The organism is Salinirubrum litoreum, from assembly GCF_020567425.1.
Lineage (GTDB): Archaea > Halobacteriota > Halobacteria > Halobacteriales > Haloferacaceae > Salinirubrum > Salinirubrum litoreum.
This window is the reverse complement of sequence record NZ_JAJCVJ010000002.1, coordinates 449919-1349144: the sequence shown is the minus strand read 5'-3', so window position 1 is coordinate 1349144 and position 899226 is coordinate 449919. Positions and strand designations below refer to the sequence as shown.

The 899226-nt window shown below is 68.0% G+C and carries 869 protein-coding genes, 19 tRNA genes, 3 rRNA genes, 1 other RNA gene and 6 pseudogenes (2 of these 898 running past the window's edge); 453 read left to right on the top strand and 445 right to left on the bottom strand.

Annotation, left to right across the window (positions count from 1 at the left end; translation table 11 throughout):
* A protein-coding gene (ubaA, locus tag LI337_RS15340; RefSeq protein ID WP_227230763.1) for an SAMP-activating enzyme E1 crosses the window boundary here: on the top strand, positions 1 to 794 show its 3' portion. 19 nt of this gene lie to the left of the window's left edge; 794 of the gene's 813 nt are visible here — the last part of the coding sequence; its start codon lies beyond the left edge, outside the window; its stop codon occupies positions 792 to 794.
* Positions 795 to 1226: 432 nt separating this feature from the next.
* Complete coding sequence (locus LI337_RS15335) at positions 1227 to 2474, top strand: DUF4382 domain-containing protein (protein ID WP_227230762.1); 1248 nt, start codon at positions 1227 to 1229, stop codon at positions 2472 to 2474.
* A 79-nt stretch (positions 2475 to 2553) separates the two neighbouring features.
* Here LI337_RS15335 and LI337_RS15330 read toward each other — a convergent pair whose 3' ends face one another.
* The gene (locus tag LI337_RS15330; RefSeq protein ID WP_227230761.1) at positions 2554 to 3165 is read right to left on the bottom strand and encodes a DUF6149 family protein; all 612 of its coding nucleotides are present in this window, start codon (positions 3163 to 3165) and stop codon (positions 2554 to 2556) included.
* A 178-nt stretch (positions 3166 to 3343) separates the two neighbouring features.
* Here LI337_RS15330 and LI337_RS15325 point away from each other — a divergent pair, with 178 nt between their 5' ends.
* From LI337_RS15325 to mptA, 4 genes are all read left to right on the top strand, one after another.
* Entirely contained in the window at positions 3344 to 4594 is a 1251-nt protein-coding gene (locus LI337_RS15325) for an NAD(P)/FAD-dependent oxidoreductase (protein WP_227230760.1), read from the top strand.
* 134 nt (positions 4595 to 4728) lie between these two features.
* Entirely contained in the window at positions 4729 to 4941 is a 213-nt protein-coding gene (locus LI337_RS15320; RefSeq protein WP_227230759.1) for a DUF7979 domain-containing protein, read from the top strand.
* Positions 4942 to 5047: 106 nt separating this feature from the next.
* Positions 5048 to 5467: a DUF7124 domain-containing protein gene (locus tag LI337_RS15315; protein ID WP_227230758.1), complete on the top strand. Its 420-nt coding sequence runs from the start codon at positions 5048 to 5050 to the stop codon at positions 5465 to 5467.
* A gap of 146 nt (positions 5468 to 5613) precedes the next feature.
* Positions 5614 to 6546: a GTP cyclohydrolase MptA gene (gene mptA, locus LI337_RS15310; protein ID WP_227230757.1), complete on the top strand. Its 933-nt coding sequence runs from the start codon at positions 5614 to 5616 to the stop codon at positions 6544 to 6546.
* A 42-nt stretch (positions 6547 to 6588) separates the two neighbouring features.
* Here the strand turns inward: mptA and LI337_RS15305 are convergent, their stop codons facing one another.
* From LI337_RS15305 to LI337_RS15295, 3 genes are all read right to left on the bottom strand, one after another.
* Entirely contained in the window at positions 6589 to 7398 is an 810-nt protein-coding gene (locus tag LI337_RS15305; RefSeq protein WP_227230756.1) for a TrmB family transcriptional regulator, read from the bottom strand.
* 128 nt (positions 7399 to 7526) lie between these two features.
* Positions 7527 to 8102 carry an NfeD family protein gene (locus LI337_RS15300; protein WP_227230755.1) on the bottom strand — a complete coding sequence of 192 codons (576 nt, stop codon included), beginning with the start codon at positions 8100 to 8102 and terminating at the stop codon, positions 7527 to 7529.
* Positions 8103 to 8176: 74 nt separating this feature from the next.
* Positions 8177 to 8470 carry a DUF7312 domain-containing protein gene (locus LI337_RS15295; RefSeq protein ID WP_227230754.1) on the bottom strand — a complete coding sequence of 98 codons (294 nt, stop codon included), beginning with the start codon at positions 8468 to 8470 and terminating at the stop codon, positions 8177 to 8179.
* Positions 8471 to 8667: 197 nt separating this feature from the next.
* Between LI337_RS15295 and serS the strand changes: the two genes are divergently transcribed.
* Both serS and LI337_RS15285 read left to right on the top strand, forming a co-directional pair.
* On the top strand, positions 8668 to 10047 hold the full coding sequence (gene serS, locus LI337_RS15290; protein WP_227230753.1) for a serine--tRNA ligase: 1380 nt from the start codon (positions 8668 to 8670) through the stop codon (positions 10045 to 10047).
* 88 nt (positions 10048 to 10135) lie between these two features.
* On the top strand, positions 10136 to 10462 hold the full coding sequence (locus tag LI337_RS15285) for a hypothetical protein (protein ID WP_227230752.1): 327 nt from the start codon (positions 10136 to 10138) through the stop codon (positions 10460 to 10462).
* Positions 10463 to 10466: 4 nt separating this feature from the next.
* Here LI337_RS15285 and LI337_RS15280 read toward each other — a convergent pair whose 3' ends face one another.
* A complete protein-coding gene (locus LI337_RS15280) occupies positions 10467 to 10889 on the bottom strand; it encodes a nuclear transport factor 2 family protein (protein ID WP_227230751.1) in 423 nt (140 codons plus the stop codon).
* A 48-nt stretch (positions 10890 to 10937) separates the two neighbouring features.
* Here LI337_RS15280 and LI337_RS15275 point away from each other — a divergent pair, with 48 nt between their 5' ends.
* The 9 genes from LI337_RS15275 (at position 10938) to LI337_RS15235 (ending at position 18176) form a co-directional block, all read left to right on the top strand.
* Positions 10938 to 11435, top strand: coding sequence for a DUF367 family protein (locus LI337_RS15275; protein ID WP_227230750.1), 498 nt, complete (start codon positions 10938 to 10940; stop codon positions 11433 to 11435).
* A gap of 138 nt (positions 11436 to 11573) precedes the next feature.
* Positions 11574 to 11963, top strand: coding sequence for a prefoldin subunit beta (locus LI337_RS15270; protein WP_227230749.1), 390 nt, complete (start codon positions 11574 to 11576; stop codon positions 11961 to 11963).
* 4 nt (positions 11964 to 11967) lie between these two features.
* Complete coding sequence (locus LI337_RS15265) at positions 11968 to 12252, top strand: DUF3194 domain-containing protein (protein WP_227230748.1); 285 nt, start codon at positions 11968 to 11970, stop codon at positions 12250 to 12252.
* 86 nt (positions 12253 to 12338) lie between these two features.
* On the top strand, positions 12339 to 12545 hold the full coding sequence (locus tag LI337_RS15260; RefSeq protein WP_227230747.1) for an HVO_0649 family zinc finger protein: 207 nt from the start codon (positions 12339 to 12341) through the stop codon (positions 12543 to 12545).
* 341 nt (positions 12546 to 12886) lie between these two features.
* A complete protein-coding gene (locus LI337_RS15255) occupies positions 12887 to 13810 on the top strand; it encodes an extracellular solute-binding protein (protein WP_227230746.1) in 924 nt (307 codons plus the stop codon).
* Positions 13807 to 14664 carry an ABC transporter permease gene (locus LI337_RS15250; RefSeq protein WP_227230745.1) on the top strand — a complete coding sequence of 286 codons (858 nt, stop codon included), beginning with the start codon at positions 13807 to 13809 and terminating at the stop codon, positions 14662 to 14664. The genes LI337_RS15255 and LI337_RS15250 overlap by 4 nt, the downstream gene beginning before the upstream one ends.
* Before the next feature lie 906 nt (positions 14665 to 15570).
* The gene (locus LI337_RS15245; protein WP_227230744.1) at positions 15571 to 16773 is read left to right on the top strand and encodes a potassium channel family protein; all 1203 of its coding nucleotides are present in this window, start codon (positions 15571 to 15573) and stop codon (positions 16771 to 16773) included.
* Positions 16774 to 16874: 101 nt separating this feature from the next.
* Positions 16875 to 17789: an MBL fold metallo-hydrolase gene (locus LI337_RS15240; RefSeq protein WP_227230743.1), complete on the top strand. Its 915-nt coding sequence runs from the start codon at positions 16875 to 16877 to the stop codon at positions 17787 to 17789.
* Between the two features lie 3 nt (positions 17790 to 17792).
* Complete coding sequence (locus tag LI337_RS15235) at positions 17793 to 18176, top strand: hypothetical protein (protein ID WP_227230742.1); 384 nt, start codon at positions 17793 to 17795, stop codon at positions 18174 to 18176.
* 50 nt (positions 18177 to 18226) lie between these two features.
* Here LI337_RS15235 and LI337_RS15230 read toward each other — a convergent pair whose 3' ends face one another.
* Together LI337_RS15230 and LI337_RS15225 are read right to left on the bottom strand one after the other, a co-directional pair.
* A complete protein-coding gene (locus tag LI337_RS15230) occupies positions 18227 to 20008 on the bottom strand; it encodes a nitrite/sulfite reductase (RefSeq protein WP_227230741.1) in 1782 nt (593 codons plus the stop codon).
* A 113-nt stretch (positions 20009 to 20121) separates the two neighbouring features.
* Entirely contained in the window at positions 20122 to 20430 is a 309-nt protein-coding gene (locus tag LI337_RS15225; protein WP_227230740.1) for a DUF8134 family protein, read from the bottom strand.
* Between the two features lie 304 nt (positions 20431 to 20734).
* Between LI337_RS15225 and LI337_RS15220 the strand changes: the two genes are divergently transcribed.
* From LI337_RS15220 to LI337_RS15205, 4 genes are all read left to right on the top strand, one after another.
* Positions 20735 to 20914: a hypothetical protein gene (locus LI337_RS15220; RefSeq protein WP_227230739.1), complete on the top strand. Its 180-nt coding sequence runs from the start codon at positions 20735 to 20737 to the stop codon at positions 20912 to 20914.
* A 94-nt stretch (positions 20915 to 21008) separates the two neighbouring features.
* Positions 21009 to 21689: a DUF7119 family protein gene (locus LI337_RS15215; protein ID WP_227230738.1), complete on the top strand. Its 681-nt coding sequence runs from the start codon at positions 21009 to 21011 to the stop codon at positions 21687 to 21689.
* A gap of 66 nt (positions 21690 to 21755) precedes the next feature.
* Positions 21756 to 21829, top strand: a tRNA-Lys gene (locus LI337_RS15210).
* A gap of 481 nt (positions 21830 to 22310) precedes the next feature.
* Positions 22311 to 22925: a VOC family protein gene (locus LI337_RS15205; RefSeq protein WP_227230737.1), complete on the top strand. Its 615-nt coding sequence runs from the start codon at positions 22311 to 22313 to the stop codon at positions 22923 to 22925.
* A 54-nt stretch (positions 22926 to 22979) separates the two neighbouring features.
* Here the strand turns inward: LI337_RS15205 and LI337_RS15200 are convergent, their stop codons facing one another.
* On the bottom strand, positions 22980 to 24458 hold the full coding sequence (locus LI337_RS15200; RefSeq protein WP_227230736.1) for a S8 family peptidase: 1479 nt from the start codon (positions 24456 to 24458) through the stop codon (positions 22980 to 22982).
* A gap of 177 nt (positions 24459 to 24635) precedes the next feature.
* Between LI337_RS15200 and LI337_RS15195 the strand changes: the two genes are divergently transcribed.
* Together LI337_RS15195 and LI337_RS15190 are read left to right on the top strand one after the other, a co-directional pair.
* A complete protein-coding gene (locus LI337_RS15195) occupies positions 24636 to 24884 on the top strand; it encodes a DUF7120 family protein (protein WP_227230735.1) in 249 nt (82 codons plus the stop codon).
* 153 nt (positions 24885 to 25037) lie between these two features.
* The gene (locus LI337_RS15190) at positions 25038 to 25457 is read left to right on the top strand and encodes a CBS domain-containing protein (RefSeq protein ID WP_227230734.1); all 420 of its coding nucleotides are present in this window, start codon (positions 25038 to 25040) and stop codon (positions 25455 to 25457) included.
* Between the two features lie 12 nt (positions 25458 to 25469).
* Here the strand turns inward: LI337_RS15190 and LI337_RS15185 are convergent, their stop codons facing one another.
* The 5 genes from LI337_RS15185 to LI337_RS15165 all read right to left on the bottom strand — a co-directional run bounded on the left by LI337_RS15185 (position 25470) and on the right by LI337_RS15165 (position 28657).
* On the bottom strand, positions 25470 to 25790 hold the full coding sequence (locus LI337_RS15185) for an ASCH domain-containing protein (RefSeq protein ID WP_227230733.1): 321 nt from the start codon (positions 25788 to 25790) through the stop codon (positions 25470 to 25472).
* 709 nt (positions 25791 to 26499) lie between these two features.
* Positions 26500 to 27237, bottom strand: a complete 738-nt coding sequence (gene nucS / locus LI337_RS15180; RefSeq protein WP_227230732.1) for an endonuclease NucS — start codon at positions 27235 to 27237, stop codon at positions 26500 to 26502.
* 67 nt (positions 27238 to 27304) lie between these two features.
* Positions 27305 to 27823, bottom strand: a complete 519-nt coding sequence (locus LI337_RS15175) for a DUF7965 family protein (protein ID WP_227230731.1) — start codon at positions 27821 to 27823, stop codon at positions 27305 to 27307.
* Positions 27816 to 28280: a hypothetical protein gene (locus LI337_RS15170; protein ID WP_227230730.1), complete on the bottom strand. Its 465-nt coding sequence runs from the start codon at positions 28278 to 28280 to the stop codon at positions 27816 to 27818. Before LI337_RS15170 ends, LI337_RS15175 begins: the two co-directional genes overlap by 8 nt.
* A gap of 2 nt (positions 28281 to 28282) precedes the next feature.
* A complete protein-coding gene (locus LI337_RS15165; protein WP_227230729.1) occupies positions 28283 to 28657 on the bottom strand; it encodes a hypothetical protein in 375 nt (124 codons plus the stop codon).
* 118 nt (positions 28658 to 28775) lie between these two features.
* On the opposite strand from LI337_RS15165, the gene rpiA reads away from it, so the two are divergent.
* Positions 28776 to 29468: a ribose-5-phosphate isomerase RpiA gene (gene rpiA / locus LI337_RS15160; protein WP_227230728.1), complete on the top strand. Its 693-nt coding sequence runs from the start codon at positions 28776 to 28778 to the stop codon at positions 29466 to 29468.
* A 58-nt stretch (positions 29469 to 29526) separates the two neighbouring features.
* On the opposite strand, the gene LI337_RS15155 is transcribed toward rpiA, so the two are convergent.
* Positions 29527 to 29694 (bottom strand): DUF1931 family protein, encoded by a 168-nt coding sequence (locus LI337_RS15155; protein ID WP_227230727.1) that lies wholly within the window; start codon positions 29692 to 29694, stop codon positions 29527 to 29529.
* A gap of 183 nt (positions 29695 to 29877) precedes the next feature.
* Here LI337_RS15155 and larB point away from each other — a divergent pair, with 183 nt between their 5' ends.
* The 3 genes from larB to LI337_RS15145 all read left to right on the top strand — a co-directional run bounded on the left by larB (position 29878) and on the right by LI337_RS15145 (position 31341).
* The gene (larB, locus tag LI337_RS15150; protein ID WP_227230726.1) at positions 29878 to 30654 is read left to right on the top strand and encodes a nickel pincer cofactor biosynthesis protein LarB; all 777 of its coding nucleotides are present in this window, start codon (positions 29878 to 29880) and stop codon (positions 30652 to 30654) included.
* A gap of 155 nt (positions 30655 to 30809) precedes the next feature.
* Positions 30810 to 30962: a DUF7563 family protein gene (locus LI337_RS20310; RefSeq protein ID WP_425600777.1), complete on the top strand. Its 153-nt coding sequence runs from the start codon at positions 30810 to 30812 to the stop codon at positions 30960 to 30962.
* A gap of 133 nt (positions 30963 to 31095) precedes the next feature.
* Positions 31096 to 31341, top strand: a complete 246-nt coding sequence (locus tag LI337_RS15145) for a GIY-YIG nuclease family protein (protein ID WP_227230725.1) — start codon at positions 31096 to 31098, stop codon at positions 31339 to 31341.
* A gap of 418 nt (positions 31342 to 31759) precedes the next feature.
* Here the strand turns inward: LI337_RS15145 and LI337_RS15140 are convergent, their stop codons facing one another.
* Positions 31760 to 32053: a HalOD1 output domain-containing protein gene (locus tag LI337_RS15140; RefSeq protein WP_227230724.1), complete on the bottom strand. Its 294-nt coding sequence runs from the start codon at positions 32051 to 32053 to the stop codon at positions 31760 to 31762.
* Between the two features lie 183 nt (positions 32054 to 32236).
* Positions 32237 to 32524: a DUF8124 family protein gene (locus LI337_RS15135; RefSeq protein WP_227230723.1), complete on the bottom strand. Its 288-nt coding sequence runs from the start codon at positions 32522 to 32524 to the stop codon at positions 32237 to 32239.
* A gap of 100 nt (positions 32525 to 32624) precedes the next feature.
* Here LI337_RS15135 and LI337_RS15130 point away from each other — a divergent pair, with 100 nt between their 5' ends.
* Together LI337_RS15130 and LI337_RS15125 are read left to right on the top strand one after the other, a co-directional pair.
* A complete protein-coding gene (locus LI337_RS15130; RefSeq protein ID WP_227230722.1) occupies positions 32625 to 33164 on the top strand; it encodes a VIT1/CCC1 transporter family protein in 540 nt (179 codons plus the stop codon).
* Between the two features lie 71 nt (positions 33165 to 33235).
* Positions 33236 to 34123: a universal stress protein gene (locus LI337_RS15125; RefSeq protein WP_227230721.1), complete on the top strand. Its 888-nt coding sequence runs from the start codon at positions 33236 to 33238 to the stop codon at positions 34121 to 34123.
* Between the two features lie 68 nt (positions 34124 to 34191).
* On the opposite strand, the gene LI337_RS15120 is transcribed toward LI337_RS15125, so the two are convergent.
* From LI337_RS15120 to LI337_RS15110, 3 genes are all read right to left on the bottom strand, one after another.
* Entirely contained in the window at positions 34192 to 34632 is a 441-nt protein-coding gene (locus tag LI337_RS15120; protein WP_264475096.1) for a phosphate-starvation-inducible PsiE family protein, read from the bottom strand.
* A gap of 87 nt (positions 34633 to 34719) precedes the next feature.
* Complete coding sequence (locus tag LI337_RS15115) at positions 34720 to 36018, bottom strand: hemolysin family protein (protein WP_227230719.1); 1299 nt, start codon at positions 36016 to 36018, stop codon at positions 34720 to 34722.
* Positions 36019 to 36088: 70 nt separating this feature from the next.
* Positions 36089 to 37462 (bottom strand): phosphoglucomutase/phosphomannomutase family protein, encoded by a 1374-nt coding sequence (locus LI337_RS15110; protein ID WP_227230718.1) that lies wholly within the window; start codon positions 37460 to 37462, stop codon positions 36089 to 36091.
* A gap of 225 nt (positions 37463 to 37687) precedes the next feature.
* Between LI337_RS15110 and LI337_RS15105 the strand changes: the two genes are divergently transcribed.
* Entirely contained in the window at positions 37688 to 38245 is a 558-nt protein-coding gene (locus LI337_RS15105) for an NADPH-dependent FMN reductase (RefSeq protein WP_227230717.1), read from the top strand.
* A gap of 87 nt (positions 38246 to 38332) precedes the next feature.
* Positions 38333 to 38758: a hypothetical protein gene (locus tag LI337_RS15100; RefSeq protein WP_227230716.1), complete on the top strand. Its 426-nt coding sequence runs from the start codon at positions 38333 to 38335 to the stop codon at positions 38756 to 38758.
* A 78-nt stretch (positions 38759 to 38836) separates the two neighbouring features.
* On the opposite strand, the gene LI337_RS15095 is transcribed toward LI337_RS15100, so the two are convergent.
* From LI337_RS15095 to LI337_RS15070, 6 genes are read right to left on the bottom strand one after another with little or no spacing between them, the layout of a single operon-like run.
* On the bottom strand, positions 38837 to 39256 hold the full coding sequence (locus LI337_RS15095; protein ID WP_227230715.1) for a NusA-like transcription termination signal-binding factor: 420 nt from the start codon (positions 39254 to 39256) through the stop codon (positions 38837 to 38839).
* Positions 39256 to 40464 carry a DNA-directed RNA polymerase subunit A'' gene (gene rpoA2, locus LI337_RS15090; RefSeq protein ID WP_227230714.1) on the bottom strand — a complete coding sequence of 403 codons (1209 nt, stop codon included), beginning with the start codon at positions 40462 to 40464 and terminating at the stop codon, positions 39256 to 39258. Before rpoA2 ends, LI337_RS15095 begins: the two co-directional genes overlap by 1 nt.
* Positions 40457 to 43390 carry a DNA-directed RNA polymerase subunit A' gene (locus LI337_RS15085; RefSeq protein WP_227230713.1) on the bottom strand — a complete coding sequence of 978 codons (2934 nt, stop codon included), beginning with the start codon at positions 43388 to 43390 and terminating at the stop codon, positions 40457 to 40459. The genes rpoA2 and LI337_RS15085 overlap by 8 nt, the downstream gene beginning before the upstream one ends.
* The gene (rpoB, locus tag LI337_RS15080; RefSeq protein ID WP_227230712.1) at positions 43391 to 45217 is read right to left on the bottom strand and encodes a DNA-directed RNA polymerase subunit B; all 1827 of its coding nucleotides are present in this window, start codon (positions 45215 to 45217) and stop codon (positions 43391 to 43393) included.
* A 1-nt stretch (position 45218) separates the two neighbouring features.
* Entirely contained in the window at positions 45219 to 46784 is a 1566-nt protein-coding gene (locus tag LI337_RS15075; protein WP_227230711.1) for a DNA-directed RNA polymerase subunit B'', read from the bottom strand.
* Positions 46781 to 47008, bottom strand: a complete 228-nt coding sequence (locus LI337_RS15070) for a DNA-directed RNA polymerase subunit H (protein ID WP_227230710.1) — start codon at positions 47006 to 47008, stop codon at positions 46781 to 46783. The genes LI337_RS15075 and LI337_RS15070 overlap by 4 nt, the downstream gene beginning before the upstream one ends.
* A 263-nt stretch (positions 47009 to 47271) precedes the next feature.
* Here LI337_RS15070 and LI337_RS15065 point away from each other — a divergent pair.
* Positions 47272 to 47344: transfer RNA gene (locus LI337_RS15065), tRNA-Asp, on the top strand.
* A gap of 105 nt (positions 47345 to 47449) precedes the next feature.
* Here LI337_RS15065 and larC read toward each other — a convergent pair.
* Positions 47450 to 48871: a nickel pincer cofactor biosynthesis protein LarC gene (larC, locus tag LI337_RS15060; RefSeq protein ID WP_227230709.1), complete on the bottom strand. Its 1422-nt coding sequence runs from the start codon at positions 48869 to 48871 to the stop codon at positions 47450 to 47452.
* A gap of 94 nt (positions 48872 to 48965) precedes the next feature.
* Here larC and LI337_RS15055 point away from each other — a divergent pair, with 94 nt between their 5' ends.
* On the top strand, positions 48966 to 49484 hold the full coding sequence (locus tag LI337_RS15055) for a hypothetical protein (RefSeq protein ID WP_227230708.1): 519 nt from the start codon (positions 48966 to 48968) through the stop codon (positions 49482 to 49484).
* 345 nt (positions 49485 to 49829) lie between these two features.
* Here LI337_RS15055 and LI337_RS15050 read toward each other — a convergent pair whose 3' ends face one another.
* Positions 49830 to 50570, bottom strand: coding sequence for an HFX_2341 family transcriptional regulator domain-containing protein (locus LI337_RS15050; RefSeq protein WP_227230707.1), 741 nt, complete (start codon positions 50568 to 50570; stop codon positions 49830 to 49832).
* A gap of 1070 nt (positions 50571 to 51640) precedes the next feature.
* Between LI337_RS15050 and LI337_RS15045 the strand changes: the two genes are divergently transcribed.
* From LI337_RS15045 to LI337_RS15025, 5 genes are all read left to right on the top strand, one after another.
* Complete coding sequence (locus tag LI337_RS15045; RefSeq protein ID WP_227230706.1) at positions 51641 to 52174, top strand: DUF5815 family protein; 534 nt, start codon at positions 51641 to 51643, stop codon at positions 52172 to 52174.
* Positions 52175 to 52332: 158 nt separating this feature from the next.
* A complete protein-coding gene (locus tag LI337_RS15040) occupies positions 52333 to 52542 on the top strand; it encodes a hypothetical protein (RefSeq protein ID WP_227230705.1) in 210 nt (69 codons plus the stop codon).
* Between the two features lie 252 nt (positions 52543 to 52794).
* The gene (gene carB, locus LI337_RS15035) at positions 52795 to 56031 is read left to right on the top strand and encodes a carbamoyl-phosphate synthase large subunit (protein ID WP_227230704.1); all 3237 of its coding nucleotides are present in this window, start codon (positions 52795 to 52797) and stop codon (positions 56029 to 56031) included.
* A gap of 102 nt (positions 56032 to 56133) precedes the next feature.
* Entirely contained in the window at positions 56134 to 56859 is a 726-nt protein-coding gene (locus tag LI337_RS15030) for an SDR family oxidoreductase (RefSeq protein WP_227230703.1), read from the top strand.
* Between the two features lie 78 nt (positions 56860 to 56937).
* Positions 56938 to 57180 (top strand): ferredoxin, encoded by a 243-nt coding sequence (locus LI337_RS15025; RefSeq protein ID WP_227230702.1) that lies wholly within the window; start codon positions 56938 to 56940, stop codon positions 57178 to 57180.
* Positions 57181 to 57363: 183 nt separating this feature from the next.
* On the opposite strand, the gene LI337_RS15020 is transcribed toward LI337_RS15025, so the two are convergent.
* A complete protein-coding gene (locus tag LI337_RS15020; protein WP_227230701.1) occupies positions 57364 to 58107 on the bottom strand; it encodes a bacteriorhodopsin in 744 nt (247 codons plus the stop codon).
* Positions 58108 to 58313: 206 nt separating this feature from the next.
* Between LI337_RS15020 and LI337_RS15015 the strand changes: the two genes are divergently transcribed.
* The 6 genes from LI337_RS15015 (at position 58314) to LI337_RS14990 (ending at position 64990) form a co-directional block, all read left to right on the top strand.
* Positions 58314 to 59051: a lycopene cyclase domain-containing protein gene (locus LI337_RS15015; RefSeq protein ID WP_227230700.1), complete on the top strand. Its 738-nt coding sequence runs from the start codon at positions 58314 to 58316 to the stop codon at positions 59049 to 59051.
* 1 nt (position 59052) lies between these two features.
* Positions 59053 to 60129, top strand: a complete 1077-nt coding sequence (locus tag LI337_RS15010; protein WP_227230699.1) for a Brp/Blh family beta-carotene 15,15'-dioxygenase — start codon at positions 59053 to 59055, stop codon at positions 60127 to 60129.
* 126 nt (positions 60130 to 60255) lie between these two features.
* Positions 60256 to 60393, top strand: a complete 138-nt coding sequence (locus tag LI337_RS15005) for a hypothetical protein (RefSeq protein WP_227230698.1) — start codon at positions 60256 to 60258, stop codon at positions 60391 to 60393.
* 113 nt (positions 60394 to 60506) lie between these two features.
* A complete protein-coding gene (gene mdh, locus LI337_RS15000) occupies positions 60507 to 61421 on the top strand; it encodes a malate dehydrogenase (RefSeq protein WP_227230697.1) in 915 nt (304 codons plus the stop codon).
* Between the two features lie 984 nt (positions 61422 to 62405).
* Entirely contained in the window at positions 62406 to 64283 is a 1878-nt protein-coding gene (locus LI337_RS14995) for a HEAT repeat domain-containing protein (protein ID WP_227230696.1), read from the top strand.
* A gap of 80 nt (positions 64284 to 64363) precedes the next feature.
* Complete coding sequence (locus tag LI337_RS14990; RefSeq protein WP_227230695.1) at positions 64364 to 64990, top strand: DsbA family oxidoreductase; 627 nt, start codon at positions 64364 to 64366, stop codon at positions 64988 to 64990.
* A 39-nt stretch (positions 64991 to 65029) separates the two neighbouring features.
* Here LI337_RS14990 and LI337_RS19970 read toward each other — a convergent pair whose 3' ends face one another.
* From LI337_RS19970 to LI337_RS14980, 3 genes are all read right to left on the bottom strand, one after another.
* A complete protein-coding gene (locus tag LI337_RS19970; RefSeq protein WP_264475010.1) occupies positions 65030 to 65164 on the bottom strand; it encodes a hypothetical protein in 135 nt (44 codons plus the stop codon).
* Positions 65165 to 65251: 87 nt separating this feature from the next.
* Entirely contained in the window at positions 65252 to 65635 is a 384-nt protein-coding gene (locus LI337_RS14985) for a thioredoxin family protein (RefSeq protein WP_227230694.1), read from the bottom strand.
* The gene (locus tag LI337_RS14980; RefSeq protein WP_227230693.1) at positions 65632 to 66618 is read right to left on the bottom strand and encodes a DUF7351 domain-containing protein; all 987 of its coding nucleotides are present in this window, start codon (positions 66616 to 66618) and stop codon (positions 65632 to 65634) included. Before LI337_RS14980 ends, LI337_RS14985 begins: the two co-directional genes overlap by 4 nt.
* Positions 66619 to 66742: 124 nt before the next feature.
* Between LI337_RS14980 and mutS (LI337_RS14975) the strand changes: the two genes are divergently transcribed.
* Positions 66743 to 69451, top strand: a complete 2709-nt coding sequence (gene mutS, locus LI337_RS14975) for a DNA mismatch repair protein MutS (protein WP_227230692.1) — start codon at positions 66743 to 66745, stop codon at positions 69449 to 69451.
* An 827-nt stretch (positions 69452 to 70278) separates the two neighbouring features.
* On the opposite strand, the gene LI337_RS14970 is transcribed toward mutS (LI337_RS14975), so the two are convergent.
* Entirely contained in the window at positions 70279 to 70593 is a 315-nt protein-coding gene (locus LI337_RS14970) for a hypothetical protein (RefSeq protein ID WP_227230691.1), read from the bottom strand.
* Positions 70594 to 70656: 63 nt separating this feature from the next.
* Positions 70657 to 71565, bottom strand: a complete 909-nt coding sequence (gene pdxS, locus LI337_RS14965; protein WP_227230690.1) for a pyridoxal 5'-phosphate synthase lyase subunit PdxS — start codon at positions 71563 to 71565, stop codon at positions 70657 to 70659.
* Between the two features lie 136 nt (positions 71566 to 71701).
* Here pdxS and LI337_RS14960 point away from each other — a divergent pair, with 136 nt between their 5' ends.
* The 3 genes from LI337_RS14960 (at position 71702) to LI337_RS20110 (ending at position 74105) form a co-directional block, all read left to right on the top strand.
* Positions 71702 to 72436 (top strand): DUF1405 domain-containing protein, encoded by a 735-nt coding sequence (locus tag LI337_RS14960; RefSeq protein WP_227230689.1) that lies wholly within the window; start codon positions 71702 to 71704, stop codon positions 72434 to 72436.
* Positions 72437 to 73047: 611 nt separating this feature from the next.
* Positions 73048 to 73566, top strand: coding sequence for a DUF8159 domain-containing protein (locus tag LI337_RS14955; protein WP_227230688.1), 519 nt, complete (start codon positions 73048 to 73050; stop codon positions 73564 to 73566).
* A gap of 65 nt (positions 73567 to 73631) precedes the next feature.
* Positions 73632 to 74105, top strand: coding sequence for a MaoC/PaaZ C-terminal domain-containing protein (locus LI337_RS20110; RefSeq protein ID WP_303645263.1), 474 nt, complete (start codon positions 73632 to 73634; stop codon positions 74103 to 74105).
* A 57-nt stretch (positions 74106 to 74162) separates the two neighbouring features.
* Here LI337_RS20110 and LI337_RS14945 read toward each other — a convergent pair whose 3' ends face one another.
* Positions 74163 to 74627: a pyridoxamine 5'-phosphate oxidase family protein gene (locus LI337_RS14945; protein ID WP_227230687.1), complete on the bottom strand. Its 465-nt coding sequence runs from the start codon at positions 74625 to 74627 to the stop codon at positions 74163 to 74165.
* Positions 74628 to 74747: 120 nt separating this feature from the next.
* Between LI337_RS14945 and LI337_RS14940 the strand changes: the two genes are divergently transcribed.
* The 4 genes from LI337_RS14940 (at position 74748) to solA (ending at position 78624) form a co-directional block, all read left to right on the top strand.
* Positions 74748 to 75854 carry a hypothetical protein gene (locus LI337_RS14940; protein WP_227230686.1) on the top strand — a complete coding sequence of 369 codons (1107 nt, stop codon included), beginning with the start codon at positions 74748 to 74750 and terminating at the stop codon, positions 75852 to 75854.
* A 95-nt stretch (positions 75855 to 75949) separates the two neighbouring features.
* Complete coding sequence (locus LI337_RS14935; protein ID WP_227230685.1) at positions 75950 to 76375, top strand: HIT family protein; 426 nt, start codon at positions 75950 to 75952, stop codon at positions 76373 to 76375.
* A gap of 99 nt (positions 76376 to 76474) precedes the next feature.
* Positions 76475 to 77332 carry a ParA family protein gene (locus LI337_RS14930; RefSeq protein WP_227230684.1) on the top strand — a complete coding sequence of 286 codons (858 nt, stop codon included), beginning with the start codon at positions 76475 to 76477 and terminating at the stop codon, positions 77330 to 77332.
* 143 nt (positions 77333 to 77475) lie between these two features.
* Positions 77476 to 78624, top strand: coding sequence for an N-methyl-L-tryptophan oxidase (gene solA, locus LI337_RS14925; RefSeq protein ID WP_227230683.1), 1149 nt, complete (start codon positions 77476 to 77478; stop codon positions 78622 to 78624).
* Positions 78625 to 78648: 24 nt separating this feature from the next.
* Here the strand turns inward: solA and LI337_RS14920 are convergent.
* Together LI337_RS14920 and katG are read right to left on the bottom strand one after the other, a co-directional pair.
* Positions 78649 to 79163: pseudogene (locus LI337_RS14920) on the bottom strand (DUF7858 family protein).
* A gap of 126 nt (positions 79164 to 79289) precedes the next feature.
* Complete coding sequence (gene katG / locus LI337_RS14915) at positions 79290 to 81422, bottom strand: catalase/peroxidase HPI (RefSeq protein ID WP_227230681.1); 2133 nt, start codon at positions 81420 to 81422, stop codon at positions 79290 to 79292.
* 287 nt (positions 81423 to 81709) lie between these two features.
* On the opposite strand from katG, the gene LI337_RS14910 reads away from it, so the two are divergent.
* Together LI337_RS14910 and LI337_RS14905 are read left to right on the top strand one after the other, a co-directional pair.
* Positions 81710 to 82315: a hypothetical protein gene (locus tag LI337_RS14910; RefSeq protein ID WP_227230680.1), complete on the top strand. Its 606-nt coding sequence runs from the start codon at positions 81710 to 81712 to the stop codon at positions 82313 to 82315.
* On the top strand, positions 82312 to 83061 hold the full coding sequence (locus tag LI337_RS14905; protein WP_227230679.1) for a hypothetical protein: 750 nt from the start codon (positions 82312 to 82314) through the stop codon (positions 83059 to 83061). Before LI337_RS14910 ends, LI337_RS14905 begins: the two co-directional genes overlap by 4 nt.
* Here the strand turns inward: LI337_RS14905 and LI337_RS14900 are convergent.
* A complete protein-coding gene (locus LI337_RS14900; RefSeq protein ID WP_227230678.1) occupies positions 83058 to 83471 on the bottom strand; it encodes a hypothetical protein in 414 nt (137 codons plus the stop codon). The genes LI337_RS14905 and LI337_RS14900 overlap by 4 nt on opposite strands.
* 280 nt (positions 83472 to 83751) lie before the next feature.
* Between LI337_RS14900 and LI337_RS14895 the strand changes: the two genes are divergently transcribed.
* A complete protein-coding gene (locus tag LI337_RS14895) occupies positions 83752 to 84633 on the top strand; it encodes a transcription initiation factor IIB (protein WP_227230677.1) in 882 nt (293 codons plus the stop codon).
* A gap of 202 nt (positions 84634 to 84835) precedes the next feature.
* Here the strand turns inward: LI337_RS14895 and LI337_RS14890 are convergent, their stop codons facing one another.
* The 10 genes from LI337_RS14890 to LI337_RS14845 form a co-directional block, all read right to left on the bottom strand.
* On the bottom strand, positions 84836 to 86578 hold the full coding sequence (locus tag LI337_RS14890; RefSeq protein WP_227230676.1) for a proton-conducting transporter transmembrane domain-containing protein: 1743 nt from the start codon (positions 86576 to 86578) through the stop codon (positions 84836 to 84838).
* Positions 86575 to 88191, bottom strand: coding sequence for a proton-conducting transporter transmembrane domain-containing protein (locus LI337_RS14885; protein ID WP_380700124.1), 1617 nt, complete (start codon positions 88189 to 88191; stop codon positions 86575 to 86577). Before LI337_RS14885 ends, LI337_RS14890 begins: the two co-directional genes overlap by 4 nt.
* Positions 88182 to 89771: a proton-conducting transporter transmembrane domain-containing protein gene (locus LI337_RS14880; RefSeq protein ID WP_227230674.1), complete on the bottom strand. Its 1590-nt coding sequence runs from the start codon at positions 89769 to 89771 to the stop codon at positions 88182 to 88184. Before LI337_RS14880 ends, LI337_RS14885 begins: the two co-directional genes overlap by 10 nt.
* Positions 89768 to 90136 (bottom strand): cation:proton antiporter subunit C, encoded by a 369-nt coding sequence (locus tag LI337_RS14875; protein WP_227230673.1) that lies wholly within the window; start codon positions 90134 to 90136, stop codon positions 89768 to 89770. Before LI337_RS14875 ends, LI337_RS14880 begins: the two co-directional genes overlap by 4 nt.
* Positions 90129 to 90632 (bottom strand): MnhB domain-containing protein, encoded by a 504-nt coding sequence (locus LI337_RS14870; protein ID WP_227230672.1) that lies wholly within the window; start codon positions 90630 to 90632, stop codon positions 90129 to 90131. Before LI337_RS14870 ends, LI337_RS14875 begins: the two co-directional genes overlap by 8 nt.
* Complete coding sequence (locus tag LI337_RS14865) at positions 90629 to 91180, bottom strand: DUF4040 domain-containing protein (RefSeq protein WP_227230671.1); 552 nt, start codon at positions 91178 to 91180, stop codon at positions 90629 to 90631. Before LI337_RS14865 ends, LI337_RS14870 begins: the two co-directional genes overlap by 4 nt.
* On the bottom strand, positions 91177 to 91626 hold the full coding sequence (gene mnhG, locus LI337_RS14860; RefSeq protein WP_303645262.1) for a monovalent cation/H(+) antiporter subunit G: 450 nt from the start codon (positions 91624 to 91626) through the stop codon (positions 91177 to 91179). Before mnhG (LI337_RS14860) ends, LI337_RS14865 begins: the two co-directional genes overlap by 4 nt.
* On the bottom strand, positions 91626 to 91910 hold the full coding sequence (locus LI337_RS14855; RefSeq protein WP_227230670.1) for a monovalent cation/H+ antiporter complex subunit F: 285 nt from the start codon (positions 91908 to 91910) through the stop codon (positions 91626 to 91628). Before LI337_RS14855 ends, mnhG (LI337_RS14860) begins: the two co-directional genes overlap by 1 nt.
* Positions 91910 to 92965 (bottom strand): Na+/H+ antiporter subunit E, encoded by a 1056-nt coding sequence (locus LI337_RS14850; RefSeq protein WP_227230669.1) that lies wholly within the window; start codon positions 92963 to 92965, stop codon positions 91910 to 91912. Before LI337_RS14850 ends, LI337_RS14855 begins: the two co-directional genes overlap by 1 nt.
* A 720-nt stretch (positions 92966 to 93685) precedes the next feature.
* A complete protein-coding gene (locus LI337_RS14845) occupies positions 93686 to 94594 on the bottom strand; it encodes a hypothetical protein (RefSeq protein WP_227230668.1) in 909 nt (302 codons plus the stop codon).
* A 283-nt stretch (positions 94595 to 94877) separates the two neighbouring features.
* Here LI337_RS14845 and LI337_RS14840 point away from each other — a divergent pair, with 283 nt between their 5' ends.
* Positions 94878 to 95402: a DoxX family protein gene (locus LI337_RS14840; protein ID WP_227230667.1), complete on the top strand. Its 525-nt coding sequence runs from the start codon at positions 94878 to 94880 to the stop codon at positions 95400 to 95402.
* Positions 95403 to 95413: 11 nt separating this feature from the next.
* Positions 95414 to 95713, top strand: a complete 300-nt coding sequence (locus LI337_RS14835; protein WP_227230666.1) for a hypothetical protein — start codon at positions 95414 to 95416, stop codon at positions 95711 to 95713.
* A 125-nt stretch (positions 95714 to 95838) separates the two neighbouring features.
* Here LI337_RS14835 and LI337_RS14830 read toward each other — a convergent pair whose 3' ends face one another.
* Both LI337_RS14830 and LI337_RS14825 read right to left on the bottom strand, forming a co-directional pair.
* A complete protein-coding gene (locus LI337_RS14830) occupies positions 95839 to 96492 on the bottom strand; it encodes a potassium channel family protein (protein WP_227230665.1) in 654 nt (217 codons plus the stop codon).
* A 2-nt stretch (positions 96493 to 96494) separates the two neighbouring features.
* Entirely contained in the window at positions 96495 to 97976 is a 1482-nt protein-coding gene (locus LI337_RS14825) for an APC family permease (RefSeq protein WP_227230664.1), read from the bottom strand.
* Positions 97977 to 98254: 278 nt separating this feature from the next.
* Here LI337_RS14825 and trpB point away from each other — a divergent pair, with 278 nt between their 5' ends.
* The 3 genes from trpB to LI337_RS14810 all read left to right on the top strand — a co-directional run bounded on the left by trpB (position 98255) and on the right by LI337_RS14810 (position 100249).
* Positions 98255 to 99421 carry a tryptophan synthase subunit beta gene (gene trpB / locus LI337_RS14820; protein WP_227230663.1) on the top strand — a complete coding sequence of 389 codons (1167 nt, stop codon included), beginning with the start codon at positions 98255 to 98257 and terminating at the stop codon, positions 99419 to 99421.
* Between the two features lie 114 nt (positions 99422 to 99535).
* Positions 99536 to 99775 (top strand): DUF8001 family protein, encoded by a 240-nt coding sequence (locus LI337_RS14815; protein WP_227230662.1) that lies wholly within the window; start codon positions 99536 to 99538, stop codon positions 99773 to 99775.
* 99 nt (positions 99776 to 99874) lie between these two features.
* A complete protein-coding gene (locus LI337_RS14810) occupies positions 99875 to 100249 on the top strand; it encodes a helix-turn-helix domain-containing protein (protein WP_227230661.1) in 375 nt (124 codons plus the stop codon).
* A gap of 12 nt (positions 100250 to 100261) precedes the next feature.
* On the opposite strand, the gene LI337_RS14805 is transcribed toward LI337_RS14810, so the two are convergent.
* Together LI337_RS14805 and LI337_RS14800 are read right to left on the bottom strand one after the other, a co-directional pair.
* Positions 100262 to 100519 (bottom strand): hypothetical protein, encoded by a 258-nt coding sequence (locus tag LI337_RS14805; protein WP_227230660.1) that lies wholly within the window; start codon positions 100517 to 100519, stop codon positions 100262 to 100264.
* Between the two features lie 314 nt (positions 100520 to 100833).
* Complete coding sequence (locus LI337_RS14800; protein ID WP_227230659.1) at positions 100834 to 101508, bottom strand: hypothetical protein; 675 nt, start codon at positions 101506 to 101508, stop codon at positions 100834 to 100836.
* A 91-nt stretch (positions 101509 to 101599) separates the two neighbouring features.
* On the opposite strand from LI337_RS14800, the gene LI337_RS14795 reads away from it, so the two are divergent.
* Both LI337_RS14795 and thrC read left to right on the top strand, forming a co-directional pair.
* The gene (locus LI337_RS14795) at positions 101600 to 102394 is read left to right on the top strand and encodes a hypothetical protein (RefSeq protein ID WP_227230658.1); all 795 of its coding nucleotides are present in this window, start codon (positions 101600 to 101602) and stop codon (positions 102392 to 102394) included.
* Between the two features lie 79 nt (positions 102395 to 102473).
* Positions 102474 to 103736 (top strand): threonine synthase, encoded by a 1263-nt coding sequence (gene thrC / locus LI337_RS14790; RefSeq protein WP_227230657.1) that lies wholly within the window; start codon positions 102474 to 102476, stop codon positions 103734 to 103736.
* Positions 103737 to 103804: 68 nt separating this feature from the next.
* On the opposite strand, the gene LI337_RS14785 is transcribed toward thrC, so the two are convergent.
* From LI337_RS14785 to LI337_RS14760, 6 genes are all read right to left on the bottom strand, one after another.
* Positions 103805 to 104203, bottom strand: a complete 399-nt coding sequence (locus tag LI337_RS14785) for a DUF7555 family protein (RefSeq protein WP_227230656.1) — start codon at positions 104201 to 104203, stop codon at positions 103805 to 103807.
* 2 nt (positions 104204 to 104205) lie between these two features.
* Positions 104206 to 105777: an ABC transporter ATP-binding protein gene (locus tag LI337_RS14780; protein ID WP_227230655.1), complete on the bottom strand. Its 1572-nt coding sequence runs from the start codon at positions 105775 to 105777 to the stop codon at positions 104206 to 104208.
* The gene (locus LI337_RS14775) at positions 105774 to 106976 is read right to left on the bottom strand and encodes an ABC transporter ATP-binding protein (protein ID WP_227230654.1); all 1203 of its coding nucleotides are present in this window, start codon (positions 106974 to 106976) and stop codon (positions 105774 to 105776) included. The genes LI337_RS14780 and LI337_RS14775 overlap by 4 nt, the downstream gene beginning before the upstream one ends.
* Positions 106976 to 108715 (bottom strand): ABC transporter permease, encoded by a 1740-nt coding sequence (locus tag LI337_RS14770; protein WP_227230653.1) that lies wholly within the window; start codon positions 108713 to 108715, stop codon positions 106976 to 106978. The genes LI337_RS14775 and LI337_RS14770 overlap by 1 nt, the downstream gene beginning before the upstream one ends.
* Positions 108715 to 109749 (bottom strand): ABC transporter permease, encoded by a 1035-nt coding sequence (locus tag LI337_RS14765; protein WP_227230652.1) that lies wholly within the window; start codon positions 109747 to 109749, stop codon positions 108715 to 108717. The genes LI337_RS14770 and LI337_RS14765 overlap by 1 nt, the downstream gene beginning before the upstream one ends.
* 173 nt (positions 109750 to 109922) lie before the next feature.
* Positions 109923 to 111773 (bottom strand): ABC transporter substrate-binding protein, encoded by a 1851-nt coding sequence (locus LI337_RS14760; protein WP_227230651.1) that lies wholly within the window; start codon positions 111771 to 111773, stop codon positions 109923 to 109925.
* A gap of 393 nt (positions 111774 to 112166) precedes the next feature.
* On the opposite strand from LI337_RS14760, the gene LI337_RS14755 reads away from it, so the two are divergent.
* Both LI337_RS14755 and LI337_RS14750 read left to right on the top strand, forming a co-directional pair.
* Positions 112167 to 112334, top strand: a complete 168-nt coding sequence (locus tag LI337_RS14755; protein ID WP_227230650.1) for a DUF7556 family protein — start codon at positions 112167 to 112169, stop codon at positions 112332 to 112334.
* A 170-nt stretch (positions 112335 to 112504) separates the two neighbouring features.
* A complete protein-coding gene (locus LI337_RS14750) occupies positions 112505 to 114076 on the top strand; it encodes a tryptophan--tRNA ligase (protein WP_227230649.1) in 1572 nt (523 codons plus the stop codon).
* Between the two features lie 20 nt (positions 114077 to 114096).
* Here LI337_RS14750 and LI337_RS14745 read toward each other — a convergent pair whose 3' ends face one another.
* Complete coding sequence (locus tag LI337_RS14745) at positions 114097 to 114546, bottom strand: DUF5518 domain-containing protein (RefSeq protein ID WP_227230648.1); 450 nt, start codon at positions 114544 to 114546, stop codon at positions 114097 to 114099.
* A gap of 436 nt (positions 114547 to 114982) precedes the next feature.
* Here LI337_RS14745 and pheS point away from each other — a divergent pair, with 436 nt between their 5' ends.
* From pheS to LI337_RS14730, 3 genes are all read left to right on the top strand, one after another.
* Positions 114983 to 116488 (top strand): phenylalanine--tRNA ligase subunit alpha, encoded by a 1506-nt coding sequence (gene pheS / locus LI337_RS14740; protein WP_227230647.1) that lies wholly within the window; start codon positions 114983 to 114985, stop codon positions 116486 to 116488.
* Positions 116488 to 118269 carry a phenylalanine--tRNA ligase beta subunit-related protein gene (locus LI337_RS14735; RefSeq protein WP_227230646.1) on the top strand — a complete coding sequence of 594 codons (1782 nt, stop codon included), beginning with the start codon at positions 116488 to 116490 and terminating at the stop codon, positions 118267 to 118269. The genes pheS and LI337_RS14735 overlap by 1 nt, the downstream gene beginning before the upstream one ends.
* 87 nt (positions 118270 to 118356) lie before the next feature.
* Positions 118357 to 118635, top strand: a complete 279-nt coding sequence (locus LI337_RS14730) for an amphi-Trp domain-containing protein (protein ID WP_227230645.1) — start codon at positions 118357 to 118359, stop codon at positions 118633 to 118635.
* Between the two features lie 32 nt (positions 118636 to 118667).
* On the opposite strand, the gene LI337_RS14725 is transcribed toward LI337_RS14730, so the two are convergent.
* Positions 118668 to 119351 carry a riboflavin synthase gene (locus LI337_RS14725; protein ID WP_227230644.1) on the bottom strand — a complete coding sequence of 228 codons (684 nt, stop codon included), beginning with the start codon at positions 119349 to 119351 and terminating at the stop codon, positions 118668 to 118670.
* Between the two features lie 137 nt (positions 119352 to 119488).
* On the opposite strand from LI337_RS14725, the gene LI337_RS14720 reads away from it, so the two are divergent.
* On the top strand, positions 119489 to 120151 hold the full coding sequence (locus LI337_RS14720) for a DUF502 domain-containing protein (protein ID WP_227230643.1): 663 nt from the start codon (positions 119489 to 119491) through the stop codon (positions 120149 to 120151).
* A gap of 122 nt (positions 120152 to 120273) precedes the next feature.
* On the opposite strand, the gene lrp is transcribed toward LI337_RS14720, so the two are convergent.
* Positions 120274 to 120735: an HTH-type transcriptional regulator Lrp gene (gene lrp, locus LI337_RS14715; protein WP_227230642.1), complete on the bottom strand. Its 462-nt coding sequence runs from the start codon at positions 120733 to 120735 to the stop codon at positions 120274 to 120276.
* A gap of 124 nt (positions 120736 to 120859) precedes the next feature.
* Here lrp and glnA point away from each other — a divergent pair, with 124 nt between their 5' ends.
* Positions 120860 to 122230, top strand: coding sequence for a type I glutamate--ammonia ligase (gene glnA / locus LI337_RS14710; protein ID WP_227230641.1), 1371 nt, complete (start codon positions 120860 to 120862; stop codon positions 122228 to 122230).
* 94 nt (positions 122231 to 122324) lie between these two features.
* Here the strand turns inward: glnA and LI337_RS14705 are convergent, their stop codons facing one another.
* The 4 genes from LI337_RS14705 to LI337_RS14690 all read right to left on the bottom strand — a co-directional run bounded on the left by LI337_RS14705 (position 122325) and on the right by LI337_RS14690 (position 124149).
* The gene (locus tag LI337_RS14705; protein WP_227230640.1) at positions 122325 to 122822 is read right to left on the bottom strand and encodes a 2'-5' RNA ligase family protein; all 498 of its coding nucleotides are present in this window, start codon (positions 122820 to 122822) and stop codon (positions 122325 to 122327) included.
* A gap of 43 nt (positions 122823 to 122865) precedes the next feature.
* Entirely contained in the window at positions 122866 to 123072 is a 207-nt protein-coding gene (locus LI337_RS14700; RefSeq protein ID WP_227230639.1) for a DUF7554 family protein, read from the bottom strand.
* A 55-nt stretch (positions 123073 to 123127) separates the two neighbouring features.
* Entirely contained in the window at positions 123128 to 123811 is a 684-nt protein-coding gene (locus LI337_RS14695) for a DUF5828 family protein (protein WP_227230638.1), read from the bottom strand.
* A gap of 110 nt (positions 123812 to 123921) precedes the next feature.
* Positions 123922 to 124149 carry a DUF8007 family protein gene (locus tag LI337_RS14690; RefSeq protein ID WP_227230637.1) on the bottom strand — a complete coding sequence of 76 codons (228 nt, stop codon included), beginning with the start codon at positions 124147 to 124149 and terminating at the stop codon, positions 123922 to 123924.
* A gap of 148 nt (positions 124150 to 124297) precedes the next feature.
* Here LI337_RS14690 and LI337_RS14685 point away from each other — a divergent pair, with 148 nt between their 5' ends.
* From LI337_RS14685 to LI337_RS14670, 4 genes are all read left to right on the top strand, one after another.
* Positions 124298 to 124681, top strand: a complete 384-nt coding sequence (locus LI337_RS14685) for a cupin domain-containing protein (protein ID WP_227230636.1) — start codon at positions 124298 to 124300, stop codon at positions 124679 to 124681.
* Positions 124678 to 125343: a DUF8052 family protein gene (locus LI337_RS14680; RefSeq protein WP_227230635.1), complete on the top strand. Its 666-nt coding sequence runs from the start codon at positions 124678 to 124680 to the stop codon at positions 125341 to 125343. The genes LI337_RS14685 and LI337_RS14680 overlap by 4 nt, the downstream gene beginning before the upstream one ends.
* 96 nt (positions 125344 to 125439) lie before the next feature.
* Positions 125440 to 126183, top strand: a complete 744-nt coding sequence (locus tag LI337_RS14675) for a DNA polymerase sliding clamp (protein ID WP_227230634.1) — start codon at positions 125440 to 125442, stop codon at positions 126181 to 126183.
* Positions 126184 to 126268: 85 nt separating this feature from the next.
* Complete coding sequence (locus LI337_RS14670) at positions 126269 to 127036, top strand: DUF7979 domain-containing protein (RefSeq protein WP_227230633.1); 768 nt, start codon at positions 126269 to 126271, stop codon at positions 127034 to 127036.
* Positions 127037 to 127095: 59 nt separating this feature from the next.
* On the opposite strand, the gene LI337_RS14665 is transcribed toward LI337_RS14670, so the two are convergent.
* On the bottom strand, positions 127096 to 128472 hold the full coding sequence (locus LI337_RS14665; protein WP_227230632.1) for an MFS transporter: 1377 nt from the start codon (positions 128470 to 128472) through the stop codon (positions 127096 to 127098).
* A gap of 126 nt (positions 128473 to 128598) precedes the next feature.
* Complete coding sequence (locus LI337_RS14660; protein ID WP_227230631.1) at positions 128599 to 129186, bottom strand: DUF7474 family protein; 588 nt, start codon at positions 129184 to 129186, stop codon at positions 128599 to 128601.
* Between the two features lie 169 nt (positions 129187 to 129355).
* On the opposite strand from LI337_RS14660, the gene LI337_RS14655 reads away from it, so the two are divergent.
* Positions 129356 to 129808 (top strand): DUF6069 family protein, encoded by a 453-nt coding sequence (locus LI337_RS14655; protein ID WP_227230630.1) that lies wholly within the window; start codon positions 129356 to 129358, stop codon positions 129806 to 129808.
* A 48-nt stretch (positions 129809 to 129856) separates the two neighbouring features.
* Here the strand turns inward: LI337_RS14655 and LI337_RS14650 are convergent, their stop codons facing one another.
* Complete coding sequence (locus LI337_RS14650; protein ID WP_227230629.1) at positions 129857 to 130276, bottom strand: winged helix-turn-helix transcriptional regulator; 420 nt, start codon at positions 130274 to 130276, stop codon at positions 129857 to 129859.
* Positions 130277 to 130405: 129 nt separating this feature from the next.
* On the opposite strand from LI337_RS14650, the gene LI337_RS14645 reads away from it, so the two are divergent.
* The 12 genes from LI337_RS14645 to LI337_RS14590 all read left to right on the top strand — a co-directional run bounded on the left by LI337_RS14645 (position 130406) and on the right by LI337_RS14590 (position 145477).
* Positions 130406 to 131071: an NAD(P)-dependent oxidoreductase gene (locus LI337_RS14645; protein WP_227230628.1), complete on the top strand. Its 666-nt coding sequence runs from the start codon at positions 130406 to 130408 to the stop codon at positions 131069 to 131071.
* A complete protein-coding gene (locus LI337_RS14640) occupies positions 131068 to 131913 on the top strand; it encodes an NmrA family NAD(P)-binding protein (protein ID WP_227230627.1) in 846 nt (281 codons plus the stop codon). Before LI337_RS14645 ends, LI337_RS14640 begins: the two co-directional genes overlap by 4 nt.
* A 145-nt stretch (positions 131914 to 132058) precedes the next feature.
* Positions 132059 to 133489, top strand: a complete 1431-nt coding sequence (locus tag LI337_RS14635) for a ferritin-like domain-containing protein (protein ID WP_227230626.1) — start codon at positions 132059 to 132061, stop codon at positions 133487 to 133489.
* Positions 133486 to 133815, top strand: coding sequence for a DUF8036 family membrane protein (locus tag LI337_RS14630; RefSeq protein WP_227230625.1), 330 nt, complete (start codon positions 133486 to 133488; stop codon positions 133813 to 133815). The genes LI337_RS14635 and LI337_RS14630 overlap by 4 nt, the downstream gene beginning before the upstream one ends.
* A 124-nt stretch (positions 133816 to 133939) precedes the next feature.
* The gene (locus LI337_RS14625) at positions 133940 to 134344 is read left to right on the top strand and encodes an NUDIX domain-containing protein (protein WP_227230624.1); all 405 of its coding nucleotides are present in this window, start codon (positions 133940 to 133942) and stop codon (positions 134342 to 134344) included.
* A 129-nt stretch (positions 134345 to 134473) separates the two neighbouring features.
* Entirely contained in the window at positions 134474 to 136702 is a 2229-nt protein-coding gene (gene mutL, locus LI337_RS14620; RefSeq protein WP_227230623.1) for a DNA mismatch repair endonuclease MutL, read from the top strand.
* Between the two features lie 155 nt (positions 136703 to 136857).
* On the top strand, positions 136858 to 137817 hold the full coding sequence (kdgK1, locus tag LI337_RS14615) for a bifunctional 2-dehydro-3-deoxygluconokinase/2-dehydro-3-deoxygalactonokinase (protein ID WP_227230622.1): 960 nt from the start codon (positions 136858 to 136860) through the stop codon (positions 137815 to 137817).
* Positions 137818 to 137909: 92 nt separating this feature from the next.
* Positions 137910 to 139313 carry a dihydrolipoyl dehydrogenase family protein gene (locus LI337_RS14610; protein WP_227230621.1) on the top strand — a complete coding sequence of 468 codons (1404 nt, stop codon included), beginning with the start codon at positions 137910 to 137912 and terminating at the stop codon, positions 139311 to 139313.
* A gap of 173 nt (positions 139314 to 139486) precedes the next feature.
* Positions 139487 to 140707 (top strand): FAD-dependent oxidoreductase, encoded by a 1221-nt coding sequence (locus LI337_RS14605; RefSeq protein WP_227230620.1) that lies wholly within the window; start codon positions 139487 to 139489, stop codon positions 140705 to 140707.
* An 81-nt stretch (positions 140708 to 140788) separates the two neighbouring features.
* The gene (locus LI337_RS14600) at positions 140789 to 141790 is read left to right on the top strand and encodes a universal stress protein (protein ID WP_227230619.1); all 1002 of its coding nucleotides are present in this window, start codon (positions 140789 to 140791) and stop codon (positions 141788 to 141790) included.
* 58 nt (positions 141791 to 141848) lie between these two features.
* Positions 141849 to 143081: an inorganic phosphate transporter gene (locus tag LI337_RS14595; protein WP_227230618.1), complete on the top strand. Its 1233-nt coding sequence runs from the start codon at positions 141849 to 141851 to the stop codon at positions 143079 to 143081.
* A gap of 146 nt (positions 143082 to 143227) precedes the next feature.
* Positions 143228 to 145477, top strand: a complete 2250-nt coding sequence (locus LI337_RS14590) for a hypothetical protein (protein ID WP_227230617.1) — start codon at positions 143228 to 143230, stop codon at positions 145475 to 145477.
* Between the two features lie 50 nt (positions 145478 to 145527).
* Here the strand turns inward: LI337_RS14590 and LI337_RS14585 are convergent, their stop codons facing one another.
* The 3 genes from LI337_RS14585 to LI337_RS14575 form a co-directional block, all read right to left on the bottom strand.
* On the bottom strand, positions 145528 to 145797 hold the full coding sequence (locus LI337_RS14585; protein ID WP_227230616.1) for a hypothetical protein: 270 nt from the start codon (positions 145795 to 145797) through the stop codon (positions 145528 to 145530).
* Between the two features lie 90 nt (positions 145798 to 145887).
* Positions 145888 to 146235: a DUF7344 domain-containing protein gene (locus tag LI337_RS14580; protein ID WP_227230615.1), complete on the bottom strand. Its 348-nt coding sequence runs from the start codon at positions 146233 to 146235 to the stop codon at positions 145888 to 145890.
* Positions 146236 to 146401: 166 nt separating this feature from the next.
* Positions 146402 to 146893, bottom strand: coding sequence for a cytochrome b N-terminal domain-containing protein (locus LI337_RS14575; protein ID WP_227230614.1), 492 nt, complete (start codon positions 146891 to 146893; stop codon positions 146402 to 146404).
* A 108-nt stretch (positions 146894 to 147001) separates the two neighbouring features.
* On the opposite strand from LI337_RS14575, the gene LI337_RS14570 reads away from it, so the two are divergent.
* The gene (locus LI337_RS14570) at positions 147002 to 147592 is read left to right on the top strand and encodes a GNAT family N-acetyltransferase (RefSeq protein ID WP_227230613.1); all 591 of its coding nucleotides are present in this window, start codon (positions 147002 to 147004) and stop codon (positions 147590 to 147592) included.
* A gap of 428 nt (positions 147593 to 148020) precedes the next feature.
* Here LI337_RS14570 and larE read toward each other — a convergent pair whose 3' ends face one another.
* Positions 148021 to 148890: an ATP-dependent sacrificial sulfur transferase LarE gene (gene larE, locus LI337_RS14565; RefSeq protein ID WP_227230612.1), complete on the bottom strand. Its 870-nt coding sequence runs from the start codon at positions 148888 to 148890 to the stop codon at positions 148021 to 148023.
* Positions 148891 to 149021: 131 nt separating this feature from the next.
* Between larE and LI337_RS14560 the strand changes: the two genes are divergently transcribed.
* On the top strand, positions 149022 to 151025 hold the full coding sequence (locus LI337_RS14560) for a MutS-related protein (RefSeq protein WP_227230611.1): 2004 nt from the start codon (positions 149022 to 149024) through the stop codon (positions 151023 to 151025).
* Between the two features lie 4 nt (positions 151026 to 151029).
* Here LI337_RS14560 and LI337_RS14555 read toward each other — a convergent pair whose 3' ends face one another.
* Genes LI337_RS14555 through LI337_RS14515 form a run of 9 tightly spaced genes read right to left on the bottom strand, consistent with a single transcriptional unit; the run spans position 151030 to position 159051 of the window.
* Positions 151030 to 152790: a Na(+)/H(+) antiporter subunit D gene (locus LI337_RS14555; RefSeq protein ID WP_227230610.1), complete on the bottom strand. Its 1761-nt coding sequence runs from the start codon at positions 152788 to 152790 to the stop codon at positions 151030 to 151032.
* Complete coding sequence (locus tag LI337_RS14550) at positions 152790 to 154559, bottom strand: cation:proton antiporter (protein ID WP_227230609.1); 1770 nt, start codon at positions 154557 to 154559, stop codon at positions 152790 to 152792. Before LI337_RS14550 ends, LI337_RS14555 begins: the two co-directional genes overlap by 1 nt.
* A complete protein-coding gene (locus tag LI337_RS14545) occupies positions 154556 to 156070 on the bottom strand; it encodes a monovalent cation/H+ antiporter subunit D family protein (protein WP_227230608.1) in 1515 nt (504 codons plus the stop codon). The genes LI337_RS14550 and LI337_RS14545 overlap by 4 nt, the downstream gene beginning before the upstream one ends.
* A complete protein-coding gene (locus LI337_RS14540; RefSeq protein ID WP_227230607.1) occupies positions 156063 to 156419 on the bottom strand; it encodes a cation:proton antiporter subunit C in 357 nt (118 codons plus the stop codon). The genes LI337_RS14545 and LI337_RS14540 overlap by 8 nt, the downstream gene beginning before the upstream one ends.
* Positions 156416 to 156886, bottom strand: a complete 471-nt coding sequence (locus LI337_RS14535; protein WP_227230606.1) for an MnhB domain-containing protein — start codon at positions 156884 to 156886, stop codon at positions 156416 to 156418. The genes LI337_RS14540 and LI337_RS14535 overlap by 4 nt, the downstream gene beginning before the upstream one ends.
* Positions 156883 to 157395, bottom strand: coding sequence for a DUF4040 domain-containing protein (locus LI337_RS14530; protein ID WP_380700223.1), 513 nt, complete (start codon positions 157393 to 157395; stop codon positions 156883 to 156885). Before LI337_RS14530 ends, LI337_RS14535 begins: the two co-directional genes overlap by 4 nt.
* 20 nt (positions 157396 to 157415) lie before the next feature.
* Positions 157416 to 157736 carry a monovalent cation/H(+) antiporter subunit G gene (mnhG, locus tag LI337_RS14525; RefSeq protein WP_227230604.1) on the bottom strand — a complete coding sequence of 107 codons (321 nt, stop codon included), beginning with the start codon at positions 157734 to 157736 and terminating at the stop codon, positions 157416 to 157418.
* Positions 157736 to 158011, bottom strand: coding sequence for a cation:proton antiporter (locus LI337_RS14520; protein WP_227230603.1), 276 nt, complete (start codon positions 158009 to 158011; stop codon positions 157736 to 157738). The genes mnhG (LI337_RS14525) and LI337_RS14520 overlap by 1 nt, the downstream gene beginning before the upstream one ends.
* Entirely contained in the window at positions 158011 to 159051 is a 1041-nt protein-coding gene (locus LI337_RS14515) for a monovalent cation/H+ antiporter subunit E (RefSeq protein WP_227230602.1), read from the bottom strand. The genes LI337_RS14520 and LI337_RS14515 overlap by 1 nt, the downstream gene beginning before the upstream one ends.
* A gap of 279 nt (positions 159052 to 159330) precedes the next feature.
* Between LI337_RS14515 and hemC the strand changes: the two genes are divergently transcribed.
* From hemC to secY, 4 genes are all read left to right on the top strand, one after another.
* A complete protein-coding gene (gene hemC, locus LI337_RS14510) occupies positions 159331 to 160521 on the top strand; it encodes a hydroxymethylbilane synthase (protein ID WP_227230601.1) in 1191 nt (396 codons plus the stop codon).
* Position 160522: 1 nt separating this feature from the next.
* A complete protein-coding gene (cobA, locus tag LI337_RS14505) occupies positions 160523 to 161329 on the top strand; it encodes a uroporphyrinogen-III C-methyltransferase (RefSeq protein WP_227230600.1) in 807 nt (268 codons plus the stop codon).
* Positions 161319 to 162107: a uroporphyrinogen-III synthase gene (locus LI337_RS14500; protein WP_227230599.1), complete on the top strand. Its 789-nt coding sequence runs from the start codon at positions 161319 to 161321 to the stop codon at positions 162105 to 162107. The genes cobA and LI337_RS14500 overlap by 11 nt, the downstream gene beginning before the upstream one ends.
* Before the next feature lie 129 nt (positions 162108 to 162236).
* Positions 162237 to 163748 (top strand): preprotein translocase subunit SecY, encoded by a 1512-nt coding sequence (secY, locus tag LI337_RS14495; protein WP_227230598.1) that lies wholly within the window; start codon positions 162237 to 162239, stop codon positions 163746 to 163748.
* A 148-nt stretch (positions 163749 to 163896) separates the two neighbouring features.
* On the opposite strand, the gene LI337_RS14490 is transcribed toward secY, so the two are convergent.
* Positions 163897 to 164319 carry a helix-turn-helix domain-containing protein gene (locus LI337_RS14490; protein ID WP_227230597.1) on the bottom strand — a complete coding sequence of 141 codons (423 nt, stop codon included), beginning with the start codon at positions 164317 to 164319 and terminating at the stop codon, positions 163897 to 163899.
* Positions 164320 to 164468: 149 nt separating this feature from the next.
* Here LI337_RS14490 and LI337_RS14485 point away from each other — a divergent pair, with 149 nt between their 5' ends.
* The gene (locus LI337_RS14485) at positions 164469 to 165059 is read left to right on the top strand and encodes a DUF8170 family protein (protein WP_227230596.1); all 591 of its coding nucleotides are present in this window, start codon (positions 164469 to 164471) and stop codon (positions 165057 to 165059) included.
* Between the two features lie 30 nt (positions 165060 to 165089).
* On the opposite strand, the gene LI337_RS14480 is transcribed toward LI337_RS14485, so the two are convergent.
* From LI337_RS14480 to LI337_RS14470, 3 genes are all read right to left on the bottom strand, one after another.
* Positions 165090 to 166097 carry a lysylphosphatidylglycerol synthase domain-containing protein gene (locus tag LI337_RS14480; protein WP_345777764.1) on the bottom strand — a complete coding sequence of 336 codons (1008 nt, stop codon included), beginning with the start codon at positions 166095 to 166097 and terminating at the stop codon, positions 165090 to 165092.
* Between the two features lie 111 nt (positions 166098 to 166208).
* Positions 166209 to 166433, bottom strand: a complete 225-nt coding sequence (locus tag LI337_RS14475) for a DUF5795 family protein (protein ID WP_227230594.1) — start codon at positions 166431 to 166433, stop codon at positions 166209 to 166211.
* Between the two features lie 93 nt (positions 166434 to 166526).
* The gene (locus tag LI337_RS14470; RefSeq protein ID WP_227230592.1) at positions 166527 to 166871 is read right to left on the bottom strand and encodes a DUF7964 domain-containing protein; all 345 of its coding nucleotides are present in this window, start codon (positions 166869 to 166871) and stop codon (positions 166527 to 166529) included.
* An 84-nt stretch (positions 166872 to 166955) separates the two neighbouring features.
* Between LI337_RS14470 and LI337_RS14465 the strand changes: the two genes are divergently transcribed.
* Positions 166956 to 168779, top strand: a complete 1824-nt coding sequence (locus LI337_RS14465) for a flippase activity-associated protein Agl23 (RefSeq protein WP_227230590.1) — start codon at positions 166956 to 166958, stop codon at positions 168777 to 168779.
* An 82-nt stretch (positions 168780 to 168861) separates the two neighbouring features.
* Here the strand turns inward: LI337_RS14465 and LI337_RS14460 are convergent, their stop codons facing one another.
* The 9 genes from LI337_RS14460 to LI337_RS14420 all read right to left on the bottom strand — a co-directional run bounded on the left by LI337_RS14460 (position 168862) and on the right by LI337_RS14420 (position 179855).
* Positions 168862 to 169815, bottom strand: a complete 954-nt coding sequence (locus tag LI337_RS14460) for a transcription initiation factor IIB (RefSeq protein ID WP_227230589.1) — start codon at positions 169813 to 169815, stop codon at positions 168862 to 168864.
* A gap of 371 nt (positions 169816 to 170186) precedes the next feature.
* Positions 170187 to 171503 (bottom strand): ABC transporter ATP-binding protein, encoded by a 1317-nt coding sequence (locus LI337_RS14455; RefSeq protein WP_227230587.1) that lies wholly within the window; start codon positions 171501 to 171503, stop codon positions 170187 to 170189.
* Positions 171500 to 172579, bottom strand: coding sequence for an ABC transporter ATP-binding protein (locus LI337_RS14450; protein WP_227230585.1), 1080 nt, complete (start codon positions 172577 to 172579; stop codon positions 171500 to 171502). The genes LI337_RS14455 and LI337_RS14450 overlap by 4 nt, the downstream gene beginning before the upstream one ends.
* On the bottom strand, positions 172576 to 173763 hold the full coding sequence (locus LI337_RS14445; RefSeq protein ID WP_227230583.1) for an ABC transporter permease: 1188 nt from the start codon (positions 173761 to 173763) through the stop codon (positions 172576 to 172578). Before LI337_RS14445 ends, LI337_RS14450 begins: the two co-directional genes overlap by 4 nt.
* Complete coding sequence (locus LI337_RS14440) at positions 173763 to 174740, bottom strand: ABC transporter permease (protein WP_227230581.1); 978 nt, start codon at positions 174738 to 174740, stop codon at positions 173763 to 173765. Before LI337_RS14440 ends, LI337_RS14445 begins: the two co-directional genes overlap by 1 nt.
* A 21-nt stretch (positions 174741 to 174761) precedes the next feature.
* Positions 174762 to 176654, bottom strand: a complete 1893-nt coding sequence (locus LI337_RS14435; RefSeq protein ID WP_227230580.1) for an ABC transporter substrate-binding protein — start codon at positions 176652 to 176654, stop codon at positions 174762 to 174764.
* Between the two features lie 441 nt (positions 176655 to 177095).
* Positions 177096 to 177662: a hypoxanthine/guanine phosphoribosyltransferase gene (hpt, locus tag LI337_RS14430; RefSeq protein WP_227230578.1), complete on the bottom strand. Its 567-nt coding sequence runs from the start codon at positions 177660 to 177662 to the stop codon at positions 177096 to 177098.
* 93 nt (positions 177663 to 177755) lie between these two features.
* Positions 177756 to 178310 (bottom strand): type IV pilin domain-containing protein, encoded by a 555-nt coding sequence (locus LI337_RS14425; protein ID WP_345777763.1) that lies wholly within the window; start codon positions 178308 to 178310, stop codon positions 177756 to 177758.
* A gap of 363 nt (positions 178311 to 178673) precedes the next feature.
* The gene (locus tag LI337_RS14420; RefSeq protein ID WP_227230576.1) at positions 178674 to 179855 is read right to left on the bottom strand and encodes a homing endonuclease associated repeat-containing protein; all 1182 of its coding nucleotides are present in this window, start codon (positions 179853 to 179855) and stop codon (positions 178674 to 178676) included.
* Between the two features lie 540 nt (positions 179856 to 180395).
* Here LI337_RS14420 and LI337_RS14415 point away from each other — a divergent pair.
* Entirely contained in the window at positions 180396 to 180884 is a 489-nt protein-coding gene (locus LI337_RS14415; RefSeq protein ID WP_227230575.1) for a type II toxin-antitoxin system death-on-curing family toxin, read from the top strand.
* Positions 180885 to 180909: 25 nt separating this feature from the next.
* On the top strand, positions 180910 to 181050 hold the full coding sequence (locus LI337_RS14410; RefSeq protein WP_227230573.1) for a hypothetical protein: 141 nt from the start codon (positions 180910 to 180912) through the stop codon (positions 181048 to 181050).
* A 262-nt stretch (positions 181051 to 181312) separates the two neighbouring features.
* On the opposite strand, the gene LI337_RS14405 is transcribed toward LI337_RS14410, so the two are convergent.
* The 4 genes from LI337_RS14405 to LI337_RS14390 all read right to left on the bottom strand — a co-directional run bounded on the left by LI337_RS14405 (position 181313) and on the right by LI337_RS14390 (position 185152).
* Positions 181313 to 181813: a hypothetical protein gene (locus LI337_RS14405; protein ID WP_227230572.1), complete on the bottom strand. Its 501-nt coding sequence runs from the start codon at positions 181811 to 181813 to the stop codon at positions 181313 to 181315.
* Positions 181814 to 182673: 860 nt separating this feature from the next.
* Positions 182674 to 182946 carry a DUF7521 family protein gene (locus tag LI337_RS14400; protein WP_227230571.1) on the bottom strand — a complete coding sequence of 91 codons (273 nt, stop codon included), beginning with the start codon at positions 182944 to 182946 and terminating at the stop codon, positions 182674 to 182676.
* Positions 182947 to 183052: 106 nt separating this feature from the next.
* Positions 183053 to 183403, bottom strand: coding sequence for a winged helix-turn-helix domain-containing protein (locus tag LI337_RS14395; protein ID WP_227230570.1), 351 nt, complete (start codon positions 183401 to 183403; stop codon positions 183053 to 183055).
* A gap of 138 nt (positions 183404 to 183541) precedes the next feature.
* Positions 183542 to 185152: a long-chain-fatty-acid--CoA ligase gene (locus LI337_RS14390; protein WP_227230569.1), complete on the bottom strand. Its 1611-nt coding sequence runs from the start codon at positions 185150 to 185152 to the stop codon at positions 183542 to 183544.
* 210 nt (positions 185153 to 185362) lie between these two features.
* Here LI337_RS14390 and LI337_RS14385 point away from each other — a divergent pair, with 210 nt between their 5' ends.
* Positions 185363 to 185623: a DUF7576 family protein gene (locus LI337_RS14385; protein WP_227230568.1), complete on the top strand. Its 261-nt coding sequence runs from the start codon at positions 185363 to 185365 to the stop codon at positions 185621 to 185623.
* A gap of 63 nt (positions 185624 to 185686) precedes the next feature.
* Here the strand turns inward: LI337_RS14385 and acs are convergent, their stop codons facing one another.
* From acs to LI337_RS14355, 6 genes are all read right to left on the bottom strand, one after another.
* The gene (gene acs / locus LI337_RS14380) at positions 185687 to 187678 is read right to left on the bottom strand and encodes an acetate--CoA ligase (RefSeq protein ID WP_227230567.1); all 1992 of its coding nucleotides are present in this window, start codon (positions 187676 to 187678) and stop codon (positions 185687 to 185689) included.
* A gap of 134 nt (positions 187679 to 187812) precedes the next feature.
* Positions 187813 to 188115 carry a DUF8036 family membrane protein gene (locus LI337_RS14375; RefSeq protein WP_227230566.1) on the bottom strand — a complete coding sequence of 101 codons (303 nt, stop codon included), beginning with the start codon at positions 188113 to 188115 and terminating at the stop codon, positions 187813 to 187815.
* 82 nt (positions 188116 to 188197) lie between these two features.
* Entirely contained in the window at positions 188198 to 188473 is a 276-nt protein-coding gene (locus LI337_RS14370; RefSeq protein WP_227230906.1) for a winged helix-turn-helix domain-containing protein, read from the bottom strand.
* Positions 188474 to 188575: 102 nt separating this feature from the next.
* Complete coding sequence (locus LI337_RS14365; RefSeq protein WP_227230564.1) at positions 188576 to 190276, bottom strand: acyl-CoA mutase large subunit family protein; 1701 nt, start codon at positions 190274 to 190276, stop codon at positions 188576 to 188578.
* A 156-nt stretch (positions 190277 to 190432) separates the two neighbouring features.
* Positions 190433 to 191023: a protein sorting system archaetidylserine decarboxylase gene (locus LI337_RS14360; RefSeq protein ID WP_380700220.1), complete on the bottom strand. Its 591-nt coding sequence runs from the start codon at positions 191021 to 191023 to the stop codon at positions 190433 to 190435.
* Positions 191024 to 191106: 83 nt separating this feature from the next.
* The gene (locus LI337_RS14355; RefSeq protein ID WP_227230561.1) at positions 191107 to 192147 is read right to left on the bottom strand and encodes an AAA family ATPase; all 1041 of its coding nucleotides are present in this window, start codon (positions 192145 to 192147) and stop codon (positions 191107 to 191109) included.
* Positions 192148 to 192421: 274 nt separating this feature from the next.
* On the opposite strand from LI337_RS14355, the gene LI337_RS14350 reads away from it, so the two are divergent.
* The 3 genes from LI337_RS14350 to LI337_RS14340 all read left to right on the top strand — a co-directional run bounded on the left by LI337_RS14350 (position 192422) and on the right by LI337_RS14340 (position 194984).
* A complete protein-coding gene (locus LI337_RS14350; RefSeq protein ID WP_227230560.1) occupies positions 192422 to 193780 on the top strand; it encodes an MFS transporter in 1359 nt (452 codons plus the stop codon).
* A 77-nt stretch (positions 193781 to 193857) separates the two neighbouring features.
* The gene (locus tag LI337_RS14345; protein ID WP_227230558.1) at positions 193858 to 194151 is read left to right on the top strand and encodes a DUF7536 family protein; all 294 of its coding nucleotides are present in this window, start codon (positions 193858 to 193860) and stop codon (positions 194149 to 194151) included.
* Positions 194152 to 194234: 83 nt separating this feature from the next.
* Positions 194235 to 194984, top strand: a complete 750-nt coding sequence (locus tag LI337_RS14340; RefSeq protein WP_227230557.1) for a sugar phosphate isomerase/epimerase family protein — start codon at positions 194235 to 194237, stop codon at positions 194982 to 194984.
* A 45-nt stretch (positions 194985 to 195029) separates the two neighbouring features.
* Here LI337_RS14340 and glmM read toward each other — a convergent pair whose 3' ends face one another.
* Both glmM and LI337_RS14330 read right to left on the bottom strand, forming a co-directional pair.
* Positions 195030 to 196394, bottom strand: coding sequence for a phosphoglucosamine mutase (glmM, locus tag LI337_RS14335; RefSeq protein ID WP_227230555.1), 1365 nt, complete (start codon positions 196392 to 196394; stop codon positions 195030 to 195032).
* A 99-nt stretch (positions 196395 to 196493) separates the two neighbouring features.
* Positions 196494 to 197261: a hypothetical protein gene (locus LI337_RS14330; RefSeq protein WP_227230553.1), complete on the bottom strand. Its 768-nt coding sequence runs from the start codon at positions 197259 to 197261 to the stop codon at positions 196494 to 196496.
* A 70-nt stretch (positions 197262 to 197331) separates the two neighbouring features.
* Between LI337_RS14330 and radB the strand changes: the two genes are divergently transcribed.
* Entirely contained in the window at positions 197332 to 198030 is a 699-nt protein-coding gene (gene radB / locus LI337_RS14325; protein WP_227230552.1) for a DNA repair and recombination protein RadB, read from the top strand.
* 72 nt (positions 198031 to 198102) lie between these two features.
* Here radB and LI337_RS14320 read toward each other — a convergent pair whose 3' ends face one another.
* A complete protein-coding gene (locus tag LI337_RS14320) occupies positions 198103 to 199242 on the bottom strand; it encodes a CBS domain-containing protein (RefSeq protein WP_227230550.1) in 1140 nt (379 codons plus the stop codon).
* A gap of 149 nt (positions 199243 to 199391) precedes the next feature.
* Here LI337_RS14320 and LI337_RS14315 point away from each other — a divergent pair, with 149 nt between their 5' ends.
* The gene (locus LI337_RS14315) at positions 199392 to 200621 is read left to right on the top strand and encodes a hypothetical protein (protein ID WP_227230548.1); all 1230 of its coding nucleotides are present in this window, start codon (positions 199392 to 199394) and stop codon (positions 200619 to 200621) included.
* 84 nt (positions 200622 to 200705) lie between these two features.
* On the opposite strand, the gene LI337_RS14310 is transcribed toward LI337_RS14315, so the two are convergent.
* The 5 genes from LI337_RS14310 to msrA form a co-directional block, all read right to left on the bottom strand.
* Positions 200706 to 200780 (bottom strand) — tRNA-Val (locus LI337_RS14310).
* Positions 200781 to 200893: 113 nt separating this feature from the next.
* On the bottom strand, positions 200894 to 203161 hold the full coding sequence (locus LI337_RS14305; protein ID WP_227230547.1) for a transglutaminase TgpA family protein: 2268 nt from the start codon (positions 203159 to 203161) through the stop codon (positions 200894 to 200896).
* A complete protein-coding gene (locus LI337_RS14300; protein WP_227230545.1) occupies positions 203158 to 204258 on the bottom strand; it encodes a DUF58 domain-containing protein in 1101 nt (366 codons plus the stop codon). The genes LI337_RS14305 and LI337_RS14300 overlap by 4 nt, the downstream gene beginning before the upstream one ends.
* On the bottom strand, positions 204255 to 205217 hold the full coding sequence (locus LI337_RS14295; RefSeq protein ID WP_227230544.1) for an AAA family ATPase: 963 nt from the start codon (positions 205215 to 205217) through the stop codon (positions 204255 to 204257). The genes LI337_RS14300 and LI337_RS14295 overlap by 4 nt, the downstream gene beginning before the upstream one ends.
* 211 nt (positions 205218 to 205428) lie before the next feature.
* A complete protein-coding gene (msrA, locus tag LI337_RS14290; RefSeq protein WP_227230542.1) occupies positions 205429 to 205959 on the bottom strand; it encodes a peptide-methionine (S)-S-oxide reductase MsrA in 531 nt (176 codons plus the stop codon).
* 569 nt (positions 205960 to 206528) lie between these two features.
* On the opposite strand from msrA, the gene LI337_RS14285 reads away from it, so the two are divergent.
* The 6 genes from LI337_RS14285 (at position 206529) to LI337_RS14260 (ending at position 213145) form a co-directional block, all read left to right on the top strand.
* Positions 206529 to 207578 (top strand): enolase-like domain-containing protein, encoded by a 1050-nt coding sequence (locus LI337_RS14285; RefSeq protein ID WP_227230541.1) that lies wholly within the window; start codon positions 206529 to 206531, stop codon positions 207576 to 207578.
* 99 nt (positions 207579 to 207677) lie between these two features.
* Positions 207678 to 208709, top strand: coding sequence for a lysylphosphatidylglycerol synthase transmembrane domain-containing protein (locus LI337_RS14280; protein WP_227230539.1), 1032 nt, complete (start codon positions 207678 to 207680; stop codon positions 208707 to 208709).
* 123 nt (positions 208710 to 208832) lie between these two features.
* Positions 208833 to 209288 carry a 30S ribosomal protein S19e gene (locus LI337_RS14275; RefSeq protein ID WP_227230538.1) on the top strand — a complete coding sequence of 152 codons (456 nt, stop codon included), beginning with the start codon at positions 208833 to 208835 and terminating at the stop codon, positions 209286 to 209288.
* 101 nt (positions 209289 to 209389) lie between these two features.
* The gene (locus LI337_RS14270; protein ID WP_227230536.1) at positions 209390 to 209749 is read left to right on the top strand and encodes a DNA-binding protein; all 360 of its coding nucleotides are present in this window, start codon (positions 209390 to 209392) and stop codon (positions 209747 to 209749) included.
* Positions 209750 to 210343, top strand: a complete 594-nt coding sequence (locus tag LI337_RS14265; RefSeq protein WP_227230535.1) for a DUF7411 family protein — start codon at positions 209750 to 209752, stop codon at positions 210341 to 210343.
* 288 nt (positions 210344 to 210631) lie between these two features.
* Positions 210632 to 213145 carry a DEAD/DEAH box helicase gene (locus LI337_RS14260; protein WP_227230533.1) on the top strand — a complete coding sequence of 838 codons (2514 nt, stop codon included), beginning with the start codon at positions 210632 to 210634 and terminating at the stop codon, positions 213143 to 213145.
* Between the two features lie 27 nt (positions 213146 to 213172).
* Here the strand turns inward: LI337_RS14260 and LI337_RS14255 are convergent, their stop codons facing one another.
* Both LI337_RS14255 and LI337_RS14250 read right to left on the bottom strand, forming a co-directional pair.
* The gene (locus LI337_RS14255; protein WP_227230532.1) at positions 213173 to 213565 is read right to left on the bottom strand and encodes a universal stress protein; all 393 of its coding nucleotides are present in this window, start codon (positions 213563 to 213565) and stop codon (positions 213173 to 213175) included.
* Positions 213566 to 213594: 29 nt separating this feature from the next.
* Positions 213595 to 214302, bottom strand: coding sequence for an Sjogren's syndrome/scleroderma autoantigen 1 family protein (locus LI337_RS14250; RefSeq protein ID WP_227230530.1), 708 nt, complete (start codon positions 214300 to 214302; stop codon positions 213595 to 213597).
* Positions 214303 to 214402: 100 nt separating this feature from the next.
* Here LI337_RS14250 and LI337_RS14245 point away from each other — a divergent pair, with 100 nt between their 5' ends.
* Positions 214403 to 214876 (top strand): DUF2391 family protein, encoded by a 474-nt coding sequence (locus LI337_RS14245; protein ID WP_227230528.1) that lies wholly within the window; start codon positions 214403 to 214405, stop codon positions 214874 to 214876.
* Between the two features lie 27 nt (positions 214877 to 214903).
* Here LI337_RS14245 and LI337_RS14240 read toward each other — a convergent pair whose 3' ends face one another.
* Complete coding sequence (locus tag LI337_RS14240; RefSeq protein ID WP_227230527.1) at positions 214904 to 215194, bottom strand: DUF8036 family membrane protein; 291 nt, start codon at positions 215192 to 215194, stop codon at positions 214904 to 214906.
* Positions 215194 to 215472, bottom strand: a complete 279-nt coding sequence (locus tag LI337_RS14235) for a winged helix-turn-helix domain-containing protein (RefSeq protein WP_227230526.1) — start codon at positions 215470 to 215472, stop codon at positions 215194 to 215196. The genes LI337_RS14240 and LI337_RS14235 overlap by 1 nt, the downstream gene beginning before the upstream one ends.
* A 159-nt stretch (positions 215473 to 215631) precedes the next feature.
* Here LI337_RS14235 and LI337_RS14230 point away from each other — a divergent pair, with 159 nt between their 5' ends.
* From LI337_RS14230 to LI337_RS14220, 3 genes are all read left to right on the top strand, one after another.
* Positions 215632 to 216213 (top strand): DUF7090 family protein, encoded by a 582-nt coding sequence (locus tag LI337_RS14230; RefSeq protein WP_227230524.1) that lies wholly within the window; start codon positions 215632 to 215634, stop codon positions 216211 to 216213.
* Positions 216214 to 216600: 387 nt separating this feature from the next.
* Positions 216601 to 216951: a hypothetical protein gene (locus LI337_RS14225; protein WP_227230523.1), complete on the top strand. Its 351-nt coding sequence runs from the start codon at positions 216601 to 216603 to the stop codon at positions 216949 to 216951.
* 54 nt (positions 216952 to 217005) lie between these two features.
* Positions 217006 to 217782: a helix-turn-helix transcriptional regulator gene (locus LI337_RS14220; protein WP_227230521.1), complete on the top strand. Its 777-nt coding sequence runs from the start codon at positions 217006 to 217008 to the stop codon at positions 217780 to 217782.
* Here LI337_RS14220 and LI337_RS14215 read toward each other — a convergent pair.
* On the bottom strand, positions 217779 to 217973 hold the full coding sequence (locus tag LI337_RS14215; protein WP_227230520.1) for a DUF8015 family protein: 195 nt from the start codon (positions 217971 to 217973) through the stop codon (positions 217779 to 217781). The two genes, LI337_RS14220 and LI337_RS14215, sit on opposite strands and share 4 nt — an antisense overlap.
* Before the next feature lie 122 nt (positions 217974 to 218095).
* Here LI337_RS14215 and LI337_RS14210 point away from each other — a divergent pair, with 122 nt between their 5' ends.
* Positions 218096 to 218752 carry a DUF2238 domain-containing protein gene (locus LI337_RS14210; protein ID WP_227230519.1) on the top strand — a complete coding sequence of 219 codons (657 nt, stop codon included), beginning with the start codon at positions 218096 to 218098 and terminating at the stop codon, positions 218750 to 218752.
* Between the two features lie 71 nt (positions 218753 to 218823).
* Entirely contained in the window at positions 218824 to 219591 is a 768-nt protein-coding gene (locus LI337_RS14205) for a DUF2238 domain-containing protein (RefSeq protein WP_227230518.1), read from the top strand.
* A 342-nt stretch (positions 219592 to 219933) separates the two neighbouring features.
* Here LI337_RS14205 and LI337_RS14200 read toward each other — a convergent pair.
* Positions 219934 to 220018, bottom strand: a tRNA-Leu gene (locus tag LI337_RS14200).
* Between the two features lie 65 nt (positions 220019 to 220083).
* Positions 220084 to 220425: a ferredoxin gene (locus LI337_RS14195; RefSeq protein ID WP_227230517.1), complete on the bottom strand. Its 342-nt coding sequence runs from the start codon at positions 220423 to 220425 to the stop codon at positions 220084 to 220086.
* Positions 220426 to 220543: 118 nt separating this feature from the next.
* Between LI337_RS14195 and LI337_RS14190 the strand changes: the two genes are divergently transcribed.
* Complete coding sequence (locus LI337_RS14190; protein ID WP_227230516.1) at positions 220544 to 221806, top strand: DNA double-strand break repair nuclease NurA; 1263 nt, start codon at positions 220544 to 220546, stop codon at positions 221804 to 221806.
* Positions 221807 to 221839: 33 nt separating this feature from the next.
* Here the strand turns inward: LI337_RS14190 and LI337_RS14185 are convergent, their stop codons facing one another.
* Complete coding sequence (locus LI337_RS14185; protein ID WP_227230515.1) at positions 221840 to 222175, bottom strand: DUF7113 family protein; 336 nt, start codon at positions 222173 to 222175, stop codon at positions 221840 to 221842.
* Positions 222176 to 222401: 226 nt separating this feature from the next.
* Between LI337_RS14185 and LI337_RS14180 the strand changes: the two genes are divergently transcribed.
* The 5 genes from LI337_RS14180 (at position 222402) to LI337_RS14160 (ending at position 228032) form a co-directional block, all read left to right on the top strand.
* The gene (locus tag LI337_RS14180; RefSeq protein WP_227230514.1) at positions 222402 to 224249 is read left to right on the top strand and encodes an ATP-binding protein; all 1848 of its coding nucleotides are present in this window, start codon (positions 222402 to 222404) and stop codon (positions 224247 to 224249) included.
* Between the two features lie 158 nt (positions 224250 to 224407).
* Positions 224408 to 224938, top strand: coding sequence for a universal stress protein (locus LI337_RS14175; RefSeq protein ID WP_345777762.1), 531 nt, complete (start codon positions 224408 to 224410; stop codon positions 224936 to 224938).
* Positions 224939 to 224943: 5 nt separating this feature from the next.
* A complete protein-coding gene (locus LI337_RS14170) occupies positions 224944 to 225396 on the top strand; it encodes a hypothetical protein (RefSeq protein WP_227230513.1) in 453 nt (150 codons plus the stop codon).
* Between the two features lie 60 nt (positions 225397 to 225456).
* Positions 225457 to 226518, top strand: a complete 1062-nt coding sequence (locus LI337_RS14165) for an aminotransferase class I/II-fold pyridoxal phosphate-dependent enzyme (protein ID WP_227230511.1) — start codon at positions 225457 to 225459, stop codon at positions 226516 to 226518.
* Positions 226519 to 226898: 380 nt separating this feature from the next.
* Complete coding sequence (locus LI337_RS14160; protein WP_227230510.1) at positions 226899 to 228032, top strand: thiolase family protein; 1134 nt, start codon at positions 226899 to 226901, stop codon at positions 228030 to 228032.
* A gap of 47 nt (positions 228033 to 228079) precedes the next feature.
* Here LI337_RS14160 and LI337_RS14155 read toward each other — a convergent pair whose 3' ends face one another.
* The gene (locus tag LI337_RS14155; RefSeq protein WP_227230509.1) at positions 228080 to 228478 is read right to left on the bottom strand and encodes a DUF7994 family protein; all 399 of its coding nucleotides are present in this window, start codon (positions 228476 to 228478) and stop codon (positions 228080 to 228082) included.
* A 75-nt stretch (positions 228479 to 228553) separates the two neighbouring features.
* On the opposite strand from LI337_RS14155, the gene LI337_RS14150 reads away from it, so the two are divergent.
* Positions 228554 to 229882, top strand: a complete 1329-nt coding sequence (locus LI337_RS14150; protein WP_227230508.1) for a cytochrome P450 — start codon at positions 228554 to 228556, stop codon at positions 229880 to 229882.
* Positions 229883 to 230194: 312 nt separating this feature from the next.
* On the opposite strand, the gene LI337_RS14145 is transcribed toward LI337_RS14150, so the two are convergent.
* The 8 genes from LI337_RS14145 to LI337_RS14115 form a co-directional block, all read right to left on the bottom strand.
* Positions 230195 to 231352: a DUF7118 family protein gene (locus LI337_RS14145; protein ID WP_227230507.1), complete on the bottom strand. Its 1158-nt coding sequence runs from the start codon at positions 231350 to 231352 to the stop codon at positions 230195 to 230197.
* A complete protein-coding gene (hisI, locus tag LI337_RS14140; RefSeq protein WP_227230506.1) occupies positions 231352 to 231720 on the bottom strand; it encodes a phosphoribosyl-AMP cyclohydrolase in 369 nt (122 codons plus the stop codon). The genes LI337_RS14145 and hisI overlap by 1 nt, the downstream gene beginning before the upstream one ends.
* A gap of 77 nt (positions 231721 to 231797) precedes the next feature.
* Positions 231798 to 232802, bottom strand: a complete 1005-nt coding sequence (locus LI337_RS14135; RefSeq protein ID WP_227230504.1) for an A24 family peptidase — start codon at positions 232800 to 232802, stop codon at positions 231798 to 231800.
* Positions 232803 to 232903: 101 nt separating this feature from the next.
* The gene (gene fer, locus LI337_RS14130; RefSeq protein ID WP_227230503.1) at positions 232904 to 233293 is read right to left on the bottom strand and encodes a ferredoxin Fer; all 390 of its coding nucleotides are present in this window, start codon (positions 233291 to 233293) and stop codon (positions 232904 to 232906) included.
* Between the two features lie 100 nt (positions 233294 to 233393).
* Complete coding sequence (locus LI337_RS19965; RefSeq protein WP_264475007.1) at positions 233394 to 233519, bottom strand: hypothetical protein; 126 nt, start codon at positions 233517 to 233519, stop codon at positions 233394 to 233396.
* 46 nt (positions 233520 to 233565) lie between these two features.
* Positions 233566 to 233928, bottom strand: coding sequence for a high-potential iron-sulfur protein (locus LI337_RS14125; protein ID WP_227230501.1), 363 nt, complete (start codon positions 233926 to 233928; stop codon positions 233566 to 233568).
* A gap of 78 nt (positions 233929 to 234006) precedes the next feature.
* Entirely contained in the window at positions 234007 to 234660 is a 654-nt protein-coding gene (locus LI337_RS14120; protein ID WP_227230500.1) for a nucleotide-binding protein, read from the bottom strand.
* Positions 234657 to 235592 (bottom strand): DUF7857 domain-containing protein, encoded by a 936-nt coding sequence (locus LI337_RS14115; protein ID WP_227230499.1) that lies wholly within the window; start codon positions 235590 to 235592, stop codon positions 234657 to 234659. Before LI337_RS14115 ends, LI337_RS14120 begins: the two co-directional genes overlap by 4 nt.
* Positions 235593 to 235719: 127 nt before the next feature.
* Here LI337_RS14115 and aglF point away from each other — a divergent pair, with 127 nt between their 5' ends.
* Positions 235720 to 236445, top strand: coding sequence for a UTP--glucose-1-phosphate uridylyltransferase AglF (aglF, locus tag LI337_RS14110; protein ID WP_227230498.1), 726 nt, complete (start codon positions 235720 to 235722; stop codon positions 236443 to 236445).
* 3 nt (positions 236446 to 236448) lie between these two features.
* On the opposite strand, the gene LI337_RS14105 is transcribed toward aglF, so the two are convergent.
* From LI337_RS14105 to LI337_RS14095, 3 genes are read right to left on the bottom strand one after another with little or no spacing between them, the layout of a single operon-like run.
* The gene (locus tag LI337_RS14105; RefSeq protein ID WP_227230497.1) at positions 236449 to 237738 is read right to left on the bottom strand and encodes a nucleotide sugar dehydrogenase; all 1290 of its coding nucleotides are present in this window, start codon (positions 237736 to 237738) and stop codon (positions 236449 to 236451) included.
* Positions 237735 to 238985: a non-hydrolyzing UDP-N-acetylglucosamine 2-epimerase gene (gene wecB / locus LI337_RS14100; protein ID WP_227230495.1), complete on the bottom strand. Its 1251-nt coding sequence runs from the start codon at positions 238983 to 238985 to the stop codon at positions 237735 to 237737. The genes LI337_RS14105 and wecB overlap by 4 nt, the downstream gene beginning before the upstream one ends.
* Positions 238986 to 239011: 26 nt before the next feature.
* Positions 239012 to 240010, bottom strand: coding sequence for a glycosyltransferase family 2 protein (locus tag LI337_RS14095; RefSeq protein ID WP_227230494.1), 999 nt, complete (start codon positions 240008 to 240010; stop codon positions 239012 to 239014).
* A 94-nt stretch (positions 240011 to 240104) separates the two neighbouring features.
* Between LI337_RS14095 and LI337_RS14090 the strand changes: the two genes are divergently transcribed.
* The 7 genes from LI337_RS14090 to LI337_RS14060 all read left to right on the top strand — a co-directional run bounded on the left by LI337_RS14090 (position 240105) and on the right by LI337_RS14060 (position 247274).
* Complete coding sequence (locus LI337_RS14090; protein ID WP_227230493.1) at positions 240105 to 241538, top strand: glycosyltransferase family 4 protein; 1434 nt, start codon at positions 240105 to 240107, stop codon at positions 241536 to 241538.
* A 132-nt stretch (positions 241539 to 241670) separates the two neighbouring features.
* Positions 241671 to 243305 carry a hypothetical protein gene (locus LI337_RS14085; RefSeq protein WP_227230491.1) on the top strand — a complete coding sequence of 545 codons (1635 nt, stop codon included), beginning with the start codon at positions 241671 to 241673 and terminating at the stop codon, positions 243303 to 243305.
* An 84-nt stretch (positions 243306 to 243389) separates the two neighbouring features.
* The gene (locus LI337_RS14080) at positions 243390 to 243968 is read left to right on the top strand and encodes a magnesium transporter (protein WP_227230485.1); all 579 of its coding nucleotides are present in this window, start codon (positions 243390 to 243392) and stop codon (positions 243966 to 243968) included.
* On the top strand, positions 243969 to 244526 hold the full coding sequence (locus LI337_RS14075; RefSeq protein WP_227230484.1) for a magnesium transporter: 558 nt from the start codon (positions 243969 to 243971) through the stop codon (positions 244524 to 244526).
* Positions 244527 to 244886: 360 nt separating this feature from the next.
* The gene (locus LI337_RS14070; RefSeq protein WP_227230483.1) at positions 244887 to 245192 is read left to right on the top strand and encodes a 30S ribosomal protein S24e; all 306 of its coding nucleotides are present in this window, start codon (positions 244887 to 244889) and stop codon (positions 245190 to 245192) included.
* A gap of 6 nt (positions 245193 to 245198) precedes the next feature.
* Entirely contained in the window at positions 245199 to 246902 is a 1704-nt protein-coding gene (locus tag LI337_RS14065) for a bifunctional N(6)-L-threonylcarbamoyladenine synthase/serine/threonine protein kinase (RefSeq protein WP_227230482.1), read from the top strand.
* An 87-nt stretch (positions 246903 to 246989) separates the two neighbouring features.
* Complete coding sequence (locus LI337_RS14060) at positions 246990 to 247274, top strand: DUF5808 domain-containing protein (RefSeq protein ID WP_227230481.1); 285 nt, start codon at positions 246990 to 246992, stop codon at positions 247272 to 247274.
* Between the two features lie 521 nt (positions 247275 to 247795).
* Here LI337_RS14060 and LI337_RS14055 read toward each other — a convergent pair.
* On the bottom strand, positions 247796 to 248419 hold the full coding sequence (locus tag LI337_RS14055; RefSeq protein WP_227230480.1) for a methyltransferase domain-containing protein: 624 nt from the start codon (positions 248417 to 248419) through the stop codon (positions 247796 to 247798).
* A 144-nt stretch (positions 248420 to 248563) separates the two neighbouring features.
* On the opposite strand from LI337_RS14055, the gene recJ reads away from it, so the two are divergent.
* The 6 genes from recJ to LI337_RS14025 all read left to right on the top strand — a co-directional run bounded on the left by recJ (position 248564) and on the right by LI337_RS14025 (position 253783).
* Positions 248564 to 250051 carry a RecJ family nuclease gene (gene recJ, locus LI337_RS14050; protein ID WP_227230479.1) on the top strand — a complete coding sequence of 496 codons (1488 nt, stop codon included), beginning with the start codon at positions 248564 to 248566 and terminating at the stop codon, positions 250049 to 250051.
* A gap of 154 nt (positions 250052 to 250205) precedes the next feature.
* Positions 250206 to 250688: a DUF7287 family protein gene (locus tag LI337_RS14045; RefSeq protein WP_227230478.1), complete on the top strand. Its 483-nt coding sequence runs from the start codon at positions 250206 to 250208 to the stop codon at positions 250686 to 250688.
* Positions 250685 to 251377, top strand: coding sequence for a DUF7288 family protein (locus LI337_RS14040; RefSeq protein ID WP_227230477.1), 693 nt, complete (start codon positions 250685 to 250687; stop codon positions 251375 to 251377). Before LI337_RS14045 ends, LI337_RS14040 begins: the two co-directional genes overlap by 4 nt.
* The gene (locus LI337_RS14035; protein ID WP_227230476.1) at positions 251365 to 252456 is read left to right on the top strand and encodes a DUF7261 family protein; all 1092 of its coding nucleotides are present in this window, start codon (positions 251365 to 251367) and stop codon (positions 252454 to 252456) included. The genes LI337_RS14040 and LI337_RS14035 overlap by 13 nt, the downstream gene beginning before the upstream one ends.
* Positions 252453 to 252929: a DUF7266 family protein gene (locus LI337_RS14030; protein WP_227230475.1), complete on the top strand. Its 477-nt coding sequence runs from the start codon at positions 252453 to 252455 to the stop codon at positions 252927 to 252929. The genes LI337_RS14035 and LI337_RS14030 overlap by 4 nt, the downstream gene beginning before the upstream one ends.
* On the top strand, positions 252926 to 253783 hold the full coding sequence (locus LI337_RS14025) for a DUF7289 family protein (protein WP_227230474.1): 858 nt from the start codon (positions 252926 to 252928) through the stop codon (positions 253781 to 253783). Before LI337_RS14030 ends, LI337_RS14025 begins: the two co-directional genes overlap by 4 nt.
* A gap of 26 nt (positions 253784 to 253809) precedes the next feature.
* Here the strand turns inward: LI337_RS14025 and LI337_RS14020 are convergent, their stop codons facing one another.
* Positions 253810 to 255483, bottom strand: a complete 1674-nt coding sequence (locus LI337_RS14020; protein WP_227230473.1) for a DUF7289 family protein — start codon at positions 255481 to 255483, stop codon at positions 253810 to 253812.
* A gap of 941 nt (positions 255484 to 256424) precedes the next feature.
* On the opposite strand from LI337_RS14020, the gene LI337_RS14015 reads away from it, so the two are divergent.
* The 4 genes from LI337_RS14015 (at position 256425) to LI337_RS14000 (ending at position 259718) form a co-directional block, all read left to right on the top strand.
* Positions 256425 to 256742, top strand: a complete 318-nt coding sequence (locus LI337_RS14015; protein ID WP_227230472.1) for a DUF5783 family protein — start codon at positions 256425 to 256427, stop codon at positions 256740 to 256742.
* Positions 256743 to 256853: 111 nt separating this feature from the next.
* Entirely contained in the window at positions 256854 to 257216 is a 363-nt protein-coding gene (locus LI337_RS14010) for a NifU family protein (RefSeq protein ID WP_227230471.1), read from the top strand.
* A gap of 202 nt (positions 257217 to 257418) precedes the next feature.
* Positions 257419 to 258597 carry a DegT/DnrJ/EryC1/StrS family aminotransferase gene (locus LI337_RS14005; RefSeq protein ID WP_227230470.1) on the top strand — a complete coding sequence of 393 codons (1179 nt, stop codon included), beginning with the start codon at positions 257419 to 257421 and terminating at the stop codon, positions 258595 to 258597.
* A complete protein-coding gene (locus LI337_RS14000; RefSeq protein ID WP_227230469.1) occupies positions 258594 to 259718 on the top strand; it encodes a Gfo/Idh/MocA family protein in 1125 nt (374 codons plus the stop codon). Before LI337_RS14005 ends, LI337_RS14000 begins: the two co-directional genes overlap by 4 nt.
* Before the next feature lie 61 nt (positions 259719 to 259779).
* Here LI337_RS14000 and LI337_RS13995 read toward each other — a convergent pair whose 3' ends face one another.
* From LI337_RS13995 to LI337_RS13965, 7 genes are all read right to left on the bottom strand, one after another.
* A complete protein-coding gene (locus LI337_RS13995; protein ID WP_227230467.1) occupies positions 259780 to 260571 on the bottom strand; it encodes a methionyl-tRNA formyltransferase in 792 nt (263 codons plus the stop codon).
* Between the two features lie 64 nt (positions 260572 to 260635).
* Positions 260636 to 261472, bottom strand: a complete 837-nt coding sequence (locus LI337_RS13990; RefSeq protein WP_227230466.1) for a DUF7856 family protein — start codon at positions 261470 to 261472, stop codon at positions 260636 to 260638.
* A 27-nt stretch (positions 261473 to 261499) separates the two neighbouring features.
* The gene (locus tag LI337_RS13985) at positions 261500 to 261838 is read right to left on the bottom strand and encodes a DUF7855 family protein (protein WP_227230465.1); all 339 of its coding nucleotides are present in this window, start codon (positions 261836 to 261838) and stop codon (positions 261500 to 261502) included.
* 217 nt (positions 261839 to 262055) lie between these two features.
* Positions 262056 to 262898: a polyprenyl synthetase family protein gene (locus tag LI337_RS13980; RefSeq protein WP_227230464.1), complete on the bottom strand. Its 843-nt coding sequence runs from the start codon at positions 262896 to 262898 to the stop codon at positions 262056 to 262058.
* Between the two features lie 203 nt (positions 262899 to 263101).
* Positions 263102 to 264055: an electron transfer flavoprotein subunit alpha/FixB family protein gene (locus LI337_RS13975; protein WP_227230463.1), complete on the bottom strand. Its 954-nt coding sequence runs from the start codon at positions 264053 to 264055 to the stop codon at positions 263102 to 263104.
* On the bottom strand, positions 264052 to 264852 hold the full coding sequence (locus LI337_RS13970) for an electron transfer flavoprotein subunit beta/FixA family protein (protein ID WP_227230462.1): 801 nt from the start codon (positions 264850 to 264852) through the stop codon (positions 264052 to 264054). Before LI337_RS13970 ends, LI337_RS13975 begins: the two co-directional genes overlap by 4 nt.
* A 139-nt stretch (positions 264853 to 264991) precedes the next feature.
* The gene (locus LI337_RS13965; protein ID WP_227230461.1) at positions 264992 to 266200 is read right to left on the bottom strand and encodes a helix-turn-helix transcriptional regulator; all 1209 of its coding nucleotides are present in this window, start codon (positions 266198 to 266200) and stop codon (positions 264992 to 264994) included.
* 153 nt (positions 266201 to 266353) lie between these two features.
* Between LI337_RS13965 and LI337_RS13960 the strand changes: the two genes are divergently transcribed.
* The gene (locus LI337_RS13960; protein WP_227230460.1) at positions 266354 to 267775 is read left to right on the top strand and encodes a DUF7096 domain-containing protein; all 1422 of its coding nucleotides are present in this window, start codon (positions 266354 to 266356) and stop codon (positions 267773 to 267775) included.
* Positions 267776 to 267853: 78 nt separating this feature from the next.
* Positions 267854 to 268330 (top strand): type IV pilin N-terminal domain-containing protein, encoded by a 477-nt coding sequence (locus LI337_RS13955; protein WP_227230459.1) that lies wholly within the window; start codon positions 267854 to 267856, stop codon positions 268328 to 268330.
* A 67-nt stretch (positions 268331 to 268397) separates the two neighbouring features.
* Here LI337_RS13955 and LI337_RS13950 read toward each other — a convergent pair whose 3' ends face one another.
* The 4 genes from LI337_RS13950 to LI337_RS13935 all read right to left on the bottom strand — a co-directional run bounded on the left by LI337_RS13950 (position 268398) and on the right by LI337_RS13935 (position 272150).
* A complete protein-coding gene (locus LI337_RS13950) occupies positions 268398 to 269867 on the bottom strand; it encodes an MATE family efflux transporter (RefSeq protein ID WP_227230458.1) in 1470 nt (489 codons plus the stop codon).
* Positions 269868 to 270195: 328 nt separating this feature from the next.
* A complete protein-coding gene (locus tag LI337_RS13945) occupies positions 270196 to 271017 on the bottom strand; it encodes an OapC/ArvC family zinc-ribbon domain-containing protein (protein WP_227230457.1) in 822 nt (273 codons plus the stop codon).
* A gap of 101 nt (positions 271018 to 271118) precedes the next feature.
* On the bottom strand, positions 271119 to 271505 hold the full coding sequence (locus LI337_RS13940) for a DUF2073 domain-containing protein (protein WP_227230456.1): 387 nt from the start codon (positions 271503 to 271505) through the stop codon (positions 271119 to 271121).
* A 3-nt stretch (positions 271506 to 271508) separates the two neighbouring features.
* Positions 271509 to 272150, bottom strand: coding sequence for an Era-like GTP-binding protein (locus LI337_RS13935; RefSeq protein WP_227230455.1), 642 nt, complete (start codon positions 272148 to 272150; stop codon positions 271509 to 271511).
* A gap of 1467 nt (positions 272151 to 273617) precedes the next feature.
* Between LI337_RS13935 and LI337_RS13930 the strand changes: the two genes are divergently transcribed.
* Together LI337_RS13930 and LI337_RS13925 are read left to right on the top strand one after the other, a co-directional pair.
* Positions 273618 to 275468, top strand: a complete 1851-nt coding sequence (locus LI337_RS13930; RefSeq protein WP_303645261.1) for an AAA family ATPase — start codon at positions 273618 to 273620, stop codon at positions 275466 to 275468.
* A gap of 128 nt (positions 275469 to 275596) precedes the next feature.
* Complete coding sequence (locus LI337_RS13925) at positions 275597 to 278221, top strand: valine--tRNA ligase (RefSeq protein WP_227230454.1); 2625 nt, start codon at positions 275597 to 275599, stop codon at positions 278219 to 278221.
* Positions 278222 to 278260: 39 nt separating this feature from the next.
* Here LI337_RS13925 and LI337_RS13920 read toward each other — a convergent pair whose 3' ends face one another.
* Together LI337_RS13920 and LI337_RS13915 are read right to left on the bottom strand one after the other, a co-directional pair.
* Positions 278261 to 279319, bottom strand: coding sequence for a quinone-dependent dihydroorotate dehydrogenase (locus LI337_RS13920; protein ID WP_227230453.1), 1059 nt, complete (start codon positions 279317 to 279319; stop codon positions 278261 to 278263).
* 61 nt (positions 279320 to 279380) lie between these two features.
* Positions 279381 to 279578, bottom strand: a complete 198-nt coding sequence (locus LI337_RS13915) for a type I toxin-antitoxin system SymE family toxin (RefSeq protein WP_227230451.1) — start codon at positions 279576 to 279578, stop codon at positions 279381 to 279383.
* Between the two features lie 313 nt (positions 279579 to 279891).
* On the opposite strand from LI337_RS13915, the gene LI337_RS13910 reads away from it, so the two are divergent.
* The 6 genes from LI337_RS13910 (at position 279892) to LI337_RS13885 (ending at position 286528) form a co-directional block, all read left to right on the top strand.
* The gene (locus LI337_RS13910; RefSeq protein ID WP_227230449.1) at positions 279892 to 280200 is read left to right on the top strand and encodes a non-histone chromosomal MC1 family protein; all 309 of its coding nucleotides are present in this window, start codon (positions 279892 to 279894) and stop codon (positions 280198 to 280200) included.
* Between the two features lie 1077 nt (positions 280201 to 281277).
* Positions 281278 to 282752, top strand: a 16S ribosomal RNA gene (locus tag LI337_RS13905).
* Between the two features lie 113 nt (positions 282753 to 282865).
* Positions 282866 to 282937 (top strand) — tRNA-Ala (locus tag LI337_RS13900).
* 281 nt (positions 282938 to 283218) lie between these two features.
* Positions 283219 to 286134, top strand: a 23S ribosomal RNA gene (locus LI337_RS13895).
* Between the two features lie 99 nt (positions 286135 to 286233).
* A 5S ribosomal RNA gene (gene rrf, locus LI337_RS13890) occupies positions 286234 to 286355 on the top strand.
* The 16S, 23S and 5S rRNA genes sit together here with 2 tRNA genes alongside, the layout of an rRNA operon.
* Before the next feature lie 97 nt (positions 286356 to 286452).
* Positions 286453 to 286528: transfer RNA gene (locus LI337_RS13885), tRNA-Cys, on the top strand.
* 281 nt (positions 286529 to 286809) lie between these two features.
* Here LI337_RS13885 and LI337_RS13880 read toward each other — a convergent pair.
* Entirely contained in the window at positions 286810 to 287460 is a 651-nt protein-coding gene (locus tag LI337_RS13880; protein WP_227230448.1) for a potassium channel family protein, read from the bottom strand.
* A gap of 84 nt (positions 287461 to 287544) precedes the next feature.
* Entirely contained in the window at positions 287545 to 288927 is a 1383-nt protein-coding gene (locus tag LI337_RS13875; protein ID WP_227230446.1) for an APC family permease, read from the bottom strand.
* Between the two features lie 152 nt (positions 288928 to 289079).
* On the opposite strand from LI337_RS13875, the gene LI337_RS13870 reads away from it, so the two are divergent.
* Both LI337_RS13870 and LI337_RS13865 read left to right on the top strand, forming a co-directional pair.
* Positions 289080 to 289937 carry a hypothetical protein gene (locus tag LI337_RS13870; RefSeq protein ID WP_227230445.1) on the top strand — a complete coding sequence of 286 codons (858 nt, stop codon included), beginning with the start codon at positions 289080 to 289082 and terminating at the stop codon, positions 289935 to 289937.
* 167 nt (positions 289938 to 290104) lie between these two features.
* A complete protein-coding gene (locus LI337_RS13865) occupies positions 290105 to 290446 on the top strand; it encodes a DUF8062 family protein (RefSeq protein WP_227230444.1) in 342 nt (113 codons plus the stop codon).
* A 168-nt stretch (positions 290447 to 290614) separates the two neighbouring features.
* On the opposite strand, the gene LI337_RS13860 is transcribed toward LI337_RS13865, so the two are convergent.
* From LI337_RS13860 to LI337_RS13850, 3 genes are all read right to left on the bottom strand, one after another.
* A tRNA-Arg gene (locus LI337_RS13860) sits at positions 290615 to 290687 on the bottom strand.
* Between the two features lie 41 nt (positions 290688 to 290728).
* Complete coding sequence (locus LI337_RS13855; protein WP_227230904.1) at positions 290729 to 292135, bottom strand: MATE family efflux transporter; 1407 nt, start codon at positions 292133 to 292135, stop codon at positions 290729 to 290731.
* Positions 292136 to 292319: 184 nt separating this feature from the next.
* Positions 292320 to 292910 (bottom strand): 2Fe-2S iron-sulfur cluster-binding protein, encoded by a 591-nt coding sequence (locus tag LI337_RS13850; RefSeq protein ID WP_227230443.1) that lies wholly within the window; start codon positions 292908 to 292910, stop codon positions 292320 to 292322.
* Positions 292911 to 293820: 910 nt separating this feature from the next.
* Between LI337_RS13850 and LI337_RS13845 the strand changes: the two genes are divergently transcribed.
* The 24 genes and pseudogenes from LI337_RS13845 to LI337_RS13730 all read left to right on the top strand — a co-directional run bounded on the left by LI337_RS13845 (position 293821) and on the right by LI337_RS13730 (position 325073).
* Positions 293821 to 294582, top strand: a complete 762-nt coding sequence (locus LI337_RS13845) for an SDR family NAD(P)-dependent oxidoreductase (RefSeq protein ID WP_227230441.1) — start codon at positions 293821 to 293823, stop codon at positions 294580 to 294582.
* 69 nt (positions 294583 to 294651) lie between these two features.
* The gene (locus LI337_RS13840) at positions 294652 to 295242 is read left to right on the top strand and encodes a GNAT family N-acetyltransferase (protein ID WP_227230440.1); all 591 of its coding nucleotides are present in this window, start codon (positions 294652 to 294654) and stop codon (positions 295240 to 295242) included.
* 303 nt (positions 295243 to 295545) lie between these two features.
* Positions 295546 to 296862 (top strand): phosphoribosylglycinamide synthetase C domain-containing protein, encoded by a 1317-nt coding sequence (locus tag LI337_RS13835; protein ID WP_227230439.1) that lies wholly within the window; start codon positions 295546 to 295548, stop codon positions 296860 to 296862.
* Between the two features lie 165 nt (positions 296863 to 297027).
* The gene (locus tag LI337_RS13830; protein WP_227230438.1) at positions 297028 to 297711 is read left to right on the top strand and encodes a Pvc16 family protein; all 684 of its coding nucleotides are present in this window, start codon (positions 297028 to 297030) and stop codon (positions 297709 to 297711) included.
* Between the two features lie 20 nt (positions 297712 to 297731).
* A complete protein-coding gene (locus LI337_RS13825) occupies positions 297732 to 298040 on the top strand; it encodes a carboxypeptidase regulatory-like domain-containing protein (protein ID WP_227230437.1) in 309 nt (102 codons plus the stop codon).
* Positions 298041 to 298414: 374 nt separating this feature from the next.
* Positions 298415 to 301360 carry a choice-of-anchor D domain-containing protein gene (locus tag LI337_RS13820; RefSeq protein ID WP_227230436.1) on the top strand — a complete coding sequence of 982 codons (2946 nt, stop codon included), beginning with the start codon at positions 298415 to 298417 and terminating at the stop codon, positions 301358 to 301360.
* Positions 301361 to 301798, top strand: coding sequence for a phage tail protein (locus LI337_RS13815; RefSeq protein WP_227230435.1), 438 nt, complete (start codon positions 301361 to 301363; stop codon positions 301796 to 301798).
* Positions 301795 to 302598 carry a hypothetical protein gene (locus LI337_RS20305; RefSeq protein ID WP_227230434.1) on the top strand — a complete coding sequence of 268 codons (804 nt, stop codon included), beginning with the start codon at positions 301795 to 301797 and terminating at the stop codon, positions 302596 to 302598. Before LI337_RS13815 ends, LI337_RS20305 begins: the two co-directional genes overlap by 4 nt.
* Positions 302595 to 302789 (top strand): annotated as a pseudogene (locus tag LI337_RS13805) (DUF6760 family protein); the annotation flags it as partial. The gene LI337_RS20305 and the pseudogene LI337_RS13805, both read left to right, overlap by 4 nt.
* An 82-nt stretch (positions 302790 to 302871) precedes the next feature.
* Complete coding sequence (locus tag LI337_RS13800; RefSeq protein ID WP_227230431.1) at positions 302872 to 303363, top strand: phage tail protein; 492 nt, start codon at positions 302872 to 302874, stop codon at positions 303361 to 303363.
* Positions 303364 to 303366: 3 nt separating this feature from the next.
* Positions 303367 to 305769, top strand: a complete 2403-nt coding sequence (locus LI337_RS13795; RefSeq protein ID WP_227230430.1) for an ATP-binding protein — start codon at positions 303367 to 303369, stop codon at positions 305767 to 305769.
* A complete protein-coding gene (locus LI337_RS13790; protein ID WP_227230429.1) occupies positions 305766 to 308483 on the top strand; it encodes an eCIS core domain-containing protein in 2718 nt (905 codons plus the stop codon). The genes LI337_RS13795 and LI337_RS13790 overlap by 4 nt, the downstream gene beginning before the upstream one ends.
* Before the next feature lie 7 nt (positions 308484 to 308490).
* Positions 308491 to 309828: a hypothetical protein gene (locus tag LI337_RS13785; protein WP_227230911.1), complete on the top strand. Its 1338-nt coding sequence runs from the start codon at positions 308491 to 308493 to the stop codon at positions 309826 to 309828.
* Positions 309828 to 310469, top strand: coding sequence for a CIS tube protein (locus LI337_RS13780; protein ID WP_227230428.1), 642 nt, complete (start codon positions 309828 to 309830; stop codon positions 310467 to 310469). Before LI337_RS13785 ends, LI337_RS13780 begins: the two co-directional genes overlap by 1 nt.
* Positions 310466 to 311554 carry a phage late control D family protein gene (locus LI337_RS13775; RefSeq protein WP_227230427.1) on the top strand — a complete coding sequence of 363 codons (1089 nt, stop codon included), beginning with the start codon at positions 310466 to 310468 and terminating at the stop codon, positions 311552 to 311554. Before LI337_RS13780 ends, LI337_RS13775 begins: the two co-directional genes overlap by 4 nt.
* Positions 311544 to 312458, top strand: a complete 915-nt coding sequence (locus tag LI337_RS13770; protein WP_227230426.1) for a phage baseplate assembly protein V — start codon at positions 311544 to 311546, stop codon at positions 312456 to 312458. Before LI337_RS13775 ends, LI337_RS13770 begins: the two co-directional genes overlap by 11 nt.
* A 73-nt stretch (positions 312459 to 312531) precedes the next feature.
* Positions 312532 to 312822 (top strand): PAAR domain-containing protein, encoded by a 291-nt coding sequence (locus tag LI337_RS13765; protein ID WP_227230424.1) that lies wholly within the window; start codon positions 312532 to 312534, stop codon positions 312820 to 312822.
* Between the two features lie 3 nt (positions 312823 to 312825).
* The gene (locus tag LI337_RS13760) at positions 312826 to 313230 is read left to right on the top strand and encodes a GPW/gp25 family protein (protein ID WP_227230423.1); all 405 of its coding nucleotides are present in this window, start codon (positions 312826 to 312828) and stop codon (positions 313228 to 313230) included.
* A complete protein-coding gene (locus tag LI337_RS20205) occupies positions 313220 to 317041 on the top strand; it encodes a putative baseplate assembly protein (RefSeq protein WP_227230422.1) in 3822 nt (1273 codons plus the stop codon). The genes LI337_RS13760 and LI337_RS20205 overlap by 11 nt, the downstream gene beginning before the upstream one ends.
* The gene (locus tag LI337_RS13750; protein ID WP_227230421.1) at positions 317038 to 319152 is read left to right on the top strand and encodes a putative baseplate assembly protein; all 2115 of its coding nucleotides are present in this window, start codon (positions 317038 to 317040) and stop codon (positions 319150 to 319152) included. Before LI337_RS20205 ends, LI337_RS13750 begins: the two co-directional genes overlap by 4 nt.
* 67 nt (positions 319153 to 319219) lie before the next feature.
* Positions 319220 to 321565: a phage tail protein gene (locus LI337_RS13745; protein WP_227230420.1), complete on the top strand. Its 2346-nt coding sequence runs from the start codon at positions 319220 to 319222 to the stop codon at positions 321563 to 321565.
* Between the two features lie 133 nt (positions 321566 to 321698).
* A complete protein-coding gene (locus LI337_RS13740) occupies positions 321699 to 323519 on the top strand; it encodes a hypothetical protein (protein ID WP_227230419.1) in 1821 nt (606 codons plus the stop codon).
* Between the two features lie 173 nt (positions 323520 to 323692).
* Entirely contained in the window at positions 323693 to 324313 is a 621-nt protein-coding gene (locus LI337_RS13735; protein ID WP_227230417.1) for an IMP cyclohydrolase, read from the top strand.
* A gap of 100 nt (positions 324314 to 324413) precedes the next feature.
* Positions 324414 to 325073 carry a metallophosphoesterase family protein gene (locus tag LI337_RS13730; RefSeq protein WP_227230416.1) on the top strand — a complete coding sequence of 220 codons (660 nt, stop codon included), beginning with the start codon at positions 324414 to 324416 and terminating at the stop codon, positions 325071 to 325073.
* Between the two features lie 21 nt (positions 325074 to 325094).
* Here the strand turns inward: LI337_RS13730 and LI337_RS13725 are convergent, their stop codons facing one another.
* The 4 genes from LI337_RS13725 to LI337_RS13710 form a co-directional block, all read right to left on the bottom strand.
* A complete protein-coding gene (locus tag LI337_RS13725; protein WP_227230415.1) occupies positions 325095 to 325700 on the bottom strand; it encodes an HAD family hydrolase in 606 nt (201 codons plus the stop codon).
* Between the two features lie 46 nt (positions 325701 to 325746).
* A complete protein-coding gene (locus LI337_RS13720; RefSeq protein WP_227230413.1) occupies positions 325747 to 326925 on the bottom strand; it encodes an aspartate kinase in 1179 nt (392 codons plus the stop codon).
* Positions 326926 to 327065: 140 nt separating this feature from the next.
* Entirely contained in the window at positions 327066 to 327407 is a 342-nt protein-coding gene (locus tag LI337_RS13715; RefSeq protein WP_227230412.1) for a HalOD1 output domain-containing protein, read from the bottom strand.
* A 6-nt stretch (positions 327408 to 327413) separates the two neighbouring features.
* The gene (locus tag LI337_RS13710) at positions 327414 to 327872 is read right to left on the bottom strand and encodes a DUF7344 domain-containing protein (protein WP_227230410.1); all 459 of its coding nucleotides are present in this window, start codon (positions 327870 to 327872) and stop codon (positions 327414 to 327416) included.
* A 190-nt stretch (positions 327873 to 328062) separates the two neighbouring features.
* On the opposite strand from LI337_RS13710, the gene LI337_RS13705 reads away from it, so the two are divergent.
* Positions 328063 to 328491 carry a hypothetical protein gene (locus tag LI337_RS13705; protein ID WP_227230409.1) on the top strand — a complete coding sequence of 143 codons (429 nt, stop codon included), beginning with the start codon at positions 328063 to 328065 and terminating at the stop codon, positions 328489 to 328491.
* Positions 328492 to 328547: 56 nt separating this feature from the next.
* Here the strand turns inward: LI337_RS13705 and LI337_RS13700 are convergent, their stop codons facing one another.
* Positions 328548 to 330164 carry a DNA-directed DNA polymerase II small subunit gene (locus tag LI337_RS13700; protein WP_227230407.1) on the bottom strand — a complete coding sequence of 539 codons (1617 nt, stop codon included), beginning with the start codon at positions 330162 to 330164 and terminating at the stop codon, positions 328548 to 328550.
* 129 nt (positions 330165 to 330293) lie between these two features.
* Here LI337_RS13700 and LI337_RS13695 point away from each other — a divergent pair, with 129 nt between their 5' ends.
* From LI337_RS13695 to LI337_RS13685, 3 genes are all read left to right on the top strand, one after another.
* Positions 330294 to 331310 (top strand): S24/S26 family peptidase, encoded by a 1017-nt coding sequence (locus LI337_RS13695; protein ID WP_227230405.1) that lies wholly within the window; start codon positions 330294 to 330296, stop codon positions 331308 to 331310.
* 189 nt (positions 331311 to 331499) lie between these two features.
* The gene (locus LI337_RS13690; RefSeq protein WP_227230404.1) at positions 331500 to 332918 is read left to right on the top strand and encodes a flippase; all 1419 of its coding nucleotides are present in this window, start codon (positions 331500 to 331502) and stop codon (positions 332916 to 332918) included.
* Between the two features lie 140 nt (positions 332919 to 333058).
* A complete protein-coding gene (locus LI337_RS13685; protein WP_227230403.1) occupies positions 333059 to 334936 on the top strand; it encodes a class I SAM-dependent methyltransferase in 1878 nt (625 codons plus the stop codon).
* A 16-nt stretch (positions 334937 to 334952) separates the two neighbouring features.
* On the opposite strand, the gene LI337_RS13680 is transcribed toward LI337_RS13685, so the two are convergent.
* Complete coding sequence (locus LI337_RS13680) at positions 334953 to 336116, bottom strand: acyl-CoA dehydrogenase family protein (RefSeq protein WP_227230402.1); 1164 nt, start codon at positions 336114 to 336116, stop codon at positions 334953 to 334955.
* Between the two features lie 96 nt (positions 336117 to 336212).
* Between LI337_RS13680 and LI337_RS13675 the strand changes: the two genes are divergently transcribed.
* The gene (locus LI337_RS13675) at positions 336213 to 337082 is read left to right on the top strand and encodes a GAF domain-containing protein (RefSeq protein WP_227230401.1); all 870 of its coding nucleotides are present in this window, start codon (positions 336213 to 336215) and stop codon (positions 337080 to 337082) included.
* Positions 337075 to 337725, top strand: a complete 651-nt coding sequence (locus LI337_RS13670) for a DUF7504 family protein (RefSeq protein WP_227230400.1) — start codon at positions 337075 to 337077, stop codon at positions 337723 to 337725. Before LI337_RS13675 ends, LI337_RS13670 begins: the two co-directional genes overlap by 8 nt.
* Before the next feature lie 31 nt (positions 337726 to 337756).
* On the opposite strand, the gene LI337_RS13665 is transcribed toward LI337_RS13670, so the two are convergent.
* From LI337_RS13665 to LI337_RS13655, 3 genes are all read right to left on the bottom strand, one after another.
* Positions 337757 to 338464 carry a type 1 glutamine amidotransferase gene (locus LI337_RS13665; protein ID WP_227230399.1) on the bottom strand — a complete coding sequence of 236 codons (708 nt, stop codon included), beginning with the start codon at positions 338462 to 338464 and terminating at the stop codon, positions 337757 to 337759.
* Positions 338465 to 338567: 103 nt separating this feature from the next.
* A complete protein-coding gene (locus LI337_RS13660; RefSeq protein WP_227230398.1) occupies positions 338568 to 339359 on the bottom strand; it encodes an alpha/beta fold hydrolase in 792 nt (263 codons plus the stop codon).
* 714 nt (positions 339360 to 340073) lie between these two features.
* Positions 340074 to 340601 carry a TQO small subunit DoxD gene (locus tag LI337_RS13655; RefSeq protein WP_227230396.1) on the bottom strand — a complete coding sequence of 176 codons (528 nt, stop codon included), beginning with the start codon at positions 340599 to 340601 and terminating at the stop codon, positions 340074 to 340076.
* A 275-nt stretch (positions 340602 to 340876) separates the two neighbouring features.
* On the opposite strand from LI337_RS13655, the gene LI337_RS13650 reads away from it, so the two are divergent.
* From LI337_RS13650 to LI337_RS20200, 6 genes are all read left to right on the top strand, one after another.
* Positions 340877 to 342610: an MBL fold metallo-hydrolase gene (locus LI337_RS13650; protein WP_227230395.1), complete on the top strand. Its 1734-nt coding sequence runs from the start codon at positions 340877 to 340879 to the stop codon at positions 342608 to 342610.
* Positions 342611 to 342682: 72 nt separating this feature from the next.
* Entirely contained in the window at positions 342683 to 343096 is a 414-nt protein-coding gene (locus LI337_RS13645) for a hypothetical protein (protein WP_227230393.1), read from the top strand.
* Positions 343097 to 343168: 72 nt separating this feature from the next.
* Positions 343169 to 343717, top strand: coding sequence for an NUDIX hydrolase (locus LI337_RS13640; protein ID WP_227230391.1), 549 nt, complete (start codon positions 343169 to 343171; stop codon positions 343715 to 343717).
* 805 nt (positions 343718 to 344522) lie between these two features.
* Positions 344523 to 347015 (top strand): penicillin acylase family protein, encoded by a 2493-nt coding sequence (locus LI337_RS13635; RefSeq protein ID WP_227230390.1) that lies wholly within the window; start codon positions 344523 to 344525, stop codon positions 347013 to 347015.
* Positions 347012 to 347431 (top strand): hypothetical protein, encoded by a 420-nt coding sequence (locus LI337_RS13630; RefSeq protein ID WP_227230389.1) that lies wholly within the window; start codon positions 347012 to 347014, stop codon positions 347429 to 347431. The genes LI337_RS13635 and LI337_RS13630 overlap by 4 nt, the downstream gene beginning before the upstream one ends.
* An 84-nt stretch (positions 347432 to 347515) precedes the next feature.
* On the top strand, positions 347516 to 348325 hold the full coding sequence (locus LI337_RS20200; protein WP_227230388.1) for a CDP-alcohol phosphatidyltransferase family protein: 810 nt from the start codon (positions 347516 to 347518) through the stop codon (positions 348323 to 348325).
* A 6-nt stretch (positions 348326 to 348331) separates the two neighbouring features.
* Here the strand turns inward: LI337_RS20200 and LI337_RS13620 are convergent, their stop codons facing one another.
* Together LI337_RS13620 and LI337_RS13615 are read right to left on the bottom strand one after the other, a co-directional pair.
* The gene (locus LI337_RS13620) at positions 348332 to 349540 is read right to left on the bottom strand and encodes a class I SAM-dependent methyltransferase (RefSeq protein ID WP_227230387.1); all 1209 of its coding nucleotides are present in this window, start codon (positions 349538 to 349540) and stop codon (positions 348332 to 348334) included.
* Between the two features lie 57 nt (positions 349541 to 349597).
* Positions 349598 to 350302, bottom strand: coding sequence for a DUF547 domain-containing protein (locus LI337_RS13615; protein ID WP_227230386.1), 705 nt, complete (start codon positions 350300 to 350302; stop codon positions 349598 to 349600).
* A gap of 183 nt (positions 350303 to 350485) precedes the next feature.
* Here LI337_RS13615 and LI337_RS13610 point away from each other — a divergent pair, with 183 nt between their 5' ends.
* On the top strand, positions 350486 to 352825 hold the full coding sequence (locus LI337_RS13610; RefSeq protein ID WP_227230385.1) for a DEAD/DEAH box helicase: 2340 nt from the start codon (positions 350486 to 350488) through the stop codon (positions 352823 to 352825).
* A gap of 42 nt (positions 352826 to 352867) precedes the next feature.
* On the opposite strand, the gene LI337_RS13605 is transcribed toward LI337_RS13610, so the two are convergent.
* Positions 352868 to 353647, bottom strand: coding sequence for a helix-turn-helix transcriptional regulator (locus tag LI337_RS13605; RefSeq protein ID WP_227230384.1), 780 nt, complete (start codon positions 353645 to 353647; stop codon positions 352868 to 352870).
* A 172-nt stretch (positions 353648 to 353819) separates the two neighbouring features.
* On the opposite strand from LI337_RS13605, the gene LI337_RS13600 reads away from it, so the two are divergent.
* Together LI337_RS13600 and LI337_RS13595 are read left to right on the top strand one after the other, a co-directional pair.
* Positions 353820 to 355235, top strand: a complete 1416-nt coding sequence (locus LI337_RS13600) for a DUF393 domain-containing protein (RefSeq protein ID WP_227230383.1) — start codon at positions 353820 to 353822, stop codon at positions 355233 to 355235.
* A 158-nt stretch (positions 355236 to 355393) separates the two neighbouring features.
* Positions 355394 to 355582, top strand: a complete 189-nt coding sequence (locus LI337_RS13595) for a hypothetical protein (RefSeq protein WP_227230382.1) — start codon at positions 355394 to 355396, stop codon at positions 355580 to 355582.
* Here LI337_RS13595 and LI337_RS13590 read toward each other — a convergent pair.
* A complete protein-coding gene (locus LI337_RS13590; RefSeq protein WP_227230381.1) occupies positions 355579 to 356220 on the bottom strand; it encodes an HAD family hydrolase in 642 nt (213 codons plus the stop codon). The genes LI337_RS13595 and LI337_RS13590 overlap by 4 nt on opposite strands.
* A 74-nt stretch (positions 356221 to 356294) precedes the next feature.
* Here LI337_RS13590 and LI337_RS13585 point away from each other — a divergent pair, with 74 nt between their 5' ends.
* Together LI337_RS13585 and endA are read left to right on the top strand one after the other, a co-directional pair.
* Positions 356295 to 357155 (top strand): topoisomerase DNA-binding C4 zinc finger domain-containing protein, encoded by an 861-nt coding sequence (locus tag LI337_RS13585; RefSeq protein WP_345777759.1) that lies wholly within the window; start codon positions 356295 to 356297, stop codon positions 357153 to 357155.
* A 32-nt stretch (positions 357156 to 357187) separates the two neighbouring features.
* Positions 357188 to 358282 carry a tRNA-intron lyase gene (gene endA, locus LI337_RS13580; protein ID WP_227230380.1) on the top strand — a complete coding sequence of 365 codons (1095 nt, stop codon included), beginning with the start codon at positions 357188 to 357190 and terminating at the stop codon, positions 358280 to 358282.
* A gap of 92 nt (positions 358283 to 358374) precedes the next feature.
* Here the strand turns inward: endA and LI337_RS13575 are convergent, their stop codons facing one another.
* The 5 genes from LI337_RS13575 to LI337_RS13555 all read right to left on the bottom strand — a co-directional run bounded on the left by LI337_RS13575 (position 358375) and on the right by LI337_RS13555 (position 361705).
* Entirely contained in the window at positions 358375 to 358905 is a 531-nt protein-coding gene (locus LI337_RS13575; protein WP_227230379.1) for a 50S ribosomal protein L16, read from the bottom strand.
* Positions 358906 to 359069: 164 nt separating this feature from the next.
* Positions 359070 to 360116 carry a type I glyceraldehyde-3-phosphate dehydrogenase gene (gene gap, locus LI337_RS13570; RefSeq protein WP_227230378.1) on the bottom strand — a complete coding sequence of 349 codons (1047 nt, stop codon included), beginning with the start codon at positions 360114 to 360116 and terminating at the stop codon, positions 359070 to 359072.
* 322 nt (positions 360117 to 360438) lie between these two features.
* Complete coding sequence (locus tag LI337_RS13565) at positions 360439 to 360660, bottom strand: DUF7569 family protein (protein WP_303645281.1); 222 nt, start codon at positions 360658 to 360660, stop codon at positions 360439 to 360441.
* A 102-nt stretch (positions 360661 to 360762) separates the two neighbouring features.
* Positions 360763 to 361440 (bottom strand): uracil phosphoribosyltransferase, encoded by a 678-nt coding sequence (gene upp, locus LI337_RS13560; RefSeq protein WP_227230375.1) that lies wholly within the window; start codon positions 361438 to 361440, stop codon positions 360763 to 360765.
* A gap of 85 nt (positions 361441 to 361525) precedes the next feature.
* Positions 361526 to 361705, bottom strand: a complete 180-nt coding sequence (locus LI337_RS13555) for a DUF8107 family protein (protein WP_227230374.1) — start codon at positions 361703 to 361705, stop codon at positions 361526 to 361528.
* Between the two features lie 58 nt (positions 361706 to 361763).
* On the opposite strand from LI337_RS13555, the gene LI337_RS13550 reads away from it, so the two are divergent.
* The 3 genes from LI337_RS13550 (at position 361764) to LI337_RS13540 (ending at position 362856) form a co-directional block, all read left to right on the top strand.
* Entirely contained in the window at positions 361764 to 362081 is a 318-nt protein-coding gene (locus tag LI337_RS13550) for a hypothetical protein (RefSeq protein ID WP_227230373.1), read from the top strand.
* A 46-nt stretch (positions 362082 to 362127) separates the two neighbouring features.
* Complete coding sequence (locus LI337_RS13545; protein ID WP_227230372.1) at positions 362128 to 362538, top strand: SRPBCC family protein; 411 nt, start codon at positions 362128 to 362130, stop codon at positions 362536 to 362538.
* 96 nt (positions 362539 to 362634) lie between these two features.
* Positions 362635 to 362856 carry a zinc-ribbon domain-containing protein gene (locus tag LI337_RS13540; protein ID WP_227230371.1) on the top strand — a complete coding sequence of 74 codons (222 nt, stop codon included), beginning with the start codon at positions 362635 to 362637 and terminating at the stop codon, positions 362854 to 362856.
* A gap of 55 nt (positions 362857 to 362911) precedes the next feature.
* On the opposite strand, the gene LI337_RS13535 is transcribed toward LI337_RS13540, so the two are convergent.
* Together LI337_RS13535 and LI337_RS13530 are read right to left on the bottom strand one after the other, a co-directional pair.
* Positions 362912 to 364078 carry a nicotinate phosphoribosyltransferase gene (locus LI337_RS13535; protein ID WP_227230370.1) on the bottom strand — a complete coding sequence of 389 codons (1167 nt, stop codon included), beginning with the start codon at positions 364076 to 364078 and terminating at the stop codon, positions 362912 to 362914.
* Between the two features lie 92 nt (positions 364079 to 364170).
* Complete coding sequence (locus tag LI337_RS13530; RefSeq protein ID WP_227230369.1) at positions 364171 to 365622, bottom strand: Hvo_1808 family surface protein; 1452 nt, start codon at positions 365620 to 365622, stop codon at positions 364171 to 364173.
* Between the two features lie 118 nt (positions 365623 to 365740).
* On the opposite strand from LI337_RS13530, the gene rnz reads away from it, so the two are divergent.
* The 5 genes from rnz (at position 365741) to LI337_RS13505 (ending at position 372613) form a co-directional block, all read left to right on the top strand.
* Positions 365741 to 366685, top strand: coding sequence for a ribonuclease Z (gene rnz, locus LI337_RS13525; protein WP_227230368.1), 945 nt, complete (start codon positions 365741 to 365743; stop codon positions 366683 to 366685).
* A gap of 151 nt (positions 366686 to 366836) precedes the next feature.
* Positions 366837 to 368810 (top strand): DUF460 domain-containing protein, encoded by a 1974-nt coding sequence (locus LI337_RS13520; RefSeq protein ID WP_227230367.1) that lies wholly within the window; start codon positions 366837 to 366839, stop codon positions 368808 to 368810.
* A gap of 530 nt (positions 368811 to 369340) precedes the next feature.
* Positions 369341 to 371116: an ATP-dependent DNA ligase gene (locus LI337_RS13515; protein WP_227230366.1), complete on the top strand. Its 1776-nt coding sequence runs from the start codon at positions 369341 to 369343 to the stop codon at positions 371114 to 371116.
* A gap of 73 nt (positions 371117 to 371189) precedes the next feature.
* Positions 371190 to 371576, top strand: a complete 387-nt coding sequence (locus LI337_RS13510; protein WP_227230365.1) for a hypothetical protein — start codon at positions 371190 to 371192, stop codon at positions 371574 to 371576.
* Positions 371577 to 371620: 44 nt separating this feature from the next.
* Entirely contained in the window at positions 371621 to 372613 is a 993-nt protein-coding gene (locus LI337_RS13505; RefSeq protein ID WP_227230364.1) for an MBL fold metallo-hydrolase RNA specificity domain-containing protein, read from the top strand.
* Positions 372614 to 372620: 7 nt separating this feature from the next.
* Here the strand turns inward: LI337_RS13505 and LI337_RS13500 are convergent, their stop codons facing one another.
* Positions 372621 to 373841 (bottom strand): outer membrane protein assembly factor BamB family protein, encoded by a 1221-nt coding sequence (locus LI337_RS13500; protein ID WP_227230363.1) that lies wholly within the window; start codon positions 373839 to 373841, stop codon positions 372621 to 372623.
* Between the two features lie 129 nt (positions 373842 to 373970).
* Between LI337_RS13500 and LI337_RS13495 the strand changes: the two genes are divergently transcribed.
* From LI337_RS13495 to LI337_RS13485, 3 genes are all read left to right on the top strand, one after another.
* Positions 373971 to 374345 carry a hypothetical protein gene (locus LI337_RS13495; RefSeq protein ID WP_227230362.1) on the top strand — a complete coding sequence of 125 codons (375 nt, stop codon included), beginning with the start codon at positions 373971 to 373973 and terminating at the stop codon, positions 374343 to 374345.
* 65 nt (positions 374346 to 374410) lie between these two features.
* Positions 374411 to 375388 carry a ring-cleaving dioxygenase gene (locus LI337_RS13490; RefSeq protein ID WP_227230361.1) on the top strand — a complete coding sequence of 326 codons (978 nt, stop codon included), beginning with the start codon at positions 374411 to 374413 and terminating at the stop codon, positions 375386 to 375388.
* Positions 375385 to 376647, top strand: coding sequence for an iron-containing alcohol dehydrogenase family protein (locus LI337_RS13485; RefSeq protein WP_227230360.1), 1263 nt, complete (start codon positions 375385 to 375387; stop codon positions 376645 to 376647). Before LI337_RS13490 ends, LI337_RS13485 begins: the two co-directional genes overlap by 4 nt.
* Here the strand turns inward: LI337_RS13485 and LI337_RS13480 are convergent.
* The gene (locus LI337_RS13480) at positions 376641 to 378215 is read right to left on the bottom strand and encodes a hypothetical protein (RefSeq protein WP_227230359.1); all 1575 of its coding nucleotides are present in this window, start codon (positions 378213 to 378215) and stop codon (positions 376641 to 376643) included. The two genes, LI337_RS13485 and LI337_RS13480, sit on opposite strands and share 7 nt — an antisense overlap.
* 148 nt (positions 378216 to 378363) lie before the next feature.
* On the opposite strand from LI337_RS13480, the gene LI337_RS13475 reads away from it, so the two are divergent.
* The gene (locus LI337_RS13475; protein ID WP_227230358.1) at positions 378364 to 378618 is read left to right on the top strand and encodes a hypothetical protein; all 255 of its coding nucleotides are present in this window, start codon (positions 378364 to 378366) and stop codon (positions 378616 to 378618) included.
* 146 nt (positions 378619 to 378764) lie between these two features.
* On the opposite strand, the gene LI337_RS13470 is transcribed toward LI337_RS13475, so the two are convergent.
* Complete coding sequence (locus LI337_RS13470) at positions 378765 to 379367, bottom strand: TetR/AcrR family transcriptional regulator (protein ID WP_227230357.1); 603 nt, start codon at positions 379365 to 379367, stop codon at positions 378765 to 378767.
* A 200-nt stretch (positions 379368 to 379567) separates the two neighbouring features.
* Between LI337_RS13470 and LI337_RS13465 the strand changes: the two genes are divergently transcribed.
* Together LI337_RS13465 and LI337_RS13460 are read left to right on the top strand one after the other, a co-directional pair.
* A complete protein-coding gene (locus tag LI337_RS13465; protein WP_227230356.1) occupies positions 379568 to 380581 on the top strand; it encodes an ABC transporter ATP-binding protein in 1014 nt (337 codons plus the stop codon).
* Positions 380581 to 382071: a fluoroquinolone export ABC transporter permease subunit gene (locus LI337_RS13460; protein ID WP_227230355.1), complete on the top strand. Its 1491-nt coding sequence runs from the start codon at positions 380581 to 380583 to the stop codon at positions 382069 to 382071. The genes LI337_RS13465 and LI337_RS13460 overlap by 1 nt, the downstream gene beginning before the upstream one ends.
* 88 nt (positions 382072 to 382159) lie before the next feature.
* Here the strand turns inward: LI337_RS13460 and LI337_RS13455 are convergent, their stop codons facing one another.
* Both LI337_RS13455 and LI337_RS13450 read right to left on the bottom strand, forming a co-directional pair.
* Complete coding sequence (locus tag LI337_RS13455) at positions 382160 to 382534, bottom strand: DUF7521 family protein (protein WP_227230354.1); 375 nt, start codon at positions 382532 to 382534, stop codon at positions 382160 to 382162.
* Entirely contained in the window at positions 382531 to 382893 is a 363-nt protein-coding gene (locus tag LI337_RS13450) for a helix-turn-helix domain-containing protein (protein WP_227230353.1), read from the bottom strand. Before LI337_RS13450 ends, LI337_RS13455 begins: the two co-directional genes overlap by 4 nt.
* A gap of 98 nt (positions 382894 to 382991) precedes the next feature.
* On the opposite strand from LI337_RS13450, the gene LI337_RS13445 reads away from it, so the two are divergent.
* The 6 genes from LI337_RS13445 (at position 382992) to LI337_RS13420 (ending at position 393057) form a co-directional block, all read left to right on the top strand.
* Positions 382992 to 383849, top strand: a complete 858-nt coding sequence (locus LI337_RS13445) for a sensor domain-containing protein (RefSeq protein WP_227230352.1) — start codon at positions 382992 to 382994, stop codon at positions 383847 to 383849.
* A 77-nt stretch (positions 383850 to 383926) separates the two neighbouring features.
* Positions 383927 to 384511, top strand: coding sequence for a DUF6653 family protein (locus LI337_RS13440; protein ID WP_227230351.1), 585 nt, complete (start codon positions 383927 to 383929; stop codon positions 384509 to 384511).
* Positions 384504 to 385598 carry a hypothetical protein gene (locus LI337_RS13435; protein ID WP_227230350.1) on the top strand — a complete coding sequence of 365 codons (1095 nt, stop codon included), beginning with the start codon at positions 384504 to 384506 and terminating at the stop codon, positions 385596 to 385598. The genes LI337_RS13440 and LI337_RS13435 overlap by 8 nt, the downstream gene beginning before the upstream one ends.
* A 142-nt stretch (positions 385599 to 385740) precedes the next feature.
* A complete protein-coding gene (locus LI337_RS13430; RefSeq protein WP_227230349.1) occupies positions 385741 to 390963 on the top strand; it encodes a VWA domain-containing protein in 5223 nt (1740 codons plus the stop codon).
* A complete protein-coding gene (locus LI337_RS13425) occupies positions 390960 to 392138 on the top strand; it encodes an Imm49 family immunity protein (protein WP_227230348.1) in 1179 nt (392 codons plus the stop codon). Before LI337_RS13430 ends, LI337_RS13425 begins: the two co-directional genes overlap by 4 nt.
* 181 nt (positions 392139 to 392319) lie before the next feature.
* Entirely contained in the window at positions 392320 to 393057 is a 738-nt protein-coding gene (locus tag LI337_RS13420) for a hypothetical protein (RefSeq protein ID WP_227230347.1), read from the top strand.
* Positions 393058 to 393071: 14 nt separating this feature from the next.
* On the opposite strand, the gene LI337_RS13415 is transcribed toward LI337_RS13420, so the two are convergent.
* From LI337_RS13415 to thpR, 9 genes are all read right to left on the bottom strand, one after another.
* Positions 393072 to 393443: a DUF2237 family protein gene (locus tag LI337_RS13415; protein ID WP_227230346.1), complete on the bottom strand. Its 372-nt coding sequence runs from the start codon at positions 393441 to 393443 to the stop codon at positions 393072 to 393074.
* 951 nt (positions 393444 to 394394) lie between these two features.
* Positions 394395 to 395783, bottom strand: a complete 1389-nt coding sequence (locus LI337_RS13410; protein WP_227230345.1) for a signal recognition particle protein Srp54 — start codon at positions 395781 to 395783, stop codon at positions 394395 to 394397.
* Between the two features lie 91 nt (positions 395784 to 395874).
* Positions 395875 to 397173: a signal recognition particle-docking protein FtsY gene (gene ftsY, locus LI337_RS13405; RefSeq protein WP_227230344.1), complete on the bottom strand. Its 1299-nt coding sequence runs from the start codon at positions 397171 to 397173 to the stop codon at positions 395875 to 395877.
* Positions 397174 to 397179: 6 nt separating this feature from the next.
* On the bottom strand, positions 397180 to 397659 hold the full coding sequence (gene pfdA, locus LI337_RS13400) for a prefoldin subunit alpha (RefSeq protein ID WP_227230343.1): 480 nt from the start codon (positions 397657 to 397659) through the stop codon (positions 397180 to 397182).
* Entirely contained in the window at positions 397656 to 397832 is a 177-nt protein-coding gene (gene rpl18a / locus LI337_RS13395) for a 50S ribosomal protein L18Ae (protein WP_227230342.1), read from the bottom strand. Before rpl18a ends, pfdA begins: the two co-directional genes overlap by 4 nt.
* Positions 397833 to 397927: 95 nt before the next feature.
* Positions 397928 to 398593, bottom strand: coding sequence for a translation initiation factor IF-6 (locus LI337_RS13390; RefSeq protein WP_227230341.1), 666 nt, complete (start codon positions 398591 to 398593; stop codon positions 397928 to 397930).
* Position 398594: 1 nt separating this feature from the next.
* Positions 398595 to 398873, bottom strand: coding sequence for a 50S ribosomal protein L31e (locus LI337_RS13385; RefSeq protein WP_227230340.1), 279 nt, complete (start codon positions 398871 to 398873; stop codon positions 398595 to 398597).
* Positions 398873 to 399025: a 50S ribosomal protein L39e gene (locus LI337_RS13380; protein ID WP_227230339.1), complete on the bottom strand. Its 153-nt coding sequence runs from the start codon at positions 399023 to 399025 to the stop codon at positions 398873 to 398875. Before LI337_RS13380 ends, LI337_RS13385 begins: the two co-directional genes overlap by 1 nt.
* A 164-nt stretch (positions 399026 to 399189) precedes the next feature.
* Complete coding sequence (gene thpR / locus LI337_RS13375; RefSeq protein ID WP_227230338.1) at positions 399190 to 399750, bottom strand: RNA 2',3'-cyclic phosphodiesterase; 561 nt, start codon at positions 399748 to 399750, stop codon at positions 399190 to 399192.
* Between the two features lie 167 nt (positions 399751 to 399917).
* On the opposite strand from thpR, the gene LI337_RS13370 reads away from it, so the two are divergent.
* The 3 genes from LI337_RS13370 (at position 399918) to LI337_RS13360 (ending at position 402350) form a co-directional block, all read left to right on the top strand.
* Positions 399918 to 400676 (top strand): tetratricopeptide repeat protein, encoded by a 759-nt coding sequence (locus LI337_RS13370; RefSeq protein ID WP_227230337.1) that lies wholly within the window; start codon positions 399918 to 399920, stop codon positions 400674 to 400676.
* Positions 400676 to 400978: a DUF424 domain-containing protein gene (locus LI337_RS13365; protein WP_227230336.1), complete on the top strand. Its 303-nt coding sequence runs from the start codon at positions 400676 to 400678 to the stop codon at positions 400976 to 400978. Before LI337_RS13370 ends, LI337_RS13365 begins: the two co-directional genes overlap by 1 nt.
* Before the next feature lie 94 nt (positions 400979 to 401072).
* Entirely contained in the window at positions 401073 to 402350 is a 1278-nt protein-coding gene (locus LI337_RS13360; protein WP_227230335.1) for an aminotransferase class V-fold PLP-dependent enzyme, read from the top strand.
* A gap of 41 nt (positions 402351 to 402391) precedes the next feature.
* Here LI337_RS13360 and LI337_RS13355 read toward each other — a convergent pair whose 3' ends face one another.
* Complete coding sequence (locus LI337_RS13355) at positions 402392 to 405256, bottom strand: G8 domain-containing protein (protein ID WP_227230334.1); 2865 nt, start codon at positions 405254 to 405256, stop codon at positions 402392 to 402394.
* 138 nt (positions 405257 to 405394) lie between these two features.
* Here LI337_RS13355 and LI337_RS13350 point away from each other — a divergent pair, with 138 nt between their 5' ends.
* From LI337_RS13350 to LI337_RS13340, 3 genes are all read left to right on the top strand, one after another.
* Positions 405395 to 405964: a mechanosensitive ion channel domain-containing protein gene (locus tag LI337_RS13350; RefSeq protein WP_227230333.1), complete on the top strand. Its 570-nt coding sequence runs from the start codon at positions 405395 to 405397 to the stop codon at positions 405962 to 405964.
* Between the two features lie 101 nt (positions 405965 to 406065).
* Positions 406066 to 408144, top strand: a complete 2079-nt coding sequence (locus LI337_RS13345) for a hypothetical protein (RefSeq protein WP_227230332.1) — start codon at positions 406066 to 406068, stop codon at positions 408142 to 408144.
* An 85-nt stretch (positions 408145 to 408229) separates the two neighbouring features.
* Positions 408230 to 408649, top strand: coding sequence for an iron-sulfur cluster assembly scaffold protein (locus LI337_RS13340; protein WP_227230331.1), 420 nt, complete (start codon positions 408230 to 408232; stop codon positions 408647 to 408649).
* A gap of 30 nt (positions 408650 to 408679) precedes the next feature.
* Here the strand turns inward: LI337_RS13340 and LI337_RS13335 are convergent, their stop codons facing one another.
* The 9 genes from LI337_RS13335 to LI337_RS13295 form a co-directional block, all read right to left on the bottom strand.
* Positions 408680 to 409309 carry a helical membrane plugin domain-containing protein gene (locus LI337_RS13335; RefSeq protein ID WP_227230330.1) on the bottom strand — a complete coding sequence of 210 codons (630 nt, stop codon included), beginning with the start codon at positions 409307 to 409309 and terminating at the stop codon, positions 408680 to 408682.
* 31 nt (positions 409310 to 409340) lie between these two features.
* Positions 409341 to 410483, bottom strand: a complete 1143-nt coding sequence (locus LI337_RS13330) for an NAD(P)/FAD-dependent oxidoreductase (protein ID WP_227230329.1) — start codon at positions 410481 to 410483, stop codon at positions 409341 to 409343.
* Positions 410480 to 410716 (bottom strand): sulfurtransferase TusA family protein, encoded by a 237-nt coding sequence (locus LI337_RS13325; RefSeq protein ID WP_227230328.1) that lies wholly within the window; start codon positions 410714 to 410716, stop codon positions 410480 to 410482. The genes LI337_RS13330 and LI337_RS13325 overlap by 4 nt, the downstream gene beginning before the upstream one ends.
* Before the next feature lie 218 nt (positions 410717 to 410934).
* Complete coding sequence (gene radA / locus LI337_RS13320) at positions 410935 to 411966, bottom strand: DNA repair and recombination protein RadA (protein WP_227230327.1); 1032 nt, start codon at positions 411964 to 411966, stop codon at positions 410935 to 410937.
* A 158-nt stretch (positions 411967 to 412124) separates the two neighbouring features.
* Positions 412125 to 412730, bottom strand: coding sequence for a PspA-associated protein PspAB (gene pspAB, locus LI337_RS13315; protein WP_227230326.1), 606 nt, complete (start codon positions 412728 to 412730; stop codon positions 412125 to 412127).
* Positions 412731 to 412775: 45 nt separating this feature from the next.
* Positions 412776 to 412997 (bottom strand): hypothetical protein, encoded by a 222-nt coding sequence (locus LI337_RS13310; protein ID WP_227230325.1) that lies wholly within the window; start codon positions 412995 to 412997, stop codon positions 412776 to 412778.
* A gap of 90 nt (positions 412998 to 413087) precedes the next feature.
* The gene (htpX, locus tag LI337_RS13305; protein ID WP_227230324.1) at positions 413088 to 413963 is read right to left on the bottom strand and encodes a zinc metalloprotease HtpX; all 876 of its coding nucleotides are present in this window, start codon (positions 413961 to 413963) and stop codon (positions 413088 to 413090) included.
* A 253-nt stretch (positions 413964 to 414216) separates the two neighbouring features.
* A complete protein-coding gene (locus LI337_RS13300; protein WP_227230323.1) occupies positions 414217 to 414474 on the bottom strand; it encodes a DUF7123 family protein in 258 nt (85 codons plus the stop codon).
* A gap of 333 nt (positions 414475 to 414807) precedes the next feature.
* On the bottom strand, positions 414808 to 415638 hold the full coding sequence (locus LI337_RS13295) for a molybdopterin synthase (RefSeq protein ID WP_227230322.1): 831 nt from the start codon (positions 415636 to 415638) through the stop codon (positions 414808 to 414810).
* Between the two features lie 133 nt (positions 415639 to 415771).
* Here LI337_RS13295 and pyrH point away from each other — a divergent pair, with 133 nt between their 5' ends.
* Positions 415772 to 416491 carry a UMP kinase gene (gene pyrH / locus LI337_RS13290; RefSeq protein WP_227230321.1) on the top strand — a complete coding sequence of 240 codons (720 nt, stop codon included), beginning with the start codon at positions 415772 to 415774 and terminating at the stop codon, positions 416489 to 416491.
* The gene (lysS, locus tag LI337_RS13285) at positions 416488 to 418200 is read left to right on the top strand and encodes a lysine--tRNA ligase (RefSeq protein ID WP_227230320.1); all 1713 of its coding nucleotides are present in this window, start codon (positions 416488 to 416490) and stop codon (positions 418198 to 418200) included. Before pyrH ends, lysS begins: the two co-directional genes overlap by 4 nt.
* 90 nt (positions 418201 to 418290) lie before the next feature.
* Here the strand turns inward: lysS and LI337_RS13280 are convergent, their stop codons facing one another.
* From LI337_RS13280 to LI337_RS13265, 4 genes are all read right to left on the bottom strand, one after another.
* Positions 418291 to 420339, bottom strand: coding sequence for a sensor histidine kinase (locus tag LI337_RS13280; protein ID WP_227230319.1), 2049 nt, complete (start codon positions 420337 to 420339; stop codon positions 418291 to 418293).
* A gap of 99 nt (positions 420340 to 420438) precedes the next feature.
* A complete protein-coding gene (locus LI337_RS13275; protein ID WP_227230318.1) occupies positions 420439 to 420783 on the bottom strand; it encodes a fluoride efflux transporter FluC in 345 nt (114 codons plus the stop codon).
* 84 nt (positions 420784 to 420867) lie between these two features.
* Complete coding sequence (locus LI337_RS13270; protein ID WP_227230317.1) at positions 420868 to 421209, bottom strand: fluoride efflux transporter FluC; 342 nt, start codon at positions 421207 to 421209, stop codon at positions 420868 to 420870.
* A 21-nt stretch (positions 421210 to 421230) separates the two neighbouring features.
* The gene (locus LI337_RS13265) at positions 421231 to 422427 is read right to left on the bottom strand and encodes an ATP-binding protein (protein ID WP_227230316.1); all 1197 of its coding nucleotides are present in this window, start codon (positions 422425 to 422427) and stop codon (positions 421231 to 421233) included.
* A gap of 76 nt (positions 422428 to 422503) precedes the next feature.
* Here LI337_RS13265 and LI337_RS13260 point away from each other — a divergent pair, with 76 nt between their 5' ends.
* The 3 genes from LI337_RS13260 (at position 422504) to LI337_RS13250 (ending at position 425196) form a co-directional block, all read left to right on the top strand.
* Positions 422504 to 422989 (top strand): DUF7382 domain-containing protein, encoded by a 486-nt coding sequence (locus LI337_RS13260; RefSeq protein ID WP_380700011.1) that lies wholly within the window; start codon positions 422504 to 422506, stop codon positions 422987 to 422989.
* 335 nt (positions 422990 to 423324) lie between these two features.
* Positions 423325 to 424407, top strand: a complete 1083-nt coding sequence (locus LI337_RS13255; protein WP_227230315.1) for a TrmB family transcriptional regulator — start codon at positions 423325 to 423327, stop codon at positions 424405 to 424407.
* A gap of 132 nt (positions 424408 to 424539) precedes the next feature.
* The gene (locus LI337_RS13250; protein ID WP_227230314.1) at positions 424540 to 425196 is read left to right on the top strand and encodes a HalX domain-containing protein; all 657 of its coding nucleotides are present in this window, start codon (positions 424540 to 424542) and stop codon (positions 425194 to 425196) included.
* Between the two features lie 189 nt (positions 425197 to 425385).
* Here LI337_RS13250 and LI337_RS13245 read toward each other — a convergent pair whose 3' ends face one another.
* Positions 425386 to 426357 (bottom strand): ornithine cyclodeaminase family protein, encoded by a 972-nt coding sequence (locus LI337_RS13245; RefSeq protein WP_227230313.1) that lies wholly within the window; start codon positions 426355 to 426357, stop codon positions 425386 to 425388.
* A 51-nt stretch (positions 426358 to 426408) separates the two neighbouring features.
* Here LI337_RS13245 and LI337_RS13240 point away from each other — a divergent pair, with 51 nt between their 5' ends.
* Entirely contained in the window at positions 426409 to 427611 is a 1203-nt protein-coding gene (locus tag LI337_RS13240) for an NAD(P)/FAD-dependent oxidoreductase (RefSeq protein ID WP_227230312.1), read from the top strand.
* A 150-nt stretch (positions 427612 to 427761) separates the two neighbouring features.
* Here the strand turns inward: LI337_RS13240 and LI337_RS13235 are convergent, their stop codons facing one another.
* From LI337_RS13235 to coxB, 3 genes are all read right to left on the bottom strand, one after another.
* Positions 427762 to 428142 carry an Ig-like domain-containing protein gene (locus tag LI337_RS13235; protein WP_227230311.1) on the bottom strand — a complete coding sequence of 127 codons (381 nt, stop codon included), beginning with the start codon at positions 428140 to 428142 and terminating at the stop codon, positions 427762 to 427764.
* 45 nt (positions 428143 to 428187) lie between these two features.
* Complete coding sequence (locus tag LI337_RS13230; RefSeq protein ID WP_227230310.1) at positions 428188 to 429342, bottom strand: acyl-CoA dehydrogenase family protein; 1155 nt, start codon at positions 429340 to 429342, stop codon at positions 428188 to 428190.
* A 370-nt stretch (positions 429343 to 429712) separates the two neighbouring features.
* Positions 429713 to 430504 (bottom strand): cytochrome c oxidase subunit II, encoded by a 792-nt coding sequence (coxB, locus tag LI337_RS13225; RefSeq protein WP_227230309.1) that lies wholly within the window; start codon positions 430502 to 430504, stop codon positions 429713 to 429715.
* A gap of 283 nt (positions 430505 to 430787) precedes the next feature.
* Here coxB and LI337_RS13220 point away from each other — a divergent pair, with 283 nt between their 5' ends.
* Together LI337_RS13220 and LI337_RS13215 are read left to right on the top strand one after the other, a co-directional pair.
* Positions 430788 to 432152 carry a heme o synthase gene (locus LI337_RS13220; RefSeq protein ID WP_227230902.1) on the top strand — a complete coding sequence of 455 codons (1365 nt, stop codon included), beginning with the start codon at positions 430788 to 430790 and terminating at the stop codon, positions 432150 to 432152.
* An 18-nt stretch (positions 432153 to 432170) separates the two neighbouring features.
* On the top strand, positions 432171 to 432857 hold the full coding sequence (locus tag LI337_RS13215) for a DUF7546 family protein (protein WP_227230308.1): 687 nt from the start codon (positions 432171 to 432173) through the stop codon (positions 432855 to 432857).
* Between the two features lie 55 nt (positions 432858 to 432912).
* Here LI337_RS13215 and LI337_RS13210 read toward each other — a convergent pair whose 3' ends face one another.
* Positions 432913 to 433674, bottom strand: coding sequence for a PHP-associated domain-containing protein (locus tag LI337_RS13210; RefSeq protein WP_227230307.1), 762 nt, complete (start codon positions 433672 to 433674; stop codon positions 432913 to 432915).
* A gap of 129 nt (positions 433675 to 433803) precedes the next feature.
* Here LI337_RS13210 and LI337_RS13205 point away from each other — a divergent pair, with 129 nt between their 5' ends.
* Positions 433804 to 434103, top strand: a complete 300-nt coding sequence (locus LI337_RS13205) for a DUF7565 family protein (RefSeq protein ID WP_227230306.1) — start codon at positions 433804 to 433806, stop codon at positions 434101 to 434103.
* Between the two features lie 141 nt (positions 434104 to 434244).
* Here LI337_RS13205 and LI337_RS13200 read toward each other — a convergent pair whose 3' ends face one another.
* From LI337_RS13200 to LI337_RS13150, 12 genes are all read right to left on the bottom strand, one after another.
* Positions 434245 to 434718: a DUF6653 family protein gene (locus tag LI337_RS13200; protein ID WP_227230305.1), complete on the bottom strand. Its 474-nt coding sequence runs from the start codon at positions 434716 to 434718 to the stop codon at positions 434245 to 434247.
* A gap of 69 nt (positions 434719 to 434787) precedes the next feature.
* Positions 434788 to 434913: a hypothetical protein gene (locus LI337_RS19950; protein ID WP_264475005.1), complete on the bottom strand. Its 126-nt coding sequence runs from the start codon at positions 434911 to 434913 to the stop codon at positions 434788 to 434790.
* A gap of 87 nt (positions 434914 to 435000) precedes the next feature.
* Positions 435001 to 435564: an AN1-type zinc finger domain-containing protein gene (locus LI337_RS13195; RefSeq protein ID WP_227230304.1), complete on the bottom strand. Its 564-nt coding sequence runs from the start codon at positions 435562 to 435564 to the stop codon at positions 435001 to 435003.
* A gap of 129 nt (positions 435565 to 435693) precedes the next feature.
* Positions 435694 to 435867: transfer RNA gene (locus tag LI337_RS13190), tRNA-Trp, on the bottom strand.
* A gap of 54 nt (positions 435868 to 435921) precedes the next feature.
* Positions 435922 to 436842, bottom strand: a complete 921-nt coding sequence (locus LI337_RS13185) for an ABC transporter permease (protein WP_227230303.1) — start codon at positions 436840 to 436842, stop codon at positions 435922 to 435924.
* A complete protein-coding gene (locus LI337_RS13180; RefSeq protein WP_227230302.1) occupies positions 436839 to 437627 on the bottom strand; it encodes an ABC transporter ATP-binding protein in 789 nt (262 codons plus the stop codon). The genes LI337_RS13185 and LI337_RS13180 overlap by 4 nt, the downstream gene beginning before the upstream one ends.
* The gene (nosD, locus tag LI337_RS13175) at positions 437611 to 439026 is read right to left on the bottom strand and encodes a nitrous oxide reductase family maturation protein NosD (RefSeq protein ID WP_227230301.1); all 1416 of its coding nucleotides are present in this window, start codon (positions 439024 to 439026) and stop codon (positions 437611 to 437613) included. The genes LI337_RS13180 and nosD overlap by 17 nt, the downstream gene beginning before the upstream one ends.
* Positions 439027 to 439029: 3 nt before the next feature.
* Positions 439030 to 439767, bottom strand: a complete 738-nt coding sequence (locus LI337_RS13170) for a hypothetical protein (protein WP_227230300.1) — start codon at positions 439765 to 439767, stop codon at positions 439030 to 439032.
* 70 nt (positions 439768 to 439837) lie between these two features.
* Positions 439838 to 441832, bottom strand: a complete 1995-nt coding sequence (gene nosZ / locus LI337_RS13165) for a TAT-dependent nitrous-oxide reductase (RefSeq protein ID WP_227230299.1) — start codon at positions 441830 to 441832, stop codon at positions 439838 to 439840.
* 10 nt (positions 441833 to 441842) lie between these two features.
* Positions 441843 to 442370 (bottom strand): plastocyanin/azurin family copper-binding protein, encoded by a 528-nt coding sequence (locus tag LI337_RS13160; RefSeq protein WP_227230298.1) that lies wholly within the window; start codon positions 442368 to 442370, stop codon positions 441843 to 441845.
* 588 nt (positions 442371 to 442958) lie between these two features.
* Positions 442959 to 444134 (bottom strand): inorganic phosphate transporter, encoded by a 1176-nt coding sequence (locus LI337_RS13155; protein ID WP_227230297.1) that lies wholly within the window; start codon positions 444132 to 444134, stop codon positions 442959 to 442961.
* A 114-nt stretch (positions 444135 to 444248) separates the two neighbouring features.
* Positions 444249 to 445406, bottom strand: coding sequence for an ABC transporter permease subunit (locus tag LI337_RS13150; protein ID WP_227230296.1), 1158 nt, complete (start codon positions 445404 to 445406; stop codon positions 444249 to 444251).
* Positions 445407 to 445503: 97 nt separating this feature from the next.
* Between LI337_RS13150 and LI337_RS13145 the strand changes: the two genes are divergently transcribed.
* Both LI337_RS13145 and LI337_RS13140 read left to right on the top strand, forming a co-directional pair.
* Complete coding sequence (locus tag LI337_RS13145) at positions 445504 to 446478, top strand: ABC transporter permease (protein WP_227230295.1); 975 nt, start codon at positions 445504 to 445506, stop codon at positions 446476 to 446478.
* Positions 446479 to 446581: 103 nt separating this feature from the next.
* The gene (locus tag LI337_RS13140; protein WP_227230294.1) at positions 446582 to 447004 is read left to right on the top strand and encodes a DUF6276 family protein; all 423 of its coding nucleotides are present in this window, start codon (positions 446582 to 446584) and stop codon (positions 447002 to 447004) included.
* Positions 447005 to 447050: 46 nt separating this feature from the next.
* On the opposite strand, the gene prf1 is transcribed toward LI337_RS13140, so the two are convergent.
* The 5 genes from prf1 to LI337_RS13115 form a co-directional block, all read right to left on the bottom strand.
* Positions 447051 to 448301 (bottom strand): peptide chain release factor aRF-1, encoded by a 1251-nt coding sequence (gene prf1, locus LI337_RS13135; RefSeq protein WP_227230293.1) that lies wholly within the window; start codon positions 448299 to 448301, stop codon positions 447051 to 447053.
* Positions 448302 to 448393: 92 nt separating this feature from the next.
* Positions 448394 to 448663, bottom strand: a complete 270-nt coding sequence (locus LI337_RS13130; RefSeq protein ID WP_227230292.1) for a HalOD1 output domain-containing protein — start codon at positions 448661 to 448663, stop codon at positions 448394 to 448396.
* A 308-nt stretch (positions 448664 to 448971) separates the two neighbouring features.
* Positions 448972 to 449847: an EamA family transporter gene (locus tag LI337_RS13125; RefSeq protein WP_227230291.1), complete on the bottom strand. Its 876-nt coding sequence runs from the start codon at positions 449845 to 449847 to the stop codon at positions 448972 to 448974.
* A 130-nt stretch (positions 449848 to 449977) separates the two neighbouring features.
* Positions 449978 to 450559 carry a DUF7504 family protein gene (locus tag LI337_RS13120; RefSeq protein WP_227230290.1) on the bottom strand — a complete coding sequence of 194 codons (582 nt, stop codon included), beginning with the start codon at positions 450557 to 450559 and terminating at the stop codon, positions 449978 to 449980.
* Positions 450556 to 452106 (bottom strand): RAD55 family ATPase, encoded by a 1551-nt coding sequence (locus tag LI337_RS13115; RefSeq protein ID WP_345777758.1) that lies wholly within the window; start codon positions 452104 to 452106, stop codon positions 450556 to 450558. Before LI337_RS13115 ends, LI337_RS13120 begins: the two co-directional genes overlap by 4 nt.
* 154 nt (positions 452107 to 452260) lie before the next feature.
* Between LI337_RS13115 and LI337_RS13110 the strand changes: the two genes are divergently transcribed.
* From LI337_RS13110 to pth2, 7 genes are all read left to right on the top strand, one after another.
* Entirely contained in the window at positions 452261 to 452725 is a 465-nt protein-coding gene (locus LI337_RS13110) for an SHOCT domain-containing protein (RefSeq protein ID WP_227230288.1), read from the top strand.
* A 97-nt stretch (positions 452726 to 452822) separates the two neighbouring features.
* Positions 452823 to 453248: an SHOCT domain-containing protein gene (locus LI337_RS13105; protein WP_227230287.1), complete on the top strand. Its 426-nt coding sequence runs from the start codon at positions 452823 to 452825 to the stop codon at positions 453246 to 453248.
* Positions 453245 to 453772 (top strand): DUF4188 domain-containing protein, encoded by a 528-nt coding sequence (locus LI337_RS13100; protein WP_227230286.1) that lies wholly within the window; start codon positions 453245 to 453247, stop codon positions 453770 to 453772. The genes LI337_RS13105 and LI337_RS13100 overlap by 4 nt, the downstream gene beginning before the upstream one ends.
* Positions 453773 to 453975: 203 nt before the next feature.
* Positions 453976 to 454749: a nucleotide-binding protein gene (locus LI337_RS13095; protein WP_227230285.1), complete on the top strand. Its 774-nt coding sequence runs from the start codon at positions 453976 to 453978 to the stop codon at positions 454747 to 454749.
* On the top strand, positions 454746 to 455303 hold the full coding sequence (locus LI337_RS13090; RefSeq protein ID WP_227230284.1) for a DUF8054 family protein: 558 nt from the start codon (positions 454746 to 454748) through the stop codon (positions 455301 to 455303). Before LI337_RS13095 ends, LI337_RS13090 begins: the two co-directional genes overlap by 4 nt.
* Before the next feature lie 124 nt (positions 455304 to 455427).
* Positions 455428 to 456078, top strand: a complete 651-nt coding sequence (locus LI337_RS13085) for a SprT-like domain-containing protein (RefSeq protein WP_227230283.1) — start codon at positions 455428 to 455430, stop codon at positions 456076 to 456078.
* Positions 456079 to 456177: 99 nt separating this feature from the next.
* Entirely contained in the window at positions 456178 to 456516 is a 339-nt protein-coding gene (gene pth2 / locus LI337_RS13080) for a peptidyl-tRNA hydrolase Pth2 (RefSeq protein ID WP_227230282.1), read from the top strand.
* A gap of 28 nt (positions 456517 to 456544) precedes the next feature.
* On the opposite strand, the gene yciH is transcribed toward pth2, so the two are convergent.
* From yciH to LI337_RS13055, 6 genes and pseudogenes are all read right to left on the bottom strand, one after another.
* Complete coding sequence (gene yciH, locus LI337_RS13075; protein WP_227230281.1) at positions 456545 to 456829, bottom strand: stress response translation initiation inhibitor YciH; 285 nt, start codon at positions 456827 to 456829, stop codon at positions 456545 to 456547.
* A 67-nt stretch (positions 456830 to 456896) separates the two neighbouring features.
* Positions 456897 to 457322 (bottom strand): CopG family ribbon-helix-helix protein, encoded by a 426-nt coding sequence (locus LI337_RS13070; protein ID WP_227230280.1) that lies wholly within the window; start codon positions 457320 to 457322, stop codon positions 456897 to 456899.
* 644 nt (positions 457323 to 457966) lie between these two features.
* Positions 457967 to 458746: a DUF7089 family protein gene (locus tag LI337_RS13065; RefSeq protein WP_227230279.1), complete on the bottom strand. Its 780-nt coding sequence runs from the start codon at positions 458744 to 458746 to the stop codon at positions 457967 to 457969.
* A complete protein-coding gene (locus LI337_RS20300) occupies positions 458746 to 458835 on the bottom strand; it encodes a hypothetical protein (protein ID WP_425600776.1) in 90 nt (29 codons plus the stop codon). Before LI337_RS20300 ends, LI337_RS13065 begins: the two co-directional genes overlap by 1 nt.
* An 82-nt stretch (positions 458836 to 458917) precedes the next feature.
* A complete protein-coding gene (locus LI337_RS13060; protein WP_227230278.1) occupies positions 458918 to 460108 on the bottom strand; it encodes a cation:proton antiporter in 1191 nt (396 codons plus the stop codon).
* 152 nt (positions 460109 to 460260) lie between these two features.
* Positions 460261 to 460743, bottom strand: a pseudogene (locus LI337_RS13055) (cation:proton antiporter regulatory subunit); the annotation flags it as partial.
* 149 nt (positions 460744 to 460892) lie between these two features.
* Between LI337_RS13055 and LI337_RS13050 the strand changes: the two are divergent.
* The 3 genes from LI337_RS13050 (at position 460893) to mutL (LI337_RS13040) (ending at position 466062) form a co-directional block, all read left to right on the top strand.
* Positions 460893 to 461234 carry a hypothetical protein gene (locus LI337_RS13050; RefSeq protein WP_227230277.1) on the top strand — a complete coding sequence of 114 codons (342 nt, stop codon included), beginning with the start codon at positions 460893 to 460895 and terminating at the stop codon, positions 461232 to 461234.
* A gap of 80 nt (positions 461235 to 461314) precedes the next feature.
* Positions 461315 to 464404 carry a DNA mismatch repair protein MutS gene (mutS, locus tag LI337_RS13045; protein ID WP_227230276.1) on the top strand — a complete coding sequence of 1030 codons (3090 nt, stop codon included), beginning with the start codon at positions 461315 to 461317 and terminating at the stop codon, positions 464402 to 464404.
* Positions 464401 to 466062 (top strand): DNA mismatch repair endonuclease MutL, encoded by a 1662-nt coding sequence (mutL, locus tag LI337_RS13040; protein WP_227230275.1) that lies wholly within the window; start codon positions 464401 to 464403, stop codon positions 466060 to 466062. The genes mutS (LI337_RS13045) and mutL (LI337_RS13040) overlap by 4 nt, the downstream gene beginning before the upstream one ends.
* A gap of 35 nt (positions 466063 to 466097) precedes the next feature.
* Here the strand turns inward: mutL (LI337_RS13040) and LI337_RS13035 are convergent, their stop codons facing one another.
* The 3 genes from LI337_RS13035 to LI337_RS13025 are packed head-to-tail and all read right to left on the bottom strand — an operon-like array spanning position 466098 to position 469489.
* Complete coding sequence (locus LI337_RS13035) at positions 466098 to 466982, bottom strand: phosphatase PAP2 family protein (RefSeq protein WP_227230274.1); 885 nt, start codon at positions 466980 to 466982, stop codon at positions 466098 to 466100.
* Between the two features lies 1 nt (position 466983).
* Positions 466984 to 468342 (bottom strand): YihY/virulence factor BrkB family protein, encoded by a 1359-nt coding sequence (locus LI337_RS13030; RefSeq protein WP_264475004.1) that lies wholly within the window; start codon positions 468340 to 468342, stop codon positions 466984 to 466986.
* A gap of 25 nt (positions 468343 to 468367) precedes the next feature.
* Positions 468368 to 469489 (bottom strand): tRNA (guanine(26)-N(2))-dimethyltransferase, encoded by a 1122-nt coding sequence (locus tag LI337_RS13025; protein ID WP_227230272.1) that lies wholly within the window; start codon positions 469487 to 469489, stop codon positions 468368 to 468370.
* 135 nt (positions 469490 to 469624) lie between these two features.
* Between LI337_RS13025 and LI337_RS13020 the strand changes: the two genes are divergently transcribed.
* From LI337_RS13020 to LI337_RS13005, 4 genes are all read left to right on the top strand, one after another.
* Positions 469625 to 469975, top strand: coding sequence for a hypothetical protein (locus LI337_RS13020; RefSeq protein WP_345777757.1), 351 nt, complete (start codon positions 469625 to 469627; stop codon positions 469973 to 469975).
* An 833-nt stretch (positions 469976 to 470808) separates the two neighbouring features.
* Positions 470809 to 472155, top strand: a complete 1347-nt coding sequence (locus tag LI337_RS13015; RefSeq protein WP_227230271.1) for an ammonium transporter — start codon at positions 470809 to 470811, stop codon at positions 472153 to 472155.
* The gene (gene glnK1 / locus LI337_RS13010; RefSeq protein WP_264475003.1) at positions 472152 to 472511 is read left to right on the top strand and encodes a nitrogen regulatory protein GlnK1; all 360 of its coding nucleotides are present in this window, start codon (positions 472152 to 472154) and stop codon (positions 472509 to 472511) included. Before LI337_RS13015 ends, glnK1 begins: the two co-directional genes overlap by 4 nt.
* A gap of 74 nt (positions 472512 to 472585) precedes the next feature.
* Positions 472586 to 473269 carry a CRISPR-associated protein Cas4 gene (locus LI337_RS13005; protein WP_227230270.1) on the top strand — a complete coding sequence of 228 codons (684 nt, stop codon included), beginning with the start codon at positions 472586 to 472588 and terminating at the stop codon, positions 473267 to 473269.
* Between the two features lie 69 nt (positions 473270 to 473338).
* On the opposite strand, the gene LI337_RS13000 is transcribed toward LI337_RS13005, so the two are convergent.
* Genes LI337_RS13000 through LI337_RS12990 form a run of 3 tightly spaced genes read right to left on the bottom strand, consistent with a single transcriptional unit; the run spans position 473339 to position 474818 of the window.
* On the bottom strand, positions 473339 to 473947 hold the full coding sequence (locus tag LI337_RS13000; RefSeq protein ID WP_227230269.1) for an L-threonylcarbamoyladenylate synthase: 609 nt from the start codon (positions 473945 to 473947) through the stop codon (positions 473339 to 473341).
* Between the two features lie 53 nt (positions 473948 to 474000).
* On the bottom strand, positions 474001 to 474513 hold the full coding sequence (locus LI337_RS12995) for a redoxin domain-containing protein (protein ID WP_227230268.1): 513 nt from the start codon (positions 474511 to 474513) through the stop codon (positions 474001 to 474003).
* Entirely contained in the window at positions 474513 to 474818 is a 306-nt protein-coding gene (locus LI337_RS12990) for a glutathione S-transferase N-terminal domain-containing protein (protein ID WP_227230267.1), read from the bottom strand. Before LI337_RS12990 ends, LI337_RS12995 begins: the two co-directional genes overlap by 1 nt.
* A 122-nt stretch (positions 474819 to 474940) precedes the next feature.
* Between LI337_RS12990 and LI337_RS12985 the strand changes: the two genes are divergently transcribed.
* The gene (locus LI337_RS12985) at positions 474941 to 476356 is read left to right on the top strand and encodes a hemolysin family protein (protein ID WP_227230266.1); all 1416 of its coding nucleotides are present in this window, start codon (positions 474941 to 474943) and stop codon (positions 476354 to 476356) included.
* 92 nt (positions 476357 to 476448) lie between these two features.
* Here the strand turns inward: LI337_RS12985 and LI337_RS12980 are convergent, their stop codons facing one another.
* The gene (locus LI337_RS12980) at positions 476449 to 477642 is read right to left on the bottom strand and encodes an inorganic phosphate transporter (protein WP_227230265.1); all 1194 of its coding nucleotides are present in this window, start codon (positions 477640 to 477642) and stop codon (positions 476449 to 476451) included.
* A 69-nt stretch (positions 477643 to 477711) separates the two neighbouring features.
* Complete coding sequence (locus LI337_RS12975; RefSeq protein ID WP_227230264.1) at positions 477712 to 478032, bottom strand: 4Fe-4S dicluster domain-containing protein; 321 nt, start codon at positions 478030 to 478032, stop codon at positions 477712 to 477714.
* A 55-nt stretch (positions 478033 to 478087) separates the two neighbouring features.
* On the opposite strand from LI337_RS12975, the gene LI337_RS12970 reads away from it, so the two are divergent.
* Positions 478088 to 478573 (top strand): cupin domain-containing protein, encoded by a 486-nt coding sequence (locus tag LI337_RS12970; protein WP_227230263.1) that lies wholly within the window; start codon positions 478088 to 478090, stop codon positions 478571 to 478573.
* A gap of 31 nt (positions 478574 to 478604) precedes the next feature.
* On the opposite strand, the gene LI337_RS12965 is transcribed toward LI337_RS12970, so the two are convergent.
* Both LI337_RS12965 and carA read right to left on the bottom strand, forming a co-directional pair.
* Positions 478605 to 478898, bottom strand: a complete 294-nt coding sequence (locus LI337_RS12965) for a DUF7853 family protein (protein WP_227230262.1) — start codon at positions 478896 to 478898, stop codon at positions 478605 to 478607.
* A 160-nt stretch (positions 478899 to 479058) separates the two neighbouring features.
* Entirely contained in the window at positions 479059 to 480147 is a 1089-nt protein-coding gene (gene carA / locus LI337_RS12960) for a glutamine-hydrolyzing carbamoyl-phosphate synthase small subunit (protein ID WP_227230261.1), read from the bottom strand.
* 97 nt (positions 480148 to 480244) lie between these two features.
* On the opposite strand from carA, the gene LI337_RS12955 reads away from it, so the two are divergent.
* The 5 genes from LI337_RS12955 to LI337_RS12935 all read left to right on the top strand — a co-directional run bounded on the left by LI337_RS12955 (position 480245) and on the right by LI337_RS12935 (position 483051).
* Positions 480245 to 480658: an Lrp/AsnC family transcriptional regulator gene (locus LI337_RS12955; protein WP_227230260.1), complete on the top strand. Its 414-nt coding sequence runs from the start codon at positions 480245 to 480247 to the stop codon at positions 480656 to 480658.
* Positions 480659 to 480765: 107 nt separating this feature from the next.
* Positions 480766 to 481356 (top strand): NUDIX hydrolase, encoded by a 591-nt coding sequence (locus tag LI337_RS12950; protein WP_227230259.1) that lies wholly within the window; start codon positions 480766 to 480768, stop codon positions 481354 to 481356.
* 36 nt (positions 481357 to 481392) lie between these two features.
* Positions 481393 to 482043 (top strand): Mov34/MPN/PAD-1 family protein, encoded by a 651-nt coding sequence (locus LI337_RS12945; RefSeq protein WP_227230258.1) that lies wholly within the window; start codon positions 481393 to 481395, stop codon positions 482041 to 482043.
* Positions 482044 to 482087: 44 nt separating this feature from the next.
* On the top strand, positions 482088 to 482789 hold the full coding sequence (locus LI337_RS12940) for an SDR family NAD(P)-dependent oxidoreductase (RefSeq protein ID WP_227230257.1): 702 nt from the start codon (positions 482088 to 482090) through the stop codon (positions 482787 to 482789).
* An 82-nt stretch (positions 482790 to 482871) separates the two neighbouring features.
* Positions 482872 to 483051 carry a hypothetical protein gene (locus LI337_RS12935; protein WP_227230256.1) on the top strand — a complete coding sequence of 60 codons (180 nt, stop codon included), beginning with the start codon at positions 482872 to 482874 and terminating at the stop codon, positions 483049 to 483051.
* Between the two features lie 115 nt (positions 483052 to 483166).
* On the opposite strand, the gene trxA is transcribed toward LI337_RS12935, so the two are convergent.
* Positions 483167 to 483436, bottom strand: coding sequence for a thioredoxin (trxA, locus tag LI337_RS12930; RefSeq protein WP_227230255.1), 270 nt, complete (start codon positions 483434 to 483436; stop codon positions 483167 to 483169).
* Between the two features lie 135 nt (positions 483437 to 483571).
* Here trxA and LI337_RS12925 point away from each other — a divergent pair, with 135 nt between their 5' ends.
* Positions 483572 to 484789, top strand: coding sequence for an alpha-hydroxy-acid oxidizing protein (locus tag LI337_RS12925; protein ID WP_227230254.1), 1218 nt, complete (start codon positions 483572 to 483574; stop codon positions 484787 to 484789).
* Positions 484790 to 484834: 45 nt separating this feature from the next.
* On the opposite strand, the gene hjc is transcribed toward LI337_RS12925, so the two are convergent.
* The 4 genes from hjc to LI337_RS12905 form a co-directional block, all read right to left on the bottom strand.
* Positions 484835 to 485371 carry a Holliday junction resolvase Hjc gene (gene hjc, locus LI337_RS12920; protein WP_227230253.1) on the bottom strand — a complete coding sequence of 179 codons (537 nt, stop codon included), beginning with the start codon at positions 485369 to 485371 and terminating at the stop codon, positions 484835 to 484837.
* Positions 485372 to 485463: 92 nt separating this feature from the next.
* Complete coding sequence (locus LI337_RS12915; RefSeq protein ID WP_227230252.1) at positions 485464 to 486753, bottom strand: adenosylhomocysteinase; 1290 nt, start codon at positions 486751 to 486753, stop codon at positions 485464 to 485466.
* A gap of 177 nt (positions 486754 to 486930) precedes the next feature.
* On the bottom strand, positions 486931 to 488436 hold the full coding sequence (locus LI337_RS12910) for a hypothetical protein (RefSeq protein WP_227230251.1): 1506 nt from the start codon (positions 488434 to 488436) through the stop codon (positions 486931 to 486933).
* A gap of 244 nt (positions 488437 to 488680) precedes the next feature.
* A complete protein-coding gene (locus LI337_RS12905; protein WP_227230250.1) occupies positions 488681 to 489982 on the bottom strand; it encodes an amidohydrolase in 1302 nt (433 codons plus the stop codon).
* Between the two features lie 211 nt (positions 489983 to 490193).
* On the opposite strand from LI337_RS12905, the gene LI337_RS12900 reads away from it, so the two are divergent.
* Together LI337_RS12900 and LI337_RS12895 are read left to right on the top strand one after the other, a co-directional pair.
* Positions 490194 to 491945, top strand: a complete 1752-nt coding sequence (locus LI337_RS12900; RefSeq protein ID WP_227230249.1) for a phosphatase PAP2 family protein — start codon at positions 490194 to 490196, stop codon at positions 491943 to 491945.
* A gap of 139 nt (positions 491946 to 492084) precedes the next feature.
* Positions 492085 to 492507, top strand: coding sequence for a low molecular weight phosphatase family protein (locus LI337_RS12895; protein ID WP_227230248.1), 423 nt, complete (start codon positions 492085 to 492087; stop codon positions 492505 to 492507).
* A 17-nt stretch (positions 492508 to 492524) separates the two neighbouring features.
* Here LI337_RS12895 and LI337_RS12890 read toward each other — a convergent pair whose 3' ends face one another.
* The 7 genes from LI337_RS12890 to LI337_RS12860 form a co-directional block, all read right to left on the bottom strand.
* Positions 492525 to 492872, bottom strand: a complete 348-nt coding sequence (locus LI337_RS12890; protein ID WP_227230247.1) for an AzlD domain-containing protein — start codon at positions 492870 to 492872, stop codon at positions 492525 to 492527.
* Positions 492862 to 493569, bottom strand: a complete 708-nt coding sequence (locus tag LI337_RS12885) for an AzlC family ABC transporter permease (protein WP_227230246.1) — start codon at positions 493567 to 493569, stop codon at positions 492862 to 492864. The genes LI337_RS12890 and LI337_RS12885 overlap by 11 nt, the downstream gene beginning before the upstream one ends.
* Positions 493570 to 493672: 103 nt before the next feature.
* A complete protein-coding gene (locus LI337_RS12880) occupies positions 493673 to 494035 on the bottom strand; it encodes a DUF8048 family protein (protein WP_227230245.1) in 363 nt (120 codons plus the stop codon).
* Position 494036: 1 nt separating this feature from the next.
* Positions 494037 to 494399: a MoaD-like domain-containing protein gene (locus LI337_RS12875; protein WP_227230244.1), complete on the bottom strand. Its 363-nt coding sequence runs from the start codon at positions 494397 to 494399 to the stop codon at positions 494037 to 494039.
* Positions 494399 to 494677: a ubiquitin-like small modifier protein 1 gene (locus LI337_RS12870; protein ID WP_227230243.1), complete on the bottom strand. Its 279-nt coding sequence runs from the start codon at positions 494675 to 494677 to the stop codon at positions 494399 to 494401. The genes LI337_RS12875 and LI337_RS12870 overlap by 1 nt, the downstream gene beginning before the upstream one ends.
* Before the next feature lie 69 nt (positions 494678 to 494746).
* Positions 494747 to 495133 carry a DUF7971 family protein gene (locus LI337_RS12865; RefSeq protein WP_227230242.1) on the bottom strand — a complete coding sequence of 129 codons (387 nt, stop codon included), beginning with the start codon at positions 495131 to 495133 and terminating at the stop codon, positions 494747 to 494749.
* 531 nt (positions 495134 to 495664) lie between these two features.
* Entirely contained in the window at positions 495665 to 496708 is a 1044-nt protein-coding gene (locus LI337_RS12860) for a THUMP domain-containing protein (protein ID WP_227230241.1), read from the bottom strand.
* 195 nt (positions 496709 to 496903) lie between these two features.
* Here LI337_RS12860 and LI337_RS12855 point away from each other — a divergent pair, with 195 nt between their 5' ends.
* The 3 genes from LI337_RS12855 (at position 496904) to LI337_RS12845 (ending at position 499100) form a co-directional block, all read left to right on the top strand.
* On the top strand, positions 496904 to 497464 hold the full coding sequence (locus LI337_RS12855) for a TATA-box-binding protein (RefSeq protein ID WP_227230240.1): 561 nt from the start codon (positions 496904 to 496906) through the stop codon (positions 497462 to 497464).
* A 39-nt stretch (positions 497465 to 497503) separates the two neighbouring features.
* Entirely contained in the window at positions 497504 to 497878 is a 375-nt protein-coding gene (locus LI337_RS12850) for a DUF7473 family protein (protein ID WP_227230239.1), read from the top strand.
* Between the two features lie 70 nt (positions 497879 to 497948).
* Positions 497949 to 499100, top strand: a complete 1152-nt coding sequence (locus LI337_RS12845) for a CPBP family intramembrane glutamic endopeptidase (protein ID WP_227230238.1) — start codon at positions 497949 to 497951, stop codon at positions 499098 to 499100.
* A 56-nt stretch (positions 499101 to 499156) separates the two neighbouring features.
* Here the strand turns inward: LI337_RS12845 and hisG are convergent, their stop codons facing one another.
* The 4 genes from hisG to LI337_RS12825 form a co-directional block, all read right to left on the bottom strand.
* On the bottom strand, positions 499157 to 500002 hold the full coding sequence (gene hisG, locus LI337_RS12840; RefSeq protein ID WP_227230237.1) for an ATP phosphoribosyltransferase: 846 nt from the start codon (positions 500000 to 500002) through the stop codon (positions 499157 to 499159).
* Between the two features lie 79 nt (positions 500003 to 500081).
* The gene (locus LI337_RS12835) at positions 500082 to 500537 is read right to left on the bottom strand and encodes a DUF7384 family protein (protein ID WP_227230899.1); all 456 of its coding nucleotides are present in this window, start codon (positions 500535 to 500537) and stop codon (positions 500082 to 500084) included.
* 142 nt (positions 500538 to 500679) lie between these two features.
* Positions 500680 to 500835 carry a hypothetical protein gene (locus LI337_RS12830; protein WP_227230236.1) on the bottom strand — a complete coding sequence of 52 codons (156 nt, stop codon included), beginning with the start codon at positions 500833 to 500835 and terminating at the stop codon, positions 500680 to 500682.
* The gene (locus LI337_RS12825) at positions 500832 to 501401 is read right to left on the bottom strand and encodes a cysteine hydrolase family protein (protein ID WP_227230235.1); all 570 of its coding nucleotides are present in this window, start codon (positions 501399 to 501401) and stop codon (positions 500832 to 500834) included. Before LI337_RS12825 ends, LI337_RS12830 begins: the two co-directional genes overlap by 4 nt.
* 108 nt (positions 501402 to 501509) lie before the next feature.
* Here LI337_RS12825 and LI337_RS12820 point away from each other — a divergent pair, with 108 nt between their 5' ends.
* Positions 501510 to 503006: an Hvo_1808 family surface protein gene (locus LI337_RS12820; protein WP_227230234.1), complete on the top strand. Its 1497-nt coding sequence runs from the start codon at positions 501510 to 501512 to the stop codon at positions 503004 to 503006.
* A 36-nt stretch (positions 503007 to 503042) separates the two neighbouring features.
* On the opposite strand, the gene LI337_RS12815 is transcribed toward LI337_RS12820, so the two are convergent.
* Positions 503043 to 503897 (bottom strand): NAD+ synthase, encoded by an 855-nt coding sequence (locus LI337_RS12815; RefSeq protein WP_227230233.1) that lies wholly within the window; start codon positions 503895 to 503897, stop codon positions 503043 to 503045.
* 152 nt (positions 503898 to 504049) lie between these two features.
* Here LI337_RS12815 and LI337_RS12810 point away from each other — a divergent pair.
* Positions 504050 to 504120 (top strand) — tRNA-Gly (locus LI337_RS12810).
* 147 nt (positions 504121 to 504267) lie between these two features.
* Here LI337_RS12810 and LI337_RS12805 read toward each other — a convergent pair.
* The 4 genes from LI337_RS12805 to LI337_RS12790 form a co-directional block, all read right to left on the bottom strand.
* A complete protein-coding gene (locus tag LI337_RS12805; RefSeq protein WP_227230232.1) occupies positions 504268 to 504771 on the bottom strand; it encodes a hypothetical protein in 504 nt (167 codons plus the stop codon).
* A gap of 130 nt (positions 504772 to 504901) precedes the next feature.
* Positions 504902 to 505516: a hypothetical protein gene (locus tag LI337_RS12800; protein ID WP_227230231.1), complete on the bottom strand. Its 615-nt coding sequence runs from the start codon at positions 505514 to 505516 to the stop codon at positions 504902 to 504904.
* A 39-nt stretch (positions 505517 to 505555) separates the two neighbouring features.
* Positions 505556 to 506305, bottom strand: a complete 750-nt coding sequence (locus LI337_RS12795) for an Nmad3 family putative nucleotide modification protein (RefSeq protein ID WP_227230230.1) — start codon at positions 506303 to 506305, stop codon at positions 505556 to 505558.
* Positions 506306 to 506369: 64 nt separating this feature from the next.
* Complete coding sequence (locus tag LI337_RS12790; RefSeq protein WP_227230229.1) at positions 506370 to 506768, bottom strand: DUF7577 domain-containing protein; 399 nt, start codon at positions 506766 to 506768, stop codon at positions 506370 to 506372.
* Positions 506769 to 506894: 126 nt separating this feature from the next.
* Between LI337_RS12790 and LI337_RS12785 the strand changes: the two genes are divergently transcribed.
* The 3 genes from LI337_RS12785 to LI337_RS12775 all read left to right on the top strand — a co-directional run bounded on the left by LI337_RS12785 (position 506895) and on the right by LI337_RS12775 (position 508712).
* Positions 506895 to 507797: a diacylglycerol/lipid kinase family protein gene (locus LI337_RS12785; protein WP_227230228.1), complete on the top strand. Its 903-nt coding sequence runs from the start codon at positions 506895 to 506897 to the stop codon at positions 507795 to 507797.
* A 69-nt stretch (positions 507798 to 507866) separates the two neighbouring features.
* Positions 507867 to 508139, top strand: coding sequence for a DUF6199 family natural product biosynthesis protein (locus tag LI337_RS12780; RefSeq protein WP_227230227.1), 273 nt, complete (start codon positions 507867 to 507869; stop codon positions 508137 to 508139).
* Positions 508140 to 508262: 123 nt separating this feature from the next.
* Positions 508263 to 508712 carry a DUF302 domain-containing protein gene (locus tag LI337_RS12775; RefSeq protein ID WP_227230226.1) on the top strand — a complete coding sequence of 150 codons (450 nt, stop codon included), beginning with the start codon at positions 508263 to 508265 and terminating at the stop codon, positions 508710 to 508712.
* A gap of 48 nt (positions 508713 to 508760) precedes the next feature.
* On the opposite strand, the gene LI337_RS20105 is transcribed toward LI337_RS12775, so the two are convergent.
* From LI337_RS20105 to LI337_RS12760, 3 genes are all read right to left on the bottom strand, one after another.
* Positions 508761 to 508982 (bottom strand): hypothetical protein, encoded by a 222-nt coding sequence (locus LI337_RS20105; protein ID WP_227230225.1) that lies wholly within the window; start codon positions 508980 to 508982, stop codon positions 508761 to 508763.
* 57 nt (positions 508983 to 509039) lie between these two features.
* Complete coding sequence (gene nreA, locus LI337_RS12765) at positions 509040 to 510305, bottom strand: DNA repair protein NreA (RefSeq protein WP_227230224.1); 1266 nt, start codon at positions 510303 to 510305, stop codon at positions 509040 to 509042.
* Between the two features lie 310 nt (positions 510306 to 510615).
* Complete coding sequence (locus LI337_RS12760) at positions 510616 to 511584, bottom strand: transcription initiation factor IIB (protein ID WP_227230223.1); 969 nt, start codon at positions 511582 to 511584, stop codon at positions 510616 to 510618.
* 148 nt (positions 511585 to 511732) lie between these two features.
* Between LI337_RS12760 and rnhA the strand changes: the two genes are divergently transcribed.
* Positions 511733 to 512326, top strand: coding sequence for a ribonuclease HI (gene rnhA, locus LI337_RS12755; RefSeq protein WP_227230222.1), 594 nt, complete (start codon positions 511733 to 511735; stop codon positions 512324 to 512326).
* Positions 512319 to 512882: a DUF7108 family protein gene (locus LI337_RS12750; RefSeq protein ID WP_227230221.1), complete on the top strand. Its 564-nt coding sequence runs from the start codon at positions 512319 to 512321 to the stop codon at positions 512880 to 512882. Before rnhA ends, LI337_RS12750 begins: the two co-directional genes overlap by 8 nt.
* Here the strand turns inward: LI337_RS12750 and LI337_RS12745 are convergent.
* Positions 512863 to 513222, bottom strand: coding sequence for a PadR family transcriptional regulator (locus LI337_RS12745; RefSeq protein ID WP_227230220.1), 360 nt, complete (start codon positions 513220 to 513222; stop codon positions 512863 to 512865). The two genes, LI337_RS12750 and LI337_RS12745, sit on opposite strands and share 20 nt — an antisense overlap.
* Positions 513223 to 513600: 378 nt before the next feature.
* Here LI337_RS12745 and LI337_RS12740 point away from each other — a divergent pair, with 378 nt between their 5' ends.
* Together LI337_RS12740 and LI337_RS12735 are read left to right on the top strand one after the other, a co-directional pair.
* Complete coding sequence (locus tag LI337_RS12740) at positions 513601 to 514134, top strand: inorganic diphosphatase (protein ID WP_227230219.1); 534 nt, start codon at positions 513601 to 513603, stop codon at positions 514132 to 514134.
* Between the two features lie 155 nt (positions 514135 to 514289).
* Entirely contained in the window at positions 514290 to 514778 is a 489-nt protein-coding gene (locus LI337_RS12735) for a DUF7974 family protein (RefSeq protein WP_227230218.1), read from the top strand.
* A 39-nt stretch (positions 514779 to 514817) separates the two neighbouring features.
* Here LI337_RS12735 and LI337_RS12730 read toward each other — a convergent pair whose 3' ends face one another.
* From LI337_RS12730 to LI337_RS12695, 8 genes are all read right to left on the bottom strand, one after another.
* Positions 514818 to 516125: an ABC transporter ATP-binding protein gene (locus LI337_RS12730; protein ID WP_227230217.1), complete on the bottom strand. Its 1308-nt coding sequence runs from the start codon at positions 516123 to 516125 to the stop codon at positions 514818 to 514820.
* Positions 516118 to 517233 (bottom strand): ABC transporter ATP-binding protein, encoded by a 1116-nt coding sequence (locus LI337_RS12725; RefSeq protein WP_227230216.1) that lies wholly within the window; start codon positions 517231 to 517233, stop codon positions 516118 to 516120. The genes LI337_RS12730 and LI337_RS12725 overlap by 8 nt, the downstream gene beginning before the upstream one ends.
* Complete coding sequence (locus tag LI337_RS12720; protein ID WP_227230215.1) at positions 517233 to 518267, bottom strand: ABC transporter permease; 1035 nt, start codon at positions 518265 to 518267, stop codon at positions 517233 to 517235. Before LI337_RS12720 ends, LI337_RS12725 begins: the two co-directional genes overlap by 1 nt.
* Positions 518268 to 518269: 2 nt before the next feature.
* Positions 518270 to 519268 (bottom strand): ABC transporter permease, encoded by a 999-nt coding sequence (locus tag LI337_RS12715; RefSeq protein ID WP_227230214.1) that lies wholly within the window; start codon positions 519266 to 519268, stop codon positions 518270 to 518272.
* Positions 519269 to 519359: 91 nt separating this feature from the next.
* Positions 519360 to 521042 carry an ABC transporter substrate-binding protein gene (locus LI337_RS12710; RefSeq protein WP_227230213.1) on the bottom strand — a complete coding sequence of 561 codons (1683 nt, stop codon included), beginning with the start codon at positions 521040 to 521042 and terminating at the stop codon, positions 519360 to 519362.
* Positions 521043 to 521243: 201 nt separating this feature from the next.
* Positions 521244 to 522575 carry an ABC transporter permease gene (locus tag LI337_RS12705; protein ID WP_227230212.1) on the bottom strand — a complete coding sequence of 444 codons (1332 nt, stop codon included), beginning with the start codon at positions 522573 to 522575 and terminating at the stop codon, positions 521244 to 521246.
* On the bottom strand, positions 522572 to 524203 hold the full coding sequence (locus LI337_RS12700) for a CARDB domain-containing protein (RefSeq protein ID WP_227230211.1): 1632 nt from the start codon (positions 524201 to 524203) through the stop codon (positions 522572 to 522574). The genes LI337_RS12705 and LI337_RS12700 overlap by 4 nt, the downstream gene beginning before the upstream one ends.
* 804 nt (positions 524204 to 525007) lie before the next feature.
* Positions 525008 to 525598 (bottom strand): 50S ribosomal protein L15e, encoded by a 591-nt coding sequence (locus LI337_RS12695; protein ID WP_227230210.1) that lies wholly within the window; start codon positions 525596 to 525598, stop codon positions 525008 to 525010.
* Positions 525599 to 525838: 240 nt separating this feature from the next.
* Here LI337_RS12695 and LI337_RS12690 point away from each other — a divergent pair, with 240 nt between their 5' ends.
* The 3 genes from LI337_RS12690 (at position 525839) to LI337_RS12680 (ending at position 529799) form a co-directional block, all read left to right on the top strand.
* Positions 525839 to 527188 (top strand): cytochrome P450, encoded by a 1350-nt coding sequence (locus LI337_RS12690; protein WP_227230209.1) that lies wholly within the window; start codon positions 525839 to 525841, stop codon positions 527186 to 527188.
* A 785-nt stretch (positions 527189 to 527973) separates the two neighbouring features.
* Positions 527974 to 529017, top strand: a complete 1044-nt coding sequence (locus LI337_RS12685) for a class I SAM-dependent methyltransferase (protein WP_227230208.1) — start codon at positions 527974 to 527976, stop codon at positions 529015 to 529017.
* Between the two features lie 26 nt (positions 529018 to 529043).
* Entirely contained in the window at positions 529044 to 529799 is a 756-nt protein-coding gene (locus tag LI337_RS12680) for a protein-L-isoaspartate O-methyltransferase family protein (RefSeq protein WP_227230207.1), read from the top strand.
* Positions 529800 to 530444: 645 nt separating this feature from the next.
* Here the strand turns inward: LI337_RS12680 and LI337_RS12675 are convergent.
* Positions 530445 to 531545 carry an aminopeptidase gene (locus tag LI337_RS12675; RefSeq protein WP_227230206.1) on the bottom strand — a complete coding sequence of 367 codons (1101 nt, stop codon included), beginning with the start codon at positions 531543 to 531545 and terminating at the stop codon, positions 530445 to 530447.
* A gap of 154 nt (positions 531546 to 531699) precedes the next feature.
* Between LI337_RS12675 and LI337_RS12670 the strand changes: the two genes are divergently transcribed.
* Positions 531700 to 532725: a threonine aldolase family protein gene (locus LI337_RS12670; RefSeq protein ID WP_227230205.1), complete on the top strand. Its 1026-nt coding sequence runs from the start codon at positions 531700 to 531702 to the stop codon at positions 532723 to 532725.
* 107 nt (positions 532726 to 532832) lie between these two features.
* On the opposite strand, the gene LI337_RS12665 is transcribed toward LI337_RS12670, so the two are convergent.
* Both LI337_RS12665 and LI337_RS20100 read right to left on the bottom strand, forming a co-directional pair.
* Positions 532833 to 533291, bottom strand: coding sequence for an SRPBCC family protein (locus LI337_RS12665; protein ID WP_227230204.1), 459 nt, complete (start codon positions 533289 to 533291; stop codon positions 532833 to 532835).
* A 184-nt stretch (positions 533292 to 533475) separates the two neighbouring features.
* On the bottom strand, positions 533476 to 534744 hold the full coding sequence (locus LI337_RS20100) for a KaiC domain-containing protein (protein ID WP_227230203.1): 1269 nt from the start codon (positions 534742 to 534744) through the stop codon (positions 533476 to 533478).
* A 181-nt stretch (positions 534745 to 534925) separates the two neighbouring features.
* On the opposite strand from LI337_RS20100, the gene LI337_RS12655 reads away from it, so the two are divergent.
* Complete coding sequence (locus LI337_RS12655) at positions 534926 to 535747, top strand: NAD(+)/NADH kinase (protein ID WP_227230202.1); 822 nt, start codon at positions 534926 to 534928, stop codon at positions 535745 to 535747.
* A 40-nt stretch (positions 535748 to 535787) separates the two neighbouring features.
* Here the strand turns inward: LI337_RS12655 and LI337_RS12650 are convergent, their stop codons facing one another.
* From LI337_RS12650 to LI337_RS12600, 11 genes are all read right to left on the bottom strand, one after another.
* Positions 535788 to 536240 carry a universal stress protein gene (locus LI337_RS12650; RefSeq protein ID WP_227230201.1) on the bottom strand — a complete coding sequence of 151 codons (453 nt, stop codon included), beginning with the start codon at positions 536238 to 536240 and terminating at the stop codon, positions 535788 to 535790.
* Between the two features lie 143 nt (positions 536241 to 536383).
* Positions 536384 to 537370: a 3-isopropylmalate dehydrogenase gene (gene leuB, locus LI337_RS12645; protein ID WP_227230200.1), complete on the bottom strand. Its 987-nt coding sequence runs from the start codon at positions 537368 to 537370 to the stop codon at positions 536384 to 536386.
* Positions 537363 to 537980 carry a 3-isopropylmalate dehydratase small subunit gene (gene leuD / locus LI337_RS12640; RefSeq protein ID WP_227230199.1) on the bottom strand — a complete coding sequence of 206 codons (618 nt, stop codon included), beginning with the start codon at positions 537978 to 537980 and terminating at the stop codon, positions 537363 to 537365. The genes leuB and leuD overlap by 8 nt, the downstream gene beginning before the upstream one ends.
* The gene (gene leuC, locus LI337_RS12635; protein WP_227230198.1) at positions 537977 to 539398 is read right to left on the bottom strand and encodes a 3-isopropylmalate dehydratase large subunit; all 1422 of its coding nucleotides are present in this window, start codon (positions 539396 to 539398) and stop codon (positions 537977 to 537979) included. The genes leuD and leuC overlap by 4 nt, the downstream gene beginning before the upstream one ends.
* On the bottom strand, positions 539391 to 539687 hold the full coding sequence (locus tag LI337_RS12630; protein ID WP_303645277.1) for a DUF7989 family protein: 297 nt from the start codon (positions 539685 to 539687) through the stop codon (positions 539391 to 539393). The genes leuC and LI337_RS12630 overlap by 8 nt, the downstream gene beginning before the upstream one ends.
* 58 nt (positions 539688 to 539745) lie before the next feature.
* Positions 539746 to 540825 carry a ketol-acid reductoisomerase gene (gene ilvC / locus LI337_RS12625; RefSeq protein ID WP_465269967.1) on the bottom strand — a complete coding sequence of 360 codons (1080 nt, stop codon included), beginning with the start codon at positions 540823 to 540825 and terminating at the stop codon, positions 539746 to 539748.
* On the bottom strand, positions 540822 to 541502 hold the full coding sequence (gene ilvN, locus LI337_RS12620; RefSeq protein WP_303645259.1) for an acetolactate synthase small subunit: 681 nt from the start codon (positions 541500 to 541502) through the stop codon (positions 540822 to 540824). The genes ilvC and ilvN overlap by 4 nt, the downstream gene beginning before the upstream one ends.
* Positions 541499 to 543319 (bottom strand): biosynthetic-type acetolactate synthase large subunit, encoded by a 1821-nt coding sequence (gene ilvB / locus LI337_RS12615; RefSeq protein ID WP_227230195.1) that lies wholly within the window; start codon positions 543317 to 543319, stop codon positions 541499 to 541501. The genes ilvN and ilvB overlap by 4 nt, the downstream gene beginning before the upstream one ends.
* Before the next feature lie 344 nt (positions 543320 to 543663).
* Positions 543664 to 544908: a LeuA family protein gene (locus LI337_RS12610; RefSeq protein WP_380699963.1), complete on the bottom strand. Its 1245-nt coding sequence runs from the start codon at positions 544906 to 544908 to the stop codon at positions 543664 to 543666.
* Positions 544909 to 545306: 398 nt separating this feature from the next.
* On the bottom strand, positions 545307 to 545693 hold the full coding sequence (locus LI337_RS12605; protein WP_227230194.1) for a DUF7994 family protein: 387 nt from the start codon (positions 545691 to 545693) through the stop codon (positions 545307 to 545309).
* Between the two features lie 40 nt (positions 545694 to 545733).
* Positions 545734 to 546699 carry a transcription initiation factor IIB gene (locus LI337_RS12600; RefSeq protein WP_227230193.1) on the bottom strand — a complete coding sequence of 322 codons (966 nt, stop codon included), beginning with the start codon at positions 546697 to 546699 and terminating at the stop codon, positions 545734 to 545736.
* Positions 546700 to 546917: 218 nt separating this feature from the next.
* Between LI337_RS12600 and LI337_RS12595 the strand changes: the two genes are divergently transcribed.
* Positions 546918 to 547757, top strand: a complete 840-nt coding sequence (locus tag LI337_RS12595; protein WP_227230192.1) for a cobalamin-binding protein — start codon at positions 546918 to 546920, stop codon at positions 547755 to 547757.
* A gap of 21 nt (positions 547758 to 547778) precedes the next feature.
* A complete protein-coding gene (gene yjjX, locus LI337_RS12590) occupies positions 547779 to 548291 on the top strand; it encodes an inosine/xanthosine triphosphatase (protein WP_227230191.1) in 513 nt (170 codons plus the stop codon).
* Here the strand turns inward: yjjX and LI337_RS12585 are convergent.
* The 4 genes from LI337_RS12585 to LI337_RS12570 all read right to left on the bottom strand — a co-directional run bounded on the left by LI337_RS12585 (position 548285) and on the right by LI337_RS12570 (position 554654).
* Positions 548285 to 550495, bottom strand: coding sequence for an amino acid permease (locus LI337_RS12585; RefSeq protein WP_227230190.1), 2211 nt, complete (start codon positions 550493 to 550495; stop codon positions 548285 to 548287). The two genes, yjjX and LI337_RS12585, sit on opposite strands and share 7 nt — an antisense overlap.
* An 80-nt stretch (positions 550496 to 550575) precedes the next feature.
* On the bottom strand, positions 550576 to 551292 hold the full coding sequence (locus LI337_RS12580) for a hypothetical protein (RefSeq protein ID WP_227230189.1): 717 nt from the start codon (positions 551290 to 551292) through the stop codon (positions 550576 to 550578).
* Positions 551293 to 551404: 112 nt separating this feature from the next.
* Positions 551405 to 553243, bottom strand: a complete 1839-nt coding sequence (locus LI337_RS12575) for a flippase-like domain-containing protein (protein WP_227230188.1) — start codon at positions 553241 to 553243, stop codon at positions 551405 to 551407.
* A gap of 970 nt (positions 553244 to 554213) precedes the next feature.
* Positions 554214 to 554654 (bottom strand): DUF5518 domain-containing protein, encoded by a 441-nt coding sequence (locus LI337_RS12570; protein ID WP_227230187.1) that lies wholly within the window; start codon positions 554652 to 554654, stop codon positions 554214 to 554216.
* A gap of 193 nt (positions 554655 to 554847) precedes the next feature.
* Here LI337_RS12570 and LI337_RS12565 point away from each other — a divergent pair, with 193 nt between their 5' ends.
* The 4 genes from LI337_RS12565 to LI337_RS12550 all read left to right on the top strand — a co-directional run bounded on the left by LI337_RS12565 (position 554848) and on the right by LI337_RS12550 (position 559911).
* On the top strand, positions 554848 to 557022 hold the full coding sequence (locus LI337_RS12565; RefSeq protein WP_303645275.1) for an ATP-dependent DNA helicase: 2175 nt from the start codon (positions 554848 to 554850) through the stop codon (positions 557020 to 557022).
* Between the two features lie 114 nt (positions 557023 to 557136).
* Positions 557137 to 558036, top strand: a complete 900-nt coding sequence (locus tag LI337_RS12560; RefSeq protein ID WP_227230185.1) for an NAD-dependent epimerase/dehydratase family protein — start codon at positions 557137 to 557139, stop codon at positions 558034 to 558036.
* Positions 558037 to 558113: 77 nt separating this feature from the next.
* The gene (locus tag LI337_RS12555) at positions 558114 to 558737 is read left to right on the top strand and encodes a phosphoribosyltransferase (RefSeq protein ID WP_227230184.1); all 624 of its coding nucleotides are present in this window, start codon (positions 558114 to 558116) and stop codon (positions 558735 to 558737) included.
* A gap of 52 nt (positions 558738 to 558789) precedes the next feature.
* A complete protein-coding gene (locus LI337_RS12550) occupies positions 558790 to 559911 on the top strand; it encodes a 60S ribosomal export protein NMD3 (RefSeq protein ID WP_227230183.1) in 1122 nt (373 codons plus the stop codon).
* Positions 559912 to 560121: 210 nt separating this feature from the next.
* Here the strand turns inward: LI337_RS12550 and LI337_RS12545 are convergent, their stop codons facing one another.
* The 7 genes from LI337_RS12545 to LI337_RS12515 form a co-directional block, all read right to left on the bottom strand.
* Positions 560122 to 560316, bottom strand: a complete 195-nt coding sequence (locus LI337_RS12545; RefSeq protein ID WP_227230182.1) for a DUF7317 family protein — start codon at positions 560314 to 560316, stop codon at positions 560122 to 560124.
* 440 nt (positions 560317 to 560756) lie between these two features.
* Positions 560757 to 562553 (bottom strand): helicase C-terminal domain-containing protein, encoded by a 1797-nt coding sequence (locus LI337_RS12540; protein ID WP_227230181.1) that lies wholly within the window; start codon positions 562551 to 562553, stop codon positions 560757 to 560759.
* Between the two features lie 78 nt (positions 562554 to 562631).
* Positions 562632 to 562835: a DUF7561 family protein gene (locus LI337_RS12535; protein ID WP_227230180.1), complete on the bottom strand. Its 204-nt coding sequence runs from the start codon at positions 562833 to 562835 to the stop codon at positions 562632 to 562634.
* 40 nt (positions 562836 to 562875) lie between these two features.
* Positions 562876 to 564411 carry a SipW-dependent-type signal peptide-containing protein gene (locus tag LI337_RS12530; protein ID WP_227230179.1) on the bottom strand — a complete coding sequence of 512 codons (1536 nt, stop codon included), beginning with the start codon at positions 564409 to 564411 and terminating at the stop codon, positions 562876 to 562878.
* Positions 564412 to 564653: 242 nt separating this feature from the next.
* Positions 564654 to 565463: a hypothetical protein gene (locus tag LI337_RS12525; protein WP_227230178.1), complete on the bottom strand. Its 810-nt coding sequence runs from the start codon at positions 565461 to 565463 to the stop codon at positions 564654 to 564656.
* Between the two features lie 215 nt (positions 565464 to 565678).
* Positions 565679 to 566299, bottom strand: a complete 621-nt coding sequence (locus tag LI337_RS12520; RefSeq protein ID WP_227230177.1) for a rubrerythrin family protein — start codon at positions 566297 to 566299, stop codon at positions 565679 to 565681.
* A 265-nt stretch (positions 566300 to 566564) separates the two neighbouring features.
* A complete protein-coding gene (locus LI337_RS12515) occupies positions 566565 to 568139 on the bottom strand; it encodes a heme-binding protein (protein ID WP_227230176.1) in 1575 nt (524 codons plus the stop codon).
* A 141-nt stretch (positions 568140 to 568280) separates the two neighbouring features.
* Here LI337_RS12515 and LI337_RS12510 point away from each other — a divergent pair, with 141 nt between their 5' ends.
* The 4 genes from LI337_RS12510 (at position 568281) to LI337_RS12495 (ending at position 572932) form a co-directional block, all read left to right on the top strand.
* The gene (locus LI337_RS12510; RefSeq protein WP_227230175.1) at positions 568281 to 568799 is read left to right on the top strand and encodes a PadR family transcriptional regulator; all 519 of its coding nucleotides are present in this window, start codon (positions 568281 to 568283) and stop codon (positions 568797 to 568799) included.
* A 600-nt stretch (positions 568800 to 569399) separates the two neighbouring features.
* Positions 569400 to 570500, top strand: coding sequence for an aminotransferase class V-fold PLP-dependent enzyme (locus LI337_RS12505; RefSeq protein WP_227230174.1), 1101 nt, complete (start codon positions 569400 to 569402; stop codon positions 570498 to 570500).
* 96 nt (positions 570501 to 570596) lie between these two features.
* On the top strand, positions 570597 to 571370 hold the full coding sequence (locus LI337_RS12500; RefSeq protein ID WP_227230173.1) for a TetR/AcrR family transcriptional regulator: 774 nt from the start codon (positions 570597 to 570599) through the stop codon (positions 571368 to 571370).
* A complete protein-coding gene (locus LI337_RS12495; RefSeq protein ID WP_227230172.1) occupies positions 571367 to 572932 on the top strand; it encodes an MATE family efflux transporter in 1566 nt (521 codons plus the stop codon). The genes LI337_RS12500 and LI337_RS12495 overlap by 4 nt, the downstream gene beginning before the upstream one ends.
* A 34-nt stretch (positions 572933 to 572966) precedes the next feature.
* Here LI337_RS12495 and LI337_RS12490 read toward each other — a convergent pair whose 3' ends face one another.
* On the bottom strand, positions 572967 to 573368 hold the full coding sequence (locus tag LI337_RS12490) for a MaoC family dehydratase (RefSeq protein WP_227230171.1): 402 nt from the start codon (positions 573366 to 573368) through the stop codon (positions 572967 to 572969).
* Between the two features lie 87 nt (positions 573369 to 573455).
* On the opposite strand from LI337_RS12490, the gene LI337_RS12485 reads away from it, so the two are divergent.
* The 6 genes from LI337_RS12485 to LI337_RS12460 all read left to right on the top strand — a co-directional run bounded on the left by LI337_RS12485 (position 573456) and on the right by LI337_RS12460 (position 580959).
* On the top strand, positions 573456 to 574301 hold the full coding sequence (locus LI337_RS12485) for an alpha/beta fold hydrolase (protein ID WP_227230170.1): 846 nt from the start codon (positions 573456 to 573458) through the stop codon (positions 574299 to 574301).
* A complete protein-coding gene (locus LI337_RS12480; RefSeq protein WP_227230169.1) occupies positions 574291 to 575961 on the top strand; it encodes an AMP-binding protein in 1671 nt (556 codons plus the stop codon). Before LI337_RS12485 ends, LI337_RS12480 begins: the two co-directional genes overlap by 11 nt.
* Positions 575962 to 576033: 72 nt before the next feature.
* Positions 576034 to 578544, top strand: a complete 2511-nt coding sequence (folP, locus tag LI337_RS12475) for a dihydropteroate synthase (RefSeq protein ID WP_227230168.1) — start codon at positions 576034 to 576036, stop codon at positions 578542 to 578544.
* 57 nt (positions 578545 to 578601) lie between these two features.
* Positions 578602 to 578973, top strand: coding sequence for a DUF433 domain-containing protein (locus LI337_RS12470; RefSeq protein ID WP_227230167.1), 372 nt, complete (start codon positions 578602 to 578604; stop codon positions 578971 to 578973).
* Positions 578974 to 579095: 122 nt separating this feature from the next.
* Positions 579096 to 580205, top strand: a complete 1110-nt coding sequence (locus tag LI337_RS12465; protein WP_227230896.1) for a pyridoxal-phosphate-dependent aminotransferase family protein — start codon at positions 579096 to 579098, stop codon at positions 580203 to 580205.
* A gap of 433 nt (positions 580206 to 580638) precedes the next feature.
* Positions 580639 to 580959 carry a hypothetical protein gene (locus LI337_RS12460; RefSeq protein WP_227230166.1) on the top strand — a complete coding sequence of 107 codons (321 nt, stop codon included), beginning with the start codon at positions 580639 to 580641 and terminating at the stop codon, positions 580957 to 580959.
* A gap of 248 nt (positions 580960 to 581207) precedes the next feature.
* On the opposite strand, the gene serA is transcribed toward LI337_RS12460, so the two are convergent.
* Positions 581208 to 582791 carry a phosphoglycerate dehydrogenase gene (gene serA / locus LI337_RS12455; protein ID WP_227230165.1) on the bottom strand — a complete coding sequence of 528 codons (1584 nt, stop codon included), beginning with the start codon at positions 582789 to 582791 and terminating at the stop codon, positions 581208 to 581210.
* 250 nt (positions 582792 to 583041) lie between these two features.
* On the opposite strand from serA, the gene LI337_RS12450 reads away from it, so the two are divergent.
* Positions 583042 to 583689, top strand: coding sequence for a DUF7504 family protein (locus tag LI337_RS12450; RefSeq protein ID WP_227230164.1), 648 nt, complete (start codon positions 583042 to 583044; stop codon positions 583687 to 583689).
* A gap of 88 nt (positions 583690 to 583777) precedes the next feature.
* Positions 583778 to 584425 carry a phosphoserine phosphatase SerB gene (gene serB / locus LI337_RS12445; protein WP_227230163.1) on the top strand — a complete coding sequence of 216 codons (648 nt, stop codon included), beginning with the start codon at positions 583778 to 583780 and terminating at the stop codon, positions 584423 to 584425.
* A gap of 21 nt (positions 584426 to 584446) precedes the next feature.
* Here the strand turns inward: serB and LI337_RS12440 are convergent, their stop codons facing one another.
* The 6 genes from LI337_RS12440 to lonB all read right to left on the bottom strand — a co-directional run bounded on the left by LI337_RS12440 (position 584447) and on the right by lonB (position 592180).
* Entirely contained in the window at positions 584447 to 585211 is a 765-nt protein-coding gene (locus LI337_RS12440; protein WP_227230162.1) for a Nif3-like dinuclear metal center hexameric protein, read from the bottom strand.
* Positions 585212 to 585255: 44 nt separating this feature from the next.
* A complete protein-coding gene (speB, locus tag LI337_RS12435; RefSeq protein WP_227230161.1) occupies positions 585256 to 586077 on the bottom strand; it encodes an agmatinase in 822 nt (273 codons plus the stop codon).
* A gap of 5 nt (positions 586078 to 586082) precedes the next feature.
* Entirely contained in the window at positions 586083 to 586457 is a 375-nt protein-coding gene (locus LI337_RS12430) for a translation initiation factor IF-5A (RefSeq protein ID WP_227230160.1), read from the bottom strand.
* Positions 586458 to 587251: 794 nt separating this feature from the next.
* Positions 587252 to 589006, bottom strand: a complete 1755-nt coding sequence (pyk, locus tag LI337_RS12425; protein WP_227230159.1) for a pyruvate kinase — start codon at positions 589004 to 589006, stop codon at positions 587252 to 587254.
* Positions 589007 to 589108: 102 nt separating this feature from the next.
* Positions 589109 to 590131, bottom strand: coding sequence for a CPBP family glutamic-type intramembrane protease (locus tag LI337_RS12420; protein WP_227230158.1), 1023 nt, complete (start codon positions 590129 to 590131; stop codon positions 589109 to 589111).
* On the bottom strand, positions 590132 to 592180 hold the full coding sequence (lonB, locus tag LI337_RS12415) for an ATP-dependent protease LonB (RefSeq protein ID WP_227230157.1): 2049 nt from the start codon (positions 592178 to 592180) through the stop codon (positions 590132 to 590134). It lies immediately after the preceding gene.
* Positions 592181 to 592349: 169 nt separating this feature from the next.
* On the opposite strand from lonB, the gene LI337_RS12410 reads away from it, so the two are divergent.
* Positions 592350 to 592865, top strand: a complete 516-nt coding sequence (locus LI337_RS12410; protein ID WP_227230156.1) for a nicotinamide-nucleotide adenylyltransferase — start codon at positions 592350 to 592352, stop codon at positions 592863 to 592865.
* Between the two features lies 1 nt (position 592866).
* Positions 592867 to 593670, top strand: a complete 804-nt coding sequence (locus tag LI337_RS12405) for an SAM hydrolase/SAM-dependent halogenase family protein (protein WP_227230155.1) — start codon at positions 592867 to 592869, stop codon at positions 593668 to 593670.
* 751 nt (positions 593671 to 594421) lie between these two features.
* Here the strand turns inward: LI337_RS12405 and LI337_RS12400 are convergent.
* From LI337_RS12400 to LI337_RS12380, 5 genes are all read right to left on the bottom strand, one after another.
* On the bottom strand, positions 594422 to 595153 hold the full coding sequence (locus tag LI337_RS12400; protein WP_227230154.1) for a creatininase family protein: 732 nt from the start codon (positions 595151 to 595153) through the stop codon (positions 594422 to 594424).
* Positions 595154 to 595204: 51 nt separating this feature from the next.
* Positions 595205 to 596230, bottom strand: coding sequence for an alkaline phosphatase family protein (locus LI337_RS12395; protein ID WP_227230153.1), 1026 nt, complete (start codon positions 596228 to 596230; stop codon positions 595205 to 595207).
* 91 nt (positions 596231 to 596321) lie between these two features.
* Positions 596322 to 597389, bottom strand: a complete 1068-nt coding sequence (locus tag LI337_RS12390) for an alkaline phosphatase family protein (protein ID WP_227230152.1) — start codon at positions 597387 to 597389, stop codon at positions 596322 to 596324.
* Positions 597390 to 597493: 104 nt separating this feature from the next.
* Positions 597494 to 599419, bottom strand: coding sequence for an ABC transporter ATP-binding protein (locus tag LI337_RS12385; protein ID WP_227230151.1), 1926 nt, complete (start codon positions 599417 to 599419; stop codon positions 597494 to 597496).
* Positions 599420 to 599647: 228 nt separating this feature from the next.
* A complete protein-coding gene (locus LI337_RS12380; RefSeq protein WP_227230150.1) occupies positions 599648 to 599995 on the bottom strand; it encodes a DUF7538 family protein in 348 nt (115 codons plus the stop codon).
* Between the two features lie 300 nt (positions 599996 to 600295).
* Here LI337_RS12380 and leuS point away from each other — a divergent pair, with 300 nt between their 5' ends.
* On the top strand, positions 600296 to 602971 hold the full coding sequence (gene leuS, locus LI337_RS12375) for a leucine--tRNA ligase (RefSeq protein WP_227230149.1): 2676 nt from the start codon (positions 600296 to 600298) through the stop codon (positions 602969 to 602971).
* 83 nt (positions 602972 to 603054) lie between these two features.
* Positions 603055 to 603630, top strand: a complete 576-nt coding sequence (locus LI337_RS12370) for an SHOCT domain-containing protein (RefSeq protein ID WP_227230148.1) — start codon at positions 603055 to 603057, stop codon at positions 603628 to 603630.
* A 79-nt stretch (positions 603631 to 603709) separates the two neighbouring features.
* On the opposite strand, the gene LI337_RS12365 is transcribed toward LI337_RS12370, so the two are convergent.
* Positions 603710 to 604210, bottom strand: a complete 501-nt coding sequence (locus LI337_RS12365) for a DUF192 domain-containing protein (protein WP_227230147.1) — start codon at positions 604208 to 604210, stop codon at positions 603710 to 603712.
* 61 nt (positions 604211 to 604271) lie between these two features.
* Here LI337_RS12365 and LI337_RS12360 point away from each other — a divergent pair.
* A tRNA-Val gene (locus tag LI337_RS12360) sits at positions 604272 to 604344 on the top strand.
* A 47-nt stretch (positions 604345 to 604391) separates the two neighbouring features.
* On the opposite strand, the gene LI337_RS12355 is transcribed toward LI337_RS12360, so the two are convergent.
* Positions 604392 to 605633: a M20/M25/M40 family metallo-hydrolase gene (locus tag LI337_RS12355; protein ID WP_264475054.1), complete on the bottom strand. Its 1242-nt coding sequence runs from the start codon at positions 605631 to 605633 to the stop codon at positions 604392 to 604394.
* A gap of 108 nt (positions 605634 to 605741) precedes the next feature.
* On the opposite strand from LI337_RS12355, the gene LI337_RS12350 reads away from it, so the two are divergent.
* The 6 genes from LI337_RS12350 (at position 605742) to LI337_RS12325 (ending at position 608142) form a co-directional block, all read left to right on the top strand.
* Complete coding sequence (locus LI337_RS12350) at positions 605742 to 606290, top strand: hypothetical protein (protein ID WP_227230145.1); 549 nt, start codon at positions 605742 to 605744, stop codon at positions 606288 to 606290.
* A gap of 90 nt (positions 606291 to 606380) precedes the next feature.
* Positions 606381 to 606454, top strand: a tRNA-Phe gene (locus tag LI337_RS12345).
* A 390-nt stretch (positions 606455 to 606844) separates the two neighbouring features.
* On the top strand, positions 606845 to 607066 hold the full coding sequence (locus tag LI337_RS12340) for a hypothetical protein (RefSeq protein WP_227230144.1): 222 nt from the start codon (positions 606845 to 606847) through the stop codon (positions 607064 to 607066).
* 19 nt (positions 607067 to 607085) lie between these two features.
* Positions 607086 to 607226, top strand: coding sequence for a hypothetical protein (locus LI337_RS12335; RefSeq protein ID WP_227230143.1), 141 nt, complete (start codon positions 607086 to 607088; stop codon positions 607224 to 607226).
* 54 nt (positions 607227 to 607280) lie between these two features.
* A complete protein-coding gene (locus tag LI337_RS12330; protein ID WP_303645272.1) occupies positions 607281 to 607691 on the top strand; it encodes a DoxX family protein in 411 nt (136 codons plus the stop codon).
* Positions 607684 to 608142, top strand: a complete 459-nt coding sequence (locus LI337_RS12325) for a DUF4440 domain-containing protein (protein ID WP_227230141.1) — start codon at positions 607684 to 607686, stop codon at positions 608140 to 608142. Before LI337_RS12330 ends, LI337_RS12325 begins: the two co-directional genes overlap by 8 nt.
* Before the next feature lie 57 nt (positions 608143 to 608199).
* On the opposite strand, the gene LI337_RS12320 is transcribed toward LI337_RS12325, so the two are convergent.
* Positions 608200 to 609081: an NmrA/HSCARG family protein gene (locus LI337_RS12320; RefSeq protein ID WP_227230140.1), complete on the bottom strand. Its 882-nt coding sequence runs from the start codon at positions 609079 to 609081 to the stop codon at positions 608200 to 608202.
* 100 nt (positions 609082 to 609181) lie between these two features.
* Positions 609182 to 609700 (bottom strand): hypothetical protein, encoded by a 519-nt coding sequence (locus LI337_RS12315; RefSeq protein WP_227230139.1) that lies wholly within the window; start codon positions 609698 to 609700, stop codon positions 609182 to 609184.
* A gap of 91 nt (positions 609701 to 609791) precedes the next feature.
* Between LI337_RS12315 and LI337_RS12310 the strand changes: the two genes are divergently transcribed.
* The 4 genes from LI337_RS12310 to LI337_RS12295 all read left to right on the top strand — a co-directional run bounded on the left by LI337_RS12310 (position 609792) and on the right by LI337_RS12295 (position 612340).
* A complete protein-coding gene (locus LI337_RS12310; protein WP_227230138.1) occupies positions 609792 to 609974 on the top strand; it encodes a hypothetical protein in 183 nt (60 codons plus the stop codon).
* A gap of 92 nt (positions 609975 to 610066) precedes the next feature.
* Positions 610067 to 611146 (top strand): PDDEXK family nuclease, encoded by a 1080-nt coding sequence (locus LI337_RS12305; RefSeq protein WP_227230137.1) that lies wholly within the window; start codon positions 610067 to 610069, stop codon positions 611144 to 611146.
* 265 nt (positions 611147 to 611411) lie between these two features.
* Positions 611412 to 612071: a hypothetical protein gene (locus LI337_RS12300; RefSeq protein ID WP_227230136.1), complete on the top strand. Its 660-nt coding sequence runs from the start codon at positions 611412 to 611414 to the stop codon at positions 612069 to 612071.
* 74 nt (positions 612072 to 612145) lie between these two features.
* The gene (locus tag LI337_RS12295; RefSeq protein ID WP_227230135.1) at positions 612146 to 612340 is read left to right on the top strand and encodes a cold-shock protein; all 195 of its coding nucleotides are present in this window, start codon (positions 612146 to 612148) and stop codon (positions 612338 to 612340) included.
* A gap of 128 nt (positions 612341 to 612468) precedes the next feature.
* On the opposite strand, the gene LI337_RS12290 is transcribed toward LI337_RS12295, so the two are convergent.
* From LI337_RS12290 to LI337_RS12260, 7 genes are all read right to left on the bottom strand, one after another.
* Positions 612469 to 613407, bottom strand: coding sequence for a DUF5995 family protein (locus LI337_RS12290; protein ID WP_227230134.1), 939 nt, complete (start codon positions 613405 to 613407; stop codon positions 612469 to 612471).
* Between the two features lie 101 nt (positions 613408 to 613508).
* Positions 613509 to 614342 (bottom strand): aldo/keto reductase, encoded by an 834-nt coding sequence (locus LI337_RS12285; protein WP_227230133.1) that lies wholly within the window; start codon positions 614340 to 614342, stop codon positions 613509 to 613511.
* A 72-nt stretch (positions 614343 to 614414) separates the two neighbouring features.
* Positions 614415 to 614582: a hypothetical protein gene (locus LI337_RS12280; protein WP_227230132.1), complete on the bottom strand. Its 168-nt coding sequence runs from the start codon at positions 614580 to 614582 to the stop codon at positions 614415 to 614417.
* A 49-nt stretch (positions 614583 to 614631) separates the two neighbouring features.
* The gene (locus LI337_RS12275) at positions 614632 to 615357 is read right to left on the bottom strand and encodes a hypothetical protein (RefSeq protein WP_227230131.1); all 726 of its coding nucleotides are present in this window, start codon (positions 615355 to 615357) and stop codon (positions 614632 to 614634) included.
* Positions 615358 to 615463: 106 nt separating this feature from the next.
* Complete coding sequence (locus LI337_RS12270) at positions 615464 to 615775, bottom strand: hypothetical protein (RefSeq protein WP_227230130.1); 312 nt, start codon at positions 615773 to 615775, stop codon at positions 615464 to 615466.
* Between the two features lie 69 nt (positions 615776 to 615844).
* Positions 615845 to 616336 (bottom strand): metallophosphoesterase, encoded by a 492-nt coding sequence (locus tag LI337_RS12265; protein ID WP_227230129.1) that lies wholly within the window; start codon positions 616334 to 616336, stop codon positions 615845 to 615847.
* 79 nt (positions 616337 to 616415) lie between these two features.
* Positions 616416 to 617630, bottom strand: a complete 1215-nt coding sequence (locus tag LI337_RS12260) for a phosphoglycerate kinase (protein WP_227230128.1) — start codon at positions 617628 to 617630, stop codon at positions 616416 to 616418.
* A gap of 959 nt (positions 617631 to 618589) precedes the next feature.
* Here LI337_RS12260 and LI337_RS12255 point away from each other — a divergent pair.
* From LI337_RS12255 to LI337_RS12245, 3 genes are all read left to right on the top strand, one after another.
* On the top strand, positions 618590 to 619816 hold the full coding sequence (locus tag LI337_RS12255) for an Ig-like domain-containing protein (RefSeq protein WP_227230127.1): 1227 nt from the start codon (positions 618590 to 618592) through the stop codon (positions 619814 to 619816).
* A gap of 87 nt (positions 619817 to 619903) precedes the next feature.
* Complete coding sequence (locus LI337_RS12250; protein ID WP_227230126.1) at positions 619904 to 621121, top strand: Ig-like domain-containing protein; 1218 nt, start codon at positions 619904 to 619906, stop codon at positions 621119 to 621121.
* Positions 621122 to 621161: 40 nt separating this feature from the next.
* Positions 621162 to 623594, top strand: a complete 2433-nt coding sequence (locus LI337_RS12245; protein WP_227230125.1) for an Ig-like domain-containing protein — start codon at positions 621162 to 621164, stop codon at positions 623592 to 623594.
* A gap of 54 nt (positions 623595 to 623648) precedes the next feature.
* Here the strand turns inward: LI337_RS12245 and LI337_RS20195 are convergent, their stop codons facing one another.
* Positions 623649 to 624116: a VanZ family protein gene (locus LI337_RS20195; protein WP_227230124.1), complete on the bottom strand. Its 468-nt coding sequence runs from the start codon at positions 624114 to 624116 to the stop codon at positions 623649 to 623651.
* A 168-nt stretch (positions 624117 to 624284) separates the two neighbouring features.
* On the opposite strand from LI337_RS20195, the gene LI337_RS12235 reads away from it, so the two are divergent.
* Entirely contained in the window at positions 624285 to 626213 is a 1929-nt protein-coding gene (locus LI337_RS12235; RefSeq protein WP_227230123.1) for an aldehyde ferredoxin oxidoreductase family protein, read from the top strand.
* Positions 626214 to 626403: 190 nt separating this feature from the next.
* Here the strand turns inward: LI337_RS12235 and LI337_RS12230 are convergent, their stop codons facing one another.
* Complete coding sequence (locus LI337_RS12230) at positions 626404 to 627258, bottom strand: sulfurtransferase (RefSeq protein ID WP_227230122.1); 855 nt, start codon at positions 627256 to 627258, stop codon at positions 626404 to 626406.
* A 267-nt stretch (positions 627259 to 627525) separates the two neighbouring features.
* Between LI337_RS12230 and LI337_RS12225 the strand changes: the two genes are divergently transcribed.
* Both LI337_RS12225 and LI337_RS12220 read left to right on the top strand, forming a co-directional pair.
* A complete protein-coding gene (locus LI337_RS12225) occupies positions 627526 to 628299 on the top strand; it encodes a sulfurtransferase (RefSeq protein ID WP_227230121.1) in 774 nt (257 codons plus the stop codon).
* 66 nt (positions 628300 to 628365) lie between these two features.
* Entirely contained in the window at positions 628366 to 628728 is a 363-nt protein-coding gene (locus tag LI337_RS12220) for a hypothetical protein (protein WP_227230120.1), read from the top strand.
* A 53-nt stretch (positions 628729 to 628781) separates the two neighbouring features.
* Here the strand turns inward: LI337_RS12220 and LI337_RS12215 are convergent.
* From LI337_RS12215 to LI337_RS12200, 4 genes are all read right to left on the bottom strand, one after another.
* Positions 628782 to 628854, bottom strand: a tRNA-Thr gene (locus tag LI337_RS12215).
* 43 nt (positions 628855 to 628897) lie between these two features.
* The gene (locus LI337_RS12210; protein WP_227230119.1) at positions 628898 to 629920 is read right to left on the bottom strand and encodes a class I SAM-dependent methyltransferase; all 1023 of its coding nucleotides are present in this window, start codon (positions 629918 to 629920) and stop codon (positions 628898 to 628900) included.
* Between the two features lie 63 nt (positions 629921 to 629983).
* Entirely contained in the window at positions 629984 to 630607 is a 624-nt protein-coding gene (locus tag LI337_RS12205) for a helix-turn-helix domain-containing protein (protein WP_227230118.1), read from the bottom strand.
* 182 nt (positions 630608 to 630789) lie between these two features.
* On the bottom strand, positions 630790 to 631956 hold the full coding sequence (locus LI337_RS12200) for a tubulin/FtsZ family protein (RefSeq protein WP_227230117.1): 1167 nt from the start codon (positions 631954 to 631956) through the stop codon (positions 630790 to 630792).
* Between the two features lie 216 nt (positions 631957 to 632172).
* On the opposite strand from LI337_RS12200, the gene LI337_RS12195 reads away from it, so the two are divergent.
* From LI337_RS12195 to LI337_RS12170, 6 genes are all read left to right on the top strand, one after another.
* Positions 632173 to 632439 carry a hypothetical protein gene (locus LI337_RS12195; protein ID WP_227230116.1) on the top strand — a complete coding sequence of 89 codons (267 nt, stop codon included), beginning with the start codon at positions 632173 to 632175 and terminating at the stop codon, positions 632437 to 632439.
* A gap of 108 nt (positions 632440 to 632547) precedes the next feature.
* A complete protein-coding gene (locus tag LI337_RS12190; RefSeq protein ID WP_227230115.1) occupies positions 632548 to 633537 on the top strand; it encodes a glycosyltransferase family 4 protein in 990 nt (329 codons plus the stop codon).
* Positions 633534 to 634517, top strand: coding sequence for an NAD-dependent epimerase/dehydratase family protein (locus tag LI337_RS12185; RefSeq protein ID WP_227230114.1), 984 nt, complete (start codon positions 633534 to 633536; stop codon positions 634515 to 634517). The genes LI337_RS12190 and LI337_RS12185 overlap by 4 nt, the downstream gene beginning before the upstream one ends.
* 492 nt (positions 634518 to 635009) lie before the next feature.
* Positions 635010 to 639677 carry a right-handed parallel beta-helix repeat-containing protein gene (locus LI337_RS12180; protein ID WP_227230113.1) on the top strand — a complete coding sequence of 1556 codons (4668 nt, stop codon included), beginning with the start codon at positions 635010 to 635012 and terminating at the stop codon, positions 639675 to 639677.
* A gap of 9 nt (positions 639678 to 639686) precedes the next feature.
* A complete protein-coding gene (locus tag LI337_RS12175) occupies positions 639687 to 641189 on the top strand; it encodes a PKD domain-containing protein (protein ID WP_227230112.1) in 1503 nt (500 codons plus the stop codon).
* A gap of 122 nt (positions 641190 to 641311) precedes the next feature.
* Entirely contained in the window at positions 641312 to 642232 is a 921-nt protein-coding gene (locus tag LI337_RS12170; RefSeq protein ID WP_227230111.1) for an NAD-dependent epimerase/dehydratase family protein, read from the top strand.
* A 790-nt stretch (positions 642233 to 643022) separates the two neighbouring features.
* Here LI337_RS12170 and LI337_RS12165 read toward each other — a convergent pair.
* Positions 643023 to 644384, bottom strand: a complete 1362-nt coding sequence (locus LI337_RS12165; RefSeq protein WP_227230110.1) for a heme ABC transporter ATP-binding protein — start codon at positions 644382 to 644384, stop codon at positions 643023 to 643025.
* Entirely contained in the window at positions 644381 to 645400 is a 1020-nt protein-coding gene (btuC, locus tag LI337_RS12160) for a vitamin B12 ABC transporter permease BtuC (protein WP_227230109.1), read from the bottom strand. The genes LI337_RS12165 and btuC overlap by 4 nt, the downstream gene beginning before the upstream one ends.
* 61 nt (positions 645401 to 645461) lie before the next feature.
* Between btuC and LI337_RS12155 the strand changes: the two genes are divergently transcribed.
* From LI337_RS12155 to LI337_RS12145, 3 genes are all read left to right on the top strand, one after another.
* The gene (locus LI337_RS12155) at positions 645462 to 646634 is read left to right on the top strand and encodes a PGF-CTERM-anchored ABC transporter substrate-binding protein (protein WP_227230108.1); all 1173 of its coding nucleotides are present in this window, start codon (positions 645462 to 645464) and stop codon (positions 646632 to 646634) included.
* Positions 646635 to 646963: 329 nt separating this feature from the next.
* A complete protein-coding gene (gene hisF, locus LI337_RS12150) occupies positions 646964 to 647776 on the top strand; it encodes an imidazole glycerol phosphate synthase subunit HisF (RefSeq protein ID WP_227230107.1) in 813 nt (270 codons plus the stop codon).
* Positions 647777 to 647820: 44 nt separating this feature from the next.
* Complete coding sequence (locus LI337_RS12145) at positions 647821 to 647955, top strand: phage terminase large subunit family protein (RefSeq protein ID WP_227230106.1); 135 nt, start codon at positions 647821 to 647823, stop codon at positions 647953 to 647955.
* 45 nt (positions 647956 to 648000) lie between these two features.
* On the opposite strand, the gene LI337_RS12140 is transcribed toward LI337_RS12145, so the two are convergent.
* Positions 648001 to 648285 carry a DNA-directed RNA polymerase subunit L gene (locus LI337_RS12140; protein WP_227230105.1) on the bottom strand — a complete coding sequence of 95 codons (285 nt, stop codon included), beginning with the start codon at positions 648283 to 648285 and terminating at the stop codon, positions 648001 to 648003.
* A gap of 114 nt (positions 648286 to 648399) precedes the next feature.
* The gene (locus LI337_RS12135) at positions 648400 to 649260 is read right to left on the bottom strand and encodes a helix-turn-helix transcriptional regulator (protein WP_227230104.1); all 861 of its coding nucleotides are present in this window, start codon (positions 649258 to 649260) and stop codon (positions 648400 to 648402) included.
* 200 nt (positions 649261 to 649460) lie between these two features.
* On the opposite strand from LI337_RS12135, the gene LI337_RS12130 reads away from it, so the two are divergent.
* The 3 genes from LI337_RS12130 (at position 649461) to LI337_RS12120 (ending at position 655278) form a co-directional block, all read left to right on the top strand.
* Positions 649461 to 654509, top strand: coding sequence for a beta strand repeat-containing protein (locus tag LI337_RS12130; RefSeq protein WP_227230103.1), 5049 nt, complete (start codon positions 649461 to 649463; stop codon positions 654507 to 654509).
* 152 nt (positions 654510 to 654661) lie between these two features.
* Entirely contained in the window at positions 654662 to 654838 is a 177-nt protein-coding gene (locus LI337_RS12125) for a protein translocase SEC61 complex subunit gamma (RefSeq protein ID WP_227230102.1), read from the top strand.
* Positions 654839 to 654840: 2 nt separating this feature from the next.
* Entirely contained in the window at positions 654841 to 655278 is a 438-nt protein-coding gene (locus LI337_RS12120) for a transcription elongation factor Spt5 (protein ID WP_227230101.1), read from the top strand.
* A 54-nt stretch (positions 655279 to 655332) separates the two neighbouring features.
* Here the strand turns inward: LI337_RS12120 and LI337_RS12115 are convergent, their stop codons facing one another.
* Positions 655333 to 656112 (bottom strand): PHP domain-containing protein, encoded by a 780-nt coding sequence (locus LI337_RS12115; RefSeq protein ID WP_227230100.1) that lies wholly within the window; start codon positions 656110 to 656112, stop codon positions 655333 to 655335.
* A 90-nt stretch (positions 656113 to 656202) separates the two neighbouring features.
* On the bottom strand, positions 656203 to 657774 hold the full coding sequence (locus tag LI337_RS12110; RefSeq protein WP_227230099.1) for an amidohydrolase: 1572 nt from the start codon (positions 657772 to 657774) through the stop codon (positions 656203 to 656205).
* A 137-nt stretch (positions 657775 to 657911) separates the two neighbouring features.
* On the opposite strand from LI337_RS12110, the gene hmgA reads away from it, so the two are divergent.
* Both hmgA and LI337_RS19930 read left to right on the top strand, forming a co-directional pair.
* Positions 657912 to 659147 carry a hydroxymethylglutaryl-CoA reductase (NADPH) gene (hmgA, locus tag LI337_RS12105; RefSeq protein WP_227230098.1) on the top strand — a complete coding sequence of 412 codons (1236 nt, stop codon included), beginning with the start codon at positions 657912 to 657914 and terminating at the stop codon, positions 659145 to 659147.
* Between the two features lie 293 nt (positions 659148 to 659440).
* Complete coding sequence (locus LI337_RS19930) at positions 659441 to 659572, top strand: hypothetical protein (protein ID WP_264475001.1); 132 nt, start codon at positions 659441 to 659443, stop codon at positions 659570 to 659572.
* Positions 659573 to 659667: 95 nt separating this feature from the next.
* Here LI337_RS19930 and LI337_RS12100 read toward each other — a convergent pair whose 3' ends face one another.
* Positions 659668 to 660195, bottom strand: a complete 528-nt coding sequence (locus LI337_RS12100) for a DUF5817 domain-containing protein (protein WP_227230097.1) — start codon at positions 660193 to 660195, stop codon at positions 659668 to 659670.
* 168 nt (positions 660196 to 660363) lie between these two features.
* Here LI337_RS12100 and LI337_RS12095 point away from each other — a divergent pair, with 168 nt between their 5' ends.
* Both LI337_RS12095 and LI337_RS12090 read left to right on the top strand, forming a co-directional pair.
* Positions 660364 to 660891, top strand: a complete 528-nt coding sequence (locus LI337_RS12095; RefSeq protein ID WP_227230096.1) for a hypothetical protein — start codon at positions 660364 to 660366, stop codon at positions 660889 to 660891.
* Between the two features lie 81 nt (positions 660892 to 660972).
* Positions 660973 to 661311 (top strand): cupin domain-containing protein, encoded by a 339-nt coding sequence (locus tag LI337_RS12090; protein ID WP_227230095.1) that lies wholly within the window; start codon positions 660973 to 660975, stop codon positions 661309 to 661311.
* Between the two features lie 180 nt (positions 661312 to 661491).
* On the opposite strand, the gene LI337_RS12085 is transcribed toward LI337_RS12090, so the two are convergent.
* The 11 genes and pseudogenes from LI337_RS12085 to LI337_RS12035 form a co-directional block, all read right to left on the bottom strand.
* Positions 661492 to 661698: a hypothetical protein gene (locus LI337_RS12085; RefSeq protein WP_227230094.1), complete on the bottom strand. Its 207-nt coding sequence runs from the start codon at positions 661696 to 661698 to the stop codon at positions 661492 to 661494.
* A gap of 182 nt (positions 661699 to 661880) precedes the next feature.
* Positions 661881 to 662432: a diadenylate cyclase gene (locus tag LI337_RS12080; protein ID WP_227230093.1), complete on the bottom strand. Its 552-nt coding sequence runs from the start codon at positions 662430 to 662432 to the stop codon at positions 661881 to 661883.
* 132 nt (positions 662433 to 662564) lie between these two features.
* Positions 662565 to 663824: an isocitrate dehydrogenase (NADP(+)) gene (gene icd / locus LI337_RS12075; protein ID WP_227230092.1), complete on the bottom strand. Its 1260-nt coding sequence runs from the start codon at positions 663822 to 663824 to the stop codon at positions 662565 to 662567.
* Positions 663825 to 663916: 92 nt separating this feature from the next.
* Positions 663917 to 664408, bottom strand: a complete 492-nt coding sequence (locus LI337_RS12070; protein ID WP_227230091.1) for a GNAT family N-acetyltransferase — start codon at positions 664406 to 664408, stop codon at positions 663917 to 663919.
* A gap of 47 nt (positions 664409 to 664455) precedes the next feature.
* The gene (locus tag LI337_RS12065; RefSeq protein ID WP_227230895.1) at positions 664456 to 665001 is read right to left on the bottom strand and encodes a peroxiredoxin family protein; all 546 of its coding nucleotides are present in this window, start codon (positions 664999 to 665001) and stop codon (positions 664456 to 664458) included.
* A pseudogene (gene samp2, locus LI337_RS12060) lies at positions 664990 to 665187 on the bottom strand (ubiquitin-like small modifier protein SAMP2); the annotation flags it as partial. The gene LI337_RS12065 and the pseudogene samp2, both read right to left, overlap by 12 nt.
* Before the next feature lie 63 nt (positions 665188 to 665250).
* Entirely contained in the window at positions 665251 to 665610 is a 360-nt protein-coding gene (gene hisE / locus LI337_RS12055; protein WP_227230090.1) for a phosphoribosyl-ATP diphosphatase, read from the bottom strand.
* Between the two features lie 17 nt (positions 665611 to 665627).
* A complete protein-coding gene (locus LI337_RS12050; RefSeq protein ID WP_227230089.1) occupies positions 665628 to 666074 on the bottom strand; it encodes a bifunctional nuclease family protein in 447 nt (148 codons plus the stop codon).
* Positions 666075 to 666155: 81 nt separating this feature from the next.
* A complete protein-coding gene (gene pdxT, locus LI337_RS12045; protein ID WP_227230088.1) occupies positions 666156 to 666734 on the bottom strand; it encodes a pyridoxal 5'-phosphate synthase glutaminase subunit PdxT in 579 nt (192 codons plus the stop codon).
* A 45-nt stretch (positions 666735 to 666779) separates the two neighbouring features.
* Positions 666780 to 666944 (bottom strand): preprotein translocase subunit Sec61beta, encoded by a 165-nt coding sequence (locus LI337_RS12040; RefSeq protein ID WP_227230087.1) that lies wholly within the window; start codon positions 666942 to 666944, stop codon positions 666780 to 666782.
* A 423-nt stretch (positions 666945 to 667367) separates the two neighbouring features.
* Complete coding sequence (locus LI337_RS12035; protein ID WP_227230086.1) at positions 667368 to 668006, bottom strand: adenylate kinase; 639 nt, start codon at positions 668004 to 668006, stop codon at positions 667368 to 667370.
* A 141-nt stretch (positions 668007 to 668147) separates the two neighbouring features.
* Between LI337_RS12035 and LI337_RS12030 the strand changes: the two genes are divergently transcribed.
* The 3 genes and pseudogenes from LI337_RS12030 (at position 668148) to LI337_RS12020 (ending at position 671594) form a co-directional block, all read left to right on the top strand.
* Entirely contained in the window at positions 668148 to 668612 is a 465-nt protein-coding gene (locus LI337_RS12030) for a DUF7975 family protein (RefSeq protein ID WP_227230085.1), read from the top strand.
* Positions 668613 to 668784: 172 nt separating this feature from the next.
* Positions 668785 to 669282 (top strand): annotated as a pseudogene (locus tag LI337_RS12025) (universal stress protein); the annotation flags it as partial.
* Between the two features lie 83 nt (positions 669283 to 669365).
* Positions 669366 to 671594: an amino acid permease gene (locus tag LI337_RS12020; protein WP_227230084.1), complete on the top strand. Its 2229-nt coding sequence runs from the start codon at positions 669366 to 669368 to the stop codon at positions 671592 to 671594.
* Between the two features lie 77 nt (positions 671595 to 671671).
* Here LI337_RS12020 and LI337_RS12015 read toward each other — a convergent pair whose 3' ends face one another.
* From LI337_RS12015 to LI337_RS12005, 3 genes are all read right to left on the bottom strand, one after another.
* Entirely contained in the window at positions 671672 to 672037 is a 366-nt protein-coding gene (locus LI337_RS12015) for a DUF7968 family protein (RefSeq protein ID WP_227230083.1), read from the bottom strand.
* Between the two features lie 83 nt (positions 672038 to 672120).
* Positions 672121 to 672681, bottom strand: coding sequence for a DUF420 domain-containing protein (locus LI337_RS12010; RefSeq protein WP_227230082.1), 561 nt, complete (start codon positions 672679 to 672681; stop codon positions 672121 to 672123).
* A gap of 247 nt (positions 672682 to 672928) precedes the next feature.
* Positions 672929 to 673987: a saccharopine dehydrogenase family protein gene (locus tag LI337_RS12005; RefSeq protein ID WP_227230081.1), complete on the bottom strand. Its 1059-nt coding sequence runs from the start codon at positions 673985 to 673987 to the stop codon at positions 672929 to 672931.
* Between the two features lie 548 nt (positions 673988 to 674535).
* Here LI337_RS12005 and LI337_RS12000 point away from each other — a divergent pair.
* A complete protein-coding gene (locus LI337_RS12000; protein WP_227230080.1) occupies positions 674536 to 675078 on the top strand; it encodes a DedA family protein in 543 nt (180 codons plus the stop codon).
* A 23-nt stretch (positions 675079 to 675101) separates the two neighbouring features.
* Here the strand turns inward: LI337_RS12000 and LI337_RS11995 are convergent, their stop codons facing one another.
* On the bottom strand, positions 675102 to 676751 hold the full coding sequence (locus LI337_RS11995) for a DUF7282 domain-containing protein (protein ID WP_227230079.1): 1650 nt from the start codon (positions 676749 to 676751) through the stop codon (positions 675102 to 675104).
* 360 nt (positions 676752 to 677111) lie between these two features.
* Between LI337_RS11995 and LI337_RS11990 the strand changes: the two genes are divergently transcribed.
* Positions 677112 to 678809 carry a sulfatase gene (locus LI337_RS11990; protein ID WP_227230078.1) on the top strand — a complete coding sequence of 566 codons (1698 nt, stop codon included), beginning with the start codon at positions 677112 to 677114 and terminating at the stop codon, positions 678807 to 678809.
* 24 nt (positions 678810 to 678833) lie between these two features.
* Here the strand turns inward: LI337_RS11990 and LI337_RS11985 are convergent, their stop codons facing one another.
* Positions 678834 to 679757 carry a ketopantoate reductase family protein gene (locus LI337_RS11985; protein ID WP_227230077.1) on the bottom strand — a complete coding sequence of 308 codons (924 nt, stop codon included), beginning with the start codon at positions 679755 to 679757 and terminating at the stop codon, positions 678834 to 678836.
* 146 nt (positions 679758 to 679903) lie between these two features.
* On the opposite strand from LI337_RS11985, the gene LI337_RS11980 reads away from it, so the two are divergent.
* Positions 679904 to 680389: a hypothetical protein gene (locus LI337_RS11980; protein ID WP_227230076.1), complete on the top strand. Its 486-nt coding sequence runs from the start codon at positions 679904 to 679906 to the stop codon at positions 680387 to 680389.
* Here LI337_RS11980 and LI337_RS11975 read toward each other — a convergent pair.
* Together LI337_RS11975 and LI337_RS11970 are read right to left on the bottom strand one after the other, a co-directional pair.
* Complete coding sequence (locus LI337_RS11975) at positions 680371 to 680685, bottom strand: DUF7130 family rubredoxin-like protein (RefSeq protein ID WP_227230075.1); 315 nt, start codon at positions 680683 to 680685, stop codon at positions 680371 to 680373. The two genes, LI337_RS11980 and LI337_RS11975, sit on opposite strands and share 19 nt — an antisense overlap.
* 925 nt (positions 680686 to 681610) lie before the next feature.
* Positions 681611 to 682711, bottom strand: coding sequence for a mechanosensitive ion channel family protein (locus LI337_RS11970; RefSeq protein WP_227230074.1), 1101 nt, complete (start codon positions 682709 to 682711; stop codon positions 681611 to 681613).
* 96 nt (positions 682712 to 682807) lie between these two features.
* Between LI337_RS11970 and pheA the strand changes: the two genes are divergently transcribed.
* From pheA to LI337_RS11945, 5 genes are all read left to right on the top strand, one after another.
* Positions 682808 to 683614, top strand: a complete 807-nt coding sequence (pheA, locus tag LI337_RS11965) for a prephenate dehydratase (RefSeq protein ID WP_227230073.1) — start codon at positions 682808 to 682810, stop codon at positions 683612 to 683614.
* Complete coding sequence (locus LI337_RS11960; RefSeq protein WP_227230072.1) at positions 683614 to 684150, top strand: SDR family oxidoreductase; 537 nt, start codon at positions 683614 to 683616, stop codon at positions 684148 to 684150. Before pheA ends, LI337_RS11960 begins: the two co-directional genes overlap by 1 nt.
* A gap of 68 nt (positions 684151 to 684218) precedes the next feature.
* On the top strand, positions 684219 to 684587 hold the full coding sequence (locus LI337_RS11955) for a Rossmann-fold NAD(P)-binding domain-containing protein (protein WP_227230071.1): 369 nt from the start codon (positions 684219 to 684221) through the stop codon (positions 684585 to 684587).
* Between the two features lie 116 nt (positions 684588 to 684703).
* Positions 684704 to 685144, top strand: coding sequence for an Hsp20/alpha crystallin family protein (locus LI337_RS11950; RefSeq protein ID WP_227230070.1), 441 nt, complete (start codon positions 684704 to 684706; stop codon positions 685142 to 685144).
* Between the two features lie 105 nt (positions 685145 to 685249).
* Positions 685250 to 685468 carry a DUF7535 family protein gene (locus LI337_RS11945; RefSeq protein ID WP_227230069.1) on the top strand — a complete coding sequence of 73 codons (219 nt, stop codon included), beginning with the start codon at positions 685250 to 685252 and terminating at the stop codon, positions 685466 to 685468.
* A gap of 25 nt (positions 685469 to 685493) precedes the next feature.
* Here the strand turns inward: LI337_RS11945 and LI337_RS11940 are convergent, their stop codons facing one another.
* The 3 genes from LI337_RS11940 to LI337_RS11930 all read right to left on the bottom strand — a co-directional run bounded on the left by LI337_RS11940 (position 685494) and on the right by LI337_RS11930 (position 689141).
* The gene (locus LI337_RS11940; RefSeq protein WP_227230068.1) at positions 685494 to 686486 is read right to left on the bottom strand and encodes an ornithine cyclodeaminase family protein; all 993 of its coding nucleotides are present in this window, start codon (positions 686484 to 686486) and stop codon (positions 685494 to 685496) included.
* Positions 686487 to 686695: 209 nt separating this feature from the next.
* Positions 686696 to 688324, bottom strand: a complete 1629-nt coding sequence (thsB, locus tag LI337_RS11935; protein WP_303645271.1) for a thermosome subunit beta — start codon at positions 688322 to 688324, stop codon at positions 686696 to 686698.
* Between the two features lie 322 nt (positions 688325 to 688646).
* Positions 688647 to 689141: a hypothetical protein gene (locus tag LI337_RS11930; protein ID WP_303645258.1), complete on the bottom strand. Its 495-nt coding sequence runs from the start codon at positions 689139 to 689141 to the stop codon at positions 688647 to 688649.
* Between the two features lie 85 nt (positions 689142 to 689226).
* On the opposite strand from LI337_RS11930, the gene LI337_RS11925 reads away from it, so the two are divergent.
* The gene (locus LI337_RS11925) at positions 689227 to 689907 is read left to right on the top strand and encodes a TIGR00266 family protein (RefSeq protein ID WP_227230066.1); all 681 of its coding nucleotides are present in this window, start codon (positions 689227 to 689229) and stop codon (positions 689905 to 689907) included.
* 1 nt (position 689908) lies between these two features.
* On the opposite strand, the gene LI337_RS11920 is transcribed toward LI337_RS11925, so the two are convergent.
* Together LI337_RS11920 and LI337_RS11915 are read right to left on the bottom strand one after the other, a co-directional pair.
* A complete protein-coding gene (locus LI337_RS11920; RefSeq protein ID WP_227230065.1) occupies positions 689909 to 691459 on the bottom strand; it encodes a phytoene desaturase family protein in 1551 nt (516 codons plus the stop codon).
* 75 nt (positions 691460 to 691534) lie between these two features.
* The gene (locus tag LI337_RS11915; RefSeq protein WP_227230064.1) at positions 691535 to 692635 is read right to left on the bottom strand and encodes a Brp/Blh family beta-carotene 15,15'-dioxygenase; all 1101 of its coding nucleotides are present in this window, start codon (positions 692633 to 692635) and stop codon (positions 691535 to 691537) included.
* Between the two features lie 176 nt (positions 692636 to 692811).
* On the opposite strand from LI337_RS11915, the gene LI337_RS11910 reads away from it, so the two are divergent.
* Both LI337_RS11910 and LI337_RS11905 read left to right on the top strand, forming a co-directional pair.
* Positions 692812 to 693780, top strand: coding sequence for an ROK family protein (locus tag LI337_RS11910; RefSeq protein ID WP_227230063.1), 969 nt, complete (start codon positions 692812 to 692814; stop codon positions 693778 to 693780).
* 267 nt (positions 693781 to 694047) lie between these two features.
* Complete coding sequence (locus LI337_RS11905) at positions 694048 to 696132, top strand: bifunctional metallophosphatase/5'-nucleotidase (RefSeq protein WP_227230062.1); 2085 nt, start codon at positions 694048 to 694050, stop codon at positions 696130 to 696132.
* 482 nt (positions 696133 to 696614) lie between these two features.
* Here LI337_RS11905 and LI337_RS11900 read toward each other — a convergent pair whose 3' ends face one another.
* Complete coding sequence (locus tag LI337_RS11900) at positions 696615 to 697382, bottom strand: Imm49 family immunity protein (protein ID WP_227230061.1); 768 nt, start codon at positions 697380 to 697382, stop codon at positions 696615 to 696617.
* Positions 697382 to 698335: an aminopeptidase gene (locus tag LI337_RS11895; protein ID WP_227230060.1), complete on the bottom strand. Its 954-nt coding sequence runs from the start codon at positions 698333 to 698335 to the stop codon at positions 697382 to 697384. The genes LI337_RS11900 and LI337_RS11895 overlap by 1 nt, the downstream gene beginning before the upstream one ends.
* 214 nt (positions 698336 to 698549) lie before the next feature.
* On the opposite strand from LI337_RS11895, the gene LI337_RS11890 reads away from it, so the two are divergent.
* The 13 genes from LI337_RS11890 to LI337_RS11830 all read left to right on the top strand — a co-directional run bounded on the left by LI337_RS11890 (position 698550) and on the right by LI337_RS11830 (position 717317).
* The gene (locus LI337_RS11890) at positions 698550 to 699608 is read left to right on the top strand and encodes a type II glyceraldehyde-3-phosphate dehydrogenase (RefSeq protein ID WP_227230059.1); all 1059 of its coding nucleotides are present in this window, start codon (positions 698550 to 698552) and stop codon (positions 699606 to 699608) included.
* A 64-nt stretch (positions 699609 to 699672) separates the two neighbouring features.
* On the top strand, positions 699673 to 700164 hold the full coding sequence (locus LI337_RS11885; protein WP_227230058.1) for a hypothetical protein: 492 nt from the start codon (positions 699673 to 699675) through the stop codon (positions 700162 to 700164).
* 101 nt (positions 700165 to 700265) lie between these two features.
* Positions 700266 to 700619, top strand: a complete 354-nt coding sequence (locus tag LI337_RS11880; protein WP_227230057.1) for a cell division protein SepF — start codon at positions 700266 to 700268, stop codon at positions 700617 to 700619.
* Positions 700620 to 700700: 81 nt separating this feature from the next.
* Positions 700701 to 703649 (top strand): excinuclease ABC subunit UvrA, encoded by a 2949-nt coding sequence (gene uvrA / locus LI337_RS11875; RefSeq protein ID WP_227230056.1) that lies wholly within the window; start codon positions 700701 to 700703, stop codon positions 703647 to 703649.
* Positions 703650 to 704064: 415 nt separating this feature from the next.
* The gene (locus tag LI337_RS11870; RefSeq protein ID WP_227230055.1) at positions 704065 to 706443 is read left to right on the top strand and encodes a DUF7282 domain-containing protein; all 2379 of its coding nucleotides are present in this window, start codon (positions 704065 to 704067) and stop codon (positions 706441 to 706443) included.
* A gap of 83 nt (positions 706444 to 706526) precedes the next feature.
* Positions 706527 to 708179, top strand: coding sequence for a DUF7282 domain-containing protein (locus tag LI337_RS11865; RefSeq protein WP_227230054.1), 1653 nt, complete (start codon positions 706527 to 706529; stop codon positions 708177 to 708179).
* A gap of 169 nt (positions 708180 to 708348) precedes the next feature.
* Complete coding sequence (locus tag LI337_RS11860) at positions 708349 to 710655, top strand: DUF7282 domain-containing protein (protein WP_227230053.1); 2307 nt, start codon at positions 708349 to 708351, stop codon at positions 710653 to 710655.
* A 157-nt stretch (positions 710656 to 710812) separates the two neighbouring features.
* Positions 710813 to 711937 (top strand): glycosyltransferase family 2 protein, encoded by a 1125-nt coding sequence (locus LI337_RS11855; protein WP_227230052.1) that lies wholly within the window; start codon positions 710813 to 710815, stop codon positions 711935 to 711937.
* Positions 711938 to 711978: 41 nt separating this feature from the next.
* On the top strand, positions 711979 to 712980 hold the full coding sequence (locus tag LI337_RS11850; RefSeq protein ID WP_227230051.1) for a WD40/YVTN/BNR-like repeat-containing protein: 1002 nt from the start codon (positions 711979 to 711981) through the stop codon (positions 712978 to 712980).
* An 811-nt stretch (positions 712981 to 713791) separates the two neighbouring features.
* Positions 713792 to 715000 (top strand): MFS transporter, encoded by a 1209-nt coding sequence (locus LI337_RS11845; protein ID WP_227230050.1) that lies wholly within the window; start codon positions 713792 to 713794, stop codon positions 714998 to 715000.
* Between the two features lie 77 nt (positions 715001 to 715077).
* Entirely contained in the window at positions 715078 to 715281 is a 204-nt protein-coding gene (locus LI337_RS11840) for a hypothetical protein (RefSeq protein ID WP_227230049.1), read from the top strand.
* A gap of 63 nt (positions 715282 to 715344) precedes the next feature.
* Complete coding sequence (locus LI337_RS11835; RefSeq protein ID WP_227230048.1) at positions 715345 to 716517, top strand: ABC transporter ATP-binding protein; 1173 nt, start codon at positions 715345 to 715347, stop codon at positions 716515 to 716517.
* Positions 716514 to 717317 (top strand): ABC transporter permease, encoded by an 804-nt coding sequence (locus tag LI337_RS11830; RefSeq protein ID WP_227230047.1) that lies wholly within the window; start codon positions 716514 to 716516, stop codon positions 717315 to 717317. The genes LI337_RS11835 and LI337_RS11830 overlap by 4 nt, the downstream gene beginning before the upstream one ends.
* A 162-nt stretch (positions 717318 to 717479) precedes the next feature.
* Here LI337_RS11830 and LI337_RS11825 read toward each other — a convergent pair whose 3' ends face one another.
* Complete coding sequence (locus tag LI337_RS11825; RefSeq protein WP_227230046.1) at positions 717480 to 717908, bottom strand: RDD family protein; 429 nt, start codon at positions 717906 to 717908, stop codon at positions 717480 to 717482.
* 83 nt (positions 717909 to 717991) lie between these two features.
* Between LI337_RS11825 and LI337_RS11820 the strand changes: the two genes are divergently transcribed.
* The 3 genes from LI337_RS11820 to LI337_RS11810 all read left to right on the top strand — a co-directional run bounded on the left by LI337_RS11820 (position 717992) and on the right by LI337_RS11810 (position 721391).
* The gene (locus tag LI337_RS11820) at positions 717992 to 718696 is read left to right on the top strand and encodes an endonuclease III domain-containing protein (protein WP_227230045.1); all 705 of its coding nucleotides are present in this window, start codon (positions 717992 to 717994) and stop codon (positions 718694 to 718696) included.
* 98 nt (positions 718697 to 718794) lie between these two features.
* Positions 718795 to 719313 (top strand): metal-dependent hydrolase, encoded by a 519-nt coding sequence (locus LI337_RS11815; RefSeq protein WP_227230044.1) that lies wholly within the window; start codon positions 718795 to 718797, stop codon positions 719311 to 719313.
* Between the two features lie 455 nt (positions 719314 to 719768).
* On the top strand, positions 719769 to 721391 hold the full coding sequence (locus tag LI337_RS11810; RefSeq protein WP_227230043.1) for a BGTF surface domain-containing protein: 1623 nt from the start codon (positions 719769 to 719771) through the stop codon (positions 721389 to 721391).
* A gap of 23 nt (positions 721392 to 721414) precedes the next feature.
* Here the strand turns inward: LI337_RS11810 and LI337_RS11805 are convergent, their stop codons facing one another.
* Positions 721415 to 722020, bottom strand: coding sequence for an ArsR/SmtB family transcription factor (locus LI337_RS11805; protein WP_227230042.1), 606 nt, complete (start codon positions 722018 to 722020; stop codon positions 721415 to 721417).
* Between the two features lie 66 nt (positions 722021 to 722086).
* A complete protein-coding gene (locus LI337_RS11800; RefSeq protein ID WP_227230041.1) occupies positions 722087 to 723397 on the bottom strand; it encodes a S8 family serine peptidase in 1311 nt (436 codons plus the stop codon).
* A 114-nt stretch (positions 723398 to 723511) separates the two neighbouring features.
* Here LI337_RS11800 and LI337_RS11795 point away from each other — a divergent pair, with 114 nt between their 5' ends.
* Positions 723512 to 724039, top strand: a complete 528-nt coding sequence (locus tag LI337_RS11795; protein WP_227230040.1) for a DUF4112 domain-containing protein — start codon at positions 723512 to 723514, stop codon at positions 724037 to 724039.
* Positions 724040 to 724096: 57 nt separating this feature from the next.
* On the opposite strand, the gene LI337_RS11790 is transcribed toward LI337_RS11795, so the two are convergent.
* Positions 724097 to 729922 carry a S8 family serine peptidase gene (locus tag LI337_RS11790; protein WP_227230039.1) on the bottom strand — a complete coding sequence of 1942 codons (5826 nt, stop codon included), beginning with the start codon at positions 729920 to 729922 and terminating at the stop codon, positions 724097 to 724099.
* A gap of 144 nt (positions 729923 to 730066) precedes the next feature.
* Here LI337_RS11790 and LI337_RS11785 point away from each other — a divergent pair, with 144 nt between their 5' ends.
* The 5 genes from LI337_RS11785 (at position 730067) to hmgB (ending at position 739701) form a co-directional block, all read left to right on the top strand.
* Positions 730067 to 731347, top strand: coding sequence for a tRNA pseudouridine(54/55) synthase Pus10 (locus tag LI337_RS11785; protein ID WP_227230038.1), 1281 nt, complete (start codon positions 730067 to 730069; stop codon positions 731345 to 731347).
* 1072 nt (positions 731348 to 732419) lie between these two features.
* Positions 732420 to 733001, top strand: a complete 582-nt coding sequence (locus LI337_RS11780) for a DUF2150 family protein (protein ID WP_227230037.1) — start codon at positions 732420 to 732422, stop codon at positions 732999 to 733001.
* A gap of 132 nt (positions 733002 to 733133) precedes the next feature.
* Positions 733134 to 735638, top strand: coding sequence for a PKD domain-containing protein (locus tag LI337_RS11775; protein WP_227230036.1), 2505 nt, complete (start codon positions 733134 to 733136; stop codon positions 735636 to 735638).
* A 3-nt stretch (positions 735639 to 735641) separates the two neighbouring features.
* A complete protein-coding gene (locus LI337_RS11770) occupies positions 735642 to 738227 on the top strand; it encodes a malectin domain-containing carbohydrate-binding protein (RefSeq protein ID WP_227230035.1) in 2586 nt (861 codons plus the stop codon).
* A 136-nt stretch (positions 738228 to 738363) separates the two neighbouring features.
* Positions 738364 to 739701 carry a hydroxymethylglutaryl-CoA synthase gene (hmgB, locus tag LI337_RS11765; protein ID WP_227230034.1) on the top strand — a complete coding sequence of 446 codons (1338 nt, stop codon included), beginning with the start codon at positions 738364 to 738366 and terminating at the stop codon, positions 739699 to 739701.
* A gap of 901 nt (positions 739702 to 740602) precedes the next feature.
* Here the strand turns inward: hmgB and rnpB are convergent.
* Positions 740603 to 741000, bottom strand: an RNA gene (gene rnpB / locus LI337_RS11760) — RNase P RNA component.
* A 149-nt stretch (positions 741001 to 741149) separates the two neighbouring features.
* Between rnpB and LI337_RS11755 the strand changes: the two genes are divergently transcribed.
* The 4 genes from LI337_RS11755 (at position 741150) to LI337_RS11740 (ending at position 745534) form a co-directional block, all read left to right on the top strand.
* Complete coding sequence (locus LI337_RS11755; RefSeq protein ID WP_227230033.1) at positions 741150 to 741833, top strand: helix-turn-helix domain-containing protein; 684 nt, start codon at positions 741150 to 741152, stop codon at positions 741831 to 741833.
* Positions 741834 to 742036: 203 nt separating this feature from the next.
* Positions 742037 to 743503, top strand: a complete 1467-nt coding sequence (locus LI337_RS11750) for an APC family permease (protein ID WP_227230032.1) — start codon at positions 742037 to 742039, stop codon at positions 743501 to 743503.
* The gene (locus LI337_RS11745) at positions 743496 to 744734 is read left to right on the top strand and encodes a M20 family metallopeptidase (protein WP_227230031.1); all 1239 of its coding nucleotides are present in this window, start codon (positions 743496 to 743498) and stop codon (positions 744732 to 744734) included. The genes LI337_RS11750 and LI337_RS11745 overlap by 8 nt, the downstream gene beginning before the upstream one ends.
* A 197-nt stretch (positions 744735 to 744931) precedes the next feature.
* Positions 744932 to 745534 carry a TIGR00296 family protein gene (locus LI337_RS11740; RefSeq protein ID WP_227230030.1) on the top strand — a complete coding sequence of 201 codons (603 nt, stop codon included), beginning with the start codon at positions 744932 to 744934 and terminating at the stop codon, positions 745532 to 745534.
* 125 nt (positions 745535 to 745659) lie between these two features.
* On the opposite strand, the gene LI337_RS11735 is transcribed toward LI337_RS11740, so the two are convergent.
* The 6 genes from LI337_RS11735 to LI337_RS11710 form a co-directional block, all read right to left on the bottom strand.
* Positions 745660 to 746466, bottom strand: a complete 807-nt coding sequence (locus LI337_RS11735) for a CPBP family intramembrane glutamic endopeptidase (protein WP_227230029.1) — start codon at positions 746464 to 746466, stop codon at positions 745660 to 745662.
* A gap of 264 nt (positions 746467 to 746730) precedes the next feature.
* Positions 746731 to 747279, bottom strand: a complete 549-nt coding sequence (locus LI337_RS11730; RefSeq protein WP_227230028.1) for an NUDIX hydrolase — start codon at positions 747277 to 747279, stop codon at positions 746731 to 746733.
* 72 nt (positions 747280 to 747351) lie between these two features.
* A complete protein-coding gene (locus LI337_RS11725) occupies positions 747352 to 748593 on the bottom strand; it encodes an arylsulfotransferase family protein (protein ID WP_227230027.1) in 1242 nt (413 codons plus the stop codon).
* Positions 748594 to 748680: 87 nt separating this feature from the next.
* Positions 748681 to 750516 (bottom strand): hypothetical protein, encoded by a 1836-nt coding sequence (locus LI337_RS11720; RefSeq protein ID WP_227230026.1) that lies wholly within the window; start codon positions 750514 to 750516, stop codon positions 748681 to 748683.
* Positions 750517 to 750650: 134 nt separating this feature from the next.
* The gene (locus LI337_RS11715; protein WP_227230025.1) at positions 750651 to 751370 is read right to left on the bottom strand and encodes a profilin-fold protein; all 720 of its coding nucleotides are present in this window, start codon (positions 751368 to 751370) and stop codon (positions 750651 to 750653) included.
* A gap of 98 nt (positions 751371 to 751468) precedes the next feature.
* Positions 751469 to 752128, bottom strand: a complete 660-nt coding sequence (locus LI337_RS11710) for an HAD family hydrolase (protein WP_227230024.1) — start codon at positions 752126 to 752128, stop codon at positions 751469 to 751471.
* A 126-nt stretch (positions 752129 to 752254) separates the two neighbouring features.
* Between LI337_RS11710 and LI337_RS11705 the strand changes: the two genes are divergently transcribed.
* Positions 752255 to 752437, top strand: a complete 183-nt coding sequence (locus tag LI337_RS11705; protein ID WP_227230023.1) for a hypothetical protein — start codon at positions 752255 to 752257, stop codon at positions 752435 to 752437.
* Between the two features lie 40 nt (positions 752438 to 752477).
* Here LI337_RS11705 and LI337_RS11700 read toward each other — a convergent pair.
* The 3 genes from LI337_RS11700 to LI337_RS11690 all read right to left on the bottom strand — a co-directional run bounded on the left by LI337_RS11700 (position 752478) and on the right by LI337_RS11690 (position 754508).
* Positions 752478 to 752550: transfer RNA gene (locus LI337_RS11700), tRNA-Pro, on the bottom strand.
* Between the two features lie 128 nt (positions 752551 to 752678).
* Positions 752679 to 753275 carry a tRNA (pseudouridine(54)-N(1))-methyltransferase TrmY gene (gene trmY, locus LI337_RS11695; protein ID WP_227230022.1) on the bottom strand — a complete coding sequence of 199 codons (597 nt, stop codon included), beginning with the start codon at positions 753273 to 753275 and terminating at the stop codon, positions 752679 to 752681.
* Positions 753276 to 754286: 1011 nt separating this feature from the next.
* Positions 754287 to 754508, bottom strand: a complete 222-nt coding sequence (locus LI337_RS11690) for a hypothetical protein (protein WP_227230021.1) — start codon at positions 754506 to 754508, stop codon at positions 754287 to 754289.
* Positions 754509 to 754646: 138 nt separating this feature from the next.
* Between LI337_RS11690 and LI337_RS11685 the strand changes: the two genes are divergently transcribed.
* Together LI337_RS11685 and LI337_RS11680 are read left to right on the top strand one after the other, a co-directional pair.
* Entirely contained in the window at positions 754647 to 755084 is a 438-nt protein-coding gene (locus LI337_RS11685; protein ID WP_227230020.1) for a universal stress protein, read from the top strand.
* A gap of 105 nt (positions 755085 to 755189) precedes the next feature.
* Positions 755190 to 756158: an NAD(P)-dependent oxidoreductase gene (locus LI337_RS11680; protein WP_227230019.1), complete on the top strand. Its 969-nt coding sequence runs from the start codon at positions 755190 to 755192 to the stop codon at positions 756156 to 756158.
* Between the two features lie 39 nt (positions 756159 to 756197).
* On the opposite strand, the gene LI337_RS11675 is transcribed toward LI337_RS11680, so the two are convergent.
* On the bottom strand, positions 756198 to 756803 hold the full coding sequence (locus tag LI337_RS11675) for a DUF6663 family protein (RefSeq protein WP_227230018.1): 606 nt from the start codon (positions 756801 to 756803) through the stop codon (positions 756198 to 756200).
* 142 nt (positions 756804 to 756945) lie between these two features.
* Positions 756946 to 757872, bottom strand: coding sequence for a D-2-hydroxyacid dehydrogenase (ddh, locus tag LI337_RS11670; protein WP_227230017.1), 927 nt, complete (start codon positions 757870 to 757872; stop codon positions 756946 to 756948).
* Between the two features lie 302 nt (positions 757873 to 758174).
* On the opposite strand from ddh, the gene LI337_RS11665 reads away from it, so the two are divergent.
* Entirely contained in the window at positions 758175 to 758318 is a 144-nt protein-coding gene (locus tag LI337_RS11665; protein ID WP_227230016.1) for a hypothetical protein, read from the top strand.
* A gap of 59 nt (positions 758319 to 758377) precedes the next feature.
* Positions 758378 to 758767: pseudogene (locus tag LI337_RS11660) on the top strand (DUF7383 domain-containing protein); the annotation flags it as partial.
* A 905-nt stretch (positions 758768 to 759672) separates the two neighbouring features.
* Here the strand turns inward: LI337_RS11660 and LI337_RS11655 are convergent.
* Entirely contained in the window at positions 759673 to 760431 is a 759-nt protein-coding gene (locus tag LI337_RS11655; RefSeq protein WP_227230014.1) for a 4-phosphopantoate--beta-alanine ligase, read from the bottom strand.
* A gap of 51 nt (positions 760432 to 760482) precedes the next feature.
* Positions 760483 to 761325 (bottom strand): pantoate kinase, encoded by an 843-nt coding sequence (locus LI337_RS11650; protein ID WP_227230013.1) that lies wholly within the window; start codon positions 761323 to 761325, stop codon positions 760483 to 760485.
* Between the two features lie 132 nt (positions 761326 to 761457).
* Between LI337_RS11650 and LI337_RS11645 the strand changes: the two genes are divergently transcribed.
* Entirely contained in the window at positions 761458 to 762105 is a 648-nt protein-coding gene (locus LI337_RS11645; protein WP_227230012.1) for a TetR/AcrR family transcriptional regulator, read from the top strand.
* Between the two features lie 202 nt (positions 762106 to 762307).
* On the opposite strand, the gene LI337_RS11640 is transcribed toward LI337_RS11645, so the two are convergent.
* A complete protein-coding gene (locus tag LI337_RS11640) occupies positions 762308 to 762931 on the bottom strand; it encodes a cyclase family protein (protein WP_227230011.1) in 624 nt (207 codons plus the stop codon).
* A gap of 125 nt (positions 762932 to 763056) precedes the next feature.
* Here LI337_RS11640 and LI337_RS11635 point away from each other — a divergent pair, with 125 nt between their 5' ends.
* The 6 genes from LI337_RS11635 to LI337_RS11610 all read left to right on the top strand — a co-directional run bounded on the left by LI337_RS11635 (position 763057) and on the right by LI337_RS11610 (position 766265).
* Positions 763057 to 763236, top strand: coding sequence for a hypothetical protein (locus tag LI337_RS11635; RefSeq protein ID WP_227230010.1), 180 nt, complete (start codon positions 763057 to 763059; stop codon positions 763234 to 763236).
* Positions 763237 to 763349: 113 nt separating this feature from the next.
* On the top strand, positions 763350 to 764579 hold the full coding sequence (locus LI337_RS11630; RefSeq protein WP_345777768.1) for a translation initiation factor IF-2 subunit gamma: 1230 nt from the start codon (positions 763350 to 763352) through the stop codon (positions 764577 to 764579).
* A 14-nt stretch (positions 764580 to 764593) separates the two neighbouring features.
* Positions 764594 to 764962, top strand: a complete 369-nt coding sequence (locus tag LI337_RS11625; RefSeq protein WP_380700213.1) for a type II toxin-antitoxin system VapC family toxin — start codon at positions 764594 to 764596, stop codon at positions 764960 to 764962.
* 1 nt (position 764963) lies between these two features.
* Complete coding sequence (locus tag LI337_RS11620) at positions 764964 to 765536, top strand: DNA-directed RNA polymerase (protein ID WP_227230007.1); 573 nt, start codon at positions 764964 to 764966, stop codon at positions 765534 to 765536.
* Positions 765536 to 765733: a transcription elongation factor subunit Spt4 gene (gene spt4 / locus LI337_RS11615; protein WP_227230006.1), complete on the top strand. Its 198-nt coding sequence runs from the start codon at positions 765536 to 765538 to the stop codon at positions 765731 to 765733. Before LI337_RS11620 ends, spt4 begins: the two co-directional genes overlap by 1 nt.
* Positions 765734 to 765737: 4 nt before the next feature.
* A complete protein-coding gene (locus LI337_RS11610) occupies positions 765738 to 766265 on the top strand; it encodes a GTP-dependent dephospho-CoA kinase family protein (RefSeq protein ID WP_227230005.1) in 528 nt (175 codons plus the stop codon).
* A 33-nt stretch (positions 766266 to 766298) separates the two neighbouring features.
* On the opposite strand, the gene LI337_RS11605 is transcribed toward LI337_RS11610, so the two are convergent.
* The 7 genes from LI337_RS11605 to LI337_RS11575 form a co-directional block, all read right to left on the bottom strand.
* Positions 766299 to 766619 (bottom strand): cupin domain-containing protein, encoded by a 321-nt coding sequence (locus LI337_RS11605; protein WP_227230004.1) that lies wholly within the window; start codon positions 766617 to 766619, stop codon positions 766299 to 766301.
* A gap of 965 nt (positions 766620 to 767584) precedes the next feature.
* Entirely contained in the window at positions 767585 to 767911 is a 327-nt protein-coding gene (locus LI337_RS11600; RefSeq protein WP_227230003.1) for a DUF7126 family protein, read from the bottom strand.
* A gap of 4 nt (positions 767912 to 767915) precedes the next feature.
* Positions 767916 to 768833, bottom strand: a complete 918-nt coding sequence (gene guaA, locus LI337_RS11595) for a glutamine-hydrolyzing GMP synthase (RefSeq protein WP_227230002.1) — start codon at positions 768831 to 768833, stop codon at positions 767916 to 767918.
* A complete protein-coding gene (gene pyrG / locus LI337_RS11590; protein ID WP_227230001.1) occupies positions 768830 to 770515 on the bottom strand; it encodes a CTP synthase in 1686 nt (561 codons plus the stop codon). The genes guaA and pyrG overlap by 4 nt, the downstream gene beginning before the upstream one ends.
* Positions 770516 to 771129: 614 nt before the next feature.
* Positions 771130 to 771891, bottom strand: coding sequence for a DUF1028 domain-containing protein (locus tag LI337_RS11585; protein WP_227230000.1), 762 nt, complete (start codon positions 771889 to 771891; stop codon positions 771130 to 771132).
* 95 nt (positions 771892 to 771986) lie between these two features.
* Positions 771987 to 772886: a phosphogluconate dehydrogenase (NAD(+)-dependent, decarboxylating) gene (gnd, locus tag LI337_RS11580; protein ID WP_227229999.1), complete on the bottom strand. Its 900-nt coding sequence runs from the start codon at positions 772884 to 772886 to the stop codon at positions 771987 to 771989.
* Between the two features lie 91 nt (positions 772887 to 772977).
* Positions 772978 to 773349 (bottom strand): hypothetical protein, encoded by a 372-nt coding sequence (locus LI337_RS11575; RefSeq protein WP_227229998.1) that lies wholly within the window; start codon positions 773347 to 773349, stop codon positions 772978 to 772980.
* A gap of 157 nt (positions 773350 to 773506) precedes the next feature.
* Here LI337_RS11575 and LI337_RS11570 point away from each other — a divergent pair, with 157 nt between their 5' ends.
* Positions 773507 to 773905, top strand: a complete 399-nt coding sequence (locus LI337_RS11570; RefSeq protein ID WP_227229997.1) for a CBS domain-containing protein — start codon at positions 773507 to 773509, stop codon at positions 773903 to 773905.
* 101 nt (positions 773906 to 774006) lie between these two features.
* Positions 774007 to 775119, top strand: a complete 1113-nt coding sequence (locus LI337_RS11565; RefSeq protein WP_227229996.1) for an aminopeptidase — start codon at positions 774007 to 774009, stop codon at positions 775117 to 775119.
* A gap of 393 nt (positions 775120 to 775512) precedes the next feature.
* Here LI337_RS11565 and LI337_RS11560 read toward each other — a convergent pair whose 3' ends face one another.
* Positions 775513 to 776508 (bottom strand): radical SAM protein, encoded by a 996-nt coding sequence (locus LI337_RS11560; protein WP_227229995.1) that lies wholly within the window; start codon positions 776506 to 776508, stop codon positions 775513 to 775515.
* 206 nt (positions 776509 to 776714) lie between these two features.
* On the opposite strand from LI337_RS11560, the gene LI337_RS11555 reads away from it, so the two are divergent.
* Positions 776715 to 777836: a DUF373 family protein gene (locus LI337_RS11555; RefSeq protein ID WP_227229994.1), complete on the top strand. Its 1122-nt coding sequence runs from the start codon at positions 776715 to 776717 to the stop codon at positions 777834 to 777836.
* Between the two features lie 10 nt (positions 777837 to 777846).
* Here LI337_RS11555 and LI337_RS11550 read toward each other — a convergent pair whose 3' ends face one another.
* From LI337_RS11550 to LI337_RS11530, 5 genes are all read right to left on the bottom strand, one after another.
* Positions 777847 to 778716, bottom strand: a complete 870-nt coding sequence (locus LI337_RS11550; RefSeq protein WP_227229993.1) for a CPBP family glutamic-type intramembrane protease — start codon at positions 778714 to 778716, stop codon at positions 777847 to 777849.
* 94 nt (positions 778717 to 778810) lie between these two features.
* Positions 778811 to 779287, bottom strand: a complete 477-nt coding sequence (locus tag LI337_RS11545) for a type II toxin-antitoxin system VapC family toxin (protein ID WP_227229992.1) — start codon at positions 779285 to 779287, stop codon at positions 778811 to 778813.
* Positions 779271 to 779573, bottom strand: a complete 303-nt coding sequence (locus tag LI337_RS11540) for an AbrB/MazE/SpoVT family DNA-binding domain-containing protein (protein WP_227229991.1) — start codon at positions 779571 to 779573, stop codon at positions 779271 to 779273. Before LI337_RS11540 ends, LI337_RS11545 begins: the two co-directional genes overlap by 17 nt.
* A 100-nt stretch (positions 779574 to 779673) precedes the next feature.
* Positions 779674 to 779745 (bottom strand) — tRNA-Thr (locus LI337_RS11535).
* A 56-nt stretch (positions 779746 to 779801) separates the two neighbouring features.
* Positions 779802 to 780476 (bottom strand): DUF7114 family protein, encoded by a 675-nt coding sequence (locus LI337_RS11530; protein WP_227229990.1) that lies wholly within the window; start codon positions 780474 to 780476, stop codon positions 779802 to 779804.
* A 59-nt stretch (positions 780477 to 780535) separates the two neighbouring features.
* Between LI337_RS11530 and LI337_RS11525 the strand changes: the two genes are divergently transcribed.
* The 3 genes from LI337_RS11525 (at position 780536) to LI337_RS11515 (ending at position 783379) form a co-directional block, all read left to right on the top strand.
* Positions 780536 to 781246 carry an enoyl-CoA hydratase/isomerase family protein gene (locus LI337_RS11525; RefSeq protein ID WP_227229989.1) on the top strand — a complete coding sequence of 237 codons (711 nt, stop codon included), beginning with the start codon at positions 780536 to 780538 and terminating at the stop codon, positions 781244 to 781246.
* Positions 781247 to 781436: 190 nt separating this feature from the next.
* Positions 781437 to 782717, top strand: a complete 1281-nt coding sequence (locus tag LI337_RS11520; RefSeq protein ID WP_227229988.1) for an SPFH domain-containing protein — start codon at positions 781437 to 781439, stop codon at positions 782715 to 782717.
* A gap of 53 nt (positions 782718 to 782770) precedes the next feature.
* Complete coding sequence (locus tag LI337_RS11515) at positions 782771 to 783379, top strand: winged helix-turn-helix transcriptional regulator (protein ID WP_227229987.1); 609 nt, start codon at positions 782771 to 782773, stop codon at positions 783377 to 783379.
* Between the two features lie 186 nt (positions 783380 to 783565).
* On the opposite strand, the gene LI337_RS11510 is transcribed toward LI337_RS11515, so the two are convergent.
* The 4 genes from LI337_RS11510 to LI337_RS11495 all read right to left on the bottom strand — a co-directional run bounded on the left by LI337_RS11510 (position 783566) and on the right by LI337_RS11495 (position 788153).
* On the bottom strand, positions 783566 to 783811 hold the full coding sequence (locus LI337_RS11510; protein WP_227229986.1) for a DUF7123 family protein: 246 nt from the start codon (positions 783809 to 783811) through the stop codon (positions 783566 to 783568).
* A 159-nt stretch (positions 783812 to 783970) separates the two neighbouring features.
* Positions 783971 to 785497, bottom strand: coding sequence for a carboxypeptidase M32 (locus tag LI337_RS11505; protein ID WP_227229985.1), 1527 nt, complete (start codon positions 785495 to 785497; stop codon positions 783971 to 783973).
* 232 nt (positions 785498 to 785729) lie between these two features.
* Positions 785730 to 786068: a hypothetical protein gene (locus LI337_RS11500; protein WP_227229984.1), complete on the bottom strand. Its 339-nt coding sequence runs from the start codon at positions 786066 to 786068 to the stop codon at positions 785730 to 785732.
* A gap of 69 nt (positions 786069 to 786137) precedes the next feature.
* Positions 786138 to 788153, bottom strand: coding sequence for an AMP-dependent synthetase/ligase (locus LI337_RS11495; protein WP_227229983.1), 2016 nt, complete (start codon positions 788151 to 788153; stop codon positions 786138 to 786140).
* 147 nt (positions 788154 to 788300) lie between these two features.
* Between LI337_RS11495 and thiL the strand changes: the two genes are divergently transcribed.
* Complete coding sequence (thiL, locus tag LI337_RS11490; protein WP_227229982.1) at positions 788301 to 789203, top strand: thiamine-phosphate kinase; 903 nt, start codon at positions 788301 to 788303, stop codon at positions 789201 to 789203.
* Here thiL and LI337_RS11485 read toward each other — a convergent pair whose 3' ends face one another.
* Both LI337_RS11485 and LI337_RS11480 read right to left on the bottom strand, forming a co-directional pair.
* Entirely contained in the window at positions 789204 to 789548 is a 345-nt protein-coding gene (locus LI337_RS11485) for a hypothetical protein (RefSeq protein WP_227229981.1), read from the bottom strand.
* 171 nt (positions 789549 to 789719) lie between these two features.
* Positions 789720 to 790856, bottom strand: coding sequence for a site-2 protease family protein (locus tag LI337_RS11480; protein ID WP_227229980.1), 1137 nt, complete (start codon positions 790854 to 790856; stop codon positions 789720 to 789722).
* Between the two features lie 344 nt (positions 790857 to 791200).
* Here LI337_RS11480 and LI337_RS11475 point away from each other — a divergent pair, with 344 nt between their 5' ends.
* Positions 791201 to 792076, top strand: coding sequence for a dihydrodipicolinate synthase family protein (locus tag LI337_RS11475; RefSeq protein ID WP_227229979.1), 876 nt, complete (start codon positions 791201 to 791203; stop codon positions 792074 to 792076).
* A gap of 1 nt (position 792077) precedes the next feature.
* On the opposite strand, the gene LI337_RS11470 is transcribed toward LI337_RS11475, so the two are convergent.
* The gene (locus tag LI337_RS11470) at positions 792078 to 792359 is read right to left on the bottom strand and encodes a DUF7553 family protein (RefSeq protein WP_227229978.1); all 282 of its coding nucleotides are present in this window, start codon (positions 792357 to 792359) and stop codon (positions 792078 to 792080) included.
* A gap of 438 nt (positions 792360 to 792797) precedes the next feature.
* On the opposite strand from LI337_RS11470, the gene uvrB reads away from it, so the two are divergent.
* Both uvrB and LI337_RS11460 read left to right on the top strand, forming a co-directional pair.
* Positions 792798 to 794858 carry an excinuclease ABC subunit UvrB gene (uvrB, locus tag LI337_RS11465; protein WP_227229977.1) on the top strand — a complete coding sequence of 687 codons (2061 nt, stop codon included), beginning with the start codon at positions 792798 to 792800 and terminating at the stop codon, positions 794856 to 794858.
* Positions 794859 to 794942: 84 nt separating this feature from the next.
* The gene (locus LI337_RS11460) at positions 794943 to 795644 is read left to right on the top strand and encodes a DUF4013 domain-containing protein (RefSeq protein ID WP_227229976.1); all 702 of its coding nucleotides are present in this window, start codon (positions 794943 to 794945) and stop codon (positions 795642 to 795644) included.
* 35 nt (positions 795645 to 795679) lie between these two features.
* Here LI337_RS11460 and LI337_RS11455 read toward each other — a convergent pair whose 3' ends face one another.
* Complete coding sequence (locus LI337_RS11455) at positions 795680 to 796882, bottom strand: SPFH domain-containing protein (protein WP_227229975.1); 1203 nt, start codon at positions 796880 to 796882, stop codon at positions 795680 to 795682.
* 242 nt (positions 796883 to 797124) lie between these two features.
* On the opposite strand from LI337_RS11455, the gene LI337_RS11450 reads away from it, so the two are divergent.
* Positions 797125 to 798459 (top strand): hypothetical protein, encoded by a 1335-nt coding sequence (locus LI337_RS11450; RefSeq protein ID WP_227229974.1) that lies wholly within the window; start codon positions 797125 to 797127, stop codon positions 798457 to 798459.
* Positions 798460 to 798465: 6 nt separating this feature from the next.
* On the opposite strand, the gene LI337_RS11445 is transcribed toward LI337_RS11450, so the two are convergent.
* A complete protein-coding gene (locus LI337_RS11445; RefSeq protein WP_227229973.1) occupies positions 798466 to 800202 on the bottom strand; it encodes an excinuclease ABC subunit C in 1737 nt (578 codons plus the stop codon).
* A gap of 491 nt (positions 800203 to 800693) precedes the next feature.
* Here LI337_RS11445 and LI337_RS11440 point away from each other — a divergent pair, with 491 nt between their 5' ends.
* Positions 800694 to 801620 carry a DUF1028 domain-containing protein gene (locus tag LI337_RS11440; RefSeq protein WP_227229972.1) on the top strand — a complete coding sequence of 309 codons (927 nt, stop codon included), beginning with the start codon at positions 800694 to 800696 and terminating at the stop codon, positions 801618 to 801620.
* 36 nt (positions 801621 to 801656) lie between these two features.
* Here the strand turns inward: LI337_RS11440 and LI337_RS11435 are convergent, their stop codons facing one another.
* Positions 801657 to 802109, bottom strand: a complete 453-nt coding sequence (locus tag LI337_RS11435) for a MoaD/ThiS family protein (protein WP_227229971.1) — start codon at positions 802107 to 802109, stop codon at positions 801657 to 801659.
* Between the two features lie 135 nt (positions 802110 to 802244).
* Here LI337_RS11435 and LI337_RS11430 point away from each other — a divergent pair, with 135 nt between their 5' ends.
* Positions 802245 to 802556 (top strand): DUF7521 family protein, encoded by a 312-nt coding sequence (locus LI337_RS11430; protein ID WP_227229970.1) that lies wholly within the window; start codon positions 802245 to 802247, stop codon positions 802554 to 802556.
* Between the two features lie 55 nt (positions 802557 to 802611).
* Positions 802612 to 802992, top strand: coding sequence for a DUF5658 family protein (locus LI337_RS11425; RefSeq protein WP_227229969.1), 381 nt, complete (start codon positions 802612 to 802614; stop codon positions 802990 to 802992).
* A gap of 18 nt (positions 802993 to 803010) precedes the next feature.
* Here LI337_RS11425 and idsA3 read toward each other — a convergent pair whose 3' ends face one another.
* On the bottom strand, positions 803011 to 804057 hold the full coding sequence (gene idsA3 / locus LI337_RS11420; RefSeq protein WP_227229968.1) for a geranylfarnesyl diphosphate synthase: 1047 nt from the start codon (positions 804055 to 804057) through the stop codon (positions 803011 to 803013).
* The gene (locus tag LI337_RS11415; RefSeq protein ID WP_227229967.1) at positions 804057 to 805409 is read right to left on the bottom strand and encodes a ribonuclease J; all 1353 of its coding nucleotides are present in this window, start codon (positions 805407 to 805409) and stop codon (positions 804057 to 804059) included. The genes idsA3 and LI337_RS11415 overlap by 1 nt, the downstream gene beginning before the upstream one ends.
* Positions 805410 to 805711: 302 nt before the next feature.
* Here LI337_RS11415 and LI337_RS11410 point away from each other — a divergent pair, with 302 nt between their 5' ends.
* Entirely contained in the window at positions 805712 to 806671 is a 960-nt protein-coding gene (locus tag LI337_RS11410) for a zinc-dependent metalloprotease (RefSeq protein ID WP_227229966.1), read from the top strand.
* Positions 806672 to 806795: 124 nt separating this feature from the next.
* Positions 806796 to 807389: a hypothetical protein gene (locus LI337_RS11405; protein WP_227229965.1), complete on the top strand. Its 594-nt coding sequence runs from the start codon at positions 806796 to 806798 to the stop codon at positions 807387 to 807389.
* Between the two features lie 3 nt (positions 807390 to 807392).
* Here LI337_RS11405 and LI337_RS11400 read toward each other — a convergent pair whose 3' ends face one another.
* A complete protein-coding gene (locus tag LI337_RS11400) occupies positions 807393 to 807725 on the bottom strand; it encodes a 2Fe-2S iron-sulfur cluster-binding protein (protein ID WP_227229964.1) in 333 nt (110 codons plus the stop codon).
* A gap of 127 nt (positions 807726 to 807852) precedes the next feature.
* Between LI337_RS11400 and LI337_RS11395 the strand changes: the two genes are divergently transcribed.
* From LI337_RS11395 to LI337_RS11365, 7 genes are all read left to right on the top strand, one after another.
* A complete protein-coding gene (locus tag LI337_RS11395; protein ID WP_227229963.1) occupies positions 807853 to 808383 on the top strand; it encodes an ester cyclase in 531 nt (176 codons plus the stop codon).
* 209 nt (positions 808384 to 808592) lie between these two features.
* Entirely contained in the window at positions 808593 to 809249 is a 657-nt protein-coding gene (locus LI337_RS11390; RefSeq protein ID WP_227229962.1) for a DsbA family protein, read from the top strand.
* Between the two features lie 138 nt (positions 809250 to 809387).
* Positions 809388 to 809909 carry a TlpA family protein disulfide reductase gene (locus LI337_RS11385; RefSeq protein ID WP_227229961.1) on the top strand — a complete coding sequence of 174 codons (522 nt, stop codon included), beginning with the start codon at positions 809388 to 809390 and terminating at the stop codon, positions 809907 to 809909.
* Position 809910: 1 nt separating this feature from the next.
* A complete protein-coding gene (locus LI337_RS11380; protein WP_227229960.1) occupies positions 809911 to 810573 on the top strand; it encodes a cytochrome c biogenesis protein CcdA in 663 nt (220 codons plus the stop codon).
* A 97-nt stretch (positions 810574 to 810670) separates the two neighbouring features.
* Entirely contained in the window at positions 810671 to 810961 is a 291-nt protein-coding gene (locus LI337_RS11375) for a PadR family transcriptional regulator (RefSeq protein WP_227229959.1), read from the top strand.
* A 114-nt stretch (positions 810962 to 811075) separates the two neighbouring features.
* Positions 811076 to 812647 carry a long-chain-fatty-acid--CoA ligase gene (locus tag LI337_RS11370; RefSeq protein WP_227229958.1) on the top strand — a complete coding sequence of 524 codons (1572 nt, stop codon included), beginning with the start codon at positions 811076 to 811078 and terminating at the stop codon, positions 812645 to 812647.
* Complete coding sequence (locus LI337_RS11365; RefSeq protein ID WP_227229957.1) at positions 812648 to 813517, top strand: enoyl-CoA hydratase/isomerase family protein; 870 nt, start codon at positions 812648 to 812650, stop codon at positions 813515 to 813517.
* Between the two features lie 19 nt (positions 813518 to 813536).
* Here LI337_RS11365 and LI337_RS11360 read toward each other — a convergent pair whose 3' ends face one another.
* A complete protein-coding gene (locus LI337_RS11360) occupies positions 813537 to 813989 on the bottom strand; it encodes a hypothetical protein (RefSeq protein ID WP_227229956.1) in 453 nt (150 codons plus the stop codon).
* Positions 813990 to 814088: 99 nt separating this feature from the next.
* Here LI337_RS11360 and LI337_RS11355 point away from each other — a divergent pair, with 99 nt between their 5' ends.
* Both LI337_RS11355 and LI337_RS11350 read left to right on the top strand, forming a co-directional pair.
* Positions 814089 to 814808, top strand: coding sequence for a ThuA domain-containing protein (locus LI337_RS11355; protein ID WP_227229955.1), 720 nt, complete (start codon positions 814089 to 814091; stop codon positions 814806 to 814808).
* A 74-nt stretch (positions 814809 to 814882) separates the two neighbouring features.
* Complete coding sequence (locus tag LI337_RS11350) at positions 814883 to 815113, top strand: Rdx family protein (protein ID WP_227229954.1); 231 nt, start codon at positions 814883 to 814885, stop codon at positions 815111 to 815113.
* A gap of 34 nt (positions 815114 to 815147) precedes the next feature.
* On the opposite strand, the gene LI337_RS11345 is transcribed toward LI337_RS11350, so the two are convergent.
* Together LI337_RS11345 and LI337_RS11340 are read right to left on the bottom strand one after the other, a co-directional pair.
* Positions 815148 to 816164 (bottom strand): aldo/keto reductase, encoded by a 1017-nt coding sequence (locus tag LI337_RS11345; RefSeq protein WP_227229953.1) that lies wholly within the window; start codon positions 816162 to 816164, stop codon positions 815148 to 815150.
* A 626-nt stretch (positions 816165 to 816790) separates the two neighbouring features.
* Positions 816791 to 817771 carry a DUF8155 domain-containing protein gene (locus LI337_RS11340; RefSeq protein WP_227229952.1) on the bottom strand — a complete coding sequence of 327 codons (981 nt, stop codon included), beginning with the start codon at positions 817769 to 817771 and terminating at the stop codon, positions 816791 to 816793.
* Between the two features lie 53 nt (positions 817772 to 817824).
* Between LI337_RS11340 and LI337_RS11335 the strand changes: the two genes are divergently transcribed.
* From LI337_RS11335 to LI337_RS11305, 7 genes are all read left to right on the top strand, one after another.
* The gene (locus tag LI337_RS11335) at positions 817825 to 818499 is read left to right on the top strand and encodes a lipoate--protein ligase family protein (protein WP_227229951.1); all 675 of its coding nucleotides are present in this window, start codon (positions 817825 to 817827) and stop codon (positions 818497 to 818499) included.
* Positions 818500 to 818910: 411 nt separating this feature from the next.
* Complete coding sequence (locus LI337_RS11330) at positions 818911 to 819927, top strand: glycosyltransferase family 2 protein (protein ID WP_227229950.1); 1017 nt, start codon at positions 818911 to 818913, stop codon at positions 819925 to 819927.
* Positions 819928 to 819955: 28 nt separating this feature from the next.
* A tRNA-Val gene (locus tag LI337_RS11325) sits at positions 819956 to 820030 on the top strand.
* A 182-nt stretch (positions 820031 to 820212) separates the two neighbouring features.
* Positions 820213 to 820506 (top strand): hypothetical protein, encoded by a 294-nt coding sequence (locus LI337_RS11320; protein WP_227229949.1) that lies wholly within the window; start codon positions 820213 to 820215, stop codon positions 820504 to 820506.
* Positions 820507 to 820791: 285 nt separating this feature from the next.
* A complete protein-coding gene (locus LI337_RS11315; RefSeq protein WP_227229948.1) occupies positions 820792 to 822081 on the top strand; it encodes a choice-of-anchor L domain-containing protein in 1290 nt (429 codons plus the stop codon).
* Between the two features lie 59 nt (positions 822082 to 822140).
* On the top strand, positions 822141 to 822461 hold the full coding sequence (locus LI337_RS11310) for a DUF4234 domain-containing protein (protein ID WP_227229947.1): 321 nt from the start codon (positions 822141 to 822143) through the stop codon (positions 822459 to 822461).
* Between the two features lie 121 nt (positions 822462 to 822582).
* Positions 822583 to 822888, top strand: coding sequence for a DUF7577 domain-containing protein (locus LI337_RS11305; protein ID WP_227229946.1), 306 nt, complete (start codon positions 822583 to 822585; stop codon positions 822886 to 822888).
* A 66-nt stretch (positions 822889 to 822954) separates the two neighbouring features.
* Here the strand turns inward: LI337_RS11305 and LI337_RS11300 are convergent, their stop codons facing one another.
* Both LI337_RS11300 and LI337_RS11295 read right to left on the bottom strand, forming a co-directional pair.
* Positions 822955 to 823200, bottom strand: coding sequence for a Sec-independent protein translocase subunit TatA/TatB (locus LI337_RS11300; protein ID WP_227229945.1), 246 nt, complete (start codon positions 823198 to 823200; stop codon positions 822955 to 822957).
* Between the two features lie 588 nt (positions 823201 to 823788).
* The gene (locus tag LI337_RS11295; RefSeq protein WP_227229944.1) at positions 823789 to 824469 is read right to left on the bottom strand and encodes a class I SAM-dependent methyltransferase; all 681 of its coding nucleotides are present in this window, start codon (positions 824467 to 824469) and stop codon (positions 823789 to 823791) included.
* 130 nt (positions 824470 to 824599) lie between these two features.
* Here LI337_RS11295 and LI337_RS11290 point away from each other — a divergent pair, with 130 nt between their 5' ends.
* Positions 824600 to 824863 carry a hypothetical protein gene (locus LI337_RS11290; RefSeq protein WP_227229943.1) on the top strand — a complete coding sequence of 88 codons (264 nt, stop codon included), beginning with the start codon at positions 824600 to 824602 and terminating at the stop codon, positions 824861 to 824863.
* 26 nt (positions 824864 to 824889) lie between these two features.
* Here the strand turns inward: LI337_RS11290 and LI337_RS11285 are convergent, their stop codons facing one another.
* Positions 824890 to 826029 carry a DUF2891 domain-containing protein gene (locus tag LI337_RS11285; protein WP_227229942.1) on the bottom strand — a complete coding sequence of 380 codons (1140 nt, stop codon included), beginning with the start codon at positions 826027 to 826029 and terminating at the stop codon, positions 824890 to 824892.
* Between the two features lie 117 nt (positions 826030 to 826146).
* Between LI337_RS11285 and LI337_RS11280 the strand changes: the two genes are divergently transcribed.
* Complete coding sequence (locus LI337_RS11280) at positions 826147 to 827361, top strand: PQQ-binding-like beta-propeller repeat protein (protein WP_227229941.1); 1215 nt, start codon at positions 826147 to 826149, stop codon at positions 827359 to 827361.
* Positions 827362 to 827451: 90 nt separating this feature from the next.
* Here the strand turns inward: LI337_RS11280 and LI337_RS11275 are convergent, their stop codons facing one another.
* Positions 827452 to 827772 carry a bacteriorhodopsin gene (locus LI337_RS11275; RefSeq protein WP_227229940.1) on the bottom strand — a complete coding sequence of 107 codons (321 nt, stop codon included), beginning with the start codon at positions 827770 to 827772 and terminating at the stop codon, positions 827452 to 827454.
* Between the two features lie 16 nt (positions 827773 to 827788).
* Positions 827789 to 828331, bottom strand: a complete 543-nt coding sequence (locus LI337_RS11270; protein ID WP_227229939.1) for a TspO/MBR family protein — start codon at positions 828329 to 828331, stop codon at positions 827789 to 827791.
* A 207-nt stretch (positions 828332 to 828538) separates the two neighbouring features.
* Between LI337_RS11270 and alaS the strand changes: the two genes are divergently transcribed.
* The gene (gene alaS, locus LI337_RS11265; protein ID WP_227229938.1) at positions 828539 to 831307 is read left to right on the top strand and encodes an alanine--tRNA ligase; all 2769 of its coding nucleotides are present in this window, start codon (positions 828539 to 828541) and stop codon (positions 831305 to 831307) included.
* Between the two features lie 90 nt (positions 831308 to 831397).
* Here alaS and eif1A read toward each other — a convergent pair whose 3' ends face one another.
* Positions 831398 to 831682 carry a translation initiation factor eIF-1A gene (gene eif1A / locus LI337_RS11260; RefSeq protein WP_227229937.1) on the bottom strand — a complete coding sequence of 95 codons (285 nt, stop codon included), beginning with the start codon at positions 831680 to 831682 and terminating at the stop codon, positions 831398 to 831400.
* Between the two features lie 133 nt (positions 831683 to 831815).
* Between eif1A and LI337_RS11255 the strand changes: the two genes are divergently transcribed.
* A complete protein-coding gene (locus LI337_RS11255; protein WP_227229936.1) occupies positions 831816 to 831995 on the top strand; it encodes a DUF7470 family protein in 180 nt (59 codons plus the stop codon).
* 24 nt (positions 831996 to 832019) lie between these two features.
* On the opposite strand, the gene LI337_RS11250 is transcribed toward LI337_RS11255, so the two are convergent.
* Positions 832020 to 833021 (bottom strand): tyrosine--tRNA ligase, encoded by a 1002-nt coding sequence (locus LI337_RS11250; RefSeq protein ID WP_227229935.1) that lies wholly within the window; start codon positions 833019 to 833021, stop codon positions 832020 to 832022.
* 217 nt (positions 833022 to 833238) lie between these two features.
* Here LI337_RS11250 and LI337_RS11245 point away from each other — a divergent pair, with 217 nt between their 5' ends.
* The 5 genes from LI337_RS11245 to LI337_RS11225 all read left to right on the top strand — a co-directional run bounded on the left by LI337_RS11245 (position 833239) and on the right by LI337_RS11225 (position 838354).
* Complete coding sequence (locus tag LI337_RS11245; RefSeq protein WP_227229934.1) at positions 833239 to 835008, top strand: methyl-accepting chemotaxis protein; 1770 nt, start codon at positions 833239 to 833241, stop codon at positions 835006 to 835008.
* A gap of 101 nt (positions 835009 to 835109) precedes the next feature.
* Complete coding sequence (locus LI337_RS11240; protein ID WP_227229933.1) at positions 835110 to 836018, top strand: hypothetical protein; 909 nt, start codon at positions 835110 to 835112, stop codon at positions 836016 to 836018.
* 206 nt (positions 836019 to 836224) lie between these two features.
* Positions 836225 to 836491, top strand: coding sequence for a DUF7967 family protein (locus tag LI337_RS11235; RefSeq protein ID WP_227229932.1), 267 nt, complete (start codon positions 836225 to 836227; stop codon positions 836489 to 836491).
* 109 nt (positions 836492 to 836600) lie between these two features.
* Positions 836601 to 837521 carry an ABC transporter ATP-binding protein gene (locus LI337_RS11230; RefSeq protein ID WP_227229931.1) on the top strand — a complete coding sequence of 307 codons (921 nt, stop codon included), beginning with the start codon at positions 836601 to 836603 and terminating at the stop codon, positions 837519 to 837521.
* A complete protein-coding gene (locus LI337_RS11225) occupies positions 837518 to 838354 on the top strand; it encodes an ABC transporter permease (RefSeq protein ID WP_227229930.1) in 837 nt (278 codons plus the stop codon). The genes LI337_RS11230 and LI337_RS11225 overlap by 4 nt, the downstream gene beginning before the upstream one ends.
* 63 nt (positions 838355 to 838417) lie before the next feature.
* Here the strand turns inward: LI337_RS11225 and hisH are convergent, their stop codons facing one another.
* Complete coding sequence (hisH, locus tag LI337_RS11220) at positions 838418 to 839077, bottom strand: imidazole glycerol phosphate synthase subunit HisH (protein WP_227229929.1); 660 nt, start codon at positions 839075 to 839077, stop codon at positions 838418 to 838420.
* A 238-nt stretch (positions 839078 to 839315) separates the two neighbouring features.
* Between hisH and phnD the strand changes: the two genes are divergently transcribed.
* The 4 genes from phnD to LI337_RS11200 all read left to right on the top strand — a co-directional run bounded on the left by phnD (position 839316) and on the right by LI337_RS11200 (position 843086).
* On the top strand, positions 839316 to 840326 hold the full coding sequence (gene phnD, locus LI337_RS11215) for a phosphate/phosphite/phosphonate ABC transporter substrate-binding protein (protein ID WP_303645256.1): 1011 nt from the start codon (positions 839316 to 839318) through the stop codon (positions 840324 to 840326).
* Positions 840327 to 840371: 45 nt separating this feature from the next.
* On the top strand, positions 840372 to 841142 hold the full coding sequence (gene phnC, locus LI337_RS11210; RefSeq protein WP_227229927.1) for a phosphonate ABC transporter ATP-binding protein: 771 nt from the start codon (positions 840372 to 840374) through the stop codon (positions 841140 to 841142).
* The gene (gene phnE / locus LI337_RS11205) at positions 841139 to 842137 is read left to right on the top strand and encodes a phosphonate ABC transporter, permease protein PhnE (RefSeq protein ID WP_227229926.1); all 999 of its coding nucleotides are present in this window, start codon (positions 841139 to 841141) and stop codon (positions 842135 to 842137) included. The genes phnC and phnE overlap by 4 nt, the downstream gene beginning before the upstream one ends.
* A 190-nt stretch (positions 842138 to 842327) precedes the next feature.
* Positions 842328 to 843086 carry a DUF6498-containing protein gene (locus tag LI337_RS11200; protein ID WP_227229925.1) on the top strand — a complete coding sequence of 253 codons (759 nt, stop codon included), beginning with the start codon at positions 842328 to 842330 and terminating at the stop codon, positions 843084 to 843086.
* A 56-nt stretch (positions 843087 to 843142) separates the two neighbouring features.
* Here the strand turns inward: LI337_RS11200 and LI337_RS11195 are convergent, their stop codons facing one another.
* Positions 843143 to 843769 carry a uracil-DNA glycosylase gene (locus LI337_RS11195; RefSeq protein ID WP_227229924.1) on the bottom strand — a complete coding sequence of 209 codons (627 nt, stop codon included), beginning with the start codon at positions 843767 to 843769 and terminating at the stop codon, positions 843143 to 843145.
* A gap of 24 nt (positions 843770 to 843793) precedes the next feature.
* Positions 843794 to 844789 carry a hypothetical protein gene (locus tag LI337_RS11190; protein WP_227229923.1) on the bottom strand — a complete coding sequence of 332 codons (996 nt, stop codon included), beginning with the start codon at positions 844787 to 844789 and terminating at the stop codon, positions 843794 to 843796.
* 267 nt (positions 844790 to 845056) lie between these two features.
* Here LI337_RS11190 and LI337_RS11185 point away from each other — a divergent pair.
* From LI337_RS11185 to rpsB, 13 genes are all read left to right on the top strand, one after another.
* Positions 845057 to 845139: transfer RNA gene (locus tag LI337_RS11185), tRNA-Ser, on the top strand.
* 20 nt (positions 845140 to 845159) lie between these two features.
* Positions 845160 to 845681, top strand: coding sequence for a 30S ribosomal protein S13 (locus tag LI337_RS11180; RefSeq protein WP_227229922.1), 522 nt, complete (start codon positions 845160 to 845162; stop codon positions 845679 to 845681).
* Positions 845681 to 846208 (top strand): 30S ribosomal protein S4, encoded by a 528-nt coding sequence (locus LI337_RS11175; RefSeq protein ID WP_227229921.1) that lies wholly within the window; start codon positions 845681 to 845683, stop codon positions 846206 to 846208. The genes LI337_RS11180 and LI337_RS11175 overlap by 1 nt, the downstream gene beginning before the upstream one ends.
* Positions 846205 to 846594, top strand: a complete 390-nt coding sequence (locus LI337_RS11170) for a 30S ribosomal protein S11 (RefSeq protein WP_227229920.1) — start codon at positions 846205 to 846207, stop codon at positions 846592 to 846594. The genes LI337_RS11175 and LI337_RS11170 overlap by 4 nt, the downstream gene beginning before the upstream one ends.
* A 1-nt stretch (position 846595) precedes the next feature.
* Positions 846596 to 847345, top strand: a complete 750-nt coding sequence (locus tag LI337_RS11165) for a DNA-directed RNA polymerase subunit D (RefSeq protein ID WP_227229919.1) — start codon at positions 846596 to 846598, stop codon at positions 847343 to 847345.
* A gap of 172 nt (positions 847346 to 847517) precedes the next feature.
* A tRNA-Leu gene (locus LI337_RS11160) sits at positions 847518 to 847602 on the top strand.
* Between the two features lie 26 nt (positions 847603 to 847628).
* Positions 847629 to 847982, top strand: a complete 354-nt coding sequence (locus LI337_RS11155) for a 50S ribosomal protein L18e (RefSeq protein WP_227229918.1) — start codon at positions 847629 to 847631, stop codon at positions 847980 to 847982.
* The gene (locus LI337_RS11150) at positions 847979 to 848416 is read left to right on the top strand and encodes a 50S ribosomal protein L13 (RefSeq protein WP_227229917.1); all 438 of its coding nucleotides are present in this window, start codon (positions 847979 to 847981) and stop codon (positions 848414 to 848416) included. The genes LI337_RS11155 and LI337_RS11150 overlap by 4 nt, the downstream gene beginning before the upstream one ends.
* A complete protein-coding gene (locus tag LI337_RS11145) occupies positions 848410 to 848808 on the top strand; it encodes a 30S ribosomal protein S9 (RefSeq protein ID WP_227229916.1) in 399 nt (132 codons plus the stop codon). Before LI337_RS11150 ends, LI337_RS11145 begins: the two co-directional genes overlap by 7 nt.
* Before the next feature lie 12 nt (positions 848809 to 848820).
* Positions 848821 to 849015 (top strand): DNA-directed RNA polymerase subunit N, encoded by a 195-nt coding sequence (locus LI337_RS11140; RefSeq protein WP_227229915.1) that lies wholly within the window; start codon positions 848821 to 848823, stop codon positions 849013 to 849015.
* Entirely contained in the window at positions 849012 to 849191 is a 180-nt protein-coding gene (locus LI337_RS11135; RefSeq protein WP_227229914.1) for a DNA-directed RNA polymerase subunit K, read from the top strand. The genes LI337_RS11140 and LI337_RS11135 overlap by 4 nt, the downstream gene beginning before the upstream one ends.
* Positions 849188 to 850393 carry a phosphopyruvate hydratase gene (eno, locus tag LI337_RS11130; protein WP_227229913.1) on the top strand — a complete coding sequence of 402 codons (1206 nt, stop codon included), beginning with the start codon at positions 849188 to 849190 and terminating at the stop codon, positions 850391 to 850393. Before LI337_RS11135 ends, eno begins: the two co-directional genes overlap by 4 nt.
* Entirely contained in the window at positions 850390 to 851172 is a 783-nt protein-coding gene (gene rpsB, locus LI337_RS11125) for a 30S ribosomal protein S2 (protein WP_227229912.1), read from the top strand. Before eno ends, rpsB begins: the two co-directional genes overlap by 4 nt.
* Before the next feature lie 58 nt (positions 851173 to 851230).
* On the opposite strand, the gene LI337_RS11120 is transcribed toward rpsB, so the two are convergent.
* The 4 genes from LI337_RS11120 to LI337_RS11105 all read right to left on the bottom strand — a co-directional run bounded on the left by LI337_RS11120 (position 851231) and on the right by LI337_RS11105 (position 854779).
* Complete coding sequence (locus tag LI337_RS11120; protein WP_227229911.1) at positions 851231 to 851770, bottom strand: DUF8108 domain-containing protein; 540 nt, start codon at positions 851768 to 851770, stop codon at positions 851231 to 851233.
* A 40-nt stretch (positions 851771 to 851810) separates the two neighbouring features.
* Positions 851811 to 853292, bottom strand: a complete 1482-nt coding sequence (locus LI337_RS11115) for a sulfatase (protein WP_227229910.1) — start codon at positions 853290 to 853292, stop codon at positions 851811 to 851813.
* A gap of 963 nt (positions 853293 to 854255) precedes the next feature.
* Positions 854256 to 854359: transfer RNA gene (locus tag LI337_RS11110), tRNA-Arg, on the bottom strand.
* A gap of 42 nt (positions 854360 to 854401) precedes the next feature.
* A complete protein-coding gene (locus LI337_RS11105; protein WP_227229909.1) occupies positions 854402 to 854779 on the bottom strand; it encodes a YccF domain-containing protein in 378 nt (125 codons plus the stop codon).
* A 135-nt stretch (positions 854780 to 854914) separates the two neighbouring features.
* Here LI337_RS11105 and LI337_RS11100 point away from each other — a divergent pair, with 135 nt between their 5' ends.
* Genes LI337_RS11100 through LI337_RS11090 form a run of 3 tightly spaced genes read left to right on the top strand, consistent with a single transcriptional unit; the run spans position 854915 to position 856401 of the window.
* Complete coding sequence (locus tag LI337_RS11100) at positions 854915 to 855493, top strand: AAA family ATPase (RefSeq protein WP_227229908.1); 579 nt, start codon at positions 854915 to 854917, stop codon at positions 855491 to 855493.
* Positions 855490 to 855906 (top strand): RNA-binding domain-containing protein, encoded by a 417-nt coding sequence (locus LI337_RS11095; RefSeq protein ID WP_227229907.1) that lies wholly within the window; start codon positions 855490 to 855492, stop codon positions 855904 to 855906. The genes LI337_RS11100 and LI337_RS11095 overlap by 4 nt, the downstream gene beginning before the upstream one ends.
* The gene (locus LI337_RS11090) at positions 855907 to 856401 is read left to right on the top strand and encodes an HPP family protein (protein WP_227229906.1); all 495 of its coding nucleotides are present in this window, start codon (positions 855907 to 855909) and stop codon (positions 856399 to 856401) included.
* Position 856402: 1 nt separating this feature from the next.
* Here the strand turns inward: LI337_RS11090 and LI337_RS11085 are convergent, their stop codons facing one another.
* From LI337_RS11085 to LI337_RS11060, 6 genes are all read right to left on the bottom strand, one after another.
* Complete coding sequence (locus tag LI337_RS11085) at positions 856403 to 856921, bottom strand: gamma carbonic anhydrase family protein (protein ID WP_227229905.1); 519 nt, start codon at positions 856919 to 856921, stop codon at positions 856403 to 856405.
* Positions 856922 to 857004: 83 nt separating this feature from the next.
* Entirely contained in the window at positions 857005 to 857901 is an 897-nt protein-coding gene (locus tag LI337_RS11080; protein WP_227229904.1) for a TIGR01777 family oxidoreductase, read from the bottom strand.
* Between the two features lie 61 nt (positions 857902 to 857962).
* Positions 857963 to 858169 (bottom strand): hypothetical protein, encoded by a 207-nt coding sequence (locus LI337_RS11075; protein ID WP_227229903.1) that lies wholly within the window; start codon positions 858167 to 858169, stop codon positions 857963 to 857965.
* Positions 858170 to 858316: 147 nt separating this feature from the next.
* Positions 858317 to 859351, bottom strand: coding sequence for a nucleoside recognition protein (locus LI337_RS11070; protein ID WP_345777751.1), 1035 nt, complete (start codon positions 859349 to 859351; stop codon positions 858317 to 858319).
* An 83-nt stretch (positions 859352 to 859434) separates the two neighbouring features.
* Positions 859435 to 860037: a hypothetical protein gene (locus tag LI337_RS11065; protein WP_227229902.1), complete on the bottom strand. Its 603-nt coding sequence runs from the start codon at positions 860035 to 860037 to the stop codon at positions 859435 to 859437.
* Positions 860038 to 860128: 91 nt separating this feature from the next.
* Positions 860129 to 860911, bottom strand: coding sequence for an SDR family NAD(P)-dependent oxidoreductase (locus tag LI337_RS11060; RefSeq protein WP_227229901.1), 783 nt, complete (start codon positions 860909 to 860911; stop codon positions 860129 to 860131).
* A 117-nt stretch (positions 860912 to 861028) separates the two neighbouring features.
* On the opposite strand from LI337_RS11060, the gene LI337_RS11055 reads away from it, so the two are divergent.
* Together LI337_RS11055 and LI337_RS11050 are read left to right on the top strand one after the other, a co-directional pair.
* Positions 861029 to 861430 carry a DUF7522 family protein gene (locus tag LI337_RS11055; protein ID WP_227229900.1) on the top strand — a complete coding sequence of 134 codons (402 nt, stop codon included), beginning with the start codon at positions 861029 to 861031 and terminating at the stop codon, positions 861428 to 861430.
* 1 nt (position 861431) lies between these two features.
* Positions 861432 to 862025 carry a DUF7504 family protein gene (locus LI337_RS11050; protein WP_227229899.1) on the top strand — a complete coding sequence of 198 codons (594 nt, stop codon included), beginning with the start codon at positions 861432 to 861434 and terminating at the stop codon, positions 862023 to 862025.
* Positions 862026 to 862060: 35 nt separating this feature from the next.
* Here the strand turns inward: LI337_RS11050 and LI337_RS11045 are convergent, their stop codons facing one another.
* Positions 862061 to 862849 carry a DUF7504 family protein gene (locus LI337_RS11045; RefSeq protein WP_227229898.1) on the bottom strand — a complete coding sequence of 263 codons (789 nt, stop codon included), beginning with the start codon at positions 862847 to 862849 and terminating at the stop codon, positions 862061 to 862063.
* A gap of 115 nt (positions 862850 to 862964) precedes the next feature.
* Here LI337_RS11045 and LI337_RS11040 point away from each other — a divergent pair.
* Positions 862965 to 863078 (top strand) — tRNA-Ile (locus LI337_RS11040).
* A gap of 190 nt (positions 863079 to 863268) precedes the next feature.
* Here LI337_RS11040 and hemL read toward each other — a convergent pair.
* The gene (hemL, locus tag LI337_RS11035; protein WP_227229897.1) at positions 863269 to 864606 is read right to left on the bottom strand and encodes a glutamate-1-semialdehyde 2,1-aminomutase; all 1338 of its coding nucleotides are present in this window, start codon (positions 864604 to 864606) and stop codon (positions 863269 to 863271) included.
* 696 nt (positions 864607 to 865302) lie between these two features.
* On the opposite strand from hemL, the gene LI337_RS11030 reads away from it, so the two are divergent.
* Together LI337_RS11030 and LI337_RS11025 are read left to right on the top strand one after the other, a co-directional pair.
* Positions 865303 to 865656, top strand: a complete 354-nt coding sequence (locus tag LI337_RS11030) for a DUF5802 family protein (RefSeq protein WP_227229896.1) — start codon at positions 865303 to 865305, stop codon at positions 865654 to 865656.
* A gap of 54 nt (positions 865657 to 865710) precedes the next feature.
* Complete coding sequence (locus LI337_RS11025) at positions 865711 to 866442, top strand: guanosine phosphorylase (RefSeq protein ID WP_227229895.1); 732 nt, start codon at positions 865711 to 865713, stop codon at positions 866440 to 866442.
* A 5-nt stretch (positions 866443 to 866447) separates the two neighbouring features.
* Here LI337_RS11025 and LI337_RS11020 read toward each other — a convergent pair whose 3' ends face one another.
* Positions 866448 to 866825, bottom strand: coding sequence for a hypothetical protein (locus tag LI337_RS11020; RefSeq protein WP_227229894.1), 378 nt, complete (start codon positions 866823 to 866825; stop codon positions 866448 to 866450).
* A 114-nt stretch (positions 866826 to 866939) separates the two neighbouring features.
* Between LI337_RS11020 and LI337_RS11015 the strand changes: the two genes are divergently transcribed.
* From LI337_RS11015 to LI337_RS11005, 3 genes are all read left to right on the top strand, one after another.
* Positions 866940 to 868478: an HPP family protein gene (locus tag LI337_RS11015; protein ID WP_227229893.1), complete on the top strand. Its 1539-nt coding sequence runs from the start codon at positions 866940 to 866942 to the stop codon at positions 868476 to 868478.
* Positions 868479 to 868577: 99 nt separating this feature from the next.
* Positions 868578 to 868934 (top strand): Hsp20/alpha crystallin family protein, encoded by a 357-nt coding sequence (locus LI337_RS11010; RefSeq protein WP_227229892.1) that lies wholly within the window; start codon positions 868578 to 868580, stop codon positions 868932 to 868934.
* Between the two features lie 7 nt (positions 868935 to 868941).
* Positions 868942 to 870621 (top strand): ABC1 kinase family protein, encoded by a 1680-nt coding sequence (locus LI337_RS11005; RefSeq protein WP_345777750.1) that lies wholly within the window; start codon positions 868942 to 868944, stop codon positions 870619 to 870621.
* Between the two features lie 14 nt (positions 870622 to 870635).
* On the opposite strand, the gene LI337_RS11000 is transcribed toward LI337_RS11005, so the two are convergent.
* On the bottom strand, positions 870636 to 870800 hold the full coding sequence (locus LI337_RS11000) for a hypothetical protein (protein ID WP_227229891.1): 165 nt from the start codon (positions 870798 to 870800) through the stop codon (positions 870636 to 870638).
* A 250-nt stretch (positions 870801 to 871050) separates the two neighbouring features.
* On the opposite strand from LI337_RS11000, the gene LI337_RS10995 reads away from it, so the two are divergent.
* Complete coding sequence (locus LI337_RS10995) at positions 871051 to 871719, top strand: nitroreductase family protein (RefSeq protein WP_227229890.1); 669 nt, start codon at positions 871051 to 871053, stop codon at positions 871717 to 871719.
* Between the two features lie 61 nt (positions 871720 to 871780).
* On the opposite strand, the gene dnaG is transcribed toward LI337_RS10995, so the two are convergent.
* Positions 871781 to 873415, bottom strand: a complete 1635-nt coding sequence (gene dnaG / locus LI337_RS10990) for a DNA primase DnaG (protein ID WP_227229889.1) — start codon at positions 873413 to 873415, stop codon at positions 871781 to 871783.
* Between the two features lie 490 nt (positions 873416 to 873905).
* Here dnaG and LI337_RS10985 point away from each other — a divergent pair, with 490 nt between their 5' ends.
* Both LI337_RS10985 and LI337_RS10980 read left to right on the top strand, forming a co-directional pair.
* Positions 873906 to 874526: an amino acid-binding protein gene (locus tag LI337_RS10985; RefSeq protein ID WP_227229888.1), complete on the top strand. Its 621-nt coding sequence runs from the start codon at positions 873906 to 873908 to the stop codon at positions 874524 to 874526.
* Entirely contained in the window at positions 874523 to 875494 is a 972-nt protein-coding gene (locus tag LI337_RS10980; RefSeq protein ID WP_227229887.1) for a homoserine dehydrogenase, read from the top strand. Before LI337_RS10985 ends, LI337_RS10980 begins: the two co-directional genes overlap by 4 nt.
* A gap of 199 nt (positions 875495 to 875693) precedes the next feature.
* Here the strand turns inward: LI337_RS10980 and LI337_RS10975 are convergent, their stop codons facing one another.
* Positions 875694 to 876674, bottom strand: a complete 981-nt coding sequence (locus LI337_RS10975; RefSeq protein ID WP_227229886.1) for a winged helix-turn-helix domain-containing protein — start codon at positions 876672 to 876674, stop codon at positions 875694 to 875696.
* Positions 876675 to 876865: 191 nt separating this feature from the next.
* Here LI337_RS10975 and LI337_RS10970 point away from each other — a divergent pair, with 191 nt between their 5' ends.
* Entirely contained in the window at positions 876866 to 877504 is a 639-nt protein-coding gene (locus LI337_RS10970) for a hypothetical protein (protein WP_227229885.1), read from the top strand.
* A 240-nt stretch (positions 877505 to 877744) separates the two neighbouring features.
* Here the strand turns inward: LI337_RS10970 and LI337_RS10965 are convergent, their stop codons facing one another.
* Both LI337_RS10965 and LI337_RS10960 read right to left on the bottom strand, forming a co-directional pair.
* The gene (locus tag LI337_RS10965; protein ID WP_227229884.1) at positions 877745 to 880012 is read right to left on the bottom strand and encodes a CDC48 family AAA ATPase; all 2268 of its coding nucleotides are present in this window, start codon (positions 880010 to 880012) and stop codon (positions 877745 to 877747) included.
* 41 nt (positions 880013 to 880053) lie between these two features.
* On the bottom strand, positions 880054 to 880302 hold the full coding sequence (locus tag LI337_RS10960; RefSeq protein ID WP_227229883.1) for an Hsp20/alpha crystallin family protein: 249 nt from the start codon (positions 880300 to 880302) through the stop codon (positions 880054 to 880056).
* A gap of 178 nt (positions 880303 to 880480) precedes the next feature.
* On the opposite strand from LI337_RS10960, the gene LI337_RS10955 reads away from it, so the two are divergent.
* Positions 880481 to 881251, top strand: coding sequence for an alpha/beta fold hydrolase (locus LI337_RS10955; protein ID WP_227229882.1), 771 nt, complete (start codon positions 880481 to 880483; stop codon positions 881249 to 881251).
* A gap of 395 nt (positions 881252 to 881646) precedes the next feature.
* Here the strand turns inward: LI337_RS10955 and LI337_RS10950 are convergent, their stop codons facing one another.
* Both LI337_RS10950 and LI337_RS10945 read right to left on the bottom strand, forming a co-directional pair.
* Positions 881647 to 881931, bottom strand: coding sequence for a DUF7545 family protein (locus LI337_RS10950; protein ID WP_227229881.1), 285 nt, complete (start codon positions 881929 to 881931; stop codon positions 881647 to 881649).
* A 107-nt stretch (positions 881932 to 882038) separates the two neighbouring features.
* Entirely contained in the window at positions 882039 to 883136 is a 1098-nt protein-coding gene (locus LI337_RS10945; RefSeq protein WP_227229880.1) for an NAD(P)/FAD-dependent oxidoreductase, read from the bottom strand.
* A 307-nt stretch (positions 883137 to 883443) separates the two neighbouring features.
* Here LI337_RS10945 and LI337_RS10940 point away from each other — a divergent pair, with 307 nt between their 5' ends.
* A complete protein-coding gene (locus LI337_RS10940; protein ID WP_227229879.1) occupies positions 883444 to 883728 on the top strand; it encodes a DUF357 domain-containing protein in 285 nt (94 codons plus the stop codon).
* Between the two features lie 116 nt (positions 883729 to 883844).
* Here the strand turns inward: LI337_RS10940 and LI337_RS10935 are convergent, their stop codons facing one another.
* The 5 genes from LI337_RS10935 to LI337_RS10915 form a co-directional block, all read right to left on the bottom strand.
* Positions 883845 to 883994: a hypothetical protein gene (locus LI337_RS10935; protein WP_227229878.1), complete on the bottom strand. Its 150-nt coding sequence runs from the start codon at positions 883992 to 883994 to the stop codon at positions 883845 to 883847.
* Between the two features lie 590 nt (positions 883995 to 884584).
* Entirely contained in the window at positions 884585 to 885238 is a 654-nt protein-coding gene (locus LI337_RS20190; protein WP_227229877.1) for a PGF-CTERM sorting domain-containing protein, read from the bottom strand.
* Between the two features lie 121 nt (positions 885239 to 885359).
* Positions 885360 to 888002 carry a S8 family serine peptidase gene (locus tag LI337_RS19920; protein ID WP_264474996.1) on the bottom strand — a complete coding sequence of 881 codons (2643 nt, stop codon included), beginning with the start codon at positions 888000 to 888002 and terminating at the stop codon, positions 885360 to 885362.
* A 470-nt stretch (positions 888003 to 888472) separates the two neighbouring features.
* The gene (locus LI337_RS10920; RefSeq protein ID WP_227229876.1) at positions 888473 to 888724 is read right to left on the bottom strand and encodes a hypothetical protein; all 252 of its coding nucleotides are present in this window, start codon (positions 888722 to 888724) and stop codon (positions 888473 to 888475) included.
* Complete coding sequence (locus LI337_RS10915) at positions 888711 to 890690, bottom strand: ABC transporter ATP-binding protein (RefSeq protein ID WP_227229875.1); 1980 nt, start codon at positions 890688 to 890690, stop codon at positions 888711 to 888713. Before LI337_RS10915 ends, LI337_RS10920 begins: the two co-directional genes overlap by 14 nt.
* 132 nt (positions 890691 to 890822) lie before the next feature.
* On the opposite strand from LI337_RS10915, the gene LI337_RS10910 reads away from it, so the two are divergent.
* Entirely contained in the window at positions 890823 to 892130 is a 1308-nt protein-coding gene (locus LI337_RS10910) for a TIGR00341 family protein (RefSeq protein WP_227229874.1), read from the top strand.
* 4 nt (positions 892131 to 892134) lie between these two features.
* On the opposite strand, the gene LI337_RS10905 is transcribed toward LI337_RS10910, so the two are convergent.
* From LI337_RS10905 to LI337_RS10885, 5 genes are all read right to left on the bottom strand, one after another.
* The gene (locus tag LI337_RS10905; RefSeq protein WP_227229873.1) at positions 892135 to 893808 is read right to left on the bottom strand and encodes an alpha-amylase family protein; all 1674 of its coding nucleotides are present in this window, start codon (positions 893806 to 893808) and stop codon (positions 892135 to 892137) included.
* A gap of 190 nt (positions 893809 to 893998) precedes the next feature.
* Positions 893999 to 896416: a helix-hairpin-helix domain-containing protein gene (locus LI337_RS10900; RefSeq protein WP_227229872.1), complete on the bottom strand. Its 2418-nt coding sequence runs from the start codon at positions 896414 to 896416 to the stop codon at positions 893999 to 894001.
* 235 nt (positions 896417 to 896651) lie between these two features.
* The gene (locus tag LI337_RS10895; protein ID WP_227229871.1) at positions 896652 to 896924 is read right to left on the bottom strand and encodes an ArsR family transcriptional regulator; all 273 of its coding nucleotides are present in this window, start codon (positions 896922 to 896924) and stop codon (positions 896652 to 896654) included.
* Positions 896925 to 897153: 229 nt separating this feature from the next.
* Complete coding sequence (cgi121, locus tag LI337_RS10890) at positions 897154 to 897684, bottom strand: KEOPS complex subunit Cgi121 (protein WP_227229870.1); 531 nt, start codon at positions 897682 to 897684, stop codon at positions 897154 to 897156.
* A protein-coding gene (locus LI337_RS10885) for an ATP-dependent DNA helicase (RefSeq protein WP_227229869.1) crosses the window boundary here: on the bottom strand, positions 897681 to 899226 show its 3' portion. The gene runs 887 nt beyond the window's last position; 1546 of the gene's 2433 nt are visible here — the last part of the coding sequence; the start codon falls outside the window, past its right edge; it ends in the stop codon at positions 897681 to 897683. The genes cgi121 and LI337_RS10885 overlap by 4 nt, the downstream gene beginning before the upstream one ends.

The following is an 899226-nucleotide window of genomic DNA, read 5'->3' as shown; positions in this document are numbered from 1 at the left end:
GCACGCAACTCGACCGCTACTCCAGACACATCATCATGGACGAGGTCGGCCCGGAGGGCCAGCGAGCACTGCTCGATTCGTCGGTGCTGGTCGTCGGTGCCGGGGGACTCGGCTCGCCGGTGATCCAGTATCTCGCGGCCGCCGGCGTCGGCACACTCGGCATCGCGGACGCGGACGACGTGGAGCGGTCGAACCTCCAGCGACAGATCGTCCACGCCGATTCGGACGTGGGCGAGCCGAAGGTCGACAGCGCAGCAGCGTACGTCCGCCGTCTGAACCCGGACGTGACGGTCGAGGGCCACCGGACGCGCGTCGGGCCCGACAACGCCGAGTCGCTGGTCGCGGAGTACGATCTGGTGGTCGACGCCTCGGACAACTTCCCGACGCGCTACGTCCTGAACGACACCTGCCGCCTCGCCGAGACACCACTGGTCCACGGGGCCATCTACAAGTTCGAGGGACAGGCGACGACGCTGGTGCCCGAGGGGCCCTGCTACCGGTGTCTGTTCCCCGAAGCGCCGGAACCCGGCACCGTGCCGGACTGCGCGACGACCGGCGTGCTGGGCGTCCTGCCGGGGACCGTCGGCTGTGTGCAGGCGACCGAGGCGGTGAAGGCGATTCTCGGTGCCGGCGAGTTGCTGGCCGGGCGACTGCTGTTCTACGACGCGATGGACATGACCTTCGAGACGGTGCCGTACCGGCAGAACCCCGACTGTCCGATCTGTGGCGAGGGTGGCGTCGAGTCCATCGAGGGTGTGGAGTACACGGACTCGTGTGCGATCGAGGGGGAGTGAGGACTGCGAGGGGCTTGTCGAGTGGTTCGTCGAGTCGAGTGTCGCCGGCGAGCGGTGGGAGTTCTCGGTCGATCCGGATCGTATCGAATCGATCGGTGAGAGTTCGGTCGAGTCGGTCACAGACAACGAGGGTGAACGCCCCCCAGCGCCTCTCGAACCACGCACGTCCCTTGGGCTGGCGACCCGAGTTACACACAGTTACCTCGGGGTGGCGACCCGAGTTACACACAGTTACCTCGGGGTGGCGACCCGAGTTACACACAGTTACCTCGGGGTGGCGATCCGACTCACACGCCCGGCTCGACCGCCCCACACTGCACAGCAGTCAGGTTCCAGAGAGACGGAGACGAACCGTTCAAACCGTTCACGTCGTGCGAACGGCACGAAACGGAATGGGGTGTATATCCGTTTCCCGACCCATCGCAGTTTCGTATGCGACGCCACGGACTCACCGCGATACTGTTCGCAACGCTCGTCGTCCTCGCCGGGTGTACCGGCGGTGTCGGTCCCGGCGTGGGATCGACCGACGACACTACCGGGACGGCCGCGATGGACGGCTCCGGATCGGGCACGGTCCAGTTCTACATCAGCGACCAGCCGAGCGCCATCGAGGACTTCGAACACCTGAACGTCACCATCACGCAGGTCGGCTTCCAGCAGGCCGACGGTGGCGACGCGGGCGCGAACGAGACCGAGGAGTCGGACGACGAGACGGAGACGAACGAGACCGAGGAGTCGGACGACGAGACGGAGACGAACGAGACGGAGGAACCGGGCGACGACGAGACGGAGACGAACGAGACGGAGGAACCGGGCGACGACGAGACCGAGATGCCGAACTCGACCGCCGACCCGGAGACCGACGACGGTGACGAGGCGGACGAGGAAGACGACTCGGAAACCGAGGACGCAGACGAAGACGACTCCGAGCCCGGCGACTGGGAGACCTACGACGTGGACGACCGGACGGTCGATCTGACGCGCCTGCAGGGGGCGAACGCGACCCGACTTACGAGCATGAACGTCTCGAACGGCACCTACTCGAAGGTGTTCGTCTACGTCTCCGAGATCAACGCCACCCTGGAGAACGGCGAGCAGGTGAACGTCAAGCTCCCGAGCGAGAAACTCCAGCTCAACACGGAGTTCACGGTCGGGAACGGCGAGGCGGTGGACTTCGTCTTCGACATCACGGTGAAGAAGGCGGGCAACAGCGGGAAGTACATCCTCCAACCGGTCGTCAGCGAGTCCGGCACGAGCGACCAAGTCGAGATCAGAGACGTCGACGCGGACCGCGAGGACCGCGGGAAAGACGACGAGAAGCGCGACGCCGGTGACGACGAACGCGACGACGAGCGCCCCGACGAGGAGGCGTTGAACGCCTCGTTCGTCGGCGCGGTGACGCAGGGCGAGAACGCGACGCTCCGCGTGCTCGACGACGGGAGCGCAGTCGAGAACGCCAGTGTCGCCGTGAACGACGAGCAGGTCGGGACGACCGACGCCGACGGCGAACTGACCTTCGCCGTGCCGGACGACCGCGAACTCGACGTCGAGATCACCGCGGGCGACCGCGAGGCGGACCTCGACCGGCGGTTCGCGGGCGAGGAGAACGGCGGTGAGAAAGGCGGTAACGGGAACGACGACACCGGCGCGGACTACGACTTCCGAACGGCGCTCGCGTAACGCAGTTCGGTCTGCTTCGCGTAACGCAGTTCGGTCCGTTTCTTAGCGCACCTCGACGCGCTGTGCTGTCGACGCCGACTCACGCGCGCGCTTCTTCGTCGCCGTCGGTGTCGTCCATCCCGACGGCAGACTCCACGTCGACCTCGTCGTCGTCCGGTTCGGTCGCGTTGCCGCCGACCACCAACTCGCCGTCCGGTCCTTCGACGTACACGTCGTCCGCGAAGCCGCCCTCGGCGTGGGGGTGTTCGGGGTCGGCGAGTTTCTCGGGCGTCGACGGCGCGTCGGGGATCTCGCGGGTGCGGAAGTCGCCAAGCGGGTCGGCGATGGTGATGTCGTACTGCTCGAAGAAGTCGGCGTAGCGGTCGTAGTGGGCCTCGACCTCGTCGGTCGTGATCTCCATCATCTCCGTCCAGCCGTGGTTGTAGAAGTCGAAGTTCGCCTGCGCGTGGGTGATCTCGCGGGCCTCGGCCTCGGGGTAGCCGTAGTCCAGCGCGGCCAGATACGTGTCGAAGGTACACTCGAAGAACGCCGCCATGTGCGCTTCGCGCTCCGCGCGGCGACCCTCCGCCGCGCGCTTGCCGAAGACGTTCACGTGCAGATCGACCATCTTCTCGGTGACGATGTCACCGACGACGGGCATCGTGAGTCCCTTCTTCGTGGCCCAGTGGCGGACGTTCTGACGAATCTTCATCGTGATCGGTCGTTGGGGTCGGACCGGCTTGAAAGGCACGGAGGCGGACGAGTGCGGTCGATGTGGACGACCGGGACGTATTAGGCTATCAAAGGAATCGGGTCGTGATACCAGAGTCTACACACACGGGTCACGGAGATAGCAACCCACATTAACCCCGAATCCGAACTCCCTGCACATGAGCCAGTCGTTCGTGATAATCGGCGACGGGATCGCGGGGAGTTCGGCCGCCGAGACCCTCCGCGAGGAAGCGCCCGACGCCGACATCACAGTCATCACAGACGAGGGTGAGGCCCTCTACAACCGAATTCTGATCAAGGAGTTCGCCAAGGGCAAACTGCCCGAAGCGCCCATCTCGATCCACCAGGAGGGGTGGTACGAGGAACGCGACATCGACCTCGAACTGAACACGCTCGTCACGAACATCGACACCGAGGCCCACGAACTGGAGACGCACGACGACGAGGTCATCGGGTACGACAAACTGCTCGTCGCCACCGGCGGCACCCCCTCGCAACTGCCGGTCGACAACTCCGACGCCGACGGCATCAACCACTTCTGGACGTTCCAGGACGCCCGCGCGATCAAGCAGAACGTCGAGTCCTGCGAACACGGCGTCATCGTCGGTGCCGGGCTGCTCGGGATCGACCTCGCCGCCATCTGTGGCGCACAGGACGTGGAGGCCCACTACCTGATGCGCGGTGACTGCTGGTGGCGCTACGCCCTCTCGGAGCAGGGCGCGGAGATCATGCACCAGGCGATGCGCGAACGCGGCGTCACGCCGGTCTTCCAGTCCGGCGTCGACCACTTCGAGACGGACGACGACGGCCACGTCACGGCCGCCGTCGACCCCGACGGCGAGCGCTACGAGGCCGAGTGGGCCGGCGTCGCCATCGGGCTCGACTTCAACACCGAGGTCCTGCAGGACACCCCCATCGAACTGAAAGACGACGGCTCGGTCATCACCGACGAGTACATGCAGACCAGCGTCGACGACGTGTACGCGGCGGGCGACCTGACGTGGTTCTACGACAGCATCCTCGGCGAACACGGCCAGAACGGCTCGTGGGGGTCGGCGAAGGAGCAGGGCAGTATCGCGGGCGAAGTGATGGCGAACGGCCCCGAGGCGACCGAGCCGTTCCGGTGGGTCTCCTCGTACTCGATCACGCACTTCGACTTCCCGTTCCTCTCCTTCGGCCACCCGACCATCGGCGACGACGAGGTCGAACAGAAGTTCTCCGACACCGAGTGGCGGCGACTCGCGCTGAAGGACGGCAAGATCGTCGGCGGCGTCCTCATCGGCGACCTCGCGCCGCAGTCGGCGTACAAGAAGCTGATGCGCGAAGAGCGCGTCGTCGGCGACCAGAAGGACGTGCTGATGGAGGAGTCGGTCGACCTCGACAAACTCGCGCCGGCACAAGAGCAGTAACCGCCTCTCGCGACCCCCGTCGTCTCCCCTACTGCACCCGCCGTTTCACGTACTTGCACTCGGCGTCTCCCGATTCTCACGTCCAGTTCGCCGGTGGAACAAGACTTAATCCATATCATGGTATTCGGTATCGTGTGACACACCAACGCCCGATCTTCAGACTCCGACAGCTCGATTCGGTCCCGGCGGACGCGACCGTCCACCACTACGACGAGTTGGACGAGCCGACACAGACCGCCATCTCCTCGGCGGTCGGCAGTGGGCGGGCGTTCAGCCCCGAGGCCTCGACCCGTGTCGGTCCGGGTGACGTGGTGGTCTTCACGGGCTACTTCAAGGTGAGCGCCTGACGAGGGCGGCGGACTGCTCGACCCGGCCGCTCGGTCGAACCGACCGCCGTCCCGTCGGACCCACCGAACCGAAGCCGTTTTGCGCCCGACAGGCCGAACAGGGAGTATGGACGGAAGCGGCGGGAGCGCCGACATGACGCTGGCGTTCGAGTTGGAGGCACTGAAGGCGCTGGCGAACCCGAACGAAGTGTTCAACGACGCCCGCCAGTGGACCGAGTACGTCGGCGTCGTCTCGGAGAAACCGACCTACGTCGTGACGAACTTCACCCGCAAACACCGCATCCGGCAGGACTTCTTCTCCGGGCCGCGCGGGACGAAGGAGAGTCTGGAGAACGTCAAGAAGCAGTTCGACACCGACCGGCACGTCTTCGTCGGGACGACCGACGAGGACAGCGCGCTGGCCGACGAGGTCGGCTGGGAGTTCCTCCCGCTCGAACAGGCCGCCGAGGCCGCCGGGTGGACGCTCTCGGAGACCGGCGAACCGGACGACCCCTTCGAGGCCGAGGCCCGCGACGACTGGCCCTGACTCGGCCGCCCGGTGTCGACGCGACGACCGACCGCGAAGCGGCGACCGACGACGACGATTCTCGAAGCCGACGACCTCGGTGAGGTGGGCGCAGCCGCCACAGCCTACCGAAACGCATAATCACGCACATCCCTACCCACTACTCGATGAGTCACCAGTTGCCTGACGTACAGGCAAGCCAGCCCGACGTGACCGTCGGGCTCAGTCAGGTAGGGGTCACAGGCGTCGAGAAGCTCGTGAAGGTCGCCCGCGACGAGAAGCGTCCCATCGTGTTGATGGCGGAGTTCGAGGTGTTCGTGGATCTGCCGGCGACGCGCAAGGGGGCCGACATGAGCCGTAACATGGAGGTCATCGACGAGACGCTGGAGACGGCGACGAGCGAACCGACGTACCGCGTCGAGGACGTGTGCGGCGACGCCGCCGAGCGACTGCTCGACAAGCACGACTACACCTCGCAGGCGGAGGTCCGGATGACGGCCGAACTCGTCACCCGCGAGCAGACGCCCGCGAGCGACAAACTCACCCAGAGCACCGCGACGATCATCGCCAGTGCGGTCGCCACCGAGGACGGCACCCACGAGGAGATCGGGGCCGAGGTCACGGGCATGACGGTCTGTCCCTGCTCGCAGGGGATGTCCGCCTCCCGCGCCCGCGAGACGCTGGACAAACTCGGCGTCGACGAGGAGACGGCCGAGGCGTTCTTAGAGGAAGTGCCTCAGCCGGGTCACTCCCAGCGCGGCCACGCGACGCTGACGATCACCAGCGAGGGGTCGCCGGACGTGAACCTGCTGGACGTGATCGACATCGCCCGCGACTCGATGTCGGCGCGTATCTACAACCTCGCGAAGCGTCCCGACGAGGACCACATGACCTACCACGCCCACGCGAACGCGAAGTTCGTCGAGGACTGCGTGCGGTCGATGGCCGAAGACGTGGTCGAGCAGTTCGACCACCTGCCGGAGGACGCGGTCGTCCGGATGAAACAGTCGAACGACGAGTCGATCCACCAGCACAACGCCCACGCCGAGCGTGAGGTCACGTTCGCGCAGTTGCGCGACGAACTCCGACTCGGTCGGTAAGCCGAGCGACTACGTTTTTCCGGAACGGTGGTGGGAGCGTCCTCAGTCCGACAGCGACAGCGGTTCGGCCGCTTCCCATCGCGGGTCGAACTCCGCCCGCACGTCGGCGGCGAAGTCGGGGTCCTTCAGGTCGATCATGGCGAACGCCTCGCCCGGATCGAGGGGGTTCGGCACCTCGATGACGACCTCCACGTCGTCGATCAGGTTGAACGTCCCCTGGAGTGGTTCGGCGATGCGTACGTCGAAGTCCGGGTGGTCGGCCAGTTGGCTGGTGTAGCGCTCGCCGACGCTCCGCGGGAGGCTCTCGACCATCGTCGGCGTCATGAGCAGTGAGACGGTGACGCCGCGAGACAGCGCGTCCTCCAGTCCCTCCACGACGAGTTCGCTGACCTCGCCCAGATCGAACTGCGGGGAGGCGCTCCCGGCGACCATGACGATCTGCTCGTCTGCCGCCGAGAGTCGTTCGAGCAGGAGGTCGACGGTCTCCTCCGGGCCGACTGCGGCGGTCCAGAACTGCTGGTCGACCGGTTCGGCGGCGTCGAGTTCGTCCACCAGTTCGTCGACGATGTTCTCGTACTGCTGGGCCTTCTCCTCCAGTTCGCGTTTCTTGTCGTCCAGCAGGCGGTCCAGCGCCGCGTCCGGTTCGACGGCGACGTACTTCTTCGGCCGACTCGCCGCCTGACTCCGGACGAGGTTGTACTGTTCCAAACTGTTCAACACGTCGTACACCCGACCCATCGGAACGTCACTGGCTCTTGACAACTCTTTCGCGGTTGTCGGCCCGGTTCGAAGCAAGGCGCGGTAGGCCCGTGCTTCGTACTCCGACAACCCGAGGTCTCGAAGGTTCGCCATACCTCCCCATCGACAGCGAGTGATAAAAAACACCCCCCGCGTTTACAGTGTGTGAAAAGGGCAGATTCGGACGCGATCGTGGCGAAATGTCGACAGGTGCTCGTCGCGCTGTCGGAGAGTCGGTGAGGTCAGGCGCGTTCGGTCTCGGTCTCGGCTTCGCGCTGCTCCTCGCGGCGGCCGCGTGCCAGTTCGCGGTCGATCTCGTCGGTGTCGATGCCGGTGATCGACTCGACGGTGACGACGTTCCCGCCGCCGGGGTCGACGACGATCACCTCGTCGCCTTCTTCGATCTCGCCGTGGACCGACCGGGCGGAGTAGTAGGGGTTGAAGCCGCCGGAGTCGAGTTTGATCTGGCCGCCGGTCTCGGTGACGCGTTCGGTGACGCGGCCGGTCTTGCCCTTCAGCGAGTCGGAGTCGGAGGTCTGTCCGGAGCCTTTGCCGCCGTAGAAGTCGAACTCACGGTAGACCCACAGCGCCGCCGCGCCGAACGCGAGGACGAGACCGGCCGCGATCAGCGGCGAGGCGGCCGGCGGGAACAGCAGGCCGATGAGCCCCGCCAGCAGGAGGGCGACACCGACCACGATGAAGTGCGCACCGGGGGCTAACGCCTCCGCCAGCGTCAGGCCGAGTCCGGCCAGTACCAGCAACAGCGAGAGGGTCCCGGGGTCCGCTAGCCCCTGCAGGGGCACGAGGGGTGTGACCATATCGCCCCTTGGGGCTGTGTCGCTGTTAACGCTTTGCTCGTGGGGGCGGCGTACTCGCGGGTCGGCGGTCGGACTTACAGGAGGCCGACGAGGAGGATACCGACGGTCAACAGCACTCCGACCGCGACGAACAGCGCGTTCTCCAGCGAGATCGACTCGGGTTCCAGTGGCTCGCGGGTCGGTGCGTCCTCGCCGACCTCGTCGACGGCGAAGCGCCACTGCTGTTCGTCCGGGTCGGCGTCCCGATCGCTCTCGCCGGCCTCGTCGGACATCTCGGAGACGTCGACCTCGTCCAACCGGTCGACCGCGTCGGCTCGTTCCACGTCGTCTCGTCGCTCGGACTCCTCCGGCCCGGAGGGACTGCTCATGCTATCGCTACGGTGAGGACGCGGAAATGAGTACCGACCGTGACGCGAGAGACAGGACCGGTCGGGGTCGGCCGGTGCCGTGTCGCTGTGAGACGCGATCCGGACGCCGGGACCACGGCGACACGCTCGCTCGGTACTCGCCACGCTCTCACACAGATGCGATACGGTTTTCCCCCGACCGAGTGAAACGCCGACAAATGCTGAGCAGGCAGTACCTCCGTGAGAACCCGGAGACGGTCCGCGAGAGCCTCGACGCCCGAGGCTACGACGTGGACCTCGACCACATCCTCGATCTCGACGCAGAGTGGCGACAACTGAAGAGTGAGGGCGACGACCTCCGCCACGAGCGCAACACGGTCAGCCAGCGTATCGGCGAACTGAAACAGGCGGGCAAAGACGAGGAGGCACAGGACGCGATCGACCGGTCGGGTGAACTCAAAGCCCGCATCGCCGAGATCGAAGATCGCGCCGACGAGATAGAGGCCGAACTCGACGACCTCCTGCTCGAACTGCCGAACGTCCCGGACGAGGACGTGCCGGTCGGCGACGACGAGTCGGACAACGAGGAGGTCCGCAGAACCGGATTCGACGACCTGCGCGACCTGCCGAGCGAGGTGACGCCCCACTACGATCTGGGCGAGGAGTTGGACATCATCGACGAGGGGCGGGCCGCGAAGACGACCGGCGCGGGCTTCTACTTCCTGAAAGGCGAGGGCGCGATGCTCGAACACGCGCTGATCCAGTTCATGCTGGAGGTCCACCGCGAGCAGGGGTACGTCGACCTGTTCCCGCCGATCCCGGTCAAGAGTACCTCGATGGAGGGCACCGGCCAGTTGCCGAAGTTCAACGAGGACGCCTACCGCATCGGCGGCAACGAGTTCGAGGCGTACGACGACGACGACCTCTGGCTCTGTCCGACCGCCGAGGTGCCGGTGACGAACATGTACGCCGACGACATCCTGCTGCGGGACGACCTCCCGCTGAAACACCAGGCGTACACGCCGAACTTCCGCCGCGAGGCGGGCGAACACGGCACCGAGACGCGCGGCATCGTGCGGGTCCACCAGTTCAACAAGGTCGAACTCGTCAACTTCGTGGAACCGGACGACAGCGAGGCGCGCCTCGACGAACTCGTCGGCGAGGCCGAGGCCGTGCTCGACCGACTCGGCCTCCCGTACCGCGTGTTGAACCTCTGTACCGGCGACCTGACGTTCGCGTCGGCGAAGACCTACGACATCGAGGTGTGGGCACCCGGCACCGACAGCGACGAGGGGCCCGAGCAGGGCGGTCGCTGGCTCGAAGTGTCGTCGGCCTCGAACTTCCGCGACTTCCAGGCCCGGCGGGCGGGCCTGCGCTACCGCCCCGAACGCCACGAGTCGGCCGAGTACCTGCACACGCTCAACGCCTCGGGCACGGCCGTCGGGCGCGTGATGGTCGCTCTCCTCGAGTACTACCAGAACGACGACGGCACGGTCACGGTGCCGGAACCGCTCCAGAAGTACATGGGTGGCAAGGAGCGAATCGAGGGCCACGAACCGGTCGGCGAGAGTGCGGTCGGTGCCGGCCGGAAGGAGTAGTCCCTCGGAGCGGGGCGGCCCGCGAGCGATTCTCGGCACCCGAGAACCGTCTCCGGGTGGTATGCTCGTGGGACGCGTCTGTCCGTGTATGACTCTCCGAACCACACTCGGACGAACCGTCGCGACCGTCGCCGTGGTGACACTCACCCTCACGCTGTTGGCCGGCGTCCTCGGCGCGCTCTGGCGCGTCACCTTCTGGGGCGCGATGGGCGGCCACCCGATGTACGGCGGATACGGCCCGATGCACGGCGCCGGCTACGCGAACTCGACGTTCCAACTGGGCTTCGGCGTCCCTCTCGGTGGCGTCCTCGCCTGGGCGTTCCTCCTGTCGAGCGTCGCGGCGCTGGGCTACCTCGGTTACCGACTCGTCGAGGCTACCGACCGCGAGCGTGCGGGCCCCGGCGACACGGCCTGAGGAGTCACCGCGTGAACGTCTCCAGTTCGACGATGCTCCCCGCGACGATCCGGAACCGGTCCACGAACCGGACGAGCAGGTCGCCCTCCGCCGACAGTACTTCGCCGCGTGCGAGAACCTCCGTCGCGTCGGGTGTTCCGTCCGCCTCGGCGTCGGGGACGTAACGGGTGTGGACGCGGTGGGTGGTGTCGGACTGGGGGCGGTCGTCGCGCACGAACCGGACGAACGCCTCGCGGGAGTCGAACCGGCGGTCCGGGCGGTGCTGGACGAAGCCGGGGTCGAGGACGTTCTGCAGGGCGTCGTAGTCGTGTGTGTCGAGCGCGCGGTAGTAGTCGGCGACGAGGTCCACGGGAGCCACGGTCGGGTGGAGGTTCGGCGGCCAGCGGTTTGGATGCTGTGGCGGCTCCGGGTCTGTCCAGGTGGCCACGCGACCGACGACCGCAACGCTTGTGGCCGGGAGTCGCCTGCACTCGGTGTGGACCTGCACGTGCGCTACGAGGGCGACGACGACCCCGACAAGTGTACCGCCCGGAAGTTGGCCCGCCACGACCTCGCGGCCCTCCACCGGTCGGACCGGGCGACGCCCTTCGGAGTCGTGTTGAACCCGCACGCCGAGCAGGCGCTGTCGCCGGCGGATCGGTCGGTCGGGGAGCGACTCGTCGCGCTCGACTGCTCGTGGGAGTCGGCCGGCGAGGCGCGGTTCTCCCTGGCGGGCGAACACCGCGCGCTACCGTTTCTGGTCGCGGCGAACCCGGTGAACTTCGGCAAGCCGTTCCGGCTGACGACCGTCGAGGCCATCGCGGCGGGACTGGTGATCCTCGGGGAACGCACACAGGCCGAGCAGGTGCTGGCGAAGTTCACCTGGGGCGAGACCTTTCTCGACCTGAACGCCGAGCCACTGGCGCGGTACGCCGACTGTGCCGACTCGGCCGAGGTGGTGGCCGTGCAGGACGAGTATCTGGCCGACGAGTGAGCGACCCGGTGGCGGTCGTCGAGCGAGACCACCAGCACCGTTCCGGAGGAATTCACGCCGGAGTGGGCACGACACACCGAAGCCGGGCGCGCGACGTAAATACGGGCCTTTTTCACCGTGGAAAACCTCGCACCGCCCATGCAGGGTAGTCTACCACCGGAAGCACAGGAGAAGCTCGAAGAACTGCAGGACCTCCAGGAGACGGCCCAGAAGGTCTCCGCACAGAAACAGCAGGCCGAGACGACGCTCTCGGAGTCGCAGTCCGCGCTGGAAGCCCTCGAGGACATCGACGAGGACACCCAGATGTACCGCGAGGTCGGCGAACTCCTCGTCTCGACCGACTACGAGTCGGCCCACGACGACCTCCAGGACAAGGTCGACACGCTCGAGATCCGCGTCGAGCAGCTCGGCAAACAGGAGGAGCGCGTCGAAGAGCAGTTCGAGAGCCTCCAGCAGGAGCTCCAGCAGATGCTCCAGGGCGGTGCCGGCGGCGGCCCGATGGGTCCGGGCGGCGCAGGCGGCGCGTAAGTCGATGACGACCGGCGACAGCACCGACGAGTCGGGTGACGCGAGTGACCCGACCGACGAAGAGGTCGTCCGCACCGCCGCCGAGGCGGCCGAGGGCGTCATCTTCGCGCGGTACAAACAGTCCGAGGTCGACGACTTCGACGTGACCGTCACCTTCGAGGACGGCGTACTCGACGTGGACGTGTACCTCAACGCGCCCGAGACCGCCGACGGCACCGACGCCGAGGCGGTCGCCGACGAGGCCGCTCGCACGGCCCGCGACGCCGTGGACGACCTGTTCGGCGAGTAACCGACGCCCGTCTCTCGATTCTCCCGGGTGCGACCGATCAGGAGACGAGAGAAACCGTTTTGCGACTGCGTGTCATACGTTCACGTATGTCAGTCCCGAGGCGTGGCTCGACCTCGCTGGACCGGCTTCGCGCGTACTACGAGGGACGAGAGACGCGGTGTCTCTCCTGCGGACACGAGGACACCGACGGCGGGTGGCGGGTGCGCACGACCGGCGGCGTGGTTCGCTACGAACACACCTGTCCGAGTTGCGGCGTGACCGAGTCGCGGACGCTCAGACTCCGACGCGAGTGACCCGGCAGAGACGCACGGCACGACCGCGTGAGTGACGACGCGGTCGCTGGCCGTGAGACGGTGGTACGTCGTCCGTGAAAGGGGTGTGACGGCCCCTGCCTCCCGAAACCATGGACTGCGAGACAGTGACGCTTCGCCTCGGTGGGGTGCCCCACCACGAGTATTCAAGCACCGGGTGGTTATGAACCCCCCAGGGCGGTTTCAGCATCTGAAAGGACGCTCCCCTGCGTGCCGCCGCCGTCGCGTGCTCCTCCCGCGGCGACGACACCGCAGCACCACGACCGTACGTAACCACGAAACGTTTCGTAACACCGATAGCGTAACAGTTCGACGTTTCGTGCGTGCGCAGACGTTCGGTGTTACGTGGGGTCGGACGCGCCGGGAGCGCCGGTGTCCTCGCCACGGTCGGGACCGCCGGCTGTCTCGGCGGGGAGTCCCTCTCGGTGCTGTCGGCCGGGAGTCTCGCACTGACGGTCGGCGAGGGTGTGGCCCCGGCGTTCCGCCGGGAGACCGGCACCGAGGTCCGGAGCGAGTTTCACGGATCGGCCGCTGTCGTCCGGTTCGTTCGAGAGAGTGTCAAGCGACCGGACGTGGTGATCAGCGCGGACGCCGGCCTCCTGCGCCGGAGACTGCGGCCCGAGTTCACCGACTGGGACGTGACGGTCGCCTCGAACGCGCTGTGTCTCACCGCCGCCCCGGAGTCGACGGTCGCCGAGCGACTCCGGGCCGGCGAGCCGTGGTACGACGTACTGGCCGAGGCGACGGGACCGGTCGCCCGGAGCGACGCCGACGTGGACCCGCTGGGCTACCGGACACTCCACGCCTTCGACCTCGCGGCCGACTACTACGGCGAACCGTGGATTCCCGAGACCCTCCGCCGAGAGACGGTCGTCGATCCACAGGAGGCCCACCTCCTGGCAGGCGTCGAGACCGGCGAACGCGTGGCCGCACTCTGCTACCGCAACATGGCCGTCGAGCGCGACCTACCGGTCTTCGAACTCCCGCCGGCGCTGAACTTCGCGGACCCGGCCCGCGCCGAGCAGTACGCTCGCGCCAGCTACACCCTGCCGGACGGAACCGTGGTCAGGGGGTCGCCGGTGGTGTACGCCGCGACGGTCCTCTCGGCGGCAGACAACCCCGCCAGTGGCCGTGAGTTCGTCCGATTCCTGCTGGACTCGGCGGACCTGCTCCGGGAGTACGGGCTGACGGTGCCGTCGAGTGTGCCGCATCGGAGTGGCCGGGTGCCGCCGGAGGTGGTGCCGTGAGCGTCTCGGTGCCGGAGTTCGCTCGGATGCGCGCGGTCGGCGGGCGGGTCCGGGCGCTCTGTGAGTGGATTCGGTCGAGCGTGACACTCGGCGAGACGCCCCGGCCGTTTCTCCTGCTCGCGGTCGTCTTCGTCGTCTCGCTGTCGTACCCACTCGTCGCGTTTCTGGGGCGTGCAGGTGGGCTGTCGGCCGAGGCGTTCACCGATCCGGCGCTGGTCTCGGCGGCACAGTACTCGCTGGCGACCGCGCCGGCCGCGACGCTGCTGGCGACCGCCTTCGGCGTCCCGCTGGCGTACGTGCTCGCGCGGGCGTCGTTCCCCGGCAAACTGGCCGTCGAGGCGCTGGTTGCGCTCCCACTCGTCGTCCCGCCGGTGGTCGCCGGCGTGATGCTCCTGACCGGCGTCGGTCACGGCTCCGTGGTGGGATCGCTGGCGTCTGCGGTCGGGCTTCCACTGACGGACAGCTACCTCGGCATCGTACTGGCACAGACGTTCGTCGCCGGGCCGTTTCTGGTCGTCACCGCCCGGGCGGGCTTCGCCGGGGTCGACGAGCGACTGGAGGAGGCGAGTCGGACCCTCGGGCGCGGGCGCTGGGGAACCTTCCGGCGGGTGAGTCTCCCCCTGGCGCGGGGTCACGTCCTCGCCGGCATCGTGTTGACCTTCGCCCGCGCAGTCGGGGAGTTCGGTGCGACGATGCTGACCGCGTACACGCCGCACACGCTCCCGACGCAGATCTGGGTCGCGTTTCTCTCGCGGGGTGTGACAGCGACGGTTCCGCTCGTGGTGTTGTTGCTGGTGATCGGCGGGAGCGTGGTGGTGGCAGTGCAGGCGAGTGGGCGGGGACTCTGGCAGTGACTCGGTGGTGTGCGTTCGTGTCTGGGTTGTTTCTCGGTGTGACGACTGCGACTGTGAGGACGCCGTAGACTGCGACCCTGACAGCTACTCCACTGCAAACCGTGACAGCAACGCTACTCGATCGAGCGCACCGACGAGAAGCTCGCATCCGCGACAGCACTGCATCCGCGACACCGACCGCACCGCGAACAGCACCAGCACCGCTACTCGTGCTAGCGCGAGGAACCGCAACTGCGACCGCGACAGCACTGCGACCGCACCTCGTCCTCCCCAGCCTCGAATCAGAGCGAGAGCGAAGCTCTCGCCAGCCCTCGCTCGTTCCACTCACGAGGACGCTCTCCGCACCGCCCGCGATTCTCCCTCGCGCACGTTCCTCGTGCGCGCCGGATTTTCGGTGAAAGCGTACGACTCCACCAGTCACCCGACCACGTCACGGCAACCGGAACCCATCGAGGACGCGAGCTGGTGACGAGCGAAACCGAGCAGTGTCCGAGCGACAGCGAGGACCTGCCTCGCAGTTCGCTCGTCACCAGTCGGGGAGGCGTGGGGAGTACGAGCGAACCGGGTTCCGACCACTGCGAGTGCCACGCCGGGTGACGACCAGTGACGACACGATGGGTCGCAGATTCCACCGGGTGGGACTGAAAGGGGCTGGCCGGTCGATCCCTCTCCGGCGACCGTAGCACTGGACTGAGGGCTGGCGGGCGTGCCCGCCAGCCCGAGGGAAGCGCGCACGGAGCCGCAGAGGGTCGAGCGGCCGGGGGCTTTCACCCCTTACCGTCCACGACCGACCCGACCGAGATGTCCACGACCGACTCGACCGAGTCGTCTCCACACGAATTCACACAGACATCGACAACGTATCCCGAGCAATCCTTTTGCCACCCCCGACCGAACCACCACGCCATGGACCCCGGCGAGGTGGAGTACGAACCGGTCAGCGTCAAGGAACTCTTAGCGGAGATGAAAGACACCGCCGAACTGCTGATCGACCTCGCGTACTCCGCCGTGCTCCACCGGAGCGACGACATCGCGGCCGAGGTGCTCGCCCTCGAAGAGCGCATGGAGATCCTCCAACTCCGGGCGCGGATGAGCCTGCTCATGGCCGCCCGGACGCCCGACGACGCCGAGGAACTCGCGCCCGTACTGGGGATGGTCGGCGCGGCCGAGAAGATCGCCGACGCCGCCGCCGACATCGCCAAGATCGTCTTAGAGGACATCGGCCTCCCCGACGCGATGCGCGAGGCGCTCCCCGAGGCCATCGAGACGGTCGTCCGTGCCGAGATCGCCCCCGACTCCGACTACGCCGGGCACACCCTCGCCGACCTCAACCTGGAGACCGACACCGGCGTCCGGGTGATCGCCATCCGGCGCGACGGCGACTGGATCACGAACCCCGACCACGCGACCGACCTCCGGGCCGGCGACGTGACGCTCCTCCGGGGCGTCGAGGACGGCATCGCGGCCGTCTACGAACGCGCCACTGGAACCGAGTACGAACCCCCGGTCGCGGTCGACTCGACCATCGAGGACCTCGACCGCGCCGTCGACTCCATCGTCCTGATGAAGAACATGAGCGAACTCGCGGTCGACCTGGCCTACGGCGCGGTGCTGTTCGACAGCGAAGGGGTCGCCGAGGAGGTCGCCGAATTAGAGGCCGAGGTCGACGCACTCGAATCCCGGTTCGAGGCGTGGACGCTCAGGGCGGCCGCCCGCGTGGACGACCCCATCTCCCTGCGGGGGCTGATGCACCTGGCCGGGTCGACCGAGGTGATCTCCGACGCCGCCGTGGAGATCAGCGAGGGCGTCCTCCGGGGGTTGGACGCCCACCCGGTCGTCGCCGCCGCGGTCGAGGAGTCCGACGAGATCATCGTCCGCATGGCGGTCGAGTCGGGATCACGACTCGCGGACCGCACGCTGGCCGACGAGATGGTGAAGACCGAGACCGGGATGCGCGTCATCGCCGTCAAGCGCCCCGGCAACGAGTGGGTCGTCTCGCCCGGTCCGACCACCGCACTCCACGCCGGCGACCTGCTGATCGCCAAGGGGACGCGGGCCGGCGCGGAGCGACTGAGCAGATTGGTCGGCGACCCGCAGACGTTCGAGTAGACGAGAGCGAAGCGGAACGAGCGGGAGGCGTCAAGAGAGCGAGGGCGGCGAGCCGACACCCGGACCGAACGCTTTTCGTGCCGGCCCGCGCCGGTTCGGACATGGCTATCGGCGACGTCTTCGAAGTCACCGAGGGGGACTGCACCGACCTCTACTACCTCGACACCGGGATGTACGACACCGAGCAGTACGGCTCTGTCTACATCCTCGACGCCGAGCGCCCGGCGGTCGTGGACACCGGCATCGGCACGAACCACGAGTTGCTGTTCGACGCCTTAGACGAGGTGGGCATCGGCGAGGACGAGTTGGAGTTCATCCTCCCGACGCACGTCCACCTCGACCACGCGGGCGGCGCGGGCTTCCTCGCGGAGCGATACCCGAACGCCACCGTGCTGACCCACGACATCGGCGTCCCGCACCTGATCGATCCCTCCCGCCTCGTCGCCGGCACGAAGGCCGCCGTCGACGAGCAGTGGCAGTACTACGTCGAACCGAAGCCGGTGCCGGAAGATCGAATCGAGGGCATCGAGGGCGGGGACAGCATCGACCTCGGCGACCGGACGCTGGACGTGCTCCACGCGCCGGGCCACGCCCCGCACCAGACCATCTTCCACGACGACGGCGACGACGTGGTGTTCACCGCCGACGCCGCCGGCATCTTCGTCCCGCAGACCGGTCGCGTCCGGCAGACGACCCCGCCCTCGCAGTTCGACCTCGACCAGTGTCTCACGGACGCCGAGACGATCGTCCAGCGCGACCCCGAGGTGCTGTGTTTCGGTCACTTCGGGCCGGTCCACTACAGCGAGGACCTGCTGTCGGGCTACAAGCGCACCCTCGTCGAGTGGGTCGAAGCGGTCCGCGAGAAACGCGACGAATTGGCCGACGACGAGGCCGTCATCGAGTACTTCGTCGAGCACAGCCGGATGGTCGAGGTGTGGGGCGCAGAGAAGGCCCGCGCCGAGGAGCGCCTGAACACGAAGGGCGTGCTGGGCTATCTGAACCACGCCGAGGACTGAGCCGTGTCCGACCCCGTAGACGATTCCCTCCCCGCGACGGTCGACTTCGTGCTCTCGTTCGTCGGCGTGGCGATGCTCGTCTCCCCGGCCGTCTGGAGCGTCTCGACACTGATCGGAAGCGTGTCGAGTTCGGCGGTCGGACTCGTCACCGGCGTCGTCGCGTTCGGTGCCGCCTACCCACTCGTCGCGGGCGACTGGTCCCGTGACGCACTCGGCGAGACGGTGTTCGTCTTCGTCGGGAGCGTCCTGTCTTTCGGTCTCGTCGGCGCAGTCGTGATCGCCGTGAGTGGGTGGCAGGTCGCAGGGAACGATCCGCGCCCGCAGGTCGCGCTGTTCGGCGTCGCGTATCTGCTGACGGTCGTGATCGTCGGACTTCGGTATCGGTGACGAAGGCGGAAAACCGGAACGAAGGAGTGGGAGAGAGCGTGGGAGGGCCGTCAGTCGTCGGCGGGTTCGATGGGACTCCCGTCGGCCGCGGTCGGGGCGGGACTCGCACTCATGTCGTCCTCGTCGGCGTAGGGGTACCACGTCAGCTTCGTGTTGTGCATCATCGGGTCGTCGTAGCTCGTCTCCTCGGGTTCCACGAGGTCCGCGAGCGTCTCCTCGTCGGTACGCTCCACGAAGTCCCGGAAGCTTTCACTCCCCTCGCGGCGGTCCTCGAAGTTGGCGAGCAGGTTCTTGATCGCGCCCGGCACCTCGTCGACTGGCACGCGCTGCGTCACCCAGTCGGCGAACTGCGGGTTCTCGCCGAGGCCGCCGCCGAGACCGATGTCCAGCGCCTCGACCGCCTCGCCGTCCTTCCGGGTCTTCATCCCTCGAAGGCTCACGTCCGCGATCTGTGGCTGGGCACAGGAGGCGGTACAGCCCGAGAGGTGGACGTGGAAGTCCTCGATACCGTCGGGCAGGTCGACGTGCTCTTTCAGCCAGCGCGCGTAGCGCACCTGCCGGTTCTTCGTCTCCACGATAGAGAGCGAGCAGAACTCGGAGCCGGTGCAGGCGACCGATCCGCGCATGAACGGGTGTGGGTCCGGCGAGTAGTCGTCGAGCAGGGGTTCCGCGAGCAGGTCGTCGAGGTCCGCCTCGGGCACGTCGGTCACGATGACGTTCTGGCGCTGGGTGACGCGCACCTCGCCGGAGCCGTACTCGTCGGCGAGGCGGGCGAGTTCCTGCGTGTCCTCGACGCCCATCCGGCCGACGAGGACGTTCAGGCCGACGTAGTAGTTGCCGTCCGCCTGTTCGTGGACGCCGACGTGATCCGAGTGGCCGCCGGTCGCGCGGCCCGAGTTGTACGAGTAGTCACTGCGGAGGTCCTCACCGGCAGTGCGCAGCTCGAAGTCCACGTACTCGTCCTGTAGGGTCTCGCGGATCTCCTCGGTGCCCATCTCGTCGACGAGGAACTTCATCCGGGCGCTGTACCGGTCTTCGCGGTCGCCGTAGTCACGGAACAGCGCCGAGATGGCACCGCCGACCTCGCTTGCCTCCTCGGGGGTGACGAACACGTCGAGTTCGCGGGCGAGGCGTGGTTCGTTTCGCGCGAGGCCGCCGCCGACGTTGACGTTGAAGCCGCGGACGGCCTCGCCGTCGATCTGCTTCGTCGCCGGTTCGAAGGCGAGGTCGTTGATGTCCCCCTGGCCACAGCCTTCTCTGCATCCGGTCACGGCGACCTTCCACTTCCGGGGGAGGTTCGAGTGCTCCTCGTGGCCCTTGTACGTCTCGTGGAGGCCCTCCGCGACCGGCAAGGCGTCGACGTGTTCGTGTTTGTCCTTGCCGGCGACCGGACAGCCGACGATGTTGCGCCAGGAGTCGCCGCAGGCCTGCTGGGCCGAGAGGCCCACGGATTCGAGTCGCTCGAAGATGTCCGGCACGTCCTCGATGTTGATCCAGTGGAGTTGGATCGACTGGCGGGTCGTCCAGTCGACCCAGCCGTTGCCGAAGATCGGATTCTCGACCGGCCCGCGAGCGTACTCGTCGGCGATGTCGGCGACGACCTCGGCCTGGCCCGGCTTCAGGACGCCGTTCGGCGTCCCGATCCGCAGCATGAAGTAGCTCTCCTGGCCGTTTCGCTGGTGGTACAGCCCCCACCACTTGAACCGCTCGAACCACGCGTCGTGCTCGTCGTCGGGGATCGCCTCCCACCCCTCCTCTGCGAACCGAAAGAGATGCTCCCTGATCTCGTTCCCGTAGACCTCTGACTTCCAGTTTTCGACGTCGGTCGGCATTGCTACCCCCTCGGTCTCCCGAACGTAAGGCCGCGCGCTTGCCGTCAACCCTTCCCGGTGCTCGGTCGAACCAGAATCATTTGCCGGTATTGTCGCGCGACCCACCTCGGCGATTATCTCGTCAGTCGCACGACCCCGCCCTCGCGGGCCAGGTCGCGGAACTCGCCGTCGACGATTCGCCCGACCGGGAGCCAGTCGGTCGTATCCGAGTGGCCGCAGGCGATACACTGGCCCTGCACCCGCGTCTCGACGGTCCGGCCGTCGACCCCGGTCTCCAAGAATCCCTCGACGACCACGTCCGGCAGGGCACACCGACAGAACGACGAGTCGGGCAGTCGCCAGAGTTCGCTGACGCTGACCCGCCGTCTGTCGTTCACGCTGAGCCACGCCCCGTCGTCGAGGACGCGGAGAGCCACGCTCATGTCCCGGTCGAGGGACCGCCCCCACCTGAAACGCTCGGCACTCACAAACCCTGTCCGGTCTCGTGACGCCTCTCGGCCAACCGATCCGACTTCAGTCTTGCAGTTTTCGACGCGATCCGCTGTCGAAGATAGTGGCAGGAATCGCCGGTATCGGGGAGTGCGGGTATTGTTTACAGGCGAACGCGTGCTTAACCCCGCCCGGTGTCTACGACGCACCGATGAACTCACAGGAGCGTGACCGGCACGTGCGACAACACGCCTCTGCGGACGTAGCCCCCGAACTCTATCTCCCGGAGGACGACCGATGACCGGGCCAGCCGACGGTGAGTCGGCCACGGCGGGGATCGAGTCACCCGACGAGGACGCGAGTGTCGAGTCGGACTCGGCGCGTGACGACGACCACCTCGCGGACGTGGAGGAGGGTGCCGGCTGTACCGAGATCTGGGAACACCTCTCCGAACAGCGAGAGTCCGGCGAGAACTGAGTCCACAGATCGGCCCCCGACGGCGGTTCACCGGTGTCGCGGGCCGGTTGCACGATGGCGAACGGCTTTTGCCGAATCACCCCAACGGACATCTATGCCAGACGAGCGTGACGTGACCCCGCCTGCGGACCGCGCCGACCGCGCCGAACCGGTCGGTGAGCCGGTCGTCCGCGCCGATCCGGCGGTGACGGGCGAGTGGGCGGACCGGGCCGTCGAGTTCGACCCGGACGACACAGAGAGCGTCGCGCTGGCCGCCGAGACGGTCGCGGCCTTCGCGGACAACGAGGTCGGCGCGACCGACAACGTCTACATGTTGCGCGGGGCGGCCGCCTGTGCCGCCCTCGTCCGCGCTGAAGGCTCCTACAAGTCGGCCGCAGAACAGGCCGGCGGGGACGCCTCGGTGGCGTTCATCCGGAAGTGGGCGCGGGTACACGACCTCCCGCAGTCGATCCGGCGGCACGTCGCGCGCGGCGAGATCGCCCCGACCGCCGCGAAACACATCGCCCGCGTCTCCGGCGAGGCACGGTTCGCGCTCGCGTGGGCGGTGCTGGACGCCGACCTGACGGTCCGGGAGGTCCGCCAACTCGCCAGTAGCGTCAACGAGGGTGCGTCGGTCGAGGACGCCCTCCGCGAGCAGGGGACCGAACCGGGTCGGGTCGCGGTCTCGCTCCCCCCGGACGCCTACCGCGAACTCCGGCGGCGGGCCTCCCTGGAGAACGTCGATCCCGGCGCGGTCGTCACCGACGCCCTCAGCGAGTACTTCGACGACGAGTGAGTCGACTCGGGGGGCGTTTGGACTTTTGTAAACGCTTATCAGCGCCCGGCCGGTAGCAGACGACGAGGGCCGGTAGCTCAGTTCGGCAGAGCGTCTGGCTTTTAACCAGACGGTCGGGGGTTCAAGTCCCTCCCGGCCCGTTTTCCTGCGAACGACGTGAGCAGTGAAAACGTCACGGAGGGCTTGAACCACGCGAGACGAGCGAAGCGAGTCTCGCCTTCGGGTTCAAATCCCTCCCTGCTCGTGTTCTTACGACCGAAGTGTCCGAAGGGACGATTCACTTCGACGTCCCATCCGACTTCGACAGACGACGAGTAACCACGACGATTTCAGTCTAGTTTCGCTGTCCAGAAAGGTTGGGGAAGAAAAGCCGGTTTACGACGGAGTTAGCTTAGCGACTCCTGTGAACTGGCTGAGAAAGATTCGAGGAGATCGAATTTTGCTTAGCGGCTCTCGTGAATCGGCTAAGAAAGAGTCCGGGACGCCGGACTTAGCTTCGCCGGACTCTGGTCGTCCCACCCAAACTTCGGCACGGACGAATTTGTCGGATCTCGTGCCGACGGAGCCGACTGGACTGTCTTCTCCCACAGCTATTTCGGTCGCCTCGTCGTCAGGTTTCACATGACAGACGAACCAGTCACTGCGGACCGACCGGACAGTCCGATCCGGACCACCGGCACCGACCACGTCACCATCTGGGGGAGCAACGCCGCAGACACCATCGACTTCTACCGCGACCTGCTGGGGATGCCACTCGTCCTCCGGCAACCGAACCTCGACGACCCGAGCCAGACCCACCTCTTCTTCGACACCGGCGACGGCCGCATCCTGACCGTCTTCGTCAGCGACGAGCGCCCGTCACAGCGCCAACAGCGCGTCGGCGTCGGCGGCGTCCACCACCTCTGTTTCAGCATCGAACCGGACGACTTCGAGGACGTGGCGCGCGCACTGGACGAGGACGGTCGCGGCTACAACGTCTTCGACCGGGGCATCTTCTACTCGCTGTACACGCGGGACAACAACGGCCTCGTGATCGAACTCTCGGCGGACAAGTACGACGTCCCGGACGACCGCCGGGGCGAGGTGCTGGCGACCGCCCAGCGCATCCGCGAGGACGACGGGGCCGAGTACGCCGAGGACGAACATCTCGCGCAGGCGCTGGAGGAACTCGGTCTCGACGCGACCCCGGCCGACCTGCCGGAGGCACCCAGCGGCGCGGCCGGCGTCGGCGAGTGACGGGCGGCGAGTGCGGAGAGGAGAGTCGGTCGGCGGCGACGGCCGCGAGACTCCTCACTTGCTCGCGCGGTCCAGCGCCGAGGGCGCGTGGATCACGCCGGCACCCAGGTCGGCGCTGCTCTTGCCTCTACTGAAACGGGCGGTGTTCTCGATGATCGACTGGACCCGCTTCGCGCTCAGATCGGGGTCCACCTCGCGGAGGAGCGCGACGAGGCCAGCCACCTGCGGGGCGGCCATCGAGGTACCGGCGTACCAGGCGTAGGCGGTCCCGTCGTTGAGGTCCGGCGGCACCGTCGAGTAGACGAGGTTGAGCGGGTAGGGCCAGTCGGTGTCGTCCGCGAGCGTCTTCTCCAGCGTCTCGTAGCCGCCGCCGGGCGCGCCCACGTCGATGTCGCTGGTGCCGTAGTTCGAGTAGAAGACGCGCTCGTTGTTCGGGCCCGTGGCCGAGACACTGATCGATCCGGGGACGCTGTTCGGGAGCGTGTAGTACCCCTCGTGCTGGAGGTCCGCGTCGGCGTTGCCGGCGCTGGTCGTGACGACCGTGCCGCGCCGGACGGCCGACTGGATGACGGTCTGGTAGGCGACGTGTTCACCGGTGTTGTGGGCCGACCCCTTCACCACGCCGCCGCCGAGGCTCATGTTCGCCGCGTCGACGCCGATGTCGGCCGCGTAGTCGATCGCCGCGAGGATGTCGTAGTCGGTCGTCCACAGCGTCGTGACCGTCACCGACTCCTCCTCGCCGTCGTCGTCCATGTCGTAGGGGTAGCCGGCGAGTTCCTTCCAGTAGAAGACGCGCAGGGGGACCACCTCGGCGTCGGGGGCCATCCCGGCGATGCCGAAGTCCTCGCCCGCCGAGGTGTCGTCGTGTTTCGCCGTGGCGATGCCGGCACAGTGGCTCCCGTGTGAGTCTACGTCGTCGCCGGCCGCCTGTTCGCGGATCGCCGGCGCGCCGAGGTAGACGTACGAAGCGATCTCCGGTCCGTCGGGGAGGCGCGCCGGCACCGTCACGTCGCCGTCGACTCTGGGCCCACCGTCGGGCGAGACGACACCGTCGGCACGGAACAGTTGCCCGCGTCCGATCGCGTTCCGGAGGTCCGGGTGTTCGGTGTCGATACCGGTGTCGATGATCGCCACGTCCCGACCGTCGCCGGTCGCGGTGTCGTGGGCCTCGAAGGCACCGGTCGTGTCGGCCTGTTTGTCCCACTGGATCGCCGCGAAGTCCTCGTCCAACGACTCCTCCGTGGACCGCTTGGCGGGGCCGACCGGGCGATAGCCTCGATTCGGATCGACGCTCCGCACACCGTTCACGTCGGCCGTGGTCGCCGAGTCGGCGGCGACGAGGAGGACACGACCACCGGCGATGCTGTCGAGGACCGTCGCGCCGGCGGCTTCGAGTCGTCGTTCGGCGTTGCCGCCACGGGTAGTGACGACGAACTGATCGCGGCCGTCGGCCGCACTGGCGACGCCCATCGCCGAGAGACTAGTTGCAGCAGCGAGTCCTTTCAGCAGCGATCTTCTGGCAAAATTTACCATGCGAGATTTTTCACACAGTACACTTTAAAGAGTTTATGGCCGCATACTCGCCAAGTATCGTCCGAGTCGGCGTGGTCTGGGAGCGGGGGACCTACCGTGGCCGACCGGTGGTGCCCGGCCCGCCGAGCGGCGTGCTGGAGGGAGAACGTTTTAATCGAGGGGGTCCCCAGCAGGGGTATGGCGAAACTCGAACTGGACCTCCCCGACCGTATCTCCAGCGAGATCGAACGGCTCGTCCGGCAGGAGGAGTTCCTGAACGAGGAGCAGGCGACCGAGGAACTGCTCTCGATGGGGCTGTCGGTGTACGACATCGACGACGACGAACCGACGACGACTACCGACGACGACCTGTTCACACAGGCCGTCTCGGACCAGCAGGACCCGGCCGCTCGCGACGCGCCCGGCGAAGACGAGTACGGCTTCTAAACTCGGTCACTCCGGGCACCGGCCGCCCGTTCGCTCGCGCGGAGCCATCGGCTCGTCGGTCGGTCCACCTCCCTCGACTGTCGGTCCAGCCCCGTGGAAATCAGGCCGGCGTTAGTTGACGACCCCCGGCGTATCTCTGTGTGGTGGACCACAGTGACACTCGAAGACCTCATGCGCCGGGACGTGGTCACGGCCACACCGGGTGCGACCGTCGAGACACTCGCACAGAAGATGCACGACGCGGACGTGGGTTCGGTGGTGATCGTGGACGACTCGTGGCCGGTCGGCCTCGTGACCGACCGGGACCTGACGGTCAGGGTCCTCGGTCGCGGTCTCGACCCGGCGGACATGACCGCCCACGACGTGATGACCGGAGAACCGATCACCGCGCCGGTCGAGGCCGGCCTTCTGGAACTGACGGCGATGATGCGCGACGAGGGCGTCCGCCGGATGCCGATCGTCGACGGCGACGAACTGGCCGGCATCGTCACGATGGACGATCTGTACCGCCTGCTCGTCGACGAACTCGACAACCTGAGCGAGGTGATCGCGAAGGAGTCGCCGCCGTACTGATCGGTCGCCGTCTCAGGTGCGCTCGAACCGGTAGGTGCACACCTCGGCGGTGTCGTCCCACTCGAAGTCGCCGGGGTGGACGCGCTTCATGCGTTCTTTGTAGGCGTCGAGCGACGGAGAGCCCTCGCGTCGGGCGTCCTCGTCGGTGAAGTCCCCGAGAGTACGGTCCTCGACCGAGACCACGGTGAACTGCTCGCCGTCGATCTCGAAGGTGTCGCCCGCCTCGGCGTAGCGGTTGCCCGCGCCGCGCGTGAGTTGGGTGACCTCGCCGTCTGCGACGGACTGCACGACGCGGTCGTTCGGGAGCAGGTCGGTCGGGTCGATTGCTGACATCGCTCGTGTGGTGGGTCGCGTCGGGCAAAAGTCGTGTGGGACGTGGGAGAGAGAGTCGTCGACTCCGACAGGGGTGCGACCTGCGACAATACAGCAAACTGCGACCGCACCAGCACCGCTACTCGATCCGGGACAACCGGAATATTCGACCGCACCCGCGACAGCACGGCCACCGCGACCGCACCGCACCTCGTCCTCCCCAGCCTCGTGGCGCTCTCCGCACTGCCCGCGCCACTCCCTCGCGCGCGTCGAGGTCGCGCGCGCCGGACTCTGTGTGAACGCACACGACTCCACCTGTCACCCGACCAGACGCCGACAGCCGGGAACCCGAGGGGACGCGATCTGCTGACGACCGGAACCGAGTCGTGTTCGAGCGACAGCGAGAACCGACTCGCAGTCCGGGCCGTCAGCAGTCGGGGAGGCGTGGGGGATACGAGCGAACCGGGGTCCGGACCAGCGATGTGAAATCGGGTGAGGACCAGTGACGACGTGCGCGTTCGCAAATTCGGGTGGGACTGAACGGGGCCGCGGTCCCGCGAGCAGAGCGGGACCGGAAGTCCCGCCAGCAGTCGGCGCGACGCGCCGACGACCCGCGAGCGCGACGTTGGAGAGCGAAGCCCTCCAGAACTCTCGACTGGTCCCCGACTCACTCGACAGAGATCACGTCAGAAGAACCACGGTTTCGAGCGCGAGCAACGACCACCCCGTCTCAGTCCATCTCGACGGCCACGAACTCGAAGCCGTCACGCGCCAGCAACTCCTCGGCACGCGGCGTCACCGAGGGAGCGACCAGCACACCACGCACCTCCCGAGCCTCGGCACCACCCTCCTCCAGTCCCTCCTCGCGCCGCACCGCCTCCACGTACCGCGACAACTGCCCGACTGCGTCGGGACCGACACGCCGGCGCTTCAACTCCACGACGACCGGCCGGCCCTCCGTATCGCGGCCGAAGATGTCCATCGCGCCCGCACTGGACCGGCGCTCGACCTCCACGACCTCGAAGCCCGCCTCGACGATTTCGGGATCGTCCACGATCCGATGCTGGAGGTCGGCTTCGGTCTGCCGGAGATCCAACTCGCGGTCGTCGTCCGCGTCCATCGCCGTCACCTGGTACACCGCCTCGAAGGCGACCGTCAGCGTCTCGTCGGGGTTCTCCCGGCGGCCGACGACGTGGAGGGTCCCGTCCCGAACTGCGGCGGTGTGGACGCTCCCGGGCGGTTGCCAGTTGACCGGCGTGCGCCCCTCGTCGGTGTGAACCAGCGCCGACCCGTCGGGCTTCAGGAGGACGAGGCGATCCCCGGCACCGAGGCTGCTCTCGGCTCTGCCCTCGTACTCGACGGTACACCGGCCGAGGATCGAACAGAGGTCGCCCGACTCGATCGCCTCGGTGACCGCGACGAGGGCGTCGCGGTGGGTCGGTCGGTGGAGCGTGGTGACGGGGGGCATCGCGTCTCACTCCGGGGCCGACGGGCAAAAGTCGCGCGGGAGACGGGCGTCCGGCGACCGACTTCGGTCACGCCGGCACCGCGCGGTCCACCGCCAGCAGCACGGCCCGGTCCACCACCGCACCGACGAGACCGATCACCGCACCGACGAGCACCGACAGCACCGATCCGATGCCGAACAGGACACCGCCGACCACGACGACGTCCCCGAGCGGCGAGAGTCCGCCACCGAGCAGAGCCGACACGACCGACTCGCCGGTGACCACGAGAAACAGCACGACGAAGAACGACCAGCCCGTGATCCCACCCCACTTCAGGCCCGGACGGATCAGCCCGCGAAGCGGTGTCTCGGCCAGCGACACCGCCCGGAACAGCCGGCGGTGTGTCCACGTCACGACACCCCACAGCGCGAGAAACAGCACGAAGCCGAGTTCGGTGCTGAGCGCAGCGAGGATGTCGCCGACCGACTCGCCGACCACCAGTCCCAGCACGCCGAGGACGACCAGCGCGACGGTGTGGAACGTCGCCAGAGCGACGACGAGCAGGCGGTCGGGGTCCCCGGTCGGTGGGGAGGCGTCCTCACCCATGCGCCAGCACCTCCGCCAGCGCGAGGAGGGTGACGAGCACGACAGTCGTCCCGGCGTAACTCCACTGCAGGACACCGAGCGAGTGCGGTGACAGCGACGTCGTCGACCCGCCGCCGGTCGCACTCCGAACCCGCACGACGACCAGCGTCCGCCACACCGAGGCAACGAGAAACGCCAGCAGGAGTCCGAGCTTCGTTAGGAGTGTCGTCGCCCACTCGCCCTCGGTGGGAATCGCGGGTGCCATCGCACCGAGGTTGCCGACGCCGGTCAGCGCGACCAGTCCGACCGCGAGCCAGAACAGCCACTCGTAGCTCTCGGCAAGCGAGAGCGCGGCGGTCTCGTCGCTGGTGTCGGCGACCCGGCGGAACTGGAGCCACGTCAGGCCGGCACCGCCGACTGCGACCGCGACCGCGAGGAGGTGGAGCCACCGGACGGCGACTGCGGGGACCAACGCCATCGTCAGGCCGGCCGCTCTTTCGGCCGGAGGTCCAGTTCCTGTGTCCACGCGCTGTCGTCCTGGTCGACGAGTCGACGGAACGCCTCGGCGACGTGAACACCGTCCGGACCGTAGCGCCGGGGGAGCGACCGCGCGAAGCCCTTCGTCGCGTGGGCCGCACTGCTCCAGTCCAGCAGGCGCTCAGACCCATCGGCCGAGAGTGTCGTCCCCGAAAGGCGGACCGTTCCACCCGACTCGCGGCCGCTGGGGGCCTCTGACTCGCCGAGGTCCGGCGACCGCGCGAACAGTGCCACCCGGTCACCCGCGTCGGCGAACTCCCGCACGAGGGCGGTCCCGAGTGTCGCACCGACTCTGGCGACGACGACGGTTCGTGCCATACGGCGGACTTCTCCCGTCGAACACAAAACCGCTTCCCGAATCCACTTTTTGTAGACCGATCGACACGTCGAGCGGGACGACACAGGCTTTTTGCGCCGAGCCCCGGAGAGACGAGGTATGAAGACCGCGGGCGGGAGCGACGACGCGAAACGCAGGGCCGGCGAGAGTGCGGCGGACCGGGTCCACGACGGCGCGGTCGTCGGTCTGGGGACGGGCAGCACGGCCGCCCACGCCATCCGGGCGCTCGGCCGGGCGGTCGACGCCGGGCTGGACGTACAGGGTGTGCCGACCTCCTTTCAGTCCCGACAACTGGCTCGCGAGGCGGGCGTCCCGCTGGTCGACCTGGACGACGCGGAGCGCATCGACGTCGCTATCGACGGGGCGGACCAGTTCGCCGGGGCCGATCTGGTGAAGGGCGGCGGCGCGGCCCACGCCCGCGAGAAGGTCGTTGACGCGGCCGCAGACCGCCTGCTGATCGTCGTCGACCCGAGCAAGCGCGCCGACGTGTTGTCACACCCGGTCCCGGTCGAAGTGTTGCCGGACGCCCGGACGACGGTGGCGCGGGCAGTGGCGGAGTACGGCGGGGACCCGACGCTCCGGACCGCCGAGCGCAAGGACGGGCCGGTCGTCACGGACAACGGGAACCTCGTGCTGGACTGTGACTTCGGCGCGATAACCGACCCCGCGACGCTGGCGCGACAGGTGAGCCAGACACCCGGCGTCGTCGAACACGGCCTGTTCGTCGGTCTCGTCGACGAGTTCCACCTCGGGAGCGACGCGGGCGTCGACGTGTGGGAGCCGACCGGGTGAGTGAGAGAGCAGTCGCTACGCGGTCGATAAATGGAAGAAGGGTAGAGATACCCGGAGTTTACAGGTCGCGCGGCTGGACCGTCTTTCGGTCGTTCGCTTCCGCGCGGCGGGCGGCGTCTTCGAGCAGTTCCTCGACTTCGGCGTCGAGCGCGTCGTAGAAGTCCGAAGCGACGTTCTTGTCTTCGAGCGCTTCCTTGACGGCTGCCTTGACAATAAGGTTCGCCATGCAATCAACTGGTTCCAACCCCTTATTAATAAGATTTCCTGAATCGTCCCGTCAGACGCTCTGCGGCCCGTCCACTGCAATTTGCCCTCCCCAGGTAGTCAGATCGAAGACAGAACCGTCGGTCGAGCGAGTCAGTCGTCGAAAACGACAGCTACGAGTAGCCTCGCCGCCGTTCTCCGTTCGATGCGAGAGTTGTTCGAGGCCGTCGCCGACGGCGAGGTCTCCCCGGCCGAGGCCGAAGCGCGACTGACAGGCTACGCCAGCACCGACGCGGGGCGGTTCGACGCGGGGCGGGAGTCGCGGTCCGGCGTCCCGGAGGCGGTCCTCGCGGACGGGAAGACGACCGCCGAGATCACCACGCTGGCCGAGGCCGCACTGACGACGACCGGCCGGGCGATCGTCACCCGGATCGGCCCGGAGCAGGCCGCGGCCGTGACCGCCGAGGGGGTCACAGACGACGGGAGCGTCACGGACGAGTACCACGACCGCGCGCGGGTGTTGACGCTCCACGCCGAGGGGTTCGAACGACCGGATCTCGACGCGACGGTCGCGGTCGTGACCGGCGGGACCGCCGACCGTGCGGTCGCGGGCGAGGCGACGGTCGTCCTCCGGGAGATGGGTGCGGACGTGACGCGCATCGACGACGTGGGTGTCGCACATCTCGGGCGCGTACTGGACGAACTCGACGCGATCCGGGCGGCGGACGTGGCGGTCGTCGCGGCCGGGCGGGAAGGAGCCCTCCCGACGGTCGTCGCCGGACTGGTGGACACTCCGGTCGTCGGGGTGCCGGTCGCGTCGGGGTACGGACACGCCGGCGACGGGGAGGCGGCACTGTCCGGCCTCCTGCAGTCGTGTACCGCGCTGTCGGTGGTGAACGTCGACGCCGGCTTCACGGCCGGGGTGCAGGCCGGGTTGATCGCCCGGACTGTCTCGGCGGCCCGGCGCGAGTCGACGGAGTGAATCGCCGGAGAGAGTGGCGTTCACGAGCGTTTCGAGTCGCCCCACTCGTGTCGGATTCGGCGCTCTCGCGTTGCGTGCGCACGCGCGCGGGGATGCCTATTTACGTCTGGGACTCGTACGCATGGCTACCGGCACGGTGGTTGCCGGAGCAAATCATGCCAAGTTGCGACCACTGCGGGTCGCACGTCTCAGAGCGCTTCGCTCGCGTGTTCTCGGACGAGCACGGGAGACTGAACGCCTGTCCCTCGTGCTCTGCCAACGCCGGCATCGCTGAGGTAGCCCGGCGTCGGACCCGCAACAATGCCTGAACACTGGGCCAGCAACGAACGGAAAACCACCACGCGAAGCCAGATCGCGTCAACACCGCGCACGGACGGTTCCGGCTGATCGCCAGACGGCTGATCGGCTGGCTTTTTGAGGACCCACGCCCGACAGCCGAGCGTGCACCACGTCTACGTCCTGGAGTGTGCGGACGGGAGTCTCTACACCGGCTACACGACCGACGTGGAGCGCCGCGTCGCGGAACACGACGCCGGCGAGGGCGCGAAGTACACGCGCGGGCGGACGCCGGTCGAGTTGGTGTACTCGGAGTCGTTCGACTCCCGGTCGGCGGCGATGTCCCGCGAGTACGAGATCAAGCAGTTGTCTCGGGTGAAGAAGGAGCGACTCGTCGGGTTGGATGGGTGAGGTGACTCGGGTGGTCTACTGGTCTTCTCGAACGTGTCAGTGACGGTCGCATACCGCGACTGCTACTGCTTGGGAGACCGCTACTGCAACCGCACCGCGAACAGCGACAGCACCGCGACTCGTCGTAGCGCACGGAACCGCCACCACACCGCGACAGCGCCGCACCTCGGTCAGAGCGAGACCCCCCGGTCTCGCCAGCCTCGGTCACAGGTACACGAGAGCGCCGACCTCCCGCGCGTTCCTCGCACAGGCCGGACTCTGAGTCGAATCGCACGCGACTCGACGTGTACGCGCGATTTCGAGTATTCGGCTCTGTCGAGCCTCTCTGGCCTCGAAGTTTTGGACGCGAGAGACAGCGGCTGAAGCCAGCAGGAGTGGAAGCAGCGATTCGAGTCAGCCGCTCTCGGACCCGCCGACTCTAGGCGAAACGCTGCGGGTTCGGTCCACTCGTGTCCTCGGCATCAGTGTGTTTCTGAGCGAGTTGAACTCCGCCGTCTCCATCGACCGTGACGATGTGGTCGTGGTACGAGAACGTGAGTTCCCAGACACCCTCGCTCTCGGCCAGTGCCGCTAACGCATCAGTGTCGATGGCGTTTTCGAGCGGAGGTAACGTCAGCGGGTCAGTATCCGATGCTTCTCCGACCGCGTGGAGGATTCGCACCAGCAGGTCGTCGACTCGGTCTGTCTCGCACGGCGTGCCAGTGATCGCCATGTGGCCAAATGACGACCACTTCTTCATTAATGGGTACCAGTGATTTCAGACTCTGAATACGGCCGGACTGACACCGTGCTCAGACTCGACTACCGGCACCTCGTCTCTCAGGAGTTCGAGAGTCGATCTGCGCGCTGTATTCGGCAGTCGAACAGCGTTCACGCCGGAAACCGGCCCACCCCCTCACTCCTCGTCCAACTCGAACTGGGGCACAGCCAACTCGGTGTCCACGACCTCGCCATCAGGTTCCAGCGTCACGCTGCCCAGCACGACACGCTCGCCAGCCCCGACGTGCGCCGCGATCTCCGAGAGCACGGCCTCCCGATCCAGTCGCTCCCACGTCACCTCGGCGACGAGACGCTGGAACGCCTCCGGATCGGACCACCCCGAGTCGATCTGTCTGGGCACGTGGACGAAGAAGGCCAGTTCCTCCGCCTGCACGTCGATGCCGACGACGAACCGATCAGCCATGCACGAAGCTCCGCACGCGACCGACAAAACCCCTCCTCACCGCGCTCGACGACACCACCCCTGCCGAAGCTTCTTGCCCGACCGCGTGGCACCGACTCGCATGCTCGACAGACTGCTCGGCGACGAGGTGACCGACCCGGGGAGCTACATCGCGGAGGTCGTCTACGGCGCGAACGACGGTATCGTGACCACCTTCGCGGTCGTGGCCGGGGTCGCCGGAGCCGCGCTCGATCCCCGGATCGTGCTGATCCTCGGGACCGCGAACCTGCTGGCCGACGGCTTCTCGATGGGGATGAGCAACTTCCTCTCGCGGCGCTCCGAGATCGACTACCACGCCTCGCAGGGCGCGGACGACGCGACCCCGAGGGACGGTCGCACGCCCGCCAGAACCGCGTTCGTCACCTTCGCCGCGTTCGTGATGGCCGGGTGGACGCCGCTGCTGCCGTACGTCTTCCGACTCACCCCCGACTTCCAGTGGTCCGTGGCGTTCACCGGCGTCGCCTTCTTCGCCGTCGGCGCGAGTCGGACCGTCGTCACCGACCGGGGGCCGCTCCGGAGCGGCGCGGAGATGTTCGCGGTCGGGATGGTCGCCGCCGGGGTCGCCTTCCTCGTCGGGGACCTCCTGCGCGGGGTCGCCTGATTCGGGGGGTCTCCGCGCCTGCGACCCGGTACGCCCCCACTGCTATGTCGCCGCGTGCCGTACTCGCTCGTATGATCCAGCGCATCCTCCTCGGCGTCGACGGGAGCGAGGGAAGCGAGGGCGCGGTTCGCCACGCACTCGCGCTCGCCGACGCGACCGACGCCACCCTGCACGTCCTCGCGGTCGTCGAGACGCTGGACCGCGCCGGCGAGGCCGTGAGTGGCGACCCCGACACGCCCGAACAGGACGCGCCCGACCCGGACTGGCCCGAGAAGACCCTCGCGGACGTGACGGCACGCGCCGCCGACCGCGGCGTTCCGGTCGAGACGACCGTCGAGCGCGGGGTCCCCTACCGCCGGATCGTCGACCACGCTCGCACCGCCGACCTCGTCGTCGTGGGCAGACACGGGACCGGTGGCCTGCGCGAGTTCCTGCTGGGGTCGACCGCAGAGCGCGTCGTCCGGCGGTCGCCGGTCCCGGTGCTCACTCCCGAGACCGACACGCTCGCCCGCCCGCGCTACGACACACTCCTGCTCTGTCTCGACGGGAGCGACGGCGCACGCGCCGCGATCCCGCCGGTCACCGATCTCGCGCAGGCCTGCGACGCGACGGTGCACGTGCTCTCCGTCGTGGACACCACGCCCTTCGACCCCGACGTGGTGGTCGACCTGCTCGGCGGCTTCGAGACGCTCGCCGAGGGCGTCGTCGAGCGTGTCGCAGACGACCTCGCCTCGGCCGGCGTCGAGACGGTCACGGCGGTCGAGCGCGGGGTCGCGTCGGCGACCATCCGGACCTACGCCTCCCGCGTCGGTGCCGACCTCGTGGCGATGGGCGTGACGGGCGCGACCGGACTCGAAGCCTCACTGCTGGGGAGTACGACGGCGAAGGTACTCCGCGCCGGCGAGCGCCCGATGCTCACCGCGCCTCGACCCTCGGACTCGCCGGCACCGTCCGTGTGACTCTCGGCGACGACGCCCGCGACAAGATCGGTCGGTGAAGGAGTCTGTCGCCAGCAGGTCGGTCGCTGTCAGTCCGACTCCTCCGACTTCGACTCCTTCGGGAGCGGATCGTCCACGGGCATCTCCGGCGGTTCGACCTGCCGGATGACGTAGAAGGCGAGCAGGAGGACGCCGAGCAGGACCCCGAAGGCGACCGCCGCCACCAGCGCCTCCTCGGTCGAGGAGAACTCGTCCAGTCGGAAGCTGATCACCTTCCGCGCGATGGCGATGAACGCGGCGTTGACGACGATCCGGAGCACGTCCTCGTTTCGGGTGAAGGCGATGACCGTCTGGTACACCTCCACGATGATCAGCAGCAGCAGGACGGTGTCGATCAGTTCGATGACGGCGATGGGGTCGGTGAACTGCCCGGAGACGACCAGTTCGTACAGCGACAACCCGAGGTCGAACACCCCGATGGCGAACAGCGCGACGAGAAAGTAGGCGGCCCCGAGTTCCAACCACTTCATCGCCGACTCCGACGGGAGTGCCGCGTCTTCGACGTTCACGAACGGTGACACGGCCCCCAGTCGCAAAACGTTGGTGTCGGTCGCAGGTCAGGAAGGCACGTCCGAATCGTCCGATTCGGTGTCACGGGGTGGCCCGTTCGCCAGCCTGTGTACTCGCACCCGTCGAATCCGTGTTCCATCGACCGACTCGACGGTGAACGTCACGCCGTCGATCTCGATCCGGTCGCCCACGTCGCCCAGTCGCCCGAGTTCGGCGTTGACCAACCCGGCGACCGTCTCGAAGTCGCCGGCGGTCGGCACGTCGGTCCCCAGCGCGTCGTTCACCTCGTCCACCGTCGCCTCGCCTTTCACCAACAGGCCGTCGGCGGTCGGCCGGATCAGTCGTTCCTCCCCGACCTCGAAGATCTCGCCGACGATCTCCTCTAAGATGTCCTCGACGGTCAGGACGCCCTCCATCTCGCCGAACTCGTCGCGGACGATGGCCATCGAGACGCGCTCGGCCTGCATCTCCGACAGCAGATCGTCGATCTCGATGGTGTCCGGCACCTGGAGTGGCTCGGTCACGATCTCTCGGAGCGACAGGCCCTGTCGGATCGCGCGTTCCACGTCCCGGATGTCGGCGATGCCGACGATCTGGTCGAGCGTGCCGTCGTACACCGGGAGTCGCGTCACCCGGCGCTCGGCGCAGGTGTCCAGCACCGACTCGAGCGACGAGGTGGCGTCCACCGCGACGACGTTGACGCGCGGGACCATGATCTCCTTCGCGCGAGTGTGCGAGAGGTCGAACACCCCCTGCACCATCTCGCGTTCCGACTCGTCGATGTCGCCGACGCGCTCGCCGGTCTCCAGCAGATCCTCGATCTGATCACGGGTGACGTACGGCTTCTCGATCTCCTGCCCGCCGCCGGTCAGCCGGTTGATCCCGCGTGAGATGACGTCGAAGACGACGACCACTGGGTAGAGAACCTGCTGGACGCGGGCGATGGTCCCCGCGACCGACAGCGACAGCGACTCGCTGTTGGCGACGCCGTACGACTTCGGCGTGATCTCGCCGACGATCAGGACGAGGAAACTCATCCCGAGCGTCGAGGCGGCGACCCCCGGGCCCGGACCGAGGAGTCGCGTCAGGACCAGCGTGGCGATAGAGGCCATCGCGATGTTGACGACGTTGTTGCCGACGAGGATCGTCACCAGCAGTCGGTGTGGGTTCTCCCGGAGGCGGCCGAGCGTCCCCGCTCTCGGGTCCTCGGAGGAGACCAGTGCGGTCAGTCGGTGGCGTTCCAGCGAGAAGATGGCGATCTCGCTGGCGGAGAAGAACGCCGAGAGACCGAGCAGGACGACGATGGCGAGCAGGCCCACCAGTGTCGTCGCGTCGAACGGTTGCATACCGGCACGTCAGGCGGCGAGGCAAAGAGGGTTCGCCTGTCCGCCGGTGGTTCGGCGGACCGCCCCCGGCTTACAGGAGCGGTCGAACCAGTTCAGTCCCGGCGTCGAGCAGTTCCTCGACGCGTTCGGGACTGCCCGCCTCGGCGTAGACGCGCAGTTTCGGTTCGGTCCCCGAGGGCCGCATCAGGAGCCACGAGCCGTCCTCCAAGAGGACTTTGAACCCGTCCATCGTGACGACCTTCTCGACGTTCTGTCCGGCGACCGAGTCGGGGAGTTCGTCCTCCAGATCAGAGAGGACCCGCTCCTTCTCGCTGTCCGGGCAGTCGAGACTCGTCTTGCCGGGGTGGATCTCGCCGTACTCCGCGAGCAGTCGGTCCACCCGGTCGTCCAGCGACTCGGCGGCGGCCATCGCCCCCGCGAGCAGCGCCATCAGCACGCCGTCCTTCTCGCGGATGTGGCCCCGGACCGAGAAGCCGCCGGACTCCTCGCCGCCGACCAGCGCGTCGTGTTCGCCCATCGCCTGTGCGACCCACTTGAAGCCGACCGGCGTCTCCACGACCTCCTCGCCGTGGGCCTCCGCGATGCGGTCGATGAGGAACGTCGTCGGCACGCTCCTGACGGCGGGGCCGCTGTCGGATTCGAGCATGTAGTCGTACAGCACGGCGAAGAAGAGGTTCTCGTCGAGGTAGCCGCGCTCGGGCGTCACGACCGCGATTCGGTCGGCGTCCCCGTCGTTCGCCACGCCGAAGTCCGCGTCGTGCTCGCGGACCGCTTCCACGAGCCCTTCCAGATGTTCGGGGCTCGGTTCCGGCGACCCGCCGCCGAAGGTCGGGTCCTGCTCACAGCGTCGCCGGATCACCTCGGCCCCGGCCGATTCGAGCAGGGCGTCCGTCACGCCGCGACCGCTCCCGTGGATCGCGTCGTAGACGACCGTCAGCCCCGACAGGTCGGCGTCGGCCAGTTCGTGGGCGTGTGCGGCGTGGGGACCGATCACGTCCACCTCCTCGATGGTCCCGTGTTCGTCCTCGGGCAACAGGTCCGGTTCGCGGAGGTTCGCCTCGATGCGTTCCGTGACCTCGGGCAGGGCGGGCGCGCCGTCGTCGGGGATGAACTTCACGCCGTTGTACTCCGGCGGGTTGTGCGACGCGGTGACCATCAGCGCGCCGGCACAGTCGCGGTCCACGATGCCGTAGGCGACCGTCGGCGTCGGGCAGTCGCGCTCGGGGACGAGCACGTCGAAGCCGTTGCCAGCGAGAATCTCGGCCAGCGAGTCGGCGAAGCCGGGCGAGGTCTCGCGGGCGTCGTAGCCGACGAGCACCGGTTCGTCGTGGCCGGTCTCCCGGAGCGTGTCGGCGACCGCCTGGCCGACGATCCGCACGCGGTCGTCGGTGAACTGGTCGAGTGTCGCACGCCAGCCGTCCGTGCCGAAGGTGATCGCATCCATACTCGGTCCCTCTCCGGGCACCACCAAAAACCTCTGTGTGGCCGCCAGTCTCTCGGGCACGACCACGCCGTCCCGCGACGACTCGGTCGCCGTCGTCGAGACGATCCGACCGGTGCCGGACCACACTGCGTCACCCCGCGTCGGTCCACACCGCGTCGAACCGGTCGCCCAGGTTACACGCCCAGACACGCTGAACTTTTACTCGTTCGGCCCCTTCGCCCGGTAATGACACGTGTCGTCGCAGTCTGTGGCAGTCGCCGGGACGGGAGTTACACCCGGACCGCGCTGACCTACGCGCTGGACGCCGCCGAAGCCGCCGGCGCGGAGACCGACCTGCTGGACCTCGGTGCGGTCGACCTCCCGCTGTACCACCCCGATCTGGACGAACAGGGCGACTCCGAGGCCCTGAAACGGCGCGTCCGCGAGGCTGACGCGGTGCTCGTCGGCTCGCCGGTGTACCACGGGTCGTACTCCTCGACGTTCCGCAACTTCCACGACTACTGCTCGTTCGACGAGTACGAGGACACCGTCGTCGGCCTGCTGGCGACCGCCGGCGGTGGCTCCTTCGGGAGCACACTCGACCACCTGCGCATCACCATCCGGGGCGTCCACGGGACGGTCGTCCCCCACCAGGTCGGCATCCGGAAGGCCTACGACAAGATCGAGGACGGCGCGTTCGTCGATCAGGACCTGCAGGAGCGAACCGAGAAGTTGGGTCGTGAGGTCGTCAGCTACGCGGATCGGCTCGGCTCGCAGTGTCCCCCGGCGATCGCCGACGACTGACACCCCGACGCCGTCGGTCGTCGGGCGGGTCGATGGACGGCCGACGAATCACGGAGCGTCTTGTCGCGTCGGCCCGTCGTCTGTGGTGTGCCCTCCGTCGCCGTCTTCTTCGATCTCTCGGTCGTCGCACTGATCGCGGTCATCACCGGCGCGGTCGCGGTCTGGATACACCGGGACGCGACCGCCCGACAGATGGACAGCCCAGCGGTGTGGGCGTTGGCCGTCGGCACCCTCTTTCTGTTCGGCCTCGGCATCGGCGGCGTCTTCGGGCTGGCCGCGTATCTCACGCTCCGCGAGGACCTGCCGGACGACGACGACGATTCGGACGACGACGATTCGGACGCGGACAGCGACTCGGACACCGATGGCGACTCGGACGACGACGATTCGGATGCGGACGGCGACTCGAACGACACAGACGACGATCCGGACGATCCCGACGACGACCCGGATGCCGACACCGACGACGATGCCGACGCGGACGCTGACGACGATGCAGATGCCGACAGCTGAGGGGATCGCGGAGCTGTCGCTTCACAGTCTGGCGGAAACAGACGAATCGACAGCGGTCCCGAACGCGGATCGCCCGCGTCAGGTCAACTGGATGTCGTCGATGTCGTAGTGGCGCTTGGCGAGTCTGCGGGCCGTCTCGATGTTGCGCCCCTCGCGACCGATCGCGACGCCGCGGTCGTCCTCTGCGACCTCGACGTAGGCGACCAGGTCGTCCTGCTCGGAGAGCGTCACGTGTCGGACCGCCGCCGGGGCGAGTGCGCTGGCGACGAACGCCTCCGGGGTGTCGGCGTCCTCCACCAGTTCGACCGCGCGGCCGATCTTGCGCTCGACGCGCTTGACGTGTTGGCCGTCCGGGCCGATGGCCTGGCCCATCTCGCCGGCGGCGACCAGCACGACGATCCGGTCGTCGTAGACGAGACAGTCGACCGCGTTCGCCTCCGTCTCGTCGCCGAACAGCGCGATGTACCGGCGGGCGTCGTCCGACAGCGTGACCATCATCAGTCGTCCGAGGCCTTCGCGTCCGTCGAGAACGACCCCATCTTCAGGTCCACGTCGCCGGTGCCGATGGCGACCGGCTTCCCGACGATGACGTTCTCGATGACGCCGTTGAGGTCGTCGACCTCGCCGTGGATCGCGGCGTCCAGCAGGTGGTTCACCGTCACCTCGAAGGCCGCGCGTGCCAGCACGGACTCCTTCGACCCGGAGATGCCGTGGCGACCGATGGACTCGATGGTCCCGCGGTTGGTCATGATGTCGGCGACGAGCATCAGGTGCCGGATGTTCACGTCGTCCAGCCCCTGCTCTTCGAGGGTGTTCATCGTCTCCTCGATGATGGCCTCGCGGGCCGCCTCGACGCCGAGTTCCTTGTAGATCTCGTGGATGTTGTTACACGTCGTCCGGGAGGTGTCGACGCCCTCGATCGAGAGCACGTCGCCGAAGGCCGACCCCTCGGTGTAGAGGACGAACTGCTCCTCGTCGTCGTCCATCTTCTCCTTCCGGATGACGACGCGGGTGACCTCCTCGATGCCCTTGAACGTGATGTCGCGCAGTTCCTCGACCAACTGGAGCAGTTCGCGGTAGCTCGGCTTCGAGGGGCCGAACTCGACGACGGTCCCCTGTCGGGTCGTCGTCACGCCGAGTGCGTCCTCGATCGTCTCGGCGATCTCCGCGGCGATCTCGTCGACGGAGCCGACCGTCGGCCACCGCTCCAAGAGAGTGTCCTCGTTGAGGTTCACCTGCACGACCATGTCCGCGACGTTCGTGGACACGTCGCCCAGCGCGAGGATCTTCGTCGCCTCGATGGCCCAGACGACCTCGTGGGCCTTCTCGCGTTCCGTCGCGTACTCGTCGTCGAGGTAGACGGTCATCATCGGCGTGTCCGGCGTCTTCCGGGCGTCCACGAGTTCGATGAGTCGCGGCAGCCCCTGCGTCACGTCGATCTCCGCGACGCCGGCGTAGTGGAACGTGTTCATCGTCATCTGCGTCCCCGGTTCCCCGATGGACTGCGCGGAGACCGTCCCCACAGGATCGAGTGGATCGACCCGGCTGTCGAGGTAGCGCGCCTCGACCGCGCGGGCGATCTCGTCGACCTGTTCGAGACTCACGTCCTCGCGCGCCTCGACCACGTCGTACACCTCGTCTTTCAGCCGACGTGGGAGGTCGGTGTCCTCGACGAGCGCCTCCACGTCTGCGGTGATCTCAGTCATCCGACTCCACCTCCAGATCGGCGGCCTTGTTCAGGCCCGGGCCGGCGTGTTCCGAGAGGTTCGTCGGCGGTTCGGAGGTGCCGAGGAACCGTTCTTTCTCCTCGTCGGAGGCGAACTCCGCGTCGATGACGCGGTCGGCGATCTGGTCCACGTCGATGTCGTTGTCGTCGCTGGACGCGACCTTCACCGGCGAGGTACCGTCCTCGCCGAACTCGAACTGGACGATGGTGTCCGAGGTGTCCCGGACCGTGCCGTCGTACTGCGCTTCGAGTTCCGACAGCGCGTTGATCAGCCGGCGCTGGAGGTAGCCGGACTTGGAGGTCCGGACTGCCGTGTCGACCAGGCCGACGCGGCCACCCATCGCGTGGAAGAAGAACTCCTGTGGCGTCAGTCCGCCACGGTAGGAGTTCTCCACGAAGCCGTGCGCTTCTGCGGAGATGTCGTTCGGTTCGTAGTGCGAGAGCGTTCTGCCCTCGTAGCCACGGTTGATGCGCTCCCCACCGACGGACTGCTGGCCGACACAGCCGGCCATCTGCGTGAGGTTCAGCATCGACCCACGCGCCCCGGAGCGGGCCATGATGACCGCCGGGTTGTCGTCCGCGAAGTAGTCCTCCGCGATCTCACCGGTCGAGTCACGCGCCTTGCCGAGCGTCCGCATGATCTTCATCTCCAGCGTCTCGTCGACGCTGCGGCCCGGCAGCGACTCCAGTTCGCCCGCCTCGTAGGTCTCGATCAGGTCCTGCACGCGGTCGTACGCGTTCTGGATCGCCTCCTCGACCTGCTCGTTCGCCTCCGGCGGGATGGACTCGTCGTCGATCCCGATGGAGAACCCGAAGTGCATGATCGCACGCATCGCCAGCGAGGCGACCTCGTTGACGAACACGCGCGCTCGGGTCTTCCCGTACATCTTCGTGATGGTGTCCACGACCTCGCCGCCGAACGCGCCGACCGCGCCCTCGTCGATGGTCCCCGACACAAGTTGGCCGTCCTCGATGACGACCTCGTCGCCCGCCTCGGAGGTGAACGCCAGCGACAGGTCGTCCGGCAGGAGTTCGGAGAACAGCGTCCGGCCGGTCCAGAACGGGCCGGTCTCGTTCTCGCCGTCCGGTTCCGGCAGGCTGTCGATGCTCGTCGCCCGGAGCAGGTCGAGCGCCTGCGTCTCGGAGAACTCCGGATCGTTGTGCGTCAGCAGGTACGTCCCGGAGATGTGGTCCTGGATCGCACCGATGATGTTCTCCCCGAAGCGCGGCGAGAGCATCTGTTCCTGCACCCGCATCAGGACGCGAGCCTCGGCACGCGCCTCCTCGTTCTGGAGTGCGTGCATGTTCATCTCGTCGCCGTCGAAGTCGGCGTTGTACGGCGGACAGACCGTCGTGTTCAGCCGGAACGTCTTGTACGGCATCACGACGACCTCGTGAGCCATGATCGACATCCGGTGGAGCGACGGCTGGCGGTTGAAGATCACGATGTCGCCGTCCACGAGGTGGCGGTTGACCTCCCAGCCGAGTTCGACCTTCTCGGCGAGTTCCTCGCAGTTCTTCTCGGTCACCTTCAGGCGGCGACCGTCGGGTCGCTTGACGTAGTTCGCGCCGGGGTGGCCTTCGGGGCCGTTCCGGACGTACTGCTGGGCGTCCTCGATGTTACGCTCGGTGACGTTGAGCGTCTGTGTCATCTCCCGTGCCACGCGCTCGGGGACGCCGACCTCGTTCAGCGAGAGGGTCGGGTCCGGCGAGATGACGGTCCGGGCCGAGAAGTTGACACGCTTACCCGACAGCGAGCCACGGAAGCGCCCCTCCTTGCCCTTGAGACGCTGGGACAGCGTCTTGAGGGGTCGCCCGGAGCGGTGGCGGGCCGGCGGCGTGCCCGAGATCTCGTTGTCGATGAACGTCGTCACGTGGTACTGGAGCAGTTCCCACAGGTCCTCGATGATGAGTTGCGGCGCGCCGGCCTCGCGGTTCTCCATGAACCGCTGGTTGATCCGGATGATGTCGACCAGTTTGTGAGTCAGGTCGTCCTCGGAGCGCTGGCCGTTGTCCAGCGTGATCGAGGGGCGGGCCGTCACCGGCGGCACCGGCAGGACGGTCAGGATCATCCACTCGGGCCGGGAGCGGTCCGAGTCGATACCCAGCGACTCGATGTCCGAGTCCGGGATGTCCTCGAACCAGTCGCGGATGTCGCTCGGCATCAGCTTGTTCATGTCCTCCTCGGTGAGGTCCAGATCGAGCGCCTTCTCGATGGCCCGGCGGTCCTCCTTGCGGGGGCGGAACTCGCCGGACATGATCTCGTTGACGCGCGCGAGGTCGATGCCGGTCTGCTCGGCGAGTTCGGGCGGGGCCATCCCCTCCCAGTCCTCCTCCTCGTCCGGCTGCATCGCCTGTGCGATGCGCTCGGAGTAGTCGCCCGCGAGCACGTCCTGCACTTCGTAGTAGGTCGTCGGCTTCTCGTGGTTGATGTCGTACTGGACCTCGCCACAGTGCGGACAGCGGTTGGCCTTCCGGGCCTGCCGGATGGCCGCCTTCATCGCGTCGTTCGGGTCGTTGCCGAGTTCCCGTGCGCGTTCGAGTTGCGCGCGGAACTCGTCCTGTTCGTCCTCGGTCAAGAGGAGCCGCGAACACTCCCGGCAGGTGCCGCGGAGCAGTCGCCGGATGAGCTTCGTGAACCCGACGTGGATGACGGGCGCGGCCAGTTCGATGTGGCCGAAGTGCCCGTTACACGACCCCGAGTGCTGGCCGCAGGTGCGACACTCCAGTCCGGGGTCGATGACGCCCAGTCGTGGGTCCATCAGCCCCATGTCGATGGGGTAGCCGTCGTCGTCGTACGTGTCCGCCGTGATGACCTTCGTGGCGGACATCTCTCGGTACTCCTCCGGGTCCATCAGCCCGAAGCTGATCTCGCCGATCTCTTTGGGTGCTTGTGACGTGCTCATTTACACTGCGTCCTCGAGTTTCAGTCGCGGTGCGATGCCGAGCGCCTTCATCTCGTCCAAGAGGAGTTTGAAGGCGTAGCTCATCTCGATCTCGTGGATGTCGGTCTCCTCGCCGCAGTTCGGACAGTAGACACGACGCTGTTCGACGTTCTCCACGGCGCTCATCCCACAGTTGCCACAGACCTCGATGAACTCGCGGTCCGAGGAGTCGAGCAGGCGCTCTTTCAGTGCCATCGCGGCCCCGTGGCCGATCAGCACCTCACGCTCCATCTCACCCACACGCAGGCCACCCTCGCGGGCACGCCCCTCGGTGGGCTGGCGGGTCAACACCTGCACCGGCCCCCGGGAGCGGGCGTGCAGTTTGTTGCTGACCATGTGGTACAGCTTGTGGTAGAAGATCGTCCCGACGAAGATCTCCGCGTCGATCTTCTCGCCGGTGACGCCGGAGTACATGACCTCCTTCCCGGAGGACTTGAAGCCGTGCTCCTCCAGTGCGCCACGGAGTTCGTCCTCGTTCTCGCCCTGGAAGGCGGTCCCGTCGACGCGCCGGCCCTCCAGCGCGCCGACCTTCCCGCCGAGCATCTCCAGCACGTGGCCGACCGTCATCCGGGACGGCAGGGCGTGCGGGTTGAGAACGAGGTCGGGCACGACGCCCTCCTGGGTGAACGGCATGTCCTCCTGTGGCGCGAGGTGGCCGACGACCCCCTTCTGGCCGTGGCGCGACGCGAACTTGTCCCCGAGTTCGGGGATGCGCTCGTCGCGCACCGACACCTTCGAGAGCTTCGACCCGTCCTCGCCTTCCATCAGGGTGACCGTGTCGACGACGCCGTCCTCGCCGGATCGCATCGTGACGGAGGTCTCCCGGCGCTTCTGCGGGGAGAGCCCGCCCATGTCGTCCGGTTCCTCCAGGAATCGGGGCGGCGACGTCTTGCCGAGCAGGACGGAGTTCTCGTCGACGACCGTCTCGGGGTTGACGAGACCGTCTTCGTCGAGGTGGGTGTACGCGTCCTCACCGCGTGCGCCACGCACGTCCTGTGACGGGATCTCGAAGCGGTCCTCCTGGCCGCCGGGGTAGCGGCGTTCCTCGCCCTCGTAGGTCCGGAAGAAGTGCGACCGGGCCATCGCGCGGTCGACCGACCCCTTGTTCATGACGAGCGCGTCCTCGATGTTGAACCCCTCGTAGCTCATCACGGCGACGACGAAGTTCTGTGCCGCCGGCCGCTCGTCGAACCCGATCTGTTCGGTGGTCTGGGTCTTGACCATCGACAGCTGTGGGTAGTGCAGGAGGTGCTGGCGCGTGTCGGGCCGGATGCGGTAGTTGGCCGCCGGCAGCCCGAGCGACTGCTTCATCATCCCGGCACCCATCGTGATGCGCGGCGAGGCGTTGTGTTCCGGGTACGGGATCATCCCGGCACCGATGCCGAAGATGAGCTGTGGGTCGATCTCCAGGTGCGTGTGGTTCGGTTCGAGGTCGTCCTCGTCGACGGCGACGTAGATGTCCTCCTCCTCCTCGGCGTCGATGAACTCGATGTAGCCGCGCTCGATGAGGTCCTCGAAGGAGAGCTCGCCCGACTGCACGGCCTCGACGTGTTCGTCGTCCAGCAGGGGTTCGCCGTTCTCGACGACGATCAGCGGCCGACGGGCACGCCCGGCGTCGGCGTTGACGATCACTTCGCCGGTGCGCTCCTTCACGGAGACGTTCACCATCTGGCTCACGTCGCCGCGACGGCGTGCCTCGCGGATCTGTGCCGCGAGTTGGTTCGGGTCCGGGTGGGTCCCGACGAGACTTCCGTTGACGTATACTTTCGCTTCTCGTGCCTGAGCCATGTTAGTCGTCCGCAGATGCGGTGTCGACGCCCTCGATTCCGGGGATACCCTCGACCCCCATCGACGCCAGTTCGCGTTTGAGTCCCTGTTCGTCCTCGACGTTCTGTGACAGCTCCATCGCCTGCGCGAAGTTCTTCACCAGCCCACAGTTCGGCCCCTCCGGGGTCTCCGAGGGACAGATGCGACCCCACTGGGTCGCGTGCAGGTCGCGCGCCTCGAAGTGCGGCTGTGACCGCGACAGCGGCGACCGCAGGCGGCGCAGGTGCGACAGCACGCCCATGTAGTCGGTGCGGTCCACGAGCTGAGAGACGCCCGAGCGCCCACCGACCCAGTTCCCGGTGGCGATGGGGTGTTCGAGGCGTTCGGTCAGCACGTCCGACCGGACCACGGTGTTGACCGTCAGGTTCCGGTTCCGCATGTTCGCGCGTTCGAGCTGGTACTTCACGTCGCGGGCCAACTTGTTCAGCGCGGTCCGGAACAGGTCACGCATCAGGTCGCCGGAGACCTTCAGGCGCTTGTTCGCGTAGTGGTCCTTGTCGTCTGCCTCGCGTCGCTCTAATGCGAGTTCGAAGCAGGCCTCGGCCATCCGGCAGAGGTAGTACGCCTTGTTGATGCGGACCTCCTCGTCCTCGACGCCCTCCTCGTGGAGGTGCGGCAGGAGGTAGCGGTCGATGACGTAGTTCGCCCGCTTCAGCTGGTAGTTCTTGCCCTGCCCGCTCGCGACCCGCTTCCCGAGGGTCTCGATGGCCTCCTCTTCGGTCTGGACGTCGGCCATCTCCAGATTCTCGAGCATGAACTTCACGATCTCCGGGTCGTCGGAGACGCGGTGGACGATCTCCTCGTCGGATTCTAAGCCGAGTGCGCGCACGAGTGTCACGAAGTCCACGGAACCGGAGACAGACGGGAAGGAGACTTCGAGCAGGCCCTCACGGTTGCGCTCACACAGCACCAGCGCGCGGTAGCCCCGGCGCTGGCTGAACGTCTTGGCGACCTGGATCTCGTCGCCGTACTTCGTGTCGTACTCGGCGAGAATCTTGTTCGGTGCGAGGTCCTCGCTCGTCATCAGCACGCGCTCGGAGCCGTTGACGATGAAGTAGCCGCCGGGGTCGACGGGGTCCTCGCCGATCTCGACGAGTTCCTCCTCGGAGAAGCCGGCGATGTTACACTTCGAGGAGCCGACCATGATCGGCATCCGGCCGACCTTGGTCTCGGTCGTGTCGACGACCTCCTCGGGGTCCTCCTCGCCGCCGCGCATGATCTGCATCTCCATGAACACGGGAGCGGCGTAGGTGATGTTGCGGAGACGGGCCTCCTGTGGGTACAGCAGTTCCTCACTGCCGTCGGCTTCACGGACGCGCGGGGTGACCACGCGAACGTCGCCGAGTTCGACCCACACCGGCTCCTCGCCCTCCTTGTCGCCGATGTCGGTCTCGATCGTCTCCTTCTCGTCGACGACTTCCTGCATGCCGCGGTCGAGGAAGGCGTTGAACGAGCGGAAGTGGTGCTCTGCGAGTCGTTCCTGCGAGAAGTACTCCCGCGAGATTGCGCGTCGGTCTTGTCGGTTCATTCGACCACCAGTCGGTACACGACTGCCTGATCTGTCGTTCGAGAGTCTCGGACGATCTCGACCACGTCACCGGTCTCGGCCTCGTCCGGGAGTGCCGGGTCGGTGCGCTTGATCTTGGGCAAGTTCGTCTTCTTCACGTTGTATTCGTCGAGGACCTCCTCGATGCGGTCCTGATCGAGCAGGCGGTGCTCCGGAACCATCTTGTGTTGGCTTACGTCTACCATGGATCGGGTTGGCTGTGGGGAGAAGCTATCACGAGATACTACAGCGGGCTTACGGCCCCATCCATTTAACGTTTGCCAACTGCCGGAGAGACGCACGGCTCACCGGCCGCAGGCCGCCGGAGGCGGCTTCGAAGAGCGTGTTACCCTGACACACGAAGGCCGCCCGTATAGGTGTTGTGTCCGAATCGCGGTACCGCGCCTCACGGCGGTTCCACTTGGAAAGTCTTATTTACTACAGCGGGTAACGAGGTAATGCGTCGAAGGCCCGGGTGGTGTAGTGGCCCATCATACGACCCTGTCACGGTCGTGACGCGGGTTCAAATCCCGCCTCGGGCGTCTTCTACTGCAATCGAGTCGTGAGCGAGGCGTCTCGTCGCCGAGTGAAGGTCTCCGAGACGTGAGAGTCGGTCGACGGTGTAGACACGAGCAGACGAACGGCCTCTACTCGTCACGAACCGCGTCCTCGGCCCGCCGGCAGACCTCCCGCAGCGACAGCCCCGTCTCCCGTGCCACTCGGAGCGCGTCGTCGTACTCCGCCGAGTAGTCGTACACGGTCCCGTCCACGTCGCTGGCGATCTTCACCGGCACCGCAAAGGACTCGCCGTCGACCGCGACCTCGGCGGTCTCGAACTCTCGTTCCGCGACCCACCGGTGGCCCGCGCCGTGTTCTCGGACGCCCAGGGTCCCGGTCTCCTCGGCCAGCTTTCGAGCCACTCGCTCCGCGTCGACCGGCTTCGTGATCACCTTCACGAGGTGCCCCGGTCGGGACTTCTTCATCGTCGCCGGGAGGATCGACACGTCGCGTGCGCCCGCGTCGGCCAGCGTCTCCTGCAGACTGCCCAGAACCTCGGGCGTCGCGTCGTCCAGGTTCGTCTCCAGCACCGTGATCTCGTCTCTGCGCAGGCCGCCAGCGCCGTCGCCCCGCAGGGCACGCAGGACGTTCGGGTGCTCCGGGAAGTCGTAGCCGCCCGCGCCGTAGCCGACCGTCTGCACGTCGAGGGTCGGGAGCTCCGGGACGCCCTCGGCGATCGTCGCGAGAATCGCCGCGCCGGTCGGGGTCAGCAGTTCGGCCTCGACCGGGCCACCCCGAAGCGACCAGTCGGCCTGCCCCGCGATCTCCGCGACCGCCGGTGCCGGGATCGGGTACGTGCCGTGGCTCATCGCCACATCGCCGCTCCCGGCGGCGACCGGCGTGGTCACTACGCGCTCGACGCCCAGGTCGTCGAGCAGGAGACAGACGCCGACCACGTCCGCGATGGCGTCGTCCGCGCCGACCTCGTGGAAGTGGGTCTCGGTGAGGTCGGTCCCGTGGACGGACGCCTCCGCCTCGCCGAGGACCTCGAAGATCGACAGCGCGCGCGATTCGACACCTGCCGGCAGGTTCATCGACTCGACGATGTCGACGACTTCGGCGTAGCTCCGGGTCGGACCGGCACCCTCGGCGTGCGTGTGACCCGACTCGTCGTCCGCGTGGTCGGCGTGCGAATGGTCGTGGTCCGCGTGGTCGTGGTCGTGTGAGTGATTCGAGTGCTGGTGGTCGGAGTGCTCGTGTGAGTGAGCGTCCTCCGAGTGTGCCTGGTCGTGGTCGCCGTGCTCGTCGTCGCCGTGGTCGTCGTCGCCGTGGTCGTGATCGGCGTGACTGTGGTCGTGGTCGCGCTGCTCGTCGGCCGACGCGCCGGTGAGGAGCACGTCGACCGTCGTCGCCGCGATGCCGTTCTTCGTCGTCTCGCCGACGCGGTACTCCACGTCGAGGGCGTCTTCGACGGGCGTGAGGGCGTCGCGGTCGGCACCGACCGCCAGCAGGCTGGCGAGGAGCATGTCGCCGCTTGCACCCATTCGGCCGTCGAACGCGAGCGTGTCCATGTTCGGGCGTCGCGGTCGGGAGCGAAAAAGTGTCCGTCTCGGATCGGTGGATCACCGGGACAGCGTTTTCCCGATGCGTGTCGAATCCAGTGGTATGGACCGGTACGCAGTCAAGCGCGGCGCGGTGACGCTTCTCCGCGTCGCGCTCTTTGCGGTCGCCCTCTTCGCGGTCGCCGGGGTCGCCGCCGTCCTGCTGGGCTTTCTCGGGTTCGTGACGGTGCTCGGGACCGCCTCCGCCCTGCTGGACGCCGGGACCGCACCACTCCTGCTGGTCGGCGGGGCCGGCGTCCTCGGCTTGACCTTCGCCGGAGTGATCGCCTACGCACTCCTCCGGGTCGCCCGGCGCGTGGACAGCGAACTGCTCGACGCGGCGGGACCACTGGATCGACTCTCGGCGCTGCAAGAGCGCTACGTCCGCGACGAGGTGGACGAACACGAGTTCGAGGACGAACTGGCCGCGCTACTCGACGACGACAGAGTGCCCGAGAAGTACACCGTCCCGCGATACGACGAGGCCGAGTGGACACAGGCAGATGGCGTGTCGGCCGAAGAAGCGACCGACGAGCACCGCGACGAGTCGGCGGAGGCGCGAGAAGTCGTTCGCGAGCAGTGAGCAGCGAGTGAGTAGCCCGGATCGGGCACCGAGGCTGAATCCGAGTCCGGGGAGACCGACAACAGAGAAGGGCCGACGACAGCGAGGTGACCGTGACGGACACGGTCCGGCGGAGAGCGGCGATGTCCGGCCCGACGCGGGACCGGGGCGACGAGTCGGGGAGGGCGTCAGCGGGGGGCGGCCCCGGCGTCGGTGAGCCACGCCGGACGCGTGGCCCGCGACATCACCATCTGATTCGACTCGGTGTCAGATATTCAATACTATCACATGAGTATCGATACTATCGGTACAGTCGATAGTATTGAGACAGTTCATACTATCACGAGCATCGGCGTACGCCCCCGTTCAGAGCATGTGGCGGAACGCCCGAAGCGCGTCTTCGCCGGTGTCGGTCAGGCTGACCTGTTTTCTGCGGCCGACCTGTTCGACCGCGACGTAGCCGTCCTCGATCAGCGGGTCGATCACGTTCGCGTTCAGGAGCGCGAACTTCGCCTTGTCGTTGGCCGGCCGGTTGTCGGCGACGAACGACAGGCCGACCGCCTCGGCGTGGTCGATGATGTCCTGTTTCTTCACCGTCCGGGCGTCGGTGTTCGTCTCGTCGAGGAACTGGAGGACGGCGACCTGATCGCGGGTCGGCGACTCGATGGGATAGGAGGGGAGGACCTCGTCGTCGGCGTAGCCGTAGCTCTCGCGTTCCCCGCGTTCGGCGTGGGTGTACCCCTCCGGGTGGACGTAGTAGGCGGTCGCCTCGGTCACCATGCAGGCGATCGTCGCGCCGACCGCCGAGAGCTTCGAGCCACTGGAGACGTTCACCCGGACGATGTCGTCGGGATGCTCGGAGACCAGCGTGGTCACGACACCGAGCACGTCGTACACGTCCAGGAGGTCGGTGGTTCGTTCGCGCACGTCCACGTCCAACTCGGCGAGTTCGACTCGGAGGTCGTCGTGGTACGGCGGTTTCTCGCTTCGGGGTTCGTCGTGGTCGAGGAGGTAGAGGGTGTCCACCGCGTACTGCTCGACCGGCCCGAGGATACGGTCGTACTCGTAGCCGAGCGGCGCGATGTGGACTTCGTCGATGCGGTGCATGGGACTCGGCGAGACGACGCAGGCCGGGGATTTGAAGCTACTCGGTTCGCACCCGATTCTCACTCGATATGACGTCTCGACGAGTAGAGTGCGATAGAACCGATACCGTGAGTTCTCCGGCACAGCAGACCGCGATAGAACTGACGCCACCGCAGACTGTGACTGCAACAGCACTACAGACCGCAACAGCACCACCACTCGATCTATCGCACCTACGTAGCCCACCGACGAGACGACCGCAACCGCACAACCCCGCACCGCGACCGCCGACAGCACCATCACCCCGACAACATCCGCACCGCACCTCAGTCCTCCCCAGCCTCGAACATGGCGAGAGGCACGCTCTCGTAGCCCCCGTTCGCTCTGCTCACGAGGATCACGCACGAACGCGCGATTCTCCCTCGCACGTGTCGGGGTCGCGCGCGCCGGGTTTCAGAGGTGAAAGCTCACGTTACACTCGTCACCCGACCAGCTTCGACACCGGGGAACCCGAGCGGACGCGAGCTGGTGCGACCGGAACCGAGTCGTGTTCGAGCGACAGCGAGAACCGACTCGCAGTTCGGTTCGCCAGCAGTCGGGGAGGCACGGGGAGTACTGCGACGACCGGGTTCCAGACCCGCGATGCGAGACCGGGTGACGACCAGTAACGACACGATGGGTCACAGAATCGGGTGGGACTGAAATGGGCCGGCGGTCTCGTGAGCAGAGCGGGACCGGCGGTCCCGCCAGCAGTCGGCGCTTCGCGCCGACGACCTGCGAACGAGACGTTGGAGAGCTTCGCTCTCCAGAATCTCGGCCCTCCCCCGACGCCGTAAGCCGGGCAGGACCGGAGGTCCCGCTGGAAACCGGCGCGCCGCGCCGGTGACGAGACTCACCGAGAGCGTCGCTCTCGCCAGACGCGGGAGGTCGAGACGCCGGGGGCTTTCACCGCTCGTTGTTTGCACCCGATTCGACTGAGGTGTCTGGAACCGATTCGACCGAGTTCATACCACAGTCGCATTCGACCAAATTCACAACGTCGTCCGAATAGAGAACGCGGTCTTTAACCACGGTGACACCCAACCGCGAGTATGGCACAGCCGCGCGTCCCCGGTGGTGGCGGGGCGGAACTCGACTTACCGTGCGGGGAGACGAAGCGCGTCCGTAACCTCGACATGGGGATGCGGGAGTTCGACTGCTCCTGTGGCGAGAGCCACGCGGTCGTCATGGACATCCACCCACCCGAACGTTTCCTCCCCGACTTTCTCGTCGACCTGCTCCGCGAGACCGTCGAGACTGCCTCCGAGGAGATGCCGGAGTTCGACACCCCACACCTGCTCGGTATCGTCCTCGAGGAGTTCCCCGACCGGGTCGTCTCGGAGGACTGCACCGAGGATCAGGAGGTCGGCTGGGCGCTGTTGTGGGTGACCGACTTCGACTCCCGGCGACTCCACGAGATCATCGTCGAGTTGGTCGTCGAACTGATGGAACACGCGATCAGCCACGCCGACGACGATGCGGCCATCCAGCAGTTCGAGCAGGAGATGCTCTCCTTCGACGTCTCGGAGTTCGTCGACCAGTACCGCGCCCAGCGGGACCTCTCGGAAGACGACGTGTTCGTCTGAGCCGGCACGCGCCACCGCGCGGCGGAGCGGCGGGCACCGACCACGAGGCCGTCAGACGTCGAGCCGGTCGAAATCCGGGGACTCGGCGGGCGTCGTCTGACGGTCGTCCGACTCCTGTCTCACTGAACCCTAAGACGATGCGGGTCGTCGTCAGACGTATGCACACCGGCCGTGACTTCGAGCCGATCCGGCGTGTGCTCTCCGAGGCCGACGAGCCGTTGACGGCGCGCGAGATTCTCCTGTCGCTCGAAGAGCAGGACGACTTCGAGAGTGCCCACCGCGTGGCGACCCTGCTGGGCCAGCGGGCCGAACGCGGCGACGTGCAGGTCATCCGCGACAGCCCGTATCGCTACGAACTCAACACCTGACCCGGCTCGGGCCGAACTCGACGCCCGAGGCGTCGGCCGACCCGACGGTCCCACTCTCCGCTGGACTGCCGCGCGAGGAGCGACGCGGACACGCGGACAGATCCGCCACGAGACCCGCCAGCGCCGATACGTGTCCGGCCGTGTGTCACTCTCTGGCTCGGGTGCTGGCAAGACTTACGAAATCCGAAATCCTGTTTCGAGGTTCGCAATCTTTCGCCGGGCTTATTACGATGTGCGGACTCCGACAGCGTGATGACCGACGAGGACACCTCCGAGGACAGAACCATCCTGCTGATCGGGAGCGGCCCGATCCAGATCGGACAGGCGGCCGAGTTCGACTACTCAGGCGCGCAGGCCTGCCGAGCACTGCAGGAGGAGGGGGCACGAGTCGTCCTCGTCAACTCGAACCCGGCGACGATCATGACCGATCCGGAGATGGCAGACGAGGTCTACATCGAACCGATCACCACCGACGCCATCTCGGAGATCATCCGGACAGAGCGTCCGGACGGCGTGATCGCCGGCCTCGGCGGCCAGACCGGGCTGAACGTCACCGCCGAACTCGCCGAGGAGGGCGTGCTGGAGGAGTACGACGTGGAGATCATGGGCACGCCGCTCGACACCATCTACGCGACGGAGGACCGCGACCTCTTCCGCCAGCGCATGGAGAAGATCGGCCAACCGGTCCCGCAGTCCACGACCATCTCGCTGGACGACGACGAGTCCGTGGCGGAACTCACCGCCGAGGACCTGCAGGGGCGCGTGGACGACGCAGTCGAAGCGGTCGGCGGCCTGCCCGTCATCGCTCGGACGACCTACACGCTCGGCGGCAGTGGGTCGGGCGTCGTCGACGACATCGACGAACTGTACGAACGCGTCCGGAAGGGCCTGCGCCTGTCGCGCAACTCCGAGGTGCTCATCACCGAGTCCATCTCGGGGTGGGTCGAACTGGAGTACGAGGTGATGCGGGACGCCGACGACTCCTGTATCATCATCTGCAACATGGAGAACATCGACCCGATGGGCATCCACACCGGCGAGTCGATGGTCGTGACGCCCTCGCAGGTCATCCCCGACGACGGCCACCAGGAGATGCGCGACGCCGCACTCGGCGTCATCCGCGAGTTGGGGATTCAGGGCGGCTGTAACATCCAGTTCGCGTGGCACGACGACGGCACCCCCGGCGGCGAGTACCGCGTCGTGGAGGTGAACCCGCGCGTCTCCCGGTCTTCCGCGCTGGCCTCGAAGGCGACCGGCTACCCCATCGCCCGCGTGACGGCGAAGGTCGCCCTCGGCAAGCGCCTCCACGAGATCGACAACGAGATCACCGGCGAGACGACCGCGGCCTTCGAGCCAGCCATCGACTACGTGGTGACGAAGGTGCCGCGCTGGCCCAAGGACAAGTTCGACGACGTGGACTTCACGCTCTCGACGGCGATGAAGTCCACCGGCGAGGCGATGTCGATCGGTCGGACCTTCGAGGAGAGCCTGCTGAAGGCGCTCAGATCGACGGAGTACGACCCCGCCGCCGACTGGGACGAGGTGAGCGACGACGAACTCGAATCCGACTACCTCGAAGCGCCGACCCCGGACCGCCCGTACGCGATGTTCGAGGCGTTCGAGCGCGGCTACACCGCAGAGCAGGTCGCCGAACTGACCGGCATCGAGTACTGGTACGTCGAGCGCTACAAGCACGTCACGGACGCGGTCGTGGCGGCACAGGACGGCGACTTCACCGAGGCGGCGATCACCGGCCACACGAACGCCTCCATCGCCACCGCCGCCGGGTCGGACGTGACCACCGTCGAGGAGTCGGTCCCGGGCCGCACCTACAAGCAGGTCGACACCTGCGCCGGCGAGTTCGCCGCACAGACGCCGTACTACTACTCCGCGCGCCAACCGGAGTTCGAGACCGGCCCGTACAAGGGTGAGTCGGCCGGCGGCGAACTGCGCGTGAACCGCGACGTGGACAGCGTCGTGGTCGTCGGCGGCGGCCCGATCCGGATCGGACAGGGCGTCGAGTTCGACTACTGTTCGGTCCACGCCGTCCGCGCCCTGCGGGAGGCGGGCATCGAGACACACGTCGTCAACAACAACCCCGAGACGGTCTCGACCGACTACGACACCTCCGACGGCCTGTTCTTCGAACCGATCACCGCCGAGGAGGTCGCAGACGTGATCGAGGCGACCGACGCCGACGGCGTGATGGTCCAGTTCGGCGGGCAGACCTCGGTCAACATCGGTCACCCCCTCCAGTCGGAGATCGAACGCAGAGGGCTGGACTGTGAGATCCTCGGCACCTCGGTCGACGCGATGGACCTCGCGGAGGACCGCGACCGGTTCAACCGCCTGATGGACGATCTGGGTATCGCACAGCCTGCAGGTGGGACCGCCACCAGCGAGGCCGAGGCACTGGACCTCGCGAACGATCTCGGCTACCCGGTGCTCGTGCGGCCCTCCTACGTGCTCGGCGGGCGGGCGATGCAAGTCGTCCACGACGACGCCGACCTGAAGACCTACATCGAGGAGGCGGTCCGCGTCTCCCCGGACAAACCGATCCTCGTCGACCAGTTCCTCGCGGACGCAGTAGAACTCGACGTGGACGCCGTCTCGGACGGCGAGCAGACGCTGATCGGCGGCGTGATGGAACACGTCGAGTCGGCGGGCGTCCACTCCGGCGACTCCGCCTGTCTCATCCCGCCGCGCTCGCTGTCCGACGAGACGATGGCACGGGTGCGCGAGGTCGCCGAAGACATCGCCACGGCACTGGACACGGTGGGGCTGCTGAACGTCCAACTCGCTGTCACTGGCGTCCACGATTCGGACGCCGACCCCGAGGTGTACGTGCTGGAGGCGAACCCGCGCTCCTCCCGGACCGTGCCCTTCGTCTCGAAGACGACCGGGGTCCCCATCGCCAAACTCGCGGCGAAGGTGATGGCCGGGTCGTCGCTCGCCGACCTGGACGCGACCGAGCAGATTCCCGAGGACATCTCCGTGAAGGAGGTCGTCCTGCCGTTCGACCGCCTGCCGGGATCGGACCCGCGCCTCGGCCCGGAGATGAAGTCCACGGGCGAGGTGATGGGCACGGCCGACACGTTCGGGAAGGCCTACGAGAAGGCCCAGTCGGCGACGAACAAGCCGATCCCCGAGTCCGGCACCGCCGCAGTCGACCTCTCGGCCGAGGAGTTCCCCGCGCCGGACAGCGACGAGGGGCAGGCGCTCACCGCGGGCTACGGCGACTTTTACGACCTCGTGACGTTCGACGACACCGAGTCGTTCCGCGAGGCGGTCCGCCGGGGCGAGGTGGACCTGATCGTCTCCCGCAACCGCGACGTACTCGAAACCGCCGTCGAGGAGGACGTGACCTACTTCTCGACGTACGCCAGCGCGCAGGCGGCACTGGAGGGTCGCCAGCACGCCGACGACCCGATCCAGGTCGTCTCGGTGTCGAAGCGGCCGAAGCGCGAGGCGAAGTGGGGCGGGGAGTAACCCCGTCGGTGGTCCCTCGCCGGACTCGCTGACGACACCCCGGCGATCACAATTTCTGCGCGCCTGCGAACCGTTATCCCGGCCCGCTTGCTAGCCCCGTGTATGACCGACATTTCGCGCGTCCTCGTCGCCGGGGCCAGTGGCGGCACCGGGCGACAGCTTCTGCGACTCCTGCGACACACCGACTACACCGTGAGGGCGCTGACGCGCGATCCCTCGAAGGAGGTGGAGCTCCGAGAGGCCGGCGCGGACGAGGTGGTCGTCGGCGACATCATGGAGCCCGCAGACGCCGAGCGTGCGGTCGAAGCGGTCGACGCCGTACTCTGTGCCGTCGGCTCCACGCCGGGGCTCGATCTGCTCTCGCGCGACCCGGTTGACGGTCGGGGTGTCGTGAACCTGATCGACGCCGCCGTCGCGGGCGGATGTGCGGCGTTCGTCCTCGAATCCTCGATCGGCGTCGGCTCCTCGCGCCCGGGGATGCCGAGCGTCTTCCGGCTCTTCTTGAACGCCTTCGGCATCGTCTCGGCGAAGGAACGCGCCGAGGAGCACCTCAGGAGTTCGGGTGTCCCGTACACCATCCTCCGACCCGGCGGCCTGACCGACGACCCGCCGACCGGCGAGGTCGTCGTCGGCGAAGGCGGGGACACGGTGTCGGGGAACATCCCCCGAGCCGACGTGGCTCGGCTGATGGTCGCCGCTCTCTCCTCGCCGGACGCCCGGAACCGGACCTTCGAGGTCGTCAGTCGGTCGGGGTTGCGCGGGGACGCCACCGGGGTCGTGAACCCCGAGTGGCGACTGCCGGAGCCGGTGCCGGACGCCGAGGAGTGAGTCGGTCGTCGGTCGCGTCCGACACGCAAGCGACCCCGGCGTCGGCACCGATTTGTACCGGACACCCGAAACGAGGGTATGCGCATCGAGTTCGACCGGGACACCTGTATCGGGATGTTCCAGTGTGTGGACGAGTGGGACGGCTTCGAGAAGAACTTGGACGCCGGGAAGGCGGACCTGCTGGACAGCGAGGAGACCGACGACGACGTGTTCGTCGCCGAAGTCCCCGAGGGCGAGGAGTTCGAGGCCGAGTTCGCCGGCCGGGTCTGTCCAGTGGACGCGATCAAGGTGTACGACGACGACGGCGAACAGATCGTCTGAGTCGGCTGTTCGTGGCGGTGTGGCGTCTTGAACTCGCCGCGTGGTCCAGTGGTTCGACAACAGCCGACGTCAGCACTGATCTGGCAACAGCCGACGAGCGTATTGGTTCGGCAAAAGCCGACGTTCGCGGAGAGTCGTCGCTGTCGAGTCGTCGAACGTGGAGAAGTGGGACCGCGCGTCGGATCAGTCGTCGGCGACTGCGGTCGCACCGTGCCCGCTGGCCGCCGAGAGGACGCTCCGACTCCGGAGCAGGAGGAAGCCGAAGCCGACCTTCGCGGCCAGGTCCAGCACCATGAACGCGGCCGTCTCGACGCCGAGCGGGATGATCGCCAGCCCGCTCTCGGTGCCGAGTACCCAGACCACCGGGTAGATGGCCCACAGCAGGGCCGTCAGGTTCCGGAGTCTGCCGAACAGTGCGCCCACGTCACCCGGCTGTTTGCTCGCCTGCTCGGTCATCTCGCCGAGCAGGAAGTACAGCAGGGCGATCAGCGCGCCCGTCGAGATCGCCCACCAGACGATCCGGAACAGCTGTCCCTCGGTGGCCAGCGCGCCGACCAGTCCGGTCCCGATCATGAACACGTCCAGCCCGATCAGGGTGTAGATCGTGTTCCGGTCCGCGCCGGCCAGGAGGCCCAGATCGAGCAGTAGCAGTGGCGTGGTGAACAGCCAGTCGGCGTACCGCGCCCAGTAGATGTCGAGCGTGCCGAGGCCGGTCACGTCCACTTCGATCAGGCCGTAGCCCGTCGCCATCGCGAAGTACGAGACCGCCGCGATGGCCGGAATGAAGATGGTGACGATGTAGTACTCCTGTTCTCTCGGGTCGTCCACGGACCATCCCTTCGCGAGGAAGTAGACGGTACCGAGTGCCATCCCGACCGTGCCGATCCACAGCGAAATCGCCTCTAATCCCATCGTTGGCGACGCCATACCCAGAGTGTGTAACGGACGGCACCGACTTATACTCTCTGACGAGTTTCACGTTCTCGGAGCAGTCTCGGACAGCGTGCTGTGTTGACACACGTCGCAGAGGAGACGCCGACAGTCGCGCCGACACCCCTACGCTTATGCGACCTCCGCCCCCAGCTTCGTGACATGAATCGTGCGACGAGACGGCGCTGGCTCGCACAGCCCCGATGACGATCCTCTCGTACGTCGGCTTTCACCTGCTGTTCGTCCTCCCGCCGCTTGCCGTGGTCGCCTACGCGGTCCCCCACCTGCCGGCCGAACGTCGGCGGGTCGGGCGAGTCGGTCTCGCGTTGATGACGGCGGCGGCCCTGCTCTACACGACGCCGTGGGACAACTACCTGATCCAGCAGGGCGTCTGGTGGTACGGCGAGGGGACCGTCCTGTTCCGGATCGGCGACGCGCCCGTCGAGGAGTACACCTTCTTCGTCCTCCAGCCGATTCTGACGGGACTGTGGCTCTACTGTCTCGGCTTCGATCCGACCTACGAACCGGGCGACTTCGACCGACTGCCCCGCGCTGTCGGCGCGCTGGCGTGGCTGGGTCTCGCCGGTGTCGGCGCACTCCTGCTCGGTCGGCCGGGTGGCTACTACCTCGGTGCGATTCTCGTGTGGGCCTGCCCGGTCGTCGCGCTCCAGTGGGGTGTCGGCGCGAACTACCTCCGCCGGACGTGGCGACGCTGGGGGCTGGCGGTCGCAGTGCCGACGGTCTACCTCTGGTTCGCGGACAGGATCGCCATCGGACTGGGCGTCTGGACCATCTCCGACGACCTCTCCACCGGGGTCGACCTGCTCGGCCTCCCGATCGAGGAGGCCATCTTCTTCCTCGTGACGAACCTGCTGGTCGTGCAGGGGATGGTGCTGTTCGAGTGGGTCATCGACAAGTGGCGAGCCGACGGGACGATCTGAGATGTCGGTCGCGGAGCGCCTGCCGCCGGCACTCGAACGCCACCTGACCGCGGCGGTCGTCCGCCCCTCGGTCGCCGCCATCGCGGTCGCCACCCTGCTCGTGACGCTCCTGCCGCCGCTTCCGGTCGAAGTGCGCTACGCCCCCTTCGTCGTCAGCGTCCTGCTGTTCGGCCTGCCGCACGGCGCGGTCGATCACCTCGTGCCGGGGCGGATGCTCGGGCAGGGTGGCTACGCGCTCCGGCCACTGCTCGCAGTGCTGGGTGTCTACACCCTCCTCGGCGGTCTCTACCTCGTCGCGTGGTACGTCGTCCCGGTCGCGGCGGCGGTGTTCTTCGTCCTGCTGACGTGGTTCCACTGGGGGCAGGGCGACGTCTACGCGATGCTCGCGTTCGAGCGTGCCGGCCACCTCCAGAGCCGCGCCGAGCGAGCCCTCGCACTGGTCGTCCGGGGCGGCCTGCCGATGCTGGTCCCGCTCGTCGGGTTCCCCGGGGAGTACCGGGCGGTCGCAGAGGCGTGGGTTCGGCTGTTCGCACCCGAGTCGGTGTCGGCGCTCGCACCGTTCTTCACGACCGGGGCCCGGACCGGGGTCGCCGTGGGCTTCCTCGCCGTGACGCTCCTCTCGCTCGGAGCGGGACTGTGGCGCGTGCGTGCCGGTCAGAGAGGGGCCGGGACCGACGCCGAAGACGGGGAGCTCCGACGGGGCTGGCTCCGAGACGCGGGCGAGGTCGCCCTGCTGTGGCTCTTCTTCCTGCTCGTCCCGCCGATTCTCGCCATCGGGCTGTACTTCACCCTGTGGCACGCGCTCCGGCACATCGCCCGTCTCGTGGTGGTAGACGACCCCGGCGCGTCGGCGCTGGCGGCCGGCGACTACCTCGGCGCGCTCGTCCGGTTCGCCAGGGACGCGACGCCGGCGACGGTCGGCGCACTGCTCTTCTTTGCCGGACTCTACCTCGCGGTCCCGACCGCGCCCGGCGACCGCGCCGGCTTGCTGGGGTTGTATCTCGTCGGTATCGCGGTGTTGACGCTCCCGCACGTCGCGGTCGTGACGTGGATGGACCTCCGGCAGGACGTGTGGTGAGCGGCGACACGTCGGGCGTGGGGAGTCGCGGTTGCCGGGCGAGATGCCCACTCGACACGGCCGATTCTCAGTCACTCGGAGACAGGGACAATGATTAAGAACTGCGACCGTGTTCGTCGGAACGAAATGGAGACACACGACCACGGGTCACGGGTCGTAGAGTGGGCCGAGTTGGTCGGTGCCGACGTACCGGAGTCGGTCCTGACGGACGAGGGGACGACCACGGAGACCGACTGGCAGGTGCTGTCGGACGAAGCCGAGTGAGTCGCGCGGTGCCGTGGGTATCGACAGTCGTCGAACCGTAGATTCGTCGTTCGCGGACCGTTCGCGGGGGTTCCGAAGTACTTAACGGGCGTGCTGTGGCAGAATTACGTGGTATGACGAAAGTTAGCGTGGTCGGCGCCGCTGGCACGGTCGGGGCCGCCGCAGGGTACAACATCGCGCTGCGTGACATCTGTGACGAACTCGTCTTCGTGGACATCCCGGACAAGGAAGACGAGACGGTCGGACAGGCCGCCGACACGAACCACGGCGTCGCGTACGACTCCAACACGACCGTCCGGCAGGGCGGCTACGAGGCAACCGAGGGCTCGGACGTGGTGGTCATCACGGCCGGCATCCCGCGCCAACCCGGCCAGACCCGCATCGACCTCGCGGGCGACAACGCGCCGATCATGGAGGACATCGGCTCCTCGCTCGCCGAGTACAACGACGACTTCGTCTCCATCACGACCTCGAACCCGGTCGACCTGCTGAACCGCCACCTCTACGAGGCCGGTGACCGCGACCGCCACTCGGTCATCGGCTTCGGCGGCCGACTCGACAGCGCCCGGTTCCGCTACGTCCTCTCCGAGCGCTTCGACGCGCCGGTCCAGAACGTCGAGGCGACGATTCTCGGCGAGCACGGCGACGCGCAGGTGCCGGTCTTCTCGAAGGTTCGCGTCGACGGCGCGGACCCCGAGTTCTCGGGCGACGAGAAGGAGGAGATCCTCGGCGAACTGCAGGCCTCCGCGATGGACGTGATCGAGCGCAAGGGCGCGACCCAGTGGGGTCCGGCGACGGGCGTCGCCCACATGGTCGAGGCCGTCCTGCGCGACACCGGTGCTGTCCTGCCCGGCTCCGTGAAACTCGACGGCGAGTTCGGCTACGAGGACACCGCCTTCGGCGTCCCGGTGAAACTCGGCTCGAACGGCGTCGAGGAGGTCGTCGAGTGGGACCTGACCGACTACGAACAGGACCTGATGGACGAGGCGGCCGAGAAGCTGTCGGATCAGTACGACGAGATCGCGTAATCGGACGAGATTACGTACTCGGAAGGCTGTGGTGCGGGCCGACGCGGATTTTTCGTTCGGTGTGGTCTGACTCGTGGTTCGTGAGGAACTGGGCGTTTGATAGTGAGGAGACGGTGGGACAGCATCGCAAGCGACGATTTTTGTGGCGAGGCTGGCGTCCCGAACCGCGACTGTGACCGCGACAACGACCGCAACGACGCCGCTACTCGATCTAGCGCACCGACGAGACGACCGCAACCGCGACAGCATCCGCCACCGCACCGCAATCGGAGTAGCCACGAGCCTCCCCAGCCGACTGCGTTGTCGTCGGGCGACACGGGAGTCGCCCGACTACTGGCGAGACCTCCGGTCTCGCTCTGCTCAGTCGGCGCGCCCAGGAGGGGCGCGCCAGTTGCGTTACTCATCCCTCGCACGCGTCAGGTCACGCGCGCCGACCGCAACCGCGTTGCGACAACACAGCAGAAGTTCGACTCACGTCACACGCACCAGTCGAGTGGGCTGGCGCGACCTCGTGTCGCGCACCTCGGCGGCGCAGGGCCGCCTCGGGCGACGCACTTCGGCGGCGTGAGGCCGCCTCAGGCACGCCGACGGTCGCAGGGAGGCGCCCACGCTGATCCGACTGGTCCACCGCGAATTGCATGAGTCTCCGCAGAATCAGTCGGGTGGGACTGAACGGGGCCGGCGTCTCGACTGGCCCCCGACGCACCAAGCAGAGCGAGACCGGAGGTCTCGCCAGCAGTCGGGCGACTCTCGTGTCGCCCGACAACACTGGACTGAAGGCTGGCGAGCTTGCTCGCCAGCCTGAGGGAAGCGCGCAGGAAGTCGCGGGCCATCGAGACGCCGGGGGCTTTCACCACTCGTCGTCCGAGACTGATTCGACAGCGATCACATCGCTCGCACGCGCTCACTCTTGACGGTCCACACCCACCACCGAGTCCACCAGCCTCCCACGGATTTAAGTCGTCACACCACGCCGTCCCGTCAATGAGCGACTGGGCGGTCGCGTGGCACGATCCGGCGGGCATCGACACGACCGTCTACCGAAACGTCGCGGTCTTTCTCGCCGACCGTGGCGACCACCCCGACGACCACCTGACCGACGCACTCGCAGACGGCCTCCCCTGCTCGCTGTCCTTCTCCTTCGCCCGCGTCGGCACGGTTCGCTTCCGACTCGACGCGGCGGGCGACGACTGGCTCCGACTCGTCCCGACCGCCGGCACCGACGACCCCGAGTCCGCGCTGGCACTGCTCGGCCGCTGTATCGAACTGTTCGAGCGGTTCGACTTCGACCGGGGTCTCGTCGCACCCGAGGCGGCACTGACCGACCTCGACACGTCCCTGCCCGACTCGGCCGACGGCTCCGATCTCGGCGACCTCACCCGCCCCGAGGAGACCAGCGCCGTCTTCCTCGACGGCGAGACGACCGACGACATCGGGGCGGCCAGACTCGCCGCCACGCCGGCGGTCGCCGCGCTCGAACTCCTCGACGGGAGCGCGCTCCTGCTCGGCGGCCCGGACCTCGCCGACGCCCGACTCCGACTCGACGCCACGCGCTCGGCACCGACGAGCGAGGACCTCCCGCTCCGGGACGCGATGAGTTGGGCACTCGGCTGGCTCGACACGCCCGCCGTCGCCGACCGACTCGCCGGGGTGCTGGCGGCCGGCACGGCAGACACCGAGGCGGGCACCGACGCCGCAGTCACCCGTCGCGTCGCGGCGACCGAGACGCTCGGCCTGCTCCGCCGGACCGACACCGGCAGTTCGCTCCGACGGGCACTGGCCGACCCGGCACCCGCAGTCCGGGCGGCCGCCGCCGAGGCACTCACACCGAGCGACGCGGACAGCCGAACTGCGCTCCTCGACACCGCCCGAGACGACGCCGCGCCCGACGTTCGCCGGCGGGCAGTTCGCTCGCTCGCCGACGGTCCGAGAGCCGACGCGACCGTCGAGGCGCTCGCCGAGGTCGCCAGCAGGGACGCGGAACCGGCAGTCCGGGCGGCGGCAGTCCGGGCGATCGGTGACGCTCGCGGGCCGGCGTTCCACGCCGACCGACTGGCCGACGAGCGACCGGTGCGAGTCGCGGCCGCCGAGACGCTCCAGTTGTTCGCCGACGGGACCGCCGACGCGGACACGGACCTCGCCGCAGTCGCCGACCGACTCGTCCCGGCGCTGTCCGACGACACGCCGGCCGTCAGGCGCGCGGTCGCGGACCTGCTGGGGAGCGTCACGACGCCGGCGGCGACCACGGCGCTCTGTCGGGCGACCACGACCGATCCGGACGCTGAAGTTCGCGCGACCGCCGTCACTGCACTCGGCCAGCAGTTCGCGGGCCGACAGCAGGGGCGAGAGACAGCAACCGACGACCGACGCGACGACGCCGTCGAGGCGCTGTTGACCGCGCTGACCGACGAGTCGGCGGTTCGGGAGCGCGTGCCGGACGCCCTCGGCCGACTCGGTGACGAGCGCGCGACCGAGCCGCTGATCGACGCGCTGTCGGGCGACTCGAGACGGGAGGATGCGGCGGACGACGTGCCGGTCCGGCGGGCGGCCGCGAACGCACTCGGGAACCTCGGCGACCAGCAGGCGGTCGAGCCACTGCTCGACGCACTGGACGACCCGGACGATCTGGTCCGCGAGCAGGCGGCCGTCTCGCTCGGACAACTGGACGACGAGCGCGCGGTCGGTCCGGTGGTCGACCTGCTCGACGCTGCGGAGAACGACCGACTGCGCTACCGACTCGTGTCGGCACTCTCGGGCTTCTCGGGCCAGCAGGCGACCGACGCGCTGGCGCGACTGGCCGAGACCGACGACAGCGAGGACGTGCGAACGGCGGCGGAGTGGGCGCTGACGCGGCGGGAGTGATCCGGTCGTCTCTCGACCGGGCTCCCGGTACACACGACCGCGAACGGTTCGTTTACCAGTGCTGGCACACTTCGGCTGGTATGGACGACACCGATCAGATCACGGTCTACTCGGACTACGTCTGCCCGTTCTGTTACCTCGGGCGCGAGTCCCTCCGGCAGTACCAGGCCGACCGCGACGAGCCACTCGAAATCGACTGGCGACCGTTCGACCTCCGATCGCACAAGCGCGGTCCGGACGGCGAGATAGACCACTCGGTCGACGACGGCAAAGACGACGAGTACTTCGAGCAGGCGAAACAGAACGTCCGCCGCCTGCAGGAGCAGTACGACGTGGCGATGAACCTCGACATCGCCACCGACATCGACTCCCTGCCGGCGCAGGTCGCCTCGATCCACGTGAAGCGTCACTACGACTACGAGACGTGGCTGGACTTCGACGAGGCGATCTTCGACGCGCTCTGGCAGGAGGGTGCGGACATCGGCGACCGTGATCTCCTCGTGGATCTCGCCGAGTCCGCGGGCGTCGACGGACAGGAAGTCGCGGACGCCCTGTCGGACGAGACGCTCCACGCGGAGGTCCGCGAGCAGTTCACCGACGCACGGGAGGCCGGCGTGACCGGCGTGCCGACGTTCGTCTACGAGGGGTACGCGGCACGCGGGGCGGTCCCGCCGGCGCAGTTGCGACGGCTGGTCGAGGGTGTCTGAGACGGGTGTGGTGACGCTGGGTCGACGCGTCGGAGTCGGTCACTCCGTCGCCGACACGAGTTCGGTGTCACACCGGGGGCACACACGAGGTGCGTCGGTGGCGAACGCGCGGAATCCGCAGTTCGGGCACTCCTCCCACGCCACCAGTCCGTCGTAGGCTTCTGCTCGGCTCATACGTGGAGAGACGACGCGGAGAGGATTAACTGTTGAGCAGGACAGTTCAGCGGGGCGGTGTCGGCGCGGTGTCGGCGCTCGCCGGGGTCAGCGGTTCGACTCGACGAACGCCACGACCGCTTCGACGCCCTGAAAGCCGTCGGCGAGGCGGGCGACCAGTTCCCCCTCGACGAACAGCAGGAGGGTCGGGACCGACTGGATCGTGAACCGGTCGATCAGTTCGGGGTCGTCGCGGGGGTTCACCAGCGCGACGGTCGCGTCGGTCACGCGGGCGACGTTGCCGAGGACCGGTTCCATGCTGGCACAGATGCCACAGCCCTCGGTGAAACACTCCACGAGCACGAGGTCGCGGTCCGCGACCAGCGCGTCGAGTTCCGCGGCGTCCGCGAGGGAGATCGGTCGGTCGTCGGTCGCTGAGGCCGGAGCGCGTTCGTCGGTCGCGTCGGCGGTGCCGGTGTCCGGATCGCTCATACCGGCTCGTCGGGGCGCGAGCCACGTAGCTCCTGCGGGACGGCGTCGCGGTCGGCGTCCACGAGGACCGGGTCGTCCGTCGGAATCGGCTCGACGGCGAGGTCGGCGTCCACGACGACGGTCAGTCGGTCGTCACCGAGCGTGATCGTCCGGTGGACGCACAGAGGGTCGGTCGAGACGACGTCGAGGGCGTCGTCGTGGAGCCAGTCGAGTCGCCACGTCGGTTCCCGTGTCACGTCGATACCGTGGTCGTCGTGGAAGGCGACGACCGGCGTGGTCTCCATGATCGCGGTGGCGACGCTGGCCTGGACTCGCTCGGGACACCGGGCACAGTCGTAGCTGACGCGGACTGTCGGGTCGGCGGTGTCGGCATCGGCGCTGTGAGTGTCGGTCGCGTCGACGAGTTGCAGTCGACCCTCCATCCGGCCGTGACAGGTCGGACAGAAGCCGGCCTGGGCGTGTCGCACCAGCGTCCGGACGAACGCGGCGACGACTCCCGGCAGGTCGTCGGTGTCGTAGTCGGCCAGCACACCCGGCGGGACGGTCGCGCCGGTCACCAGTTCCGCGCAGTCCTCGCAGGCGATGGTCGCGCGCTCGTCTTCGTAGGTCAACACGAGTGGGCCGCCACACAGGTAGCAGGGGTCCGGGAGGCGGATCGGGTCGGCGCGTCCGGTGTGGGTGTAGCTCCCGGAGACGACCGCACCCATGACGAGCGTCCCGGCCGGGCGCAGGGTGTAGCCGTCTTCGTTCCGGTGGACGAACCGGTCGGTGAGTCTCCCGAGGTGGTAGTTGAACTGCCCGCTGTCGCGCACGCCGACCGTCTCGCGGAGGTCGGAGAAGCTGACTCGGTCGGGGAGCGCGCGCCACAGCGCCTCCAGCACGCCCATCCTGATCTCGTTGCCCAGCAGTGCGAAGGCGTCCTCGGGCGCGAGCGCCTCGACTGCGAGTCCGGCTGTGCCGACGTCGTCACTGTGGGTTCTCATGCGCGCCGAGACGCTGTACGAGTACTTAATCCTGTCAGCGTGACAACCGGCGTCGGTGCGCGAGCCGGGGTCGACCCGGGCCAGACCCACAGCGTTTTACCCCGCTCACCCGCCACACCGTAGTATGACTGCGACGGGCATCGTCGGCGAGTTCCTCTCGCTCAAAGAAGAGACAGACGCCGACCTCCTGACGATGCAGTGTGGCGACTTCTACGAGTTCTTCGCCGAGGACGCCGAGACCGTGGGCCGCGAACTGGATCTGAAGGTCTCCCAGAAGTCCTCACACGGCTCCTCCTATCCGATGGCCGGCGTGCCGGTGGACGACCTCACGCCGTACCTGAAGGCGCTCGTCGAACGCGGCTACCGGGTCGCGGTGGCCGACCAGTACGAGACCGACGACGGGCACGCCCGGCGCATCTCGCGGGTCGTCACACCCGGCACACTGCTGGAGACCACCGACGCCGAGGCCCAGTACCTCGCGGGCGTCGTCCGGGCCGGGCCCGAGGAGTCGCCGACGAGCGACCCCGCGGACGCCGAGTACGGACTCGCCTTCGCGGACGTGACCACCGGTCGGTTCCTCGTGACGGCGGTCGAGTCGACCGCCGACGCCCACGCCGAACTGTACCGGTTCGGCCCGGTCGAACTGGTCCCGGGTCCGGCGGTCCGGAACGACGAGCGGTTCCTCTCGCGGGTCCGCGAGGACCTCGACGCGACGCTCTCGCTCGCCGACCCCGACGCCTTCGCCCCCGGTCGCGCCCGGCACACCGTGCGCGAGCAGTTCGGCGCGGGCGCACTGGAGAGTGTCGGCGTCGACAGCGACCGGGCGGTGCAGGCCGCCGGGGCCGTGCTGGCGTACGTCGCCGAGACCGGCGCTGGCGTCCGGGAGTCGATGACCCGACTGGAGGCGTACCACGCCGGGGACCACGTCGAACTCGACGCGACGACCCAGCGCAACCTCGAACTCACCGAGACGATGCAGGGCGGGCGCTCCGGGAGCCTGCTCGACACCCTCGACCACACCGTCACCAGTCCCGGCGGTCGCCTCCTCCGGGAGTGGGTGACGCGCCCCCGCCGAGACCGCGACGAACTGGACCGCCGCCTCGACGCCGTGGAGGCACTCGCGTCGGCCGCCCTCGCACGAGAGCGCGTCCGGGACACCCTCGACGGCGGCTACGACCTCGAACGCCTCGCCTCCCGTGCCGTCTCCGGGAGCGCCGACGCCCACGCCCTGTTGTCGGTTCGGGACACCCTCGCGCTCCTGCCGGCGGTCGCCGACGCCATCGAGGGGACCGAACTCGCCGACTCGCCACTCGCCGAGGTGATCCGCCGCCCGGACCGCGAGACGGCCGCGAGCCTCCACGACGAACTCGCCGACACGCTGGCCGAGGACCCGCCGAAGACGGTCACGCAGGGCGGCCTCTTTCGGAAGGGCTACGACGACGAACTGGACGCGATCATCGACGACCACGAGGCGGCGAGAGAGTGGCTCGACACCCTCGCGGACCGCGAGAAGCGCGAGCACGGCCTGAGTCACGTCACGGTCGACCGGAACAAGACCGACGGCTACTACGTCCAGGTCGGGAAGTCCGTGGCCGATCAGGTGCCCGAGCACTACCGCGAGATCAAGACGCTGAAGAACTCGAAGCGGTTCGTCACCGAGGAGTTGGAGGAACGGGAACGCGAGATTCTCCGGCTGGAAGAGGCCCGTGGCGACCTGGAGTACGACCTCTTCGGCGACCTCCGGGAGCGCGTGGCCGACCACGCCGAACTGCTGCAGGACGTGGGGAGGACTCTCGCCGAGATCGACGCGCTGGCGTCGCTCGCCACTCACGCCGCGAGCCAGAACTGGGTCCGGCCGGAACTCACCGACCCGGGACCGCTCGACGTGACCGCCGGCCGGCACCCGGTCGTGGAGACGACGACCGACTTCGTGCCGAACGACCTCCGGATGGATCGACAGCGCGGCTTCCTCATCGTCACCGGCCCGAACATGTCCGGGAAGTCGACCTACATGCGCCAGTCGGCGTTGATCGTCCTGCTCGCACAGATCGGCAGTTTCGTCCCCGCAGACGCGGCGACCGTGGGACTGGTCGACGGTATCTACACTCGCGTCGGCGCGCTGGACGAACTCGCGCAGGGTCGCTCGACGTTCATGGTCGAGATGCAGGAGCTGTCGAACATCCTCCACTCGGCCACGGAGGAGTCGCTGGTGATTCTGGACGAGGTGGGCCGGGGGACCGCGACTTACGACGGTATCTCCATCGCGTGGGCCGCCACCGAGTACCTCCACAACCACGTCCGGGCGAAGACGCTCTTCGCCACGCACTACCACGAACTCACCGGCCTCGCCGAGCACCTCGACAGGGTCCACAACGTCCACGTCGCGGCGGACGAACGCGACGGCGACGTGACGTTCCTCCGGACGGTCGAGGACGGGGCGACAGACCGCTCCTACGGGATTCACGTCGCCGATCTGGCGGGCGTGCCGGGGCCGGTCGTCTCGCGCGCCCGAACCGTCTTGGATCGCCTGCGCGACGAGAAGGCCGTCGAGGCGAAGGGCGGTGGCTCGGGCGAACCGGTGCAGGCCGTCTTCGACCTGTCGTCGGGCCAGTTCGCCGGCGCGGAGTCGGACGGCGGGCAGGTCACAGAGGTGGGTGGTTCGGATGCTGAGTCGGGTGGTGGCTCGGACGACGCGCCGGCAGACGGGCCGGCGCTCGACCCCGAGACCGAGCGCGTGCTGGCGGAACTGCGCGGGACGGACGTGAACGAGACGCCGCCCGTGGAACTGATGGCGAAGGTGCAGGCGTGGCAGGAGGAGTTGGACGCGGAGTGAGTCGCTGACGTGAACTCGGTCGAATCGGTCGCGGACGGTGGCTTGGTCGAGTCGGTCGCTGACGTGAACTCGGTCGTGGACGACGAGTGATGAAAGCCCCCGGTCTCTCGACTGCCCGCGACTTGGTGCGCGCCTCAGTCGGGAGAGCGAGCAAGCTCGCTCTCCCTCCCTGCGGTGCTACCGGCGTCGGGGACAGGTCGAGAGACCGGCCCCTTTCAGTCCCACCCGACTCTGCGACCCATCGTGTCGTCACTGGTCGTCACCCGGCGAATCGTCTCTCGGTTCGGAACCCGGTCGTCGCAGTCGTCCCCGAACCTCCCCGACTGCTGGCGACACGGACTGCGAGGCGGTTCTCGCTGTCGCTCGAACACGCCTCGATTCCGGTCGCCAGCAGATCGCGTCCTGATCCGGGTTCCAGAATCGGCCGGAACGGGTGACGAGCCTGCCGTCTGTGAGGGGTATAAAAACGTTCGAAATCCCTTATAAACCCCGAGTTGCGTGCGCTTTCACCTCGAATCCGGCGCGCGCGAGAAACGTGCGCGAGGGAGGGTCGCGCTCTCGTGCGCGACCCGAGGCTGGGGAGGTCCGAGGTGCGGTGCTGTGCGGTCGCGGGTGCGGTTCCTCGCGCTAGCACGAGTAGTGGTGCTGTTGCTGTCTGCAGTCGCGGATGCTGTGCTGTCGCAGTCGAATATTCCGTTTGCACCGGATCGAGTCGCGGTGCTGGTGCGGTCTGCGGTGCTGTCGCGGTTGCTGAAGCGGTCGCTGGCGGAGTCACGGCCAGCACCCTCGACGCCAAGACCGAACTCGAAACCCACGTAGCTCCGAGCCTACTCGCCGTCGTCGCTCTCCCTCTCGTCGGCGTCGTCCAGATCGACGTAGCGATCACTCCCGTCTTCAGCCTCGCTCTCGTCCTCACTCGCTTCACCCTCGATTTCGGACTCCTCGTCGTCGTCCCCCACACTTCCTTCGTCGTCACTCCCCTCGCCACGGTTCTCGATCTCCACTTCGACTTCGATCTCGACGCCGGAGACCTCCAACTCGGCTTCGGCGCTCTGCGTCTCGCCGACCTCGATCTCCAGTTCCTGTCCGTCGACCTCGACTTCGACCTCTACGTCCACCGCGATGTCGGATTCGTCGGCCATGGCGGGCCTTCGACCGCCCGCGAGAAAAGCCTGTTCGGCGACCGCATCGAGGGCGTCGCGTCCTCAGACGCCGCGACCCTGCAACTTCTCCTCGTCGGGCATGTCGCTGTTCGACTGGCCCTTCATGCCCTTCCCGATGCCCTTGGCGATCTCGGCCAGTCGGTCCGGGTCGTCCCAGTTGTTGACGGCCTCGACGATGGCGGTGCCCATCTTCTCGGGGTTCTCCGCGCCGAAGATGCCGGACCCGACGAAGATACCGTCACAGCCGTGGTGCATCATCAGCGCCGCGTCGGCGGGCGTGGCGATGCCGCCGGCCGCGAAGTTGACGACCGGCAGGCGGCCCTGCTCTGCAGTCTCGTGAACGAGATGTGCCGGCGCTTCGTGCTCGCGGGCCCACTTCTCGCGTTCCTCGTGGGTCTTCCCCTGGATCTCGCGGATCGCACCCTTGATGTTGCGCTGGTGGGTGACGGCCTGGTTCACGTCGCCCGTGCCGGCCTCGCCCTTCGTCCGGATCATCGCCGCGCCCTCCTCGATCCGGCGCAGGGCCTCGGGCAGGTTGCGCGCCCCGCAGACGAACGGGGAGGCGAAGTCGCGCTTGTCGATGTGGTAGTCGTCGTCGGCCGGCGTCAGCACCTCGGACTCGTCGATCATGTCCACGCCGAGCGATTCGAGGATCCGGGCTTCCATCGTGTGGCCGATCCGCGACTTGCCCATCACCGGGATGGACACCTCGTCGATGATCTCCTCGACGTTGACGGGGTCGGGCATCCGGGCGACGCCGCCCCGCTTCCGGATGTCGGCCGGGACGGCCTCGAGGGCCATCACCGCGACCGCGCCCGCGTCCTCGGCGATCCGGGCCTGTTCGCGGGTCACCACGTCCATGATGACCCCACCCTTCTGCATCCGGGCGAAGCCTCGCTTGACCAGTTCGGTCCCGCGCTTGAGTTCCTCCAGATCGGTCTCCTCAGGCATGGATGTTACTTGGGCGCGAACCACTTAACGCGGTCGTTCCCGACAGCCCTGCCCGGCGCTCTCCGGTGGTCGGACTCCCGGCGGACGCGAGCACCGGGACCGCCACCCACTTTACGCCCGCCTGCTATTGCCGGGTATGGCGACCCCCTCGCGTTCGACCGTCCGGGGGACGATCCGACGGCTCACGACCCGCGACGGACTCCCCGCCCCGGCCGACGTGCCGCGGTACCTCGCGCCCCTGCCGGAGTGGCTGGAGAACGTCGGCCTCAACATCGCGTGGCTCGTCGTCCTGACGAACCTCGTCGGGACCGCCTTCGGCTTCTGGTACTACGGCTTCCAGTTCTCCATCGAACCGGTCGTGATGTGGCCCTTCGTGCCGGACAGTCCGGTGGCGACGTTCTTCATCGCGGCCTCGCTCGCGCTGTGGAAACTCGGCCGGTCGAACGAGTACGTGAACGTGCTCGCCTTCTTCGGCTGTCTGAAACTCGGCGCGTGGACGCCCTACGTTCTCCTCGCCTTCCAGCAGGAGTTCTCGTACCTGCACTGGGCGATGTACAACTTCCTGTTCTGGAGCCACCTCGCGATGGTCGTGGAGGCCTTCCTGATCTACCGGTACAGCGACTTCCCCCTGCCGGCGATCGGCGTCGCGGTCGCGTGGTACGGCTTCAACGATCTGGTCGACTACTTCGTCCCCATCGTCGGCACGCCACACCACACGCTGATCCCCGCAGAGCCGATCGTGAACGGCGCGGTCCAGCACGTCTCGCCGGCCCACGAGATCGCCGCCGCCGGCGCGGTGACGCTGACCGCGATCGCTATCGTCCTCGCGGTGGCGACGAATCGTGCGAAACGCCGAGCGAGCAGTGGGTGAGACGCGCGGAATACGACTTTTCTCACAGCACACGCACCAGTCGACCGGGCTGGCGCGACACCTCGGCGACGTGAGGCCGCCTCGGGCACCACACCTCGGCGGCGTAGGGTCGCCTCGGGCATCACACCTCGGCGGCGTGAGGCCGCCTCGGGCGAGGTTCAGCTCGCGCACCTCGGCGGCCTGGGGCCGCTTCGGGCGACGCCGACGGTCGCAGGGAGGCTATCGCTGAAACCGACTGGTCCACCGGGAGTTGTGTGATCTGTGGAAGTCAACAGCGAGTTGCGTGCGCCTTCGCCCACTCGGGTGGGACTGAACGGGGCCGTCGGTCTCGTGAGCAGAGCGGGACCGGCGGTCCCGCCAGCAGTCGGCGCGGCGCGCCGACGACAGAGCGAGAGCGAAGCTCTCGCCAGCAACCGGCGCACAGCGCCGGTGACGAAGGCTTCTCAGAGCGTGCCGCTGACAGTGGTCGAAACGCCGGGGGCTTTCACATCTCGGTGTCGGCAACCGACCCAACCAGCTTCTCCACGACGTATCCGGCCGACGTGTCTACGACGTATCCGACCGCGTACCGGACAGTCAGCGTTTTATCCGAGCCGAGTGTCGGCGAGTACATGCGCCGACGCACCCTGCTCGCGGTACTCGGGAGTGGCCTGCTCGCCGGCTGTACCAGCCAGAGCGATCCCAGCGAGACCCCGGCACCGACCGAGCAGTCAGAGACGGCCGACCCCGCGACAGACACAGCGACCGCCACGGAGACCACGCAGACGACCACGTCCGGTCCGAACTACGCCCAGTCGTTTCGGTCGAGAGTCCAGTCTCGGGTGTCGGTGCTGTCGCTGGAGACGGCCGACGTCGCCGAGTTGGCGTACACCAGCACCGCCGCCACCCGCGAGGAGGTCGTCACCGAGATGGCCTACGTCGCCGGCTACTTCGCCGAGGTCGTCGGCGACGGCTGGTCCGTGACGACACTGCGAGCCACGCCGACCCGGAGCGACGGCGTGGTGATCGGCGAGTGGCGCGCGGAGTCGGCGTGGGCCGAGTCGTTCGTCGCCGGCGACCTCTCCGACGAGGAGTACGTCCGGCGAGTGCTCGACACGCTGACCGTCGAGGCCGCACCGGACGGCGGCTGAGTCGGGGCCGGTATCCGAGTCGGTCGGGACCAACTGCTTTCCGTCCGTGGCGTCACCCCCTCGGTATGTCGCTCCCCACCCCCGGCGAGACCCACAGCGTCCGGCGCACCTTCACCGCCGAAGACGTGGAGCGGTTCACCGCGCTCTCGGGCGACGACCAGTCGATCCACACCGAACCAGACGAAGCGGGACGCTACGTCGTCCACGGACTCCTGACCGCGACACTGCCGACCGTCGTCGGTGGCGACCTCGACGTGCTGGCGAGCCACATGGCGTTCGACTTCCACCGGCCGGTCTACACCGGCGAGACGGTCAGGTGCGACTGGGAGACGACTGCCGTCGAGCCACGAGACGACGCGACGGGAGCCGGCTCCGACACCGAGACCGCCTCGCGTGCCGAGATCACTGCCGAGGTGACGTGTGTCCGAGTCGCCGACGGGGACGAAAGCGAGTCGGCGACGAGTGACCACGGCTCGGGGACCGACGGCGGTGAGACGGTGCTCACCGGCCGGGTCGAGGGCGTCGTCTCGGCGGAGTGAGATCGAGTCGGAGTGACCGACGGTTCGGGGCAGGAGGCGAGGCCCGCCGGCGGCGAGTCACGCCGAGTGTTCGGCGGCACGACTCTGCATCCCGGTCAGCGAGTCGACCCGGAGTTCGTAGCCCAGCAGGTCCTGCATCGGCTCCGTCTCCGCGAAGAGACTCGGGAACCACGCGTTGTCGGCCATCGCCTCGACCAGTTCGTCCCACTCGCCCTCGTCGAGCCGGTGGATCGGCCCACGGGCGATGACGCTCTGCCAGTTGTGTCTGCTCGGTCGGATGAACGCGAGGAAACTCGCCTCGCGGGTCGCGTCGGCGAACGCGATCTTCTCGCTGTCCTCGCTCGGTTGGAGGAAGACGAAGTAGATCGACCGGTCGGCGTAGCCGAACGACACCGGGACGCAGTAGGCCAGACTGTCGTCTGCCAGCGACAGCACGCCGACGCCCTCCCGCCGGAGGAGTTCTTCCGCCGCCTCCTCGTCCATCTCGATCCCCTGAATCGCCGCGAACTGTTCGGTGTCCATACCCGAACTACGCCGGCAGAGGCGATAGCAGTGTTTGCCGGTTCTCACCGGCTGAGAGCCAGCACCGCCGGGGCGGCACCCCACCGAAACCGTTTCCTGTCGGGCGTGTCCGACACCGGTATGGCCCTCTCCGCGATCACCGTCCTCGCCGTCCTGCTCACCACCGCCGTCCTCACGGTCGTCGCCGGTCCGACGTTCTGGCTCGCCGGTCGACTCCTCGCCCGCACCGACGACCCGGTTCGCTGGCTCCGACGACTCCTCCTCGTGGGGCTGTTCCCGGTCGGTCTCGGCTCGTTCGGCCTGCTGTGGGTCGTCGGTGGCGGCGAGACCGGCCGTGCACTGGTCGCTCGCGTCGCCCCCACGCTCGCCGAGTCGGTCGTCGGCACCGTCGCCGGAACCGCCGTCTCGCTGGTCGGCGTCTGGGTCGTCTGTCTGGTCGCCTACGCCGGCACACTGCCGGCGATCCGCGAGATCCGCGACCTCGACACCGGACTGCTCCGGGCGACGCGCACCTTCGGGCGCTACCTCGCGGTGCTGTTCGCGGTGGTCGCGGTCGTACTCCCGGTCACCACCGCGCCGCTGTCCGGCGGGTCGGCACTGCTCGCTGTCGCCGCCCTCCTCGTCGTCTTTCTGCTCGCCACGGTCGCCAGTCCAGTAGTGATCGCCGGCACACGCCGGACGCGTGCCCCTACCGACGCCGAGCGTCGACGACTCGCAGACCTCGCCGCGACCGCCGGTATCGACGCCCCGACCCGGATACTGCCCTCCGACGCCACAGAGACCGTCGAGGTCCACCTGCGGGGGTACGGTCGCTGGCAACGACTGCTCCTGTCCGACTACGCCCTCGACGCCCTCGACGATCGGGAACTGACGGCACTGCTCACACTCCGGACCGAGCAGGCCCGCCACCGGACGCTCGAACTCCGGCAGGTCGGCGCGTTCGGCCTCATCGCGGCGGTCCTGCTGATCGGCGCGGGTCCAGTGCCGACGCTCCCCGGTGTGGTCGCCACGCTGCTCGGCATCGTCGCACTCGGTGTCCTGACCCGCCGACAGGCGGTGCGTGCCGACGCGGCGACGGCCACGCGGGTCGGCGACGAGACGCTCGCCGAGACGCTGGAACGTGTCGCGGCCCTCCACGACAGCGACCCGTCTCGCGGTGGACTCGCAGGACGTCTCGGGTTCACACCGCCCACCGGCGACCGGATCGACCGACTGCGCGAGTCGTGACGGTCGGAGCGTGAGAGTCACCGACAGCACCGAACTCTCGTGGCCCCTGCGAGAGTGCGGAAACCTTCTTGACCTCACCGACCGACGCTCCCGACGTGACCGACGACTGTATCTTCTGTCAGATCGTCGCGGGCGAGATCCCGGGGCGTATCGTCCACGAGACCGAGACCACGGTGGCGTTTCTCGACGCGAACCCCCTCGCGCCGGGGCACACGCTGGTCGTCCCGAAGACGCACCACGAGACCATCGGCGACATGCCCGCAGACGTCGCGCGGGACGTGTTCGCGGCGCTCCACGAACTCGTCCCCCGGATCGAGTCGGCCGTGGACGCCGACGCCAGTACCGTCGGGTTCAACAACGGCACGGCGGCCGGGCAGGAGGTGCCGCACGTCCACGGGCACGTGATCCCCCGGTTCGAGGGTGACGGCGGCGGACCGATCCACGTCGCCGCCGGGAGTCGCCCCGACCTGTCGGACGCCGAGTTGGACGACGTCGCCGACGGCATTCGGGCGTCGGACTGAGCACGACCCGTCACGACGCCACGGGAGTCGGTTCGACCGGCGATAGATTCCCGCCCGACTCCACGAAGTTTAAACCGGAGAACCGTCAGAACGTCCCCCATGGCCGACACGACGACCGCCGCACTCGTCGGTGCGACCGGCGGTGCCGGCACGACACGACTCACGCTCGAGACCGCCGCACTCCTCGCACGCGAGGGCGAGGCTGTCGCGGTCTTCGACGCCGCGTTCGCCACACAGGGACTCGGTGACGCACTCGCCGGGTCACTCGACCCGGACCTCACCGGCGTCCTCACCGAGCAAGCGACACTCGCCGAGGCGGGTGTCGAACTGCCGGTCGCGGTGGCGGGGGGAGGATCCGACCCCGACGCAGAGACCGATTCTGACACCGAAGCCGACCGCGATGGACGCGACCGGGGCGACCGACACGTCGAAAGGGATGGACGGGACGGACGTGTCACCTGCTACCCCACGTCGGCACCGTTCACGCGTCTCGCCGAGGCGAAGACCGCCGCCGCGGCACGCCGGTTCGAGACGGTGCTCGCGGACGCCGCAGACGGGTTCGACTACGTGCTCTGTGACACGCCGCCGGTCGCCGCGAACCAGTCCGTGAGCGCGGTGAACGCGGTGGATCGCGTCGGCGTCGTCGCACCCGCGACGACCCGTGGTGCAGACGCGGTCGCCAGCGTCGACGCCAGACTCGCCGACGTCGGTGTCGAGTCCGACCTGGTGGTCGCCAACGAGGGAGCGACGCCGGACCCTGCGCCCGACGCGGTAGACGCCGGCGTGACGGTCCCGCAGTCCCCGACGACCGCGCTGGCCGACGCACCCTCGGTGGCGACCGAGGAGGCGACACTGCGCCCGGCGGTCGCGGCCCTCGCGGGTGAACTACTGGACGCCGACGTGACGGTGTCCGAGGACGCGGAGTCCGGCCGCTTCGACGGGTTGCTGTCCGGGTGAGGGTCGGGACGTCACCGACCGCCGGACACCGACTATCGAGCGTCGACTAACGAGCGTCGACTATCGAGCACCGACTATCGAGCACTGACCACCCAGCGGCCGACCGACCGAAGCTATACCACCCGCGACACCGTGGTCGGCCCATGACAGAGAGCTACGACGCCATCGTCGTCGGTGTCGGTGGCGTCGGCAGTGCGGCGACGTATCACCTCGCCGACCGAGGGCTGGACGTACTGGGTCTCGAGCGTTTCGACGTCCCGCACGCCCGCGGGTCCTCACACGGGAGCACCCGCATCGTCCGGCGCGTCCAGCACGAGGGAGCCGACTACGTCCCCCTCGTGGACCGGGCCTACGACCTCTGGCGCGACCTCGAACGCGAGACCGGCCGCGACCTGCTCCACGTCACCGGGTCGGTCCACGCCGGGGCACCCGAGTCCGGCCTCGTCGCCGACGCCCGAGAGGCGTGTGACGCCCACGAGGTCCCCTACGAGACGCTCGACGCGGCCGAACTCGGCGAGCGGTTCCCGGCCTACGACATCCCCGACGACTTCGAGGCGGTCTACCAGTCCGAGGGCGGCTTCCTCGCCTGCGAACAGTGTACCGTCGCGCACGTCGAGGCGGCCCACGCGGCGGGCGCGACGATCCGGGCCAGAGAGCGCGTGCTGGAGTGGTCGGAGACGAGCGAGGGAGTTCGCGTGCAGACCGACAAGGGGCGGTACGAGGCGGACGAACTCGTCCTGACCGCCGGGCCGTGGACGCGCGAGTTGTTTCCCGACCTCGCCGCGGAGACGGTGCCGGTCCGGGCGGTGATGGCGTGGTTCCAGCCCGACCGACCCGAACTGTTCACCCCCGAGACCTTCCCCGTCTTCGTCCTGCGGGACGGGAGTGCAGACGGCGAGAGTGCGCTCGCGGACGGCGGCTACGGCTTCCCGCAGTACGACGTGCCGGGGTTCAAAGTCGGCCTCGGCGACCCGCAACCGGTGGCCGATCCGGAGGCGACCGACCGGGAACCGACGCAGGTCGAGGAGGAACTCCACCGTCGGTTCGTCGAGCGCTACTTCCCCGACGGCGCAGGGCCGACGATGGGGCTCACGACGTGCATGTGGACGATGAGCGGTGACGACCACTTCCTGCTCGGCAGACCGGCGGCCCACGACGCCGTCACGGTCGGGGCGGGTTTCTCCGGCCACGGCTACAAGTTCGCCAGCGTGATCGGCGAGGTGCTGGCGGACTACGCCGAGACCGGCGAGACCGACCACGACGTGTCGATCTTCGACGTGAACCGCGTCTGAGTCGTCGTTGACACAGAGATCTGACTACAACAGGTCGTCGACCGAACTCATCGTCTCGGCGAGTTCGTCCCGCTTCGCGACCGCCGCGTTGCCGGAGGGGCCGAGGGCGTCGTCGACGACACCCGACAGGTCGGAGATCGGTTCGTGTGTCTCGACGTACGCCGTCAGCGCGAAGTCGGCCTCGGAGGCTCAGTCAACTCGCGTGCCGTACTGCGCGCGATCTCGCCCGCCACCCAGTCGGCGACGATGTCACGCCCGGTCGGTCCGAGCGGACAGACGCCCGCGACGCCACAGCGGTAGAGCGCCTTCGCGGCCGTCATCGGCGCGACGCCGGCCTCGCGTGCGCTCTCGCCGACGCTCGTGCCCGCGCTGTGTGCCTCGAGGACGGTCGCCGTCGCCTCGGCGGTACACGGTAACGCTGCTTCGTACTCCGCGAGTCGCTCCACGAGGGACGCCTCGGTGTCGTCGACGGTCGCCACGCCGCGGTCGTCCTGTTCGGCCGTGACCTCGATGCCGGCCGCGATCTCCGACAAACCCATTTTCGACAAACTGATTCCCCATCTAATTAAAAAGTTTCGTCGTCTCGTCGGGAGGGTGAGCGCCGAGAGACACGACGACTCGGCGTCGGGACCGGCGTCTCGAATCGTGGAGGGTCGCCGAGCGAGTTACTCGAGGTCGAAGCGGTCGAGCGTCATGACCTTGTGCCACGCGGCCACGAAGTCCTGGACGAACTGCGCCTCGGCGTCGTCGGCCCCGTAGACCTCCGCGATAGCGCGGAGTCGGGAGTGCGAGCCGAAGACGAGGTCGGCGCGGGTGCCGCGCCACTGGACCTCGCCCGTGTCGCGGTCGCGGCCGACGTAGACGTTCTCCTCGTCGGCTTCCTCCCACTCGGTCTCCATCGTCAGGAGGTTCTGGAAGAAGTCGTTCGTCAGCGTCCCCGGCTCGTCGGTGAGGACGCCTAGGTCGTCGTCGCCGTGGGTCGCGCCGAGCGCGCGCATCCCGCCGACCAGCACCGTCATCTCGTCGGGCGTCAGGTCCAGCAGGTCCGCCTTGTCCAGCAGCAGTTCCTCGGGCTGGCGGTCGGCCTCGTCGCTGCGGTAGTTCCGGAACCCGTCCGCCTCGGGTTCGAGCGCCTCGAACGACTCCACGTCGGTCTGCTCCTGGGTGGCGTCCACGCGACCCGGCTCGAAGGGAACCGTCACGTCGTAGCCCGCCCGCTCTGCGGCCTGCTCGACGGCGACGTTGCCGCCGAGGACGATCAGATCTGCCAGCGAGACGCGCACGTCGTCCTCGCGGTCGTTGAACTCGGCCTGGATCGCTTCGAGCGCGTCGAGGACGGTCGCCAGTTCGGCCGGTTCGTTCGCCGCCCAGTCACGCTGGGGGCGGAGTCGGATGCGGGCACCGTTCGCGCCGCCGCGCTTGTCGCTGTCGCGGTACGTGGACGCGGAGGCCCACGCCGTCTTGGCGAGTTGGGAGACGGAGAGGTCCGACTCGCGGAGTGCGTCTTTCAGTTCGGCGACTTCCGCGTCCCCGACCTGTTCGTAGTCGGCGTCCGGGAGCGGGTCCTGCCAGAGCATCTCCTCCTCGGGGACCTCGGGACCGAGGAAGCGCTCCGGCGGGCCCATGTCGCGGTGGGTCAGCTTGTACCACGCCTTGGCGAAGGAGATGCCGAACGCCATCGGGTTGTCCTGGAAGCGCTCGACGACCTCGCGGTAGTCCGGATCACGCGTCAGTGCCACGTCGGTCGTGAGCATCATCGGCGTCGTCCCCTCGTCGCCGTGGGCCGGTTCGGCGCTCCCGTGGAGCGATTCGTCGGTCGGCGTCCACTGCCACGCGCCGCCGGGCCCCTTCTCCGGTTCCCACTCGTAGTCGAGCAGGTTGTCGAGGTAGCCCATGTCCCACTCGGTCGGCGACTGCGTCCACGGCCCTTCGATGCCGCTGGTGATAGTGTCGCCGGCCTTCCCCTCGCCGTGGTCGTTCTCCCAGCCGAAGCCCTGGTCTTCGATGTCCGCCGCCTCGGGTTCCGCGCCGACGTGCTCGTCCGGGTCGTCCGCGCCGTGGACCTTCCCGAAGGTGTGCCCGCCGGCGATGAGCGCGACGGTCTCCTCGTCGTTCATCGCCATCCGGCTGAACGTCTGCCGGATGTTCTTCGCCGACGCCTCGGGGTCCGGCTGGCCGTCCGGCCCCTCGGGGTTGACGTAGATGAGTCCCATGACGGACGCGCCGAGTCCCTTCTGGATGCCGCCGGCCTCGTCGAAGCGCTCGTTCGTGTCGAGTTCGGCTTCCGGCCCCCAGTCGACGCCCTCGTCGGGTTTGAAGGCGTCCTCGCGGCCACCGGCGAAGCCGAACGTCTCGAAGCCCATCGACTCCAGTGCGACGTTGCCGGTGAGGATCATCAGGTCGGCCCACGAGAGCTTCTCGCCGTACTTCTGTTTGACCGGCCACAGGAGGCGTCGTGCCTTGTCGAGGTTCGCGTTGTCCGGCCAACTGTTGAGCGGCGCGAGTCGCTGTGCGCCTTCGGAAGCACCACCTCGGCCGTCGCTGACGCGGTAGGTGCCGGCGCTGTGCCACGCCATCCGGATCATCAGCGGCCCGTAGTGGCCGTAGTCCGCCGGCCACCAGTCCTGGGAGGTCGTCAGCACGTCTTCGATGTCCGACTTCACTTCGTCGAGGTCGAGCGACTGGAAGGCCTCGGCGTAGTCGAACTCCTCGCCGTGCGGGGAGTCGTCGCGCGCGTTCTGGTCGAGGGCGTCGAGACTGAGCTGCTCCGAGCGCCACTCGTCGTCGTACTTACTCATGGACTGTCGTTCGGGCCTCTCGCGTGTTAAGATTGTCTGAATCGGAACTGAACTCCGGGGTATGGTGTGTCTGATTTTTGTAATTGCGAACTTCTGTTAGTAATACGCTACATGTGGACAATTGGCACATCTTGGTGACGTCCTGTGTCACAGCTCAGAAGTCGTATGATGTTCCCCCAATAATAAATTTTAAATATCAATTATTTGAACATTCATATAAATATTAAATATACTATATATTATTTTCAACAGAATAGCTTATTACTGTGTGGATAAATTTGGAAATGATGTCTGGAAAAGACATGAAAGAAGCAGAGAGGAGAACCGTATTAGGGCTCTTGGGGAGTGGTGCAGTGATCTCTGGAGTTCCGAGTAGCGTGAAAGCTATTCCAGATAGCCAAGGCGCTGGTAAGGTGAGGGGCTTCAGCTATGATACGCTTACGCACAAGCCAGCAGGCGTGGTTTCGGGGAAGATCAAGAAGGAATCCGGGGAAATGAGTGGGAGGGTATCAATTGCGGGTTTCACACTGCCGCTGGAAGAGGTGGAGACCGTTGATGAAACCTCTACCGCAATTCGACGACGCGCACTAATTGGCGGGCCTGAGTTCACAGATGAAGATGGACTACCGATCAAGCTCGACATGAGGGAAGTAAAGATAGGAAACCATCATTACTCCGGCACAGTTACTCGACCCGGAACACAACACGGCCAGCTCGGGTTTGTCCTAACCACTGACGACGAATTCAATCCTATTGCTGAATTATCAGCACTAAAGCCGGATAAGCGGTGGACTGAAAGTCCCCACTCGTTCAGAATTCCTGAAAAGGGCCTACCTACTGATTCGTCGCTGGATCGACTTATGGATATAGCGGAGAAGGAGGTGCCACAATGAGCAAAGACCACGGTGATCTTGACGCGTACGACTGGAGCGACTCGATGTCTGGCGTATGTTCGGGCGCTTCTGATTCGGACTGGACGGCAGCATACGGTGTAAACGCGTCTGGATCAACCTCAGAAGAATGGAACCAGATCGATCAAAATGGAAGTAACATCTGGCGGTTTTTCTTCCACTTCAGAGAGCGACCTGAGAATCTGGTCATCGATGTATGCCAAGAGAACGACACATATCAACCCGAGCCGCACAATTTCAGGTTTGTTGTTGAGCTGGCTGACGCAGAAGACGACAGTCAAATCTATCTTAAATTCCCTGAACCACAGGACGGAGAGGACGACTCAGAGAATACAGAGTTAGGTCTAGCTATGGACATTCTCAGTAACGTCGGCGGCTTATATACTGACATCGGATTTGCTGTCGGGGATTACTTGATCTCCGGAGACGGCTCTAACACGTACGTTAATCAAGAAAATAACGCAAGCAAACTGACTTGGGATGTCGACGTAACTGGCGAGTACGATGATCTGCCGCTTGAAACTGATGAAGCACGCGGTGCCCAAGTTTCGTGTGCCGTAAAAAACGAGTATGCTGATGGGACACACAGTATCAAGTACCAACCTGAGTACACGTTCCTCTACCGTGAAACCGGCCAGACCTACTGTAGTTGTAGTATCAACTATGAGAGATACAAAACAGTTGCACCGGGTGTAATCGGGTTTGCCTCTTACGAGGCTATCAGCTAGGATACAGCACCAGAATTATTTATTTCTACAGTTTTATTTGAGAGCACATTCACAGATATTAATTCTTGTGGCTGGCTGTCGATCAAAAATTTGGAATCATGTTTGTTACCATCTATGGTGATTTCTAGGTGTGCTTCTGTATCCATCTTGATCTCGCGCTTCAGTTCGATTCGTGCCTTACTAGCAGTATTCGGCTCTGAACCACCCACAGCCAAATTAAAATTCAGTATTTCTTTATTTTCTTTAATTTTTAGCTTTCCTTGGAAGGAGTGGCTCACACTATCATTGTTAACTAAATTCAGAACAATTCCTGTGCTTTCCGATAGCCCAATACAACCAGAGACAATCGGGATTGAGCATAGAGCGCTCAATTTCAGAAATTTTCTTTTTGTTGCCGGCTCAAATCGCATATTATCAATGTATTTCTCAATCCTTTATATTCTTTTTGGATTTGCTGACAGGTGGTGCCTTATTCTGAGAAGGACACTCCATTTTATGTTATGGATTTAATACAAATGTCGATTCCTGAATCTCCTCCAAGTGACGGGATCACCCCGAGTGACTCGACAGCATCACCCCAGCACACCCAGAACGTATCGGTCACCGATACGTTCGTCCGCCACCCTCGGCCGGATCTCCGCCCGCACCGCACCTCTTTAAATAATCCATCGGGCCGAAGCTTCGCATGTGATGAGTCAGGCACGCACCGCAGAGGCGACGCGGACCTGCCCCGAGTGCGACGGACGACTGAACAGCGCGGGCGACGAGACCTGCTGTGCGAGTTGCGGCCTCGTGGTCTCCGAGGACCGCATCGACCGTGGTCCCGAGTGGCACTCCTTCGCGGACGACGACACCAACCCCGAACGCACCGGCGCGCCGCTCACCCGGTCTCGACACGACCGAGGGCTCTCCACCGAGATCGGTCGCTCGACGAAGCTGAAGGGTCGGAAGCGCCGGCAGTTCGCCCGCCTGCGCAGACAACACAACCGGGCGAGGATTCCGACCAAACAAGATCGAAATCAGGTCTACTCCTTCACCGAGATCAAGCGACTGGTCGGCGCGCTCTCGCTCCCGGAGCGCGTGCAGGATCACGCCTGTTCGCTGTTCCGGTCGGCCCAGAACGAGGACCTCCTGCGCGGGCGCTCGCTGGAGGGCTTCGCCGCCGCGACGGTCTACGCCGCCTGTCGGGTCGCGTCGGTCTCCCGGACGATGGACGAGGTGGCCGGGAACTCACGTGGGACCGCCGCGGAACTGAAGGCCGCCTACGACGCGCTGAACCGCGAACTCGGCCTGCCGGTCGGTCCCATCGATCCGGCCGAGTACCTCCCGCGGTACGCCTCGAAACTGGACCTCTCGACGCGCGTAGAGCGCCGGGCGCGCGAGTTCGTCTCGGAGGCCGAGGAGCGCGGGCTGACCTCGGGTCGGAATCCGAGTGGCGTGGCGGCGGCGTGTCTCTACACGGCCGCGAAGACGGTCGACTCGTGTGGCGGCGTGACGCAGGCCGAGGCGGCCGGTGTCGCGGACGTGACGCCCGTGACGCTTCGCGGGACGTATCACGACCTGCGCGAGTGACGACCGAGACCCCGAACCGGTCCGACTCTACGGAGACACTCGTCCTCGCCGCACAACACGGCCAGACACTCGTCCACGAAGTCCTGAACCGTGATCGAGTTTCCGGGGGTGATCTCGATGACCGGGCCGTCGCTGTCGCCGAGGAACGCGAGGGACGCGTCGCGGTCGGAGTTCGGCCCGGAGCCGGAGTCGGGTGTGAGGTTCACGCGATCGGGAGTTGTGAGACGAGGAGGGCGAGCGCGAGGACGCCGGCGACGATCACCAGTGCTCGGCCGAGCCGCCCGGCGGCCACGTCGGGACCGGACCCGAGTCGAGGCGAGCCGGCGACTCGGACCAGCCGACCGGCCAGTCCGAACGCGGCTGTCAGGAGTCGGTCGGCCCGGTCACCGACCGCGATGGTCGCGTCGCCGGTCCGCGTCGCGAGCGCCGACCCGGCGGGGTGGAGCACGCGGTGGACGTCCCACGTCGGGAGGCGGGACAGCGGACCGCGCAGGACGACGAACGCGAGGACGCCGACTGCGAGGGTCGCGCCGGCCTTCGCGAGTTCGCTCGTCGCGTAGGGGGCGAAGCCGGTCGGGTCGCCGGGCATCGCGTCGAGCAACAGGCCCGGCGCGAGGCCGAAGACGACACTGGGAACCGCCATCACGACGAGCACCGCGGTCAGCGACCACGGCGCGGGCCGGACCGTGAGCGCCGCGTCGTCGGGTGCCGGCCGGACGAAGGCGTAGTAGCCGAACTTGGCGAACGAGATCACGGTCCCGACGCCGCCGACGACCAAGACCCACCACAGCAGGTCGGGGCCGGTCGTCTCGACCGCCTTCGTGACGAGTCCCTTGCTGACGAACCCGGAGAAGCCGGGGGTGCCCGTGATCGCCAGCGCGGCGATCAGGAACGCGCCGAAGGTGACCGGCATCCGGCGGCCGAGCCCGCCGAGCTTCTTGAGCGACTCGGTGCCGACCCGGTACAGCAGTACGCCGGCGATCACGAACAGCAGGCCCTTGTAGAGGACGTTCGCCACGAGGTGAGCGACCGCGCCGGCGGTGCCCGAGGCGATACCGACGCCGACGGCGGCGACCATGTACCCCACCTGCGAGACGATGTGGTACGACAGGAGTCGCCGGGCGTCCGTCTGGAGGATCGCCTGCGTGACGGCGTACAACACCATCGCGCCGCCCAGCCACGCGACGACCAGGTTCCCGTCGGGGATCACCCGGACGAGCAGGTACACCGCGACCTTCGTCGTGAAGCTGGCGAGGACGAGACTCGCCGCGACGTGTGGTCGCGTGTAGGTGTCGGGGATCCAGTAGTGGAGACCGACGACGCCGAGGTTGACACCGATCCCGAACAGCGCGAGCAGGGTCGGAAGCCCGTCGGTGAACCCGCCGGTGTACGTGAAGGTGCCGACCGCGGCGTAGTGGAGCACGACCGCCGCGACGAGCGCCATCCCGCCGAAAAGGTGGTAGACCGCGTACCGGAACGCCGGCCGGACCGCATCGCCGCCGTGGTGCCAGACAAGCACGGTCGCGGTGACGGCCATCAGTTCCCACGCGACGAGGAGCGTCAGCCAGTCGCCGGCCAGGACCGCCACGACCGAGGCACCCATGTACGCCAGCGCGTAGGCGACCGTCCGTCGGTCGGCCTCGGTCGCGTAGGCGTACGCGACGGCGACCGCCGCGACGAAGCCGAACACCGCGCCGACCGGTCGAGTGAGGTCGTCCACCCGGAACAGCGTCTGCTCGAAGCCGAAGGGTGCGACGACGAGCGCCGTCCCGTTCGGTGCGAGCAACAGCCACGGGACCGTGAGCGCGGTGGCGAGGACGCCGACCGCCGCCCCGACGCGTCGTGGTGCGACCGCCGCGACCAGCGCCGCGAGCAGGAACGCGACCCACGGCGGGACCGCGACGAGGAGGTCGGTCACCAGGACCGCGAGCAGGAGATCGCTCATCCGAACACCTCCGTCACGGCCGCCTGCGCGAGGTCCCAGAACGGGAACGCCGTCGGCAGGAGGCCCAGCAGGACCGCCACGCCGACCGTGAACAGGATCGGTCCGAGAACGAACGGCGACGCTTCGAGGCCCCAGCGGTGAGTCGTCGGTGCGAAGGCGGAGGCGTCACCGGCGAGTCCGCCGCCGGCGTTGTCGACGCCGCCGTCGGTCGATCCGTGTGTGGTCGGCGCGGCGTCGTTAGCCGCGTGCCCGCCAGCGTGTGGCGGCGCGAAGGCGTGGCGACTCGCCGGGCCGCCGTCGCCGCCGAAGAACGCCACGTAGACGATGGGCCAGAAGTACAGCAACTTCAGCAGCCCCGCGACGAGGAACGCGCCGACGAAGACGGGACTCGCGCTCTCGGCCGCGCCGACCAGCAGGTGGAACTTGCTGACGAAGCCGGCGACCAGTGGGAAGCCGATCAGGCCGGCGGCGGCGACGGCGAAGGCGGCCATCGTCAGGGGCAGTCGGCGACCGACGCCCGCGAGGTCCGAGACGTACTTCTCGCCCGTCTCGACGTAGATCAGCCCCGCCGCGAAGAACAGGGTGATCTTCATGAATGCGTGCGCGACGACGTGCAAGAGCGCCCCGAACGCCGCGACCGGCGTCAACAGGGCGACGCCGAGCACGATGTACGACAACTGGCTGATCGTCGAGAAGGCCAGTCCGCGCTTGAGGTTGTCCTGTCGGAGGCCGACGACGCCCGCGAGGATCATCGTGGCCGCCGCGAAGATCGCAAGCGGGAGCGCCGTCCCGAGCGCCTCGGCGGTCTCCGGGCCGAAGACGTACAGGACGCTCCGGGTGACGGCGAAGGCACCGCTCTTGACGACCGCGACCGCGTGGAGCAGGCCGGAGACGGGCGTCGGGGCGACCATCGCGGTCGGGAGCCACGTGTGGAACGGGATCACCGCCGCCTTCACGCCGAAGCCGGCGACCAGCAGGGCGAAGGCCACGCGGCCGAGCGTCGGGTCCGCGACCGCCAGCGCCCCGATGCCGCCGGGGACGAACGCCACCGACGACGCCGCGACCTGCACCAGCAGGATGCCACCAAGCGCGAGGACGCCGCCGCCGAGGGTGTAGCCGAGATACTGCCGCCCCGCGCTGCGGGCCTCCTCGTCGCCGGCGTGCGCGACCAGCGGGTAGGTCGCCAGCGTCAGCAGTTCGTAGAAGACGAACAGCGTCAGCAGGTCCGCCGACAGCGCGACGCCCATCGTCGCGGCGATGCTGGCCGCGAAGGCGGCGAAGTAGCGCGTCTGGTCGTGTTCGTCCAGTCCGCGCATGTAGCCGACGCTGTAGAGACTGGTCGCGATCCACAACGTGGACGCCAGCAGGGCGAAGAGCAGGCCCGCCGAGTCGGCTCGCAACCCGAGTTCGAAGCCGGCGAACGAGCCGAGCGGCGTGACGAGCGTCTCGCCCGACCGGACCATGACCGCGACGACCGCGAAGGTCCCGAGCGCCGCCAGCATGGTCCACGTCTCCCGGAGGTTCGGTCGAGAGCCGGTGGCGTAGATCAGCGGGACCGCCAGTGCCGGGAGGAGCACGGCGAGCACGGGAAGCAGTGAGTCGGTCACAGCCACCCCTCCACGACCGGTGCGAGCCAGTCGGTCAGTGCCGACGACCCGAGGCCGAGTGCCAGCACGAGGACGGCGGCGACGACGAGGACGACCAGCGCCGGGGTCGCCGGGCTGATCGGGTCGACGCCGTCGTCACCGCCGGCCTGCGACGCGTCCGCGTCGGTGTCGGAGACACCGCCGTCGGCCGACGGAGAGACGCCGCCGTCGGTGGCCGCGTCGGCTCCCTCCCTGCGGTCGGTCGCCGACTCGCTTTCGGTTGGCGTGGCACCCGGCGGACTGCCGAGGTAGAGACGCTCCACGAGGCGGCCAACGTAGGCCAGCGACAGCAGGGTACTGAGGACCACGATCCCGGCCGACAGCAGGCCGAGCGCCGACCCCTGTTCGAGGCCGCCGAGCGCGAGCAGGTACTTCCCGGCGAAGCCGACCGTCGGCGGGAGACCGACGAGGCTCGTCCCGAGTAGTGCAATCGCGCCGGCGACGACCGGGGCACGCCGCCCGAGGCCGGCGTAGTCGTCGAGGGTCCGGAGGTCGCCAGCGCGGGCCAGCGCACCGGCCGCGACGAACAGACCGCCCTTCGCCACCGCGTGACCGACGAGAGTGACGAGCGCCCCGGCGACCGCGAGCGGCGTTGCGAGCGCCAACCCGACCGCGAACAGGCCGAACTGCGAGACAGACGAGTAGGCGAGCAGTCGACGGACGTCGGTCGCCCGGAGCGCGAGCACCCCGCCGGCGACGACGCTGACGAGACCGCCGACCACGAGCAGGACCTGCACCGTGGGCACCGCACCGAGGAACGCGACACCGAAGACGCCGTAGGTCAGGCGGAGCAGCGCGTAGCCCGCGACCGTCGAGCCGAGCGCCGCGAGCATCGCGGCCACGGCGGGGGGCGCGCTGGCGTACGCCGCCGGCTTCCACGAGTGGAGCGGGAACAGCGCCAGCTTCACCGACAGCCCCACCGCCATCAGCACGAAGCCGGCGATCACGAGCGTCGAGTCGTAGCCGACAGTCGGGAGGGCGACGGCGATGTCGGCCATCGCCAGCGTCCCGGTGGCCACGAAGACGTAGCCGACGCCGAGCAGGTACAGCGTCGCGCCGACGGTGCCGACCAGCAGGTAGGTGAAGGCGGCGACCGCCGCGTCCACGTCCCGCGCCGACGCGACGAGCGCGTAGGCCGCCAGCCCCGAGATCTCGAGGAAGACGTAGAGGTTGAACACGTCGGCCGTGACGACCACGCCGGTCAACCCGGCTACCAGCAGGAGCCAGAGACTCCCGGCCGGCCCCCGGTCGATGCCGCCGACGAGGTACGCGCCGAGGCCGGCCAGCGCGACGAGGACCACGAGTACGGCTGTCAGCCGATCACCCGCCAGCCCGATGCCGAACGACGCCGGGATGGCCCCGATCACGTAGGTCGTCGCGCCGCCCGTGAGGACCCGCCACGCGAGCCCACCCGCGAGTGCGATCTGTGCGAGGAGTGCGGCGAGGACGACCCCACGAGCGACCCGGCGGTTCCACGGCGCGAGGAACAGCGGGAGGACTGCGGCCAGCAGGGGGACCGCGACCAGCAGGGCGAGCAGGACGCTCACCGTCCCTCCTCCCGGAGCTGTCGGATCACGTCCTCGCGGAGCGTGCCGTACTCGCCGTAGATGCGGACGATCAGCGCCAGTGCGACCGCCGTGACCGCGACGCCGACGACGATGGCCGTCAGGATCAACACCTGCGGGAGCGGACTGGCGAACGGTCCCTCGCCGGTCACCAGCGGTGGCTGTGCCCCGACGCGGTAGGCACTGGTGACGAAGAAGAGGAACACGCCCGTCTGGAAGATGTTCAGGCCGATCACCTTCTTCACGAGGTCGTCGTCGTTGATCAGCACGAACAGGCCGATGCCGACGAGCAGGACGTACGCGACGTGGGCCGCCCAGAGGTCGACGCCGAACGGGAGGCTACTCACCGCGGGCCTCCTCGCTGGCGTCGGAGCCGTGGGGCGGTCTCGCGGAGTCGGCCGAGACGGTCTCGGTCGTCTCGGTGTTCCCCTCGCCGATCCGGACGAACAGGACGACGATGACGGCTCCGACGGTCGCGCCGATGCCGACCTCGATTGCCTCGGTCGCGTAGACGGTCGCGTTCGGGATCGGTAGCACGTCGAGTTGGAGGAACGCGCCGCCGAACGCGAGTCCTGCCAGCGCGACGACGCCGAAGACGACGACGCCGCTGGCGACGAGTGCGCCGAGAGCCCGGGCGTCGATCCAGTTCGCGGTCGGTGCGAACCCGAGTGCGAACGCGACCGTGATGACCATCGCCGCGGCGACGACGCCGCCCTGGAAGCCGCCGCCGACCGAGGTCGTCCCGTGGAACATCGTGAACAGGCCGAAGGTGAGCACGAACGGGGAGAGCAGTCTGACCGTCGTCGTGACGACCGGACTGTCGGTGAAGGGCGTGTGACTCACGCCACCACCTCCCGGCCGAGCACCGCGAGAGTGGCGACGGCGGCCGCGAACACGACCGCGACCTCGCCGAAGGTGTCGAACCCACGGTAGACGACCAGCACGGCGGTCACGGCGTTGTCGATGCCGCGCTCGGGCGTGTCCGTCAGGTAGTACTCCGTGACGGGCCCGAACACCGGGGTCTCGCTCGCACCGACGGCCGGGAGTGCCGGCACGGTCAACAGGAGTCCGGCGACGACCCCGACCACGACGAGGACCGAGACCGGCTTGATGGATCGCCGGCGGACGACGACGCGGTCGCTGGACGGCCGGACGGTCCGGCTGATCGTCAGGATGAACAGCGAGGTCGTCACGCCCGCACCGACAGCGGCCTCGGTGAGGCCCACGTCGGGTGCCCGGAAGACGACCCAGATGATCGCCAGTCCGAGGCTGTAGGCCGCGAAGACGACGACCGCGGTCAGCACGTCGCGGACGACCGCGGTCAGCGCCGCGACGCAGACGACGAACGTCAGCAGGGCGACGATCAGCACCGACTCGGCGAGCAGGGTCATCGGTCCGCCTCCCCGGTGTCGGTCGGCGTCTCCGCCACGCCGGCGTCGTCGGTCGACGCGCCGCCGTCGGTGATCCCCGTCTCTCGGGTCCACGGCGTGCGGCCGGCGTCGGCGGCAGATCGGACGACGGCGTGGGCCGCAGTCGGCCCGGTGACGAGGACGAACAGCGCGAGCAAGGCGAGTTTCAGGCTCGCCTGCCCGAGACCGAACACCACGCCGGCCGCCGAGAACGCGAGCAACGCGCCGAGCGTCTCGCTCTTCGAGGCGGCGTGCGCGCGGGAGTACACGTCCGGGAGGCGGTAGAAGCCGACCACCGCCACGAGCGAGAAGAACGCGCTGCCCGCGACCAGCAGGGCGACGAGGACCGCCTCGGCGGAGAGGCCGGCGACCTGCAGTGGACCGGCCGGATCGACCGTGAGACCGGCGGACAAGAGCGGAACAGCCATCACAGCACACCTCCGCGCTCGATGCTGAACTTCGCTAGTCCGACCGACAGCAGGAAGTTGAGCAGGGCGTACACCAGCGCCACGTCGAGGTAGCCCGGTTGGTCGAGTGCCGCCGCGACGAGGGCGATGACGACGACCGTGGCGGTGCCGACGACGTTGACCGCGACGACCCGGTCGGGGGTCGTCGGCCCGAGGACGATCCGACCGAGCAGGACCACCCCGAGGGTGACGATGACGGCCGCTCCCGCGAGGAGGATGTCGGCGACGAGCGGAGCGGTCGCCATCAGTCACCTCCCTCGCGGAGCGCGGCACTGTTCGCCTGCGGTCGGTCGGCGGGCGATTCGGGCGGGTGGTGCCCGCTGTGGGACGCGGGTGGCTGGCGTCCGGCGCGCGACTCGGACTCCCGGCGCTCGCCGGTCATCACGTACGTCACCGCCCGCTGGAGATCGCCAGACAGCAGGTCGGCACGAGTCCCGGCGGTCAGCGTGTGGACGACGAGTTCGTCGTCGGTCACCTCGACCGTCAGCGTCCCCGGCGTCAGCGTGATACTGTTCGCCAGCAGTGCGCGGGCGAGTCGCCCCTCGGGTGCCGGAATCCGGACCAACTGGGGGTCGATGGGGAGTCGCGGGTCGAGGACGACCGCCGCCATCGCGAGGTTGGCACGGACGACGGCGACCAGCAGGGACGGGAGGAAGACGACCGCCCGGGCGAATCGGCGGACGCTGGCGGACGAGGGGTCACGCTCGAAGGCGACCCGCGAGAGGAGTGCCGCGACGACCGCCGCACTCGCCACGCCGGTCGCGAGGTCGAACGGTTTCGTCGGATCGCCCAGCGCGAGGTAGAACGCCAGCGAGACGCCGAACGTCGCGACGACGCGGCGACTCGTTCGCGGGAGCGCGACCGGCGGCCGGACGATCCGACGACCGACCGGCGCACGCTCGACGCTGATCGACGACCGGGCCGCGCGGGCGAGTCCGTCGGCGACCGCCGACGGGGTGAACTCCGCGAGTGCGGGCATCGAGACGACGAGCGTCGTCTCCGGGGGGAGCGTCCGGATCAGCGAGTCGACGCGCTCGGCGGGCGTCTCCCCCGCGAGCGTCACCACCTGCGTCTCGACCGTGACCCGACCGCGTGGCTCTCGCTCGGCGAGGGCGGCGACTCGGTCGGCGAGCGCCCGGGCGGCCGGTCGCTGGAGGCCGTCCGGGCCACCGCCGGCGGGGACGAGAAACCGGACGGTGACCGACTCGAACCGGGTCGCGTCGCGTGCCTCTCTGCAGACGTACGACACCGTGTCTCGGAGTCGCCCCCGGTCGGAGACCACCGCGACGAGCGTGCTCACGGCGACCACCCGGCGGGTCGCGGCGGCGAAGAGAGGAATAGCTGTTTGGGCACCATCTGTTGTCTAGCTTCCGGACAACTCGCCCGGTATTCAATATTTCGTCTGTTTTCAACTTTTTTCGGACGATTATCGGACACACGACTCGTTCCGTTCTCGCCAGATCGTGCGTACCACGACATGTGTTCACTTGTAACGAGAACGGGCGCGTCAATATAGGTTGGTCCGGCGGTCTCGCCCGTCAGCGCCGAGTACAGCGCGCCACTGCACACGCCGGCGACGAGCGTGTGAGGCCACGGTGTCGACCCGTGACACCCGTAGTCGTGCGGACTGGAAACGCCACCGTTTCGACTGGAGCGAGTCCTCCGAGAGAGAGACCGGTCGACCTGCCACAAGAACTACCACTCGACCGGGTGAACGGCGGGGTGTCTGCTCGACGCGACGTTCCAGGTCTGTACCGGCTGTGGCAACCTCCACATGGAAGGGAGTCCCGCACCCCAGCGCGTCGACGCGTGTGCAGTCTGTGAGGGCGCTGTGGAAGAAGTCGAACTCGACGATCTGGTCGGACTGTAGGCGGCGACCACCAATCTCTCTCCGAGTCGGATCGTGGGCACCGACCACCGATCTCTCTCCGAGTCGGATCGTGGGCACCGACCACCGATCTCTCTCCGAGTCGGATCGTGGGCACCGACCACCGATCTCTCTCCGAGTCGAACTGACGACTCAGTTCACGAACCCGCCGTACCGCAGGTCCGCGTAGTACAGTTGACCGTCCCACCGGACGAGCCACTCGCCGGAGACCTCCCGTTCGACGACGCCCTCGTGGGCACGGAACCGCTCGGCGAGTCGGCCGAACGCCTCGTCGGAATCCGACTCGGCGTAGTAGTCGTCACCAGTCGCTTTCCGGAGGATCGACCGCTCGTCGGGCGAGACCGTACCGAGGTCGAAGGCGTACTCGGTCCGGAGCGACGCGCCGTACTCGGACGCCGACCCGAGTCGGGTCGCGGTGTACCGGTAGTCGGAGACCGTCTGCGTGCCCGCACGCTCGGCGGTGACGAGGTACTCCTGTCCGTCGCGGACGACGAGCGTCTCGGTGCCGAGCAGGACCGACTCCTCGGGGCGGTCGTAGATCACAGAGCCACCGATCTCCGGGCCCTCGACGCGCCGACTGGTCTCCCGGAGGAGTCCGTCGAGCGCTCGCTGGTCGGCGGGCGGGAGATTCTCGAACCGGACCGTCTCGGCGTCGGTGTCGGTCGCGTTGTAGTCCACCTCGAGGGTGGCACTCGGGACCTCACGCTCGGCCGCGACGGTCCAGTTCAGGTCGTACACCGCGCCGTCCATCAGCACTGGTCGGTCGGGGTCGACAGGGGGTCGCGTCCGGTTGTCGATCACCACCGACTCCTCGCTCGTGAGGCGGGCGAGTGCGTCGCGGGTCTCGGTGCCCTCGACGTCCGGACCGCCGATCCGCGAGAGGTCGCGGGTCGCCTCCTCGCCGATCTGCGCGTCGCTCTCCATCGGGTCGAGCGAGAGCGACCCGGCGGCAGAACATCCCGAGAGCGCGACGAGGGCGGCGAGTGCGGCGAAGGCGAGGACGAGGCGTGTCCGGGCGGTGGGTCGGGGGAGGGCTGTCATCGGACCGGCTTCGGACACGCCCGGCATAAGTTTCGTGTCCGCCTCGGCGGCGTCCAGCGCTGTGTCGACGCTGGTCGGTCGTTCCGGCGCTGTGTCGACGCTGGTCGGTCTCCTCGATGTAACGTCGCACCGGTGGCTGTGCGGGGCACAGACACGCCGGCGGGCGACGTTCACACAGGAGCTTGGAATTTTTACACGGAGCCGAGTCAATTCCTATCCCGTGAAAATTGGGTTCCAGTTATACGGGGGTACGGTCGCAACTCCCGAGTGTGAGGTGAGCGGGATGTCATACCAGAGTGCCAATCCACTGTCCGAGGAGTTCGAGTTGACGCTCTCGCGCCCACTGACCGCCTACTGGCTCGCCATCGTGCGGGTGCTGACGGGCTGGTGGTTCTTCCACGCGGGCGTGACGAAACTCATCGAAGACGGCCTCGCGTTCTCCTACGCCCCGATGTACCTGAAGGGGATGACGGGGACCGCACTCGGCCCGATCCCGGTGCTGATGGGCGAGTATCTCGGGCCGTTCCTGCAGGCCGGCGTCCCCCTGGGCGAGACGCTGATCGGGCTCGGCCTGATGGTCGGGGCGCTGACCCGGCTCGCCTCGTTCTTCGGGGCGTTCTTCATGGTCCTGTTCTGGATCGGGAACGCCGGCTTCGGCCACGGCCTCGTGAACTCGGACCTCATGGGACTGCTGCTGTTCGTGACCATGATGGTCCTCGCCACGGGACGCTACTTCGGTCTCGACGCGATCATCGAGAAGACCCGGTTCGTCCAACAGAACCCGAAACTGCGGTACCTGCTCGGTTGAGGTGAACGACAATGTCAGACTACGACACCATCGACAAGGCGATGCTCGGACTCAGCGGCGCACTGACGATGCTCGGGGTCGTCGTCCTCGGGGTCGTCGAGATACTCGCTGGCCAGCCGTACGGCGCGGCACCGATGACCAACGACGCGGGCGAGATCGTCGCCACGCCCGCCGTCGATCCGACGCTCCGGACGGGCCTCGTGATCGCGGGCCTGCTCGTGCTGTTCGCGTGGGGCGTCTACCGGATGCTGACGACCGACGGGGCAGGCGCGAGCGAGACGCGCCGCACGACCGCACCGACCACCGACTGACGATCCGTGGCCGACACCCGGATCGGCACACCCCCGTTCTGACGTGCAGCCAGTGTGACGACAGGGTGACGACGCCCGTCGCGCGCGACGGCGAGATTCAGACGTGTGAGTCGACGGGAGGCGAGTCACCCACGCAGGAGGTTCATCACCTCGTCGGCCACGTCCGGTTCGACGCCGACGACGTACGACTTCCCGGCGACGAGTTCCGTCTGCGGGCCGGCGATGCGGTCGCCGTCGGCTCCCGAGATCACGAGCGTCCCGCGCGGGAAACTGACCGCCGAGAGCTGTTTGCCGGCGGCCGGTGCCCCCTCCGCGACGCGGATCTGCAGGATGTCGAGGTTGCCGGTGACGCTGGTCAGCGTCTGCACGTCACTCCCGAGAATCTCGCTGACGGCGACCCGCGCGCCCGCCCGTTCGGGGAAGACGACCGAGTCCACGAACCGGAGGTACGACTCGCCGGACGCGCGGTCGATGCGTGCGACCGTGCGGACGCCGGGTGACAGTTCCTTCCCGGCCATACAGACCGCGAGGTTCAGCCCCGTCTCGCCGGTGAGTGCGGCGATCACGTCCGCGTTCTCGACGTCGGTCTGTTCGAGAATCTCGGGGTTCGTCGCCTCGCCCTCGATGACCGTGGCGAGCCACTCGTCGCTGATGCGCTCCGCGACCGCCGGGTCGCGTTCCACGATCGTCACGTCGTGGCCCTGGTCCGCGAGGAGTTCTGCCGTCTGGAAGCCGACTCGTCCGCCGCCCGCGATCACGATGTCGAGTGATGGTGCCATTGTCAGTCGTCCTCCGCTTCGAGCGTCTCCGCGCCGCTACTTGGTTCCTCGTCGCGCCGTGCCCCTCCCGCCGAGCCCTCACTCGACTCGCCGCGTGCCCGGTACTGCCGGAGACCGTAGTACGCCCCGACGCCGAGCACCATCCACGCCGCGCTGAGACCGAGTGCCAGCAGGTCCGTCTGGACGAGATAGACCACGAGCACGCCCGTCAGGACGAGGTTCAGCACGATCCCCAGCACGGCCGGGATCGGGTAGTACGGCATCTCGTAGGGCCGCCGCATGTTCGGCCGCTCCCGGCGCAGTTTGATGACCGAGCCGTTGACCACGATGAAGGAGAGCAGGAAGAACAGACTCGACATGTTCCCCGCGCTCGCGGTCGGCAGGACGACCGACCCGAGCATCACCACCGCGCTGGCGAGGATGGCGACGAAGGGCGTCCCGAACCGGTGGTGGATCTGCCCGAACGAGGGGAGCAGTTGCCCCTCGCGACCCATCGAGAACGCGACCCGCGAGGAGGCGATGACGACCGCGTTCAGGGCTGTCAGCGTCGAGAACACCGCCCCGAAGACGATGATCGCCCCACCGTTCATGATGATCGGGATGCCGGTCGGCATGAACTCGGTCGCGGCCTGTGCGATACCGGCCTCGCCCGCGGCCGCAAGGCCCTCCGCGCCGAGGGTGCCGACCGCGACGCCGACGACCGCGAGGTAGACGACCACCGTCGCCGCCAGCGAGACGAAGATGGCCTTCGGGATGTTCTCGCGGGGGTTCTTCACCTCCTCCGTGACCGTCGTGATGAGGTCGTACCCCTCGAACGCGATGAACGTCAGTCCCATCGCCGGCAGGACCGCGTAGGCCCCGTTTGTGAACAGCGGCTGGAACTCCGCGTCGGAGAACATCGGCGACGCCGCGCCGAAGGCGACGAAGATGACGAGGATGGACACCTTCGTCGCGGTGAAGATCGTCTCGACGCTCCCACTCGCGGCGGTGGAGACGGCGTTCAACGCGACGAGACCGAAGACGGCGACGAACGCCAAGAGGACAGAGGGCGGGACGCTCGCCGGAACCGCCGGGAGCGCGATGGCCCCGATCTCACCGGGTGCCGGCGTCAGCCCGTAGACGTGGAGCAGTTCCACGAAGTTCGGTGCGAACCCCAGCGCGTACAGCGCCCCGGCGATCATGTACGCGAACCAGAGCATCCAGCCCATCAAGAACGAGGGGAGGTCGTCGAACACCTCCCGGACGAAGGCGTAGCCGCCCCCGCTCTTGGGGATGGAGGCGGCGAGTTCGGCGTACGAGAGGCCGGTGAAGGCGGTGACGACGCCGTTGAGTGCGAAGACGACGATGGCCGCCGGGCCGGCGATCTCCGCCGCGAGACCGGTGAGGACGAAGATACCCGCGCCGATCATCGCCCCCATGCCGATCATCGTCGCGTCCAGCAGCGAGAGGTTCGCCTCCGGTGAGCGCTCGCCGTGGCTACTCATCGCGCACCTCCCGCGACCGGTCGGTCGGAGGGTAGTCGAGTGTCGATGCCTCGCGGCCGTTCTCGGTGGGCCACCCGTCTGTTCGAACCACGATCCCGCATCCACCACGACACATACTGAACGTCGGTTTTAGATGTTGTCCCGAACCCCGCGAACCGGGCACTGTCCACGGGGTTCTTCCGGGTCGTCGCGTCGGTCTCGGTGTCTCACCCGTGGCCGGTCACAGACGGTGTGACTCGCACCCTACACTTTAGTCGGTGCTTCCCCCAGCGTCGTGCATGGCAACAGACGGTGATTTCGAAGGGTACGGCGGGCGGCACGTGCCGGAGCCACTGGAGGAACCACTCGCGCAACTGGCGGCCGACTTCGACGAGGCACTCGACGATCCGGCGTTCTTCGAGCGGTTCGAGTACCTGCTGGAGCACTTCGGCGGGCGACCGACGCCGGTGTTCTACGCCGAGACGCTGAGCGAGCGGTACGGCGCGGACATCTACTTCAAACACGAGGACCTGCTCCACGGCGGCGCGCACAAACTGAACAACACGCTCGGGCAGGCACTGCTGGCGAAGCGACAGGGCAAAGAGCGCCTGATCGCCGAGACCGGCGCGGGCCAGCACGGCACCGCCACGGCGATGGTCGGCGCGCTCCTGAACCTGCCGGTGACGGTCTACATGGGCCGGAAGGACATCCGGCGACAGGAGATGAACGTCTTCCGGATGCGCCTGCTCGGAGCCGAAGTCGAGGAGGTCACGCGCGGCAACGAGGGCCTCGCGGAGGCGGTGGACGCGGCACTGGAGGACTACGCCACGTCGTTCGCGGACACCCACTACCTCGTCGGCAGTGCGGTCGGCCCGGACCCGTTCCCCCGGATGGTGCGGGAGTTCCAGTCGGTGATCGGCCGGGAGGCCCGCGAGCAGGTGCAGGCGATGCACGGCGACCTGCCGGACGCCTGCGTCGCCTGCGTCGGCGGCGGATCGAACGCCATCGGCCTCTTTCACGCGTTCAAGGAGGACGACGTGGCGTTCTACGGGGCGGAACCGGCCGGGAAGGGGCTCGACTCCGGGCAACACTCCGCGCCGCTGTCGGCCTCGAAACAGGAGGAGCCGCAGATCTTCCAGGGGATGAAGACGAAGGTGATCGACGACGACACCGAGAACCACTCGGTCAGCGCGGGGCTGGACTACCCGGCGGTCGGCCCGGAGCACGCCGCCCTGCAGGCGCTCGGCCGGGCAGAGTACCACGGGATCACCGACGACGAGGCGCTCGGGGCCTTCCGCGAACTGAGCGAGACGGAGGGGATCATCCCGGCGCTGGAGCCGAGTCACGCCATCGCGCTGGCGATCAAACTGGCCGAGGAGGACCGGCACGACACCCTGCTCGTGAACCTCTGTGGCCGCGGCGACAAGGACATGCAGACCGCGGCCGAGAAACTGGATCTGAGCTGAGCCGCCGGGCCGGAGTTCGATCGGTCGTCCGAGTTTCACACACGACCGCGACGGCCTCGAATAGTCGGCGAGACCGCCAACAATCATTACCTCCGGTGTCCAACCTCCGGACGAATGCCGGAACCGCTTCGCGTCAAGTCGGGTGAACTGACCGCCGACGAGATCATCACGGCGCTGATCGAGGGCCGCCGGGTGATCGTCGAGGCAGAGATGCTCGGCGGCGTCCACGAGGTGACGTTGCGACACGACGGCCAGACGTTCTACTGTGACACCCCGACGACGCTCCACAAACACCCCGACGAGGAGGGGATGCGCGGCTGTATCGCCCGCATGGGGTACGGCAAAGAGGTATAACCGCCGCCGACCAACGACCACCGACGCGCGACGCCCCAACGGACCCACACAGATGACAGACGCGACAGCCACCAGGAGCGACGAGACGGAGACCCGATCATGAGCGACGACCCCGACATGGAGACCTTGGTCCGGACCGACGACCCGAGCTTCGAACACGTCCTCTCGTGTGTCTTCGGCGTGCAGGACCACGAGAGCCGCACCTACCTCGTCCTGCTCGACAACCCCGGGAGCACCGTCGCCGAGCTCGCCGAGACGCTGGACCGCGACCGGAGCAACGTCAACCGCTCGCTGTCGACCCTCCTGGAGAAGGGCCTCGCCGAACGGCAGCGCCGCCTGCTCGACCCCGGCGGCTACGTCTACCAGTACACCGCCACGCCGCTGCCGGAGGCGAAGGACCTGCTCCACGAGGCGTTAGACGAGTGGGCCGAGAACGTCCACGAGCGCATCGACGAGTTCGGCGACGAGGCGTAACTCGGGCTGTCGCTACCTGTCACAGACGACAGCGTGGTCGCGCACTTTGTCTACCGACAGGATCGGCGACCGCGACAACAGTTCTCTCGAGGCCGTCTCGGTCCCCGGAACCGGACTTCTGTCGAGGTGTGGCGGCGCTTCGGGCGTGAACGTCTGCTGTGTCGTCCCGGTCCCGGCCGCGAACGCCCACTGTTCGTACGCGACCGCCACGTCCCAGTCGATACACGCCCACGATTCCGCGAGGTCGCTAGGGTCGAACGACGAGCGCATCCGGATCACGACGACGGTGAACTGCTCGTCTGCGGGGCTCGTGTACTCTCCAGAGGCACCGCCGCCGGGGACACCCCCTAGTGGTTGTGCGCCGACGGCGTCGGTCGTAGCGAGTTGCCATCCATCTCCAGGCTCCGGAAGAACAGTTTCTGGCTCTACAGCTGGTTGTGCAGATTTCGTTTTAGTCCCTCCAGTTTCTGAGGTCTTATCTGGAGACTGACTCCTGGAATCGTTCACAGAGCTACAACCGCATGTGATTATCAGTGATGTAGCACCGATATACTTAATTATATTTCTACGTTTCATACTATAATTTAATATCTGTCTGAGTATGTGTCGCCGATTGATTCGGATGCACAATACGAATACCGATCTCCGAATCCATAATTACTTGGTGTCGATTCACTGCATTGACCTCTTTCCCCGGAGGCGGTATTTGCGAAAGGAGTTTCGTAATAGACCGCATCGAATCTATCGTACCGATAGGTGCCGAGGTCGTGTTCGGTATCTGCTGAAATCCTATCTTCTACGCTATTCAGACTAGCGTCCACGAACACATGCGCAAGTTCGTGTAAGAGTGTGTTAATCATAGACTCTTTACTGTTTATGTCGTTCCACACTTGAATGTATATACAATTCTTCCAAGCACCTAATGGTGAATGCGCGGCACCCGGCCCTCCGTCGGTTGTCTCGTTCAGCATTACATGCGCGCCATCCTCGTTAATCCCGTTCGCTTCCATCCAATCTTGAACCGCGCTGACTACCGAGTCAGTGTTGTACTCGTCATAGTCAAAGTCTGAAGTGTAACAGGTTACTTCGTATCCAGGAATGGTCCCCCCTCTGGTGAGTCTATCGTATTCTGAATTTGTTGCTGAATACGCTGAGTCAAGATCCGAGAATGCGGTGTCTGAAGCCCCGAATACAGAGATGTTCGGGATGTCACTACGACCAGTGTTTGTACCGTCTGAAGTCACGTAATCATACGCCATACAACCGTATTATCCGGGAATCCACTTATATCATTCCCTCATATAGAAATATAAAATTATATAATTGGCCAGACCAAATATTCAAATACACATGCCTAATTCAGAGAATGGTAGTGAGGCCAGTGGTTCCGGGAGAGGGATAAAACGGAGAGAGTGTCTAAGTGCTACTGGAGGCCTAGCAACGATCAGCGGAATCCAGTCGATCTGGAGTATGAAAGACCCTTCTGACGTGGAAAACATCAATGTAACTGAAAGTGTGATACTGGATTCGGTCCCTGAGTTCGTGTCGCCTGACACGACAAAAATCTGGGACGAGAATTCGTCAAGATACATTTTCTTTGGTATAGATTCGAAACACGATCTTTCTCCAGAAAACTTCGAAGTGCAATCTGGAAAGTTCCGAGGACAACCGATAACAAAACCTGCATTGATTAGCTTGCGGGGTCGAAAGACACGACTAAACCACCCGATATACATTGAGAAGGAGCAGCGAATTGCTACGTATGTCAGCGATGGTTTGTTATTTCGTATCCCCACAGAACTCCCAAAAGAGTCTATTGTCCTCCGCCATGGTAACAATCAACTAAATAAAAATTCGAATAAAGTGTTAAAATCAGGTAAAGAAGTATCGTCTGCTGTGAATGATATGTTCGTCGAAGGCGGAGACATGGTCGTTGATTTGCAGTTAGACAACAGTTCAGACGTCCGATCCACTGTGTACGGTGCGATCAATCTACAGTCGCCTGCTCGTACGACGCATGGCTTCTCAATTACCGTAGAAGGAAACGCCTCCACTGAGTATAGGGAAGTGGTGAGCTTTGACCGTGGAGGGTACACAGGAGAGTTGGTTATGTCTGGTGGAGTGAACAAACAGTTCAGATTATAACTAACATATCATCCAATCCTTTTTGGCAGGTGCCGCACGAACCCGCCTCTTTTTGCCCACAGGGGACCGACCGCCGGTAATGAGTCTGGAACTCGCGGCCCCGAGGCAGTCGGCACCCTCGGTGGCCGACGACGGCGTGTGGCTGGAGTGTATCGCCTGTAGCGAGCAGTTCGCCCCCTTCGACGACATCCGGTACACCTGCGACGACTGTGACGGCCTGCTGGAGGTCCGGTACGCCGACCCGCCGACGTGGGACGACTTCGAGGGCCGGGGCGTCTGGCGCTACAGCGCCGCCCTGCCCTTCGCGGAGGGTGTCACGCTCCCGGAGGGTGACACGCCCCTGCACGACGTCCCCCGATTGGAGGAGGATATCGGCGTGGACCGACTCCGGATCAAACACGAGGGGATGAACCCGACCGGGTCGTTCAAGGACCGAGGCATGACGGTCGGCGTCCGCGTGGCGAAGGAACTCGGCGTCGACCGACTCGCGTGTGCCTCGACCGGCAACACCTCGGCGGCGCTGGCGGCCTACGGCGCGCGCGGCGGGATGGAGACGCTCGTGCTCCTGCCGGCCGGGAAGGTCGCCGCCGGCAAGATCGCACAGGCGAGTCTCCACGACGCCCGCATCCTCGAAGTCGACGGCAACTTCGACAGCTGTCTCGACATCGTGCAGGACCTCGCGGCCCGCGGCGAGGCGTACCTGCTGAACTCCCTCAATCCGTTCCGACTGGAGGGCCAGAAGACGATCGGACTGGAGATCATGGAGCAGTTCCGCGACGAGGAGGGCGACTATCCGGATCGGATCGTCCTGCCGGTCGGCAACGCCGGCAACACCTCGGCGCTGTACAAGTGTTTCCGCGAACTCGTCCAGTCGGGCGCGCTCGCGGAGTCGGACGTGCCGAAACTGACCGGCGTGCAGGCCGAGGGGGCCGCGCCGATGGTCGAGGCGGTCGAGGCGGGCAACGACGAGGTGCGGCGCTGGGAGTCGGTCGAGACCCGCGCGACCGCCATCCGGATCGGCAACCCGGTCAACGCGCCGAAGGCCCTCCCCGGCATCCGGAACACCGGCGGCACGGCGGTCGCCGTCTCGGACGAGCGCATCACCGACGCACAGCGCGCGCTGGCGGGTGAAGGTGTCGGCGTCGAACCGGCGTCGGCCGCCTCGGTGGCCGGCCTCCGAAAACTCCGCGAGCAGGGGCGAATCGCGGCCGACGAGCAGGTCGTCTGTCTCACGACCGGTCACCTGCTGAAGGATCCCGACGCCGCCTTCGAGGCCGGCGACGACCCCGAACCGGTGCCGAACGACACCGACGCGGTGCTGGCGCATCTGGCCGACGACTGACGGAGAGGTCGTCGAGAGAAGAGACGAACGACCCGCGCCGATGCCGAGAGCCTGTCTCCGCCGACCGACTACAGGCCGATCCCGATGCCGAACACCGTCTCCATCAGGAACGACGTGAGCAGGACGGTCACGCCGGCCACGAGAATCTTCAGTCCGACCGGCAGTCGCTCGTCGGTCGGCAGTCGGTAGTCGGCCGGCAGGGCGTCCGCGACGAACGTCTGGAGTCCCCGTGGCTCGTCGCCGAAGTCCAGCCGCGACTCGTCTTTCCACTTCGGCGTCGGCCGCAGACGGAGCGTCCCGTAGGCGACCAGCAGGAAACCGACCGCGAAGAGGAGCCACTTCGCGCCGATCAGGCCGTTCCCGACCGCCAGCCCCGCGACGAGGCCGAGACAGAAGACGACGGACGTGACCACGACCGCGTAGGCCAGGAGATCGAGCGTCTGGAGGCCGCGCAGTCGGGAGTTCACGGTCAGTCGTCGCCGCTCGTGCCCGTCGCGCCGACCACGCGTTCGTACTCGTCGGCCGGTTCGTCGTGTTCGGTCTCGTGGCGGTGACAGAGGCTCGTCCGGTCGGAGTCGCTGACGGTGTGCAGGTCCGGTCCCTCCTTGTCACAGACACTACCGAACTCCTCGAAGAGGTACTGGCGGGCCTGCTCCTCGTCGTTGTTCTCGACGTAGCTCGACGCCTCGTCGATGTGCGTGGCGACCGTCCCCGGAATCTCCACGTCGCCGAACACCTCCTCGCGGATCTCCTCGATGTCCGAGAAGCGGGTGTGCATCCCGAGCAGTTCCTTCGCCCGGTCCGACAGCGACTTGTCGGCACGCGCTCGCTCCCGGAGCACCTCGCGGAACACCTCGATTCGTTCCCACACGTCGTCGTCCAGGTCGCGGTACTGCTCGGGGCGGATCTTCACCGGACAGCGCGTCGAGAACGGACAGCCCTGTGGCGGGTCGCGCGGACTCGGCGGCGTCCCGCGCAGGGTGATCCGGTCCCGGTTCGCGGTCGGGTCCGGTTCCGGAATCGCCGACAGCAGGGCGTGCGTGTAGGGGTTCGCCGGGTCGGTGAACAGTTCCTCGGTCGGGCCGATCTCCATGATGTTGCCGAGGTACATCACCGCCGTCCGGTCGCAGATGTGCCGGACGACCGAGAGGTCGTGGGCGATGAACAGGTACGTCAGCCCGAACTCGTCTTGCAGGTCTTCCAGCAGGTTCAGGATCTTCGCCTGCACGGAGACGTCCAGTGCCGACACCGGTTCGTCGAGGACGACGAACTCCGGTTCCAAGGCGAGCGCACGGGCGATGCCGATGCGCTGGCGCTGGCCGCCGGAGAACTGGTGCGGGTACCGGAAGTAGTGTTCCTTCTGGAGGCCGACGGTGGCGAGCAGTTCCTTCACGCGCTCCCGCCGGAGGCGGCCGGGCGACTTCCCGACCGAGACGGTGATCTCCCCGCCGTTCACGCGGCAGGTCACGTCCGCGCCCGTGAAGGGTAGGTCCGCCCGCACCGTCGCCTCGACGACGTCGCCGCCGCCGACCGTCAGCGTCAGGTCGCCACGCTCGCCGGGTTCTGCTCGGCGTTCGACGAGGTCGCCGTCCACGTCGTAGTCGGTCTCGCTGTCGAGTGCGACGGTGAGGTTCGGCCAGTCGTGTACGTCGAGCGGTTCCCGGACGATCTCGCCGACCGTCATCCGGTCGTTGAGCGACGACTCGGGGTCCTGGAACACCATCTGGGTGTTGCGCCGCCAGCGCTTCAGGCGCTTGCCCGACAGGGTGGTGATGTCGGTGTCGCCGAACAACACCTGCCCGTCGGTCGCCTCCTCCAGTTGGACGAGCGTCCGGCCGAGCGTCGTCTTCCCACAGCCGGACTCGCCGACGAGTCCCAGCGTCTCGCCCTTCTGGATCTCGAAGCTGACGCCGTCGACCGCCTTGACCGGGTTGCCCCCGAAGAGGCTGTCGGCCTCGTAGTACGTCTTCAGGTTCTGCACCCGGATCATCGGTTCGCCCGTCTCGGTGTCTGCGGTCGTCTCCACGATCTGTTTGCTCATCTGTCACCCTCCCGCTCGCGCTGTTGGTGGAGCTGTACTGCCTCCTCGCGCGTCCGGTCTTCCGGGTAGAGGAGACACGCCGAGGTGTGTTCCGCGTCGGTGTCGGCGACCTGCACGTCGGCCGGGTGGACGCGCTCACACTCGGCGAACGCCTCCGGACACCGGGGCGCGAACCGACAGTAGGTCGGTTCCTCGTTCGGCGTCGGCACGTCGCCCTCGATGGTCCGGAGTCGGTCGCCGGCGGCCTCGCGGCCGGGGATCGACTCCAGCAGCCCCCGCGTGTAGGGGTGTTTCGGGTCGGCGAACAGCGCCTCGACCGGCGCGCTCTCGACGATCTCGCCCGCGTACATCACGTTGACGCGGTCGGCGACCTCCGCGATCACGCCCATGTCGTGGGTGATGAACATGATCGAGAGGTCCCGCTCTTCCTGCAGATCGTCGAGCAGTTCGAGGATCTGTGCCTGGATCGTCACGTCCAGTGCCGTGGTCGGCTCGTCACAGATCAGGAGTTCGGGGTCGCAGGCCAACGCCATGGCGATCACGGCCCGCTGGCGCATCCCGCCGGAGAACTGGTGGGGGTACTCCTCGACGCGCCGGGCGGCGTCGGGGATGCCGACCGCCTCCAGCAGGTCGATCGCCTCCTCGGTCGCCGCCCGACCGGTCAGCCCCTGGTGGAGCTTCAGCGACTCCTTGATCTGGTTGCCGACGGTGTAGACCGGGTTCAACGAGGTGAGCGGGTCCTGGAACACCATCGCCATGTCCCCGCCGCGAAGCTTCCGGAGGGCCTTCTCCGGTGCCGAGGTCGTGTCGACGTAGCCCGCCGACACCTCGCCCGCCTCGCGCGCCTCGATCACGACGAAGTCGTCCTCGCCGATCTCGTCGCCGGCCGTCAGGTCGGCGGTCCGCTTCGAGAACTTGTCGGCGAACCACTGGACGCGCTCGGTGTCGCGGAACTCGATGCGGCCGTCGAGCACGCGACCCGGCGAGTCGACGATGCCCATGATCGTCCGTGCGGTGACGGACTTGCCGGAGCCGGACTCGCCGACGATACCGACCGTCTCGCCGCGTTCGATGTCGAAGCTGACGCCGTCGACCGCGCGGATGACCTCCTTGTCGGTGAAGAAGGCGGTGCGGACGCCCTCGACACTGAGCAGGGTCTCTCCGGACTCGCGTCGCTCGACCGGTTCGGTGGTCGCCATCAGCCACCACCCCCTGCGGCCGCGACACCTTCGTCGGCGGCGTCGCTCCCGCCTTCGCTCTGCGGGTCGATCGCGTCGCGGATGCCGTCACCGAAGGCGTTGAAGCCGGTGACGACGATCACGACGAGGATACCGGGGATCGTCGAGATGTGCCACGAGACGGTGGCGATGTAGGACCGCCCGAGGTTCACCGCTCGGCCCCACTCGGGGGTCGGCGGCTGGATGCCCAGGCCGAGGAACGACAGCGCCGCCGTGGCGATGATGATCCCGCCGAGGCTCAGGGAGCCGTAGACGAGCAGGTAGCCGAGGATGTACGGAGCCATGTGTTTCTGCATCGTCTTGTGCGGCGCTTGGCCGAACGAACGGGCCGCGTCGATCCACTCCTGTTCGGCGATCTGGAACGCCGGGCCGCGCACGGCCCGCCAGAGGAACGGCCACGAGGTGGCCGCGAAGATCAACGCGAGTAGTAAGCCGCCGCTGTACACCTTCGCGATGCCGGTCCCCGCGAACACCACCGACATCAGGATGATGAGCAGGAGTCGCGGGAGCGACTGGATCGAGTCGGAGGTGATCACGACGATCAGGTCTGCCAGTCCCTTGTAGTACGCCGTCACCAGCGCCAGGCCGGTGGCGATCAGTCCCGCCACGCCGATAGACAGCAGGCCGATGAACAGCGAGACGCGTGCGCCGGCCGCCATGAAGGTGAACATGTCCTTCCCGGAGACCAGCGTCCCGAACGGGTGGAACCGACCGAAGTCGTCGTACTGCATCACGCCGACGTTCCGGTCGGGGTTGCCGGCCGACGAGGACCCGATGTTCGCGTCCCCGGCGGTGATCGACTCGACCGCACCGGAGTCGGTGAGGTACTCGATCTGGTAGGAGTACGGGTTGTTGATGTTCTGCTCGACCGTCGTCGGGCCGAGCGGCGGTGCGAACACCGCCATCGTGACGAACATGAAGACGACGAGGAAGCCGAACAGGCCCCAGTAGTGGCCCGAGAGGCGGTCGATCATGTCGTCACGCGGCGTCCAGTCGGCGTACCGGTAGTGCTGTCGGAAGGTGCGGTAGCCCCGCCAGCACCACCAGAGGAGACCGAACGCGTAGGCGTACACCAGCACGACCCGGAACGCCCACGCCAGCGCGGGCGAGAGGCCGAGGAACGGCCCCTCCCAGCCACCGCCGGGCAGGCGGTGACCCTGGTTCGGGAACAGTTCGCGGGTCAAGAGCGTCGGGAACGAGACGACGCTCTCCAGGCCGATCAGGCCGACGACGAGGACGACCACGCCGAACACCATCGCACGCGGCGAGTCGCGGGTGTAGCCGCCGGCGAGCAGACCGAGGCCGGCGAGCAGGCCGAGTGCGACGAACGCGTACAGGAGCACGCCGCCGATGGACGCGGCGACGCCGACGCCCACGAGCAGTGCGAGGGTGCCGGCAGCGCCCGCCCGGAGCGTGTTCGTCTTCGACTGGACGTAGAAGCCGACCGCGCCACAGACGATGGTCGAGACGAGGACGACGACCGAGGCGACGCTCGTCACGGTCGCGCCACCGACCAGGCCGGCGGGGAGTTCGTACAGCACGTTCCACGGCACGGGACCCGTGATCGCGGTCGCCAGCGCGCCGAACTCCACGGCGACGAAGGCGAACAGGCCGAGTGCCCACAGCAGTCCCGGACGCGGGTTCGCCCGGACGCGTTCGGCGAGCGGTGCGTCCTCGGAGAGTGGTGATGCGTCGCTCATTAGTCGTACCCCACGCGCGGGTCGATCACGGTGTACAGGAAGTCTTGCAGGATGTTGATGGAGACGAGCAGGACGATGAAGACGAACATCAGCGACCCGGTCAGCGGCAGGTCACTGTTGACGATGGACTGGAAGAACAGGTAGCCCAGGCCGTTGATCCCGAACACCGTCTCGACGATGACGGAGCCACCGATCAGCAGGAACGCCTCGCCGGTGATGATCGGCACCAGCGGGATCAGCGCGTTCCGGAAGACGTGCTTCCAGACGATGCTCCGCCGGGGGACGCCCTTCGCGCGGGCGGTCTCGACGTAGTTGGAGTTGATCGTCTCCAAGACGGCGGTGCGACCGATGCGCATCTCGTTGCCCATCGACGCCGACCCGAGGACGATGGCCGCCGGGGCGATCTTCTTGATCGCCACCAGCAGGTTCTCCCAGGACGATCCGGGATCGGTGACGAGCGTCAACGGTTCGGAGAGGAACCCGAGGTTCGGCGGCCCGATCACGGTGGTCCGGGTGCCGAGTTCGATCCACGCCGCGCCGAGGGGGCCGCCGAGGCCGAGCGCCCCGACGAGGATCACGGCGAGCCAGAAGTTCGGCATGGCACGCCAGACGATCCCGCCGAAGGAGGCGACGTAGTCGGACAGCGAGTTGGGGTTCAGCCCGGCGTAGAAGCCGAGCGGGATGCCGACGAACAGGGCGATCAACACCGACCAGAAGCCGAGCCAGATCGTCCGGGGGGCGAAGATCAGGATCAGCTCGTACGCCGAGGTGTCGGGGTTGAGCACCCACGACTGGCCGAGGTTGAACGTGAACAGGTCGACCATGAAGTCGACGTACTGCGCCCAGAGCGGCTGGTTCAACCCGAGGTTGCGTTCGATCTCGTTGTACGCTTGGGGGGAACCGGTCGGGCCGAGAATCGCCGAGACCGGGTCGAGCGGCCCCATCCGCAGGATGACGAAGGTGATCGTCGTCCCGAAGATGAGGACCGGGATCGACAGCACGAGTCGTCGGAGGAAGTACTGCCACCGACTCATCGTTGGTCCCCGCTGTGAGTCCGTTTGTGCACCATAGTTCTTGTGCCGTTACTGGGTGTCTTTCACAGTGCGCTGGTTATGTCTTACGTTCCGGTAGCACCGCGTGCGTCGGGCGGTATCGGGCGTTTCCACTGGTGCCGGGATGCGTGAAAAATCGCGCGTGGTGGTCTCGCTTAGCTACGGTCGCCGACCGAGACGTTGTTCAGCATCATCCGGCTGAACCCACCGCCGCCGAAGCGCGGCATGTCGACCCAGTCGTAGTTGAACAGTTGGTCGATGCGGTGGTACACGGGCAGGAGGACCACGTCGTCCCAGTTGGCCTCCTCCATCGTGACGTACGCCTCGTTCCGGATGGACTCCGCCTCGTCGGTCGGTTCGGGGTTCGAGGTGATCGTGTCCCACGCCTCGTTGGCGCGCTCTGCGGCGTCGGTGCCCTGCCAGTCGACGTAGGCACCCTGTGCGCCGCCCTCCTGCGAGGTGATCGTCAGTTCGGGGACGAGGTTCTGCAGGAAGTTGTCCGGGGCCGGCCAGTCCATGACCCACCCGAGAGAGTACATCTCGAGGTTCCCGTTGCGACCGCGCTGGAGGAGCGTCGAGAACGGCGCTTCTTCCAGCGTCATGTCGATGTGGGCGCTGGTCAGCTGGTCGCGCAGGATCTGGCCGATCTGCTGCCACGAGGGCGACTGGTAGGTCGTAAACGTGACCTCGTAGCGGTTGTTCGGCCCGTAGCCGGCCTCCTCCATGACGGAGCGAGCCTCTTCGAGGTTGGACTCGTTGTAGCCGTACGGGTACTCGCTCTCGGCGTGGCTCCGGTACTCGTTCGCGCCACCGGGGTAGATGTTCGGCGGCGTGAAGTGGTACGCCGTGGAGCCGCGACCCTTGAACACCTGGTCGACGGCGGTCTGCTGGTTCAGGGCGAGTGCGACGGCCTGTCGGACCGCCGGCTCGTCCACGTTCATCTGGTTGAACGCGATGTAGAACGAGTTGATCGTGGCGACGCCGGTGTAGTCCAGCGTGGACCCGTTGTCGAGCGCGTAGGTCCCGTAGTCACGGCCGAGGTCGTCGGTGCCCTCGACGGTCAGCTTGTTGGGGTCGTACTTCGCCGTCGGGATGGCGAACGCGTCCGCGTTCTTGTTCGACGCGTAGTTGAACTGCGCGTCGGCGTCCTCGATGATCTGCCAGCGGACGCCGTCGAGGTCGGCGACGGTGCCGTGGTAGTTGTCGTACCGGTCGACGATGGCCTCGGTCTTCGTCTCCCACCGGTTGAGCGAGAACGGCCCACAGCCGATCGGGTTCGACGTGGCGAACTCCGAGTGCTCCATCTCGCCGTCGTAGCCCTCGATGTCGCCGACGATCCCCTCGGGGATCACGGCGAAAGAGGAGTACGCGAGCATCGGGATCGTGCTGGCGAACGGCTTCTCCAGGTTGATCTCGATGGTGTAGTCGTCCGGGGCGTTGATGTCGAGCGTGCCGGAGGCGTACTGCTCGACTTCCTCGCCGTCCTGCGTGACGGTCTCGGTCTCGTGGATGACGCCCATCGAGTCGAGGATGAAGTACGCACGCCGGGAGTTGCTGGAGGCCGCGAGTCGCTCACACGAGTAGATGAAGTCCTGGGCGGTGACTTCGGTCCCGTCGTGGTACTCGACGCCTTCCTTCAGGCTGAACGTGTACGTCGTGAAATCGTCGGAGAGCTCGTATCCGGAGGCGAGCAGGTTCGTCGCCTGGACCTCGCCGTTCGGGTAGTTGGTCAACCCGTCGAAGAGCTGCTGGACGACCCGACCCGACGCGGTGTCGGTGGACTTGATCGGGTCCAGCGTCGTCATCGTCGAGTTGATGAGTTGGAGGTAGTTCGGCCCGACCTCGGTCTCCTCGCCGCCCTCGGTCGTGTCCGTCCCGGTGTCGGTCTCGTTGTCGGTCCCGCTGTCGTCGGGATTACCGGTACATCCTGCAATCGCAGCCGCCGACGCGGCCCCGCCAGTCGCCTGCAGGAAGCGACGGCGTGAGAGGCTGTTACTGTCTGTCATCCGGCTCACCCTTTTTGATGGACGCGAATAAACTTACCGTCTTGCACTTACCAGGCGCATTCTCGGTGTATTCTGGCGATCTTGGCGTGGTACGGTACGGCATACCTAAAAGATGATGGATAATCAGGTAAGTATCCGGCGTAGGCTCAAATCCGGATTTCACACTCGGGGGTCGACTCGGCTACCGCCGAACACGGGCCGTCGGCCGGTCTCCGAGAGACACCGATCCGTCCGCCGACGAGTACGACCGACTCCGGCAGGCACGGACCTGTCTCCGGGTTGGCGCAGCGAGTTTCGGCGGAATCCGACGGACACCGCCGACCTCCGGCCACGGCGACCAACCGTTCTGTCGTTTCGGAGTGTTTATGTAGTGGGTGAGACGTATTGTCATGCATGGTCGCGGACACGACAACCGCCGTCGATGCCCAGCCCGCCGAGGTCATGGCCTCGGTCGATCCCTCCCCCGGTGGCTCGCGGTTCGTAATCGCGGACATCACACGCGACGGCGCGTGGCTCTCGGTCGGTGAACGCGACGCGCCGGACCTCCCGGACTGGCGATAAGGTCCCCACTTTCTTCGTGACGCAGGTCGGCCAGCGGCGACTGGCGACCCGTGGACTCGCGACGCAGTCGGTGTCGACCAGCGACGCCGCCGTCGATCCGCCGACTCGCGGCACGACCCGAGGGAAACGAACGTTTTTTGCGCGAACCGCGTCCACAGGAGAGTAGTTCGATGTCACGAGACGGCGATCCGGCGACGGACACACGCACGGACGGGGGCACAGCGACGGGAGCGGACGACGTGACCCTCGATCCGTGGGGGTCCTCGACCGTCTCCGACTACCGCAAACTGTTCGAGCAGTTCGGCATCGAGGAGTTCGATCACCTCCTGCCGGACGTGCCGAACCCGCACTACCTGATGCGCCGGGGCGTCATCTTCGGCCACCGCGACTACGGCCCGGTCGCCCGGGCGATGCGCGAGGGCGACGACTTCGCGGCCCTCTCGGGGTTCATGCCGACCGGCGACCCCCACATCGGTCACAAACTCGTCTTCGACGAGATCATCTGGCACCAGGAGCAGGGTGGCGACGCCTACGGCCTGATCGCCGATCTGGAGGCCCACGCCGCCCGGGGCCTGACGTGGGACGAGATCGACGAACACGCGCGCAACTACATCGTCAGTCTGCTCGCACTCGGCTTCGACCCCGAGGCGGGGACGCTGTACCGCCAGTCGGACAACCGCGAGGTGCAGGACCTCGCCTTCGAGTTGGGCGCGAAGGCGAACGCCTCCGAACTGGGGGCCATCTACGGCTTCGACGGCGAGACCGACGTCTCGCACATGCAGTCGGTCGTCACGCAGATGGCCGACATCCTCTACCCACAACTGGACGAACCGAAGCCGACCGTCATCCCGGTCGGACCGGACCAGGACCCGCACGTCCGACTGGCCCGCGATCTGGCGGCCCGCATGCGCTTCTTCAAAGTGACAGAGGCGTACTTCAGTCAGGAACTGGACGCCGACGAGCGTGCACTCGTCGCGCAGGCGTACGACGCCCGCGAGGCGTTCGCCGAGGACCCGGAGACGCCCCGGTGTGAGGAGGCCGGCGAGTGGTTGACAGAGTACGACGCCGAGGTTGAGGCTGTCGCCGACGCCCGCGACTCGGCGGTCGAAAAGCTCGACAACGCCGGCATGGAACCCCTCCGGCCCCGCGTCCGGTTCCTGAACCGCGACGCGACCGACGAGGCCTTCGAGGCGCTCGTGGAGGCGATCGACGGCGAGAAGCGCCGGTACGAGAACCACGTCGACTCGTTCGACCTCTCTGCGGAGGACGCCGAAGAACTGGCCCGCGAGGTCGAGGTGGACAACGGCGGCTACGGCTTCGTCGCCCCCTCCTCGATCTACCACCGGTTCATGACCGGCCTGACGGGCGGGAAGATGTCCTCCTCGATCCCGGCGAGTCACATCAGCCTGCTGGACGACCCCGAGGAGGGGTACGACAAGGTGAAGTCCGCCACGACCGGCGGACGGAGCACCGCCGAGGAACAGCGCGAATTGGGCGGCAAGGCCGACGAGTGTCCGGTCTACGAGTTGTACGCCTACCTCTTGGCGGGCGACGACGACGAGTTCGCCGAGAAGGTGTACGACGAGTGTGTCGGCGGCGAGCGACTCTGTGGCGACTGCAAGGAGCAGGCCGCGACGCTGATGGAGGAGTTCTTAGAAGAGCATCAGGAGAAGCGCGCGGAAGTCGAGGAGTACATCGACGAGTTGGACATCAGCTTCGACTCGGACCGGAAGCGAAACTGAGGGCTGAGAAACCGGATCGGTTACTTCACAGTCGAAGAGGTCGCGTCGACCGCGTCGCCGTTCTCGCCGCCCACGTCGCCACCGACCGATCTCTCACCGAACTCGTCGTCCTCGTCACCCCGGTACTCCCGCGCGAGATACGCACCCAGCACACCGCCGAGCGCCGAGAACGCGACGCTGTACACCGACGACACGAGCAGGATCGCCAGGAAGACGAACGCGAACAGGAGGCCCCCGCCGCCGCCCTCGGGGACGATGGTGAAGAGCGCGGCGACGAGCGTCCCGAGGATCGCCAGCGGGATCGCCACGAGCAAGCCCGAGATCGCGCCGACGGTGGCACCCTCGCGGGTGTCGCCGCGCTGGAGGTAGCCCGCGACGCCGCCGCCGAGAACGGGGGACAGCGGGACGAACGACGTGACGACGGTCACGACCGCGCCGACGAGTGCGTTGACGAGTCTGTTGGAAGCCATACCACTGCTACGCGCGCAGAGAACGTGAACTGCTACGTGAGACGACGTTTCGTGCGAGAGAGTGTCTCTCAGTCGTCCGGCTCGGCGACACCAGTCGATGGGGCCGACAGGAGACCACGGTGTGTTCCGGTCCCGCACGGAAACGCTTTTCACCGCGCCTCGCACACGTCGGCGTATGACGCCCGAACCCGACGCGTCCGGCAGTGTGGCCCGCGAACCGACCACCCACGGGTTCGGCTTCTTCTTCCCGGCGCGGTGAGGTCGGCGGACGCCGGGCGCGACTCACCGGTCACGCCCGGTCGAAACCGACCCCTCCGGCCGCCGGAGTCGGTTCGGTGCGGCGTCGGCCTGCGGCCGCCGCCGACCCGCGACCCCGCCGACTCCGCAACTTCGGTACAGTTACCTGCCGAGCGACCACGAGACACGACAAAATCACATGAAGCTTCCACAGACACAGGCGGCGGTACTCCGCGCCGCCAGCGCGACAGACGAGAAGACGATAGCCGAGGTAGCAGACGAGACCGACACGGACCCCGCGACGGTGTACGGCGCGGTCACGGAACTGGCCGACGAGGGCCTGCTGAGCGTGGCCGAGACGACCGAGACGACCGCGACAGTCACCGACGAGGGGTACGAGTATCTCGCGGACGGCCTCCCCGAAGTTCGGCTCTACCGGGCCGCACTCGACGCCGGGGCCGACGACGACCCGGCATCGATGGGACAGGTCATCGGCGCGTCCGGTCTTGGGGGCGGGGCGGTGGACATCGCCCTGTCGAACTACGCCCGGAAGGGGTACGGCACGATCGACTCCGGTGAGATCACCGCCGACCCGGACGCCGACCCCGAGGCCGACCCCGAGGCCGACGCCCTCGCGTCGCTGGACGCCGGCCAGTCGGTGGACGACGAGGACGTGCTGGCCCAGTTGGCACGGCGTGGCCTCGTCGACCGCGACGAGACGACGGTCCGATCGGTGACGCTCACGGACGCGGGCGTCACCGCGATGATGGAGGGGATCGAGACGGCCGAGACGGTCGACCGCCTCACGCCGGAACTGCTCACCTCCGGCGAGTGGCGCGACGTGGAGTTCACCGAGTACAACGTCGAGGCGGACGCCCCCGAACAGCGGGGCGGCAAGACCCACATCCTCCGGCAGACCGCCGACCGCGTGAAGGACGTACTCGTCGGGATGGGCTTCGAGGAGATGGAGGGGCCACACGCCGACGCGGACTTCTGGATCAACGACTGTCTGTTCATGCCGCAGGACCACCCTGCCCGCACGCACTGGGACCGGTTCGTGCTGGACACGCCGCCCATGCAGGACCTGCCCGAAGACCTGCTGGACAGAGTGGAGGACGCCCACCGGAACGGCGTCGGCCCGGACGGCGACGGCTACCACTCGCCGTGGTCGGAGGACTTCGCCCGCGAGATCGCCCTGCGCGGCCACACCACCTCGCTGTCGATGCGGTACCTCTCCGGCCACCAGATCGGCGAGTTGGAGGAGCCGAAACGGTGCTTCTCGGTCGAGAAGGTGTACCGGAACGACACGCTGGACGCGACCCACCTGCTGGAGTTCTTCCAGATCGAGGGGTGGGTGATGGCCGAGGATCTCTCCGTCAGGGACCTGATGGGCACCTTCGAGGAGTTCTACCGCCAGTTCGGCATCACCGACCTGCAGTTCAAGCCGCACTACAACCCGTACACCGAGCCGAGCTTCGAACTGTTCGGCCACCACCCCGAGACAGGAGAGTTGATCGAGATCGGCAACTCCGGGATGTTCCGCGACGAGGTGCTGGAACCGCTCGGCGTCGAGTGCGACGTGATGGCGTGGGGACTCGCCTTAGAGCGTCTACTCATGCTGATGTACGGCTTCGAGGACATCCGCGACGTCCACGGGACGTTGTGTGATCTCGACCTCCTGCGGGAGACGGAGGTGCTGCACTGATGCCCGTCGTCGACGTCGACCCCGACGAACTCCGCCGACTCACGGGCCACGAGGAGAAGAGCGACGACGAACTGAAAGACGACCTGTTCGCGCTCGGCCTGGAGTACGAGGGCGACACCGAGGAGGGCCTGATGCAACTCGAATTCGGCCCCGACCGCCTCGACCGCCTCTCCGTGGAGGGTGTGGCGCGCTCCCTGCGCTACCAGTACGGCGACGACCGGGGCGTCTACGTCCCGAACGCGAACGATCCGGACTGGACCATCGAGGTCGACGAGTCGGTCCCCGAGGAGCGCCCGTACGTCACCGGCGCGGTGATCCGCGGCGTCGACTTGGACGAGGCCGGCCTCGACTCGCTGATCCAGTTGCAGGAGAAACTCCACGCGACGATGGGGCGCAAGCGGGCGAAGGGTGCAATCGGCATCCACGACCTGACGATGCTGAAGGGCGCGGTCTTACAGGAGGGGGCGTCGAACTCCATCACCTACCGGGGCGTCGACCCCGACGGCGACACGTTCGTCCCCCTCGATTCCGACCGGGAGATGACGCCCGCCGAGGTGCTGACCGACCACCCGACCGGCGAGACCTACGCCGACATCGTCGAGAGCTACGACCGCTATCCGGCGATCTACGACGAACTCGGCCTGTTCTCGTTCCCGCCGGTCATCAACGGTCGCCGGACCGAGGTCTCGACCGACTCGCGTGAACTGTTCGTCGAACTCACCGGCACCGACCAGTGGACCATCGACCGGATGTGTGCGATCATCTGCTACGCGCTGGACGCACGCGGCGCGACGGTCGAACGCGTCGAGGTCGAGTACCCCGACCGCACGCTGGACCGGCCGGACTTCGAGGTGCGGACGAAGGCGGTCGCCCACGAGCGCATCGAGTCGATGCTCGGCGTCGAACTGGACATCCGCGAGACGGTCGACCTGTTCGAGCGCTCGGGGCTGGACGCCCGCCTCGCGCCGACCGACGAGGAGCAGGACACGACCCGCGAGACCGACGCGGCGACCCGCCCGGCACCCGAGGAGATCGACGCCAACGAGGCCGTCTACGAGGTGTCGATCCCGCCGTACCGGACCGACGTGCTCCACCCGCTGGACCTGATCGACGACGTCGGTCGTGCCTACGGCTTCAACACCCTGGTCCCCAGCTACCCCGAGATCGGCACCATCGGCGGTCGCCACGAGCGATCCCGGCTGGAAGACGCGGTCCGGCGGAGTCTCGTCGGGCTGGGCTTCGAGGACCTGCTGAACTTCCACATGATCGCCGACACCGAGAACTACGACCGGATGGGCGTCGAACCGGGGACGGACATCCTCGGCGGCGGCGACCCGGTGGCGATCACCGAACCGTACAGCGACGAGTACACCCAGCTTCGGACCTGGGCGCTCCCGTCGCTGACGATGGTCCTGGAGAACAACACCCACCGTGCGTACCCGCAGGACTTAGCGGAGATCGGACTCGCCGCAGAGCGCGACGAGTCGGAGAACACCGGCGTCGCGGAGGCCCGCCACGTCGCGGGCGTCCTCGCGCGGACCGACGCGACCTACGAAGACGCGAAGGGTCGCCTCGCCGCGCTCTGTCGTGACTTCGGCGTCGACCTCGAGACGCCGGCGACCGACCACCCGTCGTTCCTCGACGGCCGGTGTGCCGAGGTCGTGATCGACGGCGAGTCGGTCGGCGTCCTTGGAGAACTCCATCCGGCCGTCCTCGTGGAACACGACCTCGAACTGCCGGTCGCGGCCTTCGAGTTCCGGCTGGACGCGCTGGCCGACTGAGACCACGTCGGTCGCGGTCGGACTACGACTCTCCGTCTCCACTCCCGGCGACACAGACTCATTACCCCTCACGTCGTAGGCCGAGCGATGCCAGAAGAGACGATATTCACCTTCGAGCGGGACATGAGCACGGCAGAGGTCGCAGAGTACCTCCGGACGGTCGCAGACAAACTGGCGGCCGGCGAGGGGTTCACCCTCGAATCCGGCGAGGAGTCGGTGACGCTCGCGCCGCCGGGCCGCGTGGAGTTCGAGGTCGAGGTCGAACGCGAGACCTCGGCGTCGGGCGGCGACGCGGAGATCGAAGTCGAGTTCGAGTTGGAGTGGGACGAGGACGCGACCGGCGACGGCGACCTCGTCATCGACTGAGGACCCGGAGACGACAGGAACGGTGCGGGTCGCTACTGCGTCGGTGCCGGCGACGCTTCTTCGGCCGTCTCCACGTCGTCCTCGACGATGCGCTCGCGGTAGCCCTCGATCATGTTCTCGACGTACTTCGCGATCACGTCCACCTCGACGTGGACCGGGTCGCCGACCGACTTCTCCGAGAGCGTCGTCAGTTCGTAGGTCGTCGGGATGATGGCGACCGCGAAGCCCGACTCTCGGCGATCCGCCACGGTGAGGCTGATGCCGTCGAGCGTGATCGACCCCTTCTGGACGACGTAGCGCGCGAGATCGGTCGGCAGGTCGAACTCGAAGTACCAGTCGTCGCCGACGCGTTCGATCTCTGTCACTTCGGTCGTGCCGTCGACGTGGCCCTGCACGACGTGCCCGTCGAACCGGCCGTCGGCCGCGAGAGCGCGTTCGACGTTGACCGTGTCGCCCGCCTGTACGTCGCCGAGGTAGGTCTTCGCGACGGTCTCACCCGCGAGGAACACCTCGAACCAGTCGCTCGCGTCGGCGGGAAGGTCGTTCTCGGCGTCGTGGCCGAAGCGCTCGACCGTGAGACAGACGCCGCTGACGCTGATCGACTGGCCGTGGTGCAGGTCGTCGAGTCCGTCGGCGGCGATCCGGAGGCGTCTGCCGCCCTCGTCGTCCGTCGCCGTGACGACCGTGCCGGTGCCTTCGACGATACCAGTGAACATAGACAGTGGTCGGGGTGGGGTGTGCAAAACCGTTGTGTCTCTCAGTTCTGAAACGGGTCGAGGTCGGGCACCGAGCGTGTGGCCGACGACCGGTCGGTCCCGAACGCTTATCGCCCCACCGGAGCCAGTTGCGAGCGATGCGACCGATCACTCGGCTCCGGAACAGTTTCCTCGCCGGCATGCTCCTCCTCCTGCCGCTGGCGGTGACGGTGTTCGTGCTCCAGTTCGTGTTCAATCGCGTGACGCCGATCATCCGACCGCTCGTTCTCAGGATCGAACCGGAACTGCGGGCGTCGCTCGGCTACGACGGTGAACTCCTCTTCGTCGCGCAGGTCGTCTCGGCGGTGCTCATCGTCCTCGTCATCGTCGTCGTCGGCGACCTCGCCTCGCGGGACTTCGGCCGGCGACTGTTCGGGAGTTTCGAGCGCGGGGTCGAACTCGTCCCGGTCGTCCGCACGGTCTACTTCGGCGTCCGGCAGGTCGCCGAGTCCCTGACCGAGCGGAACTCGCGGTACGAGAGCGTCGTCCTCGTGGAGTTCCCCCGCGAAGGGCTGTTCTCGATCGGCTTCGTGACGAACGAGAGTCCCCGGCAGGTGCGGCAGGTCGCCGACAGCGAGGCCGTGAACGTCTTCGTCCCGAACAGTCCGAACCCGACTGCCGGCGCGCTGGTGATGCTGCCGGCCGACGACGTGTACGAGGTCGATATGTCGGTCCGGCGTGGGATTCGTCTGCTGGTGACGACCGGGCTGTCGGTGAACGACCTGGAGGAAGACGAGTTGCCGGAAGGCGTGGCGCGGTAGTCGCTGTCGGTCTCGTCGATTCGGTCGCTGGTGTCGGTGTCGGTGCTATCGCTGTCGTCGGTGCTGTCGGTGCAGGCGTCGTCACTCACAGTGTAACGCAGTCGAGAACTGTCTGGGCCGGCTCAGGCGTCGCCTGCGTCGAGTTCGAACTGCTCGTTCTCGACGACGGCGTTCAGGACGACGCTGGTGTTCGACTCGCGGATGTCAGCGTCCGTGAGCAGTGACTTGATCTGCTCGTTCATCCCGTCGGTGTCTTTGAACTTGCCGATGGCGATGATGTCGTAGTCGCCGGTCACCTCGTAGACCGAGATCATCTGTTTCTCGTCCTGCAGACGGTCGGTGATGTCCGGCAGGGCGCTCCCCTCGACTTTCAACTGGATCACGGCGGTCACGTCGTAGCCCAACGCGTCGTAGTTCACGCGCGGGGTGTACCCCTCGATGACGCCCTCGTCTTCGAGGTCGCGGAGGTGGTTCGACACCGTCGTCACGGAGACGTCCAGTTCTTCTGCGAGGCTCCGGAGACTCGCACGACCGTCTCCCAGCAGGGCGTTGATCAGCTTCGCGTCGAGGTTTTCGTACGTCATTACACCGAGACACTCGGGCACCCCACAAGAACTTTACGAACATCCAGTTTCAGGGCCTAGCAAATAGGCTTTGCACTAAGCGATAAGGTCTTTATACTGGCAGTGAACGGCTACACTGTCAAGCATGACGGACAACCAGAAAGCACCAGATGGTGGTCTGAGTGCCACCGAGCAGGCGGTTCTCGACGAGATCGACGAGCAGAACATCGACTTCCTCCGACTCCAGTTCACGGACATCCTCGGGACGGTCAAGAACGTCTCCATCCCGGCCTCGCAGGCCGAGAAGGCGTTCACCGAGGGCATCTACTTCGACGGTTCGTCTATCGACGGCTTCGTCCGTATCCAGGAGTCCGACATGCGGCTGAAGCCGGACCCCGACACCTTCGCGGTCCTCCCGTGGCGCAAGAGCGAGGACAGCGCGGCCGCACGACTCATCTGTGACGTGATGGACACCTCGACCGGCGAACCGTTCTCGGGCGACCCGCGTGGCGTCCTCAAGAGCGCACTCGAACGCGCCGAGGAGATGGGCTACGACGTCAACGCCGCCCCGGAACCGGAGTTCTTCCTCTTCGAGCACGACGAGGACGGGCGCGCCACGACGAAGACGAACGACGCCGGCGGCTACTTCGACCTCGCGCCGAAGGACCTCGCACAGGACGTGCGTCGTGACATCATCTTCGGCCTGGAGGACATGGGCTTCGACGTGGAGGCCAGCCACCACGAGGTCGCACAGGGGCAACACGAGATCAACTTCACCTACGACGACGCGCTGGCCACCGCCGACAACGTCGCCACCTTCCGGTCTGTCGTCCGCGCCATCGCGGCCGAACACGACCTGCACGCGACGTTCATGCCGAAGCCGATCCCGCGCATCAACGGCTCCGGGATGCACACCCACATCTCGCTGTTCCAGGACGGCGAGAACGCCTTCCACGACGAGGACGACGAGTTCAACCTGAGCGAGACGGCAAAGCAGTTCACCGCCGGCATCCTCGCACACGCGCCGGCACTCGCGGCCGTGACGAACCCGACCGTGAACAGCTACAAGCGACTCGTGCCGGGCTACGAGGCCCCGGTGTACGTCGCCTGGTCCGACCGCAACCGGTCGGCACTCATCCGCAAGCCGGCCGCGCGTGTCCCGGCCGCCAGCCGTATCGAGGCTCGCTTCCCGGACCCGTCGTGTAACCCGTACCTCGCCTTCGCGGCGCTCATCCACGCCGGGCTGGACGGCATCGAGAACGACCTCGAGTGCGACGACCCCGTCAGAGAGAACATCTACGAGTTCGACGAGGAGAAGCGTGCCGAGTACGGCATCGAGACGCTCCCGTCGAACCTCGGGGAGGCCATCGAGGCACTCCAGGCCGACGAAGTCGTCGCCGACGCACTGGGCGAGCACGTCTACGAGAAGTTCGTCGAGGCGAAGTCCCAGGAGTACGACGAGTACCGCGTCGACGTCTCCCAGTGGGAACTCGACCGCTACCTCGAGACCTTCTGAACCGGCACACAGACTCGATTCTCTTTCGCGTGACGCGGTGGGAGCGACGCCACCGTCTCCGCCGACTGCACACCGAGAGCGATGCGACGGGGTGCTACGCCGGCAGCGAGATCCGCGCCGCCGCCTCCCGGTGCCGGGCGTCCCACACCTGCACCTGCGAGACCGTCCACGTCACCGGGTCGACCCCCTCGGCGACCAGTCGCTCCGCGTCGGCCACCGACCCGCCGCGCGCCAGCGTGACGTGCGGCACGTAGTCGGGCCCCTCCAACTCGTCCACCGCGCCGAACTCGGCGACCAGCGTCTCGTGGAGGTCACGCAGCCCCGGACTCTCGACCGCGAGGTAGACCACCGGACCGCTCCCCCGCGGTGGGTGCTCGAAGTAGTCGACGCCGGTGACCTGCGCCTCGAAGGCGGGGGTGCCACGGAGCGTCTCGCGCAGTCGCTCGCGGAGGCGGGCGAACCGGTCGGTCTCGAAGCGTTTGGCGACGAGCGTGTGGCGACTCCGGAGCCGGTCGAAGGGAGTCAGTCGTGGGTGGAGATCGGACGCCAGCCGCGAGACTGCGGGCGGAACACGGGCGTTCAGACTGTACACGGTCGATCCTCGCGCCCAGCCGAGTTGTGGCTGTCGGTCGCGGTCAGATCTTGTCGAAGAACCAGAGGACGATCAACGCGACCACGACCAGCGCGATCAGCGAACTGAGCGGCCCGAATATCACGTCCAACGTCGCGCCGACGAGTCCCACGGCGGCTCCGAGGACTTCGAGCGCGAGCCAGATGACGACCAGCACGAGGACGATCTTCAACAGGTCCTCGGCCTCGATCTCGGCGCGTGATCCCATCATATCACCCGGATCGCGGGCTGGTAGCAAAAGGGCTGTGGCCGTGTCGTCGGCGAGGTCAGTTCGTCGTGAACTTCGCGTCGGTCTCGGAGGGTGGCGGTTCGACGCCTTCGACGGCTTCGGCCGTCTCGGTCTCCTTCTCGGTGTCGATGTGCCAGCGGTCGATCTCGTCGTACTCCGCCAGTCGTTCGGAGACCTCGTCTTTCAGGTCGTCGTCGTTGACGTTGATCTCGAAGATGAACTCCGGGTCGCCGCCGTTGCGGGTCGTCTTCTGGATGTTCGCGCTGACGAGTTCGTTGTCGAAGTAGTAGGGCGCGAGTTGGGTCATCACCTTCCGGTAGACCGTGTTCTCGACCGCGCGGACCGCCTTGCGGCCGGCGGAGTCGGCGGCGCGGGTGACGTAGTCGATGGAGTCTTGCCACTTCTCGATGGCCCCCTCGTTGTCGCCCTCCTCGATGTGTTCGTACGACTCCGTCAGCTTCTCGCCGGCCGACTGAAGGTCCTCGTCCGGTTCCTTGCCGGCCTTCTCGCCCTCGCCCTCGGCGACACTGGCCTGTTCTGCGGTCTTCTCGCTCACGTCGACGCTCAGTCGTTCGTGGGACTTCGGCCGCCACTCGTCCCACTGCTCGAACGCGTCCCCGTCTGCTCCGGCCTCCCGTAGTGCGTGCGTGACGCGTTCGCCGTGTTCGACGGCGTCGCCCCACGAGCCACGGAGTTTGAATCCGGAGATGCTCTCTTCCATGCGATGTCTCCCTGTTATGCTCCGTTACGGGCGTCAGCGGTATAAACGTCTCCGCTGTGTGTGGTTGTCACTCACGTCCGGGCCGTCCCCTCGCCCACGACGAACCGGGGTCACCGGCCGTAGGTCAGCCGGGTCGCTACGTCGTCGATACGACGCTTCAACCCGCCGAGCCACGCCGACGGCGACACCCGGCGGAGGTCGTCCTCGTCGACCTCGATTCGCTCGCCGGCGAAGGGATCGCGGGTCGCGCGTTCCGACTCGTCCGTCCCCTCCATCGCGGTGTCGACGACGGAACTCATGGCACACCGGCCACACGCCTCGCGTTCGTCACTGTCCATGGTACGATCTCGCACGCCGGTTGGTCAACGATCCTGTTAAACCTTGTCCCCGGCGGTCTCGCCGGGTCGTGAGGACTCTCCGTGCGCCCCGTCGACGCGACCCACGACACGCGACGGGTTTTTGTCGGCCCTTGTCGTGTGCCGACACATGGGATACCGACTCGTGGACGCCGACGCGGTGCCGCCCGCCGAGGACCGGCCCTGTCGGCTGCGCCGACTGAGTGAGCCGGCGGGCCTGTCACAGATGGCGATCAACCGCTTCTCGGCGGAACCGGGCGAACAACTGCCGCTCGCGTACCACTACCACGACGAACAGGAGGAGGTGTTCTACGTGCTCTCGGGGACGCTCGCCGTCGAGACGCCGGACGAGGAGTACACCGTCGAGACCGGGGACCTGTTCGCGGTCGACCCGGGGAGTCCACAGCGCGCGTACAACCCGGCCGACGCCGACGAGTCGGTGCAGGTCCTCGCTATCGGCGCGCCACCCGTCTCCGGTGACGCGGTCGTCTACGACCCGGAGACGGACGGATGAGCGGGAACACGGACACACCGGACGGGACCGACCCCACGGACGAGGGGACGTCCGGGACCGAACGCCCTCCGGAGATACCCGAGGACGTCGAACCACTCGGCGAGGTGCCCGACTGGGACGACGAGTACCTCGACCGGGTCTCCGACCGCCTGATGTTCAACTACGACCTCGACCGCGACACGGTCGTCCACGGCGAGCAGTTCCCGATGACAGGGACGCTGGAGGTCCACAGCCAGAAGCAGTTCTTCCACCCGGCGCTGTCGTACGGCCACCACGAGTCCGAGGAGTACCTGTTCGTCCGGCGTCTGGCCCGACCGACCGTCGCGGATCTGGAGCGACTGGTCGAGTTGGGGCACCGAATCGCCGACGAACGCGTCGTCGCAGACGAGGAACACTTCAGTACCGACGTGACCTTCGTCGTCGTCGCCGAGGACCTCGCCGACGACGTGGCCGCGTTCGTCGCCGACCACGAGGACCGGACCCTGCTGAAGTACGGCTACTACGGCCACTACGAGGTGAACCTCGCGGTCGTCGTCCCCGAGGCGGAGCGACTGGTTCGGAGTCCGTCTGCGGACACCGCCGAGGCGTTCGCGCTGTGGGAACCACTGACCGAGGAGAAGGGCCTGTTCGGTCGGCTGTTGGACGCGATTCGGCCCGGCTGAACCGGCGGTGCTTCGGGTCGTGCCACACCGGGGCAACGGGCGCGCGCGGGAGGATACGGGTGACTTTTTAACCCGCGATTTCGTACGTCGTCGTATATGTTCAAGGCCATCGTGAGCGCGGCGACGCTCCGGGACGCGCTCGACTCGGTCAGCGTGTTGGTCGAGGAGTGTAAGATTCGACTCAACGAGGACGGACTGGCGATTCAGGCGGTCGATCCCGCGAACGTCGGCATGGTCGACCTCTCACTGGACTCGGAGGCCTTCGAGTCCTACGAGGCCGACGGCGGCGTCATCGGCGTCAACCTCTCCCGACTGGAGGACATCGCCGGGATGGGCAACGCCGGCGACCTCGTCCACCTCGAACTCGACGAGGAGACCCGCAAACTCCACATCCGCATCGACGGCCTCTCCTACACCCTCGCGCTGATCGACCCCGACTCCATCCGGCAGGAACCGGACATCCCGGACCTGGATCTGCCCGCCGAGATCGTCCTGGAGGGGACCCACCTCGACCGGGGGATCAAGGCCGCCAACATGGTCTCGGACCACATCGCGCTGCGCGTCGACGAGAGCGAGGAGACGTTCCACATCGAGGCCGAGGGCGACACCGACGACGTCGACCTCGAACTCACCCGCGCTGACCTGATCGACCTCGAGGTCGGCCCCGCCGAGTCGCTGTTCTCGCTCGACTACCTGAAGGACATGAACAAGGCGATCCCGAGCGACGCCGAGGTCACGATGGAACTCGGCGAAGAGTTCCCGGTGAAGCTTCACTTCGAGTTCGCCGAGGGACTCGGACAGGTGACGTACATGCTCGCGCCGCGCATCCAGAGCGACTGACCTGCGACCGACTCGGTTCGTCTCTCGATTCTCTCTGCTGTTCTCGCCACAAGACACATCCCGCAGACGGTCGTCGCTCGACCAGATGGACCGCCGTCTCGCTACGCTCGTCGTCCTCCTCGTGGCCGTGCCGCTGGTCGCCGCGCCGCTGGTCGCCTTCCCGACTGCGGACCAGCCCACCTACGTCCACGACATCGAGCAGATCGACGAGCGCGAGATTCCCGCCGACGTGACCGTCCAGCAGTACGACGACCTCTCGCCCGAGGCACGGCAGGCGATAGACAGCGCACTCGCCAGCGACGACGGGACCGCCGTCGTTCGTGGCGAGGCGAACGAGCCACCCGAGTTCGCCTACAGCGACACCACGTTCTGGGGAGACGGTCGGTACGCAGTCGAGAAGAACGGTGAGCACTACGAACTGACGACCTACGCCGCCGGTGGCATCGACGTCTCGCCGATCACGGAGCGACTGCTCCAACTGCTCGGCCTGTTCGTCGGCGTGGCCGGGATCGTCGGCGTCCACGACGGCCGGGAGCGGACCGCGACCGCAGTCGCTGGTGTCGCCGCCGTCCCGCTCTTCGGCACGGTGATCCACAGCGTCGGACTGGCCGAGGTCGACGCACTCGTACTGTTCTCGGCGCTCGGCGCGTTCTGTGTCGCCGTGGCCGGGGTCGGTGTCGTGACCCCCCGTCCTGTCGGCGTCGCCGTCACCGGACTGTTCACAGTCGGCGTCGTCGCGGTCGCCGTCGTCTTCGGGTTGGGACTCTTCGTCGTCGGTCCCGTCCTGCTCGTCGCCCTCGTTGGACTGCTCGCGGCGGTGTTCACGAACGACTCGGCGCAGACGACTGGCTAGCGCTCGAACGACCGTGGCTACGGGTCACTCCGAGGGCCGACACGTCCGGGGGAGATGTCTCAGGTCGCCGGCTCCGCCGGTCCCGATAGTCCCGCCCGCGCGATGCCGACGAGGATGGCGACGATCGGGACGATCAGGAGTGCGCCGACGAGGAACGGCGACCAGTAGGCGACGACGGCGTACAGCGCCGCCATCGCCGGGGGACCGATGGTCCGGCCGAGACTCCCCGCGCCCTGCGTGACGCCGAAGGCGCTCCCCTGCTCGTCGGCCGACGCGGACCGGGAGACGAGTGTCGAGAGCGCGACGTTCAACAGACTGTTGCCGACCGACAGCCCGGCGAGTAAGACGAGCAGCGCGAGCAGTTCCCGCGTGAGCCACGGCAGGCCGCCGACGGTCGGGAGGAGTGCCCGCCCGATCTCGGGTGCGAACGGGATCGTCCCGAGTGCGACGAGGAGGAGACTCGCACCCGCGACCGCGATGGAACTGTCGCGGTAGCGTTTCGACAGTTGGCCGACCAGGATCCCCTGGTTCAGCACGCCCAGCACGCCGATGTAGGTGAGCAGGAAGGCGGCCTGCGTCGCGTCGTAGCCGTAGATGTCGGCGGCGTAGGGGATGAACATCACCTGGATCCCGGAGAAGGCGACCGAGACGACGAAGAAGGCGACGACCAGCCCCCGCAGGTTCGTGTTCCGCAGGGCGTCGGCGAACTGAGAGACGAGTCCCGCGCGCCTCGCGGCGGTGCGCTGGCGCTCCGGTTCCGACAGAAAGAGCCCGGCGGCGACCAGTGCGAGCAGCGAGAAGCCGGCGGCCGCGAAACTCGGCAACGAGAAGACGGTCGCGGGGACGAACGACGGGAAGATTCCTGCTGCTGTCGAGACGACCGCGTCGCTGGCGAAGACGCCGCCGATTGCCGGGCCGAAGACGAAGCCGAGCGCGAAGGCCGCCCCGACGAGTCCGAGTGAGGCGGCCCGTCGGTCAGCGGGCGTCACGTCGGCGATGTACGCCTGTGCGGCGGCGATGTTCCCGCCCATCGCACCGGCGAGCATCCGGGAAGCGAACAGCGTCGCCAGTCCACCGACCACCCCGAACAGCGCGGTCGTCTCGGCGGCCAGTCCGAAGACGGTCCACGCCACGGCGCTCCCGGCCAGCGAGAGCATCAGGACCGGCCGGCGACCGCGCTGGTCGGAGAGTTGGCCGAGGTAGGGCGCGAAGACGAACTGCGTGAGCGAGTAGGAGGCCGCCAGCAGGCCGATGAACACGTCGCTGACGCCGAAGCTCCGGACGTAGAAGGGGAGGATGGGAATGACGATGCCGAAGCCCAGCAGATCGATGAAGACGATGGCGACGACGGTCGCGACGGCGCGCCGGGAGCCACCGGCGGGGATGGCCGATCCATCGCTGGACTGGCCGGCGGTCGCCGTCTCGGGTGCGCTCATTCGGCGGGAGTACGCCTGCGGGACGTGTAACGTTTGTGTGGTGAGCGATGGCTCGGCGCGATCGAGTCGGATGCGTGATCGCTCGGCGTAGTCGAGTGGAGCGACAGCGTGGGCCGGACCGGTCGCTCAGGCGTGGCGGTCGATGACGGCCTTCGCGGCGCGGGCCTTCTCCTTCCAGCCGTACCCCTGCTCGTAGACGTGGCGTTTCTTCTCGACGAGTTCGCCCGGCGTGGCCTCCTCGAAGCCGCCACGCTCCCACGACCCCGAGTCGCGGAGCCACGCCACGACGTTCTCCTTCGTCTCGGGCCACGACAGGCCGACGAACTCGTACCACGCGATCATGGCGAAGACGGCGTTGTCGTGACAGCCCGGCACGCTCCCCTTCCGGTAGAGGGTCGCCATCGGCTCGCGGGTCGGTTCGGAGACGCGCTCCTTGTACTCGGCGGCGGTCAGCAGGCGGAGGTTCCCCTCCTCCTCGACGACACGCTCGTTGCGCTGGAGGCGCTGCAGCGCGGACTGGTGGAGCGCGTCCCACTCGCCGTGGACCGCGTCGCGCAGGGCGGCCTCCGGGGTCGGACCGGCCGCGAGTCGGGCGACGATGTCGGTGTAGGCCTTCTCCACTGCCTGCCACGCGACGCCCTCGAACTGGCAGTCGGCGCGGTGGAGGCTGTTCGTGGTCGAACAGCCGGGACAGGGGTAGTGGAACTGCGGCACGACACGGGGTACTGTGTGGATCGTCTTAGGTTGTCTGGATTGCGCCCGGACTCGATCGGTGGCGGTCCGGTCTGTTCCGACGCTTCCGACCCGGGGAATCGACCACACTACAGCAGTGATACCACACACCACGACGTACGTTCATGCTCTCAGCGGGCGTATCTCACTCGTGTCAACTACCGTCTCCGAGTCACTCGACTCGACCACCGGAGTCACCACCGCTCGCTTCACCACCACCGCGATAGTCCGCCGGGGGGCGCTCGCACTCCTGCTCTCGGCCGCCGCCAACGCCCTGCTGTTGGCCGCCATCCTCGCGTCGGGGGCGGTCCCGCCGTTCATGGCACTCGCGTACGGACCAGTGATCTTCGTCTCCCTGCTCGGGGCACTCGGCGCGACCGTCGTCTACGCCCTGCTCGCACGCCGGGTGACGGACCCGGATCGGACCTTCGTCCGGGTCGCGGCCGTGGCGCTCCTGCTGTCGTTCGCGCCGAACGTCGCGCTGTACCTCTCGGACCCGGCGGTGACGCTCGGCGTCCTGCTCAGCCTCGCGTCGATGCACGTCGTCGCGGCCGTCGCCAGCGTCGGCGCACTGACTCGTGGCCGGGACACGGTGGCTCCCTGACAACGCACGCCTCGGTCTCCGCCGCCGCACGCCGTGACTTCTGCCCGCTCACGCTTCGAGTGTGTCCAGTTCGTGACTCCGCGCCCAGTCTGCGAGGTGGCCGAACACCGGAAACAGTGCCTCGGCGCGGTCGGTCGCGGCGTACTCCACCCGGGGCGGGATCTCGTTGTACGCGGACCGCGTGAGCAACCCGGTCGCCGTCAACTCCTTCAGGCGCTCCGAGAGCGTGTTCGGCGAGATTCCCAGCGCAGACTCGATCTCCGAGAAGCGCAGTGGCCCCGACTCGTCGGCGAAGACGCGCAGAATCGCCATCGTGTGTGCCCTCCCGAGCAGGGTCAACAGGTCCGCGACGGTGCCGTCGATGCGCGCCACCTCGGCCGCTGAGAACTGCCCGCGCGAGCAGTCGCCGGTGTCGTCGGCTGTCTTCCTCGCGATCTCACCACTCGTGTCCGAACTACCGGCCGTCATCCGGGTCACTACGACAGCTGAAGCGATAAACTTCGCTCTCGGGAGCCTCGGCGCTCACTCCCCGACTTCGTAGTGACTCCGATACTTCGAAGTTCACAGTATTTCACTTCAGAAGCCGTATCGAAGGGCATGACAGCAGACGAATCGGCTTCTCGGCGTATCGCCGTCTTCGGCGCGAGTGGCAGAACCGGTCTCCCCCTCGTCGAACGGGCACTCGACCACGGCCACACCGTCGTCGCGTTCGTCCGCGACGCCGAGAGACTCCCCCTCTCGCCCGCCGACTACGACGACCGACTCGTCGTGATCGAGGGCGACGCCTACACCGGCGAGGGGGTCTCGGCGGCGGTCGCGGGCGCGGACGCCGTCGTCAGCACGCTCGGCCAGACCGACGGGAGCCCCGACGACCTGTTGACCGTCGCCGGCGACCACGTCCTCGACGCGATGGCCGACCACGAGGTGGACCGGTTCGTCACGCTCGTCGGTGCCGGCGTCCGCGAGGACGGGGAGTCGGTGTCGATGACCGGCCGGGTGATGGGTGGCCTGCTCAAGTTGGTCGCCCGCGAAGTCCTCGCGGACGCCGCCGAGCACGTCGCTCGCGTCAAGCAGAGCGACACGCGCTGGACGGTCGTCCGCGCCCCACGACTCGTCGACGGCGAGGGCGCAGGTGACTACGCGGCCGGCGACGTCTCGCTGGGCTTCGAGGCTGTCGCGCGGGCCGACGTGGCCCGGTTCCTGCTCGACTGCGTGGAGGACGACCTGTACGTTCACGACGCGCCGAAGGTGGGTCCGGCGTGAGCAGGGGACTGAGAGTCCTCGTCGTCGGCGCGACCGGGAGGCAGGGCGGCGCGGTGGTCGACGCCCTGCTCGCCGACGACGCCGACTTCGAGGTGTTCGGTCTGACCCGCGACCCCGACAGCGAGAGCGCCCGCGCCCTCGCAGAGCGCGGCGTCACGGTCGTCGAGGGTGACGCGACCGACCGGGAGTCGATGGATCGCGTGCTCGCCGAGACCGACGCAACTGACGTGTTCCTGCTGACCACCGGTGGTGCCGACGCCGAGCGCCGACAGGGTGAGACGGTCGTCGCGGCCGCGGAGGCGGCCGGCGTCGGGCACCTCGTCTTCTCCTCCGGCGGGAACGCCGGTGCGGGGGGTCACGTCCCGCACGTCGCCGCGAAGTTCGCGGTCGAGCAGCGACTCCGCGAGTCGCCGATGCGCTGGACGATCGTCCGCCCGCACAGTTTCGTGAGCAACCTCGCCCGGAACCGGGACGAGATCGCGTCCGGGACGCTGTCGTTTCCGATCCCCGAGGGAGAACGCTTCGCGTTCGTCGATCACCGCGACGTCGGCCGGTTGGCGGTCCGGGCGTTCCGCGACCCCGACCGGTTCGCGGGCGAGACGATCGAACTCGCGGGCGCGGTCGTCTCTCTGCCGGAACTCGCCGAGGCGGTGAGCGACGTGGTGGGTCACGGGGTCGACCCGCGACCGATCCCGCGCGAGGCGATGGGTGGCGGGATGGCGACGTTCGCCGAGTTCGTGGCCGAGTCGGCCGACGTGGTCGATCCCGACCGACTGCACCGGGTGTACGACTTCGAACCGACCGACCTTCGGACGGCACTGCGCGAGAGCGACTGGCTGTAGCCACAGGCCGACCGATCACCCCCAGACCGACTCCGGACGAATTTTGGAGAGATTTCGCCCGACCTCCGGAGAGATTCTTCAGGCGGTTCGGTCACAGTTCGGAAAATGCACTTTAGTTGATAGGTACTCGAACGGAGTGAAGCCAATGACCGACCCACGACGCGACTCCCACGACGCGACCCAGTCCGCGACCGACCGCTTCGACATCGACGCCCAGCACGCCGAACTTCGCGGCCACACGACCCACGAGGATGCGGAGGCCGGCGACGGAAACACCACCGGCGACAGCCTCCGGAGCCACACGACGCGCCGGAAGATGATCGCAGGGCTGGCCGCCGCCGGCACCGCCGCGATCGCCGGCTGTTCCGGCGACGGCGGGCAGGCGACCGAGGAACCGACGATGACGCCGACCGACACGCCGACGCCGACGGAGACGCCCACCGAGGAGCCGACCGAGATGGAGCCGCCGAACCCGGACGTCGACGTGCTGAACTACGCGCTGACGCTCGAGCACCTCGAGAACGCGTTCTACCGTGACGGACTCGACGAGTTCGCCGACGAGGAACTGATGATGGCCGACGTGCTGTCGCCGTTCGGCGAGGCCGTCCGGATGGACGTGCCGGAGTTCCTGCAGACCGTCGGTGCCCACGAGAAGGCCCACGTCGACGCGCTGTCGGCGACGATCGAGGACCTCGGCGGCACGCCCGTCATGGAAGCCGAGTACGACTTCGGCTACGAGACGGCCTCCGAGTTCATCGCCACCGCGAAGGCACTGGAGAACACCGGCGTCTCGGCGTACGCCGGTGCGGCACCCGCCATCGTGAACAACGAGATCCTGCAGGCCGCCGCCGGTATCCACAGTGTCGAGGCGCGCCACGCCTCGTTCCTGAACCTCGTGAACGACGACTCCCCGTTCCCGGCCGGCGTGGACGAAGCTCGGTCCGTCGCCGAGGTCGTCGACATCGCCGGGCAGTTCATCACCAGCGACGTGTCCCTGCCCGACGGGCTGACCGACGACGAGGAACCCGAGCAGGACCGGAAGGCAGACAACGACGTGAGCGACGTGGACGTGCTGAACTACGCGCTGACGCTCGAACACCTCGAGAACGCCTTCTACCGCGACGGCCTGGAGAACTTCTCCGACGACGAACTGATGTCCGCGAACGTCCTGTCCGACTACGACGACGGCCTGACCATGAAGGTGCCGGACCACCTCGCCACGGTCGGTGCCCACGAGGCGGCCCACGTCGACGCGATCAGCCAGACGGTCTCTGATCTCGGCGGGACGCCGGTCGAGGAGGCGACCTACGACTTCGGCTACGAGACCGCCTCGGAGTTCCTCGCGGTCGCACAGGCACTCGAGAACACCGGTGTCGCGGCCTACGCGGGGGCCGCCGGGACCGTCGCGGCCGACGCCGTCTTCTCGGCCGCGATCGGTATCCACAGCGTCGAGGCACGCCACGCCGCGTTCCTGAACGAACTGAACGTCGAGTCGCCGTTCCCGAACGGCGTGGACGAGCCGATGACCATGTCGGAGGTGACGGAGGTCGCCGGCCAGTTCATCGTCGAGGAATGATCCCGCTCGTGACCGGTGCGGGACCGATCTGGGCGACGGTCGCCCGCCTCTCCGCTGGCGCGAACCTCCTGCTGTTGGTCGGTCTCGGCACGATCTGGGTCCGGAACGCGGTCCGGTTCCGGTCGAAACACACCGCCGGGATGGCGACCTTCGCCGGCCTGCTGTTCGCCGAGAACGCGATTGCGCTGTACTACTACCTGCTCGACCCGACACTGTCTGTGTGGTTCTCGACTGCGGTTCCGGCGGTCGCGTGGCGCGCGATGGTGACACTCCACGTCCTGGAGTCCGTCGCGCTGGCGGTGCTGGCGTGGATCACGTGGGACTGACGGCACGTCGACACGGACGAGCGGTGTCGCGCCGGCGCTCCTGTTTTGCCAGCGTGGGCGGGATTCATACTGTTCCGGTCGCTCTCCCGAGACGTGAGCGACTACCGCGTGTGGGGTGACGGCCGTGGGTAAGACGTGGCGCGCGGTCGTGACCCAGAAGGCCGTGATCCGCGACGCTGGCGAGGTGCTCGTCGTCCGGGACGCGAACGACGGCGACTGGGAGTTCCCCGGCGGGCGCATCGACCGCAAGGAACGTCCCCGCGAGGCACTGCTCCGGGAGGTCCGCGAGGAGACCACACTGGACGTGCGGGTGTCCGAACCGGTCTACACCGCCAGCAAGCGCCGGAAGAAGAAGAAGGGCAAGTTCTTCGTCTACTACGCGGCGACGAGCGCCGACCGCGAGGTCTCGCTGTCGGACGAGCACACCGACCACCGGTGGCTCCCGCCGAGCGCGGCGCGACCACTGCTGAACGACCGGCGGGCGACCGCACTGGATCGGGCGACTGCACCGGATCGGCCGACCGAGTGACGAACGACCGCGCCGAACAGGGGTTTCATAGGTCGCCGACCCGTCACACCGGGCGATGACTACCGAGGCGACGCGGGTGACCGCGACTGGGGGGCGGCGTCCGACCGCGACCGACGGGAGGGCGGTCGCGTGACCGACATCCACCAGCTCGATCAGGACACCATCCAGCGAATCGCGGCGGGAGAGGTCGTCGAGCGCCCGGCGTCGGCGGTGAAGGAACTCGTCGAGAACAGCCTCGACGCCGACGCCTCGCGCGTCTCGGTCGCGGTCGAGTCCGGCGGGAAGGAGGGTGTGCGCGTCCGTGACGACGGGATCGGGATGAGCCGCGAGCAACTGGAACTCGCGGTCGAAGAGCACACGACGAGCAAGATTTCGGACATCGGTGATCTGGAGGCCGGCGTCGGTACCCTCGGCTTCCGGGGGGAGGCGCTCTCGACGATCGGCGCGGTCTCGCGGTTGACGATCAGGTCGAAACCGCGCGGCGGGTCCGGTGCTGGTGGCGGGTCGGGCGCGGGCACCGAACTCCGGATGGAGGGCGGCGAGGTCGTGGACGTGGCTCCCGCCGGCTGTCCCGAGGGCACCACGGTCGAAGTCGGCGACCTGTTCTTCAACACGCCGGCTCGCAAGAAGTTCCTGAAGACCGACGCGACCGAGTTCGACCACGTCAACACGGTCGTCACGCAGTACGCGCTGGCGAACCCCGACGTGGCCGTCTCGCTGGAACACGACGACCGGGAGGTGTTCGCCACCGAGGGGCGCGGCAGTCTCGAATCGACCGTCCTGTCGGTGTACGGGCGGGAGGTCGCCGAGGCGATGCACCGGGTCGACGCGGACCCGCGCGCCGGCGCGGTCCACTCGGTGACCGGCCTCGTCAGCCACCCCGAGACGACCCGCGCCTCGCGGGACTACTGCTCGACGTTCGTCAACGGGCGGTACGTCCGGGCGTCGGTCCTCCGGGACGCCATCCTCGACGCCTACGGCGGGCAACTCGCGCCCGATCGGTTCCCCTTCGCCGTCCTGTTCGTCGAGGTGCCGCCCGAATCCGTGGACGTGAACGTCCACCCCCGGAAGATGGAGGTCCGGTTCGACGACGAGGCGGGCGTGAAAGCGGGCGTGGAGTCGGCGGTCGAGGACGCCCTGCTGGACGCCGGCCTCGTGCGCTCCTCGGCCCCGCGCGGGCGGTCGGCACCCGCAGAGACGCAACTCAGCCCCGAGTCCGGGTGGAACGACAGCGAGCGCGACTCGACCGAGGACCCCGGCGTCGTCGGCTCCGGAGTCGCCGACTCGGACGAAGACGACGACCGGCCCGGACCGGGGCGCGCGCCGGCGGCGCGCGCCCCTGAGTCGGCCGAAGATGGTGCGACGACCGACTCCGACTCGTCGGTGGCTGGCGACTCCGGGTCGTCGGTAGCCGGCGACTCGGAGTCGGCGTCGGTCCACGATTCGGAGTCGGCCGAGTCGTGGGACGCGGAGTCGGTTCCTGCGACGCGCTCCGACACTCGACGAGGGAGCACGACCACCGGGAGTGCGACCGAGGATGGGACCGCATCAGCGGTCCCATCCTCCGGGGGCGGGGAGGTCCCATCCTCCGGGGGCGGGGAGGGCCCATCCTCCGGGGGTGGGGAAGTCCCATCCACAGGGAGTGAGGGAGACGACGCGAACTCGACGCGCCGCTTCCGCGACACGACCGGCCAGCGAACACTCACCGGGGACGACGCCCGACCCGAGGCCGAGTACGACAGCCTCCCCAGTCTCAGAGTGCTCGGGCAGTACGACGACACCTACCTCGTCTGCGAGTCCGACGACGGTCTCCTCCTGCTCGATCAGCACGCCGCCGACGAGCGCGTGAACTACGAGCGTCTGCAGGACGCGATGGCCGGCGACACGCCGACACAGGCGCTCGCGGAACCGGTGACGCTGGAACTCACCGCGAGAGAGACCGAACTGTTCGCGGAGTACACCGACGCGCTGTCGCAGGTCGGCTTCCACGCCGGACGGACCGGCGACCGGAGCGTCGAGGTGCGCACCGTGCCGGCAGTGTTCGGCGACGCACTGGACCCCGACCTCCTTCGGGACGTGCTCTCGGCGTTCGTGGCAGACGGCGTGGACGGGGACGAGACGGTGGACGCGGTGGCCGACGCACTGCTCGCCGACCTGGCGTGTTACCCCTCGATCACCGGGAACACGTCGCTCCACGAGGGGTCGATGACCGGCCTCCTCGACGCACTCGACGACTGTGCGAACCCCTTCGCCTGCCCGCACGGCCGACCGACTGTCGTCCGGTTCGACCGGGGCGAGATCGACGACCGGTTCGAGCGCGACTACCCCGGCCACGCCGGGCGACGACGCGAGGACTGACCACGCGGTCGGCGCTGCCGAATCACTCGGGGGGCGCGAACCTGTCAGCCGAGTCCGTACTCGCTTCTCCCGCCCTGAAGTCACCCGCCGGGACTTATAACCGGGAGGGGCGAATCGGGGAGTATGACCCGAGACCGACCACGGAGGACCACGCGATGACCGACCTCGTCACCTTCGGCGAGACGATGCTCAGGCTGACGCCGCCGGCCGGCGACCGACTGGAGACGACCGACACCTACGACGTGCAACCGGGCGGCGCGGAGAGCAACGTCGCCTGCGGCGCGTCCCTGCTCGGCGTCGACTCGGTCTGGCTGTCGAAGCTCCCGAAGTCGCCGCTCGGTCAGCGCGTCGTGCGGGAACTGCGGGGCCACGGCGTCCGAACCGGGGTCGCGTGGGCCGACCCCGACGACCACCGCCTCGGCACCTACTACCTCGAACACGGGGGCACGCCGCGTGGCACGAACGTCATCTACGACCGGGCCGACTCGGCGGTGACGACCGTCACGCCCGACGAACTGCCGGTCGCCGCGATCAAGGGTGCCGAGAGGTTCTACACCTCCGGGATCACCCCGGCGCTCTCGCCGACCACCCTCGCCACGACCCGGACCTTGCTGGAAGCCGCCCGCGAGGCCGACACGCGGACCGCCTTCGACCTGAACTACCGGTCGAAGCTCTGGGACCCCGACACGGCGGCGGAGACCTACCGCGACCTCTTCCCGCTGATCGACACCCTCGTCGCGCCGGTCCGGGACGCTCGGAACGTCCTCGACCGCGAGGGCACACCGATCGAGATCGCCCACAGCCTCGCCACCGACCACGGCTTCGACACCGTGGTCCTGACGCGCGGCGACAGCGGCGCGACCGCACTCCACGCCGACGAGATCTACGAACAACCGGCCTTCGAGACCGAGACGTTCGACGCGATCGGCACCGGTGACGCCTTCGTCGCGGGCTTTCTCGCGCGGCGGATTCGCGGCGACGACGTAGACACGGCGCTGGAGTACGCGGCCGCCGCCGCCTCGCTGAAGCGCACGGTCGGCGGCGACGTGGCGGTGATCCGCCCCGAGGAGGTTGAGGCGGTCGTCGCCGAGTCCGGCGACGAGATCTCGCGGTAGCGCGGCGATAGAAGGGTCTGGGAACAGTCGCTCAGACGCCGACGTCGCACGACCGGGGGAACGACTTTTTGTCGCCCCGCCGTCGTCGCGGTATGCACGTTCTGATCGTCGGCGCGTACGGGAGCGCGGGAGTCGCCGTCGCGGGGGAGTTGGCACCCCACGTCGGCACCGAGATCGACCGCCTGACGCTCGTGGACGACGGCGACCCCGGCGGCGGGCTCTGTATCCTGCGTGGTTGTATGCCCTCGAAAGAGGTCATCTCGGCCGGCGAACACCGCTACCGCGTTCGCCACGACCACCGACTCGTCGGCGACCCCCCCGAGGTCGATCTGGACGCGGTCGTCGAGACGAAAGACGACCACGTGCTGGGCTTCGCGGAGCACCGCCGGGCGGCGGTCCACGACCTCGCAGACCGGGAGGGCGTCGAGTTCCACCACGAGACGGCGACGTTCGTGGACGACCGGGTCGTGCAGGTCGGCGACGAGCGGATGGAGGCGGACTACGTCGTGATCGCCACCGGGTCGGCCCACAACGTGCCGGACCTGCCGGGCATCGAGTCGGTGCCGTACTCGACCAGCGCGGACGTGCTGGACGCGACCAGCCTCCCCGAGTCGGGGATCGTGATGGGGTTCGGCTACGTCGGTCTCGAACTCGTGCCGTACCTCCGGGAGTCGGGCGTCGACGAGATCACGGTGATCGAACACGACGCCCGGCCGCTGGACGAGGCGGACCCGGACTTCGGCGACGAACTGCTCGACATCTACCGCGACGAGTTCGACGTGGAGATTCTGACGAACAGCTACGAGCAGTCCGTCGAACAGACGGCAGACGGCGGGGTCCGCCTCCACGTCGAACGCGACGGGGAACCGGAGACCGTGGAGGCCGAGGAACTGTTCCTGTTCACCGGTCGCCGGCCCGCACTGGACGGACTGGGACTCGACCGAACTGGGCTAGAACCGGGACCGGACTGGGTGCGGGACACGATGCAGGCGCGGGACGACGACCGCGTCTTCGTGGTCGGGGACGTGAACGGGAAGGAACCGATCCTGCACGTCGCCAAAGAGCAGGGGTTCACGGCGGCGGAGAACGTCCTCGCGCACGCTCGCGGCGAAGAGGGAGTCGCGTACGAGAACGTCCACCACCACGTGGTCTTCTCGGCGCTGGCGACGTACCCCTACGCCAGAGTCGGCCACTCGGCCGCGTCGGCGGTCGAGGCCGGACTGGACCACCACGTCGTGACGCGGCGGGCGAGCGACGACGGGGTGTTCAAGACGAAAGACGCGCCGCGCGGGTTGGCCTCGCTGGTCGTCGGCACCGACGGGACCGTGCTGGGGTATCAGGGGCTACATCTGCACGCCGACGTGATGGCGAAGACGATGCAACTCGCGGTGGAGATGGGGCTGGACGTGCGCGAGATTCCGGACCGGTCGTACCACCCGACGACCCCGGAGATTCTCGACGGACTGGTTCGGGACGGGGCGAGTGCTGTGGAGTAGCGTGAGGCTGTGAGACTGCCGTCACCGCTCGGAGCGAGGACGCGACGCTCACGACAGCAGCGCAGATTCTCGTCGCGCCACCGATCGCGACCGAGTTCACGGCACCCCGAGTGAAGAGCGACGGCGGCGAGCGACCGGCGTCAACGTCTTGCCGCTTCGACCCAAGTGAACGTATGGCACGCAACACGGTACTGGTGATCGGCGGCGGTGCGACCGGTGCGGGCGTGGCGCGCGACCTCGCGTTGCGCGGCGTGGACGTGACGCTGGTGGACAGGGGCGGACTCGGCAGCGGCGCGTCCGGGACCTCACACGGCCTGCTCCACAGCGGCGCGCGCTACGCCGAGGCCGACGCGGTCGGCGCGGAGGAGTGCATCGCGGAGAACGAGATCGTCCGCGACATCGCGGGCGAGTGCATCCGCGACACCGGCGGCCTGTTCGTCTCGCTGGCCGAGGACGACGCGGACTACTTCGAGCGCAAGTACGACGCCTGCGAGGAGATCGGGATCCCGGTCGAGCGACTCGACGCGACCACAGCCCAGGAACGCGTCCCCGGCCTCGCAGACGACGTGGCACGCGCGATGGAAGTCCCCGACGGCGTCGTCTACCCCTCTCGGCTGGTCGCCGCGAACGCCGCCGACGCCCGCGACCACGGCGCGACGATCCACCCGCACGCGCCGGTGGAGTCGATCACGGTCGCCGACGAGCGCGTGACCGGGGTGCGACTCGGCGGGAACGTCGACGACACGGTCGAACCGGACTACGTGGTCAACGCGGCCGGCGCGTGGGCCGGCTCGGTCGGCGAGATGCTCGGTGTCGGCGTCGAGATGCAACCGACCAGAGGCGTGATGGTGTCGCTCGACTACGAGGGCCTCGGCCCGGTCCTGAACCGGTGCCGCGACCCCGACGACGGCGACATCGTCGTCCCCCACGAGTCGGAGGCGGTCGTCGGCACGACCAGCGTCCGCGTCGACGACCCCGACGACTACGAGCAGGAACGCTGGGAGGTCGAGGTGTCCATCGAGGAGTGTGCCGAGATGCTCCCGGCGCTGGCGGACGCCGACCCGATCCGGGAGTGGTGGGGCGTCCGGCCGCTGTACGCGCCCGACGAGGCGAGTCGGAACGCGCGCGGCATCTCGCGCGGGTTCTTCCGACTGGATCACGCAGACGACGGCGTCGGCAACGCCGCCTCCATCGTCGGCGGAAAGCTGACGACCTACCGGCAGATGGCCGCGGCGACGGCCGACCTCGTGTGCGAGAAACTCGGCGTCGACGCCGAGTGTGAGACGGCCGACCGGCGACTGCCCGGCGCGGACGACCCCCGGACGCTGGACCGGTTCGTCCGCGAGTTCGACGGGCAGGGGCCGACCGACGAGGACGTGGTGGCCGCCGAGTGACCCCCGGATCGACGCCCGCGTCCGGTCTGTCGGGCGCGTGACGCGCCAACGCTTTTCACGGGGCGCATCCAAGGTCGAGCGATGGACACGCCGGACTCGACCGACTCCGCCGAGACGGTCGGCACTGCCGACACACCCGACTCGGCAGACACGCTCGGCACCGCAGGCACGCCGGACTCGACCGACACGCTCGGCACCGCAGGCACGCCCGACGCGGTAGACGCCGGTCCGGTGCTGGTCGCCGTCAGCGACCCGGCACACGTCGAGCAGTTGGTCCGGACTGCCGGCGACCTCGCCCGCCTCGGGAGCGGACTGGTCCGGATCGTCACGGTCGCGGTCAAACCCCACGACTCCCCGTTCGGCGTCTTCGACGACGAGACGATCCGGCGGGAGTTCGCCGACGACAGCCACGAACTCCTGGCGAGTGCGACGACCCCGGCCGGCGTCGGTGTCGACCGACAGGTGGTCGTCGCCCGGTCGGTCGCGGGCGGCATCGTCTCGGCGGTCGACCAGTGGGACCCCTCGGCGCTCGTCGTCGGGTGGACCGGCGCGACCAGCCGACGCGACGCGGTCTTCGGGACGACCGTCGACCGACTCGTGGAGCGCGTCTCGTGTGACCTGTACGTCGAACGGATCGGGAGAGAGGCGGACGGCGTCGAGTCGGTCCTCCTGCCGGTCGCAGGGGGCCCGCACGTCGGCGTCTCCGCGCGCGTCGCCGTCGCCATCGCCGACCGGAACGACGCGCGGGTCGTCTGCTACACGGTGGCGACGCCGACCGGCGACCGGGACACCGAGGCGGTGCTCGCCGAGGCGCAGGCCGCCGTGGACGCGCTGGGTCGTGACGTGCCGGTCTCGCGTGTCGTCCGCGAGTCGCCGGACGTGACCGACGCGGTCGTCGCCGACGCCGACGACTACGACGTGCTCGTCTTCGGCGCGACGCGGCAGGGACCGCTCCGGCGGCGACTGGCCGGGTCGGTCCCGCGGTCGGTCGTCGCCCGCACCGACCAGACACTGCTCGTCGCCCGCGACGGCGACACGGTCGGGGGACTGTGGCACCGACTCGGGGAGCTGATCCGGCGGTGAACCGCCTGCGACCGGCGACGCCGGCGTGCGTCGACGACCGACGGGAGGGGAGCGAGCGATGGCGACGGTGACCTTCTGGGCGCTGTTCGCGCTCGCCACCCTGACCGCGCTGGGGACCGCGTGGGCGCTCGGTGCGAACAGCAACTCGCCGCCCTTCGCCCCCGCGATCGGGGCGAACGCCATCTCCACGATGCGGGCCGCCTTCCTCATCGGCATCCTCGCGGCACTCGGCGCGCTGACGCAGGGCGGGAGCATCTCCGAGACGGTCGGCGCGGGGCTGATCGACGGCGTGGCGATCACGTCGCTGGCGGCGACCGCCGGCCTGCTGACCGCGACCGCGTTCATGGCCTTCGGCGTCTACTCCGGCTACCCGGTGCCGGCCGCGTTCGCCACCACCGGGGCGATGATCGGCGTCGGCCTCTCGCTGGGCGGCGACCCGGCGTTCGACACCTACCGCCGCATCGGCACCTTCTGGGTGCTCGTGCCGCCGGTGTCGGGTGGACTCGCCTACCTCACCGCGACGCTGCTCCGCCGGGACGACATCCCCGAGACGGTCGGCGTGCCACTGCTCGCGGGGCTGGTCGGGGGCATCGTCGCCAACCTCCAACTGTCCGTGATCCCCTCCCCGCCGGACGCGACGCAGGCCTCGCTCGCCGGGTTCGCTGCGCGCGTGGTGGGTCTCGGCTCGCTGCTGCCGGTCGGCCCCCTGCCGGTCGTCGGCAGTGTCGACCCCGTGGCGGTGGTAGCGACCCTCCTGCTCGCGGGTGTCAGCTTCCAGTTCGTCCGCCGGCGCACCCAGCAGTCGGTCGAGCGCGGCGTCCGGACCTTCCTCGTGCTCCTGGGGAGTCTCGTCGCCTTCTCCAGCGGCGGGAGTCAGGTCGGCCTGGCGACCGGTCCGCTGGAGAACCTCTACGTCGGCGAACTCGGACTGCCGGGGATCGTCCTGCTGGCGGTCGGGGCGGTCGGCATCCTCGGCGGGGCGTGGATGGGCGCGCCGCGACTCCTGCAGGCGACTTCCAGGGAGTACGCCCAACTCGGCGTCCGGCGCTCTATCGCCGCGCTGGTGCCGGGGTTCGTCATCGCGCAGGCGGCCATCGCGCTCGGCATCCCCATCTCGTTCAACAACATCATCATCTCCGGCGTCGTCGGCGGCGGCCTCGCGGGCGGGTCTGCGGGCGTCTCCCGACGGAAGATCGGTGTCACGCTCGGGTTCTGGCTCCTGACGCTGGTGGCGTCGGTCGGCATCGGCTTCGGGCTCTACCGACTGTTCGCCACGCTGCTGGGCGTTTGAGCCGGCGTCGGTCAGAAGACCTATTCTCCCCCCGTCGTTACCCCGGGGCATGATCCGCCGAGCGACTGGCACTCGGCGGCGGTGCCACACCGCCGCCGGCCGACCGGACGCCCCGCGACCCGCAGCCCAACGAGGTGGGCGATAACGTGGCCGACGACACCGCGCAGTCGAGCGACCTCGGCCTCTCGCGTCGCCGACTCCTCGGCACGCTGGCGGGCGCGGGCACCGCCGGTCTCGCAGGCTGTGGCGCGACCGAACCGGCCGACGACGGCGACACCACTCCCGTCCCCGACGACGAGGCGCAGACGCTCGCCGAGCGGTTCGCGCCGACGCTGTACTTCGACCGGTACGAACGCTGGTTCCCGACCGACCCGCGACCCTACGAATCGGAGCGGGACGGCGAGACGGTCGTCGACGGCTTCGACGCGCTGGAGGGGTACACCTCGGCGATGCAAGAGTCGGAGACCCCGCCCGACCCGGCGGTGTTCTACAACGTCGTCGGCTACGCCGACTCGCCGCTGTCGGTCGTCCAGTACTGGTTCTACTCGGCGTTCGACCAGTTCACGACGAACTTCCACTGGCACGACTGGGAGGTGCTCCACGTCTTCGTCGACACCGACAGCGGGGAGCCTCAGTTGTTCGTCGCCAGTTCCCACTCCCGGCGCGTGCCGAACAACGAGTTCCTCGACCCCGATCCCGAGACCGTCCCGCGAATCCTCGCGGAACTCGGCTCACACTCCAGTGCGCTGTCGCTCAACGAGAGCGAGGACCGGTTCGACCGCCTCCCGACCGGGAGCGGCCTGGCCGACATCACCAACAGCGCACTGGAGGGCGTCGAGGACCTCGCGGACCTCCCGGTCGCTTACGGCCTGCCGCGCGACGAGGGGGCGCGACTGCCCTACGTCGTCCCGGAACTCGACGGCGCGCCGCTCTACGAGCACCCCGACCTGCCGAGTCTCGGCGAACGCGACCTCGTCGGCGAGGCGGTGACGGTCCGGTCGTTCGACGCGCTGTCGTCGCCCCCGACCGACCTGCCGGCCCGGGAGACGGCGATCCGGTTCCGCCACGCCGACAGGGACGGCGGCGAGTCGGACGACGTGCCCTACGAGTTGACGCCGACGAGCGAGGTGGAGGGGATCGCGGCGTTCACCGGCCCGCAGTTGAGCTTCGAGTTCGCGGTGCCGAAGATCGCAGAGGACGCGATCGCGGGCCACATCACGACGACGAGTCCGCCGTGGACACAGGAGCGGTACGAGAACCCCGCCGCAGATATCACCGACCCCGGCCACCGGCAGGCGCTCGCGGACCGGTACGACGCCGTCGGCGACCCCTCGCCGGTCAACACCGTGCTCGCGTCGGTCAGAGAGACGGTGACGAACGACGACGCGCCCGAGGGCGAGGGCCTGACGACCGAGGAGAGCACGGTCGAGTCGGCGGTCCTCTTGGAGAGCGATCCCGAGGCGGTGCCGACGTTCCGGGGGACCGCAGTCCTCCGGGACGTGCCGGCCGGCGACCACCGACTGACGGTGAACCGGGCGGGGACCGCCCCGCACAGCGAGCAGGTGTCGGTCGGCGACGAGGGACCGACGACCGCCGGCGTCGACGGCGAGATTCCGGTCGTCGCCCGCGAGGACGCGGTGAAGTTGGCGGTCGATCCGAGCGAAGCGGACAGCGAGTTGACCGACCTCGCGGTCGACGACGACTTCGCCGGTCGGCTGTACGACGCGCCGTTGTCCGGCCCGGACGCGGTGTACCTCCACCGGGGCGGCGCGTTCACGACCGAGGTCCGCGACAGCGACAGCGAGGTGGGTGCGTTCCGCGTCAACCCCGGAGACGAGTCGTCGGTTCGCGTCGAGAACCCCGGCACCGGGAAGGCGGTGCTGGCGAGGTATCTCGCGGACGTGTCCGAGGAGACCCGCGCTCAGATCGCGTCGGCCGCCGGACGGGAGACGGACGAGACGGAGACGACAGACGAGGCGCGCGAGGCGACCGCGACCGAGACGACGGCCACGGCGACTGACGGCTCCGGTTCCGGCGGGTCGGGGGACGGTGCGGCCGGCGGTGACGACGGCACCACCGACGGTGGAAGCGGTGCGACCGACGGCGGGACCGCCACCGACGACGGGCGACCCGACCCCGGTCCGGTGCGTGGGCTGACGCGGGCACTCGCCGCGATCACCGACCAGGCGCGCCGCGCCGCCGAACGCGCCGAGGCCGGCGACCGGGGGAACGCGGACGCGGCGCTGGACGCGCTGGCCGACCGGCTGGTTCGGGCACAGGACCGCCTCGCCGCGGCCCGCGACGGCCTGCCGCCCGGACTCGCCCGCGCGACGGAGAACCGACTCGCACAGGCCGACGAGCGGGCACAGCAGGCACGGGACGCACAAAAGCTCTGAGTGTCGTCTGCAGGGTCGGTCGGTGTCTGAGTTCGGTCGGCGCGCGAGTGTCAGTCGGTCGTCGCCTCGTCCGCATCGGCCGACTCGCCGGCGTCTGCTGGCGTCTCGGTGTCTTCGCTCTCGTCGCCGGCACTGGTCTCGTCGGTCGCGGCCGCCGCAGTCTCGTCGTCCGCGAGGAGGTCCGCCTCACCCTCCTCGCTCTCCTCTGCTCGCGGTTCGTCCTCGTCGAGACGCTCGCGGGCCTCCTCGATGTCTCGGCGCATCCGACGGCGCTCCGCCTGTCGGGCCTGTCGTTCTCTGCCCTCTTTGGTGTCGGGCATACCACCGGGTACGCCGTCCGACGCCATAACCGTGTGGTCGGTTGTCACACCCGACTGTCGAGAGTGGCCGCGTCGAGTCGTGCCAGCAGGTCAGAACACGTCCGAAGGGAACGCAGGGGCGTTCTGTCGAAGGGTGTCGAGTGCCGGTTCGACTTCGCCGAACTCCGGGCCGCGTCTGACGGCCTCGGCGGACTGATCCCACTCGATCAGGTCGGCCGCCGCGAGTTTCGGGAGGTGCGTGTGGTGAAGTTCGACCGCGAGGTCGCTCGGGACAGTGTGGTTCGGGGACTTCGAGGAGTCACCGTTCGTCATCGCCGCTGCACTCCGCGACTGGAGGCCGTCCGGAACCTCGACCGACTCGGCATCACACAGGAGGAACAACAGGCGCCGACGCTGGCGACTCGCCAGCAACTCGAACAGTGTCGACGTGTCGGTCATGCACACGGTCCGACGAACCGGAGGGACATAACTTTGAGTGAGGGAAAATTTATGCTAATATCACTATCCGAGTAGTGGTTTTTCGCGTGACGGAAAGGGGCTCGACCCGATCTGTCCGCCGAAGACATATCGGGAAACTTACTTTTCTGCTCGGCCGCCGACACGCTCAGTTCTCGCGCGCCAGTCTGCGCGCGAGTGTCGGTGCCGCCGCCCCACAGCACGCGAGACCGGCGAGTGCGACGACCGCGTAGTGGAGCACGAAGGCGCGTTCGAGCGTCGCCTGGGAGAGCGTGACGCCGGCGAACAGCAGTTGCGCGAGGACGCCGCCGACGACCGGCACCGTCAGCGTCAGTTCGACGAGTGTCTGCCCGACCCAGAAGGACAGTCGTGTCCACGGGAGCAGGAGACCGGTGTACGCGTAGACGCCGACCGGCGGGAGCACGAGCAGTGCCGCGACACCGGCGGTCGGGGAGCGTCGGACACCGACGGCGACGACCAGCACGCCCGCGAGGACCGCGCTCCCGACGAGCAGGTGTCGGAGAGCGTCGGGAGCGGGGAGCGCGAGGAGCAGGAGGTCGCCGCCGACGACGAGGGCGACGAGTGCGACTGCGAGTGTCGGGAGGAGGGAGGGCGTGTCGTCGGAGTCGGGGCTTGGCATCCGGATCGACTGTCGGCACGTCGGCCGAAAGAGCGTTTCGGCTGTCTGGCAGTCGATTACAGAGAGAGCGTCGGGAGCTTCTTGTCTCGGCCGACCCTCTGCTGGACCGTGACCGACAGCAGACGCGGCGGCTCCGACACCGACAGCCATCCGGAACTCACGCTCCGGGCGTACGACGCGCGGGACGCGGAGGCGGTCTGGACGCTCCACGAGTGGGCGCTGTCGGACGCCGGCACCGACCCGGCGGACGTGCCGGGCACGGACGACCTGCGCCGGGTCGAGGCGGCGTATCTCGACACCGGCGGCGCGTTCCTCGTCGGCGTGATCCCGGCAGATTCGCCGACCGGTGAGACCGGGGCGTCCGACCGCCGACCGCCCGAGACGTTCGACGGTCGGCTGGTCGCGATGGGCGGGTTCGTGCCGACCGAGGCGGGCCGCGCAGAGGAGCGGTCGGTCGGCGGCGCGGTCGAACTCCACCGGATGCGAGTCGCCCCGACACACCAGTGCCGGGGCTACGGCCGGGTGATCCTGCACGCGCTGGAAGACCGAGCGCGGGACGCGGGGTTCGGGCTGGTGCTGGCGACGACCGCGAGTCGGCAGGCGGCGGCCGTCGAGTTCTACCCGAGTGAAGGCTATCGTGTGGTGGATCGGTCTTCGGCTGGCGCGTACGAACTGGTTCACTTCGAGAAAGAACTGTAAGTCGGTGACGGGATAGCTGGTGTTGAGTCGGTCGGCGGGAACTGGGTCGAATCGGTCGCGGACAGCGAGAGGTGAAAGCCCCCGGCGTCTCGACCCGCCGCGACTTCCTGCGCGCTTCCTTCACGAGAGCGCGTCGCTTCGCTCCGCGCTCTCGCTCAGTCCAGTGTTGTCGGGCGACACGGGAGTCGCCCGACTGCTGGCGAGAGCTTCGCTCTCGCTCTGCTTGGTGCGTCGGGGCGGGGTCGAGACGCCGGCCCCTTTCAGTCCCACCCGGCGATTGCGTGACCAATCGTGCAACACCCGGTGGACCAGTCGGGTTCAGCGTGCGTGCCTACCTGCAACCGTCGGCGCGAGATGAACTCGCGCCCGCCCGTCTGACTGGTGAGTGTGCCGCCGAAAATCGCGTGGCTCGCGTGGTACTCGCCGTCTTACTGCCCGGGGTAGTCCTGCGCGAACACGTCCTCGACGAGGGGTTCGTCGTCCTCACTCTCCTCGTCTGCCGGACTCACGCTCCCGGTGCGGTAGCCGTGGAGGTCCAGTGTGACGTGGTCGAAGCCCAGGTCGTCGAAGTGCTCGCGGGCCGCCTGCACGAAGTCGGTGTCGAGCGCGCGGGCCAGTTCGTCTTCTCCGACCTCGATCCGGGCCAGGCCGTCGTGGTCCCGGACCCGGAACTGCTCGAAGCCCCACGTCCGGAGGAGTCGCTCGGCCTTCTCGACGCGAGTGAGTTTCTCCTCGGTCACCTCCATCCCGGTCGGGATCCGCGAGGAGAGACACGCCATCGAGGGTTTGTCGGCGACCGAGAGATCGAATCTGTCGGCGATTTCGCGGACCTCGGCCTTCGTGACGTCGTGGCGGAGCAGCGGCGAGGCGACCTCCAACTCTTCGACCGCCCGGAGACCGGGGCGGTGGCCCTCCCCGGGATCGGAGGCGTTCGTCCCGTCACAGACCGTCTCGATGCCCAGGTCGCGGGCCGTCTCGTACATCTTGCCGAGGCGCATCGTCCGGCAGTGGTAACACCGGTCGTCGTCGTTGACGGCGAAGTCCGGGTTGTCCAACTCGGAGAAGGAGACGATCTCGTGCCGGATGCCGATCTCCTCGGCGACGCGGCGGGCGTCGTCCAGTTCGGCGGCCGGGAGCGTCTCGCTCTTGGCGGTGCAGGCCACCGCGTCGTCGCCGAGTACCTCGTGGGCCAGCGTGGCGACGACCGAGGAGTCGACGCCGCCGGAGAAGGCGATCAGGACGCCGTCCCGGTCGGCCAGGTCCGCCCGGAGCGCGTCCAGTTTCGCGTCGAGAGACATGGCCGCGTTTCGCCGTCGCCGGGCAAAAGCACGTTGGCTTCGGCAGACCCACCGGGTGAACGAGGGGAACTCCCGACACCCGGCCCCACGCCGGGAAGGTTTTTGCCCCGGCCCGCCGGAACACAGACCGAATGGAACTGACGGACGTGCCGGGCGTCGGCGAGAAGACGGCCGAAGCGCTCGCCGCACTGGACGGCCCCGAGGACGCACTCCGGCGCGGCGACGTGGTCGAACTCGCCCGCGCGCCGGGGATCAGCGAGGGCCGCGCGGCGGTCGTCGCACGCGGCGCGATCCGCCGGGAACACGGCGACGACGCGCGCTTCCTCGCCACCGACCGCGCCCGCGAGATCTACCGCGACGCGCTCGGTCTCCTGCAGGCCCGGACCGTCACCGACTACGCCGAGAAGCGACTGGAGACGTTCTTCCCGAGTTCCGCGGCGAGCAGGATCGAGGAGGCTCGCGCGTTCTCCCGCGAGGCGATGGGCCGTGACCCGAACCCCGCGGTGCTCGACGCCCTCTCCGGCGTCGAACCCCTCGAACCGGCTCCCGACTTCCGCGTCCGGGAGCGCTGTCTGGCGACGACCGACGCCGAACGCTACGCCGAGGCGCGCGATCGGATTCCGGAGCTGTCGGCCGAGATCGTCGAAGACGCCCGCGACGTGGCCGAACTCGCCCGGTCGTACGCGACCGTGGTCGTCCTCGACGAGTCGTTCGCCGGCATCGACGTGGAGGGCGACGTGCAGGTGCGCCCCGACGCCTTCGAGACGCCCGACGAGATCGTCCCCGAGCGCGTGCTGGCCTTCTTCGCCCGGAACCGCGAGCGCATCGAGGCCGCACTGGCGGTCCACGACGCGAGCGGGATGGAGTCACCCTGTGACCCCGAGCGTCTGCGCGAGGGACTCGCCCGTGTGGACGATGACGGTGAACTCGTCGGCGACGCGGAACTGGATCGACTGACCGACGCGGTCGACGACCTCGACACCGCCGTCTCGACCGCCGAGTCGGCCGCGAACGACCACCTGCGGGACGCGCTCCGGGAACGCGACGTGACCATCGAGGGGACCGACTTCCTCTCTCTCGTGGAGCAGGGTGCCCGCGTGGACTCGCTGCTCGGTCGAGAGCTGTCGGACGACTTCGACGAGGCGATGCGCGTGGCGCGCCAGCAGTTGTGCGACAGCCTCCGTCTCCGGGAGGGCGAGACCGACCTCGCAGAGCGCGTGTTCGGCGGGGAGCCGACCTTCCCGATGGAGCGCAACGACGAGGCCGTCTCGCGGCTCCGGACGGAGCTACAGGCCGCCCGCGACCAGCGCGCCGGGCGACTGAAAGCCGAGGCCGCCGAGACGCTCTCCGACCTCCGGGAGCCGGTCGAGACGCTGGTCCGGGACGCGCTGGAACTGGACGTGGAACTGGCCGTCGCGCGCTTCGCCGACGACTTCGACTGCACGCTGCCGACGTTCGCAGAACCCGGCGACGAGACGGACGAAACAAACGCGACGGGCGGCTTCCACATCGAGGGCGGGCGGTCGCCACTGCTGGACGTCGACTTCGAGGACGTCGAACCAGTGGACTACGCGGTCGAGGGGGTCACGCTCCTGTCGGGGGTCAACTCCGGGGGGAAGACCTCGACGCTCGATCTGGTGGCGCTCGTGACCGTCCTCGCACACGCCGGACTGCCGGTCCCCGCAGAGTCCGTCGAACTGAGCCGCGTCTCGGAGCTACACTACTACGCCAAGAGCCAGGGGACGCTGGACGCGGGGGCCTTCGAGAGCACGCTCCGGGACTTCGCCGCCCTGACGGACGGCGCGGCCGGGCGACTGGTGTTGGTCGACGAGTTGGAGTCGATCACCGAGCCGGGAGCCTCGGCGAAGATCATCGCCGGGATTCTGGAGGCACTCGACAGACAGGGCGCGACGGCGGTGTTCGTCTCTCACCTCGCCGGCGAGATACGGGAGTCGGCGGACTTCGACGTGGCCGTCGACGGCATCGAGGCGAAGGGCCTGGTCGACGGCGAACTGCGGGTGAACCGGTCGCCGGTGAAGAACCACCTCTCGCGGTCGACGCCGGAGTTGATCGTGGAGAAACTGGCCGGCGAGGGTGACGCCGACTTCTACGGACGGCTCCTGGAGAAGTTCTGAGTCGTCAGACGAACAGCAGTGCCAGCACGCCCAGAATGACGAGCGTGACGAGCGCGACGCTCGTCCCCATGTCGGCCCGGAGGCTGACACGGTCCCGACCCGTGACCCGCTCCAGTGTCGCCCGCGGGTTCCGGACGACGTCGCCGGCGAGTGCCGTGGTCGCCACGGTCGTGCGGTCGACGAGGGCGTACAGCTCCGTGACGCCGACGACGACCGCACGCGTCCCGTACAGTGCGGCCGGGTTGTACAGTCTGTCGACGTCCGGGAGCCGCCCGGCCGACGCCAGCGGCGACTTGATGAGGACGAAGCCGACGAGTCCGATCGCGGCCAGCACGACGCCTTCGACGATGTGGTCGACCGTGTACGTCACGTACACCTCCGAGACGACGCTCCCGTCGGTCACGTCGAACGGCAGGATGCCGAACAGCGCGCCGTCGAAGATGCCGTAGAAGACACACAGCGCGGCGACCGACACCATCGCGACCATCTGCCCGCGGTTGGCGTCAGAAACACTGCCGTCGTACTCGCCGTGGAGGAACGCGTAGTAGCCGAACTTGATGAACGAGAGGAAGGTGCCGACACCGCCGAGGAGCAACAGCAGTTCGAGGGTGTGGAAGTCACCGACTGCGGCGGGCCCCGCCGGGAAGTCGTAGTGACTCGCCGAGATGACGATACCCTTGCTGACGAAGCCGTTGAACAGCGGGAAGCCGGCGATGGAGAGTGCGGCGACGGTGAACGCGCCCGCCGTCACGGGCATCTCGCGGCCGAGACCGCCGAGTTTCTTCAGGCTCTCTTTCCCGGTCCGGTAGACGATGACGCCGGCGGTCATGAACAGCAGTGCCTTGTAGAGGATGTGGTTGAACACGTGGGCCATCGCCCCGGCCTGCCCGAGTGCCGTGCCGATGCCGACGCCGGCGACCATGTAGCCGACCTGTGACTGGATGTGGTACGACAGCAGCCGACGCATGTCGTTCTGGAACAGCGCGTAGGTCGCGCCGAAGACGGCCATCAGGCCGCCCATGTACGCGATGGCGACGTTGCCCTCGGGGAACGCCCGGTACATCCCGTAGACGCCGGTCTTCGTCGTGAACACACACAGGAAGACGCTCGCGGCGACGTGCGGGCGCGGGTACGTGTCCGGGAGCCAGGCGTGGAGACCGATGAAGCCGACGTTGACGCCGATACCGACCGCGGCGAGGACGGGCGCGACCGCGCCGGCCATCCCGCCGGGGGCAGCAGAGAACAGGAAGGAGCCGACCTCGACGTAGTGCCAGACGACGGCCCCCAGCAGGAGCGTCCCACCGATACCGTGGAGCAGCGCGTACCGGAAGCCCGCCCGGACCGCCCGCCCGCCGTAGTGCCAGACGAGTAGCGAACTGGTGACGGCCATCAGCTCCCAGAAGAAGATGAGCGACAGCCAGTCGCCGCCGAAGACGGCCCCGAGGCTGGTCCCGACGTACGAGAGGGCGAAGGCGGTCTGGAGCGTCGACGCCTCGGAGTACCACGAGTAGAGCACGGCGACCGCGCCGATGAACCCGAAGATCAGCCCCATCAGCGTCGAGAACGGGTCGACGTTGTAGAGCACGGCGTCGAAGCCGAACAGTTTGACGCCGAGATGCTGGCCGCTCGGCGAGAGCCAGACGTACGGGACGACGACGGCCGTGGCGAGGATACCCAGCACGTGGCCCGCGCGCCGCCCGAGGAACGGGAGGAGCACGGCCGCGAGCAGGACCGGCACGAACGGTGGGACGAGTGGGTCGACCATCAGACGACCACCCCCGTCACGTTCTCGACGACGAGACGCACGATTCGCAGGAAGACGGCGGTGTCGGGGACGACACCGAGCACGAGCGAGCCCGCCATCGCGAACAGGATCGGCCCCAGCATGAACCACGTCGACTCCTCACCGGTCCAGCGACGGTGTTCCCACGCCGGGGAGGCGTCGTGGCCGTGTTCGGGGTGGATCTGGGCGGCGGCCTCCTGGTCGTCGATGGGGCCCTGCCCCTCGTGGCTCTCCGCGTAGCCGTGGTCGTCGCGTTCCACCGCGCCGGCACCGCTGTCGGTGTCACTCCGGGCGTCGGCCGACTCGGCACCGGTGTCGGCCGGCGCGTCGCCGGTCTCTCGCCCGCCGTCGGTCGCGGCGTCGTGGGTCCCGAACCAGCCGCCGAGGGGGTGCTCGACGACGGGTTTCTCGTCGGCCTCCCCCGGCGACTCGAAGAACGCGGTGTAGACGACCGGCCAGAAGTACGCGATGTTGAGGACGCCCGAGACGAGCAGCGCGACCGTGAACACGACCTGCCCGGCCGAGATGGTGCCGATGAGCAGGAAGTACTTGCTGACGAACCCGGCGACGAGTGGGATGCCGGCCATCCCCAGCGCCGCCACGCCGAACGCCGACATCGTCAGGGGCATCCGCTTGCCGATGCCCGCCATGTTCGAGATGTCGTCGGTGTGGGTCTCGACGTGGAGCGCCCCGGCACAGAAGAACAGGGTGAGCTTCATGAACGCGTGTGCCGGGATGTGCAGGAGGCCGCCGACGAGCGACACCGGGTGGAGCACGGCCAGTCCGAGGACGATGTACGACAGTTGGCTCACCGTCGAGAACGCGAGGCGTCGCTTGAGGTTGTCCTGCCGGAGCGCGATGACACTCGCGACGACCAGCGTGAACGCCGCGACGGCCGCCAGCGCGACGCCGACGCCGAGCGCGCCGGTCAGGTCGGGCCCGTACACGTCGAGCACGACGCGGGCGATGCCGAACACGCCCGACTTGACGACCGCGACCGCGTGGAGCAGCCCCGAGACGGGCGTCGGCGCGACCATCGCGTCGGGGAGCCACGAGTGCAGCGGCATGAGCGCGGCCTTGACGCCGAAGCCGGCGACCAGCAGGCCGAAGGCGGCGCGGGCGACGACGGGGTCGCTCCCGGCCAGCGCGGCGATGCCGCCGGCCGTGAACGCCGTCGTCCCCGTCGCCCAGAACACCAGAATCGCACCGGCGAACACCGCGACGCCACCGCCGAAGGTGTACGCGAGGTACTTCCGCCCGGCCGCCCGCGCCTCGTCGGTCTCGTCGTGAGCGACGAGCGGGTAGGTCGCCACCGTCAGCAGTTCGTAGAAGACGAACAGGACGAGCAGGTTGGCGGCGAAGGCGACCCCGACCGCCGCGGAGATACTGCCCGCGAACGCCGCGAAGTAGCGGGTCTGGTCGTGTTCGTCCAGCCCGCGCATGTAGCCGATGCTGTAGAAACTGGCCACGACCCACAGCAGACTCGCCAGCAGCGCAAAGAGGATACCGAGCGGGTCGGCGGTGAGCGTGAACGCCACGCCCGGGACGAACGTGCCGAGGTCGGTCACGTAGACCGTCCCCGCGAGGACGCCCGGGACCATGCTGGCGACGATCCCGAGTCCCGTCACGGCCGCGAGGAGGGTCCACCCCTCGCGGAGGTTCGGTCGACTCCCCGACAGGAGAATCGGGACGATGGCGGCAGCCGAGACGAGCACTGCGACGAGCGGTCTGAGTGAGTCTACTTCGGTCATGCGAGGAGACGTTCGATTGTTGGTTCGAGGAGCTGTCCGTACTCGAAGGCGGCGACGCCGAGGACGATCGCGAGCACGGCCGCCAGCAGGACCGTCGTCTGCATCCCGACAGAGACGACCGACGGGTCGGCGTCGGAGCCTCCGGCCTCGGAGCCTTCGCCGTCGGTGACGAGCGGCGTGTCGGTCGTGGTGTCCGTGGCCGGTTCACGGAAGAACATCCGTTCGATGATGCGAGCGAAGTACGCCAGCGTCAGCAGCGTACTCCCGAGGATGACGACGGCGAGCGGCCACGACCCGGCCTCGACGGCCCCGAGCGCGATGTACCACTTGCCGACGAACCCGATCGCCGGCGGGACGCCGACCATGGCGAGCGCGAGCACGCCGAACACCGCCGCTCCCGCCGAGAAGCGCTCGGCGAGGCCGCGGTAGTCGTCGACCGTCCGGGCACCGGTCGCGCTGGCGACGAGGCCGCTCGTGAGGAACAGCCCGCCCTTCATGATGGCGTGGCCGACGAGGTGGATGACCGCCCCCGTCAGCGCCGTCCCGTTGGCGACCGCGATGGCACCGACGACCAGGCCGAACTGCGAGACCGACGAGTAGGCGAGCATCCGCTTGACCTCCTGCTGGGCGACCGCGAGCACGCTGCCGACGACGATGCTCACGATCGCGCCGGCGATCAGCACGGTCTGTGCGAAGGCGTTCGTGAGGAGGAAGTCGACGGTGAACACCGTGAAGACGAGCCGAATCAGCGCGTAGGCCGCGATCGTCGAGACGAGCGCGGAGATGAGCGCGCTCACCGAGTCGGGCGCACCGGCGTAGGCGGCCGGCTGCCACGTGTGGACCGGGAAGACGGCGATCTTGACGAACAGGCCGACGACGAGGAGGCCGAACGACGCCTGGACCAGTGGCGACGCGTAGCCGACTGCCGCGAGCTGTGTCGAGAGGTCGGCCATGTTGAGCGTCCCCGTCGCGACGTACGCGAAGCCGATGCCCAGGAGGAACAGCGAGGCACCGATGGTGCCGACGAGGAGGTACTTGAGCGCGGCGCGGGCGGACCGGCCGCCCTCGCCGCTGGCGACCAGCGCGTACGCGGCCAGTCCCGTGATCTCTAAGAAGACGTACATGTTGAACACGTCCCCGGTGACGCTCATCCCGGACAGGCCGGCGACGAGCAGGAGGTACGTCGCGTAGAAGGCGTTCGACCGCGGCCCCGCGGCGCGAGCGTACCCGAGGACGCCGAGCGCGACGACGGCCACCAGCACGGCCATCGTCGCGGACACCCCGTCGACGACGAGTTCGATGCCGAACGGCGCGTCGAACCCGCCGACGACGTAGCGTACCGGGTCGGGACCGAACGCACGGACGGCGAGCGCGGCGGCGATGCCTGTCTGGACGAGGCTCGCCACGGCCGCGACGGGCCAGCCGCTCTCAGAGCGAACGAGGCCGGCGAGCATCACCACGACGGAGCCCACGAGCGGGGCCGCGACGAGGAGTGCGGGGAGGTCAGTCATCGCCGACCACCTTCTGGATAGCCTCCTCGTTCAGGGTGCCGTACTCGTCGTATATCCGGACGATGAGCCCGAGTGCGACGGCCGTGAGGCTCACGCCGACGACGATGGCGGTGAGGATCAACACGTGCGGGAGCGGACTCACGTAGGGCGCTGGTGCCGTGAGCAGCGGCGGGCTCGCGCCCTCGACGAACGCGATGACGATGAAGAACAGGAAGATCCCCGTCTGGAAGACGTTCATCCCGATGACCTTCTTCACGAGGTTCGGACTCCCGATCATCATGTACGTGCCGACCCCCAAAAGCAGGAACGACACGAGATAGTAGACCCGCGCGGCGAAGAACTCGATCACTGTGTATCACTCACGTTGTCCTGTATGCCAGAGACGATGACGAAAAAGAGCCCGGTTACGGTCCCCGAGACGACGAGGCCGATGGCCAGTTCGACGGCCTCGATGCCGTACTTCGAGGCGTCCTTGATGCCGTACACGTCGTACTCCAGGAAGCCACCGCCGAGCACCACCGAGCCGAGACCGATGAGCAGGAACGCGAAGACGCCGAGGCTGATCAGCGCGATGAGGAGTTTCGGGCCGGCCCAGACGCGAGTCGACTCGGTGCCGAACGCGACGGCGAGCATGAACACGACGGTCCCGACGATGACGCCGCCCTGGAAGCCGCCGCCAGAGGAGCCCGCGCCGTGGAACATGACGAACAGGCCGAAGGTGAAGACGAACGGCGTGATGATACGGACCGTCGTCATGATGATCGGACTCTCGACGTACGCCGAGCGGGACTCGTCGTCGGGTGGGTTCGTACTCATCTGAACACCTCCTTCTTGAGGACGATCAGGAGACCGACGCCGGCCGCGTAGACGACCGTGGCCTCCCCGAGCGTGTCGAAGCCACGGTAGGCCGCGAGCACGGCCGTCACGGCGTTCTCCACCCCGGTCTCGTCGTAGGCGTTGTCCAGGTAGTATCTCGTCACGTCGTCGGTCACCACCGCCGAGTCTGCGGCCCCCACCGGGGGCAGAGCGACGAGCGTCGTGGACAGCACCGCGACGAGGGCGAGCGCGACGACTGCGGCACGGGGGTCGACGCGTTCGAAGGTCCGGTCGTCGGCCGGACGCGTCGTGTTCGCGATGGTCGCCAGGAACAGGATGGTCATGACGCCCGCCCCGACCGCGGCCTCCGTGAGTCCGACGTCGGGCGCCCGCAGGAACACCCAGATGATCGAGATGCCGAGGCTGTACGCGCCGAACGCGATGATGGACCCGAGCACGTCCCGGAGCATCGCCGTGGCGAACGCACAGCTCGCCACGAACACGAGCATGACGACCTCGACGACTCCGGTCACGAGTCGTCCCCCTCCGTGTCGGTGGTCCAGGGTTCGATCCCCTGGTCTGCCGCCGCGCGGACGATGGCGTGTGCGGCAGTCGGGTTCGTGAGGAACATGAACACCAGGAGCAGGATCGTCTTCACCGTCGACAGGTTGCCCTCGAACGCGATGGCGACCGCCGCGAGCATCAGGACGGCCCCCAGCGTCTCGCTCTTCGAGGTACTGTGTGCCCGCGTGTAGAGGTCGGGGAGTCGGACGAGGCCGACGACGGCGACGACAGCGAAGAAGACGCCGCCGATGGCGAGCACCAGCACGGCGATCTCGCGCGGCGTCATCAGAGCACCCCCCCGCGTTCGACGGTGAACTTCGAGATGGCGATGCTCAACAGGAAGTTCAACAGTGCGTACACGAGCGCGATGTCGAGCGCCCCCGGTTCGCCGATGGCGGCGGCCAGGAGCGCGATGACGATGACGACGTTCGAGCCGATGATGTTGACCGCGATGACGCGGTCGGGCATCGTCGGGCCGCGAACGATCCGGAAGACCCCGACGAGCGAGGCGAGGATGAACGCCGCAGTTGCGCCCAGCAGGATGTCGTTGACGAGCGCCATCACTCCGCTTCCTCCTCGGTCTGGCGGCGTTCCAGCGGACTCGGGATGCGTGCTGCCGCCCGGCCGTAGAACAGGAACCGCACTGCTCGTTCGAGCGAACCGGAGAACAGTTCCTCGCGCGAGTCGCCCGTGAGCGTGTGGACGGTGAAGTGGCGCTTCGAGACGTCGACGGTCAGCGTGCCCGGCGTGAGGGTGATGCTGTTGGCGAGCGTCGTGACCGGGAGCGTCGACCACACCGCCGCGTCGAACTCCACCATCTCCGGGTCGATCGGCAGGTCGGGGTGGAGGACGACGTAGGCGACCTCGAAGTTGGCCTTCGCGATCTCGAACAGCAGATACGGCACGTACAGGGCGAACCGGGCGAGTTGCTTGCCGCCCCGGATCGGATCGACGGGCCGCGTGAGCGAGATGCCCCAGAGTGCCGTCGCCACGACGCCCGCGCTGATCACGCCCGTCGCGAGTTCGAAGGGCGCGAGAGAGCCAGCCAGGAGCAGATAGAAGCCGAACGACGCGGCGAACAGTGCGAAGTACTGCACGATCGTCCCGCGTCGGACGAGCCGCGACCCCCGGCGTTCTCGCTGGACCGGCGCGTCCTGAACCTCGATGCCGGCCCGGCGGACCCCGTTCTCGATCGGGGGCAGGAGCGGCGTCGTGCCGAGGGGACTGAATCCGGGGTCGAACACGACGAGGTCGAGGTCGTGCTCGCGGGCGTACTCGACGAAGATGTCCGCGTAGTCGCTGGGGCTGAACAGGAACTCGCGCGTGCCGATCAGCGCCGTCTCGAACGTCACCGCCGTCTCGTCGTCGCCACGGTCCTCGTCCGCCCAGACGCTCACCTGGTCGAGGAGTGTCTGTGCGCGCCGCGTCTCGTCGGTCTCCGTCTCGAAGGTCAGTCGTTCGGAGACGGGATAGACGAAGTGGACCGTCGCCGACTCACCGGTCTCGGCGGCGTGTTCGGTCGCCTGGCGAACGGCGTACTCGACCGTACTGCGGAGCGTCCCCGTGTCCGTGACGGGGACGAGGAGTCGAGCGCCAGTCACGAAAGACACCTCTCGGCGAGTTTCCTCGGCGGAACAGGTGTCCCTGGGTTGAGCATGTGGTGGGGTTTTCGCCCGAACCTGTTAAGCAGTTTCTTTTGCACCGGCACCACCCCGCAGACGGCCCTCGACAGCGCGACTATCGAGACGTTTGCACAGAACGCGGTGCGTCGGGCGGCGGCGACGACCGAGAACGGGGCGGAGTGAGACGGAGCAGACGGCGAGCGACGCGAGTCGCGTCGAACTGATTCACTTTTCCGTCCCGGTCGCACACGGTCGGGTATGAGCGACACACTTCGTCTCGCCACCAGAGGGTCGGACCTCGCCCTCCGGCAGGCCGCCACGGTACAGGAGGCACTCGCCACGACCCGTCGTGACGTGGACCTCGTCGAGGTCTCCACGACCGGCGACGAACTGCCCGACGAACTGATCCACCGACTCGGCAAGACCGGCGCGTTCGTCCGGAGTCTCGACGAGAAGGTCCTCTCGGGCGAGGTGGACGCGGCGGTCCACTCCCTGAAGGACGTGCCGACCGACTCGCCCGACGACCTCGTGATCGCCGCCGTCCCCGAACGCGCCAGCCCCAACGACCTGCTCGTCACGACCGACGGGACGAAACTCCGTGATCTCCCGCCGGACGCGGTCGTCGGCACCGGATCGCTCCGGCGCGGCGCGCAGATTCTGCGTGAGCGCCCGGACCTGACGGTCGAACCGATCCGGGGGAACGTCGACACCCGCATCGCCAAACTGCTGGCCGGCGACCTGCAGGCCGAACACGAGGCCCGCGTCGAGGACGACCGCGAGGCGAAGGGCCACACCGGCGAGGAGGCGTACGACCCCGAGTTCGAACGGGACATCGACGACTGGTTCGACTCGCTCTCCGAACTGGAGCGGCGCGCGCTCGAACAGGACGTCGACGTGCAGTACGACGCCCTCGTCATGGCCGAGGCCGGACTGGAGCGGGCGGGTCTCCTGCACCACGTCGAGTACGAGCGCCTCGGGACGTGGGAGTTCGTCCCCGCGCCGGGACAGGGCGCGCTGGCGATCACCGCCAGCGACCCCGAGGTGGTCGAGACGATCCAGTCCGCGCTGGACTTCCCCCGGAGTCGCGTCGAGACGACGGTCGAGCGCACCGTCCTCAACACCCTCGGCGGGGGCTGTGTCGCCCCGGTCGGTGTCCACGCGGTCCTGCAGGGCGGCTACGTCCACACCGAGGCGGTCGTGCTCTCGCGGGACGGCGAGGAGGTGGTGGAGCGGTCGCGGGACATCGACGTGGAACGCCACGCACGCGACGCCCGCGAGTTGGCCCGCGAGATGATCGACGACGGCGCAGACGAGTTGATCGAGGCCGCGAAACGCGAGGACATCGGGACGGCTGACACGACAGACGACTCCGACCGCGACGACACGGCCGACGAAACCACCGAGACGACCGACGACCCCGACGACGACACCGAGGAGGAGGGAGCGTGAGATGAGCGAGCAGTCGGAGACGGTCGGGCGGGTCTACCTCGTCGGCAGTGGTCCCGGCGACCCCGACCTCATGACCCTGAAGGCGGCCCGCCTGCTGGAGGAGGCGGACGTGGTCCTCCACGACAAACTCCCCGGTCCGGAGATTCTCGGACAGATCCCCGAGGAGAAACGCGAGGACGTGGGCAAGCGCGCTGGCGGCGAGTGGACGCCACAGGAGTACACCAACCGCCGCCTCGTCGAACTGGCCCGCGAGGGCAAGACCGTGGTCCGACTGAAGGGCGGCGACCCCTTCGTCTTCGGGCGCGGCGGCGAGGAACTCGAACACCTCGCGGAAGCCGGTATCCCCGCCGAGGTCGTGCCGGGGATCACCTCCGCCATCGCCGGACCGGCGGTTGCCGACATCCCCGTCACGCACCGCGATCACGCCTCGTCGGTCTCGTTCGTCACCGGTCACGAGGATCCGACGAAAGACGAGTCGGCGGTGAACTGGCACGCCCTCGCGGCGACCGGCGGGACCATCGTCGTGCTGATGGGCGTCGGTAAACTGCCACAGTACACCGCCGAACTGCGCGACGCCGGGATGGACCCCGACACGCCTGTCGCACTCGTGGAGCGCGCGACGTGGCCCGACATGCGCGTGGCGTGTGGGACCCTCGACACCATCGTCGACGTGCGGGACGAGGCGGGGATCGAACCGCCCGCGATCACCGTGATCGGCGAGGTGGCCGGGACCCGCGACCGGGTGCGGCAGTTCCTCGAAACCCAGTCGGCGACCGACCGCAGGGAGGGAGCCGACGATGCCGAGTGACGAGGACACCGAGACGACTCCTGCCGGAAACGCGGACAAGCGACTCACGGTCGCCGTCTTCCGCCCGGACGACGAGCGTCTCGCAGACGCGGTCGAACTGCTCGAATCGCTCGGCTGCGAGGCGGTCGCCGATCCGATGCTCGCGGTGGACCCGACCGGCGCGACGCCGGAGGCGGGCGACTACGTGATCTTCACGAGCAAGACCGGCGTCGAACTCGTCGCCGACGCGGGCTGGAACCCGGCCGAGGACACCACGGTCTGTGCCATCGGCGACAGCACCGCCGACGCGCTCCGGCGGGCCGGCTACCCGGTCGACGTCGTGCCGGAGACGTTCTCCTCGGCCGGTCTCGTCGAGCGACTCGCAGACGAAGTGAGCGGCGCGCGCGTCGAGGTCGCCCGGAGCGACCACGGGAGCGCGGTCCTGCTCGACGGCCTGCGCGAGGCCGGCGCGGACGTCCACGAGACCGTCCTCTATCGACTCGTCCGGCCCGAGAGCGCGGGCGAGTCGGCCGAGCGCGCGGCGGCAGGCGACCTCGACGTCGCGCTGTTCACCTCGTCGCTGACGGTCGAGAACTTCCTCGACGCGGCGGCGGCGCGGGGTGTGCGGGCCGACGCAGTCGCGGGGCTGGGCGAGGCGGTCGTCGGCGTCATCGGCGACCCGACCGCCGAGACCGCGCGCGGTGTCGGCATCCCGGTCGACGTGGTCCCCGCGAGGGCCGACTTCGAGACGCTGGCGTGTGAGACCGTCGAGTTCGCCAGTCCGACCTACCACGAGTGAGCAGCGAGCCGAGCAGGGGTCGAGACCTCGAATCGTCGGTTCGCGGCCGGGCTGACGGGTGACGGGAGCGATCCGGGTCGGGGGCGAAAGCGAAGCACCTACAAAGACGGGACCGGTGTGTGCCGGTATATGGGATGGAAAGAAGCCGCCGAACCGGTACTCACGCGGATGCCCTCCGTGGCCCGGCCAGAGGGGCACGTCCCCTTCAGGCGGAAGCTCGGCTGGACCGCCGGGATCCTCGTGTTGTACTTCTTCCTGACGAACGTCACGTTGTTCGGCCTCGGCACCGTCGAGGGCGACTTCTACGGCCAGTTCCGGAGCATCCTCGCGGGACAGCAGGGGTCGGTCCTCCAACTGGGGATCGGTCCCATCGTCACCGCGAGCATCGTCCTGCAACTGCTCGGCGGGGCCGACCTGCTCGGCCTGGACACCGACGACCCGCGTGATCAGATCCTCTACCAGGGGCTCCAGAAGCTCCTGGTCGTCGTGATGATCTTCCTGACGGGCCTGCCGATGGTGTTCGCCGGGAACTTCCTGCCCGCCAGCGACGCGGTCGCACAGTCGCTGTTCGGCAGTACCGGCGGCACCGCGACGAACGGCGTGAAGACGCTGATCTTCGCGCAGATCGCGGTCGGCGGTATCCTGATCCTGTTCATGGACGAGATCGTCTCCAAGTGGGGCGTCGGCAGCGGGGTCGGGCTGTTCATCATCGCGGGCGTGAGCCAGCAGCTCGTCGGCGGCCTGTTCGCGTGGCAGGGGCTCTCCCAAGCGAGTCAGGACGGCTTCATCGCCACCTGGATCGCCATCATCACCGGTGAGATCCAGCTCGGCTCCGGCTCGGTGCTGACGCCGACCGGGATCCAGGACCTGCTGCTCGGGACCGGCGACATCCTCGCGCTGGTGACGACGGTGCTCATCTTCGGTATCGTCGTCTACGCCGAGTCCGTCCGCGTCGAGATTCCCCTCTCGCACGCCCGGGTGAAGGGCGCGCGCGGTCGCTTCCCGGTGAAGCTCATCTACGCCAGCGTCCTGCCGATGATCCTCGTCCGCGCACTGCAGGCGAACATCCAGTTCCTCGGCCGCATCCTCAACAGCCAACTCGGCGCGACGATGCCCGTCTGGCTCGGTGACTACACCCAGCAGGGACAGGTCGTCGGCGGGGTGTTCTACTACCTCGCCCCGATCCAGGCACGCTCCGACTGGATGTGGTTCATCGGGCTGACGCCCACGGCAGTCGAGCCGTGGCAGATCATCATCCGCGTCTTGGTGGACCTGACGTTCATGCTGATCGGCGGGGCCATCTTCGCCATCTTCTGGGTGGAGACCACCGGCATGGGGCCGGAGGCGACCGCCAAGCAGATCCAGAACTCCGGGATGCAGATCCCCGGCTTCCGGCGGAACCCGCAGGTGATCGAGAAGGTCATGGAGCGGTACATCCCGCAGGTGACCGTCATCGGCGGCGCGCTGGTCGGCCTGCTCGCCGTGATGGCGAACATGCTCGGCACCATCGGGCAGGTCTCCGGGACCGGCCTCCTGCTGACGGTCTCCATCACCTACAAACTCTACGAGGAGATCGCCGAAGAGCAGTTGATGGAGATGCACCCGATGATGCGGAACATGTTCGGCGGCGGCGGCGACTGACGACTATCTCGTTCTCAGTCGGAGTGCGGTTTCTTCAAGCCCGATCTCTCCAGATGCAGGCCCCATGCGCGACACTTGACTGTGTGTTTGAACGTGTCCCACAGACATGCGTTCGACTCGGAGTCGGGACTCCGATCCCCGAACCGAGCTACACCTCTGGACGCGGCATCGATTCGATCTCACGGATTCTGGACGTCTTTTCGACGCTCGCGTACTGCCGTTGCCACGCCGACTCCGGAAACAGTCCGTTCCGGTCGAACAGCGCGCGTGCCTCCTCGGTGATCTCGTAGAACTGGTACGGATACCCCTGGACGCGATTCCCAGTCTCGAACTCTCGGCGTCTGACGACGCCCACCTCACGGAGCGTGTTCAGGTGTCGACGGATGGCGTCTTCACTCAGCGGAGGGTTCATGTAGTCGAGTTCTTCGACGCTCGCCAGTCCGCTCGGGTGGCCGACGAGGTCGGCGATGATGTCTGCCCGTTTCTTGTCGGTCGACTTCTGGAGCGCACGCCACGTGTCGAAGTCGTCCGGACCATCGGACTGCCGACGTTGCGTAGTCGTCGGTTGCATACGTCTCACTCTGTTGGCCAGCATCATAAGCACTTGTGCTCAAATGAGGATGCTACCGCAAGTGCTAGCGCAACTGTTGTCGATTCAAATCAACAGTGAGTAGCCAGTGAGCGCACAATTGAAAAAGATTCAGTGAGATCATTGGAGCGATGGGTGACCCAGGCGACCGGGAGACCGACGAGACAGTTCCGAACGCGGACGAGATACTGACCGAAGTCGAGTCAGTATCGCTTACACCGACTGAACACCAGCGCGTCAAAGACCTCGTCAACGGCGAACAAATGAGTCGGTTCCGGAACCACGAACGTAGGTATCTCGTCGCGGGTGCGGGCGGTGAGACTGGGGCGGCGACCCGACGGAAGACGGTCTACGATCTGCTCGACGACCGGACCGATCCGCCGGCGATGGCGACGAGACTCGAAGACTACGGACTCACACCAGAGGAAATCGAACTGTGGGTTCGGGTGTTCGACATCCTCTGCGGTCGAGCCTCACATGTGGTCGCAGTCGTCGAGGATTTCGACGGCGGGTACGTCTGGGAACTCGGGCTGCTGTTCGCACCGGAGTACCGACCGAAGACGTGGGTCCTGAAGCGCCGGTATCGGGACGATGACACCGAGCGTGACCGGTACGACAACGGTATGGCCGCATCACACGTCGCGGCGCTGTTGACGGGAGACAGGTGTGTAGAGTGGGAGACGGCCGCCGATCTTCCGGTCGTTGTCGAAGAGATTCCGTGACTCGGGAGTCTGTCTCGGCATCGAAGAGGTTCACACACCCGGCCGCCAGCCACGCAGAAACGCCACACACAGCCCGCCGGCAGACACACCGAACGGAATCGAGACGGTCCTGACGACCAACACGGCCGCCAGCGTCGCCGCCGAAGCCGCGCCGGTCGTCAGCGTCAGCGCGCCACTCAGCAACACGTCCTTCGCGCCGAGGCTCCCCGGAATCGGCACCACGCTGGCGATCTGCGGCAGGGGCACGACCGCGAGAATCGGCAGGAAGGGAACGGTCGTCCCGGTGCCGGCCAGCGCGACCCACAGCGCGGCGGCGGTGAGAAGCTGCTCCGTGACCCCGCCGACCGCGATCAACAGGAGCAGTTCGGGCGACTCGCGGAACCGGACGATCCGCGTCCAGAACCGCTCGACCGCCGCCTCGACGACCGACCGGTCGTGTGGCTCCTCGCGGTAGAGTCCGGAGACGAGCGAGACGACCGGCGTCAGGCCGACGACCAGCGGTTTCGACAGGCCGGCGCGGAACCGGACGAGCACCGCGCCCGCGACCACCAGGCCGAGGACGGTCCCGCCCATCGTCGCGACGAGATACTGCGGCAGGTCGCCGCCGAGGAGGACGACCCCGGCGACCAGCGTCGAGACGAGGATCTGTGCGCCGGACTTGACGTACTTCGCCACCGACCGGACGCCGAGCGCGTCGCTGTAGGTCGTCGCGGTCGTGACGCCGATGAACCGGGCCATGATCGGTTCGGAACTCACCGGGCCGGCCGGACTGAGCGTGTCGAAGAAGTCGCCCGCCAGCGCGAACTGCACCGCCTGCGGAGCCGAGAGCCCGTCACCCAGCGGGCGGATCGACGCCCAGACGCCGATGCCGTCTGCGATCCCTTCGAGGACCACGAGCAGGACGACGAGGCCGAACGCCCACGGCGCGATCTGCGCGGCTCTGGCGAGGACGGTGTCGACGCCGACGACCCAGAGATACGCGACCAGCGCTCCGACACCCAGCGTCGCACCGACGGCAAACCGCACGACTCGTCGCACGACTGTCGGTGTGCGTGGGGCGCGCAAAAGGTCGTCGGCCGAGCGCTCGGTGGCCGTGGTGTCGTGGATAGCCTCCGTCAGGCGACGGTCGGTCGACAGAGACGGCCCGCGTCAGTCTCTATCCGACTCGCCCCAGTCGCAGTCCTGACACTTGTAGGCCGTCACGAACTCGGTGACACTCGGCATGTACCCCACCGAGAGGACGTTGCCCCCGCACTCCGGACAGTCGCGGTCGGCGTCCTCGATGGGTTCCGCCTCCATCGGGCGCTCACCCTCGATCAGTTCCGCGAGTGTCTCCGAAGTCACCATCCGTCCCTGCACGACGCGATTGCTCATACCCGTCGAAGTGGCGGCAGGCAAGTAAGGGCTTCCGTCCCGTACAGGGTGGCTCGGTCGGCTTCGGTCCGACTCGATCAGACTCGCCCCGACTCAGTCCGACCGCTCTGACTCGTCGGCCTGAAACGCCAACACGGCGTCTTCGGCCCGTTGTAACGCCTCGAACCGCTCGGCCTCCGCCAGCGACACCGTCTCGACGACCTGCCAGCCGTCCTCCGGTGACAGCGCGAGGCCCTTCGCCCACGAGTCGGTGACGACCAGCAGTCCGGTCGCGGGACCGCCCGGGTCCTCCCGTCTCTCGTCGTCCGACTCCGCGTCTCCCGCCGGGCCGGTCGTCACGCCGACCGAGACCACGAGGTCGACCGACTCGCTCCGGTTCAGTGCCGCGACCGCGCTCTCGGGCAGTGGTCGTGGCGGCAACGACTCCAGCACGCTCATGGTCGGACCACGACCCCCGGCAGGCTTCACGCTTGCGAACCGGAGACGAAACGCTTCTATCCCGTGCGCCTGCAGAGCAGGACGATGCCCGACGACGACCCCGAGTCGGACACCCCGCCCTCCCCTTCTCCCCCGGACAGCACGCCGGCAGAGGACTCCGAACCGACACAACACGCCGAGCAGACGGCCGACGCCAGAACCGTGACAAGGACCGACGCCCGCACCGCGACGACACCCCTCCTGTCCCGCGACCGGACCACCCTCGCGGTCGCCGGCATCGTCCTCGTGGCACTCGTCGTGCGACTCGCGGGGCTCGGCACCCGGAGCTTCCACTGGGACGAGGCCCGCGTCGGCTACTGGACCCTGCGCTACCTCGAGACCGGCTTCTTCCAGTACCGCCCGGTCGCCGGCGGTCCCTTCCTCCAGATCGTCAACCGCCACGTCTTCGCCCTGTTCGGACCCTCGGACACGACCGCCCGACTCGTTCCCGCACTCCTCGGCGGCCTACTCCCGGCGACCGCACTCCTCTTTCGGGGACGGCTCCGGGACGACGAGACGCTCGCACTCGCGGCGCTGTTCGCGGTCGAACCCGCGCTGCTGTACTTCTCGCGGTTCTCGCGGGGCGACGTACCGCTCGTCGTCTTCACGGTCCTCGCGGTCGGCTGTCTGCTCCGAGCCTACGACGGCTACGTCGCCAGCCAGCGCCCCGGCGCGACCGAGGCTCCGACCGGCGCGACGCCGCGTCGGTGGGTCTACGCCGGCCTCCTCTGTGGGACGCTGGCCCTGACGACCTCCGCGTTCGTCCTCCCGACGCTCGCCTGCGTGCTGTTCGCGGGCTACGTCGTCGCCGACCAGCGACTCCTCCGGCGTGGCGACGGCCCTGCGGCCGGTCTCACCGAACTCGCAGAGCGTCTGCCCTCGGCCCGCGAGGCGGTGACGCCGGTCGCTCGCGGTGCCCTGCTGGCGGTCGTCGTCCTCGTCACGTTCTTCGCGCCGCGGGCCGGCCCCTTCGGCGGCGCGAGTCTCTGGCGACCCGCGACGTTTCCGACGGTGCTCGTCGAGTCGCTGGTCCGGCCCGCCTCGGCGGTCTGGGGCGTCTGGATCGTGAACCGCGAGGGCCACGCCGTCCTGCCGTACCTCGCCGACTTCGCCGGACTCGTCGCGGCGGTCGCGCTCCCGGTTCTCCTGCTCGCGGTCGCCGCTTTCCTCTGGGACCGTTACCGCGAGGGGCGACCGCGCGGCCTCGTCACCTTCGGCTCGCTGTGGGGCGGGACCGCGCTCCTGCTGTTCCCCATCGCGAGCGAGACGCTCGGGCCGTGGCTCCTCGTCTACGTCACCGCGCCGCTGGCGTTTCCGGCCGCCGTCGGTCTCGCCGGACTGGTCCGGTGGGGCCGAGAGAGCGCGGGGCGGAGCGAGGCCGGCAACGTCGCGGCCGTCACCCTGCTACTCGTCGCGTTCGCCGGTGGGGTGGCGGTCCCGGCCACCGAGAACGCGGTCGGCCAGCCGGACCGCGCGGATCGGCTCGCCGACTACGCCCAACCGGCCGACGACCTCGACGGGTTCCACGCGAACGTCTCGGCTGCGGTCGCGGGCCACGAGGGAACCGACGTGGTGTACGTCGGCGACCAGTTCTACACGCCCTCGGCCTCACAGAACGAGTTCCCGCCCGTCAGCGACCGCTGGGGGAACCGCCTCCCTCTCGCGTGGTACGTCGAGCGAACCGGCGCGACGACCGACAGCGTCCGGACCGTCGAGGAACTCGACACGGTGGACGACCCGCCGGCGGTCGTGATCGCCCTGGCCGGCCAGCGTGGGGCACTCTCGCGGACACTCGGTGACGGCTACACCGCGACCGAGTACCGGTATCGGCTGTGGAACGAGCGCGTGGTCGTCTTCGTCGCGGACTGACCGGCGGTTGCGTCTCTCTCACGGCTCCCGAGCGTCGTGACTACTCGGGAGGACGAACGACGAGAGAAACGGCGGCTGTGTCCTACCGGAAGCCCATCGCTTCGATCTGCTCTTGATAGCGATTGCGGATGGTGACTTCGGTCACCTGCGCCACGTCGGCGACCTCGCGCTGTGTCTTCTTCTCGTTGCACAGCAGGGAGGCGGCGTAGATGGCGGCGGCGGCGAAGCCGGTCGGCGACTTGCCCGAGAGCAGGCCCTGCTCTGCGGACACGTCGATGATCTCGGTCGCCTTCGCCTGGACTTCCTCGCTCAGGCCGAGCGAGGAGGCGAAGCGGGGGACGAACTGTTTCGGGTCGACCGGCTGGAGTTCGAGGCCGAGTTCCTGTGAGATGTAGCGATAGGTACGGCCGATCTCCTTCTGTGGGACGCGGGACACTTCGGCCACCTCGTCGAGCGAGCGCGGGATGCCCTCCTGTCGACAGGCGGCGTACAGCGCGCTCGTGGCGACGCCTTCGATAGAGCGCCCCCGGATGAGGTCCTCGTTCAGTGCGCGCCGGTAGATGACGGAGGCGACCTCGCGGACCGAACGCGGGACGCCGAGCGCACTCGCCATGCGGTCGATCTCGCTGAGTGCGAACTGCAGGTTGCGCTCGCCGGCGTCCTTCGTCCGGATGCGCTCCTGCCACTTGCGCAGGCGGTGCATCTGAGATCGCTTCTCCGAGGAGAGCGAGCGTCCGTAGGCGTCCTTGTCCTTCCAGTCGATCGTCGTCGTCAGCCCCCGGTCGTGCATCGTCTCGGTGATCGGCGCGCCGACGCGGGACTTGCTCTGTCGCTCCGAGTGGTTGAACGCCCGCCACTCCGGCCCCCGGTCGATCGAGCGTTCGTCCAACACCAGCCCGCAGTCGTCACAGACGAGTTCCCCCTGGTCTGCGTCCGTGATGATCTCGTCAGAACCGCATTCGGGGCACTGTACCCCTTCGTCCGCCTCCTGCTCCGATTCCTGCTGACGCGCGCGCTGTCGGGTAGGACGCTCCATTACTGTGACGAAAGGCAAGCGCAAGTTTAAACCTTTGTAACAGATCGTTGATGACCGTCTGGATAGCGGCAAGCGATGCACCCCGGCGTTGTCGGGCGATTAGAACCCGGGGGAGTGACACCGAACACGTCGCTTGCTTGCGGTTTCGACGCTCGTAGTATTTAGTCGGCCGGGAGACGACGAGTCGTCGGTCCGAGGAGCAAAAGCCTATCGGCCGTCGGTCGGCTGTCGACGTGGGAACTGTGGCCGCGTCGATCTGCGGAGGCAGGCAGTTCGCCTGCGTCGGCCGTCAGTCGTCCGCCGACGCAGTCAGGTCGGGTGCGTCGGCCGTCAGTCGTCCGCCGACGCAGTCAGGTCGGGTGCGTCGGCCGTCAGTCGTCCGCCGACGCAGTCGGTTCGACCGGGTCGGCCGGGCTGTGCAGGTGACACGAGGCCGGGTGGCCCGCGTCGGTCTCTGCCAGTTCGGGTGGCTCGCGCTCACAGACCGTCTCGAACTCGTCGGCCAGCAGGTCGTTCGCCGCCTCGAAGTCGCCGTCCACGACCCACTCGAACGCCTCCGACAGCACCGCCTCGGCGTCCGAATCCGAGAGTCGCTCGGGGATGTCGAACTCCTCGCGGATGGCCGCCTCGACCTCGCTGTCGTCGACGAGGTCGGGGTTCTCGACCGCCTCCTCGTCGCCGAGGAACCGGCGAACCGCGTCGAGATCGATCTCCCCCTGTCGGAGGCGGACCCGGAAGTCCATCACCGAGCGCCACACCGGCTGGTCGAAGTCGTAGCCCTCGGGCTGGATGATCTCCGGACAGCGCGTGTGGAACCGACAGCCTGCGGGCGGGTTGCTCGGCGACGGCACGTCGCCGGTGAGCCTGACGCCCTGGCCGCGTTGGCGCGGGTCTGGCTGTGGGATCGACCCCAGCAGTGCCCGCGTGTAGGGGTGCTGTGGATTGCCGAACAGCTCCTCGGTCGGCGCGAGTTCGACGATCTCGCCGAGGTACATCACCGCGACGCGGTCGCACACCTCGCGGATGACGCCCATGTCGTGGCTGATGAAGACGATCGAGAGGTCGAAATCCTCCTGGACGTCCGACATCAAGCCGAGGATCTCCGACTGGATCGAGACGTCGAGCGCGCTCGTCGGTTCGTCGGCGACGATCAGCTTCGGGTTCAACACGAGCGCGCGGGCCAGCGCGATGCGCTGTTTCTGCCCGCCGGAGAACTCGTGTGGATACCGGTCCACGTCGTCGGCCGACAGGCCGACACGCTCGAAGAGGTCCTGGACGATCCGACGTCGCCGCCCCCGGTCGTTCAACCCGTGGATGACGAGCGGTTCGGCGACCGACTCGCCGACCGACATCCGGGGGTCGAAGCTCGCCGAGGGGTCCTGGAACATCATCTGGGCGTCCCGGCGGAACTGCTTCAACTCGGCCTTGCTGTACTCGGTGATGTCCTCGCCCTCGAACAGCACCTGCCCGCCGGTCGGGTCTTCCAGTCGGAGCAGCGAGGTCGCAGCCGTGGACTTCCCACAGCCCGACTCGCCGACGATACCGACCGTCTCGCCTCGGTGGACGTCGAAGCTGATGCCGTCCACTGCACGGACGCGGCCGACCTCACGCTTCAACACGCCCTCCGTGACGGGGTAGTGTTTCTCCAGGTTCCGGACTTCGAGCACCGGACTGTCGTCTGTGCTCATCGGCTCTCACCTCCTTCGCTCGGCCCGGACTCCGGTCGCCCGCCGTCTGCGCGACCCGCGCTCGTCTCGACCGACTGGTCGCTCCCGAGGACGACGCTCGGATCGCCGCCGGGCGCGAAGTGGACACACGAGACCTCGTGGTCGCCCGGCCCGACGTCGTACATCGGTGGCTGGTCGCCGACGTGACAGTCCTCGACCGCGTGCGGACAGCGGGCCGCGAACCGACAGCCGTCCGGCGGGTCGGTCGGGTCGGGGAGCGACCCGCCGATAGAGCGCGTGTCGCCGCCCCTGCCGGGCAGACAGTCGAGCAGTGCCCGCGTGTAGGGGTGGGCCGGATCCTCGAAGATGCGGTAGACGTCGCCGGCCTCCATCACCTTCCCCGCGTACATCACGACGACGCGGTCGGCGATCTCGGCGACGACGCCGAGGTCGTGGGTGATGAGCAGGATCGCCATGTCGAACTCCTCCTGTAGGTCCTGCAGGAGGCGGAGAATCTGCGCCTGGATCGTCACGTCGAGTGCCGTGGTGGGTTCGTCGGCGATCAGCAGGTCCGGTTCGGAGGCCAGCGCCATCGCGATGACGATGCGCTGTTTCATCCCGCCGGAGAACTCGTGTGGGTAGTCGTCGAAGCGCGCACTGGCTTCCGGGATGCCTACCCGGTCCAGCAGGTCGATCGCCTTCCGACGCGCATCGTCTCTCGAGAGGTCGCTGTGGAGTTGGACCGCCTCGACGATCTGCCAGCCGACGGTGTAGACCGGGTTCAGCGCCCCCTGCGGGTTCTGGAACACGTGGCCGATCCGCCCGCCGCGGATCGTCCGCAGGCGCTTCTCCGAGAGGTTCGTGATGTCCTCGCCGTCGAAGGTGATCGTCCCGCCGGCGATCTCGCCGGGCGGCGAGGGGATGAGCTGTGTGATCGTCTCCGAGGCGACGGTCTTCCCGGAGCCGGACTCCCCGACGATACAGACGGTCTCCCCACGATGCACCTCGAAGTCGATGCCGTCGACCGCCCGGACCGTTCCCTCGTCGGTGTGGAAGTGCGTCCGGAGGCCCTCGACGGCGAGTAGTGGCTGGCTCATTGCGTCTCCTGTCGTGGGTCGAGTGCGTCTCTCAGTGCGTCACCGAGGAAGTTGAACGCGAGGATCGTCAAGAAGAGGAACACCCCGGGGATCGTCGAGATCCACCACGCCGTCGAGAGGTCCCCTCGCCCCGACGCGATGACCTGTCCCCACGAGGGGACGGTCACGTCGCCGACACCGATGAACGAGAGCGCCGCCTCCGAGAGGATCAGGATCGGGATGTTCAACGTCGCGGCCGTGATGATCGAGTTCGACACGTTCGGCACCATGTGCCGGCGCACGACGTACAGCCCCGAGGCGCCCGCGCTCTGTGCGGCTCTGATGTACTCCTCTTCGTTGCGCTGGAGCGCCTCGCTCCGGATGATCCGGGCGATGCCGCCCCAGCCCGTCACCCCGAAGATCATGATCAGGATGAACAGGCTCCCCCCGTAGAGGTACGCCAAGAAGAGGAACAGGAAGAACGTCGGGAAGGTAAGCTGGATGTCGACGTAGCGCATCAGCACCTCGTCGACCCAGCCGCCGGCGTACGCCGCCGTCGCCCCGACCAGGGTGGCGATGAAGATCGAGATCAGCATGGCGATCAGCCCGACCTGCATACTGACCCGCATCCCGAAGATGACCATCTTCAGGATGCCCTTCCCGTCGCCGGTCGTCCCGAGCGGGTACTCCCAGGTGCCCTGACAGCGACCGTTCGTCACGTCGCCGACACAGCTACTCGGCACGGAGGCGTCGACGCTCGCGAACACCGGGGGCTGGTAGGAGGCGATCACGTTCAGTTCCGGCGGCTGGATGAAGACCGTCCCGACCGTCCCGACGAAGAAGATCACCAGGAGGAAGCCGAGACTCACCACGGCGGGCTTGTTCTTCTTGAACTCCATCCAGTAGTACGCCGTCATCCGTGGGTTCTGAGCCAGCGGGACGACCGCGTAGAAGAACAACACGAGCAGCGTCGTCACGAACAGCCAGTCGACCGAGGTCACGTCCCAGACGTACTCGAAGCCGGCGACGGTGAACTCGAAGGTCGGATCCCCGCCCGCGAAGAACACGTCGTAGACGAGCGAGAGCGCCACGGCGCCGAAGGCGACGAGTGCGGCCCACTGGGTCGGCGACCGCACGCCGACCTGGCCGCCGACCTCGTCCCAGTCGACGTCCTCGAACCGGTCGGAGGGGGTATCTGCCGCCATCAGCGATCACCGTAGTCGATTCGCGGGTCCAAGATCACGTAGGCGATGTCCTGCAGCAGGTTGCCGATCACGGCGATGAACACCGGGATCAGCGTCGTCCCCAGCACGAGCGCGGTGTCCTGATTCCGGATCGCGTCCAGACTCAGTCGACCCAGACCGGGGATGCCGAAGACCACCTCGACGAGATACGACGCCGAGAGGATCAGGCCGAGTAAGTCCCCGACGAGGAGTGTCGAGAGGGGCACGAGCGTCGGCCGGAGGATGTGTCGCGTCAACATCCGCCAGCCGGTCGCCCCCTTCGCGCGGGCCGTCTTCACGAACTCCGCCTGCACGTACTCCAGTGCCTCGGCGCGGGCGTACCGCATGTTGGACGCCATCGCGCCCGTCGCCAGCACGAAGACGGGCAGGACGAGTTGCTTGGCGTTCGCCAGCGAGAACGTGTCGTTGATCGCGGTGTCGGCGTTGAACAACACCGGCACCAGATCGAGTTCGACCGCGAACACCAGCAACAGGACGATGCCGAACCAGAAGTTCGGGATCGAGATGCCGAAGAAGGCCACGAACGTCGCGGCGTAGTCGGTCTTCGTGTACTGGTTGAGCGCGGAGTAGAGCCCGATGCCCATCCCGATGACCGTCGAGAGGATGATCGACGGGATGGAGTACATCATCGAGTACGGGATAGCCGTCAGGATGGCCTCCGTGACCGGCTGTGAGCGCGTGTCCGACCAGCCCCAGTCGCCGGTGAACAGGTTCGTGAGGTAGTCGGCGTAGCGTTGCCACAGCGGGCCGTCGAGGCCGCGCCGCTCGCGGTAGGCCTCTGCGGCCGACTGTGCGTCCCCGCCGCCCGAGGCCGCCTGGAACTGTACCTGTGCGAGCTGTGCGTCGGGCGCGAGGTCTAACAGGACGAACGTGATCGTCAGGATCACGAACGCCACGACTCCCGCCCACGCGACTCTGCGTGCGATGTACCATCTCATAGAAATCGGTGTGAGAGCCGATTACTGCTGGGCGAACTGCCAGATCTGGCTGTCCCACCCGTTGCCGAACTCCTCGACCGGCCCCTCGACGCGGGAGTCGTAGCCGATGATGTCGACGCCCATGTTGAGGAAGTTGAACGGCTGTTCCTCCGAGAGCGCACCGAAGATGTCGGAGTACACCTCTCTGCGGGCGTCCTCGTCGACGGTCGTCGTCGCCTCGTCGAACAGCGCGTTGAAGTCCGTCTCCGGGTAGTAGCCGTAGTAGTTGATCCCGCCCTGCTTGATCGTGAAGTCACGCGTCGACGAGGGCGTCCGTGGGTACGTGTTGAAGATGATGCCGGTCATCAGGTCCCACGACTCCGGGCTGACGGAGTTGTCCCGGTTGCCACCGTTGTACGGGCCGGCGTTGAACTCGGGTTCGCCGCTTCCCTGGTAGCTGTTGGAGACGTACTTGTTCAGGAGCGTGTTGAACTGGACGCCCGTCACTTCCACGTCGAGTCCGATGTTGCCGTACTCCTGGGCGATGAACTCGGCGGTCGTCTGGGTCGTCTCGGTCCCCTGTGCGAAGACGAGTTCCAGCGTGACCGGGTCGCCGTCGCCGTCGACGATGGTGTCGCCGTCGTAGCTGTACGGCGTGCTGTCGAGGTTGTTCTCCAGCATGTTCCGGGCGGTCTCGGGGTCGTAGGTGTCCCCGACGCCGTACTCGGTCACCTGGTCGTCGACGTACCAGTCGGAGAACTGCGGCTGGAAGGTGTGTGCGACCGTCGCGTACCCACGCAGGATGTTGTCCGCGATGGCCTGCTTGTTGACGGCGTGTGCGAGTGCCTGCCGGACGCCCTTCAGCCGGAGCGCCTCGTAGAAGTTGCCGTTCGCCCGCTGGTTGTAGATGAGCGAACTCATGAACGCCTGCGGGATCACCTTCACGTCGACGTTGTCGAGCCCCTCGAACTGGCTGACCTTCGTCTCCGGAATGCCGGAGGCGTCGATCTCGCCGGTCTGGAGCGCCGACAGTCGCGTGGACTCCTCCGGGATGACCTGATACGTGTAGGAGTCGAAGTACGGTGCCTCGGTCCAGGCGTCCGGCACGTCCGAGGCCTCGCGCATGTAGTAGTCCTCGTTGCGCGTGGCGACGAACGCCGACTCGCGGTCCCACGTCTCGAAGTTGTACGGCCCGAGGTTGCCGGAGTACGCCAGCGTCTGGACCTCCTCGTCCTGTGCGAGGCCCTCCTGGTCGCCGTCCGGGCGGTACTTCTCGATGATGCCCTTCGGCATACAGAACGCACCCCACATGATCGGCTTGAGCGGGAACGCCGGGTCGACCTCCGGGAGTTGGATCTCGAAGGAGGTGGTGCCCGTCTTCTCGACCGGGATGGCCTCGCCGCCGCGCTGCCAGTCGCTCTGGTTCGGGAAGCCGGCCCAGTTGTCGTCGGCCTGGAAGACCTCCTTGATCATGTAGACCCAGTCCTCGCTCGTCATCTGGCCGTAGTCCGCGCCCCACTGGAGGTTGTCGCGGAGTTCGACCGTGTAGACGCGGCCGTCGTCCGAGGAGATGTCCGCCCACAGCGGGAAGACCTCGTTGTCGGTCGTGATCGCGTAGGCGCTGTCGAGTGTCAACCCGACCCGGTCCGCAGACGGCACGTCGGCGATGGACAGGAAGTTCAGCGACTGAGCGTCGGTGCCGGCACCGGCCACGTAGCCCGAAGGGAGCTCTCCGCCGGTGTCGGTCTCGGTCATGCCGCTGTCCGTCTCCGTCTCGCCGCCGGTCGTCGTCTCCTCGCCGGGGTTCTGCGTCCCGGAACAGCCGGCGAGTCCGGCCGCGGCCCCGCCGACGCCGAGCGTCTTCAAGAAACTGCGTCGCTTCGGAAAGAGGAGCTTCGTCGGCTCCTCGTCAGTTGGCTTGTTGCCAGATGGCATACCTCGTAGTATGCCGTTCGATTCAAATAAGCTTCGATAAGGAAAGCGGAAACTTCAGTCATCAAGTCCCGTTGCGTCATGCGGTTTCGGAAAATACCTCCGACTGCAAACGGCCCGATCTCCGACGGTCCCTCACGATCTTCCGTCAGAGACGCTGGCACCCGTGAGTCGGCTCCGGTCGATACCCGCTTGTCGAGTCGTCCGGCCAAGGGTCGGCGCTGTCGAATCGAACGGGAGGCAGGGCTGGCGCTGTCGTCTCGTGTCGTCTCGCACTGTGGTCAGTCGTCGCCTGTCCGCTCGGATCGGACGCTCCTGAGGTACCTGCTCGTCACCTACCTACTCGTCGCGTACCTGCTCGTCACCTACCTACTCGGCACAGTCGAGAACGTCGCGCTCAGATCGAGGTGCTGTTCGTCGCGTACCTGTTCTGCACTCGCCGACTCAGCCGTCGCCGTGTTCGTCGACGATGACGACTTCGCCGTCCTCGACGGTGACGTTGATCAGCGTCTTCACCTCGTAGGGGCTGTCGTCGAGTTTGTTCGGGCCGGCCTTCTTGATCACCGCGACCACGTCGGCCACGTCCGCGCCGATGCCGTCTAGGGCACCGAGGACGGCCTTCATCGTCCCACCCGTCGAGAGCACGTCGTCCAGCACCAGCACGCGGTCGCCCTCGGTCACGTCGTTGATGTACATCTCGTTGTCCGAATAGCCCGTCTGCTGGGACAGCGCCACCTCGCCGTCGAGTCCGTACTCCCGCTTCCGGATGACCACGAGGGGGATGTCGGTCATCAGCGAGACGGCCGTGGAGATGTGGATGCCCATCGCGGCCGGCGTGACGATCTTGTCGACGTCCTCGATGTTCGCCTTCCGGATGATCCGGATGACGATCTCACGCAGGAGGCCCGGTTCCAGCATCGGCACCCCGTCGCTGATCGGGTGGACGAAGTACTCGTAGTCTCCCTTCTCGATGATCGGCGCGTCTAACAGGGACTGCCGCAACTGGTCCATGTCGCTCGTATATCTGGTCGGCGGTAAAAGGTGGCGGTTTGGGGGTGGCTGTGGCTACTTGTCGGTGAAAATATGGAAGGAGGGGTGGTCGGCTTAGCTGACCGTCACCGTACCAGACGATACGGTGTTACCGGTGGGCTTGTGAATGACCTGAACTGTTACGTCACCGGTCAGATCAACGTTCCCGCCCGTTCCGTCGTTGTCATTGATCGTGATTGAGTCGCCAGTGGTGAATGCGTTCTGACTGGAGGTCCAGTCGTTAGCATTGAGATTCGCAGTCAGTTCACCTTCGCTCCAGCCTTGATCGAACTCGGCCAACTGTTCGTTGTCAACTGCGTCTCGAAGGACGATCTGGGTGTCAGCGTAAGGCAAGTCGTCGCCAGAGTTGTGAGAGATGACTATCGCGTCACTATCGGAGGCATCGTACGTATCTGACGAATCAGCGAAATTTACACTAGCGGTCGGTGTCGTATTTTGCAGGCTGTCCCCGAGACCCAGCACGAACGTCCCTATCACAGCGGCAAGAATTACCGTGATCGCCACCATTAAGATCACGCCAATTACAGGTGATACAGCTCGATCTTCGCCTGAAACGAAGTCCTTGAGTGCGCTTGTAAGTTTCATGGTTTCGTTTGGTTTCCTTTGCACGGACACCGACGACCGGTCCGTCCTGCATCGCCCGGCGGTAGCACCGCCGTAATACGACGACGAACGGGGATTTGTACCCCGTACCTACCAGTTGGGCCAGTCTTCGATGCGTGCTTACCTCCGGCTACAGACCACTAGCACTTAAAAGGTTCTACGATTTTCTCTCTCGTTAAATGCCTCCCTAACACCGCGTTGTCCTGCGATTTGCCGGCGAATATTCATCTGTCTGACTCGATGCAGAAAAGCGGTTTAAGCACGGTCTCAACCCTCGAAGACCGGCGTTTCGTTTGAATCCTGAGCAACAGTACGACAGTTCGAGCGTTTAGAATCGAGGGGGATTCGTGTTCTACTGTGTGCTCGAACTTACTCGTGTGAGCGTCGCTCGACTTTCGCGTGGCAGTCCCGACAGACCGTCTGTAGGTTCTCTAGCCGGTTCGCCTCTTCGCTGTCCTCGAACGTGACTAACTTGCGGATGTGGTGGACGTGAAGACTCGATCCGTACTCGGTCAGGTGTTCAGCGTTCGTCATCCCGCATCGCTGGCACTGCCACTCGTCTCGGTCGAGTGCCCGCTCGCGCTGTGCGGGCCAGTCCGATCCGTAGTAGACGTACTCCGAATCGGTGTCTGTGATCCGGTACGGTCGGAATCCGGCCGCTTCCAGCGCGGCACTCCACGACCCAAATACGTACTCGAACGGCGTCCGCGAATACGCACCATCTCTGATCATGTCTTCACGCGATGGAACGTACCCCAGTTCGTCGGCGAGTGAGTGGATCGCGTCTATCAGTGCTTCGCGGGACACACTGGCCGGATAGCGCGTTCGATATTCGAGACCTGCCGCATCCCACGCTGCTGTCCACGACCCGAACGCTGTGATGTACGGCTGAACCGAGAAAACACCGTCTTCACGCATGTCTTCTTCACGAGGGGCGTGGCCGAGTTCGTCGTCGAGGCGTCGTAGCTCTGCGATAAGTTTCGCGTTCGAGATATCGTTTCGGTGGTTCGCATCGAGTCCGGCAGCTTCCAGTGCATCTGCCCACGACCCCCACACCCGGTAGTACGGCCGCTGGGAGAACTCACCCAGTTCGTTCATCTCGACCTGCGTCGGGGCACGACCCAGCACCTCTGCCAGTTCGAGAAGTGCGTCCACCAGTTCCGACTCCGTAATCCGCCGCGAGGTCCGCCGCTCGCCAGCCAACCCTGCGGCCTCCTTCGCCTCGGACCACGACCCGAACCGGCGAAGATAGGTGTACCCCGAGTACTCGCCGTACTCCTCCATGTCGTCGAACCGAGGAAGTCGATCCAGTTCGTCGTCCAGCCGCCGCAACTCTGCAACCAGCGCCTCCCGAGCCACGTCGTTCTCGTGGTTCGTCGTCAACCCCGCCGCCCGCAGGGCGTCGTTCCAGCTCCCGAACACACGATAATACGGCGCGTGTGAGTACCGCCCGAACTCGTTCATCTGCGTGCGGGTAGGCGTCTCGCCCAGCTCCTCGGCGAGTTCGATCAGCGCGTCGAGCAGCGTCTCGGCATCTAACTCGTCGGTCATGCACAACTCCGGGGGTCGGTGGCTTCGTTCTCGCTTGTTAACGCTCGCATCACACGCAGTGTGAGCGAGAAACCGCTCGCGGTCACGCTCCTGAACATCTTGACTCACACAGCACACCCGCCGGACCATGTCGACGAACGCCTTAAAACAGACACGCGAACCATCCGGAGAGATGAGCAGACGAAGCGGAGACTTCACGCCCTGCGAGAACCACACTTCGTGAGCTAAAAGGGAGCGTCACACCTCCGACCGGTGAACGACACAGTCAGCGGCACGCGCGAGACGGCAGATTAGCAGATTCCGGCACTATTGCAACGCTCAGCTGCTGATCCGTTGTTACGCCGGTGCTGCAGACTGGGCGCGTCGCCAGCGCGTTCGATGCGTGGAGTCCCTGATCAGATCCAGTATTTCGACTCGGCTGGACCGCGCTATTCACTTGTACCTGCGACGCCGGTCTGTTCGCCAACGCGTCACCTGTATCCGCCGAGAACGCCGTCGGAGAGAGAAACCAATAGGTCCGTTCGGTGTGATGTGCCGCCGATGACCGACTCGTTCTGGTATCCGTCTGTCGACGACGTGCTCAACATCCACGAGGACATCGTCTCCGAGTATCCGGACACCAGCCCCGGCGTCCATCGCCGTGGAGATATCGAATTCGCCCTGGCGTACGTCAGCGAAGGGAATTTCGGCGAGGTCCCCGAAACGATTCACGAGAAGGCGTTTCATCTCCTTCGGCTCCTCGTTGCCAATCATCCGTTCGTGGACGGAAACAAACGTACCGCGCTCAACACAGTGGTCGTCTTCTATGTGCTCAACGGGTACCGCTTCGAGTACGACAACGATATGAGAGCGATACTGAAGCAGTTCGGGACGGACGAGACGACGGTCGACGAGGACGACGTGCTCGAATATCTCCGAACGAATACCATCGAGGTCGATCTGAACGACGTCATCGCAGAGTGGCGAGGCGACCTCGTCGAGTACGGACTCGATAAACTTGCTGACGATTCGACGGACCCGAACGATTAACCGGACTCGTGGACAACGACGACGTATGGCGACAGAAGAGCAGACTGGCGACCGCACGCCACTCGACGACGTGATGGACGACATCCGTCGGGAACTGGTGATACGGGTCGCCAAGGCAGACCGAGACGAACATCGCGAGATTTACGACGCCCTCGAAAACGAATAGGGGCTCACGTCACTCGACTGTTCACCGCTCTCCGTCCACAGTTCACGTTCCCCGAGCCGACGAGTGAACTGCCTCGAAGTCACGCCCAGCGGCACTCGCTTTGCGTTCTCTGTAGATCTCAGTGAGCGTACTGTGGATATGAGCGACTGTGAAACAGTTCACTACGCACAGCGGGCTGGTTCAGTTGATTCAGACAATCAGAGTGTCTACAGCCGGAGATGATGTGCGCGTGTCCGAACCCACTCACCACACACCACGCCACTCAGCCGTCGGTCGACACCTGCCTGCCAGCCCGGAGTCGCTCGACGCTCCACCGGCCGACCGCGCCGACGGAGAAGCCGAGCACGGCCAGTATCGCGCCCAGTACCGCGAGGACCGCGAGGCCAGTCGGTTCGACGACGTAGGCGATGCGCTCGACGAGCGGGCGTGCAGAGATCTCTGTAGCCCACTCGGCTTGCCAGCCGAGAAGCGTGGCCACGGCGAGCAGCCAGCCGCCGAGCAGTCCCTCTCGGGCGTAGCCTGCCCAGCCAGCGGCGAGGAGACAGACCAGCGCGGCGTGGGCCGGAACGAAGACGACGCCTCCCGAGACGGCGAACACACCGAGTTCGTACCCCGTGAAGGTCACGAGTGCGAGTCCGAGCGCGACCCCGGCGAGTCGTCGCCAGCGCGCGGTGAGTGGGCCCGACCCGAACAGTACAGTCGAGACGCCGCCCTGCGCTACGTCTCGGGTCGCTCGCTCGTCACGGTGTTTGTCGTCCGCCATGGGCATGTCGTGTGCAGTGGGGGCGATATCCCTTCTGTAAGCGCAACCGTTGGCTGTAGTGACGGCGAGACGCGACGAGTAGACACGAGACGGGGGCAGTCCGGAGACGATGTCGCGTGTATCGACGACTGCTGGAGAGTCACGCGCCCCCCGGGAGTCACACACGGCCTCCGTGAGTCGCACACAACCAGAGTCACACACGGCCTCCGTGAGTCATACGCAGTCAGAGTCACACACGGCCCCGCCAGTCGAGCACCGCCGAGCGCCTCGATAGCGCCGTCAGCACGCGCCATCGTATCTTCACAATCGACGTATTCTCCCGGTAGAAGCGGTGTGGCAAGGGTTCAAGGCCGAGTGTGAACGCCGACGAGAGTGTATCAGAGATCGACAATGAATCCCGGATTCAGCAGTCTGACGTCTCGAACGGCTCGAATACGACGGATTCTCGAAGGGCGACGAGCGCCGCATCGAAGGTCAGGCTGGTGGTCGAAAGCCGTCTCTCGGGCCTCGAAATCTTCACACTCGGGTTCCGTCTGGCGATTTCCCCGAGCGTGAGGACGGACGGCGCAGAGACACCCTCAGGAGACGAACCCGAATCTGCGTTACGCGGGCGTTTCATGCCCTGAGAACCAGTTCTACGTGAGCACAGCCGACAGCCACGACACCCGCCGAGTAGCTTCACACTCGGTCTCGAAACGCACCCAGACGCCCTCTACCGGGAGAATATGCCGGTCGTGAAGAGACGACGGCGGATGGAGACGGGGCGAGACCTGCGCTCGGGGAAACTCGGGGGCTCGTTCCGAGTGTGAGAATCCGGTGGACACCACACGTGTCGAGGGGGTGGCGACAGACCCGGTCGGTCACCGGAACAGCGAGACGTACAGCATGCTGAAGCCGATGATGAAGGGGATAGTGAGAACCAGTTGGAACAGCACGAGCGTGTCCGTGAGCTGTGTCGTCAGCGTCATCAGCGCGACGCCCATGCTGATGAACGCGAAGCCGATGAAGGCGTACTGGAGTCGGTCGGTCTGCTTCTTGGTGTAGGCCTGAAAACTGATGAGCGTCAACCCGAGTGCGAGACCGAACAGCACGAGACGCATGACACTGAGCGCGATCCACGCGGCTGAAACCATCGTCGATGTGTCGCACCCGACCCGTCATTAAATCTCCGACCGTCGACAGCGAAATCGGGGCCGACGCAGTCGCTCCCCGGTCGCGGCCCGCTGTCCCCTCGCTCCCCTACGCTCCACTGAGGTCGTCCCAGAGATCCGAGAACCGGTCCGGGAGGTTGTCCTCCCGGTAGATGCGGACGTTGTACTCGTCGTCGTCCAGCGAGATGACGGTGCTGTTGAAGTTGCACTCGAACACCTTGTAGTGGTTCCCGTTCTCCGCGACGAGGGTGCGCGAAGTGACCAGATCGTGTTCCTGGAGGATCTCCAGCCGGCGGTACACCGTCGGCAGTGAGAGGTCGAGTTCCTCGCCGAGTTCCTTCGCCGAGAGGGAGTCCCGACTCACTGCCGCCAGCACGCGCCGTGCTTCGGTGTCCCCGATGGTGTCGAGGATCTCCTCGATCGTCTGGTCGTCGTCCATCACACAAACCCAACAAACGGGTGAATAAAAACCCTTTCTCACGCCGCAAGACAGCTTAGTAAGTCGTTACGTCGCCGAGAGTCGCCGACAGCGACCGGATTCGGGAATGCTCCCCTCGTCGGCCCACCGGCGAAGCACTCACCCCTCGCCGATCATCCGCTCTTCGTCGTCCCACTCGCGCTGGCGGAGTTCGTACTTCTGGATCTTCCCGGTCGCCGTCTTCGGCAGTTCCGCGACGAACTCGAACTCGCCGGGCACCTTGTACGACGCCACGCGCTCCCGGCAGAAGTCGCGCAGTTCCTCGTGGGTCGTCCGGGGTTCCATCGGATCGCCCGACCGGGGAACGATGAACGCCTTCGGCGTCTCACCCCACTCCTCGGAGGGGGCGGGGATGACGGCCACGTCGTCCACCTCCGGGTGCTCGAACAGGGTGTCTTCGAGTTCGAGACTGGAGATGTTCTCCCCGCCGGAGATGATGATGTCCTTCTTGCGGTCCTGGATGATCAGGAAACCGTTCTCGTCGACCGCCGCGAGGTCACCCATGTGGTAGTAGCCCTCGACGCGATCCGAGAAGGCTTCCTCGGTCGCCTCCGGTTTGTTCCAGTAGCGGTCCATCACCTGATTCCCGCGCACGACGATCTCGCCGATCGTCTGCCCGTCCCGTGGCACGTCGGTCCCGTCGTCGTCGACGACGCGGATCTCGGTGCCGAGGTAGCCGATCCCCTGTCGCTTCTTGACGGCGAACCGCTCCTGACTCGCTTGATCGAAGAACCGCTTGGCGTCGGAGGTGGTGATGAGCGGCCCGGTCTCGGTCGCGCCGTAGACGTGTTTCAGGTACCAGCCGAAGTCGTCCTCGATACCACGAATGGTCGCCTCGGGTGGGGCCGCGCCGGCGGTCGCCACCCGGACCGGGTTCTCGCCGGTGACGGTCACGTCGTGGTCCGCCTCGTAGTCCAGCAGGCGCTTGAGGACGGTCGGCGCGGCACAGAAGTACGACACGTCCTCCGCCGCGATGTGGTCGAACACCTCCGCCACGTCCACGCCGCGCGTGCAGATGTGGCGTGCGCCGTTGCCCGTCACGGCGTAGATGTGGCCCCACCCGTTGACGTGGAACATCGGGAGCGTCCAGAGGTAGACGTCGTCGTCGGTGATCTCCTGGTGGTGGGAGATGAGGTAGGCGTGGAGCGTCTCGGTGCGGTGGGTCCGACAGACCCCCTTGGGGTCGCCGGTCGTCCCCGAGGTGTAGTTGATCGTGATCGTCTCGTCTTCGTGCATCTCCGGGCGGTCGTAGTCCGCCCCCGGTTCCAGCACGTCTTCGATGCCCTCCCAGTCGCCCTCCACGGCGTCGGGGTCGTCGGTGAGGAACGTCTCGGTCGGTATCTCGTCGCGGACCGCCTCGATCTTCTCGGCGAACTCGTGGTCGGCGAACACCGCGTCCACGCCCGCGTCCGAGAGGATGTACTCGAAGTCGGTCGGCACCAGCCGGTAGTTCAGCGGGGTGTGGATCGCCCCGATCTGCATGGACCCGTAGGCCATCTCCAGGTGGTAGTGGGTGTTCGGGTCGAGCACCGCGACGCGGTCCCCCTTCTCGATGCCCTTCGCCTGCAGGAGCGCCGAGACGCCGTCTGCGCGCGCACCGAGTTCCTCGTAGGTGTACCGCTCGCCGGTCGTCGCGAGCACCGCCTCGTGGTCGCCGTAGTACTCCCGCGCCCTGTCCAGAAAGTCGGTGACGAGAAGTGGCTTCTCCATCTCACCGAAACGTACCGAAACGTTCGTGATATAGTTTTGGGCGTGACGACCGACGAACCACCCGACCGGACCGGCGTCGTCGCCGACGACCGCCGACTCTCGATACGACTCCCCACTGCTCTATAGCGCCGACACAGTGTGTGTGGGACTATATTTCTCCGTACCGCTACCCCGGAAAATCTCTTGAGTGGGCGGGGAGTACCGCGTGGTATGGCACTCTCGGAGTACACCGGTGCGACGCCTCGTGAGTACGACAGCGACACGACCATCGGGCGTGTCGCCAGACACCACGTCTGGGACCTGACCGACGAGTCGAGCGAGGCGTGTGCGAACTGCGGCGTCGACCTGCTCTTACAGGAGCGACACCTGCTCGTTCGGCTGAGACGAAACGGTCGCAGTTCGCGGACGGGCGTAGAGCGACACTACCTCTGTAACGAGACCTGCATCCGCGAGTGGGTCGGCGCTGAGTAGACGATCTGCTGTGGCGCACTCGAACGAGTCGTCGGCGAAAAATGAGAACTGCTGACGGTCGCTTCAGTCGCTCTGTGCCCGCTCTTGGATCTCCGCGACGATCTCCGGGTTCCGGAGCGTCGTCGTGTCACCCAGTTCCTCGCCGTTGGCGATCTGTTCGAGCAGGCGGCGCATGATCTTCCCCGACCGCGTCTTCGGCAGTTCCTCGGTGAAGACGACCTGCTCCGGCTTGGCGATGGGGCCGATGGCGTCGTCGACGCCCTGCACGATCTTCCCGCGCATCTCCTCGGTCGGTTCCTGCCCCTCTTCGAGGATCACGTAGGCGTAGACGGCCTCGCCTTTGATCTCGTGGTCGCCGCCGACGACTGCGGCCTCCGCGACACCTTCGACGCCGACGATAGCCGACTCGATCTCCATCGTCCCCAGTCGGTGACCGGAGACGTTGATCACGTCGTCCACGCGACCCAGCACCGTGATGTAGCCGTCGTCGTCGATCTTCGCACCGTCTTCGGGGAAGTACACCCAGTCTGCGGGGTCGTCGCTGTCGGTGTCGGAGTACTCCGCCCAGTACTCGTTGATGAACCGCTCGTCGTTCTTGTACAGCGTCCGGAGCATCCCCGGCCACGGCTTGTTGACCGTGAGGTACCCCGCACGACCGGCTTCGACCTCCTCGCCCATCGTGTCGACGATCTGTACGTCTACACCCGGCAGGGGTGGCCCGGCACTGCCGGGTTTCATCGTCTTGATCCCCGGCAGTGTCGTGACCATCATCCCGCCCGTCTCGGTCTGCCACCAGGTGTCCACGACCGGGCAGGACTCGTCGCCGATGTGCTTGTAGTACCACTTCCACGCCCGCGGGTTGATCGGTTCGCCGACCGTCCCGAGCAGTCGCAGACTGGAGAGGTCGTGTCTGTCGGGGTACTCCGCGCCCCACTTCATGAACGCCCGAATCGCGGTCGGAGCGGTGTAGAGTTGGGTCGCCTCGTACTCCTCGACGATCTCCCACAGGCGGTCGCGATCCGGGTAGTCCGGCGTCCCCTCGTACATCATCGAGGTGGTGCCGAGCGCCAGCGGACCGTAGACGATGTACGAGTGGCCCGTGATCCAGCCGATGTCGGCCGAGCAGAAGTAGGTGTCCTCGGGCTTGATGTCCAAGACGGCGTGGGAGGTCCACGCCGCCCACGAGAGGTAGCCCCCGGTGGTGTGCTTGACACCTTTGGGCTTGCCCGTCGTCCCCGAGGTGTACATCATGAACAGCATGTCCTCGGCGTCGCGTTCGACGGGGTCGACCTCCGCGCCTGCCTGGGCCGCGACGACCTCGCTGTAACTGTGCTGGTCGTCCGCGAGGTCGTGGTCGAAGCCGTCGCCGTCCATCAAGCGCTCGACGACGACCGTCTGGGTGTCGTGATCGACGCCCTCCAGTCCCGTGTTCGCCTTCGAGAGGTGGTCGAGGGGGTCGCCGCGCCGGTAGTAGCCGTCACACGTGAGCAGGTACTCCGAGTCGGCGGCGTTCATCCGGGTGGCGAGCGCGTCCGCCGAGAAGCCCGCGAAGACGACCGAGTGCGGTGCGCCGATGCGGGCACACGCCAGCAGTGCGATGGTCAACTCGGGGACCATCGGCATGTACATCGTCACGATGTCGTCCTCGCCGACGCCCATCTCCCGGAGGGCGGCCGCGAACTCGTTCACCTCGCGGTGGAGTTCGTCGTAGGTGAACGTGCGGTTGTCCTCCTCGACGGGTTCGCCGACCCACTCGATGGCCGCCTCGTCGCCACGCTCGTCGAGGTGGCGGTCGAGACACTCGTACGAGGCGTTGAGCTTCCCGTCGGTGAACCACTTGTAGAAGGGCGGGTTCGAGTCGTCCAGCACCTGGTCGTAGTCCTCGAACCAGTCCAGCATCCCGGCCGCCTGCTCCCAGCAGTCCGGCCAGTTCTCCGCGAACTCCTCGTAGATGCCCTCGTCGGTGACGTTCGCCTGTGCCACGAACTCCTCGGGGGGCTCGAACGCCTCCTGTTCAGCCAGCCGCGCCTCTAGTTCCGCGTCACCATCTGACATAGCCGTTCGAAAGGTCAGAATGATCCGTGATAAACCTACCTCACGAGGTGGCACTCACCGCGAGAGAAAGCGAGAGACGACGGCCAGGTCGCCGTGGTGTAGGCGTCACAGCACGGCCAGGAGACGCGGCCGCGTCAGTCCCACGTCGCCCACGCCATGATCGCCAGCGCGCCGAACTCCAGCAGGCGGAGCACCATCATCGCCCACTGGGCGATGGGGTCAGACGAGGAGATCCACGCGCTGAGGATGGGGTCCAGCGAGAAGACGTACAGCGCGACGGCGTTCTCCACGAGGAGGAGGAGACCGAACAGCATCAGCGCCAGCGTGTGTTTCGACCGGAACTCGGCGTAGTTCCGGACCCAGACGTAGCTCAACCCGAGCAGTAACAGGATGTTGACACCTGCCGCGACTCGCGCTACGTCCAGCCAGATCGCCATGTGACACCTCCTAGTCGGCAGTCGCGTTTATACTCTTTCCAAACTCTGTCCGGAATCTGAACGGCCTGTGGGCTCGTCGTCGTCACTCTACCTGCTCCATTATCTGCTCGACCACGTCCCAGTGGGTCCGGACGCGGTTCGAGGGGATGTAGATCGCGCCGTAGTCGCCGCCCTTCTTCTCGACGATGTCGTTGTCCTGCAACACGTCGAGGTGGTGTCTGACCGTCGTGTAGTCGAGGTCGAGCGACTCGGCGAGTTTGTTGGCGTTGCGAGGGCGTTCGTCGATCGCTTTCATGATACGCACCCGGTTCCCGCCGCCACGGGTCCCGGTCAACACGTACCAGAGTACGCCCTCCATCTCTTTCGTCAAGTCACAGGAGGACCGTAAGTGCATCGGGTTCGGACCCCCCCTGCGACCGGACGCCCCCGGCGTGCGAGCGCCGCTCGGTCTCTAGACGGGTTACGCCAGTCCGATCGTCTCGCGGTAGGAGCCGTGTTTGCGCTCGAACACGTCCATGATCTCGCCCATCGTGGCGTACGCCTTCACCGCGTCCACGATGTACGGCATCACGTTCTCGCCCGAGTCGACCGCCTCGCGGAGCGCATCGAGCGACGCCTCCACCGCGTCGTCGTCGCGGTCCGCCTTCACGTCCGCGAGACGACCGAGTTGGCGGTCCTGCGTCTCCTCGTCGACCTTCAGCACCTCGGGGCGGGTGTCCTCCTCGGTCTCGTAGGCGTTGACGCCGACGACCGTCTCCTCGCCGGACTCGACGCGCTCCTGGTACTCGTAGGAGGCGTCCTGGATCTCGCGGTGGAAGTAGCCCTGTTCGATGCCCTCGAGCACGCCGTCGCGCACCGACCCGTCGCCCATCTCGCGGATCTCCTCGATGTAGGCCATCGCCTCCGCTTCGATCTCCTCGGTGAGCGACTCGACCATGAAACTCCCCGCGAGCGGGTCGATGCTGTCGGCCGCGCCGGACTCCTCGGCGATGATCTGCTGGGTCCGCAGGGCGACCCGCACTGCCTGCTCGGAGGGGAGCGCGAGTGCCTCGTCGAAGCTGTTGGTGTGGAGCGACTGCGTGCCGCCCAGCACCCCCGCGAGCGCCTGGATCGTGACGCGCACCACGTTGTTCAGCGGTTGCTGGGCCGTGAGCGACTGGCCGGCGGTCTGCGTGTGGAACTTCAACTGCTTCGAGGCGGGCGTGCCCGCGTCGTACCACTCGTCCATGATCCGGGCGTAGATGCGCCGGGCGGCGCGGAACTTGCCGACCTCCTCGAAGATCGAGTTGTGCGAGTTGAAGAAAAAGGAGAGCTGTGGGGCGAACTCGTCCACGTCCATCCCTCGGTCGATGGCGTCCTCGACGTACGCGAAGCCGTCTGCGAGCGTGAAGGCCAACTCCTGAACCGCAGTCGACCCAGCCTCCCGGATGTGGTACCCCGAGATGGAGACGGGTCGGAACTTCGGGGTCTCCCGCACGGCGAACTCGATGGTGTCGGTGACGATGTCGAGACTCGGCTCCGGCGGGATGACCCACTCCTTCTGGGCGATGAACTCCTTCAGCATGTCGTTCTGGAGGGTGCCGCGAATCTGCTCGCGCGGGACGCCCTGCTGGTCGGCCAAGGCGACGTACATCGCGTAGATCACCGGCGCGGAGGGGTTGATCGTGAAGGAGGTGGAGACGTCGCCGATGTCGATGCCGTCGAAGAGAATCTCCATGTCCCGGAGCGTGTCGACCGCGACGCCCTCCTTCCCGACCTCGCCGTCCGAGAGGGGGTCGTCGGAGTCTTTGCCCATCAGCGAGGGCATGTCGAAGGCCGTCGAGAGGCCGGTCTGCCCGTTCTCGACGAGGAAGTGGAAGCGGTCGTTGGTCTCCTCTGCGGTGCCGAAGCCGGCGAACTGCCGCATCGTCCACGTCCGACCCCGGTACATCGTCGGGTAGACGCCTCGCGTGTAGGGGAACTCGCCGGGGAAGCCGAGGTCCTCGTCGTAGTCGATGTCGGCCACGTCGGCGGGTGTGTAGAGGTCCTCGATCTCGTGGTTCGAGACCGTGGCGAACCGCTCCTGTCGCTCGCCGTACTGCTCGCGGACCGGGTCGCGGGTCTCGGCCTCCCACTCCTCCCGTGAGTCGCGTATCTCGGCGAGTTCGTCCTCGTCGTACATGGATGCAAGTTTTGCCGGACCGATCATTAAGGATTCTGGTTGGGGCGGTCTGGGCGTCGTGCGTCGCCGGTCACGAACTCGGTCGGTCACGAACTCGGTCGGTCACGAACTCGGTCGGTCACGAACTCGGTCGGTCGCCGCGAACCGCGTCGTCGTCTACTCTACGAGGACCGTCTCGCCTGCTCGTACCGTGTCGCCTCTCTCGACGGCCACGTCCTCGACACCGAGTTCCGGTGGCAACAACACGTCGGCCCGCGACCCGAAGTCGATGTGGCCCACGCGCTCGCCCTGCCGGAGGCTGTCGCCCTCGGTCACGTAGGGGTGGATGCGCCGGGCGAACCAGCCAGCGATCAGCGACAGGTCGTAGTCGCCACAGTCGATGTCGACGCGCTCGTTCCGGTCCGAGTCCTTCGCGAACGCCGGCTTGTTGGCTCCCGGTCGGTGGGTGACGGCGACCACCTCGCCGTCGGCCGGTGCGCGGTTCACGTGGACGTCGGTGACGTTCATGAACACGCCGACCCGGACGCGGTCGCCCTCTTCGCGAATCACGGAGACCCGACCGTCTGCGGGCGCGACGATCCGTGCGTCCGGCGGCGACCGATCCGGATCGCGGAAGAAGTAGCACACGAACGCGACCAGCGCGGCCGGCAGGAGCGCGACGACCGGCGTGAACAGCACGGCGGTCGCCAGCGTCCCGACGAGCAGGGCGGTCCCGAACCGCTCGACGCCGGGGGCGAACCCCGGCACGCGACTCGGTGGCTGGTGGCGGTCGAGAGAGTCGTCCGGCGTCGAGTCAGACGCGGAACCGGCGTCACCTGCGTCGTCGGTCGTCACGCCGACTGCTCCCGGATGCCCCGGCGCTCGCCGGTCTCGCCGGTCGCCCACAGCGTCAGCAGGTGGGTCAGGTGGAGACGGTCGTCGGTGCCCTCGGCCAGGTCGAGGTCGATCCGACCGGCGAGTCGGTGCAGACGCGCGAGGTCGTCGCCATCGTACTTCTTGCGCGCGACCCGGAGCAGTTCTGCGAGCAGGGTCCCGCCGTCGAAGCCCTCGTCGTCCAGCAGGTCGTCGAGCGTCTTCCGGGCCGAGGTGAAGTCGCCGACCTCCGCGTCCGACAGCACCGAGGCGAGTTCGTCGTCCCAGCCGACCTCGCCGAGGACCTCGTAGGCCGACTGCATCGTGATCTCGTCGTGTTCGACCGCGGTCGCCTGCGCGCCGAGGATCGCACTCCGGAGGTCGCCGTCGGCGTAGCCGGCGACGAACTCCAGGCCGTCGGCGTCGTACTCGATCTCCTCGGCGTCGGCGATCCCGGCGAGGACGTCCCGGATCTCGTCGGTCGTCGGCGCGCGCACCGGCACCGGGAAACAGCGCGACCGGATCGGCGGGATCAGCTTCGAGGGCTGGCGGGTCGTGATGACGAACTGGGTCGTCCGGTGGTGCTTCTCCATCACGCGGCGCAGGGCCTGCTGGAAGTCCTCGCGGATCGCCTCGGCGTTGTCCAGCACGACCGTCTTGTACTGGCCGGAGACCGGCGCGTAGCTCGCGGACTCCTTCAGCACGTGGTTGATCATGTCGCGTTTCGCCATCCGGCTTCGCCCCTCCAGAAACGGCGCGAAGCGTGGGTCGTTGCGGATCTCCGTTTTCGTCCGGTCGAAGAAGTCCGCGACGTTGATCTCCACGAGGTCGTTGTCGGGGTCCGCGTGGGCCTCGCGGGCCAGCGCGCGCACGGCGGCGGTCTTGCCCGCACCCGGCGGTCCCTGCACGACGAGGTTCATCGGCTCGTCGACGGCGAGTGTCAGTCGCTCCCGGACGTCGGACTGGGGCAGGTCGGCGAGGTCGGGGGCGTACTGCTCGGTCCACAGCGGCGCGTCCATTGGCTCGTGGTAGTCGACGGGCGGGCAAGAATCGGTCGGTTGCGGACGGGACGGACGCTGGTCGATCGTCGACGTCGTCGCGGGAGAGCTGGGTGGATCGCTCGGAGACGACTGGGTGGCGAGTCTGCTGGCGTCGTCGTGCGGGCGACGGTTCGCGCACCCCGCGCCTCGGTCGACCCCGTGACGGACTGCTCCGTCTGGCAACGTTCCGCACACCGACGCCACAGAGACGCTATCCGCAGGGGTTTTGCCGGGTCACACAGACAGTCGGACGATGAGCGACACCGAGAGCGAGGTCGGCGCGTTCACCTACTTCCGCCAGTTCTTCGCCTTAGAACGCGACGTGCTCGTCCTCTCGCTCGCGATGTTCGCCTTCTCGCTCGGCTTCCAGATGACCGGGCGGTACATGCCACGCTACATGAGCGTCCTCGGTGCCAGCAGTATCGCCATCGGACTGTTCGGGAGCTTCGGCAACCTGATCAGCGCCGTCTACCCCTACCCCGGCGGCGCACTCTCGGATCGGATCGGCTCCCGGTCGGCACTGACGCTGTTCGGCCTCGCCTCGACGGTCGGCTTCCTCGTCTGGCTGTTCGCCGAGTCGTTCGGCTTCGTGACGCTCGGGCTCTCACTCGCAGGGGTCACACTCCTCGAACCGGTCGCGCTCCCGGTCGGCATCTTCCTCGGCCTCGGCTTCGCGCAGGCGTGGAAGTCGTTCGGCCTCGGGGCGACCTTCGCCATCGTGAAACAGAGCGTCCCGCCGGGGAAGTTGGCGACGGGCTTCGCCAGCACCGAGACCTTCCGCCGGACCGCGTTTCTCCTCGGACCACTGCTCGCCGCGACCGTGCTCGCGCGGTACGCCTTCGGTGCCGGCTTCCGACTGATCCTCGCGGTCGCGGCCGTCGTCGCACTGCTCGCCACGGTCGCACAACACCTCCTGTACGACGCGAGCGAAGACAGCCTCGGGAAGTCCTTCGCGGGCGTCTCCGGGGTCCTCGCAGACCTCGCGGGCCTACCGAGTCCCCTGAAGCCCCTGCTCGTCGCGGACACCCTGATTCGCTTCGCCAACGGGATGGTGTACGTCTTCTTCGTCATCGTCGTCACCGAGTTCCTCGCCGCCAGCGCCACCCTGCCGGTCGTCGGCTTCCTGAACCCCGACGCGCTGTTCGGCGTCCTGCTGTCGGTCGAGATGGCGGTCGCCCTGCTGTCGATGGTCCCGGTCGCCAAACTCGCCGAGCGCGTCGGCCTGAAGCCGGTCGTCGCACTCGGTTTCGTCGTCTACGCCGTCTTCCCGATTCTCCTGATCGCGGTCCCCGAGTCGGGCCTGACGCTGGCGGGGTTCACGTTCACTCCGTCCGCGCTGTTGTTCGTCCTCTTCGCCTTCTCCGGGCTCCGATTCGCGGGTCTCCCGGCGCACAAGGCGCTCATCGTCGGTCCCGCAGCACAGAACGCCGGCGGTCGCGTGACCGGGTCGTACTACCTCGTCCGGAACACGGTCGTCGTCCCCTCGGCGGCGGTCGGCGGGGCGCTGTACGCCGGCTCTCCCGAGTTCGCCTTCGGCGTGGCGAGTGCGATCGGACTGGTCGGCGTGGCGGTGTTTCTCGTCTTCGGCGAGGAGTTCGCGGCCTACGCGTGAGTCGCGGTCGTATCTCGCAGGACGAGACACTCCGCAGAACCGACGCGGCTTAGTCGCTCGCGTGCCAACGAACTCGTGTGTCACAGGACGTGCCCGAGCGCCCGGCGTCGGGCGGACTGATCCAGGCGCTGTCGGTCCCGCGTAACGCGAAGATCGGACTCGCTACCGGGCTCCTGCTCGCGGTCGGGGCGTACCTCGTCCGCGTGCTGGAACTGCTCGGTCCCTTCGGCGGGACGCGCCAGTACCCCGGTCTCGGCGCGGAGGGCTACTTTCTGATGCTCGCCTTCGTGCTGGCGACCGCGACCGCCCTGCTGGTGACGGCGGTGTTGACCGTGGTGTCGGCGTACCGGTTGACGAGAGAGTTGGACTGACCGGGCGACGGTCGAGGCCGACAGTCCGGCGCGGGTCGTCACGAACCCAAGCGCCTTTCTCCCCCGGCCATCCAGTCGCCAGCATGCAGACCGCCGTTCAACTCTACTCCTTCCGCGACCTGGACTGGGACCTCCACCGCCTGCTGGACCGTGTGGCCGACACCGGCGTCGACGCCGTCGAGTTCGCCGGCTTCCCCGACACCACGGTCGGTGCAGTGGCAGACACGATGGATCGTCTCGGTCTCGCGGCCGCCGGTCTCCACACGCCCTACGAACAGATCGAAGACGACTTCGGCGAGTGCGTCTCCGCCGCCGAACTGGTGGACGCCGACGCCGTCGTCGTCCCCTACCTCGACGAGACACACTTCGAGAGCGAGAGCGCCGTGAGCAGAACGGCTCGCCACCTCTCCGATCTGGCGGTCGTGCTGGAGGGTCACGACGTGGACCTCTGGTACCACAACCACGAACACGAGTTCGTCGACGTGCCGGGCACCGACCGCACCGCGTTCGAGTGTCTCGCGGACTGGGCACTCGACGTACAGTTGGAACTCGACGTCGGGTGGGCAGTCGCGGCCGGCGAGGACCCCGTGGCACTGCTCGAGGAGTACGGCGACCAGATCCCCGCCGTCCACCTGAAGGACGTGCTGGTCGACTCGGCAGCAGAGCGCGGCGGTCGGCCGGTCGAACTCGGCTCCGGTGACGTCCCGGTCGAGAAGTGTGCGCGGGCGGCCCGGCAGGCCGACGTGGACTGGCTGATCTACGAACACGACGCCCCGAGCGATCCACTGGCGTCGCTGGAGCACGCGGGCAGTGTCCTCTCGACGGTGAACTAGGTCGGTCGACGCCAGCGCCGGGAGACGAGAGAGGTCGGGTGAGGATCAGGCCAGTGCGGCCAGCAGTGCCGACTCGACACCTTCGGCGAGGTCGCGGGCGCGGTCGGGGTCGCCCGCCTCGGCGTAGATGCGCACCTTCGGTTCGGTGCCGGAGGGGCGCACGAGCACCCACGCGTCCCCGTAGTCGAGGCGGTAGCCGTCGATGGTGTTCAGGTCGGCGTCCGCGCCGTGCGCGTAGTCGGCGGCCGCCGACAGCATCGCGTCCAGTTCCGCGTCGGTCTCGTAGGCGACGTTGATCCGGACGTTGTGGTAGTCGGTGTACGGCGCGACGACTTCGCTCGCGGTCGCGTCGCGGTCGGCCAGCAGTTCGAGGAACTTCGCGCCGACGTACGCGCCGTCCCGGACGAGTCGGTACGGCGGGAAGAACACCCCGCCGTTCCCCTCGCCGGAGATGGGGATGGTCGCGCCTTCGGCCTGTAGCTCCCGGATACGGGTGATGATGTTCGTCGCGCCGATGGGCGTCAGTTCGAGTGTCGCGCCGCGATCCTCACAGACGTCGACGAGGCGCTGGCTGACGTTGACGGCCGCGACTGTGGCGTCGCCCGGATCGAGTGCGTCGGCGGCCATCGCCGCGAGCGAGGCGTCGCCGTTGATCCCCTCGCCGTGTTCGTCCACGAAGACGGCCCGGTCGGCGTCTCCGTCGTGGGCGATACCCACGTCGGCGTCTGCGGCCCGGACGAGTCGCCGGAGGTCCCCGAGGTGTTTCGAGACGGGTTCGGGGTCCCGACCGGGGAAGTGGCCGTCCGGTTGGGCGTTGACCGTGACGACCCGACAGCCGAGGCGGCGGAAGAAGTCGGGGCTGGTCAGCGCGCCCGCGCCGTGGCCGGGGTCGAGCGCCACGGTCAGGTCGGCGTCGGCGATCGTCTCCCGATCGACGCTTTCGAGCAGTTCGTCGACGTAGTCGTCGTTGAGCGACTCGATCCGGCGCACGTCGCCGGTCTCGTCCCACGCGGCCGAGTCGTACTCGTCGGCCAGCACGCGGTCTTCGATGTCTTCGAGCGTGCTCACGTCGAGTTCGACGCCGTCGTCGCCGACCAGTTTCACGCCGTTGTACTCCGGCGGGTTGTGCGACGCGGTGATGACGACCGCCGGGACCGACTCGATCTCACAGTAGCGAACCGCGGCGGGTGTCGGCGTGACGCCGAGACGGTCCACGTCGGCCCCGACCGCCGCGAGACCGGAACTGGCGGCGTCGGCGAACATCTCGCCGGTGACGCGGGTGTCGCGGGCGATAGCCACCCGGTCGGCTCCGAAGACGGTCCCGGCCGCCTTCGCCACCCGGAGGACGAACTCCGGGGTGAGTTGCTCGCCGACCACCCCCCGTGTCCCGCTCGAACCGAAGATCTTCATTCGGGTGGTGATGGACGGGCAGGCGTCAAATGGGTTCCGAACCGCCAAGCCGACTCGTCGGGTGTGTGGCCCGTGTGCTGGGACGGCCGTGAGGAGAACTCACTCCTCGTCCCGGTGTTCCTCAACCGCCTCCTCGATGGTCAACTCCCCCGACGCGACCCGGCGTGCGAGCGACTCGTCGATCGCCCGGTTCGCGTCACCCTCACGCCGGGAGCGGTTCTTGATGACCTGCAACTCCCCGTCGGTCGGGTCCACGTCCCGGGCGTCGACGCGCTCACCTTCGAGTCGCGCGATGTTCACCGCGGCGAGCACGTCGCCCATCCCGCGCGTCCCGGTGCCGAGGTACGGCGTCGTCCCGGTCTCGTCGACCACCTCGACGGGCACGTCCTCGATCTCGTTGACGATCGTCGCCCCCTGCAGTCGTGCGCCGTCGCCGATCCGGACCAGCGGGTCGACCGCGTCGGCCGCCTCCCGTTCGATCGTCGCCACCGCGTCCGAGAGCGGGACGTGGAAGACCGCGACGACCGTCTCGCCCGACAACACCGCGATGCCCGGTCGTTCGCCCGGGTCGACGCCGATGACGGTCCGGCCGCCCGAGCCTCGCAGTGACGCCAGCGCCTCCTCGACCGCCCGCCGGGCCTCCTCGCCGGTCGCTCGCACGACGGTCACGTCGGCAGTGTCGCCGTCGCCAGGTCCGTCGTCTGCCGCGAGTGCGGCGACGTGGTCTGCGGGGCTCGTGACGACGACGCGCGTCCCGTCTGGCAGTGGCTCGTCCGGTTGGATCGTGGTGAAGGTGACACCCCGGTCGCGGAGTTCGGCCACGGCGTCGTGGTACAACTCGAAGTCCTCGGTGGCGACGACGATCACACCCGGCAGTAGGCGGCCGAGAGAGTAAACGTACCGGGAGCTTTTACCGGAGACCGCGCCAACTCGGGGTGTGACCGACCATCTGACGACGGGCTGTGCGCCGGTCGACGATCTGCTGGGGGGCGGGTTCGAGCGCGGCGCGGTGACGCAGGTGTACGGCGAGCCAGCCGCCGGGAAGACGAACCTCGCGCTGTCCGCGGCGGTCGCGGTCGCGGCCGACGGCGGCCGGGCGGTGTACGTCGACACCGAGGGTCTGTCGCTCGAACGGTTCCAGCAACTCGCCGACGCCGTGGCGACGCCCGAGCAGAGCGTCGAGGACATCACGTCCCGGATCGTCGTCTCGGAGGCCTACGACTTCGAGGACCAGGAACAGGCGGTCCGGGACACCGCCGACTTCGCCGACACCGCCGACCTGATCGTCCTCGACTCCGCGACGGGCTTCTACCGCCTCCAGCGTGGCGAGGACCAGCAGGCCGGCGACACCTTGCGGCGACTCGGGCGACAGGTCCAGCACCTGCTGTCGCTCGCCCGGAGACACGACGTCGCGGTCGTCCTGACGAACCAGGTGTTCGCCGACCCGGACAGCGACCGGGTGCGGCCGCTCGGGGGGAACACGCTCGAGCACCTGACCGCCGCCGTCCTCAGGCTGGATCGCTTCCGGGGCGGGAATCGCCGCGCGACACTCGAGAAACACCGCGCGAAAGCGGCCGGCGAGAGCGCGCAGTTCCAGATCACCGACGCCGGACTGTCGGCGGTCGAAGAGTTCTGAGTCGATCTGGAGAACGGCGTTGGCTCGTGCCGAGAGGACGGCACTGGCCGACACCGAGAGGACGGCGTCGGCTTACAGTTCGCCGAGTTTCCGCAGGAGCTGTCCCTGGTACTTCTCGTCGGCGTTGACGCCCTTCAGTTCGAGGACGTTGCGCTCCAGTTTGTCGAGCGCGACGTGGAAGGCGTGTTCCGCGCCGTAGCCCTCGCCGGAGCCGGCCAGTTGGCCGTGGCTGGTCCGGAGCCGGATCTGCGCCTGGATCAGCGGCGTACCACGGAGCTTCTCTTTGTGCTCGTGGAACCGGACGTGGGCGTGGTGGACCTGCATCCGGGAGTACTTGTCCGCGACCTCGGTGATCGCGTTCGTGATCTCCTCACGGGTGATGGTGTCGAGCAGGCCGATGTTGGTGATCTGCACGTCCATCTGCTCCTCCTCGGTGAAGGTGAGCGCCCGGAGCACGTCGGTCTTCGTGACGACGCCGAGAATCTCGCTGTCGTCGTCCTCGGGCGTGACGATCAGACCGGCGATGTTCTCGGCCAGCATACGCTCGACGGCGGTCTGGACCGTCTCGCCGGGGGTCGCGGTGACGACCGGCGACGACATCAGGTCGTACACCGGCAGGTCGAGCATCCGGTCGATGTCGCCGGCGCGGTCGCGCTTGCCCTGTCGGTCCTGGTCGCGGACGACGAAGTCCACGATGTCGTGGGTCGTCACGACGCCGACGAGGTTCCCGTCGTCGACGACCGGGAGCCGGGAGATACCGTGTTCGCGCAGGCGGTTGATCGCACGACCGACGCGGTCGTCGTCGTCGATGGTGACGATGTCTTCGGTGTAGATCTGCTCGACGGTCAGCGCGTCGAGGTTCTCGATGACGGCGTCGAGGATGGCGTCCTCGGTGATGACGCCGTAGAGCTTCTCGCCCTCGTAGACGGGGGCGATCTTCACGCCGCCCTCGACGAGGACGCGGGCGACCTCGCGGATGTCCTCGTAGCGGTCGATGCGCGGTGCCGACTTCATCAGTGCCGAGGCCTTCGTGTTGTCTTCGATGTGGCTCTGGACGAGTTGGCGCTCGCCGATCACCCCGGCGTACTCGCCGTCTTCGGTGACGACGATGCCCTTCGGGTTCTCCCGCTCGAAGATGGCGCGGACCTTGCCCAGACGTTTGCCCGCGTCTACCTCGACGTACTCCCGGATTACAATATCAGCAATGTCCATGACGTGCTTGACGTAGACGCGCGCAGGTATTGAAAGTTGTTTCCCGTCCGCCGAGTGTGACTTGGTACCGAACCTTGTTCCCCGACTGCGAGACGGACACACGATTTATCCCCGTGGATGGCCTGTCAACCGGTAACCGGTGGTATCACGTGCCCGCTGACAGCCCTCTACACCTCTCGGACGCACAGCTCGACGAACTCGCCAGCCGGGTCGCCGACGTACTCGACGCCCGCGACGACCTCTCGGTCTCGCGCCGGCAGGCGCTGGGCGCCGGCTTGCTCGGCTCTGCTGGCCTCCTCGGCGGCTACGGACTCGGAACGCGGACCGGCGGTGGGTCGTCGCCCGCGACCGCCGCGAGCGAGGAGTCTGACGCCGACGCCGGCGGCGACACGTCGGCACGCATCGGAACCGGTCTCGCGTTCACCCCCCCGGGTGACGTGCAGGCCGCACTGCTCGCCACCTACGAGGAACACCGCCGAGGTGTCGTCCGTCTGGATCCGACCGCGACGTACAGCTTCGCGGACCTCCAGATCCCGCCGTACGTCACGCTCGATCTGAACGGCGCGTGGGTCCGGCCCGCGCGGGACGCGAACGTCTTCGAGGTGGCACCGGCGGGCCACGTCTGTAACGGTGTCGTGGACGTTCCGGGGGCGGACATCGACTACGAGTCGGCGGTCGTCAGTTGCGACAACGACTACTGGCGCGTCGGTCCCGGCGCGTCGGTGATGGCCGGCCCCGAGGAGCCGATGCACGACATCCTCTACGACACCGCCGACAAACCCCTGCGCTGGCGCTGTCGCGGGCCGGTTCGCGGGCTGTTCCTGAACGGTCCCCGTGATTCGGACACGACCAGCGTCGGCGTCTCGCTTGCGACCAGCGCGTCGGGCATCGCCTTCCAGTCGGTCCAGGAGGTGTACGTCTACGGGTTCGGCACCGGCCTCGAACTGCGGTGTGACGCCCCGAACAGCGACGACGGCTACGGGTTCATCAACGGGAACGCCTTCGAGCGCATCTTCTGCGACGCCCAGACCGACGCCGGCATCGCCCTGCGCGGGACCGACCCGGACGTGAACGCGAACCACTTCCTCGACGTGCAGATCCAGCCCGGTCGCAGCGTCGGCAGTGACGGCACCGACACCTGCGTCTTCGTCGGCACCGGCGAGGGGAACCGGTTCCTCGGCACCGTCTGGGACCCACAGAAGATCGCGGCTCACTCGCTGTGGTTCGGAGCCGAGTCGGCCGAGAACGCGGGTGCCGGCGACGAGAACGTCTTCGTGACGAGCGAGCGCGATATGGGTGGCCTGCGGCGGAAGGTGCGGGACGACGTGGGACTGAGTCGATCCGGGTTCGTCGGCCACGCCGAGGCGGTCGGGTTGTGAGAGAACGGTGCGGTCGCTCGGGGGTCGGGTCCCGGGAGACGGCCCGCTTCGGAGGCGACTGTCGGGCCTGAAAGACGGAAGAAGTGGGTTGGGGCAGATTTGAACTGCCGGCCTCCTCCATGTCAAGGAGGTGTCATAACCAGACTAGACCACCAACCCGATCTGGTATGCGTCTCGTCGCATCCAATCGTACCCCGCCACGGTAATTGAAGGTTTCGGAATCCCGATCCGACGGGGGTGCGTGACCGTCCCGCACACCGATTCCGGGGGACTCACGACCGCAGTCGACCGATGATCGGCGTGCGTTCCGTCACCAGTTGCCCCACGAGGTCGATCGCCTCGTCGGCGTCCTCGCGGGACACCTCGCCGGCGTACTGGGCGCGTTCGTAGATCGACCCCACCCGCTTCGCCCGGTCGTCGAGGCCGACCCGCGAGAGCGCGTCGAGGTACGCCCGCACCGTCTCGCCGTCTCTGCGCGGGCGGTACTGCCGGGCGAGCAGGTACTCCAGTCGCTCGAACGCCCGCACCGTGTCGGTCGTCGGATCGCGCCGCTTCCCGTGGAAGCGGAGCCAGACGCTCCGGTAGGCCCGTGTCGTGACGCCCGTCCGACGCGCGCCCGCGACCGCGCCGACCAGCGCGATCAACCCGAGCGCGAGCGTCCGGGTGTCCGGCAGTCCACCGAGGGGGCCGTCGTCTGCACTCTCGGCACCCGGGGGGCCGGTCGTCGCGGCGGTCGTGTTCCCGTCGCCGCCGAGTTGCTCGATCAGTCGCTCCTGGTTGAGCGTGGTGTTGTTCGTCCCGTTGATCCCCGTCGTGTTCGCGTCCGGCGACCCCGGCGTCGTCGCGGTCTCGTTCGGCGGTTGCGTCTCGGTGGTGTCCACGCCCTCCTCGCCGTCGAGTCGCGCCTGATCGAGGCGCGTCGCCTCGGCGTTCTGCCGGTCGCTGGCGGGCGTCGGGTCGAACCGGACCCAGCCCACGTCCGCGAAGTACACCTCGACCCACGCGTGGGAGTCGAGACCGCGCACGACGTACCGGTCCTCGCCGACCTGTTCGCCGGGCGTGTACCCCGTCACGAACCGGGCCGGCACGCCCTGCGACCGGAGCATGACGACCATCGTCGTCGCGTAGTAGGTGCAGTAGCCCGACTCCATCTCGAACAGGAACCGGTCCGCGATGTCGCCCGAGGGGCGCTGGACGTCCAGCGAGTAGGTCTTGTTCTCCTGGAGGTAGTCGCGGACCGCGACCGCCTTGTCGTAGGGGTTGTCGTAGCCGCCGGCGACCTCCGCAGACCGGATGCGCAGGCGCTCGGAGGTACTGCTCGGCAGTTGCGTGTACGTCGACTCGATCTCGCTCGGGTAGTCCGACCCGGAGCGTCGAAGCTGTTCGCGGGTGTACTGGGGCACCTGACTCTCGACGGTGTACGTCTCACCCGGCAGCAGCGCCGTGCCGGGTCGCAGGTCGCCCTGATGGGTCACCTGCGCGTTCCCGACCGCCGACCCGGACAGCGAGACCGGCTTCCAGGCCGAGGGGAGCGCGTCCAGTCGCGTCTCGGCGGTCACGGTCTGGCGGACCGGCCGCGAGGCACCGGGCGGCGACTGGAGTCTGCCGGGGTACGGACTCGTCCCCTCGGTCCTGACCCAGCCGCCGCCGGTGTACCGGTCGAAGGAGGTCGTCTTCCAGTACTGCGGTTCGGTGCTCTCGACGGAGAACCGAACCTGCGGGGAGAGTTCGATGCTCCCCTGAATCTGCACCTCGTCCTGTGCGGACACGAGGTTCTGCTCGATGGTGCCGGCACCCGGATCCGGGTCGAGCGGCTGTGCGGCCCCGCCGGGCACGAGCGAGAGGGTCGCCGAGACGACGATCATCGCCGCCAGCACCGTCGCCAGCGTGTCGAACTGCGCCTGTGTCCCGCCGCGTTCGTGGAGCGTGCCGAAGCCGACCGCGCCGGCCGCACCGATCGCGCCGGCCAGCGTGACGACTGGGTTCGCGTCACCCGTCAGCACGAAGAAGGTCAGCGCCGCCCCGCCGGCCGCCGCCGAGAGGACGTACCGTCGGCGAACGACGAGATACCACGCGAGGAACGTCGGCCCCGGTGCGATAGCGAGCGCCCAGACGCCCGCCTCGGTCAGTCGCAGGACCGACAGCCCCGACAGGAGGGCGATGGTGTCGCCGAACAGTCGGTCGGCCGTGAGGACGGACAACTGACTCGTCGGAATCGACAGCAGGTAGACCGCGAACCCCCCGGCGAAGAGGACCAGCGTGAAGACGACCGCACTCCGGAGGCGGAGGAACCGCCCGAGTGCGGTCGCCAACAGGAGCGACCCGGCGACGACCGCGAGCAACAGGCCGGAGCCACCGACGATGTCGGTGACGTAGTAGAGGACGTTCCCGTACGCGAGGACGAGGAGGCCGACCCCGACGAACGCCCCGAGTCGGAACGGACCGATGCCGGATGCGGTGTCGCCCGTGTCGCCTGCGGTGTCCGTCTCTCCGGTTCCGCCCACGCCCGACAGCCGCGACCGGATGTCGCCGACGCTCATCGGTCGACACCTCCGTCGGCCGCGGTGGGTCGCGGGTCAGGTTCGCCCGCACTGCCAGTCGACGCGCCACCGGACGACCGCCCGTCACCGCCGACAGCCGCGATGCCGCGAACCACGTCGTCGGTCGCGGTACCGACCAGTCGCTCGAACGTCGTCTCGGTCGTCCCGACCCTGATCGTCGCCCGGCCGCCCTCGGCGTCGACCGTCACGTCCGCGTCGACCTCGGGGCGGTCGCCACCGGCGGTCCGGGCGAGTGCTTCCAGCATCCGGACCCGCTGGTCGCCGCCGAGTCCCGACTCGACGGTCGTCTCCGGGAGGACGAGGTGGACCGGGACGCCGGCCTCCGAGAGCGCGACCGCGAGGCTGGCGGTCGCCTCGGCCAGCAGGTCGGCGTCGGCCGGGTCGCCGCCGGCGGCGAGGACGACCGCGTCGTCGTCCTCGTCGGCGACGAACTGCTTGACGATCAGGTCGTCGCGCTTCGCGCTCGTCTTCCAGTGGATGTCGCGCAGTGCGTCGCCCCGGTCGTACTCCCGCAAACTGTCGAACTCGTCGCGGTCGGGCGTCTCGCCGGCGTCGCGCATCGCGGAGAGTTCGTGCCACGCCGTGTCGGAGAGCGGTCTGACCGGCGGGTAGGCGAGGAAGCTGTCGGTCCCGGTGTAGTCGAACGTCGTCTCCAAGAGTCCGAGCACGTCGCGGGCGGTCACGGTGGTCGGCCCGACGACACCCTCGCCTCTGGCGTCGAACGACACCGGCACCGTGATGGGGTCGCCGCCGACCGTCGTCTCGACCGTGTGTTCCTGGGAACCGCCGTCTTCTCGACTGCCGACCGCGACGCGCTCGGTGACGCTGGCGAACACGGGGTCGTCGGTCTCGAAGCGCAGGGTCGCGGTGCCGGTCTCGCCCACGAAGTCGTCGGCCGGTGGGGTCCGGTCGAGCGTCGGGCGGTCGAGCCACCGGAGTTGGACGACCGCCGCGAGGAGAGCCACGAGCGCCGGGACGACGAGCGCGTTCAGCGAGCGTGCGCCGAACGCGAGCGCCATCGCCACGGCTCCGACCGCGACGCCGACGACCGCGATACCACGGGGTGTTGGTCTCATTCGACTCGGACTGTCTCGACTGCGGATCGTACGAGGTCCGCACCGGCCTCACCGCTCCCCTCGCGGATGCGGTGGCTCCAGACCGTCGGCACCTCGGCCTGTACGTCGTCCGGGAGCACGTAGTCGCGGCCGTCGATGACCGCGCGGGCCTGCGAGGCCCGGACCAGCGCGATGGCACCGCGCGGGCTGACGCCCAGCGTCGCGTGGTCCCGGGTGTAGGTCGCCAGCCGCGAGACGTACGACCGGACCGACTCCTCGACCGTCACCTCAGAGACGGTCTTCCGGGCGCGGAGCACGTCCTCGACGCTCGCGACCGACTCCAGCGACTCGATGGGGTGTTCGCCCGCGATCCGGCCGAGCATGTCCGTCTCCTCGGCTTCGGAGGGGTAGCCGAGTTGGAGTTTCTTCATGAAGCGGTCGATCTCGGCCATCGGGAGTTCGTAGGTGCGGTTCGGTTCGACGTTGTTCTGCGTGGCGATGACGGTGAAGGGGTTCGGGAGTCGCCGCGTCTCGCCGTCGACCGTCACCTGGTTCTCCTCCATCGCTTCCAGCAGGGCGGACTGGGTCTTCGGCGGGGCGCGGTTGATCTCGTCGCCAAGCACGATGTTGGCGAAGACCGGCCCGGACTGGAACTCGAACTCGCGGGTCTTCTGGTTGAAGACGTTGACCCCGGTCACGTCGGAGGGGAGCAGATCGGGGGTGAACTGGACGCGCTTGAACGAGCAGTCGACCGACTTCGAGACCGCCCGCGCGAGCATCGTCTTGCCGACGCCCGGTACGTCCTCCAAGAGGAGGTGACCGCGAGCCAGCACCGCGATGAGAATGTGTTCGATGGCGTCGTGTTGGCCGACGATGACCTCCTCGACGTTCTCGGTGATCCTGTCCGTCAGTGCTGCCGCCTCCGAAACCGGGAGGGGGGCGTGTCCTGCGTGTCCGGCGTCTGTCTCGGCGTTCGTCATGGATGGGGGGACCGTCGCTGGACGGGGCGGTGCTGTCGGGAGCGATGCGCCGACCGGCGTCCTCTGCGCACGGATGTCACTGCGAACTGGTAACGGCCGGACGCACGTAACTCTGCTGGGTGTGGGCGTATCGCATGCAGTACGTTTGCCTCGGGAGTCCTATCGAGACGCGCCGGGCGAGGAGAGCCGTCGCCGCCGAGCCGTCACCGATTCAGGCCTGTTTCAGCTTGCTCTGGAAGCGCTCGCGGACCTTCTCGACCTTCGGGCGGGCGTGCATCTGGCAGTAGGCGTCGTTCGGGTTCTTCTCGAAGTAGTCCTGGTGGTACTCCTCGGCCGGGTAGAACGTCTCCAGTGCGGTGAGTTCGGTGACGACCTCGTCGTCGTACTCCTCGTCCAGCGCCGCGATGTACGCTTCCGCGTGCTCGCGCTGATCGTCGTCGTGGTAGAGGACGATCGACCGGTACTGGGTGCCGACGTCCGGCCCCTGTCGGTTCAACTGGGTCGGGTCGTGCGTGGCGAAGAAGACTTCGAGGAGTTCGTCGTAGCCGATCACGTCGGGGTCGTACTCGACCTGGACGACCTCGGCGTGACCGGTCGATCCGGCACAGACCTGCTTGTAGGTGGGGTTCTCGGTGTCGCCGCCGGCGTACCCCGAGGTGACCGACGCGACGCCGTCGAGTTCCTTCATCGCCGCCTCGGTACACCAGAAGCATCCGCCGCCGAACGTCGCGGTGGCTGTCATACTGCTGTGGAGGGTGGCGAGGCGTATGAAATTGACGCGGTACTGCGTGTGGCGACTCAGGCCGACTGTGAAGGCAGGCGTTTCGATGGAGACGCGACCGAGACAGTCACTTTGGCGGTCACGCTACTCGTGTGACTCCCGGAACCGCATCGGCACTGCAACAGCACCACGAGAGCACAACAGCCCGCGACAGCACAGCAACCCGCGACAGCACCACTACTCGATCTAGCGCACCGACCAGCGGACCCGCACCCGCGACCGCACTGCGACAGCAACCGCGACGGCGACAGCAACCGCGACGGCGACAGCAACCGCGCCTCGGTCCTCCCCAACCTCGCGGGGCGCACGAGAGCGCCCCGCTCCCTCGCGCGCGTCAGTCGCGCGCGCCGTCTCGTAAGTAAGGGCGTACGCTCCATTCGTCACCCGTAGAGGCGCACGCTCCACTCGTCACCCCCCGGATTCGACAGGATGCACACCGACCAGTCCACCTCCCCAGTCTGCGACCGCGCCAACCCGGTAGACATCACAGTCGCCACAGCGTTCATACCCCCACACGACGACCACGGAGTATGCGCTTCTACGACGCCGTCGCCGACCTGTCGCTCACCGTCGACGACTACGACCTCGCGCGCCGGAGCGCGGACACCTCTTCGGGCTTCGAGCGCGTGACGACCGTGTTCGCGCTCCACGGCGCGGGCGAGACCGGCCGAGGCGAGGACGTGACCTACGACACCGAGGACCACGACGCACTCCAGTCGGCCGACGACCCACTCGACCTCGCCGGCGACTACACGTTCGACGAGTTCTCGGCGATGCTGGACGACGCCGATCTGTTCCCGACGAAGGAACCGGAACGCGAGACCGGCCACCACTACCGCCGGTGGGGCCTCGAGAGCGCCGCACTCGACCTCGCACTCCGCCAGAACGACACGCACCTCGCCGCAGTCGTGAGCCGAGAGCGTGATCCGGTCCGGTTCGCGGTCTCGACGCGACTGGGCGACCCGCCGTCGACCGACCGGGTCCACGACCTGCTCGACGCCTACCCCGACTCGGAGTTCAAACTCGACCCGACGAGCGACTGGACCGACGACATCGTGGCCGACCTCGCCGCCCTCGACCGGGTGCGCATCCTCGATCTGAAGGGCCAGTACCACGGCACGACCGTCGATCAGGAGGCCGACCCCGACCTCTACCGCCGGGTCGTCGAGGGGTTCCCCGAAGCCATCGTCGAGGACCCGGCGTTGACCGACGAGACCGACCCGGTGCTGGCGGACGCCCACGACCGTATCTCGTGGGACGCGCCGATCACCGGCATCGAGAGCATCGAGACCCTGCCGTTCGAGCCCGATGTGCTGAACGTCAAGCCCTCGCGGTTCGGCACCGTCGAGTCGGTGCTCGACAGCATCGCGTACTGTCTGGACCGCGACGTGCAACTCTACGGCGGCGGGCAGTTCGAGTTGGACTGCGGCCGGGACCACATCCAACTGCTCGCCAGTGTCTTCTACCCGGACGGCCCGAACGACGTGGCTCCCTCGGGGTACAACGATCCGGAGGTGCAGTCGGGGCTGCCGACCAGTCCGCTCCGCCCCGGCGACGACCCGGTCGGACTCTCCTTCTGAGGGCTGTCGCCCGGTGTGACCGCCGTGGGGGAACCGGAGAAATCGGCCGCAGCCGACGCTTTCGGTGGCTTCAAGCCGCCCCTGACCGACGCCCGTGGTATGTCCGGGACGACCGACCTCCGCGCGACCGCCGTGGGCTTCGCCGCCGCCCTCGTCGTGTTCGCGCTGTTGTTCCTGCTCGCGGGGGTCGACAGACTCGTCGACACGCTCGTCCGGGCCGACCTCCGACTGGTCGGTGCGGTCGTGGTCGTCACGCTCGGCTGGCTGTTCGCGTGGTCCGGCGCGCTCCGGACCGTACTGGACGTGCTGGGCGTGGAAACGACCGTCCGCCAGTCATTCCTCATCTTCGCGGGCGCGATGTTCTCGAACAACATCACGCCGTTCGGCCAGGCGGGCGGGGAGCCGGTCACGGCCCTGCTGATCTCCGAGTCGACCGACGCGGAGTACGAGACCGGCCTCGCGGCCATCGCCAGCGTCGACACGCTGAACTTCGTCCCCTCGATCTCCTTCGCGCTGGTCGGCATCGGCTACTTCGCCACGACCGCGACGCTGAACCCCGACCTGGAACTCGGTCTCGCGCTGGTGGTCGTGCTCGCGGTCGTCGTCCCCGGCGCGATCTACTACGCCTGGAACCGTCGGTACGAACTCGAACACCGTGCCGTCCAGCGACTCACGCCGCTCATCCAGCGCGTCGGCGGCTGGATTCCGCGCGTCACGGTTCCCGACGCCGACGGCATCGAACGCCGGATCGGGCGCTTCTTCCAGGCCATCGAGCGTGTCGCCACGAACCCACGAGGGTTGGCGCTCGCACTCGGCCTGTCCGCACTCGGCTGGTTCCTCCAGTCGCTGGGGCTGTGGATCGCCTTCCAGGCGATCGGCTCCTCGGTGCCCTTCTACGTCGCGCTGTTTGCCGTGCCGATCGGTGCCATCGCCGGCGCGACACCCCTGCCGGGCGGTGCCGGCGGCATCGAGGCGGTGCTGATCGGACTCCTGCAGGCGTTCCCCGGGATCGGGATCGCCCCGGCGACTGCGGCCGTGATCATCTTCCGCGGGTCTGTCTACTGGGTCCCGACCGCGATCGGCGGGGTCGTGATGAGCGTCGTCGGCGCGCGGCGGGGTACGTCGGGGTAGCCGGTCGGGAGGGAAGCGGCGCCGTGGAGACGCGAGCGAACCGCCGACTCCGACCGTGTGCAGAACCCACGCGGACGCCCCCAATACGATGCTTTTAAACGCCGCAGGACTGAATCCGTACCCATGCCTACGCTCTACGACGTTCCGGCGGACGCCCTCATCGAGGCCGTCGCCGAGGAACTCGACGGTCGCATCGAGCAGCCCGACTGGGCGCAGTACACGAAGACCGGCGTGGACCGAGAGCTCCCGCCGCAGGACGACGACTTCTGGTTCGTTCGCTCCGCGAGTCTCCTCCGGAAGGTCGCGAAGAGCGGTCCCATCGGCGTCGAGCGACTCGCCACGGAGTACGGCGGGTCGAAGAAGGGCTCCACGCGCTACCGGGTCGCACAGGCCAAGCAGTCCGCCGGCAGCAAGAAGATCATCCGCGTCGCACTCCAGCAGCTCGAAGAGGAGGGTCTCGTCGAGACCGCACAGGGTGAGGGCCGCCGCATCACCGCCGAGGGGCGCAGTCTCCTCGACAGCATCGCCGGCGACGTGATCGACGACCTCGACCGCGACGACCTGCAGAAGTACGCCTGAGTCCGTCCGTTTTCGTCTTTCTCTCTCTGTCCCGGTAGCCGGGCGTCCGTCGGACTCTGCCGTCCGAAATCGTTTTGCGTTTCACGCCGGAATAGGCGCACATGAGCGGGAACCCCGACGACGAACGCCTCGAAGAACTGCGCGAACAGAAGATGCAGGAGATGCGCGAGCAGGCCGAGTCGGGCGGCGGGCAGGCCGACGCCGAGGCCCAGCAGGCCGCCCAAGAGCAGGCCGAAGCCCAGAAAGAGGCCCTGCTGAAGCAGTATCTCACCGACGGGGCGCGCCAGCGACTCAACGCCGTCCAGATGTCGAAGCCCGACTTCGCCGAGCAGGTGGAACGCCAGATCGTCGCGCTGGCACAGAGCGGGCGCATCCAGGACCGGATCGACGAGGACCAGATGAAGGCGCTCCTGAAGGAACTCAAGCCGGACTCGAAGAGCTTCAACATCCGCCGCCGGTAGATGGATCTGGCGCTCCTCTACAGCGGCGGGAAGGACTCGACGCTCTCGGCGCTCCTGCTCGATACGTTCTACGACGTGACGCTCGTCACGGCCCACTTCGACGTGACGAACGACTGGGAACACGCCCGCAGGGCCGCCGAGACGCTGGGGTACGACTTCCAGACGGTCGAACTCGACCACGAGGTGGCTCGCTCGGCCGTCGAGCGGATGCACGCCGACGGCTACCCCCGCAACGGCATCCAGCAGGTCCACGAGCACGCACTGGAGTCGGTCGCGGAACTGGACGTGACCGCCATCGCGGACGGGACGCGCCGGGACGACCGGGTGCCGACCGTCTCGCGGGCACAGGCCCAGAGTCTCGAAGACCGCCACGACGTGGACTACCTCGCGCCCCTCTCGGGGTTCGGTCGGCGCGCGGTGGATCGACTGGTCGAGCAGCGACTGGACGTCGAGACCGGCCCGAGCGCGGAGGTGCCGAAGGCCGACTACGAGGGTGAACTTCGGGTGCTGCTCGCCGACGAGTTCGGCCAGCAGGCGGTCGACGAGGTGTTCCCCGACCACCACCAGACGTACGTCCACGGCCTTCGGGACTGACCGCCGTGTACGTGGGTGGCTCGGTCGTCGGGAGTTCGGTCGGGTCGGTCGTCGACACCGAGAGGTGAGACCCCTCGACCCACGTGACTGGTGTCGGATGCTAGCGTTGTCGCGGGTGGCGGGTGCTGGCGCTGTCGTGGGTGACGGAGAGAGTACTGCCGCCGTTGCGGTACTGTCCCCGCCGAGCACACGGGCAGAGGTCGCGTCACGACACGCCGTCCGTTTCACTTCCACCCCGCTTCACGAAGCCTTATCAGCGAAACCGTCCAAAATCCACCTCACTACCGAATGGCGACTCAGGACGAAGTCCCCTACGTCGATCACCCGCTGCTCGTTCCCGACTTCATCGAGCGCCGCCTCTACCAGATCCGACTCGCCGGCACCGCCCGCGACTCGGACACGCTGGTCTGTCTTCCCACGGGTCTCGGCAAGACGACCGTCTCGCTGCTCGTCACGGCCGAACGCCTGCAGGAGGTCGGCGGGAAGTCGCTGTTTCTCGCGCCTACGAAACCGCTCGTGCAACAGCACGCCGACTTCTACCGCGAGGCGCTCTCCGTCCCGGACGACGACATCGTCGTCTTCACCGGGGAGGTTCGGCCGGACGACCGCGCCGAACTGTGGGAGTCGGCGCAGATCGTCATCGCCACCCCACAGGTCGTCGAGAACGACCTCGTCGGCAACCGCATCTCGCTGCGGGACGTGACCCACCTGACCTTCGACGAGTGCCACCGTGCGACCGGCGACTACGCCTACGTCTACATCGCCGAGCGCTACCACGCCGACGCCGCCGACCCCCTCGTGACCGGGATGTCCGCCTCCCCCGGCGGCGACGAGGAGGCCATCCTCGAAGTCTGTGCGAACCTCGGGATCGACGAGGTGGCGGTGATGACCGAGGACGACGCCGACGTCGACGAGTACACCTACGACACCGACGTCGAGTGGGAGCGCATCGACCTCCCCGACGAAGTGCTGGCGATCCGGGACGCGCTCAACGAGGTGATCACGGACCGACTGGAGAAGCTGAAGTCGCTCGGGATCACCAACCGCACCAGTCCGGACCTCTCGCAGAAAGACCTCAACGAGATGCGCGGACAGCTCCAGCGCATGATGAACAACGACCAGTCGAAGGGCTACAAGGGGATGTCCACCCACGCCGAGATCATGAAACTCCGGCGGGCCGTCGAACTGGTCGAGACCCAGTCCGTCGAGGCGCTCCGCCGGTACTTCGAGCGCCAGCGCAACGCCGCGCGCTCCTCGGGCGCCTCGAAAGCCTCCCAGCGACTCGTCTCCGAACCCAAGGTGCGAGAGGCGATGCGGAAGGCCGAATCCTTCGACGGCATCCACCCGAAGTTCTCGAAGACGCGCATCCTGCTGGCCGAGACGCTCGGCATCGAGGCGGGCGAGCGCGTCATCGTCTTCACCGAGTCGCGCGACACCGCCGAGGCGCTGACCGACTTCCTCTCGGAGAGCTTCGACGTCCGGCGGTTCGTCGGCCAGGGCGACAAGGAGGGATCGGACGGGATGACCCAGAAAGAACAGCAGGAGACCTTAGACGCCTTCCGGAACGGGGAGTTCGAAGTCCTCGTCTCCACCTCGGTCGCGGAAGAGGGACTGGACGTGCCGGAGGTGGATCTGGTGTTGTTCTTCGAGCCAGTCCCGACCGCGATCCGCTCGATCCAGCGCAAGGGCCGGACCGGCCGCCAGACCGAGGGACGAGTGGCCGTCCTCCTCGCCGAAGACACCCGCGACGAGGCGTTCTTCTGGATCTCCCGTCGGCGCGAACAGGAGATGGAAGACGAACTGAACGCCCTGAAGAGCGCGGCCGACGAGATCGAGGAGGAACTGGACGACAGCCAGCAGTCCCTGGACGCCTTCGACGCGAACGGCGACAGTAGCTCCGGAGGCGGTGGAACCGCCACTGCCAGCGCCGACGCCGCCGGTACCGACGCCGCGACGAACGGGAGCGGCGACACCGGGGGCCAACCCGGCCTGACGGACTTCGCCGAGCAGTCGACCGATCCCGAACCGACCGACGCTTCCGACGACCCGGCGACCGACGACATGGACGACCCGGCGACGACCGACGAGGCGTCGGCGTCAGCCGACGCCGAGGAGGGAGTCGTCGCTCGCGCCGAATCGGACGAGGACGGCACGGTCGAACTCGTCATCGACCAGCGCGAACTCGACTCCACCATCGCGCGGGACCTCTCGACCCGCGAGAACCTGACGACGCGACTGGAGACGCTCGCGGTGGGCGACTACGTCTGCTCCGACCGCGTGGCGGTCGAGCGCAAGTCGGTCTCGGACTTCCTCGACACGCTCACCGGCGGGGACCGGTCGCTGTTCGAGCAGATCGGCGACCTCTCGCGGGCCTACGCCCGGCCCATCCTCCTGCTGGAAGGCGAGGGGCTGTACGAGGAGCGCAACGTCCACCCGAACGCGATCCGGGGCGCGCTCTCCTCGCTGGCGGTCGACTTCGGCGTCTCCGTGCTCCGGACGACCGACGAGGCCGACACCGCCGACATGCTGGAGGTACTCGCCCGGCGGGAACAGGAGACCTCTGACCGCTCCGTGCAGGTCCACGGCGAGAAGTCCTCGAAGACGCTGGCCGAACAGCAGGAGTACGTCGTCTCCGCCATCGCGGACATCGGCCCCGTCACGGCGCGGGCGCTGCTGGAGGAGTTCGGCACCGTCGAGGCGGTGATGACCGCGAGAGAAGACGACCTGCTCGAAGTCTCGGGCGTCGGCCAGGTGACGGCCGACCGGATTCGCGAGGTCGTCGGGAGCGACTACGAGCGGTGAGCGTGAGCGGGGGCCGCGCGTGAACGCTCAGGGGATGATCGTCACCGGCGTCGTCTCGGCACGGACGACGGTCTCGGCCGCGCTACCCAGAATCGCCCGCTCGATGGCCCCGGAGCCGTGGTGGCCCATCACCACGTGGTCGTAGCCGCGTTCGGAGACCAGCGAGACGATCGCCTTCCCGACGCGTCCGGCGGTTCGGACGCCCACGTCGGTCTCGACGACGACCTCGGGGTCGGCCTCGACACCGGCCTCGGCGAGTATCTCGCGGGCGTGTTCGATCACCTGTTCGGTCGCGGAGGTCCTGCTGTCGGTGAAGTGGACGACGTGGAGGTCGGCGTCGTACCGGTCGGCGAAGTCACACGCGAACCGAAGCGCCCGGTCGCTGCAGTCGGAGCCGTCGGTGGGAACGAGAACCTGCATACCGGAAGCGCGTGCGAATCGAGCTTAACTTATCGGGTGTGATCCAGCGCCGCCAGCGTCTCGGCGGCCTCGTGAGCGACCGACAGCAGTTCCTTCGCCCGCCGGGGGTCGTCGGCCGACTCGGCCTCGCGGCTGTACCGGGTCACCGTCCGGACCAGCGAGGCACGGGCCGTGTCGAGGTCGGCAGTGTCGCCGGCCAGCGGGGCGGGCTGTGGCTCCGCTGTCTCGCTCCCCGGTGTCGGCGACTCCGCCGGCGGAGTCGCCTGCTGTGGGTCGGGGGTCGCCGTCGGCCGCTGGTGGTCGGCGGTCGACGGCTGTGGCTGGTCGACGGGCGTCTGCGTGCGGCGGTCGGCGGGCGTCGCCCCCGCCTCGTCGGGACTCGCAGGTTCGACCGGCACCGAGGCGTCGTCGGCCGCCCGGTTCGCCGTCCCGTCGGTCGCGTCGGTCGCCTGAGCCGTCGAGTCGGTCGCCGACTCCACAGACGACGCCTCCGTGTCGGGGGCGTCCTGCACCGAGTCGGGCCCGCCGTCCACGCTCGCGTTCTGGCAGGTCGGGCAGAACTCCTGGCCCTGGTACCGGAAGATGGGGTCGCCACAGGTGTCGCAGTGGCGGTTCGTCATCGTCGCTCCCTTCAACAGGAGTTCGCTCATGCGCTGTGTCGTCTTGCGTTTCTCGTTGTCACGCTCGAACTTCTCGCGGAGTTCTTCGCGTGCGGCCTCCCGGTCGAAGTCGCTCATACCCGGTCGGACGGGCTTGGCGTCGAAAAGTCTCACGACGCGGGCGACCGAGCGGTCGGCTCTCGCGGCTTTTAAACCCACGCCGGTCGTTCGGGGGAGCATGGTCGGGGCACGACAGCGGTTCGCCCTCGCGGACACCGCCCAGCAGATCGTCGGCGGGTTCCTGCTCGCCGGCCCGTTCGTCGTCACCGAGGAGGTGTGGGTGCTCGCGCGGAGCATGTCGGCGACACAGGGGGTGATCACCGCCCTCATCGTCTTCGCCATCGGCTACGGCGCGCTCTACAAGGCCGACAACCGCGACCCGGACCGGGAACGCGAGGTCGGTGGGGTTCCGCTGCGCTTCATCTCCCTGATCCTCGTCTCGTACCTCTCGGTCGTCATCCTCGCGCTGGCGTTCGACGCCCCCGGGACCTTTCTGGCGGGGCTGGGTGCCGGGGACCCCGCGCTGTCGCTCCCGGGAGGCGTCGTCCTCAGCGGCGCGACCGTCGCCGTGACGGCGGTGACGCTGAAGGCGACGAGCGTCGGCGCGGTGTTCAGCGTCATCGGCGCGGCGACCGCAGACAGTCTGTTCTGAGTCCGAACTTCGGTCGCAGTGACGGCGTCACTTCAGGGTCGCGTACGTGAGGGTTCCGACCGCGACGAGTTGGAGCGCCCGGAGGACCAGCACCGCCTGCTGGACGTGGGGGTCGCCGGAGTAGAGACTCTGCATCGTGAAGAAGAAGTACAGCGCCAGCGCGTTCTCGACGAGCATGGCGACCGCGAACGCCAGCAGACCGAGGACGAGCGTCGTCCGGAACCGCCGGTAGTTCCGGGCCCACACTGCGGTGAGGGCGAGCAGACAGACGAGGTTCACGCCCGCGAGCAGCGCGGCGAGTTGGATCTGTGCCTGCATCACTCCTCCACCTGCCCGGCGATGTCCTCGAAGGTGTCCCGGTAGCGTTCGAACCGATCCGTCAGGAAGTAGAGTTTGGCGTAGTCGGCCTCGCCCGCCTCCACGACGTCGTGTTCGGCGAGCATGTCGAGGTGGTGTCTGACCGTCTTGTAGCTCACGTCGAGTTCCTCCGCGAGTCTGTTGGCGTTCATCGGTCGGTCGGAGAGGGTTCTGACGATGCGCACCCGGTTGTAGCCGCCGCGTGTCGCCGTGAACAGATACCAGAGTGCCTTCTCCATCGAACCCGTCCCGTCGAGTGGTCACGCCGGGCACACGTAAACGTTCAGTTCGACGGTGTATCGGAGACACGGTCGTCGGTCGGGACTGGTGGGCCGGCGGTGACCGCGCGATCCACGACAGCCCCGCAGTCTTAAGTTCGTCCGGTCGGTGCTTGCTGTATGGATTACGAACTCGCCATCGAGAACGGCCCGGCGACGATTCCGGGCGGCACCGGACTGCTGTTGTTGCACCCGAGCATCGGCGAGACCGACCGCATCGACACGGACTTCCTGAAGACCGACACCGACGCCTTCCTCGTCATCTCCACCAGAACGACCGCCCGCGAGGTCGAACAGAAACTCGACCACTACGAGGTCGACGAGTCCCGTGCCGTGATCCTCGACACGCTCTCGGTCGAGCGCGGCTACTCGCGGCGTGGGTCGGCGAACGTCCACTACGTCTCCTCGCCGGACGACCTCAACGGCATCCTCAAACAGACCGAGGCGTTCCTCGACAGCCACGACGGAAAACTCCGGGTCAGCGTCGACTCGCTGACCGAGATGGCCTACTACGCCGACGTGGAGAGCACGCTCGACGCCGCCGCCGGTCTCCTGGAACTCCTCGACGAACACGACGCCGTCGGGCTGTTCCACCTCTCGAACGAGGTCCACGACGACGAGACCATCGACCGGTTCCGCGCCCTGTTCGACGGCATCGTCACCCTCGACGTAGACGGGAGCGTCACCGTCGAGACGAACTGACGGAAGACGACCACCGGTCGCCGCGAGGCATTTTTATACCCCGCCGACACCGGGCGACGGTGCGCGTGAGTGACTGACACACAGCCACACGGCCGGGCGCGACGGGCGACGAACGAACCGCTCGGCACGGCCGGGAGTCGTCGGCCCGCAGCGAGTATCGGTCGGCCCAGTCCCCTGCCGTGTGCGGCACGCTTAAGTATCCCCGACTGCTTGTGGTAAATGACGCTTCGCTTGGAGGGCCGAAGCGTCAGCGGGGACCAATTCAGGGCGGCAAGCAGTCCGCCGGGCTGTTCCCGGCGGGTGCTTACCCCTTTTGTGACACTCGATTCGTGAGCCCCGGCTTTCGGTATCGGCAAGAGTTGTGGATTCGAAACGGTCTGTTCCTCGGTGGCCGAGCACGTCCCGAGTGGCGTCGAGACGAGGACACACGGCGCAGTTCGCGGGCTCATTCCGACCGTCACCGTCTGTCGTCCCCGGTCCAACCGTCGGGGGGTCACCGTGTACCGTCCCCGGTACAACCACCGGGAGTTCACCGTGTACCGTCCCCGGTACAACCACCGGGAGTTCACCGTGTACCGTCCCCGGTACAACCACCGGGAGTTCACCGTGTACCGTCCCCGGTACAACCACCGGGAGTTCACCGTGTACCGTCCCCAGTACAACCGCCGGGAGTTCACCGTGTGTCGTACTCGGTACAACTGCCGGGACGTGTGTTCACGTTGTGAACACAGTATTTAATTCTCTCGGTTACTTTATAAAGTGTTATACCACGGACGACCCGACGTGGAGTCGATGCCCACCCAGCCAGAACCCGGAGAGATACTGACCGTGGCGATCCGTCGCCGGGAGTTGCTGGCTGTGCTCCGGGAGGGACCGACGAGCGTGGGCGACCTGCAGACACGGGTGGAGACCGCCCGGTCGACGGTCTACCGGGCGGTGCGACGCCTCACGTCGCTCGGCCTGGTCGCGGAGACCGACGCCGGTGTGCAGTTGACCGTCTTCGGGCGTCTGGTCGCCGCCCGTACCGAGCGGACGGTCGACCGGGTGAGAGAGTTCTGTGACGCCGAGCCACAACTCGCCCGACTCCCGGCGAGTCTGCCGGTTCCGGCCGAGGTGGTTCGGGGTGCCGAGGTCGTCACCGCCGAACCACACGACACCGACAGACCGGCCGAGGCGTACCTGTCGACCGTCACGGAGGCCGACCGGGTCGTCGCGGCCACGCCGGTCGCACGCGGGCGATTCGTCCGCACCCTCCGCGAGGCAGTTCTCGACGACCGCATCGACGCCAGCATCGTCACCGAGTCGGAACTCGTCGAGTACCTGCTCTCGACGTACCGCGAGACGCTGACCGGCGTGTTGGACGCCGACAACCTCGCTCTCTACGAGACGGACGCGGACATCCAGTTCGAGTTCGCGGTCGCCAGCGAACCACGCGAGTTCCTCGCGGTGAACCTCTACGACGGCCGTGGCTACCACCGCGCGTTCCTCAGAAACGACAGCCAGACTGCGGTCGCGTGGGGGCGAGACCGCTACGAGACGCTGAGAGCCGACGCGACCCGACTCTCCTAACCGTCTGTCGGCGGGTTCCGGACCAGGCCGTCGAACATGGCGAGACCGGCCACGAGGGAACTCCCGACGCTCGCCGGGAGCAGCGAGACGGGCGAGAGTACCCACGCCAGCCCACCAGAGAGCAACGCGGCTCCGACGACGAACAGGAGGAGGTCGAACCGGGTCGGGACACCGGCGGGGAACGGGTTCATCGTTCGTAATTAGATGTAATTAGCCAGGCCCGAAAAGCTTGTGACTCGGTCGAACGTTGACAGGTCCTCGCGCGCGGGCCCAGGGCGAACAGCTATGCGACTCGGGGCGATACGACCCGATAGTGAGTCGGACCGACGGTGGGACGCAGACGCCGACGCCCGCGACCCCGCGCCGAGCGACGGGACGCCGGAGTCGCGTCGCCCCGCGACTGGCGGTGACCCTGCTCAGCCTCCTCCTGGCGGCCGTCGTCTGCTGGAACCCGAACACCGGTGGCCTCTCGCCGTACCCGCACTACGCGGTGGCGCTGGCGACGTACCCACTCCTCTTTCGGACGGTCCTCGGCGTCGACCTCCGCGTTCGGGAGCGACTGCTGGTGACGACCGCACTCGTGCTCCACCCCCTCGCCGTGCTGTACGGTGTCTACCGCGCTGTCTGGTGGTTCGACCTCCTGACGCACTTCCTCTCGGCGGTCGTCGTCGCCGCCATCGGACTGACCGTCCTGCTCGCGGTCGAACGCGACCGGGCCTGGACACTGACGTCCCGGATGCTGTCCGTCTCGACGGTCGTGGTCGTCCTCGTCGCGGGCGTCGGCTGGGAGATCTACGAGTTCTACGAGGTACGGTTCCTCGTCACCGGGTTCGACGACACGCTCGGTGACCTCCTGTTCGACCTGCTCGGCGGCCTGTTCGTCGTCCGGTACGGCCGGGACTACCTCGACCCGGTCTCGGCGGACGTGGCGGGCCACTGGCGTCGGCTCCGGGCCGCGAGTCCGGTGTGAGTCTGCGGGTCGGTGGTGTCGCGGGCCGCTCCCCGCACCACGCTCAAGCCGTCGGCGCGCGTAGGCAGGCTATGGACTGGCTCGGCAGTGGTCCCGCCGTCGCCGGCTTCCTCCTCGTCGGCTGCGTGGCGGTCGCACACGGCTACCGGACGCGGGACACGACGTGGGCGGCGACGACCGCGCTCCGCTGGCTCCTCGCCGGGTTGCTGGTCGTCGACCTCTCGGTGCTCACCGTCGACGGACTGCGGACGCTGGCCACCGGCGGACTGCTCCCCGTCGTCGTCCCGTTCTACCCGCACTACGTCGCGGTCGTGCTGTTGCACCCGCTGCTGCTGTCGACGCTGTTCGGGGTCGACCTCACCGCCCGGCAGTCGCTGTGGATCACGCTCACGCTGTTTCTCCACCCCTTCGGCGTCGCCTACGGCGTCTACGACGCGATCTGGTGGTTCGACCACCTGACGCACTTCCTCTCGGCGACACTGGTCGGGAGCATCGCCTACGTCGCCGGCCGAGCGTACCAGTTGTCGACCGACAGACCCGCACGTCACGGTCGACTCGTCGCACTCGCACTCGTGGCGGTCGTCGCCGGCGGCCTGTTCTGGGAGGCCTACGAGATATTCGAGGGGCGGTACAGCCTCTACGGGTTCGAGATCTGGAAGTCACCGCTCGTCGTGTACGGACCGGGCGACACGTTCTGGGACCTCGTGTTCAACCTGTTCGGCTGGCTGACGGTCGCACTGTTCGGGCGGCGGGCGCTGGAAGCGTCGGCGCGCGGTGTCGCCCGACAGTTCGCGTGGCGGCCGCGCGACTGGTCGGTCGGGGCCTCGAAGAAATCCTGATCGGCGGGCCGAGCGTCGGGGACTCGTCGGTCGGCTCGCTCACTCCTCCGGTGCGAGCAACCCCTCCAGCCGCGTCCGCCGCGATTCGAGTTCGGTGAGCAGTTCGTCGCCGTCGGCACGCCCGACACCCGTCGGGCCGTCTGCGGTCTCCCCCGGCATACGAATCGGTTGTCACACCGACACTACTTGGTAAGTAACAGATTAATTCACGCTCGCCGGCTTAGTGACCGATTAATACGGTTCACGGACCGTGAAACGGCCGAATCGAGAACCGAGGAGAGTGAGCGTCGCCGCGTGCGAGAGAGGGTTCAGCCGACGCTCACGAGTGTTCGGTCGGCTGAATGCGAGGGAAGGGATTCGAACCCTCGGACCCCTACGGGAGCGGGTCTTAAGCCCGCCGCTTTTGGCCAGGCTCAGCCACCCTCGCGCGGTCTGGAGTACCGCCGTGTGTAGGAAATCGGTTTCGGTCGCCCGCCGACGGGGGGAGACTGCTCACCAGTCGACGCTGAGTGTCCCGTCGCCGTGTGGGTCGGGCGCGATCTCCTCGTCGGTCCGGCGGTCGACGACGTGGATGACGCCCGCGTCCTTCTTCGCCGGGCAGACCTCTGCGGCCCGGACGTTGTGATCGAGTTCGTCCTCGCCGAAGTAGTAGGTCCGTGGTTTGGCGAGTCCACTGGCGATGTCCATCTCCCAGTTCGCGGAGACCTCGGCGCACTTGCCCGCCCCGAAGCACTTGTTCGCCTCGAAGATGATCTTGTAGGGCTTCGCCTCGATCGGGGGTGCGTCGGCCTCCGAACCGATCTCGCTCGGCTTCGGCGTGTCCGAGTCGCTCATCGTCGGATCGTCGGGACCGAGACGACTTTCGTCTGTCGGTTGGACCGCTTCGACTGCGGCACAGCGAGTCGGGTCGCTGTCGGGTGACTTTTTGTCCTGCCGGCGATAGCGAGAGACGATGACGCTCGACCCGACCGCCGTGAGCGGGATCGCCTCGCTGGCACAGGAGATCGCCGCCAGTGTCGACGACAGCGATCACGACGACGTCGCGGCGACAGTCTGGTCGACCTACCTCGATCCGCTGTACGCCGACGGGCGGTCGGTGCTCGAACCGCTCGCCGAGCAGTCGCTCAACGCGGTCGGCATCGAGGACGCCTCGCTCCACGACCCGGCGTTCGAGACGAGTCACGCGATCGACTCCGGGACCATCAACCCGACGACGTTCAAGAACGGCGTCGTGATCGACGTGGCGCAGGCCGCGATGGGCACCTGCCCGAGCGACCTGGACGTCCACCGGAGTCGGAGCGTGGTGGCGACGGTCCACACGAAAGACGCCGGGAGACACGAGACCGACTGGGAGGAGTACGACCCCGGCTACGGGCGGATGACGGTCAACAAAGCGCCTCGTGTCAACGCCTACGCCGAGCGCATCGTCCACGCGCTGTCGCTGTACTACGCCGAGAGCGAACACGCCCTCCAGCACGCCGACGACGTGGACGATCTGCTGGTGCTCGACGGGCCACTCTACCCGAAACAGATCTTCAACTGGAAGGCCCGCGAGTCGGAACTCCGGACCGTCACCGAGGAGTCACAGCCTCGTGCCATCGTCCAGAACTACGTCGACCTCGTGGAGCGGTTCGTGGAGCGTGAGGTCCCACTGCTCGGCTTCGTGAAGAACCCCATCTCGAAGTTCGTCACGAAGACGCTCACCGAAGAGAGCCGGAAAGACGACAGGCGAGTACCCGACCCCCCGTGGGTCGACGACACCGCGATGTTCGTCCGCCTACTCGAACGCCACGACAGCGCCGGGGAGCGACACCGCGACGACCTCACCTTCACCTCGTGGTTCGTCTCGCGCGGCGGGGCCGACGAGACACTCGCCAGCGACCGGAACCCCTTCGACGTGGACCGGTCGCTGTCGCCCGAGCAGTACGAGGTGACGTTCTTCGTCGTCTACGACCCGAGAGACGACCTGCTGTTCAAGATCGAAGCGCCACGGGCGTTCACCGACGATGCAGAGACGCGAGAAGCGCTGACGAACTACGTCTTGAGCGAAGTCGCACTCAACCGCGGGCCGCCGACTGCGGTGAACAAAGCCGACGAACTCGCCCGGATCAGCAACGAGGAACGACAGGCGCTCAAAGAGTTGTTCGAGCGTGACTTCGACTCCGAGATTCGCGCGACATACGACGACGTCCGCTGGGCCGCCGAAGACCTGTGAGTCGTCTTCTCCCCGTGGCCGGCTGGCAGTCTCTCACGCCGGTTCGGTCTTGATAATCTCGAACGTCACCTCGGACTCGGGGACGCCGACGCGGGCGAACTGGGTCCGGATGTGTTCCCGCGCCGCGTCCAGCGCCTGCTCGCGCGTCTCGAACCCTTTCGGCATCGGGGACTCGAAGGCGACGTGAACCTCCTTCCCGTCGATCTCGGTGACGGAGCCACCGCTCTCGACCTCGTAGAACTCGTCACACACCCAGACGTAGGGTGCGTGTTCGTCCGGCGCGCCCTTGAACGACGGCGGCTCCTCACCTCGCTCGTAGATCGTGCCGGTCAGCGCCGTCCCGCCGCCGTGGCCCCGAACTAATCGCATACGACTCGTAGGTGCGCGAGTGGTAAAAGCCGTGTGTCCGCCGGTTGTCGGGACTCGTTCACGTGTGTTCGCCGGATCGCTAGATTCGCTCACGTCTGGCCGCCGACTGTCGAGAGTGGAGTCTCGGTGATGGCTCGCGGACTGTGGCGAGTGGAGTCTCGGTCGTCGCTCGCGGTGACCGCCACGAGGGAACACGGTTTTGTCGCACGGTTCCGTGGACTGGGGTATGTCCGACTCAGAACTCGGTGACTTCGACCGGTTCGACGGCGACGGCGAGTCTACCGAGTCGAGCGAGTCGGTCGCGTCGCGTGACGGTGGATCGACCGACAGCGACACGACCGAATCCGGAACCGACGAGACCGAGTTCAGCCGACGCGACATCGACACCACGACACCCTCGGCCGGCATCGGCACCGTGCCGGCCGCCTGCGGCCTGAAGATCGCCGAAGAGGGCGAAGACACCAGTCTCAGAGCGACCATCACCGACGGGAACCGCGAGGGCATCCGCCTCGGCAAGTACCTCCTCGTCCCGTACCCCGACGGCGAGACGCTGTTCACCCGGATCACGGAACTGGAGTACGTCCAGGAGTTCCACTCCGACGACACCTCCGTCATCCACTCCCGGCGGCAGATGGCCCGCACCTACGAGGACTTCGAGGAGGCCGACTACAAGTTCATGGCCACGCTCGAACCACTCTCGGTGCTGTACGAGGAGGGCGACGAGTTGAAACGCCGGATGACCGACCGCGTCCCCAAGCCGGGCGCGACGGTCAGCGAGGCGACCGACAAGGGCGAGATCAAGACCGGGTTGAAGATTCCCGAGGAGGGCGTCTTCCTCGGGCACCTCTCGGTCGGGGGCCAGAAGGTCCAGACCGGCGCGACACCGCCGACGATCGACTACCGCCTGAAGGACGACTACACCGACGGCGACCCACTCGTCTTCCGGCACACGCTCGTCGCCGGGGGCACCGGTTCCGGGAAGACCCACGGGTCGAAGAACATCCTCCGGCAGTACCTCGCCGACGAGCGCGCGTACACGATGGACGACGGGCGAGAGGTGTCGCCCGCCGTGGTGATGTTCGATCCACAGGACGAGTACGCCCAGATGCACGACGACAACGAGAGTCTGGATCGGGAGTTCGCCCGCAAACTGGAGGGCGAGGGTGTCGCCTACGGCGGCCACGACGACACCGTGGCGTTCGTGCCGAAGGTCGCCGGGGCGTCGTACCCCGGCGAGAACCACCGCGCCGAGCAGGTTCGCTTCTCGGTGCCCTTCTCGATGGTTCGCTCCCGGCCGTGGCTCGTCGCGGGCGCGAGTCTCAACGACAACCAGTACAACGCCCTGCAACTGCTCCTCCAGCGGTTCTTCCGCCAGCACGGGAACTCGGGCACGTACGACCAGTTCGTCGGCTACATCGACGACCCGGCACTGCGCGAGGAGTTAGACGAGTCGGGTCGCGTCCACGAGGCGACCTACGACGCGGTGAAGCGCCGGGTCATCTCCTCGACGTTCCGCAACGTCTTCGATCAGGACGCGAAGTCGATCACCGAGCAGATCAAGCAGTTCGTCCGGCCCGGCGGCCTGACCGTGGTGCCGACCTACCACATCACCGACTCGCGGACGACCGAGACGGTGGTGCTGGCGGTCGCCAGCCTGCTGATCGACGAGAAACTGTCGAACGACCCCGAGTTCGACCGCGTGAAGGAGACGCCGGTCGTCCTCGGGATGGACGAGGCGCACAACTTCCTCACCGACGCCGAGAGCGTACAGGCCCGGAAGGTCATCACGAAGTTCACCGAGGCGGCGAAGCAAGGGAGAAAGGAGCGACTCGGACTCTTCCTCATCACGCAGGACCCGCAGGACATCGCCGACGCGGTGTTCAAGCAGATCAACAGCACCGTCGTCCTGAACCTCGGCGACGAGGACGCGATCAAGAGCGTCAACATCCCCTCGAACCTCGAACGGAAGGTGCCGTACATGGAGAAGGGCCAGATGGTCGTCTACTCGCCGGACAACTCCGAACCGGTCGAGTTGATCGGCCTCTCGAAGTGTGTGACGCGCCACGGCGACTGACGGGCGCGGCTGACACACGTCTCTCGGAAGGTCACGGTCGCCCGCCGCACACGTCTCTCGGAAGGTCACGGTCGCCCGCTGGACGACCGCGAGGTGCGCGTGGCCGAAGTCTCCCGGGCGTGGCCGACTTTTACCTGTCGGCGGTCGTAGACGGCGGTATGCCCACCAACATCCTCGTCCCGATCGACGGGTCACCGGAGTCGAGTCGCGCGCTGGCGTTCGCAGTCGAAGAGTGGCCCGAAGCGGCCGTGACGCTCCTCCACGTCATCGATCCGGTAGAAGCGGGCTACGGCGCGACCGGCGGCATCCCCAGCGGCGCAGAACAGTGGTACGAGAACGCCAAGGGACAGGCAGACGAACTGTTCGACCGCGTCGGTGACGACTTCGGCCGCGAGTTCGACACCGAGACCGAGGTCGGCCGCCCGGCCTCGACCATCGTCGACTTCGCCGAGGAAGGTCGCTTCGACCACGTCGTGATGGGTAGTCACGGGCGAAAGGGCGTCTCGCGCATCCTGCTCGGCAGTGTCGCGGAGTCGGTCGTCCGCAACTCGCCGGTGCCGGTGACGGTCGTCCGAAACGTGCTGGCCGAGGGCGAACACGCGGGGGGCGACCCGGCGACGCCGGCGACCGACGACTCGGCTGCGAGCGACAGTGCCACGGCCGACGACTCGGCTGACGGCGAGTCGTAGTCCCCGTGGCGTCCCGACTCGGGGCGGTCGGTGCAGGCGTCGGCCTAGCGCTGGCGCTCGAACTGGTCGTCTATCTCCTCTCCGGTCGTGTCAGCGTCGGCGGCGGATTGCTGGGGAGTGCGGTCGCCGGGTGGCTGGTCACACAGACCGACGCGACCGGGGCGACCGACAGGCGCGTTGCGAGTGACACCGCCGCGGGGGTCGAGTCGGCCGTCCACCGTGGCGCAGTCGTCGGGTTGCTGGTCGCCTGCGTGGTCGCGTTGGCGGTCGTGCCGGCCGGCGTGGTACTGACACTGGCGACGGGCGAGACACGACTCGTCCCCTTCGGTCTCGTGATCCCGCGACTCGGGAGTCCCGCCCTGATCGCGGTCGTCGTCGGGTGCGGTGTGACGCTCCCGAACGCGCTGCTCGGTGCGGTCGCCGGGGTGCTCGGTGCAGAGCGGCACCGACTCGACTGACTGACCGGGGGTGACCACCGCAGGGCGAACCGTTTTGCCCGCCGGGACGGCAGAGAGAGTATGGACATCGCCCCGTTCGCGCTCGAACGCTGGTTCGACGAGTACGAACACGACGCCGAGATCATGCTCGCCGAGAGCGGCATCCGGAGCCTCGACGCCTCCCGGTTCGACCTCGATCCCGGCGAACTGGGCTACGTCATCCCGACCGACGGCGACCCCGCGTTTCGGGAGCGGATGGCCGCCAGATACGACCGTGGTTCCGACGAGATCGCCTTCACCTGTGGCACGCAGGAGGCGAACTTCCTCGCCTTTCTCGCGCTCATGGGCAGCGACCGGTCGCACGCCGTGGTCGTCACGCCGACCTACCAGTCGCTGTACGCCGTGCCGGAGGCCTTCGGCGAGGTGACGCAGGTGTCGCTCTCGCCGCCGGACTGGTCGCTCGACCCCGACGCAGTGGCCGACGCGATTCGACCGGACACGGCGGTTGTGGTCGTCGTCAACCCGAACAACCCGACCGGCCGCTACCACGACGAGGCGACGATGCGGGCGGTCTACGACCACGCGGCCGACGCCGGAGCCTACCTGCTCTGTGACGAGGTGTACCGACTGCTGGCCGACGACCCCCTCCCGCCGGTCGCCTCCTTCGGCGACTGGGGCATCAGCACCGCGAGTCTGACGAAGGCCTACGGACTCGCGGGCCTGCGTTTCGGGTGGATCGTCGGCTCCCGCGAGGTGGTCGCGGACGCGGTGCGCTGGAAGGACTACACGACGATCTCACCGTCTATCTTCGGGCAGCATCTCGCCAAACAGGCCACCGGTCGGCGCGAGGAGACGATCCTGCGGGAGAACCGCGAGTTGGCCGGGGTGAACCGTGAGATCGTCCGCGAGTTCGTGGATCGGCACGGCTTGGAGTGGTACGATCCGGTCGGCGTGAACGGCTTCGTGACGGTGCCGGAGGGGTTCGACGACGCCGAGGCGTTCTGTCGAGAGGTCGTAGAGCAGGAGAGTGTCGTGCTGGCTCCCGGGACCACGTTCGGGTTCGATGGCTACTTCCGGATCGGCTTCGGCGTCGAAACGGACGTACTGGAGGAGGGGCTGGCGCGCGTCGAGAACGTGCTGTAAGTCGATTTTGTGTGTTTTGTTGGCTGCGTCGTCGGTGTGAACTCGATTGGGTGTGTCGACCGGGATCGAGGAGAGTGCGCCACCGAGAGCGTGCCTCTCGCCAGACGCGAGGGAGTGACGCGGGCGGTGCGGAGAGCGTCACGAGGCTGGGGAGGTCGAGGTGCGGTGCTGGTGTTGTTGTGATCGTAGCGTGCGGTGTAGTAGCTGTCGCAGTCGCGCTTCGCAGTGCAGCAGCAGTCGCGGTACTTTGCCGCGCTCGTAGATCGACGCACAGAGACGGGGACCCCCACACTCACGACACCCGACTCGCTCCGGTAAACCGATGACCACCTACAGCAGGTTCTCCCGGATTTATCATGGTGGACGACCGACCTGCGCGTATGCCAACACCAGTCATCGCGGCCGCACACCGCACCCCGCAAGGAAAAGACGGCGGCGTCTTCGCCGACACGCGCTCCGAGGACCTCTCCGTCACGCTCATCGACCACATCCTCGACGAGACCGGCCTCACGGCGGACCACGTCGACGACCTGATGTGGGGCGTCGCCCAGCAACGCGCCGAACAGGACAACAACGTCGCCCGCGTCATCGCCCTGCTCTCCGAACTCGGCGAGGGCACCCCGGCGACGACGATCAACCGCTGGTGTGCCTCCTCGATGCAGTCGGTCATCTCCGCGTCGGACGCCATCGCGGCGGGCAACCGCGACTGCATCGTCGCCGGCGGCGTGGAGAACATGTCCCGCGTCCCGATGGACGGCGACTCCTACCAGCACCTCCACTCGGAGCTGTCGAACCGCTACAACGTCTTCCAGCTCCAGATGGGGATGACCGCCGAGAAGGTCGCCGAGGAGTACGAGGTCTCCCGCGAGGCACAGGACGAGTACGCCGTCCAGAGCCACGAGCGCGCCGCCGAGGCCACCGAGTCCGGCCGCTTCGACGACGAGATCGTCCCGGTCGAGACCGACGACGGTCTCGTCGAGACCGACGAGGGCATCCGCTACGACACCAGCTTCGAGACGCTCCAGAAGCTCTCGCCGGCGTTCACCGGCGACGGATCGGTGACCGCGGGCAACTCCTCGCAAATCTCCGACGGCGCGTCCGCGACGCTCGTCACCTCCAAGTCCTTCGCGGAAGACCACGGTCTCGATATCCTCGCCGAGGTCGGCACGAACAACGTCGCCGGCGTCGATCCGACCGTGATGGGGATCGGTCCGGTCCCGGCCACGCGCGGCCTGCTGGACCGTGCCGGCACGACCATCGACGACTACGACCTCGTCGAACTGAACGAGGCGTTCGCGAGCCAGTGTGTCTACAGCCGACGCGAACTCGGCATCCCCGAGGAGCAGTTCAACGTCAACGGCGGCGCGATCGCACTCGGTCATCCGCTCGGTGCCTCCGGCGCACGCCTCCCCGTGACGCTGCTCCACGAGATGCAGAAGCGCGACTCGGATCGCGGCCTCGCCACGCTCTGTGTCGGCTTCGGGCAGGGTGCGGCCGTCGAGTTCGTCCGATAGATCGCCGACCCCGTCACGCCACCTCTCGGCTCGTTTCGGCGCTGGCGTCACTCCGTTCCGACCGTCGGCGTCACCGCGAAGTGCTCCCCGTCGCGGGCCACCTCGACTCCCACGACGACCAGCGTCAGCGCCCCGAGCGAGGAGACGACGAGTAAGAACAGGTCCCGACCGGTCGCCGAACCGGCGAGTCCCTCGCCGACGTACACCGACGAGATCGCGACTGCGGCGAGGACGTAGCCGGCACCGAGGAGCTGTCGCCACGACAGCGTGACCGGCCCGAGCGACGACTCCTCGACGCTCCCGCCGACGAACAAGAGGACACCCGCGAGAGTCATCGCCGGTACGACCGGCGTGGCGAGAACCGCCTGCGGGCCGAAGGCAGCGACGAGCAGGCCGACGAGTAGCAGATCGAGGACGGCGACGTAGCGGAAGGAGGACTGTTTCACGGACTCCCGTTCCTCCAGTGATCTGTTATAGCTGTCGACGAAAGAACCAACTTCCCACGCCGGGACCGTTTCTGTATGGCCACAGACCCCTCGGAGCGACCGCCCGGTCCCGACGCGCTCCCGGTCGTCGGCAACACCCACCAGTTCGCCGGCGACCCTCTCGACTTCTACGTCGAGACCGCCCGCGAGTACGGCCCGGTCGCGTACTACGAGGTCGGCGGCGAACCGTTCTACCAGTTGAGTTCGCCCGAGTTGATCGAGGAGTTGCTGGTCCACCGGAACCAGTCGTTCGTCAAAGGTGACCTGTTTCAGGCGTCGCTCGGCGACGTGACCGGCGACGGCCTGCTGACGAACGAAGGTGAGTTCTGGCGACGCCAGCGCCACCGTATCCAACCCGCCTTCGGCCCCGACAGACTGGCCGAGTACGCGCCGATCATGGCCGAGTACACCGAGCGAACCATCGAGCAGTGGGCGGACGGCGAGGTTCGGAACGTCCACGCGGACATGATGCAGTTGACCGTCGAGATCGCCGCGACGGCGCTGTTCGACGCCGACGTGACCGAGATGGAAGACGAGATCGCGGACGCGCTGGAAGCGGTCATGGATCGCGGCGAGCGCCGGATGAAGCGACCGGTGGACGTCCCGGAGTGGGTGCCGACACCCGGCAACCGGCGCTACCGGCGCTCACTGGACGCCCTGGAACGCATCGCCGACCGGATCATCGCGGACCACGAACCGGGCGACGGCGACGTGGTGTCGATGCTCCTCGCGGCGAGCGAGGCCCACGACGAGGTGGACCACCAACTGATCCGCGACGAGGTCGTCACGCTCCTGCTCGCCGGCCACGAGACGACCGCCCTCGCGTTGAGCTACACGCTCCACCTGCTGGCGACGAACCCCGAGCAGGCGGAGCCACTCCACGCCGAAGCCGACCGGGTCCTCGACGACCGAACGCCGACCCACGACGATCTGGACGATCTCACGTACACCGAACAGGTCGTCGAGGAAGGGATGCGCGTCCGGCCACCGGTGCAGGGGTTCGTCCGCGAGGCGGCCGAACCGGTCGAACTCGGCGGGTACCGGATTCCGGAGGGCGCGACCGTCTCGGTCCAGCAGTGGGTCGTCCACCGCGACCCCCGGTGGTACGACGACCCCGAGCAGTTCCGGCCTGCGCGCTGGACCGACGAGATGCGGTCGGCGCTACCGAAGTTCGCCTACTTCCCCTTCGGCGGCGGTCCCCGGCGCTGTATCGGCGACCGGTTCGCGATGCAGGAGGCGCGGCTGGCGCTGGCGACGATGGCCCGCGACTATTCGTTCGAGGCGGTCACGGAGGAGTTGTCGTACTCGCCGTCGATCACGCTTCGACCGGACGGCCCGGTCGAACTGCGTGTTCATCGTCGGTGAGACGTTTTCCCTTTTGATTCGTCGGTCGGAGAGTAGGACTCGCAAGAATCTGTCGCTGACGACGAGTGGTGAATCGAGTCGGGTCGGCGACGACGGGAATCGAATCGAGGCGGTCGGTGATCACTCGGTTGAGGCTGTCGTAAACGACGAGAGGTGAAAGTCCCACCCGGTGGAATCTGTGAAGGTCCACGCAACACCCGGTGGACCAGTCAGATCAGCGATGGCCGACCTGCGACCGTCGGCGCGACACAGGGTCGCGCCAGCCCGTCTGACTGGTGAGTCTGTCGTGAGCAGAACTTTCGGCCGGTCGTCTCACTCGGTCTCGTACTCGGCGAGCGCGTCCGCGAGTTCCTCGTGTGCTGTCCGACACGCGTCCAGTTCCTCGGCGACCTGCCCGGACGCCAGTCGCTCGCGCTCGTCCTCGCCCAACTCGGTCCGGGCCAGCGCCGACTCTCGGAGTCTGGCGTACCACTCGGTATCGTCGGTCAGCGACCGCAGACTCCGCAGGTCCGCGACGACCGACTCCGGCGCGAACCGACCGACGACCGCGATCAGTTCCGAGAGCCGGTACCGCAGGTGGTCTGCCGCCGGTGGCGGCCACCCGACCGTCAGCGGGTCGGCGTCCAGCCGTTCGAGGTAGGTCCGGTGGGTGCCGACCCGCGTCCGGAGCGCGGTCGGGTCGTCGACGTAGTGATCTAACTTCGACTGCGAGTAGCCCGCGTACTCCAGGAGTTGCGGAACCGACTCTGCACCCGCCGCGTGCGACCGGACGTACTCCCACAGATCGTTCGGTGGCTGGCGATAGTCGACCAGCGGGAACTGTCCGGTGTCGCGCACGAACGCCAGCACCTGGCGGGCGCTCGACTCCCGCCGGAACGTCCGGAAGGCCTCCCGGACCGCCTCGTCGTAGTTCGAGATCGGTTCGCGCAACTCCCCGACCGGCGCGTCCAGATCGGCGTCACCCAGCGCGGTCAACTGCTCCAGTTCCTCGATCCGATCCGACAGCTTCGACTGCCGCCGGCGGGCGTCCGACCGGGCGTCTCGGAGCGCCGTCTTCGCCGCTGTCCGGCGATCCAGCAGGCCCGCGACGTCCGCGACAGGCGACAGCAACTCCCGAGCACGCTCGAAGTCAGATTCGGAGAGGCGGCGCTTGTCGAACCCGTCGTTGGCCGTCTCGAAGGCGTCGCGGTGCGGCAGGTCCTCGGGCAGGTCCTCGGTCAGTTCGAGAAACGCCTCCTGGAACTCCACGTAGGATTTGAAGTTCTCTCTGCCCGTGCCGGTGGCGCTGTCCTCGTACCGGTCGAGCAGGTCGGTCGCCCGGTCGTAGGCGTCCGCGACCTGCCGAACCGTCGCCTCCCCGTGGTCTTCGATCTCGGACTCGATCCGCCGGCGGCGGTCGTGTGCCTCCCGGATCGCGGTCACGAGTCCCGAGGCGTCCGTGAGGTCGGCTGTCGATTCGCCCCCGGACATCACTCGTACACGTCGTCGGGATCGAACACCTGTTCGCCGACCGCCTCGCCGTCGATGGTCCGGTAGAAACAGGACCGGTACCCGGTGTGACACGCGCCGCCGGTCTGCTCGACGAGGTAGAGCAGGGCGTCGCCGTCACAGTCGACCCGGATCTCCGAGACGGCCTGGGTGTGGCCGCTGGAGCCACCCTTCTGCCAGAGTTCGTCCCTACTTCGGGAGTAGTAGTGTGCCAGCCCGGTCTCGCGGGTGCGTTCGACCGCCTCCCGTGAAGCGTACGCGAGCATCAACACCTCCCCCGAGTCGGCGTCCTGTGCGACTGCGGGCACCAGGCCGTCGTCGCCGAAGTCCAGCGCGGGCGTCTCCGTCATGGGCGATGGGAGACGGGCGCGACCGATAGGTCTTGTGTGTCGGTCCCTCTCGCACCCGGTCTGTGCTCGACCACTGCTCACAACAGGCCGAGCGACCCCAGCAGACCGACGAGCAGGTCGCCGTAGGTGAGCGCCGCCACCAGCCCCAAAAACATCGGGACGACGAAGGGGATCCCCGGCGAGACCCACACCAACTCCCGATCGGTCACGACCGCCAGTCCCTCGCGGAGCGTCTCGGCGTCGGTGCCGTAGGCCGACCCCTCGATCTCGTCTAAGAAGCGCTCGGCGGCCCACGGGTCGTCGGCGGTTACCTCGGCCGGAGCGTGTGGTCCGCCGAATTCGCTCGGCTGTCCGCCGGACGCGGCGTTCACCGCGCCGTCGGTCGGCTCGTACGTCTCGCCGACACTCGTCGGATCGCGGTGGTTCTCGGGGTCGGCCCGGAGGTCGGCGAGCGTCGTCCCGCGCCAGCGCAGGTACATCCGGAGCGCGTCCAGATCGAGGCCGGAGCGCGTGTACCCCTCGGTCGTCTCCATGAGTCGGCCGTGTGCCTCCGAGAGGTCGACGACCTCCGAGCGGTGACCCAACAGCATGACGGGCGCGAAATCTCGGCGCAGGACGTTCCGGAGCGCCACACCGAGCGGGTACGCCAGTCCGAGAACGACCGTGTTCGTCAGGATCGTCATCGAGAAGACCCCCAGCGTCGGCACGACGACCGGGAGCGCGACCCCCGGCAGGAAGTAGGTCGGGAACGTCGGAAAGAGGACGGCGAGGACGATCAGCGCCTTCGCGTCGGCCCCGCCGAACCCACCGAGTCGCCAGAACAGATACGCGAGCGGCGCGACGAAGCCGAGACTGATCGCAGTCCGCAGAAGAACGAGTCGGTCGGTGAACGTCGTCGGCGGGACGACGGCCCAGAGATCGACTGCCAGCAGGATGAGGCCGAGCACGCCGAGCGGGAGCCACGTCCGGTTCGGGACTCGGCGCGTCTGGATATCCCGGTAGGCGGCCCACCCGAGGACCGGGACCGCGAGGAGTCGCAGGAGGTCGGGGAGCGAGGCGAGAGTCGTCAACGAGGTCGGCACTGTCTCGACCGGCGGGCGGGAGGTGGAAAGGCGTTACTCTTGGCAGTCGCCAGCGCCACGGCTGAGGGAGTGCGGCGAAAGAAGGGTCGGGATCGGGAGCCTCAGATGACGCGGTTCTGGAGGTAGTCCAGGTGCTTCGCGTTGTAGACGATCTGAAGCTCGTCTGCGGCGGGCGAACCGATGCAGGTCAGCCGAACGTTCTTCTCGTCGACCTCCTCGTCGGAGAGGATCTGCTGCATGTCCATGTCGATCTCGCCCGTCTTGACGATGGCTGCGCAGTTCGCACAGGCACCCGCGCGGCACGAGAAGGGCCAGTCGTAGCCCTGCGCTTCGGCCGCTTCGAGGATGTACTCGCCCTCGTTGACGTCGAGTTCACCGTAGTCCATCTCGTCGAGGCCGGCGCCGGCCGCCTTGTCGAAGAGATCGTCGTCGTCGAGGTCCCACCCGTTGTCGTCGAGCACTTCGTAGTTGAGGTATTCTACCGTGGGCATCACGCGCTGATTCGGGGCCCATCCTGTTAGACCTTGCTGTTCGCTCACGACTCCGAGTCGCGCCGACGGCTGGCGAATTCGACCCGCCGATGGCGACCGGTCACCGCCGGGGCAGGACCGGCCCAGTCGCGCCGGAACCGTCCCGGGTCGTCGTCCGGTCGTCGGCGACGAGCGGCGAGGTCCACAGCCCCGATTCACCCGTCGATCCGGTGTTCGCGACGATCACCGAGCGTGCCTCCGGGCCGCCGACGTGGTGGCTCGACGGGAGAGCGTCACTCTCGCTGCGGGGCGTAACTCGTACAGTAGCCCTCGGGTGCGATAGTCCCCTCCACGATGCTGCACGCGCCGCTGCCGTCGCCGTTCTTGTCCGGGATGTAGAACTGGCAGGTCGAACACTGCTGGCCGTCGACCGGGCTGTCCCGATACTGCACCGCCGACTGCGGGGCGAGTGATCCCGGACTTCTGGCTCGGCCGTTCAGCGAGGTGGCGGTGACGTACTCCTCGGGCACCGTCGGCGTCGGTGTGGTCCGCGTGGGTCTGTCGCCGCCGCTCGCACAGCCTGCGAGTCCAGCCGTCACTGCCGCAGCGGTCGCCGCGAGCAGTCGTCGCCGCAGCCGGTTCGGGTCGCCTGTCATCGACGGGTGTAGGGCCCCGAGACTCATGTACGGCACGCTCGTCGGGGGCGGCGTCTGCCCGGCCGAACTGCCCGACTCTCAGCGACAGTGCTCCAGTGCCGCGACGAGTTCGGCGACAGCACCGCCTGCCGGCGAGGGTTCGGACGGAGCGACGGGGTCGCCCGCCGACACCGACCGCCGGAGGGCGTCGGACTCGGGCACCGCGACGACCGGTGCGCCGAGTGCGCGCCGGACGGCCGCAGTCGGCGGATCCTCGCCAGCGCGGTTCAGCGCGACGGTGACGAGACCGGCGTCGAGTTCCCGGGCCAGTTCCCGCGTCCGGATCGCGTCGGCCAGCGCGAACCGGTGCGGTGACGCGACCAGCAGGCAGGCGTCCGCGACCGCCAGCGGGACGCCCACGTCGGCCGACAGCCCCGCCGGACAGTCCACGAGGACGTCGCCGAACTCGTCGGCGAGCGTGTCGACCGCGTCGGCGAGGCGCGTGACGTCGGCGGCCCGCGCACCCGCGAGACTCCGCCCGCAGGGGACGAGTCGAACCGGGCCGCCACGCACCGCCTCGCAGGGGTCGGCACGCCCGGTCAGCACGTCGTGCAGGTCCGGCCCGCGACCGGTCGGCAGGTCGGCCATCCCGAGGTCGGCGTCCACCAGCACCGCGTCGGTCGCCGCCGCCAGCGAGAGGGCCACCGTGGACTTGCCGACGCCGCCCTTCCCGCCCGCGACCGCGAGGATCACGACAGCCTCCGGAGGTGGTCGGTCGGTACCGACGCCGACTCGGCGCGTGCGACGAGTCGGTCGATCCGGTCGGCGAGCGCGCGCAGTCGGCGGCGGTCCTCGGCGACTCGTGCCGGGAGGTGGGACGGCGGGACGTCGCTCGCCTCGACTGCCCGCGTCGCCGTCGCGACCGAGGTGTCCGGGTCGAGTCGTTCGGCGCTCTCGATCCGACCCTCGATCGCGGTGAGCCACGCCGCGACCGGCGGTGGCAGGCTGTCTGCCGACGCCTCGTGGTCGTCTGGCGTGTGACGGGGGTCGGTGGTCGCGTGGCCGTCGGACGTGTCGGGAGTGCCGGTCGTCGAGCGGTCGGCGGTCGCGTCGAGGACGGCGAGCGCCGGTCGGCGCTCGTCGTCACCCGCCGAATCGGAGTCGGCGACGGGAGCGGAGTCGGGAGCCGGCACCGCGTCACGCGGCGGTGCGGGGCGGCCGAGGTCACGGACGACTGCGCGGACGCTCTCGTCGTCGTCGTCGGCGGCGGCGGCGGCCGAACGAGGGTCGTCGACGATGGAGCGAGATTGGTCGGTGGCCGAACGGTTCGTGGTCTCGTCCGACTCCGAGGCTCGCTCGTCTGTGACGACCGCCGCAGGCGGATCGGCGAGTTCCGGATCGGCGAGTTCCGGATCGACGAGCGATCGGGCCGACGCGGCGTCGTCGGTCGCTACGTCGAGCGGACAGGCGTAGCCCAGCGGTCGGCTCTCGTGCGGCGGGACGACGACCGAGACACCGGTCTCGTCCCACCCGGCGTCGGGGACACCCTCGGCTCGGGGCGGCAGGAGGGGCCCGGCGAGTCGGTTCTCGACGCGGACCCGCCGCGCGACCGGTGTCGGGTTCCGGAGGCGGATGCCGACGAAAGCCACCCCTGCGGCGGTGGTCACCGCACAGTCGCAGTCCATACCGGCGGTGGTCCCGGTCTCTCGGATAAACCCTCGTGCGGAGCGCGACCGGGTAGGCCGCGATTAACACGGAGGACCCGCCGGCAGTCGGGACATAACAGTACCGTGTGCGGTCGTCTCTCCGGGTATGCAAGCCGTCGTGCTGGCCGCCGGCGAGGGGACGCGACTCCGCCCGCTGACTGCGGACCGACCGAAAGGGCTGGTCGAGGTGGCCGGCGTCCCGATCCTCACCCACTGTTTCTCCCAACTTGCCGCACTCGGCGTCGAGTCGCTGGTGGTCGTCGTCGGCCACCGGAAAGAGCAGATCATCGACCACTACGAAGACGAGTTCCGGGGCGTCCCGATCACCTACGCACACCAGCGTGAACAGCAGGGACTGGCACACGCCCTGCTGACCGCCGAGCCGTACGTCGACGACGACTTTCTCGTCATGCTCGGCGACAACGTCTTTCGGGCGAACCTCGGCGACGTGCTCCGGCGACAGCGCGAGTCGGACACCGACGCCGCGTTTCTCGTGGAGGAAGTGTCCGAGTCGGCCGCCAGTCGGTACGGCGTCTGCGTGACGAACGACGCCGGGGAGATCGTCGACGTCGTCGAGAAGCCGGACGACCCGCCGTCCCGACTCGTCATGACCGGCTTCTACAGCTTCTCGCCGGCGATCTTCGACGCCTGCCGACTCGTCCAGCCCTCCGACCGTGGCGAGTACGAACTGACCGACGCGATCCACCTCCTGATCGAGAGCGGTCGGCGGATCGACGCGATTCAGATGGACGGCTGGCGCGTCGACGTCGGCTACCCCGAGGACCGCGACCGTGCCGAGCGGCGACTGTCGACCCGCGTCGACGCGAACTGACCCCTACGACTCCCGACCGTGACCAGGCGAGTCCCGCCCGTCGCCGAGCACTCGTACCGAGAACCCCGCCTCGCGCCACCGGTCGGCGTCGAGGTGGTTCCGGGTGTCGACCAGCGTCCGGGTCGCCATCGCCTCGCCCACCTCGGTCGGGTCGAGGTCGTGAAACGCCGCGTGGTCGGTGACGAGCAGGAGGCAGTCGCTGTCTGTCACCGCCTCGGCGAGTGCCACCGGGTCGACCGCGAACGACTCGACGTGCGGATCGTAGACACGAACCTCGTAGCCGGCGCTCTGGAGGAGACGGGTGATCGGCAGGGCAGGCGTCTCGCGGGTGTCGCTCACGTCGCCCTTGTAGGCGACACCGAGGAGCGTGACGGTCGGTCGGCGGTCGACCGGCATCGACGCCGCGAACGCGTCGCGGAGCGTCTCGCGGACGAGTCCGGCCGCGTGGTGTGCCATCCCGTCGTTGACCGCGCGGGCGGTCGAGATCAGCCGAGTGCTGGGGGCCGACTGCGCGAGAAACAGCGGGTCGATGGTGATGCAGTGGCCGCCGACGCCCGGCCCGGGCCGGTGGACCGCGACGCGAGGGTGTTCGTTCGCGAGGTCGATGGCGCGGTGGCCGTCGACGCCGACACGTTCGGCGACCGTCGCCAGTTCGTTCGCGAGGGCGATGTTCACGTCGCGGTAGGTGTTCTCGGTGAGTTTCACGAACTCCGCGAGACGGGCCGTCGTCTCGTGGATCGGTCCCTCGGCGACCGCCCCGAAGAGGTCGCTCGCGGCCGCAGTCGAGGCCGCGTCGACGCCGCCGACGAGTCGGCTGTTGGCGGTCATCTCCGCCAGCGTGTTCCCCGGCAGGGCGCGCTCCGGGCAGTGAGCGAGCAGGAAGTCGTCGGTGTCGGCGGTGCGGGCCAGCAGGGGCGCGACGAGTTCGTCGGTCGTCCCCGGCGGGACCGTCGAGACGAGGACGGCGAGGTCGCCGGGCGAGAGCACCTCGCCGACCGACTCGGTCGCCGCGATCACCGCAGAGAGGTCGGCCGCGTTCGCCTCGGGGTCGAGTGGTGTCGGCGTGGCGAGCAGGTAGGCGTCGGCCGGGACCGGGGCGGTTCGGGCGGTGAAGTCGGCCCGGACGCGCTCGAACAACGCGCGGATCGCCGGTTCCTCGGCCGATAGCTCGCCGCGATTCAGCGCCGCGACCAGTTGCTCGTCCACGTCCACGCCGACGACCGTGTGCTCGCGGGCGAACAGCAGCGCGAGCGGCAGGCCGACGTGGCCGAGACCGACGACACAGAGCCTCACTCTGTCACCTCCGAGACGGTGGTCTCTCTCCCGGAGTCGACGCCGAAGGCCGCCGAGAGCAGGCCGACGATGCGCTCGCCGGCCCGCCCGTCGCCGTAGAGGTCGGTCGCGCCGACCATCGACTCGGCGTCGGTCTCGAAGACGGTCCGGAGTCGCCCGGCGAGTTCGGCCGGCGAGACGAGTTCGTTGACGCCGGCCGCGACCGTCTCCGGACGCTCGGTGTGGGGCCGGACCGTGAGACACGGCGTCTCCAGTGCCGACGCCTCCTCCTGCACGCCGCCGGAGTCGGTGACGACGACACGGGCCGTGTCGAGCAGACGGAGGAAGTCGAGGTAGTCGAGGGGGTCCGTGACGCGAAGTGCGCCGGTCGGCCGAATCCCGGCCGACTCCATCGCGCGGCGCGTTCGCGGGTGTGCCGGGAGCACGACCGGGAACGGGGCACCGTCGAGTGCGCCGACGATCCGGCGGAGGCGGGGGTGATCGTCGGTGTTTCGCGGTCGGTGGATCGTGGCGAGCACGAACTCGCCGGGCGTGAGACCGAGAGCGGCGAGCACCGACGACTCGCGTTCGGCGACCGTGCGGTGAGCGAGACAGGCGTCGACGACCGTGTTGCCGGTGACGTGGACCTGCTGTGTAGGCCGGTCGGCGACACCCTCGCGCCGCAGGCTGTCGCGGGCCTCGTCGGTCGGCGCGAACAGCAGGTCGGCGACCTGGTCCGCGACGATGCGGTTCACCTCCTCGGGCATCGCACGGTCGCCGCTCCGCAGTCCGGCCTCGACGTGTGCGAAGGGGACCGGCGTCTTACAGGTCGCGAGTGCGGTGCCGACGACCGCGTTCGTGTCCCCTTGTGCGAGGACGACTGTCGGTGGATCGGCATCCGCTGGCGAGTTCGCGTCGGTGGTCGGGCTTCCGTCGAGGAGTCGTTCGACGCCGACCATCGTCCGGGCAGTCTGTGCGGCGTGGCTCCCGCTGCCGACGCCGAGGTTGGTCTCGGGCGTCGGGAGACCGAGTGTCTCGAAGAAGGTGTCCGAGAGCGCCTCGTCGTAGTGCTGGCCGGTGTGGACGAGTCGAACCCGCCAGTCGGCGTCCGACAACGCGCGGCAGACGGGTGCCATCTTGACCAGTTCGGGTCGGGTCCCGACGACGAGCAGGGCGGTCGGTCTGTCGGCCGTGTCGGTCGCGGCGTCGACCGACCTGTCGGTTGACGAGTCCGCCGACGCCCCCGTCGAACTCGGACGCCCGTTCATCGGTCGATCACTGGCACCGGGCGTGCTTAATTAGCCGCCGCATACTCCGGCTCCGACGCCGACTCGGGGGCGATCGCCGCCACGGTCGCCCAGTCCGGGTAGTCGAAGGCGGTGGCGCGATCCACCGCAGTTCGGCGGAGCGGAGCGGCGACCCGGTAGCCGAGTGGCCCGGCCACGCCGAGTCCGAACATGAGGAGCGCGCGGCGGTCCTGCTGTCTGCGGAGGGCCCGGAGGCCGTACCGGGTCGCCCGCGACCACTCGCCGTCCTTGAGGGCACGCAGGAGCAACATCCGGTCGAAGTCCTGACGGAAGCCGCGTTCGATCCCGGGGTGCTGGCGAATCTCGTCGCCGTGTCGCTCCCAGATCAGTCGGTGGACGAACGACTGGTCGGGCGACTCCGAGAGGTTCCCCTCGTGGAAGGTGCGCCGCGTCAGGCAGTCGTCGACGTACTCGACGGTCCACTCGCGGGCCAGTCGGATGGTGAACTCCCAGTCGACGCCGCGCGGCATCGACTCGTCGAAGCCACCGATCGACTCGAACGCCTCGCGGCGGAGCATGTGGCTGGAGTGTGGGTGGAGGTCGAACCGGCGCAGGATGTCGGGGTAGACGTCGCCGCGCTGGTTCGGCGTGTACTCGCGGGTGACGCGCTCGTCGCTCGCCAGCACGCCGCCGGTGTAGACCAGGCCGCAGTCGTCGGGCGCGTCGGCGAAGCGGGCGAGTTGCCGTTCGACCTTCTCGGGGTGCCAGCGGTCGTCGTCGCCGAGGATGCAGTAGAAGTCGCCGGTCGCGGCGGCGGCGGCGGTGTTGTTCGCGGCCGCGACACCCCGGTTCGTCTCGTGGTGTACCACGCGAACGCGGTCGTCGGCGGCGAACTGCGCGAGCACCTCGCTCGTCTCGTCGGTCGACCCGTCGTCGCAGACGACGACCTCCACGTCGGGGTGGGTCTGTGCGAGGGCGGACTCGACCGCGCCGGCGACGAACTCGGCACGGTCGTACGTCGGGATGAGAGCACTGACGAGCGGCATCTGGTGACACGACGCGTCCGGCCGAACTTAGTATATCGTGCCTGTCGGGTCGTAGCACCTGCATACTCAACAGCGACCGTCGCGTGGATTCGGTGTGACACGGAGCGGGGAGACGGACGCGGACACGCCGGGAGACACCGACTCCGGGAGTGCAGACAGCGCCCACACCGGCGACAGCGCCGACAGTGCCGAGACCGCAACCAGTGCCGACCACGCGCCCCACGTCTGTATGCTCCTGCCGGGTGCGTTCCCGCCTGACATCCGGGTCCGGAAGGAGGTTACCGCACTCCGCACGGCGGGCTACCGGGTGACGGTCGTCGCGAGCGGGCCGGCAGACCGTCCGAAGCGGGAGACGGTCGCCGGGGCGTCGGTGGTCCGACTGGACCGGGAGACGCGATCCGGCCGGGCGGCGTGGCTCGCCAGCGCCGGGATCAACCTCCCGACCGCGATCCACCCGCGCTGGCTCGTCGCTGTCCGGCGACTCCACCGGCGCGACCCGGTGGACGTGCTCCACGTCCACGACCTCCCGCTTGGGGGGACCGCCCTGCTGGCGCGTCGGCTGTTCGGAACGCCGGTCGTGCTCGACCTGCACGAGAACTACCCCGAGGCGGTGACCCAGTGGCGACGGACGACACGCGGGTTCCGGTCGTCGCCGCTCGGCTGGCTGAAACGCCGACTGTTCCCCCGGAGTCGGTGGCAGCGCCTCGAACGCCGGTGGGTTCGACGGGCCGACCACGTGCTGACGGTCGTCCCCGAGGCGCGGGACCACTACCTGCGGGACTGCGGTGCCGACCCCTCGCGGGTGACGGTCGTCTCGAACACGGTCGAGTTGGCGCAGTTCACGCCGGGTGGCGGCCGTGGAGAGGGGAGTGTCCGTCCGACCGGCACAGTGGACTCGGGACCGGACGCGGCGTCGGACGTGTGCACGGTCAGCTACGTCGGCGGCTTCGGTGCCCACCGGGGGTTAGACACCGCGATCCGGGCGGTCGCAGCGCTCGAATCGGGCGTCGAACTCCTGCTGGTCGGTGGCGGCGGCGGGACCACCGAGTCGGAGCTTCGCGCGCTGATCGCGGAGTTGGGTGTCGGAGACCGGGTGACGATCACCGGTTGGGTCGACTTCGAGGAGGTGCCGGGCTACGTCGCCGCCAGCGACGCCTGTCTCGTCCCGCACGCGAGGACGCCCCACACCGAGACGACCGTCCCGCACAAACTGTTTCAGTACATGGCGACGGGGAAGCCGGTGGTCGTGACCGACGTGGCGCCCCTGGCCCGGATCGTCGACGAGACCGAGTCGGGGCTGGTCGTGCCGGCCGGCGATCACGACGCGATGGCCGACGCGATCCGGCGACTGTGTGGGGACGCCGGGTTGTGTGGCGAGTTGGGGCGGAACGGGCGTACTGCGGTCGAGGCGGAGTACAACTGGGACCGGGACGCGAAGCGGTTGGTTGCGGTGTACGACGAGGTGTGTGATCGAACTTCGGGTTCGTACGAGGGCGAGGGGCTGTCGGTTGTTGGCGGCGAGAGGTGACACTCGTCGTGTGACGCGGAGTCTGTCGAACGAGCCACGAACGACGAGAGACGAGAGCCCTCGACCCCAAAATATGAATGTTATCTTATACGTTGCACAACACCGATGTACCGGCTGCTGTTCAGTTCTCGTATGCAGACACTCACGAGACGTGACACGCTCCGCGCACTCGGCGTGGCCGGCGTCACTGCCGCCTCGGCGACCACGGCGAGCGCACAGGCGACCGCGCCGGGTGTCGCGTGGCGCACCCGCGACGCCGACACACCGGACCTCGCGGGCCTCGTCCGACTCGGCGACGGGTACACCTACCTCGGCACCGTCCCGGCCGAGACCTCCGATGACAGTCGGTCCGTCGTCCTCGGCCGCCTCAACGCGGCCGGTGAACAGGTCTGGCGGCGCACGTTCGACTCGCCGGACGGTGACCTGACGGCGACCGCGCTCACGACCGACGCGGGCCAGTACTACGCCTGTGGCGTCCGCACCGACGCGGAGGGTATCCCGACGCCGTTCGTGCTGGCACTCGACAGTGAGGGCCGGGAGCGCTGGCGACTCGACGCCGCCGGCGACATGGCGACCGGAATCGGCCGGGTCGGCGATGCCATCCTCGTCGTCGGCTGGCGACAGGCGGAAGAACGGCCGATCCGACCCGCGCTCTCTCGGTACCGGCCGAACGGGGCGGAACTCGGCCGCCGCGTGGAGCGCCGGGACGGTATCGTCCCGACCGACGTGGTACAGACCGCCGACGGCCAGTACCGACTCGTCGGCGAACAGCGCCGGACCAACTCCCCGACGCTCGTGTTCGTCGCCGACATCGACGAACGCGCCCAGTTCGGCGAGATTCAGCGGTTCGGCTACCTCTCGAACGCGACCGTCGGCGGTGCGGTCCCGATCGGCGAGAGCGATACCCTCGTCGCCGGCACTCTCGGCGGGAACCAGGGACTCGTCGTCCGACTCACTCCCGACGGCGAGAAGCGCTGGGAGACCGTGATCGACGCGGCCGACACGCGACTCACGGCGGTCGACGGCGGAGTTCGCGGCCCCGAAGGGTCGCCGGACGCGGGCGTCGTCGTCGCCGGCACCCGGACGGTCGACGGCGACGAGCGACCGTGGGCCGCCCGCGTCGGGAGCGACGGAGGTCTCGCGTGGGAGTCGACCTACGGCCCGAGTGCGTCGAACACCGCGACCGGCGTCGCACTCGGCGACGCGGGCCGGTTCGTCCTCGGCGGCCCGACGATCGTGAACTCGGCGTGGTTCGTCGGTGCCGACCCGAGCGTCTCGGGGACGCCGACACCCACCGCGACCCCGACGCCGACCGATGCCGACTCGCCGACAGCGACCGGGACGCCGACCGCGACACCGACGCCGACCGGGACGACGCCGCCGCCGGGTGGCTCGGGCGGCGGGTTCCCCATCGGACTCGTCGGCGGCGCGGCGGTCGTCGGCGGTGCCATCGCACTCGCCGGGGCGGCCGTCCTCCGGCGACTGGGTGGCGGTGACGACGGTGAGGACGGAGCCGACGGTGCTGGCGGTGCTGGCGGTGGAGGTAACGAGGGTAGTGGCGGTGACGCCGGTGGAGGTAGCGAGGCCAGTGACCGCGACGGCGATCAGAGCAGTGACGACGGTGGCGACGAGGGGATCGAGGGCAGTGAGACCACCGAGACCGAGGACGTGGACGCCGCGTCCGGCGGAACCGAGCGAGAGACCGAAGGCGGACCGGGGACCGACGACGACTCAGAGTTCGAGTTCGGCGACGACGAGGAGCGCTGAGCGGCGGTCGCCGGACACACCGGCCGCCATCGTGTGAACGCGGCACACGCCCGACTTTTTACCCTCCCGGTCGTCTCCCCGACGATGAGTGTGCGAGAGGTCGCCGTCGAGGCCTACCGCGAGGCGCTGCCCGCGCTGGCCGCGAGTCTCGTCGGCGGTCTCCTCGCCGGGGTCGTCCTCGGCGGGATGCGCGCCGAACTCCGGGCAGTACCGGGGTTGCTCGTCTTGGTGCCGGCACTGCTCGCCACGCGCGGGAACGTCTACGGGAGTCTCGGCGCGCGCATCGCCACCGCGCTCCACCAGGGGCTGATCGAACCGCGCGTCCGGGCCGGCGACCACCGACTCCGGGCCGCGGCGGCCGCCGCACTGGCGAACGGCCTGCTGGCGAGCGTCTTCGCGGCGACCGTGGCGTACCTGATCCTCGTCGGCCTCGACGCACAGGTCGCGCCGCTGGCGCGGTTGGTCGCCATCGCGCTCGTGGCCGGTCTGCTGTCCGGCGGGGTGCTGATCGCGGTCGTGGTCACGGTCGTCTTCGCGGGCTACCGGCGGGGCCGAAATCCGGACACGCTGGTCGGGCCGCTGGTGACGACCACCGGCGACGTGTTCGGGATGCTGTTTCTGCTCGCGGCGGTGCGCATCGTCCTCGGCCTGGGGGTGGGGTGAGTGCCCACCGAGTGGACCGTCCGGGCGATCACGCGGGCGATGCTACCCGTGCTGCTCGTGTTGACACTGGTCGAGATCGGGAGCGGACTCGTCTTGGGGAGTTTCGAGGCGGACCTGCTCCGGTACCCCTCGCTGTTGGTGCTGGTGCCCGTGACGATCGGCACGGCGGGGAACCTCGGGAGCGTGCTCGCCGCCCGCCTCTCGACTGCCTTTCACCTCGGGTTGCTGTCGTTCGACCCCACCGACGATCTGCTGGCGGGCAACGCGGTCGCTACGGTCGCGCTGGCGGTGACGGTGTTCCCGGTGATCGGCGTCGGCGCGTGGCTGTTGACGGGGCTGGCGGGCGACACGTCGCTGTCGGTCGGGACCGTCTTGCTGGTCGCGCTCTCCTCGGGCATCGCGCTCGCGGTGCTGGCGGTCGTCGTCACGCTGATCGCCACCTACGCCGCCTACCGGTTCGAGTTGGATCCGGACGACGTGGTGATCCCGGTCGTGACGAACGTCTGTGACGTGCTCGGCGTGGTGGTGCTGTTCGCCGCCGCGCAACTGTTCGTGTGAACTGTCGTGAACTCGCGGCTGGTTTCTCCGTGGCGTGTGTGTCCGGCGATTCTCCAGTCGAAACGAGGGGGTTCGTGACAGGATGGCGTGGGACTCGGTGCACTACGACGAGGACGACGAGGACGACGGCAGACGGGGTTCGGTCGATTCGGTAGGTGGGTGTTCGGTCGGGTCCGGACCGAGTGTTCAGTCGAATCGGCCGACGGGTACTCGGTCGACACTGTCGGAGGCGGACGAGTCGGAGACGCACCGGTCGAAACCGAGTTCCGTGGACACCCGGAATCCGGACGACTCGCCGTCTCCGCCGTGTCCTTCGAAATCCTTTTGGTCGGTTCGGGACGAACTACCGACAACTGAACTATGGAGATCGACATCATCAGCGAAGAGGAGAACCCCATGTTGCACCGAACCGACGTTCGCTTCGAGATCGTCCACGAGGACGCCAGCCCCTCCCGGCTCTCGGTCCGCGACAGTCTCGCCGCGAAACTCGACAAGGACTCCGACGAGGTCGTCGTCCACGAACTCGACACGAAGTTCGGGATGCGCAAGACGGTGGGCTACGCGAAGATCTACGACAGCCCCGAGTTCGCCCGCGACGTCGAGCAGGACTACATGCTCGACCGGAACAAGATCGGCGACGCCGAAGCGGACGCCGAAGAAGCATAAGCCCGAATGCGGATTCTCGGCATCGAGGGGACGGCGTGGGCCGCCAGCGCCGCGGTGTTCGAGACCGACCGCGACCACGTTTTCATCGAGTCCGACGCCTACCAACCCGACAGCGGCGGGATTCACCCCCGCGAGGCCGCCGAGCACATGGGCGAGGCGATTCCCGAGGTGATCGCCACCGCCCTCGACCACGCCCGCGAGTTGGCCGACGAGGCCGGGGAGTCGCGTGACGATCCGGCTATCGACGCGGTCGCGTTCTCCCGCGGGCCCGGACTCGGTCCCTGTCTCCGCATCGTCGGCACCGCCGCCCGCACCCTCGCCGGGCGACTCGGCGTGCCACTCGTCGGCGTCAACCACATGGTCGCCCACCTGGAGATCGGTCGCCACCAGTCCGGCTTCGACTCGCCGGTCTGTCTGAACGCCTCCGGCGCGAACGCGCACCTCTTGGGCTACCACGGCGGCCGCTACCGCGTCCTCGGCGAGACGATGGACACCGGCGTCGGCAACGCCATCGACAAGTTCACCCGCCACGTCGGGTGGTCCCACCCCGGCGGGCCGAAGGTCGAGGCGGCGGCCGAAGACGGCGAGTACACCGACCTCCCGTACGTCGTGAAGGGGATGGACTTCTCCTTCTCGGGGATCATGTCCGCCGCGAAGCAGGCGGTGGACGACGGCGAACCCGTCGAGAACGTCTGTGCCGGCCTGCAGGAGACGATCTTCGCCATGCTGACCGAGGTGGCCGAGCGCGCCCTCTCGCTGACCGGCACGGACGAACTCGTCCTCGGCGGCGGCGTCGGACAGAACGCCCGCCTCCGCGAGATGCTGTCGGAGATGTGCGAGGCACGCGGTGCGGCGTTCTACGCCCCCGACCCGCGGTTCCTCCGGGACAACGCCGGCATGATCGCCGTCACGGGCGCGAAGATGCTCGCGGCCGGCGACACCATCGCGATCGAGGCGTCGGCCATCGACCCGAACTTCCGGCCCGATCAGGTACCAGTGACGTGGCGCTCCGGCGAGGAGTCGGTCGCACGTGGCCTACACGACCGGTCGGCGGCCGACACCGGTGGCGAGGCGTCTGCCGACGCGGCCGACCTCCGGGGTGCGGAGGCGACCGTCGAGTTCGTGGACGAGACGGTCGTCAAGCGTCGCCTCCCGAAGACGTACCGACATCCGGAACTGGACGAGCGACTCCGCCGAGAGCGCACGGTCGCGGAGGCACGCCTGACGAGCGAGGCACGCCGGCAGGGCGTTCCCACACCCCTCGTGCGCGACGTAGATAGACAGAAAGCGACCATCACGTTCTCGGCGGTCGGCGACCGTGACCTGGCCCGTGGGCTGTCGCCGGCCCGCGTCCGACAGGTCGGGAGCCATCTCGGGCGACTCCACGCGGCCGAACTCGTCCACGGCGACCCGACGACCCGGAACGCGCGAGTGACCGGGCCAGCGGGTGGCGACACCGCCGAGACGGGCGACGACGCTTCCGATCCGGGACCGGACCGCGTCTACCTCATCGACTTCGGTCTCGGCTTCCACTCGGGGCACGTCGAGGACCACGCGATGGACCTCCACGTCTTCGAGCAGTCGGTCGTCGGCACCACCGACGATCCGGAGCCACTGCTGTCGGCGGTCGAAGCCGGCTACGCCGAGACCGGTCCCGGGGCGACGCTCGACCGGTTGCGGGAGATCGAGGGCCGGGGTCGGTATCAGTAGGTCGCGGTCGAGTGCGGGACGTCGACGTGGCTCGTCGGGTGACTGACAGCCAAAACTCTTTATCCCGACGCGGCGTACCCTGGTCGTATGGCAGACAAACCCGAGTCCGGCAAGATCTTCGGTATCCCGTACAACTTCGAGCGCCCGAGCGTCGGGCGGATGCTCTCCTCCTACTGGCAACCCGGCAAGGGGATGCTGGTGAAGAAACCGTTCGGCATCGGCTACACGCTGAACCTCGCCAACTGGCGGTCGTGGCTCGTGGTGCTCGTCGCCGGCGGCCTGCTCTGGCAGGAGCGCCAGAGCGCCGAGAAGAGCGCCGCAGAGGCCGAGGGCGACGACGGCCCGGTCGAAGTGGTCGTCGACGACGACTGAGAATCGGATCGTCGAGTCGGCTGGGACTGTGAGGCTCTTTTCGAGGTGAACGCGGGTCGTTACAGTTGGTCCAATTATTCGGTCGAACAGGTCTGTGCTGTGAACTCGGTCGAGTCGGGTGCGGACGACGAGTGGTGAAAGCGCCCGGTCGACGCGGTCGGTGCTACACGAATCGCGGCCGACGAGGGGTGAAAGCCCCCGACCGCTCGACCACTGTCAGAACGTGCCGCTGACGGTGGAGGTCGGCGCAGGCGGTGCGGAGAGCGCCGAGCGAGGCTGGGGAAGACGAGGTGCGGTGCTGTGCGGTTGTGGTTCGGTGCTGTGGCGGTCGGGGGTGCGACCGTGCCAGAGGTGCGCTACGACGAGTAGCGGTGCTGTCGCTGCCTGTGGTACGGTGGTTGTCGCGGTCGCAGTGCTATCAGTTGTCATAGAGGCCGGTCCGGGGCATAGACACCGACTGGTCCAGTCGCGGTCACCGAAACAGCCACAGTAGCGAGGACGGTGGCAGAGGCGTGCTGTAACTACTCGTCGGGTGCTCGCGCGACCGTCGTGATCGCGCGCGGACTGCCGGGTTTGCGCTGCTGGATGTGGTGTTCGATGTCCACGAAGCCGGCCTCCCGGAACATCCGGTCGGCCTCCTCCTCGTCGTAGAAGAGCATGATCGCGTCGGCCAGTTTCTGGAACACACTCGACTTCGGGTAGTCCGGGCCGACCACCAGCACCTTGTTGCCGGGTTTGACGACGCGGCGGAACTCCACCAGCGCGTCCACCGGGTTCGGCCAGTACTCGATCGATCCGGACGACCAGATGGTGTCGAAGCTGTCGTCGGCGAAGGGCAACCGCTCGGCGTCGCCACGGTAGAACCGGACCTGGTCGTGCTTGCCGAACTTCCGGAACGCCTTCTCCATCTGGTGGACGCTCTGGTCCAACCCGTGGACGTCGTCAGTGTACTGCAGCAACCCCTCGGTGCCGAAGCCGGTGCCACAGCCCACGTCGAGGACGCGGTCGCCCTGCTGGATGTCGAGGAACGTCAACGCCTCGTCGCGCATCTCCTCGTTCCAGATGAAGGGGTTGACCCGGTCGTACACCTTCGAGAGGTACTTGTAGAACAGGCGCGCCCGTGCCTTGTTCTCGAGGACTCCCATTGACTTCTGTTACGACTGGCGGGACATAACGGTGCGGATTTTCGGCGGCCCTGCGGCCGGGATACCGGTCGTCGCCCGCGACCCCGGCGGCACCGATCGCTCGTCACGCAGGTTTAAACCCGATGGGCCGACTACCTCGGGACGATGGGTCCCGTTCCCGAACTCGAAGACCGGGCGCGTCGCTGTGCCGACCGCCTGCGCGACGCCGACGAGGTACTCCTGACCTCGCACATCGACGCCGACGGCCTCACCAGCGCCGCGGTCGCCGCCAGCGCACTCGAACGCGCCGGTATCCCTTTCGAGACGGTCTTCTCGAAGCAACTCGACCGCGAGGAGGTCGCGGCCATCGCCGAGACGGGCTACGACACCGTGCTCTTTACCGACTTCGGGAGCGGGCAACTCGACATCATCGCGGAACACGAACGCGCCGGCGACTTCACGCCGGTTATCGCCGACCACCATCAGCCAGCCACCGTCGCGGCCGACGGCGGGACCGGCGCAGGGGGCGCGGGGGGTTCGGAGAGCGGCGGGAGTGGAGAGACCCGGCGCGTCGACACCGAGTACCACCTGAACCCCCTGCTGGAGGGACTCGACGGGGCCTCGGAACTCTCCGGTGCCGGCGCGGCCTACGTCCTCGCGCGCGCACTCGAACCAGAGGGCACGGACTCGCGCGACCTCGCCGCCCTCGCGATCGTCGGCGCGGTCGGCGACATGCAGGACGGCGACGGCGGCCTGCAGGGCGCGAACGAGGGCATCGTGAGGGAGGGCGTCGAGGCGGGGGTCGTCGAGGAGGCGACCGACCTCGCGCTGTACGGCCGCCAGACGCGTCCTCTCCCGAAGCTGTTGGAGTACGCGAGCGAGGCCCGAATTCCGGGTATCTCGAACGACGAAGCCGGCGCGGTGAAGTTCCTCTCGGGGCTCGACCTCGACCTGAAGGAAGACGGCGACTGGCGGCGCTGGGTCGATCTGACCACGGAGGAACGTCGGACGCTGGTGAGCAGTCTCATGCAACACGCCGTCTCGCGGGGTGTTCCCGCGAGTCGGATCGAGGATCTGATCGGCACCAGCTACACCCTGCTGGCGGAGGAACCGGGCACCGAACTCCGGGACGTGAGCGAGTTCTCGACCCTGCTCAACGCGACCGCCCGCTACGAACGCGCCGACGTGGGACTCGCGGTCTGTCTCGGCGACCGCGACGACGCCTTAGAGCGCGCCCGCACCCTGCTCCGCAACCACCGGCGGAACCTCTCGGAGGGCCTCCAGTGGGTGAAGACCGAGGGCGTCACGCGCGAGGAACACGTCCAGTGGTTCGACGCCGGCACTCGCATCCGGGAGACCATCGTCGGCATCATCGCCGGGATGGCGATCGGCGCGGACGGCGTGGACCCGAACGTCCCCATCGTCGCCTTCGCCGAGAAGAGCGAGGACGAGGTGAAAGTGTCCTCGCGCGGGAACCACCGCCTCACGCGACGGGGACTCGATCTGTCGGTCGTCATGCGGGAGTGTTCACAGGCGGTCGGTGGCGACGGCGGCGGCCACGACGTGGCGGCCGGCGCGACCATCCCGCAGGGCACCCAGTCGGAGTTTATCGAGCGCGTGAACGCTCTGATCGGCGACCAGTTGGACGACTGAGAGGCAGAATCGCGGGGCGAGCCGGGACCACGACGGAATCGCGTGCCTGCCAGCGGACGCTCACGGACACCTGACAGATCTCCGTCGTGTCACCACGAGTGAGGACAATGACTAAGAGGGTATGTTTCTACCTCCCAACGAGAGGACTGAACTCGTGAGAAGAGCCACTCGGGGCCAGACGCTGAACGACTTCGCCATCGGCATGGCGCTGTTCATGCTGACGGTGGCGTTCGTCGTCGCGTTCATCCCGACGATGTACGCGCCGTTCGACGCGCCGGGCGAGGACGGCGACGCGATCCGGGCCGACCGCGCCGCCAGTAGCCTGCTCGGCACGGTGCTCGCCGACCCCGGGAGCGATCTGCAGCGAGTCGACAGAACCTGTACGGTCGCGTTCTTCGACGGCGTCGCACACCCCGACTGCACCGACACCGGGGTTCCGCTGATCGACGCGACCGGCCTCGGGACGACGGACACGGTGTACGTCGCCATCACCGACCCCGCCGGCACCGTCCAGTCGCTGGACGGCGTGACGCTCGAACGCGGCGAGCCGAGTCCGGGGTCGTCGAACGGCGCGACCGTCCGCCGGATGATCGTCCTGAACGGGGAGCAGTACACGCTGGAGGTGGAGGTGTGGTGAGCGACCGACCCCGGCGGCCGCCGACCGCCGGCCACGCCGGCGAGGAACCCGACCGCGACTGGCCCAGTGGCGGTGACGGTGACCGAGCGACCGAGGAGACGGAGCGAGGACAGGTCTACACGCTGGAGGCGATCACGACCGCGATCCTCGTGTTGAGTGCGGTGCTGTTCGCGCTTCAGGCGACGGCGGTGACGCCGCTGACGGCGAGTACCGCGAACCAGCAGATCGAAGAACGCCAGCAGACCATCGCAGACGACCTGTTGGACACCGCCGCCGCGAACGACGAACTGACACCGGCACTGCTCTACTGGAACACCGACACCGGGACCTTCGACGGGGCAGAGACGGTCGGCTACGTCAACGTGCCGGCGACGCTCCCGCCGCTCGACTTCTTCACGACGCTGGACGAGGAGTTCTACGACCAGCGGATCGCGTTCAACGTCTACGTCGAGTACCGTGACGGCGGCGAGACGAAAGTCGAGCAGTTGGTGTACCAGGGGACGCCCTCGGACAACGCCGTCTCCGCGAGTCGAATCGTCGTCCTCAGAGACGACATGGAACTGACCGCCGGGCCGGACGCCGGCCAACCGCTGTCGGCGGTCTCGGGCGACTTCTACGCGCCCGACGCGTCGAGCGGGACTGACATCTACAACGTCGCGGAGGTGCGCATCGTCGTATGGCGGATGTGACCGACCTCCTCGCGGCCGTCGGCGACCTGCTCGATCCGGACCGCTGGCGGGCGGGCGACCGACGGGACCGAGCGCAACTCGTCATCGTCGGCGGCCTCGTCCTCGCCTTCTCGTTGATCGCGTTGACGTTCATCCTCAACAGTTCGCTGTACACCGAGAACGTCGAGTCGCGGGCGACACTCCCGGTCGCCGACGACGCGAGAGAGTACCACGCGACGCTCGACGCCGAGTTCGGGACCGTGATCGAACGGTCGAACGACGAGGACTACGGGAGCCAGTCGGCCGTCGAGACGGCCGTCGAGGACCGGGCGACAGAGATCGACCGGTTGGTCGCCGCGCAGTTCATCGAGGAGCGCGGTGCGTTCGTCGACGCGGACGTCGGGAGTGCGACCGTAGACGAGGGGTTCGTCGTGAAACAGGAGACAGTCCGCCCGTTCACCGACACGAGCGGGATCGGTGACTGGCGGGTCGTCCGTTCGAGTGAACGAGTACGGGCGATACAGTTCACCGTCGACGAGGGCGACCTCCCGGAGGAGGGTGACGGCAACCCCTTCACCGTCGACGTGGAGGAGACCGGTGCTCTCCCGGATCGGTGGACTGCCGAACTAACCGAAGATTCCGACCGGGTCCTCCTCAGCGTCGAACAGGAGGACGGGACGACCTACACCTGCCGGAGTACGACCGAAGCGGCACGAGTCGATCTGAGTGGGGGCTTCCTGTACAGTCTCGATCCGGCGACCGGCGAGGTCCTCGACGTGACCGACTGCGGCTACCGGTTCGCGCCGGACGTCGACGGACCCTACCGGATCGACTTCACGAACGGCGACGAGGCGTCCGGGACGTGGACGATGACCGTCGAGAACGCCGGTGGCGGTCTGTTCGGCGTGGTGAACTGTGACCAGACGTTCGGTGGGCTAGCCGCTCCGCCCGGCGTAGACTGCGGCGGCGCGGGCGGCGACCAACCCTACACGGTCGACGCCGTCTACGCGCTGGAGACGACGGTCACCTACGAGACGACCGAGATCGACTACCGGACGACGCTCCGAGTCGCCCCCGACGAACCGGAGACGGTAGCATGATCGGGCCGCGACAGACCGAGCGCGCGACCGGCGGAAGCGACCGCGCCGTCTCCTCGCAGGTGTCGTACGTCCTCACAATCGCCATCGTCGCGGCACTGCTCAGCACCGTGACGTTCGTCATGTCGGACGTGGTGACCGACCAGCGCGAGAACGCGACACAGGCCGAACTGACCGTCGTCGGCGAACGACTCGCCGCGCAGTTGGTCGCCGCCGACGACCTCGCGCTCCGGGGGACACCGGGAACCCTCCGCATCTCGACGAACCTGCCGGACCGGGTCGCCGGTGCCGGCTACGTCGTGGAGTTGCGAACCAGCGAGATCGAGTTGCGGACGACCGATCCGGACGTGACGGTGACGATCCCCCACAAGACGACCACGCCGATCGCGGGCACGACCGTCACCGGTAATCCGACCGTGACCATCGTCCTCGACTCGGGCGACCTGACGCTGAGCGAGGAGGGGGTGCGGCCGTGAGCCGCTCCGAGGGAAGCCACGACCGGCCGTCACCAGTTCCCGGTAGCGAGGCGGCCCGAACCGAGGCGGGGCGAGCCGCGTCCGACGGCTGGGCGCGGTTCGGCGTCGACGAGCGTGCCGTGAGCGACACACTCGGCTACGCGATCACGCTCGGGATGATCCTCTCGATGATCACCTTCCTCTACGTGAGCGGGGTCGGGACCTTCGGCGACCTCAAGTCGGACGCGCGGGCGGTCAACGCCGACCGGGCCTTCGAGATTCTGGACGACAACGTCCGGGACGTGTACGCCCGAGGTGCGCCGAGTCGGGCGATCGAACTGAAGCTCTCTGACGCCCAGCTGTCGGTCGTCGGCAACACCGAGTTCGAGGTGACAGTGACCGATCCGGCGGGTCCGACGACGAACTACCCGCTGTCGTTCGTCCCCATCGAGTACGAGACGGGACAGACGACGATGAGCTACGAGAACGGCGCGGTGTTCCGCCGGAACGACGGCGGCGGGGCGGTGATGGACAGCAGGCCGCCGTTCGTCTTCACCGACGACCGGACCGTCATGACCTCGGTCGTCACGCGCGGGTCGGCCTCTGTCGGCGGCGACGGCGCGGTGCTGATCGTCGCGGAACGAACCGAGAGCCAACTGCTGACCGACGTGGACGAGGCCGGCGGGACGCCGGTGACGGTGCAGTTCGACATCGAGTCGCCGAACGCGCCCGCGTGGCAGCGGTATCTGGAGTCGTCGCTCCCGAGTGGGTACACCACCATCGACGGCGACCCGTCCGACGACACGCTGGCGTACAGCTTCGAGACGGATCGGTTCGTCCTCCGGCAGACGAAACTCGCCGTCTCGCTGGAGTAGCCCGAGACGCAGAACGGGGGGGTCGCCTACGCTTCGTCGACTTCGACTTCGTTTACCGTGACGTGCAGGTACGTCAGTTCCGGGAACGGCGACCCGCCGGCGAGTGGGTCCACGCCGTCGAGTGCCCGGTCGTAGTGGATCGACGCACCACTGCGGAGCGTCGTGCTCCCGCCGACGACCGCCCCGGAGACCTGCCCCTGTGCCTGGATGTTGACGTTGCCGTTGCCGAGACTGTCGTCCGGGGCGTAGATGACGCCGACGAACTCGGTGCCGGAGTTGCGGATGTCTATCAGGAGTCCGGGTCCGGCGTAGAGCCAGAGCTTCGGCGACTTGTCGCCGGGGATCACGCTTCCGCCGCCGCTGTCGATGTCGAGCGTGTTGCCGGTCATGTAGATGCTGACCTTGCTTCCACTGCCGTCGGCGACCTCGATCTGGCCGCCGTTGAGTGCGACGTCGCCGTCCACGACGAGGTTGACCTCGCCGCCGGAGTTGTCGATGACGAGTGTCTCGCCGCCGGCCAACGTGAGATCGCCGTCGATGTAGTAGTTCCCGTTCGTCAGCGTCCACGTCGTCTGTCCGGGATCGAGTTGGTCACTGGACGTGATCGCCGAGGTAGCGTCGTTGTCGTTGTTGGCGTCCTGTGAGAGCGTGCTCTGCTGGTCGTTGACCAGCGGTCCCACGTCGGACACGTCCACGTCGTTCGTCCCGACGCTGCCCTTGATGTCGGAACCGCCCTTCGTGTCGGTGCTGTAGCCCGGCGGGACCGTCACGTCGGCGTAGACCTCGGTCCCGCCACGCATCCACAGGTCGTTCGAGAGGCTGACCGTCCCCGCGACGGTCCCGGTGAACGAGTAGGGCGCACTGTCCGAGTCGTAGGTGTCGATGAACGCGGCCGACCCACCGCCGCCCTTCATCTCGATCTGGCTCCCGGCGTGCGTCGAGACGAGACCACCTTGTAACGGCGGAGCGTTGGCCGGTGCGACGAGTTTCATCCGCGCGGTCCGGTTGCTCTGGTAGTAGTTGACCGTCCCGCCGAGTCGGGTCCCGAAGAACTGCCCCCACGCCCGGTAGTAGTCGCTCTGGACCTTCATGAAGATCTGCTTGTCCTGGACCGCGTTCGACCGGTCCGGGTCGCCGGTGATCGGGAACTTGGGCGTCTGTCCGGTCTTCTCCGCCGTGATTCGCCCGTTCGACCCGCCGACTGCACCGTCGACGGTGACGAGTGGAACCGTCAGCGTCCGGCCTCGGTAGTGCATCTCCGGCGGCGAGACCATCGTCGTCCCGCCGGCCGACCGTCGCCAGACGCCGCCGCCCTGGTACGCGATGCTCTCCTCGCCCGGTCCGTCGTAGCGGATGGTCCCGAGGTCCTGGTCCACGATGTCGGTTCTGGGGCCGCCGCCACTCGGTGTCATCCAGATTTCGAGATGTCCGGCGTCCTCGACGGAGACGCTCTCGTCGTTCGTCAACCCGAGGTCGATGCTCCGTGAGGAGATTCCCTCGGAGAGTGCGACGAGACTGAGTTTCGAGTCCAACTCCGAGAGGGCGTGTTCAGCACTCCGGAGTTGTGCCTCCTCCTGATACTGACTGATCGAACTGCCGCCCAGCGCGACGACGACGACAGAGGTACTCAACGCCAGCCCGATGATCAGGATGATCCCGATCACGTTGGACTGGGCGCGCCGGTCCCCGTCGAGTAGCATTGACTTGCCTCACGTATGCGGGAACATCATATAAACGAATTGGCTACTAACTGACAATACATACACGTTCCGACAGATCTCCCGGAAGTGATCGGGGTCGGAGGCGACGGTCCGAGTCGGGGAGAGGTAGTTCACGGCACCGTCCGACACGCCTGTTCGCCCGGTCCGACTCGGACACCGTGAGCAGCAGCCGAGACCGAGTCGTTCCGACTGGCCGCAGACGGCAGACGAGTAGTTTGATATAGCATCATGAGATTTACCGACCGGTCGGTGCCGAAATGCGAAGAACACGGGAGAACGCCCCGAGACAGTCCGACTCGTCGAACGAACCGACTCTGCGTGCGGAGAACGGGCCGGTTCGGTCCGCGAGAGCGCAGACCGATCGAAGTGGATCCAGCCAGCGTCACGAGGCGAACCGAACTCTCGGTCGTCGCGAGAGGTGGCCACGTCGAGGAGTCACGGGACGAGACGAACTCGTCTTCCCGGTTCGTGGGGCAACTCGCGACCGAGGACGGCCGGTCTGAACTGGTGCTATCGACCTGCGGACCGTCGTCGGTGCCCGAACTCACGGCAGGGAACGGTCGGAGACGGACGAACGGTGGTCGGAGACGAACGAACAGTAGTCGGAGAACACCCAGCGTTTACCCGCAGGGATCGATGGAGGGCCGGCGAGGAGTGCAGTTAGCCGGGCGCGACTGCACTCTGCAACCTGGAACGCGAACTCGTCGATGTCGAACCCGTGGATGGAGAGTACGGGCGCTCTCGGTGGCGAATCTGTGGGCTACGCTCACGCGGTCACGATCGGCAGAACGCGGCCAGTAAATCACATACTGCTATATCAAAATCGTGAGAACGCAAGAGAGACGCCAGTCGGGTGTGCGAGGTGTCTGTCGGGGGCGGCGAACCGTCCGACTTTTCTCCGCGTGCGAGGTACGACCGGTATGACCGACTTCGACCCCGAGAAGTTCGAGGACAAGTACGTCCACTACTTCCCGGAACTCCAGCGCGCTTACAAGGACGCCTTCGAGGTGATGAACGACCAGTACGACTCGGAACTGATCCACGCCATCGACCAGCAGATTCTGAACGAGTCGGAGCCGTTCTACGAGGACGGCGACTTCCGGATCGAACTCCCCGAGAATCCGACGGAACGCCTGACCGCCATCGTCGTGGACGACGAGAAACTCACACAGACGCTGGACCGCTACGTCGCGGAACTGGAGTCGCAGTTGCGGGCGACGTTCCTCGGCGAGGAGTGAGGCAGGATCGTCGGCGAGAAGTCGCCGGTCGTTGGGAGTGAACGCGGACCGACAGCGAGCGGAGTGTCACGGAACCAAAGGCCTAAGACCGCGTGCGCGTTACTCGAACGCATGAGTACGGAGACGACCGACGGGGACGACGACCTGCGAGAGCGCGTCACGAACTTCCTGCGACGGAACTTCCCCCAGATTCAGATGCACGGCGGGAGCGCAGCGATCCAGCACATCGACCGCGAGTCCGGCGAGGTCTCGATCCAACTCGGCGGTGCCTGTTCCGGTTGTGGCATCTCCCCGATGACGATCCAGGCGATCAAGAGCCGGATGGTCAAGGAGATTCCGGAGATCACCCAGGTCCACGCCGACACCGGCATGGGCGGCGGCAGCAGCCACGGCGGCGGGATGAGTCCCTCGTTCCCCGGCGAGTCCAGCGACGACGGCCGTGAGGACGACGAAGGCCCGCAAGCCCCGTTCTGATCTCGCGGTCGATTCTCCGTTTTCGCGTCCGTGAGCGACTGCGACCTCCGGTCGGTCCGGGGGGCTGGCGGGTGCGGTCCGCGAGACGGTGATCCACCCCCCGACCCGTCGGTGAGACGGCTCGACACCGAGCGAACCCGCCGCCGGCACCCGATAGTCTGTCCATAACAATGGGCTGGCGGGCCGGTGTTCTCTACGACCCATGGCACAGGTGCCGTTCACAGACATCTACGTCGACGACGACATCGTCGAGCGAGCGAGTGACGTCCTCCGAAGCGGCCGGTACGTCAAGGGGGGCGAACTGCGGGCGTTCGAAGACGAGTTCGCCGACGTCTGCGGAACCGACCACGCGGTCGGCGTGTCGAGCGGCACCGCCAGTATCCTGCTCACGCTCCAGTCGCTCGACGTCGGCACGGGCGACGAGGTCCTCGTCCCGGCCCACACCTTCTTCGCGTCTGTCAGCCCGATTCTGACACTCGGTGCGACACCCCGGTTCGTCGAGGTCGATCCGGAGACGTACACCCTCGACCCCGCCTCCCTCCGCCGACAGGCCGAGCGAGCGACGACCCCCGTCGCGATCCTCCCGGTGCACCTCTACGGCCAGATGGCTGATCCCGGCGCGATTCGGTCGGTCGCCGACGACTACGACCTCGCGGTCGTCGAGGACGCCTGCCAGGCCCACGGCGCGAGCCGCGACGGCGTCCGCGCCGGGACACTCGGCGACGCGGGCTGTTTCAGCTTCTACCCCTCGAAGAACCTCACCGTCGCGGGCGACGGCGGGATGCTCGTCACCGACGACCCCGAACTCGCCGCGTCCGCCCGGCGACTCCGGAACCACGGCCGGAACGAGGCGGGCGAACACGTCTCGCTCGGGTTGAACTTCCGACTCGGCGAACTCCCCGCCGCGGTCGGCCGCGAACAACTCCGGCACCTGCCCACGTGGAACGACGCCCGCGCCCGCGCCGCGACCGAGTACGGCGACCGCCTCGCCGACCTCGCGCCGGTCGTCACGCCCACCGAACACGAGGCGGCCGAGCACGTCTACCACCTCTACGTGGTTCGCGTGCCGGCCGCGTACCGCGACCCACTCCGCGACTCGCTCGCCGAACAGGGGATCGAGACCGGCGTCCACTACCCCACGCCGGCCCACCAGCATCCGGCAGTCGTCGACCGGGTCGGCGAGACCGCCGGCCTCGCTCGAACCGAGGCCATCTGTGACCAGATCGTCTCGCTACCGATGCACCCCCGAATCACCGACACGGAGATCGAGACGGTCTGTGACGGCCTGCGGCAGTTCTTCGCCGAGAACCCTGCGAGTCGGCCGACACTGCCGACGCCGTCGGAGTCGCGGCCGTCCACGACCGGTGGTGAGTCCGCGTGATCTACGCCGTCGTCGGCGTCGGCGACTGGGGGCTGAACCACGTCCGAATCGGCGCGGAACTCCGGGAGGCCGGCGTCGTCGACAGACTCCTCTGCTGTGACACCGATCCGGAGCGCGCGGCCGCTGTGGCCGAACAGTTCGATGCGGACGCCGTCACCGACCCCGAGCACCTGCCCTCACTCGACGTCGACGCCGCGACGATAGCGACACCGACCGCGAGCCACGCCGCAGTCGCCCGGCCGCTTCTCGACGCGGGCGTCGACCTGCTGATCGAGAAGCCACTCGCGCCCGACGCCGAGACCGCGTGGGACCTCGTGGCGCGTGCGGAACGGGCCGACTGCACCCTCGCGGTCGGCCACGTCTTCCGCTTCCACCCCGCGCTCGTCGACCTCCGGCGACGTGTCCGCGCGGGCGATCTCGGCGACCTCAAGTACCTCTCGACCCAGCGGTTCGCCTTCCGGGTGCCCCGCGAGACGACCGGGGCGCTGTTCTCGCTCGCGGTCCACGACGTAGACGCCTACGCGTACCTGCTCGGTCGGGACCCGGAGTCGATCTGCTGCCGGCAAGACGCCATCGTCCGCCCGGACGTAGACGAGACCGCCTCGCTGACACTCGGCTACGGCGGGACGACCGGCCGGATCGACGTGTCGTGGCAGGTGCCGGTGTTCGGCAAGACCCGTCAGCTCGCCGTCGTCGGAACCGAGGGGGCCGCGTTCGTCGACTACACCGAGACGAACCGACTAGAACTGTACGACACCCGGATCGTCGAGGACGCCGAGTCCGCCGGTCTCCGGGCCGTGGGCGGCGGTCCGACGGTGATCCGCCCGCCGGACGCAGAGCCACTCCGGGCGGAAGTCGAGGAGTTCCTCGCTGTCGCTCGCGGCGAGTCGGACGACCTCCGGAACCCCGGCACGGTCGGTGCGCGAGCGGTCGAACTGCTGGAACTCGCGGGTCGGTCCAGCGATGAGCGTCGTGTCGTCACCGAGATTCCGCCGGCACCGGGCCGGTGGGAGGCGAACGGGCACGACCCTTCCCGTGTCGATTCGGTCGGTGCCGACGGCGACTCGACCCGGACCGGCCGCGACCGCGAGCGTCGGCGGTTCTCCGGACAGGCCGAGTAGCAGTCACGTCGGCGAACCGGCCGAGTAGCAGTCGCGTCGGTGAACCGGCCGGGCAGTAGTCTCAGTGGGAGAATCGATCGCCGTCGGTCGTCAGGTGGACGCGTTCGCCGCCGACGGTCGTGTAGGCCGGTTCGAACGGGGGAAAGTCGAGCGACCGGATCGTATCGTACACCGCGAGTGCGGTCGCGTCGTCGTCGGTCGCGGCCGCAAGCCTGTCGAGTGGAATCTCCTTGTCGATGTCCGACTTCAGGTAGAAGTACCGCTTCCCGTCGAAGGCCGCCTGTGGGGTCACCGTCTCGTGAACGTCACCCGAGACGAGTGTCGGCAGGGTGTCCTCGAACAACTGTATCGACGCCTCGCGGGTGCGCTCGTACAGCGACCGGGCGGTATCGGTCGGTCGGATCTCGACGAACCGACGGTCGATGATCGGCCCCGCGTCCACCTGCTCGACCATGACGTGCATCGTCGTCCCGTACCGCCAGTGGTCGTCGGGCCGGGCGTTCTGGATCGCGTGCGTGAACGTGTTGCTCCCCCGGTAGCGCGGCAGTTCGGCCTGGTGGAGGTTGATCGCCGCCTCGCGAGGGTGGTCGAGCAGTTCCGCGTCGAGGATGTTCGGGTAGTAGACGGACAGGAGGTAGTCCACGTCGTAGGTCAGCAGGTCACGCTCCTCGGCGAGTGAGAGCACAGGATACCCCAGTTCCGCGGCGCGCTTCCGGACTGACCTCTCCCACCAGCCTTCGTGGGCCGGCGGGTAGGTGACGACGACCGGCACCTCGATCGCCGGGTGGTCGGCGAGTCGCTCCAGACAGGCGACGCCGAGATCGTGACTGCCGAGGAACGCGACGCTCGTCATGACACTCTGTCGGAGCGTGAGCTACCTCGTTATGCCGGACCTTCCAGCCCACGCGGGCACCGACTCACACGCGGATCACCGGGACCCCGAGTGTCTGGCTCGCCGTCTCCGCGTCGTCGTAGCGCTCGACTGCGAGCACGACCGGTGCCTCGACCTCGGCGACCCGGATCACGGCGAGGCGCGTGGTCGTCGGATCGTCCGGCGGACCGGGAACCGCTCGCTCGGCGTCGGCCACCGCCTCGGCGACGGACTCGGCGAGGTGTGCGCGGGCCGCCCGGCGGCGGTTGGCCAGTGCGTCCTGGAGTTCGAGTCGGTGCTCCCGCGTGTCGCGGGCTTCCCGAGCGCGTCGTTCGGCCTCGGCGAGCGCCTGCTCGGCGGCGATGCGGTCCGTCTCGACGTCGGCGAGTTCGGCAGTCACCTCGGCCAACTCCTCGGCGACCGCGTCCGCGCCGGCATCGACCTCCCGCCGGGCGGACAGCGCTCCACGTAGGGTCGCGGTTCGCTCCCGGAGGTCGGCCTCGCGCTGACCGACCTCGGCGACGCGCCGGCGGAGCGCGGAGAGGTCGAGCGCCGGCGGCGAACAGTCGGCGAGTCGTTCCCGGAGGTCGCGGATCGCGTCGTCCTGCGGCGCGGTCGCGCCACGGGACCGGGCAGCGAGCGCGAGGAGTCGTCGCCGACTCCGGATCGGTCGGCCGTCGAGGCGACCGACGAACCGGTGGAGCGGGCCGGGTGCGGGACAGTCGAGTTCGATGTTCGCGGCAGTGTCGAGGCTCTGTTGCCGGATCTCGTCGAGGAGAGCGGCAGTCGGGGACGACGCACCATCGGTCACGAGAGAGGTGTCGCACTCTCGGAGGTCGATGGCGTCGCCGGTGTGTGTCGTCTCGGGAGTGCGGAGTCGCATTGAGCGTCGACGGTGAGGTCGTCTCGGTCAGAGCGGTTCGTCGGTCAGTTCCTCGAGAGTGGGGTGGTCTCTCCCGACCGCGAACTTCGCGTAGGGGGTGCTGACCGTCTCTCGGTTCTCGTAGGCAGTGGCGGCCTCGCGGACCGACTCGGGTGCGTCGGCGAACTCGTTGAAGGGTTCGGTGCGTTCGAGTTGGACGTCGTCCGCGTGCTTCTCGCGGAGGCGGAGCGCGAGGAAGGCCCCGAGTTCGGTGTCGGCGAGGAGGGCGGCCCGGCCGAATCGGCGGACGACCGCCGCCTCGTGGCTCGCACAGACGTTCCGGAGGGTCGCTCGCGCCGACTGCGAGTAGGTGACGACCAGGAGCACGGGGCGAGTTGGGTGCGTGATATGAATTAAAGATGTTGGTATCTGGTAACTACCGGGCGCGGGCGATTTGCAGTGGAAGCGAAGGGGTTCAGGCGGCGGCCGTCCGGGCGACTCCCGACCGGTACGGGGCGTGTGGCACTCGTTCGCGAGACGGTGGCCCGCTCACACGACCCCGTGAGACGACTCCATCCGACAGTCGTCGAGTTTCGACCGAGGACTATCGTTCGCGGACGATGACGAACTCCGCCAGATCCCGCAGGTAGCCCTGTGCGGCCGTCTCGTCCAGATCGGCGGCCTCCAGGGCGGACAGCGCCTCCTCGGACTGTTCGCGGGCGCGGGCGTTCGCCTCCTCGGGCGTCAGGTCGGTCACCTGAACGATAGACGGTCGATCCATCTCCTCGTCCTGCCCGGTCGGCTTGCCGAGGTCGTCGGCGTCGGCGGTCGCGTCCAACACGTCGTCGCGGACCTGAAACGCCACCCCGACGCGCTCGGCGTAGTCGCCGAACGCCTCCACGGTGAACGGGTCCGCGCCGGCCGCGACCGCACCGAGTTCCGCCGCCGACCGGAACAGCGCGCCGGTCTTCCGGCGGGCGAGTTCCATGTACTCCGCCTCGTTCGAGGGGCGAGCGACGAGTTCGGTCGCCTCCCCCTCGCCGAGTTCGACCATCGACTCCGCGACGATCTGCATCGCCTGCTCGCTGTCGGAAAAGAGGTCGAACGCCTCGCCGAGCAAGCCGTCGGAGGCGATGATCGCCGGCCCGTAGCCGTACTCGGCCCACGCGCTCCCCGTCCCGCGGCGCACGTCCGAGCGGTCGATGATGTCGTCGATCACCAGCGAGGCGTTGTGGACGAGTTCGATCCCGACCGCGTAGTCCACCGCCTCGCTCGGGTCGCCGCCACAGGCCTCACAGCAGAGCAGTGTCACCGTGGGCCGGACGCGCTTCCCCCCGGCGAGGGCGACGTGGCCCATCTGCCCCGACAACTCCTCGGGTTCGACCGCCGACACCACCTCCTGCAGGCGGTCGTTCACCAGCGCGACCCGGCGTTCGAGGTACTCCATCGTCCGCTAACAGAGGGCGCTGGTGCAAGTACGTGACGGAACGCCGGGACGAGACGAACCGAGTGTGACGACACAGACGGGTACCGACCGCTCACTCGAACTGCGCGATCAACTCGGGCACGACCTGCGACCACCTTTTCGTCGGTCTCGCGTCGCTCGGCCTCGAAAAGCTGGACCAAAAACCGCAGACCGCTACCGACCGCTCACTCGAACTGCGCGATCAACTCGGGCACGACCTCGAACAGGTCGCCGACGATACCGTAGTCGGCGATGTCGAAGATGGGCGCGTTCGGGTCGGTGTTGATCGCGATGATCGTGTCGGCACCCTTCATGCCGGCGACGTGCTGGACCGCGCCGCTGATGCCGACCGCGAGGTAGACGTCCGGCGTGACGACCTTCCCGGACTGGCCGACCTGCCGGTTCTTCGGGAGCCACCCGTTGTCCACGATGGGCCGCGAGGAGGAGACCGTCGCGTCCATCGCCTCCGCGAGGTCGAAGATCAGGTCGAGGTTGTCCTCCTCCTCGATGCCGCGACCGACCGACACCAGCACGTCGGCGTCCGCGATGTCCACGTCGCCGCCGCCGACCTCCTCGAAGCCGGTGACCGTCGACCGGACGGCCGACTCGTCGAGGTCGAAGTCGAACGCCGAAACCTCGGCGTCGCCGGTGCCCTCGGCGGCGGCCCACTCGCCGCCACGGATGGAGACGACCGCGCTGTCGGCGTCGACCTCGACGGTCGTCTCGACCTTCGAGCCGTACATCTCGCGGGTGGCGACGAGACCGTCGTCGTAGGCCAGACCGACCGCGTCGCTGACGTACGGCAGGCCGAGGCGGTTGGCGACTGCGGGGGCGTAGTCCAGTCCGTTGACGCTGTTGGGCGCGAGGACGAACTCCGGCGCGAGGTCGTCGGCCAGTGCCGTGACCGCCTGCGCGTACACGTCGTGGTTGAACTCCGCACCGTCGCCGACGGTGTGGATCGCGTCCACGCCCTCGCGGTTCAGGTCGTCGGCGAAACTCTCCACGTCGCCCGAGACGACGGCGGCGTGCAGGTCGCCGCCGGTCTCGTCTGCGAGTTCGCGGCCCGCAGTCAGGATCTCGTAGCTCACGTCACGCAGAGCACCGCGCCGGTGGTCGGCGACGACGAGTACGTCGCTCATTCCGCACCGACCCCCTTCTCCCGCAGGACGGTCGCAAGTTGGCTGGCGGTCTCCCCGGCGTCACCCTCGAACAGTTCGGCGTCGGACTCGCTTTCGGGTTCGTACATATCCGTCAGGTGGACGTTGCCCTCGACTGCACTCGCGTCCAGTCCGAGGTCGTCGAGACTCGTCTCGGCGATCTCCTTGCGCTGGGCCTGGCGAATCCCGCGAAGGCTCGCGTACCGGGGTTCGTTGATCCCGGTCTGGATCGTCAGGACCGCCGGCAGTTCCACGTCGGTCAGTTCCTCGACGCCGCCCTCCAGTTCACGGTGGACCTTCGCGCCCTCGCCCGCGAGCAGGGCGTCCTGATCGAGACTGTTGACGACGGCGGCCCACTCGAAACCGACCGCGTCGGCCAGCGAGACGCCGGTCGCGCCGAAGCCGGTGTCGGCGGCCTGCACGCCGGAGAGGATCAGGTCCGGTTCCTCTTCGGCGACGACAGCTTCGAGGATGCGAGTCCGGATCGCCACGTCGAGGGCGTCGGCGTCCGCGAGCGCGTCGTCCCAGACACGGATCGCGCGGTCGGCACCCTTCGCGAGCGCCATCCGGATCGTCTCCTCGCTCCGCTCCGGGCCGATGGTGACCGTGACGACCTCCACGTCGTCGCCGGCTTCCTGTAGCTGGACGGCCTCCTCGACGGCGTAGTCGTCCCACTCGTTCAGGTCGTACTCGAGGAAGCGCTCCGCGACCGACAGCCCCTCGATCTCGAAGTCGTCCTCGACTTCGGCGACTTCCTTGACGGTTACGAGAATCTTCATCATCGACCACTACCTCTACGCCGGAGTAAACGCTTTCGGAACCGAGAAGCGCAGAACGGCGGTTGTCTCGGTCCTGATAGGTCCGCTCGACTCGGTCTCGTCGTGCAGACCGTCGGGCGGGGGTGCTGTCTCGGAATACTCAGACCGGGTCGTCCTCGTCCGGCAGCGAGATCAGGTTCTCCCGGCCGAGTCGGAGCTTGTTGATCCGGTCTTCTTCGGCCATCGCGGAGAGCAACTGCGAGACCTTCGCGTCGGACCAGCCGGTCTCCTTCACGATGCTCGCCTGCTTCATCCGCCCGCCGTTCTGTTCGAGCAGGTGTTCGACACGCTCCTCGTCGGACAGCAGTTCGAGGTCGATCTCGTCTTCCTCGTCGGCCGTGTCGCCCTCGGCGTCGGCCGACTCGTCTGTTCCGGCCGCTGCCGCGCCCGCACCGGCCGCAGCGTCCGTCGGTTGAGCACTCTCGGTCTCCGCGTCGGTCGCCGACGACTCGCTACCGGCGGGGGGCGGGGAGTCGTCGCGCCGGTAGCGGACGAACGCGACCGCGCCGACCACGGCGACGAGCAGTATCGCACCGAGCGCGACCGGCGAACCGAGCATCCCGAGGAGTTGCTCGACGAGGCTCGGTGGGGCAGGCGGTTCGGGCTGGAACGTGGCGTAGACGGTCTCGGGGTCGAGTTCCTGCCCGGAGTCGAAGATGACCGTGTTCCCCTGCTGGCGGGCGGCCGAGGGTGTCGTGTACGTGTTGAAGTCGTCGGGGCCGTGGATCACGAGTCGCTGGTCGCCGGTCAGTCGCGGGAACCACGATTCACCCTCGGCGCGCAGGAAGGCGTCTCTCACCCGGAGGCGGTCGCTCTCGGTTCGCTCGGCGAAGTTCGTCCAGGTGAAGGTGAGGTTGAGTATCCCGGTCTCGCCCGTCTCGTCGATACTGCCGGTCGGATCGACGCGCTCGATGGCCATCTGCCGCCCGGTGTAGTTCTCGGCTTGCCGGGCGTAGTTCCGGAACGTCGCCACGTCGGCGTCGACGCCGGCCCCGCCGGCCTCGAACTCGGCGACCAGGTCGCGGAAGGCCTCGCGTTCGTCCTCGCCGTCGAGCGACTGACGGGTAGTGATCGTCCACCGGGCGCTCGTGTTCGCCCGCAGGTCGATGGTGATCGTCGTCCGTGGCGTCTCGTTGCCGCCGTCTGTCTGGAGGACCGTCGAACCGACGACGCCCGGCGTGTCGTCGAGTGACGCCGACTGACCGGGGGTCGGCGCGACCGGTGTGTCGCCGACACCCGAGACCGCGAGCGCGGGCGCGACACCGACCGACAGCGTGAGGAGGGCGACGATGAGGGCGGCGTACCGCATGTGTTGGCTGTCACTCGTGGGGGAGCCAAAACGCTTTCCATCGCCCGATAAAACGTCTGACATGCGCATGAAGCGTCTCGGCACCGCTCGTGCCGCCGTGGGACAACCCGAAGGCCCGACAGTTTTTGTACTCTCGGGGTGAACTCCGGTCCGATGAGAGCGATCCCCGCGTTCGTCGCAGTCCTCCTCGTCGTCGCGGCGGTCGGCCCCAGCGTCGCGCTCACCGCGCCGAACGCCACCGCGTCGGGAGCCACGTCTACGGGATCGGTCGCCGACCGCGGTGGCGCCGTGGTGGCCGACACCAGTGGTGCTCCCGCGACCGACACCGGCAACGCGACCGGGGCGGCGACCAGCCAACCGATCACGACGTTCGACAACCAGACGACCCGGGTGTTGATCCTCCCACCGGCGGAGATCCAACGCAACGGGACGGCCGACTCGGTGTCGGACGCCTCCACTGCGCTCGGGTTCCGCGATCAGCGACTCGACGCGCGACTGGAGACGATCACGCTCAACCGATCCATCGAGACCGCCGAGTCCCAACTCGACCGAGAGGAGATCATCCGGACGGAACTCTCCCGTGCCGAGACCCGGACGAGCGCGCTCCGACAGCAGGAACGGATCCTGTTCCGGAGCCACAACAACGACTCGATCAGCAGCCGAGAGCTGTTGATCGGTCTCGCCCGGATCGACGCACGTGCCCAGCAGTTGGTCGCCCGGATCGACGCACTCGAGATCGCGGCCGACGACATCGACCAGTTCTCCATCGGATCGGACGCCAGTGCCGCGAAGGAGGACCTCCGGGCGATCCAGGGGCCGATCCGCGCCCACGTCGGGGAGACGCTCCGCGCCGAGCGCGGCGCGACCACGATCTACGTCGAGACGACCGACACGGGCGTCGTCATGTCGATGATCGACGGCGAGACGTACTACCGGACGGCCTACCTCCCGAGCGTTCGGAACCCCGAGTCGCAGGACGGCGGTCTCGTCGTCGACGACATCCGGCCCCGGATGCAGGAGTTGTACCCCCGCGAGGCCGACATCGGCCGCATCGAGGCGACTCACCCCGGTACCGGCGACACGCTCCGGGGGACGATCGTCCGTCTGAATCAGAGCGACGAGTCCGACGACGAGACCATCTTCCGGGTGACGGCGTACTTCGACCGGGGGAGCAAACAGATGTACAAAGAGGAGGTCGTCCGGACGCTCCGGAGCATCCGGAACCCCCAGCAGGTGACGAGCACCCGCGAGGGCCTGCAGTTGCAGGTGAACCGCACCTACCCCGGCGGCCCGATGTTGGTCTCGCTCCGGGACACGCAGACCGACGAAGTCGTCGACGGCGACGTCACGATAAACGGGTTCAACGTCGGCCGGACCGGTGCGGACGGTCGCCTGTGGGTGTTGTCCCGCAGAGGCACGTTCACCGTGACGGCGACTTACGACCCGGACGGTCCGCGTCAGCCGACGACGTTCATCCGGGTGACGCCGCTGGTCGAGACCCAGAACCAGACGGAGACGGTCGACATCGGCACCTCACGGACGGCCGCGCCCTTCCGCCGACCGAGTCGCGTCTGAGGACGCTCCGGACTCGACGACCGGCGAGGCGACAGACGACCCCGATCTTCTTGAGGGAAGCCGGGACCACACCGTCCCGTGACGCCGTCGACGTTCAGTACCGACCGCCGGGCGACGAGTGCCGTAGTCGGTGTCGCCCTGCTGGTCCTCGCGACCGCGATACTCACAGCGGGCGTCGGGACCGCCGTCTTCGGGGTGGTCCCCGAGGAGCCACCGCCACAGACGCGGCTCTCGTTGTCGGTCGAAGGCGATCAGTTGCAGGTGGCCCACGAGGGCGGGGAGACGCTCGACGTAGCGGAGGTCGAGGTGCGGATCGCGGTGAACGGGACGCGGTTGGCCCACCAGCCACCGGTGCCGTTCTTCTCGGCGACGGGGTTCGTGCCGGGGCCGACCGGGCCGTTCAACTCGGCGTCCGACGCCGAGTGGGCGGTCGGCGAGGTCGGAACCCTGACGGTCGCCGGGACGAACAGCCCACAGATCGCGCCGGGGGCGACGGTTCGGGTGGTCGTGGTCTCGGGTGCGTACCGGATCGCGGCAGTGGAGACGACCGTGTGAGGCTCGCGTGACTCCGGTGTGGGTACTGTGCTGTGTTGTCGCGGGTTGCGGTGTCAGGGCCACCGACTCAGTCCGCGCTCGCGCCGACTTCGGACCGACGAGCCACCGCCTTCCACGCCCCGCTCCAGTACCGGACCCCGTTCACCACCGCCCGCGCGTACATGTCCGCGAGGATGGCCGCGAAGATGCCGGCAAGTCCCCACCCGAGTCCCGGTGCGACCGTCACGCCCAGCACCGTCACGCCGAAGCCGACCGGGAGCGCCGCGAACGCGATCGGAAGCCGGACGACGTAGGTGCCGAGCATCCCGCCGTAGAAGGGCCAACTCGTGTCGCCCGCGCCGCGTAGCCCGCCCCGGAGCGTCCGCGAGATGCTGAAGCCGGCGACCCCGACGCCGAACACCCGGACGAACGTGACCGTCAGGTCGACGTTCGTCGCGTCGAACGCCGACGCGATGGGCCGGGCGAACACGATCACCCCGACCGCGATCAGCAGTTGGGTTGCGAGTGCGATGCGAAGCGTCTGCCAGCCGTAGTCGGCCGCCTCGTCCTCCTCGCCCGAGCCGACGTACTGCCCGACGAGCGTGCTCGCGGCGGTCGAGTAGCCCCAGGCCGGCATCAGCGCGAGGAGCATCACCCGCCGACCGATGGCGTACGCGGCCAGTACCTCGGTTCCGAGCACGCCGAGGATGAACAGAAACGGGAATCGGCCGAAGGTGCGCGACAGGCGAGTTCCTGCGAGTGGGAGGCCGACGCGGACGATCTCCCGTGCGATGCTCGTGTCCCACTGCTTCCCGCCGAGGCGGAGTTGGACCGAGTAGCGGCCCGACAGCAGGAGGCCGAAGAAGATGACGCCGGCGAGCGTGTTCGCGGCCGCACTCCCCCACGCCGCACCCGCGACGCCGAGTTTCGGGAAGCCGAGGAGGCCGAAGATGAGGAGAGCGTTCAACGCGACGTTGGTCGGGAGCGTGAGCAGGCGGACGTACATCGGCGTCCGGGTGTCGCCGCTCCCGGCCAGCGCGCGGGCGGCGATCATACTCCAGAACCGGAAGCTCACCGAAAGCATGATGATCTTGAGGTAGATCGCGCCGTAGCCGATGGTGTCGGGGTCGTTCGTCAGAATCGCGATCAGTGGCTCGGCGTAGAACCAGGTGAAGACCGTGATCGGCACCGCGAGCAGGATGGCGATCCACAGCGACTGCTTCACCGCGAAGTCGGCCTTCGCGTGGTCGTCCGCCCCTTTGAACCGCGAGATGACGCTGATCGTCCCGCTGGAGAGTGCGAGCGAGAGCCCGAACGGGATGAAGTAGTACTGGAAGCCGAGTTCGAGTCCCGCGACCGCCTCCGCGCCGAGCGCGAGACTCACCATCAGAAAGTCCGCGACCCGGAGCAGTGTCCGCATCCCGCCGGTCACCATCACCGGGACCGCGAGGTCGAACGCCTCCTCGCCCTTCTTCTTGTCGACGATTCCGAGTCGAGCGAGGAGGGCCGGAAACAGCATCAGAAGAGCGCGAGTGCGCGTCCGCAGGGTAGCCAGCATCTCTCGAACCACACGTGTCGGAGAATAAAGGGAGTTTGCCCTTCGGGGTCGACTGCCGGGAGTTGCTCGCCGCTACTGGTTCGTGGCGACGGATCTCCAGTCGAAACAGAGGGGTTGTGCGAACGACTCACAGTCGGAAGTGGGTCACGGTCAGAAGTGGGTCACGGTCGGAGACGACTCACACCGAGGGCGGTTCGGAGTTGGGAAGGACACATAGCAGGGAGTTGCTCGGGGGTAGAAACGACTCGTAGCCGGAAGTGACTCCGGAAGTGACTCACAGATCACGGGAGACGGTGTCGGTGAGAGAACTACGGAGGAGTGATCGCAGTCAGCCGTCGTCTTCGCCCGGACCCTGCCACGTCTCGGGAACCTCGATGACGTACCGGCCGTCTTCCTGCAGGGAGACGATGTACTCCTCGCGGTCGTAGAGCCCCATCAGGTTCAGTTCGTACTGCCCCGGCGCGACGATCTTGATGCTCTCGAACTGCTGGTTCAGTTCCTCGCGCAGTTGTTCGAGGTCGGGGTTGGTCGCCTCCGGCGCTTCCACGACCTCGCCGTCGGCGTCCGGCGGTTCGGGTGCGTCACCGGCGTCTTCCGACCGGGGAGCAGGTGCCGAATCGGCGGCCTCCGAGGGACCCGACGCCGACGCCTCCAGTTCCTCCTTCGAGACCACGTCGCTTCGGGCGCTCGCCTGCGCGTTGTCTTCGGTGTCACCGGTGCTCGCGGTCGGTGACTTCTCGGTGTCTGTGGGTGCCGATGAACCGGGAGACGCCGAGGTATCGGGCGACGACTGTGGTTCGGTGTTCCGTGGCGCGGGCGAGGAATCACTCGTCGCCGACGCGTCGTCCGGCGTGTTCGGCCACTCGCCCCGACTCGCCGAGTCGTCCGGTGTCTCTGTCGGTGTGTCGGACTCTGTTGTCGACGCCTCGTTGGCAGTGTTCGCGGCGGTACTGGTCGACTCCCGGTGCTGTGTCTGCGACTGCGACTGTTGAGTGGCCGAGGACTGTTGTGCCGAGGACTGCTGGTCGGTCGAGTCACTCGTCGCGGGGCGGAACTGGAACTTGTTCCCGCCGCAGTCCGGACAGCCAGACAGCATCTCCTTCGAGCCGTCCTCGAACGCCCGGCCGCAGTTGGTACATTGGTGTGGCATGAGCGGGAGTCAGTGCGCTGTGTCGGGGCGAGACCGCGTGGGGACGCCGAGTCGACCGACGGTTCGGTAGTCGGGAACGTGGCTGTCGGACATACTGGGACTCACTTCACCGAGATCAGCGTGCTGATGATCGACTCGTCCTTGTGGAGCGTCTCGATCTGGTTCGCCGGGCCGATGACGGTCAGCTTCTTCGTCGACTGGCGACCCATGATCCGGTCCAGCAGGCTCTGGTCGGCGGCCTCCGACTTGGGGTAGGTCTCGATCTCGATCCCGTTGAACTCGTCGGGGCTGATCTCAGTCATCGTCACTTCGATCAGCTTCGACTCCTCGTCGGGCGACAGGCCCGCCTCGAGGATGACGATCTTCCCCTCGCGGACGCTGTCGAGGATCAGCCGGATCTTCTCCATGCTCCGCAGGCCGTCCATGCGCTCGCCGCTGATGAGGTCGATCTTGACGCCGTCGGCGTCGCCGGATGTGACTTCAGGCATGGTTCACCCGAAGTACTCCGCGATCTTGTCGTACACTTCGTCCATGTTGTCGCCTTCGAGCGCCGAGAGCGGAACCGTCTCGTGCTGGGGGAACGCGTTGGCGATCTGCTGGACGTTCGAGTCCTCGAGATCCGTCTTGTTGGCGAAGATCAGAACGGGGAGGTCCTGGCTCTCGATGATCCCGATGAGCATCGTGTTGACCTGCGTGAAGGGGTCGTCCGCCGAGTCAAGGACGTAGATGACGCCGTCGACGTCCTCCCGGAGCCAGTGCATCGCCTCGGCGACGCCCTCGGTCGCCTCGCGGGACCGACGCACGGCGTCGTCCTTCTCCATGTCGTGGTCGATGAACTCCTTGTAGTCGACCTTCGTCGTGACGCCCGGCGTGTCGACGATGTCGATGGTGACCGTCTTCCCGTTGCGCTGGATCTCGACGTTCTCCTTCCGGCGGGCACGCCGCGTCTCGTGTGGTACGTGGCTCTCGGGGCCGACGGCGTCACCGGTCCAGTCTCGGGCGATACGATTGGCGAGGGTCGTCTTCCCGGCGTTCGGCGGCCCGTAGATGCCGATCCGCTTCGGCTCCTGCGCCGAGAACAGCCGGTCCGTGACCCGTGAGATGCTGTCTCTGAGTTCTGTGAGTAGTCCCATCCGTAGTCTCCCGTTCCGCCGCGTTTTCGCGCGCGACGGAGCGTATGCGGGTACAAGCACACCGTGCTCACTTAAGCACTACGTCAGACACCGGTCAAGTTGAGAACATGACAGTAACCGATAGAGGTATGTCGGCGTGCAGTCGTTCGAATTCGGCGAGAATAGTTAGTTCGGGCGAACTGCCGGAGGACCGACAAGGGCGGCAGTTCCCGTGGAAACGGTCTGGAGAGGTGACGTGAAGTAGCCCGGGTCGGAGACGGGAGGAGGAGAAGGAGAGTGGACCCGAAACGGGTGGGGGTGCAGAGGAGCGCGAAGGTGCAAAGGAGCGCGAAGGTGCAGAGGGGACTGCGACGTGCAGAGAGTTGCGACGGGGAGAGAGCTGCGACAGATAGAGAAGTACAGGTGGACCCGAAGTCGGTGAGGACGTGGGTAGTGAGAAGAGGGACGAAACCGGTGAAGACGAAACCGGTGAGGACGAAACCGGTGAGGACGAGACGGTGACGACGAGAGGCGGCCTGGTGCGGATCAGTTCGAGCCTACTCGTGATGCCGGTTCGACTCGAACCGGACGCCGTCGGGGGCACCCCCACCCCCTCGTTTCGAGTGGAACGGTCCGATGGGGTGGGGTCGGGTGGTCGGCAACAGTCACGAGTCACCTTCATCCAACACTCTCTTCTTCTCTCCAAAACGACTGCTACTGCACTACGGATTTTGTTATACGACGAGGGTAATAAAACCCAGTGTACCTAGAATCCGCCATCCCCCACCCACCTTTTCGGCGTTCCACCTGAAACGAAGGGGTGGGGGGCATCCCCGAGTCCGCCCGATCGTCGACGGAGAACTCGGCGATAACTTCGAACCCGTCCGACACGACCGACGTTTCCATTCGAAACACGTTCCAAGCGAAACGGGGGGGTGTGGTGTGTGGATGCTCCCCCGATAGCTTCGTGTCGAGCCGAAACGCCGACCTTCGGTGTGACCGTAACCCCTCTGTTTCGACTGCAACAGACGAGCGACCCCCTCTCTTTCGGGTGGAAGGCACTCGTGGACGGCGAACGCCGACTTCGCGGCAGTCGGCGGCAAATCGAAGCGACCGGGTCGATCGACCCGGCCTCTCCTCGACTCGGTCGTCTTCGGTCCTGTCCGTTCCCACTCGACTGTCGGAGTCGAGCAGGACCGGACCCGTTCGACTGGAACTCCGCTCCGACCAAGTTCCTCTCGCTCCTCTGGGCAGTTCCGTCTGTCCCGCCCGGCAGACGGGAAGTCCGCTGGCCTCCGACGGCCGTGAGGAGACGGGAGAGACAAGATTTTAGTGGGTCCTCTTCATCTGGTTCGTTTGCATCACTTGGACGGTCCTGTCGTGGTGATCTCGGAGATTCGTCGGCGCAGCCCGCGTCTACTCCCGATTTCGCACCGCGCTCCGGGACCGTTCCACCTGAAACAGAGGGGTACTTCGAACGGGATCACGATGGAAGGGGACGACACACCAGACGACGCAGACGGGGGAGAATCGGAGCACGAGCAACCGGAGTCGGCCGGTCCCCCCGGAGACGACCCCGGAGCACCCGACAACGAGGCAGGTGACGACGAGTCCGGACTGGACGACCGTCTCTCGCTCGACGCCGAGGTGGACACCACGTCCTCAGAGCGGACCGGCACGGAGCCGAACTCCTCCGGAGGGGACCACGACGAGTCGACGGACTCCGAGACGACCCGCGACGAACCGGCCGGAATCGACGGCGACGACTCGAGTCGACTCGGCACCGACGCCGGCGGACTCACCCCCGGAGAGATCAGCACCGACGACATCGCGTCGGGCGGAACGGTCGGCGACGACCCCGACACCGGCATGGGACTCGACGAGGTCGTACTGGACGACACCGACGGCGACAACCAGGGACTGTTCGACGATCTCCTCTCTGGCGAACCCATCTTCGAGAACAAGGAAGTCCTCCGCCCCTCCTACACCCCACACGAACTGCCCCACCGGAAAGACCAGATCAACCAGATGGCGACCATCCTCGTCTCGGCGCTGCGGGGCGAGACGCCGTCGAACATCCTGATCTACGGGAAGACGGGCACCGGGAAGACGGCCAGCGCGAAGTTCGTCTCGCAGGAACTCGAATCCACCTCTCAGAAGTACGACGTCCCCTGTGAGGTCGAGTACATCAACTGCGAGGTGACCGACACGCAGTACCGCGTCCTCGCCCAGTTGGCGAACAAGTTCATCGAGAAGAACCAGACCGTCATCGCCGAGGAACTCGACCGGCTTCGAGACCTTCGCACACGCGCGACCCAGAGCGACCGACCGGGCGACGCGGTCGTCCGGAACGAAGACGTGACCGCACCGGGCGAGACCGGCGACGAACAACTCCAGAGCCTCGACGCGCTGGACGAGCGCATCGCCGACCTGGAGTCGGACGCCGACGAGATGGAGACGGTCCCGATGACCGGGTGGCCGACCGACCGCGTCTACTCCACCTTCTTCGACGCGGTGGACTACCACGAGCGTGTGGTCGTCATCATGCTCGACGAGATCGACAAACTCGTCGAGAAGTCCGGCGACGACACCCTGTACAACCTCTCGCGGATGAACTCGGAACTGGACAACTCCCGCATCTCGATCATGGGTATCTCGAACGACCTGAAGTTCACCGACTTTCTCGACCCTCGCGTCAAGTCCAGTCTCGGCGAGGAGGAGATCGTCTTCCCGCCGTACGACGCGAACCAACTCCGGGACATCCTCCAGCACCGCGCCGACGTGGCGTTCAAGGGTAACGCGCTCACCGAGGACGTGATCCCGCTGTGTGCCGCGTTCGCCGCGCAGGAACACGGCGACGCCCGGCGCGCGCTGGATCTCCTCCGAACTGCGGGTGAACTCGCCGAGCGCAGTCAGGCCGACACGGTCGAGGAGAGTCACGTCCGGCAGGCACAGGACAAGATCGAACTCGACCGCGTCGTGGAGGTCGTCCGCACCCTCCCGACCCAGTCGAAGATCGTCCTCTTCGCCATCATCCTCTTGGAGAAGAACGGCGTCCACAACATCAACACCGGCGAGGTGTTCAACATCTACAAGCGCCTCTGTGAGGAGATCGACGCCGACGTGTTGACCCAGCGGCGCGTCACGGACCTGATCTCGGAACTCGACATGCTCGGCATCGTGAACGCGGTCGTCGTCTCCAAGGGCCGGTACGGCCGGACGAAGGAGATCAGCCTCTCTGTGCCCATTGACGAGACAGAGGCAGTCCTGCTGTCTGACTCCCGACTCGGCGACATCGAGAACGCACAACCGTTCGTGCAGGCCCGTTTCGACAACTGAACGGTGGGGCCATTTTCGTGAGGTCAGCGGTCGATTCCGTCAGTGGACGGCTTCAGCGCGTTCCCCCTGCGGTCCGAGCCACCAACCGAGTTCTTTAACAGTCGTGCAGGCGGATTTTCCGAGTACAGATGCCGAGCGGCGAATACGACCCGGAGACGGTCGAGGCGAAGTGGCAACGACAGTGGGTGGACGAGGAGACCTACGCCTTCGACGAGGCGGCCGCCGTAGATCCGAACACGGTGTTCTCCATCGACACCCCGCCGCCGACCGTCTCGGGGAACCTCCACTGGGGCCACGTCTACGGCTCCATCCTGCAGGACATCGTCGCGCGCTACCAGCGCATGCAGGGCAAGGAGGTCTTCTTCCCGTTCGGCTACGACGACAACGGCATCGCCTCGGAACGGCTGACCGAGGACGAACTCGACGTGCGCCACCAGGACTACGAGCGCCACGAGTTCCAGGACCTCTGCCGGGAGGTCTGCCGGGAGTACGAGGACACGTTCACCGAGAACATGCAGAGCCTCGGCTTCTCCATCGACTGGAACAACACCTACCGGACCATCGAACCGCGCGTCCAGCGCATCTCGCAGCTCTCCTTCATCGACCTCTACGAACAGGGCCGAGAGTACCGCCGTCGCGCCCCCGCGATCTGGTGTCCGGAGTGTGAGACCGCCATCTCGCAGGTCGAGACCGAGGACGACGAACGCGACTCCCACTTCCACGACATCGCGTTCGACGTGGCCGACAGCGCCGGTGACGAGAACGGCGAGAACGAGAGCTTCACCATCTCCACGACCCGACCCGAACTGCTCCCGGCCTGCGTCGCCGTCTTCGTCCACCCGGACGACGACTCGAACCAGCATCTCGTCGGCGAGGAGGCGGTCGTCCCACTCTTCGGCCACCGCGTGCCGATCATCGAAGACGAGCGCGTCGATCTGGAGACCGGCTCCGGGATCGTGATGTGCTGTACCTTCGGCGACCAGACCGACATCGAGTGGTACCAGGCCCACGATCTGGACCTCCGCCTCGCAATCGACGAGTCCGGGACGATGACCGACGTTGCCGGCGAGTACAGCGGCCTCGACGGGGAGGCGGCCCGCGAGCGAATCGTCGCCGACCTCGACGACGCCGGTCACCTGCTCGACCGCCGGCCGATCAGCCACGTGGTCAACGTCCACGAGCGCTGTGGGACCGCCGTCGAGTTCCTCGTCAGCGAGCAGTGGTACGTGAAACTGCTCGACAAGAAGGAGGAGTATCTCGACGCGGGTCGGTCGATGGACTGGTATCCCGAGAAGATGTTCACGCGGTACAAGAACTGGATCGAGGGCCTGGAGTGGGACTGGTCCATCTCCCGCCAGCGCTCCTCGGGGATTCCGTTCCCGGTCTGGTACTGCGAGGAGTGCGACCACGAGATCATGGCCGAGCGTGAGGACCTGCCGGTCGACCCCCTCTCGGACGACCCGCCGGTCGACGCCTGCCCCGAGTGTGGCCACGACGAGTTCGTCCCCGAGGACGACGTCTTCGACACGTGGGCGACGTCGAGTCTGACGCCGCTGATCAACGCCGGGTGGGACTGGGACAGCGAGGCCGGGGCGTTCCAGATGGAACTGCCGGAGCTGTACCCCTTCGACATGCGGCCGCAGGGTCACGACATCATCAGCTTCTGGCTGTTCCACACCGTCGTCAAGTGCTACGAGCACACCGGCGAGGTCCCCTTCGACTCCGTGATGATCAACGGGATGGTCTTAGACGAGAACCGCGTGAAGATGTCCAAGTCGCTGGGGAACATCATCTCGCCACAGGAAGTCTTGGAGGAGTACCCGGTCGACGCCGCCCGCTACTGGGCCGCCGGGAGCGCGGTCGGCGACGACCTGCCGTACAGCGAGAAGGGACTCCGAGCGGGCGAGAAACTCCTCCGGAAACTGTGGAACGCCTCGAAACTCGTCGACTCACTGACGCCCGAGGAGCGACTCGACCAACCAGCGTTGAAAGCTATCGACCGGTGGTTGCTGGCGGAACTGGACGACCAGATCCGGTTCGTCGACGAGAAACTGGCCAACCGGGAGTTCTCGAAGGCCCGCGACCGCCTCCGGAGCTTCTTCTGGCACACGTTCTGTGACGACTATCTGGAGATCGCCAAACAGCGACTCCGCGACGGCGAGGACGCCTCGGCGGCGTACACGCTCCAGACGGCCCACCGCCGGTTCCTCAAACTGTTCGCGCCTACGCTCGCGCACGTGACCGAAGAACTGTGGCAGGAACTGTACGACGCGGGCTCGGTCCACACCAGCGAGTGGCCCGAACCGCTGGGGCTGGACGCCGACCTCGCGGCCGGCGAGACGGCGATGTCGGTCGTCGGCGCACTCCGGAAGTACAAGAGCGACAAGTCGATCCCGCTGAATGCGGAGATCGACCGCGTCGAGGTGTTCGGCGACATTTCGGGGTTCGAGGACGACATCCGGCGGGTGATGCACGTCGCGGAACTAGAGGCATACGACGACGCGCCGGACATCGAGTCCGTCGTGACCGGGATCGACCTCGACTACGCGGTCGTCGGACCGGAGTTCGGCAGCAGCGTGCCGGACATCGAAGCCGGGATCGAGTCGGGCGACTACGAACTCGCAGACGGCGTCCTCCGCGTCGCCGGCCACGAACTCGACGGCGAGATGTTCGAGGTCGAAGAAGAGCGTCGGTACTCCGGTGACGGCGAGATGGTCGAAGCAGACGACGCAGTCGTCGTCGTCCAGAACTGAGCCGGTCGCGGTCGTCGCGGCAGATCTTTCCTTTCGTTTTCAGTCGAGGTCGACACCGACCGCGTCCTCGACACGCTCGAAGCCGTCTTCTTCCAGCAGGTCGAGCAGTCCTTCGTTGATCTCGCGAGCCACGCTCGGACCACGGTAGACGAGTGCAGTGTACAGTTGGACGAGACTCGCCCCGGCGCGAATCTTCCGGTAGGCTCCTTCGGCGGTCGAGACGCCACCGACGCCGATCACCGGCACGTCGGTTCGCTCGGCGACGAACCGGACCGCCTCCGTGGATCGGGAATCGATCGGTTTCCCCGACAGGCCGCCGCGTTCCGCCCGGTTGTGACTCCGGAGACTCGCGGGGCGGTCCGTGGTCGTGTTCGTCGTGATGACGCCGTCCAGACCGAGGTCGTCGACGACCGCCAGTGCGTCCTCGACCGCCGGGTCCGGGAGGTCCGGGGAGAGTTTGACGAGCAACGGGGCGGCCCCGGCGTCCTTCAGACCGCCGAGGATGGCCTCCAGCGAGTCACGGTGCTGGAGGTCACGCAGACCGGGCGTGTTCGGACTGGAGACGTTGACGACGAAGTAGTCGCCCGCGCGTGCGACGCGCTCGTAGGTGTAGAGGTAGTCGTCTGCCGCCTCCTCCAGTGGCGTCGACTTCGACTTCCCGATGTTGATACCGACCGGTGCATCGGGCAGGCGCGTGGCGTCGAGTCGCTCGCCGACCGCGTCCGCCCCGTGGTTGTTGAACCCCATCCGGTTGATCAGCGCCTCGTCTTCTCGGAGGCGGAACATCCGAGGACGCGGGTTGCCGGGCTGGCGCTCCGCTGTGACCCCGCCGACCTCCACGTGGCCGAAGCCGAGTGCCGTGAGGATCGACGGGATCTCCGCGTTCTTGTCGAAGCCGGCGGCGACTCCGACCGGCGAGTCGAAGTCGAGTCCGAAGACAGTGGTGTGGAGTCGATCGTCCGCGACGGTGTACCGGCGGCGGAGTGCGCCCTCGACGGGTGTCGACTGTGCAGCATCGAGGAGTCGGTGGACGGTACGGTGTGCAGTCTCCGGTGGCAGGGTGAACAGCAGCGGTTTGGCGGCGTCGTACAGTCCCATCGAGAGGATAGAGTCGACCGAGGGCTATGAATGCGACGAGAACGGGCCGCGGGTGTGGCGCTCAGAAGTCGTGCTCGACCTCGTCTGGGTCCGCCTTCTGGATGATGATCTTCCCGTCCCGGACCCTGACGAACACTTCGTCGCCGATGTCGAGTCCTGCGACCGCGAGTTCGTCTTCGTGGAGGTTCACGTGGACGTTGTGGTACTCGCCGTTCTCGTCCTTCGCGCCACTCGGACTGAGCTTCTTTTTCCGGACCATCGGGTGGTTCTCTCTCGAAGCTTCGCCGTAGGATATACATAAGTGTTGTCTACTCGGTGCCGCGGCGTCGCTCGTCGACTCCGGAGACGGGAGATCGGAGGGTCGTTCGACGATCGACCCGGATCAAATTCCTCTCTCGAGACCTCGAAATTTGAGCGCGCGCGAGGTGTTCGCCCCCGGATTCGGAGTGGTTTCGAGGGGTAAATCGCCCGAAAGCGCCGACAGAGTATAAAAATCTTGTGCCGAATAGCCCTCGTTTGCCCGATATATTTATATCGGACCCTGTGTTCGGTTGCCATGGAGGGGAAAAACCATGGTACGTGAAGACGGTAAGCGGAACTTCGCCCTGCGCGAAGCGGACGGAACAGAGTCGAGTGTCTTCTCGGGCAACACGCCCCGGCAGGCCGCACTGAAGGCGGCACGACGACTCGATCCCGGTTCCTCGGAAGACGAAGCCGAGCGTGTCACGCTCCGACTTCGTGAGAAGGGGACCGACAAGGTACACATCTACGAGGGCTGGGCGTGGGAGGAGACGGCTCCCGACAACAAGCCCGACTGGATGCCGGGTGAGATCACCGAGGCGAACGTCTCCAAACAGGGAATCGAACACCTCGACGAGTGACGTCCATCGCCGTCCCGGTCGTCCGCCGATCCTGACTTTCTTCGTGCGTGTGCCCGCGTGTGCGACTCGTGTCACTCACCAGTCCCCGGCTCGCTCGTCTCCTGCTCACCACCCTGCTCTACTCACCGAACCAGTCTCCTGACCGTACGCATCCGACCCCGGGTCACCCGTTCTCTCTCGTCTCACCTGGTCGACTCCCGTCACTCGACACCGTTATCCGCCACGCGCTATCAGTCGTTGCTGCGCGGCCACCACTCGACCCGACCAGACGTGCGAGGCGAGGAATGACGAGTCGACCTCCAGCCGCGCGATACCACACCGTCGAGTGACTTCTGTACTGTCGTCTCCGGTGGCTCGACACCGAGCAGTCTTGTGCTATCTTTTCACATTGAGAAAGCGGTGTCACGGGAACCGTTCTCGCATGAAACCGCATGACGAAGCGGCTTCGGTTCGACGGCCTTTTATGTGTACCTGCCATTCGATGTAATGCGAAGGTCGCCGAGGCCGACTCGGTGACTCGGGGTCGCCCCGTAGCCGTGCCACGCACGCGCTGGCGGCGATCCCGATCCGACGCCCTTAAGTGTATCAGGGTGTTCGGATTGAAGTACGCAGGTCGCCGGGGAATCGACACCCGGCGACGACCCAAGTCCGATGCCCTTAAGTGTAACAGGGCACTCGGATGTGGTGTGGTCGTCGCCGGGAGTCACTCCCGGTGGCCCGACCCGGTCCGAGCGTTCCTCGGTCCGGGTTGATCCGACGCCCTTAAGTGTATCAGGGTGTTCGGATGTGATGCGAAAGACACACCGCGATTGGAGGTCGTTGGATTCGATCTCCGTTCGACTTCGGTGCACTTCGATGGGTTTATACCCGCGAACGTGGTACACTGAAGTCCGAAGGAAATGAGGATTCCGCCCCTGCGGTCCGCCGTACAGACGGGATCTGATGTTAGCCTTGGTAGTTCGGTGACACCCGTCCGGTCGACGGTCGGTCGTCGCCGAACTCGGACCACGCAATATTAGGTGAACTGTATCCCTTTGGGATACGTTCCCGCCAACCCCCCGAGCTTGACTCGGGGACATTCCGGTTGATCCTGCCGGAGGTCATTGCTATCGGGGTCCGATTTAGCCATGCTAGTCGCACGGGTTTAGACCCGTGGCGAATAGCTCCGTAACACGTGGCCAAACTACCCTATGGAGAGTGATAACCTCGGGAAACTGAGGCTAATAACTCATACCGCTCCCGAGCTGGAATGCTGGGAGCTCTAAACGCTCCGGCGCCATAGGATGTGGCTGCGGCCGATTAGGTAGACGGTGGGGTAACGGCCCACCGTGCCGATAATCGGTACGGGTTGTGAGAGCAAGAACCCGGAGACGGAATCTGAGACAAGATTCCGGGCCCTACGGGGCGCAGCAGGCGCGAAACCTTTACACTGCACGAGAGTGCGATAAGGGGACCCCGAGTGCGAGGGCATACAGTCCTCGCTTTTCTGTACCGTAAGGTGGTACAGGAATAAGGGCTGGGCAAGACCGGTGCCAGCCGCCGCGGTAATACCGGCAGCTCGAGTGATGACCGATATTATTGGGCCTAAAGCGTCCGTAGCCGGCCACGTAGGTCCGTCGGGAAATCCACTCGCTCAACGAGTGGGCGTCCGGCGGAAACCACGTGGCTTGGGGCCGGAAGACCTGAGGGGTACGTCCGGGGTAGGAGTGAAATCCCGTAATCCTGGACGGACCGCCGGTGGCGAAAGCGCCTCAGGAAGACGGACCCGACGGTGAGGGACGAAAGCTAGGGTCTCGAACCGGATTAGATACCCGGGTAGTCCTAGCCGTAAACGATGCTCACTAGGTGTGGCGCTGGCTACGAGCCAGCGCTGTGCCGTAGGGAAGCCGTGAAGTGAGCCGCCTGGGAAGTACGTCCGCAAGGATGAAACTTAAAGGAATTGGCGGGGGAGCACTACAACCGGAGGAGCCTGCGGTTTAATTGGACTCAACGCCGGACATCTCACCAGCTCCGACAGTAGCGATGATGGTCAGGTTGATGACCTCTACCGCGAGCTACTGAGAGGAGGTGCATGGCCGCCGTCAGCTCGTACCGTGAGGCGTCCTGTTAAGTCAGGCAACGAGCGAGACCCGCGCTCCTAATTGCCAGCAACACCCCTGTGGTGGTTGGGTACATTAGGAGGACTGCCGCTGCCAAAGCGGAGGAAGGAACGGGCAACGGTAGGTCAGTATGCCCCGAATGAGCTGGGCTACACGCGGGCTACAATGGGTAGGACAATGGGTTGCCACCTCGAGAGAGGGCGCTAATCTCAGAAACCTACTCGTAGTTCGGATTGAGGGCTGAAACTCGCCCTCATGAAGCTGGATTCGGTAGTAATCGCGTCTCAGCAGGGCGCGGTGAATACGTCCCTGCTCCTTGCACACACCGCCCGTCAAAGCACCCGAGTGAGGTCCGGATGAGGCATCCGTAACGGATGTCGAGTCTGGGCTTCGCAAGGGGGCTTAAGTCGTAACAAGGTAGCCGTAGGGGAATCTGCGGCTGGATCACCTCCTAACGTCCGAGACCGGGGCGATGCCCCGGCTCACCTGTCCGAGTTCGGCTCGACCACCCTCGTCCGGTCGGGCACCTTTGAACTACCAAGGCTGACGACCCCCCGTAAGGGGGTGGGCCCATAGCTCAGTGGTAGAGTGCCTCCTTTGCAAGGAGGATGCCCTGGGTTCGAATCCCAGTGGGTCCATCTCTCGGGAGGAATCGTGAACCGTGCCCCTTAAGTGTGGGACGGCGATACGATGAATCCCGAAGCAAACCGATGCACCACCTCGCGTGAGCGTGGGTGGGAAGGGTTGAACGTGAGCGCTAGCCGTAACAGGTTAGCCGGCGTGATGAGGCCGTGTGTAAGTGTAATCCAGGCGTCCACTGGACCCGTTCAACGGGTTTACAGTGTATTACTGATCACGAACGCGTCTCTGACGACGTTCGAGATCGACACGATTACGAGTACATCTCTGATGTACTCGCCATCGTTGGCTACTATGCCAGCTGGTGGATGGCTCGGCTCAGGAGCCGAAGAAGGACGTGCCAAGCTGCGATAAGCCTCGGGGACCCGCACGGAGGGGAAGAACCGAGGATTTCCTAATGGGAATCCCTTTACAATTGCTTCGCGCAATGGGGAACGCCCCGAATTGAAACATCTTAGTAGGGGCAGGAAGAGAAACCAAACGAGATGTCGTTAGTAACCGCGAGTGAACGCGACCCAGTCCAAACCGAAGCCTTCGGGCAATGTGGTGTTCGGGCTGACTCTCATCATCGGACCGTCGACGTGAAGTCTTCTGGAACGGAGCGCGATACAGGGTGAAAGCCCCGTAACGCCGACTAGTACGATGTGCGTCAGATCCAGAGTAGCGGGGGTTGGATATCCCTCGTGAACGTGGTCGGCATTGACGACCAAGACTAAATACTACCTGAGACCGATAGCGAACAAGTAGCGTGAGCGAACGCTGAAAAGCACCCCGAGAAGGGCGGTGCAATAGGGCCTGAAATCAGTTGGCGATGGAGCGACGGGGCATAAAAGGCCTCTCGAAAAACGACCCAGGAGCGATCCTGCAGTAGGAATCGAGAGGAGCCGGTGTTCCGTCGTGCGTTTTGAAAAACGAACCAGGGAGTGTGCTTGCTTGGCGAGTCTAACCCGATTATCGGGGGAGGCGTAGGGAAACCGACAAGGCCGCAGCATTGCGAGGGCCGCCGTGTTCAAGCGCGGGGAGTCAAGCGGGCACGACCCGAAACCGAGTGATCTATGCGTGGACAAGATGAAGCATGGCGAAAGCCATGTGGAGGTCTGTTAGAGTTGGTGTCCTACAATACCCTCTCGTGATCTACGCATAGGGGTGAAAGGCCCATCGAACTCGGCAACAGCTGGTTCCAGCCGAAACATGTCGAAGCATGACCTCTGCTGAGGTAGTTCGTGAGGTAGAGCGACCGATTGGGAGACCCGCCTCCGAGAGGAGTCGGCCTCCCTGTCGAACTCCGAACTTACGAACGCCGCGGAAGCAGGGAGTCCGGTGTGCGGGGTAAGCTTGTGCACCGTGAGGGAGACAACCCAGAGCTGGGTTAAGGTCCCCAAGTGTGGATTAAGTGCAAACTTGAAGATTGTCTCGAGCCCTAGACAGCCGGGAGGTGAGCTTAGAAGCAGCTACCCTCTAAGAAAAGCGTAACAGCTTACCGGCCGAGGTTCGAGGCGTCGAAAATGATCGGGGCTCAAATCCACCACCGAGACCTAGCGGCGCGGATCAAACCGCGATCCAGTAGGCTGGCACTCCGATTGGGTGGAAGCTCGGGCGAGAGCTCGCGTGGACCAATCGGTGACGAAAATCCTGGTCACAGTAGCAGCGATAGTCGGGTGAGAACCTCGACGGCCTTATGAGCAAGGGTTCCTCGGCACTGCCAATCAGCCGAGGGTTAGCCGATCCTAAGTCCTGTCGTAATTCGAGCAGGACAAAAGGGTAACTGGTTAATATTCCAGTGCCATCACACGCTCAAAGTCGACGCTTTGGGGTAGATCGAGCCGGGCCTTCGCCCGGTCGAACCGTCAAAATCCGTGGAAGCCGTAACGGCACGAAGCGGACGAACGGCGGGATAGCGCAAGTCGGTTCAACCTAGAGCCCGTGAAAAGACGAGTGTGATGTTCGTACCGAGATCCGACACAGGTGCTCAGGCGGAGAAAGCCAAGGCCTGTCGGGATCAACCGACGTTAGGGAATTCGGCAAGTTAGTCCCGTAAGTTCGCGATAAGGGATGCCTGCCTCGCAGAGAGGCAGGTCGCAGTGACTCGGACGCTCCGACTGTCTAGTAACAACATAGGTGACCGCAAATCCGAAAGGACTCGTACGGTCACTGAATCCTGCCCAGTGCGGGTATCTGAACACCTAGTACAATAGGACGAAGGACCCGTCAACGGCGGGGGTAACTATGACCCTCTTAAGGTAGCGTAGTACCTTGCCGCTTCAGTAGCGGCTTGCATGAATGGATCAACGAGAGCGTCACTGTCCCAACGTTGGGCCCGGTGAACTGTACGTTCCAGTGCGGAGTCTGGAGATCCCCAGGGGGAAGCGAAGACCCTATAGAGCTTTACTGCAGGCTGTCGCTGGGACATGGTCGCTGATGTGCAGCATAGGTAGGAGCCGTTACACAGGTACCCGCGCTAGCGGGCCACCGAGGCATCATTGAAATACTACCCGTCAGTGACTGTGACCCTCACTCCGGGAGGAGGACACCGGTAGCCGGGCAGTTTGACTGGGGCGGTACGCGCTCGAAAAGATATCGAGCGCGCCCCAAGATTTCCTCACTCGGGTCGGAAACCCGAGGAAGAGCGCAAGAGCAAAAGGAAGTCTGACAGTGACATTCCTAACGAGTGTCGCTGACGCGAAAGCGTGGTCTAGCGAACCAACGAGCCTGCTTGATGCGGGCCGTTGATGACAGAAAAGCTACCTTAGGGATAACAGAGTCGTCACCGGCAAGAGCACATATCGACCCGGTGGCTTGCTACCTCGATGTCGGTTCCCTCCATCCTGCCCGTGCAGAAGCGGGCAAGGGTGAGGTTGTTCGCCTATTAAAGGAGGTCGTGAGCTGGGTTTAGACCGTCGTGAGACAGGTCGGCTGCTATCTACTGGGGATGTAAAGGTACCTGACGGGAACGATCGTATAGTACGAGAGGAACTACGATTGGTGACCACTGGTGTACCGGTTGTCCGAAAGGGCAGATGCCGGGCAGCTACGTCACACGGGGTAAGAGCTGAACGCATCTAAGCTCGAAACCCACCTGGAAAAGAGGTACCATCGAGATCACTCGTAGAAGACGAGTTCGATAGACTCGGGGTGTACGCGTCGAGGCAACGAGACGTTCAGCCCGCGAGCACTAACAGATCGAGCCACATTCATTGCACTGGCCCATTGCACGGGTCCAGGCGCTATCTGGATTACACTTACACACGGTCCGACCGACGACGGCGTACTACGGTTCGATTCCGTAGGTCGGCGTTAAGGCGGCCACAGCGGTGAGGCAACACCCGTACCCATCCCGAACACGGAAGTTAAGCTCACCAGCGTTCCGGCGAGTACTGGAGTGCGCGAGCCTCTGGGAAATTCGGTTCGCCGCCTGCCATTCATCTCGAACCCCCATCCGGTCGTCGGATGGGGGTTCGTTCATTTCGAACGCGACCGCTACGTTTAAGCGGCAGACACATCTACGAACAGACGCGCCAAGGTGGCAGAGTCCGGCCGAACGCGGCGGCCTGCAGAGCCGCATATCGCCGGTTCAAATCCGGCCCTTGGCTTCCACTCTTTCCGACAGACTACGACGAGCAGTGCCGACAGTCTCCACGCCGATTCAGTGCCCTTCAAGTCGCCGAGCGACTGTTGTGCCGTCTGTGGCGAACACCGTTACCCCGGTGGACCAGTTGCTCTCAGCGTGTGTGCTTCCCCGCGAGTGTCGGTTCACCCGAAGCGGCTGCAAGCCGCCGAAGCACGCGGGATGAAGCCGCGCTAGCCAACTCTCCCAGTGCCTGTGTCACGAACCGACCCGGACGCCTCCGAATACTCGGGTCGCGGCGGCCTGCTATCCGCGCATGAGGTTCAGCACCTCGTCTGCCACGTCCGACTCGACCGCGACGACGTAGCGGCCGCCGGCGCGAAGTACCGTATCGGGTCCGCCGATCCGGGAGCCGTCCGCGTCCGAGACGATCAGCGAGCCACGCGGGAGTCGAATCTCGTCGAGTCGGCGGCCGGCGACCGGCGCGTCGGGGGCGATCTCGATCTCGACGATCTCCAGGTCCCCGGACACGTCCTCCAGCGTCCGGACGCCGGACTCGACGATCTCGTTGACCGCCGACCGTGCCCCCAGTCCGTCCGGGAAGACCGTCCCGTCGACGTACTCCGGGTAGAGGTCGTCCGGCGCGCGCGTGGTCCGCATCACCGTCCGGATGTCGGCCATGCGTTGGGCCGCCGTGCAGATCGCGAAGTTCGTCGCTTCGTCGTCGGTGAGCGCGGCGAGGACGTCACTGTTCGCGGGGTTCGCCTGTCGGAGAATCGACGGTCGGGAGGCGTCCCCGACGATGATGCTGGCGACGTACTCGTCGCTGACCGTCTCGGCTCGGTCGGGATCCGATTCGACGACGACGACCGTGTGGCCACGGTCGGCGAGGAGTCGGGCTGTTCTGCTACCGAGTTCGCCACCGCCGGCGACGACGACGCGGAGTGTCTCAGTCATGATCTCTGTGTCGGGTGTGTGTCGGTGTGGTCGGTTCGAGTGGTATCGGTTCCGGGTGGTGTCGGTTCGAGTCGACTCGTCGACTCAGTCCGTCTCTGGTGGGATCGTCACGTCCGGCTCTGCGATCTCGGGTTCGGTCGGTGTCGGCTCACGCTCTCGGCCGCGCAAGAGGAGGTAGACACCGCCTCCGAGCGCCAACCAGCCGAGCGCGAGGAGCCACGTGATCGGGTCGATGAACAACCCGAGCAGGAGGTTGCAGACGATGCCGAGGATCGGCGGCAGTGGGTAGTAGGGGATCTCGAAGGGGCGTTCGAGGTTCGGCTGTTGTCGGCGGATGCGGATCACCGCGAGGTTGACGACGACGAAGCCGAGAAGCGAGAAGAGGCTGGCGAGGTTCCCGACCGTCCGGATCGGAACGACGACGACCGCGAGCAGCATGACCGCCGCACTCGCCAGCACGGCGACGAACGGCGTCCCGAAGCGCGCGTGGAGCCGACCCAACTGCGCCGGTAGCTGTCGTTCCCGGCCCATGGCGAACGCGACGCGACTGGAGCCGATGACGACCGCGTTCAGCGCACTGATCGTCGAGAAGACCGCGCCGAAGGCGATCAGTGCCGCGCCGGTACCGATCACCGGGAAGGTCGGCATGAACCCTTCGGCCGCCTGCGCGATGGCCGTCTCGCCCGCGCCCGCGAGGCCCGGTACCCCGAGAGTTCCGATGGCGACGAAGACGACGAGCAGGTAGACGACCACCGTCACCAGGACCGACAGGAGGATCGCACGCGGGATGTTTTTGCGTGGGTTCTCGACCTCCTCGGTGACGGTAGCGATGAGGTCGTACCCCTGAAACGCGATGAACGTCAGCCCCATCGCCGGGAGCAGCGAGACGGCACCCCCCGACGGGAAGAACGGGTCGAACTCGCCGACGCCGGCGGCCGTCAGGCCGAACGCGATGAACACCCCGAGGATGGCGAGTTTGACCAGCGTGACGACCGTCTCCGCGCCGCCGCTGGCCTCGGTCGAGACCGCGTTGAGCGCGACGAGGACGACGACCGAGGCCAGCGCGTACGCGACCGGCGGGCCGGGGAGGTGGACGCCGTAGATTTCGATGAACTCCACGAAGTTCGCCGCGAAGCCGAGCGCGTACAGCGCGCCGGCCACGATGTAGGTGAACCAGCGCGTCCAGCCCATGACGAACGCGACCGGGGCGGAGAACGCCTCCCGGACGTAGGCGTACCCCCCGCCGTTCCGGGGGATCGCACTCGCCAGTTCGCCGTACGACAGCGCGGTGAACGTCGTCACCCCGCCGTTGAGTGCGAACGCGAGGATCGCGGCGGCGCCGGCCGTCTCGACTGCGAGCCCGGTGAGGACGAAGATCCCCGCACCGATCATCGCTCCGATGCCGACCATCGTCGCGTCGAGCAGTCCGAGACTCGCCGCCGGTGATCTGTCTCCCGAGTAGCTCACGACGTACGCCTCCGTGACGTTGCACTGTCACGGTGTCACGTAGCACGCTATAAATCCTCGCACGAGCCGTCCCGGACGTCGGCGTCACGCGAACCACCCGCGTCGCACGACAGTTAGTAACCGTTATACGCCGGGTGGCCAATCTTCGTACCATGCAACGACGCGCTGTGGCGATCTACGCCGTACTCTTTCTGGTGATCGGAGTAGGGTCGTACACACTCGTCACGACGGGACAACAGCCGTCGATCTCGTTCGACGATCCGGAGCACAGCCTGTCGCAGGGTGACACGCTCACGGTGAACGAGCGGACGTACACCGTGAGTGCGCTGGACGCGTCCACCTCCGGCGGCGATCACGGATCGCCGGTGACGATCACGCGGGAGGCGACGTTCGCGTGGACGAACGAGTCGGCCAGACAGACCGCCGAGTTGGAGAACGGGACGGTCGTCCCCTATCAGAACGACGACTACGTCGTGTTGACGCCGGACTCGGAGAACGACACGGCGTTCACGCTCCGCGAGGAGATCAACCGGACGGCCATCCTGCAGGACGATCCGAACGCCGAGAACGAACTCGCCACACAGGACGGCCAGAAGTACGTCGTCGTGACGGAGAACGGCTCCCGGACGCTCGTCGAACCGAGCGAGTACTTCCCGACCCCGGCGACCGAGGAGGTCGCGGTCGGCGACCAGTTCGCCTACGAGGGCAACCAGACGACCGTCGCCACGGTCGGCACCGAGACGGTCACGCTGGAGTGGTTCGGCCCCGAGCAGAACACCGTCAGCGTCACCAGCGAGTCGAACGTCACGCTGAACGGCCAGCAGTACGTCGCGCTCATGCCCAACAACGAGACGCTCCTGCTGGAGAGCGACTACGGTACCTACCAGACCGAAGTCAACGCCATCGACAGCTACAACGAGCGGACGAGTGGGCTGTGGGGCGTGACCATCCTCAGCGGCGCGGCGGTCATCTTCGTCGTGATGCTGGCGTTCCTCCCCTCGCGGTACTGAGCGGGACCCAGCGTTTGTTTTCACCTGCGGAGTGGCGACGCTCTCGGCGTATCGCCGATAAATTCGTTCGCCGCCGTGTCGTCGACCGGGCCACGTCACCGAGCGTCGACAGGCGGGCGTCCGACGATGCGGACAGGTAGAAGGGTCTCCGGTCCCAACCGGCGGGTGTGCCCGACGCCGACCCGCCGACACCGGACGACATCGACGACACGCCGACCGTCTCCTGTGCACGCTGTGAAGACGAGTGGGACCTCGCGTACGAACTCGACGAACTCTCGCTCGGGAACCAGTCGTTCGAGCAGTTCGCGCTGGACCACGAGCGCCACACCGGTCACTTCCCGGACGGCGTGACCCCGTGGATCGTCACCTGCAAGCAGTGTCCCGCGACCGAGCGGTTCCTCTCGGAGACACCTGCGCGTCGGTGGGCCGAGACACACTCCCGTCACACTCGCCACTCGGTCGGCATCGAGTACAGCGACGACGCCGAGTTCGTGATCGAGTCGGAGTGAGACGGCGTCGTCACTCTGTCTCGGTGATCGACGAGAGCGGCCCCGACGCGATTTGAACCAGTCACAGACGTTCCTGCTCGCTCCCGTCGGTCACTGCGTGGGCGTGCGACTGTTCGTGTTCACACCCCGCGTAACCGCTTCGCTCGTCACGTTCGTTCCTCACAGAAGCGGACCCGACGGGATTTGAACCCGCGACATCTTGGTCCGGAACCAAACACTCTGTCCACTGAGCTACGGGCCCTCGAAGACCGATACTCCGCACAGCGGTTTAACGGTTGTGAACTACGGGGCTGGCTCGTCTGCGTCGTGCTCTCCGGTCGACTCTCCGACTCGCCCGTCGCTCTCCTCGCTCCCGGCGTCGATCACCGACCGCTTCCACGTCCCGCGGGTGAACCACGCCGCCGCGAGGATCGCTCCGAGAATCTGCCCGACCGCCATCCCGATCCAGATCCCGGTCTCGGCGAAGCCGTACTCGAACGACAGCAGGTAGACGATTGGCACCCGACCGAGCCACAACGCGACCAGCGAGAAGGCGAGTGCCGTCTTGGTGTTGCCCGCCCCGCGATACGCGCCCAGCACGACCTGCAGAACGCCGATGAACCCGAACTCGAACGCCCGGATCCGGACGTACTCGACGCTGAACTGGACCGTCGCGACCGCGTCCGCGCCGGTCGTCCCGACGAAGATAGAGACGATCGGTTCCGCGAAGAAGTACGCGACGACCCCCGCGACGACCATCACCCCGGCACCGACCGACGCCGCGAGGTAGACCGCCCGCTCCGCCCGCTCCGGCTTTCTCGCCCCGAGGTTCTGCCCGACGATGGTGTTCGTCGCCCGACCCAGACCCAGCGCCGGGAGGAAGATCAGCGAGGTGAGTCGGTTGCCGAGTCCGTACGCGGCGACGACCTCCGGCGCGAAGGAGATGACCATCACGGTCAGGGTGATGAACCCCAGCGCGGTCGCGGACTGCTCGACGGCACTCGGGACCCCGATCCGGACGATCTGGCGGACGTACTCGATCTTGGGGCGGAAATCCGCGACCGAGACGCTCGGGCCGGCGGAGGTGCCGAACAGGATGTAGACGCCGATGACCGTAGCGATCCCACGCGAGATGATCGTCGCCAGCGCCGCCCCCTGGACGCCCAACTCGGGCGCGCCGAACCAGCCGAAGATCAGGATCGGGTCGATGACGACGTTGACCAGCACCGAGACCGCCATGACGACCATCGGCGCGCGGGTGTTGCCGTAGCCGCGCATCAGCGCCGAGAAGACGAAGAAGCCGAACAGAAACGGAAGCCCGAGGAAGAACACCGACATGTACTCCCCGGCCAGGGGGATCACGTCCGCGCCGGTGCCGGCGGAACTCGGCAGGACCGACAGCATCGGATCGGTGAGGAGGAAGCCGGCGACGCCGACTGTCACCGCGATCAGCGTGATGAAGGAGAGCGTCTGCCCGGCGACGGTGCCGGCCGACCCCTCCGACTGCGCGCCGGTGTACTGCGCGACGAGTGTCGACCCGGCGACCGTGAACCCGCCCCCGACAGAGATGAACAGGAAGATGAGTGGGAAGGCGAGGCTGATCGCCGCGAGCGCGTCGGTCGAGTAGCGACCGAGCCAGAAGGTGTCCGCGAGGTTGTACGCCACCTGGAGCAGTTCTGTGACGATGATCGGCCAGGCGAGCGCGACCATCGGACGTTTCAGGTCGCCCTCGGTCAGCGACCCGGCGGTGGAGGGACTGGACACAGGATAGTGGCGAGGCGAGCGGCGGGTTTCAACGCATCGAAACGTGGGCCGGGTTGCCGGTGGGTGTCACGGTGTCGTCGCGCGGTGACGACCGGGAGTTCGGCGAGGGGAGAGTGAGTCGACGACCGCGTCAGGGCGCTTCGCCGGACTTGATCGAGAAGTCGGCACGCGGGTACGCGACGCAGGTCAGCGTGTAGCCGTCGTCGAGTTCGGCGTCGTCGAGCATCTGCTGGTTGTCGTGGACGACGTAGTCCTCGGAGTTGCCGCCGTTCGTGATCTGCCCGGCACAGGAGACACACTGGCCCTGCCGACAGGCGTAGGGGAGGTCCATCCCCTCGTCCTCGCCGGAGTCGAGCAGGGGCTGGTTGTTCGGGACCTCGATGGTGGTCCCCTCCTTGATGAACTCGACCTCGAAGTACTCGATCTCGTCGTCGGGGATGTCGGCCGGGCCGACCTCCTCCTCGACTGCTTCGCCCTCGAGTTCGGCACCCTCGCCGGCCTCGCCGCCGATCGCCGCCGCCGGCGCGCCGCCGCCGATGGAGCGGTTCATCGGTTCGGGGAAGTCGGTCTCCGGGACCGTCTCGGCCCGGCGTTCTAAGACCTCCTGTGCGATGTCCTGTCGGGACTCCCAGCCAGTCCCGCGCGAGTAGTGGAGTATGACCACGGTGAGCGTCAGCATCGCGCCCAGCGCGAACCCCACCGGACTGAAGAATTCGGCCATGCGCGCTGGTATGAAACGTGGGTTTAACAGGATTGCGATTGCCGGGTCGCTCCGGTAAGTGGATTACGGCGTGGACGTCTCTGTAGACTGGGTCGACTCGGTTGGCGGTGGGTACTCGGTTGAGTGAGTTGGATACGGGAACTCGGTTGGATCGGTCGTGAACGACGAGCGGTGAAAGCCCCCGGTCTCTCGATGGCCCGCGACTCGTTTCGCGCTTCCCTCAGGCTGGCGAGCAAGCCCGCCAGCCCTCAGTCCAGTGCTTACATCGTCGGGGGCCAGTCGAGAGACCGGCCCTTTCAGTCCTGCCCGAACTGAGTGACCCATCACGTCGCTACTTATCCTCACCCGATTTCGCATCGCTGGTCTGCAACCCGGTCGTCGCAGTAGTCCCCGAGCCTCCCCGACTGCTGCCGAACCGACCTGCGAGCAGACCACTCGCTGTCGCTCGGGTCCTGCTCGGTGTCGGTCGTCAGCAGATCGCGTCCGATCCGGGTTCCCGGTTCTCGTCGCACTGGTCGGGTGACCCGCGTTGCGTGAGATTGCACCTCGAAACCGGCGCGCGCGAGAAACGCGTGCGAGGGAGGCTGGCGCGTTCATGCGCCAGCCGAGGCTGGGGAGGGCCGAGGTGCGGTTGCTGTCGCGGTTGCGGAGGCGGGTGCGGTTCCTCGCGCTACGACTCGCGGCGGTCGCGGTCGCGGATGCGGTCGCTGTGCTGTCGCGGTCGCAGTCTGCGGTGCTGTCGCGGTTTGGGGTGCAGTAGTTGCCGGAGTCGCGGTCTGCGGTGTGGTAGCTGTCGACGTCGCGGTCGTGATCTGTGATCCAGTAGCCGTCGAGATCGTAATCGACGAGACGAACACTCCCATCCTCTCGCACCGCGAACACTTAACACACGTCCGGAACACCACGCAGTATGTCGAACGCACACGACGGCGCGGTGGCAGTGGTGACCGGCGCAGGCTCCGGGATCGGACGCGCGAGCGCACGGCGGTTCGCCGCAGACGGCGCGCAGGTCGTCGTCTCGGACGTGGATCGCGAGGGCGGCGCGGAGACGGTCGACCTGATCGAGGACGCCGGCGGCGAGGCGACCTTCGTCGCCTGCGACGTGACCGACCAGGCAGACATCGACGCCCTGTTCCGGGAGACCGTCGAGACCTACGGCCCGCCGGACGTCGCGCACAACAACGCCGGCATCGAGGGGAAGACGGTGCCGACCCACGAGCAGTCCGACGAAGACTGGGCCAGCGTGATCGACGTGAACCTCACCGGCGTCTGGCGCTGTCTCAAAGCCGAGATCGCACTGATGGCCGAACACGGCGGCGGGGCGATCGTCAACACGTCCTCTATCGCCGGCCTCTCGGCGGGCGGACCGGCCCCCTACGTCGCCAGCAAGCACGGCGTGGTCGGCCTGACGCGCATCACCGCCGTCGAGTACGGCGACCTCGGTATTCGCGTGAACGCGGTCTGTCCCGGCGTGGTCGACACGCCGATGATCGACCGCTCCAGCGACGCCGGCTTCGGCGACCGCCTCGACGCCATCGTCCAGACGAACCCCATCTCCCGGAAGGCCGACCCGAACGAGGTCGCCGACGCGGTGGCGTGGCTGGCCTCCGAGGAGGCTTCGTACGTCACCGGCCACGCGATGACCGTCGACGGCGGGTTCATGTCGCAGTAACGTCCCGCCAGACCGACCGAGGCGACTGTCCCCCGTCAGATTGAACAGCGCGCCCGGTGTCTGGCCGGTATGCCCGGAGCAGCCTTCCTCGTCGGCGACCGCGTCACGCTCACGACCGTCGAGTCCGACGACGTCGCCTTCCTCCGCGACGGCGTGAACCACCCCGAGGTGCGCGCACTCGTCGGCCAACCGTTCCCAACTAACCTCGACCAGGAGCACAGCTACTGGGAGGACGTGACCGAGCGCTCGGACGCGGTGCAGGTGCTGATAACCGTCTCCCGCGAGGCGGCCGAGACCGACGCGGAGGGCAGTGACGACGCCGACGACCGCGTCCCAGTCGGCGTCGTGGAACTCGACCCGGTGGATCGGGAGACCGGCGTCGCGGATTTGGGCGTCTGGATCCACCCGGCCCACCACCGACAGGGGTACGCGAGCGAGGCCATCGAACTGGTGGTCGGCTACGCCTTCGACGAACTCCGGATGCACAAGGTGACCGCGAACGCGTACGCCCGAAACGAGGCCTCTCGTCGGATGCTGGCGTCGCTCGGCTTCGTGGAGGAGGGTGTCGGGCGCGAGGACGCGTTTCTGGATGGAGCGTACCACGACACCCACTACTTCGGCGTCCTCGACGCCGAGTGGCGCGAGCGAGACGCCGAGTGAGAGGCGCCCTGCGACTGTGACCGCGTCGAACGCTCGACAGCGACAGCCTCGGTGACCGCGACAGTCTCCACGACCACGACAGCAACCGCCGCGATTGCTAGCGCAGGGAACCGCACCGCAACCCGCGAACCGCACCAGCACCGCACCTCGGTCCTCCCCACCCTCGAATCGCTCTCCGCACCGCCCGCGATTCTCCCTCGCGCACGTTCCTCGCGCGCGCCAGATCCTGGGTCGATCTCGCCCCAACGTCTTTAGGTCGATCCCGCCCCAACGTCTTAGCCCTCTCCCGTCGTCGCAACCGACATGGACCCCAAACAGTTCCTCTTCGTCTCGGCCGACGCCGCGCTGATCGGCGACGTCGCGTGGCAGGTCGCCCGCGAGGGCCACGACGTGCGCTACTACATCGAGGCCGAATCGGATCGGGAGATCGCCGACGGCTTCGTCTCGAAGACCGACGACTGGCGGAGCGAGGTCGAGTGGGCGGACACGATCATCTTCGACGACATCTGGGTCGGCAGCGAGGTCGGCACCGGCGCACTCGCCGAGGAGTTGCGCGCCGAGGGCCACCACGTCGTCGGCGGGACGCCGAACACCGACCGACTGGAGGACGACCGCGGCTACGCGATGGAGGTGCTGGACGACCACGGCATCGAGACACTCCCCCACCGCGAGTTCTCCGATTTCGGCGAGGCCATCGACTACGTCGAGTCGAACCCCGCGCCCTACGTGATCAAGCCCCTCGGCGAGGTGCAGAACGTCAAGCGCCTGCTGTACGTCGGCAGGGAGGACGACGGGAGCGACGTGATCGACGTGCTCCGGGCCTACGAGAAAGCGTGGGGCCACCGGATGGCCGGTTTCCAACTCCAGCGCCGGGTCGAGGGCGTCGAAGTCGCTGTCTGTGGCTTCTTCGACGGGGAGAAATTCGTCGAACCGATCAACCTCAACTTCGAGCACAAGAAGCTCTTTCCGGGCAACATCGGTCCCTCGACCGGCGAGATGGGCACCTCGATGTTCTGGACCGGCCGCAACCGACTGTTCCGTCGCACGCTCGGCAGACTCGAAGACTGGCTGGCAGAGGAGGGGTACGTCGGCAGCATCGACGTGAACTGCATCGTCAACGACACCGGCATCTCCCCCCTCGAATTCACGCCCCGGTTCGGCTACCCGACCATCGTCCTGCAGGAGGAGTCCTTCGAGACGCCGACCGGCGAGTTCTTCCACCACCTCGCGCGCGGCGAGGACCCAGAGTTGGACGTCCACGGCGGCTACCAGATCGCGGTGCGGGTCTGCGTCCCGCCGTTCCCCTTCGACGACGAGGCGACCTTCGGAGAGAACTCCCGGAACGCGGCGGTCGTCTTCGAGGAGGGGTGGGACCGTGCCGGCGTCCACATCGAGGACACGAAGAACGTCGACGGCCAGTGGCGCGTGGCCGGCGAGTCCGGCATCGTCCTCGTCGTCACCGGGATGGGCGAGACGATGGCCGACGCCCGCCAGCAGGCGTACGACCGCGTGGACCGGATCATCGTGCCGAACATGTACTACCGCGACGACATCGGCGAGCGCTGGATCGATGGCGACGGCGACCGGTTGCAGGCGTGGGGCTACCTCGGCCCGGAGTGAGCGAGTTCGGCGGCCGGTGCGTCCACACGTCTGTCGGCGGCGGCGACCGAGCAAAGAGCTATCACACCTCACGACAACCGACCAGCAGTCATGACGCCCCACCGAACAGACGCACGCCACGGGGCGGGCGTCGTACAGAACCGCCCGACGCGAGGAGGATAAGCCGTGCCGGACTACCGGGCCATCGAGGACGCGGGCGTGACGATGCTCTCGTTGCTCGAAGACCGGATGGGCCGCGATCCGGGCGACCCCGAGTCGCCCGAGAAGCCGATCACCGACGCCCAGATCGCACTGGTGTCGCCGGGCGAGGTGACCGAGACGACACGGGGCAACGAGGACCCGATCCGCCTGTCGCTGTACCTCTACCGGGTCGAACCGAGCGAGGGCCTGGCGAACCAGCCCACCCGACAGATCGACGCGACGACCGTCAGAGACGCGCCACTCGCCCTGGACTGCTACTACCTGCTGACCGCGTACCCCGGCGAGGGGACGCAGGACCCGAGTACGAACCGCCACCAGCAACACCGCGTCCTGGGCCGGGCGATGCAGGTCCTGCGCGACGAGGCCGTGATCCGCGAGGGCGACCTCTCCGGGACCCTCCGGAGTCCGCTGCACGTCTCGCCGGTCGCCCAGCCGATGGCCGAGGTGCTGGACATCTGGAACACCTTCGAGGACCGCCCGTACCAGCCCTCGGTGGCGTATCTCGTCTCGCCGGTCGAGATCGACCCCGCCGAGGATCGCGAGGTCGACCGCGTCCTCGAACGGCAGACCCACTACCGCGTCCGGGACCACGTCGCCGAACGCGCCGCCGAGAACGGCAGTGGTGACGACGGTGACGGCGATGACTGACGCGACTCCGAGGGCACGCGATGACTGAGACGACCCCACGCTGGCGCTCGGTCGCGGTCCGGACCACGCGGGTCTCGATCGTCGTCAGCGTCGTGGACGACGACACCGGCGAGCGGATTCCGACCGCACGGGTGGAACTCGCCGACGAGACGCCACCGACCACCGTCTCCGGCGGCTACCACGTCTTCACCGACCTCGGTCCCGATCCGGTCGAGATCAGAGTGACCGCACCGGGCTACGACGAGGCGACCCCGACCGTGACGCCGGTCGCACCGACCGAGACCGACGCCTCGGCGTTCGTCACCGAGGTCCAACTGACGAACGACTGAGCCCCCGATCTGCTCCGGTCCGCGCCGCCGGACTTCGGTTCGCCCTCACGTCTACCGATTTCGGTTCGCTCCCGTGCCGACCGACTTCTGCTCGCCCTCACGCCGACCGACTTCGACTCACTCCTACGCCGACGCAGTTTGTTGCGTCTGCGCGCCTTTTCACCCGCCGTTTCCTCTCCAAATTCTGGCACAGCTATTCCGTACAAAATTATTTATAGGCAAACTGGGATACGTCAACATGCACCACAATTCGAACTCGTGGCGCGGGGAGCAAGCGTGATTCGATGCCAGAGTACCGCACACCTGGCGTCTACATCGAGGAGCGCGACACCGGTCCGAGACCGATAGCCGGCGTCGGGACGAGTACGGTCGGTATGTTGGGCCGAACCGAACGCGGTCCCACGGAGCCGCGACTCGTCACGAGTTTCTCACAGTTCCAGCGACTGTACGGCGGCTTCGACGCCACCGCTCGCGGCCGGTCGCTCGCGGACAGTTACACGGTCTTCGGCGTCGAGGGCTTCTTCCGAAACGGCGGCACCGAGTGCGTCTTCGGCAGAGTCGTCGGCGAGGACGCCACCCTCGGCGAGGGCTCGCTCGGTGCGGTCGAGGCACTGCTCGCAGTCTCGGAGTCCACCGTCGACTTCGGCGACGTGGTGACGGGCCACGCGCCGACCCGGACCGTCACGCTCTCGAACCCCGGCGAGGCGGGCGACCCGGCGGTGACGGTCGACGGGGACGACTTCACCCTGACCGTCACCGAGGGCGCGGACGACGAGTTCGCGGTTCTCACGCCGGCAGACGCCGACTTCCCGCTGACCGTCGCCCCCGGCGGGAGCGTCGACGTGACCGTCGAACTGACGCCGGCCGACGCGACCCCGAAGGCGGCGACACTCGTCGTCGACCACGACGGGACGAACGCCCCGGCTCGCGTCACCTTCGCCGGCACCGGCGTCGGTCCGACCGCCGACCAGTTCGGCGTCGACCCGGGACAGATCGACTTCGGCGCGGCGGTCGACGGCCACCAGCGCACCGAGACCGTGACGCTCCGGAACCTGAACGCGGGCGGTGGCGGGGACCTCCCGCTGACGGCCGGCGAACTGTCGGTCGTCGACCCCGACGGGAACGGCGAGGAGGCGCACTTCTCGGCGGCCTTCCCCGACGGCGAACCGGGCGCAGTGCCGGCCGGCGGCACCGCCGACGTCGAGGTGATGTTCTCACCCGACAACGCGCCGGGTGACGTGGACGTGGAACTCCAGATCGCCACCCCCGCCGGCGGGGCGACCGTCGTCCTCACGGGGACCGGCGTCGGGCCGACCGACGGCGCACTCGGCGTGCCGACCGTCGCGACCCCGACGCTCGACTTCGGGACGCTGGTCGCCACCGACCAGACGAGTGCGACGATCACGCTGACGAACCTCGGCGACGGCGACCCGGCCGCCGGACACGCCGCGATCGAGGTCGACCCGGCGGGTATGGAGGTCGTCGCCGATCCGAACGCCGACCCGGCGGTCGACGACTTCACCGTCCTCGGCCCGGAGACGGTCCCGACGCTCGCACCCGGCGGCCGCGTCGCGGTCGAAGTCCGGTTCGACCCGACCGCGACCGGCACCCGCGCCGCACAGCTCCGGGTTCCCTTCGAGGCCGGCGGCGCGGCCGGCACCGCGACCGTCGCGCTGACGGGCGAGGCGGTCGAACCTGCCCCGATCACGCTCGACGCGGAGCGACTCGACTTCGGCCGCGTCGAAGCCGGCGAGTCGGCGGACCGGACGCTGGTGGTGACGAACGCGGCCGAACCGGGGGGGATGAACGTCCGCATCGACGCCGACGACGTGACGATCACGGACCCGAGCGGCGACTCCCCGTTCGCGCTCACGGTCACCGACGCCGGCGGCAACGCGCCCGCCTTCCCGGTCGACCTCGCGCCGGGCGACTCGCTCCACGCCGAGGTGACGTTCGTCGCCGAGGACCTCGCCCCCCGGACCGCGACACTCGCGGTCGCCTACGAGGGCGACGCGGGCGCGAACCCACGCGAGACGGTGACCGTCCCGCTCTCGGGGAACCGCGACGTACTGGACGTGGAAGCCGTCGGTCCCGGCGCGTGGGGCGAGCGCATCGCGGTCGCGGTCGACGACGGGAGCCTGTTCGATCCGGCGCGCAACCAGTTGTTCAAGCTGACCGTCCGGTACTGGTCGAATCCGGCGGACGCGGCGACCGCCCGGCAGTACGGCGGCGATCCCGAAGCCGACGACCGGGTGCCGGACCCGACCGTCGAGGAGGTCTACGACGACCTCTCGCCGGTCCAGTCGTCGGCCGACTTCTACGAGAACCGCCTCGCGTCGTCGGCACTCGTCGCGGTCGACCAGGTCGCAGACGGGCGACCGGAGTCGACCGAGGAGCCGATCTGGCTCGGTTCGGCCGCCGACGGCCGCGTCCCGATCTTGGAGGATTACGACGGGACCGCCGACCCGGCGTGGCGGCCCGACGACGAGCGCACGGGATTGGACGCCTTCGTCGCCGAAGACGAGATCGCCATCGTCTGCGTGCCGGACGAGCGGTCGGTGACGAACGACGCCGGCGACCCCGTGTTGACGCAGGCCATCGTGGACCACTGCGAGACGCTGGCGGATCGGTTCGCCGTGTTGCAGGCACCGCAGGTCGCGGAGCCACCCGGCGACCTCTCGCCGCCGCGCGACTCGGAGTACGCCGCGTTCTACTACCCGTGGATCGAGACGACGAACCCGGCGACGAACCGCTCGACGCTGGTGCCGCCGGGGGGCTACGTCGCGGGCATCTACGCCCGGAGCGACACCGACCGGGGTGTCCACAAAGCGCCCGCGAACGAGATCGTTCGCGGGGCGAACGGCCTCCAGCGGACGATCACGAAGGGCGAACAGGCGCAGTTGAACCCGCGGGGGGTGAACTGCATCCGGAGTTTCCCCGGTCGGGGCATCCGGGTGTGGGGCGCGCGGACGACCTCCAGCGATCCACTGTGGAAGTACGTCAACGTCCGGCGACTGTTCCTCTACTTGGAGGAGTCCATCGACGAGGCGACGCAGTACGCGGTCTTCGAGCCGAACGACGAGAGCCTGTGGGCACAGATCCGGCAGGCCGTGAGCAACTTCCTGACGACCACGTGGCGCAACGGGGCGCTGATGGGATCGACGCCGGAGGAGGCGTTCTACGTGAAGTGTGACGAGACGACAATGACACAGGACGACATCGACAACGGGCGACTGATCGTCGAGATCGGCGTCGCCCCGGTGAAGCCGGCGGAGTTCGTCATCTTCCGCATCTCCCAGAAGACCGGGGAGGGGGCGTAGATGCCGGACCGACACGGGCCCTTCCGGAACTTCCGGTTCCTGCTCGAGATCGAGGGCATCGTGCAGGCGGGCTTCTCGGAGTGTACGCTCCCGGAGTCCTCGACCGAGGCGGTCGAGTACCGGAACGGCAACGAACAGCCCACGGTCCGGAAGATCAAGGGACTGAACAGCTACGGCAACCTCTCCTTACAGTGGGGGATCACCGAGTCCACCGAACTGTACGACTGGTGGAAGACGGTCGAGAACGGCAACGTGGACGACGCCCGGCGACCCATCGCGGTCGTCGTGCAGGACGAGGTGGGCGACCCCGGCCCGCGCTTCCAGTTCCGCGAGGCGTGGCCCCGGCAGTACGACGCCCCGGACCTCAACGCCACGGGTAACGAGGTCTCCATCGAGTCCTTAGAGATCGTCCACGAGGGCATGGAGCGGAGCGCATGACCGGCGACACGCTCCAGACGGAGTTCCAGTTCACGCTCCCGAACGGCTTCGTGAGCGAGGACGGGACGCTCCACCGCGAGGGGACGATGCGACTGGCGACCGCCGCCGACGAGATTCTCCCCCTCAAGGACCCGCGCGTCAGGTCGAACGAGTCGTACCTGACGATCATCCTGCTCTCGCGGGTCGTCACCCGCCTCGGGAGTCTGCCGGACGTGACACCACAGACGGTCGAGAACCTGTTCGTGGCGGATCTCGCGTACCTGCAGGACATGTACGAGCGCGTCAACGACCGGGGGATGGACGCGGTGGACGCGACCTGTCCCGACTGCGGCGAGGCGTTCGCAGTGGAGATCGGCGGCGCGAGTGCGAGCCCCACCGACAGTTCCGAGCCACCGACGCAGGCGACCGAGACCGACGGCGGGACCGACTCACAGACACGGGGCGACTCGCAGTCGCGGTCGCGAGCCGCGAGTCGGGCGAGCGACCTGCCCACCGACCAGCCACCGGGCGACGACGGAGCGTCGGCGTCAGCCGACGCGATGGAGTCGCCACCCGCGAGCAGTGGGGGGCGGGAGCGCCGACTGCGACCACCGGACGACCCGACCGACCACCACCCGCGCGACGACACCGACGACACCGACGACTCCGGTGGTGGGGTGGGAAATCGCCACTCCCCGACGGCGGGGTCCCGTTCGGGGGACCGACGACCGGCGGGGGCGGGGCGGAACGACAGCCAGCAGGCGGCCGGTCGCTCCTCGACCTCCTCGGCGACGACGCGCCGGGACGACCCGGCGGCGTGAGTCGAGGCAGTCGACCGAGCGCCGGTCCCGCGAGCGACGGCGACGCCGGTCTCGACCGACTCTACGAGGAGGTCGCGTTTCTCGCGTACCACTTCGGGTGGAGCCACGAGACCGTGTTGACGATGCCCCACTGGGAGCGGCGGCGCTGGTGTACCGAGATCAGCCGGATCAACGAGCGTGTGAACGAGGGAGGGAACCGCCGATGAGTGAGCGACCGCGCCGAGCGACGAGTGTGCGCCCGGCCCCGGCGACGAGTGTACGAGGGACCGACCGATGAGCGTCGGCGCGCGCGACGACCCGTACCTCTCGTACCGGTTCGTCGTCCAGATCGACGCGCTGTTCGTCGGGGGGTTCTCCGAAGTCAGCGGCCTGTCGGTGCGGATGGACCCGGAGACCTACGAGGAGGGCGGCGTCAACGACCACGTCCACAAACTCCCCGGCCGAGCCGACTACCCGAACCTGACGCTCCGGCGCGGGATGACCGACTCCGCGACGCTCTCGCGGTGGACCCAGCGCACGGTCGACGGCGCGGTGACGCGCATGGACGGGGTGCTCTTCCTCCTGGACGAGACCGGCGACATCGGCTGGGGCTGGGCGTTCGTGGACGCCTACCCCGTCTCGTGGAGCGGGCCGGATCTCTCGGCCGACAGCAGTTCGGTGGCCGTCGAGACGCTGGAACTGGCCCACCACGGGCTTCGACCGGTCCCGGGACTCCCGCCGGGCGTCGGCACCGCACTGCAGGACATCGGGGGCCTGCTGGGGTGAGCGATGGCCGCCGACCAGTACCCCGACGCGACCGCCCATCTCCACGAGGAGTTGCGACTGCTGGACGACCGACTCCGGCGACGACTGCGTGACGACTCGCGGTCGGCCGGCACTGGCGACGACACACGGTCGGTGACCGGTGACGACTCGCGGTCGGCCGACAGCGACCGACCGGAAGCGCAGGAGTCGCCGCCCGCCGACAGCGAGACGGGCACGCGAGACGACACCCCACGCGAGCGCATCGACGCCCGCGTCTCGGCGAGCCACGACGCGGGTGTCCGACTCCCGCTGACCGACCTCGTTGCGGAGTTCGACCTGTCGCCGACCGAGCGGGACGCGCTGGTCGTCGCGGTCGCCCCGGCGGTCGATCCGGACTACGGCAGTCTGTTCGCCCACCTGCAGGACGACCGCCACAGCCGACGACCCACGGTCGGACTCGTCGGCGACCTGCTCGGCGAGTCGCCACGCGAGCGACTCGCGGTGCGGGCGCTGTTCGACCGCGAGGAGCCACTCCGAGCGACCCGACTGCTCCGACTCGGGGGCGACCCGGACGCGCCACGGGTGGACCGACCGATCGTCGCCGACGACCGCCTCGCCGACTTCCTGCTCGGCACCGACTCGCTTCCGGCGAGCCTCGCCGACTACTGTTCGGTGACGAGGCCGACCGCTCTCATCGACGACTTGCCGACCGATCGGGAGACCACCGAGCACATCCGGGTGATCGCCGAGCGAGTCGGTCCCGACGCCGACTCGACCGACTCGACGCCACAGCCTCCGACGACCGACGCGGTGTCGGCGAGGAAGGTCGACACGACGCTCGACGCCGACGAGACGACCGGGTTCACCGCCACGCTTCCCGCGCGGGCGGCGGTACGACCGCCACTGGTCCACCTCCACGGACCCACGGGAGTCGGCACCGAGCGAGCCGTGTCGGCGATCTGTGCCGAGCGCGGCGTCGACCGACTCCTTCGGTGTGACGCGGGTGGATTACTGTCCGGAGTCGCCGCCACGCGGGACACCGACCGCGCCGCGGCGGTCACGGAGCGACTTCGACTGCTGATCCGCGAGGCGCGACTGCGAGGCTGTCCGATCCACCTCCGGCGTGCCGACCTGCCGTTCGGCGACGACGCCGACACCGGCCCGGAGACGGGGCCGGCGACCGACGCGGACGACCTCGCGGCGACGGTCGTCGGCGTGCTAGATCGCGTGCCGGGACCGGTGTTCGTGACCGGCAGTGCCGACCTCCCGGCGAGTGCGCGCGTCCGGCCGACGACCCACACGGTCGTCACGGTCCGGTTCCCGGCGTCGGACTACGCCCGCCGCCTCCGGGCGTGGGAGTCGGTCGACCTGCCGGCGTCTGTCGATCCGAGCGCGCTGGCGGCGACGTTCCGCCTGACGCCCGGTGGCGTCGACCGCGCGGTCGCGCTGGCCCGGACACACGAGACGGTGGCCGGGGGAGCATTGACCCGCGAGGCCATCTACGCCGGCTGTCGGCAGGTGACCAGCGCGGCACTGGGGAGTCACGCGACGAAAGTCGAGCCGACCTTCGGCTGGGACGACATCGTCCTGCCAGCCGAACCGGCGCGGAAACTCCGGGCGGTCGCCGACCGCATCGCCGACGAGGGGCGGGTGTACGACGACTGGGGCTTCGCGGACCGCTACGCTCGCGGCGGGGGGGTCGCCGCGCTGTTCACCGGTCCCTCCGGTACGGGGAAGACGATGGCCGCCGAGGTGCTGGCCCGCGAGACCGGACTCGACCTCTACCGGATCGACCTCGCCAGCGTCGTCAGCAAGTACGTCGGCGAGACCGAGAGTCGACTCGGCGAGATATTCGACGGTGCGGCGGGCAGCGACGCCATCCTGCTGTTCGACGAGGCCGACGCCCTGTTCGGCAAGCGTTCTGAGGTGTCCGACGCCCACGACCGGTACGCGAACGTCGAGACGAACTACCTCCTCCAGCGCATCGAGAGCCACGACGGGACGGTCGTGTTGACATCGAACTTCCCGGAGAACATCGACGACGCGTTCCGGCGGCGACTCCACCTGACGGTCTCGTTCCCGCGGCCCGACCACGAGGCACGCGAGGCGATCTGGCGCGGTGTCTTCCCCGAAGAGGCCCCGGTCGCCGATCTGGACTACGACTTCCTCGCCTCCTTCGAGTTGACCGGCGGCGACGTGCGGAACGCCGCGCTGACCGCGGCGTTTCTCGCGGTGAGCGAGTCGGACACGGCAGCGACCGCGACTGCCGACCGAAACGGCGAGCACGCGAGCGACACGGGTCACGTCGAGACCTCTCGTGTCGAGATGCGCCACGTCGTCCCGGCGGTGCGTGACGAACTCCGGAAGACCGGGTCGCTGGTCGACCCCGCACAGTTCGGCGACTACTGGGAGGTCGTGAACTCGTGAGACGCACGACCGACGGCGACGGCGGTGACCGGGCGCAGAGCCCCCGGGCCGAACGAACGCGGTCGAAGCAGACGGACGACGCCTCGCGGTCGGTCCAGCACGCGCTGGGAGAGACCGGTCGGCGACTCCCGCCGGGACTCGCCGGGCGACTCGGCGCGCGGTTCGGCCACGACTTCGGGCGTGTCCGGGTCCACGACGGCCCGCGCGCAGATCGCTCGGCACGAGACCTCGACGCCCGCGCGTACACGGTCGGCGAGCACGTCGTGTTCGCCGGCGGGCAGTACGCCCCGGAGACCCCCGGCGGTCTCCGACTGCTCACGCACGAACTGGCACACGTCGTCCAGCAGTCCGGCGCGGAACAGACCGCAGTCCAGCGGTTCGCCGACGGGAGCGCGACCACCGGACCCGACGCGGTCGGCACGGTCGGCGCGGTGACCGGCAGTCGGCAGTCGGCGACCGACGCCGGCTTCGAGCGCGACGCAGATCGGGCGACGCGGGCACTGTTCCGGGGCGACCGGGTGACGGTCGGTCGCCGGAGCGCCGACCCGGTCGTGGCCCGGAAGCCGTGGGGGTCGTGCCCGCCCGGCAAGCGGCTGTCGGGGGGGCTCTGGACACGATACCACGCCGCCGAACTCGCCGGAATCGGACTCTACAGGAGCGTGCGGCCAGGACACCAGTTGCTGACGAACCAGGACCTGAGCGGCGTCGGACTCCGTGAGATGCCGACCGGTGGCGACCAGCGACTGATACACGCCATCTACGACCTGTTCCGGAGTCCGGGGACGCCGAGTCCGATCCAGCGCCCCAAGAGTGTCGACCCTCGGGCGGCGGACAGGGTGCCCGGCGAGGGGAGCCCACAGGAGATAATCGAGGGACGGGACGTGGAGAAAGAGCCACGCCGGCAGGTCCCCCGCGAACCGGACATCATCGATCTCGATCCGACAACGCGTGAGGTGTATGACGTGACGACGCGGAAGAACGCCTCGGCGAAGGCGAAGAAGATCGAACGTCAGTACGTCGCGCCGCTCAACTCGATTCTGAACGAGCGTGGCATCGGCGGGCCGCAGTTCAAAGCCGGGACGAGTATGCCGAAACCGGCGAACTACGTCGTCGGCCGTCCCCGAGGCGGCGGTGCCGGGACGCAGAACGTGGTCATCTGTTTCGGGCCGACCGACTTCGACGCGAACCCCGGTGTGCTGGCCTACGAGGTGATCCAGCGGAAACGCCGGCGACGGCGACGGAAACCCCATCCGAACCCGGTGTGGGTGCCGGTCACGCTCGCGGCGTGGTATCTCTCCAAACAACTCGAACAGGCGGGAAAGAAACTCGCCCAGAAACTCGGCAAGCGGGCCCTCGGTCCGGCCGTGCAGGTGGCGACCGTCCTCGCGGCGGTCGTCCTGTTGACCGGCGAGGCGCAGGCAGAGGTCTCGTTCGGCGGCGAGGGGAAAGACCCGCTCGTCGCGCTGTTCGAGTACCTGGAGAGCAACGGGACGCCGGTGCCGCCCGAGCTTCGAAAACGGATCGAGGCGAACCCCGAACTCCAGCAGCGACTCCGGAAGGCGGCGAGTGCGGGCAACCTCTCGGACGTGCAAAAGGAGTTGATGAGACAGACGACCCAGGTGATCAACGACAACCTCGACCAGTTCTCGGACGAGGACCTGCGGCGACTGGCGGAGGCCGCAGAGATCGCCTCCGGCGGGCAGACCGGCGGACAGGCACCCACGGTCGCGGAGTTGAAACGCGGCATCCAGCAGGCCCGCCAGACCAAACGACAGCGGGCGGGGACGACGGGCAAAGGGAGAGGGACGGGAGAAGGCGGGACCGAGTCCGGCGAAGGCGGGACGGAGAAGCCGCCCGAGACCGAGACGCCGGCGACACCCGAGACCGAGAAACTCCCAAAAGGTGACACGGGAGGCACGTCCGGAGAGAGCCCCGGCGGACCCGGCAGAGAGCGTGCGGAGACGAAGCAGATCCGCAAACTGCTCGACGACGCCCCGGACCACGTCGAGCGCCTGCTGAAACAGATGCTGGGTGGCCCGGAGGCGAAAGGACCGAAGCTGACGGCCGAGTTCGTCCGGAAGTTCGTCGCCACGACCGGGGGGTTGACCCCGGAGCAGGTCACTCGACTCGAAGGCTCGCTCCGTGAGATACGGGGCGAGTCGCTGGCGGAGATTCTCGCCGAACTCGAGAAGGCGGTGGCACGAGTGAAGCGATCGACTGCGACCGAGCGGGGGACAGCGGAGGGTGACACGGCGGAGCGTACGGAGAAGCCGGCGAAACCGGCGGCCCCGGCGGGCGGTCGGCAGCAACCGGAGACACGACAGACGCAGGACCCGGACGTGGACCGATACCCGCGACAGATGCGCGAGCAGATCCGTGGCTACGGGGCGGGGTGGAAGTCGGTCCCGGCGGGGGCGGTCCAACTCGTGTGGACCGAGCAGTCCGACGAACGAGCGAAGATTCGGGCGAAGGTCGAGCGCGGAGGGTCACACGACGCGACCGCAGTCGCGTACTTCCAGTTTGAGGGCGTGAAGTACGCGGCGGGCGTCACCGTCCGGATCACGGGCATGACCGACTCGGGGACGGTCTGTGAGATTCGCGGCTGGCGCGAGTTCGTCCCGGCGGACCCCGGGAGACGGTCGATTCCGTGGGAGCGCGTACTGAACCTCGGCATCGGCGATCGGGTGACCCTCTCGTCGACGGAGACACGGTGACACTCAGATGATGGAAGACAGCGACGACCACGACTCGACGGACAGCCCCCTCGGCGTACTCGGCCGACGCCGCCGACCGCCGTTCGCCAGACTGCTCGGCGGGAGCCGACCGGGACTCCGGACGCGCCGCCGACCCCGCACTCGCGCTCGCCGGGTCGACCGACTCGCCCGCGCGGACCGGGCCGCCGCCGACGCACCGAGCGGACCCACTCGCGGTCGAGCGACACCGCTCTCGTACCTCCGACTCGCCGACCTGCTCGGGTTCGGAGCGGGCGAGCGCCCACGGGGCGGTGACGCGTCGAGTGAGACCGGCGAGCCACCCACCGCCGGGATCTCGCCACCGTCGACCGCCGACCCGACGCGACTGTCGGTCACGCGCCGGATCACCGTCACCCGCGAGGTCGGTCAGTCGGGCGAACACACCGAGAGTGGGAGTCGGCGACCGACGGGAGCCGACGACCCCGCGACGACACTCCGCCTCCCGCCCACCGGTTCGGTCGGCGACGACCGGGGAGCCTCGCCGACGGCGTCGGGCAGACAGTCGGCGGCGACCGGCGAGCGTTCCCGACAGCAGACGGACACGGTCCACCAACAGGCCGACCGTCGCCGGATCACGACAGTTCGGCCGACCCGGCCGCGATCACCGGTCGGTCTGTCGACCCGACCCGTGCGCCAGGTGCCACGCGGTCGGCGGTCGGTCGCGGTGCTGTCGTCGGGCGACGACCTTCCCGTCTCCGGGGACTCCGACGTCGGCGACCGGGTCACCCCCGCCGACAGGGGACCGACGGTGCCGGCCGCCGGCCGACCGGGCACGACCGCCACCGACGACACGAGAGCCGGATTCGGGACGAGCGAGCCGGGACTCTCGGTGTCGGCCGCCGGAGCCGTCAGCACCGGTCGCGCCGGTCTGACCGGTGGTCGGTCCGGTATCGGTACGACCGGACGCGCCGGTCGGTCCGGACCACTCGGCGACGGGACGCGAGCGTCGACTGCGGGACTCGGTACTCACACCGGCTTCGACGAGCCACGGCTGGTCGTCGCCTCGCGTGACTCCGAGGTCGACGGGGACACCGAAGCCGGGAGCGCCACCGGGGGGCACCCTCCCGCCGAGCGTGGCGACTCGGTCAGTCCCGGGGCTGGCGGCCTGAGGCGCGGCACGGAGTCGGCAGAGACGACCGGATCGTCGGCGGTCGAATCGGCGACGACGCCGCCCGACCCTGCCGCCGGCGACGCCGACCCCGGTTCCGTGTCACTCCCGCCGGCGACCGTGGACCGGATCGTGGATCGACTCTCTCGGCGACTCCGGCGGGACCGACGCATCGCCCGCGAGCGAGGTGACCGCTGATGTCGGCGTCGCCGGTCGGCACCGACGACGGCTACCTCGAAGTGGTCGACGCCCGGGGGAACACGTTCCCGCGGGAGCGCATCCCCTTCGCGTTCAACCCGACGGAGTACTCGCTGAACTACGGCCACGGGCTAGGCGGACAGGGCCTGCGGGGCAACCAGGAACAGGTCTCGCAGGCGACGACGCCGGACACGACCACACTGTCGGTGACGCTGCTGTTCGACACCTACGAGTCCGGCGGCGACGTGCGGAGCGAGTACGTCGACGGGGTGACGGCACTGTTGTCGGTCGCGACGCCGCCGGTCTGTCGGATCGCGTGGGGCGGGCTGAACTTCCTCGGCGTCCTCCAGTCGGTGGACGCGACCTACACGATGTTCCGGCGTGACGGCACGCCGGTCCGGGCACGGGTCGCGGTGACGGCCCGGAAACACGAACCCTCGACCGACGAGGACGCCGCGACCGCGAGCGCCTCGACGCAGGTGACGGTCACGGCCGGCGACACGCTGTCGAGCATCGCCGAGGCGGCCTACGGCGACCCGACCGCGTGGCGGGTGATCGCGGCCGCGAACGGGATCACGAACCCACGGACGCTCCAGTCTGGCGCGGACCTGACGATTCCGCCGGCCGGGAGGCAGTCGTGAGTCTCGGCACCCGCGAACCGGGTGGACGGGGCGCACCGAGCACCGACACCGAGGGGACCCTCGCGGCACTGAAGTCGGCCTACGGCGGCCTGTACGAACCGGCCTTCGAACTCTCGATCGGCGACGCGACCTACCGCGCCGGCGAGGGCGTCGTCACGGATCTCTCGGTCGATACGACCGTCGCCGGTGCCGACCGGTTCTCGGCGCGGTTCGACGGCGAGTTCGACCCGACCACGCGCCGGGTGTCGTTTCCGGACCTCGACTGGGCCGACTTCGAGACCGGGGCAGCGGTCACGGTCGCGGTGGGGTACGCTGACACTCTGGTCGACGCGTTCGTCGGCTCCGTCTCGGAGGTGTCGGCCGACTACCCCGCGAGTGGCCCGCCGTCGGTCGAGATCGCGGGCTACGGTCCACTGCAGGCGACGACCCACGGGACCCGGACGCGCTCGTGGGACGAGACGACCGACGGCGACGTGGCGAGCGCGGTGCTGGGTGAGTACGACTTCGCGGGACGGGAGATCGAGTCGACCGACGTGACCCACCCGAAGGTCGTGCAGGACGCCGAGTCGGACTACGACTTCCTCCAGCGTCGGGCGCGGCGAAACGGCTTCCAGTTCGCCTGTCGGCGGGGGACCGTCCGATTCGCGCCGCCGGCCTACGACGCCGATCCGACCGTCTCGCTCCGGTACGGCGAGTCGCTCGGGTCCGTCTCGGTGACGACGACGAGCGCCGAGCAGGTCGCCGAGGTGACGGTCAGACACTGGGACCCGGCGAAGAAGACCGAGATCGTCGGCACCGCGAGCCACGACGGGCCGGGGTCCGGCACCGAGACGCTCCGGGTGCCGGTGGACTCGACGAGCGAGGCCGACGCGGTCGCGCAGGCCGCGCTGGACCGCATCCGGAGTGGGCTGGTCTCGGGCCACGGCGAGACGGTCGGCGTCCCGGACCTGCAGGCCGGCGACACGGTCCAGTTGTCGGGGCTGGGCGACCGGTTCGACCGGACCTACTTCGTGACGGGGGCGACCCACCGGATCGGCGGCGAGGGGTTCCGGACCGACTTCGCGGTCGAGGAGCGTGTGCTATGAGACAGAGGAGAGACACCGAGACGAGACCGTTCGAGACGCGACAGCATCGACCGGCGACCGCACCGCGACAGCCGAGGCAGACGACCGCACCGCGACGGCCCCGACCGGCGACCGCACCGCGACAGTCCGAACCGCCGACTGTCCCGCGACAGCACGGACCGCCGACGACACTGCGACGACCGCATTTCCACCGGGCGACGACGGAGCGTCGGCGACAGCCGACGCGATGGAGTCGCCGCCTGCGAATCGGTCGGCACTCGACTCGGGAGGCCCGGCCGTGAGCGAGCGCGAACGCCAGTACGTCGGCAGAGGTGCGACCGCCACCGGCGTCACCCCGGCGGTCGTCACCGACAACGAGGACCCGGAGGGGATGGGTCGCGTGAAACTCCGCATCCCCCGGCGCGAGGGTGACGACGAGAGCGACTGGGCGCGCATCGCGGTCCCGATGGCCGGCGGCGACCGGGGGACCTACTTCCTGCCGGAGGTCGGCGACGAGGTGCTGGTCGCGTTCGACGCGAGCGACCCCGGCGAACCCTACGTCGTCGGCGCGTTGTGGAACGGCGAGGACGCCCCGCCCGCCGCAAACGAGGGAAGCAACGACGTGCGCCTGATCAAGTCCCGGTCGGGGCACGAGATCGAACTGGACGACGCGAGCGACGGCGGCCTCCGCATCGAGACCGCCGGCGGGCACACGGTCGTTCTCGACGACGGCGGCGGCACCGTGACCGTCGAAGACGGCAACGGGACGAACTCGGTGACGTTCGAGTCCGGCGGCCTGACGCTGTCGAGTTCGACCGCCGTCTCCGTCGAGGCACCGCAGATCGACATCACGAGCGACGGGAACCTGACCGTGGAGGCCGGCGGCGTGCTGACGCTGAACGGGACACTCGTCACCATCAACTGACCATGCAGAACACGATACACTCGGAAAAGAACGAGACGTCCAGCCGACGACCACGACCGGAGGCGATCTGACGATGCCACCGGCCGCACGCGTGACCGATCCGACCGCCCACGGCCCGCCGCTGACCGGTGCCGGGAGTCCGACCGTCGTGATCGAGGGCCTGCCGGCGTGGCGCGCTGGTGTGGACTTCCACGCCTGCCCGCTCTCCTCGGGACCGGTCCCGCACGTCGGCGGGGTCGTCGCGGTCGGGAGCGCGACCGTGCTGATCGAGGGGATGCCGGCAGTGAGACTGGGCGATACCATCGTCGAGAACGGCCCGCCGAACACCGTGGTCGGCGGCAGTTCGACCGTGCAGATCGGGTGACTCATGCAGGACGACTTCCTCGGACGCGGCTGGTCGTTCCCGGTCGAGACCGACGGGACCGGCCGGGTCGCGCTCTCCGCCGGTCCCGAGGACGTGAAGGAGTCGATCCGGATCGTCCTCGGGACCGCGAAGGGCGAGCGCGTGATGCGCCCGGACTTCGGCTGTGGGATCCACGACTACACCTTCGCGTCGATCAGCACGACCACCCTCACGCAGATCGAGGCGACCGTGAGCGAGGCGCTCCGGGACTGGGAACCCCGGATCGCGGTCGAGTCGGTGACCGCCAGCCGAGACGAGGGTGCGCCCGGCCGACTGCTGGTCGAGATCGACTACCGACTCCGGCGCACCGGGCGGGCGGACAATCTCGTCTACCCGTTCTACGTCGAGGAGGGGACCCGTGGCGAGTGACGATCCGAGCGCCGAACCGGGGACCGACGCGGTCTCGACGCCGGGGTCGGCGTCGGACGCGACCACCGACCCGGTGCTCGACGGCCGGAGCAGAGACGACCTGTTCCGGGACGCACTCGCCCTCGCGCCGGGCTACACGCCCTCGTGGGACCCGGGGGACGACGCCGGGACCGCGCTGGTCCACCTCTTCGCCGAACTCGCACGCCACACGACCGAGCGACTGGACCGGGTGCCGGCGAAACACCGCGTCGCCTTCTTCGACCGACTCGGCTTCGACCGCGCGCCGCCGCAGGCCGGACGGATTCCACTGACGGTCACGGTCTCGGAGGGCGCGACCGAGAACGTCCGGGTGCCCGCCGGCACGAGAGCAGTGGACGAGGCGAAGACGATCTTCGAGACCGACGCCGGCTTCGAGGCGACGCCCGCGAGGCTGACCGACGTGGTGAGCGTCGATCCGGACGCGGACCGACTCTACCGCCACGACGCGGCGGTGTCGGCCGGCGAGTCGTTCCAACCCTTCACCGGCCGGGACCGGCAGGCACACGTCCTCTCGCTGGGCCACGCGAGCCTCCTCCAGCAGGCACCCGGCGCGGCGGTGCGGGTCCGACTGCGCGTCGACGCCGACAGCGAGTCGGAGACGGACGCTGTCGCCGACTTCCTCGCGGACTGTCTCATCTGGGAGTGGTACGGCGAGGCGACCGATCCGATCCGACTCGACGAACCGGCACCCGAGGGCGAACCGGTCGAAGACTGGCACGTCGTGGAACCCGAGACGATGGAGACCGACACCGACCGCTGGGGCGAGCAGGTGGTCTCGATCGAACTCCGACCACCCGGACCCCTCACCGAGACGACGGTCGGCGGGCGGACCAGTCGCTGGCTCCGGGCGACGACCAACCGGAACTGCGATCCAGCACACGTATTCGAACTCGCCGTCGGCCCGGTGACGCTCGCGGCCGGCGACCGACGTGCGGTGGGCGAGGGGAGCGACACCGCACTCGGCGGCGGCGCGGTCGGCCGCGCTGCGGACGCGCTGTTCGCAAACGACGTCCCACTCTCCGATCCGACCGCCAGCGAGCCAGTGCTCCCCTTCGGCGACCACCCCCGACACCGCGACACGTTCGCCATCGCGTCGGGTGACGCGCTGACGACGCCGGGGGCGACCGTCACCCTCTCGCTCACGCTGGCGAACGCCGACGCGATGTCGGACGCCGGTGGCCCGTCGGTCTCGTGGGAGTTCTGGAACGGGGACGCGTGGACGCGACTCCCGCTCCGCGACGAGACGGACCCGGACGCGCGGCGGTTCACCGACAGCGGCACGGTCGTCTTCGACGTGCCGCCGGACCTCGCGGAGACGGCGGTGGCGGGCGAGGACGGCCACTGGATCAGGGCGCGACTCGTCGGCGGCGACTACGGCTCTGTCGCGTACGTCCGGACCGAAGACACCTCCAACAACACCGAGACGTGGACGACGAAGACCGACGGCGTGACCCCGCCGAAGCTCTCGATGCTGCGCCTCCAGTACGGCAAAGAGGAGCGTCCGGACCACCTGCTCGCTGCGGACAACGGCGAGGCGCCACGCGACGTGTCGCTGGCGCTCCGGGAGCGCACCCGCCCGTTCCGACGACTGCCGGCAGACGGCCAGACGCTCGCGCTCGGGTTCGACCGGCGACTCGAAGACGGGCCGATCCAGTTGCTCTGGTCGCCGACCGACCGGGCGACGCCGGCCGACTTCGACCCGCGACTGGCGTGGACGTACAGTCGACAGGCGACCGACGCCGGGGCCGGCGGCGAGGTCACGGAGTGGGCCGTGCCGGACGTGGCCGACGGGACCGAACGTCTGCTGACGCGCGGGCTCATCTCGGTGGTCTTCCCGGACGCGAGCGAGGCGGTCGGGCTGTTCGGCGCGGCGCGACACTGGCTCCGGGCGAGTGTCGTCGAGGGGGCGTTCGAGACGCCGCCGCCGGCGACCGGTCCCGCCGACCTGGCGATCCGGATCGACCGCATCGACGCGCCCCGCGAGACGATCCGACTCCGGAACACCGGCGACCGGAGTCTCGACCTCTCGGGGTACCTGGTCGACGTGGAACACGGCAACCTCGACGTCGACCAGCACCGGGCGCTCCCCGGCGGCACGGTGATCGACGCGGGTGGGACCCTGACGGTCGCCAGCGGCCGCCTCTCGCCGGGACCGGCCGACGTCTGGTTCGACTTCCGCGCGCCGGTGTTGAACGACACGGTGCCCGACGAGGTCGCGCTGTTGACGCCGAGTGGTGATCCGGTCGCTGTCGGCGGCGGCCCGGTCGCGGGCGAGGAGGCGAGCGAGGAGACCGACGAACGCGGCGCAGACAGCGACGCCGACACCGGTGGCGACTCGACAGACGAATCCGGCCACGACTGCGGCTGTGGCGGGCACGCAGGCGACGACCACGCCGACTGCGGTCGCCCCGGCCACGCCGACAGCGACCCCTGCGAGACGACCCTCCCCACCGAATCGAGCGTCGGCGATCCGACCGAGACGCCGCCGGTCGTGGAGGTGCTGGCGGTCAACGCCGGGTGGGCGACGAACGTGGAGAGCGTGACCGACGAACTACTCGGCGGGAGCGACGGCACCGCAGATCAGACGTTCGCGGTCGCCTCGCCGCCGGTGGTCGCCGAGTCGGTCTGGGTCGACGAAGCGCGAACCCTCTCGACTGCCGACCGCGAGGGTCTGGTCGCCGACGCTCCCGAACAGGTCGAGGTCGTCGGTGGCGGAGCGACCGGCGACACCGACTCCGCCCCGGACGCGGTCTGGGTGCGGTGGACCGCAGTCGAGGACTTCCTCGGCTCCGGGCCGGACGACCGCCACTACACCGTCGACCGACTCTCCGGCGAGATCCAGTTCGGCGACGGTCGCCGGGGACGTATCCCGCCGCGCGGCCGGGACACCGTCCGAGCGAGCTACGAGACCGGCGGCGGGAGCGCCGGCAACGTGCCGAGGGAGACCGTCACGAAACTGGAGAGTGCCATCGCGCTCGTGGACGAGGTGACGAACCCCATCGCGGGCGACGGCGGCGCGGACGCCGAGTCCACCGAGTCGGCGGTCACGCGCGCCAGCCGAACCCTGCGGGACGGTGACCGCGCCGTGACGCCGGTCGACTTCGAGCGCGTCGCCACGACCACCACGCGGAAACTGGCACGGGCGCGCTGTCTCCCGGCGACCGACGCCGCCGGGCGGCGTCGGGCGGGCTTCGTGACACTGATCGTCGTCCCGGCGAGCAGTGCCCGGAAGCCGGTCCCGTCTGCCAGTCTCCGGGAGCGTGTCGCGGAGCGAGTCGCCGACCACGCGCCGACCACGGTCGTCACGCCGGATCGACTGATCGTCCGGGGACCGGCCTACGTCGAGGCGACCGTCGCGGTTCGGGTCGTCGCCACGCCCGGCGTCGAGAGCGTCTCGGCGGTCGAGCGCGCGGTCGACGACGCGCTCTCCGCCTACCTCCACCCGCTCTCGGGTGGCGAATCGGGCGAGGGCTGGGCGTTCGGCACCCTGCCGTGTCCGGCCGACCTGTTCGCGGTCGCCGAGGGCGTGGCGGGCGTGGATCACGTCGCGGACCTGACGGTGACGTTCCACGGTGACGAGACCACGGCCCGCGTCGGCGACGGCGACGAGGTGCCCGGCGTGAGCGAGGACGTCCTGGTCTTCGCCGGGACACACGACGTGCGGGCGAGTCGGGCGTCTCCCGCCACTGCGACGACCGGGGCTGACAGCACCACCGCCGCCGACGCTGGCGCGACGAGTACGACAGACGCCGGCACGGGAGGTGGCGCGTGAGCCTCGACCCGCCGACGCTGGACGACCGGACGTTCGACGACCTGCTGGCCGACGCCCGGAAACTGCTCCCGGCGTACACCGACGAGTGGACCGACCACAACGTCCACGACCCGGGGATCACGGTGCTGGAACTGCTGGCGTGGCTCACCGAGACCTACGGCTACCAACTGGACCAGATCACCGACGACCACGTCCGGAAGTACCTCCGACTGCTCGGCGAGACGCCGACACCGCCGCGCCCGGCGCGTGTCGACCTGTCGCTGTCGCCCTCGGCACTGGCAGACGGTGCGGTCGTGCCGAACGAGACGACAGTCCGCGCGGCGGTGGGCGGGACCACGGTCGGGTTCGAGACGGCCCGGTCCGTTGCCGTGACCGACGCCGAACTGGCCCACGTGGTGGTCGACCACCGGCGCGGGCGGACCGACAACACCACCGCGAACCGCGAGGACACGATGCACTTCCTCGGGTTCGGCCCGCGTGCAGAACGCGGTGCGACTCTCAACCTGGGTTTCGCGGGCGACCCGTTCGCGGGCGACGTGCTGGACGTGGCGTTCGACTTCCACGACGCGGACCTCCCGCCGGTCGGTGCTCACCGCGACGAGACGGGGACCTTCCGGCCGACCGTCGAACTCCAGTGGGAGTATCTCACGGACGCCGGCCGGTGGTTCGACGACGACGCGTGGGACCCCCTCTCGCCGGCGACCGACGACGCGGGCGACCCGGTGGACACGACCGACCGGTTCTACCGGGGTGGACACGTCCGACTGTCCGCACCCGACCCGGCCGACTGGGCGGCGGTGGACCGACTGGGCCGGGTCTTCGATTCCCCCAGCGGACGCTACTGGCTCCGGTGTCGCGTGGTCGCTGGCGGCTACGAGATTCCGCCGGTCTTCGACGCGGTCCGGGTGAACAGCGTCCCGGCGGTCCACCAGAGGACCGTCGGGCCGGTCGACGCGGCGAGCGCCGACGCCGCGGTGCTGGTCCGCGCCGAGCGACGACTCGGTGCTGTCGGCGGCGAGAGTGCTGTTCCCGCCAGTGTCGGCGACGCGGGAGCGCGCCCCCGACCGACCGACGAGACCCGCACCACCGACCTGCCCGGACAGGCGTTCCTCCTCCCCGACGCCCCGGTGCTCGACGCGACGATCCACGTTCGGGAACCCGGAGACCCACCGGTGCAGTGGACCGAGGTCGGCGACCTCGACGCGTCGGGACCGACCGACAACCACTACGTCCGGGAGGCGACGACCGGCGTGATCCGGTTCGGCGACGGCGTGACCGGCCGCGTGCCGCCGGCCGGGAGCGAGGTCGTGGCGAGTCGGTACGTCGCCGGCGGGGGCGTCGCGGGGAACGTCTCCCAGGAGGCGCAGTGGTCGCTGGTGACCGACTCGCCCGTGGCAGACGAGGTAGCGGTGTCGACACTCGGACCGGCGGCCGGCGGCACGGACGCCGAGTCGGTGGACGACGCGCTCGTCCGGATCCGACGCGGACTCCTCGACACCTCGCGGGCCGTGACCGGCGAGGACTACCGCGAGTTGGCGCGCTCGACGCCCGGCGTCCGGGTCGCGCGGGCGACCGCGACGACCCACGAGGTGCCGGGACCGGGCGACTGCGACCCCGTGACTGCGGTCCGGGTGGTCGTCGTCCCCCACAGCACACTCCCCGAGTCGACGCCACCGGAGCCGAGTGCTGGCCTGCTGGACGCGGTGGACGCGCACCTCCAGCGACACCGACTCCTCACGGATCGCGTCTCGGTCGCCGGGCCGACCTACGCCGGCGTCCGGGTCGCGGTCGGCGTCGAGTTGGACGAGGGGTTCACCGCCGAGGGGCGGATCGCGGCGGTCGAGACGGTGCTGGACGACTTCCTCGATCCACTGACCGGCTTCGACGGCGAGGGGTGGCCCTTCGGCCGACCGGTCTACCGGGCGGAACTGTACGAACAGATCGCCGGTGTCGCCGGCATCGACTGCGTCCGGAACCTGTCGGTGTCGGCCGACGGCGCACGCGTCACCGACGAGGGGACCGTGGTGATCGACCCGACCGCGCTGGTCTACAGCGCCGGTCACGACGTGACCGTGCTGACCGACGACGCGGACTGCCGGAGGCGGCGATGATCGTCGCTGTCGCCCGGCAGACGCCCGTCCCCGGTCCGGCGACCACGGGCCCCGGAGGTGCTCGCTGATGGACTTCGCGTTCGTCGGCACGAGCGAGGGAGCCGACTGGGACGACTGGACCCTCCGAAATCTGACGAGCGACGAGGGCGTGCTGACGCTCGGGAGTCACGGGACGAACGTCGGCAGTGCGGAACTCCCCGCGCTCGCCGACGCGGACCTGACGATCCGGGCGTTCGACACCGACGACTGCGGCGTCTGCTACCTCCTCACCGGCGAAGGCGACCTCTACCGCTACCACCACGTCGAGGACCGCCTGACACACCTCTGCTGTGTCGCGGACGCCGACCCCGACGACAGCTACGAACCGGTCGACATGGCGGTGACGCGCGACGACGTCGTGATCGCCGAGACGCTGACGACTCCAGCGAGTGCACCGCCCGACAGTCCGCCGGGCCGACTCCACGCGCTCTCGAAACACCTGTTACAGACGCGGTGGGTGGCCACCGAGGGCGTCGGCACCCCGATCCGACTGCTGGACGACGACCGGCGCGTCTTCCTCTTGACCGAGCGCCTCGCTTCCGACACCGCGCCGCCGGAGACGACCGGTGTCCTCGCGCGCCTCGTCCGCGGTGGGGTCGGCCCGACGATCCGAACGGGACTGCGAGCGCCGCGCGACGCGGCGCTCGCAGGGGACGACAGAATCGTCGTCCTGACCGACGACGGGAGTGTGGCGGTGATGACCGACGGCGAGGACGTGCCCGACTGGCGACCACCGACCGTCAGACGCGAGGGACAGGTCGTCCCGCCGCGCTGTCTGACGGCCGACGCCGACAGTCTCGTCGTCGGACTCGCCGCTGGCGAGACGCTGGTCCGGTTCACGCCGGCGTTCACCGACAGCGAGGCCGGTGGCGGCGCAGAGTCGGGCTCCCGCACCGTCGAGACGGTACCGGGGTTCCGCCACCCGACCGCCCGACTGCTGGCCCGCCGGCACGACCCGGCGGGGGTGTACGTCCTCGACGACACTGGGACACTTCGCTTCTCGACTGCGGTCCGGCGGTTCACCGCCGACCCCGAGACCGGTCGGTACGCCGGCACTGCGCGCCGGTGGTTCGACTCGGGCGAGCGCGGGGTCGAGTGGCACCGGACGCGCCTGTCGCTGTCGGCCGACGACCCCGGTACCGGCGTGACGGTGCGCTACTGTGCGACCGACGACCCGCCGGACTCCTCGCAGCCCCCGAGCGAGTCCGACTGGCAGACCGCCCGCGACCCCGCGGACGCCCTGCTGGACGACGCGGAGGGGCGGTATCTCGGACTGGACCTCGAACTCGTCGGCACCGACGCGACGAGTCCGCGCGTCTCGTCGCTCCGGGCGTACCTGCCCCGGCAGTCGTATCTCAGGTATCTGCCGGCCATCTACGACACCGAGTCCGAGGACCGGTCGTTCCTCGAACGGTACCTGTCGGTCTTCGAGTCGGTGTTCGTGGACGTGGAGGCCGGCATCGAGTCGGTGCCCGAGGTGCTGGACCCCGGCGGCGTCCCCCCCGAGTTCGTCGGGTGGCTCGGGTCGTGGCTGGCCAGCGAGACCGACTCGGCGTGGCCGACCGCCGCCCGGCGGGAGTTCCTCGCCCGCGCGCCGGCACTGTACCGCCTGCGCGGGACACCCGCCAGACTGGTCGAGACGGTCCGCATCTACCTCCGGCACGCCGAGACCGACGTGCCGGACTGGTTCCGCGAGCGGCCGGGGGCGGCGATGACGACCGGCGGGGCCGGTCCGAGTACGCCCCGTTGGTCGGCCGGTTCGACCGGTTCGGCTGGCACGACCGGCCCGACCGCTTCGGTAGGTCCGACCGCTTCGGTAGGTTCGACTGCTTCGGGTGGATCCTCGGCTTCGACTGCTTCGACTGGAACGACGGCCACCGCCGGTTCGGGTGGCGCGACTGGAACGAGCGACCCCAAAGATTCCGGTGGAACGGCGGAGTCGGCGGCCACGACTGGCGGTGCCGAACCGCACGAACCGACCGACGACGGCGACCTCCCGGTGTACCTCTGGGAGTTCTCGTCGTTCGACTGCATCGACGACCCCGAGGTGCTGTGCGACTGGCGGCGACTGGTCGAGTGCCCGCAGTGTTTCCTCCTGCTGGTCCCGCCGGGGGTCGGCAGCGAGGCGATGGCGGCCGTCGACCGCATCGTCGCGTGGGCGACGCCGGCCCACGCGGTCGGCCAGGCGGTCGAACTCCGGCCGTGGCTGCGACTCGGCGCGAACGGCTACCTCGGCGTGAACAGCTACCTCGGCGACCGCGCCTTCGTCGTCGAGGACGCACTGCTCGGCGCGGACTCGGTCCTCGGCGGCCGGGAACCGGACGGCCAACTCGGCCTCGCCGGGCGACTCGACAGGGAGGCGCGACTCTCGTGACCATGACGATCCGACACGACACTTCGACGGACTGCACCGACCACCGATCAGCCGACGACAGACGATCACGGCGACGACGCCGGACACACCGGGAGCGCCCGGCGGCTGACGACCCAGCGAGGGAGGCTTCGAGATGAGTGGCATCGACGGCTCGGTGAACGACGACGACTGCCGACTCGCGGGCTTCGAGCGCAACCGGTACTTCAACGGGAAGTTGATGACCGCCCGCGACATGCTCGCCGAGCAAGGCTACCACGTGGACCGGGCGAACACCCTCGCCCGGACCACACTCGGCGAGGGCATCGTCCGGGGGCTGGACGTGACCGAGGTCACTGCGACGGACACCGACTTCACCGCCGAGGTCGCCGCCGGGGTCGCCCTCGACTCCTGCGGTCGACTGCTCGTCGTCCCCGAGTCTGCCGGCTCTCAGCCGGTGACGGACGCCGACTCCGGCGAGTCCACACCCCCGTCGACCGATCTGGTCTACCTCTACCTCTCGTACGACGACTGCTACAAGCAGACCGTCCCGGCGCTCGGCTCCGAGAACGGCTGTGCGGACGACTGCGAGTACAACCGCGTACTGGAGCAGTTCGAACTCCACTACCGCGAGGTCCTGCCGGGGACCGACCCGGCCGACCTCCCGAGAGACGGGAAACCGGTGCCCGAGGTCGCCTTCCCGACCGGCGCGGAGACCGAGGCGGACGAGTTCGCCGCGCTCCACCGGATGGCTCGGTCGTACTACGAGGTCGGCGACGGCGACAAGTCCCAGGAGGGGGGTGCCTCGGAGAACGGCGACCCGCGACCGCACGGCGACCTCGCGGCGTTTCCGGACGACGACCGAACCGTCTTCCTCGGCGCGTTCGCCACCGACGACGAGGGGGCGACGTGGACCGAACGCCGAGGTCCCGACCGCCCGGAGCGCCCCTACGTCTACACCACCGACTTCCTGCACGCCGGTCTCGCCCGGCACGTCACCGACTTCGGGAACCCCCACGAGGTCCTGCTGTCGGTGCTGGACGCCGAGTCGATCGACGGCGTCGACGACCCCATCGTCAGGACCGCGGACGGCCCGGCCGCCCCCGAGGCGTTCTCGCCGGGCGACGTCCAACTCCGGTCGCCGGAGGGCAGTCTCGACATCGCTGGCGTCCCCGGACCGGCAGACAGCGGCGACGGCGTCACCTTCGACCTGATCGAGGTCTACCGGGACAGACTGGACGAGTACCCCGGTCACGTACAGGAGTTCGAGGAGCACGTCGACGACTTCGACACGCACGTCGGAGAGTTCGAGGCGCACGTGACCGACACCGACAACCCCCACGAGGTCACCGCCGACCAGATCGGGTCGATCCTCCGGGTGAACGACGTCGAACTCGGTGCGATCGTCGAACTCCAGGGCGACGGGGTGACCTTCGACGTGAACGAGGGCGACGGAGTCGTCACGATCCAGGCGGAGAGTCCGGAGGTACCGGAACCCGAGGAACCGGTGCCGACCGAGACCCGGTTCGGTCGGCACGTGATCGAGACCGCACTCTACGGGAAGTGTGCGACCTTCGACCGCATCAGTCGCCTCGACGTGGAGTACGACGACGACTTCGACACCCCGCCACACCGTGAGATCAGCATCCGCATCCGACGGGAGGCGGACGACGTCGTCGCCGACGAGGAGTATCTGACCGACGACGGCGAGGTGATCGCCGAGGAGGTCGTCGACGCCATGTTCACGCTCCTCGACCTGGAGATGGGACTGCTCGACGTCCTCTCGGACGCGGACGCGGTACAGGGCCAGACCGTCCGCGGCCTCGAACGGTACAAGCGCACGCTCGACCGTCTCGAACGCGTGCTCAGAGACGGCGACCTGACCGAGGAGGAACGCGCCGTCGAGGCGGCGATGGCCCAGGAACTCGTCACCAGTGCCGCCGACTGTATCCAGGTGTCACAACTGGTGATCGAGTGACCGTCGCGCGCCTGCGCCACTCGGTCGACTGATCGACCCACGGCTTCCCACTCCGACTGCCTGACCGACCCACACTTTCGACGTCCGGCCGCGTGACCGTCCCGACCCGTCGCTTGCTGGACGACCGTGGATAGAACGACAGGTATTTTGATCCGACTTGCACAGGGTCGTGTATGTACATCGGTCGATTCGTCGTGGTCGGACCCGAACTGGCGGCGTACCGTGTCTCCTCTCGGTCGTTCCCGAACCGGCAGGTCGTCGCGCGCGACGACCAGTTGACGGTCACGCCGACGCCGGACGCCCCGGAGTCGGACAACCCCTACATCTCGTACAACTGCGTCAGACCCGCCGACGGCGGCCAGTCGGCGGTCGTCGGCAACGGCTCACACGTCGATCCGATCGCCGAGAAACTCGATCTGGGCTACCCCGCGCGGGACGCCCTCGCCGAGAGTCTGCTCGCCCTGGACTACGAGAAGGACGACTACGACACGCCGCGTGTCGCGGGCGTCGTCGCCGGCCGGACCGCAGGCGAGGGCAGCGAGGCCGGTGAGCGCGACCGGTCTGCGTACATCGGTACGGTCCGGAAAGACGCACTCCTCGTCCGAGAGGTGTCGGAGCCGACGCTGGTGGCGACCTACGAACTGGACACGCCGACCGACTTCGACTTCGACGCCGCGACCGCGACTGCGGCCGCCGACGACGCGTACGAACTGGACTTCGAGCACGCGGTCTGTGCGGCCGGCGTGCGGGTCGGCGACGACGGCGTCGAGACCGCGATCCGGAACGGCGACTGATTCGACTAGCTCCGACCGACGCTGGGTCGTCGGCGACGACAGCGACGCAGTTCTCCGCGTCGGCCACAGGTTCTTGCCTCGCCGGTTACTACCCCGAGCCATGCGACTGGGCGTCGTCTCCGACGTACACAGCAACCGCGTGGCGCTGTCGGCGGTGCTCGACGACATGCCGCCGGTCGACCGCCTCGTCTGTGCCGGCGACGTGGTCGGCTACAACCCGTGGCCCGCCGAGTGTCTCCGGGAACTCCGGGATCGGTCGGTGCCCTGCGTGATGGGCAACCACGACCGGGCGGTCGCCAGCACCACCGGCTTCCGGTTCAACGGGATGGCACAGGCGGGGGTCGACCACGCGAGATCCGAACTGAACGACCTCGATCTGGCGTGGCTCCGCCGACTCCCCGACGAGCGACTGGTGGCCGACGACCGCGTGAAACTCGTCCACGGCCACCCGGACGACCCGGATCACTACACCTACCCCGACGAGTTCGGCCCGGACCTGCTGGCGGAAGAGGACGTGCTGGTCATGGGCCACACGCACGTCCAGCACCACGAAATCTACGACGAGGGAATCGTCCTCAACCCGGGCAGCGTCGGGCAACCCCGCGACGGCGACCCGCGTGCCGCCTACGCGGTCGTCGATCTGGACGCGACGACGGTCGAGGAACGCCGCGTCGAGTACGACGTCGACCGCGTCGTCGAGGCGGTCCGCGAGGCGGGGCTTCCGGAGAAGATCGGCAGTCGGCTCTACGACGGTCGGTAGTCGAGGACTGCGGGTCGTCGATCAGCCCCAGTCGATGGCATCCGGGAGGTCGGCGATCCGTTCTCCCTCGTACCGGTACGTCGCCCACCCGGCCGACTCGCCGCCCGCCACGTCGGCCTCGGCGTCGCCGACCATCGCGAACTCGTCGGCCGCGAGTCGCTCCTCTACCGCCTCGAAGGCCGCGGTGTCGGGTTTGTGCGCGCCGACCTCGTAGGAGACGACGACCGTGTCGAAGTACTGGTCGAGTCCCGACGCGGCGAGTTTCTGTCGTTGCCAGTCGCCGACGCCGTTCGTCACCACACCGAGCAGGTACTCCTCGCGGAGTCGCGCGAGGTCGTACGCCGCGCCGGCCGGTGGCGAACAGGCGTCTGCCTCGTGGCGCAAGAGAGCGTCGGCCAGTGCGTCGAGTTCGTCGTCGGTCGCGTCCGGGACTGCGGCCTCGAACCCTCGGCGAACCGGGTTCGGTTCGTGGTCCTCGAAGGCCTCGAAGAACGCCGCGTCGTAGCCCGCGAGGTCGGCGCGCTCCGGGTCGTCGAGGCCGTCGGCGACCGCGTTCCGGAGGAGGTCGGCGTACTCGCGGTCGAACTGGAGGAGTGTGCCGTCGAGGTCGAGACAGATCGCTCTCACGTTCGACGTGTCAGGTATTCGGAACCAAAAACGTTCTGCGCCTCGGTCAGAACTTCTGCTGGACGATGTCCAGCGTCTCCTCGCGGTCGTCCCACGCGACGAAGATGGCGACAGAGGTCGCCGAGGTGATCAGGTCGTGGATGTTGATCCCGGCGTCCGAGATCGGCGAGACGATGTCTTGCAGGACGCCCGGTCGGTTCGGCAGTTCCCCGCCGGTGACGCGGATGACCGCGATGTCGTCTTCGACGGTCACCGAGGAGAGCGACTCGACGGTGACGACCTCGTCGTGGAGGACGGTCTCGGCCTGTTCGGCCATCGACTCGTCGACGTAGAAGGTGATGGAGTCCATCCCGCTGGCGACCGCGTCGACGTTGATTTCGGCGTCGCGCAGCGCGTCGGACAGTTCAGCGAGGATGCCCGGCCGGTTCCGGATGGCGCGGCCGGCGACGGTGAGACACGAGAGGCGTTCCTCCTGCATGTCGATCAGGTTGCGGAACTGTCCCTCGATGCTCGTCCCGCCGGTCAGCAGGTCGCCGTGCTGGTAGTGGACGACCCGGACCGCGAGCGTCTCGTCTTTGTACGACAGCGCCGAGGGCGCGACCACCTCCGCGCCGCGGAACGAGAGGTTCCGGAGTTCGTCGACCGTGATCCGACCGACGTTGCGCGCGCCTTCGACGACGTGGGGGTCGCCGGTCATGACGCCCTCGACGTCGGTGACGATGACGACCTCGTCGGCGTTCATGTACTTGCCGAGCATGACGGCCGTGGTGTCGGAGCCACCGCGACCGAGCGTCGTGATCTCGCCGGCCTCGTTCTCGGCGAGGAAGCCGGTGATGACCGGGACGACGCCGTCGAGTTTCCCGGCGAGTGCGGCGGCGCGTTTCGCGGTCTCCTCGACGTTCACCTCGCCGACGTCGTTGGCGATGATCGGCCACTCCTCGGAGCCGGGTTCGAGGAAGATGGCGTTGACGCCGCGGGAGACGAGTGCGGCCTTCAGCATCCGGACCGAGGTGCGCTCGCCCATCGAGACGATCTCCGCGCGGTCGCGGTCGTCGGTCTCGAACTTGATGTCGTCTAACAGTTCGTCGGTCGTGTTCCCCATCGCCGAGGCGACGACCGCGATCTCGTGACCCTGTGCGACCGCGTCCGCGATGGAGTCGGCCGCTCGGTTGATCCGGTCGCCGCTGCCGAGGCTGGTGCCCCCGAACTTGGCGATCACGCGCATCGGGCGATCACCCGGAGCGCGTCCGCAGACAGACGTGGCATGACCCCGTCTAGCGCGGGGTCGCGGATAACTGTATCCTCTTGTTCAACCGTTGCCGGTCCCACCGGTCGCGGACCCGGTCTCCAGACAGCCACGTCGGGTCAGTTGTTGCGGTCGGTCGGTTCGTAGACGAACACCCAGCCGTTGTTGCGAACGGCGACCGTCAGGCCGACGTAGTCGAAGATCATCGTCTTGTCCGGATCGTAGCCGATCTCCGTCGGCGTGGACTCGAACAACACCGACTCCAACAGCTCCGGATCGAGATAGTAGAAGAGTGGCGGCATCCGGGTGCTGTCGAAGGGATCGACGTCCAGCACGTCGGCGATACTCGACACGAGTGTCGTCACCAGTTCGTCGCCGCTAGCCCGGTCGTAGTAGCGCTGGCTGGCGAGCCGGAGGCCGTCGTTCGCAGACAGCGGATCGTCGTGAATCTCGCTGGTCATCGTTCCTCACTCGCCGTCCGAGGGTGCCGGGCGGTCTTCCGTGTGGCTCTCGTCGGACTCGGTGGTCAACGCGACGCCGGCGCTGTGGAGGACCGACCGGACTCTGTCGGCGTTCGTCGCACTGACGACCGACTCGTCGTCGGCGTCGTAGGTCACGATTCCGAGATCGACGAGTCGCGGGACGTGCGAGTGGTGGAGCGACGTGTGGACGCTCGCACGCTCCCGTGGTGTCACGTCCGTCACCGGCTTGTCGCGCTCTCTCGCGGCGATCTCGGTCGCCAACTCGGCGAGCGGTGCCTCGCTTCGCCCGTTGACCAGTGTCGTGACGAGGTAGCGACGTCGCGGGTGGTCGAGCACTCGCAACACCGCACCGAGGTCGAGGTCGGTTCTCACCTCCCCCTCGTCGGTGCCGACCGCCGCACGGCGCTCGGCACCTACCGACTCGTTTTCATTTTCGTCGTGCACGACAGAGAGACGCGCTGTTTCGTATTAAATGCCGCTGGCGGTCGGTACAGAAGTCGAACTATCTAGATTCGGGTCGTTCCGGCGTCGGCCCGAACCGGCACTGTCGGATCGCCCCGACGACCGCTGTCGACTTCGTCGCCGCCACACCGACCACTGTAGGCTTTTGTACCCGGCACACTTGGTACCACACATGGAGGTCCGCGACGCGGTCGAGTCCGACGCCGAGGCACTGGCGGCCATCGCCGACGCGCCCGCCGACGTGATGCGGAACGTGGTCCACGACCGGACGACCCGTATCGCCGAGCGGCGGCGACCCGAGACGGACCCGAACGTCGACACGGAGGTCACGGAAGAGGAGGTGCTGGGGTTCGTCAGCTTCGACGCCCGCGACAGGACCGTCCACGTGACGCAACTGGGCGGCTCCGTCGAGGCCTGTGAACGCCTGCTCGGGGAGCCGATCCGGTTCGCCGCGAACGAGGGGATGGACGTGGAACTGCTCGTCCCCGCCGACGACGAGACAGGTCGCACGGCGGCCGACCGGACCGGCTTCACGAAACGGGGTTCGGGGCCGATGTTCCAGGGAACCCGGACCGTGCGGTACCGACTCAAACCGAACTGAGTACCGTCGTCCTCACCCCGAGTCGCTCGGCGCTGTCCGTCTCTCGTGGCCCCGGCTCAGGAGAAGTCGTACACCGTCATGTCGAGCGTGTCGAGGTCGACGACCGGCGCGAAGCCGGCGTCGGGGTCGATGTTGACCGACTTCTGGAAGGCGGTCTGTGCCTGCCAACAGCCGGAGTTGACCGCGAGGACGTTGTGGTACTTCCCCCAGCCGAGTTTGTGGACGTGGCCGGTGTGGAAGATGTCGGGCACCTCGTCGATGACGAGGTAGTCCTTCTCCTCGGGGGCGACGCGGAGTTTGCCGCCGTACTGCGGCGCGACGTGGCGCTTCTTCAGCAACTGGTACATCGGCTTGTGTGGCTCGTCGTAGCTCGCCTTCTCCTCGGGCAGTTCCGCGATCACCTCGTCCAGCGAGACGCCGTGGTACATCAGCACCGAGACGCCCTCTATCGTCACCGTCGAAGGGTTGCCCGTGACCTGTGCGTCGTGGACCGACATGATCTCCCGGAGGGTCTCGTCGAAGGCCGGTTGCGGTTCGGCGAGTCGCACCGCGTCGTGGTTGCCGGGGATCATGACGATCTCCATGTCGCCCGGTACCTCCTTCAGATACTCCGCGAACCGGCGGTACTGGTCGTAGATGTCGACGATGTCCAGTTCCTCGTCCTGGTTCGGGTAGACGCCGACCCCCTCCACCATGTCGCCCGCGACGAGCAGATACTCGACGTGTTCGGCCTCCTCGGTGTGAAGCCAGTCGGCGAAGTCGTGCCACGCCTCGGCCATGAACTCCTGACTCCCGACGTGGACGTCGGAGATGAGCGCGGCCTGCACGTGGCGGTCGGCGGTCGAGGGGCGGTGGGTCCGCGGCACGTCCGGGAAGTGGATGGCGTCGACGAACATGATGCCGGCGTCGTCCGCCAGCGTCCCCTGCACGGCGATACACTCGTCTAAGAGCAACTCCTCTACCAACTCGGCGATGTCCCGGTCCTTCATCACGAGACACGGGAAGACGCCGGTCGTGTCCTCGAGTTCGATCAGCCAGTGGCCGCTGGCGGTCGATCTGATGTCGTTGACGAGGCCGATCATCTCGGCGTCGCTCCCGCCGCCCATCGCCTGAATCGCCTCGGCCGGGCGGTGGTTGACCCGACCGCGGAGTTGGCCCGCGAGTCGCTCGTAGCGGTCCCGGAAGACGGTCACGAAGTCGTCGTACTCGCCGGTCCCGGTCGACCGACCGGTGATGTCGCCCGCGATCTCGATCTCGTGGAGCGCCTGCTCGACCGACCGACCGGCCCAGTCGCCCGACTCGCTCGCGTCGGCCGGACCGCCGGCACCCGCCGCCCGGCCGCCACCGGAAGTCCCCCCCGCCGTTTCGACTGCAGCGCCACCGCCCGTGTCCTGCGATCTCGTCCCTGCCTCTCCAGTCGAAACGGAGGGGTCTTCGCCGGGGGTGTCGCCCCCGACATCTCCACCGGAAGCAGGGGGGGTCTCGGCGTCGAGGGCGGCCCGGACGTGGTCGGTCGTGAGCCGCAGCGCGTCGTCCGGCGTGGCCTCGACGGCCCGGTCCAGCGCGCTCGCGGGGTCCGCGGCGCCCGCGAGCAGCGTCACGGCCTCGCGCTCGGCGTTGTAGCCGCGTCTCGCCAGTTCCTGGGCGACGCGGACCGGGGTCTCCAGAGGCACAGCGAGCGAAGGGAGTCGGCGGCGAAAAAGGTGCCGGAAGGGTGGCTCTGCCGGGTGACGCAATCGGTGGGCGGCGGCCGACCCACGAAGTCAGAAGCTTCAAAGCCGGGCCGGGCAAACGACGGACCGATGAGCGCCGGCGACGGCCCGCCCTCGGGTGACGACGGAACTGGATCGAGCGCGGGCAGCGACGCCGGCCGGAACGAGTCGGACCGACCGGCCGAGTCGAAGACGGACGCCCGGAACGAGTCGGACCGACCGGCCGAGTCGAAGACGGACGCCCGGAGCGAGTCGGACCGGCCGGCCGACGCCGATCCGACGGGTCGGGAGACACCACCCCCTCGACGCGCCTCCGAGCCATCGGACTCCAGCGACGAGAACCTCCTCCGCCGGTTCTGGTACGCCGAGGACGGCCCACTGATGTTCGTCCGCGAGGTGCTGACGAGCGTCCTCGCGGTCGTCGCCGTCGGCCTCCTGCTGTTCGCGATCAGCGGCGTCTGGCCGCCGATGGTCGCCGTCGAGAGCGGGAGTATGGAACCGCACATGTCGCGTGGGGACCTCGTCTTCATCACCGAACCGGGTCGCTACGCCCCGGACGCGGCGGTCGGCGACACCGGCGTCGTGACCCACGAGACGGGCGTCCAGACGGGGTACCGCACGTTCGGCGACCACGGATCGGTGATCATCTACGACCGGCCGGACCGGTTCGGGCCGCCGGTGATCCACCGCGCTCGCCTCCACGTCGAAGACGGTGAGAACTGGTACGACCGGGCGAACCCGGAGTACATGGACGCCAGCAACTGCCAGCAGTTGCAGTACTGCCCGGCACCCTACGCCGGGTTCATCACGAAGGGTGACGCGAACCCGCAGTACGACCAGGTCAGCGGCATCGCGGCCCCGGTCCAGGAGCGCGACATCGCGGGCGTCGCCCGCGTCCGCGTGCCGTATCTCGGCTACGTCCGTCTCGGGTTCGCCACCGCGACGCAGGCCGAGGTCGGTGACGAACCGAAACACGCTCGGCGTTTACAGTTCTCAACGATTGTTTCCAGTAGAAACGGAGGGGTTCACCATCCCGCCGAGTCGTCCGCCGTGCGTGTCAGCGGGGCTCACACCAGCGTTTCGACTGGAACGCCCGCCGTGGCGTAGACGGGCCGTGTTTCCGAGGCGTGTCGTGGAGCGGCCCGTCCGGAGTTTCCGCGCCGGGAGAGCGTCTCGACTCGTCCGGCCGTAATCGGGTGCCTACTCGGGTCGACGACGGCGACCGCACTCGTGTCTCGCGACTCCGTGGCGGTAGCCGGAGTATAAACATATCCGGTCGACGCGAATCACCCCGAGATGGCCGAGTTCGACCGCGGGAGCCTCACGCTGTTCGGTACCCGCATCGTCTCCGAGTTGATCGGCTTCGTCAGCCTGATCTACTTCGCCCGGACGCTCGGAGCCACCGGTCTCGGGGTCTTCTTCACCTTCCAGACGCTCGCCAGCGTCCTCGGCGTCTTCACCAAACTCGGCATCCCCGGCGCGACCGTCAAGCGCATCAGCCAGTCCGAGTCGGCCAGCCAGCGTGGGGCGTACCTCGCTGCCGCACTCCTGCTTCTCGTCCCGCCGTTTCTGCTGGTCACCGCCGCACTCGTGGTCGTCGAACCGACAGTCGTCGCCTACGCCGACCTCGGGGTCGTCGTCCCGCTACTCGTCCTCGTGTTGGCGGTCCGGGCCGGTGCCCGACTGGCGGTCACGGCCCTGCGCGGGGAGCGTCGGATCGCGAGCAGTGCCGGTATCGAACTGCTCGGGCAGGTCGCTCGCGTCGCAGTGAGCGTCGGCCTCCTCCTCGCCGGCTTCGGCGTCCTCGGACTGATCTACGGGCTGGCGGCCGGCCCGGTCTCGCAGGCGGTCGTCGGGTACCTCGTCCTCGACACGCGGGTCGCCCGGCCGACGCGGGCCGACGTGGCGAGTCTGTTCGACTTCTCGAAGTACACCGCCGGGATGGAGGTCAGCGCGCTGGCGTACAACTGGGGGGACACGCTCGTCCTCGCGGCGTTCGCGACGAAGGCGGCCGTCGGGGTCTACGAGACGGCCTGGAAGCTGAGCGTCGTCCCCCTGCTGGGTGCGCAGGTCGTCGGGGTCGCCCTCGCCCCGAGCGTGACGCGCTGGCACGAGGACGGCGACTGGGACCGGATCGAGTCGGCGTTCTCCGAGGCGGTGACGGCCGCGGTCGCGCTGGTGATCCCGGCGCTCGTCGGCGCATTCCTGCTGGGCGACGCGATCATCAGCGCGCTGTACGGCTTCGGGAGCGGGGGGCTCATCTTCCTCGTCCTCGTGGTCGGACAGGTCCCGCAGGCGGTGAAGAACGTCACGCAGAACACGCTGTTCGGGATCGACCGGCCCGCGCCGGTGTTCTGGACCAACCTGCTGACGCTCGTCGGGAACGTGGCCGGGAACCTCCTGCTCGTTCCGGAGTACGGGATGCTCGGCGCGGCGACCGCGACGGTCGTCACGGCCGGTATCGCGGCCGTCTCGCAGGTGGCCGTCCTCCGGCGACACCTCCGACTCCGGGTCGCGTGGGACACCCTGGGCTGGCAGGTGCTCTCCGCGACGGTCATGGGTGGTGCACTCGTGGCGGTCCGCCCCGCCGTTCCGACCGACTCGGCGGTCGGCGTGGTCGGCCTGGTGCTGTTCGCCGCGGCCGTGTACGGCGGCTGTCTGCTCGGGCACGCGAAGATCCGGACGCGGGTCGTGCGGGCGGTCCCGTGGGGGTGAGTCGAGCGGTCGGGACACCCTCCCCGTCGAATCTGCGGGAGCGTAGCCCACCGCGTCGAATCTGCGGGAGAACAGCCCGCCCCGTCGGCTCTGGAGAAGCCGGGCCATACTTATCCGTGCCCCACGCGACTCCGGCAACCGTGCGCGACGAGATTCTGACGCGGTGGGTGCGCCAGCCACCCGCCGGCCCCAACGTGCAGTATCTCCGCGACGCGGAGCGACTGGCCGCACTCGATCAACTGGGCCACCGCGAGCACGTGCTCGACGTGGCCTCCGAGTCGACGGTCACGGCCGGACTGGACGCCGACCGGGTCACGCGACTCGACTTCTCCCCCGACGCACGCGACTACGCCCGCGAGACGCTCGGTGACCGGGTCGATCGCTACGAGTGGGTCGATCCGGGCGACCCGACGCTCCCGTTCGAGACCGACGAGTTCGACGCGGCGGTCTCCATCGGCCCCTTCGACTGGAAGTTCCTCGACGTCGACCGACTGGCCGCCGAACTCGCGCGAGCCACGACCGGTCTGGTCGTCGTCTCGGTGCCGACCCCCCGGTCTCCGTACGCCACGCGCTATCACAACCGATTCCGCTACGTCTCGCCCGAGCAGGCGCTCGACCTGCTGTCGCCCGACTTCCGGATCGTGGACTACGACCTCCTCTTTCAGTACCCCGGCCGGGTCCACTACCTCCTCAACCACCTCCCCGACCGTCTCCAGGAACCGTTCGTCGACCTGGCGTGGTGGTGCTCCGACCAGTTGACCGACCGTGGTCGCTGGCACGACGCCTCGTATCTCGTCTTCGGTGCCGAACCGATGCCCTTCGACCGCCGACTCCGGGAGGGACTGGACTGTCTCTTCCGACCGACGAGCAGAGACGGGTTCTGGCACGCGGGCGACGAGCGGATCGTCCGCGCGCTGACCTACGAGGTGCGCGGTGATCCGGACTCGAGCGAGTACGGCGGCAGTCGGGAGGGTGGTCACGGCCGGGAGAGTCGGCGCGGTCGCGGGCCGCTCCCGCTCGACTGGTCGGTCGAGGACACGACCCAGTGGCGCTACGCGCCCTTCGCGTTGCTCGGCGCGATGCACTGGCGCGACTCGTCGCTCGGGACCGACGAGTACGACCTGCAGTTGCGGGCGGAACTGGACTACTTCGCACGGCAGGTGGCCGACGACGCGACGCTCGCCGAGATGCCGAGCTACGGGGTCGGCCCGCTGATCGACGCCTTCGCGCGGGCGAGTCGGGTGTTCGGCTCCGCCGGCGAAACCGGGGAGTATCTGGCGACGGCGTGGCGACTCTCCAGGCACGCGACCGCGGCGTTCGACTTCTCACACGCCGAGGACTGCCTGCTCCCGTTCGGCTGGGCGACGCTGTGGGACGTGACCGAGTCGGGGGCCGACGCGGTCTCGAACGCGGACCGGGAGGCGCTCCTCGCAGACATCGAGGACGCACTGTGGCAGATCACCGACCGGGTGTCGTGGGAGGGCCTGTTCGCGTTCGACAACGGGACGACGCGCCGTCACCAGAACCAGATGTACGCGCTGTGGGGGCTCTGTCGGGCGATCCGCGTCACGGGACGCTCCGGCTACCTCGACACGGTCGAGCGCGTGCTGGACTACACGATCGAGCACCGGATGCGGTCGGACGGCGCGTTTCTCTGGGAGGATGTGGGACCGGCGCGGCGCGCGAAGCGCGACCTGCTCCGGCGATTCGGCTGGCGGCCGCCCTACTGGGACTTCCTCTACGAGTGTCACCAGACGTTCTTCGTCGACGCGGTGGCGGAGTACTACGCCGCCGGCGGAGAGCGCTCCTACGACCGCGAGGTCCGGCGGGCGATGGGCTGGATCTTCGGAGACAACCAGTTCGGCGTCGATCTGACGGCACTGAGCGGGATCGGCGTCCCGATGCGGCAACTGACGGTCGACGGTCGGATCGACGTCCCGGACCAGCAGTTCAAGGGGAGCTACGAGGTCGGGGCGTACCTGCTGGCACTGACGAACCTGCTCGCGGGCCCGGTGTGAGCCGACGGTCGGGAGCTCAGTCGAACGCGGCGATGCCGGTCAGGTCCTCGCCGAGGATCAGCGAGTGGATGTCGTGGGTGCCCTCGTAGGTGTAGACCGTCTCCATGTTCGCCAGGTGGCGCATCGGCGGGTAGTCGCGCGTGATGCCGTTGCCGCCGAGCATCTCCCGGGCGACCCGCGCCTGGTCGCGGGCCATCCGGACGTTGTTCCGCTTGGCCATCGACACCTGCTGGGGCCGCAGGTCGCCGCGCTCTTTCAACTCTGCGAGCCGGTACGCGAGTAGTTGGCTCGTCGTGATCTCCGTCGCCATCTCCGCCAGTTTGTCCTGCTGGAGTTGGAACCGGGCGATGGGGCCGCCGAACTGGTCGCGGTCGGTCGCGTACTCGCGTGCCGACTCGAAGCAGTCGCGGGCCGCGCCGACCGCCCCCCACGCGATGCCGAACCGCGCCTGCGTGAGACACGACAGCGGCCCCTTCATCCCCGTCACGTCCGGCAGCACCGCGTCCTCGGGCACGCGGGCGTTCTGGAGGCTGATCTCGCCCGTGACCGAGGCGCGCATCGAGAGCTTCCCGTCGATGTGGTTCGTCGTCACGCCGTCCGTCTCGGTGTCGACGAGGAACCCGCGAACCGGCCGGCCCTCGCTGGAGGCGTCCTTCGCCCAGACGACCGCCACGTCCGCGATGGGGGCGTTCGTGATCCACGTCTTCGAGCCGTTCAGCACCCAGCCGTCGCCGTCTCGCTCGGCGGTCGTCTCCATCGCCGACGGGTTCGAGCCGTGGTCCGGTTCCGTCAGGCCGAAACAGCCGACCGCCTCGCCCTCGCCGAGCGCCGGGAGCCAGCGTTCCTTCTGTGCCTCGGAGCCGAAGGCGTGGATCGGATACATCACCAGCGCGCCCTGCACCGACGCCATCGACCGGACGCCGGAGTCGCCGGCCTCCAACTCCTGCATCAGGAGACCGTAGGCCGTCTCCGAGACGCCGGGGGAGCCGTACCCCTCCAGGTTCGGCGCGTAGAACCCCAGTTCGCCCATCTCGCCGATCAGTTCTCGCGGGAACTCGCCGTCTTCGAACCACTCGCCGACATCGGGTTTCACGCGGTCTGCGACGAACTCGCGGGCGGTGTCCCGGATCATCCGCTCCTCGCGGTCCAGGTCGGCCTCCAGTTCCACGTAATCGAGCATGACGGACTCTCGGCACCCTCCCCTCAAAAGCGATTCGTTCGCAAGTATTGCCACACCGACCGGCGGACTTACCCGGCGTGCGCGGTACTGGGCGGTATGGACGAGGCGACGGTGGTGTACGTCGATCCGACCGGCGAGGCCGACGAGGCGGTCGCAGCACTCCGGCGTGCGGGCTTCGCCGTCGATCACCACACGACTGCGGGCGACGCGCGCTCGGCGCTCGACGCGACCACCGACGCCGTGGTGACGGAACACGACCTGCCGGACGGGGACGGTCTGTCGCTGCTCGGGGCGGTCAGACGACGCCACCCGGACGCGGTCTGTGTCGTCTTCACCGAGACGGCACTCGACGAGATGACGACCGCCGACGCGCCGACGGTGCCGAACTACCTCGACCGGGGCCGCGAGGCGGCCACCGACCGACTGATCGGCCTGCTCCGTGAGTCGATCCGGCGTCGGAGCCACACCGCGTACCCGCTCCCGACCGACGAGGAGAGCCGCCTCGACGCGGTCGAGCGACTCGCACTGGAGACGATGCTGGACGACCCCACTGCGGTCGAGTGCTTCGACCGCCTCACGGAACTGGCGGCCGCCCGGTTCGGCGTCGCCTACGCTTTCGTCGGTGTGCTCGACGCCCACACCGAGCAGTTCCTCGCCTGTCACGGGTTCGGCGGAGAGCCGACACCACGCGAGGAGACGATCTGTACCTACACGCTCCGGGAGGACGACGTGTTCGTCGTCGAGGACGTGCCCGGCGATCCACGGTTCCACGACGGGCCGTACGACGACCTCGGCGTCGAGTGGTACGCGGGGACCCGGATCGAACTGGACGGTCGGGCGGTCGGCACCTTCTGTCTCGCACACGACGACCCCGTCGCGTTCGACGCCGAGGACCGCCGGCACCTGCGCCTGTTCGCCGAGGAGGCCACGGACCAACTCCGGTACAGGAGTGGATTCGATGACTGAGGGGATCGACGCGACCGACGTCGTCCCCGGCCTGACGGTCGATCCGGGACAGACCGTCCTCTTGACCGGGCCGCCGATGACGGGCAAGCGGTCGCTGGCGCTGGACCTCCTGTCGGCGTCGTTCGACGCGGACGACGCGGCACTGCTCGTCTCCACGATGCGACCGGTCTCGGAGTCGCTGTCGGCGCTCCAGTCGGCGACCGGCGCGGCACCGACGCGGCTCCGTGGCATCGACTGCGCACGCGATCCGGCGGGCGAACAACCGAACGTGTCGTCGGTCAGCAGTCCCTCGGACCTGACGGGTATCGGGATGCACGCCGACCGCCACCTCGGGGAGTTGGCCGACGCCGGCTACCGCTCCCGGATCGGTGTCGTCTCCATCTCGACGATACTCCCGCTGACCGAGTTCCGGCCGGTGTACCGCTTCCTGCACGTCCTCACCGGGCGGACGGCCGCGACGGGCGGGACGGGCGTCTTCGTCCTCGACTCGGAGGCGCACGACGACCGCGTGGTCGCCGCGTTCACCTCGCTGTTCGACAGTCGGGTGGAGATTCGGGACGACGAGGCGGGCCGATCGGTCCGGGTGCTGGACACCGGCGGCGAGACCGGCGAGTGGCACTCGCTGGCAGCGTCGGAGCAGTGAGTCGGCGCGGTCGACAGGAGAGAGTCGGACGTCAGGACGCAGACGAGCGGTTCTCGCGGTCCTCGCGGAGTCGGTTCACGTAGCCCACGAAGTTGTCGAACAACTGTTTGGCCTCGCAGGCGGCGGCGTAGTTCTCGTCGGTGATCCCGTCGAGCACCGACTCGATGCGCGTCTCCCCGAGGTACTCCTTGCTCTTCGTGATGCGCTCTGCGGTCGCGCGGTCGTACTCGGGGTGGAACTGCACGCCGACCGCGTGGCCCTTCCGGAAGGCGTGGACGCCGTAGTCGTTCTCGGCGAGCAGGTCGGCCCCCGGCGGGAGTTCGGTCACGGTGTCGCCGTGGGTGGTGAAGACGGTGAACGACTCGTCGATCCCCGAGAAGATGTCGTCGCCGGCGTGGCGGACCTCGCGGTAGCCGATCTCGTAGCCGTCCATGTCCGCGACGGTGCCGCCGAGCGCCTCGGCCAGTACCTGGTGGCCGTAACAGACCCCGAGAATCGGCAGGTCGCGGGCCGCCGCGTCGGCGACCCAGTCGGTCAGAGCGTGGATCCACGGTTCGTCCCAGTAGACGGAGGAACTCGATCCGGTGACGACCACACCGTCGAAGTCGAAGGAGTCGGGCAGGTGGCCGCCGGTCGCGTCGAACTCCACGAGGTCGGCGTCGAGTTCCCGACGGAAGTTCCGGCGCGTCCCCGGGTCGTCGTGGGCCGCGACGAGCAGTGCGAGGCGAGGTCGGTTCATACCAGCAGGCAGTAGAGTGTGCGTAAAGACGCTTGCGCTCGCGTCGGTGCCTGCCGGTCTCTCGGTGGTGACGACCGCGACACTCGCGGTGCCAGTGACGCGGCTACGATCGCCACTCGGCGTCGGCCTGTTCGCCGAGGAACGCCAGCAGGTAGTCCTCGACGACCTTCGACTGCTCGGCGTGCGCGAGGTGACCGCCGCCCTCCAGCGCGTGGAACTCGCCGCGCGGGAGGTCCTCGGCCAGTGCCTCCCCGCGTTCGACCGGCCAGACCGCGTCCTCGGTGCCGTGACAGACCAGCGCGGGTTGGGTGATCTCGTAGAGGCGGTCCCGCACGTCGAAGTCGGCGACTGCGGCGGTCTGCGCTTCCCACCCCGTGGGGCCGGCGTCCTCCTCGCTCCGCCAGTGGGCGATGCGGTCGATGGCGTCGGGGTGGCGCTCCCGGAACCGTTCGCCGACTGCGGCCTCGGTCGCGGCGTGGAGCGCGTCCCGGTCCCCGGGGTCGGCGTACAGTGGATCGAGGTCCAGTCCGGCACCCGAGGCGGCGGTCCCGAACAGCGCCAGACTCTCGACGCGCTGGGTGGTCAGCGCGGCCTGCAGGGCGACCATCCCGCCGAGTCCGGCCCCGACGACGTGCGCCGACCCGATTCCGGCGTCGGCCAGCACGCACTCGAAGTCCTGCGTCAGCAGGCCGACGCTGTAGGGTCCGCCCGGTGTGTCGGAGCGCCCAGTGCCGCGATGGTCGTAGACGAGGCTCTGGAACGGTCCGGTGACCGCGCCGTACTGCCAGCCCCACTGCCAGCCGCCGTACCCCGCGTCCCCGACGAACGCGACGGTCTCGCCGTCGCCGTCGGTCTCGTAGTAGAGGGAGACGCCCCCGTTGCTCGCTGTCGGCATCGTACTCGGTGTTTCGTAGCTGGTGGTTTACGCTTCGTGGTTCGGACTCTGTGATCGTTGTCGGCGTGGATTCTGGTGAGGCGGTCTGCTATGTGAACTCTGTCGAATCGGCCTGCTATGTGAACTCTGTCGAATCGGTCGCCGAGAACGAGAGGTGAAAGCCCCCGGCGTCTCGACCCGCCGCGACTTCCTGCGCGCCTCAGTCGGTCGAGCCAGCAAGCTGGCTCTCCCTCCCTGCGGTGCTTGGTGCGTCGGGGCGGGATCGAGACTCTGGAGAGCGAAGCTCTCCAACGTCTCGTTCACTTCGTTCACGAGACCGCCGGCCCCTTTCAGTCCCACCCGGTGGAGTCTGCGACCCATCGTGCAACACCGGGTTGACCAGTCGGTTTCAGCGCGAGCGCCTCCCTGAAACCGTCGGCGCGAGATGAACTCGCGCCAGCCCGGTCGACTGGTGCGTGTGTCGTGAGTCGGTGGCTTGGTCGGTGTGCTGTCGGCAGTGGCTGGTCGGTGTGCTGTCGGCAGTGGCTGGTCGGTGTGCTGTCGGCAGTGGCTGGTCGGTGTGCTGTCGGCAGTGGCTGGTCGGTGTGCTGTCGGCAGTGGCTGGTCGGTCTGCCGTCACCAGCAACTGGTCGATGTCGTCACGTCGTTAGACCTCACAGGTCGGCACGTCACAGAAGGGAAGTCGGCTCCGCGAAGTCTGTCACCCGAGACACGTCAGCCGAGCAGGTACTTCAGCTTCGGGCGTTCCTGCACGAACTTCGTGTCCTCGAGGATGCTGTCCAGCCCCATGATGCGGCCGGCGGCGAAGACGCCGACGAACACGAACAGCATGAGACCCATCAGGTCGCCGTTGACGTAGCCGTGACTCCACGACGCGTTCCCGAAGTAGAACATCGTCATCAGGAACCCGCCGAAGAAGGCGGCCAGCCGAGTCAGCGCCCCGACGAGCAGGCCGAGCCCGATCAGCGCCTCGCCGACCGGGATCATGAAGTTCGTGAACTCCAGCAGCCACGGCGTGTTCGCCGCGAACGCGAAGAACCCTTGCAGGGGACTCGCGGCCGGCGCGTTCGCCAGGTAGCCGGCGGCACTGAACGGCTCTGCGGCGGTCAGCTTCCCCCACCCGGCCATGAAGAACCACCAGCCGGTGATCAGGCGGAACGCCACCGTGACGTACCCCGCGACACTCTCTGCGTAGTCGAACTCGATCTGGTTCCCGAGGAGTTCAGCCTGTTTCGTGGACATCGTCCGTCACCTCACACTTGCGAGTTTGCACTGTACCCCGTTATAAACCGGACCCGATTCCACAGCGCTGAAAACGGGCGTGCAGAACCGGGACAGTTCGCCCTGGATCGGCCGTGTGTGCCCGGAACACGCCTCGAAGCCGAGCGTCTCCTCCGACCGATAGTTCGGGGTCCCGAACCGCGAGACGAAGTTCGGTTCGACCCTCGAGTCGGTCGTTCGAACCCCCGTTGTTTAGGTGGTCCGCCCTACAATACTGTGGTATCACAGGGTAACGAATGGAACTCAGCTTTCAACACGCCAACCCCGGTGCCGGCAACGAGTCCACGATCCTCCGGATCGACGGACTGCTCCCGGACCAACCGGTCTGCCTGCTCGTGGACGCAGGGGCCGGCGTGGACGTGGCCGACGCGCTCGGGCCCGACGAGTATCTCACCGGTATCCTCCTCACGCACGCCCATCTCGACCACTACCGAAGCCTCGGCGAGAACCTCGTCGACGGCGCACCGATCTACGCCGCCACCCCGACCGCGACCGTCCTCGACCGTGTGCTCGATCTGGGTGTCGGCGAGTACGACCTCTCGAACGTGGACGCCGTCCGGAACGCGCTCGAACCGGTCGCCGACTGGACGACGATCGTCGAGGGGCTGGAACTCTCCCCGCTCCCGGCCGGTCACACGCTCGGCGCGGCGGGCTTCCTGCTCCGGATCGAAGACGACGACGAGACGGTCACCGTCCTCGTCACCGGCGACTTCACCCGTCGCCACACCGCCGGCTACGAACCGATGCCCGGCACGCTCCCCGTCGACGTGGACGTACTGGTCGTCAACGCCGTCACCCGCGAGCAGTACGCCGAGACGCTCGACGACGCCCTCGACACGCTCCTGTCGCGGGCACGGGCCGGGTCGCGGGTCGTCGCCGCCACCAGCGGGCTTCGCGGCGTGCAGATCGCCTACCAACTCGGCCACCTCGCCGACGACCTCGACGTCGACCTCCCGATCCGCGTCGTCGGGCAGGCCGCGAGACTCGCCGAGACACTCGACTACGACGTGCCGAACGTCGAGTGGGTCCCGACGTTCGCGGACGCCGACGACGTACTGGAACCGGGCGGGGTCACCGTCTCCGGTCCGGAGGTCCCGGTCGGCGGGAGCACCGCCGTCCTGTACCGCGAGATCGCGGACGATCCCGACGCGACGTTCGTCCAACTGACCGGTGGCGGCACCGACGACGTGACCGGCACGGCCTGCACGACGGCGCGGTACGTCCTCAGCAACCATCCGACCCGCGAGACGGTCGACGAGTTGGTCACCACTCTCGCGCCGATCCACGTCGTCGTCAACCACCAGACCGGCCGGGGGGCGGATCGCTACAAAGACGAGTACCGGAGCTACGTCTGGGCACCGAGCGACGAACGCGCCTACACGCTCCGGGACGACACGGGCTGGACCGCCCCGCCGTGGGTGACAGAACAGACGAAGCGACTCGTCTGGGAACACCGCAGAGAGCACGGCCCTCGGGTCGTGGAGAGCGGCGACGACCTGCCGACGCCGGGCCGGGTCGACACGCCGGACCTCGCCGCTGAGGGCGTCGACGTGGCACGCTTCCGGCGGGAGTACAGCGACACCGCCGGCTCTGACGCGGACGCGGGGGCGGACCGCGCCGCCGTGCGCGAGGCGACCTCGGCCGACTCGACCCGGAGCGAGGTGGGGAGTGTCCCGACCAGCACCGGAGACAGCGCCGCGCCGGCGAGCGACTCGACGAGCGCGGCAGACGGCTCCGGTGGCCAGTCCGGCGACGACTCGCCACCGGCGTCGAGCGCGGACGGGCCGAGTACCCGAGTCGTCCTCGCGCGACTGGCCCGACTGGAGGCGGCACTCGACGGCGAGGTCCACGACGCGACCGTGGTGGACGCGGGCGACGACGTGACACTGCTCAGACTCGCCGACGTGCCGGCCGGACTGGAGCACGGCGACGAGGTCGGGGTGCGCATCGTCCCCGAGTTCGACCGGTAGCCCCGGCGACCGTGACACCCTCGCTCCGCCCGCAACGAAACCGCTAACCGAGCGCCGACCCTACCGCGTGTCGTGCGACGAGTCACCCGCAACTTCCTGCTCGGTCTCGGTCTGATCGTGGTCCTCCTGCTCGCGCTGGGGGCGGTGCCGAGCTACCTCGGGTCGGGCGATCCGTACTACCTCACTGTACAACCGGTGGCGACGGCCGACACGTCCGACGCGAGTCCGAACGAGACGCAGGCGGTGAACATGACCGGCTACTCCGAGCGCCGGTACCCGTACCTGACGAGCGCGCTGGCGAGCGACGACGGTCGGTCCGAGGGGTACCAGGAGGGCGCACTCGGACTGAAGGAGGCCTTCTCCCACTCGCCGTTCGACGAGTTCGACGCGCTGGTGGCGCAGAACCCGGACGCCCGGAGCGACGGCTCGATCCTCGTGGTCGTGGACGGCGACTACTACCGAGTGCAGGTGACACAGGCCGGCTGAGTGCGGAAAGCGGGTGTGTCAGGCGACGGTCGCCGGCAGGCAGAAGTAGTCACCGACCGCAGGTTCGGACGAATGCGCCACGAGTCTCTCGCTGACCCCGAGTGGCCGGTGATCGAGTCGGAGACGGAGTACGAGACCGGCTGGTTCACCGGCGGCTACGATCTGGTCGAACAGCCGGACGGGAGCCGGAAGAAGTACTACTGGGCCGAACTGGCGACTGCGGTGGTCGTCGTCGCCCGGACGGACGACCAGTTGCTGTTCGTCGAACAGTACCGGCCGACGATCCGGGAGACGCAACTGGAACTGCCGGCCGGCATCGTCGAGCGAGGCGAGTCGTTCACGACGGCGGCGGCCCGCGAACTACAGGAGGAGACGGGCTTCGCGCCGAGTGGGACCTCGCTGATCCAGGAGTTCTGGTGTTCCACCGGCCTGCTCCGGCACCGGCGCGGGTTCGTCTTCGCGGAGGGGCTGGAACCGGCCGAGCGCGAACTGGACTCGAACGAGTTTCTGACGCCGCAAACCGTGCCGGTCGACGAGGCGCTGGACGTGGCGCGAGCACAGCCGACGAACGACGCTACGGTGGAGGGGATTCTACTGGCGCACGAAGACGGGTTACTCTGATACTGTCGTGGTGGTGTTGGACGCGACTCGGACTGAGACGACACCGAAAACTGCGACTGCGACAACTACCGCATCGTAAACTGCGGTCTCACCGCAGACCGCGACAGCACCGGGACCGCTACTCTATCTAGCGCACCTACCAGCGGAACCGCGACAGCACCGAACTGCAACCGCGACCGCCACAGCACCAGCACCGCTACGATTGCTAGCGCACCTCTGCCACGACCGCACCCGCGACAGCACCGCACCTCGTCCTCCCCAGCCTCGGTCGGCGCTCTCGGCACCGCCCGCGCCGACCTCCCTCGCACGCGCCAGACGCGCGCGCCGACCGCAGAGCACTGCGACAACTGAACTGAACTGAACCTCCGACTCACGACACAGGCACCAGTCGACCGGGCTGGCGCGAGTTCATCTCGCGCCGACGGTCGCAGGTAGGCACACACGCTGAAAGCGACTGGTCCACCGGGAGTCGCATGCGTCCCCGCGAAATCTCCGGGTGGGACTGAAAGGGGCCGGCCGGTCGATCCTCCCCCGACGACGCAAGCAGGGCGAGACCGAAGGTCTCGCGAGCAGACGGGCGAGGCTTGGCTCGCCCGTCAGCACCGGAAGGAAGGCGAGCCGGCAAGCCGGCTCGCCTGACTGAGGAGCACAGCGAGTCGCGGGAGGTCGAGCGGCCGGGGGCTTTCACCTCTCGTCGTCTGCGACCGATTCGACCGAGTTCCCGCCGACATCGACAGAATCCACGTATCAGTCTCGGTCCTCTCGGTGTCACAACAGTTAACACCGGCGCGGTCCCGCATGATCTATGGTCCGGAACCGACTCGAACCCGTTCTCGCCGTCGGGTTCGCGCTCGCCCTCGTCGCCGTCTCCGCGCTCGCGCCCACCTACCTCGGACTGGCCGCGCCACTCTCCGGCGACGTGTACGCCGGGGTCTCCCAACCCGGCGGGGGCCAGCAGATCGAGAACCCCTACGGCGAGGCGACCGTCACCTACGACGCCCACGGCGTCCCGCACGTCTCCGCCGAGAACGACCGGGCGCTCTACTTCGCGGTCGGCTACGTCCAGGCGCGCGACCGACTGTTCCAGATGGACCTCCAGCGCCGCCTGATCGGCGGGAACCTCTCCGGGGCCTTTGGCGAGCAGGCGCTCGACTCCGACCGCTTCCACCGGCAGATGGACTTCCGGGGCGCGGCCGAAGCCTCGTGGCGCTCGATCGAGGACACCGAGGCCGGCCCCTCGGTGGAGGCGTTCTCCGCCGGGGTGAACCACTACCGCGACACCCAGCCACTCCCGCCGGAGTTCGAACTGCTCGAGTACACGCCGAAGGAGTGGACCCCGGTGGACACGCTCCTGATCGGGAAACAGATCGCGTGGCAACTGTCGGGCAACTTCGCCGACCTGCGCCGGGCGACCGTCCGCGACCGACTCGGTCCCGAGGCGAGCGACCTGTATCCGAACCGCCTCGCCCACGACACGCCGGTCGTCCGCGGCGAGTCCGACGCCGCGCCGTTCGATCCGGCGAGCGTCGACGCGACCTTCGAACCGGACGCCGGCGACGCGTCGGCAGCCCAGACCGACCAGCCGTGGGCCGGTGGGACCGACTCGGCGACCGGCGACTACACCGCGCTCTACGACTGGGTCGAAGCCTACGACCACGAACCGGGCATCGGCTCGAACAACTGGGTGATCTCCGGCGACGAGACCGCGTCCGGCCAACCCATCCTCGCCAACGACCCGCACCTCGCGCTGACCGTCCCGGGCGTCTGGTACGAGATGCACCTCGACGCGCCCGACACCCACACGCGGGGGGTCACCTTCCCCGGCGTGCCGATGGTCGTCATCGGCCGGACCGACGACGTGGCGTGGGGCGTCACCAACGTCGGCGGCGACTTCACCGACCTCTACACCTACGAGACGCGCGACGACCAGTACCGCTACGAGGGCGCGTTTCGCGACTTCGAGACGACGACCGAGACCATCCCGGTGAAGACCGACGCGGGCGACCTGCGCGAGGAGACCGTCGAAGTCCGGAAGACGGTCCACGGGCCGGTCATCGAACGCGAGGGCAGAGAGGTCGCGGTCGCGTGGCCGGGCTTCTCGGCGACCAACGAGTCGCTGGGCGTCTTCCGCCTCAACCGCGCCGAGTCGATGGCCGAGGCCCGCGACGCACTCCGCATCTGGGACGTGCCCGCGCAGAACTTCGTGCTCGCCAGCCGATCCGGCGAGACGCTGTTCTACCCCGCCGGCAAGTACCCGGTCCGCCGAACAGAGGGCGAGGTCGTCCGGGGCGATCAGCTCTTCGACGGCTCCGCCGGCGAGGGCGAGTGGCCCGGCTACCGCCCCTACGAGACCTCGACGTGGTCCGGCTTCGTCCCCTTCGAGTCCATCCCGCACGTCGAGAACCCCGACTACCTCGCCACCGCGAACCAGCGAACGATCGACGATCCCGACTTCTACATCGGGACCAGCGACACCTACGCCGACCCGTATCGCGGCCAGCGAATCTACGAGCGACTCGACGCCCGCGCGGAGAGCGACGAGCCGATGGACCCCCAGTTCGTGAAGGACCTCCAGCGCGACACCCGCACCGCCGACGCCGACCGGTTCGTCCCGTACGCGACCAGCGAGCGGGCACGCGCCGAGATGCGTCCCGAGGCCCGGAACCACGCAGACACGGTCGCCGACTGGGACCGCCGGATGGCCGCCGACTCGGAGGGGGCGCTCGTCTACCGCCTCTGGCTCGAATCCTTCCGCAACCAGACGTTCGGCGACGAGTTCCGCCCGAACGGACTGGACGAGAGCTACTACCCCAAGCACCACGTCCTCCAGACGCTCCCGGCCGACAGCGAGTGGTTCGACGACCGGCGAACACGGGAACGCGAGACGCGAGCCGACATCGCGGCCCGCGCGATGAACCGCACCGCAGACCGCATCGCCGAGCAGGACTACGAGACGTACGGCGACTACAACCGTCTCGATCTGGACCACCCGTTCGACCAGTCGTTCCTGAACCTCCCGGAGCGCGGGATGTCGGGCGGCGACTTCACCGTCTTCAACTTCCGGTACGCCGAGGGCCGGCAGGCCGGGAGTAGCTGGCGGATGGTCGTCGCGTTCGGCAACGAGTCGGCCTCCGGCGGCGTCGTCCCCGGCGGCCAGTCGGGAGTCTTTTGGTCGGACCACTACCACGACCAACTCGGTATGTGGGCCGACGGCGACTACAAGCGACTGTCGATGACCGCCCCCGCCGGCGAACCGGATCTGGTGTTCACCGATGCGGGCGAGGAGGGTGCCGGATGAGCGTCGCTACCGCGCCGGACGACACCGACAGCGATCCGACCGACGCGACCGACGACACCGACCACCTCGCGGGGCGCGCTCGGATCGACGCCGCACTCGCGCCGGTCCGTCGGGGTCGGTACGCAGAGCCGGCACTGCTCGTCGCAGTCCTCGTGGGTGTCGCCGTCAGCGCGGTCCACTGGGGCGGGCTGATCCTCGGCGGTGCGCTCGTCGGCCTCGTCTCGCACTCGCTCCGGCGGGCGGTCGTCAACGGTTTCTCGTTCGGACTGTTCGTGCTGGTCTGCTTCGCCGGCTGGCTGGCGTGGCAGGGCGCGCTTCTGACGTGGCCGACGACCGGGCAACTGTTCGTGCTGACGGTCGCCAGCGCGCTCGGTCTGCCGATCCTCGCGGCCGGTGCGGTGCGCGGGCTGCTCTGACTCGTCTCACTTCCCGGTGATCGCCGTCGCTCGATCTGTCGTCCATCGAGTAGAACTAAGCCGATCCGTGCCCTGTCTCCCATCGTGAGTCGGTTCGACGGCCTGCGCCGCGACGGCGACCGCCACGAACGAGCCTCGGCGCTGGCGACACTCAGACGCCGGGCGACCCTCCACGCTGTCGTCGCAGTGACCCTGACGCTCGCTGGCTACGGCCTCCTCTGGTGGGTGATCCCCGAGACTGCCACCCGATGGCTCGCGGTCGCGGGAATCGTCCTCGGTGCGGAACTGTTTCTCCTCCAGCGACACCTCGACACGAATCGTCGGCACGACGCCGACCGACTCCTGCCGACGCTCGGCGCGGGGAACCTCGTCACGCTGACGCGGGGCGTCCTGCTCGCCTGGGTCGCGGGATTTCTCGCGGTGCCGTGGATCGGGACCGAATTGGCGTGGCTCCCGGCGCTGGGCTACGGGCTGTCGGCCCTGCTGGACGCCATCGACGGCGCGGTCGCTCGCGCTCGGGACCGGGTGACGGTGCTGGGCGAGACGCTGGACGTGGAGTTCGACGCCCTCGGTCTGCTGGTCGCGCCACTCGTCGGGTGTGTCGCCGGGCAGATACCGGCGTGGTATCTCGCGATCGGGGTGGCGCGCTACCTGTTCGTCGGCGGGATTCGCCTGCGCGAGCACCGGGAACTCGTGGTCCACGACCTCCCGCCGAAGTCGAGTCGCCGGCTGCTGGCCGGCGCGCAGATGGGCTTCGTCGCGGTCGCGCTGACGCCGGTCGTCTCGCCCGCGGTCGCCGGACTGGGTGCCCTGCTCGTCGGTGTGCCACTGCTCGTCGGCTTCGCTCGGGACTGGCTGTACGTCTCGGGTCGCCTGTCGGCCGACGAAGCGTGAGCCGAGTTACCGCCGGACGCGCGCCAGTAGATCGAGGTTGTGCGCGAGGTAGAGCAGGTCGCCGGCGTCGATCTGTCGGTGGCGCGTCTCGGCCCACGTCCGGAGGTCTTCGCGGGTGAGGTCGGCGCTCGTCGGATCGACGCTCGTCTCGCCGGCCAGCACCTCGGCGACCGCCGACTCGACCGTGTTCACGATGTGGTGGCAGAAGTACGCCTCGTCGGCGTGATAGTGGCTCTCGTCGGTCGGGGGTCGCTGTGTTTCGACCTCGGGGATCTCCGTCGCCGTCACGCCCGGGACGGGCGGCTCCTCGCGTCGCTCGTCGCCGCCCTGTTCGAGTTCGGTCGCGTCCTGCGGTGGTTGGTCGGCGGTCGCGTCGGCCGACCGTTTGTCGGTACTCGCGTCGTCACCCTCGGCGACCGCCTCCGGGCGGTCGCCGCCCTGCGGGTAGACGAGCCAGTCGGAGGCACCGGCCGAGAGGATCGCACAGCCACACGCGGGAAGTGCGGTCAGCAACTCGCGGCCGGTCGTACTCGACCCCGGCCGGTCCGGCGCGTCCATCGTCGCGTGGTACAGGTCGAGCACCGCCTCGTCCCGCAGGCCGGCGGGGGTCGGCTCGAACACCGTCTCGCCGTCGAAGGTGATCGGCGCGTAGATCAGTCCGCCGTCGGCGACGACAGAGAGGAGGCGCGGCAGGTCGTCGTCGAGGTCGATCAGGTCGAGAAACGCCTGTGCGAGCAGGAGGTCGTACGCCGGGTCGTCGACAGCGCGGTCGGCGACGAACCGGAAGGCGTCGGCCGTCTCGAACCGAACCGTCACGATGCCGTCGTCGTGTGAGAGTCGCAGGTCGTCGGCCGGGTCGTCCGGTTCGGCGCGGTCGACCGGCGTGTCGGCCCGATCACCCCACGCCCGCAGACGCTCGCGGGCGTGCTCGACGTTCCCGGCCTCGCGGTCCAGCAGCGTGTAGTGAACCCGCCCCGGCAGGCGGTCGCGCGCCAGCAGTCGGGGGAGCGTCGTCCCGACGCCGGCACCGACCTCCAGCACCCGAACCGGCGTCTCGCGGTCCCGCGCCGCCGACAGGTCGGCCAGTTCGGTTTCGAGGCGCGCCTCGGTCGGGCCGTGGAGCGCCCGGTCGTCGACGGTCGTCTTCGCCGTCAGGTAGCGCCGAAAGGCGTAGTCGTCGGGCGAACTGGCGTCGGCGTCGGCGAAGTCTGACACACCGAGAGGTGGGTCCGTGGAGGGAAAAGCTATCCGTCAGACACGGCGGGTCGGCGGTTACCGGTAGTTGCCGAGCGAGAGGTCCCAGTCGTACTCGGCGTAGGTCAGTTTCGGGTCGGCCTCCGCCGGGATCACGTCGTAGCGCCGGAGCATGCGGCGGACGCCCTCGGGACCGCCGAAGTCGCCGCGATACCAGCGACAGAGTCGTGGGACGCGAGCGACGTTCCGGTCCGGATCGTACGCCACCTCGCTCGCCAGATACGTCTCGGCGGCCAGGTCGAGTTCCGCGTCGATGGTCTCGGCCGAGTACGCCTCGATGGCCGGGCAACTGCTGGCCCCGCAGTTCAGCGCGAAGTGGATCCGGGGGTCGACCGACTCGACGCGGAGGCCGCGCTCGAAGCCGGAGGGCAGTGGGTTCGGGACGTAGCCGAGTCCCCACGCGGTCTGCGACCGCCGGAGGATGCCGTGTTCGATGTCGTCCGGCGACAGTTCTCGGTTGGCGACGACCAGCAGTGGCTTGCGGAAGAACTGCCAGCGACTGAACCGGCCGGGGTCGTCGGTCAACACGTCCTGCACGGCGGCGTTGTAGACGTTCAGCCAGAAGGCGAGTCGGTGGTCGTCGTCCGGCAGGCCCTGCCGGAGGTCGGTGAAACTCGTCCCGGCGAGTCGGGTGCGGTGTTCCTCGGTCGGCTGGCCGCGTCTGACCGCACCGAGGTAGTCCGCCGAGAGGGAAACGAGGTCGGACTCGGTCGTCGTACTCACGAACAGTGGTAGGGGCGAGTGCCGGATAAATCGACCGGGGTCGTGCGGTCGCGGTGCGCCGGTGGCCGCTGTCGCGCTCGCTCGGTCCCGTGTCGCTACCGCCCGCCACGCACCGGGAAGGAAACGCCTTTGCCGACGCGGTGCCGGCTTCCGACAGATGCAACACGGCGTGGTGGTCCCCCGATGAGAGTCGCCGAAGCCGTGCCGGAGTTCGCCGACGCCTTCGGGTTCGAGGAGTTCAACCGGATGCAACGCGAGGCGCTGCCGGCCATCCTCGAGACCGACGAGAACGTGGTCGCCAGCGCGCCGACCGCCAGCGGGAAGACGGCCCTCGCGGAACTCGCCATCTGCAAGACCCTGCGGGACGGCGGCACCGCGCTCTTCGTCGCGCCGATGCGCGCGCTGACCAACGAGAAGGAGGCCGAGTGGGAACGCTTCGAGTCGCTCGGCTACTCGGTGTACGTCGTCACCGGCGAACGCGACCTGAACCCCCGCCGGGCGGAGCGTGCGGACATCCTCGTGATGACGCCGGAGAAGGCCGACTCCGCCACCCGGAAACACGACTCGCCGCGCTACCAGTTTATCACCGACGTCGACTGCTGTGTCATCGACGAGGTCCACCTGCTGGACTCGGACGAACGCGGTGGCGTCCTCGAAGTGACCGTCTCCCGCCTGCGGCGGCTCTGTGCCCCGCGCGTCGTCGCGCTCTCGGCGACGATGCCGAACATCGGCGACGTCGCGGAGTGGCTGGACGCACCCCCGGAGTCGACCTTCGCCTTCGGCGACGACTACCGCCCCGTGGACCTGCACGCCGGGGTGAAGACCTACACCCACGGCGACAACTCCTTCGCCGACAAGTACCGCCGGCTCTACCGGGCGCTGGACACGGCCGAACCGCACGTCCGCGAGGAGGGGCAGGCGCTCGTGTTCGTCTCGTCCCGACAGGATACGGTGCAGGCCGCGAAGAAGACCCGCGACGAGTTGGCAGAACGCGACGTCCCGATCGGCGCACGCGGCGACTACGACTTCCACACCGACGCGAAAGAGCTCTCGAACGACACCCTTCGGAAGTCGGTACTCGACGGGGTCGCCTTCCACCACGCCGGCCTGTCGAAGGGTGACCGCGACAAGGTCGAGCAGTGGTTCAAAGAGGGGAAGATCTCGATCCTCTTCTCGACTTCGACGCTCGCGTGGGGCGTGAACCTCCCGGCGCGCTGTGTCGTCATCCGGGACACGAAGTACCACGACCCGCTCGACGGCGAGACCGACATCTCCCCGCTGGACGTGCTCCAGATGCTCGGCCGGGCCGGGCGACCGGGCTACGACGACGTGGGCTACGGCTGGGTGATCTGCGACCGGTCGGAGGCCGACAAGTACCGGCGTCTCCTGCGGGAGGGCAAAGAGATCGAGTCACGACTCGCGGCCGACCTCGACTCGCACCTGAACGCCGAGATCGCGATGGGCACCATCCGCGATCTGGACGACGTCATGTCGTGGCTCGACACCACCTTCTACGCGGTCCGGGCCAGATCGAAGCCGGAGGAGTACGGCTACGAGAACCTGCGGGAGCGCGTGCGGGACACGCTCGAATCGCTCGTCGACGGCGGGTTCGTCGAGACCGGCGAGGACCTCCGGATCGAGGCGACCACGCTGGGCCGACTCGCCTCGAAGTACTACCTCCGACTGGACACCGCCCGGCGCTTCGCCGACCTCTGTGAGCGCGACCGGATCACGACCGACGCGGTGCTGGAGGCGGTCGCCGGGGCCGTCGAGTTCCGGTCGGTGTCGGCCCGGTCGAACGAGGCGGACGCGGTCGACTCGATGCTCGTCGGCACCGACACCGACCTCGAAGACGGGCCCCGGAAGGTGCTCGCCATCCTCCGGGCGGCGATGACCGGCTCTACCCCGGCCGATCTGCGGAGCGACGCGTGGGTGATCCGGCAGAACGCGCTTCGACTCCTCGCGGCGCTCCGGGAGTTCCTGGACCGCTTTTCCGGCCCAGACGCCGCGAACCTCGCCGCGCGCGTCGAAGCCCGGGTCGAACACGGCGTCAGCCGCGACGCGGTCGGGTTGACGGCCATCGACGGGATCGGTTCGGGGCGCGCAGGAACGCTCGCCACCGGCGGCCTGCGCAGTCCGGCCGACGTGCTGGACGCCGGGACCGCCGAACTCACGCGGGCCGGCCTGACGGAGGGTGTCGCCGAACGCGTCGTCGAGTCGGCCGAGAGCCTCCCCCGGATCGAGATCGAGTGGGGTGCCTTCCCCGACAGCGTGGCGACCGGCGAGAACGAGATGCGGGAGGTGACGATCCGGAACCGGGGCGGCGGCGTCCGCGCCGGGATCAGGGTGACCGTCAACGACGTGGAGATGACGACGAAGACCTGCTACCTGTCGGACGAGACGACGATTCCGGTCGGTGTCTTCGGCGGGACGAGCGACGAGATGGAGTTCACCGTCTCGGTCGCGTTCCCCGAACTGCCGCTCCTGCCGGTGCGGGACTCGCGGTCGGTCGTGGTGGAGTGAGGCGAGCGCTCGCGGTGGCGGCCGGCCGCGTCCGGACGGCGATCACTCGATCGGTGGTGGCGTGAGCGGTGTCGCGGTCGAGCGTGCCCGGTCGTACTGTCGTTCGGCCCACTCGGTCGCCGACTCGCTGTCGTTGACGACGATCCCGGAGATACCCCGGTCGGCGAACACCAACACGCCGACGTGGTCGTCCCCCAGCCAGACGCCGAAGGAGAACGGAACTTCACCACGGTAGACCTCGATCGCGTCGTCTCCTGTGAACAGTTCGTCTACCTCCGGGTAGACACCGGCGACACGATCCAGCGTCGATCCGGGGGCGACGAGTTCCAGCGCGTAGTCGTCGGTCGCCGTCAGTCGCTCGTAACACTCACGCGCGAAGCCGGTGAGGAGCGTCGGGGTCGCGATCCGGAGGTCGGTGCTGGGCTCCACCCGATCGAGGAACTCCCGGACGACGGCGTCCGGAACCGAACTGTCGGCCAGGAACACGTCGGCCTCGTCGATGACACGACAGTCCAGCGGGCAGTCGGCGGGAACGTCGTCGAGCAACGACTCGGCGTCCGAGAGCGTCGACAGTCGATCGAGATACGCGCGTCTGGTTCCGGCGACACACCGACCGAACCGCGTCGCCGTCCACTGCCCGTCTCGGCGTTCGACGAGACCAGCGTCGCCGAGATCACGGAGTGCCCGCGTGACCGTCGACTTCGAACAGCCGAGGAGGTCGACGAGGTCCCGCTTCGTCCGGGGAGTCTCTACCAGCGACCGGAGACACCGGGCGCGCTCTGTGACGACTGCATCCAGTGCGTCTGTGGTGAGGTCGCCCATTGTATTCACTCTCTTAGAACCCATATCAACGTTTCAAAGAATAAAACTTTGGGTAGCGATGTCACGATGTGAACCCCCGCGTCACGGCGTGACCGCCCACCCCACGATACAATCTAATGCTCAGACGATAATATTACGATTCTTCCTACTAATTGTTCTCCGGGCACGAACTATGGCAAGCAGTACCAGACAGCAGTCGACGCCTGCAACGACTCGACAGACGACGCCGACGCTCCTCTACGACGCGAAGTGTCAGATCTGCAACCGACTCGCGTTTCAGCTCCGGGAGGCGGCAGACGACCTCTCGTTGGTCGCGCTGAGCGACCCGGAGGCGGACCGACTCCTCGGGCAGTTCTACGACGACCCCGACCACGACTTCTATCTGGTCGAAGACGACACGGTGCGGAAGGGTGCGCGGGCGCTTCCGAAGCTCCGAAAGCTGGTCGGCACGCGAACCCTCGCGGGACTCGTCCGCGAGTACGCCGAGTACAAGACCCAGGGGAGCGACTGCGGTGGAGACCACGACCACGATCACGATCACGCGGACGACGGGGGTCTCCTCTCGCGGCGGACCTTCTCCAGTGGGATGTCCGCGACCGCCCTGTCGGTCGCCTCGCCGCTCCTCGACCTGACGAGTCCGCCCGAGAAGAAGGGCAAACAGCTCAAAGCACGCCCCCCGAACGGACTGACCACCCGCGTCGCGCGCATCACGCCGGACGGTGACGGCGGCTTCACCGCCAGCGTCACCGAGGACGCGAGTCTCGTCCGCGACCGGACGTTCACGAAGGACAAAGATCCGATGGTTCAGAGCCAGAAGAAACAGCCCGCGAAGATGGAGCCGGCCGACAGCGGGAAGATCGAGACGACCGGCGCACACCAGATCAGCACGGCGACCCTCGACGTGACGCCGGAGCACTCGAACGACGCCCTCCAGCAGGCCATCGAAGTGAGTGGCGACACGGAGACGACGACCGGTCGGATGGACCGCTACGGGCTCGTCGACGACCGCGATCGCTTCGGGCTGAGTCTCAACTTCGGTCGTGGGCCGATGGTGATCGACGGCGAGTCGGCCGTCGAGGAGACACTCTCGGGGAAGATCCACCACGACGTGCCGGAGAAGACGGTCGACTTCCTCCAACTGGAGACGGACTACGAGGCGGACCTCGCCGAACACATGGACGCCTACGTCGTCGGGATGCAGGCACTCGGCGACTACTACGCCGGCGCGAAGGACACGAAGATGGCCGACCTCTACGGTTCGCTGGCGAACCGCCTGGCGGCGGTCGCCCCCGAGTTCGTCGACGCCGTCGACGGCGAGACGACGCCCGTGACGAACACGCTGGGCATCTCCAGTGTGCCCCACTGGTCGCGGTACGTCGAGTCGCCGACCGCGACCTCCGACACGTCCACCCAGTCGGTGACGACCGAAGGGACCAGCTGTGAGTGTGGCTGTTGTGGACTCAGCTGTTGTTCCGACTGTGGCTGTGGCTGTAGTATCTGCCTCGGGACGGAGATCGGTTGTGGCTGTGGCTGTTGTATCATCGGCTGTGGCGGCGGCTGTGGCTGTGGCTGTTGTATCTGCGCGTAACCACGCCGAGCCGACACGGTCGGCACAGTCGGAGTAGACAGCCAGAGACCCACGGCGGCCGGGTCACGCCGCCACATAACTTATTACACTGATGATCGAACTCCAAGGTGTGAAACGACCGAAAGAAACACTCGTGGTCGCTCCGGAGGGAGCGTAGCGTGCCGGGTGCCGGTCGGAGCGACTCGCCGACCCTCCAACTCGTCGGCGCAGTCGTCTTCGTGGTCGCACTCGTCGGTGCGGCCCTCTACGGCTGGTCGTTCGGTGGCTCCAGCGGCGACCTGCCGACGATGATCGGTGTCGGTGTCGCGGCCGTCGCGGTCGGCGTGACGATCTACAAGCGACTCTAGCGGTCGAGCAACAGTCGCCGCAGTTCGTCGGGGCCGTCGGCGACGTGGTCGGCGGCCGGCAGATCGGTGTCGGCGTTCGGTCCGTCGCGGTAGCCGACGACCGTCATCCCCGCCCTGTCGGCCGACTCGGTCCCGTTCACCGAGTCCTCGACGGCCACGCAGTCGGCCGGTGCGTGGCCGAGGCGGTCGGCCGCGTGTTCGTAGATGTGCGGTTCGGGTTTGCCGGGCGCGTCGATGTCGTCGGCGCTGACGACCGCGTCGAGTGGATCGAGTCCGAACCGGTCGCGGACGATACCGATCCAGTCCTGTGGCGACGAGGAGACGATGGCGAGTGCCACCTCTCGCTCCCGGAGCGCGTCGAGCACGTCGAGGAAGCCGTCTATCAGTTCGACGCGCTCGCCGTACAGGTCGCTCGCGGCGTCTTCGTAGATACCCTCGAACTCGGCGCGGGAGACCGTCACCGCGTAGTTCTCGGCGAGGTAGTCGTATATCTCGCGGTAGTTCATCCCCGTCACCTCGTCGGTGTGTGGGTACTCGCCCGAGAGCGACCGGGGGAAGATGGTGTCCTCCTCGTACGCCAGCCAGAACTCCTCGGAGTTGACGATCACCCCGTCCATGTCGAAACAGACCGCGTCCATAGCTCTCCGTGAGCGCCACCGGCCAAGTAGCTTCGCACGAGCGTTGAAACCCGAGACCGGGACCACCGTCGCAGGTGAGCGACGACATCCGCATCTTCGCCGGCGAGTGTACGGCGACCTTCACGGGTCGCCGGGAGTACAGCAACCGGGGCCACGTGGTCACGGTCGTCAAACCCGACGACACCGTGCTGGTCCACGACGCCGACGGCTACCAGCCTGCGGCGTGGTTGACGCGACCGACCGACCTGTCCGTGACGACCGACGCGGACGGCTTCCGGATCACGGCCCGCGACGGCGACCAGCGACTCCGGGTCGTCTCCCACCGCGTCTCCGGCACCGGGCAGTTCCCGGCGACACGGGCGGGCGTCCCGGTCGGGGAGTGTCCGGACTGCGGCGGCGCGCTGATCCGGGCAGACGGGTCGGTCACCTGTCTCGACTGCGAGGACGACTTCCCGCTCCCGCCGGGCGCGACCGTCACCGACCGGCGCTGTCGCGACTGTGGCCTCCCCCGCCTCCGCGTCGAACGCGGCCGCGTCTTCGACGTCTGTCTCGACTACGCCTGCGACTCGCTGGACGACCACGTCCGGGAGACGTTCGACCGCGAGTGGGACTGTCCGGACTGTGGGAGCGACCTCCGCATCAAGCGCACCCGGACCCTGCTGGCCGGGTGTGAGGCGTACCCCGACTGCGACACCGCGTTCTCGCTCCCGGCGGGCGTGATCGTCGGGACCTGTGCCTGCGGCCTCCCGGTGTTCGAGACGGCCAGTGGCCGGCGCTGTCTCGACGGCACCTGCGAGCGATACGACGAACGGGCCGAGAGCGGCGGCGACGACCCGACGGACGGGGCCGAAGACGGGCGTGACCGGCCGGAGGCTGACCGCGCGGACGAAGACGACGACAACGGACCGGGCGTCTCGGGGCTCTCCGGACCGTAGCCCCTATGCCCGCCGGCGCGCGTCGGTGAGGCATGGACGGCCATCTGGAGAACGGCGTGGTTCGACTCGGCGGCAACGCCCGCCAGCAGTTCCACGACTCGCGGGGGTACGGCAGACCGCTGTCGGGCAACGAGATCGAACTCTCCCGTGTCGAGGCGGCGCACCTCCTATTTCGCGGGGACCTCGATTCGGTCGACGGGCTGGACTTCCGCGACTTCTTCGTCGCCTCGACGCGCGCCCGCGACCGGTTCGGCCTCCGGTTTCTCGTCTACGCCGACCTCCGTGAACGCGGCTTCTACCTCTCGCCGGCCGACAACGAGTGGCCCGGTCCCGCCGACCCCGACGCCGACTTCGTGGTCTACCCGCGCGGGAAGACCGCGGACGACGGCGTGGTCGAACACCGGGTCCGCGTCGTCGGTGAACGCGAGTCGGTCGCGGCCGAGGCGCTGGCGGGCTACGTCCTCGCGGTGGTCGACGAGGAGAGTGAACTCACCTACCTCGACGCGACGACGCCGGACCTGCCGGGCGGCACCGACTACGACCCGCCCGCGAGTCTCGACGGTCTGCTGGTCGACGACCGCGTACTGGTCTGGGACGCGCCGGCCGACCTGTACGAACACGGCTTCTACGGGCAACCGCTGGCCGGCCGCGAGACGGACGAACCGGCCGCGATCCAACTCTCGCTGGTCGAGGCCGCCTCGCTGGTCGCCGACGAGGTACTGAGGCTGTCCGTGGCCGAGAGTGGCGACACCAGCGAGAAGCCACGGGACGACACCAGCGAGGGGCCGCAGGACGACTACGCGGCCATTCTGGCTCGGGGGCGGGCCGTCGAAGGCGAGCGGTTCGACCGCCGACTGCGGGTGTACCGCCGGCTTCGCGGGGACGGACTCGTGCCGAAGACCGGCTACAAGTTCGGGGCGGACTTCCGGACCTACGCCGAGGTCGAGTCGGTTTCGAACCTCTCACACTCGGAGCATCTGGTGCGCGTGCTGCCGGCGAGCCACCGGTTCGACCCGCGTGAACTGGCGCTGGACGTGCGACTGGCCGGCGGCGTCAGAAAGCAGATGGTGTTCGCGCTGGTCGACGACGGGATCGAGTGGCTGTCGGTCGGGCGTGTGACTCCCTGAGTTCGGTCACAGACGAGGCGCGACGAGCGCCCCGGGTCCGACACGACGGACCAACCGCTCACGAGTACGGCAAAACGGGGAGAACGACCGGCTTACGCGATCAGCAGGTCTTCGCCCTTCTCGACGACGATGCGGCACGGCGGCGAGATCTTGTTGTAGGCCCGGCGGAGCGCGTCCTTCACGGTGTCGGCGTCCTCGGGGTTGCAGTAGGCGGTGAAGATGGTCTCGCCGCGCTGGACGCGGGCGGCGGTGCCGACGACCTTCCCGAAGGACTGTCGCATCCCGTCGGAGACACGGTCTGCACCCGCGCCGGTCGCCTGCTTGTTCTCCCGGATGACGTGGTGCGGGAACTTCCGCAGGACCATCTTGTAGTTCTCCTGGCCCACGTGCTTCAGCAGGCGGCGGTTGGCCGACAGCCGCGAGGACTCGAGCGAGCCGTGTCGAAGCTGACACTCCTCTTCGACCACGAGGCTGATGTGCACCGGGTAGTCGTCGGGACCCGTCTGGAGGTTCCCCATGTTGTGCTGGGCGATCTTCGAACCGGGGATGCCGGTGATGTACTCGCGTCGGGTGTACGCGGGGTTCGTGATCTCCCGGTACATCGAGGCAGGCTTGTCTGACATGGTTAGTTGCCGGAGGTTCGGCCCGCCGCTCCAATAAGTACTTCGAAGCACACCGGCTCTCCCGCCTCCGTGTGGAGGTTTCACACCCCGACGTCACGACCGCGGCGGTCGCTCTCGATGACAGGGGGACGACCGGCGCAAAAAACGGCGCGAGTGTGACCGGCTTACGCGGAGACGAACTCGGCCATGTCGAGCATCCGGTTCGAGAAGCCGTACTCGTTGTCGTACCACGTCAGAATCTTCACGAGGCCGTCTTCGAGGCTCATCGTGGACTGCAGGTCGACGTAACTGGAGAAGGGCAGGCCGAGGATGTCACGCGAGACGATCTCGTCGTCGGTGTAGCCCAGCACGCCGGCCAGGGGGCCGTCGTTCGCGGCGTCGCGGAACGCCTCGTTGATCTCCTCGACGGTCACGTCCTCCTCGAGGTCGACCGTCAGGTCGGTGACGGAGCCGTTGACGGTCGGGACGCGGATCGCCATCCCGTCGAGTTTGCCCTGCAGTTGCGGCAGGACCTCGGTCGCGGCGACGGCCGCGCCGGTGCTGGTCGGGACGATGTTCTCGGCGGCCGCGCGCCCGCGTCGGGTCTTCGAGGCCGGGCCGTCGATGAGTGCCTGCGACCCGGTGTACGAGTGGACCGTCGTCAGCAGGCCGGAGTCGATGCCGAACTCCTCGTCGAGCACTTTCACGACCGGCGTCACGCTGTTGGTCGTACAGGAGGCGTTCGACACCACGTCCTCGCCCTCGTAGTCCTCGTTGTTGACGCCGTAGACGATCTGTTTGACCTCCTTCTCGCCTTTCGGCGGGGCGGAGATGATGACCTTGTCCGCGCCGCCGTCGAGGTGTGCGCTGGCCTCGTCGTAGGTGCGGAAGATGCCGGTACACTCCAGTGCCACGTCCACGTCGAGTTCGTCCCACGGCAGTTCTGCGGGCGACTGCTCGTTGTACAGCGGGACCGAGGTCCCGCCGACCGTCAGGTGGCCGTCTTCGAGTTCGACGCCGTCGAACCGGCCCATCACCGAGTCGTACTTGGCGAGGTAGGCCATGTCGTCGTCGTCCATCACGTCGTTGATGCCGACGAGCGCGACGTTCGGGGTCTCCAGTACCGCGCGGAAGACGTTCCGCCCGATGCGACCGAAGCCGTTCAGTCCGATCCGGACGACCTCGTCCTCGCTCACGTCACTCCCTGCTTCGAGATACGAGCGTTCACTCATATTCGAGTTGTCCACTCCCACCGTCTTAAATCTCGGTGGAACCGTGTTTCGGTCGCTCCCGCCCCTCTGTCCGGCGATTTCGGCAGTTCTGCGTGAACGTTCCGGCAGAATACCGACCGAGTACGTATCGACTGCCGACAGCATACCTCCAGCCGAAACGGTGGCGTTTCTGTTGGTGACCACTATAGAGCACTCTAGAGTCCCACTGCGGGCTGTTTCGCCACGACCGCGACGACCGGCGAGGTCGCTCACTGGAGGTAGTTTTCGAGTCGAAGGGAAGGGGTTCGACGACCGACGTCGGTCGCCCACGAACAGGCGAGCGTCAGTCCACGATGATCTCGGAGTCGGGGTCGACGGGACTGCGATCGGGTTGCATCTCGGCCTGGTAGCGGTCGATCCAGTCGGCGAAACACTCCGGGCAGAGTCGCTGGGCGTCGATCTGTGAGCGATCCACCGTCAGGCGAACCGTCCGCGAGAGCGCGTCGGTGGTCGCGCTCCCGCAGGCGTCACAGGGGTCGTCGTCGCTCACGGGTGCCTCCGGCAGTTCATGTGGACACGTGACGTGCGGGGGTGTAAAGTCGTTTGTGCCGCGTCAGACGACCGTCGTCCGGGTAGCGCGGCCACCAGTCGCGGTCGTCGGCACGGCTCACTTCGTCCGGAAGGCGCGGTCACCCGCGTCGCCGAGACCGGGGACGATGAAGCCGTCGTCGTCGAGGTGGTCGTCGATGGCGACCGTCAGCAGGTCGGCCTGCGGGAACTGCTCGCCGACGCGCAGGAGGCCGTCGGGCGCGGAGACGGCCGAGAGCACGAACAGGTCTTCCGGGTCGGGTTGTTCGTCGGTCACGTGGTCGAGGACGGTACACATCGTCGACCCGGTCGCCAGCATCGGGTCGGCGACGATCACGGTGTCGTCCTCGGTGATCTCCGGCAGTTTCACGTAGTCGATGGTGATCGGGAACTCGCCGTCGTCGTTCATCCCGGCTTCCTCGTCGCGGCCGGCCGAGATGACGCCCTGCTTCGCCCGCGGGAACGCCTTCAGGAGACCCTCGACGAACGGCGTGGCGGCCCGGAGGACGTTGATGATGACCACGTCGTCCAGTCCGCGGACCTGCTCGCCGGTCGTCTCGGCGAGGGGCGTCTCGACCGAGACGTACTCGGTCTCCATCGCGCCGTCGATGATCTCGTAGCCCGCGATCCGGCCGAGTTTGACGAGGCCCTTCCGGAAGGCGACCTGCGCGGTGTTCACGTCCCGAATCTTCGTCAGCGTGTGCTTGGCGAGTGCGTGGGTGACGAGGTACGCTTCGCCGCGATCTTCGATGGCCATACTCGAACCGGCGGCGTGCGACCGTTTAAAACTGTGTGGGACGCTGGCCGCGTGCGAGCGTCTCGCGCTCCCCGGCCGACACCTGTCACCGCGTCACGACGTAGGTGATCGCCATCAGGAGAAGCGCGAGGCCGACGACCCGAACCCACGAGAACGCGACCACGTCGATGAACGACAGCCCCCAGATCACCACCCCGGCGAACACCGACGACAACACGAGGTTCATCACGAACAGCACGCGCGGGTCGCCCTGTGAGTCGGCCATACCGGCGATGCCCCGCGCCGGCACTTAGCTTCTTTGTGATCCGGTCCCACGCTCCGGTGTGCAGTTGCGCAACGACCAGGGCACGGCGGTCGATCCGGTCCCCTTCCTCGTCGTCGGAGCCTCGGCGTTTCTCGTCTGTTTCTCCTTCGGGCCGATCTACCTCGGCGCACTCGGCGTCCCCCTGCGGGAGAGTCTCGTCGTCTCCGGCGTCGTCTGTGTCGGCACGACTGCGCTCGCGTACCACCGACTCGTCCGGCGCGCCCGCCCGGAGATCAGGAGCGAACTGCCTCCCGAAGCACGGCTCAAACAGCTCTTCTACGTCACGCTCCTCCTGACACTGGTGACGATTCTGCTGGCGGTCCCTCTGCTGTTGTGACGCCGGGAGGCTCCGGCTTTTTGACCCCGGCCACCCACCGCCCGGTATGCGCGAGGTGACGGTCGAGCGGTTCGTCCCGGCGACGCCGACAGCAGTCCGCCGGGCGCTCACGCCGACCGCCGTGGTCGAGTACGAGGGGAGTTTCACGGTCCGGGAGACGACCGACACCGAGCACGGGACGCTCGTCACCGCCGGTGCGCGAGGGCTGGAACTCACGCTCCACTTCGAGTCACGCGAGGACGGCTGGTACTACGAACAGGCCGGCGCGGGCGGCCCCTTCGACGCGATGGAGACGTGGCTCTCTGTCGCACCGAAAGACGACGGCTCGGTCGTCACCGCGCGGTCGGCGGTGAGTCTCGGCCTTCCACTCGCTGTCGTCACCGACCGGATCGCGGCGTGGAAACGCCGGGGAGAACTCCGGCGGGCACTGGACGCGCTGGCCGACGACGTGACGTAGCCGCCTGTTCTCACTGGACCGCCGGGGTCGACGCTCGTGCGTGCGGCACGGACGACCGTCCGGGGTTTTATGACCGAAAACACGGCAGATAGTCACATGGGACTGTTCAGCACGGTGAAGGAGACGCTGGCGGCCTCGACGCAGTCCACCGACCGGGGCACGGGGACACAGGAGTCGACGGGGGCCTACTGGTGTCACGACTGCGCGGAGCGCGTTCCGGACTTCGAGGTCGACGGCGAGGCGACGCCGGACTGCCCCGAGTGCGGCGACGCGATGACGTTCGAGCGATCACCCGGGTCGACCGGGTGTGCCTGCTGAGACCGCCGCCGACTCGGTACTGAGACCGCCGCCGACTCGGCAGTCGGGTCGCAGACTACGCCTCGAACTCGTCGCCGTAGCCGGTTCGTGCCGCGTCCTCGCCGGCCCGGTCGATGCCGGCGTCCAGCGACAGGTCGAAGTCGACGACGAGGTCGCCGTCACGGAGCACTGGCTGGAGCAGGGCCTCGCCGTCCTCGGGGCCTGCTTTCCCGCGCAGGCCGACGTGGTGGCCGCCGTCGGCGGTTCGGTAGACCTCCTTCGCGCCCGAGAGTTTCCCGCGTTTCGCGGCCGGTTCGCCCTCGATCTCGACGATGTCCAGCGCGAAGTCGACCGGATCGGCGTTCGAGACGTAGCCGCCGACACCGAAGCCGTCGGCGTACTCGCGGAGGTGCCGGAGGTCCGCCGGGCCGAGACCGCCGGAGACGAACAGGTCCACGTCCTCGAAGCCGTTCACGTCCAGTTCCCAGCGCGTCTCCCTGAGGATGTGCCGGAAGTCGCCCCTGCGGGAACTGGTCGTGTCCAGTCGGATGCTGTCGAGGCGGTCGCCGAGCGTCCGGGCCGCCCGGAGCGCCTCGTCCTTCTCGTCGCTGTAGGTGTCACACAGTGCGACGCGCGGCACGTCCTCGGGCACCGCCTCGTCGAAGGCTTCCCACGCGTCCTCCTGGTTTCCACGACCGAAACAGATCACCAGCGCGTGGGGCATCGTGCCGCCGGCCTCCCGGCCGAGCACGTCTCCGGCCGCGACGTGGGAGAAGCCGTCGAGTCCCGCCAGCAGTGCCGAGCGTTCGACCATGCCAGCGATGGAGGGGTGGACGTGGCGCGCGCCGAAGGAGAGCACCGACGACTCGGGGGCGGCCCGGCGCACGTCGAGTGCGGCGGTGGCGACCCCGCTGGCGTGCGAGAGGAAGCCGAGTAAGGAGGTCTCGTAGCGCGCGAAGTCGAGGTAGTTGCCCTCGATGCGCATCACCGGGCCGCCGTCGAACAGGCGTCCTGCGGGGACGGCGTCCACGTCCACCGGCAGGTCTTCGAGCAGGTGGACGGCGTCTCTCACCCCGGCGAGCAGTTCGTAGTCGCCGTCGGGGAACTGGTCGGCCGTCACCTCGGCGACGACCGTCGGATTCCGGCCGGCGTGCCGGAGGGTGGTCTCCGTCCGCTCGAAGTAGGCGTCGGTGGCACGGCCCGACGCGATGGCGTCCGGCCCGACGATGTCGAAGTCCGTCATCGCTCGCGCTTCGACCGGGACGCTGAAAAAGGTCTCCCGTTCGGTTCCGGTCGTCGAAGAGGATTCGTCTTCGGTCGCGTCGGGGCCGACCGTCACTCCGCCCGGTGGACAGAGTCCAGTTGCCCGACCTCGGGCGCGTTCACGACGGTCACGGTCGTCCCGTCGCGGGTGACGCGGAAGGCGTCACCGAAGGGCCGGTCGTCCGGCACGCGGTAGACGCCGGGGCGGACCTCCTCGCCGCCGAGCATGAGCGTCAGCGTCGTCGTGTAGGCGTCGTGGAACTCCCGTGCGTCGGCGGGGCTGTCCCACTCGGTCCGGAAGACGTAGCCGTACTCGCCCGCGTCGCTCCGGTAGGGGACCACGAGGTCGCCGGCCCACCCGGCCGTGACGCTGGTGTTGTAGTTCAGATCGGAGAACGCGCCGGTGTTCTGTCTGAGGTCGTCCCGGTCGGTGTACCGCTGGTACCAGAACGTGGCGTACAGCGACGCCTCGCCCACCGTGTCGCCGACCGGGTCGCGGTCGAACCGCGACCAGTCGGCCGCCGAACGGTCCGGAATCGTCACCTCGACCGGTCGCTCGTCGGGGTACTTCGCCGGGTGGATCGTCTGCTCGGTGCTCGCGGGCATCTCGTCGTAGACCGCGTTCACGGCGTCCCAGCCGCCCTGCTGGTAGAGCGTGTGGACGAAGTTCGGCCCGTCGCTGTACGGCTGGTAGATCGTCAGGTAGAGTCCGAGGTTCGGCTGGCTGGGGGACTGCTGGCCGTCCCCGTCGCTCCCGCTGCTGTCGTCGGTGCCGCTCTCGGTGTCACCGCTGTCGTCGGAATCCCCGTCACCGCCACCGCCGCCAGACTGTGGAGTCGGCACGCAGTCCCACTCGTCGCCGCACCGCGAGAGGTAGAGTCGCTCGACGTAGCGGGCGTCACCCTCGACGATCCCGTTTCTGGCGAGTTGGGCGTCCTGCGTCTCGAAACTCCCGCCGAGACCGAACTGCTGGTCCTGGAGAGCGTGGACGAGTTCGTGCGCCAGCGTCCCCCGGTCGATGGCCGGCGTCGGCGAGTCGCTGACGATCACGATCTCGTCGCGAGAGGAGGAGTAGAACCCGAGGACGGAGCTGCCGTACAGTTCGCCGAGTTCGTCGTCGGTTCGGCTGTTCTCGCCGACGATCAGCAGGGCTTCCCACACCTGGTCGTTCCAGGCCACGAACTCCTCGTCGTCGCTCGCGCCGAAGTCGAACTCCTCGCGGTACTCGGCCCGCGAGATGACCTCGACCGGGACCGTCTCGGTGAACTCCAGGTCGCGGATCACCTCGATCCGGGCCATCGTCCGGGCGACGAACGCCTCGCGTTCGGCCTCGCTCAGGCCGTCGGACTGGTCGACGTCGATGGACTCGTTGTACCAGTAGCCCGCCTCCCAGCCGAGGCGGTCGGTCGGGGGGTCGTCGGGCCACTGCCAGTCGTCGGGGTCCTGGTACTCCCCGGTCGGCGAGACGTTGGCACAGCCAGCGAGGACCACGAGCAGGGCGAGGAGGAGCGCACGGCGGGTCATGGCAGTACCGTCGTCGTCAGCGAGCAAAAGCGTTGTTCGGGATGCGGTCGTCGTCGCTGGCGGCTCACTCCCTCGGCGTTCCGAAGCGGGTAAACCCCTGCCCCGCACACGGGGAACCATGTCGCTTCGCGTGACGTTCCTCGGAACGAGTGCGGCGGTGCCGACCACCGAGCGTGCCCCCAGCGCCGTCTTCGTCAACCGCGAGGGCGACGACCTGCTGTTCGACTGCGGCGAGGGGACCCAGCGACAGATGATGCGATTCGGCACCGGCTTCGGCGTCTCCCACCTGTTCGTCACGCACCTCCACGGCGATCACGTTCTCGGGATTCCGGGGCTGATCCAGTCGTGGGACTTCACCGACCGCGACGACCCGGTCGCCATCCACTGCCCGCCGAACACGCGCAACCACATCGAGAGTCTGATCCACGCCGGCGGCCACCAGCCGAGCTACCCGGTCCGGATCAACGAGGTTCAGCCCGGCGCGGTCGCGCTCTCGGGCGACGACTACGAGGTGCGCGCGTTCCGGACCGAACACCGCACCCGGTCGCAGGGGTACGTCCTGACGGAGGACGACCGGAAGGGCCGGTTCGACCGCGAGAAAGCAGAACAGGAGTTGGAGATTCCGCCGGGACCGGCCTACGGGAAGCTCCACCGGGGCGAGTCGGTCGAACTGGACGACGGGCGCGTGATCCACCCCGAGCAGGTCGTGGGCGAGCCACGCCCCGGCAGAACGCTGGTCTACACCGGCGACACGCGCCCGTTGTCCAGTACCACCCGGATCGCCGAGAACGCCGACCTGCTGATCCACGACGCGACCTTCGCCAGCGACGAGACCGGTCGCGCCCGGAGTACCGGGCACTCGACCGCCCGCGAGGCCGCCGAGATCGCACGGGACGCGAACGTCCGACAACTGGCGCTGACGCACATCTCCTCGCGGTACGCGGGTGACGCCTCCCGACTCGCCGAGGAGGCTCGCCGCGTCTTCGACGGCGACCTGTTCGTCGCCGACGACGGGCAGAAGGTCGAGGTGCCGTACCCCGACGCCGACGTGCGGTCGACGTAGCGAGTCCCCGACGCCGACGTGCGGTCGACGTAGCGAGTCCCCGACGCCGACGTGCGGTCGACGTAGCGGGTCCCCGACGCTCGATTTTTCCACGAGGACAGCCGGGCAACCTCGCCGTGGAGTATAAATCCAGTCACGCCTTACCACGGTTGTGAACAGCCGGACGACTGCGCTCGGGTCGCTCGTGTTCGGAGTAGACATCCAGAGCGGCGACGTGCGCGGTGATTCCCCCTCCTACGCGCTCGTGATGCTGAACGACGGTGAGATCACCAGAGACGTGGTGACACACCGTAAGCTCCGGCGACTGATCGAGTCCGAGGAGCCGGCGATGGTCGCCACCGACAACATGTACGAACTGGCGGCCGACAAGGACGCGCTGGTCGGCTTCCTCCGGTCGCTCCCGGACACCACGCGACTGGTGCAGGTGACGGGCGCAGAACGCCCCGAACCCCTGTCGCGTGTCGCCAGCAGGCACGGCGTCCCCTACGGAAAGGATCCGATGAAGGAGGCCGAGGCCGCCGCGCGACTCGCGGCTGGCAACGTCGGCCACGAGGTGACCGCCTTCTCGGACACGACCGAGGTGAAGGTCTCTCGGGGCAGATCCACCGGGAAGGGTGGCTGGTCGTCGGACCGCTACACCCGGCGCATCCACGGCAACGTCCGGAAGGAGACGCGAAACGTCGCGTCGAAGCTGGACGAGGCGAATCTGGCGTACGAACAGGACGTGACCGAGAAGTACGGCGGCTACGCGAACGCGGTCTTCACCGTCTCGGCACCGCCGAGCGACATCCCGGTCTCGGACAAGCGCGCCGGCGACGTGCGGGTCGAACTCACCCGCGAGCGCCGGGACGGGATCGAGTTCGAACCGCTCGTCCAGCGCCGCGACCGCGTCATCGTCGGCATCGACCCCGGCACGACCACGGCCGTCGGCCTCGTCGATCTCGACGGCGGCGTACTGGAGACGTTCTCCAGCAGGACTGCCGACAGCGCCGACGTGATCGAGTGGATCATCGAGCGCGGTCGCCCGCTGCTGATCGCGGCGGACGTGACTCCGATGCCGGAGACGGTCGAGAAGTTCCGGCGGTCGTTCGACGCGGCCGGGTGGGCACCCGAGGCGGACCTGCCGGTCGACGAGAAACTCCACCGGACGCGGGACGCGACCTACGAGAACGACCACGAACGCGACGCGCTGGCGGCCGCACTCTACGCCTTCGACGCCCACGAGGACCAGTTCGCCCGGATCACGCGCAAGACGCCCCCGGAGTTCGACCGCGGGGACGTCATCGCGCACGTCCTGAGCGAGGAGTCGTCGGTCGAGGCGGCCCTGCGGGACCTCCGGGACGAGGAGGACGACGAGGAGGAGGAGTCGAGCCACGAACCGCGCGAACTGACCGACGAGGAGAAGCGGATCAAGCGGCTGGAGTCGCAGGTCGAGCGACTGGAGGAGCACGTCGACGAACTGAAGGCCCGACTCTCGGAGAAGGACGAGACCATCGAGGAGTACAAGGAGGAACTCTCCGACGCCCGCCGCGAGGAGCGCCGGGAGGCCCGCGAGCGCCGCGAGGTGAGCCGACTCGAACGCGAGACCGACCGGCTGGAACGCGAGTTGGCCGACGAGACGGAGCGTGCCGACGAACTTGAGTCGAAACTGGAGCGGCTGAAGGCGCTGTGGAAACTCGACCACTCGAACTTCGCGGACGTGGCCGGCGACCGCGACCTCGTACCGGTGAAGGTCGTCGAGCAGTTCACCCGCGACGGGGTGCAGTCGGCCCACGAGCAGTACGGCATCGCGGCCGGCGACGTGGTGTACCTCCGGGACGCCTCCGGTGCGGGCCGGAGCACGGCGGAACTGCTCGCCGAGAAGGAGCCACGCGTCGTCATCCGGGACGGCGGCATCTCGGAGGCGGCCGACGAGGTGCTGTTCGAGAACGACGTGCCCGTGGGACCGGCCGAGGACGTGACGATACAGGAGGTGGACGAACTGGCGGTCGCCCGCGAGAGCGACGTTGCCGGCGTGATCGCCGACTGGGAGGCGCGGGCCGAGGAGCGCCAGAAGGAACAGAAGGCCGAGATGGTCGATCAGATCATCTCCGAACACCGGGCGGACGAAGGGAAGACTGGGTAAGCGTACGATCCGGATTCAAATTCAATTCGTGTCGTCACCGGTGGTCACTCGGCGTATCGTCGGCCCGGTGGAACTCCGCGTGTCGCAGTGGTCCCCGAGCCTCCCCGACTGCTGGCGACCGAACTGCGCGCAGGTCCTCGCTGTCGCTCGGACACTGCCCGGTTTCGGTCGCCAGCAGATCGCGTCCTGTCGGAGTTCGGGCTGTCGAAACAGTGATCGAGTGACCGGGTGGCGTGGGCTTTCGGTATCGAACCCGGCGCGCGCGACTGACGCGCGCGAGGGAGGCAGACGCGGGCGGTGCGGAGAGCGTCTGCCGAGGCTGGGGAGGACGAGGTGCGGTGCTGTGCTGTGCGGTTGCGGTTCCTCGCGCTCGCACGAGTAGCGGTGCTGGAGCGGTTTGCGGTGCTGTCGCGGTCGTTGTCTGCGGTGCAGTACCTATCAGAATCACACTCACGGCCAAGCACTACCCAGAAACCACCGACTCAATCTTCCCGACCAGCTTTTGCCACCAGCCACCCAACCCCCGAGTGATGCAGTACGCAGGCCTCGTCGCGGTCTACGACGACCTCGCCGGGACCGACTCGACCAACGCCAAGCGCGACATCCTCGCCGAGACCTTCGCCGACGCCGACCCCGACCTGCTGGACCGCCTCGTCACCCTGGTCCGGGGGCGTCTCGGCCCGGCCTACGACCGCCCGGACCTCGGCGTCTCCTCCAGCCTGACCCTCGACGCGATTCTCACCGCGACCGGCGCACCCGAAAGCGAGGTCCGCGAGCAGTGGCGCGCCACCGGCGACCTCGGCGACGCGGCGGCCTGGGCGGTCGACCACGGGGGCCAGCAGACCCTCTTCTCCGAACCCCTCACGGTCGCCCGCGTTCACGACACGCTCCGGGAGGTCGCCACCTACGCGGGCGACGGGAGCCAGGGGCGCAGCGTCGACGCCATCGCGGGCTTGCTGGCCGACGCCGACACGAGCGAGGCCCGGTACGTCGTCCGGACCGCACTCGGCCACCTCCGCGTCGGGGTCGGCGAGGGGACCATCCGGGACGCCGTCGCCCACGCCTTCCTCGACGGGAGCGAGGAGTCGATCCGGGCGGTCGAGCGCGCCTATCAGGTGACGACCGACTTCCGCGTGGTGGCCCGGACCGCCCGCGAGGCGGGACGCGAGGGACTCGCCGACCTCGACGTCGAGATCGGTCGGCCGGTGCAGTCGATGCTCGCCGAGAAGGCCGAGCGCCTCGACGCGGGGCTGGCCGACGCGGCCGGAGAGAGCGGGGAGAGTCGGTGTGAGTACAAGTACGACGGCATCCGGGTCCAGGTCCACGTCGCCGGCGACGACGTGTGGCTGTTCACCCGGCGACTGGCGGACGTGACCGCCCAGTTCCCCGACGTGGTCCGGGCGGTCCGCGAGGGGGTCACCGCCGACAGCGTGCTCCTCGACGGGGAACTCGTCGGCTACACCCCCGAGTCGATCCACGCCGACCCCAGTGACCGTGTCCCGGTCGCCTTCCAGCGACTCTCCCAGCGAGTCAAACGCGAGTCCCGCGTCGCCGAGATGGCCCGCGAGGTGCCGGTCGTCGCCCACCTGTTCGACTGCCTCGCGGCCGGCGAGACACTGCTGGACCGCCCGCTCCGGGACCGACTGACCCACCTCGCCGAGAGCTACGAGTCGGTCGCGCCCGACCTCGACGCCGGCCGCGCCGGTCTCGAACCGGTTCGGAGCGAGTGGGTCCCGGCCGACACCGGCGATGGTGACCCCGCCGCGCACGACGGGGACGGCGAACACGGCGACGACCCCGCCGAGTCGCTCTACCGCGAGGCGCTCGACGCGGGTCACGAGGGCCTGATGCTGAAGAACCCCGACGCCACCTACGAACCGGGCCGTCGGGTCGGCCGGCTGCTGAAACTGAAGCCGACGATGGAGCCACTCGACTTGGTCGTCTCGCGGGCGACCTACAGCGAGGGCCGGCGCTCGGAACTGCTCGGCCGACTCTACCTCGCCTGCTACGACCCCGAGACCGACGCCCTCAGAGAGGTCGGCCGCGTCTCCACCGGCTACACCGACGCGGAACTCCAGGAACTGACCGACAGACTGGAGGAGTCGGTCGTCGCCCGCGACGGCCGGGACGTGACCCTCGACCCCGACCTCGTGCTCGAAGTCGAGTACGAGGAGATCCAGTCGTCGACGACCTACGACTCCGGGTTCGCCCTGCGGTTCCCGCGGTTCCTCGGGATTCGTGAGGACCTCGCCCCGACCGACGCCGACAGTCTCGACCGGGTCCAGTCGCTGTACGACTCGCAGTGACGAGTAGGGTCGCCCGGCGGCCCGACAGAAGACGTTTACCGGTCGCCTCGGAATCGGGGGTGCGACACGATACATGCTGGCCCGTCTCGACCCGCGTGACCGACCGGGAACCGCCCTCCTCGTCGGCGTCGTCTGTCTCCTCCTCGTCGCCGGACTCGCGGTCCCGGCCGCCGAAGGCCGTGCCCGAACCGCCGAGGAGCGCCACCTCGAGACGCGACTGGCCGACGCCGACTGTCTCGACGACTGGGGCGTCCGCGAGGGGACGGAACGGTACGCCGCGTCGGTCTCCGGAGTGACGGCGCGAGGCGTCGTCGTCTCGGTCGAGGTCCCGTACGCCTACACGGTCGACCGCGACGGGACGACGGTCTACGCCGACACCGCCAGCGAGGCGACCTACGTCGTCGGTCCCGGTGGGACGGAGCGACAGGGCGGCGACGACGTCCGCCCCTGTGATCCGTGATCGACGCCGGAACCGACTTGCGCCCTCGCTCCCAACGACCCGCAGTGACGGTTCAGTACCGCGACGGGATCGAGATTCACCTCTCGGACGGGACCCGGGTCGTCTGTGACGCCGACGATCCCAGCGACGCGGGCGACGCCGACGACTCGGCCGACGACGTGGCGGTCGTCTCCCACGCGCACGGCGACCACTGGCCGGAACCCGAGGTCACGGCCGTCTGCTCCGACCTCACCGCCGACCTCGCCACCGCCCGGAAGGAGACGCCACTCCACGCGACCGCCGACGACCGGATCGCCCTCCTGCCGGCTGGCCACGTCGCCGGCTCTCGGGCCACGCTCGTCACCGACCCCGACGGCACGCGTTACCTCTACACCGGCGACGTCTCCACGCGCTCGCGGTTCTACCTCGACGGCTTCGACCCGCCCGAGGCCGAGGTACTGATCGTCGAGACGACCTACGGCGAACCGGAGTACGTCTTCCCCGACCACGCGACGCTCGCCGGCGAGATCCGGGACTGGCTGACCGACACCGACGACCCCGTCCTCCTCTTCGGCTACGCCCTCGGCCGCGCACAGAAACTCCAGTTGCTCGCGAGCGAGGCCGACAGAACCGTCTACACGACCGACGCGGTCCGCCGGGTGAACGAGCAGATCGAAGCCCACCGCGACGTGAGGTTCGACGTCTCGGCGTACACCGAGGAGACGGATCTCGGCGCGGGTGACGCGCTCGTCCTGCCGATGACGACAGCCCGCATCGACTGGATCGACCGCCTCGTCGAGTCGACCGGCGCGGTGACGGCCGGCTTCTCCGGGTGGGCCGTCGACGACTCCTTCAAGTTCCGCGGCGACTACGACGTGACGTTCCCCCTCTCCGACCACTGCGACTTCCGGGAGCTGTGCGACCTCGTAGACGCGGTCGATCCCGAACAGGTCTACACGCAACACGGGTCGGCGGACGCCTTCGCCGACCACCTCGTGACCGAGGGGTACGACGCGACGGCGCTCAGGGCGAACCAGACCGCGCTCGGCGACTTCTGATCTCGATTCACGACAGGATGGCCAACTGCCCGTCGTCGGTGGCGACGTACAGTCGATCCGCGACCGGCGCGACCGCACGCACCGCCGTCTCGAACTCGACGGTCCACTGCTCGTCGCCCGCGAGCGTGAACGACTGGAGGAAGCCAGCCCGGCGATCCACCTGCTTCCCGCCGACGAGCACGCTGTCGCCGGCGACGACCGGATCGGCGTAGTAGCCCGACTCGGGACCGTACTCGGCTGCGGTCCAGTCGGTCGCCCCGTCGTCTCGTCGGAGTGCGAACAACAGATTCGCCTCGGTCTCGCGGTCTATCGACACAGCGAGGTAGAGTCGGTCGGGACCGACCGCGAGCCCGTCCGGTCGCTGGCCGAGGTCCCGCCGCCACTCGACCCCACCTGTCGCCGCGTCGAGCGCCAGCACCCCGCCGGTGCCGTCCGTGCGCTCGTCGGTGACGAAGACGGTCCCGTCGGCGACGGCGACCGTGTGGCTGTAGCCCAGCGACTGTTCGACGCGCCACTCGGCGGCCGGGGGGCGCTCGCGGAACGCCCGGATCGCCCCGCGCGGCCGGAGGCGCTCGGCCATCCCCACGTCGGTCACGTAGACTGTGTCGGCGAGTGCGACCCCGGCGTAGCCGAGTCCGTCGCCGCGAGCGACGCGATACCGGCGCGTGCCCTCGCGGTCGTAGGCGTCGACGCCGCCGTTGAACGGCAGAAACGGCCCGCGTGTCGAGGGGACGACCGCGAAGCCGTTCGGTGCCTCGGTCGTCCACTGCCGACTGCCGTCTGCGAGCGAGAGTGCCCGGAACGGGGCGTTCCCGCCGGTGGCGTAGCAGATGTCGGACCCCGGTCGGATCGCCACCTCGTCGGCGTCGCCGGCACGCCACGCGACCGAGCCGTCGGGGCGGTGGGCGGTCAGGCGGTCGTAGCCGCCGACAACGACGCGACGCTCGTCGCCCTCCCCGCCGACGACGACGGTCGAGGCGTCCTCGGTGCTGTCGAACGTCTCGACCGTGGGGTCGGTCGGCGGACTGGCACCGCGGTTCGCGGCGGTCTGCTGGGGGTCGTAGTTCGCCAGCGGCCACGTGTCGGGGTCGGGTGGAATCGGGTCTGCGAGCGGCGAGTCGGCGAGCGGCGAATCGCCGACACAGCCGGCGAGGCTGGCGGTGCCCGCGACTGCCGACGCTCGGAGGAGGGACCGACGAGTGGGCGGCATTCGCTCGGTCGTTGGCATCGAGGCTCCGAGTGGTTTGTGGCTGTGCTGGGCGGTGGCGGCAGTAGCTTGATACCGGTCGCGTGTCAGCGGTCGGACGATGCCGTTCGCCCTCCACACTCGACACTTCACAGTCCGGTGGTGGCTCCCGTGAGTCGCTGGTCCGTCTGGAGTCCCGACGGACACCCGACCCGACTGGACCTCGCTTTTGGTGTCATCGCGGGCGCGACGGCGGTCGTGTCTCTCCTGACCGTCGCCAGCACCCACTGGCTGTGGTTCCTCGCTGGCGTTCTCGTGTTCGGACTCGCGGTCGGTCCGGCGTCGGCGACCGGGGTCGCAGAGCGCGTCGGGACGTGGTTCCGGGGCATCGGCGTCGTCGGCCGGGCGCTCGTCATCGCCTCCGTCGTTGCCGTGGCGTGGGGGTCGGTCCAACTCGTTCCGGGCATCGGCGCCCCACTGACGGCGTTCGGCTCCGGCGGGTTACTGGCGGTCGCAGTCGTCGTCGGGATCGAGTATCTCCGGTAACCCCCGTGTCGGTCGGTGACGCCGACGCCCACAGCACCCATATCGCCGGCGCACCTACCACGAGTATGGCACCACCGACCGCCGGACTCCACCACGTCACCGCCATCGCGGGCGACCCACAGCGCAACGCCGACTTCTACGTCGGCACGCTCGGTCTCCGATTCGTCAAGCGCACCGTCAACCACGACGACACCGGCACCTACCACTTCTACTTCGGCGACAACCGCGGGACGCCGGGGACCAACATCACCTTCTTCCCGTGGACCGACGACGGCCGACAGGGACAGTTCGGCGCGGGCCAGACCCGCGACACGGCGTACCTGATCAGCCCCGACTCGGTGGACTACTGGCTCGACCGCCTCGCCGACCACTGCGTCGATGTCGAGGAGGACGACCGCTTCGGCGAGACCGTCCTGCGCTTCGCCGATCCGGACGGGATCGGTCTCGAACTCGTCGCCAGCGCGGACGCCGCGGACAGCCCCGCCGACCCGTGGCCGGACAGCGACGTACCGGCCGAACACCAACTGCGCGGCTTCCACAGCGCGACGCTCGCCGTCGCCGAGGTCGACCCGACGGCCGAGATCCTGACCGGCGTGTTGGGTTACGAGCGGGAGGCCGAAATCGAAGAGGACGGCAAGCGCCGGGTCCGGTTCCGCACGCAGGACGGCGGTCCCGGCTCCGTCGTGGATCTCGTGGAGACCGACGCCGGCAGAGGACAGATGGGCGTCGGCACGGTCCACCACGTCGCGTTCACAGCCGAGTCGGTCGCCGACCAGGAACAGTACATCGAGGCCTACGCCGAGCACGGACTGGAGGCCACCGATCCCATCGACCGGAAGTACTTCACGGCGATCTACTGCCGGGAACCGGGCGGCGTACTGTTCGAGATCGCGACCACCGGACCGGGCTTCGCCGCCGACGAGTCGGTCGACGACCTCGGCTCGCGGCTCACCCTCCCGGAGTGGCTGGAGGACGAACGCGCGGAGATCGAAGCGAGTCTCGCGGAGTTCGATCCCGACGCGGTCCCGGGTGCCGACCGATGACCGACGACGCGGCCGACGCGCCGGACGGCACGCTTGACGCGCGTGCCGCCGCCAGCGACTTCCGGTTCGACTACCGGCCGCCGACGATCCGGTTCGGTCGCGGGAGCGCCGCCGCCCTCGCGGACGAACTCGCGGACCTCGGCGCGAGTCGTGCGCTGGTCGTCACCGGCCAGACCGTCGGGACCAGCCCCGCCGTGATGGACCCGATCCGGGCGGGACTCGGCGACCGACTCGCGGGCGTCTTCGCCGAGACGACACCCGAGAAGCGACTCTCGACCGCGCTGGCCGCCCGCGATCGGATGCGCGAGTCGGACGCCGACGCCCTCGTCGCGGTCGGCGGCGGGAGCAGTCTGGACGTGGCGACCGTCGCGGCTCTGCTGGCCGGTGACGACCGCGATCCGGACGCCGTGGGTCGGGAGTTCGCGGAGACGGGGACGCTCACGGTACCCGACGCCGCCCTGCCGCCGGTGGTCGCGGTGCCGACGACGCTGGCCGGCGCGGAACTGTCGCAGGTCGCCGGCATCACCGCCGATCCGGCGGGGGGTATCGTCGACTCGGCGACCGCCGGCGGAGTCTCGGACCCGCGACTGATGCCGGCGACGACGGTGTACGACCCCGACCTGGTGGCGACGACGCCGACCGGCGTGCTGTCGGCCTCGGCGATGAACGGCTTCGACAAAGGACTGGAGACGATCTACGCCCGGAACCGGACGCCGATCACCGACGCGACCGCGAGTCACGGGCTGGGTGTGCTCGCGCCCGCGCTCCGGGCGATGGGTGCGACAGCGGAGAGCGCCGGCACGGTCGATCCCGAGACGCTGATCCCGGTGCTGGAGGGGATCGTACTGGTGCAGTACGGCGTCTCTCGCCCCGAGGGCGTCACACTCTCCGTGATCCACGCCTTCGGGCACGCGCTGACCAAGACCTACCCGGTCCAGCAGGGGGCGGCCCACGGCATCATCGCGCCGCACGCGCTCCGGTACCTGTTCGCCGAGTGTGACGGTCGGCGGGACCTGCTGGCCGAGGCATTCGGCGTCGCGGACGCCGCCGACCCGGCGGAAGCGGTCGTCCGCGAGGTCGGAGCGGTCCGGGACGCGCTCGGCCTCCCGACGCGACTCCGGGACGTCGACGGTCCCGACCCCGACGACTTCCCCGAGGTCGCACAGGCGGTGCTGGACGACTCCTTCATGGCGAACGCGCCGAGCGAGTTAGAAGCGACCCGCGAGGAAATCGAGGGTGTCCTGCGGGACGCCTACTGATCGACGCCGACCGCGCCCGCTCTGACCGCCTCGTAGACGGTCCCGGCGAGTCGGAAGGTCAGCGAGTCGCCGTCGTAGCCCACCGTCCGGTCCACGACGTGCTGGTCGGTTCGGAGGACGACACGCTCGGTCTCGCTGTCGAAGCACGACAGCGTGTTCCGGAGCCCACGATACCGGCGGCGCATCACCTGCTCGGGGATCAGTCGCGTCTCCGGATCGGCGTCGGTCCGGGTCACGACGAGGCTGGCGTCGGGTGGGTGCTCGGCGTCGCCGTACTGCGGCGCGGTGACGGTCACGGTCGTGCCGTCCCGAGACGCCTCGACGTCCTCGGTCGGGACGACCTCGACCGGCGGGCCGACGAGTTCGACCAGCGCACCAGACTGCGGGGTCGCGTGGCCGTAGCCGGCGACGACGCCGTAGCGACCGCCGCCGAGGAAGCCGACAGTCGTCTGGTCGCCGTAACTCGGAATCGCCTCGCCGGGGTAGGCGTGGAGGTCCCACGTCTTCGTCCCGCCGGGTCGTACCAGCCGGCAGTCGGCGGTGTGGACCGACGGGGCGACGTGGAACCACTCGCCGTCCACGAGTTTGTAGAGGTTCCAGTGCCCGCACTGTGTGGGCTCTCTGCTCGAGTTGACGAACGCGAACTCGATGCCCTCGGGGAGTGTCGCCCGTTCGGTCTCCGGAAGCACGTAACTCGGCGTCGTCGCGTCGGCGTCGTGGACCCACGCGGTCGGCACCGACTCGCCCTCGCGGGTGCGGCCGACCGGCGGGAGGTCGGTGCCGGCGAACCGCGAGTCGGTCGTCGGACCGGGCCGGTCGGTGTCCCACACCGCGAGTCGGAGGTCGCTCTCGCCTCGGAACTCGTAGACGCCGGTCGGTCGGCCGGTGCCGGCACCGTCCGGGTGGCCGACGAGCGCGTACTCCCCCCGGAGCGTCTCGCCGGGCGCGAGTCGGTACTGCTCGGGTCCCCACTCGCCCGTGTTCGGGGCGTCGGCCAGTCGCCAGATACCGTCTGTGTCTCGCTCGACGCTCGGCGGGTCGTCGACGAGCGGGTGCGCCGCGGTCGGGACGAAGTACAGCGTGGCGCGGTAGGCGGCCTCGTACCGGTCGCGCGGCCGGCCGAGTCGGTGAGGGTTCCGACTCCCGTGACGGCCGAACGGCGGGAGCCAGTCCAGCCGAAACGTGTTTGCGAAGTCGTTGTCGTTGGTCAGGCTCACCGCGACTGCCGGCGGGTGGTCGGCGGTCCCGGTGCGGGCGAACTGGAGTGCCACCCGTGCGTCGTCGTCGGAACGGTACGTAGTCGGCGTCAGCGCGTAGGTCCGCCGGACCGTGTCGAGGTCGACGATGTCGAACGACGCGCTCGGCTTGACCGGCGACTCGTCGGTGGCGTCGCCGGGAGACTGTTCGTCGGTCGCCGTCGCCGGGAGACTGTTCGTCGGTCGCCGTCGCCGGCGATTGGTCGGTTGCTGTCGTCTCGGGTGGGGGATCGGTGTCGGTGGCCGACGACCCGAACGTCGTACAGCCGGCGAGGGCGCTCGCGCCGGTACCGAGCGCCGCGAGGAGGGCACGGCGTCGCATACCCCCTGTGGTGCGGGCTGTGGTAAACGCTTTGGGGGTACTCCGAAACCAGGTGGAGAGCCGACCGAGCGCCCGACGAGGTCTCTCGCGTGGGGCGAGCCGAAAGCGTCAATTAGCGACCGGGTGAGTCTCCCGACGATGCCGAACCCGCCCTTCGTCGAGCCGGGGACGCTCTCGCTCGACTTCGACGCCCTCCGTCGTGAAGCGATCCCGATCACCGCCCTCGTCGCGCTGTTCGGCGGTCTCGCACTCCTCCCGTTCGCCGTCGGAGCCGCGGTCGGTGGGCCACTCGCGCTCCTCTCTGCGGTCGTCGGCCAGTTCGTGCTCGCGGTCGGGACCGCGATGCTGTTGTTGTACGTCGTCACGCGGGCGATCCAGTTGGCGGACGCCTGACTCGGCCGGAACTCGGCACCGCAGTCTGTGAAAGCACCTCCGCAGTCGGCGACCACTCAGGCGTCGGCGACCACTCAGGCGTCGGCGACCACTCAGGCGTCGGCGACCACTCAGGCGTCGGCGACCACTCAGGCGTCGGCGACCACTCAGGCGTCGGCGACCAGTCCGCGCGCGAACGTCTCGATCACGAAGTCGCGGACCTCGGGGTAGCTCTCCTCGCCGATGTCCTCGCGGTGGAGCGTGAGGAACGTGATCGCCCGGATCGCGCCCGCGACCACGTCGGGGTCCTCGCCGTGGACCGCGTCGTCGTCGACCCAGTCGGCGACGAACGACCGGATCAACGCGATGTCGCTCTCCCGATCTGCCTCGCGTTCGGCCTCGCTCAGGTGGGCCGCGACCTGCTGGCGGGTCACGTCCACCAGCATCGTCTCCACCAGCGGGTTCGTCTCGATCTCGTCCATGATGAAGCGGAGGAAGGCGGCGGTCGCGGCCGCTGGATCATCGGCCTCGTCGAAGTCCCGGTCGTGGAACTCCGCGAGGACGCGCTCGCCCTCTCGTTCCAGGACGGCCAGAAACAGCTCCTCTTTCGAGTCGAAGAAGCGGTAGAACGTGCTCGTCCCGATGTCGACCTCGCTCGTGAGATCCTCGATCGTCGTCTTCCGGAGCCCGTAGGTGCTGAACAACTCGTGTCCGGTCTCGAGCAACTGCGTTCTGATCCGTGACTCCTGCTCCGGTGTGAACCCGCGCATAGTCGAACACAGGAATCACGAATACATGAATCGTCTGTTTCTCGTTTCCATTCGTCGGCCAGTGGTCGTCGGTTGGCGGTCGGCATCCACGGCCATCGACTACCACGAACCGCCCGAGACGATCACGAGACGCCGTCATCCACGTTCAAAAATATAGAAACGATACGTTCATATATTCATAGTCGGAAGCGACGAGCGTCATGGCGACGAACGACCCCGCCGACGCAACGGGTCGCGGTCGGTCCACAGACCGCGACACTCGGTCCACCAGCACCGACAGCGACGACCACCGAACAGGATCGGAGAGCGACAGCGACACACGGTCCGCAACCGAATCGGACCTCGCAGACGCTCACGTGATCGTCGAGAACCTCCGGTACAGCTACCCCGGCGCGGACGCGCCGACGCTCCGCGGTCTCGACTTCCGGATCGGTGCCGGCGAGGTGTTCGGCTTCCTCGGGCCGAGCGGCGCGGGCAAGTCCACGACCCAGAAGGTCGTCGTCGGACTCCTCGACGGCTACGACGGTCGCGTCGAGGTGTTCGGCCGCGAGGTCGCCGACTGGGGCGGCGACTACTACGAACGCATCGGCATCTCCTCGGAGTCGCCGAACCAGTATCTGAAGCTGACCGGCAGAGAGAACCTCGCGCTGTTTTCCGGCCTGTACGACGGCGAGACGCGCGACCCCGACGCACTCCTCGCGCTCGTCGGACTGGACGACGCCGCCGACCAGCAGGTCGGCGACTACTCGAAGGGGATGCGCATGCGCCTCAACGTCGTCCGGGCACTGCTCCACGACCCCGACCTGCTGTTTCTGGACGAACCGACCAGCGGACTCGATCCCGGTAACGCCCGGCGCGTGAAGGAGATCGTCCGCGATCACCAGTCGCGGGGCACCTCGGTCTTCCTGACGACCCACGACATGACCGTCGCCGACGACCTCTGTGACCGCGTCGCGTTCGTCGTCGACGGCGAGATTCCGGTGCTGGACGCCCCGAGCGCGTTGAAACGCGAGTACGGCGAGCCGACCGTGACCGTCGAGTACCGCCAGGACGGACTCGTCGAGACCGAGACGTTCGACCTCGCCGGCCTGGGCGCGAACGCCGCGTTCGACCGTCTGCTGGCCGACGACGCGGTCACCGTCGAGCGACTCCACTCCAGCGAGGCGACTCTGGAGGACGTGTTCATCGCCGTCACCGGTCGGGAGTTGGTCTGATGTCGCTGGCGACGATGCTCCGGTGGGACGTGGACCTCCAGATCCGATACGGCTTCTACGCCGTCTACGCGGTCGTCACGGTGTTGTTCTCGGCGGGACTCCTCCTCGTGCCGCCCGGCGCGCGGACCGACCTGCTCGTGCTGGTGCTGTTCGGCGACCCCGGCTTCCTCGGCTTCTACTTCGTCGGCGCGCTGGTGCTGTTCGAGAAGAACGAGGGGGTACTGGACGCGCTCGTCACCTCGCCGCTGTCGATCCGGGCGTACCTCGCCGCGAAGGTCGTCTCGCTGTCGGCTATCGCGCTGGCTGGCGCGAGCGTCGTCACCCTCGTCGTCCACGGGACCAACTTCGACCCGTTCTGGTTCCTGCTCGGACTCGGGCTGACGGCGGGGCTGTTCGTCCTCGTCGGCTTCGTCGCCGTCGCCCGCTTCGACTCGTTGAACGCCTACTTCCTCACCGCGATCCTCTACCTGCTCCCCCTGTCGCTGCCACTCCTCGACCACCTCGGGATCGCCTCGCACCCCCTGCTGTACCTCTTTCCGACGCAGGCTTCGCTCGTTCTCCTCGGGGCCGCCTTCGAGCCGACCCCGACGTGGGAACTCGCCTACGGCGTCGCCTACCTGCTGGCCGCGAGTGCGGTCGCGTGGGTGCTCGCCCGCCGGCGGTTCGTCCGCCACGTCGTTCGGGGGGAGGGTGGCGGGCGGCGCGAACAGGCGGAGTCGGCTCCCACAGGCGGTGCTGTGTCGGGCCTGCTGGACCGACTGGCGGTCGGCCCCATCACGACGCTGGCGGTCGCAGACCTGCGGAACTGGCTCCGCGATCCACTGCTCGTCTACATCGGTCTGTCGCCCCTGCTCCTCGCCGGACTCGGGCGCTGGGGCGTCCCCGCGATAGACGCGGCGGTGTCGTTCGTGGACCTCGCGGCCTACGAACCCGAACTGCTGGCCGCGTTCCTGTTGACCCCGGCCGGCACCTTCGGCTTCGTCGGCGGCTTCTTCGTCTTGGAGGACCGCGAACAGGGCGTCCTGCAGGCGCTCCGGACGACACCGATCACCGGTGCCGGCTACCTGCGCTACCGGGGGTTGGTGATCCTCGGCCTGACTGCGGTCGTGACCGCCCTGACCGTCCCGGTCGTGGACTTCGGGACGCTCCCGCCGGCGACGTTTCTCGCGGTGGTCCTCGTCGCCTCGCTCCACGCGGCCGTCACCGCACTCCTGCTCGCGGGACTCGCGTCGAACACGGTGGAGGGCGTCGGCGTCAGCAAGGGCCTCGGCTTCCTGATCGTCGCGCCGGTCGTCGCCATCGCACTCGTCTCGGGACCGCTCGAACTGGTCGCGGGCGTCTTCCCGCCGTACTGGGCCGCGAAGGCGGTCGTCCTGTCGCTGTCGGGTGGGAGTCTCGTCGCGGTCGCGGGACACCTCGTCGTCGGGACCCTGTATCAACTGGGCGTCTGTGCGGTGCTGGTCCGGCGGTTCGGTCAGTTCGCCGGGTGAGTGAGTCACCCGGACAAAGGTCGTCTCCTCCGAGGTCGTCGCTTCAGCAGTTGCTTCCTCGCAGATCGCCTCCTCGCAGATCCTCTCCTCAGAAGTCGCCGTACAGCGAGTAGGCGACCGACAGCAGGCCGAGAATCTCGGCACCGTTCGTCACCAGCACGACCTGGTACCCCGGCAGGGCGGTGAGGTTCGTCAGGACCGTCGAGAGGAGCGCGGGCACGGCGGTCAGGAGGACGATGCCGACCGCGAGGTACAGCATCGGCTTCGAGCGCGTGGTCGCGTAGCCCTGGTACGCCTTCCGGGCGATCACGAGGCCCAGCAGTGCCGACAGCAGGAACGTCGAGAGCACCGCGAGGATGCGGAGCGCGCCCGACGACTGCACGACCTGGAGGACCGGAAGCGTCTGGGGGACGAGTGCGTCGGCGGGGAGCGTCAGGGTGGCGGGGAGCGTGTCGTGTGTCATCGGAGGCCCTCGTACAGTCGGGTGAAGCGTTCGGCGACCGTCTCGTCGGTCGGGACGTCGTCGCGTTCGGTCAGCGTGACAGTCAGTTCGCCGTCGGTGAAGTCGACCGACACGCGTTCGACGCGGGCCGCGTAGACGCTGTAGTTGCGGCCGCCCTCGACGAACTCGGTGCGTTCGGCGAGCAGGCCACACCGTTGCAGATCGTCCACCCGGCGGTAGACGGTCGGGGGCGAGGCGTCGATTGCGTCGGTGAGTTCGGAGGCTGACATCGGTGACCTGCTGGTGGCGAGGATGATCGCGCGGGCGTACTGGTCCTCGAGGAGTTCGAGCACCTCGGTCTCGTCGCACACCTCGCTCACACTCCGACTGCGCAGGGCGAGACCTAAAAGGCCCCCCGTAGTTTCTGACTCGGAAAGTTGGCCGCCGCGTTAAGACCCCTCGCCCTGATACGACGGGTATGGACAACCTCCAACACGACCGGACCGACGGCGGACAGCCCGCTCGCCCGGTGCTCGACTTCCTCACGGCACCGTTCCGAGTGCAGACGTACCGGAACCTGCTGTACCTGTTCCTCCAGTTCCCGCTCGGCATCGCGTACTTCGTGACGCTCGTCACCCTCGGGGCGACCGCGTTCGGTGCGGTGACCATCTTCACCGAGGCGGTCCCGACCGTCGTCGGCGAGACCCTCGGTGCCGGCGCGGGCATCGTCGCGCTCCTGATCGCGCTCCCGGTCCTCCTGCTCGTCGCCCTCGCGCTGTTCGCGGTCGGCGTCGTCGGCGCGTCGCTCGGGGGCGTCGGCCTGTTCACCGTCGACCGTCTCGTCACCGGCCTCGTCCTCGGCCGCTCGCTCCCCGAGTCCCCCGTCCAGGGCTCGCCGCTGGCCGATCCGGTCGGCTTCGCCCGGTCGTACTTCCTCTCGGCGGGGACGTACCTGTCGGTTCTCGCGGTCCTCGCCAAGTTCCCCGTCGGCATCGCCGCGTTCGTCGTCCTGACAGTCGGGACCGTGGTCCCCACGGTGTTCCTGGTCGCGCCCTTCATCTACGACGACCCCGCCGCCGAGGTCCGGTTCGTGCTCCCGGAGGGGCTGGAACTCAGCTACGTCGACGGCTTCTACACCGTCGACGCCGGCATCGTCGTCCAGTCCGGCGAGTGGGTCGTCGACACGCTCCCGGAGGCGCTGCTGGTCGCCGGGGCCGGTCTCGTGCTCCTCTTGGTCGTGTGCAACCTGTGTAACCTCCTCGCGTGGACGCTCGGTCGCGCGACCGGACTCGTCGCCCGCCACGCCAGCGTGTTCGCCATCCCCGACCGCGAGTGAGTCGGCGCGCTCCCGGCCGAGCGACGGTCCCACCGGTGACCGGTAGAAATATACAGGAACGTTTCGTTTTTCTATTCGTGAACCCCCAGCCAGACGACGCCGACGAGTCGACGGACGACCCCGGCGGAGACAGAGACGGGACCGACAGCGACACCGACCCAGCGACCGCCGCCGAGAGTGCCGGAACCCACGCCGCCGAGACGAACGGGAGCCGACTCACCGACGCGCTGTGGGCACGCCACGCGAACCCACTCAGCGGTTGGTCGCGCGTCCTCACCCTTCCGATTCTGATGACCGGCATCTACACCCGGCGACCGCGTCTCGTCGCGTTCGCGCTGGGGTTCGCGGTGTTCAATCCCGTGTTGTTCTCCCCGCCCGACGACGCCGACGCGTGGATGACCCGCGTCGTCCTCGGCGAGCGCATGTACTACCGGCACCGCGAGGGTCGCGGGGCTGTCGACCTGCTGAACTACGTCAACGGCCCGATCACGGCCTACGCGGTCTACGCGGCCTACCGCAGACGACCGGTCGCCACCGTCGTCGCCACCGCACTGTCGATGGCGACGAAGTTCCTGTTCGTCGGCTACGTCGCGCGGTACTACGAGCAGAACCGGGAACGGTTCCCCGAGGACGTGCCCGCGTTCGACCGGCGGGATGCGTGAGACGACCGACGGGGTCGACGACTCCGAGCGATCCGACTCGTTCGACGGAGTCGACGTACTCGACGGGTCCGGTGCGTCCAGTGTGTCCGGTCCGTCCGGTTTCCACCCGAGTCTCCGCCTCGACGACTCGCCCGCCCGGTCGGTGCTGAATCGGTCGGTCCTCCGCGACCGTCTCCTCCTCGCACTGTTTCGGACACTCACCGCGCACCGGCCGTACTTCCGGGACGGCGTCGAGTCACCACCCTTCGAGGCTCACCGCGAGGCGGTCGAACTCGACCTGTCCCCACTCGACGGCGTGGACGAGCGCGACGCTCCGTCACTCGACGGCGACGGCGGGTACGAGGGGAGTTACGACGTGCCGGCCGAGACGCTGGCCGGGTCGCTGACGGCCGGCGTCCGGGTCGCTCGCTGGGGTGGCGTGGGTGCACCCACCGTCGTCTGGCACCACGGCGGCGGCGAGTACCCCTTCGACCGCACCTTCGACGTGGCCTTCGGCGACGAACCGGACGGGGCCGGGACCGCGCAGTCGGCTGACGACGCGCTCCATCCCGACGTACCCGACGACGCGACCCTGCTCGTCGTCCGCGCGCCGGGGCACGACCGACGCGGCGGGATCACCGAGGTCGGGGCGACGCTGTCGGGCTATCTGGCGACGATGGCCGTCGCGGTCGACCTGACCGAGCGTCTGCTCGCGTGGTGTCGCCCCTGCCGGAGCGTCGTCGCGGGCTACAGTCTCGGCGGCTTCGTGGCGAACCGCCACCACCTCGCGTTCGACTCGGCGGACGCCTACGTCCCGGTCGTCGCCGGGTGTGCACACGCCGAGATCTTCCTCTCCTCGTGGCCGGCGGCCCGGTCGGCGCGCCGCCGTGCCGACCGACTCCGCGAGCGTCTGAACTTCGCCGACGAGTGGGCCGACCGGGATCACCCGACCGTCCACCCCGTCGTGGGCCTGTACGACTGTCTCAACCGCTTCGAGACGCAAGTGCCCTCGTACGGTGACACGACGCCGGACGTGTGGCCCGTCGGTCACTTCGAGGGCGCGGTCGCTGGCGACCGACTGCGTGCGGCGGTGCTGTCGCGACTGTGAGTCGACCCCGGCGTCTGCCGGCGATTCGAGTCCCCTCCGAGGATCGTTTCACCCGAGTTCGTCGTAGTCTGTTCGATCACACTGTTCAACGAACTATCTCACACCCATAGATTTAAGATACATTTGACGACTCGTCTACACGATGCCGAACCGTGGCACGAAACTGATCGCACTCGCGCTGGCGGTGCTGATGGTCTCCGGGACCGTCGCACCCGTCGTCGCGCTGGGGAATCACGACGACGAGGCCGGGAACGCGCCGGGCGTTCCGTCGGTCTCTGCGGACGTGTCCTCCACCGACGCACGACTGGCGGCCGCCCGTGCGCTGAACGAGACGACCTTCCCGAACGAGACGCGGAAGGCCGAACTGGAATCGACGCTGCAATCGACGTTCGCCGGCTATCTCGACGACAACCGGACGCGCGAGCCGTCGTTCGACGCCGACAAGCGGGTCGCGGCCGGGAGCACGTCCGAGGCGGGCGAGGTCGGCGCACAGCTCGCGGTGTCGGACCGGGCGCTGGCGGCGACGGCAATCGCGGACGCCGAGCGTGCCGCCCGACTCGCCGACGAACGCGGGATCGAGTACGACCGCGAGGCGGTCGAAGCCGCACTCACTCGCGCCGACCGGCGACTCGAGCAGGGTGACAAACTGCGCGAGCAGTCGAGTCCGGCCGCCATCGCGCAGTACGCGACCGCGTGGCGCGAGGCACAGACCGCACTCGACGTGGTCGACGCCGCCACCGACCCGCAGGTGACGATCACGAGTCGCCCCGATCCGCGACACGAGGGAACGATCAGCTACGTCGTTCGTGGCACGGTGTTCGACGTTCGGCCCTACGAACTGGACAACGCCACCGTCTCGGTCAACGGCGAGACGCGGGCGACGGTCCCCCTGACGGGCAACACGACCGCGAGCGAGACGACGTTCCGGACGGCGGTGAACGTCACCGCCGATCTGAACCGGATCAATGTCACCGTGGTCGATCCCGGCACGCAGTACAGCACGTTCGTCGGTGACGACGAATCCACCGAGTCGGACGAGTCCGGCGACCTGTCGAGCAGTGCCGGTCCCGGAAACGGGAACGGCCCACCGGGTGAGGGTCCCGGAAACGGGAACGGCCCACCGGGTGAGGGTCCCGGAAACGGGAACGGCCCACCGGGTGAGGGTGACGACGACGAAAACGACGAAGACGACGAGCAGGACGAGGAAGACGACGGTGAGGACGACGAAGAAGACGACGGTGACGAGGAGGACGACGGCGAGTCGGTAGACACCGGCGGCGACCCGGAGGTCGGCTTCGACCTGCTCCGACTCGACGGCGACGGTCTGCCGGGCGTCTACGAGCAGTCGGTCACCGAGACCGACCCGCTCGACCCGGACAGCGACTCGAACCGCACCGCCACGGACGAAGCCGACGACGGCGTCCGTGACGGCCGCGAGGACTTCGACAACGACACGCTCCCGACCTACGGCGAGTACGTCTACGGCACCGACTCCTTCACGGCCGACACCGACGGCGACGGGCTCTCCGACGCCTTCGAGACCGCCTTCTCCGCGGTGAACGCGACCGACGCCGACACCGACGACGACGGCACCCTCGACGGGGCCGAAGACCCCGACGGCGACGGACTGTCGAACAGCCGCGAGGCCGAGTTGGGCACCGAACCGACCGTGCCGGACACCGACCTCGACATGCTGTCGGACGGCGAGGAGGTCGACGAGTACGGGACGAACGTCACGAACCCGGACACCGACGGCGACGGACTCCTCGACGGCGAGGAGGTGCGCCTCGGCAGTGACCCACTCGACCCCGACAGCGACGGCGACGGGGTGCCGGACGGCGAGGAGACGTTCACCTCCACGACCGCAAACGAGTCGCTCGGCACCACCGTCTCGCTCGACGGACAGGGCGCGGTCGCGGCCGGCGTCACCATCGAGCGTGACGACCGGACGCGCTTCGACGCGGGAAGCGTGCAGAACGCGAGCGTCTCGCCGCTGGTCTCACTGGACTCGAGCCGCGAGTTCGAGTCGGCGAACGTCACCATCGAGTACGACGCCGGGCGGGTCGACAACGAGTCGAACCTCCGGATGTTCACCTACAACCGGTCGGCACAGACGTTCGTGCCGGTCGAGTCGACGGTCGATCCCGAGTCGAACACGGTGACGGGGACGACCCCGCACTTCTCGACGTTCGTCGTGTTCGACGTGGCGAACTGGGGATCGCTGTTCAGCGCCGACCTGCCGAGCAACCGTGGGAGCGGCAACGCGACCCAGCAGTTCGTGGACGTCGTCTTCACCATCGACTCCTCGGGGTCGATGGGCGGCAACGACCCGAACGGCTTCCGGAAGACCGCCTCGAAGCGGTTCGTCGGCGCACTGATCGAGGGTGACCGCGCCGGCGTGGTCGACTTCGACTCGAACGCCTTCGTCAGCCAGTCGCTGACGACGGACTTCGACGCGGTCAACCGCAGTGTGGACCGCCTCGACGCCTCCGGCGGCACCGACATCGGCGACGGCATCGACGCCGCCAACCGCGAGTTCGACCGCAACAGCAACGACTCGCGGGCGAAGATCGAGGTGCTCCTGACCGACGGCCGGGCCGCGAGAGCGCCCGCGAGACGGGCCGCAGAACGCGCCGCAGACCGTAACATCACGATCTACACGATCGGCTTCGGCGCGCCGGACGACGTGCTCCTCCGGGACATCGCACAGATCACCGGCGGCGAGTACAACCGCGTGGACGACGCGAGCGACCTCCCGCAGGTGTTCTCACGTGTCGCCAACAACACGACCGGCATTCAGGACTCCGACGGTGACGGACTCTCGGACAACCTCGAACGCGCCGGCATCCGCACCGGGATCGGCGAGACGCTGAAAACCGACCCCTACGACGCGGACACCGACGGTGACGGCATCCCCGACGGACAGGAGGTCGGCGACCCGCTGGAGACGCGCTACGGCGAGTACTACGCCCTGAACTCCGATCCGACCGAGGTCGACTCGGACGACGACGGTCTCTCGGACGCCGAGGAACTCACCGAGTCCTCACAGGTCACTGTCGCCACGAGTCCCGACGCCGCGCGACAGGCACTGAACGCCGAGTCACCGGACGAGATCGGTGACGCGCTGACCGAGTACAACGTCTCGACCGATCCGCTCTCAGCCGACACCGACGAGGACGGACTGGACGACGGCGCGGAGCGACGGAACGCGACCGACCCGACGAGCGCCGACACCGACGGCGACGGGATCAGCGACGCTCGTGAGATCGACATCGGGACCGACCCGACGCTCCACGACTATCAGGGACCGGACGTCGAGGTGATCCGGGCGAACTTCTACAAGCCCGCGTTCAGCTTCGACACGACCTACTACCTGCTGTGGTCGGTGAGTGACGCTTCGGGCGTCGCCAGCACCGCGCTGGTGAAGGCCGGCACGGAGCGGTTTAGCACCACCGCAGACGGTGCCGACGCCGTCAGCGTCAGTTGGCGCTTCTCGACCGGGGCCGGCGAGACCATCCTCGACAGTTTCACCGGGACCTCGGTGACGGTCACGGCCGAAGACGTCCACGGCAACCTGAAGGAGACGGTCGGCCTCGAACGGGCCAACTTCTTCGGCAACCTCGCCGGGCGACTCGGCTCTGACACCATCTTCACGTCGGCCATCGCCGCGAACCTCGGCTCGTTGTCCGGCTTCTCTGCGAGTCTCGGCGCGGTGGCGACGAACGTGATCGACCTGATCCAGCAGGTGCTGGACGATCCGTTGTTCTTCGTGGACACGATCCAGCAACTGCTGGCGCTGGTGAACGACCTCAGCCCGCAGTTGGTCGAACGCATCGTCAACGCCGCCATCGACTCGTTCCAGTCGAAGATGGAGCGGAACAACCCCTACGATCGGGGGGCGGCGCTGTACGACGACTTCCGGGCGAGTTGGTACGCCGGCTACGCGATGGGCTTCGTGGCGAAGGCGCTCGTCGGTGCCTCGGCCGCGAAGGCGATCAAGAGCACCCGGACGGTCCAGCGCATCAGCGACTCGATCCGGAGTACGCGAGTCGGCTCGGTGCTGACGAAGATCGACGATCTGGGTGACGCCGCGAAGACGCGCGTTGCGACGACTATCGTGCGGAGTGCGGACGACGTGCCGGGGAGTTACCTCGGCGAAGCGAGCAATGTCGGCCAAGTCTACCGGCTGTGGCGGACGACCCGGGGTGCCGACGCAGACATCGGTGAGCTGTCTGACCTCGAGCAACGACGCCTCGCGAGAGCGGTCGCACAGGGCGGCTCCGACACCGCGAGTGCGGTTCGGCGATTAGATCAGGCGACGCTCGATGATCTGACGAACTTCGATATCGACGTTCGGACTCGCTCTGTACTCGCACTCCGGTACGCCGAACTGGACGCCGACAGGCGTGCGCAACTCAGTCAAGTTCTCGACGGTGACCCGGACGCGGCCGTGAGCGCGGCGAGACTCGACGACGATGGGCTTCGAGACGCACTGGACTACAGTTGTGGTCTCACGGTGACTGGCGTCGGTGCCGGAGCGGGAGTCACACCGGATCGGCAGTTCTCGCTCTCGACATCGACTATCCAGCAGTGTAGCGTCCAGACCGATCTCGACGCGCCCATGTGGCGCGTCGATTCGGACGTTCGATCCAGCCTCGCGGAGCGCCTCGACACCGACGAATTCGGCCGGCTGGTCCAGAGTAACGTCCCCGAAACGGGACTCAAAGCTATCGATGATCTCGACACCGTCTCGGCGGTCAGGCGTGTCGACGGCGAGGTAAAAATCGACGGTGAAAAGTACGGTATCGAGACGGAACTCGGCTACCCGGACGACACCGAACGATTCTATCTCGACAACAGTGATGCGGTAGACTCCGTCGAGGAGCTTCGTGACCTCTCCAGTCAACAGATCGGCTCGGACGTTGTCGAGGCAGACATCGCTCCCAAACTCGTCGAACGTCGCGGCTGGGATGTACTCTACGCCGACGAGAAAGGCGGTACCGATCCCGGCATCGACCTCATTGCCAGGGACAACGACGGTAACATCGTCGTGACAGAGGTGAAGTTCACGAGAAAGTCCGACACTCCGGGGAAGGGACTTCTCGGGTCGACTCGTGAACTCGACAGTGGAGAAGACGCTCGCCAGATGACCAACGACTGGATCGACGACGCGTTCAACGACGAAATCGCGGACGGCGAGTTCGATGGCTACGACGAGGTCAGAACAGCCATTCAGACCGATAGCTACCGGAAAGAGGTCATCGTCGTGCAGGACGGACGCACCACCAAGACGCTGACTCGTGGACTCAACGACTACGGTATCGATAGAGTGAGTATCATCCGAACGGGTGAAGTAACCAAATGACCTTCACAGACGAGACGCTCAGAGACCACCTCGAACGGAGTGAAGCGGAGGTCCGCCGGATGGGCCGACTCTGGAACGAGGACAAGGTGCCGGTCGACGGCGTCCCCGGATTCGCGTACAGCGCCGCCAAGGCCTACGAGCAGTTGGCCTGTACTGCGGCGCTTCTCGGAGCGGTGAGTCAGTCTCGTCGATGGTTCGGAACCGCCGCGTCCCTCCACTACGAGAGAGTGGTGTCGGGGCGACTCAGACGCGACAGCCGGGAGCGAATGGTCTGGGAAGCCGAGCCACGAAAACTCTCCGAGGCGCTGACGACGGCGCTGTTGAGTCGAGACGAGAAGCTATCGACCGGGATCGCACGTGACGCCGTGGCGTTGGACGAAGCGTACCTCGACGAGTTCGCCGACGAGTATCCGGACTCCGTCGCCAGTTACTATCAGACCCGAGTCAAGGCCGCTCTCGTGCTGGACGACGAACGTGCATCCGAGTGGCTCTCGAAGCTTGTGGAGACCGTCGAGACACTGAGCGATCCGAGTCGGTACTGGCAGGTGATCCCGGAGTTCTACCGGGCGCTCGACGGTGGCGACGAAGAGGCCGCAGAGTCGGCCATCGGAGAACTGCTCGAATTCTACGTCGAGCGCGACACAGACCCGGACGAGCCCCGGAAGTACGTACTTCGGTCGCTCTGTGCGCTCGTACTTCTCGCTCGACGACACGACGTACACGTGGCGGTCGACTCCGCGCGAGTCCCGAAATACCTCGTACAAGAAGCGGTTCCCGACGACGACCGCCGACTCGACGTAGACGTGAGTGACGTGACGGCTACCAGCCGAGTCGGCTTCTTCGACCTCGAACGCGACGAGGACGGAATACCGGTCATCGTCGCTCGGATGTACCAGTCCGGTCGCGGAGATATCACGGCCGACGACGTGCCCGAGCGCGAGGCAGGACGAATCTTGTCGGACGATTGGATAGAAGCCGCATTGGACGAAGCTCGATGGCGTGACCACTACGACGACAGCGTCGTCGAAGACGCCGCCACGGCGTATCGAGACGGCTCGCTACTCAGAAAACTCGTCGTCGTGCAAGACCGAACCGACGGTGGAACGTTCGACGACACGCTATCGGCACTCCCGGTGGACACGATTCAGCTACTCAAAGGAGCAGGGCGGCGGTAGCCAAGGAGGGACGAGGTCGGCTATCTGTCGTCGACACTCACAGCCTCCCTGACTCGTTCGGTGTCGATCAACCCGCCACTGTACACCGTCTCGGAGACAGATAGCCCACCGGGAGGATCCAACCACCGGAGACGGCCTTGCGGTAGCACTCGCAAGCCGAACTGATCGAGATAGAAGAGCTATGAGCTACGAGTCGATCCACATCTGGGGGTTGTTCCCGTCAGACGAGTACGAGTCTCACGCCCGCAGTCTAATCCACCGACTCGCGGAGTGCCTCGGATTCCCGGAAACCGACGCCGGCGACGTGTATTATCCACACGGCAAGCACGGACACCAGCAGGCCACTACAGTGGCCGCATTAGCAGAGGAACTACTCGATTCAGGAGACGCACAGCTCGGTGGCGTCGATTCGTCGAGTACGCTCGAATACGGTGACATCGGGGTCGTCAGTCGGCTCTACGCTCCCGATCCGACGGTCCCGCTGACACCCGCATATCACCTCCGAATTTCGGCCTCTCTCTTCAGAGATGATATCCACCCATCCGAGGCTATCGTCGCCAGTCGACAGCGACTGGTCGATCTGGCGACCACCGTGTCTGTGGCGGCTGAGCCAGTGTACTCGTACGCGTTCCCGGCCACATCGCCACGAGTACTCGACGAGCATCCGACGCGGGAGACGATCACCGAGGGCCGGATTCCAAACCTCGATTGGCTCACTGTCTTCCCCGAGACCTTCGTCGATCAGGTCGGCCGTGACCGGTTCGTCTCGGCTCCGGCGGCCGAGGTGCGTGAACTCGAAGGCGGGTCGATTGCTCTCGTCGCCACCGAAGACCCACTGGACAGGGACGTGGAGACACTGCGTGCGATAGAGCGACACCTCGAAGACGGAACGAACGGGACTCGTTCGGGCACGACGTAGCGCTCGACCACCTCTCACTCCTCGTACGCGTACGCTTCCAGCGTCGCCAGCGACACGTCGTCCAGCACTGCCTCGCTGGTCGCCGCTAGCACCACCGGCGGCGCAGAGTCGGCTTCGTGGGCCTCCACCCAGCGCGGGACGCAGAGACACCAGCGGTCGCCCGACTCCAATCCGGGGAAGTCGAACTCGGGGCGGGGTGTCACGAGGTCGTTGCCCTGCGCTTTGCTGTACTGCAAGAACTCGTCGGTCAGGACCGCACAGACCTCGTGTCTGCCGGGGTCCCGGCGCAGATGCCGGCAGTGTCCGTCCCGGAGGTAGCCGGTCGTCGGGTCGTCGCCGCAGAGTGCGAGGGGGTCGCCGTAGACGTTCGTCTCGTCGCGTGACATGGCTGGGTGTTCGGGCCTGTCCGGATATGCCTGCCTCTCGAACGTGAGCGTGGTCGAGTCGAACGTGGACGAGTCGGATGAATCGGTCGTGAACAACAACAGGTGAAAGCCCCCGCGCTCTCGACCACCCGCGACTTGGTGTCGTTCGAGAGAGCGAAGCTCTCTCGTGATGACGAGAGACGCCCTTGGCGTCTCTCGAACCACGCGCTTCCCTCACGAGAGCGCTCGCTTCGCTCACGCTCTCGTTCAGTCCCGTGTCGTCGGGCGACACGGGAGTCGCCCGACTGCTGGCGAGACCGGAGGTCTCGCTCTGCCACCGGCGCGGCGCGCCGGTTTCCAGCGGGACCCCCGGTCCCGCCCGGCTACCGGCGTCGGGGGAGGGTCGAGAGTTCTGGAGAGCTTCGCTCTCCAACGTCCCCCTCGCAGGCTCGCGGGACCGCGGCCCCTTTCAGTCCCACCCGATTCTGCGAACCATCGTGTCGTCATTGGTGGTCACCCATCGAGTTGTCTGTGAGTTTGGAATCCGGTTCGCTCGTACTCCCCAGCCCTCCCCGACTGCTGGCGACCGAACTGCGAGCAGGTCCTCACGGTGTTCGGACACTGCTCGGTTCCGGTCGCCAGCAGATCGCATCCGGTCGGATTCCGGGCTGTCGTCGCGTGGTTGGGTGACGAATGTTGCGTGCGCTTTCACCGAGAATCCGGCGTGCGCGAGGAACGCGCGCGAGGGAGGCGGGCGCTCTCGTGCGCCCGCCGAGGCTGGGGAGGACCGAGGTGCGGTTGCTGTCGCGGTCGCGGATGCGGTTCCTCGCGCTCGCACGAGTAGCGGTGCTGGTGCTGTCGCGGTCACGGTTCGCGGTGCAGTAGCTGTCGTCGACACGATCTACAGTACCATCACAACCCCAGTCCCGGTCTACAGAAGCGCAACCGCCGAAACCGAACCGCTCGGACAGTTCAGTCGCCGAAGGGACCCATGCCGCCCATACCGCCACCGCCGCCCTGGTTCTGGAGCTTCTTCATCATCCGCTGCATGTCGCCGTCGCCCATCCCCTGGAACTGCTTCAGGGTTCGCTCCATCATCTTGTGCTGCTGGAGCAGTTCACGCACCACGTCCTCCTCTTGTCCGCTTCCGCGGGCGATCCGGCGCACGCGCTCGGCCCCGACGATCCGGGGGTTCTCCAACTCCTCGTCGGTCATCGAGTCCATGATCACGTCGAAGGAACGCATCCGGTCCTGCGTCACGTCCATCGCGTCGTCGGGCAACTGGTCCATCATCCCGCCGCCCATGCCGGGGATCATGTCCATGACCTGATCCAGCGGCCCCATCTTGTTCATCGCCTCCATCTGTTTCTGCATGTCCTTCAGCGTGAACGACCCCTTCATGATGTCCTCGGGGTCCCAGTCGTCGTCCTCGGCCTGCGTCTCCTCCATCGCGCGCTCGACGCGCTCTGCGAGTTGCTGGAGGTCGCCCATGCCGAGCAGTCGGGAGATGAAGCCGTTCGGCTCGAACCGCTCGATGTCCTGCACCGTCTCGCCCGTGCCGAGGAATGAGATGGACGACCCCGTCTCCTTCACGGCCGTCAGCGCACCGCCACCCTTCGCGGTCCCGTCGAGTTTCGTGATGACGACCCCGCCGATGCCGATGGAGTCCTCGAACTCGCGGGCCTGCGCCTTCGCGCCCTTCCCGATGGCGGCGTCCAGCACCAGCAGCGAGAGGTCCGGCGTCACCGCACCTTCGATCTCCTCGATCTCGTCGATCAGGTCCGCCTCCAGCGCGTGGCGACCGGCGGTGTCGACGATGTGAACCTCGGCGTCGGAGGTCGCTTCCATCCCCTCACGAGCGATCTTCACGGGGTCGGACTCGTCGGGGTCGCCGTAGAACTCCACCTCGGCCTTCTCGCACATCTGCTTCGCCTGATCGTAGGCACCGGGCCGGAAGGTGTCGGTCTGGATGACCGCCGGACGCAGGCCCTTCTTCGAGAACCACCACGCCATCTTCGCCGCAGTCGTGGTCTTCCCGGAGCCCTGCAACCCGGCGAGCATGATGGTCTGCGGTTCCAGCGGGATGTCGGTCGACTCCCCGACGAGGTCGACCATCTCCTCGTAGACGATCTTCAGGACGTGATCCCGCGCGCTGGTGCCGCCCGGCGGTTCCTCCTCCAGTGCCCGATTCTTGATGTTGTCCGACAGCTCCATCACGAGATCGACTTCCACGTCGGCCGACAGCAGGGATCGCTGGATCTCCCTGACGATCTCCTGAACGTCCTCCTCGTCGATCCGGGACTTGCCTCGGAGTTTGTCGAGGCTCCCACGGAGAGAACTGCCGAGATTGTCGAGTACCATTTGCTCCTGCTACGTATCCGACGCGGTAAAGGCTTTGTTCGTCGGCGCGACGAACGAAGACCGCAGAATCGACTGGGCCGCGAGCGCCGGCTTACTCGTCGACGCCCAGCAGGCTGTCGACCAGTTCCTCGGGATCGAACCGCTGGAGGTCCTCGTACCCCTGCCCGATGCCGAGGAACAGGATCGGCTTCCCCGTCACGTACGCGATGGAGATGGCCGCCCCGCCCTGCGAGTCGGCGTCGGCCTTCGTCAGGATCGCGCCGTCGATCTCGGCGGCGTCGTTGAACGTCTTGGCGCGCTGGACCGCGTCCTGCCCCGCCACGGCCTCGTCCACGAACAGCGTCATGTCCGGGCCGACGACGCGGTCGATCTTCGCCAACTGCTCCATCAGATCGTTCGAGGTGTGCAGGCGACCGGCAGTGTCGCCGAGCACCACGTCCACGTCGTTCGCCTCGGCGTACTCCACCGCGTCGTAGATGACCGCGGCGGGGTCGCCACCCTGCTCGTGGGCGATGACTTTCCGGTCCAGATTCTCGGCGTGCTTCCGGAGTTGCTCGTTCGCACCGGCGCGGTAGGTGTCGCCGTTCGCCAGCACCGTCGAGAGGCCCTGGTGCTCGAAGTACCGGGAGAGCTTCGCGATGCTGGTCGTCTTCCCGACGCCGTTGACGCCGGTGAAGATGATGACGACCGGCTTGTCCGCCTCGGCCACGCGGCCGTCGAAGTCGAACTGCCCGACCGAGATCACGTCGTACAGCGCCTCGTGGAGCGCCTCCTCGACGAGTTGGCCGGTCGACTGCACCTGCTTGCGCGACTCGCCGATGAGGTTCTCCCGGATCGTCTCCAGGATCGCCTCGGCGACGTTCATCTCCACGTCGCTCTCCAGCAGGGCCATCTCCAACTCCCACAGCGGCTCTTCGAGGTCCTCCTCCTCGATGATGATCCGCCCGGTGGCGAACGCCTTCGCCCGCTGGGCGAACCCGCCGGAGGACTGCTTCCGTTCGCTCGCCTCGTCTAACACCTGCGAGCCGGGCGCGTCCGCCAGCGGTGCCCGCTCTTCTTCACCCGCGTCGCTCGTGTCGCGCTCGTCGGACTCTGTGGAGTCGGCGGCCGTGTCGGCCGTCTCCGCCTCGGCGGTCGCGGTCTCGGCCTCGTCCGGGGCTGGCTCTGCGTCGGCACCCGTGCCTGCCTCGGTGTCCGCGCCGGTCTCGGCGTCCGCGTCGGTCGCCGTCTCGGCCGTGTCGTCTGCACCGCCGGTCGCATCCGCCTCCGGTTCGACGTCGGCCTCGGAGTCGGCCGCCGCCTCCGCGTCGGCGTCGGCGGGTTTCTCCTCGGCGGCGTCTTCGGCGTCCTTGCGGAACTTCCCGAGTTTCTCCTTGAGTCCGTCGAACATCGGTCCTTACTCGTCGCCGCCCTGCTCTTGCATCTGCTGCATCTGCTGCATCTGCTGCTGCTGCATCTGCTGTTGGAGCTGCTGGGCCTGCTGTTCGATCTCGTCGCTCTCCTCCTCCAACTCGTCGATCTGCCCTTCGACCGTCTCGATCTGGTCGTCGAGCAGATCCTGTTTGTTCTCCAGTGCGTCGATGGCGTCGTCCTGCGGCTGCTCTGCGGCGTAGCCGCCACCGAGTCCGACGATCACTTCGTCGATGTCCTGCACCTCGGCGCGGAGGTACGCGCCGCCGCCCAGCGGGACCTGCACGGTCGAGCCGGACTCGAGCGTCTCGATGGCCTCGATGGCCTCGTCGATCTCGTCCTGCTCCTGCTCCAGATCCTCGATCTCGCCTTCGAGTTCCTCGATCTCCTCGTCGATCGCCTGCAGTTCCTGGGAGAGCTGCTGGAGTTGCTGCTGACCGCCACCGCCGCCACCACCGAGGCTCATGCGGCGGACACCTCCGAGATGTCGACGCGCATCCGGTCGAGACCGTGTTCGGCACCGAACCGGGAGACCGTCCACTCCTCGGCGACCTGTTCGTTCGGGGCGTCGAGCTGGCGCTCGAAGGACTGCCACCCGTGTCGGGTCTTGAACCGACCGCTCACAGTAAACTGACTCATGGACGGGAATCGGCGAGCGAGCGGGAAGTATCTTCCTACTCGGGAACGTGCCGGGAGAAGTCCGAGATCGGCCGCAGGAGGAGCTGTACGCCGGCTCAGTCGAGGTAGCCCAGCGTCTCCTCGATCCGACCGAGTTCCGGCCCGGTCGTGTCCTCGCCGACGACGTAGCCCTCGTTGTTGGCGACCAACCCGGACCCGACCAGCGGCGCGCCGTAGTTGATCGTCCCGATGTCGGCCCACACGTCCAGCAGTTCCTCGAGCCGTTCGAGTTCCGGTTCGCGCGACTTGGGGTGACAGAGCACGCCCTCGTTGGTGGCGACCGCCGCCGTCCCGACGGTGCGGACGCCGGCCAACTCGCCGCGCTCGACCGGGACGTCGAGGGTGTCTTTCACGACCTGCACGGCCTCCCGGGAGAGGTCCGGGTGGACGTACGCGCCGTAGTCGTTCGCCAGCACGACGTTGCCGGCGGCGTTGATCTTGCCCGGCAGTCGTGCGACCGGGAGGTCGGTCAGATCGGCGATGGCGTCGCGTTCGGCGTCGGTCGCACGACCCGAGAGGAGAATGCCGTTCTCGTTGCCGGTCGCCAGTGCGCCGACGGTGCCCGAGCCACCGACCGTCGTCGTGAGCGCCTCGACGCCGAGTTCCTCGCTCATGTCGGCGACGAGGTCGTCGTCCGCGTCGGGACGGACCAGCAGACAGTCGTCGGTCGCGCGGGCGAAGACACCGACGTACGACGATCCGGCGAAAGAGGCGCGGAGCACGTTACTCGGCCGGCTCTGCTTCGACGACCGACTCGCCGTCCTCGTCGAAGCGTGCGGCGCGGACGCGGATCTTGCTCGGCGGGTTCGAGCGCCCGCGCGCCCAGACGGCCTCGTTGAGGCTCGGTTCCAGTCTGACGGCGTCCTCGTCGACCTTGAAGTGCTTGGCGAGGTGCGCGCGGATCAGCTTCAGCGCCTTGTCTGCGCGCTCCTGAGACGGTTCGTTCTTCGCGTCGCGGAGCGGGACGGTGACGACACGCTCCTCGAAGTCGCTCGCGCTCATTATTCGTCGGTGTCGCTACGCCGCCAGTGGCGACGCTTGGGGTTTCGGCTCACTTCCATGTCGGTCTTCAGCATGACCCACGCCGGGACGCGGCTGTTCTGGCGCTCCAGCTTCGCCAGCCGCTTCTTCTTGGCCTTCGTCTTCTTGCTCATGGTGCTCGTGAGTTCCGTCGGCCAGCATAAAATCTTGTTCCTTTGGCCGTGACACTCGCGCTGACTCCACGACGCGGACGACCCGCGGTCGGCCACGCCGGCGTCACGCACCGAGCCGACTCGTGACCGCCTCGGTCGGGCTTCGCGCCGACTCGCGTGCGAGGTCACAGCCCGATCCGACTCACGGTCGAGTAGGTCGGCCCGTCTCTGTCGAGTTCGCTCGCTTTTAGCCGAATCTGTGAGACGCGCATCGTCCCGAGCGTCGGGTCCTGCTCCCGGACGACCTGCTGGACGCGCACCTTGCTCCGGGCGTCGTTCATCCGGGCGAGGGTGACGTGCGGCGTGAAGTCGTGATCCTCCGGATCGAAGCCCAGCGCGGTCGTCTCGCGCTCGACTGCCTCGTGGAGACGTGTCAGTTCCTCGCGGCCCGCTCCCTCTCTGATCCCGACCCAGACGACACTGATGTACTCCATGCTCGGGAAGACCCCGAGACCGCCGACGGTCGCGTCGAAGGGGTCGACGCCGGCGGCATCGACCGCCGTCTCGAGGGCGTCTTCGATCTCGGGCACGCGCTTCTCGTCGACCTCGCCGAGGAACTTCAGCGTCAGGTGCGCTTGCTCGGGGTCGGTGAATCGGAGTCCCGGCGCGTCGCCGAACTCCTGCTGGAGGTCGGCGAGTGGGTCGGCGAGCGCGTCCGGCAGGTCGACACTGACGAACAGTCGCATACCTCGCTGTTCGTCTGCCGGTGCCGTAAAGCTCCGGCGAGTGGCCGTGAGCAGGCGAGTCGTCGAGGGCAAGCGATCCGAGACGCCGACGACCGGCCGACACGGGTGCGGCGACACGCTGTCCCGAGGACGCAGGGCTTAACCACGCTCCCGGTCAAGACCGGAGTATGAGCGACGAGCGCGACCGAGACCGAGACCGTGACCACCGTTTCTCCGAGGGACAGGGGTTCTCGGAGGAGTACGAGGACTTTACGCTCGATCCGCCCGAACTGAAGGTCGACCCGACGAAGGTCGATCCGGTCGACTCGCGGGCCATCACCGACATGCTCGACCAGCGCAACGTCGGGAGCGACGAGGTCGACACGGAGGACCTGATGGAGGTCGGCCTGTCGTACATGCAGATCAACCGGTTCGAGGACGCGACCGTCACCTTCGAGCGCGCCGCCCGGTTCGCCGAGGACAACTCCCTGGACGAACAGGAGGCGTGGGTGAACAAGGGCGTCGCGCACGCCGAACTGGAGGAGTACGACGAGGCCATCGGCGCGTACCGCGAAGCACTCCGGATCGACGACGACTCCGAACACGCCGCCAGCGCCGAGACGAACCTCGCGTACGCGCTGTGGGAGTTCGGCGAGAGCGAGGAGGCACTGGAACACGCCGAACGCGCCGTCGAGATCGACCCCCGCTTCCCGCAGGCGTGGTACAACCGGGGCTTCTTCCTGCTCGAACGCGGCCTCGCAGAGGACGCCGTGAACGCCTTCGACAACGCGCTCCGTCTCGGGATGCGAAACGCCGGGCTGTTAGAGGAGAAGGCTCGCGCACTCGAGGAACTCGGCGAGTACGAGGAAGCCGAGGAAGTGCAGGAACAGGCCGACGAACTGCGCGAGGACGCCGAACAGCGACTCGTCGAGGAGTACGGCAACTGATGCTCCTGCGTGAACGTGAGACCCCCGAGGGCCTGCTGGTGTCGGTCGCGGACACCGACTGCCTCGGCGAGACGTACGCGAACGGCGACGTGTCGATCACCGTCACCGAGGAGTTCTACGGCGGCGAGGAGGCCGAGGAGGCCGATCCCGAGGCGGTGGTCGAGAGCCTGACGCGGGCGACGGTCGCCAACCTCGTCGGCGAGGAGTCGGTCGGGGTCGCCATCGAGGCCGGCATCGTCGACGAAACCCGTGTGCTGGAGGTCGGCGAGACGCTCCACGCGCAACTGCTGTGGATGCGGTAGACCCGGCGGACCCCCCGACAGACGGCGGAATCGCGCCGACCGCCGCTTCTCGGGACCGAAGACGTGTTACCCTTCCAGTTCTTAGGCGCGCCTAATGGAAGCGCAGGAATCGTACCCGATCGACGTGGCCGCCATCCGCGAGGACTTCCCCATCCTCGACCGACTGGTCGGCGGCGACGTGGAGACACCGGGACAGACCGACGACGACACCGAGCCACTGGTGTATCTGGACAACGCGGCGACGAGCCAGACCCCGCGGCAGGTCGTCGAGGCGATGAGCGACTACTACTACTCGTACAACGCGAACGTCCACCGCGGCATCCACCAGTTGAGCCAGGAGGCGTCGGTGGCCTACGAGACCGCTCACGACCGCGTCGCGGAGTTCATCGGTGCGTCGGGTCGCGAGGAGATCGTCTTCACGAAGAACACCACCGAGGCGATGAACCTCGTCGCTTACGCGTGGGGCCTGAACGAACTCGGTCCCGAGGACAACGTCGTCCTCACCGAGATGGAACACCACGCCTCGCTGGTCACCTGGCAGCAACTCGGGAAGAAGACCGGCGCGGACGTGCGCTTCGTCCGGGTCGACGACGACGGCTCCCTCGACATGGACCACGCGGCCGAACTGATCGACGACGACACCGCGATGGTCAGCGTCGTCCACGTCTCGAACACCCTCGGGACGATCAACCCGGTCGCCGACCTCGCCGACCTCGCGCACGACCACGACTCGCTGATCTTCGTCGACGGCGCACAGGCCGTGCCGACCCGCCCCGTCGACGTGCAGGCCATCGACGCCGACTTCTACGCCTTCTCCGGCCACAAGCTCTGTGGCCCGACCGGCATCGGCGTGCTGTACGGGAAGGAGGCGATTCTGGAGGAGATGGAGCCGTACCTCTACGGCGGCGACATGATCCGCAAGGTGACCTACGACGACTCGACGTGGGAGGACCTCCCGTGGAAGTTCGAGGCCGGGACGCCGAACATCGCCGAGGCGGTCGGCCTCCACGCCGCCATCGACTACCTCGACGACATCGGCATGGACCGGGTCGAACGCCACGAGAGCCTGCTGGCGGAGTACGCCTACGACCGTCTGACGGAGTTCGACGACGTGGAGATATACGGCCCGCCGGGCGACGAGCGCGGCGGACTGGTCGCGTTCAACGTCGGGAGCGTCCACGCACACGACCTCTCCAGCATCCTGAACGACCACGCGGTCGCCATCCGCGCCGGCGACCACTGTACGCAACCGCTCCACCAGAAGATGGGCGTCCCGGCGTCTGCTCGCGCGTCGTTCTACGTCTACAACACGTTCGAGGAGATCGACGCCCTCGTCGACGCGGTGGACGACGCCCGCCAGTTGTTCGGCTGAGTTCGCGATCACACGCTCACTGCTCGCTTCTGCGACCGACGCTACCGTTCCCGGACGAACACCGTCGGCAGGTCGTCGCTCGTCGGCACGCCGGACAGCCAGTGGTGACCGGCGTCCAGCGACCGCCGGAAGACGCGCTTCGTCCCCGCACTCGTCCCGAGGCTGTCGCCGGTGTCGTCCCACGCCGAGAGCCACCCCGGCGTCTCCTCGGTCTCGCTCGCCACGAACACCTCGCTCGCGCCCGAGAGGCCGAGACGGAGCCACGACTTCCGGTCCACGTCGCCGTCCTCGCCCTCCAGTCGCACGTAGGGCAGACCGGCGTACCGCCCCGGCACCGTCTGGACCGTCGCGTCGCCGTAGACGGTCAGTCGTGCACCCTGTTCGAGGCTGCCGACCTCGAACAGCGACCCGACCGCCGACCCCACGTACTCGATGGGGCCCGCACCGTCCGGCGTTGCCGGCGAGTCGTCCGCGACGGTGCCGACCGAGACGCCAGCGGGGCGGTCCGCGTCGACGGCGGGACCGACAGACCCCTCGACGGCGAGGCCGTACTGGTCGGTGAGGGCGGCGTTCGACTTCCCGACGAGTCGGTCGGGCGGGACGTCCGCGAGGTCCGCGAGCGGGTCGTCGCCGGTCTCGGGGAGGTCCTGTTTCGTCGGGTACGGCACGACGTCGGGCGCCTGCGCGGCGAAGGCGAGGTCGGTCCCGTCGCGGCGGACGTGTCCCTCCGGCGTGAACAGGCCGTAGAGGTCGTCGTCGAGTGCGGTCGAGAGGAACAGCTCCGCCCGGCCGCCGTCGCCGAAGTCCACGCCGTCGACCGCGACCTGCTGTTTCGGCGACCATCGGCGGTCGGTCGTCCCGCCGATCACCTGCACGTCGACGTGGTTGTCGAGACGACCGCCAGATATCGGTGCGGTGCCGCGCGGCGGGGCGCGAATCCCGACGAACCAGCCCTCGACGTCGGGGTTCTCCACGTGGACGTTGCTCGGCGCGTGGTTCCGGTTGATGCCGACGCCGCGGTGGTCACCCCGGCCCGCGACCAGCGTCGGGTTCCGGACGACGACGTTCGCGCTGTAGCGAACCGAGATGCCGTTCGTGCCGCCCTGTGCCCCGCGGTCGTTCGGCGGTCGCCGGCGGTCCCACTGGCTCCGGTGGCCGCCGACGTCGAAGGCGGTGAAGTCCTCGACGACGCTGTAGGCGTCCACGCGGTCGTGGGCGTAGCCGAACTGGTGGCGGGAGACGTCGAGGCCACCGCCCGAGGCGAAGACGGTGTTGCCCGCGAACGCCCGGATGCGGACGAAACTCGACGGCACCATCCCGTCCTCGACGCGGTCCGACCGCGCGAGTTCGGGTTGGCCGTCGAGTCGGTCGACCGGGAGGTTCGGCACTTTCCCGACGAGGCTCCGGAGTACCTCGGCCGGGACCTCGCGGTCGGGTTTCGCGCGGTTCCAGTAGACGAAGCCGTGGTGGCGGTGGCCGGCCGCGACGTTGTCGGTGACGGTGAGGTCCGGCCCCTGGAACCAGAAGCCGTAGCCGCCGTGGCCGAAGTCGTCGATGGCCCCCTCCCGGTCTTCTTTGAACTGCCGGCCGTCCGGGACGTTCCCGGAGCCGTGGGACCGGAGCGCGAAGTTGTGGTGGAAGGTGCCCGCCTCCGCACCGTTCTCGGCGACGAACGCCGCGCCGAACACCCGATAGGCGGTGTTGTGCGCGAACCGGACGTAGCTGCCGTGGTTGACGTAGCCCCACCCCGGACTGCCGTCGACGTGACAGCCGACGACCTGCCGTGGCTCGGCGTCGACGCCGGTGCCGGTCCGGTGGAAGTGGCAGGCGTAGCGGGCCTGCGGGTTCGGCTCGGCGTCCTGCGGCGGGACGCCGTTCGCCGGGTCGGTGAACGGGCGCGACTTGTCGGTCCGGCCGAGGGCGGCGAAGGCGGCGTGGCGCAGGGCCACGTCGTCGGTCATGAACATGACGTGCCCGCGTCGCTTCGTCCGGTCGGATGCCGACCGGAGCGTGACGTGCCGGTCCCGGTGCAGGACGTACGCCGAGAACGACTCGCGCGGCGGGACGTGGTCGTACTCCAGCGGCCGGTCCAGTCGGACCGTGGTCCCCGAGACCCCCGAAACCCGGAGTTCCTCGTCTTCGTTCCGGTCGGGGTGGCTCCCCGCGAGGACGAGGCGGTCGCCCGCCTCCCACCCGCTCGGTGCCGAGTCGAGTTCGAGCGTCTCGTCGCCGGCCGTGGGTGCGACCGCGGTCTCGGCGAAGGCGGTCGTCTCCGCGCCCGCCAGTCTGACCGTCGCGCCGCCGAGCGCGAGCAGCCCTCTGCTGATTCGTTCGGGATCCCAGTCCTCGTCGATGGCCCCGCGGTCGCGGAACTCGATTGTCGCGTTCCCGTCGGGCCCGACCGGGTCGTCGGCCGTCCCGAGTTCGAGGCGGCCGCCGTCGGTGACGACCAGCGTGTCGACCGCGAGGCGCGTGGTCGCCGCCGGGTCGACGCGGAGCGTGCCGTCGACGCGGACGGTGTGCACGGCGGCGTCGAGCGTGTCGTCCAGTGTGACGGTCGTCTCCGCCGGAATGAGGACACGCGCCTCGTCGGTCGGTCGGGCCTCGGTCCACGTCGCCGCGTCGGTCCAGTCACCGCCGGTCGCCCGGTGAGTCACCGCCTCGTCCGGCACCAGCGCCCGAATCGCGTCGGCGTCGGCGTGGCCCCCGCCGTGACCGTCTACGCCGTGAGCCGTCGCCCCCGTCTCGCTCCCGAGGAGTCCCGCGAGTCGCTCGTGGGTCGTCGCCAGTCCGACGCCACCGGCCCCGACGCCGACGCCCGCGAGGAAGGCGCGCCTGCTCGTCACACTGGGCCACCGGCCGTCGCCGGCGTCGCTGTCGCCGTCGTCGCCATCGTTATCACGCATACGTACTGCTCGGTTACCGGATAGTTTCGAGAGCGACTGATAAATCCGCCGGCCGCCACGGTGGAATTTCACTCGGCTGCCACGAGTCGGGTTGTCGGCGACCGAACTGTTTTATCGCCTGGCCCCGGGCCTGCTTCCATGGCGACACCTGTCGACTTCCTCGTGCGCCTCGTGACCGAGACGCTCACGACGTTCCAGCAGAACCTCCTCGACGCCGTCCCGAAGCTCCTGATGGGACTGGTCTTTCTCACGCTGGCGTACGTCGGCATCCGCCTCGCGCTCCGGGTCGTCCGGGGGGCGCTCGACGCGGTCTACCCCGAAGAACAGGACCTCATCGTCAGTCTCGGGACGACCGTCGTCAGCGTCTTCCTCTGGTTCGCGGCGATCCTCGCGCTGCTGAAGATCGTCGGCATGGGCGACATCGCGGCGAGTCTCGGCACCGCCACCGGCTTCATCGCGCTGGGTATCTCCTACGCCCTGTCGAACATGATCGCCGACACCGTCGCCGGCGTCTACCTCCTGCGCGACCCGGACTTCAACCCCGGCGACACCGTCACCGCCGACGGCGTGACGGGGACCGTGCGGAGTATCGAACTGCGGAAGAGCCGCATCGACCGCGAGGACGGCGACACGGTGATACTGGCGAATCGGGACGTGGAGAAGAAGTGGACACTGGAGACCGACGGGGAGACGCCGTCCGACGGGTAAGAGCTAATTAGCGGTAGTCGGTACTTCCGAGTGATGGGGTCTCAGCCTGCGCAGGGTCGGTCGCCGAGACGAAGCCCGGCGGCTACTGGGGGGCCGAATTTGTGAGCGACGAGTTGGTCTCGATCACGACACTCGACGAGCACCGTGGCGTCCTCGTCCACGACCGGGTGGACGACGCGCGATTCGAGATACGCACGGACCGCTCCGTGGAGCCTCGACCCGTTCCTCCCGACGAGTTCCGGTTTCCGGTCGATGAAGCAGTAAGCATCGAAGCTGAGGAACTGGTCGCGCCGCAGGGGGTCGTCGTGTACGCGAGGTCGCTCGACGAGGGATCAGAGACGCAAGTGTGGCGAGAAGACGGAGGCCAACTGGAGGCGGGACGACACGAACTACAGGTCATGAGTGTCACTCCGAAGGTGTACCTCCGCGTCTCCGGACCGATGACGGTTCCCGAGGACGACAACCGAATGCGATTCCAGTTCGGAGAGAGACGGGAGGTCGAGATCGGTGCACGGACGTGTCACGAACAACCCGCTGGCACGGTCCAGACAACAGACGACCCACACGACGTGGCACGGGCGGTCTCGACGTTCGGGTCGGCACTGAAGACGCTCTCCCCGGAGCGGTCGTTTCCGACGCTCCGGGGTCACCCGCCGCTGGTTGAGGTCGGGGCCGAGCTGTCGGTCCCCGATGTCGTCTCGCCGCCGGATTCGGGGGTCGTCGTCGAGGTGCCGCCGGATCTCGCGTCTCTCTACCGGGTCGCACCGCTCGCGTTCTACTTCGGTGCGACCGTCGAGTGCGGGACAGAACCACGTGTCGTCGCTGATGGGGAGTCCCTGCCGCTCTCGACAGATCGTCTGAGCGTCGAGGAACGGATCGACCGGCTCCTGCAACAATCCTTCCTCCTCGATTGTATCGTCCGGACGGAGGGGTTGTATCAGATGGAACTCGAAGCGCGAACTGCACTCGAGGAGTCGCTCCCCTTCGACCTCGAGTCGATGTACGATGCGCCCCTGTCACAGCGCGTCGCCGCGTACGACGACGTCCCGTACCACCTCGTCGAGCCACACGTTCCACAGTGGCCGGTTCGGTCGACGATCACGCCGAATCCGGAGCACCTCGGGTACCTTCCGTTCATCGCGTACTGGCTGTCGTCAGTTCACGTCGCTGAGCACCTCGAGCCGAGTTCACTTCCGTCACCGCCGCCGGAACTGACAGACTTCGTCAGGGAAGTCCCAGTGCGCGGAGGGTCGGAAGAGATGGCGACCGAATCGTCCACGAACTCCGACGTTGAGAGCGCCACATCGGAGGCACTCGCACAGATGTGGATCGGTGAAGGGGTACAGGCCGGAGCGATGAAGCCACGGTTGGAGCGAGTTCGGGAGATCGCGACCGGAGACACCGCGACGAACGACGTAATCTCGGTTGCCGTCGTGTGCACCGACCGAGAGATGCTCGACGAGACTCGGGACGGTATCTACGGCCTGCGCGATGTCGTCGACTTCGACGTCTCGACGCACTACTGCACGTCGATTGCCGAGCTCCGCGAGCTACTCGAGCGGGATATCGACTTCTTTCACTACGTCGGCCATATCGACGACGACGGGTTCCAGTGTCCCGACGGTCACCTCGACGCGGCCAGCCTGGAGTACACCGGTGTCGAGGCGTTTCTGCTGAACGCCTGCCGTTCGTACGACCAGGGGCGAGCGCTCGTCGACGCGGGCGCGAAGGGCGGCATCGTCACACTGCAGAAGGTGTTCAACCACCGAGCGACCAGTTTCGGTCGGCAAGCGGCCCGGTTCCTGAACCAGGGGTATTCGCTCGAAGCGACGCTCTCACTGCTCGATCACGTATCGCTCCCGACAGACAAGTACACCGTCGTCGGCGCACCTCGGTACTCGGTCTGTCAGACGAAGGGTGGGGCGAACGTCGCCGGTGTGCTCGACCGAACCGGCGAGCAGTACGAACTGGCCCACGTACAGCATCCAGCGAATGCGTTCGACATCGGCAGTGTAGTAAACTTCTCCGAGATGGGGGCATCCGAGCATCACATCGCGTCCGGTGAGGTGACGTCCTGGACTCTCTCGCCGGACGAGGTCACTCCCTTTCTCGAAAGTATGTCCGACCCCGTCGCGTTCGACGGCGAGTTCCACTGGCCTGACGACTTCCCTGATCTGTAACGGGCCGTCTCTCGGCCGTCACGACGGTCTGACGCCTCCGTCCCCGGAACCCTTTTCACCCGCACTCGCCTACCGGCAGACAACTATGGGCATGGGTTCGGACATGTATCGACAGCAGATTCTGGATCACTACAAGAACCCCCGGAACTACGGCGAACTGGACGACGCCGACTTCTCGCACGTCGGGGAGAACCCCTCCTGTGGGGACACGATCCGGATGGACGTGCGACTCGAAGACGACGGCGACACCATCGACTACGCCGCCTTCTCGGGTGACGGCTGTGCCATCTCGCAGGCCGCCGCGAGTCTCCTCACCGAGCAGTTGCCCGGCACGACGCTCTCGGAACTGGAGGCGATGGACAGAGACGACGTGATCGACCTGCTCGGGGTCGACATCAGTCCGATGCGGATCAAGTGTGCCGTCCTCGCAGAGAAGGTCGCACAGGACGGCGCGAAGATCCACCGTGGCGAGATCGAGATCGACGAGACGACGACCGAAGACTGATCGGCCGCCAGACGGCTCTCCGCCGCCGACTCACGGCCGCAGTCGCCGACCCAGGTTTCTCAGGACCGCGACGGCGTAGCCGAGGCCGACGCGAACGTCGGCGGTCCACAGCGAGCGGAGGAGTCCGAACGGACCGAGCGGTTCGACCTCTCCGTCGCGGGTCGCGTCGCCGACCGCACCCAGGAGCGTCCGGAGGCCCCGCGCGGTGTCGTCGTCGCTCGCCACGTCGGCTACCTCGCCGAGCGACGCGCCGGTGCGGGCCAGCGAGACGACCATCTCGTCGTCCAGCGCGTGGGTCGCCAGCGAGACGGTGTCGGCGAGGGCGACGAGTTCGTCCAGTGTGCCGGTCCGCTGGAGTTCGACCACCGTCTCCAGCGCCTCGGTCAGGTCGTCGCCGTTGCGTCCGACCGCTTCGGCGAGTCTGACCGTCTCCTCGGTCGCGAGGCCGTCGGCAGACTCCGCCAGTGTCGCGCCCGTGCCCGACAGTTCCGCGACCATCTCGTCGTCCAGCGCCTCGGTCCCGAGTGCGAGGACGTCAAGCAGGTCGTTCACCGCGTCGAGTCTGTCGACGAACGCGGCGACCGCCTCCGGGTTCTCGGCGATGGCGGCCTCGAGTTGCTCGGCGTCGATCGTCGACTGCTGTGGCGGCGAGTCACTCATGCTCGCACCTCCGGGCTGTCGACGACGTGACTCATAGCAACCCCCGCGCGGTGAGCCAGTAGGACTCGTTGTACGCCAGTTTCGCCCAGTGGACCGGGCGCGACTCGTCTCTGAGCACCGGTTCGTGCTGGTAGTCGAACGAGATGAACGTCGCCTCGTCCATGCCGGCCTCGAGGAAGCACATCGTCTTCCCGTCGTAGGTCGCCGTCGGGACCTGCCCCCGCACCTGGCTGGCGAGTCGGTCGGCGACGACGCCGGCCTCGTAGTGGGCGACGCTCCCGGCCTTCGGGATGGAGAGGTCGGCGGTGTCCCCGATCGCGTAGACGCCCTCGGCGGCGGTCGCTTCGAGGGTGTGGCGGTCCACGTCGACCCACCCCTGATCGCCGAGTCCCGACTCCCGGATCATCTCGTCGCCGCGGTGCGGCGGGATGGCCACGAGGAGGTCGTAGTCGAGGGTCGTCCCCTCCATCGACGTGATCGTCTTCGCGTCTGGGTCGACCGCCTCGGCGTTGAAGAACGTCTCGACGCCGATGTCACGCTCCGCGAAGCGCGGGTCGGCCCACTCCGCGACCGACTCCTTGCCGTGTGTCCGGCCGATGGGGTAGGTGTACGTGATCTCCACGTCGTCGCGTACCCCACGCTCGCGGAACCAGTCGTCCGCCATCAGGACGAACTCGACCGGCGCGGCGGGACACATGTGGGGCGTCCCGACGACGCTGAGGACGAGGTGCCCCTCGGTGAAGTCGGCGAGTTCGTCCCGGAGTGCGGTCGCCCCCGCCTCGCCGTAGAAGTGGTGGGTACCCTCGACGAGACCCGGTACCTCCTCCGGCGCGAGCGTCGCGCCCGTCGCCAGCACGAGGTAGTCGTAGTCCATCCCCGGTCCGTCTTCGAGTCGGAGTCGCTTCCCGTCGGTGTCGACCGTGCGGACGCGGTTCGAGACGAGCGTCACGCGGTCGTCCAGCAGGTCCCGAAGCGGCCGCCGGGCGTCGGCCGGTTCGCGCTGGCCGAACGCGACGTAGAGCCAGACCGGTTTGTAGACGTGGTCGGGCCCGTCGTTGAGCAGGGTCACCGCGACCTCGCCCGCGTCGATCTCGGGACCGAGCTTCTCGGCGAGTTTGTTCGCCACCACGGTCCCGCCGGTCCCACCACCGACGACTGCGATCTGCTGTGTCATGACTTCCTCACGTCGATCTGCCAGTAGTCGTCCACCTGTTCGACGTCGAGGAGTTCGTGGCCGGCCTTCTCCAGCCACTCCGGTACGTCCGTCGTCGAGCCACGCTCCGTCGTGAGGAGCCTGACGACCGCGCCGGGGTCGGCTGTCTTGATCTTCCCGATCAAGTCCATCATCGGACCGGGGCAGCCGGAGCCACGCGAATCCACCGTCATGTCCGGTTCGTAGTCGTTCATGATCTGGTCACACCTCTTCTTGGGGCGGAACGGGGGTAGTATTGTACTATACTTCCAAGATACTGAGAAACGAGGGCCGACGCCACTCACGGCGGCGAGCGAGGTGAACACTGAGGGACGGAGAGAGGAGGGACGGGGAGAGGAGAGACGGGGAGAGGAGAGACGGGGAGAGGAGAGACGGGGAGAGGAGAGACGGAGAGAACGGCGCGCGTCCGTGTCTACTCGGGCTTCAGGCCGCCGTCCTGCACGCGCATCACGGCCTCGCCGTCGGCGAGGTTCGGCGCGTCCACGAGGCGGACGATCCGCTTGTCGCCCTTCGACTTACGGAGGTACATCCGGAAGGTCGAGGTGTGGCCGAGGATGTTCCCACCGATGGGCTGGGTCGGGTCGCCGAAGTAGGAGTCGGGGTTCGAGGCGACCTGGTTCGTCACGAGGACGGCGGTGTTGTAGAGGTCGCCGATGCGCATCAGGTCGTGGAGGTGCTTGTTGAGTTTCTGCTGGCGTTCCGCGAGTTCGCCACGGCCGACGTACTCCGCGCGGAAGTGGGCCGTGAGCGAGTCGACACAGAGCAGACGGACCGGCCAGTCGGTGTCTTCGTGTTCCTGTGCGAGTTCCTTCGCCTTCTCGGCGAGCAGGATCTGGTGGTTGGAGTTGAACGCCTTCGCCACGTGGATCTTGTCGAGGAAGTCGGCGAGGAGTTCCTCCATCGCGTCCTCGTCGCCGGGCGAGCCCTCGATGCCACGGTGGTCCATCGTCGCCTGAATCGTCTCGTCGTCCAGGCCGCGGACCATGTCGTCGATGCGCTCCGGTCGGAAGGTGTCCTCGGAGTCGACGAAGATACAGGAACCCTCAAGTCCGCCGTACTCCGCCGGCAGTTGGACGTTGACGGCCATCTGGTGGGTGACCTGCGACTTGCCGGCCCCGAACTCGCCGTACACCTCGGTGATCGACTGGGTCTCGATGCCGCCGCCCAGCAGGTCGTCGACCTCGTCGATCAGCCAACTGAGTTTGCCGATCTGCTGGCGTCGTTCGAGGACGGCCGTCCCGCTCTCGAAGCCGCCGATGTCGGCCGCCTCGCGGGCCGCGTTGATGATGTCGGCGGCCGTGCTGTTGCCGATGTCGGCGGTGTTCGACAGTTCGGCGGGACTCGCCACGGCGATCGACTGGTAGCTCTCGAACCCTGCGTCGCTGAGTTTGTCGGCGGTCGCCGGGCCGACGCCCGGCAGACTTTCGAGGTCGTCTTCTGCCATCGTACTCCGTGCTTACGCCGGATGCCACATAAACCCTCGTTAACAGCGTAGTGAAAGTATAATCGCGTGACTGCGAGGTGTGTGATCGGCTGGACATCGTAGCGTTTAGATAGGAAAGCGCGGCTCGTCGGACGACCTGTCGGGCGGTCGGTCCGGGGTCACTCCCAGGGGTGGCCGCCGTCGCTGTCGGACCAGAGCGGGTACCAGTACTCCTTCTCTTTCTCGATCTCCAGTTCGCCGTCGAACATCGACTCCAGTTTGAACTCGACCTGTTTGTCGCGTTCGCGGCCGCGTTTCGGCGCGAAGGGGTAGTAGGCTCCTCGGCGGAACGAGTAGAGCCAGTAGGCGCGCTGGCCGTTCTTCTGGAACCCGAAGACGGCGGCCAGGAGGCGCGACCCGTACCCCTGTTCGATGAACTCGTCGCTGGCGAAGTGGATGCTCGTCACGAGGTCTTCCGGGTCGTCGTCCTCGAGGATCACCCAGTGGTAGCCGTGACTGTCCTCGTACGTCTCGAAGTGTGTGCCGGTCTCCTCCGATCCGGCCTCGAGGATGGCCTCGACGTTCTCGACCGTCGTCTCGAAGTCCGTGCTGTCCACCGACGAGAAACAGAGCGCCGCCTGCCCGACGGAGGTGTAGCCGAGGTCGGCCTCCATCGTGATGTAGGCGGTGCTCATGCCGAAGAGGTCCTCGGGGTCGGCCTTCCGGGTCGCGTCGGACTCGGCGCGGGTCCCGAGGATCGACTTCAGCGAGTCGAAGATGCCCATACAGAGCAGAGGAGGCGGGCACTCTTAGAAGATGCGACCGTCGGCTCACCCCTTCGGGCCGGTGCGCGTCGCGGTCACCAGTCCCGCGAGCACCAGTCCCGCCCCCACGGCGAGGACGACGAGCCGCGCCCAACGTGGTGCCGTCGCCTGGAGGGTCCCGAGTGCGGGGACGACGGTCCCGGCGTACCAGAGGATGCCGACGGCGAGGATGCCCGAGGCCGCGAGCACCAGTCCGCTGAGCGTCCACAGACTTCCTTCGGCAGACATCGTGTACCACACGTTACTGATCCGACAAAAACCCTCGGCAGCGTTCGACCGGCGACCGACTGAATGAAAGTGTCGGCGATCGGACCGATCTCAGGCGGACTCCATCTCCCGCTCCAGTTCGCGGAGTCGCTCGACGCGTTTCTCCGTGGAGGGGTGCGTGCTGGCGATCTTGCCGATGAACCCCGACCGGATCGGGATGACGAAGAAGGCGTTCATCTCCGCCTGCTCGCGCATGTCCTCTTTGGGCACCTTGTCCATCCGCCCGTCGATGGTCAGCAACGCGGAGGCCAGCGCCGATGGCTTGCCCGTGATCGTCGCCCCGCCGCGGTCGGCCGCGTACTCGCGGTACCGCGAGAGCGCCCGGATCAGCAGGAACGAGACGACCCAGACCACCAGCGAGACGCCGATGGCGACGATGACGCCGCCGCCACCGTTGCGGTTCCGCCCGCCGCCGAACAGCCAGCCCCACCGGACGATCATGAACGCGATCGTCGAGAGGAACGACGCGATCGTCATCACGGCCACGTCGCGGTTCTTCACGTGGGCGAGTTCGTGGGCGATCACACCCTCCAACTCGTCTCTGTCGAGCGTCCGGAGCAGGCCGGTCGTCACACAGACGGCCGAACTCTTCTGGCTCCGACCGGTGGCGAAGGCGTTCGGGACGCGACTGTCGGCGACCGCGACTTTCGGTTTCGGCAGGTCGGCCTGTTGTGAGAGCCGGCCGACCATCGCGTGGAGCTCCGGGTACTCCTCCTCGCTGACCTCCTTCGCACCCATGCTGTAGAGTGCGAGTTTGTCGCTGAAGAAGAACTGCGCGAACAGGAAGATCGCCATCATCGGGAGGACGATGCCACCGTAGCTGGTGAACCGCACCATCGCACCGACGAAGACGATGTAGAGAGCGAACAACAGGAACATCGTGATCGCCATCCGACCACGGAGTCCCCAGTCCGGTTTCCAATCCATACCCTCTCTACTCGCTGGAACTCATAAACGCTGTCGCCACAGCGTGGTGGGTGTTCACACGCCAGAATTCACTCACGCGCGGAAAAACAATCGGTCTCCAGTCGAAACGAAGGGGGTTTGTGAGGGTGTCTCGGTCGGGGTGAGACCGGTCTGTTCGCAGGGTGCGAGAGACCGAGTAGTTCGGAAGGCAGTACGGGAACCGGCGGGGACCGACGGGGGACCGGGCGGGCCAGTGACTGGCTACGGGCGCGGATCAGGCCGACGCCGCTTCGATGCGCCACGTGGTCGCGCTCGTGTACGACCACTTCTCGACGGTCAGGTCGGTCGCGGAGTCGCGGAGTTTGACCATCAGCGCGCCGATCTCTTTCGGGGAGAGGCCGACTTCCTCGGCGATGAACTTGCTCTTGAAGTACATCTCGCCGTTCTGCGCTTTGTCGACGAGGAACTGCTTCAGTCGTTCCTCTTTCGATCCAGCGTCCGCATCAGTGGAGGGGTTCGCGGTTGCGCTCATCTGTGTCACCTCACTCCATCCCTGGGGCGAGAGGATGTTATAAAGGGAGGAACGTTAGGAGGAGTTCGGCCGCTTTCAGCCTGAATCGGCGAAAAGGATTCGTTTTACGACCTTTTCAGAGACCGTTAGATCGTTTACGGAGCCAGTAGAAGTCGTCTCTTTCAGTTGAAACCGCCCTCTATTCGGCGGATGAAACGGGGTCGACACCGGGTGAAATCCGGTCTTTCGGGGCATAAATTGCCAGTTGATCGTCCCGGTTCGGCGGGCTCGACGGTCAGGCGATCGCGCCGTCGGCGCGGGTCGGCGGGCGGTCACACCGCCGTCGACGCCGACTCACTCGCGGTCGTGGACCCAGAAGTCGCCGTCGACCGTGATCTCGCGCTTGAAGATCGGCACCTCGTCTTTCAGGCGGTCGATGCCGTCCTCGACGGTGCGGAACGCCTCCCGGCGGTGGCCCGCGAGGACGACGACGAAGACGATGTCCTCGCCGTCGGCGACGTAGCCGGTCCGGTGGTGCATCAACACGGCGTGGACACCGTCGCGGCTCTCCAGTTCCTCGCTGATCGTCGCCATGCGCTGGTCGGCGACGCCCTCGTAGGTCTCGAACTCCAGTGCGGTCGTCCGGTCGTCGTCCTCGGCGTCTTTCGCCCGGACGCGTCCGGTGAAGGTGGCGATGGCACCCGACCGCTCGGCGTCGGGGTGGCGTTTCGCCTCGGCGACCAACGAGCCGAGCGTGACGTGTGGCTCGGTCGCGTGGAGCGTCTCGACGAGACCAGCGAGGTCGGCGTCGGCCGGATCGGAGACCTCCGCGACGAGCGACCCCGTGACCTCCGTTTCGGCTGGACCGTCCGACGTCGCCGACGTCTCCTCGCTGTCGCCGGTGATCCGCACCGTCGGGAGGTCGGCGTCCGGGAAGCCGGCCGCGAACAGGTAGTCGGTGTCGGGCGCGAGGTCGTCGAGCAGGGTGTCGAGGTCGCAGTCGCCGCCGGCACCGATCCACGACCCGTCGTCGGCGAGGCCGTACGCGGCGTCGGTGTCGGGTGCGCCGAGGGGCGCGTCGGCGCTCGGGAACGACTCGACCGTGACGACACGCCCGTCGAGTCGGGCGGCGAGTCGCTCCGCGAGGTCGGACGCGCCCGGGCCGACGATACCGAGTGTGTGCATACCGGACGACGGGGACCGACGGGCATTAGTGTTGCTTCGACCGGCGGAAACGAGCGTGTCTGCACAGCGCCAGGGCGTTCTCGCCCGTCGGTCTTGACAACCCTTAAGCCGGCGTCCAAGCTACCTGTCGGCAATGAGAGTCGTGATTTCTATCGGCGGGAGCGTCCTCGCGCCGGACCTCGATCCCGACCGGATCGAGGCCCACGCGACCGTGATCGAGTCACTCTCGCGTGAGGGGTGTGACCTCGGCGCGGTCGTCGGCGGCGGTGGTGTCGCCCGTGAGTACATCGGTGCGGCGCGTGACCTCGGCGCGAACGAGGTTCAGTTGGATCAGATCGGTATCGACGTGACGCGGATCAACGCCCGGATGTTGATCGCCGCACTGGGCTCCGGCGTCGATCCGACGCCGCCACACGACTACGAGGACGCCGGCGACGCGATCCGCCGGGGCGACGTGGCGGTGATGGGCGGAGTGACGCCCGGCCAGACGACCGACGCCGTGGCGGCCGCGCTGGCCGAGTACGTCAACGCCGATCTCCTCGTCTACGCCACGAGCGCGAACGGCGTCTACGACGCGGACCCGAAGACCGACCCAGACGCGACGAAGTTCGAGGAGTTGTCGGCCTCCGAACTGGTCGACGTGATCGCCCCGATGAGCCGCGACGCCGGGGCGTCAGCGCCGGTGGACCTGCTGGCCGCGAAGCTGATCGAGCGATCCGGGATGCGGAGTATCGTCCTCGACGGGACCGACCCGGCGCGGATCGAGCGGGCGGTCCTCCGGGGCGACCACGACGGGACCGACATCGTCCCCGAGGGAAGCGGCGAGGCACCGAGCTACTGGGCACAGCGATGAGCGACGAGGATACCGAGACGACACGGGAAGCGACCGACGAGGAAGCGAGCCAGCCGACCGAGCCAACCGAGACGGGCGAGACGCGCCACGCGTTCTGGGCGGACGAGATCGCAGACGAGATCGAAGCCCGGATCGAGCGTCAACTCGCCGAGGGCACCCGCGACCCCGACGCACCGGTCGTCATCAAGGGCGGTGTCTCCCCGTCCGGCGTGCCACACCTCGGCCACTTCAACGAGATCATGCGGGGCTACTTCGTCGCCGAGGTACTGCGCGAGCGCGGCCACGAGGTCCGGCAGGTCTTCACCAGCGACGACAAGGACGCGCTCCGGAAGGTGCCGCGGACGCTCGCGGACGACGACTGGAACCTCGTCGGTCTCGGTGAGGTCGACGCCGGCGCACTCGGCCGGAACCTGGGTAAGCCGTACACCGACATCCCCGACCCCTTCGGCACGGTCGACTCCTACGGCGCACACTTCACGAACCTGCTCGCGGAGAGCGCCGAGATGATCGGCGTCGACGTCGAGATGCTGTCGAACACCGACCTCTACGCCGAGGGTGCGTTCGACGACGCGGTGGCGACGGTCCTCTCGAAGCAGGACGCGGCCCGCGACCTGCTCGCCGAGTACCAGGACGGCGTGGACGACGACTACGTCCCGTTCATGGCCCAGTGTTCGGAGTGCGGGAAGCTGACGACCGGCATCCGGAGCGTCGACCTCGACGCCGAGACGGTCGAGTACGAGTGCGTCGGCATGGAGGCCGGCGGCCAGCAGATCGACGGCTGTGGCCACGCGGGCACCGCGACGTTCCGGGAGGGGAAGCTTCCGTGGCGCTTCGAGTGGCCCGCCCAGTGGCAAGTGCTGGGGGTCGACTTCGAGCCCTTCGGCAAGGACCACGCCGAGGGGTCGTGGCCCTCGGGCGAGGACATCGCCCGGCAGATTCTGGACATCGACCCGCCGGTGCCGATGACCTACGAGTGGTTCACGCTCGACGGCGACGCACTCTCCTCCTCTGCCGGGAACGTCGTCACGGTCGCGGAGGTGCTGGAGATGCTCGAACCCGAAGTGTTACGATACTTCTTCGCCCGGAACCCGAAGAAGGCGAAGGACTTCGACACCTCTCGGCTCGACCAGTTGGTCGACGAGTTCGACCGGTTCGAGCAGGTCTACTTCGGCGAAGTCGACGACGAAGACCTCGCACCCCTCGCAGAGCGGGCGTACCCGATGCTGGTCGCGGAGGTCCGCGAGGAGCGCGTTCGCCTGCCGTACACCTTCGCGGCCGTGCTGGGGATGACAGACGACCGGGACCTCCGGATCCGGATGGCCCGGAGTCAGGGCTTCGTCGACGACGACACGCCGGAGTGGGCCATCGAGGAAGCACTGGCGCGCGTCGAGAAGGCCCGGACGTGGGCCGAGCGCAACGACAACGCCTACAACTACCGCCTGCAGGCCGATCTGCCCGACACCGACTTCGACGCGGAGATCGAGTCGGCGCTGGACGAACTGGCCGACTTCGTGGCCGAGGGCCACGACGGCGACGCGATCCAGGGTGAGATCTACGAGACCGCGAAGCGACACGACGTGGAGACGAGCGACTTCTTCGCGGCGGGCTATCGCCTCTTCTTCGACGACACGCAGGGACCGCGACTCGGCGAGTTCCTCGGCGAACTGGACGACGCGTTCGTGGTTCGGCGACTGCGGCGCGAGGGCTGAACGGACGATTCGGGGGCTATCCCGCCCGACGTCGGAACTCGACAGTCACCGAGTGATAGCCGCCGTTACCACGCCCCCGGCGGCACACGCTCACTCGTCGACCGCCGGGACGGACTCCACCCCGCGGACGACGAACTGCGCGCCACCGCTCTCGCTCGCCTCGACCGAGACCGACCAGCCGTGGGCCGCGACGATCTCGGCGACGATGGCGAGGCCGAACCCGGTGCCACGGTCGCTCGTCGTGTAGCCGCGCTCGAAGACCTGCTCGCGCTCCGCCGGGGGGATACCCGGGCCGTCGTCGGCGACGGCGAAGCCGCCCTCGCAGGGTTCGACCGTCACGCTCGCGTCCGCCCCGGCGTGGCCGATCGCGTTCCGAAAGAGGTTCTCGAACAGTTCACACAGCCGGTCCCGGTCCGCGCGGAACCGGGTGTCTTCGACGACCGACAGCGTCGCCTCGGCGGTCCCGACCGTCTGCCACGCCGAGTGTGCGACTGCGGCGAGCGAGATGACCTCGGTCTCTCCGACCGACTTCCCCTGCCGCGCCAGCGTCAACAGATCGCCGATCAAGCGGTCGATCCGCTCGTGGGCCGTCCGGATGCGGTCGAGATACTCGGCTTCCGTGTCGTCCCACTCCTCGGAATCGGCCCGATGCCCCGAGAGCAGGTCCAGGTAGCCGCGCGCGACCGACAGTGGGTTCCGGAGGTCGTGGCTGACGACGCTGGCGAACTCGTCGAGTCGCTCGTTCTGGCGAGCCAGTTCGGTCTCCCGACGGCGTAACTCGCGTTCCTGTTCGGCGCGCCCCAGCGCGACACTGGCGTTCGCGGCCAACACCTTCGCCAGTTGCACGTCGGCGTCGTCGAAGTGGTTCGCCTCCGTCGAGCCGATGCTGATCGTCCCGTACTCGCCGAGCGGGAGGTACATCGCGCTCGCCACCCCGTCGTGGTTCCCGCCGTCGTCGAGTGCCGACACGTCCTCGACGACGATCACCTCGCCCGACCTGAACGCCTCCCAGACGACGCCGTCGCCCGGGCCGTAAATCGGCCGGTCGCCCATCGTCTCCACGGTGTCCGAGGGGACGGCGACCGGTCGGAGACGGTTCGACTCGGCGTCGTACAGCCGAACCGCGTTGATCGGGAAGCCGAGCGTGTCGCGCGCCGCAGAGACGGTGATCCGGGCGATCTCCGTCGGGTCGCTCGCCCGAACCAGGTCACGGGTCGTCTCGTGGAGGCGGCCGAGTGTCCGCGTCTGTTCGGTGCGCTCGGTGATGTCGGTGTAGATGGCGTAGCCGACCGTCGGCGTCCCCTCGTCGTCCAGCGGGACGCCCCGCAGGAGGAAGTCACGCGGTCCGTCGGCGGTCTGCCGGCGAACCTCGCGCTCGAACCGACTGCCCCGCCGCGCGAGTTCGACGTGTTCCCGTGCAGTACTGCGATCCCCGTCCGGCACCAGCACGTCGTACAGCGACCGCCCGACGACCGACTCGGCGTCGAAGCCGAAGACCGTCTCGAACGCGGGGTTGACGGCGCTGATCGTCGGGTCTCTCGTCTCGTATCTGATCTCGACCATCGCGTCGCTGGCGTTCTGGAACAGCGCCGTGATCCGGTCACGCTCCTCGCGCAAGGTCGCCTCGCGTTCGGTGCGGTCCAGCGCGGACTGTGCGTTGGCCGCCAGCAACCGGGTGAACTCCACGTCGGCGGTGGTCAGGTCGCGTTCGTCACTGCTCCCGACCGCGAGCAGGCCGTGGTCGCCGAGCGAGACGAGGATGGCCGTCCCGACGCTGTCGTCGACCTCCGGCAGACGCTCTCCGATGTCGGCGTAGACGTTCGCGTCGTCCGACTCGAAGACGCGCCACGGGAGCGTGCCGGGTCCGTACGCGAGGTCGTGGACGCCCGGTAGTCGTGCCGCCGCTTCGTCGCTCACGACCAGGGGACGCAACAGTTCGTCGTCCGGATCGACGACACTGAACACGGCGATACCGAGACCGAGCACGTCGTTTGCGGTCTCGATGACGACCTCCCCGATGCGTTCGCGGTCGCTCGCCCGCACCAGATCGCGAGTCGCCTCGTGGAGCCGCGTCAAGACCTCCTCGCGCCGGTCGCGTGCCACGGCCGACCGTGGCGACGTGTCGTCTCGTTCGGGCATCACTCTCGTCGTCGTAGACACGGTTCCACAATGATGGTTCCGACTCGCCCGACGAGACGTGTCCGAGCGTCGTTCCGAAGCCACGACTCCGGAGCGGTTTCACCCGAGGCCTCGCCCGACGAGCGTCCCGACACCGACACCGAGCAGTGCGCCGACCAGCATCAGCAGGGCGTACTGTCCAGCGACACGCTCCGCCCCGTCCGTCGAGAGGTCTGCGACCTCGACGGCGAACGAGGAGAACGTCGTGAACGCCCCACAGAAGCCGGTGCCGACCGCGAGCAGGACCGAGTCACCGACCGGGAGCGTGACGACCAGTCCGAGGAGCGCACTGCCGAGGACGTTGACGCTCGCGGTCGCCCGTCGCCCCGACAGTCGCTGGCCGACGAGATACCGGGCGACGGCACCGAGGACGCCACCCGCGCCGACGAGCGCGGCGTCGATCACCGGCGACCACCGACCCGAAGTCGAGCCGACACCGCGTCGATCACCGGCGACCACCGACCCGAAGTCGAGCCGACACCGCGTCGGTCATCGTCGTCCTCCCACTCGGAGGCCCGCCAGTGCGGCCAGCAGGCCGACGGCGTAGGTGACGAGGACGTTCACGGCACCGAGTTCGACACCCAACTGCGTGGTCTCCACCGCGAAGGTGCTGTAGGTGGTGAACGACGACAGCAGCCCCGTGGCGAGGAACAGCCGAACGCGTCGGTCGCCGACGAACGTCACCGCGAGGCCGAGTGCGAAACTGCCGAGGACGTTCGCCGCCAGCGTCCCGACCGGCCCGCCCAGTCCGACCGCGAGCAGATACCGCAGGACTGCGCCGACGAACCCACCGCAACCGACCAGCGCGACCGCGACGACCTGCCGTCTCATCGTCTGGTCGTTCGCGGCCGGCTACTCGGTCGTTTCGACTCGGCGACGCCGCTGGTGACGACCGGCGTCGGGCGTCTGCTGGCCGTCGTCGTCGGATTCGACGGTCGCGCGCCGGTGACTCGCCCGTGGGCTGTCGCCGAGGTGCGGCGTCGTGCGCTCTCTGATCCGGACGCCGTGGACCGACTCGGTGGTGTCGTCGACGACGAGCGCGGTGCCCGGTTCGGTCGGCAGTCGCTCGCCGAGCGACCCCCGGAGGTACGTCGGACTGACGGCTTCGAGCGCGTCGATGTCGGGGGTGGCGGTCAGTCGGTGTGCGACGAGGAGGTCGGCCTGCGAGTGGGCCACCCCCGGCAGCGCGCTCGGTCGTTGTGTCGCGGCGACGAGACTGACGCCCGGTGCGCGCCCCCGCGTGAGGATGGTCTCCAGTGCTGGCCCGGCGATACCGTCGAAACAGGCGTGGGCCTCGTCGAGCAGGAGCCACGGGAGTCGAGCGGGAGACTCGCGGACGCAGTGGCGATAGAGCCCGACCGCGACGGCCCGGACGACCGCGTTCAGCGCCGGGTCGGAGAGCCGCGAGCAGTCGAGCACGGTCGCCGACGCCGAGAGCAGGTCGGGTGCGCGGAGTCCGTCGGGGCCGAAGACGCCCCAGTCGTCGGCCCGCCGGAGTTCGTTTCGGACGGTTCGCCTGGCCGACCGGGTCGCCTCGCTGGCCGCAGCACGGGCGGCCAACTCGGCGAGGGTCGCGTCGGGCGGGGCACGCCCGGCGACGTGCTGGCAGAGCGACCCGGCCGGGGAGTCGCGGGCGAGACCGAGGAGCGCGGGCCAGGCACGCGCCGGGAGCGCGCTGGGTGCGACGGCCGGCGTCAGGACCTCGGCGGAGACCGGATCGACGGACGCGGGGTCGGTCGGCGGCGGGTCGCCGATCGAGTCGGGGTCGCCTCCCGTCGGATCGTCGGCCAAGCCCGCGAAGACGCCCATCGGATCGACGACGATCGGGGCGACACCCTCGGCGCGGGCGGCCGCCTCCGCGAGGACGCCCAGCGTGTAGGACTTCCCGTAGCCGCGCTTCCCGACGACGAGGCCAGCGTGTGGGCGGTCGAGGTCGACGCCGACGGTCGCGCCGGCGCTCCCGTCGGTCGCGCGGTACCGGCCGAGTCTCCCGGTCGGGAGCGTGGAGGGGTGTGGTTCGCCGCTCGTGTGTCGGCCGAGGACGTGCATGGCACGGGCTGGTCCCGTCCCGGCACTTCAACGTTCGGGCGAGCGTTTTTGTCGGAAGCCGGGACCACCCCGCCCCGTGATCGACAGCGAACGCGGCGCGGCGCTCGTGGATCGGCTCCGACCGGAGACGTTCGTCGCGGACGACCGCGCCATCGAAGGCCTGCCGGTTCGGTTGGTGATCGCGCTGGTCGTCGGCGTCGCCAGTCTGAGCGTGATGATGAGCATGATCTCGGGACTCTCGGGGCTCTCGGTGACGGAACTCGACGCCCGGCCCTCGCCGGAGGTGGTGACGCCGGGCGACCAGTCTATCGAGGTCGCGGTCGTCGGTCCGGAGGGGGACCGGATCGCGGACGCGACGGTCGTCGTGAAGGGCGGGAGCGCGGAGTTGGACGGGGTACAGACCGCGACGACCGGCCCGAACGGGACCGCGACGATCTCGGTCGCGCCACAACTTCGGCCGAACCAGGACGAGGGGACGCTGGTGATCGACATCAAACCGCCTGCGGGGAGTGGGTTCGCCGACGAGCGCGGGAACACGAAGGTACTGGTGGTACGCGGGTGAGCGTGTGAGAGCGGTTGTGCTACAGAATCGTCCCCGAGGACCGGGAGCGGGAACGGCGAGAGCACCATCGACTGTGATCGGGAACGACGACAACACCACCGACCGCGACAGCCACGGGCACCGCACCTCGGTTCTCCCCGGTGGTCGAGACACCGGGGGCGTTCACCCCTCGTTCTCGGCGACCGATTTGACAGAGTGGCCCACAGCCGATTCGACCGAGTTCTCACCCACAGAGTCGTCCGAGTTCACGCCGGCGTCTGCCGATCCACACCCGTCCGACACCGACGACCGCGATAGTTGGTGTTATAAGCCATGAGGACCCATGACAAAGCCGAATGGACACGGAGGACCTTCGCGACGCACTCGAGGACGCTGGACTGTCGCAGTATCAGGCCGAGGCGTACACTGCACTCCTCCGACTGGGGACGGCCTCCGCGACAGAACTCGCAGACGCCTGTGCCGTCCCGACTGCGCGTATCTACGACGTTCTGCGGGATCTGGAGGGTAAGGGGTACATCGAGACGTACGAACAGGGGAGTCTGCACGCTCGCGCCCGCGACCCCGAGGAGGTGCTGTCCGACCTCCGGGGCCGGGCTTCGCTGTTCAGCCAGGCGGCCGACGAGATCGAAGACCGGTGGGAGGAACCGGCCGTCGACCCGCACAAGGTGAGTATCGTCAAGCGGTTCGACACCGTCACCGGCCGCGCCAGACGCGCCATCGCCGAGGCCGAAAACGAGGTGCAGGTGTCGGCGACACCCGCACAGTTCGCGGAACTGCGCGAGGCGCTCGTGGCCGCCGTGGACAACGGGGCCATCGTCAAACTCTCGCTCCACGGTCCCGACGACCGCGACGGCCTGCCGATGGAGGACCTGCCGGGGGCCGTGACCGAAGCCCGGTTCCGCGACATGCCGACACCCTTCGTCGCGCTGATCGACCGGACGAAGACCTGTTTCGCGCCCCACGCCCGGTCGGTGAACCAGTACGGCGTGCTCGTCGACGACTACACCCTGACGTACGTCTTCCACTGGTACTTCCTGACCTGTCTGTGGGAAGTGTGGGAGACGGTCTACGCGACCCAGACCGAGGAACCGCCGCTGACCTACGCCGACATCCGGCGGTGTGTCCGCGACGTGGAACCCCTGCTGACCGACGGGAAACGCGTGACGGTCCGGGTCGCCGGCTTCGAGATCGAAACCGGCGACACCGTCTCCTTCGAGGGCACCTTGGTCGGCGTCGACTACAGCGGCGATCGTACCGAAGACGGGCCGCCGCCGCTCTCGCAACTCGCCGGACAGGTGACGCTCTCGGTCGAGACCGACGGTCGGATTCGCACCGTCGGCGGGTGGGGGTCGGTGGTCGAAGAGGTCGAAGCGACCCGGATCACGGTCGTCGAGATAGATGCGCCCGAAGCGTCGTAACCGACTATCTCTGTCGGTATCGGGGGACGTTCGAGGAACTCCGTGGTGGGCCACGGGGCGGACAAGGGGTATTTTGATATGGTCCCACCACACATCGTCCGACGTGACGGACCCCGTGTCACGGATCGACAGATGAGCGAAGCGCGCGAGAGAGGTGAGGACCGACCGGTCGTCCTGATCGTCGAAGACGAACCAGACCTCGCCGACCTCTACGCCACGTGGCTCGGCGAGGAGTACAGTCCGCGTGTCACCTACGGCGGCGCGGAGGCGCTGGACGCACTCGACGACGACGTGTCGGTCGTCCTCCTCGACCGGCGAATGCCGGACGTGTCCGGTGACGCGGTGCTCGAAGCGATCCGTGACCGGGCCATCGACTGCCGAGTGGCGATGGTGACGGCGGTCGAACCCGACTTCGACATCGTGGCGATGGGGTTCGACGACTACCTCGTCAAGCCGGTCTCGAAGGACGCACTCCGGGGCACCGTCGAGAGTATGCACCTCCGGAACGCCTACGACGAGGGCGTCCAGCGACTGTTCTCGCTCGCGTCGAAGAAGGCGCTCTTGGAGTCGGAGAAGAGCCAGACCGCACTCGCGGACAACGCCGAGTACGCCGACCTCGCGGAGGAACTCGCCGACCTGCGGGCGGACCTCGACGAGACGGTCCACGAACTCGGCCAGCAGGACGACTTCGTCAGCGTCTACCGGGACCTCGAACGCGACCTCGCCGAGGGGACCGACGTGCCGGTCCTGACCGAGGACGACGACGCCGGTCACGACCCCGACGACTGACTGCGGTCACACCCCGACGACGACGCCGGTCACGACCCCGACGACTGACTGCGGTCACACCCCGACGACGACGCCGGTCACGACCCCGACGACTGACTGCGGTCACACCCCGACGACGACGCCGGTCACGACCCCGACGACACCTCCTCGTCTCGATCACTTCTCGACGGCCGCCTCCACTCCTCTCGATCACAGTTCGACGACGGTCCCGACCGCTCGCGACTCGGCACGATCGACCAGCCAGCCCGCAGTCGCCGCGTCCAGCACCGCCGACCCGACCGACTCCACGACGATTATCTCCTCGCCCGACGAGCGACCGACCTCCCCCTCGAACACCGCCGACAGCGGTGGGACCTCGGTGACGCCCGCGTCCGCGAGGTCGCCGACCGTCAGCGCCTCCTCGGGGACGTCCGCGACGAGCAGTCCCGCGCGCTCGATCGTCCGGGCGTCGAGTTCCCGCATCTCGGGGGTGTAGGCACCGACCGCGACGACGAGCGTCCCCGGCGCGAGGTCGTCGCCGTCGAACACCGGGTCGGTGCTGGGCGTCGTGGTCACGACGACCGTGGCGTCCCGCACCGCCGCGGCCGGCGAGTCGACCGCCTCGGCGTCGAAGCCCGCCTCGCGCAGGTCGTCGGCACACGCCTCCCGCGAGTTCGGCGAGTAGACGCGCACGTCCTCGACCTCGACTGCGGCACCGATGGCGCGCGTCTGCCAGCGTGCCTGTGCCCCGCCGCCGATCACCGCCAGTCGGATCGGCGTCTCGCGGGCCAGCGCGTGGACCGCCAGCCCGCCGATACAGCCGGTTCTGGCGTTCGTGACGCGTGTCCCGGCGAGATACGCGACCGGCAGGCCGGTCCGAGCTTCGAAGACCGCGATAGTCGCGTTGACGGTCGGGAGGTCGCGGGCCGCGTTCCCCTCGTGGACCGAGGCGAGTTTCGTGGCGTAGTACTCCGAGCCGTGGACGTACGCCGGCATGACGAGACCGGTGCCGAGTGGCTCCTCCGGGGCGGTGTCGTCGAGTCCGACGCCGACCGGGAAGTGCGGCCGCTCGGGCCGCTCGACGTCGCCGCGGCCCTGTGCGAGAAACGCCGACTCGACGACCGGGAGCAGTGCTTCGAGGTCCAAGAGGCTCGCCACGTCCGCATCGGAGAGTACGCGCATACCTCCCCTACGACGCCGAAGGCTTAATCTCCGGTCCCGCGAAGGCCGACCATGAGAGTTGGTATCGTGGGTGGCGGCATCGTCGGACTCGCCGCGGCGACGTATCTCGCCCGCCGAGGCGCAGACGTGACTGTCTGTGAACGGGGATCGATCGGTGCCGGGAGCACGGAGCGGTCTGCCGGCGGGATCAGAGCGCAGTTCTCGACGCGCGTGAACGTCGACCTCTCCCTCGCGTCGATGGACGTGTGGGAGTCGTTCGAAGACGAGTTCGGTGTGGACATCGCCTACCGACGTGCGGGCTACCTGTTCTGTGCCCGCGAGGAGGCGACCGCCGACGCCTTCCGGGAGACCGTGGAGATGCAACGCGAAGCGGGCGTGCCGGCCGAACTCCTCTCTCCAGAGGAGGCCCGCGACCACTGCCCCGAACTCCACGCCGACCAGTTCGTGGCCGCGACCTACTCCCCCACCGACGGCTTCGCCGATCCACATCTCGCCCTGCAGGGCTACGCCGAGGCCGCACGCGAGGCGGGTGTCGAGATCCGGACGAAGACGGCCGTGACCGACATCGTGCGCGAGTCGCCCGGCGCGACGGCCGAAAGCGACGGAGACGGGGGCGAGGGGTGCGTGGTCGGCGTCGAGACAGTGTCGGCGGGCGGGGAGCAGGAGCGTCTCGACTGCGAGTTCGTCGTCAACGCGGCGGGGCCGTGGGCCGGACAGATCGCCGAGATGGCCGGAGTCGACCTCCCCGTGACGGCCCAGCGCAGGCAGATCGCGGTCGTCGACCCCGAGACGCCGATCCCCGACTCGGTCCCGCTGACCATCGACCTCGACACGGGGTCGTACTTCCGCCCGGAACGCGAAGGTCGAGCACTGGTCGGCGGCTTCTTCGGCGACGAGGCAGACTCGGTGGTCGACCCGGACGACTACACGAAGGACATCGACCTCGACTGGACCGCCGAGGCGATGGAACGCGCGGCCGACACGGCGGGCTACTTCGGCCCGGACTCGCGTGTCGCACGTGGCTGGGCCGGCCTGTACGCGGTCACGCCGGACCACCACCCCATCGTGGAGGAGCGCGCGGGGTTCGTCAACGCGGTCGGTTTCTCCGGCCACGGGTTCCAGCACGCGCCCGCTGTCGGCCAGATCGTCGCGGAACTGGTCCACGACGGCGAGGCGTCGCTGGTGGACATCGAGCCACTACGGAGTGATCGGTTCGAGGACGGCGACGGACTCGTCGAGCGGAACGTCGCCTGAGTCGGCCTCACGCCGGCGAAGTGCGTCGCCTGAGCCGGCCTCACGCCGGCGAAGTGTCGCCTGAGCCGGCCTCACGCCGGCGAAGTGTCGCCTGAGCCGGCCTCACGCCGGCGAAGTAGTGCCTGATCGACCGCGCGGGCGTCGTCCGACTCACTCCCCGCTCGCGTCGAACTCGATGCCCGCGTCGGTCAGCCGGATCGAGAGCTGATCGCCCTCGTCTTCCGACTCCCAGAAGGTCTCCTCGCTTGGCCCACCCTCCACCGACACCGTCACCGTGAACTGACCGGTCGGTGGGAGCGGGTTCTCGAACCGGCGTTCCTCCTGTGCCGGGATGGTGACGGTCTCGGCGAACAGGTCCGTCCCGTCGGTCGTCGCCACGTCGAGCGAGACGGTCTGCTGTTCGTCGGTCAGGTTGCGAACGAGGAGGTCGTCGCTGACCGTCTGGCCGAGACAGCCGGCACCGGCGATCAGCGCGACCGGGAGGCCGGCGAGGAGTCGTCTTCGGCCGACGGTGGGCGGTGGCGTCGTCACGTGTCACGTGACGGGAGGAGCGTGAATGGCTCTTGTGTCTCGCGCTCAGAAGCCCTTGCCGAGCAGTTCCCGCGCGATGATGTTCTTCTGGATCTCGGTGGTGCCCTCGTAGATCTGGGTGATCTTCGCGTCGCGGTAGAACCGCTCGACGTCGTGGTCGTTGACGAAGCCGGCCCCGCCGTGGGTCTGGACCGCCTCGTCGGCGACGTGGACCGCGACGCGCGAGGAGAACTCTTTGGCCATCGACGCCAGTCCGGTCAGCGAGTCGGGTTCGTTGTCGACCGACCACGCCGACTTGTAGGTCAACTGCCGGGCCGCCTCGGTCTGGGTGTGCATGTCGGCGAGTTTGTGCTGGATCGCCTGGAAGTCCGAGATGGCGCGACCGAACTGCTCACGCTCCTGTGCGTACTCCAGTGCGCGCTCTGCGGCCCCTTTGGCGATGCCGACGCCCTGCGCGGCGACCTGCGTCCGGGTCTCGTCGAAGAACTGCATCAACTGGAGGAAGCCCATCCCGCGCGTGCCGATCAGGTTCTCCTCGGGGACGCGCACGTCGTCGAGGATCAGTTCGGCGGTGTCCGAGGCGCGGATGCCCATCTTGCCGGTGATCTTGTCGGCCTCGAAGCCGTCGCGGTCCGACTCCACGACGATCTGTGAGAAGCCGGAGTAGCGGTCCTCGGCGTCGGGGTCGGTCTGGCACATGACGACGAAGTAGTCGCCCACGGAGCCGTTCGTGATCCACATCTTGTTGCCGTTCAGCACCCACTCGTCGCCGTCCTTCTCGGCGCGCGTGGAGACCGACGACACGTCCGACCCGGTGTCGGGTTCGGAGATGGCCGCGCCCATCACCGTCTCGCCGTTCGTGATCGGCGGGAGGAACCGCTCCTTCTGGTCTTCGGTGCCGTACTCCATGATCGCCTCCGCGCCGAAACCGGCGGAGGTGACACAGAGACCGATGCCGGGGTCGGCCGCGAACAGTTCCTCGGTGACGAGCGCCATCTCCATCTGAGAGTAGCCGACGCCGCCGTAGTCCAGCGGGAAGTGCGCCCCGAGAAGCCCCATCTCGGCGGCCTTGTCCATGATCTCGTAGGGGTACTTCTCCTCCTCGTCGTACTCCCCGGCGACCGGGATAATCTCGTTCTCCGCGAACCGTCGCACCTCGTCTCGCAGTTGTTGCTGTTCGTCCGTGAGTGAGAAGTCCATATAGGAACCCACAGGAACCGCACTATTATCCGTTTTGGAACCGAAGAACAACGTGTTGGGAGTTTCTTCGTGGCGGCTCCCGTCACTCTTGTCGGACGCACCCGAACCGGCCCGTAGTGACCACTCGCTCACCGAAACCGGGCAGAGTCGGCGACACGGGCTACGCTGTCCACGACACCGACGAGTCGGTCGAGATCGCCGACGGCGAGTGTCGGCGACTGCGCAGAGAGTAGTCCAGCGGCGACTGCGGTCGAGTGAGTCGGGAGGGACTGCGGAACGCGTGAGCCGGGAGCGGCCGCGAGTAGCGTCGGTTGTCGAGGTCGGTGAGACGGAGAGAAGCGAGACGGGGGAGACGAGACCGGAGCCGCGATCAGGCCGAGCCGGCCGCGACGAGGTCGGGGCTCGCGTCGAGGCTGCTACTGGTCGAGTTGCCGGAGTCGTCGCTGGTCTGCTCGTCGAGGAACTGCTGGTACTCCTCCTGTGAGACGACCTCGACGGTGAAGTACATGTTCGAGTGGGCGACGCCGCAGTACTCAGCACAGTAGCCCTGGTAGGTGCCGGTCTCCTGCGGGACGGTCCGGATCGTGTTCGTCTGGCCGGGGATGGCGTCCTGCTTCAGGCCGAGTTGCGGCGCGTGGAACGCGTGCAACACGTCCTGTGAGGTCACCATGAAGTAGACGGGTTGGTCCACCGGGACGACGACCCGCGGCCCGTTCTCACCGGACGGGGCGCTCATGTAGCCGTGTTCCGGGTAGGTCATGTTCCAGCCCCACTGGAACGCGTCGGCCTGCACGACCACCCCGTCGTCGGTGTCGTCGATGGGGTTGCCACCCTCGTAGGTGACGTTCTCGTTCGCCAGCACGCCGTAGGAGGCGACGCCGACGAACAGCAGGATGATGGCGGTGGCGACCGTCCAGGTGATCTCCAGCCGGCGGTTCTCCTTCGTCGGCTTCGGGCTCTCCGACTTCCGGAACTTCCAGACCGTGTAGAAGAGGATGACCTCGACGAGGATGGTGATCGGCACCGCGACGTACATCAGTTGCCCGTTCAGCTCGTTGATCAGCTCCGAGGTGGCTGACGCCTGCGCCGCAACCGGATCGGCGGCGACTGCGAGCGTGACCACGGAGAGGAGGGCCACGAGTCCGAGACGCTTTGCCTTCATATAAGTCCGGGTTAGGAACTGCCACGTAAATACCTACTGACTCTCGTCACCCGACCGCCTCCCGAGGATCGCCCGGCGACGTACCGACCGCCGGGGAGAGCCGACTCCGCCCGACGACTCCCTCAGTATCGCGGGCCGGCGTGGGACGGAAGCCACGAGACCACCGGTCGAAGCGCGGGGCCTAAATACCGGCGCTCCTAACGGCTTCCCAGTGACTGGGAGTACACACGCCGACCACGGAGACTCCCGCGACCGCCTGTCGGGACTGCTCGCTGCGACCGCGATGGGCGTCTACCTCCTCCTCGTCGTCGGCGCGACGACGACCCTGACCGACGCCGCCAGCGCCTGTGCCGCCTGGCCAGCCTGCGGTGACGGCCTGACGGTGCCGACGACGACCGCCGGCCTGATCGCCGTCGGCCACCGGATCACGGCGCTCGTCGTCGGTCTGCTCGTGCTGTTGTCGGCCGCTCTCGCGTGGCGCTCGGAGACGACTCGCCGCGTTCGGGCCGGCCTGCTCGTCGCACTGCTACTGTTTCCAGTGCAGGTCGGCCTCGGTGCCGTCGTCGCCACCGGCGGTGCCGACTCGCTGCTCGCCGGTGTGACGGTCTCGACCATCCACCTCGGAGTCGGGATGGCGATCTTCGGCGGGACGCTCGCGGCGCTGGCGTGGCACCTCGAACGCGAGACGGGCGACCCCGACGAGTCGCCGGTCGACGCACCCGAACCCGACCTGCCGCCCGCCGACAGCCACGACCCGACGATCCCGACCGAGCCGATCGCGCGGGCGAAGGCGACCGCCTACGCCTACTTCCGGCTGACGAAACCCCGGTTGATGTGGCTGCTCTGTCTCGTCGCGTCGGCGGCGATGGCACTCGCCGGCGGCAGTTCCGGGCTCAGCCCACAGGTCGTCCTGGCGACGCTCGGCGGGGGCGTGCTCTCCATCGGCGCGTCCGGCACGTTCAACCACGTCCTCGAACGCGACATCGACCGCCGGATGTCCCGGACGAGCGACCGCCCGCTGGCGACCGATCTGGTCCCCGTGCGGAACGCGATCGCGTTCGGCGTCGTCCTCGCGCTCGGATCGCTCGCGCTGTTCGCCTCGATCAACTGGCTCGCGGCCCTGCTCGGCCTGACGGCCATCGTCTTCTACAGCGTCGTCTACACGCTCCTGCTGAAGCCGAACACGGTCCAGAACACGGTCGTCGGGGGCGCGGCGGGCGCGCTCCCGGCGCTGATCGGCTGGGTCGCCGTGACCGGCGAGATCGGCCTCGGCGGCCTCGCGCTGGCGACGGTCATCTTCCTGTGGACGCCGGCGCACTTCTACAACTTGGCGTTGGCGTACAAGGACGACTACGAGCGCGGCGGTTTCCCGATGATGCCGGTCGTGCGCGGCGAGACGGTCACCCGGAAACACATCCTCTGGTACCTCGGCGCGACGCTGGTGGCCGCCGGGGTGCTGGCGACCCACGCCGACCTCGGCCTGCTGTACGTCGGGGCGGGTATCGTCTTCGGGGCGGTGTTCCTCTGGGCGGTCGTCCGCCTCCACTACGAACAGACGGAGTCGGCCGCGTTCCGGGCGTTCCACGCCTCGAACGCCTACCTCGGCGCGGTCCTGCTCGCGGTCGTCGTCGACACGCTCGCGATCTGACCCGCGTCCACCTGATCCATGTCCACCTCACCCGCCGACCGACTCGCCTCGGCACTCGCGGCCCTCGCGGACAGACTGCGCCCCTCGCGGCGCGACCTCCTGTTGCTGGGACTCGTCGTCAACACCGAACTGCTGGCGATGTTCGCGTACCTCCTGTTGACCGAGGTGACGCTCTCGGAGCCACGCTACGCGCTCTACGGCCTCGTCTGGCTGACGCTCGGGCTGTGGGTGCTGGTGAAGGTGCGGCCCGCACCCGCCAGCACTACGACTCGGCGAAAGGCACTGGCGGTCGCTGTTGGCTACTTCGCGTTGCTCGCGGTGGCGGGGGGACTGGTCACCGGCGGCGGGGTGGGCGCACTCGGTGCGCGGATCGGCTGGCTCCCGCCGGGGTGGGGACCCGCGCTGATCTACAGCGGCGCGACGGTGAACGTGATCCTGATGCCGGCCCGCGTCGTCGGCTACCTCGCGCTGGCGTATCTCGTCTACGCGACCGTCATCGACGCGGCGAGTGCGGCGGTGTCCGGCCTGTTGGGCCTGCTGTCGTGTGTCTCCTGTTCGTGGCCGATTCTCGCCTCGCTGGCGGCGGCAATCGCGGGCGGTGGGTCGGCGCTGGCGGCCGCGACGACACCGCTCTCGTACGATCTCTCGACACTGGTGTTCGTCGTCACTGTCGGGTTGTTGTACTGGCGACCGTTCGGTCGGTAGGCGTCGGGGACGACCAGTCGCAGGCGAGGCCACAGCGTCGTCGGTAGAGCGTCGGTCAGTAGACGAAGTCGTCGTCGAACCGACCGCCGTAGGCGACCTGCTTGGGATGTGTCGCCTCCATTCCCGAGAGGAGGATTCGGTCGAGTTTTCCCCACGTGTTCTCCCAGCCGAGGTGCGCGAACTCCAGTGCACCCTGCAGTCGGTGGCCGAGTCCGGGTCGGTGACCGACGTTGCGAGGGTGCCCCTCGCGGAAGGTCGTCACGAGGTCGGTCTCGGTGTCGATGCGGGCGTCGAAGGCGGTCCACGCCTCGCCGACGCTCCGCCGGAGGTGGGCGTACGAGGAGCCGAACGCCGGCTTCTCGGAGCCCTCGACGATACTGCGGGAACGACTGTTCTGCGGCGGGAGACACTTCGCGTTGTACGACTCGACCGCGTGGATGCGGTCGGCGTGGGCGGCGATGTCGCCGGCGGTGAGACTGACGTTCAGCAGTTCGGGGTGCGGGACGAGGACGGCGGCGTCCTGACGCTCGAACTCCCGGAGGGCGGCGTCGAGCGAGATGAAGTCCGGGACCGGGTCGGAGAGACCGACCGCGAGGACGTGCCGACGCTGGTGCCACGGGCCGGCGAACACCTCGCGGGCCGGGACGACGAGGAGGTCGTCGTCCGAGAACTCGTCGGCGCGGGAGCGTATCTCGGGGAGGCGCGTGAAGTGTGGAGCGTACACCAGCACGTCGATGTTCCGGGCTTTCGCCCGCGCGACGACTGTCTCGTCTAACACCTTCACGTGGGCATCGACCCGCGTCGTCACCGCTGTCACGTTCCCACGTCGCCGACGCTCCCATTAGTGGTTACTGTTCGCCGACGACGGCGTGGGTCGCCGTCCCACGGTTTGGAGACACGTCGGGGGAGTGAAAACGTTTAGTCCCCCCGCCGAGACGCTTCGGCTATGGCGTGGAAATGTGGGATCGACGGCTGTGGCCGGGAGTTCGAGGCGGTCGAGGAGACAATCGTCCACCAGACGGAAGACCACGAGCGCCACGAGTGCAAGGTCTGTGGAACTATCGTCCCGGACGGCTTCTTCGCCATCCGGCACGCGTTCGACGAACACCGGCGCGCCGAGTTCATGCGCGCCTACGACGCGGACTCCTCGGACGTGCGCGAACGTGAGGACGTGAAGGAGGCCATCGAGTCCGAGGCGGACCTGCAGGTCGTCGTGGATCGACTGGACGAGAACGGCGCGCTCTGAGTCGGGTCGACTCGACTCGGATCGACACGACACCTCGCGGTCTCGCTCTCGGCTTCACTCCGCCCCTTCCGGCCGTCTCGGCCACTCGGTCGTCTGACCCACTCGGTCGTCTCGCTCACTCACTGCTCCCGTCGTCGGTCCTCACTCACCCGTCTCCCGCTCCAGTTCGGTCTGCCCGTCGTGCTCGTACAGTCGGACCATCCGGTCGAAGAAGACGAGCATCAGCACCATCGACACCGCACCGCCGACCAACGTCCGCAGTCGGTCCTGCCGGAGCGCGGCCCGCATCGTACCGAGGTGGAGCACCCCGCCGACTGCCAGCAGGCCCAGCGTCCCCGGTTCCGAGCGCAGGCCCCGGTTGAGCCAGACGCGCTCCCCGAGGACGACCCGAGTCGCCCACGCCTCGTCGGTCTCCGGTGGCGAGACGAGGAGGAGATTGGTCACGACGCCGAGGACTGTCCCGCCGAGGAGTGTCGGGCTTCGGCGGTAGATGGCGAGCAGGAGGATCGGGTAGGCGGCGATCAACGGCCAGACGCTTCGCGGACTGGCGTGTGGCTCCCAGAAGGCGGTGGTGACGAGGTCCCGGTCGGTGGTGTCCGGTGTGTCGGCGGGCATCGCTACTCGGCGGGACGCGAGTCGCGGTGATAAAACGTCGTCGTGGGTGGTCGGTTCTGCGAAGCGTGGTCAGGAGCCGAGGACGCGGGCCGCGACGCCTGCGAGGATGACGAGTGCACCGGCGACGAAGGTGCCGGGAATCGGGAGGACGAACAGGGCCGCACCGAACAACATGGCTATCGTGGATGCTCTCACACTCTGTGGAGTGGCGTGGGTGACTTGAGCGCGCTGGCCAGTTTGTTGTGATACCCTTCAGGTCGCAGGACTACTCTGAACGCTCTCTCAGAGGAACCACGTGATCGACGCGCCAATCGCCATGAACACGATGTCACCGAAGAACGGTGGAAGAACAGCGTAGTAGAACCCTAAGACGCCCGATTCTCTAGCGAGAAAGCCGAACAACAGAAGATTGTACGCACCGATCAGCACCATCACGATCCCGAGTACCCGAAGTAGCGTCCGAGCGACCGCACTGCCACGATTCGACTGCACCTCAGCTATCACCTTCAGGCGCTGGAATAGGCCGGGCTTGTCGGGCTGATCGCGGTCGATCTCTGCCGGTTCCTCCGACTCTCCGAGACTCCCGTCGAGGTTCGTGTCGGGACTCGTCGTCACCTCCGGTTTCGGGCGGGAGAGGTCCATCTCATCCTGCTCGTCGCCGGTCTCGATCTCGCCCAACACCGCACCCTCAGATGCGCCCGCACCGATCTCGGCGGACACCTGTCGGTTCTTCAACTCCAGACAGTCGTGATTCTCCGGTAAGCGATGCTCGGCGCAGAAGGTGCCCTCACAGTAGGTGCAGGATTGCGAGATGTCCGTCTCGTCACACTGGTCGCACTCTGGCATCTAGCTGGAAACGAGTTGGCAGAACACCAGTATCAGTGTTCCGACGAGACGAGTCAGTTCAGAAGTATAGGAGAGAGCGTTTTCCTAAAACGCTACAGAAGTCGCTGTGTCGATGAGTTCGAGAGGATATGGGGTCGGAGGGATTTGAACCCCCGATCGACTGATATCTCCGGTACGCCTCGGTTCTCCAGAGGGTCGTCGTCACGACCGATGATCAGTCGGTCGCTCGGTATATCAGTCTGGAGTTCGTCACCGGGCGGTGCCTCTGGAGTCAGTCGCCATGCCGGGCTTGGCCACGACCCCTCGGTCACACAGTACCCCCGACGGCCTAAAAGGGATTTCGGTACGGTGGCGGGATCACCGCCGACGCAGGACGGCACCCGCACCGACCACCGGGAGCGCGACCCACGCGAGGAACCCGCCGACGACGACCGGGAGCGACAGGCCGGTGGTCGGCAGGACTGCCGACAGCCCCCCACCGGTCGCCGGCAGGCCAGACAACACCGCGATCCGGAGCAGGTCGACCGGGTTCGCCAGCGCGAGCAGGGTCGCGGTCGTTCCACCCAGTTCCGTGCCGGCGATCAGTGCCAGCGCCGCCAGATCGTGCAGGAGGACGAAGTAGAGCCACGCGAGCAGACTCCCGCCGAGGGCGTGGGTCGTCTCGCCCGCCAGCGCCGACAGCAGGACGCCGACCGCGAGGAACGCCACCCCGCAGGCGAGCACGGCGAACAGGAGGCGAGCGTACAACACCCACCCGGAGAGTCCGGCGAGCGCGAGCAACAGCGCCCCGCCGAGACCGAAGCCGAGTGTCACGCCCGCCGCGAGCGTGGTGGCTCTGCCGAGGTACAGGCCGAGGAGCAGTCGCCGCCGGGTCACCGGAAGCGCGAGCAACACGTCCAGCGACCCCTGTTCGTCTGCCCCCGCGACACTCCCGACGCCGAGCGTCAGCCCCGCGAGTGGGACGAGATACGCCGACAACTCGGTCAGCGTGGCGACGACCGTGGTGTACCGGGCCGGCCCGACCGACGAGGCACCGAGGAGGACCGCCGACACCGACAACAGGCCGAACAGGCCCGCGAGACCGACACCCCAGCGCGCGCGACTCGTGACCCGGTACTCTCGCCGGGCCAGCGTCCACACCTCCCCGCCGACGTCTCGGAACCGACCGACCGCAGACAGTCGATGCTCGTCGACCGCCGACGACTCGGTGTCGCGTCCAGTCTCGGTCGTGGTCCCTGCGTCGGGTTCCTCGACCGGGGAGTCGACGCGGAGGCTCACGCCGACTCACCTCCCAGCGAGACCGGCGGCTCCGCGTGGACCGCATCGCGGAACACGTCGTCGAGCGTCGTCCCCGCGGACGTGTCGTCTGCCGCCGGCGCGCCGTCACTCCCGACCGACCGTCGGAGGTCGGCGACGGACCCGCGCTCGCGGACCACGCCGTCCTCCAGCACGGCCACCCGGTCGCAGAGCCGCTCGACGACCGAGAGAACGTGCGAGCAGACGACGACCGTGGTGTCGGTGCGCTCGGCCAGCGCCCCGACGAGCCGGTCGAAGGCGGTCACGCCGTTCGGGTCCAACCCCGCGGTCGGTTCGTCCAGGAGGAGCACGTCGGGGTCGGCGACCAGCGCGGTCGCCAGCCCGAGTCGGCGGGCCATCCCGTTCGAGTAGTCGCCGACCGGGCGGTCCGCCGCATCCGCCAGCCCCACGGTCGCCAGCGTCCGAGCGACACGCTCCCGGCGGGCCGACTCCGGTACCCCGCGCAGGCGAGCGTGGAACCGGAGCACCTCCCGCCCGGTCAGTGCGGCCCGGAAGCCCGACGCCTCCGGGAGGTAGCCGACCGCCTCGCGGACTGCCGGGCCGGCAGTCGGGTCGTGGCCCGCGACCTGTACCGACCCGGCGTCGGGCGACTCGTGGCCGACGAGCAGGCGGAACAGCGTCGTCTTGCCGGCCCCGTTCGTCCCGACCAGTCCGAGCGTCTCGCCGTCCGCGACCGACAGCGAGACGCCGTTCAGTGCGGTCACGTCGCCGTACCGTACCGTCACGTCGTCAATCTCGAGTGGCATAGTATCGCCTCCAGTCGTGCGGGGAGCGCGCGAGGGGGTGTTCGTCCACGACGCCGGGCGTCTCGACCGCCGGGAGCGTCCGTTCGGCGAGTCGCACGAGGTCGAACGCGGGACTACCGACGAAGACGCGGGCCGCCGGATGTTCGGCCGTCACGCGGTCGAGCAGCCCCTCGGGGCGGTAGCGCGTCTCGCTGATCCCGTCGTCGTCGGCGTCGGCGACCGAGGCCGTCGCCCAGTAGTTGCCCCGCGAGGCGTTCCAGACCACCTCGGACTCGACGACCGCCTTCACCGCGTCGTCGTTCCGGACGAAGCTGTTGCCGGTCACGCGCTCCCGGACGCTCCCGGCCGTCAGGTGGACGCCGACCCGGTTCGCCAGCAGGAGGTTGTCGGCGACGGTGTTGTTCAGGGCGTTGTAGACGTACAGCCCCTTGTCGTTGCCGACGAGGTGGTTCCCGCTGATCTCGGTGTCGTCGACGCTCTTCACGAGGATGCCGTGGCCCGACCGGCCGGTGTTGTTCACCGCGACGTTGTCCACGATCTGCAGGTCCTCGGAGACCATCAGCGCGTAGCCCACGTCGTTGTCGAACGCGGTGTTGTCGGCGAGGCGGTTCCCGTCGGAGTACATGTAGTGGACGCCGTACCGCAGGTCCCACAGCGTGTTGTTCCGGGCGACGACCCCCGACGAGAACGAGTAGTAGATCCCGTCCCGGACGTCGGTGATCCGGTTGTCCCGGACCACGGCGTCGGTCGCCTCCCACAGTTGGACGCCGTTCCCCCGGTTCGTGTGCTGGCGGACCGACTCGCGGCCGACGATCGTCGTGTCGATCACCCGTGCCTCGCTCGCGCCGTCGATCCAGACGCCGAAGGTGGTGTCCGTGACGCGGCAGTCCACGACCGCAGAACCGTCGCCGGCTACCCAGATCGCGGCGTCGTTCGCCGAGGCGTTCCACCCGGCGTCGCGGACCCACAGACCCCGGACCGTCACGTTCGCGGCCGAGAGCGTGAGGACGGTTCCCTCGCCGTCGCCCGCGAGGACGGTCTCCTCGACCCCCGCGCCGGCGAGCGTCACGCCGGGCGTCTCGACCGTCACGGGACCGTCGAAGCGACCGCGCAGGTGGACCGTGTCGCCCGACCCGGCGGCGTCGAGCGCCGCGTCGAGGCTGTCGTAGTCGGTCCCGTCGACCGTGGCGACGCCGTCGGCCGTCGGTGGGTCGCCGAAGTCGTACTCGTCGGGGACGGGCGGGTCGAACTGGATCCGGTCACGGGGTGCGGGTTCGTCGCCGTGGGTCGCCGCTCCGACGCCACCGACCGGCCCGACCGCGACCGCCAGCCCACTGGCTGCGACGAGCAGGACCGCCGCGAGCAACGGGATGGTCGCCTCGGCGTCGGGTCGGTGCATCGGTCATCCCCCCGTGCTCCGGTCCGTGTTCTCTCCACGCTGTCCTGCACGGCCGCGCAATCCGGCGAGACGCTCGCGGAGGCGACCGGGCAGGTCGGCGAACCGGACCGCCTCCCCTCGGTAGTAGTACGCGACCGCGAGCGACCCGACCGCCACCGCGGTCAGGTACGCGCCGGCACCGAACCGGGAGTAGCTGGTGATGTTGGCGACGGTGTACTTCCCCCACAGCGGGGGTGTGAAGCCGGAGACGCCCAGCATCGGCGCGTCCGGGTCGAGCGAGTGGCCCGCCTGCCAGAGCCGGTACTGGATGTCGGCGAGCAGCACGCCGAAGACGGCTGCCGTTCCGACGACCTGTGCCTGCAGGCCGCGCCGGAGTTTCCGCCCGGTCGGTGCCAGTGCGACGAACAGGCTGGTCGCCGCGACGCCGAGGAACGCCACCGGCCCGAGCGACCACTCGGGCACGTCGATGGCCGCGTCCTTCACCGGGAAGTTCGGCTCGACGAGCACCGGGTCCGGGTAGTAGAACCCGACGTACTTGTTGAGCCGTGCCATCTCGGCGTAGTCGCCGGTCAGTCGCGGGTAGGCGTACAGGTTGACCGTCAGCGTCGTGTCCGGATACTGGACCGCCGACACGTAGATGGTCCACATCGGGAGCGCCAGCGCGACGACCAGCAGGACGCCGGCGACGACCGGCAGACCACGGCGGACCTCGCGGAACTCGGTGGGGTCGGGGAGTTGCATGGAATCACCTCGTGTGTGGGTCGTGTGCGCGTCTGTTGGGTGGGTCGTGTCGAAGCGTGGGGGCGAGGAGTCAGTTGTCGCGCGGTTCGACGATCAGCCGCGAGCGCATCTCCAGGTGGAGTGCGCTACAGAAGTACGTGCAGTACACCCAGTAGACACCGGGGTCGTCGGCGGTGAACGTCACCTGCCGGGTGTCCTGCGGCGCGATGGCGAGGTTGATGCCGTGTTGCGGGATGGCGACGCCGTGGATGATGTCCCGCACGCCCTCGATGTTGGTGACGGTGAGCGTCACCTCGTCGCCCTCTCTCACGCGGAACTCGCTCTCGGAGAACTCCGAGCGCTTCGAGGAGAGCTTCACGTGGACCGACTCCTCGCCGGTGCGCTCGACGCCGGACTTGCCGGCCGTGACGAACGGCTTCTCGCCGGCGTAGTCCTCCTTGTTCCACGTCGTCGCCGGGTCGAGTTTCGCCCGGTCGACGAAGACGCAGTCGTGCGGTTCGGGGTGGACCGGTTCGTCCATCACCAGTTCCATCCCGCCGCCGTCGTCGCCGATGTGGATCAACTGGTCGTTGTCCGGGTGGATGGGTCCGACCGGGAGGAACCGGTCCTTCGAGAGCTTGTTCAGCGAGACGAGCCAGTCGCCGGCCGGGTCGGTCGTCTCGCCCTCCACGGCCTGCACGTGGCCGGGGTTGTAGTGGACGTCGATCTTCTCGACCACGGGGTCGGTGGAGTTCTTCTCGGCTTCTACTGCGGTCTCCACGTCCCACTTCACGACCTGCGAGTCGATGAAGACGGAGGTGTAGCCGTGGCCACGCCCGTCCCACGTCGTGTGGAGGGGGCCGAGGCCGACCTTCGGTTGCCCGACGACCGCGTTCGCCGGGTCCGACACCGAGTCGAGTTCGTCGATGTCGACGATGGTCACGGTCGGGGAGAGTTTCCCGCTGGCCGTGACGTACTGTCCTTCTGGCGTCACGTCACAGCCGTGGGGGCTCTTCGGCACCGGGACGTACCGGACGATGGGGTTCGATCCGCTGTTGAGCGACGACTCTTTCCGGCCGTCGAGCACCTTGACGCCGTTGACCTCCTCGTACCTGCCGGCCTGCAGGGCCGACTCGATGGCGTCCACGTCGAACGCCTTGAGGTAGTCGCGGTCGTCGTGGGTCATCCCCTGGATGTCCAGCGCCTCCTCCTTGTTGTAGCCGGTCGCGAACGCCCAGCGGCCCGACTTCCCGGTGTCGGCGTTGTCGAGGTTCCCGGAGACGCGCACCTGCCACTGGACCTCCATCGACTCGGGGTCCAGCGCGGTGAACGTGGACCAGTGTTTGTCCGTGTCGTCGACGTTCGTCCCGTCGTTCGGCACGGGCGTCCGGAACTCGCCGACGCCGTAGACGTACTTCGTGTCCGGGCTCTGGACCGCACAGCCGTGACACGCCTGCACGTTCGGGATGTCGGTGATGGCGTCGGTCTCGAAGTACGTCAGGTCGATGCGAGCCATCCGACCGTTCGCCTTGTCGTTGATCCAGAGGTACCGGCCGTCGTAGTCGCCGCCGGACTCCGAGAGGACTGGGTGGTGTGCGTCCCCGAACGCGACGTCGCCGGTCTCCGCGAGCATCTCGCTCGTCTCGTCGTCGTGGCCGAAGCCGGTCGCGCCGTCGGGTTCGAAGACGGGGATGCGGATCAGTTCCCGCATCGAGGGGACGCCGACGACTCTCACTTCGCCGGAGTGGCCACCGGACCAGAACCCGTAGTACTGGTCGTGTTCGCCCGGCGGGACGGAGTGGTCGGGCGTGTCGGACTGCTGTGTCGCGCCGGCCGAGTTGGACCCGTCGTCGCCGAGTGGGTTGCCGAGACACCCGGCCGTCGCCCCGACCGCGCCGGTCACCGCGCCGGCCTTCAGGAAGTCGCGCCGGTCGAGTTCGAGGCCGGCGAGTTCCAGTCGCGGGTCGTCGTCGACGCCCGGCACCGGGTCGTCGACCGTCGCCAGCACGTCGTCCAGTTTCTCCTCGTACTCGTCGACGACCGCCTCGGGGTCTGTCACGTCGGCGTCGAGTGTGGTGTCTGCCATCTCGATCACCTCAGACGACCTTGACGTAGCCGACCATCCCGCTCATCTCGTGGGGGATGCAGTAGTACTTGTACGTCCCTTTCGTCTCGAAGGTGTGTTCGTAGGTCCCGTCGGCCTTCACGTTACCCGCTCGCTCCTCGGCGTAGCCGTCCTTCGCGGCCTGTAGCGAGTCGAAGTCGCCGGAGGCGAAGTAGGTCGCACCCTCGGGAATCTCCGCCTCGTAAGCCGTGACGGTGTGGCCGATACTCCCGACGTTCTTCCACGTGACCGTGGTACCAGCAGAGACCTCGATCCGCTTCGGGGCGTACTTCAGGCCGTCGGTCATCTCCACGGTGCTCGTCTGTGTCCACTTGCTCTCCGACCCGCCGGAGTCGGTGGACTCGGTCGTCTCGCCGCCGCTACCGCCGCCACCGCCGCCACTCGCGTCCGTCGGTTCGTCGGTCGTCCCGCCGCCACCGCTACAGCCGGCGACGAGGACACTGCCCGCAGTTGCAAGCCCGGTACAGAGGAATCGCCGTCGCGTAGTGGTGTCGCGCATCGGTGGTCACCTACAGGCGGAGCGAGACGGCACGATCACTTGTATCGGCGAGCGAACTCCCGTCCGCTGAGAAGCCACGCGAACACCTTCGGTCGCCCTACTTAACTGTCGGTGGGTGGCGACTCTGTTCGCTCTCTGTGCCGGAAAAATCACGTTGAGTGGCTGTGGAACGACTCGACCTCGGGGTGGCACGGCGAGACAGTCGCGCGGTCCGGTTGGATCGTCGGTCGGATCGACAGAGCGGTCGCGCGGTCCGGTTGGATCGTCGGTCGGATCGACAGAGCGGTCGCGCGGTCCGGTTGGATCGTCGGTCGGGCCGGGCGAGGCGGCGGGACGTTCGATCGGGATGTCGTCGCTCGGGGACCCACGGCGTGGCTCGTACTCCCCACGCCTCCCCGACTGCCGGCGACCCGGACCGCGAGCAGGTCCTCGCTGTCGCTCGGACACGGCACGGTTCCGGTCGCCACCAGATCGCGTCCGGTCTGGGGTCCGGCCCCGTCGTCGCCAGTCGAAGGCGTCTCGCCTCGCAGTCACCAGCCGAAGACGCTCAGTCTCCCGGTCACCAGCCGAAGACGCTCCGTCTCGCAGTCACCAGACGAACGCGAACAGGCCCCAGAAGGCGACGTAGGCCCCCACGGTCGAGAGAATCGGCACGACGTTCTGCATCACGATCACGCGCCCGGTCGTCGTCGGGTCGAACAGGTCGCCCGTCTCCGGGGTGTCCTCGGGGTCCTCCTCGCCGATCTTCGGCACGTCCTCGCCCGGTTCCTCCGAGGCCAGCGCCCCGACCGAGACGGTCGGCTGTTTCTCGCCGCGAATCCCCTCCGAGGCCGTCACGGACCGACTGGCCCGCCCCCACCCGAGGCCGACGATGGACATCGTGGCGATGATGACGAAACTCGCCGGGATGCCGATCGCAGAGAGGGTCGTGACGATGGCCGAGGAGACCACCGCGACGACGATGGCGGCCGTGAGCGGCAGATCCGTGATGTCGTTCCCGAGGGTGTCCAGCGTCCGGCGCGCGATGGTGAACGCCCCGACCGCGACCGCCGCACCCCCGAGCAGGATCAGCGGGTTCATCTCGACGCCCGCGCCGTACAGCGGCGCGATGGCGTTGGCGATGTTCGAGGTGCCCGAGGAGAACGCCATCAGACAGCCGATGCCGACGACGACGCCGGCACCGACCAGTTCGCGGTCGGTCGTCTCCGGGCCGCGCGAGACGGTCGGGAGGGTCCCCGACCGGTCGATCTCGATCAGTGGCCCGTCGGTGCTCTTGACGGCGACGAGGCGGTTGATCTGCGGGTAGAGGTAGCGCCCGACGACGCCCGAGACCCAGAAGCCGATGATCGGCGCGACGAGCCACCAGACGACGATCTCGCCCATCACGGCCCAGTCGAGTGCGTCCGCCGCGACCCCGAGTCCGGCGATGGCCCCCACGGCCGTCATCGAGGTCGAGGCGGGGACGCCGAAGTAGTTGCCGACGAACAGCGCCCCGCCGATGAAGAAGAGCACGACGATACTCGTCTCGATGGTGAAGACGCCCGGATTCGTGACGAGGTCCTCCCCGAGCGTCGTGACGACGTTCCGGCCGAGCGTCCACGCGCCGACGAAGAAGAAGACCGACATCAGCGCCGCCGCCCCGGCCTTGGAGATGACACCGGAGCCGACCGCCGGCCCGAACGCCGGGCCGGTCGTCGAGCCGCCGATGTTGTAGCCGACGAACAGCGAGACGACGACGCCGACGCCGAGCAACAGTTCGATCATGCCAGAAAGTTCGGGGCGAGGCGGATAAATCGCCCGTCTGGAGCGTCTGTCGGCTCCCGGACAGACACCGACGCGCCGTCGGTGACCCGGCGACCGGTCGTCCCCGACGCGGCGTCACGCCTCCCGAGGGTCCAGCACGTCCCGCAGTGCGTCCCCGAGTACGCTGACCGCGACGACCGTCAGCGTCAACGCGACCAGCGCCCCGGCCCACGGCCACCACGTCACGAAGGGCGACCGCTGGAGGCCGATGGCGATCACCTCGCCCCACGACAGCAGGTCGATGTCGTTCAGGTTCATGAACGACAGCGCCGCCTCCGTCAGGATCAGGAGTGGCACCTGCCGGGTCGCCGCAGTCACCACGGTACTGGAGACGTTCGGCAGGACGTGCCGGCGGATGACCGACAGGTGGCCCGCGCCGGCCGACTCCGCCGCGAGCACGAAGGGTTCCTCGCTGCGCTGGACGACCTCCCCGTGGACCAGTCGGGCCACACCACCCCAGTTCAGCAACCCGAACACGACCACGAGCAGGAACAGACTCCGGCCGACGTAGAACTGGAGGATGATGTAGACGAGGAACGCCGGCAGGACCTGCTGCACGTCGACGTACCGGAGCAGGAGCGTCTCGACGCGGCCGCCGACGTAGCCCGCCGTCAACCCGACGACGGTCGCCAGCGGCACGATCAACAGCGAGGCGATCAGCGCGACCTTCAGCGCGACGTGGGCCCCGCCGACCACGAGGCGGAGGACGCCGCGCCCGGTCCAACTCGTCCCCAGCGGGTAGCGCCACGTCCCGTGACACCGGCCGTCGGTCACGGTGCCGAGGCAGTTGATCGCCGTGGTGGTGTCGACCGACGCGAACACCGGCGGCTGGGAGATGTGCATCGCGTTCGCGGTCGGGCGACCGAGCAGTGCGGGGCCGACTGCCCCGACGACGACGAACAGGCCAGTCCCGACGAGCGCCGCGACCGCCGCCGGGTCGGCCCGCAGTCGCGCCCAGTAGCGCAGTGTCGGCGTCCGATTTCGGCCGAGTGGAACGACGACACCCCACGCGAACACCAGGAGGGCGAGGAGAAACGGCCAGTCGAGCATCACGGGGTCCCACCCGGCGACCAGCGGCGTGCCCGAGGGGACCGAGGTGTAGTCGTAGGCGAACGCCGCGAGGAGGGCGGCCGCAGAGAGGCAGACGCCGGTCGTCCGACGACTGGGCCCGAATCGGCGGCCACCGGGCGACCACTCGGCGGTGGTGAACAACGGGGGGTCGTCGACCGACATCGACAGGTGGTTCGCCGGGTGCTGTGAAAAAGTTGTCAGTGGCTGAAATCCGGATTTCAGCATCCCTTATGCCGATTCGGGCTGACGCTCCGGCCGGATGGTCTCCCCGCTCGCCGTCGGTCGCAGACTCGCCTTCGCGGTCCTCTCGGTCTACCTCGTGGTGTCGCTCGCCTTTCTCGCGGTCGCGGTCCCGCCCGATCCGCAGGTCGCGTACATCGAGCACCAACTGTACAAGGAGGGCAAGAGTCAGGAACAGGTCGAGCAGGCGGTCGCCGACTACCGGGAGCGCCGGAACCTCGACGACCCCCTCCCCGAACGGTACGTCGGCTGGCTGGTCGGCGTGGCGACGCTGGAGTGGGGCTTCTCGTACAGCCGTGGACAACCGGTGACGAGCGTCGTCGCGTCGAGTCTCCCCTACACCCTGCTGTACGTCCTGCCGGCGATGGCCGTCTCGCTGGTCGGCGGCCTCCTCGCCGGTCTCTACTCGGCGACCCACCACCGGAGTCTCTTCGACCGCCTCGCCGCCGGCACGGCGTACCTCGGCTTCGGTCTCCCGGAGTTCTGGCTCGGCCAGGTGCTCCTCCTGACCGTCGTCGGCGGTGCGGGCGGGGCCGGCGTCGGGTTCGACCCGCAGGCCGGCCCGCTGGCACCGACCAACCGACTCGTCGTCGGACTCGCGGGGGCGGTACTCGCCACGACGCTGCTCGCCGGGCAGTTGCGGTACACCCGCGCCGAACTGCTGGAGTACGTCGGCACCGACTTCGTGAAACTCGTCAGAGCGAAGGGTGCGGGGTCGTGGCGCGTCGGCCGGCACCTCCTCCGGGTCGCGGCCGTGCCACTGCTGTCGCTGTCGGTGACGGAACTGCTCGGCGTGCTGGTGTTGAACGTCTACGTCGTGGAGTACGTCTTCGGGATTCCCGGACTGGGCCGGGTGACGCTGACGGCGATCCAGGATCGGGACGTGCCGCTCGTGATCGGCACGTCGCTGGTCGTCGCGCTGATCGGTGTGGTCGGGAACACGGTGCAGGACGCCGGGTACACCCTCCTCGACCCGCGACTGGGTGGGGAGTGAGCAGTCGGCGGCCGAGGGCGGTGGTGTGTCCGAGTCGTCGGCACGCGCCTCGACGGGCCGGAGGTCGGGTGGCTTTTTGCTCTCGTCGCGTCGACTCTCCGGCATGACCTGTCCCGACTGTGCCGACGACCGCGTCGTCCTCGCCGTTCCCGACGACTACCGCGAGTTTGCGCCCGAGGAGTCCCCGCGCGTCAGCGTCTGCCGGACCTGTCTCCGAGTGCGGCCAGCACCGGTCGACGCGGGGTCGGACGATTCCGGCGACGGCAGCGAGGACCCGACCGCACTCGGCGACTGGACACCGGCAGGGGACGCGGGCGTCGGCGTCGTCCTGCTCGTCGGCCTGCTGGACTCGCTGGCGCTGAATCGCTCCCGGATCGAGACGCTGGTCGCCCGGATCGAACGCGACGGGGCCGACCCGCTGCTGGCGCTGGATCGACTGGCGGACGCTGCGGCGACCGGCGCGGTCGAGCCACACGTCGACCTGGCGCGGCGGCGGCCACAGCTACAGCAGTTCCTCGACACGTAGCGACACAGCGAGTCGGTAGACGGCAGACGCCGGCGGGAAAGGGAGCTTAGATGCCGGTGGAGTAGCGCAGGAGGCCGGCGACGCCGCCGAAGGCGTCCATCAACTGTTCGCCCTTCTCGAAGTCCGTGGAGATGAACTTCGTCTCGGTGCCGCGCTGTTCGGCGATGTTCATCAGGTACTCGATCACGTCCTCGCGCTCCTGGAACTCGGCGGCCTCGCCGCACTCGCCGCAGGTGTGCTTGGGGGTCGACTTCCGGCTGTCGATCACCTCGTACTCCTCGTGGTCGTTCGGGCACTCGTAGACACAGACGTCGTTCCGGAGGTCCTCGCTGATGAGGAGGCGATCCACCGACCCCATGACGAGGTTCCGGCGGGTCGGTTCGAACCCGTAGGTCGCCAGGTCGCCGGTGTGGAGGTTCTCGAAGAACTCCTCCATCACCTTCTTGTCCTTCATGACCTCCTGGTCGGCCAGCGCGTCGCTGGCGGCGTCGACGAGGTCGTACAGGCCGGACTCGTCGGTGTAGGAGACGTCGAACTTCCCGATCACGTGGTCCTGCAGTTCGTGGTGGAGGTAGTCGCCGTCGAGGAACTCGTCTTTCGTCGGCGAGGGGCCGCCGACGAGGATGCCGTCCAGTTCGTGCCGCTTCGGCACCATCAGTTCGTTCGCCATCTCCGCGACCTCCTGGTAGAAGTTGTCGATGGCTTCGAGTCGCAGGCGGGCGAACCGCTGGGCGGACTGCCCACCTTTGCGCTGTTTGCCGGGGACGAGCGACGAGGCGGACTTGACCGGTTCGACCCGCTTGCCCTTCAGCCAGCCGACGTTCGCCTCCCGGCGGTCGAGGACGATCAGGCCGAACAGCCCCTTGTCCAGCAGCATCTCCTCAAGTGGCTCGGTGAGGAACTCCGAGTCGCAGTGGTAGCGGAACGACTGGATCGGGTCCGGGGGCGACTCCAGCACCTTCGTCACCATGTCGGTCTGGCCGCCGCCGGCGTCGATGGCCCCGCTGAAGATGACGATCCCGCGTTCCGGCGGGAAGGTGTCGTAGTACCGCAGTCGGTCCTTGATACTCGTGAGCGCGTCCTGCACGGCGGTCCGGGTCTGCTTGGACTTGATGTTGGACGCCTCGCTGTGCTCCTGCGTGACGTGTTCGACCACGCTGGAGATCTGCTTGTCCTCGGGGATGTAGATCGTGACGAGTTGTGTGCCGGACCCCTCGTACTGCTTGAGGTCCTCGATGACCTTCCGGAACTCGTACTTCCGGCGGTCCTCGCTCGTCTGCTCTGCCTCGCTACTCATTGTTTCCATTAGCCCCGCCACGCGCTAAGTATGCTACGACTGTGTGCGTGGGTCTCTCGCACGGCCGATCCGGCGCACACGCCCGGCGAGAGTCACACCTTGACGAACTGCGCGCTGCCGTCCTGTTCGACCGTGACCCGGTAGCCCTCGTAGGTGAACGTGACCTCGACCTGTGCCTCCGGGACGGGTGGATTGGAGAATATCTCGCTGAGCACGTGATCCAGGTGTTCGTAGGTCGTCTTCAGATCGTCGTGCCGGACGCCTTCGAGTTCGGCGACCAGTTCCGCGATCATCGTCACGGGTTCGTCGCGCTCCGTGTCGAGTTGGCGGTGGACGATCTCCTCTTCGGGCACCTCATCCATTCTACGGCCACTCCACCGGGGCTTCGTCGCTGTCTCGATCCGACAGCGAGACGCCCGCTCCCAGTTGCCCAAAGTCGTTCCCCGAACCGATCCGCATCCCGGCACAGCGTGAGCGTACTCTGCCGGACGTACGCGTGGTCTTTTCTTCCACGCACAAATTAGCAGAACAAACGCGGATAAGCATTCTGGCCATCTACGTCGCTACGAGTTCCGGTCGGTCACCAGTCCACTGCCGGTTTGAATCCGGCCTCTGCTCGGACGCCCGCTACCGGCTTCGGATCGGCGGCGCGGACGACCCCTCGCAGGAGTCACACCGCGATCAGCGTCACGCCAGCCACGGCCAGTCCGGCCGCGACCAGCCGAACCCGGAACTGCGCCTCGCGTAAGACGATGCCGCCCAGCAACACCGCCACCACGGCCTGTGTGTTGATGATCGGCGAGGCGATGCTGGCCGGAATCGCCGCGAAGGCCAGCGACGTGACGTGCTCGCCGACCGCGACCAGTCCGCCGGCGAGCACGAACTTCGGCAGGTCCGAGAGCAGGCCGGCGGGCCACGCCCGGAGCGCCGAGGGGAGCAGGACGATCAGCACGCCGAAGAGAAGCGTCGGCACCCACAGTTCGATGGGGACGTTCATCTCCTGGAGGACGACCCGCTTCCCGAGGTCCGACACGGCGTAGCAGGCCGCCGACAGCAGCGCGAGTTGTGCCGCGCGGGACTCGGCCGCCCGACGCAAGGGGTCGAGCAGCGCGCCCTGCCGGTAGTTGGCGACGTAGACCGCCGTGGTAGCGACCAGCACCCCCGCGACCTCGAGGGAGTCCAGCGCCTGCTGGAGGATGCCGACCTCCAGCGGGAGCACGAACACGGGCACGAGTTTGTTGATCGGCGCGACGTAGGACACCTCGCCGACCGCCAGCGCCCGCAGGAAGATCACGAACGCCGCCGCGGTGGCGACGACCGTCACCACGAGCACGCCCGCGCCGGAGGGGCCCACCTCGCCGGCGGTCGGCATCCCGCCGGGCGAGACGCGCGTCAGTGTGAGCGGGAGGTACCACAGGATGGCGAAGGCGTTGACGAGCACCGTCAGCACGGTCGCGGGGTAGCCGTCGAAGTAGCGTTTCAGAGCGAACAGGTAGCCGCCCCAGACGAACGCGGCCGCGACGGCGGAGAGCAGTCCGTGTTCCACACGTCGGGGTCTCTCGTCGGGAGGCAGATGTGTTGTGGTTCGCGTCGGCCCCGTCGCGGCGACGACTGCCCCGGCGTCACCGTCGTCGAGTCGACGCGGGTCAGTTCGACGCGGGTCAGTTCGACGCGGGTCAGTTCGACGCGGTCTCCCCGTCGGCGTCTCGAAGCCCGTCGAAGGCGGTCTTCATCGTGCTGATCGTCTGGTCGTCGTGAGCGTCCGGATCGAGGTGGAAGTGCGCCCTGCCGGCCAACTCGTGGATCTGGCCGGTCGCCATGTGGACGAAGCGGTACGCCTCCTCGACCGAGACGTACTGGAGCATCGCCGTGACCGAGTCGAGACAGACGACGACGTCGTTGTCCGTCCGGGCGAAGTCGTTGAACGCGTTCCGCCACTCCATCGCCAACCCGGTGAGGTCGTTCGGGTTCGCCCGCGTGACCGTCACCCCGTCGGGCGTCCGGTCCGACTCGGTCGCTCCCGGTGCCCGTGCTCGCGCGCCCACGTCCACGAGTCGGTAGTTCGCCGGGAGGTCGTCGTGGTGTTCGCGCCACTCCGCGAGCAGTCGATCCGGCGGGCGGGTGTAGCTCACCTGCAACACGTCCAGTGTTTCGGGCGGCGTCCCACCGAGCAGGTCGTGACAGAGCCCGTCCTTCGCGTCGCTCATCGCCGAGGCGAACACGAGGAGGTTGCGGGCGGCCGTCTCGTCGACGCTCATCGGTCCGCCTCCGGTCCGGCACCGGTGGTATCCGCGTCCGTCTCCGATCTCTCCGCGGTAGCGTCCTCGCCTGCCCCCGGCGGTCGCTGGACCCGCATGTAGGGTTCGTCGTCGATGTACTCCACGAGTCGCGTCGCGCCGAGGTAGCCGTCGGGGGCCTTCCGGAGTTTGACGTACTGGAGGCCGTGTTCGGTCACCCACGTCTTCACGACCTGCCACGCGCCGTTCCGGTAGAAGGCGGTCAGTCGCTCGCCGAGTGCGGTCGGGTTGAAGAAGTACAGCGAGGTGTCCCGTTTCCCGAAGAAGTTCTCCTCCTCCCAGAACCGGGACTGTCGGAGTTCGTCCGGGGAGCGACTCGGCAGTTGCGCCTCCACGTTGATCAGCGACAGCACCGCCCGGTCGCCCCGGCGCTCGTCGATCTCGCTCAGTACGTCCCGGAGGCTGTCGTCGTACTCGGTCGGCTTGTAGACGTTCCGGCGGGTGTTCTCCCAGACGTTCGGGAAGTCGATCAGGAACAGACGGTCGTCGGCCAACAACTCGTCCATCGACCCGATCCGCCGGCCGACGATTTCCTCGAACCGCTTCGGGGGCAGTTCGACCGGCGGGACGAGGATCGCCGACATCCCCCGATCCATCGCCTCCGCGAGGAGGTTCGTCAGGATCGAGTGCGGCGTCGCCTGTCCGTCGTGTTCCAGCAGCATCGTCCCGCCGAGGACGATGCCGCCGCCCAGGAGGTCGTCGAGGCCGTCGATCCGGGTCGTCATCAACTCGTCCGGGACGAACTCCCCCGAGTGAGTCCGGCGTCGTGGGACGGTCCGGACGCCCTCGTGACCGAACTCGATCTCGAAGGTCCGGGTGTCGTGGTCGACGCCACGCATCTTCACCACGTTCAGAAAGCGGTGGAAGTCCCCCTCGATCCGCTCGCGGGAGAGTCGGATCACGCCGTGGGCGTTGAACTGGATCGCGTCGGCCGCCGACACGGTGCCGGCGTCGGGCATCGGCGCGGTCTCCTCTGCGGTGAACAGCGCGGTCGCGTCGAACTCGTCGTTGAACTGGCGGATCATGTCCAGCACCGCCCGCCGGTAGCGGTCCCGATCGTCGTGCAGCGGTGCGAGCCCCGAGACACTGTCGAGGAGCACGCGGTCGGCGGGCGCGAACTCTTCGAGGAACTGCTGGACGTACTCGAGGTCGTAGGGTGCCGAGTAGCGGTCGCCGAGGAGTTCTCCGCCGTCGAGTGTCTGGAGGGTCAACCCGGCCTCACCCTCCTCTATCGTCTCGCCCGGTGCGGCGTGGATCGAGGTGACGGTCAGTCCGTCGTGGTCCAACTCGAAGTCGAACGGCGCGAAGGAGTCCCGCAGTTCTCCCAGCGTCTGCTCGGTGCTGACGAACAGACAGTCCTCGCCGGCGTCGAGTCCGGCTTGGAGGAACTGCATCCCGAGGGTACTCTTGCCGGTGCCGGGTCCGCCAGTCACGAGGACCGTTCGACCCGCCGGGAAGCCGCCGGCCAACACGTCGTCGAGCACGGCACTCCCCGTGGTAACTGTCATTACACAGTCCTCGCACCAGAATACATTAACAGTTGTCACTCTACGGATTCAGTCATATCTGTCAGATGACAGTAAGAGGTCGCTGTCCGGTAGGACCATCTGGGGCGGCACTCTGCGGGCAAACGCTATACGCGACCACCGTCTACCGGCGAGCATGGCCGAGAGCGAGTCGGACGAGGACAGCCCCCTCCAGCAGGTGGTCGGCGGACTCGTCACCGCACTGACGATGCTCGCCGCGTTCGGGTCGCTGGCACTCGGCGTCGAAGGGTGGTGGATCTTCTTCATCGTCGGCTTCGCGGGGGTGATGCCGCTGGCTATCGGACTGACGAAACTCTACGAGGCGCGACAGGAGTCCGAGTCGGCGTCGGTAGCGGCGTCGGTCCCGACAGACGCCGACGAGGACGCCCTGGCGACGCTCCGGCGGCGCTACGCCGAAGGAGCGATCGACGAGGTGGAGTTCGAACGCCGCGTGGAGCGACTGCTGGAGACCGAGTCGGTCGCCGACGCCCGCGAGTACGTCGACCGGGTGACCGCCGAGGTGGACGAGGCCGCCGCCCGCGACACCGACGCGTCGGGCGAATCGGCCGAACCCATCACCGAGACGGACCGCGACCGCTGAGTCGATCTGTGCCCCCGACGACCGCCGGTCGGCGTTCGCCGGAAGACTGAGTGAGCACTCACTCAGTTTTATGTGGCTGGGCCACGACCACGTAGCCATGTCCCGAAGGAACCCCCGAAACCGGGGACAAGCAGACTCGAAGTGGACAGACAGCACGGCGAACGTCGTCTCCGGCGTCGTCGCCGGGGTCGTCTCTGCGGGCGTCCTCGTCGTCGCCTTCGGTGCGCTGGCGCTGGGTGTCGAGGCGTGGTGGCTGGCGTTTCCGGTCGGCTACGGCGGCGTCCTCCCGTTGTCGGTCGGACTGGCGCGCTGGCGGACCGGTGACGGTCGACAGTCGAATCGTCCCGTGACGACTGACGAGGACTCCTCGCGGTCGACGGCCGCCCAGTCGACGGGCACCGACGAAGCGGCCCTGGCGACGCTCCGGCGGCGGTACGCCGAAGGAGCCATCGACGAGGTGGAGTTCGAACACCGCGTCGAGACGCTCTTGGGCGGGGGCGAGTCCCGGTCCGGCGACAGATGACGGCGGTCGACACCCGGCGGGTCACGGCCGATCCGGCGGAGTCGTTCGTCGTCTTCCTGATCGGGATGCGGGTGAACCGACTGTGGAAACTCCACAGGTGGCTCCCGGTCGCGGCGGCGATGCCCCGGATGCTCCGCCAGTTGGCCGCCGACCCCGAGTCGGGACTGCTCGGCACGCGAACCACGGTCGGGTGGCGAACGATCACGGTGATCCAGTACTGGGACTCGGCCGCGTCGCTGACCGAGTACGCCCGCGACCCGGCGAGTGAACACCTGCCGGCGTGGGTCGACTACAACCGCGAGGTCGGCGGGTCCGGCGACGTGGGCATCTGGCACGAGACCTACCGCGTCGACCCGACCGACACCGAGTCGGTCTACCGGAACATGCCCGCCTTCGGACTCGGCGAGGCGGTCGGGGTGCGCGAGGCGACCGGCGACTCGGAGAGTGCGGCCCGGCGACTGGGGGAGTCCGACGAGGCGGGACTGCCGGTCTCACCCGACGGCGTCCTTCGGCGCGAGGAGTGAGTTCGTGCGTCGCGGGACCCGTTGCCGACTCCGCCGGTGAGACCGTGGTCCGAGGGGAACAGGTCGCGTCCGTCGCCGACGACGGACGGTGAACACCTCCGGCCACAGTCGACTCGTTCCGCGAATCGGGAGCGACCCACGACGGGGTTGTCGACGACGCGACTCGGGAAATTTTAAGTACGGAACCGCGCCAACGCTGTCGCATGGTCGAGGCGTTCGCCGTCGCCAGCGGGAAGGGCGGTACGGGGAAGACGACGAGTACGCTCGCGCTGGGGATGGCACTCGCCGAGGAGCACGACGTGACGGTCATCGACGCCGACACCGGGATGGCCAACCTACTGTTTCACACCGGTCTCGACGACGCGGACACGACGCTTCACGACCTCCTCCTCGCGGACGCCGACGCAACCGTCGAGGACGCGGTGTACGACCGGTTCGGGCTCTCCGTCGTCCCCTGCGGGACGAGTCTCACCGCGTTCTCGGACGCCGACCCCGGTCGCCTGCGAGACGTCGTCGCCCACCTCGCCCGCGACACCGACGTCCTCTTGCTCGACTCGCCGGCCGCGCTCGGGTCGAAGAGCGCCGTGCTCCCCCTGGTGCTCGCGGACCGATCCGTCGTCGTCCTCCAGCCGACGATTCCGGCGCTGTCGGACGGCCTGAAGGTCCAGGAGTACGCCCGCTCGTACGGGACCGAGACGGCCGGGGTCGTCTTCAACCGGGTCCACGACGACGCGAACATCGACCGCGTGGCCGACCGTGCGGGCGACTACTTCGGCGGCGAGCAGTTGGCCGCCGTCCCGGACAGCGACGCGGTCCGGTCGGCGCGACGGGCGGGTGAACCGCTACTCGCACACGCCCCGGAGACGCCCGCCGCCGACGCCTTCCGGTCGGCCGCAGCGCGGCTCGACGTGCGGGCCGGCGACGAGGAGAGGGTCGCAGACCGCTTCCGCAGCGCGGTCGTCCCCGACCCGCCATGAAACTCCCGCGAGGTCGGCTCGTCCGGTCCCGCGTCGTCCGCGACCCCGGCACCGCACTCCGCATCGCGCTTGACCGGTCGCTGACGGGCTACGCGGTGCTCGAACCGCAGGACAGCCTCCTGCTCGACGGCGACCGCCGCGGCGTCGTGACGTTCAGCGACGGGGTGCCGGTGCTCGCCTACGACACCGAGAGCGACCGGGGCGGCACCGACGCGCTGGCGGACTTCGCGGTCCCCGGCCCCTACAGTGTCGACCTCTACCGACTCGATCCGACTGACTTGGCGGAGCCACACGACACGCCCGAACTGCGGGTCCCGCCGGGGACGCCGGCCGAGGAACTCGCGGACGACCCCGACCTCGCCGCAGCGACCCGCGAGCGCGCACCCGAGGAACGACTGTCGGACGCCGCCGACGAGGAGGGGAGCGCGGTCGCCGCGTTCCTCGAAGACGAGTCGAAGATCGACGCCATCCGCGAGGAGGCACGCACCGAGGCCCGCGACCGCGCCGACGAGTGGGGACTGTCCGACCAGTTGGTCGATACCGACGACGAGTGACTCCGGCGGTCAGCGCGGATCGCGCCGACGAGTGAGGCGTCGAGAGCGCGGTGAACACCGTGTGCCGCCGGGCCGAGGTCTCGACCACCGAAACGCCGATAGCGGCGTCGCAGTAACTCGGCGTGTGGACCGGGACGAGTGCCGTGCCGAAGCCGAGGCGGCGAGTAGTGGCGACACCAGTGAGAGAGCAGTCGAGCGTGCTGGCTGGCGCGACGGGTCGGGGTGGCCGTCACCCGACTCGCCGGCGGCACTCCGCCGCCAGGCCGCCGCGTACGCCCGGACCGTCCCGCTCGGTGTCGACCTCGACCGGATCGACTGGGAGGTCTCCCGGCGGGCGAAGCGCCGAGCGGGGGCCTGTCTCCACCACCGCGAGACGGGGAGACAGACGATCCGACTGACGTGGGCCGCCTACGAGTCGTTCGGCTGGGAGCGGTTCGCCGGGACGATCCGCCACGAACTCGCCCACGCGTGGGAGTTCCAGCGGTTCGACGAGTCCTCACACGGCCGGCGCTTCCGCCGGGTCGCCAACCGGATCGACGCACCGCTGTCGTGTCCCCCGTTCTCGGAGGCGCGACTCCTGCTCCGGTGTCGGAACGACGACTGCGACTGGCGGGCGCGCCGCTACCGAGCCTGTCCGACCGTGACCAGGCCCGACGGGCGGCGGTGTGGCGACTGCGGGAGTCGGTACCGCGTGTTCCACGTCGCGTCGGGCGAGACGTGGGCGAGTGCCGACGGCTACGAGCGTGCCCGGTCGCGGCTGGGCGACCGGTGGTGAGTCGGCCGCCGTCGGTCCTCTCCCCCTCTCGGTGACCCACCCGACCACCCGAAACGCCGAGTAGCCACACCTTTTGGGTCGACCGCGCGAGTGGTCCGTATGAAGCAGGTCATCGTCGTCCGGATGGACGTCGGGATGGGGAAGGGGAAACTCGCCGCGCAGGTCGCACACGCCTCGCTGTCGGCCTACGAGGACACTGACAGCCGGACACGCAACGCGTGGAAGGGCGGCGGCCAGAAGAAGGTGGTCGTGAAGGCGAACAGCGAACGCGAGTTGTTCGAGTTGGCCGACGTCGCCGAGCGGAAGGGGCTCCCGAACGCCATCGTCCGCGACGCCGGGCACACGCAGTTGGACCCGGGCACCGTCACCGCACTCGCGGTCGGCCCGGGTGAGGACGACCTCGTGGATCAGGTGACGGGCGACCTCTCGTTGTTGTAGCTCGCGGGCGGGGATCGCCGGGCGACGATCAGGCGACGCGGAACCCCTGGTCGCGGAGCACGTCCGGCAGTCGGGCGGCGTGATCGCCCTGGAGTTCGATCCGACCGTCGCGGGCGGTCCCGCCGGTGGCGAGTGTTCGTTTCAGTGTCGAGGCGAGTTCGTCGACGTCCACGACGTCGTCCTCGAACCCCTCCACGAGCGTCATCGGTTTGTTGTACCGGCGGCGTTCGACGCGAACCGTCAGCGTGAGCTCCGCCCGCGCGAGGTCCTCGTCGAGACCGAGGTCGTCGGGCAGACCGAAGTCGTTGGGCATCGCCTCCCGTAGGTGGCCGAGTGAGATAGCGTTACGCCCGCGCGGCGGTCGACCGGAGGGCGGCGACTCAGGCGTCGGGGAGCGTCCCGAAGTCGTCGACCGGGATGACGGAGTAGTCGACGGTGAGGGTGTCTTTCGTCGCTCTGATCTGGCCGACGAACGCGGAGATATCCTCCAGTGACCCTTCGAGGACGAACAGTTCCATGCAGTAGTGGTCGCCGACGTGGCTGTGGAAGTTCGACGCGACGAGATGTTCGTGCTGGTGGCGGAGGTGCATCATCCGCTCCTCGACGGCGGTCGTCTCGTAGTTGAACAGGACCGTGACGACGCCCATCAGGTCGCGTTCCTCCAGTCGTTTGTCCTCGAACTCGCCGAGCAGGTTGCGCGAGGCCTCCCGGATCACCTCGCTCCGGCCGGTGTAGCCGTGTTCGTCGGCGAAGGTGTCGATGCGTTCGAGCAGTTCCTCCGGCATGGAGACGCTGACGACGGTCATGTATTAACTCAGAGCCGCTGAGTTAGTAAGCTTTTACATCGCGGGGTGGTCGGGCGGCGCCACCGTCAGCGGCACGCTCCGACGAGCCTTCGTCACCGGCGCTCCGCGCCGGTTGCTGGCGAGAGCTTCGCTCTCGCTCTGTCGTCGGCGCGCCGCGCCGACTGCCAGCGAGACCCTCGGTCTCGCCCTGTTCGGTTCTCTCGGGGAGACCTCGCGTGCGTTCCTCGCACGCGCCGGACGTTCTGTGAGGGCGCGTGCCACACTCGTCACCCGACCACACAACAGCAACCGGAGCCAACCGAGGAAGCGATCTGCCGACGACCGGACCCGAGCAGTGTCCGAGCGACAGCGAGGACCCGCCTCGCAGTTCGCTCGTCAGCAGTCGGGGAGGCGTGGGGACGACTACGACTGCCGGGTTCCGAATCCTCGACCACTCGCCGGGTGACGACCAGTGACGACACGATGAGTCGCAGAGTCGGGTGGGACTGGACGGGGCTGGGGGCTTTCACCGCTCGTCGTCGACCCATTCACAGAGTCACTCGGCCGTATCCGGACGAGTTCTCTGCAACCGACTCGACCGCGTTCGTGCCACCCACGTCCACCGAGTTCGGATCGGCCCACACGACCCGGTATCAGTACCGGACTCACTCCAGTTTCTCGAACGTCTTCTCGGCCCAGCGAACCGCGTAGTCGGCACCGTGATCGCGGTACGCCTGCGTGTCCAGCGCCGAGAAGGGCGCGGGCAGATCGAGGTCGTGTTTCACCGCAGAACAGGCGAACTCGGTCGCGGCGACGAAACTCATCTCGCCGCGTGCGACCGCCCCCGCGAGGTCCGACAACCGGTCGGTCAGGCGACTGCCGGCGTCCGTCCAGGCGTCGTACAACCGGTCGTGCTGGCCCTGCCAGTCACGAAACACCTCACGGGTCTGGAGGCCGACCCAGGCCTCGAACAGCGCGACTGCGAGTTGGTACGTCTCGGAGGGAGCGAGGTCGCCGACCGCCGCCAACTCACGATAGCGCTCGCCGAAGAAGGGGAGACAGTGCTCCGGCACGTCCGCGCCGATCTGGACGAACGCCTCCGCGATGAGGAAGTCGAGGAACTCCTCGGGCGTCCCCTCGGCACGGGCCTTGCAGATCACGGTCGGCGGGACGGTCTGGCGGGTCCAGACGACCGTGCCGTCGCCGGGCATACCGATCGTGAAGTCCGACCCGGCGTAGCGGCGAAGCTGTCGTGGCGTGTGCTCCGGGAGCCAGTCGGTCGGGTACACCGCGGGGTCCAGCGACTCGACGACGAGGCCGAGGTCCTCTGCGACCGCCGGGGGGAGCGTCTCGAAGTCCCCCTCGGCGTCGAGGACGAGCGTGTCGGGTGCGTGTTCGTCGCGGACCGCCGCGAGATCCGCCGGGAGCGACCGCGTCTCGAACATCAGGCGAGGAGGATACCGAACACCAGCGCGAACGCGAGCAGTGCCGAGACGCCGACGGTACCGAGGACGATCTTCGTCGCGTGACTCATGTGCGGGTCGTCGGGGGCGGGGCGCTTAAAGCCTTCAATAGCGGGCAGGGAGCGTCCGGTCTCGGCGACTGGCGACCCCGACTCACGCCGCCGACCGGCGGAGCACCAGCGACTCCAGTCGGTCCGAGTACTGCATCGCCACCGTGCCGACGACGCTCATCACCAGCACGTAGCCGACCGCCAGCGCCGGAATCGTCTGTGTCATCGTCTGGGTCGTCCCGCCTGCGGCCGTCGCCGCGATGATCAGCGAGAACTCCCCCCGCGTGATCATGGTCGTCCCGACCCGGAACGACCGCCGGTCCGTCAACCCGTAGAGTCGCCCGGTGTAGAACCCCGACAGCAGTTTCGTCGGCGTCGTGGCGACGACGACGACCGCGAGGATGCCGAGCACACCGAGGATCAGTCGTGGGTCGGTCCGCAGGCCGATCCAGAAGAAGAAGACCGCCGCGAAGGTGTCCCGGACCGGCGTCAACAGGCGCTCGATGCGCTCCTCGTGGCCCGACCCGGAGAAGCCCATCCCCACGAAGAAGGCCGCGACCGCCTCGCTCACTCCGAGCGCGAGCGCCAGTCCCGCGACCGGCACCGCGATACCGAGCACCCGGAGGACGAACAGTTCGCCCGAGGAGACGTCGAGGACTCGACTGAAGAACGACTCGCCGAACTGCACGGCCGCCAGCAGGACGAACAGGAACCCCAGTGCGATCCCGACACTCTGGAGGGTCGCCGCGAGTCCGCCGGACTCGAAGACGAGCGAGGCGACGACCGCGAGGTAGACCGCGATGAACAGGTCCTCGAACACCAGCACCCCGAGGATCGGTTCGCTCTCGTCGTTGGCGATCCACCCCAGATCGAGCAGCGACTTCGTGATGATCGCACTGGAGGAGATGTAGACGATGCCACCGAGCAGGAGCGCCTCGACGAGCGACCAGCCGAAGAGGAGGCCGAGACCGACACCGACCGGGAAGTTGACGCCCAGGTCGAGCAGGCCGCCCCGCGAGATGCGGTCCCACGACTCGATCAGGCGGTCGATGGAGAACTCCAGACCGAGGAAAAAGAGGAGCAAGACGATCCCCAGTTCGGCGAGGATGGTCACGACCTCGCCGTCCGGAACCGCCGGCCCGCCGAGTGCCCCGAGGACGTTCGGGCCGACGAGCAGGCCGGCGACGAGATAGATGGGGATGACCGAGAGACCGATCCGACTCGCCAGCGCGCCGGCCAGCGCGATGGCCAGAAACATCTCGCCGACCGAGAGCAGTGAGGTCTCGGCGGCCATCAGTCGGCACCGCTGTCGGACCCGCGGTCGCCGTCCGCCGCCGCGCCGTTCCCACCGTCGGACCGTAGGTCGTCATCTGCTGACTCGACGTGCCCACCGTCCGACCGCAGGTCGTTGTCCGCGTCACCGATGTCGTCGGCGACCGACGACGTGTCCGCCTCCACGAACGACTGGAAGCTCCGGCAGTCGTCACGCGAGCCGACGACGATCAGGATGTCGTCCGCCTGGAGGTCGGTGTTCGCGTCCGGACTGGAGATGGTCCGACCCTCTCGCTGGATGGCGACGACGGTCGCGCCGGTGTTCGCGCGGACGTTCGACTCCGCGAGCGTCTTGCCGACCAGGGGCGAGTCGGCCGACAGTTTCACCCACTCCAGCAGGGTGTCGTCGCCGAGGACGGTGTCGATCGTGTCGGTCCGGATCGGCTGGAAGTACGCCCCCTCCAGAATCGTCCCGACCTGTCGCGCGAGGCGGTCGGACAACTCGAACAGTTTCTCGGAGTCGCTGTCGTCGTCCGGCCGGAGGTACACCTCACGCCGCCCCGTGTTGTGGATCACGACGACCAGCCGCGAGTCGTCGTTCAGTTCCACCTCGAACTTCTTGCCCACGCCGGGGAGGTCGCTCTCGTAGACGGTCACGTCCGCCCTTCGCTGGACTGGTACAAAGAGGCTACGGGCCGCCGAATCGGACGCGCCCCACCGCGCGGTCGTGTCGACCGACGCGTCGTCACCGAACGCGAAGAAACCCAAAGGTAGTTGTTGCTCCACACGGATCACTCTACGACTCGATGTCGGACCCCTACGACTGTCGCCTGCCCGCCGGCTGGACCGCCGGCCAGGACGGCGACGCGGTCGCGTACACGAACCCGACGGGCACGCGGCGCGTGACGATCACGGAGTTCTCGCGGGGCTTGGCGCTGTTCTGGTGGGTGGACGCCGCCCGGAGACCGACGCAGAGCGGCGACTGGGAGCCAGCGACGACCGGCGCGGGGGAGAGCTTCCGCGATCCGGAGCGGGCGGTTCGGGCGGCGGAGACAGTCGTCTCCCGGTTCGCCGAGGGCGTCGGCGTCGCCGACTCCGACCCCGAGAGCCACGAGGTCGGCGACGAAGCGGTCGCCGACGGTGGGTGAGACAGGCGACGTGGGACGTGTCTCTTGGCCGACGGCCCGACAGGGAGACGTTTTTACCCCTCGCGTGCCGCCGGTAGCGTATGCCAGCGGTCACGGGTCCCCCGCCGGAGATGGCCGAGAGTCGCGGGGACCTCACCCCGATGATGCGCCAGTACTTCGAGTTGACTGCGGAGTACGACGACTGTCTCGTCCTCTTTCAGGTCGGCGACTTCTACGAGGCCTTCTGCGACGCGGCCGAGGAGGTGTCGAAAGTTCTCGAAGTGACACTCACCCAGCGCGAGGACTCCACCGGTACGTATCGCATGGCGGGCATCCCCATCGACAACGCCGCGAGCTACGTCGAAGGACTGCTCGACGCCGGCTACCGGGTCGCGGTCGCGGATCAGGTCGAAGACCCCGACGAGGCCTCGGGCGTCGTGGACCGCGCCGTCACGCGGGTCGTCACGCCGGGGACCGTCACCGACGACGAACTGCTCGCCGGGAGCGCGACCTACCTCGCGTGTCTCGCCCGCGAGACGGACACAGAGCGAGTGAACGGCGCGTCGGCCCACACTGCCGGCGCGCGCACGAACGGCGCGTCGGCCCACACCACCGACGCGACCCACGCGGTCGCATTCCTCGACGTCTCGACCGGCGAGTTCCGCGTGACCAGCGTCGAGTCGCGCCGGCGAGCCATCGAGGAACTGGACCGCGTCGACCCCGCCGAGGTCGTCTTCGCCCCGGAGTTCGCCGACACCGGCGGAGACGACGGTGAGAACACGGCCGGCACCGACGAGTCGGACGCAGACGACCCGGGTGCGACGGACCCCCGACTCGCCGAGACCTTCGACCTCCGGGCGGCCACGACGGTCTACGACCCCGACGCGTTCGACACCGACAGTGCCCGTGACCGAGTCGGCCGGTACGTCGACGAGCCGGACGCCGTCCTCGCCACCGACGCCGAACTCCGGGCGTGCGGCGGTCTCCTCGCGTACGCCGAGTACACACAAGGTGACGGCGTGCGCGGCGACGTGCCGGAGGAACCGGCCGCAGTCGGCGACACGGGCGGGAGCGGAGACGCCGAGGAGTCGGCCGACACGACTGACGACCCGACTGACGCGGACCCGACGCTCGGCTACGTCACCCGCATCCGGCGGTACGACCCCGACGACGCACTCCGACTGGACCCGACCGCCATCCGGAGTCTCGAACTGTTCGAGAACCGGACCCGCGAGGACGGTCCGACACTGCTCGGCGTCGTGGACGACACCTCGTCGGCACTCGGTCGTCGCCGACTGGAGTCGTGGCTCCGACGACCACTGCTCGACACCGGCCGCATCGACGCCCGGCAGGCGGCGGTCGCGGCGTTCGCCGAGGAGTCGCTGGTCCGCGCCGAGGTGCGCGACCTGCTGGAGGCGGTGTACGACGTGGAGCGTCTGCTCGGTCGGGTCGCCCGCAGTCGGGCGAACGCCCGCGACCTGCGGTCGCTGAAGACCACACTCGACACCGTGCCGGAACTGAAGTCGGCCTTAGCGTCGGTCGACCAGGCGGATTCGGACCGGCTGGTCGCCCTCCGGGACCGACTGGACGAACTGGCAGACGTGCGCGGGTTGATCGACGACGCGATCAGCGAAGACCCGCCGGCGGAGATCACCGAGGGCGGGATCGTCGCGTCGGGCTACGACGACGAACTCGACGCCCTGCGCGAGACCGAGCAGTCCGGGCGGGAGTGGGTCGCCGATCTGGAAGCCCGCGAACGGGAACGCACCGGCATCGACTCGCTGTCGGTCGGCTACAACCAGGTCCACGGCTACTACATCGAGGTGACGAAGCCGAACCTGGATCGGGTGCCGGACGACTACACCCGCCGACAGACCCTGAAGAACAGCGAACGCTTCTACACGCCGGAGTTGAAGCGCCGAGAAGACGAGATCATCGGCGCGGCAGAGCGGGCCGACGCGCTGGAGTACGACCTGTTCCGCGAGGTTCGTCGGGCGGTCGCCGAGGAGGCAGAGCGCGTGCAGGACGTGGCCGACGCGCTGGCCGAGTTGGACACCCTCGCCACCCTCGCCGAGATAGCGGTGGACCGCGACTGGACGCGCCCCGAGGTGGTCGACTACGACGCCGAGCGAGCCGACTCGGCCGACGAGTCGGCTCCGGCCATCGACATCGAGCACGGTCGACACCCCGTCGTCGCCGACGCCCAGTCGTCGTTCGTCCCGAACGACACGCACCTCGGCGACTCCCGCGTCGCGGTCGTCACCGGCCCGAACATGTCGGGGAAGTCGACCTACATGCGACAGGTCGCCCTGATCTGTCTGCTCGCGCAGGTCGGGAGTTTCGTCCCGGCCGACGCGGCCCGCCTCCCCACGCTCGACCGCATCTTCACGCGGGTCGGCGCGTCGGACGACATCGCCGGCGGGCAGTCCACCTTCATGCGGGAGATGAGCGAGTTGACCGACATCCTCCACGACGCGACCGAACGCTCGCTGGTCCTGCTGGACGAAGTGGGGCGTGGCACCTCCACGACCGACGGCCTCTCCATCGCGTGGGCGACGACCGAGTTCGTCCACGACGAGATCGGCGCGTTCACGCTCTTTGCCACGCACTACCACGAACTGACCGCCATCGCCGACGAGTTACCGGGCGTGACGAACCGCCACTTCGCGGCCGACCGCGACGACTCCGGCGTGACGTTCCGCCACGAGGTGCGGGAGGGGCCGGCCTCCTCGTCGTACGGCGTCGAGGTCGCGGGACTCGCCGGCGTCCCCGATCCGGTCGTCGCGCGCTCGCGCGACTTGGTCGCGGTCGGCGGTCCCGGCGGCCCGAGCGACGCCACCGACGCCGAGGGGACGACGACGACCGACCCCGAGGAGACGCCGACCACCGACGCCGAGGCGTCCGACACGGGAGAGACGGTACAGGCGACCCTCGAAGGCGACCCCGCGACCGAACCGTCGGACCCGGAGACCGGCGAGGGGGACGGTGCCGCAACCGCAGACGAGACGGTCGCGGACCTGCTCGCCGAACTCCGAGAGATCGACGTGGCCGACACGACACCACTCGACGCGCTGAACCGACTCCACGACCTGCGGGAGTTGGCCGCGAGCGCCGACGTGTCGGCGGCGGACGCGACAGAGACCGCGAGTGAGACGACCGCCGACCACACCGCGACCGACACCGACAGATGACGCGCGTCCACGAACTCGACCCGGAGACGGTCGACCGCATCGCGGCCGGCGAGGTCGTCACCCGGCCCGCCGCCGTCGTGACGGAACTCGTCGAGAACAGCCTCGACGCCGGAAGCGAGTCGATCACGATCGCGGTCGAGCGCGGCGGCCTCGACCGAATCCGGGTCGCGGACGACGGCCACGGGATGACCGAGGCCGACGCTCTGCTCGCGGTCGAGCGCCACACGACCAGCAAGATCGACGGTATCGACGACGTGGGCCGCGTCCGGACGCTCGGCTTCCGGGGCGAGGCCCTGCCGAGCATCGCCGAGGCCGCCCGACTGGACCTCACCACGAAGGCGGTCGCAGACGGCGCACGCGGGACGCGGGTCGTCGTCGAGAACGGCGAGAAGCGGTCGGAGCCAGCAGGCCGGGACGTCGGCACGACCGTCGAGGTGACGGACCTGTTCGCCCGAACGCCGGCCCGCCGGAAGTCGCTCGCCGGCCCGAAGACCGAGTTCTCGCGGATCTCCGCGCTCTGTACGCGCTACGCCCTGCTCCGTCCGGACGTGCGATTCCGCCTCTCACACGACGACCGCGAGACGTTCGCCACGCCGGGCACCGGCGACCCGACCGACGCACTGCTCGGCGTCTACGACCGACAGGTGGCCGGCGCGAGTACGACCGTCGAGTGGTCCGCGCCGGACGACGGCAGCGCAGACCGCGAGGTGTCCGTCTCGGGCGTCGTCTGCTACCCCTCGGTCACGCGCGCTCGGCCGACACACGTCCACACCGCCGTCAACAGTCGCGCAGTCGAGAACGGCGACCTCCGGCAGGCGGTCGTCGCGGGCTACGGCGACCTGCTGGCCGGCGGTCGGTATCCCGTCGCCGCCATCGACGTGTCGGTCCCTCCGGAGCGGGTCGACGCGAACGTCCACCCCGCGAAAGAGCGCGTCGCGTTCGTGGACGGCGAGGCGGTCACGGCGGCAGTGGAGTCGGCGGTCCGAGACGCGCTGTCCGGCGAAGACCTCGCGCGCACCGCCGACCTGGCGTTCGACCTCGACAGTTCCCTCACGCCGGTCGAGGGCGACTCGACGCTCGCCGAGGTGACCGTCATCGGCACCTTCCGCGACCTCTACCTGCTGTGTGAGGCAGACGACGACCTGCTCGTGATCGACCAGCACGCGGCCCACGAGCGCGTCAACTTCGAGCGACTGCGCGCGGCGGTCGGCGACGAGGTCGAGTCGGCGGCTATCGACCCGCCCGAGACGCTCCGGTTGTCGGCCGACGAGTCGGCGACACTGGAGGCGAACCGCGACCTCCTCGCCTCGCTCGGCTACCGCGTCGCCGACTTCGGCGGGACGACGTATCGGGTCGAGGCGGTGCCAGCCCCGCTCGGTCGGGTCGAACCGACCGCCGCCCTGCGGGACGCACTCGACGCGCTCGCCGTGGGCGAGACGCCCGAGGACGCCCGCGAGGACCTCCTGCGCGATCTGGCGTGCCACCCGTCGCTGAAAGCCGGCGACGCGCTGTCGGTCGCTGACGCGACGCGACTCGTGAATCGGCTGGGTGCCTGCGAGCAACCCTACGCCTGCCCGCACGGCCGCCCGACCGTGCTCTCGCTGGACGAGGCGACGCTGGCGACCGCCTTCGAGCGCGGGAACACGCGGTTGGGGTGAGCGTCGGTGAGCCACGCGCTGGCGGCGCGTCGAGCCTACTCCCCGGCGACCGCCGGGAGCGCGAGGACGAGACCGACCGACGCGACGTTGACGGCGAAGACCACCGGGAGCGGCGGTTCGACCGCCAGCGACCCGGCGAACAGCCCACCGGCGACGAGCAACCCGACGCCGGCGGCCGGCAACGGGACGACTCGGCGGTCGCCGACGAGGTCCCCGTCCGCGTACCGCCAGCCGAGCAGGCCGCCGACCGTGGCCCCGAGAACCGCCATCGCTTCGACGCGCTCGGCGTGCAGCAGCGAGAAGCCGACGCCGACGACCGCGACGACGACCGCACCCGCGAACAGGCGGCCCGGACGCCGGCCCCGCTCTGTGAGTCGGAGCGCGGTCCAGAGGACGACGACACCGAGTGCCATCCCGGCGAGCACGTCCGCGAGGTAGTGGACCCCGAGCACGAGACGGGACAGCGAGACGAGCACCGCGACGAGGCCGGCCGCGAGGAGACGGCGCCGGCGGTCCCACGCGTCCGCGAGGAGCGCGAGTCCGCCGTAGGCGACGGTACTGCCGAGGGCGTGGCCGCTCGGGAAGCCGAAGCCGTCGCCGGTCGCGGCGCTGACGTAGAGGTCGCCGAGGGCGGCGGGGAGCCACGGCGGGACGGCGGCGGTGCCGGCACCGGGCGGACGCGGGAGCGCGAACAGGAACTTCGCGGCGACCGTCAGCCCCACCGCCGCGAGGCCGAGGCCGATCAGCGTCGCGCCGACCGGTCTGTCGAGCAGGTCGCGCGACGGGCCGAGCCAGTAGAGCAGCGAGAAGGCACCGAACAGGAACCACGCGTCGCCGAGTTGCGTGACGAGTGCGAAGACGGCGACCACCCAGTCGGGTGCACTCGCGAGCAGGTCGGTGACGCCGACGGCCCGTGACATCTCAGTCGCGGCGCTCGCCGACCCAGTCGCGGGCGCGGGCCGGCACCGAGAGGACGTTCAGGCCGATGCCGAACAGGACGAAGAGGACGTACAGGCCGAGCGTCGACAGGAAGATGACGACCATGGCGATCACCGCCAGCAGGTCGTCGAGCAGGACGAACCCGGCGATGGTCATCGCCGTCCCGTACAGGAGCACGAGGTACGGACCCCAGCCACGGGCCTTCCCCCGGCGCATCCGGCGGCGGACGTACCGCTTGAGTTCGGCTTCGAGCTTCGGCTTCTCGACGGTCCGGTCGGACACGTCGCGCTCGAAGTCGTCCAGATCGGCCCGGAGGCGGTCGATCTCGGCTTCGAGTTCCCCGATGTCGGGCGCACCGCGCGGCTCGGTGCGGTCGCTCTTCTCGTCGCCGTCCGTGCCGTCGGGTGACTCGCTCATCGCAGTCGTTCCGTCGTGTCGGTCCGACGGGTGTTGTACCTGCCGGTCCGGACCGCCCTCGCGTCCCGCCTGCGCGCCGGGGGCGGTGACGTCGTCCCCGTCGTCACCGAACGACCAACCGGCCAGCACGGCGTTGAGCACCGCGCCGACGAGCAGGACGACGCCGCCGAGGTAGAACCACGTCACGAGCAGGAGGATCCCACCGAGCAGACCGTACACCGCCGAGGTGCCGGCGACCGTCGCGTAGATGCCGAAGCCGACGCCGAGCAGCGTCCAGCAGACCGCCGCGAAGACGGTGCCGGGCAGTGCCTGCCGGGCGGACACCTCGGCGTCGGGGAAGACGTAGTACAGCGGGAAGAACGCCGCGACGAGTGCGAACAGCAGCGAGAGGGGGGCGACGAACCGCGCGCCCGGGATCGGGAGGAAGGCGACGACGCCGCCGACCACGGTGACGCCGGCGATGCCGGCACCGACGCTGACGAGGACCAGCAGGGCGTCTTTCACCTGCGCGACGATGCCGCCGGGAGTCGTCCCGTACACCTTCCCGAAGGCCCGGTCGAGTCCCCGGAACAGCTTCAGCGCACCCCACGTCGTCAGGACGACGCCGACGACCGTGACGCCACCGCGGCCGGTGTCGCTCTGGAACGCCGAGAGGAGGTCGGCCTGTGCGGCCGGCGTGAGCAGGTCGCCGACGAGGACGAGTACCTCGGCCGAGAGCGCCTCGCCGCCCACGACGCTGGCGACGACGACGACCAGCGCGAGCAGCGGGATCAGCGAGACGAAGGCGTAGTAGGCGAGGCTCGCGGCGACGAAGGTGGCGTCCGACTCCTGCACCGCGTCGACGACGGCGCGGACGAAGCCGACCGGATCGCCCCGAACACGAGAGACTGTAGACACGCCCCGAACTTCGACGGAACGACACATGAAACCGACGGCGGATTCTGCAGAGTCAGCCGAAGACGGCGTCGCGCATCTCCGCCACGCTCGCGTCGGTCTTGAACGCGGTCCCGGAGTAGTGGGCGTGGGAGGCGTCGAAGCCGGCGTCTCGGAGGTCGCCGAGGAAGTCGTCCATCGCGGTCGCGGGTTCGCCCCACAGTTTGCAGAGGCGGTGCTGGTCGTAGTGGGTCGGCCGGTCGAGTTCGCCGGCGACCGTCCCGAGCAGTTTTCTCGCCGCCTTCGCCTCGCCCATCTCGTCGGCCACGTGACCGCGGACGGCGGCAGTGAACTCGGGGTCGGCGATGGGACCGAGGTGGATCGGTCCGCCGGTGACGAAGCGGGTGCTCCCGCAGTGCGGGCACTGCTCGTCGTCCGGCGGGTTGGCGATCAGGCCGAACTCGTGGTCGCGTTCGAGACAGTCCTGACAGTGGTGGACGTAGCCGAGTCGGTCGATGGCGGCGTCGGCACGGGTGGCGCGGTGGTCGAGTTCGAGGTAGGTCCGGGCGTAGTGCCGGGTGACGTGCGAGCAGATCGGTTCGGCCGCGATGTCGTGGCGGGCGGCGGTCCGGACCAGCGCCGAGATGAGGACGCGCAGGCCCATCTCGGCGTGGTAGTCGGTGTTGCGCGGGACGGTCGAGTACTTCCGGACGCCCGACTCGAAGTGCGCGCCACACAGCGGCGCGGTGTCGGTCGCGGTCACGCAGACGAGGTTCCGGGCGTTCGACAGGGCGGCGTCGGCGAAGGGCATCGGCGTCCCGAAGGGGTCCACGTCGATCACGTCGTACAGTTCTTCGTGCATCTCGACGTTCGCGTCGCGGTGGACCGCCTCGCCGGGGAGGTCGTTCCGGGCGAAGTTCTCGCGGGCCAACTCGACTGCCTCGCCGTCGACGTCGGCACAGGTGGCGTCGTACCCCTCGTTGGCGGCGCGGACACCCCGGATGCCGGAGGCGGCCATCGCGTCGAGATAGGAGGCGACCCGTGGTTCCCGGTCGCGGTACGCCCGGAGGACGGCGACGGTGATGTCGCGGTTCAACTCCTGTGTCGGGTTGAAGAACACGCCGTCGTCGGCCCCCTCGCTGGCCCCGTCGCGGGCCTCGGGGACCTCGACGGAGACGCCTCCCTCCTCGATGAGCATGCACGGGGATGGAGCGTCGGGCGTCAAGAGTCGCCCGATTCGAGCGTGTCGGTCTCACTCTCCGGCGCGGCCGTCGTCACCAGGAGTGACGCTGGCACCGAACGCTTCTTGTCGAGGGCGCGAAAAGTGGTGGCAGTGAGCGACCCACCGGACGACTGGCGCGCCGCACTCGCAGAGAGGGGGTCGCTGACGGCACCGATCACGCAGGCGTTGATCGCGGCCCACGGCGACCGGGGAGCCCAGGCTATCGAGGCCGTCTCCGAAGGCCGGGTCAAGCAGTACCGCGACTTCGTGGTCGTCGTCGGCCACGAGGAGGAGTACGTCGTCGAAGACGGCGGCTGTGACTGCAAGGACGCGACGTACAACCTCGATCCGGACGACCCCGAGCAACTGTGCTGGCACGCGCTGGCCGTGGAGATCGCCGAGCGTGTCGGGGCCGTCGATCACCACGACATGTGGTACTCGGACGTTCGAGAATTTCTGTGAGACGGTGGTGTCGTCGGGTTTCGTGGCGAGTCTCGGAACTCGATCTTCGAGGTGGACTCGGTCTTCGGTGTGAACTCGGTCGAGTCGTTCGTGGGAGATTCTGTCAAGACGGTTGGCGACGACGAGAGGTGAAAGCCCCCGACCTCTCGATGGTCCGCGACTTGGTGCGCGCTTCTTTCACGAGAGCGCGTCGCTTCGCTCGCGCTCTCGTTCAGTCCAGTGCTACCGGCGTCGGGGACCAGTCGAGAGGTCGGCCCCTTTCAGTCCCACCCGGTGAACTCTGCGACCCATCGTGTAGCACCCGGTGGACCAGTCGCTTTCAGCGATGACCTACCTGTGACCGTCGGCGTGCCTGAGGCGGCCTCACGCCGCCGAAGTGCGCGAGATGAACTCGCGCCAGCCCGTTCGAGTGGTTTCGTGTCGTGAGTCGGATTTTGTCGGGTGTGCCGACTGTCCGAGTTCCGGCTCTGTGTGCCACCGATTGTCTTTCGTGACAGACGTGATATCACGGAGCGCGCGCGAGCAGATTCCCCCTGCATTGGCAAGTTTCACCGAGACTGATCGAGAAACCGACACGACGGTCGGTCGATTACTCGGCAACATTTGTCCGGCGAGTGGACGTTCAACGTCCTTAAGGAGATAGTATCCGATAGTAAACTGAACGGTCATCGAGTTCGCTCCTCGAATTTTGCCATTTGTCAACGCTAACCGTTATATAACTCTCTCACTTGCCAGTCGAACGTGATTCAGAACACGGACACGGTTCCAATCTGCGATTCCGTGAACGACTGTCCAAGTAGCACTGATAAAACGACCGGTTCGGAGGTGGGCGCATGCTGACGCCACTCCAGGTCGACGTGGGGGCCATCGCCTCGGGCGTCAACAACGTCTGGGTGCTGACGGTCACCTTCCTGATCTTCTTCATGCACGCCGGCTTCGCCATGCTGGAGGCCGGGCAGGTCCGCTCGAAGAACGTCGCCAACCAGTTGACGAAGAACATGCTCACGTGGTCCGTGGGCGTCATCATGTTCTTCCTCGTCGGCCAGGGCATCGCCAACTTCGTCGGCGGTGCCGGCTTCGGCGAATCGTTCGCCTACGTCAACGGCGGCTCCGACGCGTGGATCAGCTGGTTGTTCGGTGCCGTCTTCGCCATGACCGCCGCGACCATCGTCTCCGGTGCAGTCGCGGGCCGCGCGAAACTCCGCGCGTACGTCGCGTACACCATCGTCCTGGCCTCGGTCATCTACCCGGTCGTCGTCGGCTTCACGTGGGCCGGTGGCTTCCTCGCCTCCTTCGGCTTCGCCGACTTCGCGGGCGGGATGATCGTCCACGGCATGGGCGGCATCGCGGGCCTGACGGCCGCCGCGATTCTCGGCCCCCGGATGGACCGCTACAACGAGGACGGCTCGGTCAACATCATCCCCGGTCACTCGATGACGTTCGCCGTACTGGGGACGCTCATCCTCTGTTTCGGCTGGTACGGCTTCAACGTCGGCACGGCCGCGACGGTCTTCGCGGCCGAGGGTAGCTCCATCGCACTCGGCGCGTTCGCCGACACCGTGGGTCGTGTCGCACTGACCACCACGCTCGGGATGGCCGCCGGGGCCATCGGCGCGAGCGCGGTCTCGATGTACAAGACCGGCAAGGTCGACACGCTGTACGTCGCCAACGGGATGCTCGCCGGCCTCGTCGGCATCACGAGCAACACGAACGCGATCACCTGGGTCGGCGGCATCGTCATCGGCTTCCTCGCCGGTGCCCAGTTGCCCATCGTCTTCGAGTTCGTCGAGAAGCGCCTCAAGATCGACGACGTGTGTGCGGTCTTCCCGGTCCACGGCTCCGCCGGCGTGCTGGGCGCGCTCCTGCTCCCGATCTTCACGGTCGGCGGCCCCTCTGTCGGCCAGTTCGTCCCGCAGTTCGTCGGCGTCGCGGTGATCGCCGGCTGGACCATCCTCGCGACCGGCGTGGTGTTCTACGTCATCAAGGCGCTCGGCCAGGCACGCGTCAGCCCCGAACACGAGCGTGAGGGTCTCGACGTCTCCGAGCACGGCGTCAACACCTACCCCGAGTTCGGTCGCCCGGACCTCGCCACCGACGGCGGTCCCACCCCGGTCCGCATGGACGGCGGCGTGACCGGCGACAGTACTACGACCCCCGAGGAGGAGCGTGAGGACGCATGAGCGACGCAGACAGCGAGATCAAGATGATCGTGGCCGTCGTCCGGCCGGACAAACTGGGCGACGTGAAGCAGGGGCTCGCGGAGGTCGGTGCCCCGTCGCTGACCGTGACGAACGTCTCTGGTCGCGGCTCACAGCCCGCGAAGAAGGGTCAGTGGCGCGGCGAGGAGTACGTCGTCGACCTCCACCAGAAGGTCAAGATCGAGTGTGTCGTCGCGGACATCCCCGCCGCCGACGTGGTCGACGCCATCCGCGAGGCGGCGAACACCGGCGAACCCGGTGACGGCAAGATCTTCGTGATCGACGTCGAGGACGCGATCCAGGTCCGCACCGGCGAACGCGGTCCGGACGCGGTCTGAGTTCCACGACACTCCCCTCTTTCTGCCGACCGCCGACCGAACGTTCAAATACCGGACCGGGGCCACCCCGTCCCGTGCTGGCGCTCAGCGACCTCGCGACCGCCGCCTACTGCCCGCGACAACTGTACTACCAGCGCCGCGACGACGACCGCGAGCCACCAGACGAGGCACGCGACCGACAGGCCCTCGCCTTCCGGTACGAGGAACTACGTCAGGCCGACGACGCGACGCTTCGAGCGGCACCGATCGACGTCTTCCCCGAGGAGTACCGCGCCCGACTCGACCGCCTCGCGGCCCGCGACGACTGGGCGGCACTCGCCGACCCGACGGACACGCGAGTCTACCTGCGGGGCCGGGACTGCCACGGGATCGCGTACAAACTGCTTGCGGGTCGCGGTCGCGAGTCCGACGACGAACCCACGCCGCCGGTTCCGACCCTCGTCTCACCCGGCGAACCACCGGAAAACGGCGTCTGGACCCGCCAGACCGTCAGAGCAGTGGGTCTGGCGAAGGCGCTCGCGTGGGAGGAGAAACGCGAGATTCCACGCGCACTGGTCGAGTATCCGGCCCACGGGGTCGTCCGGGAGGTCCGACTGACGACCCGGAAGAAGGCGGCCTATCGTGAGGCGCTCCGGAGTGCCCGATCCATCGACGGGCCGCCGCCGCGACTCCGAGACACCAGCAAGTGCGACGCCTGCGACTACCGGGAGCAGTGCGGCGTGAAGACGCGGTCGCTCCGGTCGCTGTTGGGACTGTGAGTCGTCTGCGTCCGCCGGTGCCGCCGCCCGGCGGCGCGACCGGGACCGACTCCCGGCGACGCGGTCCAGTCAGTGGCCGGCCAGCCACGCGTCTATCTCGTCCGCCCGCGCGCCGCGTCGGTGGATCACGCCCTCCTCGGGGTCGACGACCGTACTCTCGGTACCGGGCGTCTCGCCGTCGTCGAGGACGACCGCCACCGCCTCTCGGACCGACTCGTCCAACTCCGACACCCGGCGGACGCTCGGGCGACCACTGACGTTCGCGCTCGTGGCGGTGACGGGTGCGGGGGCGGCTTCGCGGTAGAACGCCAGCGCGAGGTCGTGGTCCGGGACGCGGATCCCGACGCGGTCACGGCCGGCGACGAGGGCGTCCGGCACGCTTTGCCCCCGTTCGACGACGACCGTCACGGGCCCGGGGAGGAACTCGCGCATGAACGCCTCGGCGCGTTCGGTCGGTCGGGTGTGCGTCAGCGCGGCGTCGACGCTCGGCACACCGAGCGAGAGCGGTTTGTCGCGCGATCGACCCTTGATCTCGAAGACCCGTTCGACAGCCTCGGCGGAGAGGGCGTCCGCACCGAGGCCGTACACCGTCTCGGTCGGGTAGACGACCGTCTCGCCGTCCCGGATCGCCTCGCCCGCGCGCGTGAGCAGGTCGTCGTCCGTGCTCGTCTCGTCCATACTGTGTGGTCCACGACGGCGGGAAAAAGCGTGCCGAGTCGTGTACGGCAGTCCTACAGGTCGGCCAGCGCCGACTCGATCTCGTCGTAGTCGGGGAACTCGGGCCACTCCTCGGCGACCCAGTCGTACCTGACGGTCCCGTCGGTGTCGACGAGGAACACCGCCGGCCGGGGCTCGGTGACGCCGGCCATCCCGTCTAAGTCGTGGACGACGCCGTACTCCGCGGCCACGCCGTTCGCCGGGTCTGAAAAGAGGGGGTAGTCCATCTCACGCTCGGCGATGAGGTCTTTGTGTTCGTACGGCGTCGAGATCGAGATGCCGACGACCTGCACGTCGTAGGTCTCGTCGAACGCGCGACTCGTCAGTTCCTTCCACGTGTACGTCGCCGGGAACGCGCCGTCCATCGAGTGGAAGACGAGCAGGACCGGCGACTCGTCGGTGAGGTCGGACAGCGAGGCGTCGGCCCAGTACTCGGCGTTCACCAGCGGCCGGGTGAAGTCCGGGGCCTGCTCGCCCGTCTCGACGTGGTCCGTCTCGCCGAGGTCGACGACGTCGAAGTCGACCATCAGTCGTCGCCTCCTGCGGCGGCACTCGTTCCGTCGGCAGCAGCCGACCCGTCACCGTACGTCTGTTCCAGATACTCGACGATGTTCGCACTCTCGGACATCGTGACGCCGGTCTGCTCGTCGACGATGGCCGGGACCGTCCGCTTGTTCGTCAGGCGGGCGACGACGTTTCGTTCGGAGTGGAGTGGCTCGACGAACCGCGACTCGTAGTCGAGGTCCAGGTCCGCCAGTTTCCGGACGACCCGTTCACAGTAGGGACACGCCTGTAGCCGGTACAGCGTGATCGCTGGCTCTGCGGTGGACATGGACGGACGTTCGGCCGTCTCGTGCCTAAGCCCTTCGCTCGCGGCACCGCCCCGCCCGCGATCCGCGCCCGGTGCCAAAGGGACAACTCTTAATCCCGCCCCCGGACAAGAGAGGGTGGTACATGGGTTTGTCGTCGGTATACACGGCTGTCTGGCCGACAGCCTCGCTCCTGCAAGTCGGTGGAGTAGCACAGTCGCTCCCGATCAACGACACGACCATCGGCATCCTCGGTGCGGTCGCTATCGTGATCCTCCTCGGGCTGTCGGCGTTCTTCTCCTCCTCGGAGATCGCCATGTTCTCGCTGGCGAAACACCGGATCGACTCGATGATCGAGGAGGGCATCCCGGGTGCAGAAGGGGTCCAGGAACTGAAGGAAGACCCCCACCGCCTGCTGGTGACGATCCTCGTCGGCAACAACATCGTCAACATCGCCATGTCCTCGATCGCGACCGGGGTCCTCGCCGTGCTGGACGTGGGACCGGGTCAGTCGGTGCTGATCGCCACCTTCGGGATCACCACGCTCGTTCTCCTCTTCGGCGAGTCCGCCCCGAAGTCGTACGCCGTCGAGAACACCGAGTCGTGGGCCGTCACCATCGCCAGGCCCCTGAAGTTCTCCGAGAAGGTCCTGTTCCCGCTGATCGTCGTCTTCGACTACCTGACGCGGATCATCAACCGCGTCACCGGTGGTCGGTCGGCGATCGAGACCTCCTACGTCACCCGCGACGAGATCCAGACGATGATCCAGACCGGCGAGCGCGAGGGCGTCATCGAGGAGGAGGAACGCGAGATGCTCCAGCGCATCTTCCGGTTCAACTCCACCATCGCCAAGGAGGTGATGACCCCCCGTCTCGACGTGACCGCCGTCCCGAAAGACGCGACCATCGACGAGGCCATCGAGACCTGCGTCCAGTCGGACCACGAGCGAGTGCCGGTCTACGACGGGAACCTCGACAACATCATCGGGATCGTCAACATCCGCGACATGGTCCGCGCGAAGTACTACGGCGAGGGGAGCGCGGACCTCACCGACCTCGTCCAGCCGACGCTCCACGTGCCGGAGTCGAAGAACGTCGACGAACTGCTGACCGAGATCCAGGACAACCGGATGCAGATGGTCGTCGTCATCGACGAGTTCGGCACCACGGAGGGGCTGATCACGATGGAGGACATGGTCGAGGAGATCGTCGGCGACATCCTCGAGGGCGACGAGGAGGAACCGTTCGAGTTCCTCGACGACCGGACGGCGCTGGTGCGCGGCGAGGTCAACATCGACGAGGTGAACGAGGAGTTGGAGATCGACCTGCCCGAAGGCGAGGAGTTCGAGACGCTGGCCGGCTTCATCTTCAACCGCGCCGGCCGCCTCGTGGAGGAGGGCGAGGAGATCGAGTTCGACGGGATCGACATCCGGATCGAACAGGTGGACAACACCCGGATCATGAAAGCCCGGATCACGCTCCCCGAACCGAGCGAGGAGACCGAGGAGTCGGACGACGACGAGCAGACCCCCGACGAGGCGGAAGCGGAAGTCGACGACTGACGGGGCTCGGTCGACGAGAGACGGCCGAGAGGTACTCGACGCGACCGACGACACCGACGCGACCTTCTCACACCGACGCAGTCTACAGCCGACTACAGCACCGCCGAGACCGCAGTGAAGACGCCGTAGCCGCCGGCGAACGCCAGCACGAGCGACCCGATCCACGCCAGTACCGTCTTCACCATCTTCTCGGCGCTGACGCCGCTGCCGCCGGCCGCGTAGCCGGAGCCGACGATGGCCGAGACGATGATCTCGTTGAACGAGACGGGGATCCCGAAGAAGACGGCGGTCTGTGCGATGGCGAACGAGGGGATCAGCGCCGCGATAGAGCGCCGAGGCCCGAGCGACGAGTAGTCCTGTGCGAGCGCCTTGATCATCCGGGGTGCGCCGGTCCACGACCCGACGAGCAGGCCCGCGCCGCCGCCGACCAGCACGGCCCACAGCGGGACCGACACGTCGCCGAGCAGTGGGAGCAGTGGTCCGATCGCGAGTCCCACCTGACTCCCGCCGGCCGAGAACGCCACCAGTCCGCCGAGTGCGAGCAGGAAGTGTCGCTGACCCGCCTCCCGGTCGCGGGCCATGTCGTAGCGGAGGAGTCCGGCGACCAGCAGTGCGACCGCGAGCGAGACGAGCAGACGGCCGACGGGGAGGCCCGCGACGCCGACCGGGGGGAGCGACGCGGCGACCGTGCCGGCGATCGATCCGGCTTCACCGGCCGGGCCGAGCACCGAGAAGTCGACGTTGGCGACGATCACGCCCACGAGTCCCGCGAGGCCGGGCACCGCGAGTGTCTCGGGGATCGACTCGTTCCGGAGGAAGCGGGCGGTGGCGTAGGCGATGCCGCCGCCGACGAACGGGACCAGCACCCACAGCGTGGCGATCTGCTGGTACTTCGCCCACGCCGGGCCGCGACCCAGCGCGAGGCCGACGCCGACGACCGCCCCGGTGACGGTGAAGGCGGTGGCGATGGGGTAGCCGGCGAAGACGCCGACCGCGACGAGTGCGGCGGCCGTGATGAGCCCCACGATGGCAGCCGTCGCCGTCAGCGGGGCACCGACCACCAGTTCGGAGCCGACCGCCTCGGTGACGTTCGCACCCTGTAACACCGCCCCGAAGAAACCCAGTAGGCCGACGATCAATCCGGCCCGCATGACCGAGATAGCGTTCGCGCCGACGGCGGGCGCGAAGGGCGTCGACCCCGAGGATCCGGCACCGATCGCCCACGCCATGAACAGACTCGCGAGTCCCGCGACCACCAGCGTCGCCAGCGTCCCGACTGCGACCATGGTCAACCTCGTGGCGGTCCCCCGTGAAGTGTCTGCCGACCCTGGTGTATCACAGCGCCGTCCGACAGCCTACGACCGTGAGGCGTCCACGTCGATGGCGTCGACCGGGCAGATGTCGACACAGAGCATGCAGTCGATACACTGGTCCTCGCGGGTCGGTTCGACCTTCCGCTCGGAGGCGGGGTGGTCGGGCGTCTCGACCCAGGTGAACACGTCGACCGGGCAGTCCTCGAGACACGCGCCGTCCGCGACGCAGATGTCGTAGTCCACCGCGACGTGGCTCCCGTGGATACCCAGTTTCTCGGGGGGGTCGACCGGCCCCCAGACGGCCACGCCGTTCTCCTCGCCCACCTGCTCGCGGTTCCGGTCGAAGTTCGGGTCGATTCCCATCGGTACCGGGTCGGCGCGCTGTGGACTTAAGCGGCCGGCATCCCGAGCCACGAGCATGGGACACGTCAACGAGTCCGCAGTCGAGGCGACCACGGTCGAACACGCCGAGGACGTGCAGTTCCGTCGCAAGAAACTCGGTGAGGCAGCCGGCGGCGAGCGACTCGGCGCGAGTCTGTACGAACTCCCGCCCGGCAAGAAGGCGTGGCCGTACCACTGGCACACCGCCAACGAGGAGGCGCTGTACGTGCTCGCCGGCGAGGGGAGTCTGCGCCACGACGACGAGACGGTCCCGCTCGAACCCGGCGACTACGTGGCGTTCCCGACCGGTCCAGAGAGTGCTCACCGCGTCGTCAACGACGCCGAGGACACGCTCCGGTATCTCGTCGTCTCCGAGATGCGGGAACCGGACGTGCTGGGCTACCCCGACTCCGAGAAGGTCGGTGTCTACGCCGGCACGCCGCCGGGCGGCGACGAGTCCGAGCGCGTGCTGTCGGGGTTCTTCCGCGAGGACGACGCGGTCGACGTCTGGGAGGGTGAGTGAGCGAGGACCGACCCGACCGTGCCGGCGCGACTCACGCCTCGACGAGGGCGTCGTCCACGTCGGCGAGTAGCGAGTCGACGGTGTCGCGGTCTTCGTCGGGCACGTCCGACCGATAGGTGTCCAACACCTGCCGGACGACCCGGAGTTCGGCCGTCGTCAGGCGGTCACACTCCTCGACTTTCCGGAGGAGTCCGAACTCGAATCGGGGGGTCCGGTCGTCGTCGATCTCCGCGTCGATCCACCGGAGCAGGGCGGCGTGGAGGACCCACGCGTCCCGACGCGACAGGTCGAGACCCGCAGGCCCGTGGCAGGTGGTCGTGGTCATGTGGCGTCACGGTCGTCTCTAGGCACGCACCGCCCTTGAGTGTGTAGGGTGTTGGCATACCACATGCACGACGGCGAAAGGGCACCTCGCGGATCGGTGCAGTCGCTACGAGGGTCGTAGAAGTCGCAAGAACTGCCGGAAGGCGGCGGTGACCGTCGTCTCAGTCCGAGGCCGCCAGCTTCCGGGCGCGGTCGGTCTCGACCAGTTCGAGCACGTCGTCGAAGAAGCCCAGCGAGTCGTGCGGACCGGGGTTCGCCTCGGGGTGGTACTGGCGCGTGAGGACGCCGAGTTCGTCCGACTCCAGTCCCTCGGCGGTGTCGTCGTTGACGTTCACCTGCGTCACGTCGAGTTCCGGGCCGGGGTCGCCGACCGTGTAGCCGTGGTTCTGGGTCGTCATCACGACCTTGCCGGAGTCGAGGTCGCGGACCGGCTGGTTGACGCCGCGGTGGCCGAAGTCCATCTTCTCGGTCGTGCCGCCGAGCGCGCGGGCGACGACCTGCTGGCCGAGACAGATGCCGGCGACCGGCACCTCGCCGACGAACTCCTCGACGAGCGCCTGTGCAGCCCCGAAGTTCGCCGGGTCGCCCGGCCCGTTCGAGACGAACAGCACGTCCGGGTCGAGGTCGGCGACCGTCTCGGACGTCGTGTCGTACGGCAGGACGTGGACCGTCGCGCCGCGCTCGGTCAGTGAGGAGCGAATCGAGCCCTTCGCGCCGCAGTCGATCAGTGCGACCTCGGCGTCCACGTCGGGCGCGTCCGCGTCCGGTTCGTAGGTCTCGCTCGCGTCGACGCTGACCTGCGCGCCGATGTCCATGTGTTCGGACATCCCCTTACACTCGGCGAGTTCGGCCTTCGCGTCCTCCGGTGTCACGCCCTCGCCGACCGCGATGCCGCACTTCATCGCGCCGCCCTCGCGGATGGCGGTCACGAGGTCGCGCGTGTCGAGGTGGTCCACGGCCGGGACGCCCTCGTCTGCCAGCCACTCGACGACCTCGTCGGTGAACTCGCGGGCGACGGCCGCACGCGGGTGGACGCGATCCGACTCGAATCGCTCGTCTCGGACGCCGTAGTTGCCGATGAGGGGGTACGAGAAGGTGAGGACCTGCTCCTCGTAGGAGGGGTCCGTCAGGCTCTCTTCGTACCCTGTGTATGCGGTCGTGAACACCAGTTCACCACGTGTACGGCCCGGAACACGGCCACGCGCCTCGACGACGCGCCCGTCTTCCAGTGCGACGTAGGCGTCCGACATTACGAGATACGCATGAAGGCCACCGTGATAAGCGTTGCTTTCGTAGCTGAGTTACGAATTTCGTAATCGGTAAGTGGTGGACGGTCGTTCGTGACCTATGGACGAACTCGACCGGCGCATCCTGACGATCCTCAGACGGGACGCGCGGACGCCGTACACCGAGATCGCAGAGCGGGTCGGGACGAGCGAGGGGACGATCCGCAATCGGGTGGAACGGATGACCGAGGAGGGCGTCATCGAACGGTTCACGGTCGCGACCCGGACCGGCAACATCAAGGCGATGATCGAGGTGTCGGTGGCGGTCGACGTGAACACGACCGGCGTCGGCGAGCGCATGGCCGAGTGGGAGGAGGTCGACTTCGTCTGGCAGGTGTCCGGCGAGGAGGACATCGTGCTGGTCGTGGACGCGGCCGACACGCGCGGCGTGAACGACCTCATCACCGAGTGTCGGGAGATGGACGAGGTCCAGAGCACGAAGACGCGGCTGATCCTCGACGAGAAACTGGGCTGAACGTCGGAGCGGCACGCCGGGAGAGTGGGCAGAACACGTCGCCGGCCCGCCACGACAGCCAGTCACGCATCGAAGCATCCTTCACCCCGGTCGCCGATGGGTCGGCTATGAGCGCAGACGAGGCCGACAGTCGGGCGACTTCGGCCAGTTCGGAGGAGCGGACACACGAGAACGCCCGCCAGCACGTGGTGGCGGTCGACGGCGACGACAACGAGGAGGGGACGGTCAACCGCCTCGACGCCCACACCGGCGACGGCATCCGGCACCGCGCGTTCACCGCACTGGTGTTCGACGGCGAGGGCCGCATCCTGCTCGCACAGCGATCCCCCGAGAAACGGCTCTGGGACACCCACTGGGACGGCACCGTCGCCTCCCACCCGGTGCAGGGCCAGACCCAGAAGGAGGCGACCCGCCAGCGACTGGAGGAGGAACTGGGCATCACGCCCGACCAGTACGACGACCTGCGCGTCACGGACAAGTTCGAGTACAAGCGCTACTACCCGAACGAGGGCGTCGAGTGGGAGGTCTGTGCGGTCCTGAAGCTGACACTGGACGACCTGTCGATGGACCCCGTCGAGGAGGAGGTCGCCGGGATGCTGTGGGTCGACTACGACCACCTCCACCAGCATCCGAAGTGGTACCGCCAACTGCGCCTCTGCCCGTGGTTCGAGATCGCCATGCGCCGCGACTTCGACTGACCGGCGCGCCGCAGACGACCACGCCACCCTCGACTCGTGTCACCGACGACGCTTCTCCTGCCGACCGACGTTCGTGAGACGCTCGTCTCGGAGGCGAGCGACGGGTCGCCGGCGGAGATCTGTGGCGTCTTGCTCGGCACCGGACGAGCGTCCGAGACGGTTCGCGTGATCGACAGCAGGCAGGTGCCGAACGTCGCAGACGACCCGCGGACGCGGTACGAACTCGATCCGGGAGAGACGGCGCAGGTGTTCGAATCGGTCGAGCGTGGGGGTGAGTCGGCCGACGACACGGCGAGTGAGTCGCGGAACACGACCGAAGTCGTCGGCTTCTACCACTCGCACCCGCGAGGCCCGCCGGGACCGAGCGCGACCGACCGGGCACAGGCGCAGTGGCCCGGCTACGTCTACCTGATCGTCTCGCTCGCCAGCGAGTCCGACGCGACACCGACCACAGACGGGGCGGCGACCGCGACCGAGGCGCCGGCGGACGCCGACGCCGAGGGCGTGGGAGCCGAGGGTGCGGGTGCCGGGGTGGCGACTGACGAAGACGCGAGCGAGTCGTCGGAGCGCGCCGGAGCCGACATCGGTGCGTGGCGCTGGACCGGCGACGAGTTCGAATCGCTGGCAGTCGAGAGCAGCGACGACGAACAGGTCACTGACGAGAGCGACGACTCGCGGTCGGCGTGAGCCGAGACGACAAGACGTTTCCTCGCCGGGACCCCAGCGAGGGTATGGACGACCCGGAGCTGTACGACGACCTCGCAGGGCAGGTCGCGCTCGTGACGGGCGCGAATCGCGGTATCGGCCGACAGATCGCGGAGAACCTCCACGACCTCGGCGCGACGGTGTACGCCGGAACCCGGAGCGTCACCCACGACGTGCCGGACGACTGGCAGCACGTCCTGCTGGACGTGACACAGGAGGGCGACGTGGAGTCGGCGGTCGACGGCATCTTCGACGAGGTCGGTCGGCTCGACATCCTCGTCAACAACGCCGGTATCGGCGAGTTTGGCGACGACATCGTCGCAGAGCCCACGGACCGGATCGACCGGACGCTGGCGACGAACCTGCGCGGCCCGATGCTTCTCTGTAAACACGCGGTGCCCCTGCTGATCCAGCGTGAGGGTGGTCGCGTCGTCAACCTCTCCTCGGGGATGGGCGCGATCGGCGAGGCGCAGAGCGGCGGGTCGCCCGCGTATCGAATCTCGAAGACGGGCATCAACGGCCTGACGGCGTACCTCCACGGGGAGTACGCCGAGCAAGGCCTGCTCGCCAACTCGGTCTGTCCGGGCTGGGTCCGGACCGACATGGGCGGCGACGAGGCGGATCGGTCGGTCGAGGAGGGGGCGGAGACGCCGACGTGGCTCGCACGCTTCCAGCCGGGAAGCCCCGGCGGGAAGTTCTGGCGGCGGAAGTCCGTGATCGACTGGTAGGCGTCGGTCGGCGGCGACAGAGTGGGGGCGGTGTCGACGGCGTCGGACGAGGACTTTTCTCCGTGGTCGGTGTTGGTCGGCTATGCGCGTGGTTCGGTCGCCGGAGACACAGCCCTGTTACGTCTGTCGGGCGCGGGCGGAGGTGGTCGTCGCGCAGGGTCACCGGACGTGGTACGCCTGCTGGGAGCACGCGACACCGCTGTTGGAGTCGGGTGGAACGGTCGTCGGCGGCGAACTGCGGGGTCGCCGTCGGCGACGGTAGGCGCGTCTTCTGCCCGCCACGGTGGTCGCACACGCGACACTCGCCGCAGAGTGCCGGGGCTCCGCGACGACCGGAGAAATACCGCAGAACGTCTCACTGCCCGCCAGTGCCGACTCTACGCGCCGGCTTCCTGGAGCGCCGCCTCGATGTCCTCACGCTGGGTGACGCCGACGAACCGGTCGACGATGCCGTCGTCGTTCTCCACGATCAGCGTCGGGAGCGAGCGCACGGAGTACTGGTTCGCCACGTCCTGTGCCTCGTCTACGTCCACCTTCTCGAAGCTGACGCGCTCCCCGTATTCGGCCTCTAACTCGTCCAGAATCGGGTCCTGCGTCTTACACGGCCCACACCAGTCCGCGTAGAAGTCTAAGAGTTTCACCGTCATTGTGCGTCACCGGGTTGCTCACCTGCGCGCATAAGGATTTCCCACTTCTCACGCGAGCACCGCCGACCGACACACCGATTCGGCCGACAGCCAGCCGGGGACAGCGATTTGTCACCGGAGCACACAGTCGAGCGTATGACAGACGACGGAGACGGGATCGGCGAGCAGACGGCTCCTGTCGACGATCCGAGCGACCCCTACGGCGAGTTCCGGCAGACCGAGGTGTTTCTGAACGGGCGGGCCGGCGTCGACCCCGACTACCCCATCGCGGTCGCCGATCTGCGCGAGCAGGCCCGCGAGACGCTCGATGCCGACGCCGAGGCGTACCTGTTCGGCGGCGCGGGTCGGGAAGACACGATGCGAGAGAACCGCGACGCCTTCGTCGACTACCGACTCGTACCCCGAATGTTGCGGGACGTGTCCGACCGCGACCTCTCCGTCTCCGTGCTGGACTCCGACCTCCCGGTCCCGTTTCTCCTCGCGCCCATCGGGATGCAGTCGCTGTTCCACGAGGATGCGGAACTGGCGACCGCGCGGGCCTGCGCCGACCTCGACGTCCCCCTCGTCCTCTCCTCGGTCGCCAGCGAGACGCCCGAGGACGTGGCCGAGGAGTTGGGTGACACGACAGGCTGGTTCCAACTCTACTGGAACGCCGACCCCGCAGTCACCGAGAGCTTTCTCGCCCGTGCCGAGGACGCCGGCTACGAGGCGCTCGTCGTCACCGCGGACACGCCCTTCACCGGGTGGCGCGAGCGCGAACTCCAGCAGGCCAGCCTCCCCTTCTTCGACGGCCACGGCCTGGCGACGTATCTCTCCGACCCCGCCTTCCGCGAGGCGCTCGACAGCCCACCCGAGGAGAATGAGGCCGCCGCGGTCCAGCACCTCCTCGACGGCTTTTCGGACGCCTCGCGCACGTGGAGCGATCTCGCGGACCTGCTCGATGGGACCGACCTCCCCGCGCTGGTGAAGGGCGTCCTCCGACCCGACGACGCTCGGCGCGCGGTCGAAGCCGGCGCGGAGGGGGTGATCGTCTCGAACCACGGCGGCCGGCAGGTCGACGGCGAGATCGCCGCGCTGGACGCGCTTCCCGGCATCGCCGACGAGATCGGTGACGAGGCGACCGTGCTGTTCGACAGCGGCATCAGAGGTGGCGCGGACGCGCTCCGGGCTATCGCGCTCGGTGCGGACGCGGTGCTGCTCGGTCGACCGTACGTCTACGGACTCGCGGCCGGCGGCGCGGACGGGGTGCGGTCGGCGGTGGAGAACTTCCGGGCCGATCTCGATCTGACGCTCGGTTTGCTGGGCTACGCCGCCGTGACCGAACTGGATCGGGACGCGGTGGTGGAGCAGTGACGGCAGTCGGGAGAGCAGTCGCCGGTGGCCGACAACGAGTAGTGGTCAGTCCTCGGCGTCGAGTGCCGCGAGCAGTGCCCGCAGGTCGTCGGTGGAGTCGAACATCTCCCCGGCGTCGGCGTACGACAGCACGCCCTGGCGAACCGCGTTCGCCACCTCGCTCGGGTCGTTTCTGCGCTCGTCTTCGTCGTCCGGCAGGAGATCGGCGATGCGGCGGCCTTCCTCGACCGCCTTCTCCTTCTTGACGCGGAAGTTCCCCTTCGGCGTCTGGTGGAGTTCGTGCGGCGCGAAGAAGGCCCAGTCCTCGCGGTCGAACCGGGCGGCGATGAGGGCTTCGGCACCGAAACTGTCCGCGAAGAAGCGCAGGGCGTCGACCTCCTCCCACGTCAGGTAGATGGGGTCGCCGCTGGAGGATTTGGCTTCGATAGCGTAGAAGACGCCGCCGTCGCCGGCCAGCACGTCCGGGAGTTCCCGCGTCGTCGCACTGCCCGAGGCCGGCGCGCGCATCACCGCGAAGCCGGCCTCGTCCAGTCGGTTGACCAGTTCCCGCTCCCGGCGGTCGCCCTTCTGGTTGGCGGTCATACCTCACCTCGCCGGCGGGCGGGCTTAAGTCGGACGACTACGCCTCGGGGCCGGTGTGGTGACGCCACCGCGGTCGGCGCGTTCGATTCGACCTACGTCCCGTGGTCCCAGGAGTCCATGTACTCGCGCTGGGTGTCGGTCAGCGAGTCGATCTCGATGCCCTCCGACTCCAACTTGATCTCCGCGACCTCCCGGTCCAGTTCGTCCGGTACCTCGTGGACACCGGCGTCGTAGGCGTCGCCGTTCTCCACCAACTCGCGGACACAGACAGCCTGCACGCCGAAGCTCTGGTCCATCACCTCGACCGGGTGGCCGAGGGCGATGGGGGCCGCGAGGTTGACGAGGCGACCCTCCGCGAGTACGTTCAGTCGGCGACCGTCGGCCATCTCGTAGGCGTCCACGCCGTCGCGGGCCTCGTACTGCTCGACCGCCATCTCGCCGAGTGCGTCGAGGTCGACCTCCACGTCGAAGTGGCCGGCGTTCGCCAGCAGGACACCGTCGGGCAGGACCTCGAAGTGCTCGCGGGTCACCACGTCGCGGTTCCCGGTCGTCGTGATGATCACGTCCGCGTCTTCTGCGGCCTCGGCCATCGGTTGCACGTCGTAGCCTTCCATGTGCGCTTCCAGTGCGCGCCGGGGTTCGACCTCGGTGACGACGACGTTCGCGTTCTGCCCCGCCGCTTTCTTGGCGACACCCTTCCCGCAGTAGCCGTAGCCGGCGACGACGACCGTCTTGCCGGCCCACGAGAGGTTCGTGGTCATGGCGATGCTCGCCAGTGCGGACTCGCCGGTGCCGTGGACGTTGTCGAACAGCGTCTTCATCGGCGTGTCGTTGACCGCGAACACCGGATAGTCGAGTTCCCCGTCGGCGTCCATCGCCCGCAGGCGGTGGACGCCGGTCGTCGTCTCCTCACACCCGCCGACGATGGTGTCGATCAGGTCGGGATGGTTCTCGTGGATGGCGGCGACCATGTCCATCCCGTCGTCGACCGTGATCGTCGGCTCGTGTTCGATGACCGCCTCGATGGCCTCGTAGTACGCCTCGTCGTCCACACCGCGAAGCGCGTAGGAGGTGATGTTCTCGTGGGCGTCCAGCGCGGCGGACACGTCGTCGTGCGTCGACAGCGGGTTACAGCCGGTGATGGCGACCTCCGCGCCGCCGTCGGCCAGCGTCTCCACGAGGTTCGCGGTCTTCGCCTCGACGTGCATCGCCATCCCGATAGTGTAGCCGTCGAAGGGCTTCGACTCCCGGAACTGCTCTCGGAGTGCCGTCAGAATCGGCATGTGTTGCATCGCCCAGTCCATCTTCCGTCGCCCCTCGGCCCGTGCCGCGTCCGGGTCGTCGAGGTGCTCGGTGATCGGCGGGAACGCCGTCGTGCTCATGCTGTCGGCTTACACGAGGGCGCTCAAAACGGTGCCGAAACCCGGAGCGTTGCCGACGCGGTACCGCGGCGTGACCGCCGACCCGACCGACAGCCGTGGCCGTCACTGGCCGGTGTCGTGTCGAAAGAGAAGAGTCGCGTAGGTGCCGCGTCGGCGTGGGACGTCCGGTGCCGGTGCTTAGAACGGCAGGACCGGCAGGTCGATCAGCGCGTTGCCGTTACCGTTGCCGTTGCCGTTTCCGTTACCGTTTCCGCGGTCCGACTTGTCCTTGCCCTTGTCGTTGCCGTTACCGTTGCCGTTGCCGGGACCGCCGCCGTTCCCGTTGTTGCCGTTACCGTTGCCGTTGCCGGCCTTCGTCTCGTTGCCGTCTGCGGTCTCGTTACCGCCGGCGTGCTCTGGCGGGCCGCCGCCGTTACCGGGGTTGTCGCCGGGACCTTTCGCCTTACCGGGGTTGTGCTCGCGGACCCACTCCGAGAGTTCCTGCCCGATGCCGCCGGTGCGGTTCTCGTCGCCCAGCAGGTCGTGGACGAACTCCGAGACGCGCTGCCCGAACGGCTGAGATGCGTTCTCCTCGTCTTCCTCGCCCAGCGTCAGCGTCGTGGACGCGCTCTCGTTGTCGTACGTCGCCGTGATGTCGAGGGTCACCGACTCGTTGCCCTCGTAGCCGGGGAGGTCGACGGTGCCGTCGGCGTCCGTCTCGTAGCTCCCCTCGCCGGAGTAGTTGCCGTCGGCCTCGACCTCGACGGTCGCGTTCTCGACCGCACTCTCGTTGTCGGTCACCGTCACGACCGCGCCGTCGTCGGTCTCCTCGGCGGAGACCGCGAAGCCGGCGGGACCGGCGAGGTCGACCGTCTCCTCGACGCTCTCGCCGTCATCGACGACGGTCAGCGTCACCTCGACGTCACTGCTCGGGGCCGGGAGGTCGACGGTGCCGTTCGCGTCCGTCTCGTAGCTCCCCTCACCGGAGTAGTTGCCCTCGGCCTCGACGACGACCGTCGCGTTCTCGACGGCGGCCGACCCGCGCGTGACCGTCACCGTGGCCGAGCGGTCGTCGTTCTCCGTGACCTCCACGTCGAGGTCGCCGTCGTCGAGTTCGGCCGTCGTGCTGGCCGAGAGGTCACCGCTCGTCGCGGAGACCTCGACCGTCGTCTCGTTCGCGGGGGCGGGCAGGTCGACGGTGCCGTTCGCGTCCGTCTCGTAGGTGCCGACGCCCGCGTAGTCGGTCTCGTTCAAGTCGTTGACGGCGATTGCGGCGTCCTCGACGGCCGCGCCGTACTGCGTGACGGTGACCGTCGCGGTGCCGTCGTCCGCCTGTTCGACGTCGACGTCGAGCGACTCACTCAGGGGGACGAGTTCGACCTCGGTGGTCGTCGCGTTCCCGTCCGCGACCGCGGTCAGTTCGACCTCGGTCGTGTTCGCGGGGGTCGGCAGGACGACGGAGCCGTTTGCGTCCGTCTCGTACGTGCCGTTCCCTGCGTAGTCGTCGCTCTCGACGACCAGCGTGGCGTTTTCGACTGCTGTCCCGTTGTCCGTCACGACGACAGTCGCCTCGCCCGTGTCGGGCGACTGGGTCGTCTCGATTGCCAGGTCGGTCTCGTCGTCGGCCGCGACCGACGCCGGTGCGGCAGCACCGACGATCAGGAGCGCGGCGAACGTCGCGGCGATGAGTTGTTTCGCGTTCATCCGTACCCGGTTCAACTGTCGGGTTCCGGATAAAGGGGGTCTCTCGTTCATCCGGTTCGCTCGTGTTGAAACGGACTGAGAACCGTTCAAGAACGTTCAAAGAGCGCTCTCCTCCCGTAACTAACCTGTCCTCTCGGCGAGGTCAGTCTGTGTCGGATCGTGGGGAGATTCGTGTGGTGTGTTGACTCGCCTCGACTGTCGGTGACCGGACAGACTGGTCACTCGACGCGCCCGGCAGCACTACTCACTCGACGCGGTCGACGGCGGCACTCGCCGCCTCGCGTGCCCGGCGGCGGACCGCCTCGGCGTCCAGCGTCAGCACTTCGCGGTCGCGCATGAGCACGTCGCCGTCACAGACCGTGTGGCGCACGTCGCTCCCCCGGACGGCGTACGCGAGGTGACTGACGAGGTCGTGGGCGGGCGTGAGGTGCGCGGCGTCCAGATCGAGCACCGCGAGGTCGGCGTTCGCGCCGACGTCGATCCGACCGGAGTCGAAGCCGAGGGCGTCGGCGCTCCCGGCGGTCGCCATCTCGACGACCGCTTCGGCCGGGACCGCGGCCGCGTCGTCGGCAGCGAGTTTCCCGAGCATCGCCGCGTCGCGCACCTCGTCGAAGGCGTCCAGGTCGTTGTTCGAGGCCGCGCCGTCGGTGCCGAGTCCGACGCCGACACCCGCGTCCAGCAGCGTTTGGACAGGAGCCATCCCGCTGGCGAGTTTCATGTTCGAGGCCGGACAGTGGACGACGCTGGTGTCGGTCTCCGCGAGCGTCCCGATCTCCTCGGCCGTCAGGTGGACGCCGTGGGCGACCCACGTGTCCTCGCGCAGGAGACCGTGGTCGTCGGCGTAGTCCACCGGGCGCTGGCCCGTCTCCGCGTCGATGGCGTCGACGTACTCCTGCGTCTCGTTCAGGTGGAAGTGGATCGGGACGCCGAGGTCGTCCGCGGCGGTCGCCAACTGATCGAGATACTCGCTCCCGACCGTGTGGGGCGCGTGGGGCATCAGCGCCGTGGTGACGCGCCCGTCGGCAGTCTCGTCGTACTCGCGGGCCATCTCGATGCCCTCGTCCACGTCGGCCTGCGCCGCTTCCTCGTCTTTCCCGATCGTGACGACGCCGTGGCCGAGTCGGCCCCGGAGGCCGGCGGCGTCGACCGCCTCGGCGACCTCGCCGACGTGGAAGTACATGTCGGCGAAGCCGGTGGTGCCCGAACGAATCAGCTCCAGCAGGGCGAGGTCGGTGCCGGCGCGCACGTCCTCGGGCGTCAGGACGCCCTCGACCGGCCAGATGTCCTCCTGGAGCCACGCGTCCAGCGGCTTGTCGTCGGCGTAGCCCCTGAGGAGTGTCATCGCGCCGTGGCCGTGCGCGTTGACGAGGCCGGGGACGACGAGGCCGCCCTCGGCAGAGAGCGTCTCCTCGGTGTCGCGGTCGGCCGCGAGGTTCGGTTCGACCGCCAGAATCTCGCCCGCCTCGCGGTCCACGAGCACGTCGGCACGCTCGACCGTCAGATCGGGCCGGAGGACCCGCCCGCCCGCGATCAGCAGTGTGGTCATACCAGTCGGCGCGGGGCGGGCGACCCTGAATCCATCGGCTTCGCCCGGTCACGAATCCGTGGTCGTCCGGGACCGGTCCGGGTCGTCCGACCGAGCGCCCGTCGTCCGCGGAACTCTATCGCCGATTGAACGGCGCGCTGCGAGCCTAACGTCGTGTTAGCCCGGTGGTAACAGCCACTTAGCTACGTCACCAGTCCGCGTCACGGACGCTATGTCCGACACGCCCCGCGACCGCGAAGACGTGCCAGCCCCCGAGTCGAGTTCACCCAGCCGAGCGCCCGCCGACTCACGGATCGACACCGAACCGGGCGTCGAGAGCGACCGCAGACGAAACGTCCTCCTCGGTCTCGCCGGCGGCGGCCTCCTCTCACTGCTCGGTGCTGGCCGGGCGACCGGGCGCGTCGTCCCCCTCCAGTCGCGTGACTTCCACGACCGAAACCGTCTGACAGACGCGTTCAAACGCCGGCTGGCGGCGGCACGGACCCACCTCCGGGGTGAGATGGCGGTCCCCGAGTCGAACGGGGACGACGACCTGCCGGGCTACTACGCCTCCTTCACGAAGGGGCTCCCGCACGCCGCGACCGGCGAGGTCGCGGCGTCGGCCTACGAGTCGCTGCTGGCGGCGCTCGCGGGCGACGAGGCGTTCTCGGCGATCCCGCTCGGCGGGGAGCGAAAGCTCGTCAATCCGGAGGCCGCGCTGTCGTACAACACCACGGGCTACGATCCACACGACGTGGCGATGCCCCCCGCGCCGGCCTTCGCGAGCGACGAGGCGGGCGCCGAGATGGTCGAACTCTACTGGCAGGCACTCCTCCGGGACGTCCCGCTCGAATCGCTCGAGGACTCGCCGCTGGCGATGGCCGCCTCGGCCGAGTTGGCGGGGCTGTCGGGCTACACCGGTCCGACTGCCGGTGACGGCTCGATTCCGCCGGACCTGCTGTTCCGGGGGACGCTCCCCGGTGACGCTGTCGGGCCGCATCTCTCGCAGTTCCTGCTCGCGCCGATTCCGGAGGGTGATACCCTCACTATCGACCAGCGGTACCGAGTGCTCGCGGCGGGGGCGGACTACCTGACCGACTACGATACGTGGCTGGCGTGCCAGAACGGCGAGTCGCCGACCGCCGACGAGGTGTACACCGACGACCGGCGGTACGTGACGACCGGGCGTGATCTGGCGACGTACGTCCACCGGGACTTCCCGTACGCGGCGTACCTCCGGGCGGCGCTGATCCTCCTCGGGATGGGCGCGCCGTTCGATCCGGCGAACCCGCTCGCTGGCTCCGGATCGCCCGGCTCTCCTTCCTCTGCTCCCTTCGTGGACTTCGGCGGGAACGACGTGCTGGACGCGGTGGCGGGCGTGACCGTGCCGGTCCAGCACGCGAACTGGTGTCACAAGTGGCTGGTCCACCGCCGGCTTCGCCCGGAGGCCTACGGCGGGCGCGTCTTCCGGACGCGGTCGGGCGAGGGCTCGTATCCGATCCCCGCGACTCTGCTCGACTCACAGGCGGTCGCGGAGACGGCCGCCCAGTTCGGGACGAGTCTGCTCCCGCAGGCGTACCCCGAGGGTGCGCCGCTGCACCCCTCCTACCCGGCCGGCCACGCCGGTATCGCGGGCGCGGCGGTCACGGTCCTGAAGGCGTACTTCGACGAGGACTGGACACTCCCGTCGCCGGTCGTCCCCTCGGCGGACGGTTCGACGCTCGAGTCGGCGGACGCGACTCTGACGGTCGGCGGGGAGTTGAACAAACTCGCCTCGAACGTCTCTATCGGGCGCAACTGGGCCGGCATCCACTACCGGTCGGACGCGGCCGACGGCCTGCGACTCGGCGAGCAGGTCGCGCTGGGGTACCTGATGGACCGGGCGCGGAGCTACGCCGACACCTACGACTTCGCGGGGTTCACGCTCACGACCTTCGACGGCGAGCGCGTCCGGATCACGGCCGAGGGCGTGGTGTCGGCCTGACGCCGGCCACCCGGCCGACCGACACGAACAACCAACTACGAAGCCGAGACCAGCCCTCCGCGTGCCACCCCCACGACCTACATAGCACTCGATAGCCGACATAGCAAGCCCTTCACACCCCCGTCACCCTTCGAGAGACATGTCCACCGAGCAACTCACGTTCGGCTTCGTCTGCGTCCAGAACGCCGGTCGGAGCCAGATGTCAACCGCGTTCGCAGAACAGGAGCGCGACCGCCGAGGCCTGACGGACCGTGTCGCAATCGTCACCGGCGGGACGATGCCCGCCGACCACGTCCACCCCGAGGTCGTCGACGTGATGGCCGAACACGATATCGACCTCTCCGACCGCACGCCACGCGAGGTCTCGGACGCGGAACTGAACGCCTGCGACGTGGTGGCGACGATGGGTTGTTCGACGCTGGAACTCGACGCCGACGTGACGGTCCGCGACTGGGCACTCGACGATCCGGACGGCCAGCCCCCGGAGCGCGTCCGTGAGATCAGAGACGAGATCGAACGGCGCGTGGTCGCGCTGTTCGACGAGTTCGTCGGCGAGCACTGAGCCCCGCCGACCGACGATCAGACGAGTCCGGGGAGGAACCGCACCAGCCACAGCGCCACCATCCCGGCGACGATGGTCCACAGCAGGTCCTCGGTCCGCCACGCGACGCCGGCGGCGACCAGCCCCGCGATCAGTCGGCCGTCGGCGAGCGTGCCGTCCAGCGTCGGCTCCACGACCAGCAGGTCCGGCGCGACCAGCGCGGCCAGCACCGCCGGTGGGACGTACCGGAGCGCCCGTTCCAGCGTCGGCGGCACGGTGTCGATGTAGCCGAACAGCGCGACGAACGACGCGCGAAAGGCGAACGTCACGACGCCGATGGCGACGACCGCGAGCCAGATCGCGGTCGGCCCGTACTCAGTGACCACTGTCCACCTCCGAGGGGTCGACGTCCAGTGCCGACTCCGCGAGCACGCCCGCCGCGACGCCCGCGACCGCACCGACGATCAGCCCGAGGTTGTACGGGAGGGTCGCACCGGCCAGCGCGACCCCGCCGCCGACAGCCGCCGAGACGACGGTCGCGCGGTCCGTCACCGCCGGGACGAGGATCGCGAGGAAGACCAGCGGCACCGCGAAGGACAGCCCCCACGACGCCGGAACGCCGGTGCCGAGGAGGACGCCCGCGACGGTGCCGATCTGCCAGACGACCCACAGCGTGAGGGCGATGCCGAGGTAGTAGGCCAGTTTGTCCACGGTCGGCGACTTGGCGTACTTCGCCACCGAGAGCGCGAACGCCTGATCGGTGAGGACGTACGACGCCAGCGCCTTCGTCCGGGCCGAGAACTCCCGGAAGTGCGGCGCGATGCTCGCCGAGTACATCACCAGTCGGAGGTTGATGACGACGGCGGTGCCGACGACGATCAGGAGGGGGCTGTTGTCGCCGAGCAGTTCCATCGCCGCCAGTTGCGACGCACCGGCGAAGACGACGACGGAGAGGCCGACGGCCTGCGGGAGCGACAGTCCCACGTCCACGGCCGTCACCCCCGCGACCAGCGCGAACGGGAGGATTCCGGGGAGGAGCGGCAGAGACGTCTTCACGCCGTCGACGAACGCGGCACGGTCCATAGAGTGCGTCGTCGCTCCCCCGAGAAAGGCCTGTTCGTCGCGGCACGACGCGCCCCTGCCGAGGATACCGACTCGCGCCCGCCGACTGCTCTCTCGCGTCCGACTACTCCTCGCCGATCACGACCGCCGTTCTGATCTCCAGTGCGCGCTCGAACTCGTCGCGTCTGTTCTCACGCCGGCCGATCCGCCGGAGTTGTGCCTCGTGTGCCCGGCCGACCGCCATCGTCTCCCGTCGGTCGAAGCCGAGTCGGTCGCCGATCACCGACCAGTGATCCGCCGGGACGAAGAAGACACGCGCGCCCTCGTCGGTTCGGCAGACCTGTTCGTACTGCCGACGATAGTCGTCGAGCCGAGGGCCGAGGTCGGCCTGCACCGCCGAGAGCAGGTCCGGCAGTCGGTGCGGCGCGACGCTGGCCTTCGCGGCCGCGAGCAGTTGGACCTGTCCCTCGATAGGCACCTCGGACACGCTACCCTCCGGCGCGCATCGCCTTCTGCGCGAACCGGTCGAGCAACGCCTCCAGACCGTCCGGGTCACCCGCGAAGGCGATCCGTACTTCGGTCAGCGAGACGGTCGGGCCGACGCCGACCTCGACCGACGAGAGCCTCGCCCGCCAGCCGTCGCCCGCGACCGTGATCGTCTGTCTGCCCTCGTCGTTCTCCGTCTCCGCGACGACCTCCCCGCCGAGGTTCCCGAGGTAGTGAACCGCGAGTCGCACCGAGATACCCCGGAAGGCCCGGTCCCGGTGGAGCCAGTCGTCGGGCACGTCGGCCGGCGGGTGGGGCCAGTCGTCTCGGTCGTCGTCCGCCCCCGCCGTCTGATCGCCGGACATCAGCCACCCGCGACCGGCGGGAAGACACTCAGCCGGTCGCCGTCGTCGAGTTCGGTCTCGATTCCCTCCATGTGCAGGACCTCACGGCCGTTCTTCAGGACGTTGATCTGCGGCTTGAGGTCGCCGTCGACGAGGAGTTCGCCGACGAGACCCTCGTGGCGCGCTTCGAGTTCGGCGAGTACGTCACCGACCGTACTCCCGTCGGGGAACTCCCGTTCGACGGTCTTCGCGCCGACCGCCTCCCGGAAGGTGGCGAAGAAGCGCAGTTCGAGTTGCATACCGGGTCTGTGTCCCGTGTCGGCAAAAGTCGTGCGGCGTCGGGCGGGGACCCGGTCGCCACTACGTCGTCACCGTTTGCCGAACCGGATGCCGTCCTCGACGAGGCGGGCGTTGCGCTCGCGGTCGAGGTGGTCCGCGAGCCAGTCGACCTCGTACAGTTGGCCGATCAGGTCGGCCTGGAGGTTGCGCCACGCGATGGCGTAGATGGGCGACTGGCCCCACGCCCGGAGTTCCGGGACGAACTCGTCGTAGCGCTCCAGGTGGTCCTCCAGTCGCTCCAGCACGTCCACGACGAAGCCGGCCGCCTCGCTCTCGCTGTCGGCCTCGGCGACCGCGCGGTTGAGTCGGCTCTCGATGCCCTCGACCGCCCGGATCATGTCCTGTGCCGAGTCGCCCTCGGGGTCCGGCAACGACTCGATGATCGGCTTCGGCACGGCGAGACTGATCTCGTCCATACCTTCCGGTTCGGTGGGTCGGTGAAAAACGTCCCGGCGAGCGAACCCGACTGCGACAGGGACCGACCACGAGAGCCGACAGCAGACTCACCAGTCGGGTGGGCTGGCGCGAGTTCATCTCGCTCACTTCGGCGGCGTGTAGCCGCTTCAGGCACGCCGACGGTTCCAGGTAGGCACTCGCGCTGAAAGCGACTGGTCCACCGGGTGTTGCACGATGGGTCGCAGATTTCACCGGGTGGGACTGAAAGGGGCCGCGCTCTCGACCCTGCCCCGACGCCGGTAGCACCGCAGGGCGGGAGAGCCAGCTTGCTGGCTCGACCGACTGAGGCGCGCACCAAGTCGCGGCAGGTCGAGAGCGCGGGGGCTTTCACCTCTCGTCGTTCACGACCGTATCGACAGAAGTCACACCTTCGGAGGGCTTTCACCTCTCGTTCTCGACAGCCGAACCAACCGACTTCTCACGATCACATTCGACTGAGTTTCCGACAACCTAATCGACCGAGTTCACACAGACAACCCAGCCAACCGCGTTCACTCACCCGACTCCCGCGTCAACACGTGACTGTAGCGCGTCAGCGAGCCGTGAACTCGCTTCTCGAACAGTTCCTCGACCCGCCACCCAACCGACACCGCCACCTCCCGCAGTGGCTGGTCCGCGACCACGACCGCCCGAGGTGCGACGCGCCGGGCCTCCGAGAGCGCGCCCGACACTAGATCGCGCAACTCGTGGCGTGCGACCTTCGACTGACGACCGTAGGGCACGTCGAACACTGCCGCGTCGAAGCTGTCGTCACGAAAGGGGAGGGCGGTCGCATCCGCGCGTGTCACGTCGTAGGTGCCGACCGCGCGGTCGTTGTCCGGACGCCCGTCACCTCCACCGAGGTACGCGTCGAGATTCGTCTGCGTCCCACGGGCCATCTTCCACTGGGCGTCCGATCCGACCACGTCCGCACCCAGCAGGCCCGCCTCGATCAGCACGCCGCCGGTGCCGCACATCGGATCGAGGACGCGCGTCTCGGGACCTGCGCCGGCGATGTTCGCCAGCGCCCGCGCGTCGAGTGGGGCCATCCCGCCGGGCTGGAAAAACGGCCTGTCGGTCGGCTTCCGGTCGCCGTAGTCCCGGACGCTCTCGACTGCGAGCCAGCCCAGGAGACAGGTGTCACCCGAGAACACCGCCCGGAGTTCGTGGTCCGGATCGTCCAGGTCGACCGCGAAGCCGCGATCCACGAGGACCGCGCCGAGTTCCCGCTCCGCCTCGCGGGTGCTGACACCCGTCGCGCCGTGGACGTCCCGTGCGCGAACCGCGATCGTGGACTCGGCGTCTGCGACCGTCCTCTCGCGGTCGACGCCGAGATCGACCGCCCGGAGCGCCGCGCGGGCACTCTCGACCGAGGCGTCGGTCCGGGCGAGAAGCCGCGACACGCGGTGGGTGTAGGCCAACCCCGCGACGCGGGCAGGCTGGATCGACCCGGCGGTCGCCACGCCGGGGGCGACCCGCTCCACGCCGACGGCGGCGTTCCGGGCCTCACACGCGGCGAAGGCGTCGTCCTCGCCGCCGAGTTCGAGGAAGTACACGTCGTGTGGGGTGTCGGCCCCGGCGTATCAGCCTACCGAACCCGCTCGTCGCTCGACGCCCGCCGTCGCCGGCCGACTCGGTGAAACCACCGGACGACGCCGCGATCGCCGGGTGTGTGAACACGTCGAAAACCCGACCTATCGCGCCCCGGCACCAACCTTTATAAACCTTAAATACGATACTTAAGTCAGTATATGACAGACCCCAAGGAGACCATCAACATCGAAAACGTCGTCGCCTCCACGGGAATCGGTCAGGAACTCGACCTCCAGAGCGTGGCCATGGACCTGGAAGGGGCCGACTACGACCCGGAGCAGTTCCCCGGACTCGTCTACCGGACCCAGAACCCGAAGTCGGCTGCACTCATCTTCCGGTCGGGGAAGATCGTCTGTACCGGCGCGAAGTCGACCGACGACGTCCACGAGAGCCTGCGCATCGTCTTCGACAAACTCCGCGAACTGAAGATCAACGTCGACGACGATCCGGAGATCGTCGTCCAGAACATCGTCACCTCCGCCGACCTCGGGCGAAACCTCAACCTCAACGCCATCGCCATCGGCCTCGGTCTGGAGAACATCGAGTACGAACCGGAGCAGTTCCCCGGTCTCGTCTACCGACTCGACGAACCGGAGGTCGTCGCGCTGCTGTTCGGCTCCGGTAAACTCGTCATCACCGGCGGGAAGAAGCCGGTCGACGCCGAACACGCCGTGGACAAGATCGTCTCACGACTCGAAGAACTCGGCCTGCTGGACTGACTCCGGCACCTACAACCGTCCCGACTCCGTTCTTTCTACATGGTCGTGTCACCTGTCGTCCTCCAGTCTGCGACGCCGACACAGATCGCCGGCACGGTCGCCGGACTCGCGCTGTTCCTCTCTCTCACGGCGCATCTGGCGGCGAGAAACGTCCTCGGCGACGTGCCGATCCGCCGAGCGTTCGTCGTCGGGCCGGTCCCGGCGGTCATCGCGGTCGTCTTCGTCGCCTTCGAGCTACCGGTGTTCGTCACCATCCCGGTCGCACTGGCGGCCGACGGGACCGTCCTGAAGTTCGTCTACGGTCGTGATCTCCGGCTGACGGCGTTCGTGCTCCTGATCCACGTCGTCGTCTCGATCCTGCTCGCGGTGGTGCTGTTCGGCACCGCCCTGCTGATCCTGAGCGCGCCGGGGTGAGCGCACAGACGGACCGCCGAGACGGACAGCGTCCCGGTGTTTCAAGCCGGCGCGCGTTCTCGTGACCGACATGGACGCCGCCAGCGACGACTCGCCCGGACTCCGCCGCTTCGTCTGGAACGCCGACGAACGTCGGCCCCGCGCGCCGATCAGACTCCTCCTCGGCATCCTCGTCCTCGTGGTCTTCGGCTTCGCCGCCTTTCTCGTGGTCGGCCTGCTCGTCGGTCTCTCCGGATCGATGCTCGGGACGACGGTCGGGAGCGAACTCGCGGGCGGCATCGGCGGCACTCTCGTCACGACCGCGATTCCGGTCGCCGGCCTCTACCTCGTCGCTCGCCTCGTGGACCGCCGGTGGTTCGGCGACTTCGGGTTCCACCTCGACCGCGACTGGTGGCTGGACTGTGCCTTCGGCGCGGCACTCGGTGTGGGCCTGATGGCTGGCATCTTCGGACTCGAACTCGCGGTCGGGTGGCTCACGGTGACGGGCTTCTTCGTCGCCACCAGTGGCTCCTTCGCCTCCGGACTGCTGCTCGTCGTCGTCCTGTTCGTCGGGGTCTCCATCCGGGAGGAACTCCTCCTGCGGGGCTGGTTCCTGACGAATCTCGCGGAGGGGACGGCCGGCTACCGGAACATCTCGCCTCGGACTGCGGTCGTCTTCGCAACTCTGCTCTCCTCTGTCGTCTTCGGGATTCTGCACGCCGCGAACCCGAACGCGACCGCGATCAGCACCGCGAGCATCTCGCTGGCCGGCGTCTTCCTCGCGCTGGGCTACCTGCTGACCGGCGAGTTGGCGATTCCGATCGGCCTGCACTTCACGTGGAACCTGTTCCAGGGGAGCGTCTTCGGCTTCCCGGTGAGTGGGTTGGGACTCGGCGTGTCGGTGATCGAAGTCGAGCAGGCCGGGCCGGAACTGGTGACCGGCGGGCAGTTCGGCCCGGAGGCGGGCCTGATCGGGATGTCGGCGATGGTCGTCGGCAGTCTCCTGACCGTGTGGTGGGTGCGCTGGCGGACCGGCGAGGTACGACTGGATTCGGCGGTGTGGACGCCGGCGTTGCGGTGGCACGACGAGGAGAGTGAGGAGGCGGTGGAGACGAGCGACGAGACGGAACCACTGGAGTCGGTGGAGTCCGACGAGTCGGGGGCAGCGGGATCGGTGGCGAGCGACGACACGGCGGCACCGACAACCGAGGTCGCCGACGATCGCCGGCCGGACGACACCTGACCACTGATTCAGCCGGTCGCACCGTGCTCGGCGAGCGACTCGGCCGACACGCGCACTCAGTCGACCAGTCGCTCGATCTCGGTCACGAGGATGTCGCTCGCACCGACGGCCTTCAGGTCGGTGATGGTCTCGAACACCGCACGCTCGTCCACCACCGCGTGGACCGCCACGGTGTCCTCGCCGGCCACGTCCATCACGGTCGGGCCGCCCATGCCGGGGATCACGTCCTGGACGTCGTCGAGACGCGACTCGGGCGCGTTCATCATCAGGTACCGTTTGCCCTCGGCGGACAGCACCGACTCGAAGGCCGTCTCGACCTGCGTCACCTTCGGGTCGTCGGTCACGTCCGGGCGGGCGTACAGGCGCACCGACGACTGGAGCACCTCGTCGACGATCCCCAGTCTGTTGACCTTCAGCGTCGTCCCGGTGGAGGTGATGTCCACGATGGCGTCGGCCATCTCGACGTGTGGTGTCAACTCCGTCGCGCCCGTTACCTCCACGATCTCGGCGTCGATCCCCTGCTCGTCGAGGTAGTTCCGGGTGATCTCCGGGAACTCGGTGGCGATCTTCTTGCCCGAGACGTCCGCCGGGTTGGCGATGTCGCCGTCCTCGGGCGCAGCGAGGACGAGTCGGCACTTCCCGTAGTCGAGGTCGAGCAGTTCCGTGAGGCCGCCGCCCGACTCCGCCACCTGGTCGCGGCCGGTGATCCCCACGTCGGCCGCGCCGTCCCGGACGTACTCCGGGATGTCGCCCGCCCGGACGAACAGCACCGTCACGTCCGGGTCGACGGTGTCGGCGTACAGCTTCCGGTCCGCGCCGTTCTCGATGTGCAGGCCGGCGCGTTCGAGCAGATCGACCGACGGGTCGTGGAGCCGACCCTTGTTGGGTACCGCGATTCGCATACCCGAGAGTCACACCCACGGGAGAACTGTCTTTCGGCGGTCGGTCGGGATCGTCGGCCGAGTCGTGACCGCCGACCGCCTACGCCCGAGGGTCGCGGTCCGGCCCGGGATACTCCCCACCGACGACCTCGGGGTAGAGGCTCTCGGCGGAGAACAGGGCCGCGAAGGCGTCCGGCGGCCGGACGCTGACCGGGACGTGTTTCCGCAGGGCCATCCCCGCGCCGGCACTCCCCAGCCCCTCGTCGAACGACAGGAGGTGCATCGCCCCGCCGGCGTACGCCGACGCCAGCGCCGGGTGGTCGCCGGCGGGGTGATCGACCGGTTCGCGCAGGGTCTCGATCTTCGCCCGCCAGTCGGCGGCGAGGTCGGGGTCGGTCTCGCTCGCCAGATCGCGGATCACCGCCTCGGCCTCGTCCAGCAGGTGGTCGCTGGCGACGAGTGTCACCCACGAGTGCGACCGGACGTGATCCAACGCACGCCGGGCGTCGCCGTCGACCAACAGGTCGCAGGCCAGCACGTCGGCGTCCGCCACGATTCGTGCTGGACTCGGCTCGGGCCGACCGCCGTCGGCCCTCGCCGACCCCTGCGGGGGTGCGTCGGCGCGTGTTCGCTGGTGGTCACCCTCGCTGTGATCCACTGGTCGCCGGTCGGCGGTGCCGACCGGCGAGGGCGACAGGTCACGCATCGCGGCGACTCCGGAGGGTCTCGCGGATCTCGGTCTCACTCGCCCCGACCGCTCCGCCGCGAGCGAACAGGTCGGCCCACGTCGGCGGTGTGTCGTCCGAGTTCACCTCGCCCGCGTTCGCCTCCTTCGATTCCCCGTCTCGACTCACGCGAACTCCACCTCCTCGCGGGTCGTCACCTCGCCGAACAACCAGTCGGCGTGGTCGACCGCGTACTCCCTGTGGTCCTCCTCGATGTACCCGAGTGCGTCTTCCACGAGCACGGGCCGGTAGTCGCGCAGACCGGCGCTTCCGGCGGTGTGCAGGACACAGACGTTTGCGAGCGTGCCGCAGAGCAGGAGGTCGTCGATCCCGTGCGTGTCGAGATACCCCTCCAGATCGGTCCGGTAGAAGGCGTCGTAGGTGTGCTTGGTGACGACGTGGTCCTCGTCGCGCACGTCGAGGTCCGCGTGGAGTTCCGCCTCCCACGAGTCTTCGAGGACGTGTTCGCCCCAGCGCTCGAACTCGTCGTAGTAGTGGGCGTCCTCGAACTGCTCGGGCGGGTGGACGTCGCGGGTGTAGACGAACGACGCGCCGGCGTCTCTGGCCCGCGAGACGAGCTGATTCACCGGCTGGATGGCACGCTCGCTGGCCGGGGCGTAGAGACTCCCGTCCGGGTGGCAGAAGCCGTGCTGCATGTCCACGACGACGACCGCGGTGCTGTCGGGATCGTACATACCGGCCGTTCGGTCGCGGTCGGCAAAAACGGTCGGTCGGGGGCGAGCGTCCCGCCCGGTGAGTCCCGCAGTGCCACCGTTTTTGTTCACGCGGTCCCATGCCCGAGTATGCGAACTGTCGCCGTGCTACTGGTCGCCGCACTCGTCGTCCTCTCTGGCTGTGCCGGCGTCGTCCCCACCGACTCCGACGACCCCCTCGTCGGTGGCGGTGACGACGCCGACACGCCGGCCCCGACCCCGACGAACGGGAGCGAGGGCGTGACGAGTCCGCCCCCCGACTTCTCGGACCCCGAGTCCGACACCCTCGGCTGGGAGGGCGGCTACTGGTACAACGAGTCCATCGACGTGGAACAGGACGACGGGCTGAACGACGAGGAACTGGCGAAGGTCGTCAACCGGTCGATGGCCCGCGTCGAGTACGTCCGTGGGCTGGAGTTCGAGCAGTCGGTCCCGGTCGAGATCGTCCCCCGCGAGGAGTTCCGCGCCCAGCAGTCGAACAGCACGACCCCCGAGAACAGACGGCTGTTCGACAACGTGAAGTTCGAAGCCCTGTTCATGATCAACGAGTCCACCGACTCCATCGAGACCCAGAACACCAACACGGGCACGTCGGTCGGGGGCTACTACTCGCCGAGCGAGGAGCGGATCGTCGTGGTCTCCGACAGCCCCGACTCCCCGCGCCTCTCCGAGATCACGCTCTCACAGGAGCTGTTCCACGCCCTGCAGGACCAGAAGTTCGACCTCGCGAAGTTCAACCAGTCTACCCGCGAGAAGCACAACGCGGTCGACGGCATCGTCGAGGGTGACGGCAACTACGTCGACTACCTCTACGGCCAGCAGTGTGCGGCCGAGTGGGACTGTCTGACCGACACGCGCGGCGGCGGTGGCGGCGGCGGCCTCGCCAACATCGGGCCGTACCTCGTGAAGTACCAGCCGTACAGCGACGGCCCGGCGTTCGTGCAGGGTCTCCGCGAGGAGGGCGGCTGGGACGCGGTGAACGCAGTGTACGAGAACCCGCCCCAGAGCACCGAGCAGGTGATCCACCCCGACCGCTACCCGGACGACGAACCCCGGCAACTGACGCTCTCCGACCGGACGAGTGACTCGTGGGACCGTCTCCGCCCCGAGGGCAGAGTCGCCTACGCCGAACTCGGCGAGGCGGGCGTCTCGGCGATGCTGGTCTACCCGCTGTACACCCGACCCGGCACCGCCATCGTCTCACCTCAGCAGTGGCTCAACCGCAACGAGAGCGGCGGCGTCTCGGAGTTCGACCCGCTGAACTACGCGAACCGGTACAGCGACGGCCTGACGGGCGACCGGATGGCCATCTATCAGAACGACGCGGGCGAGACCGGCTACGTCTGGAAGCTGACGTGGGAGGACGAGAGCGAGGCGAGTGAGTTCCTCGACGGCTACGAGCAGTTACTGGAGTACCGGAACGCGAGTGCCGTCGACGCCGACGGACCGGGGACGGTCTACCGCATCCCCGAAGACGACCCCAACGGCTTCGCGGACGCCTTCCGCGTCGTCCAGGACGGCGACACCGTGCTAATCACGAACGCGCCGCGTGTCGAGGACCTCGATTCGGTGCGGTCGCCGAACTGATCGCGGGCGACAAGGATGCGTCCCGGGGCGGTCGACTCAGACGTCGAGTTCGGCCGGCGCGGGCGGCATGTGGCGCTTGTGTTCACTGCGTTCGTAGAGTTCGACGACGCGGTCGACCTGTGCCCCGGTGACGCCGAGTTCACGGATCGTGGCGGACTTCGACAGCGGCCCGTCGACGTGGACCGCGAGAATCGCGTCCAGCGTGTCGTAGGTCAGGCCCATCTCCTCCTCGTCGGTCTGGCCCAGCCACATCTCGGCGGAGGGCGTCTTCGTCACCAGATCCTCGGGGACGCCGACGTGCGCGGCCAACTGGCGGACCTGCTGTTTGTAGAGGTTCCCGATGGGGTTGCAGTCGACCGCCTGGTCGCCGTACTTCGTGTAGTAGCCCGCGAGCGCCTCGCTCCGGTTGCCGGTGCCGAGGACGATGCGGTTCTGGGCGTTGGCGAGGAAGTAGTTGAGGACGCCTCGCGTCCGGACGCGGACGTTGCCCGCCGCCATCTGCAGGTCGCCGTCGAGTCGCGTCTCGGTGTCCTCGGCCGGGAACGCGTCGACGAACGCGTCCACGATGGGGTTGATGTCGATGACGTCGTAGGAGACGTCGAGCAGCTCGGCGACGCGCTCGGCGTCGGTCATGTTCCCCTCGGTGTTCACGTCGCTGGGCATCACCAGTCCGTGGACGCGCTCCGGCCCGAGTGCCTCCACGGCGAGGTGGGCGGTCAGCGTGCTGTCGATGCCGCCCGAGAGGCCGATGACCGCGCCGTCTGCGCCGGCAGACTCGACCAGGTCGGTGAGAAACGAGACGATGTGTTCACGGTGCGCTTCGAGTTCGTCCTCCGAGAGTCGGAGGTCCAGCGGGGCCTCCTCGGAGACCACGCCGACGTCGGTACTCATCACTGCTCTGTAGGTGTTCACGGGACTAATAGCCTCCTCTCGCGGGCCGAGAGTGGACGTATGGGCAGTCCTCGTTCGATCGGATCGCCGCCGCCGGTCGCTGGTCGAAACGCTATCTTGAAGTGCGGCGACGGTGTACGAATCTGACGCAAGCGCCGTTGGTCCAGTGGTAGGACATTAGCTTCCCAAGCTAATAGCCCGGGTTCAATTCCCGGACGGCGCATCCGCTCGTCACGTTCGTTCCTCGCAGGATGCCCCGAAGAACTGGACCCTGTGAGTCGCGCACAGCGACCGGCGGGGGCGAGCACGTCTCACTTCGGTTCAATTCCCGGAGGGCGCAGGCTATCGACGCCACTCCGTCAGAGGCGGCTCAGCCGTCGCTCGTCATCTCCTCGGCGGTACAGGAGTCCGGGTTCTCCTCGTACCACAGTCCCTGCCCGCCGTCGTCGGTCACCCGCGCCTCGACACCGTAACAGTCGCCGTCCCGACCGGCCACGTCGAAGGTCTTCCACTCCTCGCTGTCGTCGACGCGGACGCTGATGACGAAGCTTCCAGCCTGGTCGGCCCACGAGGTGTCGACCGTCTCGGTCGGAATCTCACTGCCCTTCCCGTCCAACTCGTGTGACGACCAGTGGACGATGTCGCCGTCTCGTTCGACGAGAACGTGAAACGTGTGGCTCACGGCGTCCCAGTTGGCCACCCGGACGTACGCGAGTCGGGAGTCGGAGCCACCGACACTGTCACCGCCGTCCAGTTGGTTTCCGCCCTCACCGTCGTCGCCGAGACAGCCGGCCAGCAGGCCGACGCCGACCGCCGCCGCCCCGCCGATCATCTGTCGGCGTGACACGTCCGAATCCGTGGGTTCCCGGTGCATACGACTCTCTGATGTCGGAACCGCGATAAGTGTGCGTCAGACGCGCGTCATCGTCTGCTCGCGGCGAGGTCGATCGCGGTCGGCAGACCGCCGATGGGCGCGACCGCGACCGCGACCGTGACCGCGACGCTCACACCAGTCGGTAGCCGTCGCTGGTCAGCGCCGCCTTGACCACCTCGTCCAGTCTGGCCCGCATCTCGTCGCCGATACGTTCGGTCTTCATGTCCTCCTCCCACAGTTCGAGGTCGGTGTCGTTGCCGTCCTCGACGAAGCGGTACCGGCGACCGTACTTCTGGCCGTTGTCGCCGTACGCGACGACGGTGAGGTACGGCCGGCCGTGGTAGGCGTACTCGTCGCCCTCGTCGGTCCCGTAGTCGGCCCAACTGCCGACCGGGTAGGCGGTGACGAGTTCGAAGTCGCTGAGGTTCGTCGCGTAGTTGCCGATCACGAGGCCGCGCTCCAGTACCTCGCGGTCCCACTCGCGGGCCTCGCCCGTCTTCGTGTCCTCGCCCACGACGCGGTCTGCGGTGATCTCGGTCACGCGCCACTCGTCGATACGGGGCGAGGAGACGTCGCTGTCGGCGTCTTTGATCAGGTCGCCCACGCGGACCCGGTGGTAGACCGCCCGGCCCGGTCGCCACTCGACTCTGATCTCCTCGGGATCGGTGCCGACTCTCGCCTCCTGTCCGGCGATCGTGCGTCGCTCGATCCGGGTGTACCTGTCGCTGGAAGTCGTACTCGCCATGATCGAAGTATATTGGTTCGCTGACGGCTTAAAGCTGTGCTACGTCCGATTTTCCGCCCCGGAATCCGACAGATCGAGAATTTCACGGGTCGCCTCGCCGTCGTACCAGAACCGGCGTCGCCACCACGGTCCCTTCCCGGAGTCGTTCGACAGATCGGTCACGAGGCGGTTCGCGGTCGCGCCCGCGTCGGGCGACGACAGCGGGACGGCGCAGTCGTACAGGCGGGAGCCGTCGTCTCCCTCGACGAGCACCTTCGCGTCGAAGTCGGCCCGCCGGACGTGCGCGTTCGAGGCGAAGACAGACTGCTCGCCGGCCGGGAGATCGTGGTACTGCTCGCCGGTGATCGCGCGTCGGACCCGGAAGTGACCGATCAGGTACGCCCCCCAGTCGGGCGCGATCCAGTCGAGTCGGTCGTCGGCCGGTCCGGTGTCGTCTGTCGATTCCGCTCCATCGGGCCAGTCGTGCGTCGAGAGCGTGGCGTAGAAGAACAGGTAGTCGCCCGCGTCGAGGTCTGAGAGCGGCCCGGCCTTGACCCCGTGTTCGTCGCCGTAGGTGTAGCGGTCGCAGTCGGCGTACCCGGCGAACTCCGGGTCGAGGTGGACCGGCGTGTCGGCCACGTCGTCGGGGATCGGCAGTCGGAGGTCCAGGTCGGCGTAGGTCGGCACCTGCTCGCCGGTCGGTTCGCGTTCGGGGATCGGCACGTACTCGAAGGAGCCGTCGGGGTAGATCGGCCCCCGGAACCCCGGCAGGTTGGTGTTCGCGGCGACGTTGATGGCGATGGCTCGCACGGTCGGACTACGCCGCCAGCCGTGAAAAGAGACTCACCTCACGTCGGCCGAGGAGGGCGACGGCTCACATCGGCTGGACGCAGTGCTCACAGTAGCGGTAGGTGCCCTCCGGGTCGTGGTTCTCGGTCCCGCAGTGCGGGCAGATGCGCCCCCCGTCTGTCGTCTCGACGGGCTGCGGTCGTCGGGACTCGAATCGCGGGCCGGCAGGTGGGTCGGCCCGGTCGTCGCGTGGGCGTTCGTGTCGACCGCGCTGGTCGCGTGGCGGGTCGCCCGACGGAGCGCCGGACCGGCCGCGCTGGCCGGATCGGACTCGCTGTCTGCTCCCGTGGTCGCTCTCGGCGGTGCCGTCGTCGAGGTAGTCGCTCCCGACGCCGCCCTCGCCGTCCCGGACGAACCGGTAGAGTAGGAACTGGAGCAGGGTCAGGCCGACCACGTAGACGGCGAGCCATCCCCAGAGATCCATAGTGTGTGGTATGTTGTCAAGACACTTTGGCGTGTCGGTGCAGTACTCGTGGCACGTGGTGGCCGGCCGGACCCTCGGCGTCCGCGTCCGGCCGAACTAAGCCCCTCGGGGGCGAACGACGTTCGCATGAACGTCGGCTCCCGTCGCTGTATCCTGAACCCCGTCAGCGGGACGGGTGACCACGCCCAGTGGGTCACGCGACTGCTGGACGCGCGCGGTTTCGAGGTCCTCGAGACCAGTGGGCCGGAGGACGCGGTCCGTCTCGCGATGGAGGCCGGTTTCGACGAGGTCTCCGAACTGGCGGTCTGTGGCGGCGACGGTACGATCAACGAGGCACTGCGAGGACTCGCGGCCGCCGAGCACGTGGCGGACGTGACACTCAGCGTGATCCCGGCCGGCACCGCCAACCTGCTGGCCGAGAACGTCGGCATCCGCGACATCGAACACGGCATCGAGGTCGCCGACACCGGCGACGTGCGCCGGGTGGACATCGGGATGGCCGACGAACAGCCCTTCGTCGTCTCCTGTATCGCCGGCCTGCCCGCCGACGCCAGCGTCTCCACCGGCGGCGACCTCAAGGAGCGGTTCGGCACGCTCGCCTTCCTGTTGACCGGGGCACAGGAGGCGCTCCAGTTCGACGGGCTGACCGTCACGCTGGAAGACCGCCAGGACGGCGTGACCGAGGCGTGGTCCGGCGAGGCGCTGTGTGTCCTGATCGGGAACGCCCGGAAGTTCGTCGAGAAGGGCGGCCAGGCGAACATGGAGGACGGTCTGTTCGACGTGGCGGTCGTCGAGGAGATGCCGCCCCAGAACCTCGTCGCCGAAGGGGTCGCACACCGACTGCTCGGCCAGCAGACGGACGGCGTGGAACACTTCCGGACGAGCGAACTCCGGATCGCGAGCGACGACGGGCCGATCACCTTCAGTCGCGACGGCGAGGTGACGACCCACGAAGAACTCCTCCTCTTTGCCGAACCGAACTCGCTGGACCTGCGCGTCGGATCGGCGTACGTTCCGGACCCCGAGTGAGTAGTCGGCGACCGCAACATCGCGGCCGACCGTTCTTGCCCGTGGAGTTCTAACGGTCCGTGATCACGGATGTTGCAGAAACTGCGCCGATTCGGCTACGCGAGTGTCGCCCTCCAAGGACTACTCAGTGCGGTCGCCCCGAAGGCGGGGGTCGCGGTCACGAAACGACTGCTCGGACTGCACTTCGAGGGGGCCGACGACCTCGAAGCCAGGCCGTGGTACGTCCGACAGACGCGCGCGGTCGGACTCGGGATGGTCGCGATGGGACTCGCCGGACTCCTGCTCGAAGACCGCGACGAACCACCGGCAGACGACCCGACCCCGAGCACCGACGACGACTGAGCGCCGCCCCGATACCGAGCACGACCGACGGGGGTCCCGACTCTCCTCGCGAGTCCCGTCCACCGTCTCCGGGCGACCAGCAAGTCGGCACCTTTTCGACGCCGCCGCCCCAACCAGTCGTGCATGGTGCTCCCAATCGACCCCACGGAACTCGACCCGGCAGACATCGGCGAGAAGCGCGCGACGCTCCACATGGACCACGAAGAGGCAGTCGAACACGTCCGAGAGGCGTTCACCGACGCCGGGTTCGGCGTCGCCACCGAGTTCTCGCCCTCGGAGATGCTCAACGAGAAGATCGGTGCCGACCGGGACCCCTACTACGTGTTGGGTGCGTGCAATCCCACGATGGCCGACCGGGCACTCGACGCCAGCGACAACCGGATCGGCGGACTGTTCCCCTGTAACGTCGTGATCTGGCAGGAGGAACCGGGCGTCCAGACCGTCTACCACGTCTCCATCATGCGGATCGCGCGATTGGCCGGAATGGCTCCCGACGACGAGACGATGGCCGACATCATCGCAGACACGGGCGTCCTCGTCGAGGAGGCCTACGGCAACCTCGACTCCGTCTGAGACGCTGGACGCCCCCGAATCACCAGCACGCGTCCGACCGCCTGCGACTCAGTTCTCCCGTTCCTGCTCCAATCGTTCGACCTTCTGTTCTAACTCGGCAATGCGCTCGGCCGCGTCGTCGCTCCCGCCTCGTTTGAGGAGTTTCGCCGCGCCGACTGCGGCGAGTGCCACCAGCACGCCGAAGATCAGCAGTTGAATCAGGAGGACGATCAGCAGTTCGACGCCGCCGGGCAACCCAGGAAACAGCGGGACGGGTTGGAGGACGATCATATCGGTGACTCGACGCGACCGAGCAAAAGTCCTTCTGCCCCATCGCCCGGTGGCCGATCAGTCGCCGCCGAGAAAGTCCGTCAGGTTCGCCTGCAGGCCGGCGACCATCTCCGACTTCCGGCGGAGTCGGCCCAGCGAGACCGGCAACTGCTCGGTCACGCCGGTCACGGCCTCCCGAAACGTCTCCGCCTCGCCGTGGTCGCCCGTCGTCGCGTTGCGGACGTTCTCCCGAATCTGCCAGACGCCGACCGGGCCCCAGTAGTCGTCGGAGACGTGCCGCAGGACGAGTACCTTCGCCTGCCGACCGATCTCGGAGAGGTGTTCGAGCGCGGCGAGTCGGGCGGCGTAGTACGCCCCGGCCGTCTCCTCGACGTAGCCCGTCCGGCCCTCGTACCCCTCGTAGTCCGACGAGACCGCGACACCCTGCTCGGGGGCCGGGTTCCAGATGCTCCCCGGTGCTTTCAGTTCGACCAACTCGAACTCCCACTGGCCGGGCGCGAGGATCACCCAGAAGGCGTTCCCGAGGTAGGTGTTGTGCCACACCTGCACGGAGTCGACACTCGGGGCGTCCCGGATCGTCCCTCGGAGATACTGTCCGACCGTGTCGTCGACGGCGGTGATCGACCAGCGCGTCGGGACGAGTCGGCGCTGGTCCGACTGGCCGAGTGCGCCCGCAGAGAGGATCGTGTTGATCTCGTACACGTCGAAGTCCCGCCGGTAGAGGTAGGTCATCGCCCCCTGTGCGTTCCAGTCGTCGTCCTCCAGCGTCTTCTTGACCGGCTGTGGAACGTGCGGGTTCTCCGTCAGGGCCGCAGAGCGGGCGCTGGCCCGGGGACCGGTCGGGGTCGCCACGTCGTCCACGCCGAAGTCGAGGTCGGGCGTCCCGTTCAGTCCGATCTCGACACCGACCGGGCGGTCCGCGATGGCGACCTCGCGCTGGGTCCCGAGAAAGCCGTCCCACGCGTCGTGGACCTGCACGTCGCCGACCGACCGGTTCGAGTTGAGCAGGGAGGTCCGACGCTGGAACACGTCCTCGATAGCGAGTCCCGCGTCGTACCACTCGGCACTCGTCTCGAAGCTGGCGGCGTCGTCCTCGTGGCCGACCGGCGAGAGGATGCCCGTCGAGACGTTCGGGTAGTTCGACCGCCCGACGAAGATCGACGGCGAGACGCTCCCGACCAGCGCGTCGCCCGACACGCGCTCGGAGAAACGCCGCTCGAAGTCGTCGAGGTAGTCCAGCACCTCGTAGGATTTCTCCGCGGCGAGGCGGCGGCGCTCGGCGCGCTCGTCCGTCTCGATGTCGATGTAGTCGTCGAGCCGCATCTGTCGAGAGACGGTGCCCGACGGGCTTGAATGTTGAGTCGTCGATCCGAGTGCAGTCGCTGGACGGATCGGAGTGAGCGAGCAGGCGACGCCCGGCGAGTGTCGGTGACCGGCGTGCAGACGGCGATGCCCACGTCTCGTCGGCACCAGACGCGAGACACACGGACCGCGGCGTCGCACAGTCGCTGTCGGTCCGTGACGGCTCAGTCCACCCCGTCGGTGGTCGCGGCTTCACAGAAGAAGGTTCAGGTGGCACTGTCGAATCGCGTGGCCGCCGACGCGACTCCGAGGCGGGTCGAGAGACGCCGAGTTAGCTGTGGATGCCCATCGCTTCGATCTGCTCTTGATACCGATTGCGGATGGTGACCTCGGTCACCTGCGCCACGTCGGCGACCTCTCGCTGGGTCTTCTTCTCGTTGCACAGCAGGGAGGCGGCGTAGATGGCCGCGGCCGCGTAGCCGGTCGGCGACTTGCCCGAGAGCAGTCCCTCCTCTGCGGTCGTCTCGATGATCTCGTTGGCCTTCGACTGGACCTCCTCGGAGAGATCGAGTTCCGAGCAGAATCGCGGCACGTACTTCTTCGGATCGACCGGCTTCATCTCCAAGCCGAGTTCCTGTGAGATGTAGCGATAGGTCCGACCGATCTCCTTGCGCTCGACGCGCGAGACCTCCGAAATCTCCTCGAGCGAACGCGGGATGCCCTCCTTCCGGCAGGCCGCGTACAGCGCGCTGGTGGCGACACCTTCGATGGACCGCCCGCGAATCAGGTCCTCGTCGAGTGCGCGCCGGTAGATGACCGACGCCACTTCGCGTACCGACCGAGGAACCCCGAGCGCCGAGGCCATGCGGTCGATCTCGCTCAAGGCGAACTGCAAGTTGCGCTCGCCGGCGTCTTTCGTCCGAATGCGCTCCTGCCACTTGCGCAGTCGATGCATCTGACTTCGTTTCTTCGAGGAGATAGACCGTCCGTAGGCGTCTTTGTCCTTCCAGTCGATCGTCGTCGTCAACCCCTTGTCGTGCATCGTCTGGGTCGTCGGCGCACCGACCCGAGACTTCTCTTGGCGTTCGGAGTGGTTGAACGCCCGCCACTCGGGACCGGGGTCGATCTGCTCTTCTTCGACGACGAGACCACAGTCCTCACAGACGATCTCTCCCCGGTCGGAACTCTTGACGAGATTGTTGGAGGCACATTCGGGACACTCCCGCACACCCTCCTGCTCCGCCTCTCCCTTTGACTTCGTGTCACGCTCTCGCTCCCGCTGGCGGGTGGGCCGTGTCATCGCATTTTTATACTAGTCTTCGACAGCCACTTAAATTCTTGGTGAGTCTCCGACACCTTTCGCTGAGAACCCGTTTTCTCGTGGGCCACAGGATCGGCCCCGTCGGCGGATCGCTCCCGTTTTTACCGGGCGGTCCCGAGTGGCGAGTATGCCCACGGTGGAGTGCGACCCCGAGGAGGCGGCAGATCGGCTCCGCGAGGCGGGTGTCACGGTCGAGTCGGGCAACACCGACCACGAACTGTGGCGCGCCTCGCGGGGCGACGCGACCGCCGTCGCCTACGACGGGAAGGTCGTCGTGCAGGGGGCGACCCCCGACGACATCGCCCTCGTCCTGCGGGACGGCGGCGGTGGCCGTGCCCACGTCTACTTCGACGGCGCGAGCCGCGGCAACCCCGGCCCGGCGTCGGTCGGGTGGGCGGTCGTCACCAGCGACGGCATCGTCGCCGACGGCGGCGAGCGCATCGGCACGACGACGAACAACAAAGCGGAGTACGAGGCGTTGATCCGCGCGCTGGAAGCCGTCCGCGACCTGGGGTTCGACGAGATCGACGTCCGGGGCGACTCCGAGTTGATCGTGAAACAGGTTCGGGGCGAGTGGAACACCAACGACCCCGACCTCCGGGAGTACCGAGTCCGTGTCCGGGAACTGCTGACCGGCTTCGACCGCTGGTCGCTGCAGCACGTCCCGCGAGACGCGAACCGACACGCGGACGAACTGGCAAACGAGGCACTCGATGGCTGAACTTCCCGACGACATCGTCGACGAGGCGGAACGACTGACACGACTCGCCCGACAGGCGACAGAAGCCGAGGAGGCGACCCTCTACGAGGACAGACGCGAAGCGATACTCGCGGCCCACGAGTTCCGGGCCCGCGTCCGGGACGCAGACGACACGCTCGTCTTGCATCCCGAGGAGTGGCTCGACGACGGCACGGTCCAGTTCGACCGGATCGAGGACACGGACCGGGCAGTCGAGGTGTCACTGTCCGGTCCCGGCGACCCGGAGGCGTGGGACGACGTCGAACGACACAACGCCGAGTTGGTCGCGGCCGTCGAACGGGATCACGGGCCCGTTCACGCCGCGAACGCCCGCGTCTTCGCGGACTTCGCGGGGAACCACTACGCCAAACGGGTCGACGCGATCAGAGCCGATGCGGTCGAGGAGTTCCTGACCGAGTACTATCCGCGCAACGCGTGGCCCAGTGCAGAACAGAAAGCGGTGATCGAGGAGTCGCTGCGACTCCTGTTCGAGACGGCCGACGCTGAGGTGCCCGGCGTTACAGGTGACCGTCGATGAGTTCGCGGACGTCGTCTGCCCGGTCGTCGCCCGTGACGTACTTCGAGAGCATCCAGTCGAACCGGTCGAGGACCACGTCACGCCCGGAGTCGGTCAGTTCGTACTGGTTCGTCCGCTTGTCGAGTTCGCTCTTCTCGACGAGTCCCATCTCGACGAGGTCGTCGAGGTTGGGGTAGAGTCTCCCGTGGTTGACCTCCGTTCCGTAGTACGATTCGAGACGGCGTTTGATCGCCAGTCCGTACATCGGCTCCTCGGCGAGGATGACGAGGATGTTCTGTTGGAACGCGGTGAGGTCCCGCGCGATGCCCGGTGTGTCAGTGATTGTTTGTGCCTCTGACATACGTAGGTGAATGTCACCCGGATATTTAACCCTTCTCAACTCATCGCATGTTTCCGCAATACGAATTAGCCGAAAACGCGTCTTAGAAGGCTATTTTCCAGACATACGTGTAAATGCAGTCCGAGTTTCTCACTCGCCGCGTGTGACGGCATCGGTCACACGTTGCGCCCTGTTCCTTTCGTAGACTTTCGTTGTGCTTCTAACCAAAAGTACTTTTTGGCTGTCCAGTCGTTCGGCGACACTCCGGATTCGGGTTCGGATCGACAGTCGGGGGTGGGTGGCGTGGTGGCTCTCGTGGACACTGCGTGCCGGTCGCCGGACGGGGGTGGAGATCGGATGCGAAAGGCCTTTGCCGCGTTTCGCAGAACCTGCGGACGCATGACGAACCTCTGGGAAGACCTCGAACCCGGCCCGAACCCGCCGGAGGAGATCTACGCTGTCGTCGAGTGTCTGAAAGGCGAGCGGAACAAGTACGAGTACGACAAGGACGTGCCCGGCGTCGTCCTCGACCGCGTGCTCCACTCGAACGTCCACTACCCGTCGGACTACGGCTTCATCCCGCAGTCGTACTACGACGACGAGGACCCCTTCGACGTGCTGGTGCTCGTCGAAGACCAGACGTTCCCCGGGTGTATCATCGAGGCGCGCCCGGTCGCCATGATGAAGATGGACGACGACGGCGAACAGGACGACAAGGTCATCGCCGTCCCGACCGAGGACCCGCGCTTCGACCACGTCCAGGATCTGGACGATCTGACGACCCAGCAGACCGCCGAGATCGAGGAGTTCTTCGAGACGTACAAGAACCTCGAGGCCGGCAAGGAAGTCGAGACGCTCGGGTGGGAGGACAAGCAGGCCGCGATGGACGCCATCGAACACGCGATGGATCTCTACGACGAGCAGATCGCCTGAACGCTGGCTGTCGTTCTTCTTTCGGCCCTCGAACCCGCCGAGCGTGACGTGTGCGCCGATCGAGATCCGCGCGCGAGGGAGCGTCACGGGCAGTGCGGAGCGTGAGGCGAGACCGACCGACAGAGGAAAGCCCCCCTCTCCCCTACACGGTAGCCATGCCGCGAGGTGCCGAGGACGCGATGCGCGAGGAACGCTACGGCTTCGACGACACGCGCTACGTCATCGCGGACGCCGTCGGCAAGTTCGTCCCGCAGTCGCTCGCTCGCCGGGCACTCGCCGTCACCGTCGAGACCGACAAGGACCGTTACCGACTCGGCGAACCCGTCGAGTTGACCGTCACCATCCGGAACAAACTCCCCGTGCCGATCAGCGTCGCCACGCCCGGCAGACGCCTCTGGGGTTGGACCGTCGACGGCGAACTCGAAGCCAGCGACGAGTCCCGCTACGAGGGCGACTCGCCGGGCACACTCACCTTCCGCGCCGGCGAGGAGAAGGTCCTGCGTCACGAGTGGTCCGGCCGGTTCAAACGCGTCGGCGACCGCACGACGTGGGAGACGCCCGAACGCGGGACCTACGAGGTCGGCGCGTTCGTCGCGGTCGACCCGCCACGCCCGGAAGACAGCGTCCTGATCCGGATCGGCTGAAGAGACGTACCGTTCTGCGGTGACGCGGTCGACCGGCGATCAGTCGTCGGCCGCCACGCCCGCGTCACCCTCGTCGTCGCCGACACTCGGCACCGACTGTGGTGCCTCGCCCGCGACGCCCGTGTGGTGGAGGTGACAGGCCGCGTAGTGCTGGTTCGACCCGTGTTCGGGCGTCACCTCGTAGTCCGGCTTCTCCTTCGCACAGATGCTCTGCTCGGCGAAGGCGTCGAGCAGTTCGGTCGCCGCCGCGTCCCAGTCGTCCGTGAGCACGCCGGCGATGGCGTCCTCGACGAGGTCGCCGGCCTCGCCGCTCGGCGTCCCGTCCGGGAAGAACTCGGCCCGGACCGCCTCCCCGTCGGTCGCCTCGAACGTCCGGCGGTCCACCGCCCGCATGAACTCCCGGACGGCCGACCACTCCTGTTCGGTCAGGTCGTACTCCGGCGGCGCGATCAGCTTCGGACACCGCGTCCGGAACCGACAACCGGACGGCGGATCGATCGGCGAGGGCACGTCGCCCTCCAGCACGCCGCGCTTGCCGGTCGAGCGCGGGTCCGGCACCGGAATCGACTGGAGCAGGGCCTGCGTGTAGGGGTGCTGTGGGTTCTCGAACAGTTCCGTCTTGTCCGCGAGTTCCACCAACTGCCCGAGGTACATCACCGCCACGCGATCCGAGATGTGTCGGATCACGCTCAGGTCGTGCGCGATGAACAGGTACGTCAGGCCGAACTCCTCCTGCAGGTCCTGCATCGTGTTCAGCACCTGCGCCTGGATCGACACGTCCAGTGCCGACACCGGTTCGTCACAGACGATGAAGTCCGGATTCACCGCGAGTGCCCGCGCGAGGTTCACCCGCTGGCGCTGGCCGCCGGAGAACTGGTGCGGGTAGCGGTTGTAGTGCTGTGGGTCCAGGCCGACCTTCTCCAGCAGCATCCGGGCGCGCGACTCGCGTTCGCCCTTGTAGAGCCCGTGTGCCTTCATCGGCTCCTCGACGATGGGACCGATCTTCATCCGGGGGTCGAGACTCGACTGCGGGTCCTGGAAGATCATCTGCATGTCTTCGCGCGTCGCCCGCAGGCGCTCGCCGGACAGTTCCGCGAGGTTCTCGCCGTTGAAGTAGACCGCCCCGTCGGTCGGGTCGACCAGTCGGAGGATGGTCCGGGCGAGTGTGGACTTCCCACAGCCGGACTCGCCGACCAGCCCCAGCGTCTCGCCGCGCTGGATGTCGAACGAGACGTCCTCGACGGCCTTCACGGTCTCCTGTTCGAACAGGCTGGCGACGAAGCCGCTCCCCTGTGTGAAGTGCTTCGTCAACCCATCCACGCGGAGCAGCGTCTCCTCGTCAGTCATCGCTCTCACCTCGTGACTCCACGATGCCGCCGGAGAACGCCTGTGCCGCGTCCGTCTCCAGCGGGTCGGAGTCCTCGTAGCCGATGGACTCGTACTTCACACACGAGACGTGGTGGTCGCGACCCTCGGACATGACGTTCTGGTACGCCGGGTGTGCCCGCTGGCACACCTCCCGCGCGTCGGGACACCGGGTGTGGAACCGACAGCCGGACGGCGGGTTGATCGCCTCCGGCATGACGCCCGTGATCGGGTTGAGTTGTCCGACCGTCTCGTCCGGGCGCGGGATCGACTGGAGCAGTGCCTCGGTGTAGGGGTGTTTCGTGTCGTAGAACAGGTCGTCCACCGCCGACTGTTCGATGATCTCGCCGAGGTACATGACGTTCACGCGGTCACAGATCTCGGCGACGACACCCATGTCGTGGGTGACCCAGATGAAACTCGTGTCGTACTTCTCCTGGAGGTCGCGCACGAGGTCGATGATCTGTCCCTCGACGGTCACGTCGAGTGCAGTCGTCGGCTCGTCGGCGATGATGAGGTTCGGCTCACACGACAGCGCCATGGCGATCAGCACGCGCTGGCGCATCCCGCCGGAGAACTGGTGGGGGTAGCTGTCGTACCGCTTCTTCGGTTCGGGGATGCCGACCTCCCGGAGCATGTCGATGGCGATCTCTCTGGCCATCTCGCCGGACACCTCGCGGTTGATCTCGATGAACTCTTTCAGCTGGGATCCGACGGTGAACACCGGATTCAGCGCCTCCATCGGGTCCTGGAAGATGATCGCGATCTCCCGACCGCGAATCTGCTTGCGCATCTCCCGGTTCGAGAGCATCGCGTCGGTCGGCCGTCGGCTCCCGTCGGGTGCCTCCTCGAACTCCACGAGTGGCGTCCCCTGATAGGAGATGCGGCCGCCGACGATCTCGCCCGGTTCCTCGACCAGTCGGAGGATCGACGAGGCGGCGACGGACTTGCCCGCCCCCGACTCGCCGACCAGTCCGACGATCTCACCCGGTTCGACCGTGAGGCTGATGCCGTCCACCGCGCGGACGACCCCTTCCTCCGTGAAGAACTGGGTCTGCAGGTTCTCGATTTCGAGTAGTGGTTCGGTCATCAGTTCTGTATCCGTGGATCGAGTGCGTCTCTCAGCCCGTCACCGACGAGGTTGAACCCGACCACCGTCACGAGGATGGCGATACCGGGCCAGATACTGAACCACGGGTTCGGCAACATGTAGTTGCGCGACCGGCTCAGCATCTGTCCCCACGAGGGGGTCGGCGGCTGTGCCCCGTAGCCGAGGAACGACAACCCGGCGATGATGAGGATGTTGATCCCCACCTGCAGGGTCGCCTGCACCAGCACCGGCGCGAAGCTGTTCGGGATGACGTGGCGGAAGATGACGTTGCGGTCTTTCACGCCGGCGGCCCGTGCCGCCTCGATGTAGTCCTCTTCACGCACGGACAGCACCCGCGACCGGATCAGCCGAGCGAACGTCGGAATCGTGGCGATCCCGACGCCGACCATCGCGAACGTGAGGTTCCGGCCGAACGCCGTCATGAACGCGATGACGAGGATGAGGAACGGGATCGCAAAGAGGATCTCCGCCCCGCGCATCAGCGCGTCGTCGATCAGGCCGCCGTAGTAGCCGGCGACCGACCCGACGACCGTCCCCAGGATCATCGCGATGCCGGTCGAGACGATACCGACCGTGATGGCGATCCGGGTGCCGTAGAACAGCCGAACCAGCACGTCCCGACCACGGTGATCGGTGCCGAGCGGGTGTTCCCACGTCCCCGGCGTGTTCGGATAGATCTCGTTCGTCAGGTACACCGGCGGCCGCAGAATCTGGACGTTGCTCGGCTCTGCGACCGGACTGATCCACACCGCCTTGGCGATCATGTACTGTTCGATCCCGAGGTTCGCGAAGAACGCGAACTCCGCCAGGACGTCGAACAGCACCGCGTCGACGGTGCCGATGATCGCCACGATCGTCATGAAGCCGATGATACCGAGCCCCGCCAGTGCGGTGGGGTCCCGGCGCACCTGCGAGATGGTGTACCGCCATCCGACCCGTGACTCGACGTCGCTGTCGACCTCCTCGGTCTCGCCGCCGAGTACGTCCGTCTCTGAAGCTGTGTCAGTTGCCATTGTCAGTCACTCTCGTCGAAGGAGACGCGGGGGTCCACGTAGGCGTACGACAGGTCCGTCACGATCACGCCGACGACGAACACCAGCCCGAAGGCCAGCGTCGTCCCCATCACCAGGAGGAAGTCCTGGTTCTGGATGGCGGTGATGATCAGTCGACCCATCCCGTTGATGGAGAAGACCGTCTCGGTCAGCACCGCGCCGCCGAGCGCCTGGGTCAACTGGAGGCCGATGATCGTGATCAGCGGGAGCTGTGCGTTCCGGAAGGCGTGCCGGCGGAGGATGGTCGTCTCCTTCACGCCGTAGGCTCGCGCCAGTTTCACGTACTCTTCGTTCAGCACCTCGAGCATCGACGACCGCTCGATGCGCGTCAGTGCCGCCATCTGGAGTGTCCCCAGCGAGATGGTCGGTAAGATCAGATGTTTCCCGGCCGTGATGACCACGTCCAACTGTGAGGACGCGCCGTCGACGGTCGAGGGGTCGGCCCACGGCATGATGAGGTTCGTCGCCGGGAGCCAGTCGAGCTGGAACGCGAAGATGATGATCAGCATCAGCCCGATCCAGAAGGAGGGCGTCGAGACGCCCAGCAGCGCGACGACCCGCGAGACGTGGTCGGTCGGCTTGTTCCGGCGCTTCGCCGAGATGACGCCGAGCGGAACCGCCGTCGCCAGCGCGAAGCTGAAGCTGGAGACCAGCAACAGCATCGTCACCGGCAGGCGCTCCATGATCTTCTCGGTCACCGGGACGCCGTAGTAGAGACTCTGGCCGAGGTCCAGTCGGGCCACGTCGACGAGGTAGTTGACGTACCGAACCCACAACGGTTCGTCGAGGCCGAACTTCGCCCGGATGGCGGCGGCCTGCTGGGCGCTCGGCGACGGGCCGAGCATGATGCTCACCGGGTCGCCGGGGATGGCGTCGGTCAGGAAGAACGTGATCGTCGCCACGCCTAACAGGACCGGAATCGCCTGCAGGACCCGACTGATCGTGTAGCGGAGCCGACCCATCTGTCAGTGCCACCTCCGGGTGCTGTGCGCGCGTCTGCCGCTCCGTAGTTCTCGTTGCACGTGCATAAATCGAAAGTCGAGGGGGGTACGTCTACTGGTTCACCGAGACGTTGTTGTGATTGCTCACGAGGTGGAAGCTGTCCACCGGGTGCTCGGCGAAGTCGTTGACGTAGTTCTTGACACCGAAGCTGTTCTTGAGGTTGTAGGCGGGCAGGTGTGCGCGGTCCTCCAGCAGGGTGGTGATGGCCTCCTGGTACAGCGTCTGGCGCTCCGCGCGCTCGGGCACCTGCCGGGCCTGGATGAACTTCTCGCTCACCGTCTTGCCGTTCTCGCTGTTGTTCCCGTAGAACGTCCCGTTCGTGACGCCGAGGGTGTTCTCGTCCCGGCCGAACAGGTAGTAGGTGAACGCGTCGGGGTCGGGCGTGCCGGACCAGCCCAGCGTGTACATGTTGTAGTCGTCCTCGCTCCCGGAGACGTACTGCTCCAGGAACGCACCCCAGTCGAGCCGCTGGACGCTGGCGTCGAAGCCAGCCTCCTGCAGCCCGTTCGACACCGTGATACCGATCTGTTCACGCTTGTCGTCCGGGGGCACGATGATGCGCCAGCTGTAGTCCGTGGAGACGCCCGCCTCCTCGAACAGCGCCTGTGCCTCGTCGATGTTCTTCTCGTGGGGGATCGCCTCCCACTCGTCGAGCGGCATGTTCCAGTCTTCCGCGATGGAACGCGGGAGCGGGCTGTACTGCCGGACGCCGGTCGGCTCGACGAAGTTCGAGACCGCCTGATCCATCGAGAAGCAGTAGTCGACTGCCTCGCGGACGAGCGGGTCCGCCGTCGGTCCCTCGTTGCAGTTGAAGGCGAGGTAGAAGTAGCCGATACCGGGCACTTCCTGGATGTCCGCGTCGCTGATACCCTCGACCGTGGTGTACAGCTGTGGCGGGATCTCCTCGATCACGTCGTTCTCGCCGTTCCGGAGGGTGGTGACGCGGGTCGTCGCCTCCTCGACCGGTACGAACTCGACTTCCTCGAGGTTCGCCTTCGGTTCGCCCCAGTAGTCCTCGTACCGCTGGATCTGGACGAACTCGCCCTCCTGCCAGTCCACGAACTCGAAGGGACCGGAGCCGATCGGCATGGACGTGTTGAACGCGTCCGGGTCGTCCTCGCGGACCGACATCGGGACGACGCTCCACGTCAGCGCCGTCATGAACGGCCCGTACGGGTACTTGAGGTCGAACTGAACGGTCGTCTCGTCGACGACGCTGATCGAGTCGATCATGTTCAGTTCGGAGGCGTTCTCGGTCTCCTCGGCCACCGGTGCCTCGAAGGAGTACTTCACGTCTTCGGCCGTGACGGGGTCGCCGTTGTGGAACGTGGCGTCACCCGTCATCTCGACGACGTAGCGCTCGCCGCCGTTGGACACCTCGGGCTCGCCCGTGGCGAGTTCCGGCACGATACCGGTGGTCTCGTCGTAGGCGTACAGCCCCTCGAAGATGTTCTGTGCGACCTGCTGTGACGGCACGTCGTTCAGGATGATCGGGTCGAACTCCAGTGGGCTCTTGACGAGCGCGATCCGGAGCGAGCCGCCGCTCGGCGCGGAGGTCGTCTCCTCCGTGTCGCTCTCGGTCTCGGTGTCTTCGCCGCCGCCACCACTCGTGGGCGTACTCGTGGTGTCACCGCCGCCGGTACAGCCGGCTAGTCCGGCGATACCGACGCCGCCGATGCCCTGAAGCATCCGCCGCCGATTCAGTAGTCTGCTGTATTGGTCGTCATCCGTCATATGATGTCACGCCCCGTGGGGAGTGATGTGCGTGAATGGAATAGGGTCGTTTAAAAAGCTGTCGTTGAATTGCGGGATGAACTGGAATAATCGAATACTCTCTCCGACTTCCCAGTCGCATTTGGAAACTTTACGCCGTTTCGAGGTTCCTCTGTCCGGAATACGTAGTCTCACCGAGAGAAAATACCTGATTATAAATCGTTACTGACCACGTAACGCCTCGACCGGGCGGTCGGTCGCCGCCTTCCACGCCGGATACGCCCCGCTGAGGACACTGACGACGATACCGAATCCGAACCCCAGCAGGAGGTAGCCGCCGTTCCGGGGCGCGAGGATGGTCGAGAGTGTCACCTCGGGGATGGCGAGCCAGAGCGCGAGGGCGACCCCGGCACTGAGGAGGACGCCGACCGCGCCGCCGACGATACCGAGCAGGGCCGCCTCGGTGAGAATCAGTCGGAGGACGTCCTCTTTCTGGACGCCCACGGCCCGGAGTACTCCGATCTCCTCGCGGCGTTCGGTGGTCGACATCAGCATCACGTTGAGGATGGCGACCCCGGCGACGAGTAGCGAGATGGAACCGATGGCGAGCAGGAAGGCGTTCAGCAGGCCGAAGAACCGGTCGATCTCGCGGATGATCGACGAGAGTTCGAAGACCGAGACGCGTTCTTCACGCGCGTTCACTTCGGTCCTGATCCGTTCGGCGATCCGACCGGCCTCGGTGCCGGAGTCGGCGTTCACGATCACCTGGTTGTAGCCGTCGGCGACGAAGACGCTCTCGGGCAGGATGACGGCGTTGTCCGGGCGGATCGGCGTGATCGAGTCGTCGGCCGCCAGCACCGCGATGACCCGGTAGTCGCGCCCCTCGACCGTGATCGTTCGCCCGACCTCGACGCCGAGTTCCTCGGCGACGCCGCTCCCGACGATGGCTCCGCGCTGGTGGCGTGCCGGGAGTTCGCCCGATCCGGCGGTGAACAGCGCCCCCGGCCGGTCCATCCCGTAGACGGTGGCGAACGTCTGGCGGTCTTCGCCGCGTCGAACCACCGTCCCGCCGGAGATGATCGGGACCACGGTCGCGTCCTCGCCGATGCGCTGGATCTGCTGGACTGCGCGGGGATCGAGCGTCTCGGCACCGGCGTCTTGGTTCGGGCTGACGATCACCTGGTTGCCGAGGTCGCCGAGTGCGTCGCTGGCGGTCAGTTGGAGGACGCTGCCCAGGATGCCGAGCGTGGCGATGGCGAACACGCCGATGACGATGCCGAGCGCCGCGAGACCGGCCCGCAAGCGATTCCGGTCGAACGTGCGTCTGGCGAAGAACAACTCCGGCACCGCGTCGTCGATGCGCTCGATCAGTCGGCGTCGGCGCGACGAGACGCGACTGCCGGTCCCGTCGCTCGCGCTCGATCCCGGTACCGGGTTCGGCCGCCCGGTCCCCCCGCCCGACGATCCGCCGTGGCCGGCCCCCGACCCCGTGGACTCGCCGCCGTCGCGTCGGGTGTGGTCGTCGCCGCCCCGGGATCGCTCGTCGTCGCTCATCTGCGTCGACTGTCGCCGTCACCCGGCCGACCCGGGCGCTCGGTGTCGTGGTCGTCGCCACGCCGTCCTCGGACGAGCGTCCCGGCACCGACGAGACCGACCGCCAACAGGCCGACGAGGACGACACCGGCCGGGACGCCGGCAGTGGTCGCGCCGCCGAGACTGGCGAGTGCGCCGCCACCGCCGTCGTCGCTCGGGACCGGGACCGCGATCTCGCGGGTGACGGGCACGCCGTCGGTCCGGTAGGTGATGCGGACCGTCACCGACTCGACGCCGTCTGTGACCTCTGCGGTCAGGTCGAAGGGCGCGAAGTCGCTCCCGGCGATTGTCCCCGCGAAGTAGTCGCGCTGGGGGTACGCCGGACTGACGCCCTCGCTCGGGACGACCGAGACGACCACGCCGGTCGCCTCGCCGTCGCCGACGTTCGCGGCGTTGCCGGTGATCCGAACCTCTCCGTCTTCGCCGACGGTCACGTCGAGGTCGGTGACGGTCAACTCGGCGACCGCCGGTCGCCAGTCGTAGGTCGCGGTCGTCCTGCTGTCGCGGACGCCGGCCCGGTAGTCGACGCGGAACTCGACGGCGGTTCTGTCCCTGACTTCGCTCAGATCGACTTCGACCGTCCCGGACTCGCCGGGTGCGAGTCGGTCGCCGAGGACCACGCGCGGGAGCGTCCGGTTGCCGGCGACGGGCGTGACGACCACGTCGTCGGCCACGACGCTCCCGAAGTTGGTGACTTCCACCGCGACGCGGCCGGTCGGGTCGGCCTCCTCGCTCCCGCCCTGTGTCAACTGGCCGCCGCCGGCACCGCCGGCCGCGCCGCCGAGTAAGCCCGCGAGGCCACCGGCACCGCCGGCCACGCCGGCATCTTGCTCCTCGGGTTGGACACGCGAGACGGAGAGACCGAGGTCGTCGCGGTAGGGTTCGACGTCGACGGTCCGGCCGACGGTCCGCACCTGCTCGGTGCCGGACGCGCCGGTGAAGGAGACGTTCACTTCGAGTCGCTGGGTGCCCGAGTCGGCCGGGACGGTCGTCAGGTTCACCACGGTCGTCTCGCCGGCGTCGAGTTGCGGGACGACCCTGCGGTCGACCGTCGGCGCGCCCAGCGAGTCGGCGAACGTGACTTCCAGATTCCGGACCGCCGTCGCGGCGGGGTTCGACAGTTCGACGGCCACGCGGGTCGGCGAGTCCACGGCGGGATCGGCGACGGTGATCTCGGCCTGCGGGCTGGCGGTCTCGACTGCGACCGGCACCGGCCGGGTGAGCGTCACCTCGTCGCCGTCGGCGTCCTCGGCGACGACCCGCAGTTGGAGGTCCCGCGTGCCGGGGTCGTCGAAGGAGACGGTCAGCGGGACGGTCAGGCTGTCGCCGCCCGACAGCGAGCCGAGGTTGTTCGCGCGTGTGAGTCGATCCCCGTTCGCGTCCCGGAGTTCGACGCGCTTGATCTGGGCCGGTGAGTCACTGCCGGCGGAGTTCTGCACGGTCGCGGAGACGGTGATGGTCTCGCCGACGACGGGTGAGTCGGGACTGACGGTCACGTCGGAGACGGTGAGTCGGGCGTCGGGCACCGCGACCGCGCCGGTCGGCACGCAGAGGAGGAGTGTGAAGACGACTGCGAGGACCCGGTTCATGTGTTATCGTTACCACGGGTTGCGGCCGTTTATCGGTGTCGCCGGTGGCTGGTGGCTACGTGGATGGTGCGGGGTGGCTGGCTCTCGTCGGTGTGAATGCTGGCTCGGTGGTCGATGGTGACGAAAGGTGGAGGTCGTCGGTCGATGTGACTTCTGTCGAGTTGGTCGGTGACGACGAGGGGTGAAAGTCCCCAACTGCTCGCTCTCTCTCTCTGCGGTGCTGACGGGCGAACTAAGCCTCGCCCGTCTGCCGGCGAGACCAGGGTCTCGCCATGCTATACCGGCGTCGAGAGGTGGATCGAGCGATCGGCCCCGTTCAGTCACACGCGGTGTCGTCTGTGAAAGCGCACGCACCTCCCGGTGGACCAGTCGGATCAGCGATGGCCTCCTTGCGACCGTCGGCGTGCCCGAGGTGGCCTCACGGCGGCGAGGTGTGGTACCCGAGGCGACCTTACGGCGGCGAGGTGTGGTGCCCGAGGCGGCCTCACGCCGCCGAGGTGTGGCACCCGAACCGGGTGCATCCCGGTGAGATGTCGCGCCACCCCGCTCGACTGGCGATTTTGTCGTGAACTACGGTTCGATGTGATCGTCGCCGTTGCGGTCGGCGCGCGCGAGGGACGTGCGCGAGGGAGGGTTCCGGGCGGTGCCGAGAGGAACCCGAGGCTGGGGAGGACGAGGTGCGGTGCTGTCGCGGGTGGCGGTGTGGTACTCGTCGCTGTTCCGGCCCTCTCGATTCGGTCGTCACTCCCGATCACGTCACCGTCGAAAAAGTCGGACTCGGATCGCAGTCGACGATACAGCGACTTACTTGCCGCGCGTCGTGCCGCTCTGGATGCTGGGCCGGGTGTGCTCCGTCCCCTTGCCCTTCGTCGTCTGGCCGCGGTTCGACGTGCCGGCGTTCGTCAGGCCGCGGAACGCGCGCCCCTTGTGGCTGTTGTCGCAGATCCAGTTGAGGTCGTCGTCGTTCTCGATGGCCGGGTGGTTCGGATCGACGAGGATGATCTCGTGCCACTTCTGGGAGCCGTCTTCACCGACCCAGTAGGAGTTGAGCACGCGCAGGTTCCGGTACTTCCGGGCGGCGCGCTCCTCCGCGATGCGCTGGATCGACTTCCGGCGGGAGATGCGGTTGACACCCTGTCGCTTCGACCGGCGACCGGCCTTGAAGCGCTGTTTCCGCGCCGTGCCCTTTCGGACCGAGACACGGACCACGACGATGCCCTGCTTGGCCTTGTAGCCGAGTTCCCGGGCCTTGTCGAGGCGGGTCGGGCGCTCGATGCGCTCGATGGCGCCCTGCTTGCGCCAGTCCTGTTTTCGTTGCCACTGCAGTTCGGCGAGTTGCCCGTCGCCGGGGTTCCGCCACGCGTCCTTGATGTGTGAGTAGAAGCTTCGTGCCATGGTTGGTCACCACGGGCGCTTGCGATTCAGGCCGTGAAGCCCACATTTCGTCCCGCGTTCGCGGGTGCCCGCTGGAGCCCGTCCGCCAGCGAGTTATCGGTCGTACCCCGGCGTCGGGGTTAAGCACTTCGGAACGGTCGGCGGTGTGTGACGCCGGGTCACGGCCCACTGGAGGCGATTCGAGCACACCCCCGCGACCGGGCGAACCTTTGATACTGCACCATCCCTTACACTGGTTTCATGTCAACGCAGCCCCCCGGACCGAAGGGCGTGCCCCTGTTCGGGACGAGTCAGCGATTCGCCCGCGACCCGTTCTCCTTCCTCCGCTCGTGTGCCGACGCCTACGGCGACGTGGTGCGGTTCGACCTCGGCCCCAACGAGACGTTCCTCCTGACGAACCCGGCCGACATCGAACGCGTGCTGGTCTCCGAGGCGAGCCAGTACCGGAAGCCCAAACTCGACGACGCGATGGACGACCTGCTGGGCGACGGCCTCCTGCTCAGCGACGGCGACCAGTGGCGCAAACAGCGCGACCTCGCCAACCCCGCCTTCCGGATGCAGCGACTCGGCGGCTTCGACGAGACGATGACGGACTACGTCTCGGCGATGCTCGACGGCTGGGAGGCCGGCGAGACGTTCGACGTGCAGTACGAGATGGCCCGCCTCACCCTGCGGATCATCGTCGACGTGATGCTCGGCGTCGAACTGGACGACGAGCGCACCACGACGGTCCAGGAGTGTCTCGAACCGCTCGGTGCCCGCTTCGAACCGGACCCCCGGCGCTTTTTGATCCCGAACTGGGTGCCGACCCGCGAGAACCGCGAGTTCTACGAGGCGGTCGACACCCTGGAGAGCATCGTCGACGACATCGTCGCCGAGCGACGCGGGACCGAGGGCAACCCGGCCGGCGAGGGCGAACCGCCGATGGATCTGCTGTCGATCCTCCTCCGGGCGCAGGGTCGCGGCGAGCAGACCGAACGGGAACTGCGCGACGAGATGATCACGATGCTGTTGGCGGGCCACGACACGACCGCGCTGACGCTGACGTACACGTGGTACCTGCTCTCGCAGAACCCCGAGGTCGAGGCGAAACTCCACGCGGAACTGGACGAGGTGCTCGGCGGGCGCACCCCGACGACCGAGGACCTGCGGGACCTGCAGTACACCGAGCAGGTGATGCTGGAGGCGATGCGCATCTACCCGCCGGTGTACATGCTGTTCCGGGAACCGAAGACGGACGTGAAACTCGGCGGCTACCGCATCCCGGAGGGCTCGATGCTCCTGCTCTCGCAGTGGGTGACCCACCGGTCGCCGCGCTTCTACGACGACCCGGAGACGTTCGACCCGAGTCGCTGGGACCCGGAGCGCCGGAGCGAGCGCCCGCGCTTCTCCTTCTTCCCGTTCGGCGGGGGCCCGCGCCACTGCATCGGCAAGCAGTTGTCGCTGATGGAGGGGAAACTGATCCTCGGCACCGTGGCTCAGCAGTTCTCGCTGGACTACGCGCGGGACGACGAGTTGGACCTGCGTGGCTCGCTGACGATGCACCCGCAGGAGGCGGTGGAGATGACGGCGAGAGGACGGGAGTCGTAAGCGGAATCGGCTGGTGGGTGTGTCGTTCTAGTTGCGACGGTCAACTGTGATCGTGACAGACTCGGTACCTCTACTGCGACTCAGAGTACGACAGCAACAGCGACCCCGACCACGACAGCACCAGCACCGCTACTCGATCCGGTGCAAACGGACTATTCGACCGCGACCGCGCCACAGGCCGCGACCGCATCAGCAACGCTACTCGTGCTAGCGCGAGGAACCGCACCGCAGACCGCGACAGCACCTCGACCCTCCCCAGCCTCGGTCTGCTCTCAGCACCGCCCGCAGACCTCCCTCGCACGCGTCAAGTCGCGCGCGCCGACTGCTACCGCGACACCCGATCCGAAGGTTCGATCCACATCACACTCACCAGTCGAGTGGGCTGGCGCGAGTTCAGCTCGCGCCGACGGTCGCAGGTAGGCGCTCACGCTGAAACCGACTGGTCCACCGGGCGTTGCATGAGTCCTCGCAGAATCCATCGGGCGGGACTGAAAGGGGCCGACCGCTCGACCCCTCCCCCGACGCCGGCTAGCACCACAGGGAGGGAGAGCCAGCTTGCTGGCTCTACCGACTGAGGAGCGCACCAAGTCGCGGCAGGTCGAGCGGTCGGGGGCTTTCACCCCTCGTCGTCCGCGACCCACTCCACAGAAAACAGGTCGTCTGGACTCTTTCACCCCCCGTCATCGCCCGATCCGACCGAGCGATCCACGACCGAACACCCAGAGTTCTCAGAGACGTCTCGGAGTCGAGACAACGTTTAGTCCCAGCCATCCGACCACCCATCCATGCCGACCCGAGACACCACCGACCTCCCGCCGGAGGCACTCACCCTCCTGTGGGCCGCCCGCGAGACCGGCGTCGTGGACGCGGTGACGACCGACGCCGGGACGCCCGAGGCGGTCGCCGACGCGGCCGACGTCACCGAGCAGACCGCCCGCGTCGCCGTGCGCTCGCTCGCGGAACTGGGCTTCCTCCGGCGCGTCGGCGAGGAGTACGAACCGACGAACCGGGCGCTCGGCCTGTTGGCGAAACGCGACGTGCGATCGATCGGCCGACTCCCCCACGCGCTGGACGTACAGCGCTACCTCCGGGCACTCCCCGAGACGATGCGCACCGGCGACCCGCCCGACGAACCGCCGGACTGGACGCGGAACCGACTCGGCGCGGTCGAAGCGACAGACGAGGCGACCGTCCGCGCCTGCGTGACGGCCGCGATCCGCGAAGCGCCGGACGCAGAGCGCGTACTGGACGTGCGCGGCGGCTCCGGACGCTACGCCCGCGAGGTCGTCGCTCGCGGCCGGTCGGCGACGCTGTTCGAGTCGAGCGAGGTGTGTGGGGTCGTCGCCCCCCTGCTCGCGCCGACCGACGTGTCGCTGGTGGCGGGCGACCTCGACTCGCCGCCGGTGACCGACCCCGCGACCGACGACCCGTTCGACCTCGCGCTGACGGTCGATCTCCTGCGACGACTCGACCCCGACTCGGCCCGCGCGCTGTTCGCCGGCCTCGCCGAGGTGCTGGCACCCGAGGGATGCGTCGTCCTGCTCGACGCCTTCCGAGAACTGGCCGACGCAGACTCCGCCGGGAGCGCCTCGGCCACGGACAGCGAGGGACAGACGCCGGTCGGCGCGGACGTGGGCGTGGACCCGGCGGTCGGAGCCGGTGTCGCCTGCGAGCAGTTGGCGCTCGGGTCGGGCGACGCCCACGCCACCGCGCAGGTCTGCGCGTGGCTCTCCTCACCGACAGACGGCGTCGGCTTCGAGGAGGTGACAGCCCGGCGAGTTCCCGGCACGGCGCGGGTGGCGGTGATCGGCCGAGGGCCGTACAGTTAAATACGCCTCGTCCCCGACCGGGTAGTATGGACAGCCGTGTCCTCCGGGACGACATGGTCGACGCGCTAGAACACGCCCTCGCCGACGGGCTCGACGAGCGTGTCGTCGACGCCATGCGGCGCGTCCCACGGCACGAGTTCGTCGCGGAGCGACCCTACGACAACCGCGACTCGGAACACGAGGGCACCCGCGTCCTCGCGCCGGCCACGGTCGCCCGGATGCTCGCCGCACTCGATCCGCAGGAGGGCGACGAGACGCTGGTCGTCGGGGCGGGCGTGGGCTACACCTCGGCCGTGCTGGCGGAACTCGTCGGCGACAGGCACGTCCACGCGGTGGACATCACCCGCCGACTGGTCTGGGAGGCGCGGTCGAACCTCGACGACGCCGGCTACGGCGCGGTGTTGGTGGACTGCCGGAACGGCGCGGACGGCCTCCCGGAGTACGCGCCATTCGACCGCATCCTGGTCGAGGCGGCCGCCATCGACCCGCCCCGGCGACTCGTCTCGCAACTGGCCGACGACGGCCGACTGGTGCTCCCGCTCGGCGGGCCCGAGCAGGAACTCACGGCGGTCGAGCGAACCGGCGACGACAGTGAGCGCGACTCGACCGTCGTCGGTCGGTTCGGCGAAGTCGCCTTCTCCCCGATGCTCGTGGAGGGCGAGCAGCACGGGCGGGTCGCCCGGAACCGGACCCACCGCGAGGACCAGGAGTACGCAGAGCGCGGTTGGCACGCCCGGACCGGGTGGGAGCAGGACTGGGTGGACTGGGACGAACACCTGTAGGACGTTTTCGCGGGGCGCGTCAGCGACGGGACCGCGATCCGCGACGGGACCGCAGACACCGACAGCCCAGCTACCGCGACGAGTAGTAGCGTCAAGGACCGCACCCGCAACCGCCCCGCGGACAGCACCGCACCTCGGTCCTCCCCAGCCTCGAACATGGCGAGAGGCACGCTCTCGCTAGCCCTCGTTCGCTCTGCTCACGAGGATCACGCACGAGCGCGCGATTCTCCCTTGCGCACGTTGCTCGGGCGCGCCGGACTCTGCCCGTTCACCCCGACGAGAGCCCGGAACCCGACAGGACGCGAGCTGCTGGCGACCGTAACCGAGTCGTGTCCGAGCGACAGCGAGGACCGACTCGCAGTTCGGTTCGCCAGCAGTCGGGGAGGGGTGGGGATACTGCACCCGCCGGGTTCCAGACCGACCGCCGACTCGCCGGGTGACGACCTCCGACGACGTGATGGGTCACAGCGTTCGGGTGGGACTGAAAGGGGCCGGCGGTCTCGTGAACGAAGTGAACGAGACGTTGGAGAGCCTCGCTCTCTCGAACGACAGGAAGTCGTGGCGCGGTCGAGATGCCGGGGGCTTTCACCACTCGTCGTCCGAGACGGACTCGACAGCGTTCACTCGGAGTCCGCCCGCAATATCCTACCCCTCGAAGCCGTCCTCGAACCGGAACGTCCCGTTTCGCTGGACGACCTCGCCGTCGACCTCGATGACGGAGTCCTCCGACATGTCGACGATCATGTCGACGTGGGTCGCGCTCTCGTTTGCCTCGTTGCCCTCGCCGACGTTCGCGTCGTAGGCGCGGCCGACCGCCATGTGGACCGTGTCGCCCATCTTCTCGTCGAACAGCATGTTGTAGGTAAACCGGTCGATGGAGCGGTTCATCCCGATGCCGAGTTCGCCGAGGCGGCGTGCGCCGGCGTCGGTCTCGAGGATGGCTTCGAGGACGTCCTCGTTCTTGGAGGCACCGAAGTCGACGACCTCGCCGCCCTCGAAGACGAGGTGGGCGTCGGTGACCTCCTTGCCCCGGCGGTAGACCGGCTTGTCGAACAGCACCTCGCCCTCCACGCTGTCCGGAACCGGCGCGGTGAACACCTCGCCGCCGGGGATGTTGTTCGAGTTCGTGTCGTTGATCGCCACGTTCCCGGCGACGGACATCCGCACGTCGGTCGTGTCACCCGAGACGATGTGGACCTCGTCGCCGGCGTCGAGAATCTCCAGCATGTGCTCCTGGAACGCGCGCTGTTCGTCCCAGTCGCGGAGGATGGCGTCGTAGACGAAGTTCTCGTAGGCCTCCGTGGACAGTTCCGCCAGTTGGGCGTCGGCCGGCGTCGGATGCTGAGTGAGCGTCCAGCGGTCACCGAGTCGTTCGTTCAGGATCGGTGCCTGGGCCTGATCGTAGGCGCTGTTGACCTCGCCGTCCACGTCGTCGAGTTCGGTGACGTTCTCGTGGCCCCGGATGACGATGTGACAGTCCGCGGCCTCGACGAGTGCCTGCTCGTGGGGCGGCGTCTCGAACTCGACGCCGGCCTGACCGGCCGCCCGGAGGTAGTCCCGGATCGCCCGCCCGCTTCGGTTCGTCCGGATCGACAGCGGGTGTGCGCCCCGGTCGCCCGCGATCTCGTAGAGCGCGACGATCAGATCCTCTGCGGTCGGCTCCGACTTGATGATCAGGTTGTCACCCTCGCCGAGGTCGACGGCGTCGGCGAGCACCTCTGCGTGCTGGCGGATGCGTGGGTCCATAGCAAGATTTGCCGAGCGTGAGGGCAAGCCTCTTTCGGACTGCGGTCGGGTGGGTTCTCGTCCGGCGACTGACGGCGACCCGCCGACGCCCTGCCGACACTCGGCGGTCGCCGGGACCACCGACTATTTGCCCTCCGGCGCGCTGTCTTCGTACATGATCGACCTCCGGAGCGACACCGTGACGACACCGAGCGAGGCGATGCGGGAGGCGGCCCGCGACGCCGCCGTCGGCGACGACGTCTACCGGGACGACCCGACCGTGAACGAACTCGAAGCGCGCGCGGCCGACCTCGTCGGGATGGAGGCGGCGCTGTTCGTCCCCAGCGGCACGATGGGCAACCAGGTCGCCGCACGCACCCACACCGATCGCGGCGAGGAGATCCTGCTGGACGAGCAGGCGCACCTCTACAAGTGGGAACTCGGCGGCCTCGCCCAGTTGTCGAGTCTCCAGACCCGGACCATCGACTGCGGCGACCGCTCTGTGCCGACCCCCGAACAGATCGAAGACGGCTACGTCGAGGAGAGCCTCCACCGCCCCGGCACCGGACTCGTCGCGGTCGAGAACACCCACAACAGCCGCGGCGGCGTCGCGGTCCCGAAAGGACACATCGACGCGGCCGCAGACGCGGCCCACGACCTCGGCGTGCCGGTCCACCTCGACGGTGCCCGCCTGTTCAACGCCTGTGTCGCGCTGGACACCGACCCGACCGAGATGGTCGAGAACGTCGACACCGTGATGTTCTGTCTCTCGAAGGGCCTCGGCGCGCCGGTCGGGTCGATGCTCGCCGGCCCCGAGGAGTTCGTCGACCGCGCCCGCAGAAACAGGAAGCTGTTCGGCGGCGCGATGCGACAGGCCGGGATGATCGCCGGGCCGGGCCTGCTCGCCTTGGAGAACGTCGACCGACTTGCAGACGACCACGAGAACGCCCGCCGACTCGCCGAGGGATTGAACGACGTGCCCGGCCTGTCGGTGCCGACGCCGGACACGAACATCGTGATGGTCGACTCGGCGGACGCGGGGCTGTCGGGCGACGAGTTCGCCGATCTGTGTCACGACGCCGGCATCCAGTGCGGTGCCTTCGGCCCGACGACGGTTCGGCTCTGTACGCATCTGGACGTGAGCAGGTCGGACGTGGCCGAGGCCGTCGAGCGTATCGCACAAGCGATGGACGCGGCGTAGTACGGCGAGTCCCGTGGGGTCGGAGCCGGCATCTGTCGGGAGTGTGGACCGGTGCGCTTCATCACAGCTACCCAGCGTCGCGTCACCGGACCGTACGCACCGCGCGGTCAGGTCAGCGTGGGGCTGTTGGCCTCGACGATAGCCTTCAGGTTCTCGCCTTCTTCTCTCATGTGTTCTCTGACAGCATCGAACTCGCGGCGGTTGAGTCGGGCACCGATGGGTCCGGTGCGAACTGTGATTCGCTGGACGAACTCACAACCGTCCTCGGTCGAGTCGATCGTGAAGCTGATCGACGGCAGGAGGAGCCCCACGAGCAGTGACGTCGGCTTGAACTCGATGTATCGACCGGGGACGACCTCGGTGAACCGCACGGTCTTCGCCTGCGTCTCGCCCGCGATACGCTCCTCGAAGTACGCTTCTGCTCCCGCTTGTAGCCCGTCGCCGCTGACCCACCTGAAGCCGAGATGGTCCGGATGCCACCGCTCGTAGTTCTCCTCCATCGCCTCGAAGAAGCGGTAGACGTCCGACCGCGATGCGTGGATCCTCGTGGTCTCAGCGAGTATCATGTCGTCCTGACCAGTCGTCACCGTGCGAGATAATCGTTTGCTCGGTCGGTCTGTCGAGCAGTACCGACCGCGTCGAACTGGTTCGGCTGCTGTCACGACACGCCGCCTCCGGCGTTTCGAGCAGTCACACTCGCTCGACCGTCGTGACGGTACCGTCGCCAGACACCGATCCGACGGCACCGGCTCAGAAGATGTTCGCCTGCCGGTACACCGAGATGCCGTCGTTCGTGATCTCGTACGGTTTCGTCTCGCGGGAGTGGTTCGCGTCCCGGATCTTCTGGATCTCGACGGCCAGTCGCGTCTCGCGGAAGTCCGAGGGACGGACGTACTGGAGGATGAAGACGGCGTCCGTCAGATACTCCACGATGCCGTGGCGGGAGGCGTAGGCGTTGTCCTCGTTCGCCTCCGAGGTCAGCATCGTCGTCACGCCGGCCTGCTTCAGCGACCGGGTGAAGTCGAACACCTCCGACCGGCGGGCGGCGGTGTTGTCGTACATCATCTCCAGCAGGGAGACGGAGTCCAGCACGAGTCTATCCGCGCCGAAGTCGTCGATCAGTCGGGGGAGGTCGTTCCGGATCGACGAGAGACTGTTGGCCATCTCGATCGGGTCCAGATCGACGACGGCGAGTCGTTCCTCCTCGGCGTACTGTCTGAACGACCAGCCCTTGTCTTCCGCCGTCGAGAGGATCTGCTCGCGTGACTCCTCCAGGCTGATGTAGACGGCCTTCTCGTCGTTCAGCAGTGCCTCCCGGAGGAACTGAAGCCCGAAGGTCGTCTTGCCGGTCCCGGCAGAGCCGATGACGACCATCAGCGAGCGTTCGGGGACACCGCCGAGGATCATCTCGTCTAACCCCTCGATGCCGACCTCGATCCGGTCGATGTCGCTGTCGTACTCCTCGTCGTCGAAGTCGGTCTCGCCGAAACTGCCGCCGCCGAAGTCGCCGAAGCCGAAGTCCTCCCCGCCGCCGCCGAAGTCACCGAAGCCGAAGTCGTCGCCCCCACCGCCGAAGGCTCCGCCGCCTCCGGTCCCCCCGCCGAAGTCACCGCTGTTGCCACCGCCACCACCGCCGAAGCCGCCCTCCTCTCCCGTGCCGCCGGGTTCCGGTGCGTTCTGGAACGCGGTCTCGAAGTCTTCGTCGAACGGGTTGTCACCGCCCGCACCGGGGAAGGCGTCGCCGTCGGACGGAGACATCCCGGCGGCAGACTCGCTCTCGTCGGCCGCCGGGTGCCCGCCGGACTCGCTGGCACCGGCGGACGGGTCGCCGAACTCGCCGTCACCGACTCCGTCTTGGGCGTCTGTCGTGTCACTGCTCGTCGACCCCGCGTCGGTGTCGGCCGTCGACGGCGTCCCGTCGTCGCTCGGGTCGGACTCGCCGCCCGCCTCCTCGTCGGACCCCGCAGACTCCTGTTCGCGGAGCGCGCGCTCGAACCAGTCGTCGTCTTCGTCACTCACGGCGACCACCGCCGGTGACGTGGTGGGGACCGACCGATCCCGATACGGTGACGCATCTGGTGAACAGTTACGCGCGTCAGGTATCAATGTTGCCCGTATCGGCGGCGCTGCTGTCGCCGACTGGCGATCCTCGTCGCCCGCTGACGGAGCGTTTTTGCCGGGCGGGGGCGAACCGCCGGCTATGCACGTGGGGATCGTCGCCCAGCGGGACAACGCACGCGCCGAGTTGCTGGCCGGACGGCTCCGGAACCGACTCGGCTCGGCCGACGTGCGGGTCACGGTCGATCCGGCGACCGCCGAGGCGCTGGACTGTGCCGGCGACCCGGTCGAGACGTTCGACGCCTGCGACCTGGTCGTCTCGATCGGCGGCGACGGGACCTTCCTCTTCTCGGCACGCGGGGCTGGCGGCACCCCGATCCTCGGCGTCAACCTCGGCGAGGTCGGCTTCCTGAACGCGGTCGGCCCCGACGAGGCGGTCGAGGCGGTCCTGGACGCGGTCGGCCAGCACCGCGCCGGCGTGCTCGAAGTCCGGGAGGTGCCGCGACTCTCGGCGTCGGGCGACGGCTGGCGGGCCGAACCGGCCGCGAACGAGATCGTCGTGCAGGGACCCCGGCGCGGCCACGGCGGCGGTGCCGGCATCGAGGTCCGGGTGGACGGCTCGCTCTACTCCGGGGGGCACGCCGACGGGGTGCTGATCGGGACACCGACCGGGAGCACGGCGTACAACCTCAGCGAGGGCGGGCCACTGGTCCACCCCGGCGTCGAGGGGTTGGTCGTCACGGAGATGGCCGCGACCGGCGGGATGCCGCCGCTGGTGGTCGACGCCGACAGCGAGGTGACGGTGACGGTGACCGACGCCGAGTCGGCGGTGGTCGTCAGCGACGGCCGGCGGACTCGGGAACTGACGCCCCCGACCGAGGTGTCGGTCTCGGTGACGGAGCCACCGGTCCGACTCGCCGGACCGAAGGCCGACTTCTTCGAGGCGCTCGGCAAACTGGACTGACCACGACGCGCGAAAAACTGTGGACGGAGACCGGGAGGTGTTACTCCTCGTCGGCGAGGAGGACCGTCACGGGACCGTCGAAGTTCAGCAGGACGCGCTGAGTCAGGTCGCCGAACAGCGCCTTCCCGGTCGGGGAGCGTCGCCGCCCGGCGATGAAGATGTGGTCACACTCCTCCTCTGCGGCGGTGCCGAGGATGCGGTCGGCCTCGCGGCCGACGGTGCCGACGACCTCGTACTCCACGTCGAGGTCCGCGAGCGTCTCGTTGGCGACCGTGCGGGCGAGTCGCGTCGCGGACTCCTCGGCCTGTTCGAGGGTGTAGACGACGTCTGCGTTCAGGCCCGCCACGGCGGCCTGCGTCTCCTCGTACTCCTCCTCCGGCTTGACCGCCAGCAGGACCAGTTCCGCGCCGGTGCCCTGCGCGAACGCTCCGGCTTCGCGGACGATGCGTTTGGTGCCGTCTGTCGGACCGATCACGACGAGTGCTCTGTTCATACCTCGAGATAGTGTCGGACAGCCGAAAAAGATTGCCGGAGAGACGCTAGCGACTCTCACGGGCCGTGTGAGGCCGTCACGAAGCGTCACGGTCTGACGAGGCGTCGACCTGTCGGTCGACCCAGCGAGCGAAGACGTATCGCTCAGTCCAGTCGCGCCAGCACGGCCTCGGTCACGCCGGCGGTCGTCGCCTCGCCACCGAGGTCGGGTGTCCGAGGCCCGTCGGCCAGCACCGACTCGACCGCGTCACGCACCGCCTGGCCCTCGTCGTCGTAGCCGAGATACTCCAACAGCATCGCGGCGGAGACGATCGTCGCGGAGGGGTTCGCAACGCCCTGTCCGGCGATGTCCGGGGCGGTCCCGTGGACCGGTTCGAACAGTGCACGTTCCGTCCCGACGTTGGCCGACGGCAGGAGGCCGAGTCCCCCCACGAGGCCGGCCGCCAGGTCCGACAGCACGTCGCCCGCGAGGTTCGGACAGACGACCACGTCGAACTGCGTCGGGTCGAGACAGATGCGGGTGGCGAAGGCGTCCATCAGCACCTCCTCGGTCTCGACGCCCCGCGAGTCGGCGACCGAGACGACCGCGTCCCGGAACCGCCCGTCCGTCTCGCGCATCACGTTCGCCTTGTGCGCGACGTGGAACCCCCCGTCGCGGTCCTGCACGTAGTCGCAGGCGTACTCGGCCAGTCGCTCCGAGGCGGAGGTGGTGACGACCCGCGTCAGCGTCGAGAGGTCCTCGGAGAGGCGGTCCTCGTGGCCCGAGTAGACGCCCTCGGTGTTCTCGCGTAAGAAGACGAGGTCGGTCTCCGGGCGAAGCGCGTCCACGCCGGGATAGGCGCGGGCGGGCCGGACGTTGACGAACGAGTCGACCGCCTCCCGCAGTGGGAGGATGACGTCCGCGGCCGTCTCGCCGGCCGCGCCGAACAGCGTCGCGTCGGCCTCGCTCACGAGGTCGTAGGTCGCCTGCGGGAGCGCCTCGCCGGTCTCCGCTTTCACGGCGTCGCCCGCGTCGGCCTCGACGAACTCCACGTTCGCGACCGCCGAGAGCACGCGCTGGGCCGCCGGGACGACCTCCTGTCCGATCCCGTCGCCGGGGATGACGACGATCTCCTCTACGTCCTCAGTCATCGAGAGTCACGTAGGGGAGTGAGTCGGCCGTCTCGCGGACGGCCTGTGCGTTCGACTTCATCAGTGCGGTGGTGTCCCAGACGCCGTCGACGAGCGCCTTCCGCTGGGCGTCGTCGACGGTGACGTCCACCGTCTGGTCGCCGTAGGTGACGGTCTCGGCGTCGACGTCGACGTCGATGTCGCCATCCGGATGCTCGTCGACCCACGCTTGCAGTGCGGTGACCGTCTCGCTGTCGGCGGTCACCGTCGGAATCCCGAGTGCGAGACAGTTGCCGGCGAAGATCTCGGCGAACGACTCGCCGACGAGTGCGTCGATGCCCCAGCGCATCAGCGCCTGTGGCGCGTGTTCACGCGAGGAGCCACAGCCGAAGTTGCTGTTGACGACCATCACGGAGGCGTCTTTGAACTGCGCCTCGTTCATCGGGTGCGCCTTCTGCGTGTCGTCGTCGTCGAACCGCTGGTCGAAGAAGGCGAACTGTCCGAGGCCGTCGAAGGTGACGACCTTCATGAACCGTGCGGGGATGATCTGGTCGGTGTCGATGTCGTTGCCGCGGATCGGGACACCCGTGCCGGAGACGTGGGTGACGGTCGGGATGTCGTCTGTCGTCATGCGACGTTCACCTCCTTCAGTTCGCGCACGTCTGTCACGTGGCCTTCGACGGCCGCGGCGGCGACCATCCGCGGGTTCATCAGGACGGTGCGGCCGTCTTTCGACCCCTGCCGACCGATGAAGTTCCGGTTCGACGAGGACGCACAGGCTTCGTCGCCTTCGAGTTGGTCCTCGTTCATCCCGAGACACATCGAACAACCGGCGTTGCGCCACGTGAAGCCGGCGTCCTCGAAGACGTCTTTCAGTCCCTCCGCTTCGGCCTGCTGCTGGACACGCTGACTGCCGGGGACGACCATCGCGCGGACGCCGTCGGCCACCTGCCGGCCCTCCACGAGGTCGGCGGCACGCCGCAAGTCGGCGAGTCGCGCGTTGGTACACGACCCGAGGAAGGCGACGTCGATCTCGTAGCCCTCCATCGTCTCGCCGGGCGTGACGCGCATGTGCTCCTGTGCACGCCGGGCGGTGTCTCGCTTGTCTTCAGGCAGGTCCTCCGGGGCCGGGATGGGTTGGGTGATACCGACACCCTGTCCGGGCGTGGTGCCCCACGTGACGACCGGTTCCAGTTCGCTGCCGTCGATGGTGACGACGTCGTCGTACTCGGCGTCCTCGTCGGAGCGGATGGACTCCCAGTACGGTTTGAGTCGCTCGAACTTCTCCGGGTCGTCGGCGAACTCGTCGGTCTCTGCGAGCCACTCGTAGGTGGTCTCGTCGGGGTTGACGTACCCCGCGCGAGCGCCGCCCTCGATGGACATGTTACAGATACTCATCCGCCCCTCCATGTCGAGGTTCTCGATGGCTTCGCCGGCGTACTCGTAGACGTAGCCGACGCCGCCGTCGGTTCCGAGGCGGCGGATGATCTCGAGGATGACGTCTTTCGCCTCGACGCAGTCGCCGAGTTCGCCGGTGATCTCGATCTTGCGCACCTGCTGTTTCTCGAAGGCGATACAGCCAGTCGCGAGCACGTCGCGGATCTGGCTCGTCCCGATACCGAAGGCCAGTGCGCCGAACGCACCGTGCGTCGAGGTGTGACTGTCACCACAGACGATGGTCTTTCCGGGCTGGGTGATCCCCTGCTCTGGCCCGATGACGTGGACGATGCCCTGGTCGCCCGTCGTCGGGTCCGAGAAGTTGATACCGGCCTCGCGGACGTTCTCCTCCAACTCGGCCATCATCGCTTCGGCGTCGTCGTCGCCGTAGGGACGAGACTGGTCCGCCGTCGGGACGATGTGGTCCACCGTCGCGTGGGTGAGTTCGGGGTACGCGACCTCCATGTCGCGCTCGCGGAGCATCCCGAACGCCTGCGGACTCGTCACCTCGTGGATGAGGTGGAGGCCGACGAAGAGCTGGGTCTGTCCCGTCGGCAACTCCGTCACCGTGTGTTCGTCCCACACCTTGTCGTAGAGCGTGCCCTCACTCATCTACATCACCGACGTCTTCGGGGACGTCCTCCTCGCCGCGCTCCCAGACCTCGTTCGCGCCGTCGCCGTCGCGCGGGGTGTGGTCCACCTCGCGCATCGGCTCGCGGTCGTCGGTCTCGTCCGTCTCTGCGGCCGGGTCCGCGTCGGTGCCGCGAGCGTCGGTCGAGCCACCGTCGGCGACCGCCGGTCCGCGCCGGTAGACGGTGCCGAACGTCTCGCCCGTGTTCGGGTTGGTGTGGCTCACGTTCTTCATCGTCTGACGCCCGGCCTCTTGCCGGTCGTCTGTCATCTTCGCTCGCTCGCTCTCGTGCTGTCCCTCTGTCTCTCCCGTCTGTGCTGCCGTTTCCTCAGTCATCTGCGTTCACTCGCTGTTTGTCGTCTTCGGTCGCGTCCTCGTCCTCGGCCCACGCGAACAGGTCGCGCAGGCGTGCGCCGACCTCCTCGATCTCGTGGTTCTTCTCCGCGTGGCGAAGCTGGGTGTAGCTCGGCCGGCCGGCCTGGTTCTCGGTGATCCAGTTCCGGGCGAAGGTGCCGTCCTGCACTTCCTCCAAGACCTGCTCCATGTTCTCGCGGGCGTGCTCGTCGACGACGACCGACCCCTGCGTCAGGCCGCCGTACTCGGCCGTGTCCGACACCGAATCCCACATCTCGCCGAGCCCGCCCTCGTACATCAGGTCGACGATCAGCTTCATCTCGTTGAGACACTCGAAGTAGGCCATCTCCGGGGAGTAGCCGGCGTCGACGAGCGTCTCGTAGCCCTGCTTGATGAGGGCGGTCACGCCGCCACAGAGCACCGCCTGCTCGCCGAACAGGTCCGTCTCGGTCTCCTCGCGGAACGAGGTCTGGATGACCCCGGCGCGGGTACAGCCGATGGCGTGGGCGTACGCCAGCGCCTGCTCCTTCGCGGTCCCGGTCTCGTCCTGGTAGACCGCGATCAGGCCCGGCGTCCCCTCGCCGCTCTCGTAGTTCCGGCGCACGAGGTGGCCGGGCGACTTCGGCGCGACCATCGTGACGTTCACGTCCGCCGGCGGCTGGATCTGGTTGTAGTGGATGTTGAACCCGTGTGCGAACTGGAGCGTGTCGCCCGCGTCCAGCCCGTCACGGATCTGCTCGAACACCGCCGGCTGGACCGTGTCGGGGACCAGCATCGAGACGACGTCGGCGGCCTCGGCGGCCTCGGCCGGGGTCGCCACCGCGAGACCGTCCGCCTCGGCGGCGGCCCGCGAGGAGGACCCCTCCCGGAGGCCGACGACCACGTCCACCCCGCTGTCCGCGAGGTTCTGTGCGTGGGCGTGGCCCTGACTGCCGTAGCCGAGCACGGCAACCGTCTCGTCGTCGATCTGTGAGCGATCCGCGTCGTCGTCGTAGTATACCGTCGTGGTGAAGTCGTCTGTCATCGTTTGGTAGTGTCGTCGGTCTCTCGTCAGTCGTCTGCCAGTGTGCTGTCCGCCGTCTCGCGTGCGCCGCGCTCCAGTGCGGTCGTGCCGGTCCGGACGATCTCGCGGATCTCGAACCGCTCGAACGCCTCGACCGCCGTCTCGACCTTCTGTCTGCTCCCGGTGATCTCGACCGTCACCGTCTCCGAGCAGGCGTCGACCGCCTTCCCGTCGTACATCTCCGCGACCGCTTGCACCTTGTCCGGGTGCTCCGCGTCGACCTTGATCAGCGCGAGTTCGCGCCGGATCGCGTCGGGGTCGAGTTCCGTGACGGCGATGACCGGCACCAGCTTCTCGAGTTGCTTCTTCGCCTGTTCGATGCCCGGGTCCGACTCCTCGATGACGATCGTCATCCGGGCGTAGTCGTCGTCCTCGGTCGGCCCGACGGTCAGGCTCTCGATGTTGAACTGTCGCCGCCGGAACAGCCCCGACACCGCCGCCAGCACGCCGGGTTCGTGGTCGACCAGCGTCGAGAGGACGGTTCTGCGGGTCTTCGGTTCCGCCTCCACCTCGGGGTCGATCCGGATGCCCTGACTGTTTCGCCGGCCGGTCGGGTGGGGTCGTTCCTCGGGTGCCGGTCCCGACAGGCCGTTTCTGGGTGCGTCGTCGGACTGCCGTGGTGCGTCGAGTGACTCGCCACCGCTCGCGGGTGTCTCGTCGCTACTCATAGCTGGTCCTCCGTGAGGGCGAACTGCCCGTTCGCGCCGCCAGATGCGACCATCGGGTAGACGTTCGTCTCGGGGTCGACGTGGAAGTCGATCACCGAGGGACCGTCGTAGGCGACCGCCTCCTCGATGGCGTCGGCGACCTGGTCGTACTCGTCGACGCGCCAGCCGCGTGCGCCGAACGCCTCCGCGAGTTTGTCGAACTCGGGCACCCAGTTGTACTCGGCGGCCATGCGCCGGCGCTCGAAGAAGGCGTCCTGCCACTGTCGGACCATCCCGATGTACTCGTTGTTCAGGACGGCGACCGTGATGTCCAACTCCTCGCGCACCGCGACCGACAGTTCCTGCATCGTCATCAGGAACGAGCCGTCGCCGTCGATGCAGACGACCTCCTGGTCGTCGTCCGCGGCCAGTCGTGCACCGATTGCCGCAGGGAGACCGTACCCCATCGTCCCCAGTCCGTGACTGGAGACCCACGTGCGCGGCTCGCGGAAGGTCCAGTACTGGCCGGCCCACATCTGGTGCTGGCCGACGCCGGTCGTCACGATGGCGTCGTCCCCGGTCGCGGCGTCCAGACACTCGACGACGAACTGCGGTTTCAGGGGTTCGTCCTCGGGCGTCGCGTAGTCCATCGGGTAGTCCTCCTTCCACTGGCGACACTGCTCGCGCCACTCGGTCGCGTCCGGCGAGTGTGCGAGTTCGGCGTCGACCTGTTCGAGCACCGTCCCGGCGTCGCCGATCAGCGGGTAGTCCGCGTGGACGTTCTTGCTGATCTCGGCCGGGTCGATGTCGACGTGGACGACCTCGGCTTCGGGCGCGAAGGTGTCGACGCCGCCGGTCAGGCGGTCGTCGAACCGACAGCCCACGGCGATCAGGCAGTCGGTGTGCGTGATCGCCATGTTCGCGTAGCCGGTGCCGTGCATCCCGGCCCACGACAGACAGAGGTCGTGGTCCTCCGGCATGGAACCGATCGCCGGCATCGTCGTCGCCACCGGAATCCCGTGGTCGACGGCGAACTGCCGGGCGGTCTCGGTCGCGTCGCCCTTCACGACGCCGCCGCCGAACAGCAGCAGCGGTTTGTCGGCCGACTCGATGGCCCGGGCGGCCGCGTCGACCGCCTCGGCCGTCGCTTCCGTCTCCGGGTTGTAGTTCTTCGGCGTCGTCGCCGGCCCCGGTTCGCGGTCGGTCTCGCCGAGCGTCGCGTTCTTCGGCAGGTCGACGAGCGTCGGGCCCGGCCGTCCTGCTTCCGAGAGGGCGAACGCCTCGCCGACCATGTCCCCGGCCGTGTCTGGGTCGTCGGCGAAGTAGTTGTGCTTCGTGATCGGCGCGGTGACGCCGGTGGTGTCCGTCTCCTGGAAGGCGTCGGAGCCGACCATGTCGCTCGGCACCTGTCCGGTCAACGCGAGCATCGCGTCGGAGTCCATGTCGGCGTCGGCGATGCCGGTGACGAGGTTCGTCGCGCCCGGCCCCGACGTGGCGAGACAGACGCCCGGCACGCCTGCGACGACCCCGTAGGCGTCGGCCGCGTGGGCCGCCCCCTGCTCGTGGGCCATCGTCACGTGGCGGATGGAGTCGGAGTGGTACAGCGCGTCGTAGACGGGCATGATCGCCCCGCCCTGCACGCCGAAGGCCGCCTCGGCACCGGCGTTCTCCAGCGCCCGGATGACCGACTCCGCGCCGGTCGTCACGGGCCGGTCGGCGGCCCGTTCCTCGGGTGTCTGGTCGGCGGTCGCCGTCGTCTCGGTCGGAGCGTCGGCGGTCCCGTCGGCCTGCTCGGCCGAACTCTCGTCGGTCGCTTCGGGGGTCGCTCGTTCGCTCATCGGCTGGCCTCCGGTCGATGCTGTTCTGTCGGTGCCGGTCGGTGAGAACCGGTCTCGGTCGGTGTGGCTGTGTCGTGTGGCATTGGTCTGGCGACTGCGTGGCTGGTCGAAATCGGTACGGACGCGACGGAGAATGGTGCTGTAGGGGCTAGGCGGCCCCTACGATGATCGTCCGGACGACGACGCCGCTCGCGGTCGGGCGAGCGTCGAGTGCGTCGTGTCCCCGCATCGTATGCACCTCTGAACACCGAACCGTCATAACCGTTTCGCGCCGTGCAAACGTTGCTCGGGGCGTGGTCGTTCAGCGGTGGCTGTCGGCGCGGGGCGTCCGGAGCGGGCATCGGTCAGGCCCGTACCTCCTCGCGCCGCTCGATGCCGACCTCGCGGGCGAACCGCTCCAGTTCGCTCATCGTCACTCGCTGTTTCTCCGCACCGAAGTCCTTCACGCGTCGCGTGACGGTGCGGACCTCGCTGTCGGTCGGCGAGTAGCCGGCGTCCTCCAGTCGCTTCCGGACCGAGTTCGTCCCGGTGTGTTTGCCCAGCACGAACTCGCGTGTCGCGCCGACCATCTCGGGCGTCATCACGCCCGGCTCGAAGGTGTCGGAGTTCTCGATGACCCCGGCGGCGTGGATACCCGACTCGTGAGAGAAGGCGTTCTTCCCCACGACCGGCTTGTTCGCCGGCACGGGCATCTCCGAGCGGTCCTCGACCAGTCGGGAGAGTTCGGTGATCCGGGTCGTGTCGATGCCGGTGTCGACCCCGTAGATCGACTCGGCCGCCATGACGACCTCCTCGTAGGCCGCGTTGCCGGCGCGTTCGCCGATCCCGTTGACCGACACCTGCGCCTGATCCGCCCCGGCCTCGAAGCCGGCCAGCGCGTTCGCGGCGGCCAGCCCGAAGTCGTCGTGGGTGTGCACGTCCACGCGGGCGTCGGTGTGGTCACAGACCGTCCGGACCATCTTCCCGAACCGCGTCGGCGTCGCCACCCCGCAGGTGTCGGGGATGTTGATCCAGTCGGTGCCGGCGTCGCTGACCGCCTCGATCACCTCGATCAGGTACGACTCGTCGGTCCGCGTCGCGTCCATCGGGGAGAACATGCAGGTCGCCCCCGACTCTTTCACACGCTCGACCGCCCGGATGGATCGCTCGACGACCTCCTCGCGGGTCGAGTGCATCGAGTCTTCGATCTGCACGTCGGACGTGCTCGCGAAGACGTGGATGAGTTCGACGCCGGAGTCGATGGCCGCCTCTACGTCCTTGTCCACGACGCGGGCCAGTCCACACGTGGTGGTGTCGGTCGACGAGGCGATGTCGCGCACCGCCTCGAACTCCGCGTCGGAGTTCACCGGGAACCCCGCCTCGATGACGTGGGTGCCCATCTCGTCCAGCACTGCCGCTATCTCGCGTTTGTCCTCGTAGCTGAACGACGTTCGTGGTGACTGCTCCCCGTCGCGGAGCGTGGTGTCGAAAACCCGTACTGCGTCTATCTCAGAAGTTGCGTCCAGTGTGCCCTGGAAGAACTCGATCCGCCGGGGTAGCCGACGAATCCTCCGTGTCGTTGTATGACATCGTGTCTCGTCCGACGCCACCGACGGTATATAAAGCTGTCTCCCAGACAGATTCTTGCCGAGCGCCGATAGTTTCGTCCACTGGACAGGAACCCCGGAATCGACAGACGTAATCGACCTATATGACGTAGGTACTCCTTATATCCGATTGGACACGACCGGCCGACTACCCGTGCCGAACGTTCGTGAAATAGAAAATTCTCACGTAGAATCGTGTGAACTATCTCTCGGCCGGCTCGCGCGACACTCCAACTGGACGAACGACCACCGCCGGTCGACGACGACCGCCGACAGTCAGACGAACGACCACCGGCGAGCGCGAAGCGAGCGCCGCGTGAGAGTGAGTCCACGACGTGCCGACCACCGAACCAGGTGCCGGTACCGGCCAGCAGATCGAGCCTCGTCGGCGATGCCCCGACTCAGTCGTCGTCGCGCGTCGCCGGCTCCGGCGCGACGAGCGTGCTGACGCCGACGAGCAGTGCCGCCCCGCCGGCCAGCGCCGCACCGCCGACCCGGAGCGTCAGGCCGTCGCCGGCGAGCAGGTCGCCGACGGCGGGCGCGAGGAAGCCGAGGCCGAGTGCGAGCCACGCCGTGCCGACGTACTGGCGGGGACTCGCCCGGTCGCCGACGAGCGTCACCACCCGCTCCGTGCCGGCACCGACGAGCAGGATGCCGCCGGCCGTCACTGCGAGATACTGGATCAGCGAGGGGAGCGCGGCGGCGGGGCTGGTGCCGGTCCAGAGATACAGCGCGTTGATCGAGACGAGCAGGAAGAGCCCGTACAGCAGGCGGGTGCGGTCGGCCATCGCTCGTGAGTCGGCGGGCGACGGGGAAAAGCCGGTCGACTCAGGCCAGCCCGAGGCCTTCCTCGGCTTCGAGCAGTTCGTGGTACCGGTTCCGGATCGTGACCTCGGAGATGTCCGCGACCTCCGAGACGGCGGCCTGCGTCGTCTTCTCGTTCGTCAGGAGCGCGGCGGCGTAGACGGCGGCGGCCGCGAGGCCGACCGGCGACTTACCCGAGTGGACGCCCTGCTCTTTCGCGTTCTTCAGGAGACTGCGGGCGCGGTGTTCCGACTCGTCGGAGAGACCGAGTTCGGAGGCGAAGCGCGGCACGTAGCTCTCGGGGTCGGCCGGCTTCACTTCGAGTTTGAGTTCCCGGACGACGTACCGGTAGGTCCGGGCGACCTCGCTCTTCTCGACGCGGGACACGTCTGCGATCTCGTCTAACGAGCGCGGGACGCCGGCCATGCGGGCGGCGGCGTAGACACACGAGGTGGCGACGCCCTCGATGGAGCGACCGGGGAGCAGGTCCTCGTCGAGTGCGCGGCGGTAGATGACCGAGGCCGTCTCGCGGACGTTCTCCGGCAGACCGAGCGCGGAGGCCATCCGGTCGATCTCGCCGAGCGCCTGCTTCAGGTTGCGCTCCTTCGAGTCGCGGGTGCGGAAGCGCTCGTTCCACTTGCGGAGGCGCTGCATCTTCTGGCGCTGGCGGGCACCCAGCGAGTTGCCGTAGGCGTCCTTGTTGCGCCAGTCGATGTTGGTCGACAGGCCCTTGTCGTGCATCGTGTTCGTCGTCGGCGCACCGACGCGGGACTTCTGGTCCTTCTCCTTCGAGTCGAACGCGCGCCACTCCGGGCCGCGGTCGACCGAGTCTTCGGTGATGACGAGCCCACAGTCTGCACAGACCGTCTCGCCGTGTTCGTCGTCCGATACCACGTTCCCGCTACACTCCGGACAGCGGAGCTGACCGTCGTCTTCGGTCGTCTGTTCCGTCTCCTGTGTTCGGCGTCGGGTGGTGATGTGTTCGCTCATGGGTGGGACGGCGGGGGCTACCGGGGGCACAGACGCCTGAAAAACCCGGAAGCGATCCTTGGAGTCCAGACGAGCGAAAGGTACATAAATCCCACGGTGTTGTGAGGTTAGCGCGCCGCTTCGACGCCCGTACCGTGTGCTTGGCATCTGTTACCACGAATGTTTAAATATGCACGATTCCCCGGAGAGTACTTCCCGTCGGCCACGAAGCGACGGGTATGGACGAGTCAGACGGGTCTGCCGGGTCTCGGACGCATCGCGGTGGGACGCCTCGTCACGACACCCCGCGCAGCGACGGTCCGCGTGTCGTCTCGCTCGCGCCGAGTGCGACGGCGACCCTCTCGGCGATGGGTGCCGGCGAGGTGGTCGTCGGCGTGACCGACCACTGCTCGCTCGACCGCCCCTCGGTCGGCGGGTGGCTCACGCCCGACTACGACCGACTCGCCGCCCTCGATCCGGACCTCGTCGTGACCTGTGACGATCTACAGGCGTCGATCCGTGACGAACTGCGGGACCAGGGCTTCGAGGTGGTCCACACCGAACCGACGACCCTCTCGGAGGTGGTCGAGTCCTTCGCGGAACTCGGCGAGACAGTCGGCAGGTCCGAGGCGGGTCGCCGACTCGCAGACGACTGCCGGGACCGACTCGGGGCCGTCCGCGAGGCGGTCCCCGACGACCCGGCCGAGCGCCCGACGGTCTACTGCGAGGAGTGGTCGGACCCGCCGATGGCCGCCGGGAACTGGGTCCCCGAGGCGGTCGAGACGGCCGGCGGGCGGTACCCGTTCTGCGAATCGGGCGAGCGCTCGCGGGAGGTGACGGCCGAGGAAGTCTCGGGAGCCGACCCAGACCACGTCGTGCTCCACGTCTGCGGTCACGGCGAGTCGACCGACCCCGAGACGGTCAGCGCGCGGGGGTGGGACCTCGACGCCGAGGTGCACGTCCTCCACGACGACCTGTTGAACCAGCCGAGTCCCGCGCTCATCGACGGTGTCGAGCGACTCGCGGGGCTGTTCTCCGCGTTCGACCCACAGTTCACCGGGGCCGACAGCGCGAAGTAGCCGGGGCGAACACTCTCCGTCATGCGAGTTGGCGTGGGGAGCGGGAACCCGGTGAAACGTCGCGCAGTGACGCGAGTCGTCGTCGACGACGCGACAGTCGAGTCCGTCCCGGTCGAATCCGGCGTCGGTGAACAGCCACGCGGCCACGCGGAGACCATCGAGGGCGCGGAGACCCGCGCCGCCAACGTCCTCGTGGCCGACTCCGACTACGACTTCGGCGTCGGCATCGAGGGGGGCGTCGCGGAGTTCGAGGGCACCGACGGGCTGTTTCTGGTCATGTGGGCGGCCGTCACCGACGGGGGGAGGGTCGGCCACGGTGCCGGACCGAGTCTCCGACTCCCGACGTCCATCGCGGAGCGAGTCAGAGACGGCGCGGAACTCGGGCCGGTGATGGACGACGTCCTCGGCACCGAGGGCATCGCAGAACGTGAAGGTGCGGCCGGCGCACTGACCGACGGGCGGATCGACCGCGAGGAAGCGCTCTCGACCGCCGTGGCCGGCGCACTCGGCCCGTTCGTCACCGACTTCTACTGAGTCCCGTCGCCGCCCGCCGTCGCGCCACGGACCAGCGCGACGGTCCCCGCGACGTCGCGTGCGACCCGTTCGGTGACGGCACCGACCGGGACGTGGCTGCGCTCGGTGTGCTCCGAGAACCCGACGCAGACGGTGTCGTACTCGGCGGCCGCCTCGACGACGGCCTGCCCGACGTCGACGTCGGCGACGACGACCTGCACCTCGTACTCGTCGGGGTCGAGTCCCGCCGCAGTCGCCGCCTCGGTGACGACTGCTCTGCCTCGCGTCTCGGGGTCGGTGTCGCCGCCGTCGTCGGGCGACTGGACGGTCAGCAGTGTCGGGACGGTGTCCTCGACGGCCGCGAACTCCACGGCTTGATGTGCGACCACGGGCGCGTTGGCGTCCTCGGCGACGAGTCCGAGCGGCGTCCCGACGGTCTCTCGTCTGAGGTCCACGAGCGAGACGTCACAGGGTGCCTCGTGTACCACGGGGTCGACGGTCGCGCCGAAGCGGTGGCCGTCGCGGTCGAACACCCCGTCCCAGCCGAGGACGACCTCGTCGGCCGCCTCCTCGTCGAGCACGTCGAGAATCGCCGTGCCGACGTCCGCGGCGACGACCGCCCGCGTCCGGAGGGTGACGTCCATCTCGCTGGCGATGTCGCGGGCGTTCTGGAGGAGGTCGCGCTGGTGTTCGTCGCGGTCGGCCTCGACGTTCTGGAACGGCGACGGGTGGGCCACCGGCGTCACGTTGACCGCGACGAGTTCGGCACCGCGCCCGTCCGCGTTGGCGTGCGCGCTGGCCGCCGCCAGTCGGAGGAGGCCGCGCTGGGTCGCCGGGTTCGCCACCGGGACGACCACGCGGTACGGTTCGCCGGGTCGCCCGCGAATCGCCTCGCCGAGCAGCCCCTCGTTCACGACACGCCCGCGAGCGTAGGCGGCGTACCAGACGAGTCCGAGTGCGACGATGCCCGACCCGATGAGGACGACGACGGTCGCCATCTGCGAGACGACGACGAGCGACAGCACCACACCGAGAATCGGCACGGCCGGGTAGAGCGGACGCGGGAGCGCGAAGGAGGGCTCGTAGTCGTCCGGGTCGGCCCGCCGGAAGACGACGAGCGAGACGTGGACGAGCGAGTAGGCGACGAGGAAGCTGAAACTGGCCGCCTCGGCCAAGAGCGCGATGATCGTCTCCACCTCCAGGCCGACGAGGATCAGAATCGTCGTCACGCCGCCGGTCGCCGCGATGGCGCGGTGTGGCGTGTAGAAACGCGGGTGGCTGACGTTGAGCCAGTCGGTCACGACGCCGTCTCGGCCCATCGCGTAGATGACCCGCGAGGCCGCGAGGATCGAGGAGTTCGAACTGGAGATGGCAGCGATGATCGCGGCGAAGACGATGGCGACCACCCCGGCGGGACCGAGGTAGACGACAGCCACGTCCGAGACGGGGATGGGTGACTCGCCGAGCGACTGGAAGGGGATCACGCCGGTGCTGACCAGCATCACGAGGACGTAGAGGATCGTCACCAGCACGACCGAGAGGATCATCGACAGCGGGATGATCCGACTGGGGTTCTTGATCTCGCCCGCGACGGTGGCGATGATCTCGAAGCCGAGAAACGAGATGAAGACGATGCCGGTCGTGGCGACGACCCCGCCAGCGCCGAAGGGTGCGAACGGGTCGAGGTTCGCGGGGTCGATGAAGAAGACGCCGACCGCGACGAAGACGAGGATGATGAGTGTCTCGGCCCCGATGGTGACGTTCTGGAAGGCGCTCGACTCCTCGGTCCCGTAGTAGTTGACCCCGAGCAGGAGTATCAGGCCGACGAGTCCGAGGCCGACGACGAACACCCGCCCGTCGAGGAAGGGGATGGGTTCGACGAGGTACTGGCCGAAGCCGATCATGTAGAACGCGCTGGCGAACATCAAGCCGGTCCACATCCCCCAGCCGACGACCGACCCGAACAGGCCGCCGAGCGCCCGGTTGACGTAGTGGTAGCTCCCGCCGGCGATGGGCATCCCGGTCGCCAGTTCCGAGAGGGACAGCGCCGCCAGCAACGCGACGAAGCCGGCGATGGCGTACGAGATGGCGCTCGCGGGACCGGCGCTCTCGGCGGCGATGCCCGGCAGGATGAAGATGCCCGCACCGATCATCGTCCCGCCGCCGAGTGTCATGGCTTCGAGGAAGCCGAGCGTCCGTTCGAGTTCCCCGCCCTCGGCGCTCATCCTCTACCTCCCGTCCCGCCGGTCGCTCCCGTCTCGCCGGTCTCCCCGGACCCGGTAGGCGCTGTGACGGACATCTCGGATCACTCGACGTCCCGCACGACGAGTGCCGGTGTTTCGAGTGCATCGACGACCCCGCCGAGGAAACTGCCGATGATGCGGTCGACGAGCGACGGTTCGGTCTCACCGAGGACGACGAGGTCGTACTCCGCGCCGAGAGCGACGATGTCGGCAGACGGGTCCTCGCCCTCCGAGAGTCGCCAGTCGACCCGGTCGCGGTCCACGCCGTACTCGACGAGTCGATCGACGGCACCCGCAAGCAGGAGTTCGCCCTGCGTCGGGTCGCCGTCTGCTGGGACCGCGTGGAACAGGGTGGCGGTCTCCTCGCCCGCCAGCAACAGGTCGGCGACGACCGCGAGGATGCGGTCGAGGTTCACGTCGCCACGTAACGGGACGAGCACGCGTTCGACGCCGGCCGACTGACCGGTGCTCCCACCGGTCAGGACCGCGTCGCAGTCGTACTCGTCGGCGATGCGGTCGATGGTGGCCTCGCGGTCGTGGGTGAAGACGAGTGTCTCGGCCAGTCCGCCGTGGTCGGCGGCGACCGCGTCGAGGCGGGCGGCGGCCTCGGCACCGTGCTGGTCTCTGACCATCGCCGGTTCGGCCTGGTCCGGGACCGGAAAGTAGCCGAGGAGGACGACCTCGACAGTCCCGAGGTGGTCGATGACGTCGAGCGCGGGCGACTCGGCCGTCGAGACGTCGACCGGGACCAGAATCGTCAGGCCGTCGATGCGCGTCATATCGGCTGCGCGTTTCTCACCGGACGGCTTCAATCCTCGGGGGAACTCGCGGCTCGGTCGTCGACAGGGTGTCTCGCGGCTCGGTCGTCGTCCGGCAGTGGGGACCCGCGCCTCAGTCGTCGTCCGGCAGTTTGGCCTCGACACCCTCCGCCTCGGAACTCTCCTCGACGGCCTGCGTCAGCGAGACGTTCAGTCCGAGCATCGAGAGCACGCCGCCGATCACGGTCACGACGTTCTTGACCGCGTGGTCGAGGATGCCGGCCGCGAAGGCCACTTCGGGGCCGAGACCGGGCGGCGTCAGGATGACGACGAACGCGGTGAAAGCGGCCTCGTAGAGTCCGATCCCCCCGGGCGAGAGGGGGAGCACCTTGGCGAGGTTGCCGACGCTGACCGCGAAGAAGCCGACCGTCAGCAAGAGAGGCAGCGACAGCGCCGCGCCCGCCGCGAACGCCCGCAGGACGATCATCGCTGTGATCACGTCGAGCGTCCAGATGACGACGCTGGAGACGCCGACGCGGGCGAACGCGCCCCGGTCGCCGGCGACGGTCTGGACGCCGCCGACGAACTGCTCGATCACCCCGGCCACGTAGTCGGCGTAGGAGTCCGAGGAGAGTCGGGAGACGGCGGCCCGGACCAGATTGCTGTCGGACCGGGCGCTGACGACGATTGCGCCGACGGCGACGAGTGCGACCGCGCCGACGCCGACCGCGACCTGCACCGCAGTCCGGATGGCGGCCGCCTCGACGCCGGGGACGTTCCCGGAGACCGCCGCCGCGAGTTCGCCGACGCCGCCGGTGACGGCGAGGCCGACGAGCACGCTCCCCGCCAGCACCGTGATCGTCAGCAGGTCGAAGACCCGCTCGACCGCGAGAGAGGCGAAGCCGGTCGGATACGGAACTGCTCGGCGCGCTTTGACGACGTAGGCACGGACCGCGTCGCCCGCCCGCGCGGGAAACACGAGGTTACCGGTCTGACTGATGAACACTGCCCCCGTGAGGAAGCCGACGCTCCCCTCGTAGTCCAACTCCCTGAGGATGTCGCGGTAGCGAAGTCCCCGGAGCGGCCACGACAGGACGTAGACGGCCGCCGCGAGGCCCACGAGCGCAGGGTCGGCGCTGCGGAGCGCCCCGAGCACCGCGTCCACGTCGATGTAGACGGTCATGAGGCCGAGTGCGACGACCGACAGCAGGAGGCCGGCCACGACCGTCACGGGAGTCGTGATCCGGGGACTCACGGAGAGTTGCCACCACGTCCGGAGGATCTGACTCCCCATCCCGAACACGTCCCGGACGAGGTCGACCTTCGTGTCGCCCTTCGGTTCCCACTCGACCGGGAACTCCTCGACACGCAGGCCGTGGCGCTGCGCGCGCACGAGCATCTCGGTGTCCCAGAACCAGTGTTCGTCCTCCACCTCGTCGCGGAGGATTTCGAAGGCTTCCCGCGAGAAGGCCTTGAACCCGCACTGGTGGTCCCGCAGGTCGGAGCGCAGGAACAGGCGCACGAGGACGTTGAAGCCTCGACTCGGGACCCCGCGTTTCGCGGGGCGGTCGACCCGTTGGCCGGGCATCCAGCGCGACCCGGTGGCCACGTCGTACTCGCCAGAGCGGACCGACTCGACGAGGTGTTCGAGGTGGCTCATGTCGGTGGCGAGGTCGGTGTCGAAGTAGACCAGCGTCTCGCCGTCGGCGGCCGCGAACGCGCGGTCGAGTGCGCCCCCGCGACCGAGTCGAGTGTCGCTGTGGAAGTGGCGGACGCGGTCGTCCTCGCGTGCGAGGCGGTCGGCGATGTCGGGCGTGCGGTCGTCACAGCCGTCTTCGGCGACGAGAACCTCGAAGCTGTCCGGCGGGAGAAAGGCGGCGAGGCTGTCGAGAGTGACGCGGACCGTCTCCTCGATTGTCGCCTCCTCGTTGTACGCGGGGAGGACGACGCTCACCTCGACGGGGCGGCTCATTGGTTGGGAGAGGTGCCGACGCGGGTAAGAACTTTCTGGACTCTGGTTTCGGGGCGTGGGTGATCGTGTCTGCACGGGCCGGGGGGAGCGATGAGTGAGCGCGAACCGCGACTCGAACGACGACCGCGACTCGAACGACCACTACGACAGCACCGCAAACCGCACCAGCGCCGCTACTCGTCGTAGCGCGGCTACCACCGGAACCGCGACCGCACCAGCACCGCACCTCGGTCCTCTCCAGCCTCGGCGGATGCTCTCCGCACCGCCCGCCATCCTCCCTCGCGCGTTTCTCGCGTCTGGCGAGAGACACGCTCTCGCTGACCGTCGTCACCGGCGCTTCGCGCCGGTTGCTGGCGAGACCTCCGGTCTCGCTCTGTTCGTTCCACTCACGAAGACGCTTCTCGCGCGCCGACCGCAACAGCACTGCCAGCTTTCCACCACGACTCACGGCACACGCACCAGTCGAATGGGCTGGCGCGACACCTCGGCGGCGTGGGGCCGCCTCGGGCGGGGTTCATCTCGCGCACTTCGGCGGGATGCACCCGCCTCAGGCGAGCCGACGGTCGCAGGGAGGCTCGTAGCCCCGACTGGTCCACCGAGTGTTGCGTGCGCCTTCGTAAACTCCGGGTGGGGCTGAACGGGGCCGGCGGTCTCGTGAGCAGAGCGGGACCGGCGGTCCCGCAGGAAACCGGCGCGCCGCGCCGGTGACAGGGCGAGACCGAGGGTCTCGCTGGCAGTCGGGCGACTCTCGGGTCGCCCGACGACACTGGACTGAACGAGCGAGCTTCGCTCTCTCGAACGACAGGAAGTCGCGGCGTGGTCGAGACGCCGGGGGCTTTCACCCCTCGTCGTCCACGAGTCACTCGACAGAAGTCACATCAGGGAGGGCTTCACCTATCGGTGTCGCTGACCGAACGACGGCGTTCGTACCACCGGTCACACCGACGTACTCGACTCTTTCAATCAATCCTTATCGCGTGATGTAGGCCCCGAACATCCCGGCGGCGGCGCTGTCGATGGCGATGACGGCGGTCGCCACCAGTCCGGTCGCCAGCACCTGCCCACCGGCGAGCAGACTGGCGGTCGGGTCGGTCGCGGTGTTGCCCGTCAGGCCGAGCACCACCAGTACCCCCGTCAAGACCAGTCCGGCGAGCGTGCCGGCCAGCAGGCCGTTCCACCCGCCGCGCGTGACCGCGCCACCGGCCGCGTAGCCCGCGACGAAGCCACCGACCAGCCCCGCGAGAATCTGGCCGACGACCGGGACCACGAGGCCGAGCGTGCCGACGACCAGCGTGACCAGAAAGCCGATGGTGACCGCCCGCCTGTCGGTCATCTCCGCGAAGTCCCGATCCGGCGGCGTCTCGCCGAGACTCGTCACGCGACGCTCTACCGGGTCGTCGTCGTGGCTCACGGCGACACCTCCGGGCCGACGGTCGGTGTGACACGGGACTGCATACACGGGGAGATGCGCGACAGACGGGGAAAAGGTTCCCCTCTCGGTCGCCGTCGCGGACTGTCTCCCGGGCTTCACTTCCGCCGTGCCACCCGCACGTTTTAGCGTGATGCCGCCCAACCCCGGCGTAGTGGCGAGCACGAGCGACTACATGCGGTTCTTCCCCTACGAGGAACCGTACGACAGACAGCGTGACGCGATGGACCGCATCGCGAACGCGCTCTCACGCGAGCAGGACACCCTCTTCGAGGGGGCACCGGGAACTGGCAAGACCGTCTCGGCGCTCGTGCCCGCACTCGACTTCGCCCGCGAACACGACAAGACGGTCGTCATCACGACGAACGTCCACCAGCAGATGCGTCAGTTCGTCGAGGACGCCCGCGAGATCACCCGCCGGGAACCGATCCGGGCGGTCGTGTTCAAGGGCAAAGCCTCGATGTGCCACATCGACGTGGGTTACGAGGAGTGTCAGACGCTCCGGGACACCACGAGAAGCGTCGTCGAGACCGAACAGGACGCAGCGCAGTTAGAACGTCGCCAGCAGGCCCTGCTCGACCGGATGCAGGACGGCGACGACGAGGCCGCCGAAGCCCGCAGCGCGGTGATGGACGAACTCGACGCGGTGGAACAGGACCTCGAAGACCTCCAGTCCGCGAACGTCTGTGACTACTACTACAACAACCTCGTCGGCGACAACGACGACTTCTTCCAGTGGCTGTTCGACGACGTGCGCCGGCCCGAAGAGATCTACGAGTACGCCGACGAGCAGGAACTCTGCGGCTACGAACTCCTGAAGGAGGGGATGGAGGCGGTCGATCTGGTCGTCTGCAACTACCACCACCTGCTCGACCCGATGATCCGCGAGCAGTTCTTCCGGTGGCTGGACTGCGACCCCGAGGACGTCATCACCGTCTTCGACGAGGCGCACAACATCGAGGACGCCGCCCGCGACCACGCGACCCGGACGCTCACCGAGAACACCCTCGAATCGGCGCTCGGCGAACTGGAGGACGTGGACGACTCCCGCGCAGAGCCGGCACGAAACGTGATCGGCGCGTTCTACGACGCCCTCCGGGAGACCTACGACGAGGCGTTCGGCTTCGGGGAACGCGAGTCGGTCGGCGAGAACTGGTACGACCTCTCGATCACCAACGAGGACGCCCGCGACCAACTCACGCTGAACTTCCTCGACGCCTACGAGGGGCGGGGCATCTCCACCGAGGTCGAACTCGCCGCACAACTCGGTTCCTCGCTGGACGAACAGTACGAACAGGCCTACCGCGACGGCGAGTCGAACACCCGGACCGAGTGTCAGACCCTCCAAGCGGCCGCGTTCGTCCAGTCGTGGATGGACGAGAGCGCCGACCTCGGTCGCCACCCGATGGTGTCGGTGCGCCGCGACTCGGGCACCGACGAGATATACGGCCGCGCGGAACTGTACACCTGCATCCCGAGTGAGGTGACGAGCGACCTGTTCGACGAGGTGTACGCCTCCGTGCTGATGAGCGCGACCCTGCGGCCCTTCGACGTGACAGAGGACGTGTTGGGGCTGGACGACCCCGTGACGCTCGCGTACGGTCTCGGCTACCCCGAGGAGAACCGCCGAACGTTCTCCGTCGAGTCGCCCGCGCTCTTCTCGTCGGCGCGTGACGACGCCGAGGTGCAGGACGTGGTCGCCTCGACGCTCCGGGACACGATCCGGTTCACGCCGGGCAACACCCTGCTGTTCTTCCCCTCTTACTCGGAGGCGGAACGCTACTACGAGCGACTCGGCGGCGGGGGCGAGGGCCTGTCCGGCTTTGCCTCGACGGGGACGCTCTACCTCGACGAAGCCGGTACACCGACCGAGGACCTCCGCCGGCAGTTCGTCGAGTCGGACGACGCCACCCTGTTCACCTCGCTGTGGGGGACGCTCGCCGAGGGTGTGAGTTTCGACGGCGACGACGCCCGGACCGTCGCCGTGGTCGGGGTGCCGTACCCGCACCTCTCGGACCGGATGGAGGCGGTGCAGGACGCCTACGACCGGGTGTACGACCGCCGACAGGACGCCGGCTGGCGCTACGCGGTCGAGATTCCGACCATCCGGAAGACCCGGCAGGCGCTCGGCCGGGTCATCCGGTCGCCCGAGGACTTCGGCGTCCGCGTGCTGCTGGACAAGCGGTACACCTCGGCCAGCGACGGGATGGGCAAGTACGGCGTCCGGGACACCTTCCCGCCGGAGGAACGCGAGGAGTTGATCGACGTGGGTCCCGAGAAACTGAAGTTCGCGATGTTGAACTTCTACAGCGACCACGACGCCTACGACGGGCCGCCCCCACAGCCCTGAGACGGCGAGCGTGACTCCTACCGCGCGGCGTCGCCGGTCGGCAAGCGATCGCACGCGGCGTCGCCGGTCGCCGCGAGCCACCCTTTCTTTGTCCCGGCGGTCGTCTCTGCGCGCATGACCGAAACAGTGCTCGTGACCGGCGGACTCGGCAGATCGGGTCGGTGGCTCGTCGACGGACTCGCGGACGACTACGAGGTCGTCTGTCTCGACACCGCCCACCCCGGCTTCGAGGTCGCCGAACGCGAGTCGATAACCTTCCGCGCCGCCGACCTCACCGACCGGGCCGAGGCCTTCGAGACCGTCGCCGAGGTCGACCCCGACGCGGTCGTCCACTGGGCCGCGTTGCCGACCCCGGAGCGCCACGCCGGGGGTCGCGTCTTCGAGACGAACACGATGGCGACGTACAACACGCTGGTCGCCGCCGGCAGGGCCGACGCCCGGATCGTCTGGGCCTCCAGCGAGTCGGCCTACGGCTTCGCGTTCCGCCGGCAAGACGCCCTGCCGGACCGTCTGCCGATCACCGAAGCCCACGCCCGCCGGCCGGAGGACCCCTACGGCACCTCCAAGGTCGTCGGTGAGGAGGTCGCCAAGATGGTCGTCAGGCGGTACGACACGCCGGTCGTCTCGGTCCGCCCCTCGTGGATCCAGTACCCCGGCGAGTACGCCTGTCGGTCGGGCCTCGCCGAGGAGGGACTCTCGTTGGGTGCGGGCAACTTCTGGTCGTACGTCGACGTGCGGGACGTGGTGTCGCTGGTCGTCAGCGCACTCGACGCCGGTGTTCGCGGCCACGAGGCGGTCCACGCCGCCGCCGCCGACACCTACCTCGACCGGGGGACCGTCGACGCGGTCCGCGACTACTTCGGCGCGGTGCCGGACGACTGCGAGGTCGAGGGCGACGACTCGCCGCTCTCGACCGCGAAGGCCGAGCGCCTGTTCGACTGGACGCCGACCCACTCGTGGCGCGACGCGGTGGACGAAGCGGTGCCGGCACCGGCGCTGCTCGCCGAGGAGTAGCTTCCACGTCCCGTCGGTCGCTGCACCCCGCGACACAGCCTTTTGCCGACTGCTGTCGTAGTCGAACGAGGTGTCCCATGTTCACGAATCGAACCGAGGCCGGAGCGCGACTCGCCGACACGCTCGCCGACGCGGGCGTCGAACCCGACATCGTCCTCGCTGTGCCGCGGGGCGGACTCCCGGTCGGGCGGGCGGTCGCCGACCGGTTCGGCGTTCCGCTCGACGTCGTGATCGCGGTCAAACTCGGCGCGCCGGGGAACCCGGAACTCGCACTCGGGGCGGTCGCCGGCGACGGGAGCGTCTGGCTCAACGGCGACCTCGTGGCTCAACTCGGCGTCGACGAGACGTACCTCGACCGGGTTCGCCGGGAGAAAGCCGAGACGGCCCGGGAGAAGGTCGAGACCTACCGCGACGACGGGCCACTCCCGGACCTCGCGGGGAAGACGGTGGTCGTCGTGGACGACGGCGTGGCGACCGGCGCGACGACGCGGGCCTGTCTCAGGCAGGTTCGGGCCGGCAACGCCGAGCGTGTCGTCCTCGCGGTGCCGGTCGGCTCGGCGGACGTGCTGGCAGAACTTCGGTCGGAAGCCGACGACGTGATCGCGGTGGAGACACCGAGGGGATTCGGCGCGGTCGGCGCGCACTACCGGGACTTCCGGCAGGTGTCCGACGACGAGGCACGGTCGTTCCTGCGGGAGTAGTGGGTAACAGGCTTCGCGGGGCTTAAACGCTCGAACCGTCTATCCCGTCTCCATGAGCGAGTCACGCGAGTTCTGTCCCCGGTGTGGCGATCCGATTCCGGAGCGGGGTGACCCACTGCCGGGCGAGCCACGCGACCGGGACGAGTCCCTCTGTGACGCCTGCTACTTCGACGACTTCGACCTCGTGGACGCGCCCGACCGCATCGAAGTGCGCGTCTGCTCGCAGTGCGGGGCGATCCACCGTGGCAACCGGTGGGTCGACGTCGGCGCGCGCGACTACACCGACGTCGCCGTGGACGAGGTGACCGAAGCACTCGGTGTCCACGTCGAAGCCGACGACGTGACGTGGGGCGTCGAACCCGAACAGGTCGACCAGAACACGATCCGGATGCACTGTCTCTTCTCGGGGACGGTCCGGGGCACCTTCCTCGAGGAGGAGGTGATCGTCCCGGTCATGATCTCCCGCCAGACCTGCCAGCGCTGTGGTCGGATCGCGGGCGGCTACTACTCCAGTATCGTCCAGATCCGCGCGACCGACCGGACGCCGACTCCCGAGGAGGAGGAGCGCGCAGTCGAGATCGCCGAGTCGTACATCGCCGACCGCGAGGAGAAGGGCGACCGCAACGCGTTCATCTCCGACATCGGCGAGACCGCCGACGGGACGAACATCAAAGTCTCCACGAACCAGATGGGCGGCGGCATCGCCAAGCGCGTCGTCCGGGAACTCGGCGGCCACGTGAAGGAGTACCCGACGCTCGTCACCGAAGACGGCGACGGCAACGAGGTGTACCGCGTGACCTACGCGGTCCGCCTCCCGAAGTTCACGCCCGGCGACGTGATCGACCCCGACGACGACGCGGGGCCGGTGCTGGTCCGGAGCGTGCAGGGGAACCTGAAGGGGACGCGACTGGCGACCGGCGACCAGTACGAGGCCCGGTTCGAGGAGGGCGAGACGCCGGACGCGAGAAAACTCGGGACCGCCGAGGACGCCAGCGAGACGACGGTCGTCGCCGTCGAGGACGACCACGCGGTGCAGGTGCTCGACCCGGAGACCTACGAGTCGAAGACGGTGCCGCGACCCGACTTCTTCGATCCGGACGCCGAGACGGTGCCCGTGCTGAAGAGTCGGGCCGGTCTGCACGTGCTCCCCGAGGACGTCTCGGAGACCGACTGAGGGCGTCTGCAGGGAGCGAAGGGCGGGGCTGGGAGCAGGGTACTCTCTCGAAAGAACCGAGTCGCGGCGCGCGCCGATGGTGACGCGACGCGGAGCGTCAGGGGGGTGAAACGCGGCTGTCGTGAACCACGGCGGGTCGGTGTGGGCGGACCCGCGTGTGGTCGGCCGTCGACCGTCGGTGTGGCGTCCGGTGACGGCGAGGTGCGCCGATCAGTCGGCGCGTGCGGGGCGGTCTGGACGGGCCGGAGTGGCGGTCGGTGCCTCGTCCGCGAGGGCCACGCCGTGAGCGCGGAGAGCCGCCTCCATCGCCTCGGGCGTCCGGCCGGCGCGCTTGGCGGCCTGTGTCAGCGTCAGTGTCCCGTTCTCGTACAGCGTGATCGCCGTCGTGAGGGCGTGTGTGTGCATCGGCGTTACTCACCCATACAGATACCTGCCTTGTAAAGCTATCGTGACAATCCCTGTCAGGTCCCGGCGAAGGGTGCGCCTACTACGGTGTGATTGTCAAACTATTCGGCGTGGAAGTGGACAAGACTGTTCGGACATCGGGTTCTGCAATAATTGCCAGCATCGGTTCGCCGCGAGGGTAAACAGACATTAATAACCGTGATGGTACGGTGGCGTGTTGACGTACCACGTGGTATCAGCACCGCAGAGAGCGAGGGATTTAGGGAATCGGGGGGCCGACTGGGCGTATGGACCGACAGCAGTGGCTCGCGCTCCTCCTCGTGGTGTTGATGATCGGGTCGTCCGTCGCCTACGCCGGCACCGCGCTGTTCCTCTGAGCCGACTCGTCTCCCGACCCGTCCCTGCTCGTGTGGCGAGTCACCCGACCGCCCACAGGTCGGTCAGTTGTCGCCCCACACGTCCGACAGGGGGTGGTTCGCTCGCTGTTCTGCACTCGACTGTTTCGTCCCCTGCTCGGTGGTCTGCCCCCTCCGTAGTCGGCCGAAGCCGCCACCGCGACCACTGTCGCGGCTCCCGGTCGTGCTCTCGCCGACCGCACTCGCGGGGTCGAACGCGGGCAGGTCGGGCGTCGAACAGCGATCCACCTGCTCGGCGAACCAGTCGGGCATGTCGGCGCGGGCACGGTCGAACAGGTCCAGCAGACTGCTGTCGGCGAGGTAGGTCGCGCCGTGGTCGTCCGGCGCGCGGACGACCCGCCCGCAGGCCTGGATGACGGTCCGGAGCGCCGACCGGTGGTACCACGCCCACTGCCCCTCCGCCAGTCGGCGGGCGACTCTGGAGTCGCCGGTGTTGAGGTACGGTGCCTTGCAGAGCACCTGCCAGCGCGCGAGGTCACCTTTCAGGTCCAGCGCCTCCTCCATCTTCACCGAGAGGAACAGTTCCGGGTCCGACGAGGCCTTCCACGCCTCGAGTTCCGCGTCGCGGTTCTCCCGGTCGTGGAGGCGGACCCGCGACCCGACGCCGAACTCCGCGAGGTGGTCGGCCAGTTTCTCCTGGATGGCGTAGGAGTGCGCGTGGACGATGCCCTTCTCGTCGGGGTGGTGGGCCATGAGTCGGACGAGCAGGCGAGCGATCTTCGGGACCGTCTCCTCGCGGTGCTCGTAGGTCATCTTCCCCTGCGTCACGTCGTACAGCGGGCGGTTCTCGACCGGGAACGTGTGTGGCACGTCCACGAGTGCCACGTCGCTCGGGTCGAGACCGACCTGTCGGCAGAAGGCCTCTTTGTTCAGAATCGTCGCCGACAGCAGGGCGAACTTGTTGCCCCGGTCCCAGACGGTGTGGTGGAGGTACTTCTCGGGGTTGAGGGGTTTGATCGTCAGCGGCGTCCCCTCGCCGCCGTCCTGGTCGACGACCCACGTCGTCGGACTCTCCGGATCGCGGTAGTCCTCGACGAACCAGTTCAACTCGGAGAGCAGCTCTTGGAGACGGTCGCGGCGAGCGGCCTCCTCGGGTGTCAGTTCGGGGCGTGCCAGCAGGTCGTCCTTTTCACGGGAGCAGACGCCCGCGAGCGTCTCTGCGAACCGCACCGCGCGGTCGGCCGGGTCGTCGGCGTCGGCGACCGCCGGGACGCGGACGTCGTCCCAGACCGGCACGGTCCGCGGCTTCAGATCGATCGTCGCGTACATCTCCGCCCACTCCGCGAGGCCGTGGGCCTCGTCGATCACGACCACGTCCCGCTTCCGGAACACCTCGGAGCCGGCGGTCTGCATGAAGTACGCCAGCGTCATCGCCGCGATCTGGCGGTTCGAGGCGATTGCCCGGTCGGAGAAGTACGGACACCGGTGTTTGATCGAGCAGTCGTACCCCTTCTCGCGGGCGCAGGGCGCGCGGTCGACCGGCGTGTCGTGTTCGCCCGGCAGGATGCAGGTGTAGTTGCGCTTCCCCCGGATCACGTTCAGGTCGTCCAGCAGGTCGTCGCTCGCCACGTCGTCCAACTGCGAGACCTGCGGCGTGGTGTAGTACGCGCCGGTCGCCTGACTGGGTCCCGCCTCCTCTATCGTACGGGCCGCGCCGGCGATAGACCGCGCGAGAAGAGACTTCCCACTCCCGGTCGGGGCGCGCACGAGGACGACCTCGTTCCCTGCGGCGAACGCGTCGGCGATGTCCGCGAGGGCCTGTCTCTGGGCACCGCGGTGGGAGGGCGCGGGGAACTCGCTGGCGATGCGCTCCGGGTTCACTGGACCGGGGTTAGTCGTTCTCCCTCAAAAGGATGCGGATGGGGTACGCCGGCGGTCGCCGGTTCACTCTGCCGTCGATTACAGCGCCGACACGTCGTCCTGCGTCACCTCGCGGTCGTCGGGCAGTCGCTCGATGCAGTCGAAACAGAGGAAGTGGTCGCTCCCGTCGGCGAGCTCCAGCGACATCCCGCCGGTCGTCTCGTCGGAGAAGGACCAGAAGTCCGCGATGCCGCCCGCGATCTTCACCTCGGTCCCGCAGGCGTCGCAGGGATCGGTGCTCATAGAGGCAGGGAGGCACCGGAGACGGAAAGCGTTGGCTCCGTCAGTACAGCGTCGCACAGAGCACGAGTGCGGTCGGGTTGCCCGTCGGGGTTCGGCCGGAGTCGTTGACCACGCGGGCCCGGAGGGTGTGCGTCCCGGCGTCCACGTCGAAGTACCGCGGGACGACGTCGATCGGGTTGTATGTGTCGTACGCGAACAGCACGTCGCCGTCGAGTTCGAGCGTGACGCTGTTGTCCGCGCCGATGGCCTTGACCTCGAGCGTCGAGTACATGCCGCTGGCGCGGTCGGGGGCCTCGAACTCGACCTCGTAGACGTACTCGCCGACGGGGTCGCTCACGGTCTCGCCGTTGCCGTACGGGTCGATCCACGCGGCACAGTCACCCGGCACGCTGGCGTACCGCGGGTGCGGGAGGGTGTCGACCGCGAGTTCACCCTCGACGGTCGCGTCGGTACCCGGCACGTCGACGACGCGCCACGGGGCGTGTGCGGTGCCGGTCGACAGGTCGAGCGGCGACTGGACGCCCGCCGCGAGCATGTTGTGCCGGCACTGTTCGGCGTAGAACGTCAGGCCGAAGGAGAGCCGGTCGGTCTGTGCGAGGTTCACGTCGACGTCGGCGATGCTGTCGAACTGATCGTACTTGCCGACCAGTTCCATCGCCATGTTGTTCGCCGACGCGGAGGGGAGCGCCGCGAACTCCGCGGGCGTGGACGGGAGGACCCACCGGAAGCCGAGACACGAGAGGCCCTGGAAGCAGAGGTCGTCGTCGTTCGTCAGGCGCAGACCCTTCCCGTCGTCGTTCCGGTCGAGCGCGGCCGCGAACAGGTCCGCGAGCGAGCCACGGAAGACGTAGTCCTCGCCGGTCTCGCGGGTGTTGGAGCAGTCGTCGTCGTGCCAGAGTTCGACGTAGAGGAAGTCGTCCAGTTCGCCCTCGCTGTCGTCGTCGCCCGCCTCGGGTTCGACGACGCCGTTCTCGTCGTCGACGAGGCGCTCGGCACCGAGGTAGAGGTACGCGGGGTTGTCACAGACGTGGAGGCTGATCGTCGCCTCGCCCTCGTCGTGGGGCTTCACGTCGTTCAGCGAGAACAGGATCGGTTCCACGCCGTCGGCGTACGGCTGGCCGGCGACGCCGAGGAAGTCCGGTTCGTCGCCGTCGTACACCTGCAGGCCGGTCTCGGCGGCGTCGAGTTGCGCCTGCACGTCGGCGAAGCTGTTCCGGCCGATGGCACAGGCGTCGAGGACGTCGGTCGTCAGACTCGCCCAGTCTGCGCCGGCGATAGCGCCGCCCTCGGCCGTGCGGAGGTCCGGGCTCTGGCCGACGAGGTAGGTGCGGTCTGCGTCCGGGACGGGGACGGCGGGGCCGTCGACGATGGCGTCGGTGGCGTCCTGCGGGAGCCACGTCGAGTACGTGGCGCGGTAGTCCACGAGCAGGTCGACGCGACCGGCGGTCAGGTCTGCGGAGACGGCCTCCTCGTCGCTGAAGAAGGCGGTCGTGCCGAGGCCGGCCCCGGCGGAGGCGATGCCGATGGTTCCCAGTCCGGCGAGTACCTCGCGCCGGGAGATAGTGTGTCGTGTCATGATGGCAGTGGGCCGGGCGGTCCGGCGGTCACGACTCCCCGTACCACAGACCGGGCCATAGGTACGCGCCGGGTGTCACCGGACTAACCGGACAGTAGCATCGGCTAAGCGGGTAGTAGAACGGCCTAGGCACTCGGTACCAGACTGGTACGCACCCCGTACTGACCCGCAGTCGACCCTCCGACGCTGGGCGCGAGTGTCGGGAGACGGAGTCGCTCGGGGGTCGACCGACCGGGGGTCGCTCACTCCGGAAACGGTGCCCCGGCGACACCACAGTCGGTGCCGGCGAAGTCCAGCGCCAGCGACAGCCCGTCGGTCTGGACCGTGTTCGGCGCGTCGGTCGGCAGGTACCACCGGAGCGCAACCGGGTACGTACCGGGTGTGAGACAGCCGGAATCGTCGGCTCCCTCGGCGTCGTCGACGAGTGGAACTCCCTCGGCGAGCGTGCCGAGGCCCTCGGCCGGGCCGTCGTAGAACACCGACTCGTCGGCGTCCAGTAGCCCGTCGCCGTCGCTGTCGAGCCACAGCGTCACGCGGAGGTGCGACTGGAGTTCGCCGACGGCGGTGTCGTCACCGGCGGTGCGCTCCGGTTCGACGAGCCCACCCTCGGTGAACTCGCCCGCGTCGGCCCGGAGCCAGAGTCGTGCGGGACCGCCGACGAGTCGCAGGTCGACCGACAGCGTGCCGGCGTCGCCGGGGTGGAGGTCGGACAGGGTGGTCGGCGGGAGCGTGACGCCGACGAGTCTGCCGGGCGGCGTGGGCCGAGGCTCCGGTGTCGGCGTGGGCGTCCGGCGTCGCCGGCGACGCGACCGGTCGTCGCCGGACGTGTCGCTCGGGCTGGTTGGCCCGCTGGAGTTCGGGATCGGGACGGGGCTGTCGGTCGGGGTCGGATCGAGTCGGTAGTCGAGTTGGAGGTCGAAGGTGGTCTCCGTCTGATCGGGCGTGGTCTGCCCGAGTGCGCCGAAGCCGGCACCGAGGCAGGCGATTCCCACTGCCCCGGCACCGGCGAGGACTTCCCGTCGCGTCGGTCGTCTCGTCGGTGTGGTCTGCATCTGTGTCTCTCCCGCCCGACACGTCGAGGTCGCTCGTCGGGGGAGACCGACGAGTCGATGGCTCCCGGCGGGTCGGTTGGCTACTACCAGTTGTGCGGGACCGGAGATAGGTACGAACACCGGACACGTCACCTAAGCGGGAGATAACCCGTGGTACGCCGTCCGTACCGGGTGGACTGGACGTGTCGCGGGCGTGTCTCGGCGGAGACGACCGCTCAGCAGACGTTCTTCGGCTTGACGCCCATGCTCTCCAGTGTTTCGACGTAGTCGTCGTAGGCGACCTCGATCACGGCGTCCGCGGCCTCGCGGGCGCGGTCCCACTCGGCGTCGTCCGTGCAGGTGTCCGCCAGTAGTTCGGCGGCGTCGTCACGCTGACTCTCGACGTCGCCACGGAGGTCCCGGAAGGTGTTCGCGGTCGTCGGGTCCGCGTCGCCGACGAAGAAGCCGACCATCTGCTCGACGGTCTTGCCGGCCACGAGGCGCGCCGCGACCAGTGCGGCGAGGCGGTCGACGGTCCCCTCGACCGAGTCGCAGTGGGCGTACACCGGCAGGCTGTCGACCGGTTCGTAGTCGTCGGGTTCGACTCGCTCGGCGTGGGCGCGGCTGGTCTCGGCGACGTCGGCGAAGAGGTCGGCGGCCTGGTCGCTGTCCTCGTCTGCGGCCCAGGCGTCGAAGGTGCGGGCGGCGATGGTCGCCTCGTCGGTCGCCGCGCGCCGCACGTGGGCGGCGTCCATCTCGCCGCCGGTGACGGCGTACAGCGCCTTCGAGGATCCGAGCCGCGACAGGGCCGTCTCGTGGTCGTCGCGCAGTGCGTCGAGGAACTCCTGTCCGTTCATGCTCGCCCGTTCGCTCGGTTCGGCCTTGTAGCCACCGCACCGGTCCCGGCGTCCACAGCCACGGCGTGCCGACTCGTCCCGGTGGCACAAGCGTCGGCGGGACGAACCCCCTCACTTCGTTTCGAAACCCGGTGACGTGAGTCCCTCTCGGCGTGTGAGGACCACTTTCACTCCGGAGCGTCAGACGCGAAACACCGGTCGGCGAGTGGTTCGGCCGAGAGAGGCGATCGCCGAACGAGTCGAGGAACCCCCGTCGTCGGGTGGGTCAGGCGAGGAAGACGTGGCGGGGGCGGTCGGCCAGCACGTCACGACCCCACTGGACCGTGTTCCGGAAGTCGTCGCTCCGGAAGAACCCCATCGCGTCCTCACGCGAGTCCCACTGACTGGAGATGAACATGTCGTTCGCGTCCTCGCGGTTGACCATCAGATCGGTGTCCTGGTGGCCGTCGATCTCGTTCAGTTTCGCGCCGACGACGCCGAACTTCTCGACGAACTCCTCGCGGTAGTCCGGCTTGACGGTGTAGAACATCCCCATCGTCCCGAAGCCGGACTCCTCGCCCGCCCGGGAGACGATTCCGGGGAGTTCCGAGAGGAAGCCGGCGGCGGTGTCCGCGGCGCTCGCCGTCTCCCAGATGCTCACGACCGCCCGGCGAGAGCCGTCCTCGGCGTCGTAGACGGCGGTCTTGACGTGGGTGCCGTAGTGGTCGAAGTTGCTCCGGAGTCCCTCGACCTCCTCGAACAACTCGTCGGCGTCGGCCTCCGAGTAGAGGACGGTCGCGTACACGTCTTCGCCGTGCGGTTTCCCGGCGTAGATGTCCAGATCCGAGAGTTCACCGCGAATCTCCTCGTCGGAGTCGCCGGCGTCCGCGTCGGCAGACTCGCCGTGGTGACTGCCGTCGTCGCCGTGGTGGCCGCTCGCCTCTGCTTCGCCGTGGCCGCTCTCGCCGCCGTGGGGGTGGTCGCCGTGGCCGCCCTCGCCGCCGTGGGGGTGGTCACCGTGTGGTGACTCGCCGTGGGGGTGGCCGCCCTCGTCGGCCTCGCTCGCGCCGTGGCCGGCGTCGGCCGTCGGCACCGACTCGCCTGCGAGGAAGGCGTCGAGGTCTTCGGGCGGGAAGCGCCGGCCGACGTAGAACTGGCCGAACTCGCCGTACTTCGCCGACACCTCGTCGAAGCGCATCTCGTAGACGATGTCCTTGATGTCGGTCGGGTCGTCGGCGAACAGCGTGACGCCCCACTCGTAGTCGTCGAAGCCGACCGAGGAGGCGATGACCTGTTTGATCTTGCCGGCGTAGCCCTTGCCGGTCTCGCCGTGGGCGGACATCATGTCGGAGCGTTCCTCGAAGTCGAGGTCGTACCAGTTGTACTCCGGGTCGCGGCGCTTGCTCATCGGGTAGAAGGAGACGTAGGTGTCCTCGGGGATGTCGGGGTGGAGTTTCCCCTCGACGTAGCGGCGGTAGCCCGCGTCGACCGACTCGGGGTCATCGAAGTAGTCGGTCGAGCCGTACCCCGAGACCTCCGTCACCGAGACGTAGGAGGTCGTCTGTTCGGTGAAGCCGCCGAGTGCGGTGCGGTCGAACGCCCGCTCTGCGGTCGAGAGGGCGTCCAGCGTCGGCCGGAAGTGGACGACCATCAGGTCGGCCTTGTGGCCCAGCACCGAGAAGACGGCCGAGACGCCCTCGTCGGCGTCGGCGACGGCCTCGTGTCGCTGGAGGTAGTCGATCCCCTCGCGGACCGCGCGGTCCTGTTCGTGGTCGGGCGCGTCCCGCCACGCGTCCCAGTCCACGGTTCGGAGGTCGTGGAGTGCGAACCAGCCTTCGTCGGTCTGCGGTGGTTCTGCCATACTCCTCGCTTGGGACGGTCCGGACAAGGACCTTGCGTGTTTCCGCCGGCTGTGACTCCGACCCCCCGGCGGACTCCGACGCTGTCCGCGTCGCACCGCCCGACCGAAACGCTTTCCCAACCACACTGTTACGAACGAACGATGCGGAAGAGTGGCCCGCCACGCGGGTTAGTCTCGTATCTGGTGCTGGAGCTACTGAGCGAGAAGCCCCGGTACGGCTACGAGATACTGAAGGAGATCACGGCGCTCAGCGGCGGCCACTGGGAGCCGTCGTACGGTTCCGTCTACCCGATTCTCCACAAGTTCGAGGAGGAGGGCTGGGCCGAGCGGATCGACCGCGAGGACGAACCGGACCGGAAGTACTTCGCGCTGACCGACGCGGGGGAGTCGGAGTTGACCGAGAAACGCGTCGAGTGCGGCGGGAAGGCTGGGGAGTTCGCGGACACCATCCTCGGCTTCTACCACATCTACGTCGCCTTCGCCACCGACGAGCGGTTCGACGTGCCCTGCCCGGACGAGCAGTGGTGTTTCGACGAGACGTTCTCCTCGTGGATCGTCGAGCAGATCATCCGCCACCACGAGCGCGACTTCGGCCCCTTCGAGCGCGTCGACGCGACCCCCGAGGAGTTCTACGAGGAACACGGCGTCGACGCCGAGTAGACCCGACTTCGGGTCGAATTCGGCCACGACTGCGAGAGTACAGTACAGCACCTCCCACCGTACCGTAGACCGGGATGACACCAGTACGTCATTTGCTACCGTACCGCAAATAGTGACGGCATCAGCACCGCAGACCGCGACAGCACCGTACCTCGGTCCTCCCCAGCCTCGGGTCGCGCCTGAACGCGCGACCCTCCCTCACGCGCGTTTCTCGCGCGCGCCGGACTCTGTGTGAACGCACACGACCCCACCAGTCACCCGACCAGTTCGACGACGGCCCGGAATCCGACAGGACGCGAGCTGGTGGCGACCGGAACCGAGTCGTGTTCGAGCGATAGCGCGAACCGACTCGCACGTTCGGTCGTCAGCAGTCGGGGAGGGGTGGGGGGTACTGCGACTGCCGGGTTCCGAATACGCATACGACTCGCCGGGTGACGACCAGTGACGACACGACGGGGGCTCTCACCTCTCGTTGTCGAGGCGAAATTCGACCGAGTTCACACCGACACCCCATCCGACCGAGTTCACACCGACACCCTGTCCACCCACGTACTGACCGCCACACGAATCTTCACGTCCCCCGCCCCACGACACACCGGCATGACACCGAGTGACCTCCGTGCCGACATCCCCGTCTGCGAGTCGGGCGTCTACCTGAACACCGGGGCATCCGGCCCGGCACCCCGGTCGGTCGTCGAGGCGACGACCGGCTTCGTCGAGTACCACGAGACCGAGGCGCCGGTCGGCGAGGGGGCCTACCCCGCCGCCTTCGGCACCTTCGAGGAGACCCGCGAGGTCGTCGCGGACTTTCTCGGCGCGGCGGAGTCCGAGGTCGCACTGACCGCCAGCACCGCCGACGGGATCGCGACCGTCGCCAGCGCACTCGACTGGGAGGCGGGCGACGTGGTCGTCCGGACCGACCTCGAACACCCCGCCGGCGTCCTCCCGTGGTGGAACCTCCGGCGACAGGGCGTCGAGACGCGCGTCCTCGAGTGTCCCGAGGGGCGGATGGACGAAGACGAGTTGCGAGACGCCGTGGCGGACGCGAAACTCCTGTGTCTCAACTCGATCACGTGGAACTACGGGACGCGCCTGCCGATCCCGGAGATCGTCGACGTCGCCCACGACGCCGGGACGATGGTGCTCGTGGACGCGGTGCAGTCGTTCGGCCAGCGAGACGTGACGGTCGACGACTGGGGTGCAGACTTCGTGGCCGGCGCGGGCCACAAGTGGCTCCTCGGGCCGTGGGGCGCGGGCTTCCTCTGGATCGCCGACGATCGGATCGACGACGTGCGGCCGGCGCGTGTCGGCTACCGGAGCGTCACCGACCCGAACGCCGCCGACCCCGAACTGAAACCCGGTGCCGCCAGAGTCGAGGTGGGGACGACGAACCCCGCGCCCTACGTCGGCCTCCAGCAGGCTATCGAGAACACCCGCGCCGTGGGCCTCGACACCATCGAGTCCCGCATCGCCGAGTTGACCGCCCGACTGAAAGACGGCCTCGGCGACCGCCTGCTGAGTCCCCGCGAGTACGAGTCCGGACTCGTCACCTTCACAGCCGACGACCCCGAGGCGACGGTGGAGCGACTCGCCGACGCCGGCGTGTACGTCCGCGACCTCCCTTCGCCCGAGGCGGTCCGGGTGTCGGTCCACGCGTTCAACACCGCCGCAGACATCGACGCCTTCCTCGACGCGCTCTGAAGACCCCGATCTCCACGACGCGACACACCGGGTACGCTCTCCCGTGAGGACACTCGAACCGAAATCGGTTTACAACTGACTGACCGATCAGTCAGTATGTTCCCACCGGACGAATCCGGCGACCGGCCCGCCGGATCGCCCTCCACGGATTCGTCGCCCGCAGACGACGGGTCCCCCACCCCGGACGACGCGACCGACAGCCACGAGGCGCTGATGCGGGCGACGTACCGCGCGCTGTGTGAACACGGGTACGCCGACCTGACGATGGCCGACATCGCCGCGGAGGCCGACCGGAGTACGTCCCTGCTCCACTACCACTACGACACGAAAGAGGGCCTGCTCGTCGCCTTCCTCGACTACCTGTTCGACGAGTTCGGCGACGCGATGGAGGGCTCCGAATCCGGCGACCCGGTCGAGCGACTGACGACGCTGATCGACCGGTTGCTGTCCGGGCCGCCCGCGGACGGAGGTCCCTTCGCCGACGCACCGCCCGCCAGCGACGGCTTCCACACCGCGATGCTCGAACTCCGGGCGCAGGCACCCTACGTCCCGGCGTACCGCGAGGCGATCACCGGCCACGACGACTACCTCCACGCGCTGACCGTCGAGATTCTCGAAGACGGGATGGACGCGGGCGTCTTCCACGAGCGCAACCCGGACGTGGTCGCCGCCACGCTGTTGGCGGCCGCCAGAGGCGACCGGGTTCGCTCGCTCGTGCTCGGTGACGACTCGACGACCGACGCGGTCCGACAGGGCATCGAGCAGTTCGTCCTCGCCGACCTGCTGGTCGACGACGCGGCCGACCGATTCGGCGACGAGACCGATCCCGCCGACACCGAGGACACGACGACCACGGGGTCCGACGAATGAGCGGTGATCGCTCCGTCGAACTCACGGAGGGGGAGTTACTGAAACCGCTGCTCCTGCTGTCGGTGCCCATCGTCCTCTCGCAACTCCTGCAGGTCGGCTACAACCTCGCGGACACCTTCTGGGTCGGCCGACTCGGCGAGGAGGCGGTCGCCGCCCTCTCGTTCTCGTGGCCCATCGTCTTCCTGATGATCTCGCTCGGCGGCGGGTTCACGGTCGCCGGGACGGTCCTCGTCTCCCAGAACAAAGGGGCCGGCAACACCGACCGCGTGGATCGCGTGGCCGGTCAGACCCTCTCCTTCGTCACGCTGGTCGGGACGTTCTTCTCCATCGTCGGCTTCGTCCTCGCGCCCCAGTTGCTCCTGCTCGTGGGTGCCGACCCCGGGACCGAGGTGTACCGACTCTCCGTGGAGTACACGCGAACCCTGTTCGTCGGGGTCGCGTTCGTCTTCGGCTTCTTCATCTTCCAGGCGCTGCTGCGCGGGTGGGGCGACACCCGGACACCCCTCTACCTGATGGCGTTCGGCGTCGCGCTGAACGTCCTGCTCGACCCCTTCTTCATCCTCGGCTTCCAGGACAACGTCGTCTTCGAGTGGGTCGGCATGACGGGCCTGGAGCAGTCGCTGTACGCCGCGACCGGGTTCACGGGCTTCGGCGTGCAGGGGGCCGCGATCGCCACCATCCTCTCCCGTGGACTGGGCGCGTTCGTCGGCTTCGCGTGGCTCTTCTCGGGCAACATCGGTATCCACCTCTCGGTCGCGGACCTGATCCCACGCCGGGAGACGGTCGAACAGATCGTCCGGATCGGCGCGCCGGCCGGCATCGAGCAGAGTACGCGCGCGCTCGGCGTCACCGTGCTGACGGCGCTGGTCGCCTACGCCGGGACGACCGCAGTCGGTGCCGAGCAGGGCGCGGTCGTCGCCGCCTTCGGCATCGGCAGTCGAATCACCTCGCTCGTATTCCTCCCGGCCATCGGTCTCGCGCAGGGCACGGAGACGACGGTCGGGCAGAATCTCGGTGCGGAACGCGTGGACCGGGCGAAGCGTGCGGTCGGGATGAGTGTCGCGCTGATCGCCGGCGGACTCGCCCTCGTCAGCGCGGTCGCCTACCTGTTCGCCACGCCCATCGTGACCTTCTTCATCGAGGACTCGCCCGAGGTGGTCGCGGTCGGGGTGGACTACCTCCGGATCATCGCCCCGACCTACGTCGGACTCGGTGTCTTCCACGTGATCGCCGGCGGGTTCCGGGGGAGTGGGAGCACCCGGACTGCGATGGCGTTCTCGCTGTTGTCGCTGTGGCTGTTCCGCATCCCGCCGGGCGTCGCGCTGGTGGAGTTCGTCGGTCTCGGGCCGAACGGCGTCTGGTACGCCATCGCCTTCTCGCAGTTGATCACGCCGGTCGTCGCCGGCCTCTGGTTCCTCCGGGGCACGTGGACCGACAACGTGGTCGACGCGGGCGGACCGGGTCCCGGTCCGGAGATCGGAGCCGACGACGACGAGAGTGACGGCGACTCGGACGACACGGTAGCGGACGACGCCGTCCCGGAGGCGTCGGACGACGACTGAGTCGGGTCGTCGTAGTGCGTCTGCTGGTGCCGACTCACTCCTCGTGCGGCACCGACAGCACGACCGCCTCGCCGGACAGCACGCGGTCGCCGTCCACCACGTCCGCGACGGTCTCGACGCGAATCCGATCCCCGCCGAGTGCTTCGGCGACCTCGGCGCGCGCCTCCACAGTGTCGCCGGGCCGGACCGGGTTCTCGAAGGAGAGGTCCTGTGAGAGGTAGACGATGTCGCCCGGCAGGTCGGCGAGGGCGGCACTGATCGCGCCCGCCGAGAGCATCCCGTGGGCGATTCGGCCGCCGAACATCGTCGCCTCGGCGTAGTCGTCGTCGGTGTGGATCGGGTTGTGATCGCCCGACAACTCGGCGTACTGTGCGATGGTGTCGTCGGACACCGTCATCCTGCTCGTGGCGGTGTCGCCGACGGTCGCGACTGGCATACCGAGGGAGGGTGTGCGGGCGACAAAGCGATCCGGGTTAACATGTGAAGCCCGCGTTTGATTACCGGACCGTCTCGACTGACCAGTATGTACGCGGACAACGACGGGGTCTCGATCTACTACGAGGTCGACGGTCCCGACGAGGGGACGCTCGGCGGCGACGGCGGTGCGGACTCGGACGCATCTCCACCGACGGTCGTCTTCGTGGAGGGACTGGGCTACGGACGCTGGATGTGGCAGTGGCAAGCAGAGCCACTCGCCGAGGAGTACCGGACAATCGTCGTCGACAACCGGGGCACGGGCGACTCCGACGTGCCGGAAGGACCGTACACCGTCGCCGAGATGGCGAGTGATCTGGAGGCGGTGCTGGCCGACGCCGGCATCGAGTCGGTCCACGTCGTCGGCGCGAGCATGGGCGGGATGATCGCCCAGCAGTACGCCCTCGACTACGACCGCGCCGAGTCGCTGGCCCTGCTCTGCACCTCCCACGGCGGCGAGGAGGCGGTGCCGACACCACCCGAGACGCAAGAGCGCATGTTCGGCGTCCCCGAAGACGCCGACGAACGCGAGGCGATCCGGTACAAGATGGAACCGGCGATGTCTCCCGACTTTTGGGCGGAGAACGACGACCTGATCGAGCAGATCGTCGACTGGCGACTGGCCGGTGACGCGACACCTGCTGGCCGAGAAGCGCAGGCCGGCGGCGTCGCGGCGTTCGACGTCAGCGACGAGGTCGGCGACGTCGACCTGCCGACGCTCCTGCTCCACGGGACCGACGACCGCGTGCTCCCCGTCGAGAACAGCCGACTCCTGCACGAGAAACTGCCGAACAGCGAACTGGAGACGGTCGACGGGGGACCGCATCTGTTCTTCGTCGAGCAGGCCGACCGTGTGACGGACCGACTCCGGAGCTTCCTCGCCGATGCCGCGTGAGTCGCCGGCCGGACTCGGCGACGAGTCCGACGAGCAGACGGCCGCGACCGACGAGAGCAGACGACCCGAACCGCCGGGGTGGATCGGCCAGTGGGCCGACCGCCGGGCGCGACTCTCCCCCGAGCGAGTCGGACTCGTGGACGCCAGCACGGACCGCGAGTTCACCTACGCCGACCTGAACGCCCGCGCGAACCGCACCGCCCGCCTGCTCCGCGAGTCCGGCGTCGAATCTGGCGACCGGATCGCCGTGCTCTCGCGGAATCGGCCCGAACTGATCGACCTCTTCTTCGCCTGCGGGAAGACCGGCGGTGTCCTCGCACCGCTCTCACACCGCCTCGCGCCGCCGGAACTCGCGGTGATGCTGTCGGACGTAGCGCCGAAACTGGTGGTCGTCGAAGAACCCTTCGAGCGTCTCGCCGAGGACGTACTGGCCCACGAGGACTGTGCAGTCGAGCCGACCGTGTTGACACTCGGAGCCGACAGCGAGCAGAGTTCGGCTGGCGACGTGAACGACACCGCCATCGACACCACACCGACGCTCGGCGACTCCGACCGGGGAAGCTACCACGAGTCGCTCCCCGCCGACGACTCGGCGGTCGAGACCGCCGACCTCGCGCTGTCGGACCCGCACCTCCTGCTCCACACCGGCGGCTCGACCGGCGTGCCGAAAGAGACCGTGATCACCCACGAGTCGATCTACTGGAACTCCTTCAACACGATCACGGCGTGGGGGCTCCGCCCGGACGACACCACCCCGATGGTGTTCCCGCTCTTCCACACCGGCGGCTGGAACGTCATCACCGTCCCCCTCTTTCACCTCGGCGGGACCGTCGTGATCGCTCGCGAGTTCGACCCGAGCGAGGTGCTGTCGCTGATCCCGCGTCACGACGCCAGCCTCCTGATCGCGGTGCCGGCGGTCCTGCGGGCGATGGCCGAATCCGACGACTGGACCGACACCGACCTGTCGAGTCTGCGGTTCGCCAAGTCCGGCGGCGGGCCCTGCCGACAGTCGGTGCTGGAGGCGTGGTGGGACCGCGACGTGGATCTCTCGCAGGGGTACGGCCTGACCGAGTGCGGCCCGAACAACTTCGCCATGCCCGACGGCTGGCCCCGCGAGAAGGCCGACAGCGTCGGCGTGCCGGCGATGCACGTCGACGTGCGGATCGTCGCCGACGACGGGAACATCTTGCCGGCGGGTGAGATCGGCGAACTCGAACTCCGGGGGAACCACGCCGGCGACCGCTACTGGCGCAACGATGCGGAGACGGCCGAGACCTTCGGTGACGGCTGGGTCTCGACCGGCGACCTCGCGCGCATCGACGCCGACGGCTACGTCCACGTCGAGGGGCGGAAGAAGAACATGTACGTCTCGGGCGGCGAGAACGTCTATCCGCCGGAGGTCGAGGACGCGATCGCGGATCACCCGAAGGTGTCGGAGGTCGTCGTGATCCCGGTCCCGGACGACCGCTGGGGACAGGTCGGGAAGGCGGTCGTGGAGGGCGACGAGTCGCTGACGCTGGAGGAGTTGACCGACTTCCTCGACGGGCGACTGGCGCGGTTCAAGCGCCCGCGACACCTCGCGTTCGTCGCCGAGATGCCGACCTCCGGTCCCTCGAAGATCGACCGGCAGGCGGTCGCAGAGCGGTTCGGCGAGTCGTAGTCGTCGCCCGGTTTGCAGGACGACGAGGCCGCGTCCGACAGGCTAAAGCGCGGGGACTCTGTTTCCGAACCCATGGAGTACGACGAGGCCGCGAACTTCCTGTTCGACCTCCGGCGATTTCAGGTCGATCCGGGGACCGAGTCGATCCGGGAGCTACTCGCGTTCCTCGGGGACCCCCACGAGGACGTGCGGTTCGTCCAGATCGCGGGGTCGAACGGGAAGGGGAGCACGGCCACGATGGTGGAGTCGATCCTCCGGGAGACCGGCCTGACGGTCGGCCTCTACACGTCTCCGCACTTCGACGATCTCACGGAACGCGTCCGCGTCGACGGGCGGACGATCCCACGCTCGGCCGTCACCGAGTTCGTCGAGACCGCGAAGCCGTTTCTCGTCGAGCGCTCTGCCGACGGGGAGCCACTGACCTTCTTCGAGACGGTGACGGCGCTCGGCCTCTGGTTCTTCGGTCGCGAGGCGGTCGACGTCGCCGTCTTGGAGGTCGGCATGGGCGGGAAACTCGACGCGACGAGCGTCGTCGACCCGGTCGCCAGCGCGGTGACGAACGTCTCGCTCGAACACACCGCGGTGCTGGGTGACACCGTCGCGGAGATCGCCGAGAAGAAGGCCGCCGTCGCGCCGAGCGACGCACCGCTCGTCACCGCCGCGACCGGCGAGGCGCTCTCGACACTCCGGGCGGCGGCCGGCGACCTCGTGACGGTCGGCTTCGCGTCGGCCGAGGCGGCCGAGTCGGCAGAGTCCGACGACACGGACTCCCACGACACACCGGACGTGACCTGCAGCTACGAGGGCCGGACGAACCACACCGAGTCGGCCGTCTCGCTCGTGGGCCCGGACTGGGAAGTCGACGCACGACTACCGCTGCTCGGGCGGTATCAGGCGACGAACGCCGGATGCGCGGTCGCGCTGGTTCGCCAACTCGCGGACGTCGACGAGGAGACACTCGCCCGTGGCCTGCGAAACGCACACTGGCCCGGCCGGTTCGAGGTGCTGGAGACCGACCCTCTCGTCGTCCTCGACGGCGCGCACAACCCGAGTGCCTGCGAGTCGGTCGCCGAGACGCTCGCGGAGTTCGACTACGACGACCTGCATCTCGTCTTCGGGGCGATGCACGACAAGGACCACCGGGCGATGGCCGACGCGCTCCCCACCGCCGCCTCCGTGACGACCTGCAAACCGAACCTCTCTCGCGCCGAGGACCCGGAGGTGCTCGCCGAGGTGTTCGACCGCGCGGGTGCCGAGTCGGTGGAGGTCGGCGGGTCGGTCGCCGACGCACTCGCCTCGGCCCGCGACCGCACAGCCCCCGCCGACTGCGTGCTGGTCGTCGGCTCGCTGTTCTGTGTCGCCGAGGCCCGACGGACGTGGACCCGGACCGACGTGCCGACGACCGTCCGGGACGCCGAGGACGCAGCGGCCGTTCTCCGCCGAGCGAACGCGGCGGGCGACGACCGCGCAGACCACACCGACGACCTCCAGTACCGCGTCGTCACGACCCGACTGGACCGTGACGCCGCCGACCGCGCCGCGAGCGAGTTCCGGGCGCTCGGCGGCACCGGGGTCGTCTCCGGGCAGACGCGCGGCGGGGAACTCGTGGAGGTCGTCCTCGGCGGACGGCTGTCCGAGTTCGACGCGCTCGCCGAGCGGTTGGCCGACGCCCCGATGGGACTGTCGGCAGTCGTCGAGGAGATCAGGTCGCAGGTTCGACAGACCGGCGAGGCGACGAGTTCCGCCGAACAGTCGTCAGCGACCGACCGCGAGTATCCGTGGTCGGCCGGCCCGTGCGTGATGGGCGTCGTGAACGTCACGCCGGACAGCTTCCACGACGGCGGCGAGTTCGAGGCGGTCGAGGACGCCGTGGCGCAGGCCGAGTCGATGGTCGAGGCCGGCGTCGGCATCGTGGACGTCGGCGGCGAGAGCACCCGCCCCGGCGCGGACCCGGTGTCTGTCGAGGAGGAGATCGACCGCGTCGTCCCGGTCGTCGAGGCGCTCGCGGACCTCGACGTCGCCGTGTCGATCGACACCCGGAAAGCCGAGGTCGCGGCGGCGGCGCTCGACGCGGGCGCGACGATTCTGAACGACGTGACCGGACTGGCCGATCCCGCGATGCGCTTCCTCGCGGCCGACCGCGAGGTGCCGGTAATCGTGATGCACTCCATCGACGCGCCGGTCGATCCGAACCGAGACGTAACCTACGACGACGTGGTGACCGACGTGATCGCCGAACTCCGCGAGCGCGTCCTGCTGGCCGAGAAGGCCGGCATCCCCCGCGAGCGCGTCGTTGTCGATCCGGGCATCGGCTTCGGGAAGTCGAAGGTCGAGAACTTCGAACTGCTGGATCGGCTGGACGAGTTCGAGGCGCTCGGCTGTCCACTGCTCGTCGGCCACTCCCACAAGTCGCTGTTCGAGTTGATCGGGCGTGGCCCGGACGACCGACTGTCGGCGACGGTCGCTACGACCGCGCTGGCGGCGGATCGCGGTGCCGACATCATCCGCGTCCACGACGTGTCGGAGAACGTCGCGGCAGTGGACGTGGCCCGCGCGATGCGTGACCCGGACTCGTTCGAGTGAGTACGTGGTGTGACTATTTCGACAACGTATAACTGCTAGTAGGACTGTCTGTTCTGTATGAGCATCGTCCGTGACGACGGGGTACTCGGCGGAGAACCTCGGATCGACGGAACACGGATCGGTGTGCGCCACATCGTCGGGAGAATCGTCGATGGTGAGCAGTCGCCAGCGTCGGTCGCCGACAACTTGGAAATCTCACTCGCGGCTGTTCACGAGGCGCTGTCGTACTACGAGGACAACACCGAGGAGATTCGGGCACTTGAAGCCGAGAGCCGGGCCGCATTCGACCGCATCGACGGCTTGGAACCGAAGCCGAACGACCAGTCCGCTGGGGACGAACGAGAAGCGTGTCACGAGGGGATGGTCTCGTCCGGTGTCACGATGACCGAAGACGACATCGACGACGTACTGTACGGAGACTCGGACTGATGCTGTTCGGACGTTCGAGCCGATCTTCGACTCCCTGACAACCCGGGACGACTGCTCCGAAGTGCGCCATCCAAAAGTACCATCACGTCCGGCGACCCAGTGGTCTCTATCAGGTGGCCCACGTGACCGAGAAACAGGAGTACACGGACGACTATCAGGACAAGACGCTGTACATCCCCGGCCCGACCGAGGTCCGCGACGACGTGATCCAGGAGATGGCACAGCCGATGTTCGGACACCGGATGGACCGGATGACCGACCTCTACACGACCATCGTCGAGGACACGAAGACGTTCCTCGGGACCGACAACGACGTGATCGTGCTCACGGCCTCCGGCACCGAGTTCTGGGAGGCCGCGACGCTGAACCTCGTCGACGACCACATGCTCTGTGCGACCTCCGGCAGTTTCGGCGAGCGCTTCGCCAACGTCGCCGACCGTCTCGGCAAGGACGTCGACCGACTGGAGTACGACTGGGGGAAAGCTGTCAAGCCCGAGGACGTGCGCGAGGCGCTGGAGTCGAGCGAGAAGGACTACGACATGGTCGGCTGTGTCATGAACGAGAGTTCGACCGGCGTCCGGAACCCGGTCGAGGCGATCGGCGACGTGGTCGCCGAGTACCCGGACACCTACTTCGTCGTGGACGCGGTGTCGTGTCTCGGCGGCGACTACGTCGACATCGACGCGCACAACATCGACGTGATCTTCGCCTCCTCGCAGAAGGCGTTCGCCATGCCGCCGGGGCTGGCGATCTGTGTCGTCAGCGAGGACGCCTACGACCGCGAGGTCGGCAAAGAGTCGGCGTCGTGGTACGGCGGTTTCCAGCGCTGTCTCGACTACTACGACCGGAAGGGCCAGACCCACTCCACGCCGAACATCCCGGTGATGCTCGCCTACCGCAAGCAGATGAAGTACATGCTGGAGGAGGGCCACGAGGGGCGGAGCGAGCGCCACCGCGAGATGGCCGAGTACACCCGCGACTGGGCCGCCGAGCACTTCGACATGTTCCCCGAGGACGGCTACGAGTCCCAGACCGTGAGCTGTATCGAGAACACCGCCGGCATCGACGTGGCCGGGACCATCGAGCAGGTCTCCGAGGAGTACGACTTCGCCTTCTCGAACGGCTACGGCGATCTGGGCGAGCGAACCTTCCGTATCGGCCACATGGGCGAGCACGACGTGGAGTCGATCGAGCGCCTGACCGACGCCATCGAAGACGTGGCCGGCCTGTAGGTGTGCGTCGGGTGGGCTGATCCCGTCGCTCGGACGCCGTTCGGTCTCACGGAACCTCCCGGTGCGCGCGACGACGACGCGTGCGAGGTCTACGTGAGCAGGGCGGGACCGGTGATCCCCAGCAGTCGGCGCGAAGCGCCGGTGACGAGAGCTAGCGAGCGCCACGCTCTCGCCGTGGTCGAGGCCGTGGAGAGCGAGGGGCGGTACAGGGCCGTGGCGGTGTTGTGCGGTCGCGGGGTGCGGGGTGCGGCGCAGTCGCGGTCGCTGTCGCGCTCTGTCGTACTCTCACGGTCGAAGGACAGTCCAGCCAGTCGTTCCGCAGGCCGGCGACTCCCGCGTCCCCGACCATCCACCCCGTCACCCTCGCACGTCAGACGGTCGCACGACAGGAGTCTGCCGGGGATTTTTGCCAGACAGTGACAACGGTTCACACGTGCCTCTCAGCAACCTCCCAACCGGAACCGTCAGTCCCGGCGAGTCGCGCGGGACCCGGCCACGGGACGGCGACACCCCCCACGCCGAGTCGGCGGTCTCTGCGACCGACACCGACCGCGACCTCTACGTCGCCGAACTCGAACACGAGAACGCCACGCTCCGCGCCGAACTCGACCGCCGGGCCGACCGTGAAGCCGAACGCAGACGCCAGTACGAACACGCCGTCTCGAGCCACGACCAGCAGACAGCGCAGTCCGACACCGCCGTCCCCGACGACTCGCTCCGCCTCCGACTCGCCCGTCTCCTCCGCCTGCGGTGACCTGTCTCCGGAACGATCTATCTTCGTAGTCAATCGAACCCCGAAAAAGACCTTTGTGGCGGCCGTGCCTTCCTTCCCGTGGAGGCACCCTCCGAATGAGCTCCTGTTCCTGCGCCGACTGTCACTGCACCGCCGACGAATCCTGCACCGACTGTTGCTGTACCGACGACTGACGCGAGTCGCGACGTCCCGGTCGCGTGTCCGGTGGCGGCCGCCCGACTCAGCCTGACGGGGGGCGACTCGCCGCCCTACTCGCCGTTCAGCGTGATGTTCTTCACGTCGATCAGTCGCTCGTCCGCGAGCAGTGTCGCCCGGACCTCGTCGGAGACCGGCTGGTCGAGGTTGTACACCGTCAGCGCCTCGCCACCGCGCGTCTCGCGGGCGTTGAACATCCCCGCGATGTTGATGTCGTTGTCGCCCAGCACCGTCCCGATGAAGCCGATGACGCCCGGCCGGTCGTAGTTGCGCGCGACGAGCATCTGGCCGTGGGGGATGGCGTCCACCCGGAAGCCGTCGATGCGGACGATCCGGGGGTCGTCACCGGCAAAGAGCGTCCCGCAGACGCCGACCGACTCCTCGCCGTCCGAGACGGTGACGGTGATGAGACTCTGGAAGTCCTCGGTCTGGCGGGACTTCCGCTCGGTCACGTCGATGCCGCGCTCTTCTGCGATCTTCTGGGCGTTGACCGCGTTCACCTGCCACTCCAGCGGCTCGAAGACGCCCTTCAGGGCGCTGGCGGTGACGAGGTCCACGTCCTCCTCGGCGATGTCGCCCTCGTAGCTGACCGTCACCTCCGAGACGCGGTCGTCGAACACCTGTGCGGCGACCTTCCCGGCGGTCTCCGCGAGGTCGATGTACGGCCGGATGCGCGGGAACGCGCTCTTGTCCACCGACGGGGCGTTCAGCGCGTTGACGACCGGTTCGTCGGCGAACGCGGCGAGAATCTGGTCCGCGATGCTGGTGGCGACGTACTCCTGTGCCGCCTCGGTACTCGCGCCGAGGTGCGGCGTCACCACGATGTCTTCCACCGCGAGCAGTGGGTTGTCCGGCGCGACCGGTTCGTCGGCGAAGACGTCCACCGCCGCGCCGTCGAGCGTCCCCGACTCGACTGCCCCAGCGAGGGCGTCTTCGTCGACGACGCCGCCCCGGGCGCAGTTGATCAGGTAGCCGCCGCCCATCGTCGCCAGTTCGTCCTCGGCGATCATGTTCTCCGTCTCCGGCGTCAGGGGCGTGTGGACCGTCAGGAAGTCGGCGCGTGCGAGACAGTCCTCGAGGTCGACCAGTTCCGCGCCGATCTGTTCGGCGCGTTCCTCGCCGATGTACGGGTCGAACGCGACGATGTCCATGCCCAGCGAGCCGAGACGCTTGGCGACCTCCTGGCCGACGCGACCGAGACCGACGACCCCGAGCGTCTTGCCGTTGACCTCGGTCCCGAGGTAGTCGCCCTTGGCCCACTCGCCGGCCTTCAGACGGGCGTGAGCCTGCGGGATCGACCGCGCGGCCGCGAACGCCATCGCCACCGAGTGCTCGGCGGCGGCCCGGACGTTCCCCTCCGGGGCGTTGGCGACGATCACGCCGTGGTCGGTCGCGGCGTCGATGTCGATGTTGTCCACGCCGATGCCGGCGCGGCCGACGATGACGAGGTCCTCGGCGGCCTCGAAGACGGCCTCGGTCACCTCGGTCCCGGACCGGACGATCAGCGCGTTGGCGTCCGCGACGGCCGCCAGCAGTTCCTCGTCTGCCACCTCGTAGGCGGTCTCGACCTCGTGGCCGGCGTCGCGGAGTCGCGCGATGCCGGCGTCCGCGACTGGGTCCGTGACCAGTATCTTCATGGGCGTACTCTGCTTCGGACGGTGGATAACGGTTTCTCTATGGCCCTATTGTTGCGCCCTCACGCGGTGTGTTGACAGCCCTCGACTCGTCGGGAGTGGCAGACTCCGACTGCTCGGGAGCGTGACGGACCGCGTCCGCTCGGAACCTCGACCGACCTGCCTCCGGCGGTCTCCGGACGATCACGAGCGAGGGTTGCAGGGTTTGAAATACGACCGGCACGTAGCACGTGGCAAGTCGGAGGCACACCACGTGGACGAGGAACCCGCCGTGTTGCGCGGCGACGAGATCGAGTCGGGGACGAACGTCCTCGTGGCCGGACCGGTGATGACCGGCAAGCGTGACATCCTGCTGTCGCTCGTCGGGGCGGGCGACGCGACGGAACGCGGGAACGTGCTCGTCACGACCCGGCAGGACGCGGAGACGATCGCCGGCGGTTTCCGGCGACTGGCCGGTCCGGTCCCGGACGAACGACTGCCGATCGTCGACTGCGTGAGCCGCGCGAACGGCTTCGGCCGCGCCCCCGAGAGTCCCTACCGCCGGTACGTCACCGACCCGGGCGACCTGACGGGTATCGGCATCGGACTGACCGAGTACCTCCGAGCGTTCTACGACGACGGCGTCGCGGCACGGGTCGGCCTCCACTCGCTGTCGACCATCCTGATGTACGCCGACCTCCGGCGCGTCTTCCAGTTCGTCCACGTGTTGACCGGGCGGATCGCCAGTTCGGAGTTCGTCGGCGTCTTCGCCATCGACAGCACGGTCCCTGACTCGCGGGACCTGGAGATCCTGAAACAGCCGTTCGACGCGCTGGTCGAACTCCGCGAGACGGACACGGGTGACCGACAGGTCCGGGTCCGGGGGGCGGAGTTCGGCCCGCGAGCCTGGACGGACTACTGACCCGGCAGTCGGTCGCGGGCGGGCCGACGGCCGCCCCGGCGCTGCCACCTTCGGTAGGTTTGAAACCCACCGCGCCCGAGCGACCGGTATGCGACTCATCGCGTTCGACTTCGACGGGACGCTGTCAGACTCGGAGATGACCGTGCTGCTGGGCGAACAGGAGGGCGTCGCGGCCCGGATGGCCGACATCACCGAGCGCGCCATGAACGACGAGATCAGCTACGCCGAGAGCCTGCGCGAGCGCGCCAGCCTGCTCGAAGGGCTCTCGGAGGAGAAGGCCGAGGAAGCCTACGGGCAGGTCCGACTCCGCCCCGGCGCGGCCGACGTGCTCCGCCGACTGAACGAGGCCGGCCACCACACCGCGATTCTCACCGGTGGCTTCGAGCGCGGCGTGGAGCGCGCGCTGGCCCACGAGGACGTGTCGGTGGACACCATCGTCGCCAACCGCCTCCCCGTGGAGGGTGGGCGACTGACTGGCGAGGTCGAAGGCCCGCTGATCGAGGGGACGAAGGATCACGCACTGGAAGGGTTGGCCGAGGAACTCGACGTGCCGATGAGTCGGACGGTCGCGGTCGGCGACGGGGCGAACGACCTGCCGATGCTGGAGGTCGCGGGGCTGTCGGTCGGCTTCCTGCCGAAGGACGCGGTCCGCCCGGCCTGTGACGCGGTGGTCGCGTCGATGTTCCGACTCGGGAAGGTGTTCGAGGGCGCGTCGATTCTCCAGCCAGAGGAGTGAGCCGCGCGGGTCGGTCGAGCGTTACAATCCGGTGGGATGCTCGACGTAGGTCGTCTCCAGGCCCCAGTCGTCGGCGAGCGTCTGTAACCGGCGGACGCCGAAGGTCTCGGTCGCGTAGTGGCCCGCGAGGAACACCGAGACGCCGGCCTCTCTCGCCTCGTGGTAGAGCCGTCCCTTCCCCTCGCCGGTGACCAGCGCGTCCAGTCCGAGCGCCTCGGCCTCCGAGAGCCAGTCGCCGCCCGCACCCGTGACGACACCGATCAACTCGATCTCGTCGGGACCGAAGTCCAGCACCTGCGTCGACTGGTCTCCCTGCGCCAACGCGTCGAGTCTCGCCCGGAGGTCGGCGTGGCTGTACGCCTCCGGCGCAGTTCCGCGCAGGCCGACCGTCTCCGGGCCGAGTTCGCCGAACGGCTCCCGGCCGTCGAGGTCGAGGTGGTCCGCGACCCCGGCCGCGTTGCCCAGTTCCGGGTGGCTGTCCAGCGGGAGGTGTGAGACGTACAGCGCCACGTCGTTCCGGAGGAGCGGCGCGATGCGGCCGTAGTTCCGCCCGGTGACGCGCTCGATGTCGCCCCAGACGATCCCGTGGTGAGTGACAAGCAGGTCCGCACCGGCCTCGATTGCGGCCTCGGCGGTCGCCGCCACCGCGTCGACCGCGAAGGCGACCCGGTCCACGTCGGCCGACTCGGGGCCGACCTGCAGGCCGTTGGGACTCGCGTCGAGGTCGGCGAAGGCGGCGGTGTCGAGCCGTTCGTCGTAGCGTGTGACGATCTCCGAGAGGTCCATGTCGGGAGGATGCGCGGCACGCGTGGTAGGCGTTTTGCTCCCGGTCAGTCGTTGCGGGCCTCGGCGTGCCGGTAGACGAACTCCCGCAGGAGTTTCCCGGCGAGTGCGGCCGCCTGCCCGTCGTCCCGGTCGTTCACCTCCACGGTGTCGAAGGCGACGCAGTGGGGTGCGACGTGTCGAACCACCCCGCGCATCTCGCGGGGCGTCAGACCGAAGGGCTCCATCGTCCCGGTGCCGGGCGCGAAGCCGGGGTCTGCGCCGTCGATGTCGACACTCAGGTAGACCGACTCCTCCGTGAAGTCGGGTGGGTCGGCCAGCCAGTCGGCGACCGCCTCGGGGGCGACCACGGTCACGTCGTCGCGCGCTGCCCGACGCCACTCCTCTGGCGACCCGGTGCGCGCGCCGAGGATCACGGCGCGGTCGGCCGTGTCGAGGGCGCGACGCGTCACGCAGGCGTGGTTCAGGGGGTTGCCGTCGTACTCGTCGCGTAAGTCGAGGTGTGCGTCGAGGACGACCAGCGTGTCCGGATCGGCCGCCTCGACGCCGGCCTTCGTGACGGTGTGTTCCCCGCCGACGAGGAGGGGGACCGCGTCGTCGAGGACGGCCGCGCGGAGTTCGCCGGTCAGGTGGTCGAGGTACGCGGCGGTGTCGTCCCACGGGCGCACGTCACCCGCGTCGTGGACGAAGAGATCGGAGAAGAACTGTTCGGTCGCGTGATCGTAGTCGTCGTAGGTCTCGGCGAACCGGCGGACGCGCTCCGGGCCGAAGCGCGTGCCGGGCTGGAACGTCGTCGTGCTGTCGAGGGGTGCGCCGACGACGACGTAGTCGGCGGCGTCGCGGTCGGCGGTGGCCCCCGGCAGCGACATCGGCCTCAGACGACCTTCCGCTGGCCTTCGTACTCGAGGTACTCGATCTCGTCGTCGGGCGAGAAGTCCTCGCCCTCGGGGATGCGCATCGTGAACGTCTCGTAGGTCTCGAGGTCCATGACCTGCGCGTCGTCACCGGAGACGGAGACGACCTGGCCGCCCTTGCGCTCGATGATCGGGACCCAGACCTTCGCGTCGACCGGCTGGGAGAGCGACCGCTTCTTGCTGTCGAAGACGCCCTTGCCCTCGATGCGGGCCTTCGCGCTGCCGTGTTTGCCGGGCTTGGCGGTGCTGTAGTGGTTGATCTTGCACGGGGACTCTTCCATCATCACGTAGCTCCCCTCTTGCAGTTCGCGGACCTGCTTCTGCTCTCTTGCCATACACCGGGTTTGTTCGAGCGCCGGTATAAACGGTACGGAACGTCGTGAGGCCGATACGGGCGGTGAGACGCTGGAATCCGGGTCGACTCTGTTGATGGTGTGAACTCTGTCGAATACGTCGGAGATGTGGAATCGAGCGACGACACCGAGCGGTGAAAGCCCCCGCGCTCTCGATGGTCCGCGACTCGTTGTCGTTCGAGAGAGCGAAGCTCTCTCGTGATGACGAGAGACGCCGACGGCGTCTCTCGAACCACGCGCCTCAGTCGACGAGCGAGCAAGCTCGCTCGTTGCTTTGCGGTGCTTACCTCGTCGGGGACCAGTCGAGAGCGCGGCCCCTTTCAGTCCCACCCGGAGAGTTCGCGGGGACGCACGCAACACCCGGTGGAGCAGTCAGATCAGCGAAGCGCCTCCCTGCGACCGTCGGCGCGACACGGAGGTCGCGCCAGCCCGGTCGACTGGTACATTGGTCGTGAGTTGGAACTCTGCTGTGGTGTCGCGGTGCGGTCGGCGTCTTCGTGAGCCGGGCGAGACCTTCGGTCTCGCTGGAAACCGGCGCTTCGCGCCGGTGACGAACCGAACAGAGCGAGACCAAGGGTCTCGCAGGCAGTCGGCGCGGTGCTGGTGCGGTCGCAGTCGTGGTGCTGTCGTGGTCCCACGTACAAGCAACACCGGCGGCAGAGTTGTCGCCACGGACCACAGTAGCCTCGAAGACACCAGCCACGAGCACACGAATCCACTCCCGACTCCACCCACCGACGTTCCACCAGAAACCCGTCCCAATCGCCCCAGCCGGCTTATCGCCGGTCGTCGCGCCGGATCACGTCACCCTCGTAGACCACGCCGCGTTCGGCGTGCAGGGTGATCGTCTCGCCGTCTGCCAGTCGGTCCGGCAGCGGTGCACCCGAGACCATCGGGATGTCCATCTCGCGGGCCACCAGCGCCGGGTAGCCGGTCATCCCCGGTCGGGCGTCGACGATGCCGGCGATCTTCGACACGTCGCCGGTGAACTCGCCCTCGAAGTCCGCCGCGAGCGCGAGAATCGCGCCGTCCGGCAGGTCCGAGAGGTCGCCGTCCGGCGCGCGTGCCACCGGACCGGTGACGCGACCGCCGACGACCTTCCGGCCGGTGCCGACCGCCTCGGCCGCGACGTGGACCTTCAGCATGTTCGTCGTGTTCGTCCCCTCCAGTTCGGTCATCATCCCCGAGAGCACGACCACCGTGTCGCCGCTGTCGGCCGCGCCGGACCGCAGCGCCGCGTCCACGGCGTCGTCGATGATCGAGTCGACGCCCTCGGTGTACTCCGCCAGTTGCGCGTTCACGCCCCACGAGAGCGCGAGTTGGCGACGGACGCGGTCGTTCGGCGTCGTCGCCACGACCGGCACGCCCGGGCGGAACTTCGCGGTCTTCCGGGCGGTGTAGCCGGACTCGGAGGCGGCCACGACCGCCGACGCGCCGATGTCGCGCGCGAGGTACCGCGCCGACCGGGCGAGTGCCTCGGTCCGGGACGCGTCCTCGGCCGTAGGCACGCGCTGTTCCTGGCTCTCGGCGTACTCCTCGCTCGACTCCACCTCGCGGACGATCCGATCCATCGTGGCGACCACCCGAACCGGGTGGTCGCCGACCGCCGTCTCGCCCGACAGCATCACGGCGTCGGTCCCGTCCAGCACCGCGTTCGCCACGTCGGACGCCTCCGCGCGCGTCGGCCGCCGGGCGTGGATCATCGAGTCCAGCATCTCGGTCGCGGTGATGACCGGGACGCCGGCCTGCTGGCCCTTCCGGATGATCCGCTTCTGGATCATCGGCACGTCCTCCAGCGGACACTCCACCCCGAGGTCGCCGCGCGCGACCATCACGCCGTAGGCCGCGTCGATGATCTCGTCGAGATTCTCGACCGCGCCGGCGCGTTCGATCTTGGCGATGACCGGGATGTCCGCGCCGTGCGACTCCAGTGCGTCCGCGATGGCGTAGATGTCCGAGGCGTCCCGGATGAACGACGCCGCCACGAAGTCGGCCTCCTTCTCGGCGGCCAGCGCGATGTCCTTCTCGTCCTGTTCGGTGATGAGGTCCACGTCGAGTTCGACGCCGGGGACGTTGACCCCCTTCCGGCCGCCGAGTTTCCCGCCGGACTCGATGTGTGCGACGACCGCGTCGCCGTCGACCGACAGGACGGTCGCCTCGATGCGCCCGTCGTCCAGCAGAATCGTCGCGCCGGGTTCCGCCGCCGCGATGCTGTGTGACAACCCCACCGACTCGGGTGTCGCCTCGCCGCCGACCGGGAACCGTACTTCCGACCCGGTCTCCAGTCGAATCGGCTCGTCCAGCGGTGCGGTGCGAACCTCCGGGCCTTTCAGATCGACCATCGCCGCCAGCGGTGCCTCGGTGGTCTCGTCGACCGACCGAATCCGGTCGATCACCTCGGCGCGATCCTCCGTCGTCCCGTGGCTCGCGTTGAGCCGAGCGACCGACATCCCTGCGTCTGCGAGGTCCCGAATCGTCCCCCGGTCGTCGGAGGCCGGCCCGAGCGTGCAGACGATCTTCGCGTTTCTCATGCCCCCGGCTACGGTGGAACCCATCAAAAAGCCCGTCGGTAGCCACGAACGACCCTCACGTTTGTCCCTGTTTTTCACAGTAGCCGAGGAGGGGGGTGTCGATCACGACCCGAGGTCAAGCCCCTCGTGGACGACGAACTCCAGTGCGTTCACGAGGTAGTGGGCGACGATCACCGCCAGCAGACTCCCGGTCAGCACGAACGTCACCGCGAGCGCGAACCCCAACAGGCCGGTCACGAGGATACCGCCCGGCCCCTGCGCGCCGTGCCCGAGCGCGAACGCGACCGACGACAGCGCGGCGAGCAGCCACGGCGACACGTCGAAGCCGACCGCGACGACGCCGATCAGCGCGCCACGAAAGAGGAACTCCTCGAAGCCGGCGACGATGGGGAGGACGACGACGAGCAGGACGACCCAGCCGAGTCGCGTGTCGGGCGCGAGCAGTTCCCGGAGACTCTCGTCGGCGGTCACGCCCAGTCGGTCGCCGACGCCGGCACCGAGTTCGTTCAACAGGTACAGCAGGAGTCCGACACCGATACCGACCGCAATCGCGGGCAGACCGGTGCTGAGCGGGGCACTCGTCACGCCGAACGCCGACGCCGGCACGTCGGTGAACCACGCGCCGAAGAGGAGAAAGCCGGCGAACAACCCCTGCGAGACGAGGACGTTCGCCAACAGCAGTCCGGAGGTCATCTCGGGTCCCTCCCCCCGGAGCCACGCCGGGGTGACCGGCTCGCTGGCGACCCACTCGAAGCCGTCCGCCTCGTGGCGGGCAGTGAGTTCGTCTGCCTCGTCTGCCTCCGGCGAGTCGTCACCCGGACTCGCCGCGTCGCCGGTCGGTCCAGTCGCGTCGTCCGAGTCGGTCCACGACGCCGGATCGACTCCCGGCGGATCGTCCCACTGCTCGACGCCGGCCTGTTCGTCGCCAGCCGTCTGCGGATCGCGGCCGGCCGTCTCTGCCGGCGGATCACGCGGTCGGTCGCTGTCGCCCGACCGGTCGGCGAGCGACTCCGCCGGTGGGGCGTCGCCACTGCCGGAGACAGTACCCTGCGACGCGTAGGCCAAAACGAGGAGTGCAACCGTGACGACGCCCGCGAATCCCGCGAACGCCGCCCACTCGGTCATCTACTGCGGGCTGGGACTCGACGGCCCTTTGACGCTCTGCTTGTTGAGCGCCTGCCCGGTGATGTTCTTCAGACGGTCCACGAGTCCGTCCTTCTCCGGTTCGCCCTCCAGTGCCACGTCCAGCACCTCGGAGATGTGCGAGACCGGGATGACCTCGATCTGCTCTTTGTACTCGTCTTCGATCATCACGTCCTGCTCGTTGGCGGCCGGGATGATCACGCGGTCGAGGCCGGTCTTCGCGGCGGCCTCGATCTTGTGGGTGACGCCGCCGACCGGGAGCACGTCGCCCCGGACCGACAGCGACCCGGTCATCGCGAGGTTCTGATCGACCGCGACACCCTCCAAGGCGGAGATGACGGCGGTGGCGACCGTGATGGAGGCGGAGTCGCCGTCGACGCCGCCCTCACCGACCTGCACGAACTGGATGTGGACGTCCTGCTGGGAGATGTCCTCGTCGGAGAACTTCTTGATGATGGCGGAGACGTTCTGGACCGCCTCCTCGGCCATCTCCTTCAGCTGACCGGTGGCGATGACCTCGCCCGGCCCCTGCGAGGGCGTCACCTCGGCCATCACGGGGAGGACGATCCCGGAGTCCTCGCCCATGACCGCGAGGCCGTTGACGCGACCGGTGACGAAGCCCTCGCCGACCGTGATGTCGTAGTCCTTCCGGCGCTCGATGTAGTCGTCGGCCAACTGCTGCTCGATGGAGCGGCTGCGACCCTTCGCCTGCAGGACGTGCTGGCGGGTCGTGTTGGCCGCGTCCTCGCCACGAGCGATGTCGCCCGCGACGCGGACGAGGCCGCCGAGGTTCCGGAGTTCGAGCGTCAGGTGGCCTTTCCGGCCTGCACGGCGGCGGGCCTCGAGGATGACCTCCTCGATCGCGGTGGCGGTGAAGTCCGGCAGTCGGCCGTCCTTCGCCACCTCCTGGGCGACGAAGCGGGCGTACTTCCGGCGCATCTCGGGGGTGTCTTCGATGGTGTCGTCCATGTACACCTCGTAGCCGTACCCTTTGATGCGGGAGCGCAGGGCGGGGTGCATGTTCTCCATCGCGTCGAGGTTCCCGGCCGCGACCATCACGAAGTCGGTCGGGACGGGTTCGGTCTGGACCATCGCGCCCGAGGAACGCTCGGACTGGCCCGTGATCGAGAACTCGCCCTCCTGGATCGCGGTCATCAGGTGCTGCTGGGACCGGATGTCGAGGGTGTTGATCTCGTCGACGAACAGCACGCCCTTGTTCGCCTGGTGGATGGCACCGGGTTCCACGCGGTCGTGGCTCGGGGTCTCCATCCCACCGGACTGGAACGGGTCGTGTCGCACGTCGCCCAGCAGGGCACCGGCGTGGGCACCCGTGGCGTCCTCGAACGGCGCGGTCTGGGTGTCCGCGTTGTTGACCAGCAGGTTCGGGATCATGGCGTCGCCGCCGCGTGAGCCGTAGCGGAAGGCGAGGTAGATGACCCCGGCCGCGAGGATGCCGAGCAGAATCTGACCGGCGATGATGAGCGAGTAGCCCAGCACGACGGCGATGATGATCCACATGAGGAACGAGCGCATCTGGTTGCGCTTGCGGGCCTCCTCCTTGTGGGCCTCGACGATCTGCTCGCCCTTCCCGGCGGGGACGGTCCGCACCTTCGGGTTGTTCCCGTCGTCCGGGTTGTGGTAGACGAGCACGTCCTGCAGTTCCTCCTTCGGGAGGAGTTCGGACATCGCCTTCGCCAGCATCGACTTGCCGGTCCCCGGCGAGCCGATCATCATGACGTGGCGGCGCTGCTTGGCCGCCTTCATCACGACGTCGCGGGCGTGTTCCTGCCCGATGACCTGATCGACCAGTCGGTCGGGGACCTCGATCTCGGCGGTCGAGTCGATCTGAAGCCCACCGAGGAGGTCGTCCTCGTCGACCTCGTCGGCGACTTCGGCGTTGACCTCAACGTCGCTCCCGAGGTCGTCGATGGTCGGCTCGTCGTCCCCCGGTGGCTCGTGGCCGTTCTCGGGGCGCGGCTCGCCGACCTCCTCGTCCGGGAGGCTGTCGTCGGTGTTCGTTTCGTTGCTCATAGAACTCTGTCGCTACCTGTGCGGAAGGACGCGCGACTGATATACTTTCTCCCCCCGTGTCGGTCCGACGGGGAGCAGTAAACACCCGCCACGGCCCCTCTACCCGGCGTTTCGGCCGAACGGCGCGTCCCGCCGCCTTTATAAATCCGGCGGTGCGTATCGGCAGGGTATGCGGGGCTTCTACATCGGCCGGTTCCAGCCCTACCACGAGGGGCACCACCACATGGTGGCCGAGATCGCCGAGGAGGTGGACGAACTCGTCCTCGGCATCGGGAGTGCGGGTGACTCCCACACCGAGCGCAACCCCTTCACGGCGGGCGAGCGAATCATGATGCTCACGAAGGCGTTGGTGGACGTGGACATCGTCACCTACGCCGTGCCCATCGAGGACCTCGACCGGAACTCGGTCTGGGTCAGTCACGTCCAGAGCATGTGTCCGACGTTCGACGTGGCCTACTCGAACAACCCGCTCGTTATCCAACTGTTCCACGAGGCGGGCGTCGAGGTGCGGCGCTCCCCGATGTTCCGGCGGGAGGTGCTGGAAGGGACCGACATCCGGGACAAGATGATCGACGACGAGGGGTGGCGGAAGCTGGTTCCCGATCCGGTCGTCGAGGTCGTCGAGGAGATCGACGGCATCGAGCGCATCCAGCGCGTCTCTGCGTCGGACTCGAACGGGGAGTGAGATGATAACGTTCGCCTCCGACTTCGGGTCGCCGTATCCGGCCGCCGTGAAGGGTGTCCTCTGCTCGAAAGTCGACGAGGACGCCCGGATCGTCGACGTCGCCCACGACCTGCCCCGGCAGTCGGTACGGGCGGGCGCGTTCTGGCTTCGGGAGACGCTCCCGTACTTCCCGCCGGCGGTCCACCTCGTGGTGATCGACCCCGGCGTCGGCACCGACCGGTCGGCGGTCGCGCTCCGGGTCGGCGACCACGCGCTGGTCGGCCCGGACAACGGCGTCCTCCGGCCCGTCGCGCGCCGACTCGCCGAGCAGACCGGCGCGGACATGGCGGCGTTCGAGATCACGTACGAGAATCCGGCGTCGGCGACGTTCCACGGCCGGGACGTGTTCGGGCCGACAGCAGGAGAGATCCACGCTGTCGGTGTCGACGCGATGGCGACGTTGGCCGATCTGGAGCCGATGGCGGTCGACGACCTCGTCGCGTTCGAGTTGCCCTCTGCCAGCGTCGCGGACGACGGGACCGAGGGCGACGCAGAGGCCGGGGGTCGCGCCGAGGGCGAGGTGCTGGTCGTGGACGACTTCGGGAACGCGATCACGAACGTCCCGGGTTCGGTGTTGGCTGGTGTCGAGTCGGTGCTGGTAAACGGTGAGCGTGTGCCCGCGGTCGAGTCGTTTGCGGGCGTCGCGCAGGGCGAGCGACTGGTGACGGTCGGGAGCCACGGCTACGTGGAGTGCGACGTGAACCACGGGCGCGGTGACGAGGCGTTCGGTCTCGACCCGGGTGCTCGTGTCGTGCTCGAGTGGTAATCGCGTGGCGAGTCGTCGGTACTCGCGTCGACGAGACGACTGTACCGTGACCCGTGATGGGAGGCCAACAGCACGTAACCGACAACGACACTGCGACCCGTGACCGCACCCGCGCTGACACAGCTACTCGATCTAGCGCACGGAACCGCACCGCAGACCCCGACTGCGACAGCACCGCTACGCAATCTAGCGCACCTCCCAGCGGAACCGCACCAGTACCGCACCCGCAACAGCACCGCACCCGCAACAGCACCCGCACCTCGTCCTCCCCAGCCTCGGCGAGGGTTCTCCGCACCGCCCACCCTCGCCTCCCTCGCGCGTTTCTCGCGCGCCGGGTTTCGAGTCCAATCGCACGCAACTCCCGATTTATAAGCAATCTCGGTCGTTCACAACCCCCACCAGCGCACGCCAGAGTCGTCACCCCGACGAGACGACGACCACCGGAACCTGGGAGGACGCGATCTGGTGGCGACCGACACCGAGCAGTGTCCGAGCGACAGCGAGTGACCTGCTCGCAGTTCGGTCGCCAGCAGTCGGGGAGGTTCGGGGACGACTGCGCGAAACTGGGTTCCCAACCGACAGACGACACGGCGGGTGACGACCAGTAACTGCGCGATGGGACGCAAATCCGGGTGGGACTGAAAGGGGCCGGGGGCTTTCACCCCTTGTCGCCTGCAACCGACTCGACCGAGGTGTCTACAACAGATTCGACTCGGTTCCTCCCGACTTCCCCAGCCGAGTCTACGTCAGCCTACAGGTCCCGCTCGGCAACCGCCTCCAACACCTCACACAGCGCCTCGACAGCCAGTTCCAACAACTCGGCACCCAACTCCGCGTCGCCCGCGCCCGGATCGCCGACCACGCCGTTCTCCGTGAACTCCACCGAGTCGTGCGCGAGATTCACGCCCGAGACCCACTCGCCCCACCGATCCACTGCACGCTCCCGCGCCTCCGCGATCCGGTCCTCGCGCACGAGGTCCGGATAGGTGTACCGGAGGAGTGCGGTCTCCAGTTCGCCGCCGTGACCCATCCGACTCGAGTGCTCGCCGACCGCCTCGAACCACGTGAACGGGACCGCGTAGGCCTCGTCTTCGCGCGAGATGGTCGCCGTGACCTCCCGGAGGGCGTCGACGTTCCCGCCGTGGCCGTTGACGACGACTACCCGGCGCATGCCGTGCTGTGCGAGACTCCCCACGGTCTCTCTGACCGCCGACCGGAAGGTGTCCGGCGAGAGGCACAGCGTGCCGGGGAAGGCGCGGTGCTCGGCCGAGACGCCGACCGAGAGCGTCGGCGCGACCACGCAGGGTTCGTCGTGGGTCGCCTCGTACTGTTCGGCTGTGCGCTCCGCGACCGACTCGGCGTGCAGGCTGTCGGTGCCGAGTGGGGCGTGCGGGCCGTGCTGTTCGGTACTGCCGACTGGCAGCAGCGCGAGTTCGGCGTTCGTCTCGGCCACCTCGGGCCACGTGGCGTCCGCGAGTCGCATACCGGGAGGAGACGCGCCGCAGGCTAATAGCCGGTGGGTCGGAGCAGCGACTCAGACGTAGCCGAGGTCCGCCAGTCGGTCCGCGACGTCGTCTTCCACCCCTGTCGCCGTGTCGGCCGCCGGGTCGCGGTGCCGGGCCGGGTCGTGGTCGCCGGTGTCGGTGGCGGTGGTGACGACCCACGGGACGCGTTTGACCGTCGGCGCGGGACAGCCGATGGGGTGTTCGTAGACGCCGTACTCGCCGAAGCCCTCGCCGTGGTCCGCCGTGATCACCACGCGCTCCGCGTCGACGTTCTCCAGGAGGAGTTCGACGCTGTCGAGGACGAGGCGGAGGTTGTCGAGGTAGCGGTCCCACACCGCCGCGCGGTCGGCGGTGCCCTGTCGGAGCGCGTCGAAGGGCTGTGTGTCGAGAGCCGTGAGGAGCGCGCCGTCGGTCCGGAGGCGGTCGTCCGGTGTCGCGGCCGCCTCGCTCGTCCGACCGAGGTACGGAATGTGCGGTTGCATGTAGTGAGCGACGAGACGATCGTAGTCGCCGCTTCGGCCGGCACGGATGGCCCGGTCGGTCGTCACGCGCGGTGTCGTCACCTTCACGGAGTCGTCGGTGCCGTAGCGCCAGACCTCGTCCAGCAGGCCGAAGTCGCCGGCGGAGACCACGTCCCACGCGGGCCACGTCGCCGGCGGTTGGCGGTAGGTCGGCGGGTAGTGCTCTCGGTGGAACACGGCGTCGGTGTACGGGTTCGCGGTGACGTAGGCGGTGCGGGCGATCAGGTCGGCGTGGTCGCGGTCGAACGTCTGGACCATCCACTCGTCGGAGGTGCTCCCGAGCGACCAGACCGTCGCCACGTCGCCGAGGAAGTCGTACTCGTCGGCGACTGCCCGGAGTGCGTCGACGCGGCAGGTGTCGAGGACGACCAGCAGGTCCCAGTCCTCGTCGAAGACGTGTGTCCCGAGTCGGACGCGAGAGCTGAGCGTGAGCCACAGTCCGACGTAGGTGTAGTAGACCGCGAAGAACGCGCGGGACTTCCACCCGGAGAAGTCGCGGAGATCGTCCAAGAAGGCGTCCGGTTGGAACGGCATACCCAGCCTGTCGCCGCCATCCCTGCTAACTATGGAGTCACTTCTGCGCTGTAAGCCGACCTTTCACGGCACTCGCGCCGGGATTTGTCACTCACTCGTTACTGACTCCGTAACAGTTCTCGGTCCCGTCCCCGTCGGGGACACCACCGTCCTGTGCGATGTGCTCGGTCGGCGACTCGCCGGGTGCCTCCGGGTCGGTCACGTCGGAATCGGTCACGTCGGAATCGGCAACGCCGGAGGGGGTCGGGTAGCTCCCGGTGTCGGTGGCGGTGGTGACGGCCCACGGGACGCGCTTGACGGTCGGGAACGGACAGCCGATGGGGTGTTCGTAGACGCCGTACTCGCCGAAGCCCTCGCCGTGGTCCGCCGTGATCACCACGCGCTCCGCGTCGACGTTCTCCAGGAGGAGCGCCACGTCGTCGAGGACGAGGCGGAGGTTGTCGAGGTAGCGATCCCACACCTCCGCGCGGTCGACCGACCCCGCCCGGAGCGCCGAGAAGGGGTCGGCGTCGACCGCCGGGACGGTCGTCTCGCTCCCGACACCCGTCGACAGCAACTCGGCGATGTACGGCGTGTGCGGCTGCATGTAGTGGACGACGAGTCGGTCGTGGTCGGTCTCCCGCCCGGCGCGGATCGCACGCTCGGTCAGCGGTCGCGGCGGGACGACGCGTAGTCGCTCGTCGGTGCCGTCGTGCCAGACCTCGTCCAGCAGGCCGAAGTCGTCGGCGGAGACCACGTCCCACGCGGGCCACGTCGCCGGCGGTTGACGATACGCCGGCGGGTAGTCGCCGTCCCGGAAGATGCTCTCGCTGTCGAGCTTTCCGGTGACGTAGGCGGTGCGGGCGATCTGGTCGGCGTGCTCGCGGTCGAACGTCTGGGAGAGCCACTCCACCGAGGTACTGCCGAGCGAGGTGATCGACCCGACACCGTCGAGGAAGTCGTACTCGTCGGCGACGGCCTCGAGTGCGTCGACGCGGCAGGTGTCGAGGACGACCAGCAGGTCCCAGTCCTCGTCGAAGACGTGTGTTCCGAGTCGGACGCGTGTACTGAGCGTGAGCCACAGTCCGACGTAGGTGTAGTAGACCGCGAAGAAGGCCCTCAGCTTCCACCCCGAGATGTCACGGAGGTCGCGGAGGAACGACCCCGGTTGAAACGGCATGTCCGTGTGAAAGCGGCCGGAGACACCTAATTATATATATACTACTGACCGGTCTGGAGCGATAACCAGTCCTTACTGCGTCCGATCGGGGGGACGTGGCTCGCTCAGTCGTCGTCGGCTTCGGTCCGGGCCTGCCGCCGACTCGCACGCTCGATGAACTCCTCGGGGAGTTCGTCGATCTCGCCGGCCTGCACGCCCCAGAGGTGCGCGTACAGGCCGTCTTCGCCGAGCAGGTCGGCGTGGGTGCCGCGCTCGACGATCCGGCCGTCCTCTAAGACGACGATCTGGTCGGCGTCCTTGATCGTCGAGAGGCGGTGTGCGATGCTGAACGTCGTCCGGTCCTCGGTCAGGCGATCCAGACTGCGCTGGATCAGCATCTCCGTCTCGGTGTCCACGTCGGAGGTCGCCTCGTCCAGGACCAGCACCTCCGGGTCTTTCAGCACGGCGCGGGCGATGGAGAGTCGCTGGCGCTGGCCGCCGGAGAGCTTCACGCCGCGTTCACCGATCTCGGTGTCGTAGCCCTCCGGCAGGTTGCTGATGAAGTCGTGGGCCTCCGCGGCCTTCGCCGCCTCGACGATGGCGTCGTCGTCGGCGTCGAAGGTACCGTAGGCGATGTTCTCCTTCACCGTCCCGTAGAACATGAAGGTGTCCTGTGAGACGTAGCCGATGGCCTGTCGGAGACTCGGGATGGTCACGTCTCTGAGGTCCTGCCCGTCGATGCTGATCGCGCCCTCGTCGACGTCGTACATCCGCAGGAGAAGCTTCAGCACCGTGGACTTGCCGGCTCCGGTCGGGCCGACCAGCGCGAGCGTCTCGCCGCCCTCGACCGTGAAGTCGATATCCTCGACGATCGTCTCCTCGTCGTAGCCGAAGCTCACGTCGTCGTACTCGACGCGCCCCTCGGAGACCACGATGTCGTCGGCGTTCGGGTCCTCCGCGATGCGACTCGGTTCGTCCATCAGGCCGAAGATACGGGCCGAGGAGGCACGGGCACGCTGGTACATGTTGATGATCTGTCCGAACTGCGCCATCGGCCAGATGAACCGCTGTGACAGCAGGATGAACGTCACGAAGTTCCCGGGCGAGAGGTCGCTGGTGAACGGGCCGAAGGGGATACCGAGCACCATCAGCCCGCCGATCAGGAACGTGAGGACGAAGCCGACGCCCGCGAGGATGCGAAGCCCGGGGAAGAACTTGATCCGGGTGCCGATCGCGTCCCAGTTCGCGTCGAAGTAGTCCTGTGACACGTCGTCGACGCGGTCGGACTCGAAGTCCTCGGTGTTCGAGGTCTTGATCACCTGGATGCCGCCGAGGTTGTTCTCCAGACGGGAGTTGACCTGGCCGACCGAGGAGCGGACCTCGGCGTACTTCGGCTGGATCGTCCGGATGAAGATGTAGGTGAACAGCGCCAGCAGCGGGACGATGACGAGCGTGATCGCCGCGAGTTGCGGGTTGATCCACAGCAGGATGGCGGCGATGCCGACGACCATCACGCCGAGGCGGAACGCCGAGTTCATCCCGTCGTTGAGGAACCGCTCCAGTCGGTTCACGTCGTTCGACAGGATGGACATCATCTCGCCGGTCTGCTTGTCGGCGAAGAAGTCCATGTTCAGCCGCTGCATCTTGTTGTAGGTGTCCGTCCGGATGTCGTGCTGGATGTGCTGGGCGAAGGAGTTCCACCCCCAGTTGCGACTGTAGTGGAACGCGGCCCCGCCGAAGAAGGCGAAGGCGATGATCCCGACCGTGAAGAACAGTTGACCCTGCTCGGTCGGCGGAATCCACGCTTGCGGGACGAGCGGCAGGGTGTACTCCTGTTCCGCCTGTCCGGACCGCTCGAAGATGGCGTCGACCGCGATGCCGAGCAGGATCGGCGGGATGAGATCGAGAACGCGGGCGACGATACTGGAGAGGAGACCGACGACAAAGGCGAGTTTGTTGTCCGATCCGTACTCGGAGAACAGCCGCCGCATCGGGTTCTCCGCCCGTTCTTTCTGTTCTTCGAACGGGTCGTCGTCTTCGTGAACAGCCATTAACACGTCTCAGATGCCGTGTCGGCAAAAGGGTTTGTTTCGAATCGTAATACGCCGGGAGTCGGGCCTGTGCCGACCGTGACGCGTACACTGACCGACGGTCGCGTCGTCGGTCCTCGTGCCGCGCCGAGGGGGACTCGTGAGTGGGCGGTGTGTGACATCTGGAACCGAAGGGACGGCCGGGTGATACTTAGTCGTTCAGGTGGTGTGTCGCGAGGTGCCACACGATCACAGCGTCCGGCCTTCTACCGCCGCGTCGATGCCGGCGTCCGCCAGATCCTCTCGAATCCGTGTCCGGAGTGGATCGGGCACCGTCTCGCGGCCGACGGGCACGGCCGTCTCGCCGTCGCCCTTCACCTTCCAGTAGAGCACGCAGTCGCTCGGGGCGTAGTACTCGACGCTGTAGTGGTCGCCGGCACCCTGGTAGTGGACGCGGGCGGCGTAGCCCTCGACCTGCCAGCCGTCCAGTCGGCCGAGTTCGACCAGTGGATCGGCATCGTCGGCGTCTGGCGACTCGCGGGTGTCGGCACCGTCACGTGATTCTCTGGCGTCGTCGCCGGAACTCGGCTCGGTCATACTGCCCTCGTCTCCCGCCACCTCGGTCGGTCTTTCGGTCGGGCCGGAGAGACCCCACGGAGCAGGCTCTCGGCTCACACCTGCCAGTCGGCGCTGTCAGACGGAAAGTCGAATGTCTCTCGGGTGGCTACGAACCGGTACCGTACTCGGTCCCCGAGACACCTCGAACCGACCGGCGTGACGCGCACTGTCCCGACAGGCGTGTGCCGCCGCAGAATCGCCGGGAGTCACGTCCACAGACGCGGACGCGATTCCTCAACTACTTTGGGTACGCACCGAGAACGACGACACAACCACCATATGCAGTCTGAATCCACCGGCTACGCCCCCGACGCTATCGAGACGAAGTGGCAACGAGCGTGGGACGAGGCGGACGTGTTCCACATCGCAGACGACGAGGCGGACCCGACCTACGTCCTCGGGATGTTCCCGTACACCTCCGGGAACCTCCACATGGGTCACGTCCGGAACTACACGATCACGGACGCCTACGCCCGCTACCGCCGGATGCAGGGCGAACCGGTGCTCCACCCGATGGGGTGGGACTCCTTCGGCCTGCCCGCCGAGAACGCCGCCATCGAGCGCGACACGAACCCCGAGGAGTGGACCCTGTCGTGCATCGAGACGATGCGCGAGGAGATGCAGGCGATGGGGTTCGGCTACGACTGGGACCGGGAGATCACGACCTGCCAGCCCGACTACTACCGGTGGAACCAGTGGCTGTTCAGCCGGTTCCACGAGGCCGGACTGGTCGAGCAGAAGGCCTCCGAGGTGAACTGGTGTCCCTCCTGTGAGACGGTGCTGGCCGACGAACAGGTCGAGGGCGACGAGGAACTCTGCTGGCGGTGTGACACGCCGGTCACCCAGCGCGAACTGGACCAGTGGTTCTTCGAGATCACGGAGTACGCCGACGAACTGGTCGACGACCTCGACAGACTGGGCGACTGGCCCGAGAGCGTCCGCGCCATGCAGCGCGACTGGATCGGCCGGCAACACGGCTCGACCGTCGAGTTCGACGTGGCGGGCCACGGCCCGGTCGAGGTGTTCACCACGCGACTCGACACCATCTTCGGCGTGACGTTCTTCGCGCTGGCTCCGGACCACCCCATCGCACAGGACCTGGCCGCAGAAGACGACGACGTGGCCCACTTCGTCGAGGCGGTCGCGGACCCCGACGGCGACGAACCGCAGGGTGTCGCCACCGATCTGACCGCGACGAACCCGGCGACCGGCGAGGAGATCCCGGTCTTCGTCGCCGACTTCGTGCTGTCCGACGTGGGGACGGGCGCGCTGATGGGCGTGCCCGGCCACGACGACCGCGACCACCGCTTCGCCGAGTCGATGGGCGTCGACATCACGCCGGTCGTCGCGCCCGCAGACGAAACAAGCGAGGACGACGCGGCGTCAGCCGACGCCGGAGAGTCCGACGCGCCGGACGTCTCCGAGTCGGCGTTCACCGAGGACGGCGTCCTCGTCAACAGCGGCGAGTACGACGGCCTGCCGAGCGCCGAGGCCCGCGAGCAGTTGGAGGCCGACATCCCCTCGGCGGCCCACGACGTGCAGTACCGCCTGCGCGACTGGGGCGTCTCCCGCCAGCGCTACTGGGGGACCCCCATCCCGGTCGTCCACTGTCCGGACTGCGGCCCGGTGCTGGTGCCCGACGAGGACCTGCCGGTCGAACTGCCGGAGTTCGTCCAGACGACCGGCAACCCGCTGGACGAAGTGGAGTCGTTCGTCGAGACGACCTGTCCCGACTGCGGCGGCGAGGCGCGCCGGGAGACGGACACGATGGACACCTTCGTCGACTCCTCGTGGTACTTCCTGCGGTACGTCTCGCCGGACCTGACCGACGCGCCGTTCGACACAGAGCAGGCGAACGACTGGATGCCGGTCGACCAGTACGTCGGCGGCATCGAACACGCCGTGATGCACCTGTTGTACTCGCGATTCGTCACGAAGGCGCTGTCCGATCTGGACCTGCTGGAGCACCGCGAACCGTTCGACAGTCTGGTCACCCAGGGGATGGTCCTACTGGAGGGCGAGAAGATGTCGAAGTCGAAGGGCAACGTCGTCTCCCCGCAGGCCATCGTCGACGAGTACGGCGCGGACACGGCGCGCCTGTTCACGATGCAGGCGGCTCAGCCGGAACGGGAGTTCAACTGGACCGACGAGGGCGTCCAGTCGAGCTACCGGTTCCTGAACAAACTGTACCGAGTCGTCGAGTCGGTCACCGAGACCCCGCCCGAAGGCGACCACGACACGGTCGCGGAGTACGTCGAACGCGAGCGCGACCGCGTGCTGGCGATCGCCGAAGACGACTTCGAGAGTCTGACGTTCAACACCGCCCTGCGCGAGACGAGAGAACTCGTCACGCTGCTGGAGCGGTACGCCGACTACACCGAGCCACACGCCGAGACCGTCGAGGAGACGCTGTCGGCCGTGGTTCGCGTGCTGGCACCGGTCGCACCGCACGTCGCCGAGGAACTGTGGGAGACGCTGGGGTACGACGGCTTCGTCGCCGAGGCCGAGTGGCCGACCTTCGACGGCGACCTGTCTGACGTGGAGATCGAACGCCGGGTCATCGAAGACACGCGCGGCGACGTGCGCCAGATCGTGGACGTGGCCGACATCCAGGACCCCGAGGAGATCCAGATCGTCGTCGCACCCGACTGGAAGTACGAGGCCTACGAGATCGCGCGCACGAGCGACTCGCCGAACGTGATCGGCGAGATCATGCAGCAGGATCACCTGCGCGAGCGCGGTGACGCGGCCGCCTCCTACGGGCAGGACTTACAGGAGGAGCGCCAGTCGCTGACCGAACAACTCGATCCGGCGCGTGAGGTCGCGGTGCTGTCGCGGGCCGCGTGGCTGATCGAGAGCGAGTTCGACGCGGAGGTCGTCGTCCGGCAGGGTGGGGCCGACGAGGACGCGGTCTCGAAGGCGCGACCCGGTCGCCCCGCGATCCGGATCGAGTGAGGCTGTCGGCACGCCGCCCGCCGCACGTATCGACGCATCGACACGACCGAACCGTTTTTGTCCAGGCTCCGGTAGTCGGAGGTATGCTCGGGTCCTCCGACAGTTCCACCCTCCGTGCGGTCCACCGCCTGCTCGAACACTACACGCCAGACGGCACGCTCGGGAGACTCCTGCTCGGCCTGTCGGCACTCGGTCTCTCGCCGTTCATGCTGTTCGGCGGAGTGATCATGATCACCGACGCGACGACGTTCGTCGCCTTCCTGACCGGCGTTCTCGGCGTGACCCTCGGACCGTTCGCGCTCCTGCTGGGTGTCGTCACGCTGTGGCCGGTGTACCTCTCGTTGATCGGCAACGTCGAGTCGCCCGCCGACTACGCCACGACGAGTGGCCGCCGACGGTCGTCTGTCGGGCTCTCCGGCACCGACTCGGTCGACCCGGTCGGCACGACCGACCTGTCCGGCGGTGCGTCGTCCGACGACGAGTCGGCCGAGGCGATCCTGAAACGACGCTACGCGGCCGGCGACATCGACGACGCGGAGTTCGAGCGTCGACTGGAGCGGATCATGACGGCGGAGGCGGGCGAGGACTGGGACAACGAGACGACGCGAAACGCCGCCCGGAGCCGACGTAAACGAGAGACAGAGCAGGTGGAGAACTGAGTCTCCTGCGACACGGAGCGAACGAGGCACGGCGTACGAGAGACCGGATCGCAGTCGGTGAGCGACTACAGTCGGCCGATCACGGATTGCGGTGTTCGTCGGGGATCACGAGTCGGTCGCCGACCTCGATGCCGTTCTCGGTCGTGAACTCGTAGGGGACTTCGAGGACGTACTTTGCCTGTCCTGTGTAGCCCTTCAGATCGCCCTCGCTCGTCCCTTCGGGCGGGAGTTCGGCGTGGTGGATGCGGGTGACGGTGCCGTTCGCGGCGACGAACACCATGTCGATGGGGAAGGCCATGTCCCGCATCACGTAGGTCTTGCGCGACTCCTCACCGTGGACGAACAGCATCCCCTCGTTCGGCCCGAGCGACTCGGTGTCCGACAGGCCGGTGTAGCGTTCGTCGAAGGTGTCCGAGACGCGCACCTCGACGGTCGCCAACTGCTGGCCGGACTCGTCCTCGACGGTCACGGTCGTCCGGTCGTAGCCGTCACTGCCGACGAAGCCGAGTTCGAAAGCGGCGACGCCACCGACGGAGACGAGGAGGATCGCGGCGAGGGCGGCGGCGGTGCGGGAGTCCATACCACCCGTTGCGGGCGAGAAAGTAAACGTTATTCGCTCGGACGCGCTCGGTGGGAGTGCCGGGTCCGTAGTCTAGTGGTTATGACGCGTCCCTTACAAGGACGAGATCGGTGGTTCGACTCCGCCCGGACCCACTCGCTCGCGTCTCCATCGTTGCACTCTCTCACTTCACTCCGCCCGCTCACTCGGCGAGATACGTCTCGACTGTCCCGGCAAGCACGTCCCGCGCCGTCGCCACGTCCGGCCAGTGGATCGTCTCGTTGGGGAAGTGCGCCTGCTCGATGGTCCCCGGGCCGAACAACACGGTCGGAATCCCCGCCGCGACGTAGTGGCGCGAGTCGGCCCCGTATGTCGCCCCCTGCGCGTCGGTCTCCGCCAGGCCTGCCTCGGTCATCGCCGACTGGAGCGCTCCGACGACCGGTTCGTCGGGACTGATCTCTGCCGGTTCGAACTGGATGGTGAACCGCTCGAACGTCGGCGGGTGTGCCGTGAGCCAGTCGTCGTCGGCCACGACCTCGGCCAGACGCTCCGCGAACTGCGCCTCGACCTCCGAGACGGTCTCGCCCGGCGCGACACCGATGCGCCACTCGGCGGTCAGGGTGGCGGGCACGGTCGAGGCCCACGACCCGGCCTCGACACGCCCGCAACAGATCGGCCACGGGATCGGAAACTCCTCGTAGAGGGGGTGGGTGACCGACTCGGCACGCTCGGCTTCCAACTGCTCGAACGCGTCTCGGATCGTCTCGAAGTGCGGCAGGACCGACTCGCCGACCCACCGGGTCGCGGCGTGGGCCGACCGCCCCTGGAGGTGGAGCCGCTTCATCACGGTCCCCTCGGTGGCGGTGACACACCGGAGGTCGGTCGGTTCCGCGACGACCACCGCGTCGCGCTCGAAGGGGTACGGAGTGTCGAGTGCGGCGGCGGCCGCGCCGATGCCGCCCTCCTCCTCGCCCGCGACACCCTCGACGACGACGCGACCGTCGAGCGAGCGATCGCCCGACTCCACCGCATCGCGCACGTCCAGCGCGGCGAAGACGCAGGCGGCGAAGCCGGCTTTCATGTCGGCCGCGCCCCGCGCCGTCAGGTCGTCGCCGTCCCACGACGGCTCGAAGGGGTCGGTGTCCCACAGTTCGGCGTCGGCCGGCACCACGTCGAGGTGGCCGTTCAGGACGAGCGTCGGCCCGGCCTCGGGGTCGCCGAACTCGAGGACGCCCGCGACACTCGGCCGGTCCGCCGTGTCGATCTCCGCCGGATCGTCGGGAAACGAGGGATGGTCGGCGAGGCGCTCGGCGTCGGCGGTCCACGTGTACGTCTCGAAGCCGAAGTCGGCCAGTTGGGTCCGGACCCACTCGGCGGCGGGGCGTTCCCGCCCGTCGGTCGTGTCGAATCGCAGGAGTCGCTCGGTGAACGCGCGGCAGTCCATGCCGGCAGTGGGTCGGCCGGGGGTAAAGTTCCCGCCCCGGACGCCGTGGAGCCTGACGGCCACCAGTCCTAAACGGCTCGTCCGACTACGCTCGGCCGAGTGTCACGTATGGTGAGTGCCTCGAACGCCGCCGTCGTCGCAGTCGTCGCGATCACCCTCGGGGTCGTCGGTGCGGCGGCCTTCGGCGTCGGGCCGTTCTCCGCCGACGTGGTGCCGAACGGCGGGACGGCCACCGACAGTCCGTCGGCAGACGACCCGGGGACCGGAGGTGAGAGCGCCGGCGGTGACGGCGCGAGTGGATCGAGTGGGACCGCGACACCGGAACCGGCCCCGTTCGGCTTCCAGATCGACAGCATCGAGGAGTGCGGCACGACCTGCCGGGACGTGACCGCGACGCTGACGAACCAGCGTGAGTCGCCAGCGACCGACGTGACCGCCACGACGCGCATCTACGTCGAGAACGACCAGATCTGGCAGGGGTCGGAGGACATCGGTCGACTCGACGCCGGAGAGTCGACGACGACGACCAAGCGCGTCGAGATCGGCTACTTCGACGCCGCGAAGATCCAGAACAACGGCGGCTACGTGACGGTCGAGACGACGATCACCACCGTCGAGGGGAGCTACACCTTCAGCGGTCGGCGGCAGGTCGCGTGAATCGGGTGTGTCGCGGGGCGCTAGTGGAGGTTGCGTCCCACCGCCGTATTCCGAAATCCTTTTTGCTGTCTTCGGCGTCGTTCGAGACGCGCCGCCTTAGCTCAGACTGGGAGAGCACTCGACTGAAGATCGAGCTGTCCCCGGTTCAAATCCGGGAGGCGGCATATTCTGAGACGGTGAGCAACGCGAACCGTCGAAGAAACGACGCCGACCGTGATTTGAACCCTGCGAGTCGCGCGCAGTGAACGAAGTGAGCGAGCACGTCTCGCTCCGGTTCAAATCCGGGAGGCGGCATGTTCTACGGCGACGAACGAAGTGAGGAGGCGGCATTTTTGCTGTGAACGACGTGCACGGTGACGACGAGCCAGAGCGGACCCTACATCCGGTGAGTCACAGCCCGGACTGGCGAGGAACGCGAGGCGCACCTCCGGAGTGGTTCACCGCGAATCACACCCAGACGCTTACCTCTCTGTTCGGTACTCTCTGCTGGTTCGTCCACAACTCCCTCACCTGCCACCACTATCTTCCGTCTCCAGCGTCAACGTCGCCCCCGCATGACAGACGACGACCACGGTCTCGACATCGAGGAAGACACAGACCTCGAAACAGCCGACGACGACGAGCAGACCGCCGCAGAACACGACAACGAGGCGAACGAGGAGATCGAGAAGGCCGAGAAGGAGCGCAGTATCGAACAGGAGTCCGAGGTGCGCGAGGAGGAGGCGAGCGAACAGGAGAACCCCGACTCCCACCGCGACGAAGAACCGTTCCAGTAGATCGGTCGTCGGTGACGAGATGACCCACGACACACCCGGCGACCCCGACAGCGACCGGCGGTGGTGCGCGCAGTGTGAACTGAGCGTCGAACCGGTCGTCGCCGACGAGGGACTCGTCTGTCCGTCCTGCGGTGCCGACCTCGGCTCGGCGGGTCGGTGAGCCCGTGCGACGCCCCGTCCGAACAGAACACTTTCGCCGGAGGCGGCCCACCCCCTGACCGTGCCGACCACCACACTCGCCCGACTGAAACGCCCGCTCCGCTACCTGATGGGCGGCCTCTACGTCCTCGCCGGGATCACCCACTTCCGCGCGCCCGACACCTACGAGCGCATCGTCCCGCCGCAGTTTCCCGCCCCCCGGACGCTCGTCTACCTCTCCGGCGTCGCCGAGATTCTCCTCGGTGTCGGGGTGCTGTTCGAGCGCACGCGCCGGGAGTCTGCGTTCGGACTGATCGCCCTGCTCGTGGCGGTGTTCCCCGCGAACGTCTACATGGCGACCAGCGACGACGTCGAGTTGGGCGCGGTCCCCGACGAGTATCGTGACCTCTCGAATCTCGCGCTGTGGGCGCGGCTTCCACTGCAGGCCGTGCTCGTCGCGTGGGCGTGGTGGTACACCGATGAGTGATTCACAGCCGGCTGCTCCGCCGACCGAATCGGCCTGCCGCGCGGAGATCGAGCGCCTCCACGACCGGTTCGTCGCGTGGTTCACCGCCACCGCCGACGAGGACTCTTTCGCCGACATCGCGGACGCGCTGGCCTCCGACTTCGAGATGGTCACACCCGACGGGAATCGGGTGGGCCGCGAGGCGGTCCTCGACTCGATCCGAGCACAGTACGGCCGGGACGACCCCGGCACGTTCGACATCGAGATCAGGAACGTCGACCTCCGACACGCGACCGACGACCACGCGACGGTTCGCTACGAGGAGTGGCAGGAGACAGGTGGCGAGACGAGAAGTGACGAGACGACTGCCGGCGAGACGACCGGACGAGTCAGTACGGTGCTGTTCAGCGTCGATTCCTCCGCCACCGGCGACCTGCTGTGGGTCGACGTCCACGAGACGTGGCTGGAGTGAGGCCGACGAGACAAGAACTCGTTCGAGAACAGTCTGTTGGCGACTACCTCGGTCGGATCAGCGCGAGGCGGCCGGCGCGGGGCGGAAGGCGTCGGAGGCTGTGAGCCACGACGCGAAGTCGGTAGTCTCGATACCGTACTCTGCCCGGAGCGACTCGGTGTCGATGTCGTAGCCCTCGGCGTTGAACCACGCGTACATGTCGGCCATCTCGTTGCCGGCGGCGTCGCGGTAGGTGTCGAGGTCGAGGTGGACCGGTTCGATCTCCGTGCCCATCGCGGTCGAGACCGCGTCGGCCATCGCTTCGAGCGTCAGCGAGTCACCGCCGAGTTCGAAGGTCTGTCCGACGAAGCGCTCGGGGTCGGCGACCGCCGTCGCCACGGCACGACCGATGTCGTCGGCGTCTACTAGTCCGAGTTCGACGCCCTCGTCGAGGGGCATCGAGAGCGTCCCGTTCCGGAGTTCCTCGCCGTGCATGTACGCGAGGTTCTGCATGAAGTACACCGGGCGGACGATGGTCGCCGGGAGACCGAGGTCGGCGACGTGACGTTCGACTGTGTACTTCGACTCGAAGTGCGCGAGTCCGGTGTCGCGGTCGGCACCGCCGACAGAGCTGTAGACGAAGTGTGAGACACCCGCCTCGCTGGCGGCGTCGGCGAGTGTGATCCCTTGTTCGGTCTCGACTGCGGGACCGTCCTCGAAGAACGTCGTCACGCAGAACACCGCGTCCATGCCGGCACAGAGCTCCGCCATGCGCTCGCCGTCGGTCAGATCGCCTTCGACGACCGTGACACCGCGTTCGGCGAGTGCCTGTGCGCGCTCGCTGTTCGCGTCACGGGTCAGGCCGTACACGTCGTACGTGCCGTACTCGCCACCGAGGAGGTGATCGACGACTGCACCGCCCTGCGTACCGGTCGCTCCCGCAACGAGAATCTTCGTCATTACAGCCGCTCAAACGCACAGCGAGGAGATAAGGGCGTAGTGAGCCGTGCGCGCACGCGGTCGGTGACACGGTCGAACACGATGCTGGTCGGGGTCGCCGTCAATACTGGTACACCGCGTTGGCGATGCCGGCCGTCTGGCCGAGGTTCGCCAGCGTCAGGCCGACGAGCATCACGTCGAGACTGAGGAAGCCGAGGAACGCGGGGAGGTAGACGACCATCCCGAGCAGACTCAGGACCGCTCCGGCGGTGTAGACACGCGGGGCCTCACCCACCGGTACGTCCCGTCCGGTGAGCCACAACCCGACAGCGGGCAGGAGCATCCAGCCGAGGACCGTCGCCCCGAGCAGTGCGCTGTTCGGCGGCGACAGCAGGAAGCCGACCGTGCCGAGGAGCGTGACGCCGAGACCGGCGACGAGGACCGTGCGCCACACCCTGAGTGTCCCCTCGGCCATCTCCGACCACGAGAGCGCGGCGAAGGCGATCAGCACTGCGTCCATCACGAGGTGTGCGATGAACACGGTTCGCGTCTCGACCAGTCCGGCGTGCCCGACCGTCGCCAGGGTCCACGCCGCCGGGACGAGGAGCACCGGTCCGTTCTCGCGGAGTCGTCTGAGCATACGCTCCCGTCTCGGCCGGCTGTCAAGAACGTTCGGCGTTCGACACGACAGACGACAGGAGTTTTGTCTGTCGGGAGAGCACCGACCGACGATGAGCCTGCCCGAAGACGCCAAGCAGTGTCCCGACTGCGACAGTCACGATCTGACCGTGCTGTCACACTACCGGGTGCCCGGTGTCGTCCACCGGTACGGCTACGCGTGTGACGACTGCGGGACCGAGTTTCGGCTGTTCTCTGTCGGCTGGCTCCTCGATCTGGTCACGACGTTTCTGTGAGACGGTTTGCGTGTCCATATCGCTGTTAACGAACCTAATCTACGAGTGATTTGACCGACAGTTCTTTCTCCAGAACTCTCAAAATCGAGGGCATGATATTCTCTATCAACAACAACTCCGAGGCGGTAACAGAGTTGAAAGACGAACAGTTTGCTGACCTCGACATTTGGGAACGTCGTGATCTACAGGAATGGGTGATTGACAATCCTCGTATACTCGGTGAGGACCTGCTCGTTGTCACCTCCGAGTACGACGGATTTGAAGGCTTACGAGACCGATTAGACGTACTCGCGTTGACTCCTGACGGGAAACTCGTCGTCGTCGAACTCAAACGCGATAACGCCGACGACACGACCGACCTACAAGCGATAAAATACGCAAGCTACTGTGCGACGTTAACAGCTGAAGACATTCAAAACGAGTACCGTGAATTCTGGCAGGAACGAGACGACGAGGAGCTCACACCGGGATCGGTCGGCGAGAAATTCAACGACTTTCTCCAGGAAGGAGTGCTCCGCGAAGACCCATTTACCGAGGACGGCTGGGCGGCCTTTGATCTTGGCTCGAAGCCGCGAATCGTTCTCGCGGCCGGGGAGTTCGGGACCCAAGTCACCGCGCCCGTGATGTGGCTAATCGAAGAGTACGGGATGGACATCACCTGTACGAAAATCGACGCCTACGATAACGATGACGAGATCCTGCTTGACTCCCAGCAAATCATCCCGGTGAAAGAAGCCGAGGAGTACATGACCCGCCGGCGTGAGAAAGAGGAGAGACAAGACGAGAAACGACACTCCGGTAGGACGATTACTCTGCTCCTTGATCGTGAACTCCTCAGTCAGGGCGATGAGGTTGTCTTCACCGAGAGCTACGTCCCCGACGAGTTCTCTGACGATCCACCAGTCCAACAGTATGACGAAAGCGATGACTTCTGGCGCGCCCGAATCACGGGGAAAAAAGGCCAGAGTGATAACGTAGAGTGGCTCTACGACAACAAAGAGTACTCTTTCACTGGGCTGTCGAAAGAGCTACTCCGGCAACTTGCTGGCCGCGATTCCGACAAGGCGCTCAACGGCTACAAGTACTGGACTCTCCAAGAGAATCCAGCATACACGTTGGATGAACTCAGAGACAAGCGATCACTACCGACCGTGCAGGATGTGGAGAACTGACCTGCAACTTGGTACCGACGCACAAAACCGGCGCGTCGGACGAGCATCCGGTCGCCTGCGGGGGCATCTACGCCGCCTCCCTGCTGGACGTGCTCCGGTGACTCGTGTTCGTCCGGCCGACGTTGTCCGGTGTGTGACGACCAACTGACGACTGTGTGTCGGCCGAGACAGCACGACAACGACCGTACTGCCGCGATCTCGAACTGGAAGTCAACCCACGGTGACACGAATATTTATGTCGGTGATTCGGAAACGTCTCCGCACGATGCACGCAGGGGTACTCGGCCGAGTCGACGGCGACTTCGACGTGGTGGAGGGGTACTGGGAGACGACCGAGACGGAGGGCCACGAACTGACCGACTGTCTCGACGTGACGCGCGTCTTCTCGCTCCCGTCGGGCGGGATGGCCTTCGCCGGCGACGCGGCCCGCCAGTCGCTCCAACACGACAGCGTCCGCGCCGTCACGCCGACCGGCATCGAGGTCCACGAGGAGACGCGGCCGACGACCGACTACACCGAGATAGCGGGTGTGCCGGGGGAGTTCGTCGTCGCCGGGAGCGGACGCGGCACCTTCGCCTTCGACTTCCTCGCCGCCGACACGGGGACTGCGGTGGACCGGGCGACCATCGACCTGGACGAGTTTCTCGCGGGTCTCCCCGACCCGGACCCGTGGAAGGCCGGGTTCGCCGGAGCGACCGGGACCGGCGTCCTGCACGGGGCGGACCTCCTCGCGGACGCGGCCGCCGAGGATCTGCTGGATCGCGGCACGCTGAACCAACTGGGTGTCAGCTACGACGACGGCGACCGACGGGTGAAACTCTCGGTTACGCGAAGCGGCTACGTCGAGGTGTACCGCCCGTCAGCGTTCGAGACCGGCGACTTCCTGACGTTCCTGCGGGACCAGGTCGTCCCCCACGTGCACTGAGCCGACGGCGCACGCGCCGTGCCACCGCGACCCTCGCAAGTCTTATACCCGACACTCTCGTCGATTGGAATGCAATGGCGACTGGAACCGTTGATTTCTTCAACGACACTGGCGGCTACGGATTCATCTCGACTGAGGACGCGGACGACGACGTATTCTTCCACATGGAAGACGTCGGTGGCCCGGACCTCGAAGAAGGACAGGACATCGAGTTCGACATCGAACAGGCCCCCAAGGGTCCGCGCGCGACGAACGTCACCCGAGTCTAAGTCTCTCAGACTCTACTTCGGATTTCGACGCTATCGCGGTTCGATCCACGCTTTTTGTGACGCTACCCGACGAGTGACGACACCACCGGTCGTCGACGGCGACACACGACCGATCACGCTCCCGTCAGTCACTCCTCCGAAGGCACCCCGTCACCGCGCTCCACGCCGGCCAGCGCGTCCGCGACCGACCGACTGACCGTCGGCGCGAGCAGCAGGTACGCCGCCCCGGTCGAACTCGTCCGGAGGACCCACCCTGCGAGTCGCCGGCGCAGACGGAACCGCGAGGAGAGCGCGACCGCAGACCGCCACGCGCTGTCTCGCCCCTCCCGGAGCGAGAGCATCGACAGCGCCTCGTCGAGTCTGCCGAACGACTCGTCGAGGTCCGTCACGCCGGGGGCGTAGTTCGCGGCGATCCGATCCTGCACCTCGTCTACCAGCGACCGGAGCACCGCGTTCACGGCACAGTGGTCGGCGTACCGCGCCCGGCGATCCGGCCCGACGCCGACGCGGTGGAGCGCCAGCGCGAGGTCGTAGTTGACGTGGGCGTTGATCCCCAGGACCACGTCCTGCACGACCAGCGCGTCCCCGCGCTCGGCGGTCTCGAAGGCGACCTGCCACGGGTCGGGGAGCGCGACGAGGTCCCCGGTCTCGTAGGCGAGCAGCGCCTCCCGATACAGATCCGCGAAGGTGACGAGATAGTCGGTGACCCAGTCCGGGTCGGCGAACTCGCCCGCGTCGATGGCGACGCCGACCGCCTCGGTGACCCGCGCGTAGACACAGAGAAACGCGCCGCGCCGGTCGCCGCGCTCGCGGAAGGTCGATTCGAGCGTCGTGAGTCGCTCGTGGGCGTCCGCGACCGACTCGAAGGGGTCGGCGATCAGCGGGAGAATCCCGGGGTCCGGCCGCCGAGAGTCGTCGTCGGCTACTCGTCGGGTGTCGGTTACCGGTCGGCGGCCAGCGCCCGTTCGGTCGTCGCGGTCGGTCGGCGGTCGGCCACCGCGGACCCCGGCGACCGTGGTCCGGGCACGGTGGCGTGCCGAGGGTCGTGGATTGGGGCCGACTGACATGCCAGTCGGTACGCTACCGTCGGAGAAATACGTTCCTCCGAGGTCGGTGTGTCGGGGAGTCCCGACTCCCGACGACACCGGCAGAAGGTTGGCTACGGCGGTTACGCGCCGAGTCGCCGCATCTCCTCGTCGGTCAACTCGATGTCCCGGGCGGCGACGTTCTCTTCCAGGTGCTCGACGCTGGAGGTGCCCGGAATCGGGAGCGTGACCGGCGAGTGCTGGAGGAGCCACGCCAGTCCGATCTGCATCCGGGAGGCGTCGTGGTTCGCGGCGACCGAGTCGAGGACCTCACCCTTCTCGCCGAGGTCGCCCGCGCCGATGGGGTACCACGGGATGAAGCCGACGTCGTAGTCCTCGCAGGCCTGGAGGACGTCCTCGTCGTCGCGGTGTGCGAAGTTGTAGCGGTTCTGGACGGTCGCCACGTCCACCAGTTCGCGGGCCTCGTCCAGTTGTTCGACCGAGACGTTCGACAGGCCGACGTGGTCCACGAGGCCGTCGTCCTGCAGTTCGGCGAAGGTGTTCACCGAGTCGGCGAACGGCGTGTCCGGGTCGGGCCGGTGGAACTGGTAGAGGTCGATGCTGTCGGTTCGGAGGCGGTCGAGGCTGCAGAGCACCTGGTTCCGGATGTAGTCGGGGTCGCCGTGGGGGAGCCACTCGCCCGATCGGTTCCGGAGGAGACCGGCCTTCGTCGCCACGACGGCGTCCTCGGGGTCGAGCGCCTCGCCGATGAGACGCTCGGAGACGCCGGGGCCGTAGGAGTCGGCGGTGTCGATGAAGTCGACGCCGAGGTCGACCGCCCGCTGGAGGACCTCGTGGGCGTTGGCCTCGTCGTCCGGCGGGCCGATGATCCCCTCGCCGCAGAGGCGCATCGCGCCGAAGCCGAGCCGGTTCACTGTCAACTCGCCGCCGATGTCGAAGGTGTCGGGAGTCGCCATAGTCGGTGGACGACGGCGAGCGGCAAAGATGTTCGTGGGGCGGGGGAACTCGCTGGTAGTCGAGTGAGACGGTCACTCGCCGCCGACGAAGACGGTCTTCAGTCGGTTCCCGCAGTGGGGACACGAGAGCGTCTGCCACGTCTCGGGGTCGAGATTCCCCATCGTCTCGCCTTTGATGGCCTCGTCCGAGGGGACCTCGCGGTCGCAGGTGTCGCAGTGGTAGGTGTCGCTGTCCGCCATCACCGGTCGTAGACGCCGACGGGGCCTAAACGAGTCGCTTCTCGGGCAGTCAGTCCGCCCACTCGCGCTCGGCACGGCGTCTGATACCCCGGAGCATCCCCATCGTCAGCAGCGTCGAGAACGGTTCGAGCGCGACCGCACCGGCCCTGCCGGCTGGCGACTCGACTGCGATCCGCGACCGGACGAGCAGTCGGCACGAGGTCCGGTCGACCGGCGCGAGCACGAACGCCCACGTCCACGTCGGCGGGTCGTCGTCGGTCCGGAGCACCAGTGCACGGTCGGGGTCCGCGAGCGCGACGCGGAGATAGCCCGCCTCGTCGGTCACCGCCGGATGGTCCGCGGGTGCGAGTCGGATCGTGTCGCCCACCGCGAGGTCCTGCCACGCCGGGACGAGGTCGTCGGCGTTGTGGATGTCGAGACCGGCGAGGTTCTCCAGGAGTTCGTAGCTGTAGAAGCCACCGCGGTCCTGCCCGAGCTGGACGAGCCACGGCCAGACCGCCTCCGCCGGGGCCGAGATGGTGATACCGTTCGTCGCCTCGAAGGTCGCCGTCGGGTTGAGTGCGTCTCCCGGCAGGGCGGCGGTCGCCTCCGACCGTGTCGCCCCGAGCCGGAGGAGTCGCGGCCGGACGACCGTCGCGTAGACGGCGAGGCCGACCGCAGTCCTGACGCCGGTCCGGACGAGACGCCCGAGGCGACTTCGCCGTCGTGGCTCGGACTGCTGGGACGCGGCAGTCCGGTCGGTCTCCGCTCTGTCGGTGTGTGTCTCGGTCGCCATACGTGGAGAGACGGTCGCCGTCGCGATAGCGACCGACCCTGATTCCCGCAGGTCGGGCGGTCGAGTGTGGGCGTCGCTCCGCAGCGGTCGAGTTCAGGAGTGCGGATCAGTACCCGACGTCGCCCGGGCGTCGCGTCGGCCACAGCACCGCCAGCACCGACAGGACCGTCGTCAGCAGGATCAGCGGGAGCGAGGCGACGACGGGGCCGACGAGCGTCAGGGGACTCGCACCCGACTGGACGACCGCCAGCACCGCCTCGGAGTGGTTGTAGTGGACGACCACGACCGCGAGGACGATCGCGACGATCGCCGCGGTGACCGCTTTCTTCACCGCCCACCACGCCTTTCCCGCCGCCGAGAGCCCACGCCACTTGCGATACCGCCGGCGCTGGTACTCGAAGATGCCGATGCCGAACATGGTCGGTAGACGACACCAGCGGAGATAAGTATAGTCGCCGATCCGGTCGCGTGACGGCCACCCGCGGCGCTACCCGCGTTCGTGGAAATCGACCGACCCCGAGGCGGTGTCGAGCGTCGCCACCGAGAAGGTGTCGTCGGCGTCCGGAATCGGCAGACCACCGGGGTTGACGCGCACGGTCCCGTCGGTCGCCTCGTGGGCGCGCTGGTGGGTGTGGCCGTGGCAGACGAAGTCGTACTCGCCCGACCGGACCAAGGCCTCCCGGAGGTGTCTGTTCGTCCCGTGGTAGACCGCGATGTCGGTGTCGTCCAGCGTGAGACGGCCGCACTGGCCGAGGTAGGTGCCGAACCCTTCGACCGTCTGCTGGAGCGCCCACTCGCCGTCGTTGTTCCCCCTGACCGCGTAGAACTCCCAGTCACCCTCGAACGGCGTCGCCGAGAATGGGGCGACGAAGTCGCCGCAGTGGATCACGACGTCCACGGCTGCCTGCTCGAACTGTGCGACCGCCCACTCGACCGCGTCGAGGTTGTCGTGGGTATCGGAGACGATGCCGACGAGCATGGCTCGTGGTTCGACGCCCGGGCGTATCAGCGTACCGCCGGAGTGGCGCGGCGACGGCGGGGTGGCCGCCGACGGTCGCTCAGTCGCGCTCCTGCTGGAGGACTTCCACACCGATCAGCGAGTCGCCCGTCAGCGCCCGGATGTAGGCCCCGCCCGCGATGGAGACGTGCGAGAAGTCGTCCTCGCTCAGGCCGTACATCTCGATGGCGCGGGAGGTGTCGCCGCCGCCGACGACCGAGAAGCAGTCGGTCTCGGCGATGGCTTCGAGGACACCGACAGTTCCCGTCGAGAAGCGTTCGTCCTCGAAGACGCCGAGTGCACCCTTCACGAAGACGGCGTCGGACTCGCGGATGATGGGTTCGTACGACTCGACCGTCTCGGTCCCGATGTCGAGGTAGGACTCGTCTTTCTCGTCGACGTCGGCCACACGGACTTCGGCGCGGTCGCCGTCGTCGGCTTCGTACGCGAGGTCGGTCGCGAGGCGGATGCCGTCGCCGCGTTCGTCGATCAGGGACTCGATGGTCTCGTGGTTCGCGTCCCACTGACTGTCGTAGAGGTCGGCCTCGGGGTCGAGGTCGAAGCCGACCGGCGCGCCGTCCGCGCGCAAGAACAGTTCGCCCGCGATACCGCCCATGCAGAAGGTGTCGACCTTGTCGCCGATGGCGTGCATCACGTCGATGACGTCGGTCGCCTTCGTCCCGCCGACGACCATCGTCACCTGCCCGTCGAACTCCTTCTCCGCGATGGCGGTGTTGGCCTCGTACTCGGTCTCCATCACGCGCCCGGCGTAGGCCGGCAGGACGAGTGGGAACCCGACCAGCGAGGCGTGCGCGCGGTGGGCCGCCGAGTAGGCGTCGTTGACGTAGGCGTCGACGTGTCCCGAGAGGGTCTGGACGAACTCGGAGTCGGCGTGGGCTTCGGGCTCTTTCTCGGGCAGTTCGTCGTCGCACATCCGGGTGTTCTCGAGCAACAGGGCCTCGCCGGGTTCGAGGGCGTCGATCGCGGCGAGTGCCTCCTCGCCGTAGGTGTCGGCGACGAAGCCGACGTCGTGGCCGACGTGCTCGGCGAGGATGTCCGCGTGGCCTTCGAGTGAGATGAAGTCGTCCCGGCCGGGGCGGCCCTGGTGGGCCATGAGGACGACGCGGTGGCCGGTCTCCATCAGTTCTCGGACGGTCCGGGCGTGTCGCTGGAACCGGCGATTGTCCTGCGGCTTGCCGTCTTCGACCGGCGAGTTGAGGTCGAGTCGGACGAGGACGCACTGGTCGTCGGGGAGGTCGTCGAGCGTCTTGAACATACAGTCGGGAGCACGCCGTGCGGGAACTTAGTGGTGCGTGAGATGGACTCGGCAGGATAGACGTGTGACCGATACTCCGCTGTGTACCGCGACTGCTACTGCACCAGCACCGCAGACCGCGACCGCGACCACAACAGCACCGCTACCCGACCCGGGACAACCGGACTATTCGACCGCGACCGCACCGCGACTGCAACCCGCCTCAGCACCGCTACTCGTGCCAGCGCGAGAAACCGCACCGCAGACAGCACAGCACCGCACCTCGTCCTCCCCAGCCTCGGGACTGCTCTCGGCACCGCCCGCAGTCCCTCCCTCGCGCACGTTCCTCGCGCGCGCCGAATTTCGGACGAAAGCGCACGACTCCACTCGTCACCCGACAACTCCGACAGCCCGGAACCCCACGAGGACGCGATCTGTCGACGACCGACACAGAGCAGTGTCCGAGCGACAGCGAGGACCTGCTCGCAGGTCGCCTCGTCGGCAGTCGGGGAGGGTGGGGAAGCTACTACGACAACCGGGTTCCGAATCGACAGCCGCCACGCCGGGTGAGAACCAGTGACGACGCGATGGGACGCTTAATTCCGGGTGGGACTGAAAGGGGCCGGCGTCTCGGCCCCTCCCGGACGACATAAGCACTGGACTGAACGAGGGCGCGGAGCAACGCGACGCGCCCTCGTGAGGGAAGGGCGCAGCGAGTCCCGGAGGGTCGAGACGCCGGGGGCTTTCACTCCTCGTCGTCCGCGACTCACTTGACCGCAACACCGTGGTCCAGGGGCTTTCACCCCTCGTCGTCCGTGACTCACTTGACCGCAACACCGTGGTCCGGGGGCTTTCACCCCTGGTCGTCCGCGACCGGCCCGTCCAGGTTCACATCTCCAACGCACCCACTTGGCCCGGAACACACGTCCACCTCCCAGTCGTCACCGAGTATTAGTAGCCGCCCCGCCAAGTTCCACGCCGTGACGCGACGCCTCGGGCGCAGAGCCGTCCTGTCGGCTCTCGCCGCCACCCCGCTCGCTGGCTGTGCGATCCCCGGCGACCGGCGCGGGACACCGACCGCGACCCCCGACCCGGTCGTCCTCCCCTACGCGAGCGACGACCCCGAGGAGAACCTCGACCGCGCTCGCGGGTTCGCCATCCAGAACCGCACCGGGACGGAACACTTCGTCACCGTCGCGGTGGACGCGCCCGACCGGACGCTGTTCGTCGAGACCCGCACCGTCGACCCGTGGAGCGTCTTCCGGACCGGCGACATCGTCCGGAAGCGCGGGGTCTACCGCGTCGTGATCGAGACCGGCGCGGGCGACCGGGCGGTCCACGGCTGGGTCGTCTGGCCCGGCATCGAGGGGTTCGAGGCGTTCCTCGACGACGCGGGCCTGCGGACCGTCCAGTCGGTATTCTGCGGCCCGGACTGCCGACCGGTCTCGGTCGGCGGGGAGAGCACCGACCTGCCGTACCGCGCGCCGGACGCCGCGTTCAGCACCCGGACGGCCGCGCTCGCCGTCCGGAACGCGACGACCACCGCGCAGGACATCGCGGTCGGTATCGCCGACGGCGACCGGACCGTCGTCGACTACGAGTACGCGGTCCCGCCCGGCGTCGGCGTGCAACTCCCGGTCACCCGGACGCCGGGGGTGTTGGACCTCCGTCTCGCGGCCGACGGCGAGACGTACACCGAGGCGTGGCACGTCCCCGAAGAACAGCACGTCCGGTTCACGGTCGGCGCGGCGAGCATCCGCCCCGACTGCCGGGACCAGACGCCCGGACTCGCGGTGACGCGCCTCCGGAACGACGACGGCGACCCCCATCGCCTCCGGATCGAGATCAGCACCGACGGCGACCGCGTGGCACAGCAGACCTACGACCTCCCCGCCCGGTCGTCACTCCCCGAGATCACGATCGGCGGGGTCTCCGGTAACGCCAGCGACGACACGACCGAGCCGAGCGAGTCACCGACGGGAAGCGAGACGCCGACACAGGACGACGAGTGGAGCGGGAACCCGGAGATGCTCCCGACGACGACGGCCGACGCCGACCGGTACGACCTCCGGGTCGTCGTCGACGACGAGCGCGAACTCACGGCAACGTGGACCATCTGTTACCCCGACGACGAACTCACGGTGGAGGTCGACGCCGACGGTACGCCGCAGCTGTTCAGCCCGACACGCGGACTCATCCGACTCTGAGCCGAGACGCGCGGGCGGCGTGCTGGGTCACTTTCTCCGGTCTGTGTGTGCCGGTCCACTTTTGCCCGTCTCGTGCCAACGCGGTCCATGGACAGACGCGCCCTCCTCGCGGCGCTGGCGGCCGGCGCGACCGGCGGACTCGCCGGGTGTAGCGCGCTCCCCGGCGTGGACGACGTCGGCTCGTTCGGCGCGGACGCGACCGACCGAGCCACCCGGACACCGCGCCCGACCCCGGTCGGCCCGGCGGTGCCGGAACAGACCATCGAGGTCGCGAACGACCGGAACGAGTCGGTCTACCTCACGGTGGTCGTCGTCGCCCCCGGCGGTGACGAGGCGTCGGCGTCCGCAGACGACGCCGAGGAGCGGTCCGACAGCGCGCCCGACGACGAGAGCGGGCAGTCCGCCACCCCGACCGCGGCGGTCGACCCGGACGCGACCGCCGCCACCGACTCCCGGACGGTCTTCGTGGACAGCGCGACGATTCCGGCCGGGCGAGAGGCGACCTTCCCGGACGTACTCCGAACCGCCGGCGACTACGAGGTGGTCCTGGAGACGGCCGACGGCGAACGCGCCACCCACGACTGGCGCGTCACCGACACCTTCGACGGACTCGCGGTCGGCGTCGGCGAGAGCGTCACCTTCCGGAACGCGGTGCGGTGTGGTCCGGACTGCTCGCTCTCGGTCGGCGGCGACTCGGGCGACGCGGGCGAGTTGCCGCTGCTCGGCGACGGGAGCGGCCGGTGGTACAGCCCCGCGACGCTGGTCGTCACGAACCCGACCGCGACCGACCGCGAGGTCGGCCTCCGACTCTCACTGCGAGACGAGACGCTGTTCGACTACCGATACGTCGTCCCGGCGGCCAGCCAACTGACCGTCCCGGCCAGCTACCGGTCGGGGGCCTACGACCTTCTCGTCACTCCCGAGGGGAGCGACCCTATCGACGACGTGTGGCGCGTCCCGGAGATGATGGAGCGCCACGTCACGCTCGGCGAGTCGGTCGCGCTCGGCTGTGGTCGGGCGACCGCCGAACTCCGGTTCCGGAACGGGGACCGCGACCGGCGAGCCGTCGCGGTGACGATCCGACAGGCCGGCGAGCGACTGTACCGCGGCACGGTCAACCTCGAACCGAACGAGCGCCAGACTCTCTCGCCGGTGCCCGGGTCCGGCCGGTACGAGGTGTCGCTTCGGAGCGACAGTGGCTCGCAGACCACCGAGACGTGGTGGGCCTGCCCGCCCCACGGACCCGCCGAGATTCGCCTCGACAGTGCCGGTCAACTGTTCTTCCGACAGGAGCTGTCCGGATGACCCGAGTTCGGAACTGGACGCCGTCCGGAGAGGGTCGACCGTGAACCGCCGGCGACTCCTCGGACTCGTCGGAGCCGCCGCGACACCCGGACTCGCGGTCGGTCTCGCCGGCTGTAACGCGCTGGAGGACGTGCGGTCGGCGGGCGAACGCGGGACCGCCAGCGAGAGAGCCGGAGACGGCGAGAACGCGACCGGGCCCGACCCGGACGCGGCGGCGACCACCGCGAGCCTCCCCTACGACGACGGTTCTCCCGTCACGCCGCGCGGGATCACGGTCAGGAACGTCGCGGAGACGGCCGCGTACGTCACGCTCGCGGTCGAGACCGACGCCGGCGAGCAGGTGTTCGTCTCCAGCGAGCGTCTCGGCGGGCGGCGCTTCGTCGGCTACGACGCCCTCGTCGCCGCCGAAGGGGAGTACCGCGTCGTCGTCGAGACGGCCGCCGGCGAGCGTGCCGAGACGACGTGGCGCGTCACGGACTCGCAGGGTGACCTCGGCGTGACGGTCGGTGACGGCGTGACCATCCAGCAGACCGTGCGCTGTGCGCCCGACTGTGTGCTCGCGGAGGGCGGCACGGCGGTCGGCTACCCGGCCGGCGACTTCGACCCCCGCGGCCGCCGAGACGACACGACGCTCCGGGTCGTCAACCCCGCCGCCGGCACCGAGACAGCGACCCGCATCCGGGTCGGCACCGACGATCAGTCGGTGTTGGACTACCGGTACGAGCATCCGGCGGGCGTCACCCTCGAACTGCCGGTCCCGCAGTACGCCGGCGAACTCCCGATCACGATCACCGCCGGCGACCGCGAGCGTCGGTTCGACTGGCGACCGCAGGTGACGCCCTCGCTCCGGGCGATTCTGGCCGACTCGATCCAGTTCCGGTGTGGTGTGGGGAACCGCGATCTGCAGGTTCTCAACCCCGACGACGCGACGAGCGAGGTGGCGGTTCGGGTGTTCTCGGCCGCCGGCGAGAGCGAGAACACAACCCAGTACGAAGACGAGAGACCGCTGTTCGCGGAGACGGTCACCGTGCCCCCGAGTGGGAGCGTCGAACGCTCGGACGTCATCGCCTCGGCCGGGCGCTACCGCGTCGAGGTCGTGGTCGGCGGTGACGCCGTCGAGGCGATCTGGGAGACGTGTCCGCCGCGTGGTGCGCTGATCGTGGTCGTCGGCGAGACCAGCGTGTCGAGCGTCCGCGTCGGGAGTGACGCGGTGACGACGAACCCGGTCGGTCGGTCGGTAGGGACCGGCAGCGGTGGTCGGTCGCGACCGACGCTCTCCCGGCGTGGCGCTTTTGCGCCGTGGGACCGACCCGTGAGTATGAACCGGCGGCGACTGCTTCGGCTGGCCGCACTCGGCGCGACCGGCGGGAGTGTGAGTCTCGCGGGCTGTGGCGAGCGCGCGTGGTCGCCGCCGCCGGGGTTCGGCCGCGACGACGACCGGCAGAAGACAGCGACCGCCGGCAGCGACGACCCCGCCGACACCGGCGAGGGTGCCACGGCGACCGACGACCGACCCGACTTGCCCTACACCGGCGGCGACGACCCGGTCGACCGCGCCCGGACGCTCCGGGTCCGGAACCCGACACTGACCGCACAGTTCGTGACGGTCGTCGTCGAACACGGCGACCGGACGGTGTACGTGGACAGCGCGAACGTCCCGCCGAACGCGACCGTCGAACACAGCCGACTGCTCGGCAGTACCGGCACCTACCGCGTCGTGATCGAGACCGCCGCCGGCCGCCGACTCGAACGCGACTGGCGGATCGAGGGCGTCCTCGGCGGCCTCGACTGTCTGCTCGCCGACCCCATCGAGGCGGTGCAGGTCGCCCGGTGTGCGCCCGACTGCCCGCCGCTGTCGCGGGGCGGGACCGAGACCGGCCTGGCGTTCGACGATCCGAGTGGGCTCGAACCGTGGTCCGGGACGACGCTGGAACTGACGAACCGGACCGGCACGACCCGGGAGGTGTCGCTGACGATCACCGGACGGCGGGACCGCCGACTCGACTACGACTACCGTCTGCCGGGCTGGACGCGGGTGTTCGTCCCACTCGTCTCCGGCGGCGGCCAGTTCGCGGTCGAACTGACGAGCGACGGCGAGACCGCGCGCTACGACTGGTCGGCCCGCGAGACGCGGGCGCTGTTCACCTCGGTAACCGCCTCGGGTCCACTCGTCGGCTGTACCGGCGGGCGGGCCGACGCGGTGGCGGTGAACCAGTCCGGCGCGTCGGTGACGCTCTCGGTGCGCATCGCCCGCGACGGTACCGACGTCGCCGACGCGACGTTCACGCTCGCCCCGGGTGAGCGCCGCGACCTCCCCGACGTGTTCGCCGGCACCGGCCCCTTCGCACTCGACCTGTCGACCGACGCCGGCAGCGAGGCCTCCTACCGGTTTCCGATCTGCCCCGACACCGGACCGGTGTACCTCGTCGTGGAACCCGACGGGACCGTCACCGCGAGTGCGACCGCACCGTGATCGGTCGTGTCGGCGTCCACGGACGATTCGGTCCCGCCAGTGTCCGTCGTCGACTCAATTCCGCCGGCGTCCGACGGTGACCGCCACGCCAGCGCCGAGGGCCGCACCGACGAGGTTCGCGGTCGCGTCGGCCACGGAGGCGGTTCGACCGGGGTGGGGCCACTGGAGCAGTTCGACGCCGAGGCCGACACCGGCGGCGACCGCGACCGCGAGCAGTACGACCCGGAGGCCACTGCGGTCGCGGTCGGTGCGACTCACCGCAGGAAGTAGTGTTCCGGCGAGCACCGCGTAGCCGGCCCCGTGGAGCCACTTGTCCGCACCGACGAGACCGAGCGGTCCGAGCACCTCTGTCGTCGCTCCGCCGTCCGGCGACGACCCGAAGACGAGTGCGGGTGGGACGAGCGAGGCGCCGACGAGGCCGAGGGTGACGAGTCCGGCGACAGCGAGCCAGCGTCTCCGCGAGGAGTCTCTCGGCTCGCTGTCAGTATCGTGCCCGCTCCCGGTTTCGTCGTCGTCCGACACGGCGCGGTCTTGGCGGGCGGGCGAGGTAAGTGACGCGGCCGGGCCGCCCCGCGACGCCGGTGAGATGTCCCGACATCCGTGTCGGCGACGGGACGTAACCGAATCGGGTTACGTTCGTGTGAGAACGACTAACACCACAGCGTCCTTACCTAACTATCGTAGATTACCATGACAGAACTCGGCGGATTCCAAGACCACGTGGCCCGCGTGGACCTCTCGGCTGGCGAGGTCGCGTACGAGGGCATCGACGAGGAGGACGCGAAGAAGTACATCGGCGCGCGCGGACTGGGTGTCAAGTACGTCTTCGATCAGGGACCGGACGTGGACCCGATGGGTCCCGACAACCTGCTCGCGTTCATGAACGGGCCGCTCACGGGGACGCAGACCGTGATGAGCGGCCGGATCGCCCTCGTCACGAAGTCCCCATTGACGGGGACGGTCACCGACTCGCACCACGGCGGGTGGTCCGGGGCGCGACTGAAGTGGTCGGGCTTCGACGGCCTGCTGTTCACCGGGAAGGCCGAGTCGCCGGTGTACGCGGTCGTCGAGGACGGCGAACTCGAACTGCGCGACGCCTCGCACGTCTGGGGCGAGAGCGTCCACGAGACCATCGAGACGCTCGGCGAGGAGGTCGAGGGGTCGGTCGGCAAGAACACCTCCATCATGGCCATCGGGCCGGGCGGCGAGAACGGCGTGAAGTACGCCTGCGTCGTCAACGAGGACGACCGGGCCTCCGGCCGCGGTGGCACTGGCTGTGTGATGGGGTCGAAGAACCTCAAGGCGGTCGTCGTCAAGTCGGGGACGAGGATGCCGAAGCCGGCCGACGCGGAGACGTTCCAGGAGGGCTACCAGCAGGCGATGCAGGTCATCCAGGAGTCCGACGTGACCGCGCCCAACGAGGGCGGCCTGTCGCTGTACGGGACGAACGTCCTGATGAACATCACCGAGGAGATGGACGGCCTCCCGGTGAAGAACGGGAAGTACACCTCGACAGAGTCGATGCGCGACACCGAGGGCGCGACGCTCGACGCCGAGGAGGTGTCGGGTGAGAACGTCCGGGAGAACATCCTCGTCGACGAACCGACCTGTCACTCCTGCCCGGTGGCGTGCAAGAAGGAGGTCGAGGTCTCCACGATGCACAAAGGCGAGGAGATGAACGTCCGGATGGAGTCGTACGAGTACGAGTCCGCCTACGCACTCGGTCCGAACTCGGGGCACACCGACCGCGACCAGGTCGCGGTCATGATCGACCAGTGCAACAAGATGGGCGTCGACACCATCGAGATGGGCAACGTGATGGCCATGGCGATGGAGATGTCCGAGGAAGGCAAACTCGACGACGTCGGCGAGACGCTCGACTGGGGCGACACCGAGACGATGGTCGACATGATCGAGCGTGTCGCCCACCGAGAAGAGGGCCTGCCGGATCTGCTCGCCGAGGGGCCGAACGGCATCGCCGAGTCGAAGGACGCCCACGAGAACTCGCTGGCCGTCAAGGGACAGACCATCCCGGCGTACGACCCGCGCTGCATGAAGGGCATGGCCATCGGCTACGCAACCTCGAACCGCGGTGCCTGTCACCTCCGGGGGTACACGCCCTCGGCGGAGATTCTCGGTTTCCCGGTGAAGGTCGATCCGTACGAGTGGGAGGGCAAGGGCGAACTCACCGCAACCTTCCAGGACATGCACTGCATCTCCGACTCCTTCGACATCTGCAAGTTCAACGCCTTCGCGGAGGGCATCGAGGAGTACGTCCTGCAGTACAACGGCATGACCGGCCTCGACGTGAGCGAGGAGGAACTGCTCGAAGCGGGCGAGCGAATCTACAACCTCGAACGCTACTACAACAACCTCGCCGGCTTCGACGGCGCGGACGACTCCCTGCCGGACCGCTTCCTGGAGGACGGCATCCGGGGGCAAGGTGCCTCCGAGGGCGAGTACGCCGAACTCGACGAGATGAAAGCCGAGTACTACGAGGTGCGCGGCTGGGTCGACGGCGTCGTCCCGGACGAGAAACTGGACGAACTCGGCATCGACGTCGGGCCGGGTACGGGCGTCTCAAGCGAGGGCGACTCCCCCGCCCCTGCCGACGACTGACCGAGACCGACACGCTCGTCGGTCCCGAGTTCTGTCGGGGGACGATTTTCGATCGGGGATCGGGTGTCTGCGACGCCGATCCGTGGTGAGACGCCGACGGAGACGAGGAGCCCGCGCTGGATGGTGGATGGTTCGCGGTGCGCTGTCGCTCCTCGGCGTCGGCGTCGAAAAAGCAGTACTCTCGGTCGGCTCAGTTACCCTTCTCGATGGGGACGCCGACGAGGTTGCCCCACTCGGTCCACGAGCCGTCGTAGTTGATCGTGTCCTCGTAGCCCAGCAGTTCGTGGAGCGCGAACCACGCGACCGAGGAGCGCTCGCCGATCCGGCAGTACGCGACCGTCGTGGAGTCGCCGTCGATGCCGTGCTCGGCGTACAGCGCTGCGAGTTCCTCGCGGGTCTTGAACGTCCCGTCGGCGTTCGTCACGGCCGCCCACGAGATGTTCTGTGCGCCGGGGATGTGGCCGCCGCGCTGGGCGGTCTCCTGGAGTCCCGGGGGCGCGAGAATCTCGCCGGAGAACTCCTCGGGCGAGCGGACGTCGACGAGGGGGACGCCGCGCTCGATGGCGTTCTCGACGTCCTCGCGGTACGCACGGATGGACTCGCGCGGGCCGCTGGCGGTGTAGGTCTGTGCCGAGAACTCCGGCACCTCGTCGGTGAGCGGGTAGTCGTTCTCCAGCCAGTAGTCGCGGCCGCCGTCCATCAGGCGCACGTCGTCGTGGCCGTAGTACTTGAACTGCCAGTAGGTGTACGCCGCGAACCAGTTGGAGTTGTCGCCGTACAGCACGACCGTCGAGTCCTCGGTGATGCCGTGGGAACCCAGCAAGTCCTCGAAGTCCTCCTTCGTGAGGATGTCGCGTGTCGTCTGGTCCTGCAACTCGGTCTCCCAGTTGAAGCCGATGGCACCGGGCGCGTGACTCTCGTCGTACGCCTCGGTGTCCACGTCGACCTCGACCAGTCGGTGTGCCGGGTCGTCCGACTGGAACTCCTCCAGGTGGTCCGCCACCCAGTCCGCCGAAACGAGTACGTCTTTAGCGTAATCTGTCATCGCGGGCATCTCTACGCGTTCCGACGGCTTAAGTCCCGTCTCGTCGGCAGGCACGGCCTTTCGTCGGCACTCGCGCCAAGCGTTGCCGGTAGTGTTCGCCGCTTCTCGGCCGGGCTACGTCGGGGATGCGACAGCGCCACCGAATCGTGTCGCAGGCTCCAATGTTGCGGCGATTTCTGCTGGTAGCTCGGACGCCGAACTACGGGGGTAGCGTCTGAATCGTCCGAAAGCAGGAGGGCTAAACCGGCGGCCTGCTAACCTCGTCACATGACCGACATCGTCGCCAGTCCCGACTGGCTGGCCGACAACCTCGACTCGGTGCGCGTGGTGGACGTGCGCGACGCGTGGGAGTTCGACGGCATCGGACATCTCCCCGGCGCGGTGAACGTCCCCTTCGAGGAGTTCCGGTCGGACGCCGGCGACGAGGGGATGTTGCCCGGCGCTGACGTGTGGACCGACCTCCTCGAATCTGTGGGTATCACCCCCGACGACACCGTGGTCGTCTACGACGACACCCACGGCGTCTTCGCGGCGCGCTTCCTCGTCACCGCACTGGCGTACGGCCACCGCGACGTGCGACTGCTCGACGGCGACTACTCGGCGTGGACTCGCGACCACGAGACGACGACCGACACGCTCAATGTCGAGCGCTCGACCTACGAGGTCGCCGAGCCAGCAGAGCCGTTTCTGGTCGACTTCGAGACGGTCCGCGAGGCGCTGAACTCCGACGCCGTGCTCGTGGACACCCGCGAGCAGTGGGAGTACGAGGAGGGCCACCTGCCCGGCGCGGTCCAACTGGACTGGCTGGAACTCGTGGACGACGAGACGCGCGGGCTGAAATCGCGCGAGGAGTTGGCGTCGATTCTAGAGGACCGGGGGATCACGCCGGACCGTCGGGTGGTGCTCTACTGCAATACGGCCCGCCGGATCAGCCACACCTTCGTCGTGCTTCGGCATCTCGGGTACGAGCAGGTCGAGTTCTACGAGGGGAGTCTGACCGAGTGGGAGGCGCGCGACGGCGAACTGGTGACGGAGGAGTGAGTCGCGTCGGGAGTTCGTGACCCGGCGGGAGAGGATACTTTTCGCTCGCGTGTGTCGTGACGAGTGATGGACTTCGGTGCCCGCGTCCACGCCCTCCGCACAGCCGAGCCACTCCACGACAGGTGGTGGCTGACACTGCTCGTCCCCTACGTCGTTCAGGCGGTGATGGCGTGGGTGTTGCTCACCGCGCCGCTCGTGCCCGCCTCCGAGGCGAGTTCGAGCGGGTCGTCGCTGGTTCTGCTGACGCCGCTGGTGGCCTCGCTGCTGCTGTCGATTCCGGGGCTGTACTTCGACATGCTGTACGTCGCGGAGGTCTCGGAGTGGCGACCGTCGATGTGGTACTCGCTGATGTTGTTCACGCCCTACGTGGGCTGGCTGATCCTGGTCGTGTACCTGCTGAGGCGGTGGAAGTACGTGGGACTGTGGTGACCCAACGAGCACGAGACAGCCACTGCTCCGCTCGTGAGTTCGGTGAGAAGGCAAGCCGGTGGAGGGATTTGAACCCTCGGCCTATTCCTTACGAAGGAATCGCTCTGCCAGCTGAGCTACACCGGCGCGCATCACTTTGTACCGTCATAACCGCAATAAGGGTTGCGACTCACCGCGACAGTGCCACGTCGAGACAGACGTTCTTCTCGTGCGGAGCGTAGGATCGCACCTCGTGGCGCGTCAGCACCTCGACCTCGTACTCGCCGCCGGCGTCGGCCACGGCCTGCCGGATCGCCCGCTCGCCCGGCCCGAACAGGTCGTCCTCGTGCTGGATGTCGTAGTAGTGCAGGACACAGTCGTCGCCGGCCAGCGCGACCGCCGTGTCGACGAACTCGTTCGCGCTGTGCGGGAGGTTCATCACCACCCGATCCGCCCAGTCGGTCCAGTCGTCTGCGACCTCGCGCACGTCGCCCGCGACTGCGGTCACGCGATCCGCGACACCGTTCCGCTCGGCGTTTTTCTCCAGATACTCCACGGCGACCGGGTTCAGATCACAGCCGACGACCTCGGCTCCCCGCTTCGCCATCGGGATCACGAAGGGACCGACGCCGGCGAACATGTCGAAGACCCGTTCGCCCGCCTCCACTTGCTGGACGACACGATGGCGCTCGGTGGCGAGGCGCGGCGAGAAGTACACCTCGGCGATGTCCACGAGGAACTCACAGCCGTACTCGCGGTGGACGGCTTCGGTGGTCTCGCCGACCAGCACGTCCCAGTCGCGCACCCGGAGGTCGCCTTTCACCTTCGAGGCGCGGTTGACGACCGTCTCGACCGGGATGTCCGAGGCGACGATCGCGTCGGCGATCTGGCGGGCGCGGTCCGGATCGTCCTCGTCGAGGATGACGATCTCGCCGAGGCGTTCGTAACTCGGCTCGAAGCCCAGAATGTCGTCGGGGAGTTGCTGTGTCTCGCGGGTCGGGAGGTCACGGACCTCGACGGCGACCGCCGCGTCCTCGCCCCCGGCGTCGGCGTCCACGACCGACGCGGCGGCCTCGGCGTCGGTGACGGGGATGTAGAGCGTCCCGTCCTCGTGAGTGATCTCGTGGTCGTGGTCGAGGAGTCCCGCGTCGGCCAGTTTTCGGCGCGTGGTCTCTCCCTGCTCGCGGGGGACGCGGACACAGGCGACGTCCATACAGGAAGGAATCGAACGACCGGAGTAAGGGTATCGTTTCGGTGTCGCCTGCGTCGTGTCGGCTCACTCCCGACTGTCGCCGGACGTTGCCGACGGGTCGGTCCGGGCCGCACCGGCGTCGGTCGGCGTCTCGGTCCCGCCGAGCAGGTGTCGCCGGGCGTCGTAGGCGTGGACGGCCGCGACGACGAACAGCACGACCGCGAACAGGCCGGCCCACGCGAGATCCGAGAAGAGCGTCAGCGGGTACGCACCCATCCAGAGCCCGGCGACCAGCGCGAGTCCGACCCCCGCGAGTCCGAGGTAGAAGTCGCTCCACGGGAGATCGTCTTTCGGGACGACTTCGAGGTAGACGTCGAGTTCGTCGGCGCGCGCGGAGAGCGTGATCGCCTCCCACGAGCGTTCCGACTCGATGATGCCGGCGTCGGCTAACTTCGGGAGGTGCGTCTGGTGGAGCGAGGTGTAGACGCGCTTGCGCTGTTTGTACGTCACCTCGGCCATCGTCGTCCCGTTCTCCCACGCGGCGATCTGTTCGGCCAACTGCCGGATCGTCGCCGGCCCGCCGTGACGTTTCAGATAGTGGAGGACGTACCGCCGCCGCGCGTTCGAGAGCGTGGCGAAGACCAGATCGCGCGACAACTCCTGACTCCCCGACTGCACGGCACCCACCGACTCGACTGACAGACCCATGACCGATACTTCGATGGAACTGCTATACTTATGACGGGATTTACAACTGGTACGCAGAGAGTACCAGTTCCGGTATGGTCCGCGTACCTCGGTGCAGTCTCTCGGTTCGAGGATCCCGACGATTTTGGTAACTCTGCCGATACGCCCGGAGCAGGCGGGTGGACGGGTGCGTCACGGTCGGCTCAGAACAACGAGTCGAGTCGGTCGTCCGTCGAGAGCAGGTCCTCGAGCGCGTCGGGTGCGACCGCCTCGTGATCTTCCCTGCTCCGCTGGGCCTCGATGGCGATCTGTTGGAGTTCCTTGATCCGGGGGACGTCGTAGACCCCCGACAGGAGGACGACACTCGCCACGTAGTCGCTGTCCGGCACCGGATAGTCGCCGCCGCGAACCTCCATCGTCCCCGTCTCCTCTTCGATCCACGTCCGGGCGCGTTCGATGCCGCGCCGCGAGAGGTACGCGGGTGGCCCGGAGACGATCACCAGCGCCCGCTCTGTGCCACCGATCTCACAGGGGAGCGTCAGTCGGCCGAGGGTCGCCCGCCGGACGACACTCAGGATGCGCGAGAGCGACTCGCCGTCGTCCACCGCCTCGCGCTTCTTCCCGCCGAACCGTGAGAGCAGACCCTTCTCTGTCCGGTCGAGTTTCGCGCTGGCGTAGCCGACCGTCGAGACGCCGCCACCCGCGAGGGTGTTGATGATCTCGCTGGCGTCCACGACCGACTCGGCCACGTCGGTCCCGTCGGTCTCGCCGGCGCTGAACAACACACCCAGTCGGCGGGCGAGTTCCTCGTTGATCGTCGCGTAGCCGCCCTGGACCGACTCGCCGCTGGCGCGCCAGGCGTCGTTGTCGAAGACGATGAGGTTGTCCACCTCCCGGACGAACGTCTGGAACGACCGCGCCGCGTTGAGGGTGTAGATCCCGCCCTCGTCGGTACCGGGCAGGATACCGAGGCCGTAGACGGGTTCCGTGTAGAGGCGTTTCAGTTCGTGTGCCAACACCGGCGCGCCGCCCGACCCGGTCCCGCCGCCGAGGCCGGCGACGACGAGGAAGGCGTCGACCTCGTGGGTCGGGACCGAGTCGAGTGCCCGGAGCACCTCGTCGACGTCCTCGCTCATGACCTCCGCGCCGAGTTCGTTGTCGGCACCGACGCCGTGCCCCTTCACGCGGGCCTGGCCGACGAGGACGCGGTGTTCGGGCCGGAGCAGTTTCAAGCCGAGGAGATCTGCCTTCGCGGTGTTGACCGCGAGGGCGGCGGTGACGAACCGATCGCCCGTCTTCCCGTCGTACGCGACGAGTGCTTCGACTACCTTGCCGCCCGCCTGTCCGACACCGATGAGTGCGAGTTTCATGTGGAATCTCCGGCGTACCGACTGCTCGTGAGTAGGATACCGACCTGAGAGACGACTGCCGAGAAGATAAGTATCGCTGTCAGGTCGTGACGAGGTGGCGCTGTCGGATCGTGTGTGTGGTCTGTCGGACACCGACGCGCACCTGCTTTCCGGACCGACTCCGAAGGGCCGCCGCCGAACCGCGACTGCTTTCCGACTCGCGTGCTCACTGCCGGTATGAGCGACCGGTTCCCGGAGCCGAACCCCGGCCCCTCGGCCGACCTCCTCGCACTCCGTGTCGGCTGTGCGCTCCTGTTCGCGGTCGTGTTCACCGCGATCTTCTGGGACGTGGTGATCCAGTGGGTCCGGCTACTGTGGCCGCCGACCGAGCCGCTCTCGCGGTGGTTCGGGTTGGCGGTCGTCGTCGCCGGCGGCTACCTGCTGGGGCCGGGTATCGTCGGGACGCTGGTGGCCGACTGGCTCTACCGCAGACGCGAGGAGTGAGCCGTGTCGGTCGCCCGGTGAGTGACCGAGAACTCACCGGTGACGGCGGTCTCTACGTGGACAGTAGTAGCTGTATAACTATTCTAGATAGGATAAATACACGTTCGTATGCGCTCCGACGCCCCGGTCGGTCCGGCGACTGCGGACCGCGAGACTGGGGCCAACCGACTCGACGGAATCCGCGTCCTGAACCTGGTCACGAGCAGACGGCCGTTCTTCGACGAGCAAGTCTCGGTACTCGAGCGCCGTGGCATCACACAGACCACCCTCGAACTGCCCGGACAGCGATCCGGAACCGACAGTCGCTCGGTCGCCGAGTATCTGCGGTACTACCCACTCGTGCTCCGCGCCCGCCCGTGGACCTACGACGTCGTCCACGCGAACTTCGGACTGACCGGCCCGTTCGCGCTCGCGCAGTGGCGACGACCGGTCGTGCTCTCGCTGTGGGGGAGCGACCTCCTCGGCGAGTTCGGTTGGCTGGGGAAGGCCTGTGCCAGACTGGCCGACGAGACGATCGTGATGAGCGATGAGATGTTCGACGAACTCGGCGTCGACGACGCGCACGTGATCCCACACGGGATCGACCTGACCCAGTTTCGGCCGATTCCGACCGCGACGGCACGCCGACGTGTCGGGTGGAACGAGACGGGACCACACGTGCTCTTCCCGTACGACCCCGACCGCCCGGAGAAGAACTACCCGCTCGCCGAGGAGGTCGTCGCGGCGACCGCAGACCGACTCGGCGAGTCGGTCGCCCTCCACGCCGTCCACGGCGTCGAGCACGAGGAGGTGCCGTACTACATGAACGCCGCCGACGCACTGCTGTTGACGTCCGACCGCGAGGGGTCACCGAACGCGGTGAAAGAAGCGATGGCGTGCAACTGTCCCGTTGTCGCGCGTGACGTCGGCGACGTTCGGGACCGACTCGCCGACGTTCGGGGTTCGGCCGTCGTCGCCGACGACGCCGACCTGCCGGACCGTCTCGCCGAGATAGTGACCAGCGACACACAGAACGACGGGCGTGAGCACGTCCAGCACCTGAGTCTCGAACGGATGGGTGACGACCTGATCGACGTCTATCGGCGGGCACTCCGATGATCGACCCATCCGATCGCCGACCTCACGAGACGGGGCCAGCACCCACGGAGTCGCTCCCGTCGCTCGATGCCGCCGACAGCGTCCTCGCTACCGGCGGTGCCGGGTTCATCGGTACTCACCTCGTCGAGGCGCTCGCACCCGACCACAGTGTGACCGTCTACGACACGGACCGCCCGGCCGACGGCCACCCGCCGGGCGTCGACCACGTCACTGCCGACGTCCGCGACGTCTCGACACTCCGGGACTACGTCGCAGACGCCGACGTCGTCTTCCACGAGGCTGCAGTCGCCGACGTCTCCCAGTCGATCCGACGGCCGGTCGCCACCCACGAGACGAACCTCGACGGGACGCTCTCGCTGCTCGAGTGTGCCCGCGACACCGACACGCGCGTCGTCTTCGCGTCGAGCGCAGCGATCTACGGCCACCCGGAGCGGCTTCCGATCTGCGAGGACCACCCGAAACGGCCGACGACACCGTACGGACTGGAGAAACTCGCGGCCGACCAGTACACCCGCCTGTACGCCGATCTGTACGACGTCGAGACGGTCGCGCTCCGGTACTTCAACGTCTACGGGCCGCGACAGGGGGCCGGCGACTACAGCGGCGTGATCACGACGTTCGTCCGGCAAGCTCTCGCCGGTGAGGACCTCACGGTCCACGGCGACGGCGAGCAGACACGCGACTTCGTGTTCGTCGAGGACATCGTTCGGGCGAACCTGCTCGCGGCAACCACGGACGCGGTCGGCGAGTCGTACAACGTCGGCACCGGCGAGTCGGTCACCATCAGGGAACTGGCGGCACTGATCCGTCGGCTGAGTGACGCGGACGTCGACATCGTCCACACCGAGTCACGAGCCGGTGACATCGATCACTCGGTCGCCGACTCCTCGAAGGCGGAACGGAGGCTCGACTTCGAGCCGACGGTCTCTCTGGAGGCGGGCCTCGACCGGACGATAGCGTGGTTCGAGGCGTCCGACTGATCCACGACCGCCCGGAGTTCGGTCCTCTCCGGCGGCCTGTGTGTGGCGACTCGACTCCACCGGACCGTCACCGACGACCGCCTCCATCAGACCGACACCGACGACCCGACTGTGGGCGTCGAACCGTTCGTTTCGACGTGTCTCGGTGTCGATTTCAGTACCACACGTATTCGTTACACACGGTGGCGTTCGGGAGTGAAAACCTCGAATTTGTGTCAGAATCGATTACGTTTCCGTGACAGTTGTTCCGGGTTTTCGTGGCCGATCGTGACCGGACAGAAAACTAACCTGTCCGCACAATTGGATAAAGTGTTGTCAGAGAGAATTGACGTGTTGTAAAAGTAACTACTATCTGGTACGCATCCTGTTAGCATCGCGGATTCCGATGTCAGTGACAGCGAACGTCATCGCCGATAAGGTATTGAGTCTGATATATTGGGGGAGAGAGACACCGCGTCCGGCCCCGGCGCGGAGCGAGGGGGGATCGGTCGCGTGAGCGAGCACAGACTCCGGGCACTCGTTCTCGCGGTGTTGATGGTCACGTCGGTCGTGGCCGGCAGTGGTGTGGCGGTCGCGGGTGGATCAGGTGGGAACAGTACGCTGGTCGTCGACGCCGCAGGTAATGCACAACAGGACGGTGTCTACAACGATATCCAGCCAGCAGTAGACGCCGCTACTGCAGGTGAGACCGTCGAAGTCGAAGCGACGGGCACTTACGACCCGTTCACGGTGAAGAAGGAACTCACCGTAACCGCCGCCGGCGACACGGCACCCGAAGTGACAGGTGACGGTCCGGCCGTAGTCCAAGTAGAAGGCGCGGGCGCGGGCACGACTATCTCCGGACTGAAACTCACCGGGGCTGCGACGCTCGGCGTCGAGGTCCGCGCCGACAGGACGACCGTCCGGAATACTGTAATCTCCGGTCCCGTCACCGGTGTCCAGACGCAGGACGACGCCGCGAACGGTGACGGACTGGACGGTGTCCTCGTCGAGAACAACGCGATCAGCGACGGGAAGGTCGGCGTATCCGTGACGGAGAACGCCGGCAAGACCGTCACCGTCCGTGGGAACCAGATCACCGACGTCACGGTCGAGGGCATCGGTGTCGCCGGAACTGCGGAAGTCGTCGAGTCGAACTCGGTGACGACGACAAACGACGTCCCCGGCGTCAGATTCTACGGCGGCACTCCAAGCGAGGTCAACGGTGTCACCGGAGACAAGACAGACATCGCGACCGCCGTCCTGACCGACAACGACGGAATCAGTTCTGTGGCGTTCAAGCAGTCCGGTGAGACGGTCTCCCGCGCGGTCGAGAACACCGACACGGGAACGTACTACGCGAGTATCCAGACCGCCGTCGACGACGCCGAACCGGGAGCGACCATCTCGGTCGCGTCCGGGACGTACCAGGAAGCAGTCACGGTCGACAAGAACCTCACACTCGTCGGTGCAGGCCCCAGTGAGACGACGATCAAACCCGACTCGGCGGCCAGTAGTCCCGCCGTGCTCGTGGCGGGTCACACGCCCGAATCCGGCGACTCGGTCGGATCGGTGACGCTGAAGGGTCTCTCCGCAGTCGCACCCGATGGAGTGAGCGGAGTCGCCACCTACGGCGAGACGGCGAGCGACGATTACGACACGAAGTCGCTGACCGTCGAGAACGTCCACGTGGACGGCTCTGCTGGCTACGGCGTGACGCTCACCTCGACCGCCGAAGCGACGCTCTCTGATGTGTCGGTGACCGGAGTCACCTCCGATAGCGTCGGCGCCGTCGAGGCAGTCGGCGTCGGTGACCTGTCGATCGCCGGTTCGACCGTCAGCGACAACGGCGTCGGTGTCAACGTCTTCACGCTCGACGGCTACGGTGCGGTCGACGCGGTGTCGATCACCGGGACGACGTTCTCGAACAACGGCGTCCACGTGCGCGACACGACCGACACGGTCGACCCGGACACGGTCGCCACGAACAACGAGTTCGATCAGGCTGTCGTCGGCCCCACCGCGGCCGGCGGTGACGGTATCTGGAGCAACGTCCAGCCGGCTATCGACGCGGCACCGAAAGACGCGACGATCGACGTCTACCCCGGTAGCTACGAAGAGAGCGCGACGGAACGCTCGGTCGACGACTCCGATCCGGTCTACAGCTTCGGCCTGTTCGTCGACACGCCCGGTCTCACGATCCAGGGTGTCGACGAGAGCGGGTCACCCGTAACCGACCGCAGTAGCGTCGCGGCCAAGGTCACCTCGACCGAGAACAGTATGTTCGGAACGAACGGGGCGTACGTCGACGCCGACGGCGTCACGTTCAGCGGGATCGAACTCCACCCCGATCCCGAGTCGAGTGCGAACAAGAACCTCGAAGTCGGTGCAGACGGCTTCACGCTGAAGAACAGCGTCGTCACGACCGGCCAGACTGGAGTGAGTTCGAGTGTCTACTTCGACTCCGCCGACGTGCAGTCGTTCAGCGTCACGGACTCGAAGCTGACCGGATCGCTCGTCGTGAGCAACGGTGCCGGTAACCAGACGGATGCGTCGACCCGGACAGTCACCGGGAACGAACTCACGTCTGTCGGACTGCAGGGCCGCGTGAAGAACATCCCGTGGCTCAACTACGAGGTCGGTGGCGTCACGGTCAAGGACAACCACTTCGTCGGCGATGTGACGCACTACTCGGTCGTTGACGAAACGGTCGACGCGACACACGTGGACACGATCCTCTCGGAGAACAACTTCGAGAACTCGGTCGTCGTCCGGACGCCGGACGGTGACGTGCGGACGCAGATCTACTCCGGTACCTACCAGGAGAAACCGTACGACTACGAGTACGTGAGCATCGGGAGTTCGATCCAGAGTGGGGTCGACGCCGCTCAGTCCGGCGACACGGTGTCGGTCGGTCCCGGCACCTACGAGGAATCGCTCGACGTTCGGAAGGACCTCACGCTCGCTGGCAGCGGTGAGGGCGAGACCGTGATCGATACCGACGACTCGATGGATTACGGCCTCCTGACGACGGCAGACGTCACCCTCCGTGACTTCACGCTCCGTGGCCCGAGTGCGGCCGCAGACTACACCTACGGTATCAAATCGCAGTTCGCTACCACGAGCGACGGCTTCGAGCGAACCGACGTCCACATCGAGGACGTGACGGTCACGAACTCGTACAAGACCGAGATCGATCTCAACGGCGTCGGTAGTGCTGCTCTTGTCGACGTGACCGCAGACGGCGCGGGTACCCGCGGTGCGGGTGTCGCGCTGTCTGATACCCAGGACGTGCTTATCAAGGACGTGACCACCACGGGCAACAACTGGGGCGGTCTCGCAGTCTACACGAACCCGCGAACCGACGTTCCGATCGGCACGGACAACGTCACGCTCGCGGGCGACAACAGCTTCGAGAACGGGGTCTACCTGCAGGGTGACCTCTCGAAGATCACGAACGTCGACGCGCCTGCCTACGCCGAGTACAAGGCGAGCGACGGAACCAGCCTGACGCTCTTCTTCGGGACGCAGGACGAGGCGACGAACTACGTCTCGGCACAGAAAGCCCCCGACGACTGGTTGATCACGGCACTCGGCGACGAGAGCGGTGACGGCGAAGAGGACGACGAGACGTACACCGTCGCCCCCGGTCAGTCGGTTTCGGCGACGGTCGATAAGGTCCCGACCGGGAGTACAGTCGTCGTCGACAAGGAGACTATCGATGAGAGCATCACGCTCTCGAAGTCTGTCTCGCTCGTCGCCGGCGACGCCTCGTCCGGGAGCGTGTCGATCAGCGCCGACGCGACGAGTCCGAGTCGACCGACGATCACCAGTTCGGTCTCGATAAACAACTACGCGGAGGACGTGACGATCAGCGGGTTCGCGTTCGACGTGAGCGAAGGTGGTCAGATCAACGCGAACGGTGCGGGTGACGGCTTAGAGATACGGAACAATGTCTTCGAGGGCGGGAGTCCCGAAGGTGGGTCCGTCGTCGCCCACGGCGGCGAGTCACGGGCACAGTTGGAGACCGGTGCCCAGTCAGACTGGGTCGTCGCGGACAACGAGTTCAGCGACATCGACGGGACGGCACTCCGCCTGTGGAACCTCCAGTCCGTCACCGTCGAGAACAACACGTTCGAGGATCTCACCGGCAGTGCCGTCTCGCACATCGGTGTCGACGAGACGACTGTCCGAAACAACAGCTTCGAGACGGTAGACAAAGCCGGCGTCTACGTCGACGGCTGGAGTAAGATCTCGTCGCTGGGCGTGCAGGACGTCACCGTCGAGAACAACACGTTCAACGAAACCGGCGCACTCGACGGGGAGTACGATCAGGGTGGCGTCAACGTCGGCGGGACCGTCGACGACCTCTCGGAGATCACGATCCGCGCGAACGACTTCGAGAGCGGCCAGTTCGGCGTTCACGTCGCCGACGACGCGCAGGACGCGACCGGATCGATCCAGGCGAGCCTCAACTACTGGAACGCCTCGTCCGGTCCGAGCGGCGTCGCGGGCGGCGAGGGCGTGCCCGTCACGGCCGGCGTGACGGTCAGCCCGTCGCTCCCCGAACCGACGAGTGAGTACGAAGACGTGCGTGAGGTGACCGGCGGCACCTACTCCGTCACGGTACCGGCCGACGGCGAACCGCGCGTGGTGGCCTTCCCGGCCGACGTGGAGGGCACTGCCGGCGACGTGTTCGGTAACTTCTCCGGGAACGTCTTCGCGTACGACGCGGCGACTGGCTCGTGGGACCGCGTCGAGAACGCGAGCCGCGAGGTCGACGCGCTCGACGCGTTCGTCGTCGTCCCCGCCGAGAACGCGAGCGACGTGACGATCAGCTACACGCTCGCATCTTCGGCGACCGACGCACCGAGCGTCCCGCCGGAGGCGGACCTCGACGCCGGCTGGAACCTCGTCGGTGCGCCGCAGTTCGGCGCGGCGGACGAGGCCTTCGGCGCGTCGACCGCCGATCCCGCTCGCGTGCTGAAGACCTACCGCGGGCCGACCGGCGAACCGTTCGCCCCCGGCTTCGAGTCGGCGACCGGTGTCGTCGGCGACACGGACGCGGTCTCGCCCTTCGAGGGCTACTGGGTCTACGCGACCGAGAACGGTACTCTCGCGGGCAACGTCCCGCCGGGAACCGACGCGAGCGACCTCGAAGACCTGCTGAAGGAGGCCTGATTCGACCAGATGACGTGGACAGACGGACGACCACGCGACACGGACGCCGACCGGTCGGGGGACGCCCACGACTGGGGCCGACAGCTTCGCGTCTGTGCGCTCGTCGTCCTCCTGATCGCCAGTCCGGCGGTCGCCTCGATGGCGGTCGCCGCCCCGCCCGCGCCACCGGCGACCTACTACGGGTCGGTGACGGTGGACGGTGAGGCGGCGCCGGCGAACCTGACCGTGACCGCCGTCGTCGACGGCGAGGTCGAAGACAGCCTGCAGACCGCCGCCGACGGGAGTCTCGGCGGTCCCGGCTCGTTCGACGAGAAACTGACCGTGAACGCCTCCGACGGCGACACGGTCGTCTTCGAGGTCGGTGACAAGACGGCTGGAAACGTCACCTACGAGTCGGGCGACGACCGCAAGGTCGAACTCTCGGTGACCGACAGCGGTCCGCCGGCCGTCGAGGCCGGCGCGGACGTGACGGCTCGCGTCGGCGAGTCGGTGCAGTTCGACGGAACCGCGAGCGACGACCTCGCGGTCGACAGCACCTCGTGGGCCTTCGGCGACGGGACGACCGCGACCGGCGAGTCGGCGAGCCACGCCTACTCCTCGGCGGGCACCTACACCGTGACCGTCACCGCGACCGACGTCGTCGGCAAACAGGCCGCAGACACGCTGACGGTGACGGTCGAGGAACCGACTCCGACTCCCACACCGACACCGACACCGACCGAGACGCCGACGACGCCGACACCGACCGAGACGCCGACGACGCCGACACCGACACCGACTCTCACGCCGACTCCGAACGCGACCGAGACACCCGGCGGCGGTGGCGGCGGTGGCGGTGGCGGTGGTGGTGGCGGGAACCCGGTGCCGCCCGCCGCAGTGTACGACGTGGCGGACACGGGTCCGCGCTCGGCCACGGTGTCGGTCGAGAGCGCACTCGCGGACCGGTCGGTCTCGATGGTCCTGCCGCGCGTCGCCGGTGACAACGTCTCGGCCTCGGAGGTCGGCTTCTCGCTGTCAGAGGACGACGCGGCCTTCGAGTTCCGAGTGTCCGTCCCGGCCGACCGGCCGGACGCGGTCTCGGACCTCTCGTCGGCGGAGCCCGTCGGGTTCGTCCGCGTCGAACCGGAGGGCATCACCGACGAGAAGATCGAGCGCGGCACCTTCCGTCTCGACGTGTCCCGGCAGGCGGTGAACGCCGCCGGCGGGTCACCGGCAGACGTGACGGTCTACCGCTACCACGACGGCGAGTGGCAGCCGCTGGACACGCGGTTCACCGGCGCGAGCTACGTCGTGCAGTCGCCCGGCTTCTCGGTGTTCGCGGTCGCGGTCCAGCAGACGGACAGTCCGACTGCGACGCCGACACCGACGCCGACGGCGACACCGACGCAGACGACCGCGACCGACGGCGACACGCCGACGGAGACGACGACCACGACGTCGCCCGGCTTCGAGGCACTCGCCGCACTGCTCGCGCTCCTGTCGGCCGCACTACTGTTGCGGCGTCGACGGTAGCGACGAACTCACTCGCCGCGCGATTTTTTCGAGTGCGACTTGACCAGCGAGTTGGCAGCCGACCGGTCGGCACTCCGCGATAGTATCACCGGGATTTTACTCTAGACCTCATATCGGCACCTATGGAAGAGCAGCGTATCCTCGTCACCGGTGGTGCGGGCTTCATCGGCTCGAACCTCGCGAACACTCTCGCAGCAACCAACGACGTCATCGCACTCGACAACGGCTACCTCGGCACGCCCGAGAACCTCACAGACGACGTGGAGTACGTCGAAGCGGACGTCCTCGACGACGACCTCCCGACCGACGTCGACGTCGTCTACCACCTCGCAGCGCTCTCCTCGCGCCAGATGCTCGAAGAGAACCCTCGACACGGCGTGCGCGTCAACATCGAGGGGTTCGTGAACGTCGTCGAGCAGGCCCACGCGGACGGCTGTGACACGATCGTCTACGCCTCGACGTCCTCGGCGTACGGCAGTCGCACGGAACCGAGTCCCGAGGACATGGACCTCGAAGCCGCGACCGGGTACGACGCCTCGATGCTCGGGCGCGAGCGCTACGGAGAGTACTACAACAACTTCTACGACGGCCTGTCGCTCGCCGGGATGCGCTTCTTCTCGGTGTATCAGGGCTACGGGGGAGCAGAAGGCCACAAAGGCGAGTTCGCGAACACTGTCTCGCAGTTCACCGAACAGATCGCAAACGGCGAGTCGCCGGTGCTGTGGGGCGACGGCTCACAGACGCGTGACTTCACGCACGTCGACGACATCGTCCGCGGACTCGTCCTCACCGCAGAGCACGACCTCGCGGGCGTGTACAACCTCGGGACGGGCGAGTCGTACTCGTTCAACGAGATGGTGGAGATGATCAACGACGTCCTCGGGAGCGACGTCGAACCGGAGTACGAGCCCATCCCGCTGACGAACTACGTCCACGACACGTGTGCGGACATCTCCGCGATCCACGAGGCGACCGGCTGGGAACCACAGATCAGCTTCGAGGAGGGCGTCGAACTGGTCTGTGCACCGTATTTCGACGAGTAGATCGACCACACGTCGTCTGTGTGGCCACGACGAGTAGTGCAGTGATAGAATTCGATCCGGTGGACACTCACAGTTTGAAGCCCTGTCGGGGAGATACACCCCCATCGATCGTACCCTCGGTGTTCTTCCCGACCAGTCCCGTCTCTTCACACTCGGACTTATCCACTGAGTGGACCCCACGGCGTCGCTCGTCGGCTCTGCGGCCGTCTCGAATCTTCACAATCGGCTTGAATCTCCGGGAGAGCGGCTGTATGGGGCGTCTGTGACCTGAGTGTGAACCCTGTTCGTAGCGAGGATTGGATCAACATCGGACTATGGAATTGAGTGGTAGATGGTCAGAGTACCCTGAATTCGGCGTTTCCGAGAGTGCACGGGGGTACCCTTCTCGACACGCCACTCGAGCACTGTCCGCCTCACAATCGAAAACCGCTAGACTGCAACCGATTGTGAAAACCGAGACGGGTGAGAGCAGTCAGTCGCGGGCTTCGTGAGCACCTGCACGAACAGCCTAATTCGAACGTCTCAGGCCCAGTCGTATCTGAATACAGGCTTTTCGACGAATACTCTCTCTATCAGCCTCATGTCACGGGCCGGTTCACACTAAGTCCAGATCCCCGGCTAGAACGCTCCTCCCGGGAGAATATGCCGATCGTGAAGCTCGACAGGCGACAGAGCGCGGCCGAGAGACCCGATACGACTCGCTCGCCTCGTGACGCCGGATGTGAACGATCCGGGCCTGTCGGTCGTCGTGTTGAGACCCCGAACTCCAGACGCACAGCCCACCCGGCACTCAGTCGTCAGCGAACTCCGATAGCGACTCGTCGGACTCGGTGCCGTCCTCGCGGTCTGTTCGCGTCGCCCCCGTCTCTTGACCACCGCTGTCGACCGCCTCGGAGACCGCCCCCAGCAGGTCTCGAGAGCCGACGACCGTCCCGCGTTCTTTGAGGGCCTCGTAGATCCGCTGGCCGCGTTCGCCGGCGAAGTTCCGGTCCGAGAAAGGCCGGTCCTCGACGAGGACCACCCGGTCGCCACGCCGGGCGGCTTCGAGGTTGGCGAGGTTGCCGTCGCCGACCTCCACGTCGGCGACGACGACCGCGTCCGCCGCCTCGACCGCGTCGCCGACCGCCTCGCGAGCGCCGGCGTCGACCGGCGCGAAGGGGTCGACCGTGATCGGGTCGATACCGAGGTGGCGGGCGGTCTCGGTGTCCGAGTCGCCCTCGTTCAGCGCGCCGACCGTGACGCGGTAGCCCGCCGAGGAGAGCAGGTAGAGCACGCGGGCGGCGCTCCCGCCGCCGCCGATCACGTGGACGCTTCCCTCGGCGTCGCCGCGACTCGTCGGCAGGGCGGTGACGTACGTCGACCCCGTGACCGGGTGCCGGGTGACGAGTGCGTCGGCGTCGAAGGCCGTCGAGAGGCGGTCTTCCGTGAGGACGGACGCGGGGTCGCCGGTCGCCAAGAGGTCGCCGTCGCCGAGCAACCAGAGGTCGTCGCAGTAGTGGGCCGCGAGGTTCAGGTCGTGGATCGCGGCGACGACGGTCCGACCGTCAGCCACGAGGTCGCCGACGAGTTCGAGCGTCCGGATCTGGTGGCTGATGTCGAGGCTGGCGGTCGGTTCGTCGAGCAGAAGCAGTGGTGTGTCCTGTGCCAGCGCTCGTGCCAGGAGGACGCGCTGGCGCTCCCCGCCGCTGATCTCGGTGATCGACCGGTCGGCGAACTGCGCCACGTCGGTCCGGGCCATCGCCGACTCGACGATCTGCCTGTCCGCTCTCGTCCGCCGACCGAACCGCGAGATGTACGGTGTCCGGCCCATCGCCACCGTCTCGCGCACGTCGAAGTCGAACGAGAGGCTGGTGTCCTGCGGGACGCTGGCGACGAGTCGACTCGCGGCCTTCGAGGCGAGGTCGGCGACGACCCGTCCGTCGATCCGGACCTGCCCGGCGTCGGGCGTCAGCGCACCCGTGATGGCTCGCAGGAGCGTCGTCTTGCCCGCGCCGTTGGGACCGACGAGACCGACGAACTGGCCGCGGTCTGCCGAGGCGGTGACGCCCGTGAGGACCTCGTTGCCGCCGAGCGAGACCGTGAGATCCTCGACCGCGAGCAGTGGGTCGGCGCGGTCGGTCGCCTCCGTCGAGGGCCGAGGATCGCGGCTCACAGCGACCGGACCTCCCGACTCCGGAGCAGGTAGAGGAAGAAGGGCGCGCCGACGGCGGCGGTGACGATGCCGACCGGGAGTTCCGTGCCGGCCACGGCGGTCCGGGCGACCGTGTCGCTGACGACGAGGAAGACCGCTCCCGCCAGCGCGCTGGTCGGGAGGAGGATGCGATGGTCCGGGCCGACGAGCAGGCGCATCACGTGCGGGACGATCAGCCCGACGAAGCCGACCACGCCCGCGACAGCCACGGCGGCGGCGGTCATCAGCGAGGCGAGTGCGAGGAGGAGTCGCTTGCTTCGTTCGACTTCGATACCGAGGCCGTGGGCGTCCTCCTCGCCCAGGAGCAGGACGTTCAGGTCGCGGGCGTACACCGCGAGGACGACGACACACGGGACCGCGAGACCGGCGAGCCACACCTCCGACCAGGTGGCGTTCGCCAGCGACCCCATCAGCCAGTAGACGACCCGGCGCAGGCTCTCGCCGCTGTAGAGCAACATGACCGAGATGGCCGCCCCGAGGAAGGTCTGGACCGCGACACCGGCGAGAAGCAGGGTGGCGACCGGCGTCCGGCCGCCCTCGGTGGCGAGGAGGTAGACGCCGAAGGCCGTGACGAGCGCCCCGACGATGGCGGCGGCCTGGATACCGAGTGCGCCGGCGACCGACACCGGGAGGACGATCGCCGCGACCGCCCCCACTGCGGCCCCGGAGGAGACGCCGATGATCGAGGGGTCGGCCATCGGGTTGCGGAAGAACCCCTGCATGACGACGCCGGCCGAGGCGAGGGCGAGACCGACGGTCGCCGACAGCGCGATCCGGGGGAGCCGGATCGAGGCGACGATGACGCGGTGGGGTTCGGGGACGGTGAAGGCCAGCCCAGGGAGGTGCGAGAGCAGTGTCTTCGCCACCGTCGCGGGCGGGACCGCGACCGGGCCGAGGGCGGCACTGGCGAGGGTGACGACTGCGAGGAGGGCGAGCAGTCCGACCGAGTAGCCCCCGGCCCGCGTCGTGGTCCGCATCTCCCCTCAACTCTACTTGGGTTAGGTAAATATTTATTGGATTAGCGACTCGTCGCTGACGATGCGAACATCGACAGTGGTCGTCGCAGTCCTCGTGCTCCTCGCGGGCGTGGTCCCGGCCGGGATCGCCGGGGCGGCGGGGCCGGCGGCGAGTGATCTCGACGCGAGAGCCGTGCAGAGTAGTGCAGACACGCCGGGCGAACTGGACGGGGTGACGACGACCCAGCAGACGACCTGTGCGTTCCCGGTGACGGTGACGGACGCGACCGGGACGCAGGTCCGGATCGACGACCGCCCGGAGCGGATCGTCTCGCTGTCGCCGAGTGCGGCACAGACGCTGTGGGCGATCGAGGCCGAGTCGCAGGTCGTCGGCGTCACCCAGTTCGCGGCGTATCTCGACGGTGCAGAGGCGAAGACGAACATCTCCGGGGCGGGCCAGACCGCCATCTCGACGGAGAAGGTCGTCGGCACGACCCCCGATCTGGTGCTCGCGCCGAACGTCGTCCCCGACGAGACGGTCCAGGCGCTCCGTGACTCGGGGCTGACGGTCTACAAGGCCGAGTTCGCCGGGACGCTCGGCGCTGTCGTCGAGAAGACGCGACTCTACGGCCAACTGACCGGCAACTGTGAGTCGGCAGACGCGACCGCCGACCGGATGGAGTCGGAACTGGCGACGGTCGCAGCGGCGACCGAGGGCGAGGACCGCCCGCGCGTGCTCTACACGTTCTTCGGCTTCACGGCAGGCGAAGGGACGTTCGTGGACGAGATCATCACCACGGCGGGTGGGACGAACGTCGCCAGCGAGGCGAACATCACGGGCTACAAGCAGATCAGTCCGGAGACGGTCGTCGCGCAGGACCCCGAGTGGATCGTCCTGAACAGCGACGGCCCGCAGGTGCCACAGAACGACGCCTACAACAGCACGACCGCAGTGCAGGAGGGGAACGTCCTCGTCTTGAACGGGAACTACCTCAGCCAGCCAGCCCCGCGTGTGATCCAGCCGGTTCGGGCGCTGGCGAAGGCGCTCCATCCGGAGGCGTACGCGCAGGCGAACGCGACCGCGACGCCGACTGCGACACCGACCGCGAGTCCGACCCCGACCGCGACACCCGGCACGACGACACAGGCGGTGGACGACACGCCAGCGACGACGACGAGTGTCCCCGGCTTCGGGGTCCTCGTGGCGCTGGTGTCGATGCTTGGCGCTGGCCTGCTGGCCCGGCGAGCGTCCTGAACAGGCGGTACCGGGCGCTGGACGCTTCGGGAGTGTGGTCGTGCGTGGTTCTCGCTGTTGTCGTGATGCCGATCGGTGGTCTCCGAATTGCTGATTTCTGAACTCGACAGTGCGTAGCGACCGCCAGAGCACGGCGACTGTAACCGCGACTGCACAGCGACTGCAACCAGCACCGCGACCGCGACGCGTCGTAGCGCGAGGAACCGCACCCGCACCGCGACAGCGAGAACCGACTCACAGAGATGCAAGGAGGAAGCCCACGACTTCAGTCGTGGGTGACTGACAGACGAAACCGTGAAACCCACACCCGGCGAAGCACCCGGTAGCGAATGCTCACGAAGCGCATCATCCCCTGTATCGACGTGGACTTAGACGAGGACGGGAATCCGGCCGTCTACACCGGTGTCAACTTCGAGGACCTAAAGTACACCGGCGACCCGGTCGAGATGGCGAAGGCGTACAACGAGGCCGGCGCAGACGAGTTCGTCTTCCTCGACATCACCGCCTCCGCGGAGGGCCGAGCGACGATGCTCGACACCGTCTCCCGCGTCGCGGACGAGGTGTTCATCCCCCTGACCGTCGGCGGGGGCATCCGGACCCGCGAGGACATCAAGGAGACCCTGCGGGCGGGCGCAGACAAGGTGTCGATCAACACCGCCGCGCTCCAGAACCCCGACCTCGTGAACGAGGGCGCGCGGGCCTTCGGCTCGCAGTGTATCGTCATCTCGGTCGACGCCCGCCGGCGCTACGACGAGCAGGGCGAGTTCTACGCCGAGGTCGACGGCGAGTCCTGCTGGTTCGAGTGTACGATCAAGGGTGGCCGGGAGGGGACCGACATCGACGTAGTCGAGTGGGCACGCGAGGCCGAGTCCCGTGGGGCGGGCGAACTGTTCGTCAACTCCATCGACGCCGACGGGACGAAAGACGGCTACGACATTCCCCTCACTTCGGCGGTCTGTGACAACGTCTCGACGCCGGTCATCGCCTCCTCGGGGTGTGGCGGTCCCGAGGACATGTACGAGGTGTTCACCGAGGCCGGTGCCGACGCCGGGCTCGCGGCCTCTATCTTCCACTTCGACGAGTACTCGATCCAGGACGTGAAGCAGTACCTCGACGAACGCGGCGTGCCGGTGCGACTCTGATCTCGCGAGGTGACGTTTTGGCCGTCGAGCGCGTACTCGCCGGTATGCCACGCTGTCCACACTGCGATCACACCGAGCGACTGGACAGGTTCACCTACTCGGCGGTGTCCGGCGAACACGACGTCGACGGAGAATTTCTGGTCTGTCCGAACTGCGATGCGATTCTCGGTTCGGCCTGACGCGGGGTCGCGGTCGAGCGGTCGCGCGGCCTCAGGCGTGTCGCGTCACGCGGCGGCGTCGAACGCCTCGCGGAAGGCGTCGGTCGTCTCGCGGATGTTGCCGGCGGCGTCGGCCAGCACGTCGAGTGGGTCGTAGCCCGACTCGGTCTTGATCGACAGGATCGGTTCGGTCTGGCCACCGGACTGCTCGGGGTTCAGGTCGTAGGTCGCCGCGACGACGCCCTCGGTCTCCAGCAGGGTCCCCTTCAGCACGTTCATGAAGGTGTGGTCCTCGCCCGCGATCTCGATCCGGAGTTCCTCGTCGGTCTTCTCGATGACCCGCAGTTCCATGCCGACGACTTCTGTCGTGGCGCGTTTCAACGTTTCGTATCCGGGCGTGTCTCGCTGACCGGCGAGGCGACCCGAGTCGGTCGCCACCACTCACGACTCGCCGCTCGCCACCACTCACGACTCGTCGGCCGACGCCGACTCGTCGCTGGTAGACTCCCCACCGTCGGCCTCGATGGACACGAGACCTGGCTCCGTGTCGTTCGGGCCGTAGAACACCGTCCCCGCCGACACGTAGTCGTCGTACACGTCGAGTGCCCACGCCCGCGCCTCGGGGTCGTCGGTGTCGGCGAAGGCGCGGAGCATCCCCGTCTCGGGGTCGTAGCCGCCGAGTGCCACCCGGTCGTCGAAGATCGCCAGCCCACACGGGAGGTCGTCGTGGGTCCGGAGCGTCAGTTCGCCGCTCTCGACCGCCCGCGCCACGTCGTCGGGGTACGCCTCCACGATGCTCGTGACCACCGACGGGAGGTACACCACGTCGGTCGTCATCCCCGCGAGAATCTCCGCGCGGATCGCGTCCACGTAGATCGGCGCGATCGAGGTCGTGTCGATCCCCCGGAGCGAGCCACTCTCCCGGAGACAGCCGACGAATCGCTCCACCGGGGCGTAGGGGTTGCCGGGTTGTTGGGTCGTCAGTCGGGCGTCCGAAAAGGCGCGCACCGGCACGTCGAAGGTCGTCGGCAGACAGTCGAGCAGTGGTTGGAGTCGTTCGGCGGCCGTGATCGTCTCGCGGTACTCGTCTACGGCGCGGGCGGTCGTGTGACCGAAGCCGGTCAGTTCGTAACCGTCGTCGTCTCTGACGAGCAGACCGTCGTCTTCGAGTGCGCTGACGATCCGGTGGACCGTCGTCCGGGAGACGCCCAACCGGTCTTGTAACTCGTGGCGTGCCAGTGGCCCGTCCCGCAGTGCCGACAGCGACTCGGCCCGTTTCAGCGCCGACAGCGGCAACTTCGGCCGATCACTCCCTTCGCCCACCATCGCACTGAGAGAACGGACCTGCCTGTAAAAGTGTTACTGCCGTTGCACACCGTTCCAGAAAGTGGACCACGTCCCGCCGACTGGAACTCGTCACGCTACGTAGGTATAACCCGGCACCCGCGACAGTAGCTGCAATGACACGAGCGAGTTCGCCGTCGCGGAGACGGCGCCGGACCCATTCGACCGGGAGGCGACTGAGCGTGGTTCTCGTGACCGCACTCGTCGTCCTGAGCGTCGTCGCCCCGAGCGTCGTCGCGATCCCGGCCTTCCAGACCGCCGGCAACGACGGCGTGACACCTGCGGCGACCACCACGATCACCGGGTGTACCGTCGTCGACCAACCGGGCGTCTACGAACTTAGCGGGCCGATCACGACCGCGAGCGGCCCCTGTATCGAGATCACGAGCAGTGACGTGGTCTTCGACGGGGGCTTCCACGCTATCGACACCGGCGGCGCGTCGGTGTTCGATGCCGGTGTGGCAGTCACCGACGGCCTGACGAACGTCACGCTCCGGAACCTCGACGTGCGCGGCGACTGGCGGCGGGGTGTACTCGTCGGGAGTGCCACCGGCGTCGTCGTCGAAGACAGTCTGTTCGTCGGGAACGAAGACGGGCTCCGCGCCTCCGGCACCGACGGCTTCGTCGTCAGGAACGTCACCGCCCGCGACGGCGACCAGGGCCTCTCGCTGGCGTCCGTCTCGAACACGGTCGTCACCGGGAGTACCGCGACGGACAACGCTCGTGACGGCTTCAGCGTGAACGCGGGCGGGGCGAACGTCACCGTCTCTGCGAACACCGTCACCGGGAACGCACTCGTCGGTGGGGACGCGATGCGTCTCTCCGGAGCGGGGCTGACGGTCGAGGACAACTCCGTCTCGACCAACGGTCGCGGGCTGTTCCTCAGCAACGCAGACGACGCGCAGGTCCGGACCAACACGCTGACCGACAACGGCGAGTTCAACCTCTGGCTCGACGGCGAGCGCGTGACGGCCGCCGAGAACACGCTCTCGGGCGCGGACGACGGCCTCGTCGTCAACAGCGACGACAGCCTGATCGAGAGCAACACGATCAGCGACGCCCGGATCGGCGTCTTCGTCCGGCGGTTCGCGGACGTGAACACGATCCGGACGAACGTCGTGCGCGACAACACCGAGTACGGCATCGGGATGGGCGACGGCACCGAGGGCCACACCGTCTACGACAACCGGTTCGAGAACGGCGTCAACGTCGCCTTCGAGGGGACGCCGGGCGCGAACGACTGGAACGTCACCCCCGCCGCCGGGACGAACGTCCTCGGCGGCGGCACCATCTCGGGGAACGCGTGGCTCACCCCGGCCGGCACCGGCTACAGCCAACTGTTCGCCGACGACGACGGCGACGGACTCGTGGACGCGCCGAACCGACTGGCGACCGACAACGCCGACGCGGGCGCGCTCTCGACCGGCACCACCTTCGCCGAGCGCGGGACGCCCATCGACGGTCAGACGGTCATCACCTCGCCGGGCTACTACTACCTGAATCGGAGTTTCGCCGACGTGTCGGCGACTCCCTTCGTCACCGTCGAGTCCGACGACGTGGTGATCGACGGCGCGGGTCGCCGACTCGACGGCACCGGGTCGGGGACCGCCATTCTCGTGGACGACGGCACCGGCGTCACCAACGTCACGGTCCGGAGCCTCTCGGCGACCGACTGGCGGACCGCAGTCGAGACGGTCGGCGGGGCCGACCTGACGGTCGCACGGAGCGAGTTCGTCGACAACGACCTGCGCGGGGTCTACACCGACGGCACCGACTCGGTGGCGATCACCGAGACGGTCGCCCGCAACAACGGGCAGTACGGTCTCTGGATCGACGACTCGTCGGACAGTCTCGTCGCCGACGTGCGCGCGACGGCGAACGGCGCGGCCTTCAGCGCGAACGGCGTCCAGATCGGCGGCGCGGACCCCGCCGTGAACCTCACCGTGCGGGACAGCGTCTTCGCGCAGAACGACGGAATCGGACTGTTCGTCGGCAGGAACACCGACGACGCGAGCCTCACCGGTCTCTCGGCGTTCGGCAACGGCCAGACCGGCATCGCCAGCGACGCGAGCAACGCGACGATCACCGACAACACGGTGCGGACGAACCCGACCGGACTGGACGTCGGCGGCCAGGATACGGTCGTCCAGCGCGTGGACGCGGCCGGATCGAGCATCACCCTGCGACCGGGAGTCGGCGTCACCACCTTCTCGGGCATGGAACTCCGCGACAGCACGGCCGAGTCGGTCACGCTCGACTCGCTGGTGGGCGGCATCGTCGCAGACAACGAGATCACCGGGAGTGAGGCGACCGCGCTCACGGCGTTCGATCTCGACGGGACGCAGATTCTCCGGAACCGCGTGACGGACAGCGACAACGGGCTGTATCTCGTCACCGCGACCGACGTGGTCGTCGCCGACAACGTGGTACAGGACACCGAGTTGTACGGCATCCTCCTGTTGTCGAGTACGGGGCCGTCGGTCGGCAACGCCTTCTCGAACAACACGGTCCAGCGCGGGACCTTCGGCATCTACCTCTGGACCGACGAGTCGAACGGCGTCCCGGCCGACTGGGACTACGTGAAGGGGACGACCCTGACCGACAACACGGTGCGGGACACGTCGAACGCGGGCGTTCTGCTCGCGTCGGTCCGGCACACGACGATGCGGGACAACACGATGACGAACACGAGTCAGGGGCTGGCCCTGCGCGAGATCGGCTACCCCGGTCGGTTCGACATCACGCCCGCTCGTGGAACGAGTGACTTCGGGAGCAACTCGGCGGACAGAACCGACGTGCGCCACTACCTCCACGACATCGACACCTCGAACACGATCGACGGCCGCCCGATCGTCTACCGGACCAACGAGACCGGGACGAGTGTGACGGCAGTCGACGATCCGGCGTTCGTCGCCTACGTGGCGAGTTCGAACGTCGAAGTCCGGGGCGTCTCGCCGGCGAACGGGAGCCACGGGGTCCTGCTGGCCGGGACGACCGACGCGGTGGTCGAAGACGTGACTGCCACCGGCGTCGGCCGCGGTGTCGGCGTCACCGTCGGCTCCGACCGCGCGACGATCCGGAACGTGACGGTCTCCTCGGTCGAGGTCGCCGAAGGGATCGGCGCGGGGATCGGCGTCTTCGTCGGCAACAGCGTCGATGCAGTGATCGACGGCGTGTCGGTCTCCGGCGTCCAGACACGGGGCAGTGGCGTCGGCTTCTGGTACGGCGCGAACCGGGGGACCGTCTCCGGGGCGGCCCTGACCGGCGCGGAACACAACGTCGAGATCAGACTCACAGACGACGTAGAGATCAGAGACAGCACCCTCACGGCGAGTACCGCGAACGGCGCGGGCGTGCTGAACGCGCAAGCGAACGGGACCGTGATCGCGGACAACCAGTTCGCAGACGACACGCGCGGTGTGGACGTGGCACAGTTCAGCCGGGACCTCCGGATCGTCCGGAACACGTTCCTCCGAACCGACACGACCGCCGTCGACGTGACGGCCGGCAGTCGCCTCGACTCGAACGTCACCGTGGCGGCCAACGACATCGTCGCGGCGGGCGACGAGGGGATCAGGATCGACCGGACCGCGAACGCGACGGTTCGGAACAACCGACTGGACGGCGGCGGGATCGTCCTCGCGCCCGCGACGAACACGACCGTCGCGGACAACGTGATCGAGAACGCGGAGACCGGCCTGACGGTCGACATCCTCCGGAGCGCGGGCACCTACGACTCGAACGGGAACGTCCTCGCGAACAACACGATCCGGGACGCGAACCGGACCGGGATCGCCTTCCGGTCGAACTCCGGTGACACGCCGTACGACACCCTCGTCGTGAACACGACGATCGAACGCTCGGGCGTGGACAGTTTCACCCCCGGCAGCGGGATCGAGATGGAAGGCGTCGCCGGCAACGAGATCCGGGACACCGTGATCCGGGACACGCTCGGCTACGGTGTCTACCTCCTGCAGGACACGCGGGACAACACCCTGACGAACGTCACCGTCGAGAACGCGACGCTGGCGGACTTCCTGACCGAGTTCGACGCGGCGAACAACGACGTGGATCGGCTCAACTTGGCGAACGAGACCGTCTCGTTCACCGCGCGGAACGTCCTCGTCAACTCCTCTGTTGCGACGCGCGCCCCGCCGAGCGGACAGGGTTCGCTCGGTCCCGCGATCAACGTGTCGCCGGTCAACCGGTCGTTCGACGAGACAGCGCGGCTGAACCTGACGGTGTTCTACGAGGACGCCGACGCGACCGGCCTGGACGAGTCGACGCTCCGGGTGTACCGCGACACCGGGAGCGCGTGGGTGCAGGTGCCGGAGAACAACGCGGTCGACACGTCGGCGAACACGGTGACGGCGAACGTCAGCGCCGGCGGCATCCTCGCCGTCTTCGGCCAGACGGACGGGACGACGCCGACGCCAACGCCAACGCCGACACCGACACCGACACCAACGCCGACGCCGACGCCGACACCAACGCCGACACCGACACCAACGCCGACCCCGACACCGACACCAACGCCGACGCCGACACCAACGCCGACGCCGACGGAGACACCGACGCCGACACCGACGCCAACTGAAACGCCAACACCGACGCCGACGCCAAGCCCAACACCGACCGAGACGCCGACCGCCACGCCGACCGAGACGCCGACCGCCACGCCGACCGAGACGCCGACCGAAGCACCCGGCGGCGGAGGCGGCGGCGGTGGCTCCCGGACGCCGGTCGGCACACCGGACATCAGCGTCAGTCTCGACAGTCCGGCAGACGGCGCGACGTTCGTCGTCGGCGAGACGGTGACGGTCACCGGGACGCTGACCAACGCGGGCGACGGCGGCGGCACTGTCGACGTGTCGCTGACGCTCGACGGGACCGAGATCGGCGGGACCGACTACTTCCTGCCGCGCAACAGCAGTCGGGTCGTCGGCTACACCACCACGATCACGACGCCGGGCACCTACGAACTGGCGCTGAACGGCGACACGATCACGGTGACGGTCGACCCGGTCGGCGGGACGACCACCGCGACCGGGACGCCGACTGCCGGCGGCACGACGACCGCCGGTGGAAACGGCGGCGGGACGGCGACCGCCTCGGCCACGCCGACCGGGACGCCCGGGTCGACGCAGACCACGACGCCCGGATTCGGCGTACTGGTGCCGATCCTCGCCCTGTTGGCGCTCGCGGTGCTGGCACTTCGCCGGGAGCAGTGACGCGTCTCGACCGACGCGTCAGGTGCGTCGCCCCGACCGTCACACCCTTCGACCGGACGCAGTACACGCTTCGACCGGGCCGGAGTTCGGCCCGCCGGTCGTTCGTCCGTTCCAATAGATAGAAAAAGCCCGACCGACTACCGTCAGACAACATGGACGTCAAGTACGACCTCACGAGCTACGTGCGGGTGTTGAAGCTGGCCAGCACCCCGTCGTGGGAGGAGTTCTCCCAGATCGCCAAGATCGCCGGCGCGGGCATCTTCCTCGTCGGGCTGATGGGCTTTCTCATCTTCGCGGTGATGGCAATACTCCCGCTCGGAGGCGTCTGACCGTGCCGATCTTCGCCGTCAAGACGACCGCGAGCCAGGAGCGCACGGTCGCGGAGATGCTGGCGAACAAGGAGGCCGAGGAGATCCACGCGGTCCTCGCGCCGGACTCGCTGACCAGCTACGTGATGGTGGAGGCCGACGACTCGGCCGTCCTCGAGCGCCTGCTGGACGAGATTCCCCACGCCCGCAGTATCGTCCCCGGCACCTCCGGCTACGCCGAGGTGGAGCACTTCCTCTCGCCGACGCCGGACGTGGAGGGCATCGCGGAGGGCGACATCGTGGAACTGATCGCCGGGCCGTTCAAAGGCGAGAAGGCCCGCGTCCAGCGCATCGACGAGGGCAAAGACCAGGTGACGGTCGAACTGTACGAGGCGACGGTCCCGATTCCGGTGACGGTGCGTGGCGACCAGATTCGCGTGCTCGACTCCGACGAGCGGTAATCTCCCCTCGGTCTCTCTGTCTGCGGCCGCCCGTTCTCTGACTCTCGTCCCGACTCACGTCACGACGTCGACCGGTTCGACGCCCACCTCGTCGAGTCGCTCGGTCAGCGCCGCCAGCCGCGGTTCGACGACCTCCGGAGAGTGGGAGTCGGTCCCGACCGTCACGGACACCCCGCGGTCGAGCAGGGCGTCGAGGAACGCGGGCGTCGGGTGGAACTCGCCGTAGTCGTCCAGCGCGCGCCCGGCGTTCACCTCCGGAATCGTCCGCGAGTCGGCGAAGGCGTCCGCGACACGCTCGTAGTCCTCGTCGGTCGCCAGCCCTCGAAGCGCGGGATTGCGCTCGATCAGGTCCGGGTGGGCCGCGATCTCGAACAACTCCGAGTCGATCAGGGCGACGAGTTTGTCGAAGTAGGTCGCTACCACGTCTCGGCGCTCGGCCTCCGACTTCCGGCCGAAGTACGACTCGAAGTGGACGTTCACGTCCTCGACGTGGTGGACGCTCCCGATGGCGTAGTCGAAGTCGGCAGTCTCCAGAAACGCCGCGATTCGGTTCTCGTCCTGCGGTTCGTAGTCCATCTCCACCCCGTCGAAGATGTGGAGGTCGAAGCGGTCGCGGTAGGCCTCGATCCCACGGCGGCGACGCTCGTAGGTCGTATCGAGGTTGAACCCGAACTGGGCTTTCATCTCCTGCATCGACTCGCGCTCCGCGACGTTGCAGTGGTCCGTGACCCCGATGCCGGCGAGACCGGCCGACTCCGCCGCGGCGAGCATCCGGAAGAGCAGGTCGCCGTCCGAGTACGTCGAGTGGGTGTGGTAGTCGTAGTCGAGAGACACGTGTGAACGGAGGGACGGCCCGGAGTAGTAGCTGTCGGGCGCGTGGGTCGGTGTGTCGTGGGAGGTCGATACAGCGGCCGTCTCCGGAAGTCAGCGACCGTCGTACACCACGTCGCCGTCGACCAGCGTCAGCGCCACGTCGATGTCCCGGATCGCGTCCGACTGCTCCCACGGCGAGTCGTCCAGAACCACCAGGTCGGCCAGTTTCCCGACTTCGACCGTGCCCAGTCGGTCCTCGTCGAAGCCGGCGTAGGCGGCCCCGCGAGTGTACGCCCGGAGCGCCTCGGTCACGCCGAGTCGCTGGGCCGCGGCGGGCGCGTTCACCGCGTGGTGGACACCGAGCAGTGGGTCGAGCGGCATGCAGTCGCTCCCGAACGCGAGGTGCACTCCAGCAGCCAGCAGGTCGGCGTAGCGGTTCGTCTCGGTCCGGCGGTCGCCGAGGCGGGACTCGTACAGCCCACCCTCGCCGGCCCACTTCAGGAAGTTCGGCTGGACCGACGCGATCACGCCCGAGTCGGCGAATCGCTCGATCGCCTCGTCGCTGGTCAGTTCTGCGTGTTCGACGCGGTGGCGGGCCGCCCCCGGATCGTCGCAGGTCTCGTAGGCGTCCAGCACCGCGTCGACCGCCTCGTCGCCGATTGCGTGGGCGGTGAACTGGAGGCCGGCGTCGTCAGCCCGCGTGACGAGAGCCTGTAACTCGTCGGGCGCGACGACCCACGAGCCAGTGGCTGTCCCGCCGTCCTCCGCGTCGCCGTCCTCCTCTCCCTCCTCTGCGTCGGCGTACGGCTCGGACAGCTTCGCGGTCCGGCCGCCGAAACTCCCGTCGGTGTAGCTCTTGACCGCGCCGACCCGCACGAACTCACTCCCGTGGTTCGTGCGCTCACGGAGGTCCAGCAGGGCGTCGAGGTGGTCGCTCCAGTAGTTGAGCCGCACCCGCAGGGAGAGGTCGCCGTCGGCGGCCAGATCCCGGTAGACGCCGGGGGCGTGCGACTGCCGGACCATGTCGTGGACGCCGACGACGCCGCGTTCGTTGGCGTAGGCCTGTGCCGATTCGAGGAGGTCGCGGGTCTCCGTGGGACCGGGTTCGATGGCCGCATAGAGGGGATCGACCGCTTCCTCGACGACGACGCCGGTCGGTCCCTCCGCGTCGCGGTGGACGTCGTCGTCGGGCATCTCGTCGAGCAAGCGATCCAGTGCGACGCTGTTCAGCGAGGCGACGTGCATGTCCTCGCGCACCGCCGCGACTGGCTGTGCGCCGGTCACGGCGTCCAGATCGTTCCGGGTCAGGTAACGCGACTCGTCCCACGTGCTCTCGTCGTAGCCGAAGCCGAGGACCCACTCGTCCTCGGCGACCTCGGCGGCGCGGTCCCGCAGCAGTTCGATGGCGTCGCCCGGCGAGTCGGCCGTCGAGAGGTCGGCGTGGACCAGCGACCGGCCGAGCGTCGTCATGTGGGTGTGTGCGTCGGTGAACCCCGGCAGGCAGACGCGGCCCGCGAGGTCGACCACCTCGGTCTCGACGCCGACGAGGAAGTCGATCTCGTCGCTGTCGGCGAGGCGGACGATCCGGCCGTCCCGGACCGCGACCGCCTCGTAGGTCTCGTCGGGGTCGCCGAGCGTGTGGACCTCGCCGTTCGTCAGGACGAGGTCGGCAGGTGCCGTCATACCGGATGGCCGACCGCGAGGAGCAAAACCGTTCGGGCGGCGGCGACCCTCGGCGGGGCCGGGTGCCGACTGCCGGCGGAGCGTCCCGCAGACTCGGAATCGGTAACGGTTAGGGTCGACGCCCGGTAGCGTCGGGCATGAGCGACGACGCCACCGACACGCCGGACGCCGAGACGCTCGCGGACCGGGTCCGCGAGGGCGACCTGCGTTTCCACGAACTCGAAGCCCACGCCGACCTCGACACCGCCGCCGAGGCACGCCGACTGCTCGTCGAAGCACAGTCGGGTGCCGACCTCGACGCGGTCGGTCACTACACGTTCCCCGACGAGGACGTGGTCGACTCGGCCATCGAGAACTTCGTCGGGACGACCCAGATTCCGCTGGGTGTCGTCGGCCCGGTCTCGGTCGACGGCGGCGCGGTCTCCGGCGAACAGTACCTCCCGCTGGCGACGACCGAGGGCGCACTGCTCGCCTCCGTGAACCGGGGCTGTTCCGTCTTGGATCGCTCTGGCGGCGCGGAAGCCCGCGTCACGAAGTCGGGGATGACACGCGCGCCGGTCTTCCGCGTCGGAGGAGTCGCCGAGGCCGAGGCACTCGTCGGGTGGGTCCGGGACAACGAGGACGCACTGGCGGAGGCCGCCGAGTCCACGACGAGCCACGGCGAACTGCTGGACGTGACACCCTACGTCGTCGGCGACTCGGTCTTCCTGCGATTCCGCTACGACACGAAGGACGCGATGGGGATGAACATGGCCACCATCGCCACCAGTGAGGCCTGCGACCTGATCGAGGCCGAGACCGACGCGAGTCTCGTCGCCGTCTCGGGCAACCTCTGTACCGACAAGAAGCCCGCCGGCATCAACGCGACCGAGGGGCGGGGCCGGAGCGTCACGGCCGACGTGACGATTCCCCGAGAAGTCGTCGAGGAGCGCCTGCACACGACGCCGGAGGCCATCGCTGAGATCAACACCCGGAAGAACCTCGTCGGGTCGGCGAAGGCGGCGAGTCTCGGCTTCAACGCCCACGTGGCGAACGTCGTCGCGGCGATGTTCCTCGCCTGCGGCCAGGACGCCGCGCAGGTCGTCGAGGGGGCGAACGCCATCACGACCGCGAGCGTCCGGGACGGCGACCTCTACTGCTCGGTGTCGCTCGCCAGCCTCGAAGTCGGGACGGTCGGCGGCGGGACGAAACTGCCGACCCAGTCCGAGGCACTCGATGTGCTGGGCGTTCGCGGGGGCGGCGACCCGGCCGGGAGTAACGCGGACGCGCTCGCGGAACTGATCGCGGTCGGCGCGCTGGCCGGCGAACTCAACCTGCTCGCGGCGCTCGGCTCTCGGCACCTGTCGAGTGCGCACGCCGAACACGGCCGCTGAGGCCGGTCGGCTCCACTCGGCGATCGGACGCAGTGTAGTGACCCGCGAGCGTCCGTCTGCGGGGTACGACCCGGGAACCACCACTCGGAGAACCGCCCTGCGCCGGGCACTACTACTCGGAGAACCGCCCTGCGCCGGGAACCACCACTCGGAGAACCGCCCTGCGCCGGGTACCACCGGGCCGCCCCTCGGTTTCAGTTCCACTACGGCAGGCGAGCGTTTACTTTCACAGTCGACGTAGCTGGAACCGCTGCCGTGGGTACACCGGCGGCAGCAGTCGTCCCCACGACCCCATGAGTGACACCCCTCGCCACGAGGAGCCACTGGACGACACCGAGACCTACCAGTGGCTCCAGTTGTTGAAACTCCTGCTGACCATCGCCGTCGCGGGCCTGACGTGTCTCGAACTGCTCGGCGTCCTGTGACGGCGGGACAGCAGTGTCACACGCGACCCGGACGACCCCTCGGGCGGACTCCGACGCGACCTGACGATCAGCGTAGGCAGATCAGCGCAGGCCGATCAGAGCAGACGGTACCGACCGCGCGATTCGGAGACCTCGCCGCGCCGCGTCAGTTTGTCGAGCAAGTCCCGCGCACGCTCGGCCGGGACGCCCCGCGCCTCGGCGTAGTCGACCACCGCGGACTCGGTCGGATGGTCCTGTTCTCGGAGCGCCTCGCGGACCACCTCGTCGCGGGACTGTGACCCGCCGGACTGCGTACTCCCCTCGCCGGCCCGCCTGACCTCGTCGGCGTCGAGACCGGAGCCGTCGAGGTACTCGTCGTCCGAGACGCCGCTGTCGTCGAGGTGCCACTCCATCTCGGCGACGGAGTCCAGATCCGCGAAGGCGTCGCCCGCGTCCTGTTTGTCCGCCAGCAGTGCCGACCGGGCCTGCCGGGCCTCGTCTCTGTCCGGCGACTCGAAGAAGCGCCGGAGTTTGCTCGTCTGGTGGCGCTTGCCACAGCGGGAACACTGCGCGCTGTCGGCCTCGGCGGGGTCCGCGAGGAGCCAGAGGTTGCTACAGTCGGTACAGCCGACGACCGCGTACATACCTCGAGGTTGCGTGCTCTCGGGTTTGAACCTGACGACGGCTGGCGGTTCGATCCGACGCTCGCGTGCGATCTGCGCGAACAGTCCCGGATCGGACGTGTCGGCCGACCGAGAGGCGGATTCGAAGGGACGTAACTTTTTGAGGCAGGCCGAGCGAGTTGTCGATCCATGATCCCCTCCGCCGACATCGCCGCCATCGCCGACGAGCGAACGCCGGCGTGTGAGAGCCACTGGCCGGTCGTGCCTGCGGGGCTCGCACTCGTGGCCGGCCTCGCGCTGGTGGCGTATCTGCTGGCGGTCGTCGCCCCCGCGCCGGGCACGCTCGTCGCACTCGGACTCCTCGTCGCGTTCGGCGGCGTGGGCCTGTTCGCTGCGCTCCGGGAGCGTCGGCGGGTCGTCTTCGGTGCCGGTGTCGCCGCTGCGGTGGCGGTGACGCTGGCGGGCCTCGCGCCTGCCGGCTGGACCGTGGCGCTGTTGCTCCTGTTGTCTGCGGCGCTGTTGCCGCCGGTCGACTCCGAGGGGAACGACCCGGCGCGGTTCGTCGTCGCGGTGTTTCTGCTCGCGTCGCTGGCCGCGATTCTCCTCCTGTCGTACCGCTCTGCGGGGTCGTACCGGTCGGCGATCGGCGCGCTGCTCGTGGTGCTGCTCGGCGGGGCAATGCTGTCGGTGTCGGGGGCGCTGACGCCCCACCAGTAGTCGGCGTCGTCGGGTCTGGCGTGGCGCGTGACGACTGGCCGGCGGGCGTAGCTTTATCGGGGAGTCCGACGCGAATCCGGTATGGAGCGCGTGTCACTCTCGGAACCGGAGACGGTCGAGGCGGTCGAGGGCGTCTACCTGACGCAACTGGCGGTCGGCGAGTCGATGAGCGTCCAGCACTTCCACATCGAACCGGATGCGACGGTGCCGGAACACAGCCACCACCACGAGCAGTCGGGCTGGATCTACGACGGTGCGCTGGCCTTCACCGTGGAGGGCGAGGAGGTCGTCGTCAGCGACGGCGACTCCTACGTGATTCCGGGCGACGAACCGCACTCGGCGGTCAACCGCGGCGACGAGGCGGTGAAGGGTGTCGACATCTTCTCGCCGCCGCGACGGAATCCCGACTGGCAGGAGTGAGTCGGCGGTAGCGGCGTCGTCACCGACGAGTTGCGAGCGTCGGAACTACCGGGCGCTGTCGAACGCCTCGGCGACTGACGAGAACGCCGTGCAAGAGACAGAGCGTGTAGTCAGCAAGGTCGATGACATCGACTCACGAGACACTGGACGGGTCGTCAGACCAGAGGTGTACGTTGGCAGCTATCGATACCATACGTACAGTACGCTGGCCAACAGAAACACGCCGACAGTGAGTAGTACTCCACCCACCAGCATCGACTCACCAACAATCGTCACGCCGATCACTGTCGACGCAACTCCTGCCACCACGAACAACAATCCCCAGACGAAATCGGGGATGAACTCGACTACGATATCAAAAACTCCCTCGAATATCTCGGCTATCACGGTCTCAAGTCGTAACGTGTTCGACGAGTCATATGAGTCTGGCTCTACACCGGGCGCTGTGAGTCACTGACCGACTTGCGCACTGTCTCCAGCACGACCGAAGAAACCTCTCGGACGCAGAGGGTTTCGAGTGCAAACTGCGCCGAACAGGTCCCCGAGTCGAGACTGGCAGATCGGACGATTCAGGGTCGCCAGCGGCCGCCGATCCGGTCGCGCGGGTAGTCCTGATACGTCCCGTCGATGAACGTCGTCACGCGGCCGTCCTCCTCGCTCAGCGTGACGGCCCAGAGGACGCCCTCGCGAGTGGACGTCTCGAGTGCGCTCAGGTGTTTCGTCCCCATCCAGTCGGGGTAGTCGAGCTCCTCGGCACTCGCCAGTTCGGTCGTCGCGGGGCTGCGAACCCGGACCATCTGTTCTTGAATCGTCCCGTCGCCGGTGACGACGACCGCCCCGTCACAGTCGAAGGCGACGTCCCCCGCGACTCTGGTGAAGTCCTCGGCGTCGTCGGTGACGACCCGGCAGCGTTCGACCGGCCAGCGGTTGGCTCCCAGTGGGTCGGTGTACTCGCCGAAGTCCAGATCGGCGACCACGAGGAAGTAGAGGCTCGGCCCGCTGACGTGCGGTTCGTCCCACCGGTCGAACCCCAGGCTCAGCGACTCGGCGGTGTACCGAATCTGATCCATCAGTTCTTGACTGGTCGCGTACCGTTCCAGCACCCGGTCGATGTCCGTCATCCTCGGAGACCGTAGGGTGGGAATCCGGTTAAGTGCTCGCCGAGACCTCGCCCGCTGGCTCGCGGGTGCCGTGGTGAGACTCGAAGGGAGAGAAAGAGAGAGGAGAGAGCGCGTCGTGTCCGAGAAACTGGCTTACGCCAGTTTTTCGATGTTCTCGACGACGGCGTCGGCGAACTCGCTGGTGGCGACCTTCGTGCCGCCCTCGATCTGTCGGTGGAGGTCGTAGGTGACGGTGCCCGAGGAGATGGTCTCCTCGACGGCGTCACGGACCAACTGGCCGGCGTCCTTCCAGCCGAGGTACTCGAACATGATGCGGCCCGAGAGGATCATCGCGGTCGGGTTGACCTTGTCCTCGCCGGCGTACTTCGGCGCGGAGCCGTGGACCGGCTCTGCGAGACAGCGACCGTCGCCGAAGTTGCCACCGGGGGCGATGCCGAGGCCGCCGATCTGCGCGCCGGCGGCGTCGGACATGTAGTCCCCGTTGAGGTTCATCGTGGCGATCACGTCGTAGTCGCCCGTCCGGGTCAGCAGTTGCTGGAGCATGTTGTCCGCGATGCGGTCCTTGACGACGATCTTGTCCTCGGGGGCCTCGCCGTCGTACTCCTCCCACAGTTCGTCCTCGGTGATGCACTCGTCGTACTCCTCCTCGGCGACCTCGTAGCCCCAGTCGCGGAAGGCACCCTCGGTGAACTTCATGATGTTGCCCTTGTGGACGAGGGTGACCGACGGCCGGTCGTTCTCGATGGCGTAGTCGATGGCCTGCCGGACGAGTCGCTTCGTGCCGAACTCCGTGATCGGCTTGATGCCGATGCCGATGGGGCCGTCGTGCATGACCTCGTCGTAGCCCATCTCGTCTTCGACGAACGCCTTCACTTCCTGCACGTCGTCGGTGCCGGCCTCCCACTCGATGCCGGCGTAGACGTCCTCGGTGTTCTCACGGAACGTGACCATGTCCATCTCGGAGGGGTCCTTGACCGGCGAGGGGACGCCGTCGAGGTGGTAGGTCGGCCGGACGTTCGCGTAGAGGTCGAGTTTCTGGCGGAGCGCGACGTTCAGACTGCGGAAGCCGGCACCGACCGGCGTCGTCAGCGGCCCCTTGATAGCGACGCGGAACTCGCGGATGGCGTCGACCGTGTCGCTCGGGAGGTTCTCGTCGTACTTCTCGCGGGCGCTCGCACCGGCGTAGAGGCGCATCCACGAGATAGAGCGACCGGTGGCCTCGGCGGCGGCGTCGAGTACCTTCTGTGCGGCCGGTCCGACGTCGGTTCCGATCCCGTCACCGTGGATGATCGGCACGATGGGGTCGTCCGGCACGTCGAGTTCGCCCGTCTCCTCGTCGGCAAGCGTGATCTTCGAGCCCTCTGCAGGGACCTCGACCTTGTCGTAGCTCATGAACGTTCTTCGGTTTCCGTACCGCCCTAAAATGCCTGCCGTTATCCGTCAGCCTCGCCATCGCCAGACTGCGCGGGGGTCGTGTGGCCCGATCACACACGAGCGACGAGGCGACACCCGGGCGACCGGCCATCCGACGCCGGGTCGTCGACCGTCTCGATCCGGCAGTCCAGCGACTCGTAGAACGGCCGGACCGACGCGGCGAAGTCGGCGGTCAGGTCGCCCACGACCGACTCGCGGGCGGCCCGTAGGAGGGCGGTCCCGAGTCCCTGCCCGCGTCGAGAGCGCCCGACAGCGATGGCTTCGACGTGCTCGTCGTCGGGGTCGTCACGTCCACCGGTATCGTCACCGGCGACAGAGCCCGCGAACACCTCGGCGACCCACGCCGGACGCTCTCCGAGGACGACCGCACCGACGACCCGGCCGTCGGCGTCGGCGACGAGCACCGATCCCGGTTCGGTCTCGGCGATCCGGCGGCCGATCGTCTCGGCGTCGGCGTCGAGCAAGCCGGCGTCGAGGACGCGCATCACGCCCACGAGGTCGTCGTCGGTCGCCGGGCGGATGTCGGGGTGATCGGGAGTCATGGATCGGACTGTCGGCGGGTCACGGTGTGGGCCGTCGGCGCGTCACGTCACACCTCGCGGAGGTCGTCGAGTTCCGCGAGCAGATCCTCGACCTCGGGGCGGTCGAACGTGGACTTGCTCCGGTAGCTGTAGGCGATTTCGGGGCGGTCGCCACGCAGATCGAGGAGGACGACCTCCGGCATCCGGCCGAAGAAGTCCGAGAGTTTCCCGAGGGGGCCGAACCGCACTGGCTGGTCGTACTGGTCGCCGACCGCCGCGTCCGGGTCGGCCAGCAGTGGGTACGGGAGGTCGTACTGCTGCTGCCACTCGCGGGTCTGTTCGACTGACTCCGGGAGGACCGACGCGATCTCGGCCCCACGGTCGCGGAACTCGTCGTATCGGTCGGCGAGCGTCTGGACCTGCGCCCGGCAGTTCGTGCAGTAGTAGTCGCGCTGGAAGAACAGCACGAGGAAGTCCGCCGTCACGTCCGCGAGGCGGAAGGGGTCCGGGCCGGGGCCGACGTTCGGGAGTTCGAAGGCGAGTCGGCCGCCGTCGGTGGTGGCGGCGGACTCCTCGTGGTCGTCCGAGGCCGCCGATCCGTCACCGCCTTTGATCAGTCGCAACACCTGCACCTCCCCGGTCTCGACCGGTTGGTCCTCCGGGACCGGCGAGCCATCCACGAGGACCGACACCTCGTGGGGGCTACAGTCGACCGCGCGCAGGAGGTCGGCGTACGTCGCGTCGTCGCCGACCGTCACCTCGTGGGTCGTCTCGCCGACGACCTCCACGGACACGTCCATACAGGCGGGTGGCGAGCGCGACGCTTGGCGGTTTCGGCTTCGCGGGGGCGGCGGCGAGACGACTCAGCCGAACCGCTCGGCCAGTTCCGCGCGCAGGTCGTCGAGTTCGAGGTCCTTCATCGCCAGGAGCACGAGCAGGTGGTAGACGAAGTCGGCGCTCTCGTGGAGGAGTTCGTCGGGATCGTCGTCCTTCGCCGCGAGCACGATCTCGGTCGACTCCTCGCCGAGTTTCTCCAAGACGCGGTTCTCGCCCTTCTCGTGGGTGAACAGCGAGGTCGTGTAGGAGTCCTCGGGGAGGTCGGTCTTCCGGGACTCGATGACGGCGAACAACTCGTCGAGTATCTCCTCGTGGTCGCGGTCGAGTGGAGTCTCCTCGTGGTCGTGAGCCGGTGCAGTCTCGTCGGCTGGAGTCTCGTCTGTCATTGTCTGGTCGTGTGCTGTCAGCCGAGTACCTCGCGCAACTCCGAGAGGCCGTCGAACTCGGTCCGGCGTTCACTGCCCTCCGCGAACACCGTCTCCGTCACCTCCACGGGCGACCCGGTGCGGGCCGCGAGCGCCAGCGCGTCGCTCGGCCGTGCGTCGAGAACCGTCGAGCCACGCGGCGTGGCGACGTGCAGGTCCGCGATGTACGTCGAGTCGTCGAGGTCGCTGACGACGACGCGTTCGACGCGGCCGCCGAGTTCCTCCACGGCGTCCAGCAGGAGGTCGTGCGTGCCGGGGCGCTCGCCCGGCGGGTCGTCGATCCCCCGGACGATGGCGATTGCCTCCTCGAAGCCGACGAAGATGGGCAGGACGGCGCTCCCGCCCCCGTCGACCGCGAGCAGGACGACCGGCGTCGGGCCGTCGGGCGTCCCTGCGACCCGGACCGCGTCTATCGTTGCGTGCATACACTGTGCTCGCAGGCCACCGGCAAAAGGCTGTGTTTCGGGCGAGGCGACGCCGGCGACTGCTGTGTCTCACGGCACCACTCAGTCGTCGAAGAAGGCCACTCGGTGGACGCGCGTGTCGGGGGTGAGTTCCGGGTGGAACGCGGTGCCGACGACCGGCCCCTGTCGGACGGCGACCGGGCGGCCGTCCCACTCGGCCAGTACCTCGGCCGCACCCGCGTCGGCGATGGCCGGCGCGCGGATGAAGACGGCGGGGAATGGATCGTCGAGGCCGTCGACCGGGAGGCGCGCCTCGAAGCTGTCCTTCTGTCGGCCGAAGGCGTTTCTGTCTACGGTCACGTCCAGCAGGCCGAGTGGCTCGACGCGGTCGTCGCGCGCGTCGGCGCTGGCGACGATCAGGCCGGCGCAGGTCGCGAGCACGGGTTTCCCGGCGGCGACGTGGTCGCGTATCTCGGGGGCGATCCCCTCGCCGTGGAGGTGTCGGGAGATGGTCGTCGACTCCCCGCCCGGCATGAGGAGCACGTCACAGTCGGGGACGAGTCCGGACGTTCGGATCTCGACGATCTCGGTCTCGCGGTCGTGTTCGGCACCGGCCCGGCGGATGGCCTCGGCGTGTTCGGTCACGTCGCCCTGGACGGCGACGACTCCGGCGGTCAGCATCGGCTGTCAGTCGGGGGTCGGTAGACAAAAGGCGCGCGGTCCCAGTCAGATCGCGACGAGGTTCAGGACGATGACGAGGACGCCGAAGAGGACGCCGAACGCGACGACTGTCTTGGGATCGACTCGGATCGCGTTGCGGTCCTCGGCGTCGAAGTAGCGGACGAGTCCGGCACTGGACATCAGCCCGCCACTGTTCTGGCCACTGCTCATACCTGGTACTCGTGGCGACGACCGCCTAAACGTTTCGACTCTGTGTTCACGCGGGACGAGAGAGCAGTGTCGGCGGCGTGTGGCCTGTTACGCTGGGACTGTGCCGGATCTCACCCGGGAAACTGTGACCACCGGAACCCGCACTGGACGCGATCTGCTGGCGACCCGACCCGAGCAGTGTCCGAGCGACAGCGAGGGTCTGCGCGCAGTCCGCGTCGCCAGCAGTCGGGGAGGGGTGGGGAGTACTGCGACTGCCGGGTTCCAGACCGACAGACGACTGTCCGGATAACCACCAGTGACGGCGTGATGGGCCGCAGACTCCATCGGGTGGGACTCTCACCTGTCCGTCGTCTGCAACCGATCGACGTACACCACACTCACCACACCGTCCCGAAGAGAACTGCCACCGACGCGCCGACCGATCTACTCGTCGCTCGCGTCCGCGACGACCGAGGTCACCCGCTCGAAGACCTCGTCCGGCGTCCCCTCGCCGTCGACCTCGACGAGCACTCCTTCGTCGCGGTAGTGCTCGACGACCGGCGCGGTGTTCTCCTCGTAGACGCGCAGGCGCTCTTTCACGGTCTCCTCGGTGTCGTCCTCGCGCTGGTAGAGGTCGCCACCACACTCGTCACAGACGCCCTCTGTCTCTGGCCGATCGAACTCCACGTGGTAGTTCGCGCCGCAGTCCGCACAGACGCGGCGACCGGTGAGTCGGTCGACCAGTTCCGACTCGCTCACCGCGAAGTACAGCACGGCGTCGAGGTCCGTGATCTCCGAGAGGTACTCGGCTTGATCGAGGTTCCGAGGGTAGCCGTCGAGGACGTAGCCGTCGGCCGACTGGAGGGCCTCCTTGACGATCTCGTTCACCAGTCCGTCCGGGACCAGTTCGCCCGCGTCCATGTACTCGGCGGGGGTGCCGTACTCCGTCTCCATGTGTTTGTTCGCCCGGAGCGCGTCACCCGTCGTGACGTGTTCCAGACCGAACTCGTCTGCGAGTCGCTTGCTCTGTGTGCCTTTGCCTGCGCCCGGCGGGCCGAGCAGGAGTACGTGCGGTTCGGACATACCCGTCGGTTCGACGACCCACCCTAAACAGGTGACGCTTCCGGCCCGTCTCGCGGGCAGGGGTCCCCGCCCGTCACCGCCGGGGCGACGGTGCCACCGGGACACCGCCGACTTTTCACCGCCCCGGCCGAACCGACGCCCATGACCCGATTCGACGCCAGCGACCCGACCGGCCGACAGAAGCTGTTCGCCGACGCCGTCACCGCCCACCGGGAGCGCGGGAGCGCCTTTCTCACCGTCGAGGCCGAGTTGACCGACGCGGAGCAGGCGCGGGCGGACGACCTGGCCGACGAGGCGGCGGACGAAGCGGACCCGAGCGACGCCGGAGACGACACGACACCGCCGCAGGTGCCGTGGGTCCAGTTCGCCGAGCAGACGGTCAACCTCGACTGCACCGACGCCGAACTGGACCGCTTGAAGAACTTACTCGCGGCGTTCCCCGAGTTCCGCATCGACCAGTTGGAGACGCCCGAGGAGGCCGAGGGGACGAACGTCCGGATCACCGCCCGCGCCGACGCGAACCGGCTTGCCGGCTTCGTCGAACGGGTCTTTCTGACGGTCTACGAGCGACCCGACGACTACCGGGCGTGGGTCGTCCAACTCTGACCGGCGAGAGTGACGAGTTCCCACGGTGGAGGGCCGGTAGTCGAACGAATTAAGACGACTGGACCGGACTACGGTGATATGCAACCGACCTGCGACAGTGTCTGCTCTCGCACGTCTCGACGGCGACAGACCACGCGACTCGCGTCCGCCGTCCCGACGACACCAGCGGGGGGTGACGACGGTGGGTGAGTCGCTGCTCTCGCGGCCACTCCTCCCGGTCGCCAACGAGGACGACGCCGCTGCGACCTGCCGGGCCGTCTTTCCGCGACTCGCGGAGAACGGGGGCCGGGCGCTCATGCTCCACGTCATCGAGAAGGCGGGCGGCGCACCGGACAAGGCCTCCGTCGAACAGCGCGAGGAACTCGCACAGGAGTTCTTCGAGGAGGCTCGCGAGTACGCCGAGTCGTACGGCATCGAGATCGAGACACGGCTGGCCTACGGCACCGACGTCGCCGAGACGATCATCGACGTCGCTCACGAAGAAGACGCCAGCGCGGTCGTCTTCACGCCCCGTGGCGGGAGTCGCTGGGTGAACCTCATCACCGGCGACGTGAGCTACGAACTCGTCGAACACAGCGACCTCCCGGTCGTCGTCCTCCCGGACGTCGACGAAGAGGAGTCCGAACCGGTCGTCGGCCGTGACGACGACGACACGGCGAGTGACGATGCCGACGACGCGACCGGTGACGACGCCGATAACGCGACCGGTGACGACGCCGACGATGCGACCGGCGACGCCGCCGGGGGTGCCGAATGAGCGACGAGGAACTCGCCAAAGACCTCGGCCCACTCGCGGCACTGACAATCGGCGTCGGGACGATGATCGGTGCGGGTATCTTCGTCCTGCCCGGGACCGCGATCAACCAGGCCGGTTCGTACGCGATTGTCTCGTTCGTCGTCGGCGGGGCCATCGCCCTGCTGACCGCACTGTCCGCCTCCGAGCTCGGCACCGCGATGCCGCGCTCCGGCGGCGCGTACTTCTACGTCAACCGGGCGCTCGGGCCACTGTTCGGCTCCATCGCCGGGTGGGCGAACTGGATGGGCCTCGCCTTCGCCTCCGCGTTCTACATGGTCGGCTTCGGCGAGTACATCGTCGCCATCGTCGGCGAGTCGATCGGGGTTCCGCTCGTCGGCGTCTCGATTCCCGTCTCCGCCGTCGGGGTCGCCGTCTTCGGCGGCGCGTTCTTCACGCTGATCAACTACGTCGGCGCGAAGGAGACCGGCAAACTCCAGAACGTGATCGTCGTCATCCTCGTCGCCATCCTGGCGGTGTTCACGTTCATCGGCGCGCTCAGAGCCGACGTCGGCAACCTGCCGGAGGTCACCGGCTTCGGGCCGATGATCACGACGACGGGCCTGATCTTCGTCTCGTACCTCGGCTTCGTACAGATCACGTCGGTCGCCGAGGAGATCAAAGACCCCGACCGGAACCTCCCACGGGCGGTCATCGGCAGTGTCCTCATCGTCACGACCATCTACGCGCTCGTGCTGTTCGTGATGAGCGCGGCGGTCGAACAGGGGTTCATCGCCCAGCAGGAGGCCGCCGGCAACATCGCTGTCGTCGAGGTCGCCCGCCTCGTCCTCGGACCGGCCGGCGCGGTCGCCATGCTGTTCGGCGGCCTGCTGGCGACCGCCTCCAGCGCGAACGCCTCGATCCTCGCCTCCTCGCGGATCAACTTCGCCATGGGTCGTGACGCGATCGTCACGCCGGAACTGAACGAGATCCACGACCAGTTCGGGACGCCCTACCGCGCCATCGCCATCACGGGCGGGCTGATTCTCGTCTTCATCCTCGTGGCACCGATCGAGACGCTGGCGACGATGGGCAGTGTCCTCCACCTGATCATCTACGGCCTCTTGAACATCGCGCTGATCGTGATGCGCGAGGCGGACGTCAAAGGGTACGAGCCGTCCTTCACGGTGCCGCTGTACCCGTTCACGCCGATCGTGGGCTCGATCCTGTCTCTGGCGCTGATCGCGTTCATCCAGCCGCGGATCACCATCCTGTTCAGCTTCGCGTTCGTCGTCTTCGCGATCGTCTGGTACCTGTTCTACGCGCGGAGTCGGACGACACAGGAGGGGGCGCTGAGCGAGTACATCCTCGACCGGTCCGAGGACCTGCCGGAACCGGCGGTCTCGGCGGCCGCGTCGGTCAAACCGGACGGCGGCGACTACCGCGTCATGGTGCCGCTGGCGAACCCGGCCCACGAGAAGGACCTGATCACGCTCGCCTCGGCCATCGCCAAACAGCGCGGCGGGACGCTCGTGGCGACCCACATCGTCCAGGTGCCGGACCAGACGGCACTGGAGTCCGCCAGATCGCAGGACCGCACCGAGACCGAGGAACTCCTCCAGCAGGCACGCGAGGACGCCGAGACGTTCGGCGTCCCGGTCGAGACGCACACGATCCTCTCACACCGGTCGTTCGAGGAGATCTTCGACGCGGCCCGAACCTACAGCGCGGACACGGTCGTCATGGGCTGGGGACCGGACTCCCACGGCTCACCCGGTCGGGCCGAGTCCGCCGTGGACGAGATCGCCCACTCGCTCCCGTGTGACATCATCGTCATGCGCGACCGGGGCTTCGACGCCTCGCGCATCCTCGTCCCGACCGCCGGGGGCCCGAGTTCGGACCTCTCTGCGGAGGTCGCCGCGATGCTGCAAGCCGAGTACGGTGCCGAGGTGACACTGCTGCACGTCGACGACGACCGCGAGGCGGGCGAGCAGTTCCTCAGAGACTGGGCGGCCGAACACGACCTCGGTGACGCCCGGCAGGTCGTCGAGTCGGGTGACGTGGAGACGGCTATCGAACGCCACGCCGCAGACGCGACGATGCTCCTCATCGGGGCGACCGAGCAGGGACTGCTCTCGCGGCTGGTCCGTGGCTCGCTCGTCTTGGACGTGGTCGCAGAAGTGGACTGTTCGGTCCTGCTGACCGAGAAAGCTCGTGATCGCGGGCTCCTCGAGCGTCTGCTCGGCTGAGTCCGCCCCGACGCTCACCGCTGTTCTGGTCGACGCGCCCGACGACGACTCGGTCGCCGGGCCTGTTCTGTGCCGAATCACTCGGTCGCCGGGCCGGCTCTGCTCTGGACTTCCCAGCCGCCGCCGACGTGACAGGCGTCCCGCGTCGTGTACTCGATCAGCGTCTCCTCGCCCACCCGGTCGCCCCCCTCGACCGCCTCGATCCGGAGTTGGACGTGGTGTGCGCTCCCGCAACAGCCCACGTCGACGAACTCCTCCCACTCGTCGCCGACCGCCGGCCGGTCGAGCTTTCGGCGGAGATACGCCCGGAAGATGCGCCCGTCGAGTTGGTCGCGGCTCCAGTCGCTCAGGTCGGCGGGGTACGAGATGGTGACACTCGCGGCGAGGCTCCCGTCGCTGGTGTCGGTCTCGCTGGTCTCCGTGCCCGGCGTGTCGCTGTGCATACTCCACGGTACGCGACCGACAGCCAAAGGCGTTCGGCGGGAGTGCGGGGACGAACCACTCGAGTCGCAGACCCGTCCGAGGCTCAGTAGACGACGTACAACAGGAGGTAGACCACGATGCCGAGCGTGAAGGAGACGAGCCACAGGGTCGCCGCGATGCGGCCCACGCGCTTGTGTTTCGTCCCGAAGACCTCCGAGAGCGGGCGCGTCAGCGCCAGCAGGGCGACGTAGTACAACAGCGGGATGCAGACGACGGCGAGCAGGATGTGGATCGCCAGCACCGGGAGGTAGACGGTCGTGTAGACGCCCTCGGGACCGGGGAACGCGGTCGTGCCCACGAGCGTCAGTCGGTAGAGGTAGAGCACGAGAAACGTGGCGAACAGCACCAGCGAGGCGGTCATCGCGTAGCGGTGCCGCGTGAACTGCTTCCGGCGGGCGAAGGTGACGCCCGCGAGGATGGTGCCGATGGCGGTCGCGCTGATCGCGGCGTTGGCGTGCGGGATGGCAGACAGCAGGCTGTCGGGCGCTCGCGGGAGCACCGACTGCGGGATGACGCCACCGACCGCACCGAACACCAGTGCGAGCGACACGATACTCAGGAGCCCCGTGAGCGCGGGGACTCGGTCTCTGGCCCGGAGTTCCATGTGAACTGGTGAGGACGGTGAGAGGAAAACGAGTTCGGTCTGGGTCGTGAGGTGTCGGGCGAATCCATCGCGGACGTTCGCTCGACTCCGCGTGAGTCGAAGTCCGGACTCGTTGTCGCGGTGGCGGATGCGGTCGTGGCAGCGGTGCGACACGGCCAGTAGCGGTGCTGTCGCGGTCACGAATCCACCCACAGCAACAGTCGAAACGTCCGACGCCAGCAGCCATCGCGAGACGGTCACCCCGCCCTTATCCGAAATCGACTCGCGTCCCGTCCTGCCGTTCCACACCCGGCAGATCGGTCACGAAGTCGGCACCGAAGGCGAGCCCCGGCGTGGTGTAGCCGGTCGGTGCCTCACCAGCGAGCGTCCGGTCGGCAGCGGACAGCGCCCCCGTCACCGTCAACTCGTAGGTGTGGGGCGTCCGGAGCCGCGAGACCGCCCGCTCGCCTGCGCCGGTCCGCGCCTCTCCCCAGACGTACACTGCACCCGAGGCACGTTCCTGTTCGCTCGGGCCATCGACCCGCGCGTCGATCAGTCGCTCGAGGCCCTCGACGACCGGGTCGGCCGACAGCACCGGCCCGAGGTACTTCGCGGCCGAGAGGAACTTTCGCGCGGTCCAGGGGAGCGCGCCGTACACCTCCACGGTCGGAATTCCGGTGGTCCGGTAGGCCGTGGACACGTCACCCCACGGGAGGGTTACCGCCGTCTCGCGGTAGCCCCGCCCGAAGTCGATCTTCTGTGTCTTCCAGTCGGGTGGCACCTGCACGAGGCGGCCGTCCCGGCGGACGACCCCGCCGGAGCCCAACTGCGAGACGGCGGTCTTCAGCGTCCCGCCGGAGAAGCTTCCCGTGGCGGAGAAGCCGAGCGACAACTCCCGCGCCTCGGGGAGTCGATCCGCGAGGTGGCGCGCGAGACAGTCGGTCGGCACCACGTCGAAGCCGACCCCCGGCAGGAGCGTCACGTCCGCCGACTCCGCCTCGGCGTGTCGGTCCGCCAGCGACTCGAAGACCCCCAACTCGCCCGTGATGTCGAGGTAGTCGGTCCCGGTCCGGAGGCAGGCGTCGACCATCGGGTCGGCAGTGCGGGCGAAGGGACCGGCGCAGTTCAGGACCGCGTCCACGTCGCCGAGATGCTCGACGGCCGACTCGACGCCGAACTGTCGGCTGGGGCAGTCGAGGTCGTCCGCGAGGTCGCGGAGTGGCTCCGCGGAGCGTCCGGCGAGGATCGGCCGGTCGCCACGCGAGACGGCTCTGCGGGCGATCAACTCGCCGGTGTAGCCGTACGCGCCGTAGACGAGCAGTGTCATGTCGCCGGCTTCGAGCGTCTCGGGTGTAAGTCCGCCGTTCTTATCGGAGACCTGCTTGCGCGAACTGTGTGGCCCCGTGACTCGGTTGGGATCTCTGTGTGCGCCAGCAGTACGACCCCGAATCGTGTCTGTGACTGCGACCGGCACTCCGACCGCGACAGCATCGGCACCGCAGACCGCTACTCGATCTCGCACACCTCTCAGCAGAACCGCGACAGCACCGGCACCGCCACAGTTCGGTACCGCACCTCGGGCCTCCCCAGCCTCGAACACGGCGAGAGGCACGCTCTCGCTAGCCCTCGTCACCGGCGCGAAGCGCCGGTTGCTGGCGAGACCGAAGGTACCGCTCTGTCGTCGGCGCGCCGCGCCGACTGCCAGCGAGACCCTCGGTCTCGCCCTGTTCGCAAGCTCGCGAGGACGACTCCTCGCGCGCGCCGGACTCTGTTCGAGAGCTCACGCGACTCACCTCGTCCGACCACACGCCGACACCCGAGACACGTCGTCGCAGGACACAACTGATATACCGCCCGTCACAGAATCCCCGAGCGATGACTGCGGTCTCCGCACTCGCCGCCGGACCACTCCAACTCGGCTCGGTCCCGCCGTACGTCCAGCGCTGGCTCGACTCCGAGTACGCCCTGCTGGTCCTGCTCGGCGTCTTCGTCCTCGAGGGCGCGATGCTGATGTACTTCATGCCCAGCGAACTGGTCGTCCCGAGCGCCATCCTCCTCCTGGCGGACAGTCCGGCCGATATCGTCGCCATCCTCGGGGTCGCCGTGATCGGCGCGACCGTCGGACAGTTCGCGCTGTTCAAACTCGCTCAGCGCGGCGGCCGGGAGTACCTGCTGGAGAAGCGGTGGTTCCGCGTCTCCGACGAGCAACTGTCGAAGTTCGACGGCTGGTTCGACCGCTGGGGGCCGGTGGTCGTCCCGGTCAGCAACAGTCTGCTGTTCACTCGTGGTATGTTGACGGTCCCCGCCGGTCTGGCGGAGATGGACGACCGCAAGTTCGTCCTGCTGTCCGCGCTCGGGACCCTGTCGTTCGAGACGATTCTGACGGGGCTGTACGTCGTCCTCGACACGACGCTATAATCGCGAAGGTAGGCAGCGGGCGTCTACGCTTCGTTCTCGTCGGGGAGGTCGACCGTCAGCGTGTAGGTATCGGGGGTGAGCGTTCTCGTGGTCGACGCGACGAGCGTCTGGTTGTCCTCCCGTGAGAAGCCGACACGGGGTTTGTCGTAGACCGCCAGCGTCAGCGTCTGTGGAGCACACCCCTCGGTGACGGTGACGCGGACCGAAGCCGTGTCGTTCGTCTCGTCGTACTCTATCAGGCCGGCACCGACACACTGTCTGAGCGTCGCGTTCGGCCAGGCGTTCCCCTGACTCTCGAAGAACTCTCGCGGCTCGACGACCTCGCCGTGTGCCCACCGGAGCAGCCGGTTCTCCCCGCTGTCGGCGTAGAAGTCGTTGTCGGCGTGCGGGCCGAGTCGGTCGTAGGGGAGGCCACCGATCAGGTCCACCTGATAGTAACCGGGGTAGGTGACCAGCGCGTCGTCGGTCAGGCTGTCGCCCTCGTAGGTGTACGGGGCGTCGGCCGCGCCGCCGGAGGCGACGAAGTCGAACGTGCGGTCGCCGTCGGTGTCGCGGTGGAGCACGGCGGTCAGGGTCTGGCTCCCGATCGAGAGTCGCTCGCGCTCGAACGACGCGCCGGGGACGTCGAACAGGTCGACGACGACGCTCTCGTGGGTGCCGGCGTCGAGATACTCGCTGACGCCGATCACACTCCCGGTCGTGTCGGTCCCGAGACCGGCGTCACGGACGGTGACGAAGCCGCCTTCGTCGAGTTCTACGCTCTCGAGGACGACCTGCGTCCCACCCGCCTGCGTCTCGCCGTCGGCGAACGTGACGGTCGAGTTCGGCCCGGTCCGCTGGACGACCGTGACGTTCACGAAGTCGGTGCCGGTGTTGTTCTGGCCGTCGGTCACGCGCAGTCGGAACGTGAGCGTGACCGGAGTGGACACCTCGGGGGCGGTGAAGAACACCGGTGACCGCTCCGCGTCCTCGCTGGCGGTGAGTTCGACCGGCGGACCGGCTGTCTGGGTCCACTCGACCTCGAAGCCCGACACCGGGACATCGTCGAGCACGTACGGGTCGAGTTCGAGGCGGTCACCGGATTCGACGGTCACGTCGTCGGCGTAGATCTGCTCGCCCGGTTCGATACGAACGAGAGGGACGTCGCCGACGACGACGTCCTGTTCGTCGGTGACTGGGGTACCGCTCACCGTGTACGGCTGGTCGGTCCCGGCGAACAGATCGGTCGTGGTCTGCGGAACATCCGGCAGCCGGTCTCCGTCGGTGTCACGGAATGCGACCGCGGTGAGCGTCTGTGACTCGACGAGGATGTCTCGTGGAGGAGCGACCGAACCTCCCCCGGCCAGCACCCTCTCGTTGTACGACCCGGGTTCGATGTAGTCGATGGTCTCCACGCCGGAGTCGGAGCCGCCGGTGACGAACAGGAGTTCGCCGTCACCGTCGTACACTGCGATGAAACCACCGTCCGGCAGGGTGTAGCTCTCGGCGGTGACGCACGTCAGCGAGAACGGTTCGTTACAGTTGTTCTGTTGGTCACCGAGTGCTACCGAAGCGGTCGGTGCGTCGTTCGCGGCCGTGGGCGTCGCGTCTAGCGGGACGCCAGCCGCGACGCCCGCGAGGACGAGGCCGCAACAGGCAAGGAGTGCGAGCAGTGGAGTCGTATCGCGTGTCATGTGTGGGAATCGAGTCGGGACGTAGAGACGCCGGCCACCCGGCGACGGTGATCTGATCGACGTGTCGTGTCACACGTCTGGCCGAATAGTTATCAGACACCTACGGTCGAGAGGACGGATCCAGTCGTCGCGGCCGAGACGGTGTCCGTGTCGCGAGCGGTCGCCGACAGGTCAGTCGTTAACGCGGTCTTACACGTCCACTGCGCGGGAGCCGACGACACCGCACCGACGGCTGATCCGCGTACGGACAGACGGTGGCGACGACCGGTGCGTCGGGGCGGTCCACCTCGAGGCGTCGCCGGCGTCGTGGGTCCGGCGAAACCCGGAACTTTATCCTGCCGACCGACCGACCGGAGAGGTATGAGCGCAGACGCCCCGGACAACGTCCTCTTCGTCGTGATGGACACGGTCCGGAAGGACCACCTCACGCCCTACGGCTACGAGAAGCCGACGACGCCGGGACTCGCCGACTTCGCCGAGGAAGCGACCGTCTTCGAGCAGGCGGTCGCCCCGGCCCCGTGGACCCTGCCGGTCCACGCTTCGCTGTTCACTGGACTCTACCCCCACCAGCACGGTGCGGATCAGGAGAACCCGTACCTCGACGGGACGACGACCCTCGCCCAGACCCTCTCGGCCGAGGGGTACGACACCGCCTGCTACTCCTCGAACGCCTGGATCACGCCGTACACCCGGCTGACCGACGGCTTCGACGATCAGGACAACTTCTTCGAGGTGATGCCGGGCGACTTCCTCTCGGGACCACTCGCCAAGGCGTGGCAGACGCTGAACGACAACGAGACCCTGCGTGCGGTGGCGGACAAACTCGTCTCGCTGGGCAACACTGCCCACGAACTGCTGGCAGGCGGCGAGGGAGCCGACTCGAAGACCCCCGCCGTGGTCGACCGGACACAGGAGTTCATCACGGAGTCGGAGGCGAGCGACAGCGAGGGCTTCTTCGCGTTCGTCAACCTGATGGACGCGCACCTGCCCTACCACCCACCCGAGGAGTACGCCGAGGAGTTCGCGCCGGGCGTCGACTCCGCGGACATCTGCCAGAACTCGAAGGAGTACAACTCCGGGGCCCGCGACATCGATGACGAGGAGTGGGACGCCATCCGAGGGCTGTACGACGCAGAGATCGCCCACATCGACGCCGAACTGACGCGCCTGTTCGACTGGCTGAAGGCCGAGGACCTGTGGGACGACACGGCGGTCGTCGTCTGTGCGGACCACGGCGAACTCCACGGCGAACACGACCTCTACGGCCACGAGTTCTGTCTGTACGACCCGCTGATCAACGTCCCCCTGCTGATCAAACACCCCGCGCTCGACGCCGAGCGACGCGAGGATCAGGTCGAACTGCTGGACACCTACCACACCGTCCTCGACTCGCTGGGCGTCGCGGGCGGCGATCCGGCCGAGGACGGCGAGACAGCCGTGGGACTGGACACCACTCGCTCCCTGCTGTCGGCCGACTACCGGGACTTCGCCTCGCCGGAGTCGGCGGACCCGGCGACAGCCGAGGCCGACACGGACACGGACACCCCCGTCGCGAGCGACGGCGGGACGGTCGAGGACGCCACCGCCGCACGCGAGGGGGCGATCGAGACCGCGATGCGGTCCGGCCTCACTGGAACGCGGGACCGCGACCCCGGCAAGATCGGAACCGGCGAGTACGCGTTCGTCGAGTACTCGCGGCCGGTGGTCGAACTCAAGCAGTTGGAGGAGAAGGCGAGCGACGCGGGGATCACCCTGCCAGAGGACTCCCGGTTCTACTCCCGGATGCGCGCCGCCCGGCGGACCGACGCGAAGTACGTCCGGATCGACCGCATCCCCGACGAGGCGTACCGCATCGACCAGGACCCCGACGAGACGGAGAACCTCGCGGACGCGGACGACGCGGCCATCGCCGAGGTCGAACGTGCCCTCGCCGCGTTCGAGGACGCGGCCGGCGGCGCGTGGGTCGGGGCCGACGACGGAGAGGTCACGGACGACTCCCTGTCGGAGATGGACGACGAGGCGCAGGAACGCCTGCGCGATCTGGGCTACATGGAGTAGCCGGCAGTCGCTCTCGCCGCTCGACTACTCCTCGCGAACGCCCCGCCCGACCTCCCACGCCCTGAGCAGGTCGGCCAGCGTCCGCACGGTCGGCACCGACACCGCGACGTGATTCTCTCGGCTCGCGCGCTCGGCACGAGCGACGACCTCACCGAAGATCGCTTCGACTTCGGTCCGCCTGCCCGCGTCTACGTCCTGCAACGTCGAGGACCGGTTGTCGGCGGTCGCGTCGATCACCCGTTCGACCGCCCCACTCGTGCGGCGGTTCGACAGCGCGACACCCTCGCTCCGAGCGACGCGGGCGGTCTCGCGGGTCGCCCGGCGTGCGATCTCGTGGGCCGGTCCCTCGGCGAGCGCGCCGTTCTCGACGCGGGCCAGCGCGGTGACCGCGTTGATGCCGGCGTTGACCGCGAGTTTCTCCCAGCGTCTGCGCGGCATGTCGGTGGCGACGAGGGTCTCCACGCCGCCCGCGCGGAACGTCCAGCCGGCGCGCTCGGCGGCCGGGTCGGTCCCGCCGGACAGTGCGCCGAGGACGACGCGCCCGACGCCGGTGCAGGCGACGTGGCCCGGTGCCAGCAGGTCCGCGCCGTAGGTCGCGGTCCCGGCGAGGACGGTCGCGTCCGGCAGTCGGTCTGCGAGCGTCTCCTCGGTCAGGCCGTTCTGGAGCGAGAGAACGGTGTCGATAGTGCCGGTCGCCAGCGCCTCGGCCGCGGTCGCGGTGTCGAACGACTTGACGGTGACGAGCGCGAGGTCCGCCTCGTGCCCCTCGCCGTCGGTCGTCGCCTCGGGGTGGGTGGTCGCCTCGACCGCGCCGGAGACGCGGAGTCCCGAGTCGCGGATCGCGGCGACGTGTGGCTCCCGGCCGACGAGTGTCACGTCGTGACTCCGGGCGAGGAGTCCGCCGACGAGACTGCCGAGACTGCCCGCGCCGAAGACGAGTACCTCCATCGGCGACGCTTCGCCCGGCCGGGGTAAATCCGGTTCGGTCGCGGTCGGAGGAGCGTCGCTCCGGGCGTTGTCGGGAGAGCGGGTGTCGGTGTCCTCGTGGCTCGGAGCGCGCCACACTTACGGTGTCGTCGTCCCTGTGTAATGTCGTGACGGGGGACACGCTCACGGTACGGTTCGCGGCGACCAGCGAGGGGCACGGCGACTCCGTGCCGGGCGACGCGCGCCCGACGGCGGCGGCGCTCGGACAGTTCTGCCGACAACTGGACATCGCCTACCGACTGCTGTGGAACGCGGCGGCGCCACCGGCAGACGCCGACCCGACCGCCTTCGCGTCGGCGGTGGCGACCGGCGGGGTGTCGGTGACACCGCGCGAGGACATCGCGGTTCCGCTCCGGGTCCGGCGTGTCACGTCGGACTTCGGACTCTCGCTGACGCTCGTGGGCGAGTCGGCACCGACGCGCGGTGTGGTCCGGCTCTGTGGCTGGACCCCGGCGGACCAACCGGCCGCCGAGGGCGTGACGCTCGACTCGTTGGCGGAGGCGCAGACGTCACTGGCCGGTGGCATCGGCGAACTCAAGACGGGACTCGGGTCGGGGGAGTCGTCGGATTCGGGTCAGTCTTCCGCCCAGTAGTACAGTTCCTCCTTCGGTGCGCCACAGTCGGGACAGGCGCTCGGGAGGTCTGCACCCTCGATCCGACCCATCTCGCCGCACTCCCAGCAGCGCCACATCGCGTACTCCTTCCCGAAGATGTCGCGAGTGTGTTCGACCTCGTCGGTCCGGTACTGCGCTTCGGCCCGGACGTAGAAGCCGGCCTCGTCGAACCCCCGGATGGAGCCGAGTTCGTTCCCCTCCGCGTCGTAGACGGTCTGACCGTGTTCGATGCCCTCGAAGTCGTCCTCGGTCGCTGTCGATGCGTCTGTGGACATGCGCAGAGATACGTCACGAACGATCATAAAACTCTGTCCGGGATGCTTCGGTCAGGTGTCGTGAGTGCGGGCGAATCGAAGCCTGCGGCCGTACCCACATCTGCCACTACCACCGCAGACCAGCACCGCTACTCGATCCGGTAGAGCCGGGTTATTCGACTGCGACAGCAACGGCCTCCGCACCCGCCACCGCTGCGAGTAGTAGCGCGAGGAACCGCCGCCACACCGCAGACAGCAACAACACCGCTACTCGTGCTAGCGCGAGGAACCGCAACCGCCACGGCACCGCACCTCAGTCCTCCCCAGCCTCGACGGGGGTTCTCCGCACCGCCCACCCCCGCCTCCCTCGCGCGCGTTCCTCGCGCACGCCGGGGTTTTGGTCGAATCGCACGCGACTTTTCCCTTATAAGCGACTTCGAGCGTTTTTATACCCCTGACAAACGGCAGGCTCGTCACCCGCTATCGCCGACTCTGGAATCCGGATCGGACGCGATCTGCTGGCGACCGGAACCGAGGCGTGTTCGAGCGACAGCGAGAACCGACTCGCATGTTCGGTTCGCCAGCAGTCGGGGAGGTTCGGGGACGACTGCGACTGCCGGGTTCCAGATGGACAGACACCACGCTGGGTGACGACCAGTGGCGACGCGATGGGTTACAGACTCGGGTGGGACTGAAAGGGGCCGGCGTCTCGACCCCGGGGGCTTTCACCCCTCGTCATCCACGACCGATTCGGCCGGGATGTCTGCGGCGTACTCGACCGATTCGATTCGACTCACCCTCCGAGTCGAGACCACCAACTACACGTCCGCCGACACCCTACGACGACCGAATGCACGAGCCGGACACCGAGCGGGAGACCGTCCGCCAGAAGATCGTCCGCAACGCGAGCGAGAAACCACTGCTCGCGGTCTACGTCCTCCTGATGCTACTCCTCGCGGGCGGCTTCCTCGTCGCCGGGGTCGTCGTCTTCGGCGACGACGTCCTCCGACTCCTCGCTCGCCTCGTCGACGCGCTCCTCGGGTGACGACCCCGCATCGGGTACGCCCTCTCCACCGTCCACGTCGCCCGTTCCCTCCACACCGTCGACCGCCTCGGCGACGGTCTCCGCGAGATGCTCCCGTTCGACGGTCAGCGTCCCCGAGAGGTCGTGTTTCGAGGGCGGCATCACCGAGATACCGGCCGACTCCAGCCGGCGTTTCGCGGCTCGGGCGAACGTCGACCTGATGCGCAGGAGGTTCGCCTCCTTGGGGTTCGCCACCCAGTACTGCACCTCCAGTGCGACGTGTGACCCGGCGAACTCGGTGAGTCGGACCGCCGGACTCGGGATCGAGAGGATGTCCGGTTGGTCGTGAGCCGCCTCGACCAGGATCCGCGTCGCCTCGTCCGGGTCGTCGTCGTAGCCGATCCCGATGGGGAGCGTCTCGCGGTACGTCGTCCCGTTGTAGGGGGTCGTGATCGCCGAGGTGGCGAGTTCGGTGTTCGGCACCGTCACGATCTCGTTGTTGATCGTCCGGACCCGCGTGACCCGGAAGCCGATGTCCTTCACCGTCCCCGACTTGTCCTGCCACCGGATGAAGTCGCCCACCGAGAAGTTCCGGTCCAGCACGAGAAACACCCCGGACACGAGGTTGCCGACCGCGTCCTGTCCCGCGACCCCGAGCGTGAACGTCACGGCCGCGAGCACCAGCGCCGACCCGCCGGCCAGCACCTCGAAGCCCGCGAGTGCGACCCCGACGAAGGCCCCGACCGCGAGGTAGCCCACCCGCGTTGACCGGCGGAAGACGAGTTCGGCGGTCGGATCGACCTCGCGGCGCTCCAGCAGGCGGTCCACCGCCGGATCGAGCAGGAAGTAGCCGACCGCGACCACCGCGAAGAACGCGACCGCGAAGACACCCGCCGGTTCGAGAAACTGCGCGTACTCTCCGAGTGGCCCGCTCGGATCGGTGAGTTGTCCGGGGACGACGCGCGACTGCGGGGTGATCGTCGGAGCGCGAAGCCACACCGGGACGGGCGACGAGGACCACATCGGTCGCGTGCAGGCGGGGGGAGGTGAAAGCCTTTGGCCCGCGCCGCGACCGTCGGCCCCGACGCGCTTTTACGCCACGCCGGAGAACCCCCGGCGATGAAAGCCGTCACGCTCGGTCCCGCCGGGACCTACTCCCACCGGGCCGCCCGCGCCGTCGCCGACAGCGTCGAGTTCCGCGAAGCCGTCACCGCCATCGTGCAGGCGGTCGCCGACGGCGAGTACGACCGTGGCGTCGTCCCCATCGAGAACAGCATCGAGGGGAGCGTCACCGAGAGTCTCGACGCGGTCGCCGAGTACGAGGTCTCGGTCCTGAAGGAGATAGTCACGCCGATCCGGCACGCACTGCTCGCCCAGTCGGGCCACTTCGAGGTCGTCGCCAGCCACTCGCAGGCACTCGCGCAGTGCCGGAGCTACCTCGAAGCCGAGTACCCCGACGCGCGACTGGAGGCGGTCGCCAGCACCGCCCGTGGCGTCGAACGCGCCCGCGAGGACCCGACCGTCGCCGGCATCGGCCACCCGGACAACGCCGACGGCGACCTGCAGGTGCTCGCCGAGGACATCCAGGATCGCTCCTCGAACGCGACGCGATTCCTCGTCGTCGGGCCCGCCAGCGAGGCGTCGGACGCCGGGGGGAAGACCTCGCTCGTCGTCTACCCGAACGCGAACTACCCCGGTCTCCTGCTGGAACTGCTCGAAGCGTTCGCCGACCGCGACATCAACCTCTCCCGCATCGAGTCCCGGCCCAGCGGGAACCGCCTCGGCGACTACCTGTTCCACATCGACTTCGAGGCGGGTCTGTACGAGCAGCGCGCACAGGACGCGGTCGCGGAGGTCGAGGAGATCGCCAGCAAGGGCTGGGTCCGCCGACTCGGCTCCTACGACACGATGCACGTCCTCTACTGATGGACGACGAGGACCCAACGACCACCGACACGGAGTCTCACGTCTCTGCGGACGACGACAGCCCGACGGTCCTCGTCACCGCGGGCACCGGCACGGTCGGTCGCCACGTCGTCGCCGCACTCGCGGACGAACCGGTCGACCTGCGCGTCGCCAGCAGGGACCCGGATCGCGCCCGCGAGACGCTCGCAGGGGACGAGCACGTCGAGATAGACGAGTCGGCACTGGACGGGACGGCACCGGACGCGGTCGAGTTCGTCGCCTTCGATCTCGGCAGACCGGAGACGTACTACCCGACGCTCTCGGGCGTAGATCGACTGCTTCTCGTCCGCCCGCCGGCCGTGAGCAGGGTCGAACGCGACCTGTTCCCGTTCGTCGACGCCGCCGCCCGGATGGGCGTCGCACACGTCGTCTTCCTCTCGGTGCTCGGGGCCGAGAAGAACCCCCTGCTCCCGCACCGTCGCGTCGAATCGCATCTCACCGATCTGCCGGTCGACACGACGTTCCTCCGGGCGCCTTCTTCTGTCAGAACCTGCTGACGACCCACCGCGCGGAGGTCCGACGCGGCGAGATCGCCGTCCCGGCGGGCGACGGCGAGACGAGTTTCGTGGACGCCCGCGACGTGGCGGCGGTCGCCGGGCGGGTGCTCGCGGCCCCGGCGACCCACCGGGACCGCGCGTACGACGTGACCGGGCCTGCGACGCTGACCTACGCCGAGGTCGCCGAGTCGCTCTCGGCCGAACTCGGGTTTCAGGTCCGGTACACGAACCCCACACTGCCCCGGTTCGTCTGGCGTCGCCTCCGGGCGGGCGACGGTCTCGGGTTCGCGCTCGTCACGGCCGGCATCTACACCACCGCCAGACTCGGGTTGGCCGGGCGCGTCTCCGGCGACGCAGAGCGCGTCCTCGGGCGGCCGCCCCGCAGCGTCGAGACGTTCGCCGCGGACTACGCCGGCGCGTTCCGTGACGACCAGTGAGTCGCGCGATCGGACGAAAATCCGCCTCTTTCGAGCCACGAACCCGTGATCTGAGATAGCACAGCTCCGAGAATCTTTAAGATTTGAAACTGCGTACAGAGGGGCGGAGATTCACAATGATGCGACGTTCTACCCCCTTCGAGGAACTCGACGCGATGATGGAGCGCATGAGCCGCCAGTTCGACGAGATGGGCCGACGGTTCGACGAGAGCGGCATGATCCGCACCCACGAGGTCGCGGTCGACGTGACCGACGAGGACGAGCAGATCCGCGTCGTCGCCGACCTGCCGGGCTTCGAGAAGGAGGACATCGACCTCGCGGTCGCCAACGGCGTCCTCACCATCCGCGGCAACCGCGAGATGGAGTCCGAGGAGGGCGACGGCGAGTACCTGCGCCGCGAGCGCCGGAGCCAGTCGATGAAGCGGTCGATCAGCCTCCCCGAGGAGATCGACGAGGCGGGTGCCCGTGCCAGCTACAGCAACGGCGTGCTGACCGTCACCCTGCCGAAGCTCTCGCCCGACTACACGGACGAGTCCCGCCGTATCGACATCGACTGAACGGCCAGCCGTCTCGGCTTCGGCCGAGTCTGCACGACCCCGACTTTTCACGCGACACTGCTACTCCTGCCAACGTTTATTCGCTCAGCGAGCGTACCACTGCACATGAGTTCGACAGACGAATCACCCAGCACCCTGAAGCGAGTCTACCGCACGGTCACGCCCGGTGTCCGCGAACAGGAGAACGCCGAGATGGACGTGATCGGCTGGACCATCTTCTTGGGCGTGGTCTTCCTGCTCTTGCCACTGCTCCCCTTCATCCTCATCGTCTGGGCAGTCACGAAACTGCTCGACGCGATCGCCGGGAAGCCCGACGAGTCGTAGAGGCGGGACCGAACTCTGCGCCGACTCAGGCGTCGAGTCCCATCAGATCGAATGGGTAGCCGTTGTCGTTCTCGTCGGCGTGTTCGTAGACGACGTGAGCCGCCGCCACGTCCTGGATCGCCAGGCCGGTCGAGTCGAAGACGGTCACGCCGTCTCTCGGCGCTCGGCCCTGTTTCTCGCCGACGACGATCTGCCCGATCTCGCCGTAGATGTCGTCGTCGTCCAGGACGCCCTCGCTCCACGGGACGTTGATCTCGCCGGAGTGGGTCGTCTGCTCGTAGTCGTCGATGACGAGTTTCGCGTCCAGCAGGATCTCGTCGGCGAGTTCGTGTTTCCCCTTGGCGTCGGCCCCCATCGCGTTGACGTGGGTGTGCTCGCCGAGCCACTCCCGCTGGACGATTGGCGACTCGACCGGCGTCACCGTCGAGAGCACGTCGCAGGCGGCGGCGTCCTCGGGCGTGCCGGCACGCACGTCGAACTCGCCCTCGAAGGTGTCGACGAACCGGGCGACCTTCTCCTCGTCCAGATCGGAGATGACGACCTCCTCGATGGGGCGGATGGTGGAGATGGCTCGCAGTTGCGTGTAGGATTGGACACCTGCGCCGATGATCCCGAGCGACGAGGCGTCCTCGACTGCGAGGTGGTCGGTGGCGACCGCCGCCGCCGCGCCGGTTCGCTGCATGGTGAGTTCTGTGCCGTCCAGCACCGCCAGCGGGAACGCGTTCCGGGGGTCGGAGTAGATCATCGTCCCCATCACGGTCGGGAGGTCGTACTCCTCGCGGTTGTCGGGGTGGACGTTGACCCACTTGATGCCGGCGGCGTCCCAGTCGCCCGCGTCGAGATAGGCGGGCATCGACCGGAAGTCGCCGTTGTACTGCGGGAGGTCGATGTACGACTTCGGGGGCATCTGCGCGTCGCCGCGTTCGTAGGCGGCGAAGGCGTCCTCGATTGCCGCGATCAACTCGGGCATCTGCGTGTTCCGGTGAACGTCCTCGCTGTTGAGGAGGAGTGTCTGCATGCTCGCAGATTTTGCCGGCCGGTACGTCAGTGTTCTGAATCGGGCGGGCGTGCCCGTCTCGTATCCGCCCCGGTGACGCGGCAGCGCACCGTCGCTGGTCGGTCGGCGTCGAAAGAAATCGGGTTCGTGGTCGTCCGGTGCGAGGCGTTTCGATGGAACGGCAGTCGGCCGGTGCGGTCGACGGGAGAGTGAGAGGCTCGTGGCCTATCTCACATCGCGCCGCCCATGCCGCCCATGCCGCCCATGCCGCCGGCGGGTGCGCCGCCTTCGTCGCCGTCGCCCTCGGTCGACAGGTCGCCCGCGGCGATGATGTCGTCGATTTTGAGGACGAGGTTCGCGGCCTCGGTCGCGCTCGACAGGGCCTGCTCTTTCGCGTGAGCCGGTTCGACGACGCCGGCCTCGAAGGTGTCCTCGACCTCGCCGGTGAAGACGTTCAGGCCGGCGCGGGCGTGGCCGTCCTCGTGGGCCGCACGCAGGTCGACCAGCGTGTCGATGGAGTCCAGCCCGGCGTTCTCGGCGAGGACGCGCGGGACGAGTTCCAGCGAGTCGGCGAAGGCCTCGACGGCCAACTGCTCGCGGCCGGAGACGGAGTCGGCGTAGTCGCGCAGCCGCGAGGCGAGTTCGACCTCGATGGCACCGCCGCCCGCGAGGACGCGGCCGTCGGAGACCGTCTGTGCGACGACGTCGAGCGCGTCGGTGATGCCGCGTTCGAGTTCGTCGACCACGTGGTCCGTGGAGCCGCGCAGGAGCAGCGTCACGCCGTGGGCGTCCTCGCCTTCGACGTAGAACAGGTCGTCGGCGTCGTCACGGGAGACCGTGCCGAAGCCGAGGTCGTCCGCAGAGATGCTGTCGAGGTCGGAGACGACCGTGCCGCCGACGACGTTCTGCAGGAACTTGATGTCGGACTTCTTCGTCCGGCGGACCGCGAGGATGCCCTCCTTGGCGAGGTAGTGCTGGGCGAGGTCGTCGATGCCCTTCTGGCAGAAGACGACGTCGGCACCGGAGTCGACGATCTTCTGGACCTTCGCCTTGAGCTGTTCTTCCTCCTGGTCGAGGAACTGCTGGAGCTGGTCCGGGCTGTCGATGGAGACGTTCGTGTCGGCGTTCGTCTCCTCGACCTCGATCGCCTCGTTCAGCAGGAGGATGTTCGCGTCCTCGGCCGACTTCGGCATGTCGTCGTGGACCGGGTCCTTGTCGACGACCGCACCGTTCAGCAGTTCCGAGTCGCCCGCCGTGCGACCGGTCTGGGTCTCGATGTTGACGTTCTCCAGATCGACGACGTGCGAGCCGTCGTCGGCCTCGACCGTGACGCCCTGCACTGCGCCGACGACGAGGTCCGAGAGCACGTCCTTGTTGAGTTCCGCGCCCTTGCCGGTCATCGAGGTCTCGGCGACCTTCTTCAGGATGGCTTCGTCGTCCGGGTCGACGCGCTCTGCGATCTCGTCGACCTGGTCGCGGGCGTACTCCGAGGCCATGTTGTACCCCTTGATGACGGCCGTCGGGTGGATGTCCTGCTCGATGAGGTCCTCGGCGTTCTTCAGGAGTTCCCCGGCGATGGCGACGGCGGTCGTCGTGCCGTCACCGGCCTCGTCCTCCTGTGTCTCGGCGACCTCGATGATCATCTCGGCCGTCGGGTTGTCGATGTCCATCTCTTTCAGGATGGTGACGCCGTCGTTCGTGATGGTGACGTCGCCCATCGAGTCGACGAGCATCTTGTCCATCCCTTTCGGTCCGAGTGTGGAACGTACCGCCTCGGCGACCGCCTTCGCGGCGGAGATGTTGAACTCCTGTGCGTCTCGATCTTTGACGCGCTGGGAGTCTTCACCGAGGATGATCATCGGCTGTCCCTGCATACGCTGACCTCGCTGACTCATGGTTCACCCGCTGATTGTTTGTGCTTCTATATAAATCCGTTGCTGGCATCGAACGACGCCGACGCTGTCGTCACGTACATCGTCCACGAAAACTGTCCGACGTAGCCCCGATCTGTCCGAATCTATGCGTCTCGTTACCACGTCTCTCGGGTCGGTGCGTGAGGCGATCACACGGTGGTTTATATACTCCGTCGCGGTCGCCGCCCGGCGCGCCGACCTGTCGTGCTGGACTCCCAGCGATCGGCCGACGTGCCGGACTCACTCTGCGTCTCGCGGCGTACCGGACTCACTCCTCGTCGCGTGCCCGGTCGCGCCACGTGGTCTCCTGTGACCGTTCCGCGACGTGGCGCTGGCCGTCCGCGAGACGGTCGTGGGCGTCCTGGCCGAACTTCGTCACGTCCGCGAGGAACGCGGTCTGGAACGCCTCGACGATGTCGTAGCTCCACCGGTCGTCGTCCGTCACCCCGCGCGGGAGGAGGTCGTCCCGCAGGCGGTCGGCGAGTCGTTCGTGACCCGACTCCCGGAGTTTCGGTTCCGCGCTGTCGAGGTGGTCCATCCCGTGACCGACCGCGTGGTGAAAGGCCAGCAGGTGGCCGTGAGCGCGCTGGGTCCACTCGGTGGCGAGTTCGACCTCGTGGAGGGCTTCGGTCTCCATCGCCGTGAGGTCGAGTCGCTCGGGGTCGTCGTCCCCGGCGGTCGGTGCCGACTCGTCGTGTCCCACGTCGTCCTCGCTGTCCACGTCGTGTCGCTCGGTCGGCTCGTCTGTCGGTGTCGATGCCATGCTTTCCGGTAACACTTACCACGACAAGTGTGTTGCGTCCACTTGGCGAAGCTACATATCGCCGCGGCGCGTCTTCTGGGCGATCATGCACCACGACATCGACTATCGACCGTCCTTTGCACTCCTGACCCTCTCGCTCGACGCGGGCGAGTCGGTCCGGGCGGAGGCGGGCGCGATGGTCTCCTACAGCGACGGCGTGACCGTCGAGACGAGCGCGAACGGCGGGATTCTCGGCTCCCTGAAACGCAGTGTGATGGGCGGCGAGAGCTTCTTCCAGAACACCTTCTCGACCGAGACCGGCGGCGAGGTCACCCTCGCGCCGCCGCTGGCGGGCGACGTCGTCGAACACGAACTGCACGGCGAGAGCCTGCTTATCCAGTCCGGGTCGTACATGGCCTCTCACCCGGACATCGAACTCGACACGAAGTTCGGCGGCGGCCGGAGTTTCTTCGGCGGCGAGGGACTGTTCCTGTTGAAAGCCACCGGCACGGGACCGGTGTACCTCTCCAGTTACGGCGCGATCCACGAGGTCGAACTGAGCGAGGGCGAACGCTACACGGTCGACACCGGCCACATCGTCGCCTTCGAGGAGACGGCCAGTTTCGACGTGGAGCGCGTCGGCGGCCTGAAGTCGACGCTGTTCTCCGGTGAGGGACTGGTCTGCACCTTCACCGGGCCGGGGAAGGTCTGGCTCCAGACCCGGAGTCAGGACGCCCTGCTCGCGTGGCTCATCCCGAAACTCCCCTCGACGAACAGCGGGAACTGAGTCAGTTCAACAACCCGCCGAACACGCCCTGCTCCGTCGCGTCCTCGACCACGGCTTCGGCCGCGTGCTCACCGGACACGAGCGTCATCGGCATCCCGATACCGGGCGTCGTGAACGACCCGGCGTAGTACAGTCCGTCCAGCGAGTCGTCGCGGTGGCCCGGTCGGAGCGGCCCGGTCTGCGTCAGGGTGTGGGCGAGTCCGAGCGCGGTGCCCTTCGGCGCGCCGAACAGCTCCGTGTACTCGCTGACGCAGGCCGACTCCGCGACGACGATGCGGTCGCGTAGGTCGACGCCGACGTTCTCGGCGAGGTCGGCCAGAATCTTCTCGCGGTACTCCGTCCTGACCTTCTCGCCGTCGGGCAGGCCCGGCGCGATGGGGACGAGGATCACGACCGCGTGGTGGCCCTCGGGCGCGACCGTGTCGTCCGTCTGCGAGGTGACGCTGAGGTAGTAGGAGGGGTCCTCCGGCCAGCGCGGCTCCTCGAAGATGGCGTCGAAGTGCGCCTCCCAGTCGGTCGGCAGGACCAGGCTGTGGTGTTCCAGCGGCCCCACGTCGCCCTCGACGCCGAGGTACAGCATGAACGCCGAGGGGGCGTAGGTCTGCTCGTCCCAGTAGCCGGGGTCGTGACTCCGGTGGTCCGGCGGGAGCAGGTCACGCTCGACGTGGGCCGGGTTCGCGTTCGAGACGACGCGGTCGGCGACCCGGTAGTCGTCGGGCGTGATGACGCCGACGCCCTCCGGGTCGACCTCGATGCCCTCGACCGGCGTCCCCGTCTCGAAGGTGACGCCCAGTTCGCGGGCCATCTCGGCGATGCCCTCGACGACCGCGTGGATGCCACCCTCGGGGTAGTAGACGCCGAGGTCGAAGTCGACGTGCGCCATCAGGTTGTAGAGTGCGGGCGTGTTGTACGGCGACCCGCCGAGGAAGACCAGCGTGTACTGGAGCAGTTGCTGGAGTTTCGGGTGGTCGACGTACTTTTCGACGTGGTCCTGCATCGACCCGAAGAAGGTCAGTCCCCGCGCGGACTTCACGACCTCGGGGTCGAGGAAGTCCCGCAGGCGCTGGCGGTCCTCGTAGACGAACCGCTCCATCCCGACCTCGTAGGTGTGGCGCGCCTCGGCGAGGTAGTCGTCGAAGGCCCCGCCCGCGCCCGTCTCGTAGGACTCGAAGGTCGACCGGACGTGGTCGAGGTCGTCCGACAGCGCGACGCTGTCGCCGTCCTTCCAGAACACCCGGTAGTGCGGGTCGAGGTGGACGAGGTCGTAGTAGTCGGCCGGGTCGCGGTCGAAGTGGCCGAAGAACCGCTCGAAGGTGTCCGGCATCAGGTACCACGACGGGCCCGTGTCGAAGGTGAACCCGTCGCGTTCGATGGTGCCGGCGACCCCGCCGAGGTGGTCGTGCTGTTCGACGACGGTCACGTCCGCGCCGGCGTCCGCGAGGTAGCAGGCAGTCGAGAGGCCGCCGAAGCCGCTCCCGACGACCGTGATCTGCTCGCCCGCGAGCGGGCGTGACTCGTCCGTGGTGGTCGTGTCTCCTGTGTCGGTGAACATCGTGGTGTGTGCGTGGAGGGTACTCCGCAGTCGATCCGTGGGGAGTGGTGGTCGACAGTCGTTCCGGCGGCGTGCTCAGGGCACGTACCAGATGCCGCCGTCGTGGTCGAACCACGAGCCGACGACGACGTGCGGGAGCGCGATGATCGAGACGAAGACGCTCCAGAACGCGACGCCCCCGACCAGCAGTGTGCTCCCGCCGAGCGGGTTCGGCGAGAGCGTGTAGAGCAGTGCCGCGAGGCCGAAGGTGGCGACGCTCCCGACGACGAGGACGCCCCACGCGCCGAGCGTGACGACGCGGGTATCCTCCGAATCGAGGAAGCCGAGCAGGTCGGCCGTCTCGTCGGACTCGTCGGGGTCGAGTCGGCTGTCCCGCCCGTCGATCTCGACCTCGCGAGCGACCTGCCGGGCCGAGTACCAGAACGGGAAGTACAGGCCGACCGCGACGACGACCGGCACGACGAGGAAGTAGCCCGCGAGCAGGACGCTGTCGACCGCGTCGGCGACCCACGAGCCACTCCCGTCGCGGCGGACGAAGCCGAGGCCGAGGTGGGTCCCGAGCGCCAGCGCGTAGCCCCCGCCGGCCAGCAGGCGCGTGGTCTCGAAATTCGCGGCGTAGGGGCCGAGCGCGCCCGGTTCGAAGATGCCGACCATCAGCGAACTGAACGTGTGGAAGGTCCCCGGGAACGCGAAGAGGGGCACGACCATCACCGCGCCGCCCCGGACGGCGGCGGCGAGCGCGCGCTGGACCCGGCTCTGCAGGTGGCCCGTGCCGGTCGTCGCGTCCATGACGTGCAGGCCGCCGTGGCCGCCCTTCGCCACCGCGACGCCACAGGCGACCGCGAGGCCGAGCACCGGCGAGAGGAAGAACAGGGCGACGAACGCCCCGATGCCGCCGAGGTACAGCGCGAGGTACGTCGACTGGAAGGCGATACCACGTCGTCGGAGGTTCGAGAAGTGTTCGTAGCCGCCGTGTGGGAGGTTCATGGCGACCATCCCGAGCAGGTAGACCCCGGCCTGCCACTGCATCGGGATCGTCACCTCGGCGGCCCGGAGGCCGAGGAAAGCGACCGCGAGACCGACGAGTGCGAGTCGGGAGACGGTCAGCGGGCGATTCTCGCCGACGACCAGCGACCGAACGTGGGTGGAGTGGGGTGTGCGTGTCTCGACGCCCATCGTCTGTCACCACGCCGGCATAGGGACTCTACCGCGGTAGTCGGGGCACCTCACCTCTGTCGGTTTTGAAGTGGGGTCGGCTCTCTCGGTCGGTCGTTCGGCCGCCGACGACTCCGTCCCGCCACCCCCCGGAGTAAACACGGTTAAGTGGTGGCGTGTCGCTGTGGGAAACAGGAATGGCCTACTACGTGGGCGTCGACCTCGGGGCGACGAACGTCCGGGCGGCGGTGGCCGACGGCGAGGGAACAATCCTCGGACGGAGCGACGCGGGCACGCCGCGCGGCCCGACCGGTATCACCGTGACGGAGGCGGTCCTGTCGGTCACGCGCGGGGCGTGTGACGCGGCCGGGATCGACCCGTCGGAGGCGCGTGCTGCGGGGATCGGTGCCATCGGCCCGCTGGACCTCGCCGAGGGTGTCGTCGAGAACCCGGCGAACCTGCCCGACACCATCGACCGCATCCCGCTGACCGGACCGCTGTCGAACCTGCTGGAGACCGACCGCGTCTACCTGCACAACGACACCAACGCGGGCGTCATCGGCGAACGCTTCCACAGCGAGCGCAACCCCGACGACATGGTGTACCTCACCATCTCTTCGGGCGTCGGTGCCGGCGTCTGTGTCGACGGCAACGTCCTCTCGGGGTGGGACGGCAACGCCGGCGAGGTCGGCCACATGACGCTCGACCCGCACGGGTTCATGACCTGTGGCTGTGGGCACGAGGGTCACTGGGAGGGCTACTGCTCGGGGAACAACATCCCCCGATACGCCGCCGAACTCCACGCCGAGGACCCGGTCGAGACCGCCCTGCCGGTCGAAGACCCCGACTTCTCGGCAGTCGACGTGTTCGAGCACGCCGGCAGGGACGAGTTCGCCGACCACGTGATCGACCAGGTGGCCTACTGGAACGCGATGGGCGTCGCCAACATCGTCCACGCCTTCGCACCCCTGATCGTCTTCGTCGGCGGCGCGGTCGCGCTGAACAACCCCGAGTTGACGCTGGACCCGATCCGCGAGCACCTCCCGGACATGGTGATGTCGAACATCCCGCAACTCGAACTCACGACGCTCGGCGACGACGTGGTGCTGAAGGGGGCCATCGCCAGTGCGCTGACGGCCGGCACCGGCGACCGCAGTCGGATGTGAAGAGTCGGCTCACCGCTACCGCACTGTCACCGTACCGCTACCGCACTGTCACCGTACCGCCACCGTACCGCTACCGCACTGTCGCCGCACTGCCACCGTACCCGACTCCGTCTGTGTCTCGACAGCCTCCAGACGACGCTCCAGTCGAAGCCCTGCCGTGGGCTATCTACCACTCCGTACCACCCGGTAGTTCCTCGGTGCAGAACAGTTGTCGTATCTATATCTTACAGTTAGGTTTATGTCGTAGATTTCGCACTACCTACGTGGATGCGACGCACACTCGTCCACCTGATTCTGATCGGCTGTCTCGTCACGGCCGGGTTCGCCCCGGTCGCCGGGACGGCGATCGCGACAGACGCCTCGACTACACACCAGACCCCGACCGCGACCGACGTCTCGCCCGCGCCGGTCGCGGCCGACACGACGACGAACACGACGAACGCCTCGACGGCGGACGCGTCCGCGACTGAGACGCAGACGGTGACGCTGTTGACCTACAACGACGTCCAGACCGCCGCCGCCGAAGACGGGAGCTTCCCCCGGATGGTGACGGCGATCGAGGAGCGCCGCGCGGCCACCGACAACCCGACCGTCGTGGCCGGTGCGGGTGACCAGATCGGTCCGCACGCACTCTCGCCGATCAGCGCCTACCGCGCGCCGGTCGACGTGCTGAACACGGTCCAACCGGACGCCGACGTGATCGGGAACCACGAGTTCGACTACGGCCTGCAGGAGATCGACAACGTCACGCGGGACTCTGAGTTCCCGTGGCTCGCGTCGAACCTCGTCAACTCCACGACCGGCGAACCGTTCTCCGGCACGGAGAACTACACCGTCGTCGAGCGTGACGGCGTGAAAGTCGGCTTCATCGGTCTCGTCGACCGTGGCGCGACCTACGGCAAGACGAACATCGACTTCGCCGCGGAGGGCATCACGCTGGAGGACTACACGCAGGACGGTCCCGAGACCGCCCGCTACCTCAAGCAGCAGAAAGACGTCGACGTGGTCGTGGCGCTCGCCCACACCGGCGTCCCGGACGCGAAGGAACTCGCTCGTGCCGACGAGGGAGCCATCGACGTGATCGCGGTCGGTGACGACGAGCAGTTCTACCCGCCACAGGAGACCTCCGGGACGGTCATCACCGAAGCCGAGGCCCGCGCGGACTACCTCGGCGAACTGAACCTCACCGTCGAGAACGGCGACGTGACCGCGTGGAACGGTCGCCTGATCGACACCTCGACGTACGCGAAAAACGAGACCGCCTCGCGGATCATCACCGACTACCGTAGCGAGGTGAGTCTCGACTCGACCGTCACGGTCAGCGAGACGAAACTCGACGCCCGATTCGCCACGAACTACCACCGCGAGAGCAACTACGGTAACCTGATCACCGACGCGATGCGCGCCGAGGCGGACGCCGACGTGGCGATCACGAACGCCGGCGGCATCCGGTCCAACTCGCAGTACGGTCCCGGTCCGATCACCGGCGGTGACGTGTTCAACACGCTCCCGTTCCCGAACACGCTGGTCACGGTCGAACTGACCGGCGCGGAGTTGAAGGAGACGCTGGCCAGTCAGGTCGTGACGCTGGAGTCCGACACCGGCCAGCAGTTCGGCGAGGAGATCAGCCAGCAGACCTCCGGGGTTCGCTTCGAGTGGGTCCCCCACGAGAACGCCAGCCCGCAGATCCGTGACGTGTACGTGAACCGCGCCGGGCCGGACGAACCGGCCGACTGGGAGAAACTGGACGAGGACGCGACCTACGAGGTCGCCGTCAACAACTTCATGGCGGCCGGTGGCTCGGGCTACCCGCTCGCGGACGAACCCCGCGTCGAGGAGTCGGACAAACTGATCGCCACGGTCGTCGTCGACTATCTGGAAGCCCGCGACACGGTGAACCCGCAGGTCGAAGGCCGGATGGAACGCGTCGACAGCGACGCCAGTGACGCCGAGGTCCGCGCCGACGGCAACGGCAAGGTCGTGCTGACGCTGGACGCCCCGAGCGACGTCGAGTCGGTCGAGGCCGACAGCTTCACCCTGACCGCGAAGGCCGCCGGTGTCGGCAGTGTCCAAGCAGAGAAGGTCGTCTTCGACGCCGAGGACGACCGTCTCGTCGTCCGGTTCGACGACGCCCAACTCGCGAACTACGTGAACGGCGACGACGCGGAACTCGACCTCTACGGCGAGTACGAGTCCTCGCAGTACGAGTTCGTCTACTTCGAGCACGCCCGCCTGAACGCCGACATCACGGTCGAGTCGGCCGAAAAGGGGACGCAGAAGGGCAACGCAGGCAACGGCAAGCAGAACGCAGTCGCCGCCCCGACCGCGACTGCGACCGCAGTGGTCGCCTGATCGAGTCGGCAGACGACACCCAGATAGCACCGCAGACGCGCGACCTTTCTTCTGCGATGCCAGTGCGCCGAGCGACAGGTATCCCGAATCGTCCGACTCGACACAGAATTCGGCGCGTGCGACTGACGCGCGCGAGGGAGAATCGCGGGCGGTGTGGAGAGCGATTCGAGGCTGGGGAGGACGAGGTGCGGTGCTGGTGCTGTCGCGGTGCTGGTGCTGTCGCGGTCTGCGGTCGAATGTTCCGGTTGTCCCGGATCGAGTAGCGTTGCTGTCGCGGTTGCGGCCTGCGGTGTCGTCGCGGTTGCTATCGCGGTCACGGCTTGCGGTGCGGTATTCGTCGCGGTCGCGGTCTGCAGTGCGGTATTCGTCGCGGTCGCGGCTCCGAGCGCTCCCAAAGTCTGGTATGCTGTCGCCGCGACGACCGTGACTACAGTCGCTCTCGAACCTCGAACGAACCAGCCGAAACCAGATGCATCAAAACATCATTCCGCAAAAGCGCAGTCCGGCACGAACGGCGCGTCCACAGACACGTCCAGTCCGCGATCACGCGCCAAGAGAGTCAGCGACGTCGCCGGCAGATTCACCAACTCGCGTGGGTCCTCCGGCCCGCCCTCGAACCCCCGGCGATGAAGGTCCAGAAAGTCCGCGATGCCCGCCTCCACCGTCGCCGTGTTCCGGTTGGCGATGCCCGCGAACACCTTCGTCCGGCGCTCGAAGTACGGGCGCTTCTCGTCGGGTAACTCCGCGACCAGCGACCGGTACTTTCTGAGCCAGCGCCACTCGTCGTCGTCGGTCACCAGCGCGGCCGTGAACCGGGCGCGGAAGTACTTCGTCCGGAGCAGAGCGCTGTCGAACGCCAGCAGGTAACTCGAATCCATCTCGCGGGCCGTCTCGGCCAGTTCCGACTGGACCTCCTCGCGCCGGGAGACGGTAGCCGCGTGGAGACCGTTCTGACACAGTTGCGGTTCGGTCGGCCAGTCGGGGTCCTTCCCGGCGACCCGGCGCTTCCGGGACTCGATCACGCTGTCCCGCGCGTGGAGCGCCGACCGCTTCCACCAGACGCGGGCGACGGGCACCTCCCGCAGGACGAGGTGGTCACTGCCGAGTGTCCGGCAGACAGAGTGCTGGCGGGCGTGGTACTGCGGGACGCCGGCGTCGTCGATGCGGTCGTCCGCGAACAGTTGCTCGCGCTCCTCGAAGCGGCGCTGGTGGCGGGCGATCCGGTTCTCCACGTCGCTGGCACCGAGCATTACGGCTGTGGGAGGTCGACCGGGGTGCCGTCTGCGGTGACGGTCGGGTCGCGGACGATGCCGTCCAGATGCAGGGGGGCGTCGGTGTCGCCGCCGATGCCGGCGTCGTCCCCGATGGCGATGTGGATCGTGCCGGCGGCTTTCTCGTCCAGCAGGACCGATCCCACGAGTTCGGTCACACCGACGTTCGTGCCGATACCCAGTTCCGCGAGGTTGTAGGCGTCCCGACCGACTTCCTCGGCGGCGTCCTCGATCTGCCCTCGGATCGCGTCGTCCGAGACGTGCGTGACGGAGCCGTCTTCGACCTCGAAGCGGAGTTCCTGTCCCGCGTCCAGCAGGCCGTGGGGCATCATCGTCCCGTCGACGACGAAGGTCCCGTTCGCCGTCTCGGGACTGACGAACGTCTCGCCGGCCGGGAGGTTCGACATCTGCCCCGGTTCGTGGACGATGCCGGTGTCCATCAGCCACTCGCGGTCGCCCGGTTCGAAGGTGATGTCGGTGCCCGCCTCGGTCGTGACGCGGATCTCCTCGGCTCCAGCCACCTGCTCGCGGACCGACTCGCAGTGGGCCGCGATGGTCTCGTAGTCGGCGTCCAGTCCCGTCAGGAACACCTCCTCGGTGATGCCCGGCAGGGTGGCGACGCGGGCACCGGCCTCGTTCGCCCGGCCCCGTGCTCGGGTGTGGCTCAGGCTCTTGGTCGTCGGCGCGAGCACCACGTCGGCCCCGGCCATCGCGGCCGCGACCGGTCCCGGCGGTTCCTCGCCGTGCTGGTCGCCCGGCGGGTAGCGGGCGATCACGGCGTCGTCGGTGATCTCGCTCGCCACCTCGTACAACGCCTCGCCGATGTCGACGCGTTCGTCGTCCGTGACGACGACACAGGACTCGTCGTCGGCGAGGTTCATACACTGCCGGACGGCCGTCTCGGCCGCCTCCCGGCGTGTCGGGTCGCTCATGTCGCTCGCTTCGTGACGGGGTGCGTTAGTTCTTCTTACTCGACGGTCAGGTCGCTCGCCCGACGTGATCGCTCTAAGCCACACTCGAACTGCCACCGTCGAGAAAAATCCACAGACGACGACGGCGAATCAACGAGGTGCTTACTCGTGGGGTAGTTAATTTCTTTTCTGATCGCCCGAAAGTATTATCGGGGTGGTCCGCAGAGTCGGTCGTATGTTACAGGTAGGCGTCAACGGCTACGGCACGATCGGGAAACGCGTCGCCGACGCGGTGGAGGCGCAACCCGACATGACCTTAGCCGGCGTCGCCAAGACCCGACCGAACTACGAGGCAGAGGCCGCCGTCCGCAAGGGCTACCCGCTGTACGCCGCGATCCCCGACAGAGCCGACCGATTCCACGACGCCGGTGTCGATCTCGCGGGCGACGTGGAAGACCTCGTCATCAAGAGCAACGTGGTCGTGGATACGACGCCCTCCGGCATCGGTGCGGCCAACCGCGAACTGTACGACCGGTACGACACACCGGCGATCTTTCAAGGGGGTGAGGACGCCGACGTCGCCGACACGAGTTTCGTCGCCCGTGCGAACTACGACGACGCCGAGGGTGCCCAGTTCGTCCGCGTCGTCTCCTGCAACACGACCGGACTCTCCCGCCTGCTCGCACCGCTCCGCGAGGAGTACGGCGTCGAGAAGGCGCGCGTCACGCTCGTCCGGCGGGGCGGCGACCCCGGCCAGACCTCACGCGGCCCGATCAACGACATCCTCCCCGACCCGGTCGAGATTCCGTCTCACCACGGCCCGGACGTGCAGACCATCTTCCCCGATCTGGCAATCGACACCCTCGGCGTGAAGGTCCCGGCGACCCTGATGCACCTCCACAGCGTCAACGTCACGCTGGAGTCCGCGCCAGACGCCGAGGAGGTCCGCCGCCTGCTCAGCGAGGAACCGCGCCTGTTCGTCGTCCCGGAAGTGGCCCGTATCGACGGCACGGGGAAACTGAAGGAGTTCGCCATGGACACCGGTCGGCCGCGCGGGGACCTCTGGGAGAACTGCATCTGGGAGCGCTCCATCTCGATGGAGGGGCGTGATCTGTACCTGTTCCAGTCGATCCACCAGGAATCGGACGTGATCCCGGAGAACGTGGACGCGGTGCGGGCGATCACCGGCACGGCGGAGCAGGCCGAGAGCATGGCGATCACCGACGACCGGTTGGGTGTCGGACTGGAGAGTCTGTTCGACGGGCCCCGGAAGCGAGTGGTGCCCCGGTCGTAGCGAGGCCGGTGACGGTGCGGGTGGCCCAGAAGAGATTTACTCCCGAGCGAAGACCGACCGATCGATGCACCGCTCCGGACTGTCGTTGCTCCTCTGTCTCCTGGTGTTGATCGCCGGTTGTGCCGGCGGCCCGCCGGCGACGCCCACCCAATCGGAGACGACCCCGACGCCCACTCAGTCACAGACGACGGCGCCCCCGACCAGTTCACCCACGCCGACGGTGCAACTCTCGAACGCCACGGCGGGCGAGCGCGCCATCGCGGCCGAGAAGCAGCGCATCAGCGCCGAGACGAGCGACTGGGAGGACCTGACGGACCTCAGTTTCGGCATCCTGCGACCGGCGACCTACTCGGTCGTGAACCGAACCGAGTCCGGCGTGCTCGTGTCGGTCCAGGTCGGGTACAGCATGGAGTTCGCCTGCGGCCCGTCGGACGACCCGACCGACGCCGTGGACGGGGCGGCCACCGAGACCCGGTACCTCGTCTCGCCGGAGGAGACGCGACTCGTGAGTGTACAACAGGAGCTCTATCCGGGCGGCGAGCGCTTCTGTGCGTGATCCCGAGAGACGAAGGCACCGCCTCGACAGAACCGCCCACAGCCGGTGTCATCCCTCCGTCTGACGTAAGAACTAATGTCCCACTGCCCGGTATCGTTGCTATGGGAATTATGAGCAAAATCCTCAGTAACGGAGAGAACCACTCCACTGAGGACTACGTCGAACTCGACCTCGACGACTTCGACACCGCCCGGGGGGAAGCGGGGATGCAGGTACACATCGCGGAGATCGGCGACCAGCGCGACGTGATCGCCATCAAGGACGCCGTCTATGACGGCGACTTCGTCATCGCGGACATCACGCGCCTGCGGACGCAGGACTCCACCGCCGAGCACATCATCGACGAACTCCAGCAGGTCGCCGCCGAGGTGGACGGCGACATCGTCCAGAAGGGTGACGACCAGCTCATCATCACCCCGACCGGCATCAACATCGCCCGACAGAAGCTGTCCTGAGCACGGTCGCCGCGCGGTCTCTTCTCGACGCGGTACCGGAACCGATGGGTATTCGGAGCTACCGCCCATAGCACGCTTCAGATGAGCAAGGACTACATCGAGGTTCGAGGTGCCGAGGAACACAACCTCAAGGACCTCGACGTGCGAATCCCACGGGAGAAGTTCAACGTCGTCACGGGGCTGTCGGGGTCGGGCAAATCCTCGCTCGCGTTCGAGACCGTCTACGCCGAGGGCCAGCGCCGGTACATCGAGTCGCTGTCCGCGTACGCCCGGAACTTCCTCGGGCAGATGGACAAACCGCAGGTCGAGTCGGTCGAGGGGCTCTCGCCGGCCATCTCCATCGACCAGAAGAACGCCGCCAACAACCCCCGCTCGACGGTCGGGACCGTCACCGAACTCCACGACTACTTGCGCCTGCTGTACGCCCGCGTCGGGACGCCGCACTGCCCCGAGTGCGGCCGCGAGGTCGGCGAGCAGTCCGCCCAGCAGATGGTGACGCGCATCCTCGAACTCCCGGAGGGCACCCGCGCCAAGATCGCCGCGCCGGTCGTCCGCGACCAGAAGGGGGCCTTCGAGGACCTGTTCGACGACCTCGTGAGCGAGGGCTACTCCCGCGTCGAGGTCGACGGCGAGGAGTACGACCTGACCGTCGACAAACCCGATCTGGACGAGAACTACGACCACACCGTCGACGTGGTCGTCGACCGCGTGAAGGTCAGCGTCGAAGCCAGATCACGGATCACCGACTCCGTGGAGACCGCCCTCGAAGAAGCGGACGGCGTGCTGAAGGTCATCCTCCCCGACCCGCCGGAAGGGTTCCACCTCGGCACCGAAGCCCGCGCGACCGGCGACCTCGCGGGCGACGACGACGAGCGTCTCGTCGTCGAGTTCTCCGAGGAACTCGCCTGCACGCACTGCGGCATCGACTTCTCGGAGATCGAGACACGGTCGTTCTCGTTCAACAGCCCCCACGGGGCCTGCCCGGAGTGTGAGGGCATCGGCGAGACGAAGGAGGTCGACGAGGACCTCGTCGTCACCGACCCCACCAAGCCCCTGAAACACGTCTTCGAGGCGTGGAGCTACAACCGATCGTACTACCGGACCCGCATCGACAACGTCGCCGAACACTTCGGCGTCTCGGTCTCGACGCCGTGGGACGAACTGGCCGACGACGTCCAGCGGCAGTTCCTCTACGGCACCGACCGACAGGTGGAGTTCACCCGCCAGACGAAGAACGGGACGCGCCGGAAGACCAAGCGGTTCGAGGGCGTCATCCCGAACCTCGAACGCCGGCACGTCGAGACGGACTCGAAGGGCACCCGCGAGCACATCGAGGAGTACATGGCCGTCACGACCTGCCCCGACTGTGAGGGCACGCGCCTCAAGCCACAGTCCCGTTCCGTCCTCGTGGACGGCACCTCGATCACCGAGGTCAACCAACTGTCCATCGGCGACGCCTTAGAGCACTTCGAGGAGATGGAAGCCGACCTCACGGACAGGGAACGGACCATCGCCGAGGAGATTCTGAAGGAGATTCGCGCCCGCCTCGGCTTCATGTGTGAGGTCGGGCTGGACTACCTCACGCTCGACCGGGAGGCCTCCACCCTCTCGGGTGGCGAGAGTCAGCGAATCCGCCTCGCCACGCAGGTCGGTTCCGGGCTGGTCGGCGTGTTGTACGTGCTGGACGAACCCTCGATTGGACTGCACCAGCGCGACAACGACCGCCTGCTGAACACCCTCGAAGGCCTGCGAGACCTCGGCAACACCCTGCTCGTCGTCGAACACGACGAGGAGACGATGCGCCGGGCGGACAACGTGATCGACATGGGCCCCGGTCCCGGTCGGCGCGGCGGCGAGATCGTCGCCCACGGCGACTTCGACGAGATCGTCGCCAGCGACGACTCGGTGACGGCCGACTACCTCTCGGGTCGCAAGGAGATTCCGGTGCCCGAAGAGCGCCGGGAGGCGGACGGCGAACTCCGCATCCTCGGCGCGCGCCAACACAACCTGAAGGATCTGGACGTGTCGCTCCCGCTGGGGCAGTTCACCGCCATCACGGGCGTCTCCGGGTCGGGCAAGTCGACGCTGATGCACGACATCCTCTACAAGGGACTCGCCCGCGAGATGAACGACAACACGTCGGTCGATCCGGGCGAGCACGACGCCATCGAAGGAATAGCGGAGATCGAGACCGTCCGGCTCATCGACCAGTCGCCCATCGGCCGGACGCCGCGGTCGAACCCGGCGACCTACACCGGCGTCTTCGACTACGTCCGGGAACTGTTCGCCGAGACGAAGCTCTCGAAACAGCGCGGCTACAAGAAGGGGCGCTTCTCGTTCAACGTCAAGGGCGGCCGGTGTGAGGAGTGTGGCGGGCAGGGCACGGTGAAGATCGAGATGAACTTCCTCTCGGACGTGTACGTCCCGTGTGAGGAGTGTGACGGCGACCGGTACAACGACGAGACGCTGGACGTGACGTACAAAGGGAAGACCATCGCCGACGTGCTCCAGATGGAGGTCGACGAGGCCCACGACTTCTTCGAGTCGAACTCACAGATCCGCCGTCGACTCAAACTGCTGAAGGACGTGGGACTCGGCTACATGCAACTCGGCCAGCCCTCCACGACGCTCTCTGGCGGGGAGGCCCAGCGCGTCAAACTCGCGGAGGAACTCGGCAAGAAGGATTCGGGCAACACGCTCTACCTGCTGGACGAACCGACGACCGGCCTCCACAAGGAAGACGAGCGAAAGCTGATCGACGTGCTCCACCGCCTGACCGACAACGGGAACACGGTCGTCGTCATCGAACACGAACTGGACCTGGTGAAGAACGCGGACAACGTGCTGGACCTCGGGCCCGAGGGCGGCGAGGCCGGCGGCCAGGTCGTCGCCACCGGCACCCCCGAGGCGGTCGCCCGGAGCGAGGACTCCTACACCGGTCGTTACCTGCGTGATCTGCTCCCCGACGTGGAGATGGAGGGGCCGCGTTCCGACCGGCGGAAGCCCGCGAAGGCTCCGAGCGACGACTGAGAACGGCACTTTTCATTTCACACACGACTCGTTCAGTGCTCCGCCAGTCGAGCTAATCGATCGATTGCCGGGCGAGCGACGCGACTTCTGATCGGCTCGGCGTCGCCCGAAAGGTCTGCTTATCCGATCCCGTGTCGCCGGGCCCGCGATCCTGCTCGCTTGGCGGCCGGCGCTGGCGTCCCGGTCGGTGCCGGTGCTATCGAGCCTACAGCCCGTAGTGCGGGCGTGAGCCCCCGGTAGTCCGTCCATAACAATCCAGTTGGGTCGGAAACAGGATGGCTGGTAGCCAGCCGGCCGGCACTGCAGTCGGGTGGGCCGACGGCCGGCGGGGTGTCGCGGCGGTCGCTCGTGATCGTCGCGGTAGTCCGGCGGCGGTCACCACGGGAGGCAGGCCGACGGGGGAGTACCAACCACAATGACACACGATACATCCTTTCAGACGCTGCGCGGGGTACTCGTCGCATTCGTCTGCCTCGGTCTCCTCACGGCCGGAGCCACGGCAGGCGTGGTCGCGGCTCCCGCGAACGCGGACGGTGAGCCACTCACCGGTCCCGCGACAGTACAGTCCAGCGCGGTACAGACCAACCCGGAACCACTCGACGTCTCGCCGGAGCCGTTCACCGGCCTGAACGTCTCGAACGACGACCTGGTGCTCTACGTGAACAACGGCTCGGTCGACGTCGGGACGTTCACCCTCCAGACCGAACTGGAGGGTGAGAACGCCGACCTGCTGTTCGGCTCCGGCTTCCCCGGCACCTCGTACCTGACGGTGCAGGTGGACGGGACGAACTACACCAGTGCCGACATCTTCGGCGCGAGCGAGTCGATGGATCCGTACGTGACCCAGCGCCCGACCGCCGTCGACGAGAACACCATCGTCACCGAGTGGACCCTGCCCGAGGGCGTCGTCGTCACGCAGACGATCACGCTCGACGGCCAACTCGCCCGGTTCGACGTGGACGTCGAGAACACCGACGACACGGCCCACGACGTGAACACGCGGTTCCTGTTCGACTACCAGGTCGCAGAACAGGACGGCAGTCCGATCTGGCTGGAGGGCGAAGTCGTCACCAACGAGGTGACGTACGACGACCCGGCGTTCGACTCGTGGAAGACCTACGACACGGTCCCCGAACCGACCCTCGTCGGGCAGGCGAACACGATCACCCAGCCGACGCGCGTCCAGTTCGTCGACTGGGGCTTCGCCTTCTCGACACCCTACGACTACACGACCAATCCGAACACCGAGTTCTACAACGTGAGCCAAGAGTCCGGCGACAGCGCCGGCCTGCTCTACTACGACCTCGGCACCCTCGACCCGGGCGCGTCGACGACCGTCTCCACCGAGTACGGCGTCGGCGAACCCGGCGAGGGGAGTGAGACGCTGAACCTCGTCTTCGAGGACCAGTCCACCGACGGCACGAGCGTCGAGATCAGCTCGGTGTTCCTGCCCGACGGCGGCTTCCTCGGCGTCTACAACGAGTCGGACGCGCTGGTCGGCACGTCCGCGCTCCTGCCAGTCGGCGCGAGCGAGAACGTCGCCGTCCCGGTGAGTCCGACGCTCACCGAGTCACAGGAACTGACGGTCATCCCCTACCGCGACGACGGTGATGGCACCCCCGAACTCGGCGGCGACGACGCCCCGTACTCGGTCGAGGGTGAACCCGTCACCGAGTCCGCGAACGTGACCGTCGGCGCCGCGCCGATGGCCGACGCGGGCGACGACCAGACCGTCGAGGAGGACGACACCGTCGAACTCGACGGCACCGGCTCTAGCGACCCGGACGGTGACGATCTGACCTACGCGTGGGAGCAGACCGCCGGCCCCGACGTGGGAGCGCTGACCGACGGCGACACCGCGACGCCGGAGTTCGAGGCCCCGAGTGTCAGCGACGACACCGTCGTCAGCTTCGAGCTGACCGTCACCGACACCGCCGGCAACAGCGACACGGACACGGTGAACGTCACCGTCGAAGACGACGCGGCACCGCCGGAACCGAGCGCGGACGTGACCTTCGCGGACCAGACGAGCGACGGGACGACCGTCGTGGTCGAGTCGGTCACGATGTCCGAGGGTGGCTTCGTCGCCATCCACAACGACAGCCTGTTCGACGGCGACGCACTCGGCAGTGTCGTCGGCGTCTCGGGCTACCTCTCGCCCGGGACTCACGAGAACGTCGAGGTGACGCTGTTCGACGTGCCCGGCGCGACGTTCGGCGACGACAGCCTGCCGGCCGGCGAGCAGACGCTGATCGCCATGCCGCACTTCGACAGCGACGGCGACGAGGTCTACGACTTCGTGGCGACCGGCGCAGACGTGGACGGCCCGTACCTCGGTGTGGACGGACCGGTGATCGACACGGCACAGGTGACGGTCGAGGCGGAGGAACCGGAGACGGTGTACTACCAACTCGACTTCGTCGCTGGCTCGGCCTACCAGCAACTCGGCCCGGAGTCCGGGAACGACTTCTACGCCGAGGAGGACCGCCTGTTCCGGTTCGCGCACGGCAACAGCGACGAGGGCATCACCTCGAAGGACACCGCGTGGCCCAGCGAGGAACTGCGGCAGTGTGTGACCTACGGCCACATCAACCAGGACGGCGACACGGCGTCGATCACCTTCACGGTCGAAGACGGCTGTGAGGAGACGCTGACGCTCGCGGTCTACGAGAAGCCCGGTCCCGGCTTCGATCCGGGTGCCACCCAGACGCTCGTCGAGAGCGACTCCGGCACCTTCAGCCCCGGCACCTACACGCTGACCGTGGAACTGCCCGACGGCGAGGAATCGGCCTGAGCACCTCCGGGTCGCTCGCCCGACCCGACTTCTTTCGACACTAACGACCGATTAGCTTTGTCTCCGATGGCTCGTGTCACGGTATGCGCCCACACAGAGCCTCGCTCGCGGTCACACTCACGCTCCTCCTGGTACTCGCTCCTGTTGCTGGAGCCGTCGGCGGTACACACGCGATCGGCCTAACGGACCTCGGTCTCTCCGGGGACGCGACGATCCAAGCGGAGACGGCGACAGTCGACATCCGTGATCAGCAGGTCAACGCCTTCGTCTACTCCGACCGGGTGCGCGTCGCCTCGGCCACCCTGCCGGACGGCGGCTTCCTCGCGCTGTACGACGAGGACGGCGGCCTCGTCGACACCACCGACCCGAGTCCACCGGGTGACTACACCGACGTCGCGTTCGAACGGGATCTCTTGGACCGGACACAGAACGTCACGGTCGTCGCATACCGGGATAGCGACGGCGACGGGACTGCCGAGGCGGCCGGCAACCGCACCGATCTCGGGACCGCCGAAGACGACCCGTATCGAGTCGACGGCGTGCCAGTGACCGAGGAGGCAGCTGTCACACTGTTCGTGAACACGCGACTCGATCTCGACACCTACCTCGACACCTATGGGCCGGACGCCTTCGTCGAGGGGAGCATCGTGACTATCACCGCACGTGTGAGCAACTACGTCATCTCTAACGAGGGCGTCCCGGTCACGCAGGTCGCCGGACCGAACGCCACTCGCATCTCCGACGAAGCCCCCGGGGCTATCGGGTACGGCGGCGGACAGTTCGTCGCCCCGGCGGTCGAGCAGCCGACGACACTCGTCTTCCGGGCGACGTACACCGACATCTACGGCAACACCGTCACCGAGACCATCGACGTGGTGATCGAACCGGCACCCGCGACCCCGACCGCCTCGGTTGATTTCCGTTCGGTAGACGCCGACGGCCGGAACGCCACGCTCGGGGATATCTCCTCGACCGAGGGTGGGTTCGTCGCAATCTACGACGAGCCACCGACGACGGCCGGTCCCGAGGACGTGATCGGCGTGACGAACTACATCAGGCCGGGAACGTACGAGGGAATCGTCAGGCCGGGGACGCCGGACGGCACCTCGTTCCGCACGACGTTCCCGCTGTTCGACGTGCCGGGCCGGACCTTCGACCGCGAGACCCTCACCGAGACGCAGACGCTGTACGCGGTCTTCCACCGCGACACGGACGACGACCGGACGTTCGACTTCGCGACCAGCGACGGCGCGGACGACGGCCCGTACGTCGGTGACGACGGCCCCGTGTCGGACGAGAGACAGTTCACGTTCGTGCCGGAGCCGCAGGTGTTCTACCAACTCGACCTCGTCGGCGGCGAGCCGTACCAACGACTCGGCCCGCACGCCGACAACGGCTTCTACGGCGACGAGACCGAGAACGAGGACCGACTCCTCGGGTTCGCCCACGGGAACGACGTCGACGGCCTGACGCTGGTCGACGCCGCGTGGCCGAACGACGACCTCCGCGCCTGTGTCGAGACGGGGCTCGAAGTGACCGCAGACGAGGAGACCGCCTCGGTGACGTTTACCGTCGCGGAGGGCTGTGACGACGTGGAACTCACCTTCGCCGCCTACGAGAAACCGGGTCCGGGCTTCTCCCGGTCGATGAACCAGACCCTCGTGGACGCCGAGACCGACAGCTACGGGCCAGGGACCTACACCGTCACCGTCGAACTGCCCGACGACGAAGAGTAGCCAGCGACTACCGACGCGGATTTCGCCACACTGCTCGCCGGCCAGCGAGGCATAAAGACAGCGTTTTCCGACAGTAACAGTCGGATAACTATCCCCCTCTCTCGCTTCGTGTCGACCGACCGACGATCTGCGGGCGGCAGCCACGCCGAGCACTCGGTCGTCACTTCCCATGCTCCGATCAACAGCCGCCGTCCTCGTCCTCTGTCTCGCCCTCGTCGTGGCAGGCGTGGCCGTCGGTGATCCACTCGACGCCGGGGGCACAGCCAGCCAGCAAGCGACCGACCCACCGCAGTTCGACCTCTTCACCCTCGAAGAGGAGTACAGCGAGGGTGAGACGATCTCGATCTACGTCGACGTCGACTCCGCGAACGGCGGGGTCACCTCGGTGAACACGACACAGGTCGACGGGACGCAGGCGGAGAAACTCCGCGACGTGCCGCCGGACGGCTTCGAACCCAGTCTCGTCGCGCAGTTCGTCGCGCCCGACGAGGTCGAGGGACCGGACGACCCCGACGTCGCACTCACCGAACGACTCACCTTCCGGGTGAACGTCACCGACGGGGTCGGGAACACCGGCTCAGAGGAGATCACGGTGAACGTCGATTCGGCCAACCCGGAGACGCCGACCGTCTCCTTTGCCGACCAGACGACGACCGGCGAGTCGGTCGTGGTCGAGTCGATCGAGAGCTATCAGGACGCGTTCGTGGCCATCTACGACGAGTCGCCCGCAACTGCCGGTCCAGAGAACGTCGTCGGGGTCGCACCCGCCGAGGAGGACGGCCCGACGACCGTCGATCTATTCGACGTGCCCGGAAGAACCTTCGACCGCGAGAATCTCACCGAGAGCGGGACGCTGTGGGCCGTGCTCCACGTCGATCTGTACGAGGACGACCAGTTCGACTATCTGACGAGCAACCGGCAACTCGACCAGCAGTTCACCGACGAGAACGGCGCGGTGATCGCCGACTCGGCGACCGTCACCGTCGTCGAACCGGAACCCGAGCCGAACGCGACGATCGACTTCCGCGACCAGACGCTGTTCCAGATCGAGGAGGACTTCGTGACGGTCGATTCGACGACGCTCCGCGACGGCGGCTTCCTCGCGCTGTACGCCGACAACGGGACGCTGGTCGCCACGAGCGACCTCCTCCCGAGCGGGACGACCGACGACGTGGCGTTCCCGGTGACCGAACTCCCGGCGAGTCAGAACGCGACGGTCGTCGCCTACCGCGACACCGACGGTGACGGGACCGCCGACCCCGCCCCGACCGTGAGCGACCTGACTGCCGGCGACGACGACCCGTACCGCGAGGCGGGCGAACCGGTCGCCGAGACCGCGTTCGTGCAGGTCGGCGAACCGCCGAACATCGATGCGTTCGTCGCCGAGGAACTCTACACGGAAGGAGACGACATCGACATCTTCGTCGATATTCTCGATCGCAGTGGCGAGATAGTCGACGTGACGACGACACAGATCGCGGGGCCGCAGGCGACGAAAGTCGCCGACGAACCGGCCGACGACCGCACCGAGTACGGCGCACAGTTCGTCGCGCCGGAACTCACCGAGGGGGCCGAGGAGTTCCTGACCTTCCGGGTGACGATGACCGACGAGTACGGCAACGTCGGTACCGCCGAGATCACCGTCGCGGTACAGGACACGCCCGAGCCGAGTCCGCCGGAGGTCGGCTTCCCGGATCAGCGCACGAACGGCGAGACGGTCGTCGTGGACGCGATCAACCGCTCGACTCCCGCGTTCGTGGCGATCTACGACGAACCCCCGGCGACGGCCGGTCCGGAGAACGTGATCGGTGTCGCGCACGCTGACGGAGCCGAGACGACTGTCGACCTGTTCGACGTGCCGGGTCGGACCTTCGACCGCGAGGAACTCACCGAGGGCCAGCGACTCTGGGCTGTCCTCCACGCCGACGACCCGCAGGACGGCGAGTTCCGGTTCGTCACGTCCGGTGGAAGTGAGGACCAGCCACTCACGAACGAGACCGGTGCAGTCGTCGCCGACGCGGCGGATGTCGGTCCGGTCATGACCTACTACCAACTCGACCTGCTCGGCGGCGAACCGTACGAGCGACTCGGCCCCCACGCCGACAACGGCTTCTACGGCGACGAGACCGAGAGCGAGGACCGACTGCTCCGGTTCGCGCACGGGACCGACGTGGACGGCCTGACGGACCACGGGACCGCCACGCCGCAGGACGAACTGCGCGAGTGTGTGCTCGCGGACCGATTCGAACTCGGTCCTGACGGCGAGACTGCCTCGGCGACCTTCACGGTCGCGGAGGGCTGTGACGACGTGGAACTCACCTTTGCCGCCTACGAGAAATCCGGTCCGGGCTTCTCCCGGTCGATGAACCAGACGCTCGCGGACGCCGAGACCGACAGCTACGGACCCGGAACCTACACCGTCACCGTCGAACTCCCGGAGGGTGTGGCAGACGGTGGAGAGGGCGACGGTGAGTGAGCGACTGACAGCCACGAGCGAGACGACAGACGGCGCGGTAGGTCGCAGATAACCAAACCCGCGAGACGCCTCGTCACGGTCGAGTGAGCCGTCACCTCGACGCTCTGTGAGCACCCCCGGCGACCGACGACACGCCGTGATCCAGCCACCGACCGCCATGACAGCAGACAGTGACCGACCGACCGACTCGCACGCGCCCACCGACACGGTCGGCGAGTCGTCGCCGGACGACGAGCCGAACACCGGCGACGCGCCAGTCGGGGCTGTCGGTGACGACGCGGCCCGGCACGACACCGCCGACTCGCCGGCTACCGACACACCGACCGTCTCGGTCGTGATCCCGACGCACTTCCGGAACGAGCGTCTCCGGGCCGCGCTGGACAGCGTGGCGGCACAGACCTACCCCGCGATAGAGACGGTCGTCGTGGACGACTCGGGCGAGCGCCACGCCGAGTCGGTCGTCGCCGACTTCGACGCCCGGTATCTCGCCTTCGACGAGAACCGGGGGTCGAACGCCGCCAGGAGCGCCGGCGTCGAAGCCACGTCGGGCGAGTTCGTCCAACTGCTGGACGACGACGACCGACTGCGGCCCGAGAAGCTGGCTCGACAGGTCGCGGCGTTCGACTCCCGTCCCGAGGTCGGCGTCGTCTACTGCGGGATGTGCTTCGAGGACGGTCGGGTCGTGACACCCGACCCCGAGGCGCGCGGCGAGGTTCTCCACCGTGCGCTGGCGTTCGACCTCTACCCCTGCCAGACGACGACGATGTTGCTCCGGCGGTCGGCACTCTCGACCGTCTTCCCCGCTCCGGAGCGCCCCGGCGGTGACGACCTGGCGTACACGGTCGAACTCGCCCGGCGGACCGAGTTCGACTTCGTGGCCGACCCGCTGGTGGTTCGTGGCTCCGCCGACGGCGGCGGAGGCGGGACCGACGGCGAACGTTCGCGCGGCTCCTCGCTCGGCCTCGTCGAGGGTCGGATGCAGCTCCTGGACGAGTACGCCGATCTGTACGACGACTCTCCCGACTGGGTGCGTCGGCAGGCGCTGGTCGGGACCTACCTGTTCGAGGGGCGGACGCGCCTCGCCGACAGGGTGTGGTCGGCCGGTGCGATCACCGCGTTCGCCCGCGCCGCGTGGCTCCAGCGGGACGCCTACACGGTCGGCCTCTGTCTCGCGTCGCTGGCCGGCAAGCCCGGCATCGCCATCGGGTCGGCGGTGAGCGACCGGCTCTCGCCGGACGTCGATGCGCCGGCGGGGACGTACCACGGGCCGAAGCAGGCGTGAACGGGTGGGACGTTTTTGCCCCTCCACGCACTACGTCACCTATGACCACGATATTCGCCGGCATAGACGACCGACTGGTCGTCGTGGACGGCGACGAACCACGGGTGACACGACCGGGGTCGAGTCGGCTGGAGTGTGTCGCGGCCAGTAGTCCGGAGCGGTTGCTGGTCGGAACGCTGGAAGACGGTCTGCTCGGATCGACCGACGGCGGGGAGACGTGGACCCGCCTCGGCGCGGACACCATCGAGTCGGACGCCGTGACCGCGCTGGCCGAGAACCCGCAGGACCCGACCGAACTGTGGGCCGGCACGGAGCCGAGTGCGGTCTACCGCTCGACGGACGCCGGCGAGACGTGGGAGTCGACGCCGGCCGATCTGACTGCACTACCGTCCAGCGGCGAGTGGGCGTTCCCACCCCGGCCACACACCCACCACGTCCGGTGGCTGGAAGTCGATCCACGCGATCCGGAACACCTGTTCGTCGCAGTCGAAGCGGGCGCGCTGGTGACGACCCGCGACCGGGGGGAGACGTGGCGTGACCGCCCGCCAGGGTCCCGCAGGGACACCCACAGTCTGGCGATCCACCCGGACCGCCCGGCCGCAGTGTACTGTGCCGGGGGCGACGGCTTCGCTCGCAGTCCGAACGGCGGCGAGAACTGGACGGCCCCGCAGACCGGCCTGGACCACCGCTACTGCTGGAGTGTCGCCGTCGACCCCGGCGACCCGGACACGGTACTGCTCTCGGCGGCGTCGGGAGCCTACGCGGCACACACGGCCTCGCGGGCCGACACACACGTCTACCGGCGGGACGACTGGGACGAGACGGGGTCGTGGGAGCGACTCGACGACCGGGGCCTGCCGACCGGCGAGGGCGTGACTCGACCGGTGTTCGTCGCCGGCGACCAGGCGGGCGAACTGTACGCCGTGAGTAATCGGGGACTGTACCGGACCGGCGACGCGGGTGACTCGTGGCGACCGGTGACCTCGGCGTGGCCGGATGGGTTGTCGGCGACTGCCTGTCGGGGTGTGGCTGTGGTCGAATAGGGTAGAGAGAACGTGGCTTGGAATCGGTTTCGTGAGGCTGGTTCTGCCGGGTGGGTCGTGGACGACGAGCGGTGAAAGCCCCCGACCGCTCGACCGGCCGCGACTTCCTGCGCGCTTCCCTCGGGCTGGCGGCCGAGGCCGCCAGCCCTCAGTCCAGTGCTTAGTGCGTCGGGGCCGGGTCGAGCGGTCGGCCCCTTTCAGTCCCACCCGAGGACTTTGCGGGGACTCACGCAACTCCCGGTGGACCAGTCGGTTTCAGCGCGACTGCCTACCTGAACCCGTCGGCTTGCTTGAGCCGGGTGCATCCCGGCGAAGTGCGCGACACGAGGCTCGCCCGAGGCGACCCCCCGTCGCCGAGGTGTCGCGCCAGCCCGTTCGACTGGTGTCGGGCCGTTCGACCCGGTGGGTTACGGCTGGTTACAGGTTGAGAAATATACGAACGTATCGTTTTATATTTTTACATCGGAAGCGATACGACCCACCCCTGCGGTCGGCGCGCGCGACTTCGACGCGTGCGAGGGAGGCGAGGGTGGGCGGTGCGGAGAACCCTCGCCGAGGCTGGGGAGGGTGAGGTGCGGTGCTGTCGCGGTGGCGGTTCCTCGCGCTAGCAATCGTCGCGTTGCTGGTGCGGTTGCGGTCTGCTGTGCTGGTGCGGTCGCGGTCTGCTGTACTGACGTTGTCGCGGTCTGCGATACGAACACCGAGCCGGTAGTCGTCACACTCACATCCAACTACCCGGCCACGATCACCAACCGATTCCCACCAGCGACACGCCGCCTTTATCACCACCGTCTCCAGACACACCACTCAGATGCTCGGAGGGCGGTCACGTCGAGCGACCGACTTCGTCGGCTACGAGCCGATGGTCGTCACCGGCGGAATCTGGCTGATCGCCAAACTGCTCCGGTACGCGTTCCCCGCGCTGTTCCCGACCTTCCAGACGCAACTCGGCGTCCCGAACACGCTGCTCGGGGTCGCCTACGCCGTGATGATGCTCCTCTACTCGCTGATGCAGTTCCCCAGCGGCGCGCTCGCCGACCGACTCGACGACGTGCGGGTCGTCGCGGTCGGGGCACTGCTCGCCGTGGCGGGTGCGGCCGTCTTCCTCCTGCCGGCCTCGGTCCCCCTACTCCTCGTCGGGATGGTCCTCGTCGGCCTCGGCACCGGCGTCCACAAGACCGTCTCGGTGCGCCTGCTCACCCGCCTCTACCCCGACCGGACCGGCAGAGCGCTGGGCGTCTTCGACACCTTCGGCACGGTCGGCGGCGTGGTCGCCCCGGCGGCGGTCGTCGCGGCGCTCTCGCTCGGCGACTGGCGAACCGTCTTCGTCGCCTGCGGCGTGATCGGTCTTGGTCTCGTGCTCGCACTCCGGACGCGCGTCCCGCGCCGCGCCGGGCGGGACGAGCGCCTCCGGGACGCGGTCGGCGAACTGTCGATCCGGTCGTATCTCGGGCCGTTCCGCGAGAGGCGGTTTCAGCTGTTCGTCCTCGTGACGCTCACCTTCGCGTTCGCCTACAACGGCGTGGTCGCCTTCCTCCCGCTGTACCTCGTCGAGGCCGGGAACCTCACCGAGACGACCGGCTCACTGCTCTACAGCGTCCTCTTCGCGGCGAGCGTCGTGCAGGTCGTCAGCGGCGGCCTGTCGGATCGGTTCGGGCGACTCACGCTCTCGGTCGGGGTGCTCTCGCTGGCGGCGGTCGCGCTCGTCGGACTGGTCGCGCTGACCGGCGCGGGCGTCCTCGCGCTCGGTGCCGCAGTCGTCGTCTTCGGCCTCGGGAGTCACGGCTTCCGACCGATCCGGGGTGCGTACCTCTCGGCGGAGTTCCCGGAGGACGTGGCCGGCGGCGGCCTCGGCCTCGTCCGGACGCTGCTGATGGGCGTCGGTGCGGTCGCGCCCGCCGTGGTCGGGTTCGTCGCCGACACGCTCGGCTTCCGGGCCGGCTTCACCCTCCTCGCCGTCTCGATGGCGCTCTCTGCGCTCTTCGCCGGGGCGACCGTGGCGGTCGCGGGTAGAGGCTGATTCGCGGCGGGGACGGCAGGGATCGGCGACACTGCGTTGCACGGAAAGATTATGGTACCGAATCACACAGTTCCGGCATGGCCTACACTTCGAATCCGAAGGCGGACACGGCGGTTCGCGGGTTGACACTCGTCTTCGCCGCGCTGGTCGCGATCTGGCTGTTTCTCGGGCTGATGGTCGTGACCGGCGAGATCGGACTGACGGACCTGACCGACTTCGCCGCGCTCTCGGTCGTCCTGCTCGGCGGTCTCGCCGTCGCCGCGCGCCGACTGCGTGGTTGAGCGACCGACTGCCACGGGCCGGCCGACACCGCGCTTATCCCGGTCGGTCCCGTATCCCGGTCGATGACAGCGCGAGACGGACGAGTGCCGGGAGGTCCCCCGGCGTCGTCCGACGACCCTGACCCCGCCACCGACGGCTCGACAGCCACCACCGACCCGGCGGTCAGCGTCGCCGGCGTGACGAAGCGGTTCGGTGCCGGCGACGAGGCGGTGACGGCGGTCGACGACGTGTCGTTCACCATCGAGTCGGGGTCGGTCGTCGGGCTGCTGGGACCGAACGGGGCCGGCAAGACGACGCTCATCAAGTCGATCCTCGGGATGGTCGTCCCCGACGAGGGGGAGGTCCACGTCCACGGCATCGACGTGCGCCGCCACCCCCGACGGGCCTACGCCCACGTCGACGCGATGCTGGAGGGTGCGCGCAACGACTACTGGCGGCTCACGGTGCGTGAGAATCTCCGGTACTTCGCCACCATCGGCGGCGTCGACCCGGACAGCGCGGAGCCGTACCACGACCGCCTGCTGGACCGACTGGACCTGCTCGACAAGGCCGACACCCCGGTCAGGAAGCTCTCTCGCGGGATGAAACAGAAGGTGTCGCTCGCCAGTGCCCTCGCGGGGAACGCCTCCGTGCTCTTTCTCGACGAACCGACGCTCGGCCTCGACGTGGAGAGTTCCCGCACCCTCCAGCGGGAACTCCGCCGACTCGCCGAGGAGGAGGGGCTGACGGTCGTCCTCTCCAGTCACGACATGGACGTGATCGAGACGGTCTGTGACCGCGTGATCATCCTCTCCGGCGGTCGGATCGTCGCCGACGATAGCGTGGAGGCACTGCTTTCCGGCGGGAGCGCCCACGGACTGGCGATCACCAGCCAGGACCTCGACACCGACCTGCTGGCGGCGCTCCGGGACGAGTTCACGGTCACCGACGCCGAGGTGTTCGACGACGACTCCGGCGGCCGAATCGCCGTGGCGGTCGACAGCGAGGGCGTCTACGACCTCTTCGGCCGGCTTCGGTCGGCGGGGGTCCGTCTGGACCGCATCCGGTCGGTCGAGGTCGACCTGGAGGACGTGTTCGTCGATCTGACCGGCATCGACGCGGGCGAACCGGCTCCTGAGTCACTCGGCGACGACGACCCCGGCGGGCACGGGGGCGACGACAGCGACCGGAAGCGAGCGCGAGGCGAGGAACAGCCGACTCCGGTCCATCGGCCCGACGGAGGGTCGGAGTCGTGAGCCACGAGGACCTGCCGCCGCTCCGACCGGCGAGTTACGTCGATCTCGCGCGGGCAGTCCTCTACCGCGAGTTCGTGCTGTTCGTCCGCTACCCGGCGAACGCTATCGGCGGCATCGTGATCTCGCTGTTCTTCTTCGGCCTGCTCTTTTACGGCGGGCGGATGATCGCCGGCCAGGCCCTGTCGGACTCGCTGGCGGGGATCATCGTCGGCTACTTCCTGTGGACGCTGTCGGTCGGTGCGTACTCCTCCATCTCGAACGACATCGGGAGCGAGGTGCAGTGGGGGACGCTGGAGCGCCACGTGACGAGTCCCTTCGGCTTCGCGCCGGTCGCCCTGCTGAAGGGTGTCGCCAAGATCGTCCGCACGTTCCTCACGAGCGTCGTCATCCTCGCGGCCATGCTCCTGCTCAGCGGGACCACGCTCCAGTTGAACGTCGTGACGGTCGTCGTGATCGCGGGGCTGTCGATCACCTCGGTCCTCGGACTGGGGTTCGCCGCGGGCGGCGTCACCGTCCTCTACAAGCAGGTGGGCAACTGGCTGAATCTCTTGCAGTTCGGGTTCGTCGTGTTGATCTCCGCGCCGGCACTGGACGTTGGCTGGGCGCGACTGCTCCCTCTCGCGCACGGGAGCGGGATGCTCCAGCGTGCGATGGTCGGCGGGACGCGACTGTGGGAGTTCTCCGTCGGCGATCTGGCGCTCCTGTTCGGCGTCGCGGTCGGCTACCTGCTGGCGGGCTATCTGGTCTTCCAGTACGCGACCCGGCGTGCGCGGAAACTCGGCGTGTTGGGAGACTACTGACACGGCCACACGCCGCGGGAGGGAGAGTACTGCCACGGCCACACGCCGTGGCAGGGAGACTACTGACGCGGCCCCACGCCGCGGGAGGGAGAGTACTGCCACGGCCTCACGCCGTGGCAGGGAGGCTACTGACGCGGCCCCACGCCGTGGCAGGGCGCGTCGTCAGCTCCGGCCGCGGACGACCAGACTGTCCCCGGCCACGTCACCGAGTCGCCGGCCGTCACCACGCACGAGGATCACGCCCACCGCGACGCTCCAGTAGCCGAGACCGTCCACCAGTCGGAGCGCGTTCCGGAGGAGCGACCCGCGGAACCGGAGCGCGCTCCCGTCGCCGGAGACGACCCGAAGCCCGAACAGTCGCTTGCCCGGTGTCTGCCCCCAGCGCCACTCCAGCAGGAGGTGGTAGCCGAACGCGATGCCCATCAGCAGGACGAACACGAGCGAGCGCGTCCGGCCGGGCGAGACGACCTCCGCGAGTGGCGTGCCGAGTGCCACGACCGGGACGACACCGAGGAGGAGGACGAGGGCCTGATCCACGAGAAACGCGGGTGTCCGGACCGGCAGCGGGGCGGGCGTCACTTCGTCTGGCACGTCTGCGTCTGGTGGCCTGTGGCTCAAAAGCGTTCCCCGGTCCCAGTCGTCGGCTTCATGCGACTCCAGTCCCTGCATCGGGTATGTCGCAGGACGGAGCCGAGTGGACGGCAACGCGCGTTCGGACACTGCACGACGACCTCGTCGACCTCTACGGGCCGGTCGAGACGACCGAGGCCCACGGCGCGGACCCGGACCGCGACCCCGCCGAGGGCGTCCGGCAACTGCTGACGACCATCCTCTCACAGAACGTCGCCGACCAGAACACCGCCCGCGCCTCGGAGAACCTCTTCGACACCTACGCGGACTTCGCGGCCATCGAGGCCGCCGAGGTGGCGGAACTCGCGGAGGTCATCCGCGTCGCGGGCCTGCCGGAGACGAAGGCGACCCGCATCCAGCGCGCACTGTCTGCGATCCGCGAGGAGACCGGCGGGGCCTACTCGCTGGCGTTTCTGGACGCCATGCCGACCGCCGAGGCGAAGGCGTGGCTCACCGATATCAAGGGCATCGGCCCGAAGACGGCCAGCGTCGTCCTCAACTTCCACTTCGGCAAGCCGACGATGGCGGTCGACACCCACGTCGAGCGCGTCTCGAAGCGGTTCGGCCTGGTGCCCGAGTCGGCGTCGAACGCCCGCGCCCACGACGTGCTGGACTCGGTCGTCCCGGACGAGTTGACGTACCCCCTGCACGTCCTGCTGATCGAACACGGCCGGACGCACTGCTCGGCCCGGAACCCGGACTGTGACAACCCGGTCTGTGCCGCGTACTGCGACTGCGAGGGGTGTTGAACGGCGGTCGAACGCGGACCGGCGTGCGGTGGGAGCCGCGAGGACGGAGCGCGTCGAGAGCCGAAACCGAGTAGCGCTTGGGGGCCGTCCGTGCTCCCGTGCTGTTTCCGACGCATCTGCTGGCGGGCTACGTCCTCGGACACGTCCTGTTCGGCGAGAGCCGACTCGCGGACTGGCGGCACCGCCCGGCGTGGCTCGGCGTACTCGGCGCGGCCCTGCCGGACCTGCTCGACAAGCCACTGGCGATGGTCGGCGTGACCGAGTCGTTCCACTCGGTCGGACACTCGCCGGTCGGACTCGTGGCGGTCGGGTTGCTCGCACTCGCGTGGGTCGCTGTCGGGGCGGGGCAGTCGCGGTCCGGGCAATCGCGGCCGTGGCTCGTCGTCTGGGTCGCGTGGGCGTCGCACCTGGCACTCGACGCGCTCCACATGGTGGTGAACGGGCGACCGGGAGACGTGGCCTTCCTGGCCTGGCCGGTCGTCGAACACACGCCGCAGGTGACGCTCCCGCCGGGGCAGTTCGCGCAGTTCTACGTCGGCACGCCCGCGTTTCTGCTGGAAGTGGGGTGCTGGCTCTGTGTCGGGGTCGTCGTCGTTCGGTCGGAGCTCACCGCGTGATCGGGCACAGAGCGGAGAGAGGAGCGCCGAGACGCCGGGATCGGAGAAGCCGAAACGGTTGTCGCGGGCTACAAAGCTTATACCGGACGCCCCAGTAATTAGATACGTCCGCCGGAGGGGCACGTCGGGTAGGGGTACTCACTGCCACTCCGGACAACAGTATCCACACGGCCAGTGACGACGCCGTGTTGGGCCGTCCGTGGGGTCGACTCCGCTCGCGCGACTGTACTCGTGACCCGGTCTGCGCGACGGCGACCCCGGAACGGTTCAACCGAATTTTGAGCCTCCAGTGGCACTAATGGGGCGTCCCGTGTAGTCGAGACTGGCATGAGACGCAACTGCCCTCCACGCCGGTCACCTCCGACCGGCACGCACCGACGTATCGGCCTCCGGCCGCCGGGGACGACGCCGCCGGCGTCGTCGCCGCGACCACCCGCACCGCCGGAGGTGGCCCGATGAGTCGACTCCCCGTCCTCGTCTGTGTCCTTCTCGTCGCCGGACCCCTGGTCGGCGGCGCGACGGCGGCAGATCCGGCGAGTCCTCCCGCAGACACCACGTTCGTCCACGAGGGCGAGTCGATCACGGTCAACGCCACGGCCGGCGCGGTCGTCGCCGGCACGACCGACCTGCCGCCGGGGACCGAGGTGAGCGTCCGCCTCCAGTCGAGCGGCAGCGCCTCGCCGTTCCTGCTGGCCGACTCGACGACCGTCGACCGCGACGGCCGGTTCCGCTCCGTCGTTGACCTCTCGGCGGTCTCGCCGGGCAGCGAGTTCGAGGCGGTCGTCCACTACAACGGGACGACCGTCGCCGAGACGACCGGGACCGTCGTCGCCTGTGACGGCTGTCGCGCCGCCGCGGAGACCACGCGCGTCACGTCGACCGACCCGGCACCCGCCGGTCCCGGCGTCGCCATCGAGGGGCGGGCCGCCGTCGCCCCCGGCACCGACCTGACGGTCCGCGTCCGCTCGACCGGCGGGACGGCCCTGCTCGTCTCCGAGACGGCAACGGTCGGCCGTGACGGGCGGTTCCGGGCGGTCGTCGACCTGTCCGACGCCGACCCGAACTCGACGCTCTCGGTCGCGGTGCGGCGGGACGGCGGCGTCCTGACCGAGACGACCCGTACCGTCGCCGCCTGCGAGGACTGCCGCCAGACGGCGACGGCCGACGAGACCGGCGTGCCGGACACGGTCGAGTTGCTCGCCGGGACGGAACCCGGTCTCCCGGTGACGCTGGCCGACGCGAGCGAGGCACGGATCGTGATCGGTGACGCGTCGGTCAACTACCGAGTCAACGGGACCGTGACCGACGAGAACGGCGACGGCCGCGTCAGGGTCGCGGTGAACCGGACCGCCGCCGGCACGCCCGACGAGGGCGTCCCCACTCTGAGCGCGCGGGGAGACAGCGACACCGTGACCGTCACCGACGAGACGGCACTCCCCGCCGGGCAGGACGGACTCGACGCCGGGGCGTACCCGGTTCGGCTGTTCGTCGACGGCGCGGTCGTCGACACCGGGACGCTCGTCCTGCCGGCCACGGACGCCGACCGGCGCACCGAGACGACTCCCGTCGCCGAGTTCGGCCTCGACGGGAACGTGTTGACGACCCGTCGCGGCCAGGTCTTCGGGGTGGCGATGACGCTCGGCGACGCCGACGCCGCGACACTGCGGTTCGGCGGCCCCTCGGAGAACTACACCGCGGTCGTCACCGCCCGCGACGCGAACGACGACGGCCGGGTCCGCCTCCTGTTCGACACGACCGCGGTCGCCGAGGGTGACGCCTGGCGGGCCGCCGGCGACGACGAGGCGACGGTCCGGCGGACGAACGCCTCGGCGGTCGACTCGTCACGACGCGGCCTGCCGGCGGGCGACTACTCGCTCGCGCTCCACCGTGGGGCCACGGTCACCGACGGCCCGGCGGACATCGGCACACTCGTCGTCCAGCCCTCCCCCGCGAGCGAGACGACGAACGACCCCGCGACCGACGAGTCGCTCCCGGTCACGGCGCTCGCCGCCCTCGGCGGCGGCGGACTGCTCGCGCTCCTCGCGCTGGTCGCCATCGTCGGCGGCGTCCGGGACTGAAGCGGCGCGCGGGGCCGACCCCCCTACGCCCGAAACCGGACGGCGACGGCCGCGAGCACGAGACAGGCGACGAAGAAGACGAGCCCCGGTTCGAGGACGCCGAAGACGAGCCACGACAGCGTCCCGACCGGTTCGCCCGTGACCGGACCGAGGCCGGCCGGTTCGGCGGCCGCCCCCGTCCCGCCGCGAGCGAGTCGTTCAGCGCCCCACTGGACGAGGAGGCTGGCGGCCGCCAGCCCCCCGAGACCGGTGACGACGTCCCGGAGCGACCGGTCGATGGACGACGCGCGGTCCTCCTCGCCCACGAGGACGAGTGGGTCGCTCGCGGGACCGTACACCGTCATCTCCTGGCCCTTCTCGGAGTAGACCGTGTCGACGGTCGTGACGAGACCGGCCTCGTCGAGGTTCGAGAGGTGGTAGTGGACGTTCTGGATCGAGAGGTCGTGCCGGGCGGCGAGTTCGGAGGGGGTCGCCGGGGCGTCGAACAGCGACCGGTAGACCCGCCGACTCGTGTCCGACGAGAGCGTCCCGAGGACCTCGGCGGCGTCGTCGTCCGACAGCGTGAGCACGCGGCGGCGCGTCTCCCGCCCGTCGGTTCGGTTCTGGAGGCGTTCGATGTAGGACGACATGCGCTTGTGGGGTGTTCGCCCGGCGGGTCCAAAGGGGTACCTGTCGGTTCAGTCGATTTTTGAGCCTCACGTCGCGTTCCGTGCCGCCCGGACCGCCGCGACCGGTCGGACGCGACCGTGACCGCCGGTCGGGTCGACGCCCGGCGGGCCGGTGTCGGTGGTCGTGACCGCGAGACTCCGGCGGACCTCGGCGGCCGACCGCGCCGGCGCGGCGTCGACGACGAGTGCCGCGACGCCCGCGACGTAGGCCGCACTCGCGGAGGTACCGTCGAACGCCGCGTCCCGGCCGGCGACCGCGTAGCCGTCCGGGGCGACGAGGTCGACGCCGGAGCGACCGTCCGCGACCGGGCCGGCCGCGCTGAAGGGGTCGACGTAGCCGCCTTCCCGGTCGTACGACCCGACCGCGAGGACCGGGCGCGCGCTAGCGGGGGCGACCAGACTGTCGGCACGGGTGCCGATCGAGAGCCGGTGGGTCGGACTGGTCACCGCGACCCGGGCCCCGGCGGCGTCGGGCGGGCCGCGCAGGACGACGTAGTAGGTCGTGTTCGCCTCCAGCGTCGCCACGAGGCGTTCGTTCGGCGCGGAGTCGGCCGGGTAGGGCTGTGACCGGGCCAGCAGGCGGCGCTCGCCACCCTCGACGGCGTACAGCGCGAGCGTGAAGTCGCGCCGCTCGCTCGTCGCGTCCCACGACAGCCACAGGCGGATCCGCTCGTCGGTGCGCTCGCCGGGGAGGAGGTAGTTGCGTGTCCCGCGCTCGAAGAGGTGCGTCCCGGCGTCGACGGGGTCGAACCGACCCTCCCAGTGGTTCTGTCCGACGTTGCCGGTCGGCGCGACGACGATCACGCCCTGGCGGGCCGCCCGCTGTACCGCGCGGGCGACCGCGCTGGTCCCGTCGCCGGGCGCGCCGGGGAACGACACCGGAGCGACGACGACGTCCACGTCACGGCCGAGGAGCCACGCGACGCCCTGCTGGAAGCCGTCGTCGGTGTCGAACGACGCGAGGTAGAGATCCGCCGCAGGCGCGGTCCGGGCGACGACGCTCGCCACGGCGGTCCCGTGGTCGGTCCGGCCGCCGTTCGCGATCGTCTCGCCGTCCGCGAACGCCCGCGTCCCGGCGACGCGCCCCGCCAGCGCCGGATGGCCGGTGTCGAAGCCGGTGACGTCGAGGACGCCGACGGTGACGTTTTCGCCGGTGTAGCCCGCGCCGTGGAGGCGGGCGACGGCGTCGGTCGGCGCAGGTGCGTCGGCGGCGGTGTCGCCTCCCGCGTCGGGGACGACCGGCACGGGCGCGTCGGTCGTCGCCGCGAGGCCGATCGTCGCCGTCAGAACCGCGACACAGCAGGCGAGTACCACGAACCGTCGGTCGAGAGAGGGCATGGCGGGACCGTCGTGTGACCTCTCCCGGGCGTCGACAGAAAACTTTGTGTTGTCGTCCACGGCGGCCGCGTCGACGCACGAACGGCTAACCGTCTCCGGAGCGACGGGACAGCCGTGCCCAGTCAGCGCCCCCCGACGACCGCCGTGGCGCAGTCCGACGAGCCGACCACGCTCGTCTCCCAGGAGGCCCGCATCGCGCACCTCCGGGAGCTGAGCCGACTGTTCGACAGCTCCATCCGCGTGCCGGGGACCGACTACCGGATCGGGCTCGATCCGATCCTCGGCCTGCTCCCCGTCCTCGGTGACGTCCCCGGTGCGACGGTCTCGGCGTACATCGTCGCCGAGGCGGCCGCGATGGGCGTCCCGCGCGAGACGCTGGCCCGGATGGGTGTGAACCTCGTGCTGGACGCCACGCTCGGGTCGCTCCCGGTCGTCGGCGACCTGTTCGACGCGGTCTGGAAGGCCAACGAGCGCAACGTCCGCCTGCTCACCGACCGCGTCGACGACCCGGACGCCGGCACCGCCGACCGGCGGTTCCTGCTGGCCGTCACCGCCGGTCTGCTCGTCTGTCTGCTGGCGGTCGGTGCCGCGACGACGCTCGTCGCGCTGTGGCTCCTCGCGCAGGCCGGTATCACGCTGTAACACTGGATCCTCGCCGCGAGTCGAGGTCTCGCCGCTGTGCTCGCCCCCGGCGACGCCTCAGTCCCGTCGACGCACCGACCGGGCGAGCAGTGTCACCGCCAGGAGCGCGACCAGCGAGACCGCCGGACCGAAGCCCGGACCGGTCGTCTCGGTCGACTCCGGCGTCGGGGAGTCGGCGCTCGCGGTCGTCCCCTGTGACGACTCGGTCGCGGTCGGCGTCGGCGTCGCGGTCGCGGTCTGCGTACCGGTGTCCTGCGACTGGACGCCGATGGCGAACACCGAGAAGCCCGGCGTCACGCCGACGAAGGTCGTCCCGCTCGCGTGGCGGGTCTCGACCGCCTGCCACTCGCCGTCGTGGTAGCGGTACAACTGCACCTCTGCGGGGCCTGCGCCGAGGTCGTCCATCGCCGACCGGGCGACCTCGAACCGGAACTTCGCGTTGTCCACGTGCGCGTCGGTCAGGCCGCCGGTCTCGACGCGCAGGTAGCCGAGCGAGTCGTCCAACGCTGGCGCGCCCGTGTCGGCGGGCACCTCGTTGCTCGCGGTGAACTCGGCAGTGAACCGCCGGTCGTCCTCGGTCAGTTTGAACGCGAACTGTTCGACCGTCACGTCGTCGCTCGCCACGTTCGGCAGGAGGTTCCGGATGAGTCGGCCACCCTTCACCTTCTCGGCGGTGACCAGCGCACCCGCGTCGGTCTGCCGCACGTCGACGATACCGGCCGGCGGAATCGGGGTCCCTCCGCCACCACCGCCGCCCCCGCCCCCGCCGCCGCCGCCACCACCGGACTCGACTTCGACGCGGACGGAGTCGCGGACGACGCGGCCGGTCTCGAGTTCGGTCTCGCCCTCGATCAGGTAGCTCCCGGCACCGTTCAGCGTGACGTTCACCGCGCCGTCCGGCCCGGTCTCGTGGGTCGTCCCGTTCACCTCGACCGTGCCGGAAACGGGCGCGCCGTCACGGCTCCGGGTCAGCGTGGCTCGGATCGGGTCGCCGACGGTCGCCTCGGTCGGTGTCGCACGGACCGTCAACGGGCTGTCGGCCGTTCCGGGCACCACGACCGAGACGGTCCGGTCCTCGGTCACGGTCAGCGAGCGCGTCTCGCCCACCGGAGCGTAGTTCTCGTCGGCGGGAGAGACAGTGACCTCGCGGGGAACCTCGACCCCGAGCGTCCCGTCGTCGTCCGCGAGGAGTCGCCCCTGCTCGTCGGTCGTGTAGCCGACGCTCAGGTTCGCCCCGCCGTTGGTGTGGGTGACGACGACTCGCTCGTCGGGTGACGGGTCACCCCACGCGTCCACGACCGACACGTTCAGCACGTGGCCGCGCGGGAGCGTCGTCGTCCCCGTGTCCACGTCGTCGGTCGCGTCCACCAGTCCGGGCGTGTAGAAGTCGACCACGCCGTCACGCGGTGCGACCTCGGGACCGTCACCGTCGTCCACCTCCGGGAGGACGTACAGGCCGTACTCGCCCGGCGAGACGTTCGTCACCGCGAACCCGCCGTCGGCGGCGGTCCGGTCGAACTCGTAGTCGTCGCCCGACTCGTTCCAGACGGAGACGACGTCGTCGCTGGAGGCGCTTCCGTCGGGCGTCTCGATACGCCCGGTGATCGTGGTGTTCTCCGCCAGCACGACCTCGATTCGCTCGTCGCCGGCGTCCATCGTCAACGCTCGGCTGTAGCGCCGATTCACGTAGCCGTCGTCGTCCGGCGGGACCACCGTGATCGTCACGTCGCCGTGGAGTTCGACACCCGGCCGGACGGTCGCGTAGTTCTGGAACAGGCCGTCGGCGTCGGTGTCGTTGCGCCAGCTCGCGGTCGCGCTCCCGTCCGGCGCGTGGTGCTGGACGACGACGACGGCGCCCTCGACCGGTGCGCCGCTCTCGTTCACGACCGAGACGTTCAGCGTCCCGGCCTCGGGGAGCGTGACGGTCTCGCCGAGGTCGGTCGGGCCGTCGACCCGACGCTCGCCGAGCGAGTAGACGTCCGGCGTCCCGTCGCGGGCGAACCGCTTCTCCCAGAACCGGCCCGAGCGGTCCACGCTCCCGTCGGCGTCGCGCGGCGTCGTCGCCGGGTAGTTCGTCTGGAGGTAGGTCAACGCGACCGTCCCGTTGTCGGGCGTCGCCTCGAACCTGCCGGTCTCGTTCGTCACGACGGCGTCGAGTCGACTCCCGCGTCCGTCCTCGTAGTACAGGACGCTGTCGTTGGTCGAGACGGGACCGGTCGCGTTCTCGATCCGCCCCGAGAGGCTGGGTCGCGGCGGTGCCGTGTCGCCCGTGTACCGACCGACCGCGAGGCTGTCGTACGCGTGGTGGACGACGTAGTTCCCGTTGCCGTCACTCACGCGGACCGCGATGCTCACGCGCTCGGCCCGGAACTCCCGCAGGTCGAGCGTCGCGGTCTGGGTCGTCGGCCCGCCGACCTCGCCGACGGGCGCGGTCTGCCACGCGTCGGTCGGCGTGCCGTTCTCCCACGCCGCCGTCGCCACGTCGCCGGGCGCGTACCGCACCTGCACGTCCGCCACGCCGGCCGTCTTCTCGCCGGCGTCCGACAGCGTGAGGTTCAGCGCGACTCGTTCGGCCGGCACACCGCCGTTCAGGCCGAGGGCGGGCACGTCGAGTCGTTCGACACTCGGCGGCGTCCCGTCGGCGTCGGGGTAGTTCGTGCCTTCGAGGGTCGTCGTCGCGCGCGGGCCGGACCGGCGGAGCGACCCGTTCGTCCTGACCGAGACGCGGTAGGTGTCGCCGAGTCCCGCAGTGCGGTCCACGTCGAAGGAGAACCCGCCGAGCAGATCGCCGCGTTCGACGACCTCACCGTTCTTGCTGACACGGACACGGCCGTCGAGACCGCGGAGTTCCGTGCGGTGCGCGCCCTGCTCCGACAGCGCCTCGCCGACGACCGTCAGTCGCCCGTCGGTGTCGTCGAACGTCCAGTCGACGGTCGTGGTGAACGGTCGCTCGTTGACCGTCGTCTCCGCCGTGTTCGTCGGAACGACCCCGTCTCCGAAGAGCGAGTACGCCCACGAGTCGTCCGCGCCGGCGTCGACGTTCTCGACCTCGTGGTACTGCCCGTCGTCGTGGTTGGTTCGCAGTTCGAGTCGACGTGTGTCCCCGACGCTCGCGCCGAGCGATTCGACGGCCGCGTCGCTCGCCGCGAATCCGCCCGTCTCGAAGCGGTACTGGGCGGTCGGCCCGCCACGGTACAGCGTGTAGTTCAGCGTCGAGAGCGACGACTCCCCCGGCGCGAACGTCTCGGGCCCGTCCACGCCGTCGGTGTAGAAGCCGAGACTGTACGCCGAGCCGTCGCCGAGGTCGGTCTCCGTGTAGTCGTACCTGTCTTTCCCGACCGCGAGGACGCCCAGGGTCGCCCGCACGTTCGACCCGGCGCTGACGCGGATCGACGACGCACGCTGGCTCGGCTGTGTCCACGTGTAGCCCGGCGTCGAACCGTGCGAGATGCCGCCGAAGACACCGATCGTGTCGACCGTCTCGGGCGCGAGGTTCGAACCGTCGAACCCGTAGGTGACGGTTTCGTTCTCCGAGAGGGTCAGGGTCGTCGTGTCCGCGTCGACTGTCGCGGTTCGGGCCAGCAACACCGGCTGACCGGTCGTCTCGTCGGTTCCCCACGACGCGAGCGTGTAGGTGCCGATCGGTACGTCGAACGAGAGCGTGTCGGTCTGAGAGACCCACCCGCTTCTGCTGACGTCCGTGTCCTGTCCGATCACGCGGAGTTCGTCGGACCACACGTCGGAGGGCTCACCGCTGGCGGCGCGCTTCTCGACCGTCACGGTCTTGATCGCGGTCTGCCAGCCGAGACTGACGGTCCGACGCTCGGCCGGGTGGTTCCCGTCGTCGCCGAACTGTAGGCGGGCGGAGTAGGTGCCCGCGGTCGCACCGGCGTCCACCTCGACCCCGACCGTCTTCGACGCGCCGGCACCGAGCAGGATGCTGTCGCCGGAGACGTTCGTCGCCGCGCCTGCGGGTCGGGACTCGCCGGCCTCGTCCGTCACGACCAGTTCGACCGGCAGGAGTACGGTGTCGTCGCCGGTGTTGGTGATCGTCACGGTCGCGGTCTCGTTCTCGCCGACGACCGCTCCCACGTCGATCGTCCCGTCGCTCAGTCGGAGGTCGGACTCGAGTGCGCGGGTCGCGTTCAGGCGACCACTGCCGGTCTGGTAGACCGTGTAGCCGGACAGGCGGTCGGTGCTGGTGACGAGTCGGGCCTTCGTCTCGGCGGGCGAGAGATCCGTCTTCGCGTCGCCGTCGTCGTCCTCCTGCTCTTCGAGCAGGGCGGCCACGCCGCTGACGCCCGGTGCGGACATGCTCGTCCCGGACTTCGAGACGTAGGGCGTCTCGGTGTCCACGCAGTCGTCCCCGCGCTCCGGCGAGCAGGTGCTGTTGATCCCCTCGCCCGGCGCGACGAGATCGGGTTTCACGCGCTCGGCGTACGGCGTCGGTCCGCGCGAGGAGAAGGCGGTCAGTCGGTCGGCGTCGTCTGTCGCGCCGACCGTGATCGCCGACTCGGCGATGCCCGGCGTGCCGATCGTCTCAGACCCGTAGGAGCCGTCGTTGCCCGCCGAGACGACGACGGTCACGCCGTCGTCGGTCGCGTTCTCGACCGCCCGCGTCAGGGGGTCGGAGGGTGCCCACGCGTCCGCACCGAGACTCATCGAGACGACGTCGGCGTTTTCCGCGACCGCCCACTCGACACCGGCGATCACGTCGGAGACGGACCCGCCGTCGGTACCGAGGACGCGCGCGTTGAGGAGGCTCGCGTCCGGCGCGTAGCCGACGTAGTCGCCGTCGCTGGCGGTCCCGTCACCGGCCACGATGCCCGCGACGTGGGTTCCGTGGCCGACCGGGTCGTTCTGCAGGCCCTCGCCGGTGAAGTCCCGCTCGGCGACGACCGCGTCGTCGAGGTCGGGGTGGGTGTCGTCGATGCCGGTGTCCAGCACCGCGACCCGGACGCCCTCGCCGCTCACGTCGAACTGCCGGCGGGCGCGGTAGGTGCCGGTGACGTTCACCGCGTTGTCGAGGTGTGGCTGGACCTGCTGGTCGAGGTAGACGCGACCGACCGCGTCGGTCGACCCGAGGGACTCGGCGGGCGAGACGGTCGTGGTCGCCGCGCCTGCATCGGTCGTGCCGACCGCCCGTCTGTCGGTCGTGACGGTCGTGGGCTGTCCCGACGCGGACGTGTCGATCCGCCCCGCGACTGCGCCGATGCTCGGCAACGAGCGGCCGACGCTGACGCCCTCGACGCCGCTCGTCGCGGTGCGGACACCTGCGGTCGCGGTGGTCGAGTCGGCACCGACGCGGCCGTCGCCGCCGGCACCGGTCACGATGACCGGAATCGAGTCGGTCTCGGCGTCCGTGAGGTTCTGGGCGACCAGCAGGTCGACGTTGAACAGTGCACGGTCGAACGCCGACAGGTCGGTCTCCGTCGGGAAGACGTAGGTCCCACGGTCGGTGTGAACGGTCTCGGTGTCGGCGGTCCCGTGGACGCGATACGTGCTCTCGTTCGGTCGGGGGACGACGGTCACCGTCGTTCCGGTGACGAGCGTGACGTTCACCGGGGCGGAGACGTAGTCGCTCGCGTCGAGTGTGTGCGGGTCGGGACCGGGTGCGGGTGCGATGGCCGACTGGTTCGGGTCGGGGGTGACGGTCCCCGGCGGGAGACCGGCGTCGTTGCCGGCCGCGCCGACGCCAGCGTCGTTGCCGGCGGTCGGTGCCGGATCGAGTACCGAGGGCGTCCCGGTGGCCGGCGTCGCCGCCGGTGCGACGACACCCGCGACCGGTGCCGTGACGAGCCAGAGCGTCACGCAGAGAACGAGTAGCGGCGAGAGTGGCTGTCCCGCGTCGGTTCGGTCGGGCGTCGCAGAAGGTTGTCGCATACGGAGTGCTGTTGTTGCGATATTCTCACGATCACTTCAAGTTTTGTTACCACTTACGAACGCTGAAAACGCCTCGGTCGCGGCACGCACCGGGCCGACGGCGGAAGAGCAAGACAGTTACCGCGCCGCCCTGGAGAGTCGGGTATGACCATCCTCGACGACGCGCGGGCCGTCATCGCCGACGGGCCGGTGTGTGACGCCTGCGTGGGCCGGGTGTTCGCGGATCGGAGTTTCGGACTGACGAACGCGGAGCGCGGTCGCTCGCTCCGGGTCGCGGTCGCACTCGACGACGACGACCCCTTCGAGTCGGTCGACGTCGCCGACTGCTGGGTGTGTGAGGGCTACTGCGACACGTTCGACGAGTGGGCCGAACGCTGTGTCGAGTCGGTCGGCGACGCCGAGTTCGAGACGTACCAGGTCGGGACGCGCACCCCGCCGCTGATCGAGGAGAACGAGGTCCTCCTGCGGGAGGGCGCGGGCCTCCCGGAGGACGCCGGGGAACTGTTCAAGTCGGAGTTCAACCGCGAGGTCGGCAAGCGGGTCGGGCGACTCTCGGACACCGAAGTCGAGTTCGGTCGCCCCGACGTGCAGTTTCTGCTCGATTTAGCCGAGGACGAGGTGGAGACGGTGATCAACTCGGCGTTCGTCTACGGGCGCTACCGCAAACTGGAGCGGGACATCCCGCAGACGACGTGGCCCTGCTCGGACTGTGACGGCAGTGGCCGGGACGGCCGGAGCACCTGTGAGACCTGCGGCGGGTCGGGCCTACTGTACGACGAGAGCGTCGAGCAACTGACCGCGCCGCTCGTGGAAGACGTGATGGACGGCGTGGCGGCGACGTTCCACGGCGCGGGCCGGGAGGACGTCGACGCGCTGATGCTCGGGACGGGTCGTCCGTTCGTGATCGAAGTGGAGGAACCCCGCAGGCGGACGGTGGACGTGGAACGACTGGAGTCGGACATCAACGCCTTCGCCGACGGGAAAGTCGAGGTCGAGGGACTCCGCCTGGCGACCTACGACATGGTGGAGCGCGTGAAAGAACTCGACGCCAGCAAGACCTACCGGGCGGAGGTGGCCTTCGGCGAGCGCGTGATTGCCGAACAGTTGGCCGACGCGGTCGCGGCGCTGGACGGCGCGACGGTCGAGCAGTACACGCCCCAGCGCGTGGACCACCGCCGGGCGAACCTGACCCGGACGCGGATCGTGCATTCGATCTCGGCGGAACTGACCGACGACCACCACGCGACCGTCGAGGTCCACGGCGAGGGTGGGCTCTACATCAAGGAACTGATCTCGGGTGACGACGGGCGAACCGAGCCGAGTCTCGCCGGGGTACTCGGTGTCGCGGCCGAGGTGACGGCACTGGACGTACTGGCCGTGGAGGGCGAGGACGAACCGTTCGAGGACGAGGCGTACTTCCGGTGAGACGCGGGCGACTGTGATTCTGTGGGTGCTGGGTAGGACTCGGTGAGCTACGGTTTTGATGTGAATTCGGTCGGATACGGTTGGAGTGTGAAATCGGTCACGTCGGCTACGGCACCTCAGTCGAATCGGTCGTGAGCAACGAGGGGTGAAAGCCCCCGACCGCTCGACCGGCCGCGACTCGCTGTGCTCCTCAGTCAGGAGAGCCGGCAAGCCCGCTCTCCTTCTCTCCGGTGCTTACGTCGTCGGGGCAGGATCGAGTTCTGGAGAGCGAAGCTCTCCAACGTCTCGTTCGGTTCCCTCACGAGACCGACCGGCCCCATTCAGTCCCACCCGAGCTTTGCGAAAGACCACGTCGTCACTGGTGGTTATCCGGACAGTCGTCTGTCGGTCTGGAACCCGGCAGTCGCAGTAGCCCCCGAGCCTCCCCGACTGCTGACGACGCGACCTGCGAGCAGGTCCTCGCTGTCGCTCGGACACTGTTCGGTGTCGGTCGCCAGCAGATCGCGTCCGGGTCGGGTTCCGGCCTGTCGTCCGACTGGTCGGGTGACGAGTGTGGCGTGCGATCCACCTCAGATTCGGCGCGCGCGAGGAACGTGCGCGAGGGAGGGTCGCGCGGTACGGAGCGACCCGAGGCTGGGGAGGACGAGGTGCGGTTGCTGTCTGCGGTTGCTGTCTGCGGTTGCTGCCTGCGGTTGCTGTCTGCGGTTGCTGTCTGCGGTGCGGTGCCGGGCGGTGCTGTCGCGGTCGAATAGTCCGGTTGTCCCGGATCGAGTAGCGGTGGTGGTGCGGTCTCCAATGCTGTCGCGGTCTGCGGTGCAGTACTCGCCACTGTCACAGTAGTCGTCGCGGTCTGCGGTCCGGCAGTCGTCACTGTCACGATACCCACCGCAGTCTGCGGAGCGACAGTCCCCCCACGAGTCTCGCTCCGAGTCCCGATTCCGGACGCGAACCACCAGCGCAAGCGCCGAGCGACCGGGGCTCACACGTTGTGAGTGGTTCTCACCCACGTTCACACGCACCGATCGGGCCCCGATAGGAAAGGACTTTCACTGACCACGCGTTCGGGTGTGGTATGGCCGAGCCCGAAGAGACGTTCTACACCGAAGAACGCTGGCAGAACTGGCTCACGCGGGTCGAAGACGAAGACCTCGACCCCGAGAACGAAGACTCCGCGCGGCTCCTCCTGAACCTCCAGGACGACGCCGCCATCGCGGTCGCGAAGATCCTGACCGCCTACGACGACGGCGACTTAGAGCAGGAGACCGCCCTCGACGAACTGGCGGAGATTCGCGAGATCGTGCTCTCGGAAGTCGAGTTCGACGACGAGGAGAAACTCATGTTGATCGACGGCGTCCAGACGAGTCTCGTCTGTGTGTTCTACGCCGCCGAGGAGTACGTCCACGCAGGTCCGAGCGAGGAGGGGAGCGTGGTCGACTACGTCCACGCGGCCGCCGACGCCGAGGCGGCAGACGACGTGGACGCCGCGCTGGGCTACCTCGTGCAGGCCGGCACCCGCATCATCGACGGCGAGGAACTCGACATGGCGGTCGCCGAGGAGATCGAGTACGGACTCGTCTCCGAGTGGCTCAACGGACTCGACAGCCTCCAGAGCGCACTCTCCGACCCCGAGGTCGTCGAGGAAGACGACGGCTAAGAACTGTCAGCCGACTCGGCCCGCCGTGCGCGCCAGCGGTCTCACGCGTGTTCGCACACGTTCTTGCCGGTTGATACGAACTATCGTGTGCGTGAGGCAGTCTTTTTGTTTCGGGCCTCTCTGTGTTCGGACATGCGCTTCCGGGACGACCAACGAGGGGTGACGGTTCAGGTCGGTGCCGTCCTCCTGCTTGGCATCATCGTCATCTCGCTGTCTATCTACCAGGTGCAGGTCGTCCCGGCACAGAACGAGCAGGCCGAGTTCGACCACAGTCAGGCGGTCCAGACCGACCTCCAGGAGACGAGAAACGCGATTCTCGGCACCGCCGGCGACGGGACCGGCGATCCGACTGCCGTCCAACTCGGGACGCGCTACCCGGCCCGCGCGGTCTTCGTCAACCCGCCGCCGGTCTCGGGGAGCCTCCGCACCGAAGACGCCGGCCAAGTCCGGATCGAGAACGTGCAGGCCGTGAACCCCGAGACCGACGACTATTGGAACGCGAACACCCGCACCTTCGACACCGACCGACTCGTCTACAGTGCCGACTACTCGGTCTACGACAACGCGCCGACGACGGTGTACGCCAACTCGGTCGTCTACAACCACTTCGAGAACACGAACGCGGTCACGCTGACCGACGAGCGACTGCTCGACGACCGGACGATCAGCCTCGTCGCACTCGACGGGCGACTCTCGGCGTCCCGGACCGACACCGTCACCGTGGACCCGCAGGCCGTCAGCGCCAGCACGCGCACCGTCGCGGTCGAGAACGACGGCGGTCCCGTGACGATCACGGTGCCGACCGACCTCTCCGAGCAGGAGTGGGAGGCACTGCTCGAAGACGAGTACGCGACGAACGGCGGGGCGATTCTCGACGGCGACGCGAACGTCACGGTCGCCTCGGGCGAACTCACCGTCACACTCGAACCGGGCGTCTACCGCCTGCGTCTGGCGAAGGTCGGCGTCGGCACGAACGTCGCGGGCACGAGTCCGGCGTACCTCACGACGGTCGACTCCCCCGAGACGACGACCCCCGGCACGACCCAGCAGTTCACCGTCGAGGTGCGCGACGGCTACGACAACCCGATCAGTGGTGAGACGGTCGAGGCAACCGTCGACCGGGGGACGGTGTCGCCGGTCGCGTCGTCGGTGTCAGACGAGGACGGTCGCGTCACCTTCGAGTACACCGCCCCCTCGGGTGTCGGCGACGGCGACGTGCAGATCGACGTGAGCTACGACGACCCGACGCGTGGGAGTTTCGCGGGTGGGAACCCACAGGACATCGCGTACACCGTCGACGTGGAGTCGGCGGGCGGCGGTGGCGGCGGGCCGACCAGAACCGACCTCCGGGTGTCGGACTTCGACAGTAGTTCCGGCGACATCGGCAACACCGAGTGGCAGGTCGGCAGTGGCTCCGGCGGCGTCAGGACCGACACGACGAACTCCGGCACCTACGCGATGTACGTCGGTGGCAACTCACCGAGCGGGAGCGACGTCCGGACGACGGTCGACACGAGCGGGTACGACCGCATCGAGATCGGCTACTGGCTCCGCGAAGGCGACGGGGGAAGCGGACCGGAAGCGGAGGACACGAACGGCCCGGAGTCGCTCGTCGTCGAGTACCGGAACGCCGACGACGACTGGGTCCAACTCGATCGGTTCAACGTCAGTGAGGGGTACCCCCGGTACGAACGTCTCCACGAGATTCAACTGTCGAACGCGTTCCACGCCGACTTCGCGCTCCGCTTCCGCCAACTCCACGGCGACGCCGACGGCGACCGCTGGTACGTCGACGACGTGCGCATCGTCGGTGTCGGCACCGGCGGCGGTGGCGGTGGAGGCGGCGGTGGCGGCGGGTCCAACAGCGCTCCGACCGCGTCGTTCGGTTTCGATCCGACCACACCGACCGCCGGCGAGCAGGTGGACTTCGACGCAGGCGGGTCGTCGGACTCCGACGGTTCGATCGCGAGCTACGAGTGGGACTGGACGAACGACGGGACCTACGAGGGAAGCGGCCGGACGGCGAGTCACACCTACTCCTCGTCGGGCACCTACACCGTCGAACTCCGGGTGACGGACGACGACGGGGCGACCGACACCGCGACCCAGCAGGTGGACGTCGGATCGGCTGGCTCCGCGCAGGTTTCCCCGGCCGAGTTCGTGGATGACGATGGTTCGACCGAAGCCGGCGAAAACAGCAGTCTCCCACCGGCCAGTCCGGTCGGTGACGTACGCGGATTCCAGAATCTCGACACGGACTCGAACAACAACCAAGTTGGTGAGTTCGTCGAGGGACCGACGAAAGCCACCGGAAACCCACAGTTCGGGACAGCAGTTGGCCTCTCGGCAGAGGACATCGCAACCGCCGGGAGCCACGATCTCGTCCTCGGTGATTTCCGAACTTCTGGCGAGGAGTTCACTCTCACGCCGGTCTACGAGAACGGAACCGCTATCGCCGGAAGTTACAGCCTGACGAGTACGTCGTTGACGACTCGCAGAATCACGCTCTCACAGACCGCCTCGAACTACATCGACCGCACCGGTCGAATCTACTTCGTCGTGGAGGACACGAAACAGGGTGGCGACGGGAGCGAAGACCGGATCAGGATCGACTACATCCGCGTCGAGGCGAACTGACAAATGCCCGACCGCGCCCAGTCGGAGGTCGTCGGCGTCATCCTCCTCGTCGCAGTCGTCGCCCTCACGATCAGTGCCGCGGGCGCGGTCTACCTCTCGAATCTCGGCGACGAGTCCGGACCGGCGACCGACGTGCGCGTCACGGTCACCGACGACGCGGTCACGCTGACGCACAACGGTGGGTCGGCGCTCTCGACCGACAGCCTCCGGGTCGTGATCCGACAGGACGGCACCGACACCGGGACCGACTGGGGCGACGGGACACTCGCTGGCGACGGCGACGACGACTTCGAACCGGGCGAGCAGTGGCGACAGGACGGCTTCACCTTCGATCCGAGCGACCGAATCGAGGTGTTGCTCGCGCACGAACCGACCGGAACCCTGCTCGTCCGCGAAGTCGTCAATCCCACAGTCGGTGGCGGCGGTGGTGGTGGCGGAACCACGACGGCGACAGCAACGCCGACACCGACTCCGACGCCAACCCCCACGCCGACCCCGACGCCGACGCCAACCCCCACGCCGACGCCGCAGTCGCCGGACGCCTCGTTCGACGTGACGCCCGCCAGCCCCGAAGTCGACCGGCAGGCGACCTTCGACGCCGGTCCCTCGAGCGATCCCGACGGGACCATCACGAGCTACGAGTGGGACTTCGGCGACGGCGCGACGGCGACCGGTGAGACGACGACGCACACCTACTCGTCGGCGGGCACCTACACCGTCGAACTCACGGTGACCGACGACGACGGCCGGACCGACACGACGACCCGGCGGGTGAGCGTCGAGCCACGAGTCGTCGAGGCGGTCAACGCCGGGGGCGGGAGCTACGAGTCGGCTGCCGGCGTGAGCTACGCTGGCGATCCGTCGTGTACTCTCGCGGGGGCGAACCGGTACGACGCCGGACCGAACACGGCCATCGCCAACACGACCGACGATTCGCTGTACCGGACCGAGTGTTACGGGACCGACTTCGCTTACGAGTTCGACGTCGATCCCGGCCGATACCGGGTGACGCTCCAGTTCGCGGAGATCTACTGGAACAGCGCCGGCCAGCGCGTCTTCGACGTGGACGTCGAGGGCGAATCGGTGGCGACCGACCTCGACGTGTACGACGAGGTCGGTGCCGACACCGCCCTCGTGCGCGGCCGGACCGTCCAGTCGACCGACGGCAGGCTCACGATCCGGTTCCATCAGGTGGACGTGGACAACGCGAAGATCTCGGCGGTGCGCGTCGAACGTCTCGGACCGACCACGGCACAGCCACCACTGCTCACGGCGGTCCAGCCCGATCCGGAGCGCATGAGCGACTCGGCCGGCGAGTTCGTCCGGTTGACGGTCCGTGACCCGACGGACACGACCGGCTGGACGCTCGTGGACACCGACAGCGGACAGGTGACCACGTTCCCCAGCGACCGGCTCTCGGGTGACTACTACGTCGCGCGGAATCCCGACGCCTTCGCGGAGACGTGGCACCTGAACCGGTCGCGCGTCTTCGAGTTGGAGACACTTCTGGCGAACAACGGGGAGTCGCTCCGACTCCGCAACGAGTCGGGCGCGGTCGTGGACGAGTTCGCCTACGAGGGCGCGACGACTTCGGAGGGTTGGTCCGTGCCGGTCGAGGCGGGCGAGGTCGCGGTCCGCGACGCCGCAGACGGCAGCTACACCGACACGGACAGTGCCGCCGACTGGCGGACCCAAGAAGAGAATGCCTTCCACACGTCGGACGCTGGACCGGTGCCGGAGGCCGGGGTCGCCTACGTGGACTCGACCGGCGACAACTACCTCGAATCCGTGGACGCGCAGGGTCGCGTCGCGTTCTACGACGTTGTCGACCCCGCCGTCCTCGGGCCGATCCGCGCCGACTTGGACCGCGACGGCCGACTCGAACTCCCGTACGTCGGCGGGAACGGGAACCTCCGGATCGTCGACCAGACCGGCGAGTCGTCGGTGTTCGTCGACGCCAGCGCGGTTCAGTCGGGGACGACCCGGATCGGCGTCGGCGATCTGGACGGCGACGGGACGCCAGCGGTGATATTCCGAGGGACCTCCAGTCGCATCTCGGTGAAGGAGGTCGGTGGGAGCGTCCGGACGATCAGCTACACGCCCGGCAACGGGAACGGAAACGGTCGAGCGCTCAAAGGTCACGCAGTCGCTGGCGTGACCGACTTCGACGACGACGGCGATCCGGACCTCGTCTACGTCGAGTCGCGGAACAACGACGAACTCGCGGTCTTCGATCCGAGCGCCGACGACCGCATCCGCCTCGGCGAGAAACCGGCGTCGATCAACGCGATCGGCTCACCGGCCGACTACGACGACGACGGCGAGGTCGAAGTCCCCTACGTCGACGGCAACAGCGACGTGGCACTGGCGGACGCCGACGGCCGGGACGGCAGGTCGCCGCTCGCGGACGCGGGCGACGTCTCCACGACCTCGCTGGCCCAACTGAACGTGACTGGCGACGCGACACCCGAGGTGGTCTTCGTCTCGAACAGTCGGCTCTACTACGTCACCGAAGGTGGGGCGATCCGACTCCTGTTGGACCGACAGGGCCGGGAACTGCCCGCGTCGTCCGGGTCCGGCGTGGCGTAGTCCCGCTGTGGTGACGTGATACGGCCGGGGGCGTCGGCGGGATGTCGAGGTGAGGAGGAGAGCGTCGGCGAGTAGTTCGACAAGCGTCGAACTCCCTATCGACACACTCTTGGGGGTCGTTCATGAATCTGCACCCATGACAGCCGTCGGTATCGACGCAATCGAGATCTGGACCGGGAAGCTGACGCTGAACCTGCCCGAGACGTTCGCGCCCGTGAAGGGCGAGGACCCGGCGAAGTACACGAAGGGGCTCGGCCTCGAGACCTCGTCGTTCCCCGACGTGTACGAGGACATCGTCACGATGGGCGCGAACGCCGCGAAGCGCCTGATGGACCGACGGGGGCTGACGCCCGACGACATCGGCCGCATCGACGTGGCCACCGAGTCGGCGTTCGACAACTCCAAGCCCGTCTCGACGTACATCGCGGGCTGTCTCGAACAGACCTACGAGGGCGACTTCCGGCACGCGAACAAGGGCGAGCGCAAGTTCGCCTGCGTCGCCGGCACGCAGTCCATCGACGACGCCTACAACTGGATCAAGGCGGGGCGCAATCGCGGTCGGGCGGCGCTCGTGATCGCGACCGACACCGCGCTGTACGCCCGTGGCGACCCCGGCGAGGCGACGCAGGGGGCCGGCGCGGTGGCGATGCTGATCGACGAGGAGCCGTCGGTCGTCGAACTCTCGACCGAGCAGGGGTACGGCAGCATGGACGAGACGGACTTCCTGAAGCCGAACCAGCAGTTCCCCTCCGTGGACGGCAAGCGCTCGATGCAGGTGTACCTCGCCCGGATGCGCGAGGCGCTCGAGGACTACGAGTCGGTCGCGGGCCGCACGAAGGTCGAGGACTTCGAGTACATCCCGTTCCACACGCCGTTCCCCGGCATGGTCCGGAAAGCGGGCCTGCTGGGCTACCGGCACATGATCCGCGACACGGAGAAGGAGGACGAACTCGCGGACCGGATCGGTCGCCAGCCGCGCGAGGCGGACTTCGACTCGTGGGACGACTACGAGGAGGCCATCCGCGCCTACATGGACGATCTGAAGGAGACCGACGAGTACCGCGAGTGGTACGGTCGCGTCATCGACCCGACGCTCTCGCTGGCCCGCCGGGTCGGGAACTGGTACACCGGGTCGGTTCACGTCGCCCGCACCAGCGCGCTGAAACACGCCTACGAGACGGGGAAGGCGATGACGGGCAAGCAACTGCTCGTCGGCTCGTACGGCTCCGGCGCGCAGGCGGAGATCCACGCCGAGACGGTGCGTGAGGGCTGGCGAGACGAGATCGAGGCACTGAACGTCGACGAGCAGTTGGCGGGGCGCTACGATCTGGACTTCGAGGAGTACGAGCAGGTCCACGACGCGCACAACCACGAGAAAGACGTGGAACTGGAGGAGTTCACCCAGCCCGCGAACGAGTTCGTCTTCACCGGCTGGGGTCGGATGAACGAGCGCAAGTACGAGTACGTCGAGTAATCTGATTCTCCGGGTGGGTTTTGCAGTCTGGTGGTGTTCTTCGTTCGTTTCGCGTACACGACCGACGACGACCTCGATCTCGGTAGCGACGGCACCGCAGACCACGACAGCGACAGCACCGCTACTCGATCCGGGACAACCGGACTATTCGACCGCGACAGCACCGCGACCGCACCCGCGACAGCACGGCACCACAACCCGCGACCGCACAGCCCCGCACAGCGCCTCGGTCCTCCCCAGCCTCGCGGGGCGCACGAGAGCGCCCCGCTCCCTCACGCGCGTTTCTCGCGCGCGCCGACAGCACTGCAACAGTTCGCCGATCTTCCACCACGACTCACGTCACACGCACCAGTCGAGTGGGCTGGCGCGACACCTCGGCGACGTATGGTCGCCTCGGGCACCACACCTCGGCGGCGTGGGGCCGCCTCGGGCGGGGTTCATCTCGCGCACTTCGCCGGGATGCACCCGGCTCAGGCAACCCGACGGTCGCAGGGAGGCACTCGCGCTGAAACCGACTGGTCCACCGCGAGTTGCACGAGTCTCCGCGAAATCGCCGGGTGGGACTGAACGGGGCCGACCGATCGACCACCGGGAGAGCGGTCGGGGGCTTTCACCTCTCGTCGTCCGCGAGAGAGTCAACAGAATCCGTCCCCGCTGTGGACTTTCACCTCTTGTTGCCCACGGAAGACTCGGCAGAGATCACGTCTTAGGGGGCTTTCACCCCCCGTCCTCTCCGACCGACTCACTAGAATTCTCTCCGACCGACTCACCAGCGTTCCAGTCCACGACCGATCCAACAGAGTTCTCGTCTCCAACCGATTCGACAAAACTCCTGCCCACGACGTATGTGACCGAATCGACACCCACCACGGAGAACAGCCAGACGGCTCACCAGTGTAGCGGCTGAGAGGAGTAAGCCCCCTTCTGTTTTGACCCGGCATTCGGCTGAGCGTCCACGCCGTGTCCGGACTACCTGTGTGCCAGACTCGCGGGGTCGCGAATCGACCCACGCTCGGCAGGCACGGGCGCGGACTTGCACCGGTGAGGGTTCGCCGTTCCATCCGTTCTCGCCCGTCCACCCTCGGTGGGGTCTCCCTTCGCTTGCGCGTCGGTTCGCACACGCCGAAGCGTGTCGCCGACCACCCGTGGGCGGCCAGCGCACCTCATCGGTCGGGGCGAGCGGTCTCGTTTCTGTTCCAGAGCCAGCCGTCTCCGACTCCGGGCTTGCGCCCGGTCACCTGTCCGGACGGTGGGGGGACTTTCCTCATGCTCTCGCACGGGGGCCGGGCTCTCTCTGCCACCCGAGCGTACTCCGCTCGCGCGAATAAACCGTTCGATGCGACCACGGCACCGGCTGTCGATGCGACCACACCGCCGCCACAGACGCCCGAGCCATCGAGCGACCGACTGCAGATACGTTTTTACCGCTCCACGTGAGACGCTACCACATGGCAATCGAGGGGGGACTGCGGTTGACACTCGACATCTGGCACCCCGACTGTTGGACGCTGGAGGTCACAGACGCGACCGACGGGGGGTTGCTGGGCCACGGCGTCCACGCCGTCGAGGGCCGGGCGACCGGGCGGTTCACCGCCTACGCCGACACGGTTGAGGGCCTCGAGGACCTCCTGACCGCCATCGACGACTCGCCGCACACCCACTCGGTCTGGGAGGCCGAGGAGGCCGCCACCGACGGCGGCGCGGTGCCCGGCGAGGCCACCCGGAGTCTGCTGGTCGAGTACGACCTCGACAAGTCGATCAACGACGCCCTCGTCTCGCGGGGGTTCATCCCCGACGAACCGGTCCGGATGGTCGCCGGTCGGGAGTACTGGACCGTTCTCGTCCGCGAGGGCCGCGAGACGGTGCAGGAACGACTCGACGCGGTGCGCGAGGAGATGGACGCCGAGGTGCGAGTCGAAGTGGTCACGACCCCCGTCGGCGGCGCGGGCGTCCTGCCGACGGACGACCTCTCCGAACGCCAGCGCGAGGTGTTCGAACTCGCGCGCAAGCGGAACTACTACTCGTGGCCCCGCGAGGTGTCGGCGGCCGACCTCGCCGAGGAGGTCGGAGTCTCGAAGCCGACGTTCCTCGAACACCTCCGGAAGGCCGAGGCGAAGGTGCTGGGCGTCTAGCGGGAGCGTCCACCGCCGGACGACCCAGCGAGCGCACCGGACCGGACCGTCCACCGTGGACCGGACCCGGCGCGACTTCGTCCAGCAGACCGGCGGTTCGTGTTCGGAATCTCACGCCGAGGTGGCTCATCGCGGTCGATTCACCGGCGGCCCTACCATGTGAGGCACCCTCGCTAAGCGGGGCTACCCTCGTTGTGACGGGTATGTCAGGCGCAGATACGAGAGACAGCAACAGTTTGTCACGCGACATGGGGCCCATGGCGGCGATGGCGACCGTCGTCGCCGGGACACTCGGCGCGGGCCTGTTCGTCACGCTCGGGACCGCCAGCGCGACGACTGGGCCGAGTGTCATCCTCGTCGTCGCCCTCTCCGGTATCGTGGCGATGGCCATCGCCGTCAACTACAGTTGGATGGCGACCATCTTCCCCGGCGCGGCCGGATCGTACTCGTACATCAGTCGGACCTTCGAGAGCCGGTTACCCGGGTTCGCGGTGACGTGGTCGAAGTGGCTGGGGTACATGGCCGCCGACGCCGTCCTCGCCATCGGCTTCGGGTCGTACCTCCGGGTGTTCTACCCGGACGTGACGCTGAACGTGTTCGGTCTCGGCCTGGAGACGCTCGCGGCGGTCGGCCTGCTGTTCGTGCTGTTCGTCGTCAACCTCCTCGGGACGAAGGGGTACAGCATCTCCCAGAACGTCATCTTCGGCGTGTTGATGCTGTCGATCCTCGTCCTCGTGATTCCGGGGTCGGCGAACGTCAGCATGGCGAACTACCAGCCGTTCTTCACCGGCGGGCTGGACGGCTTCGTCGCCGCCGCCGTCCCGCTCTTCTACGCCTACATCGGTATCGCGGTCGCGGGCCAGATGGGCGCAGAGGTGAAGAACCCCTCGCGGAACCTCCCGCTGGCGATGATCGGCGGGACGCTCGTTCTCATCGTGCTGTACATGTGGACCGCCGCCGTCATCTACGGCGTCGTCGCGGACTACACCGTGCTGGCGAACTCCGCCCGCCCGCTGGCGACGGCGGCCGCCGAGTTCCTGCCGTTCAACGCGACCGCCGTCGTCGCCTTCGGCGGACTGCTGGCGACCGCCTCCAGCGTCCACGCGGTGATGGCCGCCGGCGTGAAGATGCCCTACTCGTGGGCGTGGGACGAGGTGTTCCCGCGCTGGTTCGCGTCGGTCTCCGACCGGTTCGGCACGCCCCACTTCTCGCTGGTCACGCTGTGGGCGGTCGCCACCGGCCTGACGCTGTGGACGACCGGCCTGAACCAGGCCATCGCCATCGCCACCTTCAGCTACCTGATCGCGTACCTCACGGTCTCGGGCACTCTGCTGTACGTCTTCTTCCGGAAGCCGGGGCTCCGGTCGCAGGCCGCCTTCGACTACGGCGGACTGCTCGTCGGCTCCGGCCTCGTCGCGGTGCTCGGGTCGGGACTGCTGCTGACGCAGGCCGCCGGTTGGGGCGCGCTGTTCACCGGACAGTTCGGGGCACTCTCGACGCTGGCGATCTACATCCCCTGGATGGTCATCGGCGGCGTCGTCTTCGGCGTCTACTGGTATCTCGGCCAGCAGGCCGGGACCGACGTGTCGGCCATCCTCGACACCCTGCCGGGCGTGCCGTCGGACGAGTACGATCCCGACGTCCGCGATTCGGGGGTCCGCGATGACTGACTCCGCCAGTGAAACAGCACAGGCTGTCGCCGACGCCATCGACTCCGAGGAGACCATCGACCTCCTGCAGGAGATGGTCCAGATCCCGAGTCCGTACTTCGAGGAACACGACTGTGCCGAGTTCGTCTACGAGTGGCTGGACGAACGCGGCCTCGACCCGGAGTACCACCACGTCTCGGAACCGGACATCACCGAGTACGAGGGCGACAACGTGATCGCCCGCATCGAGGGCACCGACCCCGACGCGCCGACCGTCCTGCTGAACGGCCACATCGACACGGTGAAACTCGTCGAGGCGTGGGAGGAGGACCCCTGCTCGGGTCGCATCGAGGACGGCAAACTGTACGGACAGGGTGCCTGCGACATGAAGGGCGGCGTCGCCGGCATCATGGCCGCCTTCGCCGCCCTCGCCGAGTCGGACGTGGAGCCACGCGGCGACGTCCTCCTCACGGCGGTCGTCGACGAGGAGGGACCGTACGGCCTCGGCTCGGACCGACTCATCCGGGACGGGCTACTGGACGAGGTGGACGTGGCGGTCGTCACCGAACCGGGACCGATCCTCTCGCAGTCCGAGGTCGAGAACCCCGCGCTGATCCTCGGCGCGCGCGGCCGGTTCCTCTACGACGTGACCGTGACCGGACTGGCGGCCCACGGCTCACAACCCGAGAAAGGCACGAACGCGGTCGTCGACGCCGGCAGAGTCGCCGAAGCACTCGACGAACTGCCGGTCGACTCCCACCCGCTGCTGGGCGACGGCTCGGTCTGTCCACTCCTGATCGAGGGCGGGAGCCAGACGCTCTCGGTGCCGGAGTCGGCCCGCGTGATGGCCGACCGGCACGTCGTCCCCGGCGAGGACGAGGCGACGGTGCGCGAACAGGCCGAGACCGCTATCGCCGACCTCGACCTGGACAGCGACGTGGAGATCGACTTCCGGGAGTCGCCCGATCCGGGCATCAAGTACGGCCCGTACGTCACCGACCGGGACCACCCGCTCGTCGGTGCCTTCGAGGACGCGACGAGGTCGGTCGCCGGGGTCGATCCGGCGGTCGCGTACTTCTCCAGTGTCGGCGACTTCAACTACTTCGGCGACCCGGACAGAGCAGACCTGCCGACGCTCATCGTCGGCCCGGACGGCGAGAACATCCACAGCGCGGGCGAGTTCGTCTACACCGACGAGGTGGTCGAGGTCGCCCGCATCGTCGCCGAGGGGACGACGCGGCTGGTCTGCTGATCGCCAGCCGCCCACCGTTCGAGTGGTGTCGACGTACCGATAGGTCTCCCGACGGGACGATCCTCCGGAGCAGCCGCCGTTCGGCACGCGCCGGCATAATTCGCCGATGGATGCACTAATTCTGAGGTATAGTTGTGGACGAAAAACTCACTGTGTGAAGGGAAGCGTTCAAGTCGGCTGGCACTCATTAATCAGGTATGTCCGAGGCGCAGACCGTACGCCTCTCCTACGAGGACGGGGCTCGGGCGGTCGAACTAGCGCGGGAATCGGTCGAATCGTACGTTTTGCACGGACAACGGGAACAACCCGGGAGCATGCGTGACGCCTTCTACGCTCGCACCGGGGCGTTCGTCCGCATCCAGTCCACCCGTGGTCGCGGCCGTCTGCGTGGCTGTGCCGGCGCGTACCGTGGCAACGACCAACTCGGTCACGCCATCGTCGACGCGGCGATCAAGGCCGCGTCGGGCGACTCCTGCGGGTCGGAGGTCGACCCGGCGGAGCTGCCGAACCTCAAGATCTCGGTCTGTGTCGTCTGTAACACCCTGTTGACCGACGACCCCGTCGAGGACCTCGAACTCGGCACCCACGGCGTCGCCGTCGACGCCGGCAGCAACCACTCGTGGCTCTACCCGACGCTCCCGGTCGAGAACGGCTGGAGCAAGGAGGAGTTCCTCTCGCGTGCCTGCCGGAAGGCGAAGATCTCGCCGCTGGCGTGGCAGGACGACGACACCATGATCACGCTGTTCGAGGGCCAGGTGTTCCGCGAGCGTCCCGACGGCGGCAGCGTCGAGGAACTGTAGCCCGCGACCGAATCGGTTTCTTCGCGTACCGCCCGCTCAGCGATGCCCGACCGTCCTCGTCCGTCTCTCCACTCGTCAGCGACGGCGTCGCGCGGGTCGTCGGCGACCCGCCGCCGACGTCACGCTCAGTTCGTCGGCAACTGCCCGCCCGTCAGTTCGGTGAGTTTGATGACGACGTACAGGAGGGTGAACAGCGTCGCGTTGTACGCCCCGTGGATCAGCGACGGGACGACCAGGTTCTCCGAGAGTTCGTACGCGACGCCGAACACCACGCTCGGCAGGAAGAGGATGGCGATGGTGACGAGTCGGCCGCCGGTGCCGCCGGTCAGCGCGAAGTAGTGGATCGCGGCGAAGATGGCACTCGCCAGCGCGATGCCCGGCACCGGACCGAACGCCTCGCGGATGCGGCCCTGCACGACACCGCGAAAGAGGAGTTCCTCGCCGGGGCCGATCAGGAGGAACGACGCCGGGATCAGCAGCAGGAGGGCCTCGGGGTTCTCGAAGCCGATCTCGGCGACCTGGTTCTGGCCGGGTTCGACGCCGATCGCCTGCACGACGAGGCCGGCGACGAAGATCAGCCCGAACGCGAGGAGCCACCCGCCGAGGACGATGGCACCGTCGCGCAGGGTCGGCACCGACGCCGGGAGCGAGAGCGTCGGTGTCCGCACACCGAGATCGAGTTCGTTCCGGAGGAAGTCGACGACGCTCCGACGGACGGCCACGAACGCGAGGGCGGTCCCGCCGAAGGCGACGCCCTGTGTGAGGACGAGCGAGACGACGAGCAGGACGATGACGCCGGGTGCGCCGACCGTCGCTTGGAGACCGAGAATCACGGCGAGCGTGAGGAGTGTCCCGCCGGCGAGACCGATGCCGGCGACGACCAGCGCGGAGACCAACGCGACGAGCATCTGGAGGGGCGACGACTGCGACATATCCCGAGTACAGGGCGGGATCGGCAAAACGGTTCTCACTATCGCTCGTCGGCCACGCCGCGCCCGACGAGCGATCCGGGGGCGTGGAGGTGGTGGCATCCGGGGTGCGAGCGTTCCAGGAACACCGGGGTGTCGCCCCGGCGAGCGACGAGCGACCCACAGAGCGTCGCGTGCCGGCGACCGAGCGTCGGCGAACCGACGGAGGCGACCCGACACGCCGACGCCGACGGAGGGGGCCGGCGAAGCGGGAGCGAGGCAGACCGCCTACCGCATCGTCAGTTCGTAGGTCGTCAGCGCCAGTTTCGTCCGGCCGTCGCTGATCTCGTCGTCGACCACCGCCGACAGCAGGGAGTCGTAGTCGGTCGTCTCCACGCGGATCGACTCGTTGAAGTCGAGGTCTTGGCCGTCGACGTCCACGCAGTCGGTGGCGACGAAGACGTGGTGCACCGAGTTGGCGAGACCGTTGAGCGGTTCGGAGGTCGTCAGATGTTCGACCGACCCGGCCTCGTAGCCGGTCTCCTCGGTCAGTTCCCGGCGGGCCGCCACCGCGAGGTCGTCGTCGTCCGGTTCGACCGTCCCGGCCGGCAGGCCCCGGTTGGCGCGCCCGACCGCCTGTCGCCACTCCTCGATGACGACGACCTCGCCGTCGGTCGTAAAGGGGAGGACGACGACAGCCGGCGGTTCGTCCACGTAGTGGAAGTCGGTCTCGGTGCCGTCGGGCAGGCGCACGTCGTCCCGGCGCACGTCGAAGCCGGGGCAGGTGTAGTCGATTTTCGAGTCGGTGGTCTCCCACGCCAACGAGTCGTCGGTCATACTCGTCGGTACAGCACGACCGACAAAAACACGACGGCTCTCGACGAATCGTGTCGAGACGTCGAAACTTGATCAGTCCCGCCGCGCCAGCACCGCGCCGACCCCGACGAGACCGAGCGAGAGGAGCGTCGTGAACAGTTGTGTCTCGGCGATCCAGTAGGGGAGCGGCATGGCGTTCCGGAGGAGGTTCACTGCGGGGGTCAGCAGGGGGACGCCGCCGGTCGCCTCGACCATCGGGTCGCCGCCGTAGGTGGGCGCACCGACCGTCTCGCCAGCCGGCAGGCGTTCGGCCTCGTAGGGGAAGACACCCGGCGTCACGTAACTCCAGACCATCGCGCCCGACTCGTTCACCTCGACGACGCGCTGGCCGGCCGAGTCGGTGATGAGCGTGTTCCCGTTGGGCAGGCGGTCGGCGTCACGGGGCCACCGGAAGTCGTAGCCGTCCGCCGAGGAGACCGACCAGACGATCTCCCACGAGCCGTCGGCCTGTTCGTGGAGTTCGACGATCCGGTTGTTCTCGGAGTCGGCGACGAGCACCGCTCCCTCGCCGAGCCACTGCGGGTTGTGCTGGTGGTCCATCAGGTCGGGGTCGCCGACGCGGCCGTCGCTCGGGTCGGGGTCCTCGTTGATCACGTCGACGACGCCCTCGCCGCGTTCGACGATCACGAGTTGGTTCGCGTTGCGGACCGAGACGAGATACCGATCCTCGCCGATGCGGTCCACGTCGTTGATGTGGAGCCAGTCGGTGCGAGTCGGGTCCGGCGGGGCCTCGTAGAAGGAACTCGCGTTCCACTGCCAGACGATCTCACCCTGCTCCACGATGGCGATGCGCTCGTACTCCATGTCGGTGAAGAGGTAGCCACCGCCCGGCAGACGCTCCACGTCGTGGACCTCGCTGTTCGTCTCGGTCCGGACCGGGAAGCTGTACTCGCCGACGATCTGCGGGTCACCGTCGTTCGGGTCGATCACCCGGAAGCCGGTTCGCGTGCAGGGTGCCTCGTAGGGGCCACACTCGTCGTAGCCGGAGTGCATGAAGCCCGCGAGGACGCTCCCGTTGTCGAGTCGGGTCACGTCGAAGTAGCTGTCCGTGTCGCCGGTCTCCCAGACGACGCTCCCGTTCTGGACGAGTTCGACCGCGCCGTCCTCGTGGAGGCCCGGCCCGCCGCCGTGGATGCCGACGAGGGTCTGTTCGCCGCTGTCGGCACCGACGGTCGCTCGGTCCGGTGCGAGTGCCGCGCTGACGACGAACGTCCCGACGAGCAGGACGATCCCGACGACGACCAACCGCTTCCCGAGAGAGGCATCGAGACGCATCGCGTGAATCGTCTGTGTGGTCCGGGGACGCCCGCTTAAGCGTTCGGAAAACCCGTGAGAGTCGGCCGTTCGGCTCCCGTCGCCGACTCAGTTCCCGCGCCCGGGTCCGTCCTCGAACGACACCTCGGCGATCCGGGTGAAGTACGGGTCACGCTCGGGGTCACTCTCCGGGATGTCGATGTCCGGGCTGTACTGGCTCACGGTCCAGAACCGCCCCGAGGACGGATCGACCGAGACGCCGTTGTAGTCGCCCCAGCGCTCGACCGGCCCGAACTGGTCGTTCGGCAGGGCGGTGTACGGTGACTTCCCTTCCTCGACGACCACGGAGTCTTCGAGTTCGCCAGCGGTGTGGTCGGCGGTTCGGCCGGCCACGTCCATCCGGGGGAAGGTGTCCGGGCCGCTGACGTTGTGGACGATCATCGCGGTCCCGTCGTCCGCGCCGATGGTCGGCATGAACGTCGAGCGCTCCGGCGTGCCGTAGGTGCCCGACTGGACGACCGAGCGCGAGGCGACGTCGATCTCGTACCACCGGATCGCCGCGACCGACCCCCCGCCGCTCGCCGGAATCGCAGTCGAGTGGGCGGTCCACAGCGAGCCGTCGTCGTAGTCCGCGTTCATCACGCGCGTCCCGAGCGTGTCGACGACCGACCCCGTGTTGCCGGGTTGCTGTGCCGCGTTCGGGTAGACGTACGGATCCACGTCGAGTGTGAAACACTCCAGCGTAGGACTGTCGAGTGGGTTCTCCAGTTCCCACAGCGTGAGCGTCCCGGTCGGACCGGGGAACGGGACCGGGAAGTCGCTGTTCACCATGTAGTAGGTCCCGTCGCTCCCGCCCGAGTAGGGTTGCTGTGCCGGCTGGACGGTGAAGGTCAGGCCGTCCGCGTCCGGATCGAGCATCCCGTCGAAGTGGTAGCCGGTGACGGTCTCGCCGGCGTACATCGCCGCCTTGTCGAGTGCGACCATCGTCACGTCGAACACGTCGCCGAAGAAGTTCTGGGTCATGTAGACCGCGTCCCGGTCGAAGCCGAGCGTCGGGTAGTCCACCAGCCCCTCGTTGTCCGGGCCGTCGGCGTCCTCCGGCGGGACGCGGTAGACGTACCACTTCCCGTTCGGATTGCTGGTGGCGGAGACGGCGACGACGAACCACCCTTTCGGCGGCCGAGCGACCGCGGTACTCGCTTCCTCGTCCGCGTCGTCACCCTCCGTCTCGGATTCGGGACCGACCGCCTCTTCCAGGTCCTCCCGGGTGATGCGCTCGCCGTCCTCGGTGAGTCCCTCTTGGAACTGGGTCGCACAGAGGACGTACCGATCCGATCCGCGGTCGTAGCGAGCACGCGGGTCGAAGACGAACGGCGTCCCGTCCACGAACCCGCCCGGTGGCTCCGGGATGACCGGCTTCCAGAGGCGTTCGAGTGGGAACAGTCGCTGGCGCTTCCCTGACGACTTGTTGTAGATGGCGACGTTCCGGTTCAGCACGTGCAGCACCTTCCCGTCCCCGACCGCGACCTGCGAGTCGGACGGTACCCCGCCACGTGTCTCCAGCGAGTTCACGCCGTCGTACTCCTGTCTGATCGTCAGTGGACCGTCCTCGTCCTCCATCGACGCCTGCGCGGCCTGTTTCGGTGGCGTCGCCCCGCCTGCGCTCCTCGTCGCGCCGGGCGAGCCAGCAGCCATGTCCGGGCCGCCGCCGGATTCGCGGGCCTGTTCGGCGCGAATCTGCCCGACGTTGACCACGCCGGCCTCGTAGCTCCCCTCGTACGGTCCGTTCGCACAGCCAGTCTTCGCCGACGCGAGTCCGCTTCCGGCGCTCCCGACCGTGAGTGCGCCGACCCCCGCCCCGACGGACTGCAACAGCCGACGGCGCTCCATCGACCACAGTCGTTCGATTCCCGATGCTCCCCTGTCGCTGTTGTCGTCGGACATCGCGTTACTGACCTACGACAACGCGAGTAATAAAATTCGTGGAAGTTATTTCTGAATATATGTTCGGAAGTGTCGGATCGTGTGCCGACAGGCGACCAGAACTGGACGGTTGCCGGCGTAACGCGGCCAGCGGCTCAGACGTCGACGCCGGCGAGGTCGGCGTCGAGACCCTCGACGTAGTCGTTGTACGCCTCCACGAACGCCGGCACGTCCACGACGAGTCGGCGGACGTCGTGTGCCGAGGGTGCCTGGTACTGCGACAGGAGGTAGACGCCGCCCTCGCCGCCGACCCGGAGGTACGACACCTGATCCATCTCGCGTTTCAGTTCCCAGCGCGACCCGCCCACTCGGACCGCGAAGGTGTCGTAGTCGGTGCCCTCGAACCGGTAGAGTTGCCCGGCGATCTCGGTACAGAGTTCTCGCACGCGATCCAGTACCCGGTCGCGTTCGGCGACGACCGACTCGGTCGATTCCGGGTCGGGGAAGTCGGTGGTCACGTCGTCCAGCACCCCGTCGAGACTCCGGACGTAGTCGTTGTACGCCCGGACGAAGTTCGGGTAGTCGCGCACCGCGTCGGCGAGGTCCTCGGGGTCGGGCGGGCCGTGCTGGGAGACGACGTAGACATCGTCCCGGCCGCCGTCGTACCGGAGGTACTGGAGCGATCCGGCCTCGTACTTGACGGTCCACGTCGCCGTCTTCGTGTCGAAGTCGCGCGCGCCGTAGTCGCCACCCTGCAGGCGGGCGAGTTGGTAGGCGATCTGGCCGGCGTGGTCGGTCACGGCGGCGACGATCTCGTCTCTGCGCTCGGCCGGGTCGTCGGTGTCGCTGACCGCGGGGTCGATACTGTCTGCCACTGTGGAGTGGTCGGGCCGGGCGAGGGTAACGGTTGTGGAGTCGACGCAGTGGCTGGCGGCGCTCTGCTGGCGACGACACGGCGAGTCGCGCCCTCGTCTCAGCCGGAACAGATGTCGTGGAGCGCGTCCAGCGAGTCGATGTCCCAGGTCGGCCAGACGTTCAGGTCCCAGTCGCGGCGGTGCGGTCGGCGGATGAACGCCGAGTCGATGCCGGCGTTGTGCGCGGCCCGGATGTCCGACTCGTTGTCGCCGACGAACAGCGCGGAGTCGGCGTCGAGATCCGAGAGCGCGCGCTCGATGTAGTGGGGGTTCGGCTTCCGCAGGTCGAGACTCTGGATCGTCTCCGCGCGGCCGTAGGCGGTGTCGAACAGGTTCGTCAGGCCGAAGTGTTGCAGGAGGAAGTCGACGGTCTCCTGCTGGTTCGAACTGACGATGCCCTGTTTCGCGTCGAGGTCGGCCAGCGTGTCGATGTCGTCGTAGGGCGTCTTGCGGCCCGCGCGGGCCTCCTCCTGCTGGGCACCCGAGACCGTGCGGTCGCGGGCGCGCCAGAAGGTGGCCGGGTCGAGGTCGTAGGTGTCACAGACGCGGGCGACCGAGTCTGGCTGTGCGCCGATTGTCATGTCCTCTACGTGGTCGGGGTCGGGGTCGTCTACGCCGAACTGCGCGAACGTCTCCGCCGTCGCGGTTTCGAGCACGTCGAAACTGGTTCGACCGACGAGGACACCGTCGTTGTCGAAGACGACGGTATCGTAGCTCATACGCTCTGGTTCGACGGTCCGCCTGATAAGCGTTTCACTGCTGTGTGGTCGCTCATGGAGTTGGTAACTGCCGACGAGCGATAGCGTGATGTCGTCTGCCGTACTCGGTCAAGTCAGGAAATCGAGATGAATATCGACGACAGAGACGTGTTTACCGTCGCCTGTAGCGTGTTCGGGCTGTTTACCGGCGGGCTATTTCGGGTCTTGTTCGGGGGCGCTGGCATCGACCTCGGTCCCGGCGTGCTCTGGGGCTTCGGTGGATTGGTGGTCGGGTCGCTGGTCGGGACGAAACTGTCGGCGTCGATCTGACGAGCGAGCTGTCGGTGTCGTCCGTAGAATGCGGGAGAAGTGGGCCGGCGCAGATTCGAACTGCGGTTACGGCCACCCGAAGGCCGAAGGATACCAAGCTACCCCACCGGCCCGCATCCACAACTGACGCCCGGTTCGTGTTTAAGGGTTCCGAAACTGGAGAGACTGCGCCCGTCACGAGGGTTCCGTCCGGCACTCTCCGGCCCGACACACGCCGGTTCGGCTTCGACACGTCTCGGACTCAGTAGGTCGTGAACCCCTGCGTGTCGAGGTAGTTGTGCGCGACCGTGATCGCGTGGTCGGCGTGGAGCAGTTCGGGACCGAGTCGCACCCGCCGATCCGCCGTCTCTGCCAACAACTCCGCTTCCCGGTCGGTGAAGTCGTGGTGGTCCGAGAGCACGAACACCGGATTCTGCGGCGGCTCAACGTCCACGACTGGGTCGCCGTCCTCGTGCAGTTCGACGACCGTCGCGTTCTCGGCCACACGCTCCAGCGTCGCCTCGAAGCCCATCCGCCGGATCGAGACGCCGGGTGTCGACTCGGCGGGCATGTGGCCGATGGCGTCCTCGCGGTGCTCCAGTGCGGTGCGGACCAGCGCCGCCGTGGACCGTTCGTCGGGGTTGAGTCGCCGGATCTCGCTCCCGTCGAAGGTGACGGTGAACTCGTCGGCGAGGACGAGGTGGACTTTCACGTCCTCGCGGATCGCGTGCGAGAGGAAGAACGCGGAGTTGACACACCGGCAGAGCACGTCGAGGCGGCCGGCACCGCCCGCGAGGTCGTCGAGCGAGAAGTCGGGCGTCGTGGGCACGTCGTGGCCCGAGACGATGAACTGGCGCATGGCCGATGTGGGTGGGTCGGCGTGTTGAGTCTTGTCGAATACGCTCGGTACGTGATCTGTGTCGATGCTAGGTTCGTGGATGGTGGGTATCGGAAACTGTGAGCAGATCGCATCGCAGACCGCGACTGCGATAACTACTGGGACTGTGACCACGACGACTACTGGGACTGTGACTACGACGACTACTGGGACTGTGACTACGACGACTACTGCATCCACGACCGCCACAGCATTAGCACCGCTACTCGTGCTAGCGCAGGGAACCGCACCTGCACCGCGACCGCACCCGCACCGCGACCGCACCCGCACACCGACCGCACCCGCGCCGCGACCGCACCCGCACCGCGACAGCGCCCGCACACCGACCGCACCCGCACCGCGACCACACCCCGGTCCTCCCCAACCTCGGACATGGCGAGAGGCCCGCTCTCGCTAGCCCTCGTTCGCTCTGCTCACGAGGATCACGCCTGAACGCGCGATCCTCCCTCGCACGCGTTGCTCGCGCGCGCCAGTTTCGAGGTCGAAGCAGGCGTCAGCATCGTCACCCGGTCACTTCGACGACAGCCCGGACCCCGAGAGGATGCGATCTGGTGGCGACCGGAACCGAGTCGTGTTCGAGCGACGGCGAGTGACCTGCCCACAGCCTGGTCGCCAGCAGTCGGGGAGGGGTGGCGGAGGACTGCGACTGCCGGGTTCCAGACGGACAGACGACTGGCTGGGTGACGACCCACGCGACGTGATGGGACACGGAGTCGCGTGGGACCGAAAGGGGCCGGCGGTCTCGTGAGCAGAGCGAGACCGAGGGTCTCGCTGGAAACCGGCGCGCGCGCCGACGACAGAGCGAGAGCGAAGCTCTCGCCAGCAACCGGCGTGGAGCGCCGGTGACGAAGGGTCGTCAGAGCGTGCCGCTGACGGTGGTCGAGAGACCGGGGGGTTCACCGCTCGTCGTCGCCGACCGATTCACCTGAGGTGACGCCGAAGACCGATCCGACACACACTCCGTAAGAGCAGTTACGCAGTCGGTTCGACGGCCAGGTCGTCCAGCGACACCTCCGACTTGTCGCCCGACTCCGCGAACCGGTCGTACAACAGCCACGTCCCCACGGCACCGAGCAGTCCGAAGACGATGCCGGCCTTCACGCCCGCAGACCGGTTCCGCAGGAGTCCGACCACGGCGAAGGCGAGCAGGAAGTTCGTGGCGAAGTTCAGCGCCGCACTGGCGAGTTTGTCCATACGGGGCGGCACGACGCCCGCGATATTAACTGTGTGCAACGGTGCCACACGACACGTGGCGATCCAGCCGCCTCGACCGATTCCAGCGAACTGACGACGGGAGCCCGTTTCAAGTCGGTCGCCCGCGAAGCGGGGTGTATGTACGACCGGATACTCCTGCCGACCGACGGGAGCGACGCGAGCGAGACGGCGACCGAGCACGCACTCTGGCTGGCCGAGCAGTCCGACGCGACCCTCTCGGCGGTCAGCGTCGTCGACAGCCGCGTCTACCGTTCTGCCGACAGCGACCAGCAGGGCGAGATCACCGAGACGCTGAAGCGGGACGCGACCGAGTCCGTCGAGTCGGTCGCCGACCGCGCCGCCGCGGCCGGCGTCACGTGTGAGACCGCGGTCCTCGACGGCGTGCCGGACACCGAGATTCTGCGCTTCGCCGACGAGATCGACGCCGATCTGCTCGTGATGGGTACCCACGGGCGCACCGGCCGGGAGCGCCTGGCGAACCTCGGGAGCGTCACGGAGCGCGTCGTCACCGGCGCGGACCGACCCACGCTGGTCGTCACCGTCGAGGACGACTGACCGCCCGGCACACCGCCGCAGACTCCGGCGGCGGCGGACGCGGTGACACCACACCCCCGACGCTACGGGACGAGGTTCAAGTAGGTTCAGCAGAGATGTTTACTCATGCCCGAGTTCGAAGTCGTGGCGAGCGACGACCCGATGCTGGACCCCAAGGGACTGCGCGCGGTGCTCGGTACCGACACCGACCTCTCCGTCGCCGACCTGCGCTCGACCGACGCGCTGGTGGCGGCATGCGAGGGTGCCGACGCGGTCGTGACCGACGTGTCGACGCCGGTCCCGCGTGAGGCGATCGAACGCCTCTCGCTGTCGGTGATCGGGCGGGCCGGCGTCGGCGTGGACAACATCGACGTGGCCGCCGCCGCCGAGGCGGACGTGACGGTCGTCCACGTGCCGGACTACTGCACCGACGAGGTGGCGACCCACTCGTTGACGCTCCTGTTGTCGACGCTCCGGGGCGTCGCCAGTTACGACCGACAGGTCGCGGGCGGCGGGTGGGGTTGGGAGGACGGCCGAGCGGTCCACCGCCTCCACGGGTCGTCGGTCGGTATCGTCTCCTTCGGACCGATCGCCCGCAGGTTCGCCGGACTGCTCTCGGGCTTCGACGTCGACGTGCTCGCCAGCGACCCCTTCGTGGACGCCGAGACGATGGCCGACCACGGCGTGACGAAGCGGAGCTACGAGGCGATGGTCGACGAGGTCGACCACCTCGTCTCGCTCGCGCCGCTGACGCCCGAGACGCGCGGGATGGTCGGTGCAGAGACCTTCGCGGCACTGCCGGAGCACGCCGTCGTCGTCAACACCGGGCGCGGCGGTGTCGTGGACGAGGCGGCGCTCGCCGAGGCGCTGGACGCGGGCGAGATCGGTGCGGCGGGACTGGACGTGTTAGACGAGGAACCGCCCCACGACTCGCCGGTCGTCGGGAGAGACGACGTGATCGTGACGCCACACGCCGGCTGGTACTCGGTGCAGGCGCGCGACGAACTGAACCGTGACGTGGGCCAGTACGTCGCCGAGGCCCTGCGCGGCGAGCGACCGGAGGGGTGGATCGACCCGAGCGCCGAGTGGCTGTGAGTCGAGGTGGACGACACAACAGTTCCGACGGGGGACTCCTCAGTCGTGTAGGTCGTAGGTGTCCCGTATCGTCCGGTCGAGCAGGCCGTCCTGCGTGAAGACGATGTAGACGACGAGAAACGGTTCGTCGGCCGGTCGCAGGACGAAGATGGCCCGACCCTCGTCGTCGTCTCTGCCCTCCTCGACGCGCTGGAGGAGCGGTTCCAGTGGCAGCACGCCGCTCCGGAACTCCTCGAACAGGTCGCGCGCGCCGGGTTGCTCGGCGAAGACGTACAGCACGCCGTTCGGTTCCCCGTCGGTGTCGCGGGTCACGCGGGAGTTCATCCCCTCGCCGTCCGCCTCGGCGGTGTACCACGTCTCCTTCGCGGCCTCGAAGATACCGGTGACGTCGTCGGCGAAGGTGAGTTCGTCCCGGCGTTCGACCGAGAGGTCGGCGAATCGTGGGTCGCCGTCCTCTGACCAGCGGAGCGTCGCGTCGATCAGGTAGCCCGGTCGGAGGTCCGCGACCGCGTCGCCCAGCACGCCGTCGTACCCCTCGGTGGCGACGTACACCGGGTCGAACTCCTCGTGGTCGAGGAGCAGGAGTTCGGTTCGGTCGCGAGGGCTCGCCAGCACCCGGAAGCGCCCGCTGGTCTCCAGTTCCATGCTCCCGGCTTCGCGCGGCGGACTGATAAGGCTCTCCGACTCGGTCGGCGAGGCCGGCACGGGCGATGTCGTCGGACGGTCGACGCGGCCGGCATGCGGGGGCACGGTCGGACGGTCGATGCGGCCGACGGGACCGGCCGACTCAGGCCACGCGGTTGACCATCGACTCGTCGGCCCGCAGGCGTTCGACGTTCTGCCGCAGGAGGTCGGCGATGTCCTCGTGGTAGCGGTTCGTCATCGCCGCCGAGTGCGGCGTCACCAGCACCTCGTCGTACTCCCACAGCGGCGAGTCGGCGGGCAGTGGCTCTTCGACGAAGGTGTCCAGCATCGCCCCGGCGATCCACTCCTCGGCGAGTGCCTGCTGGAGGGCCTCCTCGTCCACGACCGCGCCACGCGCGACGTTCACGAGGTAGGCGTCGTCGGGCATCGCGCGGAGTTCGGCCTCCCCGATCAGCCCCCGCGTCTCGTCGGTCAGCGGGGTGGCGAGGGCGACGAACCGGGCGTCCGCGATTGCTTCGTGGAGGTCGTCCGGGCGGTAGACCCGGCGGACGCCCGGTACGGACTCCCCGGAGCGCCGGACGCCGACCACGTCCATCCCCAGCGCGTCGGCGCGTTCGGCGATACCGCGCCCGAGCGTCCCGAGACCGACGACGCAGAGTCGTTCCCCCGAGAGCGTGAACGGTGTCTCGTAGGGTTCGTCGTGCCAGCGGGACTCGCGCTGGGCGTCGCGGTAGACGTGGAGTCGGCGGGCCAGCGCGAGCATCCCGCCGAGGGCGGTCTCCCCGACCGTGGTGCCGTGGATCCCGGTCGAGTTCGTCAGCGCGGTGCCCGCCGCCTCGTACTCGGCGACGGGGAACTCGTCGTAGCCGGCCCGGATGCAGTGGACCCAGTCGGCGTCTCGGAAGCCGGGTCGCGGGCCGAAGGCGGCGACTGCATCGCCGGGACCGAGTTCGGGGTCGCCGGCGGCGGTCTCGACCGGAACCGGGAGGTCGGCGAGTGACTCGACGAGGCTTTCGACCGGCATGGCCTTCCCGACCGACTCGTGGACGACGAGGCGTGAGAGGTGCATGTCGGAGGTGTTCGGGAGGGGGTGGTTTCGGTGTTGTTCTCCCGGCGGGACGTGCGGGTGAACGGGTGTGGATCGGTTGGATCGGTTGGCGCTATGGACTCGGGTGAACCGGGTGGCACCGAGTGGTGAAAGCCCCCGGCCGCTCGACCCTCTGCGGCTCCGTGCGCGCTTCCCTCGGGCTGGCGGGGCACGCCCACCAGCCCGGCTGACTGGCCCGGTGACGCGAGCACTCGGGGGGTTCCGGCCAGCCACACCGGTTGGGCAAAGCTTCTTATCCCGAGGCGACCTCTCCATGCGTGACAATGCCTGACACGAAAGCTGGCCGGGAGCGGAAGGGTCGCAACAAGCGCGAACAGCTCGAGACGCGCGTGACTCGTCGGGAGGTCGAGACGCTGGACACAGAGATGGAACTACCGGAGTTCGGCGAGGAGTCCGAGGAGTCGTAGGTCAGCGAGTGCCGCGGTCGGTCGTCGTACTTATACTGCTTCCCCGAGTACCGGCAGGTGTGCGATTTCGCGCGAACTACGCTGTCGTCTACGTCGGGGCACAGCTCGGACCCGAGGACCGGTCGCTCGGACTCGACTGGGCGGACCCAGTCGGTGACGAGACTGCGGTCTACGAGTTCGAGGTGCCGACCGACGACACCCACGAGCCCTTCGTCGGCCTCCAGGCGTTCGACGTGGGCAGTTACGACCACGAGATCGAGATCAACGGCGAGACGCTCTCCGGGTTCGACATCCCGCCGAACGACGGCTGGCAGTACTGGGTCGACAGCCTCACCGGCGCGTCGCTCCACGAGGGCACGAACACGATTCAGATTCGCCGTGACCCGGGCGCCGACGACGCCTTCGCCATCGGCACGGTTCGCATCCACTGGAAGGAGGCTGTGGGAGACGAGGCGGACGAGTCGGCCGGGGAGGCGGTGAGCGAGGTCGACGCGAGTGAGAGCGATGCGACCGACGTCGACCCCGAGGAGACCGAGGAAGTCGTCGAAACGAACACCGCGATGTTCGATGACTCCGGCGACGAGTGACGAGAAGATGGGTGTGGAGTGGGTTCTAGCGTCAGTGCTGTAGTTCCGCGTTACGACCGAGTGTGGATCGGAAACTGGGACGAGAACGACGCCGTAGACTGCGACAGCACCGCGACTGCATCCTCGACCGCGACCGCCACTGTTGCTAGCGCATGGAACCGCACCCACAACCGCGACAGTACCGCTACTCGTCGTAGCGCGCCTCCCAGCGGAACCGCAAGCACACTGCAGACGGCGACCGCACTGCACAGCACCGCACCTCGGTCCTCCCCAGCCTCGTGACGCTCTCCGCACCGCCCGCGTCACTCCCTCGCGCGCATTTCTCGCGCGCGCCGGCCGCCAACAGCACCGCGACCGTCGAATTGAGAATCCTGCTCGCACCGGATTTACCAGTCGAGTGGGCTGGCGCGACACCTCGGCGGCGTGGGGCCGCCTCGGGCACCACACCTCGGCGGCGTGAGGCCGCCTCGGGCACGCCGACGGTCGCAGGGAGGAACTCTCGCTGAGACCGACTGGTCCACCGGGAGTTGTGTGCACTCTCACAGATCGGGCGGGACTGAAAGGGGCCGGCGTCTCTCGTCATCACGAGAGAGCTTCGTTCTCTCGAACGACAGGAAGTCGCGGGCGTCTTCGTGAAGGACCGAACGAAGGCTTGTCAGAGCGTGCCGCTGACGGTGGTCGAGACGCCGGGGGCTTGCACCGCTCGTCGTCTGCAACTCACTCGGCTGGGGTGTCTCCGACTCGTTCGACAGAACACCGTCTACAGCTTACTCCAAGTCACCACTCCGGATCGCCTCCTCTGCCGCCCGAAGCGCCTCCTCGGCGTCGAACGTCGCCACGATCTCCCGCAGTTCTGCCTCGGTCACGTCCTGCAGTTCTCGCGCGTGCCGCGCGATATTCGGGATCGCCCGGATGATGTTGTCCACGATGGGCACCGCCGCCGACTGCGCCGACCGCGACAGCGGGTTCAGGTCGATGACGATCTCGGTCTTCCCCATCGCGGCCAGCGCTTCGGCGCGGTCGCCGTCCTCCAGCGGGACGACCACCACGTCCGCCGCGCCGATCCCGTCGGCGTCGACCTTCGCGCGCTCGTGAGAGAGGCCCGGAATCCGGCCGTCGGCCGTGAGTCCCTTCGGGTCCGTGACGCCGTGTTCGCGCAGGTGGTCCGCGATGGCCTGCATTCGCTCGTCCGTCCGGTTGAACAGGTTCACCTCCACCTCCGCACCGACCGCCTCGGCGAGGTCGGCGATCTCGCCGGGCACGAGCGCGGCGACGTTCCCGTTGACCGACAACACCGGGTGGTCGGCGAGAAGCAAGTGCGCGGCCGCGGCGCGAGCGGCGGCGTCCGCGCTCTCGGTCGTCTCCTCGCCGAGCAGGTAGTCGAACGCCTCGCCGCGTCCCTCGGCGATGAGCCCCTGTTTCGAGGTGATCCCCTGCTCGACGCCGGCCTCGATCCGGTGGCGCGTCAGCAGCGACTCGTACCGGGGGTGGTCTGCCGGCACGTCGATCTCGCTCGTCTCGGTCATACCGCTCAGTGGTCGGCCGTCGGAGAAAAGTCGGTCGGATCGGCCGCCTGTCTACTCCCGTCCGCCCGCGACCAGCGACGCGCCGGCGTGGTGGGTCTCACACACTGCGGGGTCGTACCCGGCGTCGGAGAGACCGCTTTCCAGCGCGAAGACGGTCTGGCCGAGCATCGCCATCGAGGCCTCCCCGCCCGCCTCGCTCACGTCGACGATGGTGTCCCGGACGCGTTCGGTCAGCAGGCCGGCCTCGCGTGCGAACCGCCGGGAGGCGTACATGAACTGCGGGAGCGTCGGTTCGGCGACGACCCGGGAGAGTGCTTCTGTGCCGGCTTGCGACAGCGCGTCGGTGTCGCCGCCGATCACCGTCTCGGTCGAGAGTTCGCCGAAGGCGAGATACTCGACGCGCGTCCGGGCCGGAATCCCGTCCAGCGTCCCCGCCGGCGGGGCCCCCGGTTCGAGTCGAATCGGCAGGCCGCCGCGGGCCTGCGCGACCACGTCGCCGAGTCCCGTGCCGGACTGCACCTCGGCACCGTGTGCGAGCGTCACGAGTTCGTTCTCCGAGAGTTCCGCGTCGAAGACGGCGTTGGCGGTCAGCGCGGTCCCGAGCGCCATCGCGCCGGAGACGCCGAAGCCGGACCCGACCGGCAGGTCGGTCGTGGCGGTCACGCGGGCCGAGACGCCGAGTGCCGAGCACACGCGCTCGACCGGCGGCATCTCGATGCTGGTGTCGTCCAGGTAGACCGCGGTCTCGTCGGCCGGTCGGACCGTCACCTCGACGCCGTCGGTCAGGGTCAGGCCCGCGCCGCGCGACCCGGCCTCGGTGGGGTCGTCGGCAGGGTGGACGCTGAAGAAGCCCGTGACGTGTCCCGGGACGAACGCCGTCGCCTCGTCGGTCATCGCTCGGTGGTGTGTGGCTCTCGCGGTTAAGCGTTGCAGTTCGCGGCCGGTCGCCGTCGCTGGGTGCCGCCGTGTCGACCCTGCCTCGGCGCGGTCGGGAGACCTAAGCGGGCCGGCCTGCAAGACGGCGGTATGTCGAACGACGCCACGGGGACCGACGAGGGGGTCGCCGACCTCCCGGACGCGGCACGCGCGGAGATCGCCCGCTCGGTTCGGTCGGCGCTGGCGAAACACGGCTACGCGGACCTGACGACGAAACAGGTCGCCGCCGAGTCCGCAAAGAGCGAGGCGTTCTTCTTCTACCACTGTGACTCGAAGGCGGAACTGATCCTCGTCTTCTTGGACTGGGCGGCCGAGTACTCGCTCGGGCGACTCGAATCGGTCGCCGACGACCCGGACCCGGCGCGGCGGCTCTACCGGGCCTGTGACGTACTTCTGGGCGACCCCTCGGACGACCTCCAGCGCGGGACCTACGTGGCGATCATGGAACTGCTGGCCCACGCGGCCCACGACGAGGCCTTTGCCGAGCGCCTGACGCGCTACGAGCGCCGGGTGCTCGACGACGTCGCGGGGTTCGTGCGCGACGGGATCGAGTCGGGCGACTTCCGGGACGTGGCTCCGGAGCAGGTCGCCGGCGTCGTCCTGATGACGGCCGACGGGACCGCCGGCGCGGTGATGGCGCTCGGGATGGCCGACGTGGGCGCGAACGTGCGTGCCGGCGTGTTCGAGTATCTGGACCGCGTGGTGCTGGCGGAGGGGCGCGAGCGACCGGAGTGGTGAGAACACACCGCGTGTTGCGGTTGTCCTAACGGCCTCAGTGACCCCGTCACTGCCCGCACCCGGAATCCGACAGGACGCGATCTGCTGGCGACCGACACCGAGCAGTGGTCGAGACTGCCGGGGGCTTTCACCCCTCGTCGTCCGCAACCAATGCAGCCGAGTGCTCCCCGATCGAGTCCACCGAATTTCCTCCGTCGTACCGTCACCACTCGGCGACGACCCGAACCGGCGAGCCGTCCACACCCAGCACCGGCAGCGCCCGAACCGCGAAGCGCGCCGGCAGCCCCGAGAGGTTCGTCACGTTCTCGATCACGAGACAGTCCGCACCCAGCAGCGCGTGGTGGGCCGGCAACGCCGCGTCGCCGAAGGGGTCCGGACTCGGCGTGTCGAGCGCCACCGCCAGCACACGCTCGGCACACCACGCGGCCGCGCCCGGCGCGAGGTACGGGTGGTCGAGATACGCGTCGGTGTCCCAGTGGTCGGCCCAGCCAGTCCGGACGACCAGCAGGTCACGGTCCGCCACGTCCGTCTCCAGTCCCGCAGATCGCAGATCCGCCACCTCGACTGCCTCGCCAGCGCCGACACCCCGGCAGTCGGCCAGTCGCGCGTCGAACCGGAAGCGTTCGACCGGGTAGTCCGCGAGCGTCTTCCCGCCCGGATCGACGTGTGCCGGGGCGTCGACGTGCGTGCCGGTGTGGCTCCCGAGTGACAGCGACGTGACGCGGTAGCCGTCCGACTCGTGAGTCGCGTGGGGCGTCAGCGACACCGCCGGGTCGCCGGGGTAGGTCGGCATCCCGGTCCGGATCGGGTGTGAGAGGTCCTGCACGGGCGGGCGTTCCCGCCGGGCGGACAAAAATACACCCCGGTCGCCCGAGCGATGACCGCCACGCACTTGTCGGCCCCCCGAGCGAGGACCGCCACGCACTTGTCGGTGTCCTGCGACCCGTGAGTATGGATCGGTGGGCGCTGGTGTCGCTGGTGTGTGTCGGCTGTGCGCTGGCCGCGATGGTCGGCGTCTCCGCCGGGGTGGTCCCGCAACCGTCGTTCACCGAACCGGTGTGGTACGGACTGCTGGTGCTCGTGGTCGGCTACTGGCTGGCGTTCGTCCGGTGGGCCGGCGGCGAGGAGTGAGCCGCGTCGGTGACGCCCCTCGGTAGCGTCTCACACGCGCACGCGGCGAGAACAGCAACTTTATCAGCGGCACGGGACCAATCTCACCCAAGATTACTCTCAGGAGGTCAATGGTGACTGAAACACAGACACAACCGGAGGTGAACATCGGACTCGTCGGCCACGTGGATCACGGGAAGACGACACTCGTGCAGGCGTTGAGTGGGTCGTGGACCGACCAGCACAGCGAGGAGATGAAACGCGGAATCTCGATCCGACTGGGCTACGCGGACGCGACGTTCCGCAAGTGCCCGGGCGTCGAGGCACCCGACTGCTACACGGTCGAGGAGGAGTGCCCGGACGGTTCGGCGAGCGAGGTCGTCCGCACGGTCTCGTTCGTGGACGCGCCGGGTCACGAGACCCTGATGGCGACGATGCTGTCGGGCGCGGCGATCATGGACGGTGCCGTCCTCGTCGTCTCGGCGACCGAGGAGGTGCCACAGGCGCAGACCGAAGAACACCTGATGGCGCTCGACATCATCGGCATCGACAACATCGTCATCGCCCAGAACAAGGTCGACCTCGTCGACCGCGACCGGGCGGTCCGCAACTACGAGCAGATCAAGGAGTTCGTGGAGGGGACCGTCGCGGAGGACGCCCCCATCGTCCCGATCAGCGCCCAGCAGGACGTCAACATGGACCTGCTGATCGACGCGATCGAGCGCGAGATCCCGACGCCGGACCGCGATCCGGACGCGGATCCACGGCTCCACGTCGCGCGCAGTTTCGACATCAACCGACCGGGGACGACGTGGGAGAACCTCTCCGGCGGCGTCGTCGGCGGGAGCCTCGTGCAGGGCGAACTGTCGGTCGGCGACGACATCGAGATCCGTCCCGGCCGCGAGGTCGAGGAGGGCGGCCAGTCCGAGTGGCAGTCCATCGAGAGCGAGGTGCGCTCGCTCCAGTCCGGTGGTTCCCAGTCCGAGACGGTCCGCCCCGGCGGACTGGTCGGCGTCGGCACCGGTCTCGACCCGAGTCTCACGAAGGGTGACGCGCTGGCGGGACAGGTCGCGGGGCACCCCGGCCACCTCCCGCCGACGTGGGATGGCTTCGAGATGTCGGTCGAACTGCTCGAACGCGTGGTCGGTGGCACCGACGAGATCGAACCGATCTCGACCGGCGAACCGCTGATGCTCACGGTGGGGACCGCGACGACCGTCGGCGCGGTCACCAGCGCGCGCGGCGACGAGTGTGAGGTGAACCTGAAGCGGCCGGTCTGTGCGCCACCGGGCGCGAAGATCGCCATCAACCGCCGCGTCGGCGCGCGCTGGCGGCTGATCGGCATCGGCACCTTACAGGACTGATGGTGACGGTCGCCGTGGACACGAACGCGCTGATGCTGCCGGTCGAGGGTGACGTGCGGGTCTTCGAGGAACTCGACCGACTGGTCGGCCCGACCGACCTCGTGACGCCGACCGCCGTCGTCGCCGAGTTGGAGAAACTCTCGGCGTCCGGCGGCGAGGAGGGTGTCGCAGCCAGCGTGGGACTGGACCTGGCGACCGACCGCTGTACTGCGGTGGAGACGGAGGCATCGTACGCCGACGACGCGGTCGTGGAACTCGCCACGTCGGGCGAGGTCGACTACGTCGTCACGAACGACAGACCCCTGCGGGACCGCCTGCTCGAACGCGGCGTACGGGTAATCGGTTTAAGGGGTCGGAACACACTGGCAATCACACAACCTTAGCATGTACAAACGGGTACGACTCAAAGACACGGTGGAGGTGCCGCCGGAGCACCTCGCGGACGTGACGCCGGAGCGAGTCAAACGACTCCTCCAAGACAAACTCGAAGGACGGATGGACGAGGACGTGGGGAGCGTCGTCAGCGTCGTGAAGGTCCACGACGTGGGTGAGGGCGCGGTCCTGCCGAGCAGGCCCGGCGTCTACTACGAGGCGGAGTTCGACGCGATCACCTTCGACCCCCAGATGCAGGAGGTCGTCGACGGACAGGTCGTCGAGGTCGTGGAGTTCGGGGCGTTCGTCGGGATCGGTCCCGTCGACGGCCTGCTCCACGTCTCACAGATCTCCGACGAGTACCTCGCTTACGACGGCGAGAACCAGCAACTCGCCTCGACCGAGTCCAACCAGACGCTCGGCGTCGGCGACCCGGTCCGGGTCCGCATCGTCACGAAGAGTATCGACGAGCGCAACCCGCGCGACTCGAAGATCGGCCTGACGGCCAAACAGCCAGGACTCGGCAAGCACGGCTGGCTCGAAGCCGAACGCCAGAAGCGCGAGGCGCAGGCGGAGGGTAACTGATGGCGCAGGATCGACTCGTCTGTCGGGAGTGCCACCGGGTCGTCGATCCCGACGCGAACACCTGTCCGTCGTGTGGCTCCTCCAGTCTCTCGGAGGACTGGGCCGGGCTGGTCATCATCACCCACCCCGAGAAGAGCGAGGTCGCCGAGGGGATGGAAGTGACCGAACCCGGCTCGTACGCGCTGAAGGTCCGGTAGGGCGATGCTCCGACTCCCCGACGATCTGCGCGGGGCGTTCAAAGAGCCGTTCGGCCCGGTCTACACCGACGCCGAGCGACTGCTCGCGGACGCCGGTACGCCCCTCGTCGCGGTCGGCGACGTAGTGACGTACCACCTCCGGCAGGCCGGCCACGAACCGCAGGTCGCGGTGATAGACGGGCAGACCGAACGCGAGGCGGTGAGCGACGAGATCGCTCGCGTGCTGGACGGGGAGGCTCACAGAGTCGAAGTCGAGAACGCGCAGGCGACCCTCTCCGAGGACCTCCTCCGGGCGCTGGTCGACGCCCTCGACAGCGCGGAGCCGACCGTGATCGTCGTCGAGGGTGAGGAGGACCTCGCCACTCTGCCGGCGATGGTCGCGGTCCCGACCGGCGGGTCGGTCGTCTACGGCCAACCGGGCGAGGGGATGGTGCTCGTCTCGGTGGACGACGAGGCGAGGAGCGAGGCGCGCGAGTTGCTCCGGAGACTGGACGGCGACAGCGAGGCGGCGCTTTCGACTCTCGAACCCTGATTCTCTCTCTACGCTCGGTCGGTGACCGCCGACTCAGCCACTGCCGGGCATCGGCGCGAGACTCGCTGTGAAGACGACCACCTCGTCGGTGTCGTTGCGCGCGCCGTGTGCCCGTCCGCGTTCGTGGTGGACGACGCCCGGTGCGGTGATCTCCTCTTCTGTGTCGTCCTGCAGGACGGTGACGGTGCCCTCCAGCACGTGGAAGACGTTGGTGCTGTCGCCGTGTTCGTGGGCGGGGAGTTCCGCGCCGGGACCGAGTGCGAACACTTTGACGAGGACGTCGTCGCTGACGACCAGTTCGCCGGAGGCGACTTCGCCGGGGTCTGCGTCGGGGACGTCGTAGCAGTCGAGCATACCGGATGGTCGAGTGGTGGGGGAGTAAACGTTGTGTCGACGTGTGAACTCGGTTGGATGCGTTTTTGCTGTGAAGTCGGTCGGATCGGTCGTCAACAACTCGGTTGGATCGGTCACGTACGACGAGCGGTGAAAGCCCCCGGTCTCTCGACCACTGTCAGAGGCAAGCTCTGACAAGCCTTCGTTCGCAGGCTCACGAAGACCTCCGGGACTCCCCTGCGCGCTTCCCTCGGGAGAGCCGGCAGGCCGGCTCTCCCTCAGTCCAGTGTTGTCGGGTGACCCGAGAGTCGCCCGACTGCTGGCGAGACCTCCGGTCTCGCTCTGTCACCGGCGCGGCGCGCCGGTTTCCAGCGGGACCTCCGGTCCCGCCCGGCTTGCGTCGTCCGGGATGGATCGAGAGACCGGCCCCTTTCAGTCCCACCCGAGATTTGTGTCCCATCCTGTCGCCACTGGTCGTCACCCGGCGTATCGTCTGCTGGTCTTGAATCCGGTCGTCGTAGTAGTCCCCACTCCTCCCCGACTGCTGGCGACGCGGCCTGCGAGCAGGCCTCCACTGTCGTTCCGGCACTGCTCGGTTCCGGTCGCCAGCAGATCGCATCCGCTCGGATTCCGAGGCTGTCGCCGGAATTATCGGATGACGAGTGTCGCGTGAGCCTTCACCTCGAACCCGGCGCGCGCGACTCCGACGCGCGCGAGGGAGCCGGATGCGGGCGGTGCGGAGAGCATCCGGCGAGGCTGGGGAGGACGAGGTGCGGTCACGGTGCTGTGCGGGTGCGGTTCCTCGCGCTACTACTCGCGGCGGTCGCGGTGGCGGATGCTGTTTCAGTCGTGGTTACGGTGGCGGATGCTGTCGGGGTTGCGGTGCGAGTGCCATCACGGCCGTTCACGACGACAGTCCGATCGGCACCACACTCGTCTCGAAACAGGTCGCCGAGTGCTGTTCGCCTACACCCCGACCGAATCCCTCACGCAGTATCGACCAGTTCTTCGGCCACGACATCGACAGACAACAGCGCCGGATCGACCGCCAGATCGGCCTGCCCCTTGGCGAACTCCGGCAGGGAGTCGCGGGCGTACAACACGACCCGGATCTCGGGGTTCGCGTCCTTCGCCACCGGAATCGCGGTCGCGTCACTGGTGTCCGTCAGGACGAACAGGTCCGCCGCCGCGATGCCCGCCGACTTGAGCGTCTCGCCGGTCGCCAGCCCGTCGATCCGTCGTACTTCGACACCCTCGCTCTCGAGAGCCTCGCCCAGTCCGTCCTCGTCCGTGCCTGCGACGATTGCGATCATCGTATCACTCGTACTCGATCGTCGCGGGCGGCTTGTGCGTCACGTCGTAGACCACCCGCGAGACGTTGTCGTTCGTCCCCGTGATGCGACTCTGGATGCGCTGGAGCGTCTCCCACGGCAGTTCCTGCGCGCGGGCCGTCATCCCGTCGCGGCTCTCGACCGACCGCACCGCGACGACCCAGCCGTGGACGCGGTTGTCGCCCTTCACGCCGGTCGCCTTCCCCAGGACCGCGGCGAAGGCCTGCCACGGGTCGTGTTTCGCCACCTCGTCCTCGACGACGTGAGTCGCGTCGCGGGCGACCTCCAACTTCTCTGCGGTCACCTCGCCGACGATCCGGACCGCGAGGCCCGGCCCGGGGAACGGCATGCGCTCGGAGACGACCGATTCGAGGCCGAGTTCGCGGGCGACCTCGCGGACCTCGTCCTTGTAGCGCTCGCGGACCGGTTCGACGATGCCCTCGAAGTCGACCGCGTCCGGCAGGCCGCCGACGTTGTGGTGGGACTTGATGTTCCCCTCCGACTCGATGCGGTCGGGGTAGATGGTCCCCTGCACGAGGTAGTCGGCGTCGGTGTCGCGCGCTTCACGCTCGAACTCGCGGATGAACTGCTCGCCGATGACGTGCCGCTTCTCCTCGGGGTCGGTGACGCCTTCGAGTGCGCCGACGAAGCGGTCCTGCGCCTCGACGATGCGCAGGGAGTCCATGTAGCTGAACGTCTCGCGGATCTGCTCTGTCTCGCCCTTCCGCATCAGGCCGGTGTCGACGTACACCGGCGTCAACTGGTCGCCGATGGCACGGTAGGCGAGGGCGGCCGCGACAGAGGAGTCCACGCCGCCCGACAGCGCGATGATCGCGTTCGCGTCGCCGACCTCTTGTCGAATTTCGGCGGTCGCCTCCTTGATGAACGCTTCGACGTCGATCATCGGGCCTCCACCTCCGTCTCGTCGGCGGTGCTGTCGGCTGGCTCCCCGTCCTCGCGGGCCGCGACGCGGTCCAGCACCGCGTCGACGAGACCGACGAAGGGCGGACTCGCTCGGTCTGGCCGCGACCGAAACTCGGGGTGGAACTGCGTCCCGAGGAAGTACGGGTGGTCGTCGAGTTCGACGATCTCCATCCGACGACCGGCGGTGCCGGAGAAGACGAGGTCGCCAGCTTCGAGGTCGTCGATGTACGCGGGGTTCACCTCGTAACGGTGGCGGTGGCGCTCGGTACAGGCGTCCGCGCCGTAGACCTCGTGTGCGAGGGTGTCCGGCCGGATGTCCGTCTCGTGGGCACCGAGCCGCATCGTCCCGCCCATGTCGTCGAGCTCTTTCTGCTCGGGCAGGAGGTCGATGACCGGGTGTGGCGTCTCGGGGTCGAGTTCCGCAGAATGTGCGCCCTCCAGGCCGAGGACGTTCCGGGCGTACTCCACGACCGCCATCTGGAAGCCGAGACAGAGCCCGAGGAAGGGCACGTCGTTCTCGCGGGCGTACCGGATCGCCTCGATCTTGCCCTCGGTGCCGCGAGAGCCGAAGCCACCCGGCACCACGACGCCGTCCGCCTCGCGGATACGCTCGCGGTGGGCGTCGTGCATCTTGTCGGAGTCACACCACGTGACGGTCACCTCGACGTTGTGTTCGAGGCCGGCGTGTTTCAGCGCCTCGTGGACCGACATGTAGGCGTCTTCGAGGTCGTACTTGCCGACCAGCGCGATCTCCACCTCGCCGGTCTTCTCGCGGGTGACGATCTCGCGCCAGCGGCTGTCGCGCTCCTCGCGGGGGAGCGCCTCGCTCGTCAGGTCGAGTCGCTCCATCACGTACTCGTCGAGTCCCTCCTCTTCGACCATCAGCGGGACGTGGTAGATGTCCTCCACGTCCGGGTTCGAGAACACCGCGTCGGTCGGCACGTCACAGAACAGCGCGATCTTCTCGCGCGTGTCGGGGTCGAGTTTGTTCGTCGAGCGCCCGACGAGGATGTCCGGCTGGAGCCCGATGCTCCGCAGTTCCTTCACGGAGTGCTGGGTCGGCTTCGTCTTCTGCTCGCCGTTCTTCGAGTACGGAACCAGCGTGACGTGGGTGAAGAGGATGTCGCCGTCGTCCTCCTCGTGGGCGAACTGCCGGAGGGCTTCGAGGTACGGCATCCCCTCGATGTCGCCCACGGTGCCGCCGACCTCGACGATGCAGACGTCGGAGCCCTCCGCCGCCTCGCGGACTCGACGCTTGATGTCGTCGGTGACGTGCGGGATGATCTGGACGGTCTTCCCGAGGTAGTCGCCGGCGCGTTCCTTCTCGATGACCTGCTTGTAGACCTTCCCGGTCGTGACGTTGTGGTCGGAGGTCATGTCGGTCCCGAGGAAGCGCTCGTAGTTCCCCAGGTCGAGGTCGACCTCGCCGCCGTCCTTCAGGACGTACACCTCCCCGTGCTGGTAGGGGTTCATCGTCCCGGCATCGACGTTGAGGTACGGGTCGATCTTGACTGCCGTCACGTCGAAGCCGGCGTTGGCCAGTAGTCTCCCGGTGCTGGCGGCCGTGATTCCCTTGCCCAGCCCGGACATCACACCCCCGGTCACGAAAACGAACTTCCGACCCAGATCCGGGTCGTACCCTGTCTCGGGTTCCGTCGGCATACCGAGTGTGTGCGAGGCCCGTTGAAAACGGTTTCGGAGCGCGCAACGCCGTGGTGCGGATCACCACACGACGCCGGGATGGACTGTCCCGGATTCCGAGAGATGGTGTCTCCTTCCGATCGCCAGCGGTCGGGGACGGTCACCGGCCGTCCGTCACGACCGACCCCTCGGCGTTCACGCCACAGACCGACCCACCAGCGTCCCAGCCCACTCACGGCGGACTCGACACGCCCCGACGGTCGCAGAAAAAGGTGAGTGTCGCCCGCGCCACGTCGCGTCTAGACGAAGTTGTCAGACACGTCGCCGACGTCCGCCCGACAGAACGGACAGCGATAGCGCGTGTTGAACCCACTCGACTGTGCCACGGTCTTCGCTTCGAGTTCGTGCATCCCGATGTCCCGGCCACAGTCTGAGCAATGAACTTTCGGCACATTCGAGCCACACTGTCACACACATTTAAACTCTTCGCACCGTGTCAACGCTTCACAACGAAGGCCGCGCGCCTGCGGGCGGTTCCCGCCGGAGCGACGCCATCGAACCCCGTCGACGCCAGAAAGATTATCAGTGAACCGAGTACCCGTCACCATCGGTTCCGCGTCGGCGAGACCGACCGGTCACTCCCCGGCGTCGACGGTCTCCTCGTCGCCCTCGGCGGCGTCGATGTCGTCCTCCTCGTAGGCGTCGGCGTAGCGCTCGACGGCCATCTCGAAGCCGCGTTCGGCCTCGGCGAACGTCTCCCGGAGGTCGCGGATGGGCGTCTCGGTGGCGTCGACCCGGAGGTCGTCGTAGTACGGCGACAGCTCTCGCTCCTCGGTGCGGGTCACCTTCAGCGCCGCACTCTGGACCGGCAGGTCTTCGCGCTTGTCGCCGCCCTGTGCGTGCCCGGCCGCAAGTGCGTCGACGAGACGCTTCGCCAGTGGGTCGGCCGCGTCCTCCGCCGCGCCGGTCTCGGGTGCCGCCGCCTCGTACTCGTCGGCGACCGCCTCGATCACCGACTCGCCGGTCAGCAGGTTCCCGGCGACGGTGTAGCCGTCACCGGCGAGGTGACCGTACCAGTCGTTGCACTCGTCGCCGGAGAAGGTGAACTCGCCGTCCGCGTCGACCCCGTGGAGCTGCCGCTGGGCGCTCCCCTCGTCTGCGTCCAGCAGGGCGTCCAGCGCCTTCTCGACCGCCAGACCGTCCGCGAGGTACTCGATCCCCTTCCGGCCGAGTTCGACGTTCACGAGGCTCTGTGTCGCCACCGCGCCGTGTTCGTTGGCGAACGGACAGAGCGTCCCCACGGCGGGCAGGCGAGTCGTGACGGCGACGCCGAAGCGCAGGTGCTCGTCGCCCTCCTCGTCGGTGTACTCCTCTCGCACGCAGATGCTGAAGGTCACGTGGTGTGTCACGTGTCGCCGGGCGAAAAAGCCCCGTCTCCCGGCGACTGCCGCCGAGAGCATCCCGGCGGACGGCGACAGTGATGCCCGGCGGGTCAGTCGCGCTGGACCTCGTGTCGACCGAAGCCGTACCGGAGACGGTTGGCGAGTCGCCGGGAGAACCGCCCCGACTCGGGGGCGCGCGACCCGAACCGCTCCGAGAGTGCCTGATAGATGAGCGGGACCGGAATCTCCTGTTCGAGTGCCTCCTGGACCGTCCAGGTGCCGGTCGACCCACCGGCCACGTGATCGGCCACGTCGCCGAGGTCGGTCCCCTCCTCGCGGAACGCCTCCTCACAGAGTTCGAGCAACCACGACCGGATCACCGCACCGTTGTTCCACGTGCGGGCGACAGCCTCCAGATCGAGATCGTACCGACCCTCGTGCAGGAGTTCGAAGCCCTCGCCGTAGGCCTGCATCAGCGCGTACTCGACGCCGTTGTGGACCATCTTGACGTAGTGACCCGATCCGGACGCACCCATCCGGTCGTGGCCGGCGGGGCCGGTCGCCACCGCGTCGAAGACGGGTGTCATCGCCTCGTAGGCCCACTCGGGACCGCCGATCATCAGCGAGAAGCCCAGTTCCGCACCCGCGGGACCGCCGGAGGTGCCGCAGTCGAGGTACGCCGCGTCGGTCGCCTCGGCCCGGCGGGCCGACGCCTCGAAGTGGGAGTTGCCGCCGTCGACGACGACGTCCTCGCCGTCGAGGTGCGGGTCGAGGTCGTCGAGCGTCGCGTCCACCGCGTCGCCTGCGGGGACCATCAGCCAGATGCGTTTCTCGTCGCCCAGTCTGTCCGCGAGGTCGGCGACCGACTCGGCCGGCGTCGCCCCGGCGTCGGCGGCGGTCGCCACCGCTTCGGGGTCGAGGTCGAAGGCGACGACCTCGTGTCCGTCGGCGAGACAGCGTTCCACGACGATCTGACCCATGCGCCCCAGTCCGATCACGCCCAGTTGCATGGCCGTGGCTGTGCGGGCAGGGGTGATGGTGGTTGTGGTTGCGGGAGCAGCGCGTGGTTGTGGTTGCGGGAGCAGCGCGAGTGTGGCGACCTCACCCTGTCGGGACCACCTCGCGGCGGTAGACCGACCGGGTGCTGTAGACGTACGCGACGACCGCAGCCCCGAGCAGGAGTCGGACGACTGCATCGAGGTCGCCCGCGAGCAACTCGACGAGAGCCAACGAGACCCCGAGCGAGTAGCTCACGACCGCCGCGGTCCACGCCCACCGTTTCACGGTCCACAGCCCCCAGAGAACACCGGCCTGGACGAAGGCGAGACCGAGAACGAGCAGTCCGGCGAACCCACCGAGGACCGTCCCGCTGGCGAGGAGGGCGGTCCCGGCGAGCAGCGAGAGGAAGACGCTGACGAGACCGAGCAGACAGATCAGCTTGACTCCGAGCGGCGCAGTGGAGGCGGAGGGCATCGTCTACACGGACGACACGCTGTGGAATGTAGCTCGGTGATTCGTCGGCGTCTCGGCGTCGTCACAGACCGCCGATGGGAACCAGCCGAATCCGTGTCGGTACCACACGTCGCCGCTGGCTTTAGGCTCTCGTGGTCCCTAGGAGAGACCGAACAGTATGCCGATCATCGACATCACCCGAACGACGGTCGTCACCGCCGGGCCGGACACACCGGTCGGTGACGTGACGAGAGCGATGCGCGAGCGCGACCTCGAGTACGTCGTCGTGTTGGCGGAGAACCAGCCAGTCGGCCTGCTCTCGCCGGCGGACATCGGCCGGGCCTACGTCGCGGGCACCGACCTCGGGAGCGTCACGGCCGGCGAGTTACTGTCGGGTGAGCCGGTGACGGTACAGGCGTCGGCCGATCTTTCGACGTTCGTCGGCCTGCTCGGTGACACCGGCGCACAGCGAGCGATCGTCGTCGACGACGACGGCTTCGTCGGCGTCGTCACGCTGGACGACGCGCTGGCACAGTACGGCCGCGACCTGACGCGAGTACTGGATCTCCTCGACTGAGGCGCGGCGGTCGCCTGTCGGGCGCCGACAGGCCGTCGGCCACCTCCTCGCCGTCCCTCACCGACCGCCGTCGTTTTTGCCTCCCCCCACCAGCGGTCGGTATGGACGAGCGAGTGCGACGTCACGCGGAGACGCTGGTCGACTGGAGCGCGCGGATCGAGGCGGGCGACGACGTGATCGTCTCGCTGGACGAGGGCACCCACGATCTGGGCGTCGCGGTCGCGCGACTGCTCGGCGAACGGGGCGCGAACCCCGTCTTCGTCCGCCAGTCGGACGAACTGACCCGCGCGTACCTCCAGGGCCACGAAGCGTTCGACGGCGAGTTCACGGCCGATCCGGCCCACGAACTCGCGCTGTGTGAGTCGGCCGACGCCTACCTCTCGATCCGCGGAGGACACAACACCACGGCGATGGCGGACGTCCCGGGCGAGATACGACAGGCCCACGCGAAGGCGACGAAGGCGATCCGACAGGCACGCCTCGCCACCGACTGGGTGGCGACGATCCATCCGACTCGGTCGCTCGCCCAGCAGGCCGGGATGGCCTTCGAGGAGTACCGGGACTTCGTCTACGACGCGATTCTGCGGGACTGGGAGTCGCTGGCCGAGGAGATGGCCCGGATGAAGGAGATTCTGGACGACGGCGACGAGGTGCGGATCGTCCGCGAGGGCACCGACCTCACGATGTCCGTCGCGGGCCGGACGGCGGTGAACTCGGCGGCGTCGGTCGCGTACGACTCGCACAACCTCCCCTCCGGCGAGGTGTTCACCGCGCCGGTCGAAGACAGCGTCGAGGGCGAGGTCCACTTCGACGTGCCGATGACGATCAACGACACCCGCGTCCGGGACGTCCGCCTCACCTTCGAAGACGGCGAGGTCGTCGACTTCACGGCCGAGGCCGGTGAAACCGTGCTGGCGGACCTGCTGGACACCGACGCGGGCGCACGTCGCCTCGGCGAACTCGGCATCGGGATGAACCGCGGTATCGACCGGTTCACGGACAACATCCTGTTCGACGAGAAGATGGGCGAGACGGTCCACCTCGCGCTCGGCCGGGCCTACGACGCCTGTCTGCCCGAGGGCGAGTCGGGCAACGACAGTGCGATCCACACCGACATGATCACAGACATGTCGGGCGACTCGCGGCTGGAAGTCGACGGCGAGGTCGTCCAGCGGAACGGCACGTTCCGGTGGGAGGACGGCTTCGAGGGGTGAGGTGACCGACACGCGAGTGGTGTGAACTCGGGTCGATACGTCGGAGCGAACTCGGTCGCATCCGACACGAACGACGGGAGGTGAAAGCCCCCGGACTCTTTCAGTCCCCCCCCCGACTCTGCGATCCATCGTGCAGTTACTGGTCGTGACCCGGCGTGTCGCCTGCCGGCTTGGAACCCGAACTCGCGCAGTAGTTCCCACCCCTCCCCGACTGCTGGCGACGCGGACTGCCAGCAGGTCCTCGCTGTCGCTCGGACACTGCTCGATTCCGGTCGCCACCAGCTCGCGTCCTGTTGGGGTCCCGTCCTGTCGGAGTCCAGTGGTGGTCGCGTCGTCGGGTGACTGGTGGTGCAGTGCTCGAACGAGTCGGCACAGTCGACCGAGGAGCCGCGTTCAGGCCAGTGGCGTGCGCTCCACCACGGTCCCGTCCACTGTGGGATACTGCTCGACGATCTCGCCGTCGTCCACGTCGCCCTCGTCGACCATCTCCTCCAAGAGCCACCACGCGACCTCCACGTGGTTCGTCTTCGCGGCGTAGAACTCCTCGGGCACGCCCAGTTCGGCGAAGCGCTCGGCGGGCGTGTACGTCTTCCCGTAGACCAGGGTCCCGTCGTCGGTGATCTCGTCGAACTGCCGCGAGACGTTCTTCGCCATGCGCTTCAGGCGGTTCCGGTGCTGGGCGGCGTCCTTGAACACGGAGGTACAGAAGTAGACGCGCTCGTGGTCGCCCATCTCGTCGAGAATCGCCTGCTTCGAGCCGTCGACGGCCGACATGTGGCCCTCCTGCAACTCGAAGCCGGCCTCCTGCATCCGGCGGTAGTTCCCGTCGGACATCTCGAACTCGTTGATGTTACAGAAGTCGGCCGCGCCCTCGTCCAAGAACTCCAGGAACTCCGGCTCCGGCCGGATGCCGGGGATCTCGAAGGCCGGCGTCAGCCCCTCCTCGCGGGCGACGTAGAGGATCTCCTCCCACTCGGTCCCGTGGAGGTCGCCCCACAGTTCCAAGGGCGGGTGGAACCGGATCTCGTCCAGTCCGGCTTCCGAGAGGCGGCGCATGTTCTCCCGGCCGCCGGGGATGCCGGTGTAGAGGTGCGTGTGATGGTCTTCGCCGAACTCCTCCTTGAGAAGCGAGAGGTAGTGGCAGGTGCGGTCGAGCGCCTCCTGTGGCTCCCCGCCGGTGATCGACGTGCCGAGCGCGTCCATCCGGCGCGCTTCCTCGAGCACGTCCTCGTCCGACTCGACGAGACGCTCGTTGGCGTACACGTCGGTCACGTTCTTGCGGTTCTCACCCAGCGGGCAGTAGAAACAGTCCCGCTGGTCGCAGTAGCCGTAGACGAACATGACCATCTTGCCACCCTCGGCGCACTGTTCACAGCCCTTCGAGATCATTCGGTATCGAGCGTCTACTGCCCCGAGCGTCAAAAGCCGTGCGACTCTCGCCGCCCGTGCGCCACCGGCCCACGGTCCCTCTCCGTCTCCGAGACGTCGCCGCCACCGACACGCGAGAGGACCTCCCGGGCGAGTCGTCGTGTCACCGTACCTCACCGGTTCGACCCCGAAAGGGAGTTAAACGATCCGGGCGAACTGTGACACCGATGCTCTTGGTCCTCTGTGTCGACCTCGACGACGACCTCGGACGGAAGACCCCGTTCGACACGCCGGTCGTCGGGCGCGACGAGGTCGAGTCTGCGGCGGTCGCTCTCGCCACCTCCGATCCCGAGGACAGCGACTCGAACGTTCTCTTTCAGGGCCTGCACACCTACGACGAGATCGCGGCTACCGAGGCCGAGGAGGTCGAGGTCGCGGCAGTGACGGGCGTCGACGGCTCCGACGTGAAGGCCAACCGGGCGGTCGGCGACGAGGTGGACACGGTGCTGGCGGCGCTGTCGACCGGCGAGAACGTCCGGGCCATCGTCATCACCGACGGCGCGCAGGACGAGTCGGTCCTGCCGGTGATCCGATCCAGGGTCCCCATCGACGGGGTGCGCCGGGTCGTCGTTCGGCAGGCGCAGAACCTGGAGTCGATGTACTACACGATCAAGCAGGTCCTCGCGGACCCCGAGACGCGCGGGACCGTCCTCGTGCCTCTCGGGATCTTACTCCTCGTCTACCCCTTCGTCATCGTCGCCCAGAGCTTCGAGTTCCTCGCGGGCGTCGAGGTGCTGGGGATCATTTCCGCACTGCTCGGGTTGTACGTCCTCTTCCGGGGACTGGGCCTGGAGCGCAACGTGGACGACCTCGCGGAACGCGCTAGAAACGGCCTCTACGCCGGGCGCGTCACGCTCATCACCTACGTCGTCGCGGCGGCCCTGCTGGTCGTCGGCGGCGTGCAGGCCTTAGAGGCGCTCCGAACGGTCGAGGCCGGTGTCGGCGGCGATCCGAGCGCGCCACAGATCCTCGCGGCGCTGGTGCAGGGGGCCGTGCAGTGGTTCGCCGCCGCCGGCATCACCAGCAGTCTCGGGCAGGTGACCGACGAGTACCTCGCGGACCGGTTCGAGTGGCGCTACCTGAACGCCCCCTTCTACGTCCTCTCTATCGCCATCGTGCTGTACGCCGTGTCGGGCGTGTTCGTCCCGGCCGGCACCGCCGGTGTCCAGCGGTTCGAGTTGCCGGAGATGGCCATCGCGCTGTTGATCGGGACGCTGCTGGGCGTGCTGAGTACACTGACGTTCGCGGTGGCCGAGTCGCAGTACCCGACGAGTGTGGAAGCGGCGTGAGTCGCACTGCTCACGCCGTCGGGCCGACGCCGGGGCGTGTCCCCGACCATCCGACGTACCGGCGGTAGACCACCACGGCGACGAGCGTCGCGAGCAGTGGGACGCCGTACAGGAGGGCGGTGCCGACCCACGCAGGCGTCGTGCCGGCGACTCCGCCCGTGACGAACACCGGATTGAGATTCAGACTCCCGTGGACCAGTCCCACGAAGACGACGCTCCGGGTCGCCTCGTACAGCAGGCCGAGGAACAGCGCGAGTCCGACGAGGAGCACGACACTCCCGGCGGTCTCGCCGAGTCCCAGCCCCTGTATCAGCACGCGCTGCGGGACGTGCCACAGGGCGAACAGCACCGCAGCGGCGAGGAGACCGACCGCCCGCGCCCGCGTGACCGACAGGCCACGCCCCGACGCCCAGTCGATCAGCTTCGACTGGAGGTAGCCGCGCCACGCGAACTCCTCGATCAGACCGACGAACAGCAGTTGCTCGACGAGGAAGAAGCCGAACTGGACCGGCGTGAGGCCGCTCGGCAGGTCGAACTGCACCGCCCCGCCGGCGATGGTGACGACCCCGAGGACGGCGAGGTTGAGGACGAGCCAGATACCGGCGACGAGACCGAGTGCGACGGCGGCCCCGTACCGACTGATCCCGAGTGCCGTCGGTCGGACGCCCTCCCACCGGAGGATAGCGACGGTGACGGCGAGGATGCCGAGCGTCGCGGTCGTGGTGGCGAGGAAGCCGACCAGGCCCGTGGGGAGGGTGAGCTGTGGTGCGAGCCATCGGAAGACGGCGAGTGCCGTGGCGGAGACGACGACGGTGGCGAGCACGAACACCGCCGGCGGTCGGAGGTCTGTCCCGAACAGTGTGGTGCGTGTGCGGGTCATACGTGACGGTACGACGGGAGGTGATGTGGACGGCTACGATGGCTCTCGGCCGGTGAGAACCGGGGAATACGGTCGCCGACGACCGGTGAAGGGGTCAGTCGTCGTCGCCGAGATAGTCGTTCAACTCGGTGAACTCGGCGGGGGTCAGCACGACTTCTGCCGAGATCCCGTCCAGCGTCTCGAAATCGTCGTCGAGGGTCAACACGGTCTCGACACCCTCCTCTCTCGCGACCCGCGCGTAGAAGCCGTCCCACCCTTCGACGTTAGCAGTGCCGGCCACCTCGAAGCCCGCCCGAACGGTCTCTGTCGCTGTCTTCTCGTACCAGTGGATGCGACTCGCGTCCAGCAGTCGGCTCATGAGTGCCGACGCCTCTGCGTTGGAGTAGCCGTAGACCGACGCGAGGACGTGGTGTGCGCCGACCAGCGCCGGCAGTGGAATCACGGCGTCGATCTCGCCGGCTATCGCCTTCCGGACGTACGACAGCGGCGTCTCGCTCACCGGCGTTCCGGCGTGAGCGAGTGCGATCACTCCCACGTCGAACAGCACCGGATCGTCAGTCGTCGCCGGCATCCGACTCCTCTGGCGACTCGCCATTCGATCCTGTCCCCCGTCGGATCGTCTCGACGTGATCCTTCGAGATCGGATCGAGTTCGTCGTCGGCCACGCTGTCGGTGTCACCGTGGGAGTCGATCATCGCCTCGATGTCTGCGATGATCTCGTCGGGGGATTCTTCGAGTTCGACGACCGCCTTCCCGTCCTCCTCGCGGATCTCGACTTCGGCCCCCGGCGCGATTCCCAGTCGCTCCCTGATGGCTTTCGGGAGGACGACCCGTCCTTTGGCGTCCACTTTCGGCATGGTCCCACCTACGGTGGGAACGGTGTTGAACCTTCGGCTGGAGGTACGTCTGCGTGGTCGGTGGTTCGTGTTCGCGGGCAGTGAACCGTCGGAGAGAAGAAGCCTAGGCCGGGATTTGAACCCGGGCTCTCGTCCTTACCAAGGACGCGCTTTACCGCTAAGCTACCCAGGCACCACGTATCGTAGCGCAACCACTGCTTCGCCCGATTCGTCTTTAGGCGTTTCGATTTAGCCGTCGTCTGCCACCGGGGGCACGCGGTCCTCACCCACACCGGCGACGCGCGCCACCTCGGCGACCGTCGCCGCCGAGAACAACGACTCGGCCGGCGGTAGTTCGTCGGTGTCCACACCGTCTGCGAGTCCGCGACCGAATCCGAGCAGGTCGTCGTCCACGCGCCCACCGACCGCCGTCGCGCCGGTGGCGACCGCCAACTCGAAGACGGCCTCCTCCAGGTTCCGGTCGAGCAGGTCCACGTCCGCGTCCGGGCGCTGGCGGAGCGTCTGGTCCCGGCCGAACTGCTGGACCACGGCGACGGCTCTGCCGGCGGTCTCGGTCCGGGCCAAGAGATAGAACCCACGCGAGACGAGCACGACTGCCGACAGCACGTCCAGGTCGGCCGCGATGTCGGCCGCCTCGGCGTCGTCGGCGGTCCACGGCTCGGTGTGTGCGAGCAGGCGTGTGATCCGAAGCCCGTCGTAGATCAGTTGGACACCGACCGCACGCTCCGCGATGCCCGGCAGGTCGACGCCGGGGTCCAGCGCACGGGCGGTGAGAAGCGTGAGTGCGCCGGGGGCGACCGACGCCTCTGAGAGCAGTCCGGTGAGCGCGTCGCCGAGTTCCGCAGGTTCGATGTCGGCGACGGTCTCGCGGGCGGTGTCCCGGACCAGCACGGCCTCGTCCATTACACACCGATAGCGGGAGGAAGGGCAAAGACCTTTGGAAACCCACGCGAAGTGACGTCGTGATCCGAACCGAGACCGTCGGACGGCTCCGGGTCGTCACGCTCGACCGCCCGGATCGCCGGAACGCGCTCCGCCCGGCCGACCTCGACGCACTCGAAGCCGCCGTGACCGCCGACTCGGAGACGGCAGCCCGCGGCCCGGTCTCGGTCGTCTACCTCCACGGTGCCGGCTCCGCCTTCTGTGCCGGAGCCGACCTCGACGTCGTCGCCGATCTGGACGATCCGGCCTCGTTCGCGGGGCACGGCCAGCGTGTCGCGGACGCCATCGAGTCGGCCGAACCGGTCGTCGTCGCCGGGATCGACGGCCCGGCACGCGGCGGCGGTGTCGAACTCGCGCTGGCCTGTGACCTGCGCATCGGGAGTCCCGACGCGACGTTCGCCGAACCGGGCGTCCAGTTCGGCCTGTTCGGTGCGTGGGGTGGAACCGGCAGACTGCGAGAGGTCTGTCGAACCGGCGACGCGATGGACCTCGCGCTGTCGGGGCGCGTGATCGACGCCGATGAAGCCCGCCGAATCGGTCTCGTCTCGCGTGTCGTCGACGATCCACGGTCGGTCGCCGAGGCCATCGCGACCAACGAACCCGACGCCGTGGTGGCACTGAAGCGACTCCTGCGCCACGATGGGTCGAAAGCAGAGCGAGAGGCGGCAGAGCGTGAAGCATTCGCCGATCTCGTCTCGGCGCACGCAGACGACATCGCGCGCGGTCGGTGAGGGAGTCGGAGACGGTCGGTGGATGCAGGTCGGAGACGACCGGTGGCTGTCGGTCGGAGACGACCGGTGGCTGTCGGTCGGAGATGGCCGGTCGATACGGGTCGGCGGCCCGCCCGCTCTCGGTCGGCCCCCCTGTCCGGCACTCTCTCACGTGGGAAGGCTTATCGGCACCGTGACCCAAGGCCGAAGTATGGACCCCGTGATACTCCAGACCGGGCTGTTCGGTGCAGGCTTGGTCTTCGTCGGAATGTTGGTCCTGTTGCTGGCAGTCGTGACCGTCTGGCAGATGGTGGAGATCGTCGACGCCTACGAGAAGAAGGCGCTGACGGTGTTCGGGGAGTACCGGAAACTCCTCGAACCGGGGATCAACTTCATCCCCCCGTTCGTCTCCCGGACGTACCCGTTCGACATGCGGACCCAGACACTCGACGTGCCACGACAGGAGGCGATCACCAAGGACAACTCGCCCGTCACCGCAGACGCCGTCGTCTACATCAAGGTGATGGACGCGAAGAAGGCGTTCCTGGAGGTCGAGGACTACAAGACCGCCGTCTCGAACCTCGCCCAGACGACGCTCCGCGCCGTGCTGGGGGACATGGAACTCGACGACACGCTGAACAAGCGCCAGGAGATCAACGCCCGCATCCGCCGGGAACTCGACGAACCCACCGACGAGTGGGGGATCCGCGTCGAGTCGGTCGAGGTGCGCGAGGTCAACCCCTCGGCCGACGTCCAGCAGGCGATGGAGCAGCAGACCTCTGCCGAGCGGCGTCGTCGGGCGATGATCCTCGAAGCGCAGGGTGAACGCCGGAGCGCCGTCGAGGAGGCCGAAGGTGAGAAGCAGTCGAACATCATCCGCGCACAGGGTGAAAAGCAGAGCCAGATCCTGGAAGCGCAGGGTGACGCAATCTCGACCGTCCTCCGGGCGAAGTCCGCCGAGTCGATGGGCGAGCGTGCCATCATCGACAAGGGGATGGAGACGCTGGAGAACATCGGGCAGGGCGAGTCGACGACGTTCATCCTCCCGCAGGAACTCACCAGTCTCGTCGGTCGGTACGGCAAACAGCTCACCGGGTCGGACGTGCAGGACATGGCCGGGCTGGACAGCCTCGACTTCGACGAGGAGACCCGCGAGATGCTCGGCCTCGACGACATCGAGGAGATCATCGGCCAGATCGACGAGGCCGCCGAGATGGACGTCCAGCAGATGGAACAGGAGGCGCAGGCGATCAAGTCCGGCGAGAGCATGAGCGACATCAAGCCCGCCGACGAGGTCATCTCGGAGGCCGACTCGATGGACGACATCGAGGACGCCGACGCCGTCATCGAGCAGATGGAATCGGAGATGGACACCGAGAGCGGCGAGACGGACACCGAAACCGAGCCCGCGAAAGAGACCGACGGCGGCGACGACACCGGCTCCAAATCGAAAGACGACGGCGAGATGGAGTTCGACAAAGAGCTCGAGTAACACCGCCGACAGGCGAAGGGCTTTTATTTGCAGGATAACGTAGGGAAAACCAGATGGCAGAGCGTGGCGTGGACGAGGAGAAGCGGGCGACGCTGAAACGGTTCGCGGCACTCGGAGCCGCGACCCCATTCGTCGGCCTGCGGAACGATGGCGAGGCGTCACAGAGCGACGCTCGCGACGCCATCGTCGGCTACCTCTCGGCCACGCCCGGCGCACACTTCTCGAAGGTCCGCGACGACCTGAAACTCGGCACCGGCGAGACCCAGCACCACCTCCGACGACTGCTGGACAGCGGCGTCGTGGAGGCCCGGCGTGACGGCGACTACCGGCGCTTCTACCCGGCCGACCAGTTCTCGGAGTTCGAACAGGCCGCGCTCGGCTACCTCCGGCGACCGACCGCCCGTGGGATGGTGATCGAACTCCTGCGCGACCCCGACGCGACCGGCGGCGACCTCGCGGCGGCGCTGGACGTCTCCCGTGCGACCGTCTCGAACTACGCCGGCGACTTGGAGCGTGCGGGACTGCTCTCGCGTGAGAACGGCTACGCTGTCGTCGAACCCGAGACGATCATCACGCTGCTGGTGCGGTACGCCGACTCCTTCGGGTCGGACGCGGACGCCTTCGCCCGCGACGTGGCGGGACTGATCCGGTTCGACCCCTGAACAGTTCCGGTCGGATCGGTCCCCGACTCGTGGCGACCGTCGGCAGTAATCTCGTGTCGACCGCCCCGAGAGCGGAGGCTGTCGAGTCGGGGTGAGAGGAGAGCGCGGTCGGTGGTGAGTCGTCGGTGAGTGCCGGGCCGGAAGCGTCGGCGGGGAGCGTGGGGTCGTGTCGGTCGGCGGACCGCGTCAGACGGAGACTTTCCACGTCGTGCCCGAGGAGTAGCCCCACTTCTCCACGTGCACGTCGAAACTGCCGTCCAGGATGGCGGACATGTTCGCGCCGACCTCCTTCGCGGTCATCCCGAGGTCGTTCGCGATCAGCCGAGACTTGAAGTACGTCTTCGTCCGGCCGTTCTCGCGCAGGTACTGGAGGATGCGCTGCTGCTTGTCGGTCAGGTCGGTCGTCGCGGCGGTCGTCGCGGTCGCGCTCATACACCAGTAGACGGCCGACGACCTAATAGGGGGTTTGGTACGCGAGGTTAACGCCGCGCTGTCGTGCACTTTTCTCTATCGCATCGTAGAAAGGAACTCCCTGAGAGACGGGGTTGGTACGGTTCCTTAACACCGAGTGACCGGTGCGTGAGTCGGGAATCAGGCCGCGTCCAGATCGTAGAGGTCGCCGTACTTCGCGGTCACGTAGTCGAGGAAGTAGTCGGCGGTGAACTCCTCGCCGGTCGCCTCGCGCACGAGGTCGTTCGTCTCGTAGCGAGCACCGTGCTGGTGGACGTTCTCCCGGAGCCACTCCCGCAGGGGGTCGAACTCGCCCGCGCGAACCTTCCCCTCCAGGTCGTCGATATCCTCGCTGGCGGCGTCGTACAACTGGCTGGCCATGATCGAGCCGAGCGAGTAGGTCGGGAAGTAGCCGAAACTCCCGTGGCTCCAGTGGATGTCCTGCAGACAGCCCTCGGCGTCGTTCTCGGGGCGGATGCCGAGATACTCCTCGTACTTGTCGTTCCAGGCCTCCGGCACGTCCTCGACGGCGAGGTCGCCCGAGAGCAGTTCGCGTTCGATCTCGAACCGGACGAGGATGTGCATGTGGTACGTCAACTCGTCGGCCTCGACGCGGATCAGGTTGTCCTCGAACACCTGATTCGCGGCCTCGTAGGCGTCTTCCACGCTCGCGTCGGCGGTGCTCGGGAAGTGGTCTTGGAAGGTCGGCAGGAACAGCTCCCAGAACGCCTTCGAGCGCCCGACGTGGTTCTCCCAGAGGCGTGACTGTGACTCGTGGACCGAGAGGTCACGCGACTCGCCGAGCGGCGTCCCGTAGTGCTCGTCCGGCAGGCCCAGCGTGTAGGTCGCGTGGCCGAACTCGTGGATCGTGCTCATCAGCGCGCCGATGGGGTCGGACTCGTCGAACCGCGTGGTGACGCGGGCGTCGAACTGCGTCCCCGAGGAGAACGGGTGCGGCGCGGTGTCGAGACGGCCGCGCTCCCACGGGTAGCCCAGCGTGTCGAGGGCGTCCCGGACCAGCGCCTCCTGCTCGTCGGCCGGGAACTCGCCGTGGAAGGTGTCGACGGCCAGTTCCGTGTCGGACTCGCGGATCTCCTCGATCATCGGGACCAACTGCTCGCGCACGTCGGCGAGAATCTCCTCGGCCTGATCGAGGGGGAGACACGGCTCGAAGTCCTCGAACAGCACCTCGTAGGGGTCGCGGTCGGGGTCGATGTGCTCGGCGTACTGTCGCTTGAGGTCGAGCAGTTTCTCCAGGTACGGCGCGAACGTCTCGAAGTCGGACTCGGCTTTCGCCTCCTTCCACGCCGGGAGCGCCTCGGAGGTGGTCTCCGAGATCTCGGTGACGAGGTTGTTCGGGACCGAGGTCTGGCGCTCGTAGTCGCGGCGAACCTCGCGGACGGCGGCGGCCTGCTCGTCGGTCAGGTCCTCGCTCTCGGCGGCGTCGAGCAGTTCGCCGGTCTCCTCGGCGGTGAGGATGTCGTGCTGGATCGACGAGAGCGTCGAGAGCTGTTGGGACCGCGCGGGCGTGCCCTCGTCGGGCATCATCACCTGCTGGTCCCACGAGAGGATGCCGGCGGCGTTGCCGACGTTGTTGAGCTTCGTGACGCGCTCCATCAGTCGGTCGTAGGCGGAGGACTCCTGTTCGGAGTCGGCTTCGACTGCCATGGGCGTCGGTTGGTCATCGTTCGTGATGAACGCGGTGGTTTCGGAACCGTGGGAGTCGTCCCGAGATGGCGACCGTTCGGGTTCGACCCGTTTGCGACTGCGATCGCCGGCGCGACTCCCCCCAGCCGACCGCGACCGCACAGCACCGCACCGCGTGTTCGGTGCGTGTTCGGCGCGTGTTCGGCGCGTGTTCGACCGAGTTCACGTCACGACCGACGCCGACACCTCCGACTCACCGAAAGTACTCCCGCACGCTGTAGACGTAGGCGGCGACCAGCCCCGAGAGGAGTGCTCCGAGCAGGTTCAGCGTGAGCAGCGCGAGCACGAAACTGATCGCGTACACCAGCAACGTCAGCGCCCACGCCCAGCCCCTCAACCGGACGAGATTCACGAGGACGAACAGCTTCACCAGCGCGAAGGCGATGGCGACTGTCCCACCGAAGAAGCCGCCGACCCCCGCACCGAGGACGCCCAGTCCGCCGAGCAGGTCGGCGACCGCGCCGACCGCGCCGAGAACGGCGATGAGCCAGATACCGAGCGGTGCAGACCTGCTGGAGGGCGACCGTGCCATAGCGGCGTGTTCCCGAGCGGGCGACTTAACTGTGGTGTCGTCCCGCGCCGGTGCGGCACTGCCGCTGTCTCACTCCTCGTAGATCATGTTCACTTCGTCGGCGTACTTCTCCAGGATGTGCCGACGCTTCTTCTTCATCGTCGGCGTCATCAGGTCGTTCTCCTCGGTGAACTCCTCGGGAACGATGCGGAACTGTTTGATCTGCTCGTACGACTCGAAGTTCTCGTTGACCGACGCGACCTCCTGCTCGATGCGCTCGTAGACGCGGTCGTGCCGACAGACGGCGGCGGCGTCGTCCGGCAGGTCGATCCCCTCGCGACTCGCCCAGTCGCGGATGCCGTCGAAGTTCGGGACGATCAGCGCCGAGACGAACTTCTGGCCGTCGCCGACGACCATGCACTGTTCCACGACCGCACTGGACGCGAAGCCGTCCTCGATGGGGCCGGGTGCGACGTTCTTCCCGGTCGAGAGGACGAGCAACTGCTTCGCGCGCTCCCGGAAGACGAGGAAGCCGTCGCGGCGGCGCTCCACGATGTCGCCGGTGCGGAACCACGGGTCGTCCGGGTCGCCCTCGGCGTACTCGCCCTCGACGGTCTTCTCTGCGCCCTCGGGCAGGTCGTCGATAAACGCCGACGCGGTCTCCTCGGGTTTGTTCCAGTAGCCCTCGGTGACGTTCGGTCCCCGGACGAGCAGTTCGCCGATCTGGCCGTCGGCGGTGACGCTCTCGCCCGCGACGGTGTCGTCCAGTGCGGTTTCCACGTCCTGCACCGGGTGGCCGATGGTGCCGATCTCGGGCTGTTCTGGCGGGTTGACCGCGATGACGGGCGCGGTCTCGGTCAGGCCGTACCCCTCCAGAATCGGCAGCCCCATCGCGTGGTAGAGCGCGCACAGTTCCGCCGAGAGGCTCCCGCCGCCGGAGATGAAGAAGTCGATGTTGCCGCCGAGCGCTTCACGGACCTGCGAGAAGACGAGTCGGTCCGCGAGGCGGTGTTTCGCCGTGAGGAGCGTGCCGGGGTCGTCGGTCGTGTGGTACTGCTGGCCCACGCCCACGGCCCACTCGAAGATGCGCTGGCGGACCGGCGACTCGCTGGCCTGCGACCGGATCGCGTCGTACAGTTTCTCGTAGACGCGTGGGACGCTGGTCCCGACCGTCGGCGAGACGAGTCCGAAGTCCTCCCGGAGCGTGTCGGGACTCTCGGCGTACGCGACCGTCGCCCCGGCCGCGAACATCAGGAAGTGGCCCGAGAGTCGCTCGAAGACGTGTGCAAGCGGGAGAAAGGAGAGCGTCGTCGCACTCGGGCCGATCGTCGGCAGATCGCCCTTGTCGGGGCGCTGGCCGAACCGGCGGTAACACTGGTTGACGTTCGACCGGAAGTTCCAGTGGGTGAGTTGGACGCCCTTCGGTTGGCCGGTCGTCCCCGAGGTGTAGATGAGACTCGCCAGGTCGTCCGGGTCGCGTGCGTCGACCCACGACTCGTAGCTGTCCAGATCGAAGACCTCGCTGCCGCGCTCGTACACCTCCGACAGCAGGAGGATGTCGTCGCGGTCCCGCACCGCGCCGGCCATCCCGCTCCCGTCCGGCACGTCGTCCATCACGACGACGAAGTTCAGATCGAGATCGTCCTCGACGGCCAGCACGCGCTCCAGCAGTTCGGCGTTCTCGACGACGACCGCAGAGGCGTTCGGATCGTCGAGCAGGTACTGGACCTGCGACTCCGAAGAGGAGGTGTAGACGGTCGTGACGACACCGCCGGCCGCGAGCGCCGCGAAGTCGGTCTGTGCCCACTCCATCCGGGTGTGCGCGAAGATGCCGAGTCGGTCGCCCGTCTCGAAGCCGAGGTCCCGGAAGCCGGCCGCGAGGTAGCGGACGATCTCCTGCATCCCGGCGTAGGTCACGTCGCCGTAGTCGTCTGCGGGTGCGGGTGGGACTGCGGTCCCGGCCAGCGACCGGTCGTAGACGCCACCTTTGTATCGTTGTGCGATTCGACTCGCGTTCCGTTCGGCGCTCGCCTCGAAGGTCGCGGGCAGTGTCTCCCGCCCGAGGACCTCGTCGTCGAACTCCTGTTCGGCGTCCCACCAGTCCATGGCGCGGGCTACGCCCGTCCTACATTTAAAACAGTGTCCTTCACCGGACCTGTCCGTTTTCGGGCGTTTCTCGATACACCGCCCAGCGGTCACTGCAGACGCACAGCGAACCGCCGGACACTTGCCGACGCCCGGCGAAGCGCGGCCATGGACGAACGGGCCGCCCTCCGACTGCTCGCCGCCGACCTCCCGTCGGCCGGCGACGACGCCGCCGTCGTCGACGATCTCGTGCTCACGACCGACATGCTCCACGAGACGACGGACTTCCCGGAAGGAACGACGCGGTACACCGCCGGGTGGCGCGCGGTGGGGGCTTCGCTGTCGGACGTGGCCGCGATGGGTGCCGAGGCGACGGCGGCCGTCGCGGTCTACGCCGACCGTGACTTCGCGGAAGCCGACCTCCGGGCGTTCGTCCGGGGGGCACGCGAGGTCTGCGAGGCGGTCGACGCGGAGTACGTCGGCGGCGACCTCGACGACCACGCGGAGTTCACGACTGCGACCACCGCAGTCGGACGCACCGACGACCCGGTGCTGCGGTCGGGCGCGGAGTCGGGCGACCTGGTGGTCGTCACCGGCACCCTCGGTCGCTCGGCCGCCGCGCTCCGCCACTTCGAACAGGGTGACACAGAGCGCGGCAACGACCTCTTTCGGTTCACGCCTCGTGTCGATGCGGGCCGGGCACTCGCCGAGTCGGCGACCGCGATGATGGACTCCAGCGACGGCCTCGCTCGGTCGCTCCACCAACTCGCCGAGGCGAGCGACTGCGCCATCGAGTTCGAGTGGGACGCGCTTCCGGCAGACGAGTCGGTCGAGACGCTGGCGGAGAGTGAGAGTGACCGGCGCGAGATGACGGCGTTCTTCGGCGAGGACTTCGAGTTGGTGGCGACCCTGCCGGAGTCGGCGCTACCGGCGGTGCGGGCGGCATCGCCGACCGCGATCTCGGTGATCGGTCGTGCAATCGACAGCGACGGCGATTCCGAGACCGGTGTAGGTCGCGTCGTCGCCGACGGAGCGCCGGTCCCGGATCGCGGCTACACCCACGGCGAGTGACTACGACCTGCAAGTAACGAGACAGTGTAGCGTGAGTAGGGTGACAAACAACGAGACACACACGACTAGCCCCGGCCACACTTCGGAGACGCGAACGAGTGTTATCCACTGCAAGCCGTGTGAACCGACGATCCCCAGCACTGTGTGGAGATTGTCGAGGTTGACGAGCTTGGCGACAGCGACGGACGCGATGATGATCGTCGCTATCGTCCGAGTGTTGAACGTCTTTGCAGTGTCGTCTGCGTCCGCCAGCGCACTCGCCGATTCGCTCAAGAGGGCGAGAAGAACGGACGCTTTGAGCAGTTCACTGTCGGTGTCGGACTGGTCGTCTGGGTCTCCGTGCATGGGTAGGTGGACCGACGACCCCGTCGATAGAACAACTCGGACTCGGAAAACAGTTGTAGATGCTAGTACATAAATCTTTGGTGGTATTTTATATACTATAAGAACTGACCACAGTCCAGTTCGAGAGACACCGACGCGAGTGCGTCGTAACACGACCTACAACCGGGTGACTCAGACTGTCATCAACTGGATCGGCACGAGCATGAAACAGGTCGCGCCGAGCAGGAACGTGAACAGGCCCACCGCGATCCGCTGCCAGCCGAGTTCCGTCTCGTCGTCGATGGGGTTCGCCGGGCCGTTGAACGCGATGAACGTCGAGAACAGCCCCCAGAAGGCCCACAGGCCGACCGAGTCGTTGATCCCGAGGCCGCGAACGTAGTAGAGGTACGCCGCGAGGCCGAACAGGGCGACCGGGACCATCGCCGCGACGGTCTCCTGTCGCTCGCCGACCATCGCTCGCGTCATGTGCCCGCCGTCGAGTTGGCCGACCGGCAGGAGGTTCAGGACGGTGAAGAACATCCCGACCCAGCCACCCATGATCACGGGGTGGACCGTCTGGCCGGCCGCGAACTCGGTCGGTGTGCCGAGGAGTGCGGCGATCCACTCCAGCAGGAGCGGGTTCTGGAAGTAGATCGCCTGTCCCTCGGCGGCCAGCACGCGGGCCGGGACCTCGACCGGCGAGAGGAGTAGCCCGACTGCGGTGACGACGACGGTCGCCGCCAGCCCAGCGAGTGGGCCGGCCACGCCGATGTCGAACAGCGCCTTCCGGTCGGGCATCTGCCCGCGCATCCGGATGATCGCGCCCATCGTGCCGAACGGGAGGATGAAGGGGATCACGTAGGGGAGGGACACGTCGACGCCGTGGTAGCGCCCGACGACGTAGTGGCCGAGTTCGTGCGTCAGCAGGACCCCCAGCACGGCGGCGGTGAAGGGCCACGCCTCCAGCGCCCGGAGGGGGTTCGCCAGAATCTCCGAGGCGGGGATGTAGTACCACGCGGTCGCGCCGACCAGCAGCGTCGAGACGATAGTCGCCAGCAGGAGCAGGAGGTTCTTCCACGGGACGCCCTCGACGCCGGTGTCGGTCGGCTTGGCGACGACCACGTCGTGGTCGCTCGGCGTCCGGGCCAACTGGATCTCGTAGCCCGCCTCCCGGAACGCCGGCCACGCCTCCTCCAAGAGCATCCGCTCGGGGGCGAGTGCGTCACCGTAGAAGTAGACGCGCTCGCCGTCGGTCTGCGTCTCCCGGAGGTCGAACACGGCGGTCAGCGCCTCGACGGGGAGCCGATCCGTCGGGTCGGCAGGTGCCATCTTCGGGTCGTAGGTCGCTGGCGCGTATAAATCCGGTGTCGCCGGTCGGCACTCGGGAGTCCTCCCGACTGGGGGAAAGAGGGTGCTCCGGGGGAAGCCGGAACGAAAGGGGGGTGGGTGTCGGGTGTGCCGGGCGCGCGGGTGGGAGGATGGGAACTGAGGCCGTCAGTTGTGCGCGCCCACTCTGCGGATGGGGTGGTTTTCACTTAAATCCGCGTCAGACGGGCGTGTGACCCGCGTCTCACCCGTTCGACAGTCGTGGTTCGACAGCGTTCGGCGGCGACAGCCCACTATACTGTGCCCCACGGGACAGCGATTTGTACCCCCCGACCGTCGGTGGTCGCATGCACGGAATCGGACCGCCGCTGGCGACGCCGTTCACCCGCGAGGGCGACCTCGACACCGACAGACTCCGGCGACTCGTCGAGTGGGTCGAATCGCGGGGCGTGGACTTTCTCGTCCCCTGTGGCTCGAACGGCGAGACGGAACTGATGACAGCCGACGAACGCGCTCGCGTGATCGAGGTCGTCGCCGAGGAAGCCTCGGTGCCGGTCCTCGCCGGCACCGGGAGCCCCGGACTCCGGGAGACGCTTGCGGCGACCGACCGCGCCGCGTCGGCCGGCGCGGACGGCGCACTCGTCGTCACGCCGTTCTACTACGGACACGACGACGAGACGCTGGAGGCGTACTACCGCGACGTGGCAGACGCGAGCGACCTGCCAGTCTACCTCTATAGCGTCCCGGTGTACACCGACGTTGCACTCGATCCGGTGGTCGTCGGGCGACTCGCCGAGCACCCGAACGTCGCCGGGATGAAAGACACCACGAGCGACCTGGCGACGTTCCAGCGCAAGCGCGTACTGACCGAGGACGCCGACTTCGACCTGTTCGTCGGCACCGCCGGCGTGCTGGCCCACGCACTCGACGCCGGGGCGGACGGCGGCGTCCTCGCGCTGGCGAACGTCGCGCCGTCCGCCTGCGCCGAGATGCTCGCGCGGCACCGCGCCGGCGACCACGACGCCGCCCGCCGACTGAATCGCCGCCTGCTCGACCTGAACCGGACGATCACCGCCGAGTACGGCGTCCCGGGGCTGAAGGCCGCGATGCGGTTCCTCGACGCGCCCGTCGGCTACAGCCGACGCCCGCACCACGAGGTCGGCGACGACGCCCGCGAGGCGGTCGAGGCGCAAGTCTCCGCAGTCGCGGACCTCCTCGACTGACTCAGACGCCCGGCAGGTCTTTCCGGTACTCGCTGATCAGGCTCCGGGCGTCCCGGACGTGGTCTGCGGCCTCGCCCGCGCCGGCCTCGTCCAGCGAGTCGGCGATCTCGGCGAGGGCGTTCGTGTGTCGCGCGAGTCGGCCGTGGTCCGGCCCCCGGTCGGCGGTCGCGAGTTTCGCCAGTTGGTTCGACTGCTCGTAGATGCGCTCGGTCACGTCCTCGGGCGCGAGTTCGCTCGCCTGCCGGAGTTCGTCGCTCGCCTGCTGAAGCAGTTCTCGGGTCACGACCGGGCCTTCTCCTCGGGGCCTCAAACCGGTTTCTCTGTCGTGCGTCGACCTCGCCGAGTGTTCGGTCGGCTCTCGCGGTGTACTGGTTCGGCAAAAGCCGACGTCGGGAGGGATCGGCAAAAGCCGACGTTCGTGAGTTCGGCAAAGGCCGACGTCTGCGGATTGCGGTCGCGGTCGGTCGGTGGTGGTGGTGGCGGTCGGTCGGTGGTGGTGGTGGCGGTCGGTCGGTGGTGGTGGTGGCGGTCGGTCACGGTGGTGGTGGCGGTCGGTCGGTGGTGGCGGTCGGTCGGTGGTGGTGGTGGCGGTCGGTCACGGTGGTGGTGGCGGTCGGTCACGGTGGTGGTGGCGGCACTCTCGGCTGTCGCGGTCGCCGGCGGACGGGTCGGGAGCGTCCCGAGCGCACCGGTCAAGTAGTTCCGGGCCAACTACCACACGATGAGCGACAGCACGTCCGGGCCGCTCCAGCCGGACCGACCGGGAGCCGACAATCGATTCCGGGTCGACGCCCCCTTCGACCCGGCCGGTGACCAACCCGAAGCCATCGAGCAACTCGTGGCCGGCTACGAGTCCGGGATGGACGAACAGACCCTGCTCGGGGTGACTGGCTCCGGGAAGACTAACACCGTCTCGTGGACGGTCGAGGAACTCCAGCAACCCACCCTCGTCATCGCGCACAACAAGACCCTCGCCGCACAGTTGTACGAGGAGTTCCGCAACCTGTTCCCGGACAACGCCGTCGAGTACTTCGTCTCCTACTACGACTACTACCAGCCGGAGGCCTACGTCGAACAGACCGACACCTACATCGACAAGGAGATGTCGATCAACGAGGAGATCGACCGCCTGCGCCACTCCGCGACGCGGTCGCTGCTCACGCGGGACGACGTGATCGTCGTCGCCTCCGTCTCGGCCATCTACGGGCTCGGTGACCCGCGCAACTACGTCGACATGTCGCTGGAACTCTCCGTGGGCCAGGAGATCGACCGCGACGAACTGCTCGCCCAGTTGGTCGATCTGAACTACGAGCGCAACGACGTGGACTTCCAGCAGGGCACCTTCCGCGTCCGGGGCGACACCGTCGAGGTGTTCCCGATGTACGGCCGGTACGCGGTCCGGATCGAGTTCTGGGGCGACGAGATCGACCGGATGCTGAAGATCGACACCCTCGACGGGGAGGTCAAGTCCGAAGAACCGGCCGTCCTGATCCACCCGGCGGAACACTACTCGATCCCCGAAGAACGCCTCGAGAACGCCATCGCGGAGATCGAGGACCTGATGGACGACCGCGTCCGCCACTTCGAGCGACAGGGCGACCTGGTGGCCGCCCAGCGCATCGAGGAGCGCACGACCTTCGACCTGGAGATGCTGAGAGAGGCGGGCTACTGTTCGGGCATCGAGAACTACTCGGTCCACCTCTCCGACCGCGAACCGGGCGAGGCTCCCTACACCCTGCTGGACTACTTCCCGGACGACTTCCTCACCGTGGTCGACGAGTCCCACCAGACCCTGCCGCAGATCAAAGGCCAGTTCGCGGGCGACAAGTCCCGGAAGGATTCGCTCGTGGAGAACGGCTTCCGCCTGCCGACCGCCTACGACAACCGACCCCTCACCTTCGAGGAGTTCGAGGAGAAGACCGACCGGACGCTGTACGTCTCGGCGACGCCGGGCGACTACGAACGCGAGCACAGCGACCAGATCGTCGAACAGATCGTCCGCCCGACCCACCTCGTCGACCCGAAGGTCACCGTCGAGAGCGCCGACGACCAGGTGGACGACCTGATGGGTCGCATCGAAGAGCGCATCGACCGCGACGAACGCGTCCTCGTCACGACGCTGACCAAGCGCATGGCGGAGGACCTGACCGAGTTCTTAGAGGAGTCCGGCGTCGCGGTCGAGTACATGCACGACGAGACCGACACCCTCGAACGCCACGAGATCATCCGCTCCCTGCGACTCGGCCAGATCGACGTGCTCGTCGGGATCAACCTCCTGCGAGAGGGCCTCGACATCCCCGAGGTGAGTCTCGTCGCCATCCTCGACGCCGACCAGGAGGGGTTCCTGCGCTCGGAGACGACGCTGGTGCAGACGATGGGCCGCGCCGCCCGGAACGTCGAGGGCGAGGTCGTGCTGTACGCGAACCGGACGACCGACGCGATGGAGTCGGCCATCGAGGAGACCCAGCGCCGCAGAGCGATCCAGCAGGAGTTCAACGAGGAACACGGCTACACGCCGACGACGATCGAGAAGGAGGTCGGCGAGACCTCGCTCCCGGGGAGCAAGACCGACACCGCCGGCACCAGCACCGACGACGTGGCCGACGCCGAGGAAGCGAAACAGCGCATCGCGGTGCTGGAGGACAAGATGGACGAGGCCGCCGGCAACCTCGAGTTCGAACTCGCGGCCGACATCCGCGACCGCATCCGGGAACTGCGCCGGGACTTCGCGCTCGACGCCGAGGACGACGGCGTCGCCCCCGAGATCGACCCCGACTTCTGACACGGCGTACTCGACTCGACCCTCCGCCGATGCCGGCGCGTCTGCCAACGACTAAGTAGCCGACACTGAACCGTTGCGACAGGTATGTTGAGTGAGGCGTTGTCCTACGCACGGTCCGGCGACGAGGCGCTGCAACGACTGCTGATCGGCGGAGCGATCCAGTTGGGTGGGGCCATCTTCGTCCTGCCCGGTGTCTTCCTGTACGGCTACCTCCTCCGGGTGCTCCGAGACGCAGTCGACGACACGGGCGACACCGACGAACTCCCGCCGTGGGACGACTGGGAGACGCTCGCTGTCGACGGCCTGAAGGCGCTCCTCGTGGTCTTCGCGTACCTCCTGCCCGTGTTCGTCGTCACGGTCGGCGGCGTCCTCGTCGCGGTGTTCGCACTCCCGTTCGGCGCAGCACTCGGGTCCGGCGCGGCCGGCAGCGAGGCGGGTGCGGCCGCCGGAACGACACTGTTTCTCGTCGTCTTCGTCGGCGTGATCCTTCTGGGGGCACTCCTCTCACTGCTCGCATACTACCTGCTCCCGGCCGCACTCGTCGGTCTCGCGGTGGAAGACGACCTCGGTGCGGCGTTCCGCTGGGACGCGCTCAGAGCGGTCGCCCTCTCGAAGTCGTACGTCGTCGGGATGCTCCTCGCAGGCCTCGTCGCGGTCGCCGGGAGCCTCGTCGCCGCACCGCTCGTCTTCCTGCTTGTCGGTTTCGTCGTGCAGTTCTACGTCTTCGTCGTCGTCGCCCACGTCGCGGGACAGGCGGTCGCGGCGTCCACGTCGCCCGCCGCGTGAGTCGGCGTCCGCGTCGGTGACCTCGGCGTCCGTCGCTACTCCTCGCGTGCCAACTCGGCCGACTCGACGCCGTTCGCGGTCTCGGTCGGCAGGTTCTCGACGATCTCCTCGATGTCGTCGAGGCCGAGCATCTCGCGGGTCTCCTCGTCGAACTGCTTGCTGTCGAGGCCCGCGGAGTCCTGCACGTCGGAGCCAGACAACTGTTGTCCGTAGCGTCCGAGCAGACTGGTCAGTTCCTGCGGGAGGACGAACGTCGTCGAGTCGCCCTGACCGATCGACGAGAGTGTCTCCATCCCCTTGTCGATGATGGCGCGTTCACCCATCGACTCGGCGGACTTCGCCCGGAGGACGGTCGAGATGGCGTCACCCTGTGCCGTGAGAATCTGCGCCTGTTTCTTCCCCTGTGCCCGGATGATGTTCGACTGCTTGTCACCCTGTGCCGTCTCGACGGCGCTCCGGCGACTCCCCTGCGCTTCGAGGATCATCGCCCGGCGGCGGCGTTCGGCGGAGGTCTGCTGTTCCATCGCGTTCTCGACCGCCGGCGAAGGTTTCACTTCGCGCACCTCGACCGACTCGACGCGCACGCCCCACTCGTCGGTGGGTTCGTCGAGTTCCCGGCGGATGCGGGCGTTGATGTGGTCGCGCCGGGAGAGCGTCTCGTCGAGTTGCATGTCGCCCAGCACGGCACGGAGCGTCGTCTGGGCGAGGTTCGAGACGGCGCGGGTGTAGTCGTCGACCTCTAGGAAGGCCTTCTTCGCGTCCATCACCCGGATGTAGACCACGGCGTCGGCGGTGACCGGGGAGTTGTCTTCGGTGATCGCCTCCTGCCGGGGCACGTCGATTGTCTGGGTCCGCATGTCGAAAGTGTACGCCTTCGAGACGAACGGCGGGACGAAGTGGATTCCGGGGTCGAGCAGTCCCCGGTACTCGCCGAACACCGTCAGTGCGCGTTTCTCGTAGGCCTGCACGACTTCGACCGCGCTGGCGACGGTGGCGACCGCGACCAGGAGTGCGAGCAGTGCGACGAAGGTGAACAGGTCGAGGATCGGCAGGACGAACAGCACGAGCAACGCACCGATGCCCAACAGCGTGAGAATCGGGATCACGTTCCCCGGTCCGCGGCCGCCGGAGCTACGACTGCCCGATCCGCCCGACCCACGCTGCCCGCCGGACCGCTGACCCGAACTGCCGTCGAGTTCGGCGCTGAGCCGACCCAACTCGCGGAAGATGGAGGACATACTGCACTCTTTCGGCCGCGATGTGTTAACGCTTCCGCGCAGGACGACGCGGCGGTGACCGGTCGGCGAGTATGTGTTAACGCTTCCGCGCAGGACGACGCGGCGGTGACCGGTCGGCGAGTGTGTGCCGGTGTGCGCGCGGCGTGGGGCCGCCACGAGCGACCACAGACTCCCGTCTCGGCGTTCGTTTCGCCGGCCGGAGTCCGAAAGTCGTTATACCCGTGGGGGGCGAACGGGCCTGTATGGCTCGGTTACGCGCGCGGACCTACGCCTATCTCATCGGGATCGGCACCCCGATTCTGTTGGCCGGGGTCCTCTGGTGGTTCCGACGACAGGGCGGGCAGGCAGCCCCGAGCGACCAACTGTTCGCGCTCGTTATCGGCGCGGCGATGCTGGGCACCGCCGGTATCCTCCTGAAACGGTCGCTCCCGACGCTCGGAGCCTCGCTCGCACTGCTCGTGCTCGGGTTCCCACAGGAGGTCCTCGGGATGGTCATCCTGCCGTCCGGGGGGCTCTACCTGATCGCGGCGTTCATCGTCGGTCTGACCGACATCGGTGACATGGTCGGCGAGGGGATCGAAGCCGGCAGGGAGGGGATGGAGGAGTCCGGGATGAACGCCCCCGAGATGCCCTCGGCGTTCCAGGACGCGACCGACGGCGGGGAGACGGAGACCGCCGATACCCCCGAGAACGCACGCCCGGAGGCGGCGTCTCTCGACCCGCCGGAGCAATCCGTTCCGGACGCCGAGGCACCCGACGGCCCCGAACAGCCAGTCGACGCCGCCGACGTCGACCCGATCACGACCGAAGACGGGGTGGATGCGACCGAGGACGAGGTGGCGGCCGAAGACGAGACCGACTCGACCGCGACAGAGACCGACACCGACGAGACCGTCCCCGATCCGGAGGACGTCGTCGAAGAACACGGACCACACCACGCCCCCGAGGTGCAGGTCGACCAGACCCGCGTCCACGCCGACGACCCGAGTGTGGGACAGATCGGCGGCGACGACGAGGTGACCGACAGCGAGGACGTAGACGAGACGACAGACGACGAGGACGTAGACGAGACGACAGACGACGAGGACGTAGACGAGACGACAGACGACGAGGACGTAGACGAGACGACAGACGACGAGGACGTAGACGAGACGACAGACGACGAGGACGTAGACGAGACGACAGACGACGAGGACGTAGACGAGACGACAGACGACGAGGACGTAGACGAGACGACAGACGACGAGGACGTAGACGAGACGACAGACGACGAGGATTCGCCGGGAGACGTCGAGTCCCGCGAACCGACCGGCGACCGGGGGACGCGCGCCGAGCGACCCGACCCCGACGAGGCCAGAGACTGGGGCGGTCACAGCGAGGCGTCGGCGGACGAAGCCGCACCCGATGCCGACGAGATGGACGACCCGGCCACTGAGGACCCGACGGCAGCGACCGGTGCCTCCGACGAGCAGCGAGAAGACGGAGAGCCTCCCGGCGAGGATGCGGACGCCGACAGCGAGTCGGCACCCGACGACGGGGACGAGACGCCGGCCGAGGACCGGGAACGGTCCTCGTGACGCCACTCAGAGCCGCGACTTGATCGCCTCGGCCGTCGTCTCGCCGACGCCGTCTACGTCCTGAAGTTCTGCGACCGACGCCGCGCGCACGCCGTCGACACTGCCGAACCGCCGGAGGAGTCGCCGGCGCGTCTGCGGGCCGACGCCGGGCACGTCGTCGAGGACGGTCGAGACTTCGTCCCGGAGTGTCTGGTGGTACTGGACCGCGAAGCGGTGCGCCTCGTCGCGGACTCGTTGGAGGACGTGCAGGTGCGGCGCGTCGCTGTCCCAGTCGAGCACGCCGTCGGGCGTGATCACCAGTTCCTCCTCTTTCGCGAGGGCGACGACCGGCACGTCCCAGCCGACCTCCCGGAGCGCGTCCCGCGCCGCGCCGAGTTGGCCGTCGCCGCCGTCGATCAACAGGAGGTCGGGGTTGGGCCGGTCGTCTCGCTCCTCGACCGCGCGCTCGGCGCGCCACCGGAGCAGGTCGCGCATGTTCGCGTAGTCGTCGTTTCTGTCGGGGAGTTTCTTCCGGCGGTAGTCGGCCTTCTCGGCGGAGCCGCCGACGAAACAGACGTCGCTGCCGACGACCGCCGTCCCCTGCGCGTGGCTCACGTCGAACCCCTCGATGCGCTCCGCCGCGTCGAGACCGAGTTCGGCCGCCAGCGCCGCGAGGCCGTCCGAGCGCGTCGGGCCGCTCCGGGCGTTCTTCAGCGCGAGTTCGACCAGTTTGGCCTCTCTGCCCGCGCCGGGCACCCGGACCGCGACACCCTCAGAGTCGAGCCACGCGAGCAGTTCCGCGTCGTCCGGGCGTTCAGAGAGCAGGAGGGCGTCGGGCAGGTCGCGTTCGGCGTAGTACTGCGGCACGAACGCCGCCAGCAGGTCGGCGACGCGGTCCTCGCCCTCCGGCGCGTCGAGGTGGTGGCGCGACCGGTCCACGAGTTGGCCGCGTTCGGCGTGGAGGCGCGCGACGACCGCGTCGTCGCCGGTGATCGCCGCGCCGAGAACGTCCACGTCGCGTTCGCTCTCGGTGTCGCCGGCGACCGCCTCGCCGCCCGTGCCGTGGAACGACTCGACGATGCCCAGTCGGTCGCGGAGGTTCGCGGCGCGCTCGAAGTTCTGCTCTGCTGCGGCCTGTTCCATCTCCCGGCGGAGCGGGTCCGCGAGGATCCCCGTCTCGCCCGCGAAGAACCGGCGGGCTGTCTCCGTGTCCTCGCGGTAGTCCTCGGCCGGTATCTCGCCGGTACAGGGGGCGGTGCAGAGCCCCATCTCGTAGTCGAGGCAGGGCCGGTCGCGGTTGTCGTACTTGTGGTCGGAACAGCCCCGCAGGCCGTAGATCTCGCGGACGGCCTTGACGACGACCTCCACGTCGCCTTTGCTCGTGTAGGGTCCGAAGACGGTCGCGGCGTCGTTCGGGTCGCGGGTGATCTCGATCCGGGGGACCGGGTGGTCGGTGAACTGGACGAGCGGGTAGGACTTGTCGTCCTTCAGGCGGACGTTGTACCGCGGCTGGTGGCGCTTGATGAGGTTCGCTTCGAGGAGGAGTGCCTGCGTCTCGGTGTCGGTGACGGCGAAGTCGAGACGGTCGGCGTGGGCGACCATCCGGCGGATGCGCTCGCTCCGGGGGTCGGCGTAACTCGCCACCCGGTCCCGCAGATCCACGGCCTTCCCGACGTACAGCACCGCCTCGCCGGCGTGGAACTGGTAGACGCCCGGGTCGCGCGGGAACTCGCGGGCGCGGTCGCGGACGGTCTCGGTCTCCATTCGGTGGTGGTAACGGTCGGATCGGCTTGAGGGTGACGCGACGCGGTCGAGTGCTCCCGACCCGCGACGACCATTTATACGAAGCGCGACTCATTTATATACCTCTCCCGACAACAGGGCCGTCATCCCCTTCTCGCCCACGCTGGAATCCAACGAGGACGCGAGCAGGTGGCGATCCGACCCGAGCAGTGTCCGAGCGACAGCGAGGGCCTGCTCGCAGGTCGGTCGCTCAGCAGTCGGGGAGGTGTGGGGAGACTACTGCGACGACCGGGTTCCGAACTCGCAGTCGGTTCGCCGGGTGACGACCAGTGACGACACGATGGGACACGAACCCGGGTGGGACTGAAAGGGGCCGGTCGAGACGCCGGGGGCTTTCACCGCTCGTCGTCTGCGACGTATCCGACAGAGTTCCCGCCATCACTCGAATCACCCAAGTTCCCGTCTCGAACGTACTCGACCCTTTTTGTCGCCCCCACACCACAGCGAGTACCATGACGTTCTCAATCGTCGCACGCGACCCCGAACAGGACGCCGTCGGCGTCGCTGTCCAGTCGAAGTTCGTCAGCGTCGGCTCCGTGGTGCCCTTCGCGGCCGCCGACGCGGGGGCCATCGCCACCCAGTCGTTCGCCAACGTCGCCTACGGCCCCGAGGGCCTCGACCTCCTCCGGGCGGGCCACACCGCCGAGGAGACCATCGCGGAGTTGACCACCGTCGACGACGAGGCCGAGTCCCGACAGGTCGGCGTCGTCGGTGCCGACGGCTCCGTCGCGGCGTTCACCGGCGACGACTGTTTCGAGGTGGCCGGCGACGTGCAGGGCGAGACCTACACCGTCCAGGGGAACATCTTGGAGAACCGCGAGACGCTGACGGCGATGGCCGACGCCTACGAGACGACCGAGGGTGGCCTGCCCGAGCGACTCCTCGCCGCGCTCCACGCCGGCAACGAGGCCGGCGGCGACAGTCGCGGCGAGCAGTCCGCCGCGCTGTACGTCGTCAAGCCCGAGGGCGGCTACGACGCGAAGAACGACCGCTGGATCGACGTCCGGGTCGACGACCACGAAACCCCTATCGACGAACTGGAGCGCGTCTTCAAACTGTACGACGTGACACTCCTGGCCCGCGAGGAACCCGACGACCTCCGCGAGTTGGACGGCGAGACGGCGACTGCCGTGGCCGACACGCTCGCCGAACTGGGGTTCCTCGTCGCCGACGCTCGCGGCGACACCGACGCGTTCGGCGAGGCGGAACGCGAGGCCCTGGAGGAGTTCCGGGGGATGAACAACTTCGAGAACCACTCGCTGGCGGTCGTCGAGGACGCCCTGGCCCGTGGCTGGAGCGAGACCGATCCCGCCGCCGACGGCGAGGCTCAGATGGTCGACGCGCTCTGGCACGGGCTGTCGCGGCTGGATCGGGAGTGAGCGCGGGAGCGATCTGTCTGCTCGTCCTCGCTCGTCTCAGACGCAGTACAGGAACGGGTTGATGAGCGCCACGCGGTCGCCGTCTGCGAGTTCCGTGTCGAGTCCGTCGAGCGTCTCGTTGAACCGGCCGTTGACACAGATGCGGGCGTACGTGCGTGTCTGCTCGCCCTCGGGGTTGCGGTACCAGGTGCCCCGCAGCGCGTCGGGTTCCGGGGCGTCGGCCCACCCGCGGGTGGTCGCATCGGCGTCCGTCTCGGCGAGCAGCAGGTCGGCCACCTCGTACTCCGCGAAGAAGGCGTCGAGGAACGCACGGAGCGTCCCGCCCTCGAAGGTGAACGACAGACTGTGGCTCGGCAGTGCGTCGCGCACCTTCCCGGTCGCACGCACCTCGACGGTGGTCGTCGCCCGGTCGGCCGGGTGTGGGGTCTCGTCCGTGCCCGTCGCTGTCGTCTCGTCGTCGTTCGCCGGTGCCGCATCGAGCGTGGCCATACCGTCGTGTCGGTCCCGCAGTCCCGAAAACTCGGTCCCGAACACGTTCGTCCGGCGCGCGTCGAATTTTCGCTCACTGGGAACTGGCGGGGACTTACAACCGACTGCGTGGCATACGACCGCGCGGAGGTGACCATGCAACCGACGTACACACTCCTCGTCACGGCGAAGACGGTGACGTTCCTGCTGGGCGGTGGACTGGCGCTGCTCGCCTTCCGTGTCGCCCGCGACCGTGATTCCCGACAGCTTCACGCGCTAGCGACCGGTTTCCTGCTCGTCACCCTCGGCTCCGTGACGAGCGCGCTCCACCACGTCGCGCCGCTGTCACAGAGCCTGGGTCTCCGACTCGGCAGTGTGCTGACGGCCGTCGGCTTCGCGGCGTTCGGCTACTCGCTGTACGCCACCGGCTCTGTCGTCCCCCGCCGGTCGGGCCGGGGTGTCCAGTGAGCCGTGCGGACAGCCGGCGCGCTATCTTCTTGTTCTCAGGGCGCGACGACCCGTCGTGACGCAGACTCGCCGGCACGGGGTCGCCCGACTGCTCTCGCTCGAAGCCACCCACCTCTCGCCGAACCGCTTCTACTGGGCGTGGATCTTCGCCACCGCCGGCTACGGCGTCGGCGACACGGTGACGACCGTCGCCATCGTCTGGTTCGTCCCGTGGGTCGCCGAGTCGAACCCGGTCGTCGCCGGCGGCGTCGCTACCTTCGGCCTCGCGGGCCTCGTGGCGGTCAAACTCGGCGCGATGCTGGCGTGTCTCGCAATCGCCCACCACTCGGCGCTGGCCGGCGACAGACTGCTCCCGTACTTCCTCCCGGTGGGACTCGGTCTGTTCGGGACGCTGGTGACGGCGTGGAACCTGCTGTTGTTGTTCGGACTCGCGTAGAAAGACGGCCGACGACGATCAGTAGCCGCGCGTGATGAGGTAGTCCGCGAGGTCCTCGAGCAGACTGCGGGCCTCGTTGTCCGGGAGCACGGCCAGTCGCTGTTTGCTCCGGTCTGTCAACTCCTGTGCCTTCTCGCGGGCGTAGTCGATACTGCCCGCCGCCTCCAGTTCGGCGACGGCGTCGTCGATCTCGGCTTCCGTGACCTCCTCGGGGTCGTCGGCGTCCACGAGGCCGTCGACGTCGACGCCCTGCTGGCGCGCGTGGAGCGTGATGATCGTCTCCTTGTTCTCGACGAGATCGGAGCCGCGCTGTTTGCCGAGTTTCTCCGAGGGGACCGTCAGGTCCAGCACGTCGTCCTGGATCTGGAAGGCACACCCGGAGTCGATGCCGTACCGGTAGAGCGCCTCGACGGTCTCCTCGTCGGCACCGAGCAACACGGCCGGCGTCGCGGCCGACGCCCCGTACAGCACGGCGGTCTTGTGCTCGATCATCTCCAGGTACTCCTCCGGGAGCACGTCGGTCTGGCGCTCGAACTCCACGTCGAGGGCCTGTCCCTCGCAGATGCGGATACAGGTCGTCGCCAGCAGCCGGGTCGCCTCGAGGGCGTGCTCGGGGGGCGCGTCGGTGTTCGTCATCAACTCGAACGCCTTCGCGTACAGCGTGTCCCCCGCGAGGATGGCGGTGGAGGTGTCGTACGCCTCGTGGACCGCCGGGACGCCGCGCCGGAGGTCGTCGTCGTCCATGATGTCGTCGTGGATCAGGGTGAACGACTGGATGACTTCCAGGCTGACGGCGGCGGCCATCACGTCGATGGTCGCGTCGTCGAGCGCCGGGAAGGATCGGTAGTCGGCCGACAACGGCTCCACGTCCGCGAGTGCCTCGGCTGCGAGCAGGACGACGGTCGGGCGGAGCCGCTTCCCGCCGGCTTCCAGCAGGTACCGAGTCGCCTCCCAGAGCCGTGGTGGCTCCGACATCGGCAACTCCTCGTCGATGGCGTCGTTGACGAGTTCACGGCGTGCTGCCACCGCGTCGAGTACCCGCTGTTCCGTCGCGTCCTGTGTCATCACTCCACCAGTTGGATCATGTTGCCGTTCTGCGTGACGTGGAGGTCACGGCCCAGCGAGTAGCCCTCGCTCCGGCAGAGGTCGACGTACGGCGCGAAGCCCTTGAGGTTCTGGTGCGCCGGGATGATGTTCTTCGGCTGGAGCGCGTCGAGCATCTGGTAGTGGCCCTCCTCGCGCAGGTGGCCGGAGACGTGGATGTCGTCGTAGATGCGCGCGCCCTGCATCCCGAGCAGTTTCTCGGACTGGTAGCGCTGGCCCTCGTTCGTCGGCTCCGGGATGACCCGTGCCGAGAAGATGACCTTGTCGCCGTCGTCCAGTTCGTACGGCGTCTCGCCGCGGCCCATCCGGGTGAGCATCGCGCGTGGCTCGCCCTGGTGGCCGGTGACGATGGGCAGGTAGTCCTCCTTGCCCTCCTTCATGATCCGCTTGAACGTCCGGTCCACCGACTTCCGGTGGCCGTACATCCCGAGGTCGTCCGGGAAGTCGACGAAGTTCAGGCGCTCTGCGGTGCCCGAGTACTTCTCCATCGAGCGACCCAGGAGGACCGGCTGGCGGCCGATGTCCTGTGCGAACTCGACGAGACTCTTCACACGGGCGATGTGGCTGGAGAACGTCGTGGCGACGATGCCGCCGTCGTAGTCCTCCACCGAGGTCATCACGTCCTTCAGGTGGCGTCGGGCGACCGACTCCGAGGGGGTCCGACCCTTGCGGCCGGCGTTCGTACAGTCCTCGATGTACGCGAGGACGCCGTTGCCCTCGCGGCCGATCTCGCGGAACCGCTTCATGTCGATGGGGTCGCCGATGACCGGCGTGTGGTCCATCCGCTTGTCGAGGCCGTAGACGATGGCCCCCTCCGGCGTATGGAGCACCGGGTTGATCGCGTCGATGATCGAGTGGGTGACGTTGACGAACTCCAAGTCGACGTTGCCCGAGTCGCCGATGGACATCGTCTCGCCGGGGTCCATCTTGATCAGGTCGTTCTCGACGTTGAACTTGTTCTCGCCCTGCACCTGCTGTTTCACCAGTTCGATGGTAAAGGGCGTGGCGACGACCGGCGCGTTGTACCGGTGGGCGAGTTTCGAGATCGCGCCGATGTGGTCGAGGTGGCCGTGCGTCGGCACGATGGCCTGCACGTCACCCTCGAGGTCGGACATGACCCGGTCGTCCGGGATCGCGCCCATGTCGATCAGGTCGAGACTGTGCATCTTCTCCGTCTCCACGTTGTCGTGGATCAGGACCTGCGAGAGGTTGAGGCCCATGTCGAAGATGACGACGTCGCTGCCCGCGCGAACGGCCGTCATCTGCCGGCCAACCTCTTCGTAACCGCCGATTGTTGCGATTTCGATTTCCATTGTTGAATCCGAGCATCGAAAGCCACGTCGTGTGGCGGAGTGTGCTCACGCAAAGCCGCAGTCGGGGGCCATCGGCCCCGGCGTCTTACAGCACGTCGGTCGCTGGACCCCGCGTGCGAGACCGACCACGTCGGCCGATCCGCACTTACCCACGGGCGATGTTGCCCGAAGCTACACGCCGGGGTATTAAAAACTACGTGGGTTCCACGCTCTTCGCGTGACAGGTCGTCACAGGATCGGTAGTTCGGCCCGTGATAGGACCCGCAACAAGTGTTTTGTCGGGGCGGACCCGACAGGTGTGCATGAACCTCTTTCGGAGCGTCCGGGCGGTCACGACCGCCTCGGGCACCGGCGTCATCGACTGGGACGCCGTCGCCGAGGCCGCCAAGTCGTCGACCGATCCGGGCGATCTGACGCTCTCGGCCGAGGAACGCGAGGGTTTCGCCTCGGACGTGCGTGACGCCAGAACCCGCCTGCAGACGGTCGCGGGCGTCGAGTTCGATCTGCCCGACACCGTGGAGGTGCAGAACCGCCACCACTGGATCGACGCCAACGTCCGGACCTTCCGCCGGGTGATGGCACCCGTCGAGGAACACGGCGTCTCGGTCCTGCCGGGCGTCACGCGCGTCCTCAACACCGGGACGATGGCGGTCATGCTCTCGTTTCTCGCCAACAACGTCCTCGGCCAGTACGACCCCCTCTTGCTCGCGGAGGCGGACGACGCCGACCACGGGCTCTACTTCGTCCGGCCGAACATCGTGAAGGTCGCCGACTCGCTGGACGTGGACTACCCCCGGTTCCGGCGCTGGATCGCGTTCCACGAGGTGGCCCACGCCGCCGAGTTCGGGGCCGCCCCGTGGCTCTCGACACACCTCGAACAGCGCATGGAGCAGGGCATCGAGGCACTCGCCGACGGCGGCGTGGACCGGCAGGCGTTCCGGGAACTCGACACCGCGATGACGGCCGTGGAGGGGTACGCCGAACTGCTGATGGACTGGGCGTTCGACGACGACTACAGCGACCTCCGGGCGAAACTCGACGCCCGGCGCAGTGGCGGTGGGCCACTCGCGCAACTGATTCGCCGGGCGCTCGGTCTCGGTCTGAAGCGCCGGCAGTACGAACGCGGCGCGGCGTTCTTCACGGCGGTCGCGGACCGGCGCGGCGTGCAGGCAGCGAGTCGTGTCTGGGACCACCCGGACAACCTGCCGACCGACGAGGAACTGGACACGCCCGAGAAGTGGATCCTGCGCGTCGACCCCTGAACGGGACGTGACAGCCGCGCAGCGGTCCCCGATACGACCGGCCACCGAACTGTTGTATGATTTAGGTATCCGGGCGGTGATTCTTTCCAGAATAGTCAAGACGCTGTCGTCGTCGGACTCTGTCATGGCAACTGTCAGCAGACCTGACACACATCGCGAGGAACTCTCGCTCGTCCTCGACGCCGCCGACCGGCGCTTCGCCGGCGTCGCGGTGGCGGTGACGCTCGGTGCGCCACTCTTGGCGTACCTCTCCGGCGTCGCGTCGCTGCTGTTCTACGTCCACGTCGCACTCGGGGCGTTCTGGTTCGGGATGGACTTCTTCTTCAAGTTCGTCCTCGGCCCGTCGCTGGAGGCCGCCCCCGACGAGGCCGCCGGGGCGGTCAACGCCGCACTCGTGCCGAAACTGCTCGTCGTCGCCGAACCGCTGAGCCTCGGCGTCGTCGCCTCGGGCATCGCGCTGGCCGAACTGTTCGGCTACTGGGCCGACCCGACGATCTGGCTGTGGGCCGCCCTCGGCATCTCTGCGCTCCTGCTCGCGGTCGGCTTCGGGCCGCTCCACCTCCTGACGACGAAGCTGTCTGCGGAACTGTCGCTGCCCGATCCGGACCCCGAGCGTGTCGAGTCGCTGCTCGGACGGACGATGCAGTGGGGACTGCTCCAGACCGTGCTGTTGCTCGCGGTCGTCGCCACGATGGTCGGGATTCGCGGGCTTCTGTAGGCGTCACTCCACCGGATCGTGGTCGGTGTGCTGGCCCCAGAACCCCGGATACTTCGTCACGGTCACGTCGCCGAGCACCTGCGTCTGGCACGCGAGTCGGAGGCCCGACTCGGTGTCGTGTGGCGGGAAGTCCAGTCGCCGGCGCTCCCCGCCGTCCATCGCCGAGACCTCGCCCTCGACGCGGACCGCGCAGGTGCCACAGGTCCCGAAGCCGTGGCAGTTGATCGTGTCGGCACTCCCGTTGTGCGGGGAGACGCCCGCCTCACGGAGGACGGTCCGGAGGGTCGCACCCTCCTCACACTCGATCGTTCGCCCGCGAAACTCGACTGTCGGCATGGTGGAACTGTCTGCCCACACCGGTTTCAGTCTACCTGCGCCACGCGATGTGATCACCCGAACGGTTCCGACACCACCGTAACAGCCATGTTACCACGTGTCGTACTCAGACAGTTGGTGACCGGACGTGCTCGCACCAGACGGGGGGACGACCGTCGAACAGGCCGACGAGCGACTCGTCGCGGACTTTCTCACCGCGTTCGTCGCCGGTGACGCCGACGCGATGGCGGCGACGATCACCGCGGACTGCGTCTTCCACCAGCCACGCTGGCCGCTGGACACCGAGGGCCGAGCGGCGATCGTGGAGCAGACCCGCGAGAGCGAGGGGAGGTTCGTGGACGTGACCGTCGAGATCGAACAGTCGGTCGCGTCGGGCGACCGGATCGCGGTCCAGACGACCGCCAGCGGGCGGAACGTCGGCCCGCTTCGGATGGGCGACCGCGACCGCGAGATCGCGCCGACCGGCCGGCGGTTCGCGGTACCGCAGTTCGGCATCTACCGCATCGAGGACGGGAAGATCGCCGAGGCGTGGGTGTTGGCCGACGCGCTCGGCATCGTCGAACAACTCGACAACCTGCCGAACTCGCCCGGCAAGATGGCCGAGATCGCACTTCGACAGCTCCGGTGGCGGTTCGGTGGCCGGGAGCGACTGGTCTGAACGACGGTTCCGGCGACCGGCTTCCCCGGCCGCCGCCACACTCACAGCGGACGAGTCATGCGACGGGGTCGTCGAGTATCTACGACCGCAGACGAGTCCGTCGGCGTAGACGTCGGCGGCCGTCCAGCAGACGCCACAACAGCCGAGTCCGGCGACGGGGTCGCCGGACTCGTTGTACCTAAGTATCTCTGTCCCCTCCTGTCGACGTAATGAAGGGCACACGACGCGCGTACCTCTCGGCTGTGGCGGCCGGTGCGGCGACCGCCCTCGCCGGCTGCCTCGGCGGCGGAAGCAACGCCAACACCGGCGACTGTGACATCGGCAACCCCGAACAGGTCTCCGAGCAGGAGAACCCGGCACTCGGGAACCCCGACTCCTCGGTGACGATACAGGTGTTCGAGGACTTCTCCTGTCCCCACTGTGCGACGTACAACAACGAGATCTTCCCCGACGTGCGCGCGGACTTCGTGGACACCGGCGACGTGCTGTACCAGCACCACGACCTCCCGCTCCCGGTGAACGAACGCTGGTCGTGGAAGGTTCCCAGCGCGGCCCGCGCGGTCTACGCCGCCACGGACGCCGAGACGTTCTTCGAGTACACGAAGGCCGTCTTCGCCGAGCAGGGCAACTACTCGATGGACGTGCTCGACAGCGCCGCGGACGACGTCGGCGCACCGGGCTGTGACGCCCGGAGCGCCGCGATCAACGACACCTACCGGCCCGTGCTGGAGGCCGACCGCCAGCGCGCCATCGACATGGCCGGCAACCAGCAGATCGGCACGCCGGCCGTCTTCGTCAACGGCTCGTACCTCGGAAGCTACCAGTACGCAGACATCGAGAGCGCGATCCAGCAGGCGCGAGGCTGAGACGACGCGCCCGTCGACCGCCCCACAGTCACACTCCGTGCTCTGCCCGCGTCGGAGATTCGACGATCGTACTACCGTCTGGCAGTCGGAGCGCACAGCTTCGGTCGCTTTTTACTCGCGGACACCCACCGTTCGGACATGAACCGGAGGCAGGTCCTCGCCGGTGCCGGCGGCCTCGCACTCACCGGCGGTGCCGGCTGGATCGCGTTCGGACGGGACGCGGGTGACTTCGGCGTCACCGTCGACACCATCGACGCCCCCGGCTCCGAGTCGGGTACCCAGCGTCTCCCGGTCCCGGGCACCGTCACCCTCCTCGACCTCTTCGCGACCTGGTGTCTTCCCTGTAAAGCACAGATGCGCTCGCTCCGCCCAGTCCACGACGACTACGGCGACGACGTGGCGTTCGTCTCGGTGACGAACGAGCAGTTCGGCGGCGGCCTGACCCGCGAGGACGTGGCCGACTGGTGGCGCGAGCACGACGGTAACTGGATGCTCGGCCACGATCCGGCGAGCGTCGTCCACCAGCAGGTCGGGTCGACCGGCCTGCCGTACCTCGTGTTGACCGACGCAGAGGGGCGGATCGTCTGGAGTCACTCGGGCGTCGCCAGCGAGGCACGACTGCGCGAGGAGATCGAGTCGGCACTCGCGGGCGGGACGTGAGATGGTCGACTCGCCCACGCTGGGGGTCGTCGCCTTCGCCGTCACCAGCGGCGTCGGCACCTTCTTCGCGCCCTGCGCGTACCCGCTCCTGCCGGGCTACGTCGGCTACTACCTCGGCGAAGAGGACGCCAGTCTCTCCGGCGCAGCGGTGCGTGGCGCGGCGGCCGGTGTCGGCGCACTGCTCGTCCTCGGCCTGATCGCCGGACTGCTCGTCTCGGTCGGCCAGCGACTGGTCGCGAACGTCGTCTACCTCGAACCGGTGATCGGCCTCCTGCTCGTCGCCCTCGGGGTGCTGTACGTCCTCGGCCGGGCTCCCGACCTCCGGGTCGCGCTCCCGGAACGCCGGGCGTCGGTCGTCGGCTTCGGTGTCTTCGGGGCGGTGTACGCCGTCGCCGCCGCGGGCTGTGTCGTCCCGCTGTTCCTCGGGGTCGTGAGCCAGTCGCTGACCCTCTCTGCGGCCGGCGCGGCCCTCGCGCTCGGGAGCTACGCCGGGGCGGTCGCGCTCCCGCTGTTCGGTGTCACCCTGCTGGCGGCCGTGGGGAGCGACTCGCTTCGGGGACTGTCCCGACACGTCGGGTCGATCCAGCGTGTCGCGGGCGGGGTGATGATCCTCGCCGGCCTCGGACAGGTGGCGTTGTCGCTGTCACTGCTCGGACTGCTCTGAGTGGCCCGGCACGCGACGTCCGACAACCCTCACCGAATATTCGTCGTTGAACGGCCAACGGATTTAACCACAGCGAGAGCTTACAGGTCGATTACCTATGTACGACCTGACAGCATTCCAGCGCGATCTGCTGTACGCAGTGGGGAGTCAGGAAGAACCGCACGGGCTGGCGATCAAAGACGTGTTAGAGGAGTATTACGAGAGCGACATCCACCACGGTCGCCTCTACCCGAACCTCGACGAACTCGTCGAGAAGGGACTCGTCGAGAAGGGCACCATCGACGACCGGACGAACTCCTACACTCTCACGCGGCGTGGTCGCCGGGAACTGGCCGACCGCCGGTCGTGGGAAGAACAACAGATCGAGATCGAAGAAGCGGTCGTCTGATTCTCCGGCTCGTGTCGTCCTCGGTCGCTGTCGCTCGGTCCGTCGGCGAGCGACAGTGAACCCGTCGGCGCGCCAAGACTTTAGCACCCCGCCGCCGTGGGTCCGGCCGGACACATGACAAATCTTGTCACACACGTCGGCGGGACGGCCGACGAGCACCCGGCCGAGACGGCGGTCGCCTACGACGGCCACGAGTTCACCTACCGAGAGCTGTGGGGCCAGATCGGCGCGTTCGCGTCCGGACTGGCCGACCACGGCATCGGCGAGGGGGACCGTGTCGGCGTCTACCTGCCGAACCTCCCGCAGTTCGTCGTCGCGTTCCACGGGACCCTGCGAGCGGGTGGGGTCGTCGTCCCGATGAACCCGCAGTACAAGGCTCGTGAGATCACCCACCTGCTGACCGACAGCGAGGCGTCGGTCGTCGTCACCATCCCGGACCTCGCGCCGGTCGTCGAGGCAGTCCGCGAGGACACCGCAGTCGAGGAGGTCGTGACGGTCGGCGCGGCCGCCGAGACGAGCACCGCGTTCTCCGAGTTCGTCGGCGACCCCGACTTCGAGACGGTCGCTCGGGCGGACGACGACGTGGCGGTTCAGCCGTACACCTCCGGGACCACCGGGCAACCGAAGGGCGTCCGCCTGACCCACGACAACCTCGCGTCGAACGCCGAGATGTCGGCGTCGATCATCCCCGACGGCGTCAGGACCGACGACAAGCAACTCGGCGTGCTCCCCCTCTTTCACATCTACGGGATGACGGTCGTGATGAACGCGACCCTCTTCTCCGGCGGGGCGTACTACCCCCTCCCGACGTGGGACGCCGAGCAGGCGATGGGACTCGTCGAGTCCGAGAACCTGACGCTGATGCACGGCGTGCCCGCGATGTACAACGACGTGATCAACCAACCCGACGCAGAGTCGTTCGATCTCTCGTCACTCCGGCTCTGTGGTGTCGGTGGCTCCGGCATCCCCGTCGAGGTACTCCGGCGGTTCGAGGAGTTGTACGACGTGAACATCTACGAAGGGTACGGACTCACCGAGACCAGTCCCGTCACGCACTTCAACAGCCCCGAGAAGGGTCGCCGGGTCGGCAGTATCGGCAAGCCACTGCCCGGCGTCCACTCGCTGGTCGTGGACGACGACTTCGCGGAGATTCCGCCGGTCGACCGCGGCCCACTCGCCGAGGACGACGCCGAACTGGACGACGTGGTCGGCGAGATCGTCGTCAGCGGGCCGAACGTGATGCAGGGCTACCACGAGCGCCCGGAGGCGAACGCCGAGGTGTTCACCGAACGGGACGGCCGCCGCTGGTTCCACACCGGTGACCTCGGCTATCACGACGAAGACGGCTACTACTACGTCGTGGACCGCGAGAAACACATGATCGTCACCGGCGGGTACAACGTCTACCCGCGCGAGGTCGAGGAACTCCTCTTCGAACACGAGGCGATCGCCGACGCCGCAGTCGTCGGGATTCCGGACGACCGACGCGGCGAGACCGTCAAGGCCTTCGTGGTGCCGGTGCCGGGTGCGGACGTGACAGCCGACGAGATCAGAGAGTTCTGTCTGGCGAACCTCGCCGAGTACAAACACCCCCGCGAGGTCGCGTTCGTCGACGAACTCCCGCGGACGACGACCGGGAAGGTCCAGAAGTTCGAGTTGCGGGCCCGCGAGGAGGGCGACGACTGAATGGCGGACTCCGACGAGCAGTCCACAGACGCCGGCGACGACGCGACCGAGCCACCGGCGACCGAGGAGTACGGCGACGGCGCGGTCCTGCTGGACCGCGACCCCGACGCCGGCGTCGTCACGCTCACGCTCAACCGCCCGGACATGCGCAACGCGCTGACCGCCGACGTGGCAGCGGGCCTGATCGACGCCCTCGACGACCTGGAGGGCGGCGACACCAGGTGCGTCGTCGTTCGCGGTGCGGGCGGGGCGTTCTGTGCCGGCGGCGACGTGAACGCGATGATGGAACTCCAGTCGGGCGACTGGTCGCTGGACGACGCGGTCCGGCACGTCACGCAGAACACGGGTCGGTCGGTCCAGCGCCTCGCGGAGTGTGAGTTCCCGACCGTCGCCCTGTTGGACGGGCCAGCGTTCGGCGCGGGTGCGAACCTCGCCATCGCCTGTGACCTCCAACTCATGAGCCGCGACGCGAAGATGGCGTTCGGCTTCCGGCGGGTCGGCCTCGCGGTCGACTCCGGGACGAGCTATCTCCTGCCTCGGATCGTCGGCGACAACGTGGCGAAGGAACTCGTCTTCACCGGCGAGTCGGTCGAACCGGATCGTGCGAAGGAACTGGGTCTCGTCAACCACGTCTACGACGCCGAGTCGTTCGACGCGGAGGCCCGCGAGGTGATCGACCGCATCGCCGAGGGACCGACGGCCGCGCTCCGCACATCGAAGCGACTCCTCCGGGAGGGGCCGGAGTCGTCGCTCGAGGCGGCGGTCGCAAACGAGGCGTTCGCACAGGCGGCGATGTTCGAGACGGACGACCACACCGAGGGTGTCTACGCGTTCATGGAGAAACGGTCGCCGGAGTTCTCTGGCGAGTAGTCGCCCGCCGGAACCGTTCTCAGTCGTCTCCGTCCGGCGACGCCGGCTTCGTCTCGTCGCCCGTGTCGGCGGACTCGTCGTCGGTGCCGTCCTCGCCCGCCGCGTCGAGGTCGACCGGCGAGTTCGACACGAGCCAGTGTCGGTGGGCGAGGTAGACCGCACCGATCGGCGGGACGATCACCGCGATCAGCGCGTAGGCCCACTTCGCCGGGCCGACTTCGATTCCTTCGACGCCGAGGAAGCGGGTGTCCTGTAAGAGTGCAGCGGCCGCGAGCGGCGCGAGGATCAGCGTGTAGAGACTCTTGACCGTCGCCCAGAGGAACGTCCCCTCGGAGAGCAGTCGATAGTCCAGTGCGAACAGCGCGAGCCACGCGACCGCACTGGCGACGAGGATGGGGAGCCACGGCCCGGACTCGTCGGTCTCGCGGTCTTCGGGGTGCAGGACTGGCTCGTTCCGGAACACGAGAGTCACTTGGGCTACACCGGCTTCAACCCCGCGCCTGCGCGGCGGGTCGGTCCGCAGCGCGGCACGCCCCACGATTACTTGCCGCCCGCCCGCGAGGGCCGACACATGACGACCGTCACCGTCTGGAACGAGTACCGCCACGAACGCGACGACCCGGCAGTCGCCGAGGTCTACCCCGACGGCATCCACGCGGCCGTCGCCGAGGGACTGGAGGCGGCAGGCTTCGACACGCGCACGGCGACGCTCGACGACCCCGAACACGGATTGACCGAGGGTGTGCTCGCCGACACCGACGTACTCACGTGGTGGGGCCACCGCGCCCACGACGAGGTGGCCGACCACGTCGTGGAGCGTGTCACCGACCGCGTGCTGGACGGGATGGGTCTGCTCGTCCTCCACTCGGGCCACTACTCCAAGCCCTTCCAGCAACTGATGGGCACCTCCTGTGCGCTGAAGTGGCGCGAGTCGGGCGAACGGGAGCGTCTGTGGACCGTCGAACCCGGCCACCCCATCGCGGCGGGCCTGCCGGAGTCGTTCGTCGTCCCCGAAGCCGAGATGTACGGCGAGCGGTTCGACGTGCCACAACCGGAGTCGCTGGTCTTCACCTCGTGGTTCGAGGGCGGGGAGGTGTTCCGGTCCGGTTGTTGCTACACGCGTGGCGCGGGCCGGATCTTCTACTTCCGACCGGGCCACGAGACGTACCCGATCTACTACCAGGACGAGATCCGGCAGGTGCTGGCGAACGCGGTTCGGTGGGCGAACCGCGAGGGCGTCGAGGGAGCGCGACCGACGCCGACGTACGCGAACACCGACCCGGTGGAGTAGCACCTCTCACGGCGACCGCGAGCAGAGCGCACCCCCGCCAGAGGTTTATCAGTCAGTGGGCGCAACGCCTGCGTATGACCGACATCGAGATCGAGTACTGCGTGCCGTGTGGCTTTCTCAACCGAGCCGAGGATATCCAACACGCCCTGCTGTCGCAGTTCGGCGGCGATCTGGACAGCGTGGCGCTCGTGACCGGCGACCACGGCGTCCTCCGGGTTGACGCGGACGGGGAGACGGTGTGGGACAAGGCCGACGACGAGTACGACGTCGACGAGATCGTCCGCCGGGTTCGCCAGCACGTCTGAGCGCGCGGAGAGAGAGAGAACGAAGCCCGCCGTGTCAGTGCCCGTAGCGCCGGCCGGACTCGGCGTAGCGCGCGTCGGTGATCCGGTCGTGTTGTTCGTCGGAGAGCGACACGTCACAGGCCGCGAGGTTCTCGTCTAACTGCTCGACGGTTCTGGCACCGATGATCGGGACGCAGGTGAACTCGGACTGGTCCATCAGCCAGCGCAGCGAGACCTGCGCGGGCGTGGCGTCCACCTCGTCGGCGACCGCCCGGATCGCGTCCAGCACGTGCCAGCCGCGCTCCGAGAGGTAGTAGTCCGCGAACACCTCGTCCAGACTCCCGCGTGAGCCGTCGGGTGCCTCCACGACCGTCGGGTCGTCGGGGTCGGCGCGTTCGTACTTCCCGGTGAGGAACCCGCCCGCCAGCGGCGAGTACGGACAGACCGCGACGTCCTGATCGGCGCACACGTCGAGGTAGTCCTTCACGTCCTCGTAGTAGCCCGCGTGAAAGAGGGGTTGGGTCACGTCGAACCGGGCGTAGTCGTGGATCTCGGACTTCCACAGCGCCTTCGTCAGTTGCCACGCGGCCATCGAGGACGCGCCGAGGTAGTTGACCTTGCCCTCCTCGACGAGACCGTTCAGCGTCTGGAGCGTCTCCTCGATGGGCGTGTGCTCGTCCCAGCGGTGGATGTAGTAGAGGTCGAGGTAGTCCGTCCCGAGGCGGTCGAGTGTCCCCTCGATCTGGTTCCGGATGTGCGTCCGGGAGAGCCCCCGGCCGTTCGGGTGTGAGTCGTCGAAGGGGAAGTACACCTTCGAGGTGAGGACGAACTGCTCGCGGTCGTAGTCCTCCAGCCACTCGCCGATGTAGCGCTCGCAGGTCCCGTTCGGGTCGCCGTAGACGTTCGCGCTGTCGATGAAGTTGCCGCCGCGCTCCACGAAGGCGTCGAGCAGTTCGTGGGCTTCCTCGCGGTCGGTTTCGACGACGTCGCCGTGTCGTTTGCCGAAGCGCCACGTCCCGAAGCAGAGTTCGGAGACGCGCGTGCCGGTCGCGCCGAGTTGTCGGTAGTCCATAGCTGGTGTGTCGACGCCCGGCGGCAAAAACGTGGGAGTCCCGGCGAAACGAGGGTGACGCTGGGTCGGCCTGTTCGCTGTGCTCGGGGTTCGTGGGTGCGCTCACGACCGGAGGCTGTGTGTCGATACACCGCGAGACGTGCCAGCGATGCTACTCCAACTGCTGACGACACTGCTACTGCGACCACAGACGACACTGCAACCGCGACCGCCACTGTTGCTAGCGCACGGGCCCGCACCCGCACCGCGACAGCACAGCAGACCGCAACTGCATCCGCGACAGCACCCGCCACCGCACCGCAATCGCGCGAGCCACGAACCTCCCCAGCCGACTGCGTTACTCAGTCGGCGCGCCCACGAGGGGCGCGCCAGTTGCGTTACTCATCCACCGGAAATCTTCGATTTCCGAGCCTTCGTTCGCAGGCTCACGAAGACCTCGCGTGCGCGTCGGAGTCGCGCACGCGCCGACCGCAACGCCAACTTTCCACCACTGCTCGCGTCACGGGACCAGTCAGACGGGCTGGCGCGACCTCCGTGTCGCGCCGACGGTTTCATGTAGGCCATCGCTGATCCGACTGGTTCACCGGGACTCACGCGAGCGCCACCGGGACCACTGCTCGCAGGCGTCAGCCGAGTCGGATCGGATCGTCGCTCGGCTGGATTCCCACCCGAACCGTGTCGCCGGCCGACAGGTCGTGCCCACGGTGGAACACCAGTTTCGCGCCGAAGTCCGCGTCCTGTGCCGCGAACAGCGAGATACCGGTCGCGCGGTGCGTCGCGGTGTCGGTCTCGGCGACGACCGCCACGTCGGCCCAGTCGAGATGCCGGTGTCCCGTGCCGTCGCCGGACTGCTCGCCAGCCACGCAGGTCCCGAGTGGAGTGCCGAGAAACGACACGCTGTCACCGTCCCGGTGGTGGAGTGGCTCCGCCCCGGCCAGCACGCCGCCGCCCGAGTAGTGGGCCAGTCCGCCGTCGAGTGCGACCGACCGTCTCGACTCGTCGGCGTCGGTCCCGAGACCGACGAACCGCTCGCAGGGTGCCGGGTGGGTCGGCGAGTCGAGGAGCGCGTAGGTGTCACCGACCTCTGCGACCGTGCCCGTGCCGTCCCACCGAAGGGGATCGACCGACACGTCGACCGAGAGAGGGAGCGACCCGCCGGCACGCTGGAGATGCTGGTCGGCCCGGCGGAAGCCGAGGTGGACGTGGTTGTCCACCCACGGGCCGAAGAACCCCGAGCGGACCATCGGGCCGAGCGAGTCCCCCGGCACCACCTCGTCGCCCGGTTCGACCCGGGGATCGACGTGGAGGATACGCGCGACGAGGTCGTCGGAGTCGCCGGTGCCGGGACCGCGCCGGTCGGTCTCGACCTGCCCGTCGGCCACGTCGAGGAGGATCAGGTGGTCGTGGTTGACGGCGTAGGGACGATCCGGACAGCGCACGGTCCGGGTCTCGATGACCGTGCCGGCGACCGGCGAGCGGCCCTCGTTCGCCACCGGATCGGGGTAGAGGTCGACCGCGCAGGCCCGGTCGTGGGCCGGGTACGGCGAGTTGTACAGCGAGAAACGACGGTATCGGCGGAGGAGCGACGCGGGCAGGTGGACCGCCATACCGCTCGCTGGGGACGGGCAGGCTTAGGTACGTCGGGACCGGAGCGTCGCCTATGCGAGTCCTCCGGGGGCGAGTGCCCGACCGCGACGCGGACCGGGAGCGGACCGCCGCGATGCTGACCCGGACGGCCGAGACCGGCGAGTCCGCGATCCGGGTCTGGACGCCGGCCCGGGTGGTCGCGTTCGGTCGCCGGGACGCCCGCGCCGAGGGGTACGACCGCGCCCGCGACGCGGCCGAAGCACGGGGGTTCCCGACGGTCGAGCGGAGCGTCGGCGGTCGGGCGGTGGCGTACACGGGGACGACGGTCGCGTTCGCCCACGCGGTCCCGGTCGACGGCCGGGACGGGATCGACGCCCGGTACGACGCCGCGACAGAGACGGTGCTGGATGCCTTGCGTGGACTGGGTGTCGACGCCCGACCCGGCGAACCGCCGGCCTCCTTCTGCCCGGGTGCCCACTCGATCCAGTCCGACGGGAAACTGGTCGGCATCGCCCAGCGCGTCCGTCAGGACGCCGCGCTGGTCTCCGGCATCGTGGTCGTCGCCGACGAGGCGGAGATCGCGGCCGTGTTGACGCCGGTGTACGAGGCGCTGGACGTCGCCTTCGACCCGGCGTCGGTCGGCAGCGTCGCGGGTGCCGGCGGGCCTGCCGATCCGGTGCGCGTGGCGCGGGTCGTCGAGTCGGCGTTCGTGGGTGACCGCGACCACGAGGTACTCGAAGTGGCGTGACCGGTCGGTGTCGAGCGCGGTCGTCGGTAGCAGACGTGGTGGTACTCGAGTCGAGACGCTGACGTGTGCGCCGGTGATCCGGCTCGATCGGTCGCTACGAGAGCGACACGGCTCGGTCTCGCGGTAGAAGTGTCGCCCGGAACACTAACGTCCAGCCTCATCTCCGGGGGCGTCCCGCGTCGGCTGGCTTGCCCTCGTGCCGGGCGGTTCGCGTGCGCCGCGAACGGGCGTCTGTCGCGTGCGTGGGTTCTCCGCGCTGTCATCGCTCCCGTCTGGGACTACTCGGGCGGGGACTTGATGCACGCAGTCGTACCGAGACGCCCACGGCAGTAATCGGTTGCGACTCCGAGACACCGTCTCCGACCGGGTACCGAGTGACTACTTAATATCCGACACGGCCAACTCGGAGCGATGACCGACGATCCGGGTGTATCGGTCGTGCTCGCCACGCTGGGCCACGACCTCGCCGACGTAGAGCGTGCGATTCAGAGCGTCGACGCACAGACGACCGACGCGGAGCTCGAACTGATCCTCGTCGACGGCTCCGAGGACCGTGTGACACAGACGTTCGCCGACCGCGAGTGGAGCAGGATCGACCGCGTCGTGGTCGTCGAGGACCCGGCGACAGGGCTGTCTGCGGCGCGGAACCTCGGCTTCGAGGCCGCCACCTGCGAGTTCGTCGCACTCCACGACGACGACGACGTCTGGTATCCCGAGAAACTCGAACGCCAACTGGCGCTGTTCGACGACCCAGACGTGGGGCTGGTTGCCTGCGGTGTCCGGCGAATCGACACCGACGGCACCGTGGTCTCCTCGTATCGCGCCCGGAACGTCACGGGAGACACCGAAGCGATTCTGCGGGGCGCTCGCGTCGGCCCGAGTCCGACACTGGTGGTTCGGCGGAGCCTGTTTACGGACGCCGGTGTGCGGTTCGACGAGGAGATGCCCTGCTACGAGGACCGCGACTGGTTCATCAGACTCTCACAGCACTGTGAGTTCGACGCGGTGCCGGAACCGCTGGTCGACAAGGGGATGCAGGGTGAGCATCTCTCGAGCAACGCCGACCTCGCACTCCGTGCGTACCCCCGGTTTCTGGCGAAGTACGACTCGCTGGCGGCGTCCTTCGGGACCGCCAGCGCGCTGGAGTTCCGCAGTTCGGTGTACATGCTCGGCGTGAGTGGGTCCTGTAACGCGGGGGAGTACCGGACCGCGAACCGTCTCGCGTGGCAGGCGCTCCGTGCGAACCCGCGCAACACGACGGCGGCGTTCTACTTCCTCGCGACTCTCGGCGGCGGTCCGACGGTCACGCTGGCGAGAGCTCTCAAGCGGACCGTCGTCGACATGTCGGAGGCGTACCGGTCCCGGAGTGACACCCCGACCAGTCGGCCGGGTCTCGGCGAGGATCGGTCTCGACAAAGCAACTCTTAAGTCCAGGCCGGGGGTACCTTCGGGTGTCGGGTTGGTGGTCTAGTCCGGTTATGACGGCTCCTTCACACGGAGCAGGTCGGCAGTTCGAATCTGCCCCAACCCACTCGTTTTCCTACCGTTCCCGAAGGAGACGCGGAGCAGGTCGGCATTCCCGCCGAGCGAAGCGAGGTGGGAAGCAGCGGACGACCGGCGGGAGTCCGCCAGCGTTCGAATCTGCCCCAACCCACTCCGCGTCTTCTCGGGTCGACTCCCCTCGGAGTCGTCTCTCCTGTCTCGATGAAAACGGTGGTCACCGTGTTGTTCGGTCACCGAGCTGTTCTGTTCGCCGTGCTGTTCGGTCACCGTGCCGGTAGCTCCGAGAACCCGACGTATCTCGAGAAGTTCCGACTCTCGCAGTTGAAACACGCTCTCGGTCCGGTCGGTGACGACGACGCCATCACGTTGCCGCAGTGCCGGCAGACGTGCAGGAAGTTTCTGTCCCCCATGACCCTCTCCCAGTTCGACTACGACGGGACGCAGCATAAGCCCTTGTCACAGATTGTCATGCCGGGGCGGCAGCGGCCGAGACACTGCCGGTGACGGGACAGAGATCACTTCGACTCGTGACCGATCGAATGGCCGACAGACACCGCCGTCCGATGCTGTTGTTCGTTTGATCACTATACCTGTCGAATCGATCGACTAACCCGGCGTTACCGGTCGAAAATCCGACCCTTTCGGCGTACTGCGAGCAGGTCACACCGGAGTCTGAGACGAACAGCACGAACGCCGTCTGACACGTCTCCGTGGTCGGGAGCGTGTAAGGTCGACGTTGCAGTGTGGCACGCACTGGATAACTATACACCTGTTGGCGAGTTGTCCCGTGTGACCCGGAATACAAATCGTAGGCGGTTCCTGAAAGGCTGTGCTCTCGGCGTGGGACTCGCCGGTCTCGGTTCCGCGACCGCGTCGGCACAGCAGGCGTCTCTCACGCCCGACGACTTCCTGAACGCGATCGCACGACAGGACTTCATCGACGCGGTCCAGTCGGTCTCCTTCGAGTCCGACCCCTCGCTCGACCAGTACGCCGTCCTCGCTGATCCAGCACAGGGGTTCCCGATCGACGGCGACGACTACGGTGTGTTGAGTAGCGGGGTGGCGGCCGACATCTTCGGCGAGGCGACCGACTTCAGTAGCTTCGGCTACGGAACACCAGCCGAACAGTACCCCGGCGGTGGCCTGCAGGCGTTCGACGTGGCCGAGGTGACGATCGAGTTCACCGTCCCGCCGGGCGTGACCGGCGTGAACTTCGACTACCGGTACGCGACCGAGGAGATCCCCAGCTTCGTCGGCTCGGAGTTCCAGGACTTCTTCACCGCGACCCTCGCCGGCCCGGACGACTACGAGGAACTCATCACGGTCCTCCCGGACGGGACAGACCTCACCGTGGACAACGTCGTCGACTACGCGAACGTCCCCGGTGGCTCGTCGGAGTCGCCGACCCCGCCGTTCCCGGACCCCGACGACACGAAGTTCAACTCGGTGACGCAACTGTTCGCCGCACAGAACGCCGAGTCGTTCGCGGACATGGGACTGACCGGCGAGACACTGACACTCGAACTACGTCTCGGCGACGGAAGCGACTCGATCTACGACACCGCCGCGTTCGTCGACAATCTCACCTTCGGTGCGCCGTCCGGCGAGGAACCGGGCAGCGAGATCGAAGTCGTGGTCCCGTATCAGGTGGACTTCGTGGAAGGCCCGCCGAACCAACAACTCGGCGAGGACGACGACGACTTCTACGGCCGACAGAACCGGTTGATCCAGTACGCCCACGGGAACAAAGACGGGGTCACGAAGCGTGACACCTACATCAACTCGCTCGACGAGTCAGTCCGGGAGTGTGTCAGCTACGACCCGATCCAGGTGAACGGCGACACCGCGCGCGTCGACTTCACCGTCGCGGACGGCTGTGAACTCGAACTCTCGCTCGTCTCGTACACGCTCCCGAACGAGGAGTTCAGCTTCGAGACGGCCGACGAACAGGAACTCGCCGGGTCGACGACGGACACCTTCGGACCGGGCGACTGGACGATTCAGGTGCCGCTCCCGACCGAGACGCAGGAGGTCGACGACGCGGAGTCGCTCGCCGCCGGTCCCTTCGAGTCGATCTGACTCGGCAGTGAGCGGCCGGATGAACACTTTTGTGCCAGTCTTCTGACGACCGAACTGCCATGTCAGCCGACGCTCTCGAAGAGCGAAGTGTCGCAAAGGTGATCGTGTTGTCGTTCGTCACGTTCGGTCTCTACGTGCCGTACTGGTTCCACCAGGTGAACAAACAGCTCAAATCGCATCTCGACGCGAACTTCGACCCGACGATCAGGCTCGTCGGGTTCTTCGTGCCCGTGGTCAACCTCATCGTGCTGTGGAAGCAGTCACAACTCGTCGCGGAGTTCGACAGCGACAGAGGCGCGGGCGTCACGTTCCTCGCGTGGCTGTTCTTCTTCCCGCTCGCACAGGGACTGATCCAGGGGTCGATCAACGAGCAGGCCTGACGCGAGCCAGCACCGCGCAGACCGACCCCGACGCCGTGTCGATCGACACGAGCACTCGGCCCGCCGAATCGGGGACGTTGGCCCCCGTTACATTCTAACGTGTGTGAGCCTACCACGGTGTATGGAGATCGTCTTCCGCCTCGCCGTGGCGGCCCTCGTGATCGTGATGCCGTCGGTGCTGTTCGTCGGATTCTACCGGGGGATGTTGATGTTACGTGACGACCGACTCATCGAACGGGTCTACGACGGCCACCGCCGACGGACGGGTGGGTCGCTCGCACCGGAGGAGTTCGTCCCGGATCGCGCGGCACCGAAGCGCGGGACGCCGAACCTGCCGGGACAGGAGGGCGTACCCTGTCCGGACTGCGGGACGCCGAACCCGCGGGGCGTCACCTACTGTCAGGGCTGTCTGGAGAAACTGGACTAACCACTCGCGGTCCGGACGCGCGGGTGAACGGTCGCGGATCGAGTGCTCTCGTCGAAAATTCGCGGTTCAGGCGCTCGCAGATTCTTTCTCGGTGATCTCCTCGTCGCGTTCGGCCTCGGAGTCACTCACGCCGGCCCGCAGTTCGGTCTCGATCTCTTCTCTGCCGCGCCGGAACTCGCCCATCGCCTGTCCGGTCGACCGTGCGAGTTTGGGGATCTTGTTCGCGCCGAACAGCAGGACGACGACGGCGAGGATGATGAGCAGTTCCGGGCCACCCGGCAGGCCGGGGAACAGGGGAACGATGGTAAACATGGTCGCCCTCACTTGGGGGTGCGGCAGTATCAGTAATCGTACAATACCAAGAACCTTGTGGCCGGTACGGTGACCGTACCGTCGAATTCTGTCGTTTCAGGGCGTGAGATGGGGACTCACTGCGAGCGTATCTGTCGTGATCGTCCCTGGAGAAACTATCGAGAGACTTATTACTCACGACCGAGTAAGTATTTCTGTAGCCATGAACTGGAAACACAAGCGCAACCGAACCAAGGCCGAGGCGAAGAAGAGCGAGACGACGACCGGCACGCGGTGGGACTTCATCGCGGCCGCAGTCGTCGCCGCGTAACCAGGCGTGACAGGCGAGTCACGGCCCTCCGCACTTTTGATTTGACTTCGACCCCGAGTGACGACTGTCCACGGGTGGCTCCGTCCGCGTCCCGAGACGTGTCTCCGTCGCTACCGCGAGTACATCCCTGCCAGTGGCTGGCCTCTCGGCGTCCCGGTACCGACCCGACCCTCGCGGTTCGCACGGCACTCGACCGACGAGTACCGGTGACCGACGAGTACCGGTGACCGACGAGTACCGGTGACCGACGAGTACCGGGAACCCACGCGCCGCCCGGCCTATTCGGGTAGCCGCGCAGCGAAGAACGTCCACGGGTCGTCCGACGATTCCGCCTCGTTCGCCGCGTCCGCGTCGTCGTTCTCACCGACTGCGTCCGCGTCGTCGGACAGCGACTCCGGCAGCCCCCAGCGGTCGGTCACCGCGAACCCGGCCGACAGCAGTTGGCGGTCGGTCGCTTCGGCACCGGCTATCTCCCAGGCCATCCCGGTTCCGCTGTCGAACCAGTCCGGATTCTCCCCGACCCACTCGGTCGTCCCCTCACAGAGGAGCAGTCGGCCGCCGGGGCGGAGGACGCGCGCGAACTCGTCGACGACGGTCTGGTGGTCGGCCAGTGGCACGTGGATCACCGACCAGTAGGCGACCACCGCGTCGAAACTGTCGGCCGCAAACGGCAACGCGGTCATGTCACCCTGCACCCGGTCGGCCGTGGGGGCGTGCTCGCCGGCGAGTCGGAGCTGTTCACCCGAGAAGTCCAGTCCGACCGCGTCGGTCGTCTCGCTTGCACGCGCGAGCACCGGTTGCCCGCCGCCACAGCCCGCGTCGAGCAGCCGCGCGTCCGGTGACAGCGCGCCTAGCACGTCGTCCAGCAGGTCGACTCCCCGCCCGCCGCGTTCGCGCCAGCCATCGTACTGCTCGGCCAGTTCGTCGTACCCTCGCTGGACCGCCTGCTTGTCGACCATCGTCGGCAGGTCACGGCCGGCACGGGAAAACGTTCGGCCGGTGTGTGGTTCGGTCACATCCGACTCTCTCCGGCCGAGTCCATCCGCCGGGACCGACGCGCTGAACCGTCTCCAGTCGAACCTCCGCGGGATGACCGACTCGGGTCCGCCTCGCGAGTCCGTGCCTGCGCCCATCGACGACGACCTGTTCGGCGAGGGCGACGGGCGAGCCACCCCGCTTCCGGCGGGTGTCGACCCCGACCCCGACCCGCGACCGTTCGCCGACCTCGTCGCCGCCGCGATGGTCTACACCGGCGAGGACCGTCCGACGGCGAAACGCTGGGTCGAGGCTCAGCGGAGCCTCGGTCACGCCGACGCGCTCCTGACACATCGACCGTTCGGCCCGGATCGGTGAGGCGGTCGGCCGAGGACGACCCCGACTCACGTCTCGGGGGCGATTCCGCCCGCGTTCCGCGTCAGCAGGTAGCAGACGAACGACGAGAGCCAGTGTGCGCCGGCGTAGTCCTCGGTGAACGCCGCCGCCACCCCCTGTCGCGCGTGACGCTCGGCACACTCTCGGAGGCGGTCGGTGCCGGGCACGCCGGGTGTCGGGCCGTCGAGGTCACCGAGCGTGTCGGCGATGCCGGCGAGACACCACGCCCGCGTGCAGTTCAGCCCGACGAAGTGGAGTTCGACGCCGCCCCCCTCGTCGTCGACCGCGACCGGGTCGAGAAACCCCTCGTGTGCGGCGGTCCCGTCGGTCGACAGGTCGGGGAGGAAGTCGCCGAACCAGTCGGCGAACGCGCGTGAGTCGAGGACGCGCCGGAACAGGTCGGCTTCGGTCAGCGCCGGCGAGACGAAGTCCCACCCGAGCGGTTCGTACTCGACCGGCGCGTCGGTGTCGTCGGCGTAGAAGCGCCGGGCGGTGTCGCAGACTGCCGATTCGAGACCGTCGTCGCCGACGACCCGCGCGTAGTCGAGAACACACGTCAGCGCAAAGGCGGAGTTGCCGTGGGTTCCGACCCGGAAGGCGCGGGACTGGTCGAGGAAGTCGTCGGCGACGAGGTCGACGACTCTGTCTTCGAGCGGTCGGAGCGTGGCCCGCCACGCGTCGGCGGCCGGGTCGTCCCACAGGTGGAGTTCCGCACAGAGTCGGAGCAGCCAGCCCCAGCCGTACGGTCTCTCGAACGTCGGGTTCTCGTCCAAGTACGCGACCTCCGCCGCGACCGCCTCCTCGGAGAGCCGTGCGTCGATGCCGTCTCGAATCGCTGTCGGCGAGCGGGCCGTCTGCTCGTCGGCGTCGGCCGACGCGAGTCGCGACTCGGCGAGGCGGAGCAGGCGGACCAGCGTCCAGTGGCTGTGGACCGCCGAGTGCCAGTCGAAACAGCCGTAGAAGACGGGGTGCTGGTCGGTCGGTCGCGGCGGGCCGTCGGGCGACTCGACAGCGCCGACGTAGTGCGGGTACTCGGTCCCGACGCTCGTCTGTGGGTGGTGTGTGAGTTCCCGGACCTGTGCCGGCGTGAGCCAGTCGGCGTCGCCCGCGAGCAACTGACTCGCGGCGGTGGACGCGAACGGTGACATAGAGGGACGATGAGGGAGACGGCGTTTCGCTCTGTCGGTGGCGTGTGAGGTGTTCCCGTGCGGAAGCCGTCCACGCCGGGCAGAAGGTTTGTCACCTCCGGCCGAGAAGTCGGGACGATGCCCTCCAGACGTAGCGTGCTCGCGGCGGCCGGTCTCGCCGGACTCGGCTCGTTCGCCGGTTGTGCCGGCGTCGTCGGTCGCCCGGCCCCCGACGACCCGCCGCCAGCCGAGACGCCACCGCTCGACGCCGAGCGACAGGTGTACGGCTCCGACGGCCAGTGGTCCAGTTTCGGCTGTAACGCCGGCAACACGCGGAGCGTCCACGGGATTCACGCCGGCGAGGCACCGGTCGACGACGTGACCGAGCAGTGGCGCGTCCCGGTCTCGCGGTCGCAGTTGCGGGCCCCGATCGTCGCCGACGGGCGGGTGTTCCTGCCGGAACGCGACGGGCTTCGCGTCCTCGACGCGGAGAGCGGGGCGGAACTGTGGCGAGCACAGGGTGTCGAGACCGCGCCCGTCGTGCGCGACGGGACGGTCTACGTCGCGGACAGGGCGGCGCCAGCAGTCCGTGCGCTGTCGGCCGCCGACGGGACCGAGCAGTGGACGACCGAGACCACGACCGCACCGGCCGGGCCGTCGATGTACCCCGGTCAGCCACTGCTCGTCGGCGTCGGGGAGCGAATCGTCGCGTTCGACCCGGCGACCGGCGCGGTCGCGTGGGAGCGTGGGTTGTTCGGGCGGGTGCTCGACCACCCCCCGATCTGGCAGGGGTACTTCGTCGCGGTCGCGACCGACGCGGGCGAGGTGGCGGTCCTGACGACCGACGACGGCCGGGGTCACTGGCGCGTCTCGCTCCCTGCTCCGCCGACCGGTCCCCCCTCGGCTGACAGCGACGCGGTGTACGTCACCTGCCGGGACGGCGTGACCTACGCGCTCGGGGGCGATTCCGGTAGCGGGACGGGACGCGTCTGGTCGGTCGACACCGGGTGGACGCCGCACGGCCTCGGCATCGAACGGGGACTCGTGGTCGCCGGGACGACGAGCGAGGTCCACGCGGTCGACAGCGACTCGGGGGCGGTGCGCTGGCGGCACGCACTCGGCGACTGGCGACACACCGCGCCGGCGTTCGGGCGGGACACGCTGTTCGTCGGCGGCGACCGACTCTGGGCACTCGACCCGACTGCCGGGAGTGAACTGTCGCGCGGGCCGGCGGTCCGGTTCGAGCGCTCGTTCCACGGGCGGGTCGGCCCGGGGCCGGTGTTGAACGACGGAACGCTGTACGTGGTCGCCGAGACCGGCCCGGAGTCGGCACACCTGCTCGCGCTCGCGTGAAGACGAATCGAGGGCGGCGTGGTCGGTCCGGGCTACCTGAACGCGGTCGCGGCCGTGGTCGGTCCGGGCCACCTCGGCGTCGCGCCGCGGCTACTCCAGCCCGGCCAGCACGATCCCGACGCCGGGCTTCAGCACCAGATCGAGTCCCACAGCGGCGACCGCGGCCGGCAGCCCCGGTACCAGCGCGAACCCCTCGGGGCCGAGGAGCCAGACCACGGGGTACAGCAGCCACACGCCCAGCACCGCGTTCCTGACACGCCGACCCCGCGCGGTCGCCTCGGCGGTGACCCGTACCACGAGCCCGAGCAGCGCGGGGTCCCGCGCTCGGCCGGTTCGGTCTCGGGCGCGCAGGGCGACTGCGCCCGCTCCGAGCACCATCCCGACGAAGCCGAGCCAGAGGTGGAGGGTCACGCTCGACCCACCGACCTCAGTTCAGTCGCCACAGTTCGAAGTTGAGCACCGCCGCGAAGCTCACCCACAGCAGGTAGGGACCGAGCAGGAGCGCCGCCCACCGGGAGACACGCCGGAAGGCGACCATCGTCCCGAGGATGGCGACCCACAGCGCGAGGATGATCCCGAGCGCCACGAGCGGTCGCTGGAGGCTGAAGAAGGCGGGCGTCCACGCGAGGTTCAGCACCATCTGGCCGGCGAACGCGCCGATCGCGACCCGAACCTCGCGCCGGTCGGTGCCCGCTCGCCAGACCAGCCAGAGTGCGACGCCCATGAGCGAGAACAGCGCGGTCCAGACGACGCCGAAGGCCCACCCCGGCGGGTAGAACCACGGCTTCGTGAGCGCGGCGAACCACGGCGACCCCGGGCCGCCGAGCAGCGCACCGCTCGCGCCGACGGCGTTGACCAGCAGGACGAACCCCCCGGCCGTCAGCAGGTCCCGGCGGTCGAGTCCGCCGGCCGACTGGTCGCCGGGGGACTGCCCGCCGGCGTCCCGCGTCTGCGTCTCGGAGACTGTCATGCCGACGGGGACGCTCGCCAGCAACCTAACGGTTCGGCTCCCCGGCGCTGGTGGTCTCCCGACCATCGGGAGGCCCCGCCGCGTGGCGGGCAGCAGCGCGCCTGCTGGCGCGACACCGACACCCCAGTATTCGGGTGTGTGGCCGACGCAGGCGGGCGATCGCGGTCCCGGAACCCTTTTGCCCGGTGCCGGGCCAACAACGTGCTAATGAGCGATCTCGAATCGGAGTACCGCCTCGACTATTTCGAGGAGAACGACTTCGTGCGACGGGAGTGTGTCTCGTGTGGCGCGCACTTCTGGACACGGGATCACGACCGCGACCTGTGCGGTGAACCCCCGTGTGAGGACTACAGCTTCATCGACAACCCCGGCTTCGACGAGGCGTACACCTTAGAGGAGATGCGGGAGGCGTTCCTCTCCTTCTTCGAGGACCACGGCCACGAGCGCATCGACCCGTACCCGGTCGCCGCGAACCGCTGGCGCGACGACGTGCTCCTGACGCAGGCGTCTATCTACGACTTCCAGCCCCTCGTCACCTCGGGCCAGACGCCGCCGCCGGCGAACCCACTGACGATCAGCCAGCCCTGCATTCGGATGCAGGACATCGACAACGTCGGCAAGACCGGGCGGCACACGATGGCCTTCGAGATGATGGCCCACCACGCGTTCAACGCCCGCGAGGAGGCCGGCGACAAATACGCCTACTCCGGCGAGGTCTACTGGAAAGACGAGACCGTCGCACTCTGTGATGAACTGTTCGAGTCGCTCGGCGCGGACCTCTCGGAGATCACCTACATCGAGGACCCGTGGGTCGGCGGCGGCAACGCCGGGCCCGCCATCGAGGTCATCTATCGCGGTGCGGAACTCGCCACGCTCGTCTTCATGTCGATGGAACAGGACCCCGAGGGCGAGTACGAACTGAAGGACGGCAACCGGTACTCGCCGATGGACACCTACATCGTCGACACCGGCTACGGACTCGAACGCTGGACGTGGATGAGCCAGGGCACTCCCACCGTCTACGAGGCCGTCTACCCCGACACCATCGACTTCCTGAAGGAGAACGCCGGCATCGAACACACCGACGAGGAGGCCGAACTGCTCAACCGGGCCGCGAAACTCGCGGGCCGGATGGACATCGACGAGGCCGAGGACATGGAGTCGGCCCGCGACAACATCGCCGACCGCCTCGACGTGAACGTCCGCGAACTGACGGACCTGATGGAGCCGATGGAGGACATCTACGCCATCGCGGACCACTGCCGGACGCTGGCGTACATGTTCGGCGACGAGATCGTCCCCTCGAACGTCGGCACCGGCTACCTCGCCCGGATGGTCCTCCGCCGCACGAAACGACTCGTCGACAACGTCGGCGTCGACGCCCCGCTGGACGAACTCGTCGACATGCAGGCGAAGCGGCTGGGCTACGACAACCGCGACACGATCCGCGACATCGTCAGGACGGAAGAACGCAAGTACCGGAAGACGCTCGAACGCGGCAGCCGGAAGGTCGAGTCCATCGCCGACGAGTACGCCGGCACCGGCGAGCCGATCCCGACCGAGACGCTGATCGAGTTGTACGACTCCCACGGCCTCCAGCCGGACATGGTCGCGGAGATCGCCGAGGAGCGCGGGGCGACCGTGGACGTGCCCGACGACTTCTACTCGCTCGTCGCGGCCCGCCACGACTCCGAGCAGGCCTTCGCCGACAAAGACGAGACCGACGACCGACTCGCCGACCTCCCGGAGACGGAGAAGCTCTACTACGACGACCAGGAGCGCACCGAGTTCGAGGCGGTCGTACTGGACGTCTTCGAGCGCGAGGAGGGGTACGACGTCGTCTTGGACCAGACGATGTTCTACCCCGAGGGCGGTGGGCAACCCGCCGACCGGGGGACGCTGACGGCCGACGACCTCACCGTCGAAGTCGAGGACGTCCAGACCCGGGGCGACGTCGTCCTCCACCGCACCGACCGCAACCCGGGCAAAGGTGAGTTCGTCCGGGGGCAGGTGGACGTGGACCGCCGGCGCGCCCTGATGCGGCACCACACCGCGACCCACGTGATCGGCTACGCCGCCCGGCAGGTGCTCGGCGACCACGTCCGGCAGGCCGGCGCACAGAAGGGCGTCAACTCCTCCCGGTTCGACGTGAGTCACTACGAGCGCATCACTCGCGCGGAGGTCAAGGAGATCGAACGCGTCGCCAACGAACTGGTGATGCGGAACGTCCCGGTCAAACAGGAGTGGCCCGACCGCCACGAGGCCGAGGAGAAACACGGCTTCGACCTCTATCAAGGTGGTATTCCGCCGGGCGAGTCGATCCGGCTGATCCACGTCGCCGACGACGTGCAGGCCTGTGGCGGCACGCACGTCAAGCGCACCGGCGACATCGGCGTCATCAAGGTGCTCACCACGGAACCGGTGCAGGACGGCATCGAGCGCATCGTCTTCGCGGCCGGCGACGCCGCCATCGAGGCGACCCAGCGCACCGAGGACGCGCTGTACGACGCGGCCGACGTACTCGACGTGAGTCCCCAGGAGGTGCCGGAGACCGCCGAACGCTTCTTCACCGAGTGGAAACAGCGCGGGAAGGAGATCGACCGTCTGACGGACGAACTCGCCGAGGCCCGTGCCAAGGCGGAGTCCGAGGAGGTCGACATCGACGGGACGTCCGCGGTGATCCAGCGACTCGACGCCGACAGCGACGAACTCCGGGCGACCGCCAACGCGCTGGCGGACGAGGGGACGGTCGCGGTGCTGGGCAGTGCGGTCGGCGGGTCGGCCCAGTTCGTCGTCGCGGTACCCGAGGGCGTCGGCGTGAACGCGGGCGAGGTCGTCGCCCAGTTGTCGGCGAAGGTCGGCGGCGGCGGCGGCGGCCCGCCGGACTTCGCGCAGGGCGGCGGCCCGGACGTCGAGGCGCTGGACGAGGCGCTGGACGAGGCGGCCGACGTGCTGCGCGCCGTGTTGAACGCGTAGACGTCCGGGCGTGTCGGCGCGGTTCGGTCGAGTGGACCGGTCGCTGGCGAGTGTCGAGAGCGACAGGTCGTTGGTCGACAGAGAAACGAGTTACTGGATGTGGCCTTCGTCGCGCAGTTGGTCCGCCTCGCTCTTCTCGTAGCGCCAGGCCACGTCGGCCTTCTCGTCTTGCCAGTCCCACGGTTCGACGAGCACCACGTCGTCCTCCCGGATCCAGATGCGTTTCTGCATCCGCCCCGGAATCCGGGCGGTGCGCTCGACACCGTCCGCACAGCGTACTTTCACGCGGTTCGCCCCGAGCATGTCTGTCACGACCGCGAACACCTCGTCCTCGTCGGGCATCCGCAGGTCGCGTCGCCCCTCGTTGTCACTCATACCTTCCAGTTCGTGGACCTCACTGTTAAATTCGCCGCCTGCGGTCGAGTGCCGCCGTCGCCCACCGCCCGACGCACCGCCGTTCCGGGCCGCAAACAGCAGACTTACGGAACACGTGTCGGGAGTGTGAGTCATGCTCGACAAACTCGGGACGCTGGGTCTCGTCGGTATCGTCGTCACGCTCGCGGGCCTCGGTCTCGTCGCCTACCAGGCCCCGCTGGTCGCCGCCGGGTTGTTTCTCGTCCTCGCTGGCATCGGCCTCGTCACGCAGAGTCTCGTCAAGAACGTGATGTCCGCGTTCGGGTTCGCCTGAGTCGGCGATCCAGCGACCTGGCGACTACCTGCCGTCTCGGGACTCGACGATCTGTGCTCTGCCGGGCGCGATCAGTTCGTCGAGGTACGTCGCGAGGGCACCTTTCGCGTCGGCCGGATGCAACTCGCCCGACTCCAGATCGTCGGCCAGCGACTCGTAGTCGTCGTAGGTGAGGTCGCCGCCGTACTGCTCCGGGCGCTCCACGACGACCGTCTCGAACCGGGGGAAGACGTGGTACTCGAAGATCTGCAACACGGGGTTCTCCCGTTCCCGTCCCTCGTCGTCGGGGTCCGGATCGCGCGTCGGCGGGCAGAACGCGCCGTTGACCTTCTGTTCGATGTCCTCGGTCGAGTCCTCCATCGAGATGGTGACTCCCTCGCTGGAGGACATCTTCCCGATCCCGGTGCCGAGATCGGCGATCAGCGGCGTGTGGAGGCAGGTCGGCGCGTCGTAGTCGATCTTGGGGAGTACGTCACGCGCGAGCATGTGGACCTTCCGCTGTTCCATCCCGCCGACCGCCAGATCGAGATCGAGGTAGACGATGTCCAGCGCCTGCATCAGCGGGTAGACCGCCTGTGAGACTTTGACGGTGTCGCCGGACTTGATCTCCGACATGGCCCGTTCGGCCCGCGAGAGCGACGTCTCCAGTTCCAGTTGGTGGAGGTCGGTGACGTACTCGCGGTCGAACTGGAACTCCGAGCCGAGGCGGAACTCGGTCTGCGACTCGTCGAGGCCGTAGGCGACGAACTGGTCGCGCATCCGCTCGGCCACGTCGGCGATCTCCTCGAAGGTGCCCTTCCCGTTGAGGTAGGCGTGGACGTCCGCCAGCAGGACGACGACCTCGAAGCCCGCCTCCTGCAGGTCGATCAGCTTGTTCGCCGTCAGCATGTGCCCGATGTGGAGGACGCCGGACGGCTCGTAGCCGACGTACGCCCGCTTCCCCTCGGGGTCGTCGGCCAGCGCCTCCACCTCCGCCTCGGTGACCACCTCGGAGACGTTCCGAGTGAGCAACTCGTGTGCGTCCATGTCTCCGGAGTGGCGGGGCTCCGGTTTGAGCGTTCTGGAAGTGTGCCACGGCGTCTGTGGGCCACGGCTCGCCCGGTCGTGGGAAGATTTAACACAGATTGTTCGACACGTAGAGTCGATGGGGCAGAACGTGTTGGAACGAGTATGGAATCGACTCTCGAGGAACGTCGGAACGCGTGAATCTGCCGATTTCGCGGCCGACGGTGGGTCAGAGGACGTGTCGGACGATGTGCACGTCGGCGAACACGGTGCCAGCGAGGGCACCGGCGGCGACCCACGAGAGGGAGACGCTGACGACGCGTCGACCGCCCCAGACGACGTGTCCAGCAGAGTCCACGTCGGCGAGGCGGCGGTCGCGCGGGCACAGCGTGAGCGTAGTGGCGACGCCGGACACGAGGCCGGCGACACGAACGACAGGCCAGCCGACAGCCCCGCCCCGCCGACCGCCCGCGCCGGGATGACGGTGGCCGAGGGGACGATCCTCGACGGGGTCGGCGCACCGATCTTCATGCTGGACGCGGGCCACGAGGTGATCGCGTGGAACCACGGCCTCGAACAGTTGACAGGCGTACCAGCCGAGGAGGCACTGGGGTCGACCCACGCCAGCGAGGCGTTCTACCCGGATGGTCGGCGGGCGAAGACGCTCGCGGACAAGGTGCTCGACGAACCGGAGGCCGCACACGAGTCGTACGACATCACGCTCGAGGACTCCGACCTCCCGCTGTACGGCGACACCAGCACGATGCTCGACCGCCACGGCACCGAGCGACACATCTCGTTCACGGCGATGCCGATCCGCGACGCCGGCCAGGTCGTCGGCGTCGTCGAGACGGTCCACGACAGGACCGAGGACGTGCGCCGACACCGGGCAATCTCCGAGTTGGTGGACGAACTCCAGACGACCATCCGACGACTGGTCGGCGGGGAGTTGGCCACCAGAGCCGAGTTTACCGGCGACCGCGAGGCGGTGGACGACGGCCTCCTGTCGGTCGTGGACGAACTGAACGAGATGGCCGAGCAGTTCGAGCAGTTGACCGGTCGCGTCGACCGGAAGACGGCCGCACTCGACGCGGCCGTCCAGCGTGCCGTCGAGGCCGCCGCCCGCATCGACCGGCACGTCGAGGCGCAGAACGACCTGCTGGACGAGGGGGCGACCGAGATGCAGTCTTTCTCCGCGAGCATGGAGGAGGTCGCCGCCACCGCCGATCAGGTGAACGCGGCCGCAGAGGGTGCGAGCGAGGCGGCCGCCGACGGACTGGACGCGAGCGAGGACGCCCGCGAGGTGACAGACGAGGTGATCGAGACCAGCGACGACCTCGTCGCCAGCGTCCAACACCTCGGCGAGCGCATGGACGACATCGAGTCGGTCGTGGAGGTCATCTCCGAGGTGGCCGAGCAGACCAACCTGCTCGCGCTGAACGCGAACATCGAGGCGGCCCGCGCGGGCGAGGACGGCGACGGCTTCGCGGTCGTCGCAGACGAGGTGAAGGCCCTCGCCGAGGAGACCCGCACCCACACCGAGGAGATCACCGACCGGATCGCCGAACTGCAGGCGGAGGCCGACCGAACCGTCGACGCGACCGAGCAGTCCCACGAGCGGATCGAACACGCCGGCGAGCGCATCACGACCGTCCTCGAAGCGTTCGACGCCATCGCCGAGTCGATCGACGAGGCGGCACGGGGCGTCGTCGAAGTCTCCCGCGCGACCGACGATCAGGCCGCGACCGTCGAGGACCTGACGGCGACCATCGAGACGGTCCAGGGGTACGCCGAGAAGACGGAGACCGCGACCGACGAGATCGTGGCCGCGACCGACGCCCAGTCCGACGCCATCGACGAGTTGGGCGAGAGCGTGGCGGACCTCCGGGGCAACGACGAGGTCGGCGCGACCGTGGAGGCCGACGGCGGGATCGTGTCCGGCGAGAGGGAAGCCGGTACGTCAGGCGAGACCGGATTCGTGCCCGCCGATCCGGTCGATCCGGAGTGAGATCGGTCGATCGTGGCGCTCGTGGTGGCCGCTCCGACAGTCTTCGATCACGCATTCTGCCACCGTAATCTACTTGCTCGGCCGCCGGCTCACTCGGAGGCGTGCAGAACCCCGCCGCTGCCGGTCCCCTCCAGACCCCGGAGCGACTGGAGACACGTCTCGCCGTCGTCGCCGGTCTCTACGTCGCGGCGCTCGTCTCGCCGGCACTCACCCTCGCCGTCGCGGAATCGCTCCGACTCGCCAGTGAACTCCTCGCGCTCGGGCTACTGGGCGTGGTCGGGATACTCGTCACGGTCGTCGTCACGCGACTGGTCACGCGCCGGGGTGAACTGGTGGCGTGGCTCCACTCGACGTGGGTCGGGGTGCTCGTCCCAACGGTCGGGATACTCCCGCTGCTCGGCTACGCCGGCGACGCCTTCCTGTCGCTCGCGTTCTTCGTGTCCGGTCTCCAGGCCGAGACCGCCGCGACCCTCGTCGGCGCGGTGGGCTTCGGCTTCGGACTGGTGGCCTGTCTCCTCGGCAGTCTGCTCGTCACGATGGGTCGCAACCGACTCGTCGCTGCGACGGTGGACACCGACGAGGCCGGCGACGTCGCCGCCGAGTGGACCGCCGGGTGGCCGCGCCGCGCCCGACTCGGTCTCCTCCTCGTCGTCTTCGCGGTCGCGACTCCCGTCGTGGGACTGGCAGTCTGGCGGTTCGGCTGGCAGGCGCTGATGCCGCTGCCTGCGCTCGGGGTGACCACGATACTCGTCGCCTCGACGCTGGCTGGCGAGCGCACGTACCGCGTGACGCCGGCCGGGTTGGAACAGCGCCGCGAGACGCGGTTCACCGTCGCGCGTCGGCTCACGCCGTGGTCGGACTTCGAGGGCTTCACGCTGACCGACGACACACTCGTCGTCCACCGCCGCTCGCTCCACCTCGACGTTCGGTCTTCGCGCTGGGACATCTCGATCGCCGACTCGAACGTCGTCGCGGCGCTGGACGCACACCTCGACCGCCGGAAGTCGTAGCCACTGCGCTCCTCGACCGCCGGAAGTCGTAGCCACTGCGCTCCTCGACCGCCGGAAGTCGTAGCCACTGCGCTCCTCGACCGCCGGAAGTCGTAGCCAGTGCGTTCCTCGGCTACCGGAAGTCGTAGCCACTGCGCGTCTGGACCGCCGGAGTCGTCGCTCGCTCGATAGTCAGTTTCTCTACCCCTCGGTTCGACACTCGGCGTATGTCCGAGACCGTCCGCTGTTGGCTCGTCGAGCGATCCTACACGAGCCGAGACCTGATCGTGCTGGAGTACGCCACCGAGGACGGCGAACGCGTCTACCGGAAGGAGCTCTCGGCGGCCGTGATGCACCAGCAGGGAACGACCGTCACCGCCGGTGTCGAGGTCGACCCCGACGACCTCGCGGAGAGCGACCCAGAGGACCGCGAGCGATACGCGACCGAAGCGACCCGGATGGCGAAGGAACACGACCCCGACGACGAAGTGTGAGAACGGGGTTGGCGAATCGGGACCGTGTCGCTACAGCCTCCTTCGAGACGTGTCGATCTACGAAACAGAAGCCAAAACCCTTTATTCCGAACCGGGGCAACCCCGCCCCATGGCCGCCATCGAGTTGGACGGAGTACGAAAGGAGTTCGGCGACGTGACAGCCGTGGACGGCGTCGACCTCACGGTCCCCGAAGGATCGATCTACGGCTTCCTCGGGCCGAACGGCGCGGGCAAGTCCACGACGATCAACATGCTGTTAGACTTCGTGCGCCCGACGAGCGGGGAGGTCCGGGTGCTGGGCAGAGACGCTCAGTCCGACAGCGTGACGATCCGGGAACGACTCGGCGTCCTGCCCGAGGGGTTCGACGTGTACGACCGCCTCACGGGCCGGAAACACGTCGAGTTCGCCATCGAGTCGAAGGAGGCCGACGCCGACCCCGACGCGATCCTCGACCGGGTCGGCCTCTCGGACGCCGTCGATCGGAAGGCCGGCGGCTACTCGAAGGGGATGCGCCAGCGACTCGCGCTCGGGATGGCGCTCGTCGGCGATCCCGACCTGTTGATCCTCGACGAACCCTCCTCGGGACTGGACCCGGCGGGCGCGAAGGAGATGCGCGAGATCGTCCGCGAGGAGGCCGAACGCGGGACGACGGTCTTCTTCTCGTCGCACGTGCTCGGGCAGGTCGAGGCGGTCTGTGACCGCGTCGGCATCATGCGGCAGGGGACACTCGTCGCCGAGGACAGCGTCGAGGGCCTGCGCGAGGCCGCCGGCGCGGACGCGACCCTCCGCATCGACACCGCCGGGATCGAAGACGGGGCAGCCGAGGCAGTCGAGTCGGTCGAGGGCGTCACCGGCGTCACGGTCGAGGGCGACAGCCTGTCGGTCTCGTGTGACAGCGACGCCAAGACTGCGGTCCTCACGGCGCTCGAATCCTCGGGCGTCACGGTCGAGAACTTCGAGACGGAGAGCGCGTCACTGGAGGACCTCTTCTTGGCGTACACCGAAGAGGACCGGGAGGTGACGGCATGAGTTGGCAGGCGATCGCCCGGAAGGACTTCCAGGACGCCCTCCGGTCCCGGTGGCTCCTCGCGCTGACGACGCTGTTCGTCCTCCTCGTCTCGGCGGCGGTCTACGTCGTCCGCCCCGCGTCGGGCCAGACCGTCTCCTCGAACGCGGTGGTCAACTTCATCATCGTCAAGGACGGCTTGGTCACGACGCTGATCCCGCTGATCGCGCTGGTGATGGCGTACGCCGCCGTGGTCGGCGAACGCGAGTCGGGGTCGCTGAAACTCCTGCTCTCGCTGCCCCACTCGCGGTCGGACGTGGTCCTCGGGAAGGTGCTGGGGCGCGCGGCGGCCATCGCCGCGCCCGTCTTCGTCGGCTTCCTCCTGCCGGGGTTCATCCTCCTCCTGATCCCCGGTGTGACCTTCCAGCCGGGCTACTACCTCGGCTACACCTTCCTGACCGCGTTCCTGGCGACCGTCTTCGTCGCCATCGCGGTCGGCTTCTCGGCGGCGGTCTCCTCCCAGCGGTTCGCCATCGGCGGCGCGATCGGGATCTACTTCCTGTTCGTCCCGCTGTGGGGCGTCGTCCGGTTCCCGCTCCAACTGTACCTCCAGTTCGGTGGCGGTCCGAGTTGGCTCCCGGTCTCCGGGGCGGACCTGCTGGAGTTCCTCCGCCTGCTCAACCCGGTCGGCTCGTTCAAGATCGTCATCAACTCGTTCATGGCCGGGTCGCTGTTCGCCAGCGCACAGGGCGTGCCGAGTCCCCGGATGCAGATCGCGGCGCTGTCGATGCTGCTGGCCTGGCTGCTGGCACCGCCGCTGCTCGGTCTCTGGCGGTTCGAGAACGCCGATCTGTGACGCGCGCGGTCGGACTCAGTCGCTCGCGTCGGCCGCCGACCGTCCGGCGATCACACCGACAGCCTACCGGTCCGCGCAGAGTTCGACGAAGTTCTTGAGGATGCGCAGGCCGGTCTCGCCGCTCTTCTCGGGGTGGAACTGCGTCCCGAAGACGAGTCCCGACTCGTCGGCGACGATCGAGGGGAAGGAGACGCCGTAGTCGGTCGTGGCGACGACCGCGTCCTCGTCGTCCGGTCGCGCGTAGTACGAGTGGACGAAGTAGGCGTACTCGCCGTCGACGCCCGCGACGAGCGGGTGGTCACGTTCGACGTGCAGTTCGTTCCAGCCCATGTGGGGCACCTTCTGGCCCTCGGCGAACCTGACGTTTCGACCGGGGATGAAGTCGAGTCCCTCCACTTCACCCTCGCCGGCGTGGTCCGCCTCCTCGCTGGAGGTCAACAGCATCTGCATCCCGAGACAGATGCCGAACACTGGCTGGCCGCGGTCGACCGCCTCGCGGAGCGGTTCGCGGAACGGGCCGGCGTTGTCCATCCCCTCGCTGAACGCGCCGACACCCGGCAGGACGATGCCGTCGGCGTCGTGGAAGTCGGCGGGGTCGTCGGTGATCGTCACGTCCGCGCCCGCGCGTTCGAGACCACGGGTCGCGCTCCGGAGGTTCCCCAGGCCGTAGTCCACCATCGCCACCGAGGCGAGCGTCTCCTCGGGTGGCTCCATCAGACTCATGGGAGCGGCTACGCCGACGCCGTTGAAGTGCGTTTCCGTTGGCGCAGTCGGCACCGACGCGCGGCACCGACGCTCAGTAGTCGACGGCGACTCTCCGTAGTCGACGAATCCCGGTCGCGGGCGGCCGTCCACCGGCGTCCGTGCGACACTCTAACTTCCCGCGTACGTACCTCAGAAACACTCTATAGAAAAAATAGGAAACTTTAACCGGGGCGTGTCATACGGGAAATACGACGGCATGGCAAATCGACGTGATTTCCTCAAAACGGCGGGTGTAGCCGGTACAATTGGCCTCGCAGGGTGTCTCGGAGGCGGCGACGGGACGGAGACGCCAGCGTCGGACGACGACTCGGACTCCGGGATGACGGAGACCGACTCCGACACGGAGACGGCGACGGAGAGTGAGCCAGCCTACGGCAACGGCGAACTCAACTTCCTGATGTCGCCCTCCGAACCGCAGGATCTGATGGAGCAGCAGTACGCACCGATTCGAGAGTACCTGTCCAGCAACGTGCAGGACCCGACGACGCTGAAGTACGCGCGCAACTACAGCGCGGTCCTGCAGGCGCTCGGCAGTGGGACGGGCGACGTCGCCGAGACCGGCCCCTTCGCGGCCGCACTCGGCGTCAACGCCGAGAAGTGTGAGATCGCCCTCCAGCGGAAGGGGTACGGCTCGTGGACCTACGTGAGTTCGATCGTCACGCAGGAGGGCTCGGACATCGAGAGCCTCTCGGACCTCGACGGCGGCACCGTCGCCTTCGCGGACCGACTGAGCGCCTCCGGCGCGCTGTTCCCGCTGTCGATGCTGAAGGGAGCGGGTCTCGACATCGGCGGCCTGCCGACGGGGAGTGACGACCAGGCCGACTTCACCGCGAACTTCGCCGGCGGGCACGCCGCGGCCTTCGAGGCGCTCGACGCCGGACAGGTCGACGCGGCCGGCGTCGGCCAGTTCATCACGCTGGACGACAACCGCGAACTGAAGGACGGCGTCCGCTACGTGGAGCAGTACGAGGGCATCCCGCGTGCCCCGATGGTCATCAGCCCGCAGCTCTCCGACGAGGAGAAGACAGAGGTCACCGAGGCGATGAACAACGCGCCCGAGAGCATGTACCTCGGCGCGGACGGCGAGGAGGGGACCGACGACGACCTCTGGTTCTCCGACGTTCGCCCGGCGAGCAAGGACACTTACCAGCCGGTCATCGACGTGGCGAACGACCTCGGCGTCGAGACCGAGTTCCTCGACGGCTGACGCGGAGCGCCGCGCCTTTCAACCACCCTCCTGTAACGGACACCAATGCCAGCTATTTCAGTGAACAACGTCACCAAGCGATACGACGACGTGGTGGCCCTCGACGATGTCTCGTTCGACATCCCCGAGGGCGAGTTCGTCGTCATCCTCGGTCCCTCCGGGGCCGGGAAGTCTACACTCCTCCGGATACTCAACGGACTCACGCCCCCCACAGACGGCAACGTCTACATCGGCGACGAGCCCATCGGGTCCGCCCGGAGCGAGGTCGGGATGGTGTTTCAGATGCACTACCTGATCGAGAACATGAGCGCCTACCGGAACGCCCTGACCGGGGCGCTGTCCCGCGCCGGGCTGGTCCGGAGTCTCCTGACCTGGTACGACGGCCAGGACAAGCGCAACGCGCTCGAAGCGCTCGACACGGTCGGCCTGCTCGACTTCGCAGAACAGCGCGCCGGCTCCATGTCCGGCGGCCAGAAACAGCGCGTCGGCATCGCCCGCGCACTGGTCCAGAATCCGGACCTCCTGCTCGCGGACGAACCGGTGTCGAGTCTGGACCCGAAGGCCGCCCGCGACGTGATGTCGTACATGAAGGAGGCGGCCGACGAGCGCGGCCTGACAACGCTCGCTAGCCTCCACCAGGTGAACATCGCACGCGAGTTCGGCGAGCGGTTCATCGGGGTCCGCGACGGCGAGGTCGTCTTCGACGGCAGTCGCGAGGACCTGACGATGGAGGTCGTCGACGAGATCTACTACGGTGAGTCGATGGACGACGCGGACGACGGCGAGGCCCGCCTCGGGGAGGTCGTCGACGCGTGAGCACCGACACCCGCAGTATCGACGAGGTACTGACTCGGCTGAACAACCGCCAACGTATCCGCCGCATCCTGACGGTCGTCGGCATCGTCGCGGTGATCGCCGTGACGTGGATCGGGATGGGCTTTCTCGGCTTCCAGTACGACGACCTCGCCCGCCAACTGCCGACGTTCATCCAGTCGCTGACCGAGTTCCTCAGTCCGGACTTCGTGGACTTCACCGGCTACTCGCGTGAAAACGAGATCACCGGCTGGGCGGGCCTCTACGAGAGCCTGCTCCGACCCGGCGAGCTCCTGTCGAGTCTCGTGGCACAGGAGGGGATCGTCGGCGTCAGCGTCGTCACGATCGTCATCGGCTTCACCGGAACGGTGCTGGGCTTCCCGCTCGCCCTGCTCTTCGGCGTCCTCGGCTCCGAGCGCGTGACGCCGTTCCCGTTCAACTTCATCTTCCGTGGGACGATGTCCACCATCCGCGCCGTGCCAGCGCTGGTGTGGATCCTGATCTTCATCCCGCTGTCCGGGATCTCGCCCGTCTCCGCGATGCTTGCGGTGGCGACCGACACGATCGGGAACCTGGGTCGGCTGTTCACCGACGAGTTGGAGGAGATCGACGAGGGCCCGATCGAGGCGATCCGCTCGACCGGAGCGAGTTCCTCACAGATCGTCTCCTTCGGGATGCTCTCGCAGGTGTCCTCCTCGTTCATCGCGTGGACGCTGTACATCCTGGAGATCAACACCCGGATCGCCATCTCGCTGGGCGTCGTCGGTGCCGGGGGGATCGGCCAGTACATCAACCTCCGGATCGACCTGTTCGCCTACTCGCGGGCCGCCGCCGGCCTGCTGATGGTCGTGTTCATCGTCCTGACGGTCGAACTCACGTCCTCGCGGCTCCGGGCGCGCCTGCGCCCCGAGGAGGACTCCGACACGAGTCTCGTGGACGCGATCAAGAGTCTCGGCGACATGAACAAGTGGCTCGGGACGAACGCCGGCAAGAAGTAACCCGACTCCCTCCTTCTCTCGACTCCGGTTCTCGTCTCGCGGTCGTTCTCCGCTTTCTCGTCTTCTCGACTCTCGTTTTCCGACGTTCGTTCTCGCGGCTCTCGTTTCGACGGCCGTTCTCTCCCTCGCCCTGCCGACTCACACGCCGACCGCACAAACAGCTAACTCCCCGTCTCCCGTCCCGACCGATATGTCACTCCGACCGCGCGACTCGGCACTCCCCGCACTGCTCGCGCTGGTCGGTGCGAACCTGCTCCCACTCGCCGGCGTCCTGTTCGGCGGGTGGACCGTCTGGGAGGTGCTGATCGTCTACTGGATCGAGAGCGGCATCGTCGGGCTGTTCTCGATTCCGCGTATCCTGCTCGCGGCCGGCTCCAGCGACGACTCGACGTTCTCCGTGACGATCAACGGTCGCCCGGTCGACGTCTCCGGGCCCGAGACCCCGGTCGACGGGCTCCACGTCTACCCCGAGAACGTCCCGATTGCGGGCTTCTTCTGTATGCACTACGGTATCTTCTGGGTCGTGCACGGCGTCTTCGTGCTCTCCTTTCCGCTGTTTCTCGGGGGTGGTGGTGCCAGCGTCGGTGCAGTCGGCGGGGGCGGTCTCGGCACACTGATCGGCACCTTCGGGACGATCGGACTGGCGATCGTCGGCCTCGTCGTCAGCCACGGCGTCTCGTTCGTGACGAACTACGTCGGCAGAGAGGAGTACCGCCACACCTCGGCCGGCGAGCGCATGTCGGCACCCTACGGGCGGGTCGTCGTCCTCCACGTGACGATCATCGTCGGCGCGTTCTTGGTCGGGTCGCTCGGCGGTCCACTGCCGGCGCTCGTCCTGCTGGTCGTGCTGAAGACCGGCATCGACCTCGGGGCACACCTCCGAGAACACCGCCGGGCGAGTGGCCGGACCGACGCCGACGAGGGACTGGTGATCGAGGTCGGACAGTAGCAGTCGAGTCGGGACCGTCGACCGAACTCGGTAGTCGCCGAGTCTGGACTACCGACTCAGTAATCGCCGAGCCGCGACTGTCCACTCGATCCGCCACCGCCTGCGCCGCCACCATCGCCGCCGTCGCCGAGTCCCGCCAGTTCGACCGCCTCGCGGATCGCGTTCTCGAACGTCTCCTGCTGACTGCGGTCGTACAGCGTCGCGGCCGGATGCACCGAGAGGAGCACCCGCCGGGACTGCCCACCGAGTCGGGCGTCGGCCACCGATCCCGCCTCCTTCGTGATCGCTACCGACCGATCCAGCAGGTGTTCGGCCGGGACCTTGCCGAGCGTGACGAGGATCGCGGGGTCGACGCGATCGATCTCGGTCTCGAGGTAGCCCCGGCAGTTGTCGAGTTCCTCGGTGTGTGGGTCGCGGTTCTCCGGCGGTCGACAGCGCACACAGTTCGTGATCCGGACCTCCTCGCGGAGGACGCCCGCCTCGGCAAGCGCGTCGTCCAGCACGTCCCCCGACCGCCCGACGAACGGTTCGCCCCGTTCGTCCTCCTGTGCGCCGGGAGCCTCGCCGACGAAGAGGAGCGAGGCGTCGTCGGGACCGACGCCGTTGACGATCCGACTGCGCGACTCGACCAGCGCCGGACAGCGCTCACAGTCCGTGACACAGAGTCCGTCCATCGCGTTCATGCCCGAACGGAGGGCCGCGTCCGCTTAACTGTCGGCGGTCGCGGTCGGCTGGTCGACCGGTGACTCCGGGCTGCCGGACTCGCTCAGCCGAACCGCGAAGGCGATCCCGACGAGGAGGATCACGTCGGGGAGCGCGGCCACCAGCGGCCCCCGAGGACCGAGGAGGAAGACCGGCTCGAACGGCGGGAGGAACGCCGGTACGAGGATCACCGCCGACCGGACAGCGACCAGCAGACCGAGCCCTTTCAGCAGGTCCCGTGGCGAACACCGGGGACCGGCGACGAACAGGACCGCGAGCAGGACCGACGCCTCGATCAGCCACCGCACCGGGAGTCGTGCGAGCGAGATGCCGACTTCGCGGAGTCCACTCTCCGAGAAGGTGATGCTGGGTGAGCCGGGAGCTCCGAGTCCCCCGACCGCAGTGAGGAGGTCGTACAGTCCGCCCGCGACCACCAGCCCGCCGGCACCGACGAGACCGGCGACCCCTGCGGCGAGGAGTCCACGCTGGAGTGTGAGACCCGGCCCGAGTCGATGGTCGGCGATCTGCGCGAACAAGGGATGCGGTGGCACGCCGCCGACCACCGCGTGAAGTCGCTCGGTGCCGCCGTGGTAGGCCAGCCAGACCGCCGTGGCGACCGCGAGCACGGTGACGGCGCGGGGGAGCGGGAGAGCGAGGACGGCGACGTCGAGACCTGCCCCGCGAGACAGGAGGCTTCGACCGGCGACGACCGCCACGAGGTCGACCGCGTAGACGAGGCCGGCACCGGCGGCGGCGACCCGCCGGGACGGGGTGGTGACGACCACCAGGAGCGCGAGCAGGAACGGAACCGTCGTCACGGTCGAGAGGAGCACCCCGAACGCGACGGGGGCGGGCGACACGCCGAGCAACTCGGTCGGATCGCCCGTCGGGAGTGCCCTGAGGAGCGCGAGTACGGTGGAGGCGACCGCGACCAGCAGGCTGGCCGGGAGCGCGCCACGGAGGAGTCGGCGGCTGTCGAGCGAGGAGTCGAGGACCGACATACCGAGCACGGGTTCCATGAGTCGAATAAGCGTTGTGGCATCGACACGACACGAGCCCGGTTCGCGGCGACGACGTGGCCGTCGGCGACCGTCCGTCGACGGCCGAAATCGGCCGATCTACCCGTCGTGCGGTGCTTTCACACGCCGCCGGCCCTTCCGTGATGCTTAAGTACAGCCCCCGTTTTGTCTCGGACGCAATACGCTGTAGGGGGACCGACTCCCGAGTCCGCACGGGCGACAGTACACACGCGACAACCAGAACACAGGGTTGCGGTAGCCAAGTGGCCCAAGGCGCTGGGTTGCTAACTCAGTGGCGTCATGCCTCCGGGGTTCGAATCCCCGCCGCAACGCTCGAACTTACCAGCCAGTCATGAGTGCAGAAGAACCAGAGGGCGACGCACCCGAGGACGACGAGAACCTTCGCTACTTCGTCAGAATCGGCCAGACCGACCTCGACGGCACGAAGTCGGTCGAGCGAAGCCTCACAGACATGAACGGTATCGGCAAACGAACCGCACGTATCGTCGCCGAGAAGTCCGGCGTGGACCGTCACGCGACCTTCGGACGACTCGACGACGACGAGATCGACGCCGTCGTAGAGGCGGTCGAGAGCTTCGCCGACGACGTGCCGGCGTGGCTCACGAACCGTCGCAACGACTTCTTCTCGGGGGAGACGACCCACGAGATCGGCAACGAACTCAGCCTCACCCGGCAGCAGGACATCAACCGGATGAAGATGATCAACTCCTACAAGGGCGTCCGGCACAAGCGCGGACAGAAGGTCCGTGGCCAGCGCACGAAGTCCACCGGGCGGACCGAGGGGACCATCGGCGTCAACGTCGAGGCGATCAAGGAAGAACAGGCCGCCGAGGCCGAAGGGGATGAGGAATAATGGCGACAGGCAAGAACACCAAGTTCTACGAGACCCCGAACCACCCCTACCAGGGTGAGCGCATCGCACAGGAGGCCGACCTGCTGGGTCGGTACGGCCTGAAGAACAAGGAGGAACTGTGGCGCGCACAGTCCCAGCTTCGCTCCTACCGCCGCGAGGCCCGCCGACTGCTCGGCGAGGCACAGGGTGACGCGGACCGCGCCAACGAACTCGGCGCGGACTTCCTCGCCCGCCTGACGCGGTACGGCATCCTGAGCGAGGAGGAGGGTATCGACCAGATCCTCTCGCTCGACGTGACGGACGTCCTCGAACGACGTCTCCAGACCGTCGCCTACCGCAAGGGCCTCGGCCACACGCCGAAGCAGGCGCGACAGTTCATCGTCCACGGCCACGTCACGGTCGACGGCGCGCGTGTCACCATCCCGTCGCAGAAGATCGAGACGGCGCTGGAGGGCACCGTCGCCTTCGACGAGACGAGTCCGCTCGCGGACGACCTGCATCCTGAGCGCGCGGAGGGTCAGCAATGAGCGAGGCAGAGGGTGGCAAGTGGGGCATCGCCCACGTCCACGCGTCGTTCAACAACACGCTGATCACCGTCACCGACCAGACCGGCGCGGAGACGATCGCGAAGTCCTCCGGCGGGACGGTCGTGAAGCAGAACCGCGACGAGGCGTCGCCGTACGCCGCCATGCAGATGGCCGAAGTCGTCGCCGACGAGGTGAAGGCCGCAGGTATCGAGGGCGTCCACGTCCGCGTGCGCGGTCCCGGTGGGAACGGCAACAAGTCCCCCGGTCCCGGCGCGCAGGCGACGATCCGGGCGCTCGCTCGTGCAGGACTGGAGATCGGTCGCATCGAGGACGTGACCCCGATCCCGCACGACGGCACCCGAGCGCCGAAGAACATGCGCCTCTAACATGAGTCAGGACTTCGAGGTCGAGTTCATCGAACGCGGCGAACGCGAGACGCGGTTCCTCGTCAGAGGGCTGACGCCGGCGTTCGCCAACGGCATCCGACGCGCGATGGTGGCAGACGTGCCCACCCTCTCCATCGACACCGTCCGGTTCGTGGAGAACTCGTCGGTGATGTTCGACGAGATGATCGCGCTCCGCCTGGGACTCGTCCCGCTCACCACGCCGCTCGACGACTACGAGGTCGGCGACGAGGTGACGCTGGCGATGGACGTGCAGGGGCCGGCGACGGCCTACTCCGGCGATCTGGAGAGTTCCGACAACCTCGTCCAGCCAGCCGACGAGCACGTCCCCATCATCGAACTCAAAGAGGACCAGCGGCTGGAGTTCGAGGCCGACGCGGTGCTCGACACCGGGAAGGACCACGCCAAACACCAGGGCGGCGTGGCCGTCGGCTACCGACACCTCCAGCGTGTCGAGGTCGTCGGTGACGCAGACGAGTTCGAGGAGTCGGAGCCGAACATCCTCCGTGGCGTCATCGAGACCGAGGACGGCGACCTGGTGCCGACCAGCGAGTTCGACCACGATCTGACGACGCGGTACCCCGACGAGGAGATCACGGTGACGGACGTGCCGAACGCGTTCGTCTTCCACGTCGAGTCGGACGGCTCCGTGCCGGCCGACGAACTGGTGCTCCGGGCGGTCGAGTCCATCGGACTCCGCGCGGACGAACTACGAGAGAAAGTCGCAGTCTGACGCGGATACACAGACAGACAGATGTCTCCCAACACCACACCCCGACGTTCGCCCACCCCGGCCACGACCGGCCGGACTGCGCCGCGTCGGGACACCGACACGTGGGTCCGAGTGACGGACGACAGTCGGATCGAAAGTGGTTTGAGGGGACAGGCAGTACGACGGAATGCGCGCAGGGATAGCCAAGTCAGGCCAACGGCGCAGCGTTCAGGGCGCTGTCCTGTAGAGGTCCGCAGGTTCAAATCCTGCTCCCTGCATTCCGTTTCTCCCGAGAGGTTACATCATGAGTAGCAAGACCAATCCGAGACTTCAGGGTCTCATCGCCGAGCTGAAGACGGTCTCGCGCGAGTCCGACGCCAACGTGTGGCAGGACGTCGCCGACCGTCTGGCAAAGCCCCGGCGCACCCATGCCGAGGTCAATCTCGGCCGGATCGAGCGCTACGCCGAAGCCGACGAGACGGTCGTCGTGCCCGGCAAGGTGCTCGGTAGCGGTGTGCTCGAGAAGAACGTCACCGTCGCCGCCGTCGACTTCTCCGGGACCGCCCGGAAGAAGATCGACCAGGTGGGCGACGCGGTATCGCTCGAAGAGTTCGCAGAACAGAACCCAGAGGGTTCGAACGTGCGGGTGATTCGATGAGTCTGGCAGAGTTCGACGCCGACGTGGTCGTGGACGCCCGCGACTGCATCATGGGTCGTGTCGCCTCGAACGTCGCCCAGCGCGCGCTCGCCGGCGAGACGGTCGCGGTCGTCAACGCCGAACAGGCGGTCATCACCGGCTCCGACGAGGACGTGATGGGCGTCTACCGGAAGCGCGCCGACGTGGGCTCGGACAGCGGGCCGTACTACCCGAAGCGTCCGGACCGCATCTTCAAGCGCGCGATTCGCGGCATGGTGCCGTACAAGGAGACGCGCGGACGCGAGGCCTTCGAGAACGTGCGCGTCTACGTGGGCAACCCCCACGACTACGACGCGGAGGTACTCGACGAGACCTCGCTGGACCGACTGTCGAACATCAAGTTCATCTCGCTGGGCGAGATCAGCGAGAACCTCGGAGCGAACGTCACATGGTAACGAACACGAGCGGCAAGAAGAAGACGGCCATCGCCCGCGCCACCGTGCAGGACGGCGAGGGGCGAGTGCGTATCAACTCCCAGCCGGTCGAACTGACCGAGCCGGAGGTCGCCCGCCTGAAGATGCTGGAACCGTTCCGCATCGCCGGCGAGGACCTGCGCTCGCAGGTCGACATCGACGTGCGCGTCAACGGCGGCGGCTTCGCCGGACAGGCGGACGCCGTCCGGACCGCCGTCGCGCGCGGACTGGTGCAGCACCTGAACGACGCGGAACTGCGCGACGCCTACATGGAGTTCGACCGCTCGCTGCTGGTCAACGACGTGCGCCAGTCCGAGCCGAAGAAGTGGGGCGGACCTGGAGCGCGCGCCCGCTACCAGAAGTCCTACCGCTGAGGTGATCACGCCATGATGATTCCAGTCCGGTGTTTCACCTGCGGCAACGTCATCGGTGAACACTGGGAGGAGTTCCGTGCTCGCGCCCGCGAGGGGGACGAGGACCCCGGCGAGGTCCTCGACGACCTCGGGGTCGACCGTCACTGCTGTCGCCGCATGATGGTCTCGCACAAGGACCTCGTCGACGTCGTCTCTCCGTACCAATGATGCAACGCTACAACCGCTACGAGAAGGCCCGCATCCTCGGGGCACGCGCCCTGCAGGTGTCGTACGGCGCGCCGGTCCTGATCGACACCGACGAGAACGAGCCGATCCTGATCGCCGCCGAGGAGTACGACCGGGGTGTGCTGCCCTTCACCGTCAAACGGGAGGGGGCACAGTGACCCGAATCACCGGCGTCCGACTGCGCCGCATCCTCGACTCGCGCGGCAACGCCACCGTCGAGGCGGACGTGCTCACCGAGTCCGGCGGCTTTGGCCGCGCGGCCGCACCCTCGGGTGCGAGTACCGGCGAGTACGAGGCGCTCGAACTGCCGCCGTCGGAGGCCATCGCGGCCGCCCGGAAACACGCCATCCCGCGGCTCGTCGACGAGGCGTTCGCCGGCGACCAGCGGTCGGTCGACGGCGCGCTCCGCGCGGCAGACGGCACCGACGACTTCTCCGAGATCGGTGCGAACTCGGCGGTCGCCATCTCGATGGCCGCCGCGAAGGCCGGTGCCGACGTGCTCGGTGCGCCGCTGTACCAGCACCTCGGCGGCGCGTTCCGCGGCGAGAACTTCCCGATCCCGCTGGGCAACGTCATCGGCGGCGGGGAGCACGCCAAGGAGGCGACCCACATCCAGGAGTTCCTCGCGGCACCGGTCGGTGCGCCGTCGGTCTCCGACGCCGTCTTCGCCAACGCGCAGGTCCACGGTCGGGTCTCCGAGTTGCTCGACGAGCGCGACCTGCCCGCCGGCAAGGGCGACGAGGGTGCCTGGGCACCGCCGGTCTCCGACGCCGAAGCGTTCGACCTGATGGAGGAGGCCGTCGCCGACGTGGCCGACGACCTCGGGTTCGAGATCAAGTTCGGGCTGGACATGGCCGCCGCCGAGTTGTACGACGACGAGGAAGACGGCTACGTCTACGGCGACGACGTGAAGTCCACCGCCGAGCAGATCGACTACGTGGCCGACATGGTCGAGGAGTACGACCTGGCCTACGTCGAGGACCCGCTGGACGAGGACGACTACGAGGGCTTCGCCGAGTTGACGGACCGGGTCGGCGACCAGACGCTCATCTGCGGCGACGACCTGTTCGTCACGAACGTCGCCCGCCTGCAGGACGGTATCGACGCCGGCGCGGCCAACTCCATCCTGATCAAGCCGAACCAGATCGGGACCCTGACCGACGCCTTCGACGCCATCGAACTGGCGAACCGGAACGGCTACGACGCCGTCGTCTCCCACCGGTCCGGCGAGACCACCGACGCCACCATCGCACACCTCGCCGTCGCGACCGACGCCCCGTTCATCAAGACCGGGACCGTCGGCGGCGAGCGCACCGCCAAGCTGAACGAACTCATCCGCATCGCGGAGGACGCCACATGAGCGAGAACGAGACAGCGGCCGAGGAACCCGAGGAGACCGAGGCGGTGGCCGACGAGGCCACCGAAGACGTCGCCGAGGAGACGCCGGCCGAGACGACCGAGGAAGCGCCCGCCGAGGCGGCGGCCGACGAGGCCGCCCCGGAGGCCGAAGAAGACGAGGAGGAGTCGATGTTCGACGAGGACGTCATGCCGGACGACGAGGCAGACCTCCTCATCCCCGTCGAGGACTACCTCGGCGCGGGGGTCCACATCGGGACCCAGCAGAAGACGAAGGACATGGAGCGGTTCATCCACCGCGTCCGGACCGACGGCCTCTACGTGCTCGACGTGAGCCAGACGGACAGCCGCATCCGGACGGCGGCGGACTTCCTCGCCAACTACGACCCGGAGCAGGTGCTCGTCACCTCCTCCCGGCAGTACGGTCGGTTCCCGGCCGAGAAGTTCGCGGAGGCCGTCGGGGCACGCGCCCGGACCGGTCGCTTCATCCCCGGCACGCTGACGAACCCGGACTACAACGGGTACATCGAACCGGACGTCGTCGTCGTCACCGACCCCATCGGGGACGCGCAGGCGGTCAAGGAGGCCATCACGGTCGGCATCCCGGTCATCGCCATGTGTGACTCGAACAACCAGGTCAGCAACGTCGACCTGGTCGTCCCGACCAACAACAAGGGTCGCCGCGCCCTGTCGGTCGTCTACTGGCTGCTCGCCAACGAGACGCTCGACCGCCGCGGTGCCGACACCGTCTACGCCCTCGAAGACTTCGAGGCGGACATCTGAGGGCGGACGCTTTCGGTTCTTCTGCGGTCGCTCGCCGGCGAGTGACGACGCCGACAGACTACTGAGTCGCTTCCGTCGTCTCCGACTCACGCTCGGCCAGTGCGTCGAGCGCGTCGGCGTCGGTGTCTGTCGTGTCGTCACGCACGCCGAACTCGTCGAGTGCACAGTCGAGACAGTAGGCGTTCTCGCCGGTCTCGTGGGTGTAGAGGGGGACGCCGGCCACGAGCGTCTCTTCGCGGTACCGGCGGACCGCGCCGGACTCGACCGACGCGCCACAGCGGACACACCGGCCGTCGAACGACTCCTCGGGACGGACGATCCGCGACTCGACGGTCGGCCGTCTCCCGAACGCGGTCGGCCCGTGCCGGCGGGCGATGCGTCGTCGGCCGCGCCGGGTCGTGGCCGCACCGAGCAGGAGGAACGCGACCCCGACGACGAGGAGTATCGCGCCGGGGACCAGGTCGCCGCCGGCCCCGGCGACGAGACCGGCGGCAGTAGCGACGACACCGACGAGTAGTGCGAGGAGACTGCCCGCGGCGTACAGCAGTTCGGAGGTCGCGTCCGCGGCGGCGACGAGCGTGGAGGGCGTTTCCGGCATCGCTCCCGAGGTAGCGTCGCCGGGGAGAAAACGGCACCGGCTACTCGGCGTAGCCCAGGTCCCGGAGTCGCTGTCGCGTCGCGTCGTCCACGTCGTCCACGTCGGTCCCCTCGCCGCGGACACCTGCGTCCACGAGGTCGTCGAAGACGTCGGCGACTCGCCCGCCGTCGTCGTCTGCCCGGACGTAACTCGTCTCGGCGTCGACCGCCCGGACCGTCACTGCCTCGTCACCCCACGTCGCGTACTTCGCGACGGCACCCTCGGCTGTGTCATCGCCAGCCGACTCGTACACCGCCAGCATGTCGCCCCGGAACTGCCAGAGGTCGTCGCTGTCACAGTACTCCTCGGCGAGTGCCATGTTCGGTTCGGTCAGTCCGTGCGAGGAGGCGATGACGGGGCCGTCCGCGAAGGTGGCCGGCGCGTCGTCGCTGGTCGTCGTCTCGGGGGCGTCTCTGACCGACTCGACGACCGCCGGGAAGTTGGTGAGTGTAGCGGGGTCGCGGACGGTCTCGCCGGTCTGCTGGCCGGGACGCTTCACGAGCAGAGGAACGTGGAGTTGGCGCTCGTGGATGCCCTCGACGTGGCCGACGAGGCGGGTGCCCTTCAGGCGGTCCACCTCGCCGAACCCCTCGCCGTGGTCGGCGGTGACGACGACCAGCGTGTCGTCGAGGACGCCGCGTTCGTCGAGCGTCCGGACGAGGTTCTCGACGGCGGCGTCCGCCTGCCGGATCGTCCCGTCGTACAGCGCCTCGAAGGCTCGGCAGAGCCACCACGGGGCGTCGCCCGCGTGGAACGACCAGACGTGTTTGTCGAGGTCGCGCTGGTGTCTCCGGAGTGCGTCGTCGGCCCACAGGTCGTGGTCGGGCAGGGGTTCGTAGGGCGCGTGGGCGTCCATCAGGTTGACGCAGGCCGCCCAGGGGTCGTCACGGTCGGCCTGCCAGTCGAGGAACCGATCGACGTAGGCGTCGGCGGGCGCGGAGGCGGTGAGCGAGTCCGGGACGAGCGCCGGGAAGTCCCACGCGAGTTTGTTCGCCACGCCGTTTGCGAACGATTTCGCGGGGTGTTCGTGGTCGAGACAGTACCGGAGGAACGCGCGGTACTGGCCCTGGCCCTCGCGGGCCGTGAACTCCACCGGGTTCGCCCCCTCCGGAAAGAGGACGTTCTGTGCGCCCTCGACGGTGTCGAAGCCGGCGTCCAGTCCCATGTCCATCGTCGTGAGCCACGGGTTCTCGGAGAAGACGGCGGTGTCGTAGCCCGCCGACTGGAGGTCCTCGAAGACGGTGTTGCCCGGTTCGAGGCGGTGATCCGGTTCGGTGACGCGGTGCTCGGCGACGTGCAGGCCGGTGAAGACGGAGGTGTGGCTCGGCAGAGACCACGATCCGGGCGAGCGCGCCTGCGTGTAGTGGGTCGCCGAGTCGGCGAACCGGTCGAGGAAGGGTGTCGTCGGTTCGGGGTAGCCGTCGACCGAGGCGTTGGCCGACCGGACGCTGTCGAGGACGACGAGGAGGACGTTCGGCTCCATTCGGTTGTCGGGAGTGTGTCGCGGGGCTACGAGTGGTTTCTGGTTCGAGGTTCGTGTGAAGTATATCGATTCGGAGTGTGAGTCGCTGGTGAGCAGGTCGTGTGGATCGTGGATTCTGGTTTCGATAAGACTGTGACTGCGATTGTTCGTACTGCTTGGAACTGAACCGCAGACCGCGACAGCACCGCTACTCGATCCGGTGCAAACGGACTATTCGACCGCACCGCCACAGCACCGCGACCGCACCGCAATCGCGCGAGCCTCACACCTCCCCAGCCTCGGCGAACGCTCTCAGCACCGCCCGCGTTCGCCTCCCTCGCGTGCGCGCCACGCGCACGCGCCGTCCGCAACGGCGACAACTGAATTGTGATGCTGACTCACGACACAAGACCAGTCGAGTAGGCTGGCGCGACCTCCGTGTCGCGCACCTCGGCGGCGCAGGGCCGCCTCGGGCGACGCCGACGGTCGCAGGGAGGCGCTCGCGCTGATCCGACTGGTCCACCGCGAGTTGCACGATGGAGTCGCAACTCGGGTGGGACTGAAAGGGGCCGACCGCTCGACCCGGCCCCGACGCCGGTAGCACTGGACTGAGGGCTGGCGGGCTTGTCCCGCCAGCCTGAGGGAAGCGCGCACCAAGTCGCGGCCGTCTTCGTGAGCGAAGCGAACGAAGGCTCGGGAGAGCTTGCCTCTCCCGGCGGTTGAGCGGTCGGGGGCTTTCACCTCTCGTTGTCTGCGACAGATTCGACAGCGTTCCTCACGACTGACTCGACCAGATACCCTCTGTGAACCACTCAGAAGACACGACTATCGTAGTACGGGCACGATGGGATTTGAACCGGAGCAAATCGGTCCTGCTCGCTCGCTTCGCTCACTGCGCGGGCGTGCGATTTGCAGGGTTCAAATCCCCTTTCGCGCCGGTTCGTTCCTCGGCGAGTCGCGTTGCGACTCGCCAGCGTCACTGCACGGGCACGATGGGATTTGAACCCACGACCGTCGGATGGCTTCCCGCGACGGAACACCGCCACGGTTAGAAGTCCGACGCTCTTTCCAGACTGAGCTACGTGCCCTCGATGCCACCAACTCACCACACGGCAAAAAACAGTCTGGTTTCAGCCGTCGAACCGGTACAGCGACGTCACGTACGGCAACCGGTTCAACATCCAGATGCCGACCGGCAACCCGATGATCGTCAGCGAGATGACCACGGCCGCGTTCGCCCAGATGAGACTCGCCCACCAGCCGACGAACACGAAGTAGACCGCCCGAACGAGGAGCGATCGCTGGCCTTCGCCCGACTCCGGGTCGAGCATCGAGCGCGGTTCCTTCAGCGTCAGTACGGTCGGCACGAGGTTGATGAGCATCACCCCGAGCGGGGCCCCGATGATCGTCGCGTTCAGGAACCACGCGGCGTTGACGACCGCCGGGGTCGCCCACCACCCGACGATGATAAACCACAGCGCCCGGACGAGAAGCGACCTGTTTCCCATGCCCGCGCTACGCCGTCGCCGGAGAAAAACCTGCGGGCCCGGTTCGGCCCCGGTCGCCACTCTGGCGACGCCCCGCCGGACGACCGCGTCACCGTCCCGAACGACATAAGTCCGGCAGTCGAGTAGGTGCCGGCAATGACTGTCATCGGTACTGTCGGCCTGCCCGGAAGCGGGAAAGGCGAGGCCGCGACGGTCGCCCGCGAGCACGGCATCCCGGTCGTGACGATGGGCGACGTGATCCGGCAGGCCTGCCGCGACCGGGGTCTCGACCCGGCCGACCACCACGGCGCGGTCGCCACTCGCCTCCGGGCGGAGGACGGCCCGGCCGCCATCGCCGAGCGCTCGCTCCCGCTGATCCGCGAAGCTCAACGGGACAGCGACGTGGTGCTCGTCGACGGCCTGCGCTCCGGGGTCGAACTCGACACCTTCCGCGAGGCGTTCGGCGCGGCGTTCACGCTCGTCTCCATCGAGGCACCGTTCGAGGTTCGCGCCGAACGACTGGCCGACCGGGGCAGAGACGCCAGCGACGCGGACCTCGATGCGCTCAGAGACCGCGACGAGCGCGAACTCGGCTTCGGGATGGGCGAGGCGATGGACCGCGCGGACGTGACCATCGACAACACCGACAGCCTCGACGCCTTCCGCGAACAGATCGAGACACTCCTGCTCGGCGACGACCAGCAGGAGACACCGGCAGTGGAGGGCGAACGATGATCTACAGCATCGACGTCCGCATCGAGGCACGGGTGAACGCGACCGAGGTGACCGAACGCGTCGCCGACGCGGTCCGGAACGTCTTCCCGAACGCCGAGGTGCAGGAGACCGCAGACGGACTCCTCGCCGAGACGCACACGCTCGACCCCTTCTCGGAGAAACTGTACGAACAGGAGATTCTCGACACGGCCCGCCGGGAGTTCACCAACAACCAGCGCGCAGACGGCTTCCACTTCGCGCTGAAGAAGCAGGCCGCCCTGCAGGGCGTGATCAACTTCGCGGTCGGCAACCCCGACGAACTCGGCGACATCGAGGTGGACGTGACCGTCCGGGAACCCGACGTCGACGCGTTCGTCGACCACGTCGCGCCGCCGACCGAAGACGGCGTCCCCATCGAACCGGAAGACCGCTGAGTGGACCGGCCTCGTCTCGCTCCCGACCGACTCGGACCGGCCCTCCGACACGGGCTCCACGCCGGCGGTCTCCTCGCGGTACTCGGTGTTGCGGTCGTCGCCTCCGGCCGGCCACTCCTCTTTCCGAGTCTCGGCCCGACTGCGTACGTCCTCGCGGTCCACCCCGACTCACCGCCGGCAACACCCCGGCGCGTCCTCGGCGGGCACGCAGTCGGCACCGTCCCCGGGTTCCTTGCGTACCACCTGCTCGCGGCCGGTCTCGTCGTCACCGACCCGCCGACCGCGTTCTCGGCCGGAAGCCTCCGACTCGCGGCCAGCGCGACGGTCGCCGTGGCCGCGACGACCGCGGCGATGCGAGCCACCGACTACCGCCACGCCCCGGCCTGCGCGACGACACTCATCGTCGCACTCGGTCTCATGCCGACGGCGACCGACGCCGGCCTGATCCTCCTCGCCGTCGGCGTGGTGGTCGCGGTCGATGCGCTGTTCTCGTGACTCACTCGAACAGGTCGTCGTGTCGCCCCGCGAGGTCGGTGTAGTCGCCGGAGTTGTACGCCTCGAAGGTCGCCTCGGCGTCGATACTCGTCTCCGCGAGCGGGGTGACCGTCGCCGGAACCCCACGGACGAACGACGCGGCCGGGACGGCGTACCCCTCCGGGACGACCGTCCCGGCCGCGACGATACTCCCCGATCCGATCTCGACGCCGGTGCCGACCGTCGCGTTGAACCCCACGAGTGCGCCGTCGCCGACGACCGCCTCGTTCAACACCGCGCCGTGACCGACCATCACCCGCGCGCCGACCGAACTCGCGTGGATCGTCGCGTTGTCACCGACGTGTGCCTCCCGTCCGACGACCACCGGTCCCACGTCGCCACGCAGGACGACGCCGGGCCACACCGAGGCGTCGGCCCGCACCGTCACGTCGCCGACCAGCGTACTCTCCCGGCTGACGTGCGCGTCCGGGCTGATCTCGGGGACGGTTCCCTCGAAGCCGTACCTGCGACTGTCTGTCATGTGCTGACGTACGGCATACAGTGTGGAATAGCTTCGTGCTGGCGGCGGCGGACCGGCCGCGCGACTCGCACCGAACGCGCCGGTCAGTCCCGCAACGCGTGTTCGAGCGCCGGCGTCAACTCCTCGTACTCCCACTCGAAGCCGGCGTCCGCGAGTTTCGCGGGCCGGACTCGGTCGCTCGCGAGTAGCAGTTCCTCGCCCATCTGGCCGAACAGCAACCGGACGCCGAACGCCGGGACGAAGAAGACGGTCGGGCGACCCAGCACGTCACCGAGGGCGTCGGTCAGTTCGGTGTTTCTCACTGGGTTCGGCGCACAGACGTTCACCGGTCCCGATAGCTCCTCGTGCTCCAGCAGGAACGCGATGGCACCGACCACGTCCTCTCGGGCGACCCACGGCATGAACTGGTCGCCGGACCCGAGTTTCCCGCCGAGACCGAGTTTGAACGGCGGGAGCATCTGCGGGAGTGCCCCGCCCTCGTCGCTGAGCACCACGCCAGTTCGGATGTTGACGACCCGGACTCCGTTCTCGCTTGCCACCTGCGACGCGTCTTCCCACTGCTGGCACACGTCGGAGATGAACAGGTCGCCCGCGCCGGCGTCCTCCGGGAGCCACTCGTCGCCCCGATCGCCGTAGTAGCCCACGGCGGAGGCCGAGACCAGCACCTCGGGTGGCTCGTCGAGTTCGGCCAGCGTCCCGGCGAGCAGTTCGGTCCCCTGCACGCGACTCTGGAGGATGCGGTCTTTCGTCGCGTCGGTCCACCGCTGGTTGATGGACTCGCCCGCGAGGTGGACGACCGCGTCGAACCCCTCTACGTCGTCCGGATCGAGCAGTCCGTTCGCGGGGTCCCACTCGACGCCGTCGGCGCTGTCACTGGTGCCGGGTCGTACCAGTCGTGTGACCTCGTGGCCTGCGTCCCGAAGGTGGCTGACGAGCGCGCGACCGATCAGTCCGGTGGAACCGCTGACGAGAGTCTTCATCTGTCTCCCGGCTTGTACGACGCCGAGCCGATTGAATCTTCGTGTCAGTCGGTCCCTCAGATCAGGCGCGGGCCGGATCGTCGGCCTCGACGCCCCGCCTGCGCACCGGTGGTCGCACACTCGCGTTCGACCTGACACGTCGGACCGCGCGGTAGCCGGCGTACCACTGGATCGGTGTCACCGCGACCGCGAGTGCGAGTAGCAGGCCACCGACGACGGCGAGTCGGCGGCGTCTCGTCCAGAAGCTGTGGTGTGTCGCTGTCGGCATAGCTTGCTCCGGCACTCTGCACGACGACACGCGAGGCCGACCGGTCTGCGGAGCGAGTACCGATCGAACTACGACGTGTGCTGTGGTAACTGTTCGCATCACGCTCGCGCCACGTCCCGGTCGTTCGCGGCGAGTGCGGTCCCGAACTCACGGCACCAGCAACAACACGACGGCGACGCCGATGAACACCACCTTCAGCCCGGTGTTCACGAGGATCACCTTCGAGCCGAACTCCGCGCCCCAGATGCCGTACTGGAACGGGATGGACCGCTTGAACGTCGAGAAGGCGAAGGAGACGATACCGCCGACGAGCATCGTCGCCACCGCGGTTCGGGGGGTGAACACCTCGCCGACGAGCGGTGCGATGGTCAGCGCCCCCAGCGTCGTGTCGAACGCGAACACCGTGATGACCGGCACGGCCGCCCCCGGCAGTCCGACCAGCGTCGTCAGCGACTCCACGACCGCCGTCACGGTCGCCGGATCGACACCCGTCAGCGACTCGATGCCCCGACTGATCGACTCCCAGCGTTCGACGAGGATCGTGACGAAGACGTAGACGACCGCGAGTCGCGGCACGATGTCCTTCAGTTTGTCCCACGTCGAGTCGGCCGCGTCGCGCAGTTTCTCGCGGGTCGTCGTCTCCTCGCCGCCGTCGGGGGCGGTCACGTCGTCGGGCATCGACGCCCGGTCGACGTTCCCGTCCGACAGCAGGACGGCCCCGGCGAGGATGCCGACGAGGGTGATCGCCAGCGCGATGCCGGCCCGCGAACCGACGTACAGCAGGCCGACCTCCAGGCCGAGAATCGGGATCAACACGGGCGCGTAGAAGGTGAAGATGTGCTGGACGAAGCCGAAGAACGTGTTGATCGTGACGGCGATCAGCGTCGCGCGGTCGTCCAGCGTCCCGGACTCGCGGAACTCCGCGAGCATCCCGTAGCCCGCAGTCGTCGAGGCGGTCGTGGCGAGGATGGCGGTCCCCACCTCGTCGGGCAGGTTCGCCGGGTCGGTCAGGTACCGCGAGAGTGCCGCGATGCGCTCGACGGCACCGAACGCGACCGCGACGTTCGCGAGGTAGACACCGACCGCGACGAAGACGGCGATGCGGGCGACCCGCGACAGCGCCGTCCCGAGCAGTGGTAGGAGCCAGTCGAACGCGGCGAGTTGGGCGACGACCGGTGACACGGGCGGTGGTTGGGGGGTGGTGAACTAAGCGGCGTCGGTTCAGACGGACGCCGGTGCGGATTCAGGTGGAAGACACAGCCGCGTCACTCGCGTCGAACCGGCAGTTCCACCGGCCCGTCACACGTCACGAACTCGCGGTCGTACCGGAAGTGCAGCGTCCGGACACCGGGTGCCGGCGCGTGAACCAGACACCGGCCCGCCAGCACGCGGTCGTCGTCACCGTCGGTCGCCATCTGGACCGACGCGAGCACCGCGTCCGACTGCACCGCCTCGCGTAGTCTGGCGTCGACCGGGCCGAGTGGCGGGCCGAACGACCCCGGCACGTCCGGGTCTGCGACACCCAGCGGTCGCAGGACGGCGGCGAGCAGTCGGGTCGGAAGCGACAGTCCAGCGGGTCGCAGATCGACCGCGAGTGTGGTCCCGCTCACGCCGAGTCGGATCGCGTACTCGCGGCTCCACGGTGGCGCCGGCAGGTCCGTCTCGTTCGCGTTCGGGACGCCGACGACGACCGTCTCGCGGCCGACGTACCCCTCGGCGTCGCCCGCGACGAGTGTCACGGGCAGGTCCGATAGCTCGGGGTCCTCCGTCGTGATCGTCGCGGTCGGACTCGCGGGGTCCTGCCGTGGCTCGCCGTCTGTGCCGTCTCCCTCGTCGCCGGTCTCGTCGGCCTCCTCCGGAACGCCCATGCGTGACGAAGAGACGGACCACCGAAAAAACGGTTCGGTCCGGTCGCCGCCGGGGACGCGACCGCCGTCTCTGTCGGTCGCGCGACCCGACTCACTCGCTCGTCGGTGCCTGTGCGCGTTTCACCATCGACCGGACGACACTGCGGGGCAGGAGTCTGACCGCGACGGTCAGCAGTTTGTTCCGGAGTCCGGGGACAACGACGGCCTCCCCTTCCTGCATCCCCCGGTAGCCCGCCCGAGCCACCTCGGCCGGGTCCTGCAGTTCGCCCTGCACGAGTTTCGAGGCACCCATGTCGGCACGCGACTGGAAGCCGGTGTCGGTCGGCCCCGGACAGAGCGCGGTGACGGTGACCCCGGTCTCGTCGAGTTCGGCCGTGAGCGCCTCCGAAAAGGAGAGTACGTAGGCCTTGCTGGCGTAGTACACCGCCATCAGCGGCCCCGGTTGGAACGCGGCCGTCGAGGCGACGTTCAGGACTCGACCTTCGCCGCGTTCGACCATGCCGGGGAGGAAGCGTTTCGTCAACTCCGTGACGGCGAGGACGTTCACCTGTAACTCGTCGCGTTCGGTGTCGAGGTCGGTGTCGAGGAAGCGGCCGTAGGTGGCGAAGCCGGCGTTGTTGACCAGAATGTCGACGTCGACGCCTCTGTCGTCGAGTGCCGACTGGATCTCCGCGGGGCTGTCGGGGTCGGCGAGGTCCTTCACGACCACGGTGACGGTGACGCCGTAGTCGTTCTGTAGCCGGTTCCCGAGTTCGATCAGTTCCTCTTCGCTCCGGGCGACGACGACCAGATCGTGGCCGTCGCGGGCGAACAGCGTCGCCAGTTCCCGACCGATGCCACCGGACGCGCCGGTGACGAGGGCAGTGCGTGTCATTGGTGCTCCGACACATTCGCCGTACTTGAGCGTGTTGCCGGGGGCCTCCGAGTCGGTCTCTCGTCTCACGAGTGCCAGTAGATACTTCAACACTGCCGCGTGAGTTATCACAGAGCCGTGGTCGAGAACACTTCTCAGTTGGTCGATTTCGACGCCGACGCCGGACTGACCGCCGCACGCGAGGTTGCAGGCGACGCCGTCCACGCTGTCATCGAGTACACGCCCGACGCGTTCAGCATCCTGTACGCCTCTCCCGAGACGCTCGACACCTACGGCGGCCGCGAGGCGATGCTCGACCACTTCGACGAGGTTCACTCGTACGTCCACATCGACTTCACCGAGCGCGACCTGTTCTCGGAGGAACTCCTGCCACACGCCGGGGAGGTCCGGTCGATCGTCACTCGCCAGGACCGACTCACGCTCGTCCGACTGTTCCACGCCGACGCGGGGCTGGTCATCTCGCTCGATCCGGACGAACCGATCGTTCCAGTGCTCGACGCCGTCGAATCGGCGATCTGAGATGGCTCCACTCCACGACCGACTTCCGCGTCAGCGCAACGTCCTCCTCCTCTCGGAGTCGCTCGACTCGACCTCCCGCGACACCGGGTTCGCGCTACTGACGCCGGCCGAGACGGCCGCGACTCGTGTGCTGGTGATCAGCTATCTCGACACGCCGGCCGACTGGCTGGACCGGTGGGCCGACAGGGTGGGAGACCTGCCGACAGCGGTGCGACTGGTGACGGTCGGGGAGATGGCCGCCGGCGACGACGACTGGCAGTCTGCGGCGACCGGGAACGTGGAGGTGACGCGCGCCTCGCCGACCGACCTGACCGGGGTCGGCATCGCGGTCAGCGACACGCTCTCGGCGTGGGCCGAGACCGACGACCGGGTGGTCGTCTGTGTCGATTCGGTGACGACGATGTTGCAGTACGCGCCACTCGCGACGGTCTTCCGGTTTCTCCACACGATCTGTCGCCGGTTCGCGTCGGTCGAGGCGCTGGCACACTTCCACCTCGACCCGACGGCTCACGACGACCAGACGGTCGCCAGACTCACGCAACTGTTCGACTCGCTGGTTCGGGTCGAGGACGGCGACGTGACGCTTCGGGCGTAGCGTCGGCGTCCACTTGCTCGCCGCCGGCCCGTCGCTCACTCCTCGATCCGGATCCACTCGGTCGTGCCGTAGCCGGGGACGTGCCAGCGTTGCTCGGCCGGGAGACCGGGCTGTTTCCGCACGTCGACACGGGCGTCGAACAGGTCGTCGAGCAGTGGGACGAGGTCCCCGTCCCGCGACTGGCCCAACTGGAGGTGACCGAGGCCGCGCACCCCCCGGATCAGCGCCGTCGCGGTCCGGACGAAGGAGAGCAGTTCGGTCCGGCCGTACTTGCTCGCCAGCGCGTCGGCGGAGGTGACCCCGACGCGGACCTCGCCGGGTTCGAGTCGGTCGGACTGGTAGTCGGAGATCACGTCCGAGAGGTCGCTCCGCAGGCGGTCGAGGGCGGTCGTGGACGGTTCGGCCGTCGGCCCGCCGTCCGGTGGCTCTGTCGTGGGGCCGCCGTGTGCCGGCGTCTCGACTCCGGAGACGTCGGTCTCTGGGTCGTCGATCGTCGGCCCGTCGAGCGCGGTGTCGTCGGGGGCGGGCGAGTCACTCGCGGTGTCTCGGCCGATCAGTGGGGGACGGAGGAGTTCGGTCTCGTCGCAGACGGAGACGCCCTCCGGGAGCCAGCGGTCGGCGTCCGACCCGGTCTCGTGGGTGACGAGGACACGGCGTCTGTGCTGGTGTGGAGCACCGAACAGTTTCTGTGAGGCGGCGACACAGGCTTCGGGGGCGGTCCCGGTGACGAGGACGGCACAGCCGGCACTCTTGAGGTCGTCGAGTACCGCTCCGAGGTCCCGGTCGTCGTCCTCGCCTCGAAACGCCGCTCCCGAGCCACGCATACCAGAACTAACCAAACATGTGGTGTTAACGCTTGTCCCTTCGACGTTTCGATCTCACGGAGGGCGTCGGTATCCCGGTAGGCTAAAGTTCGGCCGGTCGGAACCTGCGATTGTCGGGCCCTTAGCTTAGTCTGGTTAGAGCACCCGGCTCATACCGGTCGTCGTCTGCGGGTGCGGTCGGCGGTCGTGGGACACCGGGCGGTCGCTGGTTCGAATCCGGCAGGGCCCATCTTTTTCGGGTTCTTCTTCGTCTCGACGAGTCACAGGCTGCCTGGACGTCGGTGCAGACGCCGTGACGGTGACAGGACCGCGACGGCACAGCTACGCGATCTGACGCACCTCCCAGCGGAACCGCACCCGCACAGCGGTGTTCGCTCGCCGCCACGACGAAACGCGCGTGGCCGGACGACGGTGGTCGTTCAGAGCACGGCGTCGTACGCTTCGAGCGTCCGGTCGATGTCCGCCTCGGTGTGGGCGTAGCTGATGAAGCAGGACTCGAACTGGTTCGGCGTGAGGAAGACGCCCTCGTCTTTCATCTCGTGCCAGAAGACGCGCTCGTAGCGGTTCGTCTCGGCGGCCTGCACGTCCGCCCCGTTCTTCGGACAGTGGTCGAACCGGGGGCAGTCGGCCCGCTGGCGACACCCGGAGTCACACTGGTCTGTCAGGTCGTCGGGGCCCCTGCGGGAGAAGACGACCTTGAACATGCTGTCGGTGCCGACGACCGTGTAGGTCGGCTCCTTCTCCGCGAGGATGTCGGTCAGCCCCGAGCGCAGACGCTCGCCGAGGCGGTTCACGTGCTCGTAGACGTCGTGCTCGGCGGCGTATGTGAGATACTCCAACCCTGCGGCCATGGCGACCGGGTGGCCGTTGAACGTGCCGGCCTGGAACACCTCGCCGGAGGGCGTGAACTGCTCCATGATCTCGGCCTTCCCGCCGATGGCACCGACCGGGAACCCGCCGCCGACGATCTTGGCGAAGGTGGTCACGTCGGGCGTGACGCCGAACTTCCCCTGGGCACACTGCAGGCCGCCGACCCGGAAGCCGGTCATCACCTCGTCGAAGACGAGCAGTGCGCCGTGGTCGTCACACAACTCGCGGAGCGTCTCCAGGTAGCCGTCGACCGGGAGGATGGTCGCGGTGTTGCCCAGCACCGGTTCGGTGAGGACGGCCGCGATGTCGTCGCCGTGGCGCTCGAAGACGTGGGTGATCTCCTCGGGGTCGTTGAACGACACCGGGATGGTGTGCTGGGCGAACTCCGCCGGGATGCCGGCACTGCTCGGGTGGACGTGGCCCGCCTCGCCCTCGACGAGGGTCGTCTCCTGTGCGCCGTGGTAGCCGCCGCGCATGACGACGATCTTGTCCCGGCCGGTGTAGCCACGGGCGAGTCGGACGGCGGAGACCGTGGCCTCGGTCCCGCTGTTGACGAACCGGGTCATCTCGACCGACGGGACGTGGCGCGCGAGGAACTCGGCGAGTTCGACCTCGATCTCTGTCGGCGCGCCGTACATCGGTCCCTCGGCGGAGTACGACTGGATCGCCGACTGGACCTGCTCGGGTGGGTCGTGGCCGTACAGCAGTGGGCCGTAGGCGTTCACGAAGTCGAGGTAGCGGTTGCCGTCGGCGTCGACGACGTGTGCGCCGTCGCCGCGCTGGACGAAGAAGGGGTACGGGTCGATGGCCCGGACCGTCGAGTTCACCCCGCCGGGGATGACGGAGAGAGCGCGGTCGTAGAGGTCGCGCGACTCGTCGTGGTGCATGGCCCGTCGTTGGTGTGGCGGCGGGTTAGTAGTTTCTTGTCCGGACGAACGAGGAACGTGTGACGTGAGGTGGTGGAGGTTTCTTGTACCGACAGCACCGCAACCCGCGACAGCTACGCCACCGCAACTCGCGCCCACGACAGCTACTGCACCAGCACCGCCACTCGTCGTAGCGCACCGCCCAGCAGAACCGCAACCGCATCCGCGACCGCGACGGCACTGCACCTCGTCTTCCCCAACCTCTTGACTTCTCTCAACACCGCCCGAAGTTCTCCGCACCGCCCGTGCTCACCTCCCTCGCGCGCGGTTCTCGCACGCGCCAGACTTATCAGTGAAGTCGCACGCAACCCACCATCTATCACCGATTTCGAGGTTTCCAACTCCGCCAGATAGCCGGTTGAACGCTCGCTACCGCCGGTTCTGGAATCCGACAGGACGCGATCTGCTGGCGACCGACACCGGGCAGTGTCCGAGCGACAGCGAGTGACCTGCCCGCACGTTCGTCGCCAGCAGTCGGGGAGGTGTGGGGGGACTGCGACAGCCGGATTCCCCACCGAGTCCACCAGACAGCCGACTCACGACACGATTCCCGACGAATCTCGCCGAGAACCGAACAGTCCCGGATTTGATCGTCTATAAAAAGCCTTTCGCAAAGATTTACAAACGAGAACAGTCTTGGTACGGCATAGCATAGCAATGTTCGAACAGTTCTCCGCCGGCTACTACCTCGGTCGCCTGTACGTCGAACCGCACGACGACGACCGGGCGGTCATCCACCGCGCCGACCACGAACGCGTCAACGAGCAACTGTACGCCCCCGACGAGGGCATCGCTCGACTCGACACACCGCTCGTGATGAAACTCGGCGGGGCACACTTCCCGGTCGTGGGCGACGAGGGGGTCCCCGCCGGGACGCTCGCCGTGCCGCGCGACTGCTTCACCGCCGAGAACCTCCCGGCCGACCGCGAGGTGTTCCTCGCCAAACCCGACCGCGCCCGCGAACTCCTCCAGTACGGCGGCTACACCCCCGACGAGAGCGGGGCGCGCTGAGCGTCCTCCGCCTTCGATCGGACCGCTTTTGCCGCACACGCGACGACTGCCGGTATGGCGAAACAGCCGCATCTACTGGTCGAGGAGGGCGACGTACACGACATCGCGCTGATCCCGGGCGACCCCGGTCGCGTGGACCGCATCGCCGGCCACTGCGAGGACGCGGAGACCGTCGCGCAGAACCGCGAGTACAAACTCGTCAACGCGACCTACGAGGGCGTCCCGCTCACGATCTGCTCCACCGGAATCGGCTGTCCCTCGGCGGCCATCGCGGTCGAGGAACTGTCGAACGTCGGGTGCGAGACGTTCATTCGCGTCGGCACCACCGGCGCGCTCCAGTCGGACATCGAGATCGGCGACATGATCGTCGCCACCGGCGCGGCGAAGAACGAGGGCACCTCGAAACGCTACGAGGCCGTCGAGTACCCCGCCGTCCCGGACTACGACGTGCTGTCGGCGCTCGTCGACTCCGCCGAGGCGAACGACGAGGACGTCCACGTCGGTCCCATCGCGTCGGACGACGCGTACTACGCCGAGACCGACGAGTACGTCGAGGACTGGGAGCGGGCGGGCATCCTCTCGGTCGAGATGGAAGCCGCCACGGTGTTCACGCTCGCACGCCGGAAGGGCCTGCAGGCCGGTGCGATCTGCACGGTCGACGGGAACCTGGTCGAGGGCACCCAGAAGGGTGCGGACTCCGACGAGGAACTGCCGGAGAAGGCCCAGAACAACGTCGGCCGGGCCATCGCGCTGACGCTCGACGCGGTCGAGGACCTGCGGGCGTAACTCGGCTACTCCACCGCGTCTGCCGTCTCCGATCCTCCAGACTGCGTCCGGAGGAGTTTCACGACCGAGATCACGACGACGCCGAGCATCACGAGCGAGGCAGTCACGCGGACGCCGACGAGACCGGCGACGGCGTACCCGGCCGCGAGCAACGGGACGACGAGAACCACGGCGAGCAGGGCGCTCGCTCCCCGCCAGTCGAATCGTCGGTCGGCTTGCTCAGCGACGACCGCCAGCGCGGTACCGAAGAGGCCGATCCCGAGCAGTGCCGGTGACGACTGGAGGGTAGCGAGGAGTTGTCGAGGTCCCGGTTGGGCGACGATGCTCACGAGAACGAGTGAGCCGATCACGACGTTCGCGGCGGCGGTCTGTCGCTCGTTCACACTAGCTCGGCACACGCCAGTCACCTAACAGTTCGCGTCACACTGTCGGAAGATCGGTCTCCCCGCCGACCGCGCTCCGTCACGTTCTTGCCCGCCACGCGACAATCGAAACCGATGCTGGACAGGGTCCGGGCACGACTCACCGCGTTCCGCAGACGCGTTCGGCGGATCGAGCGCAGAGAACTCGGGGAACTGCGCCGGTGGGTCGAGGACACGAACAACCTCCTCCACCTCACGACCCTCCTGTTCGTCCCGGTCCTGATCGCGTTCGTCACCGAGGTCACGAACCTGACGAACCTCTCGTTTCTGCTCTTCCCGCCGCTCGCGTCGGGCACGTACACCCTCTTCGCCGACCCGCAGGGGAAGTACTCCTCGCCGACGACGTTCGTCGGTGGGTTGGTCGCCGGGGCGGTCGCGGGGTGGGTCGCGCTGGAACTCTCCCTGCTCGGTCTCGGCGGCGTCTCCGCCGGGACGATCAGTCCGGTCAGCGCCGGCCTGTCGATCATGCTCTGTGGCGCGATCACGTGGGTCGCGAACGTCGAGGAACCGGCCGCGTTCTCCACCGCCCTGCTGGTGCTCGTGAGCGCCCGTGGCGAGTCGGTGACGGTGCTGGGCACCGCCCTCGATCCGGCGGCGGCGTACGTCCTCGGCGTGGCGGTCTCCGGCGGCATCGTCGCGGTCGCGTTCGCCGTCTGGCGCGAGGAGTTCTACGAGGAGCGCGCCCGCTACCTGTACGGGACGACGCAGGCCGACGACCACGTCCTCGTCCCGATGCGCGGCGAGACGAGCGAGACCACCGCCGTCTTCGGCGCGCGCCTCGCGGCGGCCCACGACGCCGGGAAGGTCGTCCTGCTCGACATCGTGGACGACGAGCAGATGGCGGCCGCACAGCGGGCGGTGCTCGCGGCCCACGACGCCGAGACGCCCGCCGACCTGCCCGACGAGGTTCGGGCGTCGTTCGACGACGACTTCGAGCAGGCGGTCGCGGACCGCGCGGCCGAGACCGCCGCAGAGCGACTGGAAGCGCAGGCCGCGACGATCCGGAGTCGGGTCGGCGTCCCCTGTGAGGTCGTCGTCGCGGCCGACGGCGGGTCGGCACAGACCGCCATCGACACCGCCAGCGCGACCAACTGCGATCTCGTCGTGACGCCCTACGAGACCGAAGACGGCCTGCTCTCGCCGTTCGTCCGGGGCATCTTCTCGGGACCCATCGACGCGGTCGCGTTCCGGGCGACACGCGGTGAGGACCAGTGGAAGCGCGTCCTCGTCCCGGTCGCGCGGCCGGGTGACTCGGCCCACGCGATGATCGACTTCGCGGAACGACTCGCGGGCAAGACCGGCGAGGTGAGCGTCTGCACCTGTATCGAGCGCGAGTCGGAGCGACGGTCGGCGGAGACCAAACTGGCGAACCTCGTGGAGACCGCGACCGGCCCGGTGGAGACGCGGGTCGCCCGGTCGGAGGTCACGAAGTTCATCAGCGCGAACGCGGACGCCTACGACCTCGTCCTCCTGGGTGCGAGCCGCGACCGGTCGGCCGCCTCGCGGTTCGTCTCGCCGCCGACCTTCGAGCGACTGGCCGAGATCGAGTGTGACGTGGGCATCGTCGATCGCGGCGACGCCGACCGGGACGTGTGGGTGTCACGGGAGCGCTGAGGCCGTCCGAGCCGAGACGATCCCCGGGCCCGTGCCGCCTGCCACCGAGTCCCGTACTGTATCGCGGGCTTTTTCGACCCCGCCCCCTTAGACAGATCTATGTCAGCCTTGCGCGACGCGTTGCGCGAACTCCCCGACGCCGTGTTCGCCGATCTGCTGGAGAGCGACGAGGAGTACCTCCTCGTGATGGACCTGCCGGGCGTGACGGCCGACACGCTGGACGTGTCAGTCGAGACCGGAAAACTGGTGATCGAGGCGCGACGCGACAAGCGACTCCCGCCGGAGTTCCGCTACGTCAGCGAGGACCGGTCGCTGTTCCTCGACGCGGAACTGCCACTGCCGCCGGACGTGACCGGCGCGGACGCCAGCGGCGATATCGACCGTGGCGTCCTCGAACTCCACCTGCCCAAGCGCGAAGCGACGCCGGAACGGACCATCCCCGTCGAGGACGCCTAACGGCGGGGTGGTGACGCTGGTCTCCCTCCGCGCCTACTGGCGGTTCTTCGTCGTCGTCTACCAGTTCTTCCCACTGCTCGTCGCGTGGACGCGCGACCGACGGCGCTTCCTGCTGTTCGGCGGCACACGCTCGGTGGACGCCGAGACGCGTGTCCACCGCGCAGAGGTGTTGCTCGAGTCGCTGTTGACGCTGGGGCCGACGTTCATCAAACTCGGCCAACTGCTCTCGACGCGCCCGGACATCCTCCCGCCGCAGTACGTCGACGTGCTGTCGAGTCTCCAGGACGAGGTGCCGCCCGCCGAGTGGGCCGGCGCGAAGGAGGTGTTAGAGGACGAACTCGGTCCCGTCGAGGAGGTGTACGACGAGTTCGACACCGAGGCGATCAGCGGCGCGAGTCTCGGACAGGTGTACCTCGCCACCTACGAGGGTGAGCAGGTCGCCGTGAAGGTCCGGAGACCGGGCATTGAGTCGCTGGTGGAGGCGGACCTGCGCGTCCTCCGGTGGTCGATGCCCCTCGTCCAGCGGTTCATCGGACAGGGCCGGGCGTTCTCGCTCGAGAACCTCACCGAGGAGTTCGCCGAGACCATCCGCCAGGAGATGGACTACGGCCGGGAGGGCCAGATGCTCCGCGAGATCCAGTCGAACTTCGCCGACGACGAGGCGATCCGCATCCCGGACGTGATCGAGTCGGCGTCGGGGCCGCGCGTCCTGACGATGGAGTACTGTCCCGGCGTGAAGATCAACGAGGTCGAGACGCTCGACGAGATGGGGTTCGACCGGACGGAACTGGCGACGAAACTCCAGCGCATCTACCTCCAGATGATCGTCGAGGACGGCGTCTTCCACGCCGATCCGCACCCCGGTAACCTGGCGGTGGACGACGACGGCTCGATCATCTTCTACGACTTCGGGATGTCCGGCCGAGTCGACCCGTTCATCCAGGAGAAGATCGTCGAGTTCTACATCGCCGTGGCGAACCAGGACATCGACGGCATCCTCGACACGCTCATCGAGATGGGGACGCTGTCGCCGGAGGCGGACCGGCAGGTGATGGGCGACGTGATGGAACTCGCCATCGCCGACGCCCGTGGCGAGGACATCGAGCAGTACCGCGTCAATCAGATCATCGAACAGGTCGAGAACACCATCTACGAGTTCCCGCTTCGCCTGCCCCGGAACCTCGCGCTGGTCCTGCGCGTGGCGACGGTCGTGGAGGGCGTCTGTGTGACGCTCGATCCCGAGTTCGACTTCATCTCGGTCGCCACGGACTACCTGACCGAGGAGGGCTACCGCGAGGAGTCGATCAAGCAGTTCCTCGAAGGGGCGGGCGACCAGGTCCAGCGATCCGCGAAGTCGCTGGTGACGGTCCCGCCGAAACTGGAACGCGTACTGGACCGCGTGGAGCGCGAGAACGTGACGGTCAACGTCCGGGTCGAGGACAAGAACAACGTCTTCGACAAACTCGCCAAGCGCATCGTCTACGGCTTCCTGCTCGCGGTGGGTATCCTCTCGACGGCCATCCTCTACGCGTTCCCGACCCCGAACAACGTGCTTCCGCCGGTGATCGCGGCGGTGGGGACACTCCCCATCGCGTTCCTGCTGTGGCGGTCCTTCCGGTCCAAGAAGGGCCTGCGCGCCAAGCCGCAGTTCACCCGGCAGGGGATGAAGGAACGCCGCCGGGAGTGATCACATGCCGGTGATCACGTGGGCACCGACAGTTCGTAGAACAGCGTGACGGCGAGGACGAGTGCGCTCACGGTACCGAACGCTAGGCCCGCCGTAGTCGCTCCGCCTGCCGCCGCCGCGGTCGAGAACAGGACGAGGTGGAGGCTGACGACGAACCCGAGTTGCGTCTTCCGTCTCACGACTCTGTCTCACTCGCCCGCGACAAACCGTTGCCGGTCACTGGTCGCTCGTCGGTGGTCGGTCACTGCCCTCGGCGTCGGTCGTCACGACGCCAGTCTCGGGCGGTAACATCGTGCAATCGGGTTGCGCCACTGTTAGTAGATTTCACGCAAGTTACTGATTATTTCGTGTTTGCTGGTAGCATACAGAAAGCGGCAACCAGCCCCGCGTCCGCGCTCGCTTTACCACTCCCGCCCCTACCCTCACTCGATGGAACTCAGCGAAGCACTGCGGAGCCGCCGCTCTGTCCACGAGTACACCGACGAGTCGCTCGACGAGGAGACGATCCACGACATCTTCGCGGACGCCACGTTCGCGCCCTCCAGTTTCAACCTCCAGCCGTGGGAGTTCCTCGTCCTGACCGACGACGAGGACCGCGAGCGCCTGCGCGGTGTCGCCAACGACCAGGAACACGTCACCGACGCGCCGGCCGGTGTGGTCGTCCTCGGCAACAAAGACCCCTCGGCACACGCCGACCGAGTCTTCCAGGACTGGCTCGACAAGGACTACATCCCGAACGAGGACGTGAAGGAGGCGCTGATCGAGACGGCCGAGGGGATGGCCGAGATGGACGAGGAAGACCGCCGCGTCTGGACGACGCGCTCGACCGCGCTGGTGGCGATGAGCGTCATGCTCGCGGCCTGGGACCGCGGCGTCGCCACCTGTCCGATGGGCGGGTTCGACGCCGAGGGCGTCCTGAGCGAGTTCGACGTCCCCGACCAGTACGAACCGGTCATGCTGCTCACGATGGGCTACCCGGTCGAGGAGAGCGACGACCTCCAGAACGAGCGAAAGCTCCGGCGTGAGACCGACGAGGTGCTCCACTTCGGCTCCTTCGACGGTATCGAAGACCCCATCGGCGCACCCGCCGACGACTGACGCGAGTCGCGACCGGCGAACCGGTGCTCCGGTCGGGGCCGGTCGAATCGCCGGATGTCGATCAGCTCGCTCGGAGCTGTTCTGCGGTCCGCACCCGCACGCTCACCGGTTTCTTGACGTACTGTTCGGTCGACTCGCCGATCAGGTGATCGACCCCGCGCTGGGCCGCCACGTCGAGCAGTCGCTGGCTCACGGGACCGTCGAGGACGACCGCGAAGGGCACGGGGTCGCTGGACTCCAGCGCCGTGAACGCCTCCCCCGCGTCGGTCTCGTCGAGGACGGCGAGGTCGGGACCGAGCAGTCTGACGACGCCCAACTCGCCGTCGATCACGTCCGAGACGTGCCCTCGGAGCGTCGCCGTCGATTCGGTGTCCGGACTGTCCGAGTCGTCCGGGGCGTCCGAGGCGTCCGCGTCGGTCGCGCCCGAGCCACTCTCGGCCGACTCGTCCGTCCCGGACGTCGTCTCCTCGGTCGAGCCGCCGGCATCGCTCGCAGTCTCGGCTGTCGACTCGTCCGAGTCGGTGTCGCCCTCAGCTCCGTCGGCCGGAGTCGACCCGACGTCGTCGGGTACCGACTCGGCGGTGGTCGACTCGTCGTCGGCGGCCGTGCCGGTCGGCGAGTGACCCGTGGTCGGCTGGGCTGTCGACGTCTCCGTCGGTGTGGTCGACGCGGTGGACGCGGAAGAGACCGCGTCGGTCGGCACACGCTCACCGGACGAACTACCGGTGTCGGCCGACTGAACGGCACCGACACCGGTCTCGGATCGGACGCGCTCCCCATCGGGAGTGTCGGCCGCAGGCGACTCAGTCGTCGCCCGCGACCCCGTCCGAGGGTGTGCGGTGTCCTCCGCGTCGGTCGGCTCGGCCGACCCTGCCGAATCGAGTTCGCCCGACTCCACGAGCGTCGCGTAGTCGATCTTGTCACGCAGTGCAGACATCACCTCGTGGCGCGCGAGGTCCTCGACGGACTTGCCCGAGGGGGCGAAGGCGACGTGATCCACGTCGCCGACCTGCGCGAGTTCCCGCAGGATCAGTTCCCCGCCACGGTCGCCGTCGAGGAAGGCCGTCACGGTGCGCTCGGCCGTGAGGTCCGCGACTGCCTCGGGGACGTTCGTCCCCTCGACCGCGATGGCGTTCTTGATCCCGTACTTCAGCAGGGTCAACACGTCCGCCCGCCCCTCGACGACGATGATCGCGTCGGAGTCGGCGACGTGTGGGCCCGCCGGGAGACCGGCGTACTCGGTGATGTCTTCGACGCGGACGGCCTCCCGTACCTCGTCGAGAATCTCGCGGGAGTCCATCACGCTGTCGTCGAAGGAGTCGGTGAGGAGTTGCTTCGCGCGTTCGACGACCTCGCGTCGCTTCGCGGCGCGCACGTCCTCGATGTCGGCCACCTCGATGGTCGCCCGACACGGGCCGACGCGGGTGATGGTCTCGAGCGAGGCCGCGAGGATGGCCGTCTCCACCTTGTCGAGACTGGAGGCGATGGTGACGGTCCCGTGAGACTGGCCGTTCTCGCTGTCGATCTGTACGTCGATTCTGCCGACTTTCGACGACTGCTGGAGGTCGCGGAGGTCGAGGTCGTCACCGAGGAGCCCTTCGGTCTGCCCGAAGATGGCCCCGACGACGTCACTCCGCTCTACCACCCCGTCGGCGGCGATGTCGGCGTGTATCAGGTATTTGGATGTATCGTCCATTGGTGATCTGCCCCGAAGGGGGGCGTGATGGTGATGACGCCATGATGTAACTCATGGACGGGTTATATAAGGCGGGCGTGCCGGAAATAGCTGTCGTACCCACAGCGAGTCGGCGCGCAGTCTGGTGGATTCGTCGGTCTCCCGAGGCCCTGTCGTGTCGGGTCCCACGCACCTCGGACCGTGTTCTCGGCGTGTCGCTGGGCCGGTTCGGACGCCGGTTGTCGCGGTACTCCCCACACCTCTCCGACTGCTGGCGACGCGACCGGTGACTCGCTCATCGCCGTCCCTCGGGCACGGTGCGGGTCCGGTCGCCACCGGACCGCGTGGGGGGTCGGTCGTCCGACGCAACCGACGAAAACTTATAACGCCTCGCCCGATTTTCACCACGTATGCCAACGGGCACGCGACCCACGTGCTGGATCGGCACCGAGCGACAGCCACCCGCCGGACTGTCGCACACAACAGGGTCGCGGCGTCCGGGGGTGCGCCGATGAGCGAGGACGCGAGCCTCGACGCACCCGACGCGGGGTCGGCGGTCGACGCCGCCGACGTCGAGGACGCCGAGAGCGACGACCTCCCGGAGACCGACGGCGGCGAGCGACCTCAGGCCCACACCGTCCGCCTCGAACTCGTCGACGAACCGGGCCAACTGCTCGACGCCCTACGTCCCATCGCCGAGAACGGCGGCAACCTCCTCTCCATCTTCCACGAACGCGGCAACCTCACCCCACGGGGTCGTATCCCCGTGGAGGTCGATCTGGAGTGTCCCCCGGACCGGTTCGACCGCATCGTCGAGGCGCTCCGCGAGAACGGGATCAACGTCATCCAGGCCGGCGCGGAACGCTACGGCGAGCAACTCACCCTGTTGCTGGTCGGTCACCTGGTGGACACCGACCTCTCCGACACGCTCCGGCGCATCGCCGACTCGACCGACGGCTCCGTCACCGACCTCTCGCTGTCGGCACCCGAAGGAACGGAGGACGTGTCGAGCGCACGCCTGCGACTCGCCACGCGGTCCGGCCACACCGAGGACGTCCTGGCGACGGTGCGGGCGGTCGCCCGCGAGAAGGACCTTCGTGTCGTCGAACCGCTCCCGGAGGGGTCGGCGTGAGACTCGCCGTCCTCGGCGCGGGTGCGGTCGGCCGCTCGGTCGTCGAACTCGCCGGCGAGTACGGCCACGAGGTCGTCGCGGTCGCGGACTCCTCGACTGCGGCGGTCGCGGACGCAACCGGGGGGACTGCCGGTCCCGCCACGCTCGACCCCGAGACGATCCTCGCCCGGAAGGACACCGAGGGCGTGGTCGGCGATCTCGATCCGGCGGACGCCCTCGCGGCGGACTACGACGTGCTCGTGGAGGCGACTCCCACCACGCTCGGCGACGCGGAACCGGGCTTCTCGCACGTCCGATCCGCACTCGAATCGGACCGGCACGCCGTCCTCGCCAACAAGGGTCCGGTCGCGGAGCGGTACGCCGACGTGCGAGCGCTGGAAGCCGACAGCGCCGGGTCGGTGCTGTTTGAGGCGACCGTCGGCGGGGCCATCCCGGTGCTGTCGACCATCGCGGACTTCGACCCCCGACACATCTCGACGGCGCGGGGCGTGCTCAACGGGACCGCGAACTTCATCCTCTCCCGGATGGCCGCCGAGGGACTGGGCTACGAACACGTCCTCGCGGAGGCGCAGGACCTCGGCGTCGCCGAGACCGACCCCTCCTTCGACGTGGAGGGCACCGACGCGGCGCTGAAGTGCGTGATCCTCGCCAACCTGCTGTCGGACGGCGACCGGGAGTTCACCCTCGCGGACGCCGAGGTGGAAGGTATCGTGGACATCCCCGGCAGTGCGCTGGAACTCGCCGCAGAGGACGGGCGCACCATCCGACTGATCGGCGAGGCGACTGCCGAGGGTGTCCGGGTCGGCCCGCGCCTCGTCCCGCAGAACGGGACGCTCGCCGTGTCGGGCACCCGGAACATCGTCCAACTGGAGACGGCCCACGCCGGGAATCTCTCGTTGTCGGGTCGCGGTGCCGGCGGTCCCGAGACGGCGAGTGCGGTGCTGTCGGACGTCGGTCGGTTGGAGTAGGTCAGTAGGAGTCGGCAGTCGACTCTCTGTCGGCGGTCGCTTCTCGCGGTGTACTGGTTCGGCGACAGCCGATATCTACGAGTACGGTGGAATCTACGCCCGAAGAGCAAGAGATCCTGAAGAACAGACAGAAACGCGGTGCCGAGTACAGAGCGCGTGTCCGCTTTCAGACCAGACACGAGTCTCGTCGATGCACAATCTACTGCACCCGATCCGTCGATGCTTTGCTCGTCGTGGACTCGATCACGTCTAGACTCTCGTCGACGGTCAATGCGAGGACGTCGTCACCGATGGTAAACCTGAACTGCAACTCGAGTGGCTCGGTCCCGAGGAGTTCCTCCTCGAAGGAAGCGGCGTTGATCGTCGACGGAAACGGGGACGAAAACGGATCGAAGCCGTGGCCGAAGAGGAACGCCAGCAGGTCTGGTTCGGTGTGGAGCGACCCGATAGCAGAGCCGCCGAGTTCGAACGGGCAGTTCTCACACCGACAGTGCACGACGGCCGCGTACCGACGATCGCATCGATCACAGCGTCCGTCGGTAGGTTCGTGTGTCTCACAGACGGTCACCGAGTCACTGACCGGAGCCGAACATCGGGGACAGACCCCTCTGTGGAGTGCCTGTGTCTGTGCGACGGTCCAGATGAACGCCGCCTCGGTCATCTCGGCGGGCGTTCGCCCGTGAACTCCCGCCGGCGGAAGGTGGACGTAGCCGATGCGCTCGGCGTCCTTCGAGGAATCAAACGTATCCACGTCGTTCGTATCGCCGTACTGTCCGGCGCACTGCGTGCAGTACATCCCGACCTGTTCTTCCCGGTACTCGACCTCGATCGGCGAGTGTCCACAGTGTTGACACGCTCTGTCGATCGGGGTCTGGTCGAGGGTCGGCGCTTCGGTGACCGCCCCCGAGAGCACTGCCTGGACGACGCGCTGTCCGGCCTGTCGAAGGCAGTACCCGCTGTCAGTCTTGTCGACGAAGTGGCCGAGGAGTTTCTTGAGGTGGTAGTTGAAGTTCGGCGGGTCGTCGTACTCCACCCGGTCGAACAGATCCGAGAAGCCGAGCGGTTCGTCCGCTTCCCCGAGTACCTGTAAGATCCCGAGGCGTGTGTCGTCGCCCAGCACCGAGAACGCCTCTTCGGGCGTCAGCATCGACGCTTCGTCGGGGCCCTCGTCGGTCGTCATACCCCTCCTTGCCGGTCGAACTGATAATATCTTTGGCCACCCAGCGACGTGCCGGACGTCGCCCGACTGCCGATCCGGGACGAAGACGCGGCCACCGGATCTCCGCGTCCGTTTTGCGAACCTGTCGAATCTCTTGTAGTACGCGCGTACCAAATAGAGCTATTGTCACGCTCTCCACTGGTTCACCTGGTATGTCACGTCCCGACACCGTTCCGTGGCAGTCGCTCGAACGATGGCGTGCGGGAGCCTTTCTCGGTGCGGCAGGGTTGTTTGCCGTGTTCGCGATGCTCTGGGGAGCAGACGTGTTCACGGACATCGCGCCACGACCCGCAGTAGACGTGTTCGGCCCCGGTGGCTGGATGCTGGCTTTCGTGGGACTGTTGGGGTTGTATCCGAGGCTCCCCGGTCGGACCACCTGGCTGAACCGTGCCGCCGCCGTCTTCACAACCGTCGGCCTAGGCGGTGCCACCGTCACTGCTGTCGTGAACCTCGGCCAACTCACAGGTCTCTGGGGACAGCCACCGGCCTGGTTCGCAGTCCTCAATCTACTGATGCTCGTCGGCATCGTTCCGGGGTTCCTGACGTTCGCTATCGCCGTCCGCTGGACCGACGTGCAGTCACAGTCTCTCGGTCTGTTACTCTTGGTGCCGGCTCTTCTCTTCGCCGTGAACGTCGTTCGCGTCACGACACTCGGGCCCAGAGCCCCGACAGGAGCACCGTTCGTCCTCGGGAGTGGTCAGGCACTAGCCTTCCTGGCGATCGGAGTGGTGCTCCGGACGGCGGAGACGTCGACGGACCGAGCGACGTCGACAGCCGACGCGCCTCCGTGATAGCCGTCCTGGGTGGAAACTGGACGTCGTATCCGCCAATTTGCCGGTCTAGCCGGGATTTGTCTCGGTGTCACTCGCGTGTGCTGTCCTCACAGGAACAGCGAAATCCATCGCCGAGACGGGTACTGAGACCCACCACTGATCGAGGAGTCCGACGAGGCCGCGCGAGCGTGTTCCGTAGTCGACACGCGGTGGTCAGCCGAAGGCCCGCCCGCGATCAGACCGGAGTCGCGCCGCCGATCACTGGAACGTCCGACTGACCTCGGCTTCCTGCTGGCGGAAGTCGGAGCGCTTGAACTGCTCTTCGATCTCGTCGTAGCGTTCCCGCGTCCGGTCGTTCACCGAGGGACCGACCTCGTCCAGTGCGTCCTCGAAGTGAGCCATCGTGACCCGGACGTTGCCGACCGACTCGCCGATCTCCTCCTTCGAGACGCTGTTGACGAACTCGCGGCTGGCGGCCATCGACGCCTCGCGGCAGAGCGCCTCGATGTCGGCACCGACGTAGCCGTCGGTCCGGCGGGCCAGCGAATCCAGATCCACGTCGTCGGCCAGCGGCTTCGACTCGGTGTGGACCTGGAAGATCGCACGCCGGGCCTCCTCGTCGGGCACCGGGACGTGGACGTGCCGGTCCAGTCGACCGGGTCGCAGGAGCGCCGAGTCGATCAGGTCCGGCCGGTTCGTCGTGGCGATCACGACCACGTCTTCGAGGGCTTCGAGCCCGTCCAACTCGGTCAGGAGCTGGGAGACGACGCGCTCGGAGACGCCCGAGTCGCCCGAGTTGCGGCCGCGCTCGGTGGCGATCGCGTCGATCTCGTCGAAGAAGATGACGGTCGGCGCGTTCTGGCGGGCCTTGCTGAAGATCTCGCGGACGCCCTTCTCGGACTCCCCGACGAACTTGTTCAGCAGTTCCGGCCCCTTCACCGAGATGAAGTTCGACTCGGACTCGTTGGCGACGGCCTTCGCCAGCAGGGTCTTCCCGGTCCCCGGCGGGCCGTAGAGGAGCACGCCCTTCGCGGCCTGCATGTCCATCTGCTGGAACACCTCGGGGTACTCCAGCGGCCACTGGATCGTCTCGCGGAGGCGTTCTTTGGTCCCCTCCAACCCGCCGACGTCCTCCCACGTCACGTCGGGCACCTCGACGAACACCTCGCGGAGCGCCGAAGGTTCGATCCCCTTCAGCGCGTCTTTCATGTCGTCGTCGGTGACCTCCAGCGACTCGAGGATCTCGGCGTCGATCTCCTCGTCGTCCAGGTCGAACTGCGGGCGGATGCGCCGGAGCGCGTTCATCGCCGACTCCTTCGTCAGCGTCTCCAGGTCGGCCCCGACGAACCCGTGGGTGTTGTCGGCGTACTCGTCGAGACTGACAGACTCGGCGAGTGGCATCCCGCGCGTGTGGACTTGGAGGATCTCTTTCCGGCCTTCGCGGTCCGGGACGCCGACCTCGATCTCGCGGTCGAAGCGCCCGCCACGGCGCAGGGCGGGATCGATGGCGTCCACGCGGTTGGTCGCGCCGATGACGACGACCTGCCCGCGTTCTTCGAGTCCGTCCATCAGCGAGAGCAGTTGGGCGACGACGCGGCGTTCCACGTCGCCGCCGGCCTCCTCGCGCTTGGCCGCGATGGAGTCGAGTTCGTCCATGAAGATGATCGCGGGGGCGTTCTCCTCGGCCTCCTCGAACACCTCACGGAGCTGTTCCTCGGACTCGCCGTAGTACTTCGACATGATCTCCGGGCCGGAGATGGTGTGGAAGTGGGCGTCGATCTCGTTGGCGACGGCCTTGGCGATCAGCGTCTTGCCGGTGCCCGGCGGGCCGTGCAGGAGCACGCCCTTCGGCGGTTCGATGCCGAGCCGTTTGAACAGTTCCGGGTGGCGCATCGGGAGTTCGATCATCTCCCGGACCTGTTCGAGTTCGTTCTCCAGGCCGCCGATGTCCTCGTAGGTCACCGAGGGACCCTCGCCGCCGGCACCGCCCGCGGCCTCGCCGCCGCGGATCTGCTCGGCGGGCTTCTTGCTGATCTCGACGGTGGTGTCCTGGTTGATGACGACCGTCCCGGAGGGGTCGGTCGACGCGATCTTCAGCGGGATCGACTGGCCGCCGCCGGCCATGAAGCCGAAGCCGAACGGGAGTTTGACGGTCTGGCCGCTGGTGACGGGCTGACCGCCCAGTTCACGCCGAATCAGCGTGTCGATGTTGCCCCGGATGCCGAGTCGCTGGGGGAGCGCGATGGTGACCTTGCGGGCCGGTTGCACGTCGGCTTTCGTCACCTCGACGCGGTCGTCGATGCCGACGTCGGCCTGCTGGCGGAGTCGGCCGTCGATGCGGACGACGCCGGTGCCCCGGTCCTCGGGGTAGCCGGGCCAGACGCGCGCGAGGGCGGTCCCCTCGCGGCCCTCGATGCGGACGAAGTCGCCCGCCTCGAGGCCCATCTCCTCGGTCGCTTGCTTGTCGATCGCTGCGAGTTGTCGGCCCGCGTCCTTCTGCTTCAGTGGTTTGACGATGAGTTTCATACGTAGTGTATCGACTGGAGGGATCGAAGTTCTATCGGGGGTTACTTCCGGACGGTGACGGTCAGCACGCCGTTGTTGATCGAGACCTCGGCGTCCGGGCCGGGAAGCTCGAACTCGGTCTCGGAGACGCGTTCGCCGTCGTCGATGACGACGATGGCGGTCGTCCCCACGACGTCCACGCTGACTGCGTCGTCGGCGACACCGAGGTCGCCTGCGACGACCCAGCTGTCGTCGTACTCGTACCGGCGGAGGAAACGGTCGTCACGGCGTGCGAACTGGTGGGTGCTCATGTGTAATCCTAACCAGAAGTTAGGCGGCTAAGTATTTAAATCTTTCGCGTGAAAATCGGCAGAGGGCGTCGGGTATCGTCGAAACAGTTGTCTAGCGGTTCCACCCCGCTAGTCGACCTCCACCGGCTACGCCACAGACGACAGGGCGTTTATACCGTGTCGCGCGGAACCACGCTGTATGGAGACAGTCACGCACCACGGGCGTCGGACGGCCTACCGCCACTCGGACCGGGGCGGGGCGGGACCGACCACGCTGTTCGTCCACGGGAGCGGCGGGTCACACGCGGTCTGGAAGTCGCAGTTCCGCCTGTCGGACGAGTTCCCGGTCGCCGCCGTGGACCTCTCGGGGCACGGCGACAGTGAGGATGTGGACGCCGAAGCGGGGTACACGGCGCTGTCGGCGTACGTAGACGACGTCCTGGCGGTGGCCGAGGCGGTCGACGCCGAGGTGCTGGTCGGCAACTCGCTCGGTGGGGCGGTCCTGCTGACGATGGCACTGGAACGTGACTACGACCCGGCGGGGCTGGTGCTGGCCGGGACGGGCGCGAAACTCTCCGTGCTGGACGACCTGCTCTCGTGGCTCGCGGACGACTTCGACCGCGCGGTCGACTTTCTCCACGAACCGGACCACCTGCTCCACGACCCCGACGAGGCGACGCTCGCGGTCTCCCGCGCCGGGATGCGCGACGCGGGTCGGTCGGTCACGGAACGCGACTTCCTGTCGTGTCACACCTTCGACGTTCGGGGGGAACTCGGCGGCATCGAGACGCCCGCGCTCGCACTGGTCGGGGAGCACGACCGGTTGACACCCCCCGCGTACCACGAGTATCTCGCCGACGAGATGCCGAACTGCGAGTACGCCGAGGTGGCCGACGCGGCACACCTGGCGATGCTGGAGGCTCCCGACGCGTTCAACGATCGTCTCTCGTCGTTCGTCGCCGGTCTGTGAGTGACACCGAAGGTATCCCTGCCGGTCTCACGGGGGAGACTGCTCTCGTCGCCGGTTCGACCGAGTTCTCCACGACGGACAGAAGTCGGATTCGGACGAAAGACGAGCCTCAGTGCTCGGCGAGCGGTTCGCCACAGGAGGGACACGTCGTCTCCTCGCGCTCGAAGTTCGTCGGGACGACGGTCACGTGGGCCAGTCCGGGGTGGGGTCGTTTCGCGGCCATGACGGTTCGAGCTACGACTCCCTCCCTCTAAAAATTACCCATGCGCATAATTCATCCGGTCACGGTCCGGTGATGCTCCTCGGTAATCGGCCGGCGTCGCGTCGAGCGAATCGGGGTTCGTCGTCACTCCTCGGGCGTCGTCGGGACCGAGTCGAACGCAGGAGCGGCCGCGTCAGTGCTGGTGGCCGGTCGCTTCCGCGAAGGAGACGCCGAAGCGCTCCTCGAACAGTTCTTCGGCCTTCTCGCCGATCGCCGCGACGTCCTCGGTCACGTCGCCCTGCGAGTGGTGGACCAGCGCGTGGGCACGCTGGGCGAAGGCGAGCAGGGTGATGTCCGCGACGACCGACTCCTTCGACTCGCCCTGCTCTGAGAGCAGGTCGACGAGTCCCTCGGGGAGTTCGACCGCCTCGGTGCTGCCGTCCGGTGCTTCGATGGTGTACGCCTCGGTGTCGACCATAGGCGTGGTCGGTCGTCACCGCCTAAGTGTCTGTGGGAATCGAGTGCCGACTCCGCACTGGTGAGTCGCGGGCGACGGGAGGCCGATCCGGAAGGAACGCGGTCGCGTCAGTCGTCCGACTCGGCGGCCGCCGGTTCGCTCGCTTGTGACTCTGCGCCGACCTCGCTCTCCAGGTAGTCGTCGGCGTCGATGGCGGCCTTACAGCCCATGCCGCCGGCGGTGATGGCCTGCTGGTAGTGGTAGTCCACCACGTCGCCCGCGCCGAAGATGCCCGGCACGGCGGTCGCGGTCTGCCCGCCGTCGAAGCCGCCGGCGGTCTGCAGGTAGCCCTCGTCGTCCATCTCGACTCCCGTTCCCTGGAGGTACTCCGTGTTCGGCGTGTGCCCGATGGCGTAGAACACCGCGCCCGCGTCGAAGTCGAACACCTCGACCTCGTCGGCGAACTCGGGGTCGTCCAGTTTCTCCTTCGGGTGGCCGTCTGGGTGCCGAGCGAGCGTGACGTGGTCGACGCCGTCCTCGGGCGTGCCGTGGAGTTCGAGTGCCTCCGTGTTGCGCATGATCTCGATCTCCCCCGCGTCGACCTTCTCCTGCACGCGGTCGATCCAGTAGTCCTCCGCGCGGAACTCCTCGCGGCGGTGGATCAGGTAGACGGTGTCGGCGAACTTCGTCAAGAAGTTGGCCTCCTCCATCGCGGCGTCGCCGCCGCCGATGACGACGATGTCCTCGCCCCGGAAGAACGCGCCGTCACAGGTCGCACACGTCGAGAGCCCGTAGCCCATCAGTTCGTCCTCGCCGGGGATGCCGAGCGTCCGGGCGCTCGCACCGGAGGCCGCGATGACGGCGTCGGCGGTGTAGACGTCGCCGTTCGTCAACTCGACGCGGAAGGGGCGCGTGGCGTCGTCGACCGACGCGATCACGCCGTTCTTCGTCTCCGCGCCGAAGCGCTTCGCCTGTGACTTCATGTCGGTGATCAGTTCCGGCCCGGAGATGCCCTCGGGGAAGCCGGGGTAGTTGTCCACCTCGGTCGTGAGGGTCAACTGGCCGCCGGGTTCGTCGCCCTCGAAGACGAGTGGGTCGTTGTTCGACCGCGCGGCGTAGATGGCCGCCGTCAGTCCCGCGATGCCCGTCCCGGCGACGATCAGTCGTCGGTGCTCCACGACGCCGCCGTCGGTTTCGGCGGCTCCGGTCTCCGTGTCCTCGGTCATGACTACTCGTACCCTGCGAGTGCGTATTTAGCTTGTGCTGTCGGATGGAATTGTGAACATCTCGAACAACCACGTGGTGGACGGGATTGCCTCACTCGACCAGAGGGCGCTGCGGATGCTGCTGTAGGTCCGACTTCTCGGCAGATCGAACTGGCGAGTCTTGTCTACCCGAGTCACGACAGGTGCGCTCGCCGACCTGGCGGTCACGAGCAGCGTCGAGGCGGGATCCGCGATCGAGTCGTGGACGGGTCCGGGGATCCGTGCGCGGTCGGCAAGCGTTTAGCCGCCGGCGGTCGGAGCCGGTGGTATGACCGCCGATCTGGTGGAGAAGACGGACCGGTACGAGGGGATGCTCGCGGAGGCGCTGTCGGTCGCGGAGGTCGCGGTCCCGGCGGGGACGCCACTGGCCGACGCGGCGGCGGAGTGTCTGGAGATGGCCGAGTCGTACCTCGAAGACGGCCGGCACTTCCGGGAGTCGGACGACCTCGTGAACGCGCTGGCGTCGTTCTCGTACGGCTACGGGTGGCTGGACGCCGGGGTTCGGATGGGGCTGTTCGCGGTGCCTGCCGAGACGGAGTTGTTCACCGTCTGAGCCGAAAAACGGAGGGCGTGTGTCAGTGAGTCTGAGGGGGCGAGGCGAACGGATTCCACACGTGTCGGTCGTGGGGGCCCGTGGGGGGTCCACGGGTCCATGTCGAGCCAACCACGTCACACCGACAGACCGGGGCCGAAGCCACAGTCGGGACAGACGGGGTAGCCGAGGGTGTCGTAGTCGATTGCGTCACTTCTGTCGGTCGCACCGCAGAGTGCACACTCGAAGTACGACTCGGTCCCGTCGTGACCGTGGTGGTCTGTCATGGTGCGTGTCACTGTCTGCCGTGTGTGAACTTAATTACTCAGTGCGTTCCAGATGGTAAGCAGTGCCTTCTACGGGTGTGAGGCGTGCTGTGGGCGACTGCGTCCCGCTCTCTCCGGCCTGTTCGTTCCGCTCACGAAGACCACGGGGTCGCGCGCGCCGCATTCGAGCTGAAAGACCACACCACACTCGTCACCCACGCGACGGCAGCCCGGACCCCGACAGGACGCGAGCTGCTGGCGACCGACACCGCGCAGTGTCCGAGCGACAGCGAGGACCTGCGCGCAGGCCGCGTCGCCAGCAGTCGGGGAGGTGAGGGGAGTACGAGCGAACCGGGCTCCGGACCAGCGATGTGAAGTCGGCTGTCGAGCCACACGACGCGCTGGGACGCTCGCCACGGGGGGTCGAAGCGCACGGTGTCTCCGAGAGCGTCGCTCGTCTCACGAATCGGTCGGACAGACGCCGAGAACCAGTCACCCGCGTGTTGCGTCGCAGCGGGTCCGGGTCGGTCGAACGACCCCTACCCCGTCGTCCCGCCCCGGACCCTGCGACACCCAACTCCACTCGGGGCGAGTGCTTTGAGTTTTTGGAGTCAGTTCCGCCCGCGCCGGAGCAACAGCGCCGCGCCCAGCACTGCCACCACCGCCACGGTGACGCCGAAGCCCGGCACCGGCACCGCCGACGCCTCGCTCGTCACGTACACCTGCGTCTCGGAGAAGGCGTCCGGTCCGGAGGCGCTGTAGGTCGCCTCGCTCCCGTTGACCGAGTCGGCACCCCGAGCCGTGTCGACGTCGTTCGGCATCTCGACGGTGTAGCGCATCTCCAGGTCGGAGCCGACGCCGGCGTCGAAGTCGGTCGACTGGGAGGCGTTGTAGAACGTCGTGTCGCTGTAGACGAGTGTGCCGTCCTCGGTCGTGACGTTCAGGTTCTCGTTCGACACCGGATCGTAGCCGGTGGCGACCAGCGTGAACTGCACCTGCTCGCCCTCGATGGCCGAGTCGACCGTCACCGACTCGGCGTTGCTCTCGTTGATACCGGCACGGAGCTGTGAGGAGAAGTTCTCGTAGCCGGCCGACTCCGCCCGGTCGTTCAGCAGACTGTAGACCGTCGTCGTCGTGTTCACGTCGATTCGGTACTCCGAGATGCTGCTGTCGCCCGCCACGTCCGAGTGGACCGAGACGGTCGCACAGCCCGACAGCATGAGCATGACACCGAGTGCAAGCCCGGCGAGCAGTCGTCGTCGCACGACACCTGAAACACGCGCGTCGTTGATAGTTGTTCGGGATTCCGTGTCGAATCCAACTGGTGTGGCCGCCGCGTGAAACGGGCCCGCCGTGAGAGCCGCGCCGGGACCCCAGTCGAGACCGTTACCGCGAGACCGTCGTCGACCGCGAACTCGTGTTGCCCGCGCGGTCGGTGACCGTCACGGTGAGGTCGAAGGTGGTGGCCTTCGCGTGAGTCTTGAGCTTCGAGGTCGCACTGGCGCTCCCGCCGGAGACGCTGGTCGTGTCGCTGGCGACGACGCCGGTCCTGTCTGCGAGTGTGACCTCGACAGTCGAGAGGTCGCCGTCGGCGTCCGCGACCGTCCAGTTGACGCGGAACCGGGCCAGCGCCGGGTTGCTCCGTGCGCTCGTCGAGATGCCCTCGACGGTCGGTGCGGACTCGGTCGGCTGGCTGTCGGTGGTGAACGCCTCGACGCCACCGGTGTCGGTGTCGCCGTCGGAGGCGTCGGCGACCGCCCGGTACTCGTAGCCCGTCCCCGCCGAGAGCCCGGACACCGACGCCGAGACAGAGCCAGTGCTGGACACGGTGCCGCCCGACACCGAGTTCGACAGCCCCTCGCCTGCGGGTCCGTACTCGAAGGTCACGTCGGCCGAGGACGCGCCGCCGAGGGTGTCGACCGTCGCGTTCAGGGTCGCAGTCGTCTCGCCGACCGAGGACTCGGCGTCGGTCGTGACCGCGACCGAGGGGTCGGCGTCTGTGGTGAACGACGCGAGGTTCCCGGTGTCGGTGTCGCCGTCGGAGGCAGTCGCCGTGATGCGGAACTCGTAGTCCGTACTCGCAGCGAGTCCGGACACCGACGCCTCGACGCTGCCGGCCGCCGAGACCGTGCCGGCGGAGACCGAGTTCGACAAGTTTCCGCCCGCCGGGCCGTACTCGAAACTCACGTCGGCGGAGGACGCGCCGCCGAGGTCGTCGACCGACCCGGCCAGCGTGGCGCTGTTCTCGCCGACCGACGAGGCCGAGTCGGTCGAGACGACGACCGAGGTGTCCGCGTCGGTGGTGAAGCCGGCGACGCCGCCGGTGTCCGTGTCACCGTCGGAGGCGGTCGCGGCGACGCGGAACTCGTAGTCCGTCCCGGACGAGAGACCGGACACGTCTGCCGAGACCGATCCGGCCGCCGAGACCGTGCCGGCGGAGACCGAGTTCGACAGGCTCCCACCCGCCGGGCCGTACTCGAAGCTCACGTCGGCCGAGTCCGCGCCGCCGAGGTCGTCGACGGTGCCGGTGAGCGTGGCGGTCGTCTCCGTGATCGACGAGGCCGAGTCGGTGCTGACGACGACCGATGTGTCGGCCGTGACCGTCGTGAACGACGAGAACGTCCCGGTGTCGGTGTCGCCGTCGGAGGCGGTCGCCGTGATGCGGAACTCGTAGTCGGTGCCCGAGGCGAGACCGGACACGTCGGCGGAGACGGTCCCGGTCGCGGTCTCGGTCGTGGCGGTCGTGGTGGTCGTCCCACTCGTGCCCGCCTCGCGGTACTCGAAGGCCACGTCGGCGGAGTCGGCCCCGCCGAGGTCGTCGAGTGTGCCGGAGAGGGTGGCGGTCGTCTCGGCGACCGACGAGGCCGATCCGGTCGAGACCGCGACCGGCGTGTCGCCGGTGCCGTCGGCGAGGGCGGCCTCCACGTCGAGCAGGCCGTTCCCGCTCTCGTTCGTGGACAGACCGATGTCCTCGGCCGTGCCGGCGAGTCGGTCGCGGGTCTCGGTGTTCGAGTAGCCGGCGGCCATCAGTTGGCCGGCCGCGCCCGCGACGTGCGGGCAGGCCATCGAGGTGCCCGAGTAGTAGCCGTAGCTCCCGCCGGGGAGCGTCGAGTAGACGCTCCGACCCGGCGCGGCGAGTTCGACCTCCGACCCGGTCGAGGAGAAGCCGGCGAGGCTGTCGTAGCTGTTCGTCGCGGAGACGGCGATCACCTCGGGGTACGCCGCCGGGTAGATCACACAGTCCGAGCACGGGCCGTCGTTGCCGGCCGCGCCGACGACCGTGACGCCGCGCTCTGTCGCGTACTGGACCGCGTCTTGCATCGTGTACGACCCCGAGGGACCGCCGAGACTCAGGCTCGCCACGTCGTAGCCTCGATCGGCGGTCCACTCGATGCCGGCCGCGATGTCGGAGTAGTAGCCGTAGCCGTCTGCCGCGAGGACCTTCACGGCGTGGAGCGTCGCACCGGGTGCGACGCCGACGACGCCCTCGGTGTTGGCGACTGCGGCGGCGGTCCCGGCACAGTGGGTCCCGTGGCCGTTGTCGTCGTCCCACGCGGTCGCACAGCCGTCACAGGAGACGTACGCGGTCCCGTCGCCGAGGTGTGGTGCCAGATCGGGGTGGTCGGCGTCGATGCCCGTGTCGATGATAGCGATATCGGCACCCTCGCCGGTGTCGCCGTTCTCGATGGCGAGGTCGGCGTCCACCCGGTCGATGCCCCACGGGGTGGACTCGGCCAGCGCCCGCATCTGGTTGTTCGGTTCGACGTAGCGAATCTCGGGTCGCTGTCGGAGTCCGTTCAGTGCCTCGGCCGGCACTTCCATCGTCATCGCGTCGAAGGCGAAGTCGCGCTTCACCGACGACGCGGCCCCGGCGACAACCTGCTTGCCAGCACCGCCGCGATACCCGACGTTGACTTCGACCAGCTCACCGGGCGACGCCGACGCCAGTCCGGTCGTCCCTGCGACCCCGACTGCGCCGACTGTCGCCTGCAACACCGCCCGCCGCGAAAGGTCGTTCTCGTTCGACATCCACGATAGCGGTTCGAATACGCCATTTTAACTCTTTCTTAACTCCGAAATTATGTGATTTGAACTGAATTTGCCAACACAGTACGAATACGAACTAAACCCGCTCTCGCACCCGTGATTTCGATAGTCACTTTTCCGAAATGCGGGCAGTGCCACCGCTTAACACGCTATTTAGTACGCACCGACGTCCGGCTAACGCGCGATTTATAGACAACAGAACGACAGTTAGGGGGGCGTGACAGGTGGGCCGTGGGTCGCCCGCGACAGATGAATCGTGACTCGCCGCGGTGCTGTCGGCGCGCGAGTGACGCGCGAGGGACGAGCATCGTAGTCCGGCGCGCCCCTCGTGGGCGCGCCGACGCGAGACGCGCAGTCGGTTGGGGAGGTTCGTGGCTATTCCGATCCCGGTGCGGTTGCGGTCGGTGCCGCGGTCACGGTGCTGTGCTGTTGCGGTTCCGCTGGGAGGTGCGCTACTCGCAGTCGTGGTCGTAGTCTGCAGTGTCGTCGTGGTCGTAGTCTGCAGTGTCGTCGTGGTCGTAGTCTGCAGTGTCGTCGTGGTCGCAGTCTGCAGTGTCGTCGTGGTCGCAGTCTGCAGTGTCGTCGTGGTCGCAGTCTGCGGTACAGTCTCGGTCGCAGTCGCGATGGACGGTCCAGACGTCACCAGAGCCACCTTCGGCGTCGAGAGGACCGTGAACTCCCGCTCCCGTCTCAGTCGTCGTCACCGACCCGCGTCCGGAACCCCTCCGGGAGCGACGCCAGATCGCCGGCCTGCACGCGCCAGAGGTCGGCGTACAACCCGTCCCGCTCCAGCAACGCCGAGTGGCTCCCGCGCTCCGTCACCACACCGTCTTCCACGACCAGAATCCGGTCGGCGTCCTTCACGGTCGAGAGTCGGTGGGCGATGGCGACCGTCGTCCGGTCTTCCGAGAGTGCGTCGAGCGAGCGCTGGATCAGGTACTCCGTCTCGGTGTCGACCGCCGACGTCGCCTCGTCCAGCACGAGAATCGGCGGGTCGCGCAGGACGACCCGTGCGATGGCGATGCGCTGGCGCTGCCCGCCGGACAGTTTCACGCCGCGCTCGCCGACGCGAGTGTCGTAGCCGTCCGGCAGGTTCTGGATGAACTCGTGGGCCTCCGCGGCCTTCGCCGCCTCGCGAACCGCCCCGTCGTCCGCCTCGAAGTCCCCGTACTCGATGTTCTCGGCGATGGTCCCGTCGAAGAGGAACGTGTCCTGTCCGACGTAGCCGATCTGCGACCGGAGCGACCGGAGGGTCAGGTCCCGGACGTCGTGACCGTCCACGCGAACCGCGCCGCCGGTCACGTCGTACAGGCGCAAGAGGAGTTTGGCGAGCGTCGACTTCCCCGCGCCGGTCGGGCCGACGAGGGCGATGGTCTCGCCCGGTTCGGCCGCGAAGCTGACGCCGTCGATGACCTGCCCAGAGTCGGTCGCCGTCGCCTCCCTCGCGTCCGTCCCGCCGTCCGCGGTCGCGTCGTCGTCGGCAGCGCCCGCCACACTCGTCGCCGCCAGTCCGACGGGGCCGTCGCCGTACGCGAAGGACACGTCGTCGTACTCCACCTGCCCCGACAGCGACTCGACGGCCACCGCGTCCTCGCTGTCGGCGACGCCGACCGGGACGTCCATCAGACCGAAGACGCGCTCCGCCGATGCAAGCGCGTTCTCGTACTGGTCGACGATGTTCGACACCTCCGCCAGCGGCGTGGCGAACCGCTGGGAGAGAAAGAGGAACGTGACGAACGTCCCCGCACCGAGTTCACCGGTCGCAAGCGGCGGCGGGCCGACGAACAGCCAGTAGCCGCCGACGACGAAGGTGAGCGTGAAGGAGACGCCGGCCAGCAGTTCCATCCCCGGGCGGTAGAAGTACGAGAGCTTCAGCATCGCCATCGTGTCGTCGAACAGCCGTTTCGAGGCGGTCTCGACGCGTCCGACCTCGTAGGACTCGCTGGCGGTCGACTTCGTGAGTTCCATCCCCGAGATGGCGTTCTCCAGACGGGTGTTCAGCTTCCCGACCGACGACCGGCGCTCGGCGTACAGCGGTTCCGCCCGGTGCATGAACCACCGGGTGAACGCGACCATGAGCGGCGCGACGAGCAGAGTCACGACCGCGAGGTAGGCGTTCTCGGCGAAGAGGACGATACCGATGCCGAGGAGCATCGCCCCGAGTCGCACCGAGTTCGTCAGCGCGTTGTCCAAGAAGAGTTCGAGGTTCTCGGTGTCCGACGAGAGGATGGACATGACCTCGCCGGTCTGTTTGTCGTCGAAGAAGGCCATGTCGAGGGCGGCGAGTTTCTCGAAACAGTCCACCCGTACTGCGTGCATCACGCCGTGAGCGAACTCGTTGGCGGCGATGCCGTAGACCCACGTGAAGAAGCCAGTGAGGAGGAACGACCCGCCGATCAGCAGGACCGACAACTCGAACAGCGCGAGGTCACCCGACGGGAGGACGCCGGCCGGCACGAGGGGAAGCCGGTAGGCACCCTCGTTGGTCAGGACGTTGATCGCGGCCCCGAGCACGACTGGTGGCAGGAGCGACGCGAACTGCGCGATCAGGTTGGCGAGGACGCCGATCACGAACCAGCGATACCGTGGTTCCCCGTAGGTCGAGAAGAGCCGACGCATCGGGGCGGTCACGTCGGCGCGGTAGCGGTCGAAGACGCTCTCTGCTGTCATCGGTCGTGGGTGGTGGTGGGTGCTGAAATGGGTTCCGCCACGACCGGGTCCGTCCTCGTCGCGCGAGACGGATCACCTTCGCCAGGATGAACAGCCCCTGGGCTTTTCCACTCTCACCCGGTAGCACAGAGGATGCGACTCGTTCGGACGCTCGTCTCCGACGCCGACAGCGAACGCGTCGTCGCGATCCTCGACGAGGAGAACATCGACTACGTCGTCACCCCGGAGGCGAGTGCGCGTGAGGATCTGCTCGTCGTCGAGTTTCCGGTCCCCGAACAGGCGCTCGAAGTCGTGTTCGACAGGTTCGAGGACGCCGGCGTGCGAGCGGACAGCTACACCGTCGTCACCGAGGCGAAAGCCGCGCTCTCGGAGAACATGGACGACATCGAGGAGCGGTTCGTCGTCGGCGAGGAGGAAGACAGCAGTATCGCCGCAGAAGAACTCCGGTCGCAGGCGCTCACCCTCCTCCCCGACGCGTTCACCTACTACCTGCTGACGTGTCTGAGCGCCGTGGTCGCGACGGCGGGACTCCTCCTCGACGCGCCGGCACTCGTCGTCGGGTCGATGGTCATCGCCCCGCTGGTCGGGTCGGCACTGACCGCGAGCGTCGGGACGGTGCTCGCCTCACGCGAGATGATCCTCGACGGCTTCAAGACGCAGGTGTACGGGCTGGGCGTCGCGGTGTTGGGTGCCATCACGTTCGGATTTATCCTCCGGAGCGGGCTCTTCCTCCCGCCGTCGCTCCGTCCCGCGACCACGGCACAGATCGCACAGCGCATCTCGCCCGGCCTGTTGTCGCTGACGATCGGCGTGTGTGCCGGTGCCGCAGGTGCGGTCGGTATCTCGACGGGTATCTCGGCCGCGCTCGTCGGCGTGATGATCGCCGCCGCGCTCATCCCGGCGGCGGCCGCAGTCGGCATCGGTGTCGTCTGGACCGCCCCGACGATCGCGTTCGGCGCGTTCGTCCTGCTCGTGGTGAACGTCGCGTCGATACACGTCTCCAGTGTCGCCGTCTTCTGGTATCTCGGCTATCGGCCCGACCAGTGGGTGCCGGACGACCTCCGGGCGAACGCCTCGCTTCGGCGGTTCGGTCCCTCGCTCGCCGTCGGAGGCGTCCTCCTCGTGTCGGTCGTGCTGGTCGGCGGACTCGTCTCGACACACGTCACCTTCGAGCAGTCGGCCAACGCCGCCGTCGAGGAGACGCTGGCACAAGAGCAGTACGAGGACCTCGAACTGGTTCGCGTCCAGTCGGCGTTCAACCCCGGACCGCTGTCTGGCCAGCCACAGGAGGTCACCGTCACGGTTCGCGGGCCGGTCGGACAGACGTTCCCCGAGGTGAGCGACCGGATCAGGGACCGGCTGATCGCCGAGACGGATCGTGAACCGGTCGTCCGCGTCGAGTTCGTGACCAGCCAGCGGTCGCCGCCCGAGCACTCGTGAGTACTCAGGGTTCGCCGAGCGGCACGCGCTCGCCGCGCGTGTCGCCCCGGAGCCAGACGTAGTCGCACGGCGCGAGGTCGAACGTGCAGGTCCCCTCGCCGATCTCGTAGTCGCCGTCGCCAGCCACCCGAGCGGTCGTCTCGTCGGGGGCGTCGAAGCCGACCGTCACCTGCCGCTCCTCGCTGGCGGTGTTGTGCGCACACAGCAAGACGGTCCCCGACTGGTCGATGCGGTGGACCCAGACCTCCTTCGGGTCCACGTCGGGCACCGAGAGGTGTCCGTCGCTGATCTCCGAGCAGAGGTGCCGGGCGTCGATCAGGCGCTCGATCCGGTTGAGCAGGGAGTCGGCGTCCGTCAACTGGTCCGCGACGTTGATCCGATCGTAGCCGAACTCGCCCTCGTCGACGACCGGGTTGTAGAGGTCGTCCGGGTCGGCCGACGAGAACCCCGCGTTGCGGTTGTCGGACCACTGCATCGGCGTCCGGACCGACTCGCGTTCCGGGAGGTCAAGATCCGCACCCATCCCGATCTCGTCGCCCGACAGCAGGACGGGCGTCCCCGGTAGCGACAGCAGGAGGCTGTGGGCCAGCGCGATGCGGTCGTGGTCGCCGGCGTAGAGGTCGGCGAGTCGCAGGCGGTGGCCCCGCCCGAACAGCCACGACTCGTCGCCGTCGCCGCCGAAAAAGTCCTTCGCGTGGTGGAACGCCTCGTGTGGCAGTTTGAGCAGGTTGAACTCGTCGTGATTCCGGAGGAAGTTCGCCCACTGGCCGTAGCCCGAGACGTCCGGCAGGACCTCGAAGGCGCGGTGGAGCGGCCAGGTGTCCTCGACGGCGACCCCGTAGACGAGATGTGAGTTCAGCACGAAGTTGAACAGCATGTCGAACGCCTCGCCCTCGCCGAAGTAGCGGTGGAGTTCCTCCGGCTGGTCGTCGGCCTCCGCCAGCAGGACGGCGTCGGATTTGGTCTCTCTGACGGTTTTCTTCATCTCGCGGTAGAGCCAGTCGGGGTCCTCGATACCGATCGCGTCGTGGCCCTTCGGTTCGGTCATCGGGTGGGCCGCGTCGATGCGGAAGCCGTCGACGCCGAGTTCGAGCCAGAACTCTAAGATCTCGTGGATCTCCCGGCGGACCTCGGGGTTGGCGACGTTCAGGTCCGGCTGGTGGCTGTAGAACTGGTGGTAGTAGTGTTTGTCCGCCACCTCGTCGTAGCTCCAGACGCCGTCTTCGTACTCCGGGAAGATGTTCCCGCGCTTGTACGCCGACTCGACGTCGCGGGTCCAGAGGTAGTAGTCGTGGTACTTCGAGGTCTCGTCGGCGCGGGCGCGCTGGAACCACGAGTGTTCGACCGAGGTGTGGTTGAACACCATGTCCACGAGGATGCGCAGGCCGCGCTCGTGGGCCGCCTCCACGAGGTCGACGAAGTCGCCGAGCGTCCCCAGGCGGGAGTCGACGCCGTAGTAGTCGGCCACGTCGTAGCCGTTGTCGTTCAGCGGACTCGGGTAGAAGGGGCGGAGCCAGATGCAGTCGACGCCGAGACCGTCGAGATAGCCGAGTCGGTCGACGACGCCCTGGATGTCACCCCAGCCGTCGCCGTCGGTGTCGTTGAACGTCTTCACGTCGAGCGAGTAGACGACCGCGTCCCGGTACCAGTCCGGCGGGTCGAGTGCTGGCCGCGTCATTAGCGGTCACTCGCGGGCGGGGGTGAAAAATCGGCCGACAGCGGCGAACGGCGTCGACGGGTGGCCGCCGACCGTCGTTCCCGCGACCTGCTCGGCAGACCGAGACGGTGCGCAACGAGTGGCGCCCGCCCGAGATGCCGCCCGGCCAGTGGCGGCCGACCGAGACGACACGCCGCGAGTGACACCCGACTCAGGTCGTCACGATGGCGATCCCCTGTCGCGGGTGGACGTGACGCGGCGTCCCGTCGCCGTCCCAGTCGGGGTTCATCGGGTGTGAGCCGGGGTTGTACGCCCGACTGTAGGCGTCCAGCGCGACCGTGTACGCCCCGTCCGGGTCGCTCGCGTCGACGGTGAACGTGACCGACCCGGTTCGGGTGTCGGCGTCGACGTGGTCGTGCCAGTAGCGGTAGACCGTCCCCGACCCGAGCGGGCCGTTCGGCGGACTCGCCGAGTCGATGCTCGGGTTCGGCGCGCTCGGCCCCTCGGGCGGACTACAGCCGAGGATGCGGAGCCTGAGGTCCCGCAGGTGCGGCGTCGAGACGTGGTAGCCGACGCGGACGTGAACCGCCTCGTTTGCCCGCCGGATCACCGGACAGGTGGGGTCGCCGCCGGCGTCGGTCGCCAGCAGGTCCCGCGCGTCCGCCGGCGACTCGCTGTCGTGCCACCACTCCAGCGACTGGATGCGAGCGGTCGGGTTCGTGTTGTCCACCACCATCGGCATCCACGAACTCTGGTCGGTGATCGTCGTCCCGCCGCTCCCGTCTTCCACGCCGACCTGCACCCTGAGGTCGTACCGGCCGTTCGGGTAGCGGTGGGTCGGCCACTGCAGGAGCAGGTACGGGAAGACGACCAGGTCCTGTGGCTCGTCGGCCGCGAAGGTCTGGCCGTAGTGGTCCTCGATCGCCTGCACGGTCAGGTTCTCGTACCAGCCGTTCGCGCCCGGTTCGACGGGGTAGGGATCGGCGTCGAACAGCACCGGGACGTGCCAGTGCAGCCCCGTGAACGGCTGTGTCGCCGACCAGTCGGTCGCGTCCACGTCCGGCTTGTGTCGGTAGACGACGCGGTAGTGGGTCGCGTCGCCGACGCGGGAACAGCCGTGGAGTTGGAGTGTGCCGGCGTAGGGCGCTTCCCCGGTCGCCAGCCGCGACCCGTCCGAGGCGCTCCGTGGTCGGTTCACCAGTCGCTGGTAGCCGCCGACGGGTGCGCTCGTCACGCTCCCGTCGTCCTCGTGGTACGGCCCCCGGAGGGCCATGTCCTCGGCCGAGACGATGGACGGTTCGGTGCAGACGAACAGTTCCGGGTCCGGCGTCCGGCAGGACGCGACGGTTCTGGCGGTCGGGTCGGCGACGAGTTCCACCTCGCTCGGCACGTCGTCCCACCGGACCTCGAAGTAGCCCTCGGTGTAGATCGGTTCCTCGTCGCCGTCGCCGTCCGTGTCCTGTGTCACCTCGAAGGTGATGTCGGGCACGTCGTACACCGTCTCCCACGTCGGGATGCGGACGTAGTGGCACCGGAGGAACGGGCCGAGATACTCGCGGGGGTCGATCTGATCGAGCACCGACGGGTCCACGTCGAACTCGTACTCCTCGACCTGTGTCCAGTCGTCGACGCCGAGGAGGTCGTCCGGCAGCGGCGGCGGCGTCGGATCGACGAACGCGGGTCGCCGGAGCAGGTCGTCGAGTCGGTTCCGGCGACCGCCGAACGACTGCTCGTCGGTCGCGGTCAGCAACTCGGTCGCGTCGGGCCGGCCGACCAACCCTTCGAGGTACGACAGCCGACCGGGGCTGTCGAGGTCCAGTGACAGCGACGGCGACCCGACACGCCGGTTCGATCGGCGAGACCGGGGTCCGCGTCCGATCCGGAGTCGGTCTCGGATGGGATCCGGTCCCGGGTCCGGAATCGGGATCGGCGTCACCTCCGGAACGTCGTCGGGATCGAGCAGATCCCGGATAGTCGGTCGAACCACGTCCCGGAGACAGATGCGTTCGAGTCGGTACCGGAGGACGCGGTCGATGTCCCACCACGGGACGTAGACGCAGAACCGGCCGCACTCGTCGGTGCGGGTCTGTGCGATGCGCTCCCGGTGGCGGCCGAAGGGGTAGAACCAGCAGAACGGCGAGGAGTGCGGGAAGTACCCGAAGAAGGAGCAGTCGGTGTCGTACACCGTGACCGTCGCGTTCGGCACCGGCCGAAGGTCGCCGGTCGCGGGGTCGGGCGCGACCACCCGCCCGCAGACGCGCCGAAAGAAGGGCAGGTGGAACCGTTCGAAGGGTTCCAGTCGGTCCCGGAGGTCGTCGGCGACCGAGTCGAGTACCTTGTCGCGGTCTGCGAGTCCCAACTGCTCGATGTGGGTCGCCTGCGACTCGGTGATCGTCCACTCGGACGGTCTGATCGCCGCGCCGAGCGTCCGTGCGGACTCGCGGGCCGGGCGACCGGCCTGCGTCTTCAGACTCCGGGCGAGTCTGGCCGAGAGCCCCTCGACCGCCGTCAACCGCTGTACCGGCGCGTCGGCGACGTCACTCGGTGTCTCGATGCCGGCCTCCCGTAACCGACCCGCAAGCACGTCGCCGACACCGACGAACTCCTCGAGTCTCGCCGGGTCGGTCATCGCCACACCCCCCGTCGTCGCCCACGAGTCCCCCGAACTGTACTCCCCAGTCGTCGGCCGGGCCGACCCCGGCGCTCACGTGGATGGTTCATGACGTGGTCCGTCTCTGTTCGCCCCGGACGAACAGAAACAATGGACCTACACCACGGAAGCCAATCACGTTATTCGTCAACTGTATCCTCGGTCATTGCCGAATACAACACAGAAACCGGGGTTCGCTCGCTCGCGGGCCCGGTCAGTGGCCGTCGAGGATCGCTTCGAGGTCCGCGATGGCGTCGTCGTCGAGTCGCCCGTCGAGGTAGTCGCGTCCCGTGTCGGTGATCCGGTAGAGTCCGCGACTCCCGTCGTGGTACTCGATCAGTTCACAACTTCGGAGCGGACCGACCCGTTCCCGGACGGTGTGCGGACTGAACCCGATGTTGACGGCGATCACTGCGGGGTTGGCGACGAGTTCGCCGTTCCCCTCGTTGCGGAGGAACTCCAGGATTCGGTCGTCCGCGTTGGTCATCCCAACGACACGAGGTCTGCGCATCGCTGGCGTTCTACGGATTCCTACTTCATAATGCGTTTGCAACAGTCTTTACGGCAAACGTACTCATGTGTGAAGACGCACAGTACTGTGCACTACTGTCTCACGAACTGACTAGTCGGCGGCTGAGACGCCCGCTCAGACGCGTCTAACACAGTTAGATATTCGGCGGTAGTCGGGTGGGCGTTCCGGTTCAGACGCGACGGACCTACTTCGACACGTCGAGCAACGCGACTCGTTCGTGGACCAGTTCGGCGAGGGTCGCGCCGGTCGCGGCCAGTTCGTGGTCGCCCACCTCGAAGAACGACCGAACGCGCGACTCGTCGTAGTCGCCGAGCGTCTCGGCGGGGGTGAGGAGGGCCGCGACCGCAACTGCCGCCGCCTCCGCCGCGTCGTCGTCAGCCCCGGACCACACGTCTGCTCCGGTTTCCGGGTCGTCGGCCACCACGACGACCACCGGCGTCTCGCCCTCGGCGACGCCCATCGTCAGCGACTCGTCGATCTGGCGTCTGCCGGCCGCGTACAGCAACACCTCGACGGCCCGGTCGCGGGCGACGTTCTCCCCTCGTGCGATCGCCCGGTCGGCCAGGTCGAGCGCCCGTCGGAGGTGAGTTCGATCCACGACGTACCGGGCGTCGAACGCCTGGATCGTACAGCCGTACTCCGTGGCGACGCGGTCGAGGGCCGCGAGGAACGTGTCGAGGTCGTCCACCTCGGCGATGCCCTCGACGACTCTCATCCGAAGTCCCCCAGACTCGCCTGTCCGTCACGACCCGCGTCCGCCTCGGCCGCCTCCGCCGCCGTCTCGCTGTCGGCCTCCACCGTCTCCATCGAGGGGTCCTGTCGGCCGACGTTCTCCAGGATGCGCTCTGCCGTCTTCTCGCGTCCACGCAGGGCCGCGAGGACCACCGACTTGTCCGCGTCGCGCAGATCGACCCGGCTCTCGATGCCGGCCTCGAACAGCCGCCGAGCACGCTTGCGGCCGACGTTCCGGACGCCCGCGAGGTCGAGCAGTTCCTCGCGAACCCCGTACTCGATGCGCTTTCTCGCCCGGCGGACCGGCACGACCGGCAGGTCGAGTTCCTGTGCCAACTGCTCGCCGGCCCGCAGGAGCCACTCGGCCGTCTCGACTTTGCCCCGGATGTCGCCCGGCCCGACGCCGTAGCGTTCACAGATACGGTCCTCGTCGACCTCGCTCGCCCAGTCGTCGAGCAGTTTCGCGGTCTTCAGCGCCGAGAGCCAGTCCTCGAACTCGGCTTCCTGCCACTCGGTCGGTGCTCGCCCGAGCAGTTCGTCCTCGTGTTCGTAGTTGAGTTCGGTGTAGGTCGTCTTGTCGCCGGACTTGAGGTAGAGCTGGTACATGTCCGGCGTCCGGCAGACGAGGTGGTAGAGGCCGAGTTCGGTGAACTCGTCGCCGGTGTCGGCCGTGTCCGCGTCGTCGGTTTCACTGTCGTCCTCGGTCGCGTCCCCCGCCAGTTCCGACGCGGTCTGGAAGCCGGCCGTCTCCTCGTCCCCGTCGGCACTCGCGGTCGACCCCGCCGCCGCAGGCCGACTGCGACTCGCCGACGCCGACTTGCTCGTACCGCGTGGCCCGTCTTCCAGTCCGTCGATGATCTCCGCCGCGCTCATCGGATCGAGGTAGAGCCGCGAGACGGTATGGCCGATGTTCGTCGCTTTCAACGTTCCGTCGTCGCGGTCGAGGAAGTCGTTCGCGTGGAGGTAGTCCAGCACGCTGTCGGTCACTTCCTCCAGTCGCCCGGACTTCTCGGTCTGGGTCGCGTACAGCGTCTGGTCGAGAAATTCGAGCAGGGCGTCGCGGGTCGTGGCGAAGCCGGAGGCGACCGTGGCGAGCAGGTGGGTCCGCAGTGCGGGTTCGGCCGCGAGTTTGGATCGCACGGGCTCCGGGTCGGCCCAGACGTACCGCTCGAACAGTTCGTCCATCGTCTCGCTGTCGTTCGCCAGCAGGATGGCCTCGCCGTAGGGGTCGAGGCCGGGCCGGCCCGCGCGACCGCACATCTGGTGGACCTCGAGTGTGTCGAGCGGTTTCATCCCGCCGGCGTCCCCGTCGTAGCGCCGCCAGTCGCGGACGATGACGCGTCTGCTCGGCGTGTTGACGCCGGCCGCGAGCGTCGGCGTGGCGGAGACGACCTTGATCAGTCGGTCGCGGAACGCCTGCTCGACGAGACTCCGGTGTTCGCTGGCCAGCCCGGCGTGGTGGAACGCCGACCCCTTCGCCACCACGTCCGCGAGGTCGTCGCTGGTGTCGGCGTCCGACACCTGC

What these genes read in the sequence shown, in the direction of transcription:
- LI337_RS14175 (WP_345777762.1), top strand. Translation starts at nt 224,408, where the DNA reads ATGCCCACCAACATCCTCGTCCCGATCGACGGGTCACCGGAGTCGAGT.
- LI337_RS12395 (WP_227230153.1), bottom strand. Translation starts at nt 596,230, where the DNA reads ATGCCGTTCCAACCGGACGCCTTCTTGGACGATCTCCGCGACTTCTCC.
- LI337_RS12290 (WP_227230134.1), bottom strand. Translation starts at nt 613,407, where the DNA reads ATGTCAGTCGGCCCCAATCCACGACCCTCGGCACGCCACCGTGCCCGG.
- LI337_RS14255 (WP_227230532.1), bottom strand. Translation starts at nt 213,565, where the DNA reads ATGCAGGTTCTCGTTCCCACCGACGGCTCCGACTGCAGCGACCGGGCG.
- LI337_RS14420 (WP_227230576.1), bottom strand. Translation starts at nt 179,855, where the DNA reads ATGACCGACGAGTTAGATGCCGAGACGCTGCTCGACGCGCTGATCGAA.
- lysS (WP_227230320.1), top strand. Translation starts at nt 416,488, where the DNA reads ATGAGCGACGAGGATACCGAGACGACACGGGAAGCGACCGACGAGGAA.
- LI337_RS13555 (WP_227230374.1), bottom strand. Translation starts at nt 361,705, where the DNA reads ATGGCCGACTCACAGGGCGACCCGCGCGTGCTGTTCGTGATGAACCTC.
- LI337_RS11970 (WP_227230074.1), bottom strand. Translation starts at nt 682,711, where the DNA reads ATGTGGTCCTCGTCGCCCGTCCCGGTGTGGCTTCGCGCTCCGACGATC.
- LI337_RS11665 (WP_227230016.1), top strand. Translation starts at nt 758,175, where the DNA reads ATGCCTGACACGAAAGCTGGCCGGGAGCGGAAGGGTCGCAACAAGCGC.
- LI337_RS12525 (WP_227230178.1), bottom strand. Translation starts at nt 565,463, where the DNA reads ATGCAGACCACACCGACGAGACGACCGACGCGACGGGAAGTCCTCGCC.
- LI337_RS13820 (WP_227230436.1), top strand. Translation starts at nt 298,415, where the DNA reads ATGTTGGGCCGAACCGAACGCGGTCCCACGGAGCCGCGACTCGTCACG.
- LI337_RS12995 (WP_227230268.1), bottom strand. Translation starts at nt 474,513, where the DNA reads ATGGTCGACTTCGACGTCGTCGACCTCGGCGAGACGGACCACGTCGAG.
- LI337_RS12740 (WP_227230219.1), top strand. Translation starts at nt 513,601, where the DNA reads ATGACGAACCTCTGGGAAGACCTCGAACCCGGCCCGAACCCGCCGGAG.
- LI337_RS12695 (WP_227230210.1), bottom strand. Translation starts at nt 525,598, where the DNA reads ATGGCACGAAGCTTCTACTCACACATCAAGGACGCGTGGCGGAACCCC.
- LI337_RS14165 (WP_227230511.1), top strand. Translation starts at nt 225,457, where the DNA reads ATGGACATCGCCCCGTTCGCGCTCGAACGCTGGTTCGACGAGTACGAA.
- LI337_RS12505 (WP_227230174.1), top strand. Translation starts at nt 569,400, where the DNA reads ATGACACCGAGTGACCTCCGTGCCGACATCCCCGTCTGCGAGTCGGGC.
- LI337_RS12815 (WP_227230233.1), bottom strand. Translation starts at nt 503,897, where the DNA reads ATGAGTACCGACGTCGGCGTGGTCTCCGAGGAGGCCCCGCTGGACCTC.
- thrC (WP_227230657.1), top strand. Translation starts at nt 102,474, where the DNA reads ATGAGTCTGGAACTCGCGGCCCCGAGGCAGTCGGCACCCTCGGTGGCC.
- LI337_RS11725 (WP_227230027.1), bottom strand. Translation starts at nt 748,593, where the DNA reads ATGCGTCTCGATGCCTCTCTCGGGAAGCGGTTGGTCGTCGTCGGGATC.
- LI337_RS12675 (WP_227230206.1), bottom strand. Translation starts at nt 531,545, where the DNA reads ATGGACCCACGCATCCGCCAGCACGCAGAGGTGCTCGCCGACGCCGTC.
- LI337_RS12665 (WP_227230204.1), bottom strand. Translation starts at nt 533,291, where the DNA reads ATGATACTCGCTGAGACCACGAGGATCCACGCATCGCGGTCGGACGTC.
- LI337_RS14020 (WP_227230473.1), bottom strand. Translation starts at nt 255,483, where the DNA reads ATGCTACTCGACGGGGACCGGCGCGCCCAGTCCAACGTGATCGGGATC.
- LI337_RS15175 (WP_227230731.1), bottom strand. Translation starts at nt 27,823, where the DNA reads ATGGGTGAGGACGCCTCCCCACCGACCGGGGACCCCGACCGCCTGCTC.
- LI337_RS14095 (WP_227230494.1), bottom strand. Translation starts at nt 240,010, where the DNA reads ATGCCGCTCGTCAGTGCTCTCATCCCGACGTACGACCGTGCCGAGTTC.
- LI337_RS10945 (WP_227229880.1), bottom strand. Translation starts at nt 883,136, where the DNA reads ATGACCGAGGACACGGAGACCGGAGCCGCCGAAACCGACGGCGGCGTC.
- LI337_RS12940 (WP_227230257.1), top strand. Translation starts at nt 482,088, where the DNA reads ATGGACGACCCGGAGCTGTACGACGACCTCGCAGGGCAGGTCGCGCTC.
- LI337_RS14405 (WP_227230572.1), bottom strand. Translation starts at nt 181,813, where the DNA reads ATGGCGGACGACAAACACCGTGACGAGCGAGCGACCCGAGACGTAGCG.
- LI337_RS15020 (WP_227230701.1), bottom strand. Translation starts at nt 58,107, where the DNA reads ATGGCGTCGCCAACGATGGGATTAGAGGCGATTTCGCTGTGGATCGGC.
- LI337_RS15135 (WP_227230723.1), bottom strand. Translation starts at nt 32,524, where the DNA reads ATGGCTGATCGGTTCGTCGTCGGCATCGACGTGCAGGCGGAGGAACTG.
- LI337_RS11675 (WP_227230018.1), bottom strand. Translation starts at nt 756,803, where the DNA reads ATGGAACTGGAGACCAGCGGGCGCTTCCGGGTGCTGGCGAGCCCTCGC.
- pspAB (WP_227230326.1), bottom strand. Translation starts at nt 412,730, where the DNA reads ATGGGCATCTTCGACTCGCTGAAGTCGATCCTCGGGACCCGCGCCGAG.
- LI337_RS14960 (WP_227230689.1), top strand. Translation starts at nt 71,702, where the DNA reads ATGGCGACCCCCTCGCGTTCGACCGTCCGGGGGACGATCCGACGGCTC.
- LI337_RS12470 (WP_227230167.1), top strand. Translation starts at nt 578,602, where the DNA reads ATGAGCATCGTCCGTGACGACGGGGTACTCGGCGGAGAACCTCGGATC.
- LI337_RS11945 (WP_227230069.1), top strand. Translation starts at nt 685,250, where the DNA reads ATGAGTTCGACAGACGAATCACCCAGCACCCTGAAGCGAGTCTACCGC.
- LI337_RS13815 (WP_227230435.1), top strand. Translation starts at nt 301,361, where the DNA reads ATGCCGGACCGACACGGGCCCTTCCGGAACTTCCGGTTCCTGCTCGAG.
- LI337_RS12440 (WP_227230162.1), bottom strand. Translation starts at nt 585,211, where the DNA reads ATGGACCTCTCGGAGATCGTCACACGCTACGACGAACGGCTCGACACC.
- LI337_RS11150 (WP_227229917.1), top strand. Translation starts at nt 847,979, where the DNA reads ATGAGTCTGGCAGAGTTCGACGCCGACGTGGTCGTGGACGCCCGCGAC.
- LI337_RS13430 (WP_227230349.1), top strand. Translation starts at nt 385,741, where the DNA reads ATGCCGAACCGTGGCACGAAACTGATCGCACTCGCGCTGGCGGTGCTG.
- LI337_RS11545 (WP_227229992.1), bottom strand. Translation starts at nt 779,287, where the DNA reads ATGCCGGCGACGACTGACGATCCGGTGCTGTTCGACGTGGGAGTGATC.
- LI337_RS14010 (WP_227230471.1), top strand. Translation starts at nt 256,854, where the DNA reads ATGAGTACGGAGACGACCGACGGGGACGACGACCTGCGAGAGCGCGTC.
- LI337_RS11025 (WP_227229895.1), top strand. Translation starts at nt 865,711, where the DNA reads ATGGCGAAACAGCCGCATCTACTGGTCGAGGAGGGCGACGTACACGAC.
- LI337_RS11075 (WP_227229903.1), bottom strand. Translation starts at nt 858,169, where the DNA reads ATGCCGACAGCGACACACCACAGCTTCTGGACGAGACGCCGCCGACTC.
- LI337_RS14220 (WP_227230521.1), top strand. Translation starts at nt 217,006, where the DNA reads ATGCCCACCCAGCCAGAACCCGGAGAGATACTGACCGTGGCGATCCGT.
- LI337_RS12935 (WP_227230256.1), top strand. Translation starts at nt 482,872, where the DNA reads ATGCGCGTGGTTCGGTCGCCGGAGACACAGCCCTGTTACGTCTGTCGG.
- trxA (WP_227230255.1), bottom strand. Translation starts at nt 483,436, where the DNA reads ATGACGGTGAAACTCTTAGACTTCTACGCGGACTGGTGTGGGCCGTGT.
- LI337_RS11560 (WP_227229995.1), bottom strand. Translation starts at nt 776,508, where the DNA reads ATGATCTCGAAGGGCTGTGAACAGTGCGCCGAGGGTGGCAAGATGGTC.
- LI337_RS14600 (WP_227230619.1), top strand. Translation starts at nt 140,789, where the DNA reads ATGGACACGCCGGACTCGACCGACTCCGCCGAGACGGTCGGCACTGCC.
- LI337_RS13785 (WP_227230911.1), top strand. Translation starts at nt 308,491, where the DNA reads ATGATGGAAGACAGCGACGACCACGACTCGACGGACAGCCCCCTCGGC.
- LI337_RS12110 (WP_227230099.1), bottom strand. Translation starts at nt 657,774, where the DNA reads ATGACGGCACCTGCCGACCTCGTCCTGACGAACGGCGAGGTCCACACG.
- LI337_RS15265 (WP_227230748.1), top strand. Translation starts at nt 11,968, where the DNA reads ATGACGACCGGCGACAGCACCGACGAGTCGGGTGACGCGAGTGACCCG.
- LI337_RS14465 (WP_227230590.1), top strand. Translation starts at nt 166,956, where the DNA reads ATGCCCGACGACGACCCCGAGTCGGACACCCCGCCCTCCCCTTCTCCC.
- LI337_RS12725 (WP_227230216.1), bottom strand. Translation starts at nt 517,233, where the DNA reads ATGACCGAACCACTACTCGAAATCGAGAACCTGCAGACCCAGTTCTTC.
- LI337_RS11750 (WP_227230032.1), top strand. Translation starts at nt 742,037, where the DNA reads ATGTCAGGCGCAGATACGAGAGACAGCAACAGTTTGTCACGCGACATG.
- LI337_RS10935 (WP_227229878.1), bottom strand. Translation starts at nt 883,994, where the DNA reads ATGACAGACCACCACGGTCACGACGGGACCGAGTCGTACTTCGAGTGT.
- LI337_RS14665 (WP_227230632.1), bottom strand. Translation starts at nt 128,472, where the DNA reads ATGAGCGCACCCGAGACGGCGACCGCCGGCCAGTCCAGCGATGGATCG.
- carB (WP_227230704.1), top strand. Translation starts at nt 52,795, where the DNA reads ATGACCGACGAGGACACCTCCGAGGACAGAACCATCCTGCTGATCGGG.
- LI337_RS13835 (WP_227230439.1), top strand. Translation starts at nt 295,546, where the DNA reads ATGGACCCCAAACAGTTCCTCTTCGTCTCGGCCGACGCCGCGCTGATC.
- LI337_RS13490 (WP_227230361.1), top strand. Translation starts at nt 374,411, where the DNA reads ATGGCACCACCGACCGCCGGACTCCACCACGTCACCGCCATCGCGGGC.
- LI337_RS11450 (WP_227229974.1), top strand. Translation starts at nt 797,125, where the DNA reads ATGGCTCGGTTACGCGCGCGGACCTACGCCTATCTCATCGGGATCGGC.
- LI337_RS11140 (WP_227229915.1), top strand. Translation starts at nt 848,821, where the DNA reads ATGATGATTCCAGTCCGGTGTTTCACCTGCGGCAACGTCATCGGTGAA.
- LI337_RS13795 (WP_227230430.1), top strand. Translation starts at nt 303,367, where the DNA reads ATGGCCGCCGACCAGTACCCCGACGCGACCGCCCATCTCCACGAGGAG.
- LI337_RS13095 (WP_227230285.1), top strand. Translation starts at nt 453,976, where the DNA reads ATGGTCGAGGCGTTCGCCGTCGCCAGCGGGAAGGGCGGTACGGGGAAG.
- LI337_RS14580 (WP_227230615.1), bottom strand. Translation starts at nt 146,235, where the DNA reads ATGACCGACACGTCGACACTGTTCGAGTTGCTGGCGAGTCGCCAGCGT.
- LI337_RS12020 (WP_227230084.1), top strand. Translation starts at nt 669,366, where the DNA reads ATGAGCGACGAGGAACTCGCCAAAGACCTCGGCCCACTCGCGGCACTG.
- LI337_RS14680 (WP_227230635.1), top strand. Translation starts at nt 124,678, where the DNA reads ATGAGCGGGAACACGGACACACCGGACGGGACCGACCCCACGGACGAG.
- LI337_RS14855 (WP_227230670.1), bottom strand. Translation starts at nt 91,910, where the DNA reads ATGGCGACCGCTCCGCTCGTCGCCGACATCCTCCTCGCGGGAGCGGCC.
- gnd (WP_227229999.1), bottom strand. Translation starts at nt 772,886, where the DNA reads ATGCAACTGGGCGTGATCGGACTGGGGCGCATGGGTCAGATCGTCGTG.
- LI337_RS12520 (WP_227230177.1), bottom strand. Translation starts at nt 566,299, where the DNA reads ATGAACGGACAGGAGTTCCTCGACGCACTGCGCGACGACCACGAGACG.
- LI337_RS13445 (WP_227230352.1), top strand. Translation starts at nt 382,992, where the DNA reads ATGGACAACCTCCAACACGACCGGACCGACGGCGGACAGCCCGCTCGC.
- LI337_RS13240 (WP_227230312.1), top strand. Translation starts at nt 426,409, where the DNA reads ATGAGAGTTGGTATCGTGGGTGGCGGCATCGTCGGACTCGCCGCGGCG.
- LI337_RS11780 (WP_227230037.1), top strand. Translation starts at nt 732,420, where the DNA reads ATGGCCGAGCCCGAAGAGACGTTCTACACCGAAGAACGCTGGCAGAAC.
- LI337_RS13690 (WP_227230404.1), top strand. Translation starts at nt 331,500, where the DNA reads ATGGCCGAGTTCGACCGCGGGAGCCTCACGCTGTTCGGTACCCGCATC.
- LI337_RS14180 (WP_227230514.1), top strand. Translation starts at nt 222,402, where the DNA reads ATGTCCGACTCAGAACTCGGTGACTTCGACCGGTTCGACGGCGACGGC.
- LI337_RS14695 (WP_227230638.1), bottom strand. Translation starts at nt 123,811, where the DNA reads ATGGAAGAGAGCATCTCCGGATTCAAACTCCGTGGCTCGTGGGGCGAC.
- LI337_RS11985 (WP_227230077.1), bottom strand. Translation starts at nt 679,757, where the DNA reads ATGGAGGTACTCGTCTTCGGCGCGGGCAGTCTCGGCAGTCTCGTCGGC.
- LI337_RS12265 (WP_227230129.1), bottom strand. Translation starts at nt 616,336, where the DNA reads ATGCTCGTCGGCATCGTCTCCGATACCCACGACAACCTCGACGCGGTC.
- LI337_RS13335 (WP_227230330.1), bottom strand. Translation starts at nt 409,309, where the DNA reads ATGAGTGACTCGCCGCCACAGCAGTCGACGATCGACGCCGAGCAACTC.
- LI337_RS11740 (WP_227230030.1), top strand. Translation starts at nt 744,932, where the DNA reads ATGTCCGAGGCGCAGACCGTACGCCTCTCCTACGAGGACGGGGCTCGG.
- LI337_RS12310 (WP_227230138.1), top strand. Translation starts at nt 609,792, where the DNA reads ATGAGCCTGCCCGAAGACGCCAAGCAGTGTCCCGACTGCGACAGTCAC.
- LI337_RS14385 (WP_227230568.1), top strand. Translation starts at nt 185,363, where the DNA reads ATGGCACTCTCGGAGTACACCGGTGCGACGCCTCGTGAGTACGACAGC.
- LI337_RS12230 (WP_227230122.1), bottom strand. Translation starts at nt 627,258, where the DNA reads ATGACAGATTACGCTAAAGACGTACTCGTTTCGGCGGACTGGGTGGCG.
- LI337_RS14605 (WP_227230620.1), top strand. Translation starts at nt 139,487, where the DNA reads ATGGCACGCAACACGGTACTGGTGATCGGCGGCGGTGCGACCGGTGCG.
- ddh (WP_227230017.1), bottom strand. Translation starts at nt 757,872, where the DNA reads ATGCACCTCTCACGCCTCGTCGTCCACGAGTCGGTCGGGAAGGCCATG.
- LI337_RS14560 (WP_227230611.1), top strand. Translation starts at nt 149,022, where the DNA reads ATGGAACTGACGGACGTGCCGGGCGTCGGCGAGAAGACGGCCGAAGCG.
- LI337_RS12750 (WP_227230221.1), top strand. Translation starts at nt 512,319, where the DNA reads ATGGCTGAACTTCCCGACGACATCGTCGACGAGGCGGAACGACTGACA.
- LI337_RS13840 (WP_227230440.1), top strand. Translation starts at nt 294,652, where the DNA reads ATGCCCGGAGCAGCCTTCCTCGTCGGCGACCGCGTCACGCTCACGACC.
- LI337_RS14835 (WP_227230666.1), top strand. Translation starts at nt 95,414, where the DNA reads ATGTCAGACTACGACACCATCGACAAGGCGATGCTCGGACTCAGCGGC.
- LI337_RS12405 (WP_227230155.1), top strand. Translation starts at nt 592,867, where the DNA reads ATGATAACGTTCGCCTCCGACTTCGGGTCGCCGTATCCGGCCGCCGTG.
- LI337_RS12495 (WP_227230172.1), top strand. Translation starts at nt 571,367, where the DNA reads ATGAGCGGTGATCGCTCCGTCGAACTCACGGAGGGGGAGTTACTGAAA.
- LI337_RS12300 (WP_227230136.1), top strand. Translation starts at nt 611,412, where the DNA reads ATGCACGCAGGGGTACTCGGCCGAGTCGACGGCGACTTCGACGTGGTG.
- LI337_RS14685 (WP_227230636.1), top strand. Translation starts at nt 124,298, where the DNA reads ATGGGATACCGACTCGTGGACGCCGACGCGGTGCCGCCCGCCGAGGAC.
- LI337_RS14415 (WP_227230575.1), top strand. Translation starts at nt 180,396, where the DNA reads ATGACCGACTCGTTCTGGTATCCGTCTGTCGACGACGTGCTCAACATC.
- LI337_RS12785 (WP_227230228.1), top strand. Translation starts at nt 506,895, where the DNA reads ATGAACGTCGGCTCCCGTCGCTGTATCCTGAACCCCGTCAGCGGGACG.
- LI337_RS13355 (WP_227230334.1), bottom strand. Translation starts at nt 405,256, where the DNA reads ATGCGTGATAACGATGGCGACGACGGCGACAGCGACGCCGGCGACGGC.
- LI337_RS12500 (WP_227230173.1), top strand. Translation starts at nt 570,597, where the DNA reads ATGTTCCCACCGGACGAATCCGGCGACCGGCCCGCCGGATCGCCCTCC.
- LI337_RS14520 (WP_227230603.1), bottom strand. Translation starts at nt 158,011, where the DNA reads ATGGCGCTCGTCAACGACATCCTGCTGGGCGCAACTGCGGCGTTCATC.
- LI337_RS12275 (WP_227230131.1), bottom strand. Translation starts at nt 615,357, where the DNA reads ATGGCGACCGAGACACACACCGACAGAGCGGAGACCGACCGGACTGCC.
- LI337_RS14700 (WP_227230639.1), bottom strand. Translation starts at nt 123,072, where the DNA reads ATGATGGGATCACGCGCCGAGATCGAGGCCGAGGACCTGTTGAAGATC.
- LI337_RS14460 (WP_227230589.1), bottom strand. Translation starts at nt 169,815, where the DNA reads ATGGAGCGTCCTACCCGACAGCGCGCGCGTCAGCAGGAATCGGAGCAG.
- LI337_RS14450 (WP_227230585.1), bottom strand. Translation starts at nt 172,579, where the DNA reads ATGAGCCAGCCACTACTCGCCGTCGAGGGCCTCCGGACGCACTTCCAC.
- LI337_RS12140 (WP_227230105.1), bottom strand. Translation starts at nt 648,285, where the DNA reads ATGGAACTGCGGGTCATCGAGAAGACCGACGAGGAACTCCGGATCGAG.
- LI337_RS10975 (WP_227229886.1), bottom strand. Translation starts at nt 876,674, where the DNA reads ATGACGACCGACGAGGGCCCCGACGAAGCGTCGATGCTGACGCCCGAA.
- LI337_RS13100 (WP_227230286.1), top strand. Translation starts at nt 453,245, where the DNA reads ATGACGGCGGTCGACACCCGGCGGGTCACGGCCGATCCGGCGGAGTCG.
- LI337_RS11495 (WP_227229983.1), bottom strand. Translation starts at nt 788,153, where the DNA reads ATGGACTGGTGGGACGCCGAACAGGAGTTCGACGACGAGGTCCTCGGG.
- LI337_RS14320 (WP_227230550.1), bottom strand. Translation starts at nt 199,242, where the DNA reads ATGGACATTGCTGATATTGTAATCCGGGAGTACGTCGAGGTAGACGCG.
- LI337_RS12575 (WP_227230188.1), bottom strand. Translation starts at nt 553,243, where the DNA reads ATGAGCCGCCCCGTCGAGGTGAGCGTCGTCCTCCCCGCGTACAACGAG.
- LI337_RS11445 (WP_227229973.1), bottom strand. Translation starts at nt 800,202, where the DNA reads ATGGAGACCGAGACCGTCCGCGACCGCGCCCGCGAGTTCCCGCGCGAC.
- LI337_RS14735 (WP_227230646.1), top strand. Translation starts at nt 116,488, where the DNA reads ATGCCCGTCGTCGACGTCGACCCCGACGAACTCCGCCGACTCACGGGC.
- LI337_RS12095 (WP_227230096.1), top strand. Translation starts at nt 660,364, where the DNA reads ATGATCCCCTCCGCCGACATCGCCGCCATCGCCGACGAGCGAACGCCG.
- LI337_RS14770 (WP_227230653.1), bottom strand. Translation starts at nt 108,715, where the DNA reads ATGAGCGACGCATCACCACTCTCCGAGGACGCACCGCTCGCCGAACGC.
- LI337_RS15030 (WP_227230703.1), top strand. Translation starts at nt 56,134, where the DNA reads ATGACCGACATTTCGCGCGTCCTCGTCGCCGGGGCCAGTGGCGGCACC.
- LI337_RS13120 (WP_227230290.1), bottom strand. Translation starts at nt 450,559, where the DNA reads ATGAGCGTCGACGAGACGGCCGCCCGCAACCTCCTCGTGTTCGCCTCG.
- hisI (WP_227230506.1), bottom strand. Translation starts at nt 231,720, where the DNA reads ATGACGGAGACGCCCGCGCTGGACTTCGGCGACGACGGCCTGGTGCCC.
- LI337_RS11685 (WP_227230020.1), top strand. Translation starts at nt 754,647, where the DNA reads ATGTACGACCGGATACTCCTGCCGACCGACGGGAGCGACGCGAGCGAG.
- LI337_RS12145 (WP_227230106.1), top strand. Translation starts at nt 647,821, where the DNA reads ATGCCACGCTGTCCACACTGCGATCACACCGAGCGACTGGACAGGTTC.
- LI337_RS11380 (WP_227229960.1), top strand. Translation starts at nt 809,911, where the DNA reads ATGGTCGACTCGCCCACGCTGGGGGTCGTCGCCTTCGCCGTCACCAGC.
- LI337_RS11530 (WP_227229990.1), bottom strand. Translation starts at nt 780,476, where the DNA reads ATGGACGAGGCCGTGCTGGTCCGGGACACCGCCCGCGAGACCGTCGCC.
- nosD (WP_227230301.1), bottom strand. Translation starts at nt 439,026, where the DNA reads ATGCACCGACCCGACGCCGAGGCGACCATCCCGTTGCTCGCGGCGGTC.
- LI337_RS11785 (WP_227230038.1), top strand. Translation starts at nt 730,067, where the DNA reads ATGACCATCCTCGACGACGCGCGGGCCGTCATCGCCGACGGGCCGGTG.
- guaA (WP_227230002.1), bottom strand. Translation starts at nt 768,833, where the DNA reads ATGATCGACGTCGAAGCGTTCATCAAGGAGGCGACCGCCGAAATTCGA.
- LI337_RS12280 (WP_227230132.1), bottom strand. Translation starts at nt 614,582, where the DNA reads ATGGCGGACAGCGACACCTACCACTGCGACACCTGCGACCGCGAGGTC.
- spt4 (WP_227230006.1), top strand. Translation starts at nt 765,536, where the DNA reads ATGGCGCAGGATCGACTCGTCTGTCGGGAGTGCCACCGGGTCGTCGAT.
- LI337_RS12385 (WP_227230151.1), bottom strand. Translation starts at nt 599,419, where the DNA reads ATGGCTGTTCACGAAGACGACGACCCGTTCGAAGAACAGAAAGAACGG.
- phnC (WP_227229927.1), top strand. Translation starts at nt 840,372, where the DNA reads ATGCCAGCTATTTCAGTGAACAACGTCACCAAGCGATACGACGACGTG.
- nucS (WP_227230732.1), bottom strand. Translation starts at nt 27,237, where the DNA reads ATGCCCCCCGTCACCACGCTCCACCGACCGACCCACCGCGACGCCCTC.
- LI337_RS14340 (WP_227230557.1), top strand. Translation starts at nt 194,235, where the DNA reads ATGCAGACCGCCGTTCAACTCTACTCCTTCCGCGACCTGGACTGGGAC.
- LI337_RS13465 (WP_227230356.1), top strand. Translation starts at nt 379,568, where the DNA reads ATGGCGACGAACGACCCCGCCGACGCAACGGGTCGCGGTCGGTCCACA.
- LI337_RS12350 (WP_227230145.1), top strand. Translation starts at nt 605,742, where the DNA reads ATGGTGAGTGCCTCGAACGCCGCCGTCGTCGCAGTCGTCGCGATCACC.
- LI337_RS13970 (WP_227230462.1), bottom strand. Translation starts at nt 264,852, where the DNA reads ATGAAGATTCTCGTAACCGTCAAGGAAGTCGCCGAAGTCGAGGACGAC.
- LI337_RS12680 (WP_227230207.1), top strand. Translation starts at nt 529,044, where the DNA reads ATGGACAGCCGTGTCCTCCGGGACGACATGGTCGACGCGCTAGAACAC.
- LI337_RS10960 (WP_227229883.1), bottom strand. Translation starts at nt 880,302, where the DNA reads ATGAGCACCCACCAGTTCGCACGCCGTGACGACCGTTTCCTCCGCCGG.
- LI337_RS11770 (WP_227230035.1), top strand. Translation starts at nt 735,642, where the DNA reads ATGCCCGACCGCGCCCAGTCGGAGGTCGTCGGCGTCATCCTCCTCGTC.
- LI337_RS14230 (WP_227230524.1), top strand. Translation starts at nt 215,632, where the DNA reads ATGGATTACGAACTCGCCATCGAGAACGGCCCGGCGACGATTCCGGGC.
- LI337_RS13475 (WP_227230358.1), top strand. Translation starts at nt 378,364, where the DNA reads ATGCCGAACCCGCCCTTCGTCGAGCCGGGGACGCTCTCGCTCGACTTC.
- LI337_RS20110 (WP_303645263.1), top strand. Translation starts at nt 73,632, where the DNA reads ATGTCGCTCCCCACCCCCGGCGAGACCCACAGCGTCCGGCGCACCTTC.
- LI337_RS11900 (WP_227230061.1), bottom strand. Translation starts at nt 697,382, where the DNA reads ATGCTCGGTGCCAGCGACGTGGAGAACCGGATCGCCCGCCACCAGCGC.
- LI337_RS12605 (WP_227230194.1), bottom strand. Translation starts at nt 545,693, where the DNA reads ATGGCCGACCGCACCCGCCTGCTGTACGGGCTCTTCCTGCTCGTCTCG.
- LI337_RS10900 (WP_227229872.1), bottom strand. Translation starts at nt 896,416, where the DNA reads ATGACCGACCCGGCGAGACTCGAGGAGTTCGTCGGTGTCGGCGACGTG.
- LI337_RS11605 (WP_227230004.1), bottom strand. Translation starts at nt 766,619, where the DNA reads ATGCTCGACTGCTACGACGTCCCCGACGCAGACCCCGGCGAAGTCGCC.
- LI337_RS14990 (WP_227230695.1), top strand. Translation starts at nt 64,364, where the DNA reads ATGGACGACACCGATCAGATCACGGTCTACTCGGACTACGTCTGCCCG.
- LI337_RS20300 (WP_425600776.1), bottom strand. Translation starts at nt 458,835, where the DNA reads ATGAGTCACGCGACGAAGATCGTCCTCGGTACCGTCGGCGTCTCGGCA.
- LI337_RS14005 (WP_227230470.1), top strand. Translation starts at nt 257,419, where the DNA reads ATGGCACAGGTGCCGTTCACAGACATCTACGTCGACGACGACATCGTC.
- LI337_RS13660 (WP_227230398.1), bottom strand. Translation starts at nt 339,359, where the DNA reads ATGCCGACAGCGAGCAACGGGGGCGTCTCCCTCTACTACGAGACCGAC.
- radA (WP_227230327.1), bottom strand. Translation starts at nt 411,966, where the DNA reads ATGGCAGAAGACGACCTCGAAAGTCTGCCGGGCGTCGGCCCGGCGACC.
- LI337_RS11655 (WP_227230014.1), bottom strand. Translation starts at nt 760,431, where the DNA reads ATGACCGAGACGAGCGAGATCGACGTGCCGGCAGACCACCCCCGGTAC.
- LI337_RS13880 (WP_227230448.1), bottom strand. Translation starts at nt 287,460, where the DNA reads ATGACTGAGACACTCCGCGTCGTCGTCGCCGGCGGTGGCGAACTCGGT.
- mdh (WP_227230697.1), top strand. Translation starts at nt 60,507, where the DNA reads ATGACGAAAGTTAGCGTGGTCGGCGCCGCTGGCACGGTCGGGGCCGCC.
- LI337_RS13370 (WP_227230337.1), top strand. Translation starts at nt 399,918, where the DNA reads ATGAGCGACGAGCGCGACCGAGACCGAGACCGTGACCACCGTTTCTCC.
- LI337_RS14300 (WP_227230545.1), bottom strand. Translation starts at nt 204,258, where the DNA reads ATGAGACCAACACCCCGTGGTATCGCGGTCGTCGGCGTCGCGGTCGGA.
- LI337_RS12305 (WP_227230137.1), top strand. Translation starts at nt 610,067, where the DNA reads ATGATATTCTCTATCAACAACAACTCCGAGGCGGTAACAGAGTTGAAA.
- LI337_RS11370 (WP_227229958.1), top strand. Translation starts at nt 811,076, where the DNA reads ATGACAAATCTTGTCACACACGTCGGCGGGACGGCCGACGAGCACCCG.
- LI337_RS12980 (WP_227230265.1), bottom strand. Translation starts at nt 477,642, where the DNA reads ATGGTCGCAGTCGGGACGCTGGCGACGCTGGTGGTCGCGGGACTCGCG.
- leuS (WP_227230149.1), top strand. Translation starts at nt 600,296, where the DNA reads ATGCAGTCTGAATCCACCGGCTACGCCCCCGACGCTATCGAGACGAAG.
- carA (WP_227230261.1), bottom strand. Translation starts at nt 480,147, where the DNA reads ATGTCGGACGCCTACGTCGCACTGGAAGACGGGCGCGTCGTCGAGGCG.
- LI337_RS13640 (WP_227230391.1), top strand. Translation starts at nt 343,169, where the DNA reads ATGCGCCACGAGTCTCTCGCTGACCCCGAGTGGCCGGTGATCGAGTCG.
- lonB (WP_227230157.1), bottom strand. Translation starts at nt 592,180, where the DNA reads ATGAGCAACGAAACGAACACCGACGACAGCCTCCCGGACGAGGAGGTC.
- LI337_RS11010 (WP_227229892.1), top strand. Translation starts at nt 868,578, where the DNA reads ATGTCAGCCTTGCGCGACGCGTTGCGCGAACTCCCCGACGCCGTGTTC.
- LI337_RS14440 (WP_227230581.1), bottom strand. Translation starts at nt 174,740, where the DNA reads ATGAGATGGTACATCGCACGCAGAGTCGCGTGGGCGGGAGTCGTGGCG.
- LI337_RS14745 (WP_227230648.1), bottom strand. Translation starts at nt 114,546, where the DNA reads ATGGCTTCCAACAGACTCGTCAACGCACTCGTCGGCGCGGTCGTGACC.
- LI337_RS13000 (WP_227230269.1), bottom strand. Translation starts at nt 473,947, where the DNA reads ATGGACGAGACGAGCACGGACGACGACCTGCTCACGCGCGCGGGCGAG.
- hisE (WP_227230090.1), bottom strand. Translation starts at nt 665,610, where the DNA reads ATGACAGACGAGACTCCAGCCGACGAGACTGCACCGGCTCACGACCAC.
- rpsB (WP_227229912.1), top strand. Translation starts at nt 850,390, where the DNA reads ATGAGCGAGAACGAGACAGCGGCCGAGGAACCCGAGGAGACCGAGGCG.
- mutL (WP_227230275.1), top strand. Translation starts at nt 464,401, where the DNA reads ATGACGCGCGTCCACGAACTCGACCCGGAGACGGTCGACCGCATCGCG.
- LI337_RS14905 (WP_227230679.1), top strand. Translation starts at nt 82,312, where the DNA reads ATGAGCAAAGACCACGGTGATCTTGACGCGTACGACTGGAGCGACTCG.
- serS (WP_227230753.1), top strand. Translation starts at nt 8,668, where the DNA reads ATGCTGAGCAGGCAGTACCTCCGTGAGAACCCGGAGACGGTCCGCGAG.
- hjc (WP_227230253.1), bottom strand. Translation starts at nt 485,371, where the DNA reads ATGACCGCCAACCAGAAGGGCGACCGCCGGGAGCGGGAACTGGTCAAC.
- LI337_RS12410 (WP_227230156.1), top strand. Translation starts at nt 592,350, where the DNA reads ATGCGGGGCTTCTACATCGGCCGGTTCCAGCCCTACCACGAGGGGCAC.
- LI337_RS13575 (WP_227230379.1), bottom strand. Translation starts at nt 358,905, where the DNA reads ATGTCAGACAAGCCTGCCTCGATGTACCGGGAGATCACGAACCCCGCG.
- LI337_RS13455 (WP_227230354.1), bottom strand. Translation starts at nt 382,534, where the DNA reads ATGACACACGACACGCTCCCCGCCACCCTGACGCTCCCCGCCGACGCA.
- LI337_RS20305 (WP_227230434.1), top strand. Translation starts at nt 301,795, where the DNA reads ATGACCGGCGACACGCTCCAGACGGAGTTCCAGTTCACGCTCCCGAAC.
- LI337_RS13420 (WP_227230347.1), top strand. Translation starts at nt 392,320, where the DNA reads ATGAGCTACGAGTCGATCCACATCTGGGGGTTGTTCCCGTCAGACGAG.
- LI337_RS11730 (WP_227230028.1), bottom strand. Translation starts at nt 747,279, where the DNA reads ATGACCGACGACTCGTTGGCGTGGGAGACCACCGACTCGAAAATCGAC.
- LI337_RS13950 (WP_227230458.1), bottom strand. Translation starts at nt 269,867, where the DNA reads ATGCTGGCTACCCTGCGGACGCGCACTCGCGCTCTTCTGATGCTGTTT.
- LI337_RS11940 (WP_227230068.1), bottom strand. Translation starts at nt 686,486, where the DNA reads ATGCAGACACTCCTCCTCAACAGCGAGGACGTTCACCGGAACACGCAG.
- aglF (WP_227230498.1), top strand. Translation starts at nt 235,720, where the DNA reads ATGCAAGCCGTCGTGCTGGCCGCCGGCGAGGGGACGCGACTCCGCCCG.
- larE (WP_227230612.1), bottom strand. Translation starts at nt 148,890, where the DNA reads ATGTCTCTCGACGCGAAACTGGACGCGCTCCGGGCGGACCTGGCCGAC.
- LI337_RS15165 (WP_227230729.1), bottom strand. Translation starts at nt 28,657, where the DNA reads ATGGCACGAACCGTCGTCGTCGCCAGAGTCGGTGCGACACTCGGGACC.
- LI337_RS14865 (WP_227230671.1), bottom strand. Translation starts at nt 91,180, where the DNA reads ATGACCCTGCTCGCCGAGTCGGTGCTGATCGTCGCCCTGCTGACGTTC.
- LI337_RS11885 (WP_227230058.1), top strand. Translation starts at nt 699,673, where the DNA reads ATGCACCGCTCCGGACTGTCGTTGCTCCTCTGTCTCCTGGTGTTGATC.
- LI337_RS13920 (WP_227230453.1), bottom strand. Translation starts at nt 279,319, where the DNA reads ATGGGACTGTACGACGCCGCCAAACCGCTGCTGTTCACCCTGCCACCG.
- LI337_RS13530 (WP_227230369.1), bottom strand. Translation starts at nt 365,622, where the DNA reads ATGACCCGCCGTGCGCTCCTCCTCGCCCTGCTCGTGGTCCTCGCTGGC.
- LI337_RS11190 (WP_227229923.1), bottom strand. Translation starts at nt 844,789, where the DNA reads ATGTCGGTCCTCGACTCCTCGCTCGACAGCCGCCGACTCCTCCGTGGC.
- LI337_RS15015 (WP_227230700.1), top strand. Translation starts at nt 58,314, where the DNA reads ATGACGATCCTCTCGTACGTCGGCTTTCACCTGCTGTTCGTCCTCCCG.
- LI337_RS10915 (WP_227229875.1), bottom strand. Translation starts at nt 890,690, where the DNA reads ATGACAGCAGAGAGCGTCTTCGACCGCTACCGCGCCGACGTGACCGCC.
- LI337_RS14825 (WP_227230664.1), bottom strand. Translation starts at nt 97,976, where the DNA reads ATGAGTAGCCACGGCGAGCGCTCACCGGAGGCGAACCTCTCGCTGCTG.
- mnhG (WP_303645262.1), bottom strand. Translation starts at nt 91,626, where the DNA reads ATGGCTGTTCCGCTCTTGTCCGCCGGTCTCACGGTCGATCCGGCCGGT.
- LI337_RS14760 (WP_227230651.1), bottom strand. Translation starts at nt 111,773, where the DNA reads ATGACAGACAGTAACAGCCTCTCACGCCGTCGCTTCCTGCAGGCGACT.
- LI337_RS11335 (WP_227229951.1), top strand. Translation starts at nt 817,825, where the DNA reads ATGCGAGTCCTCCGGGGGCGAGTGCCCGACCGCGACGCGGACCGGGAG.
- LI337_RS11300 (WP_227229945.1), bottom strand. Translation starts at nt 823,200, where the DNA reads ATGTTTACCATCGTTCCCCTGTTCCCCGGCCTGCCGGGTGGCCCGGAA.
- LI337_RS14810 (WP_227230661.1), top strand. Translation starts at nt 99,875, where the DNA reads ATGAGCGACGACCCCGACATGGAGACCTTGGTCCGGACCGACGACCCG.
- LI337_RS11120 (WP_227229911.1), bottom strand. Translation starts at nt 851,770, where the DNA reads ATGCCGGAAACGCCCTCCACGCTCGTCGCCGCCGCGGACGCGACCTCC.
- LI337_RS11290 (WP_227229943.1), top strand. Translation starts at nt 824,600, where the DNA reads ATGACCGACTCGGGTCCGCCTCGCGAGTCCGTGCCTGCGCCCATCGAC.
- LI337_RS15230 (WP_227230741.1), bottom strand. Translation starts at nt 20,008, where the DNA reads ATGCCGACCGACGTCGAAAACTGGAAGTCAGAGGTCTACGGGAACGAG.
- LI337_RS11065 (WP_227229902.1), bottom strand. Translation starts at nt 860,037, where the DNA reads ATGGGCGTTCCGGAGGAGGCCGACGAGACCGGCGACGAGGGAGACGGC.
- LI337_RS14270 (WP_227230536.1), top strand. Translation starts at nt 209,390, where the DNA reads ATGAGCGGGAACCCCGACGACGAACGCCTCGAAGAACTGCGCGAACAG.
- LI337_RS12735 (WP_227230218.1), top strand. Translation starts at nt 514,290, where the DNA reads ATGCCGCGAGGTGCCGAGGACGCGATGCGCGAGGAACGCTACGGCTTC.
- LI337_RS12965 (WP_227230262.1), bottom strand. Translation starts at nt 478,898, where the DNA reads ATGACCACGACCACCTGCCACGGGCCTGCGGGTCTCGACCTGTCGCGT.
- LI337_RS11270 (WP_227229939.1), bottom strand. Translation starts at nt 828,331, where the DNA reads ATGACAGTCTCCGAGACGCAGACGCGGGACGCCGGCGGGCAGTCCCCC.
- LI337_RS13350 (WP_227230333.1), top strand. Translation starts at nt 405,395, where the DNA reads ATGGCGACACCTGTCGACTTCCTCGTGCGCCTCGTGACCGAGACGCTC.
- LI337_RS11890 (WP_227230059.1), top strand. Translation starts at nt 698,550, where the DNA reads ATGTTACAGGTAGGCGTCAACGGCTACGGCACGATCGGGAAACGCGTC.
- LI337_RS14030 (WP_227230475.1), top strand. Translation starts at nt 252,453, where the DNA reads ATGATCGGGCCGCGACAGACCGAGCGCGCGACCGGCGGAAGCGACCGC.
- LI337_RS12850 (WP_227230239.1), top strand. Translation starts at nt 497,504, where the DNA reads ATGGTCGTGTCACCTGTCGTCCTCCAGTCTGCGACGCCGACACAGATC.
- LI337_RS13130 (WP_227230292.1), bottom strand. Translation starts at nt 448,663, where the DNA reads ATGGATGAGGTGCCCGAAGAGGAGATCGTCCACCGCCAACTCGACACG.
- LI337_RS14945 (WP_227230687.1), bottom strand. Translation starts at nt 74,627, where the DNA reads ATGGACACCGAACAGTTCGCGGCGATTCAGGGGATCGAGATGGACGAG.
- LI337_RS12170 (WP_227230111.1), top strand. Translation starts at nt 641,312, where the DNA reads ATGGAAGAGCAGCGTATCCTCGTCACCGGTGGTGCGGGCTTCATCGGC.
- LI337_RS12205 (WP_227230118.1), bottom strand. Translation starts at nt 630,607, where the DNA reads ATGGGTCTGTCAGTCGAGTCGGTGGGTGCCGTGCAGTCGGGGAGTCAG.
- LI337_RS12250 (WP_227230126.1), top strand. Translation starts at nt 619,904, where the DNA reads ATGGACAGACGCGCCCTCCTCGCGGCGCTGGCGGCCGGCGCGACCGGC.
- LI337_RS13515 (WP_227230366.1), top strand. Translation starts at nt 369,341, where the DNA reads ATGCAGTACGCAGGCCTCGTCGCGGTCTACGACGACCTCGCCGGGACC.
- LI337_RS13980 (WP_227230464.1), bottom strand. Translation starts at nt 262,898, where the DNA reads ATGGAGTACCTCGAACGCCGGGTCGCGCTGGTGAACGACCGCCTGCAG.
- LI337_RS19930 (WP_264475001.1), top strand. Translation starts at nt 659,441, where the DNA reads ATGAGTGACACCCCTCGCCACGAGGAGCCACTGGACGACACCGAGACC.
- LI337_RS14535 (WP_227230606.1), bottom strand. Translation starts at nt 156,886, where the DNA reads ATGAGTACGAACCCACCCGACGACGAGTCCCGCTCGGCGTACGTCGAG.
- LI337_RS15215 (WP_227230738.1), top strand. Translation starts at nt 21,009, where the DNA reads ATGCCAGACGAGCGTGACGTGACCCCGCCTGCGGACCGCGCCGACCGC.
- LI337_RS12035 (WP_227230086.1), bottom strand. Translation starts at nt 668,006, where the DNA reads ATGTCCGAACCGCACGTACTCCTGCTCGGCCCGCCGGGCGCAGGCAAA.
- LI337_RS13540 (WP_227230371.1), top strand. Translation starts at nt 362,635, where the DNA reads ATGGGACTGTTCAGCACGGTGAAGGAGACGCTGGCGGCCTCGACGCAG.
- LI337_RS13760 (WP_227230423.1), top strand. Translation starts at nt 312,826, where the DNA reads ATGCAGGACGACTTCCTCGGACGCGGCTGGTCGTTCCCGGTCGAGACC.
- LI337_RS10965 (WP_227229884.1), bottom strand. Translation starts at nt 880,012, where the DNA reads ATGAAACTCATCGTCAAACCACTGAAGCAGAAGGACGCGGGCCGACAA.
- LI337_RS15095 (WP_227230715.1), bottom strand. Translation starts at nt 39,256, where the DNA reads ATGATGGTCACGCTGTCGGACGACGCCCGCCGGTACATCGCGCTGTTC.
- LI337_RS12000 (WP_227230080.1), top strand. Translation starts at nt 674,536, where the DNA reads ATGACTGCGGTCTCCGCACTCGCCGCCGGACCACTCCAACTCGGCTCG.
- LI337_RS12485 (WP_227230170.1), top strand. Translation starts at nt 573,456, where the DNA reads ATGTACGCGGACAACGACGGGGTCTCGATCTACTACGAGGTCGACGGT.
- trpB (WP_227230663.1), top strand. Translation starts at nt 98,255, where the DNA reads ATGGCAACAGACGGTGATTTCGAAGGGTACGGCGGGCGGCACGTGCCG.
- LI337_RS11145 (WP_227229916.1), top strand. Translation starts at nt 848,410, where the DNA reads ATGGTAACGAACACGAGCGGCAAGAAGAAGACGGCCATCGCCCGCGCC.
- LI337_RS11340 (WP_227229952.1), bottom strand. Translation starts at nt 817,771, where the DNA reads ATGGCGGTCCACCTGCCCGCGTCGCTCCTCCGCCGATACCGTCGTTTC.
- LI337_RS14375 (WP_227230566.1), bottom strand. Translation starts at nt 188,115, where the DNA reads ATGGCGATCTGGCTGGACGTAGCGCGAGTCGCGGCAGGTGTCAACATC.
- pyrG (WP_227230001.1), bottom strand. Translation starts at nt 770,515, where the DNA reads ATGCCGACGGAACCCGAGACAGGGTACGACCCGGATCTGGGTCGGAAG.
- LI337_RS12910 (WP_227230251.1), bottom strand. Translation starts at nt 488,436, where the DNA reads ATGAACGCGAAACAACTCATCGCCGCGACGTTCGCCGCGCTCCTGATC.
- LI337_RS14490 (WP_227230597.1), bottom strand. Translation starts at nt 164,319, where the DNA reads ATGCAACCGACGACTACGCAACGTCGGCAGTCCGATGGTCCGGACGAC.
- LI337_RS14475 (WP_227230594.1), bottom strand. Translation starts at nt 166,433, where the DNA reads ATGAGCAATCGCGTCGTGCAGGGACGGATGGTGACTTCGGAGACACTC.
- LI337_RS11480 (WP_227229980.1), bottom strand. Translation starts at nt 790,856, where the DNA reads ATGGCACCTGCCGACCCGACGGATCGGCTCCCCGTCGAGGCGCTGACC.
- LI337_RS12950 (WP_227230259.1), top strand. Translation starts at nt 480,766, where the DNA reads ATGAGCGCAGACGAGGCCGACAGTCGGGCGACTTCGGCCAGTTCGGAG.
- eif1A (WP_227229937.1), bottom strand. Translation starts at nt 831,682, where the DNA reads ATGAGTGACAACGAGGGGCGACGCGACCTGCGGATGCCCGACGAGGAC.
- uvrB (WP_227229977.1), top strand. Translation starts at nt 792,798, where the DNA reads ATGAGCGACAGCACGTCCGGGCCGCTCCAGCCGGACCGACCGGGAGCC.
- LI337_RS11415 (WP_227229967.1), bottom strand. Translation starts at nt 805,409, where the DNA reads ATGGAAATCGAAATCGCAACAATCGGCGGTTACGAAGAGGTTGGCCGG.
- LI337_RS13065 (WP_227230279.1), bottom strand. Translation starts at nt 458,746, where the DNA reads ATGTTCGAGACGCGGTCGCTCCCGGCGGATCTCGCGGCGGTCCGCGAC.
- LI337_RS10995 (WP_227229890.1), top strand. Translation starts at nt 871,051, where the DNA reads ATGGAACTCAGCGAAGCACTGCGGAGCCGCCGCTCTGTCCACGAGTAC.
- LI337_RS13060 (WP_227230278.1), bottom strand. Translation starts at nt 460,108, where the DNA reads ATGGCCGCCGAGACCTCACTGCTCTCGGTCGGCGAGATGTTTCTGGCC.
- LI337_RS11835 (WP_227230048.1), top strand. Translation starts at nt 715,345, where the DNA reads ATGACAGCGCGAGACGGACGAGTGCCGGGAGGTCCCCCGGCGTCGTCC.
- LI337_RS12510 (WP_227230175.1), top strand. Translation starts at nt 568,281, where the DNA reads ATGCGGAAGAGTGGCCCGCCACGCGGGTTAGTCTCGTATCTGGTGCTG.
- LI337_RS11435 (WP_227229971.1), bottom strand. Translation starts at nt 802,109, where the DNA reads ATGGCCACGCTCGATGCGGCACCGGCGAACGACGACGAGACGACAGCG.
- thiL (WP_227229982.1), top strand. Translation starts at nt 788,301, where the DNA reads ATGGACGAACGGGCCGCCCTCCGACTGCTCGCCGCCGACCTCCCGTCG.
- LI337_RS10985 (WP_227229888.1), top strand. Translation starts at nt 873,906, where the DNA reads ATGAGCGAGGACGCGAGCCTCGACGCACCCGACGCGGGGTCGGCGGTC.
- LI337_RS12905 (WP_227230250.1), bottom strand. Translation starts at nt 489,982, where the DNA reads ATGACCACACTGCTGATCGCGGGCGGGCGGGTCCTCCGGCCCGATCTG.
- LI337_RS12080 (WP_227230093.1), bottom strand. Translation starts at nt 662,432, where the DNA reads ATGACGGACATCGACCGGGTGCTGGAACGGTACGCGACCAGTCAAGAA.
- LI337_RS11460 (WP_227229976.1), top strand. Translation starts at nt 794,943, where the DNA reads ATGTTGAGTGAGGCGTTGTCCTACGCACGGTCCGGCGACGAGGCGCTG.
- LI337_RS12780 (WP_227230227.1), top strand. Translation starts at nt 507,867, where the DNA reads ATGTTGCAGAAACTGCGCCGATTCGGCTACGCGAGTGTCGCCCTCCAA.
- LI337_RS14675 (WP_227230634.1), top strand. Translation starts at nt 125,440, where the DNA reads ATGTTCAAGGCCATCGTGAGCGCGGCGACGCTCCGGGACGCGCTCGAC.
- LI337_RS14970 (WP_227230691.1), bottom strand. Translation starts at nt 70,593, where the DNA reads ATGGCCGACGAATCCGACATCGCGGTGGACGTAGAGGTCGAAGTCGAG.
- mnhG (WP_227230604.1), bottom strand. Translation starts at nt 157,736, where the DNA reads ATGACGCCGCGCGAGATCGCCGTGCTGGTGCTCGCCATCGGCGGCGTC.
- LI337_RS11230 (WP_227229931.1), top strand. Translation starts at nt 836,601, where the DNA reads ATGGCCGCCATCGAGTTGGACGGAGTACGAAAGGAGTTCGGCGACGTG.
- LI337_RS12030 (WP_227230085.1), top strand. Translation starts at nt 668,148, where the DNA reads ATGACCCGATTCGACGCCAGCGACCCGACCGGCCGACAGAAGCTGTTC.
- LI337_RS14305 (WP_227230547.1), bottom strand. Translation starts at nt 203,161, where the DNA reads ATGAGCGTCGGCGACATCCGGTCGCGGCTGTCGGGCGTGGGCGGAACC.
- LI337_RS12865 (WP_227230242.1), bottom strand. Translation starts at nt 495,133, where the DNA reads ATGGACGAGATCAGTCTCGCCGTGCCGAAGCCGATCATCGAGTCGTTG.
- LI337_RS12720 (WP_227230215.1), bottom strand. Translation starts at nt 518,267, where the DNA reads ATGGCAACTGACACAGCTTCAGAGACGGACGTACTCGGCGGCGAGACC.
- LI337_RS14650 (WP_227230629.1), bottom strand. Translation starts at nt 130,276, where the DNA reads ATGACGGCCGGTAGTTCGGACACGAGTGGTGAGATCGCGAGGAAGACA.
- LI337_RS12040 (WP_227230087.1), bottom strand. Translation starts at nt 666,944, where the DNA reads ATGAGCAGTGGCCAGAACAGTGGCGGGCTGATGTCCAGTGCCGGACTC.
- LI337_RS14150 (WP_227230508.1), top strand. Translation starts at nt 228,554, where the DNA reads ATGGCCACAGACCCCTCGGAGCGACCGCCCGGTCCCGACGCGCTCCCG.
- LI337_RS11805 (WP_227230042.1), bottom strand. Translation starts at nt 722,020, where the DNA reads ATGTCGTCCTACATCGAACGCCTCCAGAACCGAACCGACGGGCGGGAG.
- pfdA (WP_227230343.1), bottom strand. Translation starts at nt 397,659, where the DNA reads ATGAGCCTCGGTGGTGGCGGCGGTGGCGGTCAGCAGCAACTCCAGCAG.
- mutS (WP_227230692.1), top strand. Translation starts at nt 66,743, where the DNA reads ATGACTGCGACGGGCATCGTCGGCGAGTTCCTCTCGCTCAAAGAAGAG.
- LI337_RS12100 (WP_227230097.1), bottom strand. Translation starts at nt 660,195, where the DNA reads ATGTACGCGGTCGTCGGCTGTACCGACTGTAGCAACCTCTGGCTCCTC.
- LI337_RS14070 (WP_227230483.1), top strand. Translation starts at nt 244,887, where the DNA reads ATGGAGATCGACATCATCAGCGAAGAGGAGAACCCCATGTTGCACCGA.
- LI337_RS14190 (WP_227230516.1), top strand. Translation starts at nt 220,544, where the DNA reads ATGACGCTCGACCCGACCGCCGTGAGCGGGATCGCCTCGCTGGCACAG.
- LI337_RS12705 (WP_227230212.1), bottom strand. Translation starts at nt 522,575, where the DNA reads ATGAGCGACGACGAGCGATCCCGGGGCGGCGACGACCACACCCGACGC.
- LI337_RS15200 (WP_227230736.1), bottom strand. Translation starts at nt 24,458, where the DNA reads ATGGTAAATTTTGCCAGAAGATCGCTGCTGAAAGGACTCGCTGCTGCA.
- LI337_RS14930 (WP_227230684.1), top strand. Translation starts at nt 76,475, where the DNA reads ATGGCCGACACGACGACCGCCGCACTCGTCGGTGCGACCGGCGGTGCC.
- LI337_RS15120 (WP_264475096.1), bottom strand. Translation starts at nt 34,632, where the DNA reads ATGAAGTGGTTGGAACTCGGGGCCGCCTACTTTCTCGTCGCGCTGTTC.
- cgi121 (WP_227229870.1), bottom strand. Translation starts at nt 897,684, where the DNA reads ATGAGAGTCGTCGAGGGCATCGCCGAGGTGGACGACCTCGACACGTTC.
- LI337_RS11705 (WP_227230023.1), top strand. Translation starts at nt 752,255, where the DNA reads ATGAATATCGACGACAGAGACGTGTTTACCGTCGCCTGTAGCGTGTTC.
- secY (WP_227230598.1), top strand. Translation starts at nt 162,237, where the DNA reads ATGGGATGGAAAGAAGCCGCCGAACCGGTACTCACGCGGATGCCCTCC.
- LI337_RS11330 (WP_227229950.1), top strand. Translation starts at nt 818,911, where the DNA reads ATGACCGACGATCCGGGTGTATCGGTCGTGCTCGCCACGCTGGGCCAC.
- LI337_RS14725 (WP_227230644.1), bottom strand. Translation starts at nt 119,351, where the DNA reads ATGTTCACTGGTATCGTCGAAGGCACCGGCACGGTCGTCACGGCGACG.
- LI337_RS12715 (WP_227230214.1), bottom strand. Translation starts at nt 519,268, where the DNA reads ATGGGTCGGCTCCGCTACACGATCAGTCGGGTCCTGCAGGCGATTCCG.
- LI337_RS14410 (WP_227230573.1), top strand. Translation starts at nt 180,910, where the DNA reads ATGGCGACAGAAGAGCAGACTGGCGACCGCACGCCACTCGACGACGTG.
- LI337_RS11135 (WP_227229914.1), top strand. Translation starts at nt 849,012, where the DNA reads ATGATGCAACGCTACAACCGCTACGAGAAGGCCCGCATCCTCGGGGCA.
- LI337_RS14060 (WP_227230481.1), top strand. Translation starts at nt 246,990, where the DNA reads ATGGCAGACAAACCCGAGTCCGGCAAGATCTTCGGTATCCCGTACAAC.
- LI337_RS15085 (WP_227230713.1), bottom strand. Translation starts at nt 43,390, where the DNA reads ATGAGCACGTCACAAGCACCCAAAGAGATCGGCGAGATCAGCTTCGGG.
- LI337_RS10905 (WP_227229873.1), bottom strand. Translation starts at nt 893,808, where the DNA reads ATGACGCGGCCAGCACTCGACCCGCCGGACTGGTACCGGGACGCGGTC.
- LI337_RS15040 (WP_227230705.1), top strand. Translation starts at nt 52,333, where the DNA reads ATGCACACCGGCCGTGACTTCGAGCCGATCCGGCGTGTGCTCTCCGAG.
- LI337_RS13330 (WP_227230329.1), bottom strand. Translation starts at nt 410,483, where the DNA reads ATGACACAGCAGATCGCAGTCGTCGGTGGTGGGACCGGCGGGACCGTG.
- LI337_RS12990 (WP_227230267.1), bottom strand. Translation starts at nt 474,818, where the DNA reads ATGTCCACCGCAGAGCCAGCGATCACGCTGTACCGGCTACAGGCGTGT.
- rnhA (WP_227230222.1), top strand. Translation starts at nt 511,733, where the DNA reads ATGCCCACGGTGGAGTGCGACCCCGAGGAGGCGGCAGATCGGCTCCGC.
- nreA (WP_227230224.1), bottom strand. Translation starts at nt 510,305, where the DNA reads ATGCGGCTCGACGACTACATCGACATCGAGACGGACGAGCGCGCCGAG.
- LI337_RS13155 (WP_227230297.1), bottom strand. Translation starts at nt 444,134, where the DNA reads ATGATCGAACTGTTGCTCGGCGTCGGCGTCGTCGTCTCGCTGTTCGTC.
- LI337_RS11410 (WP_227229966.1), top strand. Translation starts at nt 805,712, where the DNA reads ATGAACCTCTTTCGGAGCGTCCGGGCGGTCACGACCGCCTCGGGCACC.
- LI337_RS11030 (WP_227229896.1), top strand. Translation starts at nt 865,303, where the DNA reads ATGTTCGAACAGTTCTCCGCCGGCTACTACCTCGGTCGCCTGTACGTC.
- LI337_RS19920 (WP_264474996.1), bottom strand. Translation starts at nt 888,002, where the DNA reads ATGTCGAACGAGAACGACCTTTCGCGGCGGGCGGTGTTGCAGGCGACA.
- LI337_RS13340 (WP_227230331.1), top strand. Translation starts at nt 408,230, where the DNA reads ATGGGCATGGGTTCGGACATGTATCGACAGCAGATTCTGGATCACTAC.
- LI337_RS12555 (WP_227230184.1), top strand. Translation starts at nt 558,114, where the DNA reads ATGTTCACGAATCGAACCGAGGCCGGAGCGCGACTCGCCGACACGCTC.
- hpt (WP_227230578.1), bottom strand. Translation starts at nt 177,662, where the DNA reads ATGGACCAGTTGCGGCAGTCCCTGTTAGACGCGCCGATCATCGAGAAG.
- LI337_RS11565 (WP_227229996.1), top strand. Translation starts at nt 774,007, where the DNA reads ATGGACGAGCGAGTGCGACGTCACGCGGAGACGCTGGTCGACTGGAGC.
- leuB (WP_227230200.1), bottom strand. Translation starts at nt 537,370, where the DNA reads ATGACTGAGGACGTAGAGGAGATCGTCGTCATCCCCGGCGACGGGATC.
- LI337_RS11905 (WP_227230062.1), top strand. Translation starts at nt 694,048, where the DNA reads ATGCGACGCACACTCGTCCACCTGATTCTGATCGGCTGTCTCGTCACG.
- pyk (WP_227230159.1), bottom strand. Translation starts at nt 589,006, where the DNA reads ATGAGAAACGCGAAGATCGTCTGCACGCTCGGGCCGGCCTCCGACGAC.
- LI337_RS15330 (WP_227230761.1), bottom strand. Translation starts at nt 3,165, where the DNA reads ATGAAGATTCGTCAGAACGTCCGCCACTGGGCCACGAAGAAGGGACTC.
- folP (WP_227230168.1), top strand. Translation starts at nt 576,034, where the DNA reads ATGGAGTACGACGAGGCCGCGAACTTCCTGTTCGACCTCCGGCGATTT.
- LI337_RS13195 (WP_227230304.1), bottom strand. Translation starts at nt 435,564, where the DNA reads ATGCCAGAGTGCGACCAGTGTGACGAGACGGACATCTCGCAATCCTGC.
- LI337_RS13245 (WP_227230313.1), bottom strand. Translation starts at nt 426,357, where the DNA reads ATGCGCGTACTCTCCGATGCGGACGTGGCGAGCCTCTTGGACCTCGAA.
- LI337_RS11610 (WP_227230005.1), top strand. Translation starts at nt 765,738, where the DNA reads ATGCTCCGACTCCCCGACGATCTGCGCGGGGCGTTCAAAGAGCCGTTC.
- LI337_RS13220 (WP_227230902.1), top strand. Translation starts at nt 430,788, where the DNA reads ATGGGCGTCTACCTCCTCCTCGTCGTCGGCGCGACGACGACCCTGACC.
- LI337_RS11095 (WP_227229907.1), top strand. Translation starts at nt 855,490, where the DNA reads ATGATCTACAGCATCGACGTCCGCATCGAGGCACGGGTGAACGCGACC.
- LI337_RS11800 (WP_227230041.1), bottom strand. Translation starts at nt 723,397, where the DNA reads ATGCCCTCTCTCGACCGACGGTTCGTGGTACTCGCCTGCTGTGTCGCG.
- LI337_RS14730 (WP_227230645.1), top strand. Translation starts at nt 118,357, where the DNA reads ATGCCAGAAGAGACGATATTCACCTTCGAGCGGGACATGAGCACGGCA.
- LI337_RS15205 (WP_227230737.1), top strand. Translation starts at nt 22,311, where the DNA reads ATGACAGACGAACCAGTCACTGCGGACCGACCGGACAGTCCGATCCGG.
- LI337_RS12970 (WP_227230263.1), top strand. Translation starts at nt 478,088, where the DNA reads ATGGGACACGTCAACGAGTCCGCAGTCGAGGCGACCACGGTCGAACAC.
- LI337_RS12595 (WP_227230192.1), top strand. Translation starts at nt 546,918, where the DNA reads ATGGACGAGTCAGACGGGTCTGCCGGGTCTCGGACGCATCGCGGTGGG.
- LI337_RS12545 (WP_227230182.1), bottom strand. Translation starts at nt 560,316, where the DNA reads ATGCACACACACGCCCTCACGACGGCGATCACGCTGTACGAGAACGGG.
- LI337_RS15245 (WP_227230744.1), top strand. Translation starts at nt 15,571, where the DNA reads ATGGACCCCGGCGAGGTGGAGTACGAACCGGTCAGCGTCAAGGAACTC.
- LI337_RS12380 (WP_227230150.1), bottom strand. Translation starts at nt 599,995, where the DNA reads ATGACCGAGCCGAGTTCCGGCGACGACGCCAGAGAATCACGTGACGGT.
- LI337_RS13030 (WP_264475004.1), bottom strand. Translation starts at nt 468,342, where the DNA reads ATGTGTCGTTCCGTCGAAGTTCGGGGCGTGTCTACAGTCTCTCGTGTT.
- LI337_RS14670 (WP_227230633.1), top strand. Translation starts at nt 126,269, where the DNA reads ATGGACCGCCGTCTCGCTACGCTCGTCGTCCTCCTCGTGGCCGTGCCG.
- LI337_RS12260 (WP_227230128.1), bottom strand. Translation starts at nt 617,630, where the DNA reads ATGTTCAAGACGCTCGACGACCTCCCCGACGACCAGTGCGTCCTCGTC.
- LI337_RS15070 (WP_227230710.1), bottom strand. Translation starts at nt 47,008, where the DNA reads ATGGTAGACGTAAGCCAACACAAGATGGTTCCGGAGCACCGCCTGCTC.
- serB (WP_227230163.1), top strand. Translation starts at nt 583,778, where the DNA reads ATGCGACTCATCGCGTTCGACTTCGACGGGACGCTGTCAGACTCGGAG.
- LI337_RS12885 (WP_227230246.1), bottom strand. Translation starts at nt 493,569, where the DNA reads ATGGACCGTGCCGCGTTCGTCGACGGCGTGAAGACGTCTCTGCCGCTC.
- LI337_RS11930 (WP_303645258.1), bottom strand. Translation starts at nt 689,141, where the DNA reads ATGGCATCGACACCGACAGACGAGCCGACCGAGCGACACGACGTGGAC.
- LI337_RS14555 (WP_227230610.1), bottom strand. Translation starts at nt 152,790, where the DNA reads ATGGTCGACCCACTCGTCCCACCGTTCGTGCCGGTCCTGCTCGCGGCC.
- hmgB (WP_227230034.1), top strand. Translation starts at nt 738,364, where the DNA reads ATGACAGCCGTCGGTATCGACGCAATCGAGATCTGGACCGGGAAGCTG.
- LI337_RS14065 (WP_227230482.1), top strand. Translation starts at nt 245,199, where the DNA reads ATGCGGATTCTCGGCATCGAGGGGACGGCGTGGGCCGCCAGCGCCGCG.
- LI337_RS14910 (WP_227230680.1), top strand. Translation starts at nt 81,710, where the DNA reads ATGTCTGGAAAAGACATGAAAGAAGCAGAGAGGAGAACCGTATTAGGG.
- LI337_RS11305 (WP_227229946.1), top strand. Translation starts at nt 822,583, where the DNA reads ATGGAGATCGTCTTCCGCCTCGCCGTGGCGGCCCTCGTGATCGTGATG.
- pdxS (WP_227230690.1), bottom strand. Translation starts at nt 71,565, where the DNA reads ATGCCTGAGGAGACCGATCTGGAGGAACTCAAGCGCGGGACCGAACTG.
- LI337_RS11310 (WP_227229947.1), top strand. Translation starts at nt 822,141, where the DNA reads ATGTCAGCCGACGCTCTCGAAGAGCGAAGTGTCGCAAAGGTGATCGTG.
- LI337_RS11400 (WP_227229964.1), bottom strand. Translation starts at nt 807,725, where the DNA reads ATGCCGACAGTCGAGTTTCGCGGGCGAACGATCGAGTGTGAGGAGGGT.
- LI337_RS12895 (WP_227230248.1), top strand. Translation starts at nt 492,085, where the DNA reads ATGTCCACCGAGCAACTCACGTTCGGCTTCGTCTGCGTCCAGAACGCC.
- LI337_RS12125 (WP_227230102.1), top strand. Translation starts at nt 654,662, where the DNA reads ATGGACGTCAAGTACGACCTCACGAGCTACGTGCGGGTGTTGAAGCTG.
- LI337_RS14275 (WP_227230538.1), top strand. Translation starts at nt 208,833, where the DNA reads ATGCCTACGCTCTACGACGTTCCGGCGGACGCCCTCATCGAGGCCGTC.
- LI337_RS12700 (WP_227230211.1), bottom strand. Translation starts at nt 524,203, where the DNA reads ATGAACCGGGTCCTCGCAGTCGTCTTCACACTCCTCCTCTGCGTGCCG.
- upp (WP_227230375.1), bottom strand. Translation starts at nt 361,440, where the DNA reads ATGGCCATCGAAGATCGCGGCGAAGCGTACCTCGTCACCCACGCACTC.
- LI337_RS13215 (WP_227230308.1), top strand. Translation starts at nt 432,171, where the DNA reads ATGTCCACCTCACCCGCCGACCGACTCGCCTCGGCACTCGCGGCCCTC.
- LI337_RS14400 (WP_227230571.1), bottom strand. Translation starts at nt 182,946, where the DNA reads ATGGTTTCAGCCGCGTGGATCGCGCTCAGTGTCATGCGTCTCGTGCTG.
- LI337_RS12805 (WP_227230232.1), bottom strand. Translation starts at nt 504,771, where the DNA reads ATGCACCGGGAACCCACGGATTCGGACGTGTCACGCCGACAGATGATC.
- LI337_RS13600 (WP_227230383.1), top strand. Translation starts at nt 353,820, where the DNA reads ATGGCAAGCAGTACCAGACAGCAGTCGACGCCTGCAACGACTCGACAG.
- LI337_RS13535 (WP_227230370.1), bottom strand. Translation starts at nt 364,078, where the DNA reads ATGACGGACTTCGACATCGTCGGGCCGGACGCCATCGCGTCGGGCCGT.
- LI337_RS11620 (WP_227230007.1), top strand. Translation starts at nt 764,964, where the DNA reads ATGTACAAACGGGTACGACTCAAAGACACGGTGGAGGTGCCGCCGGAG.
- nosZ (WP_227230299.1), bottom strand. Translation starts at nt 441,832, where the DNA reads ATGGCAGACACCACACTCGACGCCGACGTGACAGACCCCGAGGCGGTC.
- LI337_RS11720 (WP_227230026.1), bottom strand. Translation starts at nt 750,516, where the DNA reads ATGTCCGACGACAACAGCGACAGGGGAGCATCGGGAATCGAACGACTG.
- LI337_RS13995 (WP_227230467.1), bottom strand. Translation starts at nt 260,571, where the DNA reads ATGACGAGCGTCGCGTTCCTCGGCAGTCACGATCTCGGCGTCGCCTGT.
- LI337_RS12200 (WP_227230117.1), bottom strand. Translation starts at nt 631,956, where the DNA reads ATGAAACTCGCACTCATCGGTGTCGGACAGGCGGGCGGCAAGGTAGTC.
- LI337_RS14830 (WP_227230665.1), bottom strand. Translation starts at nt 96,492, where the DNA reads ATGGCACCATCACTCGACATCGTGATCGCGGGCGGCGGACGAGTCGGC.
- LI337_RS11635 (WP_227230010.1), top strand. Translation starts at nt 763,057, where the DNA reads ATGGATCGGTGGGCGCTGGTGTCGCTGGTGTGTGTCGGCTGTGCGCTG.
- LI337_RS12745 (WP_227230220.1), bottom strand. Translation starts at nt 513,222, where the DNA reads ATGTCAGAGGCACAAACAATCACTGACACACCGGGCATCGCGCGGGAC.
- pheA (WP_227230073.1), top strand. Translation starts at nt 682,808, where the DNA reads ATGAAAGCCGTCACGCTCGGTCCCGCCGGGACCTACTCCCACCGGGCC.
- LI337_RS15055 (WP_227230708.1), top strand. Translation starts at nt 48,966, where the DNA reads ATGGACCGGTACGCAGTCAAGCGCGGCGCGGTGACGCTTCTCCGCGTC.
- LI337_RS19970 (WP_264475010.1), bottom strand. Translation starts at nt 65,164, where the DNA reads ATGAGCCGAGCAGAAGCCTACGACGGACTGGTGGCGTGGGAGGAGTGC.
- LI337_RS13070 (WP_227230280.1), bottom strand. Translation starts at nt 457,322, where the DNA reads ATGACCGTCGTCAGCGTCTCCATGCCGGAGGAACTGCTCGAACGCATC.
- LI337_RS13500 (WP_227230363.1), bottom strand. Translation starts at nt 373,841, where the DNA reads ATGCCAACGACCGAGCGAATGCCGCCCACTCGTCGGTCCCTCCTCCGA.
- LI337_RS14015 (WP_227230472.1), top strand. Translation starts at nt 256,425, where the DNA reads ATGACCGACTTCGACCCCGAGAAGTTCGAGGACAAGTACGTCCACTAC.
- LI337_RS11995 (WP_227230079.1), bottom strand. Translation starts at nt 676,751, where the DNA reads ATGACACGCGATACGACTCCACTGCTCGCACTCCTTGCCTGTTGCGGC.
- LI337_RS12355 (WP_264475054.1), bottom strand. Translation starts at nt 605,633, where the DNA reads ATGGACTGCCGCGCGTTCACCGAGCGACTCCTGCGATTCGACACGACC.
- LI337_RS12070 (WP_227230091.1), bottom strand. Translation starts at nt 664,408, where the DNA reads ATGACTCCCGATCACCCCGACATCCGCCCGGCGACCGACGACGACCTC.
- LI337_RS13115 (WP_345777758.1), bottom strand. Translation starts at nt 452,106, where the DNA reads ATGACAGTTACCACGGGGAGTGCCGTGCTCGACGACGTGTTGGCCGGC.
- LI337_RS14815 (WP_227230662.1), top strand. Translation starts at nt 99,536, where the DNA reads ATGCCGGAACCGCTTCGCGTCAAGTCGGGTGAACTGACCGCCGACGAG.
- LI337_RS10970 (WP_227229885.1), top strand. Translation starts at nt 876,866, where the DNA reads ATGTCACGTCCCGACACCGTTCCGTGGCAGTCGCTCGAACGATGGCGT.
- LI337_RS14245 (WP_227230528.1), top strand. Translation starts at nt 214,403, where the DNA reads ATGGTCGGGGCACGACAGCGGTTCGCCCTCGCGGACACCGCCCAGCAG.
- kdgK1 (WP_227230622.1), top strand. Translation starts at nt 136,858, where the DNA reads ATGACCGACCTCGTCACCTTCGGCGAGACGATGCTCAGGCTGACGCCG.
- LI337_RS14470 (WP_227230592.1), bottom strand. Translation starts at nt 166,871, where the DNA reads ATGAGCGTGCTGGAGTCGTTGCCGCCACGACCACTGCCCGAGAGCGCG.
- LI337_RS13145 (WP_227230295.1), top strand. Translation starts at nt 445,504, where the DNA reads ATGGTCTCCCCGCTCGCCGTCGGTCGCAGACTCGCCTTCGCGGTCCTC.
- LI337_RS15155 (WP_227230727.1), bottom strand. Translation starts at nt 29,694, where the DNA reads ATGGCGAACCTTATTGTCAAGGCAGCCGTCAAGGAAGCGCTCGAAGAC.
- LI337_RS11050 (WP_227229899.1), top strand. Translation starts at nt 861,432, where the DNA reads ATGGCTCCACTCCACGACCGACTTCCGCGTCAGCGCAACGTCCTCCTC.
- LI337_RS12340 (WP_227230144.1), top strand. Translation starts at nt 606,845, where the DNA reads ATGACAGACGACGACCACGGTCTCGACATCGAGGAAGACACAGACCTC.
- LI337_RS11550 (WP_227229993.1), bottom strand. Translation starts at nt 778,716, where the DNA reads ATGACCCGCACACGCACCACACTGTTCGGGACAGACCTCCGACCGCCG.
- LI337_RS14195 (WP_227230517.1), bottom strand. Translation starts at nt 220,425, where the DNA reads ATGAGCGACTCGGACACGCCGAAGCCGAGCGAGATCGGTTCGGAGGCC.
- LI337_RS13870 (WP_227230445.1), top strand. Translation starts at nt 289,080, where the DNA reads ATGCAACGACGCGCTGTGGCGATCTACGCCGTACTCTTTCTGGTGATC.
- LI337_RS14690 (WP_227230637.1), bottom strand. Translation starts at nt 124,149, where the DNA reads ATGGACAGTGACGAACGCGAGGCGTGTGGCCGGTGTGCCATGAGTTCC.
- LI337_RS15225 (WP_227230740.1), bottom strand. Translation starts at nt 20,430, where the DNA reads ATGAGCGTGGCTCTCCGCGTCCTCGACGACGGGGCGTGGCTCAGCGTG.
- LI337_RS11255 (WP_227229936.1), top strand. Translation starts at nt 831,816, where the DNA reads ATGCTCGACAAACTCGGGACGCTGGGTCTCGTCGGTATCGTCGTCACG.
- LI337_RS12195 (WP_227230116.1), top strand. Translation starts at nt 632,173, where the DNA reads ATGAGCGACCGGTTCCCGGAGCCGAACCCCGGCCCCTCGGCCGACCTC.
- LI337_RS13265 (WP_227230316.1), bottom strand. Translation starts at nt 422,427, where the DNA reads ATGCACGTCCTCGGCCGACACACGAGCGGCGAACCACACCCCTCCACG.
- LI337_RS14260 (WP_227230533.1), top strand. Translation starts at nt 210,632, where the DNA reads ATGGCGACTCAGGACGAAGTCCCCTACGTCGATCACCCGCTGCTCGTT.
- LI337_RS13680 (WP_227230402.1), bottom strand. Translation starts at nt 336,116, where the DNA reads ATGCTCGATTACGTGGAACTGGAGGCCGACCTGGACCGCGAGGAGCGG.
- mutS (WP_227230276.1), top strand. Translation starts at nt 461,315, where the DNA reads ATGCCAGCGGTCACGGGTCCCCCGCCGGAGATGGCCGAGAGTCGCGGG.
- LI337_RS12190 (WP_227230115.1), top strand. Translation starts at nt 632,548, where the DNA reads ATGCGCTCCGACGCCCCGGTCGGTCCGGCGACTGCGGACCGCGAGACT.
- rpoB (WP_227230712.1), bottom strand. Translation starts at nt 45,217, where the DNA reads ATGGCTCAGGCACGAGAAGCGAAAGTATACGTCAACGGAAGTCTCGTC.
- LI337_RS15195 (WP_227230735.1), top strand. Translation starts at nt 24,636, where the DNA reads ATGGCGAAACTCGAACTGGACCTCCCCGACCGTATCTCCAGCGAGATC.
- LI337_RS13140 (WP_227230294.1), top strand. Translation starts at nt 446,582, where the DNA reads ATGACCTGTCCCGACTGTGCCGACGACCGCGTCGTCCTCGCCGTTCCC.
- LI337_RS15005 (WP_227230698.1), top strand. Translation starts at nt 60,256, where the DNA reads ATGGAGACACACGACCACGGGTCACGGGTCGTAGAGTGGGCCGAGTTG.
- LI337_RS12650 (WP_227230201.1), bottom strand. Translation starts at nt 536,240, where the DNA reads ATGAACAGAGCACTCGTCGTGATCGGTCCGACAGACGGCACCAAACGC.
- LI337_RS15130 (WP_227230722.1), top strand. Translation starts at nt 32,625, where the DNA reads ATGCTCGACAGACTGCTCGGCGACGAGGTGACCGACCCGGGGAGCTAC.
- LI337_RS14080 (WP_227230485.1), top strand. Translation starts at nt 243,390, where the DNA reads ATGAGTGTGCGAGAGGTCGCCGTCGAGGCCTACCGCGAGGCGCTGCCC.
- LI337_RS15305 (WP_227230756.1), bottom strand. Translation starts at nt 7,398, where the DNA reads ATGGCGAACCTTCGAGACCTCGGGTTGTCGGAGTACGAAGCACGGGCC.
- LI337_RS11430 (WP_227229970.1), top strand. Translation starts at nt 802,245, where the DNA reads ATGCAACCGACGTACACACTCCTCGTCACGGCGAAGACGGTGACGTTC.
- cobA (WP_227230600.1), top strand. Translation starts at nt 160,523, where the DNA reads ATGAGCGAGCAGTCGGAGACGGTCGGGCGGGTCTACCTCGTCGGCAGT.
- hisH (WP_227229929.1), bottom strand. Translation starts at nt 839,077, where the DNA reads ATGAGTCTGATGGAGCCACCCGAGGAGACGCTCGCCTCGGTGGCGATG.
- LI337_RS13590 (WP_227230381.1), bottom strand. Translation starts at nt 356,220, where the DNA reads ATGGACGCGGTCTGTTTCGACATGGACGGGGTGATCGTCAACTCCGAG.
- alaS (WP_227229938.1), top strand. Translation starts at nt 828,539, where the DNA reads ATGAGCGATCTCGAATCGGAGTACCGCCTCGACTATTTCGAGGAGAAC.
- LI337_RS11570 (WP_227229997.1), top strand. Translation starts at nt 773,507, where the DNA reads ATGCCGATCATCGACATCACCCGAACGACGGTCGTCACCGCCGGGCCG.
- LI337_RS11810 (WP_227230043.1), top strand. Translation starts at nt 719,769, where the DNA reads ATGAGTCGACTCCCCGTCCTCGTCTGTGTCCTTCTCGTCGCCGGACCC.
- LI337_RS11710 (WP_227230024.1), bottom strand. Translation starts at nt 752,128, where the DNA reads ATGAGCTACGATACCGTCGTCTTCGACAACGACGGTGTCCTCGTCGGT.
- LI337_RS13170 (WP_227230300.1), bottom strand. Translation starts at nt 439,767, where the DNA reads ATGCAACTCCCCGACCCCACCGAGTTCCGCGAGGTCCGCCGTGGTCTG.
- LI337_RS13025 (WP_227230272.1), bottom strand. Translation starts at nt 469,489, where the DNA reads ATGCTCATCGAGGAGGGAGGCGTCTCCGTCGAGGTCCCCGAGGCCCGC.
- LI337_RS20105 (WP_227230225.1), bottom strand. Translation starts at nt 508,982, where the DNA reads ATGATCGTCCTCCAACCCGTCCCGCTGTTTCCTGGGTTGCCCGGCGGC.
- LI337_RS11155 (WP_227229918.1), top strand. Translation starts at nt 847,629, where the DNA reads ATGAGTAGCAAGACCAATCCGAGACTTCAGGGTCTCATCGCCGAGCTG.
- LI337_RS14895 (WP_227230677.1), top strand. Translation starts at nt 83,752, where the DNA reads ATGAGTCAGGCACGCACCGCAGAGGCGACGCGGACCTGCCCCGAGTGC.
- LI337_RS12565 (WP_303645275.1), top strand. Translation starts at nt 554,848, where the DNA reads ATGCGGTTCTTCCCCTACGAGGAACCGTACGACAGACAGCGTGACGCG.
- ftsY (WP_227230344.1), bottom strand. Translation starts at nt 397,173, where the DNA reads ATGTTCGACGGACTCAAGGAGAAACTCGGGAAGTTCCGCAAGGACGCC.
- LI337_RS11235 (WP_227229932.1), top strand. Translation starts at nt 836,225, where the DNA reads ATGTCCGAGACCGTCCGCTGTTGGCTCGTCGAGCGATCCTACACGAGC.
- LI337_RS11200 (WP_227229925.1), top strand. Translation starts at nt 842,328, where the DNA reads ATGTCACTCCGACCGCGCGACTCGGCACTCCCCGCACTGCTCGCGCTG.
- LI337_RS14485 (WP_227230596.1), top strand. Translation starts at nt 164,469, where the DNA reads ATGGGTGACCCAGGCGACCGGGAGACCGACGAGACAGTTCCGAACGCG.
- LI337_RS11365 (WP_227229957.1), top strand. Translation starts at nt 812,648, where the DNA reads ATGGCGGACTCCGACGAGCAGTCCACAGACGCCGGCGACGACGCGACC.
- LI337_RS11820 (WP_227230045.1), top strand. Translation starts at nt 717,992, where the DNA reads ATGTCGCAGGACGGAGCCGAGTGGACGGCAACGCGCGTTCGGACACTG.
- LI337_RS14250 (WP_227230530.1), bottom strand. Translation starts at nt 214,302, where the DNA reads ATGAGCGACTTCGACCGGGAGGCCGCACGCGAAGAACTCCGCGAGAAG.
- LI337_RS11860 (WP_227230053.1), top strand. Translation starts at nt 708,349, where the DNA reads ATGCTCCGATCAACAGCCGCCGTCCTCGTCCTCTGTCTCGCCCTCGTC.
- LI337_RS14840 (WP_227230667.1), top strand. Translation starts at nt 94,878, where the DNA reads ATGTCATACCAGAGTGCCAATCCACTGTCCGAGGAGTTCGAGTTGACG.
- icd (WP_227230092.1), bottom strand. Translation starts at nt 663,824, where the DNA reads ATGAGCTACGACAAGGTCGAGGTCCCTGCAGAGGGCTCGAAGATCACG.
- LI337_RS15300 (WP_227230755.1), bottom strand. Translation starts at nt 8,102, where the DNA reads ATGGTCACACCCCTCGTGCCCCTGCAGGGGCTAGCGGACCCCGGGACC.
- LI337_RS14955 (WP_227230688.1), top strand. Translation starts at nt 73,048, where the DNA reads ATGCGCCGACGCACCCTGCTCGCGGTACTCGGGAGTGGCCTGCTCGCC.
- LI337_RS13635 (WP_227230390.1), top strand. Translation starts at nt 344,523, where the DNA reads ATGGTCCGGAACCGACTCGAACCCGTTCTCGCCGTCGGGTTCGCGCTC.
- LI337_RS11510 (WP_227229986.1), bottom strand. Translation starts at nt 783,811, where the DNA reads ATGAGCGCGACCGCGACGACCGCCGCGACGACCGACCTGACCGACAAG.
- LI337_RS20310 (WP_425600777.1), top strand. Translation starts at nt 30,810, where the DNA reads ATGCCAAGTTGCGACCACTGCGGGTCGCACGTCTCAGAGCGCTTCGCT.
- htpX (WP_227230324.1), bottom strand. Translation starts at nt 413,963, where the DNA reads ATGGATTGGAAACCGGACTGGGGACTCCGTGGTCGGATGGCGATCACG.
- LI337_RS12580 (WP_227230189.1), bottom strand. Translation starts at nt 551,292, where the DNA reads ATGACGCGCATCGACGGCCTGACGATTCTGGTCCCGGTCGACGTCTCG.
- LI337_RS15270 (WP_227230749.1), top strand. Translation starts at nt 11,574, where the DNA reads ATGCAGGGTAGTCTACCACCGGAAGCACAGGAGAAGCTCGAAGAACTG.
- lrp (WP_227230642.1), bottom strand. Translation starts at nt 120,735, where the DNA reads ATGACGTACGAAAACCTCGACGCGAAGCTGATCAACGCCCTGCTGGGA.
- recJ (WP_227230479.1), top strand. Translation starts at nt 248,564, where the DNA reads ATGGGTCCCGTTCCCGAACTCGAAGACCGGGCGCGTCGCTGTGCCGAC.
- LI337_RS14630 (WP_227230625.1), top strand. Translation starts at nt 133,486, where the DNA reads ATGATCCCGCTCGTGACCGGTGCGGGACCGATCTGGGCGACGGTCGCC.
- LI337_RS12295 (WP_227230135.1), top strand. Translation starts at nt 612,146, where the DNA reads ATGGCGACTGGAACCGTTGATTTCTTCAACGACACTGGCGGCTACGGA.
- LI337_RS15335 (WP_227230762.1), top strand. Translation starts at nt 1,227, where the DNA reads ATGCGACGCCACGGACTCACCGCGATACTGTTCGCAACGCTCGTCGTC.
- LI337_RS14265 (WP_227230535.1), top strand. Translation starts at nt 209,750, where the DNA reads ATGGATCTGGCGCTCCTCTACAGCGGCGGGAAGGACTCGACGCTCTCG.
- LI337_RS11920 (WP_227230065.1), bottom strand. Translation starts at nt 691,459, where the DNA reads ATGTTCACCGACACAGGAGACACGACCACCACGGACGAGTCACGCCCG.
- LI337_RS14595 (WP_227230618.1), top strand. Translation starts at nt 141,849, where the DNA reads ATGGCGACGGTGACCTTCTGGGCGCTGTTCGCGCTCGCCACCCTGACC.
- LI337_RS12845 (WP_227230238.1), top strand. Translation starts at nt 497,949, where the DNA reads ATGGACGCCGCCAGCGACGACTCGCCCGGACTCCGCCGCTTCGTCTGG.
- LI337_RS13325 (WP_227230328.1), bottom strand. Translation starts at nt 410,716, where the DNA reads ATGAACGACTACGAACCGGACATGACGGTGGATTCGCGTGGCTCCGGC.
- LI337_RS14280 (WP_227230539.1), top strand. Translation starts at nt 207,678, where the DNA reads ATGTCCGGGACGACCGACCTCCGCGCGACCGCCGTGGGCTTCGCCGCC.
- LI337_RS12925 (WP_227230254.1), top strand. Translation starts at nt 483,572, where the DNA reads ATGACAGACGACGGAGACGGGATCGGCGAGCAGACGGCTCCTGTCGAC.
- LI337_RS11845 (WP_227230050.1), top strand. Translation starts at nt 713,792, where the DNA reads ATGCTCGGAGGGCGGTCACGTCGAGCGACCGACTTCGTCGGCTACGAG.
- LI337_RS13230 (WP_227230310.1), bottom strand. Translation starts at nt 429,342, where the DNA reads ATGGACTTCTCACTCACGGACGAACAGCAACAACTGCGAGACGAGGTG.
- LI337_RS11910 (WP_227230063.1), top strand. Translation starts at nt 692,812, where the DNA reads ATGGCCTACTACGTGGGCGTCGACCTCGGGGCGACGAACGTCCGGGCG.
- LI337_RS12685 (WP_227230208.1), top strand. Translation starts at nt 527,974, where the DNA reads ATGCCGACCCGAGACACCACCGACCTCCCGCCGGAGGCACTCACCCTC.
- solA (WP_227230683.1), top strand. Translation starts at nt 77,476, where the DNA reads ATGACAGAGAGCTACGACGCCATCGTCGTCGGTGTCGGTGGCGTCGGC.
- LI337_RS12530 (WP_227230179.1), bottom strand. Translation starts at nt 564,411, where the DNA reads ATGACACGACACACTATCTCCCGGCGCGAGGTACTCGCCGGACTGGGA.
- LI337_RS13705 (WP_227230409.1), top strand. Translation starts at nt 328,063, where the DNA reads ATGGAGGTCCGCGACGCGGTCGAGTCCGACGCCGAGGCACTGGCGGCC.
- LI337_RS13015 (WP_227230271.1), top strand. Translation starts at nt 470,809, where the DNA reads ATGCTGACGCCACTCCAGGTCGACGTGGGGGCCATCGCCTCGGGCGTC.
- LI337_RS15075 (WP_227230711.1), bottom strand. Translation starts at nt 46,784, where the DNA reads ATGAACCGACAAGACCGACGCGCAATCTCGCGGGAGTACTTCTCGCAG.
- LI337_RS12560 (WP_227230185.1), top strand. Translation starts at nt 557,137, where the DNA reads ATGACCGAAACAGTGCTCGTGACCGGCGGACTCGGCAGATCGGGTCGG.
- LI337_RS10950 (WP_227229881.1), bottom strand. Translation starts at nt 881,931, where the DNA reads ATGGTCGACACCGAGGCGTACACCATCGAAGCACCGGACGGCAGCACC.
- LI337_RS14585 (WP_227230616.1), bottom strand. Translation starts at nt 145,797, where the DNA reads ATGCCCGACACCAAAGAGGGCAGAGAACGACAGGCCCGACAGGCGGAG.
- LI337_RS12315 (WP_227230139.1), bottom strand. Translation starts at nt 609,700, where the DNA reads ATGCTCAGACGACTCCGCGAGAACGGACCGGTGCTCCTCGTCCCGGCG.
- LI337_RS14995 (WP_227230696.1), top strand. Translation starts at nt 62,406, where the DNA reads ATGAGCGACTGGGCGGTCGCGTGGCACGATCCGGCGGGCATCGACACG.
- glnK1 (WP_264475003.1), top strand. Translation starts at nt 472,152, where the DNA reads ATGAGCGACGCAGACAGCGAGATCAAGATGATCGTGGCCGTCGTCCGG.
- LI337_RS12235 (WP_227230123.1), top strand. Translation starts at nt 624,285, where the DNA reads ATGACAGAACTCGGCGGATTCCAAGACCACGTGGCCCGCGTGGACCTC.
- LI337_RS13740 (WP_227230419.1), top strand. Translation starts at nt 321,699, where the DNA reads ATGAGTGGCATCGACGGCTCGGTGAACGACGACGACTGCCGACTCGCG.
- LI337_RS13180 (WP_227230302.1), bottom strand. Translation starts at nt 437,627, where the DNA reads ATGCCACTCGAGATTGACGACGTGACGGTACGGTACGGCGACGTGACC.
- LI337_RS11915 (WP_227230064.1), bottom strand. Translation starts at nt 692,635, where the DNA reads ATGGGCGTCGAGACACGCACACCCCACTCCACCCACGTTCGGTCGCTG.
- LI337_RS11350 (WP_227229954.1), top strand. Translation starts at nt 814,883, where the DNA reads ATGACCGACATCGAGATCGAGTACTGCGTGCCGTGTGGCTTTCTCAAC.
- LI337_RS11775 (WP_227230036.1), top strand. Translation starts at nt 733,134, where the DNA reads ATGCGCTTCCGGGACGACCAACGAGGGGTGACGGTTCAGGTCGGTGCC.
- LI337_RS13205 (WP_227230306.1), top strand. Translation starts at nt 433,804, where the DNA reads ATGGCGTGGAAATGTGGGATCGACGGCTGTGGCCGGGAGTTCGAGGCG.
- hisG (WP_227230237.1), bottom strand. Translation starts at nt 500,002, where the DNA reads ATGCGAATCGCGGTACCCAACAAGGGTCGGCTCCACGACCCGTCGGTC.
- LI337_RS13715 (WP_227230412.1), bottom strand. Translation starts at nt 327,407, where the DNA reads ATGACCAGCGAGATTCACGACGATCCGCTGTCTGCGAACGACGGCCTC.
- LI337_RS12270 (WP_227230130.1), bottom strand. Translation starts at nt 615,775, where the DNA reads ATGTTCGGCATCGGCATCTTCGAGTACCAGCGCCGGCGGTATCGCAAG.
- acs (WP_227230567.1), bottom strand. Translation starts at nt 187,678, where the DNA reads ATGTCAGATGGTGACGCGGAACTAGAGGCGCGGCTGGCTGAACAGGAG.
- LI337_RS14985 (WP_227230694.1), bottom strand. Translation starts at nt 65,635, where the DNA reads ATGAGCGATCCGGACACCGGCACCGCCGACGCGACCGACGAACGCGCT.
- LI337_RS11385 (WP_227229961.1), top strand. Translation starts at nt 809,388, where the DNA reads ATGAACCGGAGGCAGGTCCTCGCCGGTGCCGGCGGCCTCGCACTCACC.
- LI337_RS12370 (WP_227230148.1), top strand. Translation starts at nt 603,055, where the DNA reads ATGCTCGGGTCCTCCGACAGTTCCACCCTCCGTGCGGTCCACCGCCTG.
- LI337_RS11735 (WP_227230029.1), bottom strand. Translation starts at nt 746,466, where the DNA reads ATGTCGCAGTCGTCGCCCCTCCAGATGCTCGTCGCGTTGGTCTCCGCG.
- uvrA (WP_227230056.1), top strand. Translation starts at nt 700,701, where the DNA reads ATGAGCAAGGACTACATCGAGGTTCGAGGTGCCGAGGAACACAACCTC.
- LI337_RS13415 (WP_227230346.1), bottom strand. Translation starts at nt 393,443, where the DNA reads ATGTCACGCGACGAGACGAACGTCTACGGCGACCCCCTCGCACTCTGC.
- LI337_RS15025 (WP_227230702.1), top strand. Translation starts at nt 56,938, where the DNA reads ATGCGCATCGAGTTCGACCGGGACACCTGTATCGGGATGTTCCAGTGT.
- thpR (WP_227230338.1), bottom strand. Translation starts at nt 399,750, where the DNA reads ATGCGACTGTTCGTCAGTGTCGACCTGCCGGACGCGCTCGCCGACCCA.
- LI337_RS12550 (WP_227230183.1), top strand. Translation starts at nt 558,790, where the DNA reads ATGAGCGAGTCACGCGAGTTCTGTCCCCGGTGTGGCGATCCGATTCCG.
- LI337_RS14370 (WP_227230906.1), bottom strand. Translation starts at nt 188,473, where the DNA reads ATGGAGGGCGTACTCTGGTACGTGTTGACCGGGACCCGTGGCGGCGGG.
- hisF (WP_227230107.1), top strand. Translation starts at nt 646,964, where the DNA reads ATGCTCACGAAGCGCATCATCCCCTGTATCGACGTGGACTTAGACGAG.
- LI337_RS11280 (WP_227229941.1), top strand. Translation starts at nt 826,147, where the DNA reads ATGCCCTCCAGACGTAGCGTGCTCGCGGCGGCCGGTCTCGCCGGACTC.
- LI337_RS10895 (WP_227229871.1), bottom strand. Translation starts at nt 896,924, where the DNA reads ATGACCAACGCGGACGACCGAATCCTGGAGTTCCTCCGCAACGAGGGG.
- LI337_RS15115 (WP_227230719.1), bottom strand. Translation starts at nt 36,018, where the DNA reads ATGCAACCGTTCGACGCGACGACACTGGTGGGCCTGCTCGCCATCGTC.
- prf1 (WP_227230293.1), bottom strand. Translation starts at nt 448,301, where the DNA reads ATGAGTAGCGAGGCAGAGCAGACGAGCGAGGACCGCCGGAAGTACGAG.
- LI337_RS13765 (WP_227230424.1), top strand. Translation starts at nt 312,532, where the DNA reads ATGCCACCGGCCGCACGCGTGACCGATCCGACCGCCCACGGCCCGCCG.
- LI337_RS11165 (WP_227229919.1), top strand. Translation starts at nt 846,596, where the DNA reads ATGAGTCAGGACTTCGAGGTCGAGTTCATCGAACGCGGCGAACGCGAG.
- LI337_RS14350 (WP_227230560.1), top strand. Translation starts at nt 192,422, where the DNA reads ATGAGCGACACCGAGAGCGAGGTCGGCGCGTTCACCTACTTCCGCCAG.
- LI337_RS12335 (WP_227230143.1), top strand. Translation starts at nt 607,086, where the DNA reads ATGACCCACGACACACCCGGCGACCCCGACAGCGACCGGCGGTGGTGC.
- btuC (WP_227230109.1), bottom strand. Translation starts at nt 645,400, where the DNA reads ATGCGGACCACGACGCGGGCCGGGGGCTACTCGGTCGGACTGCTCGCC.
- LI337_RS11680 (WP_227230019.1), top strand. Translation starts at nt 755,190, where the DNA reads ATGCCCGAGTTCGAAGTCGTGGCGAGCGACGACCCGATGCTGGACCCC.
- LI337_RS11080 (WP_227229904.1), bottom strand. Translation starts at nt 857,901, where the DNA reads ATGAAGACTCTCGTCAGCGGTTCCACCGGACTGATCGGTCGCGCGCTC.
- LI337_RS14530 (WP_380700223.1), bottom strand. Translation starts at nt 157,395, where the DNA reads ATGCTCGTGTTCGTGGCGAGCTGTGCGTTCGCCACGGCGATGCTCCGG.
- LI337_RS13090 (WP_227230284.1), top strand. Translation starts at nt 454,746, where the DNA reads ATGAAACTCCCGCGAGGTCGGCTCGTCCGGTCCCGCGTCGTCCGCGAC.
- LI337_RS14235 (WP_227230526.1), bottom strand. Translation starts at nt 215,472, where the DNA reads ATGGAGAAGGCACTCTGGTATCTGTTCACGGCGACACGCGGCGGCTAC.
- LI337_RS11375 (WP_227229959.1), top strand. Translation starts at nt 810,671, where the DNA reads ATGTACGACCTGACAGCATTCCAGCGCGATCTGCTGTACGCAGTGGGG.
- LI337_RS12285 (WP_227230133.1), bottom strand. Translation starts at nt 614,342, where the DNA reads ATGGCGACTCCCGACACCTTCGACATCGGCGGCGAGTTGACAGTGAAC.
- LI337_RS13855 (WP_227230904.1), bottom strand. Translation starts at nt 292,135, where the DNA reads ATGGTCGCGCTCGCCTGGCCGATCATCGTCACAGAACTGCTCCAGGTG.
- LI337_RS11755 (WP_227230033.1), top strand. Translation starts at nt 741,150, where the DNA reads ATGGCAATCGAGGGGGGACTGCGGTTGACACTCGACATCTGGCACCCC.
- LI337_RS12825 (WP_227230235.1), bottom strand. Translation starts at nt 501,401, where the DNA reads ATGTACGATCCCGACAGCACCGCGGTCGTCGTCGTGGACATGCAGCAC.
- LI337_RS12630 (WP_303645277.1), bottom strand. Translation starts at nt 539,687, where the DNA reads ATGACAGACGACCGGCAAGAGGCCGGGCGTCAGACGATGAAGAACGTG.
- LI337_RS15110 (WP_227230718.1), bottom strand. Translation starts at nt 37,462, where the DNA reads ATGGATGCGATCACCTTCGGCACGGACGGCTGGCGTGCGACACTCGAC.
- LI337_RS10940 (WP_227229879.1), top strand. Translation starts at nt 883,444, where the DNA reads ATGACCGCCGATCTGGTGGAGAAGACGGACCGGTACGAGGGGATGCTC.
- hemL (WP_227229897.1), bottom strand. Translation starts at nt 864,606, where the DNA reads ATGCACCACGACGAGTCGCGCGACCTCTACGACCGCGCTCTCTCCGTC.
- LI337_RS11390 (WP_227229962.1), top strand. Translation starts at nt 808,593, where the DNA reads ATGAAGGGCACACGACGCGCGTACCTCTCGGCTGTGGCGGCCGGTGCG.
- LI337_RS13945 (WP_227230457.1), bottom strand. Translation starts at nt 271,017, where the DNA reads ATGCCACACCAATGTACCAACTGCGGCCGGGCGTTCGAGGACGGCTCG.
- LI337_RS15220 (WP_227230739.1), top strand. Translation starts at nt 20,735, where the DNA reads ATGACCGGGCCAGCCGACGGTGAGTCGGCCACGGCGGGGATCGAGTCA.
- LI337_RS10955 (WP_227229882.1), top strand. Translation starts at nt 880,481, where the DNA reads ATGGAGACAGTCACGCACCACGGGCGTCGGACGGCCTACCGCCACTCG.
- larB (WP_227230726.1), top strand. Translation starts at nt 29,878, where the DNA reads ATGCGAGAGTTGTTCGAGGCCGTCGCCGACGGCGAGGTCTCCCCGGCC.
- LI337_RS13110 (WP_227230288.1), top strand. Translation starts at nt 452,261, where the DNA reads ATGGCCGAGAGCGAGTCGGACGAGGACAGCCCCCTCCAGCAGGTGGTC.
- LI337_RS12975 (WP_227230264.1), bottom strand. Translation starts at nt 478,032, where the DNA reads ATGGGAATCGACCCGAACTTCGACCGGAACCGCGAGCAGGTGGGCGAG.
- LI337_RS13485 (WP_227230360.1), top strand. Translation starts at nt 375,385, where the DNA reads ATGACCGACGACGCGGCCGACGCGCCGGACGGCACGCTTGACGCGCGT.
- LI337_RS13545 (WP_227230372.1), top strand. Translation starts at nt 362,128, where the DNA reads ATGCGCGAGGTGACGGTCGAGCGGTTCGTCCCGGCGACGCCGACAGCA.
- LI337_RS14750 (WP_227230649.1), top strand. Translation starts at nt 112,505, where the DNA reads ATGTCACGAGACGGCGATCCGGCGACGGACACACGCACGGACGGGGGC.
- LI337_RS14115 (WP_227230499.1), bottom strand. Translation starts at nt 235,592, where the DNA reads ATGGACTGCGACTGTGCGGTGACCACCGCCGCAGGGGTGGCTTTCGTC.
- LI337_RS12775 (WP_227230226.1), top strand. Translation starts at nt 508,263, where the DNA reads ATGGTGCTCCCAATCGACCCCACGGAACTCGACCCGGCAGACATCGGC.
- LI337_RS13735 (WP_227230417.1), top strand. Translation starts at nt 323,693, where the DNA reads ATGTACATCGGTCGATTCGTCGTGGTCGGACCCGAACTGGCGGCGTAC.
- LI337_RS11960 (WP_227230072.1), top strand. Translation starts at nt 683,614, where the DNA reads ATGGACGACGAGGACCCAACGACCACCGACACGGAGTCTCACGTCTCT.
- LI337_RS11505 (WP_227229985.1), bottom strand. Translation starts at nt 785,497, where the DNA reads ATGGCAGTCGAAGCCGACTCCGAACAGGAGTCCTCCGCCTACGACCGA.
- LI337_RS12535 (WP_227230180.1), bottom strand. Translation starts at nt 562,835, where the DNA reads ATGAGCACCGATCCCTGCGACGCCTGCGGGACCGAGGTGAAGATCGCG.
- LI337_RS13825 (WP_227230437.1), top strand. Translation starts at nt 297,732, where the DNA reads ATGACTGAGACGACCCCACGCTGGCGCTCGGTCGCGGTCCGGACCACG.
- LI337_RS13300 (WP_227230323.1), bottom strand. Translation starts at nt 414,474, where the DNA reads ATGAGCGCAACCGCGAACCCCTCCACTGATGCGGACGCTGGATCGAAA.
- LI337_RS11195 (WP_227229924.1), bottom strand. Translation starts at nt 843,769, where the DNA reads ATGAACGCGATGGACGGACTCTGTGTCACGGACTGTGAGCGCTGTCCG.
- katG (WP_227230681.1), bottom strand. Translation starts at nt 81,422, where the DNA reads ATGAGTAAGTACGACGACGAGTGGCGCTCGGAGCAGCTCAGTCTCGAC.
- LI337_RS15140 (WP_227230724.1), bottom strand. Translation starts at nt 32,053, where the DNA reads ATGGCGATCACTGGCACGCCGTGCGAGACAGACCGAGTCGACGACCTG.
- LI337_RS11485 (WP_227229981.1), bottom strand. Translation starts at nt 789,548, where the DNA reads ATGCACGGAGACCCAGACGACCAGTCCGACACCGACAGTGAACTGCTC.
- LI337_RS14780 (WP_227230655.1), bottom strand. Translation starts at nt 105,777, where the DNA reads ATGAGCAAACAGATCGTGGAGACGACCGCAGACACCGAGACGGGCGAA.
- LI337_RS13695 (WP_227230405.1), top strand. Translation starts at nt 330,294, where the DNA reads ATGAGCGCCGGCGACGGCCCGCCCTCGGGTGACGACGGAACTGGATCG.
- LI337_RS12710 (WP_227230213.1), bottom strand. Translation starts at nt 521,042, where the DNA reads ATGACGGATGACGACCAATACAGCAGACTACTGAATCGGCGGCGGATG.
- LI337_RS12480 (WP_227230169.1), top strand. Translation starts at nt 574,291, where the DNA reads ATGCCGCGTGAGTCGCCGGCCGGACTCGGCGACGAGTCCGACGAGCAG.
- LI337_RS14720 (WP_227230643.1), top strand. Translation starts at nt 119,489, where the DNA reads ATGCGACCGATCACTCGGCTCCGGAACAGTTTCCTCGCCGGCATGCTC.
- LI337_RS13250 (WP_227230314.1), top strand. Translation starts at nt 424,540, where the DNA reads ATGAGCGAAGCGCGCGAGAGAGGTGAGGACCGACCGGTCGTCCTGATC.
- LI337_RS13670 (WP_227230400.1), top strand. Translation starts at nt 337,075, where the DNA reads ATGACTGAGGGGATCGACGCGACCGACGTCGTCCCCGGCCTGACGGTC.
- LI337_RS12985 (WP_227230266.1), top strand. Translation starts at nt 474,941, where the DNA reads ATGGGTTTGTCGTCGGTATACACGGCTGTCTGGCCGACAGCCTCGCTC.
- LI337_RS11520 (WP_227229988.1), top strand. Translation starts at nt 781,437, where the DNA reads ATGGACCCCGTGATACTCCAGACCGGGCTGTTCGGTGCAGGCTTGGTC.
- LI337_RS13730 (WP_227230416.1), top strand. Translation starts at nt 324,414, where the DNA reads ATGCGACTGGGCGTCGTCTCCGACGTACACAGCAACCGCGTGGCGCTG.
- pth2 (WP_227230282.1), top strand. Translation starts at nt 456,178, where the DNA reads ATGAAGCAGGTCATCGTCGTCCGGATGGACGTCGGGATGGGGAAGGGG.
- LI337_RS15045 (WP_227230706.1), top strand. Translation starts at nt 51,641, where the DNA reads ATGGCACAGCCGCGCGTCCCCGGTGGTGGCGGGGCGGAACTCGACTTA.
- phnD (WP_303645256.1), top strand. Translation starts at nt 839,316, where the DNA reads ATGGCAAATCGACGTGATTTCCTCAAAACGGCGGGTGTAGCCGGTACA.
- msrA (WP_227230542.1), bottom strand. Translation starts at nt 205,959, where the DNA reads ATGACAGCCACCGCGACGTTCGGCGGCGGATGCTTCTGGTGTACCGAG.
- LI337_RS12365 (WP_227230147.1), bottom strand. Translation starts at nt 604,210, where the DNA reads ATGGACTCCCGCACCGCCGCCGCCCTCGCCGCGATCCTCCTCGTCTCC.
- LI337_RS13360 (WP_227230335.1), top strand. Translation starts at nt 401,073, where the DNA reads ATGGAAGCGCAGGAATCGTACCCGATCGACGTGGCCGCCATCCGCGAG.
- LI337_RS11840 (WP_227230049.1), top strand. Translation starts at nt 715,078, where the DNA reads ATGGCCTACACTTCGAATCCGAAGGCGGACACGGCGGTTCGCGGGTTG.
- LI337_RS12855 (WP_227230240.1), top strand. Translation starts at nt 496,904, where the DNA reads ATGACAGACCCCAAGGAGACCATCAACATCGAAAACGTCGTCGCCTCC.
- LI337_RS14435 (WP_227230580.1), bottom strand. Translation starts at nt 176,654, where the DNA reads ATGCCATCTGGCAACAAGCCAACTGACGAGGAGCCGACGAAGCTCCTC.
- LI337_RS11060 (WP_227229901.1), bottom strand. Translation starts at nt 860,911, where the DNA reads ATGACACGCACTGCCCTCGTCACCGGCGCGTCCGGTGGCATCGGTCGG.
- LI337_RS10910 (WP_227229874.1), top strand. Translation starts at nt 890,823, where the DNA reads ATGCGACTCGTTCGGACGCTCGTCTCCGACGCCGACAGCGAACGCGTC.
- LI337_RS15010 (WP_227230699.1), top strand. Translation starts at nt 59,053, where the DNA reads ATGTCGGTCGCGGAGCGCCTGCCGCCGGCACTCGAACGCCACCTGACC.
- LI337_RS11225 (WP_227229930.1), top strand. Translation starts at nt 837,518, where the DNA reads ATGAGTTGGCAGGCGATCGCCCGGAAGGACTTCCAGGACGCCCTCCGG.
- glmM (WP_227230555.1), bottom strand. Translation starts at nt 196,394, where the DNA reads ATGAAGATCTTCGGTTCGAGCGGGACACGGGGGGTGGTCGGCGAGCAA.
- LI337_RS14610 (WP_227230621.1), top strand. Translation starts at nt 137,910, where the DNA reads ATGCACGTTCTGATCGTCGGCGCGTACGGGAGCGCGGGAGTCGCCGTC.
- LI337_RS12390 (WP_227230152.1), bottom strand. Translation starts at nt 597,389, where the DNA reads ATGCCGTTTCAACCGGGGTCGTTCCTCCGCGACCTCCGTGACATCTCG.
- rpl18a (WP_227230342.1), bottom strand. Translation starts at nt 397,832, where the DNA reads ATGAGTCAGTTTACTGTGAGCGGTCGGTTCAAGACCCGACACGGGTGG.
- LI337_RS14445 (WP_227230583.1), bottom strand. Translation starts at nt 173,763, where the DNA reads ATGGCGGCAGATACCCCCTCCGACCGGTTCGAGGACGTCGACTGGGAC.
- LI337_RS13925 (WP_227230454.1), top strand. Translation starts at nt 275,597, where the DNA reads ATGCCGAGCGGCGAATACGACCCGGAGACGGTCGAGGCGAAGTGGCAA.
- LI337_RS12090 (WP_227230095.1), top strand. Translation starts at nt 660,973, where the DNA reads ATGGAGCGCGTGTCACTCTCGGAACCGGAGACGGTCGAGGCGGTCGAG.
- fer (WP_227230503.1), bottom strand. Translation starts at nt 233,293, where the DNA reads ATGCCCACGGTAGAATACCTCAACTACGAAGTGCTCGACGACAACGGG.
- LI337_RS12915 (WP_227230252.1), bottom strand. Translation starts at nt 486,753, where the DNA reads ATGAGCACGACGGCGTTCCCGCCGATCACCGAGCACCTCGACGACCCG.
- LI337_RS12430 (WP_227230160.1), bottom strand. Translation starts at nt 586,457, where the DNA reads ATGGCAAGAGAGCAGAAGCAGGTCCGCGAACTGCAAGAGGGGAGCTAC.
- LI337_RS14205 (WP_227230518.1), top strand. Translation starts at nt 218,824, where the DNA reads ATGGACTGGCTCGGCAGTGGTCCCGCCGTCGCCGGCTTCCTCCTCGTC.
- LI337_RS15170 (WP_227230730.1), bottom strand. Translation starts at nt 28,280, where the DNA reads ATGGCGTTGGTCCCCGCAGTCGCCGTCCGGTGGCTCCACCTCCTCGCG.
- LI337_RS13255 (WP_227230315.1), top strand. Translation starts at nt 423,325, where the DNA reads ATGGACACGGAGGACCTTCGCGACGCACTCGAGGACGCTGGACTGTCG.
- LI337_RS14940 (WP_227230686.1), top strand. Translation starts at nt 74,748, where the DNA reads ATGGCCCTCTCCGCGATCACCGTCCTCGCCGTCCTGCTCACCACCGCC.
- LI337_RS11085 (WP_227229905.1), bottom strand. Translation starts at nt 856,921, where the DNA reads ATGACAGACAGTCGCAGGTACGGCTTCGAGGGAACCGTCCCCGAGATC.
- LI337_RS12900 (WP_227230249.1), top strand. Translation starts at nt 490,194, where the DNA reads ATGTCCGACACGCCCCGCGACCGCGAAGACGTGCCAGCCCCCGAGTCG.
- pyrH (WP_227230321.1), top strand. Translation starts at nt 415,772, where the DNA reads ATGAGAGTCGTGATTTCTATCGGCGGGAGCGTCCTCGCGCCGGACCTC.
- LI337_RS13050 (WP_227230277.1), top strand. Translation starts at nt 460,893, where the DNA reads ATGTCGGACCCCTACGACTGTCGCCTGCCCGCCGGCTGGACCGCCGGC.
- LI337_RS14085 (WP_227230491.1), top strand. Translation starts at nt 241,671, where the DNA reads ATGCAGACACTCACGAGACGTGACACGCTCCGCGCACTCGGCGTGGCC.
- dnaG (WP_227229889.1), bottom strand. Translation starts at nt 873,415, where the DNA reads ATGGACGATACATCCAAATACCTGATACACGCCGACATCGCCGCCGAC.
- hemC (WP_227230601.1), top strand. Translation starts at nt 159,331, where the DNA reads ATGAGCGACACACTTCGTCTCGCCACCAGAGGGTCGGACCTCGCCCTC.
- LI337_RS12670 (WP_227230205.1), top strand. Translation starts at nt 531,700, where the DNA reads ATGATCGACCTCCGGAGCGACACCGTGACGACACCGAGCGAGGCGATG.
- LI337_RS11880 (WP_227230057.1), top strand. Translation starts at nt 700,266, where the DNA reads ATGGGAATTATGAGCAAAATCCTCAGTAACGGAGAGAACCACTCCACT.
- LI337_RS15240 (WP_227230743.1), top strand. Translation starts at nt 16,875, where the DNA reads ATGGCTATCGGCGACGTCTTCGAAGTCACCGAGGGGGACTGCACCGAC.
- gap (WP_227230378.1), bottom strand. Translation starts at nt 360,116, where the DNA reads ATGAGTGAACGCTCGTATCTCGAAGCAGGGAGTGACGTGAGCGAGGAC.
- LI337_RS13105 (WP_227230287.1), top strand. Translation starts at nt 452,823, where the DNA reads ATGTCCCGAAGGAACCCCCGAAACCGGGGACAAGCAGACTCGAAGTGG.
- LI337_RS11515 (WP_227229987.1), top strand. Translation starts at nt 782,771, where the DNA reads ATGGCAGAGCGTGGCGTGGACGAGGAGAAGCGGGCGACGCTGAAACGG.
- leuD (WP_227230199.1), bottom strand. Translation starts at nt 537,980, where the DNA reads ATGACGACAGACGACATCCCGACCGTCACCCACGTCTCCGGCACGGGT.
- LI337_RS13295 (WP_227230322.1), bottom strand. Translation starts at nt 415,638, where the DNA reads ATGCACACACTCGGTATCGTCGGCCCGGGCGCGTCCGACCTCGCGGAG.
- LI337_RS15050 (WP_227230707.1), bottom strand. Translation starts at nt 50,570, where the DNA reads ATGCACCGCATCGACGAAGTCCACATCGCGCCGCTCGGCTACGAGTAC.
- LI337_RS14035 (WP_227230476.1), top strand. Translation starts at nt 251,365, where the DNA reads ATGGCGGATGTGACCGACCTCCTCGCGGCCGTCGGCGACCTGCTCGAT.
- LI337_RS11600 (WP_227230003.1), bottom strand. Translation starts at nt 767,911, where the DNA reads ATGATCGCAATCGTCGCAGGCACGGACGAGGACGGACTGGGCGAGGCT.
- LI337_RS12730 (WP_227230217.1), bottom strand. Translation starts at nt 516,125, where the DNA reads ATGACTGACGAGGAGACGCTGCTCCGCGTGGATGGGTTGACGAAGCAC.
- LI337_RS13410 (WP_227230345.1), bottom strand. Translation starts at nt 395,783, where the DNA reads ATGGTACTCGACAATCTCGGCAGTTCTCTCCGTGGGAGCCTCGACAAA.
- LI337_RS11790 (WP_227230039.1), bottom strand. Translation starts at nt 729,922, where the DNA reads ATGCGACAACCTTCTGCGACGCCCGACCGAACCGACGCGGGACAGCCA.
- LI337_RS11950 (WP_227230070.1), top strand. Translation starts at nt 684,704, where the DNA reads ATGATGCGACGTTCTACCCCCTTCGAGGAACTCGACGCGATGATGGAG.
- LI337_RS11870 (WP_227230055.1), top strand. Translation starts at nt 704,065, where the DNA reads ATGACACACGATACATCCTTTCAGACGCTGCGCGGGGTACTCGTCGCA.
- LI337_RS14900 (WP_227230678.1), bottom strand. Translation starts at nt 83,471, where the DNA reads ATGCGATTTGAGCCGGCAACAAAAAGAAAATTTCTGAAATTGAGCGCT.
- LI337_RS14500 (WP_227230599.1), top strand. Translation starts at nt 161,319, where the DNA reads ATGCCGAGTGACGAGGACACCGAGACGACTCCTGCCGGAAACGCGGAC.
- LI337_RS13365 (WP_227230336.1), top strand. Translation starts at nt 400,676, where the DNA reads ATGCTCCTGCGTGAACGTGAGACCCCCGAGGGCCTGCTGGTGTCGGTC.
- LI337_RS13845 (WP_227230441.1), top strand. Translation starts at nt 293,821, where the DNA reads ATGTCGAACGCACACGACGGCGCGGTGGCAGTGGTGACCGGCGCAGGC.
- LI337_RS13160 (WP_227230298.1), bottom strand. Translation starts at nt 442,370, where the DNA reads ATGCGCGACACCACTACGCGACGGCGATTCCTCTGTACCGGGCTTGCA.
- LI337_RS12010 (WP_227230082.1), bottom strand. Translation starts at nt 672,681, where the DNA reads ATGGAACTCCGGGCCAGAGACCGAGTCCCCGCGCTCACGGGGCTCCTG.
- LI337_RS12870 (WP_227230243.1), bottom strand. Translation starts at nt 494,677, where the DNA reads ATGCAACTCGAACTGCGCTTCTTCGCCACCTTCCGGGAGGCGGTCGGC.
- pdxT (WP_227230088.1), bottom strand. Translation starts at nt 666,734, where the DNA reads ATGCTGACCGCCGGAGTCGTCGCCGTCCAGGGCGACGTGACCGAACAC.
- LI337_RS12015 (WP_227230083.1), bottom strand. Translation starts at nt 672,037, where the DNA reads ATGCACAGCGACACGCCGGGCACGGAGACCAGCGAGACCGACACCAGC.
- speB (WP_227230161.1), bottom strand. Translation starts at nt 586,077, where the DNA reads ATGTCGCTGCCGGGGGCCACCGCCGACCGCGACGCCGCCGACTACGTC.
- LI337_RS11180 (WP_227229922.1), top strand. Translation starts at nt 845,160, where the DNA reads ATGAGTGCAGAAGAACCAGAGGGCGACGCACCCGAGGACGACGAGAAC.
- LI337_RS11975 (WP_227230075.1), bottom strand. Translation starts at nt 680,685, where the DNA reads ATGTCCACAGACGCATCGACAGCGACCGAGGACGACTTCGAGGGCATC.
- LI337_RS13800 (WP_227230431.1), top strand. Translation starts at nt 302,872, where the DNA reads ATGAGCGTCGGCGCGCGCGACGACCCGTACCTCTCGTACCGGTTCGTC.
- LI337_RS11355 (WP_227229955.1), top strand. Translation starts at nt 814,089, where the DNA reads ATGACGACCGTCACCGTCTGGAACGAGTACCGCCACGAACGCGACGAC.
- LI337_RS14240 (WP_227230527.1), bottom strand. Translation starts at nt 215,194, where the DNA reads ATGCAGGCACAGATCCAACTCGCCGCGCTGCTCGCGGGCGTGAACCTC.
- endA (WP_227230380.1), top strand. Translation starts at nt 357,188, where the DNA reads ATGGACGGCCATCTGGAGAACGGCGTGGTTCGACTCGGCGGCAACGCC.
- LI337_RS13380 (WP_227230339.1), bottom strand. Translation starts at nt 399,025, where the DNA reads ATGAGCAAGAAGACGAAGGCCAAGAAGAAGCGGCTGGCGAAGCTGGAG.
- LI337_RS13780 (WP_227230428.1), top strand. Translation starts at nt 309,828, where the DNA reads ATGTCGGCGTCGCCGGTCGGCACCGACGACGGCTACCTCGAAGTGGTC.
- LI337_RS12490 (WP_227230171.1), bottom strand. Translation starts at nt 573,368, where the DNA reads ATGCCAGTCGCGACCGTCGGCGACACCGCCACGAGCAGGATGACGGTG.
- LI337_RS13470 (WP_227230357.1), bottom strand. Translation starts at nt 379,367, where the DNA reads ATGCGCGGGTTCACACCGGAGCAGGAGTCACGGATCAGAACGCAGTTG.
- LI337_RS13310 (WP_227230325.1), bottom strand. Translation starts at nt 412,997, where the DNA reads ATGTCTGCCGAAGGAAGTCTGTGGACGCTCAGCGGACTGGTGCTCGCG.
- LI337_RS13610 (WP_227230385.1), top strand. Translation starts at nt 350,486, where the DNA reads ATGAGAGTCGCCGAAGCCGTGCCGGAGTTCGCCGACGCCTTCGGGTTC.
- LI337_RS11405 (WP_227229965.1), top strand. Translation starts at nt 806,796, where the DNA reads ATGGCAACTGTCAGCAGACCTGACACACATCGCGAGGAACTCTCGCTC.
- LI337_RS14285 (WP_227230541.1), top strand. Translation starts at nt 206,529, where the DNA reads ATGCGCTTCTACGACGCCGTCGCCGACCTGTCGCTCACCGTCGACGAC.
- LI337_RS14845 (WP_227230668.1), bottom strand. Translation starts at nt 94,594, where the DNA reads ATGACAGCCCTCCCCCGACCCACCGCCCGGACACGCCTCGTCCTCGCC.
- LI337_RS14160 (WP_227230510.1), top strand. Translation starts at nt 226,899, where the DNA reads ATGCCAACACCAGTCATCGCGGCCGCACACCGCACCCCGCAAGGAAAA.
- LI337_RS14395 (WP_227230570.1), bottom strand. Translation starts at nt 183,403, where the DNA reads ATGGACGACGACCAGACGATCGAGGAGATCCTCGACACCATCGGGGAC.
- LI337_RS15285 (WP_227230752.1), top strand. Translation starts at nt 10,136, where the DNA reads ATGACTCTCCGAACCACACTCGGACGAACCGTCGCGACCGTCGCCGTG.
- LI337_RS11170 (WP_227229920.1), top strand. Translation starts at nt 846,205, where the DNA reads ATGAGCGAGGCAGAGGGTGGCAAGTGGGGCATCGCCCACGTCCACGCG.
- LI337_RS15125 (WP_227230721.1), top strand. Translation starts at nt 33,236, where the DNA reads ATGATCCAGCGCATCCTCCTCGGCGTCGACGGGAGCGAGGGAAGCGAG.
- LI337_RS12175 (WP_227230112.1), top strand. Translation starts at nt 639,687, where the DNA reads ATGACGTGGACAGACGGACGACCACGCGACACGGACGCCGACCGGTCG.
- coxB (WP_227230309.1), bottom strand. Translation starts at nt 430,504, where the DNA reads ATGAAGGCAAAGCGTCTCGGACTCGTGGCCCTCCTCTCCGTGGTCACG.
- LI337_RS14145 (WP_227230507.1), bottom strand. Translation starts at nt 231,352, where the DNA reads ATGTCCGGGGGCGAATCGACAGCCGACCTCACGGACGCCTCGGGACTC.
- LI337_RS11575 (WP_227229998.1), bottom strand. Translation starts at nt 773,349, where the DNA reads ATGCCCTCCGCCTCCACTGCGCCGCTCGGAGTCAAGCTGATCTGTCTG.
- LI337_RS12790 (WP_227230229.1), bottom strand. Translation starts at nt 506,768, where the DNA reads ATGGATCTCTGGGGATGGCTCGCCGTCTACGTGGTCGGCCTGACCCTG.
- ilvN (WP_303645259.1), bottom strand. Translation starts at nt 541,502, where the DNA reads ATGAGTAGCGACGAGACACCCGCGAGCGGTGGCGAGTCACTCGACGCA.
- LI337_RS11250 (WP_227229935.1), bottom strand. Translation starts at nt 833,021, where the DNA reads ATGGACGCACACGAGTTGCTCACTCGGAACGTCTCCGAGGTGGTCACC.
- LI337_RS11540 (WP_227229991.1), bottom strand. Translation starts at nt 779,573, where the DNA reads ATGCCGAAAGTGGACGCCAAAGGACGGGTCGTCCTCCCGAAAGCCATC.
- LI337_RS12600 (WP_227230193.1), bottom strand. Translation starts at nt 546,699, where the DNA reads ATGAGCGAACACATCACCACCCGACGCCGAACACAGGAGACGGAACAG.
- LI337_RS11115 (WP_227229910.1), bottom strand. Translation starts at nt 853,292, where the DNA reads ATGGAGCCGAACGTCCTCCTCGTCGTCCTCGACAGCGTCCGGTCGGCC.
- LI337_RS11650 (WP_227230013.1), bottom strand. Translation starts at nt 761,325, where the DNA reads ATGACCGACGAGGCGACGGCGTTCGTCCCGGGACACGTCACGGGCTTC.
- LI337_RS11925 (WP_227230066.1), top strand. Translation starts at nt 689,227, where the DNA reads ATGCACCACGACATCGACTATCGACCGTCCTTTGCACTCCTGACCCTC.
- LI337_RS12185 (WP_227230114.1), top strand. Translation starts at nt 633,534, where the DNA reads ATGATCGACCCATCCGATCGCCGACCTCACGAGACGGGGCCAGCACCC.
- LI337_RS12690 (WP_227230209.1), top strand. Translation starts at nt 525,839, where the DNA reads ATGTCAACGCAGCCCCCCGGACCGAAGGGCGTGCCCCTGTTCGGGACG.
- LI337_RS11345 (WP_227229953.1), bottom strand. Translation starts at nt 816,164, where the DNA reads ATGGACTACCGACAACTCGGCGCGACCGGCACGCGCGTCTCCGAACTC.
- LI337_RS14575 (WP_227230614.1), bottom strand. Translation starts at nt 146,893, where the DNA reads ATGCCAAGCCCCGACTCCGACGACACGCCCTCCCTCCTCCCGACACTC.
- LI337_RS13930 (WP_303645261.1), top strand. Translation starts at nt 273,618, where the DNA reads ATGGAAGGGGACGACACACCAGACGACGCAGACGGGGGAGAATCGGAG.
- ilvB (WP_227230195.1), bottom strand. Translation starts at nt 543,319, where the DNA reads ATGAGCGAACGAGCGACCCCCGAAGCGACCGACGAGAGTTCGGCCGAG.
- LI337_RS14455 (WP_227230587.1), bottom strand. Translation starts at nt 171,503, where the DNA reads ATGAGCACAGACGACAGTCCGGTGCTCGAAGTCCGGAACCTGGAGAAA.
- trmY (WP_227230022.1), bottom strand. Translation starts at nt 753,275, where the DNA reads ATGCGCCAGTTCATCGTCTCGGGCCACGACGTGCCCACGACGCCCGAC.
- LI337_RS12005 (WP_227230081.1), bottom strand. Translation starts at nt 673,987, where the DNA reads ATGACACTGCTCGTCTACGGCGCGTACGGCTACACCGGCGAGTTGATC.
- LI337_RS14635 (WP_227230626.1), top strand. Translation starts at nt 132,059, where the DNA reads ATGACCGACCCACGACGCGACTCCCACGACGCGACCCAGTCCGCGACC.
- LI337_RS11555 (WP_227229994.1), top strand. Translation starts at nt 776,715, where the DNA reads ATGCTCTTGGTCCTCTGTGTCGACCTCGACGACGACCTCGGACGGAAG.
- LI337_RS13460 (WP_227230355.1), top strand. Translation starts at nt 380,581, where the DNA reads ATGTCGCTGGCGACGATGCTCCGGTGGGACGTGGACCTCCAGATCCGA.
- LI337_RS15315 (WP_227230758.1), top strand. Translation starts at nt 5,048, where the DNA reads ATGGACGGAAGCGGCGGGAGCGCCGACATGACGCTGGCGTTCGAGTTG.
- LI337_RS12820 (WP_227230234.1), top strand. Translation starts at nt 501,510, where the DNA reads ATGCGAACTGTCGCCGTGCTACTGGTCGCCGCACTCGTCGTCCTCTCT.
- glnA (WP_227230641.1), top strand. Translation starts at nt 120,860, where the DNA reads ATGACGGACAACCAGAAAGCACCAGATGGTGGTCTGAGTGCCACCGAG.
- LI337_RS12225 (WP_227230121.1), top strand. Translation starts at nt 627,526, where the DNA reads ATGACCGACATCGTCGCCAGTCCCGACTGGCTGGCCGACAACCTCGAC.
- LI337_RS13280 (WP_227230319.1), bottom strand. Translation starts at nt 420,339, where the DNA reads ATGCCCGAACGAGACGACACGTCGCCACGGTCGGCCGTGGCACGCGAC.
- LI337_RS11745 (WP_227230031.1), top strand. Translation starts at nt 743,496, where the DNA reads ATGACTGACTCCGCCAGTGAAACAGCACAGGCTGTCGCCGACGCCATC.
- LI337_RS13850 (WP_227230443.1), bottom strand. Translation starts at nt 292,910, where the DNA reads ATGGCCGAATTCTTCAGTCCGGTGGGGTTCGCGCTGGGCGCGATGCTG.
- mptA (WP_227230757.1), top strand. Translation starts at nt 5,614, where the DNA reads ATGAGTCACCAGTTGCCTGACGTACAGGCAAGCCAGCCCGACGTGACC.
- LI337_RS14775 (WP_227230654.1), bottom strand. Translation starts at nt 106,976, where the DNA reads ATGGCGACCACCGAACCGGTCGAGCGACGCGAGTCCGGAGAGACCCTG.
- LI337_RS14795 (WP_227230658.1), top strand. Translation starts at nt 101,600, where the DNA reads ATGCCTAATTCAGAGAATGGTAGTGAGGCCAGTGGTTCCGGGAGAGGG.
- LI337_RS11295 (WP_227229944.1), bottom strand. Translation starts at nt 824,469, where the DNA reads ATGGTCGACAAGCAGGCGGTCCAGCGAGGGTACGACGAACTGGCCGAG.
- LI337_RS14390 (WP_227230569.1), bottom strand. Translation starts at nt 185,152, where the DNA reads ATGGAGAAGCCACTTCTCGTCACCGACTTTCTGGACAGGGCGCGGGAG.
- LI337_RS14550 (WP_227230609.1), bottom strand. Translation starts at nt 154,559, where the DNA reads ATGACCGAAGTAGACTCACTCAGACCGCTCGTCGCAGTGCTCGTCTCG.
- LI337_RS13720 (WP_227230413.1), bottom strand. Translation starts at nt 326,925, where the DNA reads ATGCGCGTGATCGCCAAGTTCGGGGGCACCAGCCTCGGCAGCGGCGAC.
- LI337_RS13630 (WP_227230389.1), top strand. Translation starts at nt 347,012, where the DNA reads ATGAGCGTCGCTACCGCGCCGGACGACACCGACAGCGATCCGACCGAC.
- LI337_RS11175 (WP_227229921.1), top strand. Translation starts at nt 845,681, where the DNA reads ATGGCGACAGGCAAGAACACCAAGTTCTACGAGACCCCGAACCACCCC.
- LI337_RS11500 (WP_227229984.1), bottom strand. Translation starts at nt 786,068, where the DNA reads ATGGCACGGTCGCCCTCCAGCAGGTCTGCACCGCTCGGTATCTGGCTC.
- LI337_RS14355 (WP_227230561.1), bottom strand. Translation starts at nt 192,147, where the DNA reads ATGGACGCGCCGCTGTGGACCGAGCAGTACGCCCCCGACCTCGCCGAC.
- LI337_RS13655 (WP_227230396.1), bottom strand. Translation starts at nt 340,601, where the DNA reads ATGTCCACGAAACAGGCTGAACTCCTCGGGAACCAGATCGAGTTCGAC.
- LI337_RS11475 (WP_227229979.1), top strand. Translation starts at nt 791,201, where the DNA reads ATGCACGGAATCGGACCGCCGCTGGCGACGCCGTTCACCCGCGAGGGC.
- LI337_RS12210 (WP_227230119.1), bottom strand. Translation starts at nt 629,920, where the DNA reads ATGGACGTCGCCTGTGTCCGCGTCCCCCGCGAGCAGGGAGAGACCACG.
- LI337_RS12955 (WP_227230260.1), top strand. Translation starts at nt 480,245, where the DNA reads ATGGACGAACTCGACCGGCGCATCCTGACGATCCTCAGACGGGACGCG.
- LI337_RS13035 (WP_227230274.1), bottom strand. Translation starts at nt 466,982, where the DNA reads ATGTCACGGGCCGTCGGCGTCACCGACCTGCTCGCGAGTGCACCCGAC.
- thsB (WP_303645271.1), bottom strand. Translation starts at nt 688,324, where the DNA reads ATGATCATCCTCGGTGAAGACTCCCAGCGCGTCAAAGATCGAGACGCA.
- LI337_RS14980 (WP_227230693.1), bottom strand. Translation starts at nt 66,618, where the DNA reads ATGAGAACCCACAGTGACGACGTCGGCACAGCCGGACTCGCAGTCGAG.
- leuC (WP_227230198.1), bottom strand. Translation starts at nt 539,398, where the DNA reads ATGAGTGAGGGCACGCTCTACGACAAGGTGTGGGACGAACACACGGTG.
- hmgA (WP_227230098.1), top strand. Translation starts at nt 657,912, where the DNA reads ATGAGCGACGACGCCACCGACACGCCGGACGCCGAGACGCTCGCGGAC.
- rnz (WP_227230368.1), top strand. Translation starts at nt 365,741, where the DNA reads ATGTCGCTTCGCGTGACGTTCCTCGGAACGAGTGCGGCGGTGCCGACC.
- LI337_RS13965 (WP_227230461.1), bottom strand. Translation starts at nt 266,200, where the DNA reads ATGCGGTACGCCGCCCTCATCGTCGCCCTCCTCACGCTGTCGGTCGGT.
- LI337_RS12135 (WP_227230104.1), bottom strand. Translation starts at nt 649,260, where the DNA reads ATGGTGGGCGAAGGGAGTGATCGGCCGAAGTTGCCGCTGTCGGCGCTG.
- LI337_RS14890 (WP_227230676.1), bottom strand. Translation starts at nt 86,578, where the DNA reads ATGAGCGATCTCCTGCTCGCGGTCCTGGTGACCGACCTCCTCGTCGCG.
- LI337_RS14805 (WP_227230660.1), bottom strand. Translation starts at nt 100,519, where the DNA reads ATGCGCTCGTCGTTCGACCCTAGCGACCTCGCGGAATCGTGGGCGTGT.
- LI337_RS12320 (WP_227230140.1), bottom strand. Translation starts at nt 609,081, where the DNA reads ATGACGAAGATTCTCGTTGCGGGAGCGACCGGTACGCAGGGCGGTGCA.
- serA (WP_227230165.1), bottom strand. Translation starts at nt 582,791, where the DNA reads ATGAAGATACTGGTCACGGACCCAGTCGCGGACGCCGGCATCGCGCGA.
- rpiA (WP_227230728.1), top strand. Translation starts at nt 28,776, where the DNA reads ATGAAGACCGCGGGCGGGAGCGACGACGCGAAACGCAGGGCCGGCGAG.
- LI337_RS12515 (WP_227230176.1), bottom strand. Translation starts at nt 568,139, where the DNA reads ATGGCAGAACCACCGCAGACCGACGAAGGCTGGTTCGCACTCCACGAC.
- LI337_RS14545 (WP_227230608.1), bottom strand. Translation starts at nt 156,070, where the DNA reads ATGACTGACCTCCCCGCACTCCTCGTCGCGGCCCCGCTCGTGGGCTCC.
- LI337_RS12400 (WP_227230154.1), bottom strand. Translation starts at nt 595,153, where the DNA reads ATGCGACTCGCGGACGCCACGTGGCCCGAGGTGGCCGAGACGAACGCC.
- LI337_RS13425 (WP_227230348.1), top strand. Translation starts at nt 390,960, where the DNA reads ATGACCTTCACAGACGAGACGCTCAGAGACCACCTCGAACGGAGTGAA.
- LI337_RS11855 (WP_227230052.1), top strand. Translation starts at nt 710,813, where the DNA reads ATGACAGCAGACAGTGACCGACCGACCGACTCGCACGCGCCCACCGAC.
- LI337_RS13435 (WP_227230350.1), top strand. Translation starts at nt 384,504, where the DNA reads ATGCGTGAGACGACCGACGGGGTCGACGACTCCGAGCGATCCGACTCG.
- LI337_RS11690 (WP_227230021.1), bottom strand. Translation starts at nt 754,508, where the DNA reads ATGGACAAACTCGCCAGTGCGGCGCTGAACTTCGCCACGAACTTCCTG.
- LI337_RS12875 (WP_227230244.1), bottom strand. Translation starts at nt 494,399, where the DNA reads ATGTCCGGCGATCAGACGGCGGGGGCGGACGACGACCGAGACGACTGG.
- LI337_RS13200 (WP_227230305.1), bottom strand. Translation starts at nt 434,718, where the DNA reads ATGCCCGCCGACACACCGGACACCACCGACCGGGACCTCGTCACCACC.
- LI337_RS14645 (WP_227230628.1), top strand. Translation starts at nt 130,406, where the DNA reads ATGACAGCAGACGAATCGGCTTCTCGGCGTATCGCCGTCTTCGGCGCG.
- LI337_RS14765 (WP_227230652.1), bottom strand. Translation starts at nt 109,749, where the DNA reads ATGAGTCGGTGGCAGTACTTCCTCCGACGACTCGTGCTGTCGATCCCG.
- LI337_RS14800 (WP_227230659.1), bottom strand. Translation starts at nt 101,508, where the DNA reads ATGGCGTATGATTACGTGACTTCAGACGGTACAAACACTGGTCGTAGT.
- yjjX (WP_227230191.1), top strand. Translation starts at nt 547,779, where the DNA reads ATGCGAGTTGGCGTGGGGAGCGGGAACCCGGTGAAACGTCGCGCAGTG.
- LI337_RS12760 (WP_227230223.1), bottom strand. Translation starts at nt 511,584, where the DNA reads ATGACACGGCCCACCCGCCAGCGGGAGCGAGAGCGTGACACGAAGTCA.
- LI337_RS12220 (WP_227230120.1), top strand. Translation starts at nt 628,366, where the DNA reads ATGGACTTCGGTGCCCGCGTCCACGCCCTCCGCACAGCCGAGCCACTC.
- LI337_RS15185 (WP_227230733.1), bottom strand. Translation starts at nt 25,790, where the DNA reads ATGTCAGCAATCGACCCGACCGACCTGCTCCCGAACGACCGCGTCGTG.
- yciH (WP_227230281.1), bottom strand. Translation starts at nt 456,829, where the DNA reads ATGCCCAACGACTTCGGTCTGCCCGACGACCTCGGTCTCGACGAGGAC.
- LI337_RS14365 (WP_227230564.1), bottom strand. Translation starts at nt 190,276, where the DNA reads ATGTACGACGAGGACGAACTCGCCGAGATACGCGACTCACGGGAGGAG.
- LI337_RS13940 (WP_227230456.1), bottom strand. Translation starts at nt 271,505, where the DNA reads ATGCCTGAAGTCACATCCGGCGACGCCGACGGCGTCAAGATCGACCTC.
- LI337_RS13910 (WP_227230449.1), top strand. Translation starts at nt 279,892, where the DNA reads ATGGTACGTGAAGACGGTAAGCGGAACTTCGCCCTGCGCGAAGCGGAC.
- LI337_RS14755 (WP_227230650.1), top strand. Translation starts at nt 112,167, where the DNA reads ATGGTCGCGGACACGACAACCGCCGTCGATGCCCAGCCCGCCGAGGTC.
- LI337_RS11865 (WP_227230054.1), top strand. Translation starts at nt 706,527, where the DNA reads ATGCGCCCACACAGAGCCTCGCTCGCGGTCACACTCACGCTCCTCCTG.
- LI337_RS11100 (WP_227229908.1), top strand. Translation starts at nt 854,915, where the DNA reads ATGACTGTCATCGGTACTGTCGGCCTGCCCGGAAGCGGGAAAGGCGAG.
- LI337_RS12325 (WP_227230141.1), top strand. Translation starts at nt 607,684, where the DNA reads ATGAGTGATTCACAGCCGGCTGCTCCGCCGACCGAATCGGCCTGCCGC.
- wecB (WP_227230495.1), bottom strand. Translation starts at nt 238,985, where the DNA reads ATGAACGGGCGTCCGAGTTCGACGGGGGCGTCGGCGGACTCGTCAACC.
- rpoA2 (WP_227230714.1), bottom strand. Translation starts at nt 40,464, where the DNA reads ATGACTGAGATCACCGCAGACGTGGAGGCGCTCGTCGAGGACACCGAC.
- LI337_RS13150 (WP_227230296.1), bottom strand. Translation starts at nt 445,406, where the DNA reads ATGTCGGTCGACGACCCCCCGTTGTTCACCACCGCCGAGTGGTCGCCC.
- LI337_RS13510 (WP_227230365.1), top strand. Translation starts at nt 371,190, where the DNA reads ATGCTGGCCCGTCTCGACCCGCGTGACCGACCGGGAACCGCCCTCCTC.
- LI337_RS14185 (WP_227230515.1), bottom strand. Translation starts at nt 222,175, where the DNA reads ATGCGATTAGTTCGGGGCCACGGCGGCGGGACGGCGCTGACCGGCACG.
- LI337_RS12585 (WP_227230190.1), bottom strand. Translation starts at nt 550,495, where the DNA reads ATGAGCGCCGAGGGCGGGGAACTCGAACGGACGCTCGGCTTCCTCGAA.
- LI337_RS13650 (WP_227230395.1), top strand. Translation starts at nt 340,877, where the DNA reads ATGGAACTCAGCTTTCAACACGCCAACCCCGGTGCCGGCAACGAGTCC.
- LI337_RS12655 (WP_227230202.1), top strand. Translation starts at nt 534,926, where the DNA reads ATGCACGTGGGGATCGTCGCCCAGCGGGACAACGCACGCGCCGAGTTG.
- pheS (WP_227230647.1), top strand. Translation starts at nt 114,983, where the DNA reads ATGAAGCTTCCACAGACACAGGCGGCGGTACTCCGCGCCGCCAGCGCG.
- LI337_RS13935 (WP_227230455.1), bottom strand. Translation starts at nt 272,150, where the DNA reads ATGGGACTACTCACAGAACTCAGAGACAGCATCTCACGGGTCACGGAC.
- LI337_RS11990 (WP_227230078.1), top strand. Translation starts at nt 677,112, where the DNA reads ATGAGCGCAGACGCCCCGGACAACGTCCTCTTCGTCGTGATGGACACG.
- LI337_RS11285 (WP_227229942.1), bottom strand. Translation starts at nt 826,029, where the DNA reads ATGTCACCGTTCGCGTCCACCGCCGCGAGTCAGTTGCTCGCGGGCGAC.
- LI337_RS11850 (WP_227230051.1), top strand. Translation starts at nt 711,979, where the DNA reads ATGACCACGATATTCGCCGGCATAGACGACCGACTGGTCGTCGTGGAC.
- LI337_RS15105 (WP_227230717.1), top strand. Translation starts at nt 37,688, where the DNA reads ATGACACGTGTCGTCGCAGTCTGTGGCAGTCGCCGGGACGGGAGTTAC.
- LI337_RS14295 (WP_227230544.1), bottom strand. Translation starts at nt 205,217, where the DNA reads ATGACGAACGCCGAGACAGACGCCGGACACGCAGGACACGCCCCCCTC.
- LI337_RS11015 (WP_227229893.1), top strand. Translation starts at nt 866,940, where the DNA reads ATGCTGGACAGGGTCCGGGCACGACTCACCGCGTTCCGCAGACGCGTT.
- LI337_RS13960 (WP_227230460.1), top strand. Translation starts at nt 266,354, where the DNA reads ATGAGAGCGATCCCCGCGTTCGTCGCAGTCCTCCTCGTCGTCGCGGCG.
- LI337_RS15325 (WP_227230760.1), top strand. Translation starts at nt 3,344, where the DNA reads ATGAGCCAGTCGTTCGTGATAATCGGCGACGGGATCGCGGGGAGTTCG.
- larC (WP_227230709.1), bottom strand. Translation starts at nt 48,871, where the DNA reads ATGGACACGCTCGCGTTCGACGGCCGAATGGGTGCAAGCGGCGACATG.
- idsA3 (WP_227229968.1), bottom strand. Translation starts at nt 804,057, where the DNA reads ATGACACAGGACGCGACGGAACAGCGGGTACTCGACGCGGTGGCAGCA.
- LI337_RS11045 (WP_227229898.1), bottom strand. Translation starts at nt 862,849, where the DNA reads ATGCGTGGCTCGGGAGCGGCGTTTCGAGGCGAGGACGACGACCGGGAC.
- LI337_RS11440 (WP_227229972.1), top strand. Translation starts at nt 800,694, where the DNA reads ATGACGTTCTCAATCGTCGCACGCGACCCCGAACAGGACGCCGTCGGC.
- LI337_RS13665 (WP_227230399.1), bottom strand. Translation starts at nt 338,464, where the DNA reads ATGAACCGACCTCGCCTCGCACTGCTCGTCGCGGCCCACGACGACCCG.
- LI337_RS13745 (WP_227230420.1), top strand. Translation starts at nt 319,220, where the DNA reads ATGGACTTCGCGTTCGTCGGCACGAGCGAGGGAGCCGACTGGGACGAC.
- LI337_RS12155 (WP_227230108.1), top strand. Translation starts at nt 645,462, where the DNA reads ATGCGAACATCGACAGTGGTCGTCGCAGTCCTCGTGCTCCTCGCGGGC.
- LI337_RS13675 (WP_227230401.1), top strand. Translation starts at nt 336,213, where the DNA reads ATGGACGAGGCGACGGTGGTGTACGTCGATCCGACCGGCGAGGCCGAC.
- LI337_RS13915 (WP_227230451.1), bottom strand. Translation starts at nt 279,578, where the DNA reads ATGGTCCGGAAAAAGAAGCTCAGTCCGAGTGGCGCGAAGGACGAGAAC.
- LI337_RS11455 (WP_227229975.1), bottom strand. Translation starts at nt 796,882, where the DNA reads ATGTCCTCCATCTTCCGCGAGTTGGGTCGGCTCAGCGCCGAACTCGAC.
- LI337_RS14055 (WP_227230480.1), bottom strand. Translation starts at nt 248,419, where the DNA reads ATGGGAGTCCTCGAGAACAAGGCACGGGCGCGCCTGTTCTACAAGTAC.
- LI337_RS13975 (WP_227230463.1), bottom strand. Translation starts at nt 264,055, where the DNA reads ATGAGCGACGTACTCGTCGTCGCCGACCACCGGCGCGGTGCTCTGCGT.
- LI337_RS13605 (WP_227230384.1), bottom strand. Translation starts at nt 353,647, where the DNA reads ATGGGCGACCTCACCACAGACGCACTGGATGCAGTCGTCACAGAGCGC.
- LI337_RS15295 (WP_227230754.1), bottom strand. Translation starts at nt 8,470, where the DNA reads ATGAGCAGTCCCTCCGGGCCGGAGGAGTCCGAGCGACGAGACGACGTG.
- LI337_RS11105 (WP_227229909.1), bottom strand. Translation starts at nt 854,779, where the DNA reads ATGGGAAACAGGTCGCTTCTCGTCCGGGCGCTGTGGTTTATCATCGTC.
- LI337_RS12420 (WP_227230158.1), bottom strand. Translation starts at nt 590,131, where the DNA reads ATGACCGAGTGGGCGGCGTTCGCGGGATTCGCGGGCGTCGTCACGGTT.
- LI337_RS15260 (WP_227230747.1), top strand. Translation starts at nt 12,339, where the DNA reads ATGTCAGTCCCGAGGCGTGGCTCGACCTCGCTGGACCGGCTTCGCGCG.
- LI337_RS14215 (WP_227230520.1), bottom strand. Translation starts at nt 217,973, where the DNA reads ATGAACCCGTTCCCCGCCGGTGTCCCGACCCGGTTCGACCTCCTCCTG.
- LI337_RS13990 (WP_227230466.1), bottom strand. Translation starts at nt 261,472, where the DNA reads ATGCGACTCCGCACTCCCGAGACGACACACACCGGCGACGCCATCGAC.
- LI337_RS13270 (WP_227230317.1), bottom strand. Translation starts at nt 421,209, where the DNA reads ATGAGACGGCAGGTCGTCGCGGTCGCGCTGGTCGGTTGCGGTGGGTTC.
- LI337_RS12050 (WP_227230089.1), bottom strand. Translation starts at nt 666,074, where the DNA reads ATGCACGCAACGATAGACGCGGTCCGGGTCGCAGGGACGCCCGACGGC.
- LI337_RS13385 (WP_227230340.1), bottom strand. Translation starts at nt 398,873, where the DNA reads ATGAGCGCGAGCGACTTCGAGGAGCGTGTCGTCACCGTCCCGCTCCGC.
- LI337_RS12800 (WP_227230231.1), bottom strand. Translation starts at nt 505,516, where the DNA reads ATGGCGAGTACGACTTCCAGCGACAGGTACACCCGGATCGAGCGACGC.
- LI337_RS11895 (WP_227230060.1), bottom strand. Translation starts at nt 698,335, where the DNA reads ATGAGCGACCCGACACGCCGGGAGGCGGCCGAGACGGCCGTCCGGCAG.
- LI337_RS11645 (WP_227230012.1), top strand. Translation starts at nt 761,458, where the DNA reads ATGTCGAACGACGCCACGGGGACCGACGAGGGGGTCGCCGACCTCCCG.
- LI337_RS14125 (WP_227230501.1), bottom strand. Translation starts at nt 233,928, where the DNA reads ATGACAGGCGACCCGAACCGGCTGCGGCGACGACTGCTCGCGGCGACC.